Below are 922746 nucleotides of genomic sequence, written 5' to 3' on the forward strand. Positions count from 1 at the left end.
CGCAGCCCGGCAAGCACTCCGGGCAATAGATATGGGGCTATGGTCGGGATGATCCCAATCGCCAAAGACCGGTGCCCAACGGAATGATCCTTTGCGAACTGATCCAGCCGATCCGCTGCGCCTAAGACCTGACGCGCATAGTCCAGAACATCGCGCCCCAACGGCGTCAGCAAAATGTCGCGGGCCTGACGTTCGAACAGCGGACCGCCCAATGTTTCTTCCAACGCTTTGATTTGAACCGACAGAGCGGGCTGTGAGACGTGGCAGACTTGCGCCGCACGGCCAAAATTTCGCTGATCCGCCACCGCGTTGAAATATTGAAGTTGTCTGAGGGTAAAATTCATAGGGCATTCCTATCACTACACCCCAGAACCTCAACCTCAAGTTATAATTTACTACCCGATCAGGCGAGTTTTTTCTGCCTGTTCTTCGTAGTGGCGCTTGAGGCGTTGCAAGGCGATCCGCAATACGATCTTTCCGGAACGCGCCGACCAGCCCATTCGTTTTTCGGCCAATTCCAGCCCCTCAAGATAGCAACAGCATCGCAACGCAACATCGCTCAACCCCGGCCCCAGATCCGACAGTGCCCGTTCGACCCGAGCGCGCGCATCTGACGACCCCTGCCCTTCATAACTACCGTTTGAGAAACTTCCCCGTCCACCCGCGGTCAGAAAGTGATCCCAGTTTTGCGCGACCTTCGGACCTATCTGCGACAGCTCAAAGTCTTCGCGCAGACGTTCGCCGGCACCGACCAGAGATTCGTCCAGAAAGTGTTTTCCGTCCTTGTCTCGCCTGCGTGCCAACGCAATTAGTGGGCTTTCGGCCGCGCTGTAACGAATGCGTCTCGCTGACTTGTCCTGCCTGTTATTGCCTTGCGGCTGAAACGGAGATTGTGCCTCGGCCATCCCGAACTCGTTTCTGGCGCGTGCTTTGTTCTCGGCCTCGGCTATCAGTTGACTTAGCGCCGACCGCCCGGATGATGAAATACGATAGCGAGAAATACGTCCTGGATTATCGCAAGAGATCCAGTCATTCAGCGCCAAAGCTTGCGCAATCGTGCATTCCACAACTGCAGTTCTTGTGGTCCCACTGACTCCGGTGTCGCGGACGACTACGGCCTTGTCCATCTCTTCCGCTACAGCCAGAACAGCCCCGGTTTCACAAAGGCGGCGTAGTATGCGCAGCACCTCGCGGTTAAAGTCTTCGTTTTTGGTTGCCGTATCCTCGGCCTGCAACCCCAAAGGTTCGTTCAAGAACCCGGAACGCTCCTGCGGATCCGAGAAATGTTCTTCTGCCAACGATTGCAACGCGGCATCCACCAACGGATCGTCCCGGCGCATCTCAATGCGTCGGATTTGTCTGAGTATGGTTGACGCATGGCATCCCACTGACCGCGCGATATCGCGGATTGATTGACCGGTTTCGGTATGCGCCAGGTACCTCTGAGCCCCTTCAGGCACCCACGCCGGAATGGTGAAAGCCATGTTTTCTTGCATAGTTACTTGCCCTCGTCGACAAAACAATCTGTTCTCAATCGCCCCCGGTGAATGCGTTAACCAATCCTAACTAGAGCCGCTTTCGTTACTCGTTCGTTAACCGGGAGAGACAACAATCAGATTTGATTCAAAATCATAAACACTCATGAAGTCAGAGTTCGGAGGGAACCCCCACAAGGCAACACTCGCTTAGGTTGTGTGACAAATGACTATCTTCAGTTCAACCAAGGGAACACCGAAATGCAGGACCTGATGACCATGATTACAACGCTCCGCCGCCCACGCCTGCTGGCCCGGGCTGCAAAGTTTGGGGCGCAGGACTATGATCGGGACCGGCACCTACAACGCGTTTTGGGATACGGCTCACTGCCCGGTACAGGGTCTGCACTGGTTCGTTTGTTGGAAATGGAAAAAGAGGTTAACGCACAAAGGCTGGCCGAAGACGCCGCCTATTCGCTGGTCCGTCATCTGGATCTGTTGATTGCGTTGTTGGGCGAGGCGCAACTGTTCAAAGCCAGCCGCGCCTCGCAGTATCAATGATCAGGTGAAGGCATCCGGCATGGATGCTTTCTTTTCCGCCACGTATTCGTTCAGTGCGGCATTGAGTTCCGGGTCGAGTTGGGGTTGCTGGTAGTTGGCCAGCAGATGTTCGACCCGCGACGTGGCCAATTGGCGCGTATCGCGCCCGCCTTCGTCTTCCCAGGTTTCGAAGGGTTTGTAGTCCAGAACCTCGGATTTCCAGAACGCGTCCTTGAAATTTGCCTGTGTATGGGCGCAGCCCAGATAGTGGCCTCCCGGACCAACCTCGCGGATCGCATCCATCGCCTGTGCATTCTCGTCATAGGCCACGCCTTTGGCCAGGCCATGAAGAACACCTAACTGGTCGGCATCCATGACGAATTTTTCGAAGTCAGCAACCAGTCCGCCTTCGAGCCAACCGCATGAGTGCAGCATGAAGTTCACGCCCGCCATCAGACCCATGTTCAGAGAGTTCGCGGTCTCATAGGCTGCCTGTGCGTCCGGCAGTTTCGAACCGCAGAACGACCCGGCCGAGCGGAACGGCAGGCCCAGGCGACGCGCCAGCTGGCCCGCACCATAAGTGACCATAGACGCCTCGGGCGTACCAAAGGTCGGAGCACCCGAATTCATGTCGATCGACGATACGAAAGCACCAAAGATTGCAGGCGCACCCGGACGAATGATCTGACTATACGCGACACCGGCCAGAACTTCGGCCAGAACCTGCGTCAATGTGCCTGCAATCGAAACCGGCGCCATCGCACCGCCCACGATAAAGGGCGAGATGATACAGGCCTGATTGTTCTTCGCATAAACCTCCAGCGCGCCCATCATCACATCGTCGAAAGTCATCGGCGAGTTGATGTTGGTCAGCGAGGTCATCACCGTGTTTTCCTGAACGAACTCCTTGCCGAACAGGATCTCGCACATCTCAACCGAGTCCTGCGCGCGGCTGGGATCGGTGACCGAGCCCATGAACGGCTTGTCCGAAAGGGTCATGTGCGCCATCAGCATATCCAGGTGACGCTTGTTCACTGGTACGTCGGTGGGTTCGCACACGGTTCCGCCTGAGTGGTGAAGCCACTTAGACATATAGGCGAGTTTCACAAACTTGTTGAAATCGTCCATTGTCGCGTAGCGACGACCACCTTGTGCATCCCGGACAAACGGAGGTCCGTATACCGGGGCCAGAACAAGATTGCGGCCACCAATAACCACCGATTTCTCAGGGTTGCGCGCGTGCTGCGTGAACTCGCTGGGCGCAGTTTTGATCAACTGGCGGGCCAGACCACGCGGAATGCGGACGCGCTCGCCATCTACATCGGCACCGGCATCTTTCCAACGCTTCAGGGCTGCGGGGTTATCGACAAAGTTAACCCCAACTTCGGCCAGAATGGTTTCTGCGTTGGTTTCGATGATTTCCAACGCTTCCTCGTTGAGAACCTCGAAGTTCGGAATATTCCGTTCGATATACTTCGCGGTTTCGATGCGTACCGCGGTGCGTTCGGCCCGGCGGGCGGCGCCACCGCCACCTCTTGCCCGACGCCGGGTGTTTGCCTCTGCCATGAGAAGATCCCGTCTATTGGTTGGTTTGGTCAGTTTGTTACAGGAAGCATTTGATGCACAGCATCTAATTAACGGCGCTATAGGGGGAAAAGCGACATCCAAAGGAACCAAAACCGTCAGACAATTGCCCCGGTCAGGAAAGTTCTTTCTCCATCAGAATGGTGTTCTTGCTCATCTCTTTCTCGCCCCAGCCCAAATGTAGGTACATAGATACTGTTCTCTGCATTGATTTATGCGTTCGCAGCCTGAGCATTGTAACGCCCGAATCCCTGGCTTCCTGTTCCGCTATTTCGATCAACCGCCTCGCCAGTCCCGCCCCTTGTGCCTTTGGCGATACGGCGAGATTGAAGATCATCATCGCAGAATCCACTTGGTCAAAAACAATGAACCCGGCGATGCCCTCATCCATCGTTGCAACCCAAGCCTGATGCACTGTGATATCGTCACCAACTCCGTCCGTAACGTCGGGCAGATCAGGAATATCGCGCATCGCATCTGAATAGGCCGCCGCAATGCAATCAGTGACGGCTTCGGTGTCAGCAGCACCGGCGCGGCGAAACTCAATCTCGGACATCTCGCGGCCTTTCTGTTTAATCCTGAGGCACAATTGCACAAATGACGTCATAGCGCTTGCACATGCAAGGCTTGCAACCTAATAGCCAACCATGACCCAAGACACCCATGACCGCCTTCTGATCATCGACTTCGGCAGCCAGGTTACGCAGCTTATTGCCCGCCGCCTGCGAGAGCTGAATGTCTATTGCGAAATCCACCCCTATCAGAACGTCACGATGGACTTCGTTCGGGAAATGGCCCCCAAAGCCGTGATATTCTCGGGCGGTCCGGACAGCGTGACGCGCGAGGGGTCGCCACGGGCGCCGCAAGAGATCTTTGACTACGGCGTGCCGATCCTGGGTATCTGCTACGGCCAGCAAGTGATGATGCAGCAACTGGGCGGCAAGGTTGAAAGCGGGCACGGCACGGCAGAGTTTGGGCGTGCATTTGTTACCCCGCAGGCAAAGCTGGATATTCTGGATGGTTGGTTTGCGGATGGCGACGAGCAAGTCTGGATGAGCCACGGCGACCACGTCAGCGAAATCGCGCCCGGGTTTGACGTCTTTGGCACCTCTCCCAATGCGCCTTTCGCGATTACGGCGGACAGCACGCGTCATTTCTATGCGGTTCAGTTCCACCCCGAGGTGCACCACACCCCCAAAGGCGCGAAGCTGTATGAGAACTTCGTCAAACTCGCCGGCTTCAAGGGTGATTGGACGATGGGCGCCTATCGCGAACAGATGATTGAAAAGATCCGCGAGCAGGTCGGCGATAAGAAAGTGATCTGCGGTCTGTCGGGCGGCGTCGACAGCTCGGTCGCGGCGATTCTGATTCACGAGGCGATCGGCGATCAGTTGACCTGTGTCTTCGTCGACCACGGGCTGCTGCGCAAGAACGAGGCCGAGGAAGTCGTCGGCATGTTCCGCGACAACTACAACATTCAACTGATCCATGCGGATGAAAGCGATCTGTTCCTGGGTGAGCTGGAAGGTCAAAGCGACCCGGAGACCAAGCGCAAGATCATCGGCAGGCTGTTCATCGACGTGTTCCAGAAACACGCTGACACAATCGACGGAGCCGAATTCCTCGCCCAAGGCACACTGTATCCGGACGTCATTGAATCGGTGTCCTTCTCGGGCGGCCCCTCGGTCACGATCAAGTCCCACCACAACGTCGGCGGCCTGCCGGAAAAGATGGGTCTGAAACTGGTTGAACCCCTACGCGAGCTATTCAAGGACGAGGTCCGCGCGCTGGGTCGCGAACTGGGCCTGCCGCAGAGCTTTATCGGCCGTCACCCCTTCCCGGGCCCCGGACTGGCGATTCGCTGCCCCGGTGAGATCACCCGTGAAAAGCTGGATATCCTGCGCGAAGCGGATGCAGTCTATATTGACCAGATTCGCAAGCACGGTCTGTATGATGACATCTGGCAAGCCTTTGTTGCCATCCTGCCTGTGCGCACTGTTGGCGTCATGGGCGACGGGCGCACGTATGACTACGCCTGCGCGCTGCGCGCCGTGACGTCTGTGGATGGCATGACCGCCGACTATTATCCGTTCAGCCATGAATTTCTTGGCGAAACGGCCACACGCATCATCAACGAAGTCAAAGGCATCAACAGATGTACTTATGACATCACATCAAAACCACCCGGAACCATCGAGTGGGAATGACAAAAAAAGCCGGGCTTTGTCCCGGCTTTTTTTGTGTTTCAAGCGTACCAAAATTCTATATTTATCAATTTGATACAGCGAGAGGTTTGCAGGCACCGAAATGGACAACGCCAAACCACAGATTGGCAAAGCTGCGCTCTGGATGACCGGGGCGATTGCCTCTTTCTCGTCCATGGCAATCGCAGGCCGCGAACTAAGCGTGACGCATGATACTTTCGAGATCATGTTCTACCGCAGCCTCGTGGGAATCTGCGTTGTCGCTTTGATTCTGACCCTGACGCGAAAGTGGCATCAGGTGTCGACCGAACGGATTGGTCTTCATGGGATCCGGAATGTGCTACATTTTACAGGGCAGAACCTGTGGTTCTACGCGGTTGGCGTCATTCCTTTGGCACAGGTTTTTGCGCTGGAATTCACGCAGCCCATATGGGTCATCCTGCTGTCTCCGCTTTTATTGAAAGAGCGCCTGACGACTGTTCGCATGATGTCTGCATTAATCGGTTTTGCAGGAATTCTGCTGGTTGCGCGCCCGGGCGCTGTACCGCTTAATGCCGGTGTCGCGACCGCCGCTCTTTCTGCTATTTTCTTTGCCTTAACAACGATATCGACAAAGTCCCTCACCCGCTTTGCCAGCATAGGGTGCATCATGTTCTGGCTGACGGTTATGCAAGCTGCGCTAGGGTTAATCGCGTCCGGCATCGACGGTCAGATTACTTTGCCCTCGGCTAGCACGGCGCCGTTTCTGCTGTTGGTGGGTTTGGCCGGACTTCTGGCGCATTACTGCATTACAAATGCGCTGGCGATTGCCCCGGCAACGGTAGTGGTACCATTTGACTTTGCCCGCCTGCCCACAATCGCAGTCGTCGGCATGGTTTTGTATCACGAACCACTGGATCACTGGACCTTGTTGGGCGCGGGCGTAATCTTTTGCGGCATCTTTTTGAACGTTCACGCCGAGAATCGTAACAGTTTGGCAACACTCCCACGGGACACTCAACTCAAGTAACGCACGGTCACCAGTTGACGATAAAGTAAACCTTAAGAAAGTATCGAGCACCACAATGCAGGTCGGTCCCGCACCACACATTCACAGGCACTGACCTTCAGGAGACCTAGAGGGAGGAACTAATGAAAAAAGCGCTTCTACAGGCGTGCGCGGTATGCGTTGGCGCGACTGGGGCTTACGCTGGCGGACTTGATCGTAGCGGTCAGGGCGTCAACATTCTGTTTGAGGAAGGCTCTGTCGTACAGTTCCGTTTGGGGTATGCAAACCCTGACGTGAGCGGCGAGCAGAATGGCGTCGATTCCGGAAACATCGCCAATAGTTTCTGGACGCCACATCTGGCGTACAAACATTCGTTTACCGACCAACTGGATTTCGCGATCATCTACGACGAACCCTACGGCGCAGATGTCGAATATCCATCGAACTATCCTTTGTCGCAGAACCCATTGGCCGGTTTTGGTGGTCGCACAGACGTATTGCGCGCAAAGGCGGATGTTGACGCAATCACCGCCCTGGTACGCTATAAATTCGATGGAGGCTTCAGCGCCATCGGTGGTATCCGCGCTCAGCGGGCCAAAGCAACCGTGGCTGTACCGGTCGTTGCCGGGTACGAATTCGAGTCCGGCTCTGAGGTTGATTTCGGTTACGTCGTCGGTGTCGCGTGGGAACGCCCGGACATCGCGGCACGTGTCGCACTGACCTACAATTCGAAAATCACACATGATTTCGACTCGACAGAGTCCATTAACCGGAGACCACCGCCCGTCCCTGCACCGCTCGTGACGTCGGAAACCGAAACAGAAGTTGTGACTCCTCAATCGGTGAATCTGGACTTCCAGACCGGTGTCGCGCCTAAAACGCTGCTGTTTGGATCGATCCGCTGGGTTGACTGGCCGCAGACAGTTCTGGCACCGCCGGTTTATACCGCCGCTGCACAACAGAACCTGGTTGACTACGCGGACGACACGTTCACGTACACTCTTGGTCTTGGCTACAAGTTCACCGAAGAGTTTTCTGGCGCAATTTCTGCGGGCTATGAAACGTCCTCGGGTTCTGCAGTCTCCAACCTCGGCCCAACCGACGGGTTCTGGAGCCTTGGCGTAGGCGGTACATACACGTTTGAGCAGGCGCAGATTTCGGGTGGCATCCGCTACACCGACATCGGAGATGCGACCACCACCACAGGTGGCCAATTCTCGGGCAACTCGGCGTGGAGTGTCGGTCTGCAGCTCACTTATACGCTGAACTGATCCTCTTAGGGATATCCAAACCAAAGCCCCGCCATTTTTGGCGGGGTTTTTCTTTGCTCAATTTTCCTGTCGAACAACGCCTTTGGGAATGCAAGAAGGGCCATGGAACCTCAAAAACATCTCTCACCAATGGCTTGGACCGAACTTTTACCCTGGGAAAATCTGGGGCGCATCCTTTATCAAAATCCGAGTTGCCCCGGACGCGATCCCGGTCATGACTTCGGTTCTGCATCGTGTTTGCTGGGCGATGCTGGCGCTGTGGATCGTAGTTTGGGTCAAAAAGCTGAGCGTTCCAACCAGTCCGCGCGTCTGGAGCGCGTTTCTGAAGGTGGGATTGTTAAATAATGCAATCCCACTTCACGTATGGCTTGGGGGCAGCTCTATATCGAGACCGGTCTGACATCGATCTTGAATGCCGCAACCGCCATTTTTGGCGTTCTGATCGCCGCCATCTTTTTCAAGGATGAACGGCCGACCCTCGCGCGCGGTGTGGGTGTCGGTCTGGGTTTTCTGGGCGTTGCAATTGCAATTGGACTTACGAATTTCGCAACCTTCGACCCTCAAAGCGTCGCTCAGCTGGCCGTTATCACCGCCACTGTTTCATACGCCTTCGCGGGTGCATGGGCTAGAATACAGTTGTCAGGACTGTCCCCCATTGTTGCGGCCGCTGGCATGCTGATTGGTTCGACCAATCTGATTTTGCCTGTTTCGCTGACAATCGGCGCGCTCCCTCCTTTGAACCTGCCAGCGATCACATGGGTGGCGATTGCTTAATACGCCCTGATCGCGACCGCCGGGGCGTATTTGCTTTACTACCGCGTTCTTGCGATGGCGGGTGCTGGAAACTTGATGTTGGTGCCGCTTGTCATTCCGCCCGTGGCCAACGTACTGGGCACTGTGATACGCGACGAAGCCTTACCATCGCAGGCCTTTCTGGGATTTGCAGTGCTGGCGGTCGGACTACTGATTCTGAACTGGTCCCGCTCACGTGATTGACGCCGCCCCCTGCCCGTTTTAGCTAGGTCAGAAAAAGGGACAGCGGACAATGATCTACAGCTCGGCAATGGACTGGCGCGAAGCGGCCCGGAAAAAAGTGCTGTTCTTCGGCATGTCGGGGCTGGGCAAGACCTATGTGTCAAACGTTCTGCGCGACTCCGGAGACTGGTTTCACTACTCGATCGATTACCGCATCGGCACCCGATACATGGGTGAATACATCATCGACAATGCCAAGGCTGAGGCGATGAAGGTGCCTTTCCTGCGCGACCTCCTGCTGTCGGATTCGATCTATATCGGCTCGAACATCTCATTCGAAAATCTGACGCCGGTCGCCACCTATCTGGGCAAACCGGGCAACCCCGAACTGGGCGGGCTTGAACTGACGGAATATCGACGGCGGCAAGAGCAGTTTCGCCTGGCTGAAATCCACGCTCTGCTGGATACCGAGTATTTCATCGACCGCGCCAAACGCCTTTATCAGTATCCAAACTTCATTTGCGATACCGGTGGGTCTATCTGCGAGTGGGTCGATCCTGAGGACCCTGCAGATCACGTCCTGTCCGAGCTGTCCCGGCAAACCCTTATGATCTGGATTAAAGGCGATGAAGATCACACAGCCGAACTGATCCGCCGTTTCGACAAGGCACCAAAGCCGATGTCTTATCAGCCCGAGTTTCTGACCCGGGTGTGGGACGAATACCTCGCCGAACATGGTTATGCGCCCGAAGACGTCGACCCGGACGCCTTTATCCGCTGGACCTATGCCCGCGCATTGGCGCACCGCCAGCCGCGCTATCAGGCCATGGCGGACAATTGGGGTGTCGCGGTCACTGCTGACGACATGAACAAGGTCCGCGATGCCGGTGATTTCGATGAGTTGATCGAACGCACCCTTGAGACCCGGGCAAACCGGGCTTAATTACCGCCTCTACACAATAACTCCAAAGGCTTGCACCTGATGCCGATCAAGATCCCTTCCGACCTACCTGCTTACGACGTTCTCACCAAAGAGGGCGTCATGGTCATGGCAGCGGATCAGGCGATGCGTCAGGACATCCGTCCTTTGCGGATCGGGTTGTTGAATCTGATGCCCAAGAAGATTCAGACTGAAAACCAGTTTGCGCGTCTGATTGGTGCGACTCCGCTGCAGATCGACCTGTCGCTTATCCGCATGACGGAACATCGCACGAAGAACACCGCCGCCGATCATATGGCCGAGTTCTATCAACCCTTCCAAGAGGTGAAGGATCAGAAGTTCGACGGCCTGATCATCACCGGCGCGCCGATCGAACATTTGGAATTCGATGACGTCACCTATTGGGACGAAATGACCGAAGTCTTTGAGTGGACGCAGACAAATGTGCATTCCACCTTTGGTGTCTGTTGGGGCGGGATGGCGATGATCAACCATTTCCACGGCGTTCGAAAGCACATGCTGGACGCCAAGGCCTTTGGTTGTTTCCGACATCAGAACCTGGTCCCTGCATCCCCGTTTTTACGCGGCTTTTCAGACGATTGCGTCATACCGGTCAGCCGGTGGACGGAAATGAAACAAACTGAGATCAACGACGCACCCGGTCTGACGACGCTTCTGGGCAGCGAAGAGGTTGGTCCTTGTTTGGTCGAAGACCGCGCGCATCGCGCGATCTATATCTTCAACCATTTCGAATATGACAGCGATACGTTGAAGCAGGAATATGACCGCGATGTCTCGAACGGGACCCCCATCAACGTGCCGATGAATTATTATCCAGACGATGATCCGTCGCAGCCGCCACAGAACCGGTGGCGCAGCCACGCGCATCTGCTTTATGGCAACTGGATCAATGAGATTTACCAGTCCACCCCGTTCAACATGGAAAACATTGGTCATTAAAGCTCTCATATTCCTTGGCCTCGTCTTATCGGGCCTGACCCTGCTGGCCTTCTGGCGCGCAGCTCACAACGAAGCGGCGGCCGAGGCCAACTTCCCCCCTGAGGGTGAATTGGTCATGGTTGACGGGGTCGCCGTACATGCGGTGGTCATGGGCGAAGGTCCCGATGTGGTTCTGATCCACGGGTCCAGCGGCAACACCCGCGACATGACGTTTGCCCTTGCGCCAATTCTGGCCAAAAACTTCCGTGTGATCGTCTTCGACCGCCCCGGACTGGGCTATAGTGACAGCTTCAACCCAAACGGCGAAACCATTGAGGAACAAGCGCTAATCCTGCAAAAGGCTGCAGCCCAACTAGGGGCCGATAGACCCATTGTTGCGGGACAAAGCTATGGCGGGTCCGTGTCGCTGGCTTGGGCCGTCACGCGGCCCGAAAACATATCCGCCCTTGTCCTGATCGCACCAGCTGCAATCCCGTGGGAGACGCCGCTGGATGGCTTCAACAAGCTTGCGTCAACCCCGGCAGGCAACACTCTTGCCCTGCCCCTGATCACCGCGTTTGTCCCCGAATGGTACGTGGAAAAAGCGTTAGACAAGGTCTTTGCCCCTCAGGTTGCGCCGGAAGGATATTCACAGCACTTCGGCCCCGGCCTGACGATGCGGCGTGCTTCGATGCACGCCAATGCCAAGCAGCGAGCAAACCTGCTGGACGAAGTGCGCGCGCTGCAGCCCCGTTACGGCGAGATTTCTGTGCCGACAGAAGTCGTTCATGGAACGGCTGATACAACTGTCAGTTTCGCATGGCACGCCGAACAGCTGATTGACCAGATCCCCAATGCCGAGCTAATCGAACTTCCAGGGATTGGTCACATGCCACAGGTCGTGGCCGCACCCGAAGTTGCATCAGCAATCGACCGCGCTGCTGAGCGTGCAGGTTTGCGTTAAACCGCCAGCTAATCCATAGTAGGATATGGATTTTATGGCGAGGTAGCGTATGGCACGTTCGGACAAAGGTTCCATTGAGAAATACTTCCGCAAGGAAGCCCCGAAAGACGTGCGGTCGGCCATTGAAAAAGCTAAGAAAGACGACATCCTGAACCCGACCTATCCTTACGAAGAACGCATGAAGCGTAAGGATTACGACAAAGAGATGGAATTGCTCCAGATCGAGCTGGTCAAAATGCAATCCTGGGTCAAGGAAACAAACCAACGCATCGCGATCATTTTCGAAGGCCGCGATGCTGCGGGTAAAGGCGGTACCATTAAACGCTTTCGCGAGAACCTCAATCCGCGCGGTGCCCGCAACGTGGCGCTGAGCAAACCCTCTGATACCGAACGCAGCCAGTGGTATTTTCAGCGTTACATACAACACCTGCCTGCGGCCGGAGAAATCGTGTTCTTCGACCGTAGCTGGTACAACCGCGGGGTGGTTGAAAATGTCTTTGGCTTTTGCGAACCCGAAGAACGCGAGCGGTTTTTCCGACAGGTTCTGCCGCTGGAAACAGGGTTGGTAAACGACGGGATTCAACTGTTCAAGTTCTGGCTAAACGTTGGACGCGCGGAACAGTTGAACCGGTTCTTGTCACGTGAGACTGACCCGCTAAAACAATGGAAACTCAGCCCAATCGACGTTGCAGGGCTCAGCAAATGGGACGAATATACGCAGTCGATCTCAGAGACTCTGACCCGCAGCCACACAGATCATTGCCCTTGGACCATTGTTCGGTCAGATGACAAGAAACGCGCCCGAATTGCGGCCATTCGAACCGTTCTGAACGCGCTGGACTACGATGAGAAAGACAAAAAAGCTATCGGCAAGATCGACCCCCTGATCTGTGGCGGGCCCGAGGTTTGGGACGCGTGATGACAATTTCGCGCTCTGTTACCAGCAAGTGTTGGACGAACCGGTATGCGTGGATTATGTCTTGGTTCCCCAAGGCTTAAACAAAAAGGCTCGTGACACAGGCATGGCGAAACGCGGGTATCACCACGGCAATCTCAAGCAAGCCTTGATCGAGGCCGCCCTGTCGCTTGTCGAAGAAAAGGGCCCGACCGGCTTTACTCTGTCCGAGGCCGCAAAAACTGCAGGCGTAACACCGGCCGCGGTTTATAGGCATTTTCAAGGGCGCGAGGATCTGATCGCCGAGGCGGCGCGTCAGGGGTTCGAAATGTTCGCGGACCTGATGCAATACGCCTATGACACAGGCCAACCTTCGGCTCTGGCAGCTTTTGAGGCAACGGGTCGGGCTTATCTGGCTTTTGCCCGCAAACACCCTGGCCACTACATCGCCATGTTTGAAAGCGGGATATCCGTAAACCGAACGCCCGAATTGGCGCTGGCTGCGAACAGGGCCAAAAGCGTGCTGGAAAAGGCGGCTGGCGATCTTTCCCAGCATATCCCACCGGAAAAGCGACCTCCGGCGTCGATGTTCAGCGCCCATATCTGGGCCATGAGCCACGGCGTTGTTGAGCTTTATGCACGCAACACTGGTGCAAGTTCACCATTCCCGCCAGAGGATCTACTGGAAAGCGGTATCGGTATTTATTTGCGGGGCTTGGGACTGGTGCCGCAGGACGACTGAACGCAGTTAAAACATCGGTCGTGGTGCAGGGGCGCTGAGACCCGACGTGACATTGATCAGGTCCATCGACCCCATGCCCTTGATATCAACCGGACCCAGATCGGACACCTGAAACTCGTCGATCAGGGCATATTTCATCTCTTCCGGGGCAACGATTTTCATCGGATTCGCAAAGACTTGCAGACGTGAGGCGATGTTCACCGCCGGGCCAAACACATCGTAGACGTATTTCTGAATACCCACGACCGAACCGACCGCAGGCCCCATACCCAGACCGATCCGGGCCTGCCATTTATGCGGATGGCTTTCGTTGCGCCGTTCGAGATACCGAAGGAACCGGACTGCACAGTGGGCGACCGCCGTCGCATGGTCCGGCGTGGCATCCGGCATACCCGAGACAGCCAAATAAGCGTCGCCGATGGTCTTGATCCGTTCGCACCCGTATTGTTCGACGATTCTGTCGAAAGCCGTGAAGATGTCGTTCAACTCGCTGAGCGTAACGGTCGGGTCGGTCTTGGCCGCAAAATCCGTAAAACCCACAAAATCCAGCATCACGACCGATACTTGATCGTACAGTTGCGGGGTGACGACACCGAAGGTTTTGAATTCCTCGTACACAGCGCGCGGCATGAGGTTCAACAACAACCGTTCGACACGCTCTTTCTCGCGTTCCAGTTCGCGCGTGTTACGCTCGACCATGGTCGAGTAGCTGTCGATCATGCTCTCAAGCTCGCGAATGCGAGTGATGTTCTGAAACTCCACCACCAGCACCTGCTCGGACAGGCCACTGGCCAATGAAACTGCGACGGCGAAAATCAGCGTTCGGCGCTTGGGTTTGACCTGCAATTCAACCGAATAGCGCAAGCCCGATTGTTTGACGTCCTCAAGCTCTTTTGGATCAAGATCAGGGAAATAGTCCAAAAGGGTCTGACCTTCGGTCGGCGCGCCAAACCATTCGGTAAACGGACCGTTGTGGAACACGAAACCCAAATCCGACGCCCGTACAACTGCGACACCCACACCGATCGCACGCAGCAACTGTTCATTTATCGCCAGGATACTCATGCGGCGTCGCGCGCCACGATTATTGCCCGCTTGGACTCAATGGCATTAAGCGCAATCTTTATATGTGCGTCTTCCATACCATGCATCGAAAGGGCCTCACTAAAGAGCGCAGCCATTTCGTCAAAATCGGCGTGAGAGATTTTCAGATGACGATGGACGGCCTCAATTCTGTCATCGCTAAAGGACGCGGGCCCGCCAACCAAAGAGGAAACGAACTTGGTTTGATGATCGATCAATCGGGGCATGTCTATGTCTTCGAAGTGGCCGCCGATCTGATCAGACTCCAACGCCATTTCGTAGAACGTCATAACGACCCGAGAGATCGTTTTGAAGCCACCGTATTTTTCGTAAATAGTCTGCCCCACGACACAAAACCCAAACGTTAAACACCACTAACGTCACGAGGTTATATCATATTGACAGTTTTGTTAACGCTTATGACGCGAACGCGGCGTGCAGCGACCATTCAGGTGGTCTTACTGTGACTTGAATTCAAACGCTCAGATCGTCGGTACAGGGAATGAAACCTACGTATCCCCCCTGCTCCAGCAACCGCGTTTGGCCGCCAAAACGCCAATACAACTTACGTCCAGTGGCCTTTAGCTCTCGCCGAAGACGGAACCAAAGCGGCCCCTTGTCCAGTTCAGAGTTGGTTTTTACGTCCTGTGATCGCTCGCTGACTTTTACCTCTTCGACCGTCTGATCCTGTTGTTTCGACCATATCATCTGCACCCCAACTGCTGGAAAACACTGATACATCCGCCAATCCGGACGCGGAATTGAAACGAAGTCGTCAAGATGATCAGAATAGCTTTCGGACCAAGCCAGCAGTTTTTGGCAAGCCCGCTGCGACAGCACGTAAGCCGCAGCACTTGGCGCCATCTCTAGCATGGGCCGGACGTTTACGCCCGCGATACGGGCCTCGGGCCCAAAACGAAGGGACTTGGGCGAATAGTCAAGTTTGACTATGTCAAAGGCATCTGGGTCTTCCAACAAAGCTGAAATTACAAACCCTGCCTGAGCAGACATTTCGACGTCATCTTCGAAAACGGCCACGGCATTCAGGTTTTGATCCACGGCCGTTTGCCAAACAGCACGATGGCTTTCGAAACAAGCGATTTCGCTTCGCCGCAAACCCCACCGGCTGCCGGTACCAGGAGCATAGCCATTGGCATCCAGCGCGCCACTTTGCTGTGCGTCTGTCGCGCTGAACCGGGTGGCACCCGCTAGGCCACTATGTTCAAACTGCGCCTCCATGAAATCACAGCGTGCCGGGACCCGATCTAGGTTAATAAAAAAGGCACCCGTTTTTGGTGGCAGTTCCTGACGTCCCACGGCGTTTCCTTTCAAGCGGTTACGCCAGATACACACCGGTGAGGCGGACAATCAAGTCCGTGCTGGGGCAATAAGCATTGCGTTATGCCTATTCAGAATTAGAAGCCCCGATTAAGCTGCGCTGGGAAAACAAAAAACAGGATTCTTGTAATGACGTCTCATGGATATTCTGGCGGCCGCCTCAACCTTCCGTTTGTGGGCATTTCGACTTTTGGCAAGGCTCCGTATGTCATGAACTGGGACAAAATCGAAGCCGACGTCGCCATCATGGGAGCCCCTTTTGATTTTGGCACGCAATGGCGTTCGGGCGCCCGTTTCGGCCCAAGGGCGGTGCGAGAGGCATCGACCCTGTTCAGCTTTGGGCACGCAGGCGCGTATGATCACGAGGATGATGCCACTTACCTTGATGCTTCGGTCCGGATGGTCGATATTGGCGATGCGGATATCATTCACACCAAAACCGAAGAAAGCCACGCGAACATTCAGTTCGGTGTGGAAAAGATGCTGAACGCGGGCGCCCTGCCCGTTACCATCGGTGGAGACCACTCGGTAAACATCCCGTGTATCAACGCGTTCGAAAAAGATTGCGAAAAAAACGGACCCATCCACGTTGTTCAGATCGATGCACATCTGGATTTCGTAGACGAACGCCACGGCGTGACCGCCGGACATGGAAACCCTATGCGACGCGCAATTGAAAAGCCTTACGTTTCGGGTATGACACAACTGGGCATCCGGAACGTGTCATCAACAGCCAAAGAAGGGTATGAGGACGCCCGCGCCCGTGGATCCGACATTCTGTCCGTGCGACAGGTGCGCAAGCTTGGTACTGATGGCGTTCTGGCGCGCATCCCCGAGGGCGCACGGTACTATGTGACGATTGATATTGACGCGTTTTGCCCTTCTATCGCCTCTGGCACCGGAACGCCCAGCCACGGCGGGTTCCAGTACTATGATGTCCTAGAGATCATTCAGGGGCTTGCGAAACGCGGAGATGTGGTTGGAATTGACCTTGTCGAAGTAGCTCCGAACTACGACCCGACCGAGAGCACGCAGATTCTGGCAGCGCAGGTTCTGTTGAACTTCATCGGATTCATTTTTCACGAACGTGGCAAGAAGGGCTAAGCGCCCTTCCTGCCGAATAGATCATGCACTGATCGTGTTGTGTTCAGGGCCGTAGGGGAAGCCAGTGATGTTCTCAGCGCCGGTTTCCTCGACCACCAATATATCGTGTTCCCGGTATCCGCCGGCCCCCTTCTGACCCTCTGGAATCCACAGCATCGGCTCAATTGAAACGACCATGCCCGGTTCCAGAACCGTATCGATATCCTCGCGCAGCTCCAGCCCCGCTTCGCGCCCATAATAGTGGCTGAGGATCCCGAAAGAGTGACCGTATCCGAACGAACGGTACCGCAGCAGGCCTTCGTCAGCGAAGAAGCGGTTAATCTCTTCACAGATTCCAGAGCAGGTCGCACCTGGCTTGATCAAGCTCAGGCCCAGCTCATGCGCAGCAACGTTGGCCTTCCAAATACGTAGGCTTTCTGCATCCGGCTCACCCAGGAAAAGGGTCCGCTCCAAAGCCGTGTAGTAGCCCGAGATCATCGGGAAGGTGTTCAGAGACAGGATATCGCCCTTTTCCAGCGCCCGCTTGGTGACGGGGTTATGCGCACCATCGGTGTTCAGGCCGGACTGAAACCAGACCCAGGTATCGCGGTATTCGGCGTCAGGATAAGCACGCGCAATCTCGGCTTCCATTGCGTCGCGGCCTGCCATTGCGATCTCGATCTCGGTCGCACCTTCGCGGATCGCTGCATGAATGGCCGCGCCGCCTACGTCTGCTGTCCGCGCACCACCCTTGATCAGTTCGATCTCTTCAGCCGATTTCACCATCCGCGCAGCCATCGTGTCAGGCGCAATGTCGACCAGTTCAGGTGCGCCCAACATGTCCACCGCAGTGTCACGCATCGCTAGTGTCAAATGATCACCTTCAATGCCGACCCGACGCGCTGACCCGATCAGGTTGGCCACTGCACGCCAGTAGTTGTTCCGCTTCCAATCGGTGTAGATCACGTTCTCTTCAACCGACCGTCGCCACGGTTGCCCGGCGTCGATATTCGCCGACACCGTCGTGCAAACATCCTGCGTCACAACACAACCGTATGGGCGGCCAAACGAGCAGTACAGGAAGCCTGAGTAGTATGCGATGTTGTGCATCGACGTCAGCAAAACGGCCGGAATATCACGCGCCGTCATTGTTGCACGCAGGCTGGCAAGGCGACGATCGTATTCCGTGCGGCTGAACGGCAAAGGCGCCTTGTCGCCATTATGGCTTGTGAAGAACTCGGGGCGATTGTTCAGATCTTTCATCTTTGACTCTCCTCAACGCCGGACTGGCATCGCCCGGCCACAAGTCCCGGCGTTCAGGACGAGCGGCCTCGGGATCCGAGAGCCATGCACCCCGCGTTTCGTCACGACGCCATCGTGACCGAGGTGCATGGTGAAATCGCTAAATCAGCTTTTGAGTCGCGTCAAGCCGGGCTGAGGCCCCGCAGACGTTCTGACCGGCGGCGCAGCAGTTCGACCGTAGTCAACAGCGCGATTGAGATCACCACAAGGATGGTCGCGACGGCCAGAATGGTCGGGCTGATCTGCTCGCGCAGGCCGGTGAACATCTGCCACGGCAGTGTCTTCTGGCTGGCCGAGCCGACAAACAGAACCACCACAACTTCGTCAAACGAAGTGATAAAGGCGAACAGTCCACCCGAAATCACACCCGGCAGGATCAGAGGCATCTGGATTTTGAAGAACGTCCGCACCGGACCCGCGCCCATATTCGCAGCAGCCCTCGTTAGTGACTGGTCGAATCCCACCAACGTCGCGGTCACCGTGATGATCACGAAAGGAATCCCGAGAACAGCATGGGCTAGCACAACTTTGACATATCCGACGAAGTTCTTGTTCATGCCAAGCGAGCCTTCAAGAAAACGACCGATGTCACTGTAGAAAAAGAACATACCGGTGGCCGAAATGATCAGCGGCACGATCATCGGTGAGATCAGGATGCCCATGATCGCCCGGCGCCCGGGAACGTGCGACTGACTAAGGCCAATCGCCGCCAGTGTTCCCAACGTGACCGAGATAATGGTCGCAATCGGGGCAATGATCAGCGAGTTCTTGAAGCTGCGCTGCCATTCATTGTTGGTGAAGAAGTCACGGTAGTGCTTCAGCGAATAACCCTCAGGGTCCAGACGCAGCATTTCCGGCGTAAAGGTGAAGAAGTCCTGCGCATTGAACGACAGAGGCAGAACCACAAGGATCGGCGTGATCAGGAACACGAAAATCGCCCCGCAGATTACCCGGAAAGTATAGTGCCACAACACCTGTCCTGCTGTCATGTAAGGCAGCAGTTTTTGGCGATAGCGCCCTTCGTAGAGCCAGAAGATGAAGAAGGCAAAAAACCATCCTGCCAAAAGTCCGACGATCAAGCCCGTGATGCCCGCAAAGAAAAACCCGATGGCAGCAAGTCCAAGGATCGTGATCCAACGCGCGACGCGTTCATTGTCCAGTACGTTGATGTACAACCACGCCAGACCTGCCATCAGTGCAGCGCCGATCACAATGCCCAGCAGGACATTGTCCTGCCCGGCGCCGACGAACATGCCCAGAAATCCTCCGGCGATTGCGACAGTCGGCAGAACCATCGACAGCGGTTTGCGGGATATTGGTGTAAGTGCAGCCATATTCTTTATCCCAGCTTGACGTTATCAATGCCGACGATCTTGTCGTAGCACCAGTAAAGTAGAAGAACGACCGCCAGTAGTATTGTCCCCAGCGCCGCAGCCAGTCCCCAGTTGAGTGACGACGAAATGTGATACGCAATCCGGTTCGAGATGAAGACACCTTTGGTGCCGCCTACGATCTCGGGCGTGATGTAGTAGCCGATCGCCAGAATGAACACGAGGATCGACCCCGCGCCGATGCCTGGAATGGATTGGGGGAAGTAAATCCGCCAGAAGGTCGTCCAGTTCGTAGCGCCCATGGATTTCGCCGCGCGAGTGTAAGTCGGCGGGATCGTCTGCATGACCGAATACATCGGCAGGATCATGAACGGCAGCAGGATATGCGTCATCGCAATGATCGTGCCGAATTGGTTGTTGATGATCACCAGCCTTGCATCATCGGCAACAAACCCCAGCCAGACCAGCGTCTCGTTGATCACCCCTTGCTGTTGCAACATCACTTTCCACGCAGACGTCCGCACCAGCAGCGAGGTCCAGAACGGAAGCAGCACCAAAATCATCAGCAGGTTCGAAACGCGCATCGGCAGATTGGCCAGCAGGTACGAGATCGGATAGGCCAGCAGAATACAAGAGCCAGTAATAATCAGCGACATGAACAAGGTCCGCCCGAACAGTTTGATAAGGATACGTTTATCTTCGGGTTGGGCCTGCGCACCTTCTGGCGTGCGCTGCATATCAACGGCGTTCAGGAAGTACCCATTGGTGATCGGCACTGCATGCGTCTTGATCACACGCCAGGTATTCACATCCCCCCAGCCGTCGTGAATCTCGATCAGCTTTTCCTTGAACGGCGCGTCAGCTTCTGGGTCCAATCGTTTGATCTTGCGTCCCGATTGCCTGAACATCGAGGACATTCCTGTCTGTTCGTAGTTCAGGCGTGAACCCAGTTTCGTATGTTCTTTTGCGTCAATTGCGGCGACCATATCTTTGGCAAAGGCCGCATACAGCGCCTCATCCGGTAGCTCTCCGCTTTCGGCATCCCAATTCTGCAACTCGACCACCGTAAGGGGAAGCGTTTGGGACACTATCCCGTTCTCAACCGAGCGGAACAGCATCGAAACGATCGGGATCACAAAGGACAGCAGTACAAACAGCAGCAAGGGCGCAATCAGAGCCAAAGCCCGAAGTTTTCGGCGGCGCAAGGACCGCGCCAGAGATTTCTTCAGCGGCGTGCCATCGGCAGCAAGCATCGGACCGGATTGAGTAGCGTCAGTCATCTGCGTCCCTTGGTCTTAGGTAAGCCGGGGCCAATGGCGGCCCCGGCCGTGTTTCTCAGAACCGGCTTATTTTGCCAGCCATGCCTGGAATTTCGCGTCGATATCGTCGCGGTAGTCAGCCCAGAACTCGTAGTTGTACAGGAACGTGTTCTTAGCGTTTTCCGGATCAGTCGGCATGTGTGGTGCCATGTCGATACCCAGATCGGCGTGCTGACCAACCAGTGGTGCCGAAGACGCACGTGCCGGGCCGTACGAGATGTACTTGGCCTGATCCGCCAGACGCTGCGTGTCTGTTGCGAACATGATGTAGTCCAAGGCACGCTGCTGGCGCTCTTCGCTCAGACCGGCGGGAATGATCCAGCCATCCAGATCGAATACCTGCGCGTCCCACAGCATGGCAACGGGCTGCTTCTGCTCTTCGATCACACTGAACAGGCGACCGTTATAGGTTGAGCCCATGATGACTTCGCCGTCGGCCAGCAACTGAGGCGTATCTGCACCTGCGGACCACCAGACAACGCTGTCCTTGATGGTGTCCAACTTGGCCAGAGCTTGATCCTGCCCTTCCGGGGTCGCCAGAACGTCATAAACGTCGTCTTTAGCAACGCCGTCACATAGCAGCGCCCATTCCATGTTGTTGATCGGACGTTTTTCCAGCGAACGTTTGCCCGGGTAGTTTTCCAGGTCAAACACTGCGCAGATTTCGGTCGGAGGGTTATCGCCGACCAGATCGGTGCGATAGCCGAATGTGGTCGAGTACACGATCTGCGGGATAAAGCAGTCGCTGACCAGTAGATCGCCGAAGTCGTCGGAGGCAGACGTCCCATCCGGCGCCGGAGCCAGCTGGGTGTCAAAGTCGATTTCCAGCGCCAGACCTTCGTCGCAAAGACGAATGGCGTCCGCGGCAACAACGTCAACAACATCCCAGGTAACGTTGCCAGCTTCGTTCATGGCCCGCAGTTTGGCAACCGCCTCGGCCGAGCTGTCATCATTCAGGATGGTGACGCCGGTCTTTTCTGAATAGGGCTCGTGATAGGCCTTCAGTTGCGATTTGGAATAGGCTCCGCCCCAAGAGACGATCGTCATCTCTTCGGCTGACACGGCGCCGGCAACAGCCACAATCGCACTCGCCATTAGAGTGGTTTTGGTAACTTTCATCGTTAACTCCCTGTTTTCCCGTTAATCTTTGTCATTGCGGTTGGGCCACGGGGTAACCCACGCATGCCTTTCCCCGCACATATTGGTTACACGAGCGGGGTAATTCCTGATCAGGCGTCCAATGCCCGGCAGTCGCGCGCAAGCCAGCCGATCTCGACCTCCTGGCCCGGCGACAGCCTGATAGCGTCCGGTGCGTTGCGAGTCTTGATGATAAAATCATCATTCCCGGCAACCGACAGACGGAAGCGGAAGACGTCGCCCATGTAAATGAACTCTTTCACCGTTGCCTTCAGCGTGTGCGCGTCGGCGTGCAGACGATCCTTGTTGAACTCCACCCGCTCGGGCCGGATTGACACTTTGGTCCGGTCTCCCGCCGCGTGGACATTGACTGGCTTTGCATCAATTTCAGATCCATCATCCAGCGTCACAACACATTCGTCGCCGTTGATAGATTTAACAACGCCTTCCAAAGTGTTGTTTTCACCAATGAACTGAGCAACGAAGCTATTCTCCGGCTCTTCGTACAGCAAGTCCGGCGGTGCAAGCTGCTGAATGCGCCCATCATCGAACACCGCGACGCGATCCGACATTGTCAGCGCTTCGGTCTGGTCGTGGGTTACATAGACGGTGGTGATACCCAGTTCATGCGCCAGACGTGTGATTTCAAACTGCATATGCTCGCGCAGTTGTTTGTCCAGCGCGCCCAACGGTTCATCCATCAAGACCAGTTCGGGTTCGAACACCAGCGCGCGTGCCAAAGCGATCCGTTGTTGCTGACCCCCGGACAATTGCGCCGGTCGGCGGCTACCAAAGGCCCCCATCTGGACCATATCAAGTGCCCGGCGGACCTTTTCCTCTCGCGCATCCTTGCCAATATTCCGCACTTCCAGCGGAAAGGACAGATTTTCTGCCACCGTCATGTGCGGGAACAAAGCGTAGTTCTGGAATACCATGCCGATACCGCGTTTATGCGGTGGGATATTGTTGATCGGCCGTCCGTCCAACATAATCTCGCCATGTGTGGCTGTTTCAAAACCTGCCAGCATCATCAGGCAAGTTGTCTTGCCGGACCCCGAGGGCCCAAGCATTGTAAGAAACTCACCCTTCGGCATTGAAAGGTTGAGGTCTTTTACAACAAGGATCTCGCCATCATAGGATTTTTGGACATGCTGAAACTCGACGAACGCTGCGTCATTAGACATTTACCGATTAGTCTCCCCTGTGCGGTCCCTGCTTGCCCGGTTCATCCGGATCTCAAAGACCTGTCGCAGCCATTTAAGGACATGCAGGGTGCTACGCGCAACCAAAATTTGTCGCCTGTTTAACGATTAGGTCGATTGAAGCAAGGTTTTCACGCGGAATTTAGTTTTCGCATGTGCCACGCAAGGCTTTGATTGCTGGAAAGCACCGGTTTTTTCAGGTGTTCCTGCACCATTGGAATAACATCAAAAGTTCTTAGATTCGTGCAACTTAGAAAAACAGCTTCAACTGATTCATCCTGCCCAAGTTTCACTGCAGCCTCAATCAGAGACTTCCGCGAAATCCGTGCTACTTTGGCTTCTTCGGCTTCTCCGAATGTGCCAAAAACATCCATCGAAATCCCGTTTTTCGAAAATGCGTTACGTAAGGGATCGTTCACTTCTTCGATATACGGTGACAAAAGCGCAAACTTTGCGACACCAAGGTCGTGGGCACATGCGGATGCCGCGCGTAATGGGTTGGTAACAACCGACGCCTCGCAGGTCATTTGAACCATTTGCTCGACCTGTTCCGAGCCGATAACCGAGCTGGCAGAGGTGCACCCATACCCCACAACACGGTATGGGCGGGTCTTGGGCAACAGATCAGCAGCAGCGGGTAAGGCTGTTTTCATCTCGGCCAATGTATCGGTGGTCACCTCTTTCCCGCTGGGTATTCTGGAGACGTAGATGGGACAACTGCGATCAGAAAAATATGCGTTGAATTCCGGCTCAAGCGTTTCGTCTGTCTGGAGGACAATTAAACCCATCGGGGGTGTGGCGGGATCATCTGCGTCAATGGCATAAGGCAAACGCGTCATATCTCGGGCAACTCCTGATCAGCGCGGGGACTAATAATGCGAGGCTCGCCTTCAGTTATTACGATGTTCTCTTCGTGAACAAGGATCTTGTCACCAACGGCAATGCCCGGCTCAAGCGTCAGGACCATGCCCGGCTCTAACACCGTATGGTCGGTTGGAATAAGGGACGGCCATTCTGTCAGCGACATGCCCAGACCGTGCCCCAATCGCCCTGCCCCCGTATCGGCGTCGCCGCGCGACAGCACAGAATTCATTGCCTGAAACAAATCTGCTGCCGTGGCGCCAGGACGCGCAATCTCGAATGCCGCATCCGAAGCCTCGATCAGGGCACCGTAGGCCGACTTCACCTGTGCATTGGCTGAGCCGATGGCCCAATTGCGGTCGTAGTCGCAGAAATACCCATCCCAAACCAGACCGGTATCCAGCATCAGAACATCGCCCTGCTGCAGCCGCGTATCGGTCGCGGGGGAAATTACATCTGTGTAGCCACCCTGTTCCGCGCCGCCGGCAAGATACGGAACCCAATCGGCCCCCTCGTCCAGACACAGCATCTGGAACCGGCGAAAAACCGCATCCAGCGCCACACCTTCTTTCGCAATTTCGGAAACCCTTTGAAACGCGCGCCCGGCGATAGCGCAAGCCGTTTCGATCTTTGCAATTTCCGCTGATGATTTCACCATTCGCAGCGCGCGAATGATACCTTCATCGCCACAAATTTCGCGCGGACCGATCGCCTGCTGCAGACGTCGAAGATCTGCTAGCGGAATTCTGACATGCGTTTCATGCCCATCGGGCAATCCTATCCTCGCGCCGTTGGGGCTCACCTCGCGAAGGGTCTCGGCCAATAGGCTGATACCGTCGTCCATCAAATCTGGTGCAGTCCAGATTCGAATGTCGTCAATCCATGTTTCTGCCATTAGCGCGGCCCCGATCGAAGGGATCACGGCAATCGGCTTGCCGCTCGCGGGAACGATCAGAAACCAGGGACGCGTTGGGCTTTCCCAAAACCGCGTTAGATACCCGGTAAAATACCGGACTTCAGGTTCCGTCGTCAGAAGCAACGCTGATAAACCTGAGGCTTGCATCCTGCGCTGCGCGCGATCGGTGCGCGCAGCGAACTCTGAGTTGTCAAACCCCCTCATTCAGCGCCCTCGGAAAAGGTGCCCGAAACCTTCGCCCACGACATCGGTTGAAGGGTGCGGAGCGGGAAAAATCTGCTTTTGGTCGTCGCGATGAGAAGGCGGTGAGATTCTCAATTTGGTGTCTTTCCTGTGATGCCCATTGACGTGATCGCATTCGTCAAGTTCTGTCAACAAAACTCGCCCCAGACAGGAGCCTAAAATGCCCCATTCTGCCACGGCCTTCAGCCATGCCGAGTATGACCGCAGATTGGCAAAGACCCGCGCTGCCATGGCAGCAGCAGGTTTGGATGCCCTGTTTATCGAAGATCCTTCGAACATGGCATGGCTGACGGGTTATGACGGCTGGTCATTCTATGTGCATCAAGGTGTGCTGGTCCTGCACGACGCCGACCCGGTCTGGTGGGGTCGCAATCAAGACGCAAATGGCGCGCGTAGAACTGTTTGGATGACGAGTGATCGAATCCGCGGTTATGCGGACGAATACGTGCAATCCACCGTGCGTCATCCAATGCAGGATTTGGCCGCATTGATTACGGATGCCGGTATTGCCAAGGGGCGTATTGGTGTTGAGCTGGACAATTATTACTACTCAGCCAAGGCACACCTGACATTGCTGGCAGAGCTACCCGAAGCACAGCTTGTCGACGCAAACGCTTTGGTCAACTGGCAGCGTGCGGTTAAATCCGACGAAGAAATCGTGCTGATACGAAAGGCGGCTCGGATATCCGAGCATGTAACCGACGGCGTATTGGAGCGCATTGAACCGGGTATGCGCAAGAATGATCTAGTCGCACAAATCTACCACGATGCTGTCACCGGAGTTGGCAGCGATTGGGGTGACTACGCAGCCATTGTGCCCCTGCTCCCGTCCGGCCCGGATGCCGCTGCCCCGCACCTGACATGGGATGGCGAACCATTCAAAACCGGTGAGTGCACGTTTTTCGAACTGTCTGGTTGCTATCGCCGTTACCACGCACCATTCTGTCGCTCGGTCTTTTTGGGGAACCCACCCGACTATTTGCTTCGTGCTGAAGCCGCCCTCGTAGAAGGGCTTGAGGCGGGACTAGAAGCCGCGCGTGCCGGTAATCAGGCGCGTGACATCGCATTGGCACTGGCTGCCCCGCTGGAACGGGCCGGTATCGAACGCGGCGCGCGATGCGGTTATCCGATTGGCCTCAGCTATCCACCCGATTGGGGCGAACGCACGATTTCCCTGCGACCCGAGGATGAGACCGTACTGGAACCCGGTATGACCTTTCACTTCATGCCCGGCCTTTGGATGGACGATTGGGGGTTGGAGATTACTGAGTCGATCCTCATCACTGAGTCCGGACCTGCCGAATGTTTCTGCAACCGCCCCAGAAAGCTGTTTGTAAAGCCATGACCTTACCGAGAACCCTGGAACTATTAGCGGACCTGATCGCTTTTGAGACGGTGTCAGCAGATTCGAATCTGGAAATGATCAGCTATCTGACCGAACGGCTCGAGGCACTGGGCGCGCGATGTATCGTCACGCGGGACAAGACTGGCACCAAGGCCAATGTGTTTGCCACGATCGGCCCCGATCAACCCGGTGGTATCCTTCTGTCCGGCCATACGGATGTGGTGCCGGTGGCCGATCAGGACTGGACGACAGATCCGTTTAAGTTGGCGGAAAGTGACGGCAAACTCTACGGTCGCGGCACATGCGACATGAAGGGCTTTATCGCTGCGGCGGTGGCTTTCGGCGAAACACTGGATGTCGGGAAGCTGACCCAGCCGCTGCACTTTGCCTTTACTTACGATGAGGAAGTCGGCTGCCTTGGCGCCCAAACGCTGGTTGATGATCTGTCTGATCGCGGCATTGTCCCGGACATTGCAATTATTGGCGAGCCGACCGAGATGCGCGTTATCGAGGGTCACAAGGGCTGCTTTGAATATACCACCCGCTTCTACGGGCTAGAGGGGCACAGCTCTGCTCCCGATGACGGGGTGAATGCTGCAGAGTATGCTGCACGATATATCGGCAAACTGCTGGAGTTGCGCCACATTCTCAAGTCTCGCGCACCGGCAGACAGCCGGTTCGAGCCGCCCTGGACCACTGTCAATATCGGGCAAATCACCGGGGGTGTTGCCCACAATGTCATCGCCAGCAAGGCCGAGGTTTTGTGGGAGATGCGGCCTGTGCAAGCAAGTGACGCTGACCTCGTCAAAAAGACCCTTTCGGACTACGTACAGCATTCACTGTTGCCGGAAATGCAAGCGGTCCACAGTGACTCGAGTATCACGCAAGAGGCTATCGCCGAGGTCGAAGGCCTTGAGCCCATGGAAGAAAACGCAGCCCGTGATCTGGTCGCCGAACTGACCGGGGCCAACGGTACAGGTGTTGTTGCCTTTGCGACCGAGGCCGGATTGTTTCAGAAGCTTGGCGTTCACGCGATCGTTTGCGGGCCAGGTTCAATCGCGCAGGCCCACAAGGCGGACGAGTTCCTCGAGATTGAACAGTTGGATATGTGCTGCAGAATGCTAACCCGCTTAGGTCATCGCCTCACCCGTTAACCGCATCCGTGGGTGCGGTCATATTTTGACCGATCTGGCTGCACATGCGCAGCCCGCGCGTCCTCGCCTGGGTCGTAGACTTCCATCACCAACGGATAGCAGGCCGCCGCGTCTGAGGAGTGTTCCGAGGAACAATCCCCTCCGGGGCACGCAGACAGGCCGACGATCAGATCGATTTCTGCGTGGAACTCAAGGTAATCGCCGGGGCGTACCGGGCTGGCTTTCATAAAATACTGGCCGGTATCGCGGGTAAATCCAGTGCACATGAACACGTTCAGCACGTCATGCACCAGCATCTCGGCCTCATGCAGCGGCAGGTCGCAATGGCTGGCCAGCGCGCGGGTCAGGTTAGAGTGGCAGCAATAGTGATAGTCGTCCCCCGAAAGCAAACGCCCGGTATACGGATCACACCGTGTGCCAATCACGTCATGGACCGATCCGCCATAGGAATCGAACCCGTACCAATCCAGAGTATCGGCAATGATCGTCGCCATCGGTCGCATGTTGGGAAAGCTCGACCACATCCGGTCTCCGGTGGACAGGTGCGTGCCGTGCAGCGCGCGGGTTTTGCCGGAGTAGAACCGCTCGGTCAGGTCATGCTTGTTCCACATGTTCAGGTCACCGACCTGCGGGCCATCGACCGATACCACCCTGACAAAAGCGCCTGCGGGAACTTCAATACAGGCCGCATCGCGCGGCGCTGCTATGACTTCGGCCGTTTTGACCGCGCCTTCGCGCAGAATAGACAAGGTGGTTAAGTCTGGTGGATCAAGCGATTCCGGCGGGTAGCAGATAACTGGCGCAATCGCCTTGCGGTCTGCCGCATCTACGGGCGGCGGGAAGTTTGGTTTTACTAGCTTCATAGTCGCCTCCCATCCCGGCCCGATGCCCTGCTTTGCCGATTCTTTAACGCATTATGAAGGGGTTCGCCATCGGCTCTTGCGCGGTGCTGATCCAGGTGGTCTTGGTTCTGGTGTAATCCAGGATCGCCTCAACGCCGGCCTCGCGACCATATCCCGACTGATTGAACCCGCCAAACGGCGCGATAGGAGAGATCGCGCGATAGGTGTTCACCCAGCAGATGCCGGCCCTGATCCGTTTTGATACACGATGCGCGCGCGCCAGGTTCTGAGTGAATACACCGGACCCCAACCCGTAGGGCGTGCTGTTTGCCAGCGCGATGGCTTCTTCTTCGGAGTCAAACGGCAACAAAGACATCACAGGCCCGAACATTTCGATTTTCAGTGTTTCGGTTTCTCGCGTTTTGCACTCAACCAAAGTGGGGTTCATGTAATTCCCGGGACGATCCGCAGCTTCTCCGCCGAGATGAATTACAGCTCCCTGCGCCCGCGCTTTGTCCAAAGTCTCTTCGATCTTGCGCACCTGCGCTGCCGTGCAAAGCGGTCCAACATGCGTTTCGGGCTGCAAAGGATCACCCAACCGGATGACGCTGGCCTTTTCGGCGATCCGTTCGACCAGAGGTTCCAGGATCGACCGATGCACCAGACCGCGCGTACCTGCCACACAACTTTGGCCTGATGCGCCAAAATTTCCCGCAATCAGGCCATTTGCTGCACCGTCCAGATCAGCATCTTCGAACACGAGGATCGGAGATTTTCCACCCAGTTCCAGAGAGGTGACGGCAAAGTTCTCGGCTGAGTTTCGCACCACATGGCGGGCGGTCTCAGGCCCGCCGGTAAAAGCAATTCGGTCGACATCAGGATGGCGGGTCAGTGGAATTGCGCAGTTTTCCGCGTCACCGGTGATGACCGACACAACACCGGGCGGGAACCCCGCTTGTTCGATCAGCTTTGCGAATTCCAGCATCGGCGCTGGTGCTATTTCCGACGCCTTCAGCACCACAGAGCACCCTGCAGCCAACGCCGGGCCCAGCTTGGTCGCGGTCAGGAACATTTGCGCGTTCCACGGCACAATGGCGGCAACAACGCCGATCGCTTCGCGTGTGGTAAAGACGTGCATGTCAGGCTTGTCGATCGGCAGGACCGTGCCTTCGACCTTGTCTGCCAGGCCCGCAAAGTAACGGTAGTAATCCGCGACATACCCGGTTTGTGCCGAGGTTTCTGCCAACAACTTTCCGCTGTCGGTCGTCTCCAACTCACCCAGCCGGGCCGCGTTCTCGGCAACCAATTCGGCCAGTCGATACAAAAGTTTGCCCCGCTGGGTCTGCGTCATATCCCGCCATTCAGGATCATCCAAAACACGTTTGGCAGCAGCGATGGCGCGGTCGACATCCTCGGACGAGGCGCAAGCGAAGGTGGCCCATCCTTGACCAGTCGCCGGGTTTTCAGACGTCATTACCTGTGAGGCTGCCCCTTCGGTCCAAGCGCCATCAATAAAAAGCTGAAAATGCGGAAGGTTTCCCATGGTGATCCTCACTGAAATGCTGGCATGACGTCGTCGATGAACCGCGCCAAAGACGCGCGCTTGCGTTCATTGGTCATGCCGCTGTCGACCCAGAACGAAAACTCGTCATATCCCAGATCCTCATAGCGTTTGATCCTGTCAATCACCTGTTGGGCAGTCCCAACTGTCAGATCACAGCCCAATTTTTCTTTGGTATACATCGGGTTCGCGTCCATCTCGGCCTCGGTAATCGGCTTGATCAAGCCCTGTTCAACCGGCCGTTTGTTCATGAACCACGCACCAAAGTAATTGTAGTACCGGCGCAGATCTTGCACGCCCCGTGCTACGTCGTCGTCATCTTTGCCGACATAGGTGTGGTGCAACAGCATGATTTTGGGGCGCGGCCCCGCATAGCTATCGCAGGCATCGTTGAACCGCCCCATCAGTGTTTCAATCTCTTCCATCCCCTGCCACAGCGGGGTGACCTGAATATTGAAACCGTTGTGAACGCCGAATTCATGACTGTTTGGATCCCGCGCGGCGATCCAGATTGGCGGGCCGTCCTTCTGATATGGCTTCGGTGCCGAAGTTGCAGCCGGAAACGCATAGAACTCGCCTTCATGGGCACAGTCGCCTTTCCAGATCTGTGTCAACAGAGGCGTGGACTCGCGCATGCGCTGCCCTGCCTCCCAAGCGTCCATTCCTGGCATCAGACGTTCGTATTCATAAGAATACGCACCGCGCGCGATCCCCAATTCGATCCGTCCTTTTGTCATCTGATCCGCCGCGGCGGCTTCACCGGCCAGTTTGATCGGATGCCAGAACGGCGCAATAACGGTTCCTGTCCCTAGCCGCACATTGCGCGTGTGGTGTGCCAGATCGACCAGAGACAGGAACGGGTTCGGCGCAATGGTGAATTCCATCCCGTGATGTTCACCTGTCCAAACTGCCCGCATGCCCCCGTCATCAGCCATCTTCACCAGGCTCACGAATTCATCATACAGAACATCGTGAGGCTGATCCGGGGTCAGACGTTCCACGTGGGCAAACAGTGAAAACTCCATCAAATGGCTCCTTTACCGAAACTGTGAATTTCGCCGCGTTCGGCGTCACCGAGATACAGCCCGAAAACGCCCTCGCGGGCTTCAAGGGCGTAGCGGGTCATCATGTGGTGCAAGCTGTTACTGGCGTAAGTCAGATCGGTTAGATCACCGATATCTACCCATTCGGCATTTTCTATCGGGGTGTTCTGAGCACAAGACGCCAGAAAGAACGTGTATTGAAGGTTCGTTTCCGCATCGTTAAACGACGAATAGACCTGTTCAATCTGCGCCTGAATACCACGACCGGAAAGGCCTTGTGCCAACCTGTTGCGTTGCCCTCCGGGTTCTGCACCGGCGATTTGAACCGGGCGAAACGCGCCGTCGTGGCGCTCCAGAAGAACCTTTTCATTCGCCGCAACGATCGCTCCGCAGATCGTTGGCACCCGGGCGTCCATCTCACGCTCAAGTCCAAGACTGAAATACGATCCGTTCACATACCCCAGACCGTTACCACCGATATGGTTGAACTCTTTGACGCGGCCAATCAGCACCGTGTGGTCACCGGTAGGCAGCGCCTGATGCGTTTCACAGCTGAATTGCGCCAGTGCCCCGTCGATCAGCGGCAACCCGTTTGGGCCGTCGCGATGCATCACCCGACCAAATCGGTCGCCCTTGAAGCTTGCGAAGGTGTTGGAAATATCCTGCTGACCATCCGCCAGAACATTCACCGCAAAATGCGAGCATCCGGCAAAGGTATCGTGGCTGGACAGAAATTTGCCGGGGCAGACCAACAGCAAAGGCGGATCAAGCGACACGGATGTGAAGGAATTCGCTGTGAACCCAACGGGAGTACCAGAGGTATCGCGGGTCGTCACAACCGTCACGCCGGTCATGAAATTGCCGAACGCGTCACGCAAGGCACGAGTGTCAATCTGGGTCATGGCAGGCACCTCCGCACGAACTCAAGCAGCTTGGAGTTAACGTCAGCCGGGTGTGTCATGGGCATCATATGAGCGGCTTCAGGAACGATCCCGACCCGCCCGTTTGATACCTGTTGCGCCATGCCACGTGACATGTCCGGCGTGGAATTCGGCTCGTCTGCGCCCGTCATAAACAACGCCGGGCATTCGATTTTCGCCAGTTGCGCGTCTGTCAGCCCATCGCTTTCGGCAAAAACTGTATAGGCTGCCTTGTAAGCACCCGGATTGACCTCTGTCAGCCATCGCGAACAGGCGTTGCGCTCATCGGTTGCCTGATCGCCAAACCAACGTTGCAGAGTCCCGGAAGGGTCATTCACGGACCATGCATCCAACGCAGCCGCACGCGACTGTACTGCCGCGCGCGCGTCCGGGGATCTGCGGTAGATCGCGTTTAGCGCGGCCACGCCCATCACTTGATCATGACGTGACGCTGCAATGTCCAAAGCGATCAATGCACCCATCGAGTGTCCAACCAGCACGGCAGGTTCAGTCAGCAGGGCCGCAATCGGATCGGCGTACCCTTTCAATCCAATGGGGCGGTTGAACAGGGTTTCCCCGTGGCCGGGCATGTCCGGACACAGAACCCGGTACCCAGCGGCGGAGAGTGCATCAATTTGCGCGCCCCAGGCTTCCGCCCTTAGCCCAACGCCGTGGAGCAGAACCACGAGAGGCCCCTCTCCGGCGTCAATGGCTGAAAGCCCGCCGATGTCAGACCGAGGCCGGGTTGTCCACGTCATGGCCCAGATCCTTCAAATCCTGATAACGATCTCCGATGCGATGATGCGGACGGCCCGAGGTCGCGCCGCCCAAAACCACGACAATCTCATCTGCGCGGGGTGCGTCGGGAATCGCAAATTGCAGCGTCAGGTAATGCGACCTGCGGCCCGCATCGTTCTTGTCCATCAACGGCACCATGATTGGTGTGTTCGCTGGCCCCCTGGTATTTGTGAACGACAGATAGGATTTAGCGCCGACTGCCTGCCGGAAGGTATTTCCGAAATGCAACGTGTGGATCAGGCCCGAGGCATGTTCGACCTCTCCGTCCAGTCCTACGACAGCCGCCTTACCATAGGCTTCTATCGCTTCACCACTTCCGGCAAGTGCGATCATCCTGTCGGTCAGTTCCTGACCCAGGATTGGGCCATAGGCCAGAATTTCGGGCCGCAGGTCCTCGACATAGCGCCCCGCCCAAGGGTTGGTCACAACCGCCGCCACGGCGAACATTCGCCACGGCCGGTCGGCTTTGCGAAACCCTTCGACCAGCACTTCTTCGTCAAAGGTCACTATTTTTCGAATTTCCGGCTGCACGATATCCCCCAATCTTGAGTATGGAAAATATCTTTGATCGGTTGGCACTTTGACAAACGAAAGAAGTTGGGTCTTAGGTATTAATAAAACTACTTGGTCGGTTACACATGCCTAAAACCCTACCACCGCTTACATGGTTCAGGTCCTTCGAGGCTGCGGCTCGAAGGCTAAGTTCAACCGCGGCGGCAGATGAAATCGGATTGACCCAATCTGCGGTGAGCCAGCAAATCAGATCGCTGGAGTCGCGGCTTGGTGTCGTGCTGTTTCATCGGCATCCGCGCGGCCTTTCCCTGACGGATGAAGGGCGAAAACTGTTGCCGCAAGTAGAAGCCGCGTTACAAATGTTGCAATCTGCGGCGTCTCCGTACTTGGCAGAAGAACGCGCCAGGCACGTCACAGTTGCTGCATCGATCAGTATCATCGAATGGTTGATTTCCCCGGCCCTGCCCCAGTTCCGGGACCAAAATCCAGATACGTCCGTTCGCTTTGTCAGCACAATCTGGCCCGATGAATACTCGGCCCTACGTGCCGATGTTGAAATCCGGTTCGGGTCGGCAAAACAGGTCGGGCGGGATGCCAAGCCATTAAAACCAAATGACCTGATCGCGGTAAAGGCACCTGGCTTGGCCGGCGAGTTCCAGAACTTGCCCCTGATCGAAGCCGTGGGGACGTCGGACAATTGGTCCACCTGGGCAGAAGTTACCGGCCACACCATCCATACACCGGCATACTACGTCGATTCCTATGGGCTGGCCTTGCAATTGGCTGCCTCTGGGAATGGCGTGGCTCTGGTGAATTCGCTTATTGCTGAACATGCCCTGCGAACCGGACAGGTTGAGCGTGTTTATGATGCGACCGCTCTGGCGACCGAAGGGTACTTCCTAGCCATTCAACGCGCATCTCCCGAAGTCGACGCATTTGTATCGTGGTTTTCCCAATTGGTTCCTGGTGCTGCGAAAGAAAGGGTCTGATTCAGACATGCCGATGTCGCATCTGAGGATATCACTGTACGGAAAAATAGTGAATTCTGGAAAAAAAGGTCCGATTCATGCGATATTCCGGCTTTCGAGTCATCAAAGAGGCGCTTACCGGCCACAAAGGGTGGAAACCGGTCTGGCGCGACCCTGAACCCAAAGACCATTACGACATCATCGTTATTGGTGGCGGCGGTCATGGGCTGGCGACGGCGCATTATCTGTCCAAGGTTTACGGTCAGCGAAACGTTGCGGTTGTCGAGAAAGGTTGGATCGGCGGCGGCAATGTCGGGCGGAACACGACGATCGTTCGCTCGAACTATATGCTCGACGGGAACGAGCCGTTTTACGAGTTCTCGATGAAATTGTGGGAAGGGCTTGAACAAGACCTGAACTACAACGCGATGATGAGCCAGCGCGGCATCATCAACCTGTTCCACACGGACGGTCAACGCGATGCTTATATCCGGCGCGGCAACGCCATGATCTTGAACGGCGCAGACGCCGAACTGCTGGATGCCGATCAGGTGCGCAAGGAACACCCTTATCTGAATTTCGACGACGCAAGGTTTCCAATCAAAGGTGGATTGGTGCAGCGACGCGGGGGAACGGCGCGCCATGACGCGGTCGCGTGGGGATTTGCCCGCTCTGCCGACAGCCACGGCGTGGACATCATCCAGAATTGCGAGGTCACAGGCCTTCGGATCGAAAACGGTAAGTGCCTGGGCATTGAAACGTCAAAAGGCTTTATCGGAGCGAACAAAGTCGGATGCGCTGTTGCCGGAAACTCGGGCCGCGTGATGGGCATGGCGGGAATGCGTCTGCCGATCGAAAGTCATGTATTGCAGGCCTTCGTGTCCGAGGGTCTGAAGCCTGTGTTGCCCAGCGTTATCACCTATGGGGCCGGACATTTCTATGTCAGCCAGTCCGACAAAGGCGGGTTGGTCTTTGGCGGTGATATCGACGGCTATAACACCTACGCCCAACGTGGAAATCTGCCTGTGGTCGAGGATGTCTGCGAAGGCGGCGTCTCGTTGATGCCAATGATCGGCCGCGCCCGTCTGCTGCGCATGTGGGGTGGTGTTATGGACATGTCGATGGATGGTTCGCCCATCATCGACCGCACACCGGTTGAGGGGCTCTATTTCAACGGCGGCTGGTGTTATGGCGGGTTCAAGGCAACCCCCGCATCGGGCCATTGCTTTGCGCATCTGCTGGCGAAGGACGAACCGCACCCAACGGCCACGGCCTATCGACTGGACCGGTTCCGCACGGGGCGGATGATCGACGAAAAAGGCGTGGGCAACCAGCCCAACCTGCACTGAGGGGAGCAGCAGAATGATTATCAATCACCCCCTTCTGGGCCCGCGCGACGCATCAGAGTTCACCTATCTGGGTGACGCATCTTTGATTAACCGCCCGGATTGGCAGGCCGATAACGCGGCCGAAGCGTTCTATGAGTACGGCTATGTGCGCGACAACCCCGCCGGCAAGCATCAGGAGTTGTGGTTTCACGAGGTTGGCGACCGTTCCTGGCTGGTCGTGACCCGTGACACCACCACGCATGAGATTTCCAAGGTAGAACTGGCCCGCGACGTGGCCCGCGCGCGGGGAAGATCCAAATGACCAAGAACAACAGGCTGAGCGGTGGCCAGATCGACCGCAACACCACAGTGAACTTCCGGTTCGACAACCGCAGCTATACCGCTCATCCAGGCGATACTCTGGCCTCGGCCCTTTTGGCCAATGACGTGCGGCTTATCGGGCGCTCTTTCAAATACCATCGCCCGCGCGGCTTGCTGACTGCCGGATCCGAGGAACCAAACGGTATTGTCGAACTGCGTGCAGGCAACCGACAGGAACCCAATACGCGCGCCACCACGATCGAGATGTTTGACGGGCTTGAGGCACAATCGCAGAATCGTTGGCCAAGCCTGAAATTCGACGCCTTGGGCGTGAACGATCTGTTTTCGAACTTCTTGTCCGCCGGGTTCTACTACAAGACATTCATGTGGCCGGCAGCTTTTTGGGAAAAAGTCTATGAGCCGATCATTCGCCGCGCCGCTGGCCTTGGATCACTCTCAATGGAGGCCGACCCCGACGAATATGACAAGGGGTTCCGCCATTGCGATCTGCTGATCATTGGTGCGGGCCCATCAGGCTTGATGGCGGCCCTGACCGCGGGGCGCGCGGGTGCGGACGTTATCCTGGCAGATGAAGACTTTCGGTTCGGCGGACGTCTGAACAGCGAGACATTCTCGGTCGACGACCAAAGCGCCAGCGACTGGGCCGCGCAGGCTGTCGCGGAACTGTCGAGTATGCCCAATGTCCGCTTGATGACCAGAACAACCGTCATCGGCGCGTTCGATCATGGCATCTACGGTGCTGTTGAACGGACCGGGGATCACGTGGCCACCCTGCCCGCCGGTAAGCCGCGCCAGATCCTGTGGCGTATCTACACCAAGAAGGCTTTGCTGTGTGCTGGCGCGACCGAGCGGCCGATTGCGTTCGAAAACAACGACCGCCCCGGCATAATGATGGCCAGCGCCTTGCGGACTTACGCCAACCGGTTTGCGGTGACGGCCTCACAGCGTGTGGCGATCTTCACCAACAATGACGATGGTCATCGCACCGCCGCCGACTTGCATGCCAAGGGCGTTCACATTTGCGCCGTTGTCGATGTGCGTGAAGATGCTCCGGTCAACTATGACTACGAAGTCTTGCGCGGCGCACAAGTTGTTAACACCAAGGGGCGCCTTGGACTGACCTTTGTCGAAGTTGCCCTGCCCGACGGCTCGACCCGCACGCTGGAATGCGGCGCGCTGGGCGTTTCGGGTGGATGGAACCCGAATGTGCACCTGACCTGCCATCAGCGCGGGCGTCCGGTCTGGAACGACGATCTGGCCGCCTTTGTGCCCGGTTCAAATCTGCCCGTCGGATTGACTGTCGCGGGTGCAGCGAACGGGGTGATGTCTACGCAAGGTGCATTGCAATCAGGGATGGATGGCGCTGTCGAAGCGATGGAACTGTCCGGCAAACTGCCCGACCTGCCCGAAGCCGAAGATGCCCCGGTTTCGCAAAAACCTTTCTGGTACGTCGAAGGATGCAAACGTGCGTGGCTCGATCAGCAAAACGACGTGACCGTCAAAGACGTCAAGCTCAGCTATCAAGAGGGGTTCCGCTCGGTAGAGCACCTCAAGCGTTATACCACACTGGGCATGGCGACCGATCAGGGCAAGACCTCGAATATCAACGCCTTGGCGATCATGGCCGAAGTCGCCGGAAAGTCGATCCCCGAAACGGGCACGACAATTTTCCGCCCACCCTACACACCGGTTCCCATCAGCACCTTCGCCGGCCGGATGAAGGGGCAAGAGTTTCACCCCACCCGCCTGACACCTTCACACTACTGGGCCAAGGAACGGGGCGCTGTGTTTGTTGAGGTCGGCAACTGGCTGCGCGCGCAGTGGTTCCCCCTGCCCGGCGAAACTCATTGGCGTGAATCGGTGGATCGCGAAGTCCGCCAAACCCGCGCGTCGGTTGGTGTTTGCGACTGTACGACACTGGGCAAGATAGACGTGCAGGGCACGGACGCAGCTACATTTCTGAACCGCGTCTACGCCAACGGTTTCGCCAAGCTGGCTGTCGGTAAGACCCGTTACGGTTTGATGCTGCGTGAAGACGGCATGGCTATGGATGACGGCACGGCCGCACGTCTGGCCGAGGATCATTTTGTTGTCACAACCACCACTGCGAATGCCGTAAGTGTCTATCGCCACATGGAATTTGTGCGCCAATGCCTGTTCCCCGACATGGACGTGCAGTTGATCTCAACCACCGAATCCTGGGCGCAGTATGCGGTTGCCGGTCCAAACTCGCGTAAACTGCTGCAAAAGATTGTCGATCCGGAATTCGAAATCTCGAACGAGGCATTCCCGTTCATGGGCTGTGGCAATATCACAGTCTGCGGCGGGCTTCGCGCTCGGCTGTTCCGAATCTCGTTCTCGGGCGAGCTGGCGTTCGAAATCGCTGTGCCGTCGCGCTATGGCGATGCCCTGATGCGACGTTTGATGACCGAAGGCGAAGAGTTCGGCGTTGTCCCCTATGGCACAGAGGCGTTGGGCGTCATGCGGATCGAAAAGGGTCACGCGGCGGGTAACGAGCTGAACGGAACCACAACGGCATTGAACCTTGGAATGGGTAAGATGGTGTCAAAAAAGAAAGACAGCATCGGCTCGATCCTATCTGAGCGTGAGGCTTTGGTTGAACCCGACGTCCTGCGTATGGTCGGGATCAAGCCAGTATCATCCGAAGAGAAAATCACCGCAGGAGGCCATCTGATGAATAGCACCGGACCGGTGGATGCCGCCCACGATCAGGGCTATGTCACTTCGGCTGCGTATTCGCCCATATTGAGCAGCAGTATCGGGCTGGGCTTTTTGAAGGACGGCGCAAACCGAATGGGCGAAAAAATGCGCCTTGTATCCCCGTTGACCGATCTGACCGTCGAGGTCGAAATTGTGTCGGCCCATTTCGTTGACCCCGAAGGAGATCGTCTGCGTGCATGATCTAGTTGCAATAACCGCATTGGGCGGGGTTGAGCCGCGTGTTGACACAATAGGCGGGGTTACGTGTACGGAAGTTCCCGGCGTCGCGCTGGCATCAGTCGCCGCGCGTATCGGACAGGAAACCAAGGCCACTAAAGCATTGGCCAAATTGATCGGCGTACCTGCACCCAGTATCGGTCAACATGCCGGGGATCCAGTTACAGCCTTTTGGGCAGGCCCTGATCAATGGATGATCGAAGCACCTTTCGATACGCACGAGGACCTCGCTGATCAGGTAAAACCCGCTGTGGGCGATGCCGCGTCAGTAACGGAACAAACAGACGGGTGGACGCGGTTTGATCTGAGCGGCGATCAAATCCCGGCTGTGCTGGAGCTGTTGTGCACGCTCGACTTACGCAAGATCGAAACGGGCAGCGTCGGCAGATGCTCAATCCATCACATCGGTTGCTTTGTTCTATGCCGGTCGCCTGATGCATACAGCATCTATGGCCCTCGTTCGTCCGCCGGATCTCTGCATCATGCTATCGTCGCGGCCATGCGGTCGGCGCTGTAAGGCGGTCCTCAGACCGATGGCAAAGGCGCATTTCCTTCGACACGAAAACGGTTAATTCGGCGTCGGTCTTCGCTGGGGCTAAGCCCAAAGGCAGAACGGTAATGCGTCACCAGCGGCGCCACTGAACCATACCCGATCGCAGCCGCGATATCTGCGATCGGGTCTTTGGTATAAACCACCATCTGCCGTGCCGCCTTCATGCGCATTGCGCGATAGTAATGGCTGGGGCTTTGGCCCGTCGCCTGTTTGAAAGCACGTTCCACCTGGCGCGGCGTGACCCCGATTTGTTGTGCTGCCTCCGCGATGGAAATTGGTTCGCTCATATGACCCGCGAACAGGTCAACGCAGCGAGATACCAGAGGCGGAAGACTGTCGCCGGTAACCGGCGCGGTCGCCGTGGGAACCTGTTGACGCACCCCTGCCCCGCGCATCATCGGGTGTTGGAACCAACAAGCGACCTCGTGTGCGACGTCCCCTCCCAGCCGGTCCTCTATCAGATGCAAAGCCAGATCGAACCCGGCCGCGGCGCCGGCTGCGGTGTAGCGTGTGGCTGTTTTCACAATCACCTCGCTACGAGAGTTGATCTCTGGGAATTCAGCAAGAAATGCGGCCTCATAACACCAGTGAACCGAAACAGGCTGCCCCCCCATCACCCCAGACCGGACCAAGGGAAAAACGCCGCCGCTGATCCCGCCCAGAATCGTGCCATGTCGCCCCAGACTACGCAGGGCTCCGTTAGCCACAGTTGGGCTATCAAAACCCGAGGTTGGGCTGCTGAGCAGGAACAGAATGTCGATAGCCTTGCAGTCAGCCAAGGACCGCTCGGCTTCGAACCGGACACCGGCGCTGGATTGCACCTTCTGACGATGTTCTGAGACCAACGACCAGCAGAAAGCCTCTTGCCCGGCAATTTCGTTGGCCGCCCGCAATGGTTCGATCACCGAGGTCAGGCAGGCCATTGGAAAGCCGTCAAACAGCAAAAAGCCGATTTCGATTCTATCTTTCTTGCGCATACGGCTTTCCTAGCAGGAAATCCTCATCAGCCCCATGCGAAGTTCACGCCCAGCGGATCAACCCTATAATCGCCGAAGCCGCATAAAACCCCTGCAACAACAGGAACGTCCAGCGGCGGTCAACCACCGCCCAGGCTGCGAACAGGCCCGAGGACAGCAACAACAGGCTAAAGCCCAACAGCTCAGCCCCCGTATTTGAAGCGATCAGCAGGGCATAGGCCATGGCCAGCACCGATCCGGAGATTTCGAATACAGTCGTCAAACCGCGCCTGTTAGGTGTATTGATTTGATCCGTCATGCCTCAAGCCTTTCGCACAGGAAGTCGTCCAACAAAGTGAAAACCGCTTAATCGGTTTTGGCATCGATGGATGCCCGCAATTATCCGGGGCGGGTATTTGGTCAGCACCCAACGCATTGATCGCTGGTTCGTCTTCCCCATGCGCTCCGTTGGCAGTCCGTGGCTTTTTTGATCAGCGAGGTGTTCAAGACGAGACATGTCATGAGGGCGTTCCTGAGTTTTGACTTTTCCAACCCCTAGCGCAACGCTAGTACGTGACACAAATGAATGATATTGATCCATCAATCTAATATTGTCATGGTATTTTTATGACTGAACGATTGGAAATTGACGCCCTTCGCGCCCTTCTGGCGATTGCGTCCCATGGCGGCGTAACCCGTGCGGCTGAACACCTAGCGCTGTCGCAATCGGCCGTCAGCCACAAGATTAGGCGGTTGGAGCAAACCCTGGGCTGTGATCTTCTTGCGCGGCAGACTGGTGGGCCAATGTTCACCGATTCAGGTTCGCGCCTGTGCGAATACGCCCGCAGAATATGCGCTCTGCACGATGAAGCTCTGTCTAGCCTGGTCAAGAGACCTTTGGCTGGTGCGATCCGGCTGGGCATGACCGAGGATACGGCAACCAGCGACATCGCTCGCATATTGGGACGCTTCACGCGGTTGTATCCAGAGGTCCAGGTTCGCACACGGACCAGCCAAAGTCTGAACGTGCAGGAATGGCTGAAAGCAGGAGAGCTTGATGTAGCCGTCATGCAAGTTTTCCAACACGATGCGCAGCCCGATGACCTTGTCCTGTTCAAGGACACTTTGCATTGGGTAAAGTCGCCGGATTTCCGACTGGATGCGGCAGCACCCGTCCCATTCATATCCTTCGACACCCAATGCTTTTATCGCCAGTGGGGATTTGCAGACGGGCAATCACAAGGGCAACATCTCGACAACGTTTTGGAATGCCCCAGTGCTGCCGGCATTCAATCTGCTGTTCGGTCCGGTTTGGGCGTTGCCTTACTGAACGGAATGCATGTCACTCCGGACATGGAAGTAATCAACGGCGTTTTCCCGGATCCACCAGCCATTGCATACGTTGCACGCTTACACGTCAAACGACGCAACCCTGCTGCGATGGCGCTGATACAAGAGATCAGCCGCGAGGTTGGAAACGCCAAACATCTGAAAGCTGTTAGTTAGCTATCTGGTTCGGAAGGATCTGAAACCCTTCGGATTAGGCCTGATCAGTTGCGCGATCCCGTTTCTGTAACGCGCGAATACGCATTCGCTGGGCCGCGTGAATATGAGCGCGCATCGCCAACTCGGTCGCATTCCCATCGCGGGTTTGTAAGGCATCCATTACACGGCGATGCTCGCCGACGGCCTCATCTGCGCTGGTAAAACAAAGGGACTGAGAGTGTCACGTATAAGCAGGGTTGGATGAATGTCGCCTAGAGGGATTGTGGCGGAGAGACAGGGATTCGAACCCTGGAGACGGTTTCCCGCCTACACACTTTCCAGGCGTGCGCCTTCGACCACTCGGCCACCTCTCCGTGCCGGCGATATTTGGACTATCACCGGGGGATTTGCAAGGCCCGATTGAGGTGAAATTTCACTCGAAATCGAAAGCCCTGCAAAGGCGGTTAAATCTCGTCCCCGTCACCATCAGCCAAATCAGTCTCAGTCATCTCGACAGGCGCTGAGGATGGCTTTACCGCCGGTGTTTCGTCGGTTTCCTTGGCGGGTTGGGTTACGCTGCCCTGCAACGTCTCGGGATTGCGCAACCAGACGTCTCGTTGTGCAAACGGGATCTCGATCCCTTCAGCGACAAAGCGTTTGTTGATCTCATGGTTCATGTCGGATTTGACCGACAGCACCCAGTTCACATCTCGCAGGATGGCGCGGATTTCAAAGTCCAGAGAATCTGCACCAAACCCCTGGAACACCACGCTGGGGGCTGGATTGGCCAGAACCATCGGATGCGCATTCGCAATCTCACCCAGGATTTTTTCCACCAAACGGGTATCCGTTCCGTAGGCGACCCCGACCGGAACAATTACCCGCCCAATCGTATTGCCGCGGGTATAGTTCGTGACAACGCCGCTGATCAGATCAGAGTTTGGAACAATTACATCCGTGCGGTCGAACGTTTCAATCCGCGTTGAGCGAACCGAGATATCGCGGACGTAGCCCATCATCCCATTCACGTCGATCCAATCCCCTTTCGAGATTGGACGCTCGACCAGCAGGATAATGCCCGACACAAAATTCGACACGATGGTCTGCAGACCAAAGCCGATGCCGACCGACAAAGCACCTGCAACAATGGCCAGAGATGAAAGGTTGAACCCGGCAATCGTAATCGCGACAAGTGCGGCCAGAAAAACACCAACGTATCCGGTGCCGGACACAATCGCGTTTTGCCCGCCCGGATCAATGCTGGTCTTTGGCAACAAAGAATTGCGCAGCCCGCTTTGCAGCATCCGCGTCAGGCCATAGCCGATGGCAAATATGACGAGGAACGTAAAGAAGTTGCTGGGCGAGATGGTTACCCCGCCAATGTCAAACCCTTGCAGCAGGCGCGACCAGACTTCCTGCAGGTCGGTTTGACGCGCACCCCAATACAGCGCGAGCACGGGCATAGCCAGAATGGCCATTGCAAACCCGATGAGCACCGCAAACAAAGAGTCTTTGGCCTTGTCGCCCTGCCCGCTGACCCATCCGTAAACAGAAGTTAGGAACCGTTGGACGATAACAAGCGCCGCAATAAGAACCAGCGAACGAACGGCCGGGAAAACGATTGCCTCGGCTGCATTCGTATACCCCAGAATTGCCAGTATCGGGCTGGCGATACCGAGGAAGAACAAGGCACGACGAATGAACTCGACCAGTTGGCTGAACCCGGCAGCACGTGCCGTTGCGGATGGCTCATCTGCATCCACAGGTACGTCGACACTTCGGACGCGACGAACGCGCAGCAGAACCAAAGCTGTAGCGACAATAATCGGAAACGCGACGACAGCGCGCGTCGCATCCGAGATGTTTTCAATCTGATCGAACAGGTTCACCAGTTCGTGCAGGATCATGAGCCCCGCAAGAAGGTCCAGGTAGACGCGCAGTTCGGTGACTTTCTGGCGGGATAGCTTTTTGAAACCTTGCGCCGCCTGCAGCACGTAAACCTGTCGGCCAATCCAGTCATAAAATAGGATGATCGCAGCCCAATACGGCACGTTTTCCATCAACAACGTCCCGCGTAGCCCCAGAACGCCGGTCAATACAACCGCCTCAACCAGAAGCCAGACACCAAGCCAAGGCAGGATAATTCGCAGCAGCGATATCAGAAACGTCCATACGCCACTTCCCTGCCCACCCAAGGCCCGCAGCCGTTCACCGGCGGTTTCGGACCAACGTTTGCCGTACAGCAACAGAACGCCAGCGACGAAAACCAAAGCCAGAATACCCAGCCCACGTGACCGCAATCGTTCATGCACCACGTCAGTTTTCAGGTTCCGCCGCGCTTCGTTAAACAACGCTTGCGCGGCTTCATTCACATCAACCCAAGCCGGTCGCCAGCTGGTGGGGTTCAGCGGCGACGGCCCGCGCTCCAAAAGCTCTTTCGTCTGACGGTCCCGCAATAACTTATCTATCTCGGAAATCAGACCATTGGCCCGGCTAAATGCCTCTTCCGAGATGATCTGCGGGACGCGCAAACTGTTCAGTTGCTCGTTTAGGTGTTTTCGGAGTGTCGCAATGTCCTCTGGTTCGGTCGCGTCGCCTTCGGGCGCAGCACCAAGAGCTTTGATCTGGTTTTCAAGCGTCTGGATACGTTCGGTGTTTGCGCCGCGTGCCTGATTGAAATCGTCGCGGTAATCGTTGATCTCCGCGCGCAGGTTTTCGAGCGAAGCATTCGACGCGCGATTGTCCTCGATCACTGTCTCGGCCCGGTCCGCGGTTTTAACCCAGCCCTGATAGTACTCGCTTTGACGATCAGTAAGCTGCGCCGCGACGGGGCCGCACAGCATCGCAAAATATACCGCCACAAGGCTCAGGAACAGGCGAACCTGCCGAAACATCACACGTCCTCAAACACGCCGGGGATACTGCGCGGAGCTTCAGTCATCCAATCGGGCACCGGCAATTCCTTTTCACGCAGGAAGTCCGGGTTGAACAGCTTGGACTGGTAGCGCGTGCCATAGTCGCACAGTATTGTCACGATAGTGTGGCCAGGCCCCAGATCCTTGGCTAGGCGCACCGCGCCCGCCATGTTGATGGCCGTCGATCCACCCATGACAAGGCCTTCTTCACGCAGCAGATCAAAGATGTAGGGCAGCGCTTCGTTATCAGTCATCTGATAGGCGAAGTCAGGTTTGAAACCTTCAAGGTTCTTGGTGATGCGCACCTGCCCGATACCTTCCGCGATCGAGCCGCCCTCCATCGCGATTTCGCCGGTGGTGTAATACGAAAACAGCCCTGCTCCCATCGGATCGACGAGGCCGATCTTGACGCCCTTAGGCTGCAAAGCCTCGGCTACGCCCGCAAGTGTGCCACCAGAGCCCACAGCACAGACGAAACCGTCCACCTTGCCGTCCGTCTGCTCCCAGATTTCAGGGCCGGTTGTTTCCACATGCGCTTGGCGGTTCGCGACATTGTCGAACTGGTTGGCCCAGATCGCACCATTCGGTTCGGTCTTTGCCAGTTCCTCGGCCAAACGGCGCGAATAGTGTACAAAGTTGTTAGGGTTGCGATACGGCGCGGCCGGAACCTGCACCAGTTGCGCACCTGCTAGCCGCAGCATATCTTTTTTCTCTTCGGACTGCGTCTCGGGGATGACAATGACAGTCTTGAATCCCATCGACGCGCCAACAAGCGCCAGACCGATGCCTGTGTTGCCTGCTGTACCTTCGACAATGGTGCCGCCCGGTTTCAAGTCGCCGCGCGCTATAGCATCGCGAATGATGTACAGAGCCGCACGATCCTTTACCGACTGACCCGGGTTCATGAATTCGGCCTTGCCGAGGATCTCGCACCCGGTCTCTTCGCTGATGCGACGCAGACGGATTAGCGGGGTTTTTCCGACTGCGTCGGCAAGGTCTCGTGCAATGCGCATGGCGCCCTCATTTCATTTCGGATCAACGCAGATTTACCTGTGGTGCGCGATGACCACAAGCGGCGAAAGTCATCCGCGCAGACGCGCGCGATGACGTGCAAGCCAATGGGCCAGCGCCAACAGCGGCAAATCCTTGAACCCGTGGCTGTCGACCCTGTCCATGAAGTCCGTGTAGGATAAAATCCGGGTTCGAATATCCTCGCCTTCAGTGGCCAGCCCGCCGTTTTCAATGGTCTTTGTAAGATCAGCCAGCCCAACGTAAAGATACACATACTCGGTCGAAGACCCGCTGGAGGAGTAAGCACCACCTGCGTATTCCAGTTGGCTCAAAGCAACCTGGGCTTCTTCTTCGGCCTCGCGCAGCGCGGCCTGTTCCGGCATTTCGCCCGGGTCGACCATTCCCGCAACGGGCTCCCACATCCACGGTTCAGGATCTTCAGTCAAAAAAACCGGCGCTCTGAATTGTTCGACCAACAACACCGTGTCCCGCACCGGATCATATGGCAGAACGATCACGGCACTGCCCTGCATCAGGCTGCTACGGTTAAGTACAGCCCCCATCGAGCCATCGTACTGGCGATGTTGCAACGCGATTTCTTCAATCGCGAAATAGTTGACATAGGCAGGATTGCGGTCGTGTACGATGACGTCATTGGCGATCTCTCGCTTGTCACCTGTTGCGCGTTGCTGAGCCGCCAGCTTTCCCCAAGCGCGGGTTCGGATCGACGGGAAGCTGCGTGAAATCTGATCTGCATCGACCTTGCCGTAATATCCCACGACCTCTTGCGCAGCGAGCATCGTCAATGCTCCCCACTCATCCAACCAATCATGCAACGACCAAAGGTGGGCGCGGGTCCAGAGCCCTGGTTCCGGATAGAACACAAGGGCCTGCGCCTTTGTTCCATCGTCCAGATCTACTGTCTGCGCCTTCAGATCGTAGTCAAACCCACCTTCGTAGAAGGTCAACCGGTTTTGATCCTCCTGGGTCAACCCTCGGACCAATAGTCCTTTGGCAACACTGGCATCCTCATGCACAATCATGGGAAACACCTGATCCTGTACGCTATAGACTGCGTGGTCTTTTAGCGTCGCCTGAGCAAATTCAAGTTCAGACGCTGGACGCCCCAGGACAAGCTCCAGCAATGGCATATGCCGCAGCGTGCCATAGAAGAACAGATCGGACACTGTTGGCTGCTTTCGTATTTGTTGTTGTTAGATCAACGCCACCGGCGGGCTGCTTCTTCGGTGGCCAGCCCAGTTAAAATGGCTCCAATAATCAATGTCCACAAGATTTCAGGCGCTATCAGTTGCTGACCATATTCAACGCCGATCTTGAAGATGGAGATCAGCGCCTCGAACGGCCCGTCATACCGATGGCGCATTGCCAGACGAAGCATTTCGTTGACGCCCTGAACAAACAGGCCCCAAAAAACCAGCGCCGCCATCCCGGTCAACCCGTTGTTAATTGCGGAAGTCCAACCCCGACCAGCACGCTTGCCCATGATCCACCATCCGCAGACCACGCCCAAGCCCATGTTCACGTAGGTAAAGCTGCCGTAGTTCTTACCCTCTTCACCGTTTGCGATGATCATGCCAGAAACCAAGAACGCCACGATCAAAAGGCAAAAGCCAGCAATAAGCTTGGGGGCAGTGGGCATTTCTGAAGTCCGTTCCTTAACTCGGTTTCGCTATAGTGATCTGTGTCACATCGCAATTGCCGGTGTCAAAGGCTGCTCCGCAGGCGGTCAAATAATAATTCCACATGCGGCGAAAACGCTCATCAAAGCCCATTTCCGAGATTTCGTCCCACTTATCGTTGAACGTGTCGTACCAGCGGCGCAGGGTCAGGTCATAGCTTTTGCCGAATTCTTTCGATTTGACGACCTTTAACCCCGACTGAGCAACCTGCTCTTTCAAAACCGATGGTGCGGGAAGCATTCCGCCCGGGAAAATGTATTTCTGAATGAAATCAATACCATTACGATACACATCCCATCTGTGGTCCGCGACAGTGATGATCTGCAGCGTCGCTTGTGCCCCAGGCTTTAAGCGGTCGCGCACAGTATCAAAGTACACAGGCCAGTACTTTTGCCCCACCGCCTCGAACATCTCAATCGAGGCAATGCCGTCATACTGACCGCGCTCATCTCGATAATCTTGCAATTTGAATTCTACTAGATCAGAAAGACCAGCATTTTCAATTCTTTGGCGCGCAAACTTCAATTGCTCCTGGCTGATCGTCAGACCTGTGACCCGTAGGCCACGCTCTTTTGCAGCGTATTCAGCGAACCCACCCCAGCCACAGCCGATCTCAAGAATATGATCTCCGGGTTTTGCGCCCATTTCATCAATCAGGCTGGCATATTTCGCAGTTTGCGCTTTTTCCAGGCTTTCCTGCCCCGTTTCGAACAGAGCGCTGGAATAAGTCATCGTGTCATCAAGCCAAAGACCATAGAACTCATTGCCCAAATCATAATGGTACGAGATGTTCTTCTTGGCCTGAGTCCGGTTGTTCCGATGCAGCCAAAACCGCAGTCGTTCATACATTTGCACAAGGACTTTACCGGTGAAATCATCATAGACGGTTTCATCACCCACATGCACCAAATCCATGAAAGATCGCAGATCTGGTGTGCTCCAGTCACCTTCCAGATATGAATCGGAAAAACCAAGTTCGCCTTCGCGAACCAGCCGGGCAAAAACGTCTGGATTATGGATATCCACACGCGCAACCGGCCCTGGTTTGGCGCCCTCGGTTCGGAAGACACGACCATCCGGCAGTGCAATGTCCAATCGGCCGGACTGCATCCGGCTAACCATTTTGAATACTTGCGCAAAGTATCTGGGCAGGTCTTTCTGCCCGTCTGTGGTCGTTAAAGTCATCCGCTCTCCTCTGTGCGGCCGCGCAAACAGGCTAGGCCGAGTTTGTGTTTGTGGCAAGTTTTCAATTCGTTACTGGTTTTTTCGGTCCTGATACGCCGCCAAGGCCCGCGCCCGACCAGCTGCCAAAGTGACTACGGGCTGAGGGTACGCATCCGTCGAGCCAAGGTTCCATGAAACCGGAACCGCATCAAAGTAAGCCAATGCTGTTGCCGGCGGATTGGTTTGTCCTTCGGCAATCCATTGTCGAACAAAGTTCGATTGCGGGTCGAATTTTTCCTGCTGTGTTTGCGGATTGAAGATACGAAAAAAGGGAGAAGCGTCTGGTCCGGAACCCGCAACCCATTGCCAACCCATCGCGTTTGCAGCCGGATCCCAGTCAATCAGGCAATCCGCGAACCAATCCATGCCAATTTTCCAATGAGTCATCAAATGCTTGGTCAGGTAACTTGCGACGATCATCCGGGCCCGATTGTGCATACGACCGGTCACATACATCTGTCGTAACCCGGCATCGACGCCCGGCACACCGGTTTTTGCTTGCTTCCAGGCTACCACTTCAGGCCTGTCGGCATCAGTGTTCCATGGAAAACTGTCCCACTCAGGCTTCCAATTACTACACAGCAGAGACGGCGTGTGATACATCAGGTGATATGCGAATTCGCGCCAGACCAATTGGCGCAAATAAGGTTCAACCCCTTGCTCACCGGTCATTCCGGCGCGCTGAACTGCGTGCCAGACACTGCGCGGACCAATTTCACCCAAGGAAAGATACTCGGACAGGTTAGATGTCCCCTCCAAGTCCATTCGATCCCGATGATCCGAGTAATCGGAAATGCGGTCCAGAAACTGGTGCAACGCCTCAAACGCGGCGGCTTCGCCAGGTCGGACAAAGGGCGCTACCACGGATTCTCCGCGCCGCATTTGTGAGCCCAGACGCCAATCCTCAAGAGCCTCGGAAACAGGCCATGTTTCAGGTGATCTTAGTTTAGCATACGGGGCGCTTGGTGCCGGTATGTCCCGGTTTCGCACCGATCGCCACATCGGAGTGAACACGCGGAATGGCTGGCCTGTTTTCGTGGCCACTGTCCAAGGTTCGAACAAAAGATGACCAGCGAAAGACTTAGCTGAAACATCTTGCTCGGTCAGCGCTGTCTTGATTTTTGTGTCCCGGGCAATCGCGTCAGGATCATAAGCCCGAGACCAAAAGAGACTGGTTGCTCCGGTTTCAACAACAAGCTCTTGCAGAACAGACAGCGCATCCCCTTGCCGCAGGATCAGACGGCTGCCAACCCGCTCAAGCGACCGCGAAAATGCCCGCAGGCCCAATCCAAGACGCCATTTGGGCGCTGCGCCCAGAGCCTGAACCGTGTGGTCCAATATGAAAAGAGGTATTACGGGACGCCCAGTCTCAACCGCCGCGCATAGCGCTGGGTGGTCCGACAGGCGCAAGTCTCGCCGGAACCATAGGATGATCGGTGTCTGCTCTTGTTCCATGTCCGCCCTGGCGTTTTCTTCGGTTACGAAGCCAGAGGGAAACTGGATCACAAAACGTCGTCAAGTGCATTCAAAAGCTGATCAATTTCCTGTTGAGAGGTATAGTGCGTGAAGCTGACCCGCAGAACGCCTTGATCCAGATCGACCCCCATCGCCGTCAACGGACGGACGGCATAGAAATCGCCGCCACCCGCCATGATGCCAAGTTCGGCCAGATCAGCGGCGACGGCTTCGGCGTTGCGATTCAGAGCCAGGGCCACGGTAGGTGCGCGACGATTGGCATCGGATGTCCCGATCAAGCGGACCGCGTTGCGATCTTTGACTGCGTCCAGAACCGGCTGCAGCAATGCGATCTCATGCGAGCGCATCAGATCATGGGCGAATGCGCCACGCTCGGCCGCGTCGCCGTTGGATCCGCTGTGGTGGTCACACAAAAGGTCAATATAATCCGCCATGCCCGCGCTGGCCGCAATCTGGGCGTGGTCCGGCCCTGCCGGGGTAAACCGTTGGTATAGAACACCGCCGTTGAAGTAGTGTCCCTGGTTCGGCAGCATTTCCCCCACCGTTCGCCGGATGACCATGCATCCCTGATGCGGCCCATACGTTTTATAGGCCGAAAACAGATAGATATCCGGTCCCAGATCACCAACATTCGGGAACCCGTGCGGGGCGTAAGAAACGCCGTCTACACAGACAAACGCTCCGGCCGCGTGGGCAATTGCGGTGATCTCGGTCACCGGGTTGATCTCTCCGATCACGTTCGAGCAGTGGGGGAAGCAAACCAGACGCACGTTTTCGTCCAGTAAGTTTTCCAGATTCATCGGATTCAAAGAGCCGGTTTCGGGATCAATCTGCCATTCGCGGACTTCAATTCCCTCGGCCTCTAGCCGCCGCCATGGGCCAGAGTTCGCCTCGTGATCCTGATTGGTGACGACGATGGCCTCCCCCGGTTTCATCCATTGACGAAATGCCTGCGCCAGAACGTACGTGTTCTGGGTGGTCGATGGGCCAAAGCTCAGTTCATCGGTCTCGACCCCCAGAATGGCGGCCATACGCACGCGGGCTTCGTCCATTTCCTCACCAGCCAGACGGCTCGCATCGTACGGCGCATAGGGTTGAACTTTGCGCTGCCTGTAGTACCGCGTCAGGCGATCGAGCACCGGCCTGCAAGTATATGACCCACCAGCGTTTTCGAAGAACGCCTGTCCCTCTAGGCTGGGTTCGGAAAAAGCCGGAAACTGTGACCGGACAAAATTGACATCCAGAGTGCTCATAGCACGTCTCTCCTTGATCATGCGCGTTCATCCAAGAGGTGCCCGAGCATGATTTCGGAACCCTCAGAAATCATGGCAGGTCTTCCAGCCCAGTCCACGCCGACAGGTGCAGACAGCCCCTGTGCTGATCGGGCGCAGGAACACGCGTAAATTGCAAGGAGTCCCGGGGTTCGTCAAGCGTGCAGCTTTTCAAAGCGTGCACACAAAAAAGCCGGGCATCCGAGCCCGGCTTTCGTTCAATCTGTAAAGCGGTTTAGCCCTGAACTTTGGTGTAGGTCCCCTCACCCGCCAAAATGCCACGGAACCCACCGGGTTCGTCCAGCCCGAAGACGATCAGCGGGAGATTGTTGTCCCGTGCGAGCGCAATGGCCGACGCGTCCATGACGCGCAGGCGCTTGGCAAGCACATCGTCGTAACTGACGGTGTCGTAACGTACGGCATCCGCGTGTTCTTTGGGGTCTTTGTCATACACACCGTCGACGCCGTTCTTGCCCATGAAAATCGCCTGGCATGCCATTTCGTTGGCGCGCAGGGTCGCGGCAGTATCTGTGGTGAAATACGGGTTGCCGGTACCGGCAGCAAAGATGCAAACACGTTTCTTTTCAAGGTGGCGCACAGCGCGGCGACGAATATAGGGTTCACAAACTTCGTCCATTCGAATGGCAGAGATAACCCGGGTGAATACCCCGACCTCTTCCAGTGCGGACTGCATCCCCAGCGCATTCATAACCGTTGCCAGCATGCCCATGTAGTCGGCCGTTGTCCGCTCCATCCCCTGCGCTGATCCGCTGAGACCGCGAAAGATGTTGCCCCCGCCGATCACCATGCAGATCTCGACCCCCAGATCGTGCACCGATTTGACCTCTTGCGCGATGCGCTGAACAGTTGGCGGATGCAGGCCAAAGCCCTGATCACCCATAAGCGCCTCGCCCGAGATTTTCAGCATTACGCGATCGTACTTAGTCTTTGGGGTTTCGGCGGTGTCGGTGGTTGGGGAAAGGCTCATGTTGCGCTCCGGGCTGGCACGGGTTTATTTTCCGGCGCAAAATGAAGCAAAAGCTCCGCAGGTTCAATGCGGTTGGTAAGGAATGAGGCAGTCTTAAATGACCGAACCCGCAAGATCACAGATTTTGGACCGCCTGCCCCATATTCCCGACGGAAGACCTGTGTTGATTGCAGGTCCTACGGCGTCAGGTAAGTCAGCTCTTGCCCTGTTGATAGCCGAGCGGTTCGGCGGTGTCATCGTGAACGCTGATGCCAGTCAGGTTTATGATTGCTGGCGCGTGATTTCAGCCCGCCCATCAGTCGAGGAAGAAACCCGCGCGCCGCATATGTTGTATGGCCATATCGCTTATGATCAGGACTATTCCACAGGCCACTGGCTGCGCGAGGTGAAGCCGCTGCTGAAGAGTGATGCGCGCCCTATTATTGTGGGCGGAACCGGGCTTTATTTTTCGGCGCTGACCGAAGGAATGGCTGATATTCCCCCAACGTCGCCTGAAATCCGGTCCGAAGCCGACAGTCTGGACCTGCCGACGCTGATCGCTGGCGTAGATGCGCGGACACTGTCCCGGATCGACATCCAGAACCGAGCACGCGTTCAGCGGGCATGGGAAGTGCAGAAAGCCACCACTCGCAGCCTTAGTGACTGGCAGGACGACACACCTCCCCCAGTTCTGGACGTCACGGACGCAGTACCCATTGTTTTTGACGTGGATAAACAATGGCTTTTGGACCGTATCACGCGTCGCTTTGATCTGATGCTGGAATCCGGTGCATTGGACGAGGTCGAAAGAATGCGCGACCTTTATGATCCGTCGCTTCCGGCATTCAAAGCCATCGGCGTACCCGAGTTGATGGCCCATATCGATGGTAGGATGACATTGGAAGAAGCCCGCGATCGGGCCACGATTTCGACCCGCCAATTCGCCAAACGACAGCGCACCTGGTTTCGCGCCCGCATGAAAAGTTGGAATCGGATCGATTTATCAGAGTGATACCTGCCGCGATTGAAGCCATGTTATTCGCGAACTCACTTGCAAGAAATTCGCGGCGAATCCGCTACCGCTAAACTGAACTTGCCGAAGGATTCTCTTGAGGCGGAAAAAGCTGAGAGCGATAAACTCTGTCCGTCAATGTCGTTTTTGTACCATGAATGACGATTTCGAACATTGACCTATCCCAAATTCTGGTGCCGAATGTCGGTTATGGGGATGTCCAGAATCCGAGATCAGAAAATCCTTGAACCTGCCATCCGGAGTATTCCGGCCTGAGCGGTTCGACACTTCATCCAAAAAAATACTGACTCACAGGGAGTAATATTAATGAAAAATCAGACAATGACCGGAGCACCGATGCACTGGGCCGCTGAGATGCATGCACAGGAATATCGGGACGGCAAACTGAACCGGCGCGAGTTTCTGACCCGCACTACCGGTCTTGGTGTCACTGCAGCCGCAGCCTACGGCATGATCGGCCTGACCGCGCCTGCACATGCGGCAGGCGAAGACGCCAAGAAAGAAGGTGGCACCCTGCGCGTTCAGCAGGAAGTGCGCGCGCTGAAAGACCCACGTACGTACGATTGGTCGCAGATCGCGAACGTCACTCGCGGCACGATGGAATATCTGGTCGAGTACAACTCGGACGGTACATTCCGCGGCATGTTGTTGGAGGGCTGGGAAGTCAACGACGACGCAACCGTATACACTCTGAAAGTCCGTCCGGGCGTCAAATGGAACAACGGCGACGACTTCACCGCAGATGATGTGGCCCGCAATATCGGCCGCTGGTGCGACAAGAGCTCGGAAACCAACTCGATGGCCGGTCGCTTTGCGACACTGATCGATCCGGAATCCGGTCAGGCGATCGACGGCGCGATCGAAGTTGTCGATGCCAACACCGTCAAACTGAATCTGCCAGCTTCTGACATCTCGCTGATTGCGGGCATGGCAGACTACCCGGCGGCGATTGTTCACAGCTCATTCAGCGAAACGGACCTTCTCAACAACGTTGGGACCGGGCCGTACCTGGTCCAGGACCTGGAGGTTGGCGTTAAAGCCACCCTCGTTCGCAACGAGAACCACACATGGTGGGGTGAAGAGGTGTTTGGTCGCCCGGCGTTGGACAGCATCGTCTACATTGACTACGGCACCGACCCGTCCGCATGGCTGGCGGCACTGGAGTCCGACGAAGTCGACATGCTGTATGAATCAGTTGGTGAATTCATCGACGTGATGGACAGCCTCGGGTACATCAAATCCGAAGTTGTGACCATGAACACCATTGTCATCCGTCCGAACCAGCTGGCCGAGATCGACGGCAAGAAGCCCTACGAAGACAAGCGTGTGCGTCAGGCTTTGCAGATGGCAGTTGATAACTCGATCTGTCTGGAACTGGGCTACGGCGGCCGCGGTTCTCCTGCGGAAAACCACCACGTTGGTCCGATCCACCCGGATTACTTTGAGCTACCCCCGCAGAAGGTCGACCCGGAAGGTGCACGCGCGCTGATGGAAGAAGCCGGAATGATCGATTTTGAGCACGAGCTGATCTCGATCGACGACGACTGGCGCCGGAACACCACCGACGCGGTCGCAGCGCAGCTGCGCGACGCTGGCATCAAAGTCAAACGGACAGTTCTGCCGGGCAACACGTTCTGGAACGACTGGGCGAAGTATCCCTACAGCTCGACCAACTGGAACCACCGTCCGCTGGGCGTTCAGATTTGGGCTCTGGCCTATCGAACCGGTGAAGCGTGGAACGAATTTGGCTGGTCCAATGCCGAGTTCGATGCCCTGCTGACAGAAGCATTGGCCATCGCGGATGCGGACAAGCGCCGTGAAGTAGTCGCCAAGGGCGAAGCGATGATCCAGGAAGAAGGCGTCACCATTCAGCCTTACTGGCGTTCGCTGTACCGGCACATGAAAGACGGCCTTGTCGGAACCGACATGCACGTCTCTTTCGAGCACCACCACTATAAGTGGGGTTGGGCGGCCTAAAACCTGCCAGACGTTAATGGGGGCGCCTGATCAGGGCGCCCCTTTCCAGCCGCAGACAGGCCGACACGGGGTCGGATGTCCGAGGCCAGACAATGGTCCAATGATCTGCGGAACACCCGAACAACAGGGGCCATCATGGGACTATTCATCCTCCGACGGTTCGGCGTCATGCTACTCACTGCATTGTGCCTGACTTTCGTGGTCTTTTTTCTGACCAACCTCTACCCGAACCTGGAAAAGCTTGCCAAAACGCAAGGTAACCAGCGGATGTCCGACGAACAGGTTGAGACCTGGCTGGACAATCGCGGTTATCTGCAACCCACTCTCGTCAAGTACGGTCAATGGCTGGGCGTTCTCCCTGGCTACACCAAGACGCTTGATGACGGCACGTTCCTAGGGACTTGTACCCGCCCGGGATCGACCGAGGAAACGACTCCCAGATATTGCGGCGTATTGCAGGGCGACTGGGGTTACTCCACCGTTTTCAAGGATGATGTTGGCAAAATCGTCGGCATACGTCTCGGCAATACCGGCTATCTGATGTTCTGGGTTCTGGTTCTGATGGTGCCATCTGCGCTGCTTGTGGGTGTGTTGGCCGGGATGCGTGAAGGATCAGCATTGGACCGGTCCCTGTCCACATTCTCGATCATTACCACGGCGACGCCGGAATATGTGTCGGGTGTGATCTTCATCGCGATCTTCACCTCGTCGACCGTCGGCCTGAAATGGTTCAAGGGCACGGCGACGTCAGCGATGGACAACCCAACCTTCGAGAACTTCTTCCTGCCGGTACTGACCATCTCACTATACGGGATGGGCTATATCGCCCGGATGACCCGCGCATCGATGACCGAGGTCATGACGGCGCAGTACATCCGAACCGCGCGGCTCAAAGGTGTTTCCTTTGGCAACATTGTTATGAAGCACGCGCTGCGCAACGCACTGATCGCGCCCTTTACCGTCATCATGCTGCAGTTCCCATGGCTGCTGAATGGCGTGGTGATTGTTGAGACCCTGTTCAACTACAAAGGTTTCGGTTGGGCACTGGTTCAGGCGGCGGGCAACAACGACATTCAGCTGTTGCTGGCGATTTCGGTCGTGTCGGTCTTTGTGGTGCTGGTGACGCAGCTGATCTCCGATATCGGCTATGTCTACCTCAACCCGCGCATCCGTATTTCGTAAGGGAGATAGATCATGGAACCTCTAAGCTGGACCGGCTCTATCGCCATTCTGAACCCTATCCTGATGATCGCGCTTGCCGCGTTGATCGTATCAATCGTCGTTTGGATTATCGGCAGCATTGTGCTGCCCGAATCCCCGATGAGCGTGAATATCGACGGCACCATAAGCGGCGGCAACGGGCTACGTGGGCTAACACAAAAGGCCCTGAGATACAGCTTTTCCGCCTGTGTCGCGCTTGCGCTGGCCTATATCGTGCTTGGTATCCTCATGGGAACCAGTGCCGGGATAATCGGAGCGATCTCGCAGCAGTTTCTGCCTGTGTGGTTATCGCTGATAATCCTGTTTGCAATGTCGATTGCCTTCAAACGCCGCCTCGGCCTTTACGGCAAACTGTTCGACAGCCCCATCGGCATGATCGGCTTTGGTCTTGTGATGTTCTGGGTCTTCACCGGGATCTTCGGTGCGCTGGATCTGATCATCACTCATGACCCGTTGGTTCAGGTCTCGGGCATGAAGAACAAAGTGCCGGGAACACCACTGCCAAGCCCCGAAGAAGGTGAGTATGCCTGGTACCTTCTGGGCGGCGACAACCTTGCCCGCGACGTCTTTAGCCGAATGGTCAAAGGTGCGTGGATCGTGGTTCAGATCGCTCCGCTTGCGACCATGTTTGCTTTCATGGTCGGGATCACCCTGGGCCTGCCAGCCGGGTACTATGGCGGACGTCTGGATACGTTCCTGTCGTTCCTGGCCAACCTGATCCTCGCCTTCCCTGTCATCCTGTTGTTCTACCTCTTGGTCACACCGGAAATCGTGGCAACAGGCGTGCCGAACTATATGGCCGCGGTTCTGTTCATATTCCCGATCCTGTTCATTGGCGTTCTTTTGAACTCGCGCTACTACACACGCCCGAATTTCCGGACACCGCTGCTGATCGGGGTTTTGGGTATCGCACTATGGCTCTATTTGTCGCTGATTTCGACCGGAGGCTATGTCATCAACACCGATGATTACAGCATCTGGGGTCTGCCAACCTATCTGGACCTGTTCGATATCCCAGGCGGGATTCTTGTGGTGTTCGTCTCGGTGGTCTTCGTGAACTCGCCCACGGTATTCCGCATCGTGCGTGGTCTGGCGCTGGACATCAAAACGCGGGATTACGTGGCGGCGGCACAGACCCGTGGCGAAGGTCCGTGGTACATCATGCTGTGGGAAATCCTGCCCAATGCACGTGGACCGCTGATCGTCGATTTCTGTCTGCGCATCGGCTATACGACCATCCTGTTGGGAACCTTGGGTTTCTTCGGCTTGGGCCTTCCACCGGAAAGCCCGGACTGGGGTTCAACGATCAACGAAGGGCGCAAGCTGTTGTCGATCTATCTGCACCCTGCCCTTCCACCTGCCTTTGCGCTGCTGTCGCTGGTTCTTGGTCTGAACCTGCTTGCGGATGGGCTGCGCGAAGAAAGCCTGAAGGACTGATGTGAGAGTGACCGGGGGCTTTGCCCCCGGACCCCAGGATATTTTTAGCCAGATGAAGGGGATCCCCGGACTCTCGCGAGGAGATACAAGATGAACAAATTGGCGGAATATGACGGCCCGATCCTTGAGATCGACAAACTGTCGATTTCTTTCTTCACCCGCCTTCGGGAAATACCGGCGGTTATGGACTTTTCCGTAAGTGTGCAGCCCGGCGAGGCCGTGGGGTTAGTCGGAGAATCCGGTTGCGGCAAGTCTACTGTTGCGCTTGGGGTCATGCAGGATCTGGGTAAGAACGGGCGTGTCGTTGGCGGTACGATCAAGTTCAAGGGCCGCGACCTGTCGGAAATGACGAAAGAGGAACTGCGCGATATTCGTGGCAATGAGATCGCGATGATCTATCAGGAACCGATGGCCTCGCTGAATCCGGCGATGAAAATCGGCAAACAGCTGATGGAAGTGCCGATGATCCATGAGGGTGTTGGCGCAGAGGAGGCCTATGCCCGCGCCTTGGAGGTGGTCACGGATGTGCGCCTGCCCGATCCAGAGCGGATGCTGAATTCATTCCCGCACCAATTGTCAGGTGGTCAGCAACAGCGGATCGTAATCGCGATGGCGCTAATGTCCAAACCGGCACTGTTGATCCTGGATGAGCCAACTACCGCCCTGGATGTGACGGTCGAAGCCGCGGTGGTAGAACTGGTCAAAGATCTGGGCAAGAAGTACGGCACCTCAATGCTGTTCATCAGCCACAATCTTGGTTTGGTTCTGGAAACCTGCGACCGGCTTTGCGTGATGTATTCAGGCGAGGCGGTTGAGCGCGGCTCGATCCACGATGTGTTCGACGAAATGCAACACCCCTACACGCAGGCACTGTTCCGCTCTATCCCGCTGCCGGGTGCGGACAAGAACGCGCGCCCGCTGGTGGCTATTCCGGGGAACTTCCCCTTGCCCCACGAACGCCCGCCGGGATGTAACTTTGGCCCGCGCTGCGACTATTTCGAAGAAGGCCGCTGCGACGCCCAGAACATTATCATGGCACCTGTGCCTGGTAATGACCGGCACCACACGCGCTGTCTGAAGTTCAGCGAAATCGACTGGAACGCACCAATCACTGTAGGCGAACAGAAAGAAAAAGGTGAAATCGGGCGCACCGTCCTGAAAATGGACAACCTCAAGAAATACTATGAGGTAGCCGCAAACGCCTTGTTCGGAGGCGGCGAGAAGAAAGTCGTGAAGGCCAACGAAACGCTTAGCTTCGAGGCGCATGAGTCTGAAACGCTGGCCATCGTGGGTGAATCCGGATGCGGTAAATCCACCTTTGCCAAGGTTTTGATGGGTCTTGAGACGGCAACAGACGGGCAGATCCTGCTGGACAACCGTAATATCGAAGACGTGCCCATCGAAGAGCGTGACGCAAAGACAGTGGGTGAAGTTCAGATGGTGTTCCAGAACCCGTTTGACACACTGAACCCCTCGATGACCGTTGGACGGCAGATCATTCGTGCGTTGGAAATCTTTGGCGTGGGAAATTCCGAGGCCGAGCGTAAACAGCGCATGCTGGAATTGTTGGATCTGGTGAAGCTGCCTCGTGCCTTTGCCGAACGAATGCCACGCCAGCTGTCCGGCGGCCAGAAACAGCGCGTCGGTATCGCACGTGCGTTTGCAGGGGACGCGCGGATCGTCGTTGCGGATGAACCTGTGTCAGCGTTGGATGTGTCCGTTCAGGCGGCAGTGACCGACTTGCTTATGGAGATCCAGCGAGAGCACAAGACCACCCTGCTGTTCATCAGTCACGACCTATCGATTGTGCGCTATCTCAGCGACCGGGTGATGGTGATGTATCTGGGCCATGTGGTCGAGCTGGGGACTACCGATCAAGTATTCTCACCACCCTATCACCCCTATACCGAAGCACTGCTGAGCGCCGTGCCGATTGCGGATACATCGGTTGAAAAAGAGCATATCGTTTTGGAAGGCGACATCCCTTCGGCCATGAATCCGCCTCCGGGATGCCCGTTCCAGACGCGCTGCCGCTGGAAATCCGAAGTGGCGGGCGGATTGTGTGAAAAAGATGTGCCACCGGTGAAAACGCTAGCGGACGGACATCAGGTCAAATGCCATCTGTCCGACGAAGTACTGGCCCGCATGGAGCCGGTCATCAAAATCGCGGCGGAGTAACAGCCCAAACGAAAAGAACCGGCCAATGCGCCGGTTCTTTTTTGACAAGGCTTGGCTTTGATCAGCCGCCCCAGATCACTTTCACATAGTTCTGTGTCTCTTTGTACGGCGGCACGCCACCGTGCTTTTCTACGGCTTTCGGGCCCGCGTTGTAGGCAGCCAACGCCAGACGCCAGGACTTGAACTTGCGGTACTGCCACGACAGATACCGGGCTCCACCTTCAAGATTCTGTTTGGGATCATGTGGGTTCACACCCAGTAGTCGGGCAGTTCCGGGCATCAGCTGCGCCAGTCCCAAAGCACCCTTGTGCGATACCGCGTGGGGATTCCAGCCGCTTTCCTGCTGAACCAACCGCAGGAACAGTTCTTCCGGGACACTGTGTTTTCGGGCAGCTTGCCGCGCCAGAGCCAGGTATTGGCCGCGATACTTTCCGTTATACCGCTTGATGACCTGTGTTGGCTGCGCAGTCTTGGGCTTCAGCCGCTCAGAACCGCGGTATTGGGTGGCAGCGCGCGAATCCAGAATCTTGGATTGTTTAAGGAAAATGTCCTTACGGCTTTTGGTGGACAGGGTGTCAGCCGTAGCTGGAACCGAAACCAGCGCAAGGCACAGAACAGAAAAACAACCAACTAGAAAACGCATTTATGCCAATCCCGCTCGCTCTCGAACCCAACCAATTATAGATATTTCAGGCAAGAATGAAAGCTTGGTAAATAGAACCCGCGGAATTTCTTGCCGACCGTTGCACACATCAACTGTGTTTTAACCATGACGTAGGCCGTATAGGGTCGCATAGAAACAATGCGCCAGATTCGGGCGTAAGCGACACAGACAAGAACGGGGAAGTATATGGCAGGTTCAGTCAATAAGGTCATTCTGATCGGAAATCTTGGCCGCGATCCGGAGGTAAGGAATTTCCAGAACGGCGGCAAAGTATGCAACCTGCGCATCGCCACATCCGAGACCTGGAAAGACCGCAACACCGGTGAACGCCGCGAGCGCACCGAGTGGCACTCAGTCGCGATATTCAACGAAGGGCTTGTCCGCGTAGCGGAGCAATATCTGCGCAAAGGCTCGAAGGTCTATCTCGAAGGGCAATTGCAGACCCGCAAATGGCAAGACCAATCTGGTCAAGATCGCTATTCGACTGAAGTTGTTCTTCAGGGGTTTGGCTCGACCCTTGTGATGCTTGACGCACGCGGCGAAGGCGGCGGCGGAGGCGGTTATGGTGGCGGTCAGTCAGGCGGCTATGGCGGCGGTCAGGCAGGCGGTGGCTACGGCGAGCCATACGGCGGACAATCTAGTGCCCCAGCCCCTGCATCCGGCGGAATCGACGACGACGAGATTCCGTTCTAAGGCAAACGGAGACGAATATGACATGGTCCTTCTCACTCGGCCGGGTATTGGGGTCGGAATTGAGGGTCCATGTCACCTTTTTTCTGTTATTAGGTTGGGTGGCCTTCGCGGCCTATTCCAAAGGCGGGCTGCCCGCAGCGATAGACAACCTTATCTTTGTTCTGGCCTTGTTTGCCTGCGTTGTTGCGCATGAGTTCGGCCACGCGCTGATGGCGCGGCGCTACGGCATTAAAACCCCTGACATCACACTTCTGCCTATCGGAGGGCTTGCGCGGCTTGAACGGATGCCCGAGAAGCCCATGGAGGAGGTTTGGGTCGCTCTGGCCGGGCCGGCGGTAAACATTGTGATCTGGATCGTTCTGGTGGCTATGGGGGCCGGAATGTCGCTGGAATCCTTGGCCCGAATAGAATCGACCAATGCAGGGCTGTTGAACAGGCTGGCCTATGTGAATCTGCTGTTGGCAGTTTTTAACATGATCCCGGCCTTCCCCATGGATGGCGGCCGGGTTTTCCGAGCACTTTTGTGTCTAAAGATGAACCGAGTGACGGCGACGCGTGTTGCGGCAGTGGCGGGTCAAATTGTGGCCGTGGCGTTTGGCTTTCTCGGGCTGAGTACCGGTAACCCGTTACTGGTTTTGATCGCTGTCTTCGTTTTTGTTGCGGCCAATGCGGAAAGTCACGATGTGGCTATGCGCTCGGTCGCGCGGCGCGTACTTGCCCGGGATGCGATGATCACCGAATTCCATGCCCTATCGCCTGCGGACACGCTTGCAACCGCCGCACAGGCCGTCATTCACACCACCCAGCACGAGTTTCCAGTGCTGGGCCCTGATGGAGCCTTGCTGGGTTTTGTGGCGCGCGGCACTTTGTTTGCTGCCATTGCGCAGGAAGCCCCACGGTCCGATCTTGCGACCTCGATCATGGAAACCGAGATTCCGCGCGTTGAATTGACCACCGGGTTGGAAACGGTGCTGGGAAAGCTGCACAAAGGTGCCCCTGCTGTCGCAGTTTGCACGGAGGCCGGAGCAATGGTGGGCTATATCACCCGTGAAAACATTGGTGAGCTGATGGTAATTCGCGGGCGCTGATCAGACTGTCGCCAAAGCGTCTTCCAGCACTGTCAGCACAGCGTCGCGCGGGACATCCGAAGTGACGAAAGCCTGGCCGATCCCGCGGGCAAGAATAAACCGCAACTGCCCGTCGATGACCTTTTTATCCTGCGCCATCAGATCAACCAGCGCTTCAGCACCCGGCAGATCTCCGGGAATATCGGCCAGATCGGTTTTCATTCCCATCGCGCGCAAATGTGCCCGTACACGGCTTGGATCCTCTTGCGAACACAGCCCCAGACGTGAGGATAGCTCAAACGCCAGCGCGCAGCCGATGGCTACGCCTTCCCCGTGCAGCAGACGATCCGAATATCCGGTAGCCGCTTCGAGCGCATGACAGAAGGTGTGCCCGAGGTTCAGCAAAGCCCTGTCGCCTTGCTCGGTCTCATCGCGGGCCACGATATCAGCCTTCATCTGAACGGAACGGGTCACGGCGCGCACCCGCGCGGCCATTTCTCCGCCCGAGACGTCGGGGCCGTTAGCCTCAAGCCATTCAAAGAACTCGGCATCGCCCAGCAGGCCGTATTTCACCACCTCGCCATAGCCAGACAAGAAATCCCGTTGGGTCATCGTGCCAAGAACCGAAGTATCCGCCAGTACCAGAGACGGCTGATGGAATGCTCCGATCAGGTTCTTGCCCTGAGGCGCGTTAATCCCGGTTTTGCCGCCCACGGAGCTGTCGACCTGCGCAAGTAATGAAGTCGGTATCTGAACAAAGCGAACACCGCGTCGCAAAACGGCGGCCGCAAATCCCGCCAAGTCGCCAATGACCCCGCCGCCCAAGGCGATAACCACGTCGTTGCGTTCAACTTTTTCTGCCAAAAGCCACTCGACCGCGCGTTCGAAATGCGGCCAGCTTTTGGTCGCTTCACCTGCGGGCAAGGCCAGCGACGTCATCTCGATCCCAGCCGCGGCCAGTCCATCTTGCAAAGCATTCAGGTGCAACTTGGCCACGTTCTGGTCTGTCAGAACAGCGACTTTGGGGCGGCGTAGCAGAGGCGCAATCAACTCGCCGGACCGTGTCAGCAGGTCGGGTCCGATTTCTACGTCATAGGACCGCTCGCCCAGCTCTACATGTACGGTTTGGTGCATTTACTTCCGTTCCAAAACATCGGGGCGTGTCAACAAGGCATCCACAACCCGGCTCACCATATTTTCGATCGAGATCTCGCCATCGGACTCAACCGTCAGACCTGCCTGCGCATAAACCGGAACGCGGGCTTCGTACAAGTCGCGCAAGGTCGCATAAGGGTCAGCCGTGCGCAGCAAAGGCCGTGTGTCCTTATGTTTCACCCTGTTCCACAACACCTTCAAGTCAGCCCGCAGCCAAACCGAGACCCCGCGCTCAGTGATCATCTGGCGGTTCTGATCGGAAAGAAAAGCGCCGCCGCCGGTAGACAGAATGCCTTTTTCCTCGTCCAGCAGACGCCCGATGACCTGACTTTCCTTGGCGCGAAAGAATGGTTCACCATCACGCTCAAATATCTCGGGGATGGTCATATTGGCCGCCGATTCGATCTCGGCGTCGCTGTCGAGGAAAGGAACGCCCAACCTTGCGGCCAATGCACGGCCCACAGCCGTCTTTCCTGCCCCCATCATGCCAACGAGAACGACGGTTTTGCGCAGTTCAAAGACCGCATCCGTTCCTTCAGAGTGGGTGTTATGCTTAATTTCGCTCATTTCAACGTGAATGACGTGATCTTAAGAAAAATGCCAGCTATAACTATGACAAAAGACAAAATTGGGGCAGCGTTGAGCAATGGGCCGTCTGATCAAGTTCTTGATATATATTGTTTGCCTGTGTTTTGTCGGGCTGGTGGGATATGCCTATCTGGGTCCGATATTTGGGGTGGATTTCTCGGCCCCGCAGGACGAGATACGAGAGCCGGTTATCCTGAATGTTGAATAAAGCCGCACTGGCTGCATTGTTGCTGGCTGGTTCAGCGCAGGCACAACAGGCCCCTCTTTCAGTCATCGACTGGCTGACGGACCCGCCTGAAAACCTGCCCGGAACGGTCCTGCTGGAACCGCCGATCACGGAAACGGGCGTTCAACCGGATATCGAGGTCACTCCGCTTGAAGCCTTATCGCAGCCGCTGGGTCTTGTTTCGTCTTCTGTGACGGGCCTGCCGGTGCACCTGTGGCAGAACAGCGATGCCGATCGGTTGGCCGAACTGATTGACGATGTGCCCGTTCGGTATAACCCCGCGATGCAGCGATTACTGTTTACTCTGATCCTGTCCGAGGCTCGCGCACCAGCCGGTTCGGGCGCTGAAGAAACCCTGCTGCTCGCCCGCATCGACCGGTTGATGCAGCTTGGCGCGGCCGACCCTGCGCAATCTCTGGTCCAGCTGGCTGGCCCGACTGATACACGAGAAAGGTTTCAGCGCTGGTTTGACGCAACCCTGCTGACCGGGGATGAGGATCGCAGTTGCACCTCGTTGATCGCAAAGCCTCACCTGTCGCAGGACTACGCCGCACAGATTTTCTGCAAGGCCCGACGCGGAGACTGGCCATCAGCCGCTCTTACGCTGGAAGCGGCGCATGCATTGCAGATATTGCCACCAGATGAGCTGGATGTACTGGACCGTTTCCTCAGCCCCGAACTGTTCGAAGATGCCGAATATCTGCCGCAACCTGATGATCCAACGCCGCTGACCTTTCGCCTGTTTGAAGCGATCGGAGAGCGCTTGCCGTCTGCCCCTCTGCCCCGCGCCTTTGCGAACGCCGATCTGCGAGATGTGGCCGGGTGGAAGGCACAGATCGAGGCCGCAGAACGGTTAACCCGTATCGGCGCACTAACCCCCAACCAGTTGTTGGGCCTTTATACGGAACGCTCTCCGGCTGCTTCCGGTGCGGTGTGGGACAGGGTTTCAGCCGTTCAACGGTTCGAGGCCGCACTGGATTCCCGTGATCCTGACAAAATCGCCCACGCCTTGACGGTTGTTTGGAACCAAATGCGACTGATCGGGTTAGAAGTTCCCTTTGCCGAATTGTTCGCAGGACGCCTGTCGCAGATCGAGCTGACGGATCAATCTGCAGAACAGTTACGCTGGCGCATTCTGTTGTTGTCCGAACTGTATGAAACGGCAGCCCTTTCTGTTCCTGGTCAATCCGACGAAAATCACTTTCTGGCTGCGTTGGCACAAGGCGATCCGGGGCGCGCACGCTCGCCTTCGCCGTTGGCAGATGCGGTCGCACAGGGATTTGCATGGGCGGCTCCGATCCCGTCGAATATCGAAACAATGCTGAACAACGATCAGTTGGGTGAGGCAATTTTGGAATCCATGGAGCGGTTCGCGCATGGGTCGCGTGGCAACCTTGTCGACCTGACCGCAGCCATTGCGACGCTGCGCCGTGTTGGTCTTGAGGACACCGCCCGCCGTGCGGCGCTGAACTTGCTGATCCTTCAGGACGGCTGATCATGACCGCGCCCGCCACTCAGGAGTTATGGATTTCCACATTCTTGCAAGCTCAGGCCGCAGAATTGGGGGCTGCGACCAACACACTGCTGGCCTACGGTCGTGATCTGAAAGAGTTTTCGTCCTGGCTGGAGCGTCGCAAAAACGGTTTTTCCGACACACAGCGGGAACAGATCGAGCAATACTTGATAGACTGCGACGCGCAAGGGTTGTCCCGATCTACGCGCGCACGTCGCTTATCAGCTATTAAGCAGTTGTTCCGCTTTGCTTTCGAAGAAGGATGGATCGAAACCAACCCCGCTATTCAGATCAAAGGTCCCGGCCGCCAAAAACGTCTGCCCAAAACGCTGGACGTGGCCGAAGTCGACCGCTTGCTCGAGGCCGCGCGCCGCATTGGTCGCAAAGATTCAGACCGCATCCGCAACACTTGCCTGATGGAGGTGTTGTATGCCACCGGCATGCGGGTGACAGAACTGGTTTCGCTGCCGGTCTCGTCGGCGCGCGGCGACCCGCGAATGCTGCTGGTGCTTGGCAAAGGTGGTAAGGAACGAATGGTGCCACTGTCGCCTCCGGCACGCGACGCGTTGGCGGCTTGGTTGGTTACCAGGGACGAGGCCGAAGACAAGAAGGTTGCAGACGGTGCGCAGCGCTCAAAGTTCCTGTTTCCCTCTCGCGGTAAATCCGGTCACCTGACCCGACACAGGTTTTTCCTGCTGGTCAAGGAATTGGCGGTTGAAGGCGGCGTTTCCCCTGAGAAAGTAACACCACACACCCTGCGTCATGCTTTTGCCACTCATCTGCTGGCCAATGGCGCAGATCTAAGGTCAATTCAGACCCTTTTGGGCCATGCCGATGTTGCAACCACGGAAATTTACACGCATGTCCTGGACGAACGCCTTTCAGAGCTTGTGTTGCAGCATCACCCGCTGGCCAAAGACAGCGACGATGCAGGCTAACCCCTTGATCCGCTGCATGCGCACCCCCATAACGGATGCAGTATCACGAACAACCAAGGACCGATGGAACCCTCTTCTGCTTCTCTGATCGACGGCGCATTCTGGTTTACAACAGGCGCCATTCTACTTTTGCTTGTCCTGTCGGGCTTTTTCTCGGGTTCTGAAACGGCATTGACCGCCTCGTCGCGCGGAAAACTGCGTGCACAGGCCGACAAAGGGTCGCGCGGCGCGCAAAAGGCCCTGGACATCACCGACGACAACGAACGGCTGATCGGTTCGGTCCTGTTGGGCAACAACCTTGTCAACATCCTTGCGGCATCGCTTGCGACTGCCCTTTTCACACGGCTTTTTGGCGAAAGCGGCGTTGCGCTGGCAACGCTGGTGATGACCCTTCTGGTCCTGATCTTTGCCGAGGTTCTGCCAAAGACCTACGCGATTACCAATTCTGAAAAGGCGGCGGCGGCCGTGGCACCGATCATCAGCGTCGTCGTGACGGTGTTTTCGCCGGTTGTCGCGGCCGTGCGTTTGCTGGTGCGTGGTGTTCTGCGTCTGTTTGGTGTCCAGATCGACCCGGACAGCAATATTCTCGCCGTGCGTGAGGAAATTGCCGGTGCGTTGCAGCTTGGTCATTCCGAAGGCGTTGTGGAAAAGGAAGACCGTGACCGTATCCTTGGCGCGCTGGACCTGGGCGACCGCACGGTGGAAGAGATTATGTTGCACCGCTCGAATATCGAAATGATCGACGCGGACGCCTCACCTGAATCTATCCTTCAGCAATGTCTGAAAAGCAGCCACACCCGGCTGCCGGTGTTTCGCGACGAACAGGAAAACATCGTTGGTGTCGTCCATGCCAAAGACCTATTTCGCGCGATGTACGCCCATGCCGGCGGCAGTGAGAGCGCCGACAACCGCCTGAAAGAGTTCGACATCCTTAAGGTCGCCAACGACCCTTATTTCGTGCCCGAGACGACCACTCTGGACGACCAGATGCGCGAATTCCTGCGAATGCACAGCCATTTTGCCTTGGTCGTGGATGAATATGGATCGCTGCGCGGCCTGATCACGCTTGAGGATATTCTGGAAGAAATCGTGGGCGAGATCGCGGACGAGTTCGACATCGACGAAGACGTTTCTGTGACACGCACCGACGATGGGCAGTTTCTGGTCGAAGGGGCCACCACGATCCGAGACGCCAACCGCGCAATGGACTGGTCCCTGCCTGACGAAGAAGCCAACACTGTTGCTGGCCTGGTCATTCACGAGGCGCAAATGATCCCGACTGTCGGTCAGGTCTTTTCCTTCCACGGCTTCCGGTTTGAAGTGACACAGCGTCAGGGCAACCGGATTACAGAACTGAAAGTTCGCCCGCTCTGAAGCCAGCCAAACACTGCTACAAATCACCGGCGTTCAGGTCAAAGCGCCGGTTTTCATTTGGGTGAACACAAAAATTCTACGGCTTTGAATCACCGGCAGCCGCGCCTCTTGGATCGCGATCCGCGACACTTTCTGTCGCTGCCGCTATTGCAATGGTGATCTTCCTATTGAGACTGACGGCATAGCCATCAGGAGTCGTACATGAAACTCACAACCCAAGTTGCAGTTATCGGCGGCGGAGTCGTTGGATGTTCCGTTCTCTATCACCTGACCAAGTTGGGTTGGTCGGATGTGATGTTGCTGGAACGCTCTGAACTGACCAGCGGATCGACTTGGCATGCGGCGGGCGGGTTTCACACTTTGAATGGCGACACCAACATGGCGGCGCTGCAGGGGTACACGATCCGGCTGTACAAAGAACTGGAAGAGATCACCGGTATGTCATGCGGCCTACACCATGTGGGCGGAGTAACATTGGCGGACAATCAGGATCGGTTCGATATGCTGCTGGCGGAACGCGCCAAGCACCGTTTCATGGGACTGGAGACCGAAATCGTCGGCCCGGACGAAATCAAAAAGATCGCTCCGATCACCAATACGGACGGAATTATCGGTGCGCTCTATGACCCGCTGGACGGGCATCTGGATCCATCCGGCACCACCCACGCTTACGCCAAAGCGGCTCGGATGGGCGGCGCGACAATCGAAACCCACTGCATGGTGCGCGAAACCATCCAGCGCAGCGACGGCACCTGGGATGTGGTAACTGATAAAGGCACCGTTCACGCCGAACACGTCGTCAACGCAGGCGGTCTTTGGGCGCGCGAGGTCGGCGCGATGGCAGGTGTCTACTTCCCGCTGCACCCGATGGAGCACCAGTACCTTGTTACGGACTCGATCCCGCAAATTGAGGCGATTATCGACGCAGGCGGCGAGCATCCGCATGTGATGGACCCGGCCGGCGAGAGCTATTTGCGACAGGAAGGGCGTGGATTGTGTATTGGGTTCTATGAACAGCCCTGCAAACCTTGGGCCGTCGATGGCACACCGTGGGAGTTCGGCCACGAACTGCTTCCCGATGATTATGACAAGATCACCGACAGTATCGAATTCGCATATAAACGTTTCCCCGTTTTGGCCGAGGCTGGCGTCAAATCGGTGATCCACGGACCGTTTACCTTTGCGCCGGACGGGAACCCTCTGGTTGGGCCGGTGCCCGGCATGCGAAACTATTGGTCAGCCTGCGGCGTGATGGCAGGGTTCAGCCAGGGCGGCGGCGTTGGACTAACGCTGGCACAATGGATGATCGAAGGTGAACCGGAACGCGATGTTTTTGCCATGGATGTCGCCCGCTTTGGCGACTGGATCAGCCCCGGCTATACGCGCCCAAAAGTGATTGAGAACTATCAGAAGCGGTTCAGCGTCGCCTACCCCAACGAGGAACTGCCAGCCGCGCGCCCAAATCGAACGACACCGATGTACGACATTTTCAGCGATATGGGCGCGGTCTGGGGCCAGCAATACGGCTTGGAAGTTGCGAATTACTTCGCGCAAGAGGGCGAGCCGGGCTATGAAACGCCTTCGTTCCGGCGCTCGGATGCGTTCGCGGCAACGGGGCGCGAAGTGCGCGCCGTGCGAAACGGTGTCGGGATCAACGAGGTCCACAATTTCGGGAAATACCGCATTACCGGTTCGGGTGCACGCGACTGGCTGGACCGCATCATGGCTGGACGCATACCAAAGCCGGGACGGCTATCGCTGACACCAATGCTGTCCCCCAAAGGCAAGTTGATCGGGGATTTCACCGTATCCTGTTTGGCTGAGACTGAATTCCAAGTGACTGCGTCATACGGCAGTCAGGCCTTCCATATGCGGTGGTTCCTGCAGCATCAGGACGAAGGCGTAACTATTGAAAACGTCAGCGATCATTTGAACGGGTTTCAGATCGCAGGTCCCAAGGCGACTGAGGTTCTGGCAGCTTGCACCCGAGCGAACATCACCGACCTGAAATTCCTGGACGTTCGGCGCATGACCATCGGCATGACCGACTGCATCGTTCAAAGGGTCAGCTACACCGGGGATCTGGGGTATGAGATCTATTGCAGTCCGATGGCTCAACGGCAGCTGTGGTGGACACTTTGGCAAGCTGGTCAACCTCACGGAATGGTGCCCTTCGGCATGCGCGCAATGATGAGCCTGCGCCTGGACAAGTTCTTTGGGTCGTGGATGCGCGAGTTCTCACCTGATTACACGGCCGCCGAAACCGGATTGGATCGTTTTATCGCGTTTTCCAAAAACTCGGACTTTATCGGTCGCGCTGCGGCCGAGCTGGAGCGGTCCGAGGGCACCGCGCGCAAGCTGGTCTCGTTCGAGGTGGATGCTGACGACGCCGACGTGAATGCCTATGAAGCTGTTTGGCTCGATGGCGTCGTCGTCGGGTTCTGCACCTCGGGCGGATATTCGCACTATGCCTGGAAATCCATCGCCATGGGCTTTTTACCCACGGATCGTGCGCGGGATGGGCTAGAGGTCGAAATTGAGATACTGGGCCAGATGCGCAAAGCCCATGTTATTTCCACCCCGCTATTCGATACGGAAGGTAACCGTATGCGGGGATGACAAGGGATCGCTCAGGCGGCACTGTGACGGCATGAAAAACATCCCCATCATCCTTCTGGCCGCAGGACAATCTCGCCGCATGGCAGGAACGGACAAGTTAATGCAAATGGTCGACGGGGCCCCCCTGTTGCGGCGAACGGCTCAAACTGCGATGCAGGCTGGCCCGGTAATTGTCGCGTTACCCCCTGCACCGCATCCACGCCATGAAGCGGTGAAAGGATTGAACGTTTTGGCTGTTGGCATTCCAGACGCAGACGAAGGGATGAATGCCAGTTTGCGCGGCGCCTTGGCGCATGTCCCCCCCAATGCCGATGCTGTCATGGTTTTACTGGCCGACCTGCCCGAAATCACGGAGAGTGACCTGTTACAAGTCACAACTTCTGTCCAAAAGCACCCCGAATGTTTGATCTGGCGTGGGGCAACCGCCACGGGAAAACCCGGCCATCCGGTCGTGTTCGATCGTTCGCTATTCGAAGAACTCAGCCACTTAACGGGCGATGAGGGTGCGCAATCTGTTGTGCGTGCCTGCAAGGATGCGGTGCATCTCCAGCAGCTACCCGGCGAAAACGCGCTTTTGGACTTGGACACACCTGAGGATTGGGCGCGCTGGCGCGCCAAGAAGTCTAAATAACCAGACTATTAAAATAGAAGCGGCCCGGTCGATACCGACCAGGCCGCTTGCCCAAAACAGGACTACCACTTTTCACCAATCCTGAAAACGCTGCCAAAAATGCCTATGGCACCCTGGCTATTCCGCCGCTGAACCTAAACAAGACCCCCTCGTTAACATGCCGCTCAGCGCTTCCAGTGACTGTGACAAGCCGTTGGCACCCCCTAGTGCCGTCGGCTCCCCCTTCGCTTGGGCAAGTTCATCGTCACCCAAACAGTGCTTCCAAACAACGTAAAATTGGAAAGACCGGTTAATTTTCTGAGTTTCGGAATGGTTTTTGCGCAACAACCCGCCGAGACCGAATCTACCTATAGAAGATCTATGAATTACCGCTTTGGACCAATACCGCCATTATGTATATTCTTTATTGAGCATATATAAAGGTTATTGGGAGCATATGTATTTGATATGATCAGGTCGCAAAAATACACCACAACCAAAAGGTGAGCGGTTATTTGCCGAAGCTCTACAGCGACCCTTTGTTACCAAAACTGAATCAATTCACGTCAATTCAGGGTTTGACTTTCGAATTGGCAACAATCAACCGATTCGCGCCAATCGATTCGCCACGCATCTCTGCGTTTCGCCGACATAGAACGATCTGTTTGTGGCGAAATTAAGATTTCTTAATCCTAGGAACAGGAAACGCACAGACTGATGCCTCATCTCCTCGGTTAACGCGCGGCTGCAATCGCGCGATATAAACAGGAGACCAAAATGAGCATCCGTAAATCCTCTCTGCTTTTGCCACGCGCCACTGGTTGGGCAGGTACATCCGCGCTTAGCGCCGCGTTGCTGGCAACGACTGCGCTGCCCTCGCTGGCCGACGAAGCCTTGGCTGACCTTGTCGAAAACGTATCCCCTTCGGTGGTGACCATCATCGCCGAACAGGACATTGTGCCCGTGCAAGCACAGGGACAGGGACAGAACTTTGATTTCGAAGACCACCCGTTCGGTGAATTTTTCAAACGCTTCGGCGCGCCGGAAGGCTTTCAGGCACCCCAACGCGGACCATCCCAGGGGCTGGGATCGGGTTTCGTACTCGACGAAGCGGGATACATCATCACCAACCACCATGTGGTCGACAATGCCTCAACCGTGACCGTCCGCCTGAGCGACGACCGCAGTTTTGAGGCCGAGATCGTGGGCACCGACCCGCTGACCGATATCGCCGTCCTAAAGATCGACGCCGGAGAAACCTTGCAAGCCGTAGAAATGGGCGACAGCGAAGTTATCCGTGTGGGCGAGGATGTGGTCGCCATCGGCAACCCGTTCGGCCTGCATTCGACCGTGACCACCGGTATCGTTTCCGCCAAAGGCCGCAATATCTCGGCCGGGCCATACGCAGAATTTATTCAAACCGACGCTGCCATCAACAAGGGCAATTCGGGCGGTCCGCTGTTCAACATGGAAGGCGAAGTGATTGGCGTGAACTCGGCCATCTACTCGCCCACCGGCGGGTCGGTTGGTCTGGGCTTTGCCGTGACATCGAACATCGTTGAACATATCGCCGCCGATCTGCGTGACGATGGTCAGGTCAGCCGCGGCTGGCTGGGTGTGTCGATCCAGAATGTCAGCCCGGAAATCGCAGCGGCCATGGGCATCGACGCCTCAACCGGCGCGTTGGTATCGGATGTCGTTGAAGGCAGCCCGGCGGAAGGTGTACTGGAACAGGGTGACGTTATCCTGACCTTCAATGATGAAGCCGTCGGCTCCAGCAGCGATCTGCCGATCCTCGTCGGAACAACCAAAGTCGGCACCGACAGTGTCATGACTGTTCTGCGCGATGGCAAAGAGCAGCAGATTGAGCTGACAATCGGCCAGCACCAGAGCGCCTCAGCCGAGGTCGACAAATCCGTGGACGAAGGCATCTCGGGCACTGCCCTGGGTGTGACCGTTGCGCCGTTGACCGAAAGTAACCGCGCACAAATGGGCGTCGGCGAAAATGTCGACGGTGTCGTTGTGACTGACCTGAAACCCGATAGCCCCGCCGCCAAGGCCGGACTGCAACGCGGCGACGTGATCGTGAAACTGGGCAGCCAGGAAACCGCATCACCCGACGCGCTAAAAGCCGCGCTGGACAGCGAAAAGACCGACCCTGCACTGGTGCTGATCAACCGGGGCGGAAACCAGATCTTCGTGGCGGTGGAAATCGCCTGACGCAAAGTCAGCGTACGCCATTTGATGGGGATTTCTGGCGTGCGCCTCCCTGGCGGATTGAATTGTCCGCATTCCGCCGGGACTGCCGGGTGCGCTGCAACGCACCCGGCACGTAGTTTACGCAAATTATGTGCTTTTCCGGAAATTTGTGTTTAAATCCCGATAGAAAGGAACCCGAAACATGAGCCGCCGCCTGCTGATCGTCGAAGATGACGAGGACACCCGTGAATTCATCGCCAAGGGCTTTGGCGAAGAAGGCTATGTGGTCGAGCAGGCCGCAGATGGCCGCGAGGGCCTTTACCACGCCACCGATGGTGGGTTTGACGCCATCGTTTTGGACCGGATGCTGCCGGGGCTGGATGGATTGTCGTTGATCCGTTCCTTGCGGGCGGCCGGGGTTAAGACCCCTACCCTAATGCTGACTGCGATGAGCGCGGTTGACGAAAGGGTTAAAGGCCTGCGTTCCGGTGCGGATGATTATCTGGTGAAGCCGTTTTCGTTTCAGGAGCTTCACGCGCGGATCGAAGCCCTGTTGCGGCGCCCGCAAGAATCCGAGGAAACCGCGACACTGACCTGCCGCGATCTTGAGATGGACCTGCTGACACGCAAAGTCACACGCGATGGACAAGAGATTTCCCTGACCCCACGTGAGTTCCAGATCCTTGAGTTCTTTTTGCGTCGCAAGAATCGCGTGGTTTCGCGCACCATGCTGCTGGAAGGCGTCTGGGATTATCATTTCGACCCGAATACCAACGTCGTCGACGTCCATATCTCCAAACTGCGCCGTCAGCTTGATGAGGGCGGCAAAAAGCCGTTGATCGAAACAGTCCGAGGCGCAGGTTACATGATATCAGATGGATAACCTGCGACTTTCGTTCAATAATTCTCGTACCCGCCTCGTTCTGGCCAGCATGGTTCTCAGCACTTTGCTGACCGCAATCGTGCTGGGGCTGGTCTACTTCACCGCCAATCGCAGTATCGAGGGTGAGACCCGCTCAGTGGTGTCCGCCGAACTGACAGGCCTGGCAGATGAATACGAACGACGCGGCCTGTTTGGCCTGTTACAAGCCATTGAGCGCAGGATTCCAACCGCGTCCGAGCGGGATGCCCTGTATCTTTTGACCGACCGGTTCGGTGTGAAGCTGGCCGGTAACCTCAAGCACTGGCCCGCGGATGTCACGGCAGGCAGCGGTTGGGTCGACCTCGATCTTCGCCGCGCCGATAACGACCAGTTGGTGCCGATCTCGGCTGCTTCGGTGCGCTTGCCCGGCGGCGAACGCCTGCTGGTTGGACGCGATGCCCTTGCGCGGCAACAATTCGACAGAGCGCTGTTGCGCGCGGTTGGCTTGGCACTTGCAATCGCGTTGGCACTGAGCCTTTTAACCGGTTGGCTTTTCACACGGCTGGTCTTCACTCGCCTGTCTGAATTTGCGGGCACGGCAGAAAACATTGTGTCGGGCGACCTGTCCCGCCGCATGCCTTTACGCGGAACCGGGGATGAGCTGGATCAGGTGGCCGGAACCCTGAACAGCATGTTGGACCGAATTGAGGAGCTGATCAGCAATCTACGGACGACCTCAAACTCAATCGCCCATGACCTGCGATCCCCCCTATCCCGCCTGCGTCAAAGGGTTGAGTCGCTGTCTGACCCAGCCAAAAGCGAATTGGACCGCGAGGTCGACGTGACCCGCGCGACGGCGGAAATCGACCATGTGCTACGTGTTCTTGGGCAGCTGACCGAAATCTCGCGCGCCGAGGCCGGTGTTGGGCGGGAACAGTTCGAACCTGTGGACTTGCAGCAACTGATTGGCGACGTTGTCGAACTTTATGATCCTGTTGCGACCGATCAGGGAATTTCTTTAGAAGTTGTAGGCACCGCTCACACTGTTCAGGGACATCGCCCTCTTCTGTCGCAAGCTCTATCGAACTTGTTGGAAAACGCCATGCGTTACGCCCCTGCAGACACAGCGATCACGATCACCCTCTCAGAAAGCGGCCCCTTCACCTGCCTGAGCGTACGTGACCGGGGCCCGGGTGTCCCAGAAGAGGACTTACCACGTCTTCAGGTGCCCTTTGTCACGCTCGACCCTGCGAGGACCGAGCGAAACTCGGGGTTGGGTTTGGCTTTGGTCGCAGCGATTTCCCACATGCATGACGGCGCATTCGAAGCGCGCAATTGCGATCCGGGCCTTGAGGCCATAATCAAACTGGCCCGCAAGCCCTAGCTGGGCAAGCCATTGATCGCCATCATCTTGTTTTTATAGCGTTTATCCGCCGTCACATCCGCTCCGAACCAAGCCGGCGGCAAATATGCCCTTGCCTCGGCTTCAGTGTCGAACTCAACCTCGACCAGCCGCAACGGTGCAAGGTCCCCCAGAAATATGTCCAGCTCAAACACCCGACCGTCCGGCAGCGTCCCGGTATAGCGTTCCTTCTCGACCCGGCGCCCTTCGGTTTCCGGCCAGAAGGTCTCGAACTGCTCGACGGTGATCTCGGCCTCGCGTTCTACGCGCACCAGCGAACCCGCCCCTTTAAGAGTAAGGAAATGGCGGTCATTCTTTTGCCGCAGACGCAGTTCGGTGGAATCGTCCGGAGCCGTCAAATAGCCTTGGCGGACGACAGCCTGATCCGCGTCGCTCAGGTCTGGCAGTTCCGTCACCAGAAATTTGCGTTCAATTTCTGTGCTCATTGCTTTGAAGCCGATCTGTTTTCTATCTCGTCAAACAATTTTTGATAGGCCGTGCTGGCAGCGCTGCGTGGGGCGTATTCATTGACCGGCGCACGGTTCTGCCCCATCCGTTCAATATCCGCCGCAAACGGGATCGCGCTTTGCAGGAACCGCTTGCAATGAAGCTTTCGCATTTCATCCATCGTCTCATGGTGCAGGGTCTTGCGTAGCTGCACCATGGAAAAGAATGCGTTCAACTTCTTCTTCGACAACTTGTTGGCATCAAAAAACCTGACCAACTGATCGAAACTTCGTTTCGATAGCGTCGTCGGGATCACCGGAACCACGATCTGATCCGCGGCTTTAAAGACGTTTTCCGACAGGGTCGAAAAGTTGGGTGGGCAATCCAGTATGATCACGTCGTAATCGCTGCCCGCGGCAATCAGCGCCTTTTTCAGCCTTGATCGTTTGTTCCGCATCCGCGACAGGAAGACGTCGAAATCCCGGAAGGTCATGTTTGCCGGGAGCACGTCCAGCCCTTCGAAATCGCTGGCGCGAATGGACTTGGTAAAGCGCGCGACATCATCAAAAAACCGCGCATCTGTCAGCTTTTTGGATGGCTTAACGCGCAGATAAAACCCAGACGCGCCCTGCGGATCCAAATCGCACAACAGAACTTTGTGCCCCGCCACCGCGTAGGCATGGGCTAAATTGACCGAGGTCGCGGTTTTGCCCACACCGCCCTTGTTGCTGTAACAGGCAATGATTTTCATTCCTCAGCCCTCCTTGTGGTGAAACAATTTTCGGAACAGGTGCCGGATATCCGGGCTGTCGAATTGTTTGAAATTTGCTATGACGCGGTCACGTTCCGCCCTTTGGCGTTGATCCAGAACCGCAATCAGACCGCCAACCGACAAAGCCAACTGCGCGTCAGCGCGGCCTTGGGTATTGCTGTGTTGTTTAACGAAGTTTTGGAGTGCTAATTGCTGTACCGAGAAATCGTTGAACAGACCCAGATTATCCTGCAGCTTTTTTAACGGCTTGATGATCGTTTTGAACGCCTTGGCGTCGAACAACGGTGCAAAGAACTCCATAAGGTAACGCAGCTTCTTACAGTCGATCCGCAGATTATGCACAACTTCGTCAGGCGTGTGCGGCGTGATCCGCCGCGCCAGTTTGCAGGTTTTACGGTAGCGTTTCCAAATCAGAGAACATGCAAAATCATAGGCCGGCCGATCCGCATTTGGACCAGGCCGCAGATTGGCCGGATCTGCGAAAAGTTCGGTCAGCTTTCGCATCTGCGTGTCATAGCCTTGCGTCAAAAAGCGACGGGACAGGCGGCCAAGTGCTTGGGCGCGTTCGTTTTCGAATTGCGTAAACATGGCCCTGACGCCGTCATGAAGGTTGACCGGTATCAGATTGAAGTAACTATCTTTTTCCAACAGATAAACATCCAAATCTCGCACTCGGCCAGTTGGTTCCATTAAACCCGAAAACTCACGCTTTAGTTCGGCGGTTTGTTCGAGCGAAAACACGTCTTTGAACAGGCTGATCACCGATCGCACACGGCGCAATGAAACGCGATAATCATGCAGAAACTCGGTGTCGATATCATTGATCACACCGGCTTCATTCTGGCGCGCGACCGCCAGATAAGTGCGGATGATGTCCGTGGCGACTTCGATCGAAGGTTCATGGGTTTCGATCCTGATCTGTGGCTTCGCCTTGTAAATGGTCGCCTTGGGAAACAGTCCGTCAAACACTGGTTCCGTGCTGTTTGCAGCAGCGTCCATTTTCTTCAGCTTTTGACAAAATGACTTGAACGCCCGGTCATATCCGCGCATGTGCCGAACCGTTACAACCGATACCTGCCCCTGATCCGACGACAAGAGCATCATCGTGCCGCGCACCTGCGTTTTTTGCTGGTCACCCAGAACCACAAATGAGCGGTGTTCGACCCTGCCTGACCCGACATTCATCAGCGCCCGCAACTTGGGAAATCCAGCTAGTGCAACTTTGACGGGACCGTCCGTTAGGTCCTGAACGAACTTTCCCTCTCCTCTGCATCCTTGGATCTGGGATTTTCTGCCGCACAACAAGATCAAGGACCCATCGATCTGGATCAAAGCCCTGCCAGATGCCCGAAGGGTTTGATCGTGGCAATCCAGAATATCAAAACGTCTGGCAGGTTCAGCGGCCTCAAACCGCAACGCCAGTCCTTTCAGAGACTGTGCAAACCTCGCCTCATCAAACGCGCCCCGGATGACAAAACAGCTTTTGACCCGAACCATTAAGCGCGTCCCTTTCACGGAATATCCAGTATGTCATAATGAATTCATATTCCTTCAATCCAATCAACGACTAACTCTGCTGATCAACCGCTATGGCGCAAACGTTAGATTTTGCACCAACAACCGAATGACTCTGCCAGGCCATTTGGCTAATACAAGGGAATGTCCGATCCCGTTTCATCAATCCGCAATCTCGGCCCGGCCTTTGAACAATCCTGCGCACGCGCAGGCATTCACTCTGCGCAGGAATTGCGCGCACTGGGGGCGGATGAAGCCTATGCACGACTGCTGCAGGCCGGTACCCGGCCGCATTTCATCGGATACTACGTTTTGGTGATGGGATTGCAGGGGCGCCCTTGGAACGATTGCAAGGGCGAGGAAAAAAAGGCTTTGCGCAAAACGTTTGACGCGATCAAATCCAGTGTCAGCATCGCCCCGGAAAGCCAGATGATTTCTGATCTGGATGCGATAGGCGTACGGATCGCGCCAAAAGACCTAAAACAGGTCTGAAACGAAAAAGGCCGCACCCCGATGGGATACGGCCTTAAAGTTCGTCTAGTGGCGGTTTAGCCGACCAGTTCGATACCCGAGAAGAAGTATGCGATCTCAACAGCTGCCGTTTCCGGCGCGTCCGAACCGTGGACCGAGTTTTCGCCAACTGATTCAGCGAACTCGGCGCGGATGGTGCCGGCGGCTGCGTCTGCAGGGTTGGTTGCGCCCATGACTTCGCGGTTCTTGGCAATGGCGCCTTCGCCTTCCAGAACCTGAACAACAACCGGTGCCGACGACATGAATTCGCACAGTTCGTCATAGAACGGACGCTCGGCGTGCACGTCATAGAACTTGCCAGCCTGAGCTTTGGTCATGTGGATGCGCTTTTGCGCAACGATGCGCAGGCCGGCTTCTTCAAACTTGGCGTTGATTTTGCCAGTCAGGTTGCGGCGGGTTGCATCGGGTTTGATGATCGAAAATGTGCGTTCCAGTGCCATGTCGGCCTCTCCTTACTATATGGCGCGGGGTCCGCGCCGAAATCCATCGCGCGCCGCCTAACATGGTATCAGCCTCATGAAAAGTGGAATGATTGCACCGTTTGGGATTTGGCGATCAGATTGTGTCCGGCAATGGCTTCAACGCGTCGACCCGGCGAACATAAAGCACGGCGAGCAGACCGACAAAACCACAGACGAACATCATGCCCAGCACCAGATACGGCCCATTTTCGGGGCTGACAAACGCGCCGGTCATTAAGGTCAGAATTGCTCCCAAGGCGACGATCATCGCACCGGACAATCCAGCCGCGCTACCCGCCAGTTTGGGCCGCACGGACATGACTCCCGCCGACGCGTTGGCATTGGTCAAACCGTTGCCGAAACCCACGCAAATGGCGGACCCAAAGAATACCCAGACCGAGCCCAGACCCGCTGTGAACAGTAGCAATCCGCACAGTGGCCCGGTTGAGGCGACAACCCGCCCGATCAGGATCATCGTCGTCAGCTGTGTGTGCGCCGCGATGCGCCCGGTGATGAAGTTGCCTACCATGAAACCGCCGGTGATAATCCCGATCCCCAGCCCCAGCATGGCGGGGCTCAGATCGAACCACTCTGCTGCGACAAGAGGCGCGCCGGTGATGAAGCTGAAAAAACCGCCGATCGAAAATGCCGCGCACAGCGCGTATCCCCAGAACCGACGCGCGCGCAACAGGTGGGGATATTCCTTTAGCTGAGCCGAAAAGGTTGCGGACCGGTTCGTACTCGTTTCACCCATATCGGCCCATAACAGCGCCAGCATTCCCGCCCCAAGCACCGAGTACAGGACGAACCCGGCCCGCCAGCCAAACAGCATATCCAACGCACCGCCCAGCATCGGGCCAAGCATCGGCGCCAATGCCATTGCCATTGCGACATATCCCAATTTGCTGGCGGCCTCGTTCGGGGCATAGAGATCCCGGATCGAGGCACTGGACAGCACGGGCCCGGCCACCACTGCGGCTTGCAGCAAACGGAAGCCAAGGAACATCCAGATCGACTCGGCCAGTACGCAACCGACCGAGGCAACGGCGAAAATGCCCATACAAATCAATATGATCGGCCTGCGGCCAAACCTGTCCGACAATGGTCCTACGATCAGCTGCAAAATGGCGGATACTGCCAGATACCCGGCGACAGACAGATTAATCAGGCCGTAATCGACCTGAAACCCCTCAGCCATCCGTGCCAGCGAGGGCAGAAACATGTTCAGCGACAGCACCGATAATGCCGTGGCGAAGATCAATGTAATCAGTGAGGGGGGCGTCAGTGCCGCGCGCATGATAAAAACCGTCGAAAAATGCCAACCCGGCCAGCGCTAACACATTGCTTGGATATTGAACATGCCAAGCCGCTGGCGGCGGCATCTCGGCTCTGCTAAGAGCGCGTCATGCTACGGATCGAAGACATCACATATGCGGTTGAAGGCCGTCCCCTGTTCGATGGGGCCAGTGCCACCATTCCTGATGGGCACAAGGTTGGCCTCGTGGGGCGAAACGGTACGGGGAAAACCACCCTATTCCGGCTGATCCGGGGCGAATTGGCCTTGGAATCGGGCAATATCACGGTCCCTAAACGCGCACGCATTGGCGGGGTCGCGCAAGAGGTGCCCTCGTCCGATGTCTCGCTGATCAACACGGTTCTGGCCGCCGATACCGAGCGCAGCGCGTTGATGGCCGAAGCCGACAGCGCGACCGACCCCTCCCGCATCGCTGAAATCCAGACCCGACTGGCCGACATCGACGCCTGGTCGGCCGAGGCGCGCGCGGCTTCGATCCTCAAAGGCCTGGGGTTTGACGACGAAGACCAACTGCGCCCCTGCTCAGACTTCTCGGGCGGCTGGCGGATGCGCGTGGCCTTGGCGGCGGTACTGTTTTCCCAGCCCGACCTGCTGCTGCTCGACGAACCGACCAACTACCTTGACCTCGAAGGCGCGCTGTGGCTGGAAAGCTATCTGGCGAAATATCCCCACACGGTGATTATCATCAGCCACGACCGCGGGCTGCTGAACCGTGCGGTAGGTTCAATCCTACATCTGGAAGACCGCAAGCTGACCTATTACGCGGTGCCCTACGACAAATTTGCCGAACGTCGCGCCGAGCGGCTGGCACAAGCGGAATCTGAGAACGCCAAGGCCAAGGCTCGCATCGCCCACTTGCAAAGCTTCGTGGACCGGTTCCGGTACAAAGCCTCTAAAGCCGTTCAGGCACAGTCGCGCTTGAAAATGATCGAACGCATCCAACTGGTTTCGACCCCGCAAGAAGCCGCGCTACGCGCATTCTCCTTCCCTGAGCCCGAGGAGCTATCTCCCCCGATCATCCAGATCGAAGGTGGCGTGACCGGCTATGGCGAAACAGAAGTACTGCGCCGTCTGAATCTACGTATCGATCAGGACGACCGGATCGCGTTGCTGGGCAAGAACGGTCAGGGCAAATCAACCCTGTCCAAGTTGCTGTCCGACCGCCTGCCTTTGATGGCTGGCAAGATGTCCCGCAGCAACAAGCTGAGGATTGGCTATTTCGCACAGCATCAAGTGGATGAGCTGTATGTGGACGAAACACCGCTGGACCACTTGCGCCGCCTGCGCCCGAATGAGGCGCCGGGCAAATGGCGGTCGCGTCTGGCGGGGTTCGGATTGAACTCGGATCAGGCCGAGACACGGGTTGGGCGCTTGTCGGGGGGGCAGAAAGCGCGGCTGTCGCTGCTGCTAGCCACCATCGACGCGCCGCATATGCTGATCCTGGACGAACCGACCAACCACCTGGACATCGAAAGTCGCGAGGCCCTGGTCGAGGCGTTGACCGCCTATTCCGGCGCGGTGGTTCTGGTCAGCCACGATATGCACCTTTTGTCGCTGGTTGCGGATCGGCTGTGGCTGGTCTCGAACAGCACTGTGAAGCCCTTCGACGGCGACCTCGAAGCCTATCGGGCCATGCTTCTGGCCCGCGACAAGCCGGTCAAAGTGAAATCGCAGGAGATCAAGCCCAAGCGACCGTCGCGCGAGGCGGTGCTGGCCCTGCGGGCAGACCTTCGAAAATGCGAAGACCGGATCGAAAAGCTGACGGATATGCACGACAAACTATCAGCCAAACTGGCGGATCCTGCGCTTTACGAGGACGACAAGATCAACGATCTTGAGACGTGGAATCGGAAATTTACCGAAGTCGTTGAAGCCATGCAAAAGGCCGAGGCCCTGTGGGTCACTGCCGCCGAACGTTTGGAAGAGGCTGAAACGACATGACGATACCCGTGGTCGAAACCAATGCCATGATCCAGGGCATGAGGCCGCAACTGCAGGACGGCGAATTCGCCTTTGTCGTCTGGCCGCAGGGACGCGAGTGGCCCAAAGGAACGCGCGCAAGCTGTGTGGAAGCCGAAGGTCTCTCCCTCATCGTGCCGATCGAAGCCGCGCCAGTTGATGCAGTCAGCATGAAGTGCATCACCTTGCAAGTTCACTCGTCGCTGGAAGGCGTCGGTCTTACTGCTGCTGTGTCAGCTGCTCTGGCCCAAAGCAACATTCCGGCGAATATGGTCGCAGGGTTTCACCATGATCATGTTTATGTTCCCAGCAATTTGGCGGAAACAGCGGTGTCCGTTCTGTTAGACCTACAACAAGGTGCTGGCAAATGATCGACATCGCCTTTTTCATCACCGCTTTCACCACCCTGTTCGTGGTGATTGACCCGTTCGGCACGACGCCGATCTTCGTCGCGTTGACGCAGGGCATGGATGCCCGCGCGCGCCGCAAGGTTGCTTTGCGCACCTGCGCTACGGCGTCTGGGATCCTGATTGCATTTGCCGCCTTTGGCGAGGCGGTGCTGGGCTTTGTCGGAATCTCGATGGAGGCCTTCAAGGTCGCCGGAGGTGCGCTGCTGTTCCTGACCGCGCTCGACATGCTGTTTGAGCGCCGCACCAAGCGCCGCGAAGACCGGGTTGAAGAAGAAGAGGAACACCACGACCCGTCTGTGTTTCCGCTGGCCATTCCGCTGGTTGCCGGTCCGGGATCAATCGCGACCATTATCCTGCTGGCCGGACAGCACCCCGGTATTCTTGGCATTGTCGAGGCCTGCATCGTCATGCTGGCGGTCATGGCAGTTGTTTTGACCTTATTCCTATCCGGCGGCTTGATAGCCCGCCTGTTGGGTAAAACCGGTCTGAACGTTTTGACCCGGTTGCTGGGCATGTTGCTAGCGGCGCTGTCCGTTCAATTCATCCTGGACGGCCTCAAGGCCTTTGGTTTTGCGTCGTAAATCCCCATATACCTTTCAGTAGATATTGTGAGGAGCGCTATGGACGGCGACAGCATTGGACGTTTGGTATATCTAGCTGTGCTTGGTACGGCCGTTGTGGCGTGGTTTGTCGCACAGAACCGGCAGTCTCTGAATAAAACCATGCAACAGGCCATGGCATGGGTTTTTATCTTTATCGGTGTCATTGCTGTTGTCGGCCTGTGGGAAGACATCCGCACCACCGTTGGCCCAGCCCCGCAGATGACTGTCACAGGCCAAACGGTCGAAGTTCCGCGTGCCGCCGACGGCCATTATTACCTGCCGGTGCAGGTTAACGGAGAACCGATCTCTTTTCTGGTCGACACCGGCGCAAGCCAGATTGTCCTAAGCTCAGGTGACGCTGAACGTCTTGGCATCGACCCCGATCAGTTGAACTATTTCGGCCGGGCAAACACGGCCAATGGGGTCGTTCGGACCGCGCCCGTGCGCCTGGAGACGATGGAATTGGGACCAATCGCCGATGGTAACGTCCCGGCTTGGGTCAATGAGGGAGAGTTGGACAAATCCTTGCTGGGTATGGACTACCTGCATCGGTTTTCGAACATCCAATTCGCCAACGGTCGCCTGCTTTTGTCGCGTTAAGGCATCTTTTTCTGCAACTCCCCGATTGAGAACAAAATGGGAACATGCTAATCTGACAGCATGTCTACACATCTTCTTGGTCGCAAACCCGCGCGTGAAGTGCCGGGAATAGATCTTCATCCGCAGATCAGACTGCAACTGGCCCGCGTGCACGAGGCCTGCGGCCCCGCCCGGCGCAGCTTTGCCATGTGGCTGGCAGGTCAGGCGCAGGGTCCGGTGCTGTGGATCGCACCCGCATGGGAGCCCGGCCAACTCAACCCCGATGGTATGATGGCCTTTGCCGATCCCGCCCGGTTCATCTTTGTTCGCCCGACCCGATCCGAAGACCTGTTGTGGTGCGTAGAAGAGGCGCTGCGCAGCGGGGCCATCCCGTTGGTCATCGGTGATCTGCCAGGTGCGCCGGGCTTGACGCCGGTGCGACGCATGCATCTGGCTGCCGAACAAGGTGGTGCGATGGGGCGGGCTCCGCTTGGGGTGCTGCTGACCCCTGGTGACGGCGGCGCGCAAGGGGTCGAGACGCGCTGGCACATGGCCGCAGACCATCAGGCAGAGGCCCGACGCTGGACCCTGACCCGCCGCCGTGCCCGCGCCCTGCCCCCGGTCAGCTGGCACGCCACGCAGACCAAACCGCGCGCCGGTCTGAACCTGCAGCAGATCGCCACAGAGGACACACCCGTGTGATCATCCCCTCCTCACGGGGTTTGTGACTGGCCAAAGCAAGGGCCGAGCCCTAGCGTTCCGGGATGAGCCACGCGATCCATGATAGTCGATACTCCTGGCTGCGGCTTGCGATCACCTTGATCATCGCAACCGTTGCAAATGTGGGAATGTGGGCCGTCATTGTTGTAATGCCTGCCGTCGAGGCGCAATTCGGTGCCAGTCGCGCCGAGGCCGCAATGCCTTATACGCTGGCCATGATCGGATTCGCCCTCGGCAACCTGTGGATGGGGCAATTGGTGGATCGACTGGGTGTCACCAAAGCTTTGATCGGGGCGGCAACTCTCAGCGCCATCAGCTACCTTATGGCCACAATGGCACCCAGCATTTTGACGTTGTCCGTCGCACATCTTTCCTTGGGTCTCGGCGCATCAATAGGATTTGGACCGCTGATCGCTGACATCTCGCACTGGTTCATGAAACGCCGTGGGATCGCCGTGGGGCTGGTGGCAAGCGGAAACTACCTGTCAGGGGCTATCTGGCCGACATTGCTGTCCGGCATACTTGCGCGCGAAGGCTGGCAGCAGGTTTACCTTACGCTGGCGGTTATCACGCTGCTTGTCGTTATCCCCCTGTCCCTGCTTCTGCGCCGACAGGTTCCGGCCGAGGCACACAGAACCGCCGCCACTGCCGCACAAATCAAGGCGCGCAGTGTTGGCATTTCCCCCCGTTCGCTTCAATACATCCTCGGTCTGGCCGGGATTGCGTGCTGCGTTGCAATGTCGATGCCTCAGGTACACATCGTGTCCTATTGCGTCGGGTTGGGATATGGACCCACCGTCGGAGCGGAAATGCTGTCGCTGATGCTGTTCGGAGGTGTAATCAGCCGCGTAATCTCAGGCCTTATTTCCGACCAACTGGGCGGCGTTCCGACGGTTCTGATCGGCTCGGTCCTGCAATGCCTCGCGCTGCTATTGTTCCTGCCTTATGACGGGATGGTGTCACTCTATGTGATAAGCCTGCTTTTTGGCCTGTCACAAGGCGGCATCGTGCCCGGCTATGCCCTTGTCGTGCGCGAATACATGCCCCCTAAGGAGGCTGGCGCGCGTGTGGGCTTCGTCATGATGATGACGATCATGGGCATGGCGCTGGGGGGATGGATGTCCGGCTGGATTTACGACGTGACTGGCAATTACCAACTGGCCTTCGTGAACGGCATTCTATGGAACGGCCTGAACATCGGAATTCTGCTGTTTCTACTCAGCCGCTCGCGCCCCCGAAGACAAGAGGTTTTGGCATGAGATCATTGACGCGGCGCTTTCTGATTGCGGGTCTGGCGAGCATTCCGTTGGCACGGCCAACTCATGCTGCGTTGGTCCAATATGAATTGTCTAGAGCCGGGACGTCCGTCGGGTTTTCCTTCGTGCTTTCGGGGGTCGCACAGTCAGGCAAGATGCCGATCCAATCGGCAGATATCCAGGTCGACACGGATCAGTTGCAAAACAGCCGTGTCACCGTCGTTTTGAACGTCGCCGCAGCGCGCACCCGACTACCATTTGCCCGCGGCCCGATGCTTAGCGAAAGCGTACTGAACGCGAAGGAGTTTCCGACCATCACGTTCAAATCCACCCGGATACAGCTTGGCCCGACCGGTCGTATTTCAGAAGGCGCAACCATTACCGGTGATCTGACGGTTCGCGGTGTCACACGCCCCGTGACTCTGCAGGCTAATCTGTACCGCGAACCCGGATCCGAAGCAGACGATTTGAACGCGCTGTCCATTCGGCTGTCCGGTGCGCTGAACCGCAATGACTTCGGTGCCTCTGGCTATCCCGAACTGGTTGCCGACATGGTCTCGCTGAACATCCGGGCCGAACTGATCCGCATGACCTGAATGCCAAAGGACAAAAAACGACGCGCAGAGGTCGAATTATCACGCGCAGCGCTGGCGGATGCGGTAATGCTGGGCGCACTATGCGCACGATCATTTCTTTTGCCGCCCTGTTTCTTTCTGTCATTCTTCTGCAGCTCTCGACGGGCGGCGTCGGACCATTGGATGCCATTTCCGGCATTACGCTTGATTTCTCGACGGAACAGATCGGTCTCTTAGGTTCGGCACACTTCATAGGTTTCTTTGTTGGCTGCTGGTGGGCCCCTCGTCTTATGGGAACTGTAGGACACTCGCGTGCTTTTGCCGTTTGCACTGCTTTGGGCGCGATGGGGCTAATCGGACACACTCTGACAGACAATCCATATATCTGGGCCGCCCTGCGTATCGCATCCGGAACATGCGTGGCCGGAAGTTACACCGTTATCGAGGCTTGGCTAAATGCCAAAGTCACCAATGAAACACGTGGCCGAGCAATGGGAACCTATCGTATTGTCGATATGGGGGCATCACTCGGGGCTCAGCTGATTATCGCAGTTCTTCCGCCTGCGTCCTACGTTTCGTACAACCTATTGGCCATTCTGTGCTGTGCTTCGCTGTTGCCGCTGACATTAACACGCGCCAGCCAGCCTAAAACACCGGACGCGCCACGCCTGCGCCCAAAACTCGCATGGCGCAGTTCGCCGCTGGCAGTTGCCGGTGTGATTGTGGCCGCGTTGAGTTCAGCGTCATTCCGGATGGTTGGCCCCGTTTACGGTCAAGAAGTTGGCCTTGCCGTGGACCAGATTGCTTTCTTCCTGGCCTCTTTTGTTCTGGGTGGCGCGCTTGCTCAGTATCCGATGGGCTGGCTTGCCGACAAATACGACCGGCGCTGGGTCTTAATCTGGCTCTCGATTGCAGCGGTTCTGAGTTGCGGAATAACAATGGCCGCAAGTGGGACGGGAACGGTCGGGGTTATGCTTGCCGCAGGTTTGTTCGGGTTTACAACCTTCCCGATCTTTTCGGTGTCATCGGCGCACGCGAATGATTTCGCAACAACCGAACAGCGCGTCGAATTATCAGCCGCACTGATGTTCTGGTACGCCCTGGGCGCGATTGCCTCGCCTTATATTTCATCGACGTTGATCCAACAGTTCGGGCCCGGAGCCCTCTTCGCGTTCGTTGCACTGGGGCATATTTTCCTGATCATCTTTGGTCTTGCCCGAATGCGGTCGCGCCCGACGCCGGAAGAAAGAACAAACTATGTCTACGCGCCGCGCACATCGTTCACGATTGGCCGTTTGCTCAAACGGTCCCGCGAGGGGAAATAGAAAAAGGGCCGGGAAACACCCGGCCCTTCTGGTTAGTGTTCAGTGCGGGGTTCTTGTTCGACCACCTCAGCCTCTTCCACAGGTTCGACCGTCGGTTCCAGCGCGCCGTTTACGACGCCCCCGACACCGTTCTCCATCGACAAGCCCAGTTCTTCGCCCAGCTTCTTGAGCGCGGGCATCTGCACGGCCATACCCATGATCGAGTCCAGAGCCTGATTGACGACCGGCTTGTCGCCGCTTGACGCAATACCGCCGTTGCCGCCGCCAATGCCACCAACTTGGTGGATTTTGATCGAGTCGATCTTCTCAGCCGGCTTGACCATTTCCGAGATGATCGACGGCATGGTCTCAATCCGCGCCAGATCAACCTTCATGCGAATCTGATCCACCGACAACGCATTGTCTGCTTCGACGATTGCACGCTTACCTTCGGCTTCAGCCAACATGTCGTTCTTCTTGGCCTCGGCACGGATGTTCAGTGCGTCAGCCTCAGCCTGCGCTTCCTCACGGCGGGCTTCAGCACGGTCAGCGGCAGCTTCTTTCTCAGCCTGCGCAGCCAAACGGATCGCGGTTGCCTGACGCTCAGCCTCGCGTGTGGCCTCAATTAGGACAATCTGCTTCTGGCGCTCTGCTTCGGCCACCTGACGGGCGGTTGCAACGGCTTCGGTCGCCTTGGTCGCCTCGGCGCGGGCCAGATCGGCTGATGCACGCGCGCGGCTTTCCTCTTCGGATTTCTGCGCGATGATGATCTGGCGCTCTTGTTCAGCCACTTCCAGTTCACGTTCTTTCGAAATCTCAGCCTCGCGGATTTTGCGCTCACGCTCAATGTCCGCCGAACGGATCGCTTCTTCCCGTGCAATCCGAGCGCGTTCTGTTTCACGTACGGAGTCTTCGGTCCGTGCGGCGATCTCGGCCTCTTGCGCGACGCGCAGGGTTTCGACCTGTTGCGCCTGTTCGATGCGCGCCTGTTCTTCGTCCTTTTCGATCAACAGTTTCTGACGCTGGGCCTCCATCGACGCACGACGCACCTCAACCTCGGCGTCTGCATCAATTTGCGCGCGTTCTTTCTTTGAGGTCGCAATCACCTCGGCCAGCTTGCGCATACCGACGGCGTTAAAGGCGTTGTTCTCGTCCAGCGCCTCAAACGGTGTTTGGTCGAGCGCCGTCAGCGAGACGGATTCCAGTGACAGACCGTTTTTAAGAAGGTCCTCTGATACCGCATTCTGCACCTCTTGCACAAAGTCAGCGCGATTTTCATGTAGACCGTCCATCGTCATCTGAGCAGCAACAGCGCGCAGACCGTCGATCAGCTTACCTTCGATCATTTCACGTAGTTGCTCGACATCGAACGTCCGGTCGCCCAGTGTTTGCGCGGCGCGCGCAATCCCCTCTTCGGTCGCCATGACCGAGACGTAGAACTCGACGCCCACATCGACACGCATCCGGTCCTTGGTGATCAGCGCGGCCTCGCCGCTGCGCTGAACCTCTAGGCGCAAAGTCTTCATGTTGACCGGGCTGACCTCATGCAGCAGCGGCACGATGATGACGCCGCCATCCATGATGACTTTCTTGCCGCCCGCACCGGTTTTCACAAGGCTGATCTCTCGGGTCGCGCGTTTATAGAGACGGCCAAGCACAAGGCCAATAAACAAGACTACTGCTAAAATGGTCACAACTGTGACGGCAAGGAATGGAAGTTCCATGCAATATCCTCCATGATGGGGTTAGAAATTTTGGTTATTCAGACAAACCGACCAGAACGAACCGGTCGCGCCGTCGGTCGCGCAGCACCAGCACATCGGTGCCTTGTTTCAGCGCGTCCTTGTCCTGCAACGGCTCTGCGCGCAGGTAGTGGGTGTTGCCGAACCGATCCATGACACGCACCTCGGCGGGACGTCCGCGCGATGCGGTACCCTGGGTGATTACGCCGCGACGGCGGGCAAGCAGCCGTTCCGACGTTGCCTCGGTCTCGGTCTTGGGCAGCAAGCGGGCAAAGACCCCGCCAAAGCCACGAGCAAACCAAAGGCCGAAGGCACCTGCAGGGATAGCGGCCACCCAAGCAGGCAGGTCGAAGCCCAGCAGATCGCGCAGCGCCAACTGCAGGCCCATACCAGACAGGCCAAAACCCGCCAGCAGAACGACCAGCCAGATCATGAACGGCACTTTGCCGATCCCAAGCCACGCCAAGGATCCCGAAGAGGCCGCGCCAGGCGAGTCCGCTTCGACCTCGGCCAACTCAAAGTCACCTAGGTCGACATCGGCATCGATATCCAGATCGAAATCACCAACGTCGAGATCCGGGGCGTCAACAACGTCCAGATCAACCTCGCCCTCGCCCGCCATCAGGCTTCCACCCAGGACCAGCGCAATCAGTTCCAGCCCAAGCAGGCCGAACAGAAGCGCAAGCGCCAAGGTAAAGGGTGCAAACGCACCCTCGAGCAGAAAGTCGAACATCAGTTGTTTGCCCTCGTTATTGTATACTTTGGTATACATACTAGATGGGGAGTCATTGCGAAAATTCAAGAGGTTGTGATTCTAATTTACAACTCAGGGGTATTGCAGGAATTGAAGGACACGCAATCCAAGGCTGCAACTCAGGTCAATTTTCCCGCCTGGCCGTACCTAAAATGACATCCTGACGAAAGCCGGGGTTTTGCTGGCGAGTAACATAATGTAGACGGGCGCGCAGACAGTTACGCGGAAACGGAACATGGCTCGAATTCTCATCACTTCGGCGATCCCTTACATCAACGGGATCAAACACCTCGGCAACCTGATCGGCTCGCAATTGCCGGCTGATCTGTACGCGCGCTACCTGCGTGGCCGGGGGAACGAGGTCATGTTCCTGTGCGCCACGGACGAACACGGCACCCCGGCCGAACTGGCTGCCGCGAAAGCGGGTAAGCCAGTGGCTGAATACTGCGCGGACATGTACGAAGTTCAGGCCGACATCGCAAAGCGTTTTGGAATGAGCTTTGATCACTTTGGTCGCTCGTCCAGCGAACAGAACAAAAAGCTGACCCAGCATTTCGCAGGTAAACTGGATGAGGCCGGGTTGATCCGTGAGGTCACGGAAAAACAGGTTTATTCCAACGCCGACGGTCGTTTCCTCCCTGACCGTTACATTGAAGGTACCTGCCCCAACTGTGGTTATGAGCGCGCGCGGGGCGACCAGTGTGAAAACTGCACCAAGCAGTTGGACCCGACCGACCTGATCAATCCGCGCTCGGCCATTTCCGGTTCGACCGATCTGGAGGTGCGCGAGACCAAGCACCTGTATCTGCGTCAATCGGCGATGAAGGATCAGCTGGACGCATGGATCGACAGCAAGAAAGACTGGCCGATCCTGACCACTTCGATTGCCAAGAAGTGGTTGCATGACGGTGACGGCCTGCAAGACCGCGGCATCACCCGCGATTTGGATTGGGGCGTTCCGGTCAAGAAAGGCGATCAGGACTGGCCCGGCATGGAGGGCAAGGTCTTTTACGTCTGGTTCGATGCGCCGATCGAGTACATCGCCTGCGCCAAAGAGTGGGCGGATGCCAACGGCAAGACCGACGCAGACTGGGAACGCTGGTGGCGCACTGATAAGGGCGCCGACGATGTGCGCTATGTCCAGTTTATGGGTAAAGACAACGTGCCCTTCCACACGCTGAGCTTCCCCGCGACCATTCTTGGCTCGGGTGAGCCGTGGAAAATGGTCGACCACCTGAAATCGTTCAACTATCTGAACTATGACGGCGGTCAGTTCTCGACTTCGCAAGGCCGCGGCGTATTCATGGATCAGGCGCTGGAAATCTTGCCCGCCGACTACTGGCGCTGGTGGCTGCTGAGCCATGCGCCCGAAAGTAGCGACAGTGAGTTCACGTGGGAAAACTTCCAGCAGTCGGTGAACAAGGATTTGGCGGACGTTCTGGGCAACTTTGTCAGCCGCATCACCAAGTTCTGCCGTTCGAAATTCGGCGAGGCTGTACCAGAGGGCGGAGCTTATGGCGAACGCGAAAAGGCGCTGATTGATGAATTGACCAAACGCGTTCGGGCCTATGAAGGACATATGGAGGCGATGGAGGTCCGCAAATCCGCGCAGGAATTGCGTGCGATCTGGGTTGCAGGAAATGAATACCTGCAGGCCGCCGCACCATGGTCGACTTTCAAGGAAGACCCAGAGCAGGCTGCCGCGCAGGTGCGTCTGGGCCTGAACCTGATCCGTCTCTATGCCGTGCTCAGTGCTCCGTTCATCCCTGAAGCCTCGGCCAAAATGCTAAGCGCGATGAACACATTGGACACGGGCTGGCCCGAAGATGTTGCAGCCGCGCTGGACGCCCTGCCCGCCGGTCACGAATTCACAGTACCGGACGTCCTGTTCGCCAAGATCACAGACGAACAACGCGAAGACTGGCAATCCCGGTTCGCTGGAATCCGCGATTGATCATCAGATCGATATGCCATTGCAACGGAGGCCCTGTGGCCTCCGTTTTCGTTTGAAACGGGGGAAATTCCTAGCTTTGCCTCACAATCCGTTCAGGTTCCTGCGCGTAAGTCCGCCTGCGAACGGGAAAATTTCCGAGCAAGTCAACCGACTGACGCATTCAAGAAGCTTGAGATAAAGTTTCAAAACGGCCATCCTGCTTAGGAATTTGCACGACTCGTCGCGGCAACCGACCTGCCCCGGCGCAATATCCATAAGTTTAACGAGGCGCCTGCCATGTCCCTTGCAATCAAGAATTCCTTTTTTCGCCACAGCGGTCCGGTCCTGGCCATTGCAGCACTGACCAGTTTGGGCGTCTCGTATGCGGCGCTGGCGCAGGACCAAAGCGATGCACCACCACCAAAAGTTTCGATCGCAGCCGCCTATACCGAAGAAATCACCGATCAGGCCGTCTTCATCGGGCGTGCCGAGGCTATTAACAAGGTCGACATCGTCGCCCGCGTAAATGGCTTTCTTGAAACTAAGGACGTAGAAGACGGCGCACTGGTCAAGAAAGACGACCTGTTATTTACGATTGAGCCCGACCTCTACCAGGCGAACGTAGAAGCGCGCAAAGCCGATCTCGAACGTGCTGAGGCTAATCTGGAACTGGCCAAGATTGATCTGGCCCGGAAGGAAGAGCTTTATCAGCGCGATGCGACGCCGGAAGCTGAGCGTGACACCGCGCGCGCCAACGAACTGGTTGCCGAAGCCGAGGTGAAGGCGGCCAATGCTGCCATTCAGCAAGCTAACCTGGATCTAAGCTACACAGAGATTCACGCTCCGTTTGACGGGCGGATTGGGCGTGTAGAAACCAGCGTAGGTGACGTTGTCGGGCCCACAAACCCCCCGCTTGTCAACCTGGTCAGCGAAGCTCCGATTTATGTGAATTTCTCGCTAAACGAAAAACAATTCACCTCGGTCCTCGAACAGGTTGGAGAGAGCGCAGCGTCACTGGCTGAAAGCAACAAAAGCCCGAATGTGCACCTGACCCTACCCAATGGAACCAAGCTGGACGAAACAGGTGAGATTGTTTTCGTGGACAACCGCATTGATCCGCTGACGGGTGCGATCACCCTTCGCGCCGAGTTTCCCAACGCGGACCGCTATATTATTGACGGCCAATTCCTGAGTGTTCAGATCGAAGCCCTGGAGCCGACGCTTCAGGTGCTCATCCCACAGGCCGCGTTGCAGCGTGACCAGCGTGGTGAGTTTGTGCTGGTGGTGAATGACAAGCAGATGGTCGAACAGCGCTATATCACAACCGGTGACGTGGTCGGCACGGCGATAATTGTACTGGATGGGCTTCGCGAAGGAGAAAGCGTTATCGTCGAAGGTCTGCAGCGGGTTCGTCCCGGTGTTGCGGTGGATGCCGTTGTCGCATCTGAGCAGCCGGGAGAGTAACAGATGTTCTCTGCCCTGTTTATCAGCCGGCCAAAGCTGGCACTTGTCATTTCGCTGGTCCTTACGATCATGGGCGGCATCGGCTATTTAGTTCTGCCAGTCGCCCAGTTCCCTGACATCACTCCACCCGTCGTCAGTGTGACGACAACCTATACCGGCGCGAACGCCGAAACCGTGGAAAACACCGTCGCCGCCCCGATTGAGGCGCAGGTCAACGGTGTGGACGACATGATCTACATGACGTCAACTTCGTCCGACAACGGGTCCTATTCACTGAATGTCACGTTCGAAGTTGGGACCGACCCGGATATCGCGTCGGTCAACGTGCAGAACCGCGTGGCACAGGCCATGTCATCCCTGCCGGCCGAAGTGACATCTTCTGGTGTGGTCACACAAAAAGCCTCAACAAACATGCTGTTGCTGGTAACGCTGACCTCACCGAACGAGACGTATGATAGTGTCTTCCTGTCGAACTATGCGTCGATCAACCTGAAAGACGCCCTGGCACGTGTTCAGGGTGTAGGTAAAGCGGACGTTCTGACCAATCTGGAATACGCAATGCGGATCTGGATGGACCCGGACCAAATGGCCGCTTTGTCCATCACTCCGGGTGACGTGATCAACGCCATTCGTGAACAAAACGTCGAAGTTTCGGCCGGTTCAATCGGGGCGCCTCCGGTGCCGGAGGGGCAGACCTTTCAGTACACGATCAAGACCAAAGGCCGCCTGACCTCGGCCGCCGAATTCGGCGACATTGTTATCCGTACCGGAGATGCGGGTTCAATCGTGCGCGTCAAGGACATTGCGCGGGTCGAGCTGGGTGCCGAGTACTATGCGGCCTCGGGTTACTTTGATAGCGTCCCTGCAACTGTTATTGGCATCTATCAGGCACCCGGTGCGAACGCGCTGGCCGTGTCGGACCGAGTGGAGGCCGAGCTGGAACGTTTGTCTCGTTCCTTCCCGACAGATGTGGAATATGATGTTCCCTTCAACACAACGGACTTTGTTGAGCAGTCGCTGAATGATGTGGTCTCGACCCTGATCCTGACCTTTATTCTAGTGATCTCTGTCGTCTTCGTTTTCCTTGGAAGCTGGCGTGCGACGATCATTCCGGCGGTTGCGATCCCGGTCTCATTGATCGGGACATTCGCCTTCCTGCTGCTGTTCGGCATGTCGTTGAACACGATTTCGCTGTTCGCCCTGGTTTTGGCTATCGGGATCGTGGTGGATGACGCCATCGTTGTGGTTGAAAACGTCGAACGGATCATCGCGGACGAAGGGTTGCCACCTGCCGAGGCGACGCGCAAAGCCATGGGGCAAATCACCGGTCCCGTGATTGCGACAACTCTGGTTCTGCTGGCGGTGTTCGTACCCGTGACCTTCATGCCCGGCATCTCAGGGCGATTGTACTCGCAGTTCGCCGTGACGATCTCGACCGCGGTGGTGATCTCGTCGATCAACGCGTTGACCCTGTCGCCGGCGTTGTGCGGATTGGTTCTGAAAGCCCGTTCCGGCCCGCCCAAAGGACTATTGGCCGTGTTCGAGAGCTTTATCGGCACCATCCGCAGCGGTTACGTCGCCATTGTGCGTAAGCTGCTTATACTTCCCATTGTCGGGCTGGGTATGATTGCGGCCTTCGCCGTAGGCACAGGCACAATTATGTCCAACACCTCAAGCGGCTTTCTTCCTCTTGAGGATAACGGCTATCTGTTTGTGGACATCCAGCTGCCCGATGCCGCGACCCTAGAACGGACCGAGGCCGTTTCAGCCCGGGTCGACGAACAAATCCAACAGATCCCGGGCGTATCCAGTACCGTTCTGATCAACGGCTTCTCGCTGTTGAACGGCACAACCACCAACGGCGCGGCGATCTTTGTCAACCTCGACAACTGGGACCTCCGGCAGGAAGACGACCTGAGCGCAAACGCCATCCTCGCCAAGGTTTTGGCCATTGCAAATGGCGAATCCGCGGCCTCGATCGTGGCCTTCAACCCACCACCCATCCAGGGTCTCGGTATGTCAGCCGGTGTTGAGATGGAGGTTCAGCAGACGGGAGGCGGCTCGCCCCAGGATTTGGCTTCTGCGGTCGGTTCCTTTGTATATTCGGCAAATCAACGGGCGGAAATCGGGCAAGCCTACACCACCTTCCGTGCCAACGTTCCGCAGCTTTTCGTGGATCTGGACCGGGAAAAGGCCAAGACGCTACAGGTGTCTGTGGCCGAGGTGTTCCAGACTATGCAAGCACAATTGGGCTCATACTACGTGAACGACTTCAACCTGTTTGGTCGCGTCTATCGCGTGATGATCCAGGCCGACGGTTCTTATCGTGACAATGTCGAGGATATCGCGAACCTGTATGTGCGATCGACCAAGGGTGAGATGGTGCCTCTCGGCACGCTCATCGACGTTGAAAACGTACTGGGTCCGGTCTTGCTGAAACGTCACAACCTGTTCCGTTCAGCAACCGTGACGGCGGTTCCGGCTCCGGGGCTTTCCACCGGTGACGCGATCAACGTAATGACCGAGGAATCCACGACCGCCCTGCCGCCGGGCTATGCCTTTGAGTGGACCGGGACTGCGCAGCAACAATTGGCAACCGGTGGTCTGGTGGTCATCATCCTGGGGCTTGCGATCCTGTTCGGTTACTTGTTCCTTGTTGGGCAATACGAAAGCTGGACCTTACCCGTCTCGATCCTGCTATCCGTGATCGTCGCCCTGTTCGGGGCGGTGGCGGCCGTGGCCATCGTGGGTAGTGATATCAACCTGTATACGCAGATCGGGATGATCATGCTTGTGGGGTTGGCGTCGAAGAACGGCATCCTAATCGTTGAATTCGCGATGGAGCAACGTGCCAAGGGGTTGTCGGTCAAAGATGCCGCTGCCGAGGCCGCCTTCCAGCGTTTCCGCGCGGTGATGATGACGGCCTTGTCCTTCCTGCTGGGTGTTGTGCCATTGTTGGCGGCCAGCGGCGCGGGCGCAGCCAGCCAAAAAGCCATTGGTGTCGCCGTGTTCGGCGGGATGCTGGCGGCCACTCTGGTGGGCGTGATCCTCGTGCCGGTTCTCTACGCCCTGCTGCAAGGGTTCCGGGAATGGATCAAAGGAACCAAGGACGATCCGGGCCCTTCAGAAGAAGCGGCCTGATTGAAACAAAAAAAAAGCCCCGCCAATCTAGCGGGGCTTTTTTCTTAGGTCAGGCTGTCGCCGCGGCGGGGACTTGGCGGTGATCCATCCAGCTTTGAATGCGCGCGATCTGATCGGCGTTAAGCCGCAGGCCCATCTTGTTTCTGCGCCAAACAACATCCTCAGCCGAACGCGCATATTCCTTGTCCATCAGCCACTCCAATTCCTGCGCCGTCAGCGTAGCACCGAAATCCTCTCCCAGATCGGATGCCGATTTGGCATCACCCAAAATCACTTTGGCCTCAGTGCCATAGGCACGCACGAGACGTTCTGCCCAACCGCGATCCAAGAAGGTGTAGTTGGCCAAAAGTGCCTCAACCAAATCCGGCACATCGCCCACGGGAAAATCTCCGCCCGGAAGTGATACACCTGCAGTCCAGGGACCGGGAAGATCCGAAAAGTGTTCCGACACTTTATCCATCGCGCTTTCGGCCAGACGACGATACGTGGTGATCTTGCCCCCAAATACATTCAGCACGGGCGCCCCACCCTGTGCGTCAACTTTCAGCGTATAATCACGCGTCGCGGCCGTGGCGCTGCTCGCCCCGTCGTCATACAATGGGCGCACCCCGGAGTAAGTCCACACAATGTCATCGCGGGTGACCGGTTTTTCGAAGTACTTCGAAGCAAATGCACAAAGATAGTCCTGCTCTGCCTCGGTACAGGTCGGCGGCGCATCGGCGTCCGGGTGGTCCTGATCTGTTGTGCCGATCAGTGTAAAGTCCCGTTCATAGGGAATGGCGAAAATGATCCGCCCATCTTCGCCCTGAAAAAAATAGCATTTGTCGTGATCAAAAAGCTTGGGCGTCACGATATGGCTGCCGCGCACAAGTCGCACGCCTTCGCGAGAGTCAACGTGGATCTTGTTCTGGATGATGTCCCCAACCCAAGGCCCACCAGCGTTGATTAGCATTTTAGCCTGCACCATCTGCGTGTCACCGGTCTGCTTATCGCGGATCGTGATCTCCCACAGATCGTCCGCACGCTTAGCCGACAGTACTTCGGTCTGAACAAGGACACGTGCTCCGCGTGCTTCGGCGTCGCGGGCGTTTAGCACCACCAGCCGGGAATCCTCGATCCAACAGTCCGAGTATTCGTAAGCTGTGTGGAACTTGTCCTGCAGTGGCCCACCTTCCGGTGCATTTTGCAAATTCAGAGAGGTTGTCCCCGGCAAGATCTTGCGCCCACCCAGATTGTCATACAGGAACAAGCCCAAACGGATCAGCCAAGCCGGGCGGCGTCCACGCATCCACGGCATCACCGTGCTGAGAAGACGAGAAGTCGGCGTTTCAGAATCGAACCTCATATCCTTGTGATAGGGCAACACAAAACGCATTGGCCAACTGATATGCGGCATTGCCCGCAACAGTGTTTCACGCTCGATCAGTGCCTCGCGCACAAGGCGGAACTCGAAGTATTCCAGATACCGCAAGCCGCCGTGAAACAGCTTGGTCGAAGCCGATGAGGTTGCCGAGGCAAGATCGTTCATCTCTGCCAATGTCACGGACAATCCGCGACCGGCAGCGTCGCGCGCGATACCGCAACCGTTGATCCCGCCGCCAATGATGAAGAGGTCCGTGACCTTGTCCGTGTGCCGTTCCATGTCCGGATGATTCTCTTTGTTGAAAAAAACGGGTTAATTAACCCGATGAACCCGCGTTTCGTCAACGTATTCTTTCGTTTTTTTTCGCTTTGTCGCCACACATCTAATTATTTTATAGGGATTTTCGAACAACGCTCTTGGAGAAAACTGAATTTTAGAACAAAAACGAACACAATCTTCGCTTCGGAGCTCACCATGTCCCTTTCCTTCCGTCAGTCAGACATTTTGAACATCGCCAGACAGGATGGCCGCGTCATGGTAGAAGAGCTGGCTGCACAATTCGGGGTCACTGTTCAGACTATTCGTCGCGATCTGTCCGAACTGGCCGATATGGGCAAGCTGGATCGGGTTCACGGCGGCGCCGTCATACGCTCGGGTGTGTCGAATATTGGCTATGAGGACCGTCGCGCCCTGAACGATGAAGCCAAGGCGCGCATTGCCTCGACCTGTGCAAAAGACATCCCCGATGGTGCATCCGTTTTTATGAACATCGGCACCTCGACCGAAGCTGTCGCGCGCCAGTTGATGAAACATAAGGACCTGATGGTCGTCACAAACAATATGAACGTCGCGAATATTCTGGCAGAGAACGTCGAATGCGAAATCGTGGTCGCCGGTGGTGTGTTGCGGCGGTCGGATGGCGGGCTAATCGGTAATCTGACGGTCTCGACCATCCGGCAATTCAAATTCGATTATGCAATCGTTGGCTGCTCCGCACTGGATGCTGACGGCGATTTGCTGGACTTCGATTTTCAAGAGGTGCATGTCAGCCAAACGATCCTGGCTCAGACGCGGCGCACTTTTCTTGTAGCCGACCACTCAAAGTTCCAGCGTGCCGCGCCGGCCCGTATCACCTCATTGGCTGAGATCGACACGTTCTATACTGACCAGCCTTTGCCGGACCGTTTGAGCAACAGGTGTCAGGAGTGGAAGACCACCCTGCGCATTTGCAAATAGCCTTCTAAGTGGTTCGCGCAAAAGGCGAACTTAGTGAAACTTTTCTTGCCAGCCCTCCTTGTGCCTGACAGTATCCCTGTATTGCGTTCGTAACATGGAATGGGAGAACCGGGCCATGATAGCGCTTTTATTTGCGTTACTTACAGCCGTCATGGGGCTGAATTATTTTCGACAAAAAACTGCAGCCAATGCGCTGTTTTTTATCACGCTGGCGTTGAGTGTGTACTGGCTGAAATTCCACGCCACCTCCCAACTGACAATCCAACTGTAGGGGTGATGATGACACCGGAACTGTCCAGAACCCTGAATGCCATCGGCATGCTGGCCGTCAGCCTCGTGCTGCTGTTGGCCTATATTTACCAACTCTCGCTTTACGAGTTGCCCTGCCCGCTTTGCCTGCTGCAGCGCGTTGGTTTTGTCGCCGTGGGGGTCGGGCTGGGATTGAATTTGCTATACGGCGCGCGGCCGCAGCACTATGCCTTGATGTTGATCGCGGCGCTTTACGGCGGAAGCGTATCTGTGCGTCAGATCCTTCTGCATATCGTTCCGGGCACCGGCCATTACGGTTCACCCGTATTGGGACTGCATTACTACACCTGGGCGGCTATCTGCTTTTTCCTGATCCTATTGGGAACTGCGGTCATGCTGCTGTTCGATCGCCAATACGCTGACGATACCTCAGATCAGCCGCGTTTTGGTGGAAGCACTCTGGCCAAAACGGCCTTTTTCGTCATGCTAGGTCTGGCGGTTCTAAATGCCGGCTCAACTCTGCTTGAGTGTGGTCCAGGCATTTGCGCCGACCCGCCAACCAGCTACAAATTGATTGACGAACTGGGCACCAACAACTGAGGATGGGGAAACCTTCCCGAACGGAGGCACGAAGATGGGGCTACTTGGGCAGCCGCTGGGCTACTATGACTACCTGACATTTGTTGCGCTGATTTTGCTATTGGCCGCCATAATGGCGCTGTTTCTGTTCGTGATGGGCCTGCCAGGCCGCATCGCGATTAAACGCAATCACCCGCATGCCGAAGCCATAAAAATAATGGGATGGATGGGGTTTCTGGCCATAGTGCCATGGGTGCATGCGTTTATCTGGGCTTTCCACGACGGCACGGTCGTCGATATCCGCCGGATGCCCGATGATGAACGTGAGGCGGTTCGCAAAGAAATCAAACGCTTGGGCGGTGAGTTGACGGAAGAATACCGCGACCCGCTTGATCCGGAAGAGACGAAAAAGAGCTAAGGCCAAAGGAAACTACTGAATATGTTTGTCGCCCTAGGCATTACGCTTTTCTACATCATTTTTGTCTGGCTTATCTTCTTCAAGTTCCAGTGGCTGAAGTTCAACATCATGTGGGGCATCGTATCCTTCTGGGTAGGCGCGCATCTGCTGCTTATATTTCTGGTTGCCCTTCGGTTCTTTCAGCCGTTTTCCATCGATAGCCATGTTGTGCGTTCGACCATCCAGATCGTGCCTCGTCTGACGGAACCAACCATCCTAACCGAGGTGCTGGTTGAACCCAATGCCGAGGTCAAGAAGGGTGATCCGTTGTACCGCTTTGATGACACCGTGTTTGCGCTGGAGGTTGAAGAAGCCACAGCGCAACTTGTGGCGGCAGAGCAGAACGCCAAGATACTCGAACAGGACGTTATTGCTGCGGCCGAAGCGATTGAACGCGCCAACGCGCAGCTTGCCTATGCTCGAACTCAACAGGCCCGATACGAAAACCTTGTACCCGCTGGCGGTGCCCGTCAGGACGAGCTGGATCGCTGGAACGAACAGGTCACCGAGGATCAGGCTCAGGTCAAAGAGGCCACGGCAAATCTGGAAAAGGCGCAACTGGCGCTGGATTCTCAGATTGACGGGGTGAACACGGGTATTCTTCAGGCGCAAGCGCAATTGGACAAAGCCCAGTACTTTCTGGACAACACAACAATCTACGCCCCCGAAGATGGGATGATCGTGTCTCAACAGGCGCGTCCCGGTCTGGTCGTCGGCGATATCCGTCTGGGCGCAATTGCCAGTTTTGTCACCAAGGACAATCCGTACATTTTGGCCACGTACCGACAGCAGAACCTGAAATTTGTCGAGGTCGGCCAACCCGTTGAGGTTGCCCTTGATCTGTATCCTGGAGAAATCCTGACCGGCAAGGTCGAGGCTATCTGGTGGGCAACCCGACAGGGTCAGTACCTGCCATCGGGCCGCCTGCCCGGTTTTGAGCTGCCCAAACTGCCCGGACGCATCGCGGTCCAGATTTCGGTCGACATCCCGGACGGGCATACCTTTCCCGCCGGTGGCCACGCAGCCGTGGCGATCTATACTGGGCAGGGGAAAAGTTTTGAGTTCCTGAGGCGGATCAACATCCGGCTGTATTCCTTCGCCAACTTCATTCGACCACTGGATATCTAAGGACAATTGCGATGACCCGGGCCAGACTATACCGCCGATTGATGGGAACGGCCCTATGCGCCGCCCTGTTGGTCGGCTGCACGCCAGTTGGCCCGGATTTCGTGCGCCCGAACTCTCCGGTCGTAAAACAGTGGATCGAGGTCAACAGCCCAAGTGCCGGGCAAAGCGGACTGACTTCGCGCAGCGCGCCTGTGGTAAAATGGTGGGAGACCTTCAACGACCCCACCCTCAACAAGCTGATCGCTGAGGCTTATGCCCAGAACCTTGACCTACAGGTCGCGGGTGCCCGCGTCTTGCAAGCGCGCGCGCAGTTGGGCATCGCGTTCGGCGAGCTTTATCCTCAATCGCAGGCCATTGGTGCCTCTATTGAACGCCGTCAGGTCAGCGATAACCTCGGACCGATTTCCGATATCCGTCGGATCATCCCGCTGGATACCGAGTTTTCGACCTCGCAGGTCGGGTTTGATGCCCAATGGGAATTGGATGTCTGGGGCCAGCAACGTCGCGGTGTTCAGGCCGCCCGGTCCAATCTGGCTTTGCAAGTGGCCAACTATGACGACGCGCTTGTTACCCTGACCGGCGATGTTGCCGCCCTGTATGTCAACATCCGTGCCTTGCAGGAGTCGCTGGCCGTGGCGCGCGACAACATCAAACTGCAACAGGAATCCGCGGACCTGACCCAATTGCGGTTTAACAACGGCGTCACGACCGAACTGGACGTTCAGGAATCGCTGGCCTTGTTGAACAACACCAAGGCTTTGGTCCCAGAGATTGAAAGTGATCTTCAACAAGCCAAGAACGCTTTGGCTGTGCTGCTGGGAACCACGCCATCCCGCATGACCAGCCTGCTGGGCAATTCCGGGCGCATACCGTCTGCGCGTTCGAACGTCTCCGTAGGTGTCCCTGCGGAGCTTCTGCGTCGCCGTCCGGACGTACGCGCGGCCGAGTTGGCAGCAGCTACGCAATCGGCGCAGGTTGGGATCGCCTTGGCCGACCTATACCCTCAGTTCGTCCTGTCCGGTGCAATTGGTCTGCAGGCCTCCGGCGGGCAGGATCTGTTTTCCTCGGGCAGCACAACCGGGCTGGCAAATGCCGGCGTTGTCTGGAACGTACTGAACTATGGCCGGATCAAGAACAATGTGCGCTCGCAGGATGCGGCCTATCAGGCGCTGATCGCCAATTACCAGAACACAGTTCTTACCGCCTATTCCGAAGTTGAAAGTGCGATGGTGGCTTATGCGCAGTCCCGCAAACAGGTCGGGTTCTACGAAAACAGCGTGGCCGCGTCGCGCAAGGCGGCGGAAATCGCCATTGACCAGTACCGGGACGGCATCGCCAGTTATTCCCGAATTCTGAACACACAAACGGCCCTGCTGCGGTCGCAGGCGAACCTGATCCAGGCGCGCCAGCAGGTGTCCAGTAATCTGGTCGCTGTTTATAAGGGATTGGGTGGCGGATGGCAGATCCGGCAGAATCAGGAATTCCTGCCCGAAACCGTTCTGGCCGAAATGGCGTACCGCACAGATTGGGGCGATTTGCTGGAAAAAACACCAACCCGCGCCAGCTTGAACTGACTTTTACTTCGTCAACCCGCGCAAGCCGCCGGAAATCAGGATGTTAACCTCATACAGGATTCGCGGCGCCGCAAGACCGCCGGGGCTGGCCAGATAGTTCGGGCTCCATTCCGGATCGAACTTCTGCTTGAAAGACCTCAGTCCTTCGAAGTGGTAAAACTGCTCGCCGTGTTCATACACGAACCCGCCGACACGGTTCCAGAATGACGCCAGCTGCCGGTTCTCAATCCCCGAAAACGGTGCTGCACCCAATGAGAACCAATGGAACCCTTGCTCTGCGCCCCAAGTCATCATCTCGGCAAACAGAGCGTCCATGATAAAGTTCGAACCGTCAGGCTCATACCGCATCAGGTCCAGCGAGAGCTCGGACTTATGCCCACCCTGAAAGAGATTGGCAAAGGCCACGATCTTTCCGGTATCCGCTTTTTTCAGGACCGCAAAATCGAAGTAAGACAGGTACTCATCGTCAAACCCGCCCAACGCGAAACCCTTTTCCTCGCCCGCCTTGTGCTCCAACCAATCGTCCGAAATCTTGCGCAGTTCGGGTAACAAAGGGCCCACTTTGTCCTTGGGAATGACCTCGAACACATATCCTTCGCGTTCGGCTCGGTTCTTGGCCTGACGAAATCGTTTGCGGGATTTGCCGTCCAGAGAGAAATCTTTCAAAGGCACGCGCGCGACCTCTCCGATTTTCAAAATGGACAGGCCCAGATCCAGAAACGTCGGAAGGTATTTGGTCGAGACGCTGTAGAACGCGCACAACTTGCCTTCGCGATCCGCCATTTCACGCAGTTGCCAGATCAGTTGCTTTCCAGCTGTTTCATCTCCAACAGGTTCACCCTTGGTGATCAGCGCATTGCCTGTGTCGGCATAGGCCAAAAAAGCATCATCATCTGGCGAGATCAGGAACTGTTTGTCGCCAGTCAGCGAAATCTGCGCCTCGGTGTCTTCGCTTTCCATGACCAGGCGCTCAACAACTTCGGGTATTTCAGTCCGGACCGGTTCCGGAACTTCGCGCCCAAAGAGCGAGTTCACTGCCACCACGCCAAGGATAACCGCCACCACAAGGCTGGATCGCAAAAAGCGCGAGGCGTCGCCGTTCCAAGCGAATTCCCACCATAAGGCGTTCTGATATTCGACATGCGAATAGGAAAACAGCCCGATCCAGAAGACGACCAGCAGCAAGGCGACTACGCTGACCAGCCACGGGATGTTCAGACGGAAAATCGACGCCCCGCTGACCCGGTAAAACGCCCCGCGAAACGTGGCCAGCAAGCCGATCGTCGCCAACATACTGATCGCCTCATGGGTATCGAGGCCCTTGGTCAGCGACGCGACGAACCCGGCAACCATCAGCAGCATCGCCACTATCCATGCGCGGTACAGCTTGCGGAACAGGCCGCGGGAAACAAGGATCAGAAGAACGCCGACAGCGCTTCCGGCAAGATGCGAAGCTTCAACGAAGGACAAAGGCAGAAAGTCCCGCAATGCGCTAAGATTCTCGCTGCCTGCTGGCAACGCCCCGGACACCAGCAGAATGACGCCCGCCACAGCTGCGACACCGGCCGCAACCATCGGCACAATCGGACGGATTACGCGGTAAACCCACGTGGCAGCTCCGCTGATGTGATGCCGGTGCGTAAGGGCCGAGGCCACTGCTATGGATAACGTCGCGATCGCAAACGGCAGGAAAGTATAGATCAACCGGTAAAGCAACAGGGCCGCGATCACGTCAGACCGACCCGAGGCCCCTAGCCCGGCGATCAGGGTCGCCTCGAACGCACCAATCCCGCCCGGAGCGTGGCTGAGGATTCCGACTGCAATTGCGCCAATGTAGATTGTGAAGAAGAACGGAAATCCGATCCCCAGATCATCCGGCATCAACACATACAGCGTCATTGATGCGCCAAACAAGTCACCCACCGCGGCCAGCGTCAGCAATCCGGGCAATTTGCCGCCTGGCAGGTTAAACCCCAATCCACCGGTGGCCAGCCTGCGTCCGCCCTTGGACAGCCAAATGAACAAAGTTGCAAAACCTACAAGCAGGCACAGCCCAATAACGGTTTCGACGGTGTCACTTATCGGCAGAACCTTGGACACCCCGTCTGGGTGAAAGGTCAGCAACCCGCCAAGCAGCAGAATGAAACCCGACCAAAATGCGATCCACGATGTGGCGATCACTCCTGCCACACGCCCCAGATCAAGGCCCAGAGACGCATAGATCCGGTACCGGATTGCCGTGCCGGTGATGTATGAGAAACCCAGGCAATTGGACACGGCATAACCGCAGGCTCCGGCCATACCGGCAACAGGCAAAGGGACTTCGCCATCCGCCACGCTTTGCACGGCAAATACATCGTAAAGTGACAGGGACAAAAAGCTGACAGCCGTCCAGCACAGGGCGAAAAACATCAGCTTCCACGATGTGTTCGCGACGTCCGTTTTCACATCGGCCCATTTGACGTGCGAAGACAGTTCATGAAGGACAGTCAGGGCAATAAGGGTGACCAGAATCGGTATCGCGATTCGGACTACGGGCTTTTCAAGAAATCCCGATACCCGCTCGGCTAGGCGCACAGCCCAGAGTTCTTCGGCGTTTTCATGAGTTGCCATGCTTTGTCCCTGCTCTCAGGCGCGATCACACTCTGCACGATCGAAACGCGCAGGCCGACTTTCGCACAATTTCGTTCAAGCTCAAAGCGCTACGGGCGTCAGACCCGACCTTTGCGCGTGGACAGCAATAGGTTAGTCTCGGACTTGGTAATCCCTTCCATACGCCGGATCTGGAACAGAACCTCGTCCAGCTCGGCCAGGGTTTCTGTCCAGATTTCCGCAATCAGATCCCAACTTCCATTGGTGGAATGCACGGCGCGCACCTGACGCATGGCGGCTACTCTGGCCATTGTACGCTCAGTCCCGCGGCCTTCGATTTCCAGCATCATCAACCCGCGTACAGGGCTTTGCGCCACGTCCTGGCGGGTGAGAACGGTAAAGCCAACAATCTCGCCGGACTGTTTGAGGCGCTGCAGGCGGCTGCGGACAGTGGTGCGTGTCACACCCAACGTTTCGGCCAGTTCAGACAGCGATGCGCGCGCGTCCCGATGTAAGGCGCTGAGCAGCCTGCTATCCAAATCGTCCATAACTACTTCTCAATTCGTTTATCAGGATGCCATTTTGAACATTTTGCTGCCTTTTCGCAAGCCATCACGAATGGGTAGATAATCATATGGATACTCAAAACATAACACTGGTCGGCGCGCCGATGGATGCGGGCAAACGTCGCCAGGGCTGCCGCATGGGACCGGACGCCTATCGGGTGGCCGGTCTGGAACAAGCTCTGACAGATCTTGGGCACCAAGTGACGGATATCGGCAATATCAGCGCCGACCCGTCAGATGTACCGGAACACCCCCACCTAGTAGCCCTGCCCGAGTGCATCGGCTGGACCAGCGCCCTGAGCCGCGCTGCGCAGGAAACCGCGCCAAAGGGTCTGCCGATTTTCATGGGCGGCGACCACGCCTTGTCCATGGGTACGGTTGCAGGCATGGCCGCGCACGCCGACCGGATCGGGCGACCGCTATTTGTACTTTGGCTCGATGCTCATAGCGACTTTCACACGCCCGACAGCACCGGCAGCGGCAATCTTCACGGAACGCCGGTCGCATATTTCACCGGGCAGCAGGGCTTTGACGCCTTCCCGCCCTTACCTGCCCCGGTTCCAACGGATCGCGTGGGCATGATTGGCCTTCGATCGGTGGACCCTGCAGAACGCGCAAGGCTGGAACAGGATCAAGCCATGCTGGCTGACATGCGCAGCATTGACGAGCACGGCATCAAAACGCCCTTGATCGCCTTCCTTGACCGCGTTCGCGCAGCAAATGGTATTTTGCACGTGTCGCTTGATGTCGATTTTCTTGATCCCTCCATTGCCCCTGCCGTGGGCACCACCGTTCCCGGCGGCGCAACCGAACGCGAAGCCCATCTGGTGATGGAACTGCTGCACGAAAGCGGTCTGGTCTGTTCACTGGATCTGGTCGAACTGAACCCGTTTCTGGATGAGCGTGGACGTACTGCAAAACTGATGGTCGATCTGGCCGCATCTCTGCTTGGGCGCCGAATCTTCGACCGCCCGACCCGGAGTTTCTGATGAATTCTCTGCAATCTCCTTCCGCTGTCGTCATGGTTCGACCGCACGAGTTTGTGTCGAACCCAGAGACTCGCCATGACAATGCGTTTCAGACACTGGCACACCGATCCGCTGAAGCGACTTCAGCAGCCGCGCGCGATGAACATGATCGCGCAGTCGAGCAACTGCGCGATGCAGGCGTCACAGTTCATGTATTCGATGATCACGGTCAACAGAACACGCCGGACAGTGTCTTTCCCAACAACTGGTTCTCGACACATCCCGGCGGGCACGTTGCGATCTATCCTATGTTTGTTCCGTCGCGTCGACGCGAACGCCGCACAGATGTTATCGAGTTGCTGAAACAGGAATACCGCGTTCAGGACGTGATCGATTATTCGGGGCTGGAACAGGACGATCTCGCACTGGAAGGTACCGGAGCAATGGTTCTCGATCACGTCGGCCGCATCGCTTACACGGTCAAGTCAAACCGCGCTGATCCCGTTTTGTTGGAGCGGTTCTGCACGAACTTCAACTACGAACCCATCGCGTTCGAAGCTAGGGACGACGCAGGCCGAGACGTTTATCACACCAATGTCCTGATGGGGATCGGCACACATTATGCACTGATCTGCCTCGACATGATCATCGATGCCGAACGCCGCGCGACCGTACAGGCGCGATTGGAAGAATCCGGTCGCACCGTAATTGATCTGTCCCATGACCAGATCGCAGACTTTGCCGGAAACACCATCGAGCTTAGTGGTCGTGATGGGCTCGTGCTGGCTCTTTCCAGCCGCGCCAAAGATGCGCTGACACCCCAACAGACCGAAATTATCGAAGACAGCGCCACTCTGCTGCCATTGTCAGTTCCAACCATAGAAACAGCCGGGGGGTCAGTACGCTGCATGATCGCCGGCATCCACCTTTCCCGCCGATAGGAGACCATGATGCAACCTTCTGACAAGGCGCTTGTGCCCTTTGTATCCGTCGACAACATGATGCGGCTGGTGCACCACATCGGACTCGAAAAGATGATCACTCAGATCGCAGCTCAGATTGAATCCGACTTCAAACGCTGGGAGAGCTTTGACAAAACCCCCCGCATCCCAGCCCACTCACCCCATGGCGTGATTGAGCTGATGCCGACCTCGGATGGCGAGGCCTACGGGTTCAAGTACGTCAACGGCCACCCAAAGAACACGTCCGAGGGCCTGCAGACCGTCACCGCCTTCGGCCTGCTGGCTGACGTTTACACCGGCTACCCGACCCTGTTGACCGAGATGACGATGTTGACCGCGCTACGCACCGCCGCGACTTCAGCATTGGTGGGCAGCTATCTGGCCCCGAAAAACTCGCGCGTTATGGCGATGATCGGCAACGGCGCGCAGTCTGAATTCCAATGTTTGGCGTTCAAGGCTATGTGTGGAATTGACACCGTACGTCTGTATGACACCGATCACGCAGCGACCGAGAAGTGTGCAGCGAACCTCAAGAACACCGGACTGACGGTCGTGCTGTGCAAAACGCCCGAAGACGCCATCGAAGGCGCGCAAATCATCACCACCTGCACAGCGGATAAGAAATATGCAACGATCCTGACCGACAACATGGTTGGACCGGGCGTACATATCAACGCCATTGGCGGAGACTGTCCCGGCAAGACCGAACTGCATCGCGACATCCTGTTGCGGTCCGAGATTTTCGTTGAGTACCCGGAACAAACGCGCATCGAGGGCGAGATTCAGGCGTTGGAAGACGACCACCCGGTGACCGAGATGTGGCAAGTTATGACCGGTCAGGCCCAAGGTCGACGCGATGATCGCCAGATCACCTTGTTCGACAGCGTCGGCTTCGCGATCGAAGATTTCTCGGCCTTGTGCTACATCCAGTCCGCCATCAAAGGCACTGATTTCTTTGAACCTTTGGACATGCTGGCCGATCCGGATGATCCACGGGATCTGTATGGGATGCTGATGCGGGCGAGCTGAAGAACCCGCACTTCGCATCAACTAACCCCCGGTTCACCACCGGGGGTTTTTTCTATCCGGCGAGCGACGGTAGGTAGAGTACGATACCGGGAAACGCCACGAGCAGCGCGATCGTCACGCCATCGGCGATGAAGAACGGGGTTACGCCTTTGAACACGTCCTGAACGCTCAGATCCGGACGCACACCTGCCACCACGAAACAGTTCAGACCAATAGGCGGCGTGATCAGGCAAAACTCGGCCATTTTCACCACCAGAATACCGAACCAAATCGCACACATCGGACCTGACATGCCAAAGGCGCTTTCTGCTGCACTGACCGTCTCACCCCCGTTCAGGGCCATGACCGCTGGGTAGACTACTGGCAGCGTCAGCAACAGCATCCCGATGGCGTCCATGAACATGCCCAAGACGGCGTAGGCCAGCAGGATACAGATCAGGATCAGCATCGGTGACATTTCCAATGAGGTGATCCAGTCTGAAAACGCACCCGGAAGATCGGCAAACCCAAGAAACCGCACGTAAATCAATACGCCCCAGATGATGGTAAATATCATCGCGGTCAGCTTGGCGGTTTCCAGCAGGGCCGATTTCAGCTCGGGCCACCGCATTCCGTGGAACAGAGCAAAACAGAAGACGATGAACGCGCCGATTGCCCCGCCTTCCGTTGGCGTACCCCAGGCTTGGTCTCCGAACGGGTTATAGACAAAACAGATGATGATCAAAATCACCGCGACAATCGGGAACGCGCCGGGCAGCGACGCAAATCGCTGCTTCCAGGTGAATCCCGTGACCGGCGGACCAACGGATTTAAATACAACCGCGATACCGACAATCAACAGGCCGTAAACAACAGCCGAGAACGCACCAGGGATAAAGCCGGCGAGCAGCAGTTTCCCCACATCCTGTTCCACGATGATTGCATATATCACAAGGATTGCGGATGGCGGGATCAATGACGCTAAGGTACCGCCTGCCGCGACCACTCCGGCCGCAAATTGTTTGTTGTAACCGACCTTCAGCATCTCGGGGATTGCGATCCGGGCAAACACAGCCGAAGTCGCGACCGAAGCACCGGAAACGGCCGCAAAACCGGCTGTAGCGAACACAGTCGAAACCGCGAGCCCCCCTGGTACCCATGCCACCCAACGCTTTGCCGCCTCGAACAACGCGCGCGTCAGGCCTGCGTAATAGGCCAGATAGCCAATCAGAATGAAGGTGGGGATCAGACTGAGCGTATGGGCGGCAACCTTGGAATGAGGCACCTGCCCGGCAGTCTTAACGGCAACCGTCACTGCCTTGCCAAAGCGGTCCGGGTCGTAGCCGAATTTGGCCCAGAAAATCCAAACCAGCCCGACAAGACCCGCGAGCCCCGCCGCGAAGGCCACGCGCATTCCGGTCACAACCAGAACCAGCAGGCCACCCGTGACCCACAGGCCAATCTCTATCGAGTCCATGCGCTAGTCCTGCCCTTCGAATTGTTCGGCTTCGGCAGCGGCCTGAGCGGCCGCATCCTGTATCAGTGGAACGGCTACGGGGCTTTCCGCCCCTACGATCAGCGCGCGACCATATCCCCAAACCTGAAGTAACAACCGCAAGCAAAGCACCGAGAACGCCACAGGTGCCAGCAGTTTGGCCGGCCAAAGCGGGATACCGATGTCGATTGAACTATCCCGGCTCCACATTGGCGCTCCAAAATCGAACGAGCGGTCAAAATGGGACCAGCTGCCCCACACTAAGGCCAGCATTAGCAGCAGGATCAGAAGAACCGAGATAAGCTCGAACAACCAAAGCGCCCGTCCATGTAGACGCGAGATGACAATGTCCATCCGGATGTGACCACCATCGCGCTGTACATATGAAATGCCCAAAAACGCAATCAATGGCATCGCCTGTTCGATCCAGTCGACATACCCGGGCAAAGGTGCATTGATCGCATTGCGTCCGCTGACCGAGACCACTGCCAGAACCATAAGGCTGAACACGGCGATACCGCTGATCAGAGCCAGAAACCGTTCCAACCTCAGCAACTTACGATCCAAAGAACTCAGGAGGCTGCTGTCCTCAAGCACCGTGGCCTGTCCTGCCATTGCGGTGTTCCCCTGTATTTTATTGGTGTCCGGGCGCCCCGATAGGCACCCGGATTTAGTGCTTAGTTGCCGCTACGTTGCTGTTCCAGCGTGGACTGGACCAGGTCGTACAGGTCCTGCGCAGGCAGACCCTGAGCGGACATATCCGCAATCCACTGTTCGCGGATCGGGTCAGCGGCCTTTGTGCGGAACTCGGCGATCACGGCGTCGTCGATCTGTACTTTTTGGACGCCCTTTTCATCCAAAACACTGTCCCACTGGTCTAGCAGCGTTCCGTAATTGGCCAGATAGTGATCAATTGCTTCATCGATCGAGCTGTCCAACGCTTCGCGATGCTCGGCAGGTAGTGCCTCATAGGCGTCAATGTTGACAACAACCGGGCAGTTCACGGTTCCAGGGTTCAGGTTGGCTGTCCACCAGTCCGCCTCGTTGATCGTGCCAAAGGACAGGTGCGCGTGCTGGGCAAAGGCGACGGTGTCCACAACACCCGATTCCATAGCATTGAACGCCTCGGTTGCGGGAACCGAGGTCGGCACACCACCAACGGCTTCGAATGCCTGGCCAAGACCGCCTGTAGCGCGGACGCGCATCCCTTCAAACTCGGCTAGTTCATCGCGCGGATCACCGGTGCCAACGAGATTGTATTGAGGCATCGGCGAGGTCATGATGATACGCGCATTCCACTGCGCCATTTCATCCTTAACGGCGGGATGGTCGTAGACCGCGTGGCTGACGGCAACTTCCTCGTCAAGATTACCGACGCCCAGGAACGGCAGTTCAAGAACGGTGATCGCGCGGTTTTTGTCGCGATGGTAACCGGCACAGAATTGAGCCATTTCAAACGCGCCGATTTCGATGCCATCCAGATTTTCGCGCGGTTTGGACAGGCCACCATAGCTGACATTGATGGTGAAATCGCCGTTTGTCTTTTCGCTGACCAGTTCGGCCAGTTTCTCGACATGCTCGGTGAACGCCCGACGTTTGCCCCACACCGAGGCATTCCATTCAGTTGCGGCTGCCTCGGACACGAACGCAACACACAGGGCGGCCACAGCAGAGCCGCTCAGAATCTTTTTCATATTGATTTCTCCCATTGCTGCACCCCCTTGCCGGGGCGCTTGCGATCAAAGCTAGCGCCAACATGGGTATGTGCCAACCCCCGGCCATCATTCGCGGCCAGCAAGTCGCGACTTCGTTGAGCGCTAACAACCAAAAGGTGAGTCGCAGATTCAAATTAGATGGAAACAGGCGACGGATTTCTGCTGTAATTTTCGTTACACTCAAAGTTATGTAAAATAAGTGTTTTTCCTGATCAAAGCTACTTTGTTTACAAAATGATCCCGAGGAAAAAAAATAATTTACAAACTAATCGTGAAAAAACGGTAATTTATTTCCTTGTTTTCACCTCTCCGTATTATTGCGCACAAGGAGGAAACAGATCGACATCGCCCGTTCAGCAGGCAAAATCGATCTGATTCAATATGGTCCAGAGGGAGGAGCCTCAGAATGACAACCGCTGCCCAGGCAGAAGCCAATACCTTTCCGCCATCCGCCGAAACCGTAGCCCGCTCGCATGTAAATGCTGAAAAATACAACGAAATGTATGCGGCCTCGATCAACGATCCCGTCGCTTTCTGGGACGAACAAGGCAAGCGTGTCGACTGGATCAAGCCCTACACCCAGGTCAAGGACGTCAGCTATGATTTCGGCTCGGTTGGAATCAATTGGTATGCAGACGGGACACTGAACGTTTCGGCCAACTGCCTGGACCGTCACCTGAAAACCCGCGGCGATCAAACCGCGATCATCTGGGAGCCGGATGATCCAAACGACGAAGCCCAGCACATCACCTATGCTGAGCTGCACCGCCGCACCTGCCGGATGGCCAATATTCTGGAGACCATGGGCGTGCGCAAGGGCGACCGGGTCGTGATCTATATGCCGATGATCCCCGAGGCCGCCTATGCCATGTTGGCCTGTGCGCGCATCGGCGCGATCCACTCTATCGTTTTTGCAGGGTTCTCGCCTGACGCTCTGGCGGCTCGTGTAAATGGCTGCGACGCAAAGGTTCTGATCACCGCCGATGAGGCCCCGCGTGGTGGTCGCAAAACCCCACTGAAATCCAACGCTGACGCCGCCCTGCTGCACTGCAAGGACACCGTTAAATGTCTGGTCGTCAAGCGCACTGGTGGTCAGACCACCTGGATCGACGGTCGCGACTATGACTACAACGAAATGGCACTTGAAGCAGATGACTACTGCGCGCCCACGGAGATGAACGCCGAGGATCCCTTGTTCATCCTCTACACCTCCGGCTCGACTGGGCAACCCAAGGGTGTGGTACATACCACCGGCGGATATCTTGTCTATGCTGCAATGACGCACGAGATCACCTTTGATTACCAAGAGGGCGACGTCTACTGGTGCACGGCGGATGTGGGCTGGGTCACCGGCCACAGCTATATCGTCTATGGCCCATTGGCCAATGGCGCAACGACACTGATGTTCGAAGGCGTCCCAACCTTTCCTGATGCGGGCCGGTTCTGGGAAGTTTGCGCCAAGCACAAGGTCAATCAGTTCTATACCGCACCAACCGCGATCCGCGCTTTGATGGGGCAAGGTAATGAATGGGTCGAGAAGCACGATCTGAGCGATCTGAAAATCCTCGGTACCGTTGGTGAACCGATCAACCCCGAAGCCTGGAACTGGTACAATGAGGTAGTCGGCAAAGGCAATTGCCCCATCGTAGATACATGGTGGCAGACCGAGACCGGTGGTCATCTGATGACCCCCCTGCCCGGCGCGCACGCGATGAAGCCGGGCGCAGCGATGAAACCATTCTTCGGCATTCAGCCGGTCGTGCTAGACCCGCAATCTGGCGTCGAGATCACCGGAAACGGTGTCGAAGGCGTTCTGTGCATCAAAGACAGCTGGCCGGGTCAGATGCGCACCGTCTGGGGTGATCATGAACGGTTCGAGAAGACCTATTTTGCGGATTACAAAGGTTACTACTTTACCGGTGACGGTTGCCGCCGTGATGAAGATGGCGACTACTGGATCACCGGTCGTGTAGACGACGTAATCAACGTCTCGGGCCACCGCATGGGCACGGCCGAGGTCGAAAGCGCTCTGGTCGCGCACGCCGCGGTCGCTGAAGCTGCTGTGGTCGGCTATCCGCATGAAATCAAAGGACAAGGTATCTATTGCTATGTCACTCTGATGAATGACCGCGAGCCGTCGGATGAGCTGCTGAAAGAGCTGCGCACCTGGGTCCGGACCGAGATCGGCCCGATTGCGTCGCCCGACGTGATCCAGTGGGCACCCGGTCTGCCCAAGACCCGTTCAGGCAAGATCATGCGCCGTATCCTGCGCAAAATTGCCGAGAATGACTTTGGCGCATTGGGTGACACTTCGACACTTGCCGATCCATCGGTGGTCGAAGACCTGATCGAAAACCGAGCAAACAAGTGAGGATGTGATGGACGCTGCCACGATCACCACACCCGCTGTTCTGATCCTTCTCGGCCCTCCGGGTGCCGGGAAGGGAACACAGGCCCGTATGCTCGAGGATAAGTTCGGGCTGGTTCAACTCAGCACTGGCGACCTGCTGCGCGCCGCTGTTGCGGCAGAAACCGATGCTGGCAAAGCCGCAAAGGCCGTGATGGAAGCTGGTGATCTGGTCAGCGACGACATCGTCATTGCCATCCTTCGTGATCGCCTAGCTGAACCGGATTGCGCCAAGGGCGTCATTCTGGACGGCTTTCCACGCACCACGGTTCAGGCCGAGGCGCTGGACGGGTTGCTGTCGGAAACCGGTCAGAAGATCAACGCCGCCATCAGCCTTGAAGTCGAAGACGGTGAAATGGTGATCCGTATCTCGGGCCGCTACACCTGCGCCGGATGTGGCGAAGGGTTCCATGACACGTTCAAGATCCCTGCCGTTAAAGGCAAATGCGACAAATGCGGCAGTACCGAGTTCAAGCGCCGCGCTGATGATAATGCCGAAACCGTCGCCTCACGTCTGGCGGCCTATCATGCGCAAACCGCGCCGCTGATTACCTATTACCAAGACCACGGTGTTCTGAAAGGTCTGAACGCCATGGGCAATATCGACGACATCGCAGGCAATCTGGAAAGGATCGTCAGCGACGCGATGAACTAAGGGAAGACGGCCCGCCCTGAATAAGGGCCCAATTCCTAAAGGAAAACTTCAAAGGACCCGCTTTGGCGGACCGGAGAAGTCTTGCCTGATGCCGCCCTGGCATTCGGCATATCGAAAAGCGGCCCCGCGCATTGGAGGTTTAGGACAACGGGCCGCCTATGGAGGAAGCGAAGGAGGAACCCGCAATGGCGGATCAATCAACAAACTCCGCGCAGACTGCCGAGGCCGACAAAGGCTATTGGCAGGCGAACCTGCGTCTCATCTACATCAGCCTCGTGATCTGGGCGCTGGTGTCTTTTGGATTCGGCATTCTGCTGCGTCCGCTGCTGTCTGGCATCGCCGTTGGCGGCACCGATCTGGGCTTTTGGTTCGCTCAGCAGGGATCAATCCTGGTCTTTTTGGTGCTGATCTTCAACTACGCCTGGCGCATGAACAAGCTGGACGCCGAATACGGCGTGGATGAGGAGTAAGCGGAATGGACCAGTTTACCATCAACCTGCTCTTTGTCGGTGCGTCGTTTGCGCTGTACATCGGCATCGCGATCTGGGCCCGCGCGGGCTCCACATCGGAATTCTACGCCGCCGGTCGCGGCGTTCACCCGGTTACAAACGGTATGGCGACCGCAGCGGACTGGATGTCCGCAGCCTCGTTCATCTCGATGGCGGGCCTGATTGCCTTTACTGGCTATGACAACTCGACCTTCCTGATGGGTTGGACCGGTGGCTACGTGCTGCTGGCTCTGCTGCTTGCGCCCTACCTGCGTAAGTTCGGCAAGTACACCGTCTCGGAATTCATCGGCGACCGTTTCTACAGCCAGACCGCACGCGTTGTTGCGGTGATCTGTCTGATCGTTGCGTCGGTGACCTACGTGATTGGTCAGATGACCGGCGTGGGCGTGGCCTTTGGTCGTTTCCTTGAGGTTTCGAACACTTCCGGTCTTCTGATCGGTGCCTGTGTTGTGTTTGCCTACGCGGTATTCGGTGGGATGAAGGGCGTGACCTACACTCAGGTCGCTCAGTACTGCGTGCTGATCACCGCCTACACCATCCCGGCGATCTTCATCTCTCTGCAGCTGACCGGTACGCCCGTTCCGGCACTGGGTCTGTTCAGCGATACTGCAAGCGGTGAGCCTCTGCTGACCAAGCTGGACGCGATCGTGACGGAACTGGGCTTTGCCGAGTATACAGCGCATCATTCGAACACGCTGAACATGGTGCTGTTCACGCTGTCACTGATGATCGGTACTGCCGGTCTGCCGCACGTGATTATGCGCTTCTTCACCGTGCCGAAAGTGTCTGACGCACGCTGGTCGGCTGGCTGGACGCTGGTCTTCATCGCTCTGCTGTACCTCACCGCCCCAGCGGTTGGCGCAATGGCGCGTCTGAACATCACCGACATGATGTGGCCCAATGGTGGCATCGAGGGCGGCGCTGTTTCGGTCGAAGATATCGACAATGATCCGCGTTACGACTGGATGCAGACATGGCAGAAAACCGGTCTTCTGGACTGGGAAGACAAGAACGGCGACGGTAAAATCCAGTACTACAACGACAAGAATGCCGACATGCAGGCACTTGCCGAAGAAAAAGGCTGGGTCGGTAACGAGCTGACCAAGTTCAACCGCGACATCCTGGTTCTGGCCAACCCCGAAATTGCCAACCTGCCGGGTTGGGTGATCGGTCTGGTCGCTGCCGGTGGTCTTGCGGCTGCTCTGTCGACCGCTGCGGGTCTGTTGCTGGCGATCTCGTCGGCGGTGTCCCACGACCTTGTCAAAGGTGCGATCAACCCGCAAATCTCTGAAAAAGGAGAGCTGCTGGCCGCTCGTATCGCCATGGCTGTTGCCATCGTCGTTGCAACCTACCTGGGTCTGAACCCACCGGGCTTTGCAGCGCAAACCGTGGCCTTGGCCTTTGGTCTGGCGGCTGCCTCGATCTTCCCGGCACTGATGATGGGTATCTTCTCGACCCGCATCAACAACACCGGCGCGGTTGCGGGCATGTTGGCTGGTCTGACCGTCACTCTGGTCTACATCTTCCTGCACAAGGGCTGGTTGTTCATTCCTGGCACAAACTCGTTCACTGATGCTGACCCGCTTCTGGGTCCGATCAAGTCGACCTCGTTCGGCGCCATCGGTGCAATGATCAACTTTGCAGTCGCATTTGTTGTCGCCGGAATGACAAAAGAGACTCCGAGGGAGATCGTTGAATTGGTCGAAAGCGTGCGCATTCCCCGTGGCGCGGGCGCAGCTCAGAGTAAGTGAGCATGACGCGGCATATGGTTAACTTTCCTGTGCCGCGTTTTTCGATCAACTTTTCCCGTCCGGCACTCCACCGGGCGGGATTTTTAAACCAGAAACCAAGGAGTGATTGATGCCCCTGTCCCATGACCAGATCACCCGGTTTCTAAAGTCCGTACATCCCTATGATGCCCTGCCCCCGGAAACGTTGGATCAGATCGCAAAGCAGATTGAGGTATGGGAGGTCGACGAGGACTTTCCTGTATACGAATTGGGGCACACCCTGCCCGGCGTCTTTGTGATCTACGAGGGGCAAGTTGAGATTACCGATGAGAACGACGCCGTCGTGTCCCATCTTGGCCTGCGGAACTCGTTCGGAGAGCGCGGCCTGCTAAAGGACGGCAAGGCCGCGACCAAAGCGCGGGCACATACGCCATCCGTGTTGCTGGTTTTGCCCCCCGACCTGGTGCGCCAACTTATAGATGGCCACGACGTCGTTTCGAAGTTTTTTAACCGGACCCGTTCAAACCGATCTGGTCCGCAGAGCTTGGCCACAAGTGCAATCGACGTTCTGATGGCCCATAACCCTGCGACCTGCACGCCGGGCACACCGGTTCAGGAAGCCGCCCGGATGATGCGCGACAAGCACATTTCCTCGCTTTGTGTAACCGAAGCAGATGATCTTCTGGGCATCGCCACACTGCGCGACATCTCAGGCAAATTCGTGGCCAATGGCATGTCTGCCGACACGCCGATCTCAGCGATCATGACGGCAAACCCGATCACCCTGTCACCTTCGGATATTGGCTCGGACGTTTTGCATGTGATGATGGAACGCGGGATCGGCCACATTCCGATCAGCGAGGGGGGTCGTCTAGTCGGTATCGTGACGCAGACGGATCTGACCCACTATCAGGCGGTTAACTCGGCAGAGTTGGTCCGCAGGATCGCTCAAGCGGACACGGCAGATCAAATGGCGGCGGTGACCGCTGAAATCCCGCAACTGCTGGTGCAATTGGTTGCGGCCGGAAACAGGCATGAAATCGTAACCCGCCTGATCACCGATATCGCAGATACGGCGACCCGTCGCCTGCTTAAACTGGCCGAAGACAAACTGGGCCCCCCACCCGTTCCCTACCTGTGGCTGGCTTGCGGATCACAGGGGCGGCAGGAGCAGACCGGCGTATCCGATCAGGACAATTGCCTGATGCTGGATGACAGCGTTTCGGACGCGGATATGGGCTACTTCGCAAAGCTGGCAAAATTCGTCTCGGATGGGCTGGATGTTTGTGGTTATTTCTATTGCCCCGGCGACATGATGGCCACTAACCCGCGCTGGTGTCAGCCCGTTCGTGTCTGGGGCGAGTACTTCAACGGCTGGATCGCCAAACCAAATCCCGAAGCACAGATGCTGGCTTCGGTCATGTTCGACCTGCGGCCGATAGGAGGAGCCTTTCACCTGTTCGACGATCTGCAGGCCGAGACTTTGGCAGCCGCCAACGCAAACTCGATCTTTGTCGCACATATGATCTCGAACTCACTGAAACACACGCCTCCACTGGGTCTTTTGCGCGGGTTTGCGACGATCCGGTCCGGTGAGCATCGCAACACTTTGGACCTAAAGCACAATGGGGTGGTGCCGGTAGTTGATCTGGCGCGTATATACAGCCTGCAAGGCCGATTGACCGAAGCCAACACAAGGGCGCGCCTGAAATCAGCTGCATCTGGCGGAATCCTCAGCCCATCGGGGGCGAGGGATTTACTGGATGCCTATGACTTGATTGCAGAAACCCGACTTGAGCATCAGGTAAGGCTTGTGAAGCGCGATCAAAAGCCTGACAATTTCCTTCCGCCCTCGGATCTGTCGGATTTTGAGCGAAGTCATCTTCGCGATGCGTTCGTTGTGGTAAAAACCATGCAATCGGCAGTTGGTCACGGCAAGGGAATGCTGGGCTAAAGCGGCAGACACACGGAGAGTCACATGTTTCTGGAACTGATCGGCACCATCTTTGCAGGCATTGCTTTTGCAGGCGTCGTGATGGTGTTGAACAAATTGACGGGCGGCCGCCTGCCCCGTTGGATGACACCTGTCGCGGCAGGTCTTGGTATGATCGGAATGACGATCGCCAGCGAGTACTCATGGTATGACCGCACCCGCGACACCCTTCCCGAAGGCATGACTGTCATACAAGAGGTCGAAAGCCGCGCTTTCTATCGCCCTTGGACCTATGCCGTTCCCTTTGTGGACCGCTTTGCCGCCATCGATGCCGGTTCTGTGCGTACCAACGAACAAGTACCGGAACAGCGACTGGTCGAGCTATACCTCTTTGGTCGTTGGGCTCCTGTTTCGAAGCTACCAGTAATCGTCAACTGCAAAGAGTTCAGCCGCGCCAACCTCGCAGACGGGGCGCAATTCGCCGATGACGGCCGGTTGCTGAACGCCGACTGGATTGACGTCACCGCCAACGACCCAATCGTCGAGGCGACCTGCGGAGTGTAACATGCTGAACCGGTTAAGCCTGCGTCTGCGCATTTTCCTGTTCTTCTGCCTGCTGGCTGTAGGTGCATTGGCCGTCAGTTCACTGGCATTGTGGATCAGCTACCGTCGCGTTGCAGATCCCGATCTTTTTGATGCCTTCATCTTTGCTGAAATTCTGATGGGTTTTGGATTTTTAGCCCTGATCGCAGCTGTTTGGCTGTTGTTTGACGACAATGTCGCCAAACCAATCGAACGGATATCCGCCCAGCTCAGGGCGCGCGCGCATGCCGGGGTCAGCACCGAATTGGACGCGCAGGCCGCGCGATATCTGGGTGATCTGGCACCAGCCGCAGCCGGGCTCGCCAACCAACTGTCAGGCAAAACAATGGATGTCGCACAGGCCGTAGCCGAGGAAACTGCGCATCTGGCCGAGGAAAAGGAACGACTGACGGCCCTGTTGACCGAAATCCCGGTTGCGATGCTTCTGGCCAGCCCAACCCACAAGATCGTTTTGTATGATGGACAAGCCGCCGAAGTTCTGGCGCAGATCGCACATCCAAGATTAAATGCTTCGCTTTTCGAATACCTGAAGTCCGACTTGCTGGAAGAGGCTTATGCAAAACTGGTGAAAACCGGGCTTGAGGTTACCTGCACTTTGACCGGCATTGACGGAGCGCAAAGTTACAGCGCGCGCATGAAACCACTTGGCGGCGCGCCCGGATACATGCTGGTCTTTGAAGACAGTACAGCAAACCTTGCGCCCGAAGCCGCACGGCCTTTGGTCTATGATTTCGACTTGCTGAACGCGACCCCGGGCGAGACCGTTGAAAGCCTTGCACTGAAAGACTTGTGCTTTGTCGTGTTTGACACCGAAACCACCGGCCTGCTGCCGCATAAAGACGAAATTGTTCAGATTGGGGCTGTTCGGGTTGTCAACGGACGTATTGTCGACGGGGAACAGCTGGACATGCTGGTCGATCCCGGAATTCCAATTCCGCCGGCTTCAACCAAGGTACATAAGATTAGCGATCATATGGTGCAGGGTGCGCCGGACATTTACGAGGCCGGGCGCGTGCTACATCAATTCGCCCGTGACGCAGTTATCGTGGCCCACAACGCGCCTTTCGACATGGCATTTTTACGGCGACATGCGAACCTGATGAAGGTCGAATGGGATCACCCAATTCTGGACACAGTTCTGTTGTCCGCTGTTCTGTTCGGGGCAAGTGACAAACACACTCTGGATGCCGTGTGTGAACGGTTGGACATCACAATCCCCGAACATCTGCGCCACACCGCCCTTGGCGATGCCGTAGCAACCGCCGAGGCGCTTGTTAGGATGCTGCCGATGTTGAAAGCGCGCGGCATGACGACCTTTGGTGACGTTATCGAAGCTACGCGGCAACATGGTCGTCTGCTGGAAGACCTGAATTAATCTGAAAAACCCATAATCCGGGCGCAGCTTTTCATGGACAAACCCGACGCATCGTGGCACCTGAGGCGCGGCCACGGGATGAGCGCGCAATGACGGAAAAACACTTTACCCCAACCCCGGATCAAAGCACCGCTTTCCGCGAGGCGTTGGGGTGTTTCGGAACCGGCGTGACTGTGATCACCACGGACACCGATCAAGGCCCACGGGCTATCACAGTCAACTCATTCACCTCGGTGTCGCTGGATCCGCCACTTGTCTTGTGGTGTCTGGCCAAAGATTCCAACCGGTTCGATGATTTCAACGCCAGCCGGCACTATTCGATCCATGTGATGGGGCAGGATCAGCAGGAACAGGCCCTGCGCTTTGCCCGCGATGGCAAGGACTTCTCGCACGCCGAATGGGCCCATGACACGATACGCCGGCCACAATTATCCGATTGCCTGGCCCGGTTCGACTGTCAGGTGCACGCCCAACACGATGCCGGAGATCACCTGATCATCGTTGGTGAGGTTCAAAAGGTCATGTACCGGACCGGTAAAGGTTTGATCTTTAAACGCGGTCAATTTGGCGGCTTTGCAGATCTGATCTGACGGTTATTCGTCCAAAGATCCATGAACCGCTAGCGCTTCCAGCTGGGTCTCTTGCGGCGTGATCACGCGGAATGCTTCACGTACCCCGGCGTCTGACAATTCACGCGAAACGGTCAGTAGCGTGTTCGGGTTATGCCCGTCACACAGTTCAGACATATGGGCAATCTCGGCCCGAGCGACGTCCATCGCAGCTTCGACCGACGGGGCCCCGTAGAGTTGCACAAAATGCTCTGACAGATTCTGCGCGATCTGGTCCAATTCGGCCTGTTCCACCTGAGTAACGGCAACGAATGTCACGCGCCCAAAGGTTTCAACTCCCAGCCAGCCATTTGCAAAGGCCTGACGCGCCTTCCCTTCCAGGTCGCCTTCGCCCCAATTGGAAAACTCGAAACCGCCCGAGATACACCACTCGCCGGTTCGAGCCGGAGAATGGAACACGTTCATGTCGCTTTCGTCGAAATGGATTGCGCGGGCCAGTTTCATCATCCGTTCTCCAACAATTCCGTCAGTGGGCGAAGCTGCGTGTCAGAACCGTGTCGGATCAGCATACCGAACCGTTCATCCGTTCCCAAGAACACACCGGTTTCACCGAAGGGCTCTCCTACGCCGCGCAGCAGGCCCATCCATTCGCCGTGCACCGGGGCGTTGCCCTCTTCCTGCCAACGGTTCAGCCATGTCAGCATGTGCCGCGACCAGCTTTCAATCAGCTGTGTCGCCGAAACGTCAGCACATCCTTCGTCGTACAGCGCTGTTACGTCCGGGTTTTCGCCCGGAGCCTCGCTGGTCTGCAGCAGCGCCAAGTCCCATCCGACGATCAGCCAATCCGGTTCCGCCAATGGTTCTTGATCCGAAGCCGCCACGCGGAACATTCCGCATTTGGCCCCGTTCACACAAATCAACCCATCCCAGCCCAGATGTACCGCGACCTCGGGCGGGGCAAGCGCGCCCAGCGCGTTCTGAAATCCGACCGAACACAGTGGCAGCATTGCCATTGCGTCCTGCAGGGCAACTTCCGGTGCAAAAACAATGGCGACACGCAGGCGGTCGGCCTGAATGTTGTAAATCAAGGTTCCCGCATCGCAGCCCAGCGCGGCCATAGCCTGCGCACGCTCGAACGGGTCTTCCCCACCCTGCACCGGGTGGCCCGTCAGCAGCGGGGGAAAGACCGGCTCGCTCATGCGTTGCCCTTAGCAATCATGTCACGCGCGATTTTGCGGAAAGCTTCGGCCTGTGGGCTATCGGGCTTGCTGACCACTATGGGCGCACCGCCATCGGCGGCGACGCGGATATCCAGATGCAGCGGGATTTCACCCAGCAAGGGAACGCCCAACGCCTCGGCTTCGGACTTAACACCGCCATGGCCGAACACGTGCTCTTCATGGCCGCAGTTCGAGCAGATATGCGTCGACATATTCTCGATCATCCCAAGGATGGGCGTCTTGAGCTGGTTGAACATGTCGATCCCCTTGCGGGCATCGATCAGCGCCACGTCTTGCGGGGTCGAAACGACGATTGCACCGTCCACTTTGAACTTCTGGCTCAAAGTCAGTTGCACATCACCGGTACCCGGTGGCAGGTCGACGATCAGCACGTCCAGCGCACCCCATTGCACCTGCCCCATCATCTGTTGCAACGCGCCCATCAACATTGGGCCGCGCCAGACAACGGCCTGCCCTTCATTGGTCATCAAACCCATCGACATCATGGTGACGCCGTGATTGCGCAAAGGCAGGATCGTCTTACCATCGGGGCTTGCTGGGCGTCCCGAGACACCCAGCATCCGCGGTTGCGACGGTCCGTAGACATCTGCGTCCAGCAGCCCCACGCGCCGACCCTCGGCGGCCAAGGCACAGGCGAGGTTGGCTGAAACAGTAGACTTGCCGACACCCCCCTTACCCGAAGCCACAGCGATAATCCTATCCACGCCCGGTACGGCCTGCGGGCCTGTCTGGGAAGGTTTAGGTTTGGGTTTTAAATCCGGCGGCGCCTTTTCGGAATGTGCGGTCAACATGGCCGATACAGTGGAAACGCCATCGACCAGTTGAGCGGCCTGTTCTGCTGCCGCTCGGACAGGTTCCATCCGCTCGGCCTGCTTGGGGTCGATCTCCAATACAAAGCGCACCGTGTCCCCTTCGACATTCAGTGCGCGAACGACGCCGGCGCTAACGATGTCCTGTCCGGAAACCGGATCGGTGATCTTTCTCAGGTTTGCAAGAACTGCGTCACGAACACTCATGCGTTATTCTCCTGTTGGAACCCGGTGGTAAGGGCTCTGCGTATCGACAAGCTGTGGTTGCCGCTCATTGCACGTGTCTCCGTCTCATTCAGTTCATTTGACGCATTTGCTGCCGTGCCGTTAGGCTGTGGCATGCGCTTTGTTCTCTTGTGCCTGAGCCTGACGCTCTCTGCCACCCCGTCTTGGTCGCAAGAGGCGATTGGTCTTGCCGCGCCAGACGAGGTTGCGGACTCCGGTCTGCTGCAACATATCCTTCCTCGCTTTTCTCTCAAGACCGGGATACGGGTTATTGCGGATAATGCGGGCGATTTGGTGCTGGAAACCACGCCTCCCGGTAGTCCTGTGTTCGCGCGCGATGGTGTCATCTATCACCTCCGGATCAGTGAAGACGCCAAACATGAACGGTTCCGCGACTGGCTGCTGTCCGACATTGGCAAACGGACGGTAGAGAGTTTTGCCCCCGAACAAGGTGCGCCCTTCTCAGCCAGTTTCGATATCGCGGCCACAGAGACCGAAACAGTGATCGACGGTGATACGTTGCGCGGCGAGGAATTGTCGATGACCCATTGCGGTCGGTGCCATGTGATCGGACCAAAAAACCGGATGAATGGTCTGGGATCGACGCCCTCTTTCGCGGTGCTGCGCGCCATGCCGGACTGGTCGGAAAGATTTGAGGCGTTCTTTGCCCTCAACCCGCACCCCGCTTTCACGCAGATTGACGGGCTGACCCCACCGTTTGATCCTCAGCGCCCATCGCCCATCTATCCGGTTGAGATGACGCTGGACGATCTGGAAGCCATCCTAGCTTTTGTCTCGGTCATTACTGCGGCAGATTTGGGTGCGCCCTTACAGCTTCAGTGATCCTTTCGTTTTGAGAAGTAATCCTCGGTCGTAACGACGCGGGGTTTTGGTGCGGATTGAAACGGATTGTCCTGTTGCTGAAACTGCGCGTTCACGCGGCAATTATCGCACATCTGTATCATCCGTGCCTTGTCCGAGGTGGCAAACATTGGATGCGTACCGGATAGTTTTTCCATTATCCTCTCGACAGTAGATTTTACACCGAACAAAGCTCCGCATTCCACGCAGGCGAACGGTTCCTCTTCATTCAGCACTTGCTGAGACAGGGCCGCATCGCTCAGGTCAAGCTGCGGGACAAGCGTAATCGCGTTCTCTGGGCAGATGCCTTTGCACAGCCCGCATTGCAGACAGGCATCCTGTTGAAAATTCAATTGCGGCTTGTCCGGGTTATCGATCAAAGCGCCTGACGGACACAGCGATACACAGCTGAGGCACAAGGTGCATGCATCCGTGTTCACCGCGACTGCACCATAAGGCGCGTTTTCTGGCAATGGCAGCGGCGCTTCGGCTTGCGGATGTAACGCCTGCGCAGCCAAACGCGCGATCTGACGACGGTTGCCCAATGGCAAAACAGGATCTGACAAAGGCTGTGGGACTTCTTGCGCATAAAGGGTATCGGACAAGGCATCCGGATCAACCTCGTCCACCAAGCCCAATGCATTCGGCCCTGCAATGGCCTGCGCCAAGGCCAGTTCACGGTCCAACGCATCACGCTCGGTTGTTGGGGCCAGCAAGACGTCCACGCGGGCGAAACCATGCGCCAGTGCAGCCAGCATCTCGGCATGACCAAACCCGGAAATAACGCTCAGTTCCAACGGGATCACATCCGCAGGCAAACCACGTCCAAATCTGGCGGCCAGGCGGATCATCTCGGCCCCGTAGGCATCATGGATTAATAAACGCGGCGCAACTCCTTCGGCTCGCCGATAGGTGCGCGCTAAAATATGCATCCGCGACAGCAACGCAGATATCGGCGGATCCTCGTAGGTGATTGCTGTTGAGGGGCAAACCGCGGCGCATTCCCCACAGCCTGCGCAGATCATCGGGTCGATTTCCACATGCTCACCGGCGGGTTTGATCGCACCGGTCGGGCAGATATCCAGACAGTTCGTGCAAGCGACCTGTTCGGCCCGTGAATGGGCACACAGCGTTTCTTCCATCCGCACATAAAGCGGCTTTTCGAACGTGCCGACCAATTGAACCGCCTCAAACGCCAACCGTTCGACGGATAGTGGATCTTTGGGGTCGGCGCGCAGATAGCCCTCGCGTTTGGTCGGGGCCTGCACCAGGGGGGATTCTCCGGTCAGATCAAGAACGATGTCGCAAGCTGACTGCGCCTTGTCCCGTGCCGCAGTCCATGTGAACGCTCCGCGCCCACCGGGTTCAAGCTGTTGAAACGCGTCCAGCCGCAAGGTGAAGCCGCCCAGCGCCCCGTTTAGCGATTTGATACGCCCACGCACCACGTCGAACGCGCGCGAGATCGGCGTAACCTCATCCGTGACGAGAACCGTAACCGCAAGAGTTCCTGACAGCTTTTCCGCAAGCGCAAAGGTTATATCGCCGGGGCCGATAATCAGGCATGTCCCTTCGCTATATACATCAACGCTGGGTGTCACTGGTTGCGGCAACAGAGCCTCAGCTGCCAACGCAGCCATTTTCGGAGCCGCACCCGCGCCCTCATCGGACCACCCGGCCCTGTCACGAAGATCAACAAATCCCGGAGCGTTCACACCCAGTTCTTCGGCCAGTGCCTGAAACACCTCTTGCTCTTGCCCGCAGGCAATAATGATGTCCCCCTGTTGCATCGCTGCAGAAGCAGCCCCCAACTCTCGTGTGCAAAGTGCTGTGTGAACCTTGGAACACTCCACCTCGCAGGCCGAACCAATGGTGTCGGAATCCAAAGGTTGAGACCCGGCGCAATCGCATAGCAGTAGTTTGGTGCTCATGATCCTCCCCCGGATACATCTCCGCCTCTTGGTATCGTAGGCTGTATTCCCGTTGCTGCAATGTAAACCCTTTGAGACTGAGGGCCGTTTGGATACCAAAACCCCTTAATTTACAACAAACAAAGGCTTCTGTTTGCCGTGATCACTGTTTTGCTACCTGCGATTACGACTAAGGTCGTACAGCGTGGGCTTGGCACCTTAGCGCTTTGTGTACCATAGTGGACCCTAGGGAAGGCATGGGAGAGCCTTCCGGGGAGGAGCCAGTGGCCAAGGCCGCAAGCCAGATTGAAATGCCAATCGGCGTCGTTGTGCGCAAAACACCCGGTGTAACCCGCTGGGCGAAATGGAACTGGCGCGCCATCGCCGTGCTGCCCGGTGCCGGGCCTGCGGACTGGCACGAAATGCGGCGCGAAGGCGAGGCCATCGAGTACCACGCAGCGACCCTGCCTCTGACGCTTTGGGCGGACGAGACCGAAGCCTATATGGTGAACCTGTCGGACGGCCAACCGTCGATCTACCTTGTTCTTCGTGATGCATTGGATGGTGAAAGGCCAATGGATGCAGTTCTGGTTACTGCGTCGCCTTTTGAAGGTCAGGACTACGCGGATACCGGCGAGGAGATTGTTGAGAAAATTCCGATGACCGAAGGGTTAATCGCCTGGGTGCGCGACTTCGCTTTGGAACATCACAGCGATGAGGTCTTTGTGAAACGCCGCAGGGACAAAAAGCGGATCGATCTGGTCGAAGACGGCAAGGGGGATGCACGTATCCGGCAAGAGTCTGATGTCTACCGCGCGCCTCGGAGGATCGTGCAATGACCGAAGCTCGCGATTTCTGGTCCCGCCGCAAAGCGGCGGTGCAAGCGGAAGCCGAGGCCGAAGTTATTTCAGTTGAAGAACAGACCATTGCCGCTCAGCACGCGGAATTGGAAGAAAAATCCGACGCCGAAATACTGGCTGAGCTTAACCTACCCGATCCAGATCAGCTGCAGGCGGGCGATGATGTCACTGGCTTTATGGCGAAGGCGGTGCCCGACCGCCTGCGTCGCCGTGCTTTGCGCCGACTGTGGCGGCTGAACCCGGTTTTGGCGAATGTCGATGGTCTTGTAGACTATGGTGAGGATTATACCGACGCGGCCTGTGTGATTGAAAATATTCAGACAGCCTACCAGGTCGGCAAGGGAATGCTCGCGCATGTCGAGGCTCTGGCGACTGAGGCCGAAGAGAGTGAAACGGACGAGACACCTCAACCGGACGAACTGCAGGATAGCCCGGTGGAAAGTGAAGAGTCCGCGCCAGAAGCTGTTTTGATGGCTGAGACTGATACTCCGGTCGACACGCAAGACGAGGTTGAGATCGTCCCTGCCCCGCGCCGTATGAAATTTGAATTCGAAGGAAAACCTGATGACCGCAAGTGAAGCGCAACAGTTGGACGTCTCAGCCGAGGATCGCATGCGCGCGGATTTCTACAACTTCCTGGGGCTGCTTTTGTCTGCGCCGCCGGATCAGATGTTGCTGGACCAGGTGTCTGGCCTGACAGGCGACGAAACTGATCTGGGACAGGCCATTCAGGCCATGGCCCGCGTCGCCAAGGTTACCAAGACCGCCTCAGCCGAGCGCGAGTTCAATGCGCTGTTCATCGGATTGGGGCGCGGTGAGCTGCTGCCCTATGCCAGTTTCTACCTCACTGGGTTCCTGAACGAGAAACCCTTGGCGCAGCTGCGCAACGACATGGTGATGCGTGGCATTACCCGAGCCCGGAACGTTTTCGAGCCGGAAGATAACATTGCTTCACTTATGGAGATGATGGCCGGAATGATCGTTGGTCGTTTTGGCGCACCGGCGTCGTTGGAAGATCAAAAGGCATTCTGGAGCAAGCATATCGGCCCTTGGGCCACGCATTTCTATTCGGATTTGGAGGGTGCTGAAAACTCGGTTCTCTATGCCTCGGTCGGTACTGCCGGTCGGGTTTTCATGGAGATCGAGCGCGAAGCCTTCCGAATGACGGCGGCGTAAGCCCGCCACTCGCCAGCGCCTGCAAAGGCGCTAGATCGCAAATGGGAGAGGAGAAGCCCATGAGCAAGAAAAAGGAAGAAGGCGCAACGCGCCGCGACTTCCTCAAACTGGCCGGAACCGCAGCCCCTGCTGCAGTCGCCGCCGCCAGCCTGAGCGGAAAGGCCGAGGCAGCTGAGCTTCCGACGGACGAAACCCGCATTCAGGACACTGCGCATACACGCGCCTACCTCGACAGCGCCCGGTTCTGAACCGGACGAGGTCACACCCGACTGACGGTTGCGATTGGCCCTGACGTCGGCAACAGCAGTACCAAGCCAGCCATGGCTTACATGGCGAGCAAGGGAGGAACGAAATGCTTAGGAAAAAGACCAACGGGGTTGCGAGACGCCCCCAGCGGACAAGTATCCTGTCCCAGGTCGGCGAGAAAACCGTCGATCGCCGCGCATTCCTGCGTGGCTCGGGCCTGACGATCGGCGGTCTTGCCGCGATCAGCGCCACGGGTGGAACCGTGACGCCAGCCAGCGCCCAGACAGCGGCAAATCAAGCTGTCGAAAACATAAAATCCATATGCACCCACTGTTCGGTCGGCTGTACGGTCGTCGCCGAAGTGCAGAATGGCGTCTGGATCGGGCAAGAACCCGGTTGGGATAGCCCGTTCAACCTGGGTGCACACTGTGCCAAAGGCGCCGCAGTTCGCGAGCACGCCCATGGTGAACGCCGCTTGAAGTATCCGATGAAAAAGGAAGGCGGCGAATGGAAGCGCATCAGTTGGGAAGAGGCGATCAACGAGATCGGCGACGGCATGATGAGCATCCGCGAAGAATCTGGGCCAGACAGCGTCTATTGGCTGGGTTCTGCGAAGCATAACAACGAACAGGCCTACCTGTTCCGCAAGTTCGCCGCCTATTGGGGCACGAATAACGTGGACCATCAGGCCCGGATCTGCCACTCAACCACGGTTGCGGGTGTTGCGAACACATGGGGCTACGGCGCCATGACCAATTCGTATAACGACATCCACAACTCTCGGGCCATCTTCATCATCGGCGGCAACCCGGCCGAGGCACACCCTGTCTCGCTGCTGCACGTTCTGCGCGCGAAAGAGCAGAACAACGCGCCGCTGATCGTCTGCGACCCGCGCTTTACGCGCACGGCAGCGCATGCGGATGAATATGTCCGCTTCCGCCCCGGTACAGACGTTGCTTTGGTCTGGGGTATTCTGTGGCACATCTTCGACAACGGATGGGAGGACAAAGAGTTCATCCGCACCCGTGTCTGGGGCATGGACCAGATCCGTGAAGAGGTTGCCAAGTGGAACCCGGAAGAGGTTGAGCGTGTCACCGGCACACCAGGCTCACAGCTAAAGCGTGTTGCGCGCACCATGGCCAACAACCGTCCCGGTACGGTGATCTGGTGTATGGGCGGTACGCAGCACACCAACGGCAACAACAACACTCGCGCCTACTGCGTGCTCCAGCTTGCTCTGGGCAACATGGGTACATCGGGTGGTGGCACCAACATCTTCCGCGGTCATGACAACGTGCAAGGTGCGACGGACCTTGGTGTTCTGTCCCACACCCTGCCCGGCTACTATGGCCTGTCAAAAGGTGCATGGGGTCACTGGGCACGTGTCTGGGGTGAAGAACCCGAATGGCTCGCTGGCCAGTTCGCGACGATCAAGGACAAGGAAGGCAAAGATAAACCGCTTCAGAACGAACGCGGCATCCCTGTTTCCCGCTGGATCGACGGGGTACTAGAAGACCCGGCAAACATGGATCAGGACAACAATGTCCGCGCCATGGTGTTGTGGGGCCACGCGCCCAACTCTCAGACCCGAATGACGGAAATGAAAACGGCGATGGAGAAGCTGGACATGCTGGTCGTGATCGACCCGTATCCCACCGTCTCGGCCGTTCTGCATGACCGCACCGATGGCGTCTACCTGTTGCCCGCCTGTACGCAGTTCGAAACCCGTGGCTCGGTCACGGCGTCGAACCGATCGCTGCAGTGGCGCGACAAGGTGGTGGAACCGCTGTTCGAAAGCCTGCCGGACGAGGTCATCATGGCCAAGTTCGCCAACAAGTTCGGATGGGCGGATCGGTTCTTCCGTAACATCGAAATGGACGACCCGGAAACACCGAATGTTGAAAGCATCACGCGTGAATTCAACTCGGGTCTCTGGACCATCGGTTACACCGGTCAGTCACCGGAACGTCTGAAAAGCCACATGGCCAACCAGCATACGTTCGACAGAACCACGCTGCAGGCAATCGGTGGACCAAACGACGGCGAGTACTACGGTCTGCCCTGGCCCTGTTGGGGCACGGCAGAGATGGGTCATACAGGGACACCAAACCTCTATGACATGTCTAAACCGGTGGCCGAAGGTGGCCTGACCTTCCGTGCCCGCTTTGGCGTGGAACGTGATGGCGACAACCTGCTGGCCGAAGGGGTCTACAGCGCTGGGTCGGAAATTCAGGATGGTTATCCCGAATTCACGATGCAGATGCTGATGGATCTTGGTTGGGACGGTGATCTGACCGCTGAAGAGCGGGCAGCAATCGACGCCGTTGCAGGACCGGAGACCAACTGGAAAACCGACCTGTCCGGCGGGATCCAGCGGGTCGCGATCGAGCACGGCTGTGCGCCCTTCGGGAACGCAAAGGCACGCGCGGTCGTCTGGACCTTCCCGGATCCGATCCCACTGCACCGCGAGCCGCTTTATACACCGCGGCGCGATCTGGTGGAGGATTACCCAACCTACGAGGACCGTCAGGCTTATCGCCTACCCACCCTTTATGCCTCGATCCAAAAGAATGACTTTTCAAAGGATTACCCGATAATCCTGACGTCTGGTCGTCTGGTCGAATATGAAGGCGGCGGTGATGAGACACGGTCAAACCCGTGGCTGGCTGAGCTGCAGCAAGACATGTTCGTCGAGATCAATCCCCGCGATGCCAACAACCTTGGTATTCGTGACGGATCACAGGTCTGGGTCGAAGGTCCTGAGGGCGGCAAGGTCAAGGTGATGGCGATGCTGACCAACAGGGTCGGTGCCGGCGTGGCCTTCATGCCATTCCACTTTGGCGGCCATTTCCAGGGCGAAGACCAGCGGCACAAATACCCCGCCGGTGCAGACCCCTATGTGCTGGGTGAAAGTACCAACACCGCCCAGACCTATGGCTATGATTCAGTGACCCAGATGCAGGAGACCAAGTGTACTCTCTGCAAGATCTCGGCAGCGTAAGGAGGACGAAAATGGCTAGAGCAAAGTTTCTCTGCGACGCTGAACGCTGCATCGAGTGCAACGCCTGCGTAACCGCGTGTAAGAACGAGCACGAGGTGCCGTGGGGCATCAACCGCCGCAGGGTGGTGACGATCAATGACGGCAACCCGGGCGAACGCTCGATTTCGGTGGCCTGTATGCATTGTTCGGATGCGCCTTGCATGGCGGTTTGTCCGGTCGACTGCTTCTATCAGAACGAAGAAGGTGTCGTCCTGCACTCCAAAGACCTGTGCATTGGCTGTGGCTATTGCTTCTATGCGTGCCCCTTCGGCGCGCCGCAATATCCACAGGCGGGCAACTTCGGATCGCGCGGCAAGATGGACAAATGTACCTTCTGCGCTGGTGGTCCCGAAGAAAACAACTCGACCGCAGAGTTCGCAAAATATGGTCGCAACCGGATCGCCGAGGGCAAACTGCCCATCTGCGCCGAGATGTGTTCCACCAAGGCCCTGCTCGCCGGTGACGGTGACGTGGTGTCGGCCATCTACCGCGAGCGCGTCGTAGCGCGCGGGTTTGGCTCGGGCGCTTGGGGTTGGGGCACTGCCTACGACCAGAAAGACGGGTAAAACCGTCTTCGTGAACCAAACAGGCGACCCGCGTTCGTGGGTCGTCTGAACAGGGATTTTGACCGAGGTTCAGATGTTCCGCTTACTCTCCGTATTGCTGCTGACATTTTTTGTGGCGCAAACCGCTGTCGCCCAATCAAGTGAAGCCGAAGCCCCTGCCCCTGCTGACAGGGCGCAGACCGGGGGCGCGACGACGCTTGAGGATATCATGGCGCGACAGCGCGGCGAACAGGTTGATGACAGCTACCGCGCGGACAATACCGGCCAAGGCAACGCCGAAGGCTTGCTTGGCCAGTTGGGCACGCGGGGTGTCGCCTCGGACAGCGACGTCTACCGCGCACTGCGCTATGGCTCGGCTGATGTGACAGTGTCGTCCAAAGGACCAGCTGCCGGAGTGCTGATTCAGGACGGCGGCATGTGGTGGTTGAACTTCCGCACCGGTCCGCTGCGCGAATATGGCAGCTACATCATCGGCGGAATGCTTATCATCCTTCTGCTTTTCTTCCTGATCCGTGGAAAGATCAGGATCGACGGCGAAAAGACCGGCCGCACGGTCACCCGCTTTGGAGGCTTTGAAAGGTTTGGCCATTGGCTGTTTGCCGGTTCATTCCTGATCCTCGGCATCACTGGTCTTTTGACCCTATATGGCCGCGACTTCCTGATGCCGATTTTCGGGAAAGAGGGCTTCGCAATGATCGCTCAGGGGTGCAAATGGTTGCACAACAACCTCGCATGGGCTTTCATGCTGGGGCTGATCATCGTCACCGTAAACTGGATCAGTCATAACATTCCGAACCGCGTCGATCTTAAATGGCTCGCCGCTGGTGGTGGACTGTTTACCAAAGGCAGCCATCCCCCAGCCAAGAAATTCAATGCCGGACAAAAGATCATTTTCTGGCTGTGCATACTGCTGGGCGTCTCGATCAGCCTGTCGGGCCTGTCGCTGCTGTTCCCGTTTGAAATGCCGCTGTTTGCCAAAACCTTCTCGATCGCAAACGCGACAGGCATTCCGCAAATGCTGGGCTTGAACCTACCAGTGCAAATGTCCCCGCAGGAGGAAATGCAATACGCTCAGGTCTGGCACGTCATGGTCGCCTACGCCTTCATCGCCATTATTCTAGCTCATATCTACTTGGGTTCGGTCGGCATGGAGGGTGCGTTCGACGCAATGGGAACCGGAGAGGTTGAAGAGCAATGGGCCCGCGAGCACCACTCGCTGTGGCTGGAAGAGGTGCAGGCAAAAGAGGCCAGCGAAGGAGCGGCCTCGCCCGCCGAATAAATGCGCAAGCTGGTTCTGGCACTGGCGCTGCTGCCCCTGCCCGCGATGGCCGAGTTCTTCACTCTTAAAGGCCACGGCGGGCCCATCATGGGGATCGCCACCGCGCCAGACGGTCGGATCGCAACAGCAAGTTTTGACAACTCGGTTGGCATATGGACCGGGCAATCGCCGAAATGGCTGGAAGGCCACGAGGCCGCAGTCAATTCCGTCGTATTCAACGGTACCGCGATCTATTCGGCTGGGGATGATTTTACCCTGCGCAAATGGCCTGGCGGTCAGATTGTTGGTCAGCACAAAGGCAAGATTGTAGGCGTCGCCGCGTCGAAGACCCATGTGGCAACGGCCAGTTGGGATGGGACCATCGGGCTGTGGCCGGTCGATGGCTCGGCGCCGTCGATGCTCGGGCCGACTGGAAGCGGTGTGAATGCCGTCGAATTCTCTGCAGACGGTTCGGAACTGTATTCCGCAGGTATCGATGGTTCACTGCGCATATGGGACGTTGCCAGCGGACAGGAAACGAACCGGTTCGTGGAACACGGATTTGGCATCAATGAGCTGGCACTGAACGAACAGGACAACTGGATTGCGTACGGCGCGGTTGATGGCGTCACCCGCATCCTCGACCTGACAACTGGCGACGAACGTGATTTCACTTTGGAACGCCGACCGATCCTTGCCTTGGCGCTCAGCCCGGATCGCAGCATGTTGGCCGTCGGAGATGGCGAAGGCTATATTATGATGATAGACACGGTCGAATGGCGCATCGCACAGGATTTCAGAGCGACCTTACGTGGCCCGGTCTGGGCATTGGCCTTTTCCACTGACGGGCAAAACTTGCATGCGGGCGGTATTGACGAGGCCATGTATAGCTGGCCAGTCGCTGCGCTGGGAGATCAGGAACAGATGGCTGCGGCTGAACCCAGCTTTTTGAAAGATCCCGAGGAAATGGAAAACGGTGAACGTCAGTTCGCCCGCAAATGTTCGATCTGCCATAGCCTGACCCCGGATGGCCAACGCCGGGCAGGTCCGACGCTCCACGGTGTGTTCGGGCGCAAAGCAGGTACCCTACGGGGATATTTTTACTCGGATACGCTGCAAGACTCTGATATCATTTGGAATGAAGAAACGATAAACGCTCTTTTTGACGAAGGGCCGGACCACTACATTCCGGGGTCGAAGATGCCGATGCAACGGATCACTCAGCCTCAGGATCGGGACGACCTGATCGCCTTTCTGCGCCGCGCCACGATGCCAGAAAATTGAGCCGGAGGAGACTATGAAAGCCTTTCTTGCTGCCGTCGCCGTTATGGCGGTGATCACTGTCGCCGCGCCATATACGCTGCAACAGATCGGTTTCAGTGCTGCGGATGCAGGGGCTGGCTCGGCTGTGCGTCTCGACTGAATGTCCGAATACTTGACCACCAAAGAACTGGCCGATCTCCTGCGCATTGGCGAGCGAAAGGCCTATGACCTGGCTTCATCGGGTGAGGTGCCGTGTGTGCGCGCTATGGGCAAGTTGCTTTTTCCGCGGGCCGAGGTGATTGCATGGCTGAACGCCTCGCGATCTGGCCCGGAAGTGGCCGAACCGCCCCTGCCCCCGATTGTCGCTGGCAGTCACGATCCGCTGCTGGACTGGGCGCTGCGCGAAAGCGGATCAGGCCTGGCGACATATTACGATGGCTCATTCGATGGGCTAACCCGGCTAAAAGATCGAAACGCACAGGCAGCAGCGCTGCACATTCATGAGGATGCCGGTTTTAACACCCGGACGCTTCAGGACACTTTGGGTGAGGCTCCGGTCGTTCTGTTTGAAATTGCTCATCGCCAGCGTGGTTTGCTGCTGGCGCCAGGCACGTCGGATATTCAGGGATTTGAACAGCTAAAAGGTCGACGTGTAATCCTGCGCCAGGACAGCGCCGCCAGCCAAAGACTGTTCGACGCCCAACTGGAAGCCCATGGTTTGACGCGCGAAGATCTGGAAGCCCTGCCCACCTGTGCCCGCACCGAGGAAGAGCTGGCAATCGCCCTGCATGATAGCAAAGCCGAGGTCGGGTTCGGGTTGGGTGCATTGGCCGGACTTTACGATCTGGAATTTGTCCCGACACATTCGGAACGCCTGGACCTCGCGATCTGGCGAAGAGCTTACTTTGATGATCCGATGCTGAAGTTGCTCAGCTTTGTACAATCCGACCGGTTCCTGAACCGCGCCAATGAGTTTGGCGGCTACGACCTGTCCGGTCTGGGAACAATCCACCACAATGGCGCCAGCGGGTAGTTTCCTATTTTGCGTTCGGAAAGAACAACTGATTGCCATTCAACTTAAAGGCCTCAATTGCGGTTTGCCCGTCCGGACCGATCAACCAATCTATGAACCGCTGCCCCGCAGCTGCGCGAACACCCGCATGTTTTTCGGGATTCACCAGAATGACGCCATATTGGTTAAACAAGCGCGGATCACCTTCGACCAAAACCTCAAGGTTCCCCCGGTTTCCAAAGGATTCCCACGTCGCCCGATCCGTCAGGGCATAAGCGTCCATGCCACTGGCCACGTTCAACGTCGCGCCCATGCCCGAACCTGTCTCGCGGTACCAGGTGCCCGATTCCGCTGTGGGGTCTACACCGGCGTCGCCCCAGTGGCGCATTTCAGCCTTATGGGTACCACTGTCATCCCCACGAGACGCAAAAGGAACTGCCGCTTCGGATACTGCGGTCAAGGCGGCCACAATGTCCGACCCGCCTTTCACCTTGGCGGGGTCTGATTTAGGCCCGACAAGGACAAAGTCATTGTACATCACATCGAACCGTTCAACGCCCCACCCGTCTTTGACAAACTGCTCTTCATCAGCCGTTGCATGGACCAGCAGAACATCCCCATCACCGTTGATCGCATTTCGGATCGCCTGCCCGGTGCCGACAGCCACAACGCGCACGTCGATCCCGGTTTCCGCTTCAAACCAAGGAAGGATGTAGTCGAACAGCCCCGAATTTTGGGTCGACGTTGTTGATTGTACGACGATAAAGGGCTCTTCGGCCGAGGCCGAACCTGCAATCAGGCCAAGGGAAACCAATGCTGCCCGAACGAAATTCCGGATCATTGTGAACTCCAGGTTTTTGTTATGTTACCAGCCCGCCTGCCAGATACCGGCGTGAGGCCTCGCTCTGTGGATCGTCCAATACCTGACGCGCGTCGCCATGTTCAACCACATGGCCACCCTGCATCATGACGACATCCGATGCCAGCCGACGCGCCTGACCAATGTCATGGGTCACCATGACAATGCGCACCCCTTCGGCTGACGCGCGCAGGATCATCCGTTCGATTACCTGAGTTGCACCTGGGTCCAGCGCACTGGTCGGTTCGTCCAGAAACAGCGTGTCCGGGTCCAGCGCCAGTGCGCGTAAGATGGCCAGCCTCTGCGCCTCGCCACCCGACAACGATCTGGCCGATTGCCGCGCCTTGCCCTCCAGCCCGCCTTGGATCAGCAACTCTGCGATACGCATCTTGCGGGCAGCGCGTGACAGGCCCTGCCGTTTCAGAACAAACTCCAGATTGGCCGCAACCGACCGGCGCAGTAAGACAGGCCGCTGGAAAACCATCGCCTGTCGCGCTTTATGATTGGAATTCAAGGGAACGCCGTCCTGTTCCACATGCCCCTTATCCGGAGCGATCAGCCCGTGCAAACATCGCAGCAACAGGCTTTTGCCAGACCCGTTCGGTCCAAGGATCAGGGTCGGACCCGGCCCGGCCAAATTCAGATGCGGTACGTCCAGCAACGCAGTGCCATTGCGTGCAATTTGTACTCCATGCACAGTGATGTGCCGCGCCATTTCCGAGACCAGATCACGCATGGCGCAACCCCTCTCGCTCGGCCCGCAGGCTAAGCGTGCTGACCATGGCGTTTACCGCCACAGCGATACCGATCAGGATCGCGCCAAGCGCAAGAGCGAGCGCAAGATTACCTTTGGATGTTTCCAATGCGATGGTGGTCGTCATCACACGGGTCACGTGATTGATATTGCCCCCGACAATAATCACTGCCCCAACTTCGGCAATGGCGCGGCCAAATCCGGCCAGTAATGCGGTGACCAGTGCGAGACGCGCGTCCCACAGCAATACCGGAACGGAAGCCAGACGCGATACACCAAGCGAACGGAGCTGTTCCGAGTATTCCTCGGCCAACATCTCGACCACTTGCCGCGTCAGCGCGGCAACAATGGGTGTCACCAGAACCACCTGCGCGATGATCATCGCGGTCGGTGTATATAGCAGTTCAAGAACTCCCAACGGCCCCGACCGAGACAACATCAGATAGACCAGCAGTCCAACCACGACGGGAGGAAACCCCATCAGAGCGTTCATCAGAACGATCAAGATCCGCCGCCCCGGAAAGCGCGAAACGGCCAGCGCAGCGCCAACAGGCATCCCAATCAGAGCAGAAATCAGGACGGCAAATACAGAAACTTTCAGGGACAAAAGCACAATCGCCCAAAGCTCTGGATCCCCGTTCAGGATCAGAGCGATAGCGGTGTTGAATTCTGATGCAAATCCCTGCATTTTTTCCGGACTATCGACTGTTTCGTACGAAATGCGCTGTTATTCATAGAATTCTACGCCATTTCGGCCTCAAGTACAGACACTTTTCCGACATAAGAAAAAGGAAACGCGGCCCCGTATGGGACCGCGTTTTTTCAGTTAATGCCTAGTTGATCAGTTCAGCGCTGCATCCGTGATCTGATGGGTCCAAGCACCATCCGGCTGTTTGGTGATGACTGGGTCTGATCCACCAGCCAGCAACGTGGCCACAGTGCGTTCAAAATCGGCCGGATCCAACGCACCATTCGAACCAGAGGTCAGTTTCGCGATCTCACCCATCATGCGTTTCTGATGCTCTTCGGTCTGGGCGCCGGTCTCATCGTTTTCCAGAACGATATCGGCGGCCTCTTCCGGGTTTTCTTCAGCGTATTTCCAACCTTTCATCGAGGCCCGGACAAAGCGCTCCATCTTGTCGGCGAATTCCGCATCACTCAGGTTTTCTTCGAGCACGTAAAGACCATCTTCAAGCGTCGCGACGCCCTGATCTTCGTATTTGAAAGTCACCAGTTCATCCGGGCTGACGCCCGCATCAATGACCTGCCAGTATTCGTTGTAAGTCATCGTGCTGATGCAATCAGCCTGGCGTTGCAGAAGTGGATCGACGTTGAATCCCTGCTTCAAAACTTCAACACCGCTTTCGCTTTTGCCACCCGTGTCGATCCCCAGTTGGCTCATCCAGCTCATGAATGGGAACTCGTTGCCAAAGAACCAAACGCCCAGCGTGCGGTTCTTGAGGTCCTCGGGCGCGGCGATCCCGGCATCTTTCCAGCAGGTCAGCATCATGCCCGAGCTTTTGAACGGTTGCGCAATGTTCACCAACGGCAGACCCTTTTCACGCGCGGCCAGTGCTGCGGGCATCCACTCGACTGTTACATCGGCGCCGCCACCAGCAATCACCTGTGTCGGCGCGATGTCTGGTCCGCCTGGCAGAATGGTAACGTCCAGCCCCTCTTCCTCGTAGAACCCCTTGTCTTTGGCGACATAATAGCCTGCGAATTGCGCTTGCGTGACCCACTTTAGCTGCAATGTCACCTCATCCGCTGCCAAGGCCGAACTGGCGGCCAGACTAAAGGCGGCTATCGCCCCGCTGAGTAGCTTATTCATCTTCATATCTCCTAGTTGCTGTTGGCGCCCCTTTTGGGGTCTGTTGAATTCTTTTTTATCCACGCTGAGACGGATGCCAGAATGTCACCGCCTTTTCGATCATGGCCACAAGGCCGTAAAACGCCGTTCCAGCCAAAGCGGCCACCACAATCTCGGCCCAGACCATATCCAGGGACAATTGCCCGACACTGGTTGAAATCCGAAAGCCCATGCCTAGCGTGGGTGAGCCAAAGAACTCTGCCACGATAGCGCCGATTAACGCCAGGGTGGTAGAAATCTTTAAGCCATTGAAGATAAAGGGCATCGCGGCTGGCAAACGCAGCTTCAGAAAGCTTTGCCAATAGGTGGCTGCATAGGTCTCCATCAGATCGCGCTGCATGGCCGTGGCCTCGCGCAATCCGGCAACCGTATTCACTAACATTGGGAAGAATACCATCACCACAACCACCGCTGCTTTGGAGTGCCAGTCGAAGCCGAACCACATCACCAGAATGGGTGCAGTTCCAACAATTGGAAGCGCAGCGACGAAGTTTCCGACGGGCAGTAGCCCGAGGCGCAGGAAATCCCAGCGATCCACTGCGATAGCCATCAGGAATGCTGCGCCACAGCCGATTACGTATCCGCTGAACGCCCCCTTGATGATGGTCTGAACAAAATCTGCCCACAGGATCGGCAGGCTATCGACAAAACGCACCGCAATTACGGATGGTGCCGGCAGTATGACCAGAGAAACATTGAGTCCTCTGACAAGCAGCTCCCAAATTACGATGATAGTTATGCCAAAGATGAATGGTGCCAAGAAACGCACAATACGCGTATCGGCATAAGGTCCGCTAGCCAGACGGCTGTTCAGCCACCAGCCCAGCACCCAGACGGCGATTGCAATCAGCACCAGTATCATTGCGCCATCCCCATTCTTTTCAGCACTGTCCGTTCAACAAGCCCCAGCAAGCCAACCAGACAGGCCGCCAGAATGGCCGCCGCAAACAAGGCCGACCATATTTGCACGGTTTGTCCATAGTAGCTGCCCGCCAGCAAACGTGCACCCAGACCGGCCACCGCTCCTGTTGGCAATTCACCAACAATGGCACCAACCAGCGACGCCGCGATGCCAATTTTCAACGACGTAAACAGATACGGCATCGACGCGGGCAAGCGCAGCTTCCAGAACCCCTGAGACCGGCTGGCATTATAGGTGCGCAGTAGGTCCAGTTGCATTGCGTCAGGGCTGCGCAGGCCTTTAACCATTCCGACAACCACCGGGAAAAAGCTCAGATAGGCCGAGATGATCGCCTTGGGAATGATCCCCTGAATACCAATCGAATAGAGAACCACGATAATCATCGGTGCGAGTGCGATAATCGGGATAGTCTGGCTGACAATGGCCCAGGGCATGACAGACAAGTCCATCACACGGCTGTGCACGATGCCCACGGCCAGCAATATGCCCAGCCCTGTGCCAATCGCAAAACCCAACATCGTCGCGCTGAGCGTCACCCAGCCGTGATAGATAAGTGACCGTTTCGAAGTGATTTTTTTCTTTGCCGTGGTCTCCCACATTTCGATGGCGACCTGATGCGGGGCCGGCAGACGGGGGCGGTCCTGCTCCCACGTGGCTGGAATGGCAAAGCTATTGTTCAACACCAGTCCGAATTCGGACATATCCCGACGGTCTTTAGCTGACGGCGGTTGCACTTCGGCCCCGGCGCGCTCTTGCTCGGTCAATACGCCTTTGATGTTCATTGGAACGCAAGCCGCGTACCAAAACGCAATGATCACCGCGAGAACGGTCAGAACGGCCCAGAAAGCTTTGAATCCGTCATTCATCGTCCGCATGCCCCGCCCTCAGGCCTTCGCGCACGCGATGGGCGACCTCGATGAACTCTGGCGTATCACGGATATCCAAAGGCCGTTCTTTTGGCAGAGGGCTGTCGATCACGTCTGTAATCCGCCCCGGCCGTGGGCTCATCACCACGATCTTGGTGCTCAGATACACCGCCTCTGGGATCGAGTGCGTGACGAAACCAATGGTCTTTTCCGTCCGCGCCCACAGCGCCAGAAGCTGTTCGTTCAGGTGATCCCGAACAATCTCATCCAGCGCACCAAAGGGTTCGTCCATTAGCAGGATGTCCGCGTCAAAGGCCAAGGCGCGCGCGATACTGGCCCGCTGCTGCATTCCTCCGGACAACTGCCATGGAAACTTGCCTCCAAATCCTTCAAGATCAACAAGTTCCAGAACGTTTCTCACACGTTCATCTTGCTCGGCGGCCGAATACCCCATGATCTCAAGCGGTAGCTTGATGTTCTTAGCGATGGTGCGCCAAGGATACAGACCTGCCGCCTGAAACACGTACCCATAAGCCCGGTTCCGCCGCGCTTCGTCCGGGGTCATGCCGTTGACGGTCAGGGTTCCACCCGTTGGGGTTTCCAATGCCGCGATACAGCGCAGGAAGGTGGTTTTGCCGCAGCCCGAGGGGCCAATAAAACTGACGAATTCGCCCTTGCCGACAGTCAGGTTGACGTCTTTCAACGCGTGAATCGGTCCGTCATTGGTTTGGAAGGTCAGATCCAGCTGCCTTGCCTCGATCACGGGCTGGGTAGTGCTTTCAGTATTCATTCCATAGCCTTGAAAAGATTTGATTTTGGGCCGTCACAGAGACGGCCCATACGCATCATACGCCCGTCACCGGGATGCCCGACCGCTCGATCGGTCGAGGCGCGGTCAGCTCTTTCCAGGTGCTCAACGCTTTGTTCACGTGGCCATTAGGTTCGCGTGCGACAAAATCACCGTGACCTTCCTGCGTGCGAATCTCGCCGTCATGCACAGCCACATGGCCCCGCGTCAGAGTAAAGCGCGGCAGGCCTTTGACCTCTTTCCCTTCAAACACGTTGTAATCAATCGAAGATTGCTGAGTACCCGCGCTGATCGTCTTGGATTTCTCAGGGTCCCACACAACGATATCCGCATCTGCCCCAACAAGGATCGCGCCCTTTTTGGGATAGCAGTTCATTATCTTGGCGATGTTTGTTGACGTCACCGCCACGAATTCATTCATCGTCAGACGGCCTGTATTCACCCCATAGGTCCACAGCATAGGCATCCGGTCTTCCAAGCCGCCCGTGCCGTTCGGGATTTTGGTAAAGTCGCCGACACCGTACCGCTTTTGCTCGGTCGTAAAGGCGCAATGGTCTGTCGCTACAACACTCAGCGTGCCCGAGTGTAGACCATTCCACAAACTATCCTGATGTTGCTTGTTCCGGAATGGAGGGCTCATGACCCGACGTGCCGCGTGATCCCAATCGTGATGAAAATACTCGCTTTCATCCAATGTCAGGTGCTGGATCAAAGGTTCGCCCCAAACGCGCTTACCCTGCATCTTGGCCCGGCGGATTGCTTCATGCGCCTCTTCACAAGAGGTATGCACGACATAAAGCGGCACGCCTGCCATGTCGGCAATCATGATGGCGCGATTGGTCGCCTCGCCTTCAACCTGCGGCGGACGGGAATAAGCATGCGCCTCGGGGCCGTTATTGCCCTCGGCCAGTAGTTTGGCACTGAGTTCCGCCACCACATCACCGTTTTCGGCGTGAACCATCGCGATGCCGCCCAACTCTGCCAGGCGCTTGAACGAAGAGAACAACTCATCATCATTCACCATCAATGCGCCCTTGTAGGCCATGAAATGCTTGAACGTGTTGATACCGCGTGTCTCGATCACCGTCTTGATGTCATCAAACACCTGCTCGCCCCACCATGTCACAGCCATGTGGAAGGAGTAGTCACAGTTGGCACGGGTGGATTTGTTGTCCCAGCGTTTCAACGCGTCCAACAGGCTTTCACCCGGGTTCGGCAGCGCGAAATCAACGACCATCGTGGTTCCACCCGCCAGCGCAGCCCGCGTACCGCTTTCGAAATCATCGCTGGAGTAGGTGCCCATAAACGGCATCTCCAGGTGGGTATGCGGATCAATCCCACCCGGCATGACGTAACATCCCGTGGCATCCAATTCCTTGTCACCCTTCAGATCCATCCCGATCTCTGTGATGACGCCATCTTCGACCATGACATCCGCCTTGTAAGACAAATCGGCGGTCACAACGGTTCCGTTCTTGATAACAGTGCTCATTCTAGTCTCCCTGACGCGGTCTGCGCCGCTTGCTTGATCTGGCCAAATATATCCCGTGGGAGTCGCCCATCAGGCGACGGGGGCAGTCCCCCTATTCAACAATCTCCGCCGTCTCGACGACCGCATGAAACAGAACATCCGTCCCGGCCGCAGCCCAGTCCTTGCTGATTTCTTCAGCCTCGTTATGGCTCAGACCATCGACACAAGGGCACATGACCATCGCGGTCGGTGCCACCCGATTGATCCAGCAGGCATCATGCCCTGCACCTGAGATGATGTCGGTGTGCGAATACCCCAACCGCTCAGCCGCGTCCCGAACCGCAGCGACACACCCTTCGTCGAACTTTACCGGGTCAAATCCGCCAACTTTTTCGAACTCGATTTGGAGGCCCATCTCTTCCACGATATCCTCGGCGGCAACGCGCAGACGGTTTTCCATGTCCTTGATCACCGCCAATTCGGGCGAACGGAAATCGACAGTGAACACTGCTTTACCGGGGATCACGTTGCGAGAGTTCGGATAAACGTCAATATGCCCTGCCGCCCCAACCGCATGGGGCGCATGCGACCAGGCGATCTCATCCACCTTCTCAAGGATACGCGCCATCGCCAGCCCTGCGTTTTTGCGCATCGGCATCGGCGTCGAGCCGGTATGCGCGTCCTTTCCTGTCACGGTGACCTGCGTCCAGCTTAGTCCCTGCCCGTGCGTCACAACACCAATGTCCTTGCCTTCGGCCTCAAGGATTGGCCCCTGTTCAATATGCAACTCAAAGAAAGCATGCATTTTGCGGGCACCGACCTCTTCGTCTCCCCGCCAGCCGATGCGCTTTAGCTCATCGCCGAAGGTCTTGCCCTCGGCATCTTCGCGGTCATAGGCCCAGTCCTGCGTGTGCATCCCGGCAAACACGCCCGAAGACAGCATCGCCGGCGCATAGCGCGTACCTTCTTCGTTGGTCCAGTTGGTCGCGACGATCGGATGTTTGGTCTTAATGCCCAAATCATTGAGCGTTCGGATAATCTCCAGCCCACCCAATACGCCCAACACGCCGTCATACTTGCCCCCGGTTGGTTGAGTATCCAGATGTGAGCCAACATAGACCGGCAGCGCGTTGGGGTCTGTGCCCTCGCGATGAGCAAACATGTTGCCCATCTGATCCAAACCCATGGTGCAACCGGCGTCTTCGCACCACTTTTGAAACAAAGCGCGCCCTTCTGCGTCTTCATCCGTCAGGGTTTGGCGGTTGTTACCCCCCGCAACACCGGGGCCGATCTTGGCCATCTCCATCAGGCTGTCCCAAAGTCTGTCGCCATTGATCCTGAGGTTTTGCGCCGGAGCTGCCATCTTGTTCTTCCCTGTTGCTTGCGATTTGGCTCGCTTTTGGTGTCTTGATTTGACCATCTGGTCAAACTCACGCTATCACGGGTTCGACATCAGTCAAGAAATTGCATGGCGCCGCCGGAAAATTCGGCATATTTGGTGCCCGCTTGGCGGAAAAAGAGACAGTCAGGAAACATGCCCAAAGACCGCGCCCCGACCCGAATTCAGAAAAAGAACCGCGCCGCGATTCTCGAAGCCGCACTGAACGTGTTTTCGGCGCATGGTTTTCGTGGGGCGACTGTCGATCAAATCGCGACCGAGGCTGGGCTGAGCAAACCAAACCTGTTGTATTATTTCCCGTCGAAAGAAGCGATCCACACAGCCCTGCTGTCAGGCCTGCTAGAGGTCTGGCTTGCCCCACTGCATGATCTGGACGCGGATGGCGACCCGATGGAAGAAATCCTCGCCTATATCGGCCGCAAGCTGGAAATGAGCCGGGACCTACCGCGCGAAAGCCGCCTATTTGCAAACGAGCTGGTTCAGGGCGCTCCGCGTATCCACGAATCTCTGTCGCACGAACTTAAATCTCTGGTGGATGAGAAAACGGCGATACTCACACAGTGGATGGATCAGGGCAAAATTGCGCGCCTGCATCCCCATCACCTGATCTTTTCAATCTGGGCGCTGACCCAACACTACGCCGACTTCGACGTTCAGGTCCGCGCAATTCTGGGCGACGAAGACCCCTTTGAGGGGGCCGAGCCGTTTATCGACACGCTCTATCGGAAACTTCTGACGCCGTAATCGGCGCGACTTTATCTGACGCGCCTTTGCTCAGGTGATGTCGGCGGAATGCCATACGTTTTTTACGATCATGTAGTTGTCCAGCCCCTCGGTGCCGCCTTCGCGACCATATCCGCTGGATTTCACGCCTCCAAAGGGCGTTTCAGGCATGGATGCCTCAAGCGTGTTGATAGACAGGTTGCCGACCTCGACCTCGTCAATCAATCGATCAATATAGTCCGCGCGATTTGTAAATGCATAACCGGCCAGCCCATAGGGCACCGAGTTTGCTTTGCCAATTGCGTCATCCAGTGAGGATACCGGATTGATCACAGCCACCGGACCAAAAGGTTCCTCCTGCATGATCCGGGCGTTGTCGGGCACGTTCAGCAGGACGGTGGGCTGAAAGAAGTACCCTTTGTCGCCATGTTTGGCGCCACCCGTGGCAACCGTCGCGCCCTTTTCACGGGCGTCTTCCACCAATTCGATCAGTGCAGGCACCCGCCGGTCATTTGCCAAAGGCCCCATTTCCACATTTTGGTCCATGCCGTTTCCGACAACAGTTGCTGCAGCGCGTTCAACGAAAGTTGTGGCGTAATCTTCAAAGATGCTCTCATGCGCAAAGAACCTTGTGGGCGATGTGCAAACCTGCCCGGCATTGCGCATTTTTCGAACTGCGCTTGAGATCCCGGCCGCTTTCACATCTGTGTCTTCGCAGACAATTACTGGCGCGTGGCCACCAAGTTCCATCAGCACCGAAGTCATATGTTCTGAAGCCAAGGTAGTCAGATGCCGCCCCACAGCGGTTGAGCCGGTGAAAGCCACAAGCCTTACAGGATCCTGCGGGATGAGGTGGCCTGAGATTTCTGCCGGCTCTCCGAACACCAGGTTCAGGACGCCTGAAGGAAGACCGGCATCTTCAAAGGCTTTTGCAATATGTATTGCCCCTGCGGGTGTTTCTTCTGCCGCCTTCAGGATGATCGAGCAGCCCGAAGCCAGCGCACCAGCGATTTTGCGTGCAGGTTGGCTCATCGGGAAGTTCCAGGGTGAAAAGGCCGCGACGACACCGATAGGCTGGTGATGAACGGAAAACTTGTGACCCGGAGCCGCAGGGATGACCCGCCCATAGGTCCGCATCGCCTCGCCCGCGTCCCATTCAAAAAACTCTGCCCCTCGGATAACCTCAAGCCTGGCCTGCTTCAGCGGCTTGCCGTGTTCCATGGTGATAGCATGAGCAATCTCTTCCTGACGTTCCCGCATCAGCGCAGCAGCGCGCAGGATTGTATCGGAACGTTCGCGCGGTGAGGTGCGACTCCATACGCGAAACCCTCGGACTGCAGCCTCTAGGGCGTCATCCAGATCCTGCTTTGAGGCGCATGGAAGACGACCGATTTCATCCTCGGTCGCCGGATTCACAACCGGAATGTCGCGGCTGGTTGTGCGCCATTTGCCTGCAATGAACAGCTTGAGCTCAGGATACATGAAACCGTTGCCTCCGAATTTGACCATTTCAAATCACGCAAAGGCTGGCATTACTTCAAGTGAATTGGGGGAATACTGATATCAATTTGGCGAATACCTGACCTCATTTCCGGCGCGCCGCCTCATGCAGCGCCGATTTGAAGGCCCGACCGGCGGGCGAAAGATCGGCATCTGCCCGAAACGAGACGCCAATCGGCCCTTGGCCAAATGGGACGTCCCAATCCAAAGGCGATAAGTAGCCGTGGGCGATGTCCTGCGAAACGACCTCGGCCGGCATTAGCCCGATCAGATCCCGCGACTGTAACAGAGCCCGGTTGGTCAGGTAGGACACGGATTCGATCATCACAGGCGGGACGTACTGCTGCTGACCAACGAAGAAATGATCAAGCTGACGCCGCAGCGTGGTTTCAAGCGGTGGCACAATCCAGCCAAAAGGTTTGGTCTGCGCGAACGAGATGTTTTGACGTTCGGACAAGGGATGCTGATTGCCGACAATCGCCAGAATACGGTCTTCAAACAGCTTTTCCTGCCTGATCTTATCGCGATGCCGATGGGATGGCAGGCGCCCGACGACCATATCGATCTCGCCCGAAAGCAACCGTGGCATCAGGACTTCGTTCGTGCCTTCGTTAATCTTGATGGCCACATTCGGACGGTCAGCGAGCAGGATTTCAATAGCCGTTGGCAGAAGGCTGGTCGAGGCTGCCAGCAGAGTTCCCACCACAACGCGGCCTGCATTTCCTTCGTTCAGGTCGTCCAGTTCCTGCGCGGCGTTCGAGACCTGCGCAAAGATCAGCTTGCCATGACGGATCAGGGTTTCTCCAAACACAGTCGGGATCACGCCCCGGTTGGTTCGGCTGAACAGCTTGACCTCAAAATCCAGTTCAAGATCCTGAATCATCTTAGTTGCTGCGGGTTGAGAAATACCCAGCTCGCGTGCTGCGTTCTGGATGTTTCCATGTGCACCCACAGCAACTAGCAGGCGCAGTTGGCGCAGTTTCAGCCGGGTCAGGGCGCGATCGACTATGCGTGAGTGACGTCCCACCATGATCAGATCACAATTGGGTCCAGAAGCTGTTCGAGCTTGGCCACCACGCTCATGGCTGCCAGGGCAGAACTGCGTGGATTGTCCGGAAGGGAATTCCCGCTGATCTGGAAATGAAACCGCCCGAATTCGCCTTGGGCCTCGATCTCGTGAGTGTTGCCGTTGGCTGAAGGGTCCGCAATCAGTTGAACCTGCGTGTCATCGAACCCTAGCCCAGCCAAAGCGACTGCCGCCGCCACGTTTGCGTTTTTGGGATAGTTCAGCGCGGCCTCGCGAGCAGTGCCACTGAAATGCGTTTCGGCCTTGGTGAGATTTGCGAGGTCTAACTTGTCCTCAGCCATTGAACCTTTCCAGCCCTGCGGTGGCTTGCGACCAACATAGATAACCTTGTCCAACTTGCCGGTCGCAGCCGCACCAAGACAATCCAGCGCACCGATGGCGCCACTGGCCAGGTGCAGCTTGGCCCCTGAGCCGCGAGCGGAGGATTCCAGTGCATCCGCGACCTGCTGGTCTGCCAATGCGCCGACGGACACGGTGATCATATCAATGCCACGGGACAAAACCTGAGGACCGTACTCCGCCAACGCCTGATGGCCCGCACAGTCGATCACCAGATCTGCCCTGGAAGTGAGATCTTTTACAGAGCTCACAAACAAATCCGGGTCCTGCGAAACGCTGCTTGCGCGAACCAGAACCGCATGAACCTGATGTCCTCGGGCCTGAATGGCATCCAAGACATGCTGCGCGATCGCGCCTTTTCCAATCAATCCAATCTTCATGCGGCAAACTTAACCCAGCGCCAAAGATTCCTAAATTGATATTCTATGGATATTCTAATTTCTGATATCCAATTCCCAGCTTTCGCATTGGATCAGACGATATGATCGGGCTTTCTTAGCAGGATAACCAAAAGGTCCGCCTGATATGAATTACTCTAAACACGATGCAAAAGCCTATGCGCGCGAGCACATGACCGGTATCTGGGCGGCGGCCCTGAACCCGTTCAACGATGATTTGTCACTGGATGAGGCAGGCCTGAGGTCAAACATCCGTCACTGGATCGACGATCTGGATATTCAGGGCCTGTTCGTTGCGGGGAAACAGGGCGAGTTTTTTTCGATGAGCCTTGATGAGCGCAAGCGCAACTTTGAAATTGCGGTCGATGAATGCGCAGGCAAGGCCGGTGTGATCGTCTCGGTCTCGGACCAGAACATGGACACGGCGCTTGAACTGGCCCGCCATGCGCAGGATTGCGGAGCTGATTACATAGTTCTGCACGCGCCCGTCCTGAGCTTTGTTCAGGATCGTGGTGAAGTTCTTTACCAGTACTACAAAAGGTTCTGCGATGAACTGGACATCGGGATCGCCATGTGGAGCCACCCTGACAGCGGCTACCTGATGCAGCCCGAAGAATGCGCGCGGATCGCTGAGCTGCCCAATATCGTGGCGATCAAATACTCAGTGCCACGTGAGATGTATGTGAAACTGACCCATATGGTTGGTGACAAAATCCATGTCTCAACCTCGGCCGAACATGAATGGTTGGACAATATTCTGGAGCTTGATTGGAAGTTGTACCTATGCTCGTCCCCGCCCTATCAGATCCAGTCCAAGAACGATCAGCGCATGAATGAATACACGCGGCTGGCTTTTGCGGGAAAAGCAGACGAGGCGCGCAGGGTTTTTGACAGCCTGAACCCGGTACGTGATGCGATGAAGCGAACCAAACCTGCGGACAAACCCACAGCTTTCGGCAAGTACTGGCAAGAGCTGCTGGGGCAGACCGGAGGGCGCGTGCGGCCCCCGATGCTTGAACTGACGGATGCGGAAAAAAAGATCATCCGCAAAGGGTTCGAGGAATGCGGCTTAAAGCCCTAACCGCATCGATATAAGCAAATCTGATATCTAGATGCGGATAATTTCTTTGCGGTTATGAAAAAACCGGCCAAACTTCTGCAAACAGGGAGTGGGACATGTCGAAGTTAAAAGCTTTCAACTTTCAGAAATGGATTGATGAGCACCGTCACCTGCTGAAACCACCTGTCGGCAATCAGCAGGTCTGGGAGGATGCGGATCTTATGGTCACGGTCGTCGGCGGGCCGAACAAGCGCACCGATTATCACGACGACCCGGTTGAAGAGTTCTTCTACCAGCTTGAAGGCGACATGGTGCTGAAGCTGTATGACGGCGAGGAATTCTATGACGTTCCGATCCGGGAAGGTGAGATCTTTCTGCTGCCGCCGCATGTCCGCCATTCGCCACAAAGACCGCAGGAGGGTTCTATCGGATTGGTGATCGAACCGAAACGGCAGGCAGGCGAGCTGGACGCGATCGAATGGTATTGCTTCGAATGCGGTACCCGCGTTCACAGGGCTGAGATGCAATTGCAGTCCATCGTCAAGGATTTGCCACCAGTCTATGAAAAGTTCTATTCATCGGAAGAAGACCGAACATGCCCGAAATGCCAGACCGTGCATCCGGGAAAAGAGCCACCAGAGGGCTGGGTCACACTCTGACAAAAACAAAACAACAGGGAAGAACATGAAACATTTTGCTAAGATCGCCGCATCGGCTACAGCGCTTGCTGTGACAACGCTGGCCGCACACGCAGATGAATTCCGTCTGGGCCTGATCACGCCACCTCCGCATATCTGGACCAAAGCTGCCGAGTCCTTTGGGACCGAGCTGAACGAAGCTAGCGGTGGTGCGCATACCGTGTCCGTTTTCCCCGCTCGTCAGCTGGGAAATGAGGCGGAAATGCTGCAGCAATTGCAGACTGGTGCGCTGGACATGGCATTCATGACCGTGGCCGAAGTATCAAACCGCGCACCCGAACTGGGGGCGTTTTATGCGCCGTATCTCGCGGATGATATCGGCCACGCGGGGCGCATCCTGCGTTCGGACACAGCCAAATCGATGCTGGAACCTCTGCCAGGCCAGGTGGGCGTTGTCGGCGTTGGTTACGGCATGGCCGGACTGCGCCAGATCGTCAGCCGGGGTGATGTATCTTCTGCCGAGGACCTATCCGGTCTGAAATTGCGGATCACTCCGTTCACACCAATTTTGGATTTCTACAACGCGGTCGGAGCTGCTCCGACGCCGATGCCGCTGCCGGCGGTCTATGACGCGCTAGCCAATGGGCAGGTCGACGCCATTGATATGGATGCCGAGCTGATCTGGGTGCTGAAGTACTATGATCACGCCGACACTATTGTTCAGTCCGATCACATGATGTTCCCGATGGTCGGGCTGGTCTCGGCCAAGGTCTGGGCCGGATTGTCCGAGGAAGACCGCGCAATGATCGGTGAATTGATGGCAAAACACGTTGACAGCACCATCGACGCCTATGTTGCCAACGAAGCGAAGTGGCTGGAACAAATCGAAGGCACCGGCAAGGCCTATAAGAAAGTTGATGCCTCATTCTTCGGCGATGCGATTGAGGAGTGGAACGGCATCTGGTCTGAAAAGACCTCGTCCCTTGACGCGCTGCGGGAGACTGCGGCAGAAACCAAATAAAGTTGAACGTTTCAAGGAAAGGGCGCGGGTCGATCCTGCGCCCTTTTGTACAGGGGATCGGCGATGTTGTACCGACTGTCGGCTGCGTGGGCGCGGGTGGAATTGTGGTGTGCCGCAGCGCTTGCAGTTTGCGTCACTTTGTTGATCTTGCTGAACGTTGTGACCCGCACGGCTGGCAACGCACTGTTCTGGGTGGATGAACTGGCAATCTATGCCATGGTGTGGATGACATTCCTTGGTGCCTCTGCCGCATTACATCACCGCAATTCGGTCTCGATCACTATCCTTGTGGATCTGGTTCCGCCTCAGGTCCGGGCAATCATCCAAAAAGTCGTCGATATCGTTGTCTTCATTTTTGCAATCGCGATGCTGTGGGTCTGCTGGCGCTGGTTTCTGCCTTTGGACATCGCACGCACTGGGTTCGACGCAATGGCTTTTCAGGGCAACACCTTCAACTTCATCTATGCTGAGCCGACCTCAACACTCGGGCTGCCAAAATTCCTGTTTTGGTTCGTGATGTGGCTATTTGCCTTGGGGGCCACGCTGCATTCGACAATGCATCTTGTGGCGCGCCCTGAACGAGGGTTGCAAGCATGAGTCCTATTGTCTTTCTGGCGACCCTGCTTTTGTCGGTCCCCGTCGCCATCGTGCTGGCGATCACCGCGATCTGGTACATCTGGGAAAGCGGGAACACGGTTCTTTATGACAGTTTCGCCCAGAAGATGTTTGGCGGGCTGGAAAATTACGGCCTGCTGGCTATCCCGCTCTTCATGCTGACCGGAGAATTGATGAACGAAGGTGGCATGACCCGTCGATTGGTCGCCTTGGCGCGCGTTTTCGTGGGCGGGTTTCGGGGTGGGCTGGCCTATATCAACCTGCTGGCGAACATGTTCATGGCCGCCATCATCGGTTCGGCGACCGCACAGATCGCTGTGATGTCCCGCGCCATGGTCCCCGCGATGGAGGAAGAGGGCTATAGCAAGGGCTTCGCCGCTGCCACAACAGCCGCCGGAGGCCTTTTGGCGCCGGTCATCCCACCGTCGATGATGTTTGTAATCTTCGGCGTTCTGGCGCAGATACCCATCGGTGACATGTTCATCGCCGGGATCATTCCGGGGCTTCTTTTGGCGGGAGCGTTCGCGCTGGTAATCACTTTAATTGGTTGGGCTCAGCATTTCCCCAAGGGTGTCTGGATGTCCCGCAAAGACGCCGTACAAGCCCTGATCGCCGCCCTGCCCGCCATGCTGATCCCGGTTTCGATCATCGGCGGCATTCTGTTCGGTATTGCGACACCAACGGAATCCGCCGCCATCGCCTCGCTGATCGCATTTCTGGTTGGGTGGCTGATTTACGGAGATCTGAAACCGCAGAATCTGGGCGAGATGTTCAAGCGGACCGCCGCAAATGCGTCGATGATCCTGTTCATGATCGCCGCGGCCAGCGTGTTTGGCTGGGTCATCATTTACGAGGAAATACCGCAGCAGCTAGCCGGGTTGATCACGTCCATCACATCCAACCCTTTCATGTTTCTGTTAATCGTCAATGCCGCCCTGCTGTTGGTAGGGATGGTGATCGATGGTATCGCCGCCATAATTCTGATCACACCCATTCTATTGCCGATTGCAACCGGGTCCTACGATATCAGCCCCTATCAATTCGGTGTGGTTGTGTGCTTGAATCTGGTTCTTGGCTTGCTGACTCCGCCCGTCGGGATTGGCCTGTATATCGCCTCATCCATGAGCGGCGCGACCCCCGGAGCAATTCTGAAATCGCTTTGGCCGTTCCTGATTGCAGTGGCTGCTGTTTTAATTCTGCTCAGCTATGCTCCGATCTTGTCGACCTACCTGATCTAGCAAAACGAGATGAAGCTGCGGGTCTTAGAAGACGCTGTCAGATTGGGGCAATAACCGCCATTCACATGGTCAAAAGCACAATTGGTAAGGGGCCCACGCTTTGGGGCCCCTTCTTGTTTTTAGCAACCAAATTACTCGGCAGCTTTGGCCATCGGGTTGTTTGGATGCGTCGTCCAATTCGCATATTCCGGCTGAACTTCCTGCCCTGTACGCGGATCAACCTCGCCCGCGGCCATTGGCACCATTGAGATACATCCATCAACTGGGCACACGTCTACGCACAAGTTACACGCGACGCATTCGTCATCCATGACCTCGAACACCCGGTCATCGGACATCGAGATCGCCTGGTGGCTGGTGTCTTCGCAGGCGGCATAGCAGCGACCACATTTGATACACTGGTCCTGGTCGATCTTAGCTTTTGCCACGTAGTTCAGGTTCAGGTATTGCCAGTCGGTCACGTTTGGAACCGCGCGACCGATAATCTCGGACACGTTTGTGTACCCTTTTTCATCCATCCACTTGGACAGACCTGCAGTCAGTTCGTCGATGATCTTAAAGCCATAGGTCATAGCTGCAGTACACACCTGGACGTTTCCACAGCCCAGAGACATGAACTCTGCCGCATCGCGCCATGTGGTCACGCCGCCAATGCCGGAAATCGGTAGGCCATGAGTGGTTTCAGCGCGCGCGATCTCGGACACCATCGAAAGGGCAATTGGCTTGACCGCCGGGCCACAATACCCGCCGTGGCTGCCCTTGCCATCAATCGACGGTTCCGGGCTGAACGTGTCCAGATCAACGCTGGTGATCGAATTGATCGTATTGATCAGTGACACCGCATCCGCGCCACCGTTTTTCGCCGCCTCGGCAGGCTTGCGGATATCGGTGATGTTTGGTGTCAGCTTCACGATCACAGGCCGGTCATAGTATTTCTTGCACCAGCGGGTGACCATCTCGATATATTCCGGAACTTGCCCCACGGCGGCGCCCATTCCACGTTCGCTCATCCCGTGCGGGCAGCCGAAGTTCAGTTCGATCCCGTCCGCGCCGGTTTCTTCGACACGCGGCAGGATGGCTTTCCAGGCCTCTTCCTCGCAGGGCACCATGATCGACGCGATCAGCGCGCGATCGGGGTAGTCGGCCTTGACCCGCGCCATTTCCTCGAGGTTCACTTCAAGCGGGCGGTCGGTGATCAGTTCGATGTTGTTGAGACCGAGTAGGCGGCGGTCCGCGCCATAGATCGCTCCGTAGCGCGGCCCGTTTACGTTCACAACCGGCGGCCCTTCGGACCCAAGAGTTTTCCAGACGACACCGCCCCACCCGGCCTCGAATGCGCGGCGAACGTTGTATTCCTTGTCTGTCGGCGGTGCCGAGGCCAGCCAGTAAGGATTGGGGCTGGAAATGCCCAGAAAGTTTGTTTTCAGATCGGCCATGGCTTCTCCCTTCCCGGCTCAGCCGGTTTTCTTGAATATCATTTCGGTCGGACGAATGCGCCCGGCCTTGAGGTTTTTGACGTAGTTTTGGAATTTTTCAGGCGCTGTCTCGCCCATCATCAGGTGGATGCCCAAGGGGGCTGGTCCGCTTTCAGCGATACGCGCGAAGACTTCCTCGAAAAACTTCAGTGCGAACTCTGTGCGGTCGGTCTCGGCGGCCAGTTCCAGACCGGCGGCACCCGCAGCGTCCTTGTAGACCTGCGGCGCATGTACAAACGAGGTTTCGGACACCGTTGACCAGGGCAGCGGAAAGGACAGCGGTTCGTCCACATCCCCGCCCATTACATCGAACAGGGCAAATGTCCCGCCCGTGGCCAGCGCGCGCGAAACTTCTGCGAACAGCCCGGCCTTATCTTCAATATTCATGCCCACATGCAACATGACGGCAAGGTCAAATCCGGCATCCGGCACCGGCATGTCCAAAGCACTGCCGACGTGAAAACTGGCCTTGTCGGAATGCCCGACCAGATCGCTGAGGGCGGTAGCTGTTTCAACGAATTCCGGTGTCAGATCGACTCCGGTAACCGTCGAGTCATAGCGATCCACGATGTATCGCGACGTGCCACCTATGCCGCATCCCACGTCCAGAACGTGCGTTGCATGGGTCGGTGACAATTGCGCGAACAGGTTGTCTGTCGCCAGAACGCCGCCTGTGTGGAACTCATCCCCCGCCTTTAGATCGGCCACAGTGGCCGCGTCCGGGTCAATCCCACTGGCCTCAAGCGCCGCGCGCACGCGGTCAGTCAAGGCTCCGGTGGTATAGTGTTGGGCAACGGCTTTTTCGATCTGGGACATGGGAATACCTCAGCAGCGAAAGGAATGGGGTGAATACCCCACCCTATCACGAAACCAGAGTTGCGTGGATGTCCATCGCGGCATCACGGCCCTCGGCCACTGCGGTCACGGTCAGGTCTTCGCCTCCCGCCGCACAGTCGCCCCCGGCCCAGACACCCGCCATCGAAGTCCGTCCAGCCCCGGTTACAGCGATCTTATTGCCGTCCAGTTCCAGACCTTCCGGCGCGCCGTCCAGCTTTTGGCCTATGGCCTTGAGCACCTGATCTGCAGGCAAGCGGATCATTTCCCCGGTGCCGGTCAGTTGCCCATCGTGGCTGGTGGTATATTCCAACTCAATCTCGACCGCGGCCCCGTTTCCATGGATGGCCACAGGTTGCACATTGGTCATGATCTTGACGCCGTGTGAGGCTGCGAGGTCCTGTTCGTACCGGCTGGCCCCCATCGCGTCGCGTCCACGGCGATAGGCAATGGTGACATGTTCGGCACCCAACAGTTTCGACTTCACCGCAGCGTCCACCGCTGTCATGCCACCGCCGATGACGACCACGTTGCGACCTACGGGCAAATCAACCAGATCAGAGGCCTGACGCACGTCCGAAATGAAATCCACAGCGAAGCGAACACCATCTTTTTCCGCCCCGTCGGCACGCAAGGCATTCACCCCGGCAAGACCGATAGACAGAAACACTGCATCATAGTTCTCGGCCAGCCCTTTCAGCGAGATCCCCTCGCCCAGAACTGAACCGGTCTCAATCGAGATTCCGCCAATTTCCAGCAGCCAATCCACCTCGGCCTGAGCAAAATCATTAGTCGATTTATACGCCGCGATCCCGTATTCGTTCAGGCCGCCCGGCTTTGGGCGGCTTTCGTGGATCACCACGTCATTACCCAGCATCGCCAGCCGGTGCGCGCAGGCCAGACCCGCTGGCCCTGCCCCGATCACAGCCACCGTTTTGCCCGTCGGCGCAGCCCTTTCAAACGGATGGCGTCCGGCGACCATGACGCTGTCCGTTGCGTAACGTTGCAAACGACCGATCTCTACCGGCTGCCCTTCGGCAGTTTCGCGCACACAGGCCTCTTCGCACAGTGTCTCCGTGGGACAGACGCGGGCGCACATACCACCGAGGATATTTTGTGCCATGATGGTTTCGCCGGCAGCTTCGGGCTGGCCGGCCTGAATCTGGCGCATGAACAGCGGAATGTCGATGTCCGTCGGACAGGCTGTGACGCATGGCGCATCGTAACAAAAATAACACCGATCTGCTGCCACGGCGGCCTCATGCGGGGCCAATGGCGGATGCAAATCCGTAAAATTCGATGTCAGCTCTTCGCTGGATAGCCGACCGGAGACAATGCCGGAGGCAATCTGGCCCTGTGCCATCGCTCTACTCCCTGTAGATATGTTCGTTATGGCTTCAGCTTGCCACAAAGTGATTTTTTATCAAATGGTAAAATTTGCCAATTGGTCAAAAAATGAAAAAACCGGACCATTCAATCCGGTTTTCCTTTGTTTATGCCCATTTTTCGTGCGGTAGACGTATCAGACCATCTGAGACAAATGGCCAGATTTGGTCCAAACACGCGCCCCGGAAGCCCCGGCTACGGCGGTCGACCGCGTGCCCGGCGCCAACCTCAACCAGTCCCAGACGTTGAAATCTTCTTCAGATTCCTTCACCGAACCTTCGATCACAAACAGCTCTAACCCCTGCGACGCGTCCAGATTCAACACCTCACCCGCCCCAAGATTGAACACCCGGACATCTTCATGCGCGTCTTTGAACAGTTGAGTGTTCCCCTGACCATTGATCGAACGGCGCACCTCGGTCCGGTCGTCGGGGTCAAATTGATGCAGCTTCACTAAGATTGTGGCGCCTTCTTTGGCCGAAGGTGTGTGCGACGAGGTCGGAGGATTTCTCACATAACTGCCGACCGGGAAATCTCCGGTTTCGTCCTGAAAAACGCCATCCAAAACCAGATATTCTTCTCCCCCGTCGTGAGTATGGGCCGAAAACGCGCTGCCCGGTGCAAAACGGACAATTGTCGTTGCACGGGCAACCTCCTCGCCGATGCGATCCAGCATCTTGCGTTCGACACCGGCAGCGGGGGACTCGACCCATTCAGTCTGGTCGAAATGAACTGCAACACGTTTGGTGAAATCTGCGTTGATCCTCATGGGGGCACTCCTGAACGGGGACGTGTCAATTACATGGTGTTGCGCCGACAGTTTTCAAATTGCGCGCATCACATCTGGTTTTGACGGGCGCACCTGCGTACTGTACGTCCGAAAAGAAACCCGAGCAGCGCCGGCCAACGGCAAACACAATAACTGAAAGTCAACGGATGCAGGCCAACGCCCCGAAATTCAACATCCTAATCATCGGGCAAAACAACCGGCTGCAATACGAAGCGCTTTTGTTCGCCGCATCACTACGGCTCTGCAGCCCTGATTTTTCCGGCCGCCTGTGTGTTGCGGTCCCCAAACCCGGACCGAACTGGCCGCAGGACCCTGGTATTCAGGACGAGGATCTGCTGAAAGCGTTGCGCCAGTCGGATGCCGAGATCCTGCGCTTCGAAAACAGGGTATTCGGTGCCAGCTATCCCTATGGCAACAAGATCGAAGCATTGCTGGCCATGCCCGAAGGCGAGCCTTTCGTGTTTTTCGACAGTGACACATTGATCACTGGAGATCTGAACAGCGTGCCTTTCGATTTCGATAAACCGAGCGCATCGCTTAGGGTCGAAGGAACGTGGCCCAAGCCAACCCTCTACGGCCCCGGCCTGGATGGGATCTGGAAGGCGCTGTACGACAAGTTCGGATTGGATTTCGCCAGCTCACTGGATACCAGCCAACCGGTGGATTACTGGCGGCGCTATTTGTATTTCAATGCCGGTTACTTCTTCTACTCCTGCCCGCGCAGGTTTGGAGAACGATTTCTGGACTATGCCCGCACGATCCGCGACGGCGAGATTCCCGAAATGGCCGGTCAAAACCTTGACCCCTGGCTGGATCAGGCAGCTTTACCGCTGGTGATCCATTCGTTTGGAGGCAACCGAAACTCCCTGCCTGCAGGATTTCTGGACGGGTCGGTCAGCTGTCACTATCGCCTGTTCCCCCTGCTCTACGCCCGTGAAAGCGATCATACTGTCGAGGTGCTGGAAACCGTGGTTGCGCCCAACCGGGTCAAAAAGGTGCTGAAGGGATATGATCCGATCAAGAAGCTGGTGTTGCAGCGCAAGGGTCATAAAATCCGAGACATGTTCGACCGCGACAACCTTCCAAAACGCGAGCAGGTTATTCGCAACACGATACGCAAGAATGGTCTTTGGATGCGCTGACAGGAATGTTGTCTGCGCGCGCTCAATCGCCTAGAGATTCAGCAACATGCATTCCAACAGGAGATTTCCAAGATGTCTGACGGCCCCACCTACGGTTTTGACACGCTTCAAATTCACGCGGGCGCGCGACCCGATCCTGCGACTGGCGCCCGTCAGACACCGATCTATCAGACGACAGCCTATGTGTTCCGCGATGCCGACCACGCGGCGGCTCTGTTCAACCTGCAAGAGGTCGGCTTCATCTATTCGCGCCTGACCAACCCGACCGTGGCCGTTCTGCAAGAACGCGTTGCCACGCTGGAAGGTGGTGTCGGCGCGGTATGCTGCTCGTCCGGTCACGCTGCGCAGATCATGGCGTTGTTTCCGCTGATGGGTCCGGGCTGCAATGTCGTCGCATCTACCCGCCTGTACGGCGGCACGGTCACACAGTTCAGCCAGACCATCAAGCGGTTCGGCTGGTCGGCCAAGTTCGTCGACACCGACGATCTGGACGCCGTGAAAGACGCCATCGACGAAAACACCCGCGCTGTGTTCTGTGAATCGATTGCCAACCCCGGTGGCTATGTCACAGATATCCGCGCGCTGGCGGATGTTGCGGACGCCGCAGGCATCCCGCTGATCGTCGACAACACCTCGGCCACGCCCTACCTGTGCCGCCCGATCGAGCACGGTGCGACGCTGGTTGTACATTCGACCACCAAATACCTGACCGGCAACGGCACCGTTACTGGCGGCTGCATCGTGGATTCAGGCAATTTCGACTGGTCGGCGAATGACAAGTTCCCCTCGCTCAGCGAACCGGAGCAGGCGTATCACGGGCTTAAATTCCATGAGACCTTCGGCCCGCTGGCCTTTACTTTCCACGGGATTGCCATTGGCCTGCGCGATCTGGGCATGACCATGAACCCGCAGGCGGCACACTATACGCTGATGGGGATTGAGACGCTTTCGCTGCGAATGGAGCGCCACGTCGAAAACGCGCAAAAGATCGCCGCGTGGCTCGAGACAGATGACCGGGTGGACTACGTGACGTACGCGGGACTGCCCTCTTCCCCCTACCACGACCGGGTAAAGGCACAATATAAGAAGGGCGCTGGCGCGCTGTTCACCTTTGCGGTCAAGGGTGGCTATGATGCCTGTATCAAGCTGGTCAACGCGCTAGAGATCTTCAGCCACGTAGCCAACCTGGGCGACGCACGCTCGCTGATCATTCACTCGGCTTCGACCACGCACCGTCAGCTGACCCCGGAACAGCAAGAAGCCGCGGGCGCTGGCCCGGGTGTTGTGCGCGTGTCCATTGGCATCGAAGACGCTGATGACCTGATCGCCGATCTTGATCAGGCACTGTCCAAAGCGTCCGCTTAAATAATGAGCGGGCACGACACAAACGATCTGGGTCAACCCATCGGATTGCCGGTTTCGGGTGAGTTCCCTCGCCCAACACCGCCCTACACGCCGATGGAAGGCCGGTATTGCTCCGTCGTGCCGCTGGACGTGAACAGACATGCGCCCGGATTGTTCCGGGCGTTTGCCAACGACACGGATGGTCACAACTGGACCTACCTGCCCTATGGGCCATTCGAAAGCGAGCGCGCGTTTGAGGATTGGGCGCGGGCGACCTGCATGGACGCTGACCCGATGTTTCACACGGTTCTGGATACGAACGAAGTTCCAGTGGGCATGGCTTCGTTTTTGAGAATCACCCCTGCCTCGGGTGTTGTCGAGGTCGGGCACATCCACTTCTCGCCCTTATTGCAACGCAGCCCACAATCGACGGAAACCATGTATCTGATGATGCGCCGCGTTTTCGATGAGTTGGGCTATCGCCGCTACGAATGGAAATGCGACGCCTTAAACGCACCATCCTGTCGCGCGGCCGAGCGGTTAGGCTTCAGCTACGAAGGTACATTCCGACAGGCCACCCACTACAAAGGCCGTAACAGAGACACGGCGTGGTATTCCATCATCGACAGCGAGTGGCCGCGCATCCGCAACGCCTTTGAAGCGTGGCTATCGCCGGACAACTTCGACCAAGCGGGCCAACAAAGACAACATTTGAAGGCCCGCGCAAACGTCTGAGGTTACTCAGAGATTTCAAATTCCATGGTGACTGTGACCGAAACGGACACCTCACCTCCCGCCACAGGTACACCCCCAGAATCCGCGGCACTGAATTCTCGCATCATGGCAACGGGACGCGCACCACCGACTTGTTCACTGATCTCCTGAACCGGCCCAAGCGTCACGTTTGCAGCCTGTGCCAACTGTTCGGCCTTGGCGGTCGCTTCGGCTACGGCGTTTGCGCGCGCCTGCGCTTGCAGCGGTTTCGGATCCTGTACGCCAAAGCTTAGCCCGCCAAAGTCATTGGCCCCGTCCTGGATGACTGCATCCATGATTGTACCAAGCTGTGTCAGGTCACGCACACGCACCACCACTCGGTTCGAGGCGACAAATCCCGATATTTCGGGCCGGTCGCCGCTTGCGCTGTTACGATTGTTCCAGACCGGCGACAAAGACACGTCGCGGGTCTGCACATCACGCGTTTCGATGCCCAGCTCCTGCAACCGGCTTAGGACTTGAGTCACCGATTCCGAAGTGGCCTTCATAGCGTTCGAGGCCTGCGCGTCCTCGTTGGTTACACCCAGAGTTATGGTCGCCATATCGGGCGTAGCCTGCACGGTTCCCGCTGCGTCAACGGTGATGCGACGTTCTTCCGCATGTGCCAGGCCTGCGACTGACATCGACAAAACTGCAGCTAGAAAAGCGATTTTATTCAAGGTCTTCCCTCCAATTTTCTTTTCTCCAACATGGGGTGGCGAGGGTCTGCCGAACAAGGGGAAAGACCGGCTTTTTCTTTCCCTCGGCGGGATCCTGCTTTAATGTCACTCTGCGGACGACAGATCGTTTGCACAGATGCTGACAACTATGGTTTTTCCGGATTATGAAACCCGCCTTTGCGCTGTCTTTTTCTTCGACCGGAATATCCTTGCACCACCATTCGGATGGTGATTGGTACTGCATTGGCGAGGTTTCTCTGGATGCGCCTGACCTGAATGCACAGATCATCGCATTGCGAGATCAGGGCTTTAATCTGGAAAACGACCTGAACTGCAAGCTGTTGATACCGGCAGATCAGGTGCGTTTTTTATCTGTGTCGACAGAGGGTTTAAGCCCGGAAGAAAGCGCTGAGAAAGCTCAGTCGGAGCTGACCGATGCCACCCCCTACGCGCTGGGTGAGCTCGCTTTTGACACCGTAACCGTGGGTTCCACAACCCATGTTGCTGCCGTCGCAAGACAAACTCTGGCGGAGGCGCAAGCATTTGCCGCCGATCACGGATTTGTTCCCGTCCAGTACTCAACCCCGATCGAAGATCAGGAATTTCCGTCCGAACCACTATTTGAAATCAACGCCCCCGAAACGGCCGCTGCGGCTGAACCGGCTGAGGTGGAAGAACCCGACAGGAACGCTGCGACCAAACCGGCTGAGGCAGATGAACCCGACAAGGCCGAGGCGGCCGAACCGGCCGAGGTAGATGAACCCGGCAAGACCGCTTCGACCGAACCGTCTGAGGTAGATGAACCCGACAAGACCGAGGCGGCCGAACCGGCTGGGGTAGATGCACCCGACAAGACCGAGGCGACCGAACCGGCTGGGGTAGATGCACCCGACAAGACCGAGGCGACCGAACCGGCTGGGGTAGATGAACCCGAAAAGGCCGAGCCGGCTCCCGCGGTTCACGCGATTGCGGCTTCCGATGCCCCTACAGAGTTTCGTTCAACGCCCACCCCGAACACCGCAGCGGATACAAATCCCGCCCCCCAATTCAGCCGTTATGCTATCCCCGCGGCAGCGGCGGCCGTGGTTGCAGGCATCGCGGTAACAGTTTGGTCCCTGACAGGAACAGACGAAGTCGAACCCGCAGTGGCAGAGGTCGCTTCAGTCGAAGAGGTGCTGCCAAGCTCGTCCGTCGACGATCAAATCACTTCGCCAGCAGAGCTTGAGGGCGCACCACAGCTTACTAAGGTTCCGCAGACTGAAACTGATCAAGAACGAGATGCGGATCTGTCGGCAACGGATGCTGCAATTCTTGAGGCTTTGAATACCGCGCCGACATCAATCGAACTGACCGATCAGGAACCGGAGCTTGCCGCCGTTGCACCCGATGAGGCACAGCAAGATCAAGCCGATGCAGACTCAAGTCCTGATCTCATCACAACCGATCCCGCGGTTCTTGAAGCGTTGAATGTGGCCCCGACCACCGTCGAACCGGTCGAGCGGGAGCCTGAACCAGCAGAAGACCTCGCACAAGCCGACATCAAAATCGTTGCGCCCGCACCTTTACCCGACCCAGACCTGCAGCCGACTGAGGACTTGTATCTGGCGTCCCTGGACAGCACTGATTTGTCGCAGGACGCGGTGGCTCTGCCCCCCGTCAGCAGCTTTGAAACGGATCTTCCGTTTGAACAGAACGCCCTGCCCGCACAGGCAGGCGTCCAGTTTGATCTGGACGAACGCGGCCTGGTCACGCCCTCAGCCGAAGGAACCCTGAACCCGGACGGGGTGGTCGTTTTTCTTGGCCGGCCCGCCAAGGTTCCCCCTGCAATACCGGTTCGGTTCGAGCAAGAGCCGATTGAAGAAGATCCAACAGCCCGCTTAGCGCAGAAACGGCCAAATCCACGTCCCGCCAATTTGCGGGAAAGCTTCGAGCGCCAGCAACTTGGCGGACGCACGCGCGAGGAATTGGCGGTTCTGCGTCCGAAACTGCGGCCGGATTCGTTGCAAAGCAGCCCCCAGATTGACGAAACGCCAACTGCTTTGGCAGTTGTGCGTGTGCCACGCCCCAAACCACGACCAGCCGGACTGACCCGCCCTGCCAGCACAAACACCGCCAATCTTGGGTCAACGGCGGCGGTCAACCAAAACTCGGACGAGGCTGGTTCCTTCCAACCAAAGACTGTGGCGCCAAAAATCCCCTCGACCGCTTCGGTGGCGCGGCAAGCGACCATCGACAACGCGATCAATCTGCGCAAGCTGAACCTGATCGGGGTTTACGGAACCCCGGCCAACCGACGCGCCCTGGTTCGGTTACCCAGTGGTCGATACAAAAAGCTGAAAGTCGGAGACAGGCTGGACGGCGGCAGTGTCATCGCCATTGGCGATAGCGAGTTGCGGTACCAAAAGCGCGGCAGAAACGTGACACTGAAAATGCCGCGGAGCTAGGTGTGAAAAAAGGCGGCCAAGGGATAACCCTGACCGCCTTTTTCGGCTTAACTTACTTCAATAAGCAGCTGAAATTTCGCCACTTTCGATTTGCTCACGTTCGATGGACTCGAACAGGGCCTGAAAGTTCCCTTCGCCAAATCCATCATCACCTTTGCGCTGAATGAACTCGAAAAAGATCGGACCGATCACGGTTTTTGAGAAGATCTGCAACAAGATACGTGTCTCGCCGCCGTCAAGAACGCCTTCGCCATCAATCAGGATGCCGTGCTTGATCATCCGGTCCAGCGGTTCATCATGATCCACAACCCGATCCTTGGACATGTCGTAGTACGCCTGGTTCGGCCCCGGCATAAACTTCAGACCTTTTTCCGCAATCGCATCGGTCGAGGCGTAGATGTCTTCGCTACCCACCGCGATGTGCTGAATGCCCTCACCTTTGTATTTCTTGAGGTATGACACGATCTGCCCGGTTTCGCCCCGGTCTTCGTTGATCGGAATACGGATACGACCGCATGGCGACGTCAGTGCGCGGCTATAGAGGCCAGTGAACTTGCCCTGAATGTCAAAGAACCGGATTTCGCGGAAATTGAACAGGTCCTCGTAGAACTTGAACCACTTGTCCATATTGCCCTTGTAGACATTGTGGGTCAGGTGATCGAGGTAGTAGAACCCGTCGCCGCGCGGTTTGGACTGGGTGGTCCAGTTGAACTCGTGATTGTAAGGCGATGTTTCGTAATACTGATCGATGAAATAGATCAGCGATCCGCCGATGCCTTTGATTGCCGGGACGTCCATGGTTTTGTCGGCCGCATCGTAAGGCTCGGCACCTTTGGAAACAGCGTGCTCATAAGCTTTCTGCGCGTCCACAACGCGCCAGCCCATCGCAGGTGCGCATGGGCCGTGCTGTTCCACAAACTTGGCAGCAAAACTTTCGGGGTCGGCATTCAGGATATAGGTCACGTCGCCCTGTTGCCACAGTTCAACGAGAGTATTGTCCTTATGGTGTCCGACCAGCTCGAAACCCATCTTGGTGAAAAGATCGCGCAACTCCTGCGGTTCAGGATGGGCGAATTCCACAAATTCGAACCCATCGGTTCCGGCGGGGTTTTCAGGGCTGATGACAGATTTCGAGGCGTTATGCGGGAAAGGTCCCATGGCGCGTCTCCGTAAAAACAGGAATTTCTTTGCTGATTCCAAAATACGCCTTACCAAGCGCTGTTTCTGCGCATAGTTTTCGTGTAAACTATGATCACATGCGCAATTCGCGCATATTCGTTAAAGAATATGGAGAAAATCCGCATATGCTGGATTCCACCGATACGCGTCTGCTGTCTGCCTTGCAAAAGGACGCACATCTGACCGCGCATCAATTGGGTGAAATGCTGAACTTGTCACCAAGCCAGGCCGGGCGTCGCCGTCAGCGGCTTGAGGCCGAAGGCTATATCACCGGCTATGCCGCGCGGCTGGATCCGCTCAGGCTGGGTTTGCAGGTTCAAGGCTTCATACAGGTTCATTTGGGCACTCATGGCCCGGAACAATCCGAAAGCTTTGCCCGCATGGTCAACACCCGCCCCGAAATCACCAGCGCCTGGACGATGACCGGAGAGGCAGATTATCTGCTGCACGTCTATTGCGACGATCTTTCCGCGCTCAACCGCTTGCTTCACCAGGTGATACTACCGCATCCTGCAGTGGCACGGGTTCAAAGCCAGATCGTGATGGACCAACTTAAACGCGACGCGCCGTTGCCCACCTGACCGGACCGAGAGGACAAAAATGGACGATTTCCTTTACCAGGCTTCGATCTATCTGGCTGCCGCCGTGATCGCTGTGCCCCTATCGGCACGTCTGGGGTTAGGTTCTGTTCTGGGTTATCTGGCCGCTGGCATCGTTATCGGCCCTGTCTTCGGTCTTGTGGGGGCCGAGACCGAAAGTCTGCAGCACGTGGCCGAATTCGGCGTGGTCATGATGCTGTTCCTGATCGGACTAGAGCTTGAGCCGCGCGCCCTTTGGGACATGCGAGACCGACTTCTTGGGCTGGGCGGTCTGCAGGTGTTGCTGTCCACCGCCGTCATCGCCGCCGTGGCCATTTATGCAAACCACCCATGGTCGGTCGCCCTGGCCGTAGGGTTAACCTTATCTCTGTCATCGACAGCGATTGTGTTGCAGACGTTGTCGGAAAAAGGGTTGATGCAGACAAATGGAGGGCGGGCGACGTTTTCGGTCCTGTTGACACAGGACATCGCAGTCATCCCTATTCTGGCGATGCTGCCGCTATTGGCGCTGCCTGCCATGCCTCATATCGAAAGCGACGGATCAATCGATCGCGGCGCGGACGCACTCCATGACGCGGGCCATCACAGCTTGTCACTGGTCGAAGGTTTGCCAGGCTGGGCTGTTACGCTGGTCACCATCGGCGCTGTTGCCTTTGTCATTCTGGCCGGTATCTACCTGACGCGCCCACTGTTCCGCTTCATCCACGCAACCCGGCTGCGCGAAATGTACACAGCGCTGGCATTGATGATCGTCGTGGGAATTTCCTTCCTGATGACCCTTGTTGGGCTGTCTCCTGCTTTGGGCGCGTTTCTTGCGGGTGTTGTTCTGGCCAGTTCGGAATTCCGCCACGAAATGGAAAGCGACCTTGAGCCATTCAAAGGCCTGTTCTTAGGCCTGTTCTTCATCACGGTCGGCGCCGGGATTGATGTCGGCTACTTTTTCAACGACCCCCTTGATCTGATCGGTCTTGCGTTGCTGGTCATACTGGCAAAGGGCATTATCCTGTTTTTGGTCGGCCGCGCGTTCCGGCTGCGTGGTCGGGATCACTGGCTGTTCACACTGGGTCTGGCGCAGGCAGGCGAATTCGGCTTTGTGCTGTTGGCTTTCTCAACGCAGCAAAACGTCATCCCACCGGATTTGTCGCAAAAACTGCTGATGATCATCGCCCTGACAATGCTGATCACCCCGCTGTTGTTCATCATCTATGATCTGATGTCGCGCCGAATGGGCGAAGGCGCCGCGGAAGTCGAACCTGATGAAATCGACGAGAAAGGCCCTGTGATAATCGCCGGGATTGGTCGTTTTGGTCAGATCGTTAATCGGCTTGTTCGAGCCAGCGGCTTCAAAACTGTCGTTCTGGACCACGATATCGAGACAATCCAGTTGATGCGGCGGTTCGGCGTCAAAGGGTTTTTGGGTGATCCCACGCGGCCAGAACTGTTGCGTGCCGCCGGGCTTGAAAAAGCTTCTGTCCTGGTCGCTGCGATGGATGACCCCAAGCAGGTCACGCGGTTGGTTGGCTTTGCCCGGCGTCAGCGACCGGATTTGCATATCGTGGCCCGCGCACGTGATCGCACCCATGTCTACCAATTGTACCAGGCCGGGGCGGATGACATTGTCCGCGAGATGTTCGACGGATCGCTGCGAGCGGGCCGCTATGTTTTAGAAAATGTAGGTCTGAGCGAATACGAAGCGGCGCAGGCCGAGCAGACATTCTATCACCACGACCGCGCCTCTGTGCGTGATCTGGCAGAGCTGTGGATTCCCGGAATGCCAACCGCTGACAACAAAAAGTACATCGAGCGGGCACGGCAGTTAGAGAAAGACCTGGAAACCGAGCTGTTGGAACTGGCCGAGAAACACGCAAAGAAATCAGCCTGACCCGGTCTTGCCGGATCAGGCGGTTCGATCAACCGTCCGAAACACCTGCTTCGGCAAATGTCGCCATTCCGGAATGGCACGCGACGGCACTTTTGAGGATATTGATGGCCAGTGCCCCACCAGAGGCTTCGCCCAGGCGCAATCCGAGGCTCAACAGCGGCTCTTTACCCAATTTGGCCAATACGGCCGCGTGGGCACCTTCGGCGCTTTGGTGGCCTGCGACCGTGTGATCTAAGGCACCTTCGGCCACGCCTGCCAGACAGGCTGCAGCCGCCGAACAAATAAAGCCGTCAAGAATGACCGGAATGCGCAACGCCCGCGCAGCTGCGATGGCTCCGGCCATAGCCGCGATTTCGCGCCCGCCCAGACAGCGCAGGATTTCCAGCCCGTCGCGTGAACCGGCATGCAAGGCGACGCCTTCAGCTACAACACGGGTTTTGTTGGCCAGACCGGCGTCATCAACACCTGTGCCGCGTCCGGTCCAATCGGTCGCCTCCCCCCCGAACAGGGCGCAGGCGATGGCAGCCGCCGGGGTGGTGTTGCCGATCCCCATCTCTCCGACAACCAGCAAGTCGGCGCTTGGATCAACGGCAGTCCAACCCACGCGCAACGCCGCGAGCAGTTCGTCCTCGGACATAGCTGGGCCTGAGGTGAAATCAGCCGTGGGTCGGTTCAAATCCAGCGCGTGCACATTCATGGTCGCACCAGCGGCTTTGGCCAATTGATTAATCGCCGCGCCTCCATGTTCAAAATTCATGACCATTTGAACAGTTACTTCTGGCGGAAAGGCGGAAACGCCTTGCGCCGTAACGCCATGATTGCCCGCAAACACGATGACTTGGGGAGCAGAGATCTGCGGTCGGGCGTCCCCGCGCCAGCCCGCATACCAAATCGCCAAATCCTCGAGTCGGCCCAAAGCACCGGGGGGTTTGGTCAGTTGTCCATTGCGCTCGGCAGCACCTTGCAGCGCGGTTCCATCCGGCCCTGGAGCGTTGCTCAGAGCCTCGCGAAGAGAATTCAGGTCTTTTAGTTCGGGCAGCATCGAAAGCCTCGTTGCATCAGAGTGGTCCTGTGTGTTTAACCGAAGCGTCCGATCCAACAAGACCCTGAAAGGCGCGGGAGTGAACAAAAACGACACTAAACTCTTTTCCGCTTGGGATTTTCCACTGTCGCTGGTGTTGTTGACGCGCCTGCCGATGCCACGTTTGCCAGAACGCCTGTTTGCGCGACAAGCCAATGCGGTCTGGGCGTTTCCACTGGTGGGGCTGTCAGTTGGGTTGTTGGCCTGTGTCTTTGGTTGGATAGCAAGCGCAACCGGCCTGCCTGCACACGCCTGCGCCGTTATTCTGGTGACTGTGCTTGTGATCACCACGGGGGCTATGCACGAAGACGGGCTTGCAGACACGGCCGATGGGTTCTGGGGCGGGTTTTCCACGGAACGGCGCCTTGAAATCATGAAGGACAGCTATATCGGCGCCTACGGCGTTCTTACCCTTATCTTCAGCCAACTGCTGCGCGTCGCGCTGATCGCCGCGCTTTTGTCGGCCAACGCCTTCACAGGTATTCTGGCGGCCTGCGTCATCTCGCGTGCAGTCATGCCAATACTAATGGCAACACTACCGAACGCCAGAAACAGCGGGTTGAGCCATTCGGTCGGCGGCCCAAAGGCCGAGACTGCAGCCATAGGCTGTGGTCTCGCGGTCGTCTTGTCTCTGCTGCTGATTGGACCAAGTGCGCTGGTACCAACAGTTTTTTCGGCTCTGACAGTTGGAGTTCTGGCTTTGATCGCCAAAGCCAAGATTAAAGGACAGACAGGGGACGTTCTGGGAGCATCGCAGCAAATATCAGAGCTTGCGTTCCTGATGGCCCTGGCCGCAACTCTCTAAGTCGTTCCGCCTGTTTCGATCCGCAGTGTTTCGCCGCAATGCTTGCAATGCACCGCGTCCGGATCGTGCCGATACAGGCCGCAATTCGAACACTTGTGACGCACTTTTTGGGGCATGAAAATTGCCTGAGCCAAGCGGACAAACAGGGCCACACCAACGATCATAATGAAGACCGAGAACAGCTTGCCCGCCGGCGTCGCCAGCGTGATGTCCCCGAACCCGGTCGTGGTCAGGGTCGCCATAGTGAAATATAGCGCATCGACATAAGCATGCGGGCTGTTTTCGGGGATGAAAAAGACCAATACGGCTGTCGAAGTGGCAAACACGAAAACCAACAAGTTTATCGCCGCGATCACGGCGTCCTCATGCGTGCGGAAAAAATCGCTGTCCCGCCGCAGGTCCCTCAGCAGGTGGTAGGAGTGGATAAGGCGTAAGGCACGCAAAATCCGCAGGAATGCCAGGTTCCACGGCAGGAACAGATCAAGGAACAACGAGACGATGACGACGATGTCGGCCAGCGTGTAGACTTGACGTAACAGTTTCCAACGATCTTTCGAGATCCACATCCGCGCCGAAAAATCCAGCACAATAAAGAACCCGATGATCAGGCTAGCAACGGTGAAACCGAGGCCATGTTCGCCATTTGCTGTACCGACAAAGAAAACGATGGTGATCGCGTCAAACAGGATCAACCCGTATCGAAACCAGACCGAAATCGGGTCGTGCCCGATATACAGATATTTGACTGCCTGCTTTACGTTCGCCATCTACGCGCCTCTTCCTGCTGGAAAATTAGCCGCAAACGGGGTTTTGACCAAGCCGTCAAAAATGAAAAAGCCGCTCCCTTTCGGGAGCGGCCTGAAAAACGGCATTCCTGGCGATTATGCAGCAGCTGCGCGCGAGGTCAGAACCTCATCAACCTGCTTGGCTGCAGAGACTTCGCCAGCACCGGAAACAGCGGCGACTTCGCGGGTCAGGCGTTCCAGCGCTGCTTCGTACAACTGACGCTCGGAATAGCTTTGCTCGCGCTGATCGTCGGTGCGGTGCAGGTCACGGACCACTTCGGCGATCGAGATCAGATCGCCTGAGTTGATCTTTTGCTCATATTCCTGCGCCCGACGCGACCACATCGCGCGTTTGACCTTGGCCTTACCTTTGAGCGTTTTCATCGCCTGACTGATGACGTCGGGCGAACTCAACGAGCGCAGACCCGATTCGGTGACCTTGTTGGTCGGTACCCGCAGGGTCATCTTGTCTTTTTCAAAAGAAATGACGAACAGCTCGAGCGAGTATCCCGCGACTTCCTGCTCTTCGATCGAGATGATCTGGCCCACACCATGGGCGGGGTAGACAACGTAATCGTTCGGGCGGAACTCAAGCTTTTTCGACTTAGACATACAGGTTCATCCTTGGTTTCGAGAGCGAGGCACAGACAAAAATACGCCACAAACCGCGCCAGCATCGGGCCCGGTCAGGCGGCAAGTTTGTCAAAAAATTAGAACTCCAAAGCGTACATACTTACGGAGTCATCCCCATCTCATTCATCATTCAGCTTCTGAGTATATCACAAAAATGCGACACCCGAAAGGCCGCCCCCTAGCTGCGTCGAGAAAATCAATATTTCTCAGATACATAGAAAGCTAACGTGTGTCTGAACAGTTAAGTTCAACAAGCGAATCGCTTACCCACCCTCGCCGGGTGCGGCGATGAAGTACTTCTCAAGCTTGCCCTCTTCCCCGTCGCGTTCCTCTGCCTCAGGGAGCGGGTCTTTCTTTGTCACGATCACAGGCCATTCTTCCGCGTATTTTCGGTTAAATTCCACCCATTGATCCATACCCGGTTCGGTGTCCGGACGAATAGCGTCTGCCGGGCATTCCGGCTCACACACACCGCAGTCAATGCATTCATCGGGATGGATGACCAGCGTATTCTCGCCCTCATAAAAACAGTCCACCGGGCATACCTCAACGCAGTCGGTGTATTTGCAGCCGATACAGTTGTCCGTGACGACATAGGTCATAGTCAGAATCCCATTCAGATATGGCGTTTAGCTAATCCAGACCGGGCTCGGCTTCAAGGTAACTCGCCATTCCGAGGGCGAGAAAGATCAAGCGCGCGCCGATCCTTCTTTGTTGGACGACCCTTTCCCTCAAAACCCGGGTTCTTAGGAGGGGCGTCCCTTTTTTCGGTCAAATCCGAGTACAATGTTTGCGCTTCGGGGGCTGGGCCGCGTCTGGTGCCCAATTCTTCGACCCGTACGACACGAACGGTCTTGCCCTGAGCAAATGTCAGGACATCTCCGGGTGTGACAGCCTGTGCCGGTTTCAGCACCCGGGTTCCGTTCAGTCGTACATGACCGCCGCTGACCTGCTTGGCGGCCAGGCTGCGGGTCTTGAAGAACCGCGCCTGCCACAACCACTTATCGATCCGCAGCTTGGCCTCGGCCATGACGGATCAGTTGCCGTCTTTCAAACCCATAAGCGCTGCTGCAAACGGATTATCGGGATCGATCGCCTTTTCCTTCCGGGGCGGACGGGACGAGAATGTCTTTCCACCCTGCGGTTTGCCACCCTTCTTGCCTTGCGGCTTACCGCGACCGTCCTGAGGTTTGCCGCGCGGTTTGCCTTTGCCGCCCTGCCCTTGCCGCTGTTCACGACGCGGGCCACGGTTGGCCTGACGCTGACGTCCCCAGGTGAATGTAAAGAACACCTCGACCTCGGGTTCCTCTGAAACAGGTTCGGTTGTCGTTTCCGTATCCGTGGCCTCGGCTGCCGCCTCGGTGCTGTCGGTGGCCTCGGCTGACGCCTCGGCGGTCACGACGACTTCTTCGGTTGCGGCCTCCGGCGCCGGGGCTTCTTCCGCGGTAGCCTGTTCCGAAGGGTCAGTCGCAGGAGTGTTGACTTCCGTGGGTGCAGGTTTGACCTTTTCGCGCTCACCGCGCTCGGCCTTATAGCCCAGCCCCTGCATCAGATCCGCAAACTGCTCCAGCGTCATGCCGGTGATCGACAGCATGTCAGGCTTGGCCTCAAAACCACCCCGGCTGTCTTCGGCGCGCAGCATGTCTGCAAGACGTTCCAGCATGTCGATCCGGATCGAACGTTCACCGGCATCGCGGTAGCCGCACATGGTGTCGTAGCCTTGCGGCGCGTCCTTGGCGACAGGAACCGTGACCAAACCCGGAGGCGGTGCTTCGGGGAATTCCTGCAAGCCCTGCACCAAAGCCCAAAGAACCAGACGCAAACGCGTCGGCGCGGGTTTCAACAAAAGAGGCATGAAAATGGTGAACTGGCCGAACCGAATACCGTGTTTGCGCAAGGCACCGCGGGCATCCTGATCCAGATCCTTGACCTCTTGCGCAACTTGCGCGCGTGGCAGAACGCCCAACGCTTCGACCATACGGAAGGCAAAGCCCTTGGCCAGACCGGACAGTTCTTCATCGCGCGACAGGTTCAGCAGCGGCTCGAACAAAGCCGCAACCTTGCGGTCGATGAAGTGCTGCAAACGGCGCTGCACTTTCTGCTCAACATCCGGGCCAGCAGCCTCATCCACAAAAACCTCGACCAACGGCTTGAGGGGTTCTGCGCCGGCAACCAGTTTGCCGACAGCATATTCGCCCCACATCAGGCCACCCTGATCGGTAAAATCAATTTCGGTATCGGGCGCGTTATAGAAGCGATCGGCACGCAGATGGAATTGCGGCGCGAGTGCTTGCAAAGAGGCCGATTTCAGAGCTTTCGCTTCGGTTCCTTGCGCGCTTTTGTCCGGTGTAAACCGGAAACCTTCCAGACGACCGACGAATTCTCCTTCGACGGTCACTTCACCCTTGTCATTTACTTCGGCCAAAAGGGCCTCCTTCTGTTTGAGCCGGCGCAGCAACACAGATGTGCGCCGGTCCACAAATCTTTGAGTCAAACGATCGTGAAGAGCGTCTGACAGGCTGTCTTCTACAGTGCGCGTTTCCGCGCGCCAATGTGATTCGTCACGCACCCATCCGTTTCGTTGCGCAACATATGTCCAGGTGCGAATATATGCCAACCTTTTGGACAGCGCATCAATATCCCCGTCTGTTTTGTCGATGCGGCGGATTTGCCGCGCCATGAAGTCATCAGGGATCGTGCCGCGTTCATGCAGATGACCATAGATCACCTCAAGCAGGCTGGCATGTTCCGCGTGGCTGATACCGCGAAAATCAGGGATTCGGCACACATCCCACAACAATCGGACGGACGGGCCATCGCTTGCGCGGGCGATGACCTCGGCGTCCTGAGACAGCGATTTCAGTGCGTTCAGGTCGTCTGCGGGTCGCGCCTTGATCAGATGTTCGCTGTCGGGACCGACTTCCAACGAGTCGATGAGGGCCTCAACCGAGCCAAACCGCAAGGCGGCATTCCGCCAATTCAGCTTTTTCATCGGCGTGAACCGGCTGTCCATGATCGCCTGCGCGACCCCTTCGTCCAGCGGTGGAGCCTCGCCCGTCACGCCGAACGTACCATCAGACATCCCGCGCCCTGCCCGGCCTGCGATCTGGGCCAGTTCATTGGGTGCCAGAAGCCGCATACGCCGGCCGTCAAACTTGGTCAGAGACGAAAACGCCACGTGGTTCACATCTAGGTTCAGCCCCATCCCGATGGCATCAGTGGCAACCAGATAGTCAACCTCACCGTTTTGATACAATTCCACCTGAGCATTCCGGGTGCGCGGGCTGAGCGCCCCCATGACCACCGCTGCGCCACCTTTTTGGCGACGCAGCAGTTCGGCAATGGCATAGACGTTGTCGACCGAAAATCCGACGATTGCGCTGCGCGCGGGCATGCGGCTGATCTTTTTGGAGCCGGAGTAGACCAGCTGCGACATGCGATCGCGCCGCACAAACTGCGCTTCTGGCACCAGCGCTGCAATAGGCCCGCGCATGGTGTCAGCGCCCAGAAACAATGTCTCACTCGTGCCACGCGACCGCAGCAGACGGTCGGTAAACACGTGACCACGCTCAGGGTCGGCACAAAGCTGGACCTCGTCGATCGCTACAAAATCCGCGCCCATACCTTCGGGCATCGCCTCGACCGTGCAGACCCAATATTGCGCGCGCGGGGGAACGATCCGCTCTTCGCCCGTGACCAGAGCGACAACAGACGGTCCCCGGATCGCAACTATCTTGTCATAGACCTCGCGCGCCAGCAGACGCAGCGGAAGGCCGATCACGCCTGTCCGGTGCCCCAGCATCCGCTCGATCGCGTAATGGGTTTTACCTGTGTTCGTTGGGCCAAGTACGGCCACGATTCGGGATGACCCGCTCACCTTTGCCCCCTGCCCCGGCTTGTTAGAGGGCCGAGCCCTCGACCCGGGGCTTCAGTCGATTCACGGCATTGGTTACTTCTTCATGGTGGGGATGTATAGCCAAAGCACGCTTATAGGCTTGCAGCGCCTTGTCGGGTCGATCGACAATCTCAAAAATCAGGCCCAATCCGTAGATGGCCTCGTAATTGTTGGGGTTCAACGTCAAAGCGTATTCCAAGTCTGCCGCAGCCATACCGAAACGTTCGATCCCAAAAAAGGCCGAAGCCCGCACATGCCAAGCCTCGGCAAATTGCGGCGCATGATCGGTAAGGGCCGTCAGATGCTGGATAGCGGCCAGCGAGTCCCCGTCCTCCAGCGCTTCGCGTCCCCGTTCCAGCAACAGATCCGCCGAGGCTGAGCCAGACTGTGCCCACAATGCCTTGAGCTGGCGGTCAATGTTAATCGCCTGTTCGGGGGTTGCATGCGACAATTGCAGTAATAGCTGTTCCTCATCCCTTGAATCCGCTGTTTGGGCGAAAGAAGGGAGGGAAAACGTGACTAGCAGCGCTGTTGCCGCGACGATACCTTTGAGATTGGTGCTTGCAATGCTCATAACAACGTTCAGTGTAGCGCAGCGCCCGTGGATGTCCATTCCCGGCGCACAAACATAGTGAGGAGAATCATGAGCGACACCTTGGAAAAAGCCGCAGCCGCGCTGAACGAAAAACTGTCGGGTGGCGATTTTAGCGCGTCGGCAAAATTTGCCATCGCCGATCTGGGCTCGATCGTTCTGGACGCAAGCGGCGCGCGCGTCAGTGATGAAGAAACGGACGTCACCATGAGCGCGGACGCAGACACGTTCGAACAGATCCTCAGCGGTGAGTTGAACCCTACCGGCGCATTCATGTCGGGTAAGCTGACCGTGGATGGCGACATGGGCGTTGCCATGCAACTGGCATCGGCACTGGCCTGATGGATCTGTCGCCGGCCCCCTTCTTTGCAGACATGGCCGGCGTCCCCGCCGGTGGTCAGACTCATTGGCTGAACACAGCGGACAATACGCGCATTCGGGTCGGCCACTGGCTGCCCGAAGGCGACGCATGCGGTACGGTGATGATGTTCCCCGGCCGCACTGAATACATCGAAAAATATGGCGATTGCGCGGCCGAGTTTATGGAGCGCGGATTTGCCTTTCTGGCCGTTGACTGGCGCGGCCAGGGCTTGGCTGACCGGCTGCTGGATGATCCACGCGTAGGCCATGTCGAGCAGTTCACGGATTATCAGCAAGACGTTCAGGTAACACTGGAACTGGCGAGCGAACTGAACCTACCGAAACCGTGGTTCGTAATCGGACATTCCATGGGCGGGGCAATCGGTATGCGCGCGGCTTTGGAAAAGAACTGCTTTGCCGCCTGCGCCTTTACCGGACCGATGTGGGGCATTTTCTTTACGCCGATCATGAAACCGCTCAGCCGTCTGACAGCCTATTGGGGACCGCGGATCGGGTTGGGGGAAAAAACACCACCGACGACGTCCTTGGAAAGCTATGTGGCCTCTCAACCGTTCGAGGGGAATGTACTGACTCGCGATCCGGACATGTTCCAGATGATGAAGGATCAACTGGCTGCACAGCCCGAACTGGCGCTTGGTGCGCCTTCTACAATCTGGCTGCGCGAGGCACTGGATGAATGCGCCTGGTTGATGGAACAGACAGCACCGAAAACGCCTTGCCTGACCTTTCTGGGCAGCCATGAACAGATTGTCGACCGCAAGGCCATTCGCGCCCGAATGGCGAATTGGCCCAGTGGCACCCTGGTCGAAATCCCAGATGGTGAACACGAAGTTCTGATGGAAGCGCCCGACGTGCGCGGGCCGGTCTTTGACCAGCTGGCCGCTCATTTCAAGGCCGCGTTGCCTGATGCGGTGCAGGAACCAGCTCTGTCTTCGTGAACACAACCAAGCACCGCTTGTGATCCCCGCCCTGCGCGCCTAGATGTTGGCGAAAGCTATTATCGAGGTGATCCATGCGCGACCTTCCCTTTCCCGTCCGTGACGCAAATGCAGTCGGAGGTGCCGACAATCTAGGCAATCTGCCGGAATGGGACCTGACCGATCTTTACGCCTCAGAAGACGCGCCCGAATTGACCCGCGATCTGGGATGGCTGGAAAAGGAATGCGCTTCGTTTGCCGAAGATTACGAAGGCAAGTTGGCCGAACTGGATGCTGCGGGTCTGCTGAACTGCGTCCTGCGCAATGAGAAAATCAATTCAATTGCCGGGCGCATCATGTCGTTTGCAGGTTTGCGGTACTATCAGCTGACCACAGATGCCGAACGCGCCAAATTCCTGTCAGATATGCAGGAAAAGATAACCATCTTCACTACTCCGCTGGTATTCTTCACGCTGGAAATCAATCGCATTGACGATGACGTGTTGAAGGCTCATTTCGAGGCAAACGCCGATCTGGCGCGTTACGAGCCGGTTTTCCGCCGCATCCGCGCGATGAAACCCTATCAACTGTCTGACGAGCTTGAGAAATTCCTCCACGATCTCGGCGTTGTGGGCGACGCGTGGGAGCGGTTGTTCGACGAGACCATTGCTGGCCTGACTTTCACCGTAGATGGCGAAGAGCTGAATATCGAAGGCACCCTGAACCTGCTGACGGAACAGGATCGCGCCAAACGCGAAGCCGCCTCGCGCGAGTTGGCCAATGTGTTTCAAGACAACATCAAAACCTTTGCCCGCGTCCACAACACGCAGGCCAAGGAAAAGGAAATCGTCGACCGCTGGCGCAACATGCCGACCGCTCAGACCGGTCGTCACCTGTCTAATGACGTGGAACCCGAAGTTGTCGAAGCCCTGCGCGAGGCGGTCGTGGCCGCCTACCCCAAGCTCAGCCATCGCTACTACGAGCTGAAACGCAAATGGCTGGGTCTGGATGTCATGCAGGTCTGGGATCGTAACGCTCCTCTGCCGATGGAAGACACCCGCATCGTTGGCTGGGACGAGGCCGAAAACACGGTCATGGACGCCTACAATGCGTTCGACCCACGCATGGGAGAAATAGCGGCGCCATTCTTCAGCAAAGGCTGGATCGACGCGGCCGTGAAGCCCGGCAAGGCGCCCGGCGCATTTGCGCACCCGACCGTCACCGAGGTGCACCCCTATGTGATGCTCAACTACCTAGGCAAACCGCGCGATGTGATGACCCTGGCGCATGAGCTGGGCCACGGCGTGCATCAGGTCCTGGCTGCCGATCAGGGCGAGATGCTGTCATCGACCCCGCTTACGCTTGCCGAGACGGCATCGGTGTTCGGCGAAATGCTGACCTTCCGCAAGATGTTGGACAAGGCCGAAACCCCCGAACAGCGCAAAGTGCTGCTGGCCGGTAAGGTCGAGGACATGATCAACACAGTTGTCCGACAAATCGCCTTCTACGACTTCGAATGCAAACTGCACGCCGCCCGTCGCGAAGGCGAACTGACCCCGGACGACATCAACGCCCTGTGGATGAGCGTTCAGGCAGAAAGCCTTGGGCCCGCATTTGAATTCATGGATGGGTACGAGACCTTCTGGGCCTATATCCCGCATTTCGTCCACTCACCCTTCTACGTTTATGCGTACGCATTCGGCGACGGCTTGGTGAACGCACTTTATTCGGTTTACGCAAGTGGATCGGAGGGTTTCGAGGACAAGTATTTCGAAATGCTGCGTGCCGGTGGGTCTAAGCACCACAAAGAACTACTTGAACCATTCGGGCTGGACGCCAGCGACCCGAAATTCTGGGACAAAGGGCTGTCGATGATTTCCGGCTTTATCGACGAGCTGGAAGCTATGGAAGATTAATCACTTTTGGCTCTTGGTCGTCAGGAAGACGGCGGCCACGATAAACACTGCCCCAAGGGCCGCGATCGGTGTGATTGCGGCCCCCAGAAAAAGGGCCGAGTTGATGAATGTGAACACCACGGATGCGGCAAACATCAACGTCGCTGTCAGGGTCGAGACCCGCGCCGCAGCCTCATACCACAGATAGTAAGCAAGGGCAGTAGGCAGCACCCCAAGCAGGATCAGGAAGACCACGTCGTTGACCGTTGGGACCTGCAATGCGAACGCGGCAAGCGGCATCAAAAGCACGCCCGAACAAATGAATATTCCGAAGAGGAAGTTCAAACGTTCGCCGGTCGATTCCGAGGTCCGCATGGCACGGCTGCTTGAGATCAGGAATGCGGCCCAGCTTAGGCCCGCACCGATTTCAAGTAGGTCCCCGAACAGAGGTTCCCCGCCCCCTTGAAAATCCTGATAAACAGTTAAAAAAACGCCCAAAATCGCCAAGCCAGTGGCAAGGAAATCTGTGCGAGTAACAGCTGTATCCGCAAAAAAGTACAGGAACACCAGCACAAAGAACGGCGCCGTGTTTTCAAGCACCATAGCGTTGGCTGCGCCGGTATGTTCTAACCCGATATGAAACAAAATGTAGTTTACGACGGTCGAAAGAACGGCGAGACGAAAGTTCCAGTCGCTCAGTTGGATTGAGACCGGAACGCGCATCACGCGCAACATGCAATAGATGGCCAGTGCAGCAATGAAGAGGCGCGAGACCGCGATCTGCAATCCGCCTAAATCGCTGGTCAGATACCGGACAATGACACTGTGCGTGCCCCACAGAAACGCCGCCAGAAATCCAAGAACCAACCCGTTTTGCAAGAGTGGCTGTTTCTCTATCGCGTCGGGCATCCCTATGCCCCGCTTACTTCAACTGACTGTCTTTTGAACCACGGCGATTGATGCCGGAACGGGTTTTGAAGGCCCCGTCCCGTTCCTGCTGGCAATCCAGACACAACTTCACCCCGGGAATAGCGGCGCGCCGCTTTTCCGGAATAGGCTCTTCACATTCGGCGCAGTGCGTCAGGCTTTCACCGACGGGCCGCTTTTGCGCCTGCATCCGGGCCAATTCGTCCGTAATGGACGCCTCAATCTGTTCACTCACCGCACCATCGCGCGCCCAGCCGCCTGCCATCGTCTCGCTCCTGATCAGGTGACAGTCAGATTACCCGAGCGAGGCGCCGCGTGGCAAGTCAGAGCGCGACTGCGCCCTCGAACACCCTGTCAATCATTGCCTGCGTACCCTTCGAGAATTCCAGCGGGCATGGATAGTCAGCCCCATCACGAACCGACCGGCAAAATGCCTCGACCTGAAGCTTGTAGTGATCGTCGCCGGGGAAGCGCGTGACCTGAACCTCCAATCCTGGGCGGTGCAGTTCCACCCGCGCCTCTCCAAAGACTCGCGCGTTGAACGGCGCGGTCAGGCGGATCACACCGCCCTCGCCATGAAACACCATTTCTTGATGAGGGTGCATTCGGATCGAGACATAGCTGGAATAGGTGAAATCGGGGAATTGCGCGCGTATTTCGGTGAAGGCATCAATGCCGTCTTCCCAGCGGATTGCCGATTGCACCGAAACCGGTTCCTGCCCGGTGGCGAACCGGGCACTGCCGATCACATAAACGCCGATATCACGCAGCCCGCCGCCGCCGGTTTCGGCCCGGTTACGGATGTTTCCGGTATCTGCGCGGTTGTCAAAACTGAACGCGCCTGTCACATGCACGAGCTTCCCAATGGCCCCATCCGCTATCAGCTTGCGCACAAACTGCCACTGCGGGTGGTGCACAATCATGTACGCCTCGGCCGCCAACAAACCAGTCTGATCCCTCTTTTCGATCAGCGTATCAAACTCGGGCGTGGACATGGTAATCGGCTTTTCACACAGAACGTGTTTTCCGGCGTCCAGTGCCTTGAGGCTCCATTCAACATGCATGTGGTTGGGCAGCGGGATGTAGACCGCATCTATCTTTGGGTCCGCTAAAAGGGCGTCATAGCTGCCATAGGTCGTCAGATCCGGGCAAAACTGCTGAAACGGCTCAGCCTTGGCCATATCCGACGTGGCAAGGCCAGCCAGCCGCGCGCCTTCTGCAGCGTGAATTGCCGGTGCCATATACTGTCTTGCGAATTTCGCGGCGCCTAGTACGCCCCATTGAACCGGTTGCTGCATACCGCCCTCTCATCTTTTGCTGGGTTGTGCCGTCTTTAACAGGGAACCGCTTTAAAGTCAGGGGGTTCGTGGTGTTTGTTAGGTTGCAATAAAAGCAAAGCTGAGAATTTCTTGATCCTTTTCATTGTCTGCGCCGTAGCAACTATGTCACCGGGATGTCGGCATTGTCCGCTTTTGCACCCGGGATTGATGTTGTGACCAACTGGGTGGGAGATTACCAGACATGCCAACACCGACAGAGACAATAACAGGCACCGTGTTGATGAGCGGAGCCCTCGGCTCGTTCGATGACAACAACGGAGATTTTGATATTTTACGCGAGGCCGTGGTTGCCGCCGGCTTGGACGGGGCACTGAATGATCCCGAGGCCAGCCTTACCGTATTCGCTCCAACCGACGCAGCTTTCATCGGGCTTGCTCAGACACTTGGCTACACCGGATCGGACGAAGCCGGCGCACTAGGGCATATCGTCAAAGCGCTGACCCTTCTGGGCGGTGGGGATCCTATCCCCCTGCTGACAGAGGTTCTGAAGTATCACGTCGTTAACGGCGAATTCGATCTGGCCGCTGTGGCCAGCCTTGGAGATGGCGCACCGATTGAAACGCTGCAAGGTTCATCCGTTGAACTGAACCTGCGAAGCGACCCCCCAAGCCTGGGCGACGCGGACGACGGCATCGCCGATCCCGGTATCATCGCTACGGATATTGGTGCGACCAACGGGATCATTCACGTCCTGGACGGTGTTTTGCTGCCCGTGTCGGTTTCGGACATTCTGGGCCAAAAGAACACAGATTTCATCCTTGGTGACGACTCGGACGAGTTCTACTTCACCGGGCGCGGCCAGGACTTTGTGCATGGTGGCGGCGGAAATGATGTCATCAATACCGGCCGAGGCAATGATGTCGCGCTTGGAGGCGCCGGGCACGACGTGATCTTTGGCGGGCGCGGCAAAGACACCCTGCGCGGTGATGAAGGCGAAGATACGATCTTTGGCGGCAGAGGGGCCGATGTGATCGACGGCGGCGCCGATGATGACATCATGTTCGGCGGACGTGGCAAAGACACTTTTGTCATCGAAAACGGTGATGGCGACGACTGGATCGTCGATTTCAAGATCGGCAAAGACAAGATCGACCTGTCTGGCTATGACGGGATAACCGGTTTCGAAGACATCGAAGACGACATCTCGGGCGGGTTGTTCAGAACCACGATCGAGCTGGACAGCGGCGATAGTATTGTCCTGACGGGCGTTTGGCCTGGCCATCTAACCGAAGACAGTTTCATCTTCGCGTAAAGAAAATCAGCCCGCCGTTATGGCGGGCTGATTAAAAGGATCAGACGGCCCCAAGCATACCCTTTTCACGGGCAAGTTCGCGCATCTTTTTCTGCAGCTTCTCAAAGGCACGGACCTCGATCTGCCGAATGCGCTCGCGGCTAACGTTGTATTGGGTACTGAGCTCTTCCAATGTGACCGGCTGATCCATCAGACGGCGCTGAGTGAGGATGTCCTTTTCCCGATCATTCAGGACATCCAACGCAGCGGCCAGAAGCTCGCGCCGGGCGTCAAGCTCGTCGCGGGCTTCGTAATCACCGGCCTGATCGGCATCTTCGTCCTCAAGCCAGTCCTGCCATTGCATGGTGCCCTCGCCCTCGGAACCGACGGTCGCGTTCAGCGAGGCATCACCACCGGACATACGGCGGTTCATGCTGATGACTTCATCCTCGGTCACGCCTAGATCTTCGGCGATCTTTTTGACGTTCTCAGGACGAAGGTCGCCTTCTTCAAGCGCGCCAATACGGGCTTTGGCCTTGCGCAGGTTAAAGAACAGCTTCTTCTGCGCAGATGTGGTACCTAGTTTGACCATCGACCACGATCTCAGGACATACTCCTGAATCGAGGCACGAATCCACCACATCGCATAGGTCGCCAGCCGGAAACCTTTTTCAGGGTCGAACTTCTTAACGGCTTGCATCAGGCCCACATTAGCCTCGGAAATCACCTCGGCCTGTGGCAGGCCATAGCCGCGATATCCCATAGCAATCTTGGCCGCCAGACGCAGGTGCGACGTGACCATTTTATGTGCAGCTTCAGTATCTTGCTCTTCCACCCAACGCTTTGCGAGCATGTACTCTTCTTCCGGCTCAAGCAGCGGGAATTTGCGAATTTCCTGCATATAGCGGTTCAGGCCGCCCTCGGGCGTCGGCGCGGGGAGATTTGCGTAATTTGCCATGATTCATGTCCCTCCGACAAATGTTTACATCGTTAACATGGGATATGGGAGCAAGTCCCGATCCATTCAAGAGGTACCGTTAACAGTTTGAAATTAACGATTGATAAAGGAAAGCTAAGAACGCGTTACTCACGTATGTTTGCGTATTATGTCAGCGGCGCGCGCAATTGTTCAATCAGAATTTCCATATCATTTGGCAATTCAGCCTCAAACCGAAGGTTTTCACCCGTCACGGGGTGCTCAAAGCCCAGAACTGCAGCATGTAGTGCCTGTCGTGGAAAGTTGCGGACAGCCTCGGAAGTTGTCGCACTAAAAGCCTTTGCCGCAAGTTTGCGTTTACCGCCATACACCGGATCACCAACCAGACCATGCCCGGCATGTGCCATATGCACACGGATCTGGTGCGTCCGGCCGGTTTCCAACCAACATTCAATCAGCGCGATGCCTGCCGGGTTGCCAAATGTCTCGACCAACCGCGCACGAGTGACCGCATGCCGACCACCGTGGAAAAGAACTGCTTGTTTCTGCCGGTCGGTTTTGTGTCGCGCCAACTGCGTCGTCAGGCGCATGATATTGCCTGGTTCAAAGCTGACCCCCTTGATACCGCGCAGTCGCGGATCATTCGCGTCTGGTACGCCATAACAAATCGCGCGGTAATAGCGTTCGACGCTGTGCGCCTCGAACTGCGCTGCCAAGCCGTGATGGGCCGCGTCAGATTTGGCGACAACCAGCAAACCGCTGGTTTCTTTATCAATGCGGTGCACGATGCCGGGGCGTTTGACGCCTCCCACACCGGATAGGTCCGATCCACAGTGATGCAGCAGCGCATTGACCAGCGTTCCGTTGGGCGAGCCCGGCGCGGGGTGCACGACCATACCCGCCGGTTTGTTGATGACAATCAGATCCGCATCCTCATAGACAACTTCCAGAGGGATGTCCTCGGGGCCTATATGGCTCTCCTCAGCCTCAGCGACGGTGATGGACACGGACGCCCCTTCCGTCACTTTGGCCTTGGGGTCCCGAATTTCGACATCGTCGATTGTCACCTCGCCATTCTCGATCAGCCGTGTCAGGCGCGTACGCGACAGGTTTTCATCCGCTGGTACATCCCGCGAAAGCGCCTTATCAAGGCGGGGCGGCGGATCGGCCGCGATTTGAAATTCAATCTGGCGGGTGCCCATGACTGTCCCTTCCGAACCCCAAGAACCGCAGGAAACACCGCAGCTTCGATTGCTGCGGCGTATGGTCATGCTGCTGACCGCGGTGATGATTGGCGGGGTTCTATTGACATTCGCACTGATTGTCATCCGGCTATCGGACAGAACCCCCACCCTGCCCGATCAAATCGAACTTCCGAACGGGGCTAAAGCACAGGCTGTAACGATCGGCAGCAACTGGTACGCGGTCGTGACCGATGACAACCGAATCCTGATTTTTGACAAGACGACAGGAAAACAGCGTCAGGAAATCGCCGTTCAGGAATAACGATCAGTTGTCCAAAGCCAACCGAAACACAATCTCAGAGGCTTTTCGCAAAGCCTCATATTCTTCAGCCGTGTCCCGACGGAACATTTTGTCCTCATCGCTTAGCTTTTTCGGGGCGAACAATTCAGGCCGTTCCGGAAAAAATTCGTGCTGAAAGGCTGTATCCTGCTGGGCCAGGAATTCGTCCAGCCAAGCGCGCTCATCGGGTTCCAGCACATCATTTCGACGCACCATGACGGGATCATCGACAAAAGTTCGACGCAACTGGCGGCTTTTCTTGCGTCCTAGAGCGCGAGATACGATGCCAAAAGCTTCGCTGGCCGCGCGGGAATGCGAAGGGTTGGACACGCCCCCGCCGGCAAGTTCCTCGGCCAATGGCGTACCGATCCGCGACAGGAAATCATCGACAACGTTGCCCCGCACCATGCCAGAGCGTTCGTACAAAAGTGGAGCAATAGTGACACCGGGAAAAGCTGTATGAATTTCAGCCAGCTTGGCTGAAAAACTCAACCGCTCTGGGTGGTTGCGAATAAGATCAAGTTGCTGACGGATATATTCGGACCCACCATGGGTCAGCCGCCCCGCTTTGGCCCGCTGCTTGTAATCCGCCTCGAAGAAATCCGAATAACGGCGGCAGTAGTAGGTGATTGTCAGATCACGTGAAGGAATATCGGCGAAAACCTCGGCCAACCGGTTCAGATTGCAGCCATAGAACATCTCAGACGAGACAACACAGGTCTTATCCGCATGGGTGTCATATTCGGTGGTCATCGCGGACCGAAACGGATCCATCGGATCAGCGCTTTGGTTGATGTGAAAGGCGACAATGTTGTGACTTATAGCGAGCCGACTACTACCTTCCAGCCTGCGCCGGCCTGTTTCCATATAGTGCAGGCCGATTTCGTCCATCACTGCATGGTTTCGGCGCAAAAACCCCTGCAAGGCAGTTGTGCCCGTTTTGGGCATCCCCATATGCAGCCAAAGCATTTCTCAGCTCCTGTCCCCGAACTGTTTCGTATTACGCCTGCTGATTGGCCGTAAATTCAGCGGTCATCTGCTGCATTAGGTCCTGCATCTCGGGCACTTCACGCAATTGCGCGATCTGTTGGCGGTGAAGATCGCAAGACGCATGATGAAGGCGCGCGACCTCGGGGTCAGAGAGCATTTCATAGTAAAATCCACGTTTACGATCCAAAACCACGTCGATCGAGGTATTCGTCTCGGCGTTCTGGTTCATCATATTCCAGTATTCCAAACCCAAGCTTTCCCCCAAATGGTGAGCCCGACCGCGCATCTTTTTGACCAGATAGCTTTCGCAGGACTTCAGCGCGTAATGATTGACCTGCACGAACTCATACCCGACCGAGTCACGGGCCGATCGCCAGCTTTTTTCGTAGTATCGTTCAGGCATCAGTTGGCCTGATCCGTTGTACCAATGACATTCTTCAATGGTCTCGACGGTCGGTTTTTTGGGACGATGAACGCCCAATCCATCCCAAATCTCCCGCTGAAACATGGTCTTGAAGCCCCATGCCTGCGGCGGCCGGTAAGTCTTTTCACGGGCAGCCTGTCGGAACTGATCCGACAAGAACCGGTCTTCATACCGTACAACGCCTGCATTGCCGAACAACCGCCAAGTCATTGAGATCGTCTTGGCGTCAGGAATGGCATCGGTCAAAGCCCGCAGCGTATGATCACCGGTCTTGACGTTGATGTGTTCGTCGGCGTCTATCACCACGACCCAATCCTGCGGGCGCGCAACCTCCATCTTCAGAAAAGTTCTGTAGGCGCGTTTCTGCGGGCTGGTTTTACGGCGTGAGTTGTTGTCGACATGGATCAGGACACCCATGTCATGCAGCCGTTGCAACAAGGCATCTGTGCCGTCGCTGCAGTCGTTGGTCATCACCACCATCTGGTCGATACCAATCGCACGGTTATGGGCCACCCATTCCAGCACAAACGGGCCTTCATTCTTCATCGGAGTGATACTGATGTATCGAGGATCCTGATCGGCCATGACTGACTGCCCTGTTCGTTGTTTTTGCCCGGAACGCGTCGGGATCATTGGGAGTTTGCCCGCAAATTACGTTGATTTCGTGGAACTACCAAGGGGAAATCCGCGTGATTCAGCCGCCTGCCCGTTTAAGTTGGTTTGAAAACCGCTTGAACTTGGGACATAAATCATGAGCTTTTTGAAGAAACCCACGAGCGGCTTCCTTTTCCCCGCGTTGCAAAAGTAAACGGCCTGCCTCGCCCTGAATGGCGGCAGTATCGTCGTCAATCTCTGCCGCCTGAATGATTTGGCTTTGCCCCTGCTCAACGGCACCACTCTTTTCCAGCATCTGCCCCGTAGCAAAGACCAGAAAGGCGTTTCCAGGATCGCAAGCAAGTGCGTCGGCCATTGTAATCCGAGCAGCTGTCGTGTCACCTTCAGCCTGGTACAAGTCGGACAACCGTTTATGGTAAAGCGGGTTGTCGGGCACCTCTGACAACACCTTGCGTGTTATATCAATGGCCGCTGCGTTCGAAATCTCGCCCAAATGCGCCTCCAGCTTGGCGCTGAAACTCCTAACGCGCGGATCGGTATCCGGCATGTCTGTCATCCGAGTAAGGCCGTCATGCAGCTGCTTCAGGCGCGGTTGGTTGTCAAACAGTCTGCGAGCTTTTTGGTCAAGCGACAGCTCCGACCAATCCAACAGAAGAAAATCGAAATTGCAGGGCAACCGTACCAATACCTTGCGCTGCGCGACATGAGAGTTGAAATTGAACCAAGGTCTGCGGATCACTTTTTGCAATGACCAGTCAGTCGGAGGAAACAGTCGCAATGCAATCTGATCCCGATACACGGCGCGGGACCCAAAAACCAAAACATCCGGTCTTATTGGTTTGGCCCAGAACGCTCGGCTGAATGCCTGCGCCGCCTGCCAGCGCTTTCGTTTCTCGCCAAGAGCTGCAGCTTTCAGAGCGCTGCAAACAGCATAGTCTTCCGGCCAGATATTGGGATTTTGCAATGCCGAGTCGACCATATCCGAAGCATCATCCCACTTACCTGCATAAAACAAGTTAAGTGCCTGAAGAAGAGGAAGAAAAGCGTTGTCTGCGCCGTTGTCCAACAGTTCGGCGGCAATGTTCAATGCCTCGTCTATTCTGTCATCCGAATCCAGGCGGTTCATATGAAACAACGCTTTGGAATAAATATGTGCCGCTTCGGAGGCATTTAAAAAGCCACTGCCCCCCTTTTTCAGCCGCGCTATAGAGGCTTCATTCGCGTAAGAGATCTCATCATCTGTCAACACATCCCGAAAGACTTTACGCTGCTGCCCTGAAATCCGCGCGGCTGCCATGGAAAAAGCAGAGATAACGGGAGCAACCACCTGCTCTGCCCGCGACATTGCATAAAGTTCAAGAAAATCCCGCTTTGCACGCGTCATCCCCGAGACATCGGCAATGTCACCCATCTGCAGCAGTTTCGGGAACCGTCTCTTAAACCGTGTGATCAACTCGGGCTGGTCCGAGAACATGATGGACGTTTTGTCGGCGTTCTTCTCCAGATGCGCTTCGTACAATTCTTCGGGTTCAATCTTTGCAGGCCATGTCGTGTGCTTCCACGGCAACCCGTTCAGGATATCGCCGCGGCGGATGTGATAGGCCGATACACCCTGCCCTGACAGCTTGGCATCCGCACAATCCATGATTTCGCGTATTTCTTCGGTGAACCCGACCCGATGAATAAAGTCGCGATACCGGGGCCGGATGGCCTCGATATCTTCCCAAGGGAAAGCCAAAACTTCGAAGCCTTCCTCGACAATCACAGATCGTCCCGCATTCAGATGTTCGATCAGGCGGTCAGGCGATGAGTCATTTTGGAAGGACCAGATCGGCAAGGAATTCGTTGAAAGAGCGTCGAACTCTTTAGGACTAAGGAAATGGTCATCCATCCAGTCCTGCGCGAACAATTCTTGCGGCTGGTCAAGCTCAGGCGCGTCTGCTCCTTGCGGGAACCAGTTAACCCGGTAGGTCGTATCAAAATCTTCGGCGAGCCGGATACAGGTCAGCATCATCAGCAACCGCGCGCCCATACGATCTTTACGCTGACCGACAAACACGCCTTTGGCACTGCTCACGAGGCGTCCCTTTCTTTCTCGGCCATTGCCTGTCGGCGCAGTCGGCGGAACCTTTGTCGGGCACGTCGCACCAAGTCGGGATGTCGCTCGCTCCCAATGGCCTCAATCCCCCGAATATACATAGGCAGGCGACGTCGGGCGCGCATCATCTTGTAATACCCAACCGTATCCAGTGAGCCGTCCATCGCCCCCAGCATCACGGGCTTAAGGATATCCAGCTTGCGCAGCATGGGCGCCGCGAAATGGTTTGAAAACCAGGTCTTGAGCAACATCACGTTGTCGCCCTGCAAACGCTGAACCTGCCGCCGGTCCAGATCGAAGAACGGATCATAAAAGACATACGCTTTGCCAGCGGCATGAACTGTCTGGGCCGCGTCGCTCATCGGCAGATCCCAATCCTGAACGCGGCCGAAGCGGTACCTGGTCTCCCAGGGGACCAGCCGTTCATCCAACGTGGTCTGAGGGTTGAAAGCGATCACATTGGCTCCGGGCACAAGCGATGAAAATGTCAAAGCGCCAAAGCCGCCCATCGACGCGCCCGCAAAAACCACCTGATCGAACCGATCAAAGAAACCCTCGGCGACCTTGCCTTCGAAATATGAAATAATCTCGGGGTCGCGATACCACGCTTTGGTGCGGGCAAAGACGCCCATATGGGACCAGCCCTCGTCGCGAAAGAACTTCCAGCCCCACGGCTCGCGCGCGAAAGAAAGGTCATTGGCATTGGCGATATTGTCAAAGCTGACCACCAGCCGCGTGGCATAGCGCTGATGGAACAGGATCGAGTGGCGTTCCAGCTTTTGAAAGAAACCGGTGCCATCGCCACCCGGATACAACTCGACAAACCACGGCGGCGCGGGGTCTGTCAAAATACGCTCATACCCCGTCTTGCGATCAGGGTGTTCCGGTTTCAGCTGCTCTTTGGAAAGGTCTTCAGCCATGTTGATCAGATAAGGTTATCGGCAAGCCAGACGCGAAAATCCACCCATTCCGGTCGCATCTTGATTTCAGACACTTTGGCCCGATGCCAGTCGCAGGCCTGTACGTGCAATTCTTCAAGCTCTTCATCCGCTTTCAACTCGGCCAACAAGGGCGCGGCCCGGTGTGCGGCGGGCAGAATGGTTTGGTCAGACTCTTTATTTACGTTCATGTCCTTCCAATAAGCTTGCCCCTGATCCACCTTGATGTGGTTTGTGCGGCCCCGGTCACGCTTGACCAAGAATCCATCCATGGACCGGACCGAATAATGATGAATGCGCCCCAAGGAGTGGTCGAATCCGCGCCACGCCCGCCAACCAACCTTGTCGGCCGGGAACAGTTTGCCACCGGCATCTGACCAGGCGATATTGGGTGCTTGTTCCTCTTCAAATCCCTTCGGGCGATGCGGACCAAACCGGGTGAACTTGCCATTATTACGGAACAACGTTTTCAGGCCAAAGGCGCGGCCTGAGTGATAGGGAAACTCCTGATCGCTCATCGAGAACACCTCGGTCACCGGTCTGTCTTCGAAACTGATGTTTCCGGAACTTCCAAACAGTTTCCACGCAAGGGATATCGCATCAACCGGTTGCCCTGCCCTTTGCTCAACCTCTGAAATCAGGTCATGGAATCCGTTGTCGCCACAACGGATATTCCAAAATTCATCTACATCCAGACACAACAGCCAATCGGCCTCTTTGACCTTAGGCTGGCGGCGCGCGCGGCGCAGCATCTGGTGCTGTGGGTTGCCCCCCTCTTTCACTTCGTTGCTGACATGAGTGGCCAGGCCAAGTTCTTGCAATCTGGCAGCAATCTTGTCCGTTCCGTCGTCACAGTCGTTCGTGAAAATCACAAAGTGGTCGATCCCAATCGATTTGTGAAACGCGACCCATTCCAACATATACGGGCCTTCGTTCTTCATCGTCGTGAATACGGTGATCGACTGAGACATACTACTCTTCCCAAATATTCTTGCCCCACTCATACACATCCCGATCCGCGCGTGCGAGACAGGAAATAGTGATGCGGCCATTCCAACGCCGACTGGTGCAACTCTACACGGCAAATGCGCTGACTGATCGATAGTTTTGGTTGAATAATGGTGCGGTCGAGAAGACTCGAACTTCCACGGGAGTTACCCCACAGCGACCTCAACGCTGCGCGTCTACCAATTCCGCCACGACCGCACTGCCAATGACTTGGTAGGGGGCCGTATAGACGGTGGCGAACAGGATGTGAAGAGGCAAAAAACGCGCCGGTTTGAATTCCGCTTTGCCGCCCATATCTGTATCACAGACAGAGTTTTATGTACCTTTGCTCGGAGCCCGCCCATGACCGCGCCAGATCCCCGTCCGATTGTCCAAATCGATATCGTCTCAGACGTTGTATGCCCTTGGTGCATCGTGGGCTTCCGACAGTTGGACATAGCTTTGAAAGAACAAAACGTGCTGGCCAACCTCAGGTGGCATCCCTTTGAGTTGAACCCTGATATGCCCTCTGAGGGTCAAAACCTGCGCGAACATATCATGGAGAAATACGGATCCACGGCCGAGCAGAGCCAACAGGCTCGTAACCGACTGACCCGGACCGGCGCCGAGCTTGGCTTTACGTTCAACTTCGATGACAACAGTCGAATGGTGAATACTTTTGCGGCACATCAACTGCTGGACTGGGCCGAAACGCAAGGCCGCCAGCATCCGTTGAAGATGGCTCTTTTCGCGGCTTACTTTACCAATCAGCAGGATGTGTCTCAGGCCGAGGTTCTGCTTGATGCTGCCCAAGCAGCGGGGTTGGACCGGGACGCCGCCCGTGCGGCTCTGGATTCGGGCGATCACGTCGCGCCAGTTCGCGAAAAACAGCAGTTCTGGACCAGCCGCGGCATTTCGGGCGTCCCGTCGATGGTGTTTGCGGGCAAGTATCTGGTGACCGGTGCACAGGGGGTCGAAACCTATTCGAACCTATTGCAACGGTGCCTGACCGAAGCTGCGTGACCTCTTTTCTTCGCCCTGCACCGGCGGTAAGGAGCCCCCATGGAATGGAAGATCACTGACGGGCTGACCGATTACAACGACGCCGTCGCCTTCATGGAGGCGCGCGTGGCCGCAATTGCGGCCGGTGAAGCGGATGAGTGTGTCTGGCTATTGGAGCATCCACCCCTTTACACCGCCGGCACCTCGGCACGGATTGAAGATCTGACTGATCCAGATCGCTTTCCGGTCTATGAGGCCAAACGAGGTGGTGAATACACCTATCACGGCCCCGGTCAGCGCGTGGCCTATGTGATGTTGGACCTGAACAAACGTGGCAAGGATGTGCGCCGGTTCGTCAAACAACTGGAAGAATGGGTGATCGCAGCGCTTGCCGAGTTCAACGTAACTGGCGAGATCCGCGACGGGCGCGTTGGCGTTTGGGTGCGGCGCAGTGACAAACCGCTGACGACATCCGGCCAACCCGCCGAGGACAAAGTTGCAGCGATCGGATTGCGCCTGCGTAAGTGGGTTAGCTTCCATGGCATCTCGATCAATGTCGAACCTGACCTCGAACATTTTTCGGGCATCGTACCCTGCGGCATCACCGAACATGGTGTCACATCGCTTGTCGATCTGGGGTTGCCTGTCACACTAGTGGACGTGGACGCGGCTTTGCGGAAAACCTTCTCAGAGGTTTTTGCCCCCGATAGAGCCTGAGTCGGCATACGCGAATCGTTCAGAGTTAGTGCCTTGTTAACAATCCCACAAATCTTACCCCCTCTGTTTCCGTACCGAGCCAAAATTTCCCAATGGCTACAGTTCAAATAGGGCAAATTAACGAAAAACTCACTCAAATGGATACATCACGCGTGATTGCGGGTAGTATGATCTTACCGTTCTTAGAGTGAGTGGTGTGTTAACCGGTGATCTTGGGTCATCCTGAGAAGTCGGAAAATTTTTTGTTAACGAGTCTGCCGTTCCGACCCCAAATCGGAGCGGCAATTCGCATTCTGATCTATAGCTTCTCTTCTAAATGCCCAAAGCGAGATGGACCGGAACATGCACGGTGCGCCTGCTCGATCTCTAATGTGGCATGGCCGATGCCGAACTGATCGCGGAGCGATTGTTTGACGCGGGACCGCACCCCTTCAGCGTCGGCCCAGACGGTTGCATCCACGACCAGGTGGGCGGTCAGCGCAGGTTGTCGTTCTTGCATGCTCCACAGGTGAATATGGTGTACCCCTGACACTCCTGGTGCGTTCTCGATCGCCGCGGCAACCTCTTCCGGGTCCAGGTCGGGGGGTGCAGCCATCATCAGAACGCGGATCGTTTCGCCAATTTCGCTTTTGACATGCCACAGGATGTAAACCGAGATCAGGATCGTCACGGCGGGGTCGACCCATGTCCAATTGAACAGGATCACGGCCGTACCGGCGACGATAACGGCCACCGATCCCAGAGCATCCGCGACGTTGTGCAGAAAAGCCGCCCGAATGTTCATGCTGTCCTTGGCCATCGTGTAGGTAAGCGCCGCGGTGACAAGGTCCACGATCAACGCCAGAGCAGCGATCCAGACCACCATCCAGCCATTTACCGGCTCGGGTTCAAAAAACCGCATCACACCTTCGTAGAACAGGTACACCGATAGAACGATCAAAGTGGTGTAATTGACCAACGCGGCGACGACCTCGGCCCGACCATAGCCAAAACTCATGCGCGGATCGGCCGGGCGGCGCGCGATTTTGCGCGCAAAAAAGGCGATGACCAGTGCGATGGCGTCTGAGAAATTATGCAGGGCATCGGCAATCAGCGCTAGTGATCCAGAAAAAATGCCGCCGATAACTTGCACCAGTGTCAGGAACATGTTGACGGCAATGGCCCATATTACACGCACATCCCCGGCCTTGGGGTCAATGTGATGGTGTGCGTGGCTGTGCCCTTTGTGAGAATGATCGTGTGCCATCTTGTTTCTGTGTTCCTATTTACGACTGCACACCGCATGTAATTCCTCTAGTAACTAGAGGTTCAAGAGCCTTGAGGAAAAATATGTACTCGATTGGAGATCTGTCGCGCCGAACTCGGGTCAAGATTCCGACAATTCGGTTTTACGAAGAAAAAGGGCTGTTGCCGCGCCCGGACCGAACAGCAGGCAATCAACGCCGATATGATGACACATCGTTACATCGGCTGCTTTTCATACGCCATTGCCGCGATCTGGGATTGCCGCTGGCCGATGTCGAGGGTCTGCTGTCCTTGGAGGGTGCATCGGGCGGCGATCTTAACCGAGCGCATGAAATCGCCGAAAAGCAACTGGCCGACCTCCGGGATCGCATTGCCCGTCTGCGAAGCCTCGAGGAGGAACTGACCCGAATTTCCAAATCTTGCGACGGGAAGCACGACCATGTCTGCGCCGTGCTTCATGCATTTGGCGACCATAGCGAGTGCTTGGGGTCGCACTCGAAGTAATTGCCAGTCGATCAGTTCAGCGCAGTTTTTATCTTTTCGGCATGCTGGGCAATCAGCTCGAAATCACCCATCGTGCCGGGTGCGCGCACCGCGACGCCATCATGGCGCGGCAGGACATGGAAATGCAGATGGAAGACCTCCTGCCCTCCCGCGGTTTCATTGAACTGCTGAATCGTGACCCCATCCGCATCGAACGCAGCGACAACCGCCTTAGCCAGTTTCTGAACCGTTGCCGTAACCGCTGCCAGTTGTTCCGGCGAAGCATCCAGGATGTTGCGGCACGGAGTTTTGGGGATCACCAGAAGATGCCCATCCGCACGCGGCATAACATCCATGAAGGCCAGCGTGTCGTCATCTTCGTAGACGCGGGTCGAAGGGATTTCTCCGCGCAATATCTTGGCAAAGATGTTTTCGGGATCATAGGAAGTCATTTCAATTCTCCGATTGCGGTATTGCCGACAGTTCTGCGGCGCGCCCGGGCCCGGGTCAAGCGGGGAACGCAATTCGCCGCCGTCCCCTTGAAATTGCGGCGCAGATACCCAGATCAGAGCGGAATTTGGTGAAAATTTCTCGGGTCGCCCTCCTGCCCGCGACAATTAATCTTGATCCAGATCAAACTCGACCATTGAAGGTCGCCCCCCCGCAATCTAAAACCAGCAGGAATCCCGCGCGTTGGAGAGGTCCGACTGCGCGGTGTAGTTGCAACAGGAGGCACCTATAATGGCAGACGCAGCCATTCATGGTCACGACCATGAAGACCAGCGCAGCTTTTTCCAGCGCTGGTTCATGTCGACCAACCACAAGGACATCGGGATTCTCTACCTGATCGTCTCGGCACTCGCCGGTCTGATCTCGGTTATGATGACCGTCTACATGCGGCTCGAGCTGATGCACCCCGGTGTTCAGTACATGTGCCTTGAAGGCTTTATGGCCGACCCATGTACCCCCAACGGACACCTGTGGAACGTTATGATCACCTACCATGGTGTTCTGATGATGTTCTTCGTGGTCATCCCTGCCCTTTTCGGCGGATTTGGCAACTATTTCATGCCGTTGCAGATCGGCGCGCCGGATATGGCGTTCCCGCGGATGAACAACCTGTCCTTCTGGCTGTACGTCGCTGGTACATCGCTGGGCGTGGCTTCGCTGCTGAGCCCCGGTGGTAACGACCAGCTTGGTTCGGGCGTTGGCTGGGTTCTCTACCCACCGCTGTCCACGACCGAAGGCGGCATGTCCATGGACCTTGCGATCTTCGCCGTGCACGTATCGGGCGCCTCCTCGATCCTCGGCGCGATCAACATGATCACCACCTTCCTGAACATGCGTGCCCCGGGCATGACCCTGTTCAAGGTGCCGCTGTTCAGCTGGTCGATCTTCGTCACCTCGTGGCTGATTCTGCTGTCACTGCCGGTTCTGGCAGGCGCGATCACCATGTTGCTGATGGACCGCAACTTTGGTTTCACCTTCTTTGATCCAGCCGGTGGCGGCGATCCGATCCTGTATCAGCACATCCTGTGGTTCTTCGGCCACCCGGAAGTGTACATCGTGATCCTGCCCGGCTTCGGTATCATCAGCCACGTGATTGCGACCTTCGCACGCAAGCCAATCTTCGGCTACCTGCCGATGGTTTGGGCGATCATCGCAATTGGTGTTCTGGGCTTCGTCGTTTGGGCGCACCACATGTACACCGTTGGCATGTCGCTGCGTCAGCAGGCCTACTTCATGCTGGCCACGATGGTCATCGCGGTTCCGACAGGCGTTAAGGTCTTCTCATGGATTGCGACAATGTGGGGCGGTTCAATCGAGTTCAAGACGCCGATGCTGTTCGCGTTTGGCTTCCTGTTCCTGTTCACCGTTGGTGGTGTGACTGGCGTTGTCCTGTCGCAGGCTGGTGTGGACCGTGCTTACCACGACACCTACTACGTGGTTGCGCACTTCCACTACGTGATGAGCTTGGGTGCGGTCTTTGCGATCTTCGCGGGCGTGTACTTCTACTTCTCGAAAATGACAGGTCGTCAGTACTCGGAATTCTGGGGCAAGGTTCACTTCTGGCTGTTCTTCATCGGCGCCAACCTGACCTTCTTCCCGCAGCACTTCCTGGGCCGTCAGGGCATGCCGCGCCGTTACATCGACTACCCCGAGGCATTCGCTCAGTGGAACTTTGTATCGTCGATTGGTGCGTTCATCTCGTTCGCTTCGTTCCTGCTGTTCTTCGGCATCGTGATCTACGCACTGCTACGCGGCGCGAAAGAAACACGTCCGAACCCGTGGAACGAATACGCGGACACGCTGGAATGGACCCTGCCTACCCCGCCGCCCGAACACACGTTCGAGCAGCTGCCAAAGCAGGAAGACTGGGACAAGGGCCACGCCCACTAATCCCTGCAGAACACGATCTGGAAAGCCCCGCAAACGCGGGGCTTTTCATTTTTCAGACCTCCGGATTAAAACAGCGCTAGCATAGACTTGCCCGAGAATAAGCCGTTAGACTGTCTTGCAATCACAAATTGCGTAGGACCTGATCGGTCATGATCCTTCACGATGGAATTACTGTACGACAGATGGTCAAAGGCTCCTTTGGCTTTATCTGCATCGTGCTGACATGGACATTGCTGGTTGTACTGGCAGACGAACTCACCACAATCGAGTTGATCTCGAACCCTAGTCCGCCCGTCACCATGCTAGGACTGGCTGTGGCATTCTTTCTTGGCTTCAAGAATACCTCGGCCTTTGGGCGATGGTCCGAGGCGCGCAGCATCTGGGGCGAGATCGTCAACGCCAGCCGGGACTGGGGCAACACCATCAGCAATCTGGTACTGCCCGACGGCACGCCAATTGACCCCGCGCTGCGCAACGAACTGATCGAACGTCACATCGCTTGGCTCAATATGCTGGCATTTCAGCTGCGCCAACCTTCTCCGACAGGACGCAGTCGACGCCCCTGGATGTTTGGGCACAAACCTATTTCCGACTACGCCGAACTGCATCAAAACCCCGACTGCTGGCGGGAACACCAGTTGCAATGCGACTTGCCAAGGCTTGAGGGCAAGAGCAATCGGGCGGCCTATCTGATGTTTCTTCAGGGCGAAAAGATAGCAGAGTTGGCGCGCAACCATAGCATTGATCCGTTTTGGCACGTCGCCCTGATGGACCGCCTCGCCCGGTTTACGACTACACAGGGACAGTGCGAGCGCATCAAGAACACGCCGTTTCCCAGACAGGTTGCCGAAGTCGGACGGGTTTTCAGTTGGATCTTCATCTTCATGCTCCCATTGGCATTCAACGACGAGCGATCGGTTGTCGCCGGAACAGATTTCTCTGTGTGGCAGCTTGTGATCTTTGACTGGCTGACATTTGCGCCCGTAGGGGCACTGGTCTGCTGGATCTTCTTTGTCACCGAACGCGTCAGCGCGTCGATGGAGGATCCGTTTGAAGGGGATGTCACCGACGTCCCGATCTCGGCCCTGTGTCGGACCATCGAGATCGACTTACGTCAGATGACCGAATTCGGCGTTGCGCCACAACCTGTGAAACCTATCGAAAAAGCCCTGATATAGGGCAACCAGTTTTGGCGGGTTCTCAACGCCATTTCCGGACGCGTTCGATAATCTGTCCGAATTAGGGTATCATACGTCCTGAAACTCTGAGATCGGAGTGAACAGATGCCTGAAATTGATTTTTGGTATTCCATCGGAAGCACATACAGCTTCCTGACGATTATGCGTTTGGATGACTGGTGCGATGAGCATGACGCCACCGTGAATTGGCGGCCTTTCAATGTCCGGACAGTGATGTCCGAGCAAAAGAACATTCCTTTTTCCGGCAAACCCATCAAATCCGCATACATGTGGCGGGATATCGAACGGCGAGCGGCCAAGTACCACCTACACGCCACGCTTCCTGCGCCCTATCCGATCTCGGATCTCGCGCTAGCCAACCAGGTGGCAGTGCTGGGCATGTCAGACGGTTGGGGCAAAACCTTCACCCAAAACCTGTATCGCATCTGGTTCGAAGAAGGAATCGAAGCAGGCAGCGAAACAGCGCTGTCAGAAGCCTTGCATCGGTGCCAGCAAGACCCGCGACTGACCATTGCGCGCGCCCGTAGCCCGGACACGATCTCGGCGCTTGAGACCGAAACCGAGCAGGCCACTAAGCTGGGTGTTTTCGGCGCTCCCAGCATGGTCGTGCGCGGCGAGGTTTTCTGGGGCGACGATAGGCTGGACGACGCGCTGTCCTGGGCCAGAGTCGGTCACGTCATCTGATCTTTCCTGTTAGACACAAGCAAGTGTTGCGCTATTTTCGCGTCATGCCCTACCGATGGAATCAAACGTCAAATTCCGAACAAGAGTTGCGCCTGTGGCCGCATAACTCTCTGCCGCCACGCTGGGCGATGCGCGTTGTGTTCGCAGTCTTCTTGTTTGGTTTGATCCCTCTCATGGCAGTGCTGGGCTCGGTTTTGTTGTGGGGCTTGCTACCGTTCATGTTGCTCACGGTTCTAGGCCTGTGGCTGGCAATCCATTCAAATTACCGGGCCCGCAGCATCTTCGAGGTGTTTACTTTGACCGGCACGCAGGCGCGCCTGGTGCAGCATCACCCGCAGCGAGGGCAGCAGGAATGGTCCTGTAACCGCTATTGGGCGCGCCCCGAAATGCACGAGCGCGGCGGCCCGGTCCCAAACTATGTCACGCTGACCGGAGATGGTCGCGAGGTTGAAATTGGTGCGTTTCTGTCTGAGGAAGAACGGATTACGCTCTATGATGAGCTCACAAAAAAACTGCGCGAACCCGTCGCGCAGCCTTAGCTTTTGGCAAAAGAAAAGGACTTAGCAGCCGCCGCTTGCACCGGCGCAAAGCTGGTCTTTGACCATCGGGCCGACCTTACCGAAATCCATTTGACCGGTGTAACGGGTTTTCAACTCGCCCATCACTTTGCCCATATCGCGGATCGAACCGGCGCCTGTGGCCGTGATTGCGGTTTGAATCGCTTTGCTGACTTCGTCATCGTCCAACTGCTTGGGCAGGAATTCCTCGATCACGTCGACCTCGCGCAGTTCCCGCTCGGCCAGGTCCAGCCGGCCGCCTTCTTCGTAGGCACGGGCGCTTTCCTTGCGTTGCTTGGTCATTTTGCCAAGAATCTCAAGTACCTCTGCGTCACCGCAGCCTTTGGCTTCTTCGTTGTCAGACGCACGCGACGCGATGTCACGGTCCTTGATCGCAGCGTTAATCAGGCGCAGCGTCGACAAGCGCTCGGCGTCCTTGTCTTTCATCGCTTGCTTAAGGGCTGTGTTCACCCTTGATCGCATATCCATATGTTCTGTCCATCCCCATGGCAAAGGAACCCCGACCATATCGAAACAAAAAGCGCGACACAACAGGGGGCGAACATAGCTAACTCATTGATTTAAAACAATAGCCCAAAAATTGAACAGACTTGACCCGAGCGTACAACCCCCTTAGTTATGCGCCGGTTTACCTTGTAGGAGAGTCGCGCAATGGCCCAGAACGCCCCGTCCAAGCCCACCGCATGTCTGGCATTGGCCGACGGTACTTTGTTCTACGGTATGGGCTTCGGCGCCACCGGTCAGACCGTCGCCGAGTTGTGCTTTAACACGGCCATGACCGGTTATCAGGAAATCATGACCGATCCTTCATATGCGGGACAGATTGTGACCTTCACTTTCCCACATATCGGCAACGTTGGCGTGAACCCCGAGGATGACGAGACCAGCGATCCCGTTGCTGCCGGAATGGTCGTCAAATGGGACCCCACCGAACCGTCTAACTGGCGCTCAGCCGAGGAACTGAAGGACTGGCTGGCTCGGCGCGGACGTATTGCCATCGGTGGCGTGGATACGCGCCGCCTGACCCGCGCCATTCGTCAGCAAGGTGCACCTCATGTGGCGCTGGCGCATGACCCGGATGGCAATTTCGACATCGAGGCTCTGGTTGCAGCCGCACGCGGTTTTGCCGGCCTGGAAGGCATGGACCTGGCCAAAGATGTGACCTGCGCTCAAAGCTATCGCTGGAACGAGATGCGGTGGGCCTGGCCGGATGGCTACAAACCGCAGGAGGCTCCGGCGCACAAGGTTGTCGCCGTCGATTTTGGCGCAAAGCGCAATATCCTGCGCTGCCTCGCCTCGGCTGGTTGCGATGTCACGGTTCTGCCTGCGACGGCGACTGCCGCCGAGGTGTTGGCCCATAATCCTGATGGCGTGTTTCTGTCGAACGGCCCCGGCGACCCCGCAGCCACCGGTGAATACGCCGTACCGATGATTAAAGAGGTTCTGGACACAACCGACCTGCCCGTCTTTGGCATTTGCCTCGGGCACCAGATGCTGGCGCTGGCTCTGGGCGGTCAGACCGTGAAAATGAATCACGGCCACCACGGCGCAAACCACCCGGTCAAGGATCTGGATACCGGCAAGGTCGAGATCACCTCGATGAACCACGGTTTTGCGGTGGACGCGCAAACTCTGCCGGATGGCGTTGTCGAAACGCATCGCTCGCTGTTTGACGGCTCGAACTGCGGCATTCGGATGTCGGGTCGTCCGGTCTATTCGGTGCAGTACCACCCCGAAGCCTCGCCTGGCCCTCAGGACAGCTTTTATCTGTTCGAACGCTTTGCCGAGGCAATGGCGGGTAAGAAAGCACAGGCTTAACTGCCTGATCGTTTAGTGTTAACGCGCTGTTAACCATGAATGAGCAACCCTGACGCCGGGATCACCGCGTCAGGGTTTTTTAATGGTCGAACTAAACCTGCAGCATTTCGCGCGCGCCGCGCCGATTTCCGTTCGGGAGCGGAAGCCCCTCGGAACCTGTTTGATAGAACGCGGGTGTATTACCCCTGCGCAGTTGGAAAAAGCGCTGCATCTGCAATCTAGGCAACAGGCCCCCTTAGGCGAGATCCTTGTTGGAGAGGGATGGATCAGCCGTCAGAACATCATGGACGCCTTGTCCGAGCAGACCAACCTGCAAGTTGTCGATCTGGAAGACACACCACCCACTCGGACTTTATGTAACATCAAACCGGTCGAGTTTTGGCTAAAGCATAACGTTATCCCGTGGCGACGTATCGGCCCCATCCTGCTTATCGCGACCGCGAATCCGGACCGTTTTGCCGCTGTTCGCGCCGCCCTGTCCCACACTGAACACACGGTCTCACCAGTACTTGCGTCAACCAGTCAAATTGATCACGCAATCGCCGACGCATTTTCGGAAACTTTGGCCCAAGGCGCAGAAGCTCGGGTCGACGAAGATCAGAGCTGTCGGTCCTGGACACCAACAGCGCGCGTGGGTCCTATAGTTGCGATTGCAGGACTTCTTTGCTTTTTTGCGGCGTTTCCTCTGATCGGGTTGTCTGTTCTGCTGACCACTGCCGTGGCTTCGCTGCTTCTGTTCATGGCTTTGAGGATAGCGGGCTTAGTCTCGTACCTCATGAGAACTCGTCAACGGTGCCAGAGTCCCGAGCCTGTTCCACTGCGGCTACCTCGCGTTTCAGTGATGGTACCCCTGTACAAAGAAAGAGAAATAGCTGGCGCTTTGATCAAGCGGCTTCAACGCCTGACGTACCCAAAGGCGTTATTGGATGTCATACTGGTTTTGGAAGCCTCGGATGAGGTCACGCGGGCGACAGTAAGTCGGGTGGAGTTGCCCAGTTGGATCAGAACTGTGGAAGTTCCCGAACTGAACGGCCTGACGACCAAGCCTCGCGCTATGAACTACGCATTGGATTTTTGCCGAGGCGACATTCTGGGGGTTTGGGATGCCGAAGACGCACCGCAACCGGATCAGATCGAACGGGTGGTCCGACATTTCTCGCGGGCCAGCGAGGACGTCGTGTGCCTGCAAGGCGTTCTGGATTATTACAACCCGCGCACCAATTGGCGGTCACGCTGCTTTACAATCGAGTACAGCAGTTGGTTTCGGATCATTTTGCAGGGCATTTCGAACCTGGGTCTGGTCGTGCCGTTGGGTGGCACAACTTTCTTTTTCCGCAGAGACAAACTGCTGGAGCTTGGCGGCTGGGATGCCCACAACGTGACCGAAGACGCAGATTTGGGCGTACGTCTCAGCCGTGCGGGATACCGGACCGAGATGGTCGATACCACCACCTATGAAGAGGCGAACTTTCGCGCCTGGCCCTGGGTCAAACAACGCTCACGCTGGCTGAAGGGGTTCATGGTGACCTATCTCGTGCACATGCGCGCACCGCTGCGTCTGCTGAACGACATTGGGCTCAAGCGATTTCTTGGCGTTCAGGCGTTCTTTTTGGGCACGATTGGTCAGTTTCTATTGGCACCGGTCCTATGGCTGTTTTGGTTGGCGTCATTGGGCCTGCCCGGCCCTTTTGATCCACTTTTGTCAGACTGGTTCTTCTACGCACTTATCGGCGTATTTCTGACCGCCGAGATGACCAACCTGATTGTCGGAATGCTGGCCGTTGCTGCGCCAGAAAGGCGGTTCCTGATGCCATGGGTTCCAACGATGCCCCTGTATTTTCCGCTGGGCGTGCTGGCCGCTTACAAAGCCCTGTGGGAGCTGGCCAGCAACCCGTTCTTCTGGGACAAAACCCAGCATGGGCACGCCCGAGAAGAAGTTCAGCCGCACTAAGCGTCACTTCTCGCGCAGCACTGCATCCTGTTTCAGGCGCGTCATGAAGGCCACCGAAATATGTTCTTTCAGCGCGTGTTCTGCCGCCTCTTCATCCCGTGCGGCGATCGCCTCGACTATGCCCTTGTGTTCGCTCTGAGCAATCTCGCCACGGCCCTGAACTGCCAAGGATGTCGTTGCCATCAGCGCCATTGTGCGATGAACAAGGTCCAGCTGTTGCACCAGATATCTATTGTGTGACGCCAAATGGATTTGTTCATGAAACCGCCTGTTGGCCCTCGAAAGCGCTGTTGGATCATCCACCAATGCATCATCGGCAGCGACCATGTCCTGCAGCACTTTGATCTCTTCTTCGGTGGCGTGTTTCGCGGCCAGCTTTGCTGCCAACCCTTCCAGCTCACGCCGGACGACGTAAAGCTCGGCCATTTGGTTGTGGTCAAGCGAAGCCACAATCAGGGATCGCCCGTCACGCTCCAGCAAGGACTGAGTTTCAAGCCGCTGCAACGCTTCGCGGATCGGCGTGCGGGACACGCCAAATCGCTCTGCCAGCTCACTTTCGACCAATCGGTCACCAGGCTTGTAAACGCCTACGTCTATTGCTTCGAGAATTAGACTGTATGCGTCTTTATTGGGCTGTCTGGATTGGGGCATCGGGTGGTTTGTCTCCTCGTTCGGACATGTCTATCCGCCCCAACCCCTCGCAATCAAGTGTAGCATTGAAAACCGTGGCACGTCGGCCTAAACCCAAACCATGGTCAAACCTTCCTTTACGCACGTCACCCAATGGGTCTTCGACCTCGACAACACGCTGTACCCGCCTCATATGCAACTGTTCAATCAGATCGAGGTTCTGATGACGGACTATGTGGTAAAGGCCATCGGCGTCGAGCGGGCAGAAGCGGATCGTCTGCGCTCGCACTATTGGCGGGAATACGGCACTACGCTGGCAGGGTTGATGGCCGAGCACGATCTGGACCCTGATCCTTATCTGCATGCTGTGCATCAGGTGGACATGAGCCATATGGACCCTGACGCCGAACTGGCCGATCACATCCGATCGCTACCCGGACGTCGCATCGTCTACACAAACGGCAGCGCGCCCTACGCAGAACGGGTGTTGGAAGCACGCGGCCTCAGCGGGTTGTTCGATGCGATCTATGGCGTTGAACATGCGGGCTATCGGCCAAAACCCGAGCTGGCCGCTTTCGAGACTATCTTTGCACAAGATGGAATCGACGCGGCCAAAGCGGCAATGTTCGAAGATGATCCGCGCAATCTGGCGGCCCCTCATGCAATGGGCATGCGCACTGTCCACGTCGCACCTGAGCCGCATGAGGCGGATCATATCCACCACCATACCGACGATTTGACCGCGTTTCTGGCCCGCCTGCGATAGGCTGTCACACTGCGACGATCTGCACATTCTGCAGGTGCAGCATCGTCCCTATATGCGCCTCAGCGACGAACAGAATCGGAGACCCCATGAGCGCGATCGAGATGCCCGGACGCCTGCCCATCTGGCAGCGCCTGTTGTTTGCAGTTCCCCTGTTTGGATGGATGGCCCGCGATGTCGCGGATGCCAAGGGCGAAGATTGGGGCTATACTGCGGCCGCGATATTCAGCATGTGGGGCTGTTCCGCCCTGTTGTTCGGTTTGCCGGGCCTATACATCCCAGCCGTAATGATGGTGCCGGTAATGTTCCTGATCCTCATTCTGATCTCACGCGGCTGAAACGCGAGACAGGATGTCACTTGGCACCCGATGCAGAACCGCACTAGGTTCTGGGCAACACTCGGAGGCCAAGGTCATGAAAGACAGCTGTGACATCCTGATTTCCGGCGGAGGAATCGCCGGACTGACCGCTGCGGCGGCCTTTGGAACCGCAGGTTTCGACGTTGTTTGCGTCGACCCGGCCCCTCCTATCACCGAGCGTGACGTGGACGGTTCTGATTTGCGGACCACCGCGTTTCTCCAACCTGCACACGGGCTGCTGGAACAATGCGGCTTGTGGCAACGGCTGGACGCACACGCAGCCCCTTTGCAGATTATGCGCATTGTGGACGCCGGCGGTGACGTGCCCGAACCCCGCGTGGTGCGCGATTTCAACGCCGCCGATATTTCAGACCAGCCGTTCGGTTGGAACCTGCCCAACTGGCTGTTGCGGCGTGAGATGGTGGCGCGTCTGGCGGAACTGCCCAACGTCGATTTCCGCCCCGGTACAGGCACCGCCAGCCTGTTCACTCGCACAGCCGAAGCGCGCGTGGGGCTGAGTGACGGCAGTCGCATTCGCAGTAAACTGGTGGTTGCTGCAGACGGGCGCAGCTCCCCAATGCGAGAGGCCGCTGGTATCAACGTCCATACGACCCGATATGGCCAAAAGGCACTGGCCTTTGCGGTCACACACCCGATTCCACACGACAACGTTTCAACTGAAATTCACCGCTCTGGCGGGCCATTCACCCTGGTTCCCCTCCCCGACTGGCAAGGGCAGCCGTCTTCGGCGATCGTGTGGATGGAGCGCGGCCCCCGCGCAGTTGAGTTGCTGAACACCGAGCCCGAGTCGTTTGAGGATCAGATGACCGAGCGTTCCTGTGGGTTGTTCGGACCGTTGAAACTGGCTTCTCGCCGAACCATCTGGCCCATCATCAGCCAGTCGGCTGAACGTCTTTCAGGCGAACGTGTCGCGCTAATGGCCGAAGCCGCCCATGTGGTGCCCCCTATTGGCGCGCAGGGTCTGAACATGTCGCTGGGCGATCTGCGCAGCCTGCTAGATCTTGCACAAGCTCGCCCCGACGGCTTGGGCGATGCGCAGATGCTCGACGCCTATCATAAGGCCCGCCATACCGAAATCGAGATGCGCGTCAAAGGCATCGACCTGCTGAACCGCGCCTCGATGATCGAAGCGCGGCCGTTAAGGGACGTGCGGGCCATGGGTCTGAACGCTCTCTATTCCCTACCGCCCATTCGCAAGACGTTGATGCAAATGGGCCTCGGCGTACGCTAAGGCCCCGGAGCTCAAAGAACCTGATCCAACACACGTTTGAGACGTCCGATGGTGCCGTCGACATCGTACAATTTGTCCAGGCCGAACAGGCCAACACGGAAAGTGCTGAACCCTTCGGGTTCATCACATTGCAATGGCACACCTGCTGCGATCTGCATGCCCAAAGCGGCAAACTTCTTACCGTTCTGAACGTCCGGGTCCGCCGTATAGCTGACCACAACCCCCGGCGCACCAAATCCGTCTGCGGCAACCGAGACGATGCCTTTATCCCGCAGCATGGCCCGCACACCATCCCCCAATGCCCATTGTGCATCGCGCAGTTTTTCAAACCCATAGTCACGGGTCTCGACCATCGTATCCCGGAACGCCTTTAACGCATCCGTTGGCATGGTTGCGTGATACGCATGTCCGCCATTTTCATAAGCCTGCATAATCTGCCGCCACTTCTTCAGATCAACGGCAAAGCTGTCAGAAGTCGTCTCTTCCAACCGCGCCTCGCCACGCTCGGACAGCATGACAAGGCCTGCACAGGGCGATGCGCTCCACCCTTTCTGGGGGGCCGAGATAAGAACGTCCACTCCGGTCGCCTTCATGTCGACCCAGGCACAACCCGATGCGATGCAGTCCAGCACCATCAAAGCCCCAACCTCATGCGCCGCAGAAGCCATGGTTGTTACGTAATCGTCGGGCAGAATAACCCCTGCCGAGGTTTCCACATGCGGAGCGAATACGACATCCGGGCGTTGTTCACGAATTGCTGAAACAACCTCATCAATCGGTGCCGGGGCAAAGGGCGAAGGGCTGGAATTGCCGGTCTGCCGCGCCTTGAGAACCGTGGTTGATGCCGTCAGGCTAGCGGATTCGATAATCTGACTCCAGCGATAGGAAAACCACCCATTCCGAACGACCAGAACATTCGCGTTGCGCGCAAATTGCCGGGCGACGGCCTCCATCCCATAGGTGCCTCCACCGGGGATTATTGCCACGCCATCTGCGTTATATACATCCTTCAGCAACCCAGAGATGTCGCGCATAACCTGTTGAAACTGAACCGACATGTGGTTCAATGATCTATCGGTAAAAACGACCGAGAACTCTTCGAGCCCAGAGGGATCAACGGTATCCAATAGCGCTGGCATGGTTTGTCCTTTCAAATTGTGTCAGCGGACTCACGACCCGGTTTAATCTGTCGCGACCTGTACTGAACCTGAATACCTGCCCCAAGGGAACCCGAAAACAAAATAATCAAATGACACATTGTTCGTCGAATTCGCTAATAAATGACGCCAATTAGTGTCAGTAGCCCTTTACACTTTGACGTGTTTCTGACCAGATGCACTCACTTTGTGGAAGAAAGGTATTTCGACAGGTGAATGCGCAAAAGCGGATCAGTTTTCAAGTTGTACGGGACGAAGTTAAACGGAGGATCGAAAGCCGCGTTTGGCCGCAGGGATCGCTTCTGCCAACCGAAACTCAGCTTGCCGAGGAATTCAATTGCGCCCGCGCGACGGTGAACCGCGCCTTGCGCGAGCTTGCCGATCAGGGCTTTGTCGAACGCAAACGCAAAAGCGGGACCCGCGTCAAAAAGGAACCCAGCAAGCATGCAAAGCTGGAATTTTCTTTAGCCCGTCAAACAGTTGAAAGCCAAAATGCAACCTATCGGTACTCGTTGGTTGAACGCAACGTGGTCGCAAGCCCCGGTTGGCTGGCCTCGCAGATCGGTGTTTCGGCGGACATTCGCGTTTTGCATGTCATCTGCATGCACTATGCCGACAACCGTCCCTTCCAACTTGAGGAACGCTGGATCAACATAGATGCGGTGCCTGAAATCGAACACGCTGACCTAAGCTGTCACGGCCCGCATGAATGGCTTCTAAACGCCTCTCCGTTTACCGAAGCGGAAGTCGCCTTTTGCGCGATCTCAGCCGACGGACGTCTGGCGGAATTCATGGGGACAACCGCCGGAGCATCCATGATCCAGCTAGAACGCACGACCTGGAAAAACGGCAATCCGATGGCTTTTGCCCGGATGACACATCATCCGGGATATTGCATCCGCACACGATACTGATCAGGTCTATCCGATCGGGCCCGGCAGGCGTTCCTCGCTCAGTAGAACGTTGGCTTCGACATCTCCTGCGCCGGGCAAGGTCATGATCCGGCGGCGCAAGACACGCTCAAAATCCGACAAATCGCGGGCAACAACCCGCAGGCGATAGTCGTACAGACCCAGCACATGCTCGACCGTCTGAACTTCGGGAATCGCACTTACGGCACGCTCGAAATCCTCCAAACTGATCTGTCCCTTGCGTGCCAGTTTTACGCCAAGGAACACCGTCACGCCGAACCCCAAAGCCTCGGCGTTCAGGCGTAGCCTTCTGCCTTTGATAATGCCCGAGGTTTCCAGCCGTCGAATTCGCCGCCATGTCGCGGGTTGTGACAATCCCAGGTTACGCCCCAACGCCCCCGCGCTTAGCGAAGCATCCTGCGCCAGCGCGCGCAGTATCTTTCGGTCAAGTTCATCCAGATCGGTCATACCGGCAGGACCTCTTCGCTTTTGACCCGCGCGATGTGCATCAAGGCCTCGATATCCGCGATATGCGGCAGGGTCAGAATGCGGTCGCGGTAGAGTTGTTGGTAATGTGCCATGTCCCTGGCAATAACCGAGAGGCGCACATCTACCCGGCCCAGAAAGGTCTGCAATTCGATCACCTCAGGCACCTGCCGGGCGGCCGCAGTGAATTCGTCAAACGCGCGGGCTTGCGTCTTGTCCAGTGTGACCCGCAGCGAAACCTCAACGGCGTACCCAAGCGCCGCCCAGTCAATCACAGCCTCTTGCCCCAGAATGATCCCCGCCGCCTGCATCTTTTCGACCCGACGCCAGCAGACGCCCTGACTGATACGGCAACGTTCGGCCAGTTCTGCGGCGGTCAGACTGGGATCAGCCTGAAAGTGGCGCAGGATTCGGCGGTCTAAATCATCAAGCATGAATTTTTCACGAATCTACAGTTTCAAGAATTATTCTTCATCTTTTTTACAAATACTCAAGGCTAACCCTATCGCCAATACACAGTCTGGCAGGTAAAACCCTCGGCAATCTAACCAGAAAGGACCGGCGACATGCGCGTCTATTACGATCGCGATTGCGACATCAACCTGATCAAAGACAAGAAAGTGGCGATCCTGGGCTATGGCAGCCAAGGCCATGCCCACGCACTGAACCTGCGCGACTCGGGCGCGAAAAACCTTGTCGTCGCTTTGCGCGAAGGATCTGCATCGGCCAAGAAAGCCGAAGCCGAAGGCCTGGAAGTCATGGGCATCGCCGAAGCGGCCGCTTGGTGTGATGTCATCATGTTCACCATGCCCGACGAACTGCAGGCCGAGACCTACAAGAAATACGTGCATGACAACATCAAGCCGGGTTCCGCGATCGCGTTTGCCCACGGCCTGAACGTACACTTCGGCCTGATTGAGCCGAAAGAAGGCGTCGACGTCATCATGATGGCCCCCAAGGGCCCCGGCCATACCGTGCGCGGCGAATACGTCAAAGGCGGCGGCGTGCCCTGCCTTGTTGCGGTGGATAGCGACGCAACCGGCAAGGCGCTGGAAATCGGCCTGTCCTACTGCTCGGCCATCGGTGGCGGCCGCTCGGGCATCATCGAAACCAACTTCCGCGAAGAATGCGAAACCGACCTGTTCGGTGAGCAGGCAGTTCTGTGCGGCGGCATCGTTGAGCTGATCCGTTGCGGCTTTGAAACGCTGGTTGAGGCAGGCTACGCGCCTGAAATGGCTTACTTCGAGTGTCTGCACGAAACCAAGCTGATTGTTGACCTGATCTATGAAGGCGGCATTGCCAACATGGATTACTCGATCTCCAACACAGCCGAATACGGCCAGTACGTCACCGGTCCGCGGATCCTGCCTTATGAGCAGACCAAGAAGGCGATGAAAGAGACCCTGTCGGACATCCAGACCGGCAAGTTCGTACGTGACTTCATGCTTGAGAACGCTGTTGGTCAACCGACCATCAAAGCAGCACGCCGTCACAACGATGAGCATCAGATCGAGCAGGTTGGTAAGAAACTGCGCGACATGATGCCGTGGATTTCGGCCGGCAAGCTGGTCGATCAGGAAAAGAACTGATCCCATCAGGCGAATGCGAAAGGGCGGCCCTTCTGGCCGCCCTTTTTTGTCCATACCCTAAGCCGAGACGAAGATGGTCCAGCAACCCACATCCCGCGATTGGAGCGGCGTTATCACCCTTGGCCTGATCTGGGGCGGTACGTTCATGGTCGTTGCCATGGCGTTGGAAGGGTATGGACCTATCACCGTCGCCACCGCGCGGACGACGCTGGGCGCCGTGATGCTTCTGGGACTAATGGCGGCCACGAACCGCAAATTGCCCTCGGGGTCTGCTGCACTTTGGACCTCGGTCATCGTAATTGGCATTCTGTCATCCGCCCTGCCCTTTGTTTTGCTGAGTTGGGGTCAGCAATACGTACCCTCAGCCTTCGCGGGCCTGTCGATGGCCGCAATTCCGCTGATGGTGCTGCCTTTGGCTCATTTCTTCTCGGACGAGCCCCTGAACCTCAGGCGGTTGGTGGGCGTTACCCTAGGCTTTTGCGGCGCATTGGTGCTGATCGGCCCCGGTTTGGCACAGCTCGGCCAAGGGGCGGAACCACTGGCGCAACTGGCCTGCATCGGGGCAGCGCTATGTTATTCCTTCGCGTCGATCTTCACCCGCCAATGCCCGCCCATTGACCCGGTGGTTCTGGCCGCTCTGACCTTGCTGGTGGGCGCAGTGATCCTACTGCCAATCATGTTTGTGACCGAAGGCGTGCCGACCTGGGAAGGCACCCGTCCGAGCATTGCCATTATCGTCTTGGGACTGGTGCCCACGGCATTCGCAACACTGCTGCGCGTGTCTGTCATTCGCAGTGCAGGGTCCGTCTTCATGACACTGGTCAATTATCAGGTGCCGATCTGGTCGATGGTGTTCGGCGCGTGGGTGTTGTCCGAAGCTTTGCCGCTCCGGTTTTACGTGGCACTTGCCATGATCCTGACAGGGTTGGCCATCAGCCAGTGGTTCAGCCTTCGAAAGATGCTGACAGGCCGCTAGCTTGTGACGGCTTCGACTTCAGCGACGATGCCGTCAACAACCTGGTTCAACAGGTCATCATCTTCGCATTCCGCCATTACACGGATCAGAGGTTCTGTGCCCGATTTACGGATCAGCAAGCGACCCTGCCCGTTCAACCGTGCTTCGGCGTCAGAAATCGCAGCCTGCACGCTGGTGGCCTCAAGCGGGGCTTGTCCTTCGCCATAACGCACGTTCTTCAGCATTTGTGGAACGGTTTCGAACTGCACCGACAGTTCCGATGCATTGCGGCCTGTATGAACCATCTCAGCCAGGAAATGGAGACCTGCCATCAGGCCGTCTCCCGTTGTCGCATAGTCGCTCATCACGATGTGGCCGGACTGTTCGCCGCCCAGGTTGAACCCGCCTTCACGCATACGTTCAACGACATAGCGGTCCCCGACGCCGGTCCGCTCCAGACGCAAACCGTGTTTGGTCAGATGCCTTTCAAGACCAAGGTTCGACATGACAGTTGCGACCAGCGCACCCCCCTTGAGCCGTTCTTCTTTGGCCCAGCTGGTCGCCAAAAGCGCCATTAGCTGATCGCCATCTGCGACTTGCCCGTGTTCATCGACCATGACCACGCGGTCGGCATCACCATCCAGGCAAATTCCGACGTCCGCGCCATGAGCGACAACCGTTTCCGCAGCCAATTGTGGTTTGGTCGAACCGCAATTAAGGTTGATGTTCTTACCGTTGGGCGCAATCCCTACCGGGATCACTTCGGCACCCAATTCCCACAAAACCTCAGGCGCTGTACGGTGCGCAGCCCCGTTTGCACAATCCACCACTACTTTCAGCCCGTCCAAACGCAGGTCGCGCGACAGCGAGGACTTTACCCGCTCACCATACCGAAAACGCGCATCATCCACGCGTCGGGCGCGACCGATATTCTGCGCTTGCGCGGGGCTAACGCCCTCTTCTATCAGACGCTCGATCTCGGCTTCTGCCTGATCGGACAGTTTGTACCCATCCGGGCCAAAGAACTTGATGCCATTGTCTTCGGCAGGGTTGTGGCTGGCCGAAATCATGACCCCCAGATCAGCACGCATCGACCGTGTCATCAGCCCGACTGCGGGTGTTGGCACAGGCCCAAGAAGCAGCACATTCATACCTGTCGAGGTCAAACCGGCCGTCAGAGCGTTTTCCAGCATATAACCGGACAGTCTTGTATCTTTACCGATTACCACACGGTGAACGTCGGATTGGTCGCGGCGGAAATAGCGACCAGCGGCTGCACCGATGCGCAATGCCATTTCGGCCGTGATTGGATGGGTATTTGCCGTACCCCTTACCCCATCGGTTCCGAACAGCTTGCGCATAATATCACTCCGTCACTTCTTGCCTGTCTCCGCCTTACCGGACGGCAGCCCAAAGGCGCAAGGCCTGAGCCGTGTCAGCCACATCATGCACGCGCAAAATTTGAACGCCTTGGGACAATCCGGCCAGCCCTACTGCGATAGATCCCGGCGCACGGGCGTCCTTGCGCGGCTCTCTGCCAATTTGCCCAATCATACCTTTTCGGGACACGCCCAACAGTATCGGGCAGCCCAAACCGTGAAACAGGCTGATCCTCTGCAGCAAAGCCAGATTATGCGCCTCAGTCTTACCAAAGCCAATGCCCGGATCGACGATGATCCGATCTCGGTTCAAGCCCAGTTTTTCTAGGTTGTCGACCTGCCCCTCCAGAAAATCATAGACGTCCAGCAGGACATCCTCATAGGTCGGGTTATCTTGCATCGTGGCCGGATCACCCTGCATGTGCATCACACAAACCGGCGCCCCAACTTCGGCACAAAATGGCGCAAGCAACGGGTCATAGGTAAAGCCGGTGACGTCGTTGATCAGCCCTGCCCCGGCTTCCCACGCGGCTTTGGCGACGGCGGACTTACGCGTATCTATGGATATCAACGCATCCGTACGGGACTTGATAGCCTCGATCAGCGGGCGGGTCCGGGCGATCTCTTCGTCTTCGGGAACAAAACTCGCTCCGGGTCGGGTCGATTCTCCACCGATATCCAGAATGGTTGCGTCGTGTGACACCATCTGCTCGGCCGCAGATTGCCCGGCAGTAACCGAGTTGTGCACGCCACCATCCGAAAAACTGTCCGGCGTTGCATTCAGAATACCCATAATATGCGGGCGATCCATGGCAAGGCCCGCGACATCGGCACGCGGACGCGTAAGGCGGTCCAGCGCATCGCCAGGTACATCCTGCACAGCAATGACCCTTGGACGTTCTTTTCGGCTTAACCGTTCAACATGGGTAAACCAAAGCGGCTGGCCCGCTAATGGTACGGAACCCGACGGACGGTTCGGACCATGCTGAACCAGAGGACGAAAATACGCGGTCACAGTTGCGCCTGATCCACCGAAATCGCGCGCAATGGGGTTTTCGGGGCGTCGGGCAGCGCGCCGCCTATCACCATCATCTCGCTCGCTTCAAAAGTGGCGGCAAACCATGCGGCCAGCGCGACCGCATCCGAAGGTGCAGCAGACGGACCATCGACGGCGTCCAGAACTATTTTCGAGGGCGCCCAGACACAAATTTGGCCGTTTTTCATGGCCCAATCCAGCTCAGTCCGTGTTGAGACGACAACGCAACGGTGATCGCGCGCGGCCAGAACCCACGCGTTCTGTTCGATGGCCAGCAGATCAATACGGCGTTGGGTCATCGCATGGCCGGTTTGGGAAACCGGCATATCTGCGGCGCCGACGCACAGGATCAGAGGGCGTTCACGGTTTTCCAGTTGGTCGATCCACCCGGTCAGATTGGGCGAGACGATAGCCTCGTTCGATAGAAAGGCCAAACGCGGATGGGGGCGCTCTTCCTCGACGACGTCGTGATGGGCATTGTCTTTTCCGCGAACAATTTCAACTCCTAGGGCGCCGGGGCCGCGGTCAAGTTTTTCTATTCTCACAAAAGCTCTTACAGCCTGAGGCTCAAGTAGAATACGTTCCGCCACGCGGTCCGCCAGAGTTTCCAGAAGATTAAGCCGTTCGGCCGAAAGCTCAAATGCAATCGCTTCGGTCACCCGGTCGTACGACAAGATGCGATCCACGTCATCGTCGATGGGATCACTCAAGGGGCGAACTTCAACCACGATGTTAAAGCAAATCCGCTGGGTCGTACCACGTTCGGCCTGAAACGCGCCGATCTCCACCTCGACGATATGATCGCGCAAGGAAATACGATCCAGCGGCCCCCGAGAGGCGGTCGCTTCGGACCGCTCGGACGGATGCGCAAAGGCAAGACGGATTTCAGAGCTCATACAGGCGAACCTCTTCGGGCTTTGTGGACGTGTTTGCCCAAAATAAACGATGCGCGCGCGTATAACACCGCAACATGCGTCTTTCCAGCCATCGAATGCGGCGTCAGCTGACGCGAAACCAGCTCATCATTCCCGATGCGGCATGTCCCAGCATATGGCAATGCAGCAGCCAATCGCCCGGGTTGTCCGTCACAAGTGCAATTTGTCGGGTTTGTCCCCGGTCAACCAATGCCGTGTCACGCCACGGCCCCAAACTGCCATCCGGCAGAATAATTCGGAAGTGGTGACCATGCAGATGCATTGCATGAGGAAAGGCAGTTTCGTTCAAAAATTCGATCCGGTGTACCTGCCCCTGACGCGCATCCAAAAACGGGTCCTTGGGGCGTTCAGCGTATCCGTTCAGAGCCCAGAACCGGCCGAGTTGCGCCAGCTCACGTCCCGTCAGGTCCTGATCGCCAAGCTTCGCCCCTTCAAGCCAACGCATCGCGCCGCCTTGCAGGGACATGCGATGCAGCGGTGCGTCATCATATTGAAATTCCGGCATATTGTTTGCGGGCAACGCCTCAACACCCTGCCGTCGCTGTGTGGATTCTTCGGTGACGGTAAAGCGTACTATGCCGTACCCGCCGTCCCGCTCGATACTGGCAAGGCTGGCAACGTCCCCCGACGGGGCGGTCACGTCCACAATAAGATCCGCGCGTTGTGCCGGTGCAAGGGGGAAGTCGCCTTCGACAGGCAGTGGCGTTGTCAGCGGCATGCCATCCAGTGCCACAATCCATCCCGTCAGCCCGTCCAAGGCCAAATCAAATATTCGAGCGTTAGATGCGTTTATCAGGCGCAATCGCAGGCGTTCCCCCGATCCAACGTTGTAAGCCGGATCAAAGCTGCCATTGACGGACACGAGATTACCCAGCCGCCCTGCATGACTAAGATCGTGCCCATTGTCGAAATCATCCACGACATGCGCCGTTTCTGGATCCAGACGCCAATCGTCCAGCATCAGCGTCATATCCTTATCAACATCCGGCGGGCTGGATTCTTCAACGATCAAAGATCCGTACAGACCTCGGGCGACCTGTTCCATGGATCTGTTATGCGAGTGATACCAATACGTTCCGGCATCGGGTGCAACAAAATCATAGTCGAAGGATTGGCCCGTCTCGACAGCGTCCTGCGTCAACCCCGGCACGCCATCCATTGCGTTGTCGATCCGAATTCCGTGCCAGTGCACTGCCGTGGGTTGGGACAGATTGTTGATCAGTTTGCGCCTGACACGCCCGCCTTGAGGTACGCGAATGTCGACCCCGGGCACAGAGCCGCCATAAGTCCATACCGGCGTGGCCGGATACCCCGACGGGGCAATCTGCTGCATCGCTTCTTGCGCGATCAGATCAGAACTGACCGCATGCGCCGCCCGTGGCAGCAGCGCAAGCGCTGTCGAAGTTTGCAAAAACCGTCTGCGGGATAAAATCATAGCGGACCTCCTGGCCCGCTACATAGGTCATGATTTGCCCCGCGCCATCAAGGTTCCAGCGCGGGTGCGTCAATCAGTTGCTCGCGGTCCGATAGTTGTGGCGGTAGAAAATATGGACCCCGATCCGAGCGGTCTCTTTGTAAACACGCGACCATGACGGGCGCACGGCTTTGGTGTGATAGTGAGTCGCCCCTTCGGTAAGCCCCACGCCAACGCCGTCGATTGCTGCGCGGGCAACCTTGGACACACGCTCATAGGCTTTTTTCTCGCGGATTACTTCCTTTTGACCATCGCAAGTGTAGGTGAACTGGCACTGGTACTTCTTGCCGGTTCCCTGCTTGATCACCCCGCACAGCGAGCTTGGAAAGCGGCTGCTTTTGACCCGGTTCAGGATCACCTCGGCCACGGCAAACTGACCGCGCACGCTTTCACCGCGCGCTTCAAAGTACAGCGCCTCGGCAAGACATTTAAAGTTCTCGTCTCCGGAAGCCTTGGGGAGTTGATCCAACCAGGACTTTGAATACGAAACTTTTTCCAGCACAGGCGCCTTACGGGGCTTGAACAGATTCAGATAGTCGCGAAAGTTTTGCCCGGGCAATTCGCTCCGGGTCACAAGTTCGCGTTTGGCAGATTCGGTGGCTTCCCTCTCAGCGACGGAAACACTCGGCAGCACGGTTGCTGCCAATGTGGCAACAGCCATTATGTATCGTAGCATCAGATAACCTCGCACAGGCACATTCAGCGCCAGACCCTCCCCCGGCGGGCGCGATGAGGCTCATACCGAATTCAAACGGCGACGTCCAGTTCTGACGAAAAAGCAAGTGGAAAATCGCCGTTTCGTCAACAATATTTGACGACGGCGCTCTCTGTCTCCTACTAATTCTTGAGTGCTGGCCTTCTGTCAACCCCCAAGTCTGGACGAAATTGCAAGTTGAGCGGCAGCCAGCCGAGCGACGGGCACCCGGAAGGGTGAGCAGGACACATAGTCAAAGCCCAATTCCCGGCAAATAGCGATTGATTCGGGGTTACCGCCATGTTCGCCGCAAACCGATAGGGTCACGTCGGGCTGCGCTTGCCGACCGCGCTCAGCCCCAAGTTTAAGCAGCTCACCGACACCGTCTGCGTCCAGCACATGAAACGGGTCTTCTACGAACACGCCTTGCCGCACGTAAGCCGACATAAACCGACCCGCATCATCGCGAGACAAGCCGTAGGTCATCTGGGTCAGGTCGTTGGTGCCAAAACTCAGGAACGATGTCTGCGGAGCGATCTCATCCGCACGCAAGCAGGCCCGCGGGGTTTCGACCATCACGCCCAACCGGTATTCGAACTCTTGCCCATGCTCTGCTGCAACGGATGCTGCAACCGAATCGATGCGCGCCTTGACCAGTTCGACCTCGCGCTTGGCGGATACCAGAGGAATCATCACCTCGGGCACGACAGGTGCGCCATCTTTGCTGGCCTCAAGCGTGGCCTCAAAAATTGCGCGCGCCTGCATGTCATAGATTTCGGGAACTGTCACACCCAGACGCACACCCCGTAGGCCCAACATCGGGTTGTACTCGGTCATTTCCGCTACCCGCCGCTCCACGTCAGAAACCGGCAGGTCCAGCGCTTCGGCGAGTTCGCGTTGCCCAGTGCGCGTGGTGGGCAAAAATTCGTGCAACGGTGGGTCGAACAGACGAATACAGACCGGCTGACCTTCCATAATCCGAAACAGCTGGGCGAAGTCGTCGCGCTGCATCGGCAACAGACGTTCCAACACAGCTGCGCGACCGGATGAGGTTTGCGCAAAGATCATCTCGCGCATCACGATCAGGCGGCCGGGATCAAAGAACATATGTTCTGTACGGCAGAGACCGATCCCCTGCGCCATGAAGTTCCGCGCTGTCTGCGCGTCGGCGGGCGTATCCGCATTGGCGCGAATTGCGATGTCGCGTTCCTCATCGGCCCAGCCCATAAGGGTCTGGAAGCAGTCGTCCAGCGCGGCCTCAAGCATGGTCGGCTGCCCAGCCAGCACCTGCCCCGAGCTGCCGTCGATCGTCACCGTGTCGCCCGTTTTGAAGACACGCCCATCCGGTGCGGTCAGCTGCTTTTTCTTGGTCTGAAACCGCATCTCGGACGCGCCAACGATACACGGCAGACCCAAACCCCGGCCAATCACGGCCGCGTGGCTGGTCATCCCGCCCTTTTCGGTCAGCACGGCCACCGCAGCGTGCATACCCCGCACATCTTCCGGAGAGGTCTCGCGCCGCACCAGAATACAAGGTTCCCCGCGCGCAGCGCTGGCTTGTGCCTCAGCCGAGGTGAACACGATCTTGCCTGTCGCAGCACCCGGGCTGGCTGCAATGCCGGTGGTCAGAGTGTCCCGCTCCGCATCCGGGTGCACCTGACGGTGCAGCAACTCGTTCAGCGAATGCGGATCAACCCGCATCACCGCCTCTTGCGGCGGGATGATGCCATCTTCGGCCAGTCGCACGGCGATGCGCATCGCGGCCCGGGCACTGCGTTGCACTCGCACGCCATCCAAAATGTGCACATGACCGTTTTCGATCACGAATTCGACCTGCATCTCCTCGCGCAGCTTGACCCGCATCAGCGCCGCATGGGCCTTGAGTTCGGCAAAAGCCTCGGGCGCGACGTCCTCCAGAGACACTCCGCGCGGGTCCTTTTCCAGATAAAGCGCTGCGACGCCCTCTCCCAGCGCATCCCGCCCCTGGCTCTGGCTCAGATAACGACCGGTCAGCTGAGGCAATCCGGTGGCCGGATCAATCAGTTGCAACACGCCCGATCCGCACTCGCCCTGCCCGACGCCGGGGATCATCTCCTGGATCACAAGCCCCAAGCCTGCATCTGCCGGGGCGCCCTTGGCCTGACGCAACAATCGGGCCGAGGTGCCCTCCCACGCTCGCGCCATCGAACGCAGAACGGCGATCAGCTGCTCGCCGCGATCTTGCGGAAAGGCTTCGTCCGTCTCGTCTTCGTATGCGCGCAGGGACTCCTGCAGACCTTCGCGCCCATCCGCTTCGATCTCATCAAATACGTCCGGGTCCAGCCGCGCCACGTGCACCGCATAGCTTTGGACAAACCGCAAATACAGCGCGGCTGCGGCCTCGACACCCATCGAATCCGACAGGTCGACATAGCGCGCATCATTCATGCCGATGTTCAGAATGGCGCCGGGACCGCCCCAATCAGGGTCCTCGGAACTGGGCCGGACACAAAGCAGCGCGGTCTGATCGAACTGCTCCAGAATGGCTACGATATCTGGCACCTGCCCGTCCGATATCTGATGAACCGCATCAAAGGACAACGCAACCGTCCGTGGGACTGGCAGGTCTAGCCGAACAAGACGCTGCAAGCATTTTGCCCGCCCGCCATGTGTGTTGGCGGCTACGGGCGCTTCGGACGTGATAAGTGTGGTATGCGGATTATTCTGCACTGCGGCACCTTTTGGTTTGCACGCAGCATAAGCCCCTGCACCAATGGCGCAAGGGCGTTCTGGATCAGCCTTCGATGCGGCTCAGATCAGCAACACTGGAGCAGACCTGACGGATCTGGCTCAGCAGGTTCAACCGGTTACGGCGCAGGATGTCATTGTCGGTGTTGACCTGAACATCCTCGAAAAACGCATCGACCGGACCGCGCAAACCTGCCATAGCCGACATCGCGCTCGGGAAATCTTCGGCTTTCAAGGCCGGGTCGATCTGGGCCTGCGTGGCCTCAAGTGCACCGAAGAGGGCTTTTTCGCTATCGGTTTCCGCAAACTTGATATCCGCACCATATGAGTACTCGACCCCGTCCTTTTCCTCGGCCTGGGTCAGAATGTTGTTCGCGCGTTTGAACCCCTGCACGAGGTTTTCACCGTCCTCAGTCGCGATCACCGCGTTCAGCGCGCGGGCGCGTTTGACCAGCAGGTTCAGGTCGTCATTGCCGTCCATCGCGATGCAGGCGTCGATGATGTCGTGGCGGATGCCTTCATCGCGGAGGAAGGTTTTGAGGCGGTCGTGGAAGAAAGAAAGCAGGTCATCGGACGCGTCTGGGACTTTCTTCTCCAACCCAAGAAATTCAGCGGTCGGCTTTTCGCCGAGATTGTCTTTGACCGCTTTGAACGCTGCGCCGAAGACGCCGTGATCCGCGATTTCTTCTAGCAGGTCCTCGACATTTGATTTCGACAACGCGTCATTGATGGCGCCTTCTGCCCGGACCAATTGGCTATCAAAGAACCGATCCAAGCTTAGACGCAAATCGTTTTCCAGTATCAACCGCGTCGCGCCCAACGCTGCACGACGTAGAGCAAACGGGTCCTTCGATCCGGTCGGCTTCTCGTCAATCGCCCAGAAGCCGGTCAGCGTGTCCAGCTTGTCGGCCAGCGCCACGGTCACCGACAACGGCGCAGTCGGCACGTCGTCCGAAGGGCCGAGTGGCGAGTAATGCTCCTGCGCAACGGCGGCCACGGCGGCATCTTCGCCTGCGGCCTCAATGTAGTACCGCCCCATAAGTCCCTGAAGTTCGGGGAATTCATAGACCATCTCGGAACTCAGATCCGCTTTGGCCAGTCGCGCGGCCGTCTCAACCTGATCTGCATCTGCGCCAGTTACTTCCGCCAATTCTCGGGCCAATGCCGCAATACGGTCGATCCGCTCGGCCTGTGTGCCCAGCTTGTTATGGAAGGTCACATTCTCCAACGCGCGGGTCCATTGGGCGATATCCGATTTGGCCACGCGCAGGTCGTTCTCCCAGAAGAACTTGGCATCCGCCAGACGCGCCGACAGAACCTTTTGGTTGCCTGCCAGAATAGTCGCGCCATTATCGGTGGTTTCGCGGTTTGCAACAGTAATGAACTGTTCGATCCGGCCGGTTTTGGGATTGCGGACCGAGAAGAATTTCTGATGCTCCTTCATCGAAGTCTGCAGCACCTCGGGTGGCAACTCCAGGAACTCGTCGTCGATCCGCCCCATCAGGACAACCGGCCACTCGACTAGGCCGGCAACCTCGGCCAGCAGGCCCTTGTCGTCGACCACTTCCAGACCCGCCGCAAAGGCAAGGTTCTGGGCGTCGTTCCAAATATGCTCAGCGCGTTCTGCAGGCGACAGCACAACGAATGCGCGTTTCAGCTTGGCGGCGTAGTCCTCAAAGGACGACACGGCGAACGGACCCGGCGCCATGAAACGGTGACCCTCGGTGGTATCGCCGGACTTGATGCCGTCGATTTCCATCGGCACAACCTGCGCACCGGCCTCATCGGTCAAAATGCAAAGGATGGAATGCAGCGGGCGCACCCAGCGCAAACCGCCACTTCCCCAGCGCATGGATTTCGGCCAGGGGAAGTTACGGATCGTCGCCTCAAGCACTTCTGCAACGATTTCAGCTGCCGGGCGTCCTGCCTTTTCGATGGTGGCGAAATAAACCGCGCCTTTGGGTGTTTCACGCTCTTCAAGTTGATCGCGGGTCAGACCTGCGCCCCGCAGGAAACCTTCGATGGCTTTATCCGGAGCACCAACTTTCGGACCCTTGCGTTCCTCGCGGATCATGGGGCTTTCTGAAAGCAACCCTTCGACCGCCAGCGTCAGGCGGCGCGGCGTTGTCAGAGTAGCGGCAGAGGCGTAGGCCAAACCGGCCTCGACCAGACCATCGGTGATCCGCTTTTTCAGGTCTTCACCGGCGCGGGTCTGCATGCGCGCTGGGATTTCCTCGGAAAACAATTCGATCAGCAGGTCGGGCATATTCGGTCCTTAGAAATTTACGATCGTCTGAATGACGATGGCATTAGCGATATCCACAAAGAATGCGGATACAAGGGGCAATACGATAAAAGCAATAGGCGATGGGCCATATCGTTTGGTGACAGCGGTCATATTTGCGATGGCGGTCGGGGTTGCACCCAGGGCAAAGCCTCCGAACCCGGCTGCCAGAACGGCAGCGCGGTAGTTGGAGCCCATGACAGGAAACAGAACCCAGATCACAAAGGCCACCGTGAACAGCGTCTGGGCGGACATGATGACCACAATGGCAAGACCGAGTTCCGCGATGGTCCAAAGCTGCAGGCTCATCAGTGACATCGCCAGAAACGCGCCCAGCGAAAATTCAGAGATCAGCGCCAGCGAAGGCGTGCGTTCTACCGGTGGCCTGCTGGGCGCAAGCCAGGCGCGGAGGTTCGCGATCACGATGCCCATGATCAGGCAGGGCACGAAAAGCGGCAGCTTCAAACCGGCGGCGCTGATTACCTCGCCCAGCGAGTATCCCGCGATGATTGCCAGGTTGAGGAACAGGAGAACCCGCATGATCGACAGATGGTCGATCTTGCTGGACGCGTCATCGTCGTCAGTGGGAAGCCCCACTGTGTGATCCTCGTCGGGGCGTGCAGGGCTGAGGTTGCGCCCTTCGACCAAAAGCCGCGCAATCGGTCCGCCAATCAAAGCAGCCAGAACCAACCCAAGTGTTGCAACGGCAACGCCTAGCTCGGTTGCGCCGTCCAGACCGGTAGCCTCGGCAACTTCTGGAGCCCAGGCAATCGCAGTTCCGTGCCCGCCGATCAGAGATGCCGAGCCGAACAAAACCCCAGCCTGCGCCGGGTACCCAAACATCGTCGCCCCAATCGCCCCGATACCGTTTTGCGCGACGATCGTCACCAATGTCAGGATCAAAAGCAAAAACAAGGGCTTGCCACCTGATATCAAATCGGAAATCCGCGCGTTCAGCCCGATGCCAGCAAAGAACACCACCAAAAGGAAGTCCCGGGTGGCCAGATCAAAGGACAGCTCAAGATCAAAAACCAGATACAACGCCAGCACGACCAGCGAGGCCAGCAACCCACCCGTGACAGGTTCCGGAATGTTGAACTGGCGCAACGCAGTAACACGCGCATTGATCTCTGCCCCCAGCAAATAGACCGCAAACCCCAACGTGGCCGTCAGAAAGTCAGGTATCTGTAAGGTCTCGGCAGTCATCCCATCCTCAATTCTGTGGCCGGTCCGGGCATTCTTCGCCAATTACAGTGCCGTCATAGGCCTTTTCCCCGCAATTGTTCAGCGCGTGCCAAACATAGCCTTTGCCGTCATTTGTGACGGCAACGATACGGTCCACGCCAAAGTGGATATTCTTCGCGCCCAAAAATGCCCTGGCCTCACCTGATTTCAGCGCATCTGCGACCGCCACAGCGTCAAAGCAATCGAACCACCCGGGTGCGGTCAGTGGCTCTGCATCCTTGACCACGACATAGGTTTCTTCAATCTGCGCTGGGGTCAGATCGGTTTCGAAACAAGCACGATAGCGGATAGGTGAGCTGTCTGCGTCGATAGCCCGAAACGCGCTGTAGGAAATCGGTGCGGGTGCCTCGGCCCCTTCTGTCATTAACAAGACGTCCTGTCCGGGATTGTGTTCAACGTCATAATAAAACCCGTAGATCTGCAAGTAATACATCCCGAACCCGGCCGCCGCTGCGGAGATCAGAAGTATGATCGCAAGCACTTTTCCTGTCATCGTCTTTTCCTTCTGCTCACGATGCCTTTTTCACGATCGGTAAGTAGTACAGATTCCAATTGATCACAGGTCTCAACGAGACTTTCGGGACGGGCTGCACCCTTGCCAGAGGTTTCTTCGGCGCGTTTTTTGCTATTGCGAACCCGGTCACCAACCCACCAGACTTCTTTGCGTCACGGTCGGATTTTTCCCGGCCGATCAGCGTTACGTCACGACAAAAACGACGCTCTTTTGCCTGATCCCCGCCACCGCTTTTGCGGCTACGGGACAACAAACGCTGGACCTGTACGGCGTCAACATCGATGATTTGAGCGAGGCAGTTGGCCTTAGTTTCCTGCTGCCCGGGCTGAGCTGAGAGGCACATCAGGCCTCGAACCCGGCGGCCTCGGTCAGCAGGAACGCATCCGCACATTGTTTCGCCAAGGCCCGGACGCGGCCAATATAGGCCTGACGCTCCGTCACCGAAATAACGCCGCGCGCATCCAGCAGATTGAAAACATGGCTGGCCTTGATGCACTGATCATAGGCCGGATGTGCCATGACGATGCGTTTGCCGGTCTTCGGGTCGTCATGGTCCTGCGCGAGAATGGCCGCGCATTCGGCCTCGGCCTCTTCGAAGTGACGCAGCAGAACCTCGGTATTGGCCACGTCAAAGTTCCAACGGGCGTATTCCTCTTCGGTCTGCTTAAATATTTCGCCGTAGGTAAGCGGGCTTGGCGATTGCGGGTCGTTGAAGGGCATGTCCATCACGTGATCGATGCCCAGCACATACATGGCCAGACGCTCCAGACCATAGGTCAGCTCGCCCGAAACCGGTGCGCAATCATGGCCACCGACCTGCTGGAAATAGGTGAACTGGCTGACTTCCATGCCGTCACACCAGACTTCCCAACCCAAACCCCAAGCACCCAAGGTTGGGCTTTCCCAGTCATCCTCGACAAAACGAATGTCGTGCAGGTTCATATCGATGCCAATCGCCTCGAGCGACCCCAGATACAGTTCCTGCAGATCCGGCGGGCTCGGTTTGATCAGAACCTGGTATTGATAGTAATGCTGCAACCGGTTGGGGTTTTCACCGTACCGTCCATCCGTGGGGCGGCGCGACGGCTGAACATAGGCCGCAGCCCACGCTTTCGAGCCCAAAGCACGCAAGGTAGTGGCCGGGTGGAACGTACCTGCCCCAACCTCCATGTCATATGGCTGTAGAATGGCGCAGCCTTTCGAGGCCCAATAGGTCTGAAGCCGCAAGATAATCTCTTGAAAAGAACGTGGTGCGCTGGACTGGTCGGTCATGACATTCCCTTTGGACGCCACTGCGCCCGGTTCCGTTGGGTTTTGTCCTTCCTATGCAAGGGGCCGTTGGGCGTCAACGGGCCGCAAGGCTTATGCTGTCACTGCGCCGCCACACTGGAAATTCCCCGTATTCCGGGCATGGCTTTCGGTGCAGGAATTCGCGTAGTGTCCGGCAAAGATAAAACACTGCGGACACGGGCAGACAATGACTCGCATATTAACGGCAATTTTGTTTCTTTTTCTCATCGGCGCGCGCGCTGTATTTGCACAGCAGGACGCAGGCGTCTGGGTGCAAGTCGAGGCGCAGCCTTCACTACGCGAAGCGCAGGAACGTGCGCAGGCCTATGCCAGCACCCTACCTGACGTAAACGGTTTTCGCTTGAACTCTGGATGGTATGCCATTGTTATCGGACCATATTTGCGTAACGACGCTGAGCAGGTCTTGAGCGTATACCGAGCCGAGGGGCAAATCCCCGCGGATAGCTACATCGCGTTTTCAAGCGCGCTAGGTCAGCAATTCTGGCCGGTTGGTGTGAACATTCTGGACCGGGGCGTCGTGGCGCCGCCAGTTGAACCGCAGCCTGAACAGCCGGTTGTGGGTTTGACCCCGCAGGCCTCGGACGAGACACGCTCGCAGGCGCTGCAAAGCGAACGCCTTCTTAGCACGCAAGAGCGTATGGACTTGCAAACCGCCCTACAGGCCGCGGGTTTTTACAATTCAACGATCGACGGGGCCTTTGGCCAGGGCACGCGCAGGTCTATGGGCGACTGGCAGCGATTCAATGGCTTTGAGGCAACCGGCGTTCTGACAACCGCACAGCGCAAAGCTCTTATGGACGATTTCAACGCCCCCCTTCTAAGCGTGGGGATGGAGCGTTACTCTGACCCCCAGGCCGGTATCGATCTGGACCTGCCGCTGGGTGTCGTCGCATTTGACCGGTACGAGGCTCCGTTTGTTCACTTCAAAGGCACGACCGACTTGGACGCCAAGGCCCTGTTGATCAGTCAGAAGGGCGACAAGGCCACCTTGCGTGCCCTCTACGAAGTGATGCAGTCGCTGGAAATCGTTCCTCTGGACGGCCTGCGGCAACTGCGCGGCGAGAGTTTTACGCTGGAAGGACGCGGCAATGGGATCGTGTCCCACAGCGAAGCGCGGCTGGATGACGGACAGATCAAAGGCTTTACTCTGGTCTGGCCAGAAGGTGACGACGACCGCCTTGCCAGAGTTCTGGCTGCGATGCGCGCCAGCTTTACTGCAACCGACACAGTGCTGGACTCAGCAGCGGGTGCCAATGCCGAGCAGCGGATTGACCTCGTTTCCGGGCTGCAGGTACGCACGCCGCGCCTGTCGCGTTCCGGCTTTTTCGCAGATGCCAGCGGCACGGTTCTAACTGTGTTCGAGGCCGCAGACAGCTGTACACGGATCACGCTTGACGGCGATCAAGAGTTTGAGGTTGCTTCGTCAGACGCCGATCTGGGTGTCGCGGTTCTGCGCCCCAATCGTAATCTGGTTCCAGTTAACGTGGCAGAGTTCAGTGCCGATGCCCCGCGCATTCAATCCGAAGTCGCGGTGTCCGGGTTCTCGTATCAGGGCGCATTGGGCGCACCGACGCTTACTTATGGTCAGATCGCAGATGTGCGCGGCCTGAACGGTGAGGACGGGGTGAAACGCCTCGCATTGGCAGCTCAACCCGGCGACGCGGGGGGGCCGGTATTTGACGGCAGTGGTCAGGTTGTTGGCATGCTGTTGCCTACGCCGACCGAGGGCCGCACCCTGCCCGCCTCGGTCAGCCTAGCCGCCACGGCGAGCAGCCTGAACGAAGTTCTGGCAAAGGCTGGGGTATCCGGTCAATCCGGTCAGCCTACGGCGCAGATCTCACCGAACGAACTCAGCCGTCGGGCAACCGGGATGACCGTATTGGTTCATTGCTGGGACTGAATTCGCGCCAAATTGTTCCAAGCGCCGCTCGATTGGGCGGCGCTTTTTTGTTGGCTAAAGGATGTCCGGAGTGACGCGGATCAATGTCGGCACCGGGGTCGCAAAAGCCGACCGGACCGCCTGTTGCATCTCGCCCAAACTAGAGGGCGCGGACGACAAAGCACCGAAGGCCTCGGCCAGTTTGCAGAAATCCGGGTTGCGCGCCACGACCGCATTCGGAGCGATCTGACCCCGGACCATACTTTCCTCGATCTCTTTTAGCTTTCCATTATCCCAGAGGATAATTGGCAGAGACAGGCCCAGTTCAACCGCCGCCCCAAGTTCCTGCATCGTATAGTGAAAACCGTAATCACCGGCGATCACTGCTGTTGGTTTTCCTCGGCGCGCCACGGCCCCGCCGATACCGGCCGGCAGCGCGTAACCAAGTGTCCCGAACCCGGTCGGATGGTGCCAATGGTAGGGATAGGCCATATCCCAGACCTCTTTGGCGACATAAGCGAACTGGGTCATGTCGGAATAGATCATGGTGTCGCCTGGCATAGCCTCGCGCAATGCATCCATCACTGGAACAATGCCCGGTCGCTCGGCATCCACTTCGGCCCGCCAACGGGTGCGGGCGTTGGCTACTTCCTGGGCTGTCCAGCCGGTTGCCGGTTTGACATTGTCGATTGCCGCCCAAAGCGCATGGGCAAATCCTTCACCATCCGCCTGCAACTTCACCGCAGCGCGGTGGTGATCAGACAGAACTTTCGGGTCCAAGTCGATGCGCACAAGATTGGCCGAATTGCCGAGCTTGTTACGCCAAAGGTCCACCTCGCCCAATTCTGCGCCCACAACGACTACGAGGTCGGCCGAGGCGATGACATCGGCGCTGCCCGGTCGCGGCAGCGTGGCGCCAAAGTCCAAAGCATAGACCAGACCCGCCATTCCACGCCCCGCATAAGTGGTGAAACACGCGGCGCCCAACTGAGTCAGAATTTGCCGCCACAGGTTCGACCGTGCGCCACCGCCCAGAATAAACAGCGGACGCTTCGCGATGTTCAGCATGGACATCACCGGCGCAAGGTCGGGCGGCAGGACTTTTGTGCGTAGCCCCGGCTGATTTGGAAACGGCGCGGGATCGGCATCTGCCTCAAGTTGCGCAATCGGCACCTGAATGTGCTTTGGACGTGGACGGCTGAGTTCAAACTCTTCAAACGCCCGCTCGACCAAACCATAAGCGGCCTGAGCAGTATTCGCCTGATGCGACCAGTCCGTTACGGTTTCAGCTGCGGCGCGTTGATCCTTCATCTGGTGTAGCTGACCATGCACGGCTTGCGTTTCATCCAGACACGAGGACATCACGAGCATCGGTACTGAGTCCGTATAGGCCTGCCCCATCGGCGTCATGATATTGCACAGCCCAGGTCCGGTGATGACATAAGCAACACCCGGCTTGCCGGTCGCACGAGCGTAGCCGTCGGCCATGAACCCGGCACCCTGCTCGTGCCGGGCCAGCACATGGGTGATCCCAGCCTCTTCGATCCCACGATACATTTCCTGATTGTGCACGCCGGGAATACCAAAGATCACATCCACTCCACGATCCCGCAGCATATGCGAAATCTGCGCACCAAGGGGTCTTTTCATCAATTCCTCCAGAACTGGACAGTGAACAGAGCGTAGACGGCCAAAAGCTCAAGCCGACCCACAAGCATACCGATCGAAAGCAGCCACTTCGCTGTGTCGCTCAGCCCTGCAAAGTTACCCGCCGGTCCGATCTTATCCCCCAGCCCTGGCCCGACGTTGGCCAGCGCGGTCGCGGCTCCTGATACGGCCGTTATGAAATCCAATCCAGTCAGCGCCAGCGCCCAGGCAAGAACGCCCAGAGAAACCACGAAAAACATGAAGAAACTCATGACCGAGGTCAGAACATCCGGGCCTATCGAGCGGCCATCGTATTGCGGCGTGAACACCCCGTGGGGTGAGCGGATACGGCGGATCTGAGTCTTGATCGACGCAAACAGCAGTTGATACCGGAAGATCTTGATGGAACAGGCTGTTGAGCCCGCGCAGCCGCCAATCAGGCCGATCAGAAAGAACATCATGATCGGGAAACTGCCCCAGGCCATGTAATCAACGCTGGCATAGCCGGTGCCCGAAATGATCGACGTGATGTTGAACAGGGATTCACGTACGGCCTGTTCCCAATGATGCGGGAACACTGATGTCAGAAAGACGGCCATGATGACCACCAGTACAAGAATGGTCACCATAAAGGTTCGTATCTGGCTGTCCCTGAAAATTGATCGAGTATTGCCATTGGCGAACTGGACGTAGCGCACGAACGGCAGTGCAGCGAGGATCATGAAGACAGCAGCCGCATATTCTGCCGGGCCCGAGAAGGTACCAAAAGACGCGTCATAATTCGAAAACCCGCCCGTTGAGATCGTCGTCAACGCGTGGACCACGGCATCAAAAAAGCCCATGCCAAGACCGGCATATACCAGTGCGCAAACAACGGTCAAAAAGACATAGATAAGTGAAATCTGACCCGCGATTTCCTGCGCGCGCGGCAAGATTTTACCCATGGTTTCAAATCCTTCCGAGCGGAAGATCTGCATGCCCCCGACCCGAAGCTCGGGCAGGAAAACCATGGCCACGACAATGATGCCGATACCGCCCAACCATTGCAGCAGACCACGCCACAACAGCAAACCCTGCGGCAGGTCATCAAGGCCCGAAATCACAGTCGATCCGGTTGTCGTCAGGCCGGACATCGCCTCGAAATAGGCATCGACAAAGCGCAGTTCGGTCTCGCCGAGCAGAAATGGGATAGCCCCGAAAAACGGCAGCGCGACCCAGACGCCCGTGGTCAGCAAAAAGGTCTGACGTATCGTGAGACCTTCGCCCACGCCGTTCGAGCAGCTCATCGCCAGAATGACACCAGTGAGGACTGTGATGACCGCGCTTTCAAGAAAAACATGCCACTCGCCCCGGCCTTCGATGAAGTCCGCAATCATAGGCAGCATCATGGTCGCCCCAAGAATGGCGACCAATAGGCCAATCACATATCCAACCGGGCGCATATCCGTCATGAGGCGCAGCGTTGGCGCGCCTGCACGACTGTGTCAAGCCGGTGTCGGGTTTTACCCGTCCGTTTTGCCTGCCGATGTGGGCATCGCGGGCGGTTTGGACGGGGCGCGCGTTCGACGCGCCTGGGCTGTCTGCGCCACCTCAGTTTTTTCCGCTTCGACTTTGGCAGGTGCCGGTTTAGGTGCGACTGGCTTGAGGGCCGTTGGTTTGGCCGGGGCCTTGGGCACAGCGGTGTTCGCAGCCGCAGGTTTTGGCTTTGCAACTGCTGCAGGCTGCGGCGCAGGTGTTTTCTTGGCGACTGCAGGCGCAGCCGCAGGTTTTGGTTTGGCCGCTGGCTGCTTTTGGGTGACTGTGGGCTTTTCTGCGACTTCGGCCGGTTTGACCGCCACCGACGCTGTTTTATTCGCAGTGGCTTTGGGTGATTCGACCTTGGGCTTTGCTGCAACTTTCTTACGAGCTGCAGGCTTGGGCTTGGCGACCACTTTGGGCTTCGCCTTTGCGACTGGTTTTGCCTTGGGCGCAGGTTTTGCCGTTGGTGCAACCGGTGTAGGGGCCGAAGCGGATACGTGCAGGGCACTAACCGACACAAACGGCAACTCCATCGCCGAACGGGTCAAAATCTGCATAATTTTCATCTGGTTGCTAACCGCATAGCCTGCCATTCGGATGGCTGCTGCCTGAAACTCCAGCGGTTGGGAAATTGGATTCATACGTTAGTTCTCCTCTGAAAGCGATGCAGCCTGCAAAAGAGTAAAAAGACCTGCCCGTCCCGAATAGTCGGGCGGATCAAGCGGTCATGAAGTCCTGAGCGTCGCACGTCTCAGCTTCCTTTCAGTGTGGCTGGCGTACGAACAGAAATTCGCCAGCCACGGCTGCATTCCGCATCAGTGTAACGTGAACCACTGTGCGAATGCAGCACGAATTGCCGCGCTGCGGCGGAAAACCGCTTTTAGTCTAGTATTGATACTTTATTGATCCACTCTGCCCGTCACCCGACGTGGAACAGGGTGGTGAACAACCGTGGGTCAAGACTGGGCGATACAAAGGTCGGACCTTCAGTCAGAACCGAAACCGCATCATGGCTGTGCAGGCTTTCCTGATGGCTTGCGACCACGCGGAAATCACCGATATGGTGATCGGCCAGCAATTCGGCACAGAACAAGCGGGCCGCATCTTCGACAAAGATTGGATTGGCAGCATTTAGCTCGGCAAAGGCCTGTTCATCCTCGCGTTTGACCATCACCTGCGTTTCGGTCGGAACGGCACGGCGGCAGATGGCAATCAGATCTTCGAACCACAAACAATCCGTGTCGCAGTCGACCACCACAGATATCCGCGCCACCGAGCGTTGGGAATGCGGCGTTGCCAGCTGTCCACGTGTCGAACGCGCATGTTCGCTAAGCTCCAACGAACATGGGCAGGTCGAGGAATAAACGTAATCCAGATGCATAATCTTCTGGCGCACACCACCCTGTTCGACCAGCTCCAACGCGATGTCGTAATACTGGTACCCCTCCAGACCGGACCGCAGGCTTTGAACCCGGTCGGGGTAGGAAAACCGCATCTGAATGCGCGCATCAAAGCTGTCCAGATCGGTCATGTAGTCATCCAGCGCGGCCTCCATAACCTCAAAGCTGAATGTCCGTTCGGCGTGCTTGTAGAACGAGCGCATGATCCGGGACATGTTGATGCCCTTCTTTTCGGCATCAAGGCTGACAGTGCCAGTAACCGAGGTCTCAAGCGCCAAATCATCGCCATTCTTGCGGTGAAATCGGATCGGCAGACGGAAGTTCGAGATACCAACATGCTGGATTTGCTGCTTGGCGCCCCGGATCAGGCTGGACGGGCCATTCTGCAGATCCGGCAAGGTCGCGCGATACGTACTGTCAACGGTAAAGCCTTCTGGGTACTCGCGCGACAGAGACGGATAGTTTACGGGCACCAGACCAGGAACAAGACGCGCAATTGCCGGGTCAAGCTGGCTGATCTCGGCCTCGGTCGCGGACTCGGCCCATTTGCGCAATGTCTTCAACGCGGCTGCGGCTTCGTCATTGTCGGGCATATCCTCAATGTCGCGGGGGTGCACGTTCATCGATCGGGTTCCTCGGTTGGTCGCCGGACATTATTCGGGTTCGGCTTGCTTTTCAGTTTAGCTTTATACGCTGAAAAACACAGCCCGGATCGAAATTCGGCGAAAAACGCATGACTTACGTCATTTTCACCTAGGTTCGACCCGGTTTTCAGTAAACCGCTGCGGCAAGTTAACGTTGCGACACGTCCAGCGCGTGTTTGATGTCTGCAAGCAGGTCGCCCGCATCCTCCAAACCGACGGAAAAGCGGATCAAGCCCGGTGTGATGCCCAATTCGTCCTTCTGATCGTCGCTCAGACGCTGATGCGTAGTCGTTGCGGGGTGTGTCGCGATTGACTTGGCATCGCCCAGATTGTTCGAGATGACGGGGATCGTCAGCGCGTTCAGGAACGCAAACGCCGCGTGCTTGCCGCCCTTGATATCCAGCGAAAGGACCGTTCCGCCTTTACCGCCCAATTGGGTTTGCACCAACGCGTTTTGCGCATGGGTCTTCAAACCCGGATAGAGCGTGCGTTCCAGCGCCGAATGCCCCTCCAGAGCTTCGGCAATGGTCTGCGCCGTCTCGGCCTGCGCGTTCACGCGCAGAGCCATCGTTTCCAGCCCCTTCAGCATGATCCACGCATTGAACGGGCTCAACGCACCGCCAGTGTGCTTAAGGTAGGGCTCAACCGTTCCCCGGATGAAGTCCTTGGTACCAATTATGACACCACCCAGAGCTCGCCCCTGCCCGTCAATGTGCTTGGTCGCGGAATAGACGACAACATCTGCACCCTGCTCGATTGCGCGCGAGAAGACGGGCGTGGAAAAGACATTGTCCACGATCACGACCGCACCGACCGCATGGGCCAGTTCGGCAACCGCAGAAATATCGATCACCTCGAGCGTCGGGTTTGACATGGATTCAAAGAAGACGGCTTTGGTCTCTGGCCGGATGGCAGCTTTCCAGGCATCCAGATCGGTGCCGTCGACAAAGGTAACGTCTACACCATAGCGGGTCAGGATATTTTCAAGAATGTACAGGCAGGACCCAAACAGAGCCTTGGCCGACACCACATGATCGCCAGCCTGCAGCATCGAGGTCAGCGCCGCATTCACCGCAGCCATACCTGACGCGGTTGCAAAAGCATCCTCGCCGCCTTCCAACGCCGCAATGCGCTGTTCGAACATGGAAACGGTCGGGTTGCCATAGCGGGCATAGATGAACTCATCCGGGCCAGTCTCGATGAACCGTGCTTCGGCCTGCTCGGCAGTCTCATACACAAAGCCCTGCGTCAGAAAGATCGCCTCGCTGACTTCGTTATATTGGCTACGGCGGGTGCCGCCATGGACGGCTTGGGTGCGTTTGTTCCAGCTCTCGCTCATCTCATTCCTCTCGACCCTTGTCTGGCAAGGGCAACAAAAAAACCCCAGACGCGGTCAAGCGAAAGGGGCCTTTCATCCTGACCTTTTAGCGGTGTTGTTTAGCGTGGCCCGCAATCCGGTAACAAATCGCCACGTAGCTTCTGCGACGCAAATACGCCGCGCGTCCTTGGCCGTCAAGTCCGCTTGCCATGTGTCACGCTTTCGTAACCGCCTCTTGCCGATTGCTCAGAATACATCATGATCTCGTCAACCTAAGGAGGCACTATGATCGATCTGTATTTCTGGCCCACGCCGAATGGTTGGAAGGCATCCATCGCTTTGGAAGAGATGGAGCTGCCTTACACCACCCACCTGATCAATATCGGCAAGGGTGATCAGTTCGACCCCGAGTTCCTGAAAATCGCCCCCAACAACCGCATGCCCGCAATCGTCGACCCCGACGGTCCTGACGGTGCGCCGATCTCGGTTTTCGAGAGCGGCGCGATCCTGATGTACCTGGCCCGCAAGACAGGTCGCTTTTACGGCAACACCGAGCGTGACCGGATCGCAGTCGAGGAATGGCTGATGTGGCAGATGGGCGGCGTCGGCCCGATGGCTGGTCAGGCGCATCATTTTCTCAAATACGCGCCGCAACTGGACCCGCCGCAGGACCTGCCTTACCCCAAAGACCGATACCGGTCGGAAGTTGCACGCTTGTATGGGGTGCTGGATCGTCGGCTGTCTGAAAACGAATACGTCGCGGGCGATTTCTATTCCATCGCCGACATGTCAATCTGGGGCTGGGCCAGCCTGTGGGAGGGTCAGCAGCAGGTTTTAGACGATAAACCCCACTTTACCCGCTGGCTCGAAACGGTCAGCGCCCGCCCCGGCGTTAAAGCCGGACGCGCGCTACATGCCGAGTTACGTGGAGACCATCGGGACAAGCAATCCCAGGGGGTTTTGTTCAAGCGGTGAAACGACTTGAACACCTACTGCATGTATTGCGAAATCACCATTGCAGCTTCGCGTTTTCTGAGGACCTTCGCTGCAGTTGGTCCGTACCCCCATGGCAAGCTTTCAAAAATGTCAGGGAAGATTTCAGCGAGTTCCAATTGCGCTTCATGCGCCATGCCCTTTAACGCGATATCCCCTGGAAACAGACTTTCCGTATATGCGCCGTTTGACACCACAATCTCGTGCTTGTCGAAAATAAAGTGGTAATAGACGACACGGCAAGAATCCGAGACAACCTCAACCCCCGGCAGATCTAACAGGAACTTCGCGGGTACCAGAACGTCTGCATCCTCAAAAAGCAATTCCAGCCCGGCAGCAGAAACAAGTATCCGGTGGTTGGGCGACACAAAAAGGTCGGATGCTGGCAATCCTTGGCCCAATGCTCCTTTGGCAATTCTAACGGGCTTCAGATGGCATTTGTCAGCACGTGAGACATCAATCGACCGTGATCCGATCCACTTGATCTCTTTAGCCTGCCCCTCAGCGGTCAAAACCAGATCGCCGACCTCAAGCGTTTCAACAGCCTTTTCACCCGACGGTGTCCCGATCAGTGTGCCCTGAACGAAACAAGGGACGTCAACGATTGCATCCGGGTCTGTCGTATCCGGCGCATTGTCCGGTGTCACATTTGACGGGGTAGAGTCGTAAGCAACACCTGGTACCAACGGTTCAGAGGTTATGTAACCCGCAAGAACGCCGTCCACTTCAACCCTGTATACGGTGATTGTACCGCCATCGGGATCTGAAAGCGCATAGGATTCTTCAAGATAGATGTTCCCATTTTCGGTAAGGCCGGAAATGGGATTGCCGTCCAGATCTGTAACAAGACCTTGTTGGGTCAGGTCATCCCCGATTTCGTTGTTGAAACGGTCTCCATTGAAATCCGTACCATTGTCAGGGTCACCGTTGACAAGCGGCGGTGGCCCGGGTTCGTCCTCAACATTGAATACGCGCCGGTCTGTGCTGGGATCGTAGGTTGGTGACAGAGTGACTGTACCAAAACCAAACACCGTTACCGATATAACGTCAGGCGAGTAACCTATGTAGGAATAGTTTGCCACGTGAAACCTCGGACCAATTACGGTGCTCAATGTTCATCGATCAGGATGCCTTGTGTCCATCAGTTTCTGCGACGTTCCTTCAAAATGCAAATATTCGATTTTTAATGCATCTTTTCTGCCAGATTATACAGCCTCCCCCCGCACCAACACATCCAACATCCCCGAAATATCCTCGATCTCTTCCGCGATCACATGGGTCACCGAATGCGCCCGCTGCATCCGACCGGTGACCTTCAGCAACCGCCCTGAGATCACCGCGCGGCGAAACTGCTCGTAGATCTTGCGCCAAACCACCACATTCACGATGCCGGTCTCATCCTCAAGCGTGACAAAGATCACTCCCTTCGCTGTGCCCGGCCTCTGCCGTAGGATCACCAGCCCCGCAACGGTCACCAGCGCCCCTTCGGGCGGGTCATCCAACCGATTGGCGGGCACGCATGCAGGCGGGCGCGGCCAGGTCCGGTCCGAAGATGCAGGGCGGGAAGACAACACAATCATGGGAACAAAAATAGAACATACGCAAGGAAAGTCCATAGGCGGCGTGACGAGTCGCAAATGATACTGGAAAGAGCTAAATGCCTTCACTAAGGAAGAATTCGACAAGCGAAAAAGGAAGACGCACGCAATGGCAAAGATCACCTATGTCGAGCACGGCGGTACCGAACATACAGTCGACGTCGCCAACGGCCTGACCGTCATGGAAGGGGCCCGTGACAACAATATCCCCGGCATCGAGGCCGATTGCGGCGGCGCCTGCGCCTGTTCGACCTGCCATGTCTATATCCACCCCGACTGGGTCGAAAAGGTTCCGGCCAAGGATGACATGGAAGAAGACATGCTGGACTTCGCCTACGAGCCCGACCCGGCCCGCTCACGCCTGACCTGCCAGATCAAGGTCACCGACGATCTGGACGGGCTGGTCGTTCAAATGCCGGAAAAGCAGATCTGATGCACTCCAAAGCGCCGCGCCAACCCGAACGCCTCTGGCATCGTCGGGCACGCGGCGCGCTGCTGGCACTATTTTCGGGGCTGGCAGGCGTGTCTCCATCAATTGCCGACACGATAACAATCGCTCGTTTCATAGAGCCCACCACACGCTATGCCCACGGGGTTTTAGGTGACAATATAGAGTACGGCGCACTAGAGCTGACCGTTAACGATGAGGTGTTCACCGTTCGCCTGCCTCTCGACAGAGTATTTGAAGACCTCGCCCCGCGGCTAGTAGATGTAGACGCGGATGGCAAAAGCGAGGTCATCGTTGTCGAATCTCACAATCAAACAGGCGCTCAGCTGGCCATATACAACTCGCGCGGAGAAAAGATTGCCGCGACGCCCCATATCGGCACTCGCTATCGCTGGCTCGCTCCGGTCGGCGCGGCCGATCTGGACGGCGACGGTAACGTCGAGATCGCCTATGTCGATCGCCCGCATTTGGCCAAAATCCTGCGCATCTGGCGCTTTGCCGACGACGAGCTTACCGAAATCGCGTCTCTGCCTAATCTCACAAATCACCGCATTGGAGAGGACTATATCTCCGGCGGCCTGCGCAATTGCAGCGGCAATCCGGAACTGATCCTTGCCAGTGGAAACTGGGAACGCATAGTCAGCGTCTCATACGAAAACGGCTGGGCCGAAACCGACCTCGCCCCCTTCACAGGCCCCAAAAGCCTAAAGCGCGCGCTGGACTGCTGATCTGTCTAATAATGTAGTTGGGGTGTAAGGCCTCAGGCCAAGGGGCAAAGCCCCCTTCCTCGTTAACTGCTCACAGTGCCCGCCAGCCGATATCCCGGCGATAAAAGCCTTCTGGCCAATCCACGCCCTCAACCATCGCGTAAGCCCGATCCCGAGCCTTCTGCAACGTCTCGCCGCGGGCCGTTACATTCAACACGCGCCCGCCTGCAGCCTGTACCTGCCCCTCAGAGGTCTTGGTGCCGGCGTGAAAGACCATGTTACTGCTATCTTCAGGAAGAGCGTCCAAGCCCCTTATCGCGGTCCCTTTTTCATAAGATCCAGGATAGCCTTGCGCCGCCATCACAACTGTCATTGCATGATCGTCGGCCCAGTTAACCTGCGTTTCGCTCAAACGCCCCTCGGCCGCGGCATGAAGCAAATCCAGCACCTGCGCGCCAAGGCGCATCATCAGGACCTGGCATTCCGGGTCACCAAAACGGACGTTGTATTCAACCAACCTTGGCTGGTCGTCCTTGATCATCAGGCCCGCGTACAAGACGCCCTGAAACGGCATACCCCGGCGTTTCATCTCGGCCATGGTCGGACGCACGATTTCTTCCATCGCCCGCGCCTCAATCTCGGTGCTGAGAACGGGTGCAGGCGAATACGCCCCCATGCCGCCGGTATTCAGACCTGTGTCGCCCTCGCCTACGCGTTTGTGGTCCTGTGCCGTGCCGATGGCCAGGATGTCCTCACCATCACACAGCACGAACAAGGACGCTTCCTCGCCCTCCATGAATTCCTCGATGACCACCTCGGCACCCGCGCCGCCGAATGCTCCGCCGAACATGTCATCAATGGCGTCCAGCGCGGTTTTCTCATCCATGGCCACGATCACGCCTTTGCCTGCGGCCAGACCATCGGCTTTAACCACGATCGGCGCGCCCTGCTCGCGGATATAGACCTTGGCAGGTTCAGCTTCGGTGAAACGTGCATAGGCTGCCGTGGGCGCGTTCGAAGCGTCGCAGATTTCCTTGGTGAAACTCTTGGACGCTTCCAGCTGCGCGGCATCGGCAGACGGTCCAAAGACCAGCACACCTGCCTCGCGCAAACGGTCGGCAACCCCGGCAGCCAGAGGCGCTTCGGGGCCGACTATCACGAAATCAATCGCGTTCTCTTCGGCAAAGCTGACAACCGCACCGCCATTCTCGATATCCAGCGCAGCACAATCAGCGATCTGTGCAATCCCAGCATTTCCCGGCGCCACGATCAGACGGTCACACTTGGGGTTTTGCATCACCGCCCAGGCGAGGCTGTGTTCGCGCCCGCCGCTGCCGAGAATAAGGATGTTCATGAAGGTCTCCGATCTGCTTGGCCTCGCCTTCCGGGCGTTCTAAGCTGGCCGGGCATTTGACACAAGGCGCTGAAATGTCCGACCTGCTTGATGACCCGATCCCGGGCCAAAACACCCCTGAATACTCCGTTTCTGACATCTCGGGCGAAGTAAAACGCACGCTCGAAGGCGCGTTCGGGCGAATCCGGGTACGCGGTGAGGTTGGCCGTGTTTTCAAGGCGCGCTCGGGCCATCTGTATTATGACATCAAAGATGATCGCAATGTTTTGGCCTGCACCACCTGGAAGGGTCAGGTTTCCAACCTGTCCGTCGTCCCGGAAGAAGGTCTTGAGGTCGTGGTCACCGGCCGCCTGACGGCTTTTGGTGCGCAGTCAAAATATAACCTGAACGTCGACGAGGTTGCCGTCGCAGGACAGGGCGCGCTGATGGCCCTTCTGGAAAAACGCAAAAAGCAGCTTGAGGCCGAAGGCCTGTTTGCGCCTGAACGAAAACGACAGCTGCCTTACCTGCCCCACATCATTGGCGTGGTGACCTCACCATCCGGAGCCGTGATCCGAGATATCCTGCACCGCCTGCGCGATCGCTTCCCGCGCAAAGTGCTGATTTGGCCCGTCGCTGTGCAGGGGGCCAACTGCGCCCCTGAAGTTGCGCGTGCGATCGAGGGTTTCAACAAACTGACACCGGGCGGTGCACTACCCCGGCCCGATCTGATCATCGTCGCGCGCGGCGGTGGATCCATCGAGGACCTGTGGGGCTTCAACGAGGAAATCGTCGCGCGCGCAACTGCGGCATCCGATATTCCGTTGATTTCTGCGGTGGGTCACGAAACGGACACGACGCTGATCGATTTTGTTTCGGATCGCCGTGCGCCAACACCGACCGCTGCCGCCGAACTTGCTGTTCCCGTTCGTATGGAACTGCTGGCTTGGACCGGCGAACAAGGCGCGCGTCTTTCTCGTGCCGCGACGGACGCGGTTCAAAGGCGTTCTCAACGACTTCGCGACCTTTCCCGCGCGTTGCCTCGCCCAGACAGCCTTTTAAACACTCCGCGTCAACGCCTTGATTTGATTGCGGATAGACTTACACCCGCCCTGAACCGCGGCGTTCAAAACCGGCGTTTGCAAGTGGTCGAGCTGTCGGCCCATCTGCGCCCATCGACATTGCGTACCCTCGTTTCAACCAGAAACGAGGCGTTGCGGAATCTATCCTCCCGCCTCTCGCTGCGTCCGATCCAAAGAGAGATCGAACAACAACGGCAGAATATCAACAGGTTGGCGGATCGAATGAACGCAGCGCAGGCCACGCGCCTGGATCGGATGCGGCAACAACTGGACGCCGCCGACCGCCTGCGTGAAACACTCAGCTATAAGGCGACGCTGCTGCGTGGCTACGCCGTGGTTCGCGCCGGGGGCGAGGTCCTGACGACCAAGAAACAGGCGTCAAAACACAGCGCCTTCGAAATCGAGTTCGCGGATGGCCTGCTGAATACAGGTCAGCCCACGACCTCATCTGCGACGCCAAAACGATCCGCAAAGAAAGATGCACCGGATCAGGGTTCACTCTTCTAGGCAAACACGGTCAGACACCAACTTCGGGGCCAAGACAGACCATCTCTTCATTGACGTCTTCGGCCTCGTACAATTCAGTGGCATCCAAATTTCCTTCGAACAGAGCGATCAACCCGCCGTCAGACTTGGTAAAGACCCAGCATTGCGGATCAATCCGGTCTTCGTAAACAAAGCAGATCTGGTCCGCTTGTTCGTACCAGACACCCTCTTTGCAATTGCCGTCCAGAAACGACCAGATCACACGGCGATTAGGCAAATAGCGCTCGACCCCGTACACCGTTCCTTGAAACCCGTAAAACATGGTTTTTCCACGCGTGTAGGTGTCGAATTCAGCCCCTGTCAGTGCTGGTTGAGCAGCAGCCGTCTGCGCGGCAACGGTCAATAGAATCGCAAGGTATCTCAGCATAGGAGCATTCTGCCAGATGCACGTCAGGCGCGCCAATACACAACTGCCGTCGCACGGATGCCTTAACGTCACCGCTTGAGTTGCGACGACCATCCCGGTGATGCTGCTAAAAAATCCAACCGGGGGAAACTTCATGACGACCGCTCTTTTCTGGATCGCTGCAGCGAGTGCTTTGACCTACTTGCCGATGTCTCCACGATCTGCCAGCGCTCTGCGGTCCCTCTTCAAGACAGCCTCTGTCGCACTTTTGGCCGTTACGGCGGTTCTAAGCGGCGCCCCCGTGCTCTTGTCCCTCGCGTTGGCCTTGTGTGCACTGGGCGACGCACTGCTATCGCGTGAGACGGATTCGACCTTCATGGCTGGGATCGGCGCATTTGCAGCGGGCCATTTGGCATACATCGCCCTGTTTCTCAGCTACCCGGCCAGTGATACCGCCCTGATCCTGGGCAAACCCGGTTATTTCTGGTCGCTGGTCATCCTTGGGATCGTGGCCGCGACCCTCCTCGCCCCACGCGCCGGAGATCTCAAGGTACCGGTTCTATGCTATATTCCGATTATTCTCGGTATGGGGCTAACGGTTCTCGCCGTGCCCGAAGCAGGCGCGCTGCGTTGGGCTCTGCCCGCCGCACTGGCTTTCATCGCGTCAGATCTCATCCTGGCAACAGAGAAGTTTTTGCTGCCCGTCGATCATCCAGCGCTGCGCTTCACGCCCTACATGATCTGGGTCCTTTACTGGGGCGCGCAAGCCGGGCTGTTGATTGCGTTTTTGTGACCCTTTGCAACTGCCGCAAATCCGCATTAGGTGAGGGGAACACCTGCGGAGACCAAAAATGGCGTTTTTCTCAAAGCTAAAGGACAAGCTGTTCAAATCCTCGTCCCGCCTCGAACAGGGGCTGGACGCCATCGTCGAAGACGGTGGCGAGGAAACTGCCGCCCCCGACCCCATTATCCCCGAGCCCGAGCCGCAGCCCGAACCGGTTCCAGAAGTTCCACAACCTGTGCCGGAAACGCCGGACCCTGCGCCCGCACCACAACCTGTCGAGACGCCAGAACCCGCGCCCATCGACCCAACACCTGCCCCACCCCCACCCGAAGACGCACCATCCAAAGGTATGCTCGGGCGTTTCTTTGGGCGTAGCGAAGCCAAGGCGGTCGTTCGCCGTACCTTGGACGACGATATGTTGGAGCAGTTGGAAGAGCTGTTGATCGCCTCGGATATGGGAGTGGACACCGCCCTTCGCGTAACCTCAAACATGGCTGAGGGGCGGCTGGGCCGAAAGCTGTCTACGCAAGAGATCAAGCAATTACTGGCCCAGGAAGTCGCCCGCGTGATGGAACCCGTGGCCAAACCGCTGCCCATCTACCCCAAACGCCCGCAAGTCGTGCTGGTCGTTGGCGTGAACGGGTCCGGCAAAACCACAACAATCGGCAAGCTAGCCAGCCAGTTCAAAGCGGCCGGCAAAAAAGTCGTGATCGCGGCCGGAGATACATTCCGCGCCGCCGCTGTCGAACAGCTTCAAGTTTGGGGCGAACGTGCAGGTGTGCCAGTTCTGACTGCGCCGGAAGGATCCGATCCTGCGTCACTGGCGTTTGACGCGCTGACCCGCGCCCAGCAAGAAGGTGCAGACCTGCTGATGATCGATACCGCCGGCCGTCTGCAAAACCGTTCGGACCTGATGGAAGAGCTGGCCAAGATCGTCCGGGTGATCCGCAAAGTTGACGAGACCGCCCCGCACAACACGCTGTTGGTACTGGACGCCACCACCGGCCAGAACGCGCTGAGCCAGGTCCAGACTTTCCGCGACCTCGCCGACGTATCAGGGCTGGTCATGACCAAACTCGATGGCACCGCAAAGGGGGGCGTGCTGGTTGCACTGGCCGACAAGTTCGGCCTGCCGATCCATGCCATCGGAGTCGGAGAGCAAATCGACGACCTGGCCCCATTCGACCCCGAAGAATTCGCAGCCGCCCTCACCGGCCTCGACCAAAGCTGATCCGCACCTTCATCTGGCCCCAAGTAACTTCCGGGGGTCTGAGGGTGGAAGACCCCCAACCTCTCCATCCAGCGGAAAGACTGACATTTGAGCGACTGGCTGATTTCTCTCGAAGGCACCGAAGCGGGCCACCAACTGGCCCTTGGGCTTGCCCTCATGGCAGCCTTCCTGCATGCAGTTTTTGGCGCGTTACAGAAAGGCCGTCACGATCCGTGGCTGTCCCGGGGCGCAATCGACGCCTGCTATTGCCTGATGGCAGCCCCGTTCGCCTTTTTCGTTGTGCCCTGGCCGGAACCCTATATGTGGCCGATCTTCGCGGTCGTCTGGCTAATCCACATCGCCTACAAGGTCCTTCAGGCCATGGCTTATACCAAGGGCTCATACACCGTCGTCTACCCGGTGGTACGCGGAACTGGCCCCCTGTTCACGGTTATCGGCGCATATCTTTTGTTCGGCGAAACCTTTACCAGCATCCAATGGTTCGGCGTTCTGGTTCTGCTGGCCGGGATTTTCGGGCTAGCCGCTTACAATTTACGGTATCTTGAAACCAACCGCGAAACACTGGGTATGGCGCTGACGCTGGCAATCGCGACCGGGCTGTTCGTGGCCCTCTACACCACGTATGACGCCTATGGTATTCGCGCCACTGCCGACCCGTTTACCTTTCTGGCTTGGTTTTTCATGATCGATGGGTTTGCGATGCCGATTTACGCCTTCCTCAGATGGCGCACCATGATAAACCGACCCGCGATTGGTCCCCTGATGGCGCGGGGGTTGGCCGGTGGCATCATCGCGCCTATGTCCTTCGGAGCAATCATGCTGGCCACAAGGCTGGACAAGGTCGGCGAAGCGGCAGTTCTGCGAGAAACCTCGACGGTCTTTGCAGCGCTGATCGGGTGGCTGGTGTTGAAAGAAACGGTGGGGCCAAGACGTGTCGCCCTGATGGCATTGATTGCATTGGGCGCCGTAATAGTTGAAATGGGCGGATAGGCAGCAAGGAACCGACATGTCAGGCAAAAAAGAAATCAATCCGTTTCTGAAACAAGTGCTGGAACTTGGCCCCCCGCTGGCCTTCTTCTTCATCTACCTACGCCTGCGTGACGACAGTTTTCTGATTGGCGGCATCGAGTATTCCGGCTTTATCGTTGCCACGATCATCTTCGTACCACTGATGCTGGCAGCTATGGGTATCCTCTGGTACCTGACCGGTAAACTCAGCCGGATGCAGATATTCACCGCCTTTATGGTCATCTTCTTCGGTGGCCTGACCGCGTGGTTCAATGACGAGCGGTTTTTCAAGATGAAAACAACGCTGGTTTATGGCTTCTTCTCGGCCATCCTGGGAATTGGATTGCTGCAAGGGAAATCCTACCTGGCCTATGTCCTTGAGGATATGCTGCCGATGCGCCATGAGGGCTGGATGATTCTGACCCGCCGGCTATGCGGCTGCTTTGCAGTTTTGGCCGTTGCCAACGAATTTGTTTGGCGCACAATGTCGACGGATCTGTGGGTCAAGATCGAAACTTTCGCCTTTCCAATCGCATTGATGGCGTTTCTGATGTTGCAGTTCAGCCTGCTGCAACGCTACATGGATGACCCCGACCACCAATAGGCGAGTAGCGCGGCTTGCCGCACAGCCAATACGTTTGCGTTCATGTTGAGACCTTAAACAGCGGGCCTATGGGCAAACCAATAAAAACCTTGGAATAATAGCCCGGCTGTGGAACATTGGGTCACCACTCAAAACCAGCAGCCGGGGACCGCTCAACCACATGACAGCACTCCCAAACAGCGGATTTCTGTCCGAGGCATCAGACCGTCTCAGGGCGATGCTTTCATCACTCGCGACCGAGATTTCCCTGAACCAGGGACAGGTGTTGTTTGAGCAAGGGGATGAAGGCGATGCGCTCTATGTGATTTCGGAAGGCACGCTTGAGGTTTCCTTTCTTGCGATGAGCGGACGCAAGCTGTCTTTGACCCTTATGAAACCGGGCGAAGTGTTTGGTGAGATCGCGTTGTTCGATAGCGGGCCGCGCACGGCGACGATTGCGGCGGCCGAGCCATCGAAAGTTCTGCGCGTGCGCCGCAGTGACGTCATGGACCAGATCCGACAGCATCCCGATCTTGCGGTCGATATGATCCGGCTGGCGGGACTGCGCATGCGCTGGATGGGGTCACAGCTGAACGAACAGGTGTTCCTGCCAATGCCCATTCGTCTGGCCCGCAAATTGCTGCATCTGTCCGCTCTTCAGGACGATCCGGCCATGCGTATTACCCTGTCCCAAAGCGAGCTGGCTGAGTTCGTCGGCGCCACCCGCGAGGCGGTATCCAAAACGATTTCCACGTGGAAACGGGATAAAGTTGTCGAGGCGTCGCGCGGTGGGCTGATGATCCAGGATTTCAACGCCCTTAAAGAGCTGGCGGAATCTGACCTGATCTGACTTGTGACCTCCTTCACATACGACGCATACCAAAATAGCTAATGTCTTAGTTGTTACCGTAGGAGGTCAGAGAATCATCCCCGATATCTGTCCACTGACCTCTCCCTGTACCAGAGCCACACGCCTCCCCGGCGTGTGGCTCAGTTACTTTCAGCGTCACGTAGAATTGAAAAAGGCCAGAGCATTGCCCTGGCCTTGTTAGAGAGTTTGATGGGATGCGTTACTCGTCCAGAGTCAGCGCGACAAACCGTGGGTCTCCGCCGCGGCGTACAAGCAACAACAGCGATTTACGCCCAGCTTCACGCGCTTCTTCCATGCGTGCTTCCAGATCTTCAATCGACGTCACCTTTTGCTGCCCGGCCTCAGTGATTAGGTCACCGGCGCGCAGACCCTTGGAAAACGCTTCCGAGGATTCATCCACTTCGGTAACAACCAGCCCGTCTGCGTCCTCTTCAAGACCAAGATCGGTGCGTAGCGTGTCCGTAAGTGGCGAAATGGTCAGGCCCAGAATGTCTGCGTTTTCGTCCGCTGGCGCTTCCGAAGTTTCCTCGTCGCTCTGTTCGGCCCGCTCGGCATCCTCGCGACGTCCCAAGGTAACCAGAACGGTCTGCGTGCCACCATCGCGGTGAACGACGACGCGCACAGACTTACCAACGGTCGTCTCGCCAACTTGGCGCACAAGACCGCGTGTATCTTCGACCTCGACCCCATCAAAGCTGAGGATCACGTCACCGGCTAACAGACCAGCATCCTTGGCAGGGCCATCCGGAACATCACTGATCAGTGCGCCGCCCGGCTTTTCAAGCCCCATTGCTTCGGCCATGTCTTCCGTCACGTCTTGAATACGTACGCCCAGCCAGCCGCGTCGGGTCTCACCGAATTCACGCAATTGGTCGACCACCTTGACCACGACATTGGATGCCATCGAAAAGCCGATCCCGATTGAGCCACCATTAGGCGACAAAATCGCAGTGTTCACGCCGATCACTTCACCATTCATATTGAACAGCGGCCCGCCCGAGTTGCCCCGGTTGATCGCTGCGTCGGTCTGGATGTAGTCGTCGTAAGATCCGCTGAGCGCCCTATTCCGAGCCGACACGATCCCTGCAGAAACCGAGAACCCCTGCCCCAGCGGGTTGCCCATGGCAATAACCCAATCTCCGACACGGGCGATGTCGCTGTCACCAAACTGCACGTATTTTAACGGGCCTGTAGCCTCGACTTTGAGCAGCGCTATATCGGTTTTCTCATCTGTGCCGATCACCTTGGCAGGCAATTCTTTGGCAGGCTGGCCATCGCCGGGGAAGAACTCCACAAGTATTTCATCGGCCTCGGCGATTACGTGATTGTTTGTGACGATGTAACCGTCTTCGGAAATCACAAATCCCGAACCTAACGCGTTGCTGCGACGTGGTCGGTTATCGCCATCACCGCCTCGGTCGCGATCCTGAAAATCCCGAAAAAAATCTTCGAAAGGAGACCCTTCGGGCACAATGCCCTGTGGTCCCGTCTGACCCTCGATCAGGGTTGATGTCGTGATATTGACGACAGCCGGGCTGATCTGCTCGGCAAGTGGTGCAAGGCTTTCGCTTCGCGCCTGCGCCGAGACGGTTTGCGCCAGAACCAGCATCATCCCCACCAGAACCAGCCACATCAGCCGCGTGAAACCAACACCCTCGTCCTGCCGGACCGAAATACTGCGTGCTTGTGCCTGCACTTGGGAACTCCTTGTCAACAAGTCTCGTCAAAATGCCCTTGGGCAAATCTTCTCAGGAACCAATGTAGTCGGTTTGTCCCTGCCCGCAACTCGGGATCGCGGGGAAATCACCTGCAAGTGAGGTCACCACGTCAAAAGCCGACCTGATATGCGCCCCATAGCAGCACAAGACCACTGACCACGCACAGCAAACCGGCCAACCGCCGGGCCTGCTCGGGTAGTGACCGCAGCGCCTCTAGCATACGCTCAATAAGCGAAGGGGCCAGCGCATAGGCCAGCCCCTCAACAATCAACACCAGCCCGAAAGCCAGAAGGATCAGGCCCATTACCGGCCAGCCTGCCCGGTGGGCGATTTCAGGTAGTTAAAGAACTCGGAATCCGGGCTCAGCACCATCGAGCTGTTTCCGCCCTGCAGCGCGTTTTCATACGCGCTGAGCGAGCGGTAGAATTCAAAGAACTCCGGGTCTGCGCCATAGGCTTCGGCAAAGATTGCGTTGCGTTCGGCGTCTGCCTCACCGCGAATGATCTCGGCCTCACGTCGGGCGTCCGATACCAGCTCCACCACGGTCCGGTCTGCCTGCGCACGCACGCGCTGCGCCGCCTCGTTACCACGGGCACGTTCGTCGGTCGCTTCGCGTTCCCGTTCGGCTTTCATCCGGTCGAATGTGGCCTCAAGGTTGGCCTGAGGAAGATCGGTCGCTTTCAAACGCACGTCGATCACATTCACGCCCAGCGCCTGCGCTTCGGCAATCGCGCTGTTACGGATGCGCAGCATCAGCGCCGCACGGTCCGAGCTGAGGATGTCACGGGACGAAACCGAACCCAGTACTTCGCGTGTTTCGGCGCGCAGGATGCGGTCCAGGCGGTCTTCGGCAACCGGGATACCACCGACACCAACGGCCTGACGGAACCGGTTCAGATCAGAAATCCGGTAACGCGCGAATGCGTCGACAACCAGACGACGGTCATCCAGAGGTGTTACCTCGAGCGGCTGAACGTCAATTGACAGGATGCGGTCGTCATAACGCACGACTTCCTGAATCACCGGAATCTTGAATGCCAGACCCGGCTCTTCCTTGACTGCGACAACGCGACCAAACTGCAGAACCAGCGCGCGTTCACGTTCATCAACGATGAAAATCGAAGACAAGCCAACGACGCCCAGAATCACAACCAGAATAAGGATAATAGGTGACTTACGCATCAGTTGCTCTCCCCTGCAGGGCTACGGCGCAACTCGTTGAGCGGCAGGTAAGGCACAACGCCCTGGCCCTGACCGGTCGAGTTTTCGTCCAGAATGATCTTGTCGACGTCACCCAAAACCTGTTCCATCCGCTCCAGATACAGACGTTTTCGGGTCACGTCAGGTGCTTTTGAGTACTCTTCCAGAACCGCGCTGAAACGGCTGGCTTCACCCTGTGCACCGTTGATCTGCTGCGCGCGATAGCCTTCAGCCTCTTCCAGTACCTGCGCCGCTTCACCACGGGCTTCCGCCAGGACGCGGTTAGCGTAGGCATCCGCCACATTCTGCAGGCGGTCACGTTCCTGTGCCGCGGCCTGAACGTCACGGAAGGCCGCGATCACGTCTTGTGGTGGGTCGGCCTTGTCAAAGTTGACGCGGACAATGTTGATGCCTGAATCATAACTATCCATTGTGGATTGAATCAGTTCCTGCAAACGGTCTGCAATGATACCGCGATCCCGGTTCAGGATCGGAGCCAATTCGCTCTGCGCGATAATCTCACGCATAGCCGATTCCGACACCGCGCGGATGGTCTGGCGCGGGTCGCGCAGATTAAACAGGTACTTGGCCGGATCGTTGATGTTCCAGACCACCTGATAGTCGATATCAACCACGTTCTCGTCGCCGGTCAGCATCAGGCCATCATCGCTACCGCGGGCCCCGCCCATGTCCTCGGTCTGTTCGCGCGTGACCGGGATAACCTCGGCGGTCACGAATGGCCAAGGCGCAAAGTTCAGACCCGGATTTCCTACGGCTGAGAATTCACCAAGAAACAGTTCAACCGACTGTTCTTCGGGTTTGACTGTGTAGAAGCTGGCCGCCCCCCACAATACCGCCGCCACGACGACACCGATAAGAACCGTGCCTTTGGTGAAGATGGGGCCACCACCGCCAGAACCCTGACCATTGCCACCGCGGCCCGAACCGCCGCGACCGCCCATCAGGACGCGCAGTTGCTCCTGACCCTTTTTCATCAGCTCATCGATCTCGGGGATCTGCGGGCTGTCGCCTTCGGGGGGCTTGCGCCCGTCCCCGTTGTTACCCCGATTTCCTCCGCCGCCCGAAGAGCCTCCGCCCCCCCAGGGGCCGCCGCTGTTGCCCGCCATATGTATCTATTCCCTTGTGTTGGACCGTGTGATCACGGGTTCCCTTGTAACTTGTGTGCGCGCGGTTGCAAATCAAGCAGTGCGTACAGGTTGCCGCATTGTCACCAATTCCTCGGCCATGACCGGGTGAACGGCGACTGTACGGTCGAAATCTTCCTTGGTTGCGCCCATTTTGACCGCGATGCCCGCCAACTGAATCATCTCCCCCGCACCGGGCGCAACAATGTGGCAGCCCAGCACTTTGCGAGTCGCCTGGCTGACGATCAGCTTCATCAAGACGCGCTGCGTTCCACCGGCAAAGGCCTTTTGCATCGGCTTGAACGAAGTCGCGTACACTTCGACAGGTTCCTGCGCTGCGGCCTCTTCTTCGCTCAGGCCCACGGTGCCAAACTCCGGCTGAGTGAAAATCGCGGTTGGGATCAATTCGTGATCGACCGGCGTTGGATTGCCTTTAAACACCGTTTCGACAAAGGCCATCCCTTCACGGATCGCAACCGGCGTCAGGTTCACACGGTCGGTAACGTCACCGATTGCATAGATCGAAGGCACGCCAGTCTGGCTGTACTCATCCACCACGATCTCGCCTTTGCGACCGCGTTCCACGCCCAGCGCCTCAAGGCCCAGATTGTCGGCATTGGGTGCGCGACCGGTGGCGTACATGACCACATCGAACTGATCTTCGGTGCCATCAGTCGCTTTCACGCGGATCTTGTCACCTACTTTTGTCATTTCCAGCACATTGGTGCCAAGGCGAACGTCAATGCCGTTCTGACGCATTTCTTCGCAGATCAGACCGCGCGCTTCTTCGTCAAAGCCACGCAGGATTTGCGCACCACGGTAGAACTGAGTGGTCTTGACGCCCAACCCATTCATGATCCCGGCGAATTCGCTGGCGATATAGCCGCCACCGACGATCAAAATGCTTTGAGGCAGCTTTTCGAGGTGGAAGATCTCGTTCGAAGTGATCGCCAGGTCCGACCCCGGAAACTCAGGGATTACGGGACGACCACCGGTAGCGATCAGGATGTGCTTGGCCGTCTTGCGGGTACCATCAGCCAGCTCGACCGTATGGGGGTCCACTACGGTTGCGCGCTGATCAAAGCTTTCGACGCCGTTGTTTTTCAGGATATTGCGATAAATACCTTCCAGCCGATCCAGTTCCGTCACCAGCTTGCCGTGGAAGGTGTCCCAGTTCAAAGCACCGGACTGAATGTCCCAGCCATAGGCCTTCGCGTCGCCAACCATGCCCGAGAACTCACTGGCAAAAACCATCAGCTTTTTCGGTACACATCCCCGGATGACACATGTGCCGCCATAACGGTCTTCTTCGGCCAGAGCCACTTTGGCTCCGTTCTCGCCCGCAGCCACACGTGCAGCCCGGACCCCGCCCGAGCCCCCGCCGATGACAAAAAGATCGTAGTCAAAGCTCATTTGTCCTGCCTCTTCCATACTTCAGCAATCGCCAAATCGGCGTTGCTAGGGGTGTACTCTATCCGGCGCTGCTGTCCAGAGTGATCGCTGGGCACCAGCAGCTCTGATATCTCGAGTTTGCACAGGGGTTCGCTGCAGCGCTGTGATCAAACGCCCAGATATGCTCGTATTTCATTTATTCAACGGAGGCCCCTGCTTCTTGACCGACCACCCCGAGCACCAAGCTGAACAGGATCGAAATCGTTCGAGGTCGCAATTTCAATCATACCAATGCGAGTACCCAGAGTTTACAAATGAGAAAATTGGGTCTGCGCCTCTAGCGCTCAATCCGCCAGATCCGAAAACAGGTTCTCACCACCATGGACCAACTGATCCAACTCGAACGAGCCATCGTTGATATCGCGCAGCTCGACCCGGCCATCGCCGTGGCCGATCACAACTTTGTCACAGATGTCGATGAACAATCCATTCTCGACGACGCCCGGCACCTGGTTCAGCACCAGCGCCGTTTGACGAGGGTTACCGATCCGCTGAAGGCGGAGGTCCAGAATGTGATTACCCTCATCCGTGACAAACGGCGCCTCTCCGTTCATGCGCAGCGTGGCTGAGGTGCCAAGAACATCCATCGTATCCAGCGCCTCTTGAATCAGTGTCCGAGTGGTCTGCCAGCCAAATGGGATCACCTCGACCGGCAATGGAAACGCGCCCAGCGTTTCGACCTCTTTCCCTGCGTCGGCAATGACGATCATCTGATCGCTGGCCGTGGCGACAATCTTTTCTTGCAGATGCGCGCCTCCGCCGCCTTTTATCAGGTTTAGATCACCGTCGAACTCGTCCGCCCCGTCTATCGTCAAGTCCAGCCAACCCGCTTGATCCAGCGAGACGACTTCAATCCCCAACTCACGGGCCAGTTGTGCGGTGCGGGTCGAGGTTGGAACACCCTTGATCCGCAAACCTTCGTCTTGGACCCGCTCCCCCAGACGGCGGACCATCCAGGCAGCGGTTGATCCGGTGCCCAGCCCAACCCGCATTCCGTCCTGGACCATGTCAGCGGCCCGTCGCGCCGCTGCATATTTGGCCTTGTCGATGGGTGACAGATCTCCGGTCATTGCAGCATTCCCCCTTGGTATTGCGGATTTTATACGGAATCTCCGACCCAACTGCGAGGGCCAATTCACCCTTCCAACTGGCCAACTTGTCGCGAAACTACGCGTTTCCTATCGGAAACGTCGCAATCGGAGCGTTGAGCACGCCGGTCGGTGTATACATACAGGCCATGAACGCGCCCTACATACTGCACTATGCCCCCGACAACGCCTCTCTGGTGATCAGACTGGTGCTGGAAGAGATGGGCATACCGTATGAGACGGCCTTGGTGAATCGCCGGCAAAACGCGCAGGACAGCGCGGCATACAGGGGTTTGAACCCAAACGGGCTGATACCGGTCCTCGAAACGCCGAAAGGCCCTATCTTTGAAACAGCTGCCATCCTGTTGTGGCTGGCAGATACACACGCTCAACTGGCCCCCGCCCCTGACAGTCCGGACCGGGCGGCGTTTCTGAAGTGGCTCTTCTTTGCGTCGAACACATTGCACGCCGATCTGCGCATTCTGTTCTATGCCGAGAAATACATCGACGCATCACATGCCGAACAGTTGCGCAACGGAATTCGACCACGTCTGCGCCAACATCTTCGGATCTTGGATGACGTGGCCAAAACTGGACCAGTCTGGCTACATGCTGATCGGCCCTCAGTCCTGACGTACTATCTTGCTTGCCAAATGCGGTGGATGGCCCTTTATCCGGCCAATAGCGATCGCAGTTGGTTCCAACTGGCGGATACGCCTCATCTGCAAACCATTCTGATGAACCTCGAAAGCCGCCCCGCAACCCGGGCTGCCATCTCGGCAGAGGGGTTGGGGGTTACCCCCTTCACCAGTCCAGCTTATGCTAAACCTCCAGAAGGCTCTGCTACCTGATATGTTTCTGTCTGTCTTCGATATGTTCAAAGTGGGCATCGGCCCGTCCTCGTCACACACCATGGGTCCGATGGTTGCCGCCGCGCGGTTCCTCGACCTGATGCGCGAGTCTCCGTTTGAGTTTGCCGGTCTCAAAGGATCTTTGCACGGGTCGCTGGCCTTTACCGGCGTAGGTCATGCAACCGATCGGGCCACTATCCTTGGGCTGGCCGGGTTCGTTCCCGACACTTATGACAACGACAAGGCCGAGGCCGCGCTGGCTGCTATCGCGGAAACACATTCAGTCACGCCCGAGGGCCTGCCGACCCTGAAATTCGATCCCAAGACCGATCTGATCTTCGACTATGACCACAACCTGCCCGGTCACGCCAACGGCATGATCCTGATGGCAACGGATGCGCAAGGCGACGTGATCCTGCGGCAGGTCTATTACTCAGTCGGCGGTGGGTTTGTCCTGACCGAAGAGGAACTGGCCGAGGGCAAGGCCACCAACGACGGCCCGGCAGTGCCCTTCCCGTTCCACTCGGCAGCCGAAATGCTGGAGATGGCCAAGACCAGCGGCAAAAGCATCGCCCAGATGAAACGCGAGAACGAAATCGCGCGTGGCTGCGCTGACAGTTTCGCCAAGGGCACCGCGCGTCTTTGGGAAGTCATGAACAACTGCATCGAACGTGGACTGAAAACCGATGGCATCCTGCCTGGCGGTCTGAAGGTGCGCCGCCGCGCTAAGGGCATTCACGACGCATTGTTGGCCGAACGGGGTATGAACCTGAACGCTCCACACACCATCAATGACTGGATGAGCGTCTATGCGATGGCGATAAACGAGGAAAACGCGGCTGGTGGGCAAGTCGTCACCGCCCCCACCAATGGGGCAGCGGGCACAATGCCTGCGGTACTGCGCTATTACCTCGACCACGTTCCGGGTGCCTCGGAAAGCCATATCGAGGATTTCTTGCTGACAGCCGCCGCAATTGGCGGTCTGGTCAAATACAACGCTTCAATCTCGGGTGCGGAAGCCGGATGTCAGGCTGAGGTCGGTAGCGCTTCGGCCATGGCTGCTGCTGGTCTGTGCGCTGTGATGGGGGGCACACCTGAGCAAGTGGAAAACGCCGCGGAAATCGCGTTGGAGCATCATCTGGGAATGACATGCGACCCCGTTGCCGGGTTGGTGCAAGTGCCTTGTATCGAACGCAACGGGTTGGCGGCGATCAAGGCCGTCTCGGCAGCGTCGCTGGCACTGCGCGGCGATGGGAAACACTTTGTGCCACTGGATTCAGTGATCGAAACCATGCGCCAGACCGGCCATGATATGCACGAGAAGTACAAGGAAACGTCTCTGGGCGGGTTGGCGGTGAACGTGCCAAACTGCTGACACTGACAGTAACGGAGGACAATAATGCAAGGACACTGCCTGTGCGGCACCATCCGGTATGAGGTTGATCCTCCGGTCCTATCCTGCGTGAACTGCCATTGCGACAGTTGCCGACGGCAATGCGCCGCCCCCATGACGACCTATTTCGGCGTGCGGGACGGACAATGGCGCTGGACCGGAGCGCCGCCGAAAACATTCAATTCGTCCCCGGGTGTCGAACGCAGCTTTTGTCCCAATTGCGGCACGCCGATCTCATTTCGCTCGGAATCCATGTCCGACGTGCTGCATTTGTATGTCGCCACGTTGGACAATCCCAACCTTTTGCAGCCCACGCTGCACGTGGCACATGATGAACGGCTGGACTGGCTGAAACTGGGCGACGATCTGCCGGTCTGCATCGGACCGGATTACACAAAGGTACAGCCAATTTCATAGACGCTTTCAACCGGACGTCAAAACCCGTAGCGTCGCCACATGACCCAGGATCGCCCCGTTTTTGGCATCTTATTGATGCTGTGTTTTTGTGTGCTGGCGCCACTGGGCGATTCCATTGCCAAGCTTTTGGGTGAGACGACTCCGCTGGGCATGCTGGTCTTTGTTCGCTTTGCCGTTCAGGCGTTGATCCTGATCCCCTTGGTGGCCCTGAATGGCCGACACTGGCGTTTTCGCGGACGTCTTCTATGGCTAGCGTTCATTCGAACAGTTCTGCACATCATCGGCATCGCCGCAATGTTCAGCGCGCTGCAGTATTTGCCCTTGGCGGACGCGGTCGCCATCGCCTTTGTCATGCCCTTTATCATGCTGCTGCTCGGCAAATACGTACTGGGCGAAGAGGTTGGCATGCGCCGCCTGATCGCCTGCGTTGTGGGGTTCGTGGGGACTCTGTTGGTCATCCAACCCAGCTTTGTTCAGGTCGGCGCGGCCGCGCTGCTGCCCTTGCTCGTGGCGGTGGTCTTTTCGCTCTTCATGCTCGTTACGCGACAGATTGCCAAGGAAACTGATCCAATCGCCCTTCAAGCTGTGTCCGGAGTGATGGCGACATTTATGCTTCTGCCCGTTCTGGCGATGGGAACACTCGGCAATATTTGGGAGGTGTCCTTCGTCGTACCCGCGCGCGACAGTCACTTGCTGCTGATCGGGATCGGGGTTCTGGGCACCGTCGCGCATCTGTTCATGACCTGGTCGCTACGCTATGCCCCGTCCGCCACGTTGGCCCCCATGCAATATCTCGAGATCCCGGTGGCAACTCTCTTTGGTTTGTTGATCTTCCATGATCTTCCAGACGGATTGGCAGCAGCCGGTATTGGTATCACCGTAGCGGCGGGTCTTTATGTCATTCTGCGCGAACGGGCCAGTGCCCGGTCTGCCCCGACAGAAACGCCTGCATAAGCTGGTCCAGAGTGTATCTCGGCACCATCACCAACAAACCCGGCCCGTCCACCGTCAACTCGACATCCGCCAGCGCACGATTGGATGTGCCGACCTGCCCGCCGGGCTCCATCACCAGATCGTCGATAGCCCACTCCAACCCCTTGCTGGTGCCGGTCACTCGCCGAAATGGGAACAGTGAAACGACGTCGCCTGGCGTGATGCTTAGGGAAATTCTCGGTGGTGCGTGAAAGACGACTTCGGTCTCTCCCAACAGGATACAAAGTTTATCCTGCCTCTGAACCAAGGTGTTAAGAACGGCGAGTTGATGGTCCAGCCGCCCCCCCAGAAACCCTGCCCCAAGAACAACAGGCGCTTCGATGCTGCGCAAAGCCTTGTCAAAGTCTGTGCTGTTTTGTTCGCGTATGGGATACAACCGGTCCGCAGGAATTTGGTCTTTGTGCTGGCTGTGCAACGAATCGAAGTCGCCGATCACAGCGTCCGGGATGCGACCCGATTCCACCAATGGGGCAGCACCTCCATCTGCAGCCACCACCGTTTTGGCGCGAATCAGCATCACATTCAGGTCGTCAGGCCCGATTTCCCCGCCTCCGACCAGTGCAATTGGCTCAAATGACCGCACAATTGGGCGATTTTTACTTAGATTGATCATTTTTCCCGGATTTGGACACATTGAGACCACAAAATGATAGGTTCATGCAGAGAGTTCAGAGCCAATGGGTGTGCCTGCATAAGGCTGGTTGGCTCTCGTAGTTTGTAGAGGACGTGCGTCTGATGGTACAGAACAACAAGGTATTGACCGTTTCTTATGGAACCTTCTCCTGCACTTTGGAAGGCTTTGACGATTCATTCGAAACGATGAAGGCAATCGCAGAATACTTCCGCGACCTTTCCGCCGATGATCGGTATTTCGGTTCTGAACCCCCACAGCCTGACGCAGAAATGCTGACCCGTATCGCTCAGCGCGACGCCGCAAAACATGTGGAAGCCAGCCAAAGTGATTCCGGGCTGTTGCTGCGCGCGACCCAGCAAGCGGCAAAGCCTGCGCCTGCAGCGGTTGCAACTGCTGCACAGCCAGACCCGGCCCCCAGCACGACCCCCCCTGCGCAAGGCGCCGAGTCGTTCTTCGCAGATGCTGAACCGGTCGAAAGCGCGCCCGCACCGGCTGCGGACAGCATTGCCGCCAAACTACAGCGCATTCGCGCCGTCGTTTCGCATTCCGAAGAAAATTCGGTGGTTTACACCGAGGACGAGGAAACAGGCTTGGGCGATCAACCGGCCGCTCCGAAAGATGCGGTTGCCGCCGCGTTTGAAGCGGGCTCGCTTGATGTGTCGGACCTGACGGAAACGGACAAGCTCGAAACGGAAGTTGAACCAACTGCACCGACTTTTGAGGCGGAAGAAATCGACGACACTCCTGCTGTGGCCGAGCCGGTGGCGGACGCTGAAACGACAGAAGAACCGGAAGAATCCGTTCAGCCATTCTCGATGCCGCAGGACAACGACTACGAAGATGAAGAAGAGGCCCCCACGCCCTCTGCGCTGTTCACAGATCTTGAAGAAACGGCTGAGACCGATGAGCCGGGAAATATCCTGAGTGAAGAAGCCGAAGAGGATCAGATCGACGCGGTCGCCGAGTCCAAAGATGGCTATCTCACCGCCGAGGATGAGGCCAATGTTCTGAGTGAGATTTCGAAGGTCGAGGCTGCTATGGACGGCCGAGCGCCGGACGAAACGGCCCTGGATCAGGATATGTCCCGCCTGATGGACAAGGCAGACAGCCAGATGGACGACCCGGCGACCAGTACGCAGCGCGAAACATATTCACATCTGCGCACGGCAGTCGCAGCGACCGAAGCTGAGCGCGGGAACCAGCCGCGGGACGAAGACTCCGAAGAAAGCGGGTATCGTGGCGATCTGACGTCGGTCGTAAGCCCGCGCCGCCCCGAGATTCAAGTCACCAGCATGCGCCCGCAATCCGACACTTCATCCCCCTTGAAGCTGGTTGCAGAACAGCGTGTTGACACAAATGAACAGGACGCCGGCCCCGTGACCCCCCGCCGCGTCACCTCCAAATCAGAGGACGAAGCCAAGGAAGAAGGTGGCTTTGCACATTTTGCACAGGAACAAGGCGCACAATCGCTGCCCGACCTGTTGGAAGCTGCAGCCGCCTACTTGTCGTTCATCGAAGGTCAGGAACAATTCTCGCGCCCGCAGCTGATGAACAAGATTCGTTCGCTCAAGCAGGATGACTTCAACCGTGAAGAAAGCCTGCGCTCGTTCGGCCAGCTGCTTCGGGACGGCAAGATCGAAAAAGCCGGTGGCGGTCGTTTCGCAGCTTCAACGCAGATCGGGTTCCGCCCTGACGATGAACGCGCCGCGGGCTAAACTCGGAGAAATCAATAGAGAAAGGGGCCGATGCTAGCCATCGGCCCCTTTTCTGTGTGTAGTAAGAAATGCGCCCTCTCAGTCTTGCGACTGATCCGGATCCGCCTGTCCAACGCCCTTGAACACGAATTTGAAGGGCAAGGCCCAAACGATGCCCAGACCGATATAGACCAGTAGTTCAAGCCAGATCGGTGGTCGATCGAGCCAATTCACAACCGTCACCACTGCGACGATGTAGAGCGGCAACCCAATCAGTAAAAGCGCCAGAGACCAACGGCGGCGCGCCTTATAGCTGAGGCCTTGTTTCTGCTCTTCCGCCATCAGTCTGCAAACGGATCTGTCACCAGAATGGTGTCATCCCGCTCCGGGCTGGTGGACAAAAGGGCGACGGGGCATTCGATCAGCTCTTCCACGCGGCGCACATATTTGATCGCATTGGCAGGCAGATCCGCCCAGCTGCGCGCACCCTCGGTGGATTCGCTCCAACCCGGCATTTCTTCGTAGATCGGCTTGCAACGCGCCTGCTGATCCGCCGCAGTTGGAAGATAATCCAGACGTTCGCCATCCAGATCATAGCCGACGCAGATTTTCAGGGTCTCGAAACCGTCCAGAACGTCCAGCTTGGTCAGCGAGATACCGTTCACGCCGCTGGTCGCGCAGGTCTGGCGCACAAGGCAGGCATCAAACCAACCACAGCGCCGCTTACGGCCTGTGGTGGTTCCAAACTCGTGTCCACGCTCACCAAGACGCTGGCCATCGTCATCATCCAGCTCGGTCGGGAACGGCCCCTCACCCACCCGGGTGGTATAGGCTTTGACGATGCCCAGAACAAAATCGATCGAACCCGGGCCGATGCCAACCCCGGTAGATGCCTGACCAGCGATTACGTTGGACGAGGTCACAAAAGGGTAAGTGCCGAAATCAATATCCAGCAACGCCCCCTGCGCGCCTTCGAACAGGATACGCTTACCCGCCTTGCGCTTTTCGTTCAGCACTTTCCAGACCGGTGCTGCGAAGGGCAGAATCTGGGGTGCGATCTCTTTCAGCTGAACGATCAGAGCATTACGGTCAATCGGTTCCAGCCCAAGGCCGTTTCGCAGAGCATTGTGGTGAACCAAGGCGCGATCCACTCGCAATTCCAGTGTCGCATCATCAGCCAGATCAGCCACCCGGATCACGCGGCGGCCAACCTTGTCCTCGTAACACGGTCCAATGCCGCGGCCGGTCGTCCCGATTTTCGCAACCGAGTTTTGGCTTTCACGCGCCCGATCCAGTTCGCCATGGAACGGCAGGATCAACGGCGTATTCTCAGCAATCATCAGATTTTCAGGGGTGATGTCGACACCCTGAGCCTGAATGGTTCCGATCTCTTTGATCAGATGCCACGGATCCAGAACCACGCCGTTGCCGATAACGCTCAGCTTGCCACCGCGTACAACGCCAGACGGCAGCGCGTGCAGCTTGTAGACCTCACCATCTATGACCAGTGTATGACCAGCGTTATGTCCGCCTTGAAAGCGTGCAATCACGTCTGCCCGTTCGCTGAGCCAGTCGACGATCTTGCCTTTTCCTTCGTCACCCCACTGGGCGCCGACAACAACCACATTGGCCATATCAGGTCCTTTTGCGCTGAGTTATCAAACTCGGCTCGTATAACGGGGGGAATGCGGTAGGGAAACCGGTAATTCGACGCAGTCGAGCAGTTCCAGTGCTTACTCGTCGGTAAGTCGCACCGGATCGCCGTGCGGGGTTGTCAAATACGCGTCTTCCCATGCGTTTCGCAGCCGGTTTACGGCGTCGGGTGTCGCAGTCCCCTGCTCAGCCAGTAACGTCTCGAGCGTTTCCAGCCACGCGAAAAAGTAATCGTCCCCGCCGTTCAACTCACGATCCAGACCGTGGCGTTTCAGGGTGTCCGAGAACCGCGCGGCCCATTCCGGCCAGTCGAACCGTCCGGCCTCGTTTAAAGCAACCGTCACAGCAAAGACCTGAGCGTGCCAGGGCTCCGCAAAGGCTGGTTCGGGGGCAGTATGAGTTATGCAGTCGCTCATGCTGGTTCCAGATAGCTTTGCCAAAGATCCAAAACGACTTCATCTTGCGGGTGTTCGGGATTGGCCCAAAGCTCGGATGCCGGAAAAACCACGGCGTAAAGCGGCTCGGGGGCGTCTCCCAACTTATGAGCACTAGAGTCCGGCAGCACATGCGTTCCGTGCATCATAAGGATTCGCCCTTTTGCCCCGGTGGCGTACATGGGCAAACGTGTATGCCCGCCGTCCACAAAGCGGTTCGCGGCTTGACGGGCGGTCACAACTTTTTGCCCCGGCTCAAATTTCACCCGCACATTTGAAGGGCGATCCGCAGGCCCGCCGCTGGCCAACACTTTTGCAACCGCGTCAGACTTCAACACGCGGCTTGCCAGGGGGTGTTTGTCGCCTTCTGTCTCGCCGCGCAGATCCTCATCTGTCAGCACGCCTGTTTCGACAAGAAGGTCCGCAAGCCCCGAAATCCACTTTTCGTAATAGGAAAATCGGGCGTAATCCTTGGGCGACAGCCTTTCGCGCGCGTGTCGGGACACATCAATATTCCACTGCCCAAGCGATCCCGCTGCCAGTGTTACGGCCAATGCCCTTCCATGCCAGTCTTCGGCAAAGACCGGCGCATCTTCGGGTTCAGGGTGCACAGGCCCATCGCCAAAGCGCCCGCCCATATCGTGAACTCGGGTCATGATGGCTCCTTTGGCAAACCGGTTCCAATCATGCTGTCGCGTGTGACAAGCGCCACCAATTCGTCTTCGCTCAGGCCATCCGAACCCAAAGGGCGCATTGGAAGTACAAGGTATCGCACCTCGGCCGTCGAATCCCAAACACGAACCGATGACGTTGTGGGCAAGGTCACCCCAAACTCTGCCAGCACCTTGCGGGGCTCACGTACTGCCCGCGCGCGATAGGCATCGGATTTATACCAACCCGGCGGAATCCCAAGCAGCGGCCACGGGTAACAGCTGCACAGGGTGCAAACGATCATGTTGTGCTGTTCGGGCGTGTTTTCGACGACAACCATGTGCTCGCCCTGACGCCCGTAAAAACCCAGATCAGCGACCACCGAAGTGGCATCTTTCAGCAACTCGGTTTTGAATTCCGGATCAACCCAGGCTTTGGCGACGACGCGTGCGCCGTTCTGAGGACCAATCTTGTTCTGATAGGTATCAATGATCTCATCCAATGCCGCAGGATCAATCAGACCCTTGCGCGTTAGAATCGTTTCCAGCGCCTTTACGCGAAGTGCAGGATCGGGCGGCAAAAGGGCGTGCGGGTGGTCGTGATCGTCATGTGGCATGGCCGCAGCCTGCGCGAGTTACAACCTTGCTGTCCAGTCCCTTTGCCGTGATCTGAAACATCACCGATCTTGATGCCAACTCCTCCCTTGCCCCCGCTGGCAAACTTGCATAGATACCACGCGATACACGCCACGCTGTACAGGAACACCATGGAAAACGTCGTTCTCATCATCCACCTCCTCCTGGCCCTGGGCCTGATTGCCGTTGTTCTGATGCAGCGGTCCGAAGGCGGTGGCCTTGGCATGGGTGGCGGTGGTGGCGGAGCCATGACCGGACGCGCAGCAGCGACCGCTCTGGGCAAGGTGACGTGGATCCTGGCTGCATGTTTCATCGTGACATCAATCACGCTGACCATTTTGGCCGCACAGAAATCCTCGGGCAGCTCGGTAATCGACCGTTTGGGCGTTCCTGCGCCGGCACCGACCGAGGAAAGCACACCGGCGGTTCCGTCAGCTGACGATCTGCTGCCTCCGGCAGAGGGCGACAACGCGCCGCTGATCCCACAGGCCAACTGATCCACAAAACCTAGAAACTTGAAAGAGGACTGCAACAGCATCTTGCGGTTCTCTTGCGCTATGGGCGCGAATCCTTTATATGTGAAGTCCCGTGGTGCAGCGGTTTTTCGGAACCGTCGGGCAGCTGATTTTGACGTCTCACGGGAGCAGCCGAAAACATGGCGCGTTTTATTTTCATCACTGGTGGTGTGGTTTCGTCTTTGGGCAAAGGACTGGCTTCGGCGGCTTTGGGCGCGCTGTTGCAGGCCCGGGGATATTCGGTGCGTTTACGCAAGCTGGACCCCTATCTGAACGTCGATCCGGGTACGATGTCGCCATTTGAACATGGCGAAGTATTCGTAACTGATGACGGAGCCGAAACCGATCTGGACCTTGGCCATTATGAACGGTTTACGGGCGTTGCCGCACGCAAGACCGACTCGGTTAGTTCGGGTCGGATCTATTCCAACGTGCTCGAGAAAGAGCGCCGCGGCGATTACCTCGGCAAAACAATTCAGGTGATCCCTCACGTCACCAACGAGATCAAAGATTTCATCGCCATCGGTGAGGATGAGGTCGATTTCATGCTTTGCGAAATCGGCGGCACCGTCGGCGATATCGAAGGTCTGCCCTTCTTCGAGGCCATCCGCCAGTTCAGTCAGGACAAGCCGCGTGGCCAGTGCCTGTTTATGCACCTGACGCTGCTGCCTTACATCAAAGCCTCCGGTGAGCTGAAAACCAAACCAACCCAACACTCGGTCAAGGAACTGCGTTCGATTGGCCTGGCGCCCGATATTCTGGTTTGCCGCTCGGAAGGCCCGATCCCGACGAAAGAGCGTGAGAAACTTGCTCTGTTCTGTAACGTCCGCCCCGATAGCGTGATCGCAGCGCAGGATTTGTCGACTATCTACGACGCTCCGCTGGCCTATCACCGCGAAGGTCTGGATCAGGCGGTTCTGGACGCGTTCCAGATCAGCCCTGCCCCCAAACCCGATCTTGCCAAGTGGGAGGACGTAAGCGACCGCATCCACAACGCCGAAGGCGAAGTGAAAGTGGCCATCGTCGGAAAGTACACCCAGTTGGAAGATGCCTATAAGTCGATCGCCGAGGCCCTGACACATGGCGGCATGGCCAATCGGGTTCGCGTCAAGGTCGAATGGGTCGACGCCGAGGTGTTCGATACTGAAGACGCTGCCCCTCATCTGGAAGGGTTCCACGCGATCCTTGTCCCCGGCGGATTTGGCGAACGCGGCACCGAAGGCAAGATCAAGGCCGCGCAATACGCACGCGAACACAAGGTTCCCTATCTTGGCATCTGCCTAGGTATGCAGATGGCCGTGATCGAGGCTGCGCGAAACGCGGCGGGGATCACCGAAGCAGGTTCGGAAGAATTCGACCATGAGGCCGGAAAAAAACGTTTTGAACCTGTCGTTTACCACCTGAAAGAGTGGGTCCAGGGCAACCACAAGGTCGAACGTAAGGTCGGTGACGATAAAGGCGGCACAATGCGTTTGGGTGCCTATGACGCGGTTCTGGCCGATGGCTCAAAAGTGGCCGAGGTGTATGGCGGCACCAATATCGAAGAACGCCACCGCCACCGCTATGAGGTGGACATCAAGTATCGCGACAAGCTGGAAAAAGCTGGCCTGAACTTCTCGGGCATGTCGCCCGATGGCCGTCTGCCGGAAATCGTAGAATGGTCGGACCATCCGTGGTTCATCGGCGTACAGTACCATCCGGAACTGAAGTCCAAGCCATTTGATCCACACCCCCTGTTCCGCGACTTTGTCCGCGCAGCGAAAGACACCTCGCGCCTCGTTTAATTGGTGTCTGTGTCGGACTGTCACCCCGCATTGTCTTGCGGGGTGTAACTGCCTAACTATTTGAACAAGCAGGTCCACCTGCGGTGCGCCTTAGATGCAGTTCAAAGATTTAGGAGATTTCAGATGAGCAACGCGACAACGATAACAAACCTCCAACAAGCGCTTCACATGGAAATGACCGCAGCGCATCAATACCAGCTGCATTCGCATGTACTGAACGATTGGGGTTTGGACATACTGGCCGAGAAGATGCGCGGCGAGATGCAGGAAGAGTTGGGGCACTCGGATGCTTATATCGAACGCATCCTGTTCCTAGGGGCCAAACCAGAGCTTGAGCTCCAGAAAAGTCCCAAGGCGGCGGACAGTCTCGAAGAGATGTTTACCGCGGACCTGAAGGATGAAATGGAAGCCATCGATTTCTACACCCAAGCTGCAGCACAAGCGGCCGAGGCTGGTGACGTCGGAACCAGAACCCTGTTTGAGCGAATATTGCTGGAGGAAGAAGGCCACAAGGCGTGGCTGGAGACCGAGTTGTCGCTGCTCAAGCGACTGGGTGAGCCGGCGTTCAGCGCCCGATACGTGTCGAGCACAGCCGGCGAAGACTGATTCCTCAACAACTGATTTCATAACGTCGCGAAAACCGGGCCAACAAACGTTGGCCCTTTTTCATTCGTCACCGCAAAGTGACGGCGTTCAGTAAGAAAACACTACTCGGGTGAAGTTCCTCATGGTTACTGTGGGGCAAATAACGACAGGAGTGGCCGAAATGACCGATCAAATCCAACGCGCAGAAACCTTTGCGGCCCTACACAGAAAGGGCGATCCGGTCATCCTCTATAACATCTGGGACGCAGGCAGTGCTGGTGCTGTGCGGGATGCGGGTGCCAAGGCTGTGGCGACCGGCAGCGCGCCAGTGGCAATGGCACAAGGATTTGGCGACGGCCAGAATATCCCATTGGATGTCGCCCTGGACAACGCCCGCCGAATCGTCAGCGCCGTTGATCTTCCTGTCTCATTGGATTTCGAGGGGGCCTATGCCGAGGACGCGGTGGGGGTTATCGCCAATGTCCAGAGCGCGCTTGAGACTGGTGTTGTCGGCTTCAACTTCGAAGACCAGATTGTCGGCACCAAGGACCTGTACGATATCGAAACCCAAGCGGCCCGCGTTAGCGCAATGCGCGAAGGCTGTGACGTTGCTGGAGTCCCCGCATTTATCAACGCCCGAACCGACATCTTCCTGAAGGCTGCGCCGGACACCCACGACGAGGCAATGCTAGACGATGCCATGGCCCGTGCCAAAGCTTACGCCGACGCGGGCGCCAGCGGGTTTTTCGCACCGGGTCTCAAAGACGAAGGCATGATCGCCCGGCTTTGCGATTCGACTGATTTGCCTGTGAACATCATCGCCCTGCCCGGTACTCCGGATACTGCGACGCTTGCAGCGCTGGGTGTTGCCCGGATCAGTTATGGACCAGTGCCGTACCGCCAGATGCTAGGCTGGTTCCAGGAACAGGCGAAACAGGCGCTGCGTTCCGGGGCCTAGCCAGCCAGCGGGCAGATACCGATACAAGCGGATACCGGCAAAGTTGTGACCATTCACGGCTATGACGGGTAGTCAAAGCTTGGCGGCCCACAAAATATGGAATAACCTCGCGGTATGTTGAAAAAATTCCTTCAGGCGTTCCGCCCGCCACAACACGATCATTTGCCTGACCCCGATGCCGAACTGGCCTTGGGTGCTTTGATGGTGCGCGTGGCGCAGGCTGATCGGGACTACAAGCTGGAAGAAATCAGCTTGATCGACCGCATCCTTGCGCGGCTCTACCAGCACAACGCGATTGAAGCCGCCAAGGTCCGTGCCACCTGTGAAAAGTTGCACGCCGCTGCGCCCGACACCGATACGTTCGGCAAGTTGATCCGCGAAACGACGGACCTGCAAGAACGTCTGGCGGCGCTGGATGCCTTGTGGGAAGTCGTTCTCGCCGACGGTAATTCGGACGAAGGTGAAATGAAGATCGTCGAAGAGGCCCGAATTGCCATGGGCCTGAGCTTTAAAGACAGCCAAAATGCGCATGAACGGGTACAAACGCGCTTGGATCAAAAGTAGTCCGCTTCTATATCGATCTTATGTTCAGCGATTTTCTCTCCCGACTCACGCAGCCTCAGCCTGACCCGCTTGCCGATAGCGACGCGCGTCTGGCCCTGACGGCCCTTCTGGTTCGCATCGCCCGGTCCGACAACGATTACGCCGACAGTGAAATGGCACGAATCGATCGGATATCGACGGAACGGTATGGCCTGTCCCCTTTTGAGGCCGCAGCCTTGCGCGCCCGTGCTGAGGATCTTGAAGCCGAAGCCCCCGATACAGTCCGCTTTACCCGCGCTATCAAAGAGGCCGTCGCCTACGACGACCGCCTGGCCGTGGTTCAGGCGATGTGGTCGGTTGCACTGGCTGACGGAAATCGCACAGGCGAAGAAGATTCGCTGCTGCGTCTGGTGGTTAGCCTGTTGGGTGTTAGCGACGTCGATTCTGCCCTTGCTCGGCAAAAGGCAGCCAAATCGTGATTGCTATGCTGGGCATGTACGACATGCCCGCTCTGCAATCTGCCAACGATCGCTTTTGGTCGTTGATTCGGGGACATCTCGGCTTTGGCCCAACGCATCTGACTCGAGACGTCGATTTCTGGGATGTCTGGCACAGCCCTGATCTTGTTTTTTCCCAAACCTGCGGCATGCCTTATCGCACACGTTTGCATGGAAAAGTTCAGCTTGTCGGTACACCGGACTATGGTTTGGCCGGATGCCCGGCGGGCTTCTACCGCTCGATTATCGTTGCCCGAAAAGACGATACCCGAGGTCTGGATCAGCTTGCCAACGGTACTTTTGCCTTCAATGAGGCGCTTTCGCAGTCCGGCTGGGCCGCACCCATGGTCCATCTATCCCGGCATAGCCGCCTTCCAAGTGCCGTGTTGGAAACCGGCGGTCATGACCTTTCGGCAACTGCCGTGAAGGACGGCCGCGCGGATTATGCCGCGCTGGATGCACTGACCTGGGAACTGCTCAAAGAACATTCGAGTTTGGGCGATGAGCTCCGCGAGGTCGCCGCAACCGATCCTTCGCCTGCCCTTCCCTATATCACGGCCAACGGTCAGGATGTGCCCGAGGTTGCACTGGCAGTTCGCACGGCCATCAACGATTTGTCATCCGCAGATCGAAAGCTGCTGCACCTGCGCGGTCTGGTCGCCATTCCGGCGGAGCATTACCTTGCTGTTCCCAACCCCTCCTCCAAGGCTGCCGTTTTGCTCGATCCGTGACCACTTTGGTCAGAACGTCTGGTCAATTTGACAGTTTATAGCCCGTTCCGTGTCATTTGCGCATTGCATTGCACTGAATTTTCAGCCCTAGTACCGCACCAACACCAATAACAACTGGACCACCCGTGACAGATTCCACTCCGGTCATCGAGATCAAGAACCTACACAAGAGCTTTGGCAATCTTGAGGTATTGAAAGGGGTGGACATCACCGCCAGACGCGGCGACGTCGTTTCTCTGATCGGCTCATCAGGATCGGGAAAGTCGACACTTCTGCGTTGCTGCAACCTGTTGGAAGACAGCCAAGAGGGCGAAATCCTATTTAAGGGCGAACCGGTCCGCTGGGCAGGCAATGGGCATAACCGTCGACCAGCTGATCCGAAACAGGTACTGCGCATTCGCACGAACCTTTCGATGGTGTTTCAGCAGTTCAATCTTTGGGCCCACATGACCATCCTTCAAAACGTGATGGAGGCCCCGGTGACTGTTATGGGCCGCGACAAGGCCGAGGTTGAGGATAGCGCCCGCAGGTACCTGGAAAAGGTCGGTATCGGTGACAAGTGCGATGTATACCCGGCGCAATTGTCGGGTGGTCAGCAGCAACGTGCCGCGATTGCGCGTGGCCTGTGCATGGAGCCTCAGGCCCTGTTGTTCGACGAACCCACATCGGCCCTGGATCCCGAACTGGAACAGGAAGTTATCAAGGTAATCAAGGATCTGGCCTCTGAGGGTCGCACCATGATCATCGTGACGCATGACATGAAAATGGCTGCTGATATCTCAAGCCATGTTGTGTTCCTGCATCAAGGCCTTATCGAAGAAGAAGGCCTGCCGGAAGACATCTTTACGACCCCTGAATCCACGCGACTTCAGGGTTTCCTATCCGCCACCATGGCGGCATAAATTCAGGACAGAACCAAATAGGGGAGTAACAATGAAAAAACTGATTCTGACCACAGCAGCACTGGCGCTGGGCGCTGGAATGGCCATGGCGGACACCGTCCGTCTGGGCACCGAAGGTGCTTATGCGCCGTGGAACTTCGTCAACGACGCGGGCGAGATCGACGGATTCGAGCGTGAGCTGGGCGATGAACTGTGCAAGCGCGCCAGCCTGGATTGCGAATGGGTCAAGAACGACTGGGATTCGATCATCCCGAACTTGGTCTCAGGCAACTACGATGCCATCATCGCAGGCATGTCGATCACCGACGAGCGTGACGAAGTCATCGACTTCACCCAAAACTACACGCCGCCGGATCCGTCCGCCTATGTCGCCATGGCAGATGGTGTTGATCTGGCAGGCGGCGTGATCGCTGCACAAACCGGTACCATTCAGGCCGGCTACGTTGCCGATTCCGGCGCAACTCTGGTCGAGTTCGCAAGCCCTGAAGAAACCATTGCTGCCGTGCGCAATGGCGAAGCAGATGCCGTTCTGGCCGACAAATCCTTTCTGGTGCCCTTCACCGAAGACGGCTCGGGCCTGTTGTTTGTCGGTGACGAAGTCCCGCTGGGCGGTGGCGTCGGAATGGGTATCCGCGAATCCGACGGTGATCTGAAGGAAAAGTTCAACGCCGCCATTCAGTCCATGAAGGACGACGGCAGCCTGAACGAGCTGATCACCAAGTGGGAAGTGTCCTCGACCTTCTGATACATTCTGCGGCGCGCCTCCCCTAGGGCGCGCCGCCTCAGAGCCCTTGCCAGTCAAAGAGGCCCGCCATTTTCTCGTTCTGCACTGATCCCGATACGCTCGGCACGTTTCGTTGGTTTGCCTGTTACCTGACCAACGGTGTGCATTGGCTGTTCTACCTGTCCTTCTTCAAAGTCCTGTTGCTACTTGCCATCACCGCGCCGGTTGCCTTGGGATTTGGATTTCTGGGCGCAATGGCGGCCCGGTCACACATCCTGCCGCTATCCTTGATAGGTAAGGGCTATATCGCCATCGTGCGCGGAGTGCCGGATATCGCCTTCTTCATGTTCTTCGTGATCGCGCTGGACCAGGCGTTCGAATGGACCCGTCACAAGATTCTTTGCCCGGAGTGGACCGACCCGATCCGGCAAGGCAATGACTTCATCGTCTGCCAGGCGGCAAAATTGCCGTTGGGAAGCGCACCAGAATGGGTGCACGAGACCTATGGTTTCTTTCTGGCTGTCATCACCTTTTCCATCGTGTTTGGAGCCTTCGCCGCGAACGTCCTGTTTGGCGGCATGCAAGCCGTGCCTCATGCGCAACTGGAAACGGCCGAATCTTACGGTATGACGCGCCGCCAGACCTTTTGGCGCATTCTGGTGCCGCAAATGTGGGTATATGCCCTGCCCGGCCTGTCGAACCTGTGGATGGTACTGATCAAGGCCACTCCGTTGCTGTTCCTGCTGGGTATCGAAGACATCGTCTATTGGGCGCGCGAACTGGGTGCGTTCAAAAACCCGAAATTCACCCAATACCCACATGGCGATTGGCGCATGTGGTACTTCCTTGCTCTGCTTGTCTTCTATCTGGGCATGACCCGCGTCTCGGAAGTCGGGCTTGAAAAGCTGATGCGCCGCTTGTCCCATGGTCAAGCGACCTCGGGCGGAGAGTTGCTGCGGAAGGAGACCACGGCATGAGCTGTATCCAAACTATACAGGACTACGGCCTGCGCTCGATCGGGCTTGGTGAACGTGCAATTCCAAAAGCCGATTTTACTCTGTGCGAACAGTTCACTCTTATCGGCTCAGGCATGATCTGGAATATCTATTTCGGGATCATGGCGCTGATAACTGGCTTCTTTTTGGCCACGGCGCTGGCAGTAGGCAAGGCATCCACTAACAAATGGCTGCGTAAACCGTCCGAGTGGTTCATCTTTCTGTTCCGGGGTTCTCCCCTGTTCATCCAATTCTTCTTTGCCTATTTCTTCTTTCTGTCGCTCAAGCAAAGCTTCCCGCTTCTGGATGCTTTGACTTCTGCGTGGCTGGGTGCGCTGATTGTGCTGTTTTTCAACACAGCAGCCTACTCGGGTGAGATTTTCTATGGCGCGCTGCGATCCATCCCTAAGGGCGATATAGAGGCTGCTGACGCATATGGCATGACCGGCTGGGCGCGCTTCCGGCGCATTATCTGGCCAACCATGCTGCGGCTGGCCTGGCCCGCCTACACCAATGAAGCAATCTTCCTGTTCCACGCCACAACGCTAGTCTTCTTCTCGGCCTTCCCGGTCTGGCAGCAACGGGGCGACGCGCTGTACTACGCGGGTTATTTTGCGGACAAAACATTCAACCCGTTCATCCCCTATCCGATTCTGGCTTTTTATTTCATCCTGCTATCGCTGGCGGTGATCGGCCTGTTCGGGTTGGTAAACAAACGGCTGAACCGCCACCTGCCCACGACCAAGCGCAGCAAAGTGAAGCTGAAACTGAACCTGGCGCGCTGATTTCAGGCGCGCCAGTCGGTTTTCCGTTCTCAACACAACAAGGCACCCAACAGTTCGAACTCTAAGCTGTATCATGGTCGATTTGGGGGAAATGGTACCGCCTCCCTGGCTTGAACAGGGGACCTCTGGATCCACAATCCAGCGCTCTAACCAACTGAGCTAAGGCGGCACTCGTGAGGGGCGATGTACCGAACACGCACTCGGAATGCAAGAGGATTAAAGACGAATTTCCCAGCTTTGTTCGACTAGATCGCAGCCAAAGGAATGAACCTTTTTACTGCCGGTCAATTGCCATCCGGACGCCTTGTAAAGCGCACAGGCAGCCCGATGACTTTCATGGGTCCACAGCGCCATTTCGCTGTAGTCGGCGCTGCGCGCAAACCCCATGCATGTCTCTAGCATGCGCTTACCCAAGCCCTGCCCGCGGGCCTCTGGCATCAGCAGAAACAACCTCAGCTTTGCAGTGTGGTCATCAAGCGCAACGCAAAAGATACTGCCAAGGCGTGCGCCATCCTGCTCGGCGATCCAGCCTCGCTCTCGTGTCGGATCGTGCGCGTCGAGGAATTCCGTCAGTATCCGTTCAACGAGGGGCGCGAAAGTGTCATCGAACCCCTCGTCCCGTTGATAAAGACGGCCATGTTGTTCGACCAACCAGGGCGCATCATCTGGGCGGAAAGGTCTGATCAGAATATCATCCATACCCTACCTGACAGCAAAGGCAGCTTGATTCTCAACCCTTTGCACGCTAGCAGGAATGCTCAGTCCCGGAGGCGAAAATGGGCATCAACACTGAACGTGACATTCAGGCAAACCTTCAGATCGGCCCGACCGACCAGGGCATGGTGCGCCTGTTCATCGAGGCCGATGGCATCGAGGTTCCGATGGACTTCGAACCTGAAGAAGCGGAAGAAATCGCCGAGGAAATCCTCGCTGCCGTGCAAGCCGCCCGGATCGTAAAAGACTGACAATTCAAATTCTTGGATCGCGCAATGCCTGCAACCTGCGGGCTGTATCTGTTGCAAACTTCTGAATCATCTTCTTGCGCCGCGCAGGTGCCAGCTTATCTTCCGGCGCCATTCGAATGATTTCGGCGTCATAGGCATCCGCGATGATCAGACCGGTCTCTACTGGCAACAAATCTGTCGGGAAATCGGTGTCAACGGCCCAGAAAAAGCGGTCGCACCAATCCAGATACCCCTGCCATTTAGAATCCGTCAGATAATCGGCGCGACTGGATTTACACTCAATTACCCATAATTCACCTTTGGGTCCTAGCCCCATTACGTCAACACGCAGACCGCGCGTGGGAACAAATTCCTCAACAGATACAAACCCATGCGTCAGCAAGTGGCGCGAAACCCCGCGGGCCAGTTTTTGTCCGGGCTGTAAATCCAGTGTCATACCCGAAATGTGAACAATTCGTGAACAAAAATCAAGCACCTCAAGGGGCTTGACATGATACCATTTGGTATCTCATAAATTACGACACCAAATGGTATCACTTATGAGGTGACCAATGCAGACTCAAACTCAAAATGCATTTCGCGCCCTGGCCGACCCTACACGCCGCGAAATTGTCCAGATCCTGGCGTCTCAGGATATGACGATCGCGCAGTTGACGGATCAGTTCGATATGACACGCGCCGCAGTAAAAAAGCACCTGACGGTTCTTTCTGATGGCGGCCTCATCACCGTCGAGGCGCGCGGACGCGAGCGTATCAACCGACTGGAGCCAATAGGTATGGCCCCCATTCTCGATTGGTTCAGCTATTTTGACCAGTTCTGGGACGATCGTCTGAACAATCTGAAAGAAGCTATTGAGAGGAAAGAAAGATGACAAAAACAGTTCTGCAAAAAACGATTTTCCTAAGGGCCGAGCCGGAAACCGTTTGGGCCTATTTGACCGAACCCGCCCGATTGGCTGAATGGTTTCACAAACCCGAACAACCGCTTACCGCCGGTCAAAAGCTGGAAATGTTCGGTACGTCCAGCGGCGACCTTCTGATCTGGGGTGAGGTGCGTGCTGCGCGACAACCAGAATATCTGGAATACACGTTCACAATCAAACCCATGGGAGACGCCGTCAGCGTCGTGAAATGGACACTGGACCCGGTTCCGGGCGGCACTCGTCTGGGGCTGGTGCACGAAGGTCTACCACAAGGCGCAGAGGCATTTGGTCTGATCCTTGCACTCGATGACGGTTGGGACGAACATTTGGGCAAGATGCGCAATGCCCTGCACGAAACTGTTGACGCCTGACCCCTTGTGCAAACCCGCCGCAACCCCTACTTAGGCCCGTGGCGGGTTCTGCCCTTCTTGTGATTGGTAGCATTCTGGTGGCCTTAAGCAATTCCGAGGGGGCTGGCTCTGTTCAGGTCCTGGCCTGATTACCTGGCGCCCACCTGTACATACAGGTCCTCGGGAATCACACCGCACGGTTGACTGGTGGTCCCGCCACAAAAACTTGCCTCTCGCCTTGTCTGAGAGAGTTTCCGTTTTCCGAAATAGGTCCTGTCAGTTCTTGTCCACCGCCACACGGACGGGTTCAAACTTGGCGGCGATGGGTGTGCCACCCCGGGGTCCCTTTGGCTTTTCAGCCATGCTCATAATCGCGTAGGCAAACTGAACACCGGCGAATACGATCCCGTTCATGAACCAGATCATTGCCAGAGCAATCAGCCCGATCTCAGACCCGAAAATCAGGCCGCGCAGGTTGGCCACGTTCAACGCCAGAAGTACTCCGACAAACACGGCTGAGATGACAAATCCCCATGCAACCTGAGTGATATACAAACGGACCAGCTTGGGCATAATAAAGCTCCTTGTCTGATGCCGTGATGATAGCGCATGCTCAGGCTGAGTAAACTGCGGCCCCTAGGGGTGCGACACTATATTCGGAGCTTCAATGAATGCCCTCAGCCTGTTCACGCTTGATCTTCTCGAAGAGCTGTCATTGCGCCATGATGATCAGGAACGGTGGGAGTTCACGTTAGACCGTCTGAATGAGATCGGGTTTAACGCCCTGAACATGCTTTGCTTCACACCCGAGACTGGCGCCATTCATTGGGTTCGAAGTTCAATGTCCAAAGGTTGGCTGAACCGCTATGACAGCCAAGGTTATGCCGAAGCGGATCCGATGCTGGCGCAGGTTCAAAATGGCAAGGAAAGCCTCTACGTGCAGGCCGCAAGCCTCCGGTCCGCGGACGGCCATTCCTCCAAGGCGTTGGGTCTGAACCACGATCTGGAAAAGGCCGGATATATTCACCTTTACTCTCTGGTGGTTCCCTGCCCCGACAACGAGGCCAAGCTGGTGGTTCTGTCATCGGACCGACCGGACGCCCAGGCTCAAATGACTGAACGGCAGCGCGAAATGCGTGTCCTGGCAACCGTGCTGGCCACCAATCTGGGATCGGATATCCCCAGCAATCACGGTCGTGTGTACGACATCACAAGCATTGCTCCAACCACTCCGGACCTGACGCCACGAGAGCTGCAGGTCCTGAACCTTTTGGCTCTTGGGCACCGAAACGATAGAATCGCCGAACTATTGAACCTCTCGGAAGTTACGGTACGAACCCATTTGAAGAATGCGCGCGAAAAACTGAGAGCCCCGACCAGAGAATCCGCACTGGTCCGTGCGATGCAACTTGGCCTGATCAATCCGCCGGGCTATCGGAATCGATAGGTGGCACGCCGGCTACGTTCCGGTAAAATGTTGGTGTCTTTGGAAAAAACTGTGAGTGGTGGAGGCCGAAGACTTGTTTGCACAAGTGTATTTTTAGATTTCAGGCGCAGCGCTTTGTGTGGCTGCGCCTTTTTCATTTGGACTAAAGCTTTACTCAAAAAGCTTCGGGCTGCGCCTCGCGCGCCATGTGGTCCAAAACTGCGTTGACGAATTTCGGTTCTTTACCTTCCGGGAAGAACGCGCGCGCCACATCAACGAACTCGGTGATGACGACCTTTGGTGGCGTATCGCCTTGGGTCAGTTCGGCCCCGGCTGCACGGAAGGTGGCGCGCAGGGTCGGGTCAATGCGCGCGATGGGCCATTTGGCGACCAAAGCGCGGTCGGTCATCTGGTCAATCGGTGCCTGAAAATTCACTGCGTCTTCAACCAACTTGCGGAACACGCGGATATCGCCGTCCAGCATTTCCTCGCCCTCATAGACAGCGCCAAACCGATGATCCAAAAACTCGTTCACGACTGCTTCCGTCGTTTGGCCCGATTGCTCCATCTGGAACAGCGCCTGCACGGCATAAAGCCGGGCGGCGGATTTCATCAGGCGTTTCTGGTTGGCCGGTTTCGGCGCATCTGTCTGGGTCATGCTGTTGTGGGTCCGTTGTTGTCGCCCGCCACAAGGATGGACTCGGACGGCGGTTTGAACCCGACGCCCTTTTTGGAAGAGCCCCACTTACGGCTGAGTGCGATCAGATGCAAGGCCGCAGCGGCAGCGCCGCCACCTTTATTCATCTTTCCCGGATTTGCGCGGACTTCGGCCTGATCGTCATTTTCGACCGTAAGGATGCCATTTCCAATAAGAAGACCCTGCAGACCCATCAACTGGATCGCCCGACTCGAGTCGTTGCACACCGTTTCATAATGCGTGGTCTCGCCACGAATGACACAGCCCAGCGCCACGTAGCCATCATAGTTGCACTGGCGATCCGCCATGGCGATGGCGGTCGGGATTTCCAGCGCGCCCGGAACCTCAACAACTTCGCATGTGCCGCCAGCGGCTTCGATCTCGGCCTTGGCACCAGTAACCAGATTGTCGGCAATGGCGCGATAGAACGGGGCCACCACGATCAAAAGTTTCACAGGCTTGTCGAATGTCGGCGTTGGCAGTACGCCGTGTTTGTCTTGTTCAGCCACGATCAATCATCCTTGAGAATGGAACGGGTTCCGACGATGGAGATTCCAAACGCGTCGAGCCCCAGATATTTCGTTTCCGGTGTATCGGTCAGCAGCACCAGTTCCTGGATGCCTAGTTTGGACAAGATCTGCGCCCCAAGACCTGTTTGCTTGATGGTGCGCGGGCCTTCGTCATCGGTTGCGTAAAGCGCATTGCGCGGTTCACGAAACAGGCAAACCACGCCCCGCCCCTCGGCGGCGATCTTTTCCATAGCACGCGGCAGTTCCTGTGGCGATTTCGGACCCAGGCCCAGAATATCAGGCGCTTCATGCAGTGCATGGGTTCGGGTCAAAACCGGCTCGGGCGTGGTTATGTCACCTTTGATCAGGACAACATGCTCGATGCCATGTGTTTGATCGGTGAACAGGCGCATTTCCCATTCACCGCCATATTCCGATGTCACGGTCGTGCGTGAGGTTTCAACGACCAGATTGTCGTTGCGCGAGCGATAGGTGATAAGATCGCTGATCGTGCCGATCTTCATGTCGTGCTCTTTTGCAAATGCAACCAGATCGGGCAGACGTGCCATTGTGCCGTCAGGCTTCATGATCTCGCAAATCACCCCTGAGGGGTTCAACCCGGCCAGCCGAGAGATATCGACCGCCGCCTCTGTATGACCGGCGCGCACCAGCACCCCGCCCCGCTTGGCGCGCAGCGGAAAGATATGGCCTGGTGTCGCGATGTGCGCCATCGTATTTTGCTCGTTGATCGCCGTTTCAACGGTCAGAGCGCGATCTGCTGCCGAGATGCCGGTTGATACGCCTTCGCGCGCCTCGATGGACACGGTGAATGCGGTCTCGTGACGGGATGAGTTGTTCACAGCCATCATCGGCAGGCCAAGGGCTTCGACGCGCTCTGCTGTCATCGGCAGGCAGATCAGCCCGCGCCCGTAGGTGGCCATAAAGTTGATCGCCTCGGCATCCGCAAACTCGGCCGCGATGACCAGATCACCCTCGTTCTCGCGATCTTCATGGTCGACCAGGATGTACATCCGGCCCTTGCGCGCCTCTTCAATGATATCTTCGATCGGGCTGATCGCGTCGCGCAGCTGGGCCTCGACCGGGCCAGGGGTTTCAAAGCTCATGGGGCAGCCTTTCGCAAGAGCGTTTCTGACCGGCTGGATAGACCACCAAGCGTTCAAATACCAGAGCGCTTGCTGCTACACCCCGCTGAAACGCGACGTCTCAACCTGTGGTTCAGGACATCTCAGCCAAGCGGGCGACGTAGCGTGCCAGCGTGTCGATCTCAAGGTTTACCCGATCTCCGACAGAGACATCGCCCCAGGTCGTCACTTCTTTGGTGTGGGGGATGAAATTGATCCCAAAATCGCAGCCGTCCACGTCATTGACCGTCAGAGAGGTTCCGTTCAGCGCAACCGATCCCTTGGGCGCGATAAATCGGGCCAGTTCTTTGGGTGCACGCAGTGTTAGCCGGGTGCTGTCGCCTTCGTCCTGCAGCGCAACAACCTCAGCCACGCCGTCGACATGGCCGGAAACAATATGCCCGCCCAGCTCGTCCCCAACTTTGAGGGCGCGTTCCAGATTGACGCGCTGGCCGACGGTCCAGTTGTTCAGATTGGTTTTCGAAACAGTTTCGGCGCTGATCTGCACGTCGTACCAGTCGTCGCCAAGGGCAATTACGGTCAGGCAGACACCGTCACTGGCGATAGATGCTCCGATATCGATACCGGCAGTGTCATAATCCGTTTTAATCCGGGCGCGCAGATCTCCTTGCTGGTCCAGCTCGGTAACTATTCCGATATCGGTGACGATCCCTGTGAACATTGCTTATACCCTTAGTCTATAACCTGTGCGGATGTATCACAGCCGAGGTAAGGCCAAGAAACGCTGTGGGCAAGCCCTGCCTTGCCCAGATTGCTGTTAGCAGGCATAATTTCGGCACCAGAATAAAGAGCAGCAACTATGCACTCACTCACCACGCGCTCAGATCGCCGCGTGTTCTTGTTCTTGCAGGGACCACATGGCCCGTTTTTCAGCGCGCTGGCACGCACTTTGCGCGCCGCCGGTGCTGATACTCTGCGTGTGGGGTTCAACGCCGGCGATCAGGCATTCTGGTTTGACCGCAACACCTATATCCCATTTCTGGATGATCCCGAACAATGGCCCGAAACCCTAAAGGGGCTGATCCGCTCGCGGTCGGTCACGGACATTGTTTTGTATGGCGACACTCGCCCTGTTCATGCAAAAGCCGTGGAAGTCGCACGCGCAGTGGGCGTAACCATCCATGTCTTCGAAGAGGGGTATCTGCGCCCGTGGTGGGTCACTTACGAGCGCGACGGGTCGAATGGGCACTCACGGCTGATGTCACTGGACATCGCGCAGATGCAACATGCGCTTGATCAGTCAGAGGCACCGGTCCCACCGCCACCGTCCCATTGGGGGGATATGCGACAGCACATATTCTACGGCGCGCTATACCACTGGTTTGTTCTGTTTTTAAACAAGCGATACTCCAACTTCAGAACACACCGTGAAATGCCCGTGGCAAAAGAGTTTCGGCTATATTTCAAGCGGCTTGCGCTGATGCCTTTCCACAGTATCAGACGTCTTTGGGCCACCATGCGCGTTCGACAAAGCGGTGCCCCTTATCACCTGGCCCTATTGCAACTGGGCCATGACAGCTCGGTTCAGGCGCATTCAGACTATACCTGCATGTCAGGTTTCCTTGAGCATGTCATTTCCGGATTCGCCAAAGGCGCACCGATCCATCACCATCTGGTGCTGAAAGAACATCCGCTTGAAAACCATCGCGAGCCACTGCGCCGCAGGGCGCGGGAAATAGCCCGCGCTCACAATGTGGCGGACCGCGTGCATTATGTTCCTGGCGGCAAACTGGCCCGATTGCTGGATGACGCGAACACAGCCGTCACGATCAACTCCACCGCAGGCCAACAAGTTCTCTGGCGCGGAATACCGTTGCGCAGCTTCGGGCGGTCCGTCTACGACAAACCCGAGTTTGTTTCACAGCAACCCTTGGCTCGGTTCTTTGCTGCCCCGGACATTCCAAACCACGAAGCCTATCGCGCCTACCGTCAGTTTCTATTGAAAACCAGCCAGTTACCCGGCGGGTTTTATTCACTTCGCGGGCGGCGTCAATTGCTGCGCCGAGCTGCCGACATGCTGTTGCAGGCGCATGACCCTTATCAGTCCGTATTAGCCGGCAACGAGGCGCAGACGCCACAGTTGAAGCTTGTCGACTAAGCCGGACTGGTTGGTGCTGGATGTTGAACCATGAACAAGCTAAATTGACGCAAACAAAAGACGACTGAGGATAATCGGCAGTGCATTGCTTTCCAATTCGCTGGGCGCGAGGGGCCGCCCTTGTTGCCGTTTGTGGCGCGCTGGCCGCGTGCCAGCTTCCTAAATCAGGCCCCAACAAAACCGAGATTCTGGCGGGCGCAGTCGAAAATGGAGGAAATGCCTTTGTCGTCGAAGTGGATGACAGGGTTGCGCGGGCGACATCCAAAGTCCCCCAATTCGGCTTTTCATCTTCCTTCACTAGTGCTCAGAGCTTAACAGCGGATACCGTTCGCCCCGGCGACGTGTTGGGATTGACGATCTGGGAAAACGTTGATGACGGCCTGCTGACAAGCGAGGTCGGGTCCTCTACGAGCCTGAGCGAAGTGCAGGTGGATGCTGATGGTTTCATATTTGTCCCCTATGCCGGGCGAGTGCGCGCGTCTGGAAACACGCCCGAGCAGCTCCGTCAGGTGATCACCGAAAAACTTCAGGATCAAACGCCCGACCCTCAGGTCGAAGTCCGCCGGGCTGCGGGGAATGGCGCAACCGTCGCGCTGACAGGCAACATCTCGGCTCCGGGGATTTATCCCATCGAACTTCCGACCCGAACCCTGTCCGGAATGTTGTCGCAGGCTGGCGGCGTAGTGGAAGGTTCTGACATTGCACTCGTGACGCTGATCCGGGGCAACCAGAAAGGAACCGTTTGGTACGACGACGTATTCAGCAACCCAAAACTGGATGTGGCGCTTCGCGGCAACGATCGCATTCTGGTGGAGGCGGACAGCCGGTCGTACATTGCGTTGGGGGCAACTGGCGGCCAATCTCGCGTCGCGTTTGACACGCAGGACCTTTCGGCGCTTGAGGCATTGGCGCAGGTCGGCGGCCTGCTGTCGTTGTCCTCGGATCCTACCGGGATATTCATTCTGCGCCGGGAAAGTCAGGACATCGCGCGATCGGTGATGGGACGTTCGGACCTGCAAGGCGATCAGCGAATGGTCTACCTGTTGAACCTGACTGCCCCGAACGGGCTGTTCATTGCCCGGGATTTCGTGATCCGTGATGACGACACGATCTATGTGACCGAAGCGCCATATGCGCAGTGGACCAAGTCTATTTCCCTGATCGCAGGTGGCCTCACACCACTGGCCAATGTCGCCACATTGACTGGCAACTGATGTCGCTTGAAACAACAGCCGGGTCTGAACGTACCCGGCTGCTTGTCTTTAATGGCGGCTTCCTTACATCTCGCCGCATTCGCCGCATGTTGGCTTTGTCCGGTTTTGACGTTCGGATTGGCCTTCCGAAACAGGGCGACGCCGTTGGGGTTTGGGGTAACAGCCCAACAGCCCATCGCGGCCTTGGGGTCGCGACCCGGCACAATGCCCCAGTGTTGCGCGTGGAAGACGCCTTTCTACGATCTTTACACCCGGGCCGCAGCGGAGAACCCCCACTTGGCCTGTTACTTGATCGGTCCGGTTTGCATTTTGACGCGAACCAGACATCTGATCTGGAAACGCTTTTGGCCACCCATCCGTTGGACGACACCGCCCTACTGAACCGTGCGCGGGGTGGGATCGAACGGATGCGTAACTTGAACCTTAGCAAGTACTCGGCTTTTGATCTGTCTGCTCCGCCACCCGACCCCGGCTATGTGCTGGTTGTCGATCAAGTCCGCGGCGACGCAGCCGTAACGGCTAGCGCCGGGGATGAGGCGCGGTTTCGCGAAATGCTGGTGATGGCGCAGGAAGAGAACCCCGGCGCCACAGTTCTGATCAAGACACATCCGGACACCATAGCCGGGCATCGTTCGGGCTTTTTTACCACAGCCGATCAATCCGATCGCGTCTCGGTCATCAGCACGCCCGTCAGTCCGTGGGCTTTGTTGGAAGGCGCGGTCGGAGTTTACACCTTGTCCTCACAGATGGGGTTCGAGGCAATTTTGGCAGGCCACAAACCGCGTGTCTTCGGCCAACCTTTCTATGCTGGTTGGGGCCTGACGCAGGATGAAGCGCACCTGCCGCGCCGTCAACGCAACCTGACGCGCGCGCAATTGTTTGCTGCGGCGATGATCCTCTACCCGACTTGGTACGATCCTTACAGGGACAAGCTGTGCCAGCTGGAAACCGTTCTGGATACGCTTGAGGCGCAAACGCGCGCCTGGCGTCAGGATCATAAGGGATGGACCGCGTCGGGTATGCGCCTGTGGAAACGCAAACATCTACAACAAATGTTCGGACGCGAAAAAAAAGTTCGCTTCACCGCTGAACAACCGGCGCAGTCCGACCGCCCTCATATGGTCTGGGCAAGTAAGGCCAAGGGCACGGAAAGTGTCGTCCGAGTTGAGGATGGGTTTTTACGCTCGCGCGGGCTGGGCGCAGATCTTGTACCGCCGTTGTCGTTGGCAACGGATAACCAGGGGATTTATTATGACCCCACGCATCCCAGCCAATTGGAAGAGATGATTGCCGCCCGGGAAACCTTGCGACCGGATCAGGAATTGCGAGTTGAAAAACTGATCACTCAAATCGTGTCAGCCATGATTACCAAATATAATACTGGCGATGGCGCACCGGACCTACGTGAAGGGCATCGGATACTTGTCCCTGGTCAGGTCGAAGACGATGCCTCGATCCTCTTGGGCACCAGCACTATTCGCACAAATACCGATCTGCTGCGCGTTGTGCGTGAAGCGAACCCTAACGCCATTCTGATCTACAAGCCGCACCCTGATGTCGAAGCAGGCTTACGCGATGGGGCTGTCGAAGCCGCAGAGTTTGCTGATGTCATCGCCACCCAATGCGACCCCGCAGCCCTGCTATCGCAAGTCCAGGAGGTTTGGACTATGACCTCTTTGCTGGGGTTCGAGGCTTTGATGCGCGGCACTAGTGTGACCACCCTGGGCGCACCGTTCTATGCCGGGTGGGGGCTGACGAACGATTTGGGAACCGTCCCCGCGCGAAGGGGCGCGCGACCTACGGTCTTGGGCTTGGTGCACGCGGCTCTGATCGACTACCCTCGATACATGGACCCAGTGACAGGTGACCCCTGCCCTGTCGAGGTTGCTGTCGAACGGCTGTCACAAAGCGCTGCCCCGGCAAGCGGGCCACTGCTTCGTATACTGTCAAAGTTGCAGGGGGCATTCGCGACCCACGCGCATATCTGGCGCCGTTAGCGAAGCGCTCGCGCCCAACGGTGCATGATATCTGGCCCGATAACTTGAGTTTCGATCAGCTCAAAACGCGGCGCATTGTCCAACTTTTCCAGACCCAGCGTGCCGATCGCTGACAACCCTTCAGCACCAATCGCAAGACCGGCAGTGAACCCGATCAACTCATCCACCAGATCAGCAGCAAGAAGCGACGCGGCCAAAGCAGCCCCGCCCTCGCAAAACACGCGGGTCAGGCCCGCTTGTCCCAGTTGATGCAACAGGTCTACGGCGTCGATCTGATGTTCGTCCAACGCGCAGGGCAGTAAACGCGCACCCAGACCTTCCCAAGCACGCGCGCGTTCGGCATCCGGTGACGGGCCATGGCAGAGCCAAACGGGAACTTCTGCGGCAGTTCGTGCCATTTGCCCCATCAAGGGAATGTCTAGATGCCGCGAGACCACAATCCGGACGGGCTGAGCATCGACGCCAATATCCCGCACGGTCAAGGAAGGATCGTCGGCACGCGCGGTGCCTGCCCCGACCATGACCGCATCATGACGCGCGCGCATGGCATGAACGGCGCGCCGCGCCTTGGGTCCAGTAATCCATTTACTGTGGCCTGTGGCGGTGGCGATCCGCCCATCAAAACTGCTGGCCAGTTTCAAGGTTACGAACGGGCGGCCCTGTTCGGTTTTCAGAAAAAACCCGGAAAGATCTTGGGCCGCTTGGTCAGCCAGTACGCCGGTGATAACTTCGATCCCGGCATCACGCAACATCGCAAAACCCTGGCCGGAAACACGCGGATCGCTGTCTTCGATGGCCGCAACAACACGAGCCACGCCCGCCGCGATCAGGGCGTCGGCACATGGTGGTGTTTTCCCGTGATGGGCGCAGGGTTCAAGCGTGACATAGACCGTGGCACCTTTTGCGGCTTCGCCGGCTTGTGCCAGTGCCTGAGGCTCAGCGTGCGGACGGCCACCCGGTTGAGTCCAGCCGCGCCCCACGATGCGCCCGTCACGCACAATAACGCAACCAACAGCCGGATTTGGCCAGCACGTCCCTTGACCACGCCGCCCCAAAGACAGGGCAAGCGCCATATATCGCTTATGTGTTTCGCTCACTCGTCCGTCGAAGGCTGCGGCGGTCGCAGTTCGTGGACAAACTCCTCGAAATCATCGGCCGCCTGGAAATTCTTGTATACGCTCGCAAAGCGAACATAGGCGACGGTGTCGATCCGCGCCAGAGCTTCCATGACGATCTCGCCGATTTTGCTGGACGGAATGTCGGTCTCGCCCATGCTTTCCAGACGGCGCACGATGCCCGAGATCATCTGGTCGATCCGATCCGGTTCAATGGGGCGTTTCTGCATCGAGATACGGATCGAACGCTCCAGCTTGTCCCGATCAAAATCTTCGCGTTTGCCGTTGGTTTTGATCACCACCAGATCACGCAACTGAACGCGTTCGTAAGTTGTGAACCGGCCGCCACACGCGGGACAAAACCGTCGCCGGCGAATGGCCACATGATCCTCCGCTGGGCGTGAATCTTTGACCTGAGTATCGATATTTCCGCAAAACGGGCAGCGCATCCGCCGTCTCCTCGTCCCTGGTTCGGCCTCTTTTTGTAAGCTTTGCTGCTTACTTATCCACAACTATAGGGTAGCCGCTAGAGTTTGGGTAGTCGGAAATTTTCACCGCAATATAAAGGGGTCAGACGAAGTGTGCCGCCACCTTTCGCGTGTGCCCTGCAGTACGGTGTTCAAAAAGATAAATACCTTGCCATGTACCCAGTACCGGACGTCCGGCGGACACGGGAATAGACAATGACACAGGTAAAAGAGCTGCCTTGATATGAGCGGGCATATCGTCGGGACCCTCGTAGGTATGCCGCAGGTAAGCCATCGCAGGGTCATTGGAAGGCGGGACTAGTCTTTCAAAAAAGGCACGCAGATCTGTTTGCACTTCGGGATCGGCATTTTCCTGAATTATCAGCGAACAAGACGTATGTCGTACGAACAATGTCAGCAGACCATCGCCTGAGACCGAGTTCAGCCAGTTGCGCACGTCCGCGGTGAACTCATACAACCCCGGCCCGTTCGTCGAAATAACAAACTCGGTCTGCATATTACGATACGTCCTGGTTCAACGGAACCTAGGAACAACGTGACAGCGACCATTGGCCCCCTGAACCGACATACTTTCGCCAGCCTTAAAACCGACTGAGAACGAACTGCTTTGCTGTGCCACGTTTGTCGGTTGCTGTAGCGAGAATTGAACGGCTGTGCGGCGACCTGTTGCTTCGCTGGGACCATAGCCACGCCAGACATAAATACGCTGTTGCCAGCCTGCACCTAAAGTCCGACGCGCATAGTCCGCAGCCGCGCACCAATATCCATCCACATCCTGGCGTGCCCGCGGGATCACTTCGAATACAGTGTTGTTGACGGAAACCGTTTGATACCCGTTTCGCGCGGCCGAGGCCGACGACACCGGAACAGTCAGCAAGATCGCGGCCGAAACCGCTAAAGTCATAACCTTTTTCATAATCATACTCTCATTCGTTTCGAGGTGATTTTTCAAATAGTATACATTCTTACCCGGCAAAGCTGGTTCACAATCAATTCAGTCGAAGGCAGTCCCGACGTGATCGCACATTAGCCAGCCCTGATACCGGATCAAAGCTCCGATAAGCGGCATCCGCGCTGAAACATCAAACCGAAACCGTCCTTCTTCATCCTGCCATTCCACAGTCTTTGATTGCGGCAAAAGCAGCTTTGGGCAGGGTATGCGCAGCAAGCTGAGGCGCAGGATCTGGATCTCTAACTGCTCGTTCGCATAAACCGGCTTCAGCCAGACAGAAATCTGTCCAAACTGTTCGCGGACGCATCCCATTTGATGATCCAATGCCAGCCGTGATTGCGTGACGTGACCATCGAAATCGCGCGTCCAAAACCAAGTGCCCCCCTCTTGATCGATCCTGAGCCGCACCGGGATGTCGTCACCCCCAAGCGGCATACTGGCAAAGCGCAACGCGACCTTGGCCAACCACCCCTTGCCCGGCTTGACCGAGCATCGCCCGGAATAAATTCCGCCCGAGTTATGCAATGCCTGCAACGCTTTGGGCAGGCTTGTTCCCATTGGCAAGGCTTGCAAAAAAGGATCGGGTTGCACTCAGAACCCCTCGGGCAGGAAACGAGCACGCAGAGCTTTGTCCGGGACCATGCAGGTCGGTGAACGCCCAAAGATGGCATACCGGTTTCTGGCAATCGCGTAATAAAGTGGGTCTTTGATAATACTTGGAAGGTATTTGCAGATCGAAAGAGCACGCCAGATCCCTGGCAGCTTGTGCATCGCGGCGGCGAAAGCATCCAACCGTTGATGCACGACGCCATCGGTCACAACGAGATTGGTTTCAAAGTCCCGGGCCGGCAGTCCAAGTTCATTGTACAGCCGTTGTCCCAACGGCGATTGCGCGGTGGCAAATTTGAACTGTTGCGCTTTGTCCCGCGCGACAATGAAACGAAAGAAGCCCGAACACAGAACGCATTCGCCGTCAAAGACAATGAAATCTTGACCATCTGCCGCATCGGTTGCCAGTGTGGTCATATCAGTTACGCCTGCTAACCCAATTTGACGCACATTCGCACCACTACGCCTTTCCGGCAATGCGACACTGGGCCATCTTTGCGAAATAGGATGTGTCGGGGAGCCTCGGGTCATCTGCGCGACAAGTTTCCTGGGCTCTGGCCTCATCCCCACAAGGCCTAACCCGACAGCACGCGGAAAATACGCTTGATGGTCACTGTAGTCTTGCGAAGTTCAGCCATTGTCATTTGAATAGGTGACAACACTGTCACCAGCGGCCGGAATTTCGACTGTGATAAGAAACATGCTGCTAACTCGGGTTTGAACATGGACGTCGATATTGCGCGCATTCAAGTGTTGTCCAAAACGTTGGATCAACGGGCAAAAGATCCTTCGATTGGGGATCGCGTTCTGGCCAAATCCGGTTTGAGCCGCAGCGATATTGCGCCACCTGCAACAGCCTATAGCGCACACAAAGAGGCGTTGTTTGTCCGCTACGCCTGCGACGCGCTGCATGACATCACCTTTTCGGCCAGTGCTGGGCTTGGCTTCAGGTCATCCTCCAGCCTGACGGCGTATATCAGTAAATACTCGCGTGATCTGAAGCAGGTGATCGAAAACTCGTCGCGATTTCACGGGATGATAGACCCGGCGTTATTCTTCAGTCTGCGCGTTTCTGGAAATTTTGCGTCAATCGAAGCCGACTGGAAGGATGCCAGTTTTGCCCGATATCACCGTCGTACCGAATTTTTGATTTTCGCGGCCCTCGCCCGCATACGCTCGCTAACGCAGACAAGTTTCTTTCCTATCGAAATCCGCTTTCAGCACGAGGTCGGCGAAGCCAGAAAAGAGTTTCAGAAACTAGCGGGCTTTCCTGTGTCCTTTGGTTCAGAACGGTTGGAAATTATACTGACGCTGTCTTCATTGGATCTTCCGGTGCCGACATATGACCCCTCTCTGCGCGAGCATCTTCTGTCATATGGCGACAGGGTTCAGGCCGAAAGTGACCAGCCCGCGCAAAAACTCAGGGCGCAAGTCGAGGGGCTGATCACCCGGTCGATGCCCGGCGCGATTATTCAGGCGGACGACGCAGCCTCGAACCTTGGGATGAGCCCGCGCACCTTTGCCAGACGGTTGAATGACGAAGGCACAAGCTATCGTGAGATTGTCGAAGACCTGAGATGTGATCTGGCGCAGACTTTTATCACCAACGGGATGCCTTTATCGGAAATCGCCTATTCGCTGGGTTATGCGGATCAACCTGCGTTTTCCACGGCTTTCAAACGCTGGACCGGTCAGGCACCCAGCACGTTCCGCACTCGGTTGGAACCGTAACACGGAAAGGGTGGCCGGGGGTCGTCAGCGGCACAGCCTCACCCCGGCCTGTCCCATGAGTGGACAAGGCAGAAATAGGGGCCACATCGCTGCATGACTTGTGAGTTCTCGCCAATTTGAGGTTTGAACCGGTCACCGTGATCAACGCGTGAACAGATAAGAAAAAGGCGCCTCGGTTGAGGCGCCTTTTCGATTACTGATCCAGGAATGACCGCAGTTTGCGCGATCGGCTGGGATGTTTGAGTTTGCGCAGCGCTTTCGCCTCGATCTGACGAATACGTTCGCGGGTCACGCTGAACTGCTGGCCGACCTCTTCCAAAGTGTGGTCGGTGTTCATACCGATGCCAAAGCGCATCCGCAGAACCCGTTCCTCACGCGGCGTAAGCGAGGCCAGAACCCGAGTGGTCGTTTCCTTGAGGTTTTCCTGAATGGCGCTGTCCAAAGGCAACACGGCATTCTTGTCCTCGATGAAATCGCCCAGCTGGCTGTCTTCCTCGTCGCCAATTGGCGTTTCGAGTGAGATCGGCTCTTTGGCGATCTTCATCACCTTGCGGACCTTTTCCAGCGGCATTTGCAGCTTCTCGGCCAGTTCTTCCGGCGTCGGCTCGCGACCAATCTCGTGCAGCATCTGACGACCGGTCCGGACCAGCTTGTTGATCGTTTCGATCATGTGGACCGGGATACGGATCGTGCGGGCCTGATCCGCGATCGAACGCGTGATCGCCTGACGGATCCACCACGTCGCATAGGTCGAGAACTTGTAGCCCCGGCGGTATTCGAACTTGTCCACAGCCTTCATCAGGCCGATGTTACCTTCCTGAATAAGATCAAGGAATTGCAGGCCGCGGTTCGTGTACTTTTTGGCAATCGAGATCACGAGGCGCAGGTTGGCTTCAACCATTTCCTTCTTGGCCTGACGTGCCTCTTTTTCACCCTTCTGAACTTGCTGAACGATGCGGCGGAATTCAGGGATATCCAGTCCGACATACTGACCGACCTGAGCCATATCGTTGCGCAGTTCCTCGACCTTGGCGGTCGAGCGTTCGATGAACATCTGCCAACCCCGGCCCGGCTTTTCTGCCATCTCGGCCAGCCAGTTCGGGTCCAGTTCGCGCCCGCGATAAGCATCAATGAATTCACGGCGGTTGATACGTGCCTGATCCGCCAGTTTCACCATCGAACTATCCAGCGACATGATACGGCGGTTGATGCCGTAAAGCTGGTCGATCAGCGCTTCGATACGGTTGTTATGCAGGTGCAGACCATTCACCAGTTCGACGATCTCAGACCGCAGCTGTTGATAGGTCGCCTCTTCTTTTTCCGAGAACGTGTCGTCTTCGTTCAGAGTCGCCGAGATCCGGCTGTCCTGCATTTCCGACAGCATCGAGAAGTCCGTCGAGATCCGCTCGAGCGTAGTCAGCACCTGATCTTTCAGCGCGGCTTCCATCGCGGCCAGCGACATGTTGGCCTGATCGTCGTCGTCATCATCGTCATCGTTGTTGAGCGGATTGCCGTCAGCATCCAACTCAGGCCCTGTATCCTTGGCAGGCTTGGCGGCCTGAACGGCTGATGTATCGACAACAGTTTCTTCAACGTCGCCGTCTTCGTCCATCTGGTTGCCAAACGTGGCCTCCAGATCGATGACATCGCGCAACAGAATGTCTTCCGACAACAGTTCGTCGTGCCAGATGGTGATCGCCTGGAAAGTCAGAGGGCTTTCGCACAGACCGGCGATCATGGTGTTCCGACCTGCTTCGATCCGCTTGGCGATGGCAATCTCGCCTTCGCGGCTCAGCAGTTCGACGCTGCCCATCTCGCGCAAGTACATGCGCACGGGGTCGTCGGTCCGGTCCAGCTTTTCGGTCGCCGCACCAGACAGCGCAACTTCGCGATTGCTGTCGGTGGTCGTCAGTTCGGTCGAGCCTTTATTCTCTTCCTCTTCGGCCTCTTCATCTTCGATGATGTTGATGCCCATCTCGGACAGCATCGACATAACGTCTTCGATCTGTTCCGAGCTCACCTGATCAGGCGGCAGAACCTGATTGAGCTGGTCGTAGGTGATGTAACCTTTCTCGCGAGCCTCAGCGATCATCTTCTTGACCTGGGCCTGGCTCATGTCCAGCGAGATTTCCTGTTCCTGCTCTTCGGATTTGCGGTCTTCGTTCGTATCCTTGGCGGCCATTCAATGCTCCTGCAGGGATGGGTGATTCGTTTGTACCGAATCATTAGCGCGTTGAAGTGATTCGGCCACCCGTTTACCCGTTTTTCTTTTCCAGTGCCTTACGAAAACACCACTTATCGCCGTTTCCGTTCAAAATTGATGCCAGACATGATCGCCTGAAACGCGTCTTTCTCGTCGCGGTTGATTCGTGCGCCGTTGTCGGCGACGTCGAATATCGCTCTGTCTTCGTTCTGACTGCGGCTTGTGCGGTTACGCTCTTCGGCGGCCTGGGCCAGCCGATAGGTCAGCGCCTCATCAGCAAGATCGGACAGTTCCTCTGCAGCTTCGGCAATCTCGGCATCCAACCCCCGGAGCGCTTTGATTTTCGCGAGTTCCTCGGCCAGCGTTATCTCGGCCTTTTCAACGTCGCCTGGTTTGAACACACAGGGGATAACTGCGACATGGCGAAGGGCCAGCAGGTTTTCAAGGATCTCGCCGCCTAAAGTTTCGATAATGTGGTCTTTAAGGTGATCGGGGTCGTCGATCGCGTGTCGCAAAATGGCGGCGCGCAGAGCCGCATGATCGGGATCATGGCATTCCATTTCTTCAAGCTGATGCTCGAATTGGATCACGACAGAGGGGTTCAGGACGGCAATCGCCAGAATAGCGGCCTCGCGCATCTGGATGTCTGCGTTTTCAGACGACGCCAGAAAAGACGAGCGCGCACCCGGAGTTGCCGGCTGTTTTGGGGGTTGCCACTTGCCGCGTGGCTGCCACTGGCGGTTTTGCGGCTGGCGTTGCGGGCGGAACAACTGCCAGCGAAGATCTTTGATCTCTTGCCCATAATGCGACCGGATCGAAGGGTCGCGGATCAATTTAATCTTTTCCCTCAATGACTTGTCTAGTGCCGCCTTGCGTTCGGGACTGTCGAAAACTTTGCCTTCAATCTCACGCTGCCACAGCAATTTGACCATTGGAATCGCGCCTTCCAATACCGCATGAACGGCCCCCGATCCTTCGGCGCGCAGCAGGTCATCAGGGTCTTTGCCCTCGGGCATTAATGCAAAACGCAGGGATTTACCCGCCTCCAGCAGCGGCAAGGCCAGATCAACCGCACGCATCGCGGCGCGCAAACCCGCCGTGTCGCCGTCCAGCGCTATGATCGGCTCGTCTGAGACGCGCCACAGGAGCTGCAACTGGTGTTCGGTAATAGCCGTGCCCAGCGGCGCGACCGACGCTCCGAACCCGGCTTCGGCCAGGGCGATCACATCCATATACCCTTCGGCTACAATCAAGGGCTGCCCCTTGCCGGCGGCTTGTCGTGCCGGGCCGTGGTTATAAAGACTGCGACCCTTATCGAACAATTCGGTCTCGGGCGAGTTCAGGTATTTCGCGTTGTCGTTGGGGTCCATTGCCCGCCCGCCGAATGCAATGCACCGACCGCGCGGATCGCGGATGGGGTACATGATCCGATTGCGGAACGTATCATAGGGCTTTTTGCCCTTGTTCGAGGGCTTGGCCAGCCCGGCGCCAAGGATCAGGTCCTCGGCAACATTTTTGCCGCGCAGGTGATCCCACAGCCCTTGCCAACCGTCAGGTGCAAAACCGATCTCCCACCGGTCCAGAGCCTGAGCATCCAAACCTCGACGCGTCAGATAGTCTCGCGCAGCACCCCCTGCCCCGGTCTTGAGCTGCAGGCGAAAAAACTGCACCGCCTGTTCCATCACGTCGGCCAGTTGCGACCGGCGATCCTGTTTTTCCTGAGCTTTTGGATCACGCGCGGGCATCGGCATGCCCGCCTCCCGCGCCAGAATCTCCACCGCTTCGATGAACGAGACATTCTCGGTCTCTTTCACAAAGCTGATCGCGTCCCCTTTGGCGTGGCAACCAAAGCAGTAATAAAACCCCTTCTGGTCATCGACATGGAAGGACGCGGTCTTTTCGTGGTGAAACGGGCATGGCGCCCACATGTCACCTTTGCCCTGGTTGGACTTGCGTGCATCCCACGTGACTTTACGCCCGACGACCTGAGACAGGCTAAGGCGGGTGCGCAGTTCATCCAGAAATCCGGGGGGCAAAGACATGGGTCAAACCTGACAGAAACAGGAACGCGCGCCAAGGGCATGACGCGCGTTTGTCCACAGGGAAATGATGAGGCTGTGGATTATTGCTGCAAACACAGCTCAAGCCAGGCGGCACCCAAATCCTTTTTGCGCACGTCGCGCATCTTTTGCTCATAAACCCATGGCGCGATCAACGGGATGGCCGCATTGTAGTTCTCGGGCCAGGTCGGGCCTGTATCGGCGACCGCCTGCGGCACGTCGCGCTCTTTCACACGGTCCAGCCGAGCCTTCTGAATCGCCGCAACAACATCAGCCTGATATTTGCAGCTTTGCTCTTTGGTCTCTTCCGCAGCTAAGGGGGTGGCCAGCAAAGCGGCGGCTAGGACGATACGCAACATGGGGTACTCCGGTAATCGATTCTGTCGCTGCAGCTTACCTGTAGCGGACGTTGCCTGCCATTACCGTTTTCGGCGTATCTGACGGGACCAAGGGACCCCATCTTCGCGGCTGGGGCAACCTGACAAAGCCAGATTGCCCGGGTTCTCAGACCATCACAGCCCTTTGGCGCGATAGCTTTTTGAGACACGGTCGATGGCCACAATATAGGCCGCAGTTCTCAGGTCCTCGACATCATCACGGCTGTGCCAAACCTCACGCATCGACTGATACGCAATCCGCATAGTGTCATCGAGACCGGAACGCACCAATTCCAGCTCATCAGCACCGCGCAGATACTTGGCCTTAAAGTCCGGCGACATCGACCAGGCATCACCCAGGTAACGATCCAACCGCTCCAACTCGCTGACGATCAGCTCGTGCCGCGCCTCTTCTTGACGGCGCTGCATACGGCCAAAGCGAATATGGCTGAGGTTCTTGACCCATTCAAAATAGGAAACCGTCACACCACCCGCGTTTGCGTACATGTCCGGAATGATCACCGTACCCTTTTTGCGCAGAATCTCATCTGCACCGGCAGTCACTGGGCCATTCGCGGCCTCAATGATCAAAGGTGCCTTGATCCGGTCGGCATTAGACAGGTTGATGACGGCCTCCAGCGCAGCAGGAATTAGGATATCGCAGTCTTCTTCAAGAACTGCCCCACCCTCGGCCGAGTGTGTCGCATCGGGATAATCACTAACGCCGCCATGCTTGACGATCCACTGGCGTACGGATTCCACGTCGATCCCGTCGGGATTATAGAGCGCACCATCCCACTCGATGATGCCGACAATTCTGGATCCATCCTCTTCGCTCAGGAACTTCGCAGCGTGATAACCCACATTGCCCAGGCCCTGAACAATGATACGTTTGCCATCCAGTTTGCCGGTCAACCCTGCCTTTTGCATGTCTTCCGGGTGGCGGAAGAACTCACGCAACGCGTATTGGATACCTCGGCCTGTCGCCTCGACCCGGCCAGCGATTCCGCCTGCATTCAGTGGTTTACCGGTCACACAGGCACGCGAGTTGATGTCCGTCGTGTTCATCCGAGCGTATTGATCCGCCATCCAGGCCATCTCACGCTCACCCGTTCCCATGTCGGGGGCTGGCACGTTTTGCGAGGGGTTGATCAGATCGCGCTTGGCCAGCTCATAGGCAAAGCGGCGGGTGATCTGCTCCAACTCGTGCTCTTCGTATTTTCGGGGATCGATACACAATCCCCCTTTTGATCCACCAAAGGGCGTTTCGACCAGAGCACACTTATAAGTCATCAGGGCGGCAAGCGCCTCTACCTCGTCCTGGTTCACAGCAAGGGCGTAACGAATACCGCCCTTAACAGGTTCCATATGTTCGGAATGAACCGAGCGGTAACCGGTGAAAGTATGAATATCGCCGCGCAGGCGGACACCAAACCGAACGGTGTAGGTGGCGTTGCAGACCCGGATCTTTTCCTCAAGCCCCGGCGGCAGGTCCATAAGGGACGCCGCCCTGTTAAACATCAAATCTACACTTTCGCGAAAGCTTGGTTCATTAATGGCCGTCATGTAATCCTCCGTGCCGACGAACGACGAGCGTTCTGACGTTTTGTCGCACCCATTGCCTAAACGATCAATATTTAAGCAACAATAAAACCCGAATTCATCACAAAGACTCTCGGGCCGGGCTGAGTCGCGCTCCGGGCCTAAGTGCCGAAATATTGTCGCCTGACGGAAAACAGAGATCGAAAAGCCGTTCAATTATCTACACTTCACGCCCAAAGTTGCCATATCTCGGGCACTTCCGCCCAATTCACGCCACGATTCGCCGTTAGTTTTCAAACGTTAACTTTTCCTTAGCAGCGCCGGATGTCTGCTCAGCGAGGTCGGCTAGATGAAAATGCGCGTATTTAAGTGCAACACCAAGAATTATAAGAATGCAGCCGCGGTTGCTCGTCGATTTTCACGCGACGAGGAAGGTGGCGCATTCATTATCTTCGTTGTGGTTGGTTTTTTGCTCATATTTGCGACGGCAGGTATTGGCGTTGATATTATGAACTTTGAACGCGACAGAGCGAGCCTACAGGGTACGCTGGACCGCGCCGTTCTTGCCGCAGCCAACGTGAAACAAAAACTACCTCCTTCGGACGTAGTTAAGTCTTACATTGAGAAGTCCGACGTCCACGGCAAGCTTATCGGCGAACCCGAAGTAGAAGATGATCCTCGCGCCGGGGCGAGAAAAGTTACCGCGAATGCGGCGGTCGACGTCAAAACGCACTTCATGTGGTTTTTTGGTTATCCCTCGCTAACCGCTTCGGTAACAAGCGTCGCGGAAGAGGCCATTGGAGCGATCGAAATCGCGATGGTTCTGGATATTTCCGGCTCAATGAGCTGGGATTCCGCGACGGAAGACAAAACAAAAATGGAAGCCCTTCAGGACGCCGCCACCCAGTTCGTGACAACGATGTACGAGAAAGAGAACCCGGACAAGATTTCGATCTCGATCATTCCGTACAACAACCAAGTGAATGCCGGTGAAAATATCCTGAGCAACATGCCGGGCGTAACGACCGAACATAATTATTCACACTGCGTTGACTTTGTAGATAGCGATTTCAAAGAAAACGCGATTGATCCGGACCAAAGCCTCAATCGAACGGCGCACTTCGATCGCAGAAACTATAATGACGACTATGCAGATGAATTACACTATGTCTCGCGCTCGGTCTGCACCACCCGAGCGGGCAGCGATATTACGGCAATGACGAATATTGTTTCCGACTTGCACGATCAGATCGCAGCCATGTCGCCGGGCGGAAACACGTCGATTGATATTGGCGTGAAATGGGGTGCTGCGCTGCTGGATCCTCAGTTCCAGCCAGTCATAAACAAGCTTTCAAAGCAGAACGCCGACCCCGATGCCGTGGATCCGGACACGGGTCTGGACATCAACACGGGCCTTGCGCCACAGAAGATTGTCCCGGCCGTGTTTGACAACCGTCCGATGAAGTACGAAGCGAACGTCAAAAAGATCATGATTGTCATGACCGATGGCGAAAATACCGAAAACTGGATTCTGAACGAGGCGTACCGCGATGGAGCTTCGGATGTTTGGTACAACCCCAATTATGAGCACGAAGTCACAAGTTGTTGGTATAACCGGTATGGTTATCTCCGCTGTAGGACCGACACGTACGGCGGCGAATACAGCGTCCTCACCTCGGCCCCTGGAGACACACCTGAGTATTACTGGACCAGACAGGAACTGGCAGGTCAGTCCGAGCCCTTTGGCGGCGAAGCGGTTGATCAATCGGTGCGCCTGACCTACCCGCAATTGTGGAATCGCGTCACTTTGGACTGGAATGCCGAATATAACTACGCTTGGCAGTCCAACCACAATCAAACTTGGTATGACAACGCATTCACCACAGTTTATCGATCCGAAAAAGACACCCGGCTTTCTGATATCTGCACCCAGGTCAAGAGTAAGGACATTGATGTTTATGGCATCGCGTTTGAAGCACCCGACGTGGGCGTTACCGCAATCGATAATTGTTCAAGCGGCGCAGGGTTCTTTTACGAAGTCAAAAAGAGTGGCGGCCTCGGAGAAAGCGAACAAACAATTACGCAAGTGTTTGAATCCATTGCTACCGCAATCAAACGTCTGAGGTTGACGCAATGACCCTCAGTCTTCTGAAAAAAACGGCCGGGTTCAAACGATCAGAGCGCGGTTCCGTAACGGTTGAATTCGCCTTGTGGTTCCCTCTCTACATGTTTTTCATTCTGGGCGTCATCGATTATTCGATGGTCTCGATTCAGAAAGCGATGCTGGATCGATCGATGGATCTGGTCGTGCGCGACATTCGCCTTGGGATCAATTTGCCAGACACCGAGCATGATACGATCAAAGATGCTATCTGCGAACATATGGTGGTAATGCCAGCATGCTCTAACAACCTGCAATTGGAGATGATCGTTCAGGATCCGTATAGCGGTGTAAATCTGCCCGCTGCTCCGGACTGCGTCGACCGAGCCGAAGAGGCCAAGCCAGTCCGCGAGTTCTCTAACGGAGGATCAAACGCGCTGATGATCATGCGCGCCTGTATAAAATTTGACCCAATTATCCCCACGACCGCAATGGGTCGGGCTGTGTCTGGTGATGATGGTCTGGTCACACTTACGGCGACGACCACTTTTGTTCAGGAGCCTTAATATGACGCGCCCCATTTCACGCATCCGTCACTTGATTGGCAATTTTTCTGGCGAGGAAAATGGCAACCTGTCCTTGGAGTCCGCTCTGATAATCCCAATGCTCGTATGGAGCGTCACACTTACGTATACGTATTTTGATGGTTTTGTCGAAAGCACGGCGAACCTGAAAGCTGCGTACACCGTCAGCGACTTGATTTCACGTGAGAGTGAGAATGAGATTACCGATACTTACGCGGGGTCCATGTATTCGATTTACAATCGTATGGTAAGGGACAATTCGACGCTAAAAATGCGTTTGAGCGTTATTCAGTACTTTGCCGAGGATGTAGATGCTGGCACGGAAGAGCGCTATAATGTGGAGTGGTCGACAGCTTGTGGGTTTGATGGCACCTGGACCAATGACAACCTTGATCCGCTAATTGAAAAGCTTCCGGCAATGGCCAATGCTGACTCCATGATCATTGTGGAAACGACAAAACCCTATGTGCCAATTTTGGACACCGATTGGCTGGACAGAGATCATACTTTCGAAAATTTCATTTTCACGCGCCCGCGTTTTGTTCCAATCGTCAAAGGGGATGTTTCTGATCAGTTTTGTTAGCAGGATGCAGCAGTGGGTGTAGCATCTGGAGCATAAATTTGGTTTCGGCGGCCGTAGTCAGGCCGCCTATGCCAATCCGGCGACCCAGTCGCCACCACAATCCCGGCGCCCAGCTCTTTTCTGCGCTTTCTTTTGTTTTCAACAAACATCCATTTGACGGCTTGAACGCAAATACCCCCTGATCGACACCTTCAATATCCTCGACACGTGCAATCACCTGCCCTGACCCGGTCCGGATTTCAGTTTCCGTCAATTCGATCCAATCGCTGGTTGCAAGCCACATGCGATAGGCCAGCCAGAACGCCGACACACCAACAACCAGCAAAAAAATCAGCCAGACAGGTTCCGGTGGAGTTGTCAAAGCAACATAGATGACCAGCACCCCAACGGTCGACAGCATCCCCACTCCGATCCAACGTCTGGATGATGATGGCCGGACCGTGGCCAGAATTTCCTGTTGCATTGATGTCCCCTGCTCTGCTTCGATCGGGTTTAGCCGCTTTGCCCGACGAAAAACAGAGGGCAGTGGAATGCTAAATTACGCACAGCATCCGTGTTTGCACGCAAATTGACCCATATCACCGACAACATACATGATCGTCTCAACTTCAGGAGGCCATCATGTCCCTTAGACCAACATTGGAAACCCGCAAAGCCATGCCAACCATGGAAGGCGCAGGCGTCAAATTGCACCGGGCGTTTGGCTTTCAGGACCCGTCCGAGCTTGACCCGTTCTTGTTGTTCGACGATTTCCGCAATGAGCGCCCCGAGGATTACCAGCCAGGCTTCCCCTGGCATCCGCATCGCGGTATCGAGACCATCACCTATGTCCTATCCGGATCGGTCGAGCATGCGGATTCGCTGGGCAACACCGGCACTTTGGGCGCAGGCGATGTTCAGTGGATGACCGCAGGGTCCGGGATACTCCATCAGGAAATGCCTAAGGGAAATGGTGCAGGCCAAATGCACGGTTTTCAACTGTGGGGTAACCTGCCCTCGGATCAAAAGATGACCGCGCCCCGCTATCAGGATGTCCAAAGCAAGGAGATACCCGAGGTCACTGATGATGACGGCACCACCGTACGCGTCATAGTTGGAGAGTTCTGGGGCAAGACAGGTCCTGTGGACGGCATTGCTGCCGATCCGCAATATCTGGACGTGCAGATTCCGGCTGGCGTGAAAAAGACATTTCGCATCGACACCTACCGTCGAGCGTTTGCCTATATCTTCCAAGGGCAGGCAGCTTTTGCAGACGCTTCGCAACCAACCGGCATACTTCTGGAAAAAGAGGTCGCGGGACAAGAGGTCAACATCCGCGACCTGTCCGGCGATCGCACTCTGGTTCGGTTCGGAACCGGTGATGAGGTCACAGTCCAGGCCGGTCCAGAAGGTGTTCGGTTCCTGTTAATCTCGGGCGCGCCGATTGATGAGCCTGTTGCTTGGCACGGACCGATTGTCATGAACACGCGGGCCGAACTGGAACAAGCGTTCAAAGAATTGCGCAACGGCACATTCATTCGCGCGGCGCACTGATAAAGAAAGTATGGTCAGGCAGTTACGGCGCGCCTGACCATATCCCAATAGACCTGCTCGACTTCATCCAGCGACAAACGACCGCCAGCGCGATACCATGTCATAACACCGTTCAGCATGGCGATCACGGCCAGGGTCGCGATCTTGGTATCGGCAACCGAGAACAGCCCAGCCTGCTGACCGTCCCGCAAGATAGCTTCAAGCGAATCCTCATAGGCCCTGCGCAGACCCTCGATCTCAGAGAAGTTTTCTGGCGACAGGTTTCGCAGTTCCATATATGCGATGAAGACCTCGTCCGGTCTCTCCATATGAAACCGTATGTGAAATCCCACAAAGCGGCGCAGCGCAGCCTCTGCATCGGCAGTTTTTTCAAGCTCATCATATGCGGCCAACAGATCCTGCATATGGTCATGCATCAGGCGATAAAGCAGGCTTTGCTTGTCTGGCGTATAGTTATACAGAGCACCCGCTTGCACGCCCACCTCCTTCGCGATCTGGCGCATGGACACGGCGGCATAGCCATGCCGGGCGAATAGTCCCAGCGCAGCCTCACGGATGCGCGGGCCGGTGATATCTGAATGTGAACCTTGGGTACGTGCCATGTGCTCACCGTATATGAACGTATGTTCATATAGAACCCCGCTTGAACGACGGCAGTAAAACGTGCATCACAGTCTAAGTCGTTATTGAAAGGGTTCGTTATGAAGCCTCTGCCATTGTTGGTCCTGCTTCTGACTTGCGCAGCCTGCACGGACTTTCCGGAATTGGAAGGACGCGAGCAGCCAAATGTGCGCTCAGCCAAATATCCTAAACTGATCCCGATTCAGGACATTCTGGGCCCACCGATAGATCCCGTAAGCGAGGCCGCCGAGGTTGAAGAAGATCTGACCGCGCGCAGCGAGGCACTGGCCAAAAAGGCCGAAGCACTACAGAACGCTCAGATCAACTGACCTTTCACATTTCAAACGCTTGTTACCGCTGTCTCGGATTGCGCCCCGACGCTGAACCCGTTAAGGCACCAATGAACGGGCAAACGGCCCGAAACCAAGGACATTCGAGCGGAAAGGAACCCACGGGATGACACAGGCGCTGCGGCTGGGAATTGCGGGCTTGGGAACGGTTGGCGTGGGTGTCGTGCGGATCGTGCGCCGCCATGCGGACCTGCTGCAGGCGCGTACAGGTCGCGCCATCGAAATAACCGCTGTTTCCGCACGGGATGCCAACAAAGACCGTGGCGTGAACCTTTCGGAATATGCTTGGGAGACGGATCCGGTCGCACTGGCGCAACGTGACGATGTGGATGTCTTTGTTGAACTGATGGGCGGCGAAAACGGCGCTGCCAAAGCGTCGGTCGAGGCCGCGCTGGCCGCTGGCAAGGATGTGGTGACTGCAAACAAGGCACTGCTCGCCATTCACGGTCAGGAACTGGCTGAGCAAGCCGAGGCCGCAGGCCGTGTTATCCGTTTCGAAGCGGCCGTTGCAGGCGGAATCCCGGTGATCAAATCTCTGACTGAAGGTCTGGCCGGGAACGAGATCACCCGCGTCATGGGCGTGATGAACGGCACCTGCAACTATATCCTGACGCGGATGCAATCGCAGGAGTTGGGCTATAACGCACTATTCGAAGAATGCGCGGAACTGGGCTATCTCGAAGCCGATCCGAACCTGGACGTTGGCGGTATCGACGCGGCACACAAGCTGGCGCTATTGTCCTCGATCGCCTTCGGCACCAAACCGAATTTTGACGGCATCCAGATCGAAGGTATCCAGCATATCAGTCTGGACGATATTCATCAGGCAGCCGACATGGGCTATCGTATTAAGCTGCTGGGCGTCGCTCAGCGCTCTGCGCGCGGTCTGGAACAGCGGATGCAGCCCTGCCTTGTGCCCAGCGGCTCGCCTCTGGGTCAGCTAGAAGGTGGCACCAATATGGTGGTTATCGAAGGCGACGCCGTCGAACAGGTTGTTCTGCGCGGCCCTGGCGCAGGTGAAGGTCCGACGGCCAGCGCAGTGATGGGCGACGTCTGCGATCTGGCGCGGGGGCTGCAAATCCCAACCTTTGGCCGTCCCGCCACGACACTGGAAGAGGCAAAACCTGCCATAACCGGCCTGCCCGCCCCCTACTACCTGCGCCTTGCACTGTTCGACAAACCGGGTGCTCTGGCGAAAGTGGCGGCTATCCTGGGTGATGCAGGTGTCTCAATCGATCGAATGCGCCAGTACGGGCACACCGAAGCCACCGCGCCGGTTCTGATTGTTACGCATAAGACCACACGTGCCACGCTGGATGTCGCTTTGGAAGGCCTCCGGACGACCGATGTCGTGTCGGGAGAGCCCGTTGCACTGCGGATTGAAGAGGTTTGACCCTTGCGGCCTGCACAAAACGCAGGCTATGCCCGATGAAACGCCTTTATTGACCTGAGGATACGAAAAAATGAGCGCTGCCAAAATCGATTTCAACGACCGCCTTTTGTCTCTGGGCCTTGCGCGGGTTGCAGAACAGGCCGCTCTGGCCTCGGCCTCGCTGGTCGGACGCGGTGACGAAAAGGCTGCGGATCAGGCGGCTGTGAACGCGATGCGCGAACAGCTGAACCTTCTGGACATCGCAGGCGTCGTTGTAATCGGCGAAGGTGAACGCGACGAGGCGCCGATGTTGTACATCGGCGAAGAAGTGGGCACCGGAAACGGCCCCGGCGTGGACATCGCGCTGGACCCGCTTGAGGGAACCACACTGACCGCCAAGGACATGCCGAACGCGTTGACCGTGATCGCGATGGGCCCGCGCGGCTCGATGCTGCACGCGCCAGACGTCTACATGGACAAGCTGGCCATCGGTCCGGGCTTTCCCGAGGGCGTCGTGAACCTGGACATGAGCCCACGCGAACGCGTTGAGGCGCTGGCCAAAGCCAAAGGCTGTGAACCGGCCGACATCACCGTCTGCATTCTGGAACGTCCCCGCCACGATGCAATGATCGCCGAAGTGCGCGAAACCGGTGCCTCGATCCGCCTGATCACGGACGGTGACGTGGCCGGCGTCATGCACTGTGCCGAAAGCGAAGAGACCGGCATCGATATGTACATGGGTCAAGGTGGAGCGCCCGAGGGCGTTCTGGCCGCCGCTGCACTGAAATGCATGGGTGGTCAGATCTTTGGCCGCCTGCTGTTCCGCAACGATGACGAACGCGGCCGCGCTGCCAAGGCGGGCATCACCGATCTAGACCGCGTTTACGCGCGCGATGAGATGGTGACTGCCGACGTGATCTTTGCCGCGACAGGCGTGACTGGTGGCTCGCTGTTGCCGCGCATCAAACGCCAACCAGGCTGGGTCGAAACCACAACCTTGCTGATGCGGTCGAAGACTGGTTCGGTGCGCCGTATGTCCTACCGCACACCGACCTGGCCGCATGACAACGCCTGATGGCTTGAACCTTTGCCCATGGCAGAGGTATCGATAGATAGAATGAGGCCGGGTCCGAGAGGGTCCGGCCTTAGCATATGAGGGCAGGCATGAGCTTTTTAGGGGTTGAGCAATCACTGACCGGGCGGCGTTGGATCGGACCGGGCGCCGAGGTCGAACGGGCGACCGAAATGCTGGTGCAACAGACGGGCCTGCCCCGCGCCGTGTGCCAGGTTTTGGCGAGACGCGGCGTGCCGCCAATGGAGGCGCAGAGCTTTCTGGACCCAAAGCTGAAGGAATCGCTGCCTGACCCACGGTCCATGAAAGATATGGAAAAGGCGGCAACACGCTTTTTGGAAGCCGTGCGAAACAAGCAGCGGATTGCGGTATTTGCCGACTATGACGTCGACGGTGGCAGCTCGGCGGCTTTGCTGTTGGTCTGGCTGCGCCAGATGGGACTACAAGCGACGCTGTATGTGCCGGACCGGATTGATGAAGGATATGGACCGAACGTACCCGCAATGCAGGAACTGGCGGTCTCACATGACCTGATCATCTGTGTGGACTGCGGAACGCTTAGCCATGAACCGATTGGGGCTGCAAAAGCCGCAGATGTCATTGTGCTGGATCACCACCTTGGTGGTGAAACGCTGCCCGACTGTGTCGCGGTGGTGAACCCGAACCGACAGGATGAAAGCGGCGACCTGGGTTATTTCTGCGCCGCTGCCGTAGTGTTTTTGATGCTGGTCGAAGCCGGTCGGCAATTGCGAGAAGCAGGCGCTAAAGGCCCGGACCTGATCGGATTTCTGGACCTTGTGGCTTTGGCAACCGTTGCGGATGTCGCTCCGCTGATCGACGCGAACCGGGCACTGGTCCGGCAGGGCCTGAAGGTCATGGCGCAACGGCAACGACCCGGGCTGGTCGCATTGTCGGATGTAGCGCGCATGGATTCGGCCCCAACCAGCTATCACCTCGGGTTTTTGCTGGGACCGCGCGTGAATGCGGGCGGACGGATCGGTCAAGCAGATCTGGGCGCGCGCCTGCTCAGCACGGATTCGATGACCGAAGCCGAAGCGCTGTCTCAAAGGTTGAACGAACTGAACACGGAACGTCGCGATATCGAAAACGCGGTGCGTGCGGCAGCTCTGGAGCAGGCTGAGGAGCGTGGACTGGACGCGCCTTTGGTCTGGGCGGCAGGCGAAGGGTGGCACCCCGGCGTTGTCGGCATCGTTGCGTCCCGCCTCAAGGAGAATGCCAACAGGCCCGCGATTGTAGTCGGCTTTGATGGGGATGAAGGCAAAGGCTCGGGCCGGTCGGTTTCGGGCGTGGATTTGGGGGCGTCGATCCAACGGTTGGCTGCTGAGGGCCTCTTGGTCAAAGGAGGCGGTCACAAGATGGCGGCCGGTTTGACAGTCATGCGCGATCAGTTGGAACCAGCCATGGAACGGTTGAGCGAATTGCTCGCCAAACAAGGTGCGGGTCAAGGCGGACCAGCAGACCTGAAGCTCGACGGCGCCCTGATGCCGGGCGCAGCCTCGGTCGATTTGATCGAACAGATCGAAAAAGCCGGACCATTTGGGGCCAGCGCCCCTGCTCCGCGTTATGCGATGCCGGACATGCAAGTGCGCTTTGCCAAGCGCGTTGGGGAGTCACATCTAAAGCTATCTCTGTCCGACGGGATGGGCGGGGGGTTAGACGCGATCGCATTCGGCGCCTTCGACGGAGCGATGGGCGAACGGCTGTCTAACCATGGAGGCGCACGGTTCCATTTCGCCGGACGGCTTGAAGTAAACACGTGGGGCGGACGGCAAAGCGTCCAGTTAAGGTTGGAGGACGCGGCAGAAGCAAACTGAGCCCGTTTCAACCCCCTCAAAAAAGTTTCACATCCCTGCGTTTTTCGGCTTGCGGGGGTCAGAGGTAAACCGTAAAAGGCCCTCCACAAGCCAGCGTGGCCCGTTCGTCTATCGGTTAGGACGCCAGGTTTTCAACCTGGAAAGAGGGGTTCGATTCCCCTACGGGCTACCACTTGTGCTTGTGCCATTGGCAGATGGCCCGTTCGTCTATCGGTTAGGACGCCAGGTTTTCAACCTGGAAAGAGGGGTTCGATTCCCCTACGGGCTACCACCTCGCTGACTTAAACCCCAAATTTTTCGCGGCAAAGATCCTGAATCTGCCCCCACAGCGTTTTGAATTCCGGTGTATTTTCCGCAGCATAATGGAAATTCTTCATCAAACCGGTAAGCTGTGTAAAGACTTGACGCACTTCACCCTTGTCCGCAAATTCCGCGGTCGATTGCGTGACATCGTAGACCAGTTTGAACGTCATCTTCTGACGCTCCAGCGGAACGGTGGCATCCACCTTGTCGAATGCGTCCTGCTGCAGATAAACCATGTCCACAAACAGGCCCTTTTGCTGGGTCACGAAATCCTCGATCGTGACGCCCTCCTCACCGGTGACCTGCATCATCTGGTCGACCTGCTCGCCTTTTTCGATCAGCGCCAGCAGATCGCGCACCTTGCCTGTCCAACCAGCCTCGGCGTTCTTGTCATACCAATCCGACAACTGATCGGTGTATCGCGACCAGCTGAGCAGTGGATCGACGGCGGGATAGAACCGTTTGTAGGCTCGTTCCGAGGACAACCCAAGAAAGCATTTCACCGTTGACAGCGTGGACTGAGTCACCGGTTCGTCAAAATTGCCACCCGCTGGTGACACTGTGCCAATCAACGTCAGGCTACCCAGATCACCATCGTTTGTTTTTAGCGCCCCAGCACGCTCGTACAGGCCCTTGATCGAACTCTCCAGATAGGCAGGAAAACCCTCTTCACCCGGAATTTCCTCCAGCTTGCCTGAAGTCTCGCGCATGGCCTGCGCCCAGCGGCTGGTACTGTCCGCGATCAGCAAAACATCAAACCCCATCTGACGGTAGTATTCGCCCAGCGTGATGCCGGTGAAAATCGACGCCTCGCGGGCCGCAACGGGCATGGAAGAGGTGTTGCAAATGATGATCGTCCGATCCATCAGACTGCCGCCCGACATCGGATCAGTCATCTTGGGAAATTCGTGTATCGTTTCCACAACCTCGCCCGCACGTTCACCACAGGCAACGACGATCACGATATCCACTTTGGAGTTCCGCGCGATAAGGTTTTGAAGCACGGTCTTACCCGCCCCGAACGGGCCGGGAATACAGGCCGTACCACCACGCGCGATGGGAAAGAATGTATCAATCAGACGTTGCGAGGTCAGCACAGGCTCAGTCGGGTACAAGCGTTCGGACAGGGCACGTTTCAGAACCGTTTCAGGTAAGGGCCGCCGAACTGGCCACTTCTGACAAAGCGTCAGCGTGTGTTCACCCCCCTGCTCGTCTTCAAGTCGGGCAACAATCTCATGGATCGTCGCGGCCCCTTTCTGAACCCAAACAACCTTGTATTCGCCAACCCAATTGAAGGGCAGCATAATTTTATGGGTGAACCGGCCTTCCGGAACTGTCCCAATGCTGTCGCCTGCCGTGACTGTATCTCCGACCTTAACCGAGGGCGAGAAGGACCATTTCGCCTGATCGTCCAACGGTGCAACATCGGCCCCCCGCGGCAAGAAGGTTCCAAACTCGGCAGCAACTTTGGGCAAAGGCGATTGTAGGCCGTCAAAGACCTGACCCAACAGCCCCGGCCCCAGTTCTACGGACAACAACTGACCCGATTGTTCCACCGGATCACCAACGGCCACGCCGTCTGTGCTTTCATACACCTGTACGTCAGCTGTATCCCCGCGCACGCGCAGCACCTCGGCTTTGAGCCGTTCCTGGCGCCCGCCCGGCCCGGCGCGGGTCGGCAGGATGAACACCACCTCGTTCTTGACCAGTTGCCCGGGAACTCCAGCTGCATCGTGGTTGGCCTGAATCTGCACCAGCCCTTCCTGGACCGAGACGACACGAGCGGTTGCGGTTTGAACCGGGGGTGTTTGGGCAGTCATGCGCTTACTCTCTCAAAATCGAATTCTGCGACATTGGCCATGGCCTGCTGGGCCAGCTTCTCAAATCTTGTGGCTGCGTCCTGAGCGTTGCTTTGCGCCCATCGATCAAAAATGTTCCAGATCAGGACGTATATCGCCACGGCCTCAAAATCGAACAGGTGGCGGGCGGCGTATCGTTTCAGTTGCTTGTGGCTGACCGACAGCAACAGCCGTTCCAGACCCAAAGGATCCTCGGCTTCTAACAGTTGACGCGCGTCCTTGATCCACGGCATCGGCACCGAAAGTCGGAAATCCGGGTCCCCCCAGTTGGCTGGAATATGGCGGCTCCAACGTCCAATGCCGTACGCTCCCGAGGGCGGATTGCCTCCACGCGCGCGCAGGCGCAGTGCAGCAACTACAGTGCGCAAGTCCATCCGCTCAAGGAACAGTCTACGCAAGGTTGGTTGCGGAATTTTGCCCAACGCCTGATTGCATCGCTGTACCGCCTGCGCATCCGTGACATCCATGTCATATGCACTCCAGTTCAACGCCTGCTCCAACACTTTCAGAACACGCGCATCCTCAGGTGCAAGCGCGGTCAGGCGGCGATCCAGCCGAAGCCGGGACAGCGGGGGTTGTTTGGCCACAAACAGCCGTTCAGATCCCGGCAGGCTGCTGATCAGCGCGATATAGGCGTCAGGGTCTGACATCTCAGCGGATCACACCTTCCAGCACGGCACGGAACCGCGGCTGAAGATGCTCCATCAGCAATGAGGCGACCGCCTTGTCCGTCAGGTCCAGTACAACGCCCTGATCTTCGGCCCGAACGCGGATACCATCTTGGTTGTCGTCCGATGCATGCAGCTCTACCTGTTCGCGCAACATGTCAGCTGTCAGTCCAAGAACATATTTGGTCAGCTTGCCGGACTGAATGTCATCCGCGTTCTGCTTGATGTCTTCTTGCGTCGCAACTTTGGCCGGCAAGATGACCTGGACCTTGCCATCCAGATTGACGCCATCAGCCTCTCGACCGACGACCTCCAAAATCATCTGTTTCAGCAATTTCGGGTCAGCCATTTCCTTGGTCACCAGACGTTCAACATCTTCGCGAAACCGGTCGGTCAATCCACCTTTCATGGTCAGAACTGCGTCACGCATGGCGGTATTCAGTGCCTCTTCCCCCGCCGCGCGGTATTTGTCGGAATCGCTGCGCGCCTTTTTCTGATAGTCGTCCGCTTCGCGTTTCGCGTCAGCCAAGATTTTGGCGGCTTCGGCCTTGGCCTCTGACCGCAGTTTTTCAGCGTCAGCCTGACCAGCCGCCACGCCATCATTTCGCAGCTTATCGATCAGGGCATCCACGCCGTGTGAAATCATGCCATCCTGCGCCATCAGCTGATCCCCGCGCTGATCACCAGAGCAAAGACAAACGCAAAGACGCCGAACCCTTCGATGATCGCCGCCGGAGCCAGCGCAAGGCCAAAGATCTCGGGCTTTTCCTTGGTGGCGTTGATCGCCGCAGCACAGGCCCGACCCTGCCAGATCCCGCAATACATCAACGCGATGCCCGACAGGATACCAATCCCGAACAAGCCGCCCGCGTTTTCGGGTGTCACATCTCGGTTCAAGGTAAACATGATGACGATGCCGTAAATCACCATGGTCGACGGAAAGGCCGATACGCCGACAAAGCGCCCATAGCCGCCTTCAGTTTCGGTCATGGCGCCAATACTGGCCATGCCAGCGATGGAGCATCCGATCGCGCTGGAGGCCGCGCCCAACGCCATAGGCGCGTAAATGCCTAACCAACCCAATGTCAAAACAAGCTCATTCATTCCTGAACCTCCTTGCGGGCGAACGGGCGAAAGACAACGCCTTCGTCCGGCAGGCCCCATTTAAAGAATTCGATGTAATTGAGACGTAATCCGTGGACGACACCGCTCATCATGGCGAGGGCGAAGTTGAGAATATGGCCGATAATCAGGATCAGCAGGGCAAACAGAACGCCCAGCCCCTTGAGGGATTGCATCACTGACCCTGCCAGATCGTTAAAAGTGATCGCCAACGAGGCCGAGGCCAACCCAAGTGCAAACAGCCGCATGTAGCTAAGTACGTCGCCAAATGCACCCATCGCCCCGGCAAGGCTTTGCAGCCCTTCGATCAGACGCCATAGCCAGTCGGTAGGTTTCTTGATGGCCCGCTCGCTTGAGAACCAGACGATGGCCAGAACCCCGACCCCCATCAGCAGCGCTCCGGGCACCGGAGAATTGCCCTTCATGTAACTGAGCCACAGGACAAATCCCCCGATCAACGCGGCGATCCAGCCAAGGTTGGCAATAGCCTTTCGGCGGCCCCAAGCCGCGCGGGCGGCAAGCGCATTGGCCAGCACCAGATGCAACACACCAACGACAATCGAAACCATCATCATCGCGCCGAAATTGTTGAGGTCGAGCACTTGGAGCTTGGCCCAGATTGATCCGTCTGCCGGCGACACGCCGAAATAGCTGCCAACCAATACGCCATAAAGGATCGTCGCCCCCGAGATGCTCACGCCAAAGCGTCGCCAGGAACGCTCATGTGGCGTGCGATCAAGACGTTTCCAAAACAACAAAAGCCCCGCCAAGATAATTGCCCCGTACCCGGCATCGGCCACGATCATCGCAAAGAAGATCGCGAACGAAACGGCGACGATGACACTGGGGTCCCAATCCTTGTAACCCGGCACTTGATAAAACAGCGCCAAGTCTACAGCAGCACTGCGCTTTTCTGGTTGTTCCAACAAGGTAGGCGGGCTGTCTTCGGGGCCGGGTTCTTCGATCAGCACAGCGGCATCCTTGGCGTTTGCCATGTCCAGAACAGCGTCTATACGATCCTCAGGCACCCAGCCCTGAAGGGCAAACATCGCTTCTTCGTCGCGCACCTTTTGCGTGGCATGGGCCAGCTCAGCCGCACTTTCGGCAACCGACAGGTTCCGGCGCATCAGTGTCAGGTATCGGGTCTGCGCGACGCGCTCAGCCTCAAGCGCCTCGATGGCGATCTCAGCCTCTTCCAGTTGCGCCTCAAGCTCGTGAATGGGCAGCGATCCTGTGTGCGTGCGCGGGACTGGCAGGATATCGTCATCCGGCTCATTCGGGTCGATCAGTACGGCATAGATGAACCTATGGTCCTGCTCGAGTATAGCCCAGGGCATATCCAGGGCTTCCAACGCATCGCGATACTTCAGGGGCAGTTGATAAAACCATAACCGGTTCCCCGCCAACACATCGTCGGGTGGAAAATCCAGGTCACCCCAGGGGCGAACCTGCGCGATCCGGTTGGCCAGAAAATCCCTTTGGTCCGTCATGTCACGGGTCCGTTGCATCAGGTCCAGCACATCCTTGACGAACTGCTCCATGTCAAAACCGGGGTCGCGCTGTATCTGGCGGCGCGGTTCGGGCACGTCATGCAGGAATCGCAACGCCTTATAGGCGTCCCGCGCACCGCGCTCGCTGATCTTTTCCGGTTCAGAGGGCGGCGGGGCCAGCGGCAGGACGTGCATGCATCCCAATTCCTGCAGCGACTCAAGCGTTTCGGTCTTTTGATCTGCTCGCCCGACCAGTGACAGTTTCTTGAGCCTCGCGACACTCACGACACAGCCTCCTGCGCATGCTTGCGTTTCGAAATTTTCGAACGGACTACGGCCTGCATCTGCTCATCGCTCAGATAGATGCGGATTTTCTTGATGTTGGCTCTGGCGCGCGGGATCAGGACCTTTTCAAACAAGTTGACACGCTGGGTGATCGTGGCGACGGCCTTGTCGAAAATCTTCACCCTCTCTTCGGCCACATTAACCCGAAGACGCGCCTCGATCATATCGTGCAGCAGTCGGGCTGCAGCATCGACCCAGTGGGGCTTGGCCAGATAGGAGTACGGGCGCACCGTTACCTCGATCCGGTCCAACGCAGGCATCTTTACGCCCACGACGTTGACCTCTTTGACTTTGTAGTCTTTCAGCTCGACCAACCCGTCCAGATCGATGCCTTGTTGCGCCAGCATCGGCAGTTTTTCTCCAACCTTTTGCGCCAGTTCCTGCACCTCATCCTGAAGGCGCTGCACATCTTCGCGCGCTTTCGCGCGCTCGGCCATCAATTGCTGACGCTTAAGATCCAGCGATGGCAGGAACCGCTCATAGCTTTTCAGCTGCGTCTGCTCGCGTGCGAGCGATGATTTATTCAGCTGCAACCGCGCCATCTGCATCCTTTGGGAAATATTTGTCGATCAGGGTTTGCTTCATCAGCAATTGCTCGGGCGCGAAGCACTCCGCCAGAGTTTTCCAGCCCAGATCCAGCGCATCTTCGAGCGGGATCGAAACGTTGATGTCCATGAAGCGCGCTTTGAACAAAGCACCGAACTTCAGCAACTGGTGGTCATAGTCCGAAAGGTCGAATGCCATCGCCTGTTTCTGCGCGGCGTCTCGGCTTTCGGAATAGAACCGGATCATGGTGTTCATGATCTGACTGTGGTCCTCACGCGTGGTTTTGCCGATCACGTTCTGCTTGAGTCGCGACAGGCTGCCGAACGGGTCAATCACGCCCGAATGCAGATAGATCTGCCCCTCGGTGATATAGCCCGTGTTATCCGGCACAGGATGGGTCACGTCATTACCGGGCATCGTCGTCACGGTCAGCACAGTGACCGATCCGCCCTTGGCATAATCACAGGCTTTTTCGTACCGACGGGCCAATTGGGAATAGAGGTCACCCATATAACCACGCTGCGACGGCACGCGTTCCTGGCTGATCCCAACCTCTTTCATCGCATCGGCATAGGCGGTCATATCGGTCAGCAGGACCAGAACGCGCTTGCCTTCTTCCACCGCGAATTTTTCGGCCACGGCCAGCGCCATATCGGGTACCAGCAGCCGTTCGACCAGCGGATCCATCGCCTGGTTGACGAACATCACCGTGCGGGAAAATACGCCTGCATCCTCGAAGGACGTCCTGAAAGTAAAGTAGTCGTCAAAGATCAACCCCAGCCCGCCAAACACCACGATATCCGCGTCCGCCTGAATACCAATTCTGCTGAGGAACGCGTTGAATGGCTCACCCGAGACGGAAAAAATCGGGATTTTCTGACTTTCGACCAACGTGTTGAACACGTCGATCATCGGCACATCCGTTCGGATCATCTTGTTGGGAACAGCGCGTTCCGCAGGGTTCACGGTCGGCCCACCGATATCCACGCGCGGCTCAGATGACAGGTCAGGCCCACCATCAATAGATACACCCGCGCCGTCAAAAACGCGGCCCAATATATTCTGTGAATATGGCGTCTGCATCGGATGGCCAAGGAACGTCGCCGTCGCCTCGGTCGAGATGCCCTTGGTGCCGGAAAACACCTGCAGGGTGACAACGTCTCGGTCAATGAAAATCGCCTGCGCCAGTGTCTTGTGGCCGTCCACGGTTTCGATCACGGCCAGATCGTTGAAACGCACCGCTGCGTCGGTCGATCCGTCCAGAGGCACCCTGACTTTGATCGTGTCTCCGACAATCTCAAGAACACGCGTGTACTTCAAAAGACTTCCGGACATTGCTCATCCTCGGTCGTTAAAGATGTTTTTTAAATCAACGCCCCGAAAACCTTAGGCGTTTTCTGCAATCATAAGCTTAGCTTACAACGAATTCATGCATTGGCAAATGATGATATCTTAGCTGCAACAAAGGAGATGAAAGCCGCCTGTGGCGACCAAACCCCCAGGTTTCAAAGCGTTCCGGATTGGCTCACCACCCCCTGCGCCCGAACAGCGATTGCAGCCGGCTTTGCCCGGCAAAAGGATCGACCTTCGTGGGCTTCGTCAAACCTGAAACAACCCGGCGAACCAATACCCAGCAGATAACCGCAAAAATCACGCCACCCAGCGCCTGCCCCAACAACACTCCCGGAGCCCCAGCAAGATAGGCCCCAGCTACTGCAAAAGGCCAGGTGCCCAGCGTATGACGGCCCCAGTTTACCCATGTCGAATAAATGGGATAGCCAAGGTTGTTGAAGCTGGCATTGGCGACAAAGATCACCCCGTTGAAAAAGGACGCAAGGGCCAGCGGTCCGCAAAACAGATAGATCAACGCCCGCGTCTCGCCCTGGGCCTGAAACAAATCAGCAATGGGTGCGCGCAGTACAAACAGTACAGTTGCCATCAAAACCACATAGACGGCAGTGAACTTCACTCCGGCCAAAAACGCGCCCTTCACCCGATCGTATTGCCCTGCCCCAAAATTCTGCCCAACAATCGGTCCTATTGCCCCGGACAGCGCAAACACGACCGAAAAAGCGACAGGCATCAGGCGCCCAATCACGGCCATGCCAGCCACGGCATCCGTTCCGAACTGCGCAACCTCCCGGATGACTATGGCGTTGCCGACAGGCGTCGCGACATTGGTCAGAACCGCCGGTATTGCAATCGCGCGCACCGGTTGGAGGTCTTCTTTCACCTGCCTCAGCGAGGGTCGCGAAAACCCGCGATGCACCCGTACGGCAGGCCGAACCGCTGCAACCAGCATGCAAATACGTGCAATAACCGAGGCAATCGCCGCGCCATCCAAACCAAGTCCAACAGCGAAAATCAGGATCGGATCCAGCACTGCATTCGCAAGCCCACCGTAAATGGTGGCCTGCATTGACCGGCGCGCATCACCATGAGCGCGTAGCACGGCCATACCTGTCATGGCCGCAGCCATCACCCACATGGTTGGCAGAATGATGCTGACATATCGTGCCGCGAGTCTCAGAACTTCTCCCTGCGCGCCCAACAGCGTAAGCAGGAACTTGATATTAATCATGACGATAGCAGACACTATCAATCCCATCAGTATACCAAGAACAGCAACACTCGTTCCGAATTGGCGGGCTTTTTCAGGACGCCCGGCTCCCAATTCGCGCGCGACAAGGGCACCGGCTGCGATCGAAAGCCCCACATTGATCGAGTTGGTAAAAAACAAAAGCGTGCCAGCATAGCCGACGGCAGCGGCCAGCGCGTCGTTGCCCAGCATCGAGATGAACACCATGTCCACAAAATCTACTGCAAAGATCGCCATCAGACCGATGCTGGTGGTCAACGACATACGCGTCACATGCCGCATTAAGCTGCCTGTCAAAAAGACAGCCATGCCCGTTGATTGTTGTGTCATTGGCTGATCCGTCTCTTGGTCCTCATAAACAACCTGCCCGTGATCGGACCCGGGCAGCAACCTCAAACTGCATCTGCGCGCGCCGGAGTCGCCCAATGTTTATTCAATTTGCGAATTAGGCCGCCTTTTCCCATCAATGATCATAGCCCTATCGGCCAGTTGACTTGCGCGCGGCCATTTTCATGCCATACTATGCAGGATTGTTATTCTACGCTGATTTTCAGCCCCTTGTTTGTTTGATGAGTAAAAAGGTCAACCTGTTGTCATGCAGCGCGTATCTTTAGACGAAGCCAGCTCTCGTGAATGGGACGTGATAATCGCAGGATCCAGTTTCTCAGCGATGTTCTTCGGTCATGGGCTTCCGCCGGACCTGAATGTGTTGTTCGTCGAAAAGGGCGGTGAATACACACATTCAGACCAGATCGAAAACGGCCCCGCGGTTCAAGAAGCTTTTACACAACGAAACACGTCCGGGCTGAAAAAAAATTGGCTCGCCTACACTCTACTTGGTGGAAACTCGAATTACTGGTGGGGCAATGTACCCAGGTTCCATCCAAACGACTTTGCCCTGAACAGCAAGTTTGGTGTCGGTATTGACTGGCCTATTAGTTACGATGATCTCGAACCTTATTGGGAACGTGTCGAAGATATCATCGAAGTTGCCGGCGGTCAGTCACAGGATATTCTTCCACGCAGAAAGCCATTTCCCTACCCCGCACATACTCCCTCGCGTGCTGATGCTGCTTTACAGGAATCTTCGCCTCTATGGGTACCTGCATCCAACGCGACATCAAACGGCGGTTCAAGACCAACGTGCTGTGCAAACGGGGTATGTCGGACGTGTCCTATCGACTCCAAATTTACCGTATTGAACAGTTTCGACAAACTCACCCATCCTGGTTCGCACTACCTACTTGGCACCGAAGTGAGGGCGGTGGATATCGAAGGCGGACGCGCACGCGGTATTCGCGTCAAAAGTAACGATGGCAACGAAGTGCGCCTTCGCGCCGACACAGTTGCGCTGGGTACCAATGCAATATTCAACGCAGCCATTTTGAAACGCTCGGACGTTCGCAATGACGCGCTAGGACGGTACCTTCACGAACAAGCGGCAGTGAAAGTCCTAGTGGACACAGCCAACATAAAGGCTTTTTTTGGTGGCACATCGGAAACCGGACTTGGCTATCATTTTTACCATGACGTAGATCGCAGAACGTCCGCAGCGGTCCTCATCGAAACAATAAACGCACCTGTATCGATCCGAAAAGAACCCGGCAAATGGGCAAACCGTATTAACCTGCGCCTAGCAGTTGAAGATCTTCCCAGCGCCGAGAACCGCGTCATTTTGGAAGATGATGAACCAGTCATCGAATGGACCGGGTATTCCGACTATGCCAAACGCGGTATTGAGCGAGTAAAGACTGGTCTGCCCGACATAATCCCGGACACAATCGAATATCTGTCGTTCTCTGACATTTTGCCATCTGACGCTCATATCCAAGGCACACATCGGATGGGCCTTTCCGCAGAGGATTCAGTCGTTGACGACAGGCTACGCCTGCATTCTGCACCCAATGTCTTTGTTCTTGGATCGGGTGCTTTCCCAACCTGCTCACCCGCCAATCCGTCACTGACCATCTCGGCGCTGGCGCTTCGCGCATCGGAGGCGGTTGCATGAAACTTTCTCGTCGCAAAGTTATGGCATTGGGTGCCGGCATTGTCGGCGCCGGCCTGGCATATCGGGCGATCAAGGGGCACGGTATCGCAGGACATGCGCTGGAGGTGATCCGCGACGTCTATGGCCCCGAGATCGCAAATGATCCGGCGGCCCATGAGTTTGCGCAGGCCTACGAGGATTTCGTTCTTGAAAAGGGCACGCAGGGTCAGGTGCTTGATCTGGTGTATTGGTCCGGCCTTCAGGACGCTCCTTTTGTCAGCAAGAAACTCAGCCGGATTGACGACAGCATCATCGACAAGTTTGCGACATCAACAAATGTGATCCTTGCTACCGAACTGGGCAAACCACTGGAATTCGTTGCCCTGTTTGACCCTTTTCAAAACACTTGCCAGAACCAATTGGGTGCGCAGGGTTATTCAGTGGCGTGATCGCGCCACCATCAATTGGCTATTCACGCATTCCTAACCCGAAACAGGCATTCCGTCGCAATGGATTTAACCGAACGTTTGAAAAACACTACAAAATATCACTCAATACATTATAAGAAGTGAATATACTGAATTCACTATGTACGGCTGGCTCGAAGACCTGGGGAGGTTTCAATGCTTCGATTTTCCACTTGTTTGATCACTTTGCTAACACTGCCCGCGCTCGTTTGGGCGGACGCTGTCCCCAGCAAAGAGGCTGCCGAAGGCACCTTCCCTGACAGCCCCTACTCGCCCTACGCCAACCGATCCTTTCCCGAACGACCCCTTTGGGGGGATACTCACCTGCACACCGGTTTGTCGCTGGATGCGGGCGCATTCGGCAACACTCTGTTGCCCGACGACGCATGGCGTTTTGCAAAGGGAGAGCAGGTTATTTCGTCAACTGGCCAGCCTGTCAGACTGGCGCGTCCCTTGGATTGGATGGTATTGACCGATCACACGGACCTCATGGGTTTTGCACCCGATCTGCAGGCAGGCAAGCCCGGTGTGCTGGCGGACCCAAAAGGTCTGGAATGGTACGAGGGATACAAAGCTGGTGGTGAAGACGCGGCCAAAGCGGCATTTGATATCATCACCAACTTTTCCCAGATGACCCTGCCCGAGATTTTGCTGGAATCCTACAGCCCCGGCGCGGATGCTTTTGCGTTTACATGGGAACAGATCGTACTGGCCGCCGAACGTCACAATGACCCCGGCAACTTTACCGCATTCATTGGATTCGAATGGACCTCGGTTCCCAAAGGGTTCAACCTGCATCGCAACGTCATGCTGCGCGACGGCCCAATTCGGGCGCTGCAAGTTGTGCCGCCCGTTACCCAGCCCCCTTATGGCGACACCGACCCCAAGGCGCTGTACACTTGGCTTGAGGAGTACGAAGCCAAAACCGGTGGTCGCGCCGTAGCGTTCGCCCATAACGGAAACCTGTCAAACGGCTGGATGTTCCCGACCGAAGATACCTACCACGGTGGCAAGGTCGACGAAGAATACGTTCAGAAACGCGCAAAGTGGGAGCCCCACTACGAAGTCACACAGATCAAGGGCGACGGCGAAGCGCACCCGTTCCTCAGTCCCGATGACCCGTTCGCCGATTATGAGAACTGGGATGTGGGAAACCTCGATATCACCGAGCTCAAAACCGATGACATGCTGGCTGGTGAATACGCCCGCGAGGCACTGAAACGCGGGCTGGCGCTAGAGGAAAAATTCGGTGTTAACCCCTATAAGTTCGGCATGGGCGGTGCGACGGACAGCCATACCTCGCTGGCCACAGCGGAAGAGGATAACTATTTCGGCAAATCCGTCAGCGCCGAGCCCTCTCCCACACGCGTGCTGCATCCGTTTGTTGAAAGTGACCTGGGCGCATTCGAAGGACACACACTTGTCGCCTCTGGGTACACTGCGGTTTGGGCTACGGAAAACACCCGGTCGGCCATTTTTGATGCATTCAAGCGGCGTGAAACCTATGCCACCACTGGTCCGCGGATCGGGTTGCGTTTCTTTGGCGGCTGGGACTTTCAGGACGACGATCTATTGACACGGTTTGTGGCGGATGTGGGCTATACCAAAGGCGTCCCCATGGGCGGCGACCTGCGCCCGCGCGAGGGGGACGGCGCGCCTTCGTTTCTGATCGGCGCGCTACGTGACCCGGTCGGTGCCAACCTGGACCGTGTTCAGGTGGTGAAGGGCTGGCTGGATGCAGAGGGCGAGTTGCAGGAAAAAGTGTTTAATGTTGCCTGGTCTGATGACCGCGCGTTGGACGCAGCTGGCAACCTGCCCGAAGTCGGCAACACCGTTGATCTGGAAACCGCAAGCTGGAGCAACACGATCGGTGCATCCGAACTGCTGACCATCTGGACCGACCCGGAGTTCGACCCCGGGCAGCGGGCTTTCTACTACGTTCGGGTGTTGGAAATCCCGACACCGCGCTGGGTTTTGTACGACAAACTACGGTTTGGCCTGGACCTGCCGGAAGAGGCGCAGTTGGTGCATCAGGAACGCGCATATTCCTCACCAATCTGGTACACCCCTAGCGAGTAACCGCATTTTGCTTTTAAGATTTCACCGGGCGGCCCACCCCGCCCGGTGAACTTTTCTACACAATGTCGGGTGCGCGCATGCGAATTCTAAGAGAGCCTTTGTTTCACTTTATTCTGATCGGGGTGGCTATTTTTGGCTGGTTTGCGTGGGTTTCACCCCAAGAGGAAATTATCGAAATTACCGACACGATCACAATCGATAGTGATGATGTGGCCCTATTGGAAAGCCGCTTCCAAACCAGCTGGAACCGCCCGCCGACGGAAGACGAACTGAAGGCCCTGGTCGATGCAACCGTCCGAGAGGAAGTGCTGGTGCGCGAAGCACGCAAGCTGGGTCTGGATCAGGGGGATCAGGTCATCCGTGCACGCCTGGCGCAAAAAATGGATTTTCTGACCGAGGCAATCGCGGCTTCAGTCGAACCCGAGCCCCAGGTTTTGCAGTCCTTTCTGGAGGAAAATCCCGAACGTTTCACCACCCCACAAAAGATCGCTTTTGATCAGGTCTATCTCGGCGAGAACGCCGGATCCGAGGCCATCGAAATTGCAATCGACGCTGCAAACACCAGTCAGGACTGGAGCGAAATCGGATGGACAACCTTGCTTCCAAAGTCGATGCCACTGACGACGCTGCGCGTGGTGGATGCAAACTTTGGCGCAGGATTTTCATCCGCTCTGGATGATTTGGAACCGGGCAACTGGTCCGGCCCGGTTCAATCCGCATATGGTATCCACATCGTTCGTGTGACGGAAACTCAAGAACCGGTTTTGCCAAATCTCGAAGAGATCCGGGACGCCGTTGTACTGGAATGGCGGCGTGAGGCAGGCTCGGAACTGGCACAGGCGCAATATGAAAATCTGGCTTCGAATTATCGGGTCGAAACTCCCGGCATGGACACGGCAGCCGAATGAAGCGGCTCTCTTTCCTTTTGCTCTCCGGCTGGCTGATGCTCGCGGCACAAACAGGATATGGGCACGCTCTTGACCCCGGTTATCTGGACCTGCGGCAATTGACGACCAACACATGGCAGGTCCTGTGGCGCAAACCCGATGTGAACGGCCGCCCCATGGATATCGATGCCGTTTTGCCCGCCCAATGCACCCAACGTCGAGGACTGGATCCACAGTCTGACGGCACGGCATGGATTGCGACCTGGGTCGTGGATTGCGAGGACGGTATTGCCGGGCAAACCATAGCCATTGATGGATTGGAGCAGCAGCGCAATGACGTTCTGCTGCGCATCCAGCCCATCTCGTCCGAACCATCGACTTTTCGTTTTACACCCGACACCCCTGTTCTGACTATTCCCGAGCAGCCATCGACGTGGTCGGTTCTGACCAGCTATTTCCGTCTTGGTTTCGAACACATTCTGGAGGGCTGGGATCACCTTCTGTTTGTCTTTGCTTTATTCGTGCTGGTGCGCGACCCGTGGCGGTTAGTTGGGGCAGTCACGGCCTTTACCGTTGCACATTCGATCACGCTGGCGCTTGCAACGTTGGGTGTTCTGAATGTGCCCGGCCCTCCGGTCGAAGCCGTGATCGCTTTGTCGATCGTGTTCCTTGCGCTGGAAATCCTCAATCGAAAAGACGGAAAGCTGCGCTTGTCCGAACAATACCCTTGGATCGTCTGTTTTTGCTTTGGGCTGCTGCACGGGCTGGGTTTTGCCGGCGCGCTGGCCGATATCGGAGTTCCAACCGACGATATCATCGCAGCGCTACTTGCCTTCAACGTCGGTGTCGAGGCTGGTCAACTTCTGTTCATTGCCGCCCTGTCGGCCCTGATCTTTGCCTCCCGCCTTGTGCTGCCAGCCTTGTTCCAGAAAGCCGGAGCGGTCGCCACACCTGTCACCGGATACGCCATCGGGTGCGTGTCGATGTACTGGTTGGTTGAACGTGTCAGCGGGTTTTGATTGGCACCACCGTTATTTCGCGGCCTCTTGCTGCTGTAAACGCGTTTCAACCCGATCCGTTTCGACCTGTGCCCAGCCTTCGTTTAACAAACTCTGGTGTTGGCGCGCCTCGCCCAACACCTGCTGCGCGCCTTTAGGATCACCGGCTTTCAATGTCAGCTCAGCGATAAGAGTCAAAAGGAATGGTTTGTAGTTCCCTGCGCCGCTGTTCCACCAGGCTTCCGCCGCCTGACGCATTGCGCTGATGTTGCCAAGTGTCGGCGCGTCATACGCAATCGCCCAACTGCGCCACAGTTTGGCGGTGATCGTCATGAAGGCAAACGAGTGTTTCTCGGACACCTCTTCAAGCTGCAGCACCGACTTCAAAACATGATCCGGTTCACGACGCAAAACGTGCAGCATACACAAATAGGTCAGTGCTTGGGCGATACTGTGGGCGTGCTTAAGCCCTTTGGCTGCATCGACGGCCTTTCGCTGAATATCAACGGCTCGGTCAGGTTCGCCTTTCAACCACAGAGCCATGCTTAAGAAACAAGATGTTATAGCCGCGTGGTCAGATCCGTAGACATAAGCAAGCTGCGCGTGCACATCTGGACGGTAGAGGTCCAGAGCCCTCTCCAGGTGTTTATGCGCAGCCTCAAGATCACCGATATGCAGCAAGACGGCCCCCATCGCACGATGGGCGATCATGACATGATGCGCCTCGTCAGACTGATCTGCCAGGTCGAGGATTTGCCGGGCGGCGTCCTTTGCCAAATCGTACTCGGCGCGCACCAGATGGAATGAGTAAAGGCCGTTCAGAACAGGAAAAAGGTTCTCGGTTTCATCCAGCCGATTGCATAGTTTTCGAATCCGGGCGTAAACAGCGCCCGTTTCATTGGCGGCAATCCCGGCTGTTGAGCGGGTCACCCCTGCGCGCAGCACCTGAATCTCGACCTCTTTGCGGTCGCGTTCATCGGTGCTTTCCAACGTGTGCAACTGCTGGATCGCATATCCCAATTGGGTCACCGCTTCGACGTTCGCGGATCGCTCGGCCGCGCGTTTACCTGCAAGATGCCATTGTTCGATGGCCTCACGGGGCATTGTCGCCATTGTGTAGTGGTGCGCCAGGACTTCCGGGCCAGCGTCGGCTTGACTACGCTTTCCATGGTGCAACGCCTCTGCCACACGGGCATGCAACCCACGGCGTTCGCTTTTCAGAAGGCTGTTATAGGCCGTGTCGCGAATAAGGGCGTGACGGTAGATAAATGTCTCTTCCGCCTTGTCTCGCGTCACAGTGACAATGCCCGCGTCCACAAGCAGATCCAGACCAGCGCGCAGCGGCTTTTCTCCAAATCCCGACACACCGGCGATCAACTGATAGGTGAAATGTGGGCCGATCACGGAACCGATTTGTGCGATTTCCTTGGCCGAACTCAAACGGTCCAAACGTGCCATCAACGCATCCTGCAACGTACTGGGTACCAAAGGCGCAGGACCAGGGGCGTCGTCCAAGCTAAACGCATTCGATCCATCGGCCAATTGACCAGACTCCAGCAGGTCTTTTGTGACTTCTTCGATGTAAAGCGGAACGCCATTCGTCCGGCCCGCGATTACCCCGAACATCTCGGGTGGAATCGGTTTTCCTCCGGCCACCTCATGAACAATTTCGCGTACCTGCACGAAATCCAACTGCTTGAGAGGGACATGCGTAACATTCGGCTGGGCAGTCCAATTCGGGTCAAAGCCTGTACGGTATGTCATGACGATCAGAACAGGGGCTTCCTGAAGCCTGTCCACAATCCGGTCGAGCAGAGTTTTCGTCGTCGGGTCAATCCAATGCGCATCTTCGATGAGGCACAAGACCGGCTTTCGCCCCGCCTGGGCAATAAGCTGATCGATCAACATGTCCAAAGTCTGATCCATGACTTGCTGGGACGTCAGATCAAGGGGACCCAACTGGTTTTCGAATGGAATGGACAAAAGCCCTGCTGCCAGCTTCAGGCTGTGGTCGGGCGGATCCATCAGATGTGTGGCGATCTTTTTTAGCCGGTCGCTGTCTGAATCATCGGCACGCAGATCCGCTGCGTTTTCCAACTGGCGGATCACTGGGTAAAACGCGCTTGTTTCGTGATACGGAGAACACTGTAACCGCATTTGCACAGCCTCCGCCTTGGACACACTCAATCGAAGCTCTTCGATCAAACGGGATTTGCCGATACCCGCTTCGCCGGAAACCAAAGCAATCTGCCCCTGCCCAGCGCGGGCCAAAGCCCATTTGCCGCGAAGGGTATCGAATTCTACATCGCGACCAATCAAAGGGCTCAACGCGGTGCTGTCAGCCGTCATGAACCGGCTGATCGTCTTGCGCGTTCCGGTGACCTGCCAGGCCTCAACCTCTTTCGCGAAGCCCTTAAGCTTGAACGCGCCGCGCAGAACATAATTAAATGTATCACCTGCCAATTGGTGCGTGGTCGGCGCGATAATCAGAGTGCCAGGATCGGCCATGGCCTGAAGGCGCGCCGCCAGGTTAGGTGTTTCGCCCATTGCGGTGCCGTCCTCGAACATGTTCTCGCCGCGCAAGTCACCGACAACCACCAACCCCGTCGCAATCCCGATCCGCACTTCAAGCTGTGCGTGGGTCTGGATTTTCGGCATTTCCTGAACAATCCTAAGACCCGCACGTATCGCGCGTTCGGGGTCGTCCTCATGCGCATGCGGAAAACCGAAAAAAACCATAATGCCGTCGCCGTAGTAACTTGCGATATGGCCATCGAACGCGGCCACGGCCGTCGCGCAGGTTTCCTTGAAAAGGCGCAGAACCTCGGCCAGATCCTCGGGATCCAGGCGCTGAGCGATCTCGGTCGACCCGACAAGATCAATGAACATGACGGTCAACTGCCGCCGCTCGGCGACGATTGTAGGGCTTAGTGTTGCATGCAAAGAAGGTACGCTGGCGCCGCTTTGTTCGCGAACGGCTTTTGCGAACCGTCGTCGTGGCCCAAGAGGCAGGCCAATTTCAACAAGATCGTCTTCGGTCAGCTCAGGCAAATCACCCACCACTATTTCATGGCGGGCGAAGGCGTCGGCGTATTTTGACAGGCCGTGTTTTTCCAGCCAGATCTCGATTTCAGACATGCATTCGCTTCATTTGCGCTATTCCAAAACAGGGGACTTTCAGGCGAACCTTCCCTGATCTGGCCCATTGTACCGGAAGTGGTGAATAAATGCAGCTTCATCAACGGGCAAAACCGTATCAATGACGACCCCAAATCTCTGGTCAAGTAATAGGAAAAGAGCGGGTTGAAAGGTGCAATTGGCCGGAACCTACGCGACGGAAGGGTGGTAACCAAAGGCGTTACGCACTTAACTCGGACGAAATCCGGGGAGAAACGGGAGGGGACCGGGATAACCGGTTCAGATAATCGAGTGATCATCAAAGGACTGAAAATCGTCGCAGGCGCGCTTGCTCTGGGTGTCATCGCAATCGTGGGCTATCTGCTGATCGCCCCGCCGGACCTTTTGAAGGTTGGGACAAACTATTCGGCCAAGATTGTCTGCTCCAACGCCTTTATTGCCGAGCGTGATCCGGATGAGGTTCTTACCGTCGACGTGCAGGCACCGGGGCATCCGTTGCTCAAGCAAATTTCAATCGATGTAGACACCGAAGCTCAAACCGTGACGGCACGGATTTTCCGGTTCTTTGCCCCCGCGACCTCGCAATATCGCGAGGGGCTTGGCTGCACCAATATCCATGACGCGACCCTCAGCACCGCGACCTTGACCACAATCGAGCCCTTGCCTACTGGTCTCTGGCCTGTCGGCAACGAAGTTCAGTTGTCGCAAAATCCGGAAATCGCGCGCATCCTGGCGGATGATACTTTGCTTGGGGAAGGATACCGCGCCGTGGTTGTCGTGCGGAACGGACGTATCATTGGCGAAACCTTCGCCGACGGCTTCAATGAAAACACACCCTTGCTTGGGTGGTCGATGACCAAAACGGTCACCGCGGGCCTGATCGGCACTCTGATCAATGCCGGCCAGATGTCGCTGGCGGATACACTGACCGAAAGTTATCCGGGCTGGGCACAGGACGGGCGCAAAGACATCACCGTCAAGGACATGCTGGCCATGTCCAGCGGTCTGCAATGGAATGAGGAATATGGCGACGTCTCGGACGTTACAAAGATGCTGTATCTCAATGATGATATGGCAAATTTTGTCTCGGGCCGCCCAGCGGAAAGTGAGATTGGAGCAGATTTCAATTACTCTTCGGGGACGACAACAGCGCTGTCGCGCGTATGGCAGGATAAGCTGACCGATGGTGGTCTGACCTACCCACAAGAGGCGCTGTTCGAACCATTGGGTATGACATCTGTCGTACTTGAGACCGACGCAGCGGACACATTTGTCGGGTCCAGCTATATGTATGCTACTGCCCGCGACTGGGCGCGTTTTGGCCAACTGCTGTTGCAGAAAGGCAAATGGAACGAACAACAAATCCTGCCAGAGGGTTTTACGGACTGGATGTTTGAACCGGTTGCCGCGTCTGACGGGATGTATGCCAAAGGTCACCTCTGGCTGGATTCTCCGGGTGGGTTGCCGCCCTATGAGGATGCCGTCTGGCTACAAGGGCATGACGGGCAGTTTATCGGCGTGTTTCCATCTCAGGACATGGTCGTTGTACGGTTGGGTTTGACACCGTCCCGACATGGCTACTCTTCGCTGCCACTGGCCAAAGAACTGATCGCCGCTTTGCAGAATTGACCAGAAGCCCCCCCATTCGGACCTTCTGATCATTCCAGAATTTGCGTTGCGATGCGAGTGCTTGTAAGCTCTTCCTCTACCAGCGCATAGATCTGATCCGGCGGCGTATTCAGTGAATACAACATCAAAGAAGGGTCGATACCCATGTCGATCAAGTACTGCATTGTCTCGCCTTGCCCCTTCTGGATGCTTTCCACCGCAAATACCACGGGGATCAGGCGCGGTTGGTCGTAATAGTGTTGATGTAGCCCGACGATGCCCTGCAGCGACACGATACGCTCGACTCCACCGGCCAGAATATACGGGCAGGCGGACATACAGACCGCGCCTGACAGAACCGCTGATGACAACCCGGCCTCGCGTATCCGGTCACCGATCATCAAAGCCTCAGACACTTTACCTCCCGGGCTGTGCAGCGCGATCAGGTCCGGCTGTTCCGACATATCGGTCAGAAAGGTTTCGAACCGTTCAGCATCGCCGATTTCGATCTGACCGCTAACCAGCAGTACCCGCCCCAAATCATCGACGTTCTTTTCGGTGAATTCCAACCGTGTTGGAAAGTTCTGAGGCACCGGCACATCCAGAGGCAGGTCCTGTGGCAACAACGTCGGATCGGTGCGATCAGTACGATATTGGCGCCGCTGGTCGCCTGGCGATATAGGACCCGTTGGTAATTCAACCCTGGGCGTGAACGGGTTTGACACGACCTCAGCCACATCTGACAGGATCAAGACACATGCGATCACCAACTGGAAAACCAGCACATACCGCAAGCCTCTACGCACATCAATTCGGGACAGGAAGCCCATCACTTATCGTCTTTTTTTGGCGTAGCACGGTCCAGAATTGCGGCATCAGCCACGCCCATCGTCGCCTCCACATCCTTCATCGCATTCATGGCTGCGCGCAGGTCAGACAGCGTTAACGTATCCTCAATGCTCATGCCGTCTTTACCGCTCCGGATGGCGGCTTGGGTGATTGCCAGTACGAACACAAGAACAGCAGGCAGCAGGTCGATGGCAATGGCTCCGGCCCAGGATGGCACAAAGTTGTGGGCATACTTAATCACCGCATCCGCGCTGGAAATTGGGTTATAGGCGGTTTCAATTGGCGGTTCGATCTCAAGAACCTCTTCCGCCGCGGTCCGAAGGGTCTTGCCGCGCTGGTCAAGGGCGTTCAGGACTGAGTTGATTGTCGATGACTGGGCGTCGCGTACCTCGGAACTGCGCCCGTCCAGTTCGGGCAGCACGACCGAAGAGGGCAGATCACCGGCCGCGCGCGCAACTAACGGTGCGACGTTATACTGGTTCAGACGCGAAATAACTCCGGCCAACTTTACGCTTTCCTCAGAGAACTGCACGGACCGGCGATCCACCGGCCCCGGAGCGACCGTGAGCTCACGCATCCTGGCCAGGACTTCGTTACCTTGCTGGAACGCGTCTTCGATCAGCGGTTGTTGATTGGCGATCTGCTCTTCCAAATTGCGCAGTTCTTCGGCCTTTTGGGTCAAGACCCTAAACACGGCACCACGTCCCGCAGTGCCGGACAGATCACCTGATTGCTCCTGCTCGGCTAGTTCTTCAAAGCTTTGGCGAGCACGCTCGACTTCGCGTCCCAGCGCCTGACCGCTGAGCGCAATGTCGTGCGCCTGCTCAAGCGCAGCCTGGTAGTCACGCACAGTGTTTTCCAGATGCTGTTCAACAGCTGCAGCACCGGCCAGCGCCGCAGCGTTGAGCCAACTGGACATGGCGATGATCGCAACGGATCCAACAATTGTTGAGATCGTGAGGCCAATGAACCCACTGGCCGTTCGCATCGACGGCAGTAAGCGCAGCATATAGCTCCAAAATACAAAAATGCCGACGGATACAGCGATCGAATAAGCGACGGCTGCAAAGAACGTTACTGCGCCATTGTCTTCCAGCAGCGATGAAACGCCAAGATAAGTATAGATTCCCGAAGCAATTGCCAAAACACCCAGCGCGGCAGGCGTGAATGTGTCTAACCATACCAGATGAGCCTCAAGCTCTTTGGCCGTTCGAAGCCCCCTCGCCTCCTCAGCTGTCAGGCGGTCTCGTTTTTCTGTCATGTCACCCCACGCTCCAAATCGTTAATCTTGGTTAATCACTAGATAATAACGCATGGGGCAATTTGATATGGTGCGGTGCGTAACATCAAGCTGAGCAGATGGTACGGGGCCTTTTTGCATCGCCTTGGGGCTTACTCGTGTGCCTTCAAAACACCGGTAAGCCCACCATGACAGAACTGCAGCAGATTCTGGATTGCGCTGTCGGCGTCTCGTTCTTCACCGGGTTGGGAAAGTGCAGTTATCCGCCACTCCGAAGTGCACAATGCCAACATTGCAGATACAGAAAAAACCAAGGCCCCTGCAACGTGCGCCGGATCGGAGTTGGGGTATCGGTTGCACAGTTTTTGAACAACCAGCGAGGCGACTGGATCAAAATGGGTTTTGGCCAATGCATGCCAGCGCGCATCAGCTGACACGATCGCCACGATACGCGCATATGCAAGCCATTGTGGATCATTGCCGAATGCGCGGGTCAACAGCGGCCGCATGAAGGCCGACATCAGGTCCGCCGCATCCCAATCGCCGCGCTCCTCCAACCGTTCGATGGCCTCGCGACGCTCTTGTGACAATTCGCTGGCTCGACGCGCGACGATCCGTTCAAACAGCTCGTCTTTAGGGCCACCGTGGAAGTTCACGTTCGCCTTTTGAACCTGCGCCCGCGCGGCGATATCGCGAATCGATGCCCCTTCGAATCCCTGCTCTGCAAAGACCAGTTCCGCAGCGTCAAGAATACGCTCCCGTGCGGCTACAGATCGTTGCGATGGTGCTCTTTTTCGTTCTTTTACAGCGTGTTGTGCCATTTCAAAAACCAGTTTGCCTTATTTCGAACGATCGTTCAAGATAAATAGTGTCGCAGGAGGAGAGACGCATGCAACAGGTGCAAGTGAGAGCGGGCCAGCCGGTTACGGCAAAGGCCCGTCCGGAGGAGCGTTTCGCTCTGATCGGAGCCGGGCCCATGGGGCTGGCGATGGCAAAGACACTTGTCGAGCAGGGAGTGCCATTTCAAGGATTTGAACTGGCCGATGACGTGGGTGGTCTGTGGAACATCGATGCCCCTCGGTCTACGATGTATGAGACCGCCCACCTCATCTCTTCCAAGAAGATGACCGAATTCGCCGACTTTCCCATGGCTGAGGAAACGGCGGAATACCCATCACATCGCGAGCTAAAGACATATTTCCACGATTTCGCGACCGCGTTTGACCTATACCGACATTTTCAGTTTGGCGCCGAAGTTCTAAGCACCACGCCGCTGGACGAAGGCGGTTGGCAGGTGAAGTGGCGTGACAAAGCAGGCACCGAACATAGTCAGGTTTTTGCCGGCGTCCTGATCGCCAATGGCACCTTGTCCGAGCCCAACCTGCCCAAGTTTGAGGGCGAATTCACAGGCGAGTTCATCCACGCCTCGGACTACCGCTATCCGACCCTGTTTACCGGCAAAAGGGTTCTGGTTGTCGGGGCTGGGAACTCGGGCTGTGACATTGCTGTTGACGCCATTCACCATGGGCAATCCTGCGATATCTCGATGCGCAGAGGTTATTACTTTGTGCCCAAATACGTGTTCGGCGTCCCTGCTGACACGATGGGGGGCAAAATCAAGTTGCCCATGTGGCTGAAACGCAAAGTAGACGGTGCGATCCTGAAATGGTTTGTAGGCGACCCGCAGAAATATGGGTTTCCCAAACCAGACTACGCCCTTTACGAATCTCATCCCGTGGTCAATTCGCTGATCTTGTTTCATGCCGGGCACGGCGATCTGAAAGTTCGGCCAGATATCGATCGATTTGACGGCAAGACAGTTCACTTCCGTGATAGTACCAGTGCTGAATATGACATGGTCCTTGCAGCAACAGGGTACAAGCTCCACTACCCGTTCATCGACAGGACGCATTTGAACTGGCAGGGTGACGCCCCGCACCTGTACCTTAACTGCATGCATCCGACCCGCGATGACCTGTTCGTCCTGGGAATGATCGAAGCGTCCGGCCTGGGATGGCAAGGGCGGCATGAGCAGGCCGAGATGGTCGCGCGATATATCGCAGGGCTTAAGACCGGAAACTCCGCCGCAAAGGCAATCCGGGCAGCCAAGTCCGAAAAATTCGAGCGGGCGACTGGGGGCATGAACTATATCGATCTGCCCCGGATGGCCTACTACGTCGACAAGGCGACCTATCGCGGCGAAGTCACCGGCCAGATCGCGGCGTTGAAGGCGGCCCAATCATGAACGGGATAGACGACGTCGCGCTGAACTTTGACGCAGGCAATCTGAGGCTGCTGAACGCAATATTGGCCGTCGTGATGTTCTCGATCGCGCTGGATCTTCGGGTGGATGACTTCCGCCGTATCCTGCGCGGGCCGAAACCGCTGCTTGTCGGGCTGGCGTCTCAGTTCCTGGTGCTGCCTGCCCTAACCTTTCTGATGCTGCTGGTGGTCAATCCGTTACCTTCGGTCGCGATGGGGCTGATCCTTGTTGCGGCCTGCCCCGGTGGGAACATCTCGAACTTCATGACACATCGTGCGGGCGGGAACGTGGCGCTTTCGGTGTCGATGACCGCATTTGCAACCGTGGGCGCGATCATCATCACGCCTGCAAACATTGCACTGTGGGGGAACCTTTACGCCCCAACACGGGAAATCCTGCAAAGGACCGAGATCGACCCGGTTGCAGTGGCCATTACAGTAGGCTTCATGCTGATCCTGCCCCTTATCCTTGGGATGCTGGTCAATGCGCATTTCACAGCCATCGCAGATAAAATTCGCCGCCCAATGCAATGGCTTTCGATGGCGATCTTCATCGCATTTATCGTCGTAGCGCTCGCCGCGAACTGGGTGAATTTCCAACGTTTTGCTACGGCGATTATCGGGATCGTGATCCTGCATAATGCGCTGGCATTTTTGGGTGGATACCTGACTGCAACAGCCGCCAACCTGTCGGAGCGCGACCGTAGATCTGTCACAATCGAAACAGGAATTCAAAACTCGGGCCTTGGCCTCATCCTGATATTCGCCTTTTTTGGCGGGCTTGGCGGAATGGCAGTTGCCGCGGCGCTTTGGGGCATCTGGCACGCAATCTCGGGGCTGGCGTTGGCCGCCTTTTTCGCAAGACGAGAGGTACCCGAATGCGCCACATCCTGATCACCGGAGCTGCGGGCGCGGTGGGCACTGCCCTGCTGCAACGACTGGGCAACCGCGACGACGTCACAATCACTGCAACAGATATTCAAGAACCCGCCGACCTGCCGAAAAATGCAAGATTCGTCAGGATGGACGTCACGGGCAACGCGCCACTCAACGTCATTCTGGCTGAAGAACCTGACACCATCGTGCATCTGGCTTCCATCGTGACCCCCGACCCATCATCGACCAGAGAGCATGAATATCAGGTCGACGTCGAAGGAACCCGTAATGTCCTGAATGCCGCGATCGCCGCAGGGGTCAAGCGTCTGGTCGTTACTTCATCAGGTGCAGCCTACGGATATCATGCCGATAACCCGGTTCCCCTGTGTGAAACGGATTCGATACGTGGCAATCAGGAATTCGCCTATTCGTGGCACAAGCGGCTGGTCGAAGAAATGCTGGCCGATACCAGACAGGTCGAGCCCGACCTCGAACAGGTTGTTCTGCGTGTGGGAACTGTGCTGGGGTCAAAGGTTGAAAATCAGATAACGGCCCTGTTTCACAAACCCCGTCTGCTGGGGCTGAAAGGATCCGACAGCCCGTTTGTGTTTATCTGGGACGAAGATTTAGCCGATATCTTGGTTAGTGCGGCGACTGACGGGCCTGCCGGAATTTTTAATGTTGCCGGCGACGGCGCGCTGACCATCTCACAGATCGCATCAAAGATGGGCAAACCGGTGCGTTGGCTGTCTCCGGCGGTGGTCAGGGCCGCTCTGGCCATTGCCCGCCCGCTGCGCCTGTCGCGTTATGGCCCGGAACAAGTGCGTTTTCTTCTGTATCGCCCTGTACTGAACAATGCCGCGCTGAAAGGCGAATTCGGCTATCACCCCAAATTCACAAGTGCCGAGGCGTTCAATCGCTGGTGGGAGGCTGCCCAATGAAACCAACTGCTGTCATTACAGGAGGAGCCGGAGGACTGGGCCGTGCATTGTCTGCTGCGCTAAGAGCCGACGGTTGGCATACCGCATTGATTGATTTACCCGGGCAAGAGCTTGACGCACTTGCCAATCTGGATGACGTCAGCACCTATGCTTGTGATCTGACCAACCCGGACCAGTGCAAAGACACTTGCGCCCGGATCATTGCGGCCAGAGCCTCGGTTGATCTTGTGATCTACAATGCAGGTGTCTCGCAGATTTCCGCGTTTTCGGACAGCGATATGCGCTCGCATCGAAACTTGTTCGAAATCAACTACTTCGCTGCAGTTGGTTGTACGCAGCATTTTCTGGACGCGGTCAGGAAAGCCAAGGGTACGCACCTTGCGATCTCTTCCGTCGCGGGTTTTGCACCGCTCATCCATCGAACCGCCTATGCAGCCAGCAAACACGCGATGGAGGGGTTCTTTAAGTCCCTCCGTGCCGAAGAAACCGCACACGGGGTGCGCGTTGCTATCGCCGCGCCGTCCTTTGTGGCGACCAATATCGGGCGACCCGAAGCTGCGTGCGATGAATTCGTTCGCCCCGGTTCAGCCTCGGATGGCATCGACTACATGGAACCGGAAGCCGCGGCACAAGTGATCTTGCAAGGCTATCAACGGCAAAAGGACTATATTCCGGTCGGGCGGATCGCACGGATCGCCAGTCTGCTGAACCGTCTGGCACCAAAGTTCTATTTCCGTCAGATGATGCGGACAGTAGGCCAAGGACGAACGCACTGAGCTGTCAACTGACCAACGCCTCCAGCACCGATTTGAGCCTCTGCGCATCAATTGGCTTGTGTAGCAAAGGATAGCACGCTTTCTTACAAGCGCTCGCCAGTTCGGTCGAACGATCGGCCGAAATGATGCAGCCGGGCAATGGCCCGAATTCGCGCGTCAGATCGGCAATAGCGTCGGTCCCGGTCTTACCTCCGTACAGTTGATAATCGGCAACAATGACATCGGGCAGAATTCCAATCTCGTGAAGCAGGTTTGCGGCCTCATCCTGGCTGGCCGCTTCCAGCACCTGAACGCCCCATGCCTCCATCGTCATGCACAGCGCGCCGCGCAGGTTGTCATCATTTTCAATCAGCAAGGCAACCGTCCTGTGCAGAACGTTCGAACGCGGTGGCGCTGACGGCGCGCCACCATTCATCGCGCCACTCGCCTGCCCCACTGATGGAACCGTGATTGAGAATACGGTTCCGCGCCCAGGCTCGGACTGAAGACCAATCGGATGCCTCAACAACCCACAAGCACGTTCCACAATGGCAAGACCCAAACCCATCCCTTCGGCGGCGCTGGCGTCTGAATGAAGTCGTTTGAATTCCTGGAAAACAACGTCTTTTTGGTCAGAGTCGATACCTATGCCAGTATCCCAAACCTGGATTGAGATGCTCGCGCCCTTTCGCCTGACACCGACCAGAACTTTGCCTGTTTCCGTATACCGGATCGCATTGGACAACAGGTTCTGTAAAATGCGCCGCAGGTAACTGGCATCACTTCTGACCACCGCGCTGGTGTCGACAAATCGCAAACCAAGCCCCTTAGCCTGTGCGACCGGCCCAAAGGCGTCTTCCATCTGGGAAAAAAGCTCACCAACTGAGACCGAGGATAGGTGAACCGATGCACGTCCGGAATCCAGTTTTGATATGTCCAGTAGCGCTTCAAGGATGTGTTCGACACTATTGAGCGCACTCTCGGCTTTTGCCGCAACCGCACGTGCATCCGCAGCATCCAATTCACCGCCCAACGTCGAGACGTAGAGTTTTGCAGCCGACAGTGGTTGCAATAGATCGTGACTGGCCGCCGCGACAAAGCGGGATTTGGAAGCGTTCGCGCGCTCTGCTTCGTTCAGCGCATCCGCAAGCTCCATTGTCCGAGATGCGACGCGCTGTTCCAGCAGTTCCTTTGCTTCGACAAGGGCTTGCGCGGATTTTCTGTCTTCCGTCACATCAGTAAAAGAAATCACGAATCCCCGATCAGGCATCTCCTGCGCGAAGACCGACAAAATCTTGACGCGACCACTATGCATTTGAAATTGCAATGGCGGGCGCTCGGTCGAGCGGTTTACCCAGGCAAGCAGATCGGCGTCGCTCACTCCGCCTTCAAAGTTGATGGTTGTGCTTAAACGGTGAAACAACGACTGGAACTGTGCCCCCATTTGGAATTGTGCGTTGGGAATGGCCAGCAGTTCGCTGGCGCGATTGTTCCATCCAACCAGACGCAGCTGACTGTCAAAAATACAAACACCCTGATCGATATGTTCCAGTGTCGCGCGGATCAGGCGGGCTTTGTCATCGAGGATACGATCCCTTTCCTGACGTTCGACCCGCATAATGTCGGTCACATCCGTTTGCAGGATAACGGTGCCACCATCCGGCGTGCGGTGCTCGGACACCTGCATCCATCGGTTGCCGCTCAGGCGGATGTTAAAGACCACGTGATCTTCGGCATGGCGAGCAATGCGCCGCCGCACCCAATCTTTCGGAGAAAGCACTCCGGGCAGAGACAAGAACTTGGACTGGCTGACCAATTCGACATAATCGGTGAACCGCAACCCAGGCGCCAGTTTGGCCTGAATGTCGGGCATGTGCAGACCAAAGCGGCTATTACACAGCACCATCTCCTCATCTCTGTTGAACAGTGCAAACCCTTCCTGAACTGCCTCGATCGCATTGGCGAGGTTTGCACGGGCAGCCTCGGTTTCTTGATTGGCCTGCGCCAAACGGGCGTTCGAATCGTTGAGAAGATCCAACGCGCGCTCAAGGTCATCTGTCCGGGCCCGCACTTCCTGTTCCAACATGGCCGCCCGCTGAAACTGAGCATAAGCCGCGCCCGAGGCATCGGTGGATTCCTCAACCCGCCGCATCAACGCCGCGACAATCTTCAGCAGCTTTTCGTTCTGCCGATCAAGCGGATCATTGGGGTCGGTCAGAGATTCGATCATCGCCTACCCGTCTTCCGGAGGATAAATCGCAACGCCAGTCAGCGTCTGGTTCACGTGGATCGAGTTGAACTGCTCGCCATAAGTCGAAAACCCTACGACGTGGTTCTCGGAAAGCAGACGCGAAATCTCGCCCGTCTTTTGCTTTTCCTGCGCCTCCAGTCGGCGCAGGATGCAATCGCAGGCAAGGATCGTGTCCGGCCGGTCGGTCTGCGTCAGCGTTGCGATTTCTTCGGCAAGATGCACGGCCATGTCCCGAGGTTCCGCCAAAGTAAGAACCAGCCCTTCATCAATCGCCGAAAAGAACACAAGGTCGCCGTTGCCCGCGACCCGCTGAATGGCTCGCACGTGATGCTGGCCGCCAATCTGCACAACCAGTGGATGGGCTGCAAACGTAAAAGTCGTTAACTGCTCTGGGTCTTTACCAAGCAGACGCGCATATTCGCGCGCGGCAGGCTCGGCGTTGATTTCCTGAACGATACGGCTGGCTGGATCGGCCTTGGTGACAACCATGCGCCGCGCCGTCGGCACTAGATGATCCGTCTTGAATACTTTGATCGGACAACGTGTACGAACCTGCGTCAGAACTGCTGCGTTCTGCATGGCCTGACCGTCCTTCAACACATAGGTCGCCCCGAACCGGGTTCCGTCCCCCGCAGACCCGCCGAACAAAGGCACCGGCCCCAGCCCAATGGCCAACTCCGATGTCAGCACATCTTCTTTGGTCGACAATCCGTCGATCAACAGGAAAGAAAACTCGTGTTTCCAGTCCGGTGCATACGCGGCCATATCGTTTCGGTTCCGGATCATCCGGTCGATGATGTCCTGCGCCGAAAAATCACCCAGGTCGGGTACCAAAAGAGTCCGCACCTCGAAATGCGAAGACGGAAATCCGATGGCAACGATCTGATCTTCGCCATAGCCGCAATCTGCCAACTCACCGGCCGTGGTGCATCCGATAACGGGCGTCGGCGCAAAAGCATCTGTCGCCTCAGAGATAACCTCCGCCGCATCTGCGCCGGGGCTTACGAACAGAACGATCAAAGACAGAAGTTCATCGCCCAGAGAGCTGGCGAGTTTTTTGATCGCCCGATCTGTGTCGCGATGTACAAAGCCCGTTTTGACGATACCTGGCGCACGGGCAGCAGCTGACGTCCACCCGACTGCTTGGTTCATCGTGCCCTCCTCCCTAAAGCGCGACATCCCCTAAGATATGATGCGTGGGCTTACTCTTGCAAGACACTGGCAAGAGAAGCATTCTTGGCAAGCAGGACAGCCTGCGTGCGACTTTGGACGCCAAGTTTGCGCATGATCGCAGTCACATGTGCCTTGACCGTAGTTTCGGCTATGGACAGATCAAATGCAATTTGCTTGTTCAACTTACCCTCGCAGATAAGCTGCAGAATACGCGATTGCTGATTGGTCAAAGTGGCAAGACGATTGGCGGCCTCACTATGTTCGCTGTCGCCTTCGTCCTCAATAAGTGTGAAACCATCTGGTACGAAAACATCCCCGGAATGAACAGTCTCAAACGCTGTCCGAAACACGTCACGCTGGCTGTGCTTTGGCACATAGCCTGAGGCACCCGCATGGATCACCTGACTAATCACGCGGTTCTCAGCGATGGACGACACAACTATGATCGGCGCATCGATCGCCGCTTTGACGCGCATCAAGCCTTCAAGCCCGTCCACATCCGGGAGATTTAGATCCAGCACCACTGCATCGGGTCTCAAGCCGTCAGAGATTAAAGCAATCGCATTTTCCAGCCTGTCCGCGGTATGGATTTCCCCAATACGGGCTACAGTTTGCAGTGTCATCGACAACGCATCGCAGAACAACGGGTGGTCGTCGACGATTAGAACCGTGTCAAAATCAATCTGTCCGGCGGTTTTTGCAAACATGAGACTTGGCCTTCACAATCAATATACCCCAACCCTAACAACCGATACGTGTCGCGCCTACTGGCGAAACGTCGTATGTCCGGAACCCACGCTTCGCTACGACTAAGAGCCTTCAGGCAATATCGATTGACGTAAGACCGCTGTCACCTTGGTTCCAATTTCGGGGGCTTCGCTTTGTCGGGGGCCAGCTATGTTCAAAACCGCATTGGGCCGCGCCATGAGCCAACGCCTCACTTGGCGCGCGCAAGATTCACACCCCTGCCGCAGATCAACGATCAGGCAAGGCTTTCCGATTTCTTTCGCAAAATCAATGGCCAACTGCGTGCCAGGGCTAGGCGATCCGTCGGCGAACACAAGCAATGCATCGCTTGACAAAACGTTCCGCTTTGTGCGCTCTGCAACATCTTTGGACTGCGTTTCGGTAAGCCCGGTGTAGCGGTCGGGAATGCGACCTGCCTCGTTCAGGCGGCCTTTCGGAACCCAACCGCCATAGGGAATGTCGTTTTCCAATGCGAACTGAAAAGCCGCCAGATCAACACCCGTTTGTCCACCAGTAACGATTTTCACAAGGCGTTCCTTGTCTATTGTCGGCGTCTTACTAGCCCAAAAGACCGATCTCATGCCCGTCGATGATAATCGCCAGATCCCAGTATTTTCTGAGTTCTTCCTCGGCGTCCTGCGCCGCCGTAGATTCTTCCGGAATACGTTCAACCCGAAAGCCGAAACGTTCAAGGCCGCAATAGTCGACGCGGCTGAGAATGACCGGATACACGTCTCGCTCCATCGCTGCGGCGGCCAAAAGCCTTGCGATACGGTAAGGCGTTTCTGGCGGCTCGTGCACCCGAACGCCAATATGCACCGGTCCACCAGGTTCGCGGTCCCATAGCATAAGCGAGGGCGTCAGTCGCATTTTCGGGAAGACAACTTTGCCAAGCGGCTTGGCGTCTCGTTTCTCATTGATCAGATCGTCCAGGGGCTCGGGTCGGTTTGGCGAAGCTCGGCTGAGGATCTCGAACCATTGATCACTGGTCATACATAGCCCCCAATTCTGTTAACAATTCAGCGGCCTTGACCGCCCCTGGTTCAGGTAATTCGAAACTATTCAGTGCGGATCGGTAAAATTCAGTGCCGTCATGATCCAGACAGTCTGAGACCGTCCGCTCGAGCTTCATGAATTCCTTTTCGGTAATGACGGCGCACAGGTCACGCTCGGCCATGGCAATGGCGCGCCGTTCCTGATCATCCAGATAGGGGGCGGATTGGGGAATGAATATCGCCGGGATGCGATGGTACAGCATCTCTAGGACCGAGTTGTATCCCGCCGCAGAAATGACCACGTCAGCGGCAAGGCAGAGCTTGGTCGCCTCTAATGTTTGAACCACGCGGGTGTTTTTCCAACCGAATGTTGCGGGCTGAACCGTACTGCCGGGCCACGTCACAACCAGATGCAAACAGTCAGGACGGGCCTCGAGCATACCCGAGATCGCCTGCAATTGCGCGGACCTGTCAGAGGCGACTCCGCCGCCCAACATGCTGACGACCAGTTGCCGGAAGTCGCGTCCGAAACGTTTAGCCAACCGAGCTCTGAGTTTTTCTTTTTCTGCAGCGGACTGTTCCACCTGACGAACGATTGGCCCGACATAATGGACATGGTCACCATAGCTGTAAGCGTCGTTTAACTCGTCAAAAGCCTCAGAAGGCACAATGACCCGGTCAAAGACTCCTTCGCGGCGCAGCATGGTTTGCCTTGACCGTCCTTCAGGCCACAACCCGCGCCGGATCCATGCAGCCAGCAGGTTGCGTTCCCGGATCACCCGATAAACGGAATCGAATACGTAACCGCCGTCAAAAACCAGCGTGTCGTTTTCGTTCAGCACCGCGCCAAGGCGCCGATACGTCACTACATCATTGCCATCAGAATTTGTTTTTGTATCAGCGCGCTGAACCAGTGGAACACAGTTGATACCTTCGCGACGAACAAGCGGGACGCAACTGGGAAAGGCCGCGAACATTTTTGACATCGTGTCCGGCATTTCCCGGGCGATGATGCTGCACCGCTGTGCATGCCCAAGCCCCACTCCATTTGTCGGAAAAAACAGGGTTTTGGCTTTATCCTGTTCAGCCTGACGCTGCCTCGGATTCAGTCCGGCAGCCTTTTCCAAACGAGAAATATCAACGGTGTGCAACCACTGCGATTTCGAAGCTTGTTCGACAATTTGCGGCACGTTTCCGATCACATTACCGATCAGATAACCATCCAAGGCGAACGGTGTCTTTGGACCAAGCAATGCAGGTGCGCCCGATGACATCAGAACCTCATCGTCGGTACAGTCGATGGCGACACCGCCGGCTGCAATCAGTTCGACCGCAAAAGCCGCCATTCGAACGCCGGCAATTCCGTGCCCGAACATCGCCAGAATATCTGTCGAATTCGCCAAGGTCAGCGGCGACAGGCCGGTATAAAGATACGTCGGCAAATCGTGAAATGGCGACGCCTTTATCGCCTCATTCTGAGCGCCGCTAACGATGAGTTTCAGGTTATAGCCACCCTGGCTACTCATCCGGGAGAAGCAGGACAGCGTTTCGGGGTTGTCCAACTCCATCGAACCCAGAACAACCGTCACGTTCGGCAAAACTCGATTTGGTCGCCGAGATGCGGGCCGAATATCCGCCACCAAAGGGCTGGAGGTCGATGGCAGCACCGGCCGCGGCTGAAAATCCGTAAGGTCAATCACTTGCGCCTCGCGCCCAAGCGCATAGGCCAGCCGGGCTTTGGCTGCGATATAACTTTGCTGGGTCGCAAAACGACCAGTTGCAACAACCGGGACACTCGGATCGAGCTGCTTGTTCCGCAGAGAGGCTAACAGAAAATCGTCGATCTCTTCGGCACCCAGTACGAATACAGACTGCGCCTTGTGCTCGCCTGGATCAACGAGAAATTTGGCGGCCTCGTAGATCCTTCCACGCCCAGCATCTTCCGGCAGATAGTCGGCATCAATGCACACACTAAAGCCACGTGCTGCAAGTTGCTCGGCAAGGATCAACTGCGTGTCAAAGGACCTCAACGAGCGTGTACCCACTTCTACATAGATCATGCATTCACCCCGCTGTCGGCGGAAATTATGCCTGACAGCATCGCTTTGAAATTCCCTGCAGAGTAGTTTTCCAGCGCCGATTGCGATCTTACCACCTGGTCATGATACTTCTGCGGCTGGGCGATCAGATCGGCAATGATTGTGTCCACCTGAGATGGCTGGCAGGTCAGTACAGCATTTCCAAACGTGGCACCTGTATCGGGGTTGGTCAAAACAACCTTACCCGCTGCCACCGCCTCGGCCACAACGCGACCAAAGCTCTCCTGCCAGGTCGGCGCCGTAAAATATACAAAAAAGTCAATCATTCCAAAGAACTCTTGCACAGTTATGGCATCAAAGGGAAGCAAGGTCCAATGCGCACGAAGAACACGAGCATTTAACAAAGCATCTGCACCAAGGATTACGTTGCTCTGAGAATGGCTTGGAAAACAACTGTCCAGATCAGCGATAACAGGGAACTTCTCGAACCCGGGCCGCGAATGCCGCCCGCGCCGGTCCTGTGGTATTTCACACGGAGCACTCATCTCGGTCTGGCAAATGTTGAACCAATCCGATCCCAAAACGTCCCACTGCCGTGCTATGCGGGACGTGGTCAACCAGTCAACGACGCCTTTGCGGTTGTACGGCGAAATCGGCGCAAGCGTTTTCTTAAGCGCAATTGTCGAGACCTCGATCTGGTTCAGGCAATTTGCAACGTCAAACCCCTCTGCGCCGCCGGGACGCAGAAAATTCTCATGCGTGATCACGTAAAGCTCTCGTGCAACGATCCTTGTGCCAAGCGTGTCCTGAAACTTCAAAAAAGACGGATTGTGCAAAAATACGAAATCCGCGCTGATCCGGGGGGCGTCCCAAATGATTGGAATGTTCAACTCGTCCAACACCCGCCGTAATACTGGCGAGACGTGCTGATTGGCACCAAAAGTTCTGGACGTGATCGCATGCACGACCACTTGCCCGAATTCTGCCGCTACCGGCAACTCGGCAGCCACCGCTGCAGATGTCCCGCCAGAAAATCGCGGCTCGATGACATAGGCGATCGTAGGTGTGTCTGATCGCCCGAAGGCGCGCACTTCCGACATCCCGCTCAGTGTTGCAACGAGGCGGCGAATGCGCTGTCGGCCGAACGGTTCTCGCCGCTGGCCGGTGCGCTGGCGGCATAGCTGAAGTCCACATCACCAACAGACGCGACCTCGTGAAAGCTCCGCAGCTCCAGCGATAGTTCATCTTCGCCGCTCAAAAGCTCGGGGTTTTTGTCGAGGTAGGCGTACAGTGCCTGAATGTCATTGGTAGACAGCATTTGGTCGATGACCAGCAGATGCTCAAGTGTGATTTCGGCACGCACGTTTTGGGATGTCGATAAAAATAGCAGAGCAGTTACGATGCCGATAAGTCGTCTATCCGTCATTTTGGATACCCCGTCGGAAATAATTAACAGTACACAAAATTGAATCAGTCCTTCTTAGTATAACTCAAAAATACAGTTATTGGGTCGTGGCTTTCTTAAGTTTGCTCAGCACCTGACTTTTCAGGCGATTGACACGGTTCGGAGTCTGAGCCCTGACCGTTTTACGTGTGGTGGTCGGCTTGGCCGCTGCAACACCCGAGCCTTCTCCGGCCAGCCATAACTCTATGATCCCACTCGGGGTTTTGACGTCAGCCCCGGTGAAATCCCGAAGCTGTGCACCGGAGTCTCTGGCAAGGGCGGCCGCTCTTTCCTCGTCCTGCTTGTGATAGAAGCGCACGTTCGACTTGGTGATCCCAAAGCCTACACGCGCCTGCCCGCTAAGCTCATGCCCTGTCGACGTCAGGTTGCCTACAACAGAATCAACAACGCTTTGGGGCACATTGGTTGGTGAATAGATCCGAAACGCCACCACCGTATTTTCCGGGGCGGGCTCTGGTTGCGGGGGCGTAACAGCGTCATCCAGCAAAGATGTTCGCTGGATAGGCTGCGACGGCTCAGATGTCTCTTGCGGCAGGGGCACCAATGACACTTCGATCTCCAACGGCGCCGGTGCTTGTGGCGCAGCCGGTGTTTCCAGCGAGTCTAGTGTTCCGGAAAGCCTCGGCATCTGCAATGCGGACGATAACCCGGACGGGGTCGGCGTTACTAATGATTCCGGCACGTCAGGCAGTTTCGGCGCAACTGGCAGCGCCGCCAATTCCACAGGCGCCGGTTGCGGTTCGGACGGCGAAGGCTGGGGGACAAGGTCTAATGCAACCGTGTTCGTCTCTGGCGCACTGGGCTCAACCAACACACGTGCTTCCGACGGCTCTTCGATTTCAAGCGAGACCACGACTTCAGGCAGAGAAAGGTCCGTACCAGTTGCTTGACCTATCTGCCCCCCCTGTTCCGGTAGATAAGCACGAACGGACTGCGGCACTGTCCGAAGGACGTCCAATTGCACTTGCGACGCCGAATACTCCAATGCCGCAGGCTGGATCGGAACCACCGGCGGACGCATTGTTGTCGGGGATGCTATTGCCGCAACCGTTGCACTTTCCAGAAATTCTTCGGGTTCTGCCGCAGTCACGGTCGTTTCAAGCAATGCGACAGACGTACTGAAAATCTCGGGCGTGGATTGAAACCGTACGAAACCCAGATTCACCTCTTCCCGCGGTCGATAGCTCAGCAGCGATATCGGCAATGGCGGCTGGATAAGTGTGGGTACAAACGACCGAACACTTGGAGCCAAGCCAGACAGTTCTGACCCGACGCCGCCCGACGGGTCGGGCGGTTCCGAGAAGGGCAGCGACAGCGATGCAACATCCTCCGGCAAGGTTGTGTCACCGTCAGGCGAAAATGATTCAGATGACGTATCGAACACAGTCGTCGAGTTTGCAGCCGCATCCGTCGCGCCGTTTGCTACATCAGGGGACGTCGCTGGACGATCAGACAGTTCCGTTTCCGGTTGCGTGATCGCGCTTGTCGCCAATGCTTCCTGGTCTACCAGCCCTGCAGTTTCGGTTGGTCCAGATGCGCTCAATCCAGACAGGATGAGAAATACCGAAGAAGATGCAGCCACACCGATGCCGCATCCCGCCGCGACCAGACCCAAACGCATCTTGCGACGAGAACGTTTCTGGTCTTCCATCCTTTCAAGAAGGTTCTTGCGCAAACGATCTGCCACCTCACCTTCGGACAGCTTTAGGCTAGGTTCCGAGGTGATCAGATCTTCTGGGACATTGTCGGAATGCAGGCCCGGCACGGGCTCGGTATTTGGCGGAGCAGCGTTTGCTGCACCTTGTTCATCACTTGTGACGTTTCCGGTCTGGGGGGTGTCATTGTTGATAGATTGGCGTGCAACACCGCCTGCGGCGGCACTTTTGGCCGACTCACCAGGCTGGAGAGGCTTGGATGCTTGGCTCGGATTAGCGGCAGTTCCAGGTTGCCGCGCCGCCGTATTCGGGACATTTTCCGGTTGCGCGCCAGAGGTTGATTGCGCTGCTTTACTACGATCCGGGGCAGACGGCTGCGCGGCACCACCGTTTGCCTTGTCTGTCGGTGGGTTGCTTTCTTGCTGTTTTCGAGCGTTTTCAAGCACCTCCTGCCATTCAGGAGATTGCACAAAGTCATAAATACCCGACACTTTGTTAGCGTCTTTGTTGGCAACTTTAGGGCGAGCTTTTGGATCGCTGGCCTTTGTCATCAATACCCCCGAACTGGCCGCCGGAACATGCTCTATGCTGTTGCAACACGGGCAAACCAAATACACTCGTGAACACTAAAAAATTCAAAAAAATCTATGAGTCAGTATAAAAAATTGACCACTGGAAGACAAGTAATCCGGTGTTCGAAGTGCATATTCGGCGTCTTTCGCAGGCTAAGAATACGTGGTTGTAGCTCCCGTAACCTGCCCCAACGCGATCTGCCACGACGTCGCAGATTCGGTAAAAAAGGGCTCGTCATGTCGTTTGTGACCACTCTGATCACGGCCGTTTTCGCAGACTTCAGATTTGCGGTTTGGCTGAATCCGCTTCAGCGATCTCAAACCTCGAAGTCCAGAACTAGAATTCCGTCTATGCCACCTACAGCATGTTTGACCAACTGCGCGCCCAGCGCTTTGTGTGTCTTGTCGTTTTGATAGGTGCGCAGCGCGGCCCAATCATCGAAATCAACCACAAACCCATGCATGTAACCGCACTCGATCTGCTCAGGGCTTTCGCTGCGACCACCTGTAAACCCGCTTGCATCCGGCAGAGCGTCGGTCAGGTCAGAAAGACCATTGTGAATCTTGGCGATGTTCTCTTCGGTTACGTCGGAACGAAATTTGGTCAGCACGATGTGGCGGATCATGCTCTGGCACCGTTATCATAATTGGATGAGCGCATGAGTTTGAAAACCCCGACCATCGGCATTTCTGATGCGATTGCAATCAAACTTCACCTACATCTCGAAGCCCGGTTTAGATCGCCAAATACTCCTCGCGAAGGCCGGTGTCTTGAAGCACCTCGTTTGCCGTCCCATCAAACACGATAGTGCCGGTGTCCAAAATGATCGCACGATCGGCCAGCTCCAAAGCGCGGACTGCGTTTTGTTCAACGATAATCGTGGTCATGCCCTGTTGCTTGACGTGAACCAGTGTCTTTTCAATCTCGTCGACAATTACCGGGGCAAGACCTTCATATGGCTCATCCAAAAGCAATACTTTGATGTCACGGGCAAGCGCTCTGGCGATTGACAGCATCTGTTGTTCGCCACCCGACAAGGTAATCCCCTCTTGCTTTCTGCGTTCGCCTAGGCGCGGGAACAACTCATACAGCCGCTCCAGAGACCATCCGACAGGCGGGGCAATCTGGGCAAGCTGTAGGTTTTCCTCGACGGTCAAGCCTGGGATTATGCGTCTGTCTTCCGGTACCAGGCCAAGTCCGACAGATGCCGCTTCGTAACTTGTCATATTGTGCAGCGGCTTGTGATCCAGCCAGATTTCACCATGCCTTACTTCGGGATCGCCGACTCTGGCAATCGAACGAAGTGTCGAGGTTTTGCCAGCGCCGTTCCGTCCAAGCAGGGCAAGAATCTCGCCTTCGTGCACGTTAAAGCTGACGCCCTGCACGATATAGCTTTCGCCGTAATACGAGTGCATGTCCCATACAGAAAGGAACGCAGGCGCGGTGCTGGCCATATTGGCGTTTTTCGAAAAGTCAGGTTTTTCGTTCATAGCTTTTCCTTACGCAGCAGTCTCGCCCAAATAGGCCTCGCGGACCTTGGGATTACCGCGGATATTTTCCGGAGTGTCTTCGACCAATGGTGTCCCCTGCGCCAATACGGTGATCCGCTCGGCCAGGCTGAAGACGACGTGCATATCATGCTCGATAATGGCGATGGTAATGTCGCGCTCATCTTTGATCTGTTTGAGCAAGTCGATCGTGTTGTTGGTATCAGCCCGCGCCATGCCTGCCGTCGGTTCATCCAGCAACAACAAGCGCGGGTTCTGGCTGAGGCACATGCCGATCTCAAGTCGCCGCTTGTCACCGCGGGACAGTGAGGCCGCATTCATCTCGCGCTTGTCAGCCATGTTCATCTCTTCCAACATGGCTTCTGCTTGTTCTACCACCTCACGTTCGTTGGCGATGGTCTCATAGGCGTGCATCCGAAACGCGCCATCCCGCATCGCGAAGATCGGGATCAGCATGTTCTCCATCACCGTCAGCTCACCAAAAATCTCGGGCGTCTGGAACACGCGACTGATGCCCATCTGGTTGATCTGGAACGGCTCCAGCCCCAGAACCGAGTTATTGTTGAACAAAACTGACCCGGTATCCGGCATCAGCTTGCCCACCAAACAGTTCAACAGCGTCGACTTCCCCGCACCATTGGGACCGATAATGGCGTGAACCGAGTTCTCTTCAACGTTAAGGTTCACATCTGTCAGCGCCTTCAGGCCACCGAAGCGTTTGCTGACGTCTTTGACTCTAAGAATTGCCATTGCTCGCCCCTCACTCAGCCGGTTCTGTTTTGCCTGACGGCGCATCGTCGGCATCTGTTTTCTTGCGCTTGAGGCGCTTGAGCAAACGTTGCCCCCCCTCGACCAGACCGCCTGGCAGATAGATGACGACAAGCATGAACAGGATGCCCAGCGTCAAGTGCCAGCCTTTGCCGATGAATGGGTGGATCAGGAACACCACGGCGTCTTCCATCCCGTCGGGCAGGAAAGCGAACCAGCTGTGCAGGACGTTGTCGTTGATCTTCGAGAAGATGTTCTCGAAATACTTGATGAAACCTGCGCCCAGAACGGGTCCGATCAGCGTGCCCGTACCACCGAGGATGGTCATCAAGACGACCTCACCCGAAGCGGTCCATTGCATCCGTTCGGCACCTGCCAGCGGGTCCATCGCGGCCATCAGACCACCGGCCAAACCGGCATACATGCCAGAGATAACAAAGGCAGCCAACGTATACGGCTTTGAGTTCAGGCCTGTGTAGTTCATCCGTTGCTGGTTCGACTTCACCGCGCGCAGCATCATGCCAAACGGCGAACGGAAGATGCGGATGGCAAGGTAGAACACCACCATCATGATCACCGCGCACAGGTAGTAACCTGCATTAAAGTCGAAACTCCATGCGCCCACATCCATCGTGTATGTCGCCCGCATGGGCAAACCAAACAGATGCGGCAAATCTGGTGAGTTCGCCCCCTGCAGGATTTGCGGGTCGTCCGCATAAACCTGCAGACCGGTTTCGCCATTGGTCAGGTTGAACTTGGGGTTCGAGAGCACCGAATAGGCCAGCGCAAAGCTCATCTGCGCGAATGCCAGCGTCAGGATCGAGAAATAGATCCCCGACCGTCGCAGGCTGACAAATCCGATTAGGAGCGAAAACAATCCAGCGACAACAACACTTAACGCGATGGCTGGAATGACGTTGTAGCTGAGCAGTTTGAACATCCAAACGGCCGAGTATGACCCCACCCCAAGAAAGGCCGCGTGACCGAAGGACAAGTACCCGGTGAGGCCAAACAGAATGTTGAACCCAATGGCGAAGATGCCGAAAATCACGAACCGCTGCATCAGGTCTGGATAGCCAGCGTTGAACTGAGCCATGGCGCTGCCTTCGGGGAACGGGTTCAGGATGAAGGGCGCAAACAGGGTCAAAAGCGCAACAACGATCAGCAGGCTGGTGTCTTTTTTATTCAGTCCCAACATTGATTATTCCTCCATCACGCCTTTGCGCCCCATCAGTCCGCGCGGACGCGTCAGCAGCACGATGATGGCGACAAGGTAGATGATGATTTGGTTGATGCCCGGGATCGTGGTCGTGGCCCAGGTAGTCGACGCAAAGCTTTCGAGTATCCCCAGAAGGAACCCGGCTAGAACAGCCCCTGGCAACGACCCCATGCCGCCGACAACAACCACAACGAAGCTCAGGACCAGAAAGTCCATGCCCATGTGGTAATTCGGCGGGTTCAACGGCCCGTACATCACCCCGGCAAGACCAGCGACAGCGGCAGCTATACCGAACATGATGGTAAAGCGGCGGTCGATGTTAATGCCCAGAAGGCCCACGGTTTCCCGGTCCGCCATCCCAGCGCGGACAACCATCCCGAAAGTGGTGAACTGCAGGAACGAGAACACGGCCCCGATAATGCCAACGGCGAACCCAAAATAGACCAGGCGCCAGATCGGATAGATGATTGCATTGGGATCAAAACCAACCATTGTGCCCAGATCGACAGACCCGCTGAGCGCATCGGGCGGCGGGGTCTGGATCGGGTTTGCACCGAAGAAATACTTGACGATTTCCTGCAGAACGATCGCAAGACCAAAGGTCACAAGGATCTGGTCTGCATGCGGACGCTTATAGAAGTGTTTGATCAACCCGCGCTCCATCACGTAACCGACCACCAGCATCACTGGGATCGCGAACAAGATGGCCAACGGGACGGACCAGTCGATAATCGTTGCGCCGACTTCCGGGCCGAACCAATATTCGACATATGGGGTTTCGACCTTCAGCGGATTGCCCAGAAAGTCCTTTTGGGTTTCATCCAGCGTCTCGAAACTCAGATTAAGCAGTTTTTGCAAAGTAACGGCGCAGAACGCGCCGATCATGAACAGGGCCCCGTGGGCAAAGTTCACGACGCCGAGCGTTCCGAAAATCAGCGTCAGCCCCAGCGCGATCAGCGCATAAGCCGAGCCTTTGTCCAGACCGTTTAGTATTTGCAGTAGGATGGCGTCCATTGGGCCCACCTCAGGGTTGGTCAGTGTGGATTGAGTGGTCAGGACCGGGCCAACAGGCACGGCCAAAAGGTGTCCGACCGCCGAGAATGGCGGTCAGACATTAGCCAAATGGCTTAAGCGCCCGGGTTGCACTTACCCAGCTCGCCACCGGCGAACATCGGGTGCTCCGGATCGTACTCGACCTGCGCACGCGGCGTGATCTCGACGATTTCAAGCGTGTCATAGGCGTTGGTCGGGTTCTCGTTGCCCCGCACGACCAGCACGTCCTTAAAGCACTGGTGATCGGCACCGCGATACCATGTCGGACCGTTGCCCAAGCCATCGAACTCAAAGTCTTCCAGAGCTTCGACGACTCCACAGGGGTTAAAGGTGCCTGCTCGCTCGACCGCATCAGCGTAAAGCAGAACTTGCGCATAGCATGTCTGAGCCGAGTTGGACGGCGGCTTGCCGTACTTCTCGCCAAAGGACTTAACGAAGGCTTTGGTACCCTCATCCTGCAGCTGCCAGTTCCAGTTCATTGAACCCAGCACGCCTTTGATGTTCTCGCCCGCACCAGCGGCCATCAGCTCGGAATACAGCGGCACAACGATCTTGAAGTCTTTGCCATTGGCAACCTTGTCGAGTAGCCCAAACTGGATCGCATTGGTTAGCGAGTTCACCATGTTGCCGCCATAGTGGTTCAGAACCAGAACGTCCGCACCCGAGTTCAGAACCGGCGCGATGTAAGACGAGAAGTCCGTCGACGCGAGCGGTGTCTTAACGGTGTTGACCGTTTCCCATCCCAGGGCTTCGGTCGAGGCTACGATCGACTCTTCCTGGGTCCAGCCCCAGTTGTAGTCGGCCGTCAGGTGATAGGCGCGACGTTCCTTGCCCATTTCGGCCGCCAGAACCGGCGCCAATGCAGCACCAGACATGTAGGCGTTAAAGAAGTGGCGGAACCCGTTGGCCTTCTTGTCCTTACCCGTAGTGTCGTTGGCATGGGTCAGACCGGCCATGAAGATCACGCCCGCCTCTTGGCATAAGCCCTGAACCGCAACGGCCACGCCCGAAGACGAACCGCCGTTGATCATGACCGCACCGTCCTTTTCGATCATCGACTTGGCCGATGCGCGTGCCGCGTCAGATTTGGTCTGTGTGTCGCCTGTTACGAACTCGACCTTCTTACCGAGGATACCGTTCCCTTTCAGCGCTTTCGACGAAAATGTGTTCAGGCAACCTCCGTCGCCTTCGCCGTTCAGATGTTCGACCGCCAGCTGCTGCGCCAGCAGTTCGTCATTGCCTTCTTCCGCATAAGGTCCGGTTTGCGGAACATTGAAGCCCAGGGTCACGGATGACCCGGTCGGCTCATTGGTAAAGGCAGCAGCGGATGAGGCCGTAAAGATCGTAGGCAGGGCCAGCCCGGAACCTGCAACGGCACCAGACTTTAGCACGCCGCGGCGCGTGACATTTTTGTTAGTCATGTATTCCTCCCGTTTCCATTTTTCGTCCTATGGCTCCTCTTCCAGCAGACGAAAACGCACTTTTGTGCATTCCAATAATGGAAATCGGACTGAAAATTTCTCAATAAATTACCAGTTTTGAAACAAAATTTTGTAAATTTATTCACGGAAAATAGGAGTTTTTGTAAATATCCAAGAAATCCCCTACGTACCATGAATAGTTTCATGTAGTTAGGTGTGAACCTTCTCAGCAGCGAACATAGACCTCAGTCCCACCTGCCCCACGTGTCTTTTGACTCTCAACTATAGCCGCAACTCACAATGAGACCTCCGACTTGACGCACTGACTCCAACTGACCCCGGCAACCAAAAATATCGTATGAAGCACCTATGAACGAAATCACCGCCTCAGCCCATTTTCCAAGTTCATTTTATTGCCGAAGATCAGGTGATTGCTGTCTAAAGCAACCCCACCAAAATACGGTCTAAAGACCGAACCAACGAAGAAGTTACCGACAGGAATCTGTATGGAACCAGCGTTTAAAGCCAAGAGAATTACCAAATAATTCTGATGCAAGATATAAAACGAGACAGGCGTGAGTGGCGGTGCTGACTGACAAATTATGACACGTCTTAGCTAGGCGAGTATAGCCATCCTGTATGGGAACCAAACATAATGCATCACGGCCAGACGAATGATTTCGGGACTGGTGTTAAAGCACTTGAAGTACGATGAATTAGTTATAGACCGAGGCTACGAATGCCCCCTGCCCGCCTCACGATGAAAATTTCTGAAAAGACGCAGCCGATCATTCATCTTTTTCATAAACAATAAAGGGCGTTCTTTTAGCCACTTTGTCGTACAGAACTCGCCCTGGGTAGTTAAACTCTTGAGTGGTCCAGTAGGTGGTTGGAACACCGTCCTGCTTGGCGATTTGGAACACAGCCTCGATCAGAGCTCGACCAACACCCTTACCCCTCACCTGCGGGTCGGCGAAGAGATCCATCAGATAGCAAGTATCCTCCACTGACCACATGAACCTATGGTAAAGGTAGTGTGCTATTCCAACCGGCTTTCCTTCCAACTCAGCGATAAGACAATTGTATTCACCTGCATCCGTTGACAACAACCTGTTGAACGAAACCTCATAGACTTCTTCTGAAACAGAGGTCTCGTAGAAGTCCAAATATGCCGTCCATAAGCGGCGCCACTCTTCGTGATCTTTCAATTCGAGGGGGCGGATAACTAAGCCTTCCGGCATGAAAGATTCCTCCAGCGTTTCTTTGATTGCTTACAACTGAGATCGCGCAGTTCGGTCAAATGGGCTGCTACCCGACGTCTACTCGATCATGATTAAGTGGTATGTCCTCATCCACGGCTTCGCCCAATTCCTGGGCGTATCGATGACCTGCATAAACCGCTGCTGCTATAATCGCCGGAGCATCACAATCTCCTATGCGACGAAGGCTGAACTGCAAATCCTCAGAACTGACCCGGCCGAGCAACCTTCTGTAAAGGCAATCATTTGGTTTACGAGCAGTAACCATAACAATGTTGGCAACGGGTACGGTCACACTTGGCCCGCCATAGGTACACTCTAACTCCGCGATTTCGCCATCAAACTGTTTAATCGACTTTGACGGCAGGGTCTCGACCCCTAAGCGAAGCAAATGCGTTCGGATTCGCCAACGTTCGGAGGTTTTTCCCGCCCAATCAGAAACACTGTCAGACGGTGTGACCAGCGTTACACCATGTCCCTGCGCTCGTATCTTCTCAGCAATGACGCTGGCCATGTAATAGCCATCCCCATCGAAAACGAGCGTCGGTCCATCGGGAAGCTTTCCATCCATGATGTCATCGGGGGTAAAAACGCGACTTAGGACGGCTCCTTCTGCGATCGGGACGAAACGTTCTTCGTCAAAATACTCCTTTCGCCAAGTCGCGCCGGTCGCAATCGCTACGTGATCAGCCTCAACGGCCAAGATATCGTCAACTGTCAGCGGACTTTCACGGTAGATTTCAACGTTGGGCATCTCAATCAATTGCTGTTCGCGATAGTCTTTGACGCGAATGTACTCGCTCATGCCAGGCAAAGCTGCTTCGCGCGAGACCCTGCCACCCAACTCACGAGAAGCTTCCGCCAATAGGACGTCATACCCACGCAAACCAAGCGCCCGTGCAGCTTCCAGTCCGGCGGCCCCGGCTCCGACGATCAGAACGCGCGCGTCTGAAGATTTCGTTCGGATGATTTCAGGGTGCCAACCTTTGCGCCACTCCTCCCCCATTGTTGGGTTCTGAGTGCATCGAATAGGTACACCGATCGAGTCGCTGGCGTAACAGACATTGCATCCGATACACTCGCGGATCGTAGACAAGCGTCCTTCCTCGATCTTTTTTGGAAGGTAAGGATCAGCAATCGACGGGCGCGCTGCACCTATGAAATCAGTTACCCCCCGCCTGACTTGTGAGACCATTGTATCCGGTGACGTAAATCGACCAACGGTTACCACAGGCTTATCCGTCACGGACTTGACCCAATGCATATAGGGTTCAAGAGCAGCTTCTTTTGTAAAACGGGAGACACCCATCTCAACCGAGTAGTCTGCGATGTTGATATCCCACAAATCTGGTAAATCAGAGAGCATCTCAAACATATCTCTTCGCTCACCATAGATTGGCTGGCCATCCTCGCCGATCTCTTCGTCTGCCGAGAAACGGACCGCCACGGCGCACCGATCCCCAACGGCGTCTTTGGTTTCTTGAATCAACTCACGGGTCAGGCGCACCCTGTTTTCTAAACTGCCACCATATTCATCACTGCGCGTGTTCACGCGCGGATGCAGAAAATTCGAGATCAGGTACCCGTGCGTTGCATAAACATAGACAACGTCAAATCCCGCATCTCGTGCCCTCAAAGCGGCCTTTCGATGCCAGCGGCGTAGATCCCGGATGTCCTGCTTGTCCATTGCGCGGGTCTGAAAAGGGTGCCCTTTCGTATTGGGACGGCTGTCGACGTCCATGCTCGGAAGCCGGGAAAACAAGTTGTTCGAGTTGGCGCCTCCGTACCAAAGCTCAGCACCCGCTAGGCTACCGTATTCGTGTACTGCATCGGTCATAAGTGTGTGCGCCCGAACATCACTGTCATCCCAAAGCGAAGCATAAGGATGCGGAAGGTCGTCAGATGATGGGTGGATCGAGTTGTATTCCGTGCATATGACGCCCCACCCCCCTTGCGCCTTTACTTTACGCATAGCAGCAAGAGTACGCGGGTATTGCCACCCCATTCCTGTACAGTGCGGCACCTGATAGAACCGGTTTGGCGCAGTAACTGGCCCGATTTGGACTGGTTCGAAAAGGATGTCGTAGCGAGAGTCCCTGCCCATATTTATTCCCTTAGCTAGCTGCGCCATGCGCTGGCTGATTTTGTCTGGAATGTCCGGTCTGAAAGCTGCTCTGTTTCAATCACCGTTGTTAAATCCAGGCATTCGAAAGTGACCCGGATAGACTTTGGAAAGGAAGCCGGTGATGTGATCCCGCGCTTCGATACGTCGAAAGTTTTCTGGATAGGTCAAAAGCTCCAACCAGATTCCGTCGTAAAGTGCTTCGAGGATATTGGCGACTTGCCTTGGCGGCATGTCCGTGTATCCACCGTCCTCGGCAATCTCTGAACATAGTCGTAGCGCAATGTTGTACCGCTCCTGATCGATATCATTGATCAGGCTGCGGTAGACTTTACGCCGCCCTGCCTCTCCAAAAAACGCAAACCAAACGGCTAGCTTCTTTGGAGTACAAATCTGCGGGTGGAAGTGCGCGTCGACAATAGCCAAAAGTTTCTCTGGCGCTGACAGCCCTGCATTTTCAAAAGCTTCCAACCACTGTTCATGATGCTCCTTTGCAAGAAACAGCAACGTTTCTTCCAGCAAGTTCTGTTTGCTTTTAAAGTGGAAGTTGACGATGCCCAGCGACAAACCGGCAATCTCGGTCACGGTGGACATGGTCGTTCCACCAATTCCATTCTGAGCAATCGAGTCGATTGTCGCATCGATGAGTTGTTGACGCCTCACTTCCTTGGACTCGGTACGCGGACGCCCCTCAGGGTTTGTTTTTTCGCTTGGCGATTGTCTCACCCGAATGCATCCCATCTGTTAGAGCGCTCCATCGGTTTTGCCGACCTCCACGGCCAAACTTCCCCAACGAGAGCGCATTTGACATCTAAGGGATATATGTCATTGATTGAATGCTCATTCAATGGTGAAGAAAAAAGATGTGAAAACAAACCGGGCGTTCGCGATCGTCATTCTAGAGTTCCGACCAAAAAGTGAAAACTGGCTCATGCACCAAAGATATAACCTTGCGATGCAAAGCTCCCAGAGGCTCAATGCGATCTTCAATCGCCGCCCAAGCCGCGTCGGCCTGCAATTGATCCTTGAATTCGATAACAGCCATAAGCGTATGATCTCGCTGCTCGTCGGTATCATAACCACTTGCGGGGATGCGTTTACACAATGGCGCTCCTTTCGTGGCAAGATCTGTCTTGACCAAGTGTTCGACAAACGCGTTCCACGCCTGCTTGAATGCGTCGAGCTCAACAGTTGGTTTCAATTCGAATTGGTTCAAAAGTCTTGGCATTCTTCACATACTGTCCGGCAAAGTATCACGAGCCAAACCTATGCAATTCCCCACGCAAGGCAAGCGCGAGGCCGTTAGATGATCCGTAACGAAAACCCAGTCATCGCAAATAGCCTTTGGTCTTCAACCGCTAGCTATTCAGCAGAATACCCGCAGCTCGTTGGCGAACAGCAATCCGACGTAGCCGTGATTGGCGCCGGTTTCACCGGACTTTCGGCGGCACTTCATCTGGTCGAGCAGGGCGTCAAAGTTGTTGTTATCGACGCCCAGCACCCTGGCTGGGGAGCTTCCGGACGCAATGGCGGTCAGATCAATGTGGGCCTCAAAGACGGACCGACGGGCATCAAAACCAAATTTGGTGATCTCTGGGGAAACAGAATGATCCGAATGGCAGGTGAAGCTGCCGATCTTGTGTTCGACTTAATCGCTCGGCACGGCATTGAGTGCGACGCAAAACGTCCGGGTTGGCTGCGCGCAGCGCATACTCACAAAACACTCAGTGAATTACGCAAGCTCGCCGAGGATTGGGACAACCACGGCGGGGGCATGAAACAGCTTGATCAAAGCGAAATGCAGCGTCTGACAGGGACCGAAGCTTACCTCGGCGGCGTTCTGGATCGTCGCGGCGGTGTATTGCAACCATTGAATTATGCGCTTGGGCTGGCCGAAGCAGGTCGCCGCAACGGTGTGGCAATCTTCGGCGAAACGCCCGCCAACCAGATTACTTCAGAGGCCGACCGTTTTCGGATTGAAACTCCCAAAGGGGCTGTCATCTCAGAGAAGGTGTTGATTTGCACGAACGCCTATTCCGGAGATCTGCATCCGCGGTTGTCTCAGTCAGTTTTGCCCGTTCGCTCAGTTCAGGTTGCTACTTCGCCCCTGTCCGACAATGTCCGCCAGTCAATTCTGCCAGAAGGCAACGCTTTGTCAGATTCACGACGCCTGCTTCTGTACTTCAGGCAAGACGCGGAGGGTCGCTTTCTAATGGGCGGTCGCGGCACCTACAACGACAATTCCACTCTCAAACAAATTGAGCGTTTGAAACGCATCTCTGTTGAACTTTTCCCCCAATTGTCCGGAGTTGAGTGGGAATACGAATGGGGCGGCTTTGTTGCTTTGACGAGAGATCATTATCCACACCTGCATGAACTCACTCCGGGGGTTATGACAGGCCTGGGATACAATGGGCGCGGCGTTGCCATCGCCACGGCAATGGGGCGCGTTCTCGCCAAATGGGCGACAGGGACCAAAGCGGACGAGCTGGAATTTCCGGTTACCCCCCTCAAACCACTGCCCTTCTCGTTCGCGAAAGAAACTCTTGTCGAAGCAGAAATCCTACGCCTTAAACTCTTGGACAAGTTGGGTCTTTAGTGAGCGCGCAAGCAACGCCGACTAGCGTTTTTTGGAGAAGAAGCGATAGGTCAACGCGATAGCCGCCAAAGAGAGACCTGAGCCGTATCCGATCCAAACGCCGTTGGGACCGAACCCAAGCCAAAAGCCCAGCGCATATCCAAGCGGCAAAGCAAAGACCCAATACGCAATCAGGGTAATGGCAACAGGAACATGATTGTCCATCATGCCCCGAAAAGCGCCCAGCATTGTCCCCTGCACGCCATCTGCAATCTGCATTGCAGCAATAACAAGGAACATCGATATCGCGAGAGAAACAACTCTTGGATCATCTGAAAGGCCATTGGCCAAAGGAGCGCGGCCTATCAAAATACCAGTAACGACAACGGCCATCCAACCAACAACAACCAATAGCGACGCCAACACAATCGGCTTGAGCCGTTCTGTTTCATCCGCACCAATTGCCTGAGCTACACGTATCGAAATCGCAATCGAAACACCCAAGGGCACCATGTAAATGACGTCGCTGACCGCGGAAACGATTTGATGCGCGGCAAGCGCGGCGGCGCTGAACCATCCCAGCATAAGGCCGGCTACAGCGTATGCGGCCCCCTCCCCCAGGTAACCAACGGAAATAATGAACCCTTCTTTGATCTGCGCCCTAACCTCGGACCAATCAAAACCTGCGGCCTTTAGGAAACCCTTCTTCTTTCTCCACGCGCGCAGAATCAAGAATGCCACAATTAACGGCACCATCTGGGACAACAGACTAGCGATCCCGGCACCGACGAGACCCAGACCCGGCCAACCAGCAACCCCGTGGATCAAAACATAGTTCGAAGGGATATTGAATCCGACCGCAAGGAACGCGAGGCCAACCCCAATCCACGGGCGATTCATGGCGTCAAACAGGGCTTTCAAAGCATAGAAAATCGTGAAGGGCACCAAAAGTAGGCTCATCGCGATCCAGTAGCCGCCAATCAGACCGACCACTTCGGGCGGCTGCCCAATCCAGGAAAGGGCAGGTTTGAGGCAGATCATTACAGCAGCCCCAACGACACCAACGACAAGCGAAACGCTAAGCCCAGCGCTTGTGGCCGATGCAAGCCCTCGTTCACTCGTTTTTCCAAAGGCTTCAGCCATCCGCACACCAATTGCGGAAACAAAGCCATAGAGCGCTGAATAAAAGATGATCAGCACCGAGGCAGTGATCGAGACCGCCGCCAGAGGAAGCGTTCCCAATGGGGCCACCATCACGGTGTCAACGACGCCAATCAAAGCAGCTGCAGCAAGAGAGATAACTATCGGAAGAGCAAGCCGCGCAAGGTAACGCGCCTCTTTCAAGATCGCGCTCCAAGATGGCCGAGGCTGCTGCGATAACCGCACATGCGTCATATTGTTGGGCCTTTCAGTCGTAATTGACTAAGCCGTATCCCCAAGTAATTCCGGGACCAGGCGAACAAGGCAACCCCAGGCAGCCTGTTCCGCCTGCTTTCGGCTCAGGCCTTGAGGAGCAAGATGCAATCGCTGCCAATAGCCATCCGTCAATGTCTCCATCCATTCAGCCATTTGATCTGGTGAAGTAACTTCATCGTCGGGCAGCAATTCGTTCCAGATTACACGCAAGGTCTCTCTCCGACGTGTTTCGAAATGCTCGGCAACTTCATCGTACTGCAGTTGAAAGCGAAGCTCGCCCCAAAACGCATACCAAAGGGGTAAGACATCCGGACCACATGCATCAGGGTGGAAATCAGCTTTTATCAGAGCCCTTATTTTTTCGGCGGGCTTATCCCCTGCTCGCTCTAAAGAAGCTGTCCAGTGATCTTCGTAGCGCTGGTAAAGGTCGCGCAAAGCTTCGGTCAGAAGACCAAGCTTTGACTTGAAGTAAAACGCCGCAACACCCTGAGAAAGCTCAGCTTCAGAAGCGACCGTTGCGAGCGTCGTTTTTGCCAACCCATGCGCCAATATAGAGCGGCAAGCCGCGTCCAGCAGCTGTCGGCGACGACGATCTGCGTTCTCCTTCCGCTCTTTGCGGGGACGTTTACGATCTGCTTCGACCAATTGCCGCTCCTTCTACGAATACAGCCATCTACAGCGCGCAAAAAAGACGCGTCAATAGTTTGAAATTTATTTGAGCGCTCAAATAAACTTTACGAACCCGAGCCTGATCTGTAAACGAGAGAGAAAGGGATGGAAAAATTTGACGGTTGAGAACAGATACGACGTTATTGTGGCCGGTGCTGGTCACAACGGATTGACTGCCGCCGCCTATTTGGCACGTGCCGGCATGCGTGTTTTGGTGGTCGAAAAGAACGACTGGATTGGAGGCGCGGCAGTCAGCCGCTCGCTGCACGATGGTTGGACGTACTCGAATTGCTCGTACGTTTGCTCTCTTCTGCGACGCGAGATTGCCCAGGACCTTGAGTTACCGAAATACGGACTTCAGGTTATTCCGTATGAAGGTGGCGCGAGCTTTACGCGCGATGGGGATTACTTCGCCTATTATTCCGATCACAACGCCCTTAAACGCGAGATGGCGCGACATTCTGCAAAAGATGCGGACGCCTATCGCGGTTACTCGCAAGCCATCATGCGGCAATGCCGTTTTATCCGTCCATTTCTGCTTCGAGATGCACCGGACCCTGCGTCTCTTCACCCACGAGATCTCGGCGAACTGGCTTATCTCGTAAAAAAAGCACACGGGCTGGGCAGTCGGGAGCTTGGCGAAACACTGAAATTCTGGACAATGTCCATTGGTGACTTTCTGGATGAGCATTTCGAAAACGACCTGATCAAGGCCCATTTGGCTGGCTCCGGCATTATCGGCACCGGCCTTGGGGTGTACTCACCCGGCACGGCATATGTGCTGCTGCACCACTACATGGGTGACATTGACGGCGGCATCGGAGCATGGGGTTTCGCACGTGGGGGGATGGGTGCAATTTCGAATGCCATTGCAGCCTCTTTCAAGGATCACGGCGGTACCATCCACACAGGTTCGGGGATTGAGAAAATCCTCAGCAAAGATGGACGCGTTCAAGGCGTAGCTCTCGAGGACGGCAAGGTTTTTTATGCCCCTGTTGTTGCCTCCAATATGGATATTAAACGAACAATTCTGCACCATATTGACGCGGCCGAGTTGCCGGATGATTTCTCCAAGGCGGTGCGAAACTTCAAAATTCGTGGCTCTTCGGCGAAACTAAACATCGCGCTTGATCGCTTTCCAAATTTCCCTGCAGCACCCGAGCACACCAGCTTCCTCAGGGGTGATTTGCATGTGTCGCAAAGCCTCTTTGAACTTGAAAAGGCCTATGATGATTGGAAAGTCGGGCGCTGGTCGGAAAAGCCCTATATCGACATGCTCATCCCCAGCCAGATTGATCCGACTATGGCGCCGACAGGTGCCCACATGATGACGGTTTTCGTTCAATATGCGCCTTATGATCTAGAAGTCGACGGCGTTAGATCGGCCCAGAATTGGGGCGAAAAGCAGCGCAGTGCGATGGCAGAAACTGTACTCGACCAGATGTCTGTGGCGTGCCCTGACATTCGCGAGCGCATTGTTCATATGGAAGTGCGTTCACCATTGGAAATCGAACGCGAGGTCGGTCTGACAGAAGGCAACATTTTCCAAGGTGAACTGACTTTTGATCAGCTTTTCTTCAATCGGCCAGTCCCGGGTTGGTCGCAGTACAGCCTACCTATTAAAGGGCTTTATCTGTGCGGTTCGTCCGCCCATCCGGGCGGAGGGGTTATGGGAGCACCTGGTGCAAACGCTGCCCGCGCAATCCTGAGGCACGAAACACGGCATGGCCGAATGAAGGGGTATGCCGCATGAGCCAATTTGATGCGATTGTCATTGGCGGCGGTGTTAACGGTCTGGTTGCCGGAACACTCCTTAGTCGACGCGGCAAGAATGTCTGTATCATTGAGAAATCCAACAGGTTCGGCGGCATGGCGTCTTATTCCGTGGATGGCGGTCCGACTCTGGCCCATTCGCTATATAACCTGAGCCCGCGGGTCTTGAGTGACATCGGCATAGATCCTCAACACCCTATCCTGTCAGGCAAACCTGTCTCCACGGTTTCTTTGTCTGAGGATGGGCGGCATATCGTCTCCAAGAACGAAGGCGTCTTTTGGAGCGAGGGGGCAAAACACCCGGAATCCGACGCCTGGTCCGATCTGACAAAGCAGTTGATTACGTATGGGGGCCTTTTGCGTCAACTCGCCGAGGCCCCACCACCCGGCGGTCAAAAAGCCATCCTTTCGCGGGGTGGGCTGAAGGAGTTTATGCGCCTGGCAAAACTGGGCATCGGGTTGAAAAAGCTTGGAAAATCCGAGATGCGGCGTTTCTTGCAGGTCGTTTTGTCCAATGTCCACGACATTGTACTTGATGACTTGCCGGAAGGACCGGTGGCTGGAATGCTTGCTGCTGATGCAATCTGGGGGTCAGCCACCGGTCCAAGATCTCCGGGCACCGTGTTCAATCTGATTTATCGGCTTGGCCACGGAGGTAACATCACACAACCAGCAGGTGGGATGTCCGCGCTGACCGATTTGATGGTTGAATCAGCACAAAAGGCGGGGTGCGTGCTGATGCCGGAAACTGAGGTGTCTCGCATTGTGTTGCACGACGACACAGTCTCCGGAGTGGCAACTAACAATGGACGAACTTTGACCGCACCCATTGTGCTCAGCAACCTTGCTCCAAGACTAACAAGCCGAATGACCGGACCCTCTGCTTTTGACATCGAAGCAATGCGGCGAGTTCGAAATATTCGAGCTCGTGGAACAGCGGCTAAGGTCAACCTACGGTTAAAAGACGACGCCACCCTGCCCGGCCTGCCTAGCGAACTAGCCCACGAACGACTGATCTATGCCCCTTCTGTGGAGTACGTCGAAGCTGCGTTCAATCCAGTTAAGTATCGTCAAATGTCTAGAGCACCGGTGATTGAAGCCTTTAAAATGCAGACAGCCGATGGGGCAAACTGGCTGTCAACCATAGTGCAATATGCGCCATCTGACATTGAAGGCAGTTGGACTGAGACTGCCAAGGAACAGCTTGCGCAAATCACAGTTGAAACTCTTAGCCGTGCCCTGCCCGGCTTGGGCGATCAAATCTCTGGAAAACAGGTCATAACTCCGGATCAACTCGAAAGCGCGACCGGCGCACCAGGGGGGCACTGGCACCATGCGGAAATGTCATTGGACCAACTACTGACACTTCGGCCCGCGAACGGGATGGCCAGATATTCCATGGGGCCGAAGGGGCTGTTCCAATGTGGTGCGGCAACGCACCCCGGCGGTGATGTCATGGGGCTCGCTGGGCGCAATGCGGCGCTGGCAGCGCTGGAGGCACAGGCATGAGCATCTTCACCGATCCGAAACTAGGTTTGATCCCCGGGCCGTTTCACAAAAGACTCGAAGAGCAAAATCGCGCGCAAAATTGGTACGATTGGGCGGGTTATGCCGCCCCGGGCGTGCTGGACAGTGTCGAGTTCGAGTACTTCGCGCTGCGCAATCAGGCATCCTTGTTCGACATCTCACCAATGCACAAGTACCGATTGACTGGGCCGGATACGACAACGATACTCGATCGCCTAGTGACACGGGACATCCGAAAAATCGGCGTTGGTCGCGTGGGGTACGCAATCTGGTGTGATGAAGAGGGTATGGTCATCGATGACGGGACCCTGTTCCACCTTGGCGACAACGATTGGCGCCTTTGCTGTCAGGAACAAATGCTGACATGGCTACTCGACGCGGCTTGGGGTTTTGACGTTTCAGTCGTCGACGAAACTCACAGTATCGCTGGACTTTCGCTGCAGGGCCCGACCTCCTACGCAGTTTTGGAGGCCGCCGGGTTAGATGTCAGCCAGCTGAAGCCATTCGATCTTGCTCACGTTGACCATGATCTCATGATTTCGCGGACGGGTTTTACCGGTGATCTGGGCTATGAACTCTGGTGCGACTGGGACAAAGCAGAAGCGCTTTGGGACCGTATTTGGACAGGTGGCGCACATCAGGGACTGCGCGCGATTGGCTACGAAGCTGTAAATTTGGCCCGCATCGAAGCGGGGTTTCTGACCGCAGGCGTGGACTTTCAACCAGTTCATGCAACCGAGCGATTGCATCGGGGACAAACCCCCTTCGAACTTGGTCTTGGCCGGCTAGTCGACTTCAACAAAGGTCATTTCAATGGTCGGCGAGAGCTGCTGTCCAAGCGAGAAACTCCAAGAAGCCTGCTCATGCGTTTCGACGTTGAAGGATTCAAACCCTCAGAAGGGTCATTGATCTACAACCGACGCAAAAAAGAAGTTGGGCACATAACGTCCGGAATATGGTCGCCCACCGCCAAACGCAACATCGCGTTGGCACATGTCCGTATGCCGGATGCAGGCCGGTCATCCGGCTTAAAGGCGGAAATTTACACTCTGCAAGAAGGCAAATGGGACACCAGGATGGCGCGCCTTACACCTGTCACCAAAGCCTTTTTCGCACCGCCCCGCGCACGCGCCACGCCACCGGCCCACACCTAAAGGAGAAGCAGACGTGAATACTCTAGGGAATACACCAGCCGACGGCGATCTGGTCGCTTGGGATCGCGACCATCACCTGCATCCTTGGGCCGGAACCGAGGGCTTTGGATCCGACGAATACATGCGAGTAAATACAGCGGATGGTATCTACCTTTGGGATGCTGCCGGGAAGCGATACATTGATGGCCCCGGCGGTATGTGGTGCACACAGATCGGATACGGGCGTCAAGAGATGGCTGATACCATTTCTCAACAGGTTATGAAGATGCCATACGCGTCGCCGTGGTCGTTTACGACTGAACCAGCGGCTATTTTGGCGCGCATGATCGCAGAACGCACACCGGGCGATCTGAACACCGTGCACTTCACTACCGGTGGGTCTACAGCCGTTGACACCGCGCTGCGGACCGCGCTTTTCATGAACAAACGGCTTGGCCGGCCGGAGAAGAGGATCGTGATCGGCCGGGAAAAAGGCTACCACGGATCCACTTTTCTCGCCGCGACTGTCACTGGGAAAGAGCGCTTCGAAACAAGCTTTGAAAAAGCTCAGGATCTGGTGCGTTTCCTTCCCGACGTGAATCCCTACCACCGGCCGGAAGGCATGAGTGTTGATGCCTGGTGCGACGCTAAAGTCGCCGACCTTGAAAACCTGATTGCTGACGTAGGCGCCGACCGTATTGCCGCCTTTATCGCCGAACCGATCCTGTGTTCCGGTGGCGTGATCGTTCCACCTCTGGGCTATCATAAGCGTACGCTCGAAATCTGCCGGGCAAACGACATTCTGTACATTTCGGATGAAGTCGTAACCGGCTTTGGCAGGTTGGGCCATTGGTTCGCCTCAGAAGAGGTCTTTGGCATCGTCCCTGATATTATTACCTGCGCTAAAGGTTTAACCTCGGGCTATCTGCCGCTGGGCGCCTGCATAATCTCGGACGCTGTAATGAAACGCATTTCAGACGCACCGGGCGACGATGTTTTCTACAACGGCTATACATACTCCGGACACCCTGTGAGTTGCGCGGCTGCAATCAAAAATATCGAAATCATGGAGCGCGAGGACATTCTAGGACACGTTCAACGCGTCACACCGCATTTCCAGGACCGCCTACATCAAATTAAAGAAAAGTTTCCGATAGTTGGGGATGTGCGCGGTGACGGGCTCCTTGGGTGCATAGAATGTCGCCCTGGACTGAACGTCGAGAGTTACGAAGCGCATGTGAAGTTTGGGCAGAAACTGGACGATGCGTGCGAGGAGATGGGATTGCTCTTGCGTCCGTTTGGAAACATGGCCGTATTCTCACCCCCCCTTATCATTACTCCGTCGCAGATAGACGAAATGTTCGACATCATGGAGGCTGGTATGGCGCAGGTCAGCAAGGACTACGACGCATAACAGTCAACGCGCTAAGACAAGGAGCCAGTTAGATCAGGCTGGTTTCCGACCACGGATGCGATGTGGGCAATGCTCTCCGGTTTTTAGCACGGGCTGCATAGCGTCCCAAATCTCGATCTGGTGCTCGATAAACTCCGCACCGTGCCGGGCTTCCCAGTCGGCGCGGTTTGGTCCGGTCAATTCCTCAAGTTCCGCAGCGGATACCTGAGCATACCAAGGGTTGCGATTGACCAACTCTACGTCTTCAAAACCCGCCAACTCCATGGCAGCGCGGTACTTAGAGGGCGACGCCATCTGAAACTCCAAGGCTTCCATCTTTACGTAGTGCGCCATCTCGGGTGACATTTCCCCGTCGTGATTGGTCAACCAGTCAGAAGCCGCGAAATGACCACCCGGTTTAAGCACTCGATACGCTTCCGCGGCCATCGCTACTTTGTCGGGGATATGAATGATCGAGTCTTTGGAAAACACAACGTCAAAAGTACCATCTTCAAATGGCATTGGGCCTGGGGTGACCTCTATGATTTCGATCTTTCCTTCCAGACCTGCCCGCCTAACTCGGTCTCTCGCAGCTGCGCATACTGGGGCCTCTACATCAATGCCGGTCACATTGGCAGCGCCGAGTTCCTGTGCCATCAACACCGCGATAGCCCCTGAACCACAGCCTATGTCTAGGATATGCTTATCCTTCAGATCGATCCCCTCAACAACTCGAGCAACTTCTTCAGGGCCTCCAGGTGAAAGAAACCCCTCCCCCCAAAGCTCCTCCAGAAAGTTGATCACCTGTCGATCATATAGGATTTCGTCTGACATAGGATTTCCCCGCAGCTGATTGTCAGTCAATCACTGCAGTGAAGCCTTTTCTCCCTGTTCAGACAAGCTTTATCGCGAAATCGAAGGTCGGCGATATGATTTTAATTGAATGATCATTCAGTCAATATACATTAATCGTATTGAGTGATATTCGGAGAAATGAACGCTAAGAAAGGATTTTCTTGCCATGGACGACACCCTTCCTACGCATGTCCAAACCGTGATCATTGGCGGGGGATCTATCGGCGCGAATACGGCCTACCACCTGACTAAGCTCGGCCATAGCGATGTTGTGGTTTTGGAACAGGGTCAACTGACATCAGGGACCACTTGGCACGCAGCAGGCCTGATTGTAGCCGGCCTTCTCAACTCGGAAGCTGAGTGCGCCATCTACACGCATGGGCGGGACCTTTATGCCAACCTAGAGGAGGAAACCGGTATATCCACAGGTTTCCGCGACGTTGGATATCTGCAAATTGCAACCAACGAGGAACGCCTGCATGAGATGCGCCGTGTCGCAGCCTTCATGCGGCGTTTTGGGATAAACAATCATGAAGTCTCGGTAAAAGAAGCACAGGATATGTTCCCTATTGGGGACCTTTCAGACGTCGTTGGAGCATTCCTAATTCCGGAGGACGGTCGGGCTAACCCAGTGGACGTGACAATGTCTCTGGCCAAGGGAGCCAAAAACAGAGGCGCACGTTTCTACGAAGGCGTGCGGGTTGAAGAGATTTTGGCCAGTAACGGGACCGCGACAGGGGTCCGCACCGCAAGTGGTCACACCATAACAGCGGAAAACGTTGTGATCTGTGGTGGCATGTGGTCTCGCCAGCTGGGTGCCAAACACGGTGTAAATCTACCCCTCCAGGCGGCTGAACACTACTACCTGATAACGGAAAGCATCCCGGGCCTACCCCGCGATCTGCCCGTTCTCGAAGACCCTTCCACGTACACATATTACCGTGAAGAAGTCGGCGGGATGATGTTGGGACTTTTTGAGCCCGGCGCTGCGGCTTGGAAGCTTGATGGTATCCCTGATGAATGGCAATTCGGAGAGATCGAGCCGGACTGGGAACGTGTTGGGCCCGACCTGGAGAAGGCCTATTCGCGCGTGCCAGACACCATGAACTACGGCGTTAAAAAACTATTCTGCGGACCAGAAAGCTTTACACCTGATCTTGCGCCGCTTGTTGGCCCAACGCCTGAACTGCGCAATCTTTGGGTTGCATGTGGGATGAACTCACTTGGCATCCTGAACGGTGCAGGCACAGGAATGGTGCTGGCCCATTGGATGGTGGACGGTTTGCCGCCAATCGATGTCACCGGTATCAACGTCAATCGTTTCTCCCGTGAAATGGCAACACCGGCCTTTCGACGCGACAGGACACCTGAGTTGCTCGGAAAGCTATTTGGCCAGCACTACCATAACGAAAACTACAAAACGGCAAGGAACGTTAAACGTTCAGTGCTGTATGACCGCCTCAAGCAGGTCGGAGCCTTTTTCGGCGAAGGAAATGGATGGGAACAACCTGATTGGTTTGCCCCGACGCCCGAACAAGCCAAGGTCGAGAAATACAGTTGGTACCGCCAAAATTGGTTTGATTGGCACGCTGAAGAACATAAGGCAGCACGAGAGGATGTCATCGTAATGGACATGACATCAATGGCGTGTTTCAGCGTAGAAGGCCCGGACGCATGCGCACTCCTCTCTCGCCTGTCTTGCAATGACGTTGATGTTGAACCCGGTCGTGTCGTCTACACAGCCTGGGTAAATGAACGAGGTGGGTTTGAGGCTGACCTTACAGTTACCCGGCTATCCGATCAGAAATACTGGGTCATCGTGGGAGAAAACTCGGCGGGTCATACCGAGATGCGCATGCGACGGCACATCCTGGACAACGAGAACGTTGTTATTACAGACATCACCGCAGGGCGCTGCCAGATCAACGTTCATGGTCCAAAGTCACGCGAACTTTTGAGCAGAATATCTGGTGCTGATTTGTCCGATGAAGGTTTTCCCTTCATGACGGCGCGTGAAATCGACATCGGGTACGCCGTAGTTATGGCCTATCGTGTGACCTTTATCGGCGAGCTCGGCTGGGAACTTCACGTGCCTGCCACTCAGGCAGTACAGACCTACGATCTGATTATGGAAGCAGGTCGTGATTTGGGCGTTCGCAATGCCGGAATGCAGACCCTTAACTCCCTGAGGCTCGAGAAAGCCTATCGTGATTTCGGAATTGATGTGGACAACACAGACAACCCGATTGAAGCCGGTCTTGAGTTTGCCGTTAAATTGGACAAACCCGGTGGCTTCATCGGCAGGGAAGCACTAGCTGCGATCAAAGCAAAAGGCACGCTCAAGAACCGAATGTTGCAGTTCCTTCTCAAAAACCCAGAGCCTCTCATGTACGGCAACGAGATGATTTATCTAAACGGTAAGGAAGTCGGATATATCCAAGTTGGTGGATATGGGCATACTCTCGGCGCTGCGGTCGGTATTGGTTTTGCAGAAATTGGCGAACCGTTGACTGCCGACGTAGTCGCAACGGGGCAATGGCAGATCGAAATTGCCGACGAGAAATACGATGCGACCGCCTCGTTAAAGCCGCTTTATGACCCCGACATGCGCAAGATAAAGTGCTGATGCATTATTGTTCGGTGCTGTATTTCAAATCGGAAAATGTTTTGGGAAAAACCGAGCCAGCGAAAGCATGCAAACATCCCTGAATTCCCGACGATCAGCCACTTTGGGATACAACATCAAGCTGAGCCAGGCCCCATCAGACATCGCCTCAACAGCCCGTGCTGTTTTTTCCGGATCGAGATCGTCATAACCACCATCTTCGATCAATTCACCACACAGTTGCAAAATTCGGTCGTATCTTTCGTTGTCATATTTATTATGTATTTTCAAATAATTAGGGCGATACTTAGCTTGACCCCAGAAAGCAAACCAGACAGCCAAGCGCTTATGGGTGCAGATGCTTTTGTCAAAATCTGCTCGAATGATGGCAGCCAGCCTATGCGCGGCAGTGGGTTCCGCAGCGTCGTAAGACCTTAGCCAATTCTCATAGTGTTCTTGCGCAAGGAAACCCAGCGCAGCGTCATACAGTGCTTCCTTGCTGTCGAAGTGGTAGTTCACAACGCCATGGGACAGATTGGCAGTTTCGGTCACATGTTTAAGCGTCGTGTCAGAAAACCCGCGCTTCGAGATCGAGTCGATGGCAGCCATTATCAACTGCAAGCGACGAACTTCAGGAGGTTCGGTGCGTCGTTTTTTCTGAAGCTCATGCGTCTCCAATTTAACTCTCCTCTCGTTCGGCCATCTGCCTGTCCAGCAAATCCGCCCTTTGTTGCCGGAACATAACGATAGCTGCGATAGCGACACAAATGGCGATCACAAGGATCATGATGGTCGCCAGCGCATTAATATCCGGCCTGAGGCCTAGTCGAATGCGCGAAAAGATCAAAATTGGCAAGGTATTTGCACCTGGGCCAGTAACAAAACTTGCTATGACCAGGTCATCGAGAGACAGAGTAAACGCCAATAGCCAGCCGGAGATAAGGGCTGGCGTCAGCTGTGGGATCGTGATGGCAGTCAGAACTTTGAACGGTTTTGCTCCAAGATCGGCGGCAGCTTCTTCCAAAGTTTGCCCAACACCGGTCAAACGCGCCTGAATTGTCACCGCCACGTAAGCCATTGAAAAGGTAATATGCGCGATCGTAATCGTCGCAAAACCACGTTCTGCTGGCCATCCGATCAGTTGGTTCAGGGAGATAAAGAAAACCAACAAGGACAATCCGGTTATCACCTCGGGCATCACCAAAGGAGCGACCAACATACCACCAAACAACGTCCGCCCCTTGAACCGCCCAAAGCGCACCATAGCCAGTCCCGCTAAGGTGCCGAGCGCTGTCGCAAAAGTCGCGTTCACAACAGCAATCTGAAGACTGAGAGAAACAGCACTCCAAACTTCGGCAGATTGGAAGAGCTCTTTGTACCAACGCAGGGACCATCCTCCCCAAACAGGCACGAGTTTGGAGTAGTTGAATGAGTAAATGACCAACAGGATCATCGGGATGTAAAAGAATGCCAATCCCAAGGTCAGCATGATGGTTAAAAAGCGGGAGCGTTTGGCGTACATTTATTGCTCCTCCGATGCTTTGCCCTGGTAGTGCTGGAACACCATGATGGGCAGCACCAGAATGATAAGCAGAACAATCGCCACTGCCGCAGCGACCGGCCAATCACTGTTTCTAGAGAACTCGTTGTAGAGAACCCGACCAATCATCTGCACGTTCCCACCCCCCAACAGGTCGGGGATAACGTACTCTCCGGTCGCGGGGATAAAGACTAACAACGAACCAGCGACAATACCGGGCATCGTCAGCGGCAAAGTAATTTTGAAAAACGTGTTCGTTGGCCTGGACCCAAGATCGGCAGCCGCTTCGTTCAGACTGTTGTCCAACTTCTCCATATTCGCGTAGAGCGGCAGGATCATGAATGGCATATAAGTATAGACGATCCCGATATAGACGGCGAATTCCGTGTATAGCATGCGGATTGGCTCGTCGATTATACCCAGCGCTATCAGGAGATTGTTGATCGTGCCTTGATCCGCAAGCAACCCCATCCACGAATAGACCCGCAACAGGAACGACGTCCAAAACGGAAGAATTATTGCAAACAACAATAGCGGTTTTGCAACTGGCCCCGATCGTACAATTGCGTAGGCGATGGGGTAACCAAACAAGAGGCACAAGAACGTGGAGGTCACTGAAATCTTGAGAGAATTGACGTAAGTGTCAAAGTATAGGCTGTCTTCCCAGATGTAGACAAAATTGTCGAACACCAGACGGATCGTTATGATCCCGTCGCCCGTCCACTCAATCAAACTGGTGAATGGAGGGCTTGCAATCGCCAGTTCGGCCAAGCTTATTTTGGCGACAATAAAGAACGGCGCTAGGAAGAAAACGAGCAGCCAGAGGAACGGCACAACGGTAACGATCTGTCGCCAACTGTTTTGTATACGCCGCATGAATTGGCGTGATATCGGCAGTTGTTTAACCGGAAGCGGTTCAGGCATATCCTCCGTGAAATCTGTCATGAGTGGAGCAACATGGCGCTAGACGGATCCCAGCTGATTTTCACCTTGTCTTCCCAAGTTATTCTCTGTGTGGTGTGCGTCGGACGAGATTGGTTGGGCATAGTGACGTCGAAGATTTCGTCATTGGGAAGCCTTACCTTGTAGATCGATGTTTCCCCCAAATACCCAACGTCGTCGATGATTGCCGATGTCTGGTTAGGGCCTTCAGCAACCTCTTCCGATTTCTCCAGCCGAATTTTCTCCGGCCTCAGCGCAACCCAAATCTTGCTGCCAACCTTCACCGAATGACCGTGATCAACAAAAACTTCACAGAACTCGGTCTCAACCCGAACATGGTCCGCCCCGTCCTCGGTCACCCTGCCCTCAAAAATATTTGCTGACCCTATGAAGTCAGCGACAAAGCGGGATTCAGGGAACTCATAGATCTCTGTTGGCGTTCCAATCTGTTTGAACCGACCCGCGTCCATGACAGCCATTCTCGAGGACAAGGTCATTGCTTCTTCCTGATCGTGGGTCACAACGATAAACGTGACACCGACCTTGTCCTGAATGTTTGCGAGCTCAAACTGCGTTTGCTTACGCAGTTTTTTGTCAAGCGCAGCCAAAGGTTCATCCAAGAGCAGCAGTTTGGGGCGTTTGACTAAGGCCCGCGCTAACGCGACCCGCTGACGTTGCCCGCCAGACAGTTGCTTGGGTTTTCTCTTTTTGAAATCTTCCAGCTCAACGAGCTTGAGGATGTCGTGAACCCTGTCAGCTAAGTCGAGCTTGGGGACATGGTCCTGCTCCAACCCGAATGCCACATTTTTTTCGACGGTCATATGCGGGAACAACGCATAGCTTTGGAACATCATATTAGTAGGGCGTTCGTAGGCTGGCACATCGGCCATATCAACACCGTCGATCGTAATTGTGCCCGCATTCAAATCCTCAAACCCTGCAAGCATTCTAAGCAGTGTCGACTTTCCGCATCCCGATCCACCGAGAAGGCAGAATAACTCTCCTTTGTAGATGTCCAGATCGACATTATCGACGGCGGTCACTTCACCGTATTTCTTGGTTACACCTCTGATTTGAACTAGGGGTTGTTGCTCTTTTTGCTCGAGCCAAGGTGCTGCACTGACAGTTGTGGAAACGGTCAATTTGGGCCTCGCAGTCTGCCAGTGTGGATTGGAGGGTGCAGTAGCGATCCGATAGGAACCGCTACTGCACTTGCTGGGGTGAGTGGATCAATTACCGGCCTTGAAGTCAGTCCAGGTGCGCGTCTGCAAACGCTCGACCTTGGGAGGAAGAACGGCAGTCGTATACATCTTGGCAACCTGATCCGATGTCGGGAAAGCGGCCGGGCTGGACGTGACGGCTTCATCAACCATTGGTTTGGCCGTCAGGTTGGCAGTCGCATACCACGTGAAGTTACTATCATTGGCGCCAACTTCGGGCCGCATCATGTAGTTGAGGAAAAGATGTGCGTCTTCCTTGTTGGCAGCGTCCTGCGGGATCAGCCAGCCATCAATCCACAGCTGTGCTCTGCGATCACCTTCGGGCAAAAAGAAGTCTAGCACGACACCAGTATCGGCTTCGGCTGCACCGGACATCGCAAGAAGACCATCCGGGCCCCAAGTGGTTGAAACACAGAACTCTTTCTGAGGCATCCGCTGATAGGCATAGTTATCGAAGGTTTTGATGTACGGCCTAATTTCCGCCAGCATCTCCCCAACTTTCTCATAGTCTTCCTTGTTTGTGGAGTTCGCATCCAAACCCATATGCGCCAAAGCCATTGGAATGATGTCGCCCGGGGAATCCAAGAACGAAACGCCACACTTGGACAGCTCTTTCATGTGCACAGGGTCGAACACCATATCCATCGATCCGATGGGGGCGTCAGGATAAGTCTCTTTCACCAATTCTTCGTTGTATGTGACACCGTGCGTTCCCCACATATACGGAATGAAGTGCTGGTTGCCTGGATCCCACTCGCTGGCCAGCTGTTCCAAAATGGCCGGATCAATGTGCTTAATGTTATCGAGCTTCGACATATCAAGCGGAGCGACGATACCCGCCTTAATCAGCCGAGCCGTATCACTGCCGGCATGACTAACCACGTCATATCCACTGTTTCCTGCCAGCAGCTTAGCATCAATTGCTTCGGCAGAGTCATACGGATCATAAATGACCTTGATGCCGTATTCTTTTTCAAAGTTCGAAATTGTGTCTTCAGCGATGTATTCTCCCCAATTCGTAACCTTCAACACACGCTCTTGCGCGAATGCCGATCCCGAAATTGCAGTAGCCGTTACTGCTAAAACTGTAATCCCGGCAACTTTCCTGATTGAGCTCATGACTTCGCTTCCTCTCCCTGAGTGGTGGCTGCAGCAATTTCGCTTGCCTTGTCTGCTAGACACTATTTCGAATGATCGCGCCCTGCGTCGCGGGCGCGATCATTATGCACCCCATCCTCCTCCAGCCGTCATATTTTTATCTGACTGGTCATTCAGAACGGTAGTCTGACGAAATCTTCGCTGTCAAGCGCAGCCGGGAAGATTTTGATCAAATCCCCGCAAACAGTTATAATTGTACAAAACTTATGCAAATAGAAAGAAAATAACTATGTCAAAACGACTTTGAGATTTATCTCGAAACTATTTCTGAATGATCATTCAGTCAGAAAATGTTGACGCACAACCCAAACTGAGCGAAACCTACAGTTACTTGAAGGGTGGCTGATCAAGTTGAACATTCAAGACTGTTTGCTTGAACTCACCTACCCAGTTGAAACACTGACTGACCAAGTCAAAATTAAGCGGATTGCACAGATGCGCGACGAAGCCAGAAATACCGAAATTCCCGCCAATTGGGACCGGCGCGGGCTGCCCGGGTGGTGCTACCACAGTGCTGCTCTTCTTGAGCTCGAGAAGAGCGAACTCTTCAAAACTCACTGGCAAATCGCCTGCCATATTTCGGATATTCCGGAACCCGGAAGTTTCCTGTGTTTTGATATGTGCGGCGAACGCGCTCTGATCTTGAAAGCTAACAATTCGGACATCCGCGCGTTTCTAAACGTTTGTCGTCATCGCGGTTCTCGACTCGTGTCCAAAGAACAAGGAAAATGTGCGAACGCTCTGGTCTGCCCATTTCACGGCTGGGTTTACAATCTTGATGGAACACTGCGTGGCGCCGCCCGCCCCGAGTCCTTCCCTGATCTAGACAAGCACGAGTTTGGCCTGAAAGAAATCGAAATGGAAATCTGGCAGGGCTTTGTCTTTGTCCGATTCAAACCCGGCCCCCAGCCATCGATAGCGGAACTTCTTGCCCCGATTGAACAGGAAATCTCTGCCTACAAAATGGCCGAACATGTTCCGACGGACGGGATATGGACGGAGGAAACTCCGGTAAACTGGAAATCAATCAGAGATGTCGACAACGAAGGGTATCATGTCCCTCTCGCGCACCCTGCCCTTCAGGACTTATATGGCTCGACTTATGCAGACGAACCATATGTTGATGGCATCTCACGTTCCGATGGAAAATTCACTCCGACGAAGGGTCGTCGATGGGCCGTTCGCAACTACAAGAGATTCACAAAGCCGCAGCCTCACCTACCTGAGCATTTGCACAAAACTTGGCTCTACTACGGCATTTTTCCGAATGCAGTAATAGCGGTCACGCCTGAGACAACCCTGTTTTATCAGGAGTTTCCAGTCACGACAGAAAAGTCCATCCTTCGAAGCGCAACATACCGAAACCCAAACGAAGACCGCCAACAAAAAGCGGCTCGGTACCTTGCCGCTCGGATTGATCGAGAAACAGTGGAAGAAGATATTCAACTGACGATATGGTCAAACGAAGCCATGGCCTCAGAGGCTTTTGAGGGCTTCTATCTTTCTGATCTTGAGTACGGCGTGCGCTCCCACCACGACCATTTGAGGAAAATACTACCCATCTATAGCTCTGAAGTAACGCCCGGAGAGGATGAAGTTGTCTCGTTGAATGATGAATTGTTGGCTGAGACGAAATCGTGACGAAAGGTGTTTTCAAATCGTCAGAAGCAGAAACTCAAAGGCAGTTCCTGACAACGACTATCGGAACGCCTGGTTCTGGCGCCACAAGGTATGCTGCAGCGATGTATTTTTTTAAGATCGGCAAGCTTTCTGTCGAGATGCTGGAAATATACCGAAGATGCAGCAAGTTTGACACGGAAGATCCGCTCGATCTGGCTAGATACGAGGGCGTTTCAATTCCAAAATTTGTTTGCGATTTAAGCTCAAGCACCGACGCATGACTGCTTCCGTGCAAATGACAAAACTCTTGGACAATTCAGATCCCTGTAAGGTCTCACGAGGCCAAAGAAGAAGTGGAAGCTCACTCCGGAAATTGTCTCTCAAGTCACTTTATTTGTTGGAGCGAAATCATTGAGTGCTTATGATTTTGACGTCGTTGTCGTTGGTGCCGGAGCTGCGGGAATCGCGGCTACTCGCGCCCTCAAATCGGCAGGTCTAGCTGTTGTTTGCGTTGAGGCATCTAACCGCGTTGGAGGGCGTACACACACGGATACGGAAATCTTTGATGTTCCGTTCGACATGGGTGCGCACTGGATGCACACCGAACATGTAAACGCTCTGAAAGCCCCCGGTCTCGCACTTGGTCTTGATCTCTATGCGGCCCCGGACAACGCGATGACTTATGGCTTAGAGGATGATGCTGTTCTTTGGGACGAAGTCGATGAAATTCATGCCGCGATAGATGAGGCGGCGCGCATCGATGCAGAAATCGAGGCAAGCACCGGAATTCCAACAGATCGATCCCTAGCTGATATTTGGGAAAACAAAGGACCTTGGTCCTTTACAGCAGCGATGACATTTGCGTTGTCACTTGCCAGAGACTTGCCGGACACATCGTTGCGAGACATCAGTGCCTGGGAAGGCGGTGACGACTGGTTTTGCCGTGAAGGCTTTGGCCATCTCATTGCATGCACTGCACGGGGTCTGCCAATCAGACTGGACACACCAGTCACAGAAATAAAATCTTTCGCGGATGGCGTGCACATAACGACGGCGAAGGGCAACATTAAAGCTCGCACCGTAGTCGTAACAGCTTCCGTTGGGGTTCTAGCCGAAGACATTATTCGCTTTGATCCCCCACTTGAATCCGACCGGCGTGCAGCGCTCGAACTTATTACAATGGGAGATTACAATCACGCGGGGCTACTTTTCCAACCCAATGCCTTGCCTGTGCAATCCGATACTTGGCTGACATACCACTTAGAACCCGACGCGTTGGGCGTGGCCCGTGGTGGCGGATTTCTTTGCAACATCTCAAACACCGGCCTAACCAGCTTTGAAAGTTCTGGAAGCCTTTCCAAAGACTTGCAGAAAGCAGAACCTGAAAGTGCCATAGAACACGGGCTCGAGACTCTGGTTGGCTTCTTTGGCACGGCCATCAGAAAGGACTTCATCAAAGGGTACGCGACCGCCTGGCGGAATGAACCTTATGTGCGTGGCTCTTACGCTGGAGCCAGACCCGGAGGCCATAACCAACGCGCTGTCCTGCGCCAGCCTCATGCTGAGTGGGTGCACTTCGCCGGTGAAGCGACGCATCCCACCCAACAATGCTCGGTCAGTGGAGCCCATCTAGAAGGATTAAGGGCCGCGGAAGATGTGTTGGCTCAGTTACGCTGAACAACTAGCGATCAACTTGTCCCAGAACGTGGAATAATCTTAGAAAATCTAACAAACCTTTTGAGAAAAGTCGCAAAGCTATGCCTCACTTTTGCGCACTTAACCGGCAATTCAAGTCAAGCAATCCAGTTAAAGACAAACGCCAAGGGCTTAATAATTTTGGCGCTCAATCTTGAATCCAGGATAGTGGCCCGCGAAAGCGCGAATAAGGCCTAAATCCTGAAATCCACACTTCTTTAAAACGTTCTGAGAAGCGAAATTCTGATGATCAGTCGTCGCGTATAAAGTATCTATTGAGGACTCCAGAAATGCGAATTCAACGAGGCGAGCACAAGCTTCTGTCGCATATCCTGCACCCCACCTTGACCGCTTTAGGACGAAGCCGATCTCAATATCTCGATCTGGCCATTGATCACTCTGGAGCAATTCAAACTCTGTATCCTCAGCGTCGGTCGGGAGCGGGAGAAGTGCCGCGTGGCCAATTTTTTCGTTTGTGGTTTTCTCAATCAAACACCAAATGCCAATGCAACCGCTACCAGCGCGCATTGTCACGACGGGCATTAGTTCGCGGATTTCTTCGACAGTGGAGACCTCGCCCGTAATGAAACGAACGACCTTGGGGTCAGTCCAAAGTGCCACTTCAATATCAATATCGCTCTCAACGAGAGGGCGGAAATGAAGACGCTTGCTTTGGAACTCCAGTTTCATAGTCTGGACCATGCCTATTGTTGACCTTGCAAGAAAGGCTTCTGTGAAACTCAGAACCAAAAAAGGCGAACTTCGCCGAGCCAAGTTCTATTGCCGGTCTGGGTATAGTTTAGAAGTTCACCGAAGTTTGGGAAATAACCACCAAAGCGGCCAATCCGCTCAAAGACTCAGGGCATCCACATCGAACGGCACGAGATACTCTTCATTCTCAGTGCTTCGGATCAGAAGTTGGTTTTCCAGAGTTTCGACGGATTTTACCCTGGCTCCCCTACGCCAACGGAGCGCACCGATGACGTGGATGATCTCAACTTGGCGATGAGGGTCCAGGTGAATGGCACCACGCATTTTTGGAAAACTGTCTTCGTCAGTCCCCAGAATGGGCAAGGCGGCGCCCTCCTCGATCCCGAGGCAGGCGAAGTGCCGGCTCGACCAAGGAGCATAATATCGACCACCGTTCGAATGCCACAGCATTGTCATAGGCAATGCTTGAGCCGATTTAAGTGACAGGAAAACGTCGCCTTCCACGGGACGAATGACTGCGGTCCATCCTAATTGCTCGTCAGGTGAATCCAATCCAACGACAAAATCTTCACTCTGTGACGACCATGGGTAGATGGACAAGTTCACATCGCCCTCTTTACCAGGAAAAGATGTCAACATTTGGCTTTCGGCCGGATATCGAAGTGCTGAATAGCCCAATGCCGGATCAACTTCCTGCGCAGCCTTGGGTGTCCTCCAACATTGCTTTCGAGAGGTTTGAATGATCCCGCCATAGGGCAAAGATACATTGGCATGATTTGCAACCGGCACTAACCCCTCGCCACCAATGAACGTGTGGAGCTGGTAGACGAATGGATGCCCCGGATGCACAGTAATCTCTTTCTGAAGCTTTGCCCCAAAGACCGTTTTTTCGAGCTCAGCACGCAGATAACTGCCTGTCTTTTCTTTAAGCACCCAACATGAGTTAGGCGGCCACCCATGCAGAGGCGATGCTCCTTCGGTAGACCCGAATGGAGCGCAGAAAAAATCACCGCCCAACTTTTCCAGATGAGGTGCTATGCCTTTGGGCATAACTTCGTTTGTCCCGACCCAGGGTGCGCGATGCAGTGGCGAAATCTCTGCGCCACCGTCATTCACACTGAAGCTCTCAATCAACCCCAATTGCAAATCGAAGGAAAGCCGAATACCCGTTGCGGACAGGTCGATCACTAACCCCTCCCAACCCGATAAAGCATTAAACCAACACCATTACACGACCATTCTCTACTTTGGTTTCGTAGGTGCCGAGGTCTTCACACACCGGCGCTCTGAGAGCTTTTCCTGAGCGATAGTCGAATAGTCCGTTATGCTTGGGACACTCTATCTCATAGTCCATCACAAGACCGCCCGACAAATGTACTTGCTCGTGCGTACAGAGACCATCGGTGCAATAGAACTCATTGTTCAAACTACGATAAATTGCGTATGTCCGATCCTCGTGATCCCAGCGGATAACGTCTTCTTCGTCAACATCGTCTACGGCGCATGCGTCAACCCAAGGCATTATGTTTCTCCCCGATCACTGATTTCTAATCCGGTATTTCGCTCGGGAACTGCCATATGCAGATGCTCCCGATAAGGACGGGCCGTCGGCGGGAGCGTCTTTCGAATGGCATGGTTCGGGTCAACGCGCTGCTTCATGACGGAACCCATCATTTCCCTATAGCCGTCCCAAATCGAAGTGTTCGGCGGCGGCAGGTCATCCTTGATCAGTTCATGAAGCTCTGGGAGCGCATAATACGGAACCATCGGGAACATATGATGCTCAATGTGGTAGTTCATATTCCAGTAAACCCAACGGCTGATCGGGTTCATATACAGCGTTCGGGAATTCAACCGGTGATCAAGAACGTTCTCTGCCAATCCTCCATGCTGAAGCAGCCCCGTCATTACAAAGTGCCAGCACCCATAGACCCGAGGACCCCCAATCAAGAGAATTGGGATCAGAGATTTCCATCCGGCCCCAGAGACAAACAATACAAATGAAATCACCAAAACAGCGGTGTAGATTGCAATGTGAACCCGCCCCCAAAAGACTGCTTTGGGCCACTGGCTTTCCGGAATGTAATCCCGCTCTTCTTGCGACAAGTTCCCCATGGCATTTCGCATCAGAACTTTGAGCGAAGTCCACGTCTCGACAATCCCTACAAATGAAAGCGCCTTTAGGAACAGACTGATCGGGTGCATCCACGCTATTTCCGGATCGCGGCCAACAATGAGCGTATCGGTGTGATGTCGTGCGTGGCTCCAGCGCCAATTGACCGGGTTCCGCATGATCTGGAAAGACGCGATGTGATACACCACGTCGTTCATCCAACGGGTTCGAAAGGCCGTTCCGTGTCCGCATTCGTGCCAACGGCTGTCGCATGCCGAACCATACACGACACCGTATGCAAACCAGAAAGGCACGCAAAGCCAGCTGCCCCAAAAATACAGGCCACCAGCCGCAAAAACTAAGTGCAAGGCGATCCAAATCACTGTGTCACGTATGGCCGGTGCATCCCGGCGCTTCATAAGCGATTTCAGCTTCTTTCGAGGAACCTCGCTGTGGTACCACTCTGCCGCCGACAGACCGGCTTCTATCGCATGCCGCGTGCTGTCACCGGTCAGAGAATAGTCCCGAACGGCAAACTCGGAGCCGATGGGTGCGGTCAACTTACTCATTTCCCCTTTCTCCATCGCTCACAGTGTTTCCCGCGCCTTCTCATTGACTATAGCAAAGGCGCCTGAACTTTGGCTTCTCTAATTGGGCGGCGCAGAACTTGCTCGTGTTACAAGCTCAACAGGAAGCGCTGATTTCGTTGGAAGAGCTTTGCCCGTGTTCGCCAACTTGCCCAGCAAAACCTCTGCCGCACGGCGCCCCAGTTGATGCCGGTCTTGTCGGATCGTTGTCAGCGCGGGAACGTACGATCCCGACATTTCGATATCGTCGAAACCCACAACCGAAATGTCGCCGGGCACCTTCATTCCACCTGCCACCAGCCCGGAAATCAACCCAAAGGCAACCATATCCGCAGCGCAAAACACCGCTGTTGGGCGCTCATCCATCGCGAGTATTCGTGTGGCGGCCTCATGTCCGGACTCCAGCGAGAAGTCACCCCTGATGATCCATTCAGGCCGCGCCGGAAGACCCAAGCGCGTCCGTTCTTCAACAACACCCTCACGCCGAGCGGTCGTCAGAACATTTCCGTCAGGCCCAGTGACATGCGCGATTTTCTTGTGGCCTAAATCATGCAGGTGCCTGATCGCCAATCGGGCACCTTCAGCGTTGTCGCTGGAGATTACCGGAAAGGCCTCTCCTTCCACCCATTCACATAAAAATACGATGCGGTCGCCTGCTCCGTATGTGACGCACTGCTGAAGTGCGGCCGAAGATATACCACCATCCAATGAGATGGCGCCATCAATTCGACCGTCGCGAAAATACCCAGCGAGGGTTTCCTCCTTCAACGGGTTACTTTCGGTATCGGTGATCAGAACTGCGTAATCCGACCCGGCGAACCCCTCGCTGATACCAGCGAGAATGCCCGAATAAAATGGTTTCCCGAGGTTGGGAACAAGGATCAGCACTGCCCCTGCCCGTTGCATCCGTAGGTTTCGGGCGGCCTGATTGACGCGGTAACCCGTTTCCTGAATAGCTTCAAGGACGGCGACCCGCGTTGATTTTGACACCAGGTTGGGATTGGACAAAACACGGCTGACAGTGGCTGTCGACACCCGCGCGGCGCGTGCGACGTCCTGTATCGTGGCGGGTTTAGGTTTCTTGCTCATGGCCTGTCAGACGATTTCCAGCTTGACTCGAATCTGTTCTGATGCCGATTATGTAATCGATTACACAAATATGAAAGCTGCTTTTTCGCAAAATGTAATCGATTGCAGACGCAATTTCGCCAAATGGGGGACCTAATGGTATCCAAACTCAAACGCAAAAAAAGCCGGGCTCTTTGTTGACTTCGAAGGCCTCATTCGACTTTGCCGGGGCGAAGGTCCTGGTGATAGGCGCCAGCCGGGCGGGCATTGGCGCTGCTATCGCCAGAGCATTTCAGGACTCAGGTGCCGCAGTGGAAATTACCGGCGTGGAACCGGAATGCGCCGAAGTGGACGCGGCCCGCTTTACCTACAATCAACTGGATGTAACCGACACCGACGAAGTCTACGAATTCGCGGACATGCGCGACCATATTGACGTTCTGGTCAATTGCGCAGCGATCACTCGGCGCGGCGAGGAAATGGCGCCCGAGTTCTTCTCCCACGTGTTGAACGTAAACCTGACCGGATCGTTTCGATGCGCCGAAGCGTTGCACCCTGCCCTTTCAGCCGCGAAAGGGCGCGTCATTAATGTGGCCTCAATGTATGCGCGCTTTGGTTCGCCGCAAAACCCGGCCTACGGCGCGTCAAAAGCCGGTGTGGAACAACTGACAAAATCCCTGGCTATTGCGTGGGCCAAAGACGGCATTCGCGTGAATGCCATCGCACCGGGATTCATCGTGACCGAGCAATCGGCACGCGCCCGGGAAGATGCCAGTTTCACATCCGCTGTCGAAGCACGCACACCCTTGGCGCGCTGGGGTCACCCGGAAGATATCGCCGGAACAGCCATGTTTCTCGCATCCGACGCTGCGGCTTTTGTGACCGGCACATGCCTGATCGTGGACGGAGGGTTTTCGGTTGTTTGACAGGAGCACATCATGAGTGACTTCGCGAAAATCCGCGCTGCAGTGATCGGGACCGGCTTCATAGGAACGGTCCATGTTCAGGCTCTTCGGCGCCTTGGCCTTGACGTAAGAGGTGTTCTCGGCTCATCGCCAAAGCGCGGACAGGAACGGGCGCAAGCAATGAGCGTGGCACGCGCCTATGACTCTCTGGAAGATCTTTTGGCGGATGAAAGCATCGATGTAGTGCACGTAACGACCCCTAACCACGCGCACTATCCGCAAGTGAAGTCGATCCTGGGCGCTGGCAAACACGTCATCTGCGAGAAACCACTTGCCATGACGTCCGCCGAAAGCGCCGAGATGGTCGACCTTGCCAATGCGTCAGGAAAGGTTGCGGCTGTTTGCTACAACATTCGTTTTTATCCACTGAACCAGCAGGCTCACGGTATGGTTCAGTCGGGGGACTTAGGTGATATCCGTTTCGTTACAGGACATTACCATCAGGACTGGCTTGCCAAACCCAGTGACTGGAACTGGCGGCTGGAAAGCGAAATGGGGGGTGCGCTGCGATCGGTCGGTGACATTGGAACTCATTGGGTTGACCTGACCAGCTTCGTCACCGGGTTGAAAGCAACCTCCGTCTTTGCAGAGCTGGCAACATTCATCCCGGAACGCCAAAAACCCCTCGGCCCGGTTGAAACGTTTTCCAGCGGAACCGGCGAAACCGAGAGTGTGCCCATCGTTACCGACGATGCTGCCATGATCCTTATTCGGTATGAGAACGGAGCACGCGGTGTGATGAGCACGTCTCAGATGAACATGGGCCGAAAGAACTCGCTGCAATGGGATATCGCCGGGGCAAAAGCCAGCGCTGCGTGGGACAGCGAAACCCCCGACCATCTGTTCATTGGGCACCGCGACGGGCCGAACCAAACGCTGATGCGCGACTTTACTTTGATGAACGGCCCTGGGGTCGCAGCCGCCACATTGCCGCCAGGGCATGTGGAAGGGTTCGCGGATTCCTTCTTCAACTTTTTTCGGGCGGTTTATGCCGACGTCCTCGCAGGCGGACGCCAGCCGACCAGCACCTGGGCCACGTTTGAAGATGGTCATTACGAGATGCGTTTCTGCGATGCCGTCGTGAAATCGGCAAGCGAGAGTCGCTGGGTAGATTTGAGCGAGATTTGAGGGTGATGAAATGAAACTGGGCTTGCTGACTGCACCATTCGAAGACTCTCAGTTGACAGAGGTGGCGGCCTGGGCCGGTGCCAATGGGTTTTCGGCCATGGAGGTTGCCTGCTGGCCGTCATCCGGTGGCGAGCAACGACGTTATGCTGGGACCAGCCACATCAATGTGGACAGCCTTTCCGCCGATCAGGGCAATGAAATTGTTGGGCAGCTCGCCGATCAGGGGATCGAGATATCGGGTCTCGGATACTATCCCAATCCGCTTCACGCCGATGCAGAGCATCGGGCCGAAGTTATTGGGCATCTGAAAAAGGTGATCACCGCTGCCGGGGTGATGGGCATCAAGGTCGTCAACACCTTCGTTGGCGGAGACCGCACTCTACACCTCGATGCGAACTGGGAGCGCGCCACCGAGATTTTCGACCCAATCGTCAAGCATGCTCAAAATTCAGGAGTACGTCTGTGCTTTGAGAACTGCCCGATGATCTTCAGCTATGACGAATGGCCCGGGGGTCACAACATCGCTTACTCACCAAGAATCTGGCGACGGATTTTCGAGAAATGGGGTGACGCCGTCGGCATGAATTTCGACCCCTCACATTTGATTTGGCAATTCATCGATCAAACACGTTTCATCAAGGAATTTGGCCCTCACATGGCTCATGTCCATGCCAAGGACGTGATGGTCGATCAGGATGGACTTTATGAAAACGGGGTGATGTCGACTGGAATGGGGTGGCAGATCCCGCGGCTCTGCGGGCTGGGTGATGTGGACTGGTCCGATTTCTTTTCCGGCCTGTACCGCGTCGGATACGACGGTTCGATCATCATCGAGCATGAAGACAGGTTGTTCGAAGGAACAGACGAGAAGGTGAAGCGGGGCTTCCTACTGGCCCGGGATGTCCTGTCACCGTTCATCAAATGAAGAAATTATCAAATTTGAAATGACTAAAACTGGGAGGAAACTGAAATGAAAAACCTACTTTACGGCGTTGCTGCGATAGCAGTTTCTGCATCTCTTTCAACGGTGGCGATTGCGGACGGCCACAAGCAATACACCATCGGCGTCTCCAACACCGTTCAGGGCAACGGCTGGCGTGAACAGATGATCTGCGCGATGCGTGCACAGGCCTTGGTTGAAGGCGATGTCACAAACCTGATCGTCGCGCACCGAAACACGGATTCAGCCGGGCAATTGGAAGACATCAACAATCTGATCGAAGCGGGTGTTGATGCAATTGTGTTGAACCCATCAAATCCTGACGCTTTGAATTCGGCACTTGAAAAAGCGATGGCGCAGGACATCGTCGTTGTTGCCGTAGATGCGGGCGTTTCGGCTGATGGCGCGTATATTCTTTCAAACAACCAAGAAGAATATGCCTACCTTGGTGCCAAGTGGCTGTTTGAACAGCTCGGTGGCAAAGGTGATGTTGTTTATATGCGCGGCATCGCAGGTGTGTCCGCCGATACAGACCGCGACAACGGATTTAAACGCGCGCTTGCTGAACACCCCGACGTCAACGTAGTGCACGAAGTCTTCACTGGATGGCAGCAGGACCAGGGCAAGCAACAGATCTTTGATTTCCTTGCCACTGGCATCCCGTTTGACGGTGTCTGGACCAGCGGCATCGACAATGTAATTGTCGACGCGTTTACTGAATCCGGCGCGCCTTTGGTACCGATCGTCGGTGCGGACAATGCGGGCTTCGTTCAGTACCTGACCGAAGTTGAAGGGTTGAATGGTGCAGCGGTGACAAACCCTGGTTCCGTCGGTGGTGCAGGCATTGCTTTGGCGGTGGACATACTGAACGGCGAAGCCCCTGAGAGTAAAACAGTGCTTGTCGACCCCGTGCTTTGGGAAAACGCGACAGATGCGGGCCGAGAAACGATCAAGGCAGCACAGAATCCAAATCTGGACCCTGAGTGGCCGGTTTCTGTGACCGTTCCCGGCTGGACCGACTACACAATGGAACAAATCATCGACTGCAAGGGACCCGGCGAAGGCTGATCCTAAATGACTGGCCTTCCGCCCTTAGCTGGGCGGAAGGCAAATCCAATACACTTAGTATTCAAGGGCTTCCATGAACAGCACACCACTTCTCGACGCGTCTGACGTCGCCAAAAGTTTTGGCGCTGTACATGCCTTAACCAACGCCCATCTTACGGTCGCTGAAGGCGAGATCGTCGCCCTGATGGGCGCCAATGGCGCCGGCAAGTCCACGTTTGTTAAAATAATTACAGGCGCTCTAAAACCTGATGCGGGCCAGGTATTAATCCGAGGCAAACAAGCACTTGTCGGAAGCCCTGCCGAGGCGCGCCGCTCCGGCCTGGTGCCGGTTTATCAGGAACCGTCGCTCATTCCTGATCTCGACGTCACCGATAATCTCAGGCTGACCGACACACCAGTCGATCGGTTCCGAGATTGGGTTTCTGAGCTCGGCGTTGAAGACTTGAAGCTGTCAGCGATGATTGGCGACCTGCCTCTCGCCACACTTCGCATCTTTGATTTGGCACGCGCACTGGCGGTTGAACCTGACGTTCTCTTGCTGGACGAAATGACGGCTGCACTGCCTACGGATCTGGTTGAACGTGTTTTGAAGACCGTAAGACTAAAAGCAGATGACGGTATGGGTGTGATCTATGTTTCCCATCGCTTCACTGAAATCTCAGAACTGTGCGACCGAGCCACGGTTTTGCGAGATGGCATGTCCGTTGGGGATCTCGAAATCGAACCCGGCGTAGAAGAACGCGTCGTCGAATTGATGTTGGGACAAAAGATAGACATCGGAAAGCGTGCGGTACTCAAAGCAAATGGACCGCAAACAAAGACACCCCGCCTAAACGTACAGTCGCTGGCGTTTGAGCCCAGTTTCTCGGACGTTTCGTTCGACTTGTACCCCGGTGAAGTATTGGGAGTCGTGGCACTGGAAGGTCAGGGGCAGGACGAGCTTTTCGAGGTTTTGGCAGGCTTTGACCGGCCAACGTCAGGATCCATGAAAGTGGACGGGCAGCCGGTTAGTTTTTCCCATCCCGCCGACGCCATTGCCGCCGGACTAACTTTTGTGCCGGGCGATCGTTCCGATGCCCTGTTGGCGCAACGGTCAGTGAAAGAAAATATCGCTTTGCCATTCTCAGCCCGCATCAAAAACTGGGGGCCGATAAAACTCCGCCACGAGCGTAACCGGGTCGCCTATGCGGTCGAGAAACTGCAGATCGACACACGCGCCCAAGGCGAAGTGCAACGACTTTCCGGCGGCAATCAGCAGAAGGTCACCATTGGCCGCTGGCTGGCGACAGGTGTTAAAACCTTGCTGTTGTTCGACCCAACCCGCGGCATCGATGTGCGCACAAAACGCCAAATATACCCCTTGGTGCGAGAGTTGGCGGATCAGGGCGCGGCGGTTCTATTCTACACATCTGAGTTGGAGGAAATCCCGCTGGCCTGTGACCGTGCAGTAGTGATCTTCAACGGGCGTGTTGTCGACGTGATAGACGCGGCCGACGCCGATGAACAAACACTGATGCGGGCGGCTTATGGTCTGACCGAAACGGAGGGCGCGGCGTGAGTGGGCCTATCCGAAAACACGCATGGGTCACAGGGCTGGTGGTCCTTCTTGTGCTCCTTCTGACCATCACAAAATTGATACAACCCACGTTCGGAGCGTCAGGGCTGGAGAGTATCGCCCGCGCCGCCCTGCCCTTTGCTTTCGCAACTGCCGGTATGGCTGTCGTCGTGATCGTCGGAGGCATCGACTTGTCCGTCGCATCTATGATGGCCGTATGCGCTGTGACTGCTGCCGTATTGATGGAACGTATGGCCGGTGTACCAGCCTTGTTAATCGTTCTGGGCGTTGGGCTTTTGATGGGGCTGATTAATGGCCTTCTGATCGTGGTAACGCGGGTGCCCGACATCGTCGTAACACTCGCCATGCTTTTTGTGTGGGAAGGCGTTGCGCTGTTGATCCTCGAGACACCCGGCGGTGCGACAGCGGACTGGCTGGAGCAGGCAATCCGGGGTCATTTTCTGTTCGACGGGCTGCCAAAGGCGCTTGTCGTTATCGTCTTAGGCATCGCGGTGATCTGGTTGCCGATCCGGCGCTCCAAACTTGGCCTTTCGATCTATGCAACCGGGTCGGACGAGTTGGCCGCCTTCCGTTCGGGCGTTGCGGTCGGAAGAACGAAGATTGCTGCCTACGCGCTTTGCGGTCTGTTTTGTGCCATGGGTGGATTAAGTCTGGCCGCCCTGACCGGAATTGGCGAACCGGTACCGGGCCCATACCTCATGGCCTCTGTCGCCGCGGTGGTTCTTGGCGGCGTCGTGCTAGGTGGTGGTAAAGGCGGGCTGCTTGGACCCATTATCGCCGTTTTCATTCTGCGGATCATTCGAACGATCCTGACATTGCTGGCCGTCGATCCAAATGTGACCACCATTATTGAAGGCACAATTATGGTTCTCGTTGTTATGCTGGGCACGGCGGCTTCACTAAAAGGGGCCCGCCGATGAGTATGGACGCCACAGACCCGCCGATGGCCCGCTTTGGTCGGTATCTGCGTGATAATCCGATCATCCCGTTGTTGGTCTTCCTGTTCTTGATGATCGCTGCACTCGAGGTCTTGCGACCCGGTATCGTCACCCCGGTCCGGGCCGGACGGGATGGGCTGATATCAACCTTTTGGGTCGGCAATCTAATCAAGTTCGCAATTCCGCTGGCCATGCTTGCCGCCTGCCAGGTGCTAACAATGCTAACGGCCGGCATTGACCTGTCCGTAGGGGTGGTTGCCACCGTATCAGCTTTCGTTTGCGCAACGCTGAGTGCGATCTGGGGCGTCACGCCTGCAGTATTGATCGCGCTGTCCGCTGGCCTTGTTGTTGGCGTAGTAAATGGCATCGGAGTGGGATTGGTCCGGGTCCATCCATTGATCATGACCCTTGGAACAGGATTAATCGCCACGGGATGCCTGCAGGTCTATCAACGGTTGGTCATAAATGCAGGAACAGAAATCCCCACTTTTCTTGCCTGGCTCGGAACAGGCCGAACGGCGGGGATGCCGAATGGTCTATTCGTGTTCATTCCCTTCGCACTCTTTATCCTGTGGCTCATGCGCTATACCGGATTTGGCCGATTGCTGTTCGCACTTGGCTCCAACGAACAGGCTGCCAAACTATCCGGGGTTCGAGCTTGGCAGGTCTACCTGGCGCTCTACGTGCTTTCCAGTTTAATCGCTGCGCTGGCTGGTTTGCTCTATCTCGGCATGATCCGTCAAACCTCGCTGAGCCTCGCCAATCCGTTGTTGTTGCCTTCAGTCGCTGCGGCAGTGATAGGCGGCACGTCGATTTTCGGAGGCCGTGGTAGTTTCGCAGGTGCGATTGTGGGAGCATTAATTCTGCGTGTGCTGGATACTATGTTAACTTTGATGCAGATGCCGGAAGGTGCACGTACAGCTCTGTTTGGACTGATCATCCTCGCGGTTACCGCGCTTTACGTCAGGATCACCGGCACACGCTAAGGGGGGTTCCAATGGTAAAATTCCGGATCGTCGGCATCAGTTTCGATCACATGCACATGGGTGATTTATTGCGGATGGTGCACGATCATCCTGACGCTGAAATCGCCGCAGTCTTCGATCCGGATCGGGCTAAAATGCAGGCGGCAGTGACGGCTTTCGACATTCCCGAAGATCGGGTGTTTACGGACTTCGACACATGCATGGCAGCGGGTCCTTACGACATGGCACTTCTGTGTGTAGCGACAGCTCAGCACGCGGAATTTACTGAAAGGTTGGCCCCACACGACCTGCATGTTTTTGTCGAAAAACCCTTTGCTGCATCCGCGGATGATGCGCGCCGCATGATGGCAGCGATGAACGAAACAGGCAAACAGCTGATCATCAACTGGCCTTTGCGATGGGTTGAAAGCCACGTGACGGCCAAACGGTTGATTGATGAGGGGATGATCGGCGATTTGCGTGAAGTTCATTTCTACGACGGAAATCGGGGACCGTTGTACCATCTGGCCGACAAAGTTGAAGTAACCGCCGAGGAGGTTGAGCGTCAGAAACCGAACTCCTGGTGGTATACGCGTGCATCTGGTGGTGGATCATTGTTAGATTATCTTGGCTACGGAGCGACGCTTGGAACTTGGTACATGGATGGAAGAGCGCCGATCGAGGTCACATGTACGGTTGACGAAACACCCGGTATCGAAGTCGACCAGCATGCCATTGCCGTTTGCCGTTATGAAACCGGGCTATCCAAAATGGAAACACGCTGGGGCACCTTCACCGACCCGTGGACCACGCAGCCTCAGCCAACCTGTGGATTTGTCTTTGTGGGCACAGATGGCACCATTTCATCGCCTGATTATGCCAGCCACCTAACAGTTCAGACCCGCGCCCGACCTGAAAGGCACGAGTTTCCAGTGACCCCGCTTCCAGTTGGCGAACGAAATGCGATCGAATATGTGCTTGGCTGCATCTCCAAAGGAGCCCCGGTCACAGGGCCGTTGGATCCCGCCCTTTGTCTGACCGCGCAACGGATCGTCGATACCGCGCGTCGTTCGGCACGCGAAAAACAAACACTCCGGTTGCTGTCATGAGTGGGGACAGTGGCGATACGGACCAGTACGCTTTGAAATCGGCCAAGAAGCGGGACATCCCTGCCCCGGGTTTGCCGTATACGCCGCCGATGCCTCAGCACTACAGGCCCCGGATCGGGGTAATTGGTACGGGCGGAATTTCTGCAAGCCATCTTGATGCCTACCGAACGGCCGGCTGGGACGTCGCCGCAATCTGGAACCGGACGCGGGCGAAGGCCGAGGAAAAGGCCGCTGAGTACTGTCCGTCTGCCCGCATCGAAGATGACTGGCAGGCACTTCTTGCAGATCGTGAGATTGACGTTATCGATATCACCCTCCACCCAGAACATCGCGTGCCAATTATCAAAGCTGCCTTGCAAGCGGGCAAACACGTGCTTAGCCAGAAGCCATTTGTTACCGACCTTGATCAGGGCAATGACCTTGTGAAGCTGGCGGATGATCAGGGTGTGAAACTCGCGGTAAACCAAAATGGTCGCTGGGCCCCGCACCTGTCCTGGATGCGCGAAGCGGTTTCAGCCGGATTGATCGGCGATGTTCTGTCTGCCCACTTCTCAATTCACTGGGATCACGGTTGGACTGCAGGTACTCCGTTTGACGAGGTTGACCACCTGATACTCTACGATTTTGGGGTGCATTGGTTCGACTTTCTTACGTCCCTGGTCGGAGACAGGGCCGAAAGCGTATTTGCAACCGCTACAACTGCGCGCGGCCAGGCAAACAAAGTCCCTTTGATGTCGCAGGCATTGGTACGTTTGGACCAAGGACAAGCAAGTTTGGTTTTTGACGGGGGCGTGCCTTATGGCCCTCGAGACACAACGTACGTGGCGGGCACGACCGGCAGCCTGACAGCAGACGGGCCGGATCTTTCGACACAATCTGTAACGCTTGAGACGGCGCATGGCATCGCGCGCCCAGCGCTCAAAGGACAATGGTTCAACGACGGATTTCGTGGCGCAATGGGCGAGCTTCTTTGTGCAATCGAAGACAATCGAGAGCCTACGGTTTCTGCAAGAAACAACCTAAAGTCATTGGCCATCGTTTTCGCGGCAATTGCATCATCCGAACGCAACAGAGAAGTCGAAGTAGGAAGCGTTAGAACAGCCAGCACCTGATTGGGTGCTATCAGACAAATTCTGAACCAGTCTCAGCTAGGCCAGTAAAGCTGCCCTTTATACTGCACCAAGTTCGCGCCATTCGGCCGGAGCGGCGGTGCGTGTCAGTTTGAATGAGTCTCTGCTAGCCAGCGATCTTTCCTGCCTGAAGTTGTTGTAGACGGAGGACTGGACGGAAGCGAATTTCTGTATTGGTTACGAAACCCGAATGTAGGCTTGTCCTACCAGTTCAGCTTTAGTCTTAGGCTAAAACTAACGCGCGACCTAACTCTCTGTGACACCCACAACCCATGGTGCTGACCGATCTTTTCTTTCGCCATGCTGTAGTGCCCTAGGATTTGTAGAGACCAGGCACCAATCCTTCTGATAACTCTTTCAGCAGGTCCGGTGCTGTTCCCGCAGGTTGAATTGGGCCGTAATACACATCGTAGGTTCCACCTAGTTTAGCAATCAGCTCTGACACGTACCTTAAGGATGCCACCCTGCGTCCGAACTCGTCGTTTCCCCCACCGAGTAGTGCCGCCAATCGTCGAGTTCGGTAGTAGTGCCGCGAATTACGCATGTTCGCCGAGGCCGGGACAATCGGCGCTCCGCTTTCTGCGGAAACACGAGTAACCCCGGTTCGCCATTGCGGCTCGATCAGAAGTCCGTCTTTCAACGTTGGCACACGGCCCGAGCCGAATACCAGCAACGCACCCTCCTGTTCCAAATGTGCCAACATGCCGGCTCGAGTTTGGCGCGCTGTCAGCACCTTGTCCTGTCGGTCCAAGTCCACCGGTACGATCAAATCGCGCCCAAGAAACCGCTCGGCCTCGCGACCGGCGACGACTTTCAAGTCTGAACGGTGGTCAAGCAGAGCTCCCGCATGTGCCAAAAAATCGAAAGTGCCGATTGGATGTGTTGATCCAATGATGACGGGGCCGCTGGCTGGAATGTTTTCAAGACCGTGGGCTTTGACAATAGTTCCCCCATTCATCGCAAGCACTGCTCGTACCAAGTCGTGCCCAGTACGTTCATCCAGTTCCAACAGAATTCGTTCTGTTTCGTTCAATGCAAAAAACGCTTGGCCGGTCGTGGTGCGACTGATCCAGTCAACGCCCTTCATTAACTGGCACAGCGCCCTCAGCCTCAGGTCAGCGCCAACCGGAATGCGCAGTCGAGCGCGTAGTAGTTCATCCAGCGGATCGTGTTTCTTGTTGTTGGTCAATACCGTTGCCCCGTCGTTACCACAAAGCTAGCACGCATAACCAACAACGGCACACGGCCAAGCGAACACTTTTGAATCTTTCTGTGGTACTAACTGTGGGTCGGCTAGATTGACTACCCAGGGAGGCACCCCGCCATCCATTTGGTATCGTAATTGCGTATGCGCAATGACTTTCGAAGCGTGCGCCAAGTTCTTGCCGGACAACGGAGGAGAGACCGAGTGCAAGCTGAAGGTTTTATCAAAGGTCGACCGGTGAGCCTTGCCGTGTTGGATTATGGTTTGTTCCAAGTTCACTCCAACGGTCGCATAATCGGCATTTCGGGCTTTGCTATACAAACGGATGAAAATGAAACGATCCTTGTCGACACTGGCCTCCCGGAAAAATACGCTAAGAATGCCCAATCTGCTTCCGAAGAAGATCGATTGGATGAGTTTGGCGAGGTGCTTGAGTGCACACCAGACAACCTACCTGCAGCACAGTTGGCAAAGCTGGGGTTAACCTCCGAAGATGTCACACTTCATGTTTGCACGCATACCCACATCGACCACGTGGGCGGGTTGCATGCATTTCCAGAAGCGCCGATCCTGATCTCTGCCAATGAACGCAAACTCGCCAAGCCGCTGTACTGGGGCAACACGCAACCATTAGACTGGCCAGAGTGCGATTATATACTGGTTGAAAGCGATGTGCGCGTTGGTCCAAGGCTAACGGTGTTGGAAGCGCCCGGTCATTCGCCGGGGCAAATCGCACTGTTGGTTGAACTGCCGTCACGAGCAGTGATGTTGACCAGCGACGCGATTTCAAGAGCAGAAGAAATTGACGAAAAGTTCGTGGGGGCATGGAACGAGGCCGCAGCAAATGCCAGCGCAGAACGGTTGATGAAACTGGCCGCAGAAAAAGACGCGTTCGTGATTTACGGTCATTGCCCGAAACAATGGCCCGACCTACGAAAAGCTCCAGAGACATATAGCTGAGCTTCACTAACCGACGATGTAAAGAAACGAGCGGTCACATACCGCCCGGCCAACCTCCAGCCAAGTTGCTCTAACCAACCTTCAAATAACGGATCAGATTAGGCAGACTTTTTCCGCTAGTTCATCAATCAGTACGCGTTGGTTTTCGCTGTAATCAACAGGAACATCGATCAGATGGACGCCACCCGCTGCAAACGCTTGCTCAAAGGTGGGGACCAGATCCTCAGTTCGCTCTACCCGGTGGCCGGTCGCACCATAGCTTCTGGCATATTGCACAAAATCAGGGTTCTTGAACTCAAGTCCCCAATCTTCAAACCCGGCATGAGACTGCTTCCAGCGGATCATCCCGTACGAGCTGTCGTTCAGCACGGTCACAACCAGATTGAGGCCCAAGCGAACGGCCGTTTCAACTTCCTGACTGTTCATCATAAAGCCACCATCGCCACAAATCGCCATGACGCGCCTATCAGGATAGAGTTTGGCCGCCATCATGGCTGAGGGAAGGCCGGCTCCCATCGTGGCCAGTGCGTTATCCAGCAAGACTGTATTGGGCTGGTAGGCCTGATAATTTCGCGCGTACCATATTTTATAGATGCCATTGTCCAACGCGATGATATCGCAGTCACGCATAACTTTGCGTGTATCGGCCACAAACCGCTGCGGGATCACTGGGAAGCGCGGATCATCTGCTCCTGCCGAGATGTGCACGTCGGTTTCCTGCTTGACCCTCTCGAAATAACTGCGGTCAAAATCCAGTGGGCCACCAAGCTTATCGCCCAACCGTTCGATGGATTGCGCCAGATCGCCGACAACCTCGACTTGCGGGAAATAGACTTGGTCAACTTGCGCCGCCTTGTAGTTCACATGGATCACTTTGGTTCCACCTTCCTTCATGAAGAAAGGAGGTTTCTCCACCACGTCATGACCCACGTTGATGATCAGATCGGCCCTTTCGATGGCGCAGTGCAAGTAGTCCCCGTCGGACAATGCTGCGGTCCCTAAAAATAGATCGGACCGCTCGTCTACTACGCCTTTGCCCATCTGCGTGTCAAAGAACGGAATCTGCGTGTCGTTCACAAACTCGCTGAGTGCGCTGCGAGCATGCTTTCGGTTGGCTCCCGCCCCCAACAAAAGCAAAGGCATTTTAGCCGAGCGGATCATCTCGGCCGCCTCATTCAGAACCGTGTCACCAGCCACGGCGTAGTAGCGCGGATGGGGTTGCAGGACCGGCTCGGTGGTATCTTCGGCCGCTATATCCTCGGGAAGTTCCAACAGAACGGCGCCGGGACGCTCCTCTTGCGCGACGCGAAACGCTTCGCGGATCAACGAGGGGATGGTGTTGCCGTGCACAATCTGCTTGGACATTTTGCAAATCGGGTCGAACAAACCCACCACATCAATGATCTGAAACTGGCCCTGCTTCGATTTTTTGATCGGCTTTTGGCCCGTGATCATAACCAGTGGCATCCCACCCAAATGCGCGTAGGCGGCGGGTGTGGCAAAATTTGTGGCGCCGGGACCCAATGTTGCCATGCAGACCCCGGCTTTTCCTGTCAAACGCCCATATGTCGCTGCCATGAACGCTGCGCCCTGTTCGTGACGTGTCAGAACAAGCTCAATCTTGGACGTTCTCAAAGACTCCAGCACATCCAGATTTTCCTCACCTGGGACGGCGAAAACATACTCAACGCCCTCCGCCTCGAGCGCTGCGACCAGCAAATCCGAGGCTTTGGTGAGGGAAGAAACGGTTTGGTCAAAAGCAGACATGTGCTCTCCTGATATCACGGTGGATCCGTCGGTCTAACCTGACACGCAGGCGGAAATCTAACCATTCCGATTTAGGAACGGGCCGCTCAGTTTTCAGTAGCTTGCAACTATCGGGTTTCGAAATCAGCGCATCCATCGATACCCTTCGGCCAAATTCCAGTACAACACGCGCGCGACACAGGTTCAACAAGTGCCATGGCCAACTGTGTTGCAGCGCAATTAGGCCAACCGTGTCCGTCGCGCGTTTAGCCAAGCGCTTCAGACAAGCCTCCTGACTCAACTTGCCCAACTTCCACAAGAATTTGACTAGGTACCAAAAAAAACGCTGGCTCTCCAAATTCAGGGGCATAAGCGGCCAATTGAGCCGCCATACCTTCAACAAAACTCGGGGCCATGATGCGATCTCGTCCAAACAGACTGTCAGCGCAGTTCGGTCAGGTTTCTCCGGCTTGAATTATTCCGATCCATCAAAAAGAACGCGGGAACTTTCTGTTTTCGCGCGCTCTACCTGAAACATTCACCGGGTTTCTTGCCGCAGGGCTCGTCACTTTCATCCTGTTGCCTCTCATCTCAGCTTTGGCACGCTCTGTCTCGGGTGACCTCGCTTTTCCAGTGGACTTAGTTTTCGCTCTGGGCATTTTTGCGGCCATAGCTGCCTTCGTGCTCAGAGGACAGACGCCACGAGCCTTACTCGGTCGCGGTTTGATTTGCCTTGGAACAGCACTCATCGTTACGCCTGTAGGCCTGTCTGTTCTGTTCGCGTTTTACCTGTATGACTGGTTGGAAATCGTGACAGGTACGGCTGTTCAACGGCCCGGAAACATCGCCGTATCCTTGTTTGGTGGTGTCTTTTTTGCCAATGCTCTCGTATTGGGATCGGCCCTTGGAAGTGTGACCCTGCTAGTTGGGCGCACGCTCATAAAAGCGCGCTGAAAACCCCTTCCCCCACCTTATCAACTTCAATCAGCGGCCCGACAGCATTTGGGGCGGTCGCTATGAAACTGCGCACCCAAAACCTCCCTCACAGCAAAAATCAGGAGTCCGGAACGATGGATCCAATTCGTATGTTAATCGTCGCGCCGGACGAAGCTCGCTCGACTGTCCAGGAACTGGCGACCCACCTAGAAGGTGTTGAGATTGTTGGCGTCGCCTACAATTTGAGAACAGCAAAGCAAATCCTTGATCGCACGCAACCGGAATTGCTTCTGGTCGACGTGATGCTTCAGGGCCTGCGCAGCGTGGACGTTACTTCATACGCGTCAACAACTCTGCCAGACCTCGGTATATTCGCGCTCATCAGAGCCCGTGTGGACACCCAAACGGTGCCAGAGGTGGATCGCTTTCCCACTTATGGTCAATCCTCCCAGCCGGACAGCAATGCCTGAACGTTCCTTCAGATCAAAAAACGCCGGGTGTCATCAAAGGGAAATCTCGCGGCCGGTTTTGATTTACGTCAAAGGAGAGCGTTTGTTTGTGGCGAAGGCTAGGAAAAGTCCTGTCCGCTTCAAGATGACTTCTTCTGACAAGGCTCACCAGAAACAGTTCCTGCATGCGACCTTCACCCCCAAGGGCCAGTCCTGGATGATGGTTTAGTGCTTCGGGTATTGCTGCTTTCATCGGCTGCGTTCGACTGCTGGGCTAGCATTCGCAACGCAGCTATCCGATTTGCCGTCGACGGGTGAGTTGAAAATAGCTTGTCACGTGAGTGCGCATGAAGTGGATTGATGATGAACATATGTGCGGTCGCCGGGTTGCGCTCTGCAGCGTCGTTGTCGATGTTTGCCGCTCCTTGCTGAATACGTTCGAGGGCAGACGCCAATGCCAGAGGTTGACCGCAAATCTCGGCGCCGACGCGATCGGCAGCGTATTCTCTGGTCCGACTAATAGCCATTTGGACCAAACCCGCAGCCAATGGGGCCAAGATCATCAGCGCGATGGTCCCCACTAGGCCAACAGCACTATCCCGTCTTCCGCCAAAGAACAGCGCGAAGTTGGCTAGCATCGTAATTGCACCCGCGAACGTGGCAGTTACGGTCATAATCGCAGTGTCATGGTTCTTGATATGAGCAAGTTCGTGCGCGACAACGCCCGCCAGTTCACCCCTTGTGAGGGTCTGTAGCAATCCCGTAGTGACGGCAACGGCAGCGTTGTTAGGATTTCGCCCAGTAGCAAACGCATTAGGCTGGGGTGTTTCTATCAAATAAACTGCGGGCTTTGGCATGCCTGCGTTTTTTGCAAGATCCCCGACCATTTGAGACAACCCCGTATGGGTACCAGATGAAACTGGCCTTGCGTTGTGCATGCGAAGGACCATTTTGTCTGAGTTCCACCAGGTAAACAGGTTCATGGCTGCTGCCAGCACCAATGCGAACAGCATGCCCCCGCTCCTGCCAGAAGATAACCCAACCCCATGAACAAGGCCGTCAATGCGGCCATCAATAATGCAGTCTTCGTATAACCCATTCGATGCAGACCTCTACGCGGCTCATACATGATGTGTGATCAATACGGTCATGTTGCAACGATTGTCGCCCCAATCTGCGGCATTGTGGACTTTCACGCTGAGCAGATGACGATTTTCCCTCGAACTGAAATAGAAAAAAATATCTTAAATTCAATTATGTAAATCCGAACTTCCACTGAAGAGCCTATTGCAATGTGTGAACAATCTTACTTTCAAGAAGTTGGGTTTCTGACAGTATGGACTTGTGTGTTTCAACAAGTGTTGTTGGTTAGAAGATGTATTTTACCAAGTTCGAAGAACCTTTTTGCTCAGTCGATGACATCCGCAAAGATGAGTTTGCCCGGAAATATCCGTTGCTGGACAATAGATCTGTTCATGCGCAGTGGAAGAAAGGTTCCTGGCAAATCACGCGAATAGGTGAGATCTGGAAGAGGACTGGAAAAGTTTTCTCTGTTCCATATGCAGGCGTCGACGCGTACCCATCTTTTCAATTCGCAGAAGACGGTACTCCGTTTCCTTTGATGGAAACTGTGTTAAAGGCGCTGCCGGCCGATATGACGCCCTGGCAACGAGCTTTTTGGATGACCTCTCCTAAGGCGGAACTTGGCGGAGGTAATCCCGCGAACTCCATTCAAACTGACGATAACCGTGTGGTCGACGTGGCAAGTAAATTCGGTGAAGATTTCCTCAACTAAATGAGTTCCCATCAAGGAAATTCGACTACAGATGGGATTTTCTGCCGATCGACTGCCGTCCCTGACAACAGAGCCAAAATGCTTTTCGAGCAAGACTTGAGATTGGCTGGCCAACCCAAGTCGGCGCCATGTTGGGCTTGAGCAAAATGACCTCGTCTCCGCGTTGAATTTGAAGTGAGTGCACCTGCGGAAGATTGCTGACCGCATCATTCACAGCCGCCGTTTATCCTCGCGCAATATGCGGAGCAGCCATTGCGATTACCAACAGAGACTTTCGACGAATAATCCTTGCATTCACTTGGAAGTCGATCTCCGAGTGTCCAAACACCTATCCAACGTCGCAGCACTTTTGTTCGAGATGAACGACAAGCCCCTCAAAATTCAAAATGGGATTTGAGGCAACAGGAAGCTTCGTTTGTACACCTGGCAGGCACCCGATTGGATAGGAATTGTGGTAGACTGGCCCCGAGGACATTCTAGCAGGAGATCCCCCGGTGCTACCGAATTCACTCCGTCTCACACTCTCCGTCATGACAATCGCAATCGCGGCAGGCGCCCTGCCCGACCGGGTTGAAGCGATATCACAAGATGTCCCGGCGTGGTTACAAAAGCACGTGGGTACGGGTGACGGGCAAATCGCCCCGATCGTTTTGAAAAGGGCGCGAGCGCTTTATAAAGAGAAAGTACGTCGAGGCGAAGTAAGGAACCCCTGCTATCTTGCCAAAGATGCAACCCGCCCAAGTACCACAAGAAACGGCAATCCCGGCAAGCGGTTTTATGTCATCTGCGAGTCGCAAAAGTCCTTCCGAGCAGTTTCGTCCGGTTACGGCAATGGCCGAAAACTCAGGCGTGCCAATTTTTCGAACGGGCGCCAATGCGCGAAGAACTTCAGCAATGCAGAAGGATCGAAACTAACCGCCGGCGGTGCCTATGTGACGGCTGAAACCCGCACGTCATTCAAAGGTTATTACAGTCAATCCGGCAAAACGCAGCCGTTCTACCGCACGTTCCTTTTGTTTGATGGCCAAGGAGAAACGAGCAATGCTCGGGAGCGCGCCATCGGCGGCCATCCCGCCGTTTTCCTAAAATGGCAATGCAGGTTTAAAAACCCACAAAGCACGCACGCAGACAAAGACGGTTATGTCCCCTACGGACGGCTTGTGAACTACACGGGTGGTCGCAGCAATGGTTGCACAACCTGGTCACAATCCGCGTCCAAAGAAATCCTGGCGCTTGTAGAAGGCAACCCGACCACCCTCTATATCTACCCAGAATCCAAAGACATCAACGCTGTAGCCAAGGCTGTAAAAAAAGGAAAATCACTAACGAGAGCAGGAGTTTACTGGAACGCAGCTTGCCTACAAGCAATCGGCGCACCAAAGTTTTGGCCAAAAAGCAGCCTCCAACCGATCATAAACAGTTGGAGAGCATCCTTGCCCAAACAACCGCCACTGGAATTGCCGATCTGCAAGTAGACTAAACTTCGCAGGCCAACCTAAGCCCGATACATTCCCGCGTTTTTTTTGCTTCGGACTTAACGAAAACGTATGCGTGTATTTGTCAAACGTCCTCTTGGGGACAGGTAACCCATCTTGACTCTGCAGTAATTGTATCAGCCGTGAACTTGGTCAGCCGCACCGAGTTTGCTCCACTCGGCCAAGGGGCGGGCGGTGCATGTCTGCATAAATTTATCTCCGCTTGATAACGATCTTTCCTGATTGAAGTGATTGTAGACAGAGGAATGAACGGAAACGAATTTCTGTAAACTTCGCATACGCCTGAAACACTGCATCGCGCGTTCGCGTCGTCGAAACGGCAGGTGCGAATTATCAACGTGGTTGTTGAGCCATCTTCCCGTCTATTATTATTCGAACACGTCCAATTCTCTGAGCGCGGCTCTGTATGAGGCGAAGCGATCCGTGACGACGGTTTTCGCCTTACCGTGACGCTTCATCAATTTTTAAGAATTTAAGTGCTGCAGTTCTGTTCTGACTATTGGTGACAACGGCTTCCAGTACCCCGCCTTCGTGATCAACGGCCCGCCAAAGATAATGACGCTTGCCGTTCATCTTCACGAAACCCTCGTCCAGGTGTCACTTCCATTTAGAGAATACGCGCTGTTGGTGAACACGCTTCCGTCTGATCTCAGCAGCAAACATCGGGCCAAACCTGTTCCACCAATATCGGACAGTTTCGTGGCTCACTTCGATGCCTCGCTTGCTCCAAATGTCGCTGCAAGGATGTGGTCGATCCTTGTGAAGCAGGCGTCTCGCGCATCTAGCAAGCAGATCGTCAGCGTCAGCCCAAATCGATCATCCAGCAATAGTAACCTCGCATTTTGTCAGCATATCCGAAAATCTTTGCTAGCAATCAATTAACGCTAGCACAAAACTGAAACTCTAAACGTTGCATGGAATGCGCGACTGCTTCGAGGACGGACCTGATGGCCAAACGGATGTCCCGTTTAGGCAACTTCAACTTTGGGCTCAAACTAGCTAATGATGCCATCGCCAATGTCAGTCTTTCTGTTGATGTGTCTCGGCCATTGCCGCATAGAGGCAGGGTGCAGGGAGCTTGTCGGGCCGTGCGCCCAGAGGGCAGGCAGCAAATGCCAAAACGAAGAAACCTCGTGAACCTCTCCCGGCATTCACCACGATCGACGGGAACCTATGTCACTCCAGCCTCCAAAGGAAACAGTCACGCTTGCGGCTAGAGACCCGGCTCACCTGCAGGTCATAAAGCGCGCCGCGTTGTTCCTATTGGGTCCTGTCTATTTCCTGTACATCGCCTTTGTACCCCTGGTTTGCGGTAAACGGCGAGGTTTTCGCGGCTGGTACTGGCCGCTCGTCAAACGTGCCTGTTCGCGGCTTCTGTGGCTACTGAGCATCCGAACAGAGATGACACAAGCCGACAGGGCCGCGCTGGCCGCAGACACCAACAGCATCATCGTAATCAACCACCGCAGCCACCTGGATGGTTTCGCTTTGATGGACGTGGTGCCCGACGCCAAGTGGATCACCTTCGCCGCCAAAAAAGAACTGTGCGACGCGGTTCTCCTACGCCACGGGTTCAAGGGCGCGGGGCTGGTTGAGATTGACCGGAAAAGTGGCCCGGTGGCGCTCGAAACACTCACCGTTGCCGTCCGCGCCATGCCGGCACGCCGCTCTGTTGTGCTTTTCCCAGAAGCTACGCGCACTAGCTCCAAAAGCCTCGGCGAGTTCAAGGCAGGAGCTGTAATAGTCGCGCGCACCACCGGCCGTACAATACGGCCCATTATTATTCACGCATCCGACGCTCTTTTGCCACGCGACAAACACTTGCCCAAAAGCGGGACGATCCGGATCGAGGTCTTGCCGTCATTCAAGTGCGATCATTCCGCTTCTGTGGACGAAGATGTGGCTCGCCTGAGAAGCGCCATGATGGCCGTTTTCGATGCCGGGTAAACGTCCGGACGCGAACTGCCACTCCGTTGGGTAGCACAAACTCTTCTGTTTGCGTTCGATGACCGAGTTGCGGACAAAGCGGACGCTCAATCGTTTGATTTTCGCCCCGACTTGTATTCTGGAAGTTTGGCCAAGGCCGATTTCAGCGCGTCACCCCATCCATCGGAAACAATGCGAAAGTACTGGTCGTCGGCTTCGAATCTTGACCGCGTACCGCCGTCAAAGCTGTCTTCATCGTAGAGAAGCAGGTCAAGCGGAGCCCCGACAGACAGATTAGCCTTAATCGTGGAGTCAAAACTGACAAGCAAGAGTTTTACAGTTTCTGAAAAACTCATTTCCGGATCATAGGCACGCACCAGAATTGGGCGACCATATTTAGTCTCACCGATCTGAAAGAAAGGGGTGTCGGCGCCGGCCTCGATAAAGTTACCTTCGGGGTAGATCAGAAACAGGCGAGACGGGCCGCCTTTGATCTGGCCTCCAAGAATGAGTGTCGCATGAAAGGCGCTGTCGGCTTGCTGACCGGATCGGGAATGCTCTTCTATGACGTCGTTCAACGTAGCCGCAACCAATTGCGCGACTTGGAACATTGTCGGTGCTTCCAGTATAGAAGGCGAGCGATCTTTTGGCGCTTTCGTACGCTCTTCCAAAAGGCTGATTGTGGCCTGAGTAGTTGCCAGATTTCCTGCCGCTAGGATCGTGATCGAACGGTCACCTTCGACCGTCCAATTGAACATTTTGTTGAACGTAGAAATATTATCGACGCCTGCATTCGTGCGCGTATCGGACATAAACACCAGCCCGCGATTCAGCCGCATACCCACAGCATAGGTCATCAAATTCTCCGTTACTGCTGTGCGACCTGCAACTGCACTGTCAATTGCTCACCCGCTGCCCCAATTCTGTTCCCTATTACTGGTGCAGCTTGGGAATAGTCCAGACCAGTCGCGACGCGTACGTATCGATCGTCGGGTGATATCCCGTTTGAAACGTCGAAACCTACCCACCCAAGCCCGTCCAAATGCACTTCCGCCCAGGCATGCGTCGCGTCCTGCAGTTCTGTTTCGTTCATCATCAGGTAACCCGATACATAGCGTGCTGGCACTCCGATCCTTCGTGCGCAGGTGATGAAGATATGCGTGTGGTCCTGACACACGCCGCACCCGGCGCTGAGAGCGTCTTCTGCGCTCCACCCCGGGTGCGAACTTCCAACCTCATACGCGACCAGAGTGCGAATTCTCTCGGATAGCGCATGCATCTTTTCCAGCGGTTCGCCTTTGGGTAACGCCTCCACCACATCGGTAACCCCTTTCCCCGGCGTTGTTTGAGATGTGCTCCTTTTGAATAACCACAACGGCGTCGACCCTTCGTGACGCCCGAGTACCCCATGTGTGTCTTCAACTTCGACAACGCCTTCGGAGATCAACGAGATGCTTTGGGTGTTTACGTCGAAACTGATCAATTCCACGGTGTTGCGGTGGTAGTCTTCAAAAGTCAGTTCTTTGCGCCCGCCGGTGATTTGGGTGCTCCAACTTACGATGTTCTGATTGCGGAATGACTTTGGTGTCTTCCTCAACTGCTGCAGCCCGAAGGGAACTGGCGCGTCGTAATCGTATCGTGTCTCATGTCGAATGTGCAGTTTCATTGGCTACTCGTAAAACCGATAATCGATTTCTATCTGACGGCTTAAGTTGCCGAGATCTGTCAGAAAATCCTGAATGTACTCATGCAGTCCGAGCTCGAAAATATCGGAGATTTTCTGATCCAGGTATTTCTCGTAGAGAACTTTAGACGCCTCGCACGAAGGCCCGGCAAAGCCATAGTCTTTCTGCAGGTATGACAGGTTCTCCTGAATTTTTCTGCAGCAAAAGTGCAGGCTGCGAGGCATGCGCTGATCCAAGATCAGAAACTGGGCAATATCAGACGGCCGCGTTTTCTCTCCATGGGTCATTCGATACCCGCCGCCGGCACCAACAGAGCGGAGAATGCTCTCCCATTGTATATTGTCCAGTGATGAACCCACTGAAAAGGCCGTGGGCAAAAGAACATAGTACTTAACGTCCAGAATGCGCCCGGTATTGTCGGCCCGTTCGACAAACGTACCAATACGGGTGAAGTCGAAAATGTCATTGCGCAGCATGGTTCCTAATGTGGCACCACGAACCAAAGCCGCCTGTTGGCGAATAAGTTCCAGCGTCGCAGGCAAATCACGCTCATTCACACGGCGCTTCATGATCTCATCGATCTGCATCCAAGTGGAGTTTACTGCACTCCAGACGTCATGGGTCAACGCGGTTCGAACAAGGCGGGCGTTGTCTCGTGCCTGTTTGATGACTGACTTGATCGAGGATGGATTATCAGCATCGCGCAGCACCCAATCCACCGCATTGTCTTTTGAAACATCATCGTATTTGGCATAGTACGCATCCAGAACGCCAGCCGTTTTCAGAACAGAGCCCCATTCCTCGGCGGAGTTCTTAGTACGGGTCAACGCCATCCTCTGACCTGTTTCAAGCAGCCGGGCCGTGTTTTCCGCCCTCTCAAGGTACCGGGACATCCAAAACAACCCACCTGCAGTTTTTCCCAGCATGGTCAGTCCTCCAGAACCCAGGTGTCTTTGGTCCCGCCACCCTGGCTTGAGTTCACGACGAGAGATCCCTTCTTAAGCGCCACGCGGGTCAAACCGCCGGGTGTGATCTTGATCCCTTCGGGTGACACCAAAACGAACGGCCTTAGGTCAACATGTCTGGGCGCAAGTCCCGAGCGCGCAAAGATCGGAACCGTCGAAAGCGACAGCGTCGGCTGAGCAATGTAGTTCCCGGGCCGCGATTTGAGCTTGTCGCGGAACGCCGAAATCTCTTTCTTGCTGGCGGTCGGTCCGATCAACATTCCATAGCCGCCAGACCCGTGTACTTCCTTCACTACAAGCTCGGACAGGTTGTCCAGCACGTAGGAGAGAGACTCGGGATCACTGCAGCGCCAGGTCGGGACGTTTTGCAGCAAGGGCTTCTCACCCGTGTAGAATTCAACGATTTCAGGCATGTAGGAATAGATCGCCTTATCGTCGGCAATACCGGTCCCTGGTGCGTTGGCGATTGTGATACCTCCTGCACGGTAAACGTCCAGGATACCTGGTACGCCCAAGGCGCTATCGGCGTTGAAATTCAGGGGATCCAGAAAGTCGTCATCTACCCGGCGGTAAAGTACGTCGATGGGCTTGTAACCTCTTGTGGTACGCATGCAGACCCGCCCATCAACAACGCGTAGGTCGTGGCCTTCGACTAATTCCACAGCCATCTGATCTGCGAGGAAGGCATGTTCGTAATAGGCCGAGTTATAGATGCCTGGGGTCAATACCGCGACGGTTGGTTCCCCGTCGGCGCAAGCCGGCGCGCAGGCAGCAAGGGATCGTCTCAGATTGCGGGGATAGTCCGAAACATTCCGAACATTGGTTGCGCTAAAAAGTTCGGGGAACATCTTTAGCATCGTTTCCCGGTTCTCCAACATATAGCTGACCCCAGATGGCGTGCGGGCGTTGTCTTCCAGAACAAAAAACTCGTCCGGCCCCGTTCGCACCAGATCAACCCCGACAATGTGTGTGTAGACCTGACCAGGAGGCGAGACGCCAAGCATCTGCGGCAGGAACGCTTCGTTCCCGGCAATCATCTCGGCCGGCACACGCCCGGCACGCACGATTTCTTGGCGGTGATAGATATCGTGGAGAAAGGCGTTGATTGCCCGAACCCGTTGTTCAATTCCGCGTTCCAGCCGTTGCCATTCTCGTGCTGAAATGACACGCGGCACGATATCAAATGGGATTAGGCGTTCCTCAGCCTCGGCTTTTCCATAAACGTTAAAGGTGATGCCCGTTAGCCTAAAAACCTCTTCGGCTTCGCGCTGTTTCGCTCTCAATCGTGACACGTCTTCAGCATTGAACCAGCGGCCGATCTCTTCGTATGGACCTCTGAGTGATCCATCGCCGTTGAACATTTCATCAAAATACTCACTCATGCTTTAAGTTTCACGCATAAATCAGAATTTTCAAGGCATTCAGGCTTGGTTAGATGCTGCCTTGGAAAGGAGCGTCTAATTATTAGGCTAACGGGACAATTTGATGATCTAAAAAACATGGAGTTATTAGTGTTTCCAGTTGAAGTCACATTCAATGTAGTGCGCTCAACAGTATCTGGTTTTGTGCTGCATCTAAACGTCCGCATTGGGCTTTGAGAGGCTGCTAGCTTCAATGACCACGTCACGGACAAAGCAGTCATCTGTCGAAGCACCGAGATCTGACGCGCCGGAAGCATGGACACCCCGCCTATCTGGATGTAGCGCCAGACAAACCTTTGCCCGGAACCAAAATGACTGAAACGACATATCCAAGCCCTGTCCAATCGCACCGCCATGCCGATATTGCCGTTCATGCGATCGGGCTGGTAGCGATCCTGACGGCCGGCGGATTACTTCTTTTTAAGTCAATCCTAGGCCTCGAACCTAAGCTGGTTATTGCGGTCGCGGTTTACGTGCTTTGCGCTCTTTCGTCCAATTTAGCATCCGTCGCCTATCACTTTTCCAGGTTGCATAACCAGCGCAAACTAATGCGGCGCATTGATCACGCCGCGATCTACCCCAGCATTTCGGGTACCTTCACACCTTTTTTCGTCTTGGCTGGCACGACATGGACGATGGCCTTGCTGTGGATTTGTTGGGGGCTGACAGCCGTAGCTGTCTGGAACAAGATCACAAACGAAACGGTCAAGTCCCGATGGTCAACCGCATCCTATCTTGGGCTGGGGGCAATTGGGTTGAGTGCCCTTCCTGACCTAACGAATGTACCTATCACGACATTGTGGTGCATCTTGGCTGGGTCTGCCTCTTACGTCATTGGAACGGTGTTTTACGCCCAAAAGACTTTGCCTTATCGGTATGCTCTTTGGCACACATGGGTGAATATTGGCGGAGCGCTGATGTTTGCGGGCATATGGTTAGCCCTATCCACTCAATGGTAGATCTGTAGCAGACGATCAGTCAAATTTGTCGAGCGTCCGCTTCGAGCCCAAAGTCGACCCCGCACCCACGACAAACCGGTGCGTGTCTCGCGGCGCGTCAAAAGTGATATCTGCACGCACGGACAGTTTTATTCCGCGACGATTGGTTGAATTGCGTTCTTTGCGTCGACGCGTCTTCGAACCATTTCGGCGATCAGGATGCCGGCAGGCGCCGATCCCCAAATACAGATTTGGATTGCGAGGGCTTCGATATCGCGAAATAGCGGGTCGATTACGAACAGCATGACACGAAACAGCCAGAACGACCCCCACATCGACCCAACAAAGCGCCACATCCATATACGATGCTGTGTTGCGTCTTGGCGGCGGATCGCAAGCACGCCCAATACAGCTGTGGTGTAAACGAACATCGACATTGAGACAAAGCCCCAGGTCGACAGTGCTCCACCATACTCACCTACTGATCCGTGCTGGGCAGCAAGTACCACGGAACACCCGACACCAATTGTCAGTATCCCAAAGCAGACTCGGCCAATCAATGCATGGTTTCGCGCCCGACCACCGGGGAAAAACATCTGCACGTGCATTAACACAAAAACGATTGTATTGCAGACAACATGCCCCAGTAGGAGTGCGGATCGTATCTCCGGACCATTTGCGAAACGGTCATAGAACGCGACACCCCATGCCGGATGATTGGTAAAAGTCTCGCCCCAGGCGGAGCAAGAATTGTTAGGGCATGTAGAGACGGCGGCGGCGCTCGCAGGATCGCTTAATCCCAAATTGATCAACACGTCGTAGATGCCAACGAAATTGGCGATCGACGCCGCGGGACCGTAGATGACGTAGCCCGCGTTCAGATAGAGCATTAAGAGAATGCCGAAAAGCAGAACTGGTAAATACTTACGTCGCAGTACCGCGTGAACTGCAAGACATGCCCAGATGGCCAGACCAACGAAGACCGATATTACTCCAAACGGAACTGTCACTTCGCTCTCCCAACCTGAACAATCAAAACGCTCGCACAATGGCCACCGACAACACAATATTTTTTGCGATTGGCAATTTGAGCCATTTTGAGAGTTGTCCCCTACGATCCGACTTCAACGCGCGTCTCGAAAAGGAAGTCTTGAAGCTTCTCTTCAACGCTGGACCTAAACGACACGTCTGTCTCAGAAAGGCTCACTGTGACGCAAAGTCCGCGTGGCCCGCCCGCCTCCACTTGCACGTGAGCGTCGGGCATTTTCAGTTGTTCACGAAGCAGATTTGATACTACCAGCTTTGCAGCATCGCACCGCAGACTGGGCTTGAAGATTTTACCGACTGACGTCAGCGGTATCTCATCAACAATCTTGATGATCTTCGGCCAAGCTGGTCTTTCATCGATAGTGTTCTGAGCATGTGCCATTAGGTCTTCTACGGTAACCTCATCGGATGTGTGGACTTGAATGAAACATATCGGCAGTTCTCCGGCATAAGGATCGGGCATGCCGACCGCCGCTGCCAACGCGACAGCAGGGTGGGTACTCATCGCATTTTCAATCATGACCGGATCGATATTGTGGCCGCTTCGGATAATCAGATCTTTCGAGCGTCCGGCAACATAAAGGCACCCATTCGCATCTTTGTACCCCAAGTCGCCCGAATTTAGGACACCGTCTACGAACACCTCACTGTTGAATTCTGTAACGCTGTAACCGGGCGACACGTGAGGACCTTTGATGGCTACAACACCGATTTCGCCAATCTCACACACCGCTCCAAGACCACCATCGCTTTCCAGCTTGAGAACGTCGACATTTGTGTAAGGTAACGCCCAGCCAACTGAACCTGCAGTCCCCGTACCGCAAAGTGGATCGATACTGATCAATCCGGAAGCTTCCGTCATGCCCAGAATTTCAAAAAGAGTGCAGCCGGTCACTTCCTTGAATTTCTGCCCGACCGCAGGCGGCAGCAATGAAGCGCCAGTCGCGCCCGCCCGCACGTGCGAGATGTCATGATCGCCAATTGGCGTTTGCAAGATCGCCCCAATAGCAGTTGGCACGCCGCCAACAATTGTAACCTTGTATTCTGCAACAAGACGCCAAAAGCTTGCGACAACTGCTGGGTTTCGCAGACCGGCAGGAGTCATGACGAGCAGTTCAACGCCTGCCATAAAGCAACTGAGGCCGCCGACAATCGTTCCGGCGACGTGAAAAAGAGGAAAAGTAGCGGTAAATACATCGTCGGAGCGAAAGCCGCACATTACAGCTCCCCCGAATGCTGCGACCAGTTGACTGCGGTGGGTGTGCGCAACAAGCTTTGGCACACCGGTTGTGCCCCCTGTGTGAAAATACGCCGCCAGATCTGAACCCCTGCGCGCCTCCCCAAATGTCAGATGATCATCAGGTTGGGCCATCAATGCACTGGCAAGATCTATTACTCCTTCTTCGGGCGGTGTACCCGGCGGAGAAACGCGCACAAGTATTAGGCCCGGAACCTGCTCCCGCATTGCCAGAGCTTTCTCCCAAATATCCAGCTGAGGATGAGAGCCAAGAGCAACAAGGATCTTTGCCTCGGAGGCTTTGAGAAGTTCTGCTATGCTCTCAGGCTGCAAAAGAAAATTGATCGGAACAGCGTACCCAGCCGTTTCTGCTCCCCACAATGTGACGTGGGTTTCAATCAAAGCGGGCAGCATGAACGCAACGCCCGGTGCTTCGCCTCCAATCGCTGCAAACAGATTTGCAGCGCGCATTATCTGTCCCAGCAACTGTTTATAGGTCACACGACGCGGCTCTTCGTCTTCAGTTCCGGTCATTAGCATTGTCAGCGCAGTCGCATCAGGATCGCGATCAGCGCTGCTGACAAAGACATCCAAGATGCTTTGCTCAGGTAACCGCTCTTCAAGCGTCATTTCTGCTTCGAACTCAGCAATATCACTTTGAGTCCTGATCGGCTGTGTACCGAGATTAGCCATGGGATCTCCTTGAACTTCAAGAAAGTGTTAACCGAGCTTTGGTCGAACAACGGAACTTTGCAACTCCGACACACGAGTTATGGCGCAAAATCAGGTCAACTTAACAGAAACGTCTAGTCAAAATACGAAACTCAGTTTTTTCGCGTAGGAAACGCTCGATCCAAATTTGTAACAGTCTGAACTGAGCCCATACAGAACGAGCACCGTAAATCGAACTACTGTTGTGGTGAGTACCAAATTGGCGAGGTGTATGCGCGTTCCTGTGCCGTCATTGGGACGGAATCTGGCATATGCATTCCAAATTTGACGGCATCATACGCGGTCCAGCGCGGGGTCGGAATTTCGATGACGCGCGCATAATAGAACGCGCTTTCCGACGGATCAAAATCAGGGTCTTTCCACACGGCTCCCAGCTCAGAGGCTCCAATTGTGTTGGTCCAAGAGGGGATCGAAAGGTCCACAGTGTTTCCTACGGATGGCAACTTACCGGCGGGATCTGGTTCGCGGGCTCCAGACCAAGCCACGTCATAGACTTTTTCCTGCTGTTGGCCTTCGGCGTCCAACCACCCTTTTATGATCTGGATACGATCCAGGTTTGCTCCCATGGGATCGCGAAGTGCATAGACTAAAAAGGAAGGGGTGCCTTCCCCAGAACTGAGATCACCACCCATCGGCACGCCTTTGGAATAACCAACCAGGGCCAAGTCACGTCGCAGGGCATCTTCTTCTGTGAAGCCATAGCCTCCGAACATTCGGACGCGCATTCGTGGTCCTGTAGTTGCATAGGTCTCGCGCCGATGCATAGCATCCCAGATTGCCTCGCGGGAGTTTTCCTCAGCCCACACCCCAGTCAAACCACCGGTAATGTACTGCGACGAACGCAGCGCAACGGTCCCGTCAGAGTAGGTCTTACTGACATGTTGGCTACGCTCTGCACTGGGCTCATACCCGGTGAACTTCCCGAAGAAATTGTCATTGTCAGGAGCCGTCAAACCTGTGTGCGTGTCACTCGCTCCGCCTAGGCCAAACTTGAATGGGTTTGCGCCCAGAGTCTTTTGTAAAGAAAGGCCTCGAAGTAACCCGGATCGAGCGTATTCACCGGGCAACATTTCCGGCTCTTTCGGAACCGAAGCATCCAGATTTCCGTAATCCCAAGTTTCGAAGTCAGAAAACTCGTCGTCAGGCGACAGGAACGGGTGGGCTTCACCGTCGCCCTTTATCTGTGTTGGTTCGTAAAGCCTTTCCCATTTGTTTCGCGCCTCTGCATAGGCGGGATCTAAATGCACCCCATCCGCGAAGTCATCGACCAATGGGAACATCCAGCCGTTCGACAAGTTCCCATTGTGTGGAATAGCAAGCACACGCCCGCCTGTCGTTTGCTCATAATTCTCCAGCCACTTCCAAAGATCGCGCGGGTTAGGTGAGCCCACAGGTGGCGTTGTCGTATAAGGTAAGATCTGTCTTGTAAGTTCTTGACCGTCGCGAAAGATAACGTTCCGATGCAAATTGTTCCCTGCAACAAGGGATGTCCATTCATATGCGATAAAGGTGCTGAACACGCCGGGGTCATTGTACTCCTCCGCGGCATCGATAATGTCGTCCCAAACACGCGCGTACGCGGGATTTCCTGGTTGATAGTTTAACGCCGGCGAAACCTGCCCTTGCGCAAAAGCTGCAGTAAGTTCGAGGGCAGCCGCCAAAGCGGCTTCCCCGCCTTTGTTGAACTCTTCGTGGAAATACCTGCCTTGTTCATCCGCCAATATGTTTGGGGCACCCCCAATTATATCGGTAATCGCACCCATCGCATCTGAGTGATCTGTAATCATGAAGAAGTCGAGCGGTCTCGACAATTTCACGGGTTGACCCGTATTCGACACAACTTCTTCGCCACGCGCAAATCGGTAGGCGTCACGCGGCATGAGGCGCGTACCGCCTCCACCAGCATCCCCGGAAAGACCAGTATGAACGTGGGTGTCACCAAAATAGACTTGAGTTGGATACGCGCGTTCGGCGTAGGGTGAATAAGGTCGACCGGCAGGACCGGAAAGACCTGACGGATTTATTGCATCTTGGGCTAAGACTGGGCTCCCAAGAAAAAGAGCTGCTGGCAAAACATAGCGAAACAATTTTTCCTCCTAAATTGAAAGCACTATAACACAACTCTGGTCCGGAACTCATTCCGACTGAGTTCGAATGCCTGCTAAGTCGATGCAGCGAACAACTGTTTCGCGGCCAAAGTGAACGCTCGCCCAGATTTCGTTGGATGGTCGTAACTAGATCAAAACCATTTCTTTTGCGGTACGGTTGCCAGAAGCGCAATCTTGGGTGATCTTTGAATACTTTGAAGAATCGCAATGTGTTTATATATCTAAAAATTGCTCTCAGTATGGCCACGTCTAGTGCCCTCTTTGCACAATAGGCATCCGATGAAGTTATTGAGACGGAAGACGCGTCGGCGACGTCAGAAGACCTTTTAACTGACGCAGAGTCGCAGACTTTGTTCGCTCCAGTGGCTCCTTACCCCGACACGTTACTCATACAGATATTTGTCGCCGCAACTCAGCCATTGGAGATTGTAAAGGCAGAGCGATATTTGCTGGACAACGCAGACCGCGAGCCCGTCGAACTTGAACCGTAAATCGAAACCATGGGTTGGGATCCTTCCGTCACCGTATTGGCGACAGCATTCCGGAAGTCGTCGGCCAAATGGCCACTCATAGGGATCTGACCAACACGGTAGCGGCTGCCATGCTGGCCCAATCCGATAATGTGATGAATGCGGTTCAAGTAGTGAGGGATCAGGCGATTGACAGCGGCACTCTTGTTTCAGGGCCCGAGCAAACCGTCGAGTTATCTGATGAGGAAACGGTGCTGTCAGACAAATTCGAACCAGTCTCAGTTTACCGCGGAGACCGTGAATTTATCCCGAACAAAGCTGGATCCACTCAACAAGAGCGGCAGTGCGCGTCAGCTTGTAAGTATCTCTGCCGATCAGTGATCTTTCCAGGTTGAAGTGGTTGTATTCGAAGGAATGGACTGCGGCGAATTCCTGTAAACTTCGCATGCGCCCGAAACGTGGCATGGCCCGTTCCCGTCTTCAAAACGGGAGGCGTGAATTCTCGACGCGATTGTTTGATCACACGTGAAGGCTACGAGAGCACCCTGCCCGCCTCAACCCAAGTTCTTCTGACAAGGCCGTTGTAGCCGACAGTGTCGAATTGTGAGCGGGCCAGCCGCGCCTTCTTGCGTTTAGCCAAATGCTCCTGACAAGCCGCTCAACTCAACTTGTCCAACTTCCACAAGAATTTGACTAGGTGCCAAAAGAAACAAAACGCTGGCTCTCCAAATTCAGGGGCACAAGCGGCCAATTGAGCCGCCCTACCTTCAACAAAACTCGGGGCCATGATGCGATCTCGTCCAAACAAACTGTCAGCGCAGTTCGGTCAGGTTTCTCCGGCCGGGCTTATTCCGATCCATCAAAAAGAAAGCGCTGGCATTATGTTTTCGCGCTCTTTACCGGAAACAATAAGCGGGTTTCTTGCTGCAGGGTTCGTCACTTTCATCCTGTCGCCTCTCATCTCGGCCGTCGCACGCTCTGTCTCGGGTGATCTGGCTTTTCCAGTGGACTTAGTCTTCGCTCTGGGCATTTTTGCGGCCATAGCTGCCTTCGTGCTCAGAGGACAGACGCCACGAGCCTTGCTCGGTCGCGGTTTGGTCTGCCTTGGAATAGCCCTCATCGTTACGCCTGTGGGCCTGTCTGTTCTGTTTGCGTTGTACCTGCATGACTGGTCGACAATCGTGACGGGTACGGCTGTTCAACAGCCCGGAAACATCGCCGTATCCTTGTTTGGTGGTGTCTTTTTCGCCAATGCTCTCGTCTTGGGATCGGCCCTTGGAAGTGTGGCCCTGCTAATTGGGCGCACGCTCATAAAAGCGCGCTCAAAACCCCTTCTCCCACCTTATCAACTTCAATCAGCGGCCCGACAGCATTTGGAGCGGTCGCTATGAAACCGCGCACCCAAAACCTCCCTCACAGCAACAATCAGGAGTCCGGAACGATGGATCCAATTCGTATGTTAATCGTAGCACCGGACGAAGCTCGCTCGACCGTCCAGGAACTGGCGACCCACCTAGAAGGTGTTGAGATTGTTGGCGTCGCCTACAATTTGAGAACAGCAAAGCAAATCCTTGATCGCACGCAACCGGAATTGCTTCTGGTCGACGTGATGCTTCAGGGCCTGCGCAGCGTGGACGTTATTTCATACGCGTCAACAACTCTGCCAGACCTCAAGATACTAGCGCTTAGCCCAGGTGATCCGCCTCACGACCGGGTAATCCTCGCGATACAGGCTGGCGCTTTGGGGTATGTGGGCAGAGATGCAGAACCCGCAGAAGTACAAGAGGCGATTTCCGAAGTTCTTCAGGGGAAGTCTTACCTTCCGGTCGACACCACTATCGATGTTCTCAAAGCTACCGCGCCTGAACTCGCTGCTTCAGCCAAGGAGAGACTGAACTTTATGTTTCAGGCACTGCTCGGGTTAATTCCGGCAGCTGGCCTCATTGCTGCGGTCACCGGTTTTCTGTGGCGAGAATACTGGGGGCAGATTGGCGTTCGCGTGGTGGATATCGGTGTGGATGCGAGCACACGGGTGACAGAGTTTGTTCTGACCTTTCTTGTCCTTCTGGGAATTCTGGGGCCGCTTCACTTTGTAGAAAACTGGCGCGGGGCGTTGAAGTCTTGGGCAAACGGCCGCCCCAGACTTCGGATGCTAGGCAAGAAAATCAAACCCTTAAGAATTGGGAAAACTACGCTTGGAGACATCATTGCCAATGAGAGAGTCCAATGGGTTGCCGTTGCTGCGATCGTTCTGGCAATCACTGTTCCACTAGACTTTTCTGGCGGCAGAATTCTTACAATCATCTTAGGCGCAGTCGTCGCGTTGGTAATGCTCGCAAACCTGTTTTCATTGGACGACTATCTTCCCGAATTGTTGCGCCCATCTAAGCAACACATCGGGAAGGCGTTGGTTATCGATGGAATGCTGTTCTTGGTCCTGTTGCTCGTGTTGAGCGCTGAAGTCTTTCTGTTGGGACCAGACCTTCGCCAGGACGGGCTGCACGGGTTTCTTGCTCCAAAAGTCCTCGACCTTTCTGCACGGCCTGTAATGGTGACCGACATAAACGAAAATTTCGGACCGCTGGAAGCGCTTTATCTAGGTGGCAACGCAGACCTGTATGTACTGTTTGATCCTTGCGACAAAGTTGTGCGAATGATCCCCGTCGGTTCGTCCAGGGTCGAGCACATCCCCCAGGTTCAATGCTAGCCCAACGCAAATTATGGCATTATGCGCAAGTAAACCGTCTTTGGGTCAGCCCAGCTATCGGCAAACTAACCGACAAAGCCATAAGCGAATTGATCATACAAAGCGTGAAAGCACCCCACGGGATTGTGGGGGCTTTTATCTGACCAGTTTGCAGCCACCTCAGAACCCAGCACTGCTTTTGGGAACCGAGCGGAATTCAAATGACTTTATCGGCATCATCCATACGCATTGAAGCTATTTTTGACGAACCAGACCCTTCCAACATTTTAAAACAAGGCGCCACTTAACAATGGCCTGTATTGCCTTTGGCTATTCTTTGTCTTTCGTGGTTTGCCTCAAAACCAAGCGTGTGGAAGTGCGCGCTTGCTGTGCCGGCGAAACTCCATCCTGCAGCCATAGCAAAACAGTGTCCGCCACTTGTTCGCCAAACTCAGATACGCCGCAGTGTACCGTCGACAGTGCTGGCCAGCATTCCGAGGCTTCCTTGATATCGTCGAAACCGACGATCTGAAACTCCCTGCCAATCTTAACCTGAGTTTCATGGCAGGCATTAATCATCCCAAAAGCAACAAGGTCATTAAAGCAAACTGCGGCGTCGCACTCCGGATGCTCCTCAAAAAGGCTGATCGTTGCTTCATGCCCAAATGACCGACTGGATTTCCCTGTCTTCACAATAGGCTGCAAGCCGTTGCGCTTCATTGCACTAATGTAGCCAGACAGTCTTTCCTGAGTGACTTCAGCGCCATCCAGGCCTCCGATGAAGGCGATGTTCCGCGCGCCTGTATCGATCAGGTACTGCGTTGCCGCGCGCCCACCCTCGGCATAGTCGGGGGCGATAAAGGGAAATCTCGCCGTTTCGCCTTCAACCTGCCGCAAGACCTGCATCAAAGGGATGCCAGCTCGCTCGACCGCGGCCAAGGTGTTCGAGACATCGCCATAAGCAGGCGACAGGATCAAGGCGGAAACCCCATGTTCCAGCATCGCGCCCACCACCTGATCCTGAAGCTCGGGGTCTTCGTTTGTATTGGCCACAACGACCGCATAGCCTCGGGACCCCAGTGCCATCTGCAAGGACGTCGCAAACTCAGTGAAAAATGGGTTGGTCAGGTCGTTGATTACCAAACCAATAAGCGCCGTTCCTGTGGATCGCAGATTTGCCGCCGACCGATTGTAGACATACCCAATCTCTTTCATCGCAGCATGAACCAGCTTGCGCGTCTCCTGCTTCACCTGCGGGCTGCCTTGCAGAACGAGGCTGACCGTTGACTTTGAAACACCCGCCGAGTTGGCGACATCTATGATCGTAGGTCTGCGCATTCAGGCTATTGTTCAACTCCATGCAGGCTGAGAAGCGTGGTCATCCGTGCTTTAGCCAGTTCCGGGTCCGAGAGCAAACCGGCCTGATCCGCAAGTTTGAAGACCTGCGCGTAGTGGCAGATATCGCGGCTGGATTGGAACCCGCCCGGCATGATGAAATGGGACTGCGACCCGTTCAGCCACGCCAGATAGGCGATCCCGGCCTTGTAGAACCGGGTCGGAGCCTTGAATATCTCTCGGCTGAGGGGAACGGTCGGTGCGAACAACACGTTGTAGCGATCCATGTCTCCCATCGCCAGCGCTTCAAGGGCTTGACTGGCGGCGGGGGCAATAGCGGCGAAAATACCCAGCAACGCATGCGAGAAATGCGTGCCATCCCCGGCAATTAGGGCCGCATAGTTAAAGTCGTCGCCCGTGTATAGGCGCACGCCTTCAGGCAGGCGCGCGCGGAAGGATTCTTCGTGCGCTTGATCCAACAGAGAAATTTTGATCCCGTCCACTTTGGCAGGATTCTCATTGATCAAAGACAGGACGAAATCGCTGGCGGTATCGACATCCGCACTGCCCCAATAACCGGTCAAAGCGGGGTCAAACATGTCGCCCAGCCAATGCAGGATCACCGGCTCCGCCGCGCCATCGATCAACGCGCGATATACATCGTGATAGGTGTCCGGGCCCGCGTTTATAGCCGGGAACGCGCGCGAGGCCATCAGGATCAATTGGCCGCCTGCCGCCTCAATCGCTTCGGCCTGATGTTCGTAAGCCGACAGGATTTCACCAGCAGTATTTAACGCGCTCAGCGGCAAGTGATCGGTCCCTGCCCCACAGGCCACGCGGGGTGACATTGGGTGCGCCTTTGCGGCCGTCATTGTGCGCTGGATCAGCTCCAGTGCAGTCGCCCAATCGACGCCCATCCCGCGCTGAGCAGTGTCCATCGCCTCAGCCAGACCCAAACCCTGATCCCAGAGCCCCTGTCGAAAACGCAGCGTTGCATCCCAATCCACAGCCGGACGCCCGTCCCAGGGGTCGCGTTCCGCCAGCGGGTCCGAAACCACATGCGCCGCTGCAAACGCCGTGCGCGTCAGAGGCACTTTCGGCGCTCGCGGCACCAACGGCGTGCCGGTCAACCTATAGGGTTCAAGCTGCCCCTCAGGATTTGGCAAAATCAGTTTCATTTTCTCAAACCTCCAAATCCAAAACCAGAATACCGTCGATACCGCCCACAGCGCTCTCGACTAATTGCGCGCCCAGCGCCTTGTGCTTTTCGTTATTCTGATAGGTGTCCAGCGCCTCCCAATCGTCGAAATCGATCACGAATCCATGCATGTATCCGCGTTCGATCTGCTCGGGGCTTTCACTGCGGCCACCGGTGAACCCACTGGCCCCTGGCAGGGTATGAGACACATCTGCAAGGCCTTTATAGATGGCCCCGATTTTCTCTTCGGTCACCTCTGGGCGGAACTTGGTTAGTACGATATGGCGGATCATGTTCAGAAGCCTTGATCTTGTTTGATCATGTCGGCAGCCTTTTCGCCGATCATGATTGTAGGTGCATTGGTATTCGAGGAGTTAACCGTCGGCATGATCGACGCGTCAGCAACTCGCAGTCCGTCGATGCCATTGAACCGCAAGCGAGGGTCCAGCACAGCTTCGGTGTCGCTGCCCATCCGGCAGGTGCCCGCGCAGTGGTGCGATGTTTTGGAATGGACGCAAATAAAGTCAAAATACTCCTGCTCGGTCCGCACGTTCGGCCCCGGCAACCGTTCGGCGAGGATGTACGGTTTCAGCACATCTTGTGAGAGGATGTTCTGCACCAGTTTCAATCCGCGAATGGACATCTCGCGATCATAAGGGTCCGCCAGATAGTTGGGATCGATCAGCGGCATGGCCGCAGGGTCTGAGTTTTGTAACCGGACGGTCCCACGTGACCTTGGGCGGAGGAAACAGGCGTTCAGGGTGACACCACCGTTGGGCATCGCCTCGACGCCTGCCTCGATGCCGGTTCCTAGCCCCAGATGCATCTGAATGTCGGGCGAACGCGCCTCCGGGTCGGCGTACCAAAACCCACCTGTTTCAAACAGGCTGGACGCAACCGGCCCTTTGCGGGTGAATGCGTATTGCAGCGCGGCGAGGGCCGAGAGGTGCAGCTTGGCGAAACGGTCATAGGTGTGCGGCCCGGTCACTTCGCAGATCGAGTACAGATCCAGATGGTCTTGCAGGTTCGCGCCGACCTGCGGCTGGTGATAGACCGCATCGATTCCAAGCCCATCCAAATGATCCGCCGGACCGATGCCCGACAGTTGTAACAGGCGCGGTGAGCCGATGGCTCCCGAGGAGAGAATGACCTCTTTCGCGGCGGTTATCTTGACTCCATTCATCAACTCGATGCCGGTCGCCCTACCCTTGTCCACCATGATGCGGCGGACCTGTGCGCCTGTGCGGACCGTCAGGTTCGGGCGGCTGCGATTGGGCGCAACAAACGCCATCGCAGCAGATGAGCGCCGCGCGTTGCGCTGGGTCAGTTGATAATACCCCGCGCCGTCCTGTTTCGCGCCATTCACATCGCGTGTTTCCGGAATGCCTACCTGCCCGGCAGCCTTGATATAGGCATCGCAGATTGGCAAGGGCGCTGCGGGCATGGAAACCCCCATGGGCCCGCCCTTGCCGTGGAATTCGTCTTCATAAGTATCGTTGTCCTCGGACTTTTTGAAATAGGGCAGCACGTCGGCATAGCTCCACCCCTCGCAACCCATCTGCCGCCAGTCGTCGTAATCCTGCGCCGCGCCTCGTGTGTAGATCTGCGCGTTGATCGCTGATCCGCCACCGATCACCTTGGCCTGCGTGTAGTTGAAGACCTTGTTTTGCATGTGCTTTTGCGGAACCGTGGACCAGCCCCAACTGCCAATACCCTTTGTCATCTTTGCGAATCCGGCCGGCAAGTGAAAGAACGGGTGGCGGTCGGCGGACCCGGCCTCTAGCAACAGCACATTGGCTGATGGTTCTTCGGACAGGCGTGCGGCGATGACCGAGCCTGCCGAGCCGCCTCCGATCACAATGAAATCAAATCCTTCAGACATTCTGATGTGCCCTGCGTTAAAGACGTGAGATCGACAGACCGCCATCCACGGGGATCGCGGCTCCGGTCGCAAAATGCATCTGTCCGTGCACCAGCGGCACGACGACGGAACCGATGTCCTCGGGCTCACCCCAGCGGGCGGCGGGAACAAGCCCGCCTTCGATACGGTCGGTGTATTTGTCGCGTACGCCCGCAGTCATCTCAGTCGCGATGATGCCCGGTCGCAGCTCAAAAACTCCGATCCCATGAGGGGCCATACGTACAGCGAACAATTGAGCCATCATCGCCGCGCCCGCCTTGGACACGCAGTATTCAGCCCGTTCAATCGACACCATCGTCGCACTGACCGAGGTGACAAAGGTGATTGACCGATAGGTTTCTTGCGGCTGCTTCAACATGCGCCTTGCAACCTCTTGCGCCAGAAAAAACGGGCCACGCAGGTTGATGTTCTGCACGAAATCCCAATTCTCGGGTTTCAAATCCAGCATGTCGCCACGCACCGGCGCACCCACTCCAGCGTTGTTTATCAAAGCGGTGATTGGGCCCAAATCAGCTTCGATCTGATCCAGCAGTGCCGGCACATGATCAATGTCGGACACGTCGTGCTGCACATAAATCGCGTTTGGGCCAAGCTCGGCCAAAGCCGCCTTAACGACCGGTTTGTCGAGCGCCGAGCGAGAGGCTAGTGCGACCTTGTACCCCGCCGCGATCAGCGCGCGCGCCACGCCAAAGCCAATACCCTGCTGTCCTCCGGTCACCAATGCTGTTCCGATCATGCGGAAAACTCCGTTTCAATTATGTGACGACCTGCCCTGAGCGCCAGTGCGGCTATCGTAAGGGCCGGGTTAACCGCAGCAGACGTCGGAAGGACCGATGCATCGACAATGAATAAGTTCTTGTGGTCATGGCTGCGGCAATACGTGTCGACAACGCTGCTGGCCGGATCGTTGCCCATCCGGGCAGTGCCGCATTGATGCGACGGGGTGCGCCGATCAAATGGTCGCGACAGTACCACAGGAAACCCCGCCTGTTTCAGATGCGCCTTTAGCCGTGCGACCAGGGCCTCGTGCGCTTCCCAATTCGAGCGTTTCCAGTCCAGCGTGATCTGGTCACCTTCGACCGTCACCCGGCTGTCTGGGTTCGGCAGGTCTTCAGACATGGCATAGAAATCAAAGCTGCGATTGGCGATTAGCGTTGCGATTGGCCCCGGTAGATGGGATTGCGACGCAAGGATCGGTCCGGTGATCTTTCCCAGCATCTGGATGTTGCCCAAGGGCAAGCCACTTTGCCCGTCGCTGTTGTAGTAGTCGTTGAACATCAACGTCTTCTGATAGACCGCCTTGTTTAGACGCAATGGGTGAAGGGCCAACACTGCCGAGCAATTATGATTCATGAAGTTCCGCCCAACCTGATCGGATCGGTTGGCAAGACCAGTGGGGCAATTGTCGTTCGCGGACTGCAGCAACAGGACCGACGACTGAACCGCGCCTGCGGCAAGCGCGATGACCGGCGCGCACAGGGTACCGTGGCCGTCAACCTCGACACTCGTAACGCGACCATTGTCACCAGCTGTTAGTTTTCGAACACGCGCACCAGTCAACAGCTCGACATTCCTATGCTCCAATGCCTTGGCGAGCGCACAGGTTTCGGCATCCATTTTTCCTTTGCATGTATTGGGAAACGCATCCCAAGTCGTTTGCCCAGCCTCCAGCCAGGTATCGATATTCACGCCCAACGGCATCGAGGACGGCGTCAGACCTGCTTGGCTTAGCCGATTTCTCAGGTCGGCGATGTCCACCTCATCTGGCACCGGTGGGTGCGGGTAGCCCTTGCTGTGCCACGGTTCGGTGGGGTCTTCTTCGGCGGTCCCACGCGCGTCATAAAGCTCTTCAGCCGTTGTGTAGTCTGGCTCCAACTCTTCGTAGGGCATCGGCCAGCCAGGAGAGAGGCCACCCATATGTTGGCGCGGCTCAAAATCCTCTTTCCGATAGCGGATCAAAGCGGCTCCGTAGAACTTGGAATTGCCACCTACACAGTAGTAGTTTCCGGGATTGAAGGGATTTCCGGCACCGTCCAGCCATGTTTCATCGGGGCGAAAGTGCCCATTGGCAAAGATCGCCCTTGGGTCTCGATCCTGCGGTGAGGGCTGCAACCGCTCTCCTCTTTCAAGGATCAGAATGCGGCGACCGGACGGGGCCAGCGCAGCAGCCAGCGTTGCCCCCCCGATACCCGACCCAATGATAATGACGTCAGGCCGTGTCATGGAAGGATCCGCATCTCGCTTTCGGGATCAAAGGCCACGGCCTTTTCCATGTTCACTGAAAACGCGAAATCCTGACCTGGTACGACCTCGGCATCCGAGCGCATACGCGCGATCACATCTCGTCCGCCCAATTGCATCGAGACGAAGGTGTCCGATCCGGCAGGCTCCGTCACCACGATACGGTTGGTCATTTGTGCGATGTTCGAAGACTTTCGGTCCGCACCATCCATGTCAGTGATGGTCTCAGGGCGGATGCCCAACAGGATGTCGCGCCCATCCCATGCGGCCAAGTTGTCCTGACTGAATGGAAGTTGCGCCATTGATCCGTCATGAACGGCGACCTCTGCATGCGGGCGGCCATTCAAAACACTAACCGTTGCCGGCACCACATTCATTGCGGGCGAGCCCATAAACGTTGCGACGAAGATATTCGCAGGCGTGTCATAGATTTCCTGCGGTGTACCCAGTTGCTGCACATATCCACCGTTCATCACAGCGATGCGGCTTGAAAGCGTCATCGCCTCGATCTGGTCGTGGGTCACGTAGACGATGGTGGTCCCGAGATTCTGATGCAGCTTTTTGATCTCGGTTCGCATGTCGACCCGAAGTTTGGCATCGAGGTTCGAGAGCGGCTCATCGAACAGGAAGACATCAGGATTTCGTACCAGTGCGCGGCCCATCGCAACCCGCTGACGCTGACCACCCGACAACTGCCCGGGCTTACGATCCAGCAATTGCTCGATCTGCAACAGCTTGGCGACTTCCTGCATCGCTTTTTCGCGTTCAGGCTTGGGCACCCCGTGCATCTCAAGCCCGAATGTGATGTTCTGACCCACGGTCATGTTGGGGTAAAGCGCATAGCTTTGGAAAACCATGGCGATGTTGCGGTTCGACGGGTGCACCCCGTTCATAACTTGATCTTTGATACGGATTTCGCCGCTGGTGATTTCTTCCAGCCCTGCGATCATGTTCAGCAGGGTCGACTTGCCACAGCCCGACGGCCCAACCAGCACCAGGAACTCGCCCTCCCGCACAGAAATATCGACCTTGTGCAGAACCTCGACCGCCCCGTAGGATTTGGTCGCGTTGTCTATGTCCAGAAAACCCATAAGGTCTTATCCTTTCACGGAACCCGCCATCAGGCCGCGGACAAAGTAACGTCCGGCCACGATGTAGACGAGCAAAGTTGGCATGGCAGCCAGAATGGCGCCTGCGAAATGAACGTTGTATTCCTTCACACCTGTTGACGACTGCACGAGGTTGTTCAGCGCCACTGTCATCGGCTGGCTGTTGGCGTCAGCAAAGGACGCGCCGAACAGGAAGTCATTCCAGATGTTGGTGAACTGCCAGATGATCGACACCACAGCGATGGGCCCGGAACTGGGTAGAAGGATACGCCAGAAGATCTGGAAGAACCCGGCCCCATCGATCTGGGCGGCACGGATCAGCTCGGTCGGGAACACGGCGTAGTAGTTCCGAAAGTACAGCGTCGTGAAGCCGATCCCATAGACCACGTGCACCAGCGCAAGACCCCAAGTCGTGCCCGCCAGCCCAATGATGCCCAGCATCCGCGCCATCGGGATCAGCACGATCTGGAACGGGATGAAGCAAGCGAACAGCATCAAGCCGAATAGAATGGTGTCATACTTGAAGCGCCATTTGGTCAGCACATAGCCGTTCAACGCGCCGAGGATGGTCGAGACGATAACCGCCGGAACCACCATCTTGATCGAATTCCAGAAGTAGGGTTTCAACCCTGTAGGGTCGACGCCGATCTGCGCCGACGACCACGCCTTTAGCCAGGGCTCAATCGTGAACATCTGCGGCAGGTTCATCATGCCACCGCCGGTGATCTCCTCAAGCGGTTTCACCGAATTCACCAGCATCACATAAAGCGGCAGCAGGTAGAAAAGACCGAAGAGTAACAGCACCAGATAAATCAGCGTACGCGTGACGCGGCCGGTGCGGATTGCGGTATCCTGAGTTGCTTGGGACATCAGCGTTTCTCCCGCAATTCGGCATAAAGATACGGGATCATGATCGCCGCGATGGTCATTAGCATGATCGTGGCCGAGGCCGCACCGATGCCCATCTGGTTCCGTGTAAACGTATAGGAATACATGAAGGTTGCGGGAAGTTCGGTAGCACGACCGGGCCCACCCCCGGTCAGGGCGATCACAAGGTCAAAGGTCTTGATCGCGAGATGGCTGAGGATCACGAAGGCCGACAGAAACGCAGGACGCAGCTGAGGAATGATGATCCGGCGATAGAGGTTCCAGTTCGAGGCCCCATCCATCTGCGCCGCTCGCAGGATTTCGTTGTCGATTCCTCGCAGCCCGGCCAGGAACATCGCCATAACGAAGCCGCTGGTCTGCCAGACCGCCGCGAGAACCACCGTGTAGATGGCGTAGTCGCGATTCTTAATCCAGTCGAATTCAAAACTGGTCCAACCCCACGTGTGCATCACGTTTTCCAAGCCGATGCCGGGATCCAGAAACCATTTCCACGCGGTGCCGGTGACGATGAAGCTCAGCGCCATCGGGTACAGGTAGATCGGGCGCAGCAACCCCTCACCGCGGATTTTTTGGTCGAGGAAAATTGCAAGACCCAGCCCAAGGCATGTGCAGATCACGATATACAGGCTGGCGTAGATGCCCATATTGATCAGTGATGTTTCCCAATGGCTCAGCCGCCACAGCTTGTCGTAGTTTTCCCACCCGACCCAACCAAAGGTCGGCAGAATGCGGCTGTCAGTAAAGGACAGGTAGACCGAAAACAGAATGAAACCGTAGACAAAGACCGTCATCATCGCGATCGATGGAGACAGGACTAGCTTGGGAATCCAGTTCTGAAGGCGTGTCTTGAAATCCGCGTCGGCTGAACCAGCCATGGCGCGCCCTCCTCGTTCGAGTAGTTGTAAGTCGGAGCGATTGCGCCCACTTGGTGACAGGGCGGCCAACCCGCCGCCCCATCGGGAGGATCACATTAAGATCACTTGGCGATCGATACTGCGTCGACCAGTTCGACTACAGCTGTCTCGCTGTCATACTCGCCGTTGAAGTGGGCTGTGACGACATCATAGACCGCGTTCTTCACCGATGCCGGCGCGGCATGGCCGTGCGCCATCGAGCCAAACAAGTTGCCCGACGAAGCCGCTGCTGCCAGATCCTTCATGCCCTGTTGGCCACAAGCATCCAGATCGCTACCGTCCACGTCAGTACGAGCCGGGACAGAGCCCTTCACCTTGTTGAAGGCAATCTGGAAGGATGGCGACAGGATCGCGCTGGCCAGAGCGGCCTGTTCGGCAGACACCGAACCGCCCTGATCGAACATCATGAACTGGTCAGCATTGAAGGTGACCTGATCCTGAGTGCCGGGGAAGCGGAAGCACAGGAAATCCTCACCCGGCACTTTGCCCGCGTTCAGGAACTCGCCTTTGGCCCAATCCCCCATCATCTGGAAACCGGCTTCACCGTTGATGACCATTGCCGTCGCCAGGTTCCAGTCGCGGCCCGAGAAATTCTCATCAACGTTGTCGCGAATGAACGCCATACGGTCGAACGCTTCTTTCATGGCGTCGCCGCCAAGTGTTTCCTCATCAAGATCGACGAAGGCCGCCTTGTAGCCATCCGGCCCAAGTGTCGACATAGCCACCGCATCGAATATGGTCGCATCCTGCCAAGCCTGACCACCATGCGCGATCGGCGTGACACCAGCAGCTTTCAACGCCTCAACTGCCGCGACGAATTCGTCCCAGTTGGTGGGCTGTGCAATACCGTTGGCGTCCAGCACCGCCTTGTTAGCCCAGACCCAGTTGGTCGAGTGCACGTTTACCGGGGCTGAGACCCATTTACCGTCATGCTTGGCAAAGGCTTTCAAAGCATCTGGAACGACGTCATCCCAACCTTCCTTGGCGGCCACATCGTTCAGATCGGCCAGCGCCCCCTGATTAGCCCAGTCGATAATGTCAAAACCAAGGGCCTGAACGGCTGTTGGAGCGTTGCCAGCGGTGACGCGTGCGCGCAGAACGGTCATCGCCTGTTCGCCACCACCGCCCGCAACAGGCATGTCGGTCCAGCCGATTCCCTGCCCGGACAGGTCGTCCTTGAGAACATTCAACGCTGCGGCCTCACCACCTGAAGTCCACCAGTGCAGAACTTCCACGTCCTCAGCGTGCGCAAGGCTGGTCGTGCACAGCAGACCGGCCACAAACAGTGATTTTGTCTTCAGCAGTTTACGCATTCTTGTTTCCTCCCTTAATGCGTTCTTCTTATTCGGGACCAATCAGGTGCCCGGTCTTAATCTTGCGGAACCCATGGCGCTCGGTTGTTGCCGATGCGCATGACCACTGATTTCACTTCGAAGAATTCCTCGAACCCGTAACGTCCGATTTCCCGCCCCTGCCCGGATTGCTTGAACCCACCGAATGCAACCTCGGGGAACCCGTCCATCCAGGTGTTGGTCCAGACCGTTCCCGTTTCTGCACGACGGGCGAATTCCAGGCAGGTATGGACGTTCTCGCTCCAGACCCCTGCCGACAGACCGTAAGCGCTATCATTGGTTAGCGCGATTGCTTCGTCCAGTGTTTTGAACGTCAAAACAGAAAGAACCGGTCCGAATACCTCATCCCGGGCTATTGGCATGTCGGGCGAGACATCAGAAATCACCGTCGGCTGGTAGAACTGAGCGCCCAAGCCTTCGACCTCCAGCGGCTCACCACCCAGATCAATAGTTGCACCCGAAGCCTGCGCCTGTTTGACGTACGCGTCGATTTTTGAGTTGTGCTCGGACGTTACGATAGCACCAACCTGCGTCGTCTGGTCCAGAGGATCGCCGAATTTGACTTTGCGCGACAGGGCAACGACACGCTCACGGAAATCGTCGGCTATGTCTTCGTGCACAATGATGCGACTGCTTGAATTGCAGCACTGGCCAACATTGAAATAGACACCAAACACAACCGCATCAGCGGCTGCATCCAGATCGGCATCGGGAAAAATGACCTGCGGGTTTTTGCCCCCAAGCTCCAGCGCTACTTTCTTGAGCGTGTCCGACGCAACTGCACTGATTGTCTTGCCCACGGCCGTCGAGCCCGTAAAGCTGATCATATCCACGCTGTCATGGCTGGACATCACGCTTCCGACAGGAACACCGTAACCCAGCACGATATTGCATACACCGGCGGGCAATCCGGCTTCGACCAGCAACTCGCCCAACATCAAGGTCGTCGACGGCGTCATTTCAGACGGTTTCACAACAACGGTGCAGCCTGCGGCCAGTGCAAATGGCAGTTTCTGGCTAAGGATCCAGAACGGAAAGTTCCATGGCGTGATGATGGAGACGACACCGACGGGTTCCTTCAGCACGACGCCCATCATGTCAGCGCCCAGCGTGTTGTGGCTGTCGCCATGGGTACTGCGCGCCAATGATGCCGCGTAGCGCCACAGATCCGCGGCACCGCCAACCTCGCCCTTGGATTGGCTGATCGGCTTGCCGCTTTCCAGCGTTTCGATCAGGGCGATCCGGTCGACATTCTGTTCAATCAGGTCCGCAACTTTCAGCAGGACCGCCGCGCGTTCCTTGCCCGATGCGCGACTCCAGACACCGCTATCGAACGCCTTGCGCGCCGCCTGGATCGCAGCCTCGGTCTCAGCCTCTCCCCCCATGGCCGACCGGCTGACGATATGGCCGTGCGACGGTGAGCGGCGCTCGAACGTCTCACCCGACGCGCTGTCCTCCCATGCGCCGTCGATCAGGTGCCGGCCTTCAAACAGAGGCGGCAACTCGAACGGGATAGCTGGGTTGATGGTGATGTCTTTCATATCGTCAAAGGCCCGAAAATGTGGGGTTTCGTTTTTCCATGAACGCAGCAACGCCTTCTTCGCGGTCCGCTGAGGCGGCAATTGCTGCACTACCAAGGGCTTCGACCACGGCATGAGTGTCCTCACCGACCGCTGCATGGATCATGTTTTTTGAGATTTCGGTGGCGCGGGGCGAAAGGTCGCTAAGTTCGACAGTGATCTCAAGCGCGCGCGCCAGAACATCGTCAGTCACCTCGGTCGCATAGCCTAAAGCCAGCGCGCGGTCGGCACCAATACGGCGCCCGAAGAGTGCCATCTCCTTGACCACAGCTTCGGGGATCAGCCGGGTCAACCGTTGCGTCCCGGACCAACCCGGCACGATCCCAACCCGAGCTTCCGGCAAAGCCAGCGTGGACCGCGGGGTCATCAGGCGCAAATCGCAGCAACTGGCCAACTCCAGCCCGCCGCCGAAGGCGTGACCGTTGATCGCTGCAATTGTCGGTTTGCCGATCCGCGCCAGACGGTCAAAGATGCGATGCCCGTCACGGACCCAGTGACGGGCAAACTCGGCGGGACTCAGACCACCCCATGCTCCGATATCGGCTCCGCAACAGAACGCTTTTTCTCCTGTGCCAGTCAGAACAAGCGCACGAATGGACGCGTCACGCTCGACCTCTTGCAAGCGAGCCTCCAGCGCGTCCAGCATGTCCACGGTCAGAGCATTGAGCTTGGACACGTTGTCCAAAGTGAGGACGGCGGTTGCACCCTCGATATGAAACCCAAGCTTGCTCACAGGGTCATCCCCATCGGGCCGACTGCGAACAGTGACTTGGGCATCTGAGCCGCATTTTCCGCGACTTTGACGCGACCGCCCGACGCTTCGACAATGTCGCGCTGCGCCTCGATGCCAGGCATGATTTCCGTCGCGACTAGCCCCTGATCCGTCAGGCGAATGACGCAACGCTCGGTCACATACAGAACATCCTGTCCGGTCTCGCGGGCTCGGCGGCCTGAGAATGTAACATGTTCAACCTGATCCACCATCTTGGTGAATTTTCCGGGGGCATTCACACGGATACCATCATCCGCCAGATCAATCTTGGCGCCAGCTTCAAACCAGCCCGAGAACACGATCTTTTTGGCCCGCGCGGTGATATCGACAAAACCGCCGCACCCTGCAGTCAGGTAGGGCTTCTTCCCAAGTTTGGAGACGTTCACATTGCCGTCGACATCAACCTCGAGGAACGAGAGGAACGACATGTCGAAGCCGCCGCCCTGGAAATATATGAACTGCTGTGGGGACGGCACGAAAGCATGTGCGTTGGATGCGCAGCCAAAGGCAAAGCCGGTTAGTGGGACACCACCGACGGCCCCCTGCTCGATCGCCCATGTCACTGCCTGAGGATGCCCCTCTTCCAACAAAACACGCGGGACCATTGCGCTGATGCCAAAGCCCAAGTTGGCGCTCATGCCACTGCGCAATTCTTGGGCGGCGCGACGGGCGATGACCTTTTCGACGCCATGCTCAGCCAGCGAAAAGCTGTCCCAAGGGCGCATGATCTGGCCAGAGATCGCTGGATCATAGGACGTCTCGGTCGTCTGCATCTGCTCTGGGTCTTCAACGATCAGATCGACCAGATGCCCTGGCACGCGTACATCATGCGGACGCAGGCTGCCAGCCGAAGTCACCCGCTGAACCTGTGCGATCACGATCCCACCGTGGTTGCGAACGCAGATCGCTTGCTCTAGCCCGCCCAGATAAGCGCCTTCATGCTCATAGGTCAGGTTGCCAAACTCGTCCGCCGTGGTTGCGCGCAAAACGCACACGTTCGGGTTGATGTTTGGGAAGTGCAGCCAGGTCTGACCGTCGAACTCTCTCCGGTTCACGATAGGCGCTGCCTCGCCACGCGCATTCATCGCGCACCCTTCGCGGACAGGGTCTACGAAGGTCTCAAGCCCGACCTGCGTCAGAACACCGGGCCGATGCGCTGCGGCCTCGCGATGCATGTCGAACAGAATGCCCGACGGCACGTTATATGCGGCGACCCGATCCTCGACGATCATTTTCCAGATTTCCGGCATCTCAAGGCTGGAAGGGCCGGACGGGTACGATCCGGCAAGAACGCGGCTTAGCAAGCCATCCTGTGCTAGGTAATCCATGCCCTTCACGCCATACATATCCCCGGCGGCGATAGGATGCAGCGTTGTTATGTTGCGCGGATGCCCCTCCGTGCGAAACCGCTCTCCTAGCGCCTTCAGCACAAGATCAGGGCACCCCAGTGCCGAGGACGATGAAACGGTTACCACCGCATTGTCAGGAATGCGGGAAACGGCCTCGGAAGCGGAAACGAGCTTGGTCATCAGAAGCCACCATAGTCTACGTTGATGCGCCTACCTGACGCTGCGGCCTCGCGAACGCTCAGCGCGACGGACAGCGATTTCACCCCGTCAGGTCCGTCCGCGGCTGGACGGCCCTGACCCGCTGCTGCAGCGACAAATTCGGAAACCCCCTGCATGTATAGCGAATGCTCCGAAAACGGGATTTCTTCACTTCCGGCTTCTGTCACCAGTTTTATTGTCCCAACCGGGCGCTGCGTCATCACGCCATCCGCAAAAATCGAGCCCTTGGTCCCGTGCACTTGCAGGCCCGACCCGGCAAAGGGGTGCGTAAAGCTTTCGTGCGTCATGACCATCGCGCCCGAAGGCATCGCCCAAACGGACATGCACGAGTCTTCGACCCCCTGCCCCATCCCAGAGGTGGCCATTTGCGCGACGACAGAAATCGGGTCCTCATTGAGCAGGAACCGCGTGACATCCGCATCATGAACGACGATGTCGGGGATCACGCCGCCGCCAGCATCTGCTGAGTTGATGCGCCACCCCTGTAGGTTCCCCGGCAAATGTACCGCGTGATGTATACGCAGCGAAAGAACGTCACCGACACGCCCGTCTGCAATGAGGTCACGAATGGCACGATGGCTGCCAGAGCATCGCAGGTGGTGATTTGTACCAAATGTCACGCCAGCCGCTTCGGCTGCGCGCACCATTTCGATAGCTTCCACCTGTGTCATCCCAAGCGGCTTTTCACATAGAACATGCTTGCCAGCCGAAATGGCTGCCATTGCCTGACCGTGGTGCTTCTCATTGGTCGAGGAAACATACACAGCCTGAACGCTATCGTCAGAAAGCGCAGCGTCCAAGTCCGTCGTTGCGTTGGGAATTCCGTGTTCCTTGGCCCAGGTCTGAGCCCGATCTGGAGAATTACTGACGACCCAGGTCACGTTGTTGCCTGCCTGCTGACGCACCGCGTCCAACATGTGTTGCGAAGCAATTGTGCTCGCTCCGACAAATGCCCAATTCATCCTCTCACCCCACAATTGGAACGTTCCAAACAAATTAATGGAACGTTCCAATTATAACAAGAGAAAATTCGGCAGAATTTCTATCCATCAGAAAGAAAACGGAAAATAAGATAACGACCGCCCTTTTTAAAAAGGGCACCGGGAATCGAAGGTGTGTCACAGCGTCGTCGCACCTAAACTGAGTCGCAGAGGGCAGCCTTGTACCACTTGCCTCACTGCTTCAAAGCAACCCCTTCAACCGTCACCCGATGCATAGGACGACGAAAACCGTGGTAGTTGTTAAACGCATTGTGCCACGTTGCTGGGTTATCCCAAATGGCGACGCCCCCCGCCTGCCAACGTCGATTAGCCATAGTGGCCACTTTGGCGAACAAAACGACGACCACAATCAGCGGCGCTTTCAGACGAATTCGAACCAGTCTTTGGTAAGCCCGCGACGCTGTCCTTTATCCCGCGCCAAGTTCGCGCCACTCGGCAAGAGCAGCGCTGCGCGTCGGCTTGGGGATATCTCTGCTGGCTAGTGATCTTTCCTGGTTGAAATGGTTGCAGACGGAGGAGCGAACGGAGGCGAATTTCTGCAAACTTCGCATCCGCCTTAACCGTTGCATGGCGCGTTCGCGTCGTCGGAATGGCAGGTGCGAATTCTCAACGCAGTGGTTCTGCCACCTGCTCGTTTTCTGATTCTCTGCTGCGGCTTTGTTCCAACGCTTCGCGACGACGGCCCCAAGAACTTCACCTTCGTGATCAACAGCCCACCAGAGGTAGTATCTCTTGCCGTTCACCTTCACGAAGACCTCGTCCACGTGCCACTTACCTTTCGAGAACGCACGCAGCTGCTGGGCTCGCTTTCTTCGGATCTCGGCGGCAAACATCGGGCCGAACCCATTCCACTAATAGCGGACTGCCGTGGCTCACGTCGATGACTCGTTCGTGCAGCAGATCTTCGACATTCCGAAGCGAGAGTGGAAACCGAACATACATCATCACCGTAAAGCGGATGATCTCGGGCTGGTTTTGAAATACTTGAATGGCGATGGTCTTTTCATGATTAAAAACTAGGAAAGCCCCCTGCCCGCCTCAACTCAAGTTCTTCTGACAAAGCCAACTGGACACTGGTTCGCTACGCAGCATTCAACAATGTGGGCGGGTTGCCGCCATTCGCCACAGCTGGGTCGAATAACGGCTTTGGTACACTGTTCGTTTTAGGCCGAGCGCGCCAAATTACCGCGGCTCACATATTTCCCGACAGTCAATCCGTTTACCTTTTCGACGATGGCATCGGCGTCGATGCCATGATGGCGGTAGAGGTCGCCAATCGTGCCGGTTTGGCCGAAGTGTTCAACGCCCATCGGGATGGTCTGATGGCCAGCAACAGAGCCAAGCCAGGACAGCGTCGCCGGGTGACCATCAATGACGGTGATGACTTTGCAATGAGGCGGAAGGTCACCCATCAGGGTACCGATATGGGACTGCGCAGACTTATTCCCGCGAGACCGGGCACGTTGGGCAGCGGTCCAACCTGCGTTGAGCCGATCAGCCGAGGTCACTGCCAGCACACCGACGTCCCTGCGCCCCTCTCCGATCACCCCGGCCGCCTTGATCGCCTCGGGGGCGACAGCGCCCTGATAGGCAATGACGACCTCGCAGTTCGGTCCGGGTTTACGCAACCAATAGGCGCCGTCGATGGCCCCTTGTCTAAACGCGTCGTCATGGCGCTTGCCGGGTTGCTCGATCGGGTTGGTGGTCAGGCGTAGATAAACCGAACCTCCTGTTTCGTCACGTAACCAAGTACGCTCACAGGGATCGCCCTCTCCATCGCGTTGAAGATAGTCGAAGGCCCATTTCATTATCACTGCAAGCTCATCAGCAAAGGCAGGCTCGAACGAGGCAAGCCCGTCCTGGCTCATCCCGATCAGAGGTGAGCCGACCGATTGGTGCGCTCCGCCTTCCGGGGCCAGCGTGACGCCAGAGGGGGTGCCCACCAAGATGAACCGGGCATCTTGGTAGCAAGCGTAGTTTAGCGCATCCAGGCCGCGCGCCACGAAGGGATCATAGACGGTGCCAATGGGGATAAGCCGCTTGCCGAAGATCGAATGCGACAGGCCAGCGGCGCCCAGAAGCAGCATCAGATTCATCTCGGCGATGCCCAGCTCGATATGCTGTCCTTCCGGAGTGAATTCCCATTTGGCAGTCGACGGGATGCGGTTTTCGACAAAAGCATCTGCCTGTTCGGACCGGGCGAAAAGCTTGCGCCGGTTCACCCAAGGTCCAAGGTTGGTGGTCCCCGTTACATCCGGGGACGTGGTGACGATCCGGGCAGCCAGATCACTGTTCCCCTTCGAGAGTTCGTCGAGGATCTTGCCAAAGGCCATCTGGGTCGAGGTCTCTCGGGAGGTATCAATTTCGATGGCGGGCACGGCAAGCTTGTCATCGTGATACCGCCGGATGCCTTTGGCAAAAAAGGGAACCTTGGTAAGGAAGTCACGCAGTGCGGAGGGGTTTTCGACCGTGGCCAGAGGCTCCCACTCGTCACCCGTCGCTACACCCATGTGCTTTTGCCAGGCGGCGAACTGCGTGTTGTTCATCAGCCCCCCGTGATTGTCCTTGTGGCCAGCAATGGGCGTACCCCAGCCTTTCACCGTATAGGCCAGAAAGCAGGTGGGGCGGTCGTGATCGATGGCATCAAAGGTTTCCGCCATGGTCTGGACGCAGTTACCGCCAAGGTTTTCCATCAGGGCAGCCAGTTCGTCGTCGCTGTGCCTGTCGATCAGGGCAGAGACATCGCCCTGGTCTCCAAGATCATCCATTAACCGCTTGCGCCAGACTGCTCCGCCCATAAACGTCAGCGCCGAATACTCCTGGTTGGGACAGGCGTCGATCCAGTCGCGCAATTTGTCGCCGCCCGGCTCCTCAAAGGCCGCGCGCTGCAATGTCCCGTGTTTCACCCGCACCACGTCCCATCCGAAGGCATCGAAAATCTTCTCGATCCGTGCAAACAGCCCCTCGCGCACGATCCCGTCCAGCGACTGCCGGTTGTAATCGATGATCCACCACGTGTTGCGCAGGTCGTTTTTCCATCCCTCCTGCAGGGCCTCATAGATGTTGCCCTCATCCAGTTCGGCATCGCCTACCAACGCAACCATGCGCCCCATCGGGGCATCGCTTCCCCAGCTCTTAGCCTTGATGTAATCTTGGATGATCGAGGCGAAAGAGGTGATCGCAACGCCCAGTCCGACCGAGCCGGTCGAGAAGTCCACATCGTCTGTATCCTTGGTCCGACTGGGATAGGACTGCACCCCGCCAAAGCCCCGGAAGTTCTCCATCTTCTCGCGTGTCTGGTTGCCCATCAGGTATTGCAATGCGTGAAAGACCGGTGATGCATGAGGCTTGACGGCCACGCGGTCCTCAGGCTTCAGGGCCGAGAAGTAGAGCGCCGTCATGATCGACACCATCGAGGCCGACGAAGCCTGGTGCCCACCGACCTTGATGCCGTCCACTTTTGGGCGCACGTGATTGGCGTGGTGGATCATCCAATGTGAAAGCCACAAAAGGCGTTGCTCGATGGTCTTCAGGTGGGTGATGTCCGTGGGCATGAGGCTCTCCTTATTCGGCGGCGTGATGCAGGGGGCGAGGCAAGGCTTGATCCAGGTCGGCAATAATATCCGCGACATCCTCCAACCCGACTGACAGGCGGATCAGCCCGTCACTAATCCCGTGTTCGGCGCGCTCTTCGGGCGTATAGGTCGAATGGGTCATCGAGGCCGGATGCTGGATCAACGTTTCGGCATCGCCAAGAGAAACCGCCCGCTGTATCATGTTCAGATTGTTCATGAACTCAACGCCAGCCGCCATGCCACCGTCGACTTCGAAGGCAATCATCGCACCGGGTCTGGACATTTGGCGCGTGGCAAGTGCATGTTGGGCAAAGCTTTCCAACCCGGGGAAATGCACGGCACGCACCGACGGGTGATTTTGAAGGTAGTCGGCAGCAATCTGGGCCGAAACGCAATGGCGCTCCATCCGCAGCGACAGGGTTTTCAACCCGCGCAGGATCAGCATTGCGTTGAACGGCGCCATGACAGCGCCAGTCATGTCTTTCATTCCAACAAGCCGGATCTCGGTGATCTGTTCGGTTGTTCCAGCAACTAGCCCGGCGACCACGTCGCCATGTCCACCAAGGTATTTGGTGGCAGAATGCACCACGAGATCTGCACCCAGCTCAATCGGCCGTGTCAGAAAGGGGGTGGCATAGGTGTTGTCGACGACCACCTGCGCCCCAGCCTCATGCGCGATTGCGGCGGTGGCCGCTATGTCAACCAGTCGCATATTCGGGTTGGCGGGGGTTTCGAAATAGACCACTCGCGTTTGCTCTGAAATCACCGCGCGCAGGTTTTCGGGATCGGTCATATCCACATGGGTGATCGTCACCCCCCATTTCTGCAGCCCGTGCCGCATAAAAGCGAAGGTGCAGCCATAAAGGGTTTTGTCCACGATCACCTCGTCCCCAGGCGACAACAAGGTCCACAGCACAGCGGTGATCGCCCCCATGCCTGATGACAGCGCCAGCCCGGCTTCGGCTCCTTCAAGTGTTGCAATACGACTTTCAAGCAGATCACAGGTCGGGTTCGAAATTCGGCTGTAGATATGTCCCGGGCGTTCACCAGCGAACATCTCGCCTCCGACCTCGGCGGTCTCGAATGCGAAGGTCGATGTCAGATGCAGAGGCGGCGTCAGCGCGCCTTCGTTCTGCTGGGGGTCATAGGCGTGATGGATGGCGCGGGTGGCGAAGCCTTTGGGTGAGTTCATGGCAACCTCTCTCATGGTGTTTGAGGCAGGATGCGTTGTATTGGCAGGGGAGTGATTGCGAATTATGCTGCGGCTGGAATAAATTTTGGCATTATCTGCCAATAAGGGGGTAAAATGGACGCCAAAGACCGACAGATCATACGCGCCCTGCAGGCAAATGGGCGTATGACCAATCAGGACCTCGCCGCCGCAGTCAACTTGTCGCCGTCGCCTTGCCTGCGCCGTTTGCGCAACCTCGAAGACAGCGGCACGCTCCGGGGTTACAGCGCCGAGGTCGACGCGAAGGCCTATGGGCTGCCGATCACGGTCTTTGTGCGCATCCGGTTGGAGCGCCACAATGAAGACGATGTACGGCGCTTCGAAAGCAGGATCCATGCGATTGACGAAGTGCTTGAGTGCCATGTCCTGACCGGAGCCTCTGATTATCAGTTGCGTGTGGTGGTGCCCGGGCTGGATGACTATGAGGATTTCATCCGCCATCGCATCCATCCCATCGGAGGCATTGCCTCGATCGATACCAGTTTCGTTTATTCTACCGTAAAGAAGACCAACGTGTTTCCAGCAATCGACTGACCGCCCCTAAAGCGGCGGCCGTATCCATTCAATGCAGGTGGCCCGGGGAATTGGCACAATCTGTTCCGGAAGAAGGCACACCTTTTGATCACGCCTACTTTGGGGCACAAGTGGGTCGCACGACGGATCATCCGGTGCAACGGTCACATTGGGCGATGTCAAATAGTGTTCAGGTGCTTTGTACAGGTCTTCAAGCTCGTCTCCTCCGCAGGTAATCGTTGTCGTTCAATCATTGGCGGCGAAATCGAAGCCGTGTTTCCTTCAGACTGCCGTCGAACTCCACACCCGCATTTCAGAAGCCCTCCAGAACGATCTTGCCCTTGGCCTTGCCGCTTTCCAGCAGCGCATGGGCGCGGGTCAGGTTGGCAGCATTGACTGTGCCATAGGTCTCGGTTGCGGTGGATTTGACCTTGCCGCCATCGATCAGCCCGGCGACCTCGTTCAGAATGTCGCTTTGCCGCGCAATGTCACCCGTTTCGAATAAGGACCGTGTGTACATGAACTCCCAATGGATCGAGACCGACTTCTGCTTGAATGGCATGATGTCAAAATTCTCGGGATCGTCGATCAGGCCGAACCGGCCTTGGGGGGCAATGAACTCGGCAATTTGCTGGACATAGTTTTCCGAGTTATTGGTCGAAAAGACAAAGGCTGGCGCCCCAATGCCAAGGGCCTCGATCTGCTCGGGCAGCGGTTTGGAGTGGTCCACGACAAAGTCGGCCCCCAAGCCTTTAACCCAGTCCTGCGTTTCACGGCGCGAGGCTGTTGCGATGACGACCGTATCGGTCAACGCCTTCAAAAGCTGAATGGCGATCGAGCCGACACCCCCGGCGCCACCGATGATGACAATGGCATTGGCCGCTCCAGCAATAGGTTGGGTGACATCGATACGGTCGAACAGCATTTCATAAGCTGTCAGCGTCGTCAGAGGCAGAGCTGCTGCCGACGCCGTATCGATTGACGCTGGCGCCTGCCCAACGATGCGTTCGTCAACAAGATGATATTCGGAGTTCGTGCCTGGACGGTTGATCGCACCCGCATACCAAACCTTATCGCCCACCTTGAAGCGGTTAACGTCCCCTCCAACGGCAACGACTTCGCCGGAAGCATCCCAACCCAGAATGGCGGGCGTGTCGCCTTCTGGAGCGCGGCGCTGGCGGATTTTGGTGTCTACTGGGTTGACAGAAACCGCCTGCACCTGGACCAGAAGGTCGTGACCAGTGGCAACGGGGTTTGCGGCTTCGAAATCAATTAGCGCATCGGTGCGGTCTATCGGGCCAGCGCTGTTGTAACCTACGGCTTTCATATTCATGTCCTCTTGGATGCGGTGTCAGAGTTGGCGACTGTTTTTGGGTGGCGGAGGGCTTCCCCCACCGCCCGAGGGGCCTTAGGCGATCACGCTCATTTCGTTCAGCGTGAATTCAGCAACGGCGCCCTCAGTGGCCGCCATGTAGGCCGCCAGATGCGGGGCGCTCATGTGGGTCTGCCACAGTTCACGGCTCTCCCAGTTTTCATAAAACATGAAATGCGCCGGGTTTTCGTTGTCCTGATGCAGATCGTAGTTGATGCAGCCATCCTCAGCACGGGTGATATCAATCAGCTTTTCAAGCTCGGCCTTCACAAGATCGATCTGGTCGGGATTGGCTTTGATGTTAGCAACGATTGTCAGTTTCGACATTGTTATATTCCTTTCGGTGCGTCGATTGCTTGAGCGGAATATACTGCTGTGATAATCCCGGATAAACGCGCAGATAGCAAAAATATAATCCGGAATTTACGCATAATGCTGATCGACAATATCCGCCTGTTTTTGAAGATTGCCGAGAAAGGCAGCATGGTGGCTGCGGGCCGCGAAATGGGACTGTCAGCAACAACGGTGTCCGAGCGGCTTGCGGCGCTCGAAGCCCACTATGGCGTTGTTCTGTTTAATCGAACAACACGCTCCCTCAGCCTAACCGATGAAGGGCGCACCCTTACTGAGGGTGCGAAGGTGGTGTTGGCAGAGGTGGAAGACTTGGACGCGCGTATTCGCCATGGAGCAGAGGCCATTTCGGGGCCCATCCGTATTAGCGCGCCCGTTGATCTTGGGCGGAGCATTATTTCCGAGGTGATCGCCCGTTTCACCGAGAAGCATCCGGCGGTTTCGGTCGAGTTGTCCTTGTCAGATGGATACGTGGATATAGTCGGGGAAGGGTTCGATTTGGCCCTCAGATTTGGGACAATGACCGATAGCACTCTGCGCGTACGAAGGTTGGGAGCGTACAGGCGCGTTGTGTGTGCAGGTCCGGCCTACCTCAAAGCGCACGGCATACCTCGGAAGCCGTCCGACCTTGCGGATCACAATTGCCTGGTCATGCGGTTTGGTAGGACTCTGGACAATGTTTGGCGTTTCGGGACTGGCAAGGCATCACAAGTCGTGACAGTGCGTGGAAACAAGATCGTCAATGATGGCTCATTGGTGCGCCACTGGGCCTTGGCGGGGCATGGCATTATCCTGAAGTCCGAGCTTGATGTGGACGCCGATCTGAAAGCAGGAAAGTTGATTGCCTTACTGGAAGATCATGCCTCGCCCGCGAACCCCTTGCAGATGATGTATCCCCCAGGCCGTGCACAGCCACGGCGTGTACAAGCACTTGCCGAAGAGCTGACTAATGCCATGGCACGGGTTTCGGCTTAAGCCCTTTGGCACAGACCACAATTGCGATGTTTGCCGCAGTTAAATCGAACCATCCCAAAGGCCCTGTTTGCTTGCCTTGCCTGTTTTTACGGTGCCTCTCCGATATGTACTTGTCTCATGGCGCGCAAAACAGTGAACTCAATCTTCCATCCTTTGCGTTAGCAAATCGGACCACTGAAAGAAGAATGTCCAAGGTCGGCTAAGGGCCGAGACCGCCAGTTGACGGCCGGAAGCCGAGTAGCTGGTTTGCCCGCAAAGTGGACGTTCAAGCAAGTTGCACCGAACGACCGCAAAGCGGACAAAGCTGCCGTTTACAGCGGTTTCGCGTTGGGGGCCGCGTGAACGACAGCTTTGCTACCCAAAGGCTGAATTCGAAAGTCGTTTCTTTTCAATTGTGGAGTTTGTCAACGAAGACCCGCAATTTGCGGGCCCCTTTTTGCAGTCAATCTCCCCAATCAAAATCCATCATTTCGAAGCTGGGCTGACGCTGAATAAACTCCTGCACGGTTACCGGCAGGCCTTGCAGATTTCGTTCAAGCCTGTCCGCAATTGCAAGAGTTTCTGGACGGGCGTTTGATAACCCTGTCAGAGGAATTCCACGTGCGTTTGGTTTATCGGGATACTGTTCTTTCAGCAGCTCGTGCCGCATACGCATCATCTTGAATTGTCCAAGAGTGTGAATGAGAGGAACCAAGTGGGGACTTTCTTCGTGTGGATCTTGGTAAAGGTCGTAGTATGACGCACCGATACCAGATGCGGCGCCCGGGTCTGCTGATATCCAATGCTGCTTGTAACGCCCTTTCACAGTAGCCGCGAGTGTGTGACCTTGGTAAATATGCACCCAATCACGACGCGAGAAAGTATCTCCGTTCAACAGCAATGAGCTCTGGTCGACGCCATCGATAACGCGGTCGCGAGGGATGTGATCTGTTGCTCCGGCAATAGTTGCGAAGGTTGTAAACAAATCTGTGACATGTACCATGTCGCCAACCAATTGACCGCCATCAATCGTACCGGGCCACCACGCAAACGCCGGCACACGAACGCCGCCTTCGGTAAAATCGCCTTTTCCACCTGAAAACATGATTTGCGTCATGCCCCACCCTGGCGGAGGATTGTGAACCATTGGTCCATTGTCCGCCATCGCCACGAAGATTGTGTTCTCGGCGATACCAAGGCTCTCAAGTTCATCCATCACTTGACCCACGAATAGATCAAGCCTGTGATATGCCTCAGCGACTTTGCCACCATTCAATGTGTTTCGTTCGATATCCGGTTGAAGGAAATTCAGCCAATTGGGCCAATACTGTACGTAGAATGGTTTTTCGGCTTCAGCGTTCCGTCGGATGAAGTTGATCATCCTGTCTTGGCTTTCGGGATCGACTTTGGAATACCATTCGTTGTTAGGTAATCCCCATTCTTCCCCTAGTTCGCCTTTTCGTCCGTCAATCGTCTGAACCCAACCTTCAGGAAGAAGACCCGGATCATCTAACTTGTATGGATCTTCTGGACCAATATTGGGGAACCCAAGCGTTGCATTGGCAGCGGAACCCATAGCGTCATAGAGAGATGTTATTTGGTTCATCGGGGTGAAAAGAGCTTCGTCGAAACCTTGGTTGTGCAAGTAGCTTTCTTCGATGTCCCCTAGATGCCCTTTTCCATAGTGCGCAGTTGCATAGCCAACTTCGGACAGTACTTCGGCAATCGTAACCTCGTCACCTCGTAGCCCCGCGTACTCATGGGGCATCCCCACAACACCCATGCCATGTCTGACGGGGATGCGACCTGTTAGAAATGCAGCTCGAGTTGGAGTGCAAGACGGCTCGGAGTACATCCGAGTGAAGTTAATTCCTTCGGCCGCCATTTCGTTTAGATTAGGCGTCGAAAAACCAAGAGTTTTTTGAATTCCCGGAAAGCCCACGATGCCAAACGGCTGATCGTCCCAAAGAATATAGACGATGTTTGGTGGCCGCCCGTGTTTTTCTTTGAGTTCCGCCAATCTCGTTTGAATGGCTGCGTCCTCTTCCGCCCAGCGATCTCCATGCTGTGCATTTAGTACAAAAAACTCTGCATCGTGAATAATTTGGTTGTCTTGCCCCGCGGCGACAGATGCCCACATCGCTGCGGATGCGATCAGTACCTTCTTCATCATTCGGTCGTCCCCCCCATCTTCTTATCTTCCAACCATACCAAAAGTCATTAGAGTATCTTACCAGCAAAGGAATAGAAGGTTGGTCGACGACCGCTTCACTCCATGCATGTCCGATAGAACAGCAATACTAACGACACGTCCAGCAGTATGAAACTGTCCGCTCCGGGCTCGAAGCGGTCGCTCGTAGAGTTTGGACGAATGTCTGCTCTGCGGACAAAGCAGACATACCTTCGGAACTAAAGCGCTGAGAAAGATCTACCAATCTCTGCAATTTGCTGACCCTTGGGCTTTTAAACAGCCACAACAGATGGGTTTGGATAAACTTGGACAACTGCGATCGTTTCTATACGTAGTTAGCCGTTCCTTTGGTTCTCTTCGGTAGCCCGAAACCGCCGCACGAGATAATCTACGAACGCGCGGGTTTTTGGTGCCAGGTTCCGCCTTTCGGCAAACATTACGACAATATCTGTGCTGGGTGGTGCATACTCCGGCATGACGTGGACAAGTTCGCCGGAGCTAAATTTAATGTTTGCCATATAGCAGGGCAGCCGTGCGATTCCGATGCCAGCAAGAGCGGCTCGAAAGACGACATCGGTGCTGTTTCCCTCAAAACTGCCCGTTGCTTCAAATTTTTCGCCTGCGTTCGGTTCGATGCTGTTCCAAGCGTTCCGTTGGCTTCTCCCAGCAACTCTCAAGCAATTGTGCTCAGCCAATTCCGCAAAATTCGACGGTGTTCCAGAACGGACAAGGTATTCAGGTGAGGCGCATAGTACCCTTCGACTCTGCATAATGCGCCTGATGACCATATCTGGATTCTTGCGTTGTTCCGCAAAACAGATCGCCGCATCGAACCCTTCACTCCGAAGATCAATTTCTCGGTCGGTCAGATCCAGAGATATTTGAACCTCTGGGTTCTCATTCATGAAATCTGGCAAGGCAGGAATCAGTTGGGACTTACCAAATGCAACAGTGCACGCAATCCTGAGTTCTCCGCGTGGGACACCGTCAAAGCTATGGATCAACGCTTTGGCTTCATTAAATTTGTCAGCCATCGCTTTGCACTTTTCATAGAAATCTTGGCCTTCTCGCGTCGGAGAGACACCCGTTCTGGTGCGATTAAGAAGGCGGTAGTGAACCTGATCTTCAAGAAACCCGATCTGCTTACTTACTGCTGATGGGGTCTGCCCCATTGATCTTGCAGCCGCAGAGATGCTGCCCTGCTCGACAACCGTCGCAAAAATTAGCATTTGCGCAGAAATGTCCATGTCGTGACCTTTGCTGTTCCAAAATGGCATGGGGCCTTTGCCAAATTGTCGAATTGTGAGCGCTACCAAATACTATTATCTCTGCATTGCAGCATAAATACTGCACCGCAGCAACGGACAAGGCAATATCATGGCAATTACTCGATCAAACAGCGGGCTAGATGTCGTTTTCGAAGCTGGCCGCACGTTCTTTCATCAAAAGCTGGACACGATACGCAGGGCACAGGCCAAACGCAGGGTTTATCGCGCAACGTATTATGAGCTCTCGGTGCTATCTGACCGTGACTTAGTAGATCTGGGCATTCCGCGCAGTAGCATCAAAAGACTTGCTATGGAGGCTGCGTATGGCTGCTAATACCCATACGGCTGGTACAGATCGTGGTCACGCCATTGCTCTATCAATCAGCTTCCTGGCGTTGATCGGAGCCACGGCAAATGCCGTCTTGAAGACGCTTCAAATGGCCCGGATGCTCTCCACACTTTCGAAAATGAGCGACTACCAACTCGCACAGATTGGAATTTCTCGATCCGATATCCCGAATTACGCGGCGAAATTAATGGCTGAATAATAGAGCAGAGGCCCTCAGGTCAGAAGCTCACACGAAATTTGCTGGTTCTCGCTCCTCCCAGAGTAAGCCAGCAAAAGCGGTGGCGAAAAAGCCAACAGGGAGCGCCAACGCAAAGGGCCAGCATTTTCACCTCCTCCCGAAAATGCTGGCCCAAACCACCCTGCCAAGCGGGAGCCGCGAAAGATGAGAGGCAGGAGAACATCGCGAGACCCGATCGTTCGTCGCCTCCGCTTCGGCGATCAAGACAGCATCTGTGTTCCTTTTCTTCGATTAGATGACCAGACTCGGCGCGCATGGTTTTGTGGAACCGTTACCAATAAAGGGGATTTGGATTGCGCGCAGAATGTTCTTCGGTACGACAGTATCGTTTGCCCGTCTCAACCCAAGTTCTTCTGACAAGACCCAAGGCAAACCTCCAGGCGAAATTTTTCGGAATAACCACCAGCAATGGCCGCTATCCATTCCGAAGCCGTCATCTGACTAAAAGACTCAGATGACTGCCGTGAGCCCAAAGCAGAAACGCCATGCGATTAAGCAGAAAGACCTGCTAGCACCAGAAATCAGTGGTCAACAATCTTACTCAATTTCCGAGGATCGCGCCCAGAGATTGATTTCCTCTTCCGAGCTTACCTCATCAATCTTAGCGAGTTCCGCTTCGGTAAATTCCAAATTCTGGACCGCACCTACGCAATCCACGATCTGCTCAGGACGCGAAGCGCCAATAAGGGCTGTCGTAATCCGGTCACCTCTCAGCACCCAAGCGAGCGCCATCTGAGCTAATGATTGACCGCGTGACGCCGCTATGTCGTTTAGAGCCCTGACACTCGTCAATGAACGTTCGTTGATCATGCCGTCCAATAGAGACTTGCCTTGGGTCGCACGACTGTTTTCGGGAATGCCGTTCAGATACTTCGATGTCAAAATACCCTGGGCAAGTGGCGTGAACGCAATCGATCCCACGTTCAATTCGTCAAGCGTATCCAATAGCCCATCCCGCTCAACCCAACGGTTGAGTAGGTTATACGACGGCTGATGAATCAGGCACGGCGTGCCAAGGTCTTTCAAGATGGCCAGCGCTTCGCGCGTTCGTTGCGAGTTGTAGCTTGAAATTCCGACGTAAAGTGCGCGCCCAGAGCGCACTATATAGTCTAAGGCTCCCATAGTTTCTTCCAGAGGGGTATCTGGATCAAAGCGGTGGGAATAAAAGATATCTGCGTATTCTAACCCCATCCGCTTGAGCGACTGATCACAAGAGGCCACTAGATACTTTCGTGATCCCCACTCCCCATAGGGGCCCGGCCACATATCGTACCCTGCCTTGGTAGATATGATGAGTTCGTCCCGATAGCCTGCGAAATCAGTTTTTAAAATTTCACCGAATGCTTCTTCCGCCGATCCCGGTGGTGGGCCATAGTTATTTGCTAAATCAAAGTGCGTTATACCCAAGTCAAAAGCAGTGCGGCAGAGATCGCGCTTTGTCTGGTGTGGCGTATCTCCACCGAAGTTGTGCCATAGCCCAAGGCTTATCGCGGGTAGCTTTATGCCAGACCGCCCACAACGGCGATAGACCATTTGCTCGTAGCGGTCCGGATTGGGAAGAAATGGGCGTGGCCGAGGCTTCGGGGGGCGTTGTAATTTGCTCATCTGTCCATAATCCGAGATCATCACCCCGTGTCAATTCAACGAGATAGTAATCGGCAATCGGCGAAGCCTGCCGTATAGACGGAACATGCCTCAGGCATTGCCAGCGTAGATTGTCAAACTGCAAACTAGTCCTCGAATAACGCGCGAACCTTCGACATGTCATAGGCATGTTCCGTCAGGTTTTCAGGATCCCATTCGCTTCGCTCAGCTTCAAAAAAATCCCCGCCGTATACGTGGATTGCTCCGGTCAACTTGGGGATAGGGTTTGTAACCGAGTGAATGAGGTCCTTACCAAGCGGAGCATATTCACCCGTCGACAACGCTCGAGCCCCCGCCGCTTCAATGCGTCCGTTAGGGTCATCTGTTACGCGCCTCCAAAAAATGTTATCTTCTCGGCCACCATAAATACCGATCACGGCCCACATTTCGTGATTGTGGGGCATTATGGTCATTCCTGGCTTCCATACGACGTTGACGATTGTCAGATCACCTGACTTGTAAATGGGAAAGATACCGCTTTCGGTCGGCTCTCCCAATGCTTGCGCCACGCCCGCGGGATCGCGCATCGCCCGGTCCACCGCCTCAGCCACCGATTTGTGAGACGCGTCCTGATCTACTGCGGTCCGGCAGTCAGCTACAAACTGTTCCATGTTCCACATATCTTCAGCCCCCAATTGCATACGATAAATGCAACAGGGTAGCACAGGCTGTAAAATAGACGAAATTGGGACCCAGATTGCAGCTGCATGTATCGGGTATCTAAGACTTCCAATGACTGCTTAGCGTTTTTTAGCCAGATCGGGGCGGATGTCTACTTTGCAGAACCATCCGTCGATTGCATCGCATACATTAGGCTGTCTGTTTGCTTAATCGAAAATGCGTTCGCCCTGCTCGTCGATCACCTGTTTCGCCTTTGCGATGCTGAAGCTTTCGCCCTGATCACGGGTCTCAAAAACATCCGCCCGGATCACAGTATGGGTCTTGCGATCTCCGTCGATGGTCTTTTCGATACGGGCTAGAAGGCGGTATTTGCCACCTTCGGGCATCAGGTCCGGAAAGATTTCGAACCCTCTGTAAGAGACTGGCTCCAGCTCCGACTTTTCACCACCACCAAAGAGTTTAGAGAAGAGGGACATTGGGTGGTTCCTTTCAGCGTTGCTATGACGGGAGAATAGCGCCGCTTGGGACAGGCGTGAAGCATGTCTTGCTACCAGAACACTTGTCTTCGATCCGGCGCCACGCTTTTTGCGTTGCCTCATACGTTCAGATCCGCGGTAAAAGTCCATTCCCCCCCGCACCACTCTCCCTTGCACGGGCGGCCCAAAATCGCCATTCTGACTCGCCGCCGCCAACGACCGCTTCAAGCCCAAAGCGAACTATCAAATACCCGATCTCAGTAGGTGGCTGAAGAACCAAGCTTTCGTTGATAACCGTTGAGATTGAGATTTCAGATCGACAGCAAGTTCACGGCAAAAATATGAAAGTCTTCACCGGAAATCTCTTCTATTCGTTCTCGAGAGAAGTAACTGAACCTTTTGCCAAGTTACTTTCAAGGCGAGCTAATATACCTTCATTTCAGAAAGCGGCTGGACAACGCTCTGTCCTGTAGGGAGCCTACAAATGAAAAAGAGTATGCATCATAAAGATCCTGCTCCAAACTTCTTAGGGCTCACGTTCTGGTATCAGTTGGTCGTGCTGGTGTTCTTGACAATAGCGTCATTAGTCCTCGCTTCGTCTGTACTGGTCCCCCTGTGTTTTGCGGCCCTCTTGTTCGTTCTCCTTACAGCGACTGCGGATCGTATCAGCAGATTCAAGATATTCGGAAGTACCGTCCCGAAATGGCTTGCGCATTTGGCCGCAATTTCAATTGTGTTAATCGGCCTCTCGCTTGTGTTGTCGATACTATCCAGTCAAGCCGGCGAGGTTTCGGAAGCGTTTCCGCGCTATGAGGAACGGTTTTCCAGCATAGTCGCAAAGCTGGTATCACTGGTTGGGCAAGACAACTATGCAGCCGCGGTAAAGGCCTTGGAGCAAATCAACCTGACTGGGTTCGCGAAAGGAGTGATCGGGTCTGCCGGGGCGTTCTTAAGCGCGTTTTTCCTGGTGCTGCTCTATGTGCCATTTATGATGGTCGAACGCGTTCCAATGCGCGCCAAAATTAAGCTTGCAATCAAAGACAGGGAAGCCGCTGAAAAAGTTCATCGCGTTCTTGAGAGCACGTCGGACAGCATTCAAAGATATGTTGGCATCAAAACGCTGGTGAGTGCCCTGACTGGCTTGGGCAGTTATGCCGTAATGGCATCCGTCGGCCTAGACTTCTCTGAAACCTGGGCCGTTCTTGCGTTTTTGTTGAATTTCATCCCGACAGTCGGCTCTATCGTCGGCGTCGCGCTTCCTTCAATTGTCGCACTGGTACAGTTTGAAGAAGTCGTGCCCTTTCTTGTGGTTCTGATTGGTTGTGGCGCAGTTCAATTCTCTATCGGCAATATCCTGGAGCCAATGCTACTTGGGAAAAGCCTGAATTTGTCGCCATTCATGGTCATTTTGGCGCTCACGTTTTGGACTGCGATCTGGGGCATTGCCGGGGCGTTGATGAGCGTCCCGATCACCGTGTGCATCATGATTGTACTTTCGAATATCCCGTCTACGCAGCCAATCGCGATACTGATGTCCGGTGATGGTAAGGTAAACAACGCTGATGCAGTGAACAGCTAAGCGCGAGAGACGTTCGCCAAACTGGATGGCGGCTTTTTACCTGACTCTATCGGCGAGTGTATGTGTCAGCCCCGCATGGAACGTTCGAAACACCGTGCCAAGTCTGAGTTTAAGGAGAAACCCGCACTACTTACCGCTTGGGAAAACGAAGTTCAGCGCTTTTGGTTTAATTGAAACCTCAAAGCGTTTATCGATCATCGGCTCGCCGTCCAAATTCATATGAAACGGTTGGGAGGTTTCCAGAACCATAGATCTCAGACGAGAGCGCTGTACAACACCATCCTTGGGATCCGAGATATCCGGCAATCTGCCAAAGGGCAGATTTTCTGGCATTAAACGCTGTGCGGAAAGCACGCTTAAATCGAGCAACCCGTCGGACACTTCCGCTTCGGGCGCCACGTCAAAACCTCCGCCTGCATAGCGGCTGTTCGCAATCGCGATGGCGGAAATGGAAACGTCGTACGGGTCTCCACTGTCGATTGCGATTTTCGCCGGAACGGACTTCGCATCGGATAGACGAGCAAGCCCAAATAGCGTGTACGCAAGCCCACCGAGTCTTTTCTTCATTTCCTTGGGTGTCGTTGCGGTGATCATCGCTCCAAAACCGCCGCTGGCGACATTCACAAACGCTCTGCCGTTTATGTATCCGACATCGATAGGCCGCGCGTCCCCCGATGCGGCAACTCGAACAGATGTCGCCAAGTCCACCCCCTTATCACCATACGACCGGGCGAAATCGTTCGCCGTCCCCAAGGGAACAAGGCCTAGCGAGACAGGCGATTTTGTCTTCAACTTCAAAACAGCACTCGCGACCGAGTTCAAAGTGCCGTCACCACCGCCAGCGATTATCCGGGTTACCCCATCGCCTACGGCTTCTCGAAGTGTCTTCTTCAAGTCTTTTCCTGACCAAGGAATACACACCCTAATGCCAAGCTCTTTTTCTAATGGCCGGACAGCAGAACGCAGATCGGGTCTTGCTGCGGACTTCCTATTGAGAACTAGCAGGGTACGTTTGGCCATGGTTCCAGCATAAAACTCTCGCACGTTGGAGCAACTGCTTTAAAAGTTCTACGGCAGAGGCGTTTGGGCTGATCACGGCTAAAACCTTGTGATAACAGCGGTTCCTGGGGAAGTCGGTCCATTCATTGCGCGAAGTTCATTGCTAGCCTCTTCCAATCGGATTTCTCTGGCAACCATTGGCTGGATATCCACTTCGCCACGTTCGATCATTCCCAGAAGGCGGGGGTATTTCCATGAAGGCATGCCACGAGTGCCGAAAAACGAGAGTTGTTTGGAATAGATTGCCCGCATGTTCACCTGCATCTGGCCGTCGCCCGACGGCATACCAATCTGCACGTGTCGACCAAGGATAGCGAGACACTCTAAGGATGCGTTCGTCGTTGTTTCGATCCCCAGCGCTTCTATGGAAACCTGTGCTCCTCCATCCGTGATATCTCGGATCGCTGCGGCGGCGTCTTCTTTGCTTGCATTTACTGTGGCGTCCGCGCCGTTGAGCTTTGCATGCTCAAGTTTCTGATCTACAACATCCACCACAACAACTTGGCATCCGAGCATTTTTGCCAATAGAAGAACGGACAAGCCAATCCCTCCTGTTCCGTGAACAGCCACCCATTCACCAGCTGCAACATCTGCACGGTCAGTCAAAGCATGCCAAGCAGTGGTTACGCGACACCCAAGCCCTGCCGCCAAGGCAGGAGACAGCGTTTCTGGCAAGTGAACCAAGTTGTGGTCAAAAGGCACGGCAACGTACTCTGCGTAAGCACCTGGCGTTCCAAATCCAGGAACGATTTGGTTAGCACAAGTGTTTGATACGCCTGTTTGACAAGCGTTGCAGCTACCGCACCCTAAGATGAATGGAGCTATGAGGCGGTCACCAACGTTGTGCTTCGCTTGAGGCCCTGCCTCTACCACAGTTCCACAATATTCGTGCCCTAAGATGGAGCCATTTTGAACCTTGGGGTGTGCACCAGACCATCCATGGTAATCCGAGCGGCATACGCCACAGGCAGCGACCTCCAGGACCACTCCATTGCCTGGGCAAGTTGGATCCGGGACCGTCTCAATCGAAAGGTCTTCACAAAATTCTCTTACGACTGCAGCTCGCACTTAGCGCTCCTAAAGATTTGGTTTCTTTGATCGAGCAATTCGGTTTGGTCGAGACTAAACAGGTCTATCGCCTTTCACGGTCACACGTCGCCCTTTACGCTCTGCGGGCCAATAGTCCCAGATAGCACGATGCATACAGCACCGATTGTCCCAAAAGGCCATGTCGTTAAGCGACCACCTGAACCGGATTTGATAGTTGATTTGTTCCGCATGCTCGAACAGCAGGTCGAGGATCGCATCGCTTTCCTTATCCGACAAGCCCACAATTTTTGTAGTAAATGTTCGGTTCACAAACAGCGATTTCCGGCCCGTTTCCGGATGAGTTCTAACGATCGGATGAACCGCTTGGGGACAATCAATATCGCTGTCTTTTTGGCCCCGGTCGTTGTATCGGCCTTTATAGATATGCTCTGAACTATGAAGTGCAGATAACCCGTTGATCATATCTTTTATCGGTTCAGAAAGATCGTCGTAGGCCGCATACATATCACTGAACATAGTGTCCCCACCACAGGGAGGGGCGATATGGATTTGTAGCATAGTTCCAAGAGGCGGCGTCTCATCGCAAGAGACGTCGGAGTGCCAGAACTCACCGTTGGCTACTTTGGAATTCTTGGTTGCATGGATTTCGAAAATCTCCGGATAACCGTCCATCGTTGGGGCTGCAGGGTGCGCATGAAGCGGCCCAAAGCGTTTCCCAAATTCGATGTGCTGCGCAGGTGGAATTTCCTTCTGCTCTTTGAAGAACAGCACTTGGTAGGTGTGAAAGGCGTCGCAGATCTCCGCAAACTGATCGTCAGGTACAGGCCGGCTTAGATCGACTCCATAAATCTCAGCCCCAAGGTTTGGTGCGAAGGGTTTGGCAACGATGGAATCATAGGCGTTGGATTTGGGAGCAACCATAAGCACCTCTGGGTTTGGTTTCGTGGGCATGCTATGCGCAAGGTACACATCAACAAAAATGAACAAAAACGAAAAATCTTTGACTAATCGGTGAAAAGATTTCACGTATTGATCACGGTTTAGGCGGTAGTGAGATTATCGAAATGAGCATCCGGTCACTGCGAACTCTGATCGCAGTTCATCGACATGGTAGCTTCCGTGCCGCGTCAGAGGCGGAGCATCTAACTCCGTCGGCGGTCAGTCACCAGATGCGGAATCTGGAGGTCACGTTGGGGCTCGTTTTGTTTGACCGATCGGCCAAATCACCCAAACTGAACCATGCCGGGCTAACGTTCGTCGGAGAGGCCGCTGCGGTGGTGGCTGCTTATGACGGTTTGGCGGAAAGGGTGAAGTCGAACAACGATCTCTCGGGTGAAATAACTTTGGGAGCCGTTCCAACGACCCTGACTGGATTAGTGCCGATTGCGCTAGCGAGGCTAAAGTCGGTGCACCCCGATATCCATGTACGGATTGTCCCAGGTTTGACCAATCAGCTTTTGCTACAGTTGGACCGCGGGCAGATCCAAGCGGCGATCATCTCCCGACCAGATGTTCTGCCAAACACGTTGGAATTCTCTGAAATTGTAGCCGAGAAATTGGTCCTGCTTGTCTCGGAAAACACCCCAGATTTGCCTCCGAAAGAACTGCTTGGTGCGTCACCTTTTATTCGTTTTACGCGTGATGCGGTTGTAGGAAGGCAAATCGAGACTTGGCTGCAAAGAAAGGGCATTGAAGTCAAAGACGCCATGGAGCTAGAGAGCCTTGAAGCAATCTCAAGTATGGTGGCCGCTGAACTTGGCGTATCAATCATACCAGACAGCCGCTTAGCTGCATATGACCACTTGCGGCTCAAAAGGATCCCCCTTGAAACGAACGGACCTAAGCGCATTGTTGGCTTGGCAAGTATGGCGGCGTCGCCTCACACCAAAATGATCGACGCAGTTACGGCGGCGCTATTGGAAGCAGCAGATAGTTAGCGGGTTTATCTGGGAGTTGGCACTCCAAAAGGTATCCAGAAGACACTTTCGACCAATTGAACCAAGAAAACTGGAAGTCAAAATTGGGCTTGGTTCAGTCATTAGCATGCAACGTGGAGAAAAACAGCTTCGAGCCCATAACGAACACTCATCCGATGTCGTTTTGCCGTTCTGCAAAGTACCTCTGCCATTGTCCAATGCAAAATTGAGAGATGGTGAGGCAATGTATGGCCGGAAAAACAGTATTTACGCTCTTTATTTGCAGTCTATTTCGCTGAAAAATATACAGTTCTGACATGCAAAACGCCTGCATTCGAACCCATCTCACGAAAACTCCCTGTAAATTGCAGGTTCTCAGGGAAATCCAGTCCAAAGCGACCCCGCCAAATTGCGTCACTGAAACTTGGGCTTGAATTGCACTCTGAGTGTACGGTTTGCTTCGTCTCTGATTGAAAGCGCATGCGCCAACTCGCGGGAATTACGACACAATTCCGGGTCAGAAAACACAGCTGAAGCGAGACAGGTATGAGTGGCGGTGCTGTCAGACGAATTCGAACTCGTCTCTGTTGGGCCAGTGACGCTGTCCTTTATACCGCACCAAGTTCGCGCCATTCGGTAAGAGCGGCGTTGCGTGTCAGCTTGAAGATGTCTCTGCTGGCTAACGATCTTTCCTGATTGAAATGGTTGTAGACGGAGGAGTGGACGGAAGCGAATTTCTGCAAACTTCGCATACGCCTGAACCGTTGCATGGCGCGTTCTCTTCGTCGGAACGGCAGGTGCGAATTCTCAACACGGTTGTTGAGCTATCTGCCCGTCATTTGCTTTTCCAACGCACCCAAGTCTCTGTGCGCCGCCTTGTAGGATGCAAAGCGATCTGTGACTACTTCTTCAGCTTTGCCGTGCCGCTTCATCAATTTTTTGAGGAATTTCAGTGCTGCAGCTTTGTTTCGGCGCTTCGTGACAACGGCTTCCAGCACCTCGCCTTCGTGATCGACCGCACGCCAGAGATAGTGGCGTTTGCCATTCACCTTCACAAAGACCTCGTCAACGTGCCACTTCCATTTTGAAAAGGCTCGGAGTTGCTGAACACGCTTTCGTCTGATCTCGGCAGCAAACATTGGGCCAAACCTGTTCCACCAATATCGGACAGTTTCGTGACTCACGTCGATGCCTCGCTCATGCAGCAGATCTTCGACATTCCGAAGCGAGAGTGGAAACCGAATATACAGCATCACCGCCAGGCGGATGGTCTCAGGACTGGTTTTGAAGTACTTGAAGGTGCAGGTTTGGTCATTCCTAAATGCTATGCACCCGCCCTGCCCCGCTCAAGCAAAGTTAATCTGACAAGACCCCGAAAAGGTCAAAACAAAGGAAGAGGCGCTAAGCGCAACGATCGCAAAATAAAAATTAAACAGAATACTTTTTGAGTTTGTAATGACTATTTTGATTTCGAACCTGCCGTAGACTTCCTCTGCAACTTTTCGCCCAGTGGAAGAAAAGCTTAGCGACTATGTTAACTTTTATTTGTCTACTAGTTTTCGCAATTAAGGGCGGCTTCCCAGTCGACATAACAATGGGTCTGAGCTCGCGAAGGGAGTCATTACACTCCGGCGAAGAGTATTTGTTTCTTGCGATCTGCATCCCTTTGACACAAAACGAAATCGTTCTCATGCAAAAAGCCCTGAGGGGAGGACGCAACTAAAAAATGCCCAAAATCATCTCGCCCTGCGACTAGCGCAACCAAAGTTTTCACTCCGTTTTGCTGTTTCATTGAGGGCTTTATGAAACGCAACGCCACACCAATGCGTCTATCGTCCGTGTTATTGGGCCCTGATGCGTGAAAGAGATGCCCGTGATGCATGGATGCCTGCCCTGCACGCAATTCGGCAGCAACTGCATCTTTTTCGTTCACATCGACTGCGATTTCCTGCCCTCGTGACAAAAGATTGTTTTCGCTGAAGGTGTCCACGTGAGGCACGATCCGGCTTTTATGGCTGCCAGGAACAAACCTCATACACCCGCTTTGCTCAGACGCTTCTGAAATCGCAACCCAACAGGTTACCTCTTCAGCATCATCCAAACCCCAATAGGTCAAGTCTTGGTGCCACGAGACTATCTTCGATGATCGCGCTTCTTTTACGAAAAGTGCACCGCTCCAAACCATGAGGTCCGGCCCCAACACTGTTGAAGCAGCCTCAATCAGCTTCGGATGGCGAAGAAGTGCATCGAATGATGGTATCAGCCTGTCTGGATAAGAATATAGAAGCTTGAGTTTCTCTGGGTCGTCTCTGAGAATGAGCTCTGCTTTCTCAAAATCATCGCGCAGCGTTTGGACCTCGGAAGCTGTCAGGATATCCAGCGGAGCTACGAAACCGTCTCTTTCATAAGTCTTTGCAATATCACGCATTCGCCTATCCATCGTCATTTTCCGGAAACGTTAACTGCACTTTCATTGATTGGCTTCGATCAGACGCGACCTCAAAGGCAGTAACAGCCTCGCCAACTTCGAAGGAATGCGTCACCAACTGGTCGACGTTTATTAGTCCGCTTCGCATCATCTCGACCGCGACTGAGAACTCGGAATGGAAACGGAAAGACCCGCGAAGCACTATCTCTTTTGCAGTCAACGCCTGCATTGGCACAGTCATATCTCCACCCAGACCAAGCTGAACCAATGTTGCACCCGGTCGCAAGCATGCGACGCCAGAAGCCAGAGCCGATTGAGCCCCAGAACACTCCAGTTGAACATCAACCTGGCCCTTGTCGTTTTCAAACTGCTCCAGTTTTTGCGGATCGGCGTAGGTGTTGATGACATCGTCTGCCCCGCATTCACGCGCCAGAGCGAGGGTCTGGTCCGAGATATCCGTCGCCACTATTCTGGCCGCTCCAGAACGGCGTACCGCCAAGATCGTGAGGCAGCCAATCGGGCCGCATCCCGTGATAAGTACCGTTTTGCCTAAGAGGTTCCCGGTTTGTTTAATCGCGTGCAAACAGACAGCCAGAGGTTCGGCCATAGCGGCCTGCGCAGGGCTCAACCCATCTGCCGGAACACATTGACTGGCTTTCGCCACGAGTTTGCTTTGAAAAGCGCCTTGGATATGCGGGAACGGCATCGCGCTGCCATAGAACTTCATATCAAGACAGTGGTTTTGCTGCCCGTTCAGACAATAAATGCAGGCTTGGCAAGGGCGGGATGGAGAAACTGCAACCAGTTGGCCTAAGTGCAGCCCCTGCACACTTGACCCGACTTTCACGATTTCTCCGGCGACTTCATGTCCTAGCACCATCGGCTGACGCAACTTGATCGCACCGAAACCACCGTGGATATAATAATGCAGGTCAGAGCCGCAAATCCCACCCGCGCGCATGGCAATCAAGACTTCGTCTGGCCCCACGTCGTGTACGTCCCGGTTTTCCAACCTCAGATCCTTTGCGGCATGGATAACAACAGCAACATTGGCCGAAGACATTGCACAGACTCCCTATACATATTGCCAAAAGATACGGATAGTCGGTGCTGACAACCAAGGGGTTTTTGCATGATGCTTGAAATGTTCAACCTAGAGGGAAAACGCGCACTGGTAACAGGCTCTAGCCAAGGCATTGGATTTGCGTTGGCCCGTGGCTTGGCTGCCGCCGGTTCGCAAGTCGTTTTGAACGGGCGCGACACCGCGAAACTAGCGGCAGCAGCATCCGAGTTGAGCGAAACAGGCGCCTCGGTACGTGAACTTTCGTTCGATGCAACCGATCATGAAGGTGTCCGATCTGCCGTGGACAACTTTGAAGACAATGTCGGCCCCATAGACATCCTGATAAACAACGCCGGAATGCAATACAGGACGGAGCTACAGGATTTCCCCGCTGATGCCTTCGAGCACCTACTACAGACAAATGTAGCGTCCGTCTTTCATGTCGGTCAGGCTGTGGCACGGCACATGATTGAAAGAAAGTCAGGCAAGATCATTAACATTGCGTCGGTTCAATCCGCATTGGCAAGACCGGGTATTGCGCCTTACACGGCGACAAAAGGTGCCGTGACCAACCTTACAAAGGGAATGGCGACTGATTGGGCTAAGTATGGCCTAAACTGCAATGCCATTGCGCCTGGATATTTCGATACACCTTTGAACGCCGCATTGGTTGCTGACCCTGAGTTTAGTGCATGGCTCGAGAAACGCACCCCGGCCGGTCGCTGGGGCAATGTGGAAGAACTTGTCGGCGCCGCCATATTCCTTGCCTCCCCTGCATCCAGTTTCGTCAATGGACATACTCTCTACGTTGATGGCGGAATAACGGCGTCACTTTGATTTGTGTCTTTCAACCGTCTGCTAGGTACGACTGACGCAGGCTTTGTTTAAAGCGCCGACGCCAAAGCAGTCACCACAACAACCATCAATGAAGCCGCCATCGCAAAGTTGATCCTTTGATGTGATCTCTCACTTAAATCAAGGCTGCCTAGCTTTGCGCCAGCACCCAGCCAGATCATGTGCACTGGCACCCAAACCATATTGAATATTACGATTTTTATGACGACCTCCCAAACGGGCGCATCGGGCAAAAAGGCAAATCCTGAAAACAATGCAGTGCCAACCACGTAAGCCTTGGGATTAATGAACTGAAGTGTCAGCCCGTTCGCAAAACCAAGTGGCGAGACCGCGGGGGAAAACCCGACCTTTGAGCCAGCTCTTGCAATACGCCAGGCAAGAAATCCCAAATACCCAACAGAGGCAAATAGCAGCAAAGTTCTAAGTACCGGTATAGCCAAAGCTACTGCAGCGACTCCAGAGACAACAAACATCATGTTGATGAACCCGCCCAGCATCAAACCGGCCACAAAAGCGAGCCCAGCTCGAAAACCAAATGCTGATCCAATACCCGCAGTTGTCAAAACACCTGGGCCGGGCGTAATCAGCAGAAAGAAAACCGCAACGGCAAACTCAAACACTATTCAGATTGGCCTTCTACAGATCTCTGCATTCCGGCACAGCTGTGATCACCGATCCGTCCTTAAGGTGTTGCAGGAGATTGTCGACAGTTAGGTCACCCATCGCTGCACGTGTCTCAATAGTCGCGCTACCAGCGTGAGGGAGCAGAACGACATTGGACAACTCGCGCAATGCTTTTGGAACGCGCGGTTCGTCTTCAAAAACATCAAGCCCTGCCCACCCGAGCTCACCGTTTTGCAATGCATTGATTAGGGCAGTTTCGTCGACAACCGAACCTCGACTAACGTTTATAAGAGTGCCCCCTGCCCCCAACGCGCGCAACACCTCAGCGTTGACCAGCCTATTGGTCGACGGGCCGCCGGGCGTGATGCATATGAGGACATCCACATGTTCTGCCATTTCAACCAAACTGTCGAAATATCGGTACGGGACATCCTTTTGATTGCGGGTATTATAAGAGATTTCGGGGGCCCACGGCTCCAACTTATCAACGATCGCCTGACCAATGCGACCAAGACCAAGAATGCCTATTCTTTGATTGTCCGCTGATCGTGTCAAAGGGGCATTACCTTCAACTTCCCACCGTCCGGACCGAACGTAATCGTCGTCACGTATGAGCTCTCGATAACATGACAGCAACAGCAGAACGGCGGTGGTTGCGACTTCTTTGTTCAAAACATTCGGTGTGTGCGTCACGACAATCCCGCGCTCAGCCGCGGCATTTGCGTCGACGGCGTCGTAACCGACTCCATAGACGCTGATCATCTTCAAACTGCTGAGTGATGTCATCAGGTCATGCGGAACGCCATCATGCCCATTTGTAACGATATGTGTTATACTATCCGCGCTGAAATCGTCCAATTGATGAATATTGAACACTGTGGCCAGGCGTTCTCGCATCCGTTCAGTGATCCCTCCGATTTGCAATAAGTCAGTCATCTTGGCCGACCTCTTGCCGCTGAACGCCAAGCCCATCGATACGAAGCTCCATGACGTCGCCTTTTTTCAGGTAAACTGGTTCCGGTTTGATCCCCATTCCAACACCGGGCGGTGTTCCAGTTGAAATGACGTCACCGGGATGCAGTGTGAAAAGTTGGCTTAGATGTTCAATGATCTCGGCAACGGAAAAGATCATCGTAGCAGTATTCCCGGTTTGCATGCGCTGACCGTTTACATCCAGTGACATACCAAGACTTTGAGGATCCGGCACCTCATCCCGGGTCACTAGCCAAGGGCCAGTAGGGCCAAATGTGTCGCAAGACTTGCCTTTGGTCCATTGACCGGTCAGTTGAGTTTGAAAATGCCTTTCCGACACGTCGTTTACGATGCAATAGCCGGCAACGTATTCGAGCGCGTCGTCCTTGGAAACGTATTTGACTGTTTTGCCTATGACGACGCCCAGTTCGCATTCCCAGTCGGTGTGTGTAGATCCCCGCGGCATGACAACTTCGTCATATGCCCCAATGACCGCTGAGTTAGCCTTGAAAAAAAGTATCGGATGCTCGGGAATATCTGCGCCGGTTTCTGCTGCATGGTCCGAGTAGTTCAAACCGATGCAAAGAAATTTACCGATGTCACCGACACACGGTGCGATACGAGGGTCACCCTCTACAATTGGCAGGTTGTTCGGATCCAATGAGCGCAGGTTATCAAGCGTTCCGTCATCCAACATATCACCCGTAATATCAATGATATGAGCGGACAGATCCCGCAATTGGCCCTCAGCGTCGACCAACGCAGGCTTTTCCGAGCCCTCTACTCCGTAACGAACAAGTTTCATTTCTATTCCTTTTAGTGATTGTCGCGCGGCATGAATCCTCGCGCGATATCGTGGTAGTTTTCTGCCCCCTTGAGCGTCATACCGCGATCCAACCGATCTACTTTTTCGCGGAAAATTTCCTGCCACGGGGATTGGTTGGGCGGCATTGAATACCCACCCTTTGCCTCCAGATCGCGGGCGCGTTCATGCAGTTCTTCGAGCGAAACCAGCATATCTGCTGTACCTTTGCCAAGATCGATGCGCAGTCGGTCACCATTTCGCACTAAGGCCAACCCACCACCCTCTGCAGCTTCGGGTGAAGCATTCAGGATAGACGGGCTTCCTGATGTTCCGGATTGCCGTCCATCACCGATGCAAGGAAGGGCTTCGATGCCTTGTTTCAACAAATATGCGGGCGGACGCATGTTCACGACCTCTGCGGCACCTGGGTAACCTTTTGGTCCTGCTCCGCGCATAATCAGAATACAGTTTGCGTCGATGTATTCTTCGGGATCATCGATCCGATGGTGAAAATCCTCAGGCCCATCAAACACAACCGCCCTGCCCTCAAATGCATTAGGATCATCCGGGTTCGACAGGTAGGTCTCTCGAAATGACTGTGAGATCACAGATGTCTTCATAATCGCACTCTCGAACAGGTTACCCGAGAGATTGATGAACCCCGCCTGTTGCTTAACCGGGCTATCAACTGTCTTGATTACTTTGCTTTTCTGAGACCGGCGCGCCGAGCAATTTTTGCCCATCGTCTTGCCGTTCACCGTTATCGCATCGGGATGCGGCAGCAATCCAGCGTCAAGAAGCTCTCCCACAACGGCGGGAACACCCCCGGCCTGTTGGTAGTCTTCGCCTAGATATTTACCCGCAGGCTGCATGTTGACCAACAGAGGAACGTCGTGGCCATGTTTCTGCCAGTCATCGTTGGTCAACGGAACACCAAGATGCCGAGCGATCGCATTCAGGTGGATCGGCGCGTTCGTCGAACCGCCAATTGCCGAGTTTATGACAATCGCATTCTCAAAAGCCTGCCGTGTCATGATATCGCTTGGTCGTAAATCTTCCCAAACCATATCCACAATGCGTTTACCGGTTTCATAGCTAATTTGACCGCGCTCTCTGTACGGAGCTGGTATGGCTGCTGATCCAGGCAATTGCATACCCAAGGCTTCAGCAAGCGAATTCATGGTCGTCGCTGTTCCCATCGTATTGCAATAACCCACCGAAGGTGCTGCTGCGGCTGCGATTTCCATGAACTCATCTGTGTCGATTTCATCAGCCGCAAGGTCTTCGCGCGCTTTCCAAATAACCGTGCCCGATCCGGCGCGTTCACCTTTCCACCAACCGTTCAGCATGGGACCGACCGACAGGGCAATCGCTGGGATGTTGACGGTCGCAGCGGCCATAAGAAGCGCGGGCGTGGTCTTGTCGCAACCAATGTTCAGAACAACGCCATCAATTGGATACCCGAATAGACTCTCAACCAAGGACAGATAAGCCAGGTTGCGGTCGAGTGAGGCCGTTGGCCGTTTACCTGTCTCTTGTATCGGGTGGACCGGTATTTCGATGCACGTTCCGCCGGCGGCGATGATTCCATCGCGAACACGTTTGGACAATTCGATATGATGCCGATTACAGGGGCTCAAATCACTGCCGGTCTGAGCAATGCCGATGATCGGTTTGCCTGATTGCAGTTCCTCACGGGTCAAACCGTAATTCAGGTATCTTTCCAGATACAATGCAGTCATCTCAAGGTTCTCAGAATTCATGAACCACTTGCGAGATCGCAAATCGTTTTTTGATACTTTTGTCATTGGCCTGACCAACCCCCGTCAATTATGTGCGTGTGTCCTGTGGTGAATGCACTTTCATCGCTCGCCAGATAGACGACCAATGCAGCAATCTCTTCTGCTTTCGCTACACGCCCCATAGGCTGACGCGCCACAAATTGTGCAAGGGCCTCTTCTCTGCTGCCCAGTTGTTCGCCCAACGCATCTACGCGGTCACGCCAACTGGGACTATCGACTGTTCCCGGACAAATGCAATTGCACCGGATTCCTTTTGTTATGAAGTCCACGGCTACCGATTTCGTCAGCCCGACAACAGCGGCTTTTGTCGTTCCATATACAAAACGATTTGGCGCACCGATTATGGAACCCAGCGCGGAAGACATATTGATTATCGAGCCTCCTCCGCGCTCTAGCATTCCCGGCAATACAGCCTTTGTCGTGCGCACCATTGAGCGCACATTAAGGTCTATTGCGAAATCCCACTCTTCATCGGTTGCATCCAGAATAGTTCCGTGATGCACGAACCCTGCGCAGTTGAACAAAACGTCCGGCTTCGCTCGCGCGACCCCATGATGAATGCTGTCATTATTCGTCACATCCATCTCGAATATTTCGAGATTTTCGAGATTCTGACCGCGAATCAAATTTAGTTTTTCAGGGTTAATATCCGTCGCATAGACTTTCGCACCCTCTCTTGCCATTGCAATTGCGCTTGCAAGTCCGATCCCCTGTGCGGCGGCTGTGACCAGGACGCTTTTTCCCTTAAGTCTTTCTGACATATAAATTTTCCGACCTCAAAAGTGGCGACTGGACAAGTGTTACTTCGTCCCACAGATCAACCGGGAAGCAAAGAAACCTTGGCGGATTTGCAACGGCTTCTGGCATGCGGGCACAGAGCCGTTAGCGTATGACAGAGATTTTGGTTTGGCCATAACCATGCGTGGCACAGCTTCGGAAGGACAGTAGATGATGAGCAAGCAGTTCAAAGTGGCTCTGTTGGGAACCGGCCTGATGGGAGCTCCTATGGCGCGGAATATTTTGTGCGCCGAGTTTCCGCTCACTGTATGGAACCGCAGCTTGAAAAAGGCCAAACCGTTGACAGCAGAAGGCGCGACATTGGTGGAAACTGCCCCGCTGGCGGTTTCGGGTGCAGACGTAATAATAACCATGCTCTCGGATGGATACGCGACCGGCGCGCTACTTGCTGACGAGGCTTTCCGCGAGCAACTCAAACCGGGGATGATCTGGATTGATATGTCGAGCGCCAAACCCGAACACGCAAGAGAGCAATCTGCGCAGCTTTCCTCGATGGGGGTGCTGCATCTGGACGCCCCGGTTTCCGGTGGCACCAAAGGTGCCGAAGCTGGCACCCTTGCGATCATGGTCGGTGGCGATCAGGATGTTATGGAGCGCGTGCGACCGGTTCTGACAGCAATGGGCCGGCCTGTACATGTTGGCCCAAGTGGTTCTGGTCAATTGTGCAAATTGGCCAATCAAACAATTGTCGCTGTAACAATATCGGCTGTCGCCGAAGCGACTCTACTGGCTCAGCAAGGCGGTGCAGACCCCACCGCGTTGAGGGCCGCACTGAAGGGGGGCTTTGCGGACAGTATTATCTTACAACAACATGGCGAACGCATGTCTGATGGAAATTTTGTACCAGGAGGTTTGTCTAAGTTTCAAATAAAGGATTTGGACAACACGCTAGAAGAAGCGCGCAGCCTTGGCGTTGAGCTACCCAGCACCCAATCCGTGCGCAACCGTTTCGAATATTTGATAAACGAAATGGATGGGGCCGAACTGGATCATTCGGCTTTGTATCTGGAACTCAAAAAACGGAATGGAATGTTGTGACGCGGGTACTTATTATAGGCGGTGGAGGAATGCTGGGCCAGAAACTGGCTCAACGCGTTTCGACCCAAGAAATTTTTGGAGCAGATGCCCAAATCTCACTGTTCGATCTCTCATTCCCGCTCGACAGTGCGCCAGGTAAGCAAATTGTGGGAAACTTGACCACGTCAGGCATCGCCAAGTCGGTTGCAGCTCAGCGCCCGGACGTCATATTTCACCTTGCAGCTATCGTTTCAGGCCAAGCTGAAACTGACTTTGCGTTGGGTTGGGATGTCAATCTTATGGCGACCTGGACACTGCTGAACACACTCAAGGATGAACACGAGGCGTCAGGAGGCGAGTACACGCCTCGTCTGGTTTTTGCCTCGTCCATAGCAGTTTTCGGGGCACCGTTCCCCGAAAAGATAAGCGATGAGTTTCTATCGGCTCCTTTGACCAGTTACGGAGCGCAGAAAGCGGCGTCTGAATTGATGATCACGGATTTCAGCAGGAAGGGATATATCGACGGTGTTTCCTTACGCTTGCCCACTTTGTGTGTGCGCCCTGGCAAAGCCAACGCTGCCGCTTCGTCCTTCTTTTCAGGTATTATCCGAGAGCCATTGAATGGGGCTGAGGCTGTCTTGCCTGTTGCCGAAACTGTTCGCCACTGGCACGCCAGCCCCCGCGCCGCTGCGACTTTTTTGACCCACGCAGCAACAATCGACACGCGGCTTTTGAATGACCGACGCGCGTTGAACATGCCGGGCGTAAGCTGCACCGTCGCAGAACAAATCGAAGCGCTGCGCGCCGCGGCCGGCCAAGATGCAGTTGGCCTCATCAGACGAGAACCCGACGAGGCAATCGAACGAATAGTCAAGAATTGGCCGCGCGACTTTCAAACAGATCGCACTCTGGAGTTGGGGTTCGAGGCGGAATCAAGCTTCGACGAAATCATTCAGGTGTATTTGGAAGACGATTTTCGGCGCTAGTCGCCCATCGTCTTTCCAGTTAGGTGGCGTTTCAGATGATCGTGAATTTTCTCTCGTGTTAACTGTTCATCCCCTGACAATGCTGCCTCCAGTATATTGGCATGGTGTCTTATGTTCTGAGAAATGAACTCAAAGTTCCGGTCTGCCACCATCAACTGCTGTCTGAATTGCGCGTAAACTCGGCCATGCATTTGTTTTAAGGTTTCCGAGCCACATGCAGAAATAAGCGTTTGGTGAAACTCCTTCTCCGAGGCAAACCATATCTCGATAAGGCCGCTCGGGTCGTCTGTGGCATGTATGCGTTTTTCTATGTGGCTAAGTTTGTGATGCGCGGCCGTCAGTCTTGCTTCCCAATCCACCCCGCCACTACGGATTGACATTGCTGTACCTTCGGCCTCTAACAAAACACGGACATGTGTCAATTCGATAAGCTTCTGCGGCGAACGCATTGGCACGCGGAAACCTTTTTGTTCCTGAAAGTCCACCAATCCAACAGCGGACAATCGAAAAAGGACTTCACGAACTGCGCTCGCAGAACAGCCATACTCTTTACGTAGTTCTTCGGCCCTTACCTTGGCTCCATGCTCGAATCCGTTCGAGACTAGGCGCATTTTAAGATCTTGATAAATATCGATTTCTTCTTTCATCCCTGTGTGCGCCTTCAATTTTTGCCCAAGTAGCGTCGTAAGCAAATTTTCGAGTTTATGCAATAATCTCGAAATTTTTAGAAATTTCAAATTTTTCTTGTTGCATTCGATTCGTCGGCTTAACGTTTATCTGCGTGACAGCAGCGGAGGCGACAAGATCTCCCACTAAGCGCAATGCTCAACGTCTGGGAGGACACTATGAAAATAGTCAAGACAGCGGCCGTGGCGGCCGTAGCCACGACAATGGCAGCCGGTTTCGCGATGGCTGAAACAACGAAACTTAGAATTCAAACCCATTTTTCACCCGAAACTCTGTCTGGTCAGATGGCTGCAAAATTCGTTGAAGACATTCAGGAGATGTCGAACGGCGAAATCGAAGTTGAAATGTTCTATTCCTCTTCGGTGGTCAAATCAGTTGAAACCTTCGATGCCGCAGCTACGGGAATTCTGGACTGCGACATGACGGGTGGCGGCTATCAGACGGGAAAAAATCCGGCCTTCCAGTTTGCGGGCGACCTGCTCGGCGGGTATCAGAACCCATATCAGCAAATGGCTTGGCTTCTTCATGGCGGCGGAAGAGAAGCTGTGAATGATCTATACAACGGCTATGACATGGAGTTCATCGGATGGTGGATTCCCGGGCCGGAGTCGCTTTCTTCGACCAAGCCGATTGCAAAAGTGGACGACTTCAAAGATTGGAAATTCCGCTCCCCTCCAGGCCTTGCGACCAAAGTGTTCGCGGAACTTGGTGCTTCTCCGATCGTTATGGACTTCAACGAAATCTTCACAGCTTTGGAAACCGGCATCATTGATGGTGCGGATGCTGCGAACCTGACGAACAATGTGGGCCTGGGCCTGTACGAGATCGCAGGTCACACAAACTATCCCGGTTTCCACTCGATGCCCGCGGACCACCTTGCCTGTCGCAAAGACGTTTGGGAAGCAATGCCCGCGCACCATAAGAAGATTATGGAAGTCGCAATGGATAGCCTGGCATTGCACAATGCGACCATCAACGAAGTGCAGAACGCTCAGACTGCAAAAGACCTGAAAGCAAAAGGCGTTCAGTTGTACGAATGGTCGCCTGAAGATCTGGCAGCCTATCGCGCGGCCGTCCAGGTCGGGTGGACTGAGTTCGCAACGACCCCTGAAGCACAGGCGCTGCTGGAAAGCCATATCAACTTCCTGCGTGACCTGGGCGCGATGCAGTAGTCAGGCTGCGACCGACTTACGACACACGGAAAGGCCGCACTAGCGGCCTCTCCGGTTCGGCGCCGGGATCCAGAGCTTCATGAAAATCACCAGAATAATAAGTCACGTACTGCAGTACGACATGCCGGAAGTTCTGGGCTACTCGCAACAGTATTATGACAAGCGTACAACTCATCTGGTCGAGGTTCAGACAGATGAACGGGTAACTGGTTGGGGGGAGTGCTTTGGTCCCGGAAACGTAGCCATTGCCAACAAATCCATCGTGGAAAAGGTCATCCAACCAATGGTTCTTGGCATGGACCCTTTGGACAAAGACGTGATCTGGCACAAGGTGTACAACCTTTTGCGAGACCATGGCCAAAGCGGAATGCCAATACAGGCTTTGTCCGGTGTGGACATCGCACTTTGGGACATCACCGGCAAAATCTCTGGCCTCCCCCTCCATAAGCTTGTCGGCGGCGCACATCGCGCAAGCGTTCCTTGCTACGGCTACGGCATGATGCTCAGGGATGAACCGATTTCCAATCTGGCCAGCCGTTTTGAGGATGAAGCCTCAAAGATCAAGGAGATGGGATTCACCGCCACCAAAATGAAAACGGGCTTTGGCCCGAAGCCTGATGTGAAGCTGTGCGAAGCCGTTCGACGCGGGGTTGGTGACGACTTTCCCTTTATGGTCGATGCAAACCATGCCTATACGACTTCGGACGCATTCTACGTCGGTCGGTCGCTGGAAGAACTGGACGCATATTGGTTCGAAGAACCCGTCGCGCCAGAAGACATTGACGGATACCGCGAATTGCGCACTTCGCTGAAAGTCAACATTTCGGGCGGTGAGACGGTATTCAATCGCTGGGCCTGGCGCAGTCTTCTTGAAAATCGCGGCATCGATATAGCGCAGCCAGAAGTTTGCGCTTTGGGCGGTGTTTCAGAGTATCTCAGGGTACTGGCCCTATGCCACGCACATTTCACTCCGGTCGTAAATCACGTCTGGGGTAGCGCCATCGCTGTCGCAACTAATCTGCAGTTACTGGCGGCCATGCCAGCGATTCCAGGCGGCTTGCACCCGTGGGAGCCGATGCTGGAGTTCGACACAACGAACAACAAGTTTCGGGACGATCTGCTGACCGTACCGCTGGGAATTCAAAATCAGGTCAAGGCCAACAACGGTCGTGTCATGATCCCGACTGGGCCCGGACTGGGTGTCGAGCCGGATCGAGACTTTATCGATCACTACAGGATCGAAGGATAGGGACGAGGGTTACGCGATGCACAAGAATTCAGGCGGACCAATTGAATGGCTCATACCGTTGGCCTTCGTAGCGACGGCCAGTTGGCTTGTTTGGCATCTCCCTGCATTCCTATTGGATTGGCTGCCCTACACCTCTGAATCCCTCAAAAGTCAGGTAACAGAAATATATCTGCGCAGCGACATCACGCCCGAATTGTCTGGCGTTTTCGGGGGTTATGTCGACATCATCGACGTCGCCGCGCTCGTCCTTCTACCGTTTCTTGCAGTGATTGGCACCAAGACAGTGCGCCCAGCGACGATGGAGTTCGAAGGCACGACGGTTATGGATCGTTTCGCCCTGTTCATAGGACGAGTTACGATGATGATGATCGCAATCATGACCGTCGTCATGCTCTACGAAGTCTTCATGCGCTATATCCTGGAAAAGCCGACCGAGTGGGCCAACGAAATGACACTTTGGTTCGCCAGCTTTGTGTTTTTGATGTCCGGCTACTACGCCATGCAGCAACGCAGTCACATTCGAATATTCCTGCTCTACGACGCAGTTCCACGTTGGCTTCAACGCGTTTTTGATACGGTTTCGACAATACTGATCGTGCTGTTTGCCTTCTTTTTGGTCTACGGCAGCTACAAACAGGTGTTCGTCAACAAGCTCTATAAATGGGAGCTTTATGGCTCCGCCTTCAATCCTCCGATCCCGGCGACGTTGCAGCCGATGGTGCTGATCGTGATTACGCTCGTCGCAATGCAAGCAATTTTGAACTTGATCGCTGATTGGAACAAAGAACCGGAAATCCACACAGATGAACCGGACGAAGACGAAATTGAAATGATCAAACGAGCGGTGGGACAAGACTGATGGATATTGGAACAATCTCACTCATTCTGATGGTCGCCCTGATCGTGCTTCTGGCGATCGGAATGCCCTTGGGTCTGGCCTCGGCTTCGCTTGCGGTTCTGGTTCTTGTCCTGAAGTTCGAACCGACACTGCTTTTGAACCCGTTTTCATTCGGCGACGGGGTTCTCACCGGTCGGCCAGGGACTGGGCCGCTCTATATCCTGGCGCAGAAGATATATGGGCTCTTAACGGACTACGTGCTCATATCAGTGCCATTGTTTATCTTCATGGCGTCGCTGCTAGAACGATCCGGGATCGCGCGTGACATGTATTCGTCGCTGAATGTCTGGCTTTCCAGAACACGTGGCGGCATCGCGATCGTGACCTCGATCATGGCGGTGATCATGGCAGCCATGTCCGGCATAATCGGTGGTGAGGTTGTCCTGCTGGGACTTATCGCCCTGCCCCAGATGCTGCGCCTAGGGTACGATCAAAATCTCGCGATCGGCGTCATCTGCGCCTCGGGGTCGCTGGGCACCATGATCCCTCCCTCCATCGTTCTGATCATCTATGGGCTGATCACCGAAACCTCGATCAAGTCGCTGTTCACCGCGTCTTTCATTCCTGGCTTCATGCTGGCCTCGATGATCATCCTGTACATCATCATCCGCACGCAGTTGAATCCTCATCACGCTCCGCTGCCGGAACCGGATCCGAACGACCCCGAACCGGCCGAAAAACGCAAACTGTTTGGGGCCTTCATGAGCATCGTCGTCGCCGGATTTTCCACCGTTCTGTTTATCCGGGCCGCGTTTTTCGAGCTCTCAGGCTCGAACGCTGCCAGCCAGGGCGAGCCCGCGAGGCTGGGAACGGCTGACTACATGCCCTGGTTTGCCGGCATCACGATCGTTGCCCTTCTGCTGATCTTCTTCGTCTTTGGCAGAGAGCGCGCTAAAATCGGGTGGGAAATGGGCAAAGGCCTCGTCGCTCCGCTGGTCGTCATCGGCGTCGTGCTCGGCTCGATCTATGGCGGGATCACAGGCATCACTGAGGCTGCGGGCATGGGCGCCTTCGCCGTTCTGATTATCGCCATCCTGCGGGGCGAAGGATCGTTCGAGCTGGTTTGGGACAGCTTGATGCGAACCCTAAAATCCACAGGCACCATCATCTGGGTTACGATCGGGGCCGCCGCGCTGGCGGGTGCCTACACCATTGCTGGCGGGCCCCAATACGTGGCTGACCTAATCGTCGGCCAGGAGCTGCCAACCATGCTGGTCATTCTGGTGATGATGCTGATCTTGCTGTTCATGGGCGCATTCATGGATTGGGTCGGCATCGTGCTGTTGATTATTCCGGTCTTTCTGCCGATCGTCCTGCGCCTTCCTATCGAAGAAATCGGAGTCTTTGGCCAGTTGGAGCCGAGTCATGTCGCCATCTGGTTCGGCGTCGTGTTCTGTATGAACATGCAGGTCAGCTTCCTCTCGCCCCCATTTGGCCCGGCCGCGTTCTACCTGAAGTCGGTGGCCCCGCCACATATCAGTCTGACGGATATCTTCCGCGGCTTCCTGCCATTCATCGGGATCCAGTTGCTGGCGCTTTCCGTTCTTCTGATTTGGCCGGGCATAATCGCGCTGCTGTTGTGAGGTCGCACCCATGCTGACACAAGATCAGATTGGCAAGTTCCAGACGGACGGATACCTCGTGGTCGAGGATGTTATCCCTGCCGATGTCCTTGATCGGGTACAGACCGAATACTCGGATGTCCTGAGCCGGCTCTATGACGGTTGGTACGAAAAAGGGCTGGTCAAGGACGAACCGTCTGGAATGACCTTCTGGGACAAACTTCTGTCCGCTTATCAGGCCGGTTGCGACTATTTCCAGCCGCTGGACATCTCGTTGCCCGGCGATCGGATCATGGCGGACACACCGTTCCATATCGGGCCTGCAGTGTTCGACTTGCTAACGGCCCGGCCCATGCTTGACATTGTCGAGCAGTTGATCGGGCCAGAGTTGGTGAGCAATCCAATCCAGCACGTTCGGCTGAAGCCCCCCGCTCTCAAGCTGTCCAAGGATGAGGTGCGCGCGCACATCACAGCGACGGACTGGCATCAGGACCGGGCGGTTGCGTTGGAGGATGCGGATCAGACCGACATGGTCACGGTGTGGATTGCCGTCAACGATGCAACGCTCGAAAACGGCTGCCTGCAAGTGCTGCCAAAGGCACAGGACCAATCCATCCTACCGCATTGCGCGCGGACGCAGACTGGTATTGCCGACGGATTCATTGACGAAGGCCGGGCTGTGCCCCTTCCTGTCAAGGCGGGTGGGATCATCCTGTTTCACCCTCTGACGCCACATGCTTCGCTGGTCAATGAAACGGACCGGTTCCGCTGGTCGTTCGACATTCGCTTCAGTGCGGCAGGCCAGCCCACCGGTCGAGACCATTTCCCCAGCTTCATCGCGAGGTCCAGATCGCACCCCGAAACCGAACTGCGAGATTGGCGTGTCTGCAATTCCAATTGGGAAGCGGCGCGAGCAAGGCTGTCCGGACAACCGCACATAGATATTCACCGATGGACATCGGACTCACCGTTCTGCGCCTAGCTGCTGCCGCCAGGAAAGCTGATTATGACTTTTGTACGTTTAGATCGAACGGATAGCGTGGTTGTTGCAACTCGGTCCCTGGAGGCCGGCAGTATGGTGGAGGATGTCATGACCAATACGCGCATCCCCTCGGGACACAAGGTCGCCACGCGGAATCTTGCACCCGGCGATCCTGTCAGAAAATACGCCCAGATTATCGGTTACGCCACCCAACCGATCGAACCTGGCGACCATGTGCACACCCACAATATCGAGTTCCGCAACACTAGTGTGGACTACGAGTTTGCGACGGATCACAGGCCCATGAAACCCGCCACCTCGGTCGATACGTTCATGGGCTACCATCGGGACAGTGGTCGGGTCGGCACGCGCAATTACATCGCGGTTCTGACCACAGTTAATTGTTCGGCGACTGCGGCCCGTATGATCGCCAACCACTTCACGCCGGACAAGTTGGCCGAGTTTCCGAACGTCGACGGCGTGGTGGCCTTTGTCCACGGAACGGGCTGCGGAATGGCCGATTCCGGCGACGGTTTCGAAGCACTTCAACGGGTCATGTGGGGGTTTGCGAAACATCCCAACCACGCTGCCGTTCTGATGGTCGGTCTGGGCTGCGAGATGAACCAGATCGACTGGCTGCTGGACGCGTATGGTCTGAAGCAAAGTCCCACCTTCCAGACGATGAACATCCAGAACGTCGCCGGATTGCGCCGGACCGTGGAAGCGGGCATCGGCAAGATTAACAAGATGCTGCCCATTGCGAATGAGGTGAGGCGCAGCGAAGCCCCGGCGTCTGAATTGATAGTTGCGCTGCAATGCGGTGGATCGGACGCTTGGTCAGGCGTGACCGCAAACCCTGCGCTCGGACACGCCTGCGACCTGTTGGTTGCCCAAGGCGGCACCGGTGTCCTTGCGGAAACGCCCGAAATCTACGGAGCCGAACATCTTTTGACCCGCCGCGCCCTTGGTCGCGTAACTGGGCAAAAACTTATCGGACTGATCGATTGGTGGCAGGACTATACCGCTCGCAATCACGGCTCGATGGACAACAACCCAAGCCCCGGCAACAAGCACGGGGGGCTGACGACCATCCTTGAGAAATCGCTGGGGGCAGCGGCGAAGGGTGGAACCACCCCTTTGACCGGTGTATTCAAATACGCTGAACCCATCACCGCCAAAGGCTTCACCTTCATGGACAGCCCCGGATATGACCCGGCCTCGGTGACCGGGCAGATCGCGGCCGGGTGCAACCTAGTGTGCTTCACCACGGGGCGCGGCTCTGCCTTTGGGTCCAAACCAGCGCCCACGCTGAAAATCGCTACCAACTCTGAGTTGGCAGCGCGCATGCCTGAAGACATGGACGTGGATACGGGTGATATTCTGACCAAAGGTGCCAGCGTCGAAGAAAAAGGACAGGAAATATACCGGCGGCTGCTCCAAGTCGCCTCGGGCGCGCGAACCAAGTCCGAGGCGCAGGGCCTGGGTGACTACGAATTCGTTCCCTGGCAAATCGGAGCGGTGATGTGAAACGGATCCTTGTAGCTGGCGGCGGGTTGATCGGCATCCGCCACGTCCGCGCCGTGATTGAGCATCCCGACTGCATGTTGGTCGGGTTGGCCGATCCAGATGGTTCGATCCAGATCGACGCGCCGCGTTTTGCCAGTATGGACGAGGTGCAGAGCCCCGTAGATGGCGTCATCATCGCGACGCCCACCCGCCTGCATGCCGAACATGGCATTCTAGCCGCATCCCGCGGTTGGCACATGCTGATCGAAAAGCCGGTTGCCGCATCGGTCGATGATGCCCTGCGCCTGAGAACGGCCGTTCGCCAGGCCGATGTCCGCAGCCTTGTGGGCCACCATCGGCGGTATCATACAACCTTGCAGCACCTGAAAGAGGTGATCGCGCAAGGTACGATCGGACAAGTCATCAACGTCTCGTTGCTGTGGGCCATGCGTAAACCCGAGAGCTATTTTGAACAGAACTGGCGGACTTCTGATGGCAGCCCAGTCATGATCAATCTGGTGCATGATATCGATGTCCTGCGGTTTGTGATCGGAGAAATCTCGGATGTCGTCGCCCTGCCCGGCGCGTCGATCCGCGGATCGGATCGGATAGAAAGTGGGGCTATCGCGACCGCGTTCGAAAACGGCGCGACGGGCACTATCAGCTTTGCCGACACAGCACCCAGCCCTTGGGGGTTTGAGGCTGGAACCGGCGAGAACCCGAACATCGGCACGACCCACCAGGACATGATGTGGATCACGGGAACCAGTGGTGCTGTGAGTTTTCCCTCCATGACTCTGTGGCGTGGAAAGGATTGGGGGACTGCGGCCCAAAAGGACCAGCTTACACGACCGGAACAGCAACGCGCACCATTGGAGGTGCAACTGGATCATTTCCTTGACGTGATCGACGGCGCCCCTCCACTGATCGACGTCGAGGATGCAGCCCGGACGCTCGAGGTCACATCATGGATAGAAGAGGGGCTAAAGGCGCGAACAACTCGAGCGCGGGCGCCGGCCTGATGGACATGCGGCCCGGCAAAATACCGGACCACTCAAAAATCAATGATATTCCACCGGGCAAAATGAGCAATTAAACTGAAAAGCCGCCCGCACCAGACACAAGAATGGAAACCTTACACATTCACGGAAAGGGAGACCTATGAGCAAACCATCAATCGGGTTTATCGGCTTGGGACTAATGGGCGGCGCCATGGTGAGCCGACTGTTGGACCAAGGATACTCGGTCGCTGTACTGGGAAACCGCGACCGCACGCACCTGGACGCCGCGATTGACCGAGGCGCCCGCGAGATGCAAAACGCCCAAGAACTGGCTGAAGCCAGCGACATCGTGATGCTGTGCATGGGCACCTCCGAACAGGTCGAGGGTCGTATGCGGGGTACAGATGGAGTGATTGCGGGATTGAAACCCGGGGCGGTCGTCATCGACTTTGGCACCTCTCTCCCAGGCAGTACACGCGCCTTGGCCGAAGAGGTTGCCGCAGCCGGTGGAAGCTATCTTGATGCGCCGCTTGGCCGGACGCCGGCGCACGCGCACGAAGGCAAGCTCAACATAATGACTTCCGGCAACAAGGTTGCCTTCGACAAAGCCGAGCCGACACTGAAGGATTTGGGCGAAAACGTCTTTTTCCTTGGCCCCGTTGGGTCCGGGCACACGGTAAAGCTGATCAACAACTTCTTCGGAATGACCGTCGCGAACGCGATGGCCGAAGCCTTTGCCATGGCAGATATCACCGGTGTTGACCGCAAGCAGCTGTATGACGTTATGGCCGCAGGGCCGCTGCATTCCGGAATGATGGATTTTGTCAAAGCCTACGGCCTTGAGAGCGACCCAAGTCAGCTGGCCTTTGCCATCAAGAATGCGGCAAAAGACCTCGGGTATTATGACCGAATGGCGCGCGAGGCGGGCGTTGCCAGCGTGATGTCGCAGGGCGCGCTTTCGGCGCTGAATGACGCGCGCGACCACGGTCAGGCGGATGATATGGTCAGCCAGATGGTTGACTACTACGTCAAGCGTTTCAACACCTGATCGATGGCTGTCACCGCCAACCCCAATGCGGACCTGCCGCGCCTTGGCATCGTGCTGATGCTGACGGCGTGGCTATTCTTTTCGCTGGTGGACCTTGGGGCCAAGTGGTTGGCATTGGCCGGCGTGCCGGCATTTCAGTTGGCGTTCATGCGCTACGCGGGGCACTTCGTGATCTCTGTGGGCGTGATCGCCAAGGGCGGGATTGAGGCCAGCCGGTTCAAGACCGACCATCCATGGCAGGTCATTAGCCGGGCCTTGCTGCTGATCTCGGCGACCGTTTTCAATTTTTTTGCCCTGCGGTTTTTGCCTCTGACCGTCGTGTCGGCAATCATGTTCTCAAGCCCGGTCATCGTGTGCTTCCTGTCCGTTTTCGTTTTGAAGGAGAGAGTGGGACCATGGCGTTGGGCGGCTATCATCCTGGGTTTTCTGGGGGTGTTGGTTGTCGTGCGGCCCTTTGGTTCGGCCTTTCATCCGACCATGCTGCTGATCGTTTACAACGCCACCGCGTTGGCTTTTTACTCGATCATGACGCGCAGGCTGTCCGGGGTTGTTGCCGTGGACACCATGCAATTCTACCTCGGGCTTACCGGGACGGTGGTCCTGCTGCCCTTCGCCATCTGGTTTTGGGTTCAGCCGGAAAACATGTGGAGCCTGATAGTCCTGATCAGCCTAGGCGTCTTTGGCTGGTGCGGGCATCAACTGCTGACGAACGCGCATCGGTTCGGAACGGCGAACCAGTTGATGCCATTCACCTATTCGTTCCTGATCTACGTTGCGATCTGGGGCTATCTGTTCTTTGACACAGTACCGGACGCATTCACGTTGGCAGGGGCTGCGCTGATCATGGTCGCCGGGCTCATCATTTGGAAAAGAGAAAAGAAATGACGCGAATTGCCTGCATCGGTGAAGCAATGATCGAATTGTCCATGCTGGAGACCGGCGCGAAGGTGGGCGTCGCGGGGGATACGCTGAACACAGCCATCTACATGCACCGCGCGGCTCCTGATCTGCAGGTGGAGTATGTGACATGTCTGGGCGACGACCCGTTCTCAGGGCGCATCGCGGACTTTATCGCCAGCCATGGCATCGGGACATCCGGCATCCGCATCATTCCCAACGCTTCTCCGGGACTATACGCGATCACGACCTCTGCGGACGGTGAACGCAGCTTCACCTATTGGCGCAGCGAGGCGGCCGCCCGCCAGCTTTTTGCCGATCATGACTTCAGCTCGCTGAAAGGTTACGACGTGCTGTACTTGTCAGGGATTTCCGTGGCCATTCTTCCGCATTCAGTAAGGCTTGCGCTTCTGGACTGGCTCGAAGGCTCTTCAGTCCGGTTGGTCTATGACAGCAATTTTCGTCCGCGTCTTTGGGACAGCGCCGAACACGCCCGGCAGATCAACCAACGGCTTTGGCAGCGTGCAGATATTGCCCTACCATCTATCGACGACGAGATGGCACTGTTCGGGGAATGCGCGGATCAAGTGGCGGCACGCTTTACCGATCATCACGGTGTCGGTGCATTGAAACGCGGAGAGGATGGCCCTCTGTCCATTGGTCAGAACATTGACCAAACCTATGAGCCTGCCAAAAACGTGCTGGATACCACAGCGGCGGGCGACAGTTTCAACGGTGGGTACCTCGCAGCCTTGCTGACAGGAAAATCGCAGGCCAAGGCCCTGATGGCCGGACACAATCTGGCGTCCACCGTTGTTCAGTTCCGCGGCGCGATCACTCCCGGATAAGTGACGCGAGATCCTCAGCGCCAACAAGGTCCAAAAGCGGCACTACCGGATCTTGCTGTGTGACAGCCGAGGCGATTTCCAACGCGCAAGGATCGTTCAGCGTCCTGCCCTTGGCGATCTCGGACATGCAAAAGGAGATCCAGGCCCGCATCCCTGCGATCACCGCCTGAGAGCCGGTCTCACGGAGTGTGGGAACAAACCGATACGGCAGCTTCTGGCTGCCATCCATCGCGATTTGGTCCAGACGGTGCGCCAGCTCGAGGTTTTCAAAGCGGCGCAACAAAGCCTCGGCATAGTCCGGAACCTGTACTTGCAGTGCTGCGGGCAGCGTTGCGCCCGCATCCTTCATCAACTCGGTAACCAGCGGGCGCAAAACCGGGTCTTGAACCGCTTCGTGAACGTAGGTCAGGCCTCGCTCCAACCCGGCATAAGCCAAGAGGGAATGGGCACCGTTCAACATGCGTAGCTTTCGCATCTCGTGCGGGGCCACGTCATCGACCAGTTGCACGCCCGGCCAATCGGGATGTGGCCCGACGAAATTGTCCTCGACCACCCACTCCGAGAACGCCTCGGTTGGAACAGCCATAGGATCGCCGCTGATTGCGCGAACGGCGTCCGTGGTAGCCGGGGTGATCCGGTCGACCATCGCGTTGGGAAAGCGAACTGCGTCCCAATTCACGTCCAGACCGGCTGCATTTGCAAAATCGGCAACTGCCGTTTCAAGCGTTTTGCCGTTTTCCATGCGATTGTCGCAGCTTAGCACCGTCACTGGCTTGCGCCGTTCCGCGAGGCCAAAAGCGAGAAACCCGATCAGCGTTGCGGGCCCCTGCCCCGCCAGATCGGCAGCAATCGCCGGGTCCTGAAGGTTCAGATTGCCCGCTGCGTCCAAGTGATAACCTTTTTCGGTGACGGTCGCCGAGATGATCTCGGCATCCGCCATCACATTGAGAATCTCGGCGCGATCCTCGGGCGCGACCAGAACGTCCCGCAGAGCTTTTATGCGCCGGACGCCCTGCCCCTGTACGCACAAATCGTACTCGAAACCCTGGCCGGCCAATCCATCCCGAACCGAGGATGAACGCAGGCTAACGCCGACAACGTCCCATCCGCCCGCTTGATCGGTGTAGTCCAGCAAATGCGCCCGGGCGAAGTTTCCAAGACCGAAGTGAAGAATGGTACCCATCTAGCTTTGCAACCCGTAAACCTGTTTCGCCAGATCGACCGCCAGCAATCGTGCCAGATGCTCGGCACTGTCCCGGCCGAAATAGCCGCGCGCAACCTGCTCGGCCAAATGAATAGAAACACCTCGTCGCCACAGGTCGTGACGAGCTGGAATGGACAGAAAAGCCCGCGTGTCGTCATTGAATCCGGCAAGATTGTAGTATCCGGCCGTTTCAACGACCTGATCGAAATACCGCGCAATCCCGGCTGGGCTGTCGTGGAACCACCAAGGCGGCCCGATCCGAAGGCACGGCCAATGCCCCGCCATTGGCGCCAGTTCACGGGCATAGGTGCTTTCATCCAATGTGAAGAGAATGATCCGCAGTTCCGGCGAGTTTCCGACCCGGTTCAACAGCGCCTCAAGGCCCGTGACCCAATCCATCGCGATTGGAATGTCAGCCCCCTTGTCCCGTCCGAAGTCCCGCATTACCGCGTCGTTCGTGTTGCGCTTGCTGCCCGCATGTATCTGCATGATTAGACCATCATCGACAGACATCTGCGCCATTTCGATCAGCATATGCCCGTAGAAGCGGCGAGCATCCTGTTCGGCCCCTTCCCGCCGTCTCAGCCGTTGGTACAGCGCATCCGGGTCTTCCAGCCACTCGGTCTGCACACGTTCGATACCGTGGTCGGTAGCCGTACAGCCCAGCCGGATGAAATAAGCCCGCCGCATTCGCAGCGCATTGAGGTAGCCATCATAGCTGCCCAGATCGCAGCCTGTCAGCTCGGCCAACTTGTTCAGGTTCTGTACGAACTCCGGGTCTGCCCCATCCAAAACCCCGTCTGGGCGGAACGTCGGAATAACTCGCCCGCCCCAACCGCTTGCACGGATATCCCGATGCTCCGCGAGGCCGTCGAGAGCGGAATCCGTGGTGGCCAGAACCTCGATCCCAAACTTGTCGAACAAAGCCCTCGGGCGAAATTCGGGTCGCGCCAGCTTTTCGGCGATCTTATCATAGATCAGGTCTGCTGTGCGTGAAGACAACTCCTCAGACACGCCCAGCGTTTCATGCAGCACGTAGTTCACCCAGATCCGGGATGGCGTTCCCAGAAACAGATGCCAGTGCTCGGCAAAGGTGCGAAACACGGCGCGAGGATCATTCTTTCGCCCCTCTTCCCCAACGCCAAGTTCGGACAAGGGAACACCCTGCGAATAGAGCATTCGGAACACGTAATGGTCGGGAACCACCAGCAGCTCTGCCGGATTGGGAAACGGCGCATCGGTTGCGAACCACCCCGGATCGCAGTGACCATGCGGAGACACGATCGGGAGGTCCTTGATGCCCAGGTACAGGCCTTCTGCCATCCCATTCAAATTACCAGTCAATTCTGCCTCCGATACTGCTGCCCGCAATTGTTAACACAGTTTTTAATGGTTGCATCTTTCCCGTTCAAACCCGCAGACTGACCGGGTGATCCGGGGGAATGAATGAATATTGCGCTGATTGGTTTGGGGATGGTTTCGGGAACGCATGTTGCTGCCATTCAGGCATCGGAGCGAGGTCTCAATCTTGCTGGCGTCCTAGGGCGCAATCCTGAAAAAGCAGCTGAGTTCGCGCAGCGAAACGACACCCGCGCGTTCAGCTCGGTTGAGGAAATCGCAAACGACTCAAACGTCGACTTTGCGATCATCGCAACCCCGCCTGATCAGCGCACAGAGTTGGTGCGGGTTCTTTCGACCGCTTCGAAACCGCTCCTAATGGAAAAGCCTATCGAAAGAACGCTGGGCGCCGCGACAGCCATAGTCGAGCGGTGCGAGGTGTCTGGCGTGCTGCTGGGCATCGTTTTTCAGCACCGCGCTCGCACCGCCTCGCAGGCGCTGAAATCAGCCATTGTACAGGGTGAGCTGGGCGCGATCGCCACGGTGGAAATCCGTGTCCCCTGGTGGCGCAATCAGAGCTACTATGACGAGCCAGGTCGCGGCACTTATGCACGCGACGGAGGCGGTGTCGTGATTTCGCAGGCAATCCACACGCTTGACCTCGCGATGTGGCTACTGGGGCCGATCTCGGAAATTCAAGCCATGATGAGAAAAACTCCGTTGCACGATCTCGAGGCCGAGGATTGGGCAGGTGCAATCTTTGAAATGGATAACGGCGCGGTGGGAACGTTGATGGCAACCACCGCCGTATATCCCGGGGCCGCTGAATCTATCACGATCCAGGGCACGCACGCCAAAGCGCATCTGGAATCAGGTGTTCTGACCTTGACCACTTTCGACGGTCAGAAATCCACGGTTGGCGAAACGTCCGCCACAGGCGGCGGGGCCGATCCCATGGCGTTCACCCATGAATGGCACCAGGCGGTCATAGAGGATTTTGCCAACGCACTCGCCGGTGGAACGCGACCCATGGCCTCCGGACGCAGTGCCCTTTTGACCCACGCCGTCATAGACGCGATGCAGATCGCCAATCGAACCGGCCAGAAAACACGAGTCATCTCATGAGCCTAACCTGCGTCGCCCTTGGCCTGGACCACCGCCATATCTATGGCATGACGGAAAACATGCGCAAAATCGGCGTGGACTGCGTTGGCTATTGGACACAAGGCGAACCCGAAACGCTGGCGGGCTACGTCAAAAGGTTTCCCGATATTCCACGACTGGCCCGACTGGAATACGCTTTAGCCTGCGGGGCGGATTTGGCGCTGATTTCCGCAATTCCGGCAGATAGGGCCGCGTTGACGATCCGCGCCATGCAGAACGGTATGGATGTCATGAGCGACAAGCCGGGCTGCACGTCGTTCGAGCAACTCGACCAGATCAAACGGGCGGTTGCGGACACCGGTCGCATCTGGTCGGTGGATTTTTCCGAAAGGTTTGAAACGCCGGTCAGCACCCGGGCGACCGAATTGATCGAGGCCGGTGCCATCGGGCGCGTGATCCAGACGGTCGGACTTGGCCCGCACCGATTGAACCGGGCAACCCGGCCGGAATGGTTTTTTCAGCGTGACCGCTATGGCGGCATTCTGACCGATATAGCCTCGCATCAGATCGATCAGTTCTTGCACTACACAGGTTCGAAAACCGCAGAAATCACAAACGCCTATGTAGCGAACTACGCAAACCCCAATGATCCCGGATTGCAGGATTTCGGAGAGCTCAATCTTCGAAGCGAGAATGGCACCGGGTACATCCGGGTTGACTGGTTCACTCCGGATGCCTTGCCAAACTGGGGGGATGGTCGCCTGACGATCCTGGGCACCGAAGGCTATATCGAGTTGCGGAAATACGTCGATGTGGGTGGTGCCTCGGGAACAGACCATCTGATCCTCGTCAATGGTGAAACCTGCCAAAAGATCGACGCAACCAACGCCGACCTTCCCTACTTTTCGCACCTCGCCGACGACGTCCGTAACCGGACCGAAACCGCAATGGCGCAGACCCACTGCTTTACGGTCATGGAACTGGCGCTGCGTGCACAGGAAATGGCGGAACGAAGATGATCAACGTTGCGATCCTTGGCGCAGGTATCGGTGCGCAACATCTGAGCGCACTGGAACGGCTTGACCGCACCTTCCGCGTAGCCGCCGTCGTCGACCAGAATACGGACCGGATCGAGCAGATTCGACAAAACTCGGATTTTCAAGCACTGACCAACATTCAAGACGCTCTGGATGATCCGGCGATTGATGTCATCGACATCTGCCTGCCACCCCATCTGCATGTACCGACCACCCTTGCGGCACTGGCCGCAGGAAAACACGTTGTATGCGAAAAGCCCCTTGCGACCTCTATGCAGGATGTAGATCGGATCACGGAAACCGCCCGCAGCACGGGCAAGCATGTGTTTCCGGTCTTTCAATACCGGTGGGGCCCGTCACTGGCCCAATTGCGCCAGTTGCAACGTTCAGGCCTCACCGGAGCGGTCCAAACTGCCGCGCTTGAAACTCATTGGTCCCGGGGGGCAGACTATTACGCGGTGCCGTGGCGGGGAACATGGGCCGGTGAACGCGGCGGCGCAGTGCTGGGTCATGCCATCCACAACCATGATCTGCTGACTCATATTGCGGGTGATATCGCCTGGGTGTCCGCAATGGCCACAACGCGAGTTAACCCGATCGAGACGGAAGACTGCGCTGCGATCTGCTTTGGCATGACTTCTGGAGCTTTGTGCACAAGCAACATCACACTAGGCGCCGCTAAGGACGAAACCCGCCTGCGGTTCGTCTTTGAAAAAGTGACCGCCACCTCTGGCACGGAACCCTATGCCCCGGGTCAAATGCCTTGGACATTCGTCGCGCGGGACCCGTTGGATCAAGCCACTATCGACGACGCTCTTGCCGCCTCCGCTATGGAGCCAACAGGTTTCGAAGGGTTCTTTACCCAAGTCGGCAAGGCGCTACGGTCCGAGGCAAATTCAGTCGTTACACTGCAGGACGGTGCTGCGTCCATCGGCCTTGTGACGGCGATTTATCACGCGGCGCGCACCGGGCAGCGTGTTGCCCTTCCCATCGAGCCCGATCACCCTCTGTATGAAGGATGGCTGCCATGAAACAATGCTGGCGTTGGTTCGGACCCGAAGATCCGATCGCCCTGGTCGATCTCCATCAAGTCGGGGTTCAGGGCATTGTCACCGCGCTGCATCACATCTCACCGGGACAGCCCTGGGACGAACAGAGCATCGCCGACCGGCAGGCCGTTCTGACCGCTGACGGGTACAGTTGGGACGTTGTCGAAAGCCTGCCCGTCTCCGAGGCGATCAAGACGCAATCCACAGACATGGCCGAACATCTCCAGGCTTACAAGTCCAGCCTCAGAGCCCTGTCCGCCCGTGGAGTCAAAGTCGTTTGCTACAACTTCATGCCAATCCTGGATTGGACACGCACCGCCCTTCGCGCCCCGCAGCCGCATGGCGGAACGGCCATGCTGTTCGACCTGACCGATTTTGCTGCATTCGACATATATATTCTCGAACGTCCAGGTGCGTCGGAAGACTATTCCAGCGACGTCCAGCAAACGGCCAAGGATCGTTTCTTGCGTATGTCGGATGAATCCAAAGCCCAGTTGCAGCACAATGTCACTGCGGGGCTGCCCGGCGCCAACGATCAGTGGAGCGTGCAGGACGTACGCTCTTTGTTGCGGACATATGCGCACATAGGCCGTGACCAGCTTCGCGCAAACCTCATAGACTTCCTTTCCGAGGTCGCCCCAGAGGCCCAAGAACTAGATCTACGCTTGTGCTGTCATCCGGATGATCCGCCGTTCTCGTTGCTCGGTCTGCCGCGGGTCATGTCCAGCACCGATGACTACGGCGCCGTTCTGGATGCGGTTGATTTGCAGGCGAACGGCGCAACGTTGTGTACCGGCTCGCTGGGAGTGTCCCCCGAATTCGATGGGCCGGACTTCGTGCGTAGACATGGCGGCCGGATTCACTTTGTTCACTTGCGGAACACCAGACGCATCGCGGGGTCATACAGCCAGAAGCCAGACTTCTTTGAGGCCCCGCATCTGGAGGGCGACACCGACATGGTCGGCACCATTCGCGAGTTGATGAACGAACAGCGCCGCCGCAAATCCCAAGGGCGTGGCGACTGGCAAATTCCGATGCGGCCTGACCACGGACAAGAACTGCTGAGCGATCTGGGCGGACACAGTACTCCCGGTTATCCGCTGATCGGACGAATGCGTGGGCTGGCGGAACTGCGCGGCATCATGGCGGCGTTTTCCTAACGCGTCGGGTCAGACAGTTTCTTTCCACCCGCAACACTTCTTTGCTTGCCTGCGCGCCGCATTCTTCGTTTACTTACATTACGTATACGGGCAGCGGGGTGTCTTCCGGACTCGCCCGACGTCTGTTCAAGACGCGTGAAACTCCCGCGAAAACCGATGCGATTGGGCATCATTTTTCGAAACGTCTGCCATACGGAAATGGCGGAAAACGGGAGGATTATTTATGAAAACTGCAGGCGTAATCGGACTTGGCGACATGGGCAGCGGCCTTGCCAAGAACCTGATCAAGAATGGCTTTGAAACATCAGGTTTCGACCTGAGCGAGACGCGCATGAAGGCATTTACCGACATGGGCGGCTTGGCCAAGGACAGCGTGGGACAGGTCGGCCGTCACGCCGCCGCTGTGTTTGTCATGGTGATGAACGGAGATCAGGCCCGCGATGTCATTCTGGGTGAAAATGGCTTGGTTGCGAACATGGCCAAAGGCGGAACTGTCATCCTGTCGGCGACCATTACCCCGGCCGAAGCAAGCGCTATCGGGCAAGACATGGAGGGCGCAGGCATCCACCTGATCGACACTCCGGTCTCGGGTGGATTTCCCGGCGCGCAGACCGGCACATTGACGATGATGGCTGCCGGCGCTGCGGATGTGCTGGACCAAAATGCCGAAGTCATGCAGGCAGTGTCGGCAACCATTCATCGGGTTGGAGAAAACGCCGGCGACGGGCAAACCGTGAAAGCCTGCCTGCAATCCCTTATCGGATCGATCTTTTCCGCCACATTCGAGGCTGCGGCCCTGGCGGCCAAAGCCGGTGTCAGCGGTCAGGCATTGCTTGATGTGTTCTCCTCATCCAGCGCGGGGTGCGGCGTCGTGAATACCGCCCTTGAAAACATCATTGATCGCAAGTTCGAAGCCACCGGTAGTCATATCGCAACCATGCATAAGGACCTGACGATCTCTCTAGCACTGGCCGGTGCATTGGGCGTTCCCATGCACACAGCGTCATCCGCAATGCAGATCTTTCACGCCGGAAAAACCAAGTACCCGAATGGCGACAACTGGGTGTGTACTCGCGTCATCGAAGAGATCGTTGGCGCAGAATTGCATCGCTGAGGGGACCGGACATGAAATTAGGTGTAATTTGCGACGGCATTTCCCGCGATCTGCGGCATGCCGTGGACGTAATGGACGAATTCGGTCTGGACTATGCAGAGCTTCAATTCGTTGGCGATTCAGAGGTCGGAGACCATTCCCCGCAGGAAATTGCCGAGATCGACGCGATTTTGCGCGACCGGGGCAAGCCTGTGTCGTGTCTGTCGCGCCATATCTTTGCGGGGATGACAGCTGCCAACAGGCCCGGCGACGACCTGCACACTCGGCATATGGACGCCTTGAAACGCGTGATCGACATGGCGCATGTTGTTGCGTCTCCGCTGGTTCGGATCATGACGCAACGAAAAGAGCAGATACTCTGGGGAAAAAACGGCGCCGAGAAGTGGAACGTGGCGCATGGGGTATGGGACTCGATGCCGCCGCTGATCGCGCCGGCGGTTGAACTGGCAAGAGCTGAGGGCGTGACGCTTGTCGTGGAAACCGGAAACGGCACGCTGGTCAATTCCAACTATACAGCCCGCGAGCTGATTGACGAGTTAGACGCAAAAGACTCTTTGAAAGTGCTGTGGGACCCCGGAAACAATTGCTGGTGCCATGAACTGGCATACCCGGACGGTTACGAAGAACTGCGCGGCGGCTATCTGGGGCACATTCACATCAAGGACGTAAAGGTCGACACGCCACGGGCAACGCTGGAAGTGCGCCGCCTGGGGGAAGGTCAGCTTGCGCCTCTGTTCCAACCCATCGCGGACGCGCTCAGATCCGACGGCTATGATGGCGTGATTTCCTTCGAAAGCGTTTATCATCCCGGCAACGGAAATTTCGAAGATGGGTTTCGTCTGTGCATAGACAGGTTCAAAGGCCTGTTTGCATGAATGAAAGCTTTAGCGTGTTACAAATTTAATTCTTAAGCCTCAAAGTTGAATGCCAAATGGGGTGCGGAAAGCTGGGCGTTTTCGCGCAAAATCAAGGAAAGGATCGGATGGATGAAGCAAGAGTTTTTTGAGTTGTCCATTGAAACGCCCGGCAAATCCCTCACCGACATCAGCGGGGTGGTTCAGCGTGCGGTGTTCGAACACGAATTTGTCTCGGGCTTGCTGACCCTTTGGTGCGCCCACACCGGTGCCGCGCTGTTGGTGCAGGCCAATGCCGATCCCGAAGTGCTCAAGGATATCGAGACGTTCTTCGAGAAACTCGTACCCAAGTCACCAGGCAAGTATCACCACCGCCCGACCGAGGACGACAACGCTCCATCGCATCTGCGGGCGCTGTTGACGCAAACTCAGGTATCGATCCCGGTCGAACAGGGGCAGCTTCCGCTGGGTCGCGTACAAAGCCTGTACCTGTTCGAACATCGGGAAGCACCCAATGCACGCCGATTGAAGGTGCACTACATCGGGACGTGATGCCTTGGATGACATGGAGCGTTGGCAGTGCTAACGCCCCATCCAGCCCCCGTCGACTACAAGGATTTCACCGTTGACGAAGTCCGACGCAGCAGAGGCCAGAAAGACCACCGGTCCGGCAAAATCAACGGGCGTACCCCAACGGCCTTGGGGTGTTCGTTCCAGGATCGACTTCGACCGGACCGGATCATCCCGCAGGGCTTGGGTGTTGTCGGTCGCGATGTAGCCAGGCGCGATCGCATTCACGTTTACGCCCTGCCCGGCCCATTCGTTGGCCAAGGCTTTGGTCAGCTGTCCAATCCCGCCTTTCGAGGCCGCATAGCCCGGAACGGTGATGCCGCCCTGAAATGTCAGCAGCGATGCAGTGAAGATGATCTTCCCCGAGCCGCGCGCCAGCATGTCCTTGCCGATCTCGCGTGACAGAACGAACTGCGAGGACAGGTTCACCTCCATCACTTCGTCCCACCAGTCGTCCGGGTGTTCGGCGGCGGGTTTGCGTTTGATCGTGCCGGCATTGTTGACAAGTATATCAGGGATTTGTCCGTCGGCCCTCAACTGATCAATGAACCCATGCAGCGCGGCGCGATCCGAGAAGTCGCATTGGTAGGCCCGGAAATTGCGTCCCATCGCCGTCACGGCTTTTTCGACATCCGAGCCAGACAGCTCGAGCGAGGCGGACACTCCGATGATATTGGCTCCGGCCGATGCCAATGCTTCGGCCATACCGCGCCCGATACCGCGTTTGCACCCGGTCACAAGGGCCGTCTTTCCCGTCAGGTCGAAACTTTGCAAAACACTCATGAACGCGGTCCTACTTCGATCAGGCTTTTCATTGCGGTTGGGCTGCGATCCAGTGCTTCGAACGCGGCCTGGATGTCTGCCAGTGGGCTGACGTCCGTGATCACAACATCCGCGTCCACTCCGCCCGAGGCGACAACTGCAATGGCTTTCTCGTAATCCTCTGGCTCATAGACCCGAGCACCGATCAGTTGCAGCTCTCGCCAGAAGAACTGGAACAGGTCTATCTGAGGTTTTTGAGCATGAATCGCGACCATTACGATCCGGGCCCGAGTCGCGGCAACGGCGGTCATTGCATCGACACCGGGCTGCGTTCCTGACACCTCGAAAACCACATCTGCCCCTTTGTCGCCCGTGCGCGCATTGATTGTGGACACTAGGTCGGTTTCGGTTGGGTTGATCGTGTCAAAGCCAAGTTTTTCAGCTATCGCAAGACGGTTCGGATTCACTTCGGAAATTACGACATTTCCACCCGCGTCCCGCGCAACCATGGCAACCAGGATGCCAATCGGGCCGCCGCCGATAACGACAACGTCCTCTCCAGGTTGCAGGTCAGACAGCCGCACATCGTGGCAGGCAACGGCAACCGGCTCGATCAGCGCCGCGTGATCCATGCGCAAGTCATCCGGCAGAACGTGCAACGTGTGGGCCGGAACAGTCCAGATCTCTTGCATCGCGCCATCGGTGTCGAGGCCGAGAAACTTGAGATTCTGACAGATATGCTGATGCCCCCGCTTGCAAGCTGGGCATTCTCCGCAGTGATCAAGCGGTCGGACAACGACCTTCTGGCCGGGTTCGACCGTATCGACGCCCTCGCCCACCGCTTCGACGACACCTGACATCTCATGCCCAATCACCCGGTTCAGGCCGACGCGGGCATCCATGTTGCCGTGGTAGACGTGCATATCCGTCCCGCAAATCCCGCAATAGGCAACGCGAACGGCAACCTCGCCTGGGCCCGGAGCAGTCGCTTGGGCTTGCTCTACAGCAAAGCTCTTATCGCCCCTGTAGTATGCCGCAGAGATCGTCTGGGTCGTCATTATTGCATCTCCTTGTGTTCCGCATTCAATTTTTCCCAGTCGAACTCCACTCCGGTTCCCGGGGTATCCGGGGCTACGGCCAGACAGTCTTCCACAACCAGCGGACGGGTCGTGTACTGGTCTATCGGAAATGAGTGTACTTCCAGCCACCCTGCGTTGGGTTGCGCAGAAACAAGGCTGACGTGCAGTTCCTGCATCCCATGACTGCAAACCGGAATGCCGTGTTGTGCGCTTAGCGCGGCCACGCGCAGCCAGCCGGTGATTCCACCGCAGTTTGAGGCATCGGGCTGGATAAAACTCAGTTTCGCGTCATCAAAGGCGTATTCAAATTCGTGTATGGTGTGCAAGTTTTCACCCATGGCAAGGGGAACGCCCGTCGCTTCGACAATTCGGCCATAACCTTTGTAGTCGTCTGGAATTGTCGGTTCCTCGAACCACAGGATATCGCAGTCGGCGAACCCTCTGGCAGCGACGATGGCCTGTTCGACACTCATAGAGTAATTCGCATCGACCATGAAGAACCGGTCCGGCCCCAGCATCTCGCGCACCGCCCGGGCACGTGCAAGATCGTCGGCCAGGTCTGGTTGACCGACCTTGATCTTGACTGCGTTGAACCCACGCGCAAGGTACCCTTCGGTCTGACGCAGCAGTTTCTCCAACGAGAAATTCAGGTCGATCCCGCCGGCATAGGCCTTGCACCTTTTCGATGCTCCACCGGCCATCTGCCACAATGGCGCATTCTGCGTTCTGCCGCGAATATCCCACAGTGCAATATCCACGGCCGAGATGGCAAACGAGGCGATCCCGCCCCGTGCGACGTAGTGCACGTGCCACTGCATGGCATCGTACAGGCTTTCGATCTGTTCGGCGTCTTGTCCAACAAGGAACGGTGACAGGTCATGCTTGATCATCGCCAGAATGGCGTGACCACCCTTGCCCCCGGTATAGGTATACCCGACCCCCTCGACCCCATCCGAGGTTTGAATGGTGACCGTGATCAATTGAAAAAACGTGTGATCCCCATGTTTGGCGTCGACCAGGACCTCTGCGAGCGGAACGTTGAACAGCCGCGCTGATACACTTTCTATGCGATTCATTAACCCAAGACCTTCTGCTGCCTGGCAATAACCCGAGACTGTAAAAGGATGACCGCAAATAGAAAGCCTCCACGTATGACCATTTGCCAATAGGCACTGAAACTGATGGTGCCCTGACCGTTTTCAAAGTTTAGAACGTTGAAAACCAGCCCCAGCAACAACGCGCCGGCGACCGTCGCAGGGATCGATCCCATCCCACCCGTCAACAAAGTGCCGCCTACAACCACGGAAGCGATAGCTGACAATTCCCATCCGATGCCTTCAAGGGGTTGCCCAGCTCCAAAACCCGAGGCCAGAAAGACTCCGGCCAGCCCCGCACAGCCACCCGACAGCAGGTAGACAAAAGCCTTGGCGCGATTGACCTTCAGGCCCATGAGGTTCGAGGCATCCTCGCTGCCACCGATCGCCAAGACGGTCCGCCCAATGGTGGTTCTTTCCAGCACCAGCCAAAGTGCCAGAGTCAGTCCGGCCACGATGACGATTGCCCATGGAAACAGGCCAAACGCCTGCCCCATGCCAAGCTTGGTGAAGTTCGACCCCCAATCGACCGAAATTGTCTGGGCGCCCGAAATCACCAATGCGCCGCCTTTTGCGGCCAGCATGGTGGCCAGCGTGGCGATGAAGGGCGGGATCCGAAGGATGATTATGCAAAAGGCGTTGATCGCCCCGAAACCAACCCCGGCAAGAACGGCCCCCGGCAACGCAACCTGAATCCCATACGGGCTGAGATAGGCCGCAACAACCGAGGTAAAGGCCGCCACTGACCCGACCGACAGATCAATCCCGCCGGTCATGATCACAAAACACATGCCCAGCGCAATCGCGATGAACATCGCGTTGTAATTCAGGAAAGACGAGAAATTGTAGGCGCTGCCAAAGTTGTCATAGCGCATCAGCCCGAACAGAATCAAAGCCAGCAGTGCGATCCAAACCGTCACCGAGGCCGAATTACGCCGAAGGTATTTTCGCAGGTCAAAAGCCGTTTCATCCAACATCGATTAAGCTCTCCGAAACTGCTGGACCCAAACGGCCAGGATAATGATGACGGCCTTGGCGATCAGTGCAACTTCGTCCTCTACCCCGTTGGCTAACAATGTATATTTGACCAACTGGATGATGACGGCACCCAGTATGGCACCAAAGATCGGCGCTCGCCCGCCTTGCAAAAGAGCCCCGCCAACAACCGCGGCCGCGATGGCATCAAGCTCCATCAGATTGCCGTTGCGCGCGGCGTCCGAGGCCGAGTTGATTGCAACCACGATCAAACCGGCTAGGCCCGCAAGCACCGCGCAGATGACATAGGCCCCGATCTTGACCCGTCGGACGGGACCACCCGACAGATAGGCCGCGCGTTCATTGCCCCCTATGGCCAGCAAGTAACGGCCCCATGTGGTTCTGGTTATCACCCAAAACAGCACACAGGCAATGGCCAGCGCCAGCCAGCCCTGGAACGGCAATCCAAGCACTTTACCAGTTCCAAGATAACTGAATGAAGGGTTTGAAAACGTCTGCAAGTTCCCGTTCGTCAGGACTTGGGCAATACCGCGACCAGAGATGAAGAGAATGAGCGTCGCAACGATGGGCTGCACGTTCAACACGGCAACCATCACGCCGTTGAATACCCCGCATAGCCCCGCAATGAACAGCGGCAGGACAATGGCCAAAGTGACGCCTAGCATCGGATTGGCAGAGCCCAGATCCGACAGAAAGATCAACGGAGCAAGCGCCCCCGCCAGCGCCATGACCGCCCCAACCGACAGATCGATCCCACCCGTGGCGATTACAAGCGTCATCCCCATGGCCACGATGGCGATCGTAGCGACCTGGCTGATATTTACGAACAGGGTTTGCAGTTGCAGGAAATTAGGTGTGAAAAACGCGTTGAACACCAGCAGGGCGACTAACGCGGCGATGCCGCCGTGAAAGCGGAAGGGCATTGATGCGACCCGTTGCGGCAACTTCATTGCGCGTTCCATGAACCAGTTCCTTCTTCATGATGCGCAAGCGCGCGCACCAGTATGTTCTCGGTGACCCCGGGGTTGGTCAGTTCCTTGACCGAGCGTCCCTCGTGCATGACCACGATGCGATCGGCGCCTTCCACCAGTTCTTCGAATTCCGAACTGATGAGAACGACGCCAAACCCCTTCTCGACATAAGACCGAATGAACGATTGGATCTCTCGCTTGGCGCCAACATCCACGCCTCGGGTCGGCTCGTCGAGTATCAGGATGTCGGGCTGCGTCGCCAGCCAACGGGCAAGCAGCACCTTCTGCTGGTTGCCGCCGGACAATTCGCGAATGGGTTGGTCCATATGCGCCGCCTTGATGCCCAGATCGTCGATAAAGGCCTGAACAATCTCGCGCTCGCGGGCAAAGTCGATTTGACCACGACTGGCCAGTTTCGGCAGCAGGGCCAGCGTCATGTTCTCGCGCACGGACATGTCTGGAATGATCCCTTCGGCCTTGCGATCTTCGGTCAGAAAGCCGACGCCGTTTACGATCGCGTCACCCGGTCCGGACGGTTGCCCGACCACGCCATGCAACTCGATTGCGCCGCTGCGTTTCCCGTCCACTCCGAACAAAGCGCGCGCCGCCTCGGTCCGGCCTGAGCCCAGCAATCCGCCCAGCCCAACGATTTCCCCGCGGTGGAGAGTGAGGTCGAAATGCGTCAGCCGCGGGCCTGTTGAAACAGAGTCCGCCCGCAAAACGATATCGCCTTTCTTGGCCTTGGCACCTGCGAAGTCCGTCAAACCGTCTGCCGCGATCTCATCCTTGTTGCGGCCCAGCATGTCCGCGATCATTTCCAGTTTGGTCGTATCCTGGACGTTACGCGTGCTGACGGTGCGCCCATCTCGCATCGTTGTGACTCGATCGCATATTTGGAACAGCTCATCGAGGAAATGCGAAACATAAAGAACAGACACGCCCTGTTTCTTCAACTCGCGCACAACACCGAACAGCACCTCGACTTCGCTGGCATCCAGCGACGACGTGGGTTCGTCCATGATGACAAGTTTCGCATCCAGCGAAACAGCCCGAGCAATCGCAACCAACTGCTGGATCGCTGTCGAGAAATTTCCTAGCGGCTCGGTCACGTCGATATCTATGCCAAAGCGCGTAAGAACCTCGCGTGCGCGCCTGTTGCCCTCGCGCCAGTCGACCAGAAAGCCGAGACGTTTGGGCTCGTACCCCATGATGATGTTTTCAGTCACTGACCGCAGCGGCACCAGGTTGAGCTCTTGATAGATGGTGGCAATTCCGGATTCCTGCGCTTCGCGCGGAGTGGAAATGCGGCTTGGCACACCCGCCAGATGAACGTCGCCGGCATCCCGATCGTAAACTCCGGTCAGAACCTTGATCATCGTCGATTTGCCCGCACCGTTCTGGCCGATCAGCGCATGAACCTCGCCGGGCGCGATTTCCAGGTTGGCCTGGCTAAGTGCCGGCACGCCGGCAAAGGACTTTTCAATTCCCGACATCGAGACGAGCGCATTCATGAGATGTCTTCCTCCGATTGCTTGCAGGTGGCGCCGACCACAGGCCAGCACCACCCACCAGGGAGAATCAATAGGCTTCGTCGATGTGATCGGCCGCATTGTCCTTGGTAAAGATGCGATCTTCGACTTTCACCCATTCCGGGATCGCCTCGCCAGCCGCGTATTTATTCATGACTTCACAAGCCAGAGGGCCGAAGAAGGGTGAGCTTTCCACCGTCACCCCCATCTTGCCATCGATAATAGCCTGAAGTGCATCGCGTGTCCCGTCGATCGAAACGATGGTCACGTCCTCGCCAGGCTTGCGGCCGGCCAGTTCCAGAGCCTGGATCGCACCGATTGCCATCTCGTCATTGTGGGCGTAGACCACGTTCACATCGGGGTGCGCCTGCAGCAGGGTTTCCATCACCTGACGACCCAGGTCGCGCGCAAAGTCACCGGTCTGAGAAGCCACGATCTCAAAGCGGTCATCCGTTGCAATCGCGTCGTCGAAACCTTTTTTGCGGTCATTTGCAGGTGAAGAACCAGTCGTGCCTTCCAACTGGACGATGACGCCATTGTCGCCGTCGAAATTCTCCATCAGCCACTGTGCGGCACGGTTGCCCTGATCAATGAAATCCGACCCAAGGAACGCCACAAAATGCTCGCCCGGCTTGGCAACGGCCGGATCAACCGAGCGGTCCACCAAAAAGGTCGGGATTCCCGCGGCACGGGCCTTCATAACGGCTGGGATCAACGGCTTTTCTTCCCGCGGGGGCAGGAACAGAACGTCGATGCCTTGGGCGATCATGCTGTCCACATCCGCAACCTGCTTTGCTGCAGATCCGGCTGCATCCGTCGCGATCAGGTCCCAGCCGCAGGCCTCGGCCGTGTCATGGAACGATTTTGTCTCGGCAATGCGCCACGGATTGTTCGACTCCATCTGCGCAAAGCCGACCTTGTAGCGATCCTTCTGCTCAAGCGGTGGCAGATCCTGCGCTATCGCAGTCGTGCCCAACAGCGCACCCGCGACAACCGTCGAGATCAAAAGAGTTCTGCGTTTCATGGTTATTCCTCCTCCATTGGTGCGGTCGCCTCCGTTTTGACCGCGAGTTTTAGGTCATGCCCAATTCATGTAAGTTGTCTGTTTCCTCAGATAGCCATCGAAGCCATACGCGCCGTCTTCGCCCCCAACCCCGGACAAACCCCAACCGGTGTGAAATCCCTGTACGGCCTCACCATTGGAGCGGTTCAGGTACAATTCGCCGAACTTCAAACGGCTCGGAGCCTCCATCAATCGCCGGTGCGATGCCGTAAAGAGATAGGCGGACAGCCCGAATGACGTGTCATTCGCAAAACTTATCGCCTGATCAAAATTATCGACTCGCATGGCTGTCGCCACGGGTCCAAAGACCTCCTCCTGCATCGCGGCATTGCCGTTGTCGGAGACCTCGAGAACCGTTGGGGACATCCAGTGCCCTTCGCGGTGCGCGCCGTCCGTCAAAGGCCCGCCTTCCAGATGGACCGTGGCACCTTCGGCGATGCTGCGCTGGATGATTTCGGCGACCTTGGTCATTTCGACCTTGCTGACTTTGGGCCCCAGGTCGCAGTCCTCCATCGGATCTCCGATCGACAATGCGCGGGCTGCTGTCACGAATTTTTCCAAGAACTGATCCGCAATACCGCGATGCAGATACATACGCTCGTTGCAGGTGCAAATCTGGCCGCAATTGGCAAACCGGGCGGCAATGGCGGCAGAAACAGCAGCGTCAATATCCGCATCCTCCATCACGATGAACGGCGCCTTGCCGCCAAGCTCGAGCCGGACAACCTTGATCCGGTCGGCCGCGGCGCGAAAAATCTCTTTACCGGCTCGTGTGCTGCCGGTCATTGTGATCAGTGAGGTATCGGGGTGTTCGACCAACCGCTGCCCTACCACCGGCCCCTTGCCTGTCAGAACATTCAGAACACCGGGCGGAAACCCGACCTTTTCGGCAAGCTCGGCGATCGCGAGACCGGACAGCGGCGTGATTTCGTGTCCCAACAGAACAACAGTGTTGCCCGCGACCAGCGCAGGCCCGACTTTCCTGGCGGCCAATGCCAGCGGATAGTTCCAGGCCGTCAACGCAACAACAACGCCATAAGGATGACGCCGGATCTGGATTTCCTCGGACTTGTTGTCCGATGCCACTATGTCACCCGAAATCCTCCGGGCCTCTTCAGCCGCATGGCAAAGAAAGGTAACAGCGGCATCAACTTCACTTCGGGCTTGCGTGATGGGTTTGCCCTGCTCGACCGTTATCAGAGCGGCCAGACGCCCGGCGTCAATCCGGATGGCTTCGGCCAACCGCTGAACCAGTCGCGCCCGCTCGATCGCCGGGCGCGAGGACCACGAGCCAAAAGCACGATGGGCCGCCTCGACGGCCGCATCCGCATGAGCGGCACCGCCATCTGGAACTTGCGCAACGATCTCTTCATTTGCAGGGTTCTCGACACCAACCGTGTCCGCGTCAGAGTCGGTAAAGCGGCCATCGATGAACATCGAATGCCGAACCACCTGACCCAACTCCCCCACTACAGACCGCAATTTCGCCTCCCGCACTTACTCGGTCAGACCACATTGGCGACCCCACCATCGATCAAAACACTAATAATTTTATTTCGTCAACACTAATATTAATTACTATTCACTAATATTAGTTGCGCGTCCTCCGTATAGTCGATAAAAAGGAAGCGAACAAAAAGGTTGAGCGATGAACGATCAAGCGAACAAGGCCGGGCAGCACAGGGGCGTGGGACGAGTCGCGGGCCGGCAGCGCATAACGATGCATGATATTGCACGCGTCGCCGGGTGCTCACAGACGACAGTATCGCTGGTTCTAAACAAGAACGATTCCGTCAAAATCTCCGAGGACACAAAGCAAAGAGTCCTGGACGCCGCCAACACGCTTGGATACGCCATGCCCTCTCAACTCAGGAAACCACAGAACAGCGCGCCTCGGCCCTCGGCGTTAGACGGCACCATCGCTTTTGTCGTGGACGATCTGGCGTCGAGCCCCGAAATGGTAAACGCGTTTAATGGCGTGAAACAGGCCGTTCGGGACACGGGAAATCTTGTATTGCTGGCAGAAACCCAAAACGACCCCGAGGTCGAACCCAGAACGCTTAGGTATTTCCTCGACCAACAGGTTGCGGGCATCATTTACGCAACCGTTTTCACCCGGCGGGTGGTCGTTCCGGAAATCCTCAGGCAGACCGCAACCCCGGTTCTGCTGCTGAACTGCTTTTGCGACGACCTCTCTTTTCCTGCGGTGATCCCCGGCGAAGTCGCCGCTGGACATACGGCGACCAACGCCCTGATCAAGGCGGGGCACAAACGAATCGCCACCATCACCGGCGAGCCGTTCATGGAATGCGCCGCAGGGCGAACGACCGGGTACAGAAACGCCCTTGCTTCCGCCGACATCCCATTTGACGAGGATTTGGTCATCGAGGGCAACTGGCTGCCCAGCGCAGGCTATGCTGCCACGCGCGAATTGATGGACCTGCCCTCTCCGCCAACCGCCATTTTCTGTCAGAATGACCGAATGGCAATCGGCTGCTACGAGGCGCTCAAGGAACTTGGCCTATCCATCCCCGAGGACATCTCGGTCATCGGATTCGACGATGACGAAACCGCGCGACACCTGTCGCCACCCCTGACCTCGATGATCCTTCCAACTAGGGCGATGGGACGCTGGGTCATCGAACAGTTGTTCCACGGTCCGACGGATGGTCAGCGACACCCTCTCGTGAAGCTTGAATGCGAACTGGTGGAGCGCGACTCGATCAGCGAACCCAAACGCCGGGCCTGAAGGCGAACTCGTGACGGAAACCTTCGATCATATCGTCATCGGCGGCGGCTCTGCCGGCGCAGCCGCTGCAGCGCGACTGGTCAACCAGGGCAAGTGCAGGGTTCTGGTGCTGGAGGCCGGGCATTCGCACCGCCATCCGTTGCTGGACATGCCGCCGGGTATCTTCAAGATGATCAACGGGTCCAAGTTCATGACCTACCACCAGACCGAACCGCAGGACCACCTGGACGGTCGCGTGCATGACATTCCGCAGGCCAACGTGCTGGGTGGCGGGTCGTCTGTGAATGCCCAGGTCTATATGCGTGGCCGCCCTTCTGATTATGACGCGTGGGAAAACCTGCTCCGACAGACCAACGACAGAGTCGGCTGGGGATGGGATGATGTGCTGCCCTACTTCCGCAGGATGGAAGACAACAACAGGCTTCACAATGACCTGCATGGCAGCAACGGTCCGGTGCAGGTCTCGGATCCGGGGCATATCGACGACATGTCACGTTGGTTCGTTCAGTCGGTGCAGGCCCTTGGCGAACCATTCAACACGGACTTCAACGGCGCAACGCAGCGCGGTGTCGGGTTCTATCAGTTCACCAATCGCGCCGGTAAGCGCAGTTCGTCGGCTTATGCTTTTCTCGCCCCTCTCGAGACGAACCCGAACTTGACCATCCGGCTTGGCGCAACGGTCAGCAAAGTCATCATCGAAAACGATAAGGCCGTCGGCGTGCAGTATCGAGACAAACGCGGAGCCCACACGGTCCGGTGCGATGGTGAAGTTGTCGTTGCGGCGGGCGCTCTGGTGACGCCAAAAATCCTAATGCTATCAGGCATCGGACCTGATGCACATCTTGCCGATCACTGTATTCCCGTGATCTGCCCATTGCCGGGGGTTGGCCAGAACCTGATTGACCACCCCGAAGTTCCAATTACCGCCTTTGCCAACGGTCCCTACGGATACTTCAAACAAGGTGAGGGCTGGCGGATGCTTCGCAACGGCATCCAGTTCAAACTGTTCGGCAGCGGACCGGTGACTTCCGCCGGAGTCGAAGCCGGCGCGTTTGTCAATCCGTCGATTCCTGATGGAGAACCGACCATCCAAGCCTTTTGCGTGCCAATTGTTTATCTGGATCGCGACGCTCTGGACGAGGTGCAGGATGACTTTGGCCTGACCGTTACGACCGTCGTGGTCAAACCGAAATCACGCGGAGAGGTCCGACTTCGCTCGGCCGATCCTCACACCATGCCAGTGGTCTCGCCCAACCTTCTGAAGCATGAAGACGACATGCAAGAGATGATCCGGGGGCAGCGGTTCTTTCGCCGGGCATTCACGTCGGGCCCGCTTGCTCAAAGGGTTCGCGAAATCGTCATTCCCACAGCGGACGACGACCAGACGCTACGAGCACATTGTAAGCGATTCGTAAAAACCAACTATCACCCGGCGGGCACTGCCAAAATGGGCCGGGACGGCGACGGAATGGCCGTGCTGGACGCCAGGATGCGCGTGCGCGGAATTGAGAGCTTGCGGGTGTGCGACATGTCAGCCGTGCCCGACATCAACGCCGGCAACACAAACGCACCTGCCATGATGCTGGGCGAACGATGCGCCGACCTGATCCTCGGCATCGGATCAGCCCGCGAGATACGCAATTCCTAACCTGAGCTGCGGCGTCGCCAGTCATTGATCCGATTTCTAACGCAGAATATGGCGTCGCCCTGCCCGCCCGACCGAAAACGGATTTCCCTTGATGTTTTCCGACTAATTCGAACTAGCCTCAGTTTGCCGCGGAAACCGCGAACCTATCCGGAACAAAGTTGACGCCACTCGCTAAGGGCGGCGGCGCGGGTCAGCTTGAATGTATCTCTGCTGGTGAGATCGCTCCTTGTTAAAGTGGTTGTAGACGGAGGAATGGACGGAGGCGAATGTCTGTAAACTTCGCACCCGTATGAACCGCTGCATTACGCGTTCGCGTCGTCGAAACGGCAGGTGCGAATTCTCGACGCGGTTGTTGAGCCACCTGCCCGTCTGTTGTTTTTCAAGCGCGCCCAGTTCTCTGAGAGCGGCTCTGTATGAGGCAAAGCGATCCGTGACGATGGTTTCCGCTTTGCCGTGTCGCTTCATCAATTTCTCAAGGATTTTCAATGCTGCAGCATTGTTTTGGCGCTTGGTGACAACAGCTTCCAGTACCTCGCCTTCCTGATAAACGGCCCGCCAAATATAATGCCGCTTGCCATTTACCTTCACGAAAACCTCGTCAACGTGCCACTTCCATTTGGAGAACGCGCGCAGCAGCTGAACACGCTTCCGCCTTATATCAGCAGCAAACATCGGGCCAAACCTGTGCCACCAAAATCGAGCAGTTTCGTGGCTCACGTCGATGCCTCGCTCGTGCACCAGATCTTCGACATTCCGAAGCGAGAGCGGGGAAGGATGTACAGCATCACCGCAAAGCGGATGATCTCGGGACTGGTTTTGAAGCATTTAAATGGTGATCGTCTTTCCATCCACAAAGGCTATGAATGCCCCCTTGCCCGCCTCCAGCCAAGTTCTTCTGACAAAACCTACATTGCAGCGATTCAGACATCAGTCAGAGAGCCTTGCGCGCCAGACCTCAAATCGTTCAAGAACGTCTGGGTCGGTTGCAGGATAAAGTCCAATTACGGGGGTGTTTTTTCGCACTTCTTCCAGAACGAAGCGTTCGAACAACTCCATTGGGCCCGCCTCGATCGCAATGTCATCGGCGAGGTGACGTGGGATAATCATGACACCATCGCCGTCACCCAGAACAATGTCACCAGGATAGATCGCCACGCCGCCACACCCGATTGGCAAACCGATATCAACCGCATGATGTTTCGTAAGGTTGGTTGGGGCAGATGGTTTTGCGGCAAAGACTGGCATCTCAAGTGCTGCGGCACCGTCGGCGTCGCGAATGCCACCATCCGTGACAACGCCCGCTGCTCCGCGCATTTCTAGTCGCGTCAAAAGGATCGAACCTGCCGAGGCCGCCGATGCATCCTGCCGACAATCCATGACCAATACCGCGCGTTCAGGACATGTTTCCACGGCCACGCGCTGCGGGTGATCTGGCTCACGAAACGCCTCGATCGGGTCGGTGTCAGGCCGTGCAGGAATGTAGCGCAGTGTAAAAGCCGGGCCGACAAGGGAGGGCCTGCCCTTGCCCAATGGGGCAACGCCTTGAACATAGGCGTTTTGATAACCGCGTTTGTAAAGCAGCGTGGCCACAGTCGCTGTGCTGACCTTTGACAAGCGATCAAGCGTATCCGGATGCAGTTTGATCGTTTCGGCAGGCTGAGGGTTCGGCAAGGGCTGGATCCTTCTGCTAAGGCTGTTGGCAACTATCGAGCAGGCTTTGTTTGATGGGAACAAGTGCACCTTTGCCTTGCACGACATGCCCTGCCAGTTTGCAGGCCAGTGCTAAGCTGTCAGGTAAGGGTGTATCCGTTGCCAGCCCTGCCAGAATGCCAGCGTTGAAACTGTCGCCTGCAGCAGTCGTATCTACAACCGAGGCCAGAGGCGGAACATGGAATGAGCCCTCTGCGCCGCGAGTACGATAAAGGACCGTTTCTGCGCCATTCTTGACAACGATCGTTTCTGCACCCGCCCTTGCATATCGCCGCAAAGTGGCCGCGGGGTTAATGTCGCTGAACCAAAGCGCCTCGTCCTCGAATGATGGCAAGGCGATATCGCTAACGGCGGCCGCCTGCATGATGTTCTCGGTCATCTCAGAGGGGCTGTCCCAAAGATGCGGGCGCAGATTGGGGTCGAAGGCAATCCGTTTTCCAGCGCGCCGCGCTGACTGAGCAACGTCGAGCAAGGCGGCGCGCCCTTCAGGGTTCAAGATTGCCAGAGTGATGCCCGAGAAAAAGATGAGATCTGATTGCGTCATGGCGCGGGCAAGTGCTTGCTTGTCTTGGGCCAACAGGCGTGCGGCCGACTGGCCGCGCCAATAGGTAAAGCTGCGTTCCCCATTGTTTAGCGTGATAAGATACAACCCCACTGAACGGTTTGGCACGATCCGCACCTGCTGGGTGTTGACCCCGCTTTCGCGCATCGCATCCAGCATCCGGGACGAGATGGCATCATCTCCGACGGCGGTAAAATAGGACAAGGGCGTTTCGGGTGTGAGTTGGGCCAGATACCAAGCTGTATTGAACGTGTCTCCGGCGAATCCCATTTGATACGTGCTTGGCGCGTCAGTTGGGGCCATTTCGGCCATACATTCACCTATCGCGAGAATTCGCATATTCCGGTTTCCAGTACTTCGAAGTTTGACAAACGGTAGCCTTCGACAATTGGGTAACCTGTTCTGCAGTGGTCACGAGAACAGCATCCCACCATTGATATCGACATTGGTCCCGGTCAGATAAGCCGAGTCCTCGCTTGCCAGAAACGCCACGAGGTTCGCAACGTCCTGAGACTGGCCTTGCCGCTTGAGCGGCGCAGCAGCTTCTAACCCCCGACGGCCTGCATCGGGAGTATGGATGTTATGGAAATCCGTGTCGATCATGCCTGGGCAGATTGCGTTGACACGGATATCAGGACCCAGTTCTTTTGCAAGACTACGGGTGAGCGTCATGACCCCGCCTTTTGACGTTGCATAAGCCGACGCACCCGGGCCACCCCCGTCGCGACCCGCCTGACTGGCGATGTTTACAATGGCCCCGGATTTCATATGCAGCAGTGCCGCTTTGACCATAAGAAACGTGCTGGTCAGGTTGAGGTCCATGACAGCCTGCCAATGCTCAAGCGACATCTCGGCGATTTTCTTGCGCGCGATCAAACCTCCGGCATTGTTCACCAGAATGTCCAGGCTGCCATAGGTATCGACCGTCTTGGCGATCAACGCATCGACCTCTTCGGGTTTGTTCAGGTCGCCTTGCATTGCAAACGCCTGTCCACCGATCTTTTTGATCTCGGCTACGGTTTCCTCGGCGCCGGCACTACTGGCGAAGTAGTTCACCGCGACATTCACCCCTTCGGAGGCGAGTTTGACAGCGCAGGCGCGCCCGATATCGCGGCCACCACCCGTGACAATTGCGGTCTTTCCCTGAAGTCTCATGGTTGCTCTCTCCCGTTCAATTGGTGCTGCTATGCGTGACTGATGGATCTGACGCTAAAGCTTGGCAAAATAGTCGAAGATTTCCGGCACGTTGCCGTCGCCCATGCCTGCGTCCGCGGCTGCCTGAAGGTTGTTCGCGGTTCCTTCAGCGATCTCGGCACGAGTGCCCACGTCCTCGGCCAGCTTCAGAAAGTATCCAAGATCCTTGTTGGCGTTGTTAATCGAAAACCCCAAATCGCTGACACCATCCACCGCGTAGTTCTTACAAAACTGCATAAAGGGGGAATTGGACGGTCCAGCTGACATGACGTCAAAAAGCTGCTGTTTGTCTACCCCTGAGCGTTCAGCCACAGCAAAGGCTTGGCTCATGGTGCAAGCTGTCGTCATGCCCATATAATTGTTGATGAGCTTGGTCACATGGCCCGCACCCAGTTCGCCGAGGTGAAAGACATTTTCCCCCAATACATCCAGGACAGGTTTCACCTTCTCAAAGGTGGCTATATCGCCCGCTGCCATGATGTTCAGCAAACCATCCTTGGCGTGCGCGGGTGTGCGTCCCAGCGGCGCATCAATCATACCAGCACCTTTTGCGGCCAAGTCTGTGCCGATTTTGCGTGTGGATGCTGGGATCGAGGTGCCAAAGTCAATGACCACAGCACTATCTTTGATGCCTGCCAGGATGCCGTCATCGCCGTAGATCAGGCTTTCGACGACATCCGATGTTGTTACACAAAGCATCACGATATCGCTGTTTTTAGCAAGCTCTCGTGGCGTTGTAACCTCTACAGCACCGCGGTTGACTGTGGCTGCGACGGCTTCCTTGTTCCGACCCATAACAACCAGATCAAAACTGTTGTTTTGCAGGCACTTTGCCATGTTACCGCCCATAAGACCGAGGCCGATGAAACCGATGACGGGTTTTGTCATATCTGACTCCTTAAACTCTTTCCAATTGGGCTTCGCAGAGCGCCGTGACCCCTGCCTGCGCAACTTCGAGATCCTGAGCTGGCGAGCCCGAGCTGACACCGATCCCGCCAACCACCTGTCCGTCGACCGTCACGGGAAGGCCACCTGCAACGGTCACCATTCGTCCGCCCAGCGTTGAGGATATTCCGTGTGCGGCCATGCCTGGCTGATTTGCTTCACCAAGAGCATCGGTTCCTTTTTGGATGCCGGTTGCAGTGAAACTCTTGTCGATGGCCAAAATGATGCTGGTAATCTTGCCACCATCCATCCGCTCAAAGGCAATGAGGTTGCCGCTTTCGTCTGTGACGGCAATACACATCGGTACGCCGATTTCCTGCGCTTTGGCTCGCGCTCCTGCGATCAACTTGCCCGCGTCATCGATGTCCAGGCGTCTTATTGTCAGCATCGCCTCATTCTCCTTTGATTTAGGGGCCAATGATTAGGTTCGGCAGCGTCAGCGATATTGCCGGTACAAAAGTGATCAGCATGAGCGCGGCAAAGATGGCGAGGTAGAAAGGCCAAATCGTTTTGACCGCTTTCTCCATCGGTAGTTTTCCAACAGCACAACCCACAAAGAGACAGGTCCCGACAGGTGGTGTGCAAAGACCAAGACCGAGGTTCACCAAAAGGATCATGCCGAACTGTAGCGGATCGATGCCCAGCATGTTCATCACCGGCAGGAAAATCGGTGTGCAGATCAGGATCAACGCGGCCATATCCATGATCATCCCCAAGAGCAACAGCACAGCGTTGATCATCAACAAGATCAGGATCGGGTTTTCTGTGATACCCAACAGGAATTCGACTGTTTTTGTCGGCACCCGGTTGAACGTCAGCATATAGGCAAAGGCACCGGCGCAGGCGATCAGGATCATCACCATAGACGTTGTGCGCACCGAAGAGATAACGGCGGTTTTGAAGTTTTCCCAGGACAGGCTGCGATAGACAACAAGTGTCACCACAAAGGCATACATTGCCCCGAACGCGCCGGATTCAGTGACCGTAAAGACGCCTGACAAGACCCCTCCAACAATGATCACGGCCGTCAACAAGCCAGGGATCGATCCAACAAAGGCGATGGCCAGTGCGGTCCAACCCGGAAACTGTTCGGCCTGATAGCCGCGCTTGACCGCCACGACATAGGCGGCAATCGCAAGGCAGCAACACATAAGGACACCGGGCACAACTCCGGCCAAGAACAGTTTTGAGATTGAAACTGCACCGCCTGTTGCGAGGGCAAAGATGATCATGTTGTGGCTGGGTGGGATGATGATCCCGGCAATTGATGATGTCACTGTGACGTTCACCGCATAGTCGGCGTCATAACCTTTGTCTTTCATCACCGGGATCAGAATTGACCCAAGCGCCGAGATATCTGCAATTGCCGATCCGGAAATGCCACCAAACAACATGGACGAGAAGACATTGACGATACCAAGCCCACCGCGCACAGCGCCTACGGCGGCCTGCGCGAACCGAACCAACCGGATCGCGATTCCACCGTGAAACATCAGCTCGCCCGCAAAGATGAAAAACGGGATCGCCATTAGGGAAAAGACGTTGATCCCGGACACGATACGCTGGAACCCAACAAACATCGGCAATCCTTCAAACCAAAAGGAAGCCAATGCAGCGATACCAAGGGCGTATGCCACTGGAGCGCCGATGATGACACATAGGGCAAAAACCCCCAACAGAATCATGAGTCCCATGGCTATCCCTGATCTATGTTGTCTTGGCGTTCGTCTCGGCCCTGAAACAGGCGGATCAGATGGCCAGTGGAAAAAAGGAACACCAACGCGCCGCTGATTGTCAGTGGCAAAGAGCGCAAGCCCTCTGACCATTGGATGAGCGGGATCAGGGTGTTCAATTTGAATATTGTCAGCTCGATCCCGTACCAAAACATCATGCCACCGAAACCTGCCATCAGGACATCAGTGAGCACGACGAAAACCGTTCGCACAGAGGGTGGGACTAAATTGCGGAACACGACAACAGAGAGGTGCGTGTGATTGTGCACACCCGCAGCCGCTCCGAGAAACGCGATGACCATAACCAAAAGCAGTGAAACCTGCTCAACCCAAGTGGGCGTGTTGTTCAGAACGTAGCGACCGAACACCAGCCAGGCGAAGATCGCAGTCATAACGACAATGGCGATGCCAGACAGCAACATGCAAACTCGTGCGAGCAGATCAAGAATCCTGTCCATGTTGCGCATGGCGGCAGGGGCGGTATCGGGCTCTTGCATTGGATTTCCTCTGAGACAAAACGCCCGGCATCCAATTGGCGGAGCCGGGCGCTCAAAGTTGAACTGTTAAGACAACTTATTCAGTGGCTTGCGCCATTTCTACCAACGCTTTCATATCAGGATTTGCAGCCAAGTAGTCTGCATAAACCGAATCCATTGCGGACTGGAATGGGCCTTTATCGGCGATTTCATTGACGGTGATGCCGGCCGCTTCAACATCTTTACGCGCTTGTTCAGAACCAATTGCCCAAAGCTCACGCTGGACCAATGCGGCTTCTTCTGCTGCACCGCGCACAGCGGCTTGCAATTCAGGGGACAGCGCATTGAATTTGGCCGTGTTAACGCAGATGCACTCCGGGATAATCAGGTGTTCGGACAAAGAATAATTTGTGGTCACTTCATAGTGACCGACATTCTTGAACGACGGGAAGTTGTTCTCCGCACCATCAACAACGCCGGTTTTCAGCGCTTGCTGAACTTCGGAGAATGCCATTGGAGACGGGTTACCGCCCATAGCTGAAATCATAGATGTATAAAGATCGTTGTTCATCACACGGATTTTCAGACCTTCGACATCTGCGGGCGTGTTGATCGGCTTTTGGCTGTAGAAAGAACGCGCACCGGCATCAAACCATGCCAGTGGCAGAACACCTGCTTCTCCCATCGCAGCTGAAACAACCTCACCGGCGTCGCCGTCCAGCACGCGGAACATGTGCGGCACATCTTTGAAGATGAAAGGAAGCGATACAAGGTTAGCTTCTTTCACCATTGGGCCAATAGGACCGAGGTTGAAGTTACCAACCTCGATTGCGCCGATACGAACCTGTTCTAGGGCATCCGGTTGGGAACCAAGAACACCACCGTGGAACACATCGACGGTAACTTCGCCGTCTGTAGCGGCGTCAACCAGTTCGGCAAACTTGTCCATTGCAGCCGTGTTGGGATGGCCGTCGTTGTGGATATTCCAGGCTCGCCAGTTTTCGGCTGAAGCTGACGTTGCAATGAATGCCACAGCGGTCGCAGTTGCAAAGAACGATTTCGTGAAAGTCATGGGTTCTCCTCCCCGGTTATTTTTGGACAGGATTTGGCTTTCATGGAATTTCAGAGACCGTAAGCCACGTAGCTTTCGATTTCCCCCAAGAACCAGAATCGCTGCTGCCCTTAAAGGGACACTAGGATCCAAGTTATGTCAACTGTAGGCTTTTAGTATGTCAGATTGCTTGACAGTCGAAAGCGCAGGGCGTTTGATAGGTGACAGGCCTACATTGGTTCACTCAAGCAAAACAAAATAGAATATTCTATTTGATTCAATGCTATAACGGTGAAACTGTAATTTGAAACGTGACTAAGACAGAGGGTGCAAGCAACATACCGTGGAAGAAATTGTCAGACGAACTACAACCGATGCGGTCTATGAAGCGCTACACGACGAGATCGTTTCGCTTGAAATTCTTCCCGGTACAAAGCTATCCGAAACAGAGGTAGCCAGCCGATTCGGCGTATCACGCCAACCTGTTCGCAACGCATTCACAAGGCTCGGCAACGAAGATCTGCTCTTAATACGACCACAAAAGGCGACCGTAGTTCGCGGGTTTTCGATGGAGCGTGTGGCTCTCGCTCGATTGGTTCGAATGGCGGTGGAGCTGGAGATCGTCCATCGAGCAATGGAAGTCTGGGACGCAACACGTGAAGCAAAACTTGCGGAAAATCTCGCCTTACAAGAGCAGGCGATCAGTGACGGTGATCTATCGGCGTTTCACGCGCTGGACTATGATTTTCACAAACTGATCTACGTGCTCAGCGGCAATCCGATGGCATTTGATGTAATGCTAGAATCCAAGCAAAAGGTTGACCGGCTTTGTATGCTCAGTCTTGAAAAGGGCAGTGCCGCAGACGCCATCCTCGCCGATCACCGAGAGATTGCACAGGCCATGGCGGCAGGAGACCATGATCAAGCGCAAGCCGCTGTCAGAACACACCTGTCCCGCCTCGACGAAACCATCGACTTCATTCACAAGACGCATCCAGGCTACTTTGAGTAACCGAGGCCATGCGATCTGTTGGTCTCAGGCCGTTCCTCGTTCCGGACGGTCATTATCAATATTGAATTTCATGCCGTCCAAAAGCTCTTCCAAATCGGGGCGTGCTGCTGGGCCGTTTGAGATATCGACCAACATCAGCGTCCCGTTCGGACGGATACCAAACGCACCAGGTTCGGCGAATAGACCTGTAGTTTCTGCATCAGACAGAGGTGATGACACAAAAAGACCAAGCGAGCGCATTTGCGCTTCGGTCATTCCATAACAAAGATCAAAATCCCAGCCAAATTCTGCTTGGTCCGCCGCAGCTTTTTCTTTGGTGTCGGCAGAGACAACGATAACGTCCATAACGTCAGCCCATGCTGACAGCGCCGCATTCAACTTGTTCAAGAAGCGCTTGCAGCGAGGACAATGCTTGCCTCGATAAACAAACAACATGGTCCAGCGGTCTTTTTGTTGACCGATCGTAACCTTGTCCTCAGACCCCAGCCTAAAAAAACTCATTTGCTCGACTTGCGCGCCAACATTTGGTTTGGCTGAGGTCATGAGTTGTTCCTTTCTTTTATAAACAAGGGCTTTGCGCGGATACCGCTAGCTTAGTTCATGTCACGTCAAGGCAATGATTGAAACCAAGATCGCAATATCATTGGGTGCTTGAAGGGCACGCTCGATCTAAGATCTCTGTTAGTTAACGGGGAACCACCGATACTTACCCGCCGTCACTCTACGGCCCTCGTTGCAGCCGGGCTTCTAATGCCGTAACAGGTGTGAGCGCAACCAGCGTACTTGTGTCGAATTCAACGCGACCTGATCACCAGTGGCCCCCAAGAAACCTTTACAATCGAGACCAGAACGATCAAACGATCTGCCTGGTGAAATCCACAACGTCACCGTTACTACCTAACTGTAACTTTAGGCTCACCGCAGTCATTGGACCGATTCTCTCAAACGTCAGCTTTGACGCGTTGAGCTGCCGTTCACGACCGGAAATTCGAAGTTTTTGTCCTGAACGACTGCTTTCACCAAAAGCGGACACTTACGGAAAACCGGTCTACTTCCGCTGTGCGGACGAAGCGGTCCTTCATAAGCGTCGCTTCAATGTTAGCTTTGCCCCGCCAAGCTGCCGTTAGCAATCTCTTGCGGATACCAATTCCTCAAGACGGGACTCCGGCTTTTTGCAAGCTATCGAGAACCAGTCGCCGCGCCTCGGCACTCCTAATTGGCAGTACTTGCTCGTATCGCGTCGTCGTCACATCTGGGTGTTTTCCTAGCAGTTCTTCAGCAGCATTTTTTGCATCATCTAGTCGTTCGAGCTTTGCGTAAATTGTTATCAAGACCCAATAAGTAGAATCCCATCCAGAGCTCATCGCCAGAGCACGCTGTGCCAGTTCCAGTGCTCGTTCTGGTGCACCTGCAACCAGGTGACCAAAGGCAGTGACAGTTAGGTAGCCGAAATAATTCGGATCTTTCGGGCAAAGATCAAGTGCACGGCCCAGTAGATCAAGGCCGTCGCTGAGTTCGTCGCCAAATACAAGAGCGCAGCCTGCCATCGCATTGACGAAACCGGAACCCGGATTGATTTCCACGGCCCGCTTTACGGCGTCTAAGCCTGACAAATAGTCCGTGCCAGTCATAGCAAGGACGAACCCACCAAGAACAATCGAATGCGCATCATCGCTTTCGTTGGTTAACACTCGGCGAGCCTTTGAAACCGCCAGGCCAACATCATCATCACCAAATGGCGCCCACAGTCGAGTCGCACGCTGCACTAAACACCAGCCGATGTGTGCCAAGGCAGGCGAAAAATCTGGATCTATGTCGGTCGCCTTGGTCAACAACTCAAGCGCTTTAAGGTTGGCATCAGAATGAGATGCATAGACATGAGGCAGCGCCTGGAGATAGAGATCGTAAGCCGCCATGTGCTCCACCGGTTTTCGGCGTGCGCGTTCAATTTCAGCTTTACGTATCGTCGGTTCTAAGGCGCCTACAACCTTGGCGGTGACTTTGTCTTGAAGTGCAAAGACATCATTGAACACACCGTCAAACTTCTCGGCCCAAAGGTGATTTCCCGTCTTTGCGTCAATCAATTGACCTGTAATACGAATTCTGTCACCCGATCTTCGAGCGCTTCCTTCCAGCACATATCTCACGCCGAGATCGCGTCCAACCTGCGTTATGTCAACGGCGCTGCCTTTGTAAACGAAACTGGAGTTCCTCGCGATTACAAAAAGCTGCTCGAATCTGGACAAAGCCGTGAGGATGTCTTCTGCCATTCCGTCCACGAAATATTCCTGATCGGCGTCTCCAGACATATTTGAAAAAGGCAGAACTGCGATAGATGGCTTATCAAGAGCATTCCGGACATTATTGGCATATTCGCCGGTTGGAGGGTCAGCGGGACTTCCGACTTCCAACGCATAGACCTTTAAGGGTTCGCTGATGTTCTTTAGCGATTTCGTTCCCAAGTCCGTAACTGACAAGTCGAGCCGGGCCCGAACCTGACGATAGGCGTCTTCAGATATGCAGATGGCACCAGGATCAGAAATACTTTCCAGACGCGCAGCGATGTTGACGCCGTCCCCCATAAGATCACCGTCGCCTTCTTCGACGACATCTCCGAGATGGATACCCATCCGGAATTCTACGCGGCTATCTTGAGGTAATCCGGCGTTTCGTTCGTTCATCGCACGTTGGATTGCGACCGCGCATCGAACGGCTTCGACCACGCTTCGAAATTCAATGAGCGATCCATCTCCGGTTCGCTTCACCAGGCGACCTTTGTGCACATCGATTGCTGGCTCGACAACTTCATTGCGAAGGGTGCGTAGCCGGGCCAGAGTGCCTTCTTCGTCAGCACCCGTCAGACGGCTGAAACCAACTATGTCCGTTACCAATATTGCCGCAAGCTTGCGATTTTCCAGCATTGCGCCGCACCTCACCGGTTCGTTTGGAATTTCGGATTAAACTCAATAAGAACAACGTCTGCGCGCTGCTGTGCTCGACCTTTTCCGAGGCTTGGCAGTCGCGGATTGCGATCACTCGGTGATGCCTGATCAACCCTGTTGGCTACCGGACATAGTCCATCGGGCACATTCCTCTCCAAGTTGAGTTTTTGCAGTCTCTTCATACTTATCTATGAGGGATTGTGGCAGTGTATCCCGCCACCGGCCATTCATCCCTTTGTGAATAAATGTGCGGGCGCCTCCCTGCCAAAATGCACCTCCTAAAGGCGCCGATTGAGCTGCGTTTGTTTTCATATAGTCGAACGAGCAGTGTTCAAGAGCGCGTTCCATTGTCTCTTCGTCAACGGTCACGTCGATGAAGTCGGCTATCCGAGACATTTGTCCTTCCAGATCAGCCTTCAAATCAGAAAAATGAACCAGCAACACGTTTGGCAGGTCCCTTATCTCCCACCACGAGCGGACGCTTTCCCAGAATGACCAAAACGGCGCGCCGTCGTTTTCCAACCAATGCTGGAAATACTCGATCTCTGAGCGTGCAGGCGCGCCAATAGCCGGCCCTACGCGCCCCGGCGAATTGTTCAGCGCGTCGTACCAAGCTTCGTTTGCGTTTGCATGATGGTTATACAGCGACCAGACAATATCGCGCCCGTCGCGCCCAACATAAATGTACTTGCATTTGTGATGGAACACGAGCGCATCGACGGGTAAATGCGTTTTCATAAAGCGGCGATGGGTCTGCGCCTCGATCATTGCGAGTTTCACTTCTTTTGGCGGGACGCGCAGGTCGACCCAAGGGCTCATTTCTGAAACGGCAATTCCTTCTTGTGCATCAAACAAAAGCTGACCCACGATCTGTTGCATCCAAGTGGTTCCTGACTTTGCATAAGTCCCAATGATGATGTCGTCGTCGCGAAACCTTACGTCTTCCCACACTGTGCTATCGATGTGATGATTATGAATGTCTCGGGTTTTTTCCGGTAAGCCGCGCACTGCAGGATCCTCGCAAGTTCAACAGTTGGGTGCTAGGATACCTACGAGCCCCCTCTGCACAAATACAGAATAGTGATGTGCTATTCTGCATTCCTGCAGACTGACGTGTGAGAGACCGGCGATGTTCAATTGGAATGACATTAGAGTTTTTCTCGCGGTAGCTGAGGAAGGGTCGACTCTCGCAGCAGCCAGTGTTGTTGGACTGAACCAAACAACAGTAGCTCGCCGTATTGATGCGCTTGAGCACTCTTTGAAGTTAAAGCTATTTGATCGTGACAATCGCGGATATGAAATAACAGCTCAGGGCATGGTGCTACTGGATGTAGCTAGAACCATGCGGAATTCAGCAACATCGGTAATTTCGACCGCCGAACAGCTGACGCGTGATGATCAAGGTGTGATCCGTTTTGCCGGTAACGCTGAGGCTATGCAGCGATTTGGCGTTGGTTTGGTATCAAGCTTTCGGGAAAAGAACGCGGACATTGCGTTTGAGTTGATGATCGACGTCGCTTGGAACAAGGATCAGCCACCTCTGGAGACCGGAAAGGCCGATCTGGCACTTCGACCATTGGACGAGATTTCGGGTGATGCGCTCGTCGCCAAGAAACTTGCCAGGTTCCCCTTAGGCGTTTACTGCAGCCAGTCCTACGATCAAAAATACACGGCGCCAAAAACACTTAAAGAGATAAAAAACCATAAGTTCCTAGTTTATTCGAACGATGTCGCGAAAGTTATGAAAGCGGTCGATTGGTTAAACCTGCAACTCAAAGACAGTCAGGTTCTTTATCAGGTTAACGCCGTAGCCAGCATGGTTGCGGCTTTGCAAACAGGGGTCGGTCTAGGGTTGCTACCATGTGTGACAGGTGATGCGCATCCCGATCTCGTGCGGTGCTTCCAGCACGATGAGCTTCACCATACTCTTTGGTTGGTCGCTTCTCAGGAAAGTTACAGACGCCCGGCGGTTCGAAGCTTCATGGCTTTTGCCGGCCAACACTTTAAAAAGTTTGAGCGTAATTAATGTTCGGTTAGATCAATGTAGTAGGCAGCATCTTTTTGGATTTCATAAATTGGTCCAATACGTATTGAGCGGCAAGGCCTGCAGCTGAGCTTCGCATCCCGAAAACGCACCGGTGCTGTCAGAGGAATTCGAACCAGTCTCTGTTTGCCGCAGAAACCGTGAACCTATCCGGAACAAAGTTGACGCCACTCGCTAAGTGCGGCGGCGCGGGTCAGCTTGAAGGTGTCTCGGCTGGCTAGCTATCTTTCCTGGTTGAAGTGGTTGTATACGGAGGAATGGACGGAAGCGAATTTCTGTAAACTTCGCATGCGCCTGAAACGTTGCATAGCGCGTTCGCGTCGTCGAAACGGCAGGTGCGAATTCTCAACCCGGTTGTTAAGCCACCTGCCCGTCTGCCGTTTTTCCAGAGCGCCCAAATCTCTGAGCGTAGCCTTGTAGGATGCGAAGCGATCTGTGACTACTTCTTCAGCTTGGCCGTGGCGTTTCACTAATTTCTTAAGAAATTTCAACGCTGCAGCTTTGTTTCGGCGCTTCGTGACAACCGCTTCCAGCACTTCACCTTCGTGATCGACCGCACGCCAGAGATAGTGGCGTTTGCCATTCACCTTCACAAAGACCTCGTCCACGTGCCACTTCCATTTTGAAAAGGCTCGGAGTTGCTGAACACGCTTTCGTCTGATCTCGGCAGCAAACATTGGGCCAAACCTGTTCCACCAATATCAGACAGTTTCGTGGCTCACGTCGATGCCTCGCTCATGCAGCAGATCTTCGACATTCCGAAGCGAGAGTGGAAACCGAATATACAGCATCACCGCCAGGCGGATGATCTCAAGACTGGTTTTGAAGTACTTGAAGGTCGCAGGTTTGGTAATTCCTAAATGCTATGCACCCGCCCTGCCCCGCTCAAGCAAAGTTCTTCTGACAAGACCGTTCAGTGATTTCAGCCCGATGTCTGCTGTGCGGACTAAGCGAGCTTTCGCTGCGCTTGCACCAATATCCGCTACAACCTTGCCCACATGCTGATACCTCAGCTCGGATGGATCAAACGTGCCCCGTCAGCGTAGACCTGTTTCCATTTGATGATCGAATACGAACTCCGGAGGCCAGTAGGCCAAAAAGGGTCTTCGTGCACTAGTTGCTCCACGTCGTCCTCAGAATCTGCTTCCACAATCCATAAACCGTCGCGGCCTTGACCTTCGGCGTCGGACAAAGGGCCAGCTACCTCGATTTTGTCCGCGTTATGCTCCAGGAAATCGAGGTGCTTGGCCATATGCGTTTTGCGGATATCTGGATCGGCGTCTGGCGTGTCTTCGAACAGGATGATGAACTTCATTTGTTTTCTCTCCTCCAGTTTTGTGAGACCAAAACTGCCACAATAAAACTGAAGATTGTGTCAGCAATATCGGCAAGTTACTCTGCAAAAATGCAGAGACACGATTGGAACGATCTCAAGTACCTCTTGGCCCTTCACCGCGAAGGAAAGCTGACCGAAGCAGGACGGACAGTTGGCGTTAGTGATACAACGGTAGCCCGTAGGTTAAAGACACTCGAAGAGGCACTGGCGACAATACTGTTTTTGCGCAGCGCAAATGGACGGTACGAACCAACGGACGCGGCGCTGCAGATTCTGTCACTCGCCGAGAGCATCGAGGCAAGTCATGCTGCTATAAGCGCAATTTCAGGCGAAAGCACCAACACGGTTTCGGGTTCCGTGCGCTTGAGCGCCGTTCCCGTTATTGTAAACCGTTTTATTGTTCCTCAGCTCCCACTTTTGACCCGTCTGCATCCAGACCTCAAAGTCGAGCTTGTTCCGAGTTCGGACAATCTGGACTTGTCCAAGCGTGAAGCCGATCTTTCTGTCCGCTTTGCACGTCCATCTGATGGGGGTCTGCGCACCAAAGCCCAAAAGCTGGGCGAAGTGTCGTTTGTTGCTTGCGCCGCAAGCTGTATCTCGCCCAAGCAATATGGAACACTGGGCTGGATCACCTATGACGAGGCACATTCTCGCCTGCGGCAGGCGCGTTGGCTTGAAAGTACGGCGAAGTCTGAAAACCTGCGTGCCGGTTTGCGGGTAACGGATGTTGAGACGGCGCTGCAGGCCGTTGTGGCGGGCATTGGAAAGACGCTACTGCCAAGAGCAGTCGTATTGTCCGATCCACGATTGCGAGCGATCGAGCCAAAAGATTGCGCCAAGTTTCCAAGCAGGGAGGTTTGGATGTTGTCGCATGTGGATCAGACATCAAGAGCGTCAATTACGGCAGCCAAAGAGTGGCTAATGAGTTTGAGCTGGCACTGACGCGCGACCTAGTCGCTCGCTGCGCTTTGCACGAATGACCGCTTTCGGTGAAAGCAGCGATCCGCGGATTGCATCGTCAATGACCGCTGTGCTGACGAAACGGTCATAGATATTGCGTCTTAGATATTTGCAACAAGCGTAGTATTCTCTGTACGAATTATGAGGTTACGAAATGTTCCGTTTAGCATCTGTTTTGACTATTGCGTTTACTGCTGCCGCGTATGCCGAGGACATCCCGAGCACTCAACCCGGCGACAGAGAGTATTCCCCCTACCCACAACAGAACTTTCCTAATCAGGTCTTTTTCGGCGACACCCATTTGCATACATCATACTCTGCCGATGCTGGGATGATCGGGAATGTACTCGGCCCTGATGAAGCGTACAGGTTTGCCAAAGGAGAAGTCGTTACATCCAGCACCGGTGTCGAAGCGAGGTTGCGCCGACCATTGGATTTTCTGGTTATTGCCGATCACGCCGAGAACCTTGGTCTTGCGCCACTGCTCTCAGCCAAAGATGCCACGCTGCTCTCCACGGAGTTTGGCCAGCAACTGAACGCGGCTGTCGAGGCCGGTGATCCCGTTGGCGCATGGTCGATTTGGAGCCAAGCCAAGTCCACTGGCACAGACCCATTGGCGGATTATCAGGAGATTTACCAAACAGCGTGGAGCAACATTACCTCCGCCGCTGAGGCACACAATCAACCTGGTTTGTTTACTGCGCTTATCGGGTTCGAGTGGACCTCAAACCCACAGCGGAACAACCTGCACAGGAATGTCATATTCAACGGTGGCAAAGAGGGCGCAGACAAGATCATCCCGTTCTCGAACTTTGATAGCTTCGACCCCGAAGACCTTTGGGCATGGATGGAACAAGCCGAAGAGACAACAGGCCAAAAGCTGCTTGCGATCCCGCACAATGGCAATTTGTCAAACGGGTTGATGTTCGACGAAGTGCGCTTGTCGGGCGAACCGTTCGATGTTGAGTATTTCAAACAGCGCGCCAAGTGGGAACCGATCTACGAAATCACACAAATGAAAGGTGACGGCGAAGCACATCCCATGCTGTCACCAGACGATGAATTTGCTGACTTCGAAACGTGGGACAAAGGACAACTTGGACCAGAGCCCAAGACACCGGAGATGCTTCCACGCGAGTATGCGCGGGCCGCATTGCGGCGGGGGCTTGGATACGAGGCGGAAACGGGGACAAACCCCTTCAAATTTGGCGTAATCGGCTCAACTGATGCTCATACATCGCTGTCCACGGTTGGCGAGGACAATTTCTTCGGGAAAGTCTCAGCTGTTGAACCTACTGCTGACCCGATCCGATTTGAAGAGGTCGTCGGCGGTATTGGTGGTGACGAGAATGTTGCCCAATATGCATGGCAGACTTCGGCGTCGGGTTTGGCGGCCGTTTGGGCAAGGGAAAACACCCGCGAGGCCATTTGGGAGGCTTTTGCTCGGAAAGAGGTCTATGCGACCACGGGGCCGCACATGCGTGTTCGCGTTTTCGCCGGATATGAATTCGACGTAACCGACCTGCCACGTGCGAACTTTGCCGCGTATGGATATGAAAATGGCGTCCCGATGGGGGCGGATTTGCCAGCGGATAGTGACGGTCGGTCTCCGCGGTTTCTCATCCGTGCGCTCCGTGACCCCGATGGGGCCAACCTCGACCGTATTCAGATTGTCAAAGGCTGGCTGAGCAGTGACGGCACAACGTCGGAACGTGTTTATGACGTTGCTTGTGGCGGGCGTGAACTTGTAAACGCGGCGTGTGACGGCCCGGTTGGCAATACGGTGGATGTAGAAAACGCGTCTTGGACAAATGACATCGGCCAGGCAATTCTCGCCGGATATTGGGAAGACCCGAACTTCGACCCGACGCATAGCGCGTTCTACTACGTGAGAGTGTTGGCAATACCGACACCACGGTGGACGACATACGATGCAAAGGTGTTCGGAACGCAGATCCCTAACGAAGCCCCGCTTTCGCTACAGGAACGAGCCTACACATCACCAATTTGGTACACACCTCGCGGATGATTTTTTGGGAACCCAAAACGACCATTCACTTATTTTGCTTCGGGCTCGGTTCGGTCATTCGCGGGTTTTCCGTGAGCGTCTGCATCTCGGGACAAAACAGCAATTGAACGCAAGTTCGACCTTATCAATGAATGAAGACCTCAAATGACAAACACAAGGACTTGGTATTTCCTCTACGACACGCTCGTAGTTAGAAAGAGAAGGTTACACCAAGCAGTGGTCCTGTTTGCATGACGTCATAGGCGAATGTCCCATCGGACCGTTCCGTCTCATAGTCGATTTCGTAGTGCCGCCAACCGAAACGAATAGAGGTATTTTCCCAAGCTTGGTAGGCGAAGCCCAGCGAAACACGCCAGTGGGAGTTGACATTTTCGCCACCAAGGCCTGCGTCAGCCGCAGCAACCAAGAACCAACGGTCCGAGAGCTCCCACGTGCCACGAGCGCCAACAACAACCTCGGTCCATGTTTCAGTCCCGCCAAGGGTGACGCTAGTTCCCATAGCGGAAACGTCAGCCTCCTGCTTCAGTTCGTTGTAGCGAAGCCCAGCTTGAAGATCGACTGAATACGGGTGATCGTTCTTGCCATAAACCCCATTTGCAACTTTGTAACCGCCCAAAAATCCGATCCACGATTGCTTAACATCGAGGTCAACGTCAACGTTCCCGGCTGGAAGTGGGATGGATTGATCGGTCCCTAGCTTTGCGTAGTTTGCATCGACTATGAAGCCCCAGTTCTCCGTCCAACCTTCGTATTGTGCCGAGATACCGAAGTCCAAGAGTTCTAGCGCGTTTTGAAAATTCAAATCAAGATCAACGCTGGTATTAGCAATAGTCGAGGTCCCCGTCAGCGATTGCGGAAGAAAACCGTAGACAGTCACGCCATATCGCCAGTCTTCAGAAAATGAGAGGGCTACGGGTTCGGCTTTTGTGACCGAGGGTAACACTATGCCGAAAGCAGCAGCGAAAAGAGCCAGGGCATTGGGAGAGAAAAAGAAAGCAAGTGTCATCGCGTTCGGTCCTTCAATCGCGCAAGTTCTAGATAAACCTGACCGGATTGTGCCGGTCAGGACACTTGATCGGGGGCCGCTTAATCCGACTTTCTAGTGAGACCTTGAGCAAACAGGATATTGTCCACGAGTTCCTTTGTTTCAGGTCGAAGGTTTTCAATTCCGCCATACAGTGGCCCATGCCCTGGAGGCATGTCAGGATAAAGCTCTTTCATGGCAAGATGGCGTTGGGCCATCAGACTGAAATTGGCACCGAATCCTACGCCGATACGAATGGAATCCTGCGGCCGATCCTCACGCGGGTTCTTGTATAGGTCGTACATGGCAGCAAGGATGGGGTTTCCGCCAGGAGGTGGCAAATGCATCTTGTACTGCTGCTTGACCAGCGATCTCAGCACAAACCCTTCGTAGATAAATACATAATCTCGGCGCCCATGCGTTTCCCCGAGAAGCCAAAGCGCGGTTTGATCGACCCCGTCGATAATCCGGTCGCGTGGGATGCTCGCCTCGCCGTCGCCCAGTCGCGCAAAGGTACTGAACAGGTCGGAAACGTGGGTGATATCTTTAACACGTGTCCCTTCCTCAATCATCCCGGGCCAGCGGACAAAAGCACTAACACGAACGCCACCCTCCAGATGCTCGGTCTTGCCGCCGCGATAGATCCGGTCGGACTGTCCGCTCTTGTCGACGAACTCCATGAACGGGCCATTGTCCCCCATGATCACGATGATCGTATTGTCTGCTATTCCCAATTCTTCGACCCGAGACAGGATTTCACCGATGTAACCATCGACTTTCACGATAGCTTCTGCGACCGGCCCACCGTTCAGAGTTTGCACTTGTTCGATATCAGTCCTGGTAAAGCTGATCGGGAACAGCGGCCAGTACTGCAAAAAGAACGGCTTGTCGCCTTTGGCGAGCTTTTCCAGTTGATCTAGAGTGCTCTGCTTGTAGCGCTGCCCCATGGCAACATAGTCGTCCTGCGAGAACTTCTGCCCCGGCTCCATGTGGACCTCTCGTATCGCTCCACCTTTTTCTCCGACAGTTCCATAAACCATTGCATAAGGGTCGATGCGGAAGGTGTCATCCAGCATCAGATCGGTAGAACGAAGCCTCAGATCGACACCATCAACATGTCCTTCGTTCAAAGCCGTCGAATTCATCAAAGCAAGCTGCGCCTGTTGGTGAATCGGATGTTCGGCATAATCGAAACCTTGGTTGATCGCATAGCTTTGTTCGATGTCACCCATGTGCCACTTGCCGATATGGGCCGTTGCGTAGCCATTTTCGCCCAGCACTTCGGCCAAGGTCACTTCGCGGTCTGCCAAACCCTCGCCCTCAGGCACCGCTTTGGCCTCATCGAAACCGGTCCGGACCGGGTGTCGCCCGGTCAACATGGCGACGCGGGTGGGAGTGCAAGACGGTTCGGTATACATCCGCATCATGGACATACCTTGGTCTGCGAAGTCCGTTATGTTTGGTGTCGAGTATCCACGTACCACATCCAGATCTGGCATTCCGACTTCGCCAAATCCTACGTCATCCAGCAGGATGTACAGTATGTTTGGGGGCTTGCCGCCGTTCTTATCTCGGAACTCCGCCAGCTTGACGTCGATGTCTTTGTCTTCAGTTGCCCAGCGATCACCGTGCTGGCGCTCCAGAATTCGATACTCGGCGTCTCGAATAATCGAACTTTCTTGAGCCCGAGCTATGGATGTCGACAAGACAAGTGCGACCCCGCAAACCGGTACTAGGAATTGATTTAGACTTTGCATTTTGGCTCCTCTTTTTTTGCATTGTGAAACGGTGTCCGCGGCGCACGAAAATCACCCGGGCGTTCCAAACTCTCTTGTCTGTTGTTCCAATTGACCCGCTCTACTCAGTCGGGTTCGAGCTTTGCCAAAATTTCCTTCTTCAACCCTGCAAGGCTACTATTGAAGGCATCGTTCCAGACATCCTGTTGAGCGAATTCGCATTGCCGGCTCGTCAACAAAAGTTCGAAATCTCTGCAAATCTCGTCAAGCTCAGCGTCCGTTTCTCGGCGCTTCTGAATGTTTTCTGCAAGTCCACCAAAATGCTTCTCGAATACTCGCATGTGCCTATCGAACCCATTAGCTCTCGCTAAGATCACATTACCTACCGCTGAAGCCAGCGGGAGTTTCACACGGTGAGAAAGGGGTGAAAATCCTTTCAATTTGACCGCTTATCAGTAGTCTGCTGGCATGGGTCCCAGGGAAACTAAAGCCAATAAGCACCCGCTTGGGTCGGGGCAACTGGAGTTGGAAGAAGTTCGTGAAGAACTCAATCGTGTGAAGTCCAGCGAGCTTTTCACAGGCGCAAGCCGGCTCTCTGAATTGCTAGACTACATCGTAGAGCAGAACCTTGTTGATCCCACACAAAAGCCGCTCGCCAAAACAATCGCTGAGGATGTCTACGGCAGACCTCCGGATCAAAATGGTGACAGCCATAACATCGTTCGGGTTGACGCCGGGCGTCTCAGGCGCCGGCTTGCACAGTATTTTGCCGGCTCGGGAAGAGACGACCCAATCCATATTCATATCGATCCCGGCGGGTATGTACCTCGTTTCGAACTCAAGTATTCTGCGGACGCTCAAACTGAGGACGTTGCGACAGAATTAGAACTCCATAGCAGATGGAAGAGCAGGCCGATACAGATTGCCGTAAGCATCTTCGTGGCGCTTGCTGTCGGCTTGGGCTTGGGGATCACGATCAGTTCTACGCGAGAAAACACGACCGACGTTTCCGGACATTTCGAGACCTCAAATGATCCCACGCTAGAGGCGGAAAGGCGCGCACATCTCGCGAAGTCGCCGTCTAGCCTTCAAGCTGTGACACTCTCAGATCAGGCGCGGAATTTGATTTTTCCCATGATGGAGCGGGCACAGCTTGAACTAGCTTTGGCGATGTTCCGTCATGCAATCGAGAAGGACGAATCCTACTTTGGTGGATATGCAGGTGCATCCCAGTGTTTGGCTGCTTTTGCGATTTTTGCACCAGACGGTCCTCAGCGTTCTATGCTGCTCAAAGAGGCGCGCCATTTAGCCGACCAAGCCGAAGTTCTGTCACCTGCCAACTCGTGGACGCAGTCGGCACTGTCCTGGGTTGACCTTGCCGAAGGTGATACAAAACGAGCCATGGAGCACGCAGACATTGCCTTGGATCTCGCCCCTAAGGACGGCAACGTCCTGGATTTCTATGCAATGGTCATGCTGGCGACTGGCGACTTTGACGCGGCTCTCGCCGCGTCGACGAGCGACCGTCCGCGAACATCGGGCTTAGGACGATTTGCAAACAAGAGTATCTATGGCGCTGCTAGCTTTCACGCAGGAAAATACGAGCAAGCCATCGACGCTCTCAATGCCGCTACCCGCGCCGGAGACCCGATTTCGGCTCCCACTTTGGTCTACCTCGCAGCAGCAAATGCGGCGCTCGGAAATCAAGCAGAGGCCTTGGCTTTAGAGGCAGACTTAAAGCTGAACTGGCCGACAATTGACACTATTGCTCTTTTGGATCGCCTTTATGTGAATCCAGAGCAGGTTCGCGCCCTAACTGATCACTTAAGCACCATACATCAAAGGTGAGCTTTAGACTCGGAGAAGCCGTAGCCGCGGAGCAGAAAGTAAGGGTTGGTCAAAGGGCTGCTTTGGGCTCGAAGAGGATGTTCGCCGCACTTTTCATGAGTGACTGCTTACTTCGCACAAGCAGTCACTTGGGAGTGATGACGCCCCAGCTACTGACCTGAGCCCAGCGATCCGGGCGGGAGATTCAACTCAATCGACGACGATGGTGACGCTCGTTTCGGCTCAGAAGCCCGGTGGATGGTCGACACTCATGCGACAATTGCCAGTCACGAAAAGCGGGCGACTCTTGCCGCCCGCTTAATCTTCACACGTCGATCTTTTCTGCGATACTCAGCGCGTCTTCCAATTCAACGCCAAGATATCGAACTGTGCTGTCAACCTTGGTGTGGCCAAGCAAGAGCTGCACCGCGCGTAGATTGCCCGTTTTCCGGTAGATCAGTGCCGCTTTTGTGCGTCTCAGCGAATGCGTGCCGTAACCGTTTGGCTCCAAACCAATCGCCGACACCCAATCGCGGACTAAACGCGCGTACTGTCGCGTCGATATATGCGGCCTTTCGTGGAAGCGGCTTGAGAAAAGGAAATTGCGTCCAAGCATCTCCGGGCGACATACCCAGGTCCAGATGGACTGGCGGGTATTTTCCGAAACCTCGAATTTGACTGGCCGCTTTGTTTTGCTCTGGACAACTGTCACGCGTTCGCGGACACGATCACCAGCAACAAGATCGGCTACGTTCAAACGAACGAGATCGCAGCCTCGCAGCTTGCTATCGATCGCAAGATTGAAGAGTGCCAAGTCCCTGAGGTTGTCCGAGAGTTCAAGCCGGGCGCGGATGGCCCAGACCTGCTTCGCGAGAAGCGGGCGTTTCTGGCCTATATGGCGACCTTTGTTCCATGGCGGGCGCTTCGGTGTGATGGCAGGAAGTTGAATAATGGACATCGTTTGTCCTCCATCCTTCCCTCCCTCTCCAGGCACCGACACCGTGTCGACCAACTGAATCTATCAGGGAGCTAAAGACAGGTTTCTCAGAGTACTCGACGTTCGTTAGCAGCGCAGCGTATGACCGCATCGAGCCCATAGACGACCTTAGAGACCAGCGCAGCATTCGTCGTGATGGGCGGAATGCGGAAGTTCGCTGCGGTGCAAAGCAAATGTTACACTATTCCAAAGCGGCCATTGAATCGGACAAATTGCTTAAAAAACCCGGATGATAATCATCTATCACAGTTCGCTTCATCTGCTCTCCACGCATCGAATGAAGCCCGATTTTGTCTGTGGCAATAGGTCCATGGCCAGGCGAAAAAATACGACCTGTTTTAGCAAAACCAAGTTCACTGGCTGCGACGGCGGGGTGCTTTGATCCTAAGCGAATTTTCAGGAAATGATATCTGAGAAACGATACTCGTGTCGGAAGATCACAAAGCGTGAATGTCGAATGGATCGGAGAAGCCCTTGATCTGTGTCCCGCCAAAAGTCTCCTGAATATCAACTCCGTCGAGCAGATCCAGGGTCTCTTGATCGACCAAAATCCGGCTTCCGGTGTTCTGGGTTTCCGCTTCCAATCGGGCTGCGAGATTTACCGCGGATCCGATACAGGTATAGGTCGCCCGGTTGTCAGTGCCGGCATAGCCCGCGACGACTTCGCCTGTGGCGATACCGATACCGATCCTGAGATTCCGTTCTCCATCTGCGAGCCGGTCGTGATTCAGCATCTCTATCATGCTATGCATTTCATGCCCTGCAGCTACTGCACTTTGCGCAGTATTGTTCAGAGGTTGTGGAACACCGAAGAGAGCCATCAACCCGTCACCCAGCATAAGGCTGACAATGCCGCCATTGCTGGTCACTGCCTCGAACATCAACGTGTAGAAGGTGTTGAGCAGATCAATTGTTGCCTCGGGTGCTAGGTTTTCTGAAAGGGCTGTGAAACCGCGAATGTCGCAAAAAAGAACCGATGCGTTTGCACGTTTACCACCGATGGCAAAGCCAGACTCTTGCAGGTCTTGCGCAACTTCGGTGGTCGCGAAACGCTCGAGCAGGCGTCTTTGTTCGTCCCGCAATCGCTTCTTTTCAAGGCCGCTGGAGACGCGGGCGCTGAGAAGCGTCTTGTTCACCGGCTTGGGCAAGTAGTCTTCCGCACCTAACTCGATACAGCGCACAATATTGTCGAGCCCTTCGACAGAGGAGGTCACAATTACCGGTAATTCGCGCAGGTCGGGGTCCGCATTGATTGCCTCCAGAACCTGAAACCCGTCCATTTCCGGCATTTCGATATCGAGTAGAAGCAGGTCATAGGACTGACTCGACAACATCTCCATCGCGACGAGGCCGTTCTCCGCAACAGAGGCTTTGTGCCCCAACAGTTCAACATTGCGAGACAGGAGTAGCCGATTGACTTTGTTGTCATCAACGATGAGGAGATGGCCGGGTACATCAGTCATTGTACAGGGTCCGCAGGGCCACAGCAGCTTTGGCGAAAGCGGTCTCTAGAGCTTTCGCATCTGTAAAGTCGCCAGTCGCGGGCATGTCCCCGAGCTCGATTTTTCTTGCCAACTCGGCCAGCGTAGTCGCACCAAAGGTGTTTGCATTCGATTTAATGGAATGAGCCGCGCGGCGATATCCATCGGGGTCGGACGCGTCGGCAGCCGCTTTCAATTCGGCAATCATGCCGGGGGCTTCGTCGAGAAAGGTGTTTACAAGCTCGGCGGCAAATTCGTCGCCAGTCGCGTCCTTGAGTTCAGCAAAGATATCAAGATCAATTGGGCCGTTTTTCATGGATTACTTGCTTTTCCTTGGAACATTCAAAAGGGCTTCGATAAGAATAGGCAGGCGGATCGGTTTGGCGATGTAGTCGTCCATTCCGGCATCTAAACACATCTCGCGGTCGCCTTGCATAGCGTTAGCGGTCATGGCGATTATACGCGGTCGGTCTTCCCCGGGGAAATCTTTGTTTATGCAGCGTGAGGCTTCGAGCCCATCCATTTCGGGCATCTGCACGTCCATCAATACGACATCGTATGCTTGCCGGTTCACGCTTTCGACCGCCTCAGCGCCGTTGCTGGCCAGATCAGCGCGATAGCCCATCTGTTCAAGCAGGCGAAGCGCAAGTTTCTGGTTCACCAAATTATCCTCAGCCAACAGAATACGCAGAGGGTGGCGTTTTGCCATCTCTGGATCGGTCTGGGGTTTGTCTACGGGCTTGGCCGGCTTCACTGGGGTATCTTCGGTTGAAAACAACGTGACCAGAGTGTCAAAGAGATGCGACTGACGCAGCGGCTTGGTGAGGTTGGCAGCAAAGAGGCCGTCTTCGAGGTCAATGTCGCGCGGACCAAGAGAACTAAAGAGGATCAGCGGCAAGTCCGGATGCTTGGCCCGAATTTTCCGGGCAAGTTCCTCACCATCCATTTCTGGCATGTGCATGTCGAGAATTGCCAGATCGAACTTTTGAGCCTTCTCAAGTGTGGCCAGCGCATCGGACGGGGTTTCGCAGGTAGTGGTTTTAGTGCCCCATTTCTCGGTCTGGAGCGACAAGATTTTACGGTTGGTGGCGTTGTCATCCACCATAAGGATGCGTTTGCCTTCAAGCTCGGACTGAACGCCCACCAGATCGCGCGACGATGATTTGACCGGTTTGGAGGGTTTGGCCCGGATCGTAAACATAAAGGTCGAACCATGCCCTTCACCGTCACTTCGTGCCCACATGGTGCCGCCCATGAGTTCCGCAAGACGCTTGGAAATTGCCAGGCCGAGTCCGGTGCCGCCATATTTGCGGGTTGTTGAGCTGTCTGCCTGACTGAAGGACTGGAACAGACGGCTCATCCCCTTTTCGCTCAGTCCAATACCAGTGTCACGGACTTTGAAAGTCAGCTCAAGCGATCCGCGTTTATTGGCGGTTTGTTCAACAGATAGAACTACTTCACCGCTTTCAGTGAACTTCACCGCGTTAGAAAGCAGATTCAGCAGGATCTGCCGCAACCGGGTCAAATCAGCGCTGATTGCAAGAGGCAGAGCGTCGTCAAATTCATAGGCCAGATCAAGCTGCTTCTCCGCAGCTCTGCCGCCTATCAGATCAAGCGCGCCTTCGATACAGTCACGCAGGTCAAAAGGATGGCTCTCGATGTCCATCTGCCCGGCTTCGATTTTTGAGAAATCGAGGATTTCGTTGATTATGCCCAGTAGTGCGTCGCCACTGTCGCGGATCGTGTTGGCGTAATCGCTTTGCTCGGCGTCCAACTCAGTATCCATCAAGAGCCCACTCATCCCAATGACGGCATTCATCGGTGTGCGGATTTCGTGGGACATGGTGGCGAGGAACGCACTTTTTGCTTCGTTAGCAGACTCGGCCACCTCACGGGCCTTTTCGGCCTCGCGGAATAGGCGCACGTTCTCGATGGCAATAACAGACTGATCTGCAAAAGACTCAGCCATCGCAATATCGTCGTCTGAGAACGGTATTTTTGATTTCCTGATGAAATAGAGCCCGCCTAAACACTTGTCTCCGCGCATCAACGGTACGCCAAGGAAAGCTTCAAATCCGCTTTCTTCATGTAGCTTCTTGGCCAACCGCGGTAAGCCCTGCGACGACAAATCGTGTACATGCATGGTTTTCCCCGACAGTAACACGGACGACAGAAAATTATCCTTCGGGTCCAACGGGTGTTGGGTTCTTCCGAAATCACGCAGAAGACCTTTTGGCGTGGCCAAAGCCACTTGCCACCAGAAACTGTGATCTGACAAAGCGGCGCCTGCCATGTCACAAGAAACAAGCTGTGTCGCGGAATTCACAATCGCCTCAAAAACAGGTGTCGTATCTGAGGGCGATTGGCTGATTACCCGCAGTACATCAGCACTGGCAGTCTGGCGCGCTAAGGAAGCCTGAGTTTCATTGAACAGACGCACGTTTTCCAGCGCGATGATTGCCTGATCGGCAAACGACTCGGCAATGGCCACGTCATCATCGTTGAAAACTGTGGATGTTTTTCGAATGAAAACCAGGGCGCCAAAACACTCCTTCCCGCGCATCAAAGGCACGATCAAGGATGACTTAAACCCTTTCTCGCGGATGATCTTTTGGTCGCGCGGAGGGAGCTCATCAAACCGCCGCTCTGGCATGTGCAGAGTCTTGCCGTTTTTTATTGCCTGGGACGGTAAGTTATCTTCAGGGTCGATTGGGAGCCGCTCTTCCCAAGTGACTTCTTGGGCTCCGTCCGGAGTTGCTACGGCAACCTGCCAGAGTTCAGACTCATTGGCTTGAATGGCAATCGACAAGTCACAGTCGATCAGTGCGGTGGCCAGTTCAACGATCTTCTCAAAAACCGGTTTGGTATTTGTCGGAGATTCCGAGATCACTCTGAGGACATCCGCACTTGCAGTTTGGCGCGAGAGTGCGACTTGCGTGTCGTTGAACAATCGAGAGTTTTGAATCGCTATGATCGCCTGCGATGCAAAGGTCTCCATCTGCTTGATTTGCTTGTCCTCAAAGGCGGCTTTATTTCGGCTGCCCATACTGATGACACCAATCGTGTCACCGTCGCGTATCAAAGGTACAGAGAGAACCGACCTGTATCCTTGCAAGTTGGACCTAAGGACCGGATCATAGTTAGGGTCCGCTTGAGTATCCTCAACGTAGTCGGCGCGCCCATATAAGAGCGCCCGGGCGGTCGCCGACGTTTCGCCCGGTTCAAATGGATGCGACTCGAGGAATTTGGCAAAACTCTCTGTGAGATTGTGCCCGGCAAAGAAATGAAATTTTCCATCCTCGGGTTTCTTAAGCGCCACGAAAGCATCCTGCAGGCGGCAGATGCGCGACGAAACCGCTACCAACGCTTCCAAAACCGGCTCTAAAGCGTCAGGGGAACGGGAAATCACCTCGAGCACTTCGGATGTCGCCTTCTGATACCCCAATGCCTCTTCAACTTCTGCAGTGCGGGCCTGCACTTCTTTGAACAGTCGCGTATTGTTGATGGCGATCACGGCCTGGGACGCGAAGGTTTCGAGTAGGCTGACTTGTTTGTCGCTAAACGCAGCTGCCTGCCGATGCGCCATAACAATAACGCCAACGGTTACGCCATTGCTGACCAAAGGGACACCAAGAGTGGTAAGATAGTCCCCGATCTCAGCCGCTTTTTTCCATGTGTAAGTCGGATCCCTGCGGGTGTCTTTTATATAGACCGTCTTGCCTTGCAGAGCCGTGCGCCCGATGCAAGACCCCTCTTCTGGCGCGATAGGGTTGTCGGACAGGAATTTGAGAAAAGCATCACTTACATTGTGGGACATGGCCACGCGGTATAGGCCATCGTCAGCATCCTTCATTGCAAAGAACGCGTATTCCGGTGAACAGATACGCGACGAGACCTCAAGAATGGCGTCCAAAACCGGAGGAAGATCGTTGGGTGAGCGCGAGATGACGTCGAGCACTTCAGACGTCGCCGTCTGATACTTCAGCGCCTCCTCGACTTCAGCAGTGCGTTCCTGAGTTTCCCGAAATAGCCGTGCGTTCTCGATGGCGATGCTGGCTTGATTCGCAAAACCCTGAACGAGTTCGACGCTGTTTTGTTGCGGCGGTCCTGCCTCGGCCCAACCGACAATTATGACGCCCCAAATCCGCGCCTCTGCCCGGATCGGTACGGCCATCAAGCGCCGATACCCAGCCTTTCGGGCAAGCTCTGGGCTGAAATACTCGGGCCCCCGTGCATCTGCTAGATGCTGGACTTCACCGCTTTCCACGACCAATGGAGCCAGATGACCCTTGGAAGCTTTCAATGGATAGTCCGAAGTCAGTGCCTTCAAAGTAGCCTTCGGAAGCCCGTATTGTGCGCAGAAATGATAGAGATTGCCGTCAAAGCGTTCGAGAACGCAGAACTGCGCCCCACAAAGCTCAGCGGATTTTTGCACGACAAGGTCGAACACAGGCTGGATTTCGGACGATGCTTCGTTGATGAGGTGCAAGATTTCAGCACTGGCACGTTCGCGCACCAATGCCTCTTCGACCTCGGCCGTGCGCGCCCGAACTTGTTCAAAAAGCCGTGTGTTATTGATAGCAATCAACGCTTGGGAGGCGAACGTTTCCAAGAGCGCGATCTGTTTTGAATTGAATGGTGCAACTTTGTCGTGGCAGAGCACGATCACACCGACCACAACCTTTTCCTTGACCAATGGGACACCCAGAAGCGAGCGATACTTGCCAATACGTGCGGCTTCCTTCCAGGCGTATTCGTTAGCTTCAGTGTCCTCGTAGTAGACTGTTTCTCCACGTGCAGCTGTTTGGCCAATACCGCTCCCATGACCTGCCGGCACTGGGTGTGCCTTCATGAACTTCATGAAATCACTGTCAAAGTCGAGCATGATGTCAGTATGGTAAAGGTTGTCTTGGGGATTCAGAATCGAGATTGCCGCATATTTTGGCTCGCAAATCCGGCTGGCGACTCTAAGTATCTCCTTCAGTACCGGCTCCAGCTCATTCGGAGATCGCGAAATCACCGACAATACGTCTGAAGTGGCGGTCTGATACTCCAGCGCCTGCGTGACTTCTTCTGTCCGCTCCTCCAACTCGTGGAAAAGGTTTGCGTTGGTAATCGCGATAACCGCCTGATCCGCAAAAGTTTCCAGCAGTTTGATCTGTTTGGCGGAAAAACCCGAGACCACTGGCGCCCCAAGAGAGATAACGCCTACGACTTCCCCGTTTTTTACCAGCGGAAGTCCAAGCAATGATTTGTAATCACCCACGCCGCTTTCTTCCAACCAGGTATAGGTGTCATCTGCTTCGACATCTTCGACATAGCTTGTGCGTTTCGACAAGATTGCACGCCCGCTTACACCGTTCTCCGCTGGCGAAATCGGGTGAGCTTTGACGTACTCTGCAAAGGCCGTGTCTTGTGTGAGCGTCGAGTGCACATGAAAAAGCCCATCGTCCGGGTCGAGCATTGCGACATAGGCATCCTGCAATTCGCAGATGCGCGACGCTTCTTTAAGAATGGCGTCCAGAACGGGCGACAGTTGATTGGGAGACGCTGAGATCACACGCAGCACTTCGGATGTTGAAGTCTGATACTCCAAGGCTTGCGTGACTTCCGCGGTACGGTCCTGCACCTCTCGGAACTGGCGTACGTTATCCATTGCGATCACGGCTTGGGCCGCAAAGGTTTGGACCAGAGCGACATCATCATCCGAAAATGGCGAAACTTCACGGCGATAGAGAACGATCACCCCAAGACCCGTGTCGTCTTTCATCAACGGTACCGCAAGGACCGAGCGAGCCCCTTCCACTTCAACCATCTGAACCCGTTTTGGATCGCGATCCTGATAATAAAGCGGATCATCTGCAATATCGTCTTGCCGGATGACCTGGCCATCGATCATAGGGCGGATTGCAACGAGTTCCGTGCGCGTCAAGGGCTCCACGAACCCCTTCAGGGCCTCATCAAAATCCGTTCGCGCACCGATATTGGCCGGAATTGTTGCGAGGCCACGTTCGTGATCGGCGACACACAGAAAGGCCAGCGGCGCTTTGCACAAACGGCTGGCATTTTCGAGTATGCTATTGAAGACAGGGCTATCGTCATCGCGACTGCGGCTGATGACTTCGAGGATTTCGCGCGACGCTTCTTCCCGTTCAAGTCGTTCCTGAACTTCACGAAACTGGCGCGTGTTTTCGATGGCAATGACTGCATGCTTGGCGAATTCTTCAATCAACTGCACGTCAGGGTCAGCAAATGGCCGCACCTCACGGCGGCTGACCGCGATGGCACCGATGGCCTGATCTCCTTGCATCAGGGGGACTGTAACGCGTGACCGAATGCCTTCGATCTCAACCATCATGGCAGCTGTAGGATGGCCCGAGCGATAAAAATACGTGTCGGTCAAATCATCGATGCGACCAACCTTACCTGTTCGTATCGCAGTGGCTATTGGAATCGATTCATCCAACTGCCACTCGTCTCCAACATCAAATTCGGTTCTCTGATGCCCCCAATTCGCAGCCAACCTCCCGTGGGTCCCTGCAGCGTTGATCAAAATAAGTACCGCCTGATCTGCATCACATACCTTGGTGGCCTGCTGAAGCACTGAATCAAAGACGCGCGCATCGTCATCACGGCTTTGGCTAATGACCGTCAGAATTTCCTGCGTTGCCGTCTGACGCTCCAATTGCGTGTGCAGCTCATTCAATTGTCGCGTGTTGTCCAAGGCGATCACGGCCTGGGCGGCAAAGCCCTCAACCAGAGAAATCTCGTCGTCTGTAAAGGCCCGAACCTCACGTCGGTAAATCCCGATAACGCCCACGGGCGTGCCATCTGCCGACATTAATGGGACCGTCAGAAATGACCGGACACCTTCTTCGTCTACAAGTTGACGGCGCCATGGGTCGCCCTTGATATACTGGTCAGTCAGGCGCAAATCGACATTGTGAATAACGCGTGCCTCGCGAACGGACTCCGCAATCTGGAGATGTGAGACCAGTGACCAACGATCTACGCCAACCTCGTAGGTCGCCAACTGATCACCGAAATGGGCCGCATATTCGAGGTGGGTTCCTGCTTCATTCAAAAGGCTTAGTGTGGCGACATCCGTTTCGCAAAGCCGGGCTGTGTTTTCCAGGATCGTCTGGAACACCGGCGTCTCATCTTCCCGCGATCGGCTAATTGTCTCGAGAACTTCACGCGTGGCGCCTTCGCGTGCCAGACGGATCTGCAATTCGCGAAATTGGCGAACATTCTCAATGGCGATTACCGCTTGGGCGGCAAAGGTTTCGACGAGCTTGACCTGATCGTCGGTATAGGGCCGCACCTCGTCTCGCGCCAACATCAAGCATCCGATTGCACCGCCATCCACCTTTAACGGAACAAACAGATTGCTGCGGCACCCATGCTTGTCGACAATCAGCTTGAACCGCTCATCACCGGATTTGTGGAAATCAGTGTCTCCCATATCCACAACGCGTCTGGTCTCGCCGCTGAGGATTGTTTCAGTCACCAGAGAATTGCCCGGCTCCATCGTGTATTTGCCGTCGCGCCAGAGCTGCTGAATGTCAGGGTGCAGGTTAACACTGGCCACGAGCCGCTGAAGAGCGTCGCCTTCCTGTCCAAGAACCAGACCAGCAAAAACAGCGTCGCAAAGGTCTTTGGCAAGCGTAACAATCAGATCGCAAACCGGCTGAACGTCGTCCTTGGTCACAGAGATCGCCTGCATCACCTGAGCGGTGGCTTCAAACCGCGCCTGTTGATCAGCTGCGCTTAACTCCGAAATTGGCGCAGATGATGGCGCGGGACTTATTGGGGTCCCTGAAGCCTTTTTGTCGCCCAATTGAGCCCAAACTCCCACGTCAATTCTGACTAACAACTGCCCGGAGTTTAGAGAACATGTAAGAGAAGTCACTGGAATTCTTCACGGAAGATGCCCTTTGCATTCATGCACGCGCGAGAACGGCCCACTTAGCTCGGATCATCCGGCTAGTCAGCGCGATGAATCAAAAGCGCCGTGCCAAGGCGCTGGATAGCCTTATAGGCCTAACTGTTCTGGCACTCCATATGCGCCTCGAAATCGTCAGGACGCTCGATCTCTGAGGCGCTCCACCCAGCGTCATTGTTTAAACCCAGACTTCTGTTGGCGAAAGGCAGCGTGTGCTGGGCACGCAAGTGGTCCTGAGGGCGCGAAGGTCTGCGATGCGCAGAAAGCGGACTTTGCAAAGTCTCGCCAAGGCACCAAAACGGACGCTTATCGCTGTCTCGTATGCAGCAGGATAATTTCCCAAAAATGATCGTTAGTCTTCTGTGCCGCTGACCCAAGCCACCTTCAAGTTTGGATCGAAGAGCAACGGTTTCACCTCTACTTGCCTAGTTCTAAGCCAGACAGGCTCAAATTCTCTGTTGTCCGCAAAAGCATCAAGGCTTGTATCGTGCGTAGTCGAAGTCCATATACACGAGGCTTACGTTTTTCTTTTTCGACCTGCTGTCTCCCCAATTCGGCGTTCAGTCTTTCGATTCAGACCGACCACGCCGAGTCGCCGCAATGATGCGGGCGGCACGTATTAGGAGACTTCCACCATGGCAAATGGCACAGTAAAATGGTTCAACTCAACCAAAGGTTTTGGCTTTATCGAGCCTGAAGATGGCAAGCGCGACGTGTTCGTGCATATCTCAGCAGTTGAGCGTTCCGGCATCAGCGAACTGAAGGATGGCCAAAAGGTTACTTTTGACGTCGAGGCTGGCCGTGACGGACGCGAAAGCGCCGCCAATCTGGCACTCGCCTGACCTTTTACGGGCACCCTTTCTGGGTGCCCGTTTGCACACTGGGCTACTATACGCCGTTGGAGAACAAGTAAGTTGCAACCAGAAGACTAGACGCGGGCGCTCGCGCAATACCGTGCGCCCGATGCAAAGCGCAGTGTTTATGAAATTGCGATCACCGTTGTCCCCTTATTCGCGCTATGGGCGCTAGCGTGGATAGCTTTATCTATTAGTGTCTGGATCGCAATATTACTGGCCATCCTAAATGCCGCATTTCTGGTGCGTACCTTCATCATTATGCATGATTGCGGTCATGGATCTTTCTTTAGAAGTCGCACTGTTTGCAATTGGACCGGCCGGGTTCTAGGTGTACTTGCCCTGACACCCTATGACGTTTGGCGGCAAAGCCATGCGATTCACCAAGCCTCAACCGGTAACCTTGATCGGCGTGGTATGGGTGACATCCCTACATTGACCACTGAAGAGTACCTGAAGCGGAGGTGGTTCGGGCGTGCCGCGTATCGTCTGACGCGGAACCCCGTCTTCCTGTTCGGTGTTGCGCCGATCTATACGTTCTTTATTCAAAACTGTTTACCTCTTGGTTTCATGCGTTCTGGCTGGCTGTACTGGGCAAGTGCGATGGGAACAAACGCTGCAATTGCAGGGATATTGGCCCTTTTTTTTCGGCCGGAGGCATTGAGGTTTTAGCGTATGTTTCCTACCAACCATGATTGTCGCATCATCGATTGGTATTTGGCTTTTCTATATTCGACACCAGTTTGAACACACGACCTGGGAACGGGAAGAGGGGTGGAACCTTCAGAACGCCGCATTCTGTGGAAGTTCTCATTATGCCCTACCAGGCATCCTTCGGTGGTTCTCTGCTAATATCGGCGTACACCATGTTCACCACCTGGCCAGCCGCATACCGTTTTATCGGCTAAACGAGGTTTTGCGTGACCATTCTGAGTTGGAAAATTGCCAGCGTACTACTCTATATGAGAGTTTTCATTGTGCACGCTTGCATCTTTGGGATGAAAAAAGTCAACGTCTGCTGACATTTTCCGAGGCTTTGTCGAACGCCAATTCCAATAGGCATTTAGTGTAGTCTGGCGCGTACCAGATAGGCTTCGACCGTATCACCGCCCAGGGCGCGAATGGCCTCTAGTCGGTGAAGGCCTTCAATCAGCACGAACCTTTTGTTGTCAGCGCGTATTTGGATCGGGGTCTTCTGGCCGTTCTTCAGGATATCTTCGGCCAGCGTCAAAACTTTCTGTTGATCAAGCGTTTTCGCTCGTTTCACAGGTACATAGATCAGGTCGAGCGGATATGGTCTTTTCTCCAACATAAGCTACGTGAGCAACCTTTCGTGCATTTGTTCCGGTTCAGAGTTCGCTTCGAAAGCGGGGGCTGGAACGTACGTCATAGAACCGAACGAACAGCGTCGCGCAGTTCCTGATGCATAATCCAAGTTGCTGGCTCATCGTCACTTTCGATGTGAGAAAATGCAATTACCTGCGCGGCGCCATCATTCTTTGCCGATCCGGCTTCGGGAAGTTCGAGCTCTAGATACTCCGCAATCAATAGTCCGACTTTCTTAAAGACCTTGATGGAGGCCTCGCGCGATTTGTAACCGGCCGCCTGAGACAAGTGACCAATGGTCAGACCGTCCTTGCCCGCGATTGTAAGTGCTTTGAGCAATGTGACCTGCGCAGGGGTGAACCTGATCTGGCGCAATGCCTCGGCATATTCTCTTTCACTGGGAACGAGGGTGCCGGAGTTTCCCTCCAAACGGCGTTGACAGCCGCGCATCCTGTCTCGTTCTTCGAGAATTCCTTTTAATGCTTCAATGGCCAATGCTGGTGTTTCTCCAACTGCATCGGCAATCATTGCCTGCGTTTTAGCCGGCGGCTTGGGAAATGCCCGTGCGACACTATTGCCGCTCAGAACGCCAGCCTTTATCAAGTACTTTCCAAATTCTTCCTCAATCACTCCTGATACGTCAGCGTTCCGCGACTTACGAACACTGCGGTCCTGAAATGCTCTTTGTTCCAGACCAAAAGTTGACATCTTTGAGTCCGGAAGGGTCACTTGAGGGGCATTTTTACGCATTAGAGAAACACCACCACAATTATGGCCGCGACAAACACCGCTAACGCGATAAACATCTTCACTCTATAGGACCAGAGATGCGCCCTTTCGGCTTTGAGCATTTTGCCCAGATTTTCGTCAATCGAGTTATGGTTCACGGCTTGGTCCTTCCGGATATTTCAGGCGGTATTGATTTCCACCAACCTATTGTCACGGCACATTTTCGGCGCACTTATCGTTCTGTCTTGTGAACGGCCGATTACATTCCCAACCATCACCTCTTCGATTCAAGTGAGCGTTTGAAGGCACAAGGATCGCAACGCAACTGTCCCGGTTTGCGCGAAAACCACGTTCGCATTTCCATCCGAAATAAGTTTCAGGCGCGAGATATGCATGCTGTGGAACAAACACAGGCTCACAGCCGCTATCCGCTGCCCGGTAACCTCTGATGCACACCCAACCATTCGCGCTGTTTTTGTCAGTCAGGCGGCCGTTGCTCGGGACATCTATTGCAACACAAGTCTGGCCCTCCTTCCGAAATCCCCAGTTACAGTGTGTTTCCTGCACGCCAAACCGGGTTTCGACGTATCCATTTTGAGGTGCAATCACTTCTTCACATTCTGCGCCGACACGCTGGAACAGCCGATTGCACTCCCACTGATCTCCGGTTGATGCCAGATAGGCATTTTCAGGAACTCTTATCTCCTCACAAAGTTCTCCGACTTTCTGAAAACCGTGATTGCATTCCCAGCCGCTGCCGAAGGAGCTACCCGTCAAATATGCGTTTTCTGGTAAGTCTGTTCTTTGGCAGAATCCGTTCTTGTTTTCGGAACCTTGGTCACAAACCGATCCTTCGGCATTGCCTGCAACTTGGGCAGGAAGCTGCGTTCCTGAGAGCAACACAAAGAGTGTCGGGATCAAACAGAGAATGCAGCGCGTAAACACGATGATTGACTGATTAAAACGGAGCCTGAGACCTGATCTATCCGGCATCGCGTACGCGATTTATTAGCCATGTTCTGTTCATACGGTGCCTTCTTTGATAGGTCACGCGATGACTGGAGCATGTCAGGTGACCGTTGCGAATGCTTACGAGGAACGAGCTCATAGCGAAGACCCCAGCGAAACCCGTTCCTACGCTGGGGCGCATGCTACAATTAGTCTGAAGGCCATTGGATCATCGAAGCCGGCAGCATCGCGGCGACGAGTAATTTTTTACCAATACACTCTTGTCGTTCCTAGTCTGTGAAGAGTCAAGGAAGCACGCTCGTCAAGAAGCGTGTGCTGCGGAATGATTAATTTTTGAGACCGGCGAGTTATTAGGTGGTTAAGAGAATAACTGAGAGGCAAAATTCACTTTGGGGCAATTTAGGTTGACATTTCAACTGTGAAATCGCCGGATTTCTTGGGCAACAATCTTGGAGGTGGTGAACGCTCGCCGCTCCAGCCTATTGCCGACACCGAATTAGGAGATTCGCAATTTCTATCGACAGTTTTGCGGACACTGAGATTGGAAGACACCTGACCGACGCTGCACGTCGTTGCCGCATGGTTTTCTTCACTGGATTACCAGCATCAGGAAAGTCATTCCTGTTGCGTCAGCAGATATCCATTTCGGTCTCCTTGGGACGTCGCGTGCAAATTATGCGTTGGGATACAGGTCTCGCGGCGTTTCAGACCGAAGATATACTCGCTAGGTATCCAGATGTTTCGGATGGAACTCATCCGTTGATCCGAAAGGCTGCCGGGCTGTGGGGTCGGAGAGCCCTGGCGCGATGGCTGGTGGAGGATACCGACCCCACAGACTTGATTGTCGGAGAAGTGCCTATAATCGGAAACAGGTTTTCCGAGTTCATCCAGGCGCAGCCGGATCAGGTTGAACCAGCCTTAGCATCCGAGGAAACCACATTCATCTATCCCGTTCCTACAAAGAGCTTGCGTGCCAATCTCGAAGCCTTCCGAAGGTCTACGTTTGCGAACCCAAAACATCCTGATGAGGCCAGAGATGCGCCTCCATCGACAATGGAACTGGCTTGGCGTTTGACATGTGCCAAGGCCGCAGAATTGGGTTTGATCTCTGAAGCGGACAGTCATTCTCCGTACGAGGAGATGATTTATGTGCGGTTTTTTGAGCACCTACTGCAACACCGAAACGCCATCAGAATTGGGGTCGATACGATTTATTCAGTTGCCGGGTCAGCCCATGATCTAGGGGCGAGTATTTTTGAACTCAATGCAAGCCCGGATGAAGTACGGTGTGTAATCGCAGAGGTGGAGGCTGCTTTTACAGTCGAGGAAGCTACCCGAGACGTTGAAAACTGGTATCGGGTATAGACCTCGTGCAAAAGTTCGCTCTTTGGCGTCTTGGAAACTGCAAAGTCTAACTGTGCATGTCCGCGTTGGGTTCGCGCCGCCGAAAAAACAGAGCGTAGAGAAATGCGTAATTGAGGCCGCGCTGTTTGGACAAAGGAGTTAATGTCGGTGTCAGCCGGTCAAACCTGCCGCTCGTAGCCCATTGGCAAGACGTTCAAAATCATCCGGTCGCCGCCACATAGACCGAAACCCACGGGCAAGGCTTTCGACCGTCTCATCCTCAACCACAATACCTCGACTTGTGAATTCATCGTGACGATCGGTGACAAATTCTCGCAACGCGTCGGAGGCGTCTCGCGCTCGTTCGAGCTGCGTGTAAGACGCGGCTACAAATGCAGTGGCCAACGAGTTAAGCCGCGCTGCTCCCATTAGAAAACTAAGTGCTGCTTCATAGTTACCGTTGAAAAATTCGACCTGCCCCATAATCCAGTCGATGGCAGGCGGATGTAACGGGTCCAGCGCCATAGCTTCCGAGACTACATCGTGCGCCTTTTCGTGCTGGCCGAGCAGTAGGAGAGCATAGCCGCACCAAGCCATCGACTCCGCTTCGGTTTCTATCATGGAAAGTGTCTTGTTGAATTGCGCTTCGGCCTCACCCCACAGTCCGGCGCAGAGATAAGCAAACCCAAGCTGGTCCTGAATGTAGACGTCCCGGTTATCCAGTGCCACGCCCTTGCGGGCGATTTTCAACGTGTGCGTGGGTGCGTCAGCGTCTGCCAGCCCTAGCCACAAGTCTATGACATATGTGTCTGAAAGATACATGTAAGATCGCGCGATGGTCGGATCGAGTGCGACCGCTCGTTCCAACAAAGCTCTCGCCTTGGCCGTATCTCGTGCGTTCAGGCCGTCGCGCAATGCCTTGCCCTTAAGCATCAGTTCATAGGCCTTCATCTGATCCGCTGGTTTCTGTGTCGAACGGTCGACGACATCGTGCTGGACCCTGCCAGGCAACACTGCGACGATATTCCGGGCCACCTCGTCTTGTACTGCCAGAACGTCCTCCAGTTCATGGTCGTATCGATCCGACCAGAGTTGAGTCCCCGTTCGTGCGTCAGCGAGTTGTACCGATATTCTGACGCGACTACCGGCCTTCCGCACGCTGCCTTCAACCAGGTAATCTGCGCTGAGCGCCTCCGCGATTTTGGCCGGATCTGTGTCTTGTGTTCGGAACCTGAATGACGCGTTTCTGGAAACAACCTTAAGCGTCCGAAAACGCGATAAACCCACAATAATGTCTTCCGCAATCCCATCGCTAAAGAATGCCTGCTCGGGATCATCGCTCATGTTGTGTAGAGGCAGGACCGCAATAGTGGCTTTTCCTGAGGCTTCAGGCCGAGGCGGTTCAGCGCATACTGCGCTTAACCCGCCAATGTGCCAAGCATGTACCGGATCGGCAACGTTCTTTACCGTGTGCTGACCAGCATCCTCCCAGGCGACCGGTATACGATTTCCGACCACACGATATACAGCGTCCGACACCAACACACCGCCGGGCGGGGCAAGCTGCTCCAACCTTGACGCAAGGTTCACACCGGACCCAAAAACATCTCCGTCGCGCATTATTATGTCCCCAAGAGTAACGCCAATGCGAAATTGGAGAGAGTCCTTACCTGCCGCTGATGCGTTTTGCCATTCGACCGCGCAGGAAACGGCATCGACTGCGCTGTCGAAGCTGGCGAGCAGACCGTCACCCATCTTTTTTACGATGCGACCGTGATGCCGACCGACAAGCGGAGCAGCAATATCGTCAATGTGCGCTGAAAGAATTTCGAGCGTGCCTTTCTCGTCCCGCTCCATCCGGGCGGTAAAGCCGACAAGGTCGGAAATCAGGATGGCCGCCAGCTTTCGCTCCACGTATTGTCCTCCTTTCTGTTTCATACTGGTCGCTATGTGTTTAGACCATGCGAAAGTGCACAGGGGCGAATTCTGACCTTGGTTTAAACGGGGTTCAACGTCGGGAAACACTCAGATAAGTCTGCGCGAAAAGCTTAAGGACAAACAGCCGATTTGTCCTCGCCTTGAGTTGCGCCATGTCCGCTTTGGGCTGACAGCGGTCATTCCCAAGCATATTCCAAATGGCGGCTTTGTCCGCAATTCTGCCGTTCAGCAGATTTCAGCGAACGTCCGCTGCCGGTCAATGCAGACCCTCAGGCGAATTTCCTCGGAATGACCACCAACAATGACCGCTATCCGTTCCTAAGCCGTCATCTGACTGAAAGACTCAGGTGACTGCGTTGAGCCCAGACTTGCCATAATCTGCTACGCAGCGAATGTCGGCTTCGCGTAGGTTTGCTAGCATATCAGACATCATCTTCGGCCTTTTGAAAGAGGTAAAATTGCGGCTCATGGCAAACCGAATAACAGCAACATCTGGCCAAGTTATCTTTCACAAAAACGGTTTGAAAATGGCAGACCCGATTTGAATTGCTTGTCTCGGTGAAAGTCGAAATCCCGCTGCACTCTCGGGTTTCCACTCTTCGAGATGATCCTTTGAACAAAAGGCCAGCATGGAACGGCACTGCGTTTCGGCAGCACATCCGTCTGTTTCTGCAACACCCGCCCAAACAACCACGCGCGAAGGGGTGATCTCGTAGGCCGACAGTCCGTCTTTGGTCATGCGGATTTGCAGCTTTGTGCCACAGATGGGGCAGCTTGACCGAACCGTTGCAGCTTTTCTAAGCATCGCCGCAGTTCCGAGCGCGTCAATTGCACAAACTGTCCAATTTCTTACTGCATCAGCTTCTACGGAGTGTCGCGTCTCGCTCGCCGAAAATGGATAGGCAGATTTGATTGCGCCCTGCCGAAACACTATCAGGTCGCGACGATCCAGTTCCTCCAACACTTCCTTGACCGGGAACTCTGGAAATCCCACCACTGACAGGTTGTGGGGCGTTGGTGGTCTGGCGCGTTGGACAAAACTCTCAAGAATTAAACGATGAATGGAACGCGTTTCTTCCGATAGGCCGAACCACCGTTCACGCATCCGATCTACTGTCAAAAGGGATCGCAGCGCATTATCCGCGACAGGATCAGTCACGTCTGACCAGTCCAGATAGGGGCTGCGATCAAGAGTAGTCATTATCCGGCACAGCAAGACAGTTTCGCTACATCCTTTTCGAACGTCTGCGCTGCCAGCTTCAGGCCCTCGACTGTCGTAAGGTAGGGGAAGATCATGTCGCCCAGGTCATCATAGGTCATGCCCATTTTCAGAGCCATTGCAGCTGTCTGGATCGTATCCGCTCCTTCAGGTGCGATGATGTGAGCACCCAGCAGTTTTTTGGTCTGCTTATCCGCCACCAGCTTGATAACACCGCGGGTGTCGCGCGCCGCAAGTGCGCGCGGGACATGCTCAAGTCCCAATACAGAAGTGATGACCTTACGGCCCTGAGCAGCGGCTTGCGCCTCCGTCACCCCAACGCTGGCGATCTGGGGGTCAGAGAAAACCACAGACGGCATAACGCTGTTGTCGTAACTTAGGGAGTCGCCGTTCATAGCATTCTTTGCCGCCAGTTTCGCCCCATAGGCCGCCATATAAACAAACTGGTCATTGCCGGTCACATCGCCCGCCGCATAAACGCCTTCTCGGGAACTGGTCATCGCAGGGTCAACCACAATCCCACCCCGTGCATCCGTTGCTATCCCGGCAACATCAAGCGCCAGCGATCCTGTGTTTGGCACACGCCCAGTCGCCAGCATCAATTTTTCTGAATCAACAATGACAGCCTGACCGTTTCGGGTGGCGTGCAACCGTACTCCGCCATCGGTGGCTTCAAAGCGGTCATAGGACAGGCCATCGAGAACCGTAATACCTTCGTCAGTAAAGGCGTCCGTGAGCGCCGCGCTGATTTCGGGTTCCGCTTCGGGCAAAAGCCCGCGACGGGTCACAATTGTCACTTTGACCCCAGCCCGTGCAAAGACCTGTGCAATCTCGACACCGATGTAGCCGCCGCCCATAACCATCAAAGACGCGGGCCGTTCATCGAGCTGCAAGGCGGACGTGCTGTCCAGCCATTCTATTTCATCCAAACCAGGAAGATCTGGGACGTGCTGGGATGATCCGGTTGCAACAATGACTTTTGCGGGTTTCAGGTTGCGTTCACCAACCTGAACAGAACCGTCTTCCTGAAAGACAGCCTGACCCTCAATATACGTCACCGCCTCATAGTTTGGCAGCACGTCAACGTATTTTGCAGCCCGCAGATCATCCACCAGCGCCTGTTTCTGAGCGACTAGTGCTTTCCAATCGGTGATCTGTCCAGATGCTTCAACACCATCAAAGCGACTGGCTGCTTTTGCACTGTGTAGCGTTTCGACGGCACGGATCATTGCTTTGGATGGCACACAGCCGACATTTACGCATGTGCCTCCAATCGTGCCGTACCCAATCAGCGCGACACGCGCGCCTTCATCCGCTGCCGTGATGGCGGCGGAAAAACCGGCAGACCCCGCGCCGATGACAACAAGGTCAAATTCGTCAGTTCCAGAATTTTCAGTGGGGCAACAGTCAGACATAATACTGCCTTTCAGGAGTTCGTATTTCGGGCGCGACGGATCAGCGCGTAGATTGTAATCAGGATGAACACCGCAAGCGCAGGCATCAGCACGTAGTCAAGATAGCCGACGACTGCGGAGAGGCCGACGACACCGAGTAGGCCAACGAGCAAAGGTGTGAAGCAGCAGAGTGCCGCGATAATCGTACCGATAATACCCGTTTTGAGAAGTCTGTTGCTCACGTGGTTTCCTCAGTTTTTCGATCTTCAGTGTCGCTAACCCCGCGGCTTCGAAGGACTGATCGAATGGCAAGGATGAACACGCCCGTTCCAACGGCGATCAATAGTGCAGTGAGTACATCAAGGCCGCTTGCTGCGCCGATGGCCCCGCTCAACATGGAGACAAGTAGAGCCGCGTGTCCGCCGCAACAGATGACGACAACAGGAGCCGCAATCAAGAATGCGAGGATGCCACCTGTTGTATGGTCTTTCATAGGAAGCGCTCAAGAACCGGACGAAGCGGTGACGAGATCGGCCTTATATCCGGCAGCGGCTGATGCGCGCGCAATATCCTCAGCGCTCGCAACAGTATCGTCAAAGACAACCTCTGCCGTCAGTGCCTCAGAATCCGCCGTCACTTGGGTGACCCCTTCGACGCTGCCCATCGCAGATTCGACAATGAAGGGACAACTCGGGCAGTGCATACCAGGCACTGAGAACGTCACGGTTTGCTCTGCCGCAAAGGCAGGTGCGGTGGCCACCAAACTGATGAGAGCCAGGACGGGGGTGTAGAGTTTCATGGATTTTCCTTTCAAAGACCAAGAAGAATGGGGGCGACGACCGGCGCTATCCAGTTCCAGAACAACGCGATCAAGATCAGACCTGTCGATACCCAGAGTGCTGACTTTACCAGCCGATTAGGAAGTGGTCGCGCGCAGACCTCGCCCTCGGCGCAGGCCTTGGGTTTGCGATAAACCATCCAGAAGCCGTAACCGAGGAAACCAAGTGTAACGACTATGAAGACAGGCTTGTAAGGCTCAAGGGCGGTCAGGTTACCAATCCACGCACCAGAAATGCCCAGGCTGAACAGGATCAATGGAACAACACAGCAGGTTGATGCGGCAAGTGCACCAAGGATACCACCAGCCGCTATCATACGCGTTTTTCGGGTTTCGGGATCGACCTGCTTCTGGTCGACTTCGATTACGTCAGTCATTCACGGACTCGCTTTTCAAGTTTCGAGATGCAAGATACGATCTGTAGCAACTACAGAAACAAGAGGTTTTTTCGATGTCTGAGTTCACGAACGCGAGAGGCTATCCAATCGGGGCAATGTCCAAGCACACAGGCGTAAACATCGAGACTATCCGCTACTACGAGCGAATTGAGATCATGCCAAAGCCGGACAGAACGGCGGGCGGCAATCGGCAATACAACCACGATCAGCTCAAGCGCCTATCCTTCATCAAGCGTTCTCGAGAGATTGGATTTAGCATTGAAGAAATCCGCGCATTGCTGGAAATGGTGGATCGGCGTGACTTCACCTGCGGCGAGGTTCACAGCATGACGATAAACCACTTAGCCTCGGTCAAAGAGAAAATCTTGGCCCTGCGCCGGTTGGAAGATGCGCTGAAAAAGATGGCGTCAGAGTGCAGCCGTGGCGATGTACCAGACTGCCCGATCTTGGACACTTTGTTTCAAGAACCTTCAACTTCTTGAAATTGCCAAAGCAGACTTTGACCAGATGGCGGCTTTGTCCGCAAAATGGACATTCAAGCAAATTGCAACGAACGGCTGCTACGCGGACAAAGTGTGAATTCGCTGCGCCAGACCCAAGGTCTGCAATTGATGTATAGCGTCTTGGAGTAACGGGTATTCTCGGACTCAGAAATGTCCACGTCGCAGCTTTGATTACTCGAAGTTTAACGGGTGGATCGCGGTTGTTCCACATCCGTTTCTGACGATTCAGCAACTCCTACACTTTCAAATCGCGATAGCAGACTCACAGCGATGTAAATCGCGGCACACATTAAAAGAAAACCCAAGAAGTTTGGTTCATAGGCTTCCCTTGCCTCACGATAAATGTTCAGGCCTTCGATGTTTCGAAGAACAGAAAACCCCAAAACCGCAACTCCGATAAATGTGGGCAACACCAGTAGGAAATACCGCCGAACACGCCGCCTACCAGTCAAATAGAGAAGTTTCCCACAGCTTCCGCACATGTGGAAGTCGGTTTTATTGAGCCCGCGATGGGGATTAGTTGAAGCCATCATTCGTGGTGGCTGAGGATGACCGCATTCCGGGCACTTAATACCGATAATCTTTGACCACCATGTCGGAAGCTCACCAATTCGCGGAATGCTTACTTTGGGTGGATTGCCAGTGTTTCTTGCCAATTTTCTACAACGTGCCTTTTCGTATAATCGTCTCAACCTTCGATTTGGAACCGCTTCAACGACAGTTTATTTCTGCTCAGTAGCTCTTTGTACTTCCCACAAAGCGGACCTTCCATCAACTTGCAGCGTCGGTCAAAGTGGGCTCAGAGCAGACCTTCGCTGCAATTAGCACTAACGTCAGCTTTGCGCTTCATCGCTGACGTATGAGTTCGAAGCCATGATACCCAATCCCAAGTCACTGGAAAGCGCTCTCGCGTGGCGTCAGAACCGCATGCGGTCTTCCCTTCTTGGTCGTTCGGGTCGATAGTTGCCTTGGCGGCGACCGGTGTAAGGATCAGTATCGAGGTATGTGCCTTGGCTTCGACGCATGTATTCGGCGAACTGGGTCAGAGCATCCACCTGATCATCTTTGAGAGCATCCGGAAACGCCAGCAGTTCCCTGCGGAACTCATCAAACCAGGGTTTGTCCGTGGGGATGACTAACTTGCCAGATTTAATCCAGGCGGTCTGTGGGATGAAGCGGTCCAGTTTGCCGGTGACAACGTTGACGGGCATGTAAACACCTGCTGCGGTGCGTTTCAATTCATCCAGAAGGTGGATGCCCATCGCCGAGGACTCGATCAGGACTCTGTCCACGCGCCACTGTTTGCGCAATCGAAGAACAGCGTTCCGCACCTGCGTATAGTTCGTTCGAGCACGAAAGACGTCGAGCAAATACCATCTCTCTTCATACGCATGCCATCCAAAGGTCAGCCCCACCGTAAAGTCCGAACGCGGACTATCCTTCGCCGCTGTATCCCAGCTCTGGACCCGCCGGACAAACACGCTTTCGTCCGGCAAGGTTTCCACCAGATGCAAGTCGGACATTGAGAGAAACTCGTTTTCTCCGTCCGTGGGGTTTTGTTGATACTGCGCCTGGAAGGCAAAATTGCCTATGTCGGCCTTGATCCGATCAAGAACCTCCTGCGGTTCCCGCTCTGGGTTCAACAAGTCTCCTGGCTGACGCTTCAAGACCCGGTTGTTGTAGAGCGGGATCTCTTCCGGGATCTCCGCGATCGACGGCAGGCACAGATGGTCAAATGTGTCCTTTTCCAAAAGGTAGGCGGAAAAGTCATCCGGGTGCAATCGCTGCTGGATCGAGACAATACGGTCCGTGCGCTTGTCGTTCAGCCGTGAGAATAGGGTCTGGTCGAAGAAGTCACGCAACTCCTGCCGGTACGTATCGTGGCGCATTTCGGAGGGTTTACCCAGATCGTCGATGATAATGAGGTTTGCACCGAAGCCGGTGATACCACCGCCAAGAGAGACCGATTTGCGCCCGCCTCCTTTAGTGGTTTTCATATGTTCGAACCTGTTGTGTTTGGGATCAACCTTCATTTTTGGAAAGAGGCGCTGATAAAACGGGCTGGTCACCAGCCGTCGAAACTGTTCGGCATGTTCGCGCGCAAGATCTTTGCCGTAACTGACAACAACCACTTTCTTTGTCGGATCGCGTCCAAGCTCAAAGGCTGGCAACAAAACAGATCCACAGATCGATTTCAGATGGCGAGGGGCAATCGAGATCATCAACCGTTGGCACTCACCGGAGGCCACGCGCTGAAGGGCATAACACATGGCCTCCAGGTAAGGGGCCCGGGCAAGTTTCTCGCCCGGACACAAGATACCAAAACTGCCCGCAAGGAATGCGTAGAGGTTTTCACGCATAGCAGCCTCTGCCAGCCTTTTGCGATCATCAGAATTCAGGGCATTCATCGTCGATGCCTCCCCGGATGCTTGCAAAAAGCTGATCCGGATCGCTGCCAAACATATCTGCCAGCACTTCCAGGGCGGCCAGGTCTGAACAGGGGTCGATCTCGGTTGCACCTTCGCCACCCGCCAACTCTGCGGCGCGCGCCTCCTGAACCGCGGGCAACAGTTTCAGAACCCGGTCAATCGAACGCATCTCGCCTTTAACTGCCCCATTCACCAGCTGGTGCAGGATTGCCTCCAGCATCGTGACCTCGCGGCGTGATCCATTCTCGGTGATCGGGATTTTCCGAAAGAACACCTCCTCAAGCATCGACCCAACATTCTTCGAGGCTTTCGGTCGCCCTTTCGGATTGCCGGATCGGCCTTTTTTGAATTGGGTCGCTTTGGGCGGTTTGCCGTAGCCCACCTCAAACTCTTTCGTATCGTCAGACATGATCCGCCTCCAGCTCTGATGTGGCATTGGTTGCCGCAGAATGCGAATCGAACGTCTGGCCGGTCACCGCGTGCACGGCGTTCTCACCAGTCATCTCCTGCCAGCGGCGGATGGCGACATCGACATAGGCCGGGTCGAGCTCAATGAGCCGCGCCCGGCGCCCGGTTTTCTCAGCTGCCAGCAAGGTCGCGCCAGATCCACCAAAAGTATCCAGCACAACTTCGCCGCGATGGCTCACATCCATGATGGCATCTGCCACCAGTGCAGTTGGCTTTACTGTGGGATGATCGGCAAGATCCGCTTCGCGCCCTGCCCCAAAGCTGTTCACTCCGGCATAATCCCATACATTGGTGCGGTTGCGCCCGTGTTTGCCCAATTCGACATTGTTGATATGCGCAGCACCGGGCTTCTTAAAGATTGCGACCAGCTCGTGCTTGGAGCGGTAAAGGCTACCCATGCCTCCGTTTGTCTTGTTCCAGATGCAGAGGTTGATGAGGTCCAATCCACCTGCCTTGCCCGCCGCAATCAACTCTTCAATGTGACGCCAGTCCATGCAGATCATCGCAATGCACCCGTCTGGCAGATGGCCAAACAACTGGGTGATCATGCCTGAAAGAAAGCCGCGGAACTCACTGTCCGACATTTCACCCGACGCCATGGCAAACTCGCGGTGATCGGAACTGCCACCACAGCGGACATGCCCATTGACCGGCACGTTGTAAGGCGGATCGGTAAAGACCATCTGCGGGCTCTCACCATCCAGCAAGGTGTTGTAGCTCCGGGCGTGCAAGGCATCCCCGCAGAAGATGCGATGATCTCCGAGAACCCAGAGGTCGCCCGGCTCCGTGATGACAGGTGCCGCAGGGTCCGGGGTGTCTACAGTTTCAGCTTCGGTCTCCGCAGCCTCGCTCGCAGCGTCGATGATGATGTCGATCTCCGGCGTTTCGAACCCGGTGATATCCAGATCAAAATCGAGCTCGCCATCAAGGCTGAGGTCCATCAGCTCGGCAAACTCGATCTGCAGAGCAGCTTCGTTCCAGTCCGACAGTTCCGCCAGCTTGTTATCCGCGATCCGCAGGGCGCGCACTTCTGCGTCTGACAAGTGATCCGCGACAACAATCGGCACGGACATCAACCCCAGAGCCTTGGCGGCTTCATAGCGGCCATGACCCGCGATAATTGTGCCCGAACCATCCAACAGGATCGGAGTGACAAATCCAAACTGGGCCACCGACGCCTTCAGCTTTTCAATGTTCTTGGCCGCGTGCACGCGGTTGTTGTTGGCGTAGGGCTTGATCTGGCTGATCTGAGATTGGATGACTTTGTCCGCCATCCAGATCGGCGTGTTGGACGCCTTGGCGTCGCTCTGTGTTTTTTTGGCAGACATAGCCGCCTCCTTTCATTTGACGCTCTTTAGCGTCGACAAGAAAGGATCGTGTTGGGAATTCGGAGAGAGCACGACTAGCAACTCTCCGGACCAATCGATCCGGTTCGTTGCCCCTTCGAATGCTCTCGGTCTTATCCGCTCAAAAAATGCGGCGCCGAATGCTGCCTGGGAGATGTATTCACCTCCCCGTGGGACCTTGTCCCTTGCAGGGCTGACTAGAATTTATGCGCGGGGATTTGCAATTGCAACCCCAAATCAAAAAGTAACCAAGTCGTAACCAATTAGGATTGTTGACGAATAATCGGGGGTACGGCAGCAACGCCCTGCAAAACACACCCCTCCAGAGCTCGCCCCAGAAAGAGCTGGACTGTTGCTATAAACCACGCATCACTGGACCCACGCCCGAGCCATTCGGGCGCTCCTCAGTACCGGGGTTCGGCATCTCGCTGACCCAAGATCAGAGGAGGAAATACATGTCCAAATCCAAACAAACCAAAATTGACAAGGTGCAAGCTTTGTTGCGCCGCCCGAGTGGCGCCAGCCTTGAGGCGCTCTGCAAAGCAACGGGATGGCAGCCTAATTCGGCCCGAGCAGCTCTAAGCGGTCTGCGGAAAAAAGGCGTCACAATTGAACGGCGCGAATCCGACAAACCACATGGTTTTTCCACATATCACCTGACGGCGGTAACAGGAGAAGAGTCATGACTAAGACGAGCGATGTTGCCGATCTCGCCGCCATGGGTCGATCGGATCTGGTCACGCTTTGGCAGCAACTTTTTGATCAACCCGCCCCCACCATGCTCAGCCAACCCTTCCTGCGCCGTTTTATCGCCTTTGAGATGCAGTCCCGCTGTCATGGCGGGCTAACCCGGCAGGTCAAAGCCGCGCTGGAAAAGGGCTCTGAGAAGAAACCCCGGCCTACATGCCCTGCTCTTAAACCCGGCGGGCGCCTGCTGCGCGAATGGAATGGCATGACCCATGTGGTCGATGTGACAAGGGATGGTTTTACCTGGAACGGTCGGTCCTATCGCTCGCTCTCGGCCATCGCTCGGGAGATTACCGGCGCGCATTGGTCGGGGCCGCGTTTCTTCGGGCTCACCGGCAAGGGGGCCAAATGAGCCCGCGCCGCAAAATCAGATGCGCCATCTACACGCGCAAGTCGTCCGAGGATGGCCTGGACCAGGACTTCAATTCACTAGACGCGCAATATGAGGCCTGCGCGGCCTATATCGCCAGCCAGCGACACGAAGGTTGGACCCTTTTGCCAGACCGCTACGATGATGGCGGGCTGTCCGGCGGCACACTCGAACGCCCCGCCCTTCAGCGCCTTATTGAAGAGATCGATGCCGGGCGTATTGACATGGTGGTGGTCTACAAGATCGACCGGCTGACCCGTTCGCTCGCCGACTTCTCCAAGCTGGTCGAACGGCTGGAACAGGCGAACTGTTCCTTTGTGTCCGTCACACAAGCATTCAATACCTCATCTTCCATGGGTCGGTTGACCCTCAATGTGCTATTGTCCTTTGCTCAGTTTGAACGGGAAGTCACCGCCGAACGTATTCGCGACAAAATCGCGGCGTCCAAGAAAAAGGGGTTTTGGATGGGTGGCAACCTGCCTCTGGGCTATGATCGCCACCCCGACCCAAAAGCAAGAACACTGGTGGTGAATGAGGAGGAGGCCGGAACGGTCCGGCATCTCTTTCGGCTTTATGGCGGGCTGGGATGCCTGCGCAAAGTAGAAGAACGGGCAACGGCAGACAACCTGCGGTCGAAGCGGGTTGTTTGGGCGGATGGAAGCATAAAAGGGTATTGTCCACTGTCACGGGGTCAAATCTATTACCTGCTGCGCAACCCGGTTTATCTCGGAAAAATTCGCCACAAGGATAAGATCTGGGACGGGCACCACCCGGCGATCATCGACCAAGGCGATTGGGACCGGGTGCAAGAGAAGATGCGGCAGGCCTCCAATCGTTCTCGGGCACGCGGCGGCTCCGATACGCGCCAACATTCCAATGACCCCGGCGCCTGGCTCACCGGTCTGCTGCAGGACGAAACTGGTGATCGGTTGACGCCAACCCACACCACGCGCACAGGCCGACGGTTGCGCTACTATATCTCCAATCGACTAATCTCGGGCGGCAAGGATATCTCCGGCTGGCGACTGCCCGGCCCTGCGCTGGAAAACGCTGTCATTGATGTCATCGTCAGACATCTGCAAGACGCCGCCGCCGCGCATCAGGTACTGGCGCAGCCGGAGGCCGGATCAGCCGAGGCAGTCCAGACCTCAGTTGCAGATTTAGTAACCCGGCTTCAACGCCAAGGCAGTCAGGTCGGCGCTGCTCTTCTGGCCAACGGCAAAATTGCACGAGGACACATTGATCTCGAATTAAACCCCAAAACTCTGGCAAGCGTACTTGGCATTGCTGCGGACCGTCTGAACCCGGATCTCACCCACGTCACCGCATCTTTCGATCTGCGCCGCCGCGGCGTCGAGGCCAAGGTCATCGCCGGAGACATGGCACCCCAACCCGATCCACACCTCCGGTCCATGCTGATCCGCGCCCATGGCTGGGCCCGAGATCTGAAAGCCGGAGTTCAACTGATTGAAATTGTGCGGCGAGAAAGCGTCCCTGGCGCCTTCATCCGCACCCGCGCTCAGCTCGCCTTTCTCTCACCGAAGATTCAGGCCGCGATTCTCGACGGCACCCAGCCGCCCGAACTCACACTCAAGCGTCTGGTCAGCAAGACCCACCCACTTGATTGGACCGAACAGGAGCGACAGCTCGGTTTCTGACACCTCCAGATCCGGCGTCCCTGATACAGGGTTCGCCCTCCCTGATCCGTCAGCACAATTCCCTGTTCCCACGAGAAAATTCCCTGCTCCACCTTGTAGGGAATTTGCAACATAAACCTCTGTAAAACATGCAGTTCTGACAGGTGAAATGACAGAACTCAGACCCGTTTCGCGAAAATTCCCTGTAAATTGCCGGGTATCAGGGAAATCTGGCCCAAAGCGACCCCGCCAAAATGCGACACTGAGACTGGCGCCTGAATTGTCCTCTGATTGTACAGTCTGCTCCGTCTCTGATTGAAACCGCATGCGCCAACTCGCGGGAATTGCGACACAATTCTGGATCAGAAAGTACAACTGAAGTGAGACAGGTATGAGTGGCGGGGAGACAGGGATTCGAACCCTGGGAACGCTCTCACGTTCAACGGTTTTCAAGACCGCCGCATTCGACCACTCTGCCACCTCCCCGCGTGAGGCTGGGTCTAAGGCCATCGCGAACCGGTGGCAAGTCCAAATAGGGAATTCTTGCCGAAGCGCTTGCTGCGGTCTTTCCATGACACTTTGCCCGCGTTATGATCCGCACGAAAGACCGGAGCAGGCTGGCAATACAGAACCAGCACACGGCGGGTCTCGGGAGACGAGGCCCAATCAGGCAAGGGATGACAAAATGAAGCGAGCGACTGAGAAACGCGCACAACCGCGAGCGTTAGCGGCATTGGCCGTTATGTCCGTGGTTTTGGTTGGTTGCGACGAGGCGCTTTCCCCGGACAATGTCTCGGCTGATGCCCAAAGTTCCGAAGCTCAGGCAGATGGTCGGACCGACCTTTTCCCCATACCTGCCGGTAGCCCCAAAGATGATGTCGAAGCACCCGAGGTGTTTCAGTTGTCCGAGCCCGGGCTATGGGACGGCCGCCCGTCACTGGGCGGTATATGGGTTGCCCACCCGGATGTGACGCAGCCCGAACGCGTGCGCGTAAAAAACACCGGGAACAACAAAACTGTCACCGCAGCGCTGTTCCGTCGCGAGAGAAACCTGCCGGGACCTGAGCTTCAACTTTCCTCGGCCGCTGCAGAAAAGCTAGGCATACTGGCGGGCGCACCCACAAAGGTTGATGTTGTAGCTCTGCGCCGCAAAGCACCAGAGCCTGTTGAAGAAAAGCCAGCGACCGATGAGACCCCTGCCGAAGAGACGCAAACAGCAACTGCGGATGAGCCCAATACTGACGCCGCCGAAATTGAGGTTACAGAGACCGAACAGCCTGAAAAACTGAAGTGGTGGCAGCGCAAAAAACCAGCCGCCGCAGCTGGGGGTGCGACCGCGGCCGCAGCAGCCACCGTTGCCGCGACCGACACTGCAACCGACACCACCGCAGAAGCAGCAACCGAAGCTGTCGAAGCCGCCGCAGAGACCGAAAAGCCGACAAAGCCCAAGTGGTGGCAACGCAAGAAACCTGCCGCTGCAACCGGTGCCGCGACAGCGGCTGCTGATGCCGCGACCGACGCTGCAGCGGAAACGACAGCAGAGGCGGCTGAAACCGTCGGTGAAGCTGAACCTTCGGCTTCCCTTGTGGACCCCGAGGTTACGCCCCCGACTGAGCAACCTGAAAAGCGTAAGTGGTGGCAAAAGAAAAAGCCCGATGAAATCACCGAAACGCCGCTCGACCCAATCGCAGGCGCTGCTGCGGCGATCGACGCAGCCGAACCCACACCGGTCTCGACGGCCGCTGCCACAACTGCAAGTGCTTCGGCCGCTACAGGAGCTTCGGTTTCATCGCTGTCCAAGCCCTATATTCAGATTGGCACATTCGGAGTCGAAACCAACGCCAACAGTGCGGCCAACAAAATCCGCCGCAACGGGATGCCTGCCGAAGTGCGAGAGCTGACGTCGAATGGCAAAAAAGTCTGGAGGGTCCTCATCGGACCCGCGACGACCCGTTCGGAACGCAATGCAATGCAACGTGATGCCAAAGACCTTGGCTTTGGCGACGCGTTCACTGTCAAAAACTGAAACAAAGGAGGCCCCCGTGCTGTCCTCACTGCGATCATCTGTTTTGACCCTCGGGCTGGCGCTGTTTGCCCTGCCCGCCAATGCTTTCGACACAACCGCACGCGCGGCCTATGTGATTGATCAAACGACCGGAACGGTTCTGCTGTCCAAAGAAGCAGATCAGCCACTACCGCCTGCATCGATGTCCAAACTGATGACGCTCTATGTCGCATTTGAGGCGTTGCGCGATGGTCGCCTGACCTTAGGTGAAACTCTGCCCGTGTCGGAACACGCCATGAGTTATGGCGGCTCGACCATGTTCCTGAACACACAGGATCGTGTCAGCGTCGAGGATCTGCTGCGCGGAATCATCGTGTTGTCTGGTAACGACGCATGCGTGGTGATTGCCGAGGCGCTGAGCCCCGACGGGACGGAGGCCGGTTTTGCCCGCTACATGACACAGCGCGCCAAGCAGATGGGCATGGACAACTCGAACTTCGCCAACTCGAACGGATGGCCGGCGGCGGGCCACATGATGTCAGTCCATGATCTTGCCGTCCTGGCCGATCGGCTAATCAGCGACTTTCCCGAGTACTACCCCTTGTTTGCGGAAGAAGAGTTTGAATTCGATGGCCGCGCGCCATCCAACAAACGCAACCGCAACCCTCTGTTGAAACTGGGGATCGGGGCCGACGGCCTGAAAACCGGACACACGCAAGAGGCAGGCTATGGCCTTGTCGGTTCGGCCAAGCAGGGCGACCGTCGTGTGGTCTTTGTCCTGACTGGCCTCGACAGCACCGCCCGCCGCGCAGAGGAGGCTGAGGCCGTGGTTAACTGGTCGTTTCGCAATTTTGTCGAGAGGACAGTTGCCGACGCCGAAACGCCGATAGCCGAAGCCCGTATCTGGATGGGTGCGGAAAAAACCGTCGGGCTGGTGCCCGAAGAGGATCTGAACCTGCTGTTCCCTGTTCTCAATGACAAGAATGTTGAGGCTGAAGTAGTTTATGAGGGCCCAATCAATGCGCCCGTAGAAAAGGGGCAAAAGCTGGCTGAGCTGGTGATTACGCCAGAAGGCTTGCCGGAAATCCGTCGCCCACTGTTTGCGGCCAACGATGTGCCTGTGGGCGGGTTTGTCGTGCGCATGAAAACCGTAGGCGGTATTGTTCTGGAAGACGTGATCGGCAATCCGCTGGAGGCAATGTGACGAAGGCCGGGTTGTTTCTGACTTTCGAAGGCATTGACGGGTCTGGGAAATCATCACAAGCGCGTATGCTTGCGGATCATTTGCGCAACCTCGGTCACGATGTGGTTCTGACCCGCGAACCCGGCGGGTCCGCTGGCGCTGAAGAAATCCGAAGCCTCGTTCTGGAAGGCGATCCGGATCGCTGGTCAGCGGAAACGGAAATCCTGCTGTTCACCGCTGCGCGCCGTGATCATCTGGAACGAACGATCAGGCCCGCGCTGGCCGAAGGCAAAGTGGTAATCTGTGACCGTTTCGCCGACAGTACCCGCATGTATCAGGGCCTCTCGCGCGGCGACCTTCGAGGATTGGTCGATCAGTTGCACAAGTTGATGATCGGACGCGAACCTGACCTTACCATTTTGATCGACATGGACCCCGAAACTGGCCTGTCCCGCGCCAAGGGTCGTCAGGGAACAGAAGAACGGTTCGAAGATTTTGGTCTGGATCTGCAACAGCAGATGCGCGCGGGTTTTTTGACCCTCGCAGACGAGTTTTCCGATCGCTTCCGCGTCATTGACGGTAACCGGGACATGGACAGGGTTGCACAGGATGTGACAGATATCGTTCTGAAAGCATTGCGATAGACGATAGATGAGCGACGACACCCCTACCCCGGATCAGGCCCCCGGTGCACCGCACCCACGCGAAACGCAGCGCCTGTTTGGGCAGGGCGCAGCGCAAGAGGCGTTTCTGAGCGCCTACAATTCTGAACGCCTGCACCATGGCTGGTTGATCACAGGTCCGCGCGGCGTGGGCAAAGCAACACTGGCCTGGCGGATCGCGCGTTTTCTGTTGGCGACGCCCCCTGCGGATGATGGCGGACTGTTTGGTGCCCCACCTCCGCCTGATAGCCTTGAGATTGATCCGGAACATCCGGTTGCGCACCGTATTCTGGCCGGTGCTGAACCCGGCTTGGCGGCGATCACCCGGTCGCTTAACGATCAGGAGCGATTGCGCAACGAAATCGTTGTGGACGATGTCCGAAAGCTGGGAAAGTTCTTTGGGCTGTCCTCGACCGATGGCGGCCGCAGGGTCGTGATCGTGGATTCCGCCGACGAGATGAACGTAAGCGCAGCCAACGCGCTGTTGAAGATGCTGGAGGAACCTCCGGCCCGGACCACGCTTTTGTTGATCTCTCACCAACCGTCACGCCTTTTGTCGACGATCCGATCCCGGTGCCGGACACTGCGTTTGTCCCCCCTGGGGCCTGAGGACATGCAGAATGCATTGGTGCAAACCGGTGCGCAACTGCCCGAAAATACAGAACATCTGGCCGCCCTGGCCGCCGGTTCTGTGGGTGACGCAGTGCGCCTGATCAACCTGGGCGGGCTGGACATTTACGCCGAACTGATCGCCATTCTGGGCACTCTGCCCCGCATGGACCGCCAGCGCGCGCTGGCCTTGGCCGAGGCTGCCGCCCAACGGGGTGCCGCCGAACGGTTCGAGCTGTTGCTGACTCTGATCGATATCGCCCTGTCACGGCTTGCGCTGACCGGTGCGACCGGTGCAGCCCCGATGCCTGAGGCTGCGCCGAACGAGGCTGAAACTCTCACCCGCCTGTCGGCAACACCATATCAAGCCCGCAAATGGGCAGAGGTTGCCGCGGTGATTACCGCACGCGCGCGTCATGGGCAGGCTGTGAACCTTGACCCTGCCGCTCTGGTCCTAGATACGGTATTCAAGATACAGGAAACCGCCGGTCAGAGCAGATGAGCGATACCCCCGAAATTACCGACAGCCATTGCCATCTGGACTTCCCCGATTTTGAAGGTCAGCTGGATCAGATCATCACCAACGCCGCCGAAGCTGGCGTCTCCCGAATGGTAACCATCTGTACACGCTTGCGGAATGAACCAACCGTCCGCGCCATTGCCGAAGCCCATGCCCCGGTGTTCTACGCTGCAGGAACGCACCCGATGAGCGCGGCTGACGAGCCAATGGCAACGATCGACGAACTCGTTACCTTATCTCAGCATCCCAAATTTGTTGGTATTGGTGAAACAGGACTGGACTATCACTATACTGCCGACAGCGCAGAGGTTCAGAAGCAGTCGTTGCGAGTACATATCGAGGCAGCCCAGCGCACAGGTCTGCCGCTGATTATTCACGCGCGTGCGGCCGATGACGACATGGCCCGCATTCTGGCTGAAGAACATAGAAATGCGCCCTATTCCTGCGTGATGCACTGCTTTTCCTCATCTGCCGAACTTGCCCAAGCCGCCCTTGAACTGGGGTTCTATCTATCAATGTCCGGCATCGCAGCATTCCCCAAAAGCCAAGAACTGCGCGATATTTTCGCCAGCGCCCCGGTCGACCGCATCCTTGTGGAAACTGACGCGCCATATCTGGCCCCACCGCCCTATCGCGGCAAAAGGAACGAGCCGGCTTACACCGCCCACACAGCACGCAAGGGCGCCGAAGTGTTCGGTATGGACTACGCTGATTTCGCCGCGCAGACGCAGACTAATTTCGACCGGTTGTTCACTAAAGCCGCGATCTACAAGGCGGCTGCATGACCGAAATACGTTGCACCATTCTGGGCTGCGGGTCTTCTGGCGGCGTCCCCCGGCTGGGCGGGCATTGGGGAGATTGCGACCCCCAGAACCCCAAGAACATCCGCCGCCGCTGTTCGATGCTGGTAGAGCGTGACGGGCCGAATGGAACGACCTCAGTGCTGATCGACACCACCCCTGATATGCGCAGCCAGCTGCTCGACAGCGGGACTGGGCGTCTGGACGGGGTCATCTACACCCATTCGCACGCGGACCATGTCCACGGCATCGACGACTTGCGCATGATCGTTTTCAATATGCGCGAACGGGTGCCTGTCTGGGCTGATGGAGATACGCAGAACGCCTTGTTGGGGCGGTTCGGTTACGCCTTCATTCAACCCGAGGGATCGCCCTATCCACCGATCCTTGATCTAAAAACCATTGACGGCCCGTTCGAGGTTGACGGCCCTGGTGGGCCGATCCTGTTTCATCCATTCAAGGTTAACCACGGCTCGATCGACTCGCTGGGTTTCCGAATTGGCAAACTGGCGTATCTGCCGGACGTCGCGGAAATCTACGATGACGCCTGGCCGATGATGGAGGGACTGGATTGTCTGGTGATCGACGCCTTGCGCCGAAAACCACACCCAACTCATGCCCACCTTGAAAAGACACTGGGCTGGATCGAACGACTGAGCCCGAGGCGCGCAGTCCTGACCAACATGCATATCGATCTGGACTATGCCACGGTCGAGGCGGAAACCGCCGATTACATCACGCCTGCCTATGACGGAATGGTGATCCATCAGGCACTTTAAGACCTCATGCAGCCGACTTAGGCCTCTGCAGTCTCAAGCCGGCCCAGCCTGCAAAGCGGTGCCATGCTCCAAAGTCTGATCGACGTCATTCTACCGGTTTTCCTTGTGATCGGAGCAGGCTATGCCTCGACCCGGTTGGGATACTTCAAGGAAATCCACATCGACGGGTTGATGAAGTTCACCCAAGGCTTTGCGATCCCGTGCCTGCTGTTTCTTGCGATCTCACATCTGGATCTGAGCGCCAGTTTTGATCCTCGACTAATGGCCAGCTTCTATACTGCAGCTGGCTTGTGTTTCACCGCTGGCCTGTTTGGTGCACGGCTCATCTTTCGCCGCGATTGGGAAGACTGCGTCGCTATCGGTTTCTGCTGCCTGTTCTCGAATTCGGTTTTGTTGGGTCTGCCGATTACCGAGCGCGCCTATGGCCCGGAAAACCTGACTGGAAACTATGCGATAATCGCCTTCCATTCGCCCTTTTGTTATGGCGTTGGCATAACGGTGATGGAGGTCATGCGGAACCGTGGCCACGGCGGCACCCGGATGTTGAAGTCCATCCTTTCAGCCATGTTCCGCAACGCGCTGATCCTGGGCATTGCGCTTGGTTTTGCCGTGAACCTGTCGGGCATTGACGTGCCTGCCGTCGTGGACGAAGCCCTGAGCCTTGTGACCCGCGCCGCCCTGCCCGGCGCACTGTTCGCGCTTGGCGGCGTGCTTGTGAAGTACAAACCCGAAGGCGACCTGCGCGCCATTGCCTTTGTCTGTGCAATTTCCCTGATGCTGCATCCCAGCCTTGTCTGGTTGTTTGGCTCAACGTTCGGGTTGCCGCAGGACCTGTTCCGCTCAGGCGTGCTGACTGCTGCGATGGCGCCCGGATTTAATGCGTATATCTTTGCGAATATGTACGGGCGGGCGAAACGGGTTGCGGCCTCTTCGGTCTTGGTCGGAACCGCCGTCTCGATCCTGTCGGTCTGGTTTTGGCTGACACTATTGGGGTAGCGGCGCGCGCGCCGGATTGACTTTCCCGCAATCGGCGACATCTATCGGAAAAACCACAGGAAGAACCAACATGCCGAACGCCTTAATCGTCGCCCACGGCCAACCCTCGGATCCTGCCCCTGCCGAAGCTACGCTGGCGGCTTTCGCGGCCGAGGTCGATGGGTATTGTGATGAGCTGAGCGTTTGGTCCGCGACCCTTGCGGCACCTGGAAAGCTTGAGGCACGGTTGGATGAGCTTCCCGAAGATATTGTGATTTATCCTCTTTTCATGGCCAAGGGGTGGTTCGTGACAAGTGCGCTACCTAAGCGCCTTGGCGATAGAAAAGCCCGAATCCTGGATCCGCTGGGCGTTGATCCTGACCTCCCTGCCTTGGCTGCGAAGGCGTTACGAGAGACCCTATTGGGCAAGGGTTGGGATGCGGCTAAAACTGATCTGGTTCTGGCCGCGCACGGATCGGGTCGCAGCCGTAACCCATCAGCTGTCGCCATTGAGTTTTCCAATGAACTAGCGAGGTTTGTGACGTTCCAATCCATCCGAGTCGGGTTTGTGGAAGAGACCCCATCCATTGCCGAGGCCGCAACCGGGGCTGATAATCAATCTCTGTGCCTGCCTTTCTTCGCCTGCACCGGTGGGCATGTTCGGGAGGACGTCCCGCAGGAACTGAAGCGAGCGCGATTCAATGGACACGTGATGCCGGTTGTCGGAGATCTTCCGCCCATCAAACGCCATATCGCCGAAATTCTGAGCCGGGCTTTTTCGCAGGATTAACCAAAATACCCGCCCTACGCGGGGCCCGAGGTCATTGCGAGCTGGCCGGTCTCAACCCATTGGCCGCAAGCGCCGAGTACAGACAGTGACGCGACCGTCCCTGCCGCTTTGCCTCATACAGCGCCTGATCGGCCGCGTTCAGAACTTCTGCCGCGTCCGGCGTGCCAAACTGCGTGGACAGTGCCGTTCCGATGCTTGTTGAAATCTTACACGGAATGCCCTGAAACATCATGGGCTGGCATAGCCGACTGATCAGGCGCCCTGCTATTTCTGACAGGGTGTTTTCGTCGACCAAGTCTTTAAAAATAATGACGAACTCATCACCGCCGATCCGGGCTACTGTGTCCTCATTTCGTGTCTCTTCCTCCATAACGCGCGCAGCCTGTTGCAGCACAAAGTCCCCTGCGGCATGGCCAAGGCGATCATTGACGCTTTTGAAGTAATCCAGATCAAGATGCATAAGCGCGAAAACGGAGTTCCCGGAGATTAAGTGGCTCAGTACCACATCCATCGCACGGCGATTTTTCAACCCCGTCAACATGTCTGTTATGGCCTGCTCTTCCGCAGCCAACATGGCCCCCTGCAATCGCAGATTCAATGAACGCGATGCCTCCATCGCGGCTGTTTTCGCCTCAACCAGATACAGCAATTCAATCGCCAAATCCGTGCCAGAGAAATCCGCGCTCGTCAGGGCGTAGTCACGAACTGCATCCAGTATCGAAATCCCGAAGGATAGGTTGATGATGGTCCCGTTCCCCTTTGGCAAAGGTGCGATTAGCCCGGTCAGCGCTGTCCGGGGTTCATCGTGAAATTTCAAATGCACTTTTCCACCGGTCAAAGACAGCAGCCCCGCAATCTTTGTAACTGTTCGCGGCCGAACCAGTTCAAAGACGTCCAAAAAGTCTCGATCCCGCATCGGGTGATCCGGGCGAAGCTTTTGCAACGTCGGCCCGGCATTCACGATCCTGCCCTGATCATCCACCATCACAAACATGGGGCATAGCGTGGCCAAAAGGGCCGAGAGTTCAGAGGTTTGCATCATGACTTGCGTGCCCCTAGATCGAAATGACGCCCTTCGGCGAACGCGCTTTCGATCAGAACGATCGTGATGACCTCAGCGTCGCCGCACTGCCCTTCATGCGACAGCATGGCCAATGCTCCATAATCGTCTGCAATTGCCCGCAATACGCCAACCATCACGCTGGAATAGCCTTGCAGACCGGGGAAGCAGTACAAGTGATATTCTGCCGGCGACACCTCACGCAATTCCAGCATTGGCAGGCGCAGATCGGATACTGCAAGGCGGGCACGATCCGACAAGTCATCCAGCGAGTGCAGGAATTCGACATATGTCACACCCCCGAACCGAAGCAGTCGGCGCAAATCTTCCATATTGGGGTGCGACACCAGATAGGTTCCAAGATCCTCCAGTATCTCAGCCCGCGGGCGTTTCAGGTCAGCACAAAGCGCGTCCAGGACCTGTCCGGTCATGGCGTCATCATATACCAGCATTGCCTCAAACTCGGTTAATCCCAGACCCGCAGCCTCGGTCACCCGCAGCCAGCAAGGTTGTCCGTAAGTCGCGCAAACAAATGACTGTATTGCCCGATTGATCAGACCATGCATGAGATGCCCCAAATTGGTTACGCCCCAATCTGGTCAGATAATCCTTAACAAATAGCCAAAAAAGCGATGCGCTGAGGACAATCTGGAAGAGTCTCATTATGGAGGTATTTGTTGTCGCACTAGAAATCTGTCGGCGCGCCACCTTCCGCCTTTCGGCGGGCGACGAAATCCGCCAGCTCCTCGCGGATTCCGTCATCTAGCGGCGGGGGCTCAAAGCTGGTTACAATTTCCTTGAACATGTGGTGGGCGCGCTCTGCCGTCCAGATACCACCGGCCACGTCCCAACCTTCGTAGTTTTTCCAATCACTCAGGAAGGGTTGATAGAATGCAGAGGTGTAGCGGTCCTGGGTATGCTGGACGCCAAAGAAGTGACCATCGTTTCCAACGGCCTTGATCGCATCCAATGCGATTTCGTCAGGGCCTGTCGCGGTGACCTCGGGCTGCATATACCTTTGGATTTGCTGCAATATCTCGCAGTCCATGATGAATTTCTCGGGGCTGGCGATCAGCCCGCCCTCAAGCCACCCGGCCGCGTGATATACCATGTTGGTGCCCGATTGCACCGCAGCCCAGAGCGAGTTCGATGTCTCCCAAACCGATTGCCCGTCCGGCACGTTCGCGGCACACACGCCTGATGAACGCATCGGCAGACCATAGTAACGCGCCATCTGGCCGGTCATTTGGGTCGAGCGCATGTACTCGGGTGTCCCAAATGCAGGTGCGCCGGATTTCATGTCAACGTTGGACGTGAACGTCCCGATAACACAGGGAATTCCGGGCCGGACATATTGGAACAGCGCGATTGCGCAAAGCGCCTCGGCCAGAGATTGCGCAACCGCGCCCGCCATCGTAACCGGTGCCATCGCACCTGCCAGTGTGAACGGAGTCACGACAATCGCCTGCCCGCGCCGCGCCAGGCGCAAACAGCCGTCAATCATCGGATGATCATGTTTCAACGGCGAGGTCGAGTTGATGTTGGTATACATCCGCGGGGTCGACTCGAACTCTTCATGGCTGTGACCACCAGCGATTCGAACCATTTCCATCACGTCCTCAACTCGCTCTTTGCCCAGCGAATAGGCGTGCATTGCCTTGTCGGTGAGCGTCAGCTTGTCATAGAGAACGTCCAGATGCCGGACGCTGGCGTGGATATCGACCGGCTCAACCGGGTAGCCCCCGGCAAAGTGGATACAGTTGAAATACTGCGTCAGCTTCAGCAGATTCCGGCACATCTCACGGTTACCGGCCACCTTGGTCCCGATCTCAAGATCCCAGTAATTCGGCGGAGAGGAGACGTTCCCGAACAGCAGGGTTTTGCCACCAACCTCAATCGTCTTGTCGAGGTTTCGTGGCGTGATCGTAAACTTTGACGGCGCTTTGGCCACCATTTCCATCACGAAATCCCGGCCCATGCGAACGTTGTCGCCATTGATCGTACAGCCGGCCTCTTTCAGGATAGTGAGGGCTTCTTCGTTGTAAAACTCGATACCGATCTCTTCGAGGATGCGCATTGCTCCTTCGTGGATCGCTTCGATGCCAGCTTGATCCAGCGGTTCGGTGGGTTTGTCGATGTTGATTGGCGGATTCCACGGCATTTGGTCGATCACCGAGCTGCCTCTGCGTGCCGCCGCACCGGCCCGTCCCCCTCCGCGACGTTTGCGAGTTTGTGTGTCAGCCATTGGAACCCTCCGGAACTTGCTTTCTTCAAGCAAGCCCCGAAGTCAGGGCAATCGCCGCTCTGTCTGCGACACACTCTGTCGGTTTTTTAACTCGAACCGTCGAAATCGGCCATCAGTTGGTCAGTTTTCGGCCAACCAGGCGGGAATGTGACCGATATCTGGGAGCACCACATCCGCCATCGGCGCCAGCGCTTCGGCTGGGGCCAACCCGGTCAGCACCCCGATTGTAGTCATTCCAGCGGCACGCCCAGCCTGAAGATCATGCAAACTGTCACCAACCATTGCCACACGAGCCGGTTCGACGCCGACATGCGCGGCAAAAGCGATCAATTGCCCTGGTCCAGGTTTGAACCCATGGCCGCTATCGTACCCGGCAACAAAATCGAAGTGATCGCGAATCCCGACTGAAGCAAGATGTTGCAACGCGGGCATTTCCCCGTCATTCGTGGCCACACCTAATTTAAGGCCCGCCTGCCGCAAAGCGTCCAGGAAGGGAACCAATGGAACAGCCGGGGCCTGTGTCGCCGTCGCCGATTCCATGTTCAGAATGTCGACTAGCTCATCGCTGGGCATATCCGGGAAAAACGGTGCGAGGGCTTCGGCGATCTCTTCAACGGTCCCTGCAATTACAATGCTGTCGTCGGAATATTTCTCGGTGATCGGATCAAAGCCGATGGCGTGACCAAGTTCGGCCGCGCGCTTTAGGTCCCCGTTTGACAATTTTTCCAACACGCTGCGTCCGAAACCACCCCAAGTGTCCGCGAAGTCAAACAGTGTTCCGTCCTTGTCGAACAAGATCGCGTCGATAGGCATTGCATGCTCCTGTCAGTGTATTGTTTCATGTCCAGTGAACGTCGCCGCCACCAGACAATACAGCCCTTGCCTGACCCGGCAGATCATAGGGCACGGAATTGGCGTCACAAAAAGCGATCACCCACGAATCGTCAAGCATCAAGAATTCAAGAACCGAACTCAGGAATTCCGCCTCTGATGCGCGGACCCGCAAATCATCGGTCGATGCGCCCGTCGAGCCCAGAAAAATCGGCAGCAACTCGTCATTTCCGACCAGCCACCCAAGGACGTTCAGGGCAAGCGTTTCGGCGGATTGGGCGGTGATCGGCATAAAAAGGCCTCGGAAGTGCAGTTGGAAAGGGTTTGTTAACCAGACTCATAAACACTTTGGCAACGCATGCAATCAACGGTGACTGATATGTCCGTGCAGGGAACCATCCTTGTCCTCGACGGGACTTCGACCAATCGCATTATGCTAAAGGTCCAGTTGACGGCGGCGTGGTATCACGTGGTTCAGGCTGAAAAGCTGCATGGTCTGGCCGGGCTACTGCGGCGAACGCACCCCGATTTGGTGCTGGTTGCACAAACGTTGCCCGACGGCTCGTCAGCAGACGTCAAAAGACTAGTGGTAGCCAACCCGGAACTGGGGGATGTTCCGGTCGTCGCGATCGCGCCGCAGAACGACAAAGCCGCAAGACTGCAAGCATTGGCAGACGGGTTGGATGATGTGCTGACCGCCCCCTTCACGGACACATTGCTCTTGGCCCGAATTCGCAGCCTTCTGCGCGCGCGTGCTGATACTCAAGAGCTTCAATTAGGCAACGGATCGCACCCAATTGGATTTGCTGAACCGGCCGCCACGTTGATTGCCCCTCCCAAACAGGCTCATGTGGCCATACTTACCCAAACTGCCAGGATCGGAACACTGTGGAAGACCGCGTTGTCGGGGCGATCGCGACACAGCCTCAGAAACCATCTGGCTTCGAACATGCGTGCATTGTTGTCAGGATCGGTGCCAGACGCGATCCTGATCGAAATCGGAACAAGCGCCGCGGGTCTGAATACACTGGCCGATTTAAAGTCGAGGGGGGCAACTCGGCACACGGTTTTGATCGCCGTCTTGGCGGATCACGACGCCGGATTAGCGTGCGAAGCGCTGGATCGTGGTGCCGACGCCGTTTGCATGGACGGGTTCTGCGCCGAAGAGGTTCAGTTGCAACTAGACAATCAGGTTGCGCGAAAGGCACGCATGGACCGGATGCGCGCTACGTTAAAACGTGGGCTTGCCGAATCGTGGGTTGATCCGCTGACCGGGCTGCACAATCGTCGCTATGCCATGCAAGCGATGAATCAGATGGCGCGGCAGCCTTCGCGAACCGGTCACGGTTTTGTTGTGATGCTGGCAGATCTGGATCACTTTAAGACCATCAATGACCGCTTTGGGCACGTCAGCGGCGACCGGGTTTTGACCGAGGCTGCAATGCGCATGAAGCGTACGGTTGGATCAGCTGGGTTTGTCGCGCGTATTGGGGGAGAGGAGTTTATGATTGGTCTGCCCGACAGCTCTCCGACTGGGGCGATAGAATTGGCCAAAACCCTGCGCGACTGTATCAGCAAAACACCCTTTTCTCTGCCCGATGCTTCAGCCCCGGTGCCCGTGACCATCAGCATCGGCCTGACGGCTCCAAATCCGCCCCTGACCCATAGCGAGCCGTTGGAACAATTGCTGAAATCGGCCGATAGCGCACTTTACGCAGCCAAGAAGGCGGGCCGCAATCAAGTAAGGGTCAGGCAGAGCGCTGCCTGAAACCTTCAGTCCTTTTTCTTATGGCCACGCGGACCTCGTTTGACGACCTCTTCCAACCGATCGGCATAGACCAGACGTTCTTCATCGCTCATGGCGACGACCCGCGCCAGCCACTCTTGCTGCAGGGCATCCTGCAGGTCCGCCATGGATTGCGCCTGCTGGTCCAACAGGGCCTGAACCTCCGCCGCTTCGAACGGGGTTGCCCGTAGTGCAGCGCTGAGTTGTGCAAAATCCTGGGATCGGTTGTTGGCCCCTTTTTTGTGACGGTCGAATAGCTCGCCGCGCATAGCTTTCCGCTCTTCTTTTGGCAGCGCACGATACAGCGCCGAGCCGAAGCCCGGTGGTGATTTTGCATGATCCCCGCCTTTGACCCGCAGTACGGTCCCCAGCGCGACGCCGACAACCAGCAGGTTCAAGGCCAGCGAGATGACAAGCAAAACTGACATCCAGCGGCTTTTGGGTTTGGGGCTATCGCTCATTCGGCGTCCTCCAGAAAACTCGTATCCAGACTTAGGTCAGCGACTACGAAACTAACATCCTCTGCGTAAATGTAGTTGGCGGGATCGGGCAGAAACTCCGGTGCTGAAAAACCGATCCAGACACCTGCCATGCTGGCCGCAACCAAACCGCCCATTCCCTGCCAACCGCCCAGACCGGTAAGCAAGCGTGCCCAACGAGGGGCTGCCTTAGGCTCGTCTGGTTGCAGTCGGCTCAACCGAACCGCTTCTGCATCCGTGAGAATGCGCACGGCCAAGTCATCCGGCAACTCCTGACGGTCTTGTCGGGCCTGGGCGAACAACAGATCCAGATTGTCTTTGTCTTCAGTCATCGTCATACCCCAGTTCATCACGTCGTCCGGCCAGAATAGCCGTTAACGACCGTTTTCCTCGTGCCGTCAGACTTTCCACCGCTTCCACCGAGATTCCCATGATCCCCGCGATTTCGGGGTTGGGCAATTCCTCAATATGCCGCAAAACAACGGCTTGCCGCTGCCGTTCGGGCAGCTGTGACAGCGCCGTTTGCAGCGCGTCCTTGCGGGCGGCATCCTGCAAGCGATCCGCCGCACTAGCCTCTTCATCTTCGGGCTCTGGCACATCGGCCAACCGGTCCGGCGTCTTTTTACGGCGTAGATCAACGCACAGATTCAACGTCACACGATAAAGCCATGTCGACACTTTGGCCTGATCAGGCACCCAATCGGGTGCCATCTGCCACAGGCGCATCATGGCCTCCTGCGTGACATCCTCGGCCTCAGCGCGGTTGCCAAGAAACCGAAGCGCCACCGACAAGCTGCGTGGTGCAAGCCGATCAGTGAGCACGCGTGCCGCTGTAGCATCGCCATTGGCAAACTGCCTGAGCAACGCATCGTCACCCGGTTCGTTCGCGGCGTAATCCACGCCGCGAACGTCTTGTGGAGCAGAGGTCAGGTCCTCCATCCCGCATCAGCTGTCGTCAGAATCCGCATTCCCACGTTTCTTGTGGCGTTTACCCATTCTGTCTTTTGCATCGGCAAATTCCTCTTCCGAGATGGCGCCGTCGTCGTTTGCATCGATCCGGTCAAACATCTTGTCAGCGCGGCGTGGCTTGGGCAACTCGTCCTCACTCAGAAACCCATCCTTGTTGGCATCGTTGCGTTCAAACATCTTCGTAACACGATCGTTGACCTTTTGTTGGCCCGCGGCCTGCATCTCTTCTACACTCAGCTGGCCATCGCCGTCTGTGTCGGCGTTAGTGAAACGCTGATTCCGATGAGCCTGCATTTCTTCCTTGGTCACCTGCCCGTCACCGTTCGCGTCGAGCTGTTGAAAGGTCACAGGTTCGCGATCTTTACCGCCTGCGGCCAAAACGGACGTGCCGGTGATTGCCAGTGCTGACACAACGATTGCCGGAATGAATTTGGCGCTTTTCATATCGTTTTTCCCTTGTTTTCGCGGCGCCATTGCCGCTGCTTACATAGGTTCAAACGCGGCAGACTGAGCATTCCGTCGCGGGGATCGAAACTTTTTTCAAAACGCTTGAGCGATGCAAAGCGACGCACCCCCTTTCCCGGTGGGCCAAACAAGCGTTATACCCTCATCATTGGAACGCGCGAGTATCAACATGACAGATCAAACGATCGACACCACCGACGTGGAAGACCGCCCGACAAAGCCTGCATTGGTCAAAGGGTTCCTTTGCCGTTGCCCCAATTGCGGTGAAGGCAAACTGTTGCACAGCTACCTCAAGGTAAACGACGAATGTTCGAAGTGCGGAGAAGAGCTGTTTCACCATCGCGCCGATGATGGCCCGGCCTATCTGACGATTTTGGTGGTGGGTCACCTATTGGCGCCGGCGCTGCACGTCTCTTACGTCCATTGGCGGCCCGAACCCCTGACGATGTTCCTGATCTTCGCCTTCGGCTGCACGGCCCTGTCGCTGTTTTTGCTGCCTCGATTGAAAGGGGCAGTTGTCGCCTATCAATGGGCCCGCCGTATGCACGGCTTTGGCCAGTCCAAGTGATTCCGGATCGCGCGTTGGACAAGGGATGACGGTGGACAAAACAGCTATACGGAACGCGGCGACGGTCATTGTTCTGCGGGATCGTCTGACTAATCCGTCTATTTTGATGGGACAACGCGGCGCGAATGCCGCGTTTATGCCCAACAAGTTTGTGTTCCCCGGCGGCGCTGTCGACGCATCTGATGCAGACGTGGCGCTTGTCACGGATCTACCTACTGTGTGCCGGGAACGTCTTGCTGAACAGTCGCAAGCCGGGTTGCAAACCGCCTTGGCCGTAGCCGCTATCCGAGAACTGTGGGAAGAAACGGGCCTGATCCTGGGCCAGCCCGATGACTGGGCCGGCCCGCTGACCGAAGACTGGGCAGCTTTTGCGCAGATGGGATACCGCCCATCCGCACAGGCACTTCAGTTCGTCTTTCGGGCTGTCACCCCGCCGGGACGTCCACGCCGGTTCGACGCGCGTTTTTTTCTGGTGGATGCTGCAGAAATTCAGGGCGATCTGGACGATTTCAGCCGTGCCTCGGACGAGCTGTCGCATCTGCAATGGGTTGCGCTGGATCGGGCGCGCGAATTCGACCTGCCGTTCATTACCGAGGTCGTGCTGGCCGAAATCGCCGCGCGGGTCACAGATCCAACACCGCCCAAATCCGTTCCGTTCTTTCTGAACACTGAAGAGGAAAACCTGTTCCTCAGGCTTCGTGGCTATCCCATGCCCGAAGCGGACTGAGGGCCATTGGCCCCCAGTTGAGTTTACTTCATCCGGCTGATCACCGTCGTGACTTCGGGCTTTTTGCCAATCTCGCTCTTTGCCGTTTGGCGAACAATTCGGCGCATGGCTTCTTCTAACTTGTCGTCGTCGCGCAAAGTTTTGTCTTCAGCCCGCATCAGGAATTGGTTCAGATCCTCTTCCAGGACCTCGACCAGCGCGGCACGAGACGACCCCAGTTCGGGCAGGCCCATCGTGTCACACCAGGGCTCTCCCAGCGGCTCGTTTTCCTCGTCCAGAATGACGGTTACCGTCACATGGCCGTTCAAGGCCATGCGAATTCGGTCGCGCACCACGCCGTCCAGCGCACCGATCTTGACCGTTCCGTCCAGATAGGTCCGTCCGGTTTCGACATAGTCGACAACCTGCGGCGCATTGCCGGTCAGGTCCAGCATTGTACCGTTCACCGCCAGAACACCCGAACGGCCCCCGGCCTCGGCCAGTTTGACATGCTCACGCAGGTGGCGATGTTCACCATGCATCGGGATGACAATCTGCGGATCGATCAGCGCATGTACTTTCTCAAGATCCGGGCGGTTGGCGTGGCCAGACACGTGATACAGGCCCGAGCTGTCATCCACCACATCCACGCCCTTTTCGCTGAGCTGGTTCATGATGAAAATTACGCCACGTTCATTGCCGGGAATCGTTTTCGACGAAAACAGGAACAGATCGCCCTCTTTCAATTCCAACCCGCGGTATTTTCCCCGCGCCAATTGCGCGCTGGCTGCGCGGCGTTCACCCTGGCTGCCGGTTACGATCAGCATCAGGTTCTGGCGCGGCATATCGACGGCCTCTTCGGCGCTGACGACACGCGGAAAGCTGGTCAGAATACCCGTTTCGGTCGCGGCCTCAATCATCCGGCGCATCGCGCGCCCCAACAGAACGACTGAGCGTCCAGCCCGTTCGCCCGCCTCAGCCAATGTTTTCACCCGCGCAACGTTCGACGCAAAAGTGGTGGCGACAACCATGCCGCTGGCTTCCTCGACCAGTTTGGTAATCTCGGGACCAACTTCGGACTCGGACCGACCCGCGTGGGGGGAGAACACGTTTGTGCTGTCACACACCAGCGCTTTGACACCGGGCTTGGCGACCTCGGCCCAGAGCTCGGGATCAAAAGCTTCACCCACAACCGGATTTTCATCCAGCTTGAAGTCACCAGAATGAACAATTCTGCCCTCAGGCGTGTCGATCACCAGGGCAGCACTTTCCGGGATCGAGTGCGAGACCGGCAGGAAACCCACCGTGAACGGACCAACGGTTATCTGTTCCGGCCATGCAGACGCTGTATGCACGGCATCTTCTGGATGGCCGTGTTCTTCCATCTTGCGCCGTGCGATGTTGGCGGTGAAGGCGCGCGCATAGACAGGCGCACCCAGCGCCTCATAGCAATGCGCCACCGCGCCCACGTGGTCCTCGTGCGCGTGGGTAACAAATACGGCTTCCAGCCGGTCCGCGCGCTCTCGCAGCCAGGAAATGTCTGCGTGGATCAGGTCAACGCCGGGGGTTGTGTCCATGTCGGGAAAGGTCACGCCCAGATCTACGAGGATCAGCCGTTCTTTTCCAGGTTTGCCATAGCCGTAGACATAGGCATTCATGCCAATTTCACCGGCACCACCTAGCGGTAGGTAGATCAGTCTTTCGCTGCTCATGTCGAGCCATTGTCCTTGTTATAGCGATGAATCACGGTCAGCCCGTGCATCGTCAAATCATCTTCGATTGCGTCAAACCCCACGTCCGCCTGATCGAACAGAGGCGCAAGCCCACCGGTCCCAACGACTTTCATCGGCATTCCATATTCGGTTTTGATCCGGGAAATCAGTCCCTCGATCAAGCCGGAATAGCCCCAATACACGCCGGATTGGATACAGCCAACCGTATTTGTGCCAATCACTTTTTCAGGGCGGGTGATATCGATATGTGGCAAGGCAGCCGCCCCCTGGTGCAACGCCTCGAGACTGAGGTTCACGCCCGGCGCGATGATGCCACCAACATAGGCCCCATCCGCCGCGACCACGTCAAAGTTTGTTGCAGTGCCAAAGTCGACCACAACCACATTGCCGCCATGCCGGTCGAATGCGGCAGCGGCGTTGGCCAGACGATCTGGGCCGGGCACGGTGCCCTCGTCAACACGGGGGGCCATCGGCAAAAGGCATTCAGGCTTGCCCACCACCAGCGGCCGACATCCAAAGAACCGATCTGCAAAGACCCGCAGGTTAAACACAACGCGCGGCACGGTGGAGGCGATGATCACATCCGTAATCTCAGCCTCGATCCCATAGTGTTTCACCAGCGTCGAGTACCACGTGAAATAAGCATCCGCAGTGCGTGCATGATGGGTCGACGTGCGCAGAGTGCACAGAAACTCTTCGCCATCCCAGATTGAGAAGACAGTGTTCGTGTTACCGCAGTCGATAGCCAGAAGCATCTGAGCCTCCTTCAGAAAAACACATCCGCCGCAGGAATGCTGACACGGCCCTTGGCGGTGTTTAGGACAAGGTTGCCCCCGGCGTCCACCGTTTCAAAGGTTCCAACCGTTTCCGACGCTGCGGTACGGGCCGTGATGACCTCTCCCAATTTTGCGGCTCGGGCCAGCCATGCCGTGCGGATCGGTTCGAACCCGTAAGTAGCGAATTGGTTTTCATACCCGGCATAGGCAGCAGCCAGTTCGGTCAGAAAATCCTCAGGCGTCACATGGGCGCCAGTTTCGGATAACAGAGAAACCGGGCGGACAGCGTCTGGTTCGACCAATTCCGCCCCCGGCGCCTCGGACAAGTTCACGCCGATACCGATGGACAAGTGCGAGACGCCGCGCCCCTGCCCCGTGCTTTCCAACAAGATGCCAGCCAGCTTGCCGCCGTTCAGCAAGACATCGTTGGGCCATTTAAGTGTCAAGCCTGCTGCCCGCCCGGTGACTGCTACGCAGGCGTCAAACAGTGCCAGCGCCGCCACAAAGCTGCGCAGTGCCGCCTCTTCCGGATTCCCTTGAGGGCGCATTAGCAAAGTCGCGGCCAAGTTTCCTTTGGGGTTAGCCCATGCCCTGCCCCGCCGCCCACGAGCCGCCGTCTGATGATGCGCCATGATCCACACTGGCCCAGTCGCTGTCGGGGCCATACGCGCGGCCTCGTTCAACGTGCTGTCGACCTCGTTAAGCACATGCAGGCCGTATCCTTGGGGCCAATCTGTCATGTCAAAAAGGCCCGGTCTGTTGACCGAGCCCCCGGGTTCAAGCTGCTACGTGGATCAGTTGACAAGTGTCGCTGCCGCAGCTGCAGCTGCGCCTTCAATTCCGAATTGATAGAACACGCCCACCAACATCAACGCGGCCGAGCCCATCAGGGCGACCCAAAGAACCGGCGAAGAATGCGTCTCGATCGGCTCATCGTTTTCGTCCCCGAAATACATGTAGAACACGATCCGCAGATAATAGAACGCGCCGATGACCGATGCGATGGCCGAGACGATTACCAGCCCGGTTAGCCCCGCACTAACACCTGCCTGCCAGACGCCAAACTTGGCGAAGAACCCCAACATCGGCGGCACGCCCGCCAGGCTGAACATCAAGATCAACACTGCCAGCGCCTTGCCCGGTTCCCGCTTCGAATATTGGCGCAGGGCGTCGATGTCCGTGATCGGCTTACCATCCCGCTCCATCATCAGGATGAACGCGAATGTGCCGATATTCATGGTTACATAAATCGCCAGATACATCAGCATCGCCTTGATGCCCATCTCGGTGCCTGCAGCCAAACCGATCAACGCATATCCCATGTGGGCGATCGACGAGAACGCCATCAGTCGCTTGATGTCACGCTGGCCAATCGCCGCAACTGCACCCAGCAGCATCGACAGAACCGAAAGCAGGACGATCACCTGTTGCCAGTCCTTGATCACACCGCCAAATGCATCGTGCATTACGCGTGCGAACAGAGCCATGGCCGCCACTTTCGGCGCCGTGGCAAAGAAGGCAGTGATTGGTGTGGGTGAGCCTTCATACACGTCCGGTGTCCACATGTGGAACGGCACGGCTGACACTTTGAACGCAAGGCCTGAAATCAGGAATACCAGACCAATCAGCAGGCCAATCGAAATCTCACCATCCTGTACCGTCTGAATGATGCCCGAGAACAGCGTAGTGCCGGAAAATCCATAGACCAGAGATGCACCGTATAGCAGCAGACCCGAACTCAGCGCACCCAGCACAAAGTACTTCAGACCAGCCTCAGTCGATTTGGCGCTGTCCCGGCGTAGCGCGGCCACGACGTAAAGCGACAGTGACTGCAGCTCCAACCCCATGTACAGCGACATCAGATCGCCGGCGCTGACCATCATCATCATGCCGACAGCGGCCAGCGCGACCAACAACGGAAATTCGAACCGCAACAGGTCGCGACGCGCCATGTATTCCTGGCTCATCACCAGAATGGCCGCAGCGGACAACAGGATTGCTACCTTCGAGAACCTTGCGAACCCGTCATCGACAAACATGCCGTTGAACGCAACGTTGGTGCCATCGCCATTGGTCGCGATCCAGATCGCCAGCAGCGCCATCAACCCCGCTGTCGTCCAAACCAGCGTCGGCGCAAGCCCGTCCTTCGTCGTGTAGACAGCCCCCAAAAGCGCCGCCATCGCATACACGGCCAGAATGATTTCCGGCAGGATTATTGTCAGATCAGCCTGGATCATGTCTCCAAAGCCCCCTTAATGCGAAGCGGCCGACTGGGTCGCAGCCTCAGCCGCGGCCAGAGCCATGTCATAGTTCGAAATCAGCGCAGCCGTTGAGTTGCCAATCACATCGGTCACCAGCGACGGGTACACACCCAGCAGGATCGTCATTACGATCAGAGGCGCAAAGATAAGCCGCTCGCGCGAGCTCATGTCGGTCATCGCTTTGAGGCTTTCCTTGATTAGATCACCAAACACGACCCGACGATAAAGCCATAGCGCGTAGGCCGCCGAGAAGATCACGCCAGAGGCAGCCACAGCCGTCACCCATGTGTTGACCTGGAAAGCACCCATCAATGTAAGGAATTCACCGATGAACCCGCTGGTGCCCGGCAGGCCCACATTGGCCATGGTGAACAGCATGAAGACCAGCGCGTAGGCCGGCATCCGGATCACCAGACCGCCATAGGCTTCAATCTCACGTGTGTGCATCCGGTCATAGATCACTCCGACGCAAAGGAAGAGTGCCGCCGAAATGAACCCGTGGCTCAGCATCTGGAAAATGGCCCCGTCGACCCCTTGCTGATTTGCGGCAAAAATCCCCATTGTCACAAAGCCCATATGCGCGACCGAGGAATATGCGATCAGCTTCTTCATATCTTCCTGCACCAGCGCCACCAGCGAGGTGTAAACAACCGCAATTGCCGACATCCACAGCACTAGATCGGTCATCACCGCTGATCCTACCGGGAACATTGGCAGGCTGAAACGAAGGAAACCGTAGCCACCCATTTTCAGAAGGATGGCTGCCAGCACGACCGAGCCTGCAGTAGGCGCCTGAACGTGGGCATCCGGCAACCATGTATGTACCGGCCACATCGGCATTTTCACAGCGAAGCTGGCAAAGAAGGCCAGGAACATCAGCGTCTGCATGCCGCCAACGATATAGATGCCCAGCACACTGAACCCTTCGGACGAGAAGTGATGAAGCATTAGTGCTTCGATATCAGTAGTGCCCGCATCTGCATACATCGCCACCATCGCCACCAGCATCAGCACCGAGCCTAGGAAGGTGTAGAGGAAAAACTTGAAGCTGGCATAGATACGGTCCTTGCCGCCCCAGATACCGATGATCAGGAACATCGGGATCAACCCAGCTTCGAAGAACAGGTAGAACAGCACCAGATCCAGCGCCATGAACACGCCCAGCATCAGCGTTTCCAGCAAAAGGAAGGCGATCATGTATTCTTTGACGCGGTCGGTGACATGCCAACTGGCCAGAATGGTCAGCGGCATGATGAAGGTGGTCAGCAGCACGAACAGAACGCTAATGCCATCCACACCCATCTTGTATTTTAGGCCCATCAGCCATTCACCTTCTTCCACCATCTGAAAGCCGGTGTTCGAAGGATCAAAGCCAGTGTAAATGCCGATCGAAACTAAGAACGTCACTGTAGTCGCCACCAGCGCAACCCACTTGGCATTGCGCTGAGCAGCCACGTCTTCACCATGCAAGAACAGGGCCAGGATGCCTGCCGCCACGGCGGGGATGAAGGTGACGATGGAGAGGATATTATCCATTATTGTGCGCCCCCGCCGATCGACATCCAGGTGACAAGGGCTGCGATGCCCAGAACCATCCAGAAGGCGTAAGTAAAGATGTAACCCGTCTGCGCCTTGCCTGCGAGGCGGGTAAAGAAGGGAACTACGCCCATGGCCACTCCGTTCAGGAAGCCGTCGATGGTGTTGCCATCACCGCGTTTCCACAGGAACCGGCCAAGCGCCAAGGTCGGTTTAACGAAGATCGCGTCATAGATTTCGTCGAAATACCACTTGTTCAGCAGGAACAGGTACAGCGGACGCTGGTTCTGCGCCAAACGCGCCGGTAGCGAGGTGTTCACGATGTAGAACCAGTAGGCCACGACAAAGCCCAGCAACATTGCGACAAAAGGCGAAACCTTGACCCATTTCGGAGCAGCATGCGCGTCGTCCAGGATATGGTTGTCCGGCGCGATGTAGATCGCGCCCTCGCCAGGCTCTCCTGCGAAGACATAGTGGTGATCGCCACCTTTCGCGGCCTTGTCGCTATGTGCAGCATCATCGGCATGGCCCTCGTCCGAATGGCTGTCATCAGCATGGGTGGTTTCAGCATGCGCGTCAGCTTGGCCATGGTCGCCGGCCTCTGCATGCTCCGACGCCTCGGCGACCGGAATGCCATAGAACTTACCGACCTTGTCCGTATGACCAAAGAAGTTGCCGTACCAGATCATCCCAGCAAACACCGCACCCAGTGACAGCACGCCCAGCGGAACCAGCATTGTCAGAGGGCTTTCATGCGCGTGATCATGGGTGTGCTTGTCGCCCCGCGGTTCCCCATAGAAGGTCAGGAAAATCAGGCGCCAACTGTAGAACGAAGTGAACGCTGCCGCGATCACCAGCATCCAGAAGCCATAGCCGGAACCACCCGCATAGGCGCTTTCAATAATCGCGTCTTTGGACAGGAACCCGGCAAAGCCAATGGTCGTCAACGGGATGCCCACACCAGTGATGGCCAGCGTTCCGATCATCATTGCCCAGAAGGTATAGGGGATCTTCTTTCGCAGGCCGCCGTATTCAGTCATCTCTTGCTCGTGATGCATCGCGTTAATTACGGAACCCGCTCCGAGGAACAGCAGCGCTTTGAAGAACGCGTGCGTGAACAGGTGAAACATCGCCGCCGAATACATGCCAACGCCAGCAGCAACAAACATATAGCCCAGCTGCGAACAGGTCGAATAGGCGATGACGCGCTTGATGTCGGTCTGTACCAGACCCACGGTTGCGGCGAAGAACGCTGTCGAGGCACCCAGCACGGTGATGAATCCGGTCGCACCCGGCGCAAACTCCATCAGCGGCGACATGCGGCAAATCAGGAACACACCCGCGGTCACCATGGTTGCGGCGTGGATCAGCGCCGACACAGGGGTCGGGCCCTCCATCGCGTCCGGCAACCAGGTGTGCAGGATCAGCTGCGCCGATTTACCCATCGCGCCGATGAAGAGAAGGACGCAAATCACCTCAATTGCGGTCCAATCGCCCCACAAGAAGTGCAGCTTTTCTTCTGCAAGTGCAGGCGCCGATGCGAAGATGTCCGAGAAGTTGATGCTGTCGGTCAAGAAGAATAGCGCAAAAATACCCAGCGCGAAACCAAAGTCACCGACCCGGTTCACCACAAAAGCTTTGATCGCGGCGGCGTTCGCGGATGGTTTGCGGTAATAAAAGCCGATCAGCAGGTAAGACGCGACCCCCACGCCTTCCCAACCAAAGAACATCTGAACCAGATTGTCCGACGTCACCAGCATCAGCATGGCGAACGTAAAGAACGACAGGTAAGCAAAGAAGCGCGGCTTATAGCTTTCGCCTTCACGCCATTGCGGGTCGTGATCCATGTAGCCAAAGGAATAGAGGTGAACGAGCGCTGACACGGTGGTCACTACGATCAGCATGATCGCGGTCAGCCGGTCCAGACGCACGGCCCAACTGGTCGACAGCGAACCGCTTTCGATCCAGCGCATGATCTCGATCTGTTGCGTCACACCGTCAAAGGTAAAGAACACAATCCACGACAGCAGACAGGCCAGAAACAGCAGACCTGTAGCGGTCCACATGGCGGCCTTCTCGCCAATAAACTTCCAGCCGAACCCGCAAATCAGCGCGCCCACCAGAGGGGCAAAGAGGATGGTGGTTTCCATGTTCTCTTACCCCTTCATCATATTGACGTCTTCAACCGCGATGGTGCCACGGTTGCGGAAGAAGCAGACCAGAATGGCCAGACCAATCGCCGCCTCGGCTGCTGCCACGGTAAGCACGAACAGGGTGAAGACCTGCCCGACCAGATCACCGAGGAAACTGGAAAACGCCACAAGGTTGATATTCACCGCCAGCAGCATCAGCTCGATACTCATCAGCAGGATGATGACGTTCTTGCGGTTCAAGAAGAGGCCGAAGATGCCGATGACAAACAGCGTCGCCGCGACTGTAAGATAGTGTTCAAGTCCGATCATCGTCTTAAAGTCCCTGCCCCGGTTTCACGTCCTTCAACTCCATCGCCTTGGCCGGGTCGCGCATCATCTGGCCGACGATATCCTGACGCTTGATGTCCTGACGATGGCGCAGGGTCAGCACGATGGCGCCGATCATGGCCACCAGCAGGACGAGGCCCGCCAGCTGGAACAGAAGGAAGTATTGATCGTAAAGAATAACGCCCAGCGCCTCGGTATTGTGGCGGTCTGTTGGGACAGGCTGTGCCAGATTGGCCTCAACGCCTTGCGCGCTGTCCCAAGCCCCAAAGGCCATGACAAACTGCATTAGGATGACCAGACCGATCAGCAAGGCCAGCGGCATATAGCGCGCCATCTCGGCCTTGAGCTCGGCAAAATCCACATCAAGCATCATCACAACGAAGAGAAACAGCACTGCGACCGCGCCGACATAGACGATGATCAGCAGCATTGCCACAAACTCGGCTCCCAGCAGAACGAACAGTCCCGCCGAAGACAGGAAGGACAGGATCAGCCACAGCACCGAATGCACCGGCTGGCGGCTGATCACCGTAAACAGCCCGCCGGTGATGGCGCTGATTGCAAACAGGTAGAAGGCAAAGACGGTCATTGATCCTCATCCTCGTTGTCGCCCATGACCTCTTGCGCCAGTTCCAACGCACGGGTCATAGCCGGGATGCCGGCAAAGACCGACATCTGACCGATCGTTTCCACGATCTCTTGTTTCCTGGCGCCAGCCTCAAGCGCGTGGCGCACGGTCTGACGCACCGCCGCATCTGCCTGCGCGCCCTGGCAGGTCAGCCCGGCCAGTGTTAGCAGCAGGCGGGTCTTGGCATCCAACCCGTCCTTGTTGACGGTATTGCCGAACATCATCTCCATGACCTCTTTGGGCATGGTCGGCCAAAGAGCCTCAAAGCCCTTGGGCGAGAAATTCTCCATCGCCGGGTTCATCGCCTTGGCCATGTCCTGCGCCTGCTTCATCATCAGGTCGAACGGATTTTGGGGCGTGTCACTCATCTGTACGGCGCGTCCATTTCCAGATTGCGGGCAATCTCGGCTTCCCAGCGTTCGCCGTTATCGAGCAATTTTTCTTTGTCGTAGAACAGCTCTTCGCGGGTTTCTGTCGCGAATTCAAAGTTGGGACCTTCCACGATAGCATCAACTGGGCAGGCCTCTTGGCAGAAGCCGCAATAGATGCATTTGGTCATGTCGATGTCATAGCGTGTCGTCCGGCGGCTGCCGTCTTCGCGCGGTTCGGCGTCGATAGTGATCGCTTGCGCGGGGCAGATCGCCTCGCACAGTTTGCAGGCGATGCAGCGTTCTTCGCCGTTCGGATAGCGGCGCAGTGCGTGTTCACCGCGGAAGCGCGGAGACAGCGGCCCCTTTTCGTGCGGGTAGTTGATGGTGGCCTTGGGGGCGAAGAAATACTTCAACCCCAGTTTCATGCCGACCCAGAAGTCTTGTAGCAGAAAGTATTTGGCGGCGCGGGTATAGTCGATTTGGGTCATGGCCTAGGACTTCCTTTCGAACGGCAATTCGAATGTCTCTTCGCACTGCCCAACTGTATCTTGCAAAACCTCATACATTCGTGTTTGGGCATCTTTCGATTGCTGCGGTATTTCCAACACCCGACGGCTGGCTTCTCTCCAACGGTAACACTCTGCTAGGTCCAGCGTAGAAAACAAAAAATCGGAAGAAGAATACGTGAGTCCTTCGCCTGATTCATCCATAGGCGTGGAAAGCACCATCTGATCAATCAGATCTCGATCTTCCCGAGCCGGCCAAAGGCAATCAAGCATTTCTAGAAGCGATTGGTTTGCATTGACCAGTCGCCCTGCATCGGGATGCCCTTCTCTTATTGTATTCATATATATCGTCAAGTGGATGTGTTGATTGGCCATCACAATCGACCAAGCACCCATCTTATTGAAGGCACGGTGCTGGCTTTCAGGGATGTCGTAGTCCCACTCGATTTTTGCCTCGGAAAGGCGTTTGGCCGTTTGTTCCGCATTCTGCATCACAGCTTCAACTTGTGGGGCACAATACGATTGCGCCGTTTCCAAATAATTTTTTTCCCACACCGTTTCCGTACCTCTTGCATGAAGCAACGAGGCACTAACGGCCAAGTAAACAAAGGCCAGAGACAGAATTCGCCAACGCATCATCAGCCTCCTACGTTCCACCGGGCAAACGCGCCCCAGAACCAATCGAACCTCGCCGCAAAGGCCACAAAGACCACCCAGGCCAGCGAGAAGGGCAGGAAGACTTTCCAGCCCAACCGCATCAGCTGGTCATAGCGGTAGCGGGGCGTGATCGCCTTGACCATCGCGAAGAGGAAGAAGAAGAACGCCATCTTGGCGACCATCCACAGCACTCCGTCCGGCAAGCCGGGGATCGGGGAAAGCCAGCCGCCGAAGAACAGCAGCGTGGTCAGCGCGCACATCAGGAAGATAGCGATGTACTCGCCTGCCATGAACAGCAGGAACGGTGTCGCTGAGTATTCGACCTGATAACCGGCGACCAGTTCCGATTCAGCCTCGGGCAAGTCGAACGGCGGCCGGTTGGTTTCGGCCAGCGCCGAGATGAAGAACAGGAAAACCATCGGGAAATGCGGCAGCCAGTACCAGCTGAAGAAACCGAACCGACCGTCCTGCGCCTCGACAATGTGGCCGAAATTCATCGAACCGGTTGAGATGATTACGCCGATAATGATCAAACCGATGGAAACTTCATAAGAAATCATCTGTGCGGCAGAGCGCAGCGATCCGAGGAACGGATACTTTGAGTTCGACGCCCAACCACCCATAATCACGCCATAAACTTCCAACGAGGATACGGCAAAGACGTACAGGATCGCGACGTTGATATCCGACAATACCCAGCCATCGTTGAACGGGATCACAGCCCAGGCGATCATTGCCAACACGAATGAGGTCAGCGGAGCAAGTATGAACACCGTGCGGTCGGACCCGGCGGGGATGACCACCTCTTTGACCACATATTTCAGAGCGTCAGCCACAGATTGCAGCAGGCCATAGACACCAACCACGTTAGGGCCGCGGCGCATCTGAACAGCCGCCCAGATCTTGCGGTCGCCGTAGACAAGGAACAACAGCGAGATCATCACAAAGGCAACAACGGCAATCACTTGCGCCAAAATGGTGATGGCTATTCCGCCTGGGGTGTTAAAGAAATCAGCCATTGGTCCTCACACCGTGGGTATTCCGTTTTTCGCGCGTGATGTTCAGGCCAAGTGCCTGCGCATATTGCGGTTTGGTCGGCGCGTAGGTGTAAATAGCATCTACAGCCTTTGCGCCACCTTTTTCATTGCGTTTCATGCGCAATTCCCCGATCCCCACACCGCAGGCGGCGGTGTTGGCCTCTGAAAGCGATATGAAACGTGCTGTATTCATTCCGCCGCGATCTTCCCGGCGTTCCGTGCCTGCGCCTGAGCGGACAGCTCGGCCATCAGTTGCGACGCCCGTGCAATCGGGTTGGTCAGGTAGAAGTCTTTAACCGCAGTGCGGAACGTAGCCTGACCCAGAGAACCGGCATCCAGTGGCTGGACCTCATTCTCAATCACTTGGTCGATCTGGGCCAGATGCGGAACGGCTTCGATCAAAGCGGTACGCAGTTGCGCAAGTGAGTCGAAGGGCAGTGTTGCGCCCAGTTCCGCTGACAAAGCCCGCAGGATGGCCCAGTTTTCCTTGGCCTCACCGGGGGCAAATCCAGCCCGCATCGCCAGTTGTGGTCGGCCTTCGGTATTCACGAACAGCCCGTTTTCCTCAGTGTAAGCGGCACCCGGCAGGATCACGTCGGCACGATGCGCGCCGCGATCACCGTGGCTGCCCTGATAGATCACAAAGGCCCCTTCGCCGATTTCGATCTCATCAGCGCCCAGATTGTAGATCACGTCAGCCGCACTTACGGCATCCATGCCATTTTCGTTGGTGGCATCCACATCCATCGCACCCACGCGAGACGCCGCGGTATGCAGAACAAGCAGTCCACTTTCGGTATTGGCCGCAATGGCTTGCGCTGCGGCCAAGACAGCTGCGCCATCCGCCTCGAGCAAAGCACCTTGCCCGACGATGACCAGCGAGGCTTTGCCCTTGATCTCATCATCGCCGCCCATGTCGAGGACCTTCTGCAATGCTGCGCGGTCTTCTCCCATATGGTGATACGCGTAAGTCAGATCGGCTGCAGGCCCGACTAAAGCCACCTCGGCGCCATGTGCCCAGGCCTTGCGGATACGCGCGTTCAGAACCGGAGCTTCGTCGCGTGGGTTCGTTCCGATCAACAGAATTCGTTCTGCCGCATCGATATCCTCGATCGTTGCCGTTCCGGTATAGGCCCCACGATTACCCGAAGGCAGTTTGGCCCCATCAGTCCGGCATTCAACAACACCGCCCAGCCCTTCGATCACCTGCTTCAGCGCAAAAGTAGCCTCGACCGGAGCCAGATCACCGATAAGACCGGCCAGCTTGTCAGCCCCTTTCAGCGCCTCGGCCGCCTTGGTCAACGCCTCGGGCCACGAGGCCGGGCGCAGCTTGCCGTTTTCACGCACATAAGGTTTGTCCAAACGCTGGCGACGCAGGCCATCCCAGACAAATCTGGTCTTGTCGCTGATCCATTCCTCGTTCACGCCGTCGTGGTTGCGGGGCATAAAACGCATCACTTCGCGCCCTTTGGTATCGACCCGGATGTTTGACCCCAAGGCGTCCATCACGTCGATGCTTTCGGTCTTGGTCAGTTCCCACGGGCGCGCTGTGAAGGCATACGGCTTCGAGGTCAGAGCTCCAACTGGGCACAGGTCAATTATGTTGCCTTGCAGGTTCGAATCCAGTGTCTGGTTCAGGTACGAGGTGATCTCCGCATCTTCCCCGCGCCCGGTCTGACCCATCTGAGTAATGCCTGCGACCTCAGTGGTGAACCGCACACAGCGGGTACAGCTGATGCAGCGGGTCATCGCAGTCCCGACCAGCGGTCCCAAATCCAGATCATCCACGGCACGCTTGGCTTCCTTGAAGCGCGAGCCCGACACACCATAGGCCATGGCCTGATCCTGCAGGTCACACTCGCCACCCTGATCACAGATCGGGCAATCCAGCGGGTGGTTGATGAGCAAGAACTCCATCACCCCTTCACGGGCTTTCTTGACCATGGGCGAGTTCGTCTTGACCTCCGGCGCCTGTCCTTCAGGCCCTGGGCGCAGATCGCGGACCTGCATCGCGCAAGAGGCCGCCGGTTTGGGAGGGCCGCCAACAACCTCAACCAGACACATCCGGCAGTTGCCGGCAATCGACAGACGTTCGTGATAGCAGAAGCGCGGTACCTCGACCCCTGCCTGCTCGCAGGCCTGGATCAGCGTCATCGCACCATCGACTTCGATTTCTTGCCCGTCGATATTGATCTTGCGGAGGTCAGACATGGTCTAGTTCGCCCTCAAATACACGCCAATGGCGCTGTTTCTTTCGATCTCTGCCTGCCCCAACGTGCAGAAAGAGTTGGGGTTGTCGTAAGACACACCGTTCGCGGCCAGATACGCCTCGCCCTTGGCGCGCATCCGGTCCTTTTCGGCATCCGATTCCACGTAAGCGCGGATTTCACCGTCCGAATACCCCAGTTTGTTCGCTTTGGACTTTAGCCCCCACATAACGCCAATCGCCTTCAGCCTGCGCCCGCTGATCGACGGGCAGAATTCCGAAATCTCGTTTGCGATTGCGATGTAATAGAGTTCTTCGTCAATCTCTTTGACTTCGCGCAAGGGCGGTTTGGCCTCGACCGCGGCAGGGAAAGTCAGAACAGACAACGCAATAAGCAGTTTCACACCAGACATGACAAATCCTTTCGTTTTGGACAGGCCAAAACGATCCGGTGCCGGAGTGCTATTCAATAACACGTCCTGCGTCATGGGCTGATATGCAAAAAACCGCATCATGGTCGCTGGCAGGTTCCTGCAAAGGTCAATTTATTGTCCGTAATGCGCAGGTTTTGCGGCTCGGTGTCGGGTCCGACTTTCCAGTTGATTTTCGAAGTCCCAAAAGAATCTATACAGAACTTGGTTCCCTCAAACCGACCCGCTTCGCGCGCGCCATCCAAAGAGGCAGATGCGCCGTTTACGACAACCGTGAATTCTGTGGGGGCGTTCCTTTTATCGACTGCTTTCGCTTTGGCCCGGAAAGCTTTCCCATCAAACAGAATGCGATCGCTGGACGACGGGCCGCAAGCAGAGACGAAAACCACAGCCCCCAAGACCGCGACCAGTGTTGCGCGTCCCGCCCTGAAATTTGATCCAGTCAACGAATAGACACCTTTCTTTTCCATCAAAACGCCGCCACCAATGCCATGACGCCCATCACCACCATGCAGGCCCACCCGACGACATAGGTTACAGACCGGACGCCGCTGTGCGGTTGTCCGATACCACGCATGTGGATAACCAACATGACGATACGCGCAATCAGAGCCACGGAGGCCAGAAGGTTCACCCAGAACGGGCTCACCCCAAGCAGAATGGCCGCGACAGTAACTGCGACAAAGGCCGGCAGAGTTTCAGTTCCATTCAGATATGCCCGGTTCAACCGATAAGCCTTGTCGGAATAGTCCTGCTCCGGCGTCGCCCCGGGGGCAAGACCTTTGCCAGCCTTGGCAAGCGCCGAGAACGGCGACAATACCAGAATGATCAACGTAAAAATCACCATTGAAGCGATCGCGTGTGAATAAGCGGAAAAAACTTCCATTAGTTCAACTCCTTGATCTCAACCCGGCTTGGAATTGGTTCAACATCCCGCACATTGTTCATTCCGCTGCCATCGCGCCCATACGGCCAGATTTCTGGGCTTTGATGCGATCCTCGATCTCCTCACGGAAGTTACGGATCAGACCTTGAATCGGCCAGGCCGCCGCATCGCCCAAAGCGCAGATGGTATGACCTTCGACTTGCTTAGTGACGTCAAACAACATGTCGATCTCTTCTAGCTCCGCCTCACCGCGCACCAGACGGTCCATCACCCGCATCATCCAACCGGTTCCTTCGCGGCAGGGCGTGCACTGACCACAGCTTTCGTGCTTGTAGAACTTCGACAGCCGCCAGATCGCCTTGATGATATCGGTGGATTTGTCCATCACGATCACCGCCGCCGTGCCCAGCCCCGAGCCCAGATCGTTGCGCAGGTGGTCGAAATCCATGATGGCGTCGCGCATGTCTTCCCCGCGCACGCAAGGTACCGAGGAACCGCCGGGGATCACAGCCAACAGGTTGTCCCAACCGCCGCGAATCCCGCCGCAATGCGTTTCGATCAGCTGCTCAAACGGGATCGACATCGCCTCTTCTACTACGCAGGGATTGTTTACATGGCCCGATATTGCAAACAGTTTGGTGCCTGCGTTGTTTTGGCGGCCAAAACCGGCAAACCAGTCGGCACCACGCCGTAAGATGGTCGGCACAACGGCGATAGACTCCACATTGTTCACAGTGGTCGGACAGCCATAGAGGCCCGCCCCCGCCGGGAACGGAGGTTTCATACGCGGCATGCCCTTCTTGCCCTCAAGGCTTTCGATCAGGGCTGTTTCCTCACCGCAGATATACGCCCCTGCCCCGTGATGCAGAAACAGGTCGAAATCCCAACCCGACCCGGCAGCGTTCTTGCCCAGCAATCCGGCATCATATGCCTCATCAATTGCGGCCTGCAGCGCCTCTCGCTCGCGGATGTATTCACCGCGAAGATAGATGTAGCAGGTATGCGCATTCATCGCGAAAGACGCGATCAAACAACCTTCGATCAACGTATGCGGATCGTGGCGCATGATCTCACGGTCCTTGCAGGTGCCCGGCTCGGATTCGTCCGCGTTCACAACCAGATAGGCCGGACGTCCGTCGCTTTCCTTCGGCATGAACGACCATTTCAGACCAGTCGGGAATCCGGCGCCGCCGCGTCCGCGCAAGCCGGAATCCTTCATCGTCTGGATGATCCAGTCGCGCCCGTTTCCGATCAGGCCAGCGGTGCCGTCCCAATGCCCGCGGGCCTGCGCGCCTTTCAAGGTGCGCTCATGCATCCCGTAGATGTTGGTAAAGATCCTGTCCTGATCCTTCAGCATCGTGTCTTACCTTCAGCTGTCCTGACGCATGCGCCAGAGTTGAAAAATGTTCACGCCCGCATAGATAAACCCCGCCAGAGCGGCGAAATCAAACAGCAGCGCATAGCGCCCCGGCAACCCTAGCGCGGGGCCAATGAACAATGTCATGGCAAGCCAAAGCACCATGGTCGCGGCGATGACTACCCCGACATGACGACCCTTTCGGGCTATCGCCTGTTCCTTGTCTTTGTCCATCTCATCCTTCATGCCCCGAACGGACATGGGTCCTATTCTTCGTAAGTGCCGTCTTCCTTGGCACGCTTTGCAAATTCGGTTTCTTCGCCCTTCGCCAGTTGAGCGGCTTGGGCAATCCAGCCATCCCGTTCGATCCGCCCTTTGAATTTAAGCCGTGCGTCTACCCAAGCCACCTGCTCAGGCGTCCACGCTGCAATCTGGTCAAAGTGGAAGAACCCAAGATCATTCAGTGTCTGCTCAAGCTTGGGACCGACCCCTTTGAGCATCTTCAGATCGTCTGCCTTGCCATCCCGCGCCGCGGTCAGGGTTTCCGGTTGATCCTCTTTCGCCGCCTTCGCCTCTTCGGCCTGTTTTGCTGCAGTCTTCGCAGGCGCGGGTGCTTTTGGCGGTTTGGGCGCGGCCTTGGTCGCCGCAGCTTTGCCGTCTTTGCCCAGCCACGGCGTCAGGATCGGAACCTCGGTCCCGTCGATACGTTTGACTGTATCGCCAATATCCAGGGCCAGCTCGACGCTGGCGTTGTATTGCGGTTTGCCTGCTTCATGCTCGGTCAGGCTGGTCAGCCCTTTCAGCGGTTCCGCCGCGTACCGTCCGTTTTGTGGGCCCGGAAGTGGCACCTTTCCGGCAGCCAGATCGTCGACGATCTTGCCAAAGCTCTCGGCGGTCAGATCTTCGTAATAATCCTTGCCGATTTGCGCCATCGGCGCGTTGGTGCAGGATCCGAGGCATTCCACCTCTTCCCAACTCAGCTTGCCGTCGGCGGACAGTTCGTGCGGCTTGGCCGCGATTTTGTCCTTGCAAACCGCAATCAGATCTTCAGCCCCGCAGATCATGCATGAGGTCGTTCCGCATATCTGAATATGCGCCACAGAGCCAACTGGTTGCAGCTGGAACATGAAGTAGAACGATGCAACCTCAAGCACGCGGATATAGGCCATTCCCAGCATATCGGCGACGGATTCAATCGCAGGGCGGCTGAGCCAGCCCTCTTGTTCCTGCGCGCGCCACAAAAGCGGGATAACCGCGCTGGCCTGACGGCCATCGGGGTACTTGGTAATCTGCGCTTTGGCCCACTGCTGATTGGCTGCGGTAAAGGCAAAGCTTTCAGGTTGTTCGGGGTGCAGACGGCGCAGCATTAGCAGGCATCTCCGATCACGATAATATAGGGGTCTTCCTGATGCGCGCGACCCTGTTCAACAAGGCGGGCTATCAGATCCGGCGTTTCGGCCTGAGTAAAACCAGCGGGGCGCAGTTTGATCTCCGCCTCGTCTTCAACCATGCGGCACCCGTTCAAGCGTACAAAGTCATAAAGCGCATCCGCACGGCCTACCGCATCCTCAGGCGCAAGGCCATGCGCGCCGCAAATTGCCGGGGCAATTTCGAATATCGGACCATCCAGCCCAGCCAACCCTTGCTCAGCCCATGAGTTTATCACTGCACTGACATCTTCGGGACGCAAGTCCCGGGCAGAAAACGATTCCTCGGCGCGCGAGATATCTAACCGGCAGTCGTTGTCGCGCATAACTTCAAGCACTTTCGCCGTTGGATGGGTCGAGGCGGCCTGCACAGGCGTTGCGGCTACCACGGCGAGGGTTAGGACCAGCCGTCTCACCGATCAATCTCCCCAAACACGACATCCATGGTGCCGATGATGGCTGCAACGTCTGCCAATTGGTGGCCTCCGGCGACGTGATCCATAGCCTGCAGGTGCAGGAACCCCGGCGCGCGCAGTTTGGCACGGTAAGGCTTGTTGGTGCCGTCGGCGACCAGATAGACGCCGAATTCGCCCTTGGGGGCCTCAACGGCGGCGTAGACCTCGCCTGCTGGGACGTGGAAGCCTTCGGTGTACAGTTTGAAATGATGGATCAGACTTTCCATCGAGGTTTTCATGTCCGACCGTTTGGGCGGGGTGATTTTGCCTCGCGCCAGAACGTCTCCGGGACAGTCACGGATTTTTGCGATTGCCTGTCGGATGATCGACAGCGACTGGCGCATTTCTTCCATACGGACCAGGTAACGGTCATAGCAGTCACCGTTTTTGCCAACGGGAATCTGGAATTCAAACTCGTCATAGCATTCATAGGGCTGTGCGCGACGCAAATCCCAGGCAAGCCCCGAACCACGCACCATCACGCCAGAGAAGCCGTACTTCTGGATATCTTCTTCGGTCACGACACCGATATCGGCGTTGCGCTGCTTGAAGATGCGGTTTTCGGTCAATAGGCCATCGATGTCGTCCAGAACGGCGGGAAATTCGTGGCTCCACGCCTCGATATCGTCCAGCAGTTCGGGCGGCAGGTCCTGATGCACACCACCGGGCCGGAAATAGGCCGCGTGCAGGCGGGCACCGCAGGCACGCTCATAGAACACCATGAGCTTTTCGCGTTCTTCAAAGCCCCAGAGCGGTGGTGTCAAAGCACCCACATCCATCGCCTGCGTGGTTACGTTCAGCAGGTGGTTAAGAATTCGGCCGATCTCGGAATACAGCACCCGGATCAGCGAGCCCCGGCGCGGAACCTCGACTCCGGTCAGCTTTTCAATGGCCAAACACCAGGCGTGTTCCTGGTTCATCGGTGCCACGTAATCCAGACGGTCGAAATACGGCAGGTTCTGCAGATACGTCCGGCTTTCCATCAGCTTTTCGGTGCCACGGTGCAGCAGGCCGATATGCGGATCGCACCGCTCGACGATCTCACCGTCCAGCTCAAGCACAAGACGCAGAACTCCATGCGCCGCAGGGTGTTGCGGGCCGAAGTTGATGTTAAAATTGCGGATCTTCTGTTCTCCGCTCAGCGCGTCCGTGCTGCCGTCATCGTATCTTGAGCCGTCCATCAACGCCCCCGTTTGTTCTTTTTAGCATCGGCCCGAACCCGGACCTTTTCCGCCTCGGCAGCCTTGGCCGCGGCCCCTGCCAGCAAGACCCCCAGCGCACCTAGTGCGATCAGTTCTCCCAGCAGCATCAGCATCTCAGCGGCGCTCCAACTCTTGCAGTTTCAGCCCGACCCACCAAAGCAACGCGATCGTGCCAAATGGAACCAGACAAAGAAGGCACCAGAATTTGTTGATCCCGAAGAATGGCAAAATCTTTACCATCGGGATGATGGTCAGCGCAGACAGGATCAGCCACCAGATGCCACCCATTATTCAGTCTCCTGCTTCTCATCCCCCGGAAGAATGTAGTTTGCACCCTCCCAAGGGCTCATGAAATCGAACTGACGGTATTCCTGCACAAGGCTGACAGGTTCGTAGACCACGCGTTTTTGCGCCTCATCATACCGAACCTCGGTATAGCCAGTGGTCGGGAAGTCCTTGCGCAGCGGGTAGCCGCGGAATCCATAGTCCGTCAGGATGCGCCGCAGGTCCGGGTGCCCCGAGAACAGGATGCCGAACATGTCGAACACCTCGCGTTCGAACCAGTTGGCCGACGGGTGTACCTCGGTGATCGAGGGCACCATATCCTCTTCACGGATCGAGACCCGCAGACGGATACGCTGGTTCTGGTACATAGACAGGAAGTGATAAACCACGTCGAATCTTTTGGCACGTTCCGGGTAGTCAACGCCGGTGATGTCTACGAGTGTGGAAAACTGACAGCTGCGGTCCGACCTCAAGAATTCAACGAATTCCACAAGGTTCGACAGCGCCACATCCACGTTCAGTTCACCGTGTGTGACGTCCCATGACAGAACGCAATCCGTCCGCTTCAGTTCGAGCTGCGTACCGAGTTCCTTGAGTGCTTCGCTCATCAGCTCTTTCCTCAGCGTACGATGGTGCCGGTGCGGCGGATTTTGCGTTGCAACTGCATCAGACCGTACAGCAATGCCTCGGCTGTCGGCGGGCAGCCGGGGACGTAAATGTCCACCGGAACGATGCGGTCACAACCTCGCACGACCGAATAGGAGTAGTGGTAGTACCCACCGCCATTCGCGCAGGAGCCCATCGAGATCACATAGCGAGGCTCGGGCATCTGGTCGTAGACCTTGCGCAGCGCCGGTGCCATCTTGTTGGTCAGCGTGCCCGCCACGATCATCACATCCGACTGGCGTGGGGACGCACGTGGCGCGATGCCAAACCGTTCCGCGTCGTAGCGCGGCATCGAGGTGTGCATCATCTCAACCGCACAGCAGGCCAGACCGAAGGTCATCCAGTGCAGTGACCCGGTGCGCGCCCAGTTGATGATATCCTCGGTCGAGGTCAGCAGAAAACCCTTGTCCTGCAACTCGGCATTCAAGGCCTGGGTGGCGACTTCTTTATCGACGCCCGCGGTGTTTGCACCCGTCATCACTCCCATTCCAAGGCCCCCTTCTTCCATTCATAGGCAAAGCCAATGGTCAGAACGCCCAGAAACACCATCATGGACCAGAAACCAACGTCGCTGATGTCCTTGAAGCCGACAGCCCACGGGAACAGAAACGCGATTTCCAAGTCGAAGATGATGAAGAGAATCGAAACCAAATAAAACCTGACGTCAAACTTCATCCGTGCATCATCGAACGCGTTGAATCCACATTCATACGCGCTAACTTTTTCGGGGTCGGGATTGCGGACCGCCAGCACGACTGCCGCCAGAATCAGTACGATTCCAAGGCCCACAGCTACGGCCAGAAACACCAGGATCGGGAGGTACTCCCGCAATAGGTCTTCCACGTACAGCTCCTTTCCTGCGCATACCCCGAAAGGGAGCGCCGTCAATTGGCGTGTTGACTGGACATTCTGTATCCCCGCCGGGTCATAGGGTCAACCGAACACAAACGCGCAGGGGGGTAATATTCGACTTACTTCTGTTCTGGTTAAGATAGTCGCGCGCCCTGTCGCGAGTGCAATACAAGTGTCGCCTAAACCTTACTAATCCATGCAGGTTTTCTTTTTTCAAAGAACGCGCCGATTCCCTCTTTGGCCTCTTCCGTTTCCCACCTGTCGACCAGCTCTCGGATCGTATGGTCGATCACAGCATCGTCAATGCGGGGTCCGAGTTGGCGCACCAGTTGTTTGGCGGACGCAACCGCACCGGGTGCGCAGGTCAGATAGGGCACAACCTCGGCCTCAATTGCGTTATTCAGAGCGTCCTCCGGCACAATTCTGGCCAGCAGACCCAGCTCTACCGCTTCTGCGGCTTCAAACACCCGAGCCGACATGAACACGCGCCGCGCGAGGGCTTCCCCCATGCGAGCGACAACATACGGGCCAATGGTGGCCGGGATCAGGCCCAGCTTGGTCTCAGTCAGCCCCATTTTGACCGTGTCCGCTCCGATCGCCACATCACAAACCGACGCCAATCCCACACCGCCCCCAAAGGCATTGCCGTGAATCGCTCCGATCAGCGGTTTCGGCAACGTGTTCAGCGCCTGCAACATTTCGGCCAGCTTGCGCGCCTCAATAAATCGGGTTTCAGATTCTGCTGCCATCTGAGACTGCATCCAGCCCAGATCGCCGCCGGCACAAAAGCTCTTTCCCGCACCGGTCAGTACAACGACGCGCACCGCCTCGTCCGCGCCTAGCTGCTGCGCTGCTTGCGTAAGCTCGGCGATCATCTGCGCCGACATGGCGTTGTGCTTTTCGGCACGGTTGAGGGTCAGAGTGGCCACACCGCGCGCGTCGGTGGTCACAGCGATCGTTTCAAACATGTCTGCTCCTTACTGGGACCGCATCGCACGTGCCATTTGCGCGGCCTCTTCGATGACCGCAAGGTCGATGCCGGTCTGATATCCAAGACGTTCCAAATGCCTCACGACGGCTTCAGTGGAGACGTTTCCCGCGGCACCCGGCGCATATGGACATCCACCCAAACCGCCGATAGCACTGTCGAACACCCGAACACCCAGCGCCAGCGCCGCGTCGATATTGTCGATGGCCCGCCCGTTGGTGTCATGAAAGTGCCCCGCCAAACGCGTCACGGGCACCCGCTCACGCACCGCTAGCAGCATGTGGGCAATTGTATCGGGCGTACCCTGCCCGATCGTATCCCCCAGCGACACCTCGTAACATCCCAGCGAAAACAGCCGATCCGCGACCTCGGCCACCTTCTCAGGCGGGGTTGGTCCGTCATATGGGCAATCGGTCACGCAAGATACATAGCCCCGCACAGGAAGATCAATGTGGCGCGCGGCTTCAAGGATCGGGACAAAACGCTCGATGGATTCTTCTATGGTGGCATTAATGTTGGCTTTCGAGAACCCTTCAGAGGCCGAAGCGAATACTGCGATCTCATCGGCCTTTGCGGCCAAGGCATCTTCGTACCCCCGCATGTTCGGTGTCAGCGCGGCATAGCGCACCCCATCTGCCCGCTTAATCCCAGCCAACACATCTGTGCTGCCCGCCATTTGCGGCACCCACTTAGGCGAAACAAAACTGGCCACTTCGATGCGATTGAAACCAGCCCGACTAAGGCAATCGACCAGCGCCACCTTTTCTGCCACCGGGATTTCGCGTTTTTCGTTCTGCAGACCGTCACGCGGACCCACCTCGAAGATTTCGACCCGTTCATCCATGGTTGTGCCCTTCTCTGACTGACGCATTCGATCTGACTGTGCCACGTTGCGTGAGAACGGGACAGATCATTCCTCCTTCAGCCGGACCAGCGCAGCCCCTGCCTCGACTTGAGCCCCCGCATCGGCCAGCACTTCGGCAACAAGCCCATCGCGCGCCGCCAGCAGGGAGTGTTCCATTTTCATGGCTTCAAGGATCGCCAACCGGTCACCTTGCTGGACCGTCTGCCCCACCTGCGCAAAGACAGCTTTAACCAAACCGGGCATTGGTGCCTCAATCACGTTGGTATCACCTGCCGCACTGGTATCACGGTCCAGCGGATCAACGATTTCGAGGGTTTGGCCATAGTTTTCAAAGACCGTAATCTGCGCGCCCGAGATGGATACACGCGGCATCTGAACCCCGTCGATCAGCCACCCACCCGGATCGCGATCGGCAAGAACTGTACGTTCTCCGACCTGCCAGATCTGACGGTTCCGGCTTTCCACTTGTACGTCCAGGTCAATATCATCACCCGCCCGCAGCTGAACCGCACGATGCAGCGGAGCCCATAGCGAAAACCCGGTTTCCTCATCGGTGTCCACCAGATCCAAAGCTGTCATCGCGGCGGCGACTATGGAAGACGCCGGGATAGGTTCTGCCTGAACCAGCACGTCTAGATCCCGGCCAATCAGGCCGGTATCAACATCACCGGTTACAAAGCCGGAATGTCGGGTCAAAGCGCCCAGAAAACTGAGGTTCGTGACCGTTCCCCCCACCTCGGTTCCTTTCAGCGCCCTATGCAACTGTTCCAACGCAACCGCGCGCGTCGGACCATGCACGATCACCTTGGCGATCATAGGGTCATACCACGGGCTGATCGTATCACGAGCACGCACGCCGCTGTCGGCGCGGCAATCGGAGGGGAAAGCCAGATGGGTCAGCGTCCCTGTCGCGGGCAGGAAGCCTTTTGGCACGTCTTCAGCATAGAGCCGCGCCTCGAACGCATGACCCGAGATCGACAGGTCACTTTGCTGCTTGGGCAAGCTTTCGCCCGCTGCAACGCGCAGTTGCCATTCGACAAGGTCGACACCTGTGATCGCCTCGGTCACCGGATGCTCGACCTGCAGGCGCGTATTCATCTCCATGAACCAGAACCGGTCCGGACGCAGCCCATCCGAGGCGTCGACGATAAACTCAACCGTACCTGCCCCTTTATAGCCAATCGCTTCGGCCGCACGCACGCCCGCTTGCCCCATCGCTTCGCGCATCTCAGGCGTCATCCCCGGAGCCGGAGCTTCTTCGATCACCTTCTGATGTCGACGCTGCAACGAGCAGTCTCGTTCGAACAAATGCACGGCATGGGTGCCATCCCCAAAAACCTGCACCTCGATATGGCGAGGTTTGGCGACGAATTTCTCGACCAGAACAGCGTCATTGCCGAAAGCGGTTTTTGCCTCGCCTCGGGCGCTGTCCAATGCCGTTATGAAGTCCGCCGGTCGCTCGACCAGACGCATGCCTTTGCCGCCGCCACCCGCAACGGCTTTAATCAAAACCGGGTAACCGATGGTATCCGCCGCCCCTGCCAAATGCTCGGGGTCTTGGTTGTCACCGTGATATCCCGGCACAACCGGCACGCCCGCTTTCTCCATCAGTACCTTGGCGGCATCTTTCAAACCCATCTTGCGGATCGCATCCGCCGAAGGGCCGATGAAGGTCAGACCAGCGCCCTCGACCGCATCCACGAAATCGGGGTTCTCGGACAAAAAGCCATAGCCGGGGTGGATCGCCTGCGCGCCTGTATCCAGCGCAGCCTGAATGATCACTTCGCCCTTCAGGTAGCTGTCCGCTGGGGCCGCGCCACCGATATGCACCGCCTCATCTGCGATCTGAACGTGTTTGGCCGAGGCATCTGCATCTGAATACACCGCCACGCAGGACACACCCATCTTCTGAGACGTTTCCATCACCCGACAGGCAATTTCGCCTCGGTTGGCAATCAGGATTTTGTTGAACATCTCTTATCCCTCAACCGCCAGATCTTCGATTAGGCGGAACCGCTCGCACAGCAGTTCCATCTCTGGATCGAAACCACCATTACGCTCAAAGTACCGGCGATGATCTTCGCGCCATCCCTCAAGCGTATCGTTTTCGCCCTCGGCCAACGCGAAATCCTCGCTCATATCGCAGAAACGACAGACAGAAACATCGACGGTTTCGATCACCAAAGCAGGGCGTCCATCCCATTCCAAAGCGATGTCGCGGCGCCCAACGACTGGCGTCTCGGGGCTACCATCCGGATAGTCCCTCAGCGCGCCACAAGTTGCAGTTTTCCGGCCTGCACGCACCAGTGAAAGCAACTCGGCACTCATCAAAGCGCTGTCGCCGAATTTGAAGGTTTGTGCGTCGGGATATCGGGCCAATACATCTTCCAGTGTCATGTTCATCACATCCTGAACACGCCGAAACGTGTCTCCTCAATCGGCGCATTCAACGCAGCGTTTAGCGACAGGGCCAGCACATCGCGGCTTTTGCGCGGGTCGATGATGCCGTCGTCCCACAGCCGGGCCGAAGCATAGAGCGGGTGCGATTGCTCCTCGAACATCTCCAGCGTCGGACGTTTGAACTCGGCCTCTTCCTCGGCGGACCATGTACCACCCTGCCGTTCGATCCCGTCACGTTTGACGGTGGCCAGAACGCCCGCCGCCTGTTCACCGCCCATGACCGAGATCCGCGAGTTCGGCCAAGTCCACAAAAACCGTGGCTGATAGGCTCGACCCGCCATACCGTAGTTTCCGGCCCCAAACGAGCCACCCACCAGCATGGTGATTTTGGGAACATTGGTCGTCGCCACCGCCGTAACCATCTTGGCTCCGTGCCGCGCGATACCTTCGTTTTCGTACTTCCGACCAACCATAAAGCCAGTGATGTTTTGCAAGAACACCAGGGGAATCTTGCGCTGCGAACACAGTTCCACGAAATGCGCGCCCTTCTGCGCGGCCTCGGAAAACAGCACGCCGTTGTTGGCGATGATCCCGACCGGGCAGCCTTTGACATGAGCGAAGCCGGTCACAAGCGTCTCACCAAAACGCGGCTTAAATTCATCAAAACGCGAGCCATCGACCAGTCGCGCGATCACCTCTCGGATGTCATAAGGGGTGCGCAAATCGGCCGGGACGACGCCCAGGATTTCTTCGGGATCATATGCCGGATTTTCTGGGCTGGCCCAATCTACCGTCTGTGGCTTGCGCAGGTTCAGAGAACCAACCGCGCGGCGCGCCAGTGCCAGCGCGTGAGCATCATCTTCGGCCAAATAATCAGCCACCCCGGACAGACGCGTGTGCACATCGCCGCCACCTAAGTCCTCGGCACTGACCACCTCACCGGTCGCAGCCTTGACCAACGGGGGGCCTGCCAGAAAAATCGTGCCCTGTTCCTTCACAATGATGGTCACATCCGACATCGCGGGCACATAGGCCCCGCCTGCCGTACACGACCCCATGACGACCGCGATCTGAGGGATGCCTTTCGCGCTCATCCGCGCCTGATTATAGAAGATGCGGCCAAAGTGGTCGCGATCAGGGAAGACCTCATCTTGATTGGGCAGGTTCGCGCCACCACTGTCGACCAGATAGATACAGGGCAGATTGTTTTCTTCGGCAATCTCCTGCGCGCGCAGGTGTTTCTTGACCGATATCGGGTAGTAAGTGCCGCCCTTCACCGTGGCGTCGTTGCAGACCACCATGACCTCTTGTCCCTGCACCCGGCCAATACCGGCAATCACACCGGCGCTGGGGGCCGCGTTATTATACATGTCATGCGCTGCGGTTGCGCCGATTTCCAAAAACGGAGAGCCCGGATCGAGCAGGTTCGCCACCCTTCGGCGCGGTAGCATTTTGCCCCGCGTTTCATGTCGCGCGCGCGATCTTTCGCCCCCGCCCATCCGCGCGGCATCAGCCGCGGCGGAAATCAGCGCCAGCGCATCCAGATGCGCTGCACGGTTTTGCCGGAAGCCTTCGGACGAAGGCAAAGCAGAGGATCGGAGCTTCATCTTGTGTACTCTCTTAGAAAATCTCGAACGGGGTTTTCGCTGACTGCAAAGCTCTGCATCAGACGCGCGTAACCTTGCGCCACGTTGCTGGAACAAACTGCGTCAAGTTTTTTGATCCCTGGCTCTTCCAGAAAATCTTCCAGATCCGACATCGGGACCATAAAATAGTAGTCAAATGGCAGCATCTCGGCCGCCATCTCCATAGCCTCGATGGCGTCTTCGTTATCTCCGCGGCACAAATAGGCCAGGGATAAGTTGCGATAGGCGTCTCCCATCGCCTCATAATCGCCATCCGCCTCGTACTGGCTTACTGCTAGTTTGAAACGCCCGACGACTTCGCGATTGTAAAAATTCTCATCCGCTTGCGCTTCCGGCAGGAACATCGAGACATAGGCCAAGTTCTCATCATGCCATCCGTCAGTTTGCATCTCGGTGCTGAAGACACTTCTCAGCATGCGGATTTCGGGTTCATATTTCAGAGTGCTGTAAGAGGCAGAGATCGCATCTAAATAATTGTCATAAAATGCAATTTTTCGTTTGTCTTCGTCATCAAGGCTCGCCACTCGACCGGCTACTTTGCGCAATTCAGAGATAGCCTCGTCGGGGTAACCATAATAAACTAGAAGGTCTGCCAGTTGCAGTTGCTCTATGACTGCAATTTTGTCTTCGACGGCTTTTTCGATTGTGTCCCGCATCCACGTCTCGAAGTAAGCCTTGCCCGCCCAGGCGGCACCAATAACCGCAATTGCCGTCGCGCTGAATTCAATCCCCGTTCTAATACTGGACTTATCCGCCATGATTTCCCTCCTCAGACGCGCGACGCTTCAACTCCTTACGAATTACTTTTCCTGTCACGGTCAAAGGCAACTCTTGCACAAAAGCCACTTCACGAGGGTAAGAATAATGCGCAAGACGGGTTTTAACCCACTCCTGCAACTCGGATTCTGAGGCGTCGGCCCCCGGTTTCAAAACCACATATGCCTTGACGATTTCTGTCCGCAGCTTGTCGGGCTTGCCGACCACGCCAACTGTCGCCACTGCCGGGTGGGTCAGCAGGCAATCTTCGATCTCAGCCGGGCCAATACGATAGCCGGACGATGTAATGACGTCATCGTCGCGCCCGACAAAGCGCAGATAGTCACCCTCCCACACGCCGCGATCGCCGGTGATCAGCCAATCGCCACGGAACTTCTCAGCCGTTGCCTCTGGGCGGTTCCAATACTCCAGTAGCATCGAGGCCGAGCCGCGCCGAATGGCCACGTCGCCTTCTTGATCCGATGGGTTCCCATCGTCGTCGATAACCGCCACCTCATGCCCCGGTACTGGCTTGCCGATGCAGCCGGGCCGCACGGGGAAGTCGTCTGAACAGGAAGAGACGACCATGTTGCATTCTGTCTGACCGTAGAATTCGTTGATCGTCAGGCCAAACGCCTGCTGCCCCCAGGCCAACATCTCGGCACCCAGCGGCTCACCACCTGATGCGACGGAACGCAACCCGGGAAGCGCCTGATCCGCCGCCTTCAGCATTCGCAGGGCGGTAGGAGGGAAAAACACGTTCCGCACACCGCCAAGCGCGATCACATCAGCACAGGCTTCGGGGGTGAATTTGTCCAATCGCGCTGCAACGACCGGAATGCCCAGCGCAAGGCCAGGCATCAGCACGTCGAACAACCCTCCAATCCAGGCCCAATCAGCGGGGGTCCACAGGCAGTCACCCTCGCGCAGATTGTTGTGGCTGATCGAGACGCCTGGCAAGTGCCCGGTCAACACTCGGTGGCCATGCAATGCACCTTTCGGGCTGCCCGTGGTGCCGGATGTATAGATCAGAACCGCCGGATCTTCGGGGCCAGTGTCGGCGAAAGGCACAGCGTCGCCGATCTCACCAATCTGATCGACCATTAGCGGCTCAGCCAGATCTCCCAGCAGTGCCGCTCCTTCAGGGTCGGTCAGCACAATTTGCGCCCCTGCATCACTGACCCTGGATCGCAAAGCATCCTGCTTGAAAAGTTTGAACAGTGGAACCGAGATCGCACCGATTTTCCAGATCGCAAGATGCGCCGCCGCACACCAGGGAGACTGGCTCAGCAGCACCCCAACGCGATCTCCCGGCTGCACCTTTTTCGACAACGCGCGCGCGATCCCGTCCGTCATTTCAGCGAGTTGTCCGTAGGTGACTCGCCGTTCGTCTCCCCCGGTCAGGTCGATCACCGCAACCTGATCCGGTGCGTGCAAAAGACACTGACGCGCCATGTTCAGACGCGATGGTACATCCCAGTCACTCGCTGAACGCAAACCCGGTATGCGACTAGCTTCTAGCACGCAAGAAACCCTCTATTTTTAAGGGACTTACCGGCAGTGCCTTCAACGATTCAGTCACACAGATTTGATGCAGATCAGAGTGCTCCGCCCTCGCAACTGTCAAATCGACCTCATCAACAGAACCAAAGGCAAGAATATGACCAACAAACTCGCCGCTTTGACCCTTTCCACCGCGCTGGTGGCGCTTGCCGTCCCCGCCTTCGCCCAATCGCAGGGCGATTGGACCGTCGGTGTTGGTGTCGGCTACCTCAACCCCAAATCCGACAACGGCACGCTGGCCGGGCTGAATGCCGACATCGACTCGGACACCCGCCCGATCTTCACCGCCGAATACTTCATCCGCGACAACCTCGGCATCGAGCTGCTGGCCGCAACGCCGTTCAAGCACAATATCACCCTGGGCGGCAGCACCGACGCGGGCAGCGTCAAACACTTGCCGCCCACGTTGTCGCTGAACTATCACTTCCCGACCAACAGCGCGTGGAAACCCTATGTTGGCGCTGGTCTGAACTACACCATTTTCTTCGACGAAGACTCTCCGCTGGGCGACTTGAAAGTTGACAACTCGTTCGGTGTCTCGCTGCAGGCCGGTCTGGATTACATGGTCTCGGACAATGGCGCTGTTCGCCTGAACGTACGCTGGTTCGATATCGACTCGGACGTCAAGCTGAACGGCGCGAAGATCGGCAAAGCCGAAATCGATCCCTTCCTTGTTGGCGTATCCTACGTCCATAAATTCTGATCCTTCAAAGGAAAGCGCCCCGCAGTTACCTCGTCTGTGGGGCGTTTTTTTCTCAAAGCATTTCGTTCATCAGTTCCCGCCCGATCAGCATCCGACGGATTTCGCTAGTGCCCGCGCCTATTTCCATCAACTTGGCATCGCGGAAGATACGGCTGACCGCCGAGTCCGCCAGAAACCCTGCCCCGCCCATCGCCTGAACGGCCTGATGCGCCTGCGACATGCCCTGTTCCGAGGCATAAAGGCAGCACGCCGCCGCATCCTGGCGGGTGACATCGCCTCGATCACAGGCTTTGGCAACTTCATAGACATATGCGCGCGCGGAATTCATCGCGGTATACATGTCCGCGATCTTCCCTTGCATCAGTTGGAAACTTCCGATCGGTTTGCCGAACTGCTTTCGCTCGGCCAGATAGGGCATGATTTCATCCAAACAAGCGGCCATGATTCCCGTCCCGATCCCGGCCAGAACCACGCGTTCATAGTCTAACCCGGACATCAGAACTGCGACGCCCTTGCCTTCTTCGCCCAGAACGTTTTCGAACGGCACCTCGACATCTTCGAAGATCAGCTCTGCCGTATTCGACCCCCGCATTCCCAGCTTGTCGAAGTGGGGCGAGGTCGAGAACCCCTTCATCTCTTTCTCGATCAGAAAGGCTGTGATCCCTTTTGACCCGGCCTCCGGATCCGTCTTGGCATAAACCACCAGAGTATCCGCGTCAGGTCCGTTGGTGATCCAATACTTGTTACCGTTCAGGCGGTAATGATCGTTGCGCTTTTCCGCGCGCAACTTCATCGACACCACGTCGGACCCAGCCGACGCCTCGGACATGGCCAGAGCACCAATATGCTCGCCCGATATCAAGCGCGGCAGGTACTTGGCCTTCTGCTCGTCACTGCCATTCAGTTTGATCTGATTAACACAAAGATTCGAATGAGCACCGTAAGACAGAGAGACCGAGGCCGATGCCCGCGCGACCTCTTCCACAGCGACAGTGTGGGCCAGATAAGACATCCCGGCCCCGCCATATTCCTCGGACACTGTAATGCCGAGCAAGCCCAGATCGCCCATCTCTTTCCAAAGCTCGTTTGGAAATGCGTTCGAGGCATCGATGTCAGCCGCCATCGGCTTGACCCGCTCCTGCGCCCAACGATGCACCATTTCACGCAGGGCGTTCACGTCCTCACCCAGATCAAATTGCATGGCCGCCGTGAACATAAGCGATCTCCTCTTTCGCATTAATGAACAGTTGTTCAATAAATAGCAGCGAATCTAAATCGGGTCAACGACAGCGTCCCAAAAACAAACCGCCGCCCCAATCGGGGCGGCGGTTTCAAAACAACAAGCGTGCGCGGCACGCGCACTCGATTGGATTACGACTGATAAACGGCGCTGACCTCTGCCCGAATAATCCGCGCGATCAGACTGCAGTCGTCCAGCGAGAAAGTCAGAGGAACACGCATGTCGACGATTCCGGCAAGGATTCGATCACTTTTGGGCATGGGCGCGCTGTCGGCATATCGCCAACTGTCATAACGCGACGTGAAACCGTTCGGTTCGGCCCCTCCGAACCACTTGAGTTCGACCCCCCGGGCCGCGCACCGCTGGATAACCTCGTTTACCCGCTCTGCCGACCAATCCAGCAGCAGAAACTGAATCGAAGACCCCACAAATGTCTCGTCTTCCGGCCGCTCCACAATGCTTAGACCCGGCGTACCGCGCAGACCTTTTTCAATCGCAAAATAACGTTCATTCCAGCGTTCGATCTGCCGGTCCAGATCGCGCAATTGCGGGCGCAGGATTGCGGCCCGCAAGTTATCCATCCGCCCTGAAACGTTGGGCGTGTTGTACTTGATGCGTTCGAACACATCTGGGGCTGGCGCAGCAAGGTGGCGTTCGTACAGCATGTAAGACCCAGACAGAATTGTTGCTTTTGCTGCCAATTCCTCATCATCGGTTACCAGCAAACCACCCTCGCCCGAGTTGACATGCTTGTAGGTCTGACACGAGTAGCAGCCAATTGCACCGTGCCGGCCTGAAGCCTGCCCGCGCCATGCAGCCCCCATCGTATGGGCGCAATCCTCGATCACCGTGACGCCTGCTGCGTCGCACAATTGCATAAGCCGATCCATGTCACACAGGTGGCCACGCATGTGGCTCAGCATTAGCACACGCGCCTGATCCAGCTTGGCTTCAAGATCGTCCAGATCAATCGTGAGGTCTTCGGTTACACCTACAAATACCGGTCGCGCACTGACTGACGCAATGGATCCGGGCACAGGAGCCAGGGTGAACGCGTTTGTCAGCACCGGGTCCCCCGGCTTGACCCCTAAGGCGCGCAGTGCCGTGGCCATCGCATAGCCGCCTGACGACACGGCCAGACAGTACCTGGCCCCAGTTTGGGCAGCAAATTCTTGCTCCAAAAGGGCGGTTTCGCCCAATTCGCCAGGTACGACGTTGTAACGATGCAGGCGTCCGTGGCGCAATACGGCCAGGGCGGCCTCGACCGCCTCTTCGGGAATGGGTTCCTGCTGTGTGAAGCTGCCGGTGAATGTTTCGATCATAAGGTTGTTCTGATCCTGCAATTGGCCCGGGTCAAGGGATTAAGCTGCCACGCCGATCAACCGAGGCACCAGGCCCGTCAGATCGTCGAAGTGATGCAGCAAAGCTTCAGGCTCAAGCGCAGCCATGTCATCTCCGGAAGGACCGAACGTGACCAAAACCGAAGGCACACCTGCAGCCCGGGCCGTATTCCGGTCGGTATCTGAGTCGCCGATAAGGACGCACAAGTCAGGATCGCCCCCCGCCCGACGGGCCGCTTCACGTAAAGGTTCCGGATCAGGCTTGCGCACCGGCAAGGTATCCGCGCCGACCAGTGAAGCGAACTGTTCACGCACACCCAGCTGTGTCAGCAACTGATGTGCCAGGGCCTCGGGCTTGTTGGTACAAATTCCGACGCCATAGCCGGCCGACCTCAGCCCCTCAACCGCTTCCAACGCACCGGGATAGAACTGCGTGTGCGTGTCAATATCCTCGGCGTACGCTTCAAGCAGCATAGGGTAGTAGGCCTGAACTGTTTTGTCGTCAAAAGCGCCCACACGTTTCAATCCGTGGGTCAGCATCATCCGGCCACCGCGCAGGGCAACACCTGCATCTTCCCCGTGAACCAAAACATCGCCATGCCCCATGTGCCGAAAACAGTGGTTGGCTGCTGCCAGCAAGTCGCCCGAAGTATCGGCCAAAGTCCCGTCCAGATCGAAGATTACCGTGCGCATATTGCCTCCCAATTCGGCGAGTCTTCGCCATAAGTGTTGCAAACGGCAATCTTGTTTGATCCCCGAACCGCTTGCGCCTTTGAACTCAGCGGATAAAACGGGCCGCAACAAAACACAAAGAGAAATCGATTTTATGGCCACCGCCCTTGTTATCCTTGCCGCCGGAAAAGGCACCAGGATGAATTCGGATACCCCAAAAGTATTGCACCCGATTGCCCAGACACCGATGTTGGTTCACGCTATGCGCGCTGGCGCAGTACTGGCGCCCGAACGCACTGTCATCGTCACTGGTCACGGTTCCGAGGCTGTTGCCAAAGCCGCCACCGCCGAGGATGAAACCGCACAGGTCGTTGTTCAGGAAGAACAGTTGGGAACGGCACATGCTGTCGCGCAGGCGCGGGATGCGCTGGCCGATTTCGACGGTGATGTAATCGTCCTTTATGGCGACACCCCCTTTATCGACCCCAAAACGCTGGAGCGTATGATCGAAGCTCGCGCCTCTTTTGACCTGGTCATGCTGGGTTTCGATATTGCCGAAGTTCAGCCCCGCTATGGCCGGTTGATAATGGATGGCGATAAGCTGGTCGAAATTGTCGAATACAAGGACGCAACCGAAGAACAGCGCGCCATTCGCTTTACCAATAGCGGTTTGGTGGCCTGCAACGCAAAACTGCTGTTCGAATTGATTGACGAGGTTAGCAATGAAAATGCGTCGGGCGAGTACTACCTGACTGAAATCGCGGCACTGGCGAACGCACGCGGTCTGTCGGCAACAGCGATAAAATGCGATGAGGCCGAAACGCTGGGCGTGGACTCTCGCGCCGATCTGGCTGCGGCGGATGCCGAATTTCAGGTTCGTGCACGTGATGAATTGCTGGCATTGGGCGTGACGTTGATGGCCCCTGATACGGTTTACCTGTCCGCCGATACAATAATTGGCCGGGATACTGTGATTGAACCAAACGTCGTCTTCGGCCCCGGCGTAACCGTAGAAAGCGGCGCGACGATCCGCGCGTTCTCACATCTGGAAGGCTGCCATGTTAGCCGCGGTGCCATCGTTGGCCCTTATGCCCGCCTGCGCCCCGGTACAGAACTGGCTGAAAACACCCGTATCGGCAATTTCGTTGAGACCAAGAATGCCCAAATCGCTGAAGGCGCTAAGGTCAACCACCTCAGCTATGTCGGCGACGCCTCGGTTGGGGCGGCGACCAATATCGGCGCAGGGACGATCACCTGTAACTATGACGGCGTGATGAAGCACCAGACGACCATCGGTGAGAACGTCTTTATCGGTTCCAACACTATGCTAGTTGCTCCCGTTTCTGTCGGTGACGGCGCGATGACCGCGACAGGCACTGTCGTCACGCGGGATGTAGAACCCGACGCGCTGGCCGTGGCACGCGCCAAGCAGGACAACAAGCCCGGGTATGCGCGCAAATTGTTTGAGATGTTGAAGGCGAAGAAGGCTCGCCGCGACAAAGGAGCCTGATTTATGTGTGGAATTGTGGGTGTACTCGGTGAGCATGAGGCCGCGCCAACTTTGGTCGAGGCGCTAAAACGCCTTGAGTATCGTGGCTATGACAGCGCCGGGATTGCGACCGTAAACAGTGGCACGCTTGGGCGGCGTCGGGCGGTCGGCAAGCTGGTCAACCTGAGCGACTTGCTGGTGCACAACCCCTTACCCGGAAAATCCGGCATTGGTCATACCCGCTGGGCTACCCATGGCGCGCCGTCGGTGGCCAACGCACACCCACACCAGGCTGGCCCCGTAGCCGTGGTGCATAACGGCATCATCGAAAACTATCGCGAGCTACGTTCAGAACTGGCCGAGCATGGCATCAGTTTCACAACCGAGACTGACACGGAAACAGTGGCGCTATTGACGGCGCATTACCTTGAGACTGGTCTGTCACCGGTCGAGGCCGCCTTCAAAACCATCGACCGCCTTGTCGGCGCGTTTGCGTTGGCTTTTCTGTTCGATGGTCAGGACGACCTGATTGTCGCGGCCCGTAAGGGATCCCCATTGGCAATCGGTCACGGCGATGGTGAGATGTACGTTGGGTCCGACGCCATCGCTCTGGCCCCGCTGACCAATCGCATCACCTATCTTGAAGAAGGCGACCGCGCGGTTCTGACCCGAACCTCTCTGGAAATCCGCAATGAAGCCGGTGAACTGGCCAACCGTGAAACCCGCCAGATCAATCTGGACCACACCCAAACCGAAAAGAACGGCCACAAACACTTCATGGCCAAGGAAATTGCCGAACAGCCCGTGGTAATTGCCGACGCGATCCGGGCCTATCTGCCCAGCGGCGGAGATCAGGTTGTCCTTCCTGATGCCGATCTGGATTTCACCAAGTTGGATCGATTGACCATGGTGGCTTGTGGCACGGCGTTTTATGCCTGCCTGACCGCAAAATACTGGTTCGAGCAGCTGGCCCAAATGCCGGTCGAGGTCGATATTGCCAGCGAGTTCCGCTATCGCGAACCTCCGATCAGTGACCGCACAGCCGCGTTATTCGTCAGTCAGTCAGGTGAGACCGCCGACACTCTGGCCGCGTTGCGGTACTGCGAAGGCAAGGCGGACAAGATCGTCTCGGTCGTTAACGTCCCCGAAAGTTCGATCGCGCGTGAAAGCGATATCGCCCTACCCATCCACGCAGGCGTTGAGATCGGCGTCGCCTCGACCAAAGCCTTTACCTGCCAACTTAGCGTGTTGCTGATGTTGGCACTCAAGGCGGCTGCGGATCGCGGCACACTGACAGACGAAGAACTGGCCGACCATTATGCCGCTCTCCGCGGACTGCCGACGGTGTTGAATGCGGCGCTGGACCAGAACCCCGCCATCAAGACATCCGCCCAGCGCCTGTCCGAAGCGCGCGATGTTCTGTTTCTGGGTCGCGGCCTGATGTATCCGCTGGCGATGGAAGGCGCGCTGAAACTCAAGGAAATCAGTTATATCCACGCCGAAGGTTATGCGTCGGGCGAACTGAAGCACGGACCAATCGCCCTGATCGACAAGAATATGCCTGTGGTGGTCATGGCGCCTCGGGACACGATATTCGACAAGACCGTATCGAACATGCAAGAGGTGATGGCGCGCAAGGGTAAGGTCATTCTTGTTTCGGACGACGATGGTATTGCCGAGGCCGAAGATGGCGTCTGGAGCATCATCAGGATGCCGTATGTCCACCCCAGCCTGGCCCCAATCCTGTACTCGGTGCCCGCGCAACTGTTGGCGTATCATACGGCTGTGGCCAAAGGCACAGATGTGGACCAGCCGCGCAATCTGGCAAAATCGGTTACGGTGGAGTGAGACATGGCCAAGCAATTTCCGGAACTAGACGACGCGCAGCGTAAATTCATCGAAGAACAACATATGTTCTTCGTTGGCACTGCGGCACCTGATGGGCGGGTCAATATCTCGCCCAAGGGAATGGATTCGCTGCGCGTTCTTGGTCCGAACCGGATTGCCTGGATGAACCTGACCGGCAGCGGCAACGAAACGGCCGGTCATCTGCTGGAAGCCAACCGCATGACGCTGATGTGGTGTTCGTTCACGACACGGCCGCTGATCCTGCGAACCTATGGAACTGCGCGCACGCTGCACGTGGGCGATGCGGGTTGGAACGAACTTGCTGACTTGTTCCCCGATCACCGCAGCGCGCGTCAGATCTATGATCTGGATATCGAAGTGGTTCAAACTTCTTGCGGCTACGCGGTGCCGTTTATGGAATACCAGTCCGAACGTGACACGATGCAGAAATGGGTCGATGGCAAGTCTGACGAACAGATCCAGTCCTACTGGGTGGAAAAGAACCATCAGACCATTGACGGAAAGCCCACCCGACCGCGGAACTGACAAAGTTATGCTTGAAAACTACCTTGACCAACTCAAGGCCCACGCGGACCCTAAGCGCGCCGAACAGATGGCGGCTTATCATAAAGTCGATCGCCCCCATTTGGGCGTGGCGAACCCGATCCTGAATGACCTGACCAAAACCTGGCGACAAGGGTTGGACGTGGCAGAGCGCGTGGAACTGGCAGATGCGCTGTGGCAAACCAATATTCACGAAGGACGTCTTGCCGCAGCCAAACTGCTGACGCAAGCGCGCATCCGACCAGATGATGCCGTTTGGGACCTACTGCAAAGCTGGCTGCCCGATTTTGATGCCTGGGCAGTAGCAGACCACGCGTGCATGGCCATGCAAAAGCGCTTGTCTGCCGACCCAACGCGACTGGATCAGGTAGAAAGCTGGACAACTTCAGACCACATGTGGACGCGGCGCGCAGCGCTGGTGGCCACCCTGCCCTGGACCAAACAAAACCACCCCAAACCGGACGACCTGCAACGCCGAGACCGCATTCTGAGTTGGGCTGCAGGCTACGTACCCGATCGCGACTGGTTCATTCAAAAGTCTGTTGCGTGGTGGCTGCGCGAGCTGTCCAAGCACGACCCGGACCGCGTTATTGCCTTTCTGAACGCACATGGCGATGCGATGAAACCGTTCGCACGAAAAGAGGCTGGCAAGTATCTAAAAGGTCAGTTGGAATAAACTTCCAATTCTACTAATTCATCAAATGGCAACAGCAGTGCCCGCATCGCATCCAGCGATAGACGGCTACCGCCTCCGGCTGGCCCAGATGCCGGAATCAGCGTGATATAGGCCTGTGCACCCGTTCGCGGCACAACTACGCGTCCCGTAAACTCGGTCTCCACCAACGAAGTTTCGAGCCAACGACCGGGTGTTGTGGGGTCTCCCAAACCAGCAATTGTGGTTTTCGGACCGACCCAACCCGCGGCGGCAACCGCGACAGGCTGCGGCTCGACCACCTCTTCTACAACGGCGGGTTCTGCTTCTTCTGGGGGCTTGTCGCCGCCAAAGACACGATCAGTGGTGGACCGCACGGTGTCACATCCCGCCACCAGAACACAAATAGCCAAAAGCGTATATCTCATACAGCAAATCTATCGCCCTGCACGCATCTGTTCCAGCGCAAAGCGCAGTTCGCCCTTGTCGGAGGGCGGTTGCAGCTTTACCTATGTCGCATGACAGCTCCGCTTATCGACCCGTTTGCCCGCGCCATCACCTATCTCCGCGTCTCCGTCACGGATCGCTGCGATTTCCGCTGTGTCTATTGCATGTCCGAGGACATGACGTTTCTGCCAAAGAAAGACCTGTTGACGTTGGAAGAGCTGGACCGCATGTGCTCGACCTTTGTGAACATGGGCGTGGAAAAGCTGCGCATCACTGGCGGTGAGCCGCTGGTACGCCGCAACATCATGACATTCTTCAATTCGATGACCCGTCATCTGGAAAGCGGCGCGCTTAAAGAGCTGACGCTGACGACCAACGGCTCGCAGTTGCATCGCTTTGCCGATGATCTCTATGCTGCCGGCGTGCGCCGGGTGAACGTGTCGCTAGACACGCTGGACGAAGACAAGTTCGCCAAAGTCACCCGCTGGGGTCGTCTGAAACAGGTGTTGAACGGGATCGACGCCGCGCAGAAGGCGGGCCTGCGGATCAAAATCAACGCAGTCGCGCTGAAAGGGTTCAACGAACTTGAACTGCCCAAGATCACTGAATGGTGCGCCGAGCGTGACATGGACCTGACCTGGATCGAGGTCATGCCGATGGGCGATATCGGCAACGAAGACCGCTTGGATCAGTACTGGTCTCTCAAGGATGTGCGCAAGGAGTATGAGAAACACTATTCCGTAACCGATCTGGCAGAACGGACCGGCGGACCAGCGCGCTATGTGCGGCTTGAGGATACCGGCCAGAAAATCGGATTTATCACTCCGCTGTCACATAATTTCTGCGAAAGCTGCAACCGCGTGCGCCTGACTTGCACTGGTGAGCTTTACATGTGCCTAGGGCAGGAAGATATGGCCGATCTGCGCGCACCGCTGCGCGACTATCCTGACAGCGACGAACAGCTGGAAGAAGCGATCAGATCAGCAATCAACCTTAAACCCAAAGGGCATGATTTCGACTATTCGCGTCAGGCCGTCGACGGCCAGATGAGCCGCCACATGAGCCACACAGGCGGCTAAAATGCCAGACATCTCTGACCGGCCCACGCTGCTGTACCACTTGTATTGCGGCCTGACTTCTGTTGCGGCCCCCTTGGCATGGCGCACGGTGCGCAACAAGCTGCAGGCGGCAGGCGTCCCTAAAGTGCGTCAGCAGGAACGCCTTGGTCACGCGACGCAAGCCCGCCCGAAAGGGCAGCTGATATGGTTTCATGCGGCCAGTGTGGGTGAGACTCTGTCGGTCATCAGCCTAATCAAACGTTTGGGTGAGCGCCTGCCCAATACAGAGTTTCTGATCACCTCCGGAACGCCAACCTCGGCCGCGCTGATCGAAAAGCGGATGCCGCCGCGCGCGCGCCATCAATACCCGCCATTGGACACAGCCGGAGCTGTACAGCGTTTTCTGGACCATTGGCAGCCGGACGCCGGTGTCTTTGTCGAAAGCGAGATTTGGCCACGCCTGATCGTCGAAGCATCCCGGCGGAACGTTCCGCTGGCGCTGCTCAATGCGCGCCTGTCGGATCGCTCGGTCGAGGGATGGAAAAAGCGGCGCCAAACCGCGCGGTTCATTCTGGACCATTTCACGCTGTTCCTGACCCAGAATGATAAAACTGCGACAAATCTTATCGACATGGGCGCACGGCCCGACCGTGTGCAACTAGGCACCAACCTCAAAGCCATGTCAGACCCGCTGCCAGTAGATCAGGCCGCGCTGGACGACATCCGCACCCAAATCGGCGAGCGCCCAGTCTGGATTGCCAGCTCGACCCATGCGGGCGAGGAGGAAACGGTTCTGGCAGCCCATGCCCAACTGATGCAACGCTGGCCCGATCTGCTGCTCTTGTTGATCCCACGCCACCCCGAGCGACGGTCAGAAGTTGCAGGTCTGCTAGAAAAGGCAGGGCAGTCCGCTGCTTTCCGCACCAAAGGTGACAAGATCACAACGCAGACTCAAGTTTACGTCGCCGACACTCTGGGCGAAACCGGCACCTGGTACGCGTTGTGTCCTATCGTGTTCCTGGGTGGCTCGCTCAAGGAAATCGGCGGCCACAATCCGTTCGAGCCTGCTCAGGCCGGTGCCGCCGTGATTACTGGCCCCGGTTACTACAACTTCGCGGAAACCTATGCGCCACTGATCGAAAGCGGTGGCGCGACTGAGGTCAATTCTGCCTCGCAACTCGCAGAGATCGTTGCGAATTGGGTGTCAGATGACGAAGCGCTGAACGAAGCCCGAGCTGGCGCAAAATCCTGCGTAAACACCCAGAAGTCCGCATTGGACGGTGTGATCGACACCTTGTGTGAAACGTTGGACCTCACCTGACGTCACGCGGGCGCAAATTCATCTGGTAAAAATTCTCCGGGAAACGCGAGGGGCCTGCCCCTCGCTTCTCTACGCCGCCGTCAGGCCGCGGGCATACGTTGTTCCACGATCCCGGCCCACCAGCTGCATCCAGCCGGAATAGCCTCGTCGTTAAAATTGTATTCAGGATGATGCACAGCTGCCGTGTCGCCATTCCCAACCAGAATGTACGCTCCGGGCCGTTCTTCCAGCATAAAGGCAAAATCCTCGCCGCCCATGATCAGAGGCGCTTCGTCACAGTTTCCGGACACTGACCGCGCAACATCTGCAGCAAAATCCGTCTGCTCATCACTGTTCACCATCACCGGATAGCCCCGGTAGTAGGTCACATCCGCTTCACCTCCAAAAGTCGCTGCAACGCCGCCACAGATCTCTTGAATGCGCTTTTCGGCCAGGTCGCGCATTTCCTTACTCATGGTGCGTACAGTCCCTTTGATCTTCACCGTCTGAGGGATCACGTTGAATGCGTTTGAAGACGTCTCAAAAGACGTGACCGAAACCACGATACGGTCAATCGGATCGGCGTTCCGAGAAGCAATGGTCTGCAACGCCAATACGGCCTGAGCGGCCATCACCGTCGTATCGACCGTTTCATGCGGCTTGGCGGCGTGCCCCCCCTTGCCTTCAAAGGTGATATCAAACTGGTCCGTCGCCGCAAAAAAGGCGCCGGGTCGAATGGCAAAGCTGCCCACCGGGCGACCCGGCCAATTGTGCATGCCATAGACTTCCTGGATGCCCCAGCGGTCCATCATCCCGTCTTCACACATCTCGCGCCCACCGCCGCCACCTTCCTCGGCAGGTTGGAAGATCACGACTACGGTGCCATCAAAGTTCCGCGTCTCTGACAGGTATTTCGCGGCCCCAAGCAGCATCGCCGTATGCCCGTCATGGCCGCAGGCATGCATCGCGCCATCGGTTTTTGACGCATAATCCAAGCCCGTCGCCTCATGGATCGGCAGCGCATCCATGTCAGCCCGCAACCCGATCACTTTGCCGCCTGTATCCGCCTTGCCCTTGATCACCCCTACAACACCGGTGCGGCCGATGCCTGTCACAACCTCGTCACAGCCGAATTCCCGCAGCCTATCGGCGACCAACGCACTGGTGCGATGGGTGTCGAAAAGTATTTCGGGGTTCTCATGAATATCGCGCCGCCATTCGGTGATTTCACCCTGCAACTCGGCGAACCGGTTTTTGATCGGCATGTTGTTCTCCTATCTGTTGGTTTTCCGGCCTGCTGTTCTGTTTTGGCTTCATTCTGTTTCAACAGGTCGCAGCGCGCCCGCCAACAAGACAATAAAAACGGCCAGTGGCAGCAGCGCCGTGAATGCTAGGCGTAATGTAAGCATCTCTGCGAGAAACCCAATAAGCGGCGGGCCAATCAATAAGCCTCCGTATCCCAGCGTCGCGACGCTTGCGATCGCCTGCCCCGGTGGCACGTTGGGATCACTGGCCGCCCGGCTGAAGGCCAGCGGCATAATGACAGCATACCCGATCCCCATCATAGCGAAGCCTCCCAAAGCCAGACCCGCCTCGGCGGCTGAAACAACGCAGAACACGCCCAACGCAGCGCAAGCCCCGCCAAAGCGCGCCGTTGCAACTGGCCCGAAGCGGGCGATGACAAACCCGCCTGCCAATCGGAACGCCACCATCGCGACTGAGAACACTGCGTAACCAAGGGCCGCAACGCTTTCGGCGGCGTCTGTCACGTCTCGCAGGAAAATCGCACTCCAATCAGCGACTGCTCCTTCCCCCAACGCACCGCACAGAGCGGTGAAGCCAACAAGGACCAAAGCGCCTGAGGGCAAAGCAAAAACCTTGCCCTCGGACACGGCTGAGCGACGCGAGGTCCACCGGACCCACGACGAGGCCAATGCCAGCACGACAACGAGCCCGCCAGCCAGCAGAAAATGCTGGATGACCGTCAGCCCCATCTGCACCGCTGCAAACCCGCTGAGCGCCCCCAGCCCTGCCCCAAGGCTCCACATCGCGTGGAAGGACGACATAACGGGTTTCTTGTAAGCCTGCTCCACTTCCGCTGCCCAGGCGTTCATCGCCACGTCCATCGAGCCATGGAAAGCGCCGAATATGAACAAAAAGGCCGCAAGCGACCAGAAGCTGCCCGCGAGGGCCAGAAGTATCAGAGAAAACGTATATAGAACAGCTATGTACCGCGTCAGGGCCACCGCTCCAAACCGGTCGGTTAGCCGGCCCGTGATCGGAAAAGAACACACTGCGCCGGCAGCCATGAACAACAAGCCGTATCCTAACGCCTCATGCGTCAGCTCCAACTTGTCCCGGATCGCCGGAATTCGCGACGCCCAGATGCCGAACAATGCGCCATTCAATATGAACATGGCGGCTACAGCCCGCCACGCAGCCACGATTCCAATCACGAAGGATTCCTCGACCCAAGTGCCAAACGCGTTTGTTGTACAGTGCACGGCCCTTCAGGAAAACACGGATTTACGCCAGCCGTTTCCGAATCCTGCGAACGGCAAACCAAACAGCCAGAACAACCGGAATCGTTACTGCAGCCGTCAGCATCCCCTTACTGATCCCGGCACTCGTCAGCGGATAAAGCAAGTAACTGACCAGGGACACAGCGTAGTAGCTGATCGCAACTACAGAGAGACCCTCGACCGTGTGCTGCAAGCGTAAGGCCAGATCTGAGCGGCGATCCATGCTTTCCAGCAATGCCTGATTCTGGGCGCTGCGTTCGACATCCACACGCGTTCGCAGCAATTCCCCCGCGCGAATGGCCCGATCCGACAGGGCTTGCAAACGGCGCTCGGTGGATTTGACGGTCCGGATCGCCGGATCATATCGGCGCATCATAAAGTCCGCAAAGTTCTGTCCGCCTTCAAAACGCTCTTCGCGCAGAACCTCGATCCGCTGGTTTACGATGGCCTCATAGGCGCCGGTGGCTCCAAATCGGAAGGAACACTGCGCGGCTAGAGTCTCCAGCTCGATAGAGGTAGACAGCAAATCCTGTAGCAGCTCATCCGGCTGGGCTGAATTGCCGGTCATCTGCCCCATCAGCTGTGTTAGTTTTTCATCCAGTTTCCCGATGCGCGGCATCAGCTGTTTGACACGTGCGAAACCCAGCATGGACATCGCCTTGTAGGTTTCAATCTCGCAAAGCCGCTGGACAATCCGTCCAGTCCTGCGCCGTCCGGTGTCTTTTGCAACAAACAGCGCAAACCGCATATGCCCCGCCGGATCGATACGAAAATCGCTGGCACAAACAGCTGCATCATCCAGCACCCGAGCGACAGCCAGGCTTTCCGGTTCGAACCAATCCAGCAGCTTGGTTTTGATGACCTCATCGCCTTCACGTTCGACAACACGCACCATGGCCGACGTGACCCTCTGGCCGGGGCTGGCCATTAACCAGTCGGGTGGAAAAACTTCGAAATCAGCTGGGTTGAACGCACGGTCGCTGACGTTCTGAGCAATGGCCGTATAGGTCACGAACTCGGTATGTTGCTCCCACTTCAACCAGTGGCGGCCGATCTGTCCCGCATAGTGTGTAGCGTCCGGCTGCGGGTGCTGAGCACCGTGGCGGTCGAGAAGGTCGATCAGGTGCTCCAGATCCTCACGCCGATCCCGAGCGACAGCCGCAACCGGTTTCTTGATCGCCAGAAAGACCACTGTGCAAGGCATCGCCGCCACCGGAAACGGCCGGGCGTGCAGCTCATTGGCCAGCGCATAGCGCAGCGGATGATCATCAATCGGCGTCATTTCGGGCTCCGTTTCCTCCGAGGCACTATACGACACCGTCAAATTACATCAATTCTCTTTTTATTTCATATACTTACAAGGATACTACGGTATACAAACCCGCTATCTCATTGATTTGGTTGCCACAGCTCGATCGGATTGCCCTCGGGGTCGTGAATTCGGGCGAACTTGCCGACCTCGCTGTCCCAGTCAGCGTTGGTTTCAACCTTGATCCCGGCGGCCTCAAGCTGCGCGGTCATAGCAGCCAGATCATCGACACGAAAATTGATCATCCATTGTTGTTCGGCCCGCCCAAAGTACTCTGTGTCCTGCGCAAACGGGGCAAAGACCGTATAGCCTTCGCGCTGTTTCCATGGTTCCGGGACGTAGTGATTTACACCCAGATGCTTTTCATACCACGCACTGAGCGCTTCGGGGTCTTTGGCCCGAAAAAACACGCCTCCTATGCCGTTAACTTTTTGCATCACCAACCTCCTGCCACAGCACAACTCGGCTCAGTTTATCACACTCCGCCTGCGTCATCTGGGCAAGCTACCCTGATGGCGGGCAATGCTTCTTGTTCAATGAAAAAGAAAAGGGCGCCTTCCGGCGCCCTTTGCACTTTGCTTAAAGCTCCAGATCAGTCGATCATCGGCAGTAATTTGTCGAGGCTCGCCTTGGCATCGCCGTAGAACATGCGCGTGTTCTCCTTGAAGAACAGTGGGTTTTCGATGCCCGAATACCCGGTACCCTGACCGCGTTTGGACACGAAGACCTGCTTGGCCTTCCAGCATTCCAGCACCGGCATGCCAGCGATAGGGCTGTTGGGATCTTCCTGCGCCGCAGGGTTCACGATGTCGTTCGAGCCAATCACGATTGCAACATCCGTTTCGGGGAAGTCATCGTTGATCTCGTCCATCTCCAGCACGATGTCATACGGTACCTTCGCTTCAGCCAGCAGGACGTTCATGTGCCCCGGCAGACGACCTGCAACGGGGTGGATTGCAAAGCGCACATTCTTGCCCTTGGCGCGCAGCTTGCGAACCAGTTCCGATACAGACTGCTGTGCTTGTGCGACGGCCATGCCGTAACCCGGGATGATGATGACACTGTCTGCATCGTTCAGGGCTGCGGCCACGCCGTCGGCCTCGATAGCGATCTGCTCGCCTTCAACGGCCATCTGCTCGCCCTGCGGGCCACCAAAGCCGCCCAGGATTACGCTGACAAAGTGACGGTTCATCGCTTTACACATGATGTAGGACAGGATCGCACCGGACGAGCCCACCAGCGCACCAACCACAATCAGCAGGTCGTTGCCCAACGAGAAGCCGATCGCCGCCGCGGCCCAACCCGAATACGAGTTCAGCATCGACACAACCACCGGCATGTCGGCACCGCCGATGCCCATAATCAGGTGATAGCCAATGAACAGCGCGGCCAGCGTCATCAGGAACAGCGGGAAGAAGCCGCCGGTCGAAGTGTACCAGATCAGGCAGATCAGCGAGAGACCTGCAGCCGCCGCATTTAGCGCATGACCGCCCGGCAACTTGGTCGCCGCCGATGTGACCTTGCCGGCCAGCTTGCCATAGGCCACGACTGACCCGGTAAATGTGATCGCACCGATGAAGATGCCCAGGAACAGTTCGACGTGCAGGATTGCCAGCTCAGCCGAGGTTTTCTTGGCAATCAGCTTGGCGAATGCACCCAGATCAGAAAGGTCCGCTTCTTTTGCGCTGTCGGCAATGGCCATGACCTGGGCCACGTTGCCAATCTCAAAATGCGCGTTGAAGCCGACGAACACAGCCGCCAGACCAACCAGCGAGTGCATCGCAGCTACCAACTGCGGCATCTCGGTCATCTGCACGCGTTGTGCGACGTACTGACCGATCAGGCCACCGCCCGCGATCAGCAGCAGCGACAGCAGCCACAGACCCGAACCGGGACCAACCAGCGTGGCAAAAACCGCCAGCGCCATACCGACGATGCCATACCAGACCGCGCGCTTGGCGCTTTCCTGGTTCGACAGACCGCCGAGCGAAAGGATGAACAGAACAGCCGCAACAACGTAGGCGGCAGTAGTGAAGCCATAATCCATGTGCCCGGCCTCCTTAAGATTTCTGGAACATGGCAAGCATGCGCCGGGTTACGAGGAAGCCGCCGAAGATGTTGATCCCGGCCATGAAGACAGACAGCGCCGCCAGCAGAATAACCAGGAATGACCCCGATCCAATCTGCATCAAGGCCCCAACAATGATGATCGACGAGATCGCGTTGGTGATCGCCATCAGCGGTGTGTGCAGGCTGTGCGCGACGCCCCAGATCACCTGGAAGCCCACGAAGATGGCCAGCACAAAGACGATGAAGTGCTGCATAAAGCTGGCCGGAGCGATCAGCCCCACCAGCAGCATCAGCGCGCCGCCAACACCCAGCAGGGTGAACTGCTGCTTGGTCTGCGCCTTGAAGGCCGCGATCTCCTGCGCCTTTTTCTCTTCCGGGGTCAGTTCCTTGACTTCCGGTTTCTTCTGCGCCGCAATCGCCTGCACCTTGGGCGGTGGTGGCGGGAATGTGATGTCGCCTTCAAATGTCACGGTCGCACCGCGGATCACGTCATCTTCCATGTCGTGATTGATCTGGCCGTCCTTTTCAGGTGTCAGGTCGGTCATCATGTGACGGATGTTGGTCGCGTACAGCGACGATGATTGCGCCGCCATCCGGCTGGGGAAATCGGTATAGCCGATGATGGTCACGCCATTGTCGGTCACAATCTTCTCATCCGCGACGGTCAGCTTGCAGTTGCCGCCTTTTTCCGCCGCGAGGTCAACAATGACCGAGCCCGGTTTCATCGCCTCGACCATGTCCTTGGTCCAAAGCTCGGGCGCTTCGCGGTTCGGGATCAGCGCCGTGGTGATCACGATGTCCATTTCCGGAGCAAGCTCGCGGAACTTGGCTAACTGCGCCTCGCGGAACTCGTCCGACTGCACGCTGGCATATCCACCGGTGGCCGCGCCGTCCTGCTGATCGTCTTCAAAGTCCAGATAGACGAACTCGGCCCCCATCGATTCTACCTGTTCGGCCACTTCTGGGCGCACGTCGAACGCATAGGTGATCGCACCAAGCGAGGTGGAGGTACCAATAGCAGCCAGACCAGCCACCCCAGCACCCACAATCAGCACCTTGGCTGGCGGAACCTTACCAGCGGCAGTCACTTGGCCGGTGAAGAAACGGCCGAAATTATTGCCTGCTTCGATAACCGCGCGATAACCGGCGATATTGGCCATAGACGACAGTGCGTCCATTTTCTGCGCGCGCGAAATCCGCGGCACCATTTCCATGGCGATGACATTGGCGCCCTTGGATTTGGCGGCTTCCATCCCCTCTTCATTACCCGCAGGGTTGAAAAAGGAAATCAACGTCTTGCCCTTGGTCAAACGCTTAAGCTCGGCCTCGTTAGGTTGACGTACCTTGGCAACAATGTCGGCCTGTTTCCACAACGATGCAGCCGTTTTGACGACCTCAACTCCCGCTGCCTCATACGACGCATCAGAAAACCCGGCCGCAGCGCCCGCACCCTTCTCAATCAGACACTCATAGCCCAACTTCTGAAGCTGCAACGCCGACTCAGGCGTCATCCCAACACGGTTCTCACCGTCATAAGTCTCTTTCGGTGTGCCTATCTTCACTGGCAGTCCCCCTAATTTTCACTCTGACCGAGCGGGTGGTCGGTATTGTTTGTTAAGCAAAGGTGTATCCTGCGCAACATTATTTCGCAAGCGCAGCATTATTACGTTGTGTCATTACCACATCACCTCACATCCATCGGCGGGTTTGGCGTTCATATCGGGCAAAGTCGGCGCGAAAAGTTCTGCGCATTCTGTCCTCTTCAGGCACTATGAAACGACGCTCCAGAAGCCATACGAATATTGGAATCAGAACCAATGACGCTATGGCATCAAATCGTAGGATCAGGCCGGACAGGATGAGCACATCGCCCACGTATATGGGGTTTCGGCTACGTTTGAAGATTCCTGACTGCACCAGCGATGTAGGCGTTTCATGCGGGATGATTGTGGTGCGATGACGGCGAAATTCGGCGGCCGCCAGAACGATCATGATGACACCGCCACCGATCAGCACACCGCTGAGCAAATCAACAAACCCATTGTCGAGAGACAACCCCATGGGCATATGCCGCGCCTGCAGCCATGCAACCACAGCAAAGCCCAGCAGCCACACCGGTGGGATGTCGATTTTTTGCATGTCAGGCAGTCTTTCGTATCCGGGCAGGGCAAAATGTCGCTTTTGCCCGATGACCTACCGCTTTTTGCCGGGAATAGCAAAATCACAGTTGGTCGCAGCCGCGCAATCTGCGCGCGGATAGACTCGGTTGCGGTGAAGCTCTTCGATGATGGACAGCTGCATTTGGATCAGATAGCCATTTTGCATCTACACTTGCACAACATAGTCACAGGATCACGATGACCGACTTTGCCGCGACCAAAGCCATGTTCGATCTTCCTCAAGGTGTCGTTTATCTGGACGGCAACTCGCTTGGGCCGCTGCCCCGAACGGCCGGAGATCGGGTTAATGACATGATGGTTCAGAAATGGGGGCAGATGCTTATCACCGGCTGGAACAAGGCCGGGTGGATGGCATTGCCGACTGGCTTGGGTGATCGTGTCGGGCGGCTGATTGGCGCTGAACCCGGCAGTGTCGTTACCGGCGACACTCTGTCGATCAAAGTCTATCAGGCCGTCGCCTCGGCGCTGGAACTGTGCCCGGATCGCAAGGTCGTTCTGTCAGACAGCGGTAATTTCCCGTCCGATCTATATATGGTGGATGGCCTGCTGCGCTCGCTCGGGCCGGAATATGAATTGCGCGTTGTAGCGCCAGAGGATGTCGCGGCCAATGTGACCGAAGATGTCGCCGTTCTGATGCTGACCGAGGTAGATTATCGCTCGGGCCGGATGCATGACATGAAGGCACTGACGGAACTGGCCCATGCAAACGGCACAGTTACGGTTTGGGACCTGGCTCATTCAGCTGGTGCAATTCCCGTCGATCTGGCGGGGTGTAATGCAGATTTCGCGGTTGGCTGTACCTATAAATACCTGAATGGCGGCCCCGGAGCGCCCGCATTCATCTATGTCTCCCCGCGTCTGACGGATCAGGTACGCCCCGCATTGTCTGGGTGGTTGGGCCACGAAGCGCCTTTTGCCTTTGATCTGGATTACCGCGCCGGAAATGGCATCGAGAGAATGCGCGTCGGAACCCCTCCTATCCTTCAGATGACTGCCTTGTCGGCTGCGATGGACATTTGGGATATGGCCGACATACGAGACGTCCGAGCCAAGTCAACTGAGCTAACAGAGCTGTTCATCAAACGTGTCGAAGCCACCTGCCCCGACCTGCAACTGGCAAGCCCGCGCAATCCCGCCCAGCGCGGCAGTCAAGTGTCTTTCCGATTTGCCGATGGCTATGCCGCTATGCAGGCCCTGATTGCGCGCGGCGTGATCGGGGACTTCCGGGCGCCTGACATCATGCGGTTTGGCTTTACGCCGCTATACATAGATGAACAGGATGTGGAAAACGCGGCCGAGATCCTGACAGATATCATGCAGAACCGGCTATGGGACGCGCCAGAATACAAGGTGCGCCAGCATGTTACCTGACCTCTAATCCAGCTCCTATCAGTGCGGCAAACTGGGCAACACGGGTTTCGTATTCCTCTGCGCCAATGGCGCTTGCCTTCAGCCCCTTAAGAGTAGCCGTTATTGTTTTGCCCGTCTCGTCGGCATCCGCCAGTAATCTGACGCGCCCGGCTTTATGTTCGCGTGTCAACCACTCGGAATACAGGCGGGCCAGTTCAGCCTCGCCTTGCGAAATGATGTCTGACGACATGGACTTGGTCGCATCCAGCATTTCAAGTCCGTGGGGCGATGCAAGGATCATTGCCATACCCTCGGTTTGGGCTTGAACGGCATCCTTAAACACGTCCGAAACCGAACCCGACACAGTCAGAGCCGCAGCGACGGCGGCGATCTTCTCGGCATAGTAATGCTCGGTCAGGCTGGTGACGATCGCTTCTTTGTTCTTGAAATGCAGATAAACGGCCGGTCGGGACATCCTCGCGCCCCGCGCTATGTCATCCATTGAGGTCTTTCGGAATCCATAGGTGGCGAAGGCCTGAAAGGCTGAGTTCAGGATCGCCTGCTGCCGTGAATCTTCTGCTGTATCTGCCATTCTTAAACTCGTGACATTTTCTGTTCATTTTGTCAATTGACATACTGACATTTTTCACCAATTATGTCAGAAACCAGCCACAGCTACGAGAGGTGCGCCATGGCGACCGACTTGAAGATCAACGGAAACCAACACCAAATCGACCTTCCCGATGACGTACCCCTTCTTTGGGTTCTGCGTGATGAAGTCGGACTGACGGGCACCAAATTCGGCTGCGGCGTTGCTGCCTGCGGGGCATGCACAGTGCACATTGATGGCGAAGCTGTTCGGTCATGCCAGGTGGCGCTGTCAGATGTCTGGGGGGATGTTACCACGATTGAAGGGATCGGCACGCCGGACGCGATGGCTGCAATTCAACAGGCCTGGGTGGATCATCAGGTAGCGCAATGTGGTTACTGCCAGTCAGGCCAGATCATGCAGGCTGCCGCTCTGTTGGCAGAAAACCCTGCACCTTCAGACACGGAAATCGATGATGCCATGCAAGGCAACCTGTGTCGCTGTGGCACCTACCCCCGCATCCGCGCAGCTATCCACGACGCTGCATCCAAGCTGAAGGAGGCATAAACGATGGCATCCGTTGGAAAAATCCTCCGTCGTACTTTCTTGATCGGCTCAGCAGCGATTGTCGGGGGCGTGGCCTTTGGCGCTTACTACGTCAGCCGTCCGGCCGCCAATCCGCTGAAACCAGCAGAGGGCGAAACCGCACTCAGCCCCTTTGTTCTAATCGACCAGCAAGGCGTCACTCTATTCGCGCCGCGAGCCGAGATGGGACAGGGCGTGATGACCACATGGGCGGCATTGATCGCCGAAGAGCTGGACGTGGAGTTGGACCAGATCCGTGTTCTGCATGGGCCAGCCGCTGCGGCCTACTATAACTCGGCACTTGTTGGTGAGGGGTTGCCGAACAAGGGCTATGACATCTCTGACTTCCAGCACAATCTCGGTGAGGCTCTGGGCGTTCTTGGCCGAACGCTGAGCTTGCAGGTCACTGGCGGGTCGACTTCGATGAAGGACGGGTTCGAACGTATGCGCGAGGCGGGAGCAACCGCACGCGAAACGTTGAAGCAGGCAGCAGCCGATCGGCTGGGCGTGGATCGTTCAGAACTGAAAACTCAAAACGGCGCGGTGATTGCGCCTGATGGAACTCGCATTCCGTACACCGAACTGGCGGAAGCCGCGGGTCAGATCGAACCTCCGCAGGTCGAGCTGCGTGATCCGTCCAACTGGCGTTTGCTCGGGCAGAACCTGCCGCGCGTCGATGTGGTCGGCAAATCAACCGGAACAGCCGAATTCGGTATTGATGTGCGCCCCGAGGGTCTGAAATTTGCCTCGGTCCGCATCAATCCCAAACTGGGCGGCGAGATGAAGGGCTTTGATGCCAGCGCAGCCGAGCAGATGTCGGGCGTGGAAAAGGTGGTTGATTTGGGTAATGGCGTGGCTGTGGTTGCCAGCAACACGTGGCTGGCCATCCAGGCGGTCGAGGCAATTGACGTGGACTGGGGCGATGCGCCCTACCCACCGGAAACCGACGCTGTATTTGCAGAAATCGCAAAGGCTTTCGACGCGTCACCCAATTCGACAATGCGTGATGATGGGGATGTGGACACCCTGCCCGACGGTGCCACCGAGGTCACGGCTGAATACACGGTGCCCTATCTGGCCCACGCAACAATGGAGCCGATGAACGCCACCGCGCTTTTTACTGGCTCGGCGCTGGAGTTGTGGTGCGGCAACCAGGCACCGACACTTATTCAGATACGCGCGGCCAATACCGCCAATCTGGATAAAGAGGCCGTTCAGGTCCACACCACTTATCTGGGTGGAGGTTTTGGTCGCCGGGGCGAGCTGGATTTTGGCGAGATCGCGACAAAGGTCGCAATGGCCATGCCCGGCGTCCCCGTCCAGACCACCTGGAGCCGTGAAGAGGATATGCGCCACGACTATTATCGCCCTGGCGCGATGGCCCGCATGCGCGGCGCAGTGAAAGACGGTCAGGCCGTTCTGATTGACGGCAAGGTCGCAGCTCAATCCTGCACACAACAGGCAGTCCAGCGCTATACGGGCATACCGGGCGGAGGCCCCGACAAGGTTTTGGTCGAAGGGTTCTTTAACCAACCTTACGCGGTGCCAAACTACCGCATGAGCGGGCACATCGCAGATCTGGATATTCCGGTCGGTTTCTGGCGCTCGGTCGGGAACAGCCACAATGGCTTCTTCCACGAGACCTTCATGGATGAGATGGCCCATGCCGCAGGACGAGATCCGCTGGAGTTTCGCTTGGAGCTGGCCAAAGCCGAACACGCGCCATCTGCAGGTTGCCTGCAAGCTGTGAAAGAGATGTCAGGTTGGACCGGAGAAACCCCTGATGGTGTCGGGCGCGGTGTGGCGATGACCTACAGCTTTGGCACGCCTGTTGCACAGGTGATTGAGGTCGTCGACGAGGATGGCACCATCCGCATCGCCAAGGCCTGGATCGCCTGTGACGTCGGACTGGCCCTGGACCCCGGCACGGTCGAGGCGCAGATGTTCGGCGGCATGATCTATGGCCTGTCGGCGGCGGTTATGGGTGAGATCACATTTTCGGACGGTGAAGTCGAACAGTACAATTTCCCCGATTACGACGCCCTGCGGATGCACACCGCTCCTGTGACAGAGGTAAAGATACTGGAAACCAACCACCATTTGGGTGGCGTGGGCGAACCGGGGACGCCTCCGTCCATGCCCGCGCTTGGCAATGCCCTGTTTGACCTGACGGGTGAGCGCGCGCGCACCCTGCCTTTGATCAATCAGTTCAATCTGCTGGTTTGATCGCGCTGCGTCGGTCCGGACCCTCTCTCCCGGATCGGCGCAGGAGTTACGCGGATTGTTGAACCAACGCCTTATCCGATCCGGTTGCCCAAGCGTGCACGGCAGCACCGAACGCCTGGAACAAAGGGCGTGACACAGGGTCATTTTCCGCGTCCCATTCCGGGTGCCATTGGACGGACAACGTAAATCCGGGAGCGTCCTTGATGTAGATCGCCTCGGGCGTTCCGTCAGGAGCGTGACCATCAATCACGACCCGGTGCCCAACTGTCTTGATGCCCTGCCCGTGCAAGGTGTTCGTCATCACTTCGGTGGCGCCCATCAGGCGGTGGAATATCCCCCCCTCGTTCAGCGCAACAACATGACGCAAAGCGAATTTCTCTTCCAATGTGCCGTCGGGCGGCATCCGGTGGTTCATGCGCCCCGGCAGTTCGCGGATCTCAGGATACAGGGTGCCGCCCATCGCCACGTTGACTTCCTGAAACCCTCGGCAGATGCCAAAAAAGGGCTGGCCGCGTTCCACACAAGCCCGCACCAGCGGCAATGTGATCGCGTCGCGCGCCCGGTCAAATTCACCATGGGCCTCGGTTGCGGGCTCGCCGTATTCTTCAGGGTGGACATTCGGGCGCCCACCCGTCAGCAGAAATCCGTCACAGACCTCGAGCAGCTCATCAACCGAGACATAGCGCGGATCAGCCGGGATCAACAGCGGCAGACAGTCCGACACATTCGCAACCGCGTCCGAGTTCATCGTCCCACCGGCATGGGTCGGATATTGATCATTCATCAAATACGAATTGCCGATGATACCGACGACGGGTCGAGACATGCTGCGTTCCTGCGTTTCTTGTTTACTTTCAAAAACTATCGGCTGTGAGAACAGCGCGCAATAGCACAGGCTCTGCGTGTCAGCGCAAGTTCTTGTTCAGTCGTGCACAAGTTAGAATTCGAAAGCGCTGTGTCTGGCACTTTGGCCATTGCACGTTTTCAGGACTTACACGAACGCCAGCAAGGGCTGGAGAGCCGAACGGGCTCTCCAGTAATCACGTGGTTCAGATCTCGCCAATCAAGCCAGCGATTTCGATCCCAGCCAATGCGGCGGCAGCGTCATTGTCGGATGTATCGCCGGTCACGCCGACCGCGCCGATCACTGCGCCCTTTTTGTCGCGCAGCAACACACCGCCCGGAACCGGGACAACCTGGCCGCCGTAAACGCCATTCACAGCCGCCATGAAATATGCCTGCGCCTCTGCCCGTTGCATCTGTGCCGTGCCCGCCATGCCAAGCATCACCGCGCCATAGGCCTTGCCATGCGCGATCGCAAACCGACCAGGGGCAGCGGCATCTTCGCGTTCGAACGCAATAACATGACCGCCTGCATCCAGAACGACGACGGAAAGGGGTTTCAACTCCATCTCGCGCCCCTTCTCAAGGGTCTTGCGGATGATGGTGCGGGCTTTGCGGAGGGAAACTGCCATTTCGTGTCCTATCGTTCCTTATGGTTTAAAGGCTGGCTTTCAGTTCCAGACGGCGGGAATGCAGAACCGGCTCGGTATAGCCCGAGGGTTGCACGCGCCCCTTGAAGACCAGATCACAGGCAGCTTGGAAAGCAATTCCATCAAAACCGGGGGCCAACGGGCGATAGTCTGCATCATTTTCGTTCTGACGATCCACCACAGCGGCCATTTTTTGCATGGCGGCCATAACCTGCTCTTCCGAGACGATGTCATGGTGCAACCAGTTGGCCAGAGCCTGAGACGAAATCCGGCAGGTCGCGCGATCTTCCATCAGGCCGATATCGTTGATGTCCGGCACTTTCGAACAGCCAACACCCTGATCGACCCAGCGCACCACATATCCCAGAATGCCCTGCGCGTTGTTTTCGATCTCACGCGCGATCTCGTCTTCGCTGAGGTTACGACCGCCGAGCATCGGGATGGTCAGCAAGTCGTTCAGAGTTCCACGAGCACCACCAGCGGCCAGATCATCCTGTCGCGCCAGTACATCAACCTTATGATAGTGCGTTGCGTGCAGTGTTGCGGCTGTCGGCGACGGCACCCAGGCGCAGGTCGCACCTGATTTCGGGTGGCTGATTTTCTGTTCCAGCATGTCGCCCATTCTGTCGGGCATCGCCCACATGCCTTTGCCGATCTGCGCCTTGCCCTTCAGGCCGCAGGCCAAACCGATATCGACATTCCGATCCTCGTAGGATGCGATCCAAGGCGTATTCTTGATGTCGCCTTTGGGCAGCATCGGGCCGGCTTCCATCGAGGTGTGGATTTCATCACCGGTCCGATCAAGGAAGCCGGTATTGATAAAGGCCACACGCGATTTTGCAGCACGGATACATTCCTTAAGGTTGGCCGAAGTGCGGCGTTCCTCATCCATGATGCCCAGCTTTACGGTATTGCGTGGCAGCCCAAGTATGTCTTCCACCATGTCGAAAATCTCGACCGAGAAAGCGACTTCCGCGGGCCCGTGCATCTTGGGCTTAACTACATAGACCGAGCCCTTGACCGAGTTGCCACCCTCGCGCTGCAGGTCGTGCATGGCGATCAGAGTTGTGCAGAGCGCATCCATCAACCCTTCGCCGATTTCATTGCCGTCCCCGTCCAGAACGGCTGGGTTGGTCATCAGGTGGCCCACATTCCGGACCAACATCAGTGATCGACCTTTCAACGAGCCCGTCGTGCCATCTGCGGCTGTATATACCAGATCGTCGGCCAGTTTACGGACAAAGGTCTTGCCACCCTTCGTAACCTCTTCGGTCAGGTCGCCTTTCATCAGACCCAGCCAATTGCCGTAGGCGACAACTTTGTCTTCGGCATCAACACAGGCGACGGAGTCCTCGCAGTCCATAATGGTTGAAAGCGCAGACTCCAGATAGACGTCGGCAATTCCTGCCGGATCGGTTGCACCAATGTTGCTGGATGGATCGATCACGATACGAATATGCAGGCCGTTGTTTTTCAGCAGCACAAAATCAGGTTTCTCGGCTGAACCTCCATAGCCGACAAAGTGCGAGGCATCCGCCAGCGCAGGCACCTGCGCGCCGTTTTCAACGCGCAGTTCCGACACATCCGCCCACGAACCGCTTGCCAAAGGGGCAGCGTCGTCCAAAAACCCTTTTGCCCATGCAATCACCCGGGCGCCGCGCGCGTCATCGTAACCACCAGCAGCGGGCAAATCACCCATCGCGTCCGTTCCGTAAAGCGCGTCATACAGGCTGCCCCAACGTGCGTTTGCTGCGTTTAGGGCAAAGCGGGCATTGGTGATCGGAACCACAAGCTGCGGACCGGGGGTCGACGCGATCTCAGGGTCGACATTGGCGGTTTCAATCTGGAAATCCGCGCCCTCATCGACCAGATAACCGATCTCGCGTAAGAACGCCTGATATGCCTCGGCGTCATGTTCTTGCCCCTGGCGCTCAAGATGCCATGCATCAACCTTGCCTTGAATGTCCTGCCGCTTGGACAGAAATGCGCGGTTCTTGGGACCAAGTTCGGCGACGATGCGCGCCATACCATCCCAGAAAACATCCGCTGTAACACCTGTGCCCGGCAGGGCTTGGCCTTCGATGAACTCAGCCAATACCGTGTCCACCTGCAATCCGCTGCGCGCCTGTCTGCTGCTCATTATTTCTCTCCCGGGAATGTGCACGACTGTATGCCGCCAGCATTTAGGGCGAAAGTTTCCGATAGGCAACTTGCGTCGCAGCGTCGCGGTCAAAAAGACTTACCAAAAACAGGATCAGGGTATGTTCAAGCGCACCCGGCACCGCTTGCAGCCAACCGCCGCAGCCCATACGTTCGCGCAAACACGAAATCATGCGAGGCCCCTGATGCGCGACGCTGCCCTCACGACGATCTATCTGAAAGACTACACGCCCTTTGGTTATCTGGTGGACAGTGTGCACCTGACGTTCGATCTTGCCGCACACGCAACCCGCGTCACATCGCGTATAGCCTTCCGCCCAAACCCGGATGCAAGCGACAAGACATTCTTCCTGCATGGTGAAGACCTGACGCTGATCCGCGCATCGGTCGACGGCAAAGACATCACGCCCGAGGTCACCGACAAGGGCCTGACAGCTGGCGTGCCCGACGCGCCATTTGTCTGGGAGGCCGAGGTCGAGATCGATCCCGGCAACAACACCGCCCTCGAAGGGCTTTATATGTCGAACGGCATGTACTGCACCCAGTGCGAGGCGGAAGGGTTCCGCAAGATCACCTTCTACCCCGACCGCCCCGATGTAATGTCCACCTTTACCGTGCGCATCAACGGCGACCTTCCTGTACTGCTGTCCAACGGCAACCCTTCGGGCAAAGGTGAAGGCTGGGCAGAATGGATCGATCCGTGGCCCAAACCCGCTTACTTGTTCGCGCTGGTCGCGGGCGAACTGATCGCCCATCCCGGTCAGTTCACCACCATGTCGGGTCGCGATGTGGAGCTGAACCTCTGGGTCCGTCCCGGTGACGAAGGCAAATGCGATTTCGGTATGGAAGCACTGAAGAAGTCCATGAAATGGGACGAGGACGTCTATGGCCGCGAATACGATCTGGACGTTTTCAATATCGTGGCCGTGGACGATTTCAACATGGGCGCGATGGAGAACAAGGGGTTGAATATCTTCAACTCTTCGGCCGTTTTGGCCAGCCCCGAAACCTCGACCGATGCCAATTTCGAGCGGATCGAGGCGATCATCGCGCATGAGTATTTTCACAACTGGACCGGTAATCGCATCACCTGCCGCGACTGGTTCCAACTGTGCCTGAAGGAGGGTCTGACGGTGTTCCGCGATGCGCAGTTCACCTCAGACATGCGCTCGGCCCCTGTGAAGCGAATTGATGACGCCATCGACCTGCGTGCGCGTCAGTTCCCCGAGGATAACGGGCCCCTGTCGCATCCCGTAAGGCCCGAGAGCTTTCAGGAAATCAACAATTTCTACACCGCGACCGTCTACGAGAAAGGTGCCGAGGTTATCGGCATGCTGAAACGTCTGGTTGGCGACGAAGCTTATGCCAAGGCACTTGATCTGTATTTCGATCGTCATGACGGTCAGGCCTGCACCATCGAGGACTGGATCAAAGTGTTCGAGGACACCACTGGTCGCGACCTGGGCCAGTTCAAACGCTGGTATAGTCAGTCCGGTACGCCGCGTGTGACAGTGACCGAAGATTGGAATGACGGCACCTACACGCTGACCCTTGCCCAACGTACAGAAGAAACGCCCGGCCAATCCGAAAAACTGCCGCAAGTGATCCCTGTGGCCGTCGGCCTGCTTGGTCCTAATGGAGACGAAGTGCGCGCAACCGAAGTTCTTGAGCTGACCGAAGCTGAACAAAGCTTTCAGTTCACCGGTTTGGCGGCCAAGCCTGTCGCCTCGATCCTACGCGATTTCTCGGCCCCCGTAATCCTTGAACATGATCACACCGATGCCGAGCGGGCCTTTTTGCTGGCGCACGACACCGATCCGTTCAATCGCTGGCAGGCCGGACGATCACTTGCGCAGGACACTTTGCTGCGCATGATCCTTGAGGACGCCGCCCCGAGTGCGGATTATCTGGACGGGGTGTTGGCTGTTCTGCGCGACGGTGATCTGGACCCGGCTTATCGCGCCCTGATGCTGGGCCTGCCAACGCAATCCGAACTGGCCGCCGCGTTGTTCGACCTGGGTGAAACACCCGACCCGGTGGCGATCTGGACAGCTGTCGAAACACTTCGGCAGGCAACAGCGCAGCACGTTCAGGACCTTTTGCCACGTTTGCACAGCGAAACTCTGATCGAGGCGCCGTACTCTCCCGATGCCGACCAAGCTGGCAAACGCTCGCTTGGCAACGCTGCCCTGGCCCTGACCTCGCGGCTAGACAGTGGCGCAATGGCGGCCGAACAATACGCTGCCGCTGGCAACATGACGCAGCAACTAAGTGCGCTGTCCTGTCTGCTGCGCGCAGGCAAAGGCGAGGTTGAACTCGCTGCTTTCTATGATCAATGGCAGCACGACCGGCTAGTGATGGACAAGTGGTTCGGCCTGCAGGTCGGAATGGCCTCGCCGGAGGCCACGGCGGACATCGCCCGCGCCCTGACCGAGCATCCGGACTTCAACTGGAAAAATCCCAACCGATTCCGGGCCGTGATGGGGGCGCTGGCAATGAATCACGCAGGTTTCCACCGCGAAGATGGAGCGGGCTACGCGCTGTTGGCCGACTGGCTGATCAAACTGGACCCGGTCAACCCGCAGACCACTGCGCGGATGTGTTCCGCCTTTCAGACCTGGAAGCGGTATGACGCGGTTCGCCAAGACCTGATACGCGCACAGCTAACCCGCATCGCCAAAACGCCCGACCTCTCGCGGGACACGACAGAGATGGTATCTCGCATCCTGAACGCATGACAGAGTTCACTTTCACGCGAAACAACAGGGCGCCGCGCACCGTCGGCGTCCTGATCTGTATATATGCGGCACTTCTTGCCCTTGTGATCCTGTATGACGCAGCATGGTGGCTGATGGCGCTTTTGGCGCTGCCAACTCTACCTGCCCTGTGGGACGTCGCTCAAAACACCAGCGCAGGGTTGAGCCTGGATCGAAACAAACTGCGCTGGTTTACCGGCACCCGCGAAGGTGAAGTGGATTGTTCGAACATCGACTATGTCCGTTTCGACACGCGTTGGGACTTTTCAGTGCGCGTTTCATTGGTCTTGAACTCTGGTAAGCGTATTCGGCTGCCGGATGAGTCGTCTCCGCACCACAGAGAATTCGAACAGGTCCTGCAACAGGCTGGTTTTCGAGTTGAGCGTCATCACTTTGTTACATTTTGAAACAATGGGCAAATTTCAGAAAAATTAGACACAAAAAATAACCAATTAATTCCAAAGAGCTTGTATTTGAGACCGATTGCGGCAAAACTTTCAAGCCGAAGTACCTGTTTTGTTTGTTTCGAGTGCCACCATGTTCCGGTTTTTTAGGGACCGTTTGTCCCGTTTCCAATCTTCTATTGTTCGTCCCGACGCATCCGGCGCGCATTTTGCCAATCCGGCTGTTTCTTCTGTTTTGCCCGATCACGGGCAACTCAATATCCCGTTAGCAGATGTCCAGGCCCAGGATGAGATCGGGCGAAGCTCGATTGAAAAGGGGCGTTTCCTGGCCAGACAGGATCGTTGGGCAGAATTGTCCGACCTGATGCACAAGGCGGACGCGGCTCGAAAGGCTGCCCCCGACGGGATGCCTGTCGCCGAGCTGCTCGCATTTGGCGCACGGGCCGATGTGGTTCTGGCGGCGGAACACGCCCTGTCCGATGCCAAAGCACTTTCAGAATTTGATGTACTGAGTGGCATTTCCGAGCTGGAAGACGAAATGCGCGCGCATTCGGGCGATCCGATGATCGCATTGGTCGTCGCACTGGCGCATATTGATTTGGCATGGGCCTGGCGCGGCACCACGAACGAGGCAACCCTGCCCTCTCTGCACCAATCCCGTTGCGCCGCCCATTTCGACCGGGCAGCTGCAATCCTGCCCAAATGCCAAAAGGCCGCAACAGACAGTCCTATTGTCGCCTCGACCGGCTGCGCAATTTTGGCGGGCCAGCGCAGGCCCGGCACGCGGGTGGCGGATGAATACGAGCGTTTGATCAAACTCGACCCGATGAACCATCGGCACTTGCGTGCGATGGGCACGCACCTGCTGCCGCGCTGGTTCGGCAGCTACGGCGAGCTTGAGGTCCAGGCGCTGCGCATGGCGGCCCAGACGCAGGATATCTGGCGGGCTGGGGGTTATACGTGGGTTCAGTTCGACGCGATCGCCCTGGACGATGAAGCCTGCGCGCGGCTGGATGTCGAATTCTTCCTTGAAGGCATGCATGATATTTTGCGCCAGCGTCCCGACCAGCAAACCGTCAATATGCTGTCGGCTTACTGTGCCATTACGATTCAGAACGGCGCCGGCCAAAACGACAAGGCCGATTTGGTCCGTAGCCAGATAAATGAGGCCGCAAACTGGTTGATCCGCGATCACCTGACCGAACTGCACCCATTGATCTGGGCGCATGCGGCGAATGGGTTCAACAACAGTGTTCGGATCAATTCGCCCGAACGGTTCGCGGCTCGTGGGCAGCGGGATGCCCTGCGCGCGATTGGCGATCTGTTCCGGGATGAGTTGCGCAGCGGATTGGATGTGACCTTTACTCCGACAGGTTTGCAGCTGTCCGGGCACTGATTCCCCCTTGCCCCTAGCCCCTGCCGGGCCTAATACGCAGGCTTAGACTTCTGCGGAAATGAGGCGCGCCATGCTCGACCTGACATACGAAATGCCCAAAATCAAAACCATTGCCGGGGCCAAGCACGACTGGGAACTGGTAATCGGGATGGAGGTGCACGCTCAGGTCTCATCCAATGCGAAACTGTTCTCGGGCGCGTCGACCCAATTTGGGGCCGAGCCGAACTCGAACGTGGCCTTTGTGGACGCGGCGATGCCGGGTATGCTGCCGGTGATCAACGAGTATTGCGTGGAACAGGCGGTGCGCACCGGGCTGGGCCTGAAGGCGGATATCAACCTGAAGTCCGCCTTTGACCGCAAGAATTATTTCTACCCTGACCTGCCGCAGGGATACCAGATTTCCCAGCTCTACCACCCCATCGTGGGCGAAGGCGAAGTGCTGGTCGAAATGGGTGACGGCACCGCGCGCATGGTCCGCATCGAACGTATCCACATGGAGCAGGACGCGGGCAAGTCGATCCACGACATGGACCCGCATATGTCCTTTGTCGACCTGAACCGGACCGGTGTTTGTCTGATGGAGATCGTCAGTCGTCCCGACATCCGTGGCCCCGAAGAGGCCGCCGCCTATATCGCCAAGCTGCGCCAGATCATGCGATATCTGGGCACCTGCGACGGCAACATGCAGAACGGCAACCTGCGGGCGGACGTGAACGTCTCGATCTGTTTGCCGGGCGCGTATGAGAAATATCAGGAAACGCAGGATTTCTCGCATCTGGGCACCCGTTGCGAGATTAAGAACATGAACTCGATGCGCTTTATCCAGCAGGCGATTGAAGTTGAAGCCCGCCGTCAGATTGCCATCGTCGAAGGCGGCGGCAAGGTTGATCAGGAAACCCGCCTGTATGACCCGGACAAGGGTGAAACACGGTCAATGCGGTCCAAAGAAGAGGCGCATGACTACCGCTATTTCCCCGACCCTGATCTGCTGCCGTTGGAGATTGAGCAGGCCTGGGTCGACGACATCGCTGCCAAATTGCCCGAACTGCCCGACGACAAAAAGGCTCGGTTTATCAGCGCGTTCAGTCTTACAGATTATGACGCATCCGTCCTGACGGCTGAGGTTGAATCGGCTGCCTATTTCGAAGAGGTCGCCAAGGGCCGCAACGGCAAACTGGCCGCGAACTGGGTGATCAACGAATTATTCGGTCGCTTGAAGAAAGAAGATCACGACATCACCGACTCGCCGGTATCCCCCGCGCAGTTGGGTGGGATCATCGACCTGATTTCTTCGGATGCGATTTCCGGCAAGATTGCTAAGGACTTGTTCGAGATCGTCTACACCGAAGGCGGCGACCCGGCGCAAATTGTCGAAGAACGCGGCATGAAGCAGGTGACCGATACGGGTGCGATTGAAACCGCGCTGGATGAGATCATCGCCGCCAACCCGGCGCAGGTCGAAAAGGCCAAGGTGAACCCGAAACTGGCCGGCTGGTTTGTCGGCCAGGTCATGAAAGCGACCGGCGGCAAAGCGAACCCCAAGGCCGTAAACGAATTGGTCAGCAAGAAGCTGGGCTCGTAGTCTTTTCGGTTCGAGAAACTTCTGCGGCTTGGTCCGCGCGTGCAGCGCGGGCCTTTCCGGTTCCCGCGCATTCAGCGCAACAGACGACACAGAATTTGCCCACCGGGCGATGATGACTTTTCGAAACCCGACAACATGTTAGATTGCGTGGGATCGGCAACCAGGAAAATCTGATGCAGCGCTACGAATACAAAGTTGTCCCCGCTCCGCAAAAAGGCACAAAAGCCAAGGGCGTCAAAACTGCCGAAGGGCGGTTTGCTGTGTCGATCGAACAGATCCTGAATCAGATGGGGCAGGATGGCTGGGAATACCAAAGGGCGGAACTTCTGCCCAGCGAGGAACGCGCTGGCCTGACCAGTTCCACCGTGAACTGGCGCAATGTCCTGGTGTTTCGGCGTGAGATTGCAGCTGAGTTTTCTGCGGAGCGCGAGCCGGTTGAGGACAGCGATGATGCCGCCGTGGCTCAGCCGGTGCCCGGACCAGAAGAAGTGCAGGCCCCTGCACCGATTTCAGAAGAGGTCAAAGATCCGCCATTGACCCTGAAGCCAACAGACCTGTCCGAAAAGGACAAAGAGCAGACCTAAGCGGTCTGCTCCGCGTTTTCATAGCCTGCAGCTGAATTTTACTCGGCAGCGCTTGCTGCTTGGCTCAGATCCTGCGCCAGCATCAGTGCATTTCCGTCCGGGTCGTAGAATGTTGCGGTGCTGACCATGCCCTCGATCGTTTCTGTCGCGCCATCGAACCTGACGCCCGAGGATTCGAGCGCCTGACGCGCCGTCGCAATATCCGACACCCCGAACACCGGCACAGTATTGCCCGGCGCAGGCTCGGCCTGCTCACCCAGGCCCAAGGTCACACCGTCGGTTTTGGTCCTCATCTCACTCCAACCAGCTTCGTCAATATGGTGGATCAGTTCGAACCCCAACTTGGCTTGATACCAGTCGGCACTGACATGTCTGTCCCGCACGGACATGGCCAGCGTGATTGTGTTTTCCAATGAAACGAGTGGCATTGAACTATCCTTTTGGCAAAAATTAAAGTAACTATACTTTATGGACATAGCGATTCTTGTCAAGCTTACGTCCCGCGCCTGGTCTCTGAACATTATGGCGTTGATGCACGCGGGAACCCCAGGGCGACAGGCCCCCCTACTGGCGGCGACAAGCGCCAGCAGAACGGCTTTTGTCCAAAGCCTTGATCATTTGATTCAACTGGGTTTTCTGGAACGAAATCCCGGCCACGGCCATCCGTTGCGCCCGGAATTTCGACTGACCCATATCGGCGCCTCAGTGGCCGAAACTGCCAGCCGGATCGTAAACGCCGTGCCCGAGGACAATGATTTCGCGTTGCTCAGACGCAGCTGGACAGCCCCTATTCTGGCGCTGACCGATAAGCCCCAACGTTTCTCGACGCTCAAGTCCGGTCTGATCTCGATCTCAGATCGCGCCTTGTCGACGTCTCTTCATCGACTCGAGGAGCAGGAGTGGATACAGCGGGAAATTGATGCGACGCACCGGCTTCCTTTTCCCACCTATCGCGCGGTGAACCAGGGGATCACGGTTAACAGAGCCATTTCTCTGGTCGCCTGACCATCGGCAAATAGGTCCGTTCAGTCATCAATGTCCAACGCCAGCGCATGAATGCGGGGCACAATGTCGCCTAGCGCCTTATGCACTGCGCGGTGGCGGGCGACGCGGGATTGCCCCTGAAAGGCACTGGAACGGATGCGGACATTAAAATGGCTTTCACCGCCTTCCTGAAACCCCGCGTGTCCGCGGTGGCTTTCGCTGTCATCCACGACCTCCAGTTCACGCGGGTCAAATGCAGCCTGCAGGCGGGTACGGATCTCGTCGGTCACAGTCATTTTTTTGCTCAGCGGCGAAAATTTTACCGCATCCCCTCTTCTACTTTCGGCTGCTTAGACTAAACTGCTGCCTCCGAGTCGAAAAGATGTGTTCGTAAGGATCAGAGCATGACGAAATCAGACCCCTTCGGATTCGATATGTCCGTTTCCAGCGCCAAGAAAAAAAACCCGCGCGGGCGTCGGGGTATGTCCGGCGCGTCTGAAACCTCGACTCGTATCTGCGATCACGAGGGATGTAACGAACCCGGCAAGTTCCGTGCACCCAAGGCGCCTGATGTACTGGACGACTTTTTCTGGTTCTGCCAGCAGCACGTCCGCGAATACAACAATAAGTGGAACTTCTTCGACGGCACCACGGAAGCCGAACTAAACGCGCAGCGATCCAAGGACAAAGTGTGGGAGCGTGAGACCAAGCCGATGGGTGATCCCGAAGCACGCGCATGGGCGCGTCTAGGCATTGAAGACCCGCATCAGGTGCTTGGCGCGAACAGCACGCAAAACAAAGGCCGCACCACGGGAGGCGGCGGCCGTCGCCTGCCCCCCACCGAACGCCGTGCGATCGAGATTCTGGAAGCCAATGATAGCTGGACGAAGGCCGAGGTGCGCAAAGCCTACAAGAAGCTGATCAAGGTTCTGCATCCGGACATGAACGGTGGCGACCGAAGCCAAGAAGAGCAGCTGCAAGAGGTCGTTTGGGCTTGGGATCAGATCAAGGACAGCCGAAACTTCAAATAAGCCGGATTAACCCGCCAGTCATTGCTGGATGGTCGGGTATCTGATGTGGTTGTCAAATCAACCAGTGCCAGACGGATCATGGTTTTATGCGCCATTGCGAGACCGGTGGATACCGGACGCCGTTGCCGAGGCAAATTCTTCGGACTCACAGGCTGGAATCGATCCGCCAAATCCGGCCGAAATTCGATCTGACAGGCAGAAATTCAGCAATACGATTGATTGAAAAGTATGTTGAATTGTCTTTGAGCCCGCCGCCAATTGAACCTGAATAGTGGGTCGGGGACCGGCCAATTGGCACCATAGCTGCTGATCAACAGTTTCTCAGGCTTGCTTGGCAACAAAATTTCATAGTCGCCAAACATGTTTCTGGTTCTCTGGAGGTCAGATTTCAGCGGCAGAATATCTGCAGAATCCATTGCATGATATGAATAAGGGTAAACAGAAAATCTGGTTTCCGTTGTCCATGACGGAAACAGGTCCACGGTTACATTCTGATCATTCTGCACCTTGAAAACCGGCGGATTGTTGGACGTTGGCCCATAGGCCACCAATCCAGCAGCGCAGAGATCTTCTTTGTATTTCTGCCATTTTTTGGCGGCTTCTTCGTCCGTGCACTCGCCCAGATAAACAGCCAGGTCAATGTCGTCATCATGCGCAATGTACTGCCCATCCCGCACCAACCCCAAAAGCGCACCTGCGTACAGAAAGAAGGGGTAATCGAATGCCTCTAAAGGCTTTAGAACTGTCCCGACAGTCCGGGACATCTGATCGGTGTCCTGAACCGCAAATGTGCTGCAGTAACCATGGAACGTCAGCGATTCAGGGAACATCAGTTCGTTGAGTTCGGCAAAAAACGTTTCGAATTGTTCATCCCGCCCCTGCTCTTGGGACATCTCGCGCAAACGGATGAGTTGCGCATATGTTTTCGCCGGGCGGGATCGGCCGGCACAGTTGAAATAGGTTGACAGCCTGAGCCAGTCTTCCTCCCATTCCGAACTGAAAACCGCTTCCAGTTTCGGGAGAACAACCCGTGGGCGCAGTCGCTTTCCCGAGCGAATTGCCGCCAGCAAGTCGTCGCGAAGCGCGTCAAATGCTGCCCGGTCGGCATTCTCGCTGCTCATCGATCTGCCTTTACATAAATGCCACGAGCAACATGAGCATCTTCATCCATAAATTTTGCCAGACCCTGCCCTTGCGTCCCGTATAGCTTGTCAAACCCCAAGCCGTTCAGCTGTTCGTCAAGATCATGCATCGACTGATACCGCCGGTAATGGGGTGAGGCCACCTTAAGCAGGTTTTTGTCTTCCAGAGTTCTGTATTCAAATGCCACTTTTTGGCCGGGTGACAACGTTTCGGAAAGCAACCCCAGAAGTTCATCTTGCTCTTCCTGTGTGATCGCGTGCAGGAAGAAACGCCCGTAAATGCAAAGATCTTGACCTTCACGCTTTTTGATTTCGGATGTCAGGCGATCCGACGCGGCCAGGCTGCAATGAAACTGCGTCTCCTTGAAACCGAAGGAACTGGCGTTTGCGCGCGCTACTGCGATGCCTTTCTCGCAAGCATCCAGTCCGGTAACGTCAAAGTTCAACAAACTGAAAAAGATCGTGTCCCTGCCGTTTCCGCAGCCAACGTCGATAATACTGCTGCGAGACGACAATTCCTGCGCGATGAATGCCGCAAACTGCGATGGTGGCGAAAGGGTGTTATCTTTCAGCTGACCGTCATAAAAATTTTGCCAGAAAGTTTCGTTCTGCGTTCCGGATTGTGTCATTTAGTCAGCCTTTCGTTGCCGTCGACTAAAGCCACGAGACGCCTGATTGTGCAATATGTTTTGCCTGGCTCTTCATTTAACGCCGCAACAAGAGGTTTCGGTCTAGTGACGAGACGTCGAAGCTGTCATACGGACTGGCATATCGGCGTGAACACCCCTCACTTGTTTACTTGCGAGCCATCCTATGAGGACCATTTGATAAGCGCAGGTCTGGAGGCGAAGGTGCGCAAAGCCTACAAAAGGCTAATCAAAGTTCTGCACCCAGACATGAACGGCGGTGACCGCTCGCAGGAAGAGCAGTTGCAAGAGGTCGTCTGGGCCTGGAAACAAATCGAGGGCAGCAGGAACTTAAAGTAATCGGCTTATCGACGGTACATGCCCAAAAGCGCCTCTGCTTCGGGGCGTTTTAGGCACCGTACACGAGTTTGCTCCAAAGTCGGTTCAGGGCTGAAACGATCCGGGAATAGCATACGGAGCTCTTTGATATCTTCGCGATCGAATGACAAAAGCGCCATGTCCCCCAGAAACAAACTTTCTGTCGGCAAACCGTGCGACATCAGTATGGCATGGCGATCACAGGCAACGTGGAAATACGTCACGGCCTCATCAGACCGCACTTGTCGAATTGTTTTGTCATTGACCAAATGAACTGCCGCAGAAAAAACTCTGGGCTCTCCAAACAGCAATTCAGCGCGCCACCCTTCGAGAACAATCCTATGCTGTGGGGACACGTATAAATCACGATCAGGCAAACCGTCCCCGATTGCCCCTTTCTGGATGCAAACAGGGCGCAATCGCGGGTTTCGCTGCAACGCTTCCGCGCTCATAGTCTTTTTGCCAATCCACTTGACAGGCAGTAGCTCGCCGCTAGAAACACGAACCCTGTCCCCAACCGACAGCTCTTCGACAGGGCGAGGGCCTTTTTCGGTTTCTATCAAAGTGCCTTTTACAAAACACGGCACTGTTCCAGCAGGAAGGTCGACTGTAACATTCAGGATGGCATTGTTTCCGGCTCCTGGCTGCCCAGTCGTCGCCCCAATTCTAACCGTGAGTTGCGTATTCGGAGGGATGTCTGCCCCCTCAGTAAGCTCAACGGTCAAAACTCCGCTAGGTGAAATTGAAACAGTGTAGTCGGAAGGGTCCAATCCGCCATCGCCAGTTACGGTCACGCTCCACGTCACAGCTTTGGTCGTGGTATACTGCTGCATAACCGAGGTCGACCCACTGGGGATCGAGATAGAAGTCGGACCTGAGATTACTAACGACATTTGTACCTACACTCTAAAAAACAAAATCGGGAACCGTTTTTGCACAATCATATGTGCATATTTAACTTATCATATCTTGCTATTGCAATATTAATGCTTCACAGGACTGCTTGGCGGCGTTCTGGACCCAAAATTCGTGCTATCAAAGTTTTGAAAGAATAGCCCGAGACATCCGACGCAATATCGATAAGGCCAGTTTCAAAGAAACATCCGCCTAAGGCCTTACGAGCACGGCTTTCCCTTGCCCTTGCCCGCAATATGTTGCACCACACACGGGTTCAAACCCGGCAATGCGGGCCAAAGGATAAGGACAAGGCGAATGGCTGACGGATCGATCGACGTAAACGCAAAACCCACCGAAGAAATTTCGGTCCGTGACGTGTTCGGTATTGATACCGACATGGCGATCAAAGGCTTTGCGGATCGCAGCGACCGAGTGCCTGCGATTGACCCGACCTACAAGTTCGATCCAGAGACAACACTGGCGATTCTTGCAGGCTTTTCGCACAATCGTCGTGTGATGATCCAAGGCTATCACGGCACGGGAAAATCGACTCATATCGAACAGGTCGCCGCCCGTCTGAACTGGCCTGCGGTGCGTGTGAACCTGGACAGCCACATCAGCCGGATCGACCTGATCGGTAAAGACGCCATCAAACTGCGTGACGGCAAGCAGGTTACCGAGTTCCACGAAGGCATCCTGCCTTGGGCGCTGCGCAACCCCGTTGCCATCGTGTTCGACGAATACGACGCGGGCCGTGCTGACGTGATGTTCGTGATCCAGCGCGTGCTTGAGCATGACGGCAAGCTGACCCTGCTGGACCAGAACGAGATCATCACACCAAACCCGAATTTCCGCCTGTTCGCCACTGCCAACACTGTGGGTTTGGGCGACACAACTGGCCTCTATCACGGTACGCAGCAGATCAACCAGGCTCAGATGGACCGCTGGTCGCTGGTCTCAACGCTGAACTACCTCAGCCATGATGCCGAAACGATGATCGTTCTGTCCAAGGCGCCGCACTACAACACCGAGAAAGGCCGCAAGACCGTCAGCCAGATGGTCACTGTTGCCGATCTGACCCGGACCGCCTTCATGAACGGTGACCTGTCCACAGTTATGAGCCCTCGGACCGTGATCAACTGGGCCCAGAACGCCGAGATTTTCCGCGATGTAGGCTATGCCTTCCGCCTGTCCTTCCTGAACAAGTGTGATGAGCTGGAGCGTCAGACCGTGGCCGAGTTCTATCAACGTTGTTTTGATGAGGAACTGCCGGAAAGTGCAGCGAGCGTAAGCTTGGGTTGAAAGCCTTTTTTGTCATAGCATCGATCTGGGTCGTTTTTGATTCATTTTGGCTATTTGACAAAGTAGGTTGGAAAAAGTCGGCGCCTTCAGACATGACGGCGTCGCAATATGTTCACCTGATACGGCTGCGTTGGGAGTACGCAATACTTTTCCTAGCAGCAATGATCTGGAGTACGTTCATTGTCTAAACCAAACGACAACCCCGCCGATCCGTTCAAGAAGGCCTTGGCCGAGGCGACCAAGGTTATGGCCGACGATCCAGAGCTGTCTGTAAGCTATACGGTCGACCCCTCGGGGCTGTCGGGCGAGTCGATGCGTTTGCCGCAGGTCTCGCGCCGAATGACGCGAGAAGAGGTGCTGCTGGCGCGCGGTACGGCGGATGCCTTGGCACTGCAGCGCAAGTACCATGACGATGCAACGCACAACCGCTATGCGCCTCCGGGCGATATGGCGCGCGACTTGTATGAAGCGATGGAGGTCGCCCGGTGTGAGGCAATGGGCGCGCGGGACATGCCCGGCACCGCTTCGAACATTGATGTAAAGATCGGGCACGAGGCACTGCGCCGCGGTTACGACCAGTGCAAGCAACCCGCAGATGCCCCCTTGTCGGTGGCCGCGGGTTATCTGATCCGCCACTTGGCAACCGGACGCGACCTACCGCCTGCAGCTGAGAACATCATGAACCTGTGGCGTGGCTTCATCGAAGAGCAGGCTGGTGGCACGCTGGAAAACTTGCAGGACATCCTTTCGGATCAGGCCGAATTCGCCAAGTTTGCCCGTCAGATGATCAAGGATCTTGGGTACGGTGATCAATTGGGCGAAGACCCGGATGAGCTGGACGAAGATCAGGAAGATCAGGCTGAGGACGACGCCGAAGAACAGCCCGATCCCGACAGCACCGGTCAGGATGATCAGGACGAACAGGACGCCGACGCGACACCTGAGCAAACTCAGGAAGAGCAGCAGGATCAGTCCCAGGCCCAGGTCTCGATGGACGAGATGGCCGAGGATGAGATGGGTGAAGAGGCCGAGATGCCTGATGGCGAGGCGCCGCTGGAACCCCCTGCCCCGCCGCCTGCATCCGAAGCCGACCCAGATTACAAGGTTTACCTTGGAACCTTTGACGAAGAGATCGCAGCCGAAGACCTGGCAGAGCCTACCGAATTGGAACGGTTGCGCGCCTATCTGGACCAGCAGCTTGAGCCGCTGAAAGGCGCCGTCAGTCGTTTGGCGAATAAATTGCAGCGGCGGTTGCAGGCGCAACAGAACCGCAGTTGGGAATTTGATCGCGAGGAAGGCATTTTGGATGCGGGTCGTCTCGCACGCGTGGTTGCAAACCCGACTACTCCGCTAAGCTTCAAGGTCGAGAAAGACACTGAATTCCGGGATACGGTGGTGACGCTGTTACTGGACAACTCCGGCTCGATGCGGGGTCGTCCGATCTCGATCGCTGCCATTTGTGCCGACGTTTTGGCCCGTACGCTGGAGCGCTGTAATGTGAAGGTCGAAATCCTTGGCTTCACCACGCGGGCGTGGAAAGGCGGCCAGGCACGTGAGGCGTGGCTGAATGATGGTCGCCCCCAGCAACCCGGGCGCCTGAATGATCTGCGCCACATCATTTACAAAGGTGCAGACGCCCCGTGGCGCCGCGCGCGACCCAACTTGGGTTTGATGATGAAAGAAGGCCTGCTGAAAGAGAACATCGATGGTGAGGCCTTGGAATGGGCACACCGCCGGATGCTGGCGCGGCGTGAGCAACGCAAGATTCTGATGGTAATCTCGGACGGCGCGCCGGTTGATGATTCAACGCTCAGCGTTAACCCCGCGAATTACCTGGAAAAACACCTGCGTGACGTGATCGGAATGGTCGAAAAGCGCAAGATGGTCGAGCTTTTGGCCATCGGCATCGGCCACGATGTGACCAGGTATTATGATCGCGCGGTGACGATCACAGATGTCGAACAGTTGGCGGGTGCTATGACCGAGCAACTGGCGGCTTTGTTCGACAGCGATCCTCGGGCACGTGCGCGTGTGATGGGGATGAAGAAGGCCAGCTGACGCTGGCCTTGCCTCCGGCAGGAGAGTTTTCCAAAAGATAGAAATGGGGCGTCCCCCGTTTGCAAGAGGTGTCACATGTTTCAGTCCTTTGCCGTCACCGCACGTCCGGAACAGGGACCGCCCAGACTAGCCGCTTTGCGATCCCAGATGGCAAAGGATGGGCTGGACGGTTTCCTGATCCCGCGCGCAGATGCGCATCAGGGCGAGTATGTGGCCCCACGCGATGAACGGCTGGCATGGCTGACGGGTTTTACCGGTTCGGCCGGCTTCTGTGCGGCGTTGTCCGATATTGCGGGTGTGTTCATCGATGGCCGATACCGCACCCAGGTCAAGGCGCAAGTTGCGGAAGAATTCACGCCTGTACCCTGGCCCGAAACCAGCCTTAGTGCGTGGCTCAATGAGCAACTGCCGAATGGCGGAAAGGTTGGTTTTGATCCTTGGCTGCATGCAGCCGGGCAGATTTCCAGCCTGAAGAAAGAGTTGAACGCGAGCGGCATCGAGCTGGTTCGGTGTGACAATCTGGTGGATCGGGTTTGGCCGGATCAGCCTGAGGCCCCGTTAAATCCGGTCAAGGCACATCCAATTGAGTTTGCCGGGGAAACCGCAGCAAGCAAAATCGCGCGACTGGCGGATGACCTAAAGCAGAACGGGTGTGAGGCGGCGATCATTTCCTTGCCGGATTCGATCATGTGGCTACTTAACATTCGCGGATCGGACATCGGGTATAACCCGGTTGCCCATGGATTTGCCATTCTGCATGCCAACGGTCGAGTTGATCTGTTCATGGCGGCACAAAAACTGGCGGGCTTGGACGATCATCTTGGTGGGCAGGTGCAGGTTCACGACCCTCAATTGTTTCTTGAGGCAGCAGCGGATCTGAGCGGCACGGTACAAGTCGATTTGGGAACCCTGCCGCAGGCCGTTGCAGATGTGCTAGGGGAAAAAATGTTGGATGCGGGTGATCCTTGCGCCCTTCCCAAGGCCCGCAAGAACGCGGCTGAAATTGCTGGTAGTGCCGAAGCGCATCTGCGCGATGCAGTGGCTGTTATTGAGACTTTGTGCTGGCTGGACACACAGGCCCCGGGAACGGTGACAGAGACTCAGGTGGTCACGCAGCTTGAGGAAAACCGCCGCCGTGACAACACGCTTCAGGACATCTCGTTCGATACAATTTCGGGAACCGGGCCTAACGGTGCAATCATGCATTACCGGGTGACCGAAGAAACCGACAGCCGGCTGGAGAATGGTCACTTGTTGGTTCTCGATAGCGGCGGACAGTATCTGGACGGCACAACCGACATCACCCGCACGATAGCGATCGGAGAAGTGGGCGGCGTAGAAAAGGCCTGTTTCACCCGCGTGCTGAAAGGGATGATCGACATGTCCTTGTTGCGCTGGCCTGCCGGTCTGGCCGGGCGTGACATCGAGTGTATCGCGCGCGCGCCCCTGTGGGCGGCGGGTCAGGATTTCAATCACGGAGTCGGCCACGGGGTCGGCGCATACCTAAGCGTCCACGAAGGACCGCAGAGACTGTCCAAAGTTAGCCACGTGCCGCTTGAGCCGGGGATGATCCTGTCTAACGAGCCGGGATATTACCGCGAAGGCGCGTTCGGCATTCGCATCGAAAACCTTGTAGTGGTTCAGGATGCCCCGTCCCTACCCACTGCGGATACCGAGCGTTCGATGCTGAACTGGCGGACACTTACATACGTACCGATTGACCGGCGGCTGATAGTGGTTGATATGCTAACTGTAGATGAGCGCGCGTGGCTGAACTCATATCACCGCGACGTTGCGGAAAAAGTCCGGCCAAGGCTGGGCGATGACGCTCAACTGTGGTTGGATGCCGCAACTGCGCCGATCTGACACTGAACTGTCACATAAACCGGGCAGAGGAGTGATCCGTACTAAGGACGAGGGAAGAAGCAGAGATGACAGAGATAACGATCCGCAAAGCAGCCGGTAAATGGAGTGTTCGTTCCGGGGGCGCCGTTCTGGGCGAGAGCGTGAATGCACTGGAGCTGCTGGAAGGTGATCTGGACCCAGTGATCTACTTCCCCCGCGCCGATATCGGAATGGCGTTTTTGGATCGCACGGATAAGGTCACGAATTGCCCGCACAAGGGTGATGCAACGCATTTCTCAATCGTCAACAAATCCTCGGTGACCGAAAATGCAGCGTGGAGCTATGAAGATCCGGTTGCCGCAATGGGCGAGATCAAGGGCTATGTCGCGTTCTATCGCGTCGACTCCGTTAAGGTCGAACAGATCTGACCCTGTCAGATTGCCTCTCTGACCCGCTCGGTTGAGGCCAGGTCGTGACGCACACGCCCATAGGCTTGCGCCATTGAGGTCAGGGTGTGCGGCGCGCAACCAATTTCCGTTAGGCAAGAAGCATCAATCACGCGAACCCGCTGTTGAAACGCTGTATCAACCAACTGATCCACAGGCTCGCGACCCGGCCCAAAGGTCAGGTTGTGATAGTGAAACCCTTGACCCGGCGCAGTTCTACCCAGATTGTGGCGCACGCGATGCGAGGCCAACCATTGCAGCAGCTGCTGTAGACCGTCATCCTGTTCCGGTTCCGGTACATGCGTCACCTCGATCTGACTCTGCTGAGGTTGGAAACGAAACTGCACAAATGTCTTGGGCGTCCAAATCCGAACGGGTTGCACGAAATCAATAAACCGCCCCACGCGCCAACCGCGCAGGCGCGGGCCCAGACCCAAAGTTGTCGTCACAAGGCTGACCGGCGCCTGCGAAACAGCGTAAACGGACGCAAAAAGATCGCACCGTCCCTCACTTTTCCGCTTGAGTGTCAGCGCGTGGAAGTTTCCGCGGTTCCTGTAATGCCGCGGCGATCCCAACGCCCGACCCAGCCTTAGGCAGTTAATTGTATGGGGCGCGTGGTCTACGAAACCTATCTCGGTGATCTGCGGCAAGCTACGCGCAAGCAGAGTTGCAGTGCCCAGCACACCGGCCGCCACGAACACTTGGCGGGCCTGAACACGTGTCCCATCCGCCATTTGCAAGTTCACGCAATTCTGGTCGTTTTCGATCCGTTGCACACGTCCCGCACGAACTTCGACACTTGGCATTTCGCGCAGGCGATTTTCCACGGCCCTTGCCATGGCCCCCAACCCGATATCCGGGGCGTCCTTCGTCCCCGCCAAAAGACGCGGGGCGCTTTTTTCCAGGCCATCACCCAGATTTCCAAGCCTGGCGCCGCCAATGACCTGAAGGTCACTTTGCACGGTGTCACAAGCGGTGGCGTAATCTGCCCACGTCTCAAGATACCGCCCGCGTCCCCAAGAATCTTCGCTATTGTAGACTTGCAATTGTCTGCCCCAATAGTTGGCAAGCCCTCCTATTTCGGCGGCAACAAACAATGGGGGCGCATCCCCGGAAACATCCTTGCATTCTGTCATAAACGCAGGTCGCTGCCGCTCATACGCAACGGAAACCATCTTGGCTGGACCGCCTTCAAATGGCTCGGAAGCCGCTCCTGTGACCACCACCACCGAGCCCGAAACCGCCCGCATGGCGGTTAGAGCAGCATAGCCAGCGGGGCCTGCGCCTATCAACGCAACATCAAAAACTCGCATAATATGAACCTTTGTCCGGCCCCCACCACGGTATCCGCCAGACGGGCAGGATAAAATCGCTCAAACAAACCAGTGGGAGTGGTGGAGAACACTTGTCACTAAAATTGACTTCTCGGGAAACCTTTGCGCCAGAAGCATCAAAGCCAGCGAGGCAGCTACCCGCTGACGTGACGAAAAACGGACCGCATCGTTCCGAAAACAACGGCCCGCTGATCCGCTTGTCATCTTGGGAGACCTTCAAATCAGATCTCCAGGTCGGATATCTGTAAAAATGTTCTCACGACTGGGTCGTGGACGTGAAGGACGCGCGTAGGCGGCGATAATCCAGGAGTGCAAATCAGGATGCAGAAATAGCATTTTCAAAGTACTCCCGTTCGCGCGAGTTTCAGTTCAAAAATAATTCAATACAGTTAGGTCGTTCAAGATTCTGAAATTACTCGGTTCCCGACACGTGCTATGGGAATAAAATTTCCTTTGGTCACGTAGGGATAACGCTGTAGTCGTCACCAATATTGACGAATTTTTGGCCTTTTGATCAAGAAAACCCAAAAAACTGAGAGATTTTTAGCTGATTCCCAGGTTCAACTGACCAGCAAAATATCGCCAAGACATGCAGCAAATTGGGCTTTGTCGGCAGATCAACACCAGTAAGCCCCCTGATACATCAGGCTCACGGTCTAATCACGGGGCTGTTGCATGCATGTGAGGCATCAAGAGTGCACAATGCCCCTGAACATCGCCCAGAGGATGCCATGCCAATTACCCGTCGCAGATTCGCAGGATCAATGGGGGCCCTGCTATTGTCACCCGGAACGCTTTCCGCACAACAAGATCCCGTACTTGATGCTGTGCGTTCCACCCTGTTCGGAAGCAACGCAGAATTTGAGGAGGGAATGACCTTTCTTGCCCAGCGCGGCAAGCCGGATGTTGTGCCCGCTTTGCTGACCGGCATGCGATACGCCAGACGTCGCAGCAGCGAGATCGCGCAGGTCATGCAGACCCTGACTGGTGAGAGCATTGGCCAAGACTGGTTTGACTGGATGTTATGGCAGGAAAAGAACCCACAAATCGTCCCGCACCCCTCGCTTATCCCGTTCAAGCGCGAAGTACTTCTGGGGATTGATACGAATTTCGACGTCTTCCTGAAACCAAAGTACCTTCAACGTGACAAGATGAAGATACGGTTTGAAGAGATCGCATGGGGTGGCGTGCACAAGGACGGCATCCCGTCGCTGGACAATCCGGCGCTGATTTCAGCAGTTCGTGCGGATTACCTTAAGGACGATGATCTGGTCTTTGGCGTTTCGATCAATGGCGACGTGCGCGCTTACCCTTTGCGGATCATGGGCTGGCACGAGATGTTTAACGAGGTGATTGGCGGGGTTCCGGTGGCCTTGGCGTATTGCACCCTGTGCGGCTCAGGAATTCTATTTGAAACACAGGTTCCGGGCCGCGGCAAACCGCTGATTTTCGGTTCATCGGGATTTCTGTACCGATCCAATAAGCTGATGTTCGACCGCCAGACGCATTCTTTGTGGAACCAATACACCGGCAGGCCGGTCGTCGGCCCGCTTGTCGACAGCGGCATCGAACTCAAGCAGCGCCCGGTGGTCATCACCACCTGGCAAAGTTGGAAAACATCGCATCCGCAAACCAAGGTTCTGTCGCGCAATACCGGCTACCGTCGGAACTATGGCTCCGGCGTGGTCTACCGTGACTACTTTGCGTCATCTGAGTTGATGTTTCCTGCCCTCGTTGACCAGTCACAGCATCGGCAAAAGGACTATGTGTTCACCATCCGCCAGTTCGGCGCGGCGCGAGCATGGCCGATGGATGCGTTCAGTCGGGCACGGGTGATCAATGACGCGATCGCCGGCCGGCCGCTGGTCTTGGTCGGTAACTCAGACAAACGCGCTGTGCGGGCATATGAGCGCGGATCTCACACGTTTGCCGCGTCGGGCGGCGGGCTGGTGGATGAAACGGGCCAGAAGTGGACAATGACCGAAGAGGCGCTGATCGCGCCTGATGGTGCCGAATTGCCCCGGGTCGCTGGTCATGTCTCATACTGGTTCGCGTGGGACAACTATCTGGGTGATACAGCGACCGTGTACCGACGCTAAGAGTGTTCTTCGGCTGCTGTAGCCGCTAAGGCGCGGTTATAAGCCTTCAACGCATCTATATGGTACAGCGCCCCAACCGGGCTTTCGCTGCCGTCTTCATCGACAACCACAACCGGAATGCAGGGGATGTCATCCCGGTCGAAATAGGGCATCGCGGCCTCCAGCGTGGCGCTGGCCTGAACACATAATCCCTGTTCAATCAGTTCTTCCGCTTGCTCCTTGGTGATCGAGCGGGCGTCGCCAAGGGGCCGCATGACGGCCCCAGCCCGCAGCATAGCCAACAAATACGCTTGCGGCCCAGCGGCTAAATGCACGTTGCGGCGTTCCAGCTGCGTCAGGAAAAAAGACCGGTCCACAAGGCGCGAAGCCAGCGCCGTCGACATCGAAACCGAAACCATCACAGCCAGTCCGATCTGCCAATCTCCGGTGAGTTCAAAAACGATCATCGTGGTCGAAATTGGTGCGCCCAATACGGCGGCAGCAACGGCCCCCATTCCGGCAAAGGCATAAAGCGTATGTGTGCCAGATACATCCGGTAACAGCCCAGTTGCGATCAAACCGAAAGCCAGCCCCGTCAGCGCTCCTATCATCAACGACGGCGAAAACACTCCGCCGCCCATTCGCCCACCCATGGTGATCGCAACAGCTATGGTCTTGATCACGGCGAACAGAATGGCAATGCCAAGGGTCAGATCGCCTGTCAGAGCGCGGATCGTCGTCTCATATCCGACGCCGATGATGTGGGGAAACCAGATCGCCAAAAGCCCCAGCATCGCCCCCGAGACCGCCGGACGCAGCCATCGCGGCAGGGAAAGCCGGTTCTGGACATGGTTGCCGATATCCTCTGCGAAAAAGATCGATCGCATCAACAGCAACGAGACCAAGCCACATATAAGGCCGAGGATCAGAAAGGCCGGCAATTCCACGTAAAATTGGAGGGAACCGGGTGTATCCAGAACAAACTCTGTCACATCGCCATATTCCAACCGGTTGATGACCGTACCTGCAACCGAGGCAATCACGATAGGAGCGAACGCATGTACCGCAAAGTGGCGCAGCACAACCTCAAGCGCGAAGAGTGCACCAGCGATGGGGGAATTGAAGCTGGCCGAAACAGCAGCGGCCACAGCGCACCCCAACAGATCGCGCCCAGTGATACCGTCGGCATGGATCCGGTTACTGACCCACGTCGAGATTACACCAGCCATATGCACGACCGGCCCTTCCCGCCCCGTAGAGCCACCTGTGCTGAGCGTAATGAGCGAGGCAAAGAACGAGGCAATACCCGCCTTGCCCTCGACCCGGCCATCGGTCACTGCAGCGCCTTCTATCACGTCAGCGACGGATCGTACCCGCCCATCATCCGTGAACTTGTGCAAGATTACACCCACGATCAGGCCACCTATGATCGGCGTGATCAAGATGACAATCCAAGGCAGTTTTTCCGCGTGGCTATGCAACAGTAAAATGTCTTCGGTGTCGTAGACATAAGCTTGAAGCCAGCGGATCGCCTTGCGGAAGCCCAACGCCATGAAACCGGCTGCAATACCAATGGCCAGCGCGATGAACCAAAATTGAATCTGGCTGGGCCCACGACGCAACATCACCCGCCAGGCATCCTTTATCGCGGCCAGAGCCTGATTGAGCTGGTTGCGCAGAACGGTGCGGGTTGATTGGGTCATTGGCCCTCGGGGATCACGTCTTTCCCCTTAGTAAGCCACGGAGCGCCCTTATAAAAGTGGGATCGCGACGGATTGAACACAGGAAAGCGTCAGAAAAGCCTCAGGCATCCAAAAGGGCGCGAGCCGCCGCACGGGCTTCATCGGTGATTGTATCGCCTGCAACCATACGGGCGATTTCATCCACGCGGTCGGGCTCAGCAAGCGGTACAACGGTAGACAGTGTCTGCCCGTCGGTGACTTGTTTCTGCACGCGCCAGTGATGCGCCGCGCGGGCCGCCACCTGCGGCGAGTGCGTCACGACCAGAACTTGTCCGCCATGCGCTAACGATGCAAGGCGCCGCCCGACAGCATCAGCGGTCGCGCCGCCAACACCCCGGTCGATTTCGTCGAAAATCATCGTGCGCGCGCTGTCATCTCCGGCCAAACAGACCTTGAGCGCCAGAAGAAAACGACTGAGTTCACCACCCGAGGCGATCTTGTTCAGCGGACCTGATGGCGCGCCGGGGTTCGTGGCAACAGTGAACGCCACGGCGTCAACCCCCTCGGGGCCCGGGTCTGCGACCGTGATTTCGGTTTGGAACACAGCGCGTTCCATTTTCAACGGAGCGAGCTCGGTCATAACTGCGGCATCCAGCTGCCCGGCCGACTTCTGTCGCACTGCGCTTAGCTTTGCAGCTGCGGCGTCATATGCGGCCTGTGCTGCATCTACCGCCGCTCTCTGATCGGCCAGATCCGCGTCGCCCGCATCAAGCCGGTTCAGGCGGTCGCGCAAAGTGTCGGCGAAGGTGCCCAGATCGTCAGGCCCGACGTCATGCTTTCGCGCGAGTGCGCGGATGGCAAACAGGCGTTCTTCGGCCTGCTCCAATTCCGCCGGATTGAAATCCAATTTTTGCAGGCATGCATCGACACCATCCTGCGCCTCGCCCAACTCGATCAAGGCGCGTCCCAGTGCGGCGATTGGCTCTTCCAATTGGCCGCCCGCACTATCCGACACCCCTTCGAGCCAGCGCACAGCGTCAGCCATCGCCCCCTCGGCCCCGTCACCACCCAGCAGAGCGAAGGCGCGGGCAACGTCATCGCGGATACGTTCGGCCCCTTGCATCATACGACGACGGGCGTCGAGTTCGGCGTCCTCGCCCGGTTGCGGGTCCAGTTGATCCAGTTCGGACACCGAATGCCGCAGAAACTCCTCTTCCGCCCGCATAGAGGCCAAGGCCGCCTCTGTCTGTGCCAGTGCCTTACGTGCGCGGGACATCTCGGACCAAGCTGACCGCACCTTTGCCAGATAGGGTTCTGCTCCGGCGTAATCGTCCAGCATTGCCCGGTGGCCACGCGGGTTAAGCAGGCCGCGGTCATCATGCTGACCATGCAGCTCGATCAGTGTTTCGGACAAAGCGCGCAGCACCTCGCCCGAACATCTGCGGTCATTGACCCAAGCGGTCTTGCGGCCCTCGGCCGTGTTCACACGGCGCAGGATCAACTCTTCTCCGCCGGGCAGTCCCGCCTCGGCTAGAATCGCATGTGCGGCGTGATCCTCAGTCAGCTCGAACTCGGCCACGACTTCGCCTTGGGCGGCACCCTGCCGCACCAGTTCAGCCCGGCCGCGCCAGCCCAGAACAAACCCCAGCGAATCCAGAAGGATCGATTTGCCCGCGCCAGTTTCACCAGTCAAAGCGTTCAGGCCCGGCTGAAACGTGAGTTCCAGCCGGTCGATGATCAGCATGTCGCGGATATCGAGGGCGCGCAGCATCGGGTCTTAGCGTCCCAACCCATTGGCCATAGCGATTACAACCACTCACCCTTGACCGTCTGACGGTAAATCGTGCTGAGCCAGTTGTTTCCACGGCTCTTGAGATCCAGCCCGCGCGACGTCAACAACTTATAGCCAGCATCATACCATTCGGACGACTGATAGTTGTACCCCAGAATGGCCCCCGCCGACTGTGCCTCGTCCACAAGACCCAGTGCCAGATAGGCCTCGATCAAGCGATAGAGCGCTTCGGCAGTGTGGGACGTGGTCTGGAAATCCTCGACCACGACGCGGAACCGGTTGATGGCTGCGGTATAGTGGTCCTGACGCAAATAATAACGCCCGATTTCCATCTCTTTGCCAGCCAGGTGATCAAAGGCCAGATCGAATTTCAAAACAGCCGAGGTCGCGTATTCACTATCGGGATAAACTTCGATCACGGTGCGCAGTGATTGCAACGCCTGAAAAGTCAGGCCCTGATCGCGCCCGACCTCGTCAATCTGGTCATAGTAGCTGAGCGCCAGAAGATATTGGGCATAAGCCGCATCTTCGTCTGTCGGGTAGAAGTCAATGTACCGCTGCGCAGCACCTCGGCTTTCTTCGTAGTTTTTGTCCGTGTGGTACGAGAACGCCTGCATGATCAGCGCGCGCTTGGCCCAATCGGAATACGGATACAGACGCTCTACTTCTGAAAAATACCACGCTGCATCGTCCGAACGATTCTGCGACAGCTCATATTCGCCGCGCGTGAAAATCTGTTCAGGAGTGAACCCTTCCAGGTTCTGATTGCGGTCTGCGCCTTTTCCAGCGCACGCCGTCAAAACTGCTGTCAGAAGAATCGCGCCTGCGAGCCTGACTGCCGCTTTGGTGCCAACCATTCCGCCTATCCTTGTCGTATTACTTGACGGGGTTAAGCCCCGATTTAGGCCAAGGTCTAGCACATATAATTCTGGTGCAAAACGTCTTATGCGCCCGTTCGCGGAATTGTCGTCAGACTTGATCCAATCACGCGACTTCTGGGATTTCGTTCCAGACAAGGCCCTGCCCGGGAAGGCGGGCTGCTTGTTCGGGGGTGCAAAGGATCGGGCGGACCGCACCCGGCGTTTCGAACAATTTGCGCAGCAGAGTATTGGTCATTGCATGGCCGGATTTGTCACCCGTGAAGTGACCAAAGATCGGGCCACCTGCCAAATAGAGGTCTCCAAGGGCGTCCAACATCTTGTGACGCACGGCCTCGTCCGCGTGGCGAAAGCCACCCGGTGTAAGGACTTCGTCACCCTGAACGACGACGGCGTTTTCCAATGTACCACCCAATGCCAAGCCGTTTTCACGCATCGCCTCAACATCAGTGCGGCGACAGAACGTCCGGCAGTCGGAAAGCTCGCGCGCGAAAGAGCCATTGCGCATATCCAGCGTCTTGGTCTGGTTGCCGATGGCACCGTCTTCAAAATCAATGTGGAAGTCGATGATCAAACCATCCGCGGGGGCAATCGATGCGCTTGCACCCTCGCGTACAGCGGTCACCGGTTTAAGAACCTCATAGGCCAGAACCGGGCTGGCCTGACGGCGCACGCCTTTCGCCATGATACCGCGAACGAAATCAATCGATGACCCGTCCATGATCGGAACCTCGGGACCATCAATCTCGATCAGTGCGTTATGTATGCCGCAACCGGCCAGCGCAGCCATGATATGTTCTACCGTGGATACGGACACACCCGCGTCGTTGATCAGGCGGGTGCAAAGCGGGGTGCGCTCGACCACGTCATAGATCGCAGGGATGAGCGCATTGCCCAGCTCAATATCCGTCCGTTTGAACCAGATGCCGTGACCGGCGGCTGCCGGTTTCAGGACCATCGTCGCAGGCTTACCGCTATGCAGTCCGACGCCTTTAAACGTGACCGGAGATTTGAGCGTATGTTGCAAGGTGAACCTCGAAGAGTGGTGTCCGGCCTCGGTTGGCCGTGTTGGACACTCAGTTAAGGAAGGCCGCGTCAAGGCTCAACTCACTCTTTGTAACCGAATGAAACATGTATGTAACAGATCGGCAAATCCCTGCTTACACCCCCTTAAAACCCTATAAAACAAAAGAAAAGGGCCGCCATTCGGCGACCCCTTGTAATCATTTTGTTACCGCGATCAGTTGGCCTGGCGCCGCAAAAAGGCGGGAATTTCGATCCGATCCTGCTCCGGGTCCGCCTCATCCCTTGCGGGTGCCGTAGCGTCAGATTGGCGCATTACGGGCTGCTGGCGGGGTGGTTGCGCCGGCGTATCCGCCGCGTGACCGGTCATCCGGTCGATCAGGCGGTTAAAGCCAAACCGGGGACGGTCATGGGACTCTTCCTGCGGAGCCGGGGCTGGTTGTGGGGTCGCAGGACGGACCATCGAAGGGCTCCGTTCGGACGGCGGAACGTTCTGAACGGCGGCCTGCAAACGCTGCAGTGCTTCGGGCGACGGTGTTCCCGCTGCCGGTTGAGGCTGCGGCGCGACATAGCTCTCGGGCGCAGGCTCAACCGGTTCGGGGGTCGGCTCGAATTCGGCAACGCGCGGCTGATAGGCCGGCGGTGGCAAACCATCATCATCCTGTTCGACACGAGACTGAAATTGAGGCTGTGCAGGCTCTTCAGGTGTTTCAAACAGCGAGGGTTCGCGGTTCATCTCTTGCTGTGGTGCTTGCTCAGCGACTTCTGCAGCAACAGGTGCTTCTTCCTGCACTGGCTCCTCAGCCGAAACGGTGCGAGTCAGCGGTGCCGACATAGAACGGCGCGCGACGGGGACATCTTCCTGCTTTTCACTGGCATCGATACCGGTCGCAACAACCGATACACGCATGCCGCCTTCCATCACGGTATCCAGTGTCGAGCCAACGATGATGTTTGCCTCGGGGTCCACTTCTTCGCGGATGCGGTTGGCGGCCTCGTCCAGTTCGAACAGGGTCAGGTCGTGCGAACCGGTGATGTTGATCAGAACGCCCTTTGCACCCTTGAGGCTGATTTCATCCAGCAGCGGGTTGGCAATTGCCTTCTCGGCGGCCTGAACGGCGCGATCTTCGCCTGTGGCCTCGCCGGTACCCATCATCGCCTTGCCCATCTCGTCCATCACGGCGCGAACGTCGGCAAAATCGAGGTTGATCAAGCCCGGACGGACCATCAGGTCGGTGACACCTTTGACACCCTGATACAGAACATCGTCGGCCATCGAGAACGCCTCGGTGAACGTGGTCTTTTCGTTGGCCAGACGGAACAGGTTCTGGTTAGGGATGATAATCAGAGTGTCGACGACCTTTTGCAGCATCTCAACGCCGTCTTCGGCCTGACGCATCCGCTTGGCGCCTTCAAACTGGAAAGGCTTAGTCACGACACCAACGGTCAGCACACCCAGTTCGCGAGCGGCCTGCGCGATGATCGGAGCGGCACCAGTTCCAGTGCCACCGCCCATACCGGCGGTGATAAAGCACATATGCGCACCAGCAAGGTGATCTACGATCTGCTCAATACTCTCTTCGGCTGCTGCGGCACCCACGGTCGGACGTGCCCCTGCCCCCAAACCTTCGGTGACTTTCACACCCAATTGCACCCGCGCCGAGGACTGGCTTTGTTGCAGCGCCTGCGCATCGGTGTTGGCGACCACAAAATCGACGCCGTCCAGCTGTTTCTCAATCATATTGTTGACAGCGTTGCCGCCTGCACCGCCAACGCCAAATACCGTGATCCGAGGCTTCAGTTCGTCGTGCCCGGGCATCGAAAGATTCAATGTCATGCTCTGTCCGCCTGTTTTTTGTTCCCGCCAAAGCGGTGTTTTTCTTACCTATCCACCAACAATCCTACCGTTCGAAACAGCAAACGTCACGCCAAAAATCGCGCAATTCCACAAAATATGGAGGAAATAAGGCGCTGACCGGCAGTATTTCGCATAAACTGCCAGATGTTGCGTAAAGAACTCAATGTAGCACAAAACAGGCGATTTGCACGCGGCACTCAACCGACGCATCACCAAAGGGACTCATAAACTGTCAAACTGCGGAAAACTGCTCAAGTCCTGCCGCGGGCCTCTGTCGGGCCTTGTGGATATCTTGCGGGATAAATGAGTCTGCTGCAACCCGTTTCTTTAGCTAATCGGGGCACTTGGACAATTCAGACCTTCAGTTGTGATGCGGCGAACCTCTTGAATCTCCGAGTTTGCAAGGGTCGCCAGCCGGACCATCAATCTGCCTTCATACTCGAACGGCCACCAGCAAACCGCCGGACCTTCGATTTCATCATCGTAAAGGAAACAAATCTGTCCGTTCGGCGTGGTGATTTGTCCGTAAACGCACCCCCTGCCCTCACGGCGCCAAACCGACACCGTCGAGCTGAGGAATTCTTCGGTCCCAACAATCTCACCGCTGTGGAAGTCATGAAAATCAACGGTTTTCCCCATGACCGCCGCCAGAAACGCCTCGGGTGAAATGCGCGTCTGCGCTGCTGCCTCCAATGGCGCAGCTGCGCCCAGACAAGCGATCAGCGTCGCGGAAATGCGTTTACCAATTGTCACGGAACCAACGCACGGCACGCTTGAATGGGCGCGCGGCATAGGTATCGACCGGGATTTCAAAGTCCCACCATTCGTCCTGCGGATGCGCAGCAAACAGGCTGAGCCCCACCGCTGACGAGAATCCCGGCCCCGTTGCCGATTGCGGTAGACCATGCACACGCAGCGGCCGACCCAGGCGAACACGCTGCCCGAGGATGCGAGTGGCCAGACCATCCAGCCCCATGATCTGGCTGCCGCCGCCGGTCAGGACGATCTGCTGGCTCGGCATGTGCTCGAACCCGGCCGCATCCAGACGAACACGCACCTCTTCAAGAATCTCTTCAACACGCGGACGCATGATCCCGATCAGTTCAGCACGGCTGACCGTGCGGCGATCATGTTCCCAGTCGCCGGTATCGCCGCCGATATCAATCAGGTCGCGATCATCAGCGCCAGTGGCATGGACACCGCCGTTGAAGGTTTTGATCCGCTCGGCCACGGAGGCCGGGATGCCCAGCCCCATCGAGATGTCAGAAGTCACGTGATCACCACCCATGCGCACGCAGTCGGCATAGATCATGTGCTTTTTCATGAAGATCGACACGCTTGTCGTGCCGCCGCCCATGTCGATACAGGCGGCACCCAGCTCTTGTTCATCCTCGACCAGCGCGGAAACACCGGACACATAGGCCGAGTTCGCAATTCCCGCCAACTCCAGATCGCAGCGCTTGATGCAGCGCACGATGTTCTGGATCGCTGTCGCGTCAACCGTCAGCATGTGCATGTCGACGGCAAGGCTCTGACCCATTTGCCCTCGCGGATCGATCAGCCCCGAACGATTGTCCAGCGCGAAATTCACCGGCTGGGCGTGCAAAACCTCGCGTCCTGCGCCGTAATCCGGCACGTCACAGGCATTCAGAACACGGCCCACTTCGGCCTCGGTCACCACCTGACCTTCAAGGTCAACCTGCGCATCCAGACCGTAGGAACGTGGGTTCGCCCCTGAGAAGCTAGCGATCACATGATCAACACGAATGTCAGCCATCTTCTGCGCCGCCTGCAAGGCGGTTCGGATGGCCCGTTCGGTTTCCTGCATGGCGGTGACTTCGCCAAACTGAACACCGCGTGACCGTGTGGTCGCGGCACCGATCACACGAAAGCCGGTCTGACCGGCCATCGATCCGATTGTGTTGTCCTCGCTCAGGCGGCCCGTTCCGTCAAAGCGCAGCACAAGACAGGCAATCTTGGAACTGCCAACATCCAGAATGGCGACAACACCGCGTTGCATCGCCTGTCTGCGCATCTGCCGCATGGCCCGCTGGGACTGATAAAGATCGGTCATCATTGTCTTACTGCTCGCTACCCACTGTCACTTTTGTATTCCACCAGTCTTCGCTGGCAGCTTTGGTCATTCTTATTGTCGGACGTTGGCCAAGGCGCATGTCGACCACCGCCACGTCGCGTTCCAAAAGGTCCTGCACTTCATTTACGGCCAGGACGCGCTCCAACGCGCGCACGGGACGCTCGGTCGGCAACATGATGCGTTGACCGCGGTCCATAACCAGATCCCAGCGGCGCTCACCGATCCGGACCAACCCACGCACGCGGCCACCAAGGCTGCGGGCGGTTGTCATCAACTCAAGCGCCTCACGCACGTGGGCATCAGCGCCCTTGCCTGCGATCAGAGGTAAATTTGCGTGATCCTTACGCGACGCGATGCGCTCCACGTGGGCACCGGTTTCGTCCAGCAACTCGATCCCGTTCCGCGTACGCCAGACGATGACGGGCTGACGCTCGACCACATCCACCTGCAGAATGCCGCCCGGGCGCACCCGTACCGTGGCGGATTTGACCGGATTCAGCCCAGTAATCGTATCGCGGATTTGCTCAACATCCAGATCCCATGAGCTGACAGGGAAATCCAGCGGCACGACCTCACGAATATCCTCGGACAAGTTGGTCCCTGCCCCGTCAATGGCCATCAGGTTGACCATGAACTCTGGCCGTTGCTGGATCGACGTCTTGATGTCGATGACATAGGCCACCACCGCATCGCGACGCTCTTGCGAGCCGAAATAGATGCCAACTGCGGCGCAAACAGCAAACACCGGCAGGCCAATCTTTAGGCTACGCCGAACGCCCCGCGTCAGCATCCAGCGCTGCAGGCGGTAGCTGAGGCGCGACGGGGCCGGGTCGAGGCGATCACCCTTGCGGCCAAACATCCCGCGCAGCCGCAATTTGGGTTCAGCTCCTGTACGCGCGCCGGATTCGAAATCGGCATCAGGGCCGGCCAATTGCTTGGGCCGGTGAACCACAGGCGCTCGGGTGGCTCTTAGCGGTCGCATGATGCGTCCTCCACCATCCAGGCGCAGAGTTGACCAAAAGACATCCCCAGATGCGCGGCTTGTTCAGGCACTAGTGATGTTGGCGTCATGCCGGGCTGCGTGTTGGTCTCCAACAGGAACAGCCCATCCACACCAATGCTGTCATCCCAGCGAAAATCCGTGCGACTAACGCCCTTGCAACCCAATGCGGTATGGGCGCGCAACGCATAGTCCATACAAAGATCAAATATCTCGGCCGGAACGTCAGCGGGCAAAACATGCCATGATCCGCCGGGCTTGTACTTGGCGTCATAGTCGTACCAACCGCCATCGGTCATGATCTCGGTAACGGTCAACGCCTTGTCATTCATCACCGTTACGGTCAGCTCACGCCCGGCAATGTACTTCTCGACCATAACCTGATCGGGCATCTCATCCGACAGTTGCGGCGGACCGTTGGACCCCTCGTGCACGATGTAGATCCCGACGCTGGAGCCTTCGTTGTTGGGCTTGGCCACGTAGGGCGGCTCCATCACGTGAACCTCGACCACTTCGATCTTGGGGACGATCACGCTGGGAACAACGGGCAGGCCAACAGCCTCATAGACCTCTTTGCTGCGTTGCTTGTCCATCGCCAAAGCCGAGGCAAGAACGCCGGAATGCGTGTACGGAATGCGCATCCATTCAAGTAACCCCTGAACGCAGCCATCCTCGCCCCAGCGGCCATGCAGGGCGTTGAACACTACGTCTGGCTTGATGTCCAAAAGGCGCGCATAGAGGTCAGGACCTGCGTCCAGCTCAACCACTTCAAAGCCTTCTCCCACAAGGGCGGCTGCGCATTCGCGCCCAGAGCTGAGAGACACCTCGCGTTCCTTCGAGGGCCCACCCATCAATACCGCCACTTTGGGGCTTGTCCTGCTCGACATACCCAACGTGCGCCTCAATGTCCCCGGACCTTATGTGGTGGTCCGTACTGCGTTTATGCCTTTGATCCGTCGCCTTAATTTGCCTGTTATGGTCTGACGGTTAGGGCTTTATTCTGTCAACGGATCACCGACCCGCATGATTTCCCACTCTAGCGTGATGCCGCTTGTTTCGTAAACCTTTTTTCGCACCTCTTCCCCCAGACCTTCGAGGTCCGCGGCAGAGGCATCACCGGTATTGATCAGAAAGTTCGAGTGCTTTGGACTCATCTGCGCGCCGCCTTTGGTTGCGCCGCGCATGCCCGCATCATCAATGACCTTCCACGCCTTGAGGTCGTGCACGTCATCCGCCCGCCCAGTCGAGGAAAACCCCGCCGGATTGCGGAAGGTAGACCCCGCGCTGCGATCTTTGGTCGGCTGGGTTTCATCGCGTTTTTGCAATTGCGCCGACATCCGGGCGTGCAACTCTTCCGGATCGCCAAATGGTCCTTCGAACGTTGCCGAGATCAACACCCCACCTTCGGGCAGATCGGACTGGCGATAGCGGAAATTCAGGTCTTCGGGCGTCAGGTCCACGACCTCTCCACCCCGAGTGACAATAGTCGCCTTGCGCAGCACATCCGCCGTGTAACTGCCATAACACCCTGCATTCATCCGCACAGCACCTCCGACTGAGCCTGGGATCGTGCGCAAAAAGGTCAGATCCACGCCCGCATCCGCGGCCTTTCGCGCCACATGCGCATCCAGCGCCGCAGCACCCGCGGTGACGGTATTGCCTTCGACTGAGATACTGTTGAACCCACGTCCCAGCCGGATCACCACTGCGCGCAAACCGCCATCACGAACGATCAGGTTCGAACCAACACCCATCGGGAAAACGGGCCGGTCTGCCGGCAAATTGCGCAGAAAGGTTTGCAGGTCTTCGACATCGGCCGGCTGGAACAAATAGTCCGCAGGACCGCCAACACGAAGCCATGTCAGGTCGTTGAGTGATCTTTGTTCGGTTAGTTTTCCGCGAACCGGAAGCGAAGTCAGTGTCATAGGCTCGTTCTATATCTGGCTTTCCGGGATGTCATCCATCGAACGAAAAAAGATCAGCAATTGCGACGCATCTTCCTAATCGCCCCCATCAACGCACCCAGGATTGCGCCTGACAGGGCAGGAAAAACCAATGACCACGCCAAGATGACCAACATATAATCAGCGTCCTTTGGCGGACCGTCACCATTGGAGAGGAGCAGATACGCGATGCTCACAGCGGATACTGCGATTGCTGAAAACACAATCCACGCAAGTCCGCGCTTGAACAACGAATGGGCGATGGCCAAAGCGGAAAGGAATGAAACAACGGCCAGGCAACAAAAAGCTATTAATGCAGCCGTCATTCAAAACTGCGACCGACTCGCCGCAACCAGCGCCCCAGATAGATCACCGGCCACCGTAGTACCGACATACCTGCCGCCAGAACGATCAGCCCGATCCACGGGCCGTTCTGCAGTGTTACATACCCCAGGATCGGAATTCCGAGCGCTATCAAAACATACGCGCGGGTCCAGTGGTTATCCTTGCTGGGGATCATCGCCAGAACATTCGCGGCGATCCCCCACAGCGCGGCCAAGGCGATTGACCAGTTCATCCCTCGACCTCCTGCCCTGTCCAGCGACGCCAATAAAAACGAATGGGATTGCGGAACATGGATGCAAAGGCAGCAAATGCCAGCACCGAGAAGAACCAACCAAAGTCATGGCCCAGCCAGACGATCAGCGCAGGTGCAGAAACGAAAAGAACCACGCCGGGCGGAAACTGAAGGCGCATCGGCAACATGGCCACGGCCGTTGAAGCCAGAACCCACAAGCCAGCAAAAAGCACTGAATATACCAACTGCCCCTCCGAGGACGATCATTGCTGCAATTGCAACATCACACTTTAAAGTTGCACTGCCGGGGAGTCCATTCCATCAAACGGCTTGTTTTTGTCGCAGCCTATCGGGCAGCCCATTGGCCCAGGCGCTGATCGTACCGGCCCCAAGGCAAACCACCATGTCACCGGGGCGGGCCTGCTCACGAACGAGGCGCTCCAGATCATTTTCATTCAGCAATGCGCGCGCATGGCGGTGGCCGTGACGGATCAAACCTTGCACCAGATCATCTCGGCCGGCCCCTTCAATCGGGTCCTCTCCGGCCGCAAAGACATCGGCGATGGCGACAACGTCCGCGTCATTGAAACAGGTGCAAAAATCGTCAAACAGGTTGGACAGACGCGAATAACGGTGCGGTTGGTGCACGGCGATAACGCGCCCGTCGGTTGCTTGACGTGCGGCTTTCAAAACGGCTGCGATTTCTACCGGGTGGTGGCCGTAATCGTCGATGATGGTAACTCCATCGACCTCTCCAACCTTAGTAAAGCGGCGGTTGACGCCACCGAAATTGGCCAGCGCGTCACGGATTTCCGAGGCTTTCATACCCAGATGGCGAGCAACGGCCACGGCAGAAAGCGCGTTCGATACGTTATGATCTCCGGGCATTGGCAGAGTGCAGCCCTCGATCATCTTGTCTTCATACTGAAGATGGATGTCGAAATGCGCCACGCCGCCCTTGTATGTCAGGTTCAACGCACGAACATCGGCCTGCGCATTGAACCCATAGGTCCGGACCCGGCGGTCGGTGATACGTCCAACCAACGTCTGTACTTCGGCGTGGTCCGTGCAGCACACAGCCAGACCGTAGAATGGCAGGTTCGAGACGAACTCGTAGAACCCGTCGCGCAGTTGGTCGAAGTCGCCCCAGTGTTCCATATGCTCGGGGTCGATATTCGTAACAATGGCAATGGTCGCGGGCAGCCGATTGAACGAGCCGTCGGATTCGTCGGCCTCGACCACCATCCACTCTCCCTGCCCCATCCGTGCATTCGAGCCGTATGCGTGAATGATACCACCATTGATGACGGTCGGATCGAAATCGCCGGCCACCATAAGCTCGGCCATCATTGTGGTCGTGGTGGTCTTGCCGTGGGTGCCTGCAATAGCGATGTTCGACTTCAGGCGCATCAGCTCGGCCAACATGTCAGCGCGACGGACGACCGGCAGGCCCTGCGCCCGGGCACCATCCAACTCGGGGTTGCCCGGTTTAATGGCGGTCGACACAACGACAACGGCTGCATTTTCAAGGTTTTCAGCGCGCTGGCCTACAAATATCTCAGCCCCCAGGCTCGCCAGACGATCGGTGATCTTGGACGCTTTCAGGTCAGATCCCTGCACACGGTAGCCCAGATTCAGCAGAACCTCGGCAATGCCTGACATCCCTATCCCGCCGATCCCTACGAAATGGATCGACCCAACGTCCTGCGGCAGTTTGGTTGCTGGATTCATGTGGTCTCCTTCTGCGCCAGTTGTTCGACGAGGGCCATCAGACGTTCGGTCGCGTCGGGGGCACCTGTCGAGAGGGCGGCATGGGCCATCTTTTGCGCGGCTTCGGGGTTGGTCAGAACTGCGGTGATTTGCTCTGTCAGCGCGGCAACGTCAAGCGCGTTTTCAGGGATCATGATCGCCCCGCCCGCCTGAACCAGACCCCGCGCGTTGGCGGTCTGGTGGTCGCCTGCGGCGGCGGCAAACGGGATCAGGATTGAAGGCCGCCCGATAACCGAGATATCGGCAACGCTGGACGCGCCCGCACGGGAGATAACCAGTTGCGCGTCAGACATGCGGCGCGGGACATCGTCGAAGAAAGGCAGGACTTCTGCCCGGATTCCATGCTCGGCGTAAAAAGCGGTCACCCTCTCAGCATCTTCGTCCCGGGCCTGATGGGCAACGCGGATGTGGCTGCGCAGGTCTTCGGGTAAGGCCGCGATTGCTCCGGGGACAACATCGCTGAGGATGCGAGCGCCTTGAGAGCCGCCCATTACAAGGATCGACATCGGATAGTCGCCAGGCGGAATGTATCCTGCTGCCGCACGTTCCAGAACTGCCGCGCGAACCGGGTTGCCGGTGTGGATTCCGTGCGCGCCTTCGGGCAGATCTGTCGGCCAAGCACCGCAGGCCACATTGGCAACGCGTGTGGCAAAAACTTGGTTTACGCGACCCAGGACCCCGTTCTGTTCGTGGATCATGCGGGGAAGTTTCAGCATAGTGGCCGCCCCTAGCGCCGGGATCGACGGATATCCGCCAAAGCCGACCACCACATCCGGTTTATCCCGCGTCATCTGAAAAGCCATACTGGCAACGCCGCCCGCGATTTTGGGTCCAGCCATAGCCTTGGCAGCAAGACCGCCGCGCGCAAAAGTGGCCGAGGCAACTTCGACAATCTCGACCGTTTGCGGAAAGCCAGCAGTGTAACGCGCGCCACGCTCATCCGTAGACAGGCGCACACGCCAGCCTTTCTTCAGCATCGCTTCAGCCAGCGCTTGCGCCGGGAACATGTGGCCCCCGGTGCCGCCCGCCGCTATCAACAGGTAAGGTGTCGCCATTATCCTCTTCCGCGCAGAATATCGCCAAGTTCGCCCTGTGGGCGGCTTCGGGTGAACGCCAGCAACATGCCGACCGCGATACCACCCGCAATCAGCGACGAACCACCATAGCTGACAAAGGGCAGCGTCATACCTTTGGCTGGCAGCAGGCGCACAGCCACACCCATGTTAATCATGGCCTGAACGCCGAACATGCAGGCCAGACCAGTCCCGGCCAATCGGATGAACATGTCGCGTTCCCGCATCAACCGCAGCAGTGACCGCACCACGATCAGTGAATACAGCGCGATGATGATCAGCACCAGGATCAGACCGTATTCCTCGGCCGCGACAGCGATGATGAAATCCGTGTGCGCATCGGGCAAAGACCACTTCACCTGCCCCTCACCGACGCCAACGCCGAACAATCCACCCTCACGAATTGCGTTGGTGGCATACCCAAGCTGAGTGGTCGGGTCGACCTCCTGGTTCAGAAAACCATCAATGCGGCGGGCAAAGTGTTCCGAGTTCGAATAGGCAAACATGCCACCCAAAACCACGACCCCGGCCATACCAACCAGCAACAGCATCGGCGCGCCGGCCACAAAGTACATCACGCCCCATCCAAACAGGATCAGACAGGCCTGCCCGAAATCAGGTTGCAAAACCAACATCGCGACAATCGCTATGCACAGCGCGAAAGACCACAACCGACCCGGAGGGCCGTTGATCTGCTGCGACGCGGCCAGCAGCCAAGCGGCCGCGACGACAAATCCGGGTTTCAAGAACTCTGACGGCTGCAGCGACGCAAAACCCAGTGAATACCAACGGACGGCACCTTTACCGAAGTCCGTTCCAAAGACCGGCAGGAAAGCCAATGCAACGAAAGAAGCAAGGAAGCCAAGCACAGCCAAACGCCGCACCAGTGTCGGCGACATCATAGAGGTCAACAACATGGCAATAAGCGCCAAACCGCCGAACAGCACCTGCCGCTCGACATAGTGGAATGGATCAAACCCATTGCGCCCGGCCAGCGGCGGCGATGAGGCCAGCCCCAGCAACAACCCGATGACAAACAGGATCAGAACACAGGACATCGTCCAGCGATCAATCGTCCGCCACCATTTCGGAAGAATCGGTTCTCCGCGCTGGTCCTGGACCGCGCCATACACCATCTCAGTCATGAGATACCGCCACTATCTGCCTCGTTAACGTCCCGTTTTTCGGGATCTGATTGAGAGTCTACAGACATTTTTGCGTTTGGGCTAGCGGAATGAATGACGCTTGCCAATTCTGCTTGGCTTCAAGTCTGAAAGGCGGAATCGCAAGCCGGTCTCAGACAGCAAAAACTTCTTGATGACGGGTTTTGATCTTCGGCCAGATGTCGGCGATTTCGGGGACATCAAGGCCAAAATCATACTTCAGGCTGTCCACCAAATCCTTTGGCGTCGAAAGGACTTCCTCACGTATTCCCACGGCATCAATCGTCTTGATAACCAGACCTCGCAATATGACATGCCGGTTGGCGTAACGTCTTTGCGCGGTCAACGTCCGAAAAAACGGCGAGTTTGGATCGGATTGCAATTGCGTGCTGGCCGACTGAAACACATGGGGCTCTACACCTTCCTGAACAAACCAATAGCCTGCATCCGCACCGCCCGCGCTTTCTAAGTATTGGATAAATCCTCCACGTCGGGCTGAAATAGTAAGGTCATAAGGCTGCTGCAAAACCATGGATGGCTTGAGCGGCAGCGGAGCGGACATCGCGCCACCAAACCCAACATCGACCAGCAATAGCTCATCACATTCGACTTTGAGCAGCATGTGATCCGGCGCCTGATTTGGTAAAGGTTTATCGAGACCGACGTATCCTGCCAAATATGACACCTCAAATCGGATTTCCCTCAGGACCCAACTGAAGAGAGTGTTGAGCTCGAAACACCACCCGCCGCGCTTTCGGAGAACTATTTTCTCAAACACGTCGCTCAGATCAAACGACACTGGAACACTCATTTGTTGATCAATGTTTTCGAAAGTGACCATCCTTAGCTGGGCCGCAAAGAGGCTATCTAGTGTCGCCCGATCCGGCTTTAGGTCGCCCGTATAGGCAATACGGCTTAAGTAGTTTTCCAAATCCATCTTTGCACCTTCAGCATTTCTTCGCGGTTTCAGCCGCACAAGTTAGCTTGTAATTCCTCAAGTTAGGTTGAGCTCAAGTCTAAACACTGGGTCATGCGCCGCAAATATTGCCCCCTTGCCTTCACCCACAATCCACGCCATGCGCAGCGTATGAGATTTGACACGATCATCCTTGGTGCCGGTGCTGCCGGTATGATGTGCGCCGCCCATTGCGGCGGGCGCGTGTTGGTGATCGACCATGCCAAGGCCGCCGGAGAAAAGATCCGCATCTCGGGCGGCGGGCGTTGCAACTTTACCAATACGTACGCAGGATCCGGAAATTTCCTGTCGCAGAACCCACATTTCTGCAAATCCGCGCTGGCGCGGTACACGCAATGGGACTTCATTGATCTTGTCGGCCGGCATGGCATCGCGTGGCATGAAAAAACACTGGGGCAGTTGTTCTGCGACGGGTCATCAAAACAGATCATCCAGATGCTGCTGGACGAAATGGGGCGGGCCGGTGCCGAGCTGTGGGTTCGGACCGAAGTGAAGGATCTGCGCAAGACCGACAGCGGTTTTATTCTGGACGTAGAACGAGAAGGCCAGCGGCACGGTCTGAGCTGTACCAATCTGGTCCTTGCCACTGGCGGTAAGTCGATCCCCAAGATGGGCGCGACCGGGATCGCCTATGACATCGCGCGTCAATTTGGACTGGGGATAACAGAAACACGCGCGGCGCTTGTGCCGTTCACCTTCTCTGATGGTCGGTTCAAAGATCTGTCTGGCGTTTCACTGCCTGCGCGGCTGTCAAATGACCGAACCAGCTTTGACGAGGCCCTGCTATTCACCCACCGCGGTCTCAGCGGGCCAACGGTACTGCAGTTGTCTTCTTATTGGCGCGAGGGCGAGGCGATCCGGATAAACCTGGTCCCGGACCTGCCGCTGTTTGATTTGCTGCGGGAACAGCGGCAAAGCGGTGGGCGCAAGGCATTGACAACAGAACTAGCGCGCCACCTGCCCGCGCGGCTGGTCGAACACCTAAGCCACCACATCCCCATGTCCGGCAATCTGGCCGATCAATCGGATGCCGCGTTGTCGGAGCTGACTGCCGCCCTGTCCAACTTGCAGCTAACGCCATCGGGCACCGAAGGATATCGTACCGCCGAGGTCACTCTGGGTGGGATCGACACCGATGATCTGTCGTCAAAAACGATGGAGGCCAGGGATGTCCCCGGCCTCTATGCAATCGGCGAAGCGGTGGATGTCACCGGCTGGCTTGGCGGTTACAACTTCCAATGGGCGTGGTCCTCAGGCCACGCCGCTGGAATTGCTATCGCCGGACAGAGTTAGCCAACGACGTTGTAACCACGTCCGCGCATGCAGTTGCGCACGATTACTTCTTTGTTTTGGTTCTTCGCATAGACATCTGCACCGGCACCGATGAGGGCACCTGCAGCCGCTGCGCGGCCCAGATTGTCGCTGCTGTCCTGAATGATCGCTGTGGTCGCTGCGGCACCAGCCGCACCAAGGGCGGCATTCCCGGCAGTGGACCCATCAACGCTGGCCTGCGATGCCGCCAACTGTTGGCACTGCTGCAGATCCACGTTGTAGTTCGGGCCGATCGGGCCGTCGACGATAGGCTGGTAGTTAGCACCTGTGTTGGTGCAGGCACCGGCAACGAGAATGGCAGGCAGGATCAGAGAAAACTTACGAAATGGCATAGTCATGACCTCGTGTTGAATTTGCAGGCAAGCAAAACCAATAATGATGGCGCGTCAAGCTGATAGCATCCTAGCTTGGCTCAACCGGCGGTCTATTGCAAACAGCTATTCCGAAAGCCTTTGCCTGACTTCTGCCACGAAATCCTCTCCGCGCTGTTCGAAATTGTCATACTGATCGAAACTGGCCGCTGCTGGTGCAAGCAGGACGGTCTCGCCGGATTGGGCGTCTTTCATGGCTTGCTCAACGGCCTCGGACATGGTGACACAGACCTGAGCATCAGTTTCTAATTGCATGGCAAATTTCGCAGCTTCGCGCCCGATGACATAGGCTTTCACCACCTGGCCTGAAGCTGCGTTTAGGGCCTCAACACCACCTTCTTTCTCAAGCCCTCCGCAAATCCAGCGAACCTTCTTGAAGGCGCTCAACGCCTTGAGCGCGCTGTCCACATTGGTGGCTTTGGAATCGTTCACGTAAGTAACACCATCCACTTCGGCAATGACCTGACTGCGGTGCGGCAGGCCCGGATAGCTGTGGAGCGCGTCTTCGATCACTCGCGGTGCCAGCCCGAGCGCCCGGCAAGCGGCATAGGCAGAACAGGCGTTTTGATGGTTATGCGCCCCCGGCAACCCTTTGATCCCGCGCAAATCAATCGAGCCTGCCTGCCGTCCCTTGCGGTATTCTGACAGGAACCCTTTGCGCGCAAATACCTGCCATCCAGGGCCTGTCAATTTACGTGCAACCGACACGCGGATGACGCGATCGTCGGCGGGGCCTTCGGCCAGTTGACCAGCCAGAAACGTCCCCTCTTTCTCATCAACGCCGATCACGGCGCGATCCGGGCCGCCTTCGGCGAACAACCGTCGCTTGGCCGCGAAATAGCCCCCCATACCGCCGTGGCGATCCAAATGGTCAGGTGAGAGGTTGGTGAATACGGCCACATCCGGGGTCAGGGAGCGGGCAAGTTCCGTCTGATAGCTGGATAGTTCCAGCACAACGACCGAACCGTCACCGCCCGGATCAATATCCAGCACCCCACGTCCGATATTGCCCGCCAACTGCGCCTCGCGGCCAGCTTCGGTAAGGATGTGGTGGATCAGGGCCGCCGTAGTCGATTTCCCATTGGACCCGGTCACCGAGATGACACGCGGAGGCGTGTCATAGTTGTTCCACTCGGGCCCCGCAAAGGATCGAAAAAACAACCCAATGTCGTTGTCGACCGGTACGCCCGCTTCCAGCGCTGCAGCTACAACCGGGTTCGGTTCGGGATAAAGGTGCGGGATGCCTGGCGAAACAATCAGCGTGGCGATGTCCTCAAAAACGCCGTGACGGCGCAGATCGGTGCATTTAAACCCTTCGGCCTCGGCCACCTCTCGGGCGGCAGGGTTGTCATCCCAGCACACAGGCTCAGCATTGCCTGCCTGGAGCGCACGCGCCGTGGCTAGCCCCGACCGGCCAAGCCCCAGAACCGCAACTTTTTGCCCTGAAAACCCTTTGACCGGGATCATACTGCCCACCTTTTATTGATTTTGAATTGGCCGCCACACTGCACCGAAGAAATCCCTGATGGCAAGGGCGGCAAAAGGCTCGCGCAACAGCGCGAGCCGGGCCCAAAAGGTAGCAGGTGGACCGCAGGTCCGCCGAACCTGGCGGGAGTGTTACCGGACTTTCAACGTGGCCAGGCCGATCATCGCCAGGATCAGCGAGATGATCCAGAACCGGATCACGATTGTAGGCTCCGCCCAGCCCTTTTTCTCATAGTGATGATGGATCGGAGCCATCAGGAACACGCGCCGCCCGGTGCGTTTGAAATAAAGGACCTGAATGATCACGCTTAGCGCTTCGACGACGAACAAACCGCCGACGACCGCCAGAACCAGTTCGTGCTTTGTGGCCACGGCGATGGCACCCAAAGCCCCGCCCAAAGCCAGCGATCCTGTATCACCCATGAACACAGCAGCCGGTGGTGCGTTGTACCAAAGGAACCCAAGGCCCGCGCCAAACAAAGCCGAAGTAAAGATGAAAATCTCACCGGTGCCCGGCACGTAATGCACGTCGAGATATTCGGTAAAGTCAACCCGCCCCACGGCGTAGGCGATTACCCCCAGCGTCGAGGCCGCGATCATTGCCGGCATTATTGCCAAACCATCCAAACCATCTGTCAAGTTCACTGCATTGGCCGCGCCAACGATCACGACGATCGAGAAGGGAATGTAGAATATGCCCAGATTGACCAGCGTATCCTTGAAAATCGGCAAAGCCAGCTGGTTTTGCAACGCTTCGGGATGATGCAGCGTAGCCCACGCAGAAGCCAAAACTGCGATGATCACACCCAGCGCCATACGCATTTTGCCCGAAACGCCCTTGGTGTTCTGCTTCGACACCTTTGCGTAGTCATCTGCAAACCCAATCGCCGCATAGGCCAGCGTCACAAACAAGACCATCCAGACATATGGATTGTCCCAACGCGCCCAGACCAGGGTCGATGTCACCAGCGCGCCAACGATCAAAAGCCCGCCCATTGTCGGTGTACCAGCCTTTGAAAAATGCCCCTCAGGCCCGTCATCACGGATCGGTTGGCCCTTACCCTGTTTTTTGCGCAGCACGTTGATCAGCGGCTTGCCGAAGATAAACCCGAAAATCAGCGCAGTAAGAAAGGCGCCGCCAGCGCGGAATGTGATGTAGCGGAAGAGGTTGAAAAAATCCCCTCCGTCCGACAGGGCGGTCAACCAATAGAGCATTACAAAACCTTTCTCACACTGAGGTCGCGGGCGCGGTCATCGATCAAACGCGCCCCCTTGCCCCATTTTATGCAAACCGTCAACAATCTGTGCCAAGGCCATGCTCAGCGATCCCTTGGCCAAGACCGTGTCGCCGGGCTGAATAAGCTCAGGCAGATGCTTAACCATTTCGGCGCTGGTCTCGAACCAAAGCCCGCGTTTGTCCGCCGGAAGCGCGTCGTGCAGGGATTTCATCAGCGGACCGACGCAATGCACTTGGTCTACACGCGGCATAGCTGATACATCCGCCATCGCCGCATGCATGGCGATCTCTTTGGCCCCCAGCTCTTTCATGTCCCCAAGAAAAGCGATGCGGCGCTGGCCTTGCGCGGCGGCCAAAACGTCCAGCGCTGCCTCCATCGAGGTCGGATTGGCGTTATAGCTGTCATCCAGCAATTCGATCCGGCCACCATCTGCCAGCGCGATCTGTTCACGCACCCCGCGGCCCTTCACCGGCAACCATCCGCCGAGACCTGCAATTGCCTGATCCAAATCGACGCCCATTTCAGCGCAGGCAGCCAAAGCACCCAGCGCATTCATGGCGAAATGCGTGCCCGCTGACCGAACGTCAAACGCAATCGCACGCCCTGCAACCGTCGCCGTTGCATGAACCGAGTCGGCCTCTTGCGATACTTCAGTCAGTGTGTAGTCGGTGCCATTGCGGCCAAAATTTACCGTCTTTACACCCAAGTCCTGCGCGATGGTGCGCAAGACGTCCGCGTGTTCGATATCCGCGTTTACGATAGCCGAACCGCCCTCGGTCAGGCCGTCAAAGATTGCAGCTTTTTCACGCGCGATACCGGCCACTGAATCGAAAGCCTCAAGATGCACCGCTGCGACCGTCGTTACCATCGCCACGTGCGGGCGGGCCTGACGCGCCAGCGGAGAAATCTCTCCGGGATGGTTCATACCGATCTCGATCACAGCGAACTCTGTGTCGCGCGGCATCCGCGCCAGTGTCAGTGGAACACCCCAATGGTTGTTGTAGCTGGCGACGCTGGCATGAGTTTTTCCCTGCGTTTCCAGTATTGTGGCCAGCATTTCCTTGGTCGAAGTCTTGCCAACGCTTCCCGTAACGCCCAGCACCCGCGCGTTGCAGCGGTCGCGGCCCGCGCGGCCCAACGCTTCTAGCCCCAGCTGCACGTCTTTAACGATCAACAGCGGCGCATCCTCGGGCAGGCCCTCTGGAACATGGCTCACCAGAGCCGCGCCTGCGCCTTTTTCCAAGGCTTGAGCCACAAAATCATGCCCGTCGCGCGCAACTTTGAGCGCGACAAAAAGATCGCCGGGCTGGATCGTGCGCGTATCGATGGAAACCCCATTGGCCACCCATTCCGTGGTGGCGCGCCCGCCGGTTGCCTCGGCAGCCTCAGTCGCGGTCCAGAGCGTCATGCCACCCTCCCGTCCAATGCCGCCACACTAATGCTGGCTTGTTCGACATCATCAAAAGGCAGAACCTGATCGCCAACGATCTGACCGGTTTCATGCCCCTTGCCCGCGATCAAAAGGGCGTCGCCGGGTTGCAGTGAGTCGATACCGCGCAAGATCGCCTCGGCCCGGTCGCCGACTTCTGTCGCCTCCGGTGCGCCCCCCATTACAGCCGCGCGTATGGTTGCTGGATCTTCGCTGCGCGGATTGTCGTCCGTGACGAAAACCAAGTCTGCGTGATTGGCGGCGGCTTGCCCCATCAGCGGGCGCTTGGTCGCGTCGCGATCACCACCCGCGCCGACAATGGCGATAAGGCGGCCCATTACGTGTGGGCGCAATGCCTTGAGTGCTGTCGCCACCGCGTCGGGTGTATGCGCATAGTCCACAAACACCGCCGCCCCATTCTCTCGTGTCGCCGCCAGCTGCATGCGCCCACGAACCGTCGTGAGATGCGGCAAGGTTTCAAAAACGCGCTCTGGATCTTCGCCAGCCGCGATGACCAGACCGCAGGCCAACAGAATGTTCTCAGCCTGAAATCCGCCGATCAGATTCAGACGAGTTTGAAAGACCTTACCCTGCCATGAAAACCGCAAGTCCTGACCCGTCGCATCAAACCGCTGATTGATCAGGCACAGGTCGGCATCTCCAAGCCCAACGGTCAGCACCTTTTGACCGCGGTCTTTGGCAATCCTACTTACCAAAGCGCCTTTAGGATCGCTGAGGTTGACGACGGCAGTACCGTCTTGAGGCAGAACCCGATCAAACAGGCCTGCCTTGGCGTTGAAATACGCGTCGAAGGTTTCGTGGTAATCCAAATGGTCCTGAGTGAAGTTGGAAAACCCAGCTGCCGCCAGTTGCACGCCGTCCAAGCGGCGCTGTTCCAACCCGTGCGAGGACGCCTCCATCGCCGCATGGGTCACTCCGTTCTCCGCAGCCTCCGACAAGCAGCGATGCAAAGTTATCGGCTCGGGCGTTGTATGGGCCAGCGGTGCAGTCCACGCGCCCTCGACGCCTGTGGTCCCAAGGTTCACCGCGGCATGACCGAGTTCTGTCCATATCTGGCGTACAAACGTCGCGACAGAGGTTTTGCCATTGGTTCCGGTGACCGCCACAATGTTCTGGGGCTGTACACCAAACCACAACGCAGCCGACCCGGCCAGCGCCTGACGGGGGTCTTCGACCACGATCAACGCCGCATCGGATTCGGCCAATTCATCGGCGGCGATCTCGGCCCCTTCGGCATCCGTCAGAATGGCTGCAGCCCCCATGCGCAACGCGAACTGAATGAATTCACCGCCATGAACACGCGTACCGGGAAGTGCTGCAAACAAAAAACCGTCTTTGACTTCGCGACTGTCTACCGCAAGCCCAGTGATGTCAGGATTGACACCACCGCGCGCAGTCAGGGCCAGTTGGCTTAGTTTCTTCGTCCTTGTGCCCATGACCCACCTCTTGCCGGACAGTCTAATTTGAGGTCAGCGTTATAGCAGCGCCCGCATCAGGCTCAAGCCGGGGACGCAGCCCTAGCAAAGGTGCAATGCGCCCGATCAGTTCGGCGGCAATTGGAACCGCCGTCCAACCCGCTGTGCGCCGTTTTTCCCCATAGGCAACGATGGATGGTTCATCGAGCGTCACGATCAGGACATACTTAGGATCATAAGCCGGAAAGAACGTCGCAAAGGTCGCGATCACTTTGTCATCGTAGTACCCGCCGCGAGGCTTGGGCTTGTCCGCTGTGCCGGTCTTACCGGCCACATCATAGCCTGCCACATCACCAAAACTGGCGGTGCCATCCGTCACCACCCGGCGCAACATGTTCTGTGCCTGTTTCGCGGCGTTGTCGGACATTACCCGAGGACCGTATTGCGGCCCATTTTTGCGCAGGATGGTCGGGCTGACGTAATGCCCGCCATTGGCAATCGCCGCGTAGCCCGCAGCCAGATGCATCGGGCTGGTCGACAGGCCATGACCATATGAGATGGTAACCGTGCTCAGTTCGCCCCATTTCTTGGGTTTCAGCGGCTCGCCGCCCTTGGCCTCGACAATTTCAAACGGAGTCGGATCAAACATGCCAAGAGATTCCAGGAAATCCTGCTGCCGTTGCGCGCCGATCTGTAGCGCCAGTCGCCCGGTGCCCCGGTTTGAACTGTGGACGATCACATCGGCCACGCTGATCTTGCCGTAATTCTTGCCGTTGAACTCACCAATCGGGAAACGACCGATCTTCATCGGCCCTGAGGTATCGATGATGGTGTTTGAATTTACCAAACCCAGCTGAACCGCCTGCGCTGCGGTGAAAATCTTGAAGACGGACCCCAGTTCGTAAACGCCCTGTACATAGCGATTAAACAGCGGACTGTCGGAGGGGTCGAACCCCGAGGTCGGCGGGCGCGGACGGTCATTGGGGTCGAAAGACGGCAGTGAAGCCGCCGAGATCACTTCACCTGTGTGCGCATTCATCAGAACCGCCGATGCCCCCTTGGCGTTCATGATCTTCATGCCACCAAAAAGCACCTGTTCCACAGCGGCCTGAACAGTCAGGTCCAGGGAAAGCTGCAGCGGCTTAGTCCCATTCGCAGGGTCGCGCAGATAGTCGTCGAATTGCTTTTCGACGCCCGCCACGCCAATCACTTCGGCCGCGCTGACGCCTTCGCGCCCAAAACTTGATCCACCCAGGATATGGGCCGCCAGACGGCCATTTGGGTACAGACGCATCTCTCGCGGGCCGAACAAAATGCCCGGATCACCGATATCGTGTACGGCTTGTTTCTGCTCGGGTGAGATACGCTTCTTGATCCATAGGAACTTGCGGTTGCCGGTGAAGTCCTTGACCAGACGTTCTTTTTCGAGATCAGGGAAAATCGCGACAAGTTGATCAGCCGCGGCAATCGGATCGATCATCAAAGGCGGCTGCGCATAAACCGAATATGTGTCCAGGTTGGTCGCCAGAATGCGGCCTTCCCGATCGACGATGTTAGCGCGCTGCATCGCGATGGCGGCACCGGGGGCCGAGGCAACAGGTTCCTGCGCCTCAGACGTGGCCAACATGCCCATGCGCACGCCCACCACCGAAAACGCACAGAAAAAGAAAAGACCCAGTACCAGCAAGCGGCCCTCGGCCCGGGTGCGGGCACGGTCTTTCATGTCTTCGTGGCGCTGCCGGATGTTTTCACGCTCGATGGATTTGGGGTTCTCACCCCGCGCACGCGCATCAAGGATTCGGGCCAGAGGGCGCAGTGGCGTCCGGGTCATGGAATCTGCACCTCACCCAATGCCTGAATGTTCGTTATGGCCTGCAACTCGATCGGGTCGACAATAGGTAGGTCGGGATCTTCAGCATAGGCAATCTGGTCGGCGCGACCGAACTGCTCGGCCCGCAGGGGCAAAAGGCCCAGCCTTTCAAAGTTGAGATCGGCCAGCTCGCGCAACCTGTCGGGGCGGTTCAGATAGGCCCATTCAGCGTTCAAAACCGCCAGCCTAACTTGCGCCATGCCAATTTCGCGCTGCAGTTTCTGCGTTTCTTTCACGACCTGTTGCGTACGGTAATTTTCCTGATACGCCCACAGCGCCAGTCCGAACACGGACAGAGCAGTCAACACATACAAAACACTCTTCATTTTGCTCTTCCCCCTAATTGCGGCATGCCAACAGCGCGGGCCTCAATTTCCCCCGACGGCGCATCCGTTCGAATTGCCACACGCAACTTCGCCGAGCGCGAGCGCGGATTTTCTTGCAGCTCCTGATCATCCGGTCCCACGGCCTTGCGTGTCTTAAGCGTAAACTGCGGCTGTTCCTGCTCAATCTCTGGCGCGTAACGGTTGGCCCGACCCGTTTTGCCCGCACGAGATTGAAGGAACCGTTTGACCATCCGATCCTCGATGGAATGGAATGTCACTACAGCCAACTGCCCGCCCGGCCTCAGTGCCCGTTCAGCGGCCATGAGGCCCTGGTACAGTTCTTCATATTCAGCATTCACCGCGATCCGCAGCCCTTGAAAACTGCGCGTTGCAGGGTGCGACTGCCCCGGCTTGGGGCGTGGCAGACAGGATTCGATGATCTCAACCAGGCGCAGGGTCGTCGTAATAGGTTCGTCAGTGCGCGCTTTGACAATGGCCTTTGCGATGCGGCGGCTGGCACGTTCCTCGCCGTAGTGAAACAAGATGTCGGCCAGTTGCGCCTCGGTTGCGTTGTTAACCAGATCGGCGGCACTTTCCCCCTCCTGGCTCATCCGCATATCGAGAGGGCCGTCTTTCATGAAGGAAAAGCCACGCTCGGCCAGATCCAGCTGCATCGACGACACGCCCAAATCAAGGACAATTCCATCCAGATCCCGCGCGTATTCGTCCATGCGCGAAAATACACCCGGCTGCATCACCAGCCGATCACCATAGTCTTCAGCCCAATCCGCCGCCATTTCAAAGGCCAGTGGGTCCCGGTCCACGCCGATGACTTTCTTTGCCCCGGCGTCCAACAGACCCCGCGTGTAACCGCCAGCACCGAAGGTTCCATCCAGCCAGACACCAGACACAGGTGCCACAGCTGCCAGCAACGGGCGCAACAGAACAGGGATATGAGGTTTATCGGAAGGGGTTTCAGCGCCGGCCATGCCGTTACGCATCCCCGGTGCCGTCAAGGAACTCCAAAGGATCGAAATCCTCGGGCTGTTCATCCAACCACTCTTCGGCCGCGGCCAGTTCTTCGGAATCGTAGGTTTCCGGCTTCCATATCTGGAACGTGTCCCCTGCGGCGATAAAGAATGCTTCGCCCTCGAGATCGATCTTGCTGCGCAGTTTTGCGGGCAACACCAAACGGCCGGTTTCATCTACTGTTGTCGGAAAGGATTGACCGTGGAACATCCGCTGCAACATCTTCCGCTGCATCGACCCGCGCGGCAGCGCATCAATCTTGGCATCAACTTCGTCAATTGCCTGCATAGTATAGCATTCAAGGAACTTGCGGCGGTGATCACCGTAGACAATTACAAGTTCAGGAGTGTCTCCGGGCTGCCAGTTGGGGTCAGAGGCCTCAAGCACACGGCGAAACGAGGCCGGGATTGACACCCTGCCCTTCGTATCCACCTTGTGGTGGCTTTCACCTCTAAACCTGCGCGCCAAGACGACTGTCCCTTTCGCTTGCGCCCCACCTAAATTTCTCGTCCCCCCGGATGAAAAACGGCGGGTTGATCTGCTGCCACTGATCAACCCGCCGCATTGACCCGCTGTGCGGGATGTCCAGCTGCGCGCGCCACCTGGGGGGATGTCTGCTCGCCCGCGCGCCGGATCTCTTGATTGATGAAAGCGAGATGCCTGTATGAAACCTGTTTTTATTGGTTCGGGGTCGTTTGGCGCCCCATGTGCCTCGTCCTCATCGGATGAACTAGGGATGACATGGGAATTTATGGAAATCAACAGAAATTTTCTGAGCCATTCCTCAAGAATCACGGTCTGACTGTTCGTATTCGAAAAAATACCACACCAAATACACAATTTGTAGATGCAGTCTCCACACTCCCTACCAAATATGCCAAAAATAGTCGGTCCCCAATAGTTCCCATAATTTCCCGTATATTTTCCATCGAAAAGAAAAATCGGGGCAAGAGTGGCCAAAAAGAACCAGTTGAGTGCCGAATCGCGCCACCGTCGGAGCCAAATTAAGAGCGACACCCACCGCAACCCAGCAGGCGCCCATGAAATCCCATGAGCCGGAATATTTTTGTCAGTCGCCGCAGGCTTCGCCCACTCCGCTCACAAAGCGCACAAAGCGCACAAGAATTGACAAATCCTACTTAAGTAACACGCAACCTTCCGAAGTCGAAATATCAGATTGAAACCTCCCCCAGCGGAAGCTTCCGCCTAAGGCCTTATTTTGTTGACGCTTCCGGACCCACGTCAGCAAACGTTTGATATCTATGCATTTGCTGCATAGCGGCATTGATGTCATCAGGTATTGTGCAATTGCAGCATTTGCCTATTTTCAATCTCAAGCAAGCGCCGGGCAACACCGGCAACAACGAATACATCGAGTTAAGCAAATGGCTGTAGCAACACATAACACCGCGCTCAAAGGCGCACCGGTAACAAGCCTGGCTTCGCTGATTGAGGCGGCAAAGACCCGGTTTGTGCGGTATCGCATCTATCGCCAGACAGTTAACGAACTGTCTGATCTGTCAAACCGCGAACTGGCTGATCTTGGGCTGCACCGCTCAATGATCCGCCGCCTGGCCCAGCAAGCGGCCGAAGAACACGTCGCACGTTAAGCGACACTGAAATACGAGATCAGGTCCTTCCTCCTCCCTTTTGGACCTGTATTTTAGCGGCGACATCTCTCCTCCTCCCTGATGTCGCCGCCCTTTATACCGGCCTTGAACGCCGGAACGTGACACACCGGGTACTCCTCCCTTTTCCTGGTGTTGAAAGCGCGCGGCGACGTCTCTCCTCCTCCCTGACGTCGCCGCGTCTTCCTCATACCGGGCTCGAACCCGGGTTCAGATACATCGGGGCTCTCCTCCTCCCTGCCCTGATGTTGAAAAGAACGGCGGTTTCCTCTCCTCCTCCCTGGGAACCGCCGTTTTTGTTTTCTCAGACAAGAAAAAAACGCCGCGGTTAAAACCGGGCGCTTTTCCATAGGATCAAGCATGTGCCGTCAGGCACATTCAATTTGACTAAAACGGAACATCATCCTTGGCGGAGAGAAAGCGGGAAACCACCTTTTTGGTACCAGCCTTGTCAAAATCGACCTCGACCTTATCACCCTCGATACCAATAACGGCGCCATAGCCGAATTTCTGATGAAACACGCGCTCGCCCATGGTGAAACTCGCAACTGCGGTCGCGTCGATCACCGTATTTCGGCTTTCGCGGGGTTGGGATGTCCCATATTGCCCCTGCCGCGCCTGCATCCGCCTCCAACCTGGCGAGTTGTACACATTCGCTTCAGCCGCACGGGTCTCAATACTGGCCGCCGGCTGCCCGCCCCCGTACAACCCGGGTGGCGTCAGAACTTCGACATGATCTTCAGGCAACTCATCAACGAAGCGTGACGGCATTGCATTCTGCCACTGGCCAAACACCCGACGATTGGCCGCAAAGGAAATCGTACAGACTTCTTCCGCGCGGGTGATACCCACATAGGCCAGCCGCCGCTCCTCTTCGAGGCCCTTGATCCCGGACTCGTCCATTGATCTCTGTGAGGGAAACAGCCCGTCTTCCCACCCCGGCAAGAACACGGCCGGAAACTCAAGTCCCTTTGCCGCGTGCAGAGTCATGATGGAAACCTTGGCCCCATCGCCCTCTTGCTCATTGTCCATGACCAGGCTGACATGCTCAAGAAACCCTTGCAGATTCTCGAAATTGTCCAGCTGGTTGACCAGTTCCTTGAGGTTTTCCAACCGTCCCGGAGCTTCCGGAGTCTTTTCGTTCTGCCAGTGGGCCGTGTAGCCGGATTCGTCCAGAATGATCTGTGCCAGTTCGATATGTGAAACCTCGGGCTCACCAAACCGCATCGGAGCGGAGCCATCATCAATTACAGAATCATCGTCAACCTCGATCCGAGGACCTCGGGTCATCGCATTCCAGCGCGCCAACCCATCAATCAACTCGCGCAGCGCTTTGCCGCCCTTACCTTTGATCAGCCCGTTATCGACTGCAATGCGCGCGCCATCGACCAGAGATACGCCATTTTCCCGCGCCGTCATCTGAATCGTCTGCTGCGCTTTGTCACCAAGGCCGCGTTTCGGAGTATTCACGATCCGCTCGAACGCGAGATCGTCACCGGGGCTGACCACCAGCCGGAAATACGCCATTGCGTCGCGAATCTCCATCCGCTCATAGAAGCGCGGGCCGCCTATGACCTTGTAGGGCAGACCAATGGTCAGAAAACGGTCCTCAAACGCCCGCATCTGATGGCTAGCCCGCACGAGAATCGCAATTTCATCCAGATTGAAAGGCCGCACCCCGCGCGTTCCGCCCTGCATTGCGTCGATTTCTTCACCGATCCAGCGGGCCTCTTCTTCGCCATCCCAGTGGCCGATTAACCGTATCTTTTCGCCATCCTGCGCATCAGTCCACAGTTCTTTGCCCAACCGGCTTTCATTGCCGCGAATTACATTGGACGCAGCCGCCAGAATATGTGGGGTTGAACGATAATTTTGTTCCAGCCGGACAACATAAGCCCCGGGAAAATCCTTCTCAAACCGCAGGATATTGCCCACTTCGGCCCCTCGCCAACCATAAATTGATTGATCGTCATCCCCAACGCAACAAATGTTCTTGTGCGCCCCGGCCAGCAGCCGCAGCCACAGGTATTGCGCGACGTTGGTATCCTGGTATTCGTCCACTAGGATGTAGCGGAACCAACGTTGATATTGCTCCAACACATCCTGATGGGTCTGGAAGATCGTGACCATGTGCAACAGCAGGTCACCGAAGTCCACCGCGTTCAGCTCGCGCAGCCGGATTTGGTACTGAGCGTAGATCTCTATTCCCTTGTGGTTATAGGCGCCGGCATCGGCAGCAGGCACCTTGTCGGGCGTAAGCGCCCGGTTCTTCCAGTCATCGATGATTCCTGCCAACATGCGCGCAGGCCAGCGTTTGTCATCGATATTGGCCGCCTGAATCAGCTGTTTGAGCAGCCGCAACTGATCATCCGTATCTAGAATGGTGAAATTCGATTTCAGATCGACCAGTTCCGCGTGCCGTCGCAGCAGCTTGACGCAGATCGAGTGGAATGTGCCCAGCCAAGGCATCCCTTCGGCCGGTTGCCCTAACAAACGGCCCACGCGGTTCTTCATCTCGCGCGCGGCCTTGTTGGTGAAAGTCACCGACAAGATCTCGTTCGGGCGCGCCCGCCCGGTACTAAGCAGATGCGCGATACGCGCGGTCAGTGCCTTGGTTTTGCCCGTACCTGCGCCTGCCAGCATCAGGACAGGCCCGTCCAAACGCTCGACCGCATCGCGCTGCGCGGGGTTCAGCTCGTCCAGATAAGGCATAGGGCGCGCGGCCATGGCCCGCGCGGACAGGGATGCGCCCTCGAAGGCGTCCATTTCGTCAAAACTGCTCATCTTTCCAAACTACGCTGGATGAAGGCTGAGGGAAAGGGTTTGTTCACGCCTTGTTCGCACAGTTTTTGATGCAGTGTTACGATCAATTCTATTCAAAACTTTTGACCTGCGGACGACCACTTTAACCATCTGTAAAACCCTCGGCGCGATGATCAGTAAACTGCTGTGGGAGCGCGAAGAAATGACTCAGGAGAAACGGGGGGCCGTAAATCACCGGCTGAAATGGATCGGCATCAGCATGTTGCTGATTTCTCTGGCAATTGGATGCGGTTGGGGTGTGTACAAATTTCCCGCCCCGCTGGTCGACAGGATGTTGAAGACCGACATTTTAAAGCAGGCCGAGCTGTGGAAACGCCGTGTTGTGTTGCACCTGGAGAACCCCGAAAGTGCCCTGGAAACCGGCGTAATCGATGCCCACGACGCCGAGTTTCTGACCTCGATGCCGGAGGCATCCGATGTTTACCGGTTCAAATTGTTTGATACGAATGGACGGGTCACGTGGTCGACTCGCCCGACTGAGGTCGGCAGTGTCGAAAACCGCGATTTCTTTCGCAGCGACGTTGCCCGAGGGATGATTCACTACATTCAGGAAATTGTTCCTCTGTCCGAGATCGACGGACTTGATCTACACACCGACAATATTGGAAACGCAACTCAGCACCATGTCGCAGAAGTCTTCATGCCCGTGACCAAGAACGGTCGTTTTATCGGCGCGATTGAGTTCTTTACGGACATCTCTGATTTGCGCACCACTTTTGTTTCGCGGCTCAGAATTACTTTAACAGTCCTGAGCGGTATCGCCCTGCTTGCTTTGGCTGCGGTTTCTTTTGCCAGCTACAGGACCAACCGCTTGCAAATGCAGGCACTTCAAAAACAATCGAACAAAGAGCGTGACCTGATGGAAGACCAATTGCGTCTGGCCCGCGAAGTCCGCTTGCTGGGCGAATTGAATGAGTGGCTGCAATCCAGCCGCTCTTTGGACGAGTTGTTCGATATGGTCTCGCGTTTCATGACACATATCCTACCTGAGGCCGAGGGCAGCGTTTACGTTTATTCCAACTCCCGCGATGTCCTGGATGGGTGTGCCAGCTGGAACGGCGGAACACACAAGGCACACATCCACCCCGAAGGGTGCTGGGGCCTTCGACGTGGCCGAACCTATGAATACGGCGCTTCAGAGATCGATTTTGTTTGTGAGCACGGCGAACCACATGACGGGCGGCCCTATTTCTGCTTTCCAATCCTGGCGCATGGGGAAACGGTCGGTCTCTTACATCTTCGTGCCCTCGAAGGCATGGATGAGGCGTTTCATGCCAGTAAAAAACTGGCTCAGCTTTGCGCCGAACAGATCAGTATGGCAATTGCCAATGTAAGAATGCGCGATCAGCTGCACGACCAATCCGTGCGGGACCCTTTGACCGGATTGTTCAACCGGCGGCACATGATTGAAACCCTGCGCAAATCCATCAATCGCAGCCAGCAGACCGGAGCGCCTCTGAGCCTGATTGCCGTGGATGTCGATCATTTCAAAAAGTTCAACGACACCCATGGGCATGATGCCGGTGACATGGTGTTGCGCGCAGTTGGCGCTGCATTGGAACAGGGCTGCGACCGGGACGAGGTTGCCTGTCGCATCGGTGGCGAAGAGTTCATGCTGATCCTGCCCGACAACACATCTGACGACGCGGTTACACGTGCCGAACAATTGCGGCAGGCGGTCGAGGCCGTCTCGGTGCGCTACGGTGAGAAATCCCTGCCCCGTATCACGATCTCGGTTGGGGTTTCGCATTATCCGGCGCATGGCACTATGCCGCAGGATCTGATGCGCTCTGCGGATGATGCGCTGTATGCGGCAAAAGACAAAGGTCGCAATCAAGTTCAGGTCGCCGGCAGCGAGGAGGACGCACGGCAGATTTCCAAGCTCAAAAAGCCGATAAATGCCGTTGTGGGGCAATCAACGGCTTAAATTCCTTGCCGAATCGCGCCTTTGGTCCGATCAATCCCCATGGACCTTCATAGTCGCTTTCCCGGCATCGCCGATCTGAAACACCGCGCCCAGCGCAGGATACCTCACTTTGTCTGGGAGTATCTGGACAGTGGAACCGGCGTTGAGGCCACGTTGCGCCGCAATCGCGACAGCTTGGACCGCGCCGGCTTTCTGCCTTCGATCCTCCACGGGCCGTTGGAATTTGACACCTCGACCAAGTTTCTGGGGCAGACCTACCCTTTGCCTTTCGGCGTTGCTCCGATCGGTATGGCAGGCTTGATCTGGCCCGATGCCGAAGGCCACTTGGCCCGTGCCGCTGCCGAAGCTGGGTTGCCCTTTACCTTGAGCAATGTCGCCTGCCAAAGCCCCGAGGACGTCGCGCCCCATCTAGGTGAAAACGCTTGGTTTCAGCTGTATCCGCCTAAAGATCCGGACATTCGCAAAGATCTTCTGAATCGGGTCCGGGATGCTGGCTTTACCACGCTTGTAATGACTGCAGACGTTCCGGTTGCATCCAGACGCGAACGTCAGACACGCTCGGGCCTGACCAATCCACCACGATTGACACCGCGCTTGCTGGCCCAAATCGCAATGCGGCCTGAATGGGCGCTTGGAATTGCGCGCAGTGGGCCTCCGCGGATGCGGACACTGGACAAGTATACGGACAACTCCAGCAACCTGCCACCAACCGCACATGTTGGATATTTGCTCCGTACGTCTCCGGATATGGACTATGTCCACTGGCTGCGCGATGCCTGGGATGGTCCACTGATCGTGAAAGGCGTACAGCGCCCTGAAGATGCGGAACCGTTGCAGCAGGCGGGTGTGGACGCTCTGTGGCTATCAAATCATGGCGGTCGGCAATTTGACGGCGCCCCGGCCAGTATCGACGCCCTTCCCGCCATTCGCGCGGCCACCGACTTGCCCCTGATCTTCGACAGCGGGATTGAAGGTGGTTTGGACATTTTGCGAGCCAAGGCCTTAGGGGCCGATTTCGTGATGTTGGGCCGTGGCTTCATGTACGGACTTGCCGCCCTGGGCGCAAAAGGCCCAGCCCACGTTATCGACATTTTGCGGCAGGACATGCACGCGAACATGGGCCAATTGGGCGCCGAGTCGCTGAATCACCTACCGCCCATTACCCCGCTTGTTCATGCCGCGATGCAGCGTTAATAAGAAGATAGCGCTAACAGGGGGCGTTTGCGAGCGTTAACATGCCGGTTCTACCCAGAACGACTGATATACGTACGCGTATTGTCCGCCTATCAACACGGCCAAACAAGTAGGACCGGGACCCGACATGACTGAATTCAACAAGATCCTGATCGCCAACCGAGGCGAGATTGCCATTCGCGTGATGCGCGCAGCTAATGAGATGGGCAAGCGTACCGTTGCCATCTTTGCCGAAGAGGACAAGCTGGGCCTGCATCGTTTCAAAGCGGATGAGGCATATCGCATTGGCGAGGGCATGGGGCCTGTTGCCGCCTACCTGAGCATCGACGAGATCATCCGCGTCGCGAAGGAATGCGGGGCGGACGCGATCCACCCCGGCTATGGCCTGCTGTCCGAAAACCCGGACTTCGTGGATGCTTGCGTGCAAAACGGTATCACCTTCATTGGCCCCAAGGCCGAAACCATGCGCGCCCTGGGCGACAAGGCCAGCGCGCGCCGGGTGGCCATCGCCGCAGATGTACCTGTCATCCCGGCGACAGAGGTTCTAGGCGATGACATGGATGCGATCCGCGCCGAGGCGAAGGAAATCGGTTATCCGCTGATGCTCAAAGCGTCCTGGGGTGGCGGCGGGCGCGGTATGCGCCCGATCCATTCGGAGGATGAGCTAGAAGAGAAGGTTTTGGAAGGTCGCCGCGAAGCCGAGGCCGCATTCGGCAATGGAGAGGGTTATCTGGAAAAGATGATCATCCGCGCGCGTCACGTCGAGGTGCAGATCCTGGGCGACAAGCACGGTGAGATCTATCACCTCTATGAACGCGACTGCTCAGTCCAGCGCCGGAACCAAAAAGTTGTCGAACGCGCCCCTGCCCCTTACTTAAGCGAAGAACAACGCGCCGAGATCTGTGAACTGGGTCGCAAAATCTGCGCGCATGTGAATTATGAATGCGCCGGCACGGTTGAATTCCTGATGGATATGGAAACCGGCAAGTTCTACTTCATCGAAGTGAATCCGCGCGTGCAGGTGGAACACACGGTTACCGAAGAGGTCACCGGTATCGACATCGTTCAAGCTCAGATCCTGATCGCCGAGGGCAAAACCCTAGCCGAAGCCACAGGTGCCGCCAGCCAGGCAGACGTGCATCTGACCGGCCACGCGCTGCAAACCCGGATCACTACCGAAGATCCGCAAAACAACTTTATCCCCGACTATGGCCGTATTACCGCCTATCGATCGGCCACCGGCATGGGAATCCGTTTGGACGGCGGCACGGCTTATGCAGGCGGGGTCATCACGCGGTACTATGACTCGCTGCTGACCAAGGTGACCGCCAAGGCACCAACGCCCGAAGCGGCGATCGCCCGGATGGACCGCGCCCTGCGCGAGTTCCGTATTCGGGGCGTCAGCACCAATATCGACTTTGTCATCAACCTGCTGAAACATCCGACTTTCCTGTCGAATGAATACACCACCAAGTTCATCGACACGACGCCGGATCTGTTCACCTTCAAGCGCCGCCGCGACCGGGGCACCAAGGTGCTGACCTATATCGCCGACATTACGGTGAACGGCCATCCCGAAACCAAAGACCGCCCCGAACCACGCGCTGACTTGAAAGAGGCCAAGGCACCTGCGCCAAAAGCCGAGGCACAGATGGGCACCCGCAACCTGCTGGAACAAAAGGGCCCGCAAGCCGTGGCCGACTGGATGAAGGCGCAGCGTCAGCTTTTGATCACCGACACCACCATGCGGGACGGCCATCAGTCTTTGCTGGCGACCCGGATGCGGTCGATCGACATGATCAAGGTCGCGCCAACCTATTCGGCCAACCTGCCACAGCTGTTCTCGGTCGAATGCTGGGGCGGTGCAACATTCGACGTGGCCTATCGGTTCCTGCAAGAATGCCCCTGGCAGCGTCTGCGCGACCTCCGCGAAGCGATGCCGAACCTGATGACCCAAATGCTGCTACGCGGTGCAAATGGGGTTGGCTATACCAACTATCCCGACAACGTGGTGCAGGAATTCGTTCGTCAGGCGTCGCAGAATATCGACGTGTTCCGCGTGTTCGACTCTCTGAACTGGGTTGAGAATATGCGCGTCGCCATGGACGCAGTTGTTGAGAACGGCAAAATCTGTGAAGGAACGGTCTGTTACACCGGTGACATTTTGGACCCGGATCGCGCCAAGTATGACCTGAAGTACTATGTCGGCATGGCGAAAGAGCTGCGCGATGCGGGTGCTCATGTCCTTGGCCTCAAGGACATGGCGGGGCTATTGAAACCAGCCTCGGCGCGCATCCTGATCCGTGCACTGAAGGAGGAGGTCGGGCTACCGATCCACTTCCACACACACGACACCGCAGGCATTGCCAGCGCGACCATTCTGGCGGCATCAGAGGCCGGCGTGGACGCGGTTGATTGCGCGATGGATAGCTTCTCAGGCAACACCTCGCAGGCGACGCTAGGGACAGTGGTCGAAGCGCTGCGGCATACCGAGCGTGACACTGGGCTGGACATCAAATCCATCCGTGAGATCAGCGATTATTTTGAGGCGGTCCGTGGGCAATATGCGGCCTTCGAATCCAGCCTGCAGGCCCCGGCATCCGAGGTCTATCTGCACGAGATGCCCGGCGGTCAGTTCACTAACCTCAAGGCGCAGGCGCGGTCGTTGGGGCTGGAGGAACGCTGGCACGAAGTCGCCCAGATGTATGCGGACGTGAACCAGATGTTCGGTGACATTGTGAAAGTGACACCGTCGTCCAAAGTCGTTGGTGACATGGCGTTGATGATGGTCAGCCAGAACATGACCCGAGAGCAGGTCGAAGATCCGAATACAGATGTCGCCTTCCCCGACTCGGTCGTGGACATGATGCGCGGCAATCTGGGTCAACCACCCGGCGGGTTCCCAGACACCATCGTCACGAAAGTGCTAAAAGACGAAGCGCCCAATACAGATCGCCCCGGCAAGGATGTCCCGCCGGTTGACCTTGAGGCTACACGTGCCGAGCTGTCCAAACAGCTGGAAGGCAAAGAGGTCGATGACGAGGATCTGAACGGTTATCTGATGTACCCCAAGGTTTTCCTGGACTACATGGGGCGCCACCGGACCTATGGCCCTGTTCGAACGCTGCCGACCCGCACATTCTTCTATGGAATGGAGCCGGGCGAAGAAATCACGGCTGAGATCGACCCAGGCAAAACGTTGGAAATCCGCTGTCAGGCCATCGGTGAGACCGATGAAAAGGGCGAGGTCAAAGTGTTCTTTGAGCTCAACGGCCAACCACGTGTGATCCGGGTGCCGAACCGTTTGGTGACCTCAACGACGCAGTCCCGACCAAAGGCTGAGGCAGGTAATCCCAACCACATCGGCGCACCGATGCCTGGCGTTGTTGCCACCGTTGCCGTGACTGTCGGCCAAGAGGTCAAGGAAGGCGATATGCTGTTGACCATCGAAGCGATGAAAATGGAAACCGGCATCCATGCCGAGCGTGATGCGACGGTAAAGGCCGTTCACATCCAGCCGGGCGGTCAGATTGACGCAAAGGACCTACTGGTCGAACTGGAATAACCGACCTAACGTTCTCAGGAACAAGGGCCGTTCGGGTAACCGGGCGGCCTATTTTTTTGAAAGGAGCAGACCATGCTGTCCATCACCCCTGTCTACGCCGCATTGCTGGCACTTCTTTATGTCACGCTCAGTGTGCGGGTCATCCTGCAACGCCGCAGCGACAAGATTTCATACGGTGATGGTGGAAACACTGGCATGCTCAAAGTAATGCGCACTCATTCCAACTTTGCCGAATACGCGCCATTCGCACTGCTGCTGATCGCCATGGTCGAGCTACAGGGTGCCGGTGCGTGGCTGGTCAACCTGTTGGGCCTTGGTATTCTGGCCGGGCGGGTGCTGCACGCTTATGGGTTCGGGCGCCAACCGCAGATTGTGATTCTGCGCCAGATCGGCATGTTGTTGACCTTCGCGGTGATGGTAATTGCGGCAATATCCAGCCTTTTGATGGCACTATGAGCGGGCGGCGGGGTCATCACCCCGCCAAAATCCGCGTTTCGATTCGGGGCGCTTCCATAAAGAAAGGCTCCGCTTCGCCCAAACGATTCTGATCCGTGTCTCCGATGGTTGACGCCAGCAAAATCATCGCCGCTAGGGCCGCCATCTTCAGGTCCTTAAAATACGCCATTTATGTCACCTCCGCCGTTTCTATTCTTGGATGCTTTGGTTCTTGAACGGTTGAGAGACACAATTCCGTCGCAAAGAATTTTCCTCTTTTTTGCTTTTTCCGCTTGCAGGCATGCGTGGGAATTTATACATCCCTCCTCACTCAACGGCGCGGGCGTAGCTCAGGGGTAGAGCATAACCTTGCCAAGGTTAGGGTCGGGCGTTCGAATCGCCTCGCCCGCTCCATTGAGAGACCGAAAGGTCGAAAATATGTATCTGATGCGGGCGTAGCTCAGGGGTAGAGCATAACCTTGCCAAGGTTAGGGTCGGGCGTTCGAATCGCCTCGCCCGCTCCAGATACAAACCTCTCTGAACATGCTGGTTCTTTCGGTGCCGTTGCGGCATCCTCGTGATTACACGCAATCACGACAGAGGTGCGCCCATGCCAGAATACGTAATTCGTGCTTTGACAGAAGACGAGGTTCAAACGGCCGTCGATTGGGCTGGTCAGGAAGGCTGGAACCCCGGCCTGCACGATGCTGTTTGTTTCCGCAGTTCCGATCCCGAAGGGTTTAAGGGTGGATTTTTAGATGGGCAGATGATTGCATCGGCTTCGGCCGTGAATTACGATGATAACTACTCGTTTTTAGGGTTTTATATCGTGCGCCCCGAGTATCGCGGATCGGGATATGGGTTGCAGGTTGCCGAGGCCGTCAAAGCGCATTGCCAGGACCGGAACATGGGTATGGACGGCGTAGTCGAGCAGCAGGACAATTACCGCAAATTCGGGTTCGATCTGGCCTATGACAACTATCGTTTCTCAGGCACAGTCGGCGGAATTCTGGGTCAGTTAGGTCGGTCGCAGCACGATCAGGTCATCCCTCTGAACGCCCTGACGGATGAGTTGAGGCAGTATGACCGTGGCTTGTTCCCTGCCCCGCGCGACACATTCCTTCACGCATGGCTGGATGCGCCCAATCACGCCTCTCGGGTGTTTGAGGAAGACGGTCAAATCAGGGGATATGCAACGCTGCGCCGTTGCCTGAGTGGATACAAGGTCGGCCCTTTGTTCGCAGATAGCCCTGAGATCGCTCAGACCCTTTTGGTGTCGCTGCTGACGACACTTCCCGCCGATCAGTCGGGGGCCGAGGTGTTCATCGACATGCCAAACCCCAATGCGCACGCTATGGCAATGGCGCAACAGTTGGGGTTGACCAAAGTATTCGAAACCGGCCGCATGTACTCCAGCCATGCGCCGGACATTGATCTGGACCGAATTTATGGAATCACGACATTCGAATTGGGATAAGCGCGTTCCGCGCGCGACATATTAAAAGGAAATCAAACTATGCCCGGCACCACCCAAAAGCGATTGCTGCTTGAGATGTTTGAGAACCTGCCGGGCATAGCTTTCATGCTTTTGTTTCGGGCCACAGACGATCTGCAATTGGCTGGGTGGGTCGGAACGGTTCTGGCCGCCTCGGTTTGCGTCACCTATGTCAGGAAAACGCTGCGCCCTCAGCCCATTCTACTTGGGATCAACGTCTTCATGGTGGCTATCACGCCGCTCATCGAAAGCCTGATCATGCTAGGTTACCGCAACGCTGCAACCCTTTTGACCGAGAACATCGCAACCCTCGTTCTGATCAGTGTGTTTGTGACGGGTGCCATTTTAACCCGGTTCAGAACGGACGGTTTTCTGAACTATCAGACCAGCGGAACGAAACAAAAACGCGCGCATTCTGCCGTTTTGCTGTTTGTCTGCGCAATCGCAATCGTGTGGTCGTTACTGGCCGGAGACAATTATTTGGTCTCACTTGGCATTCCGCTGATGGTGTTGTTTGGCGTACATCAGTTGCTCCGGGCGGGAACAACTGATCAGCAAGCACGCAATGGCGCGGTTCTGGCCTGTACTTCTTCACAAAGCTCGGTGTCCGAGGCGTCGATCTGACTCAGAACGCCTTGAAGGTCATGGTAGTCAAAGACCGCTCGATATTCGGTATCACCAGCAGGTTTTCATTGATGAAATGGCCGACATCGTCCGTTTCCGGGATGTATAGCTTGAGCATCAGGTCATACTCGCCGCTGGTTGAATACAGCTCGGAATGAATTTCGCGTAGCGCGATCTCTTCGGCGACCTTGTAGGTGGTGCCAGGCTTGCAGCGGATCTGGATGAAAACGCAGGTGGACATGATTTGGACCTGTTGATTGAGTTTCCGGCAGGCTGGCATGGCAGGACACCGGGTGCAATCCCCTGCAACAGATTGCAGCGAAAGCAACGGTTGGACTGGATAAGCCGGTCAAACCCCGTCTATAAGCGCGCCTGTAGCAAAAGGAATTCGCCCATGCGCAGCGCAAAGATCAGCCGTCAGACCGCCGAGACCGAGATTACGGTCGAAGTCAATCTTGACGGGACCGGCACCTATGACAACCAGACCGGTGTTGGGTTCTTCGATCACATGCTGGACCAGCTTGCGCGCCATTCGCTGATCGACATGACGATTAGCGCCAAGGGCGATTATCATATCGACGACCACCACACTGTCGAAGATACCGGTATTGCACTGGGCAAGGCGTTGACGCAGGCCTTGGGCGACAAGAAAGGCATCCGTCGCTATGGCGAGTGCCACTTGCCCATGGATGACGCGCAAGTACGCTGCGCGCTGGATCTGTCGGGTCGCCCGTTCTTGATCTGGAACGTGGACCTGCCGACCCCTAAGATTGGCAGCTTCGATACCGAACTGGTGCGTGAGTTTTTTCAAGCGCTCAGCACGCATGGCGGCATCACGCTGCACATCGACCAACTACACGGCTTCAACAGTCACCACATTGCCGAGGCCGCGTTTAAAGCCGTCGCACGTGCTTTGCGTCTGGCGGTTGAAACCGATCCGCGCAAAGCGGATGCGATTCCGTCCACGAAGGGCGCGCTGTAAATGCTGACGGCCATTATCGACTACGAAAGCGGCAACCTGCACTCGGCCGAAAAGGCGTTTCAGCGCATGGCGCGTGAGGTGGATGCCGGTGAGGTTGTCGTGACCTCTGACGCCGACGTCGTTGCACGTGCGGACCGGCTGGTTCTGCCCGGTGACGGTGCTTTTCCGGCCTGTGCAGCCGAGTTGCGCGGCCACAAAGGTATCTATGACGCAATGGTTGAAGCGGTCGAACAGAAAGGCCGACCCTTTCTAGGCATCTGCGTGGGTATGCAATTGATGGCCTCCAAAGGCCATGAATACTCCGAAACCGACGGCCTGGGTTGGGTCGCGGGTGACGTCGTGCGGATCGAACCGGCAGACAAAGCACTGAAAGTGCCGCATATGGGCTGGAACGATCTGGTTCTGGAAAGCGATCATCCGGTCTTTGCTGGCGTAAGAACGGGCGACCACGCCTATTTCGTGCACTCCTACCATTTCCGGGTCAGCGATCCGTCGCAACGGCTGGCCTATGTGGAATACGGGCAGGAAGTCACGGCCGTGATCGGCCGTGACACTATGGTTGGTATGCAGTTTCACCCTGAGAAGAGTCAGGAAGTCGGGCTGCGCATGATCGGAAATTTCCTGACCTGGAAACCCTGATCGGTTACTGAACCCGCGTCCAGTCCTGCCCGCGGCACACCAGACCGCCCGCGACACAACCTTTGACTGTCAGTTTGTTCTGGCTGTCCAGTGTCATTTTCGAACTGTAAGTTTTGTCGCGGTCCGGGGCCCAGATCTTGCCGCCGCCATAGTTGCCGCCGCCGTCGGGCACCATATCCCAGATGATCTGCTTGCCGAGGTTTTCATACTCCAACTGCTCATTTCCGTCTTTATCAAAAGCGGTGTCAATGGTGCCACAGATCGCGCTGCCACATTCAGCGATCGAGACATGCAGATAGCCCCCTGTGTCGCCCGGCTCGGTCTTCCAAAGCCCGTCAACCGGATCAGCGGCAAAAGCAGCGCTGGCCAGTACAGCGAATCCAGCTGCGAGTGTAAATGTCTTCATGATTTCCTCCCTTATTTCCGCTCAGTCTGGCCCGGCTGGGCAATTCCGGCAAGATTGACTTGGCGTCGCGTTGCATCCCCTGCCCCGCATGTGCGATATCCCGCGCGAACAGTTTTGATATAGGGCCGCCTCACATGATCCTCTACCCCGCCATCGACCTCAAAGACGGCCAGGCCGTACGCCTGCTGCGCGGTGAAATGGACCAGGCGACCGTGTTCAACGATGACCCTGCCGCGCAGGCACGGGCCTTTGTGGACGCTGGCTGTGAATGGCTGCACTTGGTCGACCTGAATGGCGCATTCGCAGGTGAACCCGTGAACGCCGCCCCGGTCGAGGCGATCCTGAAGGAATGCAATGTACCTGCGCAGCTTGGTGGCGGGATACGTGATATGGCCACGATCGAAACCTGGATCGAAAAAGGCTTGGCGCGAGTTATTCTCGGCACCGTAGCAGTCGAAAACCCCGATCTGGTGCGCGAGGCCGCTAAGGCTTTTCCGGGCAAGGTTGCCGTCGGCATAGACGCGCGCGACGGGATGGTCGCCACTAAAGGCTGGGCCGAGGAAACCAACGTCAAGGTCACCGACCTGGCCCGCAGCTTCGAGGACGCGGGCGTTGCGGCCATCATCTATACCGATATCAACCGCGACGGGGCGATGCAGGGCCCGAACATACAGGCAACGGCGGATTTGGCCCGCGCTGTGTCCATCCCCGTTATCGCCTCGGGTGGGGTCAGTTCTTTGGATGATCTAATCGCCCTGCGTGATTGCGGCGTGGCGCTGGATGGCGCTATCTCGGGGCGGGCGCTTTATGACGGCGCGATTGACCTGTCGCAGGCCATTCGCGCCCTAAGCTGATCACTCGGCCGCGACCGAAGTCAGTTTGGCAAGCGCACCTCGCATCTTTTCTATGACAGGTGACTTCTCGACTTCGTCAAACTCGTCCATCGTCTCTTTGGGATCCTCGTAGGCCAGCCAGACCTGTCCGTTCGCGTCTTCGTATGCCTGCACTTTTAGCGGGAGGAAAAGCCCCGCGCGTGGATCTATCTGCATCGCGGGGGTGCCCAGTGCCGGGTTGCCAAAGATCAGTACCTGGTTTGCAGGGATGCTCATGCCAACCTTTTCCGCACCCGCCGCGTGATCAACGCGGGCAAAGACAGTCGCGCCCGCATTGCCGACAGCCGCTTCCAGAGCGTCCATCGCCTCTTGCACCGATTTACTTGTGTTTACCTTGATGATGTCATCGGCCATTGCGGACATCGCCCCTCCAAAAGTCAAAATTGTTGCCAGTATCAGATTTCGCATATCGGGTTTCCTTCTATGATTTCCAAACAAATTGTCTCAGTTTTTCACTATCTTACAATCACAACTCCGGCATCAGCGGAGCGTTGCCACGTACCCGAAAATTCGCTGCTCGACGTTCGCACGGACCGTTCCGCATTCAGGGACAATAACCCATTCTGACAGATATTTTACCTAGCTTAGCCTAAACTTGGTCTTAATTGGCCTGTAGCAATTCGCCAACGACCTCGAGCAGGGATTTCCGCCGTGAGTATTGCGAGCACAGAGTATTCGAACAATTCTTGGTTCAGAATTGCAATCATATTTAGTTTTTGCGTGACGGTATTTGTCAGTGCTGCTTTGTTGTTTTTTGTCCAGCCCCTGTTTGCCAAGCTGGTCTTGCCGCAAATCGGTGGCGCGCCAGCGGTTTGGACGACTGCGATGCTTTTTTTTCAGGTGGTTTTGATCGTGGGCTACATTTACGCTCACGTGCTGACGAAATGGATACCCCTGCGCTGGCAGTTGGTTACTCATCTGGCCCTTTGGGCGGCTGCACTCACCTACCTGCCCCTCTCAATAAGCGATGGCTGGAGCTATGACGCATCCAGCTCCACTGCACTGCAAACCCTAAAATTGTTTGCCGTGGGCGTTGGCCTACCATTTGCGGTTCTGTCAGCGAACGCGCCTTTGCTTCAAGCGTGGTATTCGCGGTCCGGCGGACCTTCGGCTGACGACCCCTATTTTCTCTACAGCGCAAGCAACGTGGGGTCACTGCTGGCCCTTTTGGCCTTCCCACTACTTGCGGACCCCCTGCTGGGTGCGAGTGCGACCAGTGATATTTGGTCCATCGGGTTTGTCGTCTTCGGCGGACTGATGGCGATCAGCGGCCTGTTTGCACTCCGCGGATCAAGCAGCGTCAATGCCCCAATCGCAACCGATATCGCGATTAGCACTCCAAAGCTAAAGCAGATCGCAACCTGGATTGTGATCGCCTTTGTACCTTCATCTCTGATGCTTTCTTTCACCACGAAAGCCAGCACGGATCTGGGTTCAATCCCATTGATTTGGGTTGTACCTCTGGCGACTTACCTTCTGACCTTCATTTTCGCCTTTGCAAAACTGAAATGGTTGAGTGTCAAATCCCTGCACATTCCAATGATTTTGGCGCTGGCGACTGGCGCAGTCCTTTTGTCCAATCTGATCGACCATCACAAAACCCCGATCGTATTTTTGCTGTATGTTCCGGTTCTTTTTGTAATCGCCCTCTTTGCACACAGATTGCTATACGAAATGAGACCTGCGGCAGAGCAATTAACAGTGTTTTACATCGCATTGTCGGTGGGCGGTGCATTCGGCGGATTGTTCAATTCCATTCTCGCCCCGTTGGTGTTTGCCCAGGAAGTCGAGGCGCACCTGACATTTATTTTGGCTGCTGGATTGCTCTTGATCGGAAAAGGCGCAATTAGCCCCAGGAACCTGGCATTTGGTCTGATCGTCAGCTACCCGATCCTTTTCGCCTTCGGTATGATCGATGGAATAGAGCCACTTGGAAAGGGCGCTTTGCGCGCGGTTGTTGCATCCGCGATGCTGCTGACCGCATTGTTCCTGTTCCGCAATCAACCTGCACGCATCATCGCCATTATCGCAGCACTTATGTTGCCGGTTCTTTGGCCGCAAAAGGGCGCGCTGCTTCAGGATCGAAGCTTTTTTGGAACCCACGGTGTGTACTCGAAAGCGGGTCTCAGAGTTTACCGAAACGGAACTACGCTGCACGGTTTGCAGTTGGAATCGGAGTTTGGCAAGAAACCTACGCCTAAGTCTTACTACTACCCCAATGGGCCAATGGCTCAGGTCATAACGTCTGAATTCGGGCGCCAAGCCGACAGTATTGGCATTGTCGGCCTCGGGGTCGGCGCTCTGTCCTGCTACAAGCTTCCAACTCAGGAATGGGCATTCTTTGAAATCGATGCCTTGGTGAATCAGGTGGCACGCGACCCATCCCTTTTCACCTATATTTCAGAATGCGCGCCGAATTCGCCAACGCATCTTGGTGACGCGCGCATCGTTCTGGCTCAGACAGACTATTCCTTCGATATTCTGGTCCTGGACGCATACAGTTCTGACGCGATCCCTTTGCACCTGACAACAGAAGAAGCAGTGCAGATGTACACAGAACGACTGGCTGACGACGGTATTCTGGTCTTCCACATTACCAACCGCTACTACGATCTGCTCGACCCACTTGCGCGGATTACGGACAAGCTTGGTCTTCATATGGCACACCAGTTTCATCAAATCGAAACGGGTAGCCAAGAAATTGGCGCACATAAATCGCACGTTGTGATCGTTAGCCCAGAACAAGCTAGGATCGACAGTTTTGTCCAGAACGGCAAATGGCAGCCCGTGGTTTCGGATGGGGGTGAGCCGTGGACGGATGACAAGGCCAACCTACTGTCCGCGCTCAGATTGCTTAAAGACAAACAGCAGTAGAACCGGCGCTGTATCTCAGCCAGTGATTTACCCCGCCGATTTCCGAAAGGTGTCCCAACGCCACTGGAAACGGCGGGGTTTTGCCGATACAGGTGCGTCAACAAAGGACGCTGGCATGCTAAAAACTCGTATCATTCCCTGTCTGGATGTCGCCGATGGACGCGTTGTCAAAGGTGTCAACTTCGTTGGCCTGCGTGACGCAGGCGATCCTGTGGAATCAGCCAAAGCCTATGATGCGGCAGGCGCGGATGAGATCTGTTTTCTGGACATTCATGCCACTCATGAAAATCGTGGCACCATGTTCGATGTGGTTCAGCGCACGGCAGAACAGTGCTTTGTTCCTCTGACGGTCGGCGGAGGTGTCCGCACCAAAGACGACGTGCGTGCGCTGTTGCTGGCGGGTGCCGACAAGGTCAGCTTCAATTCGGCCGCAGTCGCCAACCCGGATGTCATCGCAGAAGCTGCCGATCAGTTCGGCAGCCAGTGTATTGTGTGTGCCATCGACGCAAAAACAACGAGCCCTGGCAAGTGGGAGATCTTCACCCATGGCGGCCGCAAGCCAACAGGCATCGACGCGGTTGAGTTCGCCAAAACTGTCGTCGCCAAAGGCGCTGGAGAAATCCTGTTAACCTCGATGGACCGCGACGGCACCAAAGCCGGGTTCAACCTGCCCCTGACCCGCGCAATCTCGGACGCGGTGGACGTGCCGGTGATCGCCTCCGGCGGCGTTGGCAACCTGGACCATCTGGTCGAAGGTGTGACGAAAGGCGGGGCGAGTGCCGTGCTGGCCGCCTCGATCTTTCATTTCGGCGAATACACCATTCGCGAAGCCAAGGAACACATGGCAGCGGCTGGTATCCCCATGAGGTTGACATGAGCATCCTGCACGAACTGGCCGCTACGATCGAGACCCGCAAAGATGCGGCACCTGATTCCAGCTGGACCGCAAAGCTGCTGGCCAAAGGTCCGGAAAAATGCGCCGAAAAATTCGGCGAGGAAGCCGTTGAGGCCATCATCGAAGCCGTTAAAGGCGACAAAGACAAGCTGACGGCCGAGGCGGCAGATGTCCTCTATCACTTGCTGGTCATGCTGGCAGCGCGAGACGTTGCACTGGACGACGTACTGGCCGAACTCGCCCGACGCCAGGGCACAAGTGGCATCGCAGAAAAAGCATCACGCCCCAAGACCTAAGGGCGGGTTCCGTCCTGCCGCCCCGCCCTATATAGTCAGGGATCAATGTGGGGCCGACCGAGGGGCGCGGGAATGACCAGAGCTTTTGCCAGTTTAATGGCTTTGCTTTCGCTTGTGATGATTGCCGCGTGTTCGGCACCGCCGCGCACGACAGGTGATGAGGTCCAAAGGTTGGCAACGGAAATCCGAAACCTTGGTCCGGATATAGACCCCGAAGAGGCCGACCGAGCAGCCCGCATAGCCTATTCCTATACCGCGCAACTGGTACAGGAATATGAAATCACCGACCCTCCGCTGATTCACAATGCCAAGGTCAACAAAGGTCTGCGACCGCGCGGGCTGTGCTGGCATTGGGCAGAGGATATCGAACGTCGACTGAAGCAAGAGAACTTCCAGACATTGGAATTGCACCGTGCAATAGCCAACGCGGACAACCAGTTCAGAATCGACCACAGCACCGCAATTATCAGCCGCAAAGGCGCGACGATGTATGACGGCGTGGTGCTGGATCCATGGCGATATGGCGGCGTGCTGTTCTGGTCGCCCCTGGTGGAAGACACCAGATATGACTGGGTGCCCCGAAACGTTGTGCTGGAGAAGCGCCGGCAGGAACAGTACGGGGCATTGCTGCCCTATGTCAGCGGCTAGCCGTCACAGCTTGGATGAGATCACACCGGTTGCGAATCCACCCATCCTCAGCTCACCAAACAGCCGCTGATATTCGATCTTCGGGCAACGGTTCATCACCACATCCACGCCGCGCGCCTGTGCTTTTGCTGCAGCTTCGTGGTGTTCAACGCCAATCTGCATCCAGATCGTGCGCAGACCGGCAAAGGCAGACAGGGCTTCATCGACAATTGGCGGAACGGCCTCGGACCGGCGAAAGATGTCGACCATATCAACCGGCTGGGTGATTTCGGACAATGACGCACGTACGGTCTGACCAAAAAGCACCTTGCCCGCATGGCCCGGGTTCACAGGGATAACCGTGTACCCCTTGAGCGAGAGATATCGCGCAACGTAGTAGCTGGGCCGAACAGGATTCATCGAAACGCCGACGACAGCAACAACTTTGGTCCGGCGCAGGATGTCTTTCAGGAATGAGTCTGAGTAATCCGTCATGCGGCCACCCTAAACGTCGTCTGAAAAAGAAAAAAGCGCCCAGGTCGAACCTGGGCGCCAGTTGTTGGAACGAGGGACAGTGAAATGACCCGCGGCAGTTCCGTTCCGCGGTCACTGTGACATTTAGGCATAAGTTCGGAGAAAAAAAGAGGCGAGTATAATTTTTGTGATGACAGACCAAAAAAAGCGACAATCCGCTTAGTCTTGATACAGCACAACTGGCCAGTTTTCCTCAGCCATATGAATGTACTCTGCGCGATCTCCGCGCCACAGTTGCTCAATCTCTGGGGAATGGGTCAGATACAGTCGACCCTCTACCATGTCCCAAAGCATCGGATCTGTGCTTTTCAATATGCCTTGCGCCATAGCGTAAGCGCAGTAGCCACCGAACTGTGGAGAAAAGGCGCGGGGATTGCTTTCAAACAGATCACGATTCTCGGCCGAGGCAAAATGCCACTCGGCCCCCTTCCAGATCACGGAGTACTCAGGCAATCCCAGTACTGGTGTATCCTCCAGAAAATACGAGACCGGGTCATAGCCAGCCATGACAGCACCGTCCGCCTCGTAAAAAACGGGTAAGTCCTGTGCGTGAGCGGCAGGAAGAATGGCGAGGGCGGCGATCGCGCCAAGTATGAAACGTTTGATTGTCATCACATGTTCAGGGTTACAAATTCAGGCTATCAAAATGCAATCTTTTGTCGCGCGTAACACCCCTATTAACGCGGTTGTGAACGCGCGTGTCGCTTTACCCCGCACTAGTCAAAGATATCCTCGACCACATCCCAGGCCTCATCAATGACGCGTGCGAAGATCCCCTTTTTCTTCTTTTTCTTTTTGTTCTGGTATGCGGTGGCCGTTTTGTAGCTGTCACGCTTTGGTTTGTCGCTGTTCAGCTTGCGCTTGGGAACCATCTTGAGGTCATGCAAAGGGGCCCCACAGCTAGAGCAGCTGAGTTCATGGCGTTGCTTCCCCTTCAGAACCAACGCAGCGCGCGTTCCGCAATAACAGCACGTGGCGATTTTAGTCGGGCTTGAAATGGCTCTCTCCTCTCCTTCAATGCCTTGAAGCATATAAGGCAATTGCGGCAGCATTTGAGACGTTGAGAGAACCAAACCCACCGGCTGCGTCGATTTTCACCAGTTGGTTAACGGTTTCTTTGGTCTTTTGCCTCAGACCCGGCCCTTCGGCCCCCAGCACCAGCGCAACAGGTTGATCCAGTTTGCCACCCAGCGCAGTTTCGATCGTGTCCTCCGCCTCGCCATCCAGGCCCAACACCAAGAATCCCATATTTTGCAATTCGACGATCGCATCAGACAAGTTGCGCACGCGCAGATATGGCTGACGCTCCAACGCGCCGCTGGCGGTTTTGGCCAGCGCTCCTGTTTCCGGGGCCGAGTGGTGCCGCGTACCGATCACGGCGCTGGCCCCAAGCACTTCGGCTGAACGTAGAATCGCCCCGACATTGTGCGGGTCAGTCACGCGATCCAACAAAATGACTCTCGGATGTTCACGCCCGATGCAGTTTTCAGCCAACCCGCCCCAATCCAGCGGCTTGACCTCAAGGGCAGCCCCCTGATGAACCGAACCGGGATCAATGGGCGCGGTGAACTTGCGCGGGTCGACCATTTCGGCCTCAATCCCTGCAAATTCAATCGCTTCTGCCAGTTTGTCCCGCGCGTTCCGCGTCACGATCAGTTTCAGTTTCTGCCGGTTCGGGTTCATCAAAGCATCGCGAACGGCGTGCAATCCAAACAGCCAAACAGTTTCGGACGCCGCAGCTTTGCGCGCCTGTTCTTTTTCAACGACCCACTTGGGTTTCTTCATTTCTTGGGCCTCCGGGCCGGGAATTCGGTTTCCTGCGTCAAAGCCAAATTTTCCTGTTGACGCTCCTTCAAGGCGCTAGTAATCACGCCTCCACGTCAGGTGCAACGCCTGACAGTGGGCGACAGGCCGCAAGGTGTGGCAGGGGACTGTAACTCCCTCGCGGAGACGCACGCCTGGTTCGATTCCAGGGTCGCCCACCACTTTCCAAACATACACAGACCAAGAAATCAAAGACCTGTTGCGCGCACCAGCCTTTGATCGAGCCTATTTGTTGCATTTTGTTGACATTCTCCCGGCGCAGTGACCCAGAGACGCACCGCCGAAGCGTTGTTTTTGGATGCGCCGCCTAATTGGGCAGGCATTGCCATTCCTCAATCACCCGCCCGTCGCGAACGGCAAGAATGCTGCCAAACTGATTCAGCACGGCCTCACTTTGACTGGGCCTCAGCAGCGCTATGTCGCCCGGTGACACATTGGCCGCGCGCGGGCCGGTCCATACTTCTTGATTGCTGGAGCGGCCGAAAACCGTTGAATACCCAAATTCCCTCGGGAACACCGGTTGGCCAAGGAAGTGGCCGCCAAAAACCGCAATATCCGTTTTTTGTCTGGGCAAAAATTCAAGACCCGGCAATGCGTTACCCGGCATGACCTTGAGAACCGGCGTCGCAATAAATGCGGCCGGTTCAAAAGCGCGAGTCGTGGCGTGATCAAAGTCGCTAGGCTTTACCAAGACCGAGCCGAATGCGACCTCATTCGCGGTACCTTTGGTGAGGTAAGACTGGAAAGTCAGGCTGCCGCCTGTGTTGAGACACAATCCGTCCCCGAAACGTGGCAATGCGGCGACGGCCGCGTTGAACGCATTTGCGCTGGCTCTCGCTGCGCGGCTGCGCAAAATGCCAGGCAGTTTCGCCAGATGCGCCTCATACCCCATGACACCGGCCAAATGCCCATAGGGGTGCGCCGCAATCCGTTGGGCAAGCTCGGGCACGGATTGAGCGTTTACACCGCCTCGGTGAAGACCAACATCCAGTTCCAGCGACAATCGCAATGGCATCTGGCGATCTGATGCCAGCTTCAGATACTCCCCAAGCCGAACCGGAGTGTCGATCAACCATTGTACGCGCCTTGCCGCGTCGGGATTGGTAGATAAAATCCTTGCCGCAGAACTGACCTGAAAGGGCTTCCCTACCAGATGATCCGTATTTGGCTCTGCCGTCAAAAGCGCTTGCAGCATCGGCTCGGAAAACGTCATCAGGCCAGAGGTCGGAATGCGCTCGCGAATGTAGTTGAGCAAGGGCAGACAAGGCAGAGACTTGGCGACCAGCCTGCGGGCCAACCCGGCATCGGCAACCTTGTCCGCCACCGCACAATTGGCGTCCAGCACATCCAGATCCACCACGACAATTGGTTTGTCGACGCCGTATGAACGCAGTGTCTCCGAAAGTCGTTTCAAGACCGCCGTGTTCATGGTTGAAACAGCCGGGCTAGCGCAGGGGTCAGAAACTTACCTTGCGGGTCAAGCTGTTCGCGCAATGCACAAAACCTATCAAAATCTGGGTACATCAACGACAGGTCCTTATAGGACAGGTTGTGCATCTTGCCCCAATGGGGGCGCCCACCTGCTTCGACAAACAGGGGTTCAATGGCTTCGAAGTACCGTTTATGGTCTTCGGCCGCGTCTGTGTGAATGGCGACTGAAATGCGTGGCCCGCCCTGAAAAGGAGACAGACACGCCGTGTCACCAGCGGTCTGGCGCACCTCGATCGGAAAGTAGATATCTTTATGGTCGCGATGCAGGCGCGTCAGAACCTCTTGCAGAACATCCCCCGCAACTTCGGGCGGCAAATGGTATTCCATTTCCTTGAATGGAATATGCCGGTCGCTACACAGAACCCGCCAGCTTTCGCCGACATAATCCTCATTTGACTGCGCCATCGTTAGCATCTTGAGCAATGCACGACGCAAACCCGCGCTGATCCGCCCGGCGCTGCGCGCGAGTTTCAGCACCTTTACTGCGATCATATCCAAATCTCGCGGCGCTTTGCTTTCGGCTGCATCAGTGATGGCATGACGAAGCTCGACAGTTTTTCCGGTAAAGGGGATGTAGAAGAACTCGAAATTCCGGTTCTCTGCCCATTTCTGGTGCATCGTGGCCAGAGTTTCTTCGACCGAGGCAAGCCTGACCTGTCGTCGCAGATTGTATTTCGGAACGACCGAAATTTGCGCCTCGGTCAGGACGCCCAACATCCCCATACTGACCTGCGCCATCTCAAGCGGGATATCATCCGTGGTCAGGATATCTCCGCTTGCTCCGATCATCCGGACTGCGGTGATTTCTGCCGCTAGGCATGGCAGGTCACGCCCGGTCCCATGCGTCGCGGTCGACGCTGCACCCGCCAGCGATTGGGTGTTGATATCCCCAAGGTTTCGAAACGCCAGCCCTTTGTCCGCCAGCGCCGGTGACAGATCCCGCAACCGCGCGTTGGCGTTAACCCACACCCGGTCCTGTTCGGCAGCCCCAAGTATCGGCAGGTCCAATCCCGACAAGTCCAGAATCCGGTCACCACCAGCTACGATTGGCGTAAAGGAATGCCCTGCCCCCAAGATCCGCAGGCTTTGGGGCTGCGCAATCTCTTTTTGCAGATCAGCAATCGAGTTCGGGCACGCTATTGGCGCATCCGTGCGCTGGTTTCCAGCCCAGTTGGTCCACATAAACTCACTCCTCCGGACACGAGGATTGCAGTACATGCGGCACGAAACAAGTCAGGAAAACAGAAGCTTACCCTACGGGAGCTTTGTCAGGCCGCAGCCTCACGCTGTGCTGTGATACGCTCGAACCAAGCAATGATGCTTTCGGAATCTGGCGAAATCTTTTCGGCAGCGCCCCCGGTGAATTCGTCGAATTTCTCTTTGTTCAAACCGTTCACGCCGACAAGAACAGGAATATCCTGCGCCAGCGCTTCGGCGATCACCGGGCGGAATCCGCGCCCGTCAGCCTCATGCTTGCCAAATTTATTGATGATCAGCAATTGCGGGGCGTCGGCAAGCGAAGAAGTCACATATCCGACGGCCTGCTCCAACGCGGCCGGGTCCAGACGACACCCCCGCGACTGCTCACCAAGGGATTGCGAGATGCGAATGGTCTCTCCCTCGGGCAGAACGCGAACATCCATGTCACACTTGCTGCTATCCGCGCATTCGGTATTGGTTTGCACCACTCCGGCAAGGCTTGCGCCTTTCGCGAGCAGGTGTTCGGCAACCGCGCTTAAAAGACGATCGGTTGCGCCGCGGTCGGTGGTAGTGACATAGGCCAGATGCATCTAAGGACCCCTAAGTACAGATTTGTGACATTCCAGATAGCACGCAAGTACCCGCGCGACCACTCCCTTGCTTTACGGCAGTGGTGACAACCCGATCACAGGCGCGTGCAGATGAAGCAGGGCCATGAAGATGATGATAGCAACAAACCAGACCCAAGGGCGCGGCCAGGGACGTGGCGCGCGCAGCGACAGACGACCTGTGTTGCGGGACAACCGAGTCCATTCCATACCCATATCGCGTTGTTTACGGCGGTCGATCAAGACCATGCCAAAGACAGCAAAACCAGCAAAAAGCCCAAACAGGATCACGTGTGACAGACTGCCATTGGCCAGCAGATGCGCAATGGCCCATAGCATCAAGGCGACAAGAATAGGGTGGCGCGTTGTCCGCAGAATGCCCGGTTTTTCTGGATCGAAGGCGCGGCGCCCCATCCCGCCAAAAGAGAACGGGTTTTGGATCGACAAGCCCGCAACCGCCAGCCAACACACGATCGGCATCACCAAGAGTGGTGCCCAGCGAAAAATGGGAAGCGGTGGTATGACCTCAACGTAAGGCGCTTGTGCAGCGGCTACGATCAGCCATGCCAGCACCAACAAGGACAGTCCGGAATAGGCCGCGAAATATCCCTTGCGCCCCAACGTTTCAATCAGCCGCCCGCGCACGGCAGGACGAACCGGGATGGCGTGGCTAAGAAGAAAAGCGATCAATGCTGCGAGGAAGAAGGCCCAACCGGTCATAGTAATCTCCGAACGTGTTACGCAGGATCTATGCGCCGAATACTGTCCGGTCTTTGTCCAAAATCAAGTGTGGGAAAAAGGGGCGGACACACCGCCCCTGCCCCATTTCAAAGTCCCAGCGCTTTACGCTGTTCCTCGGCAAAGCCCTGCACGATACGGTCGGCGACCAGCGCCAAAATCGCCATCGCCGCTCCGGCCGAGATACCCAGGCCAACATCCGCCTGACCCAGCGCCAGATAGATCGACTGTCCCAGACCGGTGGTCCCGATCAGCGCCGCAATCACCAGCATGGCAAAGGCATAAAGTATGGTCTGGTTCAGACCCAGCAGGATCGTTGGCGCGGCATAAGGCGCACGGACGTCGCGCATGATCTGCCACTCGGTCGCGCCGCTTGAGATTGCGGCCTCCATCATCTCTTCCGGTGTGTTGACCAAACCGTGCCGCGTGTAGCGGATCATCGGGACAATGGCGTAGGCACAGATCGCCAGAAAGGCTGAGAACTCGCCAATCTGGAAAACCATCAGCACAGGGATCAGGAAAACGAACAGCGGGATTGTCTGCAGCATGTCGCAGATCGGACGAACGACCTTCCAGACCGGCAACCATACGGCGCTGGCTAGGCCGATCAAGCCACCAGCGATGGCGCAGGAAAACACAGCAGCACCGCTGAGGTAAAGCGACAACAACGCGCGCTCCCACAGACCGGACACTAGGATGGTGCAAAGCAACCCAACGGAAAGCGCCGCCAGACGCCAGCCCCCCGCGACATAGCTGAGCGCAGCCGCCCCGGTCAGGACGAAGGGCCATGGAAGGTTTGAAATACCCGTTTCCAGCATTCCGATCAGGATCAGAACAACCAAACCTCCTGTCAGGTGGCCGCGCCATGCCATCAATGCGGCGATGACGCCGCCGGCAGCAAAAAGGCCAAAGCTCATCCCCGCTGTCCACTGGAAACCCCATGTGAACGGCAAAACCGCCTGATCCAGTCCGATCCGCAACGGCAACAGCACGTAAAACAACGAGTTGTTCTTGAGTGCATCCAGCCAAGGACCATTCGCCTGCGTGAACGCTGTCAGCCCGCTGTCGACAGCCTCAGCCATCGGGTCCAGCAGGGTCAACTCGGAGGGGTTCGGCAGCCATGCCCAAAAGGCGGCGGTAAACAGGACCGTAAAGCCCAGAACTGCCCAGACGACGCGTTGGTCATAACGTTTTCGCTCGGTGGCCAGCGTGCCGCTCATCCGGTCGATCACTACGGCAAAGACCACAATGACCAGGCCAGCCATTAGCGACTCGCCAAACTGCGCCTTGCGCATGGTCAGAAGGACTTCCCAACCGATGTCGTTGAACCCACCGATAACGGCGGCGATGATGACCATCGACAAGGCGGCCATCAGACATTGGTTTACGCCGACCATGATCTGCGTCGCGGCAGCCGGAATTTCGACTTGGAACAGTTGCTGAAACCGCGTGCCGCCAGACATGATGGCAGCCTCTTTGATCTCGGGTTCGACCCGTTCCAGACCCAGCATCACGTTACGCGCCATTGGCGGTGCCGCGTAGATGGCCGAGGCAATCAGACCCACAACCGGGCCAAAGCCGAAAAGCAGCAATAGCGGGGTCAAATAGGCAAATGTCGGAACCGTTTGCATCACGTCCAAAACCGCCTGAACAAAGGACCTGACGCGCGGCACTTCGTTGGCAAGGATGCCGATGGCGCCGCCGACGACTAACGCGACGGGCACAGAAACGGCAACCAGCGCCAGCGTATTCATACTCTCGGCCCAGTAGCCTGAGGCCAGCACAAAACTCAGACCAAAGAATCCCAACGCCGCCATAGGTAAACCGCCCAGAAACCAGCCCAACGCCGTCACCAGACCAATCAGAATCGGCCAAGGGGTGCTACCCAACACGAAATTGGCCCAATTCATGGGATAAGCCATCAGGTCAGAGAACAACCGCATCGCCGGTTTGATGCCGTTCAGAAACCAATCCAGAAACGCGCCGACCCATTGTGTAGCGGGCAGTTCCCACGTGGTGGGCCACTTGACCAACCAAGGCGCAACGCCTTCTAACGCAAGACAAATCGCACCAACGATAGCAGTGATCAAAGCCGCCTTTGCGCCTACCGAAAGACGCAATGCGTGTTGCCTCGGAGTATCCGTAACGGCGGTCATGTTTCTTCCACCTGCAAGGCGGCGGCCAGATCCGAGGGGTGAACTGTCCCGACAATGTTGCCGTTTTCGTCACGTACAGGGACTGGTTCATACAGCTCCATGCAATGCGCAAGTGCGGCATCCAATGTCATAGACGTGGTCAGGCCAGGGTCGTCCGGGCCACGCTCGGCTTCGTCTCGCATGACGGAGGCGACCTTGGCGTGCTGACCTTTTGCCACGTCTTTCGAGAATTCGCGTACGTAGTCGTCAACCGGACGCAAAACGATATCAGTCGGAGTGCCGATCTGAACGATCTTGCCGTCGCGCATGATGGCAATTCGGTCAGCCAGTTTCAGCGCCTCTTGAATATCGTGAGTGATGAATACGATGGATTTCTTCAGTGTCGCCTGAATGCGCAGAAATTCGTCCTGCAGTTGGCGGCGGATCAGCGGATCGAGGGCCGAGAACGGTTCGTCCAGAAACCAGATATCGGGGTTTACGGCCAGAGACCGCGCAATCCCCACCCGCTGACGCTGTCCACCGGAAAGCTGACGGGGGAAACTGTCTTCACGACCTTCCAATCCAACCAACGAGATCACTTCTTGCGCGCGGGCCAGCCGTTCTTTTTTGCCGATACCGGATACGCGTAGCGGATAGGCCACGTTTTCGGCCACAGTCATGTGTGGGAACAGGCCGAAATGCTGGAACACCATTCCCAGCTTTTTGCGCCGCAATTCGGTCAAAGCCTTCTTTGACGCGCCAATGACGTTTTCACCGTCGACCCGGATTTCACCACCCGTGCCGGGCAACAATTGCGAGATACAGCGGATCAGCGTGGATTTTCCTGACCCGGACAGCCCCATGATGACGAAGAGCTCACCCTCTTTGACTTCGAAATTGGCGTCCTGAACGGCCGGGATGAATCCGTGTTCGCGCAGATCGGCGGCGGCTTTGTCTGCGTCATTCCCTGACCGAGACAGCGCGTCGGTCAGGGCTTTGTCTGCGCCTTGGCCAAAGACCTGCCAGAGATTCTGGCAGGCAATGGCTGGCGTATTCGCGTCGGTCACTTATGCGAACTCACTGAGTTGCCGCGTCAACAACCGGACGCCACTTGTCTTCGTTCGCAGACATCCATTCGGCGACTACCTCTTCGACCTGACCGCCGTCAACGTCGATTGCGCCCATCATCGGCTGCTGGTCCTCGACTGCCAGTTGATAGTTGGACAGGATTTCATAGGCCGCAGGCCATTTGTCTTCCATACCGTTCCAGCTGGCCTTGAAGATGCGCGAGGGTGAGAAATCACAGTCATTAATAGCGTTCGGGTTCGGGCCCCATGCCGGATCGTTAAAGCATGCCTCTTCACCTGCAGGCAGTTCGACGAATTGCACGTCATAAGCTGACATCGCCCAATGGGGCTGCCAGAAGGTGATCAGCAGCGGTGACTTGCGCTCAGTCGAGGCGCGAAGTTCGGCGATCAGGGCACCCTCAGATCCGGCAGGAACCGCTTTGAACGGCAGCTCAAGACCGGTCATACGGTCGGCGCCGGGCGTACCCCAATCGGCGGGGTAGTCGACCAGACGTCCACCGGGCAGAGTTTCAGCAGTTGCAAAGACCTGCGCGCAGTCTTTCAGCGCTTCCCATGCAGGCAGACCCGGGCACAGATCGGCCACGTGCGCCGGATATGCGATGCCTTCCTTGGCATCCAGACCCAGATCACCGATCTCAACCACCGTACCTTCGTCGATTTTCTTTGCGTATTCGTCGGAGACGTTGGACGACCAGATTTCGAGCGTCGCAGTGATGTCACCATCCGCGATGGCTTGGAACTGGTTCATCATGCCGGCGGTCACGTATTCGACATTGTAACCTGCGGCTTTCAGCATTTCACCAGCAACGTGGGTCGTTACATGCTGACCGGTCCATTCGTTGATCGCTAATTTGATCGGCTCGTCCACGGCCCCCATTTCGGCGGCGTAAGCGGAACCGGCTACCATCATAGCCAAAAGGCTGACACTGAGTTTTTTCATCGACATTCTCCCTGTCTTTTTTGTTTCTCGTCCACCTCAGCGGATACTTCAGCGCCGCAAGGTTGATAAGACGACATCACCATGTCGCAACATGCACAAAGTCCGCCGCAAAAGGAAAGCGAACACTTTGAACGAGCGCGGAATTTTTCGCCTTACTTTAAGGTACAAGTCCCCACCCGCTGCGTTGTACTGATCGCGCGCGTTTTTGTTTAACACAGATATTCGGCGCGGGTCTTTGATTGACGAGTCAATCACAAACCCGATTCCACTGTTTTGTCGAGCATTTCTTTTTCGGATTTCTGACTTTTCTGCATTTTTTGGTGTCACAGGTGCCAAAATTCAAAATAATCACTCGCTTTGAGACCTTGTAACACAATGCTCAACAAGCAACGTTACCGGTGGAGGACAGGATTGATGCGTCACTTTGATGAAATTTTTGCCATTGCCGCCAAGCGACATGGTGGCCTGGATGCTCTGAACGGAAAACCGAGCAAGCCCACTAGTGTGGCCGAGCTGGCCAAGATGCCGGATGACCGCTGGCTGTCGATCATCACCAAAACCGTGTTTCAGGCAGGGTTCAACTGGAAGGTCATCGAAAACAAGTGGGACGGGTTCGAGACTGCCTTTGACGGTTTCGATGTAGGACGCTGCGCCTTCATGGACGATGAGAAATTCGACGCATTAATTCAGGACACGCGCATCGTGCGCAACGGCACCAAGATTGCCGCCGTCCGCGATAATGCTGCATTTCTGCTGGAACTGCGGGATGAAGGCGGCGCGGGTCAGGTGCTTGGAGGATGGCCATCTGAAGATTACGTCGGTCTGTTGGCGATGCTGGCCAAGCGCGGTTCGCGTCTGGGCGGTGCCTCGGCCCAGTACGCGATGCGGTTTGCCGGGCGGGACAGCTTTATCCTCTCGCAAGACGTGACCGCGCGACTGATTGCCGAAGGCGTGATCGACAAATCCCCCACTTCGAAAAAGGCAATGGCTGCGGTGCAAGCAGCCTTTAACACGTGGATGGACCAATCCGGCCGGTCTCTGACCGAAATCAGCAGGGTTTTGGCAATGAGCCTGTGAAAACGGGTTGCAGTGCAGGCACTTCGCATTAGGCTTTGATTATGGCCCTTCGCATTTTGATGACGTTACTTATTCTGTTTGCAGCCTGCGGCCGCCCTTTGACGGATCAGGAACGCGCATTTGCCAGCGCCGTTCAGGGCGACACGCTTGATCTGGATCGCGTGCGCCTTGTTGAAGGTGCACCGGTGGCACCTATCACTTTCTACCGCAAGGACCGGCCGCGTTTGGCCTGTCGGGAACGTATCTTGCCACCGACCGAAGAAGGTGTCGTCACAGCGAAACCTGCCGCTGTTGCGTTGTTCAACAAGGTCTATTTTACCAAGGATTGGTATCTTGAGGACTATATGACCGACTTTCCGGATCAGATGGACCTGATTGCCGCTATGCTTCTGGCGCATGAGCTGACCCATGTCTGGCAGTGGCAGAACCGTCAGACGACGGGCTATCACCCCCTGCGCGCAGCCGCAGAACATGGTGGAAGCAAGGACCCTTATCTGTTTGACCTGAAGACATCACCGGATTTTCTGTCCTACGGGTTTGAACAACAAGGTGCGATCGTCGAGGAATATATCTGCTGCCGCTCATTGGATCCTACTGCACCGCGCACCCAGCGTCTGCATGACATGTTGGGCGCACATTTCGATCTGTCCCCGCTGCCCGGCGCGCAACGCGAGCGTGCAGTTGTCATTCCGTGGAGCGGCGCAAAGGTCGAAGGGATTTGCCGCAACAGCTGAGCCCTATTGCAGCGTCTCGAGAAACGTCACCAGATCCACGATCGGTTGACTGGTCAGAATCGGCTGCCCGTCGGGTGTTTTCATCGATGTGTCCTGCCCGTCGAAATACGGGCCATAAACCGGCATCGGACTGCCGTGACTGACCAAGGGGTCACGCCCATCAATACGCGCCACAACGCGGGCTGTAGGGAACACGCCATCCTCTAAGGTCAGTTGCGTAAGATCGGTGGGTTGTATCACCAGAACACCTGCCATTGGCCCATGCCCCGTCGCATCAATCCCATGGCATGTTGCGCAATAATGCTGATAAAGCTCAGCGCCAGTCTCTACGTTCTGCGCCTCGGCGTGAGAAGCCAACGCGGCCATACCTGCACAAGCTGCCCCGAACAACGGTCTGATCATCGCATCCTCCTGTCATGATTGACATTTGCAGGCTTGCCCGCTGGGCGGCTTGGCGCAATGATCCAGATCAACGAAGCAAGAGGATACGGGCAATGACACAATACATAGCCATTATGCTGGCGGCCGGGATCGGCGTCCCGATTCTGGCGGCTTTGAACGCTGCCCTCGGCAAGCTGATCGGATCACCGACAACCGCCGCCGTTGTCCTGTTCGCCATCGCGTTTGCAGCCTCGGCGCTGGTCATGGTGTTATTCCCGGGAACAGCAGCGCTGTCCAAAGTGGCCCAAGCTCCGAAGCACTTGTTACTGGCGGGTGTTCTAATTGCGTTTTACGTTTTGTCGATTACGCACGTCGCGCCCCATTTCGGGGTCGGCAACGCCGTGTTCTTTGTTCTGCTGGGACAGCTGATCAGCACAGCGGCCATTGACCACTTTGGCTTGTTTGGCGCTCAGGTCACACCATTGACCTGGATACGGGCCGGCGGCATCGCCGTGATGGCCGTTGGCGTCGCCATCACTCAACTGGCTTAAGAACACCGGCCTCAAGCCGCAGTTTCCGATCCATCCGCGCCGCAAGATCCATGTTATGTGTGGCTATCAGCGCAGAAAGACCCTCGTCCCGGACCAGCGACATCAGCGCGTCAAATACCTGATCCGAAGTTTCGGGGTCCAGATTGCCTGTCGGCTCATCCGCCAACAAAACGCGCGGCTTGTTTGCCAATGCCCGGCAAAACGCGACACGTTGCTGCTCGCCACCTGACAAAGCGGCGGGTCGATGGTCGGCGCGCGCTGCAACGCCAACACGGTCCAGCAAGCTCATCGCCCTGTCCTGTGCAGTCTTCTCGGATACACCGTTCGCCTGTTGCGGCAGAGTGATGTTTTCCAGCGCAGTAAACTCGGGCAGCAAATGATGGAACTGATAGACAAAACCCACGTCTTGGCGTCGCAGCGCCGTACGGGTTCGGTCACCCTTGCCAGCAACATTCTGACCCGCTATTTCGACCGACCCCTCATCCGGTTTGTCCAGCAGCCCGGCAATATGCAATAGCGTTGATTTGCCTGCCCCGGATGGGGCGACCAAAGCCACGGCCTCACCCGCGCGCAGCTCAAGATCGACACCGCGTAGCACCTGAACCTCCCCCGGAGTGCCCTTGAGATAAGTCTTGGTCAGACCGTTCAGCCGCATCGTCACATCATTCATAGCGCAGCGCCTCAACCGGGTTCAGCCGCGCCGCACGGCGGGCCGGGAAATAGGTAACGATGAACGACAGCCCCAATGACAAACCAATCGCCTTGAGCACATCAGAAAGATGCAGTTCAGCTGGTAAGGAGTAAATGCCGCGAATGGACGGATCCCAGACCCCGCCGCCCATGACGTAGTTCACGAATGAAAATATCGGGTCGATATAGATCGCAAACAGGCAACCGAGGATCACTCCCATGACGGTGCCAATGATGCCGGTGAATGCGCCGCAGATGAAGAAGACCCGCAGGATCGATCCTTCGCTCAGGCCAATTGTACGCAAGATACCGATATCGCGCCCCTTATTCTTCACCAGCATGATCAGGCCGGACACGATATTCATTGCTGCGATCAGGACGAGGATCGAAAGGATGATGAACATCACGTTGTCTTCCACCTCGAGCGCGCGAAGAAAGCCGCCCGAGGCATCCTGCCACGTCCAAAGCTGGCTGCGCCCCTCGGCGGCTTCAAGGATTGGGATCAGAACCGGGGTCAATTCTTCGGGACGTTCGACCATCACTTCGATCTCATCCGCAACTCCGTCGCGGTTGAAAAAACTTTGGGCCTGCACAAACGGCATGTAGACACGAGTTCGGTCGATGTCATAACGCCCGGCCGAGAATACATAAACCACACGATAGGCATTCACCCGCGGCGACGTCCCAAAGGCGGTTTTAACCCCATTCGGTGAGGTCAGCTTTACCGTATCACCAACCGTCGCCCCAATACTGCGCGCTACACCGGACCCGATGGCAATCACATCCTCGCCGTCCTGAAACTGGGTCAGATCGCCGACGGCCTGTTCGCTTTCCGCTACGCCGGGCAAATCTCGCAAATCCTCGGGGCGGATGCCAAAGACCTCAACCCCGCTGCTGCGGTCGCGGTTGGTAATAAGAACCTGCCCTTTGACCAGCGGGGCCGCGCGTTCCACGCCCGGAACCTGTGCGATACGGCTGGTCATTTCGTCATAGTCCGCAATCGTTCGGTCCACCTGGCCCTGCGCGTCGAACTCTCCGGCAGAGTATACGGTCACATGCGCGTTCGCGCCTAAGATAGTGCCGACAAATTCGGCCCGAAATCCCGAACGAACAGCCAAAGTGGCGATCAGGGCAAAGACGGCCAGCGTGATCCCGATCAGCGAAATCCACGTCATCACGCTGACACCACCTTCGGCACGACGCGCGCGTAGGTAACGCCAAGCGATCTTCCACTCAAATGGGGCAAAGGGCGGGGGTGTTTTGGCCATACCTGCTCCGGGTTTGTTTGTTGGCGCGACCCTTTCGGCATTTCACCGGATGGTCAAGCCGGTTGTCAGCCGGTCAGCGTTGCCGCGCGGTTTAGCACCTCTTCAGTGCGCGACCTGTCACAGATACGCCTGTTCTCCAACTCGGAAAATACACGGTCTCGCAGGTTGTCAGGTAAAAGCGCCAAGGCGCGGTTGTGAAGGCCCAGCGTCAATGCAGCAGGATTGTCCAACATTGCCAACTGCGACGCCATTTCTTCTGGCGAGTAGGTCGGCCAGAGCCCGATATTGCATTGCGCCTGATCCTCGAACCAGGGGGTATAACGCTCGGGCGATTTCAGACAAAACGCGTTCAAAAGCATAAACTCAGACGGACGTCTGCGCGATCCGAACAGCGCCTGAACCGAACCATACTTGGCGTTGATTTCCTCCAGCAAAGCCAGGACTAATGATCGGCGAACAGCGAACGGCGTGGCAAAAGTCGTTGTTTTCAACCCGTTCAGATCGATATGCGATGCACCCAGGGCATCAAGACTCTCGATCAACCAATTGCGATGATAGTCGCTTTCGACATCGATAAATGCGATCCGCGCCGGGCCATTTTCCGCAAAGAACTCAGCTTGGTCAAAACCGCGCAAAAAGACGTTCTTGGTATCCAGTATTACCATGTTCTCGGACGCAGCGACCCGTGCGGCGCCCAGTTTTAACACTTGTTGGCTGCGGTACCCGTTCGCACCGCGCCATCCCTGCCTGCGAATACCCGGGATACGAAATCGGTTCTCGATCAGAAATCGATCCGAGAAAGACCGCTCAGCGCTTTGACCCGGCTGCAGCAACAAAGCATCGCCGCCCAGCACCTCGACCTTGGACCGTAGCGGGCCGTAGGCGTCCAAAATGGGTGCGATTTTTGCCTTTAGCGCCTCTTCGTCATTGTCATTCATGATGACATGGATCGACGAAACCATGTCCGGATCGACAAAACGGGCAAAAGAAAGCGCCTGAAGTTCAAGCAGGGGATAATCCTTGGAGTACACGACGGTCGCGAAACTCAGCACGGCGCGGGCCCTTTCATCGTTTTGCTCCGTTTATCAGCAATTTCCGCGTGGTCCAATTCACTCTCACGGCCTCAATTTCGCGAATCAGTCCGACTATCACGCAAAGGGTCACTCGAATTTAAGGAGATCGGTTTTTAGCCAAATACACCACTGGTTGTGACACTCTTCACAGACAGCCCCGCATTGTTTCAGGTATGAAGTCAATGTGAGCATGGCGAGGCAAACTGAACTCAAAATGCAACATTTGCAACGCAACTTTATTTCGTGTTTTGCTTATTTTTGGAAACTTTGTCACCCTGATTGTGGGGGAATACATTTTTAAGAGCGGGGGTCGCTCATGAGTATTCGAATTGAAACTGAAAAACCGGACGTAATTTCGGTCCGACATGTACCAACTGAACTGGATTGTGAATCCGCAGTTCTTCTGCGGGCAACCATCCTTCCGATCTTTGCCAGCGCCGCAAGTTGGGCTGGTCTGACGGACATCCTGAACGACAAGGGTTATTGTCTGGTCTTCCGGGATGGACGGATGTGCATTACCGATCAAGCCACCGGCGCCCGGATTTGCGGTCTGCGCTTTTTGGGCCTTGAGTTCAGAGATCTGGTGCGACGGCTGGGTCGTCCGATCGTCGTGGCGCGAGGCCAAGAGGCCGACGGAGACGTTCTGACTGCCCGACCGACAGCCTGACGCGCTTAAAACTTGCGCCAGAACTGAACCGATCGGCGCGTGGTTTTCCACAGACTGTGGCGCGCAGCGGCTTTGATCGCTTTGCACGTACCCGGTTTTAGCATTCGTTCCAGTATCAGTCCTGCGGGCATGTGACCCCGTTGATAATACCGGACGAAGTCGCGTTCTGTAAGGCCCTGGGCAGCCCTGAACCCGGTGTAATAGTTCGACCAAACACGCGCATAATCTTCGGCAGTCGCGTCATCATCGCTGGTGACGCCTCTGCCCCAAAACATGGAAATCGGATCGTCAATGCGCGAACCCTGATACCCTTCAGTCAACAGGCGCAGCATCAGATCGTAGTCGGCGGCAACGCGAAACTGCGTGTCATGACCGCCCAGCGCCATAAACACATCCCGCTTCAGCAGCACCGAGTTATGGCAGAAAGGCATCCGCTGCAGGATCGCCGTCAGCGACATCCGTTTCTCGCGGGCTTCCGACCCATCTTCAAACCGGCGCAAGGTCGATCCGAAAAGGAAATCTGGTCGCGCCGCCTCAAGCCGATCCGCTACCGTATTCAGAATGTCGTCAGCCGCCAGAGAGTCGTCCGAGTTCAGGAACAACAGGTATTCGCCGCGAGCGGCCTGCGCCCCCTTGTTCATCGCATCATACAAACCTGTGTCCGGTTCGCTGAACAATCGAGTGCGCTGGGCATCCGCAGTCAGGTTCTGCAGAAACTCGACGGTACCATCAGTCGACGCCCCGTCTTGAATGACGTGTTCAGCCCTGCTGCAATTCTGACGCGCCATACATCTGATCACCTCGCGAAAGCTGTCCTGCCGCCCTTGCGACAGCAGATCATACGTCGCGGTGATGACCGAGATCAGCGGCGCGTCCGAGGTTTCAGGCGAAGCGCTCATAGATCTCGGCGATCTTGGTAACGGCGGCTTCGGGTGGCATCTCTTCGCTTTCACCAGTCCGGCGACAAGTCAGTTCGACCACGCCGTTCTTAAGACCGCGCGGGCCGACGGTGATGCGCCAGGGCAAGCCGATCAGGTCCATGGTGGCGAACTTGCCACCTGCCCGTTCGTTGCGGTCATCATACAGCGGATCCAGACCCAGTGCGGTCAGCGCGCCGTAGATTTTGTCGCAAGCGGCATCTGCCTCGTCATCACCTTGTTTCAGGTTGACGATACCGCAATGGAACGGGGTCACACCTTCGGGCCAGATAATGCCATTGTCATCATGGCTGGCTTCGATGATTGCACCGACCAGACGGCTGACTCCGATACCGTGGCTGCCCATATGGACCGGTGTCGGTTTGCCATCGGGGCCTTGTACAGTCGCGCCCATCGCCTCGGAATACTTGGTTCCGAAGTAGAAAATCTGGCCAACCTCAATCCCGCGCGCGACGCGACGACGCTCTTCAGGGACTTGATTGAACAGCGCCTCGTCATGAGTTTCATCGGTGCGCGCATATTTTGATGTGAACTCTTCGAGGATCGCCTGACACTGTTCGCGGCTGTCGTAGTCGATCTGACGGTCCCCAAATGTCAGGTCAGTGACGGCGCTGTCATAGAACACTTCGGATTCGCCGGTATCGGCCAGCACGAGGAATTCATGCGTGTTGTCCCCGCCGATCGGGCCGGAATCGGCGCGCATCGGGATGGCCTGCAGACCCATGCGTTCATAGGTGCGTAGATACGTGACCAGATGACGATTATAGGCGTGCAATGCGTCTTCTTTGGTCAGGTCGAAATTGTATCCGTCCTTCATGTAAAACTCGCGACCCCGCATCACGCCGAAACGGGGGCGGATCTCGTCGCGGAATTTCCACTGAATCTGGTACAGCGTCAGCGGCAGGTCCTTGTAGCTGTTGACGTGACCACGGAAGATGTCGGTGACCAGTTCCTCGGCGGTCGGCGTGAACAGCATATCCCGGTCATGCCGGTCCTTCATACGCAGCATTTCCTGACCGTAGTCGTCATAACGCCCAGATTCGCGCCACAGGTCCGCCGATTGGATGATCGGCATCTGAATCGCAATGTGGCCAGCGCGCGCCTGCTCTTCATGAATGATGTTTTCCAGCTTGCGCAGCACTTTGAAGCCCAACGGCAACCAGGAATAAATCCCGGCAGAGGCTTGCTTGATCATCCCGGCGCGCAGCATCAGCCGATGGCTGACGATCTGGGCCTCGGAGGGGTTTTCCTTGAGAACGGGCAGAAAGTAACGGCTGAGGCGCATTGTATGACCTTCAAAGGTAAGAATTCGACTTCAAAGCTGCTTATTCCAAAGCCCTGCCGGGGGCAATCATGCATTGGCTATTTTGCGACCTTGGGTCAGTCGGTTTTTTGATTGACCCGCCAGTTAGGGTTTCCAATTGTAGCGGGAAAGTGAATCCCATGAGGCGCTTATGCAGACAATTCAGGAACCCGCCCGTCAAATCCCTGTTGTTCACCAGACGGACGTTCTGGTCGTAGGCTCCGGCCCCGCCGGATTGGCCGCCGCTTTGGCCGCGGCACGTGCGGGGGCCGAGGTGTCGCTGGTCGACCGGTTCGGCTGCATGGGCGGCAATATTACCGCCGTGGGGGTCGAAGGGTTCGCCTGGTACCGACACGAACAAACGGTTGAGGCAGGCGGCATCGGCATGGAATTCGAAACTCGCGCCAAGGAAATGGGCGCTGCTGTGCCCGAAAGCCAGTCGCTGAGCTATGAGTTGGACAGCGAAGGGTTCAAACTGGTTGCCGACAAACTGGTCGAAGAGGCAGGCGTTCACCCGATGCTGCACCGTCAGTTCGTCGCGCCGATCATGGATGGTGACCGGATCACTGGCATCATCACCGAATCCAAAGCCGGGCGCGAGGCCATCTTGGCCAAGGTCGTGATCGACGCCACGGGCGATGCAGACGTGGCCCATCGGGCGGGTGCATCGACCCACAAAACAGCCCGCGAAGACATGATGGCGGCCTCGGTCATGTTCCATCTCGCCGGTGTCGACAAACGCGCATTTATGGAGGGCGTCAAAGCCGACCCCCAGACCTATAAGGACTGGGGCGGCGGCGGTGAGTGGAACATCGAAACGAGCGGCAAGGAAGACGACATGTTTTCGCCCTTCGTGCACAAACCGTTTCAGCAGGCCATAGATGAGGGCCTGATCCCTCCGCATCTGAACACCATTGCGGGAACCTGGGGCGCGATGCACGACACGGGCGAGCTAACCTATATGAACCTCATCCACCTCGCCGAGATCGACGGCACCGACCCCGATAGCCTGACGCGGGGCGAGATTGAGGGCCGCCGCCAGTCGATGCTTGCCATTGAGGCGCTGCGCCGGTTCATGCCCGGTTGTGAAAACGCACGGCTGCGAAACTTTGGGATGACCATCGGCATTCGCGACACGCGGAAGATCGACGCGGTCTATAACATGACTGAAGATGACGCCCGCCATCAGGGCCGGTTCGAGGATACAATCGGTATCTATCCCGAATTCATCGACGGCTATGGCATACTGATCCTGCCGACCACGGGGCGGTATATGCAGGTGCCCTATCGCTCGATGCTGCCCAAGGGCATCAAAGGCCTGCTGGTCGCGGGCCGTTCGCACGGTGCGGACAAGGTGGCCCACGCCGCAACGCGCAACATGGCCTGTTGCGCGGTCATGGGACAGGGTGCGGGAATTGCTGCAGCCTTATCGCTGAAAAGCAATCAGGACCTACACGCGATGAACCTTGCCCCTGTTCACGCGGAACTGGACCGGCAGGGCGTGAGGGTTCACTGATGCAGTCAATCCCCACGATCGACATCTCTCCGCTGCAAGACACCGCCCATACTGACCACGATGCTACGGTCCGGAGAGTTTTGGATGCGTGTACCGACATTGGTTTCCTCTCAATCACAGGAACTGGCGTTTCGTCGAACTCCGTCGATAACGTGCGCGCCAAAGCACGTGAGATCTTTGCTATCGACGAGCAAACCAAGTGGGATCAGGCCATCACCCGCAACAACTATCGCGGTTACATTCCCTTGGGCTTCTTCACACCCAATGATGGTTCGGGCAAAGCGGACAAATACGAAGGCTACAAGCTGCATTTCGAGGTGTCCGGTGACGATCCGGTACGCGAAGACTGCGCGCTTTATGGCCCGAACCTCTGGCCGGCTGAAGTGCAAGGGGCGCGTGAAGTTATTTTGGAATACTGGTCGCAACTGGATCACGTGACCAACCTGCTGCTTGGTGCGCTGGAACTGGGTCTGGGTTTGAAGCCCAACATCCTGAAGAGTGCATTTGAAACACCCATGACAAACATGACGGTGCTGCACTACCCGCCGCAGGCCCCGGATGAGGAAGGGTTCGGCATCCATCCCCACAAGGACACAGACGCCCTGACCATCATCGCCCCGGACCCGGTTGGTGGGCTTGAGGTTCAAACCAGGGACGGGGGCTGGATCACTCCTGATTGTCCACCCGGCGGGTTTATCGTGAACATCGGCGATATGCTTGAGCTGTGGTCGGGTGGCCGATTGAAGTCGACGCCACACCGGGTGGTCAACCGGTCAGGCAAGGAACGTTATTCCTTTCCCTATTTCGCGGTTCCGCGCCATGACGTGATCGTCGAGCCACTGCTGCCGCCGCTACCCGGCTTTGATCGCCCTTCAGTTCATTGCGGGCATTGGTCCGCAGAAATATGGCGCACAAACTGGCCCGATGAAACCGCCACAGATGATACGCCGGAACTTGGAACGCTGGACTCATAATTCCTGGAAATCCCCAAGGCATGAACCGCTTGCATCACGGGGCTGGTTACGCCAAGAACACCGGTAAGAGCCAGAAACAAGGGGACAAGCATGGCCTTGCCGGTAAAAGATCAACTCAGATACTGGGGCGTCGCGGCTGTCATTTTTGTGCTTTGTCTATGGGCACTTGGCGACGTTTTGCTTCCATTTGTGATTGGCGGTGCGATTGCTTATTTCCTTGATCCGATCGCAGATCGGTTGGAAAATCTGGGTCTGTCGCGCATGGCGGCCACGGCGATCATCACAGTTGTCGGCATTCTGGGCTTTGCTCTGGCAATCCTGATGGTTGTTCCCGCGCTGATTACCCAGTTGATCGAGCTGGTCGAAGTTATGCCAAGCCTGTTCCAACAGCTGCGCAGCTTTATCGAACAACAGTTCCCGTCGCTTCTTGACCGCGAATCCAATTCGCACCAGTTCCTCGTCTCACTGGGCGAAACGCTGAAATCCAAAACAGGCGATGTCTTGCAATCAGTCGCTGCCTCATTGGGTTCGGCGATCAACGTCGTAGTTCTGTTAGTCATTGTTCCTGTTGTGGCTGTCTACATGCTGCTGGACTGGGACCGCATGATCGCCCGGATCGGGGATCTGCTGCCGCGCGACCACGCCCCCACGATCAAACGCCTGGCCAGTGAAATTGACGCTGTTCTAGCCTCGTTCGTCCGCGGCATGGGCACGGTCTGCCTGATCCTTGGCACTTATTATGCCGTGGCGCTGATGGCGGTCGGACTGCAGTTCGGTCTGATCGTCGGTTTCATTGCAGGTCTGGTCACGTTCATTCCCTACCTCGGCGCCCTGATCGGCGGCACACTGGCAATTGGTTTGGCACTGTTCCAGTTCTGGGGAGATTGGGCGCAAATCGGTCTGGTTGCCGGTATTTTTGCGCTGGGTCAGGTTACCGAAGGTAATTTCCTGACGCCGAAACTGGTGGGTAATTCGGTGGGTCTGCACCCTGTGTGGCTACTGCTGGCGTTGTCAGTTTTCGGCGCGTTGTTCGGTTTTGTCGGCATGTTGATTGCCGTACCCGTTGCTGCAGCGCTGGGCGTGTTGGCCCGGTATGCCACATCGGTCTATCTGGGCAGCCGCCTGTATACCGGCCTCGAAAGCGCGGATCAGGAAGACTCGTAAGATGGCCCTTCAGCTTAGCTTTGATCTTCCGGCCAAAACTGCGCTGGGGCGTGAGGACTTTTTCGTCTCGCCTGCAAATGCACTTGCGGTTGCGATGATCTCGGCCACGTCCTGGCCGGGCAACAAACTGGTGCTGAGCGGTCCTGCCGGTGCAGGCAAAACCCATCTGGCCCATGTCTGGGCGGCGGAAACAGGTGGGCGGATCATTCAAGCCACGGATGTACGGTATGAGGATGTGCCTGATCTCGCGCGCACTCCAGTCGCAGTAGAAGACGTTCCGATGGTCGCGGGCGATCCGGACCTACAGAAAACTCTGTTTCACCTGCACAATCTTGTGTTGGCCGAAGGCAATGCCCTTCTCATTACGGGACGGCTGGCACCGAAATTCTGGCAACTGCCGCTCCCCGATCTCCAAAGCCGGATCGAGGGCGCACATCACGTAGCTCTGGACCCGCCCGATGACGCGTTGCTGGGCGCGGTCCTGGCCAAGCTGTTCGTGGATCGGCAACTGAACCCAAGCCCCGACGTCATCGCCTATCTGGTTAAACATATGGATCGGCGCTTTGAAACTGCCGCGAATGTCGTGGCGCAACTGGATCAGCTTGCCCTGTCGGAAAAGCGTGACATTACCCGAGCGTTGGCGGTGCGTGTTTTGAGCGCAGATCTGGATGATGTCGAATCTGGTAATTGACCCACACCCGGTCATCTCGCATTCTGCACGCGGAATATCTGGAAGAGACATGGATCAGACTGTCGTTACCGAAATCCCCGACTGGGGGCCGTTCGGAAAGCCCCTTTTTGATGACCCCCAAGCCCGAGCTCTGTCGCGCGTCGGCGTGGTTGACGTCGGATCGAACTCTGTCCGGATGGTGATCTTCGACGGTGCGGCCCGATCACCGGCATATTTCTACAATGAGAAAGTGATGTGCGAACTGGGCGCGGGTCTGTCAGACACCGGGCGGCTTAACCCGACGGGTCGCAAACGCGCTCTTGCCGCTTTGGGACGGTTCGCGCTGCTCTCGGATGACCTAGGCCTGCCCGGCCTGCATGTCGTCGCAACTGCAGCCGTACGCGAGGCCGAAGACGGCCCCGAGTTTTGTGCTGAAGTAAAAGCCGAAACCGGCCTGACCGTTTCCGTCATCGACGGTGATGAAGAGGCCCGCCTATCTGCGCAGGGCGTCCTGTTGGGATGGCCCGGCGCCTATGGTCTGATCTGCGACATTGGTGGGTCCTCAATGGAATTGGCCGAGATCGGAGATGGCGGCGTCGGCCGGCGTCTGACCTCGGCGCTGGGGCCGCTGAAACTGCGCGATATCAAGGGTGGTCGGCGCGCGCGCAAGGCGCACATCAAGGCCACGATGGAGGATCTGCGCGACCAGATGGGGCCACAACGGGACCGCCTGTTCCTCGTGGGTGGCAGTTGGCGAGCTTTTGCACGGCTGGACATGCTGCGCCGCGGTTATCCCCTGAACGTGCTGCACGAATATCGCATGACCACCAAGCAGGTGCGCGAAACCATCAAGTTCATTGAAAAAGGTGACCCGGAAAAACTGCGCAGCAAGGCCGGCGTGTCGGGGTCGCGAATGGCACTGATCCCCTACGCGATGGATGTGCTGGCGCGGTTGATCCGCACGTTCAAACCCAAGGACATCGCCATTTCCAGCTATGGAATCCGCGAAGGCCTGCTTTACGAGCAGATGCCGCAAAACCTGCGGGACCGCGATCCGTTGATCGAAGCGAGCCGCTTTTCCGAAGCCAAAGACGCGCGCCTGCCGGGTTTCGGAAAGCACCTGCTGGAATTCGTGATGCCGCTGTTCAAATCAGCGCCGCCCGCGCGAGTCCGTCTGATCAAGGCAGCCTGTCTTTTGCACGACGTCAGTTGGCGCGCGCATCCCGACTATCGCGCCGAAGTCTGTTTCGACTATGTCACGCGCGCCAATCTGGGTGGTTTGAAGCACTCGGAACGGGTGTTTATCGGGCTTGCCCTGCAGCACCGGTATCGCAACAAGCGTGAGGGGAATCGTTTCACCGCGCTGTATGAACTGCTGGACGAAAAGGACCAGAAACAGGCCGAGATTTTAGGCAAAGCCATGCGATTTGGTGCAATGCTGTGGATGCAGAATGATGCACCGATGGCGACGTTGAAATTCTATCCCAAGAAGCAACAGCTGGACCTGTTCCTACCCAATGCGGCACGCCCATTGTTCAACGAAGTGGCCGAGGCGCGGTTGAACTCGCTGGGCAACGCATTGAAGTCTGAGACCCGCGTCGTCATCCGCAAGTAGATATCAAATCTCAGTTTCTCCCTCGGGCGCGTCTTCACGCAGTTCTGGCTGCGCGTCGGGATCCTGCGGGGGCTTCTTTCGGATCAGGATATCGCCATTGGGCAAAATCTCGGGCGTTTCATAGGCGCTCCAATCCTCGATCTCATCAGCCAGCTCGGCAAGTGCTGGGCCCATTTCCGTAATAAAGGACTGCATAGCCGGTCCAAACTGTTCGGCGAGACCCAACAGCTCATCCAATGCAGGCTCCATCTCTTGACGCAGGCCCTCAAAGAACAGCTCTGCCCCCTGCTCCATCAGGGATTTGCTTTGGTCGTCCTCGGCAGAGGCCGGAAGGGCCATAACAATGGTCAGCGCACAGATTGGAATGAAAGGTTTCATATCGAAAATATAGGACATCTGAAACGCGGTTGAAAGGTCACAGCTCAAGGTCCAGAGTGACCGGGAAATGGTCGGACGCGGTGAGCAGCGCATCTTGCAGGTCGCCCGCATCTCGGCAGGCCAGATCGTGATATGGATGCCAGATACGCCAATCCGGGCGGCGGTCCCTTAGCCCATCGCTAATCATAATATAGTCCAGCAACGCTTCAAGATACCCGCCACTATCAGGTCGAAAGAAGCGCGCAGTCGATGGGCCATCGCCAGGTTCGCACCTGAAAGCGGCATCTGCATGTGGGTCAAAAACCCCGGATTGAAGCAGGATCTCAACCGATGAACGGCCGAACAGGTTTTCGAATTCGTCCAGTCCGGGCCCGTCATTCAGATCACCCAGCAAGATTACCTGCTCATCAGCCGCCAGATGTGCCTTGATACGTCTGCCCAGCCAAATGGCCTGCGCCAGCTGCTTCCGGCGATTGGCAATAGAGATGCGGATAGCCTCATCCCGGCTTTCCGCCCCATGAGGCGCTTTTGATTTCAGATGCGCCCCGATGAGCCGAAAATGATTGCCGTCTTTGGTTTGGACGGCCAGCTCCATCGGCGGCTTGGAAAACTGCACCTGATCCTCGGACGCGTCTACATCGAGGTCGATGTGGAAAACCTGATCGAACCGCGGCGCTTGATGACTGCCATCTTTCGGGTCATGCCGCACCGTCAGAGCGAGCGGATCATATAGCAAAGCTAGTTCCTGATGCGTATCGTTGGCAAATCCCATTACGGCTTCGCCGGTGCGCAGATCAAAAGTTTCGGCAAAGTTTTGCAGCGCGCGAACCGTGTTCTGGGACTTTCCTGTGTTGGGTGCCTCGACCACCAGAACAGCATCCGCATCAATCGCGGTCAGAACCTTGGCGATGGCCTCAATCTGCTGTGCTTTGGTGACATCGTGGCGACCCGACCAACTGTCATCAACGATCAGCTCGTCCTTACGGTCAAACAGATTGGCGAACCATTCAATGTTATAGGTCGCCAGACGCATACCTCAGGCCTGTGCGCCATTGATTTCGTCCCAGGCGCGGTTGATATCGATCATCTTTTTCTCGGCCAGTCGCACAGCTTCTTCGGGAACCCCCCGCGCCAACATCGCATCGGGATGCGTTTCGCGCACAAGTTGCCGCCACACCTTGCGAATGTCGGGCAGCGGCATGTCCCGTGGCACTCCAAGAACCGTATAAGGATCGTTGGGCGCATCAGGTACAAACCTTGCACGCAAGGCCATGAACTGCGCATCGGTCTGGCCGAAAATCTGGCTGACCTCTTCTAAAAACTCGTTTTCATTGGGATGATAGAACCCGTCCGCCATGGCGATGTGGAACAACCCCTCCATCAGGTCGCACAGTGTAGTGCTATCCTCGGAAAACATTCGCGCGATCTTGCGGGCGTAATCCTGATAACCCGCGACATCTGTACGGGCCATGTTGAACACACGCGCCGCGCCTTCCTCGTCATCACGCGCGATCTGGAATACGTCGCGGAAAGCGGTGACCTCATCTCGCGTCACCTGCCCATCCGCCTTGGCCATTTTCGCACCCAAGGCGATCACAGCGATGGTGAAGGCCACCGACCGTTCGGGCGGCGAGCGCAGCTTTTCAAAGACTGCGGTAAGGCTTTCACCTTGGGCAAGCGCGCTCAGCGCATCGGATATACGGATCCAGATCGACATGAGCGCACCCTAGCGCCACAAATCGCGACTGTCAGGTGCAACAAAACCGTCGGCGGCAAGAATTTTCTGCATCAGAACAAGGTCCAGACGTTTTCCCCATTTGAACCCAACCTCGGGCATGCGCCCAACTTCGGAAAAACCCAAGGCTGTATGAAATAAAGTCGCCCCCGGGTTGGCCGACGAAATGCCGGCAACAAGCACATGTATTCCCTGAGCCCGGGCGGCGGCCTCAAGCGCCTGTATCAAAGCCCGCCCCATACCCTGTCCGCGCGCATCGGGGGCCAGTTGAACTGTCAATTCGCGGCATTGCGCATACCCAGGACCAGATCGAAAAGGGCCATAGGTGGCAAATCCAAGAACTTGTTCATCTCGTTCAGCCACAAGAAACGCCGGACCGCGTGTTTGGATATCATAGGCAATGCCGTCTTCACCGCGTTCGTCGGTTGTAAAGGTAATAAGTGTGTCGCGGATGATTGCGTTAGTGATAGCGGCAATCGCTTTGGCATCCGCAGCTTGAGCTTGCCTGACCCTCATTCCAACACGCGCTTGCCATGGGGTGTTTCAAACTCTGCTCGCAAAGCGGCGGGGCCGGTATCGAAAACCACGGCGTCCATTTCGCCTAGAATCCTCGCCAGCTCCAACCCGTCCGGATGAAAAACAACCAACCGATGCAAACGGCAGCCACTATCCTGCAGCATGCTCGCAGGGTGCAGGTCACCGTGCCACTGAATAAGTGCCGGAAACAGATTGTCGAAGGGCAGACGCCCGTTTGGCGGAACCGCCATCTGCCAGCGCAACGCGCCCCGGGCCAGATCAATCGGATGCCCGACGCCATCGGGGAAAGCGGAAAGGGAGGCAGAAATGTCCGGCACCCTGCAAATCCAGTTGGTAAGCCGGGGCGCGCCCTTGAACCGGTCCAGATCGAACCATCTGGTTCTTTGCGGGTTCGGAGCCTCCGGGTCAATTGCGATGGCCTCTAGGTACAGGCCATCCCGCAGCCCCAAAAGACGATTGTAGGTGCCGAACCTTTCATGCTTGCCGCCCGCTTGCAGCGTCACGCCCAACGCCTGTTCGATATGATCCGACGCCTCCTCGAGCGTTTCGCCCGCAACGGCCAGATGATCCAGTAACACGCAGCGCCTCCTATGAAAAACGACCGAACCCAATTGGGTCCGGTCGCATGTTTTCCCCAAAGGCGGGGAATCACAAGATTTTTTGACGAAAATCTTTGACCGCTTCAGCCTTTCGCTTCACCGATTAGCCGCAATATGTCCTGTGCGGCCTCAGGGATATTGGTGCCCGGGCCAAAGATCGCTTTGACACCGTGATCGTAGAGGAATTGATAATCCTGTTGCGGGATAACCCCGCCACAAATCACCAGAATATCCTCGGCACCGGCCTTTTTCAGTTCTTCGACCAGTTGCGGTGCAAGCGTCTTGTGACCTGCTGCCTGCGACGAGATGCCGATGACATGCACGTCGTTATCCACAGCGTCCTGAGCTGCCTCAGCCGGGGTTTGGAACAGTGGGCCAACATCCACGTCAAAGCCGATATCCGCAAAGGCGGTTGCGATTACCTTGGCACCACGGTCATGGCCGTCTTGGCCCATCTTGACCACCAGCAGGCGTGGGCGGCGGCCTTCGGCCTCGGCAAATTCTTCGATGGATTTCTGGATCGCAGCAAAGCCTTCATCGCCTTCATATGCCGCGCCATAGACACCGGCCAGCGTTTTCACTTCGGCGCGGTGGCGACCGAATTCTTTTTCCATTGCCATGCTGATCTCTCCTACGGATGCACGGGCGCGGGCGGCCTCAACGGCAGCAGCCAGCAGGTTTCCACCCTCGCGAGCGGTCTTGGTCAGAGCATCCAGCGCCTGTTGGCAAGCAGCCTCGTCTCGGGTTGCACGGATACGTTCCAATCGCGCGACCTGAGCTTCGCGCACGGCCACATTGTCGACGTCCAGAATGTCGATCGGGTCTTCCTGTTCCTTGCGGTACTTGTTGACGCCGACGATCACCTCGTCACCCCGGTCGATCATGGCCTGACGGCGGGCGGCGCTTTCTTCAATCCGCAGCTTGGGCATACCGCTGGCAACCGCCTTGGTCATGCCGCCCATTTCCTCGACCTCTTCCATCAAGGCCCAGGCTTTTTCGATCAACTCGTTGGTCAGGCTTTCGATGTAATACGAACCGGCCAGCGGATCGACCACATCGGTCACACCGGTTTCCTCTTGCAGAACCAGCTGCGTGTTCCGCGCGATACGGGCCGAGAAATCAGTGGGCAGCGCAATCGCCTCGTCCAGAGCATTGGTGTGCAGCGACTGGGTGCCGCCCAGAACCGCGCTCATCGCTTCATAGGCGGTACGGATCACGTTGTTATACGGGTCCTGTTCCTGCAGCGACACGCCCGAAGTCTGGCAATGGGTCCGCAGCATCTTGGAACGCTCTGATTTCGCACCAAAATCCGTCATCACCCGGTGCCACAGCGTACGCGCGGCGCGCAGTTTGGCGATCTCCATGAAGAAGTTCATGCCGATGGCAAAGAAGAAGGACAAACGTCCGGCGAACTTGTCGACGTCCATGCCAGCCTGCGTCGCGGCACGGACGTATTCCCGACCGTCGGCTAGCGTATAGGCCAGCTCTTGCACCAAGTTCGCCCCGGCCTCTTGCATGTGATAGCCCGAGATCGAGATCGAGTTGAATTTCGGCATCTCATTCGAGGTGAATTCGATGATGTCCGAGATGATCTTCATCGAAGGCTCAGGCGGGTAGATGTAGGTGTTGCGCACCATGAACTCTTTCAGAATGTCATTCTGAATAGTGCCGGACAGGACGGATTTGTCATGCCCCTGCTCTTCGCCTGCAACGATGAAACTGGCCAGAATTGGAACCACCGCCCCGTTCATGGTCATCGAAACCGAGACCTTGTCCAAGGGGATGCCATCGAACAGGATCTTCATGTCCTCGACGCTGTCGATGGCCACACCGGCCTTTCCCACATCACCAACCACGCGCGGGTGGTCGCTGTCATAGCCGCGGTGTGTCGCCAGATCGAAGGCAACTGAGACACCCTGTTGGCCAGCCGCCAGATTGCGGCGGTAAAACGCGTTTGATTCCTCAGCGGTCGAAAACCCTGCATATTGGCGGATTGTCCACGGACGCCCGGCATACATCGTGGCCTTCACACCGCGTGTAAATGGACCGAACCCGGGCAGTGACCCCATATGCGGCAGCTCAGCCGTGTCTTCCTGTGTATACAGCGGTTTGACGTCGATACCTTCCAAAGTCTCCTTCGTCAGGTCGTCCAACGGGCGTCCGCGCAGCTCTTTCTCGGCCAGCGCTTGCCAGTCTTTCGTATCGGTCATTGCGATTTCCTTTTCTCAATTCGGGTCGCGAACAGGCTGCACCTGCGAGTTTTGACGTTCCATGCCGTCCGCTGCGACGCGTGCGAACGCGATATTTTGAAGCTTGTGTGCATTTCGCCGGTCGCATTCACCGGCGTAGGGGCTATATTCAAACGAACAGGAGGCCCCATGACACGAACGCTTGCCCTTGTTTTATCGGCACTATTCCCGCTGGCCGCGATGGCCGCTGACGGGGCTGCGCCCGCTGAGGACGAGTTCGTCCGCCCTGCGGGGGATAGCGAACTCAGCGAATTCTTGTGGGTCAACCGACCCATCGTCGTATTTGCGGATACCCCCGCCGATCCAAGATTCCAGCAGCAGATCGACATGCTGGTCGAAGGCGAAGCGGCCATGCGGGATCGCGATGTCGTCGTGCTGACTGATACAGATCCGTCGGCCAAGTCCCCGATCCGGTCGCAATTGCGACCGCGCGGGTTCCAGATGGTGTTCGTCGACAAGGACGGTGTTGTCAAACTGCGTAAACCATCTCCGTGGAGCGTGCGCGAAATTGGCCGTTCCATCGACAAGACGCCCCTGCGCGAACGCGAAATTCGCGAACGGCGCGAGGGCGGCTGAACGCTTTCGCCACGCCCCAACTCCCCGACGCAGAACGCCGGGACACGATGGGGATATGACAAAAGCGCTTTCATGATCACTCGAACTCGATGATCACTTCATCCACGGCCAGGTTGTCGCCGGGGCCAGCATTGATCTTCGCGACCACGCCCTTCTTCTCAGCGCGTAGGATGTTTTCCATCTTCATCGCCTCGACGGTACACAGGGCCTGACCTTCCTGGACCTCCTGCCCCACTTCGACGTTGATCTTCACGATCAGGCCCGGCATCGGGCAAAGCAACAATTTCGAGGTATCGGGCGGCAGCTTTTCGGGCATCATACGGGCCAGCTCGGCCTGACGCGTAGTACGGACATGGACCTTGAGATCCGCGCCCCGGTTGCGAATTCGGAACCCGCCCGAGATTTTACCGACCTTCAGAACCAGTGGGCTGCCATCGACGTCCAGAACCGCCAGTTGATCTCCGGGTGTCCAGTCCGAAGTGACCCGCATGGTCGTATCGTCCGAGAATGTCACGGTTGCCCCATCCCGATCCGCATCGATCTCAACTGCATATTCCTGCCCTTGCAGGGTAACGACCCAATCAGAGCCGACCTTGCGTTCATGATTGTCCATCCGGCCAGAAACGCGGGTGCGGCGAATCTCGGCAACGCGGTGCATCGCGGCACAAGACGCGGCGATGCGGCGCAAGTCGGCCTCGGGCAGTTCAACGCCTTCGAACCCGTCGGGATATTCCTCGGCGATAAACGCCGTGGTCATGTCACCGCTGACGAATTTCGGATGGTCCATCACAGCCGATAGGAAAGGCAGGTTGTGGCCGATGCCTTCGACCTCAAAGCTGTCGAGCTCCACACGCATCGCTTCGATCGCTGCCTCGCGGGTCGGGGCCCAGGTACACAGCTTGGCGATCATTGGATCATAATACATGCTGATCTCGCCGCCCTCATAGACGCCGGTATCGTTCCGTACAGCTGTTTCACCTTCGGGCGCTTCGCCCTGCCACTTGCCGTTTACCAGCAGCGGGCCAGAGGCAACCTCCTGCGGCGGACGATAGCGGGTCAGACGTCCAATCGATGGCAGGAAGTTGCGATACGGATCCTCGGCGTACAGGCGGTTTTCAATGGCCCAGCCGGTCAGTGTCACGTCGTCCTGCGTGATTGTCAGCTTTTCGCCCGCTGCGACGCGGATCATCTGCTCGACAAGGTCAACACCGGTGATCAGTTCGGTGACCGGATGTTCGACCTGCAAACGCGTGTTCATTTCCAGGAAGTAGAAGTTCTTTTCGCCATCAACGATAAACTCAACCGTACCAGCGCTGGCGTATTTCACAGCCTTGGCCAGTGCCACGGCCTGTTCGCCCATCGCCTTGCGGGTGGCTTCGTCCAGGAACGGCGAAGGCGCCTCTTCGACCACCTTCTGGTTCCGACGCTGGATCGAGCATTCACGTTCGCCCAGATAGATTCCATTGCCGTGACTGTCGCACAAAACCTGAATTTCGATGTGCCGTGGCTGGGTCACGAATTTTTCAATAAAGATACGGTCATCACCGAACGAGTTTGCCGCCTCGTTCTTGGACGACTGGAACCCCTCGCGCGCTTCTTCGTCATTCCACGCGATCCGCATGCCCTTACCGCCGCCGCCGGCGCTGGCCTTGATCATGACCGGATAGCCGATTTCGTTGGAAATCTTGACGGCCTCATCGGCGTCTTCGATCAGACCCATGTAGCCGGGAACGGTTGAAACACCCGCTTCCTGAGCGATCTTTTTCGAGGTGATCTTGTCACCCATGCTTTCAATTGCTCCAACCGGAGGGCCGACAAAGGCGACGCCTTCAGCCTCAAGCGCCTCGGCGAACTTGGCGTTCTCAGACAGGAATCCATAACCGGGATGAACAGCCTGCGCGCCGCTTTGGCGGATGGCGTCCATGACCTTGTCTATCACGATGTAGGACTGGTTCGCAGGCGGTGGGCCAATATGCACCGATTCATCCGCCATCGCCACATGCAAGGCGTTCTTGTCTGCGTCCGAATAAATGGCGACGGTGCCGATACCCATCTTGCGGGCGGTCTTGATGACCCGGCAGGCAATCTCGCCCCGGTTTGCGATCAGGATCTTGTTAAACATGGAACGTCCTTTGGCTTGATGTTCTGAGAACGCAAAACGCCGCCGCAGGGAGCACTCCCTGCGACGGCGTGATGCGCGATGACGGTCGGGACGACGCGCGCCCCGGAAAACCCGGTATTACCTACAGTTGTTTTGCGTTTTGCAGTACAGGACGTTGCCGGCCGCGCCGACAACTGCGCCGAACAGCGGATCGGCGCTGACAACGGCCGCCCCGACGGCGCCCGCGCCGCCGCCAAGCAGCGCTTGTTCGCCTGTTGTGTCGCCACAGGCCGTAAGCCCTGCGCAGGTCGCCACTGCAAGTAAGAGTTTCGAGATTCGCATGATATCTGCCCCTTTTGGATTCTTGATGCGTTCGGGGGCAGATGTCGGATTTCGGCCTTGTTATTCAATAACAGGCAGTCTTGAACGGAATTTTGCGCAAGTTTGTGCTGCTTTACGTATGGTTGGTGCGCAAAGAAAAACGCGGGCAGGACTTTGTGAACTTCACAAGCCTGCCCGCGGAAGGAAGGGGTACGGAATAGTAGGTGCATGTGCGACGCAGGCAAAGTAGAGCCGCACGGCTCAAACAGGTTGCTTGGCACAATCGATTGCGTAAACAAAGTATTGTTTCCGACTAAGATTCCGGCTGGAAATCGCCCATTGGATGAATGCGCGCGCAGATTCACGCCTAGGTTTGGTGCTGTTTCGAATGAAATGCACGGCATTATAGCCGTCACGTTGCCGTTACTATTCTTCGTCAAATGAGCTGTTTCTGCGCTTGCAGCATCACGGACTACGGGATTGGTCGCCAGAAATTCCCGTCTCAAACGCAAAGGGTTAACCGATCTGTTCACCATCCGGTGAAACCGGGCCTGAAATCTTGCACATTTCCTTGAGAAAACAGGTGTTCTCCATCCCGTTCTCGTGATTTCCCTCATTGTCTCTTGCATGGAACGGTGCCGGTGCACACTCGCACACAAGGAATTATCCACATGATTGCAAAGAGAAAAACGGCGTTGCTGCTTGCCGTATCCGCGCTTGGCATGTCCGGCACTGTTACTTTTGCCCAAGATGCCCAGACGCAAGCGGAACTTGATGCCCTGCGCGCCCGTGTTGAAGCCCTGGAGGCTGGAAAACCAGGGGCTGGTACTGGTGACCTTCAAATCGGAAACACCACGCTTGACGTTTATGGGTACGTTAAGGCTGATTTCTTCTTCGATACCGACTTTGAATTGGGCGATCTTGCCGATGCGACCCGAATTGGCGAGCCAGCAGATGCCACCAGCGGCACTTTTGGGGCCACCGTGCGCCAATCGCGCATCGGACTTCGGACCAATACGCCATCCGCCATCGGTGACATCGCGGGCCAGCTTGAGGTTGACTTGTTTGCATCCGACGGAAACGCCGAATTCCGCCTGCGCCACGCCAATATCCGCATCGGTGACAATTGGTTGATCGGCCAGTACTGGACCAACTTCCAGCCGCTGGACACCTACCCGACTACCGTCGAGTTCAACGGTCCCGTTGGCATTCCCTTCGCTCGCGTCCCCCAGGTGCGCTATACGAACACACTCGGCTCCGACACAACCTTTGCGTTTTCGATCGAAGAAAACGTTGGTGGTTCGGACTCGAACGATCCCGTTCTGACCGGATCCATCGAGTACAACAACGACACCTACCTCGCCCGCGCCTCGGCCTTGTACGGCAAGGCCCAATCCGGAGCGGTCGAAGTGGACCAGACAGGCTTTACCCTTTCGGCTGGCATCCGGCCCTGGCAAGGCGGTCTGTTTCAGGTCAACTATGTCGATGGAGAGGCGTTGGGCCCCTATCTGATCGCCGCAGGTGACGCCATCGTCAATGGTCAGGCCAATGACGTGGATGGCTTTACCGTGGAGTTCCGCCAGGACCTCAGCCCCAAGTGGAACGTCGGCATCGCCTACGGGCAAGAAAACTACGACCTGCCGACCTCGACCGGGACCTTGTCCTTCACCGAAGTCGAAACGATCCACGTGAATGCCTTTTACAAAGCAACCGACAATCTGACCCTTAGCGCCGAATTCTTCTATGGCGAGCGCAACGACGAGCCAACCGGGCGCACCTTTGACAGCAACCGGATTCAATTGGCCGCACAGCTGAATTTCTGACGACACATAACGGCCCTGCCCCGACGTGGGCAGGGTTCCGGACCAGGACGGCCCCACGGTGTTATGTGCAACGACAGTCTGCACGATCAGCGCACCCCGTCGAAAATTTCGGGGAAGGAAATCCGACCCACATTCGGATCAATCACCAAAAGCGCATCGTAACTGGCGGGATCAAACGGATCCTCGGCCGGAACGACCTCGCGTTCGAAAAGCCAGCATAGCCGGCCGGCGTCCAGATTGCCCCGCTCAAAGGGCTGATCACCAAAATGCGCCCAAAGAGCTTCCATAAAAGCCGCATCCGCGCGTTTATCTGCAGGTTTGCGGTCCCGAAACCGCTCACGCCGGGTCAGCGGTGTCACGCCTTTGGGATTGGCTCGACGAATGGTGAACTGAAAGTCCGTGCCCGGCAGGCGACCGGGAAATCCGCGATGTTTCAGCATGGTTCCACCTCAATTGTACAAGGGGTCATGGGGATCAGATTTCCACATCCGTCACGGGATGATGTCATGGTGCGCACCTCCAAAGCCGCGTAGCTGTTCAGAAATGCCCTGACCGGATGAACTGAGGGTTTCATGGTCAAAGCCCCTCCCAGATACACCGGGACTGTTCCAGCCGGTAGGCTTCAAAGAACTGGGTGGCGTCAGGGGATGAACGCCCGAATTCAATGGGGCGATCCGACAGGGAAATGACCACCCGCGCCGGGTCCAGGTCGTATTTGGCCACATAAGCGACCGCAAGCGTCTGGCACAGATGTTCCATATCCACCGAAGCGATGTCGTATCCGATCCGGCCACTGTCTGATCCGATCTTGGGGGCAATAAAGCGGAACCGAACCCAAAGCTCGCCGGGGTTATCGTCCAGCAAAACGTCACTCAGGTGCACAGGCTGCCCGGACGGGACGGGCAACAGGTTTTCGGTATCAGCCAGAACAGGGGACACACAAACCGACAGCAGAACTGCTAAAGCGCGATCCCAGACTCGCCAGAAGCGAGCTCCTCTCTCCGGGATCGCGCGCGCTTGGCTGTGGGCCCGCGCTGTTCTATGTCTGGTAGGGCAACTCATTAGCAGTTGTGGCCTCAATGTCAATTTTTCACCAGAATTGCCTGCCCTAATTTGCTGTCTTAGACGAAATCCAAGCCGCTCCATTAGGGCAGATTCTTTGGCACGTTCCCTCAAAGCGGAATGTTATCGTGCTTTTTCCAAGGGTTCTTCACCTGCTTGTTGCGCAAGCTGGCGAACGCGCGCGATACGCGACGGCGGGTCGATTGCGGCATGATCACCTCGTCGATAAAGCCACGCTCGGCCGCGACGAACGGGTTCGCGAACCTGTCCTCATAGTCCTGCGTGTGCTGTGCGATCTTCTCGGCATCGCCCAGATCGGCACGATGGATGATTTCGGTCGCGCCCTTTGCGCCCATTACCGCAATCTCGGCTGTGGGCCAGGCATAGTTGAAATCGCCGCGCAGATGCTTGGAGGCCATAACATCATAGGCACCACCATAAGCCTTACGGGTGATCACGGTGACCTTTGGCACCGTGGCTTCACCGTATGCAAACAACAACTTGGCGCCGTGCTTGATCACTCCGCCATATTCCTGCGACGTCCCCGGCAGGAAACCAGGCACATCCACCAGCGTGAGGATCGGAATTTCAAAGCAATCACAGAACCGTACAAACCGCGCGGCTTTGCGCGAGCTGTCGATGTCCAGACAACCGGCCAGAACCATTGGCTGATTGGCCACAACGCCCACGGTCTGCCCTTCAAGCCGGATGAATCCAGTGATGATGTTCTTGGCGTAATCCTCTTGAATCTCGTAGAAATCGCCCTCATCCGCCACTTTGGTGATGAGTTCCTTCATGTCATAGGGCGTATTCGGGTTGTCGGGGATCAACGTGTCCAGCGAAGCTTCCAGACGGTCGGGCTCGTCAAAGAACGGGCGTACTGGAGGTTTTTCGCGGTTGTTGAGCGGCAGGAAATCGACCAGGCGGCGGACTTCGGCCAGTGCTTCTACATCGTTTTCGAACGCGCCATCTGCGACTGAAGACTTCTTGGTGTGTGTCGACGCGCCACCCAGTTCCTCGGCAGTGACAACCTCGTTTGTAACTGTCTTAACCACGTCGGGGCCGGTCACAAACATGTAAGAGGTGTCTTTGACCATGAAGATAAAGTCGGTCATTGCCGGGCTGTAAACAGCACCACCAGCACAGGGGCCCATGATGACGCTGATCTGCGGCACCACGCCTGATGCCATGATGTTGCGCTGGAACACCTCGGCGTAACCAGCCAGTGATGCCACACCCTCCTGAATTCGTGCGCCACCCGAATCGTTGATCCCAATTACAGGCGCACCGTTCTGAACGGCCATATCCATGATCTTGCAGATTTTTTGCGCGTGAGTTTCCGAGAGTGAGCCGCCAAAGACCGTAAAGTCCTGACTGAACACATAAACCATGCGACCATTAATCGTACCCCAGCCAGTGACAACACCATCACCCGCAGGCTTTTGATTTTCCATTCCGAAATCGGTGCACCGATGACTGACAAACATGTCGAATTCTTCAAAGCTGCCTTCATCCAAAAGCAGCTCAATCCGTTCACGCGCAGTCAGCTTGCCGCGTGCGTGTTGTGCGTCGATACGCTTTTGCCCGCCACCTAGTCGTGCGTTGTCGCGACGGCCTTCAAGTTCGGAAAGGATGTCTTTCATAGCGATGATCCCCTGTAAAATCTGGCCGGACACTATACTCTGACGCTACAAGACCAAAGCACCTTTCCGCAAATTTGCAAACTGTTGACAACAGACTTCTTGAATATTGTAAACTTGCTAATTTTTGTTTTCGGAACGCCAGACGGATGGCATTCCTATCCGCGGTGTCTATACATGTGAACCATGCAGTTTAGTTCTTCGTCGGCGCATCGGTCGCCACCAAAGATTACCACACTGGTTTTGCTGTCCGGACTGTCCGCGCTCAGCCTAAATCTGTTTTTGCCGAGCCTACCCAACATGGCCCTGCACTTTCAGGCTGACTACAAGGTCATGCAGCTGTCTATCGCTCTGTACTTGCTGGTCAATGCGGTGCTGCAGATCCTGATCGGACCAATCGCCGACAAGGCGGGGCGACGGCCTGTTCTGCTTTGGGGCTTGGTCCTATTTCTACTGGCCACGCTTGGGTGCATTTATGCCCCCAATGTCGAGGTCTTTCTTGTTTTCCGGATGTGCCAGGCAATCATCGTTGTTGGCATGGTTCTAAGCCGTGCGGCGGTTCGTGATCTGTACGACCAGGATCAGGCCGCATCGATGATAGGCTATGTGACGATGGGCATGGCCGTTGTCCCCATGATCGGCCCTGCGATCGGAGGCTTGCTGGAAGAGAGTTATGGCTGGAAAGCCAACTTCTGGCTGCCCTTCGTTCTTGGCGTAATGACGCTGATGCTTACCTATTCAGATTTTGGCGAAACGTCGGCCAAAAGCGGAAAAACACTGATTCAACAGTTCCGGGAATACCCTGAACTGCTGCAATCCCCCCGATTTTGGGGCTATTCGCTTTCATCCGCACTGTCATCTGGCGCGTTCTTTGCCTATCTGGGCGGCGCTCCCTTTATTGGCACCGAGCTTTTCGGCCTCAGCGCCGCCGAGGTCGGCATATACTTTGGCGCCCCTGCTGTTGGATACTTTTTGGGTAACTTCGTCAGCGGCCGCTATTCCGTTCACTTCGGCGTCAATAGAATGGTGCTTTGGGGCTGCTGGTTGAACGCGATAGGCGTCGCCATGTCTGCCGTATTGTTTTTGGCCGGTTTCGGAACAGCGCTCAGTTTTTTCGGCTTTATGACGTTTGTGGGCGTCGGAAACGGCATGACGATTCCAAACGCTACCGCCGGCGCGCTGTCGGTACGTCCGCATTTGGCCGCCACTGCTTCTGGGCTGAGTGGTGCAATCATGTTGAGTGGCGGCGCAGGCCTCAGTGCCCTTGCCGGAGCCTTGCTAACCCATGAAACCGGAGCGATGCCTCTGCTGTGGTTAATGCTGGCAACTTCGGTCCTAGCTGTCTGCGCAATTTTGTCTGTCATACGACGTGAACAGAAATTGGGTCTTTGACGCGACTTGTTTATATTGGTTTGCAAAGTTAGCTTGCCGAATTAGAAAAGTTGCAAAGGCCCGTTATGGCGACACAGAAACTCTATGCAGGTGCAAAGCTGCGTGAAATGCGCACACGCCTGTCACTGACCCAAAAGGAATTTGCCGCCAAACTGGGTGTTTCCCTGCCGTATCTGAACCAGATGGAAAACAACAACCGGCCGATTTCGACCACCGTTGTCTTGGCGCTGGCGCAAGAATTCGGAATGGATGTCACCGAGTTAAGCACTGGCGACAGCGAACGCCTGGTTTCGGACATGCGCGAAGCTTTGGCCGATCCGGTTTTTGACGACGCTATTCCGCCTCTGGCTGATCTCCGCCTGACGGCGTCAAACGCGCCTGCACTTGCACGGGCCTTCATCGCCCTACATCGAACCTATCGTCAGACGCATGAACGCTTGGCTTCCCTTGACGAAGCATTGGGGCGCGAAGATGCGCGGATCCAGGCCAGCCCTTGGGAGGAAGTTCGGGACTTCTTCCACTATTGCGACAACTATATCGACGCGGTGGACCGTGCAGCTGAACGATTTGCGGGGCGGGCCGAGGATGCCGGCGGCATTCGCGCGGCGGCCCTGGACAGCCTTGCGGAACGCGGCATCCGGGTACAATTCCCGGATATCGACGAAACCCGGAAGTACGACCCGGAAAACAAGACGCTGCTGCTTTCGTCCAGAACCGCGCCACAAACTCAGGTGTTTCAGTTGTTGTTGCAGGTCGCACTGATCAGCCAGGACAAACTGCTGGAAGCCACGCTGGATTTTGCCAAGTTTCAAAGCGACGAAGCCCGTTCAATTGCCAAGATCGGACTGGCCAACTACTTCGCCGGCGCATCGTTGATGCCGTATACCAAGTTTCTGACAATGGCAGAGGAATGCCGCCACGATCTTGAATTGCTCAGCAACCGGTTTGGGGCATCGATCGAACAGGTTGCGCATAGACTATCGACTCTGCAACGCCCGGGCGCCAAGGGGATTCCCTTCTTTTTCGTACGCGTTGATCAGGCCGGAACGATCACTAAAAGGCACTCGGCCACGCGCCTGCAATTTGCCCGGTTTGGCGGTGCCTGCCCCTTATGGAACGTGCACCGCGCTTTCGAAACACCCGGCCATTTTCTGCGTCAGCTTGCAGAAACACCCGATGGCGTTCAGTATATTTCTCTGGCTCGAGACGTGTCGAAATCCGGAGGCTCATACGGTGCACCGGTACGTCGTTATGCCATTGCCCTTGGGTGCGAAGTGCGCCACGCCGAGGCGCTGGTTTATGCCGACAATCTGGATTTCAACAACGCCAGCGCCTACGAGCCAATTGGCATATCCTGCCGCATCTGCGAGCGGCAGAATTGTCATCAGCGATCGGTTCCGCCATTGGAAAGACGCTTAACGATAGACGCCCATACCCGCGGCACCCTGCCCTATGAAGTCACCTGATCTTCACCTGGGCTGACAATATCCCAAGGGAGGCGCGGCCTGCCGCGACCGGGGTCGGAGCCCCCGTTATGCCTCAGGCTTTCGACAGGATAGCCCAGATCTCGTCTTTCAAACCCGCACGCTTCTTACGCAGGTCCGTTTCAGCAAGATCATCCATCGGCTCAACATTGGTTTCGGCTCGATGCACTTCACGGTTGATCTCATGGTATTCATCCGCCAGCCGCGCAAAATGAGCGTCCGTTTGCTTGAGCTGGCTCATCAGCTCAACCTTGTCCGGAAACTCTTCAGCCAGTTCGTGCGGGGTATGGGACATTCCTGTTCGCTCCTCAAAATATGTTGTTGCGATTCAAGTCTATTCGTCCGGTCCCCGTCAATCTTTGACGCGGATCAAATCATGCATTCGATCATCGCTGCGCAACCGCCCATTGGGGATTAATCCAAGGTTGGTCATTGGCTGCTGGCAGGGCATCCTTACCCAGCAGATGATCGGACATCTTCTCACCCACCATTATAGACGGCGCGTTCAGATTGCCATTGGTGATCTGCGGGAAGATCGAGCTGTCGGCAACGCGCAGCCCGTCTACGCCAATAACGCGTCCCTCGGGATCGACCACAGCGTTTTTGTCATCAGCCCGACCCATCCGGCAGGTTCCACAAGGGTGATACGCGCTTTCGGCATGTTCCGCGATAAAGGCATTGAGCGCTTCGTCAGACTGCACGTCCGCACCCGGCTGAATTTCTTTGCCGGAATACGGTTTGAACGCATCCTGCCCGAAAATTTCGCGTGTCAGGCGAATACAGGTGCGGAAATCTTCCCAATCCTGCTCGTGGCTCATGTAGTTGAAACGGATCACAGGCGCATCCTCGGCCTTGGCCGACCGAAGTGAGACCGCACCGCGCGAGGGCGAGCGCATCGGCCCGACATGCGCCTGAAAACCATGACCTTCTGCTGCCGCCTGACCGTCGTAGCGAACGGCGATCGGCAGGAAATGGTACTGAATATCAGGATACTCCACACCCGGCTTCGACCGGATAAATGCCGCACTTTCGAACTGGTTTGATGCACCCAACCCGGTCTTTGTGAACAGCCATTGTGCTCCGATCAGGCCTTTGCTGATCAGGTTCCAGTGCTTGTACAGTGTGATAGGCTGCAAGGACGCCTGCTGGATATAAAGCTCCAGATGGTCTTGAAGATTGCCACCCACACCCGGACGGTCCGCCACAATTTCGATCCCATGCTCGGCCAGATGCGCTGCCGGTCCGATACCGGAAAGCATCAGCAGTTTTGGAGAATTGATGGATGATGCTGCCAGAACCACTTCGCGCCGAGCGCGGATAACCTCAGTCTTGCCACCGCGGATCAATTCAACACCGGTCGCGCGACCGTTTTCAATGATCACTTTTGTGGCCAGTCCGCGCACGATATCGCAATTCTCGCGCTTGAGCGCAGGTTTCAAATAGGCATTCGCCGCAGACCAGCGCCGCCCTTTCCAGACGGTTTGCTCCATCGGGCCAAAGCCTTCCTGCTTTTGGCCGTTGTAGTCGCCGGTAACCTCGTACCCCGCCTGCTGACCGGCATCGACAAAAGCCTGAAACAGGGGATTCTCGCGCGGGCCGCGCGAGACATGCAGGGGCCCATCGGTTCCACGCCATGTCGGATCGCCGCCATGGCCACCATCATGCCAGGTCTCCATGCGTTTGTAGTACGGAAGAACATCCGCAAACGACCAGCCATCGGCGCCCATCTCGGCCCATGTATCGAAATCGCGCGCGTGGCCACGAACGTAGACCATGCCATTGATCGAAGACGAGCCGCCAATCACCTTGCCGCGCGGACAAGCCAATTCCCGATTATTGAGGTGCGGCTCGGGCTCTGACCGGTAACCCCAGTCATACATCGGCATGTTCATCGGATAGCTCAGCGCCGCTGGCATCTGGATGAACGGGCCGGCATCGGTCCCGCCATGCTCGATCACCAGAACCGACGCCCCGGCCCCGCTTAGGCGATATGCCATCGCGCACCCTGCGGATCCTGCACCGACGATGACGAAATCTGCTTCCATTTTAGTCTCCATGACCCGCCGAACTGCGTCTTGAACCCTTCGGCAGGAGTATTTTCAATAAGGTGAAGAGGCTATTCGCCGCGCGGGAAGCGGGCGTTTTCCTCTACGACATTCAGGTCCATGTGGTTGCGCATGTAACGCTCAGATGCTTTTTGCAGCGGCTGGTAGTCCCAGGGGTAATACCCACCCTGCCGCAAAGCCTCATAGACAACCCAGCGGCGCGCCTGACTGGCACGGACGTCGGCATCGAACTGGTCCAGATCCCAGCGTGCTTCGGATTTCTCGCGCAAAGTTTCCAGCGTGCCTGCGTGTTCGGGGTGTTCCGCAAGGTTTTCCAATTCATGCGGATCGTTTTCCAGATCGTACAGTTGATCGGGGTCCAAAGCGCAGCGATTATGCTTCCACTTGCCGTAGCGCAACGAAACCAGCGGCGCATATGACGCTTCAGCCGCATATTCCATCTTCACCGGCGCGGTCCGTTCCGTGCCGTTGGCCAGCGGAACAAGATCTTCGCCATCCGTCCACGGCGCGATCTCGGCCATATCGACACCCGCTAGCGCACCTAGGGTTGGCGTAACGTCGATTGTCGACACCGGCGTGTCGATCCGCCCCGCAGGCATTCCCGGTGCCGAGATCATCAAAGGCACACGTGCTGAACCTTCGTAGAAAGTCATTTTGAACCAAAGCCCTCGCTCACCAAGCATGTCACCGTGGTCCGAGACGAACATGATGATTGCCTCTTGCCGGGTTGTTTCCAGCACCTCGAGGATTTCACCGATCTTGTCGTCCAGATACGAGATGTTGGCAAAGTAAGCGCGGCGGGATTTGCGGATGTCTTCTTCGGTGATGTCGAAGCTGCGCCAATCATTGGCGTCAAATATGCGCTTAGAATGCGGATCCTGATTGTCATAGCCAAGGTCTGCAACCTCGGGCTGCAGGTGTTCGCAATCTTCGTAGAGGTCCCAGTATTTGCGACGCGCCACGTAGGGATCATGGGGGTGCGTAAAGCTGACGGTCACACACCAAGGGCGGTCGTCCTTACCGCGGGCCAGATCGTACAGTTTGGCCTTGGCGTTGTATGCGACCTCGTCGTCATACTCCATCTGGTTTGAGATTTCGGCCACACCTGCGCCCGTCACCGAGCCCATATTGTGGTACCACCAGTCAATCCGTTCACCGGGCTTGCGGTAATCGGGCGTCCAGCCGAAATCGGCAGGGTAAATATCGGTTGTCAGGCGGTCCTCGAACCCGTGCATCTGATCTGGGCCGACAAAGTGCATCTTGCCGGACAGGCAGGTGTAATAACCCGCGCGGCGCAGATGGTGCGCGTATGTCGGGATATCACTGCGGAATTCTGCGGCATTGTCATAGACACCTGTGCGCGAGGGCAATTGACCGGACATGAAGCTGGCCCGCCCTGGCGCACACAGGGGCGACGCCGTGTACGCATTGGCAAATCGGGTCGAGCGTTCCGCCAGTTTTTTCAGGTTCGGAGCGTGAAGCCAGTCAGCGGGACCATCCGGAAAAAGGGTCCCGTTAAGCTGATCCACCATCAGGATCAGAATGTTCGGTTTTGTCATTTTTCAGCCTCGAGCAGAGTGTTGAGGACACGCATTGCGTGGTTAACGGCCAGTTGCGGCTCTTCCGGCGCGCTTAGCGCGGCGCGGATATATAGCCCGTCGATAAGGGCGATCATGTTTTCAGCCGCTTCGACCGGGTCGCCAAGCAACGGGCGCAGAGCATGGGTCAGGTTCGACCGGATGCGTGCCTGATAGATTTGCCACAGGCGCAATGCGTCATCATTGGTTTGGGCCAGCACGTAGAATGTCATCCAGGCTGCGATGACATCCGGAGTGAAACATGACGGCGCAAAACAGGCCCGGATAATCGCCTGCGCGCGCTCTTCCGGAACGGCATTTTTCAGCTCCCCTCGGGCCTCGTCAGCAAAGTCCGAGAGAATTCGGCGCATGGCAGCCAGAAAAATCTGATCCTTGCCACCGAAATAGTGATGCGCCAGTGCGCTGGACATACCTGCACGCTTGGCGATCTGGCTGACAGTCACATCAAGGGATTTTTTCGACCCGAGCTCGGCGATTGTTGCCTTGACGATCGCGTCACGGCGGATTGGCTCCATTCCGAGTTTCGGCATCGCTATCCCCTCATTACGTGTACCGGGAAACGCTAAGGGGTTTTTATTGACCCGTCAATCAATAACGTTTTAAGCGGCCGTGAACGGCTAGAGTTTTGGTGCGATGCTTGGGGTCGTCAAGCTGCTGCGGTTCAAAACCGCCTCGCGCCAGGCAATGAAGCTGACCGCCAGAAGAATCACCGTACCACCCGCGACAACCCAAATGTCGATGCTTTCCTTAAAGATCAGTGCCCCCAATAGCGTGGCCCAGATCAGCTGCAGGAAGGTGACGGGTTGCGTAACCGCAACCGGGGCCGCCTTTAGCGCAAGCGTCATGAAGTAATGGCCTGCCGTGGCAAAACTGGCCACCAGAAACAGGACACCAAGATCACGCAGGCTGGGCGGGGTCCAGACTGCCATTGCAAAGGGGATCAAGGCGATCGTCACCCAGATCGACATGTGGGCCACAACGACCGAGGGCGGCAGGTCGCGCACAAGCACTTTGGCGATAAGGTAAGACCCCCCCAAAGTCAGGGCCGTGCCCAGCATTGTGATATGACCGGGCGAAATCTCGCGGAAACCCGGTCTGAGGATGATCAAAACGCCGACCAGCGCCACGCAGATCGCAGCGATCCGTCGGAAAGCCAGCTTTTCACCCAGAAACAGCGCGGCCCCCAGTGTTACATAAACCGGCGTCATGTAGTTCATCGCCGTGACCTCAGCCAGCGGGATCTGTGTCATCGAGAAGAACCACAGCATCACGGCCAATGCATGGACGATGCCGCGCGTGCCCAACAATACAATGTGCCTGCGCGTCAGATGGGTTTTCAACACCAGACGCAGTGCGGGCAACAGAAAGATCAGGCCGAACGCAAACCGCAAAAACGCGGCCTGTATCGGATCCATTGTTGGACCCAGCGACTTTACCAATGCAGTCATAACCACAAACGACAGGCCTGCCGAAAACATCCAGAGCATACCCGCCAATGGGCGGTGTTGGGCGGCTAAAGTTGACATGTTAACGGTTGAACACCTAATCCCCGGCAGAGGCAACCCGTCACATCAACACAAGTTTGGCAGCAATCGCCAACATGACTACGCCGATAACCAAGTCTAACACCTGCCACGCCCGTGGCCGCGCAAAAACCGGGGAAAGCATCCCTGCCCCGTAGCCCAATGAAAAGAAGAAAACAAAGCTGGAGATCATCGCACCAAGTGCAAATGCCATGCGATCATCATACTGAGCTGATATTGATCCAATCAGAACAACGGTATCCAGATAGACATGTGGGTTCAGCCATGTGAACGCGAGTACCGTCAGCAGAACAGACTTCAGGCTGACACGCTCACCCTCACGAACCTCCATCACTGCTCCACCGCGCCATGCAGAATTCAGGCTGCGCAAACCGTACCATGTCAGGAAGATCGCCCCGCCAAATCGCATGACGGTTTCAAACCAAGGCAGGGCGTGTGCCAATGTTCCAAATCCGGCAACACCAGCGGCGATAAGAATGGCATCTGATACCGCGCAAGTCAGGCACAGGGGGAACACGTGTTCACGCCGCAAGCCCTGTCGCAGAACAAAGGCGTTTTGCGCGCCGATGGCGAGGATCAGGCTGAAGCCAAGCACAAAGCCTGCGAACAATGATGTGAACATGAAACCTCCGATAGTCTGAGCCGTTGACTACGCGCCCAGCGAACATCTATCAATTTAAAGAAACTGTTCTGAATTAAGTCAGGCTAATGTTACTGGACCCAAACCACCTTTCGGCACTATCCGCCATCCTGCGACGTGGCAGCTTTGATGCGGCCGCCTCGGAGCTTGCAGTTACGCCTTCCGCGATTTCGCAGCGGATCAAGGCGCTGGAAGACCTTGTAGGAGCAACCCTGATCAACCGGGGATCCCCCTGCACTGCCACTCCAATGGGTTTACGCATCGCGCAACATGCCGAGGATATCGGATTACTTGAGGCGCAGTTGGCCCGGGAACTGACGCTTGATCAGACCAATGGCCCCGCGCGCGTGCGCATCGCCGTTCCCGCGGATGTTCTGGCCACATGGTTCATCAATGCCATGTCGCAGGTCGACGGCCTGCTGTTCGATCTGGTTGTTGACGATCAGGACCATTCGGCAGAATGGCTGCGACGCGGAGAGGTCAGCGCGGCCATAACTGTCGGCGGTGATACGATCCCCGGCAGCGACGCCGTCGCCCTAGGGTCTCTGCGGTACATCCCAACAGCCAATCCCATGTTTATACGCAAGTGGTTCGCTGACGGAGTGAATGCCGACACGTTGTCCCGCGCCACCTGTTTGACATTCAACCGGAAAGACGGCCTGCAAAAAGCTTGGATCACGCAACAGACAGGCCAACGGATATCGCCGCCTTCGCATTTCCTGCCGTCTTCGCAGGGGTTTGTAGAAGCGGCAATAGCCGGGATCGGGTGGGGAATGAACCCGGAAAACCTTGCACGCCGAGCGCTGGAAGATGGCCGTTTATGTCCTTTGATGCCCGGCGCGCGGCTCGATGTACGGCTGACTTGGCAGGTGGGACGCGTACTATCCACGGCGCTGGCCCCGCTGACTGCCGCAGTCAAAAGCGCCTCGCATGTAGCCCTACTTCAGCCGGACACCTCAGATCAGGCCTGAACCGTCGCTTTATCACCGGGTACAACCACGCGGTAACAGGCGAGCGCGGCGAAAACGCTTATGACGACAATGAACGCGATAGCCCAGGCAACCTCGTGCAAATGCGCAACGCCTGCCAGTGCCGCCGAGAATAGCACACCAGAGATACGGCAAATGCTCTTGACCGCTGCGGCACCTTTGACCCGCTGCTCTTTTGGCGCGACGTCCAGAAAGTACAGTTTGCGTGCGCTGCCGATACCCGTCACGGCGACAGTTACGATAAACAGGGCGATGGCGTGCAGGTGAACATCATGGTCCATGCCCAGAAAATGCACGGACAAAAGCGCACCGCCCGTCAGCGCCACCATAAGATTTCCGGTGACCATCACGGCCCGATGCGATTTCATGTTTATCAATTGCCACAACGGAGCGGACACAAGGTACCCTGACGCAGACGAAACGATCATTGCCGTAAGCCCTCTGGCCGAACTGTGATGCGCCTCGGCCGCGATGAGTGCAAAGAACGGCACAGACAAGGACACAACAACCAGCGGCATGCGCATGACCATGTACCGGCGAAACCAGGCCTGATCGAACATCGCGGCGATATCGGTGAAGTTCTCGATGAACTTTCTTTTCCTGCCCGTTTGTGCGCCTTTTTCTTCCGTCGGGCCAGCATCTTCGGACATCATCAGGATCGACAGGCCAGACAACACAAAGAACGTCACCGATACAGCGATAACAGCGGAATGGCGCGAGAACGGTGGATTCTCTTTGGTGATCTCATGGACCAGTAAGGCGAGGCCAATTGCGCCTAAGCCACCTACCCCAAGTTGCAGATAATGCATGATCATCCGCGATTTGGAACGCACGTGATCGCCCAGCAGATCGGTATACATCAGCGACTGAATCTCTTCGATCAGGCCGATCATGAAAAACGCCAAGACAAAGGCCAGCCCAATGACCGGCACGACCCCGGTTGCGGCCACCAACAAAGCCAAAATCAGGCACGCACCAATTGCGATCTCGGTCATCGCGATCGCACGTTTCTTGCGTTCACGCGCCGCGATGGGTTGCGCCAGAAAAACGTCCGAGATCATGCTGCCCACCATTCGCACCGACACCAGCGCGCCGGCTATGAACATCGGAAGCTCGAGCGACACGGCCAGAAACGGCAAAACCACGGATGGGCTGCCCAAGGTCCACGCCACCTGAGACAGAATGCTTTGCCCGGCCAGAACCGGAATGTTTCTTTTGGGCGTTAGCTGCGAATTGTCCGTCATTCGGGCGTGTTGGTTCCTCGGCTCGCGACTGGGACTGTCGGTTGGGTTTGATCAATGTATGGTACTCAGTTCCACACAACCGGCCAAGAACACCCTTTACTGAATGCAAAAACCCGGCCAATGACCGGGTTTTTCGTGTTTTTCCTGCACCGGGATCACAGCTGGGCCATGACCTCGTCCGTGGCTTCGAAATTCGTCGTCACACGCTGAACGTCATCATCGTCTTCCAGCGCGTCGACCAGTTTCATCAGCTTTTGCATATCTTCCAGACCCAGCTCGGTGGTGGTGGTGGGCTTCCAGACAAGCTTGGTCGACTCGGATTCACCCAGCGCCTCCTCCAGTGCGTTCGATACATCATTCAGATCGGTATCAGCGCACCAGATGATGTGGCCATCTTCCGAGCTTTCGACATCTTCAGCGCCCGCCTCGATAGCCGCTTCGAAAATCGCATCTGCGTCGCCTGCATCCGGCTGGTAAACCACCTCGCCCTTACGGTCGAACATGAAGCCGACCGAGCCGGTCTCACCCAGATTGCCGCCATTCTTCGAGAAGGTTGAGCGCACGGTAGACGCCGTGCGGTTGCGGTTGTCGGTCATCGTCTCGACTATGACTGCCACACCGTTCGGACCATAGCCCTCATACCGGATTTCTTCGTATTCGTCGCCTTCTCCGGCCACCGATTTCTTGATCGCACGGTCGATCACATCCTTGGGGACCGAATTCGACTTAGCTTCTTTCACAGCCAGACGCAGGCGCGGGTTCTTGTCGGGATCGGGGTCGCCCATCTTGGCAGCGACGGTGATCTCTTTCGACAGTTTGGAAAACAGTTTGGACCGCGCGGCGTCCTGACGTCCCTTGCGGTGCTGGATATTGGCCCATTTGGAGTGGCCTGCCATGTTGCGTCCTCGTCATCATGTTTGCGTATTCGGCGCTCATATAGACGTTTGCGGGGCCAAGGATCAAGAGAGCGGCTTGCGACAGTCACTTCTACAGGTATGGTGACCGCATGACGACTGACCAGATTATTCTATTTTCCCTTTTCGCCATTGTGTTTGGGATGTTGCTTTGGGGGAAGTTCCGATACGACCTCGTGGCCTTCACCGCGCTTTTGATCGGAGTTACGCTGGGGGTTGTACCAGTAGATGACGCTTTTGCCGGGTTCGGGCATCCTGCCACTATAATTGTCGCTTTGGTTTTGGTTGTCTCAGCGGGGCTTGTTCGATCAGGGGCTGTCTTTCTGATTACACGCACGCTGGTCGATGCCTCGCGCGGGCTTGGCGCGCATATCGCCCTTATGGGCGGAATCGGCGCGGTTCTCTCGGCCTTTATGAACAACGTGGCCGCGCTGGCGCTTTTAATGCCGGTCGATATTCAAACCGCGCGGAAGGCGGGGCGTTCGGTCGGGCTGACACTGATGCCGCTGAGCTTTGCCACCATTCTGGGCGGCATGGCTACGTTGATCGGAACGCCACCCAATATCATCATCGCTTCGATCCGGGCAGAGACCCTGGGCGAACCGTTTCGCATGTTCGATTTCGCCCCGGTTGGCGGTCTGGCCGCCATTGCTGGTCTTACATTCGTCGCGCTGGTCGGCTGGCGGTTGATCCCTAATCGGGGAACTCAGGAAGAGGCCTCGGAAACCCTCGCCGAGTACATCGCGGAATTGACCGTCCCGCCCGAATCCTCGCAAATCGGAAAACGTGTCAGCGAGCTTTACGAAGCCGCCGAGAAATCCGACGTGGCCATCATCGGCTTGATCCGGGACGGCAAGCGGCGATACGGCCGGTCGGCCCACGCAACGCTTAAACAGGGCGACGCGCTGGTTCTTGAAGCGCGCCCTGAGGCGCTGGACGAATTCCGCACAGCGCTGAACCTCGATTTCTCGGATACCCGTCGACAGGAATTGCTGACCGCCGAAGGGGACGGCTTGGAAGTGGTTGAAGTTGTCGTGCCATTGAACGCGCGCGCCACTGGTCGCACCGCGCAGGGCCTGGGACTGGCGTGGCGTCAGAGCACCGTTCTCATGGGGATTTCACGTCAGGGCCGCCGCATAACGGAGCAGGTACGCAAAACTGAGATTGAGGCAGGCGACATATTGCTGTTGCTCTGCCCACGCGACCGCAGCGCCGATGTAACCGAGTGGCTGGGCTGCTTGCCGCTGGCCGAACGCGGTTTGAATGTCACCGCCAACGAAAAGGCGTGGCTGGCCATTGGTCTGTTTGCCGCCGCCGTGCTGGCGGCCAGCGTCGGGTTGATCTACCTGCCCATCGCCCTGGGGCTGGTCGTCGTCGCTTATGTGCTGACCAAGATCATGCCGATTGCAGATATCTATAATCATATCGAATGGCCTGTTGTCGTGCTGCTGGGCTCGATGATCCCGCTCGGCAGCGCCTTGGAGACTTCTGGCGGTACGGAACTTATCGCCAACGCGTTGATACAATTGACCAATGGGTTGCCTGCCTGGGCCATTCTGACTGTGCTTATGGTGGTCACCATGACCCTATCGGACGTACTGAACAATACGGCCACCGCCATTGTTGCGGCTCCGGTCGGCATCCAGATGGCCCGCACGCTTGAGGTTTCACCCGACCCGTTCCTGATGACTGTTGCCGTTGCTGCCTCAGCCGCGTTCCTGACGCCAATCGGGCATAAAAACAATACGCTGGTGCTGGGGCCCGGAGGGTATCAGTTTGGCGATTATTGGCGCATGGGGTTGCCGCTGGAAATCCTGATCATCGCCGTTTCCATTCCCGCCATCCTTGTCTTCTGGCCTCTTTGACGGATAAGAGCCATTCATGAAACGATTTCTGATCCTGCAACTGCGCCCGGAAACCGATGCTTCGGATGCCGAATATGCCTCGATCCTGGACAAAACCGGGCTGAAATCCGAGCAAACCCATCGAATTCGTCTGGATTGCGAGGACTTGCCTACGGATCTGGATGTCACGGACTATGCCGGGGTGATCGTCGGCGGTGGACCGGGATGCGTCAGTGACGATCCAGCAACCAAATCGGAAACCGATGCACGCACCGAGGCGGCCATCATGGGATTGATGCCGCAGGTCATCGCACAGGATCATCCGTTTATGGGGTGCTGCTATGGGCTGGGCATATTGGCCGCCCATCTTGGCGGTGAGGTCAGCAAAGAAAGATATGGCGAACCGGTAGGACCTTCGACCTGCCACCTGACCGAAGACGGGGCGCAAGACCCGCTGACGGCGGGACTGACCGGAACATTCGACGCCTTCGTCGGCCACAAAGAAGCCGTGCAGACACTGCCCGACGGATGCGTTCATCTACTGGCCTCGGAACCGTGTCCGTTTCAGATGATCCGCTGGGGACAGAACGTTTACGCCACGCAGTTTCACCCGGAAGCCGACGCGCGTGATTTCGAACAGCGCATCAACATCTACAAGAACCACGGTTATTTCCCGCCCGAGGACGCCCAGCGCCTGATCGATATCTGCCATGCTGCGGATGTTACACAACCGGCCGAAATCCTCCGCAGGTTCGCGGAACGCTACGGATGACCTAACGGCGTTATTGCCTGATCCGCAACCGCTCGCTTAGGGTGGCCCGAACGGCTTTGGGAGGAGTTGTTCTTGGATCTTCTAATAAATGTCGGCCTGCCACTGTCGCTGGCCATTATCATGCTGTCTTTGGGCGTCGGGCTAGAGGTTGCAGATTTCCGCCGCGTCTTTAGCCGACGCTATCCATTTGCCATCGGCGCGTTGTGTCAGGTGGTACTGCTGCCGGTCGCGGCTTTTGTCACGGTCACACTTTTTGCGTTGCCACCCGAGATCGCTGTCGGCTTCATGATCCTCAGCTTTTGTCCCGGCGGCGTGACCAGCAACATCCTGTCGAAACTGGCAAAGGGTGATGTTGCCCTATCGGTCAGCCTGACTGCCGTCATAAGCCTGCTGTCGATGGTGACCGTGCCCTTTCTTGCCGCTTGGTCAGTGAACTATTTCATGGGCGATGCCGCACCCGAGGTTTCCATTACGGGATTGGCCATTGCGATGTTCCTGATCACTACGTTGCCCGTGGCGCTTGGCGTCACACTGCGCAGCTTTGCAACTGACTTTGCGAAGCGGCTTGAGCCTGTGCTGTCCAAGATAGCAACTGTCCTGTTCATGCTGATCGTTCTGGCGGCGCTGGCTGGAAACTGGCAACTTTTTGTAGATAACCTTGGAGTTATGGGCGCGGGTTTGATCTCATTGAACATCGCATTGTTGCTAATCGGTTTGGGGCTGGCGCGCGCAGCAAACCTGACGTGGGACGAAAGCAAGACGGTCTCCATCGAAACCGGAATACAAAACTCGACACTTGGGATTACACTGGCTGCATTGATCACGGCGACGGAAAGCGGGTTCAGCCCGTTGGCCCTGCCCTCGGCTGTGTACGGAATAACGATGTATGTTGTGGCCTTGCCCTTCATCCTTTGGTTCCGCAGCCGCTGAAAGGATAAGACATGACGAATAACTCTGCCGATGCCATCGTCGTGGGGGCTGGGCTGGCCGGGTTGGCCGCCGCAGCTGAACTGGGCGACCGGGGCAAAAAGGTGATCGTGGTTGATCAAGAACCCGCGCATTTCCTGGGCGGTCAGGCGTTCTGGAGCCTTGGTGGGCTCTTTATGGTCGACACGCCGGAACAGCGGCGCATGGGGATCAAAGACAGCTATGATCTGGCACTGCGCGACTGGATGGGCAGCGCGCAGTTCGACCGCGACGAAGACGCATGGCCTCGCAAATGGGCCGAGGCCTATGTGGAATTTGCCGCCGGCGAGATGCGCCCTTGGCTGCATGATATGGGTTTACGTTGGTTCCCAATTGTAGGTTGGGCCGAGCGCGGTGGATCGTACGCGGATGGACACGGAAACTCTGTGCCCCGCTTTCATATCACTTGGGGAACAGGACCGGGTGTTCTGGAACATTTCAAACGCCGCGTTCGCGAACATGTCAGCAACGGATTGATCGAGCTGAAATTCCGCCATCAGGTCAGTCACATCATCATGCAGAACGGCGCGGCAAAGGGAGTGTCAGGCGAGGTTCTGGCCGACGACACCGCACCCCACGGCACCAAGACCAACCGCGATGAAGTCGGAGAGTTCGAGTTTTACGCCCCTGCCGTCATAGTCACCTCTGGAGGTATCGGAGGCAACTTTGAAATGGTGCGCAAAAACTGGCCACGCGATCGTCTGGGCGAGCCGCCAAAAGACATGGTCGCTGGCGTGCCATTCCACGTCGATGGACGCATGATCGGTATCAGCGAAAAGGCTGGCGGTCATGTCATCAACGGCGACCGGATGTGGCATTATACCGAGGGCGTTCGTAACTGGAATCCGATCTGGCCATCGCACGGCATTCGCATTCTGCCCGGCCCAAGCTCGATGTGGTTCGACGCCGAAGGCAACCGGTTGAAACCGCCATGCCTGCCGGGTTTTGATACGCTGGGGACGTTGAAGGAAATCCTGAAGACCGGCCATGAATACAGCTGGTTCGTTCTGACCCAGAAGGTGATCAAAAAGGAATTCGCCCTATCCGGGTCCGAACAGAACCCCGACATGACCGACGGCGGTTGGAAAGAGGTTCTGTTCCAACGTATCCTGACAGGCTCCAAGGCCACTGCGCCGGTTGAAGCGTTCAAGGAACATGGCGAGGACTTCATTGTCGCCAACACCCTCACCGAGCTGGTGAACGGCATGAACCATCTGGGTGGCGGACTGATTGATGAGGCGCACCTGCGCGCTCAGATCGAGGCACGCGATTCCCAGATCGACAACCCGTTCACCAAGGATGCGCAGATGGCCGCCATTCTGGCCGCGCGAAATTATCGTGGCGACAAATTGATCCGGACTGCCAAGCCACACAAGTTCCTCGACCCGGCCAATGGCCCGCTGATTGCAGTTAAACTGCACGTGCTGACACGCAAAACGCTGGGTGGGCTGCAGACCAATTTGGATAGCCAGATGGTTGGCGAAGACGGTCAGGTCATTCCTGGCCTGTTTGCAGCCGGAGAGGTCGCGGGTTTCGGCGGCGGTGGCTATCACGGCTACAACGCGCTTGAAGGTTCGTTCCTGGGCGGCTGCATCTTCTCGGGCCGCAATGCAGGGCGGTCAAGGGCCGTCGCGTGACGCCCCGTTAGGCTCTACTGTTCCCGGGCAAACTGCACGACGGATTGCCCGGCGCTGTCCAACAACACCAGCGTATCCCCTTTGAAGGCATAGGCCGTAACACCCTGCAATGCCTTGAAGAACTGCCGCTCCACCTCATCCAGAGGCGGTGGGCAGGCCATTAAAGTTGCCGCCATGTTGTCCGGGAATTCGATAGTGTTGCCCGCGATCTGCGCCTGGCCGGAAAACCGGTTGCATCCACCGCTGCCAGAAAACGCACCATCATTTGCGAATGAAAGCGCCGGGCGCCTTTCAGTTTCAAGTGCTGCGCCATTCAGGCCGGTTGCGGTCCAATTGGTGTTTTCCAGCATTTCTGCCCCCGGCGGTTGCACTTTGACAAGCATCAGATCAGTCGTGTTCCCGGCCCCATTCGTCAAAACCGGATAAGCGGTATCGGTTGTGAACAACAGCTTGTCGCCCAGGAAAATCGATCCCCGCACCACATAACGCATCCCTTCTTGAATTAGGGCGTCGTCATAGATCAACTCGAATTGCGCCGGCACTCCGGTCAAAGCGTATCGCTTGGCAGACAGGGTCACCGACGGTGCGTCCGCGCGCGAGACGTCCTGCAATTGAACATATAACGTGGCATCTGGTGGAACGGCGATGCGTTCGCGATATGCGGCTGTACCTTCTATCGTTCCGCCAATGGCCGCGCTGCTCAGCATGGCTGATGTGGCCGCAACCGTAAGCGCAGTGTATCCGGTCTTGAGCATTGGTGTGCTCCTTTTCGCAAAATCACGTATTCAAAACATTGTATGAGGTTTTGATTTTACAAGGACTTCGCCGGAAAACCAGCGGTTCTGCGCCGACGTCAAAGTGGCCAGATCAATGGGATCAGCAGCGAAGCCAGCAGCCCCACAGTCAGGTTCAGCGGCACGCCAACTTTCAGAAAATCTGTGAACCTGTATCCACCGGGACCGTAAACCATCATATTTGTCTGATATCCGATCGGGGTCGCGAAAGAGGCCGAAGCCGCCACCATGACGGCCACCACCAGAGGACGCGGGTCGATCCCCACCGCCTGTGCCAACCCGATAGCAATCGGCGTCACCACAACCGCCACAGCGTTATTCGACACAAGTTCTGTCAGCACGGAGGTCAGCAGATAAACCGCCCAGATAATCAAGAATGGCGGCAAGGCGCCAAGACCCGGCGCCACGGCCTCGACAATCAAGGACACTGCACCGGATTTATCTAACGCTGCGCCTATGGCCAGCATTGCAAAGATCAGGGCCAGCAGTCGTCCTTCGACAAATGAAAACGCCTCATCCGCGTCGATGCAGCGGGTGATCAAAACAACAGCAACAGCCAGAATGGACAACAGCAGGATCGGCGCGACACCCAGTGCGGCCAGCACAACGATCCCCACTAGCGACCCAATGGCAATCGGCGCATGGCTGCGGCGGAACGCGCGGGCCGAAGGCTGGGTCACATCGACCATATCCATGTCAGCCGCCAGCTTCTGAATATCGGCCGGCGAGCCCTCCAGCAGCAGCGTGTCACCGACCCGAACGACCAGATCATCCAACTGACGACCGATATTCTGGTTCCGCCGATGCACCGCCAGAACGTAAACGCCGTAACGACGACGTAGACGCATCGTGCCCAGTGTTCGCCCGACCATGCGGCAGCCGGGGGTAATCAGCACTTCGACCGTTTTGGTTTCGACCGCCGAGACCTGGTCTACACGCTTGAGCTCCTTGTTGGTCTGCAAGCTCAGCAATTCCGTCATCTCGGTTCGAAGAACCACGCGGTCGCCGACTTTCAGGGCGACGCCTTTGAGGTTGCGACGCAGCGACTCGTCTCCGCGCACGACATCGATCAACCGCACGCCTTGACGCTTGAACAGCTGCACCCCCGTCACTTCGCGCCCGATCAGGTTGCTGTCAGGGGGGATCACGGCCTCAGTAAAGAACTTCATCTTCGACCGGTCGCTGAGCATGGATGCCATGCTGTCGCGATCAGGCAGCAGCCGCGGCGCGACAAAGCGCAGGTAGAACATGCCGTAAATCACTAGCGCAATGCCCAGAGGCGTCACCTCGAAGATCGTAAACGGTGTCATCCCCTGCGCCCGCGAAACACCATCCACCAACAAGTTGGTCGAGGTCCCGATGAGGGTCAGTGTACCGCCAAGAATAGCTGCATAGCTAAGCGGGATAAGCAGTTTCGACGCCTGCACGTTCAGTGTGCGCGCGATCTGAATGAACACAGGGATCATGACGACCACAACCGGTGTATTTGAAACCACAGCCGAGGCCAAAACGACAAAGGCCATCAACGTCGCGATGGCCGCCTTGGGATTCACCTGTGCCTGTTTCTGTGCAATCGAAGTGAAGGCGTCCAATGCTCCGGTACGTACCAAGGCCCCCATGATGATAAACATCGCCGCAATCGTCCATGGTGCAGGGTTTGACAGGACAGCCAGGGCACTTTGATAGGGTAAAATGCCGGTCACCAACATCACGGCGACACCACCGATAGCGACAACTTCAGTCGGATAAACCTCGCGCAGGAACATGATGAACATGCCTGCAACGACCAACAGCGCCAATATCGCGCTTCCCATTTCTGTCAGCTGAAGGAATTGCATTCTTGGTATTCTGTCCGAACCCTGGCCTGGCTTACGCGCCCGTCAGGCAGTTTCACGCATTGCGCGCGACAGAGCAAGCCTGACGTGCCCTTATTGCGGTCCGGCCTGCTGCAAACGTCCGCCAACGCGTACCATTTGAACAGATTTAGCCTGCCCGTCGCGATCATCGGTTTCAACAAACACACCGCTTAGCGTGGCCTCGCCATTGGCCGGAGTGAACCGGGCCTTTGGCATACCAGTGATAAAGCGGCGCATCGGCTCCAGCTTGTCCATCCCGATGACCGAGTCATAGTCACCGCACATGCCCGCATCCGTCAGATAGGCCGTACCACCTGGCAGTACCTGTGCGTCCGCGGTCGGTACGTGCGTGTGCGTGCCCACCACAAGGCTGGCGCGTTTGTCGCAATAGTGCCCCATGGCCATTTTTTCGGACGTCGCTTCACAGTGCATATCAACGATGATCGCCTGCGCCTGCCCACCACGCGGGTGCGATTTCAGGATTGGTTCAATCGCCGAGAACGGATCATCAAAGGGGCGTTTCATGAAGACCTGCCCCAACACCTGAACAACCAGAACCTTGCGCCCACCCGGCGCGGTGTACAACCGATGCCCCCTGCCCGGCGCGCCCTTGGCAAAGTTCACCGGGCGCACAATACGGGGTTCACTTTCGATGAATTGCAGCATGTCTTTCTGATCGAACGCGTGGTCGCCAAGCGTCAGGCAATCGGCCCCGGCGTTCAGCAACAGCTTTGCGTGATCCCCGGTCAGACCCATCCCGTTCGAGGCGTTTTCGCCATTCACCACGACAAAATCCAGACGCCATTCGTCGCGCAAGCGCGGTAAATGTTGCTGAATGGCATCGCGCCCGGCGCGGCCCATGACGTCACCCAGAAAAAGTATTCTCATCCTTAACGTCCTAAGTGTGGTATCCGACAAGCACAAGTGGTTAAGCTGCCGCCACGCATTGTGAAAACGCCTTGGACAGGAGACGTTAATGACCCGTTACATTATTCCCGCAGCCCTGCTTGCGCCCCTCGCCGCCTGCGAGCAGGCCCCGGATCAGCCAGTTGGACTTGCCAACCCGGCCGCGACCTTCTGCATAGAGCAGGGCGGACAATATGAGATACAAGATGGTGAGAATGGTCAGACCGGGATTTGCACGCTGCCCGATGGATCGAAACAGGATGCTTGGGAATACTTCCGTGCCGAAAACATGGGTTAGGTTTCGAAAGTCAGAACGCGACTTTCGGTGATAACCATATCCAGCGGCTGATCCGTGGGTTCCAGCGGAAGCCCTTCGGCCTCTTGCGCGTCAAAGGCAAACCCGATGGCCAGAGTGGGTCGCTTGGCGCGCAACCCTTCAAGCGTGCGGTCATAAAAACCTCCACCATAACCCAGCCGGCCACCCTGCGCGTCAAAGGCCACCAGCGGCACGATCAGGATCTCGGGGTCGAAATAATCTTCAACCTCAGGCACTTTGGCCCCGAAAGGGCCATCTTTCAGTACGCCCTCGGGTGTCCAGCGCGAAAATCGTAGCGGCTGCCCGGCTGCCTGAATGACTGGCACACCAACCGGGCCATAAGCGGACGCCTCGGCCATGGCCGGCAGCGGGTCGATTTCAGTGCGGATCGGCATATACCCCGACGTAGGTACGCCGCGATGGCCCGCCAGCACTTCAGACAATCGCCCGGCTGCTCCCGGCAAACGCATATTGAACGCCATTTTGCGGCGCGCAAAAGCCGCCTTGCGCGCGGCAGCCTTGATTTCAGTCAGATCGGTCACAGAAGCACCACGCTGGCAAGCCCAAGAAAGATGAAGAATCCCATGACATCCGTTGTGGTCGTCACAAAAGTTCCCGACGCCAGCGCCGGGTCAACACCCAGACGGTCCAGCACAACCGGTACTACCGTACCTGCGAAGCCAGCGATCACCATATTCACGACCAAGGCCGAGCCGATCACGACACCCAGCAAAGGTGAATCAAACCACATCATACCGACAGTGCCCAGAACGATCGCAAAACACAGACCGTTGAGCATACCCACAAGCAACTCTCGTCGGATCACGCGCATGACGTTCGCGTTGGTCAGGTCGCGAGTCGCCAGCGCCCGCACGGCAACCGTCAGCGACTGCGTACCGGCGTTGCCCCCCATCGATGCCACGATCGGCATCAGGATGGCCAATGCAACCAGCTGATCAATCGCGGCTTCAAACTGGGAAATCACCAGCGAGGCACAGATCGCCGTGCACAGGTTCACCGCAAGCCAGGGTAGACGACGCTTGCTGGTGGCGGCGACACTATCGGACAGAGAGCTCTCTTCACCCACACCAGCCAGACGCAGGATGTCCTCTTCGTGTTCTTCATCCAGAACGACCATCGCATCGTCGATGGTGATCACACCAACCAGACGTCCATCGGCATCGACCACAGGCGCAGAAATCAGGTGGTACTGATTAAATGCATAAGCGACATCCTCTTCATCCTGATCGACCGGGATCGTATGGAATTCCTCTTCGGCGATATCTTGAAGCGTCACCTCGCGACGCGTCGCCATCAGCTTGCCCAGTGTGACTTGAGCCACCGGCTTGAGCCGTGGATCCACCAGAACCACATGATAGAACTGCTCCGGCAGGTCATCATTGGCGCGCATGAAGTCGATGGCCTGCCCCACCGTCCAATGATCGGGCGCCATGACAACTTCGCGCTGCATAAGGCGACCGGCCGAATTTTCGGGGTAGGACAAAGCCTGTTCCGCGGCGTGACGCTCGGGTTCTTCCAGGGCATCAAGGATGGCCTCTTGCTGCGGTTCTTCGAGGTCCTCTAGCAGATCGACAACATCGTCGCTTTCCATGTCCCGCACGGCTTCGGCCAAAACGTCGGGGCGCAGGATACCAATCACCTCTTCGCGCAGCGCTTCGTCCAGTTCGGAGAGGATGTCGCCGTCGAACTCTTTGTCGTACAGACGGATCAGGTGAACGCGCTCATGGGGGCTGATCTGCTCCAGGAGGTCAGCGATGTCTGCCGCATGGAGAGGATCCATAAGCTCGATCAGCTTGTCGCGATCGTCTACCTCGACCGCATACAAGATGTCAGCCACAGTCTTGCGGTCCAGCGCATAAACATCGTCGTCACTCGTGGACTCGGTTACGGGTTCATCAAAGCCTGTGGTCATGTTGCCCCCGTGTGTTCGCGCATTGACACCTAATTAGAAGAAGCAGCTACCGGAAAACAATGACAATGCGCCGATTTACCGGCAAGTTTCGTCCCCTTATGCTGTTTCGTAGTCCCACACAGGCGGAGATAAACAGAAATGGCGCACAAAACGCTGCTGAAAGGGCGTGTCCTGAGCTTCAACGGATCACCATTCGAAGGTGAACCGACAGAGGCCGTGACCATCAGCGAAGCGGTCCTGATCGAAGACGGCCGCATTTCCGCAGTTGGCGATGCCGACAGCCTGCTCGCCGCGCAACCGGAGGCCGAGGTTGTAAACCACGGCCAGCACGTGATCATGGCTGGCTTTGTGGATGCGCATGTCCACTACCCGCAGACCGCCATGATTGCCAGTTGGGGCAAACGCCTGATCGACTGGCTGAACACATATACCTTCCCCGAAGAAATGAAGTTCGGGAATCCCGAATACGCAGCCGAAATCGCCAACCGATATCTCGATTTGACGGCTTCGCACGGCACGACAACGATGTGCAGTTTCTGCACGATCCACCCCGAAAGTGTCGATGCGTTCTTCACGGCTGCACACCAACGCGGGCAACGAGTGGTGGCGGGTAAAACCTGCATGGACCGCAATGCGCCCGAAGGGCTGCGGGACACACCGCAAATGGCCTATGACCAGTCGCAGGCTTTGCTGGAGAAATGGCATGGGGTCGACCGGATCTCATACGCCATCACACCGCGGTTCTCGCCAACATCAACGCCCGAGCAGCTTGAAGCGATGGGCGCGCTGTGGGCTGAACACCCCCATTGTCTAATGCAGACGCACCTGAGCGAGCAGACAGACGAAATCGCGTGGGTGCGTGAACTGTTTCCCGACGCACGGGACTATCTTGATACCTATGAAAAGTTCGGACTGCTGGGGTCGCATGGCGTTTATGGCCATGTCATCCACCTGGAAGCGCGTGAACGCGATCGGCTGCGCGAAGTTGACGCCTCACTGATTCATTGCCCAACGTCGAACACCTTTATCGGATCCGGCCTGTTCGACATGGACGGGTTGATGCGCGAAGGTCACCGGGTTGGACTTGCAACTGATACCGGTGGCGGGTCCAGCTTTTCGATGCTGCACACTATGGCGTCGGCCTATGAAATCGGGCAGCTTCGCGGCTCACCCCTGCACGCGGCACAACTGCTGTGGCTGGGCACGGTTGGCTCGGCCCGCACGCTGAGAATGGATGATCGCATCGGCAACGTGGCGCCGGGAATGGAGGCTGATCTGGTTGTTCTCGACCTAGCGTCCACCTCAGCCATCGCCCAGCGCGAGGCTTGCGCCGATGACCTGTGGGAGGCCATTTTCCCAACCATCATGATGGGCGACGACCGGGCCATTGCCGAAGTATGGATCGCCGGTCGCCGCGTCACGTCCTAGGCTTGCAAAGCGCGAGCCAGCTGGGTCTGCCGTTCGATCACGCGCGGCAGGTCAAACGTCGTGACATGCCCGTCGCGCACAATCTGGCGGCCTTCGACAAACAGATGCTTCACCTTCATTGGCCCGGCCAGCAGCAATGCGGCCGGGTCCCAACTGCCCGCGCTTTCGATCCCGCGCGTGTCCCATACGGCAATGTCGGCGCGCTTACCGGGCTCAAGCCGACCGCAATCGGGGCGGTTCAGCACATCTGCGCCGCCACGCGTGGCAATCTCCAACGCTTCGCGCGACGACATTGCATCTGCGCCATTGGCAACGCGCTGCAGCAGCATGGCCTGTCGGGCTTCGAGGATCAGACTGCCGTTGTCATTGCTGGCCGAACCGTCTGCGCCCAGACCCACCGGAACCCCATGATCACGCATGGCCCGCACTGGTGCGATACCCGACCCCAATCGACAATTGGAGCAAGGACAATGGGCTACACCCGTTTGGGTTCTGGCAAACAGATCAATCTCGGCCCCGTCCAGCTTCACACAATGCGCATGCCAGACGTCTGATCCGGTCCACCCCAGGTCTTCGGCATATTGACCGGGACGGCACCCGAACTGCGCCTGCGAATACGCGATATCCTCGTCATTTTCTGCCAGATGAGTGTGCAACATCACGCCTTTGTCGCGCGCAAGGATTGCCGTGTCGCGCATCAGGTCACGGCTGACCGAAAACGGAGAACACGGCGCTAACCCAACCCGGCACATCGCCCCTTCGGATGGGTCGTGAAACGCGTCGACCACACGGATCATGTCGTCAAGGATCGCCGATTCGACTTCGACCAAGGTATCAGGCGGCAATCCTCCGTCGCTTTCACCAATACTCATCGCGCCACGGGTCGGATGGAACCGCAGGCCAATTTCAGCGGCAGCGGCAATCGTGTCGTCCAGACGCGCGCCATTGGGATACAGGTATAAGTGATCAGAGCTAAGCGTGCATCCAGACAGTGCCAATTCCGCCAGACCGATCTGAGCCGACACGAACATCTCTTCAGGGCCGAATCTGGACCAGATCGGATAGAGTGTCTGCAACCAGCCGAACAACAACGCATCCTGCCCTCCTGGCACGGCCCGCGTCAGGGTTTGGTACAAATGGTGATGGGTGTTCACGAGGCCGGGGGTCACAACACAACCCGCGACATCGTGGATCTCTCCGTCTGTATGCAGATTGTGGCCGATCTGCTTGATCTGACCTCCAGAAGTTAGAATGTCCGCGCCCGACAGTTCTTGCCGCGCGTCATCCATCGTCAGTATGGTATCTGCATTTTTGATAAGGATTTCAGTCAATTCGCCCTCCTGCATTAGCCCGTCTCATGCAAGGAGTGCAAAGGCTGGCGGAAAACGGGCACAAGAACCAGCCGCGTAGAACCTACCCGACCGACCAAATCGCGGCAACCAGTTTCAGTAGTTGCGCAGGATTTCCAATGCAGCGGCGTGCAGTTCAGGGTTGGCGGCCGCCAGAGCTCGCCCACCATTATGGGCCGGAGCGCCCTGCCAGTCGGTCACTACGCCGCCTGCCGCCTCGATCACTGCGATGGGGGCCTGAATGTCATACGCATTCAGGCCGGATTCGATCACCAAGTCGACCTGCCCTGCCGCCACCAGTGCATAGGCATAGCAATCCATACCATAGCGTGTAAGCTTTGCTTGTTTGGCCACGGCTTCGAACCCAGCGCGATCCTCGGGTGCCCCGACCTCTGGGAATGTGGTGAACACAACCGCCTGATCCAAATTGGATGTCGAACGTGTTTTTAACCGTGCCAGTCCGGTTGGGCCGCTGACCTGCGCGACATCCGCCGAACCCACAAACCGTTCACCGATATATGGCTGGTCAATGACCCCCATGATCGGGCCATCAGACGTGCTGAGGGCAATCAGAACGCCCCAGGTAGGAGTCCCGCTGATAAACCCCCGCGTACCGTCGATGGGATCCAGTACCCAGGTCCGGCCGCTGGAGCCGTCTTCGCGACCAAACTCCTCGCCGAATATGCCGTCTTCAGGCCGATGTTGCGCCAGAACTTTACGCATCGCCTTTTCCGCGTCGCGGTCGGCAATGGTGACAGGGTCAAACCCATCAGCGAGTTTGTTCGTGGTGCCAAGATTAGTTTGCCTGAAATACGGAAGAATGGCCGCACGTGCTGCGTCGGCCATTTCTTCGGCAACTTCCAGATCGCTTAGCGAGGTCTCTTGCATGCGTAACCCGTGGGGTGAGCGCGGTGCCGAGTCAACCCACTAATTTATGCGACGTCGCTGAGAACCCGAGCCAGTTCGAACAGGCGGCGGCGCTGGTTTTCGGGAATCGCATAGTAAGACCGCACGAGGTCCAGTGCTTCCTTGTCCCCCATCAGGTCCGCAGGAACCGACTTTTTGCCAGAGGTTTCTTTTTCGGCCTCTTCCAGGCCTTCAAAGAAAAAGCTGACGGGAACGTCCAATGCCTCGGCAATGTCCCATAGGCGAGACGCGCTGATCCGGTTGGCCCCAGTTTCATACTTTTGAATTTGTTGAAACTTAATACCAACTTGCTGCGCCAGCTGCTGCTGGGTCATGCCAATCAGCCAGCGGCGATGCCGGACGCGCTTGCCCACATGGACATCGACGTGATGGGTCATTGGTATTCTCCTCTTTTACACACAACTACCTGGGGCGCGCGTTGCTTTTCATCGCAACACTAGCGAGTCGCACTTAACCACTCCCTAATTTGGAACATACCCCCAAAACAGCACCATAGCGCAATATTGACGCATTTGGGTATTTTTTCAAGAAGGTTGAATCTGTTTCGGCCCACAAAGATTTAGGGTTGTGTGTTTTTAACGCTTCGATATTTCCTGCACTCGTTGCCGGGCATCTAAACGCAACGGAAACGACCGGAGAAATGATTGACAAATCCGCGCTGAAGAGAATCTATGCCAAAAAAAGCACGGAGCGCGATCATGCAGGCATTTACGATCCCATCCCACGGAGCGACTGCCCAACTGGCTGATATCGACCTTCCCGAACCCGGCACCGGGCAAGTGCGCATCGCGATCAAGGCCTGCGGACTGAACTTTGCAGACCTGCTGATGCAGAAGGGCACTTATCAGGACACGCCCGAAGCGCCCTTCACGCTGGGTATGGAGGTCGCGGGCGTTATCGACAAGCTGGGGTCAGGCGTCACGCGCCTGAATGTCGGTGACCGCGTGGCCGTGTATTCCGGTCAGGGTGGACTGGCCGAATACGGCGTATTCGATGCGAACCGTGCAATGCCCCTACCTGACGCGATCAGCTTTGAAAATGCCGCGGCCATTCAGATCGCATATGGCACTAGCCACATCGCCCTTGATCATCGGGCGCGACTGCAGCCGGGTGAAACCCTTTTAGTTACCGGAGCTGCAGGTGGGGTCGGGCTTACAGCCGTTGAAATCGGTAAGTTGATGGGCGCGACGGTGATTGCCCATGCGCGTGGCCGGGAAAAGCTGGAAGTGGCGCGCGCGGCAGGCGCAGACCATCTTATCGACGCATCCGAGGATCTTCGTACTCGCGTCAAGGAACTTGGCGGCGCCGACGTTGTCTATGACGCGATTGGAGGCGACGTCTTCAAGGCCGCCTTCCGCGCAACCAACCCTGAAGGCCGCCTGTTGCCGATCGGATTTGCGGGTGGCGACGTGCCTCAGATTCCGGCCAATCACCTGCTGGTAAAAAACCTTACGGTGATAGGGTTTTACATCGGCGGATATCTGAGATTCCGGCCTCAGATCGTACAGGACAGCTTTGACACGCTGTTCGGCTGGCTCGCCGAAGGGCGGATCAAACCGCATATCAGCCACATACTTCCTTTGACCGAAGCCGAAATGGGTATGCAACTACTGCGCGATCGGGTTGCAACGGGGAAAGTGGTGGTGACGCCCTGACAGGCGCTTACCCTACAACCGCCTTGAGAGGCGCACTGCCCAACATTCGGAAATTCTGACGGACCAGAGCGGCCAGCGCTTCGACAACGGCACCGCGCCCGGCCTCTCCACCGTACAAATTGATTACGTGCGCTGGCAGTTCCGGCAGCGCGCCGCCGGTATCAATCTGTTCAAGATGTGCCGGCTCAGTCCCGTCCAACATGGCGTGGACTGCCAGATCCGCGCTGACCGTGGCCTCAATTGTTCGGTCGTTTTCCGTCTCGACCGACAACTCCCAAGAGATACCTTCCGCGTCGAGGGCTGAGATCATCTGTGGTCGGAACGCACATCTCCGCCCAACGGCCAACGGAATCGGGCTCTTGCGCCACGCTGACCCGCCCGGTGCTCCAATCCACCGCAATGGCAACTCAGCGACGATCTCAGCTCCATCACTGGCTGATGCCTCTGTGGTCAAAATCAGATCGCATTCTCCGCGTTTGAACATTTCTTTCAATTGAAGCGAATACGACGAAATCAGTTGAACCCGAACCCGTGGAAATTCGGCGTTGAAACGTTGCAAAACCCTCGGAATGGCCGGGTAGACGATGTCGTGCGGAACGCCCAGAACAACCTCGCCCTCATAGGCTTGATCAGTGAGTTTCGAAATCACTTCATCATTCAACGCGATCATGCGCCGGGCGTAGGCCAATAGTTGTTCGCCAGACGCAGTCAGGGCAATTGTGCGGCCACTGCGGTCCAACAACTCAAGACCCAGCAGCTCTTCCAATCGCTTCAACTGCATAGAAACCGCGGATTGCGTCAGATGCAGAAATCCGGCCGCGCGTGTCACGCCACCCTGGTCGGCAACGGCAACGAAGGATCTGAGCGTGGTGATATCCAGATTTCGCATGTTCACGATTCCTTATGCTTCACTTCAAAAATATTCATTTTCAAAATGTGACATATTGCGCCATATAAATCAAGGAAGCTGATGGAACGATAAGAAACCATCGACAATCAGAGAAAGGACAATAAACATGACCCAAATTGCAATCAAACAGCACTGCAAACCGCAGCGTCGCTTTTTGTTGTCCTCGCTTCAGGATGTCTTCTCTCTTCTGCGCCAGCGTCAAACGCTTGCCAAACTTGATGATCGCGCTCTGGAAGACATCGGCATCACCCGCGAACAAGCCGAAGCGGAGGCTTCGCGATCCATTTGGGATGCGCCTGATTTCTGGCAAAAGTGACTTGAATTCACACCTTTCCTCGATGAATGGCAGCGCGAAACGTCGGGCTGCCATTTTTGTTGCGTGTTTTAGCCAGTTTCCGGCGTTAAACCCTTGAAACGCAGCCCGCACTTGCCGATATTTGCGGGGAACGCGGCCGTTATCATGGCCACGACAAGAAATATGCGAAGGGAGACCCTTAATGGCACAATTTGACACGATCCGGACGGCGACCGGTGCGCGCGCTGCCCAGATTGACGAGGGCCTGCGCGCCCATATGAACAAAGTCTACGGCACCATGTCCGTCGGCATGCTGATTACTTTCATGGCAGCCTGGGCCATTTCCGGCCTTGCCACGACAACCGACCCGTCGGCAGCAGCCGGGCAAATCACCTCGGGCACCTATCTGACGTCGCTGGGCGCCGCGATCTATACCTCGCCTCTGCGCTGGGTGATCATGTTTGCGCCGCTTGCGTTCATCTTTGGCTTTAGCGCCGGCATCAACCGCCTTTCCGCTGCGGCGGCGCAGTTGGTGTTCTACGCTTTTGCGGCCGTCATGGGCTTGTCGATCAGCTGGATTTTCATTGCCTTTACCGGCATGTCGATCATTCAGGTATTCCTAATCACCTCGATCGCCTTCGCAGGGCTGTCCTTGTATGGCTACGTGACCAAAAAAGACCTGTCCGGAATGGGCACATTCCTGATCATGGGTCTGATTGGCCTAATCGTGGCGATGGTTGTGAACATCTTCCTGCAATCACCCGCAATGATGTATGCCATCTCGGTGATCGGCGTTTTGATCTTTGCTGGCCTGACCGCCTATGACACCCAGAAGATCAAAACAACCTACCTGCAAATGGCCCACTCGGGCGACCAGGAATGGTTGGGTAAAGCCGCAATTATGGGCGCGCTGAGCCTGTATCTGGACTTTATCAACATGTTCATGTTCCTGCTGCAATTGTTCGGCAACCGCGAATAAGACAAGCCGGAATTCGGATTGAAAGGCGAGCCCGATTGGCTCGCCTTTTTTATTTGCCTCACTTTATCGTATCATGCCCAGAGTAACGAGCGGGCTTAGGAGCCCAAAAACAAAGAAACCTTCACCGACATGGTGAAGGTTTCTTTACTAGTAACTTGTGGTTGGATTAGCTGCAGTTCAGAGCGATCGCGAATCCCGAGCTACGCGACGAAGATCCCTTGCGGTATACTTCACCCGCTGGCAAGCATCCCGTAAACTGTTCAGTGTTTTGACCAAAGGCAGCGCCGATGTCGTTGTCCACGCGAGTGCTGTTATTTTCCGTCCGAAGCACACCAAACAAGGTTCCGTTCACGCTGACGGTGCTCAGGTACATGTTCATGTCCGAACCGGTCAATACAACTGAGTTGCCATCACTGCGTCCGCCATTGTCGATCGCGACTCGGGCTACTTTCTCCGCTTCGGTCTGATCAGTCACGACCGGTATGGCTGGCAACAAAGCCAACTCGGCCGGAACGTTCGTGGCGACAGGAAGAAACGAGACTGCACCCGGAACATCCGAGAGGGTCCGGGGTTCTCCGTCTATGCCCGTGAAGCCAACGCCCGAGCGGTTATAGGGGTCTTCACATGCCGCTAAGGCGAAAACGGCAATTGTGGATAACAAGATTTTTTTCATGGCGACCAACATTTTGGAACGATTTGCTGAAGCGTATGGTCAAGGTGTCCCAAAAAGCAACCCGCCGCCCTGTCGAATGGCCGTTGCGCTGATGCGCCACTGCAACGGCCAATTCCTGATCCCCGGCAATTCACCCAGCCGCAGGCACAAAGAAAAAGGGTTCCGCATCAGCGAAACCCTTTTGTATTCTGTCCAAGTTGGACGGCAGATTACTTAATCTTGCCTTCCTTGTACTCGACATGTTTCCGAGCGACCGGATCGTATTTACGAACGATCATTTTCTCGGTCATGGTGCGAGCATTTTTCTTGGTCACGTAGAAGTGGCCCGTGCCCGCGGTCGAGTTCAGACGGATCTTGATTGTCGTCGGCTTCGCCATGGTTATCTCCTGCGTCCGAAAAGGCAGGGGCCTTTCGGTTGAATTCCTATGAGCGTGCGCTTTTACGCCTTGCACGGCTCGTGTCAAGGGCAATCAGGCACATGTCCTCCGGTTTGGGGATCAGGCTTAGGTCGAAAGGGTTGGCGCACCCATATACGTGTGTATCTGGTCGCGCTCGGCATCGGATAATCCCAGCGCCGTGGCCAGCTGCACGAGGTAAGATGCCTCGCGCTGATTATCCAGACGAATCGCCGCCAGAGACGTCGCATAGACCTGCATTTTCAGTGGCGCACCGGAATCAGCAGCCAATCCGATCACATCAATCGGGCTGTTCAACTGATCCTGAACAAAGGCGCGTTCTTCGTCGCTGATATCGTCACCCAACTCGCCCAAGATAGTCTCCTTCTCTTGCGCGTCCAGCTCTCCGTCCGCTTTGGCTGCCTGGATCATCGCGCGCAGCATCAGCTTGGCCTGCTCCTCCATCGCGGCACCGCCCGGCGTGCCTTTGAACACCGTTTCCATCATGTCGACGGTCTGCTGGCTGCCTGTCTTTGCGGCCCCCTGCATGGCATTCATCAGGCCGCCAAGGCCAGCGGCACCGGCTGGGTTGGCCATGCCAAGCTTTCCAATCATCTCTTGCAGCCCACCGGCACCACCTGGCATCCCGAACTGTTCTGCCATCTTGCCCAATTGATCCATACCAAAGCCGCCTCCAGCTCCTTGCATCATATCCTGCAGACCGGCCATCCCGCCCATTTGCTTGTACTTTTCCATGCCTTTTGCTGCAGCAAATCCAACTGCAACCGACGCCAATGCCTTCATGAAGCTCATAACAATCCTCCCAGTATTCAAAATACGTTTCCGCTATATAGCAGATACCTGTGACTCAATAATCCGCTGATAAAGCAGATGCTCCGACGCTAGCGCGAATCCGATCAACTGAGGCGTCGCTTCACCGAGTGAACGCGAAACAGGCGTATTCCCGCACAAACTCAGGCCTAATTTGTCAGAAATTCGAATTTGTGATAGTTAACGCGCCATCAACAATCCAAAGAAGCCAATTTCTGGCTCGTTCTTCGAGGCACCATGAACAGGCAAGCAACCGTGCAAGCAGGCTTTGCACGATTGATATTGTTTAGGGGGCATCATGACTGAATGGACCATTAAGGGCGAAGAACTGGCCAATTGTAACTGCAACTTCGGTTGTCCTTGCCAGTTCAGTGTTCTTCCCACGCATGGCAATTGCGAAGCGGTCGTCGTGTTCGACATCGAAAGCGGCCACTATGGGGACACCGATCTGGCCGGTGTAAGGGCGGCTGGTGTTTACTATTGGCCGGGCCCGATCCATGAGGGCAACGGTCAAATGCAACTGATCATAGATGAAAACGCCAGCGCCGATCAGCGCGCGGCACTGCAGGCCATCATGACCGGGGAAGATACCGATGAAATGGCGACGATGTGGTATGTATACAGCGCTATGGCCCCGACCAAATACGAAACACTCTTTGTGCCCATTGAGCTGAACTGGGATCGCGACGAACGCACGGGATTTGCCAATGCGGCAGGCATCTTTGATGTCGAGGTCAGCCCTATTCCGCATATCGTATCGGGCGCGGCGCACCGGGCGTCTATTCAGTTGCCAAACGGGTTCGAATACCGGCACGCCGAAGCTGCCTCGGGCTCTGCCAAAACGCATGGCGGTGAAATCAGCGTGACCTTCGACGCAACGCACGCTCATTTGGCCCACCTGAACATTTCGGGCCACGGTGTCCTGGGCGCCTGATCCGGGGTTCATCATGACATCCAATCCCACACCGCCCCGCACTGGGGCGGTCGAGCGGCTTTTGCGGCGTGAGCGGGTCATCGTGTTGTCCGGCGTATCGCTGATCATTTTGGTTTCGGCCTGGTATACCATCGCCGGGATCGGCATGAGCATGACCGCTACCGAGATGACGCGGATGGCGGGTCCGATCGGAGAGCCCATGCAAATGGGCGTAGCGCCCGTTTGGGACCTGCAATACGCAACGCTGATCTTTCTGATGTGGTGGGTCATGATGATTGCGATGATGACCCCCAGCGCCGCCCCGGCGGTCCTGCTGTATTCAGCGATAAAACGCGCGGGGCCCGAACGGGACAAGGCAGCGCAGTTCAGCTTTTACTTTCTGACGGGTTATCTGATCGCCTGGGCTTTTTTCAGCGTGGCCGCGACGGGACTACAATGGGGCCTCGAAAGTGTTGGGTTGTCTGACGGTCCAATGATGACAATTCGGTCCAAAACATTCGCCGGTTGCGTCCTTATCATGGCAGGCGCGTACCAGTTGTCGGACCTCAAGACCGCCTGTCTGCGGCATTGTCAAAGCCCTGCCCGGTTCATTGCCGATCATCACCGACCCGGAGCGTTTGGCGCGTTCCGAACCGGCGCGCTGCATGGGCTGTACTGCCTTGGCTGTTGCTGGGCCTTGATGGCGCTGCTGTTCGTCGGCGGGATCATGAACCTGTACTGGATTGCCGGAATTGCGGTCTACGTCGCATTGGAAAAGCTGCTGCCGGGTGCACGATGGTTGCCCACACTGACCGGTCTTGGGCTGATCGCAGTGGGTTTCTGGATCGTCCTGGACGCCCTTATGAGCATTTTTTAAATCCCGTTTTCAGGCCGCGGAACAGGCCAATTTCAGCGTTCCAAACCATTGAAACAAGGAGAAGACTTATGCCTATTTTCATAACTTACGCGACCTACTCGCAGGATGGCGTCAAAGGAATGCTGAAGAAGCCTGCAGACCGCACGGCGGCCGTCCGGGCGTTGCTGAAAAAAGTCGGCGGCAAGCTTTTGGCTTTTTACATGACGACCGGCGAAAATGACGTGGTGGTCGTAAGTGAAGTTCCGGATGGCACTGACGCAGTAGCAATTGGAATGGCCGTTGCGGCCTCGGGTGCAGTATCAAACGTTGAAACAGTACGCGCCTGGAAGGCGAAGGACTTTGCCGCCATTACCAAGAAGGCCGCCAAGCTGACCGGGGCTTACACGCCGCCCGGTAAGTGAACAGAGTTATGCGCGGAGGGCCTGTAAGCCGGATCTTGTTCCGGGGTTGCCCCCTTCGATGACCATTCCTCTAGGCCGCGCATTGCTGCGCGGCTCAAGCTGCCAACCCGGTCCCTCTTGGCCAGGACGTGCCTAGCGGCGGTATCGGCTTACGCCGACCGGCCCGCGCGGGGACCCTATTTGGCATTGCTCCCGGTGGGGCTTGCCGTGCCGCCACTGTTGCCAGCGGCGCGGTGGGCTCTTACCCCACCGTTTCACCCTTACCTCGGACCGAAGTCCGGGGCGGTCTGATTTCTGTGGCGCTTTCCGTCGGGTTGCCCCGCCCGGGCGTTACCCGGCACCGTTGTCTTGTGGAGTCCGGACTTTCCTCTCGGGCCTTGCGGCCCCAGCGGCCATCCGGCCCTCCGCGCAAGCGGTGGGTATGCCTTGTGACAGGCAGCGTCAAGAGCGCAGAGCGGATCAGGATTGGGCGGTCAGAGGTGCGAAATCGGCCTTCTGCAACGGACCTGTAGCCCAAGGACGAAATCGCAGGCGAACGGCGGACAGCAAAGTTTCGTCGTCTACGTCAGCGCTGAAGCCGGCGGATTGTGCCAGGATTCGAAACTGATCCATCGGCGCATCTAGCGGGCCATCGTTTTGTCCGCGCGGCGCGGCCAGTTTGTTGCGCTCGAGCCGCAGCCAGTCAAATCGCGGTCCGGGATCAAATTTGCGTCCGGGTGCCATGTCGGAATGACCGATCACACCGTATGGCCGAATGCTCCAGCGATGCATGATCTGAGGCAACAACTGTTCAAGCCTGCGCATTTGCAGGTCTGAAAACGGGTGCCTGCCGGTGTTGTCCAGCTCGATGCCGATCGAACGGGAGTTGATATCCTTCTGACCGCTCCATTCTCCGGCCCCTGCGTGCCAGGCGCGGTCCTCTTCTCGCACCATGTACCAGAGTGTCCCGTCGCCCCCAATCAAGTAATGCGCCGAAACTTCGTGGACAGGGTCGCATAACCTGTCCAGCGCTTCTTGCGCGCTGTTCATCGCGGTATAGTGCAAAACGATCAGGGACGGCTTCAGCCCGTCCCTGCGTGGTCCGAAGTTAGGCGAAGCGTGCCAGATTGGCGCTTGCGGATCAGTTGTTGACGGCACTGCGGAATGCACTTGGATCCCAGCCACAGGCATACCCATCCCCATCCGGGTCCAGACCGTTGCGATCACGCTGCGGGCCTCCGTTGGCCAGAAACTCGATCTGAGCTTGGTCAGGCGACGGGAACTTGGCGCAATTCCGCTGCGCCTTGGCCTCAAGATTGAAACCAGCGCGGCTGTAGAGCTGTGTACCAACTGGATTCGAAGTGCTTAGAGCGTATTGCACGATATTGGGCTGGCCGTCCGATCCGCGCTGCGGAACAGCAGTTGGGGTGACGACTTCGTAGGTCTGGCGGTTCTGTTGAATCAGGGCCGCGTCGTTTTCGATCGTGCGACGTCCTGATACAGCCGCAAAATCCTGTTCGTCGGAGATCGCATTGTTACTGGCGGCGGACAGAGGGGCTTGCGTCAACGTGCTTTGCCCCGAAGTGTTGGCCAATGCAGCCGCGGTTGCCGACGCGATATCAGCGTTATCCCCAGTCGGAGTGCTGCCGGGTGCGCCCAATTGTTGTTCTGAAACCTCAGCAGGGCCAGTCAACGGGTTGCCGGTATAGCCCTGTCCGGCTAGCGCCGCCTCGCGCTGCGCCTGATATTGAGGCGTGTTGAATCCTGTACCCTGGACCGGGGCCACCGTGTTACAGGCGGCCACAAGCCCGATTGCGGGGATCAGAAGCGTAAAGCGCATTCAGCTGCTCCGTCTTAGCTGGTCTTGCCTGATCTGAGGATTACCACCATTTGCTCGGCTTGGCCACAAACCCGGCCGCACTTTCCAGTGCGTAGGCTGTGTTCAACAAATCGCCTTCGTCCCACGGGCGACCGATCAGCTGCAGACCCAACGGCAGGCCCTGCTGGTCCAGACCTGCGGGAACCGAGATCCCGGGCAAGCCCGCCAGGTTCACCGTCACGGTAAAGACGTCGTTGAGGTACATCTGTACCGGGTCCGCCTCGGTCATCTCGCCCAATCCAAACGACGCCGACGGGGTCGCCGGTGTAAGGATCGCATCGATCCCCGCGGCAAAGACATCCTCGAAGTCTTTCTTGATCAGGGTTCGCACCTTGCGGGCTCGGTTATAGTAAGCGTCATAGAACCCTGCCGACAGCACATAAGTCCCGATCATCACTCGACGCTGCACTTCGTGGCCAAAGCCTTCGGCACGGGTCTTTTCGTACATCTCGGTAATGCCATCGCCTTGCGCCAGTTGCGCGCGGCGGCCATAGCGGACACCGTCATAACGGGCGAGGTTCGAGGACGCTTCGGCCGGTGCAATCACGTAGTATGCGGGCAGCGCATACTTGGTGTGCGGCAGCGAAATGTCGACGATTTCAGCACCCGCTGCTTTCAGCATCTCGGCGCCTTCGGCCCAGAGTTTTTCAATCTCAGCTGGCATCCCGTCCATGCGGTATTCCTTGGGGATACCGATTTTCTTGCCTTTGATATCGCCGGTCAGCATGGCCTCGAAGTTCGGAACCGCCAGTTCCGTGCTGGTCGAATCCTTGGGATCATGACCACACATCGCCTCGAGCATGATCGCAGCGTCACGCACATTCTTGGTCATCGGACCCGCCTGATCCAGCGAGGACGCAAAAGCCACGATGCCCCAGCGCGAGCAACGACCATAGGTCGGCTTGATACCAGTGATACCTACAAACGCTGCAGGTTGACGGATTGAACCGCCTGTATCAGTGCCGGTGGCGGCCAGGCACAGGTCTGCCGCCACAGCCGAGGCCGACCCGCCGGATGAGCCACCGGGTGTCAGTTGTGCGTCGTCATTGCCGCGGCGCCAAGGGCTGACCGCGTTGCCGTAAACCGATGTCTCGTTGGACGATCCCATGGCGAATTCGTCCATGTTCAGTTTGCCCAGCATCACTGCGCCGGAGTCGGCCAACTGCTGGGATACTGTGGATTCGTATTCAGGCTTGAAACCTTCAAGGATTTTTGAAGCCGCCTGTGAAGGCACGCCTTTGGTGCAGAACAAGTCCTTAATGCCGATCGGCAGGCCGCACATAGATGGTGCATTGCCGCCCTTGATCCGCTCGTCCGCCGCCTTGGCGCGCTCCAGCGCGATTTCTGGCGTTTTGTGAACAAAAGCGTTCAGCGCGTCCGCGTCGTCGATTGCTTTCAGGCAGGATTCGGTCAGCTCGACAGAGGTTACATCGCCGGCGCGCAACGCATCGCGCGCTTCGGCCAGGCCCAGTTTGTTCAAATCACTCATGTCTTACTCCACAACTTTGGGAACTGCGAAGAACCCTTCGCGCGCATCAGGGGCGTTGGCGAGCACCTTGTCTTGCTGGTTCCCGTCGGTGACCACGTCTTCGCGACGTTTCAGGCGCATCGGCTCAACCGAAACCATCGGCTCGACACCTTCCACATCGACTTCGTTGAGTTGTTCGATGAACCCAAGGATAGTGTTGAATTCAGATGCCAGCGCAGGCAGCGCGTCATCTTCGACCTTGATCCGGGCCAGTTTGGCCACCTTGGCGGCGTTGCTTTGGTCAATCGACATCGGATATCCTCATATGCGTTAGGGGGCATTTACCTGTCTGGTCGCCGGGTCGCAAGACCGCCGAGGCCCTGATCCACCCTTGGATCGACTGCAAAGCCCATAATTCCGACAAGACCAATCGTTTCCGCATACCCCCTATGCAAAAAAGTGAACTATTTAGTTCATTTCACATCTTGAAAAAATGAACTGAACTGTTCACTTCATATGCACGGCACAGCCTTATATGGAGAAAAACGATGAAAACGCTCATGACTGCTTTTGTATTGGCCACGACAATTTTTGCGGCACAGGCTCAGGCGGGCGCGTTTGGCCCAGGCATGGACACCTTGACCCGTAGCCTGATGTTCCCCGATCAGGTTTCGGAACCTGTCACTAAGGATCAGGCCAAGCCGGGCAAGTAAACTGGACCGCAAATCCGGGTCGGGTCCATTTGCCCCGGCCCGGCAATTGCCTGCTGCACCCCGAGCAGCAAACCGCTACGGTGGCGTTAAATGACCCGCCGGTCTGTCCCGCAGATCCGGCAAGCCAACGGAGCGGAAGATGAACGCGCGCAAGCAAGCTGTTCTGGACGCGATTGATGCGGCCAACTCAAAAGACCCCAACCTAGAAGACGGCCAGCCGGTCGAATTGCTTTATGCGCAGCGCATGAGCGCCGAGTTGGACAGGTTGTTCCCTGACGCGTCCGACCCATTGCAGATTGCCGCACGAGGCCAGCATGTAGAACGGTGGAAACTGGCACGCAACGAATATCCCGAAGGGCGCGCGGGGTATCTTGCATGGCGCAAAGCACAGGGTGTCCATCATGCTGACGTTGTGATGGGCTTGATGGAACACGGCGGCTATAGCGCCGATGATGTCGAATCTGCCGGTCGGATGCTGCGCAAGCAAGGTATCAAGCGTAACGACGAGGTTCAGGCGCTTGAGGATGTCATCTGCTTTGTTTTCCTCAAATGGTACTTTCAACCTTTTGCCGAGAAGCACTCGGCCGAGAAAATCCAAAGCATCGTCGAAAAAACGGCGCGCAAAATGTCTGAGCAAGGCCGCGCACGTGTGCTGTCCGAATTCGACCTGCCCGCAGAGCTTGCCGCCGCGTTTCAGGCCTGAACCGCGCGGGCCAGGTGTCTGCGGTACACCTCAATCATCCAGCCGAGCATAATGGCGTTCAGGATGTGCCACATGAAGTGCGTTCCCAATGGGATCTGCCCACAAATGGGTTCATCCATCGCGCGAAAGGTGATTGAGGCGATCAGAATCACTGCCCCAATTGCCAGACCACGGGCAGTGTCCGGCACCCGGCGGCGCAACAAGTACGCATAAATCAGGATCAATAGCGGCACCGGAGCATAGGCGGCTGACCCACCCAACCCCGGTACAAGCTGGAACAGGGGTACTGTCGCTGCCGCATAAGGAATGAACAGGGCCGTCAGAATCCCGGCCACAAGCGGTCGCATGTGCCAGACGTCACGATTGATCGCGAAAATATAGATCAGGATATACAGCAAAATAGGCAGAACATCCGCCATGGCAGCCCAGACCTGCGCGTGAGTATGGAACAGATAGCTGCCCACGCCGATGGCGGCCAAAACGACCACCAACAGCATCGCCAACGGCATCCCCTGCCCACGAACACGTCGCCACATAACAAAGGCCGCAATCAGAAATGCGGCGTTGGTCACCGCGTTTACTGGCTCCGCCCAATACGCGGGCGACACGCGCTCGCAATAACCATCTATTTCCTGCAACCAATCCATGAACTTTTACATAGCCGATGCTAAGTTGATGCCAACAGTTTGTTTTGGGAGGATGAATTCATGTACATCATTTGGCTTGGCCACGGCAGTTTCCGCATCGAAACCGGTGGGCAGGTTCTGCTTATTGACCCGTGGCTGACAGGTAACCCGGTTTTGTCCGAAGAACAGCATGACCGCGCGTTGGCGGGAGCGACCCATATCCTTCTGACCCATACGCACTTCGACCATGTCGCCGATGTCGTGTCGCTGGCGAAGCACCTGAACGTTCCCGTAGTCGGACAATACGACTTGATGGGGTATTGGAGCGAAGCCGAAGGGCTGGAAACCATCGGATACAACAAAGGCGGAACCGTGAACCTGAACGGTGTCAAAGTGTCGATGGTTCCGGCCTCGCACAGTTCGACCTTTTCCACGCCAGACGGTCTGCGCACCGGCGGCAGCGAGGTCGGGTTCATGATCGCCTCGGAAGGGCGCATGCTGTATGTCTCTGGCGACACAGACATCATGGCCGATATGGATTGGATGGGGGATTACTACAAACCCGACATAGGCATCCTTTCAGCAGGCGGCCATTTCACAATGGATATGAAGGGCGCGGCTTACGCGGCAAAGCGTTACTTTAACTTCACAACCGTGATTCCCTGCCATTACAAGACCTTCCCGATCCTAGAACAATCGGCTCAAGCGCTAGTCGACGGGTTGCCGGGAGTCGATGTCATCGAACCCGAAGTGATGAAGACCATCAACCTTTAGAGTTATCGCCGCGCGGCGAAGAACTCTTTTAGAAGGTCGGCAGCCTCCTGTCCGCCGATACCATCGTAGACCTCTGGCACGTGGTGCGCTTGCGTGTGGGTAAAAACGCGCGCGCCATGAGTGACCCCGCCTGATTTCGGGTCGGCGGCACCATAGTAAATGCGCCGGATACGTGCCGCTGCCAAGGCCGCTGCACACATGGCGCACGGCTCCAGCGTGACGTAAAGGTCGTGACCCGGCAGACGTTCGGATCCGGCCGCAGCACACGCTGCGCGCACGGCCAGGATCTCGGCGTGGGCTGTAGGGTCATTCAACTCTCGGGTGCGGTTGCCCGCAGAGGCCACGATCTGGCCATCGGGTCCGACTATAACAGCGCCCACAGGCACTTCGCCGCGCGATCCCGCAGCGCGCGCTTCAACCAACGCCTTATCCATGTGCGATCTGAACACCATGCCCCTGACTGCATCAGAAACCCGCCTTTCGCAAGCGGCCGGGATGCGCTATGGGCTGCGGATGACCAAAACCCCTCCTCCCGGCGACCGGATCGCCAAAGTCCTTGCCCGCGCAGGCGTCGCCTCGCGTCGGGAAGCCGAACGCATGATCGAAGCCGGTCGTGTGCGCGTAAACGGCAAGACCATCGACAGCCCCGCCCTGAACGTCACTGCAAAAGACAAGATCATCGTCGACGGCAAACCGGTGTCCGAACCGGAACCGTCGCGCCTGTGGTTGTATCACAAGCCTTCGGGTCTTGTGACAACGACCCGCGACGAAAAGGGGCGCGCGACGATCTTCGACAATTTGCCTGAGGACATGCCGAGGGTCATGAGCGTCGGTCGGCTGGACTTGAACTCGGAAGGTTTGCTGCTGTTGACCAATGATGGCGGGATCAAGCGAAAGCTGGAACTGCCAGCAACAGGATGGCTGCGCAAATACCGCGTGCGTGTAAATGGCCGCCCCAAGGACGAGGATTTCGATCCCTTGCGCAAAGGCCTGGTGATCGAAGGTGAGCGTTTTCAGCCCATGACTGTTACGCTTGATCGCCAGCAAGGCGCTAATGCGTGGCTGACCATTGGTCTGCGCGAAGGCAAAAACCGCGAAATTCGGCGCGCGATCGAGGATATTGGCTTTGCGGTGAACCGACTGCTGCGCGTATCTTACGGCCCGTTCCAACTGGGAAGCCTGAAACCCGGTGAGGTCGAAGAAATACGGCGCCGGGTCATGCGGGATCAACTGGGTCTGGATGCAGAGCCTGACGCACCGGCAAAACGACCCGCGCGACCACAGCGAAAACGACCCCCAATCGGCAAGAAACCTCGCAAGTGACGCAGGTTAGGCAACCTTCCCCCTAGCGCCACGGCCTCTCATGGCCTAGATTTCCACAAGGGACATACTTGGGGGGCGCCATGTCCGGGACCGGAGTGCAAAAATTAGCCTATGTTGTGCTGTTGGCACTAATGCTTGGCGTGTGCACTGGCCTGCTAGGGGGCTTGTGAGCGCATGACCAAACGGTATGGCGGAAAATACAGCCCTCAAGGCGACTCGGCACAGCCAGACCAAAACCCGCGTGGCCAGTTTGACGGCGCACGCGTCGAACCTGCTGGCGCCCGCGCCAACCTTTTGTTCTTGCCCGCGATCCCCTTGGTGTTCCTGTCACTGAACGACGGCGCAGTTGGCATGACAATCGGGCTGATTGCAGCCGGCGTTTTGACCGGCGCGGCATTCCTTTTGCGTGAAGGGTTGCGGGCCGAGTCTGCCTATAATGCCCGGCGCACCGCGCGTCGTCCGGCGTTTCCCAGAAAAGTATTCTCCAGCCTCCTGACCGGACTCGGGATCGGGATGGCCGCATACCGCACAGAATTTCTGGATGCAGCCACAGCGTCTGAGGCTAGCCTTGTTGCTCCGATCCTGTTTGGCTTGGTGGCTGGCGCCCTGCACTCTGTCTCATTCGGAATTGATCCGATGAAAGACAAGGGTATGGAGGGCATCGACACCTTTCAGCAAGACCGCGTTGCCCGCGTAGTTGAAGACGCCGAAACGCACCTGTCCGAAATGACCGACGCCATTAAACGCGCGGGTGATCGCAGGATCGAGGCGCGGGTTGAACGGTTTCAGGACACTGCCCGCGAACTGTTCCGCACGGTCGAGGAAGACCCGCGCGATCTGGCCGGAGCACGAAAGTACCTGACCGTTTATTTGCAGGGTGCGCGTGACGCGACAGTCAAATTCGCAGATGTTTACGCCCGCACACGCGATGCTAAGACGTTGGAAGATTATTCAGCTCTGCTGGATGATCTTGAACAGAATTTCGCGGCTCGAACCCGTAAGATGCTTTTGGATGACCGCAGTGATCTGACGGTTGAAATTGATGTGTTGCGCGAAAGGCTGCAACGCGAAGGCGTCCGGTTGGACTGACCGGCCACAATTTGAGAGAGGATTACCCCCATGTCCGATGACATCAAGAACAAGGCGGTCGAAGCTGAAACGTTGGTACAGGAAGTGACGGCCGTAGCCCTGCCCGACCCGACCGCCGAAATCGTCTCGCTTGAGGAAGCCGACGAACCTGTCAGCGCCGAGATCCGCAAGCGCATGGACGAGATCGACATGGGCAACACCAACTCGATCGTCGCGTTCGGGTCATCTGCCCAATCGGAACTTCAGGAAATCAGCCAAGCGATGCTGGCCGATGTCCGCAACAAGGATGTCGGACCTGCCGGGGATAGCCTGCGCAACATCGTGACCACGATCCGTGGGTTTTCGGTAAGTGAGCTGGACGTCCGGCGCGAACGCAGCTGGTGGGAAAAACTGTTGGGCAAAGCCGCGCCTTTTGCCCAGTTCACCGCTAAATTTGAAGATGTTCAGGGTCAGATCGACAAGATCACCGATGACCTATTGGGTCACGAGCATACGCTGCTGAAGGACATCAAGTCACTGGACTTGCTGTATGAAAAAACGTTGGGTTTCTACGATGAGCTTGCGTTGTACATAGCGGCAGGTGAGGAAAAACTGACTGAACTGGACAGCCAGAACATCCCTGAAAAAGAAGCCGAAGTTCAGGCCGCACCCGAAGACCAACAAGTGATGAAAGCGCAAGAGCTACGTGACTTGCGGGCCGCCCGAGACGATCTGGAGCGGCGTGTGCACGACCTGAAGCTGACCCGTCAGGTGACCATGCAGTCGCTTCCCTCAATCCGGTTGGTACAGGAAAACGACAAGTCGCTGGTGACCAAGATCAACTCGACCCTCGTCAACACAGTGCCGCTGTGGGAAACACAACTGGCGCAGGCCGTTACCATCCAGCGCAGCGCCGAGGCAGCTTCGGCCGTGCGCGATGCGAATGACCTGACGAATGAGCTGCTGACTTCGAACGCGGCGAACCTGCGCCAGTCGAACAAAATGATCCGCGAGGAAATGGAACGCGGTGTATTTGATATCGAAGCAGTCAAGCAAGCCAATGCCGATCTGATCGGTACGATCAACGAGAGCCTGGCAATTGCCGACGAGGGCAAAGCCAAACGCGCCGCTGCCGAACAGGAATTGCAGAAGATGGAGACCGAGCTGCGCGACACCCTTGCCGCGGCCAAGGCCCGCAAAGACGGGGTCGGCGACAACGCTGGAACTGCGGTTTCTAGTTAAAGGCAGGCTAGGCGTGCGGATACCAGGATATCTGAAACCCCTGATGGGCGTAGTGGCACTGTTGGCGCTGGCCAATTGCGATGAAGCGCTGACATCTTCGGTTGCCCCGCAGCCGCGCCCGGTGGCACCTGCGCCGGCACCAAACGCCTATGTTCCCCCGTCCGCCGCAAGTCAGGATCTGGCCCGGTTTTACGAGCGGGTCGAACGTGACCTGCTAACCCGTGACATGTTGCGCGTGGACGGAGGCGGACCTGATACACCCTACGACGCCGACGATTTGGCCCGCAATTTCGAGGCCATAGCATTTTACAGCGAATACCCCGATCACGCTGTGACCACGCGCATTCGGCGAACGGACGGACAGCTTAGCCGGTGGGCAGGGCCCGTGCGGATACAGACCGAGTTCGCCCCATCCGTGGCACCCGAAATACGCACAAAAGACGCGGCTGAGGTCGAGGCGTTCGCGGAGCGGCTGAGTAAGCTGACGGATCACCCGATCTCGGTCGTCAATCGCAAGGCTAACTTCCATGTCTTCTTTGCAGGCAAGGATGACAGCGCCTATGTGGTGAAACGTTTGAAACAGCTGATCCCCGGTATCAGCATGCCTTCCCTAGATTTGGTAGCGAACCCGCGTGCCAATATCGATTGTCTTGTTTTTGCGTCTCCCACCAAAAACTCGCCGTATAAATTTGTGCGGGCTGTCACGCTCATCCGGGCTGAACTGCCGGACCTTACCCGCCGCAGCTGCATTCACGAAGAGATCGCGCAAGGGCTTGGGTTATCCAACGACAGCCCTGCCGCACGGCCTTCGATATTCAACGACAATGATGAGTTTGCGCTGTTGACCAGCCATGACGAAAAACTTCTGACAATGCTTTATGACCCGCGCCTTGAACCCGGTGTTACGGCTGAAGACGCCCGCCCGGTGGTCCGGATTATTGCTCGCGAATTGATGGGCCAGCAGCTCTGAGCCCAAGGAAAGGAGACCCCAATGGGTATTTTCGATTTTCTGACCGGAGAATTTATCGACGTCATTCACTGGGTCGACGACACACGTGACACGATGGTCTGGCGTTTCGAGCGTGAAGGGCATGCGATCAAGTACGGCGCCAAACTGACGGTGCGTGAAGGGCAGGCAGCGGTATTCGTGCATGAGGGACAACTGGCAGACGTGTTCACGCCAGGACTTTATATGCTTGAGACCAACAACATGCCGATCCTGACGACGCTGCAGCATTGGGATCACGGGTTTCAGTCGCCCTTCAAGTCCGAGATCTATTTCGTTAACACAACGCGTTTCAATGATCTGAAATGGGGCACCAAGAACCCGATCATGCTGCGCGATCCGGAGTTCGGACCGACCCGTATCCGCGCCTTTGGCACATACACGGTCCGGGTCAAGGACCCCGCGAAGTTCCTGATAGAAATCGTCGGCACCGATGGTGAATTCACCATGGATGAAATCAGCTTTCAGATCCGAAACATCATCGTGCAGGAGTTCAGCCGCGTGATCGCAGGATCGGGCATTCCGGTGCTGGACATGGCCGCCAACACCGCCGATCTGGGCAAGCTTATCGCCGCCGAAGTGTCGCCCGTTCTGGAAGGGTACGGGCTTGAGATGCCCGAGTTCTACATCGAAAACATCTCGCTACCGCCTGCGGTCGAGGCTGCGCTGGACAAGCGGACGTCGATGGGATTGGCGGGCGATCTGGGTAAGTTCACCCAGTATTCCGCCGCCGAAGCAATGACTGCTGCCGCAAACAACCCTGGTCAGGGCGGCGGAATGGGCGCGGGTCTTGGCATGGGAATGGGCATGGCCATGGCACAGCAGATGTCGAACATGGCAGCGGGTCAACCAAGCGGCCCGTGGGGCAGTTCCGCCCCCGCTGCCCCGCAACCGGCGGCGCATGCGGCACCGCCACCTCCTCCGGTTGAGCATGTCTGGCATATCGCGGTGGACGGGCAAACCAGCGGGCCGTTTTCCAAGGCCAAGATGGGTCGTATGGCGACAGATGGTGAGATCACGCGCGACACTCATGTCTGGACAGCGGGTCAGGACGGTTGGAAAAAGGCCGGGGATGTTCAGGAATTGGCGCAGTTGTTCACGATCTTGCCGCCACCACCGCCGGGAGCTTAGGCTCGGAAAGGCAAGAAATGGCGTCGCTGACAGATATCCTCAATTTTCGCCGCGTCGATGAGCGGCTGACTGTGTCAGGCCAGCCGACCGAAGAACAGATCGCAGCGCTGGCGGATGCTCGGATCACGGATATCATCAACTTGGGACCGCATGACAACAAGGGGGCGCTTGCGGACGAACCCGGAACTGTCGCAGCAGCCGGTATGACCTATCATTATATTCCCGTGGATTTCGAGAACCCGACCGAAGACGACTACTCCGCGTTTGTCAGAACTCTGGATGCGCTCGGCGATACGCCGGTGCATGTGCACTGCATCTACAATGCCCGCGTTTCAGCTTTTATGCTGCGCAGAGCACGGGATGGATCTGGTGACATTAAGGCCGCCGAAGCGCTTATGGATGGGATTTGGCGTCCCGGAGGCGTTTGGGCCGCCTTTCTGGGACATGGAGCCGATATCGACAAACCGAACCGTTATTTGGGTTATGAGTACTGATGAACGAGAATCCAGCCAACCCGTTGACCGAACACCGTTTTCCCTGCGATCAATGCGGCGCGGATTACCGGTTCAATCCGGGCGATGGAACGCTGACCTGCGATCATTGCGGTCACTCGGAACAGATCGGAGCCGGGCCGTGGGGCGGTGCCAGCCTGAAAGAACTGGATTTCAACGCTGCGATGGCGAACAAACTGCCAGATGCGGAAATTGAGGAAACACGGGTTCTGTCCTGCCCAAACTGCGCGGCTCAGGTCGAGTTTGACCCCAACACCCATGCCGCTGAATGCCCATTTTGTGCCACGCCGGTCGTGACAGAGACCGGTGTAAACCGGCATATCAAACCCAAGGGCGTATTGCCCTTTGCCTTGGACGAACGCGCGGCTCACAAGGCGATGTCAAGCTGGTTGGGCAAGTTGTGGTTCGCACCCAACGGGTTGAAGGACTACGCCCGCAAAGGTCGCAAGATGCAGGGGATTTACGTCCCGTACTGGACATTCGACGCAGATACCAAGTCAGCGTATCGCGGCGAACGCGGAACGGTGTATTACGAGACCCGGACCGTCATGCGTGACGGCAAGCGCGTGCAACAACAAGTGGCCAAAGTGCGTTGGTCCCCAAAATCCGGTCGGGTTGCGCGGTTCTTTGACGATGTTCTGGTGCTGGCGTCCCGGTCCTTGCCCAAAGCGTACACTGACGCGCTTGAGCCCTGGGATCTACCGGCGCTTGAACCGTATCAGCCCGAGTATCTGGCCGGGTTCCGGGCAGAAGCATATACTGTCGAACTGCAGGATGGTTACACCGAAGCCCGCGCGCATATGGCCCGTGTGATCGAACGGGATGTTCGGTTCGATATCGGCGGCGACCGACAGCGCATTCACGCAATCGACACTGACGTGCGGAATGTGACCTTCAAGCACATATTGCTGCCTGTCTGGCTGGCCGCGTACAAATACCGAGGGCAGACCTATCGTTTCGTTGTGAATGGCAGGACGGGGCGCGTTCAGGGTGAGCGTCCGTGGTCAGCCATCAAGATCACGATCGCTGTTGTCCTTGGCCTGCTGGTCGCGGCGAGTGTCGGTTACATGATGGCGACGGGTCAGCAATAGAACCGCGTCGCGTTCGCGTGCAATTTTGGCGATTTAACCGCTTGAACATCGCTGAGCCTGCCGCCATCCTGCGCCTCGTCTGCACGAAGGGGAGAGCAGTGTGACGCTATCCGATCTGGATCAATTGCTGGCCGAGCGGCACTCTTGCCGGGCATTCCGGCCTGACCCCGTTCCTAAGACGCTCGTCGAACAAATATTGTCCAGCGCATCACGCGCCCCCAGTTGGTGCAATGCGCAACCCTGGAACGTCATTGTCACGAGCGGGACCGAAACTGACGCGTTCCGAAAAGCACTGCAACACGAAGTCGCAACTGGCGCACCAGAACCGGACCTGCCGTTCCCGACCGAATATACCGGTATCTACCAGGAACGCCGCCGTGAATGCGGCTGGGCATTGTACGAAGCCGTCGGCGTACAGCGCGGGGACCGTGCAGGTTCAGCCCAGCAAATGATGGAAAACTTTGCACTTTTCGGCGCGCCGCATTGCGCGATCATCTCAAGCCCTGCGGAACTTGGCCCGTACGGGGCAATGGACACCGGCGGTTTTGTCATGGCCTTCACTCTGGCCGCGCAAGCATTGGGTGTGGCTACAATTCCTCAGGCTGCGGTGGCCAGCTATGGTCAGTTCCTGCACCGGTACTTTGGTATCCCCGATGACCGCTTGATATTGTGCGCAATCTCCTTCGGCTATTCCGATACAGACCACCCTGCAAACGGGTTTCGAACCAGCCGTGCCGGCCTGGACGAGATCGCACGCTGGGTCGAATAACCACGTCACCAAACGGAGAGCGGATTTGCGCGCACTGCTACAAAGGGTTTCCCGGGCCAAAGTCTCGGTTGATGGACAAACGATCGGACAGTCTGGGCCTGGGTTGATGATCCTGGTCTGTGCGATGAAAGGCGATGATGAACAAAAAGCCGAGCAGCTTGCGGCCAAAGTATCAAAGTTGCGCATTTTCAAAGATGAAAACGGCAAGATGAACCGCTCTGTAGTGGATGTGGGTGGCTCGGCGCTGGTGATCAGCCAGTTTACGCTGGCCGCCGATACGTCGCGCGGGAACAGACCAGGGTTTTCCGAGGCTGCGCTCCCGGATGAGGGGCAGCACTTGTATGAAGAGTTTGCGCGGCGATTGCGGGCGCATGGTGTGGCCGTCGAAACCGGGCAATTCGGTGCCGACATGGCGGTAGAGCTGGTTAATGACGGACCGGTCACGATTTGGATGGAAAGCTGATGGAACAGAAGCAACAGGCAATTCGCATTTGGCAGGCTGGCGTTGATGCGGTTGACGGAAAAAGGGCTACCAAAGCTGTTCTGGATGGGGTTCCAACGCCCGACCAGATCTTGGCAGTCGGCAAGGCAGCCGCAGCAATGGCCAGCGCGGCATTGGAACATTTCGACCCGCGTCCTACGCTGGTAGTCACAAAGGATGATCACGGACGCGGTCTGCCGGAACATGTTCAGCTGATCGAGGCCTCACACCCCGTTCCGGACGCGCGCAGCCTTGAAGGCGGTCGCGCCCTGCGGGCGGCGATCGAGGCTATGGCACCCAATTCCCATGTGCTGCTTTTGGTTTCGGGCGGAGCCTCATCCCTGGCTGAGGATTTGCTGCCGGGAAACACTCTAAGTGATTTGGAGCAGCTGAACGGCAGGATGCTGGCCGAAGGGATGGATATCACCGCAATGAATGCCGAGCGTCGCAAACTGTCCCGGATCAAGGGCGGTGGGCTGCTGGCCCATTTCAAGGGCGCAAAAGCCACCGTTCTGGCAATCTCGGACGTTCCCGGGGATGATCTGAATGTCATCGGATCGGGGATCGGCGCCTTGCCCGAAACTTACGAATTTGACGCCGTGACCCAGATTGTTGCGTCGAACGCTCATGCGCGATCTACGGCAGCAGATTTGGCGCGTCGTGAAAGCCTGCAAGTATTGGCCAATGAAGAATGCCTGCACGACGACTTCTTACACGTCGCTTCCCAACTGGGACAACGCCTGAGGGATATGCCCCCGGGTGTCATGGTGTTCGGCGGTGAGCCTACGGTTGTGTTGCCAGATCAGCCGGGCCGCGGGGGGCGCAATCAGGCGCTGGCTCTGGCGCTGGCCCGTGAAATAGCCGGGACCTCGGGTCTGACGCTGGTCGTTGGCGGAACAGATGGAACCGATGGCCCGACCAATGCTGCCGGAGCGGTTGTTGACGGCACGACCTGGGGCGACGGAGCTGAGCATGCCCTGCAGAATGCAGATAGCGGGAGTTTTCTGGACGCCGCCGGCGCTTTGCTGGTGACGGGTCCGACCGGAACAAACGTGATGGACCTCGTTGTCGCAATCAGGCGATGAATTGACGATTTTCAAACACCGGGAAACGCAAAAGACCGTGACACTTCCACAATGACGCGCTCGCTCAATTCGCTATGCGATATCGAAGACTTACCGGATGTCGGCATAGTGATGCCCGACGGGTGTCGCCTTTCAGCGCGTGTCTGGCGTCCGGTGGATGCAGACAGCAACCCCGTTCCGGCCATTTTGGAGTTTCTTCCCTATCGCAAGCGGGACGGTACAGCGACGCGTGATGCCCTGACCCATCCTTGGTTTGCCAAACGCGGCTATGCCTGCATTCGTGTGGACATGCGCGGCAATGGCGACAGCGAAGGGTTGATGGAAGACGAATACACTCAGCAAGAGCTGGATGATGCTGTCTCATCAATTCGGTGGCTGGCGGATCAGCCGTGGTGTTCAGGCGCGGTTGGGATGATGGGGATCAGCTGGGGCGGTTTCAACGCGTTGCAGGTCGCAGCCATGCAGCCTGCCTCTTTGAAGGCGATCATAACCCTGTGCTCAACCGCCGACCGCTATGCCGATGACATCCACTACAAGGGCGGCTGCCTACTGAACGAAAACCTGGGCTGGGGCGCGACCATGTGGTCCTATTCATCCCGCCCGCCCGACCCGGAACTAAGCCCGAACTGGCGTGAGTTATGGCTTGAACGTCTGGAAAATCAGCCGTTTCTGCCTTCGGTCTGGCTGCGTCACCAGACACGCGATGCCTATTGGCAACATGGCTCTGTCTGCGAGGATTTCAGCGCGATCCGGGCGGCGACGCTGGCCATTGGCGGTTGGGGCGATGCCTACAAAAATACTGTGCCGCTGCTGGTTGAACAGCTTAGCGCGCCGGTTAAGGGAATCGTCGGGCCGTGGGTGCACAAATACCCGCATTTTGCAGTCCCGGAACCGCGGATCGGTTTTTTGCAAGAGGCCTTACGCTGGTGGGATCATTGGCTGAAAGGTCTGGATAGCGGAGTTGAAACCGACCCCGATTACCGGGCGTATCTGATGGACGGGGTCCGTCCACATCGATGGTACAACGACAGACCGGGGCGCTGGATCAGCGAACAGACCGGCGCAACCTCACATCTGTCCAGCCTGACCTTGAGCCTGTCCAACGCTGGACTTGGTCAAGATAAACCGTTGGATACCCGGGTTCGTTCGCCTCAAACCTGTGGCATGGACGGCGGTGAGTATTGCGCCATTTGGCTTGGTCCCGACATGCCCGGTGATCAGCGCACCGATGATGCGGTGTCCGCCTGTTTCGATGGGCCGCCTTTATCGGAAGACCTGGATATAGTCGGTGCACCGCGCATTTGCCTGAATGTCAGCGCCGACCGCCCGCAGGCGCAGATTGCCGTGCGGCTGAATCACATCCACCCAGACGGGGCTTCGACCCGGATTACGTATGGCGTTCTGAACCTGTCGCACCGTGATAGCCACAGGCAGCCAACTCCGTTGACGCCCGGAACCTCGTATGAAATCTCGTTGGACCTGGATCACATCGCCTATCGTGTTCCCAAGGGGCATCGCGTGCGAGTGGCTATATCCAGTGCGTACTGGCCGCTGATCTGGCCCTCACCCGAGCCCGTCGAATTGCACCTGACAGATGGTATGATCATGATCCCGAACCGGGCCACCCCGGGTGAGGATGAACATGTGTTCCAACCGCCCGACTCTGACACCCCGATTGACGTGACAACTCTGCGGAACAGCAGCAACTCTCGCCGGGTCGAGACAGACATGAACTCGGGTGAAACCCAATTGATCATCGAAGACGATTTCGGTCGTGTAGTGAACAATCACCACGGGCTGACCTATGGTGGGACAGCATCTGAACGCTGGACCATCCACCCTGACGACCCGCTCTCCGCTCGCGGGCAGTGCCATTGGACACAAGAGATCAGTCGCGACGGGATTGATCTGCGCACTGAAACCTCCTGTGAAATGTGGTCGGATCACGAGAACTTTTTCCTCAAGGCGCAGATAAGTGCTTTTGAAAACGAAACTTTGGTATTCTCTAAACAAACGGAGGACGCCGTTCCACGAAACCAGATGTGATATTTTGGTGGCCAAAGGTCAGACATTTGCCCTTGCTCGGTAGACCGAAATGCGCCTAACTTGACTCATGCGTCAATAAAAATGCCCGAGAAGGGCTGAAATCCAATCAACTGGGAGACCACTAAATGAACGAACAACTCACTCACATGGCCGGTCAGGTCACTGCGGGCAAACTGACCCGCCGCGAATTCATGGGGAAAGCGGCGGCTCTGGGTGTGTCGGCAGCGATGGCCAGCACCATGTTCGCTGACGCGGCACGCGCGGCAGGACCGAAAAAAGGCGGCGACCTGAAATTTGGCTTGCAGGGCGGCGAATCCACCAATTCGCTGGATCCCGCGACCTATGCCAGCTCAGTGCCATTCCAAAACGGCAAACAATTCGGTGACCAACTTGTGGAAGTTGCGCCCGACGGTTCGATCGAGCCGCGCTTGGCGGAATCTGTCGAAGGCAGCGCGGACGCCAAAGTTTGGACTTTCAAGCTGCGTCAGGGCGTCGAGTTCCACAACGGTAAGACCATGACCAGCGAAGACGTGCTGAAGACCATGCAGCGCCACTCGAACGAAGACTCCAAGTCAGGTGCCCTGGGCATCATGAAAGGCATCGAGTCGATGAAGGCCGATGGTGACAATTTCCAGGTCACTCTGACCGAACCGAACGCCGACCTGCCATATCTGATGGCCGATTATCACCTGATCATTCAGCCAGATGGTGGGATGGATGATCCTGGTGCTGGCATCGGTACAGGGCCGTACAAGGTCGAAGTAAACGAGCCCGGCGTACGTCACCTCTACAGCAAGTTCGAGAACCACTGGAACCCCGATTTCGGCAACTTCGACAGTGTCGAAGTGATCGTCATCAATGACGCGACCGCCCGTACAGCTGCGCTGCAGTCGGGTCAGGTCCATGCTATCAACCGCGTTGAACCTAAGGTTGCCGATCTGCTGGGTCGCGCGCCGAACCTGACCGTTCATTCCACAGCTGGTCGTGGACACTATGTGTTCATCATGCACTGCGACACTGCGCCGTTCGATCAAAACGAACTACGTCTGGCGTTGAAGCATGCCATCAACCGTCAAGAACTTGTCGACAAGGTTCTGCGCGGCTACGGCACCGTCGGTAACGACATGCCCGTCAACGCGGCCTACCCATTGTTCGATGGCTCGATCCCGCAGCGCGAATTCAGCCTTGAAAAGGCCGCTGAGCACTACAAGAAGTCGGGCCATGATGGTTCGCCGATCATTCTGCGTGTTGCAGATGGCGCGTTCCCTGGAGCCGTTGATGCAGCAGCCCTTTTCCAGCAAAGCGCGGCTCAGGCCGGTATCCCGCTGGAAATCAAGCGCGAGCCGAACGATGGTTACTGGTCCGAAGTCTGGAACGTTCAGCCGTTCTGCGCATCCTATTGGGGTGGCCGTCCGGTACAGGATCAGATGTACGCAACTGCGTATCTGTCGAGTGCCGACTGGAACGACACCCGCTTCAAGGTGCCGGAGTTCGACGAAATGCTGTTCGCAGCAAGGGCAGAGCTGGACAACGACAAACGCAAGGACATCTACAGCAAAATGGGCATGATGGTCCGCGACCAGGGTGGTCTGATCTGCCCGATGTTCAACGATTTTGTCGAAGGCGTCACCAATCAGCTCGAAGGTTGGGAAAGCGACCCGACGCAAGAGATGATGAATGGCAACATGTCCCGCAAAATGTGGTTCTCCTGATAGGGCCCACAGTTAATGCATCCAATCATCAAACTGGTTTCCCAGCGCCTTGCGCTGGGACTCCTTCTTCTCTTCGGTGCATCGGCTCTGATTTTCGGCCTCACTGAAGCCCTGCCCGGGGACGCTGCGCAAGCGGTCCTTGGCCAATCCGCAACCCCCGAGGCGCTGGCAAACCTGCGCGAGGAAATGGGCCTCAACCGTCCCGCTTTGACCCGCTATTTCGAATGGTTGGTGGGCATCCTGCAGGGCGATCTGGGTCAGTCTTTGACCAACAAACTAGATATCGCGGAAAGCATTGGGAAACGTTTGGGTAACACCCTTTTCCTGGCTTGTGCCGCAGCTGTCGTATCCGTGCCGCTTGCTATCTTTCTGGGCCTTCTCGCCGTCCGTTTCCGCAACCGCTGGCCCGACAAGCTTATCTCAGCCATCACTCTGACAACGGTTTCGATCCCCGAGTTTCTGATCGGTTATGTGGTGATCTATTTCGTTTCAGTAAAACTGGGCTGGTTTTCTTCGCTCGCAATGATCAACGACACGATGTCATTCGGGCAAAAGCTAAATGCAATCGCGTTGCCTGCTTTCGTTCTGACACTGGTGGTTCTGGCGCAGATGATGCGAATGACCCGCGCTGCGATCCTGAACCTGATGCAGTCGGCCTATATCGAAACGGCTGAACTGAAAGGCCTTTCCAATTTTCAGGTCATTGCACGCCATGCGTTTCCCAACGCGATTTCGCCTATCGTCAACGTTGTGATGTTGAACCTGGCCTATCTGGTTGTGGGCGTCGTCGTTGTCGAAGTGGTGTTCGTGTATCCCGGCATGGGGCAATACCTGGTGGATTCGGTGACAAAACGTGACGTGCCGGTCGTTCTGGCCTGCGGCGTCGTCTTTGCCGCTGTGTATATCGGGCTCAACATGGTTGCCGATATTGTGTCCATCCTTGCCAACCCAAGACTGAGGCATCCGAAATGATGAAGAATATTCCTATTTCGGCCGCCATCGGTCTGTTTTTCACCGGGCTGTACTTTTTCATAGCCTTTGCAGCCCCGCTGATCGCCCCCTACGGTATGGCCGAAGTGGTAGGCGATGTGTGGGAACCGTCCAGCGCTGAACACCTGCTGGGCACGGACAACATCGGGCGCGATCTGCTGACACGTATGATCTACGGTGGTCGCACGACTATCTTTATCGCTGCAGCAGCTACGATTCTCAGTTTTGTCACCGGCACTTCGTTGGGCCTTTTGGCTGCCGTGCTGGGTGGTTGGGCCGATCAGGCACTCAGCCGGACAGTTGACCTAGTCATGTCGATCCCGACGCTGATCCTGGCACTGGTTATCCTGGCAATTGTTCCGGTGACCGTTCCAATCCTGATCCTTGTGATGGGACTGTTGGACGCAACGCGTCCTTACCGACTGTCACGGTCGGTTGCTGTAGACATCAACGTGATGGACTATGTCGAGGCCGCAAAGCTGCGCGGTGAAGGTCGGCGCTGGATCATCTTCCGGGAAATCCTGCCAAACGCCCTGTCACCTTTGGTGGCCGAATTCGGGCTGCGGTTCATCTTTATGGTTCTGTTCATCTCAACCCTGTCGTTCCTGGGCCTTGGCGTCCAACCGCCGCTGGCGGACTGGGGCGGCATCGTGAAGGAAAACAAAGACGGGATCGTCTATGGCATCGGCGCGGCGCTCTACCCTGCTGTAGCCATCGCGACGCTCGCCATCTCGGTCAACCTTGTGGCTGACTGGGTTCTGAACCGTACCACATCGCTGAAAGGAGGCCGGGGATGAGTGATACCCTTCTCAAGGTCCGTGGCCTCAAGATTGGCGCGACTGTCTATCCACCGGGCGAAAAGCCCCATGACATCGAGATTGTACACGGGGTCGATTTCGACCTCGAACGCGGCAAGGTGCTGGGGCTGATCGGCGAATCCGGTGCCGGTAAATCGACCATCGGTCTGGCGTCCATGGCTTATGGCCGCGGTGGCGTCGAACTGACCGGAGGAGAAGTCTGGGTCAACGGGCGCGACATTCTGAAATCTCCGCACAGCGATATCCGCAATCTGCGTGGTGGCGAGGTTGCCTATGTCTCGCAATCCGCCGCCGCGTCGTTCAACCCGGCTAAGAAGATCATGGATCAGGTTGTCGAAGCCGCGGTCGAGCACAAGAAGTTTTCACGCAAAGAGGCCGAAGGCCGTGCGCGGGAACTTTTCGCCAAGCTGGGTTTGCCCGATCCGGACAATATTGGTGATCGTTATCCGCACCAGGTCTCGGGCGGTCAGCTCCAGCGCTGTATGACAGCACTGGCCCTGTGCCCAGAGCCTGATCTGGTGGTGTTTGATGAACCGACGACAGCTCTGGACGTGACGACCCAGATCGACGTTCTGATGGCGATTAAAGAGGCCATTCGCGATACTGGCGTGGCTGCGCTTTACATTACGCATGACCTCGCCGTTGTCGCTCAGGTCAGTGATGACATCATGGTTCTTCGGATGGGCAACACCGTCGAATACGGCAGCACCGATCAGATCATCAACAACCCGAAGGAAGATTACACCAAGGCCTTGGTCTCGGTGCGGTCTATCGAACACGAAGAGAAAAAGCCAACACCGGATGCGGTGCTTAGCGTTGACGGTATCACCGCACGCTACAAGGGTTTGAACTTCGACGTGCTGCACAACGTCAATGTCGAGCTTCATCCAGGGCAGACACTGGCGGTTGTGGGTGAATCCGGTTCGGGTAAGTCGACGCTGGCACGTGTGATCACGGGCCTGTTGCCGCCGCGTGATGGTGAGATCACCTTTAACGGGCGAAAGCTGTCACCAGACCTGAAGAACCGCACACGAGAAGACCTGCGCGAGCTGCAGATGATCTATCAGATGGCTGACGTGGCAATGAACCCGCGCCAGACCGTTGGCACGATCATCGGTCGCCCGCTGGAGTTCTACTTCAACATGCGTGGTGCCGAAAAGCGCAAGCGGATCGTAGAGCTGCTGGATGAGATCGAGCTGGGCGAGAAGTTCATCGATCGCTATCCGGCGGAACTGTCAGGTGGTCAGAAACAGCGTGTCTGCATTGCGCGGTCACTGGCGGCCAAGCCCAAGATGATCATCTGTGATGAGGTCACCTCGGCGCTTGATCCTCTGGTGGCGGACGGCATCCTCAAGCTGCTGCTGGACCTGCAAAAGATCGAGGATGTAGCATACCTCTTCATCACCCACGATCTGGCAACGGTGCGCGCAATCAGCGACAGTATCGCAGTGATGTATCAGGGTCGCGTGGTTCGCTACGGGTCGAAAAGCGAGGTACTGAGCCCGCCGTTCGACGACTATACCGACCTGCTGCTCAGCTCGGTCCCCGAGATGCATCTGGGCTGGCTGGAAGAGGTCGTCGCCCACCGCAAAATGGAAAGCGCCGGGAACTGATCCCTGCCCTTTCCGTGACCATACGGTAAAAAATTGAAATCCCGACACCTTGTAAAAAGACAGGTGTCGGGATTTTGCTATTGGGGGCGCGAACGGGCAGGCCCCTGATTGCGAATCCCCTAGGGTCGCCTGAAATATCTAGTCAAAAGGCCAATGACATGGACCGCAAACTTCTACTCATAATTCTGGACGGTGTACCGTGGCGCAATTTCCGACGGTTGTTCGGTAACCTTGAAGGTTGGGTCGACAGCGGTGAGGGGCGCGTGTGGAAACTACGCGCTGTTTTGCCGTCCACGTCCGCCAGCTGCTATGCCTCGATCCACACCGGTGTCACTCCGCAGGAACATGGCTGTACCGGCAACGGTAATGTCTTTCGCCTAGGCCATAAGGACGTCTTCAGCCAGGTCCGTGCAGCTGGTGGTGTAACCGGTGCGGTCACCCACAGCTATTGGTCACAGTTCTTCAACCGCCACCCGTTCGATTACGTCCGCGACATCGAATATGATGAGCCTGAGAGCAAGACAATCAACCACGGCCGCTTTCACACCATGACCGGCTATGGCAAAGCCAATCAGATGACGCCGTCCGACGTGGATCTCTATGCCACTCTGACCAACCTTTGCCTGCGTCATGGGCTGGATTACGGCCTGCTGCATGCCTGCACATTGGACAGTATGGGGCACCGTTTCTACCATGATTGCGAGGAGATGGACCACGCCTGTTTCGTCGCAGACGAGATGCTGGCCCCCTTCATCCCGCGTTGGCGGCAACTAGGCTATGAGGTCATCGTGACCGCCGATCACGGTCAGGACGAACGCGGGCATCACGGCGGGCGCAGCCCGCTGCAACAGGAAACGGCACTGTACTACTTTGGCGACGCGGAAGGCCCCGAGGCCGACACGGTGATCGATCAGCTACAGCTGGCACCCACGATCCTGAACCGCATGGGCGCGCCCATTGCTGAAACGATGAAAGCCGCGTCCTTCCTGAAGTAACGGATTAATCGTAGGGCCAGATCTGCTGGCCCAGCGCCTCAATCGCGACCGAGATTCGCTCAAAGCTGTCTGCCGCGCGCTTTACACTGGTCCGCGCGCGCAGATAGCCATGAACGAGGCCCGGCTCGTTTATCCAATGCGCCTGCCCTCCGGCGGCGGAAATCTTGTCGCAATAAGCGGCGCCATCATCCCGCAGCGGATCACAATCTGCAGTCACCACCACGGTCGGCGGCAGACCCGAGAAATCTGTGTCGTGAAGCGGCGCGAAGGTCGGATCATCTTGCGGGATATCACCACCACAACGCACTTTTTCGTAGAACTGAATCTCATCCAGCGTCAAAAGCGGTGCGTGGGCGTGCTCGATATACGACCCTTTCGTGCTGTCACCACCCAAACCGGGGTAGATCAGGACCTGACCCAGCACATGGTCCAACTTACCTCGTCCGTATTGGGCGACTGCGGCCGCCAGGTTGCCACCGGCACTGTCACCCGCAAGGACAATCGGGTCGCCGAATTCCTGCGCCACCCAGTTTGTCGCATTCCAGCTGTCCTGAAACTGCGCCGGGTGGACATGTTCAGGACATAGACGGTAGTCCACGGCCACAACCCGATATCCGGTCTGCGCGCAGATCTCGGCGCAAACATCATCGTGGCTGTCCAGACCTCCAACAACAAATCCGCCACCATGAAAATAAGTGACGGTTCGCGTCGGCTGACCCGCATTGTAGACACGGACAGGCACGCCAAATGCCTGCCTGTCCTCAGTCTCGACCCCCTGCGGGCGGGGTTGGCGAAAGTCGCGACACATCGTGTCGTATACCCGGCGTTGATCTTCGATCGACTGTTCGACCGCATCGTCGGGATAGCTTTCAGCCGTTCGTTTTATGAACGCCCAGGTTTCTTCATCAATCAGACGTTCATAATCCATGCTCTCTCCCCGTCAGGCAGCCCACTCCCACGGCCGGGTGAACGATCCCAGCACTTTGCTGACATCGTCCTCTGAGGAGCCCTTCGCGTCAAGCTGCGCAACGAGCCCGCGCTTTTTATCGTCGATGACTGACACGACCCGTGCCTCAAGCCCCGCTTCCTCGAGCGCGCCATTGTAAATGCGCGTGATCGCCTGTTTGCGAAGCTCAGGCTTAAAGACCTTTCCGACAGCGGTTTTGGGCAGTTCGTCCAGAATGGTCATATGCTTGGGTTGCGCCGCGCGCTCATGGACATGAACGTTGCAATAATCCATCAGTTCTTTCTCGGAGACCGAGGCACCATCGACGAGTTCGACAAAGGCGCAAGGCACTTCGCCCGAATAGGCATCTGGCTGCCCGATGGCACCGGCAAAGGCGACGGCATCATGCCCCAGCAGGGCTTCTTCGATTTCAGCCGGGTCAATGTTGTGACCACCACGGATGATGAGATCTTTCGCGCGACCTGTGATCCACAGGTAACCATCCTCGTCAAACCGCCCCAGATCGCCCGTACGCAGGTATTTGTCGAAGTGGTACAGATCTACGTTCTTGTCTGCCTCGGTATAGGTATTGCCCGCATAAACCCCGGGGTTCGATATGCAGATCTCACCAATTTCGTCGGCGGCACATTCCTTTGGCCCATCCGGTCCATCCTGCAGGATTTTGACATCCGTATATGGGAACGGAATACCAATCGAGCCGATCTTCTTTTCCCCGTCCACCGGGTTGCAGGACACCAGACAGGTGGCCTCGGTCAGCCCATAGCCTTCTACGATGGTCACACCGGTCGCTTCTTCGAACCGGCGGAACAGTTCGACGGGCAAAGGTGCTGAACCTGAGAACGCCGTTTTCACGCTTGAGATGTCCGCATCCACGGGTCGCTGCATCTTGGCAGCAATCGCTGTGGGTACCGTGATGATGAACGTTACTTTCCAACGCTCGATCAATTTCCAGAAATTGTCGAAAACACCGTCGCCGCGATATCCCGCAGGCGTTGGGAACACCACATGGGCGCCTGACGACACAGCAGCCATCATGATCACGTGCACGGCAAAAACGTGGAACATGGGCAGTGGGCACATGATCACGTCTTCGTCCGAGAACAACAGAGTGCTCCCCAGCCAGCCGTTGTAGATGAGGCCCGAGTATTTGTGCTGCGCAACCTTAGGCATGCCGGTTGTGCCGCCGGTGTGGAAATAGCAGGCAACGCGATCTTCCTTGCTGTCTTCGAAGGTCAGCGTCGTTGGCTGCTTGGCCAATTCTTTATTGAAGTTCTTGTAATCCGCATGGGCCAGTTTTTCCTTGTCTCCCATTTTTGGACGCAGGAACGGCACCAGCCAGGATTTTGGCGGCGTCAGATAGCGGTTGAGATCAATCTCGAGAATGGTTTTGACGTTGGGCGCGTGGCGCACTGCCTCTTCGACCTTTTGCGCCACATCCGTTTTTGGGAAGGACTTCAACGTCACAACCACTTTGGCACCGGTTTCGCGCAGGATTGCTGCGATCTGCTCGGGCTCTAGCAGCGGGTTGATCGGGTTCACGATCCCTGCAACCGCGCCGCCCATCATGGTGACCAGCGTTTCGTTACAGTTAGGCAGCACATATGCCACCACGTCTTTCTCACCGACCCCTAATGACCGGAAGAGATTGGCAGCCTGGTTGACCTTGCCCAGAAGTTGCGACCAGGTCAGCGTCTCTGCCTTGTCTGTCGGACCAGACATAAGTTGAAAGCTGACCGCATTACTGTTCGGAAACTTGCTTGCCGTACGTGACAGCAACTGGTGGAACGTGACCGGAACGTCCCGATCCTCCCACGGCATTTCCTGCTCCATTCTCGCCTTGTCTTCCAAACCCACAAAGGCCATGTGACTCCTCCCTGTTTTTTTCTCCCGCGTCTTGCGCGGTTTTTTCCAGAACAAGATGGAAGCAAAACCCCGCAGGTGCAAGCGACGGGTTAGAGGGGCCACGCCCAAATTTGTAGAATTACGCAGCGGCGCAAAAATGACTTCCCCGACGTCAGGCTATTCCGCTGCGACACCGTCGGTGAATTGCAAACGCGCCAGGCGCGCGTATAGGCCATCCTGATCGACCAGATCTTCATGCGTGCCTTGAGCCACGATTTGACCGGCCTCCATCACCACGATCCGGTCCGCCTTTTTGACAGTCGCAAGACGGTGGGCCACGATCAATGTGGTGCGTCCTGCCCGCATCTGATCAACCGCTCCCTGTACTGCACGTTCGCTTTCGGCATCCAGGGCAGAAGTTGCCTCATCCAGCAGCAGAACCGGCGCATCTCGCAGGATCGCACGGGCAATCGCGATGCGCTGTTTCTGACCACCCGACAACATCACACCACGCTCGCCGACAAAGCTGTCATACCCTTCGGGCAGTTTCGAAATGAATTCATCTGCTGCGGCTGCGCGCGCTGCTGCCTCAACCTCGGCGTCAGTGGCGTCCAGACGCCCAAACCGAATATTCTCACGGGCCGAGGCTGCAAAGATGGTCGGGTCCTGCGGCACCAGTGCCATGTGCTGCCGGAAATCGGACCGGTCGAGATCGCGCAGATCAACACCATCCAGGCTGACATGGCCTGCGTCCGGATCGTAGAACCGCTGGATCATCTGGATGACCGTCGTTTTGCCTGCACCCGATGGCCCAACAAAAGCCACCGTTTCTCCTGGTTGGATCGACAACGTCAGATGATCCAATGCCACGACATCCGGACGGGCCGGATAATGGAAGGTCACATCTTCAAAACGTATCTCACCTAGGACAGGTGTGGGTAGAGACGCTGCCTTGACCGGGTCAGTTACCGTGTCCTCAGCATTCAGCAATTCCACCAAACGCTCGGTCGCGCCGGCAGCGCGTTGCAGTTCGCTCCAAATCTCTGACAGGGCGGCGACTGAGCCGGCCATAATGACCGAATAAATTACGAACTGGATCAGAACGCCTTCGGTCATCACCCCATCGCGCACGTCATTGGCACCCATCCACAGCACACCGACAATGCCTGAGAATACGAGGAAGATGACAATAACCGTCAGAACGGCGCGGGTCTGAATTCGGCGCAGCGATACGATATACGAGGTTTCGGTCATATCACCGAACTGCTTTTGGCTGGCTTGCTCGTGGGTAAAGGCCTGAACTGTCTGCACCGCGCTCAGCGCTTCGCCCGCATTGCCGGATGAGGCCGCGATCCAATCCTGATTTTCCCGGCTAATCACCCGCAGACGGCGTCCCAGAACCAGAATGGGAACCACGACCACCGGGATCAGCAAAAGCACCAAGCCCGTCAATTTGGCAGAGGTCAGCAGCATCAGAACCAAGCCCCCAACGAACATCAGCAAATTGCGCAGCGCGATCGAGACGGATGATCCCAGTACCGACTGGATCAAGGTTGTGTCCGTGGTAATGCGGCTCAGAACTTCTCCGGTCATGATGCGTTCATAAAACTCAGGGCTCATCCCGATTACGCGATCAAAAACGGCCTTGCGAATATCGGCCACGACCCGTTCCCCCAACCGGGTCACCAGCGCATAGCGGATGCCGGTTCCGATGGCGAGAATCGCGGCAATGCCCAACGCCGCCAAAAAGTACCAATCCAGCAGCTCGCCATCTTCAATTCGAAAGTTATCGACGACGCGACGCACCGCAAGCGGCAAGGTCAGCGTCATGCTGGCTGTCAGCACCAGTGCTAGTCCCGCGCCGATCATCAGGGCCCGATACGGCTTCATAAACGGCCAAAGCGACGACAGAACGCCAATCTTCCGCGATCCTGCGCGCTCTTCCGTGGCGCCGGGTGCAGGTTTGCCCTTGGGAGAGGCTGAGGCAGAGTTCGCCATATTTGGCCCTTACGTCATATTCGCGATTTCGTGTTCGCTTCTTGGCGGCCACGGCAAGCCGGGTCAAGAACCACAATATATGACACCACCTAAAAGGGCCATTTGACGCAGAATTTCGGGGCTGATTTGGAGCGGGCGGCGGGAATCGAACCCGCTTCATCAGCTTGGAAGGCAAGCGCCTTAATCACTACTTTCACAACTATTTCAATGCAATATTAGAATACATATAGTCGATTTGTAGGTTATATGCCGGAGAAAAATTCTTGGAGCGGGCGGCGGGAATCGAACCCGCTTCATCAGCTTGGAAGGCTGAGGTAATAGCCAGTATACGACGCCCGCTCAGCTCGAGCGGGTCTATTTCATCCCGAATTTGCGGTCAATAGAGGATTTGTTTTTTTTCAAACAACTGATCTTTGTTGAACAAAAAATCTGCAGCTGAATCGCAGGCAAGTAATGGAGTTTGGCCGAAAAGTAAGCTGTCAATTTTCTTATAGAATCAACTGAACAATCAAAGTGTCCCTGTTCCAATCGGAACTGTTCGAATGTCCCCATTGCGGACAGAACGGGCATTCGTCTTATTGGCGACTATGACTGCACTGAGCCGAAAGCAGACATAGATGATGAGAGCAGCATTCGTCACTCTGGGCGGCAAGCTGACATTCTCTGCGGGTGCAAATTGGAAGGTTTTTTTTCGCGAAGCGGTCATTTGACTTCCCGGCGGTTCATAAAGTGAACTGCCTCTTAACAAAATGCTACGGATCATGCCCATCATTGGCAAATGGGGGCGGGTCGAACTGAGTCGGCTAAATACTTATTGCGTGGTATAGAGTTGATGAAAGAATGTACCGACCAGTAAAGATTGCACGATCCGTCATCAGAGCGCGACATTCGAATACAAGTTTCGATGCTTCTTGAGCCATTCGGTGTTCATAGTATGCGGAAGCGCAAGGGGGAAATTTTGACCAAAGTCCTGTTGGTGGAAGACAATGAAATGAACAGCGATATGCTGTCGCGCCGGTTGGAACGCAAAGGTTTTCATGTTGTCGTTGCGAAGGACGGGCTGGAAGGCGTGTCAATGGCTGGAGAAGAACGTCCAGACATCATTTTGATGGACATGAGCCTGCCTGAGATTGATGGGTGGGAGGCTACACGACGTATCAAGGCGGCGCCCGAGACGGCGTCGATTCCGGTGGTGGCCCTGACCGCACACGCGATGGCCAGTGATAGGGAAAAGGCGCTGGAAGCAGGTTGCGACGACTTCGACACCAAACCGGTTGAGTTGAGCCGTTTGCTAGACAAGATGGGGAATCTTCTGCCTACAACCTGAGGAAGAACCGCTCAATCCGCCGCCGTTTTGCGTTGGGTGACATAGTAGGTTCTAATCTGACCCTTGCCTTTCACCCTTGTTTCGACAGGTTCAGAGATGTCAAAGCGATGTTCGACCCGTCTGGCGGTGGCCTCAGAAACCTGCACCCGGCCCGGCGCGCCAGTTGATTCAAGGCGGCTGGCAAAATTAACAGTGTCCCCCCAGACATCGTAAAGGAAACGGTGTGATCCGATGATACCGGCAACCACCGGCCCGGTATGAACGCCGACCCGGATATGTATCGGGTGGTCCATTTCAAGGTTCAGTGCCTCGACTTGATCGAGCATCCGGAGCGCCATATCGACGATCACCTCGGCATGATCTTCACGACCATCCGGCACTCCGGCGGCCACCATATACGCATCACCTATCGTCTTAATCTTTTCAACGCCCAGTTCCGTCGCCGTTTTGTCGAACCCCGAAAAAATCCGGTTCAGATAGGAAACCACCTGCGCCGGAGCCAGCCTGGCCGACATCTCGGTGAAGCCGACGATATCGGAAAAGAGCACGGTGACGTCGTTGTGGCGGTCGGCGATTGTAGCCTCGCCGTGGTTAAGGCGCGTCACGATCTGTTGAGGCAGAATGCTAAGCAGAAGGTCTTTGTATTTTTGCTTTTCCGCTTCCATCATTTCAAGGTACTGCCGTTCGCGCTTTCGCCAGCGGTTTTTCTCCAGCGCCGCGCTGATCCGGGCTTTTAACAGGATCGGGTTGAAGGGTTTGGGCAGGTAATCCTCGGCGCCAGCCTCGATGCAGCGCGCGACGCTTTCTATCTCATCAAGGGCAGAAACCATAATGACTGGGGTATCATGAAGGGTATCATCCTGTTTCAACCGGGTAAGAACCTCGAAGCCGTTGATATCAGGCATCATCAGATCGAGCAGAACCAGATCGAACGGTTGGCGGGACATCTCCTCGAGAGCAGAATAGCCGCCATCTGCAGTCCACACGCGATGCCCGTCCAGCTTTAACCGGCGCGCCAGCAAGTCCCGGTTGGCCTCGGCATCATCAACGACAAGGATGTTGCCGGTTGATCCGGATGCATCAGCGATTGAAGGCAGGGGCTGCATGCTCTGGACCAGATTGGCAAACATCGTCGCCGTTTCGCGCGGTGTGTCAGGGATTTTGAGGCCATCACCGGATAAACTCGAGAGCGCGTCGATACGTTGCAGCAAGGTGTCGGTGTGATCCAAAAGCCCAAGCAAATCCGGCTCAAGATGTTCTGCGTTCAGGTACGGCAGATCCTCCAGCATCATCTCGCTGTAGCCTTTGATCGCGTTCATCGGGGTGCGCAGGTCGTGGCGAAGCCGTTTCACGCCGTCATCGCCGCTGACCCTCAGCTTCGTCGCCATCTTAGGGTGCAGAAGCTGATCCACCAAGGCACTCAGTTCCATAGTTGCCTGGGCAATCCGGTCAAGGTTCGAGTCAACCTCATCCAGATTCAGCCGTCTGCTTTCGCTTTGAAGCAATTCACAAAAACCGGCGATGGCGCTGACCGGAGAGATGAGGTTTTGACGCAAATTGGCCAGCCATACTGCCTGTGCTTCTTGTGCTTCGTCCTCTGAACCGCCATTCACAACCTATGTTTCCTCTGTAGAGGTAGGCCGGTTTTTGACCATAATGTCGTTCAACTTGTTGAGGATGATTTCAATTTCATCCCCGTCCTTGCTGATCAGCGTCTCGACCGAGCTGCTCAGCCGCGCGCGGTCTTCGTTTGACAGGGTCTTCGCGGTGACTACGATGACAGGTATGTCTTTCCAGTCCGGGTTCTTCCTCATCCCCGCCAGAAATTCGAACCCGTCCATTTCTGGCATCATGAGATCCAGCAAAATGACGTCCGGTACGGATGCAGAAAGACGTTGAAGAGCGTCCAGCCCGTTGACGGCCTGCTCGATCTGCCAGCCTTCCTTGCCCAGAACGCGACAGATCATTTCGCGGGTTGCAGCCTCGTCTTCAACAACAAGGGCGCGGGGCGCCGGCAGGGACGGACAATGCTCTTTCAGCGCATTCAGTAGTGCGACCGTGTCGATGGGCTTGCTCAGGTATTCGCTTGCACCCAGCGACAATCCGCGCGTGCGGTCTTCGGCGAATGTCAGCATAATCACCGGGATGTCTGCCAGATCCGGGTTGTCTTTCAGCTTCGACAACACCGCCCAGCCGTCAATTTCGGGCATGAACACATCTAGTGTGATGGCGTCAGGCTTGGATTTACGCGCCAGTTCCAACGCTTCGTCGCCCTTGGTCGAGGCAAGAACACGGTATCCTTCCCTGCGCAGCCGCCGCCCCAAAAGGTCATGCACCGTCGGGTCGTCATCGACGAGCAGAACCAGCGGCGCGTTTGAATCGCTGTCTTGATCGTCGCCGGAATACCCTTTTTCCCGCAGCGGGTCTGTAGACGGATCTCTGCAGATACTCGGAAGACGAATTGTGAAAGTTGACCCTTCGCCGAGCGTGCTGGCGCAGTGAATGTTGCCGCCCAGCTGTTCGCAGAAGACCTTGGTTATCGACAGCCCCAGACCGGTGCCCCCGTAGTTGCGGGTAGTGGAGGAATCCGCCTGAGTAAACGCGTCAAACACTTTGTCGACTTGTTCGGGGGACAGGCCGATACCTTGATCGGCGACTGAAAATTCCAGCTGATCCTGTTCCTTCGATCTTTGGACGGACAGCGTGATTGTAGCGTTTTCGGTGAACTTGCAGGCGTTGGACAAAAGGTTGAGCAATGCTTGTCTCACCTTGGTCAGATCGCAAACCATATCCCCGATGTTCTCCGCGCACACAATCTTCAGAGTATTGTTATTTCTTTCGGCCAGCGGTCGCACCGTTGTTCCGACATCTTTGATCATTTGAAAGACATCGAATGCTTCCAGATTGAACTCCATCTTTCCGGCTTCGATTTTGGACAAATCCAGAATGTCGTTAATTAGGGCAAGCAGGTGCTTCCCGGCAGATTGGATTTTTTGAAGATCGCTCAGGTTCGTCTCATCATTCTGGTCGATAGCTTCCTCAAGCATCAACTCACTGTACCCGATGATCGCGTTTAGTGGCGTGCGGAGTTCGTGGCTCATATTGGCAAGGAATGTGCTCTTGGTCTTATTCGCAGCTTCAGCATTGTCTTTTGCCACGCGCAGTTCGCTTTCCACCTGCTTCTGGGTGGTAATGTCCCGACCGTAGATATTCGCATAGCCGCCCTCCGGCACCGGCCATAGTAAAAGGGCATAGATCAGACCACCTGCCTCGTATTCGAAGTCTTGCCGTTGATCCTCGTGCAAACCTTTTGTGACCCTTTTGCGCCAACCCGTTCCGACGCGGTCGCCAACCTTCAATTGCAGCGCTTCAATCAGCTGAGTGCTTGCCTTGTTGGCGTATATCAATTTGCCCTGATTAGTGATGCGCAAGACCGGGTTAGGGTTCTCTTCAGGAATGCGCGCCAGTTCTTGCATCCGCTTTTCTGCTTGCTTCAGCTGCGTAACGTCCCGCCCGTACAAATTGACATGTTTGGCATCCGGCACCGGCCAGAGCAGTAACGAATAGACCATACCGCCAGCATGGCATTCAAAATCCTGCCGTTCGTTCTCTTCAAGCCCTTTCCTGACGCGTGCCAGCCATTCTTTTGTAACGGCTGCACCGACTTTCAGGTTCAACGCTTTCAACATCGGGTCACTGGCTTTATTCGCAAAAAGCAGCTTTCCATCGCTGCTGATGCACATAACCGGATTGGGGTTTTCCTCAGGGATCTGAGCAAGCTCGGCATTGCGGGCTTCGACCTTCTTTAGTTCGGTCACATCGCTGTAGATCGCAACGGTTCCGTTATCATGGGTCTTCCGCTCGCTGATCTTGATCCAGCCCCCGGATGCCCGGCTTTGCAGCTGGGTGCCTTCCGGATTGTCGTGACGTTTCAGCCGTTGCGCCAGCCATTCTTCTTCTCGTCCGATCGCATCTGCAATCACGTTGAGCGACAGTGCTTTGCGGACGACCTGTTCGAACGTCATCCCCGGTTTCACCAAATCTTCGTGCCCCGGATACAGCATCTTGCGATACGTCTCGTTCGCCAGAACCAAACGATCCTCGGAATCATACAGGGCAAAGCCCTCGGGAATTGTGTTTATGGCGTCGACGATCCGGTCCAGAGCCTGGTTCGTTCCAAACGGTTTCGACACACGGTGATCGCCGGAATGGTTCATTTCGCGCTCTCCATCTGGTGAAACCGACACGTCGGTAACTCACTGTTTCCAGTTGAATTGAAATGCGGTTACAAAACAAGGCTGTTTCGGACCGACTGTGTGTGCCTTTGGATTGATGTTGACAGAGCCGCTGTTCTGTCGGACCCCGTGAGGCCAATGGTGTAGCTGTGGCCAATGTCCGGAATGCGGGTACGATAGCAGATATCAATCAATCTGCTCAAAGTCGGCTATGGGCCGTTATCACACGTCCCAACAAACTGACTTATCGGCAGTATAGTCCGCAGAGCAGACTTTGAGGAAAATTCTGCAAACGACCGCATCGAGCCCACTTTGATCGATGCTGCGCGATGCCCCAATAACAGCAATGCGCAGAAAGCGGACTTTGCAAAGTCCAGTAGACTGCTCAAACCGGGCATTCCTTCCAATGGCAGCGTATGCGACTATGAGCAGGAAGCAGGCTTCGCGGTTGCGCTCCGACAACTTGGGTCCTGATAAAGCTTTTTCTGTATCGTTTGATTGATCTTTCTTGATCGATAGGATGGGCTAACCTTCAAAACAGTTCTGAGGTCCCAAATGTACAGGTATGTTCTGACAACAATGGCTTTGTGTTGTGCAAGCGTTCTTCATGCCGCTGGTATGGAACGGTGGGGTGAATCCGGCGACTGGACAATCCTGATTGATCCCGAAAAGGGAGACGGCTGCCTCGCGTGGAAGCCCTTTGAAAATGACATGACCGTTGAAATCGGCGCAGCACCCAATCAGGCCGGCGGCTTTTTTGCCGCTTTTAATCCGGCCTGGGTTCAAATCGAGGACGGGGCGACCGGGATCGTACAGTTCGATTTTGGTGATGCGAGATTCGAAGGCGAGGCGGTTGGAGTCTTCAAGAATGGCGTGCCCGGCGGCTACGCCTTTTTCGACAACCCGGCGTTTGTAACCGAGTTTGGAAAGCGCCAAAGTGTTACGATCATTGGCGAAAGTGGGGCCGAGGTTGAACTCGACCTCAGCGGGTCTGCAAAAGCCATTGAGGCCGTTCTGACGTGTCAGGCCGAACAGCCGGAACCACTGAAGAACTAGTTAGCGTCCGACTACTGCAATTGATTGATGTCCGGCACACAGGGTTGCCTGTCGGCAGGCATAGCATCAGCGCCTTCCGGGGCCTTGTTTCTGGACCCGCCCACATCCAGCTTGAACTTTGGCGACGAAAGTTGGCCCGTCACATCAAAGGGCCAGGCGCTTCGAGACAGCGGTTTGCCAACGCGCCGAGGCTCCGCTCTGAGCGCTATGCTATCGTTCAGCCAGTCCACTTGCCCCCTGGCCACCAATTGAACTGACCCTGTTTCGATGACGATGGAGTTTGAACTGACTCGCCCGGCCTGAATAGCAACCGGAGCAACCACGCAAGTGATGTCGGTGTAGCCCTGTCTGAACTCTTCTGAAAACAGCCAAGGGAAAATGCCCAGCCCCGCCAGTTCCAATAGGCTGGTGCTGATGTAGCCCTCCGACATCGACAAAGACGCGTTGCCGCGCATCGAATTAACGAAGGCCTTGCCCGAGGCGTTACTGCCAGAAACGTTGAACTCACCGCTCAAACGTCCATAGGCATCAATGCCAATTCCAAACTCATCAAGGATCTCACCGAATTCCCATCCCGAAGTTGATCCCGACAATGAAAGCCAATCGGGTGAATCAATCAGATCCATGACCGCCCTCAGGCTGAAGTTTCCGCCGCCATAAGCCATCTGGAGAGGGCCGAAATCCACGGTTCCGTCTTTTGCAGACAGTTGGCTTGAAACAGAGGTTACACCTTGCTGGCCTACAATCTCTTTGAAATCGATTTGTACCTCGACGTCAGCTTCTCGCAGCACGCGCTGCACATCCAGAAGATCGGCAGGTTTCCCTTTTTCCTTTTGCAGCACCAAGGGCTGGACGCCTGTCTTCTTCGGCAAAACCAAAGGCTGAACTTCGGATTCAGGTACCTTTGAGGCCTCTCCTACCAAGCTTTTCAGTTGATCCAGTACGGCAGTCAGGTTCTTCAGGTCATTGAGATCGAGCTTTTCGCTCGTGATGTTGCCCCGAACTACAGAAGCGCCCTCTGGAAACTGTGCATCCAAAGCTGCAAGAAGATGTGAAGACCCGGCTTCGAACTGGATTGCAGCATCAAAGTCTTCGCCCTGCCTAGAGGTTTCAGCGTTGATAGCCAATGCGCCAATTTCGACAGGTTGCAGATTGAGCGCGGTCAGAAACTCGGCGCTGTCGTCGATGTCCAATTCCACGTCGAAATCGAGACCGGCAAGCCCTCTTAGCTCGTTGACAGATAGTGCGAGATCGAGCGCCCAGAGATCGGTGCCGTAAGTGGTCGCATTAAACCTGTTGAGTGAAACCGGCCCGCCCGCATTGGATATGTTGAAATCGGCTTTGATGCCGCCGAACTGGTTAACATAGTCTTCATCAAGGTTGGGCAAAATCAACTTGGCGGGTCCGTTCAGCACACCATCGAAAGTTACGTCCTGAAGCTGAAGCAGATCAAGGATTTCACCTTCGGCTTTCAGGACAGGCTCTTCAATTGGCCCGGCTTGCAGCGCGATGCCCAGCATGGCGAGCCGGCCGTCTGGCATGCGGCGAATGTTTTCAATAGAGGCTGGACCGATTACGTCTAACCCTTGGTCAAACGCATTGGTTTGAAAAAGTAGCTTCTCGAATTCGAAGGACGTCAGAGATCCGACCATATGCATTTCAAAGCCGGTGAATTTCAGCTCTTGGATACTTTTTGCTGCTGGCGGCGACTGTCCTTCGGGATGAAGCCGCGCGTTGAAAAGCAGATCGACGCCCTGAGCGGTGTAGAGGTCATCTATTGAACCTTCAGCTTCGAGATTCTGTCCATCCTCCAGGCTTACGGTGGTTGTAAACGCCTCGATCTTCAGGGCGTCCTGAGACACGAGTTCTGCCTGCAACTGGCCATTGCCTTCCAAAACGCGTTCCAATCCGATGACATCTAGAAAATCACCGAATTCACCGGTGTCCATCTCCAATACAGCTCGATAGCCACCACCTTCGTCCTCCGAGAAAGGCTCACCATCGTAGCTTACGGTCATTTCGCCAAAACTGGCGCGCGTCGTAAACGGTGCGGCGTGCGGGTAGTCGCCTTCGATTTGGAAGCCCTGACCGTTGACGGATCCGGAACCAGAGACCTTCGTTCTTTGTCCATGATCCGCTTGTTCAAGAGCAAGTGACTGTAGGTCAAACACAAACGAGAAGCCCGAGACCTTGTCGTCGATGTTTAGCCCGATTGACTTGAAACTGACGTTCTTGTCGCTCAGAAAGTTCAGGATTCCACTGCTTTCGGTGTCGATCTCATCGGTACTATCAACACTAGCGACGTCTTTTTGATCAACCGCTGGTACTGTTTCCTCGGAAGCTGGCTTGGTTGTCGGCCTGCCTTTTCGCCAGCTTGTTGTGCCGTCTGCGGCTGTAAGAAGATTTGCTTGGAGCCCTTCCACTACCAGATTGTCAAAATGTAGACGCCGGTTGGTCAAAGCGGCAATGTCCAGCTCCAGTTCCAGAAAGTTCAATTCTACAAGAGGTGACTCCGGCATTGTTTGGCTCGGAATGACCACCCCACCGACGTATATGTGACTAATGCGTCCAAGCGCTACGCTCACGTCATCGTTGATCAACAGTGGCCGGCCAATTTGTTTCGAAAGAACTTGTTCAACAAGTTCACGCCGCATATCGGAGAACAGTGGAGCCGCAAGCAACAGCCAAACAAAAGCGACTGCGGCGAATGCGAGAAATGCAACAAACCCGACTATCCTAACCAGCCAAACCCTCATGTGCTCCCCTATTGCAGCTCACACTGCTTCGAATTTCCACCAATTGGAAGTCACCAATCCTACTAGCAATTTAACACGGTTAGAATTGCGCATCTCTTTTAGGATGACGTGTTCATCGGTCCAAAGCTGCAAGTATTCGAGCATCTCGTTCGTAAGGGTCCTCGCGGAAGTGAACGGCCCCATCTTCGACCCAAGCAGTCCAATAGGTCAAAAGGACCGGCATGGGCTCGGGTAGGTTAACTCGCGTTGTCTTCCCGCTATCCAGAATGGATTGCATTTTTTGCCGACTCCAGTCCGGCTCTCCCTCCATCAAAAGGCTGGCAAATTCGAACGGATACTCAAGGCGAACGCAGCCGGAACTGAGGTTCCGCTCATTTCGGTCGAAAAGGCTGCGGTCGTTGGTATCATGCAAGTACACTGCGTATTTATTGGGAAACATGAACTTGACTAAACCTAACGCATTGTCTGGGCCCGGCTGCTGAACCAAAGTGACGTCGGGGTTCTTTGCCCCCCAGTTCACAGCGTTGGCAGGAATCGTCTGCCCGTCTTTGTTCCGAACTACGTAATTGTTGCGCGCCAGATAGGCTGGATCCTTGCGGATGCGCGAAAGCTTATCCTTCCGAAAAATCGAGGCGGGAACAGTCCAAGTCGGATTGAATTCCATGTATTCAATTTCATCTCGGAACACTGGGGTTTTTCGGTAGGCTGATCCTGTGATCGACCGAGTGGTCCAAAGCGTCCCATCGGACGTGACCAAGTAAGTACGAGCGCCTGCAATGTTTACCAGCACGAACTCTTCGTCGATTTCGCGCATGAGCCAGCGGCCTCGTTCCAGGCTGAGCCGCAATTTATCTATGCGATCTTCGACAGGTTTGTTGAGAGACGCGAAGGTCTTACCACCAACGACGCCATCTGCCTCCAAGCCGTGACGATTTTGAAAGGTTTTTACCTGTCGCACCAAATGATCGTCATAAACCCAAGCTGGATTTATACCGCTTTGGCTGATTTCTGGAAATTCATTTGTTCCATCGTAGCCTTCTGTCGCTAACCTTTTGCGCAGTTCGGCGACGGCAGGATCCACCATTTCCGGCTTCAGAACCGTTTCTTCGGGGACTGTGTTCCAGCCTCCCTTTGATGCGATAGCTCTGTATTTGCTCAAAGCATCAACGAGCATCGTATATTGCGCGTTGTCGATATCGATGCGTTCAATTAAAGCGCTGAAGCCTTCATCTTGAAGATAGTGGCTCAATACAACGGAAGGGTCTTGTTGTATTACTGGCTTTGAGAAATTCCAAGCGTCGTCTAGCGCATTTGGATCGACTTTTCCAAACACCAAGTGGTGTACGAGTTTTACGGCCGCGTCAGTCGCCAGAATATCGAATAAAGCTCGACTGGAGGCATCGCCATCCTGTGAGGCTTTGAATGCGGATCGAAGCTCTTCTAGTTTGAAGTCACTCGGCGTAAAACCCTGATCAATTGCTCCGTCCAACTCCTCAAAAAGCTCGTCAACCAATTCAAAACCGGTCCAAGCCGGCGTAAATTCTCTAGCCGTATAGAAACGAGGTACAAGGATTTCTGCGTCCAAACTCTTGCTGTTTGAAAGTGTATTACTCGCATTCGTATTTGACCGTAGAAGCGCTTCTATCTGTTCCGAGACTTGGTCTGCTGCGCCCAAATTGGGGCATGTTACCAGCGTTGCAGTCAGTGCAGTTGCAACAGCTGATCTAAGAACTTTCACCATCCCCTCCTGAATAGTCAATCTATATGTGGTTGCTGCAGCATAGGATACTCCAACATTTTGTATAATCAATTCGTAATTTATTATTCTCAGATTTTGCTCGAAAAGCGGACCTACTTCACGAGCATTTCATCGAACATCGAGGTCGTGCCTTAACCGGTAAGGCGACGAACCAAACCAACGGCGACACGTTCGTGTAAACGCACTTGGGTTTTTGTAGCCCAAGTTCTTTCCGATATCTGTTATAGAAAGGCGCCCCTCGGTCAGCCATTGCTCCGCCTGGCGCATTTTCGCGCTGTCTACGAGATTTGCTCCTGTCGTGCCGTGTCTTGCAAGTTCTCTTTGAAGCGTTTTGGGATGCAAACCGATGAATTTTGCAAATCCGTCCAAGCCAGGCCATGCGGAGTAGTCAATCACAGAGAACAAGTCGGCCAAGTCGAGTACTTTTTGAATGGGGCTGTCCGCTTCCGTCGCCTCGTTTCGTTCAAATTTTGACTGCTGCATCAACCAAGACGCGGGGAACGACATACTGAGGCCCCATGCATCGCATTTTTGAACCTGACTTTTTGGAATAAAAGTTGGCGGGATCGCTTTCGGATCAAAGACAAGTGCTTCTACCAATGCGCTGTTCCATACTGGCCCCAATCTCGTCTTCAGCATTTCAGACCATGCAACAATATCCCATGCGTCTGCTTGGCCCGGAGGTTGAGAAGCTTGAAGCATCCGGCGACCCATCAATATGGCCCGTCCATCTTCAATCGTCATTGTGTAATTCATTGAAATTTGCACGGCTTCCACAAACTGAAGCCAAGCAACGAGCAGGTCTCCCAAGCTAGGCGAGTAACTTAAAGTTTCAGGTGGGACGAAACCGTCACTCCAATCAAATTGACTAGCAATCTCTGCGCAAAGATATGGATTTTTTGAAAGTCTGGCGGCACGGTTGGACGCGCGATACACACATGCGCTAGGAATTGGTTGGGTAGGACCAGATAAAACTTCTGACCTGAGTAAGCAGCCTTCCAAGACCTTTTCTCTGTCGGCACCCAATTCGCAAGCTCGACCCACTACCGCTGACAAAAATTTTGACTGCATGACTGGGATTGTCACTTGAGAAGCCTGAGCGCACATATGTCATCCTAGTTATCTTTACTGGACAGAGAAAATTGAAATTGTCCTCAAATGACAATGAGTAATTCTCAAAAACCTTGATAGCATGATCGCCACCTTGGACATCCTTTAGCTGGAGATCGGAAAATGAACTTTCCCTTTGAGCTGCGTTTCAAGCGAGCACTGTCAAGAAGTGCAGCCTTGGTTATCTTTGCGGGACTTCTTTCCGCTCCGACATTCGCACAAGAGGTTAGCTTTCCGATACTCTTTACTAACGTGCATGTTTTTGACGGCGTGAATTCAGAGAGAATTGAGAACGCGAATGTCATGGTAGTCGATAATCTGATCGCAGAGGTATCGTCTGAGCCCCTTGTAGTAGCCAACGCTAGGATAGTCGACGGTGGAGGCAGAACTCTGATGCCGGGCCTGATCGATGCCCACGTACATATGGCAATAACTGAGCCTGTGGCTGATCTAAGAGATAACTTTGATTGGATGTATTGGGGCGCTGTTTCCACGTCAGAAGCAGAAAAAATGTTGCTGCGTGGCTTCACAACTGTCCGGGATGCTGGAGGCCCTGCCATTGGACTGCAAAAAGCAATTGACCGAGGAAAGGCCGTTGGCCCACGAATATACCCGTCTGGACCTGTGATCTCTCAAACATCGGGTCATGGAGAACATCGCGTTTACACCGAACCGCACCCCAACTTTATTGGAGCGCAGCCCTCATTCTTTAATCAGCATGTAGAGTTCCTGGCGGATGGCGTGCCAGAAGTACTGCGTGCAACGCGAGAGGCGCTGCGGCTCGGCGCTACGCAAATAAAAGTTATGGCTGGCGGCGGCGTGTCTTCTTCGGTTGACCCACTGCACACTGTACAGGGCTTGCCTGAGGAGCTTGAAGCCTCGGTCAAAACCGCAGCGGACTGGGACACTTATGTCATGGTCCACGCATATAATGATGACTCGATCCTGCGCTCACTAGAAGCTGGCGTAATCAGCATCGAACACGGACAGCTAATGACCGAAGTCTCTGCACAAGCAATCAAGGATGCTGACGCTTGGATTGTCCCCTTCTACTCGTTGCTGGGGTTGGACGAAGAAACAGTTGCAAAAGCACTCGGCCCTAGTGCTGGGGCAAAGTTTCTCAGTGTCCAAGCCGGTGCAAGAAACCAGATGAAGCTAATCAAGGATTTCGGAATAGAAAAGGTCGCATTCTCAACAGACATCATTGGAGACCCAGTTGCGCTTTCGAAACAGAACGATGAATTCCAGTATCGGACAGAGGTCTGGTCATCTTATGAAATTCTAGTTCAGGCAACGTCCAAGACTGCTGAATTGCTCGCGCTTTCAGGAAAGCTTAATCCATACGTTGATGGCCCGTTGGGCGTGATATCGGAGGGAGCTTATGCCGATATTCTACTAGTGGACGGCAATCCAGTTGAAGACGTGACTATCCTCGTCGACTACGCGAACAACATCGATTTCATCATGAAGGATGGGGTGATCTACAAGAACGCACTCGAATGAGTGTCGCGCGGAGTGAACTCACCTCGGCACTCCGCGCACCTTTCCAATTGAAAACTCTTCAGATTTGACCGCCGCGATTGGCGGCTTTGCCCGCTTCGCTGTGTTTGCAAAGTCTATTTGTGACTGTCTGCTTCGGCTTGTGTGCGGTCTTCCGGTGAAAGTGGGCCAATGGCGGCAAAGTCCGCACAGCCGACGTTTGAACCGGTTGCAGCGAACGACCGCATTGAGCCCAAAGCGGACCTATGAAGCGATGCAAAAAATTGTTTGCTTGGGTGCATGGGCTGAATCCGTGTGGGAATCGCGTCGTCCGTTTGCCGCCAGTGTCATGGTCTTGGGACAAACCTTGGGCTAGCCTGAGATTCATAGAGAGCAGAAAACCAAAGCGGCGACTTGCCGCGATCCTGGCCGCTGATATCGTAGTCTATTCGCGCATAATGGGCGCGGACGAAGCGGGCACATTGGCTCGTCTCAAGGAGTGCGAAAGAAGTGTTATTCAACCCCACTGTCGACAATAACTTTGGAAGCACCGTCATGAAAAAGGGAGATGGGTGTCTTGTCGAGCTTTCCTCCGGTAATCATAACGCCGAATTAAGCGTCATCTCCCAAGGGGCAGGTTTCAGCAGATACAACGTCCAAGAACACGAACCGCGTGAGTTGGCCTGATGGGTTTTGGCCTTATCTGCGGCGCAGAGATGGTCCTTCGTATTTGCTGCTAGTCAGGTAACGTTAGGTTGGGAGTACGATATGGAATTACCAGCACTGACGTACGAAATGATAGCCGTACTGAGTTTATTGTCTTTTACCGTCTTACTTTTTGTTACCGAGATCATACGGATTGATGTCGCAGCAATTCTTGTAATGGTGCTGCTTGGTGCACTGAGCTATCTCCCGGGGCTAGGTAATCTTGCAGATGTATCCAAGCTCTTTGAAGGTTTTTCCTCGAACGCCGTGATGTCCATCATCGCAGTTATGGTAATTGGGGCTGGGCTTGATAAGACTGGACTTATGTCAAAGGTCGCGGCCTTGATCCTCAAGAATGGTGGCACGACAGAGGCCCGGATAATCCCCATAATTTCAACAACGGTTGGTGTCATCAGCTCTTTCATGCAGAACGTAGGAGCTGCTGCGCTTTTTCTGCCTGTTGTGAGCCGCATCTCAGCGCGTACAGAAATACCGATGAGTAGGTTGCTTATGCCCATGGGGTTTTGCGCGATACTGGGTGGTACTATCACATTGGTCGGGTCGTCGCCCCTCATCCTGTTGAATGACCTGATTGTTTCGGCAAATTCATCCCTTCCGGCTAATCAAAAAATGGAGACATTTGGGTTGTTCTCAGTCACACCCATCGGCGTGATGCTGGTACTGACAGGGGTGCTTTACTTTGTGCTCTTTGGTCGTTGGGTCCTTCCTGCGCAGCGGGAGCGCGGAGAAGACGCAAGCTCAGCTCGTTCAATGCAGACCTATGTCGAAAACACCTATGGGCTTAGGGCCGATATGTTCGAGATACGTGTTCCTGAAGGATCGATCATCATCGGGCAAACGCTCGCGGATCTAATGGTCGCCCATAACATGTACATTCTTGGCACATCCTATCGCGGCCACAAGGTCATCGCGCCGATGGCTGATACAAAGATCGAAGCGCCAGCGCGGCTTGCAGTGCTTGGCCTGCGCCGTGTTGTTGAGCATCAATTTGCTGAACCTTACGGTTTAGAGATCCTACCCCAACTGGATGTCTTTGCAGATGATTTCGCCGCGACCCAATCGGGGGTTGCAGAGGTTGTTATTCCGCCCGGCTCTTCAGTAATCGGCCAGACTCCGATTGATTTGCGCCTCCGCCAGACACATGGTTTGTCTCTGTTGGCCATTCAGCGCGGCGAAGAAACACTGAGCCATGTAGAAACCGAAGATCATTCAGCCACGCATATCGGGCAAGTCCCTTTGCAGGCCGGTGATACGTGTGTGGTACATGTGCAGTGGGACCGTCTTACACGACTGAAGTCAGACAGGGATTTTGTCGTCGTAACTTCGGACTTTCCCCAGGAAGAGTTGCGGCCCCACAAGGTCGGATGGGCGCTCGCCTTCTTCCTAATAGCGTTGAGCTTAATTCTATTTTCTGATCTGCGGTTGTCGTTGTGCCTTTTAATTGGCGCTGTTGGCATGGTTTTGAGCCGAGTGTTGTCGATTGATGAGGCCTACGAGTCGATAAGTTGGAGCACAGTTTTTCTACTCGCTTCACTGATCCCGTTGGGCCAGGCAGTTCAAAACACCGGCACTGCGGATTGGATTGCAGCGCATGTGTTGGCCCTCCTCAAGGGTTGGCCGATCTGGTCTTTGCAAGCAGGACTTGCCGTTTTGGCAACGGCGTTCACACTGGTCATGTCTAACGTAGGTGCAACTGTTCTTCTGGTACCGTTAGCCGTTTCTATTGCCATTTCTTCGGGTGGTAATCCTGCTGTTTTTGCTCTTACCGTGGCAATTTCGACTTCTAACTCATTTTTGATCCCAACCCACCAGGTTAACGCGTTGATCATGGGCCCCGCAGGTTATCGGGTGATCGACTTCATTCGCTCTGGCGGCATCATGACCATACTTTTCTTGGTTGTCTCAATGACTGGACTTGCGCTCTTCTTCTGAGCCGCAACTCGGTCATCAAAAAAGATGCATGGCCGAGTGAAGTGCTTCAATTCATTTTGAAGAGAAATAAAGGTCATTGTGCCCGAACTTTGGATGGATGAACTGAACATGAGTGCAAAGTTATGGGAAACTCGTCCAAAATTATGCGCAAACACCACGCGAAACTAACAGAATCCGGCGGCAACGGCTGAGCTGGAAGATGTTCTGACAACAAGCATCAGGTTTAGAGTTACATTATAGCGTCCTGAATGATTGCACCGATTGGTAATTTGCCAAAATAGCAGCGAGCGCTTTGTCCGCAGAGCGGACATTCATGCAAGCTGTAGCGAATGGATGTTTCGAGCCCAAAGCAGACTACTTCGCTCTATGCCTTTCGGAAAATCGTAAATTGGCTGAAATATCGAGTTCCATTAGCACACAAGCTCCCTCGCCCTTGATATCCAGAAAAGGCCGTTGTCCGTCCAGTTCGAAGTCTTCGTAGTCAATTGAATGAACGCTGTCGAAGCCCGCTTTCAAAAAAATACGTTGTGAGAAACGGTTCGTCGCTTCCGCAAAAGCAATCCGATAGCCGGATTTCTTGGCTTGACTTACACAAGCTTCCAGCAAGCTTTGAGCAATTCCCTTTCTCGAGAAATCGTCACGCACAGCGATCATGAAAACATGAAGATATTTCTCTGCATGAACGTTGTGCGTATTCAAAAAAAACGCTTTCTAGCTCGTCAATTAACGTGATGACTGGCTCGGAACCTAAATCCATCGCATTAATCCCATCGGGCGGCGGCTGACCGAAATCATGTGCTAAAACAGCACCTACAATCTCACCTGAAGCTTCATCAACAGCGACAGATGACAATCCTTCTTTTGCAGATTTTGATCCAAACAGTGCGGCGAGCTTTTCGAGCTTTTCGGGCGAAAATTTAGTCGAAACGGCGGGTGGATCTCGCCTGCTGAAAACGTCGCCAAGCAGCTTTGACATTTCACCATTATCTGCTTCCGACATTCGTCGTATCACAATCTGTGAACTGGCCAACTGGTACTCCCCCAAAACAAGTGGCGTCATTTTACTCAAACACAGTCCGTTGTGTCGAACAGATTCAGTTTCATAGCGATCGCCCGCTTTATCCGCACAGCAGGCTTCAGGGCTGGTAGAACCGGGTCAATGAACTACTGAAACCGTCAGATGTCCGGTTCGAGCCCAAAGTAGACGTTCATTGCGATGACTTGGGCAGCCAGATTGCGTGAATATTGGCCATTGCGAAAGAGCGCGCTCGTTAAGGGATCAACCAATCACAGAAACCTTTCGGGTATTTGTACCGATCACGGCTGAAAGCTTGTGATAACAGCGGTTCCTGGGGAAGTCGGTCCATTCATTCCGCGAAGTTCATTGCTAGCCTTTCCGAGAAAAAGCGCCTACTGACGGGCAGTGTCAACAATCTGTCGTCGGTACGGTTAGGGTTGTTTCGACGACCTCGGCAAATGTTGGCGCACGGGGAAAAGCTTTCTCTGACTTGGGTGGTTAGGTACCTCACCTGTTGGCGAATAGGTGAGATCCTCGATCTGTTGTTTACACCTCAACTCTTGATTTACCTGCGGTCGATGAATCATGTTCATCTACAAGGTAAATCTGACGCAATGAACACGAGGCCCTGAATGCGGCTTATCAGGATTTTTTTGACTATAGTGGTGGTGATCACAGTCGCCATTGTCGGGCTAAAGCTGGCGTTTCCACTTCCTGAAGAAAACATTTCTGAGCGAACACTGAAACAAGATGCCGACTGGACCGGGCCTTTAGGTGAAACTATTCAAAATGCTATCGAACGGAACCCAGGCCTGGATGGGGTGCGGCCTTTGGGTAATGGGCGGGCAGCGTTTGCAGCCAGAGCCATACTCGCAAGGGAAGCGACGTCTTCAATCGACGCTCAGTACTATATTTGGCAGGACGATGTTACGGGTCTGATGTTGCTCGATGAGCTCAGGGCAGCGGCCGAACGCGGCGTTCGGGTCAGATTACTTGTCGACGATAACGGCATCTCAGGTATGGATAACTTGCTTGCCGAACTGAATGCTCTGCCCAACGCGCATGTGCGTATTTTCAATCCGTTTACACTGAGAAACCCCAAGCTTTTGTCTTACGCATTTGACTTTGGTCGTTTGAACCGTCGTATGCATAACAAGTCGATGACTGTAGACGGCGTCGCCACAATTGTTGGGGGCCGCAACATTGGCGACATCTATTTCGATTACGGGGCTGGAACGCACTACCTAGATGTAGATACGATAGCCATTGGCCCAATTGTCGATGAGGTGTCGCAGTCATTCGACGCGTATTGGAACAGCGCGTCCTCTTACGACGCAGCCCTGTTTCTGGAACCCTCCTCGGAAAAAAGCCTTAAATCCAAGGCGGATACCGCTCGGAAAACCGCTGTAGGCGCAGGCTACCAAAAAGCGATTCAAGACAGTGAGCTCGCCGACCGGATAGCGGCGCATGATCTGAAATTCGAGTGGAGCGAAGTTACCCTTTTCGTCGATGACCCGGCAAAAGGTTTGGGCGAAGCAGAAAGTGAAGACTTGATCGTCGAGCAACTGATCAAATTCGCTAACGACTCTCGAACCTCGCTGGACCTTGTTTCAGCATATTTCATTCCCGGCGACCGAGGTGCGGAAGTCTTGCAAGGACTGGCTGGTTCCGGAGTTAAAGTTCGTGTCTTGACCAACTCTTTGGACGCGACCGACGTGATGCCGGTTCATGCGGCCTACATGCGGTACAGGGGAAACTTGTTGAACAGCGGTGTAGAGCTTTTGGAGCTTCGAGCTTTGAGACAGGAACATCGCGAACGAAGCCTGCCGGAGATGCTCGCAGGATCGGCATCGGGTCTGCATGCAAAAGTATTTGGATCAGATGAAGAGCGGATTTTTATTGGCTCATATAATCTGGATCCCAGATCGGCGCGATTGAACACTGAAATGGGGCTCCTGATCGAGAGCCCAACGATTGCAGCATCTCTCGCCCAGGAATTGGACAGACCTGAATTTTCTTACCGCGTCGAGCTGAATGAAGACGGCGAAATGATCTGGCTGCAAGAAGAACAGGACGGAACGGTCACCGTTCATACAGTGGACCCTGAAACGAACGGCCTACAGCGCGCCCTGACGACGGTCGTAAGGTGGCTGCCGGTCGAATGGATGCTTTGACCACGCAGCAAGTTCGGTTTTTTGAACAGCTTATCCCAATCGCGATACAGGCCTATTTTTGGCTGGATTTGCCTTAGATCGTAGGTGTTGCAGCCGCAAAAAATAATAACATCTGCATTTGTGTTAACTTGTTTGGAATTATGCAAAGCAAATTGGGAGGGAAAAATGAATTACAGAATTGGATCCACAATTGCGGCAGCCGTGTTTGCTGCGACGGCAACAACGCTTTACGCACAAGATGAGCCGCCTATGAACTTCCTCATTATATGGGGGGATGACATCGGTTACTGGAATATCAGTGCCTATAACCATGGAATGATGGGTTATCAGACACCCAATATCGACCGAATAGCTCAAGAAGGTGCGCTTTTCACAGATTGGTACGGAGAGCAGTCTTGCACTGCGGGTCGTGCAGCTTTCATCACAGGGCAGTCACCCATTCGCACGGGCCTCACCAAAGTCGGCCTGCCGGGTGCGCCTGAGGGTATGCCCGTTGAAGATCCTACAATTGCTGGCCTTTTGAAAAACCACGGATACATGACCGGCCAGTTCGGAAAGAACCACTTGGGCGACCGGGATGAACACCTTCCCACCAATCACGGTTTTGATGAGTTCTTTGGCAATCTTTATCACTTGAACGCCGAAGAAGAGCCCGAAAACCCGGATTATCCGAAGGATGAAACCTTCAGACAGAATTTCGGCCCAAGAGGGGTCATCAAATCAACGGCCGATGGGTCGATTGAAGACACTGGCCCGCTGACAAGAAAGCGCATGGAAACCGTTGATGAGGAAGTCACTGCCAGCGCGTTGGATTTCATGGATAGAGCCGTTGAACAGGACAAACCGTTTTTCCTTTGGTGGAATTCCACACGCATGCACATTTTTACGCATCTCAAAGAGGAGTCTGATGGAGTAACAGGCCTTGGGATTTATCCCGACGGCATGGTGGAGCATGACGGGCATGTCGGTGTGCTCCTTGACAAACTTGATGAGCTCGGAATTTCCGAAAATACTGTTGTGATGTACTCGACTGATAACGGTGCCGAGACATTCACATGGCCAGATGGCGGGACAACGCCCTTCCGTGGAGAGAAAAACACACAATGGGAAGGCGGTTATCGCGTCCCAACGGTTATCAAGTGGCCGGGCGTTATCGAACCAGGATCCAAGATCAACGGTGTAGCCTCACACGCTGACATGTTGCCGACGATAATGGCGTCTGTCGGTGAACCCGATATCAAAGAGAAGCTGCTTTCAGGCGGCGTAGAAGCCATCGGTCGCCAATACAAGGCGCATTTGGACGGCTATAATCTTCTGCCTTCTTTCTCCGGAGAAACCGATGAATGGCCTCGCAGTGAGTTCATCTATTGGACCGACGATGGTAGTGTCGCTGCCCTGCGTTACGAGCAATACAAAGTGACATTCCTGAAGCAGAACGCTCATGGTCTCGATGTCTGGCTTTCACCGTTTGAGGTTTTGCGCGCACCAATGCTTTCGAATTTACGCAGCGACCCATTTGAGAGAGCCGAGGAAGAAAACGCAATGGGTTACCAGCGCTGGTTCCTTGAGCATATGTTCGCGATAGCTCCTGCTGCCGCCTATGTTGGGCAATGGTTGCAAAGCTTTGAGGAGTTTCCGCCCAGGCAAAAACCCGGCAGCTTTAACCTCGACAACGTTATGGAGGAACTTACTAGCCGTGCTGGCAATCAATAGCTCTAACGGAACCCAGTGAGCTTGGTTCGCCAGCTTGAATTCAAAGACAACTCTGTCGAGTCTGGATACGTAATTCATCCCCTTGGACTGAAAACTAGTGCAGTCCAAGGGAGAAGATGAACGGCAGCTTTGTCTGCAATGTAGACGTTAAAGCAAGTTGCCGCGAACGACCGAATTGAGCCCAAACTGGACACTGGTTCGTTACGCAGCATTCATCAATTTGGGCGACAACCGGACATTCTCTTCAGACGCAAATTGGAGAGCCTTTCTATCGCAAAGCGATCATTCGGCTCCGACACGGTGGTGTTTGTCGGTTCAACCCCAACACCTTTATTGCCTAAGCGCTGTCGCCAACATCTTGAAAACTGCAAAATGAATTTTCCTCACAACTCACAAAGCGATGTGGTGCTTACCACACCACCTCAGATCATGTTTGGCCGGTTGAAAGACTGGAGACGCGTTGCCACCTGCTACGACAGACACCTAAAGGCCTTCCTTTCTGCCCTAGCACTCTAGTAACCGTTATTTATTGGCTATGAGGCCTAAGACCATCCTGGATAGTACTACCCCAAACCCATCGCAACCAAGGGCAATAATACACCCGACATAGCTATCGATACACCCATCGGATAGCCGGCTTTTGGCCGCAACGCGAGCCAGCGGCATTCCGGAAATCCAATTATCGAGCGGCTTGTGATCACAAACATCATGCCCACGACCATGGACAGGGTGAAAGTGTAAAAGAACAGCAAAAGACAGTAGCTGGGCACAAACAATGTCAGCGCGGCGATTGCCTTTACGTCCCCTCCACCCCACAGGCGTAGCGTGAAACCAAGAAAACCAACGACAAAAACGCCAACGCCGAAGACCGCACGGTACACCGTCTCGTGGAACGATAGAAACACGGGCGCGGAGAGGACAAAAGCGGCGAGCATCATCATCACCAGCTTATTGGATATCTTGAGGTTCTTCAGGTCATTCCATGCCATTGCAGCCAAAAGCGGAGTAATGACGATCAGAGGGGCGAGCTGCGCGACTTCAGGCGACATTTTCGCTACCCGCAGTTGGCGATTGGCGCTTGACCATCGGGGTCAGCAAATCATGGATCAATTCGGGTTGAGATGACGTTTCTGTTTTGACGTAGATATTGCGAAGATGTGTACGCAGTGTCGAAATTGAAATCGACAACTCGGACAACAAGGCGTTGTTGTTCAATCCCCGCGCCAGTAACAGGCAAACCCGATATTCCGAGCGACTCAGCCGACAAGGGTTGTCCAAAGACAAAATGCTTTTTGGTTCTTTCTTGATAAGCTTTCGGCGCGTGTTTTTCAGCTTCGCTTCGGAAAACCGACCAAGAGATCTTTTCTTCCAGCAATCCGACAGAACATGGCCCAGAACGCTCAGAATATCTACCACGGCCGAAGAGATAGGGTGGATGAAATGCAATTCCAGAAAGTCGGCGACACCATTTTGCCTTTCCAGCAAAATGGAAACGGACTCGTGAAATCTGCGAAACGCATAGAACTCTGACAGATGTTCGTATTCGGAAAGGTCATCGAGGTCGCCGAACCAAGCCGACCCCAGTTTAGCCCGGCTCATGTTGTTGCCGCAGATGGCAGGCGCGATGCAGAAGTCGAAACCGCTGAAACTGTCCGGCGTCTTGTGATTGGCGTCGTAGCTCAGCACTTTTGCCGAATTCTGATTGCCTTGCAGGTCGACCCGGCTGATTGCAACCACTTCCGCGTCAATCGCGCGAGCCGTTTCACGCAGTGCGTTTAGCAGTGGAACTTTCCCCTGAGAGGCCTGGCAAAGGACCGCTACGACCTTGAGAAGTTCTGAAGTTGGTGCCATTGCATCTGGCGCGAAACGATGCGCCGAAAACATACCATTCATACCGTTTAATATTGACCGAAACCCGATCAACCCTTTCGACAAAAGCCCCCACCCGTCGATTGTGTCTCGATTTTTTGTGTGGCTGGACTCCACTTAACTGCTTATAAGTTTAGTCTTATTTCCCTAAGTCGGGCAAAAAGTTTCGCAACAGGAGTTCTGTTTGTTCTCATTTTGGAAACGCGAATTGTTTGAACACGTTATTGCATTGGAACCGGGCACGAATTCTACGCCCCGAAGCCCCGGAAGTATCGAATCATCGAAGGTGCGGCGGTGATGATTATCAGCGTCGGCAGCATCAGCGCAGCCAGAACGGCGGACATCTTTACCGGTAACTGATTTGCCAGTTCCTGCGCCCTGGTTTCGCGGGAATCCCGCATTTCAGATGCATAGGTGGTCAGGGCTTCGGACATGCTCGTTCCATAGCGAATGGATTGCTGGACGACTGTGGCAAATGACTGGATTTCATCAACCCCCGTACGCCGCGCCATGTCAGACAGCGCGGTTGCGCGGGGACGCCCAGCCTGAATCTCGTGTTGTGTGTTCAGAAACTCAAAGGCCAGATCAGGGGAGGCCAGCGCCAGTTCGTTTCCGACTCGGGTCATAGCTGCATCAAAGCCTAAACCGGCGTGAAGCGAAATCTGCAACAGGTCGAGGGCATTTGGAAACGCGTCGCGGATACGTTGCTGACGCTCCTTACGGCGACGCTTCAGCCAGGCTGCGGGTAGAAAATATCCGACGGCCGTCAGCAAACCGATAAGCTGTATGGCGTTGGCTTTGCTGATGGATTCAAAAATGTCCGTAATCGGGCTGGGAACTGGAATGCCAGGAGTTCTTGAGGCAACAATGAGCAGACCCACAATCATCGGCACGAAAATCCCAAACCAAACCCGCGTCAGCGTATAGATCCGCAGGGCATTCCGGCCGGTCAACCCGGCCTGAATAAGCTGATCCTCAATCTTGCGCCGCTCAGACTCTTTGCTGGGTAGCGCTGCTCTAAAAAGGCCTTTTGGTGTAGCAATGGTTTCCCGCAACAGTCCACGGTCGTTGCGGGCCCCATATCTTTGGGCACGCAGTTTGGCGATGCGGACGGCCGCAGGATGGCGGCGGTTTAACGCCGAGGTTACAGCAACGAACACCAGCAAAACACCGAGGCCAAAGATGGTCAGCAGAATTGTTTCGGCTGGCAGACCGAAACGAAGCGACATGATTTCCAGCATATGTTCCATGAAACTGCCCTCAGATACGGAAATTGACGAGTTTGTGCAGGATGATGACGTTCGAGACCATCAGAACGACAACCAGCACTGCAAGTTTGATGAATGCGGGATCGTCACTGATATCGGTGTAATATCCCGGTGCGTTGATCGACATTACCCCCATGATCACCAGCGGAATGATCGACAAAAGAAACCCGGACAGGCGCCCTTCTGCGGAAATGGCCTTGATTCGCGCACGCAATGCAATGCGCCGTCTGACCACGGTAGCCAGAACGGACACGATCCGCTCCAGATTGCCACCAGTGCCGTGTTGGATTGCCATGCTTGCCGCCAGGTACTGTGCATCTTCCGAACCGACCCGGTCAGCAAAGTCCTGAACCGCGTCGGGCAATTCGTCGCCAAAACTGATCTGGTCGAAAATGATGCCGAACTCGGACCCGATAGGGTCTTGCATCTCGTCTGCAACGGCTTTGATCGAGGTGTTGACCGGGTGGCCAATTTTCAGGCCACGCGCCATCAACTCTAGCGCATCGGGCAACTGGCTGGTCAAAGCTTTTTGGCGTTCAACCTGCCGCGATTTCACCACCAAAGCCGGCATGACCACACCCAGGACGAGTGCGATCGGGGCCGTCTGCCAAGGCGGCAGAAACATCATACCGGCGGTTGCGATCGCCAAGGTACCAAACAGGCAAAGCAGCACAAAATTCTTCGCTGAAACATGCAGCCCCGCCTGAACTAGCGTATCCGGCAAGTTCCCAAAAAAAGGGATCTTCGCAAAAAACCCTGTCTGGGTCTCGGGAAGCAGCAAGGCGAGCCGATCTTCATCGGTAACGCCTTGCCGGACCATGCGCATTCGGCGGTTGCGGGCCTCGGAGTGGTTTTCACCGCGACGGGCAAAGTGGAACACACCGGTAATCAGCATGAAAATTCCGACGAAGACGCAAGCGAGCGTCAGATAGTTAAGAAGTTCGGCTGTGTTAATACTGGTCATGCCTCAGCCTCCTGATACTCGGAAGGTCTCGGGTTCGAGATCGACGCCAGCGGCTGTGAGCATGTCATAGCATTTCGGGCGAATCCCAGTGGGAACAAACTTACCAAGCACCTCGCCGCTTTCCGCGCGGCCTTTCTTCTGGAACACGAAGATGTCTTGCATGGTGATGATCTCACCTTCCATCCCGGTTATTTCCGAAATGCTGGTGACGCGGCGCGACCCATCCGCCAACCGCGACAGATGCACAATAAAGTGTAGCCCCGACGCGATCTGGGATCGAATGGCTGCGGCGGGAAATTCGATACCCGTCATCGTGACCATCTGCTCCAGACGGCCCAATGAATCGCGCGCCGAGTTTGCATGTACAGTCGTCATCGAGCCATCATGACCCGTATTCATGGCTTGAAGCATGTCGAAGGTCTCCGCTCCGCGAACCTCTCCGACAATGATCCTGTCGGGGCGCATACGCAGCGCGTTTCGCACCAGATCACGCTGAATTACCTGGCCGTCGCCGGACGGGGATGGCGGGCGTGTTTCCAGTCGCACAACATGCTCCTGCTGGAGTTGCAGTTCGGCTGCGTCTTCAATGGTGACGACACGCTCGCCATGGTCGATATACGAAGACAGGGCGTTCAACATCGTTGTCTTACCCGACCCCGTCCCGCCTGCAATCAGGACATTCAGGCGCGCAAATACCAGCGATTGCAAGAACCGTGCGGCGGCATCGTTCAGAGCGCCATTTGCAACCAGCTTTTTCATTGTCAGTTTCGACTGGGCGAATTTTCGAATTGAAACACTGGGGCCGTCAATCGAACACGGGCGGATGATTGCGTTTACACGGCTGCCATCTTCCAGCCGGGCATCCACCCAAGGCTGGCGCTCATCCACGCGTCGGCCGATCTTGCTGACGATCTTGTCGATAACACGCAACAGGTGCTTTTCATCCCGGAACCGCACCGGAACGCGTTCCAGCAGGCCAGAGCGTTCGACATAGACCGTCTGATAACCGTTAACCAGAATGTCATTGATAGTTGGATCAGCCAGCAATGGCTCCAACGGGCCAAAACCCAGAATTTCGTCCAGAAGTTCTTCGACGATGCGGTTGAAGTCTTCGGTATTCAGTGGCTTGCCCGCTTGGGATAAAGCGCTGCCGACAACCCCGGCGACTTCGCGCCGCAGCACGTCTTTTTCAACCTTTTCGATCACTGCAAGGTTCAAGCGTTCCAGCAAAGCCTCGTGCAAAGTGCTTTTGAGCTCAAGCCAATCTGCCAGTTCTGTATCTTCGGCGGCAGTGTCTGGCTGAATGTCCTGGGCCTGCGGTTCGGCACGTTGATTCAGCTGGATAATTTCAGCGTCATTGGCTCGCTCGGTACGTGTAAACTTTTCAAACATCCCTTAGACTCCAATTAAGCTGCGTTGTTTCTCAGATCGGTTTTGCCGACCATCGTTTCATTCATGATTTTCCGACCCATCGTGCGTATCGCCTTGGACAAGGCACAGCTGCCTGAGGCTTGCGACAGCAATTGCCCCCGATCCAGCGCCTGCTTTGCGTGGCGCGCGTCGCTTGGCAGCCAGAACCGCAACTCGCGCTCCAGTGCCTTTTGGGCTTCGACATGTTGGCTTGAACGGAATGTCGGTTTCGTTTCCTGGCTGATAACGATCTCAACCGGAGGTTCGAGCCGCTCTTTTGTGAAGAATTCGATCATACGGCAGGACTGGCGCACCGAAGAGACCGAGCTGTCGCCCACCATCAGCATCCGGTCCGACGCGTTAACAACTGCACCCAGCCAATCGACCAGCACCCGAGGCAGATCAATGACGACAAAGTCGAATTCCAGACGCAGAGTCTCGATCAGCGCGCTGACCTGTTCGCGTGTCAGAACATCCAGAGGAATGAATTCTTCGGGAGCGCTCAGGACTTCCAAACCGGATTCATGTTGCACCAGAGATTGCTGAAGGAACGTCCGGTCCGGCATGACCCCATCCTGAGCCATTCTCAGAAGCCCCGAGGAGGGCTGCAAGTCCAAGGACGTTGCGACCGTACCGAATTGCAAATCCAGATCGACGACAGCGACCTTGTTTTGCGTCTTTTTCCGGAAGATGCCGGAATACCCCTGCAACTGGTCGGCCAGATTAATAGACAGCGTTGACGCACCGATGCCACCGCGGGCCGGGCATATGCTGATGATCTGTCCCAATCGCTGCGGTTGCGGCGCATAAATGGTGGGCAACAAAGATTTGTCGACCGTCAGACGCTGAATCTGCTCGGCCAGTTCGTCCTGCCCGATGGGATAGGGCAGAATCTCATCGACGCCCGATTTGTTCAGCGCACGCACTTCGGTCAATGAGATGTCACGGTCGCTAAGTGCCAGCAACGTGCCGCGCGAACCGGCGCTACGACGAAGATCGCTGACAGTTTCCAGATCCAACTCACCTGAAAAGCTGAACACCAGCAGATCATTTTCACCCATCAGACCACAGGCGCGGCCGTTTACCGAAGACAATGTTCCGGAGTGCGTCTCGAGCGAAAGATCGTCGAGCCGGTCGACGGCCTGGGCGACTGAATTCTTAATCGCCTCATTATCAGAGATAAGGGCTAATGATTTTTGAGTCATTTTTCAGCTCCCATGGTTAGAAATTCAACCGTTGACTCCGCTGGCGAGGTCTTCGCCAGGAAGGGTTGCGCTAAAGTCGGAAAATATCTTGAAGCCCGTTGTCGCGGTGGTCAGCGCATCGGTTTGCGGCGTGGAACCGCCCAAAACCAGCGCTGCGATCGAACCCAACGGAGAGACAAACCGGAACGGAAGCTCTTCGATTGTCACTGTGACCATCGGTACATAGGGGCCACCCAGGAAATTCATTTCCGGGTCGAAGTTGTAAGTGAACGTGATGTTGCTTTCGTCAAAAGTTGCGGTGGGATCGTTGGGAACGGCAAACTGAAGCATGTTCCAGATGTCGGTCACGGTGGTCTGGGCAGCTGCATTCGCGGGGGCCGCACCGGTGCATATGGTGGTGGCCGGTTCGACACAGACGCCAGCAGCGAAACTGCAATTGGTTCCGAACCGCGGGCCGGTGATATCGGTATAGGTGCCTCGGCTGTTGGTTGTCGGAACACCGCCACATGCGGGTGGCATCACTGCAGCCATCCGAGCGGCGACCTGTGCTGTTTTTTCAGCGGCCACATAGTGGAAGGCCAATCTGCCGAAATCTATCAGGCCCAGGAAAATCAAAAGGAACAACGGCAGGACAAAGGCAAGCTCAGTGACCGTCGACCCATCTTCCTGACGGCCAAGTCGTGACATTTCGCGGGTTATCTTGTGAATGCGGCGGATCATGGTCCAAACACCCGGCTGCGATCTGTGATCGTGGTTTGGATCTGCGCCGTTGCCGAGCCTCCAACCAGTTGGAACACGGGCGTAAATGGCAGATTTGAAATTGTCAGTGACGCGGTCAGTACGGCAACCGGTGTGGGCGAAACGCGGTATTCACCTGCGTTGCCAACGCATTCGAGGGACAGAGAGTCTAGACCAACAGCAATGTCAGTGGTCGAAAGCGACGTCAGTGTATTTGAGACAGCGGTTTGAAAATCGCCGATAACAGCGCTTGGCGAGGCAGTGCACAGGTCCGACGGGGCGATCCGACCAACATAACGGGCAGTGTCCCGAACCCCCGTGATCGCATTTTGATAGGACCAGAAAATCCGCCCCCCTTCGACGATCAGGGCAAATGTCACCAACAGGATCGGTAAAAGGATCGCGAATTCGACCAACGCCGCGCCGAACTGGTCATTGCGGAACCGGTTGAGGGTCTTTCTGATATGACGGGATGCACCAAACATGATCATTACTCGTACAGCTGAACCAGATCGTGAACGATGCCGCCTACTCCGGCGCCGCCAATGCCGTCCGAAACGGTCTGAATGACTTCACCATAGATGACCGCGTTGGCACCGGTGCTGCCGGATTCAGAGGGGCGGATCAGAAACATCTCGATAAAACTGGTGACCGGAATGGTGCCCGATCCGCCGTTAAGCTCGTCCGCAAAAGTTGCGCAATCGATACCGGCGACGGTGATGACACGGCGCGTAGGATCTGCACGACCGGCTGACGCGGGTTGGCACGAAGGCATGCTGCTTTCAGCTTTACCACCAGCGGTCAGGATAGCTTCCAGAGCGGCCTGGTTGGTGACCTCAGCATTGTAGATGTCGTAGCGGGTGCCACCAGTCGGGAACCATGGCGGAATACCGGTTGGGAGAGGGCCGCTGAAATCTGCGCCATAGTTGATGGTCAGATATTCGGTAAGACCAGCAGTGAATACGCCATTGCCAATACGAGGCGTCGGGCAAGTGCCACTGGCAAAACAATCGTCAAGCGGCAAACCAACGGTCGCGGACGGATCAAGGGCACCGTTTGAATCATAGCTAGGCGACGGCTGGCTGGTACAGTTGTTTCCATTGCCCGAAGTGATCCAACCGTCCAAGACATGCGGAGAAGAGGCAAAATTGTCGACGTCGTAGCGCGAACCGTTACTGAACTGTTTGGCGCTGGATTCAAACCGGTCGAAGCGTGTGTTAAAGCCCGCGATCATGTTACCCACGCTCAGACCCGGTCTGGTTTCAACGCCTCTTTGGCTGAAGCACATGGAAACAGCGCGCGACGCGGCCAGAGCACAAGAATCTTCCTGACCGTTTGGTGCAGGTTCGCAGGCACCAGACGCGTCGATGGCCAGATTCTGATTAGAAGACAGAAAACCAAAGTTTCCGGGACCCCAATGGCCATTGCCGCCCTGACTTACCATCCTAATCAATTGGCCCTCGGTCATATCGAGGCTAGGTTGCGGCAGGCAGATGAACATGGGGGTGATGTCGCAGGCCATCAGGGTGAACCCTGCCACAGCCTCGGCATTGACGCTGGAGAAGGGCTGCGCATTGCCCAACAAAGCCGCCGCTGCCGCTGCGAGCGGAGTACCAACCTCGTGCGTATCGACAGTCACCCGAACGAATGCAGCATTCGGTCCGCTGACCGGATCGGTCGAATCCAGCAGTTGCGCGGGTTGAGCTGGATCAGTCGCAGTGGTCGGCGGGTTTTCGTAAAACCGCAACTGGTAATCCGTTGCGCCGGACAACAGCTGATCCTTGTTCCGAACGCCAAAGCTTTGACGGTCGCGGATCATGTTTGCAGCCGCATTTGTGGCGCGGGTGATTGAATCCGGGCGACCATCAAGCTCCCCCGCAGCCGCAAGAGCAACATTGTCCGCAAAGCTCTGCAATTCCGACTGTGTGGTGGTCACCCGACCAATGTCGAATGCAAGGGCGGCCATACCGACCATGACCGACAGGGCCACCGCAACAAAGACCAGGATCGCGCCGTCTTCGGAGCTGCGGAATGGACGTATGAATTGAGCGAGGGACACGGTCGAGACCTTCATTGGTCGATTCAGTTGATGATGGATTCTGTCACTTCGGTGCCGCGGCGGACCCGAATAATCGTTTTGCGAACCGGTTCTTTGATGTCCCGCGCGACGGCTGGTTCATCAATCAGAAGATCGTTCAGTCGAGTCATGGTCAGCGTCTTATCCTCGGTGTCATCAATGGACCGCAAGGTCAGGCTCAGCCGACCGGCACGTTGCGCCAGAGCAAGGCGCTGAACTTGATCCGGGGTAACGGCGACGGTGACCGTGCGAGCAACAACGGGTTGGTCGGTCTGTTCATCAGATTCCTGATCAACACCGATGACCCTGATATTTTGCAAAATGGTGACGGCGTGCATGTCTCTTTTTTCGCCAGTGGTCATCACCACATCGACCCGATCACCCGGGGTAACAAAACCCCCAACGGCGGTTTCAGCGTCAACCTCAATGGCCATGGCGCGATGATCTGCGCCCAGCGTCTGAACGATGGTGACCTTTTCACCAAAGTCGGAAACCTTACTGTTCAGGATCAGTTCACCCTGAGTAATTGCGCGACGAGCGCGACGGGACGGCATGCTAGCCGCCGCAATCAGGTCGTCATAATCTGTAAAGACTCCCACGGGTACAGCACCGCGGGGCCAGTCAATGGTCGTCAGCGCGCCTGGCTCGATTTCTTCGCCAAACGAAATATCGCGCGACGCAACGACCACGCTCACCATCTCGCTCTCGGCCTCGACATTTGCGGACTGAGTATCGAATTGAATGTAATCCCGAGCGACGTAAACCGACCCTCCGGCTACGACCAGGCCCGTCAATGCTGTGAAAATGGCAGAGAGTCTCATCTGGTGCTCCTTCAGCTTTTTTTTGGCGTTTATCGAATGAACCGATCTGAGCGGTTGCACTTTGCCAGCGGATCAAGAAAATATTCCGGGACGATAAGCACGCGGGGCTGAGCGCACCGCGTGCTTTGTCTTCCGTCAGGTCATTACATCAGGGTTTCAGCGTCTGTGAACTGACCGTTAACGTCGTTGCCCAACGCTGTCAGGGTAGCAACTGCAATCGCCGTGACGATTGTCAGGGCAACGCCATATTCCACAATGGTCGCGCCGTTTTCGTCACGTGCCATGGTCTTCATCATTACATAAAGCTTCAACATCTTACTCTCCTAGTTAACTCACTAGCTACTCATGGATGCCGCCCAAATTCGCGGCGTTCTAACCCCCTCCATACCGACGGAGCCTTCCACAAGCTTAGGTCCCGCCATCAGGGCACCGCATCCTCCAAACCACGGAGAAATACACGCCAGGATTGTAAAATTTGGCAGCTTGGTCGATTCTTTGTCGCAAATTTGCCTGATTCCTTACCGGAATCCGAATGGCCAGATTCCTGATTCTTTCCCAACTGACGGGCCGCCAATTCCGGTGCCAAGCTGCTTTGCTGCACAAATGGACTGAAGGATTCACTTCATGAATCCAGAACGATAGCTGAGAGGTACGACCAGTTGGGCCCGGACGAAGCACAAGACCGGGAAAAGCCTTCGTACAATACCGCAATGAAAAAACTAGGATCGCTCTCGATCTGGTTTGATCCTGAGATGGATTGGACATCGCTACCTTCAGGCAAGCGCGGCAGTCACCAGAGTTTCAGCGACTCCGATATCCAAGCGTGTCTGACCCTGAAGGTTTTGTTCGGGATGACGCTGAGGCAAACCACGGACTTCGTGAGCAGTCTCCTGCGGCTGATTGGCTTGGACTGTGCCATGCCTGATTTCAGTACCCTGTGCCGCAGTCAAAGAACGCTGAACGTGAGCCTTCCGAATCGTGGTGGGAAGCGGCCCGCTGCATCTGCTTATCGACATCACCGGCATCAAATCCGAGGGCGAAGGAGAATGGAATGCCCGCAAGCATGGTAGCCCCAAGCGGTTCATTTGGCGTAGAAAACGCATAAGTTTCGACGAGGAAACGCTGGAAGTGCGCGCCGTTGAAGGTATCACAAGCAACGTCTGAGACGCGCCAATGTTGCCCGAGTTGCTTGATCAAATACCTCCAGGTCACAACTTTGGGGCAGTGAGCGCAGACGGGGCATACGACACAGGCAAGTGCCGCGGCGCGATTGCCGCCTGCAAGGCCCACGCCATCATCCCGACACGCAAGAACGTCAAGTCATGGAATCCCACATTTGCCGGTGCCATTGCCCGAAATGAGACGGTCAATGCATCTCGATACCTGGGCCGCGCCATCTGGAAACTGTGGAGCGGGTAAGCGATGCGTCAGATGCCGTCAAGCGCCGTTCGAAGCCAGAATTCAAATTCGTCGACAAAAATTTACGGGCAATTAACTGCAGACGGCAGGCAGTCATTCTGCATGAAAAATACAAGATCAGCCTTGCGCAGGCAGCCAGTCGCAACCGCTGAAATCAGATGAAATTCGGATCATCGAGCTGTATTCCGGGGTCGCCGGGCTGTCCAATCCGACCAATTGAGCCGGATAAGAGGTGGCTGCTGCCAGCGCGTCCTGCAACGGGACACCGACTTGATTGACCAACACGCCGACGGCGGTGGTCAGGTCCAAATCCGCCCCGGCCAGAGTACCATCATCCAGCGTCAACCTGCCGTCGGTTCGCGTGATTCTGCGCCCTTCAAGGGTGAACTCGGTTTGATCAGTGCCCGCCACAGCCATCGCATCGCTAACCAGAAAGATCTGGCCAGGTCCGGTTTTCGCAGACCAGGCAGCGCGCATGGCCGCGGGATGCACGTGAACGCCATCGGCAATCAGACCCGCAGACAACTCGCCATTTGCCAGCGCCGCGCCGACAAGGCCGGGTTCACGATTAGCCAACTGGCTCATCGCGTTGAACAGATGGGTTACGCACTGAGCACCGGCGGCAACATAGTTTTGGCAAGTCGCAAAATCCGAATCGCTGTGTCCTAAAGAAACCAATATGCCTGCGCTGCTCATGGCTCGTACCTGCTGCTCGGACACACCCTCGGGTGCGACGGTCACCTTGAGGCAAGGCAGCGTATTCGCGGCAGCGATCAGCATATCCAAATCTGCCGCTTCCATCGGCCGTATCAAATCGCCGTCATGGGCTCCCTTTCGTGCAACCGATAGATGTGGACCTTCCAAATGCAATCCGACGACGCCTGGCACCTGTGCTCGAACCGCCTCAATCGTCGCGTCTATCGCCGCGCGGGTCTTGGCCGGCCCATCGGTAATCAAAGTTGGCAAAAGCGACGCGACACCCAGTCGACGATGAGCGCATGCAATTCTTCGGATCGTTTCAATTGACGGGTCATCGTTGAACATAACCCCATCGCCGCCATTGACCTGAAGATCAACAAAACCCGGGCTAAGGATATCTCCATTCAGATCGACATAGTCCTTTGCGCCGGCCACCTCGGCATCAGGCACAACGTCGCCGGAGTGTCCTTCGCGAAAAACAATCGCGTGGTCTTGATGCAATCGCGTCCCATCAAAGATCGGCCCGTTCCTAAAGATCACCGCGTGCTCGGTCATACCGTCTCAGTCACTTTCTTAAGGTGTCGCGGCGCGTCCGGATCGATGCCGCGTGCGCTGGCGACGGCTTCTACCATGCTGTAAAAAGACGTAATCGCCGTTATCGGATCCGTTATCCAGTGATCTGTGCGAACCACAGGCAGTGCTTGCGCTCGCGTCACCTTTTCGGTCGTGGCAAAGACCGCAGCACCTTTTGCGGCCAAAGCATCCGCCGCGTCGGCAGTCGCCTGTTCGGCTGCATCATTGGCTGCGAAGCAAATCACGGGAAATCCTTCTTCAACAATCGACACCGGCCCATGCAGAACTTCGGCGGCCGAATAGCTTTCAGCGTGGATCTGGCAGGTTTCCTTGATCTTCAACGCAGCTTCGTCAGAGATGGCATAAGAAGGCCCCCGGCCAAGTGTGAACAACGAACGCCCGGTGATTGTTTCGGCTGCCGTCGACCAATCGCATTGCGCCGCTCGTGCCAGATATTCAGGCAACGATCGGATCGCCCCGATCAATTCAGCATCCGCTTTGACCTCGGCCAGCAGCCAAAGGCCGGACACCAGTGAGGTCACAAACGTTTTGGTCGCCGCGACGCTCAATTCCGGGCCCGCATGAAGCGGAAGAACAGCATCCGCGACGTCAGCCAACCGGGATTCAGAGTTGTTGGTTACCGCAATTGTCGTTGCGCCCGAGTTCCTCAGGGAGCCGGTCAAACCCACGATGTCCGGGCTTTGGCCGGATTGTGAAATGGACAGGCAGACTGATCCTTTGGCCCTGAGGTCCACGCCATAGATCGAACTGACGGACGGGCCGACCGACGCAACCGGCAACCCCAAAAGCAACTCGCTGGCGTATTTCAAATAGCTGCAGGCATGATCGGATGATCCGCGCGCGACAGAGATCAAAAAGCGTGGATCCGAATCTCTAACACTTTGCGCAACCTCTCGGATATTGCCTGCCCCCGCGCTCAGCAATCTGTCGACGGCATCCGGTATTTCCAGAATTTCCTGGCGCATTTTTGAGGTTTGTTCGGACATTTGATCCCGGTCCTTCCGGTTAAAGGCGCAATTCAGCGACGAAGTCGTAGGCGTCGCCGCGATAGAGCGAGCGCGTCATTTCCGCGACCCGCCCGTTTTTGAGGAATGAGATACGCTCGATGTTCAGACCTGCAGCGCCTTCGGGCACCTCCAGCAGTTCTGCCTCGCGCGCGGCAAGGTTGAGGGCAGAGATCTTTTGCACCGCGCGTACCGGGCGGTGCCCCAGACCATCAAGCACTTCATAAAGTGATGTGGTGACTTCGATTGGGTTTGGCAGAATATCAAGCGGCAACGCAGCACGTTCCAGCGCCAGCGGACGCCCGTCCGCTTCGCGCAGGCGGTAAATGCGGGATATCTGCTCACCCTCTGACAGATTCAGTGCAGTGACCTCTTCCGGGGTTGGCGCAAATACTCCGCGCTCCAACCACTTTGAGGTCGTCTCCATGCCCCGGCTCGACATATCTTCGGTGAACGAAGTCAGGTGCTTCAGCGATTGTTCGACCCGTGGAACACGTTCGCGGATGAATGACCCTGATCCCTGTCGTTGCTCGATTATGCCTTCCTGAACCAATTCTTGAATCGCCTTGCGCACGGTCACGCGCGATAACTCTGTTATTTCAACAAGTTCACGCTCAGATGGCAGCGAGGAATTCGGCGCAAGCACGCCCGTATCGATCCCCTCTTGCAGCCTGCGGCGCAATTGAACGTAGCGCGGACCGCTTTCCGGGGTCAGCCAAAGATCAGCGCGTAGGAATTCAGCAATGCTCATGCGGGACCTCCTTCGCCAGAGCCAGCGCCCCGGTCAACGGCTCGCCCGATGGGCGGCGTATCTCTGATTGCATGTCAGCAGACAAATAGTCCGCATAGTACGGAGAAATTCCGCCGGTCAGGCAAATCACCACTCCAGGAACCCAACCGAGCCGCTCCGCCATTTCGGAGACGTAAGTGGCTCCTGCCTGCATGATTTGTTTGGCGACCACGTCCCCCGTCTTTGCGGCGGACGTCACCGCAGGGGCGAGCGCGCCAAACTCAGTCGGCGTCGCCTGGCCTGCAAACTCGACTATCCCGGCGGCGCCGCCAAGTTCATTCATTAAATGCCGCGTCAGATCGCTTACGGCCTGAATTCCGTCTTCTGAGTTCAAGGCCTCTGCCAAAGCACGACGGCCGACCCATTGCGCGGACGCCTCATCCCCCAAAATCGGCCCCCACCCACCGGCAAATTGCATCACCCGACCCTTCTGAGAAGCGAAGAAGGATCCTGTACCACAATGCGCGACCAACCCATCCTGAGAACCAAGCGCGCCACGCAGCGCCGCAGGACGATCATCTGAAACCCGGGCACACGTTAGTCCCAGAGCACTTTGCACGCGGCGAGCGATACGATCATCTGTAACTCCGGCCAATCCGACATAAGCTGGCAATCGGGTCAGGTCCTGAACATTTACACCCAGCATTTGCGCCAACCGCACAAACCCCGACTTCATCTGCAGGACGGACGCTTCGAAATCTGTCGAGACATTAGCTGCGCCGGTTTCAACGGAATGGACAATACCAGCCGCTTCACAAGCAACCCGGCATCGGGTTCCACCACCATCTATGGCCAGCACAGCATTGCTCAGAGACTCAGTCATGGCAATACCATTATAATACCTATTTAAATTAAGGAAGGTCAAAATAGACCAATTTCCCAGTATTTTTTCCAAAAAACTGGGAAAAGCGTTGATTTCTGTTGGAAAAATAAAATTATGGACAAGTGGTATTGAATAGGTATTGTATTGATAACCGCAAAGGGGGATTCTCTTGACGCTGCCGTCGACCGAACAACTGCATCCAGACGCCACCAAACTGGACCCACAGGACCTAGTCGCTTCTGCTCGGGCACTGGTCGAGGGTCAGATTGCGGCCGCAACATCAGCGCGGAACGCATTGGATGCAATCGCGCGCGGCGGTAACGCTATGGCGCAGACCATCCGCGCTGGCGGCACTTTGCACTATGTGGCCGCTGGCTCATCCGGGTTGATGGCTGCCGCCGACGCACAAGAGCTGGGCGGCACCTTTTCAATCCCCTCGGAGCAGCTTCGCATACATATGGCCGGCGGCCTGCCGACCGGTGTTGAAATGCCGGGCGGCGCAGAAGACGAAGCCGAAGGGCTTGAGGATGCGCTCGCGGCACTAAAGCCGGCAGACACAATCATCGCGGTATCCGCAAGCGGATCGACACCATACACTTTGACCGCCAGCGCAATCGCGCGGGCACATGGCGCAACAGTTATCGGCATTGCCAACAACGCCGGCAGCCCTTTGCTGGAAACGGCTGATATCCCCATTCTTTTAGCGACGCCGCCGGAGTTGATCTCGGGTTCGACGCGAATGGGTGCTGGAACAGCTCAAAAAATCGCTCTGAACATGCTGTCGTCTCTTATGGCGCTGCAACTTGGCCATGTTCACGGCGGCATGATGGTCAACCTGCGCGCCGACAACGAAAAATTGCGCGCGCGGGCTGCGGGTATCGTCGCACGGATCGCCAATGTTGATACGGAAAAAGCAAAACACGCGCTGGACGCCGCGAACGGAGACGTGAAGCCGGCGGTGCTGATCGCCGCACGTGGCATATCACACAAGGATGCCTCAGCCGTTCTCAACGCAAGCAACGGGGTTCTGAAGTCCGCGCTGGAACAAGATAAATGACTGCTAACCAACTGGGAGAACAAGAATGAAACGCAACAGCCTGAAACTGGCCTTACTGGGCACGACCCTGATGGCATCAAGTGCCTATGCCGAGGACGTAACACTGATCATCGAAAGCTGGCGCAACGACGACCTGACGCTTTGGCAGGAACAGATCATCCCGGCGTTCGAAGCCAACCACCCTGGGATCAAATTGCAGTTCACCCCATCAGCTCCGGCGGAATACAACGCTGTGCTGAATTCGAAATTGGATGCGGGTTCGGCCGGTGATCTTATTACATGCCGTCCGTTTGATGCTTCGCTGGCGCTGTATGAGGCCGGGCACCTGACCGATCTGTCCTCGGTCGACGCGATGAGCAACTTCTCGGACGTGGCAAAATCGGCATGGCAGACGGATGACGGCTCGGCCAGTTTCTGCGTTCCGATGGCATCGGTGATCCACGGCTTCATCTACAACAAAGATGCGTTTGCTGAGCTTGGCATCGACGTGCCGACCACCGAAGACGAGTTCTTTGCTGCCCTCGACAAGATCAAGGAAGACGGCACTTACATCCCAATGGCGATGGGCACCAACGATCAGTGGGAAGCTGCCACAATGGGCTATAACAACATCGGCCCGAACTACTGGAAAGGCGAAGAAGGTCGTCAAGCACTGATCGCAGGCGAACAGAAACTAACGGACGAAGCCTGGACCGCGCCCTATGCAACGTTGGCACGTTGGGGACAGTATCTTGGTGACGGGTACGAGGCGCAGACCTATCCTGACAGCCAGAACATCTTCACTCTGGGCCGGGCCGCTATCTACCCTGCCGGATCGTGGGAAATCGCTGGCTTCAACACACAAGCCGACTTTGAGATGGGCGCATTCAAGCCGCCAGTCCAAAACGCAGGCGACACCTGCTATATCTCTGACCACACAGATATCGGCATCGGCATGAACGCCGCCACCGAACATCCCGAAGCGGCCGAAACATTCTTAGCGTGGGTCGCAAGCCCCGAGTTTGCCGAAATCTTTGGCAACGCCGTTCCGGGCTTCTTCCCGCTGTCCAACACGCCAGTCGAACTGCAGGACCCGTTGGCCAAGGAGTTCGTCGGTTGGCGTGATGAGTGTGAATCGACCATCCGTTCGACATACCAGATCCTGTCGCGCGGCACGCCGAACCTAGAGAACGAGACCTGGGGCGCGTCGGTTGCTGCAATCAAAGGCGCAAACAGCCCTGAGGAATTGGGCGCAGACCTGCAAAAAGGCCTGTCCTCCTGGTACGCTCCGCACCAGTAAGCGCTGATCTGACACATACCCGGGCGGCGGTGATCGCCCGGGTATCCCCGACACCCCATTGAAAGCAGTCCCATGAACCGCCCCCGCTTCCGCTGGCATATCCTTGTGTTTCTTGCACCGGCCGTTCTTGTTTACACCGCGGTCATGATCTTCCCGCTGTTCAACACACTGCGACTGGCGCTTTACTCCGAAGTCGATCAGAGCCGCGTCTTCGTTGGATTGCAGAACTTTCAAACCCTGTTTTTTGATCCGATCTGGTCGGAACAGTTTTGGAATGCGTTAGGCAACAACTTCTGGTTCTTCCTGATCCACATGCTGGTTCAAAACCCAATTGGGATTGCGCTGGCTGCCCTGCTCAGCCACCCGCGCCTGCGGTTTGCCGCGCTGTACCGGTCGGCAATCTTCATTCCCACGATCCTGAGCTTTGTGATTGTTGGGTTTGCCTGGAAACTGATCCTCTCGCCGATCTGGGGCATTGCGCCGTCAATGCTGGATGCTGTCGGGCTCAAATCGCTGTTTGCGCCCTGGCTGGGGAAAGAAGAATACGCGCTGACCACGCTGGCCTTGATCTCGGTCTGGCAGTTCGTCGGCATCCCGATGATGCTGATCTATGCTGCACTACTGACCATCCCGGAAGAAATCCTTGAAGCTGGCGAGATCGATGGGATCACTGGAACTTCGGCCTTCTGGAAGATCAAGCTACCGCTGATTCTGCCCTCAATCGGCATCATCTCGATCCTGACCTTTGTGGGCAATTTCAACGCATTCGACCTGATCTATGCGGCCCAAGGCGCGCTGGCGGGGCCTGATTTCTCGACCGATATCCTCGGCACGTTTATGTACCGCACGTTCTTCGGCTTCCAGTTGCAACTGGGTGATCCGCATATGGGTTCGGCAATCGCCGGGGCGATGTTTGCCATCATCCTTGTGGGCGTTTGCATTTATCTTTTCGGCATCCAGACCCGGATGCGTCGGTATCAACTCTGAGGGCATCACGATGAACAAAGCACGTCATAACCCCCTCAACATGGTCGCGATGCACGGCGCGCTGATCCTTTACACTCTGATCGCCCTGTTTCCGGTCTTTGTGATCCTGATCAACAGCTTCAAATCCCGTCGGGCGATCTTTCGCGAGCCATTGGCCCTGCCCAACGCAGATAGCTTTTCGATGATAGGCTATGAGACGGTGATGAAGCAGGGGGATTTCTTCCTCTATTTCCAGAACTCGATGATCGTCACCGTAGCGTCGCTGTTTTTTGTTCTCTTGTTCGGCGCGATGGCTGCTTATGCGCTGTCTGAATACCAGTTCAAAGGCAACCTGATCATGGGCCTGTATCTGGCACTTGGGATCATGATCCCAATCCGTATCGGCACCGTGGCGATCCTTGAGATGATGGTGGCGACCGGGTTGGTGAACACACTTTGGGCGCTGATCCTCGTTTATACCGCGCAGGGGTTACCACTCGCCGTCTTCATTCTGTCCGAATTCATGAGACAGGTCAGTGATGACCTGAAAAATGCCGGGCGCATCGATGGGCTGTCCGAATACACGATCTTTTTCCGGCTGGTTCTTCCTCTTGTCCGTCCCGCCATGGCAACGGTCGCGGTATTCAACATGATCCCGATCTGGAACGATCTGTGGTTCCCACTGATCCTCGCGCCGGCGGAAGAGACCAAGACATTAACGCTGGGCAGCCAAGTGTTCATCGGGCAGTTCGTGACGGATTGGAACGCGGTCCTTTCGGCCCTGTCGATGGCGATCCTGCCGGTGCTTATCCTATACGTCATCTTCTCGCGCCAGCTGATCCGCGGCATCACCTCCGGAGCAGTCAAATGACCCGCGTTCTGATTGCAGGCCTCGGCAACATGGGGCTCAGCCACGCGTTGGCCCATCACCACCACCCTGACGCGCAGATCGTTGGCTTGGTGAACCGGTCTGGTCGTGTGGATCATCCAGACCTTGCTGGCTATCCGGTTTTTACCGATTTCGACACGGCGCTGGTCGAGACAAAACCCGATCTGGTCGTGGTCGCCACCTACTCGGATAGCCATGCCGATTTTGCCTGTGCGGCGATGGAGGCCGGCGCGCACGTATTCGTCGAAAAACCCCTTGCCACCAATGTCGCCGATGCCCGCCGTGTGGTCGAAACAGCAACGCGGCTGAAACGGAAACTGGTGGTTGGGTATATCCTGCGCCGTCACCCGTCGTGGGTGCGGTTGATCGACGAGGCGCGCAACCTGGGTGGACCATACGTGTTCCGGCTGAACTTGAACCAGCAGTCTTCGGGCACGGAATGGGAGACGCACAAGGCATTGATGCAAACCACCTCGCCCATCGTCGATTGCGGCGTGCACTACGTCGACGTGATGTGCCAGATCACCGATGCGAAGCCTGTCCGCGTGCATGGCATGGGTTTGCGCCTGTCAGATGAGATCGCAGAAGACATGTACAATTATGGACAGTTTCAGGTGGTGTTTGGCGACGGCTCGGTTGGCTGGTACGAGGCCGGATGGGGCCCGATGATGTCGGAAACAGCGTTCTTCGTGAAAGATATCGTGTCGCCCAACGGGTCGGTCTCGATCACCGATAGCAACAAGGGTGCGTCTGCCGACATCGACGGCCATACCAAAGTCGGTGGCCTGCTGGTCCATACACCGCAAGGCGACCACACCATCGAGATGCCGGACGAACCCGGCCATCAAGAACTCTGCGATGCAGAACAGGCCTACATGCTGCGCGCCATCGCTGACGACATCGACCTGACCCGTCACATGAATGACGCCGTCCAATCGCTTGCCATTTGTCTGGCGGCGGATCAAAGCATCCGAACCGGCCAGCCAGTTTCCCTTGAGGAGCCCGCACCATGACCGCCCTGACCCTGAAAAATGTCAACAAATCCTTTGGCAACGTACATGTCCTGAAAGACATCACGCTTGAGGTTGAAGAAGGCGAATTCGTCGTCTTTGTCGGCCCCTCGGGTTGTGGCAAATCCACCTTGCTACGGGTGATCGCGGGGCTGGAGGATGCGTCATCCGGCGATATCAACATTGGCGGCCAGCAGGTCAATCTGGTGCCGCCCTCTAAGCGCGGGATTGCGATGGTGTTCCAAAGCTATGCGCTCTACCCCCATCTCAGCGTACGTGGAAACATGACACTTGCGTTGAAGCAGGAAAAGCAGCCCAAATCGGTGATCGAGGACCGCGTGGCCAAGGCCAGCCGCATGCTGAATCTTGAACCCTATCTGGACCGCTACCCGTCGGAATTGTCAGGCGGGCAGCGTCAACGGGTCGCCATTGGCCGGGCCATTGTGCGTGAGCCAAAACTGTTCCTGTTCGATGAACCCCTGTCCAATCTGGATGCCGCCCTACGCATGAACACGCGGATCGAGATCGCAAATCTGCACCGGGCGCTCGACGCATCGATGATCTACGTGACCCATGATCAGACCGAGGCGATGACGCTGGCCGACAAGATCGTTGTGCTGCGCGACGGGCGGGTCGAACAGATCGGCAGCCCGATGGAGTTGTACAACAACCCCGCCAATCAGTTCGTGGCCGGGTTCCTTGGTTCACCCTCGATGAACTTCCTGCCCGAAGGCTTGCTGCAAGACGGTGGCCAGAACACGATTGGAATACGCCCCGAGGACCTGTTTCTGTCCGATGACGGCCCGCTTACCGCGCATGTCAGTCACGTCGAAAAACTGGGCGGTGACACCAACGTTATTGCCAAGGTTCAGGACCACGACGTTACGGCGCGGCTGTTTGGACAGCATTCGATCTCAGAAGGTCAGGAACTGCGATTTGGATATGCGCCAGATCGGGCCTATCGATTCGACACATCTGGTCAGCGCCTGCTCTGAGGATACCGCGGTTTAGGAAAACACCTGATTGAACCATTTGGCCGGTCACAAATTAAGGTCGCTTCAATCTATTACACAGGAATTCAAGCGTTTAGGTTCCGGCAAACGCGGTACAGTATTTGCTGTACCAACTTAAACGGAAGACTTCATTAATGACGCTGTTAACAACCTGTCACAAAGACGTCCTACATGCCTGTCATCAACTACGATAAGACAGCCAGGAGCTATTCATGAAAGACGTTGATCCCACCACCCTGTCCGCCGACGATTGGGATGAGTTGCACTTCCCCCGACCCGAGGAAAACGACTTTGACCGCGTCGTCGAAAGCGCAATCTCGCGCCGTGGCTTTCTGGCTGGCGTAGTGGCCTTTGGTTCGGGTGCTGTCGCGATGGGCACGGGCCTGCTAGGCACCACCTCCGCCCAGGCTGTCGAAGCTTCGCGCTTTGCCTTCACTCCGATTGCCGCACAGACTGACGGCACAGTACATGTCCCCGAGGGGTACGAGTGGAAAGTTGTGACACGCTGGGGCGACCCACTGTTTTCCGACGCTGATGGCTATGACATCACCGATGGTGGCCCGGTTGAGAAATCGGATCGCATCTTTGGCGAAAACACCGACGGGATGGAGACATTCTCGTTCCAGGGTCACGAGTTGATCGCGATCAACCACGAATACCCGAACCGCAAGATCAATCTGACCGCCGCACAGGAAGGTGTTCCGGCCAACGCCGACGATGTTTTGAAACTGCAGAACATTCAGGGTGTCACCGTGATGGAAATCACCGAAGGCCCCGATGGCTGGTCGGTCGTCAAAGACAGCCCTTTCAACCGTCGTATCCATCACAACACGCCGATGAAGATCGTTGGCCCCGCCGCAGGTCACGACCTGCTGAAAACTGAAGCTGATCCGACCGGAACCACGTCGTTAGGTACGATGAACAACTGTGGTGCGGGTAAAACTCCATGGGGTACCTACCTGACCTGCGAAGAGAACTTTAACGGCTACTTCGGGTCCAGCGATGAAAACGCCACTTACGACCAAAAGGTTGCAGATGGCTTCAAACGCTATGGCGTCAAAGCTGAAAGCTGGAATGGCTATGAACTGTTCGATCCGCGTTTCAACACGTCGAAAAACCCGAACGAACCGCACCGCGCGGGCTGGATCGTCGAAATCGACCCGACCAAACCTGACAGCACGCCGGTCAAACACACTGGCCTGGGCCGTTTCAAGCACGAGAATGCAGAGGTAACCCTGGCCGCAGATGGCCGCGTGGTCGTGTATATGGGCGATGACGAACGGGGCGAGTATCTGTACAAGTTCGTCTCGAACGGCACTTACCAGCCGGGCGGCGAAACCGAGAGCCTGCTGAACGACGGCACGCTCTACGTCGCCAAGTTCAACGACGACATGAAGGGCGAATGGCTGCCTCTGACGCCGGAAACGACCGGCATGGAAAAAGCTGAGATCGCGATCTTCACCCGTATGGCCGCGTCCAAGGCAGGCGGCACCACCATGGACCGCCCCGAATGGGTGGCCTCCAGCCCTGTTGCGGTCGAGGCGTATTGCTGCCTGACCAACAACAAGAACCGCGGCGTGAAGCCGAACGCTGGTGGAGACGATACGTCCGTCAACGCCCCCAACCCGCGTGAGGCCAACAAATACGGTCAGATCGTGCGCTGGCGTCCGGCAAATGACGATCACGCCGCCGAAGGGTTCGATTGGGACCTGTACGTCATGGCCGGGAACCCGACCGTGCATTCGGACGACCGCGCCGGTTCAGCGAATGTGAACGAGGGCAACCTGTTCAACTCGCCCGACGGCATGGTGATCGACTCGACCGGCCTGATCTGGATCCAGACAGACGGCAATGACGACAACGAGGGAGATTTTGCAGGCAACGGCAACAACCAGATGCTGGTTGGTGACCCGATCACCGGCGAGATCGCGCGCTTTATGACCGGTCCGAATGGCTGTGAAGTCACCGGACTGGCCTGGTCATCCGATCTGCGTACCATGTTCGTTGGTATTCAACACCCAGGCAGCAACTGGCCCGATGGTGGTACACCCCGCTCTTCCGTGATCGCGATCAAGCGCACGGACAACGGTCTGGTTGGATAAGCCCATCTATAACGAAACGCCCCCGTCCTTTCGGTTCGGGGGCGTATTTCGTTTCAGATTTCCTCACCCGGCAAGGCAAGCGGCCCGCCCGGCGCCATCAGATGACGCTCAGACAGCCAGGGATTCAATTCTAGTGCCTGAGACAACGCTTCGCGCGCCTCATCAATGCGCTGAAGTCCCAACAATGTCAGGGCCCGTCCGCTGATTGCGGCGACGTGGTTGGGCGACAGCTCTATCGCTTTCTCCAGATCGGGCAGTGCGGATTGAAAATCTTGTCTCAAATAGTGAGCAAAAGCGCGTTGGTTGTACCCTTCAGCGTAAGACGGACAATACGCGATCAGCTTGTCGAAATCCTCAATCGCACCCAGCAGGTCCCACGCATTCCGGCGCGTCATGCCGCGATCCAAAACGGCCTGAGCACTTTCATCCGGCGCATCTGTCCAGAATTCCCATAGCTGACCGGATAGAGCGCGGGCGGACTGCTCGGATTCAGCGTTCTGTATTTGCGATAGCACTGAAGATACGTCAGCGGTATGGTCCGGCGCGATAGGGCAGTCCTGGGCATTGGCCGCGAATGCAGTCGCAGCATAGAAGATTGAGGCGTAGGCTAAGCGTTTCATGTGCCAATGGTGACCCGCACAAGGCGTTCGTCAACCCATCGCGTCCAAAGCTCCAGATACGCCAGTCTCTTTCACAGCCTCCATCGCAACAAACGTTGAGGTACTGGCGACATGCGGCAACGATGATATCTTTTCGGCAAGAACGGCACGGTATTCCGACATCGACCTAGTGCGTATTTTCAGCAGATAGTCAAAATTCGACGCAATCATATGAGCTTGCTCAATTTCGGGCACCTTCCGAACGGCGGCGTTAAACTCGGCCAAAGCCTTCTCGCGCGTGTCGGTCAGGCGGACCTCAACAAAGGCAACGTGGTCCAAACCAAGGCGAATGGGGTCCAGCAAGGCGCGATAACCTGTGATAATGCCTTCTGCCTCAAGTCTCTTCACACGTGCTTGAGTCGGGGATTTTGACAGTCCGATGCGCCGCGCGAGATCGGCGATGGGTATCCGGCCATCCTCGGCCAGAATCGCCAGAATTGTCCTGTCGAACCGATCCAATCCCGGAAAGTCTTTTTGCATCGTCTGCACCCCAAAAAACAGGCCATTCGCCTATCCACGTGCGAAAATAAGGCAATCGTCCCGAATAATCGACACTATATTATTCAAAAGACCGGAGGATACATGTCACACAGCCTGCGCACCCGAATTGATGCCCAAACCTATGCCGACCCCAGTGAGGTTCTTGGCGCACTAATCGCCAAGGCCGACCTCAGCGCGACCGACCGCAACGCGATTTGCGCGTCTGCGGCGCAATTGGTGCGTGATATCCGATCCAGCACCTCACCTGGTATGATGGAAGTGTTCCTTGCAGAATATGGCCTCTCCACGGACGAAGGCATCGCGTTAATGTGTCTGGCCGAAGCGCTGTTGCGCGTACCCGATGCCGACACGATCGACGCGCTGATCGAGGACAAGATTGCGCCGTCGGATTGGGGCAAGCATTTGGGTCAGTCCTCATCGTCGCTGGTCAATGCATCCACTTGGGCTTTGATGCTGACTGGCAAGGTGTTGGACGAAGGCAAGGCCTCTCCGGTCGGCGCGCTTCGCGGGGCTATCAAGCGTCTGGGCGAACCCGTGATCCGAACGGCCGTTGGACGCGCGATGAAGGAAATGGGTCGTCAGTTCGTATTGGGCGAGACCATCCAATCAGCCATGGATCGTGCCAACGGGATGGAGACCAAGGGCTACACCTATTCCTACGACATGTTGGGAGAGGCCGCCCGGACCGAGGCAGATGCCGCCCGATATCACCTGTCCTATTCACGCGCGATTGCAGCCATCGCAGAAGCCTGTATTCACGATGATATCCGGGCCAATCCGGGGATTTCAGTCAAACTGTCGGCGTTGCATCCACGCTATGAATTGGCGCAGGAACAACGGGTTATGGACGAGTTGGTTCCCCGGTTGCGCGCGTTGTGCCTGTTGACAAAGGCCGCTGGAATGGGTCTGAACATTGACGCCGAGGAAGCAGACCGTCTGTCCCTTTCTCTGCAGGTAGTAGAAGCCGTGATGGCCGAACCCGCCCTGTCCGGTTGGGACGGTCTGGGAATCGTGGTTCAGGCTTACGGGCCGCGTGCTGGGCTCGTGCTGGACACGCTGTATGAGATGGCCGAGCGCCACGATCGCAAGTTGATGGTTCGCCTGGTCAAGGGCGCGTATTGGGATACCGAAGTCAAACGGGCTCAGGTCGAAGGCGTAGATGGCTTTCCGGTGTTCACCCGCAAGGCGGCAACGGATATTTCGTACATCGCCAATGCGCGCAAGCTGCTGGGCATGACCGATCGCATTTATCCGCAATTTGCCACCCACAATGCCCATACGGTCAGTGCGATCCTTCACATGGCTGAGGGCCAGCCTTTTGAATTCCAGCGCTTGCATGGGATGGGCGAGACCCTGCACCAGCTTGTCAAAGACCAAAGCAATACAGGGTGTCGGATTTATGCGCCAGTCGGGGCACATCGGGATCTTCTGGCTTATCTGGTGCGACGCCTGCTAGAGAACGGTGCAAACTCGTCGTTCGTCAACCAGATTGTAGACGAGAACGTCCCCCCGGAAGAGGTGGCCGCCGATCCGTTCCTGACGCTCAAGGATCAGGTCCGCCCGCTGCCAACCGGGCCAGACCTGTTCCAACCGGAACGCGTCAACTCGAAAGGATTCGACCTTCATCATACCCCAACGTTAGACAGGATCGACGCTGCGCGGGATGCATTCCGGGCACACCACTGGTATGCGCAACCGCTGTTGTCCGGTGACGCAAATCCGGAACAGGACCAACCGGTCATGAACCCGTCCCAGCCGCAGGATCGACCCGGAGCCGTCGCCACCGCCAGCGCGGAAGATGTCGAGCTTGCTCTGGCATGCGCCGCACCATGGCAGACATCACCGGTCGAACGATCGCGTATCCTGAATATCGCAGCCGACCTGTACGAGGCTCATTTCGGTGAACTTTTCGCCTTGCTGGCGCGCGAGGCAGGTAAATCAGTACCCGACGCGGTCGCTGAGTTGCGAGAGGCGGTGGATTTCCTGCGTTACTACGCCGCGAACATTCCTGATGCCAAACCGGCGGGTACATTTACTTGCATCAGCCCATGGAACTTCCCTCTGGCCATCTTCACAGGCCAGATTTCAGCGGCCCTGGCCACAGGCAACGCCGTTCTGGCTAAACCTGCGCCACAGACGCCGCTGACTGCGCATCGCGCTGTTCAACTATTGCACGAGGCCGGAATTCCCCGAGACGCACTTCAGCTTCTGCCGGGTGGTCCCTCAGTCGGCGCTGCTCTGACCTCGGACCCGCGCGTCTCGGGCGTTGCGTTTACCGGATCAACCGCAACTGCGTTAAAAATCCGCGCATCGATGGCTGAAAACCTGCGCCCTGGTACGCCGCTGATCGCCGAGACTGGCGGATTGAACGCGATGATCGTGGACAGCACCGCCCTGCCTGAACAGGCCGTTCAATCCATCATCGAAAGCGCGTTCCAATCTGCAGGACAACGGTGCTCGGCCTTGCGATGCCTCTATGTTCAGGAGGATATCGCCGACGATCTTCTAACAATGCTGACCGGCGCAATGGATGCTCTGCTGGTTGGCGATCCGTGGTTGATCGCGACCGATTGCGGACCGGTCATTGATGAGACCGCGCGCCAGGGCATCGCGGATCACATTGCCAAAGCCCGCGCAGAAGGGCGCGTTTTGAAAGAAACCGGCGTACCGCCCGAAGGGACGTTCATCGCCCCGACGCTTATCGAGATACCCGGCATTTCCGCGTTGCAACACGAAATTTTTGGCCCTGTCCTGCATGTCATACGCTTCAAGGCATCCGAGATTGATCAGATCATCGCCGATATAAACGCCACTGGATACGGGCTGACCTTTGGCCTGCATACTCGGATCGACGACCGCGTGCAGCACATCACCGAGGCAGTGCACGCCGGAAACATCTACGTCAACCGCAACCAGATCGGTGCAATCGTGGGGTCTCAGCCATTTGGCGGCGAAGGGCTTTCAGGCACGGGCCCCAAGGCTGGTGGGCCGAACTACATGGCACGATTCTGCGCCCCTGACCGGCAGCAGTCCGACGATCAATGGGATAGCCAGATGAGCGAGATTTCCGGCGCTCAGGGTACGCCCGCTCCGGTGCAGACCAAGACATTGCCAGGCCCAACAGGCGAATCCAATCGGCTAAGCGAGTTCCCACGCGCGCCATTGCTGTGCATGGGCCCCGGAGCCGAGGTCGCGCGCGCGCAGGCTGACGCAGTTCAGGCGCTTGGGGGAACGGCCATTCAGGCGACAGGTTCGCTGGATTTGCACCGGTTGGAGAATATCACCGGGATATCGGGCGTGCTTTGGTGGGGCGATGACGATACAGCGCGTGAGATCGAACGACACCTCGCCCGTCGGGACGGCCCGATCCTGCCGCTGATCCCGGGCCATCCGGACCGCGCACGGGTTCTGGCTGAGCGCCACCTGTGCGTTGATACAACAGCCGCTGGTGGCAATGCCGCTTTGCTTGGGGGTGCGGCGTAAGCATGCCTTGACGCTGGGCCGGGAAAAGCCCAGCGTCGCCTCATGTTTCCAATCCGTGACCATAACCCTTCGGGGCGAACGCCGTATGTCGTCTACCTGCTGATGGCGGCCAATATCCTGATATTCCTAAGCTATGTGGGCATCATGAACGATGCTCGGCTGATCAATCAGGTGTACTACGACTATGCGATTATCCCGGCGCGGATTGCCGACGGGTTTGCCTTTGAAACGTTGGTGACGTCGATGTTCCTGCATGGCGGGTGGATGCATCTTGCGGGAAACATGCTATTCCTATGGATTTTTGGCGACAACCTCGAAGATGAAATGGGCCACCTGCCCTTTCTGCTGTTCTACACTGCCGCCGGCATTGGGGCGGGTCTGATCCACATCGTCACAGCGCCGGGTTCGGTGGTGCCGACCATTGGGGCATCGGGTGCGATTGCGGGCGTCATGGGCGGCTACCTGCTGCTGTTCCCCAAAGCCCGCGTTGATATCCTGCTGATACTCATCGTTTATTTCCGGGTATTCACGATACCAGCCTTTGTCATGCTAGGGGTTTGGTTAGCCATCCAGTTCTTTGGAAGTCTGGCCAGCAACCCGGACGAAGGCGGGGTGGCATATTGGGCCCATACGGGTGGATTTTTCGTAGGATTGATCCTTTGCATTCCACTTTGGCTGCGGCGCGGTGGCACTGATTTCTGGAGTCGCACCCACGGCCATCCGCCGCATCCAGAACACAAGTACAAGCTAACGCAGTCCCGTATCCCCCGCGTGCCCCGCAGATAATAGGTCTTCAAGGTCGCGCAAGCTGGTCCTGGTAAGACACGTGATTTCCTGCTGTAAGGGTTGAAATGCGGTGCCAGCGGCAATCATCGCCATTTGCTCCCCGAGCGGGCAGCCAATGCGGATTGAGGTCGGCGCTCTAACCGGGGCACCGTGGTCCACACGCCCTCCGGCCGGTCCAGGAATTGCATGGACACAGCCAGTTGTACCCGTGGCCGGGTGAGAGATTGCTGTTAGCAACATGCGAACTTGTGAAGGCGGAAAACGCCTCTAAGTTGGCGCATGCCTATTGAATTGGCGGTTAGGCTATCAGCCCCGGATCACCTTGGAGAACTGGTCAAAAATCGGTTCGTTCGAACAGATCACTTCACCGTCTTCCAGAACGTCACCTTCAGGATTCAGCGCCTGGACAAATCCGCCAGCTTCCTTGACGATGATGATCCCGGCCGCCAAGTCCCATGCATTCAGGCGACGTTCCCAGAAGCCTTCGTAACGCCCGGCGGCCACATAAGCCATGTCCAGTGCAGCGGCGCCCCAGCGGCGCACACCGGCACAAACAGGCATCAGACGCGCCAAGTCCTGCAAGGTTGCAGGAAGGTCCGAGCGACCACCAAAGGGCAGGCCGGTCGAGAAAACCGACTCGATCATCCGATGACGACCCGAGACACGGATGCGCATGTCATTCATCCACGCACCCTCGCCTTTTTCGGCAAAGAACATCTCATCCTTGGCTGCGTCATAGATCACGCCAGCCACGATCTTGCCCTTGTGTTCCAGCGCGATCGAGATTGCCCAGTGCGGCAAACCGTGCAGGAAGTTCGTAGTACCGTCCAGCGGATCGACGATCCAGCGACGGGTTGGGTCTTCGCCGTCAATTGCGCCGCCCTCTTCGGCCAGCCAGCCATAGGTTGGACGCGCGCCCAGCAGTTCCTCTTTCAGGATCGCCTCGGCGGCAATGTCAGCTTTGGACACGAAGTCGCCCGCGCCTTTCATCGACACCTGAAGGTTCTCGACTTCACGGAAATCCTTGACCAAAGAACGCCCCGCCTTGCGCGCGGCTTTGATCATGATGTTGAGGTTTGCACTGCCAACCATTGTCCAAAGGCTCCTGTCCGGTCAAACCGCGCGTATACTGATGCAAAGCCCCCTTGCCAAGAGGAATGATACGCATAGCAGACCCGCGTTTTTCGCCTATTGCGTCTGCAGCTTGCGCGCCTCGGTACCGGCCAGCTGAATCAGCTCTTGCACGAAGGGTTTTTCCAGGTCCTCGGCACGCACTGCAGCGTAAAGCCTGCGGGTGATACCTTCTTTGGTCAGCGGACGTGTAACATAGTCCGAATTATACTTCACTTCGCGCACAACCCAATCGGGCAGAACAGAAATGCCGCGGTTCGATGCGACCAGCAAAAGGATCACCGCAGTCAATTCAACCTGCCGGATCGCCGCCGGTTCGACCCGAGCGGGGATGAGCAACTGGCTGAACACGTCCAACCGGGTGCGTTCTACCGGGTACGTGATCAGGGTCTGCCCACGAAAATCCTCGGCTTCGATAAACTCTTTCTGAGCCAGCGGATGGGACGAGGCCGCGACAAAGACAGCGTCATAGTCGAACAGTTCAATGAACTCGATGCCAGGCAGATCTTCTGGATCGGACGAAACGACCAGATCAACCTCTTCTTTTTGCAACGCAGGCAGGGCGTCGAATGCCAATCCAGGCCGGATATCGACGTCCACGTCGCCCCACGACTTCCGGAAAGATTCAAGCACCGGGAACAACCATTCGAAACAGGCGTGGCATTCGATTGCGATATGCATACGTCCGGTCCGTCCATCCCGAAGCGACGAGAATTCCTGTTGTGTGGCCTCGACTTGCGGCAAGATCTGTTCGGCCAAACGCAGCAAGCGCAACCCGGCCGCAGACAGTTTCATCGGCTTGGATCGGCGCAAAAACAACTCAACCCCTGCCTGATCCTCTAGTCCTTTGATTTGGTGGCTCAGCGCCGATTGGGTGATGTTCAATTGATCCGCCGCACGGGCCAACCCACCACATTCATGGATCGCCTTGATCGTGCGCAGGTGGCGGAATTCGATGTGCATTGCAGTGATACTCATGTTGTTCTTGAATAATATGAGTTTGTCTCACATTGCCGGAACTGGCACAAGGTCTCTGTACCAATCAAATGAGGCCGAGATGACCAAGCCAGAAATTTCGTTCGAGTTCTTTCCGCCCAAGACGCTCGAGGCCTCGTTTCGCCTTTGGGATACGGTTCAGACACTGGCCCCGCTAGAGCCACGCTTTGTCTCGGTTACGTATGGTGCGGGTGGCACAACGCGGGAACTGACACGCGATGCGGTGGCGACCCTTCACAAGTCCTCAGGCCTGCCGGTTGCCGCGCATTTGACATGCGTGGATGCCTCGCGCCAGGAAACGCTTGAAATCGCGGACACATTCGCGCGCGCAGGCGTGCAGGATATTGTGGCCTTGCGGGGCGATCCGCCCACCGGTCAGGACCGGTTCAAGCCGCATCCGGATGGTTTTGCAAACTCAGTTGAGCTGATCTCGGCCCTGGCCGAGACCGAGATGTTCAGCATTCGTGTCGGAGCCTACCCAGACATTCACCCCGAAGCACAGAACGCCCGCACTGACATTGATTGGCTCAAGGCCAAACTGGATGCAGGGGCAGACGAGGCCCTGACGCAGTTCTTCTTTGAGGCCGAGACGTTTTTCCGGTTCCGCGATGCCTGTGCAAAAGCTGGCATCGACAAGCCCATCGTGCCTGGCATTCTGCCTATCGAGAACTGGAGAGGCGCACGCAATTTTGCCAAGCGTTGCGGTACACGCATTCCGGATTGGGTTGAGCACGCATTCGACAAAGCGGTGCGCGACGATCGTGAAGATTTATTGGCCACAGCACTGTGTACCGAGCTGTGTTCGGACCTGATCGAAGGTGGCGTGGACAAGCTGCATTTCTACACGTTGAACCGTCCTGAACTGACCCGCGACGTATGTTTTGCCCTTGGCATCACCCCAAAAGCCGAGTTGCAAAACGTCGCCTGACCGGGCCAAACGAAGAGCGGCTCCATGCTACGGAAAAACTGAGAACAATTGCCGCCACCCGCCGCAATTGTTCCTCCATGCACCTCAATTTTGCGTGAAATTTGACAAATTCACGACCCTGGTGAAACTGGGGCAGTGTTATTTTTTGTAATGAGTAAGTTAGGTTATGGAATCTGTTGACAAGATCAACGCCCGCGCAGAGGCACTGCATGCTCTGGGGCTGGATCAAAGCGCAACCTCAGATGATATCAGGAGCGCCTGGCGAGACATTGCGTTCCATGGTCATCCAGACCAGGCCCAAGGCGACAGTTCCGGGTTTACCCGCGCCAAGGATGCGTACGATTTTTTGCGCAAAGAAGGTCTGGCGGGCAAAGGTGTCGGGTCGGGGAAACCCCGACGTCCAAAACTGCGCCGTCGTATCCTTTCACTGGAAACAGCCGACATAAACGCATGCCGCGCCCTGCTGAACACAGCGTTGCCGGACAGATCGGACGAAGTCGAAGTTCCGGATTCCGAGCTGATATGCAAGTCAGATCATGTGCCTGATGCGGTCGGATTCTTTGGGCGTCATGTGACCTTCTTTGTCTCAACGCCGGTCTATGAGGGTGCAAACCGTGTGGCATTGCCGACATCAGTTTTAGCAAGCTCACGCCAGACCGAAACCGAGGTGCTGAATTTCCAGTCAAACAACTCGGGCGGTGGTGAAGTTGTTGTGCCGGATGCGATCACGGCCCGGACGTTCCCGGGGGCTAAGAGCGTTCGAATTCGGTTCGATGCCGATCAGCAGATGCGGGACGAATTCTCGTTCGCACATTGACGGAAAAGCCCGGCTAAAATGGGCCGGGCTTTGACTTGGTGAGTGGCCACTTAGTTTGAAATCGGGCCTTCCGAGGTGAATTTCGGAATCACGCTGGTGGATGCTCCGTCAGGTTCGATCCCCGGCCAATTGCCTTCTGCGATGTTAATGTTGCCGGGTACGTCTTCTTCCCAAAATCCAACAACCACATCGGTGATGTTCAGATAAAGTTTATCATCGACGATGCGCCACAGGTTCGGGTTCGCGGGAACTTTTCCGCCTTTCGACACACCATACGCGCAATGCCCGTCATATTGCGGGGCATAGTATGCCGGGTTTTCCAGAAACTTGTCGCGATTTTCTTCTGATGCAAATGCCCAGGTGGCGCCGTTGTATTCCGCAGTAATATCTGCGTGCCCGCGCACAGCTTCGGGCTGAGATTGACCAATCGCAACCTGATCCAGATCACGGTAGGCGACGACATCGTAACCGGAAACTGCAAAACCGGTGCCGTCAACATATTGATCGCCAGCAAAGGCCGGTGCGGCAAGGGTCAGCGCCGCAGCGACTGTCAGGGCAAAACGTTTCATGGTGGCAAGTCCTTTTGTCCTCGGGGTTGTATATCTGCCCGAACTTACGGGTCTGAACTTACAATAGGCGATTCAGATGGGTTGCGAAGTCCCCCTCGCGTCGCTGTGACGTTGAATGAGGATTCGTGAGAAGTCAGGTGAGGAATGTTACAAAAAACGCTGCGCCCATGGGGGTTGGACTCTGGGCTTTGCAACATTAGCTGTTGGAACGGACGGACAATTCACCTGCACTTTGTGAAGAAAGGCAAGAAATGAGCGAGCAACCGACCTATACGCCCCCAAAGGTCTGGACTTGGGACAGCCAGAATGGCGGCCAATTCGCCAACATCAATCGCCCGATCGCCGGCGCCACCCACGACAAGGATCTGCCGGTTGGGCGGCACCCGCTACAGCTTTACTCGCTGGCCACCCCCAACGGCGTCAAGGTAACCGTGATGCTGGAAGAACTGCTGGCATTGGGTCATGAAGGCGCTGAATACAACGCGTGGCTGGTCAACATCGGCGAAGGCGACCAATTCAGTTCGGGCTTTGTCGGAGCCAACCCAAATTCGAAAATCCCCGCTCTTTGGGATCGCTCGGGCGACAAACCGACACGCGTGTTTGAAAGCGCATCAATCCTGTTTCATCTGGCCGAGAAGTTCGGTGCGTTTTTGCCTGCATCCGGACCGGAACGTGCGGAAGTCATGAACTGGGTCTTCTGGCAGATGGGCAGTGCACCCTACCTGGGCGGTGGGTTTGGCCATTTCTACGCCTATGCGCCGGAAAAATATGAATACCCGATCAACCGCTTCACGATGGAGACCAAACGTCAACTGGACGTTTTGGATCGCGAACTGGCGGATAAAACCTACATCGCGGGTGAGGACTATACTATCGCCGATATGGCAATCTGGCCGTGGTATGGTCAACTGGTTCTGGGCCGCCTTTACAGCGCCGCGGAATTCCTGGACGTGGAATCCTACAAGAACGTCATGAGGTGGGCCAAGGCTATTGACGCACGCCCGGCCGTTCAGCGGGGCCGCATGGTCAACCGCCCGTTCGGTGAACCTCATACCCAGCTACACGAACGTCACGAAGCCAGCGATTTCGAAACCCGCACCCAAGACAAACTGGAAGCGGCCGCAGAATAAATGCAAAAGCCCCGCAGACCATCCGGTTTCGGGGCTTTTCACTTCAGAATCGGTGGCTTATCCGGATCGCTGCCGGGTGTCGTCTGGGTGATAACGCGCGCTTCGGGCTGCGGTAGATCAAACCGCAAGCCAACCCGCGCCAATGATGCGGCAGCCGGATCATGTGCGCCGAAGAAACCGACATCCATAGCCCCTGCTTCAATCCCGGAAAACGTCAACGCCTCGGACGCGGCCTTGGCCAGTGCGGGTTCGGACCCCTCGACCGCACCAATGAAACCCAGCAGGTGGCCTGAACCCCCGCCATCGGATTTCGTGCCCACCAGATACGCGGCTTCAGCCAGCCCAACTGCGGTGGCGAGCTTAGCGTCCAGCGCGGTCAGCAAATCGTCGGGCAGACCCGCAGGCGGCAGGAACTCTGCCAACCGCTGCTGAACCTCTTCTGGCCCGTGCTGCAGCGTTTCCGCCAGCCAGCCCAGCGCCTCGGAAGGGATCAGCATAGAGGATGGCGCGACTTCAAGGTTGAGCCCCAGCCCAATCCCCTGCCCCGCCAGCATGGATGACAGCACCCGGCCCGACAGGGCCACGTAAGGAACTGGGCGTTCTGCAAACCGCGCCAGCCGGTCCTCGCGGTCAAAGGCCAGCACAAAACGCCCATCAGCGACGTCAAACAACTCGGGCGAAATGTTTTCGCCCTTTGCCTCTTCCGTCAGCATCAAAAACAGCTCGCTATCGGCAAGCCGTTCGAAAAACCGCAAACGCGCTGCATCGTCCTGTGGATTAGCGTTCATCGCGGCGTGGGCAGTGTCCAAAGCGGTGGTTTCAGTCATTCAGAACCTCTTGCACCCGCGCACGCAGGACCGGCAGAAGGTCGGTCTGGAACCACGGATTCTTCTTTATCCATGCCGTATTCCGCCAAGAAGGATGAGGCAAGGCAAAGACGCGCGGCGCATGGTCCCGCCAGTTGCGAACCGTTTCCGTGACCGATCCGCGCACGTTCAGGTGGTACTTGTGCGCGTGACCACCCACCAGAATGGTTAGGGGTACATCGCCCAGTGCTTGCATGACCTTTTTGTGCCAGGTTTGCCCGCAAACTGTTGGCGGCGGCAAATCAGCCTTGCGCGCATCATAGCCCGGAAAACAAAAAGCCATCGGTACGATCGAAACCCGTGATCGGTCATAGAACACGGTTTCTTCCACTCCAAGCCAATCGCGTAAGCGATCTCCGGATGGATCGGTGAATGGCCGGCCCGACGCGTGCACCCGTGCACCCGGCGCCTGACCGGCAACCAAAATTGGCGTTCCCGGCTGAAACCAGACCACCGGGCGCGGCTGGTGGGCGGTCTCTGTCGCGGCAAATCTTTCCGCGCAGATACGGCAGGATGAGATTTCTTTCTGCAGCGAATTCATCAGATGGCAAGGTTTCCCGCATCAAATTGGTTGACGGTCACCCTGAAAGATAGTCAACGCAACGCGCGGGTCCAACCGAAGGAAAAGTCACATTACCAACAGCACATTTGCCGGTACATTGATCATTGCTGTAAAAATTCGACATAATATGGCCCATATAAAACGTAGGATAAAATCCCGGTTACCGGCGCATCCGGTGCAGTATACAAGGTACAAGCAGCAGGCCCTTAATGCTTGAGTTTGAAAATGTCAGTAAGTCCTTTTGGACCGGGACTCGCCGCAAGGTGATCTTGGACAGTGTCTCGTTCCGGGTAGAATTGGGCCGTTCGATTGGCATTCTTGCACCTAACGGAACCGGAAAAACCACCTTGATCAACATGATGGCGGGGCTGGAGAAACCCGATGAGGGCGTAATTCGAAAGTCCTGTAGGGTATCGTTTCCCATGGGATTCACCGGGGGTGTCGCAAACAAACTGTCGGCCCTGGAAAACGCGCGCTACGTCGCCAACATCTACGGGATGGACCCCGACTACGTCGAAGCCTACTGCAAGTGGCTGTGCGGATTGGGAGAGTATTTTGACCAGCCTTTGGCCACCTATTCCAGCGGTATGAAGGCACGATTTACGTTTGCTCTGATGTTGGCGCTGGATTTCGACATGTATCTGATTGACGAAGGTATGCCCGCGACGACGGATGTGGAATTCAACAGGAAGGCCGGTGACATTCTTCGGGAAAAACTACGCACGACAACGATGGTGATTGTGTCCCACAGTCCCGCTGTGCTGGAAAAATTTGCACAAGAGGCCGCCGTTTTGATGGATGGCCAGCTTTATATGTTCGACACCTTGGAAGAGGCAAAGCAGTTATATGACTACCAAACCCAAGGCTAAAATCTACAACTGGCGTCGCAAACGCCGCAGCGCAGGAACGGAAGAAGACCGCGCTGACGCTATTTCTCGGATTCGCAAGGCAACACAGCCGCCCTCCGCCGCCAATGACTCGCAACCTAACGCCGAGACTGATGCCATCAAAAATGAGGGGCTGACCGGACGCCAATTGCGGATGGCACGCAGGCTGGCACAAAAGAACGGGCTGGACGCGACCTCGGACTATGATGCGGTGCGTTTGCTGCGCCAAAAAGGCATCGACCCGTTTCATCGCGCCAACTTGCTGGGGATGGCAGGAGAAACAGAGCAGACCGAGGACCACACAAAGGACAAAGTCACTATTCACTTGCCGCAAACGGTCAACGAAGGTGGAAAGACGCTACCCGGCCCCGAATTGACCCCTGCAGAACGGCGCGCGTTTGAAATTGGCGAAATACAAAAAGACATCGCCCGCCGCCGCCGCCGTAAGCTGTTTACCCTGTTTGTCCGTTTGGCGGTTTTTGTCTTCCTGCCCACCTTTATAGTCGGGTTCTATTTCTACCGGGTGGCAACGCCGATGTATGCCAGCGACTCGGCCTTCTCAATCCTTCAGGCGGACGGCGGCGGTGCAGCTTTTGGCGGGCTTTTGGCGGGAACCCAGTTTGCCACCGCGCAGGATTCTGTGGCCACACAGGAATTCCTGGAATCCAAAGATGCTCTGCTTAGGCTTGAGCGCGACATGGGCTTTGCCGAAATCTTCAAACAAGACTGGATCGACCCAATTCAACGGCTTTCGCCGGACGCCACGCTGGAAGAAACCTACAAGCTTTTCCGCCGGATGATCACGATCGGATATGATCCGAGTGACGGCATCATTCGGATGGAAGTTGCAGCACCTGATCCGGAGATTTCAGTAGCCATTTCCGATCGCCTGCTGTCCTACGCGGAAGACACGATAAACGGGCTTACGGAACTCAAGCGCGAAGACCAGATGCGTGACGCACGGGCTGGATTCGAAATGGCTCAGAACGAGCGGCGGAAAGCCCAGGAAGCCTTGATCGAACTTCAGATTCAAGGCGCATTACTGGATCCGCAAAATGTCATCGCCGGCTTGCGTAGCCGCATCAACGCCTTGGAAACACAGCTTCAGGAAAAAGAGCTGCAGTTGGCCGCATTGCTGGATAACCGTCGTCCAAACCAGGCCAAGGTCGATGGCGCACGTGCTGACATTGCGCGGCTTGAAGTTGTGTTGGAAGAGCTCAACTCAGAAATGCTGGATGTGTCTGCAGGCGAAAACTCGCTTGCCAGGCTTAGTGTTCGAATTCAGATGGCGCAGGCCGATCTTGTTGCAAGGGACATGATGCTGCAGACAGCCATGCAGCAAATGGAAACCACACGGACCGAGGCAAACCGCAAAGTACGCTATCTGACAGTTTCGGTGCGGCCAGTCCCAAGTCAGGAACCCACCTATCCGCGCAAGTTCGAAAATACGATTTTGGCTTTTCTGTTGTTTGCTGGTATCTACCTGTTGATCTCGCTTACCGCGTCGGTCCTTCGTGAACAGGTATCCTCGTAAGACACATGAAACATGTAAAAATCTCCGATCTCACGGTCGGTAATGATCTGCCTCTGACGATCATTGCCGGTCCCTGCCAACTTGAATCTGCCGACCATGCTCAGATGATCGCAGGCAAAATGAAAGAGGCTTGCGACGCGGCCGGCGCTCAGTACGTGTTCAAAGGTTCGTTCGACAAGGCGAACCGCACCTCTGTAAATGCGGCCCCTGCGCTTGGGCTCGACAAGGGGTTGGCAGTGCTGCAATCGGTAAAAGACAGCATCGGTGTCCCTGTCACCACAGATGTGCACGAGAAGGAGCAATGCGCGCCCGTTGCCGAAGTATGCGACATCCTTCAGATCCCAGCTTTCCTGTGTCGACAGACCGCCCTTCTGAAGGCCGCGGGGCAAACAGGCGCGACGGTCAACGTAAAGAAAGGTCAGTTCCTGGCGCCTTGGGACATGCAGAATGTTGCAGCCAAGATCGAAAGCACGAACAACCACAACATCATGCTGACCGAACGTGGTGTCAGCTTTGGCTACAACCGCCTGGTCGTAGACATGCAATCATTACCGGAAATGGCCCGAACTGGGTATCCGGTGATCATGGACGCCACTCATACCGTGGCGCAGCCTGGTGGCCTGGGCGGCGCATCCGGCGGTCAGCGCGAGTTTGCACCCGTCATGGCGCGCTCGGCTGTTGCTGTAGGCGTGGCGGGTGTCTTCATGGAAACCCACCAAGATCCAGACAATGCACCGTGTGACGGGCCTAACATGATCTATCTGGACCAAATGCCTCAGTTGATTGACACTTTGATGCGCTTTGATGCACTGGCCAAAGCCAATCCAATACAGATTTAAGTAAGAGCAATAGCATGACGAAACCCATCCCCGAGGTGACCCCGAACACCTGGAGCTTTCTGCGCGATCCGATGATCAAGCCAACCGGCTTTCGCGAATATGACGCACGTTGGAAATACCCTGAAGAGATCAACCTGCCCGGCATGACGGCACTTGGTCTGGGTCTGGGTACGCAAATGCGAAAGCGCGGGATCGAGCCGGTGATTGCGGTGGGCAACGACTATCGCGACTATTCACTGGCGATCAAGAATGCGCTGATCCTGGGCCTGATGCAGGCCGGTATTCAGGTCAAGGACATTGGTCCTGCGCTCAGCCCCATGGCTTACTTTGCGCAATTCCATCTGGGTGTGCCGGCCGTGGCCATGGTGACCGCCAGCCACAACCCGAACGGATGGACCGGCGTCAAGATGGGCTTTGATCGTCCTTTGACACACGGCCCCGACGAGATGTCAGAGCTCCGCGACATCGTCCTGAACGGTGAAGGCACCCCGCATGAAGGCGGAACATACGAATTCGTTGATGGTGTAAAAGAAGCCTACATCGACGATCTGGTCGGCGACTTCAAAATGTCCCGCCCCCTGAAAGTCGTATGTGCAACCGGAAACGGAACAGCTTCGGCCTTTGCACCTGAGATTTTCGAACGCATTGGCGTCGAAATGGTGCCCAGCCACACCCGATTGGACTACACCTTCCCCAACTATAACCCCAACCCCGAGGCTATGGAGATGTTGCACGACATGTCCGCCTCTGTGAAAGCCAGCGGGGCCGATCTGGCTTTGGGCTTCGACGGCGACGGCGATCGCTGTGGTGTTGTGGATGATGAAGGCGAAGAGATTTTTGCCGACAAAGTCGGTGTGATCATGGCCCGCGATCTGGCGAAACTGTACCCCAATTCGACCTTCGTGGCGGATGTGAAATCCACCGGCCTGTTCGCAAGCGACCCCGAATTGCAGGCCCACGGCGTCAAAGCGGATTACTGGAAAACCGGCCACAGCCACATGAAGCGTCGGGTCAAGGAGATCAACGCGCTCGCCGGTTTTGAAAAATCTGGCCACTATTTTCTGGCTGAACCGATCGGGCGTGGCTACGATTGTGGAATGCGGGTTGCCGTTGAGATCTGCAAGCTGATGGATCGCAACCCGGATCAAAGCATGTCGGACTTGCGCAAGGCGCTGCCAAAAACCTGGTCTACGCCGACCATGTCGCCCTATGCCGCCGATACCGAGAAATATGACATTCTTCAGCGGCTGGTCGACAAGCTGGTTGCAAAAGCAGATGCCGGAGACAGTTTTGCCGGTCGCGCGATCAAAGAGGTCGTCACCGTCAACGGCGCCCGTGTCATTCTGGACAATGGCAGCTGGGGTCTGGTGCGCGCGTCTTCGAATACCCCGAACCTTGTTGTGGTCTGCGAAAGCAGCGAAAGCGAGGATGAGATGCGCGCAATCTTCGCAGATATCGACGCAGTTATTCGCACTGAACCCGGTGTGGGCGATTACGATCAGACCATCTAAGTATACTTGCGTTTCGGGGCACTTTCCTGCCCCGAAACATTCTGTAATTGGCGCGCTTTAGTTACCGCCAAACAGTTTCAAAAGCCCCTTGTTCACTTCGTCTTCCAGTTTGTTCTTGATCGCGTCTTCGATCTGATCACTGTCGGTGATCGTCGTGTTCAGCTCGTTTCCGACTTTGTCCAAGACTTTCTGCTTAGCCTCGTCTTCAAGTTCTTTGGCCTTTCCTTCGGCGACCGCTTCCAGGACCTTGGTCAGGTCTGGCTTGATCGATGGGTTGCTCCAAGGCCCGACGATCTGAACCGGCACGGAAATCCCATTGCCCGAATTCGCGCGCAGCGCAACAGGTGTGAAAAGATAGTCGATATCTCGGTTACCGATTCCGACGCGTCCGGTGCCGTCGGCCCGGAAGTTATCCAGCGACATCAACAGGTCATCGTTCCACAATACCCCCTGGTCTATTGTGAAGCTGGCGGACAGGCTATTGAAGGCAGTTGTGCCTCTCTCGCCGCCGCTGCGGCCCATCAGGCGATCCAGATCAAACCCCGAAATCACACCCTTGCCCACGTCCACGCGGCCCTTGCCGCTGAGTGAGCGCATGATTTGATCTTCAGTCTGTCCAACTCCCAGAAACTCGAACGATCCCGATCCGGTGCCGGACAGGCGCTCAATGCCACCGAGCGCGGACAGCGCTTGTTTGATGTCTATCCCATTTGCGGTCAGGTTGCCGCCGACCGATAATCCGTTCCGGTTATTTGCAACCACCTGCCCGTTCAATTGTCCTGAGAACAGGGTGGCGGGGCTCATCTGAAGAACTGCTCTGGACCGATCGAGGTCAAGCGTCAGATCGCTGGGACCCAGCGTTAGCCCCGGCACGGCAATCGAATTTGCTTTGAGTCGGATCTTGCCGTTGGCCAAGGCCAGCGCAGAAGCATCAATCGGTGTGGTTGACCAACCTTGGTCTGGCGGGGGCGCAGCCCCTCCGCCACCACTGCTGGGCGCATCGTTGAAATGAGTGAGATCAAGATCACCGCCATCCAGCCGGGCGGTGATCTGCGGTGTGTCTGAGATCACGATATCTGCCTCACCTGTCAGACGGTTGTTATCAAGCAGCGCCACCATGTTGCGCAGGGAAATCCGACCATCGCTGGTATAGGTCATCTGACCGGCCACGTCGGCCTCGCGGCCCAGTCCCAAAGGCAGCCCGACGCCGGGCTGACCAAAAGCGGCCAGCATTCGTTCTGTATTCGTCGATTTGGCCAACAACCTGCCGTCCATTTCACCGGCAAGATTGACCCGGCCAACAAAACCAAACTGCCCTCCCGGGGCGGTCATGGTCAGATCCAGAGGCGTAACCGAACCAGACGCATAGGCCGGCAGATCCTGAATCTTTAGGTCGACATCGACCTCTCCTCCCGGGACCGCCATTTGCGCCTGAACTTGCAGAGGCGCTGAAACGTCCGGCCAACTGGCCGCCAGATCGACATTGGCAAAGTCGAACTTTGTTGCACCGTTTTCGATGTAGATCAGGCGCGCGTTCGTCAGTTTCAGGTGATCCAGCGTAACCTCGCCTTGCTGACCTTGCGGCGCTGCACCTCCCGTGGCGCTTGTCGAGGTCGCGCTTGTGGGCGCTGAAAGCTCCCAATTCCCGCGCCCGTCAGAAAGTTCCAACCGCAGAACCGGATTGTCGGCGATCACCCTTTTGATCCGCAAATCCCCGGATATCAGCGCGGCGGCTTCAACTCCTACGGCCAGGCTTTCTGCGCTCAACATTGGTTCTGAACCGGCCCACGATGCGTTTCCAAAGGTTACGGGACCGGTCTCCAGGCCCAATACAGGCCAGAAAGACAGGTTCACATCACCTGAAAGCGTCAGGTCGCGACCGGTCTGGGCGCGAACCTGCTCGGCCAATATCGTGGCCAGCTTGTCGCCGGGCATAAGTAGCAAAGCCCCAATAATCAGGCCGAATACTGCCACTAACAGAAACAGGATGCGCAATAACCACTTCATTTTCTGCTCTCCGCCTTTTTCATGCGTTTTAAAAAGATCATCCAAATCCTGCGTCGCATTTGCAAGGGGAAGCGTTCCCCACTATATGCCGCGCCATGACCACGAACCCGCCAAACCTCCGCCCCGACCTGGCGCCTGCCGCCCGGATGCCCGAGACGCCACGTTCGAACCAGCCGACAATCGGCATGGTGTCCTTGGGCTGCCCCAAAGCATTGGTCGACAGTGAGCGTATCCTGACGCGCTTGCGTGCCGAAGGTTACGGCATATCACCGGACTACTCAGGCGCGGATGCCGTGATCGTGAACACCTGCGGGTTCCTCGACAGCGCCAAGGCGGAATCTCTGGATGCGATTGGCGAGGCTTTGGTGGAAAACGGCAAGGTCATCGTGACCGGCTGTTTGGGTGCGGAACCGGATTACATCCGCGAACATCACCCGCGCATCATGGCTGTCACCGGCCCACACCAATACGAACAGGTGCTGGATGCAGTGCACTCGGCTGTGCCCCCCGATCCCGATCCGTTTGTGGACCTGCTACCCGCCGCCAGCGTACAATTGACCCCGCGCCACTACAGCTATCTCAAGATTTCCGAGGGCTGTAATCACAAGTGCAAATTCTGCATCATTCCCGACATGCGCGGTAAGCTGGCCAGCCGTCCAGCCCATGCGGTACTGCGCGAGGCCGAGAAGCTGGTCGACAATGGCGTGCGTGAGCTGCTGGTAATCTCGCAGGACACTTCCGCCTATGGGTTGGACCGGAAGTATGACGTGAACCCGTGGAAGGACCGCGAAGTGCGCAGCCACATCACCGATCTGGCGCGTGAGTTGGGGCAGTTGGATGCATGGGTTCGACTTCATTATGTCTACCCCTACCCGCATGTACGCGAGTTGATCCCCCTGATGGCAGACGCGGGATGCAACATCCTGCCCTATCTGGATATCCCGTTCCAACATGCCCATCCGGACGTTCTGAAACGCATGGCCCGCCCCGCGGCAGCGGCTAAAACTCTGGATGAAATCGCCGCATGGCGGGCGACCTGCCCGGATATCACCCTGCGTTCAACATTTATCGTCGGTTACCCCGGTGAAACTGAGGCCGAATTCCAGACCCTTCTGGATTGGATGGACGAGGCGCAACTGGATCGTGTCGGCTGTTTTCAATACGAAAACGTCGACGGCGCACGTTCGAATGATCTACCTGATCATGTCCCTGCCGAGGTCAAGCAAGAGCGCTGGGACCGTTTCATGGAAAAAGCTCAGGCCATTTCCGAGGCCAAGCTGGCCGCCAAAGTCGGCCAGACCCTTGAAGTGATCGTGGATGAGGTTGATGACGAGGCCGCAACATGCCGCACGAAAGCAGACGCGCCCGAGATCGACGGCAACCTGTTCATCGACGAAGGCTTCGAAGACTTGAAACCTGGGGACATCGTATCGGTCGAGATCGACGAAGCCGGCGAATACGATCTATGGGGCACACGCACCTGATCCTGATATATCTGTTCACCCCAGATAGGCAGAGCGTGACTTAAGTTTATTGGCTTTGGACCGGATATTCCCGGACCATGAATGAAGACCTCAACTCGCAGGAAGGAGGGTTTTCATGTCATACCTTCGTGCAATCTCTTTCATTTGCATGGCCGCGATATTCCTGTCCCAACTTTATGCCGTTCCTGCAAACGCTGGCACCGCCACTGCTGGAACGGGAGGCATAGTTTTTACCGTGGCAAAATCGCAGCATATTCATAACCACAACGATATCCGCATACACAGGCACTATGCCTCACCGAAAGCCTACACGCCCAAAGCGCAACAAGCGAAGCCGGTAGCCAGGCATGATCCTTACGTTCAGCGTAAGCCAAAAAAGAAATCCTATCTCTACCTGTATGGGCCCTGGTACGTGTCTAAACGTCAATACTACCACCGAAGGTCATTTGGACACGGACATTGATAGCTACTGAGGAGGCGAGCTGACTGGCTTGCGCAACCTGACCCGACACTGCGTCAGCCTGAAGCAGGCAAGAAAAAACCGCCCTGAAGGAGGCGGTCGAATCGAGTTCATAAAGCGGGCGGCCCCAAAAGGGCCGCCCGTAGAATTCTTATTGAGCGACTGGGTTACAAACCGTCTGACCCGCTTCGGTCGTGGCCAATGCAGTACCTGCCGGGCAGCTCGGTGTGCCGTACTTGTCGTATTCAGGCGTGATGTAAACCGGTGCCGGTTCTTCCTGCTGCGAGCATGCAGCCAAAACCAGGGCAATTGCGCTTACGGCAGCAAATTTAAGTTTCATGTCCGTCAATCCTCTAAAATTTTTCATATTGACCTATAACCTCGGGCCAGTCTCAAAATACGACCTCATTGAATTTATTGCAACAAAATCAATCACGGAACTGTGAGAACGGCAAAACCATGCTGCTTCCATAAAGAATCAGATGCGCTCTACACGCCCTGCCCACAGGGTCTATAGTTGATTCACGACATCAGCCAAAAGCGGAGCAGCCACATGTCAGATCAGCCGAAACTTGCCCAAAAAGCCCCATATCCGGTCGAAGTGACCGAAGGAAAAAGCTATTTCTGGTGTGCCTGCGGCAAATCAGAACGGCAACCATTCTGCGATGGTTCACACAAAGGAACACAGTTTGAACCGGTGAAATTTACCGCCGAAACCAGCAAAAAAGTGTTCTTTTGCGGTTGCAAGCATACAGCCAATCCGCCGCTGTGCGACGGTTCGCATTCCAAGCTCTGATCACGTCTTCAAAGCGTTCAACGTTTCCGCATTTGCGCAGAACTCCGGTGCTGAGTTGGCTTTGGATTGCTGCTGCGACAGCCACAATTCGCATTGGCCACTGCAGCCAGAGGCGCGACAGCGGGTCACGATCTCTGCATAGCCGTTGCTGCTCAGACGCCCCTCGACCATCGCTTCGGTCAACGAAACATTCATGCATCTGGCCACCGACCGCGTGAGCCAGAAGTGTTTTTCCACGTCGCCCAAAATATCTCGGATCATTAACGGATCTGCCTTTCGTTCAAGCAAAGCACCAAAACATGGGGCAACGGCGGGGCTTGGTATTTTCCAGCCTTTGTACTAACCGTCCGAATGCGAAGCCAGGCGGTCAAACAGTGCCGTATTCCTGCAGTATTCCGGTGTCTTTCGGTCTTGCGCGGATTGAGCCAGAAACTGTGCGCAATGATCTGGGTTCGAGCAATCCCTGCAGCGCAGTACCGCCTCAGATATCTGGTCAATCGAGACCTCACCACCAATGGCTGCATCTTCCAGATCAACCCCGACACGGGTAGCCATTTGGTCGACCAATTCCGCATGTCGTTTCAGAGTGTTCTTTCCAGTCATTGCGCTGTCTCCCTGTCGCACGGTTTGGACAGGATAGCGCAGCGGTTCGATCAGGCATTTGACTCAGGTCAAGACCCGACGCCGATGTGATCCAGATAGGCTCGCGTGGCATCCTGAACCCTGCGAAAGCGGTCTCCACCGAGTTTTTTGCCCCCATACCAGCGGGTAACGATGATGACGTGGCCGTCCAAGCCGGCCCTTTCGAGCATGCGCAAAATGACCATTCCGGCACCACTTTCGCCATCGTCGGCCTTTAGCGCCCCTGTCGGCAGGATCGCAGCCCAGGTATTGTGCGTCGCCTTGGCATAAGCTTTGTCGGACTTTAGGTCCTGCAGCACGGCATCCACGTCATCGCGGGTTTGAACCGCAGCACCTGATACGGCGTACTTCGATCCGCGATCCGTCAGGATTACGCCTAGTTGGATCATTGAGCTCATTGCGTCAGTCCAAGTTGTCGCGCGGTGTCCCTGACCATCTTGACGCGCTGCGCATTCGGGGGGTGCGTTCCTAGAAATTGATCGCCCGGGTCCGGAATGCGATCAAAATACTTTGCACCGATCAAAGGGTTGTAGCCGGCATTGTAAGTAATGATCGTACCCAACTGATCGGCCTCCAGCTCGAAGTCTTTGATATAGACTTGGGCGCCAACCTCAGCTCCTAGTCTCTGCGCCTCTTCGATACCCGCTCCGTCCGCACCGCCCAACCGGGCCAGTTCGCCGAAAATGGCCGCGCTGTCCCGTGCGTTTCTGGATTGCCTTGGAATGTGACGCAGGATGTGATGCGCCGCTTCGTGACCCATCACAAACGCCAATTCATCCGCGTTGTTTGCGGACTCGATCAACGCGCGGGTAAAAATTATGACCGGCTGATCCTTATTGTCGAGCGTTTGAAACGCATTGGCCTCAGCGTTCGGGTTCAGGTCAACCAAAATCGTAAACTCGCAATTGGCCACGTTTGACCGCCGCAGGCATTCTTTACGCGCCTGTTCCCCAACCTGCTGGCTGACCTGCTGGAAAACTTGTGCTTCGGCCTTGAACTCCCGGGCCTCCTGCGCCCATTCGGTTGCGGGTTGAACGCGCAACGAATTGGCACTGCACGCCGCCAGCAAAAGGGGAAGAATTAAACAGATCAGACGGCGCATTCATAATCCTTTGAAACGGTTGGCCCGTTTTCACGACCATAGCGCGGACCTGCGGCGATCACCACAGGCCGATTACGACAGTACGGGTTGCATTGCGCTCGACGGGCTTGCACTCTGGCTTCATGTTTTCGATTGAGCATGAATTCGACTCGACAGTCATTACTCTGGTGGACGAGGGCCCAAAACCTTTGCAAGAGGATGTCGTCATCAACAGCTTCGCAGAATGTGTGACGCTTGAACAATTGGATCCACGGACAGATAGGATTCAGAGGATCACGTTATCCCCTGAACAGGTGCGCGATCTGGCGGCGGCTTTGGATCTGCCGGAAGGCGTGTACCAAATCCGTGAATCACCGGATCAAGGTGAATAGACAAATACTTTGTCGCGCGACGCCTGACCCCGCCTGAGGGTCAGCGAAGAAGGTGCCACACCCAAGGCGACAGCGAGGATGGAACGCACCGCCCCGTTTGCCTTGCCATTTTCAGGTGGCGCGGTGACGGTGATGCGGATGGTTCCCTGATCGGAAACAATTCCGTCTTTCGCTTCTTTCGGCGTGACTCTCACCTCGATCTCTTCGCCGGGGATGGCGCGCGCGCACAGGTCCGGTACATTTCGCAGCTTTGGCTTGGCCATCTTTTCTCTCTTCTTCTTGAACACCCTTGCACGAACGCGCAGGGGGTGAAATTGATCTTCTGCATCCAGCCGCTTGCCCTTGAAACCCGCCAGATGTTCAACCACATACACAACCGCCCATGTAAAGGAAGTTAACATATGTCCTTGAAGAATCCGGCCGCTCTAAAATTTCTACAATCGCGGCGGTCGCGCCCAGCGAAAACGCTGATTGAACCCGCGCCCACGCGGGACCAGTTGTTACCCCTGCTAACGGCCGCGGCGCGCAGTCCGGATCATGGCAAGCTGGAACCCTGGCGTTTCATCGTGCTCGACAAAGGCGCTATGCCGCGCCTTGCGCAATTGACCGAACAATGTGGCTCGGCGCTGGGAAAATCCGCCGAGGACATAGCCAAGGCCCGCAACCAGTTTGACATGGGCCATCTGGCGGTCGCGGTGATCGAGGTGCAAAAACCGTCAGCGAAAATCCCCGCGCTCGAGCAGACCTATTCCGCCGGCGCTGTGTGTCTGGCCTTGCTGAACGCTGCTCTTGCTGCGGGTTGGGGCGCGAACTGGTTGTCTGGGTGGCAGACACATGATCGCAATTTCTGCCAAAAGGCGTTTGGTTTGCAAGACAACGAACGCGTCGCGGGCCTGATCCATATCGCGACCGAGGGCTCAGCGCCGCCGGAAAGGCCGCGCCCTGATGTGGCCGCATTGACCGAGTGGGTTTCGGAATGATCATCTTTAATGCCTTTTTCGCAGCACTGGGACAGATCGGAGACGCAAAGTTCCGATCTGTCCTATTGCGCGGCGTTGGCCTGACGATCGTTTTTCTGATCCTCGCCTGTGCAGCCGCAATCTGGATAATCAACCGCCTTTCAGGGAACGAGATATCACTACCCTTTGTCGGTGCCGTACCGTGGCTGAACGACGTGCTGAATTATTCGGGCATCTTTGTCGTCCTGATCCTGCCTGTGTTCCTGATGGTTCCGGTCGCTTCGGCGGTTACGTCATTGTTCCTGGAAGAAGTCGCTCAAGCCGTTGAGGACAAGCACTATCCGACCCTGCCCAAAGTCCCAGGCATTCCCCTCAGCGAAAGTATCCCGGACGGGCTGAGTTTCATAGGGGTTCTGATAGTTGCCAACCTGCTGGCCCTTATCCTGTACGCGATCTTTACCCCGCTCGCCCCGTTCATCTTCTGGGGCATGAACGGATTCCTGTTGGGACGAGAGTACTTTACGTTGGCTGCGATGCGCAGGTTGGGTCGTGAAGGTGCACGTAAACTGCGTGCCAAGCACGCTACAACCATCTGGATGGCGGGAATGTTAATGGCGATCCCGCTTTCCGTACCTTTGGTAAACCTTGTGATCCCAATCCTAGGGGTCGCAACCTTCACCCATATCTACCACAAACTGTCGGGGCCAACCGCATAAAGTTCAGCCGCGCGGCTCCAACTGATTCAACCAGTCAAAGTCACGCACCGAAATAACGCCGGACAAGATAATGCCAGCGATTATGGCCCACAGCACCACCGAGATACCGGTGGTGATCCACATCTTTTTCTTTAAGTGATGCTCTTCCGGTGCGCCCGAATGGGTGCCCGGAACGATGTCACCCAGATCACCCTGCGTCTTGATGCGGATTGGCAGCACCACCAGCAAGGTCATGAACCAGATTACGGCGAACAATACGGCCGCAGCAGTAATCGTCATCTCATCCCCTCCGGGGTTTGGTTAGACCTGTTCCAGCTCGACCAGGCAGCCATTAAAGTCTTTGGGGTGCAGAAACAGCACCGGTTTACCATGCGCACCGATTTTGGGCTCGCCTGAGCCCAGCACGCGCGCTCCGGTTTCCTTCAGATGATCGCGCGCGGCGATGATATCCTCGACCTCGTAGCAGACATGGTGGATGCCGCCGGCGGGATTCTTTTCCAGAAACCCATTGATCGGACTGTCGTCGCCCAGCGGGTAAAGTAGTTCGATCTTGGTGTTGGGCAGTTCGATGAAAACAACAGTTACGCCATGATCCGGCTCATCTTGCGGGGCGCCGACCTTCGCACCCAACGCGCTGCGGTACTGCTCAGAGGCAGCCTCAAGATCAGGGACGGCAATGGCGACGTGGTTCAGGCGACCAATCATGGAACTCTCCTCTATTTCGGCGTTGCAGCGGTTATGGGGGCTGATTGGGTAAAGGACAAGTGCGCCAAATTGACGTTAACGCCCTGTTAGCCAGAACTTCCTAGCGTAAGGCATCTGCTGATTAGGAGTTCCGCCATGGACGATTCGAGCCCCTTTGCCTCTCCCGCGCAGCCGACGGCCACGCGGCCCCTGCTGGGACAAACCATTTTGGTTGTGGAAGACAGCCGCTATGCCTGCGACGCTATTCGGCTTATGTGCCTGCACAGTGGTGCGCGTATCAGGCGGGCGGATTGCCTGCAATCGGCGCGGCGTCACCTTCAGATCTACCGCCCGTCTGTCATCATCGTGGATATGGGTCTGCCCGACGGGTCCGGTGCAGATCTGATCGCCGATCTGTCTGAAGCCACGCCCCGTATTGGGGCCATTCTTGGCATGTCGGGCGACGACCAAACGAAACGCGCCGCAATGCGGGCCGGTGCCGATGGTTTTTTGGCGAAACCCCTAAAATCTCTGGCCTATTTTCAGACGTCGATTCTGGAATGTCTGCCCGAAGACCGCCGCCCCAGCAGCCCACATGCAGTCCGGGATGAGGTGATTCATGCCGATCCGATGGCCTATCAGGATGACATGGCCCATATCGCCGACATTCTGGCCGGTCCGAATGATCAGCGCACGCTGGATTACGCGGCACAGTTTCTGCGCGGGGTTGCCCGCGATGCCGAGGATACGGTTCTGGCAGAAGCTGCTGAGCGGCTTGCCGAGTCCCGGGCTGACGGGACCCCGGTAACGGCTGTAGCCGCTCAAGTCGCCGGAATTGTGCAGACCCGTTTGGAACAGCGTGAGGCAATTTGAGATGATGACCGCTTACTTCATAACCGCAACGATCCTGTGCCTTTGGATCTACTGGCAAACGCGCGCCACCGCCCGCGATATTCGATCCAGCCGGAAGTCATTTAGGGACCCATGGGAATAGGTCGCCAACAAACGGGCTATGCAGACCTGCGAGCAAGCGATGAATACCGGTCCATAGCCATGATCTTTGTACAAGTACAAGCGATGAAAAAACCCGCTGCAGGGTCAGCAGCGGGTTTTGCCATTCTCAGTCCTGAGGGATGATCCGCAGGCCCAGCTCCATCATCTGATCCGAGGTCGGATCGGATGGTGCGTCCATCATTAGATCCTCGGCACGCTGGTTCATCGGAAACATCATGACCTCGCGGATGTTGGCTTCATCGGCCAGCAGCATCACGATACGGTCGATACCAGCGGCGCAGCCGCCGTGCGGCGGGGCACCATAATGGAAGGCGTTGAACAGCGCACCAAAGCGACTTTTCACTTCGTCTTCGCCGTATCCAGCCAGTTCAAAGGCTTTCAACATGATTTCCGGCTTGTGGTTCCGGATCGCGCCCGACACCAGCTCATACCCGTTACAGGCGAGGTCGTACTGATAGCCACGCACGTCCAGAGGATTGCCTTCCAGAGCCTCCATTCCGCCCTGCGGCATCGAGAACGGGTTGTGTTCAAAGTCGATGGCACCGGTTTCTTCGTCCTGCTCATAGATCGGGAAATCCACGATCCAGGCAAAGGCAAAGCGGTCTTTCTCGGTCAGGTTCAGTTCCTCACCGATCACATCACGCGCCTTGCCAGCGACTTTTTCAAAGGCTTTCGGCTTACCACCTAGGAAGAATGCCGCATCGCCGACACCCAGACCCAGTTGCTGACGGATGGCCTCGGTGCGTTCGGGGCCGATGTTTTTGGCCAGCGGACCGGCGGCCTCCATCCCTTCGCCCTGATCGCGCCAGAAGATGTAGCCCATACCGGGCAGACCCTCTTTCTGGGCAAACGCGTTCATGCGGTCACAGAACTTGCGGCTGCCGCCAGTCGGCGCCGGAATGGCGCGGATTTCGGTGCCGTCCTGTTCCAGCAACTTCGCGAAAATCGCGAAGCCAGACCCGCGGAAGTGGTCGGAAACCACTTGCATTTTAATAGGGTTCCGCAGATCGGGCTTGTCGCTGCCGTACCACAGCGCCGCATCCTTGTAGGAAATCTGCGGCCATTCCTGGTCGACCTTACGCCCTCCGCCGAACTCTTCGAACACACCGGTCAGAACCGGCTGGATCGTGTCGAACACGTCCTGCTGTTCGACAAACGACATCTCAAGGTCAAGCTGATAGAAATCGGTGGGCGAACGGTCGGCGCGCGGGTCTTCGTCACGGAAACACGGCGCGATCTGGAAATACTTATCAAAGCCCGACACCATGATCAGCTGTTTGAACTGCTGCGGTGCCTGCGGCAGCGCGTAAAACTTGCCCGGGTGCAGACGAGAGGGTACCAGGAAGTCGCGCGCGCCTTCCGGCGAAGAGGCGGTGATGATCGGTGTCTGATACTCGCGGAAGCCCTGATCCCACATGCGTTTGCGCATGGAAGAAACTACATCCGAACGCAGCGTCATGTTCTGCTGCATCGCTTCGCGACGCAGGTCCAGATAGCGATAGCGCAGGCGCGTTTCCTCTGGGTATTCCTGATCGCCGAACACCATCAGCGGCAGTTCGTCGGCGGCACCCAGCACTTCCAGCTCACGCACGTAGACTTCAACCTCACCGGTCGGAAGTTTCGGGTTCACCAGTTCCGGGTCACGCGCTTTTACGGTGCCGTCGATACGGATACACCACTCGGACCGAACACTTTCAAGCTCGGCAAAAGCTGCACTGTCGCCGTCGCAGAGAACCTGTGTCACCCCGAAATGGTCGCGCAGGTCGATGAACAGCACGCCGCCGTGATCTCGAACACGATGCACCCAACCGGACAGGCGAACGGTGTCGCCAACATTGGCGGCGGTCAGTGCGGCGCAGGTGTGGCTGCGGTAGGCGTGCATGGATATATCCCTTCGGGCGCAGAATTCGTCGCGCCGATACACCCTGTCAGGCTTGGAAAGTCAAGGCAGGTCGCGCCGTCAAAACGGCCTTTGGACGTTACCGGAATAGAAATAGATGCCCAGACCGGCCGCAAAGATGATATTACCCGCGATTGCGTGCAGCAGAACCGCGTAGAAAAACGATCCGCGCTTGCGATATGCCCAAGTGAACAGCAGCCCACCGGCAAAGGTCATGATGGCAACGATCCAGCTCCAGTACATCAGGTGGGCCAGCGAAAACAGGGACGCGTTCAGAAGGTAAGCTGCTTTCCCGTTTGGCAGGATTGCCTGATAGCGACGGAAGAACAGCGACCGGAACAACAGCTCTTGCGGCAGGGCCGAAGCAATCGGGTAAGCCAGCCAGATCACGGCCAGGAAGTCAGGCCGGTAGAGAAGCATGCGAAATGCAACATCCGGTCTCGTTGCCAAAACGATCGCCGTGCAAAACGCGGTCATAACAACAGTGAACACGGCGAGTTCGCGCCACGACCAGTTGCGCCAGTTGTACCGAAGTTCGGCCCAGGCAAAGCCCGGCGTGCAGTGGAGCAGGATGATTCCGATGGCCGTGAAAGTGAACAGCGACGGAAACATCCAGCTCGGAGGGAAGAAAACCGCGATCAGGACCGGCACTGCTATGAAAAACAGGCCGAATTCCAGCCGCAACCGAAAGTGCTGCGTCCCGTCATGCGCCCAATCACTTTGTTTGCTCACAATACCGCCAACTCCGCCCGGATCAGGCCACGTAAGGAATTCCCTACGAAAACTTTTTCCGCGTTTTGCAGATCGGTCAAGGACAAGACGCTTTCGGTAACCTGTTTATTATCAATCAGTTCTTCTCGCAGAATTCCCGGAAGCAAACCGCAGCTCAGCTTGGGCGTCAGGCGGCGACCGTCCGGCATGTGCAGGAACAGGTTGGTGATGGTCCCTTCGCACAGTTCGTCACGTTCATTCAGAAACAGCATCTCATCGATTCCACCGGGCAACGACGCACGGGCTGTGTCGTAGACAGAGCGTTGGGTTGTCTTGTGCTGCAGCCAAACATCTGACGTCGAAAGCCGTGTATCCGTTACTGCGACCCGCCAAACCGGAGGGTTTTCGGCCAGCACTCCGGTTGTCACGTCATACATTCCATCAACTGCCAGCGTCAGCCGGCACCGAAGGGGTGATTGCCCCGCGACAGAATCCAATGTCTTAAGGGCCGCGCCCCGATCGAATGGAATGTCCAGGGTTGCAGCCGATCGGGCCATGCGGGCCAGATGCCGATCTTTGCGCCCGAACCCTTGCCGGGGTCGAAAGCCCAAAGTTTCGATCAGACGGAAGTCAGGGTCACTTGGCGGGCAAAGCGGGCTTTCCATAGCGCTTCCTCGTATTCGGATGGGGCCGTGCTGTCCCAGATGACGCCGCCGCCCACATTCAGGGTGGCCGAACCATCCTCGACCATCAGCGTCCGGATCGCCACGTTGAATTCTGAACGCCCATCAGGGGCGGCCCAGCCGATCGCACCACAATAGATGTCGCGCGGCCAAGGTTCGAGGTCGGACAAAATCTCCATCGCGCGGATTTTCGGCGCACCGGTGATCGAGCCGCACGGAAACAGCGCCATCAGGATATCCGACAGCTCGGCACCCATATGAAGCTGTGCCTGCACCAGCGAGATCATCTGATGCACGGTTGCGTAAGTTTCGACTTTGAACAGTTCGGGCACTTTGACGGATCCCGGCATCGCAACGCGACTGATATCGTTGCGCAAAAGGTCGACGATCATCAGGTTCTCGGCCCGGTTTTTTTCGTCAATGGCCAGGAACGCGCGGCGTCGGGTGTCCTCGGCCATGTCGTCGCTGCGGGGCTGAGTGCCCTTCATTGGGCGGGTTTCGATCCCTCGGTCCGCATTCGTACGAAAAAACAGCTCAGGCGAACGACTGAGCAGATCGGGCAATCCATCCTGCTGAATCAATGCGCCGTGACCCACGGGCTGCTCGGCTGCCAGTGCAGCATAGAGTGCAGCGCTGTCGCCATCCACTTTCAAATCAATCGGGAATGTCAGGTTCGCCTGATAGATATCCCCTGCCCCAATGGCGTCGTGCACGTCTTGAAAAGCCCGCGTGTACCGCGCCTCATCCCAGCGCGGCTCAAAGCGGGTAAAACCACCGGATGGCGCGGGAAGCTCGCGTTGAGTCGGCCGATCAAAAACACCAAAGCACAACAAAGGCAGCCGACGGCCTGTTGGCATGCGATCCGCAAGGCGCGCCTCAAGCGCATATCCCATCTCATAGCTGGCATAACCGGCCAGCCATGCCCCTTGTGCACGTGCCTCGTCCAATGCCTCCATCGCCTGGGGCACGTCCTCCGCATTGTCCGCGCGGATCACTTCGGCTGGCCGGTCGAAACTGGTTCCGACCCCGGCTGGCCCCTGATCAAACCGAATACGCAATTGCATCCTCAAATTCCTGTGCTGCGCGATATAGAGGATACGGCGGAGAGGGAAAGAGGTTAAAGCGGCAAATTCGTCCCTGTTTCCGATACCTCTTGAACCTTTTCGCGCGGTCCCTATAACGCAGGACAATTTGGGCGCTTGGGGTGCGCCCTGACTCGCGGACAATCGAAGGAACAAGGCCATGCCGAGAAGAACCGACATTCAGTCGATCATGATCATCGGGGCGGGCCCCATTGTTATCGGTCAGGCTTGCGAATTCGACTATTCCGGCGCTCAGGCCTGCAAGGCGCTGCGTGAAGAAGGATACCGGGTCATCCTGGTGAACTCAAACCCTGCAACCATCATGACCGATCCCGAATTGGCCGACGCGACTTATATCGAGCCGATCACGCCCGAGGTTGTCGCAAAGATCATCGAGAAAGAGCGCCCTGACGCCCTGCTGCCCACAATGGGTGGTCAGACCGGCTTGAACACCTCACTCGCGCTGGAAGAGATGGGTGTGCTGGACAAATTCGGTGTCGAGATGATCGGCGCTAAACGCGACGCCATCGAAATGGCCGAAGACCGCGCCCTGTTCCGCGAAGCGATGGACCGGTTGGGCATCGAAAACCCCAAAGCCGAGATTGTAACCGCCCCGAAAGACGACAGCGGCAAGAAAGACCTTGATGCTGGCGTCGCGTTGGCCCTCGAAACTCTCGAAACTGTCGGTCTTCCGGCCATCATCCGCCCCGCCTTTACGCTGGGCGGCACCGGCGGCGGCGTGGCGTATAACCGTGAGGATTATATTCATATTTGCCGCACAGGCATGGATGCCTCGCCCGTTGGTCAGATCCTGATCGATGAAAGCCTGCTGGGTTGGAAAGAATACGAGATGGAGGTGGTGCGTGACACTGCGGACAACGCCATCATCGTCTGCTCCATCGAAAACGTCGACCCCATGGGTGTGCACACCGGCGACTCGATCACCGTTGCCCCTGCTCTGACGCTGACCGACAAAGAATACCAGATCATGCGCAATCACTCGATTGCTGTGTTACGTGAAATCGGTGTCGAAACTGGCGGATCAAACGTGCAATGGGCGATCAACCCGGTTGATGGCCGCATGGTCGTGATTGAGATGAACCCGCGCGTATCGCGATCTTCGGCGCTGGCGTCAAAGGCGACAGGTTTCCCGATTGCCAAGATCGCAGCCAAGCTGGCTGTAGGCTACACGCTGGACGAGCTGGACAACGACATCACCAAAGTCACACCGGCCTCGTTCGAGCCGACCATCGACTATGTCGTCACCAAGATCCCAAAATTCGCGTTCGAGAAATTCCCCGGCTCCGAACCCTACCTGACCACCGCGATGAAATCGGTAGGTGAGGCGATGTCCATCGGTCGCACCATCCACGAATCGATGCAAAAGGCGTTGGCCTCGATGGAATCGGGTCTGACAGGCTTTGATGAGATCGAAATCCCCGGCCTGAATGTCGGTGTCTGGGACGAGGCCGACGACAGGGCCGCCGTCATTAAGGCGATCAGCCAGCAGACACCCGACCGCCTGCGCACCATCGCACAAGCTATGCGGCATGGCCTGACCGATGACGAAATCTTTGGCGTCACTAAATTCGACCCGTGGTTCCTGGCCCGTATTCGCGAGATCATCGATGCCGAGCGTCAGGTGCGCAAGGATGGCCTGCCGGTGACCGAAGATGGCGTCCGCAAGCTCAAAATGCTGGGCTTCACTGACGCACGTTTGGGCAATCTGACCGGGCGTGACGAAGACAATGTCCGCCGAGCCCGACGGAACCTTGGTGTCAACGCCGTATTCAAACGCATCGACACCTGCGCTGCCGAGTTCGAAGCGCAAACGCCTTATATGTATTCGACCTATGAAGCCCCGATGATGGGCGAGGTTGAATGCGAGGCACGCCCGTCTGATCGTAAAAAGGTCGTCATCCTCGGCGGTGGTCCGAACCGGATCGGTCAAGGGATCGAGTTCGACTATTGCTGCTGTCACGCCTGCTTCGCGCTGACAGAGGCTGGTTATGAAACCATCATGATCAACTGCAACCCCGAGACCGTGTCGACCGACTATGACACCTCGGACCGGCTGTATTTCGAACCGTTAACCTTTGAGCACGTCATGGAAATCCTGACGAAGGAACAGGAAAACGGCAACTTGCACGGTGTGATCGTTCAGTACGGCGGTCAGACCCCTCTGAAACTGGCCAACGCGTTGGAATCAGAAGGCATTCCGATCCTCGGCACCACGCCGGACGCCATCGACCTGGCCGAAGACCGTGAACGGTTCCAGGCACTGGTCAATGATCTGGGCCTAAAACAGCCTAAGAATGGCATCGCATCCACCGACGAACAAGCGCTTGAAATTGCTGAAGATATCGGTTTCCCGCTGGTGATCCGCCCTTCTTACGTTCTGGGTGGTCGCGCTATGGAAATCGTACGCGATATGGATCAACTGAAACGCTACATCAACGAGGCGGTGGTCGTCTCGGGCGACAGCCCTGTGCTGCTGGATAGCTATCTGGCTGGTGCGGTTGAGCTGGACGTTGACGCTCTTTGTGATGGCACAGACGTTCACGTTGCAGGCATCATGCAGCACATCGAAGAAGCTGGCGTCCACTCGGGCGACTCGGCCTGTTCGCTGCCGCCCTATTCGCTGTCAAAAGAGATCATCGCGCAAATCAAGGACCAAGCATACAAACTGGCCAAAGCGTTGAACGTCGTCGGCCTGATGAATGTGCAGTTCGCGATCAAGGATGATGAAATCTACCTGATCGAAGTGAACCCACGCGCCTCGCGCACCGTGCCATTTGTCGCCAAGGCGACCGACAGCGCGATTGCATCCATCGCAGCCCGCGTCATGGCCGGCGAAAAACTCTCAAGCTTCCCTCAGCGCCCTGCGTATAAGGAAGGTCAGGACACTAAGATCGCCGACCAGATGACGCTGGCCGATCCGGACATGCCTTGGTTCTCGGTGAAAGAGGCCGTGTTGCCCTTTGCCCGTTTCCCTGGAGTTGACACGATTCTGGGCCCGGAAATGCGGTCGACCGGTGAGGTCATGGGTTGGGACCGCGACTTCCCTCGCGCCTTCCTGAAGGCGCAGATGGGCGCGGGTATGGTTCTGCCTTCTTCGGGCCGCGCGTTCATCTCGATCAAGGATGCCGACAAAGGTGCCGCAATGCTTGAGGCCGCTCAGGTCTTGACCGAACAAGGCTTTTCGCTTGTCGCGACACGTGGAACGCAAAGCTGGCTCGAGGAACAGGGCGTCGCCTGTGAGGTGGTCAACAAGGTTTACGAGGGCCGTCCGGACGTGGTCGACATGTTGAAAGACGGTCAGGTTCAGCTGCTGATGAACACCACCGAAGGGGCGCAGGCGGTCGAGGACAGCAAGGCTATCCGCTCCATCGCGCTTTACGACAAAATCCCGTACTATACGACTGCAGCCGCAAGCCACGCCGCCGCGCTGGCGATCAAGGCGCAGGCCGAAGGTGATGTAGAGGTTAAATCGCTGCAGGGCTGATCGGCCTTAACCTGCTTACATGACTGATCGTTTCGCGCGCCCGTTGACCTTGTGTCCTCGGGCGCGCATCGTTTCTGTGATCGAGCAGAAGGAAAATGACAAATGCGCAGGTTTTTGGTTTTTGCCGCAATGATGACGCTTGCAGCGTGTGACGTGCCCCTGGTCCCGTTGATCTAAGGCAACCTTCAGTGCTGTTTTTCTGTAACCCTCCGATATAAGGGCCTTGTGACACTGTCCCTAAAACGGGGGAATCCGTGCGCCTTTATGCCACCTATGGAACAAATGACCTACCGCGGGCCATAAAGTTCTATGACGCGATCTTTTCTGTCTTGGAACTGCCACGCCTTCCGGGATGGACCAAAGACCGCGCGGGTTGGGGAACCGAACCAGACGATGGGACCGGGTTCTGGATATGCGCGCCCTTTGACGGAAGCCCTGCCAAGGTTGGCAACGGGACGATGATTGCATTTCCCACCCAAAGCGACGCAACCGTCCGACAATTTCACGCCGCAGGGTTGGAGCATGGTGGCACAGACGCCGGCGCCCCGGGTACAAGAGACTATTACGCACCTGATTTCTATGTCACTTATTTGCGCGACCCTGACGGGAATAAACTGTCCTGTTTTTGTTATCGCTATGACCCGGCAAAGGATCCGGGCGACCGAACCCGACGCCAGAAATACTGATTAGTTGGCGATCCAAGCGCATTTAAGTTGGCGGCTACAATTCAAAAGTGCCAGCAAGTTTAGGGCAACGACATTGAAACAAGAGCACTATCCAATTTTTGCCTCCAGCAGCCTGACGGAACTTGGGCTACGCCGCGAAATGAAACCGGGCCATGTTGGACCGGACTATACCGAGCACGTGTACGACTATGACACGTTCTGGTACGATGCATTTTGGGAACGGGGCAGCCTGGTGGTTTTTTGCCCAAAACTGTTCGGCCTGTACCACTTGATCCGAGAAGGCCAGTTTTATCTGGATGAAGACAAAGTCTGGAAACCCCGCCTGAAGTCCCATGAGTTCTATGATCTATTGATCATCCGGACGTCAAAGAAGCCACAAACCCTAAGGTTTGAATGGGGCGGTTCAAGTGTCGCGTCCCCTGTGAACTCGGTCCAGCAGGATTCAGCCCGTCACACTGGGAAAAACGTGGCCGTGACCTTGTCACGTGACAACGACCTTACCTGGATCGAAGACTTTGCCCGTTACCATTGTCAGATGCATGGGCTGGAACAGATGGTGTTCTTCGACAATGCCTCAACCCGGTATGGGCTGGACGACATCCGCGAGGCGCTGAGGAGAGGCGGAATCCATAACCCAACGGTGCTGTCCGCGCCTTTCAGGTACGGCGTTGTTTCGCAAGACAGAAAGGGAAAAACCCGCTACAATACGATGTTTCTGCAGACTTCGCTGCTGAACATCGCGCGCTTGCGATTTCTTTCGGACGCGCGCGCGGTTCTGCAATGTGATATTGATGAACTGGTCTGGTGCAAAAGCGGTTCAATTTTTGATCTCACCCAAAAGCGACCAACTGGGTTTGTCCGCCTAGGTGTGGAATGGCGGTATCCAGATGCAGGTTGCACCGAAGATTTTCGACATTCCGATCACATCCGCAAAAAGACGGGCGACAAACTTTGCAGAGCCAAATACTGTATCGCGCCCTCTGGTCCTCTTTGGTTTACGTCATGGCACGTCCACACGATCGGGCTGTTAAGGTCACGAGGCAGCCTGATCGCCCCAAAATCCAATGGCATCTGGCATTGCAAGGCAATCACGTCGAGCGCTTGGCGAAGTTATGACACTGATGCCCGATCCAACTATGACATGGCCCCTGAAACGCAGGCAGCCTTTGACCGTGTCAATTGGTCGAAAAACCCGGCCGGTTAGAACCCCGGCCGGGCTTGAGCGTTTCAGCAATGATCTGAGCCGTTAACCAGCGGCTGCTTTCGTCTCGCGTCTTTCATCCCGCGCGAAGAAGATCATGTAGAAAACCGGTGCGGCGACCATCGTCAGGATTGTCGCGAAGGCCAAGCCACCCATAATCGTCACCGCCATGGATTTGAAGAACGCATCCGTCAGCAATGGCGCCATGCCCAGAATTGTGGTGATCGCGGCCAGCATCACGGGGCGCAGACGCGAGACCGACGCCTCGATGATCGACTCGCGCAGGCCCTTGCCGGTTTCGCGGACCAGATCGATCTCCTCGACCAGTACGATGCCGTTCTTGATTAGCATCCCCGACAGGCTGAGCAGCCCCAGCAGCGCCGTGAAAGTGAACGGAAGACCCGTGCCCAACAACCCGATTACCACGCCATTTACGGACATCGGCACCAGCAACCAGATGATAATCGGCTGACGGACGGCGTTGAAGATCAATACCGAAATCAGCACCATGATCAGCAGGCTTACCGGCAATTGGCGGCCCAGACTTTCGTTGGCGTCACCCGCGTTTTCAAACTCACCGCCCCACTCCATGCGATAACCGGCGGGCAGTTCCATCTCTTCGATTGCAGATCGTACTTCCGAGTGGACCTGAGCGGCCGTCAGGCCTGCAGGGATTTCGGCCCCGACCGTGATGGTCAGCACCCTGTCCCGGCGGTGAACCAGCGTGTTGAGCGATTGGTATTCAAACCCGTCGACCATCTGTTCGATTGGAACAAATCTGTTTGACTGATCCGAATAAACCACCTGATCAACGATCGAGTAATCTCCGTCCGCAGGGCGGCGAATAATGATCGGGATCAGGCGGTCGCGCTCACGGAAGACACCCGCCCTGACACCATCGGTCGAGAATTGCAGCGTTCCGGCGATATCCTCACGGGTCACCCCAGCTGTCTGCGCCCGTTCGGTTGCATAGATAGGCTGAACAGCCAGCTCTTTTTCACGCCAGTCGTGGTGAACATGCAGGGCATTCTCAGAGGCCGCGCGCATCCGCAGGATCGCTTCATCCGCAAGCTGCCGCAGAACCGCCGGATCACTGCCCGAGAACCGCGCCTGGATCGGATCACCGCCGCCGGGGCCAAAGATCAGACGTTTGGTGCGGAACTCGCCTTCGGGGAATTGCGCCGAGCCAAACGCCTCAAGATCCGCCTGCAATGCAGGGATGTCATCCAGAGTTTCGGTGCGGATGATCATGTGACCATAACTGGGGTTCGGTTTCTCTGCCGAGTAGGTCAGCAAGAACCGGGTTGCGCCCTGCCCCACAAATGTGGTGACGGCGACCACGTCTTCGCGGTTGTCCAGCCATTCCTCAAATACGGCCATGTCCTCAGCCGTCCGCGCGATAGGCGTACCTTGTGGCAGCTTGTAGTGCACGAAGAACAGCGGCGTATTCGAATCCGGAAAGAACTGCTGCTTAACCAGACCGAACCCGGCGAAGCAGGCAAAAGTGACGCCAACCAGCCCGGCGACGACCAGCCAGCGGAACCGCAACGCCCAGCGCAAAATCGTGCCGTAGACACGGAACATGATCCCGCCATAGGCATCTACGGCCCCCTCCTCGCCCTGTTTAAAGAAATAGTGGCCAAGCAACGGGGTCACCGTCAGTGCCAGTACCCAGCTCAGCAACAGCGAAATACCGATCACCGCAAACAGAGAGAACAAGAACTCGCCCGTCGCATCGGGGCTAAGACCGATCCCAGCAAAAGCCATGATCCCGATTACCGTCGCGCCCAACAACGGGATTTGCGTCTTGGACGCAGCCTCATCCGCCGCATCGCGCGAGTTCTTTCCGCGTAGCATGGCGATCTGCATGCCCTCGGCAACAACGATGGCGTTATCCACCAGCATACCCATCGCGATGATCAGCGCGCCCAGCGAGATCCGCTCCATCTCGATAGAGAACATCGACATGAACAGAAGCGTTCCCACCACGGTCAACAAAAGGGTCGAACCAACGACAATAGCCGCGCGCCACCCCATGAAAACCGCCAGCACAATGACCACGATGGTCACAGACATGGCGAGGTTCACCAGAAAGTCGTTTGAGGCCTGTTCCACCACCACGTGCTGTTGGTAGATCGGCAAAATTTCGACGCCAAAGGGGATTTGCGAATCCAGCTCGGCGAATTTTGCATCCGCCCGTTTGCCGACCTCGACAATGTTTTCGGTGGACAGGCCCGCAATGCCCAATGTGAAGGCTTCAGTCCCGTTAAACCGGATCATCACATCTGGGTCGGTCTGGCGGCCACGGTACACGTCGGACATATCAAAAAGGTTGATCACCTGCCCTTGAGAGCCGACCGACAATCCCGCAATCGCTGAAACACTGTCCGATCCTTCGGCGGTCAGAATCGTTGTACGGTCATTTTCTGATCGAACCGAACCCGAAGCATTCACCGAATCCGCATTGGCAATGGCCTCGTTAATGGACTGGAGCGGCACGTTCTGATTCACCGAAATGGCCAGATCGGGTTCCACAAAAATCGCCTCTTGCGGCAACCCCATCACTTCTACGTCTGCCACGCCGTCGACGGTCAGCAGTTCGCGCCGCAAGAATGTGGACAGCTCGTGTTTTTCGGCGTCTGAAAACCCGTCCGCCGTTACCGCATAGAACAGACCGAAAACGTCGCCGAACCTGTCATTGACCAATGGCTGCTGCACTCCAGACGGCAGGCTGCGGGCCGTATCCCGCACTTTGGCGCGCAGTTTGGTCCAGATTTCGGGTAATTCGGTTCCGTCATATGTCGATTGGATCTCGACTTCGATCAGCGAAAGACCGGGCTGGTTCACGGATGTGATGGTTTCAATTTCGCCCATTTGCTGGATCGCGGATTCCAGAGGCTCTGAGACCTCCAGCGCTACTTGTTCCGCGGTTGCGCCGGGGTACTGTGTGGCGATCACCGCGTTCTTGATGGTGAAAGCCGGATCTTCCAGACGTCCCAACGAAAGGAACCCCCAGACGCCACCAAACAAAGCGATCAGGATGATCAGCCAAGTATAGATCGGACGATCAATGGATGCGCGCGCAATGTTCATCGATACGCCTTTCAGTTTGCAAAGCCGGCAAAGCGGCGAACGGCCTGACCATCTGCCAGGGTGCCGCCACCCGCGACGACGATCTCATCGCCGTCCTTCAAACCGGTCAGAACGCGAACTTCGCCGGTCTGAGTGGGTTCTATGGTAACCGGCACAAGTGTGACGGCGCCTTCATCAGCACCAACCGGCGAAAACACCATTACGCCCAGACCACCTTCGGCGTCTGCTATGATGGCGGTGGCTGGCACAACGATACCTGTGCGGGTGTCCTGAACCTTTACGTTCACCGTCACCGACGAACCCGGCAAAATCTGCAAACCTTCGGGTGGGGTAAGACCAAACTGGATACGGAACGTCTGACCGACGCTTGAAGTTTCCGCGTCAAATTCTCGGATCTGTAGCGGGAAGACCTCGTCGCTGGTGGGAAACTTCGCGGTGATCGTGATGTCATCTTCCTGACCAGATCGTTGGAACAGGATTTCAGGAACGTCCACTTCGATCCTCAACTCGGACATGTCGTGGATGCGCACGATGGGCGCTCCCGCGTTTACAGTCGTAAAAGACTCGACCGTTCGCCGAGATACCAACGCATCAAAAGGCGCGGTCAGTGTTGCGTGCTCCAAATCATATTCGGCATCGCGGACGGCAATATCCGCCAGTTGCGCTTCGGTTTCCGCGTCGTCCACCGCCACCTGGCTGGCGGTTGATCCGCGCAGACGGGAAAGACGAGCGACGGTGCGATCCGCCTGATCTTTTTGCAGGACAGCCCGGTCATAACGGCGCTGGAACGGTTCCTGATCGAGTTGGGCAATCAGTTCACCTTTGGGTATCACAAACCCCTCGGTCACAGGCATTTCGACAATTTGCCCGGAAACCTGAAAGGCCAGATCAACCGTCTGCCGCGCAGCAACGCGGCCAAAAAACTGGCGTGAAAAGCCGGGCGAGGTCTCTTTGACCACCATCAGTTTCACGGGCTTAGCGATATCCTGCGCCAGCGCAGAGGTTGCAAACACGGTCAGAGCAACGCTCAGTACAGAGAAGAGCTTCATTTCTTCAATCCCTCAGGAATTCCTGTTTTCATTATGTTTTCCCGGATCTTCCGGGCCAATCGTGCAAATTCGGCGGTTTCTTCTGCATCCAGCCCCGAGGCACGGCGAAACAGATCCCCCGCTTCGGACATCAGAACCTGACGCATCTCATTTCCCTTGTTGGTCAGAACCAACAACCATGCCCGACGGTCTTCCGGATCGCGCTGACGGGTCAGATACCCTGCCTTCTCGAGCGCATCAGCGGTCGAAGTGATGGTGGAAGGAACTGTCAGCATGTCCGCAGCTAAAACGCCCATGCGCTTGGGTCGTTCCAGTTTGACCATCATGTGGCATTCCTGATGGCTCAACTCGACCTCAAGGGCGTCAAAGCTCTCTTCCAGTTTCCAGTAGAGCGCATAGACACCCATCATCGCCTGCACTTCGGGGCTGAGACGGCGGATCAGTGCACTGTCATCATAGGTCATCGGCGAATCCATCTGCGATTTCAGCCCCGCATATACTTCGAAATATGAACTATTCAAGAAGTGAAGCGGATTTCGGCGCGAAGATTGAGGTTCCCTTGGGTCAACCTCTCTTGATCTAACCCCTATATGACTGCATTTTGTGCAAATCCGAAACATTCAGGTCTTATCATGTACACGCCCGCGATCACCGGCTCAGGTGTTTTCACCCCAGAAAACGTCATTACAAACGCCGAACTTGTCACGGCCTTCAACGCCTACGCCGACAAGATGAACGCCCAAAACGCAGATGCGATTGCGGCGGGCGAGGTGGAACCGATGCAGCATTCGTCGGAAGAATTCATCGTCAAGGCATCGGGCATCGAAAAGCGGTACGTAATGGACAAGGACGGTGTTCTGGACCCTGATGTGATGCACCCCCTTCTGCGTCAACGCAGTGATGATGAGCCGGGCATTATGACCGAAATGGCCGTGGATGCCTGCCAAAAGGCACTGGAACAGGCCGGGCGTACTGCCGAAGACGTTGATCTGGTTATCTGCGCCGCCTCGAACCACGAACGCGCCTATCCTGCGGTTGCTATCGAGATACAGCAGGCACTTGGAATCAACGGATTCGGGTTTGACATGAACGTCGCCTGTTCTTCAGCCACATTCGGAATTCAGGCCGCTGCGGACATGGTTCGCTCTGGTTCGGTCCGCGCCGCATTGGTGGTCAACCCCGAGATTTGTTCCGGCCATCTGGAATGGCGCGACCGCGATTGCCATTTCATCTTTGGCGACGTGGCCACCGCCACCCTGATCGAACGGGTGGAAGACGCAAAGGGTCCGCATTTCGAAATCCTGTCGACCCGTTGCGCGACCGAGTTTTCAAACAATATTCGCAATAACAACGGCTTCCTGCGCCGCTCGCGTCCTGACGGAGTGGTCGATCGCCGTGACATGCAGTTCATGCAAAACGGCCGCAAGGTGTTCAAGGAGGTACTGCCTATGGTGAGCAAGCACATCTCCGATCACATGGACGCGGAGGGCGTACACAGCGACGACCTGAAGCGCCTGTGGCTGCACCAGGCCAACAAGACCATGAATGATTTCATCGGCAAAAAGGTTCTGGGTCGTGAGCCTGAGCAGGGCGAACAACCCAACATCCTTCAAGACTATGCAAACACGTCTTCGGCCGGATCAATCATCGCGTTTTCCAAATATTCAGATGATCTTTCAGACGGTGACATCGGGCTGATCTGTTCTTTCGGAGCGGGCTACTCGGTGGGTTCAGTGATCGTTAAGCGGCACGGGTAATATACTGATGCAGCGAAAGCTGCACCGCCTCTGGGTGCACTCCAGGTTTTGGCATTGACCCAGACTTGCAAGCTGTCATCTGTCGTCCATGACATTACGCAGGCCAAAAATAACGGATGCATCCAGCATTGCCGCAATTTCGATTGAGGTATGGGTGGGCACTTATCTGAAGCGCGGCGTAAGTGCCTTTTTTGCGGACTATGCGCTGGAAGAGTTCCAGCCATCGAATATCGAGAAACTCATACGCGATCCCACTCAGTTCATCATCGCCTCGGAAAATGAGGAAGGGATCGACGGGTTCATACGTGTTTCCTCTGGAAGCATGGCGCCGGTGCCCGGCTGCTCAGAATTTGAAATCGCTACTTTCTACGTACAGCCGCGTCACCAGGGAAAGGGGATTGGCAAACGTTTGTTGAACGCGGCGCTACAATTCTGCCGTGACCAACAGGCCGCTTCAGTTTGGCTTGCGACGAACGCTGAAAACGACCCGGCTATCGCTTTCTACCTTGCGCAGGGATTCGATCATGTCGGAGAGACCCATTTTCGGATCGAAAACCAAAAGTACCTGAACAACGTGTATTCGGTTCACTTGGCTTGATTCAGCAAAAAATTCGCAGCGGACTTTATGCCGCTACGCGGTGGGCAACAATTCTCTCGAAACTCACCGCCCAAAATTCCTGGTGATTTGCTTAGGAACCTCAGCTTACGCTTTCCTCTTCCAGATGCAGTTTCATGTCCAGAAGGACTTGTTGCAGCTGGCTGGTTTCCCTCAACAAGCGCTTGGCCTCGTTCACCGTAATGATGCCGTCCTCGATTGCCGACTGATACTCGGTCATCAACATCGCAAAACGCTGGCTCAGCGCGATCACGTCTGAATTCACGCCACCGGTGCGGGGGCTGTCGTCATTGCGGCCGTCATAAGACAGAGTGATATTTTTCAGGTCGGCCAGCGCCGAGGTGACGTGAGGGAAGTTCGACACAGCCTCCAGTCTTGCCACTGCATCCACTGGCATGAACCTGTCAGCATGTTCCGTATTGTCAGAATAGTAACGGCCCAATGTGGCTTTGGATTTGCCTGTAATCTCGCATGCGGATTCGATTCCGACATCCTTGACCAGCGCTTCAGTGTGTTTTTTCAGGTAGGCCCCGATATCTGCCATATTTTTACCTTTACTGCCTGCACGCCCCACTAAATCTGCCATTGCGGGGGAAAGGAAAAAGAAATTTCCCATACTCGATTCATAATTGAAATGTCATATGTTGGCTATCCCTCAGATAAGCAGGGGTTTTGTGAGTGAGTGGGGGCATTTCATGCCAGTAATGAGTGATTGCGGGTCGGTTTTCTTGTCCCGCTACGGTTAGGCCGCATGTTGGCCGATGGCGTCGCTGTTGTTGAGGCGGGGGGATCCATCCCCAATGGGCTTACGCTCGACCTCTGCAACAATAACGGCGACGTCGCTTATTCAAGCGCTTTTGATGGCTTGCCCGGATAAGACAGGCGTTTTAGACCCGGGTCATGGCAAAACTATACTTCAATTATTCGACAATGAACGCGGGTAAGTCGACCGTGTTACTGCAAGCCTCGCACAACTACCGTGAGAGGGGCATGGACACCTATCTGATGACCGCAGCCTTAGACGGCCGGGCCGGTGTCGGCAAGATCGCCTCGCGCATCGGAATCTCGGCTGATGCGGACACGTTCGCAGCTGAAAACGACGTCTTCGCGATGATTGAACAGCGCTTGAAAAAAGGGAACGTCACCTGCGTTTTTGTGGATGAGGCGCAATTTCTGACCGAAGAACAAGTCTGGCAGCTTGCGCGCGCGGTGGATGACCTTGGAGTTCCCGTCCTTGCCTATGGCTTGCGCGTAGATTTTCAGGGCCGCCTGTTTCCCGGCTCAGCTGCCCTGCTGGCCCTGGCCGACGAAATGCGCGAAGTGCGGACCATTTGTGAATGCGGGCGCAAGGCCACGATGGTTATCCGCCAGGACGAAAACGGCAACGCCATCACTGAAGGCGCGCAAGTGCAGATCGGCGGCAATGAAACCTATGTTTCGCTTTGCCGCAAACACTGGCGTGAAGCCGTCGGGCGCTAGACCGGGTTCGGCAATGGGCGACCTGCAACATATGCCGCAACATTATCCAGCGCCAATTGCCCCATATCAGTGCGCACCTCTTCCGTCGCTGTGCCGAGATGCGGCAGTATTGTCACATTCTCCATATCGCGCAGCGCCTGCGGAACAGTGGGTTCGAACTCATACACGTCAAGGCCGGCCCCTGCGAGCTGACCGGCTTGCAGGGCGGTGATCAAGGCAGATTCGTCCACGACTTCTCCGCGCGCAATATTGATAAGGATACCCGAGGGTTTCATCGCCTCTAGCACCTGTGCATTAATGAGGTGGCGCGTTTCTACACCACCCGGAACGGCGAGCACCAGAAAATCTACCGCAGACGCCAGTTCTTTCAAGTCCGGGATATTTTCAGCGGGAAACTCCACTTCTTTCGGGCTGCGCGACTGGTAGGCCACGTCCATCCCGAAACCAAAATGACAGCGCCAGGCAATAGCCTGACCAATTCGGCCCATCCCGACGATTCCAACGCGTTTTCCGGTCACGTGATGACCCAGCATTTGCGTCGGATGCCAGCCCTGCCAGTTTCCGGAACGCACCAGCCTTTCACCCTCACCTGCGCGGCGCGCCGTCGATAGAAGCAAGGTCATTGCGATATCAGCCGTGGCATCGGTAACAGCACCAGGGGTGTTAGTGACTTCAATCCCTGCCGCCCGCGCGGCTGCAACGTCAATATGGTTGTAACCTACACCGAAATTGGCCAGCAATTTGCAGCGCGGCTGCGGAACCGCGGCAAAAACCTTAGCCGAAAACTGATCGCCCAGAGTGGGCACAACCACGTCGAACTCAGCCAAGGCGCGCCGCATTTCCTCGGGTGACATGGGCAAAGTGCTGCTGCGAATCTCAACGTCAAACTCGGTTCGGGCACGCGATTCGACGGCAGTGGTCATCGGGCGCGCAATCAGCAAATTCATCAGTGCATCCTTCCACCGACGGGAACTTCATCATCCGGTCCGATAAGGACGATCTCGCCCTTCTCATCAGGCAAGCCGAGGACCAAAACCTCGGACATGAACTTGCCAATCTGGCGCGGCGGGAAATTGACAACGGCCATCACCTGCTTGCCCACTAGCGTCGCAGGATCGTAATGCGCCGTTACCTGGGCTGAGGTTCTGCGCTCGCCAATTTCATTACCAAAGTCGATCCACATCTTGATCGCGGGCTTGCGGGCCTCGGGGTACGGTTCGGCGCGCAGGACCTTGCCGACCCGAATGTCGACTTTCAGAAAGTCGTCGAAAGAAATCTCACTCACGGGACAGCTCCTTGGATCGGTCGGTTGCGGCCTTAACGGCGCGGTGCAGCAGATCGGGGAAACCTTCTTCCTCATGCATCAGCACTTCAAGCGCAGCTTGCGTTGTACCGTTGGGAGAGGTCACGTTTACGCGCAATTGCGAGGGATCTTCTTCAGCCGCCATAGCAAGGGCCCCTGCCCCAGCGACGGTGGATTTGGCCAGCTTCATCGCCAATTCATGGCTCAAGCCCTGCGCTTGTCCGGCAGCTGCCAGCGTTTCGATCAAGTGGAAGACGTAAGCCGGCCCCGAACCGCTGAGGCCTGTCACAGCGTCCATCTGCGCCTCATCATCCAGACGAACCGTGTCTCCTATTGCGGACAATAGGTTTTCGGCCAAGGCAACATCGGCGGCTGAAGCGGCCGAATTGCCGATCAACGCAGTAATTCCCTGACGGATGGCAGCCGGTGTGTTCGGCATCGCCCGCACGATAGGTGTGCCATCGCCCAACGCATCCTCAAACGTAGCAATTGAAGTACCCGCAGCGACAGAGACGAACAGGCTGCGACCTCCGCCCAGCGCCTTGATTGCCGGTAGCGCCTCGCCCATCATCTGAGGTTTTACGGCCACCAGTACAACCGCCGGAGCCTCGGGCAACGGAGTGTTGATATTGACGCCTAGCGACTTCAACCAATCAGATGGATATGGGTCGATTACCCAGACGGCTGACGCAGGAAGGCCATGCTCCAACCACCCGGCGAGCATGGCCGATCCCATCTTGCCGCACCCCAGAAGAACAAGCCCCTGCTCAGCGACGCGTGACATGTCCATAATTGCCCCTTCCCTTATCCGGTTTGGGGCAAAGCTTTACGCGCGGCCGTAGGCCTCTGCAATGGCGACCTGCATCGCGTCCTCGGGATCGCGGTTGCCCCAAGTGACCAACTGGATCGCTGGGTAATAACGCTCAGCGCTCAGCACCGCTGCGGTGATCATTGTGTCGATCTGTTCCGGGCTGGCCATTTGGCCGCCGGTCAAAACCAGCCCGTACCGGTAAACCATAAGCTTTTGATTAGCCCAGTAAGTAAACGCACCGGCCCAGCACTGATCGTTCATCTTGTTGAGCAGCTCATAAAGCTCATTCGTGCGTTCGGATGGCGGGTCCATTTCGAAAGAGCACACCATGCGGAGCGTTTCGTCATAGTTGGACCAAGCCAAGGTGATCGAGTATGTGCGCCACTGCCCCTCAACAGCCATAGCTATCTGATCATCCCCGATCCGGTCGAAATCCCAGTCATGGTGTTCGGCAAGATGTTCAACAATGTCGATTGGATGAAGGTCTTCTTCGAGAAACTGTTCGGAAAGGGCCATAATGCCACCTCACTAATCTCTAGCCTTTTAGGGGCTGGCAGCGCCCCAGCGCTAGTTGCTTGCTCTACAAGCCGGGCTTCCCCAGTCTGCCTGTACTAGATATGGTGCGCCGCGGGCAGGGTTCTGGCAACCCTATTTGTTGGGGATAACAGCAATAAGTTGTGGACAGTCGGCAACGGCGATCAAAATATTGGCCGCTCACACAGCTTTGTCTTGATTAAATTCAGCAAGACGTCAGAATACACATCACCGCACAATCCAATGCCGGATTGCGCGGCGGCTTTCTTTTCTCAAAATTTCGGGTTTGCGGAACTTATTTGTCCAGCTTGGCTTCAAGCGCGGCAATGCGCGCCTCAAGTGCGGCGTTCTCTTCACGCGCTTTCTGCGCCATGGCACGCACGGCATCAAATTCCTCACGCGTGACGAAATCGCGGTCAGCCAGCCAGCGATCGATCATCGACTTCATCGCATTCTCGGCCTCTTCCCGCGCGCCTTGGGCCACGCCCATAGCATTGGTCATCAGCTGGGAAACGTCATCAAGAATCTTATTACGGGTTTGCATGGCTTTACTCCGGTATCGCGGTTGGTCTCTATATGGGTAAAGATTGGCCCGGGCTCAAGGTTGACTTGCCCCGCAAACCCCGGGCAATGAGACGCACATGCAGGCTGTTCTGAATTTCCCCGACCTTTCGCCCGAATTGTTCTCGATCTCGCTGTTCGGGATGGAGTTCGCACTCAGGTGGTACGCGCTGGCCTATATCGTCGGCATTCTGATCGCATGGCGACTGGGCACTATGGCATTGAAACGCCCTGCCCTTTGGCCCGCAGAAACACCCCCGATGAAGCCGCAGCAGTTGGAAGATCTGATCACCTGGATCATCCTGGGCGTTATTCTGGGCGGGCGTCTTGGGTTCGTTCTGTTCTATCAACCGGGTTATTACCTCTCGCACCCGCTGGAGATCCTGAAGATCTGGCAGGGTGGGATGGCCTTTCATGGGGGGCTGCTGGGGGTTGTTGTCGCGTCATACCTTTACGGTCGTCGGCATCAGATACCGATTTTATCCATGGCCGATCTGATTGCACACGCTGTTCCACCCGGCTTGCTGCTGGGCCGACTGGCGAATTTCACGAATGCCGAACTTTGGGGACGACCCAGCGAGGTTCCGTGGGCGGTGATCTTTCCCGGCGCTGCCGCGCAAGATTGCCCCGGCGTTGTCGCCGGAATGTGTGCCCGCCATCCTTCGCAACTGTACGAAGCCGCGCTGGAAGGGTTGTTGCTGGGCACAGTTCTCCTGTGGATGGCTTACCGGCGCGGGGCATTTCACAAGCCAGGCCTCGTGACCGGCGTCTTTCTAACAGGCTATGGGGCTTCGCGGTTCTTCGCCGAGTTCTTTCGCCAACCCGATGCGCAATTTGTCTCGCCCGGCAATCCGCTGGGACTAGCGTGGCATCTTGGCGGATACGGTCTGACGATGGGACAACTTCTGTCTCTGCCGATGATCGCACTTGGCCTTTGGCTCGCGTTGCGCGCGCGATCGGCGCCATGAAACTGAAGGACCACCTGCTGGCGCAAATCGCGTTGAACGGCCCGATGAGCGTCGCCGATTTCATGACCGAATGCCTGCTGAACCCCAAGTTCGGGTACTATACCACCCGCGATCCTTTGGGCGCACAGGGGGATTTCATCACAGCCCCGGAAATCAGCCAGATGTTTGGCGAGTTGATCGGTCTTAGCCTGGCGCAATGCTGGATAGATCAGGGCAAGCCGGACAGTTTCACGCTGGCCGAGTTGGGGCCGGGACGCGGCACCCTGATGGAAGATATCCTGCGCGCGACCCGCAGCGTGCCGGGCTTCCATGAGGCGGCCGAAATCGTATTGTTCGAAGCCTCTCCTGCGCTTCGGGACAGACAGGCCCAAACACTCAGCAATCACGACCCGCGCTGGATCGATTCGCTTACCGACTTGCCCAAAGCCCCTCTGTTTCTGGTGGCGAACGAGTTCTTTGACGCACTGCCGATCCGCCAGTTCCTGCGTGACGGTGATGGCTGGCACGAACGTCTCATCGGCGCAGAAGGCGAATCGTTAGCATTTGGCCTGGGGCCCAACACCAGTCAGGTCGCTCTTGCGGATCGCATTACCGACACTGAAGACGGCGATCTGGTCGAACTTTGCGCGGCCGCTATTCCGATTCTGACCGTGATCGCAGGCCGGATCGCATCGTGTGGTGGCACTGCATTGATCGTTGATTATGGAGACTGGCATTCGCTGGGCGACACGTTTCAAGCTTTGCAATCACATGAACGTGTTGATCCCCTCCAAGCGCCGGGTCATGCGGATTTGACCGCGCATGTAGATTTCGAACCCCTTGCCCTGGCGGCACGCGCGGCGGGTTGCGCGCATACAAAGCTGACACCTCAGGGCATATTTCTGGAGCGACTCGGCATCACTGCCCGCGCACAGGCATTGGCATCACCACTCGGCGGGACTGAGCTTGAGACACTCATTGCTGCACATCGCCGGTTGACGCACCCCGAGGAAATGGGAAACCTGTTCAAAGTACTGGGCCTCTACCCCTCATATGCTGCTCCTCCACCGGGACTGGAACCATGACTTTGGAAATTCTGACCTCGGACATCCTTTCGCCTGTCCGCCACGGATTCTTCAGCCGCCGGGGCGGTGCATCTTCCGGTATATTTTCGGGTTTGAACTGCGGCTATGGCTCGTCTGACCAAACCGAAGCAGTGACGGTGAACCGCCAGCGCGTCGCCGCCGCGATGGAGGTCGAATCGGATGCTTTGGTCGGCGTACATCAAGTGCATTCGCCGACTGTTCTGACAGTGGACGCGCCGATCAATGGAGAAAAGCCCAAGGCAGATGCCGTTGTCACCGCGACCCCTGGATTGGCGCTGACGATTCTGACCGCGGATTGCCAACCGGTGTTGTTTGCCGATCCTGACGCAAATGTGATCGGAGCCGCGCATGCGGGCTGGCGCGGTGCACTGGACGGCGTTTTGGAAGCAACCTTGGACGCGATGGAGGCTTTAGGGGCGCAAAGACAAAACACTGTCGCCGTTATTGGCCCGACGATTTCTCAAGGCGCTTATGAGGTCGGTCCCGATTTTCTGGATGAATTCGCTGCGGATTCACCCGATAATCTCAGGTTCTTCGCAAATGGTAGTGGGGATCGATTGCAGTTCGACTTGCCCGCCTTTGGTTTGCACAAGTTGCGGCAAGCTGGCGTGGGTCAGGCCGAATGGACGCGGCACTGCACCTATTCAGACCCGGACAGATTCTATTCCTACCGCCGCTCAACCCACGCGAAAGAGGCCGATTACGGCCGCCTGATTTCCGCCATTAAATTATAACTCGCGCCCCAATTGTGGCAAAGTCGCCGCTTTTTTGCCACAATTGTTGTGTCTGTTTGAGTCGAGACATTTTGATTTTTATTGTCCGCACTCAGATGTTTATCAATCGATTTTCCAGCAGTGCGAGGCATTCCAAAGGAAGAGGACCTGCTGACCTTCAATTATACTGCATTAACCCCGGATCAGCCTTATCGGTGCCGCAATGACGCGTCACAGTGATCCGACAAGGGAAAACGGGGTGTTCACACTCCGATACGAGCAGGAACAATATCATGAAGGTCAAATCTCGCTTCCTCAGTGCCGTTGTTGCGGCCACGCGAGAGCAGGCACCGGAAATGCCGTGGAAACGGGTTTCCAGTACTTCGGTCCGGGTCGCGCGCCGCTTGGCGCGCCGGCGCTGACCAAAAGGCCCAAGGAACCAAGCTGCCGGTTCCAAGGGTGAAGACGCACATCGGAGGGGTGCTCCGGGCCGGTGTGTGACCAACCGCTGAAATTTCCAGCGGCCTGGTTCAGGGGTGTGTGTGCGCAGGTAATTTCCGCTTGCGTTGTAGTGAGTTTGTCTGGGGGGTCAGTGTGTTGACCAAAGGAAAGCGTAAATTCATCGCGTTGCGACGCCGGAAAGGCGTGCGCCCTGTGGTCTCTATCTCATTCAAGACAAAAAAGATGCCGGTCAGGTTGCCCTGTACGGAGGGCTCTACCCGTCTGAGCGGCTTTTTAGAGGGGACGGAATAAAAATGACAATTCCACATTCCTTGGCGCGTGCAGCCAGAAACGCGGTCGAAACTTCGACCATGCTGCGCGAAATCCCAAGGACACAAGCAAGACCAAAGGCGCAGCTGCGGCGCTATGAGGTCAGCACGTTGATGCCAAACGGAGATGTATCGTTAACGCGCCACATCGCCCCGGCTTTGCCCATGTTCGAAGACGCGTTCTGCGCTTTTACGCGCGGATCATTGGTGGAAACCGAACACGGCCCATTGGCGATCGAAGATCTGCTTCCGGGCGACTCGGTTCTGACACAGGATGGCGAACTGCAGACAGTTCTGTGGAAAGGGTCGGTGACACTGATTCCCGGACGCGAGGATTCGCGTGGCCGAACGCGCCCGCTAACGCGGATCATGGCTGATACGTTTGGGATGCAAAAGCCGCTGTCTGGCGTGATCGCGGGGCCTGCCGCGCGCTTGCTGGGTGCGCCTGCGCACCTGCGCCATTTGCACGGGGGCAGTGAAATCCTGACCCCTGTTCATGAATTCCAGGACGGTATGAGCGTGATCGAAACGCTACCGCCGACCCCGATCGAACTGTTTCACATCTGCCTGAAACGCCACTCGGTCATCAAGGTCGACGGCCTGCAATTCGAATCTTACCATCCGGGCGTCAACGCCGTGCGGCAGGTCAGCAGATCACTTAGGTCGATCTACCTGAACTTGTTTGCGCACATCGAATCGCTGAATGATTTTGGCCCGCTGGTTCTGCCGCGCGCCGGAGACGGCGAAGTGGACGCGCTCACGGCCTGAAAACGGAAATTAACTGCAATGTGGGGGCATCATGCAGCTAATACTTAGTTGGGTTCTATCATTGACGGTCGCAGCTTTTCTGCCGCCGTCAAAACCGCATCAAAAGCGGATGATGTTTACGCCGTCCGGCTCATTCGTTCTTCAAGAACGTCGAAGGGAACGCCGGGCTCGTCTTTTGCGCCGCGGATAACCAGCGATGTTTTTACGCTGGCTACGTTGGGCGTTGTCAGCAGCTCGCCGGTCAGGAATTGCTGAAAACTGCTCAGGTCGGGGGCGACGCATTTCAGGATGAAATCTACCTCGCCGTTCAACATGTGGCATTCCCGGACCAGAGGCCATTCGCGGCAGCGTTCCTCGAACGTGTTGAGTTCGGATTCGGCTTGGCTTTCCAAACCCACCATCGCAAAGACCTGAACCTCGAACCCCAGCTCGCGTGAGTTCACATCGGCATGGTAACCGCGGATCAGCCCGGACTCCTCAAGTGTGCGCACCCGCCGCAGGCAGGGCGGCGCGGAAATACCTACGCGCTTTGCCAGCTCAACATTGGTCATACGACCGTCTGCCTGCAATTCCGCCAGAATCTTGCGATCAATCTCATCCAGCCGTATCGCGACCATGAAATGCTCCTAGAATTTTCGGTTGTTATATCAGCACCCGATCAATGCGCAATTATCTTTCGCATCCGCGCAATATTCTATATTTTCAATGTTCTTTTTTTGGGCGCCCACCGGCAATCGCATAGCAGCCTGTCAAAAGGTTGGGGGTTTAAGCCCTGCGCGGTGGTCGCTATATCCATCCGTCAGGGGCTACGCGCCCCAATCAGGCAGATCGAGTTGGGGGTACCATGGCCGAAACACGACACACCAGGGTTCTGATCATCGGATCGGGACCGGCCGGTTACACGGCCGGCGTTTATGCCAGCCGCGCGATGCTGGAGCCGATTCTGGTTCAGGGCATCGAGCCGGGTGGCCAGCTGACCACAACAACCGAGGTCGAAAACTGGCCCGGAGATACCGAGGTTCAAGGCCCCGACCTGATGGTGCGTATGCAAGACCACGCCAAAGCGATGGGCTGTGAAATCATCGGTGACATAATCAACGATCTGGACGTCAGTAAACGCCCGTTCACCGCAACAGGCGACAGCGGAACCATCTACACCGCCGATGCGGTCATTCTGGCCACCGGCGCGCGCGCCAAATGGCTGGGGCTGCCGTCAGAAGAAAAATTCAAGGGCTTTGGCGTTTCGGCGTGCGCCACCTGCGACGGATTCTTTTATCGCGGACAGGAAATCGTGGTGATCGGCGGCGGCAACACCGCCGTGGAAGAGGCGCTGTTCCTGACTAATTTTGCCAGCAAGGTCACGCTGATACACAGACGGGATGAGCTGCGCGCGGAAAAGATCCTTCAGGACCGTCTGCTAAAGCATGAGAAAATCGAACCCCTGTGGTTCCATGAGTTGGAAGAGGTGACCGGCACCGATGCCCCACTGGGTGTCGAGGGTGTGCGCGTCAAAAACGTGAAGACCGGTGAGGTCACCGAGATCCCCTGCAAGGGCGTTTTTGTTGCGATCGGGCACGCGCCAGCCAATGAACTGGTCAAGGACTCGCTGGAATCCCATATGGGCGGCTATGTCGTGACAAAACCGGGCTCGACCGAAACTTCGGTGCCGGGTGTATTCGCGGCGGGCGACCTGACAGACCACATCTACCGTCAGGCTGTCACCAGCGCGGGAATGGGATGTATGGCCGCCTTGGACGCCGAGCGTTTCCTGGCCGAACAGGACTAATCAGATGCTGAAATTCTCTGGCCCGGTCTGGAGAATTTTGTTTCTGTCACAATTGGACGCCCCTTTGGCCCCTGCTCGGGCGCCAGAGGGGCGTTTTCATTACTCAGGACAGCCAGCGCTTTACGCATCGCTCAGCGCGGAGGGCGCCGGAATCGCCATTCGGCGATATGTCACGGCAGGCGATCCGCCACGGGTTTTGGTGCAGGCGAACGTGACAGACGCAAAGCTGGTCGACCTACGGGGGCAGTCTGACGCATCTGTCATATGGCAGGATATTCACGCCGAACAGGGCATCTCACCCACATGGCGGTTCTCGGACCACGCGCGCAGCATTGGCGCGGACGGGTTGCTGTACAGCTCGCGCTCGCGCCCCGAACTCAGCCATATTATCCTGTTCGACCCGTCGCCTTCCCTTATCGGTATGGATGCACCGCCGACGAATTGGACGCCGCATTACGCACAACCTCCGCTTGACCGCTAAGCTGTGGCGTATCAGACTCGGCCTCAGACGAGACGAATGCGGGTGATCTGATTGAAAACTGTTCTGTGGCAAGGCGGGTGGGCAACCCGGCTAAGGATCGGTAGCGGCCTGATTCTGTTCGCCTTTGCGTTCTTTCATTTCATCAATATCGGCCTTGGTCTGTTTCACACGGACTACCTGCATGACATGCAGGATGCCCGGCATGTGATCACGCGCCACGGGATCGGAAGCGCAATCCTCTATGCTGCTCTGCTAATTCACGCAGGGTTGGCCCTGTATTCAATTAGCCAGCGCAGGACATTGCGAATGCCGTTCAGCACGGGGTTGCAGATGGTGCTGGGGTTGTTGATCCCATTACAACTGATCTCACATATCGTGCAAACGCGATATGCGAACACGGTCTTCGATGTGAACGATGAAATGGGCTATATCATCGTGCTGATGTGGCCCAGCTACGCGGTCTGGATGCAAAGCCTGCTGTTATTGGTAGTTTGGGTGCATGGTTGCCTCGGACTGCACATGTGGCTACGGCTGACCAAATGGTGGCCCAAACTGGTACCTTATCTGATTGGTCTGGCTGTGTTCGTTCCGACATTTGCTCTTACCGGAGTGTTGACGGAAGGGCGCCGGATCTGGGCCGATTTTGCAGATCCTTTTTTGCGCGAACAATATATCGAGCACTACAACTGGCCTTCTCCAGAAGAATTTCAGACCCTGTTCAACGTCAAGGACAATGCGCTGATGGCGTTCTGGGTGGCCCTTGGAGCATCCCTGGCGGTTTTTGCGATCCGCAAGCTGTGGCGCCGCCGACATTCTGTGCGCGTCAAGTATGTTCAGGGCCCTGAGGTCGTTGCCGAAAAAGGCATGACTTTACTTGAAATATCTCAAGCCAACGGGATTCCGCACACCGCGCTGTGCGGTGGAAAAGGGCGCTGTACCACCTGCCGTGTGATTGTCGAGGATGGCGCGGATCAACTGCCTGAACCCGGTGAGGTCGAAGCCCGAAGCCTTGCCGCAGTCAGCGCCCCGGATGGTGCCCGGCTAGCTTGCCAGATCCGGCCGACCGCGCCGATCACGGCGTTTCGAATGTTTCGCCCGGACGGCGCCCGACACCGGGCACATGCAAGCCAGGGTCAGGAGCGGCAATTGGCGGTTCTGTTTCTGGACATGCGCGGCTTCACCTCTCGCACCACCGGCCAGTTGCCCTATGACATCGTTTTCCTGCTGAACCGATTTTTTGACGCCATCGTTCCCGCGATCACCGCCGAAGGCGGAGTGGTGGACAAATACATGGGCGACGGCCTACTTGCGGTATTCGAAACCGCCGACGCCCAAAGCTCGGCCCGGGCGGGAATGAAGGGGGCCGCTGAAATCAGCCTGGCCCTGCAACGTTTCAATCAGCAGTTGGAATCCGAGGGCAGCCCTAAAATTCGCATAGGAATGGGCTTGCATCTGGGCGACCTCGTTTTGGGCGAAATCGGCGCTGCAGGCCATGCCGCTCGCACGATCATTGGAGACACCGTCAATGTGGCCAGCCGGTTGGAGGCTGAAACCAAAACACTGGGCTGCGAACTTCTGGTCTCAGAAGAGTTGTTGCTGGCCGCAGGCTATGAGGGCGATATGCGGCAAGTCCGCTCGTTTGAGTTGCGCGGTGTGACACGCCCGATTCCCGCCTTGCCCGTCCACACAGCCGCGGATTTGAACACCAGTGTCGCTGCATAAGAACACTCGCCCTCAATTCAGTGGAATTGTTGCCCACCGCAGGGACCAACTTCGCGGTTTGTGTCACAAACCGGAAAATCCTTCCATTGCGGGAAAAAACCGCGCATATCGTCCTTAGTTTCATCAAGGTATATGGACTTCACCCAAATGCCGGGGCAAACGCCCTTAACTCAACGGCAAAAAAGCACTTCGACAAGAGTATTCCAATGACGATGTTAAGTAACCTGGCCCCTATCCCCGAATTGTACGTGTCATACGAGTCGGCACAAAAAATGAAGGTGGAAGCCGCCGATCTGACCAGCTGGGACCTGAGCCCCCGCCAGATCTGCGATCTGGAATTGCTGATGAACGGCGGGTTCAATCCGCTCAAGGGATTTCTGGGCCAGGCGGACTACGACAATGTCGTTGAAAACATGCGGCTGGCCGACGGCACCCTTTGGCCGATGCCCATCACGCTGGACGTAGACGAAGCGTTCGCCGACAAAATCGAACTAGGCCAGGACATCGCACTGCGCGATCAGGAAGGCGTTATTCTGGGCACAATGACCGTGACGGATCGGTGGACGCCCGACAAAGCGCGCGAGGCCGAAAAGGTCTTTGGTGCTGATGACGACGCCCACCCTGCGGTGAATTATCTGCATAATGTGGCAGGCAAGGTTTATCTGGGCGGGCCGGTGGTCGGTATTCAGCAGCCGGTTCATTATGACTTCCGCGCGCGTCGCGACACGCCTAACGAGTTGCGCGCCTATTTCCGCAAGGTCGGCTGGCGTCGCATCGTGGCGTTTCAGACGCGTAACCCGCTCCACCGCGCACACCAGGAACTGACCTTCCGCGCCGCAAAAGAGGCACAGGCCAACTTGCTGATCCATCCGGTCGTAGGCATGACCAAACCGGGGGACGTCGATCACTTTACCCGCGTGCGCTGCTATGAGGCTGTGCTGGACAAATACCCGGCCTCCACCACCTCGATGTCGCTTCTGAATCTGGCTATGCGAATGGCTGGTCCGCGCGAGGCGGTCTGGCACGGGCTGATCCGCGCCAACCACGGCTGCACCCACTTCATCGTTGGTCGAGATCACGCCGGTCCCGGCAAGAACAGTCAGGGCGAAGATTTCTACGGCCCCTATGATGCCCAAGACCTATTCCGCAAATACCAGGACGAAATCGGCATCGAAATGGTCGACTTCAAACACATGGTCTACGTGCAGGAACGCGCCCAATACGAGCCGAATGATGAAATCCTCGACAAGGACAACGTCACCATCCTGAATATCTCGGGTACCGAACTGCGCCGCCGTTTGCGTGAAGGTCTTGAGATTCCGGAATGGTTCTCGTTCCCCGAAGTCGTGCAAGAGCTGCGCAGCCGCTTCCCACCACGTTCGCGGCAAGGGTTCACCGTGTTTTTCACTGGCTTCTCGGGTTCAGGCAAGTCGACAATTGCTAACGCCCTAATGGTCAAACTGATGGAGATGGGTGACCGCCCTGTTACCCTGCTGGATGGTGACATTGTGCGGAAAAACCTGTCGTCTGAGCTCGGCTTTTCCAAGGAACACCGCGACCTGAACATCCGCCGCATCGGCTATGTGGCCAGCGAGATCACCAAAAATGGGGGTATCGCAATCTGCGCGCCGATCGCACCATATGCCACGACCCGCCGCGCGGTCCGGGAAGAGATCGAACAGTTCGGTGCCTTCTGCGAGGTTCACGTGGCGACCAGTATTGAGGAATGCGAACGCCGCGATCGCAAGGGGCTGTACAAGCTGGCACGCGAAGGCAAAATCAAAGAGTTTACCGGAATTTCGGACCCCTACGACGTACCCGACAGCCCCGAGCTGAGCGTCGAGACCGAAAATGTCGAGGTCGACAACTGTGCCCATCAGGTTCTGTTGAAACTGGAAAGCATGGGTCTGATTGCGGCGTCATAAACGTTCTGGATACCAATAATTAAAGCGGCCATCAGTGGCCGCTTTTTTTGTTGGATTGACAAGCGGGGACTGCCTTGGTGCAAATGCAACACCTGACAAAAACGCAAAGTGCCCATGACCCGCGACCTGCCTGCAATTGCTAGTTTCTGGTTCGGTTCAGATTTAAGCTGGCTCGAGGCGTTGTGTATTCAATCCTACCTGGATAACGGTCACCGGTTTGTCCTGTATACCGTGCATGAAGTCCAAGGCGTGCCTAAGGGTGCCGAGGTACGACCCGCAGCCAACATTCTCTGGCCCGCGCCGTTTGATTTCCAACCGGAAGATCGGTTGGGGATCGCAGTGTTTTCGGACATTTTCCGACTGCGGCTTATGCAGAAAACCCCGTTCATCTGGGTCGATCTGGATGCTTATTGCGTGCAGCCATTTGATTTTTCTTCCTCTTATATATTTGGATCTTCTCAATCAGGTACCTTTCCAAACGGCGTACTGCGCCTGCCGGAAGATTCTGAGACACTGGCGTTATGGATCGACTTCGTGACCTCGACCAATCCGACCCAACCCTGGCGTGGCGGGCGATTGTTTCGGCACAATCGCAGGCGCATCCGAAACGGTGAATCCTGGGGCATCGAAGCACTGCCATGGGGCAGCTCAGGCCCCAAAGCGCTGGAGTTCTTTTTGCGTCAAACGGGTGAAGACGTGCACGCAATGCAAGCCGATGTCTTCTATCCATTGGATAAGGAACAGCTATGGAAACTGCACGATCCGCTCATATCCACGTCCGATATAGAACGTGATGCGGTGCATTCGGTCCACATCTACGGACACCAGAAAAAGTTCTTAGCAGGCAAATCCGCCGGGCTTCCTGTCAGCGGATCATACCTGCAACGGCTTTGCCTTCGGCATGGAATTGACGCCCTGGCAAACCCTATACGGCCCGTGGGATGGCTGGCCCCAAAACCAATGGACCACTAGGCCGCGTTGACCTGTTCTCGCAGCGTTCGCACCGCGCGACCTTCAAAGTCACCAAACTCTGCTGCCTTGCTTTGCGCAGCTTTCAGATGCGGCAGACGCTGGGCATAGTCTTCAGCGGACAAGCCTCCGATCGCGCGCTGAATATCGACTTCGGTCTCGCAGAGGATCATGCCCTTGGTATCCATGAAGTCGCCAATATTCGGGCAGCCCCAATAGATCGGAACCGTTGAACACAGGATCGCGTCTGTCAGCTTTTCCGAGAAATAGTTCTTCTCGCGCACATTCTCGATCACGACGGAATAGCGATACGGGGCCAACCCGTCGGACTTGCGGTCGAACGGGGTATATCCCCGCCCCATGATATCCACGTCGGCCCCGTTGTCGCGTACCCATTCAATCACTGAATGGCGCAATTGATGGCCTTCTAGATCACGCTTGGCCGAGGCGATCAGTGAGCAGGATTTGGTCTTTTCGACATCCAACTCACGCCAATCCGGCACCATTGTCACGCCATAAGGCAGGAACACCGAGTTCGGAAGGTTCTGCAGCAACACGTCGTGGAACGTCATCACGCGAAAGAAACGCCGCCACGTGTAGCGCAGCATCTTGTCATGCTTGGCGTGAATGGCCGACGGCTCACCCATCATCAGGGATATCCGGGCGCGGGTCCCTCGGCGAAGGCGCAGATGCACGGTTGAATTAGGGTACATGATCAGGTGGTCAGTACGCTCAAGATCGCCAACCGTTTTACCCATCAGGCGCTCGGGGCACCCTTCGGGCCAGATCAGATCAGACAATGGAACCGAAGCCAGTTTCGGCCCCAACCGATGCCCGTAAGGCAGGATGGCGATCGCGGGTTCAGTCATGACAATTGCTCGGGCAAGTTGACCTGACCGCGCATTAACACAAAGCCACGCCCAGCCACCTTGATACCGGTCATCGCATCCGCCGGTCCGACGCGCGTCACAGTCGCCTGACCCGGGCGGCCCAGGTCATGGCCCTGTTCAGCTGTAAACGTATCCTTTGGCATCAAACCGTATTTCCACAGATATGCCGCCATTGCCCCGGTTGCGGATCCGGTAAACGGGTCCTCAGGTGGGCTGGGCGGCAACATCATCAGGCGCGAAAACGTATCTCCAGCCTCAGTCGCACCCTGGAGCGTCACAATATACGGCTCGGCCATGTCCGATCCGGAATACCCTCCGGCCTCTATGACCTTGCGTAGAGGTTCTTCAACCAACGTTGCAGCACGCAGCGCTTCAAGATCGCGCAGAACAGTGACACAGAACGGCAACCCGGTTGAGACCATCTGAGGCGGCGAGATGATCGCATTTTCCGGCAGATTGATGGCCGCGGCAACAAGATCGGCTGGAACCATCGCACCAAATTGCGGTGCGACCTGCGTCATCTCAATCTCATCGCCGCTGAGTTGAATCGACACGATCCCTGCCCCGGTTTCCAAGGTCAGGGCCTCGCCCTGAAACAAACCACGCGACCGCATTGCCGCAACCGTGGCAATAGTTGGATGCCCGGCAAAAGGGATCTCACGGCTGGCCAGAAAATAGCGTACTTTGATATCGGCCACATTTGAGTGGCCTGTGAAGGTACACTCGACCAAAGAAGTTTCCCGTACATAGGCTGTGCAGACTTCTTCAGGCAACCCTGCCCCACCATGGACCACCGCGCAACCGTTGCCACCAAAGGCGCGGTCGCTGAAGGCATCCACCCAGTCAAAATCAAACCAGCTCATTTATTGAAGCCTCCGCCCTGCGAACCAATCCTGGTTCGCATATCTCACCCGTGGGGCGGCGGATGTCACGGGAAAATCACGCGCTGTGGGGGGCCGTTTCAGTGAACGGCCACCGGAGAGAAGTCATGCTCGCGCGCCAGAACAAAGGCCAGCTTGCGGTCTGCGACCAGTGCCAGTTGCTGACCATCTGAATCGTGCACAGCATAAAGCTGATCCAGATCACCGGCCTGTTCGCGTACTTCCCGAGGCAGGTCAGCTACATCGACGGCTTTCACGTAAACGATCCGATCGCCTTCGGTGTTGATTTCAATCGGTGTATTCATTGCTCTTACCCCTTCCGTATATTGATTGTCTGCACCACGGTTTCCGGCACGGCGCGGGTCAGGTCCACATGCAGCAGACCGTTCTCCATGATCGCCTCGCCCACCTCGACACCATCGGCCAGCACAAACATGCGCTGGAATTGGCGCGCCGCGATGCCGCGATGCAAAAAGATGCGCCCCTCGCTATCGTCGCGTTGACGGCCCCGGATCACAAGTTGGCGATCCTCGATGGTAATCGACAAGTCTTCTTCCGCAAAACCGGCAACCGCCAAGGTGATGCGATAGGAAAAATCCGAGGTCTGTTCGATGTTATAGGGCGGGTATCCTTCGTTGCCGGCCTTTGCAGACCGCTCCAGAAGGCGTTCCAATTGCTCGAACCCCAAAAGATGCGGGTATGAGCCAAGAGTAAGTTTTGACACGTATTTTCGTCCTTTTTTGTCAAAGCGACGTATGGTGCGGCCCCGTTCCGGCAACCGCGTATGATAGAATATGGGAATATGCAGGGATGTCCACAAGGTCTGGTCGGATAAAGTCTGACACACTATCTTGTGTGGAAAGCACCACAATAATGACCGAGTCGCCTATGAACGCGCCCACTGACATTTCGATGAAAACTGACGAAGTTCTTCGGGTCGAGTTGGAGGTTTTTCGCCGCCAGCACCGCGATCTAGACGAGGCGATCGAAGCGCTGCAAGCGACGGGCACGTCGGATCAGCTGACGATCAAGCGACTGAAAAAGCAGAAACTGCGCCTTAAGGACATCATTCGCCTGATCGAAGATCGCCTGACCCCGGATATCATTGCCTAATACCCCTCTACTGCATTGCCAGATAGGCCGATTTGGCTATAGTGCGCGCTCTTTCGACGGGCAGAGGCGACAAGCGGATGAGCGATGTAAAAGTGGGGATCATCATGGGCAGCCAGTCGGACTGGCCCACGATGAAAGAGGCCGCGGATATTCTGGATGAACTGGGCATTGCGTATGAAAAGCGCATCGTTTCGGCGCACCGCACCCCCGATCGCCTGTGGGACTATGGCAAAACTGCCGTTCAGCGCGGTCTGGATGTGATTATCGCCGGTGCGGGCGGTGCTGCGCATCTGCCGGGGATGATGGCCTCAAAGACGCGCGTGCCGGTGATCGGCGTGCCTGTTCAGACCCGTGCCCTGTCCGGCGTCGATTCGCTTTACTCCATCGTGCAGATGCCCAAAGGCTTTCCGGTGGCGACGATGGCTATCGGCTCGGCCGGTGGGGCCAATGCCGGGTTGATGGCGGCCGGCATCCTCGCCTTGCAGGACGCAGCGCTGGCTGATCGGCTGGATGCCTGGCGCGAAGCTTTGTCTGCTTCTATCCCCGAGGAACCCCAAGGATGAGCCGTATCGGCTTTATCGGAACCGGACATATCGCAGCCCCCATTGCGCGTTTTCTTACGGACAAGGGGCATAGCATTGCCGTTACAGAGCGAAACGCCAAAGTCTCAGCTGAGTTGGAGGCTGAACTGGGCGTAACGGTTACAAACCCACAAGCGGTTATCGACGCATCGGATATCGTTTTTCTTTGCCTGCGCCCTCAGATCGCCCCGGAAGTTCTGGATAACCTGAGTTTTCGCTCGGATCAGCAAATCGTATCTGTGATGGCAGCTGTATCGGCGGATCAGCTTGCATCCCTGTGCGCTCCGGCGACTGACTTCGTTCAAACAATCCCTTTGGGGTTTTTGCGGCAAGGCGGATGCCCGCTTGCAGCGTTTGGCAACGATGCCTTGCTGGCCGAACTGTTCGAACCCGAAAACCCAGTTGTAAAAGTCGAAACCGAGGCGGCGTTGAACGCACATTTTGCGATCTGCGCGATGGTGCCGGGGATTCTGGACGTTATGGCGACAGGTGCCGAGTGGTTGGCCGAGCAGACAGGCGACGCGGATGCCTCGGAGTTCTACACAACACAGCTGCTGTCCGGATTTCTGCAGACGATGCAAACCGGGCAAGCCGGGCGTCTGGCCGAGGAACGGGACGCGCTGGCGACGGATGGAACACTCAGCCTGCAGATGACACAGGCATTGCATGCGGGCAAAGCACATGATGCGCTGCGCTCGGCCCTGCAGGCGATTGGAAAAAGGTTGGAGACAGACTGATGACGGACATGCTTGCTCCGGGGGCGCGGATTGGAATTTTGGGCGGAGGCCAATTGGGCAGGATGTTGTCCGTCGCCGCAGCCCGGTTGGGCTTTGTAACCCACATCTTTGAGCCGGGCGCGAACCCACCCGCCGGTCAGGTAGCGGATAATGTGACCACTGCAGCCTATGACGACGCTGCGGCGCTGAAAGCGTTTGCCGAGTCGGTTGATGTCATCACCTATGAATTCGAAAATATCCCGACCGAAGCGCTAGACCTGTTGGAAGCACATTGCCCAATTCATCCGGGGCGCGAAGCACTGCGCGTCAGTCAGGACCGCCTGACCGAAAAGACGTTCCTTGCCGGGTTGGGCTTGAAAACAGCGCCGTTCGCCGACATCACCGATCTGGACTGCCTAAAGGCAGCAATTGACCAGATTGGCACGCCAGCCATCCTGAAAACACGTCGTTTCGGCTATGACGGCAAGGGGCAGGCGCGCCTGCGTAGCCCGGAAGATGCCGAAGCAGCGCTGGCCGATATGGCGGGAGCACCTGCGATCCTTGAAGGGTTCGTTAACTTCAGCCACGAAGTTTCGGTTATCGCCGCCCGCGGTATCGACGGTCAGGTTGCCTGTTTTGACCCCGGTGAAAACGTGCACCGCGATGGCATCCTGCACACCACGACGGTACCCGCCCGCCTCGCCCCGGCGCAGCGAACCGATGCCGTTCTACTGGCCGCGAATATCCTGAACGCGCTGGATTACGTTGGCGTCATGGGCGTCGAGCTGTTCGTCACGTCGGAAGGTTTGATCGTAAATGAGGTCGCGCCAAGGGTGCATAACTCGGGCCACTGGACGCAGAACGGCTGCGCGGTAGATCAGTTTGAACAGCATATTCGCGCCGTAGCCGGTTGGCCGTTGGGCGACGGTCAACGCCATTCAGACGTGGTTATGGAGAACCTGATCGGCGACGATATGGACCGCGTGCCGGAATTGGCGCGGGAACGCGACGTGGCGCTTCATCTCTATGGCAAGGCTGAAGTCAAACCGGGCCGCAAAATGGCGCATTTCAACCGCATCACGCGGTAACTCAGCCCACGAACCGTGCGGCGATATCGCCGGACATGAAGCTAACCCGCCCGCCAGCCAGCGTGGCGGCGACGCGGTGGGACAGAGCATCAAGTATCACTAGGTCTGCGCGTTGACCCGGGGCGAGCGTGCCCCGGTCCTGCAACCCAAGAACCCGTGCCGGACCGGACGAGACCAACGCCCAGGCTCCGGCCAGATCCAACAGACCGGATTTGGCCAGCATTAAAGCCGCTCGCCTGGGACTGGGATAATGGTAATCCGAGGCCAGGGCATCACACAGCCCCATGGTGATCAGATCCAGCGCACTGACATTGCCCTTGTGCGATCCGCCACGCACCACGTTGGGCGATCCGAGAATTACGTGATCCCCAGCAGCCCGTGCAGCCTCGGCTGCCTCTAGCGTTTCTGGGAATTCCGCGATCTGCGCCCCCCGCGCCCGCCAATCGGCGCGGGTTTGGGCGGTTGCGTCGTCATGACTGCCCATACGGACACCCTGCTCGGCCAGCGCCGTACAAAGCGTGTCCAAGGCAGCGGGAACCTCGTCGCTTCGGGCATGCATGGACAGCAACATCTCAAAATGTGCTTCCGGATTGCGCCCGGCCTTAAGCGCCTGCCCTGTCAGGCGCGGCGGCTTGCGCCCCTCGGCCAGCCTGTCATGTGGCAGGTGATCGTTGAACACCACGTATGGCACACGCCACGCGGCAATACGTTCAGGCAGGCTTGGATATTCCTCGAGCATGTGGGTTTCGAACCGTAGCTGAGGCAGCAAATCGGTGACGACGCGATCTTTGACCGACGCGATAGCATCGAACACTTGGCCAGCGAATTCAGGGCCGCGTACGCCGCCCTCCCAACTCAGGAACTGGGCCAGGACCGCCGTCGTGATCCCGTTGGCGGCCAGTTCGGCCTCGACCGACAGGATGCCCTCGTCCATCTGCTTCATCGCCCCTCGTCGCGGTGCGATGTGACGCTCGAACCCGTCGCCGTGCAGGTCGATGATGCCGGGCATCACCAAATATCCAGACAGGTCGATTGTCCGTCCCGCCCGGTCCCGTTGCACGGCCCCTTCAGAAATGGACAGATCGGCACGAGTCATGCCCTGATCCGGCAACAGAACCTCTGCGCCGGACAAAGTCAGAGAAAGTGCGGTCATTCAGAGCGCTCCGAGTCCGGTTCCGAGCAATCCTGCCCAATGCAGATTTCATCGATGATTTCCATCACCCCATCCAGCCATGTGATCTGCGGATCAAACTGACCGAACTCGATGAAATGCAGCGCTTGCGCCATCACGCGTGGATTGTTCATCATGAACGTGTGAGTCACCGGTAGGACGATATGATCCGCCATCCCTTCGACCTTGGTCGTTTCAACCGAGACCTTGCCGTCATCCGAGCCATCGATCATCGAAGAAAACAGTGGGTTCAACGAATTCTCCCCGGCGATTACACCAAGTTCGAAATCCACAGGGGGCAGTCGTCGTGGGATACCTTCGGGGCCCGTGCCCAGCGCCAGACCGGCTGGTCCGTTCAGCATCCCGAACACCTCATATGCACTAAGTTCATCCACCAACTGACTACCTTGATTGGGGGGGCCAAGCATGACCACGCGGCCCAGTTTTTCAGGATGGTTGTCCTGCAACCAATAGCGCAACAGGATGCCGCCCATCGAATGCGCGACAACATTGACTTCGTCGTCGCCGCATTCGGCGAATGCGTCCGGCAGCGTCTGAGCAGCCAGTTCGGGAATTGGCAGGTCGGTAGAGGGATACCCCGGGCGCACGACGGTATAACCATGCGTTTTGAACAGCTGTTCCATGACGGTAAAGGACGCTTCGGTCCGCGCCAGCCCATGCAGCAGGACCACGCATTTGGCCTGCGCTATGGCGGGGACAATGAGCAAGAAGAGGGCAAGCAAGTAACGCATAGCCGCCAGATAAGGCCTATCGCCCGACGAATAAACCCCTACCGCGGCGTCCTGCGCAGAACCGCCAGTGCAATTCCGCCCAATACCAGCCCGGCCCCGAGGATCAGGCGCAGGCTGGCAGCCTCACCCAGTAGGATGACACCACCAACTATGGCAATGATCGGAACGCTGAGCTGTACGACAGCCGCCGTTGTGGGCGTCAACTCCCTTAGAATGTGATACCAAAGCGCATAGCCCATTCCTGATGTGACCGCGCCAGACAAGGCTGCCAGAAGGTATCCACTCGTCGTCATGTGCCAAGCCCCTCCGGTCCCCAACAAGGCCAGCGCGGTCACAGGCAGTGCCACAACAAAGTTGGCAGCCGTCCCGGACAAAGCATCCGGTTCGGACTTGCCAACCAGAGAATAAATCGCCCAACCGATCCCTGCAGCGATCATCAAAGCCGCCCCAACCGGATTGACCTGCATCGATCCGGACGGCCACAGCACATAACCTAGCCCCAACAACGCAATTGCAGCTCCTGCGATCTGTCGGGTGGTCGGGATCGTGCCCTTCACTGTTGTCACAGTGAACATCGTGACCTGCACCACCCCAAACAGGATCAGCGCGCCAAGCCCTGCGTCCAACGTAAGATACGCAACCGAGAAACCGATCATATACAATGAAAGCGACCCTGCCCCGGCAATTCTGCGCCGGTCAAACAGGGGCAAATGGCCAGTCTTGGGAAAAACCAGCCCGGCCAGCATCACCGCCCCGGCAAGAACGCGCACCACGGCAAAGGCCGCGGGATCACTGGCGCCGGTGTCAATCGCCAACCGGTTCAGGATTGAATTGGACGCAAAGGCGCACATCGTCAGGCATGTGAGCAGGAACAGTTTCATATCAACCGCATAGCGGGAAAATCATGTTTTGCACACTCACATTCCTGCGGGGAACAGCCGGTAAACGAAACGGGGCCGCCCGAAGGCGACCCCGCTATTCTTACCACTAGGCGAGGGCTGATTACATCATGCCGCCCATGCCGCCCATGTCGGGCATACCACCTGCAGGTGCTGCACCTTCTTTGGCGGGACGATCTGCAACCATCGCTTCGGTGGTGACCAGCAGGCCAGCAACCGATGCCGCATCTTCCAGAGCGGTACGGACAACTTTGGCCGGGTCGATCACGCCGAACGAGAACATGTCGCCATATTCTTCGGTCTGAGCGTTGAAACCGAATGCTGCGTCCGAAGATTCACGGACTTTGCCCGCAACAACCGCACCGTCAACACCTGCGTTTTCAGCGATCTGGCGCAGCGGCGCTTCGATTGCCTTGCGAACGATGTTGATGCCCGCGCTCTGGTCAGCGTTTGCGCCTTCCAGGGCTTCCAGTGCTTTACCGGCCTGAACCAGCGCAACACCACCGCCAACAACAACGCCTTCCTGAACAGCAGCACGAGTTGCGTTCAGAGCATCGTCCACACGGTCTTTACGCTCTTTCACTTCAACTTCGGTCATACCGCCGACGCGGATAACGGCAACACCGCCTGCCAGTTTGGCAACGCGCTCTTGCAGCTTCTCACGGTCGTAATCCGACGAGGTTTCTTCGATCTGAGTGCGGATCTGGGCCACACGTGCTTCGATCTCGGCTTTTTCGCCAGCACCGTCGACGATGGTGGTTTCGTCTTTGGTGATTTCGATTTTCTTGGCGGTGCCCAGCATGTCCATGGTGACGGACTCGAGCTTCATGCCCAGATCTTCGGAGATTACCTGACCGCCGGTCAGGATCGCGATGTCCTGCAGCATGGCTTTGCGGCGATCGCCGAAGCCCGGTGCTTTGACAGCAGCAATTTTCAGGCCGCCGCGCAGTTTGTTGACAACCAGAGTTGCCAGCGCTTCGCCTTCAACGTCTTCCGCGATGATCAGCAGCGGCTTTTGCGACTGGATCACCTGCTCGAGCAGCGGAACCATCGGCTGCAGCGAGGACAGTTTCTTTTCGTGCAGCAGGATCATGCAGTCGTCGAGCTCTGCAATCATCTTGTCTGCGTTGGTGACGAAGTAAGGCGACAGGTAGCCACGGTCGAACTGCATACCTTCGACAACATCGGTCTCGGTTTCCAGACCTTTGTTTTCTTCGACGGTGATAACGCCTTCGTTGCCAACCTTCTGCATCGCATCTGCGATCTGCTGACCAATTTCGGCTTCGCCGTTGGCCGAGATGGTGCCAACCTGAGCAACTTCTGCCGAGTCTTTGACTTCACGCGACGCGTCTTTGATGCCTTCAACAACCTTGGCAGTCGCCAGGTCGATGCCGCGCTTCAGGTCCATCGGGTTCAGGCCAGCTGCAACCTGCTTCAGACCTTCGCGAACGATGGCTTGAGCCAGAACGGTTGCGGTGGTGGTGCCGTCGCCGGCTTCGTCATTGGTGCGGCTGGCGACTTCTTTCACCATCTGCGCGCCCATGTTTTCGAACTTGTCTTCCAGTTCGATTTCCTTGGCAACCGAAACACCGTCTTTGGTGATGCGCGGTGCGCCGAAGGATTTGTCCAGAACCACGTTGCGGCCTTTGGGGCCCAGGGTCACTTTGACAGCATCAGCCAGGATGTTCACACCTGACAGCATGCGGTTGCGGGCATCGGTGTCGAACTTGACGTCCTTAGCAGCCATGTCGTTTCTCCTTGAGAAAATGTATTGGAACGAAGATCAGAGGAAGCGGGTCGCTTACTCGATGATCCCCATGATGTCGCTTTCTTTCATCATCAGCAGCTCTTCGCCGCCGACGTTGACCTCGGTGCCCGACCACTTGCCGAACAGGATCTTGTCGCCAGCTTTCACAGCCATTGCGATCAGTTCGCCGCTGTCCTTGCGTGCGCCTTCGCCGGTTGCAACGACTTCGCCTTCGCTGGGCTTTTCTTTTGCGCTATCGGGAATGATCAGACCACCAGCGGTTTTTTCGTCGCTTTCGGTACGGCGAACCAGCACGCGGTCATGAAGCGGTTTCAATGCCATCTTTGCAGCTCCTTGGGCTCAAAGTTTATTATCCTCCCCTCGCCGGTCGGCGAGGCGTTAGCACTCAAGGGTAGAGAGTGATAACGACGCATAGCTAGGGGGTCGAATTAGCCGAGTCAACAAGTTGCCCGAATATTTTTCCCACGCGGAACCACAGCCCCCCCGGTTTACACGGAGCTTCGACCATCTAAAGTGGCGACAACGACATTAGACCGAGGCAATTTTGATGCGCGGACTCCGGATCATCACGACTAACTTTCTGTTTTCAATCACTCTTATTTTTGGGCCAGTCATGTCTGTGCAGGCGCAGTCCCTTACCGAAACAGTCCGAACCTGGGAGGATCGTCTTGATGCGCGGATCGGGGTGCTGCTCTATGAACTCGGCAGCAATTGGCAGGTCTCGTACCGCGCCGATGAGCTGTTTCCGATGTCCAGTACGTTCAAAACGCTCTTGTGTGGCGCTGTGCTGGCGACGGTAGATGCAGGATCGGAAAGGCTGTCAGATACCGTCACATACCAATCGTCGGATCTGGTGGATTACTCTCCTGTAACCAGCAAACATGTCGAGACAGGCATGTCGGTTGGTGCACTGTGCGAAGCAACGATGACAATAAGCGACAACACCGCGGCCAACCTGTTGCTGCAACGTCTGGACGGGCCTGCCGGGCTGACCGGGTTTCTTCGCACAATGGGTGACGATGTAACCAGGCTTGATCGTTGGGAGACGGCTTTGAATGAAGCCACTCCAGGCGATCCACGCGATACCACGACGCCGCATGCAATATTGGCAACGCTGGATCGGTTGTTGTTTGGTGAAGCGCTCTCTGTCACATCCTCCGCTCAGCTAAGACAATGGATGATTGAGGATCAGGTGGCCGACGAACTTATCCGCGCGCACGTGCCCGACGGGTGGACGATCGGAGACAAGACGGGGGCCGGAGGCCACGGCAGCCGTGCGATCGTGGCTTTTCTACAGACCCCTGAACCCCGCACCTATTTGGCTGCCATATATCTGACCGAAAGCGATGCGCCGTTCCCGGAACGCAATGCGGTCCTTTCAGATGTTGGCCGCGCCATGATTGCAGAAATCAACGCACGCTCGGATTAGTCCGCATCTTCCCAACTGTAGGCCCAATGCTTCAATCCTTCGGCCCCCGAAGCGGACAATGCGTAGACACCCTTCTCGACCCTGTCGAACCACCCGTAGTGATTATCCCGCATCAAGCGCGTGGCCGCGGCCACGCCAGTGGACTGTGCGACCTCTGCCCCTTTTGTCGCGCCGCATTCAGCCAGATGCGCCGCACACTTTAGCGCGTCCTGCCTGTAGGCCGTTACGATCCCGTGCCGAGTGGCTCCGCCTGCATTGGGATCGCCCTCCAATCTGTCAAATTCGCGCAGCAAACGGGTCGCTTTTGCCTTGCTTTTGCGTGGCGCATAAGGGCCGGGGTCGCATTGCACCTCGACCGTTCCGTCGGCACGTACGGTGATCAATCCAAGACCCAGCCTGCGGCACAGTGCCAGATTATCCTTCAACGCACGCCGCGCGGTCCGCCCCTTTGGCTTGCACACGCCGATATAGACCAGATCGGTTACCTTTAACCGCGTGATCGCCTGATGAAACAGGGTCAATGAGAACCGCAGCTTCAACTCAACGATCACCGGCTCATCGCCATCCCGAAGGGCAACGATGTCGGCTGCGCCGACTTCGCCTTTGACGGTGTAGCCCTGACGCTCTAACAGCGCCTTGATCGGCGGATATAGATCCTGCTCGCGGTCCATTCTGCCATGCTATGCAAATTTGCCGCGAACACCAGACATCGCCTGCACCCGGCTTGAACATGTGGCCGCGCCAAGGCAATGTCTCGATCACACTGACATTCCCGAGATGATCCCTATGCGCCTGTTTGCACCGCTGCTTTTCCTGCTACTGCCGGCCACTGTTCAGGCCGCTTGCGAAGGAAGTGACCTGAGACCGGGCCTCAGCCCCGACGTAAAGTCCGAACTGCAGCAGGCGGTCGCCGATATCCCGTTCTCCGAAGGCAACCATTGGATCGCCACCAAAGGCGACACGGTTCTGCACATTGTCGGCACGCTGCACGCCAACGATCCACGCATGGATGCGGTGGTCGAACGGTTAACACCGACCCTACGGGATGCGGATGCGTTTTATTTTGAGGTCACGCGAGAGGAAATGGACGCCTTCGAACAGGATCTGGCCAAGGATATGAGCCCGGTGATGATCACCACAGGGCCCAGCCTTATTGACCTGATGTCCGAGGAAGACTGGTCTGCCCTGTCTCAGGGGTTGGCCGAGCGTGGCATCCCAGGCTGGATGGCTGCCAAAATGCGCCCTTGGTTTCTCAGCATGATGCTGGGCGTCCCCCCCTGTATGATGCAGGACCCCAGCGCGAACCACGGGATGGACGCCCGTCTGGATCAGCTGGCTGATGAGTTGGGCACCCCCAAACATTCGCTTGAGCAGATTGCCGATCTAATGAGTATGTTCGACAATCATCCTATCGAAAAGCAGGTTCAGTCTCTTGTACGAATGGCCGGAGCCATGGGCGGCAGCGAAGATCAGTTGGCAACGATGGCCAACGCCTATCTGGAAGAGAAGCATGTTGAGATCATCCAGCTAGCCCGGCTTCAAGGATTGGAGGAATCCGGCCTTTCGCCCGAAGTTTTCGACGAAGAATGGAACGACTTCGAACAAAAACTCCTGGTCGAGCGCAATGGAAACTGGATGCAGAAAATTTTGGACATAAAGGACCAAATCGCTGTTATTGCGGTTGGCGCCGGTCATTTGGGCGGCGATCAGGGGTTGCTGAATCAACTGCAACAGGCCGACTATACCCTGACTCGCGCCCCGTTCTGACAAACCGCGTCCCAGACCAACCGTCGCAGCGTAAACACTGCCGGGTGACAACCCCTGCAGACCACCCTATAAGGCGCGCGAAATGATGATCCTCAGGATGCTGACATGACAACGCTCGTATTTGGCCACAAATCCCCCGACACCGATTCCACAGGCTCACCGATCCTGTGGTCCTGGTACCTGAATGAAATCAAAGGCGAACAAGCAGAGCCCGTTCTGCTGGGTGAGCCCAACACCGAAGCCGCATTCCTGCTGCAACGCTGGGACCTGCCTAAGCCGCGCATCATCGAAGATGTCGATGCAGATGCGCCGGTCATCATCGTAGACACCAACAACCCGGCCGAGCTGCCCGCCAGCATCAACGGCGCTGACATCCGTGCCATAATCGACCATCACAAACTGGTGGGCGGTCTGGAAACCAAAGGCCCGATCGACATCACTGTGCGTCCGCTGGCCTGCACGGCAACCATCATGATGGACCTGATCGGCGAAGATGCCGCAAAAATGCCCGAGGCCATCAAGGGCGCGGCACTGACCTGTATCCTGTCGGACACGCTGGAATTCCGCTCGCCAACCACCACCGCGCATGATCGCGCCGTGGCCGAGAAGCTAGCCGCTGATCTGGGCCTGGACGTCTCGGCCTATGCCGCCGAAATGTTCGCGGCGAAATCAGACGTTTCGTCCTTCTCAGACGCCGAATTGATCCGCATGGACAGCAAGGAATACGAAGTCGACGGCACCAAGTTCCGAGTATCGGTTCTGGAGACTACAGCTCCGGGTGTTGTTTTGGATCGCAAGGCTAGCCTGGCAAGTTCGATGGCAGACGTAGCCAAGGAAGACGGCGTCGATCAGGTTCTGCTATTTGTCGTCGACATCCTGAACGAAGAAGCAACGCTGCTGGTGCCCAACGAACTGGTTAAAGGCGTCGCAGAGAAAAGCTTTGGCGCAAGCGTGGATGGCGACGCTGTGGTCCTGCCCGGCGTCATGAGCCGCAAGAAGCAGATCATCCCGAACCTCAAGGTCTGAGGTTTGCAGCATTTGCAATGACAAGGCGCCCCACCCGGGCGCCTTTTTTCTTTGCCACTAATGTTTTGCACCAACGACGTCCATTGATAGTCTGACTTCAACAGCCAGACAGCAAATTGGGCCAGACGACGTTTATGAGTTCCCGCAAGTTCAGCACCACACGCGACATCCTGAGATTTGAGGGCAAGGACAAAGCGGCCTATTGGCGACGCTTTGCCATGCTGCTGACCTTGTCCGTGGTGATTGCTACAATGGGAATGCTACGCGACTCCGGCGCAGTGGTCATTGCCGCGATGTTGGTTGCGCCTTTGATGACACCCATCCTCGGCGTTGCGGCAGCGATGGTCATGGGATGGCTAGGCCGCGCGTTCAAATTGGCGCTGATTGTTTGTTGCGCGGCAGTGATCAGTGTCTTGCTGGCATGGCTTCTTGTCTATGTTGCCGACGTCCCGCGCGGTATTCTGATCCCCGATCAGGTTCTGGCCAGAACCGACCCGGGCACCGAGGATCTGATCGTTGCGCTGGCTGCCGGAGTGGCCGCAGCTTACGTTCAGATCAACCGGTCCGAGGTCAGTCTTCTTCCCGGAGCAGCCATCGGCGTGTCGCTCGTGCCGCCGTTGTCTGCCTCGGGCGTCTTGCTGTATTTTGGCGAACCCGCCGAGGCCTATGAAGCCGGCCTGCTTTTCGCCACCAACCTTGGTGCGATCATTTTGTCCGCTTGCTCAGTCTACATCGTATACGCGGCGCGCGCGGTGGTGTTCAGCAAGGGTCGGCGCAAACTGAATTTCACCGCGAGTGTAGCAGTGACACTGGCATTCCTTGCCTTCGTTGTCCTGCAGCTAGGGAAGTCCACCTACAACAGATACCTCGAAACCCGGACCGAGGCAAAGTTGGCGCAAACGATCCGGGACTGGGCCGATCCGGTATCGGTTGAAGTTGTTCGCGTGGACGTGAACGCCAAACGAAAACATGCCGACATCTGGCTGATCGTCGACCTTCCTGTGGAAGCCGCATACAAAGTGTCCTCGATAGCGGGCTTGCTGCCTGCATCCCTGCGAGAAACACCTTTGACTGACGCGCTTCAGAAAGAACTGGGGCCAGGATATCTGGTCGTTGTGCGTTTCCAGAACAGGATCGGCGCACAGATTATTCTGGGCACCGAAAACGTTCAGCAAGCGCCAGATGTCGAGGAAATCGTCGAATAAAACCTGCAGACACCATATGTTCAGCCGACAAATCGTATTGCGGGATGGTCATCAGGTGAAAGCTTTGCCATAGCTGTCACAACTCCGAAATCAGATCCCGAGGCTCCCATGACCCAGATCATCCACGCGCTTTCCGAGATTTCAAACCGCTACAAAGCGCTGTTCGTTGACCTGTGGGGATGCGTTCACAACGGTATCACTGCATACCCCGAAGCGGTCGCGGCGCTGCAGCAGTATCGGGCGCAAGGTGGGGTCGTGGTGTTGGTCACCAACTCTCCCAAACCGCGCGCCGGAGTGGCTGAACAGCTTGGGCAGTTCAATGTTCCCGCGGACGCTTACGACACAATCGCCACCAGCGGGGACTCGGCGCGATCCGCCATGTTCCGCGGAGCAGTCGGCCACAAAGTATATTTCATGGGTGAATGGCAGCGAGACGCGGGGTTCTTTGAGCCTTTAAAAATCTTGCATCACCCGATCCACATCGAACGCGTGCCGCTGGACCAGGCCGAAGGGATCGTCTGCTGCGGCCCGTTTGATCCAATGGCGGACCCATCCGTCAACCGTGCAGACTTTTTGTATGCCAAGCAAATGGGTATGAAACTCTTGTGCGCAAATCCTGATATTGTTGTCGATCGAGGCGAAGTTAGGGAATGGTGCGCTGGCGCGCTGGCAAAGCTGTATACCGAAATGGGCGGTGAAAGCCTGTACTTCGGAAAACCCCACCCGCCGATTTATGATTTGGCGCGGCGCAGGCTGCAGGAATTGGGTCACGATACACCCGATGGCGACATTCTGGTGATCGGCGACGGCCCTCATACAGACATTCTGGGCGGTATGGGCGAAGGGATTGATTCTCTGTTCATCTCGGGCGGCCTGGCCGCAGCAGAAACAAAAACTGACCATCACCCACACCATGAATCCCTAAGTGATTATATTGCAAAGGAAAACATCAATCCGACCTACACAATCGGCCGGTTGAGATAGTCAGAAAAGACTTGATTTTCTGCAGTTGCGAAGTAATAAAGTTGCCAAACGGGGGCAGCTTGCGTTGTTTTGTTGCCCAATGAACTCGAGTGAGGGCGACATGTTGGATAATCTTCCACGCGGCACGATCTGTATTGAAGACATCGAAATGGGCATGACCCGCCACCTGCGCAAAGTGGTGTCGGACGAAGATATCGAGATGTTCGCGCAGGTTTCAACGGATCGGAATCCGGTACATCTGGACGATGACTATGCCCGCGACACGATTTTTGAAGGGCGCATCGCCCACGGGATGCTGACCGCGGGCCTGATCTCTGCCGTGATTGGCGAACAACTGCCGGGCCACGGCACAGTGTACATGGGTCAATCGCTGAAGTTTCTGGCACCCGTGCGCCCTGGCGACATGGTCTATGCAGAGGTCAAGGTGATCGACATTGATTTTGCCAAGCGCCGCGTGAAACTGGATTGTCACTGTGCGGTCGATGGCAAGAAGGTGTTGGTGGGCGAAGCGATGGTTCTGGCCCCGTCGCGCAAATTCGACTGAAGCCTCGATACATCTATCCTTTTGAAGGGCGCTGGAAACGGTGCCCTTTTTTGTTGCGCGGCATTTGTACCAATCAGGTGCTTGAACCCAGTCTCCAGTCCCGCTAGGCAAGCTTCATGCAGATCATCCGGGATTTCCAGTTTGTCGAGCCAGAAGACCGCGGTGCCAGTGTGGCAATCGGGAACTTCGATGGCGTGCATGTTGGTCATCAGTCGGTGATCGAACTGGCACAACGCGTAGCTCCGGATGCTCCGCTTGGTGTTCTGACGTTCGAGCCCCACCCTCGCGAGTATTTTGCACCCGATGCACCGCCTTTTCGTCTGATGCGCGGAAACGCACGTGCGCACCGCTTGGAGAAACTGGGTGTGCAAAAGCTGTACGAATTGCCGTTCAATGCAGCGCTTGCTGGTCTGACGCCTGAAGAATTTGCCCGCAATGTCATCTGCGAGGGGCTTGGTCTGTCGCACGTGGTGGTCGGCGCGGATTTCTGTTTTGGAAAAGGTCGAAGCGGCACCGCCGAAGACATTGTCCGGTTCGGGCAAGAGATGGGGTTCGGTGTCACCATTGCACCGTTGATGGAACGATCTGATGACGTCGTATCCTCAACCGGGATCCGCACAGCACTGTCCGAAGGCCGCCCCCGCGACGCCGCGACGATGTTGGGTCATTGGCACCGGGTCGAGGGTGAGGTGATCGGCGGTGAACAACGCGGGCGCGAGCTTGGGTTCCCTACCGCCAATATGTCCATTGAAGGGCTGCACCCCCCAAAATTCGGTGTCTATGCGGTGCTGGTCGACGTGCTCGATGGTCCCCATCAGGGCAGCTATCTCGGAGCATCTTCGGTTGGCGTGCGGCCCATGTTCAACGGAGAAGTCGCGAATATAGAGACTTTCCTGTTCGATTTCTCAGGCGATCTGTATGGTTCGACCCTGTCCGTCGGGTTAGTCGATTACCTGCGCCCCGAGATGACCTTTGACGGGCTGGACGCATTGATCGCACAAATGGACGCCGATTGCGCCAAGGCGCGCGCCCTGCTGACCGCGCTATGACCACCGACCCGATCGATCGCAAGGACCTTGGCTCCCGGTTCTGGGAACGAAAACCGCTGACCAAGATGAATCAACGTGAATGGGAAGCGTTGTGCGACGGCTGCGGCAAATGCTGCTTGAACAAGCTCGAAGATGAGGACACAGGAGAGGTCGCCCTAACCTGCGTCGCCTGCCGCCTGCTGGACGACGAAACCTGCCGCTGCACGCAATACGACATCCGCCATCAGTTCGTCCCCGAGTGCATCGTGATGAAACCCGAAAACATCGACGATCACGCCTATTGGCTACCCCAGACCTGCGCCTATCGGTTGTTGTGGGAAGGCAAACCCCTTTACGACTGGCATCCTTTGATATCAGGTACGCCGGAAAGCGTGCACGCCGCTGGTGTCTCGGTTCAGGGGCGCACGGTGTCCGAGTTCGAAACACCCATGGAAGAGTGGGAAGACTATATCATTGAGGAGCCTAGCTAGATGTATTTTGCGTCTGACAATTCCGGTCCGGTTCACCCTCAGGTCATGACCGCATTGAACGAGGCCAATCAGGGCTATCAGATGGCTTATGGCGCCGACACCCTGATGAATGAAGTGCGCGATCGAATTCGCGGAATCTTCGAAGCGCCAGGTGCGGCTGTCTATCTGGTAGCCACAGGGACAGCGGCGAACTCGCTGGCTCTGGCGACGCTCTCAAACCCTTGGGAAACTGTGTTTTGTTCCCCCGTCGCGCATATCCACGAGGATGAGTGCAACGCGCCCGAGTTCTATAGTGGAGCAAAGCTGACGCTGGTGCCGGGCGGCGATAAGATGGACCCCGAGGCGCTGCGCCGTTCCATTCTGGCTGAAGAAACACGTGGTGTGCACGGGCCCCAGCGAGGGCCAGTGTCGATCACGCAGGTGACCGAACGAGGATCGGTTTATTCTCTGGCCGAGTTGCAGGGGTTGTGTGGTGTTGCCAAAGAATACGACCTGCCGGTGCATTTGGACGGCGCGCGTTTCACCAATGCGCTTGTCGCGCTCAATTGCTCCCCTGCCGAGATGACATGGAAAGCGGGCGTGGATGCGGTCAGTTTTGGCGGCACCAAGAACGGCCTGATGGGCGTCGAAGCGGTGGTTTTCTTCGATGAATCCAAAGCCTGGGAGTTTGAGCTGCGCCGCAAGCGTGGAGCGCATCTGTTTTCCAAGCACCGCTACTTATCGGCCCAGATGGCCGCATATCTGAAAGATGATCTTTGGCTTCAGTTGGCCCGGCAAGCCAATGCGAACTGCACGCATCTAGCCAATGGTCTGCGGTCCAAAGGGGCAAGCTTTTTACATGAACCACAAGCCAACATGATCTTCGCGCAGTTTTCCCGCGCACGGCACAAGCAATTGCACGACGCAGGCGCGATCTACCACCTGTGGGGCGCCGAGCTGGACGGAACGGATGACGAGGAGATTCTGGCCTGTAGACTGGTCTGCGACTGGTCGATCAGCTCAGGCGATATCGACCAGTTCATCGGCTTATTGTGATGTCTGGGGTTTGGGACGTTATCCTGCCCCACACAAACGTCAGGACAAACCACCCCAGAACTTTCTGATCTCAGCGGCCGTCTGATCCGGTTGCGTGATTGGCACCATGTGACCGGCACCCGAAACAACGCCTGTCTTTGCATTGGGTAACCGCCGGGCAAGTCCTTCTCCGATCGCGGGCATAACGGGATGTGTCTCGGACCCACTTAGGATCAGAAACGGCAAGTTCACGCGGTCCAGAACGCCGGGGATCAACAGCCCCTTCTGATCGTGAAACAATGCATCATCGACTGCTGGTACAACGTGAATCCCGCGGATCATGCCCGCGCGGGTTCGTTCCGGCAGGTCAGGCCATCGGGGGCCGTCCTGTGCACCCCACATCCGGTTGAACAACCGGGCGGCCTGCTCCATGTCTCCAGCGGCTAAAGCATTAGAAACGGGTTTGGCCTCGTCATCATATTGCCTGACCAACTCTGGCGCGTCCTGAACCACAATCGCAAAAAACACAGGCTCGATCAGGACCGCACTGCGGACGAGGTCCGGAAACTCGACAGCCAGCCGAAGGGCTAGCATTCCGCCAAAGGAATGCCCAATCACGTCCATCGGTTCGGTCAGATGCGCGGCCGACAGCTGCGTCACTTGGTCAAAGAAATCCCCACTCCCATCCCAATCGGAACTGCGGCCATGAGACGGCATGTCGGGGGCCGTAAATGTCGCCTCGCCTCCTAGCGCGGCCGACAACCCCGCCCAAGCCCCGGAATGCGCAATCGTGCAGTGCAGGGCGAGCACTTTGCGCGCACCCTGCCCTAACGTTCTGACAAAGATGTCGTCTTCCAAGGGGGTGTCCTTCACCCTTTTAGTCCCGACAAATGGCGATCCAGATCATCCAGCCGGTCCTGTCCCCAGAACCGCTGATCATCTTCGGTAATATAAAACGGCGCGCCAAAGACGCCGCGATCCACGGCCTCTTCCAGATTGGCGGCATAGGTTTCCGCACCCACCAGAAGGCCGCTGTCCGCCAAACCTGGATGAAAGCCGGCCCGTGTCAGGCAATCACGGATCACATCATCCTGCGCAATGTCTTTTTCCTCGGCCCAACATGCTCGCACGAAGGAATGCACAAGTTTGCCAACATCGCCGGCCCCATCTTTAATCGCTGCGATGATCGCGTAGGACGATGGTGCCGCATTGGTCGGCCAGTGCGCGGGTTGCAAATTGAACTCCATCCCAAGCAGCTTGGACTGCCTTTGCAGTTCTTGTGCCCGGTATTCAATGCGCGAAATGTGGCGGTCTTTGGGTGGCGTGCCGCCTGTACGCCCAAAGAGGGCGACAATATCCAGCGGTTTGTAGTTGATCGTCGCGCCATGTTTCGCCGCAACCTCCTCCAACCGCATTCCTGCCAGATAGGTATAGGGCGAGAGTGTCGCAAAATAGTAGTCAATCTGGGCCATGTGCACTTTCTCCGCTGCGTTATCTTTGCTGGACGGTAAGGCCATGCTAAGCGGTGTCAACATCACGAATCTGTCACATTGCCATTGCTGCCCGGGGACCTCAGCCGATGCCGACACTCAACGAACCCAAGCTTATCGCTGGGAACGCCAACCTTCCTCTTGCCGAATCCATATCGCGACGCATGAGCTTGTATCGCGGCGTCGATCAGAATCTGGTCGATGCGCGGGTCGAACGCTTCAATGACGGCGAGATTTTCGTCGAAGTGTTCGAAAACGTGCGCGGTGAGGATATGTTCATCGTCCAACCGACGTCGAACCCGGCGAATGACAACCTGATGGAGTTGTTGATCATCGCCGACGCGCTGCGCCGGTCTTCGGCACAGCGTATCACCGCCGTGATCCCCTACTTCGGCTATGCCCGTCAGGATCGCCGCACCAAGGCACGCACGCCGATCAGCGCCAAGCTGGTGGCCAATATGCTGACTGGCGCCGGGATTGAGCGGATCCTGACCATGGACCTGCACGCGGCGCAAATTCAGGGGTTCTTCGACATGCCGGTCGACAACCTCTACGCTTCGCCGATTTTCGCACTGGATGTGAAACATCAGTTTCAGGACAATCTGGACGAACTTATGGTCGTCTCGCCCGACGTGGGCGGCGTGGCCCGTGCGCGCGAGCTGGCCAAGCGCATCAACGCCCCCCTGTCGATCGTGGACAAACGCCGCGAAAAAGCCGGTGAAGTGGCCGAGATGACTGTTATCGGTGACGTCAAAGACAAGATATGCCTGATCGTGGACGACATGTGCGACACTGCAGGAACGCTATGCAAGGCGGCTCAGGTCCTGCTGGATAACGGTGCGAAGGAAGTTCACTCGTATATCACGCACGGCGTCATGAGCGGCCCTGCGGTCGAACGCGTGACGAATTCGGTGATGAAATCGCTGGTTCTGACCGATACGATCCAGCCGACCAAAGAGATCGCCAAAGCCAAAAACATCCGCATCGTACCAACCGCTCCAATTTTCACTCAAGCAATCCTGAACATCTGGAACGGAACAAGCGTGTCTTCGTTGTTCGAGGACAAGACGCTGACCCCAATCTACGAGTCGATGTATCACATGGACTGACCAAGTTGGGCGGCGCAGCAGCCGCCCTTTTTTGTCAACACACAAAGGCAGGACGAACCCGTGACAGCCTCAAAACGCATTGTTCTTTCCAGTGACCACGCAGCGATCGCGCTGCGCCAGACGGTCGCCGACCATATCTCGGCACAAGGCTGGGAAGTCCTCGATATCGGCCCCAAAACACCGGAAAGCACGCACTATCCGGTCCACGGCAAAGCTGCAGCTCAGGCCGTTGCCTCGGGCGATTGCCACCTTGGGATCGTCCTGTGTGGTACAGGTCAGGGCATCATGATGGCGGCCAACAAGGTTCCGGGCATTCGCTGTGGCGTGTGTTCTGACGCTTTCTCGGCCCGCATGATCCGCGCGCACAACAACGCCAACATGCTATCAATTGGCGCGCGTGTCGTGGGTGAAGGTCAGGCTCTGGATATCGTAGATGCGTTTCTGGAGGCCGAGTTCGAAGGCGGTCGTCACGCAACCCGTGTGGACATGATCGAGGCGTAAGGCGACTAAACCGCATTGTGCTATCCCACGACCGCGCAATGGGCCCCGTAGTGGGGCCCTGTTGCGTTAGGAGATGTCCCAATCGTCTTCGTTGGCCACCTCTCCGATGGCGGTCCATGTGACCCGTATTCTGGCGATCCGTGTGTCAGACCATGTGCGGAACACCGCGCTGAAGCCTTCAGGCGTAATGTCTTCGGCGGTAACTTCGGCGCGCAGAGCAGAAGATGTATCTACATCCCACAAGGACACACCAACCTGAACAACCGGCACTGATCGGAACGCCTGACTGAACGTCACGACTGACCGGCGCTGGCGCGGCCCTTCGCCCGTCCACATCTCGCCACCATCGGCGAACTCGGAAAAAATGACTGCCTCGCCTTGGTCGATTCCAATCGGGTGGGATTTAAACGTCTTCATTCATTCAACTTTATTTATAAACCCCCGGAGGTTAACCCGGTACTTCACTAAAACTCCACAAAAAAACGGCCCCGATTCAACGGGACCGTTCTAAATCAATTGAACGTCGATGGGCTCACAGGCTCATATGCGTTCCAAGGGCTTCCATATCGGCCAGCAACTTGGCTGCGTCGTCGACGATAGACTGATCGTCACCAGCCTTGGCCGCCTCGTGCGAAGCGCGTGCCTCTGTGATCAGATCGTCCAGATGTGACCGTGTTACTTCAGCAACCGGAATAGCCTTTTCGGCCAGAACCGAAAGGCTGTCGCCGTTGATCTGGGCAAACCCGCCGGTGACCAGGTATTCGCTGGACCCTTCGGGCGCCTCAACCTTCAGCAGACCGGGGCGCAGCGTGGTGATGGTGGGGGCATGATCGGGCATTGCCGTCATGTCCCCGTCCGCGCCGGGAATCTGGACCGCGGTGGCCTCAAGCGAAGCAAGGCTCCGCTCGGGGCTGACGAGGTCGAATTGCATCGTGTTTGCCATCAGATGTGCTCCTTAGGCAGCTTCTGCGGCCATCTTTTCCGCTTTGGCGATCACTTCGTCGATGCCACCAACCATCAGGAAGGCCGCTTCGGGCAGGTGATCGTATTCGCCGGCCACAACGGCCTTGAACGACGCGATGGTCACATCCAGAGGAACCTGAACGCCGGGCGAGCCAGTGAAGACCTGCGCAACGTCGAACGGCTGTGACATGAAGCGTTCGATCTTACGCGCACGTGCCACGGTCAGTTTGTCCTCTTCCGACAGTTCGTCCATGCCAAGGATGGCGATGATGTCCTGCAGCGACTTGTAGCGCTGAAGGATCTGCTGAACGTCGGTCGCAACCTTGTAGTGCTCTTCACCGACGATGGCCGGGTCAAGCAGACGCGAGGTCGAGTCGAGCGGGTCAACCGCAGGGTAGATACCCTTTTCCGAGATCGCACGGTTAAGAACTGTGGTCGCGTCCAAGTGAGCAAACGAGGTCGCCGGCGCAGGGTCAGTAAGGTCATCCGCAGGTACGTAGATCGCCTGAACCGAGGTGATCGAGCCCGACTTAGTCGAGGTGATGCGTTCCTGCAGAGCGCCCATGTCGGTGGCCAGTGTCGGCTGGTAACCCACCGCCGAAGGAATACGACCCAGCAGAGCCGAAACCTCGGATCCCGCCTGCGTAAAGCGGAAGATGTTGTCGACGAAGAACAGAACGTCGGTACCGGACTGGTCGCGGAACTGTTCCGCCAGGGTCAGACCGGTCAGAGCAACACGTGCACGTGCTCCCGGAGGTTCGTTCATCTGACCGTAAACCAGAGCCACCTGCGATTCTTCCAGGTTGTCCGGCTTGATAACGTTCGATTCGATCATCTCGTGGTACAGGTCGTTCCCTTCACGGGTCCGTTCACCAACACCCGCGAACACCGAGAAGCCCGAGTGCACTTTTGCGATGTTGTTGATCAGTTCCATGATCAGAACGGTTTTGCCAACGCCGGCACCGCCGAACAGGCCGATCTTGCCGCCTTTGGCGTAAGGGGCCAGCAGGTCAACAACCTTGATGCCGGTGACCAGAACTTCCGACTCGGTCGACTGTTCTGCGAAGGTCGGCGCAGGCTGGTGGATTGCACGGGATTCGGTTGCCTCAACCGGGCCCTTTTCGTCGATGGGGTCGCCAACAACGTTCAGGATGCGGCCCAGAGTGGCGTTGCCAACCGGAACCGAGATCGGTGCGCCCATGTCTGTTACTTCTTCGCCACGGACCAGACCTTCGGTCGCATCCATCGCGATAGTGCGGACAGTGTTTTCACCCAGGTGCTGTGCAACTTCCAACACCAGGCGCTTGCCGTTGTTGGTGGTTTCCAGCGCGTTCAGAATTTCAGGCAGCTGATCTTCGAAGTGCACGTCGACGACGGCCCCGATGATCTGTGTGACTTTGCCTTTTGCATTCGCCATGTTTCGTCTCCGGTTTGTCTCTACAGCGCTTCGGCGCCGGAAATAATTTCAATCAGCTCGTTGGTGATCACGGCCTGACGCGAACGGTTGAACTGGATCGTCAGCTTGTCGATCATTTCACCCGCGTTGCGTGTCGCGTTGTCCATCGCAGACATCCGTGCACCCTGTTCCGAGGCTCCGTTTTCGAGCAGAGCCGAGAAGATCGCGGTCGCAACCCCCTTGGGCAGCAGGTCAGCCAGGATGGCCTCTTCGCTTGGCTCGTAATCAAAGACCGCACCGCTGTCGTCACCCTCGGTTTCCTCGAACGAGGCGGGGATGATCTGCTGTGCCGAAGGGATCTGGGTCACAACGTTGACGAACTTCGAATAGAAGATCGTTGCAACGTCGAACTCACCCCCGTCAAAGCGGGACAGGATGTCCTTCGCGATGTCCTGCGCGTTGGTGTAACCCAGACGCTTGACCTCGCTCAGGTCGACATGTCCAACGAACAGGTCGCCAAAATCACGCTTGAGCGCGTCGCGGCCTTTTTTGCCAACGGTCAGAACTTTGACCGTCTTACCCTTCAGGCGCAGCTCTTCCGCTTTGACACGGGCCAGCTTGGCGATGTTCGAGTTGAAGCCGCCGCACAGGCCGCGTTCAGCTGTCATGACAACCAGCAGATGGACATCATCACTGCCCGTACCACGGAGCAGCTTGGGGGCGCTGTCGCTGCCCCCGACCGACGCCGCAAGCCCCGCCATCACGGCATTGAACCGTTCGGCATAGGGGCGCGAGGCTTCGGCAGATTCCTGGGCGCGGCGCAATTTTGCGGCCGCGACCATCTGCATGGCCTTGGTGATCTTGCGGGTCGATTTGACCGACTCGATCCTGTTTTTAAGGTCCTTAAGATTTGGCATATGCCCGCCTCTCCCTTAAGCGAAGGTTGCGGCGTATTCGTCCAGCGCAGCCTTGATCTTGTCGGATGCGTCACCCTTGATCTTGGGATCTTCGTCCGTGATCCACTGAAGCAGGTCCGCGTGCTTGCCACGCAGGTGCGCCAGCAGGCCAGCCTCGTAACGGCCAACGTCGGATACTTCGATCTTGTCGAGGTAGCCGTTGGTGCCCGCGAAGATGACGCAAACAATCTCAGCGTTGGTCAGCGGCGAGTACTGGGGCTGTTTCATCAGCTCGGTCAGACGCGCACCACGGTTCAGCAGCTGCTGGGTTGCGGCGTCAAGGTCGGAACCGAACTGCGCAAACGCAGCCATTTCGCGGTACTGAGCCAGCTCCAGCTTAACCGGACCAGCGACCGATTTCATCGAGTTGGTCTGAGCCGAAGAGCCCACACGCGAAACCGACAGACCGGTGTTCACAGCAGGACGGATGCCTTGGTAGAACAGTTCGGTTTCAAGGAAGATCTGACCGTCGGTGATCGAGATCACGTTGGTCGGGATAAACGCCGAAACGTCACCGCCTTGGGTTTCAATAACCGGCAGAGCGGTCAGCGAGCCTGCGCCGAAGTCTTCGTTCAGCTTTGCCGAACGTTCCAGCAGGCGGGAGTGGAGGTAGAAAACGTCGCCAGGATAGGCTTCACGTCCGGGCGGACGACGCAGCAGCAGCGACATCTGACGATAGGACACAGCCTGTTTCGACAGGTCATCGTAGATGATCAGCGCATGGCGGCCGTTGTCACGGAAGTATTCTGCCATCGCGGTTGCAGCGTAGGGTGCCAGGAACTGCATCGGTGCCGGGTCGGACG

Annotated in this window: 877 protein-coding genes, 10 tRNA genes, 1 other RNA gene, 12 pseudogenes and 1 riboswitch (2 of these 901 only partly in view); of the genes and pseudogenes, 393 read left to right on the plus strand and 507 right to left on the minus strand. The window is 56.4% G+C overall.

Annotated elements, in window-relative coordinates; genetic code table 11:
• A protein-coding gene (locus ACR0AK_RS08085; RefSeq protein ID WP_480792949.1) for a hydrogen peroxide-inducible genes activator crosses the window boundary here: on the minus strand, positions 1–344 show its beginning. It extends 580 nt beyond the left edge of the window; only the first 344 of its 924 coding nucleotides appear in the window; it begins with the start codon at positions 342–344; its stop codon lies beyond the left edge, outside the window.
• A gap of 51 nt (positions 345–395) precedes the next feature.
• Positions 396–1496, minus strand: a complete 1101-nt coding sequence (locus tag ACR0AK_RS08090) for a DUF6456 domain-containing protein (protein WP_480792950.1) — start codon at positions 1494–1496, stop codon at positions 396–398.
• 240 nt (positions 1497–1736) lie between these two features.
• Here ACR0AK_RS08090 and ACR0AK_RS08095 point away from each other — a divergent pair, with 240 nt between their 5' ends.
• Complete coding sequence (locus ACR0AK_RS08095; RefSeq protein WP_170559306.1) at positions 1737–2036, plus strand: DUF6477 family protein; 300 nt, start codon at positions 1737–1739, stop codon at positions 2034–2036.
• Here ACR0AK_RS08095 and ACR0AK_RS08100 read toward each other — a convergent pair whose 3' ends face one another.
• On the minus strand, positions 2037–3581 hold the full coding sequence (locus ACR0AK_RS08100) for a trimethylamine methyltransferase family protein (protein ID WP_170557594.1): 1545 nt from the start codon (positions 3579–3581) through the stop codon (positions 2037–2039). It abuts the gene before it with no gap.
• 133 nt (positions 3582–3714) lie between these two features.
• Positions 3715–4206: a GNAT family N-acetyltransferase gene (locus ACR0AK_RS08105; RefSeq protein WP_480792951.1), complete on the minus strand. Its 492-nt coding sequence runs from the start codon at positions 4204–4206 to the stop codon at positions 3715–3717.
• A 40-nt stretch (positions 4207–4246) separates the two neighbouring features.
• Here ACR0AK_RS08105 and guaA point away from each other — a divergent pair, with 40 nt between their 5' ends.
• The 11 genes from guaA (at position 4247) to ACR0AK_RS08160 (ending at position 13517) form a co-directional block, all read left to right on the plus strand.
• On the plus strand, positions 4247–5806 hold the full coding sequence (gene guaA, locus ACR0AK_RS08110) for a glutamine-hydrolyzing GMP synthase (protein WP_480792952.1): 1560 nt from the start codon (positions 4247–4249) through the stop codon (positions 5804–5806).
• Positions 5807–5906: 100 nt separating this feature from the next.
• Positions 5907–6812, plus strand: a complete 906-nt coding sequence (locus ACR0AK_RS08115; RefSeq protein WP_170557598.1) for a DMT family transporter — start codon at positions 5907–5909, stop codon at positions 6810–6812.
• Between the two features lie 122 nt (positions 6813–6934).
• Entirely contained in the window at positions 6935–8062 is a 1128-nt protein-coding gene (locus tag ACR0AK_RS08120) for an OmpP1/FadL family transporter (protein ID WP_170557600.1), read from the plus strand.
• Positions 8063–8164: 102 nt separating this feature from the next.
• Complete coding sequence (locus ACR0AK_RS08125) at positions 8165–8407, plus strand: hypothetical protein (RefSeq protein ID WP_368040242.1); 243 nt, start codon at positions 8165–8167, stop codon at positions 8405–8407.
• Between the two features lie 18 nt (positions 8408–8425).
• Positions 8426–8836, plus strand: coding sequence for a hypothetical protein (locus tag ACR0AK_RS08130; protein ID WP_368040243.1), 411 nt, complete (start codon positions 8426–8428; stop codon positions 8834–8836).
• Between the two features lie 75 nt (positions 8837–8911).
• The gene (locus tag ACR0AK_RS08135) at positions 8912–9058 is read left to right on the plus strand and encodes a hypothetical protein (RefSeq protein ID WP_368040244.1); all 147 of its coding nucleotides are present in this window, start codon (positions 8912–8914) and stop codon (positions 9056–9058) included.
• Between the two features lie 49 nt (positions 9059–9107).
• Positions 9108–9980 carry an ATPase gene (locus ACR0AK_RS08140; RefSeq protein ID WP_170557602.1) on the plus strand — a complete coding sequence of 291 codons (873 nt, stop codon included), beginning with the start codon at positions 9108–9110 and terminating at the stop codon, positions 9978–9980.
• Positions 9981–10019: 39 nt separating this feature from the next.
• Positions 10020–10937, plus strand: coding sequence for a homoserine O-acetyltransferase MetA (gene metA, locus ACR0AK_RS08145; protein ID WP_170557604.1), 918 nt, complete (start codon positions 10020–10022; stop codon positions 10935–10937).
• On the plus strand, positions 10927–11880 hold the full coding sequence (locus ACR0AK_RS08150; protein ID WP_254452876.1) for an alpha/beta fold hydrolase: 954 nt from the start codon (positions 10927–10929) through the stop codon (positions 11878–11880). The genes metA and ACR0AK_RS08150 overlap by 11 nt, the downstream gene beginning before the upstream one ends.
• Before the next feature lie 49 nt (positions 11881–11929).
• Positions 11930–12799 carry a polyphosphate kinase 2 gene (gene ppk2 / locus ACR0AK_RS08155; RefSeq protein WP_480792953.1) on the plus strand — a complete coding sequence of 290 codons (870 nt, stop codon included), beginning with the start codon at positions 11930–11932 and terminating at the stop codon, positions 12797–12799.
• Between the two features lie 103 nt (positions 12800–12902).
• Entirely contained in the window at positions 12903–13517 is a 615-nt protein-coding gene (locus tag ACR0AK_RS08160; RefSeq protein WP_170557610.1) for a TetR/AcrR family transcriptional regulator, read from the plus strand.
• A 6-nt stretch (positions 13518–13523) separates the two neighbouring features.
• On the opposite strand, the gene ACR0AK_RS08165 is transcribed toward ACR0AK_RS08160, so the two are convergent.
• The 3 genes from ACR0AK_RS08165 to ACR0AK_RS08175 all read right to left on the minus strand — a co-directional run bounded on the left by ACR0AK_RS08165 (position 13524) and on the right by ACR0AK_RS08175 (position 15953).
• Positions 13524–14582: an adenylate/guanylate cyclase domain-containing protein gene (locus ACR0AK_RS08165; RefSeq protein ID WP_480792954.1), complete on the minus strand. Its 1059-nt coding sequence runs from the start codon at positions 14580–14582 to the stop codon at positions 13524–13526.
• Positions 14579–14947 (minus strand): group I truncated hemoglobin, encoded by a 369-nt coding sequence (locus tag ACR0AK_RS08170; protein ID WP_170557614.1) that lies wholly within the window; start codon positions 14945–14947, stop codon positions 14579–14581. The genes ACR0AK_RS08165 and ACR0AK_RS08170 overlap by 4 nt, the downstream gene beginning before the upstream one ends.
• A gap of 127 nt (positions 14948–15074) precedes the next feature.
• Positions 15075–15953 carry a glycosyltransferase family 25 protein gene (locus ACR0AK_RS08175; RefSeq protein WP_480793649.1) on the minus strand — a complete coding sequence of 293 codons (879 nt, stop codon included), beginning with the start codon at positions 15951–15953 and terminating at the stop codon, positions 15075–15077.
• 114 nt (positions 15954–16067) lie between these two features.
• Here ACR0AK_RS08175 and speB point away from each other — a divergent pair, with 114 nt between their 5' ends.
• Positions 16068–17042: an agmatinase gene (gene speB, locus ACR0AK_RS08180; protein ID WP_480792955.1), complete on the plus strand. Its 975-nt coding sequence runs from the start codon at positions 16068–16070 to the stop codon at positions 17040–17042.
• Positions 17043–17063: 21 nt separating this feature from the next.
• Here speB and ACR0AK_RS08185 read toward each other — a convergent pair whose 3' ends face one another.
• The 7 genes from ACR0AK_RS08185 to ACR0AK_RS08215 all read right to left on the minus strand — a co-directional run bounded on the left by ACR0AK_RS08185 (position 17064) and on the right by ACR0AK_RS08215 (position 25293).
• Complete coding sequence (locus ACR0AK_RS08185) at positions 17064–18284, minus strand: aminopeptidase P family protein (RefSeq protein WP_480792956.1); 1221 nt, start codon at positions 18282–18284, stop codon at positions 17064–17066.
• Between the two features lie 161 nt (positions 18285–18445).
• Positions 18446–19657: an ABC transporter permease gene (locus ACR0AK_RS08190; RefSeq protein ID WP_170557623.1), complete on the minus strand. Its 1212-nt coding sequence runs from the start codon at positions 19655–19657 to the stop codon at positions 18446–18448.
• Between the two features lie 5 nt (positions 19658–19662).
• Positions 19663–20934, minus strand: coding sequence for an ABC transporter permease (locus tag ACR0AK_RS08195; protein ID WP_170557625.1), 1272 nt, complete (start codon positions 20932–20934; stop codon positions 19663–19665).
• 66 nt (positions 20935–21000) lie between these two features.
• A complete protein-coding gene (locus ACR0AK_RS08200) occupies positions 21001–22092 on the minus strand; it encodes an extracellular solute-binding protein (protein ID WP_480792957.1) in 1092 nt (363 codons plus the stop codon).
• Positions 22093–22202: 110 nt separating this feature from the next.
• Positions 22203–23294 carry an ABC transporter ATP-binding protein gene (locus ACR0AK_RS08205; protein ID WP_170557630.1) on the minus strand — a complete coding sequence of 364 codons (1092 nt, stop codon included), beginning with the start codon at positions 23292–23294 and terminating at the stop codon, positions 22203–22205.
• Between the two features lie 149 nt (positions 23295–23443).
• Complete coding sequence (locus ACR0AK_RS08210; protein WP_480792958.1) at positions 23444–24151, minus strand: maleate cis-trans isomerase family protein; 708 nt, start codon at positions 24149–24151, stop codon at positions 23444–23446.
• Positions 24148–25293 carry a M24 family metallopeptidase gene (locus ACR0AK_RS08215; protein ID WP_480792959.1) on the minus strand — a complete coding sequence of 382 codons (1146 nt, stop codon included), beginning with the start codon at positions 25291–25293 and terminating at the stop codon, positions 24148–24150. Before ACR0AK_RS08215 ends, ACR0AK_RS08210 begins: the two co-directional genes overlap by 4 nt.
• Before the next feature lie 199 nt (positions 25294–25492).
• On the opposite strand from ACR0AK_RS08215, the gene ACR0AK_RS08220 reads away from it, so the two are divergent.
• Positions 25493–26677 carry a M24 family metallopeptidase gene (locus ACR0AK_RS08220; RefSeq protein WP_480792960.1) on the plus strand — a complete coding sequence of 395 codons (1185 nt, stop codon included), beginning with the start codon at positions 25493–25495 and terminating at the stop codon, positions 26675–26677.
• Entirely contained in the window at positions 26674–27831 is a 1158-nt protein-coding gene (gene argE / locus ACR0AK_RS08225) for an acetylornithine deacetylase (RefSeq protein ID WP_480792961.1), read from the plus strand. The genes ACR0AK_RS08220 and argE overlap by 4 nt, the downstream gene beginning before the upstream one ends.
• Here argE and ACR0AK_RS08230 read toward each other — a convergent pair.
• The 6 genes from ACR0AK_RS08230 to ACR0AK_RS08255 are packed head-to-tail and all read right to left on the minus strand — an operon-like array spanning position 27828 to position 33526.
• Positions 27828–28694 carry an urea carboxylase-associated family protein gene (locus ACR0AK_RS08230; protein ID WP_480792962.1) on the minus strand — a complete coding sequence of 289 codons (867 nt, stop codon included), beginning with the start codon at positions 28692–28694 and terminating at the stop codon, positions 27828–27830. The two genes, argE and ACR0AK_RS08230, sit on opposite strands and share 4 nt — an antisense overlap.
• Positions 28695–28737: 43 nt before the next feature.
• The gene (locus ACR0AK_RS08235) at positions 28738–30216 is read right to left on the minus strand and encodes an aldehyde dehydrogenase (protein ID WP_480792963.1); all 1479 of its coding nucleotides are present in this window, start codon (positions 30214–30216) and stop codon (positions 28738–28740) included.
• A gap of 8 nt (positions 30217–30224) precedes the next feature.
• Entirely contained in the window at positions 30225–31259 is a 1035-nt protein-coding gene (locus ACR0AK_RS08240; protein ID WP_480792964.1) for an LLM class flavin-dependent oxidoreductase, read from the minus strand.
• Positions 31259–32179, minus strand: coding sequence for a flavin reductase family protein (locus ACR0AK_RS08245; RefSeq protein WP_480792965.1), 921 nt, complete (start codon positions 32177–32179; stop codon positions 31259–31261). Before ACR0AK_RS08245 ends, ACR0AK_RS08240 begins: the two co-directional genes overlap by 1 nt.
• Complete coding sequence (locus tag ACR0AK_RS08250; RefSeq protein WP_480792966.1) at positions 32176–32955, minus strand: alpha/beta fold hydrolase; 780 nt, start codon at positions 32953–32955, stop codon at positions 32176–32178. The genes ACR0AK_RS08245 and ACR0AK_RS08250 overlap by 4 nt, the downstream gene beginning before the upstream one ends.
• Entirely contained in the window at positions 32927–33526 is a 600-nt protein-coding gene (locus ACR0AK_RS08255; RefSeq protein ID WP_480792967.1) for an amino acid synthesis family protein, read from the minus strand. Before ACR0AK_RS08255 ends, ACR0AK_RS08250 begins: the two co-directional genes overlap by 29 nt.
• A 107-nt stretch (positions 33527–33633) precedes the next feature.
• Here ACR0AK_RS08255 and ACR0AK_RS08260 point away from each other — a divergent pair, with 107 nt between their 5' ends.
• From ACR0AK_RS08260 to ACR0AK_RS08280, 5 genes are all read left to right on the plus strand, one after another.
• A complete protein-coding gene (locus ACR0AK_RS08260; protein WP_480792968.1) occupies positions 33634–34497 on the plus strand; it encodes a LysR family transcriptional regulator in 864 nt (287 codons plus the stop codon).
• Between the two features lie 77 nt (positions 34498–34574).
• Positions 34575–35825: a sarcosine oxidase subunit beta family protein gene (locus ACR0AK_RS08265; RefSeq protein WP_480792969.1), complete on the plus strand. Its 1251-nt coding sequence runs from the start codon at positions 34575–34577 to the stop codon at positions 35823–35825.
• 13 nt (positions 35826–35838) lie between these two features.
• Positions 35839–36126, plus strand: coding sequence for a sarcosine oxidase subunit delta (locus ACR0AK_RS08270; RefSeq protein ID WP_480792970.1), 288 nt, complete (start codon positions 35839–35841; stop codon positions 36124–36126).
• Entirely contained in the window at positions 36123–39068 is a 2946-nt protein-coding gene (locus ACR0AK_RS08275; protein WP_480792971.1) for a sarcosine oxidase subunit alpha family protein, read from the plus strand. Before ACR0AK_RS08270 ends, ACR0AK_RS08275 begins: the two co-directional genes overlap by 4 nt.
• Positions 39061–39621, plus strand: a complete 561-nt coding sequence (locus ACR0AK_RS08280) for a sarcosine oxidase subunit gamma (protein WP_480792972.1) — start codon at positions 39061–39063, stop codon at positions 39619–39621. The genes ACR0AK_RS08275 and ACR0AK_RS08280 overlap by 8 nt, the downstream gene beginning before the upstream one ends.
• Before the next feature lie 8 nt (positions 39622–39629).
• Here ACR0AK_RS08280 and ACR0AK_RS08285 read toward each other — a convergent pair whose 3' ends face one another.
• Together ACR0AK_RS08285 and ACR0AK_RS08290 are read right to left on the minus strand one after the other, a co-directional pair.
• Positions 39630–40634: a GlxA family transcriptional regulator gene (locus tag ACR0AK_RS08285; RefSeq protein WP_480792973.1), complete on the minus strand. Its 1005-nt coding sequence runs from the start codon at positions 40632–40634 to the stop codon at positions 39630–39632.
• Positions 40635–40677: 43 nt separating this feature from the next.
• Positions 40678–40932, minus strand: coding sequence for a hypothetical protein (locus ACR0AK_RS08290; RefSeq protein WP_170557657.1), 255 nt, complete (start codon positions 40930–40932; stop codon positions 40678–40680).
• A 308-nt stretch (positions 40933–41240) separates the two neighbouring features.
• Between ACR0AK_RS08290 and ACR0AK_RS08295 the strand changes: the two genes are divergently transcribed.
• Complete coding sequence (locus ACR0AK_RS08295) at positions 41241–42119, plus strand: LysR family transcriptional regulator (protein ID WP_480792974.1); 879 nt, start codon at positions 41241–41243, stop codon at positions 42117–42119.
• Between the two features lie 34 nt (positions 42120–42153).
• On the opposite strand, the pseudogene ACR0AK_RS08300 reads toward ACR0AK_RS08295, so the two are convergent.
• The 10 genes and pseudogenes from ACR0AK_RS08300 to pyrH form a co-directional block, all read right to left on the minus strand.
• Positions 42154–42300, minus strand: a pseudogene (locus ACR0AK_RS08300) (GntR family transcriptional regulator); the annotation flags it as partial.
• 82 nt (positions 42301–42382) lie between these two features.
• A tRNA-Ser gene (locus ACR0AK_RS08305) sits at positions 42383–42472 on the minus strand.
• A gap of 90 nt (positions 42473–42562) precedes the next feature.
• Positions 42563–44992 (minus strand): DUF3772 domain-containing protein, encoded by a 2430-nt coding sequence (locus ACR0AK_RS08310; protein ID WP_480792975.1) that lies wholly within the window; start codon positions 44990–44992, stop codon positions 42563–42565.
• Complete coding sequence (locus ACR0AK_RS08315) at positions 44992–46026, minus strand: cysteine synthase A (RefSeq protein ID WP_480792976.1); 1035 nt, start codon at positions 46024–46026, stop codon at positions 44992–44994. The genes ACR0AK_RS08310 and ACR0AK_RS08315 overlap by 1 nt, the downstream gene beginning before the upstream one ends.
• Before the next feature lie 69 nt (positions 46027–46095).
• The gene (locus ACR0AK_RS08320) at positions 46096–47211 is read right to left on the minus strand and encodes an NUDIX domain-containing protein (protein ID WP_480792977.1); all 1116 of its coding nucleotides are present in this window, start codon (positions 47209–47211) and stop codon (positions 46096–46098) included.
• 32 nt (positions 47212–47243) lie between these two features.
• Positions 47244–47684, minus strand: a complete 441-nt coding sequence (locus tag ACR0AK_RS08325; protein ID WP_170557669.1) for a TrgA family protein — start codon at positions 47682–47684, stop codon at positions 47244–47246.
• A gap of 16 nt (positions 47685–47700) precedes the next feature.
• Entirely contained in the window at positions 47701–48909 is a 1209-nt protein-coding gene (locus ACR0AK_RS08330) for an SAM-dependent methyltransferase (RefSeq protein ID WP_170557671.1), read from the minus strand.
• A 69-nt stretch (positions 48910–48978) separates the two neighbouring features.
• Positions 48979–50403, minus strand: a complete 1425-nt coding sequence (locus ACR0AK_RS08335; RefSeq protein WP_480793650.1) for a cryptochrome/photolyase family protein — start codon at positions 50401–50403, stop codon at positions 48979–48981.
• 47 nt (positions 50404–50450) lie between these two features.
• The gene (locus ACR0AK_RS08340; protein ID WP_480792978.1) at positions 50451–51677 is read right to left on the minus strand and encodes an aminotransferase class V-fold PLP-dependent enzyme; all 1227 of its coding nucleotides are present in this window, start codon (positions 51675–51677) and stop codon (positions 50451–50453) included.
• A 253-nt stretch (positions 51678–51930) separates the two neighbouring features.
• Positions 51931–52683, minus strand: a complete 753-nt coding sequence (gene pyrH, locus ACR0AK_RS08345) for a UMP kinase (protein ID WP_170557675.1) — start codon at positions 52681–52683, stop codon at positions 51931–51933.
• Between the two features lie 97 nt (positions 52684–52780).
• On the opposite strand from pyrH, the gene miaA reads away from it, so the two are divergent.
• From miaA to ACR0AK_RS08370, 5 genes are all read left to right on the plus strand, one after another.
• Entirely contained in the window at positions 52781–53674 is an 894-nt protein-coding gene (gene miaA / locus ACR0AK_RS08350; RefSeq protein WP_480792979.1) for a tRNA (adenosine(37)-N6)-dimethylallyltransferase MiaA, read from the plus strand.
• A gap of 327 nt (positions 53675–54001) precedes the next feature.
• Entirely contained in the window at positions 54002–55672 is a 1671-nt protein-coding gene (locus tag ACR0AK_RS08355) for an ABC transporter substrate-binding protein (RefSeq protein ID WP_170557679.1), read from the plus strand.
• A gap of 135 nt (positions 55673–55807) precedes the next feature.
• A complete protein-coding gene (locus ACR0AK_RS08360) occupies positions 55808–56854 on the plus strand; it encodes an ABC transporter permease (protein ID WP_480793651.1) in 1047 nt (348 codons plus the stop codon).
• Between the two features lie 12 nt (positions 56855–56866).
• Entirely contained in the window at positions 56867–58330 is a 1464-nt protein-coding gene (locus tag ACR0AK_RS08365; RefSeq protein ID WP_170557682.1) for an ABC transporter permease, read from the plus strand.
• A 90-nt stretch (positions 58331–58420) separates the two neighbouring features.
• Positions 58421–60508 (plus strand): dipeptide ABC transporter ATP-binding protein, encoded by a 2088-nt coding sequence (locus ACR0AK_RS08370; RefSeq protein ID WP_170557683.1) that lies wholly within the window; start codon positions 58421–58423, stop codon positions 60506–60508.
• 61 nt (positions 60509–60569) lie between these two features.
• Here ACR0AK_RS08370 and ACR0AK_RS08375 read toward each other — a convergent pair whose 3' ends face one another.
• Positions 60570–61151, minus strand: coding sequence for a lytic transglycosylase domain-containing protein (locus ACR0AK_RS08375; RefSeq protein WP_170557686.1), 582 nt, complete (start codon positions 61149–61151; stop codon positions 60570–60572).
• Between the two features lie 207 nt (positions 61152–61358).
• Here ACR0AK_RS08375 and ssb point away from each other — a divergent pair, with 207 nt between their 5' ends.
• Together ssb and ACR0AK_RS08385 are read left to right on the plus strand one after the other, a co-directional pair.
• Complete coding sequence (gene ssb, locus ACR0AK_RS08380; RefSeq protein ID WP_480792980.1) at positions 61359–61865, plus strand: single-stranded DNA-binding protein; 507 nt, start codon at positions 61359–61361, stop codon at positions 61863–61865.
• A 17-nt stretch (positions 61866–61882) separates the two neighbouring features.
• The gene (locus ACR0AK_RS08385) at positions 61883–62953 is read left to right on the plus strand and encodes a site-2 protease family protein (RefSeq protein WP_480792981.1); all 1071 of its coding nucleotides are present in this window, start codon (positions 61883–61885) and stop codon (positions 62951–62953) included.
• On the opposite strand, the gene aroB is transcribed toward ACR0AK_RS08385, so the two are convergent.
• Both aroB and ACR0AK_RS08395 read right to left on the minus strand, forming a co-directional pair.
• Positions 62954–64066 (minus strand): 3-dehydroquinate synthase, encoded by a 1113-nt coding sequence (gene aroB / locus ACR0AK_RS08390; protein ID WP_480792982.1) that lies wholly within the window; start codon positions 64064–64066, stop codon positions 62954–62956.
• Positions 64067–64654 (minus strand): shikimate kinase, encoded by a 588-nt coding sequence (locus ACR0AK_RS08395; protein WP_480792983.1) that lies wholly within the window; start codon positions 64652–64654, stop codon positions 64067–64069. It abuts the gene before it with no gap.
• Positions 64655–64733: 79 nt separating this feature from the next.
• Here ACR0AK_RS08395 and ACR0AK_RS08400 point away from each other — a divergent pair, with 79 nt between their 5' ends.
• The 9 genes from ACR0AK_RS08400 (at position 64734) to ACR0AK_RS08440 (ending at position 76400) form a co-directional block, all read left to right on the plus strand.
• The gene (locus ACR0AK_RS08400) at positions 64734–64883 is read left to right on the plus strand and encodes a hypothetical protein (RefSeq protein ID WP_170557697.1); all 150 of its coding nucleotides are present in this window, start codon (positions 64734–64736) and stop codon (positions 64881–64883) included.
• Complete coding sequence (locus ACR0AK_RS08405; RefSeq protein WP_480792984.1) at positions 64873–66396, plus strand: hypothetical protein; 1524 nt, start codon at positions 64873–64875, stop codon at positions 66394–66396. Before ACR0AK_RS08400 ends, ACR0AK_RS08405 begins: the two co-directional genes overlap by 11 nt.
• A gap of 2 nt (positions 66397–66398) precedes the next feature.
• Positions 66399–67352: a site-specific tyrosine recombinase XerD gene (locus tag ACR0AK_RS08410; RefSeq protein ID WP_480792985.1), complete on the plus strand. Its 954-nt coding sequence runs from the start codon at positions 66399–66401 to the stop codon at positions 67350–67352.
• A gap of 63 nt (positions 67353–67415) precedes the next feature.
• The gene (locus ACR0AK_RS08415; RefSeq protein ID WP_170557702.1) at positions 67416–68726 is read left to right on the plus strand and encodes an HlyC/CorC family transporter; all 1311 of its coding nucleotides are present in this window, start codon (positions 67416–67418) and stop codon (positions 68724–68726) included.
• 201 nt (positions 68727–68927) lie between these two features.
• Complete coding sequence (locus tag ACR0AK_RS08420) at positions 68928–71345, plus strand: GcvT family protein (protein ID WP_480792986.1); 2418 nt, start codon at positions 68928–68930, stop codon at positions 71343–71345.
• A gap of 31 nt (positions 71346–71376) precedes the next feature.
• Positions 71377–71976 (plus strand): nucleotidyltransferase family protein, encoded by a 600-nt coding sequence (locus ACR0AK_RS08425; protein ID WP_480792987.1) that lies wholly within the window; start codon positions 71377–71379, stop codon positions 71974–71976.
• A 756-nt stretch (positions 71977–72732) separates the two neighbouring features.
• Positions 72733–74175, plus strand: a complete 1443-nt coding sequence (locus tag ACR0AK_RS08430; protein WP_480792988.1) for a Do family serine endopeptidase — start codon at positions 72733–72735, stop codon at positions 74173–74175.
• A 181-nt stretch (positions 74176–74356) separates the two neighbouring features.
• Positions 74357–75037, plus strand: coding sequence for a response regulator transcription factor (locus ACR0AK_RS08435; protein ID WP_170557710.1), 681 nt, complete (start codon positions 74357–74359; stop codon positions 75035–75037).
• Positions 75030–76400, plus strand: coding sequence for a sensor histidine kinase (locus ACR0AK_RS08440; protein WP_480792989.1), 1371 nt, complete (start codon positions 75030–75032; stop codon positions 76398–76400). Before ACR0AK_RS08435 ends, ACR0AK_RS08440 begins: the two co-directional genes overlap by 8 nt.
• Here the strand turns inward: ACR0AK_RS08440 and ACR0AK_RS08445 are convergent.
• The 3 genes from ACR0AK_RS08445 to ACR0AK_RS08455 are packed head-to-tail and all read right to left on the minus strand — an operon-like array spanning position 76397 to position 79134.
• Positions 76397–76864 carry a CYTH domain-containing protein gene (locus ACR0AK_RS08445; protein ID WP_480792990.1) on the minus strand — a complete coding sequence of 156 codons (468 nt, stop codon included), beginning with the start codon at positions 76862–76864 and terminating at the stop codon, positions 76397–76399. The two genes, ACR0AK_RS08440 and ACR0AK_RS08445, sit on opposite strands and share 4 nt — an antisense overlap.
• Complete coding sequence (locus tag ACR0AK_RS08450; RefSeq protein WP_480792991.1) at positions 76861–77616, minus strand: ParA family protein; 756 nt, start codon at positions 77614–77616, stop codon at positions 76861–76863. Before ACR0AK_RS08450 ends, ACR0AK_RS08445 begins: the two co-directional genes overlap by 4 nt.
• A 3-nt stretch (positions 77617–77619) precedes the next feature.
• Positions 77620–79134, minus strand: coding sequence for a CHAD domain-containing protein (locus ACR0AK_RS08455; protein ID WP_480792992.1), 1515 nt, complete (start codon positions 79132–79134; stop codon positions 77620–77622).
• 162 nt (positions 79135–79296) lie between these two features.
• Between ACR0AK_RS08455 and ACR0AK_RS08460 the strand changes: the two genes are divergently transcribed.
• Positions 79297–79644: a TfoX/Sxy family protein gene (locus tag ACR0AK_RS08460; protein ID WP_480792993.1), complete on the plus strand. Its 348-nt coding sequence runs from the start codon at positions 79297–79299 to the stop codon at positions 79642–79644.
• A gap of 56 nt (positions 79645–79700) precedes the next feature.
• Here ACR0AK_RS08460 and ndk read toward each other — a convergent pair whose 3' ends face one another.
• Together ndk and ACR0AK_RS08470 are read right to left on the minus strand one after the other, a co-directional pair.
• On the minus strand, positions 79701–80123 hold the full coding sequence (gene ndk / locus ACR0AK_RS08465) for a nucleoside-diphosphate kinase (RefSeq protein WP_170557721.1): 423 nt from the start codon (positions 80121–80123) through the stop codon (positions 79701–79703).
• A 115-nt stretch (positions 80124–80238) separates the two neighbouring features.
• A complete protein-coding gene (locus ACR0AK_RS08470; protein ID WP_480792994.1) occupies positions 80239–81441 on the minus strand; it encodes a multidrug effflux MFS transporter in 1203 nt (400 codons plus the stop codon).
• A 108-nt stretch (positions 81442–81549) separates the two neighbouring features.
• Between ACR0AK_RS08470 and ACR0AK_RS08475 the strand changes: the two genes are divergently transcribed.
• The 8 genes from ACR0AK_RS08475 (at position 81550) to ACR0AK_RS08510 (ending at position 88885) form a co-directional block, all read left to right on the plus strand.
• Positions 81550–83400 carry an ABC-F family ATP-binding cassette domain-containing protein gene (locus ACR0AK_RS08475; protein WP_480792995.1) on the plus strand — a complete coding sequence of 617 codons (1851 nt, stop codon included), beginning with the start codon at positions 81550–81552 and terminating at the stop codon, positions 83398–83400.
• Positions 83397–83789: an ACT domain-containing protein gene (locus ACR0AK_RS08480; protein WP_480792996.1), complete on the plus strand. Its 393-nt coding sequence runs from the start codon at positions 83397–83399 to the stop codon at positions 83787–83789. The genes ACR0AK_RS08475 and ACR0AK_RS08480 overlap by 4 nt, the downstream gene beginning before the upstream one ends.
• Positions 83786–84409, plus strand: coding sequence for a MarC family protein (locus ACR0AK_RS08485; RefSeq protein ID WP_170557728.1), 624 nt, complete (start codon positions 83786–83788; stop codon positions 84407–84409). The genes ACR0AK_RS08480 and ACR0AK_RS08485 overlap by 4 nt, the downstream gene beginning before the upstream one ends.
• 39 nt (positions 84410–84448) lie before the next feature.
• On the plus strand, positions 84449–85030 hold the full coding sequence (locus ACR0AK_RS08490; RefSeq protein WP_480792997.1) for a retropepsin-like aspartic protease family protein: 582 nt from the start codon (positions 84449–84451) through the stop codon (positions 85028–85030).
• 60 nt (positions 85031–85090) lie between these two features.
• Positions 85091–85711 (plus strand): ImuA family protein, encoded by a 621-nt coding sequence (locus tag ACR0AK_RS08495; RefSeq protein WP_480792998.1) that lies wholly within the window; start codon positions 85091–85093, stop codon positions 85709–85711.
• Between the two features lie 62 nt (positions 85712–85773).
• A complete protein-coding gene (locus ACR0AK_RS08500; RefSeq protein WP_480792999.1) occupies positions 85774–86988 on the plus strand; it encodes an MFS transporter in 1215 nt (404 codons plus the stop codon).
• Positions 86985–87581, plus strand: coding sequence for a YceI family protein (locus ACR0AK_RS08505; protein ID WP_480793000.1), 597 nt, complete (start codon positions 86985–86987; stop codon positions 87579–87581). The genes ACR0AK_RS08500 and ACR0AK_RS08505 overlap by 4 nt, the downstream gene beginning before the upstream one ends.
• An 80-nt stretch (positions 87582–87661) precedes the next feature.
• Entirely contained in the window at positions 87662–88885 is a 1224-nt protein-coding gene (locus ACR0AK_RS08510) for an MFS transporter (RefSeq protein ID WP_170557738.1), read from the plus strand.
• Between the two features lie 32 nt (positions 88886–88917).
• Here the strand turns inward: ACR0AK_RS08510 and ACR0AK_RS08515 are convergent, their stop codons facing one another.
• Both ACR0AK_RS08515 and ACR0AK_RS08520 read right to left on the minus strand, forming a co-directional pair.
• The gene (locus ACR0AK_RS08515; protein WP_480793001.1) at positions 88918–90588 is read right to left on the minus strand and encodes a flotillin family protein; all 1671 of its coding nucleotides are present in this window, start codon (positions 90586–90588) and stop codon (positions 88918–88920) included.
• A gap of 34 nt (positions 90589–90622) precedes the next feature.
• Positions 90623–91378: an OB-fold-containig protein gene (locus tag ACR0AK_RS08520; protein WP_480793002.1), complete on the minus strand. Its 756-nt coding sequence runs from the start codon at positions 91376–91378 to the stop codon at positions 90623–90625.
• A gap of 217 nt (positions 91379–91595) precedes the next feature.
• Between ACR0AK_RS08520 and metG the strand changes: the two genes are divergently transcribed.
• The 3 genes from metG (at position 91596) to ACR0AK_RS08535 (ending at position 97898) form a co-directional block, all read left to right on the plus strand.
• Entirely contained in the window at positions 91596–93314 is a 1719-nt protein-coding gene (gene metG / locus ACR0AK_RS08525; protein ID WP_480793003.1) for a methionine--tRNA ligase, read from the plus strand.
• 276 nt (positions 93315–93590) lie between these two features.
• Positions 93591–94757, plus strand: a complete 1167-nt coding sequence (locus ACR0AK_RS08530; RefSeq protein ID WP_170557743.1) for an efflux RND transporter periplasmic adaptor subunit — start codon at positions 93591–93593, stop codon at positions 94755–94757.
• A gap of 3 nt (positions 94758–94760) precedes the next feature.
• Positions 94761–97898 carry an efflux RND transporter permease subunit gene (locus ACR0AK_RS08535; RefSeq protein ID WP_480793004.1) on the plus strand — a complete coding sequence of 1046 codons (3138 nt, stop codon included), beginning with the start codon at positions 94761–94763 and terminating at the stop codon, positions 97896–97898.
• A 49-nt stretch (positions 97899–97947) separates the two neighbouring features.
• On the opposite strand, the gene glpD is transcribed toward ACR0AK_RS08535, so the two are convergent.
• Positions 97948–99540: a glycerol-3-phosphate dehydrogenase gene (gene glpD / locus ACR0AK_RS08540; RefSeq protein ID WP_480793005.1), complete on the minus strand. Its 1593-nt coding sequence runs from the start codon at positions 99538–99540 to the stop codon at positions 97948–97950.
• Positions 99541–99735: 195 nt separating this feature from the next.
• On the opposite strand from glpD, the gene ACR0AK_RS08545 reads away from it, so the two are divergent.
• From ACR0AK_RS08545 to ACR0AK_RS08570, 6 genes are all read left to right on the plus strand, one after another.
• Positions 99736–100497, plus strand: coding sequence for a DeoR/GlpR family DNA-binding transcription regulator (locus ACR0AK_RS08545; protein WP_480793006.1), 762 nt, complete (start codon positions 99736–99738; stop codon positions 100495–100497).
• 115 nt (positions 100498–100612) lie between these two features.
• Positions 100613–100768 carry a DUF5993 family protein gene (locus tag ACR0AK_RS08550; protein ID WP_170557747.1) on the plus strand — a complete coding sequence of 52 codons (156 nt, stop codon included), beginning with the start codon at positions 100613–100615 and terminating at the stop codon, positions 100766–100768.
• An 8-nt stretch (positions 100769–100776) separates the two neighbouring features.
• Complete coding sequence (locus ACR0AK_RS08555; RefSeq protein ID WP_170559316.1) at positions 100777–101346, plus strand: disulfide bond formation protein B; 570 nt, start codon at positions 100777–100779, stop codon at positions 101344–101346.
• A gap of 34 nt (positions 101347–101380) precedes the next feature.
• Positions 101381–101743, plus strand: coding sequence for a DUF3302 domain-containing protein (locus tag ACR0AK_RS08560; protein ID WP_480793007.1), 363 nt, complete (start codon positions 101381–101383; stop codon positions 101741–101743).
• Between the two features lie 21 nt (positions 101744–101764).
• Complete coding sequence (locus ACR0AK_RS08565) at positions 101765–102910, plus strand: HlyD family secretion protein (RefSeq protein ID WP_480793008.1); 1146 nt, start codon at positions 101765–101767, stop codon at positions 102908–102910.
• An 11-nt stretch (positions 102911–102921) separates the two neighbouring features.
• Positions 102922–104484, plus strand: a complete 1563-nt coding sequence (locus tag ACR0AK_RS08570; protein WP_480793009.1) for an efflux transporter outer membrane subunit — start codon at positions 102922–102924, stop codon at positions 104482–104484.
• Between the two features lie 3 nt (positions 104485–104487).
• On the opposite strand, the gene mprF is transcribed toward ACR0AK_RS08570, so the two are convergent.
• Together mprF and ACR0AK_RS08580 are read right to left on the minus strand one after the other, a co-directional pair.
• A complete protein-coding gene (mprF, locus tag ACR0AK_RS08575) occupies positions 104488–107097 on the minus strand; it encodes a bifunctional lysylphosphatidylglycerol flippase/synthetase MprF (RefSeq protein ID WP_480793010.1) in 2610 nt (869 codons plus the stop codon).
• A 98-nt stretch (positions 107098–107195) separates the two neighbouring features.
• Complete coding sequence (locus ACR0AK_RS08580) at positions 107196–107624, minus strand: Lrp/AsnC family transcriptional regulator (RefSeq protein WP_170412437.1); 429 nt, start codon at positions 107622–107624, stop codon at positions 107196–107198.
• An 86-nt stretch (positions 107625–107710) separates the two neighbouring features.
• On the opposite strand from ACR0AK_RS08580, the gene rocF reads away from it, so the two are divergent.
• From rocF to ACR0AK_RS08595, 3 genes are read left to right on the plus strand one after another with little or no spacing between them, the layout of a single operon-like run.
• Positions 107711–108631: an arginase gene (gene rocF / locus ACR0AK_RS08585; protein ID WP_170557769.1), complete on the plus strand. Its 921-nt coding sequence runs from the start codon at positions 107711–107713 to the stop codon at positions 108629–108631.
• Positions 108631–109551, plus strand: a complete 921-nt coding sequence (gene ctlX / locus ACR0AK_RS08590; RefSeq protein WP_480793011.1) for a citrulline utilization hydrolase CtlX — start codon at positions 108631–108633, stop codon at positions 109549–109551. Before rocF ends, ctlX begins: the two co-directional genes overlap by 1 nt.
• Positions 109552–109557: 6 nt before the next feature.
• Positions 109558–110601, plus strand: a complete 1044-nt coding sequence (locus ACR0AK_RS08595; RefSeq protein ID WP_170557773.1) for an ornithine cyclodeaminase — start codon at positions 109558–109560, stop codon at positions 110599–110601.
• Between the two features lie 52 nt (positions 110602–110653).
• Here ACR0AK_RS08595 and ACR0AK_RS08600 read toward each other — a convergent pair whose 3' ends face one another.
• The 3 genes from ACR0AK_RS08600 to dctP form a co-directional block, all read right to left on the minus strand.
• Positions 110654–112057, minus strand: coding sequence for a TRAP transporter large permease (locus ACR0AK_RS08600; RefSeq protein ID WP_170557775.1), 1404 nt, complete (start codon positions 112055–112057; stop codon positions 110654–110656).
• A 3-nt stretch (positions 112058–112060) separates the two neighbouring features.
• Positions 112061–112690: a TRAP transporter small permease gene (locus ACR0AK_RS08605; RefSeq protein WP_170557777.1), complete on the minus strand. Its 630-nt coding sequence runs from the start codon at positions 112688–112690 to the stop codon at positions 112061–112063.
• Between the two features lie 62 nt (positions 112691–112752).
• Positions 112753–113769, minus strand: a complete 1017-nt coding sequence (gene dctP / locus ACR0AK_RS08610) for a TRAP transporter substrate-binding protein DctP (protein ID WP_480793012.1) — start codon at positions 113767–113769, stop codon at positions 112753–112755.
• Positions 113770–114196: 427 nt separating this feature from the next.
• Between dctP and acs the strand changes: the two genes are divergently transcribed.
• The 8 genes from acs to ACR0AK_RS08650 all read left to right on the plus strand — a co-directional run bounded on the left by acs (position 114197) and on the right by ACR0AK_RS08650 (position 123592).
• Positions 114197–116161, plus strand: a complete 1965-nt coding sequence (gene acs / locus ACR0AK_RS08615) for an acetate--CoA ligase (RefSeq protein ID WP_480793013.1) — start codon at positions 114197–114199, stop codon at positions 116159–116161.
• Between the two features lie 7 nt (positions 116162–116168).
• Positions 116169–116852 carry an adenylate kinase gene (locus ACR0AK_RS08620; protein WP_480793014.1) on the plus strand — a complete coding sequence of 228 codons (684 nt, stop codon included), beginning with the start codon at positions 116169–116171 and terminating at the stop codon, positions 116850–116852.
• Between the two features lie 185 nt (positions 116853–117037).
• A complete protein-coding gene (locus tag ACR0AK_RS08625; protein WP_058274238.1) occupies positions 117038–117322 on the plus strand; it encodes a DUF4212 domain-containing protein in 285 nt (94 codons plus the stop codon).
• 5 nt (positions 117323–117327) lie between these two features.
• A complete protein-coding gene (locus tag ACR0AK_RS08630) occupies positions 117328–119112 on the plus strand; it encodes a sodium:solute symporter family protein (RefSeq protein WP_480793015.1) in 1785 nt (594 codons plus the stop codon).
• Between the two features lie 109 nt (positions 119113–119221).
• The gene (locus tag ACR0AK_RS08635; protein WP_480793016.1) at positions 119222–121045 is read left to right on the plus strand and encodes a DUF294 nucleotidyltransferase-like domain-containing protein; all 1824 of its coding nucleotides are present in this window, start codon (positions 119222–119224) and stop codon (positions 121043–121045) included.
• Positions 121046–121069: 24 nt separating this feature from the next.
• Positions 121070–121588, plus strand: a complete 519-nt coding sequence (locus tag ACR0AK_RS08640) for a hypothetical protein (RefSeq protein WP_480793017.1) — start codon at positions 121070–121072, stop codon at positions 121586–121588.
• A gap of 1 nt (position 121589) precedes the next feature.
• Entirely contained in the window at positions 121590–123002 is a 1413-nt protein-coding gene (locus ACR0AK_RS08645) for a 3'-5' exonuclease (RefSeq protein WP_480793018.1), read from the plus strand.
• 89 nt (positions 123003–123091) lie between these two features.
• On the plus strand, positions 123092–123592 hold the full coding sequence (locus tag ACR0AK_RS08650) for a flavin reductase family protein (protein ID WP_170557791.1): 501 nt from the start codon (positions 123092–123094) through the stop codon (positions 123590–123592).
• 3 nt (positions 123593–123595) lie between these two features.
• Here ACR0AK_RS08650 and ACR0AK_RS08655 read toward each other — a convergent pair whose 3' ends face one another.
• The 3 genes from ACR0AK_RS08655 to ACR0AK_RS08665 are packed head-to-tail and all read right to left on the minus strand — an operon-like array spanning position 123596 to position 125828.
• A complete protein-coding gene (locus ACR0AK_RS08655; RefSeq protein WP_170557793.1) occupies positions 123596–124075 on the minus strand; it encodes a DUF6505 family protein in 480 nt (159 codons plus the stop codon).
• Complete coding sequence (locus tag ACR0AK_RS08660) at positions 124075–124770, minus strand: biotin/lipoate--protein ligase family protein (protein ID WP_480793019.1); 696 nt, start codon at positions 124768–124770, stop codon at positions 124075–124077. The genes ACR0AK_RS08655 and ACR0AK_RS08660 overlap by 1 nt, the downstream gene beginning before the upstream one ends.
• Complete coding sequence (locus ACR0AK_RS08665; RefSeq protein ID WP_170557797.1) at positions 124767–125828, minus strand: Mrp/NBP35 family ATP-binding protein; 1062 nt, start codon at positions 125826–125828, stop codon at positions 124767–124769. The genes ACR0AK_RS08660 and ACR0AK_RS08665 overlap by 4 nt, the downstream gene beginning before the upstream one ends.
• 132 nt (positions 125829–125960) lie before the next feature.
• On the opposite strand from ACR0AK_RS08665, the gene ACR0AK_RS08670 reads away from it, so the two are divergent.
• On the plus strand, positions 125961–126689 hold the full coding sequence (locus tag ACR0AK_RS08670) for a c-type cytochrome (RefSeq protein ID WP_170557799.1): 729 nt from the start codon (positions 125961–125963) through the stop codon (positions 126687–126689).
• On the opposite strand, the gene ACR0AK_RS08675 is transcribed toward ACR0AK_RS08670, so the two are convergent.
• Entirely contained in the window at positions 126683–128635 is a 1953-nt protein-coding gene (locus ACR0AK_RS08675) for a 4Fe-4S binding protein (protein WP_480793020.1), read from the minus strand. The genes ACR0AK_RS08670 and ACR0AK_RS08675 overlap by 7 nt on opposite strands.
• A gap of 263 nt (positions 128636–128898) precedes the next feature.
• Here ACR0AK_RS08675 and ACR0AK_RS08680 point away from each other — a divergent pair, with 263 nt between their 5' ends.
• The 10 genes from ACR0AK_RS08680 to ACR0AK_RS08725 all read left to right on the plus strand — a co-directional run bounded on the left by ACR0AK_RS08680 (position 128899) and on the right by ACR0AK_RS08725 (position 138056).
• Complete coding sequence (locus ACR0AK_RS08680) at positions 128899–129453, plus strand: DUF3305 domain-containing protein (RefSeq protein WP_170557803.1); 555 nt, start codon at positions 128899–128901, stop codon at positions 129451–129453.
• Entirely contained in the window at positions 129450–130052 is a 603-nt protein-coding gene (locus ACR0AK_RS08685; RefSeq protein ID WP_480793021.1) for a DUF3306 domain-containing protein, read from the plus strand. Before ACR0AK_RS08680 ends, ACR0AK_RS08685 begins: the two co-directional genes overlap by 4 nt.
• On the plus strand, positions 130039–130650 hold the full coding sequence (locus ACR0AK_RS08690; protein ID WP_480793022.1) for a TorD/DmsD family molecular chaperone: 612 nt from the start codon (positions 130039–130041) through the stop codon (positions 130648–130650). Before ACR0AK_RS08685 ends, ACR0AK_RS08690 begins: the two co-directional genes overlap by 14 nt.
• A gap of 59 nt (positions 130651–130709) precedes the next feature.
• Positions 130710–130898 (plus strand): ubiquinol-cytochrome c reductase iron-sulfur subunit N-terminal domain-containing protein, encoded by a 189-nt coding sequence (locus tag ACR0AK_RS08695; RefSeq protein ID WP_170412382.1) that lies wholly within the window; start codon positions 130710–130712, stop codon positions 130896–130898.
• A 104-nt stretch (positions 130899–131002) separates the two neighbouring features.
• Complete coding sequence (locus ACR0AK_RS08700; protein WP_170557809.1) at positions 131003–133897, plus strand: formate dehydrogenase subunit alpha; 2895 nt, start codon at positions 131003–131005, stop codon at positions 133895–133897.
• Positions 133898–133908: 11 nt separating this feature from the next.
• Positions 133909–134502: a formate dehydrogenase FDH3 subunit beta gene (fdh3B, locus tag ACR0AK_RS08705; protein WP_058273836.1), complete on the plus strand. Its 594-nt coding sequence runs from the start codon at positions 133909–133911 to the stop codon at positions 134500–134502.
• Positions 134503–134575: 73 nt separating this feature from the next.
• Positions 134576–135781 (plus strand): formate dehydrogenase subunit gamma, encoded by a 1206-nt coding sequence (locus ACR0AK_RS08710; RefSeq protein WP_480793023.1) that lies wholly within the window; start codon positions 134576–134578, stop codon positions 135779–135781.
• Positions 135782–137044, plus strand: coding sequence for a c-type cytochrome (locus tag ACR0AK_RS08715; protein WP_170557813.1), 1263 nt, complete (start codon positions 135782–135784; stop codon positions 137042–137044). It abuts the gene before it with no gap.
• A 13-nt stretch (positions 137045–137057) separates the two neighbouring features.
• Complete coding sequence (locus ACR0AK_RS08720; protein WP_302477271.1) at positions 137058–137183, plus strand: hypothetical protein; 126 nt, start codon at positions 137058–137060, stop codon at positions 137181–137183.
• Complete coding sequence (locus tag ACR0AK_RS08725; protein ID WP_170557814.1) at positions 137184–138056, plus strand: helix-turn-helix transcriptional regulator; 873 nt, start codon at positions 137184–137186, stop codon at positions 138054–138056.
• Positions 138057–138060: 4 nt separating this feature from the next.
• On the opposite strand, the gene ACR0AK_RS08730 is transcribed toward ACR0AK_RS08725, so the two are convergent.
• From ACR0AK_RS08730 to ACR0AK_RS08770, 9 genes are all read right to left on the minus strand, one after another.
• Positions 138061–138876 (minus strand): ABC transporter substrate-binding protein, encoded by an 816-nt coding sequence (locus tag ACR0AK_RS08730; RefSeq protein WP_170557815.1) that lies wholly within the window; start codon positions 138874–138876, stop codon positions 138061–138063.
• A gap of 19 nt (positions 138877–138895) precedes the next feature.
• Positions 138896–139630, minus strand: coding sequence for an ATP-binding cassette domain-containing protein (locus tag ACR0AK_RS08735; protein ID WP_480793024.1), 735 nt, complete (start codon positions 139628–139630; stop codon positions 138896–138898).
• The gene (locus tag ACR0AK_RS08740) at positions 139623–140336 is read right to left on the minus strand and encodes an ABC transporter permease (protein WP_170557819.1); all 714 of its coding nucleotides are present in this window, start codon (positions 140334–140336) and stop codon (positions 139623–139625) included. Before ACR0AK_RS08740 ends, ACR0AK_RS08735 begins: the two co-directional genes overlap by 8 nt.
• Before the next feature lie 153 nt (positions 140337–140489).
• Complete coding sequence (locus ACR0AK_RS08745) at positions 140490–141479, minus strand: ABC transporter substrate-binding protein (protein WP_170557821.1); 990 nt, start codon at positions 141477–141479, stop codon at positions 140490–140492.
• Positions 141480–141534: 55 nt separating this feature from the next.
• Complete coding sequence (locus tag ACR0AK_RS08750; RefSeq protein WP_480793025.1) at positions 141535–142380, minus strand: ABC transporter permease; 846 nt, start codon at positions 142378–142380, stop codon at positions 141535–141537.
• On the minus strand, positions 142377–143306 hold the full coding sequence (locus ACR0AK_RS08755; RefSeq protein WP_480793652.1) for an ABC transporter permease: 930 nt from the start codon (positions 143304–143306) through the stop codon (positions 142377–142379). The genes ACR0AK_RS08750 and ACR0AK_RS08755 overlap by 4 nt, the downstream gene beginning before the upstream one ends.
• On the minus strand, positions 143299–144096 hold the full coding sequence (locus tag ACR0AK_RS08760; RefSeq protein ID WP_480793026.1) for an ABC transporter ATP-binding protein: 798 nt from the start codon (positions 144094–144096) through the stop codon (positions 143299–143301). Before ACR0AK_RS08760 ends, ACR0AK_RS08755 begins: the two co-directional genes overlap by 8 nt.
• Positions 144097–144151: 55 nt before the next feature.
• Complete coding sequence (gene hydA, locus ACR0AK_RS08765) at positions 144152–145606, minus strand: dihydropyrimidinase (RefSeq protein ID WP_480793027.1); 1455 nt, start codon at positions 145604–145606, stop codon at positions 144152–144154.
• A 91-nt stretch (positions 145607–145697) separates the two neighbouring features.
• On the minus strand, positions 145698–146948 hold the full coding sequence (locus ACR0AK_RS08770) for a Zn-dependent hydrolase (protein ID WP_480793028.1): 1251 nt from the start codon (positions 146946–146948) through the stop codon (positions 145698–145700).
• 171 nt (positions 146949–147119) lie between these two features.
• Between ACR0AK_RS08770 and ACR0AK_RS08775 the strand changes: the two genes are divergently transcribed.
• Positions 147120–147728, plus strand: a complete 609-nt coding sequence (locus tag ACR0AK_RS08775; RefSeq protein WP_480793029.1) for a TetR family transcriptional regulator C-terminal domain-containing protein — start codon at positions 147120–147122, stop codon at positions 147726–147728.
• Positions 147729–147758: 30 nt separating this feature from the next.
• Here the strand turns inward: ACR0AK_RS08775 and ACR0AK_RS08780 are convergent, their stop codons facing one another.
• The 3 genes from ACR0AK_RS08780 to ACR0AK_RS08790 form a co-directional block, all read right to left on the minus strand.
• On the minus strand, positions 147759–149189 hold the full coding sequence (locus ACR0AK_RS08780; RefSeq protein ID WP_480793030.1) for an NAD-dependent succinate-semialdehyde dehydrogenase: 1431 nt from the start codon (positions 149187–149189) through the stop codon (positions 147759–147761).
• 103 nt (positions 149190–149292) lie between these two features.
• Positions 149293–150237: a LysR substrate-binding domain-containing protein gene (locus tag ACR0AK_RS08785; protein ID WP_480793031.1), complete on the minus strand. Its 945-nt coding sequence runs from the start codon at positions 150235–150237 to the stop codon at positions 149293–149295.
• A 2-nt stretch (positions 150238–150239) separates the two neighbouring features.
• Positions 150240–151013: an aspartate dehydrogenase gene (locus ACR0AK_RS08790; protein WP_480793032.1), complete on the minus strand. Its 774-nt coding sequence runs from the start codon at positions 151011–151013 to the stop codon at positions 150240–150242.
• 145 nt (positions 151014–151158) lie between these two features.
• On the opposite strand from ACR0AK_RS08790, the gene ACR0AK_RS08795 reads away from it, so the two are divergent.
• The 5 genes from ACR0AK_RS08795 (at position 151159) to ACR0AK_RS08815 (ending at position 155603) form a co-directional block, all read left to right on the plus strand.
• The gene (locus tag ACR0AK_RS08795; protein ID WP_480793033.1) at positions 151159–152112 is read left to right on the plus strand and encodes a dihydrodipicolinate synthase family protein; all 954 of its coding nucleotides are present in this window, start codon (positions 151159–151161) and stop codon (positions 152110–152112) included.
• Positions 152113–152207: 95 nt separating this feature from the next.
• Positions 152208–152750, plus strand: a complete 543-nt coding sequence (locus ACR0AK_RS08800) for a 3-hydroxyanthranilate 3,4-dioxygenase (protein WP_480793034.1) — start codon at positions 152208–152210, stop codon at positions 152748–152750.
• Positions 152751–152775: 25 nt separating this feature from the next.
• Positions 152776–153750, plus strand: a complete 975-nt coding sequence (locus tag ACR0AK_RS08805) for a TRAP transporter substrate-binding protein (RefSeq protein ID WP_480793035.1) — start codon at positions 152776–152778, stop codon at positions 153748–153750.
• Positions 153751–153813: 63 nt separating this feature from the next.
• On the plus strand, positions 153814–154347 hold the full coding sequence (locus tag ACR0AK_RS08810) for a TRAP transporter small permease (RefSeq protein ID WP_170557838.1): 534 nt from the start codon (positions 153814–153816) through the stop codon (positions 154345–154347).
• Positions 154344–155603, plus strand: a complete 1260-nt coding sequence (locus ACR0AK_RS08815) for a TRAP transporter large permease (protein WP_480793036.1) — start codon at positions 154344–154346, stop codon at positions 155601–155603. Before ACR0AK_RS08810 ends, ACR0AK_RS08815 begins: the two co-directional genes overlap by 4 nt.
• 131 nt (positions 155604–155734) lie before the next feature.
• Here the strand turns inward: ACR0AK_RS08815 and preA are convergent, their stop codons facing one another.
• The 4 genes from preA to ACR0AK_RS08835 form a co-directional block, all read right to left on the minus strand.
• Positions 155735–157039: an NAD-dependent dihydropyrimidine dehydrogenase subunit PreA gene (gene preA, locus ACR0AK_RS08820; RefSeq protein WP_480793037.1), complete on the minus strand. Its 1305-nt coding sequence runs from the start codon at positions 157037–157039 to the stop codon at positions 155735–155737.
• A gap of 18 nt (positions 157040–157057) precedes the next feature.
• The gene (locus tag ACR0AK_RS08825) at positions 157058–157894 is read right to left on the minus strand and encodes a methyltransferase domain-containing protein (protein ID WP_480793038.1); all 837 of its coding nucleotides are present in this window, start codon (positions 157892–157894) and stop codon (positions 157058–157060) included.
• A gap of 46 nt (positions 157895–157940) precedes the next feature.
• Positions 157941–159275: an NAD(P)-dependent oxidoreductase gene (locus tag ACR0AK_RS08830; RefSeq protein WP_170557847.1), complete on the minus strand. Its 1335-nt coding sequence runs from the start codon at positions 159273–159275 to the stop codon at positions 157941–157943.
• Positions 159276–159434: 159 nt separating this feature from the next.
• Positions 159435–160067, minus strand: coding sequence for a cupin domain-containing protein (locus tag ACR0AK_RS08835; RefSeq protein ID WP_480793039.1), 633 nt, complete (start codon positions 160065–160067; stop codon positions 159435–159437).
• 167 nt (positions 160068–160234) lie between these two features.
• Here ACR0AK_RS08835 and ACR0AK_RS08840 point away from each other — a divergent pair, with 167 nt between their 5' ends.
• The 3 genes from ACR0AK_RS08840 (at position 160235) to ACR0AK_RS08850 (ending at position 163309) form a co-directional block, all read left to right on the plus strand.
• Positions 160235–161230: a hypothetical protein gene (locus ACR0AK_RS08840; protein WP_480793040.1), complete on the plus strand. Its 996-nt coding sequence runs from the start codon at positions 160235–160237 to the stop codon at positions 161228–161230.
• 72 nt (positions 161231–161302) lie between these two features.
• A complete protein-coding gene (locus ACR0AK_RS08845) occupies positions 161303–162595 on the plus strand; it encodes an O-acetylhomoserine aminocarboxypropyltransferase/cysteine synthase family protein (protein ID WP_480793041.1) in 1293 nt (430 codons plus the stop codon).
• 3 nt (positions 162596–162598) lie between these two features.
• A complete protein-coding gene (locus ACR0AK_RS08850) occupies positions 162599–163309 on the plus strand; it encodes a GNAT family N-acetyltransferase (RefSeq protein ID WP_480793042.1) in 711 nt (236 codons plus the stop codon).
• A 2-nt stretch (positions 163310–163311) separates the two neighbouring features.
• Here the strand turns inward: ACR0AK_RS08850 and ACR0AK_RS08855 are convergent, their stop codons facing one another.
• Positions 163312–164007: an SIMPL domain-containing protein gene (locus ACR0AK_RS08855; RefSeq protein ID WP_170557857.1), complete on the minus strand. Its 696-nt coding sequence runs from the start codon at positions 164005–164007 to the stop codon at positions 163312–163314.
• A gap of 164 nt (positions 164008–164171) precedes the next feature.
• Between ACR0AK_RS08855 and ACR0AK_RS08860 the strand changes: the two genes are divergently transcribed.
• On the plus strand, positions 164172–166451 hold the full coding sequence (locus ACR0AK_RS08860) for a hypothetical protein (protein ID WP_480793043.1): 2280 nt from the start codon (positions 164172–164174) through the stop codon (positions 166449–166451).
• A gap of 57 nt (positions 166452–166508) precedes the next feature.
• On the opposite strand, the gene hppD is transcribed toward ACR0AK_RS08860, so the two are convergent.
• The gene (gene hppD / locus ACR0AK_RS08865; protein WP_480793044.1) at positions 166509–167609 is read right to left on the minus strand and encodes a 4-hydroxyphenylpyruvate dioxygenase; all 1101 of its coding nucleotides are present in this window, start codon (positions 167607–167609) and stop codon (positions 166509–166511) included.
• 146 nt (positions 167610–167755) lie between these two features.
• On the opposite strand from hppD, the gene ACR0AK_RS08870 reads away from it, so the two are divergent.
• Both ACR0AK_RS08870 and ACR0AK_RS08875 read left to right on the plus strand, forming a co-directional pair.
• Positions 167756–168211, plus strand: coding sequence for an Lrp/AsnC family transcriptional regulator (locus ACR0AK_RS08870; RefSeq protein WP_170557863.1), 456 nt, complete (start codon positions 167756–167758; stop codon positions 168209–168211).
• Between the two features lie 19 nt (positions 168212–168230).
• The gene (locus ACR0AK_RS08875; protein ID WP_170557865.1) at positions 168231–170111 is read left to right on the plus strand and encodes a monovalent cation:proton antiporter-2 (CPA2) family protein; all 1881 of its coding nucleotides are present in this window, start codon (positions 168231–168233) and stop codon (positions 170109–170111) included.
• 28 nt (positions 170112–170139) lie between these two features.
• Here the strand turns inward: ACR0AK_RS08875 and cobT (ACR0AK_RS08880) are convergent, their stop codons facing one another.
• Entirely contained in the window at positions 170140–171153 is a 1014-nt protein-coding gene (gene cobT / locus ACR0AK_RS08880) for a nicotinate-nucleotide--dimethylbenzimidazole phosphoribosyltransferase (RefSeq protein ID WP_170557867.1), read from the minus strand.
• 79 nt (positions 171154–171232) lie between these two features.
• Here cobT (ACR0AK_RS08880) and cobS (ACR0AK_RS08885) point away from each other — a divergent pair, with 79 nt between their 5' ends.
• Positions 171233–171997, plus strand: a complete 765-nt coding sequence (gene cobS / locus ACR0AK_RS08885) for an adenosylcobinamide-GDP ribazoletransferase (protein WP_480793045.1) — start codon at positions 171233–171235, stop codon at positions 171995–171997.
• Here the strand turns inward: cobS (ACR0AK_RS08885) and ACR0AK_RS08890 are convergent.
• From ACR0AK_RS08890 to ACR0AK_RS08915, 6 genes are all read right to left on the minus strand, one after another.
• On the minus strand, positions 171994–172764 hold the full coding sequence (locus ACR0AK_RS08890; protein WP_170557871.1) for a potassium channel family protein: 771 nt from the start codon (positions 172762–172764) through the stop codon (positions 171994–171996). The two genes, cobS (ACR0AK_RS08885) and ACR0AK_RS08890, sit on opposite strands and share 4 nt — an antisense overlap.
• A 114-nt stretch (positions 172765–172878) precedes the next feature.
• A complete protein-coding gene (locus ACR0AK_RS08895) occupies positions 172879–173394 on the minus strand; it encodes a CarD family transcriptional regulator (RefSeq protein WP_170348382.1) in 516 nt (171 codons plus the stop codon).
• Between the two features lie 284 nt (positions 173395–173678).
• Positions 173679–174017, minus strand: a complete 339-nt coding sequence (gene fdxA / locus ACR0AK_RS08900) for a ferredoxin FdxA (protein WP_170557873.1) — start codon at positions 174015–174017, stop codon at positions 173679–173681.
• Positions 174018–174070: 53 nt separating this feature from the next.
• Entirely contained in the window at positions 174071–174445 is a 375-nt protein-coding gene (locus ACR0AK_RS08905) for an RNA-binding S4 domain-containing protein (protein ID WP_480793046.1), read from the minus strand.
• 6 nt (positions 174446–174451) lie between these two features.
• Positions 174452–177292: a helicase-related protein gene (locus ACR0AK_RS08910; RefSeq protein ID WP_480793047.1), complete on the minus strand. Its 2841-nt coding sequence runs from the start codon at positions 177290–177292 to the stop codon at positions 174452–174454.
• A gap of 22 nt (positions 177293–177314) precedes the next feature.
• Positions 177315–177884, minus strand: coding sequence for a tetratricopeptide repeat protein (locus ACR0AK_RS08915; RefSeq protein WP_480793048.1), 570 nt, complete (start codon positions 177882–177884; stop codon positions 177315–177317).
• Positions 177885–177953: 69 nt separating this feature from the next.
• Between ACR0AK_RS08915 and ACR0AK_RS08920 the strand changes: the two genes are divergently transcribed.
• The 3 genes from ACR0AK_RS08920 (at position 177954) to ACR0AK_RS08930 (ending at position 181116) form a co-directional block, all read left to right on the plus strand.
• The gene (locus ACR0AK_RS08920) at positions 177954–178244 is read left to right on the plus strand and encodes an SCP2 sterol-binding domain-containing protein (RefSeq protein ID WP_170412257.1); all 291 of its coding nucleotides are present in this window, start codon (positions 177954–177956) and stop codon (positions 178242–178244) included.
• A complete protein-coding gene (locus ACR0AK_RS08925; RefSeq protein ID WP_480793049.1) occupies positions 178244–179221 on the plus strand; it encodes an alpha/beta fold hydrolase in 978 nt (325 codons plus the stop codon). Before ACR0AK_RS08920 ends, ACR0AK_RS08925 begins: the two co-directional genes overlap by 1 nt.
• A 74-nt stretch (positions 179222–179295) precedes the next feature.
• Positions 179296–181116, plus strand: coding sequence for a M3 family oligoendopeptidase (locus ACR0AK_RS08930; RefSeq protein ID WP_480793050.1), 1821 nt, complete (start codon positions 179296–179298; stop codon positions 181114–181116).
• On the opposite strand, the gene ACR0AK_RS08935 is transcribed toward ACR0AK_RS08930, so the two are convergent.
• The 3 genes from ACR0AK_RS08935 to ACR0AK_RS08945 are packed head-to-tail and all read right to left on the minus strand — an operon-like array spanning position 181117 to position 183320.
• The gene (locus ACR0AK_RS08935; protein WP_480793051.1) at positions 181117–182004 is read right to left on the minus strand and encodes a DMT family transporter; all 888 of its coding nucleotides are present in this window, start codon (positions 182002–182004) and stop codon (positions 181117–181119) included.
• A 13-nt stretch (positions 182005–182017) separates the two neighbouring features.
• The gene (locus ACR0AK_RS08940; protein ID WP_480793052.1) at positions 182018–182287 is read right to left on the minus strand and encodes a DksA/TraR family C4-type zinc finger protein; all 270 of its coding nucleotides are present in this window, start codon (positions 182285–182287) and stop codon (positions 182018–182020) included.
• Between the two features lie 58 nt (positions 182288–182345).
• A complete protein-coding gene (locus ACR0AK_RS08945) occupies positions 182346–183320 on the minus strand; it encodes a Gfo/Idh/MocA family protein (protein WP_480793053.1) in 975 nt (324 codons plus the stop codon).
• 223 nt (positions 183321–183543) lie between these two features.
• On the opposite strand from ACR0AK_RS08945, the gene ACR0AK_RS08950 reads away from it, so the two are divergent.
• On the plus strand, positions 183544–184614 hold the full coding sequence (locus tag ACR0AK_RS08950; RefSeq protein WP_480793054.1) for a fasciclin domain-containing protein: 1071 nt from the start codon (positions 183544–183546) through the stop codon (positions 184612–184614).
• 40 nt (positions 184615–184654) lie between these two features.
• Here ACR0AK_RS08950 and rpoH read toward each other — a convergent pair whose 3' ends face one another.
• A complete protein-coding gene (rpoH, locus tag ACR0AK_RS08955; protein WP_480793055.1) occupies positions 184655–185551 on the minus strand; it encodes an RNA polymerase sigma factor RpoH in 897 nt (298 codons plus the stop codon).
• 146 nt (positions 185552–185697) lie between these two features.
• Positions 185698–186732 (minus strand): RluA family pseudouridine synthase, encoded by a 1035-nt coding sequence (locus tag ACR0AK_RS08960; protein ID WP_480793056.1) that lies wholly within the window; start codon positions 186730–186732, stop codon positions 185698–185700.
• On the opposite strand from ACR0AK_RS08960, the gene ACR0AK_RS08965 reads away from it, so the two are divergent.
• Complete coding sequence (locus ACR0AK_RS08965; protein WP_170557898.1) at positions 186731–187036, plus strand: DUF6476 family protein; 306 nt, start codon at positions 186731–186733, stop codon at positions 187034–187036. The genes ACR0AK_RS08960 and ACR0AK_RS08965 overlap by 2 nt on opposite strands.
• Positions 187037–187039: 3 nt before the next feature.
• Here the strand turns inward: ACR0AK_RS08965 and ACR0AK_RS08970 are convergent, their stop codons facing one another.
• The 6 genes from ACR0AK_RS08970 to ACR0AK_RS08995 form a co-directional block, all read right to left on the minus strand.
• Positions 187040–188023, minus strand: coding sequence for a hypothetical protein (locus ACR0AK_RS08970; RefSeq protein WP_480793057.1), 984 nt, complete (start codon positions 188021–188023; stop codon positions 187040–187042).
• A 31-nt stretch (positions 188024–188054) separates the two neighbouring features.
• Entirely contained in the window at positions 188055–189053 is a 999-nt protein-coding gene (locus ACR0AK_RS08975; protein WP_480793058.1) for a glycosyltransferase family 2 protein, read from the minus strand.
• A 109-nt stretch (positions 189054–189162) separates the two neighbouring features.
• Positions 189163–191160, minus strand: a complete 1998-nt coding sequence (locus tag ACR0AK_RS08980) for a tetratricopeptide repeat protein (protein WP_480793059.1) — start codon at positions 191158–191160, stop codon at positions 189163–189165.
• A complete protein-coding gene (locus tag ACR0AK_RS08985) occupies positions 191157–192101 on the minus strand; it encodes a hypothetical protein (RefSeq protein ID WP_480793060.1) in 945 nt (314 codons plus the stop codon). The genes ACR0AK_RS08980 and ACR0AK_RS08985 overlap by 4 nt, the downstream gene beginning before the upstream one ends.
• A 5-nt stretch (positions 192102–192106) precedes the next feature.
• Positions 192107–193090 (minus strand): glycosyltransferase family 2 protein, encoded by a 984-nt coding sequence (locus ACR0AK_RS08990; RefSeq protein WP_480793061.1) that lies wholly within the window; start codon positions 193088–193090, stop codon positions 192107–192109.
• A 148-nt stretch (positions 193091–193238) separates the two neighbouring features.
• Positions 193239–193325 (minus strand) — tRNA-Leu (locus ACR0AK_RS08995).
• 144 nt (positions 193326–193469) lie between these two features.
• Here ACR0AK_RS08995 and ACR0AK_RS09000 point away from each other — a divergent pair.
• Complete coding sequence (locus ACR0AK_RS09000) at positions 193470–194129, plus strand: DsbA family oxidoreductase (RefSeq protein ID WP_480793062.1); 660 nt, start codon at positions 193470–193472, stop codon at positions 194127–194129.
• Positions 194130–194168: 39 nt separating this feature from the next.
• The gene (lipB, locus tag ACR0AK_RS09005; protein WP_480793063.1) at positions 194169–194825 is read left to right on the plus strand and encodes a lipoyl(octanoyl) transferase LipB; all 657 of its coding nucleotides are present in this window, start codon (positions 194169–194171) and stop codon (positions 194823–194825) included.
• A gap of 298 nt (positions 194826–195123) precedes the next feature.
• On the opposite strand, the gene ACR0AK_RS09010 is transcribed toward lipB, so the two are convergent.
• Positions 195124–196071, minus strand: a complete 948-nt coding sequence (locus ACR0AK_RS09010; RefSeq protein ID WP_480793064.1) for a cation diffusion facilitator family transporter — start codon at positions 196069–196071, stop codon at positions 195124–195126.
• An 83-nt stretch (positions 196072–196154) separates the two neighbouring features.
• Between ACR0AK_RS09010 and ACR0AK_RS09015 the strand changes: the two genes are divergently transcribed.
• On the plus strand, positions 196155–196574 hold the full coding sequence (locus ACR0AK_RS09015) for a MerR family transcriptional regulator (protein WP_480793065.1): 420 nt from the start codon (positions 196155–196157) through the stop codon (positions 196572–196574).
• 11 nt (positions 196575–196585) lie between these two features.
• On the opposite strand, the gene ACR0AK_RS09020 is transcribed toward ACR0AK_RS09015, so the two are convergent.
• Positions 196586–197005, minus strand: a complete 420-nt coding sequence (locus tag ACR0AK_RS09020; RefSeq protein ID WP_480793066.1) for an HIT family protein — start codon at positions 197003–197005, stop codon at positions 196586–196588.
• A gap of 289 nt (positions 197006–197294) precedes the next feature.
• Between ACR0AK_RS09020 and ctaD the strand changes: the two genes are divergently transcribed.
• The 4 genes from ctaD to ACR0AK_RS09040 all read left to right on the plus strand — a co-directional run bounded on the left by ctaD (position 197295) and on the right by ACR0AK_RS09040 (position 201375).
• Positions 197295–198953 (plus strand): cytochrome c oxidase subunit I, encoded by a 1659-nt coding sequence (ctaD, locus tag ACR0AK_RS09025; protein WP_170557919.1) that lies wholly within the window; start codon positions 197295–197297, stop codon positions 198951–198953.
• A 149-nt stretch (positions 198954–199102) separates the two neighbouring features.
• Entirely contained in the window at positions 199103–200131 is a 1029-nt protein-coding gene (locus ACR0AK_RS09030; RefSeq protein WP_480793067.1) for a bestrophin family protein, read from the plus strand.
• Positions 200132–200236: 105 nt separating this feature from the next.
• A complete protein-coding gene (locus ACR0AK_RS09035) occupies positions 200237–200836 on the plus strand; it encodes a DsbA family protein (RefSeq protein WP_480793068.1) in 600 nt (199 codons plus the stop codon).
• Between the two features lie 44 nt (positions 200837–200880).
• The gene (locus tag ACR0AK_RS09040; protein WP_480793069.1) at positions 200881–201375 is read left to right on the plus strand and encodes a DUF2244 domain-containing protein; all 495 of its coding nucleotides are present in this window, start codon (positions 200881–200883) and stop codon (positions 201373–201375) included.
• Positions 201376–201396: 21 nt separating this feature from the next.
• On the opposite strand, the gene ACR0AK_RS09045 is transcribed toward ACR0AK_RS09040, so the two are convergent.
• Positions 201397–201882, minus strand: a complete 486-nt coding sequence (locus ACR0AK_RS09045) for a GatB/YqeY domain-containing protein (protein WP_170557927.1) — start codon at positions 201880–201882, stop codon at positions 201397–201399.
• 183 nt (positions 201883–202065) lie between these two features.
• Here ACR0AK_RS09045 and carA point away from each other — a divergent pair, with 183 nt between their 5' ends.
• Complete coding sequence (carA, locus tag ACR0AK_RS09050; RefSeq protein ID WP_480793070.1) at positions 202066–203232, plus strand: glutamine-hydrolyzing carbamoyl-phosphate synthase small subunit; 1167 nt, start codon at positions 202066–202068, stop codon at positions 203230–203232.
• 82 nt (positions 203233–203314) lie between these two features.
• Positions 203315–205183, plus strand: coding sequence for a glycosyltransferase (locus tag ACR0AK_RS09055; protein ID WP_480793071.1), 1869 nt, complete (start codon positions 203315–203317; stop codon positions 205181–205183).
• Between the two features lie 3 nt (positions 205184–205186).
• On the opposite strand, the gene ACR0AK_RS09060 is transcribed toward ACR0AK_RS09055, so the two are convergent.
• Positions 205187–205834 (minus strand): GntR family transcriptional regulator, encoded by a 648-nt coding sequence (locus tag ACR0AK_RS09060; protein WP_170557933.1) that lies wholly within the window; start codon positions 205832–205834, stop codon positions 205187–205189.
• 100 nt (positions 205835–205934) lie between these two features.
• On the opposite strand from ACR0AK_RS09060, the gene ACR0AK_RS09065 reads away from it, so the two are divergent.
• The 3 genes from ACR0AK_RS09065 to ACR0AK_RS09075 all read left to right on the plus strand — a co-directional run bounded on the left by ACR0AK_RS09065 (position 205935) and on the right by ACR0AK_RS09075 (position 208187).
• Positions 205935–206579, plus strand: coding sequence for a pyrimidine 5'-nucleotidase (locus ACR0AK_RS09065; protein WP_480793072.1), 645 nt, complete (start codon positions 205935–205937; stop codon positions 206577–206579).
• Positions 206580–206665: 86 nt separating this feature from the next.
• On the plus strand, positions 206666–206914 hold the full coding sequence (locus ACR0AK_RS09070; protein WP_480793073.1) for a hypothetical protein: 249 nt from the start codon (positions 206666–206668) through the stop codon (positions 206912–206914).
• Positions 206915–206990: 76 nt separating this feature from the next.
• Positions 206991–208187, plus strand: a complete 1197-nt coding sequence (locus ACR0AK_RS09075; protein WP_480793074.1) for a UbiH/UbiF family hydroxylase — start codon at positions 206991–206993, stop codon at positions 208185–208187.
• A gap of 11 nt (positions 208188–208198) precedes the next feature.
• On the opposite strand, the gene ACR0AK_RS09080 is transcribed toward ACR0AK_RS09075, so the two are convergent.
• On the minus strand, positions 208199–209326 hold the full coding sequence (locus tag ACR0AK_RS09080) for an aminotransferase class V-fold PLP-dependent enzyme (protein ID WP_480793075.1): 1128 nt from the start codon (positions 209324–209326) through the stop codon (positions 208199–208201).
• 230 nt (positions 209327–209556) lie between these two features.
• On the opposite strand from ACR0AK_RS09080, the gene ACR0AK_RS09085 reads away from it, so the two are divergent.
• Entirely contained in the window at positions 209557–210258 is a 702-nt protein-coding gene (locus tag ACR0AK_RS09085) for a GntR family transcriptional regulator (protein WP_480793076.1), read from the plus strand.
• Positions 210259–210264: 6 nt separating this feature from the next.
• On the opposite strand, the gene ACR0AK_RS09090 is transcribed toward ACR0AK_RS09085, so the two are convergent.
• Both ACR0AK_RS09090 and ACR0AK_RS09095 read right to left on the minus strand, forming a co-directional pair.
• Complete coding sequence (locus tag ACR0AK_RS09090) at positions 210265–210723, minus strand: Lrp/AsnC family transcriptional regulator (protein WP_170557945.1); 459 nt, start codon at positions 210721–210723, stop codon at positions 210265–210267.
• A complete protein-coding gene (locus tag ACR0AK_RS09095; RefSeq protein WP_170557947.1) occupies positions 210720–211175 on the minus strand; it encodes an Lrp/AsnC family transcriptional regulator in 456 nt (151 codons plus the stop codon). Before ACR0AK_RS09095 ends, ACR0AK_RS09090 begins: the two co-directional genes overlap by 4 nt.
• 132 nt (positions 211176–211307) lie before the next feature.
• Between ACR0AK_RS09095 and ilvC the strand changes: the two genes are divergently transcribed.
• Both ilvC and ACR0AK_RS09105 read left to right on the plus strand, forming a co-directional pair.
• Complete coding sequence (gene ilvC, locus ACR0AK_RS09100; protein ID WP_170412147.1) at positions 211308–212330, plus strand: ketol-acid reductoisomerase; 1023 nt, start codon at positions 211308–211310, stop codon at positions 212328–212330.
• 73 nt (positions 212331–212403) lie between these two features.
• The gene (locus tag ACR0AK_RS09105) at positions 212404–213306 is read left to right on the plus strand and encodes a DMT family transporter (protein WP_480793077.1); all 903 of its coding nucleotides are present in this window, start codon (positions 212404–212406) and stop codon (positions 213304–213306) included.
• Here the strand turns inward: ACR0AK_RS09105 and glmM are convergent.
• The 10 genes from glmM to ACR0AK_RS09155 form a co-directional block, all read right to left on the minus strand.
• The gene (gene glmM, locus ACR0AK_RS09110; protein WP_170557951.1) at positions 213303–214646 is read right to left on the minus strand and encodes a phosphoglucosamine mutase; all 1344 of its coding nucleotides are present in this window, start codon (positions 214644–214646) and stop codon (positions 213303–213305) included. The genes ACR0AK_RS09105 and glmM overlap by 4 nt on opposite strands.
• A gap of 34 nt (positions 214647–214680) precedes the next feature.
• On the minus strand, positions 214681–215679 hold the full coding sequence (folP, locus tag ACR0AK_RS09115; protein WP_480793078.1) for a dihydropteroate synthase: 999 nt from the start codon (positions 215677–215679) through the stop codon (positions 214681–214683).
• Complete coding sequence (locus tag ACR0AK_RS09120) at positions 215676–216596, minus strand: dihydroneopterin aldolase (protein ID WP_480793079.1); 921 nt, start codon at positions 216594–216596, stop codon at positions 215676–215678. The genes folP and ACR0AK_RS09120 overlap by 4 nt, the downstream gene beginning before the upstream one ends.
• A gap of 103 nt (positions 216597–216699) precedes the next feature.
• Positions 216700–218070: a multicopper oxidase family protein gene (locus tag ACR0AK_RS09125; RefSeq protein ID WP_480793080.1), complete on the minus strand. Its 1371-nt coding sequence runs from the start codon at positions 218068–218070 to the stop codon at positions 216700–216702.
• Positions 218071–218143: 73 nt separating this feature from the next.
• Complete coding sequence (locus ACR0AK_RS09130; RefSeq protein ID WP_170557959.1) at positions 218144–218785, minus strand: cell wall hydrolase; 642 nt, start codon at positions 218783–218785, stop codon at positions 218144–218146.
• A gap of 186 nt (positions 218786–218971) precedes the next feature.
• Complete coding sequence (locus tag ACR0AK_RS09135) at positions 218972–221512, minus strand: putative PEP-binding protein (protein WP_480793081.1); 2541 nt, start codon at positions 221510–221512, stop codon at positions 218972–218974.
• A gap of 64 nt (positions 221513–221576) precedes the next feature.
• A complete protein-coding gene (gene glyS, locus ACR0AK_RS09140; RefSeq protein WP_480793082.1) occupies positions 221577–223796 on the minus strand; it encodes a glycine--tRNA ligase subunit beta in 2220 nt (739 codons plus the stop codon).
• A gap of 9 nt (positions 223797–223805) precedes the next feature.
• A complete protein-coding gene (gltS, locus tag ACR0AK_RS09145; protein WP_480793083.1) occupies positions 223806–225020 on the minus strand; it encodes a sodium/glutamate symporter in 1215 nt (404 codons plus the stop codon).
• Between the two features lie 7 nt (positions 225021–225027).
• Positions 225028–225552 carry a DUF6446 family protein gene (locus ACR0AK_RS09150; protein WP_480793084.1) on the minus strand — a complete coding sequence of 175 codons (525 nt, stop codon included), beginning with the start codon at positions 225550–225552 and terminating at the stop codon, positions 225028–225030.
• 363 nt (positions 225553–225915) lie between these two features.
• Complete coding sequence (locus tag ACR0AK_RS09155) at positions 225916–226845, minus strand: glycine--tRNA ligase subunit alpha (RefSeq protein ID WP_170557969.1); 930 nt, start codon at positions 226843–226845, stop codon at positions 225916–225918.
• A 205-nt stretch (positions 226846–227050) separates the two neighbouring features.
• On the opposite strand from ACR0AK_RS09155, the gene ACR0AK_RS09160 reads away from it, so the two are divergent.
• Positions 227051–228784, plus strand: coding sequence for a serine protease (locus ACR0AK_RS09160; protein WP_480793085.1), 1734 nt, complete (start codon positions 227051–227053; stop codon positions 228782–228784).
• A gap of 54 nt (positions 228785–228838) precedes the next feature.
• Here the strand turns inward: ACR0AK_RS09160 and ACR0AK_RS09165 are convergent, their stop codons facing one another.
• On the minus strand, positions 228839–230413 hold the full coding sequence (locus tag ACR0AK_RS09165; protein ID WP_480793086.1) for a thiamine pyrophosphate-binding protein: 1575 nt from the start codon (positions 230411–230413) through the stop codon (positions 228839–228841).
• Positions 230413–231861 (minus strand): TrkH family potassium uptake protein, encoded by a 1449-nt coding sequence (locus tag ACR0AK_RS09170; RefSeq protein WP_480793087.1) that lies wholly within the window; start codon positions 231859–231861, stop codon positions 230413–230415. The genes ACR0AK_RS09165 and ACR0AK_RS09170 overlap by 1 nt, the downstream gene beginning before the upstream one ends.
• Here ACR0AK_RS09170 and ACR0AK_RS09175 point away from each other — a divergent pair.
• Entirely contained in the window at positions 231860–232513 is a 654-nt protein-coding gene (locus ACR0AK_RS09175) for a hypothetical protein (RefSeq protein WP_480793088.1), read from the plus strand. The genes ACR0AK_RS09170 and ACR0AK_RS09175 overlap by 2 nt on opposite strands.
• Before the next feature lie 334 nt (positions 232514–232847).
• Here ACR0AK_RS09175 and folE2 read toward each other — a convergent pair whose 3' ends face one another.
• On the minus strand, positions 232848–233951 hold the full coding sequence (folE2, locus tag ACR0AK_RS09180) for a GTP cyclohydrolase FolE2 (protein ID WP_480793089.1): 1104 nt from the start codon (positions 233949–233951) through the stop codon (positions 232848–232850).
• 169 nt (positions 233952–234120) lie between these two features.
• A complete protein-coding gene (metZ, locus tag ACR0AK_RS09185; protein WP_480793090.1) occupies positions 234121–235311 on the minus strand; it encodes an O-succinylhomoserine sulfhydrylase in 1191 nt (396 codons plus the stop codon).
• Between the two features lie 65 nt (positions 235312–235376).
• A riboswitch (SAM riboswitch) is annotated at positions 235377–235454 on the minus strand.
• A gap of 121 nt (positions 235455–235575) precedes the next feature.
• Here metZ and ACR0AK_RS09190 point away from each other — a divergent pair.
• Positions 235576–236265 (plus strand): glutathione S-transferase N-terminal domain-containing protein, encoded by a 690-nt coding sequence (locus ACR0AK_RS09190; protein WP_480793091.1) that lies wholly within the window; start codon positions 235576–235578, stop codon positions 236263–236265.
• 14 nt (positions 236266–236279) lie between these two features.
• Here the strand turns inward: ACR0AK_RS09190 and ACR0AK_RS09195 are convergent, their stop codons facing one another.
• Complete coding sequence (locus ACR0AK_RS09195) at positions 236280–237395, minus strand: Hint domain-containing protein (protein ID WP_480793092.1); 1116 nt, start codon at positions 237393–237395, stop codon at positions 236280–236282.
• A 93-nt stretch (positions 237396–237488) separates the two neighbouring features.
• Entirely contained in the window at positions 237489–237863 is a 375-nt protein-coding gene (locus ACR0AK_RS09200) for an OB-fold nucleic acid binding domain-containing protein (protein WP_480793093.1), read from the minus strand.
• A 127-nt stretch (positions 237864–237990) separates the two neighbouring features.
• Between ACR0AK_RS09200 and ACR0AK_RS09205 the strand changes: the two genes are divergently transcribed.
• Both ACR0AK_RS09205 and ACR0AK_RS09210 read left to right on the plus strand, forming a co-directional pair.
• Entirely contained in the window at positions 237991–238314 is a 324-nt protein-coding gene (locus ACR0AK_RS09205; protein WP_170557989.1) for a 2Fe-2S iron-sulfur cluster-binding protein, read from the plus strand.
• Positions 238314–239057: an FG-GAP repeat domain-containing protein gene (locus ACR0AK_RS09210; RefSeq protein WP_480793094.1), complete on the plus strand. Its 744-nt coding sequence runs from the start codon at positions 238314–238316 to the stop codon at positions 239055–239057. The genes ACR0AK_RS09205 and ACR0AK_RS09210 overlap by 1 nt, the downstream gene beginning before the upstream one ends.
• A 70-nt stretch (positions 239058–239127) precedes the next feature.
• On the opposite strand, the gene purD is transcribed toward ACR0AK_RS09210, so the two are convergent.
• Positions 239128–240390 carry a phosphoribosylamine--glycine ligase gene (purD, locus tag ACR0AK_RS09215; RefSeq protein ID WP_480793095.1) on the minus strand — a complete coding sequence of 421 codons (1263 nt, stop codon included), beginning with the start codon at positions 240388–240390 and terminating at the stop codon, positions 239128–239130.
• 74 nt (positions 240391–240464) lie between these two features.
• On the opposite strand from purD, the gene xseA reads away from it, so the two are divergent.
• Positions 240465–241958: an exodeoxyribonuclease VII large subunit gene (xseA, locus tag ACR0AK_RS09220; RefSeq protein ID WP_480793096.1), complete on the plus strand. Its 1494-nt coding sequence runs from the start codon at positions 240465–240467 to the stop codon at positions 241956–241958.
• Positions 241959–241968: 10 nt separating this feature from the next.
• Here the strand turns inward: xseA and ACR0AK_RS09225 are convergent, their stop codons facing one another.
• Positions 241969–242364, minus strand: coding sequence for a hypothetical protein (locus ACR0AK_RS09225; RefSeq protein WP_480793097.1), 396 nt, complete (start codon positions 242362–242364; stop codon positions 241969–241971).
• A gap of 133 nt (positions 242365–242497) precedes the next feature.
• On the opposite strand from ACR0AK_RS09225, the gene ACR0AK_RS09230 reads away from it, so the two are divergent.
• The 5 genes from ACR0AK_RS09230 to ACR0AK_RS09250 all read left to right on the plus strand — a co-directional run bounded on the left by ACR0AK_RS09230 (position 242498) and on the right by ACR0AK_RS09250 (position 246799).
• Entirely contained in the window at positions 242498–243136 is a 639-nt protein-coding gene (locus tag ACR0AK_RS09230) for a lysoplasmalogenase family protein (RefSeq protein ID WP_480793098.1), read from the plus strand.
• 58 nt (positions 243137–243194) lie between these two features.
• A complete protein-coding gene (gene ftsY, locus ACR0AK_RS09235) occupies positions 243195–244358 on the plus strand; it encodes a signal recognition particle-docking protein FtsY (RefSeq protein ID WP_480793099.1) in 1164 nt (387 codons plus the stop codon).
• Between the two features lie 87 nt (positions 244359–244445).
• The gene (locus ACR0AK_RS09240) at positions 244446–245348 is read left to right on the plus strand and encodes an EamA family transporter (protein ID WP_480793100.1); all 903 of its coding nucleotides are present in this window, start codon (positions 244446–244448) and stop codon (positions 245346–245348) included.
• A 16-nt stretch (positions 245349–245364) separates the two neighbouring features.
• A complete protein-coding gene (locus ACR0AK_RS09245) occupies positions 245365–245970 on the plus strand; it encodes an inner membrane-spanning protein YciB (RefSeq protein ID WP_170558005.1) in 606 nt (201 codons plus the stop codon).
• A 160-nt stretch (positions 245971–246130) separates the two neighbouring features.
• Positions 246131–246799, plus strand: coding sequence for a Crp/Fnr family transcriptional regulator (locus tag ACR0AK_RS09250; RefSeq protein ID WP_170558007.1), 669 nt, complete (start codon positions 246131–246133; stop codon positions 246797–246799).
• 220 nt (positions 246800–247019) lie between these two features.
• Here the strand turns inward: ACR0AK_RS09250 and ACR0AK_RS09255 are convergent, their stop codons facing one another.
• From ACR0AK_RS09255 to rpiA, 6 genes are all read right to left on the minus strand, one after another.
• Complete coding sequence (locus ACR0AK_RS09255) at positions 247020–248516, minus strand: Do family serine endopeptidase (protein WP_480793101.1); 1497 nt, start codon at positions 248514–248516, stop codon at positions 247020–247022.
• A gap of 131 nt (positions 248517–248647) precedes the next feature.
• On the minus strand, positions 248648–248842 hold the full coding sequence (locus ACR0AK_RS09260; protein WP_170324515.1) for a DUF2065 domain-containing protein: 195 nt from the start codon (positions 248840–248842) through the stop codon (positions 248648–248650).
• Positions 248842–249720: a protease modulator HflC gene (gene hflC, locus ACR0AK_RS09265; protein ID WP_170558009.1), complete on the minus strand. Its 879-nt coding sequence runs from the start codon at positions 249718–249720 to the stop codon at positions 248842–248844. The genes ACR0AK_RS09260 and hflC overlap by 1 nt, the downstream gene beginning before the upstream one ends.
• On the minus strand, positions 249720–250865 hold the full coding sequence (gene hflK, locus ACR0AK_RS09270) for an FtsH protease activity modulator HflK (RefSeq protein ID WP_170558011.1): 1146 nt from the start codon (positions 250863–250865) through the stop codon (positions 249720–249722). Before hflK ends, hflC begins: the two co-directional genes overlap by 1 nt.
• A 72-nt stretch (positions 250866–250937) precedes the next feature.
• Entirely contained in the window at positions 250938–252296 is a 1359-nt protein-coding gene (gor, locus tag ACR0AK_RS09275; RefSeq protein WP_480793102.1) for a glutathione-disulfide reductase, read from the minus strand.
• 323 nt (positions 252297–252619) lie between these two features.
• Complete coding sequence (gene rpiA, locus ACR0AK_RS09280; protein WP_480793103.1) at positions 252620–253405, minus strand: ribose-5-phosphate isomerase RpiA; 786 nt, start codon at positions 253403–253405, stop codon at positions 252620–252622.
• A 167-nt stretch (positions 253406–253572) separates the two neighbouring features.
• On the opposite strand from rpiA, the gene ACR0AK_RS09285 reads away from it, so the two are divergent.
• Genes ACR0AK_RS09285 through ACR0AK_RS09300 form a run of 4 tightly spaced genes read left to right on the plus strand, consistent with a single transcriptional unit; the run spans position 253573 to position 257038 of the window.
• The gene (locus tag ACR0AK_RS09285) at positions 253573–254274 is read left to right on the plus strand and encodes a glutathione S-transferase family protein (protein WP_480793653.1); all 702 of its coding nucleotides are present in this window, start codon (positions 253573–253575) and stop codon (positions 254272–254274) included.
• A 1-nt stretch (position 254275) separates the two neighbouring features.
• Positions 254276–255649 carry an L-serine ammonia-lyase gene (locus tag ACR0AK_RS09290; protein WP_480793104.1) on the plus strand — a complete coding sequence of 458 codons (1374 nt, stop codon included), beginning with the start codon at positions 254276–254278 and terminating at the stop codon, positions 255647–255649.
• A 24-nt stretch (positions 255650–255673) separates the two neighbouring features.
• A complete protein-coding gene (locus ACR0AK_RS09295; protein ID WP_480793105.1) occupies positions 255674–256084 on the plus strand; it encodes a GFA family protein in 411 nt (136 codons plus the stop codon).
• 39 nt (positions 256085–256123) lie between these two features.
• Positions 256124–257038 (plus strand): DMT family transporter, encoded by a 915-nt coding sequence (locus ACR0AK_RS09300; RefSeq protein ID WP_480793106.1) that lies wholly within the window; start codon positions 256124–256126, stop codon positions 257036–257038.
• Here ACR0AK_RS09300 and ACR0AK_RS09305 read toward each other — a convergent pair.
• Positions 256983–257690, minus strand: coding sequence for a thiamine diphosphokinase (locus tag ACR0AK_RS09305; protein ID WP_480793107.1), 708 nt, complete (start codon positions 257688–257690; stop codon positions 256983–256985). The genes ACR0AK_RS09300 and ACR0AK_RS09305 overlap by 56 nt on opposite strands.
• A gap of 122 nt (positions 257691–257812) precedes the next feature.
• On the opposite strand from ACR0AK_RS09305, the gene ACR0AK_RS09310 reads away from it, so the two are divergent.
• A complete protein-coding gene (locus ACR0AK_RS09310) occupies positions 257813–259426 on the plus strand; it encodes a hypothetical protein (RefSeq protein ID WP_480793108.1) in 1614 nt (537 codons plus the stop codon).
• Between the two features lie 78 nt (positions 259427–259504).
• Here the strand turns inward: ACR0AK_RS09310 and ACR0AK_RS09315 are convergent, their stop codons facing one another.
• The 5 genes from ACR0AK_RS09315 to nthA form a co-directional block, all read right to left on the minus strand.
• Positions 259505–259747 (minus strand): DUF2842 domain-containing protein, encoded by a 243-nt coding sequence (locus ACR0AK_RS09315; protein WP_480793109.1) that lies wholly within the window; start codon positions 259745–259747, stop codon positions 259505–259507.
• Positions 259747–261039, minus strand: a complete 1293-nt coding sequence (locus tag ACR0AK_RS09320) for an adenylosuccinate synthase (protein WP_480793110.1) — start codon at positions 261037–261039, stop codon at positions 259747–259749. The genes ACR0AK_RS09315 and ACR0AK_RS09320 overlap by 1 nt, the downstream gene beginning before the upstream one ends.
• Before the next feature lie 99 nt (positions 261040–261138).
• Entirely contained in the window at positions 261139–261474 is a 336-nt protein-coding gene (locus ACR0AK_RS09325; RefSeq protein ID WP_480793111.1) for a nitrile hydratase accessory protein, read from the minus strand.
• The gene (nthB, locus tag ACR0AK_RS09330) at positions 261471–262148 is read right to left on the minus strand and encodes a nitrile hydratase subunit beta (RefSeq protein WP_480793112.1); all 678 of its coding nucleotides are present in this window, start codon (positions 262146–262148) and stop codon (positions 261471–261473) included. The genes ACR0AK_RS09325 and nthB overlap by 4 nt, the downstream gene beginning before the upstream one ends.
• Positions 262145–262759, minus strand: coding sequence for a nitrile hydratase subunit alpha (gene nthA / locus ACR0AK_RS09335; RefSeq protein ID WP_480793113.1), 615 nt, complete (start codon positions 262757–262759; stop codon positions 262145–262147). The genes nthB and nthA overlap by 4 nt, the downstream gene beginning before the upstream one ends.
• A 150-nt stretch (positions 262760–262909) precedes the next feature.
• On the opposite strand from nthA, the gene secG reads away from it, so the two are divergent.
• The 11 genes from secG to ACR0AK_RS09390 all read left to right on the plus strand — a co-directional run bounded on the left by secG (position 262910) and on the right by ACR0AK_RS09390 (position 271797).
• On the plus strand, positions 262910–263275 hold the full coding sequence (secG, locus tag ACR0AK_RS09340; RefSeq protein WP_170412006.1) for a preprotein translocase subunit SecG: 366 nt from the start codon (positions 262910–262912) through the stop codon (positions 263273–263275).
• Between the two features lie 158 nt (positions 263276–263433).
• Positions 263434–265077: a CTP synthase gene (locus ACR0AK_RS09345; RefSeq protein WP_170558037.1), complete on the plus strand. Its 1644-nt coding sequence runs from the start codon at positions 263434–263436 to the stop codon at positions 265075–265077.
• Positions 265078–265200: 123 nt separating this feature from the next.
• The gene (locus ACR0AK_RS09350) at positions 265201–265683 is read left to right on the plus strand and encodes a bacterioferritin (protein WP_480793114.1); all 483 of its coding nucleotides are present in this window, start codon (positions 265201–265203) and stop codon (positions 265681–265683) included.
• A gap of 160 nt (positions 265684–265843) precedes the next feature.
• The gene (locus ACR0AK_RS09355; protein WP_170558039.1) at positions 265844–266620 is read left to right on the plus strand and encodes an isocitrate lyase/PEP mutase family protein; all 777 of its coding nucleotides are present in this window, start codon (positions 265844–265846) and stop codon (positions 266618–266620) included.
• 114 nt (positions 266621–266734) lie between these two features.
• Positions 266735–267184, plus strand: coding sequence for a tellurite resistance TerB family protein (locus ACR0AK_RS09360; RefSeq protein WP_170558040.1), 450 nt, complete (start codon positions 266735–266737; stop codon positions 267182–267184).
• Between the two features lie 20 nt (positions 267185–267204).
• On the plus strand, positions 267205–267642 hold the full coding sequence (locus ACR0AK_RS09365; RefSeq protein ID WP_480793115.1) for a tellurite resistance TerB family protein: 438 nt from the start codon (positions 267205–267207) through the stop codon (positions 267640–267642).
• A 5-nt stretch (positions 267643–267647) separates the two neighbouring features.
• Positions 267648–268391 carry a phosphate/phosphite/phosphonate ABC transporter substrate-binding protein gene (locus tag ACR0AK_RS09370; RefSeq protein ID WP_480793654.1) on the plus strand — a complete coding sequence of 248 codons (744 nt, stop codon included), beginning with the start codon at positions 267648–267650 and terminating at the stop codon, positions 268389–268391.
• Positions 268392–268516: 125 nt separating this feature from the next.
• Entirely contained in the window at positions 268517–269293 is a 777-nt protein-coding gene (locus tag ACR0AK_RS09375; RefSeq protein ID WP_480793116.1) for an ABC transporter ATP-binding protein, read from the plus strand.
• 31 nt (positions 269294–269324) lie between these two features.
• A complete protein-coding gene (locus ACR0AK_RS09380) occupies positions 269325–270038 on the plus strand; it encodes a transporter substrate-binding domain-containing protein (protein ID WP_170558045.1) in 714 nt (237 codons plus the stop codon).
• A gap of 68 nt (positions 270039–270106) precedes the next feature.
• Positions 270107–270994 carry an ABC transporter permease gene (locus tag ACR0AK_RS09385; protein WP_480793655.1) on the plus strand — a complete coding sequence of 296 codons (888 nt, stop codon included), beginning with the start codon at positions 270107–270109 and terminating at the stop codon, positions 270992–270994.
• Positions 270991–271797 (plus strand): ABC transporter permease, encoded by an 807-nt coding sequence (locus tag ACR0AK_RS09390; protein WP_480793117.1) that lies wholly within the window; start codon positions 270991–270993, stop codon positions 271795–271797. The genes ACR0AK_RS09385 and ACR0AK_RS09390 overlap by 4 nt, the downstream gene beginning before the upstream one ends.
• A gap of 92 nt (positions 271798–271889) precedes the next feature.
• On the opposite strand, the gene ACR0AK_RS09395 is transcribed toward ACR0AK_RS09390, so the two are convergent.
• Together ACR0AK_RS09395 and ACR0AK_RS09400 are read right to left on the minus strand one after the other, a co-directional pair.
• Positions 271890–271966: transfer RNA gene (locus ACR0AK_RS09395), tRNA-His, on the minus strand.
• Positions 271967–272013: 47 nt separating this feature from the next.
• Positions 272014–272496, minus strand: a complete 483-nt coding sequence (locus ACR0AK_RS09400; protein ID WP_480793118.1) for an N-acetyltransferase family protein — start codon at positions 272494–272496, stop codon at positions 272014–272016.
• 77 nt (positions 272497–272573) lie between these two features.
• Here ACR0AK_RS09400 and ACR0AK_RS09405 point away from each other — a divergent pair, with 77 nt between their 5' ends.
• Positions 272574–272762: a DUF6324 family protein gene (locus ACR0AK_RS09405; protein ID WP_170558051.1), complete on the plus strand. Its 189-nt coding sequence runs from the start codon at positions 272574–272576 to the stop codon at positions 272760–272762.
• 4 nt (positions 272763–272766) lie between these two features.
• Here the strand turns inward: ACR0AK_RS09405 and ACR0AK_RS09410 are convergent, their stop codons facing one another.
• On the minus strand, positions 272767–273198 hold the full coding sequence (locus tag ACR0AK_RS09410) for an MmcB family DNA repair protein (protein ID WP_170558053.1): 432 nt from the start codon (positions 273196–273198) through the stop codon (positions 272767–272769).
• A 115-nt stretch (positions 273199–273313) separates the two neighbouring features.
• Between ACR0AK_RS09410 and ACR0AK_RS09415 the strand changes: the two genes are divergently transcribed.
• Both ACR0AK_RS09415 and ACR0AK_RS09420 read left to right on the plus strand, forming a co-directional pair.
• On the plus strand, positions 273314–273634 hold the full coding sequence (locus tag ACR0AK_RS09415; protein WP_170558055.1) for an ArsR/SmtB family transcription factor: 321 nt from the start codon (positions 273314–273316) through the stop codon (positions 273632–273634).
• On the plus strand, positions 273631–274056 hold the full coding sequence (locus ACR0AK_RS09420; protein WP_480793119.1) for an SRPBCC family protein: 426 nt from the start codon (positions 273631–273633) through the stop codon (positions 274054–274056). The genes ACR0AK_RS09415 and ACR0AK_RS09420 overlap by 4 nt, the downstream gene beginning before the upstream one ends.
• A 255-nt stretch (positions 274057–274311) precedes the next feature.
• Here the strand turns inward: ACR0AK_RS09420 and ACR0AK_RS09425 are convergent, their stop codons facing one another.
• Positions 274312–274608 (minus strand): hypothetical protein, encoded by a 297-nt coding sequence (locus tag ACR0AK_RS09425; RefSeq protein WP_170558059.1) that lies wholly within the window; start codon positions 274606–274608, stop codon positions 274312–274314.
• Between the two features lie 94 nt (positions 274609–274702).
• On the opposite strand from ACR0AK_RS09425, the gene ACR0AK_RS09430 reads away from it, so the two are divergent.
• The gene (locus ACR0AK_RS09430) at positions 274703–275482 is read left to right on the plus strand and encodes a helix-turn-helix transcriptional regulator (protein ID WP_480793120.1); all 780 of its coding nucleotides are present in this window, start codon (positions 274703–274705) and stop codon (positions 275480–275482) included.
• A 154-nt stretch (positions 275483–275636) separates the two neighbouring features.
• Here the strand turns inward: ACR0AK_RS09430 and nusB are convergent, their stop codons facing one another.
• The 4 genes from nusB to ACR0AK_RS09450 all read right to left on the minus strand — a co-directional run bounded on the left by nusB (position 275637) and on the right by ACR0AK_RS09450 (position 278491).
• Positions 275637–276119: a transcription antitermination factor NusB gene (nusB, locus tag ACR0AK_RS09435; protein WP_480793121.1), complete on the minus strand. Its 483-nt coding sequence runs from the start codon at positions 276117–276119 to the stop codon at positions 275637–275639.
• Positions 276116–276667, minus strand: a complete 552-nt coding sequence (locus ACR0AK_RS09440; protein ID WP_480793122.1) for a 6,7-dimethyl-8-ribityllumazine synthase — start codon at positions 276665–276667, stop codon at positions 276116–276118. The genes nusB and ACR0AK_RS09440 overlap by 4 nt, the downstream gene beginning before the upstream one ends.
• A gap of 2 nt (positions 276668–276669) precedes the next feature.
• The gene (gene ribB / locus ACR0AK_RS09445) at positions 276670–277791 is read right to left on the minus strand and encodes a 3,4-dihydroxy-2-butanone-4-phosphate synthase (RefSeq protein WP_480793123.1); all 1122 of its coding nucleotides are present in this window, start codon (positions 277789–277791) and stop codon (positions 276670–276672) included.
• Positions 277792–277903: 112 nt separating this feature from the next.
• Positions 277904–278491 carry a riboflavin synthase gene (locus tag ACR0AK_RS09450; protein ID WP_480793124.1) on the minus strand — a complete coding sequence of 196 codons (588 nt, stop codon included), beginning with the start codon at positions 278489–278491 and terminating at the stop codon, positions 277904–277906.
• Between the two features lie 138 nt (positions 278492–278629).
• Here ACR0AK_RS09450 and ACR0AK_RS09455 point away from each other — a divergent pair, with 138 nt between their 5' ends.
• The 3 genes from ACR0AK_RS09455 to ACR0AK_RS09465 all read left to right on the plus strand — a co-directional run bounded on the left by ACR0AK_RS09455 (position 278630) and on the right by ACR0AK_RS09465 (position 283139).
• Positions 278630–279928 (plus strand): capsule biosynthesis protein, encoded by a 1299-nt coding sequence (locus ACR0AK_RS09455; RefSeq protein ID WP_480793125.1) that lies wholly within the window; start codon positions 278630–278632, stop codon positions 279926–279928.
• Positions 279929–280008: 80 nt separating this feature from the next.
• On the plus strand, positions 280009–281142 hold the full coding sequence (locus ACR0AK_RS09460) for a polysaccharide biosynthesis/export family protein (protein ID WP_480793126.1): 1134 nt from the start codon (positions 280009–280011) through the stop codon (positions 281140–281142).
• A complete protein-coding gene (locus ACR0AK_RS09465) occupies positions 281142–283139 on the plus strand; it encodes a capsular polysaccharide biosynthesis protein (protein WP_480793127.1) in 1998 nt (665 codons plus the stop codon). The genes ACR0AK_RS09460 and ACR0AK_RS09465 overlap by 1 nt, the downstream gene beginning before the upstream one ends.
• Here ACR0AK_RS09465 and ribD read toward each other — a convergent pair.
• From ribD to ACR0AK_RS09495, 6 genes are all read right to left on the minus strand, one after another.
• Entirely contained in the window at positions 283136–284236 is a 1101-nt protein-coding gene (gene ribD / locus ACR0AK_RS09470; protein ID WP_480793128.1) for a bifunctional diaminohydroxyphosphoribosylaminopyrimidine deaminase/5-amino-6-(5-phosphoribosylamino)uracil reductase RibD, read from the minus strand. The genes ACR0AK_RS09465 and ribD overlap by 4 nt on opposite strands.
• Positions 284233–284703 carry a transcriptional regulator NrdR gene (gene nrdR, locus ACR0AK_RS09475; RefSeq protein ID WP_170324479.1) on the minus strand — a complete coding sequence of 157 codons (471 nt, stop codon included), beginning with the start codon at positions 284701–284703 and terminating at the stop codon, positions 284233–284235. Before nrdR ends, ribD begins: the two co-directional genes overlap by 4 nt.
• 121 nt (positions 284704–284824) lie before the next feature.
• A complete protein-coding gene (locus ACR0AK_RS09480; protein WP_480793129.1) occupies positions 284825–285238 on the minus strand; it encodes a secondary thiamine-phosphate synthase enzyme YjbQ in 414 nt (137 codons plus the stop codon).
• A gap of 18 nt (positions 285239–285256) precedes the next feature.
• Positions 285257–285646, minus strand: a complete 390-nt coding sequence (locus ACR0AK_RS09485) for a hypothetical protein (protein WP_480793130.1) — start codon at positions 285644–285646, stop codon at positions 285257–285259.
• 90 nt (positions 285647–285736) lie between these two features.
• Positions 285737–286252, minus strand: a complete 516-nt coding sequence (locus ACR0AK_RS09490; protein ID WP_480793131.1) for a DUF4166 domain-containing protein — start codon at positions 286250–286252, stop codon at positions 285737–285739.
• Between the two features lie 33 nt (positions 286253–286285).
• The gene (locus ACR0AK_RS09495; protein WP_480793132.1) at positions 286286–286720 is read right to left on the minus strand and encodes a thiol-disulfide oxidoreductase DCC family protein; all 435 of its coding nucleotides are present in this window, start codon (positions 286718–286720) and stop codon (positions 286286–286288) included.
• 306 nt (positions 286721–287026) lie between these two features.
• Here ACR0AK_RS09495 and ACR0AK_RS09500 point away from each other — a divergent pair, with 306 nt between their 5' ends.
• Positions 287027–288034, plus strand: coding sequence for a helix-turn-helix domain-containing protein (locus ACR0AK_RS09500; RefSeq protein ID WP_480793133.1), 1008 nt, complete (start codon positions 287027–287029; stop codon positions 288032–288034).
• A 193-nt stretch (positions 288035–288227) separates the two neighbouring features.
• On the opposite strand, the gene rpoD is transcribed toward ACR0AK_RS09500, so the two are convergent.
• The 4 genes from rpoD to ACR0AK_RS09520 all read right to left on the minus strand — a co-directional run bounded on the left by rpoD (position 288228) and on the right by ACR0AK_RS09520 (position 294240).
• Positions 288228–290216, minus strand: a complete 1989-nt coding sequence (gene rpoD, locus ACR0AK_RS09505; RefSeq protein ID WP_170558092.1) for an RNA polymerase sigma factor RpoD — start codon at positions 290214–290216, stop codon at positions 288228–288230.
• 113 nt (positions 290217–290329) lie between these two features.
• The gene (gene dnaG / locus ACR0AK_RS09510; protein WP_480793134.1) at positions 290330–292279 is read right to left on the minus strand and encodes a DNA primase; all 1950 of its coding nucleotides are present in this window, start codon (positions 292277–292279) and stop codon (positions 290330–290332) included.
• Between the two features lie 80 nt (positions 292280–292359).
• On the minus strand, positions 292360–292656 hold the full coding sequence (locus ACR0AK_RS09515; RefSeq protein ID WP_170558096.1) for a hypothetical protein: 297 nt from the start codon (positions 292654–292656) through the stop codon (positions 292360–292362).
• A 153-nt stretch (positions 292657–292809) separates the two neighbouring features.
• Positions 292810–294240 (minus strand): Glu/Leu/Phe/Val family dehydrogenase, encoded by a 1431-nt coding sequence (locus ACR0AK_RS09520; protein WP_170558098.1) that lies wholly within the window; start codon positions 294238–294240, stop codon positions 292810–292812.
• Positions 294241–294565: 325 nt separating this feature from the next.
• On the opposite strand from ACR0AK_RS09520, the gene ACR0AK_RS09525 reads away from it, so the two are divergent.
• Genes ACR0AK_RS09525 through ACR0AK_RS09535 form a run of 3 tightly spaced genes read left to right on the plus strand, consistent with a single transcriptional unit; the run spans position 294566 to position 297484 of the window.
• Complete coding sequence (locus tag ACR0AK_RS09525) at positions 294566–296353, plus strand: TadE/TadG family type IV pilus assembly protein (RefSeq protein WP_480793135.1); 1788 nt, start codon at positions 294566–294568, stop codon at positions 296351–296353.
• A complete protein-coding gene (locus ACR0AK_RS09530; protein ID WP_480793136.1) occupies positions 296350–296883 on the plus strand; it encodes a TadE/TadG family type IV pilus assembly protein in 534 nt (177 codons plus the stop codon). Before ACR0AK_RS09525 ends, ACR0AK_RS09530 begins: the two co-directional genes overlap by 4 nt.
• A gap of 1 nt (position 296884) precedes the next feature.
• Positions 296885–297484 (plus strand): TadE/TadG family type IV pilus assembly protein, encoded by a 600-nt coding sequence (locus tag ACR0AK_RS09535; protein ID WP_480793137.1) that lies wholly within the window; start codon positions 296885–296887, stop codon positions 297482–297484.
• On the opposite strand, the gene ACR0AK_RS09540 is transcribed toward ACR0AK_RS09535, so the two are convergent.
• Positions 297453–297947 (minus strand): hypothetical protein, encoded by a 495-nt coding sequence (locus tag ACR0AK_RS09540; RefSeq protein WP_480793138.1) that lies wholly within the window; start codon positions 297945–297947, stop codon positions 297453–297455. The two genes, ACR0AK_RS09535 and ACR0AK_RS09540, sit on opposite strands and share 32 nt — an antisense overlap.
• A 158-nt stretch (positions 297948–298105) precedes the next feature.
• Between ACR0AK_RS09540 and ACR0AK_RS09545 the strand changes: the two genes are divergently transcribed.
• A complete protein-coding gene (locus ACR0AK_RS09545) occupies positions 298106–299017 on the plus strand; it encodes a pirin family protein (RefSeq protein WP_480793139.1) in 912 nt (303 codons plus the stop codon).
• 14 nt (positions 299018–299031) lie between these two features.
• Here ACR0AK_RS09545 and ACR0AK_RS09550 read toward each other — a convergent pair whose 3' ends face one another.
• Complete coding sequence (locus tag ACR0AK_RS09550) at positions 299032–299619, minus strand: TetR/AcrR family transcriptional regulator (RefSeq protein ID WP_480793140.1); 588 nt, start codon at positions 299617–299619, stop codon at positions 299032–299034.
• Positions 299620–299718: 99 nt separating this feature from the next.
• On the opposite strand from ACR0AK_RS09550, the gene ACR0AK_RS09555 reads away from it, so the two are divergent.
• The 6 genes from ACR0AK_RS09555 to ACR0AK_RS09580 all read left to right on the plus strand — a co-directional run bounded on the left by ACR0AK_RS09555 (position 299719) and on the right by ACR0AK_RS09580 (position 304538).
• Complete coding sequence (locus tag ACR0AK_RS09555; protein WP_170558112.1) at positions 299719–299967, plus strand: hypothetical protein; 249 nt, start codon at positions 299719–299721, stop codon at positions 299965–299967.
• 127 nt (positions 299968–300094) lie between these two features.
• Entirely contained in the window at positions 300095–301381 is a 1287-nt protein-coding gene (locus ACR0AK_RS09560; protein ID WP_480793141.1) for a homoserine dehydrogenase, read from the plus strand.
• A gap of 70 nt (positions 301382–301451) precedes the next feature.
• A complete protein-coding gene (glpX, locus tag ACR0AK_RS09565) occupies positions 301452–302435 on the plus strand; it encodes a class II fructose-bisphosphatase (protein WP_170558116.1) in 984 nt (327 codons plus the stop codon).
• An 89-nt stretch (positions 302436–302524) separates the two neighbouring features.
• Complete coding sequence (gene recJ, locus ACR0AK_RS09570) at positions 302525–304267, plus strand: single-stranded-DNA-specific exonuclease RecJ (protein WP_480793142.1); 1743 nt, start codon at positions 302525–302527, stop codon at positions 304265–304267.
• 97 nt (positions 304268–304364) lie between these two features.
• Positions 304365–304439: transfer RNA gene (locus ACR0AK_RS09575), tRNA-Glu, on the plus strand.
• A gap of 24 nt (positions 304440–304463) precedes the next feature.
• Positions 304464–304538, plus strand: a tRNA-Glu gene (locus ACR0AK_RS09580).
• Between the two features lie 10 nt (positions 304539–304548).
• Here the strand turns inward: ACR0AK_RS09580 and ACR0AK_RS09585 are convergent.
• The 8 genes from ACR0AK_RS09585 to ACR0AK_RS09620 all read right to left on the minus strand — a co-directional run bounded on the left by ACR0AK_RS09585 (position 304549) and on the right by ACR0AK_RS09620 (position 313529).
• Complete coding sequence (locus tag ACR0AK_RS09585) at positions 304549–306390, minus strand: V-type ATP synthase subunit A (RefSeq protein ID WP_480793143.1); 1842 nt, start codon at positions 306388–306390, stop codon at positions 304549–304551.
• A complete protein-coding gene (locus ACR0AK_RS09590) occupies positions 306387–307079 on the minus strand; it encodes a hypothetical protein (RefSeq protein ID WP_480793144.1) in 693 nt (230 codons plus the stop codon). The genes ACR0AK_RS09585 and ACR0AK_RS09590 overlap by 4 nt, the downstream gene beginning before the upstream one ends.
• Before the next feature lies 1 nt (position 307080).
• A complete protein-coding gene (locus tag ACR0AK_RS09595; RefSeq protein WP_480793145.1) occupies positions 307081–307758 on the minus strand; it encodes a hypothetical protein in 678 nt (225 codons plus the stop codon).
• Positions 307758–308201 carry an ATP synthase subunit C gene (locus tag ACR0AK_RS09600; RefSeq protein ID WP_050602715.1) on the minus strand — a complete coding sequence of 148 codons (444 nt, stop codon included), beginning with the start codon at positions 308199–308201 and terminating at the stop codon, positions 307758–307760. Before ACR0AK_RS09600 ends, ACR0AK_RS09595 begins: the two co-directional genes overlap by 1 nt.
• On the minus strand, positions 308198–309994 hold the full coding sequence (locus ACR0AK_RS09605; RefSeq protein ID WP_480793146.1) for a V-type ATP synthase subunit I: 1797 nt from the start codon (positions 309992–309994) through the stop codon (positions 308198–308200). Before ACR0AK_RS09605 ends, ACR0AK_RS09600 begins: the two co-directional genes overlap by 4 nt.
• Positions 309991–310596 (minus strand): V-type ATP synthase subunit D, encoded by a 606-nt coding sequence (locus ACR0AK_RS09610; RefSeq protein WP_170558127.1) that lies wholly within the window; start codon positions 310594–310596, stop codon positions 309991–309993. Before ACR0AK_RS09610 ends, ACR0AK_RS09605 begins: the two co-directional genes overlap by 4 nt.
• Positions 310574–311935, minus strand: a complete 1362-nt coding sequence (locus ACR0AK_RS09615) for a V-type ATP synthase subunit B (protein ID WP_170558129.1) — start codon at positions 311933–311935, stop codon at positions 310574–310576. The genes ACR0AK_RS09610 and ACR0AK_RS09615 overlap by 23 nt, the downstream gene beginning before the upstream one ends.
• Before the next feature lie 190 nt (positions 311936–312125).
• Complete coding sequence (locus ACR0AK_RS09620; protein ID WP_480793147.1) at positions 312126–313529, minus strand: MATE family efflux transporter; 1404 nt, start codon at positions 313527–313529, stop codon at positions 312126–312128.
• Between the two features lie 265 nt (positions 313530–313794).
• On the opposite strand from ACR0AK_RS09620, the gene ACR0AK_RS09625 reads away from it, so the two are divergent.
• From ACR0AK_RS09625 to ACR0AK_RS09645, 5 genes are all read left to right on the plus strand, one after another.
• Positions 313795–315207, plus strand: a complete 1413-nt coding sequence (locus tag ACR0AK_RS09625) for a GMC oxidoreductase (protein WP_480793148.1) — start codon at positions 313795–313797, stop codon at positions 315205–315207.
• A complete protein-coding gene (locus ACR0AK_RS09630; RefSeq protein WP_170558135.1) occupies positions 315204–315635 on the plus strand; it encodes a hypothetical protein in 432 nt (143 codons plus the stop codon). The genes ACR0AK_RS09625 and ACR0AK_RS09630 overlap by 4 nt, the downstream gene beginning before the upstream one ends.
• A 174-nt stretch (positions 315636–315809) precedes the next feature.
• Positions 315810–317732 carry a DUF3604 domain-containing protein gene (locus ACR0AK_RS09635; protein WP_480793149.1) on the plus strand — a complete coding sequence of 641 codons (1923 nt, stop codon included), beginning with the start codon at positions 315810–315812 and terminating at the stop codon, positions 317730–317732.
• A 77-nt stretch (positions 317733–317809) separates the two neighbouring features.
• Positions 317810–318640 carry a peptidyl-prolyl cis-trans isomerase gene (locus tag ACR0AK_RS09640; protein WP_480793150.1) on the plus strand — a complete coding sequence of 277 codons (831 nt, stop codon included), beginning with the start codon at positions 317810–317812 and terminating at the stop codon, positions 318638–318640.
• Positions 318637–319638, plus strand: coding sequence for a HupE/UreJ family protein (locus ACR0AK_RS09645; RefSeq protein ID WP_480793151.1), 1002 nt, complete (start codon positions 318637–318639; stop codon positions 319636–319638). The genes ACR0AK_RS09640 and ACR0AK_RS09645 overlap by 4 nt, the downstream gene beginning before the upstream one ends.
• A 12-nt stretch (positions 319639–319650) precedes the next feature.
• On the opposite strand, the gene ACR0AK_RS09650 is transcribed toward ACR0AK_RS09645, so the two are convergent.
• The gene (locus tag ACR0AK_RS09650; protein ID WP_480793152.1) at positions 319651–322755 is read right to left on the minus strand and encodes an ATP-binding protein; all 3105 of its coding nucleotides are present in this window, start codon (positions 322753–322755) and stop codon (positions 319651–319653) included.
• A 291-nt stretch (positions 322756–323046) separates the two neighbouring features.
• Between ACR0AK_RS09650 and ACR0AK_RS09655 the strand changes: the two genes are divergently transcribed.
• On the plus strand, positions 323047–324384 hold the full coding sequence (locus ACR0AK_RS09655; RefSeq protein ID WP_480793153.1) for a serine hydrolase domain-containing protein: 1338 nt from the start codon (positions 323047–323049) through the stop codon (positions 324382–324384).
• A 29-nt stretch (positions 324385–324413) separates the two neighbouring features.
• Here ACR0AK_RS09655 and ACR0AK_RS09660 read toward each other — a convergent pair whose 3' ends face one another.
• The 3 genes from ACR0AK_RS09660 to ACR0AK_RS09670 form a co-directional block, all read right to left on the minus strand.
• Positions 324414–325193 (minus strand): COG3904 family protein, encoded by a 780-nt coding sequence (locus ACR0AK_RS09660; protein WP_170558145.1) that lies wholly within the window; start codon positions 325191–325193, stop codon positions 324414–324416.
• On the minus strand, positions 325193–326473 hold the full coding sequence (locus ACR0AK_RS09665; protein ID WP_480793154.1) for a hypothetical protein: 1281 nt from the start codon (positions 326471–326473) through the stop codon (positions 325193–325195). Before ACR0AK_RS09665 ends, ACR0AK_RS09660 begins: the two co-directional genes overlap by 1 nt.
• Before the next feature lie 131 nt (positions 326474–326604).
• Complete coding sequence (locus ACR0AK_RS09670; RefSeq protein WP_170558149.1) at positions 326605–327273, minus strand: TetR/AcrR family transcriptional regulator; 669 nt, start codon at positions 327271–327273, stop codon at positions 326605–326607.
• A gap of 68 nt (positions 327274–327341) precedes the next feature.
• Here ACR0AK_RS09670 and ACR0AK_RS09675 point away from each other — a divergent pair, with 68 nt between their 5' ends.
• The 4 genes from ACR0AK_RS09675 to ACR0AK_RS09690 are packed head-to-tail and all read left to right on the plus strand — an operon-like array spanning position 327342 to position 331307.
• Positions 327342–328697, plus strand: a complete 1356-nt coding sequence (locus tag ACR0AK_RS09675) for a flavin-containing monooxygenase (RefSeq protein WP_480793155.1) — start codon at positions 327342–327344, stop codon at positions 328695–328697.
• Complete coding sequence (locus ACR0AK_RS09680) at positions 328694–329608, plus strand: bile acid:sodium symporter family protein (protein WP_480793156.1); 915 nt, start codon at positions 328694–328696, stop codon at positions 329606–329608. The genes ACR0AK_RS09675 and ACR0AK_RS09680 overlap by 4 nt, the downstream gene beginning before the upstream one ends.
• A complete protein-coding gene (locus tag ACR0AK_RS09685; RefSeq protein WP_170558155.1) occupies positions 329593–330531 on the plus strand; it encodes an SDR family oxidoreductase in 939 nt (312 codons plus the stop codon). Before ACR0AK_RS09680 ends, ACR0AK_RS09685 begins: the two co-directional genes overlap by 16 nt.
• A complete protein-coding gene (locus tag ACR0AK_RS09690) occupies positions 330528–331307 on the plus strand; it encodes an SDR family NAD(P)-dependent oxidoreductase (protein WP_480793157.1) in 780 nt (259 codons plus the stop codon). The genes ACR0AK_RS09685 and ACR0AK_RS09690 overlap by 4 nt, the downstream gene beginning before the upstream one ends.
• A gap of 4 nt (positions 331308–331311) precedes the next feature.
• Here ACR0AK_RS09690 and ACR0AK_RS09695 read toward each other — a convergent pair whose 3' ends face one another.
• The 19 genes from ACR0AK_RS09695 to ACR0AK_RS09785 all read right to left on the minus strand — a co-directional run bounded on the left by ACR0AK_RS09695 (position 331312) and on the right by ACR0AK_RS09785 (position 352762).
• Positions 331312–333516, minus strand: a complete 2205-nt coding sequence (locus tag ACR0AK_RS09695; protein WP_480793158.1) for a hybrid sensor histidine kinase/response regulator — start codon at positions 333514–333516, stop codon at positions 331312–331314.
• A 3-nt stretch (positions 333517–333519) separates the two neighbouring features.
• Positions 333520–334689, minus strand: coding sequence for an FIST N-terminal domain-containing protein (locus ACR0AK_RS09700; RefSeq protein ID WP_480793159.1), 1170 nt, complete (start codon positions 334687–334689; stop codon positions 333520–333522).
• 50 nt (positions 334690–334739) lie between these two features.
• A complete protein-coding gene (locus tag ACR0AK_RS09705; protein ID WP_480793160.1) occupies positions 334740–335417 on the minus strand; it encodes a response regulator in 678 nt (225 codons plus the stop codon).
• Between the two features lie 102 nt (positions 335418–335519).
• On the minus strand, positions 335520–335984 hold the full coding sequence (locus tag ACR0AK_RS09710) for a putative molybdenum carrier protein (protein ID WP_480793161.1): 465 nt from the start codon (positions 335982–335984) through the stop codon (positions 335520–335522).
• 31 nt (positions 335985–336015) lie between these two features.
• Positions 336016–336450, minus strand: a complete 435-nt coding sequence (locus tag ACR0AK_RS09715) for a hypothetical protein (protein WP_480793162.1) — start codon at positions 336448–336450, stop codon at positions 336016–336018.
• A complete protein-coding gene (locus ACR0AK_RS09720; protein WP_480793163.1) occupies positions 336440–338512 on the minus strand; it encodes a glycosyltransferase in 2073 nt (690 codons plus the stop codon). Before ACR0AK_RS09720 ends, ACR0AK_RS09715 begins: the two co-directional genes overlap by 11 nt.
• Entirely contained in the window at positions 338509–339591 is a 1083-nt protein-coding gene (locus ACR0AK_RS09725) for a glycosyltransferase (RefSeq protein ID WP_480793164.1), read from the minus strand. The genes ACR0AK_RS09720 and ACR0AK_RS09725 overlap by 4 nt, the downstream gene beginning before the upstream one ends.
• 5 nt (positions 339592–339596) lie before the next feature.
• The gene (locus ACR0AK_RS09730; protein WP_170558173.1) at positions 339597–339917 is read right to left on the minus strand and encodes a hypothetical protein; all 321 of its coding nucleotides are present in this window, start codon (positions 339915–339917) and stop codon (positions 339597–339599) included.
• A 76-nt stretch (positions 339918–339993) separates the two neighbouring features.
• Positions 339994–342162: a hypothetical protein gene (locus ACR0AK_RS09735; protein ID WP_480793165.1), complete on the minus strand. Its 2169-nt coding sequence runs from the start codon at positions 342160–342162 to the stop codon at positions 339994–339996.
• A 338-nt stretch (positions 342163–342500) separates the two neighbouring features.
• A complete protein-coding gene (locus tag ACR0AK_RS09740) occupies positions 342501–342809 on the minus strand; it encodes a Dabb family protein (RefSeq protein ID WP_480793166.1) in 309 nt (102 codons plus the stop codon).
• Between the two features lie 109 nt (positions 342810–342918).
• On the minus strand, positions 342919–343674 hold the full coding sequence (locus tag ACR0AK_RS09745; protein ID WP_170558178.1) for an ABC transporter ATP-binding protein: 756 nt from the start codon (positions 343672–343674) through the stop codon (positions 342919–342921).
• A 9-nt stretch (positions 343675–343683) separates the two neighbouring features.
• Positions 343684–344442, minus strand: coding sequence for an ABC transporter ATP-binding protein (locus tag ACR0AK_RS09750; RefSeq protein ID WP_170409175.1), 759 nt, complete (start codon positions 344440–344442; stop codon positions 343684–343686).
• Positions 344443–344452: 10 nt separating this feature from the next.
• Positions 344453–345658 (minus strand): branched-chain amino acid ABC transporter permease, encoded by a 1206-nt coding sequence (locus ACR0AK_RS09755; RefSeq protein ID WP_170558180.1) that lies wholly within the window; start codon positions 345656–345658, stop codon positions 344453–344455.
• 3 nt (positions 345659–345661) lie between these two features.
• Positions 345662–346693: a branched-chain amino acid ABC transporter permease gene (locus ACR0AK_RS09760; protein ID WP_170558182.1), complete on the minus strand. Its 1032-nt coding sequence runs from the start codon at positions 346691–346693 to the stop codon at positions 345662–345664.
• Positions 346694–346806: 113 nt separating this feature from the next.
• The gene (locus ACR0AK_RS09765) at positions 346807–348153 is read right to left on the minus strand and encodes a substrate-binding protein (RefSeq protein ID WP_170558184.1); all 1347 of its coding nucleotides are present in this window, start codon (positions 348151–348153) and stop codon (positions 346807–346809) included.
• A gap of 788 nt (positions 348154–348941) precedes the next feature.
• A complete protein-coding gene (locus ACR0AK_RS09770; protein ID WP_480793167.1) occupies positions 348942–349394 on the minus strand; it encodes an N-acetyltransferase family protein in 453 nt (150 codons plus the stop codon).
• A 67-nt stretch (positions 349395–349461) separates the two neighbouring features.
• On the minus strand, positions 349462–351516 hold the full coding sequence (locus ACR0AK_RS09775; RefSeq protein WP_170558188.1) for an oxidoreductase: 2055 nt from the start codon (positions 351514–351516) through the stop codon (positions 349462–349464).
• 75 nt (positions 351517–351591) lie between these two features.
• Positions 351592–352275, minus strand: coding sequence for a TetR/AcrR family transcriptional regulator (locus tag ACR0AK_RS09780; RefSeq protein ID WP_170558191.1), 684 nt, complete (start codon positions 352273–352275; stop codon positions 351592–351594).
• A gap of 157 nt (positions 352276–352432) precedes the next feature.
• A complete protein-coding gene (locus ACR0AK_RS09785; RefSeq protein ID WP_480793168.1) occupies positions 352433–352762 on the minus strand; it encodes a DUF6614 family protein in 330 nt (109 codons plus the stop codon).
• Positions 352763–352840: 78 nt separating this feature from the next.
• Here ACR0AK_RS09785 and ACR0AK_RS09790 point away from each other — a divergent pair, with 78 nt between their 5' ends.
• Positions 352841–354133: an NAD(P)/FAD-dependent oxidoreductase gene (locus ACR0AK_RS09790; RefSeq protein ID WP_480793169.1), complete on the plus strand. Its 1293-nt coding sequence runs from the start codon at positions 352841–352843 to the stop codon at positions 354131–354133.
• 21 nt (positions 354134–354154) lie between these two features.
• On the opposite strand, the gene ACR0AK_RS09795 is transcribed toward ACR0AK_RS09790, so the two are convergent.
• Together ACR0AK_RS09795 and ACR0AK_RS09800 are read right to left on the minus strand one after the other, a co-directional pair.
• Positions 354155–355456 (minus strand): MATE family efflux transporter, encoded by a 1302-nt coding sequence (locus tag ACR0AK_RS09795; protein WP_480793170.1) that lies wholly within the window; start codon positions 355454–355456, stop codon positions 354155–354157.
• Positions 355457–355534: 78 nt separating this feature from the next.
• The gene (locus ACR0AK_RS09800; RefSeq protein WP_170477235.1) at positions 355535–356173 is read right to left on the minus strand and encodes a TetR family transcriptional regulator C-terminal domain-containing protein; all 639 of its coding nucleotides are present in this window, start codon (positions 356171–356173) and stop codon (positions 355535–355537) included.
• A 139-nt stretch (positions 356174–356312) separates the two neighbouring features.
• Between ACR0AK_RS09800 and ACR0AK_RS09805 the strand changes: the two genes are divergently transcribed.
• The 4 genes from ACR0AK_RS09805 to ACR0AK_RS09820 are packed head-to-tail and all read left to right on the plus strand — an operon-like array spanning position 356313 to position 362044.
• Entirely contained in the window at positions 356313–357950 is a 1638-nt protein-coding gene (locus tag ACR0AK_RS09805; protein WP_480793171.1) for a phytoene desaturase family protein, read from the plus strand.
• The gene (locus ACR0AK_RS09810) at positions 357947–359479 is read left to right on the plus strand and encodes a phytoene desaturase family protein (RefSeq protein ID WP_480793172.1); all 1533 of its coding nucleotides are present in this window, start codon (positions 357947–357949) and stop codon (positions 359477–359479) included. Before ACR0AK_RS09805 ends, ACR0AK_RS09810 begins: the two co-directional genes overlap by 4 nt.
• The gene (locus ACR0AK_RS09815; RefSeq protein WP_480793173.1) at positions 359476–360651 is read left to right on the plus strand and encodes an aminomethyl transferase family protein; all 1176 of its coding nucleotides are present in this window, start codon (positions 359476–359478) and stop codon (positions 360649–360651) included. Before ACR0AK_RS09810 ends, ACR0AK_RS09815 begins: the two co-directional genes overlap by 4 nt.
• Positions 360652–360664: 13 nt before the next feature.
• Entirely contained in the window at positions 360665–362044 is a 1380-nt protein-coding gene (locus tag ACR0AK_RS09820; RefSeq protein WP_480793174.1) for an aminotransferase, read from the plus strand.
• Positions 362045–362077: 33 nt separating this feature from the next.
• On the opposite strand, the gene ACR0AK_RS09825 is transcribed toward ACR0AK_RS09820, so the two are convergent.
• Positions 362078–362857: a class I SAM-dependent methyltransferase gene (locus ACR0AK_RS09825; RefSeq protein ID WP_480793175.1), complete on the minus strand. Its 780-nt coding sequence runs from the start codon at positions 362855–362857 to the stop codon at positions 362078–362080.
• Between the two features lie 187 nt (positions 362858–363044).
• On the opposite strand from ACR0AK_RS09825, the gene ACR0AK_RS09830 reads away from it, so the two are divergent.
• Positions 363045–365504, plus strand: coding sequence for a GcvT family protein (locus tag ACR0AK_RS09830; RefSeq protein ID WP_480793176.1), 2460 nt, complete (start codon positions 363045–363047; stop codon positions 365502–365504).
• 24 nt (positions 365505–365528) lie between these two features.
• Here ACR0AK_RS09830 and ACR0AK_RS09835 read toward each other — a convergent pair whose 3' ends face one another.
• The 5 genes from ACR0AK_RS09835 to ACR0AK_RS09855 form a co-directional block, all read right to left on the minus strand.
• The gene (locus ACR0AK_RS09835) at positions 365529–366161 is read right to left on the minus strand and encodes a TetR/AcrR family transcriptional regulator (protein WP_170558214.1); all 633 of its coding nucleotides are present in this window, start codon (positions 366159–366161) and stop codon (positions 365529–365531) included.
• Between the two features lies 1 nt (position 366162).
• Positions 366163–367005, minus strand: coding sequence for an ABC transporter permease subunit (locus ACR0AK_RS09840; protein WP_058280802.1), 843 nt, complete (start codon positions 367003–367005; stop codon positions 366163–366165).
• Positions 367006–367899: an ABC transporter permease subunit gene (locus tag ACR0AK_RS09845; RefSeq protein ID WP_480793656.1), complete on the minus strand. Its 894-nt coding sequence runs from the start codon at positions 367897–367899 to the stop codon at positions 367006–367008.
• A 65-nt stretch (positions 367900–367964) separates the two neighbouring features.
• Complete coding sequence (locus tag ACR0AK_RS09850; protein ID WP_480793177.1) at positions 367965–369107, minus strand: ABC transporter ATP-binding protein; 1143 nt, start codon at positions 369105–369107, stop codon at positions 367965–367967.
• Positions 369108–369194: 87 nt separating this feature from the next.
• A complete protein-coding gene (locus ACR0AK_RS09855; protein ID WP_480793178.1) occupies positions 369195–370304 on the minus strand; it encodes an extracellular solute-binding protein in 1110 nt (369 codons plus the stop codon).
• Between the two features lie 408 nt (positions 370305–370712).
• Between ACR0AK_RS09855 and ACR0AK_RS09860 the strand changes: the two genes are divergently transcribed.
• The 3 genes from ACR0AK_RS09860 (at position 370713) to ACR0AK_RS09870 (ending at position 373640) form a co-directional block, all read left to right on the plus strand.
• Positions 370713–371984: an aromatic ring-hydroxylating oxygenase subunit alpha gene (locus tag ACR0AK_RS09860; protein WP_480793179.1), complete on the plus strand. Its 1272-nt coding sequence runs from the start codon at positions 370713–370715 to the stop codon at positions 371982–371984.
• A complete protein-coding gene (locus tag ACR0AK_RS09865) occupies positions 371981–372244 on the plus strand; it encodes a hypothetical protein (protein WP_058273081.1) in 264 nt (87 codons plus the stop codon). Before ACR0AK_RS09860 ends, ACR0AK_RS09865 begins: the two co-directional genes overlap by 4 nt.
• 130 nt (positions 372245–372374) lie before the next feature.
• A complete protein-coding gene (locus tag ACR0AK_RS09870) occupies positions 372375–373640 on the plus strand; it encodes a flavin monoamine oxidase family protein (protein ID WP_480793180.1) in 1266 nt (421 codons plus the stop codon).
• A gap of 150 nt (positions 373641–373790) precedes the next feature.
• Here ACR0AK_RS09870 and ACR0AK_RS09875 read toward each other — a convergent pair whose 3' ends face one another.
• The 5 genes from ACR0AK_RS09875 to ACR0AK_RS09895 form a co-directional block, all read right to left on the minus strand.
• Entirely contained in the window at positions 373791–374348 is a 558-nt protein-coding gene (locus tag ACR0AK_RS09875; RefSeq protein WP_480793181.1) for a GNAT family N-acetyltransferase, read from the minus strand.
• A 159-nt stretch (positions 374349–374507) separates the two neighbouring features.
• Positions 374508–375419, minus strand: coding sequence for a hypothetical protein (locus ACR0AK_RS09880; RefSeq protein ID WP_480793182.1), 912 nt, complete (start codon positions 375417–375419; stop codon positions 374508–374510).
• 163 nt (positions 375420–375582) lie between these two features.
• The gene (locus ACR0AK_RS09885; protein WP_480793183.1) at positions 375583–375891 is read right to left on the minus strand and encodes a MocE family 2Fe-2S type ferredoxin; all 309 of its coding nucleotides are present in this window, start codon (positions 375889–375891) and stop codon (positions 375583–375585) included.
• A complete protein-coding gene (locus ACR0AK_RS09890; protein WP_480793184.1) occupies positions 375891–377051 on the minus strand; it encodes a fatty acid desaturase family protein in 1161 nt (386 codons plus the stop codon). Before ACR0AK_RS09890 ends, ACR0AK_RS09885 begins: the two co-directional genes overlap by 1 nt.
• 78 nt (positions 377052–377129) lie before the next feature.
• Positions 377130–378158, minus strand: coding sequence for a LacI family DNA-binding transcriptional regulator (locus ACR0AK_RS09895; protein ID WP_480793185.1), 1029 nt, complete (start codon positions 378156–378158; stop codon positions 377130–377132).
• A 173-nt stretch (positions 378159–378331) separates the two neighbouring features.
• Between ACR0AK_RS09895 and ACR0AK_RS09900 the strand changes: the two genes are divergently transcribed.
• The 9 genes from ACR0AK_RS09900 (at position 378332) to ACR0AK_RS09940 (ending at position 387938) form a co-directional block, all read left to right on the plus strand.
• Positions 378332–379063: an SDR family NAD(P)-dependent oxidoreductase gene (locus ACR0AK_RS09900; RefSeq protein ID WP_480793186.1), complete on the plus strand. Its 732-nt coding sequence runs from the start codon at positions 378332–378334 to the stop codon at positions 379061–379063.
• A 12-nt stretch (positions 379064–379075) separates the two neighbouring features.
• Positions 379076–380230: a Gfo/Idh/MocA family protein gene (locus ACR0AK_RS09905; protein WP_480793187.1), complete on the plus strand. Its 1155-nt coding sequence runs from the start codon at positions 379076–379078 to the stop codon at positions 380228–380230.
• Positions 380231–380240: 10 nt separating this feature from the next.
• Positions 380241–381155 (plus strand): sugar phosphate isomerase/epimerase family protein, encoded by a 915-nt coding sequence (locus ACR0AK_RS09910; RefSeq protein WP_480793188.1) that lies wholly within the window; start codon positions 380241–380243, stop codon positions 381153–381155.
• A 45-nt stretch (positions 381156–381200) separates the two neighbouring features.
• Positions 381201–382238 (plus strand): ABC transporter substrate-binding protein, encoded by a 1038-nt coding sequence (locus ACR0AK_RS09915; protein ID WP_170558238.1) that lies wholly within the window; start codon positions 381201–381203, stop codon positions 382236–382238.
• A gap of 73 nt (positions 382239–382311) precedes the next feature.
• Positions 382312–383796 carry a sugar ABC transporter ATP-binding protein gene (locus ACR0AK_RS09920; RefSeq protein WP_480793189.1) on the plus strand — a complete coding sequence of 495 codons (1485 nt, stop codon included), beginning with the start codon at positions 382312–382314 and terminating at the stop codon, positions 383794–383796.
• A complete protein-coding gene (locus ACR0AK_RS09925; RefSeq protein WP_480793190.1) occupies positions 383793–384734 on the plus strand; it encodes an ABC transporter permease in 942 nt (313 codons plus the stop codon). The genes ACR0AK_RS09920 and ACR0AK_RS09925 overlap by 4 nt, the downstream gene beginning before the upstream one ends.
• Entirely contained in the window at positions 384731–385738 is a 1008-nt protein-coding gene (locus tag ACR0AK_RS09930; protein ID WP_480793191.1) for an ABC transporter permease, read from the plus strand. Before ACR0AK_RS09925 ends, ACR0AK_RS09930 begins: the two co-directional genes overlap by 4 nt.
• 11 nt (positions 385739–385749) lie before the next feature.
• A complete protein-coding gene (locus tag ACR0AK_RS09935; protein ID WP_480793192.1) occupies positions 385750–386826 on the plus strand; it encodes a Gfo/Idh/MocA family protein in 1077 nt (358 codons plus the stop codon).
• Complete coding sequence (locus ACR0AK_RS09940; protein ID WP_480793193.1) at positions 386823–387938, plus strand: Gfo/Idh/MocA family protein; 1116 nt, start codon at positions 386823–386825, stop codon at positions 387936–387938. The genes ACR0AK_RS09935 and ACR0AK_RS09940 overlap by 4 nt, the downstream gene beginning before the upstream one ends.
• Positions 387939–387995: 57 nt before the next feature.
• On the opposite strand, the pseudogene ACR0AK_RS09945 reads toward ACR0AK_RS09940, so the two are convergent.
• Positions 387996–388130, minus strand: a pseudogene (locus ACR0AK_RS09945) (IS6 family transposase); the annotation flags it as partial.
• A 139-nt stretch (positions 388131–388269) separates the two neighbouring features.
• A complete protein-coding gene (locus ACR0AK_RS09950; RefSeq protein WP_480793194.1) occupies positions 388270–389145 on the minus strand; it encodes a 1-acyl-sn-glycerol-3-phosphate acyltransferase in 876 nt (291 codons plus the stop codon).
• A gap of 219 nt (positions 389146–389364) precedes the next feature.
• On the opposite strand from ACR0AK_RS09950, the gene ACR0AK_RS09955 reads away from it, so the two are divergent.
• Positions 389365–390120 (plus strand): MBL fold metallo-hydrolase, encoded by a 756-nt coding sequence (locus tag ACR0AK_RS09955; RefSeq protein ID WP_480793195.1) that lies wholly within the window; start codon positions 389365–389367, stop codon positions 390118–390120.
• A 93-nt stretch (positions 390121–390213) separates the two neighbouring features.
• On the opposite strand, the gene ACR0AK_RS09960 is transcribed toward ACR0AK_RS09955, so the two are convergent.
• Positions 390214–391887 carry an acetolactate synthase large subunit gene (locus ACR0AK_RS09960; protein WP_480793196.1) on the minus strand — a complete coding sequence of 558 codons (1674 nt, stop codon included), beginning with the start codon at positions 391885–391887 and terminating at the stop codon, positions 390214–390216.
• Positions 391888–392499: 612 nt separating this feature from the next.
• On the opposite strand from ACR0AK_RS09960, the gene ACR0AK_RS09965 reads away from it, so the two are divergent.
• Both ACR0AK_RS09965 and ACR0AK_RS09970 read left to right on the plus strand, forming a co-directional pair.
• Positions 392500–392820: a hypothetical protein gene (locus tag ACR0AK_RS09965; protein ID WP_480793197.1), complete on the plus strand. Its 321-nt coding sequence runs from the start codon at positions 392500–392502 to the stop codon at positions 392818–392820.
• Between the two features lie 62 nt (positions 392821–392882).
• A complete protein-coding gene (locus ACR0AK_RS09970; protein ID WP_480793198.1) occupies positions 392883–393272 on the plus strand; it encodes a response regulator in 390 nt (129 codons plus the stop codon).
• A 173-nt stretch (positions 393273–393445) separates the two neighbouring features.
• On the opposite strand, the pseudogene htpX reads toward ACR0AK_RS09970, so the two are convergent.
• Positions 393446–394350: pseudogene (htpX, locus tag ACR0AK_RS09975) on the minus strand (zinc metalloprotease HtpX).
• A 276-nt stretch (positions 394351–394626) separates the two neighbouring features.
• Here htpX and ACR0AK_RS09980 point away from each other — a divergent pair.
• Complete coding sequence (locus tag ACR0AK_RS09980; RefSeq protein WP_480793199.1) at positions 394627–395046, plus strand: hypothetical protein; 420 nt, start codon at positions 394627–394629, stop codon at positions 395044–395046.
• Positions 395047–395660: 614 nt separating this feature from the next.
• The gene (locus ACR0AK_RS09985; RefSeq protein ID WP_480793200.1) at positions 395661–396521 is read left to right on the plus strand and encodes a hypothetical protein; all 861 of its coding nucleotides are present in this window, start codon (positions 395661–395663) and stop codon (positions 396519–396521) included.
• Positions 396522–396658: 137 nt separating this feature from the next.
• Here ACR0AK_RS09985 and ACR0AK_RS09990 read toward each other — a convergent pair.
• Positions 396659–397277, minus strand: a pseudogene (locus tag ACR0AK_RS09990) (IS6 family transposase); the annotation flags it as partial.
• A gap of 438 nt (positions 397278–397715) precedes the next feature.
• Between ACR0AK_RS09990 and ACR0AK_RS09995 the strand changes: the two are divergent.
• Complete coding sequence (locus ACR0AK_RS09995) at positions 397716–398489, plus strand: lysophospholipid acyltransferase family protein (protein ID WP_480793201.1); 774 nt, start codon at positions 397716–397718, stop codon at positions 398487–398489.
• A gap of 86 nt (positions 398490–398575) precedes the next feature.
• Here ACR0AK_RS09995 and ACR0AK_RS10000 read toward each other — a convergent pair whose 3' ends face one another.
• From ACR0AK_RS10000 to ACR0AK_RS10015, 4 genes are read right to left on the minus strand one after another with little or no spacing between them, the layout of a single operon-like run.
• Positions 398576–399325 (minus strand): proteasome-type protease, encoded by a 750-nt coding sequence (locus ACR0AK_RS10000; protein ID WP_480793202.1) that lies wholly within the window; start codon positions 399323–399325, stop codon positions 398576–398578.
• Positions 399326–399336: 11 nt separating this feature from the next.
• Complete coding sequence (locus ACR0AK_RS10005; protein WP_480793203.1) at positions 399337–400134, minus strand: transglutaminase family protein; 798 nt, start codon at positions 400132–400134, stop codon at positions 399337–399339.
• A gap of 3 nt (positions 400135–400137) precedes the next feature.
• Positions 400138–401079, minus strand: coding sequence for an alpha-E domain-containing protein (locus ACR0AK_RS10010; RefSeq protein ID WP_170520241.1), 942 nt, complete (start codon positions 401077–401079; stop codon positions 400138–400140).
• Between the two features lie 2 nt (positions 401080–401081).
• A complete protein-coding gene (locus tag ACR0AK_RS10015) occupies positions 401082–402500 on the minus strand; it encodes a circularly permuted type 2 ATP-grasp protein (RefSeq protein WP_480793204.1) in 1419 nt (472 codons plus the stop codon).
• A gap of 350 nt (positions 402501–402850) precedes the next feature.
• Between ACR0AK_RS10015 and trhA the strand changes: the two genes are divergently transcribed.
• Positions 402851–403498, plus strand: coding sequence for a PAQR family membrane homeostasis protein TrhA (gene trhA / locus ACR0AK_RS10020; protein WP_480793205.1), 648 nt, complete (start codon positions 402851–402853; stop codon positions 403496–403498).
• A gap of 128 nt (positions 403499–403626) precedes the next feature.
• Here the strand turns inward: trhA and ACR0AK_RS10025 are convergent, their stop codons facing one another.
• From ACR0AK_RS10025 to ACR0AK_RS10035, 3 genes are all read right to left on the minus strand, one after another.
• Positions 403627–404487: a hypothetical protein gene (locus ACR0AK_RS10025; RefSeq protein WP_480793206.1), complete on the minus strand. Its 861-nt coding sequence runs from the start codon at positions 404485–404487 to the stop codon at positions 403627–403629.
• Between the two features lie 101 nt (positions 404488–404588).
• A complete protein-coding gene (locus ACR0AK_RS10030; RefSeq protein ID WP_480793207.1) occupies positions 404589–406454 on the minus strand; it encodes an AMP-binding protein in 1866 nt (621 codons plus the stop codon).
• Positions 406455–406669: 215 nt separating this feature from the next.
• A complete protein-coding gene (locus ACR0AK_RS10035; RefSeq protein WP_170566377.1) occupies positions 406670–408580 on the minus strand; it encodes a DUF3604 domain-containing protein in 1911 nt (636 codons plus the stop codon).
• Between the two features lie 308 nt (positions 408581–408888).
• On the opposite strand from ACR0AK_RS10035, the gene ACR0AK_RS10040 reads away from it, so the two are divergent.
• Both ACR0AK_RS10040 and ACR0AK_RS10045 read left to right on the plus strand, forming a co-directional pair.
• On the plus strand, positions 408889–409092 hold the full coding sequence (locus ACR0AK_RS10040; RefSeq protein ID WP_480793657.1) for a DUF3300 domain-containing protein: 204 nt from the start codon (positions 408889–408891) through the stop codon (positions 409090–409092).
• A gap of 14 nt (positions 409093–409106) precedes the next feature.
• The gene (locus tag ACR0AK_RS10045; protein ID WP_480793208.1) at positions 409107–409466 is read left to right on the plus strand and encodes a DUF3300 domain-containing protein; all 360 of its coding nucleotides are present in this window, start codon (positions 409107–409109) and stop codon (positions 409464–409466) included.
• Here the strand turns inward: ACR0AK_RS10045 and ACR0AK_RS10050 are convergent.
• A pseudogene (locus tag ACR0AK_RS10050) lies at positions 409375–409587 on the minus strand (IS6 family transposase); the annotation flags it as partial. The gene ACR0AK_RS10045 and the pseudogene ACR0AK_RS10050 overlap by 92 nt on opposite strands.
• Before the next feature lie 269 nt (positions 409588–409856).
• Between ACR0AK_RS10050 and ACR0AK_RS10055 the strand changes: the two are divergent.
• Positions 409857–410462, plus strand: a complete 606-nt coding sequence (locus tag ACR0AK_RS10055) for a hypothetical protein (RefSeq protein WP_480793209.1) — start codon at positions 409857–409859, stop codon at positions 410460–410462.
• A 50-nt stretch (positions 410463–410512) separates the two neighbouring features.
• Positions 410513–411778 (plus strand): response regulator, encoded by a 1266-nt coding sequence (locus tag ACR0AK_RS10060; RefSeq protein WP_480793210.1) that lies wholly within the window; start codon positions 410513–410515, stop codon positions 411776–411778.
• A 309-nt stretch (positions 411779–412087) separates the two neighbouring features.
• On the opposite strand, the gene ACR0AK_RS10065 is transcribed toward ACR0AK_RS10060, so the two are convergent.
• The 17 genes and pseudogenes from ACR0AK_RS10065 to ACR0AK_RS10145 form a co-directional block, all read right to left on the minus strand.
• On the minus strand, positions 412088–413095 hold the full coding sequence (locus tag ACR0AK_RS10065) for a LacI family DNA-binding transcriptional regulator (RefSeq protein ID WP_480793211.1): 1008 nt from the start codon (positions 413093–413095) through the stop codon (positions 412088–412090).
• A gap of 5 nt (positions 413096–413100) precedes the next feature.
• Positions 413101–414270: a dihydrodipicolinate synthase family protein gene (locus tag ACR0AK_RS10070; RefSeq protein ID WP_480793212.1), complete on the minus strand. Its 1170-nt coding sequence runs from the start codon at positions 414268–414270 to the stop codon at positions 413101–413103.
• 4 nt (positions 414271–414274) lie between these two features.
• Complete coding sequence (locus tag ACR0AK_RS10075; RefSeq protein ID WP_480793213.1) at positions 414275–414583, minus strand: Dabb family protein; 309 nt, start codon at positions 414581–414583, stop codon at positions 414275–414277.
• Between the two features lie 2 nt (positions 414584–414585).
• Positions 414586–416172 carry a GMC family oxidoreductase gene (locus ACR0AK_RS10080; RefSeq protein ID WP_480793214.1) on the minus strand — a complete coding sequence of 529 codons (1587 nt, stop codon included), beginning with the start codon at positions 416170–416172 and terminating at the stop codon, positions 414586–414588.
• Between the two features lie 16 nt (positions 416173–416188).
• On the minus strand, positions 416189–416947 hold the full coding sequence (locus ACR0AK_RS10085; RefSeq protein ID WP_480793215.1) for a 3-ketoacyl-ACP reductase: 759 nt from the start codon (positions 416945–416947) through the stop codon (positions 416189–416191).
• On the minus strand, positions 416944–418434 hold the full coding sequence (locus tag ACR0AK_RS10090) for a GMC oxidoreductase (RefSeq protein ID WP_170558263.1): 1491 nt from the start codon (positions 418432–418434) through the stop codon (positions 416944–416946). The genes ACR0AK_RS10085 and ACR0AK_RS10090 overlap by 4 nt, the downstream gene beginning before the upstream one ends.
• Complete coding sequence (locus ACR0AK_RS10095) at positions 418431–419543, minus strand: ABC transporter ATP-binding protein (protein ID WP_480793216.1); 1113 nt, start codon at positions 419541–419543, stop codon at positions 418431–418433. Before ACR0AK_RS10095 ends, ACR0AK_RS10090 begins: the two co-directional genes overlap by 4 nt.
• 6 nt (positions 419544–419549) lie before the next feature.
• On the minus strand, positions 419550–420431 hold the full coding sequence (locus ACR0AK_RS10100) for a carbohydrate ABC transporter permease (protein WP_170511645.1): 882 nt from the start codon (positions 420429–420431) through the stop codon (positions 419550–419552).
• Positions 420431–421324, minus strand: coding sequence for a carbohydrate ABC transporter permease (locus ACR0AK_RS10105; protein WP_170496900.1), 894 nt, complete (start codon positions 421322–421324; stop codon positions 420431–420433). The genes ACR0AK_RS10100 and ACR0AK_RS10105 overlap by 1 nt, the downstream gene beginning before the upstream one ends.
• A 101-nt stretch (positions 421325–421425) precedes the next feature.
• The gene (locus tag ACR0AK_RS10110; protein ID WP_170558267.1) at positions 421426–422676 is read right to left on the minus strand and encodes an ABC transporter substrate-binding protein; all 1251 of its coding nucleotides are present in this window, start codon (positions 422674–422676) and stop codon (positions 421426–421428) included.
• Positions 422677–422732: 56 nt separating this feature from the next.
• A complete protein-coding gene (locus tag ACR0AK_RS10115; RefSeq protein ID WP_170558269.1) occupies positions 422733–424256 on the minus strand; it encodes an aldehyde dehydrogenase family protein in 1524 nt (507 codons plus the stop codon).
• Positions 424257–424260: 4 nt separating this feature from the next.
• Positions 424261–425028, minus strand: coding sequence for an enoyl-CoA hydratase/isomerase family protein (locus ACR0AK_RS10120; protein WP_480793217.1), 768 nt, complete (start codon positions 425026–425028; stop codon positions 424261–424263).
• Entirely contained in the window at positions 425025–426596 is a 1572-nt protein-coding gene (locus tag ACR0AK_RS10125; protein WP_480793218.1) for an acyl CoA:acetate/3-ketoacid CoA transferase, read from the minus strand. Before ACR0AK_RS10125 ends, ACR0AK_RS10120 begins: the two co-directional genes overlap by 4 nt.
• Positions 426596–427597: a Gfo/Idh/MocA family protein gene (locus ACR0AK_RS10130; RefSeq protein ID WP_480793219.1), complete on the minus strand. Its 1002-nt coding sequence runs from the start codon at positions 427595–427597 to the stop codon at positions 426596–426598. The genes ACR0AK_RS10125 and ACR0AK_RS10130 overlap by 1 nt, the downstream gene beginning before the upstream one ends.
• Before the next feature lie 446 nt (positions 427598–428043).
• Positions 428044–428643: pseudogene (locus ACR0AK_RS10135) on the minus strand (IS6 family transposase).
• 156 nt (positions 428644–428799) lie between these two features.
• Positions 428800–431190 (minus strand): 1-deoxy-D-xylulose-5-phosphate synthase N-terminal domain-containing protein, encoded by a 2391-nt coding sequence (locus ACR0AK_RS10140; protein ID WP_480793220.1) that lies wholly within the window; start codon positions 431188–431190, stop codon positions 428800–428802.
• 10 nt (positions 431191–431200) lie between these two features.
• The gene (locus ACR0AK_RS10145; protein ID WP_480793221.1) at positions 431201–432403 is read right to left on the minus strand and encodes a methionine gamma-lyase; all 1203 of its coding nucleotides are present in this window, start codon (positions 432401–432403) and stop codon (positions 431201–431203) included.
• Positions 432404–432517: 114 nt separating this feature from the next.
• Here ACR0AK_RS10145 and ACR0AK_RS10150 point away from each other — a divergent pair, with 114 nt between their 5' ends.
• On the plus strand, positions 432518–432976 hold the full coding sequence (locus ACR0AK_RS10150; protein WP_480793222.1) for an Lrp/AsnC family transcriptional regulator: 459 nt from the start codon (positions 432518–432520) through the stop codon (positions 432974–432976).
• 292 nt (positions 432977–433268) lie between these two features.
• Here the strand turns inward: ACR0AK_RS10150 and ACR0AK_RS10155 are convergent, their stop codons facing one another.
• Both ACR0AK_RS10155 and ACR0AK_RS10160 read right to left on the minus strand, forming a co-directional pair.
• Complete coding sequence (locus ACR0AK_RS10155) at positions 433269–434282, minus strand: zinc-binding alcohol dehydrogenase family protein (protein WP_480793223.1); 1014 nt, start codon at positions 434280–434282, stop codon at positions 433269–433271.
• An 81-nt stretch (positions 434283–434363) separates the two neighbouring features.
• Positions 434364–434654 carry a putative quinol monooxygenase gene (locus ACR0AK_RS10160; protein ID WP_170558285.1) on the minus strand — a complete coding sequence of 97 codons (291 nt, stop codon included), beginning with the start codon at positions 434652–434654 and terminating at the stop codon, positions 434364–434366.
• Between the two features lie 105 nt (positions 434655–434759).
• On the opposite strand from ACR0AK_RS10160, the gene ACR0AK_RS10165 reads away from it, so the two are divergent.
• A complete protein-coding gene (locus ACR0AK_RS10165; RefSeq protein ID WP_480793224.1) occupies positions 434760–435653 on the plus strand; it encodes a LysR family transcriptional regulator in 894 nt (297 codons plus the stop codon).
• Positions 435654–436095: 442 nt separating this feature from the next.
• Here ACR0AK_RS10165 and ACR0AK_RS10170 read toward each other — a convergent pair whose 3' ends face one another.
• Positions 436096–437805 carry a sulfatase-like hydrolase/transferase gene (locus ACR0AK_RS10170; protein ID WP_480793225.1) on the minus strand — a complete coding sequence of 570 codons (1710 nt, stop codon included), beginning with the start codon at positions 437803–437805 and terminating at the stop codon, positions 436096–436098.
• Positions 437806–438158: 353 nt separating this feature from the next.
• Positions 438159–439100, minus strand: a complete 942-nt coding sequence (locus tag ACR0AK_RS10175) for a LysR family transcriptional regulator (RefSeq protein ID WP_480793226.1) — start codon at positions 439098–439100, stop codon at positions 438159–438161.
• Positions 439101–439200: 100 nt separating this feature from the next.
• Between ACR0AK_RS10175 and ACR0AK_RS10180 the strand changes: the two genes are divergently transcribed.
• Entirely contained in the window at positions 439201–439425 is a 225-nt protein-coding gene (locus ACR0AK_RS10180) for a DUF1127 domain-containing protein (protein WP_170558318.1), read from the plus strand.
• Positions 439415–439639, plus strand: coding sequence for a DUF1127 domain-containing protein (locus tag ACR0AK_RS10185; protein WP_480793227.1), 225 nt, complete (start codon positions 439415–439417; stop codon positions 439637–439639). The genes ACR0AK_RS10180 and ACR0AK_RS10185 overlap by 11 nt, the downstream gene beginning before the upstream one ends.
• 576 nt (positions 439640–440215) lie before the next feature.
• Here ACR0AK_RS10185 and mgrA read toward each other — a convergent pair.
• The 3 genes from mgrA to ACR0AK_RS10200 form a co-directional block, all read right to left on the minus strand.
• Positions 440216–441283: an L-glyceraldehyde 3-phosphate reductase gene (gene mgrA / locus ACR0AK_RS10190; RefSeq protein WP_480793658.1), complete on the minus strand. Its 1068-nt coding sequence runs from the start codon at positions 441281–441283 to the stop codon at positions 440216–440218.
• Positions 441284–441408: 125 nt separating this feature from the next.
• On the minus strand, positions 441409–441933 hold the full coding sequence (locus ACR0AK_RS10195; RefSeq protein WP_480793228.1) for a cysteine dioxygenase family protein: 525 nt from the start codon (positions 441931–441933) through the stop codon (positions 441409–441411).
• 216 nt (positions 441934–442149) lie between these two features.
• Positions 442150–442419 carry an HlyU family transcriptional regulator gene (locus tag ACR0AK_RS10200; protein ID WP_170544884.1) on the minus strand — a complete coding sequence of 90 codons (270 nt, stop codon included), beginning with the start codon at positions 442417–442419 and terminating at the stop codon, positions 442150–442152.
• A gap of 484 nt (positions 442420–442903) precedes the next feature.
• Between ACR0AK_RS10200 and ACR0AK_RS10205 the strand changes: the two genes are divergently transcribed.
• Entirely contained in the window at positions 442904–443998 is a 1095-nt protein-coding gene (locus ACR0AK_RS10205; protein ID WP_480793229.1) for an AI-2E family transporter, read from the plus strand.
• Between the two features lie 126 nt (positions 443999–444124).
• Here the strand turns inward: ACR0AK_RS10205 and ACR0AK_RS10210 are convergent, their stop codons facing one another.
• The 3 genes from ACR0AK_RS10210 to ACR0AK_RS10220 all read right to left on the minus strand — a co-directional run bounded on the left by ACR0AK_RS10210 (position 444125) and on the right by ACR0AK_RS10220 (position 447133).
• Positions 444125–445018, minus strand: a complete 894-nt coding sequence (locus tag ACR0AK_RS10210; RefSeq protein WP_480793230.1) for a YegS/Rv2252/BmrU family lipid kinase — start codon at positions 445016–445018, stop codon at positions 444125–444127.
• 78 nt (positions 445019–445096) lie between these two features.
• Positions 445097–446125, minus strand: coding sequence for a zinc-binding dehydrogenase (locus tag ACR0AK_RS10215; RefSeq protein WP_480793231.1), 1029 nt, complete (start codon positions 446123–446125; stop codon positions 445097–445099).
• A gap of 54 nt (positions 446126–446179) precedes the next feature.
• Positions 446180–447133 (minus strand): TauD/TfdA dioxygenase family protein, encoded by a 954-nt coding sequence (locus ACR0AK_RS10220; RefSeq protein WP_480793232.1) that lies wholly within the window; start codon positions 447131–447133, stop codon positions 446180–446182.
• 38 nt (positions 447134–447171) lie between these two features.
• Here ACR0AK_RS10220 and ACR0AK_RS10225 point away from each other — a divergent pair, with 38 nt between their 5' ends.
• A complete protein-coding gene (locus ACR0AK_RS10225) occupies positions 447172–448044 on the plus strand; it encodes a LysR family transcriptional regulator (protein ID WP_480793233.1) in 873 nt (290 codons plus the stop codon).
• Positions 448045–448631: 587 nt separating this feature from the next.
• Here the strand turns inward: ACR0AK_RS10225 and ACR0AK_RS10230 are convergent.
• The 3 genes and pseudogenes from ACR0AK_RS10230 to ACR0AK_RS10240 all read right to left on the minus strand — a co-directional run bounded on the left by ACR0AK_RS10230 (position 448632) and on the right by ACR0AK_RS10240 (position 451514).
• Positions 448632–449338, minus strand: a pseudogene (locus ACR0AK_RS10230) (IS6 family transposase).
• Between the two features lie 306 nt (positions 449339–449644).
• On the minus strand, positions 449645–450451 hold the full coding sequence (locus ACR0AK_RS10235) for a phytanoyl-CoA dioxygenase family protein (protein WP_234899401.1): 807 nt from the start codon (positions 450449–450451) through the stop codon (positions 449645–449647).
• A gap of 4 nt (positions 450452–450455) precedes the next feature.
• Complete coding sequence (locus ACR0AK_RS10240; protein ID WP_480793234.1) at positions 450456–451514, minus strand: L-idonate 5-dehydrogenase; 1059 nt, start codon at positions 451512–451514, stop codon at positions 450456–450458.
• Between the two features lie 69 nt (positions 451515–451583).
• Here ACR0AK_RS10240 and ACR0AK_RS10245 point away from each other — a divergent pair, with 69 nt between their 5' ends.
• Positions 451584–452351 carry an SDR family oxidoreductase gene (locus ACR0AK_RS10245; protein ID WP_058277428.1) on the plus strand — a complete coding sequence of 256 codons (768 nt, stop codon included), beginning with the start codon at positions 451584–451586 and terminating at the stop codon, positions 452349–452351.
• Positions 452352–452398: 47 nt separating this feature from the next.
• Here the strand turns inward: ACR0AK_RS10245 and ACR0AK_RS10250 are convergent, their stop codons facing one another.
• Genes ACR0AK_RS10250 through ACR0AK_RS10270 form a run of 5 tightly spaced genes read right to left on the minus strand, consistent with a single transcriptional unit; the run spans position 452399 to position 457333 of the window.
• Positions 452399–452989, minus strand: a complete 591-nt coding sequence (locus tag ACR0AK_RS10250; protein WP_170558336.1) for a LysE family translocator — start codon at positions 452987–452989, stop codon at positions 452399–452401.
• A 16-nt stretch (positions 452990–453005) separates the two neighbouring features.
• Complete coding sequence (locus ACR0AK_RS10255; protein ID WP_480793235.1) at positions 453006–453929, minus strand: 2-hydroxyacid dehydrogenase; 924 nt, start codon at positions 453927–453929, stop codon at positions 453006–453008.
• Entirely contained in the window at positions 453922–454770 is an 849-nt protein-coding gene (locus ACR0AK_RS10260; protein WP_480793236.1) for a fumarylacetoacetate hydrolase family protein, read from the minus strand. Before ACR0AK_RS10260 ends, ACR0AK_RS10255 begins: the two co-directional genes overlap by 8 nt.
• Positions 454771–454781: 11 nt before the next feature.
• The gene (locus ACR0AK_RS10265; protein ID WP_480793237.1) at positions 454782–456578 is read right to left on the minus strand and encodes an IlvD/Edd family dehydratase; all 1797 of its coding nucleotides are present in this window, start codon (positions 456576–456578) and stop codon (positions 454782–454784) included.
• Positions 456575–457333, minus strand: coding sequence for an SDR family oxidoreductase (locus tag ACR0AK_RS10270; protein WP_480793238.1), 759 nt, complete (start codon positions 457331–457333; stop codon positions 456575–456577). Before ACR0AK_RS10270 ends, ACR0AK_RS10265 begins: the two co-directional genes overlap by 4 nt.
• A gap of 190 nt (positions 457334–457523) precedes the next feature.
• On the opposite strand from ACR0AK_RS10270, the gene ACR0AK_RS10275 reads away from it, so the two are divergent.
• Positions 457524–458408 carry an NAD(P)-dependent oxidoreductase gene (locus ACR0AK_RS10275; RefSeq protein ID WP_480793239.1) on the plus strand — a complete coding sequence of 295 codons (885 nt, stop codon included), beginning with the start codon at positions 457524–457526 and terminating at the stop codon, positions 458406–458408.
• Positions 458409–458437: 29 nt separating this feature from the next.
• Positions 458438–459373 (plus strand): D-erythronate dehydrogenase, encoded by a 936-nt coding sequence (denD, locus tag ACR0AK_RS10280; RefSeq protein ID WP_480793240.1) that lies wholly within the window; start codon positions 458438–458440, stop codon positions 459371–459373.
• Here the strand turns inward: denD and ACR0AK_RS10285 are convergent.
• Positions 459370–460020 (minus strand): GntR family transcriptional regulator, encoded by a 651-nt coding sequence (locus ACR0AK_RS10285; RefSeq protein ID WP_480793241.1) that lies wholly within the window; start codon positions 460018–460020, stop codon positions 459370–459372. The genes denD and ACR0AK_RS10285 overlap by 4 nt on opposite strands.
• Before the next feature lie 198 nt (positions 460021–460218).
• Between ACR0AK_RS10285 and ACR0AK_RS10290 the strand changes: the two genes are divergently transcribed.
• The 10 genes and pseudogenes from ACR0AK_RS10290 to ACR0AK_RS10335 all read left to right on the plus strand — a co-directional run bounded on the left by ACR0AK_RS10290 (position 460219) and on the right by ACR0AK_RS10335 (position 471223).
• A complete protein-coding gene (locus ACR0AK_RS10290) occupies positions 460219–461232 on the plus strand; it encodes a TRAP transporter substrate-binding protein (RefSeq protein WP_480793242.1) in 1014 nt (337 codons plus the stop codon).
• A 79-nt stretch (positions 461233–461311) separates the two neighbouring features.
• Positions 461312–462481 (plus strand): mandelate racemase/muconate lactonizing enzyme family protein, encoded by a 1170-nt coding sequence (locus ACR0AK_RS10295; RefSeq protein WP_480793243.1) that lies wholly within the window; start codon positions 461312–461314, stop codon positions 462479–462481.
• A gap of 16 nt (positions 462482–462497) precedes the next feature.
• The gene (locus ACR0AK_RS10300; RefSeq protein ID WP_170558357.1) at positions 462498–463340 is read left to right on the plus strand and encodes a TRAP transporter small permease subunit; all 843 of its coding nucleotides are present in this window, start codon (positions 462498–462500) and stop codon (positions 463338–463340) included.
• Positions 463340–464962, plus strand: a complete 1623-nt coding sequence (locus ACR0AK_RS10305; protein ID WP_170558359.1) for a TRAP transporter large permease — start codon at positions 463340–463342, stop codon at positions 464960–464962. The genes ACR0AK_RS10300 and ACR0AK_RS10305 overlap by 1 nt, the downstream gene beginning before the upstream one ends.
• 10 nt (positions 464963–464972) lie before the next feature.
• Positions 464973–465923 carry a phytanoyl-CoA dioxygenase family protein gene (locus tag ACR0AK_RS10310; protein WP_058277417.1) on the plus strand — a complete coding sequence of 317 codons (951 nt, stop codon included), beginning with the start codon at positions 464973–464975 and terminating at the stop codon, positions 465921–465923.
• A 24-nt stretch (positions 465924–465947) separates the two neighbouring features.
• Entirely contained in the window at positions 465948–467450 is a 1503-nt protein-coding gene (locus tag ACR0AK_RS10315; protein WP_058277416.1) for a UxaA family hydrolase, read from the plus strand.
• Positions 467447–468451, plus strand: a complete 1005-nt coding sequence (locus tag ACR0AK_RS10320; RefSeq protein WP_058277415.1) for a Gfo/Idh/MocA family protein — start codon at positions 467447–467449, stop codon at positions 468449–468451. The genes ACR0AK_RS10315 and ACR0AK_RS10320 overlap by 4 nt, the downstream gene beginning before the upstream one ends.
• 100 nt (positions 468452–468551) lie before the next feature.
• Positions 468552–469478, plus strand: a pseudogene (locus ACR0AK_RS10325) (NAD(P)-dependent oxidoreductase); the annotation flags it as partial.
• 3 nt (positions 469479–469481) lie between these two features.
• Positions 469482–470363 (plus strand): DMT family transporter, encoded by an 882-nt coding sequence (locus ACR0AK_RS10330; RefSeq protein ID WP_170558367.1) that lies wholly within the window; start codon positions 469482–469484, stop codon positions 470361–470363.
• Complete coding sequence (locus ACR0AK_RS10335; RefSeq protein ID WP_170558369.1) at positions 470360–471223, plus strand: sugar kinase; 864 nt, start codon at positions 470360–470362, stop codon at positions 471221–471223. Before ACR0AK_RS10330 ends, ACR0AK_RS10335 begins: the two co-directional genes overlap by 4 nt.
• Here ACR0AK_RS10335 and ACR0AK_RS10340 read toward each other — a convergent pair.
• Both ACR0AK_RS10340 and uxaC read right to left on the minus strand, forming a co-directional pair.
• A complete protein-coding gene (locus tag ACR0AK_RS10340) occupies positions 471210–472406 on the minus strand; it encodes a mannitol dehydrogenase family protein (protein WP_170558371.1) in 1197 nt (398 codons plus the stop codon). The two genes, ACR0AK_RS10335 and ACR0AK_RS10340, sit on opposite strands and share 14 nt — an antisense overlap.
• Positions 472407–473750, minus strand: coding sequence for a glucuronate isomerase (uxaC, locus tag ACR0AK_RS10345; protein WP_170559344.1), 1344 nt, complete (start codon positions 473748–473750; stop codon positions 472407–472409). It abuts the gene before it with no gap.
• Positions 473751–473873: 123 nt separating this feature from the next.
• Between uxaC and ACR0AK_RS10350 the strand changes: the two genes are divergently transcribed.
• The 7 genes from ACR0AK_RS10350 (at position 473874) to ACR0AK_RS10380 (ending at position 480635) form a co-directional block, all read left to right on the plus strand.
• Positions 473874–474890, plus strand: a complete 1017-nt coding sequence (locus ACR0AK_RS10350; protein ID WP_480793244.1) for a Gfo/Idh/MocA family protein — start codon at positions 473874–473876, stop codon at positions 474888–474890.
• Positions 474887–475888, plus strand: a complete 1002-nt coding sequence (locus ACR0AK_RS10355) for a Gfo/Idh/MocA family protein (RefSeq protein WP_480793245.1) — start codon at positions 474887–474889, stop codon at positions 475886–475888. The genes ACR0AK_RS10350 and ACR0AK_RS10355 overlap by 4 nt, the downstream gene beginning before the upstream one ends.
• The gene (locus tag ACR0AK_RS10360; protein ID WP_170558377.1) at positions 475885–476937 is read left to right on the plus strand and encodes a Gfo/Idh/MocA family protein; all 1053 of its coding nucleotides are present in this window, start codon (positions 475885–475887) and stop codon (positions 476935–476937) included. Before ACR0AK_RS10355 ends, ACR0AK_RS10360 begins: the two co-directional genes overlap by 4 nt.
• On the plus strand, positions 476934–478115 hold the full coding sequence (gene uxuA / locus ACR0AK_RS10365; RefSeq protein ID WP_480793246.1) for a mannonate dehydratase: 1182 nt from the start codon (positions 476934–476936) through the stop codon (positions 478113–478115). Before ACR0AK_RS10360 ends, uxuA begins: the two co-directional genes overlap by 4 nt.
• A gap of 223 nt (positions 478116–478338) precedes the next feature.
• Positions 478339–479229, plus strand: a complete 891-nt coding sequence (locus ACR0AK_RS10370; RefSeq protein WP_058277406.1) for an NAD(P)-dependent oxidoreductase — start codon at positions 478339–478341, stop codon at positions 479227–479229.
• Positions 479230–479240: 11 nt separating this feature from the next.
• Positions 479241–480104 (plus strand): sugar phosphate isomerase/epimerase family protein, encoded by an 864-nt coding sequence (locus tag ACR0AK_RS10375; protein WP_480793247.1) that lies wholly within the window; start codon positions 479241–479243, stop codon positions 480102–480104.
• Between the two features lie 111 nt (positions 480105–480215).
• Positions 480216–480635 (plus strand): secondary thiamine-phosphate synthase enzyme YjbQ, encoded by a 420-nt coding sequence (locus ACR0AK_RS10380; RefSeq protein ID WP_480793248.1) that lies wholly within the window; start codon positions 480216–480218, stop codon positions 480633–480635.
• A 30-nt stretch (positions 480636–480665) separates the two neighbouring features.
• On the opposite strand, the gene ACR0AK_RS10385 is transcribed toward ACR0AK_RS10380, so the two are convergent.
• From ACR0AK_RS10385 to ACR0AK_RS10420, 8 genes are all read right to left on the minus strand, one after another.
• On the minus strand, positions 480666–481436 hold the full coding sequence (locus ACR0AK_RS10385; RefSeq protein ID WP_058277403.1) for an SDR family oxidoreductase: 771 nt from the start codon (positions 481434–481436) through the stop codon (positions 480666–480668).
• Positions 481433–482473, minus strand: coding sequence for a zinc-dependent alcohol dehydrogenase (locus ACR0AK_RS10390; protein WP_170558385.1), 1041 nt, complete (start codon positions 482471–482473; stop codon positions 481433–481435). The genes ACR0AK_RS10385 and ACR0AK_RS10390 overlap by 4 nt, the downstream gene beginning before the upstream one ends.
• Positions 482473–483570: a mandelate racemase/muconate lactonizing enzyme family protein gene (locus ACR0AK_RS10395; protein ID WP_058277402.1), complete on the minus strand. Its 1098-nt coding sequence runs from the start codon at positions 483568–483570 to the stop codon at positions 482473–482475. Before ACR0AK_RS10395 ends, ACR0AK_RS10390 begins: the two co-directional genes overlap by 1 nt.
• Positions 483570–484565: an ABC transporter permease gene (locus ACR0AK_RS10400; RefSeq protein WP_170403549.1), complete on the minus strand. Its 996-nt coding sequence runs from the start codon at positions 484563–484565 to the stop codon at positions 483570–483572. Before ACR0AK_RS10400 ends, ACR0AK_RS10395 begins: the two co-directional genes overlap by 1 nt.
• Positions 484566–484568: 3 nt before the next feature.
• Positions 484569–485546, minus strand: coding sequence for an ABC transporter permease (locus tag ACR0AK_RS10405; protein ID WP_170750436.1), 978 nt, complete (start codon positions 485544–485546; stop codon positions 484569–484571).
• Positions 485531–487066, minus strand: a complete 1536-nt coding sequence (locus tag ACR0AK_RS10410; RefSeq protein WP_254452895.1) for a sugar ABC transporter ATP-binding protein — start codon at positions 487064–487066, stop codon at positions 485531–485533. The genes ACR0AK_RS10405 and ACR0AK_RS10410 overlap by 16 nt, the downstream gene beginning before the upstream one ends.
• A 67-nt stretch (positions 487067–487133) precedes the next feature.
• Positions 487134–488108, minus strand: a complete 975-nt coding sequence (locus ACR0AK_RS10415) for an ABC transporter substrate-binding protein (RefSeq protein ID WP_170558391.1) — start codon at positions 488106–488108, stop codon at positions 487134–487136.
• A gap of 54 nt (positions 488109–488162) precedes the next feature.
• Complete coding sequence (locus ACR0AK_RS10420; protein WP_480793249.1) at positions 488163–489629, minus strand: aldehyde dehydrogenase family protein; 1467 nt, start codon at positions 489627–489629, stop codon at positions 488163–488165.
• A 166-nt stretch (positions 489630–489795) separates the two neighbouring features.
• Here ACR0AK_RS10420 and ACR0AK_RS10425 point away from each other — a divergent pair, with 166 nt between their 5' ends.
• Both ACR0AK_RS10425 and ACR0AK_RS10430 read left to right on the plus strand, forming a co-directional pair.
• A complete protein-coding gene (locus ACR0AK_RS10425; RefSeq protein WP_234899403.1) occupies positions 489796–490896 on the plus strand; it encodes a LacI family DNA-binding transcriptional regulator in 1101 nt (366 codons plus the stop codon).
• Positions 490897–490906: 10 nt separating this feature from the next.
• Positions 490907–492544 carry a GMC family oxidoreductase gene (locus ACR0AK_RS10430; protein WP_480793250.1) on the plus strand — a complete coding sequence of 546 codons (1638 nt, stop codon included), beginning with the start codon at positions 490907–490909 and terminating at the stop codon, positions 492542–492544.
• 143 nt (positions 492545–492687) lie between these two features.
• Here ACR0AK_RS10430 and ACR0AK_RS10435 read toward each other — a convergent pair.
• The 9 genes and pseudogenes from ACR0AK_RS10435 to ACR0AK_RS10475 all read right to left on the minus strand — a co-directional run bounded on the left by ACR0AK_RS10435 (position 492688) and on the right by ACR0AK_RS10475 (position 500236).
• Positions 492688–493392, minus strand: a pseudogene (locus ACR0AK_RS10435) (IS6 family transposase).
• Positions 493393–493471: 79 nt separating this feature from the next.
• Entirely contained in the window at positions 493472–494215 is a 744-nt protein-coding gene (locus ACR0AK_RS10440; RefSeq protein ID WP_480793251.1) for a ribonuclease activity regulator RraA, read from the minus strand.
• A 16-nt stretch (positions 494216–494231) separates the two neighbouring features.
• Complete coding sequence (locus ACR0AK_RS10445) at positions 494232–495155, minus strand: sugar kinase (protein ID WP_480793252.1); 924 nt, start codon at positions 495153–495155, stop codon at positions 494232–494234.
• A 72-nt stretch (positions 495156–495227) separates the two neighbouring features.
• The gene (locus tag ACR0AK_RS10450) at positions 495228–495971 is read right to left on the minus strand and encodes an SDR family NAD(P)-dependent oxidoreductase (protein ID WP_480793253.1); all 744 of its coding nucleotides are present in this window, start codon (positions 495969–495971) and stop codon (positions 495228–495230) included.
• 54 nt (positions 495972–496025) lie between these two features.
• Positions 496026–496898, minus strand: coding sequence for an NAD(P)-dependent oxidoreductase (locus tag ACR0AK_RS10455; RefSeq protein ID WP_480793254.1), 873 nt, complete (start codon positions 496896–496898; stop codon positions 496026–496028).
• A gap of 10 nt (positions 496899–496908) precedes the next feature.
• Positions 496909–497343, minus strand: coding sequence for a GlcG/HbpS family heme-binding protein (locus ACR0AK_RS10460; RefSeq protein WP_170519537.1), 435 nt, complete (start codon positions 497341–497343; stop codon positions 496909–496911).
• 19 nt (positions 497344–497362) lie between these two features.
• A complete protein-coding gene (locus ACR0AK_RS10465) occupies positions 497363–498649 on the minus strand; it encodes a TRAP transporter large permease (RefSeq protein ID WP_050605415.1) in 1287 nt (428 codons plus the stop codon).
• A gap of 2 nt (positions 498650–498651) precedes the next feature.
• Positions 498652–499185: a TRAP transporter small permease gene (locus ACR0AK_RS10470; protein ID WP_480793255.1), complete on the minus strand. Its 534-nt coding sequence runs from the start codon at positions 499183–499185 to the stop codon at positions 498652–498654.
• A 76-nt stretch (positions 499186–499261) separates the two neighbouring features.
• The gene (locus tag ACR0AK_RS10475) at positions 499262–500236 is read right to left on the minus strand and encodes a TRAP transporter substrate-binding protein (protein WP_010437283.1); all 975 of its coding nucleotides are present in this window, start codon (positions 500234–500236) and stop codon (positions 499262–499264) included.
• A 322-nt stretch (positions 500237–500558) separates the two neighbouring features.
• Here ACR0AK_RS10475 and ACR0AK_RS10480 point away from each other — a divergent pair, with 322 nt between their 5' ends.
• Positions 500559–501227 (plus strand): GntR family transcriptional regulator, encoded by a 669-nt coding sequence (locus ACR0AK_RS10480; protein WP_480793256.1) that lies wholly within the window; start codon positions 500559–500561, stop codon positions 501225–501227.
• Positions 501228–501251: 24 nt separating this feature from the next.
• Here ACR0AK_RS10480 and ACR0AK_RS10485 read toward each other — a convergent pair whose 3' ends face one another.
• The 3 genes from ACR0AK_RS10485 to ACR0AK_RS10495 form a co-directional block, all read right to left on the minus strand.
• Positions 501252–501770, minus strand: a complete 519-nt coding sequence (locus tag ACR0AK_RS10485) for a redoxin domain-containing protein (protein WP_480793257.1) — start codon at positions 501768–501770, stop codon at positions 501252–501254.
• A 608-nt stretch (positions 501771–502378) separates the two neighbouring features.
• Entirely contained in the window at positions 502379–504148 is a 1770-nt protein-coding gene (locus ACR0AK_RS10490) for an adenylate/guanylate cyclase domain-containing protein (protein WP_480793258.1), read from the minus strand.
• A gap of 129 nt (positions 504149–504277) precedes the next feature.
• On the minus strand, positions 504278–505177 hold the full coding sequence (locus tag ACR0AK_RS10495; protein WP_480793259.1) for a sulfotransferase domain-containing protein: 900 nt from the start codon (positions 505175–505177) through the stop codon (positions 504278–504280).
• 121 nt (positions 505178–505298) lie between these two features.
• Between ACR0AK_RS10495 and ACR0AK_RS10500 the strand changes: the two genes are divergently transcribed.
• On the plus strand, positions 505299–506195 hold the full coding sequence (locus tag ACR0AK_RS10500) for a LysR family transcriptional regulator (RefSeq protein ID WP_367935769.1): 897 nt from the start codon (positions 505299–505301) through the stop codon (positions 506193–506195).
• Between the two features lie 164 nt (positions 506196–506359).
• Here ACR0AK_RS10500 and ACR0AK_RS10505 read toward each other — a convergent pair.
• Positions 506360–507067 (minus strand): annotated as a pseudogene (locus ACR0AK_RS10505) (IS6 family transposase).
• 155 nt (positions 507068–507222) lie between these two features.
• Positions 507223–507528 (minus strand): YciI family protein, encoded by a 306-nt coding sequence (locus ACR0AK_RS10510; RefSeq protein ID WP_058273079.1) that lies wholly within the window; start codon positions 507526–507528, stop codon positions 507223–507225.
• Positions 507529–507618: 90 nt separating this feature from the next.
• On the opposite strand from ACR0AK_RS10510, the gene ACR0AK_RS10515 reads away from it, so the two are divergent.
• Both ACR0AK_RS10515 and ACR0AK_RS10520 read left to right on the plus strand, forming a co-directional pair.
• Complete coding sequence (locus ACR0AK_RS10515) at positions 507619–508491, plus strand: LysR family transcriptional regulator (RefSeq protein ID WP_480793260.1); 873 nt, start codon at positions 507619–507621, stop codon at positions 508489–508491.
• A gap of 172 nt (positions 508492–508663) precedes the next feature.
• Positions 508664–510538 carry a DUF3604 domain-containing protein gene (locus ACR0AK_RS10520; protein WP_480793261.1) on the plus strand — a complete coding sequence of 625 codons (1875 nt, stop codon included), beginning with the start codon at positions 508664–508666 and terminating at the stop codon, positions 510536–510538.
• Between the two features lie 190 nt (positions 510539–510728).
• Here the strand turns inward: ACR0AK_RS10520 and ACR0AK_RS10525 are convergent, their stop codons facing one another.
• From ACR0AK_RS10525 to ACR0AK_RS10535, 3 genes are all read right to left on the minus strand, one after another.
• Positions 510729–511544 carry a hypothetical protein gene (locus ACR0AK_RS10525; protein WP_480793262.1) on the minus strand — a complete coding sequence of 272 codons (816 nt, stop codon included), beginning with the start codon at positions 511542–511544 and terminating at the stop codon, positions 510729–510731.
• Positions 511545–511624: 80 nt separating this feature from the next.
• Positions 511625–513319 carry a sulfatase-like hydrolase/transferase gene (locus ACR0AK_RS10530; protein WP_480793263.1) on the minus strand — a complete coding sequence of 565 codons (1695 nt, stop codon included), beginning with the start codon at positions 513317–513319 and terminating at the stop codon, positions 511625–511627.
• A gap of 104 nt (positions 513320–513423) precedes the next feature.
• On the minus strand, positions 513424–513708 hold the full coding sequence (locus tag ACR0AK_RS10535; RefSeq protein WP_480793264.1) for a hypothetical protein: 285 nt from the start codon (positions 513706–513708) through the stop codon (positions 513424–513426).
• Positions 513709–513766: 58 nt separating this feature from the next.
• Here ACR0AK_RS10535 and ACR0AK_RS10540 point away from each other — a divergent pair, with 58 nt between their 5' ends.
• Positions 513767–515146, plus strand: coding sequence for a tetratricopeptide repeat protein (locus ACR0AK_RS10540; RefSeq protein ID WP_480793265.1), 1380 nt, complete (start codon positions 513767–513769; stop codon positions 515144–515146).
• 304 nt (positions 515147–515450) lie between these two features.
• Here ACR0AK_RS10540 and ACR0AK_RS10545 read toward each other — a convergent pair whose 3' ends face one another.
• From ACR0AK_RS10545 to ACR0AK_RS10560, 4 genes are all read right to left on the minus strand, one after another.
• Complete coding sequence (locus ACR0AK_RS10545) at positions 515451–516083, minus strand: tyrosine-type recombinase/integrase (protein ID WP_480793266.1); 633 nt, start codon at positions 516081–516083, stop codon at positions 515451–515453.
• A 476-nt stretch (positions 516084–516559) separates the two neighbouring features.
• Positions 516560–517585, minus strand: a complete 1026-nt coding sequence (locus tag ACR0AK_RS10550) for an adenylate/guanylate cyclase domain-containing protein (RefSeq protein WP_170558316.1) — start codon at positions 517583–517585, stop codon at positions 516560–516562.
• Positions 517578–517919 (minus strand): Hpt domain-containing protein, encoded by a 342-nt coding sequence (locus tag ACR0AK_RS10555; RefSeq protein ID WP_170558314.1) that lies wholly within the window; start codon positions 517917–517919, stop codon positions 517578–517580. The genes ACR0AK_RS10550 and ACR0AK_RS10555 overlap by 8 nt, the downstream gene beginning before the upstream one ends.
• Before the next feature lie 3 nt (positions 517920–517922).
• On the minus strand, positions 517923–525329 hold the full coding sequence (locus ACR0AK_RS10560) for a GAF domain-containing protein (protein ID WP_480793267.1): 7407 nt from the start codon (positions 525327–525329) through the stop codon (positions 517923–517925).
• A gap of 854 nt (positions 525330–526183) precedes the next feature.
• Between ACR0AK_RS10560 and ACR0AK_RS10565 the strand changes: the two genes are divergently transcribed.
• From ACR0AK_RS10565 to ACR0AK_RS10575, 3 genes are all read left to right on the plus strand, one after another.
• Positions 526184–526390: a cold-shock protein gene (locus ACR0AK_RS10565; RefSeq protein ID WP_170558310.1), complete on the plus strand. Its 207-nt coding sequence runs from the start codon at positions 526184–526186 to the stop codon at positions 526388–526390.
• A gap of 255 nt (positions 526391–526645) precedes the next feature.
• Positions 526646–527074 (plus strand): fatty acid desaturase, encoded by a 429-nt coding sequence (locus ACR0AK_RS10570; RefSeq protein ID WP_480793268.1) that lies wholly within the window; start codon positions 526646–526648, stop codon positions 527072–527074.
• 19 nt (positions 527075–527093) lie between these two features.
• Entirely contained in the window at positions 527094–527474 is a 381-nt protein-coding gene (locus ACR0AK_RS10575) for a fatty acid desaturase (protein ID WP_254452889.1), read from the plus strand.
• On the opposite strand, the gene ACR0AK_RS10580 is transcribed toward ACR0AK_RS10575, so the two are convergent.
• The 3 genes from ACR0AK_RS10580 to ACR0AK_RS10590 all read right to left on the minus strand — a co-directional run bounded on the left by ACR0AK_RS10580 (position 527466) and on the right by ACR0AK_RS10590 (position 529450).
• Entirely contained in the window at positions 527466–527714 is a 249-nt protein-coding gene (locus ACR0AK_RS10580; RefSeq protein ID WP_170357377.1) for a ParB N-terminal domain-containing protein, read from the minus strand. The two genes, ACR0AK_RS10575 and ACR0AK_RS10580, sit on opposite strands and share 9 nt — an antisense overlap.
• A gap of 74 nt (positions 527715–527788) precedes the next feature.
• On the minus strand, positions 527789–528478 hold the full coding sequence (locus tag ACR0AK_RS10585) for a hypothetical protein (RefSeq protein WP_170558308.1): 690 nt from the start codon (positions 528476–528478) through the stop codon (positions 527789–527791).
• A gap of 189 nt (positions 528479–528667) precedes the next feature.
• A complete protein-coding gene (locus ACR0AK_RS10590; RefSeq protein ID WP_480793269.1) occupies positions 528668–529450 on the minus strand; it encodes a hypothetical protein in 783 nt (260 codons plus the stop codon).
• Between the two features lie 642 nt (positions 529451–530092).
• Here ACR0AK_RS10590 and ACR0AK_RS10595 point away from each other — a divergent pair.
• A complete protein-coding gene (locus ACR0AK_RS10595; protein WP_480793270.1) occupies positions 530093–530791 on the plus strand; it encodes a hypothetical protein in 699 nt (232 codons plus the stop codon).
• 150 nt (positions 530792–530941) lie between these two features.
• Here ACR0AK_RS10595 and ACR0AK_RS10600 read toward each other — a convergent pair whose 3' ends face one another.
• The 7 genes from ACR0AK_RS10600 to ACR0AK_RS10630 all read right to left on the minus strand — a co-directional run bounded on the left by ACR0AK_RS10600 (position 530942) and on the right by ACR0AK_RS10630 (position 536536).
• On the minus strand, positions 530942–532684 hold the full coding sequence (locus ACR0AK_RS10600; protein WP_170559337.1) for an adenylate/guanylate cyclase domain-containing protein: 1743 nt from the start codon (positions 532682–532684) through the stop codon (positions 530942–530944).
• A gap of 532 nt (positions 532685–533216) precedes the next feature.
• A complete protein-coding gene (locus ACR0AK_RS10605) occupies positions 533217–533909 on the minus strand; it encodes an alkylmercury lyase family protein (protein ID WP_480793271.1) in 693 nt (230 codons plus the stop codon).
• Positions 533909–535342, minus strand: a complete 1434-nt coding sequence (merA, locus tag ACR0AK_RS10610; protein WP_480793272.1) for a mercury(II) reductase — start codon at positions 535340–535342, stop codon at positions 533909–533911. The genes ACR0AK_RS10605 and merA overlap by 1 nt, the downstream gene beginning before the upstream one ends.
• Positions 535343–535353: 11 nt before the next feature.
• Positions 535354–535563 carry a mercury resistance system transport protein MerF gene (merF, locus tag ACR0AK_RS10615; RefSeq protein ID WP_480793273.1) on the minus strand — a complete coding sequence of 70 codons (210 nt, stop codon included), beginning with the start codon at positions 535561–535563 and terminating at the stop codon, positions 535354–535356.
• Positions 535560–535814 carry a hypothetical protein gene (locus ACR0AK_RS10620; protein WP_480793274.1) on the minus strand — a complete coding sequence of 85 codons (255 nt, stop codon included), beginning with the start codon at positions 535812–535814 and terminating at the stop codon, positions 535560–535562. Before ACR0AK_RS10620 ends, merF begins: the two co-directional genes overlap by 4 nt.
• A gap of 9 nt (positions 535815–535823) precedes the next feature.
• Positions 535824–536120 (minus strand): heavy-metal-associated domain-containing protein, encoded by a 297-nt coding sequence (locus ACR0AK_RS10625; protein ID WP_480793275.1) that lies wholly within the window; start codon positions 536118–536120, stop codon positions 535824–535826.
• Between the two features lie 11 nt (positions 536121–536131).
• Positions 536132–536536: a mercuric transporter MerT family protein gene (locus ACR0AK_RS10630; RefSeq protein ID WP_480793276.1), complete on the minus strand. Its 405-nt coding sequence runs from the start codon at positions 536534–536536 to the stop codon at positions 536132–536134.
• 74 nt (positions 536537–536610) lie between these two features.
• On the opposite strand from ACR0AK_RS10630, the gene ACR0AK_RS10635 reads away from it, so the two are divergent.
• A complete protein-coding gene (locus ACR0AK_RS10635) occupies positions 536611–537039 on the plus strand; it encodes a MerR family transcriptional regulator (protein ID WP_480793277.1) in 429 nt (142 codons plus the stop codon).
• A 938-nt stretch (positions 537040–537977) separates the two neighbouring features.
• Here ACR0AK_RS10635 and terL read toward each other — a convergent pair.
• Genes terL through ACR0AK_RS10650 form a run of 3 tightly spaced genes read right to left on the minus strand, consistent with a single transcriptional unit; the run spans position 537978 to position 541285 of the window.
• Positions 537978–539468: a phage terminase large subunit gene (terL, locus tag ACR0AK_RS10640; RefSeq protein ID WP_170558422.1), complete on the minus strand. Its 1491-nt coding sequence runs from the start codon at positions 539466–539468 to the stop codon at positions 537978–537980.
• Complete coding sequence (locus tag ACR0AK_RS10645; RefSeq protein WP_170558425.1) at positions 539449–539898, minus strand: DUF5681 domain-containing protein; 450 nt, start codon at positions 539896–539898, stop codon at positions 539449–539451. The genes terL and ACR0AK_RS10645 overlap by 20 nt, the downstream gene beginning before the upstream one ends.
• A complete protein-coding gene (locus ACR0AK_RS10650) occupies positions 539891–541285 on the minus strand; it encodes a site-specific DNA-methyltransferase (protein ID WP_480793278.1) in 1395 nt (464 codons plus the stop codon). Before ACR0AK_RS10650 ends, ACR0AK_RS10645 begins: the two co-directional genes overlap by 8 nt.
• Positions 541286–541758: 473 nt before the next feature.
• Between ACR0AK_RS10650 and ACR0AK_RS10655 the strand changes: the two genes are divergently transcribed.
• Genes ACR0AK_RS10655 through ACR0AK_RS10665 form a run of 3 tightly spaced genes read left to right on the plus strand, consistent with a single transcriptional unit; the run spans position 541759 to position 544078 of the window.
• Positions 541759–541989, plus strand: coding sequence for a DUF3489 domain-containing protein (locus ACR0AK_RS10655; protein WP_480793279.1), 231 nt, complete (start codon positions 541759–541761; stop codon positions 541987–541989).
• Positions 541986–542402: a DUF2924 domain-containing protein gene (locus ACR0AK_RS10660; protein ID WP_170558430.1), complete on the plus strand. Its 417-nt coding sequence runs from the start codon at positions 541986–541988 to the stop codon at positions 542400–542402. The genes ACR0AK_RS10655 and ACR0AK_RS10660 overlap by 4 nt, the downstream gene beginning before the upstream one ends.
• Entirely contained in the window at positions 542399–544078 is a 1680-nt protein-coding gene (locus ACR0AK_RS10665) for a recombinase family protein (protein WP_480793280.1), read from the plus strand. The genes ACR0AK_RS10660 and ACR0AK_RS10665 overlap by 4 nt, the downstream gene beginning before the upstream one ends.
• A gap of 375 nt (positions 544079–544453) precedes the next feature.
• Here ACR0AK_RS10665 and ACR0AK_RS10670 read toward each other — a convergent pair.
• A tRNA-Ser gene (locus ACR0AK_RS10670) sits at positions 544454–544543 on the minus strand.
• A 199-nt stretch (positions 544544–544742) separates the two neighbouring features.
• Here ACR0AK_RS10670 and ACR0AK_RS10675 point away from each other — a divergent pair.
• The 8 genes from ACR0AK_RS10675 to ACR0AK_RS10710 all read left to right on the plus strand — a co-directional run bounded on the left by ACR0AK_RS10675 (position 544743) and on the right by ACR0AK_RS10710 (position 552380).
• On the plus strand, positions 544743–546083 hold the full coding sequence (locus ACR0AK_RS10675; RefSeq protein WP_480793281.1) for an SPOR domain-containing protein: 1341 nt from the start codon (positions 544743–544745) through the stop codon (positions 546081–546083).
• A 16-nt stretch (positions 546084–546099) separates the two neighbouring features.
• A complete protein-coding gene (locus tag ACR0AK_RS10680; RefSeq protein ID WP_368040247.1) occupies positions 546100–547266 on the plus strand; it encodes a serine hydrolase in 1167 nt (388 codons plus the stop codon).
• Positions 547263–547889, plus strand: a complete 627-nt coding sequence (tmk, locus tag ACR0AK_RS10685; protein WP_480793282.1) for a dTMP kinase — start codon at positions 547263–547265, stop codon at positions 547887–547889. The genes ACR0AK_RS10680 and tmk overlap by 4 nt, the downstream gene beginning before the upstream one ends.
• A 7-nt stretch (positions 547890–547896) precedes the next feature.
• Positions 547897–549018, plus strand: coding sequence for a DNA polymerase III subunit delta' (locus ACR0AK_RS10690; RefSeq protein WP_480793283.1), 1122 nt, complete (start codon positions 547897–547899; stop codon positions 549016–549018).
• Complete coding sequence (locus ACR0AK_RS10695) at positions 549015–549821, plus strand: TatD family hydrolase (protein WP_480793284.1); 807 nt, start codon at positions 549015–549017, stop codon at positions 549819–549821. The genes ACR0AK_RS10690 and ACR0AK_RS10695 overlap by 4 nt, the downstream gene beginning before the upstream one ends.
• Complete coding sequence (locus ACR0AK_RS10700; RefSeq protein ID WP_480793285.1) at positions 549818–550615, plus strand: MBL fold metallo-hydrolase; 798 nt, start codon at positions 549818–549820, stop codon at positions 550613–550615. Before ACR0AK_RS10695 ends, ACR0AK_RS10700 begins: the two co-directional genes overlap by 4 nt.
• 63 nt (positions 550616–550678) lie before the next feature.
• Positions 550679–551611, plus strand: a complete 933-nt coding sequence (locus tag ACR0AK_RS10705) for an AEC family transporter (protein WP_480793286.1) — start codon at positions 550679–550681, stop codon at positions 551609–551611.
• A 70-nt stretch (positions 551612–551681) separates the two neighbouring features.
• Complete coding sequence (locus ACR0AK_RS10710; protein ID WP_480793287.1) at positions 551682–552380, plus strand: CbiX/SirB N-terminal domain-containing protein; 699 nt, start codon at positions 551682–551684, stop codon at positions 552378–552380.
• Positions 552381–552411: 31 nt separating this feature from the next.
• On the opposite strand, the gene ACR0AK_RS10715 is transcribed toward ACR0AK_RS10710, so the two are convergent.
• The 5 genes from ACR0AK_RS10715 to ACR0AK_RS10735 form a co-directional block, all read right to left on the minus strand.
• The gene (locus ACR0AK_RS10715; protein WP_480793288.1) at positions 552412–553422 is read right to left on the minus strand and encodes a GGDEF domain-containing protein; all 1011 of its coding nucleotides are present in this window, start codon (positions 553420–553422) and stop codon (positions 552412–552414) included.
• The gene (locus ACR0AK_RS10720; protein ID WP_480793289.1) at positions 553419–554006 is read right to left on the minus strand and encodes a heme NO-binding domain-containing protein; all 588 of its coding nucleotides are present in this window, start codon (positions 554004–554006) and stop codon (positions 553419–553421) included. The genes ACR0AK_RS10715 and ACR0AK_RS10720 overlap by 4 nt, the downstream gene beginning before the upstream one ends.
• 119 nt (positions 554007–554125) lie before the next feature.
• On the minus strand, positions 554126–555685 hold the full coding sequence (locus ACR0AK_RS10725) for a trimethylamine methyltransferase family protein (protein WP_480793290.1): 1560 nt from the start codon (positions 555683–555685) through the stop codon (positions 554126–554128).
• 120 nt (positions 555686–555805) lie between these two features.
• Positions 555806–556498: an HAD family hydrolase gene (locus ACR0AK_RS10730; protein WP_480793291.1), complete on the minus strand. Its 693-nt coding sequence runs from the start codon at positions 556496–556498 to the stop codon at positions 555806–555808.
• Between the two features lie 25 nt (positions 556499–556523).
• Positions 556524–556808: a DUF3572 domain-containing protein gene (locus ACR0AK_RS10735; protein ID WP_480793292.1), complete on the minus strand. Its 285-nt coding sequence runs from the start codon at positions 556806–556808 to the stop codon at positions 556524–556526.
• Between the two features lie 87 nt (positions 556809–556895).
• Here ACR0AK_RS10735 and ACR0AK_RS10740 point away from each other — a divergent pair, with 87 nt between their 5' ends.
• Positions 556896–558284 carry a diguanylate cyclase gene (locus tag ACR0AK_RS10740; RefSeq protein WP_480793293.1) on the plus strand — a complete coding sequence of 463 codons (1389 nt, stop codon included), beginning with the start codon at positions 556896–556898 and terminating at the stop codon, positions 558282–558284.
• 5 nt (positions 558285–558289) lie between these two features.
• Here ACR0AK_RS10740 and ACR0AK_RS10745 read toward each other — a convergent pair whose 3' ends face one another.
• Genes ACR0AK_RS10745 through ACR0AK_RS10760 form a run of 4 tightly spaced genes read right to left on the minus strand, consistent with a single transcriptional unit; the run spans position 558290 to position 560194 of the window.
• A complete protein-coding gene (locus tag ACR0AK_RS10745) occupies positions 558290–558763 on the minus strand; it encodes a periplasmic heavy metal sensor (RefSeq protein WP_480793294.1) in 474 nt (157 codons plus the stop codon).
• A complete protein-coding gene (locus tag ACR0AK_RS10750) occupies positions 558760–559113 on the minus strand; it encodes a hypothetical protein (protein ID WP_480793295.1) in 354 nt (117 codons plus the stop codon). Before ACR0AK_RS10750 ends, ACR0AK_RS10745 begins: the two co-directional genes overlap by 4 nt.
• On the minus strand, positions 559106–559720 hold the full coding sequence (locus ACR0AK_RS10755; protein ID WP_480793296.1) for an RNA polymerase sigma factor: 615 nt from the start codon (positions 559718–559720) through the stop codon (positions 559106–559108). Before ACR0AK_RS10755 ends, ACR0AK_RS10750 begins: the two co-directional genes overlap by 8 nt.
• A 6-nt stretch (positions 559721–559726) precedes the next feature.
• Positions 559727–560194, minus strand: coding sequence for an EF-hand domain-containing protein (locus tag ACR0AK_RS10760; protein WP_170558462.1), 468 nt, complete (start codon positions 560192–560194; stop codon positions 559727–559729).
• Positions 560195–560384: 190 nt separating this feature from the next.
• Here ACR0AK_RS10760 and ACR0AK_RS10765 point away from each other — a divergent pair, with 190 nt between their 5' ends.
• On the plus strand, positions 560385–560783 hold the full coding sequence (locus ACR0AK_RS10765) for a DUF983 domain-containing protein (RefSeq protein WP_170558463.1): 399 nt from the start codon (positions 560385–560387) through the stop codon (positions 560781–560783).
• A 25-nt stretch (positions 560784–560808) separates the two neighbouring features.
• Positions 560809–561510, plus strand: coding sequence for an NUDIX hydrolase (locus ACR0AK_RS10770; RefSeq protein ID WP_480793297.1), 702 nt, complete (start codon positions 560809–560811; stop codon positions 561508–561510).
• A 23-nt stretch (positions 561511–561533) separates the two neighbouring features.
• Here the strand turns inward: ACR0AK_RS10770 and ACR0AK_RS10775 are convergent, their stop codons facing one another.
• The 33 genes from ACR0AK_RS10775 to ACR0AK_RS10935 all read right to left on the minus strand — a co-directional run bounded on the left by ACR0AK_RS10775 (position 561534) and on the right by ACR0AK_RS10935 (position 591420).
• A complete protein-coding gene (locus ACR0AK_RS10775; RefSeq protein ID WP_480793298.1) occupies positions 561534–563201 on the minus strand; it encodes a ribonuclease J in 1668 nt (555 codons plus the stop codon).
• Entirely contained in the window at positions 563198–563977 is a 780-nt protein-coding gene (locus ACR0AK_RS10780) for a type III pantothenate kinase (protein WP_170558468.1), read from the minus strand. The genes ACR0AK_RS10775 and ACR0AK_RS10780 overlap by 4 nt, the downstream gene beginning before the upstream one ends.
• An 11-nt stretch (positions 563978–563988) precedes the next feature.
• Positions 563989–564738: a biotin--[acetyl-CoA-carboxylase] ligase gene (locus ACR0AK_RS10785; RefSeq protein ID WP_480793299.1), complete on the minus strand. Its 750-nt coding sequence runs from the start codon at positions 564736–564738 to the stop codon at positions 563989–563991.
• 54 nt (positions 564739–564792) lie between these two features.
• Positions 564793–566235 (minus strand): NADH-quinone oxidoreductase subunit NuoN, encoded by a 1443-nt coding sequence (nuoN, locus tag ACR0AK_RS10790; protein ID WP_170558470.1) that lies wholly within the window; start codon positions 566233–566235, stop codon positions 564793–564795.
• A 15-nt stretch (positions 566236–566250) separates the two neighbouring features.
• Positions 566251–567795, minus strand: coding sequence for an NADH-quinone oxidoreductase subunit M (locus tag ACR0AK_RS10795; protein WP_170558471.1), 1545 nt, complete (start codon positions 567793–567795; stop codon positions 566251–566253).
• On the minus strand, positions 567795–569945 hold the full coding sequence (gene nuoL, locus ACR0AK_RS10800; protein ID WP_480793300.1) for an NADH-quinone oxidoreductase subunit L: 2151 nt from the start codon (positions 569943–569945) through the stop codon (positions 567795–567797). The genes ACR0AK_RS10795 and nuoL overlap by 1 nt, the downstream gene beginning before the upstream one ends.
• A 6-nt stretch (positions 569946–569951) precedes the next feature.
• Positions 569952–570257: an NADH-quinone oxidoreductase subunit NuoK gene (gene nuoK, locus ACR0AK_RS10805; RefSeq protein ID WP_005984024.1), complete on the minus strand. Its 306-nt coding sequence runs from the start codon at positions 570255–570257 to the stop codon at positions 569952–569954.
• 4 nt (positions 570258–570261) lie between these two features.
• A complete protein-coding gene (locus tag ACR0AK_RS10810; protein ID WP_480793301.1) occupies positions 570262–570864 on the minus strand; it encodes an NADH-quinone oxidoreductase subunit J in 603 nt (200 codons plus the stop codon).
• Positions 570861–571271, minus strand: a complete 411-nt coding sequence (locus tag ACR0AK_RS10815; protein WP_170558475.1) for a carboxymuconolactone decarboxylase family protein — start codon at positions 571269–571271, stop codon at positions 570861–570863. The genes ACR0AK_RS10810 and ACR0AK_RS10815 overlap by 4 nt, the downstream gene beginning before the upstream one ends.
• Positions 571268–571762 carry an NADH-quinone oxidoreductase subunit NuoI gene (gene nuoI, locus ACR0AK_RS10820; RefSeq protein ID WP_050602762.1) on the minus strand — a complete coding sequence of 165 codons (495 nt, stop codon included), beginning with the start codon at positions 571760–571762 and terminating at the stop codon, positions 571268–571270. Before nuoI ends, ACR0AK_RS10815 begins: the two co-directional genes overlap by 4 nt.
• Before the next feature lie 3 nt (positions 571763–571765).
• Positions 571766–572416: a hypothetical protein gene (locus ACR0AK_RS10825; RefSeq protein ID WP_480793302.1), complete on the minus strand. Its 651-nt coding sequence runs from the start codon at positions 572414–572416 to the stop codon at positions 571766–571768.
• 2 nt (positions 572417–572418) lie between these two features.
• Positions 572419–573456, minus strand: coding sequence for an NADH-quinone oxidoreductase subunit NuoH (gene nuoH, locus ACR0AK_RS10830; protein WP_480793303.1), 1038 nt, complete (start codon positions 573454–573456; stop codon positions 572419–572421).
• Positions 573449–573667, minus strand: coding sequence for a hypothetical protein (locus ACR0AK_RS10835; RefSeq protein ID WP_480793304.1), 219 nt, complete (start codon positions 573665–573667; stop codon positions 573449–573451). The genes nuoH and ACR0AK_RS10835 overlap by 8 nt, the downstream gene beginning before the upstream one ends.
• The gene (gene nuoG, locus ACR0AK_RS10840; RefSeq protein ID WP_480793305.1) at positions 573664–575685 is read right to left on the minus strand and encodes an NADH-quinone oxidoreductase subunit NuoG; all 2022 of its coding nucleotides are present in this window, start codon (positions 575683–575685) and stop codon (positions 573664–573666) included. Before nuoG ends, ACR0AK_RS10835 begins: the two co-directional genes overlap by 4 nt.
• A 3-nt stretch (positions 575686–575688) precedes the next feature.
• Positions 575689–576195: a DUF5333 domain-containing protein gene (locus ACR0AK_RS10845; protein ID WP_368040248.1), complete on the minus strand. Its 507-nt coding sequence runs from the start codon at positions 576193–576195 to the stop codon at positions 575689–575691.
• 385 nt (positions 576196–576580) lie between these two features.
• Positions 576581–576997 carry an MAPEG family protein gene (locus ACR0AK_RS10850; RefSeq protein ID WP_170558485.1) on the minus strand — a complete coding sequence of 139 codons (417 nt, stop codon included), beginning with the start codon at positions 576995–576997 and terminating at the stop codon, positions 576581–576583.
• A 58-nt stretch (positions 576998–577055) separates the two neighbouring features.
• A complete protein-coding gene (nuoF, locus tag ACR0AK_RS10855; RefSeq protein ID WP_058279630.1) occupies positions 577056–578354 on the minus strand; it encodes an NADH-quinone oxidoreductase subunit NuoF in 1299 nt (432 codons plus the stop codon).
• A 12-nt stretch (positions 578355–578366) separates the two neighbouring features.
• Positions 578367–578588 (minus strand): DUF5337 domain-containing protein, encoded by a 222-nt coding sequence (locus tag ACR0AK_RS10860; RefSeq protein WP_170559356.1) that lies wholly within the window; start codon positions 578586–578588, stop codon positions 578367–578369.
• A 32-nt stretch (positions 578589–578620) separates the two neighbouring features.
• Positions 578621–579721: an NADH-quinone oxidoreductase subunit NuoE gene (gene nuoE / locus ACR0AK_RS10865; RefSeq protein WP_480793306.1), complete on the minus strand. Its 1101-nt coding sequence runs from the start codon at positions 579719–579721 to the stop codon at positions 578621–578623.
• Positions 579721–580197 carry a hypothetical protein gene (locus ACR0AK_RS10870; RefSeq protein ID WP_480793307.1) on the minus strand — a complete coding sequence of 159 codons (477 nt, stop codon included), beginning with the start codon at positions 580195–580197 and terminating at the stop codon, positions 579721–579723. Before ACR0AK_RS10870 ends, nuoE begins: the two co-directional genes overlap by 1 nt.
• Entirely contained in the window at positions 580194–581417 is a 1224-nt protein-coding gene (locus ACR0AK_RS10875) for an NADH-quinone oxidoreductase subunit D (RefSeq protein WP_480793308.1), read from the minus strand. The genes ACR0AK_RS10870 and ACR0AK_RS10875 overlap by 4 nt, the downstream gene beginning before the upstream one ends.
• The gene (locus ACR0AK_RS10880; protein WP_302477273.1) at positions 581417–581551 is read right to left on the minus strand and encodes a hypothetical protein; all 135 of its coding nucleotides are present in this window, start codon (positions 581549–581551) and stop codon (positions 581417–581419) included. Before ACR0AK_RS10880 ends, ACR0AK_RS10875 begins: the two co-directional genes overlap by 1 nt.
• 1 nt (position 581552) lies before the next feature.
• Positions 581553–581726, minus strand: coding sequence for a hypothetical protein (locus tag ACR0AK_RS10885; RefSeq protein WP_058274391.1), 174 nt, complete (start codon positions 581724–581726; stop codon positions 581553–581555).
• Entirely contained in the window at positions 581726–582331 is a 606-nt protein-coding gene (locus ACR0AK_RS10890; RefSeq protein WP_170558490.1) for an NADH-quinone oxidoreductase subunit C, read from the minus strand. Before ACR0AK_RS10890 ends, ACR0AK_RS10885 begins: the two co-directional genes overlap by 1 nt.
• Before the next feature lie 11 nt (positions 582332–582342).
• Positions 582343–582876: a NuoB/complex I 20 kDa subunit family protein gene (locus ACR0AK_RS10895; protein WP_037307875.1), complete on the minus strand. Its 534-nt coding sequence runs from the start codon at positions 582874–582876 to the stop codon at positions 582343–582345.
• Positions 582867–583232: an NADH-quinone oxidoreductase subunit A gene (locus ACR0AK_RS10900; RefSeq protein WP_050602775.1), complete on the minus strand. Its 366-nt coding sequence runs from the start codon at positions 583230–583232 to the stop codon at positions 582867–582869. Before ACR0AK_RS10900 ends, ACR0AK_RS10895 begins: the two co-directional genes overlap by 10 nt.
• A 188-nt stretch (positions 583233–583420) precedes the next feature.
• Entirely contained in the window at positions 583421–584209 is a 789-nt protein-coding gene (locus tag ACR0AK_RS10905; protein ID WP_480793309.1) for a crotonase/enoyl-CoA hydratase family protein, read from the minus strand.
• Positions 584210–584218: 9 nt separating this feature from the next.
• A complete protein-coding gene (locus ACR0AK_RS10910; protein WP_480793659.1) occupies positions 584219–585073 on the minus strand; it encodes a hydroxymethylglutaryl-CoA lyase in 855 nt (284 codons plus the stop codon).
• Between the two features lie 66 nt (positions 585074–585139).
• Positions 585140–587068, minus strand: coding sequence for an acetyl/propionyl/methylcrotonyl-CoA carboxylase subunit alpha (locus ACR0AK_RS10915; protein WP_480793310.1), 1929 nt, complete (start codon positions 587066–587068; stop codon positions 585140–585142).
• Positions 587069–587071: 3 nt separating this feature from the next.
• Positions 587072–587497, minus strand: coding sequence for an ASCH domain-containing protein (locus ACR0AK_RS10920; RefSeq protein WP_480793311.1), 426 nt, complete (start codon positions 587495–587497; stop codon positions 587072–587074).
• The gene (locus ACR0AK_RS10925) at positions 587497–589101 is read right to left on the minus strand and encodes a carboxyl transferase domain-containing protein (protein WP_480793312.1); all 1605 of its coding nucleotides are present in this window, start codon (positions 589099–589101) and stop codon (positions 587497–587499) included. Before ACR0AK_RS10925 ends, ACR0AK_RS10920 begins: the two co-directional genes overlap by 1 nt.
• A complete protein-coding gene (locus ACR0AK_RS10930) occupies positions 589098–589898 on the minus strand; it encodes a hypothetical protein (protein WP_480793313.1) in 801 nt (266 codons plus the stop codon). Before ACR0AK_RS10930 ends, ACR0AK_RS10925 begins: the two co-directional genes overlap by 4 nt.
• On the minus strand, positions 589888–591420 hold the full coding sequence (locus ACR0AK_RS10935) for an AMP-binding protein (RefSeq protein ID WP_480793314.1): 1533 nt from the start codon (positions 591418–591420) through the stop codon (positions 589888–589890). Before ACR0AK_RS10935 ends, ACR0AK_RS10930 begins: the two co-directional genes overlap by 11 nt.
• 136 nt (positions 591421–591556) lie before the next feature.
• Here ACR0AK_RS10935 and ACR0AK_RS10940 point away from each other — a divergent pair, with 136 nt between their 5' ends.
• Entirely contained in the window at positions 591557–592162 is a 606-nt protein-coding gene (locus ACR0AK_RS10940; RefSeq protein WP_480793315.1) for an OmpW/AlkL family protein, read from the plus strand.
• 52 nt (positions 592163–592214) lie between these two features.
• On the opposite strand, the gene ACR0AK_RS10945 is transcribed toward ACR0AK_RS10940, so the two are convergent.
• From ACR0AK_RS10945 to ACR0AK_RS10955, 3 genes are all read right to left on the minus strand, one after another.
• Positions 592215–593378 carry an isovaleryl-CoA dehydrogenase gene (locus ACR0AK_RS10945; RefSeq protein WP_480793316.1) on the minus strand — a complete coding sequence of 388 codons (1164 nt, stop codon included), beginning with the start codon at positions 593376–593378 and terminating at the stop codon, positions 592215–592217.
• A gap of 155 nt (positions 593379–593533) precedes the next feature.
• Positions 593534–594724: a DegT/DnrJ/EryC1/StrS family aminotransferase gene (locus ACR0AK_RS10950; protein ID WP_480793317.1), complete on the minus strand. Its 1191-nt coding sequence runs from the start codon at positions 594722–594724 to the stop codon at positions 593534–593536.
• A gap of 39 nt (positions 594725–594763) precedes the next feature.
• Complete coding sequence (locus ACR0AK_RS10955) at positions 594764–595435, minus strand: HAD-IA family hydrolase (RefSeq protein WP_480793318.1); 672 nt, start codon at positions 595433–595435, stop codon at positions 594764–594766.
• Positions 595436–595568: 133 nt separating this feature from the next.
• Here ACR0AK_RS10955 and glmU point away from each other — a divergent pair, with 133 nt between their 5' ends.
• Genes glmU through ACR0AK_RS10975 form a run of 4 tightly spaced genes read left to right on the plus strand, consistent with a single transcriptional unit; the run spans position 595569 to position 599991 of the window.
• Complete coding sequence (glmU, locus tag ACR0AK_RS10960) at positions 595569–596924, plus strand: bifunctional UDP-N-acetylglucosamine diphosphorylase/glucosamine-1-phosphate N-acetyltransferase GlmU (RefSeq protein WP_480793319.1); 1356 nt, start codon at positions 595569–595571, stop codon at positions 596922–596924.
• Positions 596925–596927: 3 nt separating this feature from the next.
• Entirely contained in the window at positions 596928–598751 is a 1824-nt protein-coding gene (glmS, locus tag ACR0AK_RS10965; RefSeq protein ID WP_480793320.1) for a glutamine--fructose-6-phosphate transaminase (isomerizing), read from the plus strand.
• A 3-nt stretch (positions 598752–598754) separates the two neighbouring features.
• On the plus strand, positions 598755–599297 hold the full coding sequence (locus ACR0AK_RS10970) for a pyridoxamine 5'-phosphate oxidase family protein (protein WP_170558515.1): 543 nt from the start codon (positions 598755–598757) through the stop codon (positions 599295–599297).
• A 7-nt stretch (positions 599298–599304) separates the two neighbouring features.
• Positions 599305–599991: a DNA alkylation repair protein gene (locus ACR0AK_RS10975; protein WP_480793321.1), complete on the plus strand. Its 687-nt coding sequence runs from the start codon at positions 599305–599307 to the stop codon at positions 599989–599991.
• On the opposite strand, the gene ACR0AK_RS10980 is transcribed toward ACR0AK_RS10975, so the two are convergent.
• A complete protein-coding gene (locus ACR0AK_RS10980) occupies positions 599979–600395 on the minus strand; it encodes a hypothetical protein (RefSeq protein WP_480793322.1) in 417 nt (138 codons plus the stop codon). The two genes, ACR0AK_RS10975 and ACR0AK_RS10980, sit on opposite strands and share 13 nt — an antisense overlap.
• Positions 600396–600485: 90 nt before the next feature.
• On the opposite strand from ACR0AK_RS10980, the gene moaA reads away from it, so the two are divergent.
• Both moaA and ACR0AK_RS10990 read left to right on the plus strand, forming a co-directional pair.
• Complete coding sequence (gene moaA, locus ACR0AK_RS10985) at positions 600486–601493, plus strand: GTP 3',8-cyclase MoaA (RefSeq protein WP_480793323.1); 1008 nt, start codon at positions 600486–600488, stop codon at positions 601491–601493.
• A 1-nt stretch (position 601494) separates the two neighbouring features.
• Positions 601495–602793, plus strand: coding sequence for a 3-deoxy-D-manno-octulosonic acid transferase (locus tag ACR0AK_RS10990; protein WP_480793324.1), 1299 nt, complete (start codon positions 601495–601497; stop codon positions 602791–602793).
• Between the two features lie 80 nt (positions 602794–602873).
• Here ACR0AK_RS10990 and ACR0AK_RS10995 read toward each other — a convergent pair whose 3' ends face one another.
• The 7 genes from ACR0AK_RS10995 to ACR0AK_RS11025 form a co-directional block, all read right to left on the minus strand.
• A complete protein-coding gene (locus tag ACR0AK_RS10995) occupies positions 602874–604037 on the minus strand; it encodes a M20 aminoacylase family protein (RefSeq protein WP_480793325.1) in 1164 nt (387 codons plus the stop codon).
• Positions 604038–604085: 48 nt separating this feature from the next.
• The gene (locus ACR0AK_RS11000) at positions 604086–605228 is read right to left on the minus strand and encodes an MFS transporter (RefSeq protein ID WP_480793326.1); all 1143 of its coding nucleotides are present in this window, start codon (positions 605226–605228) and stop codon (positions 604086–604088) included.
• A 70-nt stretch (positions 605229–605298) separates the two neighbouring features.
• The gene (locus ACR0AK_RS11005) at positions 605299–606576 is read right to left on the minus strand and encodes a DUF3422 family protein (RefSeq protein WP_480793327.1); all 1278 of its coding nucleotides are present in this window, start codon (positions 606574–606576) and stop codon (positions 605299–605301) included.
• A 107-nt stretch (positions 606577–606683) separates the two neighbouring features.
• A complete protein-coding gene (locus ACR0AK_RS11010; RefSeq protein WP_170558526.1) occupies positions 606684–607040 on the minus strand; it encodes a VOC family protein in 357 nt (118 codons plus the stop codon).
• A gap of 155 nt (positions 607041–607195) precedes the next feature.
• Entirely contained in the window at positions 607196–608650 is a 1455-nt protein-coding gene (locus ACR0AK_RS11015; protein ID WP_480793328.1) for an NAD(P)(+) transhydrogenase (Re/Si-specific) subunit beta, read from the minus strand.
• Between the two features lie 13 nt (positions 608651–608663).
• Positions 608664–610235, minus strand: a complete 1572-nt coding sequence (locus ACR0AK_RS11020; protein ID WP_480793329.1) for a Re/Si-specific NAD(P)(+) transhydrogenase subunit alpha — start codon at positions 610233–610235, stop codon at positions 608664–608666.
• Between the two features lie 127 nt (positions 610236–610362).
• Positions 610363–610812 (minus strand): methyltransferase family protein, encoded by a 450-nt coding sequence (locus ACR0AK_RS11025; protein ID WP_170558529.1) that lies wholly within the window; start codon positions 610810–610812, stop codon positions 610363–610365.
• 218 nt (positions 610813–611030) lie between these two features.
• Between ACR0AK_RS11025 and kynU the strand changes: the two genes are divergently transcribed.
• On the plus strand, positions 611031–612224 hold the full coding sequence (kynU, locus tag ACR0AK_RS11030; protein ID WP_480793330.1) for a kynureninase: 1194 nt from the start codon (positions 611031–611033) through the stop codon (positions 612222–612224).
• Here kynU and ACR0AK_RS11035 read toward each other — a convergent pair.
• On the minus strand, positions 612217–612795 hold the full coding sequence (locus ACR0AK_RS11035; RefSeq protein ID WP_480793331.1) for a TetR/AcrR family transcriptional regulator: 579 nt from the start codon (positions 612793–612795) through the stop codon (positions 612217–612219). The genes kynU and ACR0AK_RS11035 overlap by 8 nt on opposite strands.
• 99 nt (positions 612796–612894) lie before the next feature.
• Here ACR0AK_RS11035 and ACR0AK_RS11040 point away from each other — a divergent pair, with 99 nt between their 5' ends.
• Both ACR0AK_RS11040 and ACR0AK_RS11045 read left to right on the plus strand, forming a co-directional pair.
• A complete protein-coding gene (locus tag ACR0AK_RS11040; RefSeq protein WP_480793332.1) occupies positions 612895–613359 on the plus strand; it encodes a (2Fe-2S)-binding protein in 465 nt (154 codons plus the stop codon).
• Positions 613360–613362: 3 nt separating this feature from the next.
• Positions 613363–615603 carry a xanthine dehydrogenase family protein molybdopterin-binding subunit gene (locus ACR0AK_RS11045; RefSeq protein ID WP_480793333.1) on the plus strand — a complete coding sequence of 747 codons (2241 nt, stop codon included), beginning with the start codon at positions 613363–613365 and terminating at the stop codon, positions 615601–615603.
• Positions 615604–615649: 46 nt separating this feature from the next.
• Here the strand turns inward: ACR0AK_RS11045 and ACR0AK_RS11050 are convergent, their stop codons facing one another.
• The 4 genes from ACR0AK_RS11050 to ACR0AK_RS11065 all read right to left on the minus strand — a co-directional run bounded on the left by ACR0AK_RS11050 (position 615650) and on the right by ACR0AK_RS11065 (position 619429).
• Positions 615650–616429 (minus strand): gamma-glutamyl-gamma-aminobutyrate hydrolase family protein, encoded by a 780-nt coding sequence (locus tag ACR0AK_RS11050; protein WP_480793334.1) that lies wholly within the window; start codon positions 616427–616429, stop codon positions 615650–615652.
• Positions 616430–616652: 223 nt separating this feature from the next.
• Positions 616653–617078: a GlcG/HbpS family heme-binding protein gene (locus tag ACR0AK_RS11055; RefSeq protein WP_170558541.1), complete on the minus strand. Its 426-nt coding sequence runs from the start codon at positions 617076–617078 to the stop codon at positions 616653–616655.
• Positions 617079–617103: 25 nt separating this feature from the next.
• Positions 617104–619236 (minus strand): malate synthase G, encoded by a 2133-nt coding sequence (locus ACR0AK_RS11060; RefSeq protein ID WP_480793335.1) that lies wholly within the window; start codon positions 619234–619236, stop codon positions 617104–617106.
• Positions 619237–619279: 43 nt separating this feature from the next.
• Complete coding sequence (locus ACR0AK_RS11065; protein WP_170558543.1) at positions 619280–619429, minus strand: hypothetical protein; 150 nt, start codon at positions 619427–619429, stop codon at positions 619280–619282.
• 12 nt (positions 619430–619441) lie between these two features.
• On the opposite strand from ACR0AK_RS11065, the gene pepN reads away from it, so the two are divergent.
• From pepN to ACR0AK_RS11090, 5 genes are all read left to right on the plus strand, one after another.
• Complete coding sequence (pepN, locus tag ACR0AK_RS11070; RefSeq protein ID WP_480793336.1) at positions 619442–621994, plus strand: aminopeptidase N; 2553 nt, start codon at positions 619442–619444, stop codon at positions 621992–621994.
• Positions 621991–622419: a hypothetical protein gene (locus tag ACR0AK_RS11075; protein WP_480793337.1), complete on the plus strand. Its 429-nt coding sequence runs from the start codon at positions 621991–621993 to the stop codon at positions 622417–622419. Before pepN ends, ACR0AK_RS11075 begins: the two co-directional genes overlap by 4 nt.
• Positions 622420–622549: 130 nt before the next feature.
• Complete coding sequence (locus ACR0AK_RS11080) at positions 622550–623812, plus strand: hypothetical protein (protein ID WP_480793338.1); 1263 nt, start codon at positions 622550–622552, stop codon at positions 623810–623812.
• 70 nt (positions 623813–623882) lie between these two features.
• Positions 623883–625394 carry an Asp-tRNA(Asn)/Glu-tRNA(Gln) amidotransferase subunit GatB gene (gene gatB / locus ACR0AK_RS11085; protein WP_170558547.1) on the plus strand — a complete coding sequence of 504 codons (1512 nt, stop codon included), beginning with the start codon at positions 623883–623885 and terminating at the stop codon, positions 625392–625394.
• A 173-nt stretch (positions 625395–625567) separates the two neighbouring features.
• Positions 625568–625978, plus strand: a complete 411-nt coding sequence (locus ACR0AK_RS11090) for a DUF4177 domain-containing protein (RefSeq protein ID WP_480793339.1) — start codon at positions 625568–625570, stop codon at positions 625976–625978.
• 38 nt (positions 625979–626016) lie between these two features.
• On the opposite strand, the gene ACR0AK_RS11095 is transcribed toward ACR0AK_RS11090, so the two are convergent.
• Positions 626017–626406, minus strand: a complete 390-nt coding sequence (locus tag ACR0AK_RS11095) for a VOC family protein (protein ID WP_480793340.1) — start codon at positions 626404–626406, stop codon at positions 626017–626019.
• Between the two features lie 40 nt (positions 626407–626446).
• Between ACR0AK_RS11095 and ACR0AK_RS11100 the strand changes: the two genes are divergently transcribed.
• Positions 626447–626983 (plus strand): winged helix-turn-helix transcriptional regulator, encoded by a 537-nt coding sequence (locus ACR0AK_RS11100; protein WP_480793341.1) that lies wholly within the window; start codon positions 626447–626449, stop codon positions 626981–626983.
• 20 nt (positions 626984–627003) lie between these two features.
• On the opposite strand, the gene ACR0AK_RS11105 is transcribed toward ACR0AK_RS11100, so the two are convergent.
• Complete coding sequence (locus ACR0AK_RS11105; protein WP_170558554.1) at positions 627004–627258, minus strand: BolA family protein; 255 nt, start codon at positions 627256–627258, stop codon at positions 627004–627006.
• Positions 627259–627366: 108 nt separating this feature from the next.
• Here ACR0AK_RS11105 and ACR0AK_RS11110 point away from each other — a divergent pair, with 108 nt between their 5' ends.
• A complete protein-coding gene (locus tag ACR0AK_RS11110; protein ID WP_170558556.1) occupies positions 627367–627993 on the plus strand; it encodes a J domain-containing protein in 627 nt (208 codons plus the stop codon).
• A 203-nt stretch (positions 627994–628196) separates the two neighbouring features.
• Here ACR0AK_RS11110 and ACR0AK_RS11115 read toward each other — a convergent pair whose 3' ends face one another.
• On the minus strand, positions 628197–629114 hold the full coding sequence (locus ACR0AK_RS11115) for a hypothetical protein (protein ID WP_480793342.1): 918 nt from the start codon (positions 629112–629114) through the stop codon (positions 628197–628199).
• Positions 629111–629650, minus strand: a complete 540-nt coding sequence (locus ACR0AK_RS11120) for a class I SAM-dependent methyltransferase (RefSeq protein WP_480793343.1) — start codon at positions 629648–629650, stop codon at positions 629111–629113. Before ACR0AK_RS11120 ends, ACR0AK_RS11115 begins: the two co-directional genes overlap by 4 nt.
• On the opposite strand from ACR0AK_RS11120, the gene ACR0AK_RS11125 reads away from it, so the two are divergent.
• The gene (locus ACR0AK_RS11125; protein ID WP_480793660.1) at positions 629555–630121 is read left to right on the plus strand and encodes a J domain-containing protein; all 567 of its coding nucleotides are present in this window, start codon (positions 629555–629557) and stop codon (positions 630119–630121) included. The two genes, ACR0AK_RS11120 and ACR0AK_RS11125, sit on opposite strands and share 96 nt — an antisense overlap.
• A 5-nt stretch (positions 630122–630126) precedes the next feature.
• Here the strand turns inward: ACR0AK_RS11125 and ACR0AK_RS11130 are convergent, their stop codons facing one another.
• Positions 630127–631032: a Hint domain-containing protein gene (locus tag ACR0AK_RS11130; protein WP_480793344.1), complete on the minus strand. Its 906-nt coding sequence runs from the start codon at positions 631030–631032 to the stop codon at positions 630127–630129.
• A gap of 319 nt (positions 631033–631351) precedes the next feature.
• Between ACR0AK_RS11130 and cobS (ACR0AK_RS11135) the strand changes: the two genes are divergently transcribed.
• The 4 genes from cobS (ACR0AK_RS11135) (at position 631352) to ACR0AK_RS11150 (ending at position 636669) form a co-directional block, all read left to right on the plus strand.
• Entirely contained in the window at positions 631352–632338 is a 987-nt protein-coding gene (gene cobS / locus ACR0AK_RS11135) for a cobaltochelatase subunit CobS (protein WP_170409349.1), read from the plus strand.
• Positions 632339–632518: 180 nt separating this feature from the next.
• On the plus strand, positions 632519–634396 hold the full coding sequence (cobT, locus tag ACR0AK_RS11140; RefSeq protein WP_480793345.1) for a cobaltochelatase subunit CobT: 1878 nt from the start codon (positions 632519–632521) through the stop codon (positions 634394–634396).
• A 75-nt stretch (positions 634397–634471) separates the two neighbouring features.
• A complete protein-coding gene (locus tag ACR0AK_RS11145; protein WP_480793346.1) occupies positions 634472–636262 on the plus strand; it encodes an aminopeptidase P family protein in 1791 nt (596 codons plus the stop codon).
• A 65-nt stretch (positions 636263–636327) separates the two neighbouring features.
• Positions 636328–636669: a DUF427 domain-containing protein gene (locus tag ACR0AK_RS11150; RefSeq protein ID WP_480793347.1), complete on the plus strand. Its 342-nt coding sequence runs from the start codon at positions 636328–636330 to the stop codon at positions 636667–636669.
• A gap of 5 nt (positions 636670–636674) precedes the next feature.
• On the opposite strand, the gene ACR0AK_RS11155 is transcribed toward ACR0AK_RS11150, so the two are convergent.
• Positions 636675–638000, minus strand: coding sequence for a hypothetical protein (locus ACR0AK_RS11155; RefSeq protein WP_480793348.1), 1326 nt, complete (start codon positions 637998–638000; stop codon positions 636675–636677).
• 893 nt (positions 638001–638893) lie between these two features.
• Here ACR0AK_RS11155 and ACR0AK_RS11160 point away from each other — a divergent pair.
• Positions 638894–640120 carry a DUF3179 domain-containing protein gene (locus tag ACR0AK_RS11160; protein WP_480793349.1) on the plus strand — a complete coding sequence of 409 codons (1227 nt, stop codon included), beginning with the start codon at positions 638894–638896 and terminating at the stop codon, positions 640118–640120.
• Here the strand turns inward: ACR0AK_RS11160 and ACR0AK_RS11165 are convergent.
• The 16 genes from ACR0AK_RS11165 to ACR0AK_RS11240 form a co-directional block, all read right to left on the minus strand.
• Positions 640117–641802, minus strand: coding sequence for a chloride channel protein (locus ACR0AK_RS11165; RefSeq protein ID WP_170558575.1), 1686 nt, complete (start codon positions 641800–641802; stop codon positions 640117–640119). The genes ACR0AK_RS11160 and ACR0AK_RS11165 overlap by 4 nt on opposite strands.
• Before the next feature lie 100 nt (positions 641803–641902).
• The gene (gene recN / locus ACR0AK_RS11170; protein ID WP_480793350.1) at positions 641903–643552 is read right to left on the minus strand and encodes a DNA repair protein RecN; all 1650 of its coding nucleotides are present in this window, start codon (positions 643550–643552) and stop codon (positions 641903–641905) included.
• A 35-nt stretch (positions 643553–643587) separates the two neighbouring features.
• Positions 643588–644430, minus strand: a complete 843-nt coding sequence (locus tag ACR0AK_RS11175) for an outer membrane protein assembly factor BamD (RefSeq protein ID WP_170558579.1) — start codon at positions 644428–644430, stop codon at positions 643588–643590.
• A 127-nt stretch (positions 644431–644557) separates the two neighbouring features.
• Positions 644558–645478: a UDP-3-O-acyl-N-acetylglucosamine deacetylase gene (gene lpxC, locus ACR0AK_RS11180; protein ID WP_480793351.1), complete on the minus strand. Its 921-nt coding sequence runs from the start codon at positions 645476–645478 to the stop codon at positions 644558–644560.
• Positions 645479–645691: 213 nt separating this feature from the next.
• The gene (gene ftsZ, locus ACR0AK_RS11185; RefSeq protein WP_480793352.1) at positions 645692–647311 is read right to left on the minus strand and encodes a cell division protein FtsZ; all 1620 of its coding nucleotides are present in this window, start codon (positions 647309–647311) and stop codon (positions 645692–645694) included.
• A gap of 348 nt (positions 647312–647659) precedes the next feature.
• The gene (locus ACR0AK_RS11190; protein WP_368040250.1) at positions 647660–648085 is read right to left on the minus strand and encodes a hypothetical protein; all 426 of its coding nucleotides are present in this window, start codon (positions 648083–648085) and stop codon (positions 647660–647662) included.
• Positions 648072–649406 (minus strand): cell division protein FtsA, encoded by a 1335-nt coding sequence (ftsA, locus tag ACR0AK_RS11195; protein ID WP_058279582.1) that lies wholly within the window; start codon positions 649404–649406, stop codon positions 648072–648074. The genes ACR0AK_RS11190 and ftsA overlap by 14 nt, the downstream gene beginning before the upstream one ends.
• Before the next feature lie 7 nt (positions 649407–649413).
• Complete coding sequence (locus tag ACR0AK_RS11200; RefSeq protein ID WP_480793353.1) at positions 649414–650409, minus strand: cell division protein FtsQ/DivIB; 996 nt, start codon at positions 650407–650409, stop codon at positions 649414–649416.
• On the minus strand, positions 650397–651278 hold the full coding sequence (locus tag ACR0AK_RS11205; protein WP_480793354.1) for a D-alanine--D-alanine ligase: 882 nt from the start codon (positions 651276–651278) through the stop codon (positions 650397–650399). The genes ACR0AK_RS11200 and ACR0AK_RS11205 overlap by 13 nt, the downstream gene beginning before the upstream one ends.
• 144 nt (positions 651279–651422) lie before the next feature.
• Positions 651423–652352 carry a UDP-N-acetylmuramate dehydrogenase gene (gene murB, locus ACR0AK_RS11210; RefSeq protein ID WP_480793355.1) on the minus strand — a complete coding sequence of 310 codons (930 nt, stop codon included), beginning with the start codon at positions 652350–652352 and terminating at the stop codon, positions 651423–651425.
• 340 nt (positions 652353–652692) lie between these two features.
• A complete protein-coding gene (locus tag ACR0AK_RS11215) occupies positions 652693–652947 on the minus strand; it encodes a DUF2484 family protein (protein ID WP_170558586.1) in 255 nt (84 codons plus the stop codon).
• A complete protein-coding gene (locus tag ACR0AK_RS11220) occupies positions 652944–653192 on the minus strand; it encodes a DUF2484 family protein (protein ID WP_170558587.1) in 249 nt (82 codons plus the stop codon). Before ACR0AK_RS11220 ends, ACR0AK_RS11215 begins: the two co-directional genes overlap by 4 nt.
• Positions 653193–653268: 76 nt before the next feature.
• Positions 653269–654678, minus strand: a complete 1410-nt coding sequence (murC, locus tag ACR0AK_RS11225) for a UDP-N-acetylmuramate--L-alanine ligase (protein WP_480793356.1) — start codon at positions 654676–654678, stop codon at positions 653269–653271.
• The gene (locus tag ACR0AK_RS11230; RefSeq protein WP_480793357.1) at positions 654675–655772 is read right to left on the minus strand and encodes a UDP-N-acetylglucosamine--N-acetylmuramyl-(pentapeptide) pyrophosphoryl-undecaprenol N-acetylglucosamine transferase; all 1098 of its coding nucleotides are present in this window, start codon (positions 655770–655772) and stop codon (positions 654675–654677) included. The genes murC and ACR0AK_RS11230 overlap by 4 nt, the downstream gene beginning before the upstream one ends.
• Entirely contained in the window at positions 655772–656935 is a 1164-nt protein-coding gene (gene ftsW / locus ACR0AK_RS11235) for a putative lipid II flippase FtsW (RefSeq protein ID WP_480793358.1), read from the minus strand. Before ftsW ends, ACR0AK_RS11230 begins: the two co-directional genes overlap by 1 nt.
• A gap of 151 nt (positions 656936–657086) precedes the next feature.
• Positions 657087–657890 (minus strand): arylamine N-acetyltransferase family protein, encoded by an 804-nt coding sequence (locus tag ACR0AK_RS11240; protein WP_480793359.1) that lies wholly within the window; start codon positions 657888–657890, stop codon positions 657087–657089.
• A 150-nt stretch (positions 657891–658040) separates the two neighbouring features.
• On the opposite strand from ACR0AK_RS11240, the gene ACR0AK_RS11245 reads away from it, so the two are divergent.
• A complete protein-coding gene (locus ACR0AK_RS11245; RefSeq protein ID WP_480793661.1) occupies positions 658041–659222 on the plus strand; it encodes a BaiN/RdsA family NAD(P)/FAD-dependent oxidoreductase in 1182 nt (393 codons plus the stop codon).
• Here ACR0AK_RS11245 and ACR0AK_RS11250 read toward each other — a convergent pair.
• The 9 genes from ACR0AK_RS11250 to mraZ all read right to left on the minus strand — a co-directional run bounded on the left by ACR0AK_RS11250 (position 659219) and on the right by mraZ (position 668913).
• Positions 659219–659599, minus strand: coding sequence for a glycine zipper family protein (locus ACR0AK_RS11250; RefSeq protein WP_480793360.1), 381 nt, complete (start codon positions 659597–659599; stop codon positions 659219–659221). The genes ACR0AK_RS11245 and ACR0AK_RS11250 overlap by 4 nt on opposite strands.
• 99 nt (positions 659600–659698) lie before the next feature.
• On the minus strand, positions 659699–661099 hold the full coding sequence (gene murD, locus ACR0AK_RS11255; RefSeq protein ID WP_480793361.1) for a UDP-N-acetylmuramoyl-L-alanine--D-glutamate ligase: 1401 nt from the start codon (positions 661097–661099) through the stop codon (positions 659699–659701).
• 150 nt (positions 661100–661249) lie between these two features.
• On the minus strand, positions 661250–662332 hold the full coding sequence (gene mraY, locus ACR0AK_RS11260; RefSeq protein WP_170558599.1) for a phospho-N-acetylmuramoyl-pentapeptide-transferase: 1083 nt from the start codon (positions 662330–662332) through the stop codon (positions 661250–661252).
• A gap of 36 nt (positions 662333–662368) precedes the next feature.
• Positions 662369–663763, minus strand: coding sequence for a UDP-N-acetylmuramoyl-tripeptide--D-alanyl-D-alanine ligase (locus ACR0AK_RS11265; RefSeq protein ID WP_480793362.1), 1395 nt, complete (start codon positions 663761–663763; stop codon positions 662369–662371).
• On the minus strand, positions 663760–665241 hold the full coding sequence (locus ACR0AK_RS11270; protein ID WP_480793363.1) for a UDP-N-acetylmuramoyl-L-alanyl-D-glutamate--2,6-diaminopimelate ligase: 1482 nt from the start codon (positions 665239–665241) through the stop codon (positions 663760–663762). Before ACR0AK_RS11270 ends, ACR0AK_RS11265 begins: the two co-directional genes overlap by 4 nt.
• A 22-nt stretch (positions 665242–665263) precedes the next feature.
• Positions 665264–667051, minus strand: a complete 1788-nt coding sequence (locus tag ACR0AK_RS11275) for a peptidoglycan D,D-transpeptidase FtsI family protein (RefSeq protein WP_480793364.1) — start codon at positions 667049–667051, stop codon at positions 665264–665266.
• Entirely contained in the window at positions 667048–667416 is a 369-nt protein-coding gene (gene ftsL, locus ACR0AK_RS11280) for a cell division protein FtsL (protein ID WP_170558607.1), read from the minus strand. Before ftsL ends, ACR0AK_RS11275 begins: the two co-directional genes overlap by 4 nt.
• A complete protein-coding gene (gene rsmH / locus ACR0AK_RS11285) occupies positions 667413–668405 on the minus strand; it encodes a 16S rRNA (cytosine(1402)-N(4))-methyltransferase RsmH (RefSeq protein ID WP_480793662.1) in 993 nt (330 codons plus the stop codon). Before rsmH ends, ftsL begins: the two co-directional genes overlap by 4 nt.
• A gap of 4 nt (positions 668406–668409) precedes the next feature.
• Positions 668410–668913, minus strand: a complete 504-nt coding sequence (gene mraZ / locus ACR0AK_RS11290) for a division/cell wall cluster transcriptional repressor MraZ (protein WP_170558611.1) — start codon at positions 668911–668913, stop codon at positions 668410–668412.
• A gap of 917 nt (positions 668914–669830) precedes the next feature.
• Between mraZ and ACR0AK_RS11295 the strand changes: the two genes are divergently transcribed.
• Positions 669831–670055 (plus strand): DUF1127 domain-containing protein, encoded by a 225-nt coding sequence (locus tag ACR0AK_RS11295; RefSeq protein WP_170558613.1) that lies wholly within the window; start codon positions 669831–669833, stop codon positions 670053–670055.
• A 53-nt stretch (positions 670056–670108) separates the two neighbouring features.
• Here the strand turns inward: ACR0AK_RS11295 and ACR0AK_RS11300 are convergent, their stop codons facing one another.
• Together ACR0AK_RS11300 and ACR0AK_RS11305 are read right to left on the minus strand one after the other, a co-directional pair.
• Entirely contained in the window at positions 670109–670435 is a 327-nt protein-coding gene (locus ACR0AK_RS11300) for a hypothetical protein (protein ID WP_480793365.1), read from the minus strand.
• A 25-nt stretch (positions 670436–670460) separates the two neighbouring features.
• Positions 670461–672857 carry an ATP-dependent helicase gene (locus ACR0AK_RS11305; protein WP_480793366.1) on the minus strand — a complete coding sequence of 799 codons (2397 nt, stop codon included), beginning with the start codon at positions 672855–672857 and terminating at the stop codon, positions 670461–670463.
• 181 nt (positions 672858–673038) lie between these two features.
• Between ACR0AK_RS11305 and ACR0AK_RS11310 the strand changes: the two genes are divergently transcribed.
• The 4 genes from ACR0AK_RS11310 to ACR0AK_RS11325 all read left to right on the plus strand — a co-directional run bounded on the left by ACR0AK_RS11310 (position 673039) and on the right by ACR0AK_RS11325 (position 680038).
• Positions 673039–674823, plus strand: coding sequence for a sensor domain-containing diguanylate cyclase (locus ACR0AK_RS11310; protein WP_480793663.1), 1785 nt, complete (start codon positions 673039–673041; stop codon positions 674821–674823).
• A gap of 39 nt (positions 674824–674862) precedes the next feature.
• Positions 674863–676017: an alpha-hydroxy acid oxidase gene (locus ACR0AK_RS11315; RefSeq protein WP_480793367.1), complete on the plus strand. Its 1155-nt coding sequence runs from the start codon at positions 674863–674865 to the stop codon at positions 676015–676017.
• Positions 676018–676144: 127 nt separating this feature from the next.
• The gene (locus tag ACR0AK_RS11320) at positions 676145–679582 is read left to right on the plus strand and encodes a pyruvate carboxylase (RefSeq protein ID WP_170558623.1); all 3438 of its coding nucleotides are present in this window, start codon (positions 676145–676147) and stop codon (positions 679580–679582) included.
• A 72-nt stretch (positions 679583–679654) separates the two neighbouring features.
• Positions 679655–680038, plus strand: a complete 384-nt coding sequence (locus ACR0AK_RS11325) for an MAPEG family protein (RefSeq protein WP_480793368.1) — start codon at positions 679655–679657, stop codon at positions 680036–680038.
• 16 nt (positions 680039–680054) lie between these two features.
• Here ACR0AK_RS11325 and ACR0AK_RS11330 read toward each other — a convergent pair whose 3' ends face one another.
• Positions 680055–680207, minus strand: coding sequence for a hypothetical protein (locus ACR0AK_RS11330; RefSeq protein WP_480793369.1), 153 nt, complete (start codon positions 680205–680207; stop codon positions 680055–680057).
• A gap of 149 nt (positions 680208–680356) precedes the next feature.
• On the opposite strand from ACR0AK_RS11330, the gene ACR0AK_RS11335 reads away from it, so the two are divergent.
• The 4 genes from ACR0AK_RS11335 (at position 680357) to ACR0AK_RS11350 (ending at position 682136) form a co-directional block, all read left to right on the plus strand.
• A tRNA-Gly gene (locus ACR0AK_RS11335) sits at positions 680357–680431 on the plus strand.
• A 35-nt stretch (positions 680432–680466) separates the two neighbouring features.
• Positions 680467–680541 (plus strand) — tRNA-Gly (locus ACR0AK_RS11340).
• Between the two features lie 86 nt (positions 680542–680627).
• Positions 680628–681494: a GNAT family N-acetyltransferase gene (locus tag ACR0AK_RS11345; protein WP_480793370.1), complete on the plus strand. Its 867-nt coding sequence runs from the start codon at positions 680628–680630 to the stop codon at positions 681492–681494.
• A gap of 39 nt (positions 681495–681533) precedes the next feature.
• Positions 681534–682136, plus strand: coding sequence for a hypothetical protein (locus ACR0AK_RS11350; protein ID WP_480793371.1), 603 nt, complete (start codon positions 681534–681536; stop codon positions 682134–682136).
• A 1-nt stretch (position 682137) separates the two neighbouring features.
• Here ACR0AK_RS11350 and ACR0AK_RS11355 read toward each other — a convergent pair whose 3' ends face one another.
• A complete protein-coding gene (locus tag ACR0AK_RS11355; protein ID WP_170558633.1) occupies positions 682138–682377 on the minus strand; it encodes an Lrp/AsnC family transcriptional regulator in 240 nt (79 codons plus the stop codon).
• 153 nt (positions 682378–682530) lie between these two features.
• Here ACR0AK_RS11355 and hisB point away from each other — a divergent pair, with 153 nt between their 5' ends.
• Together hisB and hisH are read left to right on the plus strand one after the other, a co-directional pair.
• Positions 682531–683118: an imidazoleglycerol-phosphate dehydratase HisB gene (gene hisB, locus ACR0AK_RS11360; RefSeq protein ID WP_480793372.1), complete on the plus strand. Its 588-nt coding sequence runs from the start codon at positions 682531–682533 to the stop codon at positions 683116–683118.
• Complete coding sequence (gene hisH, locus ACR0AK_RS11365) at positions 683119–683757, plus strand: imidazole glycerol phosphate synthase subunit HisH (RefSeq protein WP_170558637.1); 639 nt, start codon at positions 683119–683121, stop codon at positions 683755–683757.
• 4 nt (positions 683758–683761) lie between these two features.
• Here hisH and ACR0AK_RS11370 read toward each other — a convergent pair whose 3' ends face one another.
• Positions 683762–684163, minus strand: coding sequence for a DUF2147 domain-containing protein (locus tag ACR0AK_RS11370; protein ID WP_170558638.1), 402 nt, complete (start codon positions 684161–684163; stop codon positions 683762–683764).
• Between the two features lie 134 nt (positions 684164–684297).
• On the opposite strand from ACR0AK_RS11370, the gene hisA reads away from it, so the two are divergent.
• Positions 684298–685017: a 1-(5-phosphoribosyl)-5-[(5-phosphoribosylamino)methylideneamino]imidazole-4-carboxamide isomerase gene (hisA, locus tag ACR0AK_RS11375; protein WP_170558640.1), complete on the plus strand. Its 720-nt coding sequence runs from the start codon at positions 684298–684300 to the stop codon at positions 685015–685017.
• Here the strand turns inward: hisA and ACR0AK_RS11380 are convergent, their stop codons facing one another.
• On the minus strand, positions 685018–685464 hold the full coding sequence (locus ACR0AK_RS11380) for a DUF302 domain-containing protein (RefSeq protein ID WP_254452900.1): 447 nt from the start codon (positions 685462–685464) through the stop codon (positions 685018–685020). It abuts the gene before it with no gap.
• Positions 685465–685776: 312 nt separating this feature from the next.
• Between ACR0AK_RS11380 and ACR0AK_RS11385 the strand changes: the two genes are divergently transcribed.
• The 4 genes from ACR0AK_RS11385 to ACR0AK_RS11400 all read left to right on the plus strand — a co-directional run bounded on the left by ACR0AK_RS11385 (position 685777) and on the right by ACR0AK_RS11400 (position 689769).
• Positions 685777–687930, plus strand: coding sequence for a spermidine synthase (locus ACR0AK_RS11385; RefSeq protein WP_480793373.1), 2154 nt, complete (start codon positions 685777–685779; stop codon positions 687928–687930).
• 115 nt (positions 687931–688045) lie between these two features.
• A complete protein-coding gene (gene hisF / locus ACR0AK_RS11390; RefSeq protein WP_480793374.1) occupies positions 688046–688807 on the plus strand; it encodes an imidazole glycerol phosphate synthase subunit HisF in 762 nt (253 codons plus the stop codon).
• Complete coding sequence (locus tag ACR0AK_RS11395; RefSeq protein ID WP_480793375.1) at positions 688804–689121, plus strand: phosphoribosyl-ATP diphosphatase; 318 nt, start codon at positions 688804–688806, stop codon at positions 689119–689121. The genes hisF and ACR0AK_RS11395 overlap by 4 nt, the downstream gene beginning before the upstream one ends.
• A 72-nt stretch (positions 689122–689193) precedes the next feature.
• Positions 689194–689769 (plus strand): hypothetical protein, encoded by a 576-nt coding sequence (locus ACR0AK_RS11400; RefSeq protein WP_480793376.1) that lies wholly within the window; start codon positions 689194–689196, stop codon positions 689767–689769.
• A 3-nt stretch (positions 689770–689772) separates the two neighbouring features.
• Here the strand turns inward: ACR0AK_RS11400 and ACR0AK_RS11405 are convergent, their stop codons facing one another.
• From ACR0AK_RS11405 to rlmB, 4 genes are all read right to left on the minus strand, one after another.
• On the minus strand, positions 689773–690243 hold the full coding sequence (locus tag ACR0AK_RS11405) for a CoA-binding protein (protein WP_480793377.1): 471 nt from the start codon (positions 690241–690243) through the stop codon (positions 689773–689775).
• Positions 690244–690441: 198 nt separating this feature from the next.
• Positions 690442–690894, minus strand: a complete 453-nt coding sequence (locus ACR0AK_RS11410) for a YHS domain-containing (seleno)protein (RefSeq protein WP_480793378.1) — start codon at positions 690892–690894, stop codon at positions 690442–690444.
• Between the two features lie 104 nt (positions 690895–690998).
• The gene (locus ACR0AK_RS11415; protein ID WP_480793664.1) at positions 690999–691313 is read right to left on the minus strand and encodes a hypothetical protein; all 315 of its coding nucleotides are present in this window, start codon (positions 691311–691313) and stop codon (positions 690999–691001) included.
• The gene (gene rlmB / locus ACR0AK_RS11420) at positions 691297–692067 is read right to left on the minus strand and encodes a 23S rRNA (guanosine(2251)-2'-O)-methyltransferase RlmB (RefSeq protein ID WP_480793379.1); all 771 of its coding nucleotides are present in this window, start codon (positions 692065–692067) and stop codon (positions 691297–691299) included. Before rlmB ends, ACR0AK_RS11415 begins: the two co-directional genes overlap by 17 nt.
• 116 nt (positions 692068–692183) lie before the next feature.
• Between rlmB and ACR0AK_RS11425 the strand changes: the two genes are divergently transcribed.
• Positions 692184–692267, plus strand: a tRNA-Tyr gene (locus ACR0AK_RS11425).
• Between the two features lie 146 nt (positions 692268–692413).
• On the opposite strand, the gene ACR0AK_RS11430 is transcribed toward ACR0AK_RS11425, so the two are convergent.
• From ACR0AK_RS11430 to ACR0AK_RS11460, 7 genes are all read right to left on the minus strand, one after another.
• Positions 692414–693520 (minus strand): alanine racemase, encoded by a 1107-nt coding sequence (locus ACR0AK_RS11430; RefSeq protein ID WP_480793380.1) that lies wholly within the window; start codon positions 693518–693520, stop codon positions 692414–692416.
• An 11-nt stretch (positions 693521–693531) separates the two neighbouring features.
• Positions 693532–694779 (minus strand): D-arabinono-1,4-lactone oxidase, encoded by a 1248-nt coding sequence (locus ACR0AK_RS11435; RefSeq protein WP_480793381.1) that lies wholly within the window; start codon positions 694777–694779, stop codon positions 693532–693534.
• 86 nt (positions 694780–694865) lie between these two features.
• Positions 694866–695387, minus strand: coding sequence for a DUF2478 domain-containing protein (locus ACR0AK_RS11440; RefSeq protein WP_480793382.1), 522 nt, complete (start codon positions 695385–695387; stop codon positions 694866–694868).
• A 72-nt stretch (positions 695388–695459) separates the two neighbouring features.
• Positions 695460–696125, minus strand: coding sequence for an NnrU family protein (locus ACR0AK_RS11445; RefSeq protein ID WP_480793383.1), 666 nt, complete (start codon positions 696123–696125; stop codon positions 695460–695462).
• 107 nt (positions 696126–696232) lie between these two features.
• Positions 696233–698299, minus strand: coding sequence for an ABC transporter permease (locus tag ACR0AK_RS11450; protein ID WP_480793384.1), 2067 nt, complete (start codon positions 698297–698299; stop codon positions 696233–696235).
• Positions 698296–699345: a quaternary amine ABC transporter ATP-binding protein gene (locus ACR0AK_RS11455; RefSeq protein WP_170558660.1), complete on the minus strand. Its 1050-nt coding sequence runs from the start codon at positions 699343–699345 to the stop codon at positions 698296–698298. Before ACR0AK_RS11455 ends, ACR0AK_RS11450 begins: the two co-directional genes overlap by 4 nt.
• Before the next feature lie 10 nt (positions 699346–699355).
• On the minus strand, positions 699356–700306 hold the full coding sequence (locus tag ACR0AK_RS11460; protein WP_170558662.1) for an ABC transporter substrate-binding protein: 951 nt from the start codon (positions 700304–700306) through the stop codon (positions 699356–699358).
• Positions 700307–700720: 414 nt separating this feature from the next.
• On the opposite strand from ACR0AK_RS11460, the gene ACR0AK_RS11465 reads away from it, so the two are divergent.
• Complete coding sequence (locus ACR0AK_RS11465; protein WP_480793385.1) at positions 700721–701383, plus strand: DNA-3-methyladenine glycosylase I; 663 nt, start codon at positions 700721–700723, stop codon at positions 701381–701383.
• Between the two features lie 59 nt (positions 701384–701442).
• Entirely contained in the window at positions 701443–702117 is a 675-nt protein-coding gene (locus ACR0AK_RS11470; protein WP_480793386.1) for a hypothetical protein, read from the plus strand.
• Between the two features lie 3 nt (positions 702118–702120).
• Here the strand turns inward: ACR0AK_RS11470 and ACR0AK_RS11475 are convergent, their stop codons facing one another.
• A complete protein-coding gene (locus ACR0AK_RS11475) occupies positions 702121–702519 on the minus strand; it encodes a c-type cytochrome (RefSeq protein WP_480793387.1) in 399 nt (132 codons plus the stop codon).
• Positions 702520–702611: 92 nt separating this feature from the next.
• Between ACR0AK_RS11475 and ACR0AK_RS11480 the strand changes: the two genes are divergently transcribed.
• The gene (locus tag ACR0AK_RS11480) at positions 702612–703049 is read left to right on the plus strand and encodes a DMT family transporter (protein WP_170558670.1); all 438 of its coding nucleotides are present in this window, start codon (positions 702612–702614) and stop codon (positions 703047–703049) included.
• On the opposite strand, the gene ACR0AK_RS11485 is transcribed toward ACR0AK_RS11480, so the two are convergent.
• The 3 genes from ACR0AK_RS11485 to ACR0AK_RS11495 all read right to left on the minus strand — a co-directional run bounded on the left by ACR0AK_RS11485 (position 703033) and on the right by ACR0AK_RS11495 (position 706059).
• A complete protein-coding gene (locus ACR0AK_RS11485; RefSeq protein ID WP_480793388.1) occupies positions 703033–703719 on the minus strand; it encodes an ABC transporter ATP-binding protein in 687 nt (228 codons plus the stop codon). The two genes, ACR0AK_RS11480 and ACR0AK_RS11485, sit on opposite strands and share 17 nt — an antisense overlap.
• A complete protein-coding gene (locus tag ACR0AK_RS11490; protein ID WP_480793389.1) occupies positions 703712–705007 on the minus strand; it encodes a lipoprotein-releasing ABC transporter permease subunit in 1296 nt (431 codons plus the stop codon). The genes ACR0AK_RS11485 and ACR0AK_RS11490 overlap by 8 nt, the downstream gene beginning before the upstream one ends.
• A 65-nt stretch (positions 705008–705072) precedes the next feature.
• Positions 705073–706059, minus strand: a complete 987-nt coding sequence (locus ACR0AK_RS11495) for a DUF6492 family protein (protein WP_480793390.1) — start codon at positions 706057–706059, stop codon at positions 705073–705075.
• A gap of 337 nt (positions 706060–706396) precedes the next feature.
• On the opposite strand from ACR0AK_RS11495, the gene ACR0AK_RS11500 reads away from it, so the two are divergent.
• On the plus strand, positions 706397–706747 hold the full coding sequence (locus tag ACR0AK_RS11500; protein WP_480793391.1) for a hypothetical protein: 351 nt from the start codon (positions 706397–706399) through the stop codon (positions 706745–706747).
• Positions 706748–706752: 5 nt separating this feature from the next.
• Here the strand turns inward: ACR0AK_RS11500 and ACR0AK_RS11505 are convergent, their stop codons facing one another.
• On the minus strand, positions 706753–707646 hold the full coding sequence (locus ACR0AK_RS11505; protein WP_170558682.1) for a glycosyltransferase family 2 protein: 894 nt from the start codon (positions 707644–707646) through the stop codon (positions 706753–706755).
• Complete coding sequence (gene proS / locus ACR0AK_RS11510) at positions 707630–708970, minus strand: proline--tRNA ligase (RefSeq protein ID WP_170558684.1); 1341 nt, start codon at positions 708968–708970, stop codon at positions 707630–707632. The genes ACR0AK_RS11505 and proS overlap by 17 nt, the downstream gene beginning before the upstream one ends.
• 169 nt (positions 708971–709139) lie before the next feature.
• Here proS and ACR0AK_RS11515 point away from each other — a divergent pair, with 169 nt between their 5' ends.
• From ACR0AK_RS11515 to ACR0AK_RS11535, 5 genes are all read left to right on the plus strand, one after another.
• A complete protein-coding gene (locus ACR0AK_RS11515) occupies positions 709140–710504 on the plus strand; it encodes an FAD-dependent oxidoreductase (protein ID WP_480793392.1) in 1365 nt (454 codons plus the stop codon).
• On the plus strand, positions 710504–711478 hold the full coding sequence (locus tag ACR0AK_RS11520) for an isopenicillin N synthase family dioxygenase (RefSeq protein WP_480793393.1): 975 nt from the start codon (positions 710504–710506) through the stop codon (positions 711476–711478). The genes ACR0AK_RS11515 and ACR0AK_RS11520 overlap by 1 nt, the downstream gene beginning before the upstream one ends.
• A 90-nt stretch (positions 711479–711568) precedes the next feature.
• Complete coding sequence (locus ACR0AK_RS11525; RefSeq protein ID WP_480793394.1) at positions 711569–712642, plus strand: AI-2E family transporter; 1074 nt, start codon at positions 711569–711571, stop codon at positions 712640–712642.
• Position 712643: 1 nt separating this feature from the next.
• The gene (locus ACR0AK_RS11530) at positions 712644–713333 is read left to right on the plus strand and encodes an HdaA/DnaA family protein (RefSeq protein ID WP_480793395.1); all 690 of its coding nucleotides are present in this window, start codon (positions 712644–712646) and stop codon (positions 713331–713333) included.
• A 49-nt stretch (positions 713334–713382) separates the two neighbouring features.
• On the plus strand, positions 713383–714927 hold the full coding sequence (locus ACR0AK_RS11535) for a Ppx/GppA family phosphatase (protein ID WP_480793396.1): 1545 nt from the start codon (positions 713383–713385) through the stop codon (positions 714925–714927).
• Between the two features lie 3 nt (positions 714928–714930).
• Here the strand turns inward: ACR0AK_RS11535 and ACR0AK_RS11540 are convergent, their stop codons facing one another.
• The 6 genes from ACR0AK_RS11540 to scpA form a co-directional block, all read right to left on the minus strand.
• Positions 714931–715323, minus strand: a complete 393-nt coding sequence (locus tag ACR0AK_RS11540) for a hypothetical protein (protein ID WP_480793397.1) — start codon at positions 715321–715323, stop codon at positions 714931–714933.
• Positions 715324–715342: 19 nt separating this feature from the next.
• On the minus strand, positions 715343–716338 hold the full coding sequence (locus ACR0AK_RS11545; RefSeq protein ID WP_480793398.1) for an endonuclease/exonuclease/phosphatase family protein: 996 nt from the start codon (positions 716336–716338) through the stop codon (positions 715343–715345).
• Positions 716339–716341: 3 nt separating this feature from the next.
• Entirely contained in the window at positions 716342–717022 is a 681-nt protein-coding gene (locus ACR0AK_RS11550; RefSeq protein WP_170558697.1) for a molecular chaperone DjiA, read from the minus strand.
• 9 nt (positions 717023–717031) lie between these two features.
• A complete protein-coding gene (locus ACR0AK_RS11555) occupies positions 717032–717556 on the minus strand; it encodes an N-acetyltransferase family protein (protein WP_480793399.1) in 525 nt (174 codons plus the stop codon).
• Entirely contained in the window at positions 717553–718155 is a 603-nt protein-coding gene (locus tag ACR0AK_RS11560) for a VOC family protein (protein WP_480793400.1), read from the minus strand. The genes ACR0AK_RS11555 and ACR0AK_RS11560 overlap by 4 nt, the downstream gene beginning before the upstream one ends.
• Positions 718156–718259: 104 nt before the next feature.
• Positions 718260–720386, minus strand: a complete 2127-nt coding sequence (scpA, locus tag ACR0AK_RS11565; protein WP_480793401.1) for a methylmalonyl-CoA mutase — start codon at positions 720384–720386, stop codon at positions 718260–718262.
• Positions 720387–720554: 168 nt separating this feature from the next.
• Between scpA and ACR0AK_RS11570 the strand changes: the two genes are divergently transcribed.
• The gene (locus ACR0AK_RS11570) at positions 720555–721001 is read left to right on the plus strand and encodes a DUF4174 domain-containing protein (RefSeq protein WP_170558705.1); all 447 of its coding nucleotides are present in this window, start codon (positions 720555–720557) and stop codon (positions 720999–721001) included.
• A 76-nt stretch (positions 721002–721077) separates the two neighbouring features.
• On the opposite strand, the gene ACR0AK_RS11575 is transcribed toward ACR0AK_RS11570, so the two are convergent.
• Entirely contained in the window at positions 721078–723123 is a 2046-nt protein-coding gene (locus tag ACR0AK_RS11575) for an ATP-binding protein (RefSeq protein WP_480793402.1), read from the minus strand.
• A gap of 117 nt (positions 723124–723240) precedes the next feature.
• Positions 723241–723444, minus strand: coding sequence for a hypothetical protein (locus ACR0AK_RS11580; protein WP_170558710.1), 204 nt, complete (start codon positions 723442–723444; stop codon positions 723241–723243).
• Between the two features lie 650 nt (positions 723445–724094).
• On the opposite strand from ACR0AK_RS11580, the gene ACR0AK_RS11585 reads away from it, so the two are divergent.
• Positions 724095–725246 (plus strand): DcaP family trimeric outer membrane transporter, encoded by a 1152-nt coding sequence (locus ACR0AK_RS11585; protein WP_480793403.1) that lies wholly within the window; start codon positions 724095–724097, stop codon positions 725244–725246.
• 86 nt (positions 725247–725332) lie between these two features.
• Here ACR0AK_RS11585 and ACR0AK_RS11590 read toward each other — a convergent pair whose 3' ends face one another.
• From ACR0AK_RS11590 to ACR0AK_RS11600, 3 genes are all read right to left on the minus strand, one after another.
• The gene (locus tag ACR0AK_RS11590) at positions 725333–725686 is read right to left on the minus strand and encodes a hypothetical protein (protein ID WP_170558713.1); all 354 of its coding nucleotides are present in this window, start codon (positions 725684–725686) and stop codon (positions 725333–725335) included.
• Between the two features lie 136 nt (positions 725687–725822).
• Positions 725823–726185 (minus strand): DUF6497 family protein, encoded by a 363-nt coding sequence (locus ACR0AK_RS11595; RefSeq protein ID WP_480793404.1) that lies wholly within the window; start codon positions 726183–726185, stop codon positions 725823–725825.
• A 233-nt stretch (positions 726186–726418) separates the two neighbouring features.
• The gene (locus tag ACR0AK_RS11600) at positions 726419–727951 is read right to left on the minus strand and encodes an acyl-CoA carboxylase subunit beta (RefSeq protein WP_170558717.1); all 1533 of its coding nucleotides are present in this window, start codon (positions 727949–727951) and stop codon (positions 726419–726421) included.
• Between the two features lie 183 nt (positions 727952–728134).
• Between ACR0AK_RS11600 and ACR0AK_RS11605 the strand changes: the two genes are divergently transcribed.
• Both ACR0AK_RS11605 and ACR0AK_RS11610 read left to right on the plus strand, forming a co-directional pair.
• Positions 728135–729340 (plus strand): multidrug effflux MFS transporter, encoded by a 1206-nt coding sequence (locus tag ACR0AK_RS11605; RefSeq protein ID WP_480793405.1) that lies wholly within the window; start codon positions 728135–728137, stop codon positions 729338–729340.
• A 65-nt stretch (positions 729341–729405) separates the two neighbouring features.
• Positions 729406–730806, plus strand: a complete 1401-nt coding sequence (locus ACR0AK_RS11610) for a helix-turn-helix domain-containing protein (RefSeq protein WP_170558721.1) — start codon at positions 729406–729408, stop codon at positions 730804–730806.
• Positions 730807–730879: 73 nt separating this feature from the next.
• On the opposite strand, the gene ACR0AK_RS11615 is transcribed toward ACR0AK_RS11610, so the two are convergent.
• The 6 genes from ACR0AK_RS11615 to ACR0AK_RS11640 form a co-directional block, all read right to left on the minus strand.
• Entirely contained in the window at positions 730880–731119 is a 240-nt protein-coding gene (locus tag ACR0AK_RS11615; protein WP_170558723.1) for an HP1242/YdcH family protein, read from the minus strand.
• A 91-nt stretch (positions 731120–731210) separates the two neighbouring features.
• Positions 731211–732869 (minus strand): choline dehydrogenase, encoded by a 1659-nt coding sequence (betA, locus tag ACR0AK_RS11620; RefSeq protein WP_480793406.1) that lies wholly within the window; start codon positions 732867–732869, stop codon positions 731211–731213.
• A gap of 71 nt (positions 732870–732940) precedes the next feature.
• Positions 732941–734449, minus strand: a complete 1509-nt coding sequence (betC, locus tag ACR0AK_RS11625) for a choline-sulfatase (RefSeq protein ID WP_480793407.1) — start codon at positions 734447–734449, stop codon at positions 732941–732943.
• The gene (gene betI, locus ACR0AK_RS11630; RefSeq protein WP_170558729.1) at positions 734446–735018 is read right to left on the minus strand and encodes a choline-binding transcriptional repressor BetI; all 573 of its coding nucleotides are present in this window, start codon (positions 735016–735018) and stop codon (positions 734446–734448) included. The genes betC and betI overlap by 4 nt, the downstream gene beginning before the upstream one ends.
• 87 nt (positions 735019–735105) lie before the next feature.
• Entirely contained in the window at positions 735106–736014 is a 909-nt protein-coding gene (locus tag ACR0AK_RS11635) for a DMT family transporter (protein ID WP_480793408.1), read from the minus strand.
• A 40-nt stretch (positions 736015–736054) separates the two neighbouring features.
• Positions 736055–736654, minus strand: coding sequence for a LysE/ArgO family amino acid transporter (locus ACR0AK_RS11640; RefSeq protein ID WP_480793409.1), 600 nt, complete (start codon positions 736652–736654; stop codon positions 736055–736057).
• Positions 736655–736740: 86 nt separating this feature from the next.
• Between ACR0AK_RS11640 and ACR0AK_RS11645 the strand changes: the two genes are divergently transcribed.
• Entirely contained in the window at positions 736741–737643 is a 903-nt protein-coding gene (locus ACR0AK_RS11645) for a LysR family transcriptional regulator ArgP (RefSeq protein WP_480793410.1), read from the plus strand.
• Here the strand turns inward: ACR0AK_RS11645 and ACR0AK_RS11650 are convergent.
• Positions 737634–738905 carry an MFS transporter gene (locus tag ACR0AK_RS11650; RefSeq protein ID WP_480793411.1) on the minus strand — a complete coding sequence of 424 codons (1272 nt, stop codon included), beginning with the start codon at positions 738903–738905 and terminating at the stop codon, positions 737634–737636. The genes ACR0AK_RS11645 and ACR0AK_RS11650 overlap by 10 nt on opposite strands.
• A gap of 155 nt (positions 738906–739060) precedes the next feature.
• Positions 739061–739801 (minus strand): YebC/PmpR family DNA-binding transcriptional regulator, encoded by a 741-nt coding sequence (locus ACR0AK_RS11655; protein WP_170558738.1) that lies wholly within the window; start codon positions 739799–739801, stop codon positions 739061–739063.
• 110 nt (positions 739802–739911) lie between these two features.
• Here ACR0AK_RS11655 and ACR0AK_RS11660 point away from each other — a divergent pair, with 110 nt between their 5' ends.
• From ACR0AK_RS11660 to ACR0AK_RS11675, 4 genes are all read left to right on the plus strand, one after another.
• Positions 739912–741684 carry an SLC13 family permease gene (locus ACR0AK_RS11660; protein ID WP_480793412.1) on the plus strand — a complete coding sequence of 591 codons (1773 nt, stop codon included), beginning with the start codon at positions 739912–739914 and terminating at the stop codon, positions 741682–741684.
• A gap of 16 nt (positions 741685–741700) precedes the next feature.
• Complete coding sequence (locus ACR0AK_RS11665; protein ID WP_480793413.1) at positions 741701–742435, plus strand: glutamine amidotransferase; 735 nt, start codon at positions 741701–741703, stop codon at positions 742433–742435.
• A 72-nt stretch (positions 742436–742507) separates the two neighbouring features.
• Positions 742508–743365 (plus strand): bile acid:sodium symporter family protein, encoded by an 858-nt coding sequence (locus ACR0AK_RS11670; protein ID WP_170558743.1) that lies wholly within the window; start codon positions 742508–742510, stop codon positions 743363–743365.
• Between the two features lie 11 nt (positions 743366–743376).
• Positions 743377–745038 carry an FAD-binding dehydrogenase gene (locus ACR0AK_RS11675; RefSeq protein ID WP_170558745.1) on the plus strand — a complete coding sequence of 554 codons (1662 nt, stop codon included), beginning with the start codon at positions 743377–743379 and terminating at the stop codon, positions 745036–745038.
• A gap of 14 nt (positions 745039–745052) precedes the next feature.
• On the opposite strand, the gene ACR0AK_RS11680 is transcribed toward ACR0AK_RS11675, so the two are convergent.
• From ACR0AK_RS11680 to ACR0AK_RS11690, 3 genes are all read right to left on the minus strand, one after another.
• Positions 745053–745793 carry a YbaY family lipoprotein gene (locus tag ACR0AK_RS11680; RefSeq protein ID WP_480793414.1) on the minus strand — a complete coding sequence of 247 codons (741 nt, stop codon included), beginning with the start codon at positions 745791–745793 and terminating at the stop codon, positions 745053–745055.
• Between the two features lie 98 nt (positions 745794–745891).
• Positions 745892–747670, minus strand: coding sequence for an SLC13 family permease (locus ACR0AK_RS11685; RefSeq protein WP_170558749.1), 1779 nt, complete (start codon positions 747668–747670; stop codon positions 745892–745894).
• 90 nt (positions 747671–747760) lie between these two features.
• The gene (locus ACR0AK_RS11690; protein WP_480793415.1) at positions 747761–748576 is read right to left on the minus strand and encodes a TIGR00282 family metallophosphoesterase; all 816 of its coding nucleotides are present in this window, start codon (positions 748574–748576) and stop codon (positions 747761–747763) included.
• 88 nt (positions 748577–748664) lie between these two features.
• Between ACR0AK_RS11690 and ACR0AK_RS11695 the strand changes: the two genes are divergently transcribed.
• Positions 748665–748892: a putative hemolysin gene (locus tag ACR0AK_RS11695; RefSeq protein ID WP_480793416.1), complete on the plus strand. Its 228-nt coding sequence runs from the start codon at positions 748665–748667 to the stop codon at positions 748890–748892.
• On the opposite strand, the gene ACR0AK_RS11700 is transcribed toward ACR0AK_RS11695, so the two are convergent.
• Both ACR0AK_RS11700 and mgtE read right to left on the minus strand, forming a co-directional pair.
• Positions 748889–749452 (minus strand): 5-formyltetrahydrofolate cyclo-ligase, encoded by a 564-nt coding sequence (locus tag ACR0AK_RS11700; protein WP_480793417.1) that lies wholly within the window; start codon positions 749450–749452, stop codon positions 748889–748891. The genes ACR0AK_RS11695 and ACR0AK_RS11700 overlap by 4 nt on opposite strands.
• Positions 749449–750843 (minus strand): magnesium transporter, encoded by a 1395-nt coding sequence (gene mgtE, locus ACR0AK_RS11705; RefSeq protein WP_170558757.1) that lies wholly within the window; start codon positions 750841–750843, stop codon positions 749449–749451. The genes ACR0AK_RS11700 and mgtE overlap by 4 nt, the downstream gene beginning before the upstream one ends.
• A gap of 138 nt (positions 750844–750981) precedes the next feature.
• Here mgtE and guaD point away from each other — a divergent pair, with 138 nt between their 5' ends.
• The gene (gene guaD / locus ACR0AK_RS11710; RefSeq protein WP_480793418.1) at positions 750982–752271 is read left to right on the plus strand and encodes a guanine deaminase; all 1290 of its coding nucleotides are present in this window, start codon (positions 750982–750984) and stop codon (positions 752269–752271) included.
• Here guaD and ACR0AK_RS11715 read toward each other — a convergent pair.
• From ACR0AK_RS11715 to ACR0AK_RS11725, 3 genes are all read right to left on the minus strand, one after another.
• On the minus strand, positions 752268–753602 hold the full coding sequence (locus tag ACR0AK_RS11715) for an 8-oxoguanine deaminase (protein ID WP_480793419.1): 1335 nt from the start codon (positions 753600–753602) through the stop codon (positions 752268–752270). The genes guaD and ACR0AK_RS11715 overlap by 4 nt on opposite strands.
• A 114-nt stretch (positions 753603–753716) precedes the next feature.
• The gene (gene hisN / locus ACR0AK_RS11720) at positions 753717–754508 is read right to left on the minus strand and encodes a histidinol-phosphatase (protein WP_480793420.1); all 792 of its coding nucleotides are present in this window, start codon (positions 754506–754508) and stop codon (positions 753717–753719) included.
• 44 nt (positions 754509–754552) lie between these two features.
• Complete coding sequence (locus ACR0AK_RS11725) at positions 754553–754924, minus strand: helix-turn-helix domain-containing protein (RefSeq protein ID WP_058275630.1); 372 nt, start codon at positions 754922–754924, stop codon at positions 754553–754555.
• 321 nt (positions 754925–755245) lie between these two features.
• Here ACR0AK_RS11725 and ACR0AK_RS11730 point away from each other — a divergent pair, with 321 nt between their 5' ends.
• Positions 755246–756202, plus strand: coding sequence for an NADPH:quinone oxidoreductase family protein (locus ACR0AK_RS11730; RefSeq protein WP_480793665.1), 957 nt, complete (start codon positions 755246–755248; stop codon positions 756200–756202).
• A gap of 7 nt (positions 756203–756209) precedes the next feature.
• Here ACR0AK_RS11730 and ACR0AK_RS11735 read toward each other — a convergent pair whose 3' ends face one another.
• Together ACR0AK_RS11735 and ACR0AK_RS11740 are read right to left on the minus strand one after the other, a co-directional pair.
• Complete coding sequence (locus tag ACR0AK_RS11735; protein ID WP_170558765.1) at positions 756210–757091, minus strand: LysR family transcriptional regulator; 882 nt, start codon at positions 757089–757091, stop codon at positions 756210–756212.
• A 40-nt stretch (positions 757092–757131) separates the two neighbouring features.
• Positions 757132–757482, minus strand: coding sequence for a hypothetical protein (locus ACR0AK_RS11740; RefSeq protein ID WP_480793421.1), 351 nt, complete (start codon positions 757480–757482; stop codon positions 757132–757134).
• A 127-nt stretch (positions 757483–757609) separates the two neighbouring features.
• On the opposite strand from ACR0AK_RS11740, the gene ACR0AK_RS11745 reads away from it, so the two are divergent.
• Positions 757610–758386, plus strand: a complete 777-nt coding sequence (locus ACR0AK_RS11745) for a Bax inhibitor-1/YccA family protein (RefSeq protein WP_170558767.1) — start codon at positions 757610–757612, stop codon at positions 758384–758386.
• Between the two features lie 166 nt (positions 758387–758552).
• Here the strand turns inward: ACR0AK_RS11745 and ACR0AK_RS11750 are convergent, their stop codons facing one another.
• A complete protein-coding gene (locus ACR0AK_RS11750) occupies positions 758553–759059 on the minus strand; it encodes a hypothetical protein (RefSeq protein ID WP_170558769.1) in 507 nt (168 codons plus the stop codon).
• Here ACR0AK_RS11750 and ACR0AK_RS11755 point away from each other — a divergent pair.
• A complete protein-coding gene (locus ACR0AK_RS11755; RefSeq protein ID WP_170558771.1) occupies positions 759058–759276 on the plus strand; it encodes a hypothetical protein in 219 nt (72 codons plus the stop codon). The genes ACR0AK_RS11750 and ACR0AK_RS11755 overlap by 2 nt on opposite strands.
• On the opposite strand, the gene rpmG is transcribed toward ACR0AK_RS11755, so the two are convergent.
• Together rpmG and ACR0AK_RS11765 are read right to left on the minus strand one after the other, a co-directional pair.
• Positions 759269–759436 (minus strand): 50S ribosomal protein L33, encoded by a 168-nt coding sequence (gene rpmG, locus ACR0AK_RS11760; protein ID WP_058275626.1) that lies wholly within the window; start codon positions 759434–759436, stop codon positions 759269–759271. The genes ACR0AK_RS11755 and rpmG overlap by 8 nt on opposite strands.
• A gap of 126 nt (positions 759437–759562) precedes the next feature.
• Positions 759563–760267 carry a DUF533 domain-containing protein gene (locus ACR0AK_RS11765; protein ID WP_480793422.1) on the minus strand — a complete coding sequence of 235 codons (705 nt, stop codon included), beginning with the start codon at positions 760265–760267 and terminating at the stop codon, positions 759563–759565.
• Positions 760268–760583: 316 nt separating this feature from the next.
• Between ACR0AK_RS11765 and ACR0AK_RS11770 the strand changes: the two genes are divergently transcribed.
• The 3 genes from ACR0AK_RS11770 to ACR0AK_RS11780 all read left to right on the plus strand — a co-directional run bounded on the left by ACR0AK_RS11770 (position 760584) and on the right by ACR0AK_RS11780 (position 762476).
• Positions 760584–761219, plus strand: coding sequence for a DUF1326 domain-containing protein (locus ACR0AK_RS11770; protein ID WP_480793423.1), 636 nt, complete (start codon positions 760584–760586; stop codon positions 761217–761219).
• A 13-nt stretch (positions 761220–761232) separates the two neighbouring features.
• Complete coding sequence (locus ACR0AK_RS11775) at positions 761233–762075, plus strand: DUF2182 domain-containing protein (RefSeq protein WP_480793424.1); 843 nt, start codon at positions 761233–761235, stop codon at positions 762073–762075.
• Positions 762076–762143: 68 nt separating this feature from the next.
• Positions 762144–762476: a GYD domain-containing protein gene (locus ACR0AK_RS11780; RefSeq protein WP_058275623.1), complete on the plus strand. Its 333-nt coding sequence runs from the start codon at positions 762144–762146 to the stop codon at positions 762474–762476.
• Between the two features lie 8 nt (positions 762477–762484).
• Here the strand turns inward: ACR0AK_RS11780 and rnpB are convergent.
• The 5 genes from rnpB to gatC form a co-directional block, all read right to left on the minus strand.
• Positions 762485–762884: RNase P RNA component class A (rnpB, locus tag ACR0AK_RS11785), an RNA gene on the minus strand.
• 51 nt (positions 762885–762935) lie between these two features.
• Positions 762936–763646 carry an N-acetylmuramoyl-L-alanine amidase gene (locus ACR0AK_RS11790; RefSeq protein ID WP_480793666.1) on the minus strand — a complete coding sequence of 237 codons (711 nt, stop codon included), beginning with the start codon at positions 763644–763646 and terminating at the stop codon, positions 762936–762938.
• Entirely contained in the window at positions 763597–764295 is a 699-nt protein-coding gene (locus ACR0AK_RS11795) for a hypothetical protein (protein WP_170558781.1), read from the minus strand. The genes ACR0AK_RS11790 and ACR0AK_RS11795 overlap by 50 nt, the downstream gene beginning before the upstream one ends.
• Positions 764296–764335: 40 nt before the next feature.
• On the minus strand, positions 764336–765823 hold the full coding sequence (gatA, locus tag ACR0AK_RS11800) for an Asp-tRNA(Asn)/Glu-tRNA(Gln) amidotransferase subunit GatA (RefSeq protein ID WP_480793425.1): 1488 nt from the start codon (positions 765821–765823) through the stop codon (positions 764336–764338).
• Positions 765824–765826: 3 nt separating this feature from the next.
• Complete coding sequence (gene gatC, locus ACR0AK_RS11805) at positions 765827–766114, minus strand: Asp-tRNA(Asn)/Glu-tRNA(Gln) amidotransferase subunit GatC (RefSeq protein WP_058275619.1); 288 nt, start codon at positions 766112–766114, stop codon at positions 765827–765829.
• Positions 766115–766362: 248 nt separating this feature from the next.
• Here gatC and ACR0AK_RS11810 point away from each other — a divergent pair, with 248 nt between their 5' ends.
• Together ACR0AK_RS11810 and ACR0AK_RS11815 are read left to right on the plus strand one after the other, a co-directional pair.
• Positions 766363–766515, plus strand: a complete 153-nt coding sequence (locus ACR0AK_RS11810) for a hypothetical protein (protein ID WP_480793426.1) — start codon at positions 766363–766365, stop codon at positions 766513–766515.
• A 139-nt stretch (positions 766516–766654) separates the two neighbouring features.
• On the plus strand, positions 766655–767218 hold the full coding sequence (locus ACR0AK_RS11815) for a DUF4202 domain-containing protein (protein ID WP_480793427.1): 564 nt from the start codon (positions 766655–766657) through the stop codon (positions 767216–767218).
• Here ACR0AK_RS11815 and ACR0AK_RS11820 read toward each other — a convergent pair.
• On the minus strand, positions 767209–767865 hold the full coding sequence (locus ACR0AK_RS11820) for a ceramidase domain-containing protein (protein WP_480793428.1): 657 nt from the start codon (positions 767863–767865) through the stop codon (positions 767209–767211). The genes ACR0AK_RS11815 and ACR0AK_RS11820 overlap by 10 nt on opposite strands.
• Positions 767866–767925: 60 nt before the next feature.
• Between ACR0AK_RS11820 and ACR0AK_RS11825 the strand changes: the two genes are divergently transcribed.
• Complete coding sequence (locus ACR0AK_RS11825) at positions 767926–768618, plus strand: metal-dependent hydrolase (RefSeq protein ID WP_480793429.1); 693 nt, start codon at positions 767926–767928, stop codon at positions 768616–768618.
• 2 nt (positions 768619–768620) lie between these two features.
• Here ACR0AK_RS11825 and ACR0AK_RS11830 read toward each other — a convergent pair whose 3' ends face one another.
• Positions 768621–769070 (minus strand): nucleoside deaminase, encoded by a 450-nt coding sequence (locus tag ACR0AK_RS11830; RefSeq protein WP_480793430.1) that lies wholly within the window; start codon positions 769068–769070, stop codon positions 768621–768623.
• Between ACR0AK_RS11830 and ACR0AK_RS11835 the strand changes: the two genes are divergently transcribed.
• From ACR0AK_RS11835 to ACR0AK_RS11910, 16 genes are all read left to right on the plus strand, one after another.
• Positions 769069–769941 (plus strand): pseudouridine synthase, encoded by an 873-nt coding sequence (locus tag ACR0AK_RS11835; RefSeq protein WP_480793431.1) that lies wholly within the window; start codon positions 769069–769071, stop codon positions 769939–769941. The two genes, ACR0AK_RS11830 and ACR0AK_RS11835, sit on opposite strands and share 2 nt — an antisense overlap.
• Before the next feature lie 174 nt (positions 769942–770115).
• The gene (locus ACR0AK_RS11840; RefSeq protein WP_480793432.1) at positions 770116–771030 is read left to right on the plus strand and encodes a 5-bromo-4-chloroindolyl phosphate hydrolysis family protein; all 915 of its coding nucleotides are present in this window, start codon (positions 770116–770118) and stop codon (positions 771028–771030) included.
• Positions 771031–771060: 30 nt separating this feature from the next.
• Positions 771061–772251 carry a toxic anion resistance protein gene (locus tag ACR0AK_RS11845; protein WP_170558801.1) on the plus strand — a complete coding sequence of 397 codons (1191 nt, stop codon included), beginning with the start codon at positions 771061–771063 and terminating at the stop codon, positions 772249–772251.
• Between the two features lie 43 nt (positions 772252–772294).
• The gene (locus ACR0AK_RS11850) at positions 772295–773221 is read left to right on the plus strand and encodes a DUF2927 domain-containing protein (RefSeq protein ID WP_480793433.1); all 927 of its coding nucleotides are present in this window, start codon (positions 772295–772297) and stop codon (positions 773219–773221) included.
• 21 nt (positions 773222–773242) lie between these two features.
• Complete coding sequence (locus ACR0AK_RS11855) at positions 773243–774388, plus strand: SPFH domain-containing protein (protein ID WP_170558804.1); 1146 nt, start codon at positions 773243–773245, stop codon at positions 774386–774388.
• A gap of 17 nt (positions 774389–774405) precedes the next feature.
• On the plus strand, positions 774406–774882 hold the full coding sequence (locus ACR0AK_RS11860) for a protein tyrosine phosphatase family protein (RefSeq protein ID WP_480793434.1): 477 nt from the start codon (positions 774406–774408) through the stop codon (positions 774880–774882).
• The gene (locus ACR0AK_RS11865) at positions 774882–775991 is read left to right on the plus strand and encodes a TFIIB-type zinc finger domain-containing protein (protein WP_480793435.1); all 1110 of its coding nucleotides are present in this window, start codon (positions 774882–774884) and stop codon (positions 775989–775991) included. The genes ACR0AK_RS11860 and ACR0AK_RS11865 overlap by 1 nt, the downstream gene beginning before the upstream one ends.
• Positions 775992–776091: 100 nt before the next feature.
• Positions 776092–776760 carry a nitroreductase gene (locus ACR0AK_RS11870; RefSeq protein WP_480793436.1) on the plus strand — a complete coding sequence of 223 codons (669 nt, stop codon included), beginning with the start codon at positions 776092–776094 and terminating at the stop codon, positions 776758–776760.
• Between the two features lie 25 nt (positions 776761–776785).
• Complete coding sequence (dtd, locus tag ACR0AK_RS11875) at positions 776786–777223, plus strand: D-aminoacyl-tRNA deacylase (RefSeq protein ID WP_480793437.1); 438 nt, start codon at positions 776786–776788, stop codon at positions 777221–777223.
• Positions 777223–778326, plus strand: a complete 1104-nt coding sequence (locus ACR0AK_RS11880) for a glycerate kinase type-2 family protein (RefSeq protein WP_480793438.1) — start codon at positions 777223–777225, stop codon at positions 778324–778326. Before dtd ends, ACR0AK_RS11880 begins: the two co-directional genes overlap by 1 nt.
• Before the next feature lie 51 nt (positions 778327–778377).
• On the plus strand, positions 778378–780372 hold the full coding sequence (locus tag ACR0AK_RS11885; protein ID WP_480793439.1) for a CocE/NonD family hydrolase: 1995 nt from the start codon (positions 778378–778380) through the stop codon (positions 780370–780372).
• Positions 780373–780497: 125 nt separating this feature from the next.
• Positions 780498–782084, plus strand: a complete 1587-nt coding sequence (locus tag ACR0AK_RS11890) for an ABC transporter substrate-binding protein (RefSeq protein WP_170558813.1) — start codon at positions 780498–780500, stop codon at positions 782082–782084.
• Between the two features lie 15 nt (positions 782085–782099).
• Positions 782100–783056 carry an ABC transporter permease gene (locus tag ACR0AK_RS11895; protein ID WP_170558815.1) on the plus strand — a complete coding sequence of 319 codons (957 nt, stop codon included), beginning with the start codon at positions 782100–782102 and terminating at the stop codon, positions 783054–783056.
• Positions 783056–783871: an ABC transporter permease gene (locus ACR0AK_RS11900; RefSeq protein ID WP_170558817.1), complete on the plus strand. Its 816-nt coding sequence runs from the start codon at positions 783056–783058 to the stop codon at positions 783869–783871. Before ACR0AK_RS11895 ends, ACR0AK_RS11900 begins: the two co-directional genes overlap by 1 nt.
• Entirely contained in the window at positions 783868–785505 is a 1638-nt protein-coding gene (locus ACR0AK_RS11905; RefSeq protein WP_170558819.1) for an ABC transporter ATP-binding protein, read from the plus strand. The genes ACR0AK_RS11900 and ACR0AK_RS11905 overlap by 4 nt, the downstream gene beginning before the upstream one ends.
• 158 nt (positions 785506–785663) lie before the next feature.
• Positions 785664–786500 (plus strand): alkaline phosphatase family protein, encoded by an 837-nt coding sequence (locus ACR0AK_RS11910; RefSeq protein ID WP_480793440.1) that lies wholly within the window; start codon positions 785664–785666, stop codon positions 786498–786500.
• A 4-nt stretch (positions 786501–786504) separates the two neighbouring features.
• Here the strand turns inward: ACR0AK_RS11910 and ACR0AK_RS11915 are convergent, their stop codons facing one another.
• From ACR0AK_RS11915 to ACR0AK_RS11930, 4 genes are all read right to left on the minus strand, one after another.
• The gene (locus ACR0AK_RS11915) at positions 786505–787428 is read right to left on the minus strand and encodes an alpha/beta hydrolase (RefSeq protein ID WP_480793441.1); all 924 of its coding nucleotides are present in this window, start codon (positions 787426–787428) and stop codon (positions 786505–786507) included.
• A 12-nt stretch (positions 787429–787440) separates the two neighbouring features.
• On the minus strand, positions 787441–789330 hold the full coding sequence (locus ACR0AK_RS11920) for an acyl-CoA synthetase (RefSeq protein ID WP_480793442.1): 1890 nt from the start codon (positions 789328–789330) through the stop codon (positions 787441–787443).
• Positions 789331–789486: 156 nt separating this feature from the next.
• Positions 789487–791307: an ABC transporter transmembrane domain-containing protein gene (locus ACR0AK_RS11925; protein WP_480793443.1), complete on the minus strand. Its 1821-nt coding sequence runs from the start codon at positions 791305–791307 to the stop codon at positions 789487–789489.
• 264 nt (positions 791308–791571) lie between these two features.
• Positions 791572–791646: transfer RNA gene (locus ACR0AK_RS11930), tRNA-Gly, on the minus strand.
• A 619-nt stretch (positions 791647–792265) separates the two neighbouring features.
• Between ACR0AK_RS11930 and ACR0AK_RS11935 the strand changes: the two genes are divergently transcribed.
• Positions 792266–792634, plus strand: a complete 369-nt coding sequence (locus ACR0AK_RS11935; RefSeq protein WP_170558829.1) for a response regulator — start codon at positions 792266–792268, stop codon at positions 792632–792634.
• A gap of 11 nt (positions 792635–792645) precedes the next feature.
• Here ACR0AK_RS11935 and ACR0AK_RS11940 read toward each other — a convergent pair whose 3' ends face one another.
• Both ACR0AK_RS11940 and ACR0AK_RS11945 read right to left on the minus strand, forming a co-directional pair.
• Positions 792646–794247, minus strand: a complete 1602-nt coding sequence (locus ACR0AK_RS11940) for an adenylate/guanylate cyclase domain-containing protein (RefSeq protein WP_480793444.1) — start codon at positions 794245–794247, stop codon at positions 792646–792648.
• Positions 794248–794250: 3 nt separating this feature from the next.
• The gene (locus tag ACR0AK_RS11945) at positions 794251–796881 is read right to left on the minus strand and encodes a response regulator (protein ID WP_480793445.1); all 2631 of its coding nucleotides are present in this window, start codon (positions 796879–796881) and stop codon (positions 794251–794253) included.
• Between the two features lie 543 nt (positions 796882–797424).
• On the opposite strand from ACR0AK_RS11945, the gene ACR0AK_RS11950 reads away from it, so the two are divergent.
• Entirely contained in the window at positions 797425–797925 is a 501-nt protein-coding gene (locus ACR0AK_RS11950) for a hypothetical protein (RefSeq protein ID WP_480793446.1), read from the plus strand.
• 11 nt (positions 797926–797936) lie between these two features.
• Here ACR0AK_RS11950 and ACR0AK_RS11955 read toward each other — a convergent pair whose 3' ends face one another.
• From ACR0AK_RS11955 to ACR0AK_RS11965, 3 genes are all read right to left on the minus strand, one after another.
• A complete protein-coding gene (locus ACR0AK_RS11955; RefSeq protein ID WP_480793447.1) occupies positions 797937–800444 on the minus strand; it encodes an AsmA family protein in 2508 nt (835 codons plus the stop codon).
• A 349-nt stretch (positions 800445–800793) separates the two neighbouring features.
• The gene (locus ACR0AK_RS11960) at positions 800794–802266 is read right to left on the minus strand and encodes a L,D-transpeptidase family protein (protein ID WP_480793448.1); all 1473 of its coding nucleotides are present in this window, start codon (positions 802264–802266) and stop codon (positions 800794–800796) included.
• Between the two features lie 282 nt (positions 802267–802548).
• Positions 802549–803547, minus strand: a complete 999-nt coding sequence (locus ACR0AK_RS11965) for an AraC family transcriptional regulator (RefSeq protein ID WP_480793449.1) — start codon at positions 803545–803547, stop codon at positions 802549–802551.
• Between the two features lie 126 nt (positions 803548–803673).
• On the opposite strand from ACR0AK_RS11965, the gene ACR0AK_RS11970 reads away from it, so the two are divergent.
• Both ACR0AK_RS11970 and ACR0AK_RS11975 read left to right on the plus strand, forming a co-directional pair.
• Positions 803674–805053 carry a metal-dependent hydrolase family protein gene (locus ACR0AK_RS11970; RefSeq protein WP_480793450.1) on the plus strand — a complete coding sequence of 460 codons (1380 nt, stop codon included), beginning with the start codon at positions 803674–803676 and terminating at the stop codon, positions 805051–805053.
• A gap of 744 nt (positions 805054–805797) precedes the next feature.
• The gene (locus ACR0AK_RS11975) at positions 805798–807687 is read left to right on the plus strand and encodes an SLC13 family permease (protein WP_480793451.1); all 1890 of its coding nucleotides are present in this window, start codon (positions 805798–805800) and stop codon (positions 807685–807687) included.
• Positions 807688–808041: 354 nt separating this feature from the next.
• On the opposite strand, the gene ACR0AK_RS11980 is transcribed toward ACR0AK_RS11975, so the two are convergent.
• Entirely contained in the window at positions 808042–808341 is a 300-nt protein-coding gene (locus tag ACR0AK_RS11980) for a GNAT family N-acetyltransferase (protein WP_480793452.1), read from the minus strand.
• Positions 808325–808687, minus strand: coding sequence for a hypothetical protein (locus ACR0AK_RS11985; RefSeq protein ID WP_480793453.1), 363 nt, complete (start codon positions 808685–808687; stop codon positions 808325–808327). The genes ACR0AK_RS11980 and ACR0AK_RS11985 overlap by 17 nt, the downstream gene beginning before the upstream one ends.
• Before the next feature lie 650 nt (positions 808688–809337).
• Between ACR0AK_RS11985 and ACR0AK_RS11990 the strand changes: the two genes are divergently transcribed.
• The 3 genes and pseudogenes from ACR0AK_RS11990 to ACR0AK_RS12000 all read left to right on the plus strand — a co-directional run.
• Positions 809338–810879, plus strand: coding sequence for a phospholipase D family protein (locus ACR0AK_RS11990; protein WP_480793454.1), 1542 nt, complete (start codon positions 809338–809340; stop codon positions 810877–810879).
• 165 nt (positions 810880–811044) lie between these two features.
• On the plus strand, positions 811045–812592 hold the full coding sequence (locus ACR0AK_RS11995) for an arylsulfatase (protein ID WP_480793667.1): 1548 nt from the start codon (positions 811045–811047) through the stop codon (positions 812590–812592).
• A gap of 423 nt (positions 812593–813015) precedes the next feature.
• Positions 813016–813131, plus strand: a pseudogene (locus tag ACR0AK_RS12000) (IS5/IS1182 family transposase); the annotation flags it as partial.
• 24 nt (positions 813132–813155) lie between these two features.
• On the opposite strand, the gene ACR0AK_RS12005 reads toward ACR0AK_RS12000, so the two are convergent.
• The 11 genes from ACR0AK_RS12005 to ACR0AK_RS12055 all read right to left on the minus strand — a co-directional run bounded on the left by ACR0AK_RS12005 (position 813156) and on the right by ACR0AK_RS12055 (position 823258).
• A complete protein-coding gene (locus ACR0AK_RS12005) occupies positions 813156–813641 on the minus strand; it encodes a prepilin peptidase (protein ID WP_170558847.1) in 486 nt (161 codons plus the stop codon).
• Positions 813631–814443 carry a helix-turn-helix transcriptional regulator gene (locus ACR0AK_RS12010; protein ID WP_480793455.1) on the minus strand — a complete coding sequence of 271 codons (813 nt, stop codon included), beginning with the start codon at positions 814441–814443 and terminating at the stop codon, positions 813631–813633. Before ACR0AK_RS12010 ends, ACR0AK_RS12005 begins: the two co-directional genes overlap by 11 nt.
• A 266-nt stretch (positions 814444–814709) precedes the next feature.
• On the minus strand, positions 814710–815711 hold the full coding sequence (locus ACR0AK_RS12015; RefSeq protein WP_170558851.1) for a type II secretion system F family protein: 1002 nt from the start codon (positions 815709–815711) through the stop codon (positions 814710–814712).
• Positions 815712–815721: 10 nt separating this feature from the next.
• Positions 815722–816693 carry a type II secretion system F family protein gene (locus tag ACR0AK_RS12020; RefSeq protein ID WP_480793456.1) on the minus strand — a complete coding sequence of 324 codons (972 nt, stop codon included), beginning with the start codon at positions 816691–816693 and terminating at the stop codon, positions 815722–815724.
• A 3-nt stretch (positions 816694–816696) separates the two neighbouring features.
• A complete protein-coding gene (locus ACR0AK_RS12025; RefSeq protein ID WP_480793457.1) occupies positions 816697–818085 on the minus strand; it encodes a TadA family conjugal transfer-associated ATPase in 1389 nt (462 codons plus the stop codon).
• Positions 818086–818099: 14 nt separating this feature from the next.
• Positions 818100–819308: a CpaE/TadZ family protein gene (locus ACR0AK_RS12030; RefSeq protein ID WP_480793458.1), complete on the minus strand. Its 1209-nt coding sequence runs from the start codon at positions 819306–819308 to the stop codon at positions 818100–818102.
• 24 nt (positions 819309–819332) lie between these two features.
• The gene (locus ACR0AK_RS12035; RefSeq protein WP_170558859.1) at positions 819333–820028 is read right to left on the minus strand and encodes a TadE/TadG family type IV pilus assembly protein; all 696 of its coding nucleotides are present in this window, start codon (positions 820026–820028) and stop codon (positions 819333–819335) included.
• Positions 820025–820531, minus strand: coding sequence for a TadE/TadG family type IV pilus assembly protein (locus tag ACR0AK_RS12040; protein ID WP_480793459.1), 507 nt, complete (start codon positions 820529–820531; stop codon positions 820025–820027). Before ACR0AK_RS12040 ends, ACR0AK_RS12035 begins: the two co-directional genes overlap by 4 nt.
• 5 nt (positions 820532–820536) lie before the next feature.
• Positions 820537–822120 carry a pilus assembly protein TadG-related protein gene (locus tag ACR0AK_RS12045; protein WP_480793460.1) on the minus strand — a complete coding sequence of 528 codons (1584 nt, stop codon included), beginning with the start codon at positions 822118–822120 and terminating at the stop codon, positions 820537–820539.
• An 8-nt stretch (positions 822121–822128) separates the two neighbouring features.
• Positions 822129–822944, minus strand: coding sequence for a Flp pilus assembly protein CpaB (gene cpaB, locus ACR0AK_RS12050; protein WP_170558864.1), 816 nt, complete (start codon positions 822942–822944; stop codon positions 822129–822131).
• Positions 822945–823087: 143 nt separating this feature from the next.
• Positions 823088–823258: a Flp family type IVb pilin gene (locus ACR0AK_RS12055; RefSeq protein WP_170558866.1), complete on the minus strand. Its 171-nt coding sequence runs from the start codon at positions 823256–823258 to the stop codon at positions 823088–823090.
• Between the two features lie 396 nt (positions 823259–823654).
• On the opposite strand from ACR0AK_RS12055, the pseudogene ACR0AK_RS12060 reads away from it, so the two are divergent.
• Positions 823655–824360, plus strand: a pseudogene (locus tag ACR0AK_RS12060) (IS5 family transposase); the annotation flags it as partial.
• 120 nt (positions 824361–824480) lie between these two features.
• On the opposite strand, the gene nagA reads toward ACR0AK_RS12060, so the two are convergent.
• The 4 genes from nagA to ACR0AK_RS12080 are packed head-to-tail and all read right to left on the minus strand — an operon-like array spanning position 824481 to position 828273.
• Positions 824481–825617 (minus strand): N-acetylglucosamine-6-phosphate deacetylase, encoded by a 1137-nt coding sequence (nagA, locus tag ACR0AK_RS12065; protein WP_480793461.1) that lies wholly within the window; start codon positions 825615–825617, stop codon positions 824481–824483.
• Positions 825614–826642, minus strand: a complete 1029-nt coding sequence (locus ACR0AK_RS12070; protein ID WP_480793462.1) for an SIS domain-containing protein — start codon at positions 826640–826642, stop codon at positions 825614–825616. Before ACR0AK_RS12070 ends, nagA begins: the two co-directional genes overlap by 4 nt.
• Positions 826643–826661: 19 nt before the next feature.
• Complete coding sequence (locus ACR0AK_RS12075) at positions 826662–827411, minus strand: GntR family transcriptional regulator (RefSeq protein ID WP_480793463.1); 750 nt, start codon at positions 827409–827411, stop codon at positions 826662–826664.
• The gene (locus tag ACR0AK_RS12080; protein ID WP_480793464.1) at positions 827398–828273 is read right to left on the minus strand and encodes a glucosamine kinase nucleotide-binding domain-containing protein; all 876 of its coding nucleotides are present in this window, start codon (positions 828271–828273) and stop codon (positions 827398–827400) included. The genes ACR0AK_RS12075 and ACR0AK_RS12080 overlap by 14 nt, the downstream gene beginning before the upstream one ends.
• Positions 828274–828442: 169 nt before the next feature.
• On the opposite strand from ACR0AK_RS12080, the gene ACR0AK_RS12085 reads away from it, so the two are divergent.
• The 7 genes from ACR0AK_RS12085 to ACR0AK_RS12115 all read left to right on the plus strand — a co-directional run bounded on the left by ACR0AK_RS12085 (position 828443) and on the right by ACR0AK_RS12115 (position 836589).
• The gene (locus ACR0AK_RS12085; RefSeq protein WP_480793465.1) at positions 828443–829330 is read left to right on the plus strand and encodes an N-acetylmuramic acid 6-phosphate etherase; all 888 of its coding nucleotides are present in this window, start codon (positions 828443–828445) and stop codon (positions 829328–829330) included.
• Positions 829331–829355: 25 nt separating this feature from the next.
• Positions 829356–830609: an ABC transporter substrate-binding protein gene (locus ACR0AK_RS12090; protein ID WP_480793466.1), complete on the plus strand. Its 1254-nt coding sequence runs from the start codon at positions 829356–829358 to the stop codon at positions 830607–830609.
• Between the two features lie 72 nt (positions 830610–830681).
• Entirely contained in the window at positions 830682–831596 is a 915-nt protein-coding gene (locus tag ACR0AK_RS12095) for a carbohydrate ABC transporter permease (protein ID WP_480793467.1), read from the plus strand.
• 10 nt (positions 831597–831606) lie between these two features.
• Positions 831607–832446 carry a carbohydrate ABC transporter permease gene (locus ACR0AK_RS12100; protein WP_170558885.1) on the plus strand — a complete coding sequence of 280 codons (840 nt, stop codon included), beginning with the start codon at positions 831607–831609 and terminating at the stop codon, positions 832444–832446.
• Entirely contained in the window at positions 832443–833477 is a 1035-nt protein-coding gene (locus tag ACR0AK_RS12105) for a Gfo/Idh/MocA family protein (protein ID WP_480793468.1), read from the plus strand. The genes ACR0AK_RS12100 and ACR0AK_RS12105 overlap by 4 nt, the downstream gene beginning before the upstream one ends.
• Positions 833474–834469, plus strand: a complete 996-nt coding sequence (locus ACR0AK_RS12110; protein WP_170558889.1) for an ABC transporter ATP-binding protein — start codon at positions 833474–833476, stop codon at positions 834467–834469. Before ACR0AK_RS12105 ends, ACR0AK_RS12110 begins: the two co-directional genes overlap by 4 nt.
• A 230-nt stretch (positions 834470–834699) precedes the next feature.
• Positions 834700–836589 (plus strand): PhoX family protein, encoded by a 1890-nt coding sequence (locus tag ACR0AK_RS12115; RefSeq protein WP_480793469.1) that lies wholly within the window; start codon positions 834700–834702, stop codon positions 836587–836589.
• 53 nt (positions 836590–836642) lie between these two features.
• Here ACR0AK_RS12115 and ACR0AK_RS12120 read toward each other — a convergent pair whose 3' ends face one another.
• Positions 836643–837209, minus strand: coding sequence for a tetratricopeptide repeat protein (locus ACR0AK_RS12120; RefSeq protein WP_480793470.1), 567 nt, complete (start codon positions 837207–837209; stop codon positions 836643–836645).
• Between the two features lie 30 nt (positions 837210–837239).
• The gene (locus tag ACR0AK_RS12125; protein WP_170558895.1) at positions 837240–837728 is read right to left on the minus strand and encodes an Lrp/AsnC family transcriptional regulator; all 489 of its coding nucleotides are present in this window, start codon (positions 837726–837728) and stop codon (positions 837240–837242) included.
• 102 nt (positions 837729–837830) lie between these two features.
• Here ACR0AK_RS12125 and putA point away from each other — a divergent pair, with 102 nt between their 5' ends.
• Positions 837831–841232: a bifunctional proline dehydrogenase/L-glutamate gamma-semialdehyde dehydrogenase PutA gene (gene putA, locus ACR0AK_RS12130; RefSeq protein WP_480793471.1), complete on the plus strand. Its 3402-nt coding sequence runs from the start codon at positions 837831–837833 to the stop codon at positions 841230–841232.
• 42 nt (positions 841233–841274) lie between these two features.
• Positions 841275–842018: a rhomboid family intramembrane serine protease gene (locus tag ACR0AK_RS12135; protein WP_480793472.1), complete on the plus strand. Its 744-nt coding sequence runs from the start codon at positions 841275–841277 to the stop codon at positions 842016–842018.
• Between the two features lie 306 nt (positions 842019–842324).
• Here the strand turns inward: ACR0AK_RS12135 and ACR0AK_RS12140 are convergent, their stop codons facing one another.
• Entirely contained in the window at positions 842325–843110 is a 786-nt protein-coding gene (locus ACR0AK_RS12140; protein ID WP_170558898.1) for an inositol monophosphatase family protein, read from the minus strand.
• A gap of 96 nt (positions 843111–843206) precedes the next feature.
• The gene (locus tag ACR0AK_RS12145) at positions 843207–844112 is read right to left on the minus strand and encodes a LysR family transcriptional regulator (RefSeq protein ID WP_170559380.1); all 906 of its coding nucleotides are present in this window, start codon (positions 844110–844112) and stop codon (positions 843207–843209) included.
• Positions 844113–844206: 94 nt separating this feature from the next.
• Between ACR0AK_RS12145 and metF the strand changes: the two genes are divergently transcribed.
• Both metF and ACR0AK_RS12155 read left to right on the plus strand, forming a co-directional pair.
• On the plus strand, positions 844207–845073 hold the full coding sequence (gene metF, locus ACR0AK_RS12150; protein WP_480793473.1) for a methylenetetrahydrofolate reductase [NAD(P)H]: 867 nt from the start codon (positions 844207–844209) through the stop codon (positions 845071–845073).
• A gap of 166 nt (positions 845074–845239) precedes the next feature.
• Positions 845240–845890: a J domain-containing protein gene (locus ACR0AK_RS12155; RefSeq protein ID WP_170558900.1), complete on the plus strand. Its 651-nt coding sequence runs from the start codon at positions 845240–845242 to the stop codon at positions 845888–845890.
• 50 nt (positions 845891–845940) lie between these two features.
• Here the strand turns inward: ACR0AK_RS12155 and ACR0AK_RS12160 are convergent, their stop codons facing one another.
• Positions 845941–846459 (minus strand): YHS domain-containing (seleno)protein, encoded by a 519-nt coding sequence (locus ACR0AK_RS12160; protein WP_170558901.1) that lies wholly within the window; start codon positions 846457–846459, stop codon positions 845941–845943.
• Between the two features lie 251 nt (positions 846460–846710).
• Between ACR0AK_RS12160 and yghU the strand changes: the two genes are divergently transcribed.
• Positions 846711–847589: a glutathione-dependent disulfide-bond oxidoreductase gene (gene yghU / locus ACR0AK_RS12165; RefSeq protein WP_170558902.1), complete on the plus strand. Its 879-nt coding sequence runs from the start codon at positions 846711–846713 to the stop codon at positions 847587–847589.
• Between the two features lie 38 nt (positions 847590–847627).
• Here the strand turns inward: yghU and ACR0AK_RS12170 are convergent, their stop codons facing one another.
• Together ACR0AK_RS12170 and ACR0AK_RS12175 are read right to left on the minus strand one after the other, a co-directional pair.
• Complete coding sequence (locus tag ACR0AK_RS12170) at positions 847628–848416, minus strand: SseB family protein (RefSeq protein ID WP_170558904.1); 789 nt, start codon at positions 848414–848416, stop codon at positions 847628–847630.
• Positions 848409–848996: a uracil-DNA glycosylase family protein gene (locus ACR0AK_RS12175; protein ID WP_480793474.1), complete on the minus strand. Its 588-nt coding sequence runs from the start codon at positions 848994–848996 to the stop codon at positions 848409–848411. Before ACR0AK_RS12175 ends, ACR0AK_RS12170 begins: the two co-directional genes overlap by 8 nt.
• Before the next feature lie 230 nt (positions 848997–849226).
• On the opposite strand from ACR0AK_RS12175, the gene ACR0AK_RS12180 reads away from it, so the two are divergent.
• Genes ACR0AK_RS12180 through ACR0AK_RS12195 form a run of 4 tightly spaced genes read left to right on the plus strand, consistent with a single transcriptional unit; the run spans position 849227 to position 853788 of the window.
• The gene (locus ACR0AK_RS12180; protein WP_170558908.1) at positions 849227–849886 is read left to right on the plus strand and encodes an ABC transporter ATP-binding protein; all 660 of its coding nucleotides are present in this window, start codon (positions 849227–849229) and stop codon (positions 849884–849886) included.
• A complete protein-coding gene (locus ACR0AK_RS12185) occupies positions 849864–851438 on the plus strand; it encodes a KpsE/RkpR family capsule polysaccharide export protein (RefSeq protein ID WP_480793475.1) in 1575 nt (524 codons plus the stop codon). Before ACR0AK_RS12180 ends, ACR0AK_RS12185 begins: the two co-directional genes overlap by 23 nt.
• 5 nt (positions 851439–851443) lie before the next feature.
• A complete protein-coding gene (gene kdsA, locus ACR0AK_RS12190) occupies positions 851444–852277 on the plus strand; it encodes a 3-deoxy-8-phosphooctulonate synthase (protein WP_170558911.1) in 834 nt (277 codons plus the stop codon).
• Positions 852278–852291: 14 nt separating this feature from the next.
• Positions 852292–853788: a phosphomannomutase/phosphoglucomutase gene (locus tag ACR0AK_RS12195; RefSeq protein WP_480793476.1), complete on the plus strand. Its 1497-nt coding sequence runs from the start codon at positions 852292–852294 to the stop codon at positions 853786–853788.
• A gap of 57 nt (positions 853789–853845) precedes the next feature.
• On the opposite strand, the gene ACR0AK_RS12200 is transcribed toward ACR0AK_RS12195, so the two are convergent.
• Positions 853846–855795 carry an AsmA family protein gene (locus tag ACR0AK_RS12200; protein ID WP_480793477.1) on the minus strand — a complete coding sequence of 650 codons (1950 nt, stop codon included), beginning with the start codon at positions 855793–855795 and terminating at the stop codon, positions 853846–853848.
• Positions 855796–855890: 95 nt separating this feature from the next.
• Between ACR0AK_RS12200 and rimO the strand changes: the two genes are divergently transcribed.
• On the plus strand, positions 855891–857279 hold the full coding sequence (gene rimO / locus ACR0AK_RS12205) for a 30S ribosomal protein S12 methylthiotransferase RimO (RefSeq protein WP_480793478.1): 1389 nt from the start codon (positions 855891–855893) through the stop codon (positions 857277–857279).
• A 611-nt stretch (positions 857280–857890) separates the two neighbouring features.
• Here rimO and ACR0AK_RS12210 read toward each other — a convergent pair.
• Positions 857891–858079, minus strand: coding sequence for a hypothetical protein (locus tag ACR0AK_RS12210; protein ID WP_170558919.1), 189 nt, complete (start codon positions 858077–858079; stop codon positions 857891–857893).
• A gap of 213 nt (positions 858080–858292) precedes the next feature.
• On the opposite strand from ACR0AK_RS12210, the gene ACR0AK_RS12215 reads away from it, so the two are divergent.
• Positions 858293–858535, plus strand: coding sequence for a CDGSH iron-sulfur domain-containing protein (locus tag ACR0AK_RS12215; protein WP_170558921.1), 243 nt, complete (start codon positions 858293–858295; stop codon positions 858533–858535).
• Here the strand turns inward: ACR0AK_RS12215 and ACR0AK_RS12220 are convergent, their stop codons facing one another.
• The 4 genes from ACR0AK_RS12220 to ACR0AK_RS12235 form a co-directional block, all read right to left on the minus strand.
• Positions 858536–858796: a DUF6455 family protein gene (locus ACR0AK_RS12220; RefSeq protein ID WP_480793479.1), complete on the minus strand. Its 261-nt coding sequence runs from the start codon at positions 858794–858796 to the stop codon at positions 858536–858538.
• 78 nt (positions 858797–858874) lie between these two features.
• Positions 858875–859138: a DUF6455 family protein gene (locus ACR0AK_RS12225; protein WP_480793480.1), complete on the minus strand. Its 264-nt coding sequence runs from the start codon at positions 859136–859138 to the stop codon at positions 858875–858877.
• 68 nt (positions 859139–859206) lie between these two features.
• A complete protein-coding gene (locus ACR0AK_RS12230; protein WP_438826308.1) occupies positions 859207–859566 on the minus strand; it encodes a YigZ family protein in 360 nt (119 codons plus the stop codon).
• Between the two features lie 5 nt (positions 859567–859571).
• Entirely contained in the window at positions 859572–860279 is a 708-nt protein-coding gene (locus ACR0AK_RS12235; protein ID WP_480793481.1) for a M48 family metallopeptidase, read from the minus strand.
• A 122-nt stretch (positions 860280–860401) separates the two neighbouring features.
• Here ACR0AK_RS12235 and ACR0AK_RS12240 point away from each other — a divergent pair, with 122 nt between their 5' ends.
• On the plus strand, positions 860402–860650 hold the full coding sequence (locus ACR0AK_RS12240) for a hypothetical protein (RefSeq protein WP_170558931.1): 249 nt from the start codon (positions 860402–860404) through the stop codon (positions 860648–860650).
• On the opposite strand, the gene ACR0AK_RS12245 is transcribed toward ACR0AK_RS12240, so the two are convergent.
• The gene (locus ACR0AK_RS12245; protein WP_480793482.1) at positions 860638–861018 is read right to left on the minus strand and encodes a DUF167 domain-containing protein; all 381 of its coding nucleotides are present in this window, start codon (positions 861016–861018) and stop codon (positions 860638–860640) included. The two genes, ACR0AK_RS12240 and ACR0AK_RS12245, sit on opposite strands and share 13 nt — an antisense overlap.
• Positions 861019–861051: 33 nt before the next feature.
• Between ACR0AK_RS12245 and ACR0AK_RS12250 the strand changes: the two genes are divergently transcribed.
• Positions 861052–861630: a nitroreductase family protein gene (locus ACR0AK_RS12250; protein WP_480793483.1), complete on the plus strand. Its 579-nt coding sequence runs from the start codon at positions 861052–861054 to the stop codon at positions 861628–861630.
• The gene (locus ACR0AK_RS12255; RefSeq protein WP_480793484.1) at positions 861627–862325 is read left to right on the plus strand and encodes an EI24 domain-containing protein; all 699 of its coding nucleotides are present in this window, start codon (positions 861627–861629) and stop codon (positions 862323–862325) included. Before ACR0AK_RS12250 ends, ACR0AK_RS12255 begins: the two co-directional genes overlap by 4 nt.
• 3 nt (positions 862326–862328) lie before the next feature.
• On the opposite strand, the gene ACR0AK_RS12260 is transcribed toward ACR0AK_RS12255, so the two are convergent.
• Both ACR0AK_RS12260 and mce read right to left on the minus strand, forming a co-directional pair.
• On the minus strand, positions 862329–862604 hold the full coding sequence (locus tag ACR0AK_RS12260; RefSeq protein WP_170558937.1) for a DUF1467 family protein: 276 nt from the start codon (positions 862602–862604) through the stop codon (positions 862329–862331).
• Positions 862605–862625: 21 nt separating this feature from the next.
• Positions 862626–863030 (minus strand): methylmalonyl-CoA epimerase, encoded by a 405-nt coding sequence (gene mce, locus ACR0AK_RS12265; RefSeq protein ID WP_170490274.1) that lies wholly within the window; start codon positions 863028–863030, stop codon positions 862626–862628.
• 135 nt (positions 863031–863165) lie between these two features.
• Between mce and ACR0AK_RS12270 the strand changes: the two genes are divergently transcribed.
• Positions 863166–863882 (plus strand): response regulator, encoded by a 717-nt coding sequence (locus tag ACR0AK_RS12270; protein ID WP_480793485.1) that lies wholly within the window; start codon positions 863166–863168, stop codon positions 863880–863882.
• 247 nt (positions 863883–864129) lie between these two features.
• Here the strand turns inward: ACR0AK_RS12270 and aspS are convergent, their stop codons facing one another.
• The 4 genes from aspS to ACR0AK_RS12290 form a co-directional block, all read right to left on the minus strand.
• The gene (gene aspS / locus ACR0AK_RS12275) at positions 864130–865905 is read right to left on the minus strand and encodes an aspartate--tRNA ligase (protein WP_480793486.1); all 1776 of its coding nucleotides are present in this window, start codon (positions 865903–865905) and stop codon (positions 864130–864132) included.
• Between the two features lie 78 nt (positions 865906–865983).
• Positions 865984–866655: a CPBP family intramembrane glutamic endopeptidase gene (locus ACR0AK_RS12280; protein WP_480793487.1), complete on the minus strand. Its 672-nt coding sequence runs from the start codon at positions 866653–866655 to the stop codon at positions 865984–865986.
• On the minus strand, positions 866652–867299 hold the full coding sequence (locus ACR0AK_RS12285; RefSeq protein WP_480793488.1) for an aminotransferase class IV family protein: 648 nt from the start codon (positions 867297–867299) through the stop codon (positions 866652–866654). Before ACR0AK_RS12285 ends, ACR0AK_RS12280 begins: the two co-directional genes overlap by 4 nt.
• Positions 867254–868381, minus strand: a complete 1128-nt coding sequence (locus ACR0AK_RS12290) for an aminodeoxychorismate synthase component I (protein WP_480793489.1) — start codon at positions 868379–868381, stop codon at positions 867254–867256. The genes ACR0AK_RS12285 and ACR0AK_RS12290 overlap by 46 nt, the downstream gene beginning before the upstream one ends.
• A gap of 178 nt (positions 868382–868559) precedes the next feature.
• Here ACR0AK_RS12290 and carB point away from each other — a divergent pair, with 178 nt between their 5' ends.
• The 3 genes from carB to ACR0AK_RS12305 all read left to right on the plus strand — a co-directional run bounded on the left by carB (position 868560) and on the right by ACR0AK_RS12305 (position 873794).
• Positions 868560–871904 carry a carbamoyl-phosphate synthase large subunit gene (carB, locus tag ACR0AK_RS12295; RefSeq protein WP_170558946.1) on the plus strand — a complete coding sequence of 1115 codons (3345 nt, stop codon included), beginning with the start codon at positions 868560–868562 and terminating at the stop codon, positions 871902–871904.
• Positions 871905–872158: 254 nt separating this feature from the next.
• Positions 872159–872590 carry a VOC family protein gene (locus ACR0AK_RS12300; protein ID WP_480793490.1) on the plus strand — a complete coding sequence of 144 codons (432 nt, stop codon included), beginning with the start codon at positions 872159–872161 and terminating at the stop codon, positions 872588–872590.
• A 73-nt stretch (positions 872591–872663) separates the two neighbouring features.
• Positions 872664–873794: a hypothetical protein gene (locus tag ACR0AK_RS12305; protein WP_480793491.1), complete on the plus strand. Its 1131-nt coding sequence runs from the start codon at positions 872664–872666 to the stop codon at positions 873792–873794.
• Between the two features lie 42 nt (positions 873795–873836).
• Here ACR0AK_RS12305 and ACR0AK_RS12310 read toward each other — a convergent pair whose 3' ends face one another.
• The 3 genes from ACR0AK_RS12310 to ACR0AK_RS12320 are packed head-to-tail and all read right to left on the minus strand — an operon-like array spanning position 873837 to position 878454.
• A complete protein-coding gene (locus ACR0AK_RS12310; protein WP_480793492.1) occupies positions 873837–876884 on the minus strand; it encodes an efflux RND transporter permease subunit in 3048 nt (1015 codons plus the stop codon).
• Between the two features lie 11 nt (positions 876885–876895).
• Complete coding sequence (locus ACR0AK_RS12315; protein WP_170558954.1) at positions 876896–877933, minus strand: efflux RND transporter periplasmic adaptor subunit; 1038 nt, start codon at positions 877931–877933, stop codon at positions 876896–876898.
• On the minus strand, positions 877930–878454 hold the full coding sequence (locus ACR0AK_RS12320; protein ID WP_480793493.1) for a MarR family winged helix-turn-helix transcriptional regulator: 525 nt from the start codon (positions 878452–878454) through the stop codon (positions 877930–877932). Before ACR0AK_RS12320 ends, ACR0AK_RS12315 begins: the two co-directional genes overlap by 4 nt.
• A gap of 111 nt (positions 878455–878565) precedes the next feature.
• Here ACR0AK_RS12320 and ACR0AK_RS12325 point away from each other — a divergent pair, with 111 nt between their 5' ends.
• Both ACR0AK_RS12325 and ACR0AK_RS12330 read left to right on the plus strand, forming a co-directional pair.
• The gene (locus ACR0AK_RS12325) at positions 878566–879690 is read left to right on the plus strand and encodes a beta-ketoacyl-ACP synthase III (RefSeq protein ID WP_480793494.1); all 1125 of its coding nucleotides are present in this window, start codon (positions 878566–878568) and stop codon (positions 879688–879690) included.
• An 88-nt stretch (positions 879691–879778) separates the two neighbouring features.
• A complete protein-coding gene (locus tag ACR0AK_RS12330; RefSeq protein ID WP_480793495.1) occupies positions 879779–880288 on the plus strand; it encodes an N-acetyltransferase family protein in 510 nt (169 codons plus the stop codon).
• 100 nt (positions 880289–880388) lie between these two features.
• On the opposite strand, the gene ACR0AK_RS12335 is transcribed toward ACR0AK_RS12330, so the two are convergent.
• Positions 880389–880850 (minus strand): hypothetical protein, encoded by a 462-nt coding sequence (locus ACR0AK_RS12335; protein ID WP_170559388.1) that lies wholly within the window; start codon positions 880848–880850, stop codon positions 880389–880391.
• A 356-nt stretch (positions 880851–881206) separates the two neighbouring features.
• Between ACR0AK_RS12335 and ACR0AK_RS12340 the strand changes: the two genes are divergently transcribed.
• Entirely contained in the window at positions 881207–881785 is a 579-nt protein-coding gene (locus tag ACR0AK_RS12340) for a thymidine kinase (protein ID WP_170558960.1), read from the plus strand.
• On the opposite strand, the gene ACR0AK_RS12345 is transcribed toward ACR0AK_RS12340, so the two are convergent.
• From ACR0AK_RS12345 to ACR0AK_RS12365, 5 genes are all read right to left on the minus strand, one after another.
• On the minus strand, positions 881782–882732 hold the full coding sequence (locus ACR0AK_RS12345) for a 2-hydroxyacid dehydrogenase (RefSeq protein WP_480793496.1): 951 nt from the start codon (positions 882730–882732) through the stop codon (positions 881782–881784). The genes ACR0AK_RS12340 and ACR0AK_RS12345 overlap by 4 nt on opposite strands.
• On the minus strand, positions 882732–883070 hold the full coding sequence (locus ACR0AK_RS12350; protein ID WP_480793497.1) for a tRNA-binding protein: 339 nt from the start codon (positions 883068–883070) through the stop codon (positions 882732–882734). Before ACR0AK_RS12350 ends, ACR0AK_RS12345 begins: the two co-directional genes overlap by 1 nt.
• On the minus strand, positions 883063–883878 hold the full coding sequence (gene proC, locus ACR0AK_RS12355) for a pyrroline-5-carboxylate reductase (protein WP_480793498.1): 816 nt from the start codon (positions 883876–883878) through the stop codon (positions 883063–883065). The genes ACR0AK_RS12350 and proC overlap by 8 nt, the downstream gene beginning before the upstream one ends.
• A 36-nt stretch (positions 883879–883914) precedes the next feature.
• On the minus strand, positions 883915–884415 hold the full coding sequence (locus tag ACR0AK_RS12360; RefSeq protein ID WP_170558968.1) for a type III secretion system chaperone family protein: 501 nt from the start codon (positions 884413–884415) through the stop codon (positions 883915–883917).
• Positions 884416–884728: 313 nt separating this feature from the next.
• On the minus strand, positions 884729–884977 hold the full coding sequence (locus ACR0AK_RS12365; protein ID WP_050604795.1) for an accessory factor UbiK family protein: 249 nt from the start codon (positions 884975–884977) through the stop codon (positions 884729–884731).
• A 97-nt stretch (positions 884978–885074) separates the two neighbouring features.
• On the opposite strand from ACR0AK_RS12365, the gene lgt reads away from it, so the two are divergent.
• The 5 genes from lgt (at position 885075) to ACR0AK_RS12390 (ending at position 889298) form a co-directional block, all read left to right on the plus strand.
• A complete protein-coding gene (gene lgt, locus ACR0AK_RS12370) occupies positions 885075–885962 on the plus strand; it encodes a prolipoprotein diacylglyceryl transferase (RefSeq protein ID WP_480793499.1) in 888 nt (295 codons plus the stop codon).
• Positions 885959–887026, plus strand: a complete 1068-nt coding sequence (locus ACR0AK_RS12375; RefSeq protein ID WP_480793500.1) for a class I SAM-dependent methyltransferase — start codon at positions 885959–885961, stop codon at positions 887024–887026. The genes lgt and ACR0AK_RS12375 overlap by 4 nt, the downstream gene beginning before the upstream one ends.
• The gene (gene pgeF, locus ACR0AK_RS12380; protein ID WP_170558974.1) at positions 887023–887781 is read left to right on the plus strand and encodes a peptidoglycan editing factor PgeF; all 759 of its coding nucleotides are present in this window, start codon (positions 887023–887025) and stop codon (positions 887779–887781) included. The genes ACR0AK_RS12375 and pgeF overlap by 4 nt, the downstream gene beginning before the upstream one ends.
• A 272-nt stretch (positions 887782–888053) precedes the next feature.
• Entirely contained in the window at positions 888054–888182 is a 129-nt protein-coding gene (locus ACR0AK_RS12385; protein WP_302477274.1) for a hypothetical protein, read from the plus strand.
• Positions 888183–888515: 333 nt separating this feature from the next.
• Positions 888516–889298 (plus strand): Hint domain-containing protein, encoded by a 783-nt coding sequence (locus tag ACR0AK_RS12390; protein ID WP_170558975.1) that lies wholly within the window; start codon positions 888516–888518, stop codon positions 889296–889298.
• Between the two features lie 116 nt (positions 889299–889414).
• Here ACR0AK_RS12390 and ACR0AK_RS12395 read toward each other — a convergent pair whose 3' ends face one another.
• Positions 889415–889915, minus strand: coding sequence for an Lrp/AsnC family transcriptional regulator (locus tag ACR0AK_RS12395; protein ID WP_480793501.1), 501 nt, complete (start codon positions 889913–889915; stop codon positions 889415–889417).
• 227 nt (positions 889916–890142) lie between these two features.
• Here ACR0AK_RS12395 and trxB point away from each other — a divergent pair, with 227 nt between their 5' ends.
• From trxB to ACR0AK_RS12420, 5 genes are all read left to right on the plus strand, one after another.
• Positions 890143–891084: a thioredoxin-disulfide reductase gene (gene trxB / locus ACR0AK_RS12400; protein ID WP_480793502.1), complete on the plus strand. Its 942-nt coding sequence runs from the start codon at positions 890143–890145 to the stop codon at positions 891082–891084.
• Between the two features lie 4 nt (positions 891085–891088).
• On the plus strand, positions 891089–891565 hold the full coding sequence (locus tag ACR0AK_RS12405; protein WP_480793503.1) for an RES family NAD+ phosphorylase: 477 nt from the start codon (positions 891089–891091) through the stop codon (positions 891563–891565).
• 51 nt (positions 891566–891616) lie between these two features.
• The gene (locus ACR0AK_RS12410) at positions 891617–893287 is read left to right on the plus strand and encodes an adenylate/guanylate cyclase domain-containing protein (protein ID WP_480793504.1); all 1671 of its coding nucleotides are present in this window, start codon (positions 891617–891619) and stop codon (positions 893285–893287) included.
• A gap of 206 nt (positions 893288–893493) precedes the next feature.
• Positions 893494–895212, plus strand: coding sequence for a bifunctional sulfate adenylyltransferase/adenylylsulfate kinase (locus ACR0AK_RS12415; RefSeq protein WP_480793505.1), 1719 nt, complete (start codon positions 893494–893496; stop codon positions 895210–895212).
• 114 nt (positions 895213–895326) lie between these two features.
• Positions 895327–896184 carry a hypothetical protein gene (locus ACR0AK_RS12420; RefSeq protein WP_480793506.1) on the plus strand — a complete coding sequence of 286 codons (858 nt, stop codon included), beginning with the start codon at positions 895327–895329 and terminating at the stop codon, positions 896182–896184.
• Here ACR0AK_RS12420 and ACR0AK_RS12425 read toward each other — a convergent pair.
• The 4 genes from ACR0AK_RS12425 to ACR0AK_RS12440 all read right to left on the minus strand — a co-directional run bounded on the left by ACR0AK_RS12425 (position 896181) and on the right by ACR0AK_RS12440 (position 898676).
• Positions 896181–897050, minus strand: coding sequence for a hypothetical protein (locus ACR0AK_RS12425; protein ID WP_480793507.1), 870 nt, complete (start codon positions 897048–897050; stop codon positions 896181–896183). The genes ACR0AK_RS12420 and ACR0AK_RS12425 overlap by 4 nt on opposite strands.
• Positions 897047–897934, minus strand: a complete 888-nt coding sequence (locus ACR0AK_RS12430) for a PhzF family phenazine biosynthesis protein (RefSeq protein ID WP_480793508.1) — start codon at positions 897932–897934, stop codon at positions 897047–897049. Before ACR0AK_RS12430 ends, ACR0AK_RS12425 begins: the two co-directional genes overlap by 4 nt.
• A gap of 98 nt (positions 897935–898032) precedes the next feature.
• Positions 898033–898257, minus strand: a complete 225-nt coding sequence (locus ACR0AK_RS12435; protein ID WP_170466716.1) for a DUF1150 family protein — start codon at positions 898255–898257, stop codon at positions 898033–898035.
• Between the two features lie 5 nt (positions 898258–898262).
• Positions 898263–898676 (minus strand): Hsp20 family protein, encoded by a 414-nt coding sequence (locus ACR0AK_RS12440; protein ID WP_058275530.1) that lies wholly within the window; start codon positions 898674–898676, stop codon positions 898263–898265.
• Between the two features lie 164 nt (positions 898677–898840).
• On the opposite strand from ACR0AK_RS12440, the gene ACR0AK_RS12445 reads away from it, so the two are divergent.
• The 4 genes from ACR0AK_RS12445 (at position 898841) to ACR0AK_RS12460 (ending at position 901450) form a co-directional block, all read left to right on the plus strand.
• The gene (locus ACR0AK_RS12445; protein ID WP_058275529.1) at positions 898841–899065 is read left to right on the plus strand and encodes a YdcH family protein; all 225 of its coding nucleotides are present in this window, start codon (positions 898841–898843) and stop codon (positions 899063–899065) included.
• Between the two features lie 77 nt (positions 899066–899142).
• The gene (gene purE, locus ACR0AK_RS12450; protein WP_170558990.1) at positions 899143–899628 is read left to right on the plus strand and encodes a 5-(carboxyamino)imidazole ribonucleotide mutase; all 486 of its coding nucleotides are present in this window, start codon (positions 899143–899145) and stop codon (positions 899626–899628) included.
• Positions 899625–900383 (plus strand): NAD(P)-binding domain-containing protein, encoded by a 759-nt coding sequence (locus ACR0AK_RS12455; RefSeq protein WP_480793509.1) that lies wholly within the window; start codon positions 899625–899627, stop codon positions 900381–900383. Before purE ends, ACR0AK_RS12455 begins: the two co-directional genes overlap by 4 nt.
• Positions 900383–901450: a 5-(carboxyamino)imidazole ribonucleotide synthase gene (locus ACR0AK_RS12460; protein WP_480793510.1), complete on the plus strand. Its 1068-nt coding sequence runs from the start codon at positions 900383–900385 to the stop codon at positions 901448–901450. The genes ACR0AK_RS12455 and ACR0AK_RS12460 overlap by 1 nt, the downstream gene beginning before the upstream one ends.
• Before the next feature lies 1 nt (position 901451).
• On the opposite strand, the gene ACR0AK_RS12465 is transcribed toward ACR0AK_RS12460, so the two are convergent.
• The 5 genes from ACR0AK_RS12465 to ACR0AK_RS12485 form a co-directional block, all read right to left on the minus strand.
• On the minus strand, positions 901452–902603 hold the full coding sequence (locus ACR0AK_RS12465; RefSeq protein WP_480793511.1) for an alpha-D-ribose 1-methylphosphonate 5-triphosphate diphosphatase: 1152 nt from the start codon (positions 902601–902603) through the stop codon (positions 901452–901454).
• Entirely contained in the window at positions 902600–903373 is a 774-nt protein-coding gene (locus tag ACR0AK_RS12470; RefSeq protein WP_480793512.1) for an alpha/beta fold hydrolase, read from the minus strand. The genes ACR0AK_RS12465 and ACR0AK_RS12470 overlap by 4 nt, the downstream gene beginning before the upstream one ends.
• A gap of 38 nt (positions 903374–903411) precedes the next feature.
• Entirely contained in the window at positions 903412–904254 is an 843-nt protein-coding gene (locus ACR0AK_RS12475) for a DMT family transporter (protein WP_480793513.1), read from the minus strand.
• 121 nt (positions 904255–904375) lie between these two features.
• A complete protein-coding gene (groL, locus tag ACR0AK_RS12480) occupies positions 904376–906019 on the minus strand; it encodes a chaperonin GroEL (protein ID WP_180884354.1) in 1644 nt (547 codons plus the stop codon).
• Positions 906020–906073: 54 nt separating this feature from the next.
• Entirely contained in the window at positions 906074–906361 is a 288-nt protein-coding gene (locus ACR0AK_RS12485) for a co-chaperone GroES (RefSeq protein ID WP_008757222.1), read from the minus strand.
• Between the two features lie 226 nt (positions 906362–906587).
• Between ACR0AK_RS12485 and bla the strand changes: the two genes are divergently transcribed.
• Positions 906588–907469, plus strand: a complete 882-nt coding sequence (gene bla / locus ACR0AK_RS12490; protein ID WP_480793514.1) for a class A beta-lactamase — start codon at positions 906588–906590, stop codon at positions 907467–907469.
• Here bla and ACR0AK_RS12495 read toward each other — a convergent pair.
• Positions 907466–908140, minus strand: coding sequence for a DUF2161 domain-containing phosphodiesterase (locus ACR0AK_RS12495; protein WP_170559007.1), 675 nt, complete (start codon positions 908138–908140; stop codon positions 907466–907468). The two genes, bla and ACR0AK_RS12495, sit on opposite strands and share 4 nt — an antisense overlap.
• A 19-nt stretch (positions 908141–908159) precedes the next feature.
• On the opposite strand from ACR0AK_RS12495, the gene ACR0AK_RS12500 reads away from it, so the two are divergent.
• The 8 genes from ACR0AK_RS12500 to ACR0AK_RS12535 all read left to right on the plus strand — a co-directional run bounded on the left by ACR0AK_RS12500 (position 908160) and on the right by ACR0AK_RS12535 (position 915549).
• Positions 908160–909236, plus strand: coding sequence for a TraB/GumN family protein (locus tag ACR0AK_RS12500; protein WP_480793515.1), 1077 nt, complete (start codon positions 908160–908162; stop codon positions 909234–909236).
• Positions 909237–909341: 105 nt separating this feature from the next.
• Positions 909342–910262: a manganese-dependent inorganic pyrophosphatase gene (locus ACR0AK_RS12505; protein ID WP_480793516.1), complete on the plus strand. Its 921-nt coding sequence runs from the start codon at positions 909342–909344 to the stop codon at positions 910260–910262.
• Between the two features lie 134 nt (positions 910263–910396).
• Positions 910397–911467, plus strand: a complete 1071-nt coding sequence (locus ACR0AK_RS12510) for a DUF389 domain-containing protein (protein ID WP_480793517.1) — start codon at positions 910397–910399, stop codon at positions 911465–911467.
• Between the two features lie 108 nt (positions 911468–911575).
• Positions 911576–912451, plus strand: a complete 876-nt coding sequence (locus ACR0AK_RS12515; protein ID WP_480793518.1) for a TIGR01459 family HAD-type hydrolase — start codon at positions 911576–911578, stop codon at positions 912449–912451.
• A 100-nt stretch (positions 912452–912551) separates the two neighbouring features.
• Positions 912552–912995 (plus strand): MaoC family dehydratase, encoded by a 444-nt coding sequence (locus ACR0AK_RS12520; RefSeq protein ID WP_170559015.1) that lies wholly within the window; start codon positions 912552–912554, stop codon positions 912993–912995.
• Positions 912996–913111: 116 nt separating this feature from the next.
• Complete coding sequence (locus ACR0AK_RS12525) at positions 913112–914044, plus strand: bifunctional riboflavin kinase/FAD synthetase (RefSeq protein WP_480793519.1); 933 nt, start codon at positions 913112–913114, stop codon at positions 914042–914044.
• Complete coding sequence (locus ACR0AK_RS12530; protein ID WP_480793520.1) at positions 914041–914514, plus strand: YcgN family cysteine cluster protein; 474 nt, start codon at positions 914041–914043, stop codon at positions 914512–914514. Before ACR0AK_RS12525 ends, ACR0AK_RS12530 begins: the two co-directional genes overlap by 4 nt.
• The gene (locus ACR0AK_RS12535) at positions 914515–915549 is read left to right on the plus strand and encodes a threonine aldolase family protein (protein WP_480793521.1); all 1035 of its coding nucleotides are present in this window, start codon (positions 914515–914517) and stop codon (positions 915547–915549) included.
• Positions 915550–915588: 39 nt separating this feature from the next.
• Here the strand turns inward: ACR0AK_RS12535 and ACR0AK_RS12540 are convergent, their stop codons facing one another.
• Positions 915589–916401 carry an alpha/beta fold hydrolase gene (locus tag ACR0AK_RS12540; RefSeq protein WP_480793522.1) on the minus strand — a complete coding sequence of 271 codons (813 nt, stop codon included), beginning with the start codon at positions 916399–916401 and terminating at the stop codon, positions 915589–915591.
• Positions 916398–917000, minus strand: coding sequence for a DsbA family protein (locus ACR0AK_RS12545; protein WP_480793523.1), 603 nt, complete (start codon positions 916998–917000; stop codon positions 916398–916400). Before ACR0AK_RS12545 ends, ACR0AK_RS12540 begins: the two co-directional genes overlap by 4 nt.
• 107 nt (positions 917001–917107) lie before the next feature.
• Between ACR0AK_RS12545 and ACR0AK_RS12550 the strand changes: the two genes are divergently transcribed.
• Together ACR0AK_RS12550 and rpiB are read left to right on the plus strand one after the other, a co-directional pair.
• Entirely contained in the window at positions 917108–918127 is a 1020-nt protein-coding gene (locus ACR0AK_RS12550; RefSeq protein ID WP_170559027.1) for a ribose-phosphate pyrophosphokinase, read from the plus strand.
• Between the two features lie 60 nt (positions 918128–918187).
• Positions 918188–918628, plus strand: coding sequence for a ribose 5-phosphate isomerase B (gene rpiB, locus ACR0AK_RS12555; protein WP_480793524.1), 441 nt, complete (start codon positions 918188–918190; stop codon positions 918626–918628).
• 66 nt (positions 918629–918694) lie between these two features.
• On the opposite strand, the gene ACR0AK_RS12560 is transcribed toward rpiB, so the two are convergent.
• From ACR0AK_RS12560 to atpA, 5 genes are all read right to left on the minus strand, one after another.
• On the minus strand, positions 918695–919045 hold the full coding sequence (locus tag ACR0AK_RS12560) for an H-type lectin domain-containing protein (RefSeq protein ID WP_170559031.1): 351 nt from the start codon (positions 919043–919045) through the stop codon (positions 918695–918697).
• Between the two features lie 115 nt (positions 919046–919160).
• A complete protein-coding gene (locus ACR0AK_RS12565; RefSeq protein WP_170559033.1) occupies positions 919161–919571 on the minus strand; it encodes a F0F1 ATP synthase subunit epsilon in 411 nt (136 codons plus the stop codon).
• A gap of 12 nt (positions 919572–919583) precedes the next feature.
• Entirely contained in the window at positions 919584–921008 is a 1425-nt protein-coding gene (gene atpD / locus ACR0AK_RS12570) for a F0F1 ATP synthase subunit beta (protein WP_170559035.1), read from the minus strand.
• A 20-nt stretch (positions 921009–921028) separates the two neighbouring features.
• Positions 921029–921904, minus strand: a complete 876-nt coding sequence (locus ACR0AK_RS12575; protein WP_480793525.1) for a F0F1 ATP synthase subunit gamma — start codon at positions 921902–921904, stop codon at positions 921029–921031.
• A 15-nt stretch (positions 921905–921919) separates the two neighbouring features.
• On the minus strand, positions 921920–922746 hold the 3' portion of the coding sequence (gene atpA, locus ACR0AK_RS12580; RefSeq protein WP_170559039.1) for a F0F1 ATP synthase subunit alpha. 712 nt of this gene lie beyond the right edge of the window; the window shows 827 of its 1539 coding nt (coding positions 713–1539); its start codon lies beyond the right edge, outside the window — the gene reads right to left on this strand; it ends in the stop codon at positions 921920–921922.

The sequence above is a fragment of the Ruegeria sp. BI12 genome, assembly GCF_056537985.1.

Coding starts and splice junctions, on each gene's coding strand:
- ACR0AK_RS09320 (WP_480793110.1), bottom strand. CDS start 261,039: ATGGCCAATGTGGTTGTTGTCGGCGCCCAGTGGGGTGACGAAGGAAAA.
- ACR0AK_RS10080 (WP_480793214.1), bottom strand. CDS start 416,172: ATGTCTGAAGGATTTGATTTCATTGTGATCGGAGGCGGCTCGGCAGGC.
- ACR0AK_RS11075 (WP_480793337.1), top strand. CDS start 621,991: ATGACAGAGTTCACTTTCACGCGAAACAACAGGGCGCCGCGCACCGTC.
- ACR0AK_RS08695 (WP_170412382.1), top strand. CDS start 130,710: ATGAGCAAGAAAAAGGAAGAAGGCGCAACGCGCCGCGACTTCCTCAAA.
- mraY (WP_170558599.1), bottom strand. CDS start 662,332: ATGCTCTATTGGTTGACCGCCCTGTCGGACGGAGGGGATTTTTTCAAC.
- ACR0AK_RS08700 (WP_170557809.1), top strand. CDS start 131,003: ATGCTTAGGAAAAAGACCAACGGGGTTGCGAGACGCCCCCAGCGGACA.
- ACR0AK_RS12390 (WP_170558975.1), top strand. CDS start 888,516: ATGACAATTCCACATTCCTTGGCGCGTGCAGCCAGAAACGCGGTCGAA.
- ACR0AK_RS10910 (WP_480793659.1), bottom strand. CDS start 585,073: ATGGATGAACGGGTCGAAATCTTCGAGGTGGGTCCGCGTGACGGTCTG.
- ACR0AK_RS10205 (WP_480793229.1), top strand. CDS start 442,904: ATGAAAAAGAGTATGCATCATAAAGATCCTGCTCCAAACTTCTTAGGG.
- ACR0AK_RS11145 (WP_480793346.1), top strand. CDS start 634,472: ATGTTTCAGTCCTTTGCCGTCACCGCACGTCCGGAACAGGGACCGCCC.
- hisH (WP_170558637.1), top strand. CDS start 683,119: ATGCTGACGGCCATTATCGACTACGAAAGCGGCAACCTGCACTCGGCC.
- ACR0AK_RS08635 (WP_480793016.1), top strand. CDS start 119,222: ATGCCCCTGTCCCATGACCAGATCACCCGGTTTCTAAAGTCCGTACAT.
- hisB (WP_480793372.1), top strand. CDS start 682,531: ATGCGCAGCGCAAAGATCAGCCGTCAGACCGCCGAGACCGAGATTACG.
- ACR0AK_RS12105 (WP_480793468.1), top strand. CDS start 832,443: ATGACCCGCGTTCTGATTGCAGGCCTCGGCAACATGGGGCTCAGCCAC.
- ACR0AK_RS09785 (WP_480793168.1), bottom strand. CDS start 352,762: ATGCCAAGACTTTTGAACCAATTCGAATTGAAACCAACTGTTGAGCTC.
- mgtE (WP_170558757.1), bottom strand. CDS start 750,843: ATGACCACAGGCTTTGATGAACCCGTAACCGAGTCCACGAGTGACGAC.
- ACR0AK_RS10315 (WP_058277416.1), top strand. CDS start 465,948: ATGACTTTTGTACGTTTAGATCGAACGGATAGCGTGGTTGTTGCAACT.
- ACR0AK_RS10100 (WP_170511645.1), bottom strand. CDS start 420,431: ATGTCCCAAGCAACTCAGGATACCGCAATCCGCACCGGCCGCGTCACG.
- ACR0AK_RS12520 (WP_170559015.1), top strand. CDS start 912,552: ATGTTGGATAATCTTCCACGCGGCACGATCTGTATTGAAGACATCGAA.
- ACR0AK_RS11880 (WP_480793438.1), top strand. CDS start 777,223: ATGGAACAGAAGCAACAGGCAATTCGCATTTGGCAGGCTGGCGTTGAT.
- ACR0AK_RS08810 (WP_170557838.1), top strand. CDS start 153,814: ATGTTGTACCGACTGTCGGCTGCGTGGGCGCGGGTGGAATTGTGGTGT.
- ACR0AK_RS08915 (WP_480793048.1), bottom strand. CDS start 177,884: ATGAGCATTGCAAGCACCAATCTCAAAGGTATCGTCGCGGCAACAGCG.
- ACR0AK_RS11740 (WP_480793421.1), bottom strand. CDS start 757,482: ATGGCAGCCCGACGTTTCGCGCTGCCATTCATCGAGGAAAGGTGTGAA.
- ACR0AK_RS11485 (WP_480793388.1), bottom strand. CDS start 703,719: ATGAATGATGTGACGATGCGGCTGAACGGTCTGACCAAGACTTATCTC.
- ACR0AK_RS10720 (WP_480793289.1), bottom strand. CDS start 554,006: ATGCATGGTCTGATCAATCGGGCAATACAGTCATTTGTTTGCGCGACT.
- ACR0AK_RS08775 (WP_480793029.1), top strand. CDS start 147,120: ATGCCCAAAGACCGCGCCCCGACCCGAATTCAGAAAAAGAACCGCGCC.
- ACR0AK_RS08130 (WP_368040243.1), top strand. CDS start 8,426: ATGGCTTGGGGGCAGCTCTATATCGAGACCGGTCTGACATCGATCTTG.
- ACR0AK_RS12435 (WP_170466716.1), bottom strand. CDS start 898,257: ATGAATACACCGATTGAAATCAACACCGAAGGCGATCGGATCGTTTAC.
- ACR0AK_RS10940 (WP_480793315.1), top strand. CDS start 591,557: ATGACCAACAAACTCGCCGCTTTGACCCTTTCCACCGCGCTGGTGGCG.
- ACR0AK_RS10860 (WP_170559356.1), bottom strand. CDS start 578,588: ATGGACAAAGACAAGGAACAGGCGATAGCCCGAAAGGGTCGTCATGTC.
- ACR0AK_RS08890 (WP_170557871.1), bottom strand. CDS start 172,764: ATGGCGAACGTAAAGCAGGCAGTCAAATATCTGTATATCGGGCACGAC.
- ACR0AK_RS08690 (WP_480793022.1), top strand. CDS start 130,039: ATGACCGCAAGTGAAGCGCAACAGTTGGACGTCTCAGCCGAGGATCGC.
- ACR0AK_RS09225 (WP_480793097.1), bottom strand. CDS start 242,364: ATGCTGAGATACCTTGCGATTCTATTGACCGTTGCCGCGCAGACGGCT.
- ACR0AK_RS08685 (WP_480793021.1), top strand. CDS start 129,450: ATGACCGAAGCTCGCGATTTCTGGTCCCGCCGCAAAGCGGCGGTGCAA.
- gor (WP_480793102.1), bottom strand. CDS start 252,296: ATGAGCTTTGACTACGATCTTTTTGTCATCGGCGGGGGCTCGGGCGGG.
- ACR0AK_RS09495 (WP_480793132.1), bottom strand. CDS start 286,720: ATGACCACACTGGCAACCGATGCGGCAGATGGTCAAGATTTCATTGTC.
- ACR0AK_RS08460 (WP_480792993.1), top strand. CDS start 79,297: ATGTCCGATCCCGTTTCATCAATCCGCAATCTCGGCCCGGCCTTTGAA.
- ACR0AK_RS08315 (WP_480792976.1), bottom strand. CDS start 46,026: ATGCGCATTGCACGAGACCTTGCCGACGCAGTCGGAAAAACCCCGCTA.
- ACR0AK_RS10990 (WP_480793324.1), top strand. CDS start 601,495: ATGCCAGACATCTCTGACCGGCCCACGCTGCTGTACCACTTGTATTGC.
- ACR0AK_RS11025 (WP_170558529.1), bottom strand. CDS start 610,812: ATGCAAAAAATCGACATCCCACCGGTGTGGCTGCTGGGCTTTGCTGTG.
- speB (WP_480792955.1), top strand. CDS start 16,068: ATGACGTCTCATGGATATTCTGGCGGCCGCCTCAACCTTCCGTTTGTG.
- ACR0AK_RS11300 (WP_480793365.1), bottom strand. CDS start 670,435: ATGCTTGATCCTATGGAAAAGCGCCCGGTTTTAACCGCGGCGTTTTTT.
- ACR0AK_RS11605 (WP_480793405.1), top strand. CDS start 728,135: ATGCAGTTTAGTTCTTCGTCGGCGCATCGGTCGCCACCAAAGATTACC.
- ACR0AK_RS10360 (WP_170558377.1), top strand. CDS start 475,885: ATGATCAACGTTGCGATCCTTGGCGCAGGTATCGGTGCGCAACATCTG.
- ACR0AK_RS12395 (WP_480793501.1), bottom strand. CDS start 889,915: ATGGTCGCGATACGGCTGGATGAGATTGATCGCAAGATTCTGGCGGAA.
- ACR0AK_RS08735 (WP_480793024.1), bottom strand. CDS start 139,630: ATGCGTGATCTGGTCTCGGAAATGGCGCGGCACATCACTGTGCATGGA.
- ACR0AK_RS08940 (WP_480793052.1), bottom strand. CDS start 182,287: ATGGCAGGCGGCTGGGCGCGCGATGGTGCGGTGAGTGAACAGATTGAG.
- ACR0AK_RS11080 (WP_480793338.1), top strand. CDS start 622,550: ATGTTCCGGTTTTTTAGGGACCGTTTGTCCCGTTTCCAATCTTCTATT.
- ACR0AK_RS11450 (WP_480793384.1), bottom strand. CDS start 698,299: ATGACCGCCGTTACGGATACTCCGAGGCAACACGCATTGCGTCTTTCG.
- glmS (WP_480793320.1), top strand. CDS start 596,928: ATGTGTGGAATTGTGGGTGTACTCGGTGAGCATGAGGCCGCGCCAACT.
- ACR0AK_RS08385 (WP_480792981.1), top strand. CDS start 61,883: ATGACATGGTCCTTCTCACTCGGCCGGGTATTGGGGTCGGAATTGAGG.
- ACR0AK_RS09285 (WP_480793653.1), top strand. CDS start 253,573: ATGAACGCGCCCTACATACTGCACTATGCCCCCGACAACGCCTCTCTG.
- fdxA (WP_170557873.1), bottom strand. CDS start 174,017: ATGACCTATGTCGTCACGGACAACTGTATCGGCTGCAAATACACCGAC.
- ACR0AK_RS09015 (WP_480793065.1), top strand. CDS start 196,155: ATGTACTCGATTGGAGATCTGTCGCGCCGAACTCGGGTCAAGATTCCG.
- ACR0AK_RS08875 (WP_170557865.1), top strand. CDS start 168,231: ATGGACGATTTCCTTTACCAGGCTTCGATCTATCTGGCTGCCGCCGTG.
- carA (WP_480793070.1), top strand. CDS start 202,066: ATGGCCCAGAACGCCCCGTCCAAGCCCACCGCATGTCTGGCATTGGCC.
- ACR0AK_RS11520 (WP_480793393.1), top strand. CDS start 710,504: ATGCAGTCAATCCCCACGATCGACATCTCTCCGCTGCAAGACACCGCC.
- ACR0AK_RS08545 (WP_480793006.1), top strand. CDS start 99,736: ATGTCCCTTTCCTTCCGTCAGTCAGACATTTTGAACATCGCCAGACAG.
- gatC (WP_058275619.1), bottom strand. CDS start 766,114: ATGTCGATTGACCAAAGCAACGCCGCCAAGGTGGCCAAACTGGCCCGG.
- ACR0AK_RS10340 (WP_170558371.1), bottom strand. CDS start 472,406: ATGGGTACCATTCTTCACTTCGGTCTTGGAAACTTCGCCCGGGCGCAT.
- terL (WP_170558422.1), bottom strand. CDS start 539,468: ATGAATGCCCTGAATTCTGATGATCGCAAAAGGCTGGCAGAGGCTGCT.
- denD (WP_480793240.1), top strand. CDS start 458,438: ATGCTGGGCCAGAAACTGGCTCAACGCGTTTCGACCCAAGAAATTTTT.
- ACR0AK_RS08420 (WP_480792986.1), top strand. CDS start 68,928: ATGAAACTCACAACCCAAGTTGCAGTTATCGGCGGCGGAGTCGTTGGA.
- ACR0AK_RS08410 (WP_480792985.1), top strand. CDS start 66,399: ATGACCGCGCCCGCCACTCAGGAGTTATGGATTTCCACATTCTTGCAA.
- ACR0AK_RS08795 (WP_480793033.1), top strand. CDS start 151,159: ATGAATTACTCTAAACACGATGCAAAAGCCTATGCGCGCGAGCACATG.
- ACR0AK_RS09390 (WP_480793117.1), top strand. CDS start 270,991: ATGAGCTGTATCCAAACTATACAGGACTACGGCCTGCGCTCGATCGGG.
- metF (WP_480793473.1), top strand. CDS start 844,207: ATGACCAAGCCAGAAATTTCGTTCGAGTTCTTTCCGCCCAAGACGCTC.
- ACR0AK_RS09200 (WP_480793093.1), bottom strand. CDS start 237,863: ATGATTGTGTTGTCTTCCCGCCCTGCATCTTCGGACCGGACCTGGCCG.
- ACR0AK_RS09665 (WP_480793154.1), bottom strand. CDS start 326,473: ATGACAGAAAAACGAGACCGCCTGACAGCTGAGGAGGCGAGGGGGCTT.
- ACR0AK_RS09740 (WP_480793166.1), bottom strand. CDS start 342,809: ATGATCCGCCACATCGTGCTGACCAAATTTCGTTCCGACGTAACCGAA.
- ACR0AK_RS11790 (WP_480793666.1), bottom strand. CDS start 763,646: ATGCCTGTGGCTGGGATCCAAGTGCATTCCGCAGTGCCGTCAACAACT.
- ACR0AK_RS10375 (WP_480793247.1), top strand. CDS start 479,241: ATGAAATTAGGTGTAATTTGCGACGGCATTTCCCGCGATCTGCGGCAT.
- ACR0AK_RS10500 (WP_367935769.1), top strand. CDS start 505,299: ATGTTCAATTGGAATGACATTAGAGTTTTTCTCGCGGTAGCTGAGGAA.
- ACR0AK_RS08945 (WP_480793053.1), bottom strand. CDS start 183,320: ATGCAGCAACCGGTTCAATGGGGCGTACTAGGCGCCGCGAAATTCGCA.
- ACR0AK_RS11435 (WP_480793381.1), bottom strand. CDS start 694,779: ATGTGGACCAACTGGGCTGGAAACCAGCGCACGGATGCGCCAATAGCG.
- ACR0AK_RS12100 (WP_170558885.1), top strand. CDS start 831,607: ATGAACAAAGCACGTCATAACCCCCTCAACATGGTCGCGATGCACGGC.
- ACR0AK_RS11115 (WP_480793342.1), bottom strand. CDS start 629,114: ATGAGCAGCGAGAATGCCGACCGGGCAGCATTTGACGCGCTTCGCGAC.
- folE2 (WP_480793089.1), bottom strand. CDS start 233,951: ATGAACGTGCACCCCCGCGACATTGAGGATATGCCCGACAATGACGAA.
- murB (WP_480793355.1), bottom strand. CDS start 652,352: ATGACACTGACTTCGCTTCCGGTTCGCGGAAAACTAACCGAACAAAGA.
- ACR0AK_RS08505 (WP_480793000.1), top strand. CDS start 86,985: ATGAGATCATTGACGCGGCGCTTTCTGATTGCGGGTCTGGCGAGCATT.
- ACR0AK_RS12515 (WP_480793518.1), top strand. CDS start 911,576: ATGACCCAGATCATCCACGCGCTTTCCGAGATTTCAAACCGCTACAAA.
- ACR0AK_RS11380 (WP_254452900.1), bottom strand. CDS start 685,464: ATGCGAAATCTGATACTGGCAACAATTTTGACTTTTGGAGGGGCGATG.
- ACR0AK_RS09920 (WP_480793189.1), top strand. CDS start 382,312: ATGAACAGCACACCACTTCTCGACGCGTCTGACGTCGCCAAAAGTTTT.
- ACR0AK_RS11065 (WP_170558543.1), bottom strand. CDS start 619,429: ATGATTTCGTGTTTGCGCGAACGTATGGGCTGCGGCGGTTGGCTGCAA.
- ACR0AK_RS10145 (WP_480793221.1), bottom strand. CDS start 432,403: ATGAACTCACCCAAAGGCTTCGCCACCCGCGCCATCCATCACGCCTAT.
- ACR0AK_RS09020 (WP_480793066.1), bottom strand. CDS start 197,005: ATGACTTCCTATGATCCCGAAAACATCTTTGCCAAGATATTGCGCGGA.
- ACR0AK_RS08400 (WP_170557697.1), top strand. CDS start 64,734: ATGGGCCGTCTGATCAAGTTCTTGATATATATTGTTTGCCTGTGTTTT.
- ACR0AK_RS09675 (WP_480793155.1), top strand. CDS start 327,342: ATGCAACAGGTGCAAGTGAGAGCGGGCCAGCCGGTTACGGCAAAGGCC.
- nthB (WP_480793112.1), bottom strand. CDS start 262,148: ATGACCCGAGTTCACGATATGGGCGGGCGCTTTGGCGATGGGCCTGTG.
- groL (WP_180884354.1), bottom strand. CDS start 906,019: ATGGCTGCTAAGGACGTCAAGTTCGACACCGATGCCCGCAACCGCATG.
- ACR0AK_RS08125 (WP_368040242.1), top strand. CDS start 8,165: ATGGAACCTCAAAAACATCTCTCACCAATGGCTTGGACCGAACTTTTA.
- ACR0AK_RS09230 (WP_480793098.1), top strand. CDS start 242,498: ATGACGACCGCTCTTTTCTGGATCGCTGCAGCGAGTGCTTTGACCTAC.
- moaA (WP_480793323.1), top strand. CDS start 600,486: ATGACAGCTCCGCTTATCGACCCGTTTGCCCGCGCCATCACCTATCTC.
- ACR0AK_RS10390 (WP_170558385.1), bottom strand. CDS start 482,473: ATGACGACCCAGACGATCTCTGCGGCATACTACAGGGGCGATAAGAGC.
- ACR0AK_RS12175 (WP_480793474.1), bottom strand. CDS start 848,996: ATGAATTCGCTGCAGAAAGAAATCTCATCCTGCCGTATCTGCGCGGAA.
- ACR0AK_RS09480 (WP_480793129.1), bottom strand. CDS start 285,238: ATGCAGACCGAGTTTGTTATTTCGACGAACGGGCCGGGGTTGTATGAG.
- ACR0AK_RS11475 (WP_480793387.1), bottom strand. CDS start 702,519: ATGATCAGACCGTTGTTCGGGGCAGCTTGTGCAGGTATGGCCGCGTTG.
- ACR0AK_RS11165 (WP_170558575.1), bottom strand. CDS start 641,802: ATGACCCAATCAACCCGCACCGTTCTGCGCAACCAGCTCAATCAGGCT.
- ACR0AK_RS10590 (WP_480793269.1), bottom strand. CDS start 529,450: ATGCCGGATAGATCAGGTCTCAGGCTCCGTTTTAATCAGTCAATCATC.
- glmM (WP_170557951.1), bottom strand. CDS start 214,646: ATGCGCAAGCTGTTCGGAACCGATGGGGTAAGGGGTACGGCAAATACC.
- nuoK (WP_005984024.1), bottom strand. CDS start 570,257: ATGATCGGACTTGAACACTATCTTACAGTCGCGGCGACGCTGTTTGTC.
- ACR0AK_RS11060 (WP_480793335.1), bottom strand. CDS start 619,236: ATGAGCAGCAGACAGGCGCGCAGCGGATTGCAGGTGGACACGGTATTG.
- ACR0AK_RS09815 (WP_480793173.1), top strand. CDS start 359,476: ATGAGCATCTTCACCGATCCGAAACTAGGTTTGATCCCCGGGCCGTTT.
- ACR0AK_RS08450 (WP_480792991.1), bottom strand. CDS start 77,616: ATGAAAATCATTGCCTGTTACAGCAACAAGGGCGGTGTGGGCAAAACC.
- ACR0AK_RS10515 (WP_480793260.1), top strand. CDS start 507,619: ATGCAGAGACACGATTGGAACGATCTCAAGTACCTCTTGGCCCTTCAC.
- ACR0AK_RS09300 (WP_480793106.1), top strand. CDS start 256,124: ATGACCCAGGATCGCCCCGTTTTTGGCATCTTATTGATGCTGTGTTTT.
- ACR0AK_RS11110 (WP_170558556.1), top strand. CDS start 627,367: ATGACGAAATCAGACCCCTTCGGATTCGATATGTCCGTTTCCAGCGCC.
- ACR0AK_RS11695 (WP_480793416.1), top strand. CDS start 748,665: ATGACCCGTTACATTATTCCCGCAGCCCTGCTTGCGCCCCTCGCCGCC.
- ACR0AK_RS10745 (WP_480793294.1), bottom strand. CDS start 558,763: ATGAGCGATAGCCCCAAACCCAAAAGCCGCTGGATGTCAGTTTTGCTT.
- ACR0AK_RS09150 (WP_480793084.1), bottom strand. CDS start 225,552: ATGACAGGAAAAGTGCTTGCGATCATACTTCTGATCTCCGCAGCGGCG.
- ACR0AK_RS08475 (WP_480792995.1), top strand. CDS start 81,550: ATGCTACGGATCGAAGACATCACATATGCGGTTGAAGGCCGTCCCCTG.
- metG (WP_480793003.1), top strand. CDS start 91,596: ATGGCTCGAATTCTCATCACTTCGGCGATCCCTTACATCAACGGGATC.
- ACR0AK_RS10635 (WP_480793277.1), top strand. CDS start 536,611: ATGTCTGAGTTCACGAACGCGAGAGGCTATCCAATCGGGGCAATGTCC.
- scpA (WP_480793401.1), bottom strand. CDS start 720,386: ATGACCGATACGAAAGACTGGCAAGCGCTGGCCGAGAAAGAGCTGCGC.
- ACR0AK_RS08120 (WP_170557600.1), top strand. CDS start 6,935: ATGAAAAAAGCGCTTCTACAGGCGTGCGCGGTATGCGTTGGCGCGACT.
- ACR0AK_RS10540 (WP_480793265.1), top strand. CDS start 513,767: ATGGGTCCCAGGGAAACTAAAGCCAATAAGCACCCGCTTGGGTCGGGG.
- ACR0AK_RS08275 (WP_480792971.1), top strand. CDS start 36,123: ATGACCAAGAACAACAGGCTGAGCGGTGGCCAGATCGACCGCAACACC.
- ACR0AK_RS12535 (WP_480793521.1), top strand. CDS start 914,515: ATGTATTTTGCGTCTGACAATTCCGGTCCGGTTCACCCTCAGGTCATG.
- ACR0AK_RS10005 (WP_480793203.1), bottom strand. CDS start 400,134: ATGAAACTGCACATTCGACATGAGACACGATACGATTACGACGCGCCA.
- ACR0AK_RS08920 (WP_170412257.1), top strand. CDS start 177,954: ATGAGCGACACCTTGGAAAAAGCCGCAGCCGCGCTGAACGAAAAACTG.
- ACR0AK_RS11825 (WP_480793429.1), top strand. CDS start 767,926: ATGTACATCATTTGGCTTGGCCACGGCAGTTTCCGCATCGAAACCGGT.
- ACR0AK_RS11970 (WP_480793450.1), top strand. CDS start 803,674: ATGAACTTTCCCTTTGAGCTGCGTTTCAAGCGAGCACTGTCAAGAAGT.
- ACR0AK_RS10240 (WP_480793234.1), bottom strand. CDS start 451,514: ATGTCTTCGGCCAATGTTGCTGTTGTTATCCATGCCGCAAAGGATCTG.
- ACR0AK_RS09515 (WP_170558096.1), bottom strand. CDS start 292,656: ATGTTGCGTATCGTCCTAGCCGCCGCTTTGCTGGCCACCCCCTTAGCT.
- ACR0AK_RS08115 (WP_170557598.1), top strand. CDS start 5,907: ATGGACAACGCCAAACCACAGATTGGCAAAGCTGCGCTCTGGATGACC.
- ACR0AK_RS10265 (WP_480793237.1), bottom strand. CDS start 456,578: ATGACAAAAGTATCAAAAAACGATTTGCGATCTCGCAAGTGGTTCATG.
- ACR0AK_RS11310 (WP_480793663.1), top strand. CDS start 673,039: ATGACTCAGGAGAAACGGGGGGCCGTAAATCACCGGCTGAAATGGATC.
- ACR0AK_RS08825 (WP_480793038.1), bottom strand. CDS start 157,894: ATGTCCCAGATCGAAAAAGCCGTTGCCCAACACTATACCACCGGAGCC.
- ACR0AK_RS08265 (WP_480792969.1), top strand. CDS start 34,575: ATGCGATATTCCGGCTTTCGAGTCATCAAAGAGGCGCTTACCGGCCAC.
- ACR0AK_RS12495 (WP_170559007.1), bottom strand. CDS start 908,140: ATGGACCGCGAGCAGGATCTATATCCGCCGATCAAGGCGCTGTTAGAG.
- ACR0AK_RS10520 (WP_480793261.1), top strand. CDS start 508,664: ATGTTCCGTTTAGCATCTGTTTTGACTATTGCGTTTACTGCTGCCGCG.
- ACR0AK_RS12340 (WP_170558960.1), top strand. CDS start 881,207: ATGGCAAAACTATACTTCAATTATTCGACAATGAACGCGGGTAAGTCG.
- ACR0AK_RS11015 (WP_480793328.1), bottom strand. CDS start 608,650: ATGGATTATGGCTTCACTACTGCCGCCTACGTTGTTGCGGCTGTTCTG.
- ACR0AK_RS08710 (WP_480793023.1), top strand. CDS start 134,576: ATGTTCCGCTTACTCTCCGTATTGCTGCTGACATTTTTTGTGGCGCAA.
- ACR0AK_RS08780 (WP_480793030.1), bottom strand. CDS start 149,189: ATGTATCCTGAGCTCAAGCTGTTCATTGCAGGCAAATGGCGCACAACC.
- ACR0AK_RS10060 (WP_480793210.1), top strand. CDS start 410,513: ATGGATCCAATTCGTATGTTAATCGTAGCACCGGACGAAGCTCGCTCG.
- ACR0AK_RS08770 (WP_480793028.1), bottom strand. CDS start 146,948: ATGGCAGCTCCGGCGCAAAACCTCAGGATCAATGGCGACAGACTTTGG.
- ACR0AK_RS12470 (WP_480793512.1), bottom strand. CDS start 903,373: ATGCGTTACTTGCTTGCCCTCTTCTTGCTCATTGTCCCCGCCATAGCG.
- ACR0AK_RS08835 (WP_480793039.1), bottom strand. CDS start 160,067: ATGAGGATCAACGCAGATTTCACCAAACGTGTTGCAGTTCATTTCGAC.
- ACR0AK_RS10400 (WP_170403549.1), bottom strand. CDS start 484,565: ATGTTGGATGAAACGGCTTTTGACCTGCGAAAATACCTTCGGCGTAAT.
- yghU (WP_170558902.1), top strand. CDS start 846,711: ATGAGCGAGCAACCGACCTATACGCCCCCAAAGGTCTGGACTTGGGAC.
- ACR0AK_RS10645 (WP_170558425.1), bottom strand. CDS start 539,898: ATGTCTGACGATACGAAAGAGTTTGAGGTGGGCTACGGCAAACCGCCC.
- ACR0AK_RS10560 (WP_480793267.1), bottom strand. CDS start 525,329: ATGCAGGCGATCTCTGTGACCAAGGACGACGTTCAGCCGGTTTGCGAT.
- ACR0AK_RS09360 (WP_170558040.1), top strand. CDS start 266,735: ATGTTGAAAAAATTCCTTCAGGCGTTCCGCCCGCCACAACACGATCAT.
- ACR0AK_RS09770 (WP_480793167.1), bottom strand. CDS start 349,394: ATGCCGGAAGGCTTAGTTATCCGCCCCCTCGAATTGAAAGATCACGAA.
- ACR0AK_RS09420 (WP_480793119.1), top strand. CDS start 273,631: ATGACAAAAACAGTTCTGCAAAAAACGATTTTCCTAAGGGCCGAGCCG.
- ACR0AK_RS12545 (WP_480793523.1), bottom strand. CDS start 917,000: ATGGCCCAGATTGACTACTATTTTGCGACACTCTCGCCCTATACCTAT.
- mce (WP_170490274.1), bottom strand. CDS start 863,030: ATGATTGGTCGCCTGAACCACGTCGCCATTGCCGTCCCTGATCTTGAG.
- nuoL (WP_480793300.1), bottom strand. CDS start 569,945: ATGGAAACCACCATCCTCTTTGCCCCTCTGGTGGGCGCGCTGATTTGC.
- purD (WP_480793095.1), bottom strand. CDS start 240,390: ATGAACATCCTTATTCTCGGCAGCGGCGGGCGCGAACACAGCCTCGCC.
- ACR0AK_RS11090 (WP_480793339.1), top strand. CDS start 625,568: ATGCAGCGCTACGAATACAAAGTTGTCCCCGCTCCGCAAAAAGGCACA.
- mprF (WP_480793010.1), bottom strand. CDS start 107,097: ATGGCAACTCATGAAAACGCCGAAGAACTCTGGGCTGTGCGCCTAGCC.
- ACR0AK_RS08510 (WP_170557738.1), top strand. CDS start 87,662: ATGCGCACGATCATTTCTTTTGCCGCCCTGTTTCTTTCTGTCATTCTT.
- ACR0AK_RS12360 (WP_170558968.1), bottom strand. CDS start 884,415: ATGGCCCTTTCCGAACAGTTTCTCGAAGAAGACCTTCATCCAATCGAC.
- ACR0AK_RS09610 (WP_170558127.1), bottom strand. CDS start 310,596: ATGGCGCGGTTGCAGCTGAATAAATCATCGCTCGCACGCGAGCAGACG.
- ACR0AK_RS08650 (WP_170557791.1), top strand. CDS start 123,092: ATGACGGAAAAACACTTTACCCCAACCCCGGATCAAAGCACCGCTTTC.
- ACR0AK_RS10055 (WP_480793209.1), top strand. CDS start 409,857: ATGATGCGATCTCGTCCAAACAAACTGTCAGCGCAGTTCGGTCAGGTT.
- ACR0AK_RS08520 (WP_480793002.1), bottom strand. CDS start 91,378: ATGTATACCAAAGTATACAATAACGAGGGCAAACAACTGATGTTCGAC.
- ACR0AK_RS08405 (WP_480792984.1), top strand. CDS start 64,873: ATGTTGAATAAAGCCGCACTGGCTGCATTGTTGCTGGCTGGTTCAGCG.
- ACR0AK_RS11855 (WP_170558804.1), top strand. CDS start 773,243: ATGGGTATTTTCGATTTTCTGACCGGAGAATTTATCGACGTCATTCAC.
- ACR0AK_RS08960 (WP_480793056.1), bottom strand. CDS start 186,732: ATGGGCACCCGCCAGATTGAATTTCAAATCGCGGCCGATCCGCCGCCC.
- ACR0AK_RS09730 (WP_170558173.1), bottom strand. CDS start 339,917: ATGACGGATAGACGACTTATCGGCATCGTAACTGCTCTGCTATTTTTA.
- ACR0AK_RS10385 (WP_058277403.1), bottom strand. CDS start 481,436: ATGAGTGTTTTGCAAAGTTTCGACCTGACGGGAAAGACGGCCCTTGTG.
- ACR0AK_RS08975 (WP_480793058.1), bottom strand. CDS start 189,053: ATGGCCGATCAGGATCCTCGATACATCAGTATCACTCCGATGAAGAAT.
- ACR0AK_RS10890 (WP_170558490.1), bottom strand. CDS start 582,331: ATGAGCGAAGCACTCAAGGAACTCGGTACGCAGCTCGAACTGAAGCGG.
- ACR0AK_RS09000 (WP_480793062.1), top strand. CDS start 193,470: ATGACCGCGCCAGATCCCCGTCCGATTGTCCAAATCGATATCGTCTCA.
- ACR0AK_RS10930 (WP_480793313.1), bottom strand. CDS start 589,898: ATGGCGGATAAGTCCAGTATTAGAACGGGGATTGAATTCAGCGCGACG.
- ACR0AK_RS08760 (WP_480793026.1), bottom strand. CDS start 144,096: ATGAATACTGAAAGCACTACCCAGCCCGTGATCGAGGCAAGGCAGCTG.
- ACR0AK_RS10950 (WP_480793317.1), bottom strand. CDS start 594,724: ATGATCGAAACATTCACCGGCAGCTTCACACAGCAGGAACCCATTCCC.
- ACR0AK_RS10165 (WP_480793224.1), top strand. CDS start 434,760: ATGCTGATCGACAATATCCGCCTGTTTTTGAAGATTGCCGAGAAAGGC.
- ACR0AK_RS09205 (WP_170557989.1), top strand. CDS start 237,991: ATGGCAAAGATCACCTATGTCGAGCACGGCGGTACCGAACATACAGTC.
- ACR0AK_RS10880 (WP_302477273.1), bottom strand. CDS start 581,551: ATGCTGATGCTGCTGGGAGAACTGATCGCACTAGGTGCGCTGGGGGTC.
- ACR0AK_RS11530 (WP_480793395.1), top strand. CDS start 712,644: ATGGCCCTTCAGCTTAGCTTTGATCTTCCGGCCAAAACTGCGCTGGGG.
- ACR0AK_RS11305 (WP_480793366.1), bottom strand. CDS start 672,857: ATGAGCAGTTTTGACGAAATGGACGCCTTCGAGGGCGCATCCCTGTCC.
- ACR0AK_RS11615 (WP_170558723.1), bottom strand. CDS start 731,119: ATGTCCCATACCCCGCACGAACTGGCTGAAGAGTTTCCGGACAAGGTT.
- ACR0AK_RS08755 (WP_480793652.1), bottom strand. CDS start 143,306: ATGAATGACGGATTCAAAGCTTTCTGGGCCGTTCTGACCGTTCTCGCG.
- ACR0AK_RS11200 (WP_480793353.1), bottom strand. CDS start 650,409: ATGCGACCGCTAAGAGCCACCCGAGCGCCTGTGGTTCACCGGCCCAAG.
- ACR0AK_RS11820 (WP_480793428.1), bottom strand. CDS start 767,865: ATGGATTGGTTGCAGGAAATAGATGGTTATTGCGAGCGCGTGTCGCCC.
- ACR0AK_RS10755 (WP_480793296.1), bottom strand. CDS start 559,720: ATGGAGGACCTGACCTCTGCTCCACAAGACGTTCGCGGCGTGGATTAC.
- ACR0AK_RS11215 (WP_170558586.1), bottom strand. CDS start 652,947: ATGAACTGGTCAATCGCCTTGGCCGCGCTGTGGGGGATCGCCGCGAAT.
- ACR0AK_RS11355 (WP_170558633.1), bottom strand. CDS start 682,377: ATGTCCACCTGCGTTTTCATCCAGATCCGCTGCAAGCCTGGCACCACC.
- ACR0AK_RS11815 (WP_480793427.1), top strand. CDS start 766,655: ATGAACGCGCGCAAGCAAGCTGTTCTGGACGCGATTGATGCGGCCAAC.
- ACR0AK_RS10245 (WP_058277428.1), top strand. CDS start 451,584: ATGATGCTTGAAATGTTCAACCTAGAGGGAAAACGCGCACTGGTAACA.
- ACR0AK_RS10475 (WP_010437283.1), bottom strand. CDS start 500,236: ATGACTTTCACGAAATCGTTCTTTGCAACTGCGACCGCTGTGGCATTC.
- ACR0AK_RS10715 (WP_480793288.1), bottom strand. CDS start 553,422: ATGATGCAAACCTCTGAACTCTCGGCCCTTTTGGCCACGCTATGCCCC.
- ACR0AK_RS11320 (WP_170558623.1), top strand. CDS start 676,145: ATGACTGAATTCAACAAGATCCTGATCGCCAACCGAGGCGAGATTGCC.
- ACR0AK_RS09035 (WP_480793068.1), top strand. CDS start 200,237: ATGCCTGAAATTGATTTTTGGTATTCCATCGGAAGCACATACAGCTTC.
- ACR0AK_RS09120 (WP_480793079.1), bottom strand. CDS start 216,596: ATGAGCTCTGAAATCCGTCTTGCCTTTGCGCATCCGTCCGAGCGGTCC.
- ACR0AK_RS11410 (WP_480793378.1), bottom strand. CDS start 690,894: ATGACAATCAAACGTTTCATACTTGGCGCGATCGCCGCCCTCGCCATT.
- ACR0AK_RS11755 (WP_170558771.1), top strand. CDS start 759,058: ATGGCGACCAACATTTTGGAACGATTTGCTGAAGCGTATGGTCAAGGT.
- ACR0AK_RS10445 (WP_480793252.1), bottom strand. CDS start 495,155: ATGCGAATTCTCGCGATAGGTGAATGTATGGCCGAAATGGCCCCAACT.
- ACR0AK_RS11095 (WP_480793340.1), bottom strand. CDS start 626,406: ATGCCACTCGTTTCATTGGAAAACACAATCACGCTGGCCATGTCCGTG.
- ACR0AK_RS11885 (WP_480793439.1), top strand. CDS start 778,378: ATGACGCGCTCGCTCAATTCGCTATGCGATATCGAAGACTTACCGGAT.
- ACR0AK_RS08440 (WP_480792989.1), top strand. CDS start 75,030: ATGGATAACCTGCGACTTTCGTTCAATAATTCTCGTACCCGCCTCGTT.
- ACR0AK_RS11130 (WP_480793344.1), bottom strand. CDS start 631,032: ATGTCGTTAGTAATCTCAGGTCCGACTTCTATCTCGATCCCCAGTGGG.
- ACR0AK_RS09940 (WP_480793193.1), top strand. CDS start 386,823: ATGAGTGGGGACAGTGGCGATACGGACCAGTACGCTTTGAAATCGGCC.
- nuoI (WP_050602762.1), bottom strand. CDS start 571,762: ATGACCCAAATCGACTATACCCGCGCCGCCAAATACTTTCTGCTACAA.
- ACR0AK_RS10945 (WP_480793316.1), bottom strand. CDS start 593,378: ATGTTCACGGCGGCCATGCAATTTGATCTGGGTGAGGACGTGAACGCC.
- ACR0AK_RS10410 (WP_254452895.1), bottom strand. CDS start 487,066: ATGAATGCGCTCGTCTCGATGTCGGGAATTGAAAAGTCCTTTGCCGGC.
- ACR0AK_RS09045 (WP_170557927.1), bottom strand. CDS start 201,882: ATGGATATGCGATCAAGGGTGAACACAGCCCTTAAGCAAGCGATGAAA.
- ACR0AK_RS08950 (WP_480793054.1), top strand. CDS start 183,544: ATGCCAACACCGACAGAGACAATAACAGGCACCGTGTTGATGAGCGGA.
- ACR0AK_RS09905 (WP_480793187.1), top strand. CDS start 379,076: ATGAGTGACTTCGCGAAAATCCGCGCTGCAGTGATCGGGACCGGCTTC.
- ACR0AK_RS11905 (WP_170558819.1), top strand. CDS start 783,868: ATGAGTGATACCCTTCTCAAGGTCCGTGGCCTCAAGATTGGCGCGACT.
- ACR0AK_RS08455 (WP_480792992.1), bottom strand. CDS start 79,134: ATGGTTCGGGTCAAAAGCTGTTTTGTCATCCGGGGCGCGTTTGATGAG.
- ACR0AK_RS11915 (WP_480793441.1), bottom strand. CDS start 787,428: ATGGATTATGAACGTCTGATTGATGAAGAAACCTGGGCGTTCATAAAA.
- ACR0AK_RS12110 (WP_170558889.1), top strand. CDS start 833,474: ATGACCGCCCTGACCCTGAAAAATGTCAACAAATCCTTTGGCAACGTA.
- ACR0AK_RS08435 (WP_170557710.1), top strand. CDS start 74,357: ATGAGCCGCCGCCTGCTGATCGTCGAAGATGACGAGGACACCCGTGAA.
- ACR0AK_RS12070 (WP_480793462.1), bottom strand. CDS start 826,642: ATGTCCGAACAAACCTCAAAAATGCGCCAGGAAATTCTGGAAATACCG.
- ACR0AK_RS09175 (WP_480793088.1), top strand. CDS start 231,860: ATGAGGCGCAGCGTTGGCGCGCCTGCACGACTGTGTCAAGCCGGTGTC.
- ftsZ (WP_480793352.1), bottom strand. CDS start 647,311: ATGACATTGAATCTTTCGATGCCCGGGCACGACGAACTGAAGCCTCGG.
- ACR0AK_RS10690 (WP_480793283.1), top strand. CDS start 547,897: ATGAGCGACGACACCCCTACCCCGGATCAGGCCCCCGGTGCACCGCAC.
- ACR0AK_RS08625 (WP_058274238.1), top strand. CDS start 117,038: ATGGCGGATCAATCAACAAACTCCGCGCAGACTGCCGAGGCCGACAAA.
- ACR0AK_RS08395 (WP_480792983.1), bottom strand. CDS start 64,654: ATGAGCGAAATTAAGCATAACACCCACTCTGAAGGAACGGATGCGGTC.
- ACR0AK_RS10660 (WP_170558430.1), top strand. CDS start 541,986: ATGACTAAGACGAGCGATGTTGCCGATCTCGCCGCCATGGGTCGATCG.
- ACR0AK_RS12080 (WP_480793464.1), bottom strand. CDS start 828,273: ATGACTGAGTCTCTGAGCAATGCTGTGCTGGCCATAGATGGTGGTGGA.
- ACR0AK_RS10455 (WP_480793254.1), bottom strand. CDS start 496,898: ATGACAAAACCCGTCATCGGTTTCATCGGCCTCGGTCTTATGGGCGGT.
- ACR0AK_RS11445 (WP_480793383.1), bottom strand. CDS start 696,125: ATGACCGGTTGGGCCTTCTTCCTCGCAGCATTGATCGCTTTTCTTCTT.
- ACR0AK_RS11345 (WP_480793370.1), top strand. CDS start 680,628: ATGCCAGAATACGTAATTCGTGCTTTGACAGAAGACGAGGTTCAAACG.
- ACR0AK_RS09660 (WP_170558145.1), bottom strand. CDS start 325,193: ATGGGCTTCCTGTCCCGAATTGATGTGCGTAGAGGCTTGCGGTATGTG.
- ACR0AK_RS11730 (WP_480793665.1), top strand. CDS start 755,246: ATGCAGGCATTTACGATCCCATCCCACGGAGCGACTGCCCAACTGGCT.
- rpoD (WP_170558092.1), bottom strand. CDS start 290,216: ATGGCCGCCAAGGATACGAACGAAGACCGCAAATCCGAAGAGCAGGAA.
- ACR0AK_RS10350 (WP_480793244.1), top strand. CDS start 473,874: ATGAATATTGCGCTGATTGGTTTGGGGATGGTTTCGGGAACGCATGTT.
- rlmB (WP_480793379.1), bottom strand. CDS start 692,067: ATGAAGAAACCCAAGTGGGTCGTTGAAAAAGAACAGGCGCGCAAAGCT.
- ACR0AK_RS12345 (WP_480793496.1), bottom strand. CDS start 882,732: ATGAATTTGCTGATTGCGCGCCCGATGACCACTGCCGTCGAATCGCGT.
- ACR0AK_RS11600 (WP_170558717.1), bottom strand. CDS start 727,951: ATGAAAGACATCCTTTCCGAACTTGAAGGCCGTCGCGACAACGCACGA.
- ACR0AK_RS09030 (WP_480793067.1), top strand. CDS start 199,103: ATGATCCTTCACGATGGAATTACTGTACGACAGATGGTCAAAGGCTCC.
- ACR0AK_RS10295 (WP_480793243.1), top strand. CDS start 461,312: ATGAAAATCACCAGAATAATAAGTCACGTACTGCAGTACGACATGCCG.
- uxaC (WP_170559344.1), bottom strand. CDS start 473,750: ATGGCAGAAGGCCTGTACCTGGGCATCAAGGACCTCCCGATCGTGTCT.
- pepN (WP_480793336.1), top strand. CDS start 619,442: ATGCGCGACGCTGCCCTCACGACGATCTATCTGAAAGACTACACGCCC.
- ACR0AK_RS08830 (WP_170557847.1), bottom strand. CDS start 159,275: ATGGCACAGGGCCAGATTGCCTCCGGCATTGTCTCCGGTCGGCTATCC.
- ACR0AK_RS09670 (WP_170558149.1), bottom strand. CDS start 327,273: ATGGCACAACACGCTGTAAAAGAACGAAAAAGAGCACCATCGCAACGA.
- ACR0AK_RS09210 (WP_480793094.1), top strand. CDS start 238,314: ATGCACTCCAAAGCGCCGCGCCAACCCGAACGCCTCTGGCATCGTCGG.
- ACR0AK_RS12200 (WP_480793477.1), bottom strand. CDS start 855,795: ATGAAGTGGTTATTGCGCATCCTGTTTCTGTTAGTGGCAGTATTCGGC.
- ACR0AK_RS11295 (WP_170558613.1), top strand. CDS start 669,831: ATGGCTGTAGCAACACATAACACCGCGCTCAAAGGCGCACCGGTAACA.
- ACR0AK_RS10310 (WP_058277417.1), top strand. CDS start 464,973: ATGCTGACACAAGATCAGATTGGCAAGTTCCAGACGGACGGATACCTC.
- ACR0AK_RS10130 (WP_480793219.1), bottom strand. CDS start 427,597: ATGAATTGGGCATTTGTCGGAGCGAGCACAATTGCTTCGCAACACATG.
- ACR0AK_RS12145 (WP_170559380.1), bottom strand. CDS start 844,112: ATGCACATCGAATTCCGCCACCTGCGCACGATCAAGGCGATCCATGAA.
- ACR0AK_RS11240 (WP_480793359.1), bottom strand. CDS start 657,890: ATGGATTTGGAAAACTACTTAAGCCGTATTGCCTATACGGGCGACCTA.
- ACR0AK_RS11160 (WP_480793349.1), top strand. CDS start 638,894: ATGACCTTTCTTGCCCAGCGCGGCAAGCCGGATGTTGTGCCCGCTTTG.
- ACR0AK_RS10895 (WP_037307875.1), bottom strand. CDS start 582,876: ATGGGAGTGATGACGGGTGCAAACACCGCGGGCGTCGATAAAGAAGTC.
- ssb (WP_480792980.1), top strand. CDS start 61,359: ATGGCAGGTTCAGTCAATAAGGTCATTCTGATCGGAAATCTTGGCCGC.
- ACR0AK_RS08675 (WP_480793020.1), bottom strand. CDS start 128,635: ATGAGCACCAAACTACTGCTATGCGATTGCGCCGGGTCTCAACCTTTG.
- ACR0AK_RS09455 (WP_480793125.1), top strand. CDS start 278,630: ATGCACTCACTCACCACGCGCTCAGATCGCCGCGTGTTCTTGTTCTTG.
- rpmG (WP_058275626.1), bottom strand. CDS start 759,436: ATGGCGAAGCCGACGACAATCAAGATCCGTCTGAACTCGACCGCGGGC.
- ACR0AK_RS11035 (WP_480793331.1), bottom strand. CDS start 612,795: ATGGCAGATACAGCAGAAGATTCACGGCAGCAGGCGATCCTGAACTCA.
- ACR0AK_RS09725 (WP_480793164.1), bottom strand. CDS start 339,591: ATGTCGGAAGTGCGCGCCTTCGGGCGATCAGACACACCTACGATCGCC.
- ACR0AK_RS11995 (WP_480793667.1), top strand. CDS start 811,045: ATGAATTACAGAATTGGATCCACAATTGCGGCAGCCGTGTTTGCTGCG.
- ACR0AK_RS11655 (WP_170558738.1), bottom strand. CDS start 739,801: ATGGCAGGCCACTCCAAATGGGCCAATATCCAGCACCGCAAGGGACGT.
- ACR0AK_RS12210 (WP_170558919.1), bottom strand. CDS start 858,079: ATGAAACTTAAATTTGCTGCCGTAAGCGCAATTGCCCTGGTTTTGGCT.
- ACR0AK_RS09525 (WP_480793135.1), top strand. CDS start 294,566: ATGAAAATGCGCGTATTTAAGTGCAACACCAAGAATTATAAGAATGCA.
- ACR0AK_RS11975 (WP_480793451.1), top strand. CDS start 805,798: ATGGAATTACCAGCACTGACGTACGAAATGATAGCCGTACTGAGTTTA.
- ACR0AK_RS10730 (WP_480793291.1), bottom strand. CDS start 556,498: ATGCCTATCGACGCGATCTTGTTCGACAAGGACGGAACACTGTTTGAC.
- ACR0AK_RS08245 (WP_480792965.1), bottom strand. CDS start 32,179: ATGACCCAGATTGACACTCGTGCCTTGCGTGACGCGTTCGGCAATTTC.
- ACR0AK_RS08895 (WP_170348382.1), bottom strand. CDS start 173,394: ATGTCTAAGTCGAAAAAGCTTGAGTTCCGCCCGAACGATTACGTTGTC.
- ACR0AK_RS09245 (WP_170558005.1), top strand. CDS start 245,365: ATGTCAGGCAAAAAAGAAATCAATCCGTTTCTGAAACAAGTGCTGGAA.
- ACR0AK_RS11315 (WP_480793367.1), top strand. CDS start 674,863: ATGGACCTTCATAGTCGCTTTCCCGGCATCGCCGATCTGAAACACCGC.
- ACR0AK_RS08235 (WP_480792963.1), bottom strand. CDS start 30,216: ATGGGAAACCTTCCGCATTTTCAGCTTTTTATTGATGGCGCTTGGACC.
- ACR0AK_RS10160 (WP_170558285.1), bottom strand. CDS start 434,654: ATGTCGAAACTGACAATCGTTGCTAACATCAAAGCCAATCCCGACCAG.
- ACR0AK_RS11395 (WP_480793375.1), top strand. CDS start 688,804: ATGAGCATCCTGCACGAACTGGCCGCTACGATCGAGACCCGCAAAGAT.
- ACR0AK_RS10185 (WP_480793227.1), top strand. CDS start 439,415: ATGGCTGCTAATACCCATACGGCTGGTACAGATCGTGGTCACGCCATT.
- aroB (WP_480792982.1), bottom strand. CDS start 64,066: ATGCACCAAACCGTACATGTAGAGCTGGGCGAGCGGTCCTATGACGTA.
- ACR0AK_RS09080 (WP_480793075.1), bottom strand. CDS start 209,326: ATGCCAGCGCTATTGGATACCGTTGATCCCTCTGGGCTCGAAGAGTTC.
- nuoG (WP_480793305.1), bottom strand. CDS start 575,685: ATGTCTGACCTCCGCAAGATCAATATCGACGGGCAAGAAATCGAAGTC.
- ACR0AK_RS09935 (WP_480793192.1), top strand. CDS start 385,750: ATGGTAAAATTCCGGATCGTCGGCATCAGTTTCGATCACATGCACATG.
- ACR0AK_RS09685 (WP_170558155.1), top strand. CDS start 329,593: ATGCGCCACATCCTGATCACCGGAGCTGCGGGCGCGGTGGGCACTGCC.
- ACR0AK_RS11055 (WP_170558541.1), bottom strand. CDS start 617,078: ATGGCAGTTTCCCTCCGCAAAGCCCGCACCATCATCCGCAAGACCCTT.
- trhA (WP_480793205.1), top strand. CDS start 402,851: ATGACTGAAACGACATATCCAAGCCCTGTCCAATCGCACCGCCATGCC.
- rimO (WP_480793478.1), top strand. CDS start 855,891: ATGACCACGAACCCGCCAAACCTCCGCCCCGACCTGGCGCCTGCCGCC.
- ACR0AK_RS09260 (WP_170324515.1), bottom strand. CDS start 248,842: ATGGGCCTGATCCTTCTGGCTTTCGGGCTGGTGTTGATTGTTGAGGGG.
- ACR0AK_RS08335 (WP_480793650.1), bottom strand. CDS start 50,403: ATGGAACAAGAGCAGACACCGATCATCCTATGGTTCCGGCGAGACTTG.
- ACR0AK_RS11900 (WP_170558817.1), top strand. CDS start 783,056: ATGAAGAATATTCCTATTTCGGCCGCCATCGGTCTGTTTTTCACCGGG.
- ACR0AK_RS09755 (WP_170558180.1), bottom strand. CDS start 345,658: ATGTTGGGACTGAATAAAAAAGACACCAGCCTGCTGATCGTTGTTGCG.
- glpD (WP_480793005.1), bottom strand. CDS start 99,540: ATGGAACGGCACACGGACAAGGTCACGGACCTCTTCATCATTGGCGGC.
- ACR0AK_RS10575 (WP_254452889.1), top strand. CDS start 527,094: ATGATTGTCGCATCATCGATTGGTATTTGGCTTTTCTATATTCGACAC.
- ACR0AK_RS09750 (WP_170409175.1), bottom strand. CDS start 344,442: ATGGCAATTCTTAGAGTCAAAGACGTCAGCAAACGCTTCGGTGGCCTG.
- ACR0AK_RS10920 (WP_480793311.1), bottom strand. CDS start 587,497: ATGAACATGACACTGGAAGATGTATTGGCCCGATATCCCGACGCACAA.
- ACR0AK_RS12365 (WP_050604795.1), bottom strand. CDS start 884,977: ATGCAAACCCGTAATAAGATTCTTGATGACGTTTCCCAGCTGATGACC.
- ACR0AK_RS09695 (WP_480793158.1), bottom strand. CDS start 333,516: ATGATCGAATCTCTGACCGACCCCAATGATCCGCTTGATCGGCAGAAC.
- ACR0AK_RS11990 (WP_480793454.1), top strand. CDS start 809,338: ATGCGGCTTATCAGGATTTTTTTGACTATAGTGGTGGTGATCACAGTC.
- ACR0AK_RS09315 (WP_480793109.1), bottom strand. CDS start 259,747: ATGGCGGAAGAGCAGAAACAAGGCCTCAGCTATAAGGCGCGCCGCCGT.
- ACR0AK_RS12505 (WP_480793516.1), top strand. CDS start 909,342: ATGACAACGCTCGTATTTGGCCACAAATCCCCCGACACCGATTCCACA.
- purE (WP_170558990.1), top strand. CDS start 899,143: ATGAGCGATGTAAAAGTGGGGATCATCATGGGCAGCCAGTCGGACTGG.
- ACR0AK_RS08630 (WP_480793015.1), top strand. CDS start 117,328: ATGGACCAGTTTACCATCAACCTGCTCTTTGTCGGTGCGTCGTTTGCG.
- ACR0AK_RS11525 (WP_480793394.1), top strand. CDS start 711,569: ATGGCCTTGCCGGTAAAAGATCAACTCAGATACTGGGGCGTCGCGGCT.
- ACR0AK_RS08850 (WP_480793042.1), top strand. CDS start 162,599: ATGAGCGGGCACGACACAAACGATCTGGGTCAACCCATCGGATTGCCG.
- ACR0AK_RS08750 (WP_480793025.1), bottom strand. CDS start 142,380: ATGATACTGGTGCTGATTGCAATCGCCGTCTGGGTGCTGGGCTGGTGG.
- recJ (WP_480793142.1), top strand. CDS start 302,525: ATGAGCTTTTTAGGGGTTGAGCAATCACTGACCGGGCGGCGTTGGATC.
- ACR0AK_RS08330 (WP_170557671.1), bottom strand. CDS start 48,909: ATGACTTTAACGACCACAGACGGGCAGAAAGACCTGCCCAGATACTTT.
- gatB (WP_170558547.1), top strand. CDS start 623,883: ATGCTCGACCTGACATACGAAATGCCCAAAATCAAAACCATTGCCGGG.
- ACR0AK_RS10070 (WP_480793212.1), bottom strand. CDS start 414,270: ATGAAACTGATTTTGCCAAATCCTGAGGGGCAGCTTGAACCCTATAGG.
- ACR0AK_RS11680 (WP_480793414.1), bottom strand. CDS start 745,793: ATGCTCAAGACCGGATACACTGCGCTTACGGTTGCGGCCACATCAGCC.
- ACR0AK_RS10630 (WP_480793276.1), bottom strand. CDS start 536,536: ATGACTGACGTAATCGAAGTCGACCAGAAGCAGGTCGATCCCGAAACC.
- ACR0AK_RS08530 (WP_170557743.1), top strand. CDS start 93,591: ATGTCCCTTGCAATCAAGAATTCCTTTTTTCGCCACAGCGGTCCGGTC.
- ACR0AK_RS10845 (WP_368040248.1), bottom strand. CDS start 576,195: ATGATGCGGTTTTTTGCATATCAGCCCATGACGCAGGACGTGTTATTG.
- ACR0AK_RS11830 (WP_480793430.1), bottom strand. CDS start 769,070: ATGGTGTTCAGATCGCACATGGATAAGGCGTTGGTTGAAGCGCGCGCT.
- ACR0AK_RS10090 (WP_170558263.1), bottom strand. CDS start 418,434: ATGACACGGCCTGACGTCATTATCATTGGGTCGGGTATCGGGGGGGCA.
- ACR0AK_RS11540 (WP_480793397.1), bottom strand. CDS start 715,323: ATGTCCTATATTTTCGATATGAAACCTTTCATTCCAATCTGTGCGCTG.
- ACR0AK_RS11250 (WP_480793360.1), bottom strand. CDS start 659,599: ATGACTATGCCATTTCGTAAGTTTTCTCTGATCCTGCCTGCCATTCTC.
- ACR0AK_RS08500 (WP_480792999.1), top strand. CDS start 85,774: ATGAGCCACGCGATCCATGATAGTCGATACTCCTGGCTGCGGCTTGCG.
- ACR0AK_RS11105 (WP_170558554.1), bottom strand. CDS start 627,258: ATGACTGTGACCGACGAGATCCGTACCCGCCTGCAGGCTGCATTTGAC.
- ACR0AK_RS11370 (WP_170558638.1), bottom strand. CDS start 684,163: ATGAAGACATTTACACTCGCAGCTGGATTCGCTGTACTGGCCAGCGCT.
- ctaD (WP_170557919.1), top strand. CDS start 197,295: ATGGCAGACGCAGCCATTCATGGTCACGACCATGAAGACCAGCGCAGC.
- ACR0AK_RS12115 (WP_480793469.1), top strand. CDS start 834,700: ATGAAAGACGTTGATCCCACCACCCTGTCCGCCGACGATTGGGATGAG.
- ACR0AK_RS09410 (WP_170558053.1), bottom strand. CDS start 273,198: ATGACACTGGATTTACAGCCCGGACAAAAACTGGCCCGCGGGGTTTCG.
- cobS (WP_170409349.1), top strand. CDS start 631,352: ATGGCTGACGGATCGATCGACGTAAACGCAAAACCCACCGAAGAAATT.
- uxuA (WP_480793246.1), top strand. CDS start 476,934: ATGAAACAATGCTGGCGTTGGTTCGGACCCGAAGATCCGATCGCCCTG.
- proC (WP_480793498.1), bottom strand. CDS start 883,878: ATGGACATGTCACGCGTCGCTGAGCAGGGGCTTGTTCTTCTGGGGTGC.
- ACR0AK_RS09160 (WP_480793085.1), top strand. CDS start 227,051: ATGACTCGCATATTAACGGCAATTTTGTTTCTTTTTCTCATCGGCGCG.
- lipB (WP_480793063.1), top strand. CDS start 194,169: ATGGAATGGAAGATCACTGACGGGCTGACCGATTACAACGACGCCGTC.
- ACR0AK_RS09305 (WP_480793107.1), bottom strand. CDS start 257,690: ATGATCAATCTAAGTAAAAATCGCCCAATTGTGCGGTCATTTGAGCCA.
- ACR0AK_RS12170 (WP_170558904.1), bottom strand. CDS start 848,416: ATGACTGAAACCACCGCTTTGGACACTGCCCACGCCGCGATGAACGCT.
- ACR0AK_RS08740 (WP_170557819.1), bottom strand. CDS start 140,336: ATGCAGGGATTTGCATCAGAATTCAACACCGCTATCGCTCTGATCCTG.
- ACR0AK_RS12430 (WP_480793508.1), bottom strand. CDS start 897,934: ATGAGCTGGTTTGATTTTGACTGGGTGGATGCCTTCAGCGACCGCGCC.
- ACR0AK_RS08365 (WP_170557682.1), top strand. CDS start 56,867: ATGGAACCTCTAAGCTGGACCGGCTCTATCGCCATTCTGAACCCTATC.
- ACR0AK_RS10980 (WP_480793322.1), bottom strand. CDS start 600,395: ATGAGATATACGCTTTTGGCTATTTGTGTTCTGGTGGCGGGATGTGAC.
- ACR0AK_RS10580 (WP_170357377.1), bottom strand. CDS start 527,714: ATGTTGGAGAAAAGACCATATCCGCTCGACCTGATCTATGTACCTGTG.
- ACR0AK_RS08990 (WP_480793061.1), bottom strand. CDS start 193,090: ATGTCTCAGTCGATCACCGTATTCACGACGATGAAGAACGAAGGCCCG.
- hydA (WP_480793027.1), bottom strand. CDS start 145,606: ATGAGCACTGTTATCAAGAACGGAACCGTTGTGACCGCCGATTTGTCT.
- ACR0AK_RS11845 (WP_170558801.1), top strand. CDS start 771,061: ATGTCCGATGACATCAAGAACAAGGCGGTCGAAGCTGAAACGTTGGTA.
- ACR0AK_RS12420 (WP_480793506.1), top strand. CDS start 895,327: ATGACCCGCGACCTGCCTGCAATTGCTAGTTTCTGGTTCGGTTCAGAT.
- ACR0AK_RS08925 (WP_480793049.1), top strand. CDS start 178,244: ATGGATCTGTCGCCGGCCCCCTTCTTTGCAGACATGGCCGGCGTCCCC.
- ACR0AK_RS10115 (WP_170558269.1), bottom strand. CDS start 424,256: ATGAAAGACATCACCATCAACCCAGCTATCCCGTTCGAGTTGCCGCCT.
- ACR0AK_RS08495 (WP_480792998.1), top strand. CDS start 85,091: ATGTCTACACATCTTCTTGGTCGCAAACCCGCGCGTGAAGTGCCGGGA.
- metZ (WP_480793090.1), bottom strand. CDS start 235,311: ATGAGCGAGAGCTGGAACAAACGCACCCAAGCCGTCCATGGCGGCACC.
- ACR0AK_RS11840 (WP_480793432.1), top strand. CDS start 770,116: ATGACCAAACGGTATGGCGGAAAATACAGCCCTCAAGGCGACTCGGCA.
- ACR0AK_RS11745 (WP_170558767.1), top strand. CDS start 757,610: ATGGCACAATTTGACACGATCCGGACGGCGACCGGTGCGCGCGCTGCC.
- ACR0AK_RS09620 (WP_480793147.1), bottom strand. CDS start 313,529: ATGACACAACAATCAACGGGCATGGCTGTCTTTTTGACAGGCAGCTTA.
- ACR0AK_RS08165 (WP_480792954.1), bottom strand. CDS start 14,582: ATGAGTATCCTGGCGATAAATGAACAGTTGCTGCGTGCGATCGGTGTG.
- ACR0AK_RS09065 (WP_480793072.1), top strand. CDS start 205,935: ATGGTCAAACCTTCCTTTACGCACGTCACCCAATGGGTCTTCGACCTC.
- ACR0AK_RS10030 (WP_480793207.1), bottom strand. CDS start 406,454: ATGGCTAATCTCGGTACACAGCCGATCAGGACTCAAAGTGATATTGCT.
- ACR0AK_RS09735 (WP_480793165.1), bottom strand. CDS start 342,162: ATGACAAAGGCCAGCGATCCAAAAGCTCGCCCTAAAGTTGCCAACAAA.
- ACR0AK_RS09585 (WP_480793143.1), bottom strand. CDS start 306,390: ATGACTGCCCAAACACCCCCGGTTCAAACCGCAACCGCTCGTGTCGTC.
- glpX (WP_170558116.1), top strand. CDS start 301,452: ATGAGCGCTGCCAAAATCGATTTCAACGACCGCCTTTTGTCTCTGGGC.
- ACR0AK_RS08375 (WP_170557686.1), bottom strand. CDS start 61,151: ATGCGTTTTCTAGTTGGTTGTTTTTCTGTTCTGTGCCTTGCGCTGGTT.
- ACR0AK_RS09545 (WP_480793139.1), top strand. CDS start 298,106: ATGTCCCTTAGACCAACATTGGAAACCCGCAAAGCCATGCCAACCATG.
- ACR0AK_RS11980 (WP_480793452.1), bottom strand. CDS start 808,341: ATGATCGCTGTGCGTGACGATTTCTCGAGAAAGGGAATTGCTCAAAGC.
- nrdR (WP_170324479.1), bottom strand. CDS start 284,703: ATGCGCTGCCCGTTTTGCGGAAATATCGATACTCAGGTCAAAGATTCA.
- ACR0AK_RS11590 (WP_170558713.1), bottom strand. CDS start 725,686: ATGCTGAAACATCGCGGATTTCCCGGTCGCCTGCCGGGCACGGACTTT.
- mgrA (WP_480793658.1), bottom strand. CDS start 441,283: ATGAGCAAATTACAACGCCCCCCGAAGCCTCGGCCACGCCCATTTCTT.
- ACR0AK_RS08230 (WP_480792962.1), bottom strand. CDS start 28,694: ATGAAGCTAGTAAAACCAAACTTCCCGCCGCCCGTAGATGCGGCAGAC.
- ACR0AK_RS09430 (WP_480793120.1), top strand. CDS start 274,703: ATGAATGCCCTCAGCCTGTTCACGCTTGATCTTCTCGAAGAGCTGTCA.
- ACR0AK_RS12425 (WP_480793507.1), bottom strand. CDS start 897,050: ATGACTGAACCCGCGATCGCCATCCTGCCTTACGGGCATCGGTTGGGG.
- ACR0AK_RS09590 (WP_480793144.1), bottom strand. CDS start 307,079: ATGTCAGACCCTGACGCCTATATCGCGCTGATCAGCAGCCTGCCGGGA.
- ACR0AK_RS09915 (WP_170558238.1), top strand. CDS start 381,201: ATGAAAAACCTACTTTACGGCGTTGCTGCGATAGCAGTTTCTGCATCT.
- ACR0AK_RS10425 (WP_234899403.1), top strand. CDS start 489,796: ATGAACGATCAAGCGAACAAGGCCGGGCAGCACAGGGGCGTGGGACGA.
- ACR0AK_RS10565 (WP_170558310.1), top strand. CDS start 526,184: ATGGCAAATGGCACAGTAAAATGGTTCAACTCAACCAAAGGTTTTGGC.
- carB (WP_170558946.1), top strand. CDS start 868,560: ATGCCGAGAAGAACCGACATTCAGTCGATCATGATCATCGGGGCGGGC.
- ACR0AK_RS10395 (WP_058277402.1), bottom strand. CDS start 483,570: ATGAATCGCATAGAAAGTGTATCAGCGCGGCTGTTCAACGTTCCGCTC.
- ACR0AK_RS08430 (WP_480792988.1), top strand. CDS start 72,733: ATGAGCATCCGTAAATCCTCTCTGCTTTTGCCACGCGCCACTGGTTGG.
- nuoF (WP_058279630.1), bottom strand. CDS start 578,354: ATGCTGAAGGATCAGGACAGGATCTTTACCAACATCTACGGGATGCAT.
- secG (WP_170412006.1), top strand. CDS start 262,910: ATGGAAAACGTCGTTCTCATCATCCACCTCCTCCTGGCCCTGGGCCTG.
- ACR0AK_RS09890 (WP_480793184.1), bottom strand. CDS start 377,051: ATGAGTAAGTTGACCGCACCCATCGGCTCCGAGTTTGCCGTTCGGGAC.
- glyS (WP_480793082.1), bottom strand. CDS start 223,796: ATGCCCGACCTGCTGATCGAATTGTTTTCCGAGGAAATCCCAGCGCGC.
- atpD (WP_170559035.1), bottom strand. CDS start 921,008: ATGGCGAATGCAAAAGGCAAAGTCACACAGATCATCGGGGCCGTCGTC.
- ACR0AK_RS12180 (WP_170558908.1), top strand. CDS start 849,227: ATGCTTGAGTTTGAAAATGTCAGTAAGTCCTTTTGGACCGGGACTCGC.
- ACR0AK_RS09125 (WP_480793080.1), bottom strand. CDS start 218,070: ATGATTTTATCCCGCAGACGGTTTTTGCAAACTTCGACAGCGCTTGCG.
- ACR0AK_RS11545 (WP_480793398.1), bottom strand. CDS start 716,338: ATGCGTCTGGCGACCTATAACATTGAATGGTTCGCCAATCTGTTTGAC.
- ACR0AK_RS08210 (WP_480792958.1), bottom strand. CDS start 24,151: ATGACGCGTTTGCCTTATGCCATTGACGCAGATGATCCCGCCACACCC.
- murC (WP_480793356.1), bottom strand. CDS start 654,678: ATGAATCCAGCAACCAAACTGCCGCAGGACGTTGGGTCGATCCATTTC.
- ACR0AK_RS11860 (WP_480793434.1), top strand. CDS start 774,406: ATGGCGTCGCTGACAGATATCCTCAATTTTCGCCGCGTCGATGAGCGG.
- ftsW (WP_480793358.1), bottom strand. CDS start 656,935: ATGACTGAGATGGTGTATGGCGCGGTCCAGGACCAGCGCGGAGAACCG.
- ACR0AK_RS11100 (WP_480793341.1), top strand. CDS start 626,447: ATGGACATAGCGATTCTTGTCAAGCTTACGTCCCGCGCCTGGTCTCTG.
- ACR0AK_RS09165 (WP_480793086.1), bottom strand. CDS start 230,413: ATGAAAAGACCCCTTGGTGCGCAGATTTCGCATATGCTGCGGGATCGT.
- ACR0AK_RS09790 (WP_480793169.1), top strand. CDS start 352,841: ATGATCCGTAACGAAAACCCAGTCATCGCAAATAGCCTTTGGTCTTCA.
- ctlX (WP_480793011.1), top strand. CDS start 108,631: ATGAATTCTCTGCAATCTCCTTCCGCTGTCGTCATGGTTCGACCGCAC.
- ACR0AK_RS12230 (WP_438826308.1), bottom strand. CDS start 859,566: ATGATCCAACTAGGCGTAATCCTGACGGATCGCGGATCGAAGTACGCC.
- ACR0AK_RS10305 (WP_170558359.1), top strand. CDS start 463,340: ATGGATATTGGAACAATCTCACTCATTCTGATGGTCGCCCTGATCGTG.
- ACR0AK_RS11985 (WP_480793453.1), bottom strand. CDS start 808,687: ATGTCGGAAGCAGATAATGGTGAAATGTCAAAGCTGCTTGGCGACGTT.
- ACR0AK_RS09415 (WP_170558055.1), top strand. CDS start 273,314: ATGCAGACTCAAACTCAAAATGCATTTCGCGCCCTGGCCGACCCTACA.
- ACR0AK_RS08595 (WP_170557773.1), top strand. CDS start 109,558: ATGATGCAACCTTCTGACAAGGCGCTTGTGCCCTTTGTATCCGTCGAC.
- ACR0AK_RS09380 (WP_170558045.1), top strand. CDS start 269,325: ATGAAAAAACTGATTCTGACCACAGCAGCACTGGCGCTGGGCGCTGGA.
- ACR0AK_RS11925 (WP_480793443.1), bottom strand. CDS start 791,307: ATGGCGAACTCTGCCTCAGCCTCTCCCAAGGGCAAACCTGCACCCGGC.
- ACR0AK_RS10285 (WP_480793241.1), bottom strand. CDS start 460,020: ATGAAAGAAGAAATCGATATTTATCAAGATCTTAAAATGCGCCTAGTC.
- ACR0AK_RS08815 (WP_480793036.1), top strand. CDS start 154,344: ATGAGTCCTATTGTCTTTCTGGCGACCCTGCTTTTGTCGGTCCCCGTC.
- ACR0AK_RS11895 (WP_170558815.1), top strand. CDS start 782,100: ATGCATCCAATCATCAAACTGGTTTCCCAGCGCCTTGCGCTGGGACTC.
- ACR0AK_RS10760 (WP_170558462.1), bottom strand. CDS start 560,194: ATGAAAAGCGCCAAATTCATTCCGGCAATCGTTGTGTCAGCACTGGCA.
- hflK (WP_170558011.1), bottom strand. CDS start 250,865: ATGGCGGGCAACAGCGGCGGCCCCTGGGGGGGCGGAGGCTCTTCGGGC.
- ACR0AK_RS09040 (WP_480793069.1), top strand. CDS start 200,881: ATGCCCTACCGATGGAATCAAACGTCAAATTCCGAACAAGAGTTGCGC.
- ACR0AK_RS09680 (WP_480793156.1), top strand. CDS start 328,694: ATGAACGGGATAGACGACGTCGCGCTGAACTTTGACGCAGGCAATCTG.
- ACR0AK_RS08205 (WP_170557630.1), bottom strand. CDS start 23,294: ATGTCTAATGACGCAGCGTTCGTCGAGTTTCAGCATGTCCAAAAATCC.
- ACR0AK_RS08560 (WP_480793007.1), top strand. CDS start 101,381: ATGGGGCTACTTGGGCAGCCGCTGGGCTACTATGACTACCTGACATTT.
- ACR0AK_RS10180 (WP_170558318.1), top strand. CDS start 439,201: ATGGCAATTACTCGATCAAACAGCGGGCTAGATGTCGTTTTCGAAGCT.
- glmU (WP_480793319.1), top strand. CDS start 595,569: ATGGCCACCGCCCTTGTTATCCTTGCCGCCGGAAAAGGCACCAGGATG.
- ACR0AK_RS10585 (WP_170558308.1), bottom strand. CDS start 528,478: ATGCGTAAAAATGCCCCTCAAGTGACCCTTCCGGACTCAAAGATGTCA.
- ACR0AK_RS12565 (WP_170559033.1), bottom strand. CDS start 919,571: ATGGCAAACACGATGCAATTCGACCTCGTCAGCCCCGAGCGGAGCCTT.
- ACR0AK_RS09355 (WP_170558039.1), top strand. CDS start 265,844: ATGACCGATCAAATCCAACGCGCAGAAACCTTTGCGGCCCTACACAGA.
- ACR0AK_RS08425 (WP_480792987.1), top strand. CDS start 71,377: ATGAAAAACATCCCCATCATCCTTCTGGCCGCAGGACAATCTCGCCGC.
- ACR0AK_RS12560 (WP_170559031.1), bottom strand. CDS start 919,045: ATGAAGACGTTTAAATCCCACCCGATTGGAATCGACCAAGGCGAGGCA.
- ACR0AK_RS11150 (WP_480793347.1), top strand. CDS start 636,328: ATGACAGAGATAACGATCCGCAAAGCAGCCGGTAAATGGAGTGTTCGT.
- trxB (WP_480793502.1), top strand. CDS start 890,143: ATGGCCGAAACACGACACACCAGGGTTCTGATCATCGGATCGGGACCG.
- ACR0AK_RS10770 (WP_480793297.1), top strand. CDS start 560,809: ATGACGGTGGACAAAACAGCTATACGGAACGCGGCGACGGTCATTGTT.
- ACR0AK_RS11795 (WP_170558781.1), bottom strand. CDS start 764,295: ATGCGCTTTACGCTTCTGATCCCCGCAATCGGGCTTGTGGCCGCCTGT.
- ACR0AK_RS11765 (WP_480793422.1), bottom strand. CDS start 760,267: ATGAGCTTCATGAAGGCATTGGCGTCGGTTGCAGTTGGATTTGCTGCA.
- ACR0AK_RS11865 (WP_480793435.1), top strand. CDS start 774,882: ATGAACGAGAATCCAGCCAACCCGTTGACCGAACACCGTTTTCCCTGC.
- ACR0AK_RS10810 (WP_480793301.1), bottom strand. CDS start 570,864: ATGACCGTCTTTGCCTTCTACCTGTTTGCAATCAGCGCCATCACCGGC.
- ACR0AK_RS10260 (WP_480793236.1), bottom strand. CDS start 454,770: ATGAAACTTGTTCGTTACGGAGTAGAGGGCTCGGAAAAGCCTGCGTTG.
- ACR0AK_RS10780 (WP_170558468.1), bottom strand. CDS start 563,977: ATGCTTCTGGCTATCGACTGCGGTAACACGAACACTGTCTTCTCAATC.
- guaA (WP_480792952.1), top strand. CDS start 4,247: ATGACCCAAGACACCCATGACCGCCTTCTGATCATCGACTTCGGCAGC.
- ACR0AK_RS10875 (WP_480793308.1), bottom strand. CDS start 581,417: ATGGACGGCTCAAGATACGATGACGGCAGCACGGACGCGCTGAGCGGA.
- acs (WP_480793013.1), top strand. CDS start 114,197: ATGACAACCGCTGCCCAGGCAGAAGCCAATACCTTTCCGCCATCCGCC.
- argE (WP_480792961.1), top strand. CDS start 26,674: ATGACCTTACCGAGAACCCTGGAACTATTAGCGGACCTGATCGCTTTT.
- ACR0AK_RS10125 (WP_480793218.1), bottom strand. CDS start 426,596: ATGACCAAGCTCGTTTCCGCTTCCGAGGCCGTTTCCCGCATTCCTGAC.
- ACR0AK_RS10330 (WP_170558367.1), top strand. CDS start 469,482: ATGGCTGTCACCGCCAACCCCAATGCGGACCTGCCGCGCCTTGGCATC.
- ACR0AK_RS08105 (WP_480792951.1), bottom strand. CDS start 4,206: ATGACGTCATTTGTGCAATTGTGCCTCAGGATTAAACAGAAAGGCCGC.
- ACR0AK_RS08200 (WP_480792957.1), bottom strand. CDS start 22,092: ATGAAAGTTACCAAAACCACTCTAATGGCGAGTGCGATTGTGGCTGTT.
- ACR0AK_RS10015 (WP_480793204.1), bottom strand. CDS start 402,500: ATGAGTGAGTATTTTGATGAAATGTTCAACGGCGATGGATCACTCAGA.
- ACR0AK_RS10085 (WP_480793215.1), bottom strand. CDS start 416,947: ATGATCGGAACAGCATTGGTGACCGGAGGACAGCAGGGTATTGGCTTT.
- gltS (WP_480793083.1), bottom strand. CDS start 225,020: ATGACTGCCGAGACCTTACAGATACCTGACTTTCTGACGGCCACGTTG.
- ACR0AK_RS10140 (WP_480793220.1), bottom strand. CDS start 431,190: ATGCCCACGGACATCACCCACCTGAAGACCATCGAGCAACGCCTTTTG.
- ACR0AK_RS11675 (WP_170558745.1), top strand. CDS start 743,377: ATGACGAATAACTCTGCCGATGCCATCGTCGTGGGGGCTGGGCTGGCC.
- cpaB (WP_170558864.1), bottom strand. CDS start 822,944: ATGAGACTCTCTGCCATTTTCACAGCATTGACGGGCCTGGTCGTAGCC.
- ACR0AK_RS09645 (WP_480793151.1), top strand. CDS start 318,637: ATGAAGCGGCTCTCTTTCCTTTTGCTCTCCGGCTGGCTGATGCTCGCG.
- ACR0AK_RS08415 (WP_170557702.1), top strand. CDS start 67,416: ATGGAACCCTCTTCTGCTTCTCTGATCGACGGCGCATTCTGGTTTACA.
- ACR0AK_RS08250 (WP_480792966.1), bottom strand. CDS start 32,955: ATGACGTGGACAACCCGGCCTCGGTCTGACATCGGCGGGCTTTCAGCC.
- ACR0AK_RS12005 (WP_170558847.1), bottom strand. CDS start 813,641: ATGTCGCCTGAAGTCGCGCAGCTCGCCCCTCTGATCGTCATTACTCCG.
- ACR0AK_RS10170 (WP_480793225.1), bottom strand. CDS start 437,805: ATGATGAAGAAGGTACTGATCGCATCCGCAGCGATGTGGGCATCTGTC.
- ACR0AK_RS10605 (WP_480793271.1), bottom strand. CDS start 533,909: ATGACTACTCTTGATCGCAGCCCCTATCTGGACTGGTCAGACGTGACT.
- ACR0AK_RS12015 (WP_170558851.1), bottom strand. CDS start 815,711: ATGGAACATATGCTGGAAATCATGTCGCTTCGTTTCGGTCTGCCAGCC.
- ACR0AK_RS10775 (WP_480793298.1), bottom strand. CDS start 563,201: ATGAGCAGCGAAAGACTGATCTACCTACCGCTAGGTGGTGCCGGTGAA.
- ACR0AK_RS08715 (WP_170557813.1), top strand. CDS start 135,782: ATGCGCAAGCTGGTTCTGGCACTGGCGCTGCTGCCCCTGCCCGCGATG.
- ACR0AK_RS08580 (WP_170412437.1), bottom strand. CDS start 107,624: ATGGACGATTTGGATAGCAGGCTGCTCAGCGCCTTACATCGGGACGCG.
- ACR0AK_RS10700 (WP_480793285.1), top strand. CDS start 549,818: ATGACCGAAATACGTTGCACCATTCTGGGCTGCGGGTCTTCTGGCGGC.
- ACR0AK_RS12290 (WP_480793489.1), bottom strand. CDS start 868,381: ATGCAATTGCGTATTCGGTTTGATCAGGGGCCAGCCGGGGTCGGAACC.
- ACR0AK_RS11505 (WP_170558682.1), bottom strand. CDS start 707,646: ATGAGCGCTTCGCCTGAAACCTCGGACGCGCCGCTGATCTCGGTCATC.
- ACR0AK_RS08805 (WP_480793035.1), top strand. CDS start 152,776: ATGAAACATTTTGCTAAGATCGCCGCATCGGCTACAGCGCTTGCTGTG.
- ACR0AK_RS11690 (WP_480793415.1), bottom strand. CDS start 748,576: ATGAGAATACTTTTTCTGGGTGACGTCATGGGCCGCGCCGGGCGCGAT.
- ACR0AK_RS08215 (WP_480792959.1), bottom strand. CDS start 25,293: ATGAGGGGGTTTGACAACTCAGAGTTCGCTGCGCGCACCGATCGCGCG.
- ACR0AK_RS09705 (WP_480793160.1), bottom strand. CDS start 335,417: ATGTTTGCAAAAACCGCCGGACAGATTGATTTTGACACGGTTCTAATC.
- ACR0AK_RS11460 (WP_170558662.1), bottom strand. CDS start 700,306: ATGAAAAAACTCAGTGTCAGCCTTTTGGCTATGATGGTAGCCGGTTCC.
- ACR0AK_RS12475 (WP_480793513.1), bottom strand. CDS start 904,254: ATGAAACTGTTCCTGCTCACATGCCTGACGATGTGCGCCTTTGCGTCC.
- ACR0AK_RS10450 (WP_480793253.1), bottom strand. CDS start 495,971: ATGAGACTTCAGGGAAAGACCGCAATTGTCACGGGTGGTGGCCGCGAT.
- ACR0AK_RS12415 (WP_480793505.1), top strand. CDS start 893,494: ATGACGATGTTAAGTAACCTGGCCCCTATCCCCGAATTGTACGTGTCA.
- ACR0AK_RS08135 (WP_368040244.1), top strand. CDS start 8,912: ATGTTGGTGCCGCTTGTCATTCCGCCCGTGGCCAACGTACTGGGCACT.
- ACR0AK_RS09595 (WP_480793145.1), bottom strand. CDS start 307,758: ATGGCGCAGGATGGCATGATTTCACACGGCGTGGATGCCCTGATCGAT.
- ACR0AK_RS10970 (WP_170558515.1), top strand. CDS start 598,755: ATGGCCAAGCAATTTCCGGAACTAGACGACGCGCAGCGTAAATTCATC.
- ACR0AK_RS12455 (WP_480793509.1), top strand. CDS start 899,625: ATGAGCCGTATCGGCTTTATCGGAACCGGACATATCGCAGCCCCCATT.
- ACR0AK_RS12465 (WP_480793511.1), bottom strand. CDS start 902,603: ATGACCGCACTTTCTCTGACTTTGTCCGGCGCAGAGGTTCTGTTGCCG.
- ACR0AK_RS11835 (WP_480793431.1), top strand. CDS start 769,069: ATGCCCCTGACTGCATCAGAAACCCGCCTTTCGCAAGCGGCCGGGATG.
- kdsA (WP_170558911.1), top strand. CDS start 851,444: ATGAAACATGTAAAAATCTCCGATCTCACGGTCGGTAATGATCTGCCT.
- ACR0AK_RS09540 (WP_480793138.1), bottom strand. CDS start 297,947: ATGCAACAGGAAATTCTGGCCACGGTCCGGCCATCATCATCCAGACGT.
- ACR0AK_RS10065 (WP_480793211.1), bottom strand. CDS start 413,095: ATGCGCAGACCTACGATCATAGATGTCGCCAACTCGGCGGGTGTTTCA.
- ACR0AK_RS10485 (WP_480793257.1), bottom strand. CDS start 501,770: ATGACCTCAGCCAAACCAAATGTTGGCGCGCAAGTCGAGCAAATGAGT.
- ACR0AK_RS10555 (WP_170558314.1), bottom strand. CDS start 517,919: ATGAAAAACGGCCCAATTGATCTTGATATCTTTGCTGAACTCAAGGAC.
- ACR0AK_RS08195 (WP_170557625.1), bottom strand. CDS start 20,934: ATGACTGACGCTACTCAATCCGGTCCGATGCTTGCTGCCGATGGCACG.
- ndk (WP_170557721.1), bottom strand. CDS start 80,123: ATGGCACTGGAACGCACATTTTCGATCATCAAACCCGATGCAACCCGC.
- hisF (WP_480793374.1), top strand. CDS start 688,046: ATGCTAAAAACTCGTATCATTCCCTGTCTGGATGTCGCCGATGGACGC.
- ACR0AK_RS09425 (WP_170558059.1), bottom strand. CDS start 274,608: ATGCCCAAGCTGGTCCGTTTGTATATCACTCAGGTTGCATGGGGATTT.
- ACR0AK_RS09400 (WP_480793118.1), bottom strand. CDS start 272,496: ATGGATGATATTCTGATCAGACCTTTCCGCCCAGATGATGCGCCCTGG.
- ACR0AK_RS08935 (WP_480793051.1), bottom strand. CDS start 182,004: ATGCCCGACGCGATAGAGAAACAGCCACTCTTGCAAAACGGGTTGGTT.
- ACR0AK_RS10155 (WP_480793223.1), bottom strand. CDS start 434,282: ATGAAAGCCGTAGGTTACAACAGCGCTGGCCCGATAGACCGCACCGAT.
- ACR0AK_RS10625 (WP_480793275.1), bottom strand. CDS start 536,120: ATGAAACTCTACACCCCCGTCCTGGCTCTCATCAGTTTGGTGGCCACC.
- ACR0AK_RS11275 (WP_480793364.1), bottom strand. CDS start 667,051: ATGACCCGGACGCCACTGCGCCCTCTGGCCCGAATCCTTGATGCGCGT.
- pyrH (WP_170557675.1), bottom strand. CDS start 52,683: ATGAGCCTTTCCCCAACCACCGACACCGCCGAAACCCCAAAGACTAAG.
- ACR0AK_RS08800 (WP_480793034.1), top strand. CDS start 152,208: ATGTCGAAGTTAAAAGCTTTCAACTTTCAGAAATGGATTGATGAGCAC.
- ACR0AK_RS09290 (WP_480793104.1), top strand. CDS start 254,276: ATGTTTCTGTCTGTCTTCGATATGTTCAAAGTGGGCATCGGCCCGTCC.
- ACR0AK_RS08515 (WP_480793001.1), bottom strand. CDS start 90,588: ATGGAACTTCCATTCCTTGCCGTCACAGTTGTGACCATTTTAGCAGTA.
- ACR0AK_RS12330 (WP_480793495.1), top strand. CDS start 879,779: ATGACATTACGCAGGCCAAAAATAACGGATGCATCCAGCATTGCCGCA.
- fdh3B (WP_058273836.1), top strand. CDS start 133,909: ATGGCTAGAGCAAAGTTTCTCTGCGACGCTGAACGCTGCATCGAGTGC.
- ACR0AK_RS10010 (WP_170520241.1), bottom strand. CDS start 401,079: ATGCTGGGAAAAACTGCAGGTGGGTTGTTTTGGATGTCCCGGTACCTT.
- ACR0AK_RS12485 (WP_008757222.1), bottom strand. CDS start 906,361: ATGGCATTGAAACCGCTTCATGACCGCGTGCTGGTTCGCCGTACCGAA.
- ACR0AK_RS10995 (WP_480793325.1), bottom strand. CDS start 604,037: ATGCCGATCAAAAACCGGTTCGCCGAGTTGCAGGGTGAAATCACCGAA.
- ACR0AK_RS12025 (WP_480793457.1), bottom strand. CDS start 818,085: ATGTTTGAAAAGTTTACACGTACCGAGCGAGCCAATGACGCTGAAATT.
- ACR0AK_RS10275 (WP_480793239.1), top strand. CDS start 457,524: ATGAGCAAGCAGTTCAAAGTGGCTCTGTTGGGAACCGGCCTGATGGGA.
- ACR0AK_RS11265 (WP_480793362.1), bottom strand. CDS start 663,763: ATGACGCTCTGGACCGCGACTGAGGCTGCCGAGGCAACCGGCGGGCGC.
- ACR0AK_RS08660 (WP_480793019.1), bottom strand. CDS start 124,770: ATGAGCGAGCCGGTCTTTCCCCCGCTGCTGACGGGCCACCCGGTGCAG.
- ACR0AK_RS09010 (WP_480793064.1), bottom strand. CDS start 196,071: ATGGCACACGATCATTCTCACAAAGGGCACAGCCACGCACACCATCAC.
- ACR0AK_RS12310 (WP_480793492.1), bottom strand. CDS start 876,884: ATGAACATTGCGCGCGCATCCATTGATCGTCCGATCTATACTTGGCTG.
- ACR0AK_RS08290 (WP_170557657.1), bottom strand. CDS start 40,932: ATGACGGATCAAATCAATACACCTAACAGGCGCGGTTTGACGACTGTA.
- ACR0AK_RS11515 (WP_480793392.1), top strand. CDS start 709,140: ATGCAGACAATTCAGGAACCCGCCCGTCAAATCCCTGTTGTTCACCAG.
- ppk2 (WP_480792953.1), top strand. CDS start 11,930: ATGGCACGTTCGGACAAAGGTTCCATTGAGAAATACTTCCGCAAGGAA.
- ACR0AK_RS09450 (WP_480793124.1), bottom strand. CDS start 278,491: ATGTTCACAGGGATCGTCACCGATATCGGAATAGTTACCGAGCTGGAC.
- ACR0AK_RS09520 (WP_170558098.1), bottom strand. CDS start 294,240: ATGACGGCCATTAATGAACCAAGCTTTCGCGAAAGTGTAGATTTGATG.
- recN (WP_480793350.1), bottom strand. CDS start 643,552: ATGCTGCGCGCCCTCGATATCCGCGACATGCTGATCATCGACCGGCTG.
- ACR0AK_RS10825 (WP_480793302.1), bottom strand. CDS start 572,416: ATGCGTTGGCGAATTCTGTCTCTGGCCTTTGTTTACTTGGCCGTTAGT.
- ACR0AK_RS08360 (WP_480793651.1), top strand. CDS start 55,808: ATGGGACTATTCATCCTCCGACGGTTCGGCGTCATGCTACTCACTGCA.
- preA (WP_480793037.1), bottom strand. CDS start 157,039: ATGGCCGATCTGAAAACAAACTTTCTGGGCATTTCCAGCCCCAATCCT.
- ACR0AK_RS10465 (WP_050605415.1), bottom strand. CDS start 498,649: ATGGGACTCATGATTCTGTTGGGGGTTTTTGCCCTATGTGTCATCATC.
- ACR0AK_RS08720 (WP_302477271.1), top strand. CDS start 137,058: ATGAAAGCCTTTCTTGCTGCCGTCGCCGTTATGGCGGTGATCACTGTC.
- ACR0AK_RS10525 (WP_480793262.1), bottom strand. CDS start 511,544: ATGACACTTGCTTTCTTTTTCTCTCCCAATGCCCTGGCTCTTTTCGCT.
- ACR0AK_RS09855 (WP_480793178.1), bottom strand. CDS start 370,304: ATGAGCTCAATCAGGAAAGTTGCCGGGATTACAGTTTTAGCAGTAACG.
- ACR0AK_RS10650 (WP_480793278.1), bottom strand. CDS start 541,285: ATGTCTGCCAAAAAAACACAGAGCGACGCCAAGGCGTCCAACACGCCG.
- ACR0AK_RS12045 (WP_480793460.1), bottom strand. CDS start 822,120: ATGAAGGTCTCGACCGTGTCCCTCGCTCAATTCATACGTCCATTCCGC.
- ACR0AK_RS11270 (WP_480793363.1), bottom strand. CDS start 665,241: ATGGGCACAAGGACGAAGAAACTAAGCCAACTGGCCCTGACTGCGCGC.
- ACR0AK_RS08600 (WP_170557775.1), bottom strand. CDS start 112,057: ATGGACTCGATAGAGATTGGCCTGTGGGTCACGGGTGGCCTGCTGGTT.
- ACR0AK_RS08285 (WP_480792973.1), bottom strand. CDS start 40,634: ATGCGCAAGAAAGATAGAATCGAAATCGGCTTTTTGCTGTTTGACGGC.
- ACR0AK_RS08220 (WP_480792960.1), top strand. CDS start 25,493: ATGCCCCATTCTGCCACGGCCTTCAGCCATGCCGAGTATGACCGCAGA.
- ACR0AK_RS10255 (WP_480793235.1), bottom strand. CDS start 453,929: ATGACTGACTTATTGCAAATCGGAGGGATCACTGAACGGATGCGAGAA.
- ACR0AK_RS10785 (WP_480793299.1), bottom strand. CDS start 564,738: ATGACAGATTGGCCCCAAGGATACGGCCTGCATGTGCTTAACGAGGTC.
- nusB (WP_480793121.1), bottom strand. CDS start 276,119: ATGACCCAGACAGATGCGCCGAAACCGGCCAACCAGAAACGCCTGATG.
- ACR0AK_RS11005 (WP_480793327.1), bottom strand. CDS start 606,576: ATGACGCCGATTGATGATCATCCGCTGCGCTATGCGCTGGCCAATGAG.
- ACR0AK_RS12445 (WP_058275529.1), top strand. CDS start 898,841: ATGAACGCGCCCACTGACATTTCGATGAAAACTGACGAAGTTCTTCGG.
- ACR0AK_RS08190 (WP_170557623.1), bottom strand. CDS start 19,657: ATGGCTGCACTTACACCAATATCCCGCAAACCGCTGTCGATGGTTCTG.
- ACR0AK_RS09345 (WP_170558037.1), top strand. CDS start 263,434: ATGGCGCGTTTTATTTTCATCACTGGTGGTGTGGTTTCGTCTTTGGGC.
- ACR0AK_RS09530 (WP_480793136.1), top strand. CDS start 296,350: ATGACCCTCAGTCTTCTGAAAAAAACGGCCGGGTTCAAACGATCAGAG.
- ACR0AK_RS12525 (WP_480793519.1), top strand. CDS start 913,112: ATGCAGATCATCCGGGATTTCCAGTTTGTCGAGCCAGAAGACCGCGGT.
- ACR0AK_RS09880 (WP_480793182.1), bottom strand. CDS start 375,419: ATGCCCAAAGGCATAGCACCTCATCTGGAAAAGTTGGGCGGTGATTTT.
- ACR0AK_RS11585 (WP_480793403.1), top strand. CDS start 724,095: ATGATTGCAAAGAGAAAAACGGCGTTGCTGCTTGCCGTATCCGCGCTT.
- ACR0AK_RS09055 (WP_480793071.1), top strand. CDS start 203,315: ATGGTCGAACTAAACCTGCAGCATTTCGCGCGCGCCGCGCCGATTTCC.
- betC (WP_480793407.1), bottom strand. CDS start 734,449: ATGACAAAACCGAACATTCTGATCCTGATGGTGGATCAGCTTAACGGG.
- ACR0AK_RS12160 (WP_170558901.1), bottom strand. CDS start 846,459: ATGAAACGTTTTGCCCTGACAGTCGCTGCGGCGCTGACCCTTGCCGCA.
- ACR0AK_RS09640 (WP_480793150.1), top strand. CDS start 317,810: ATGCGAATTCTAAGAGAGCCTTTGTTTCACTTTATTCTGATCGGGGTG.
- ACR0AK_RS08340 (WP_480792978.1), bottom strand. CDS start 51,677: ATGAGCACTCTGGATGTCAATTTTGTCCGGTCACAGTTTCCGGCTTTT.
- ACR0AK_RS09365 (WP_480793115.1), top strand. CDS start 267,205: ATGTTCAGCGATTTTCTCTCCCGACTCACGCAGCCTCAGCCTGACCCG.
- pgeF (WP_170558974.1), top strand. CDS start 887,023: ATGACTTTGGAAATTCTGACCTCGGACATCCTTTCGCCTGTCCGCCAC.
- ACR0AK_RS08965 (WP_170557898.1), top strand. CDS start 186,731: ATGACTGTCCCTTCCGAACCCCAAGAACCGCAGGAAACACCGCAGCTT.
- ACR0AK_RS10000 (WP_480793202.1), bottom strand. CDS start 399,325: ATGACCTATGCTGTGGGTATGCGGCTGAATCGCGGGCTGGTGTTTATG.
- ACR0AK_RS08140 (WP_170557602.1), top strand. CDS start 9,108: ATGATCTACAGCTCGGCAATGGACTGGCGCGAAGCGGCCCGGAAAAAA.
- ACR0AK_RS08745 (WP_170557821.1), bottom strand. CDS start 141,479: ATGAATAAGCTACTCAGCGGGGCGATAGCCGCCTTTAGTCTGGCCGCC.
- ACR0AK_RS11205 (WP_480793354.1), bottom strand. CDS start 651,278: ATGGGTGGGCCCTCGAAGGAACGCGAGGTGTCTCTCAGCTCTGGGCGC.
- ACR0AK_RS11890 (WP_170558813.1), top strand. CDS start 780,498: ATGAACGAACAACTCACTCACATGGCCGGTCAGGTCACTGCGGGCAAA.
- ACR0AK_RS12530 (WP_480793520.1), top strand. CDS start 914,041: ATGACCACCGACCCGATCGATCGCAAGGACCTTGGCTCCCGGTTCTGG.
- rsmH (WP_480793662.1), bottom strand. CDS start 668,405: ATGGCCGGCGCTGAAACCCCTTCCGATAAACCTCATATCCCTGTTCTG.
- ACR0AK_RS12195 (WP_480793476.1), top strand. CDS start 852,292: ATGACGAAACCCATCCCCGAGGTGACCCCGAACACCTGGAGCTTTCTG.
- ACR0AK_RS08790 (WP_480793032.1), bottom strand. CDS start 151,013: ATGAAGATTGGATTGATTGGAAAAGGCGCGATCGCGCAGCATGTCTTG.
- ACR0AK_RS10665 (WP_480793280.1), top strand. CDS start 542,399: ATGAGCCCGCGCCGCAAAATCAGATGCGCCATCTACACGCGCAAGTCG.
- ACR0AK_RS08490 (WP_480792997.1), top strand. CDS start 84,449: ATGGACGGCGACAGCATTGGACGTTTGGTATATCTAGCTGTGCTTGGT.
- ACR0AK_RS10710 (WP_480793287.1), top strand. CDS start 551,682: ATGCCGAACGCCTTAATCGTCGCCCACGGCCAACCCTCGGATCCTGCC.
- ACR0AK_RS09490 (WP_480793131.1), bottom strand. CDS start 286,252: ATGGGAACAAGCCTGCCCAAAGCGTTGCAGGCATTGCATAACTCGGGC.
- ACR0AK_RS11330 (WP_480793369.1), bottom strand. CDS start 680,207: ATGGCGTATTTTAAGGACCTGAAGATGGCGGCCCTAGCGGCGATGATT.
- nuoE (WP_480793306.1), bottom strand. CDS start 579,721: ATGCTGCGCCGTCTGCACCCCGAACAACCTGAAAGCTTTGCCTTTACC.
- ACR0AK_RS10235 (WP_234899401.1), bottom strand. CDS start 450,451: ATGCGTGATATTGCAAAGACTTATGAAAGAGACGGTTTCGTAGCTCCG.
- ACR0AK_RS08845 (WP_480793041.1), top strand. CDS start 161,303: ATGTCTGACGGCCCCACCTACGGTTTTGACACGCTTCAAATTCACGCG.
- ACR0AK_RS08860 (WP_480793043.1), top strand. CDS start 164,172: ATGAAACCCGCCTTTGCGCTGTCTTTTTCTTCGACCGGAATATCCTTG.
- ACR0AK_RS09550 (WP_480793140.1), bottom strand. CDS start 299,619: ATGGCACGTACCCAAGGTTCACATTCAGATATCACCGGCCCGCGCATC.
- ACR0AK_RS12285 (WP_480793488.1), bottom strand. CDS start 867,299: ATGGAAAGCCCGCTTTGCCCGCCAAGTGACCCTGACTTCCGTCTGATC.
- ftsL (WP_170558607.1), bottom strand. CDS start 667,416: ATGAAGAGTGTTTTGTATGTGTTGACTGCTCTGTCCGTGTTCGGACTG.
- ACR0AK_RS09895 (WP_480793185.1), bottom strand. CDS start 378,158: ATGAGCAAGAAACCTAAACCCGCCACGATACAGGACGTCGCACGCGCC.
- ACR0AK_RS10925 (WP_480793312.1), bottom strand. CDS start 589,101: ATGAAGCTCCGATCCTCTGCTTTGCCTTCGTCCGAAGGCTTCCGGCAA.
- ACR0AK_RS10675 (WP_480793281.1), top strand. CDS start 544,743: ATGAAGCGAGCGACTGAGAAACGCGCACAACCGCGAGCGTTAGCGGCA.
- ACR0AK_RS10705 (WP_480793286.1), top strand. CDS start 550,679: ATGCTCCAAAGTCTGATCGACGTCATTCTACCGGTTTTCCTTGTGATC.
- ACR0AK_RS09825 (WP_480793175.1), bottom strand. CDS start 362,857: ATGTCAGACGAAATCCTATATGATCGACAGGTGATCAACTTTCTGGAG.
- rpoH (WP_480793055.1), bottom strand. CDS start 185,551: ATGGCAAATTACGCAAATCTCCCCGCGCCGACGCCCGAGGGCGGCCTG.
- ACR0AK_RS12155 (WP_170558900.1), top strand. CDS start 845,240: ATGGAATCTGTTGACAAGATCAACGCCCGCGCAGAGGCACTGCATGCT.
- ACR0AK_RS12385 (WP_302477274.1), top strand. CDS start 888,054: ATGAAGGTCAAATCTCGCTTCCTCAGTGCCGTTGTTGCGGCCACGCGA.
- ACR0AK_RS09405 (WP_170558051.1), top strand. CDS start 272,574: ATGGGCATCAACACTGAACGTGACATTCAGGCAAACCTTCAGATCGGC.
- ACR0AK_RS08555 (WP_170559316.1), top strand. CDS start 100,777: ATGACACCGGAACTGTCCAGAACCCTGAATGCCATCGGCATGCTGGCC.
- ACR0AK_RS08665 (WP_170557797.1), bottom strand. CDS start 125,828: ATGAGTGTTCGTGACGCAGTTCTTGCAAACCTGAGAAAGATCACCGAT.
- ACR0AK_RS09885 (WP_480793183.1), bottom strand. CDS start 375,891: ATGCCTTGGGTTGACGCATGCGCCGTAGACGATGTTGACGAAGAAGAC.
- murD (WP_480793361.1), bottom strand. CDS start 661,099: ATGATCCCGGTCAAAGGGTTTTCAGGGCAAAAAGTTGCGGTTCTGGGG.
- ACR0AK_RS10740 (WP_480793293.1), top strand. CDS start 556,896: ATGTCCGTGCAGGGAACCATCCTTGTCCTCGACGGGACTTCGACCAAT.
- ACR0AK_RS10150 (WP_480793222.1), top strand. CDS start 432,518: ATGGACGCCAAAGACCGACAGATCATACGCGCCCTGCAGGCAAATGGG.
- ACR0AK_RS09070 (WP_480793073.1), top strand. CDS start 206,666: ATGAGCGCGATCGAGATGCCCGGACGCCTGCCCATCTGGCAGCGCCTG.
- ACR0AK_RS09760 (WP_170558182.1), bottom strand. CDS start 346,693: ATGGACGCCATCCTACTGCAAATACTAAACGGTCTGGACAAAGGCTCG.
- ACR0AK_RS10300 (WP_170558357.1), top strand. CDS start 462,498: ATGCACAAGAATTCAGGCGGACCAATTGAATGGCTCATACCGTTGGCC.
- ACR0AK_RS11950 (WP_480793446.1), top strand. CDS start 797,425: ATGTACAGGTATGTTCTGACAACAATGGCTTTGTGTTGTGCAAGCGTT.
- ACR0AK_RS08985 (WP_480793060.1), bottom strand. CDS start 192,101: ATGGCTGAAGACCTTTCCAAAGAGCAGCTGAAACCGGAACACCCTGAT.
- ACR0AK_RS09250 (WP_170558007.1), top strand. CDS start 246,131: ATGACAGCACTCCCAAACAGCGGATTTCTGTCCGAGGCATCAGACCGT.
- kynU (WP_480793330.1), top strand. CDS start 611,031: ATGACCGACTTTGCCGCGACCAAAGCCATGTTCGATCTTCCTCAAGGT.
- ACR0AK_RS10915 (WP_480793310.1), bottom strand. CDS start 587,068: ATGTTCAACAAAATCCTGATTGCCAACCGAGGCGAAATTGCCTGTCGG.
- dnaG (WP_480793134.1), bottom strand. CDS start 292,279: ATGTCTTTGCCCCCCGGATTTCTGGATGAACTGCGCACCCGCCTTAGC.
- ACR0AK_RS11490 (WP_480793389.1), bottom strand. CDS start 705,007: ATGGCCAAAACACCCCCGCCCTTTGCCCCATTTGAGTGGAAGATCGCT.
- ACR0AK_RS09630 (WP_170558135.1), top strand. CDS start 315,204: ATGAAACTTTCTCGTCGCAAAGTTATGGCATTGGGTGCCGGCATTGTC.
- ACR0AK_RS11045 (WP_480793333.1), top strand. CDS start 613,363: ATGGCATCCGTTGGAAAAATCCTCCGTCGTACTTTCTTGATCGGCTCA.
- ACR0AK_RS09840 (WP_058280802.1), bottom strand. CDS start 367,005: ATGTACGCCAAACGCTCCCGCTTTTTAACCATCATGCTGACCTTGGGA.
- ACR0AK_RS12140 (WP_170558898.1), bottom strand. CDS start 843,110: ATGGTTGGCAGTGCAAACCTCAACATCATGATCAAAGCCGCGCGCAAG.
- ACR0AK_RS12185 (WP_480793475.1), top strand. CDS start 849,864: ATGACTACCAAACCCAAGGCTAAAATCTACAACTGGCGTCGCAAACGC.
- ACR0AK_RS12135 (WP_480793472.1), top strand. CDS start 841,275: ATGTTTCCAATCCGTGACCATAACCCTTCGGGGCGAACGCCGTATGTC.
- ACR0AK_RS11470 (WP_480793386.1), top strand. CDS start 701,443: ATGACGTTACTTATTCTGTTTGCAGCCTGCGGCCGCCCTTTGACGGAT.
- ACR0AK_RS12510 (WP_480793517.1), top strand. CDS start 910,397: ATGAGTTCCCGCAAGTTCAGCACCACACGCGACATCCTGAGATTTGAG.
- ACR0AK_RS11660 (WP_480793412.1), top strand. CDS start 739,912: ATGACGACTGACCAGATTATTCTATTTTCCCTTTTCGCCATTGTGTTT.
- ACR0AK_RS09500 (WP_480793133.1), top strand. CDS start 287,027: ATGGACGTCGATATTGCGCGCATTCAAGTGTTGTCCAAAACGTTGGAT.
- ACR0AK_RS08730 (WP_170557815.1), bottom strand. CDS start 138,876: ATGATCCGGAATTTCGTTCGGGCAGCATTGGTTTCCCTTGGCCTGATT.
- hflC (WP_170558009.1), bottom strand. CDS start 249,720: ATGCGTAAGTCACCTATTATCCTTATTCTGGTTGTGATTCTGGGCGTC.
- ACR0AK_RS12020 (WP_480793456.1), bottom strand. CDS start 816,693: ATGACCAGTATTAACACAGCCGAACTTCTTAACTATCTGACGCTCGCT.
- ACR0AK_RS10110 (WP_170558267.1), bottom strand. CDS start 422,676: ATGCGTAAACTGCTGAAGACAAAATCACTGTTTGTGGCCGGTCTGCTG.
- ACR0AK_RS11725 (WP_058275630.1), bottom strand. CDS start 754,924: ATGACCCATCACGTCGATGTCCATGTGGGCAAGCGCGTCCGGCATCGC.
- ACR0AK_RS12375 (WP_480793500.1), top strand. CDS start 885,959: ATGAAACTGAAGGACCACCTGCTGGCGCAAATCGCGTTGAACGGCCCG.
- nuoN (WP_170558470.1), bottom strand. CDS start 566,235: ATGATCCAGGCTGATCTGACAATAATCCTGCCGGAAATCATTCTGGCC.
- ACR0AK_RS08310 (WP_480792975.1), bottom strand. CDS start 44,992: ATGTTTCGGCAGGTTCGCCTGTTCCTGAGCCTTGTGGCGGTATATTTT.
- ACR0AK_RS09060 (WP_170557933.1), bottom strand. CDS start 205,834: ATGCCCCAATCCAGACAGCCCAATAAAGACGCATACAGTCTAATTCTC.
- ACR0AK_RS08565 (WP_480793008.1), top strand. CDS start 101,765: ATGTTTGTCGCCCTAGGCATTACGCTTTTCTACATCATTTTTGTCTGG.
- ACR0AK_RS09650 (WP_480793152.1), bottom strand. CDS start 322,755: ATGTCTGAAATCGAGATCTGGCTGGAAAAACACGGCCTGTCAAAATAC.
- ACR0AK_RS09350 (WP_480793114.1), top strand. CDS start 265,201: ATGAGCAACGCGACAACGATAACAAACCTCCAACAAGCGCTTCACATG.
- ACR0AK_RS10290 (WP_480793242.1), top strand. CDS start 460,219: ATGAAAATAGTCAAGACAGCGGCCGTGGCGGCCGTAGCCACGACAATG.
- ACR0AK_RS12460 (WP_480793510.1), top strand. CDS start 900,383: ATGACGGACATGCTTGCTCCGGGGGCGCGGATTGGAATTTTGGGCGGA.
- ACR0AK_RS12055 (WP_170558866.1), bottom strand. CDS start 823,258: ATGTTGAAGCTTTATGTAATGATGAAGACCATGGCACGTGACGAAAAC.
- ACR0AK_RS08870 (WP_170557863.1), top strand. CDS start 167,756: ATGCTGGATTCCACCGATACGCGTCTGCTGTCTGCCTTGCAAAAGGAC.
- ribB (WP_480793123.1), bottom strand. CDS start 277,791: ATGAGCTTTGAAACCCCTGGCCCGGTCGAGGCCCAGCTGCGCGACGCG.
- ACR0AK_RS12075 (WP_480793463.1), bottom strand. CDS start 827,411: ATGAGCATTGCTGAATTCCTACGCGCTGATCTTTGGCTGACCCCGGAA.
- ACR0AK_RS09875 (WP_480793181.1), bottom strand. CDS start 374,348: ATGAAACTGGAGTTCCAAAGCAAGCGTCTTCATTTCCGCCCTCTCGTT.
- ACR0AK_RS10510 (WP_058273079.1), bottom strand. CDS start 507,528: ATGAAGTTCATCATCCTGTTCGAAGACACGCCAGACGCCGATCCAGAT.
- metA (WP_170557604.1), top strand. CDS start 10,020: ATGCCGATCAAGATCCCTTCCGACCTACCTGCTTACGACGTTCTCACC.
- betI (WP_170558729.1), bottom strand. CDS start 735,018: ATGCCGAAACTCGGAATGGAGCCAATCCGCCGTGACGCGATCGTCAAG.
- ACR0AK_RS11350 (WP_480793371.1), top strand. CDS start 681,534: ATGCCCGGCACCACCCAAAAGCGATTGCTGCTTGAGATGTTTGAGAAC.
- ACR0AK_RS11965 (WP_480793449.1), bottom strand. CDS start 803,547: ATGTGCGCTCAGGCTTCTCAAGTGACAATCCCAGTCATGCAGTCAAAA.
- ACR0AK_RS12125 (WP_170558895.1), bottom strand. CDS start 837,728: ATGCAAAAAGACTTTCCGGGATTGGATCGGTTCGACAGGACAATTCTG.
- ACR0AK_RS11535 (WP_480793396.1), top strand. CDS start 713,383: ATGGATCAGACTGTCGTTACCGAAATCCCCGACTGGGGGCCGTTCGGA.
- ACR0AK_RS09830 (WP_480793176.1), top strand. CDS start 363,045: ATGGACGACACCCTTCCTACGCATGTCCAAACCGTGATCATTGGCGGG.
- ACR0AK_RS10545 (WP_480793266.1), bottom strand. CDS start 516,083: ATGTCCATTATTCAACTTCCTGCCATCACACCGAAGCGCCCGCCATGG.
- ACR0AK_RS08355 (WP_170557679.1), top strand. CDS start 54,002: ATGAAAAATCAGACAATGACCGGAGCACCGATGCACTGGGCCGCTGAG.
- ACR0AK_RS09690 (WP_480793157.1), top strand. CDS start 330,528: ATGAAACCAACTGCTGTCATTACAGGAGGAGCCGGAGGACTGGGCCGT.
- ACR0AK_RS11610 (WP_170558721.1), top strand. CDS start 729,406: ATGGCGACACAGAAACTCTATGCAGGTGCAAAGCTGCGTGAAATGCGC.
- ACR0AK_RS11750 (WP_170558769.1), bottom strand. CDS start 759,059: ATGAAAAAAATCTTGTTATCCACAATTGCCGTTTTCGCCTTAGCGGCA.
- ACR0AK_RS10765 (WP_170558463.1), top strand. CDS start 560,385: ATGACAGATCAAACGATCGACACCACCGACGTGGAAGACCGCCCGACA.
- ACR0AK_RS09700 (WP_480793159.1), bottom strand. CDS start 334,689: ATGAACCAAGCAGTCGGGTGGACGTCAGCTGCTGCCCGTGCGCCAGGT.
- ACR0AK_RS11810 (WP_480793426.1), top strand. CDS start 766,363: ATGACTGCTTTTGTATTGGCCACGACAATTTTTGCGGCACAGGCTCAG.
- xseA (WP_480793096.1), top strand. CDS start 240,465: ATGTCCGACCTGCTTGATGACCCGATCCCGGGCCAAAACACCCCTGAA.
- ACR0AK_RS11650 (WP_480793411.1), bottom strand. CDS start 738,905: ATGACGGACAATTCGCAGCTAACGCCCAAAAGAAACATTCCGGTTCTG.
- ACR0AK_RS12120 (WP_480793470.1), bottom strand. CDS start 837,209: ATGAAACGCTTAGCCTACGCCTCAATCTTCTATGCTGCGACTGCATTC.
- aspS (WP_480793486.1), bottom strand. CDS start 865,905: ATGCACGCCTACCGCAGCCACACCTGCGCCGCACTGACCGCCGCCAAT.
- ACR0AK_RS11850 (WP_480793433.1), top strand. CDS start 772,295: ATGGGCGTAGTGGCACTGTTGGCGCTGGCCAATTGCGATGAAGCGCTG.
- ACR0AK_RS10210 (WP_480793230.1), bottom strand. CDS start 445,018: ATGGCCAAACGTACCCTGCTAGTTCTCAATAGGAAGTCCGCAGCAAGA.
- ACR0AK_RS12030 (WP_480793458.1), bottom strand. CDS start 819,308: ATGACTCAAAAATCATTAGCCCTTATCTCTGATAATGAGGCGATTAAG.
- ACR0AK_RS08670 (WP_170557799.1), top strand. CDS start 125,961: ATGCGCTTTGTTCTCTTGTGCCTGAGCCTGACGCTCTCTGCCACCCCG.
- proS (WP_170558684.1), bottom strand. CDS start 708,970: ATGCGCCTCAGCCGTTACTTTCTGCCCGTTCTCAAGGAAAACCCCTCC.
- ACR0AK_RS11635 (WP_480793408.1), bottom strand. CDS start 736,014: ATGTCAACTTTAGCCGCCCAACACCGCCCATTGGCGGGTATGCTCTGG.
- ACR0AK_RS11770 (WP_480793423.1), top strand. CDS start 760,584: ATGACTGAATGGACCATTAAGGGCGAAGAACTGGCCAATTGTAACTGC.
- ACR0AK_RS12095 (WP_480793467.1), top strand. CDS start 830,682: ATGAACCGCCCCCGCTTCCGCTGGCATATCCTTGTGTTTCTTGCACCG.
- ACR0AK_RS09105 (WP_480793077.1), top strand. CDS start 212,404: ATGGTCCAGCAACCCACATCCCGCGATTGGAGCGGCGTTATCACCCTT.
- ACR0AK_RS08090 (WP_480792950.1), bottom strand. CDS start 1,496: ATGCAAGAAAACATGGCTTTCACCATTCCGGCGTGGGTGCCTGAAGGG.
- ACR0AK_RS11175 (WP_170558579.1), bottom strand. CDS start 644,430: ATGGTTGGCACCAAAGCGGCAGTCAGGCTCGCAGGCGCGATTCTTCTG.
- rocF (WP_170557769.1), top strand. CDS start 107,711: ATGGATACTCAAAACATAACACTGGTCGGCGCGCCGATGGATGCGGGC.
- ACR0AK_RS10270 (WP_480793238.1), bottom strand. CDS start 457,333: ATGTCAGAAAGACTTAAGGGAAAAAGCGTCCTGGTCACAGCCGCCGCA.
- nuoH (WP_480793303.1), bottom strand. CDS start 573,456: ATGGCTGATTTCTTTAACACCCCAGGCGGAATAGCCATCACCATTTTG.
- ACR0AK_RS10750 (WP_480793295.1), bottom strand. CDS start 559,113: ATGACTGAAGACAAAGACAATCTGGATCTGTTGTTCGCCCAGGCCCGA.
- ACR0AK_RS09295 (WP_480793105.1), top strand. CDS start 255,674: ATGCAAGGACACTGCCTGTGCGGCACCATCCGGTATGAGGTTGATCCT.
- ACR0AK_RS08160 (WP_170557610.1), top strand. CDS start 12,903: ATGGCGAAACGCGGGTATCACCACGGCAATCTCAAGCAAGCCTTGATC.
- lgt (WP_480793499.1), top strand. CDS start 885,075: ATGCAGGCTGTTCTGAATTTCCCCGACCTTTCGCCCGAATTGTTCTCG.
- ACR0AK_RS08645 (WP_480793018.1), top strand. CDS start 121,590: ATGCTGAACCGGTTAAGCCTGCGTCTGCGCATTTTCCTGTTCTTCTGC.
- ACR0AK_RS08370 (WP_170557683.1), top strand. CDS start 58,421: ATGAACAAATTGGCGGAATATGACGGCCCGATCCTTGAGATCGACAAA.
- hppD (WP_480793044.1), bottom strand. CDS start 167,609: ATGGGACCTTTCCCGCATAACGCCTCGAAATCTGTCATCAGCCCTGAA.
- ACR0AK_RS09765 (WP_170558184.1), bottom strand. CDS start 348,153: ATGACTAACAAAAATGTCACGCGCCGCGGCGTGCTAAAGTCTGGTGCC.
- ACR0AK_RS12255 (WP_480793484.1), top strand. CDS start 861,627: ATGATCATCTTTAATGCCTTTTTCGCAGCACTGGGACAGATCGGAGAC.
- ACR0AK_RS10655 (WP_480793279.1), top strand. CDS start 541,759: ATGTCCAAATCCAAACAAACCAAAATTGACAAGGTGCAAGCTTTGTTG.
- ACR0AK_RS08725 (WP_170557814.1), top strand. CDS start 137,184: ATGTCCGAATACTTGACCACCAAAGAACTGGCCGATCTCCTGCGCATT.
- ACR0AK_RS12575 (WP_480793525.1), bottom strand. CDS start 921,904: ATGCCAAATCTTAAGGACCTTAAAAACAGGATCGAGTCGGTCAAATCG.
- ACR0AK_RS12235 (WP_480793481.1), bottom strand. CDS start 860,279: ATGCGCCGTCTGATCTGTTTAATTCTTCCCCTTTTGCTGGCGGCGTGC.
- ACR0AK_RS08185 (WP_480792956.1), bottom strand. CDS start 18,284: ATGAAAGATCTGAACAATCGCCCCGAGTTCTTCACAAGCCATAATGGC.
- ACR0AK_RS12250 (WP_480793483.1), top strand. CDS start 861,052: ATGTCCTTGAAGAATCCGGCCGCTCTAAAATTTCTACAATCGCGGCGG.
- ACR0AK_RS08480 (WP_480792996.1), top strand. CDS start 83,397: ATGACGATACCCGTGGTCGAAACCAATGCCATGATCCAGGGCATGAGG.
- ACR0AK_RS11645 (WP_480793410.1), top strand. CDS start 736,741: ATGTTACTGGACCCAAACCACCTTTCGGCACTATCCGCCATCCTGCGA.
- ACR0AK_RS09780 (WP_170558191.1), bottom strand. CDS start 352,275: ATGGGATGCATTCGGGTGAGACAATCGCCAAGCGAAAAAACAAACCCT.
- putA (WP_480793471.1), top strand. CDS start 837,831: ATGTCACACAGCCTGCGCACCCGAATTGATGCCCAAACCTATGCCGAC.
- ACR0AK_RS12035 (WP_170558859.1), bottom strand. CDS start 820,028: ATGATCCGCCGCATTCACAAGATAACCCGCGAAATGTCACGACTTGGC.
- ACR0AK_RS09555 (WP_170558112.1), top strand. CDS start 299,719: ATGAAGCCTCTGCCATTGTTGGTCCTGCTTCTGACTTGCGCAGCCTGC.
- ACR0AK_RS10550 (WP_170558316.1), bottom strand. CDS start 517,585: ATGACTGATGTACCCGGCCATCTCCTCATCGTTGATGACAACAAAGTC.
- ACR0AK_RS11775 (WP_480793424.1), top strand. CDS start 761,233: ATGACATCCAATCCCACACCGCCCCGCACTGGGGCGGTCGAGCGGCTT.
- ACR0AK_RS10355 (WP_480793245.1), top strand. CDS start 474,887: ATGAGCCTAACCTGCGTCGCCCTTGGCCTGGACCACCGCCATATCTAT.
- ACR0AK_RS11325 (WP_480793368.1), top strand. CDS start 679,655: ATGCTGTCCATCACCCCTGTCTACGCCGCATTGCTGGCACTTCTTTAT.
- ACR0AK_RS11245 (WP_480793661.1), top strand. CDS start 658,041: ATGAGATTTGACACGATCATCCTTGGTGCCGGTGCTGCCGGTATGATG.
- ACR0AK_RS08470 (WP_480792994.1), bottom strand. CDS start 81,441: ATGCGCGCGGCACTGACGCCCCCCTCACTGATTACATTGATCTTCGCC.
- gatA (WP_480793425.1), bottom strand. CDS start 765,823: ATGAGTGATTTGAACAAACTGGGCCTGGCCGAAGCGCGCGATGCGTTG.
- ACR0AK_RS11550 (WP_170558697.1), bottom strand. CDS start 717,022: ATGTCGATCTGGATCCGTATATCCGATGCGCTGAGCGCGCTTGCCCAA.
- ACR0AK_RS09465 (WP_480793127.1), top strand. CDS start 281,142: ATGTCGCTTGAAACAACAGCCGGGTCTGAACGTACCCGGCTGCTTGTC.
- ACR0AK_RS09370 (WP_480793654.1), top strand. CDS start 267,648: ATGCTGGGCATGTACGACATGCCCGCTCTGCAATCTGCCAACGATCGC.
- ACR0AK_RS11230 (WP_480793357.1), bottom strand. CDS start 655,772: ATGGCGACACCTTACCTGTTGATAGCGGCGGGCGGCACCGGGGGCCAC.
- ACR0AK_RS09325 (WP_480793111.1), bottom strand. CDS start 261,474: ATGAGCGACTGCATAACTCATACTGCCCCCGAACCAGCCTTTGCGGAG.
- ACR0AK_RS10955 (WP_480793318.1), bottom strand. CDS start 595,435: ATGCGCACGGTAATCTTCGATCTGGACGGGACTTTGGCCGATACTTCG.
- ACR0AK_RS11920 (WP_480793442.1), bottom strand. CDS start 789,330: ATGGCCTTTGTGGGTTTGGAAGACAAGGCGAGAATGGAGCAGGAAATG.
- ACR0AK_RS10335 (WP_170558369.1), top strand. CDS start 470,360: ATGACGCGAATTGCCTGCATCGGTGAAGCAATGATCGAATTGTCCATG.
- ACR0AK_RS10795 (WP_170558471.1), bottom strand. CDS start 567,795: ATGGATAATATCCTCTCCATCGTCACCTTCATCCCCGCCGTGGCGGCA.
- ACR0AK_RS10725 (WP_480793290.1), bottom strand. CDS start 555,685: ATGGCTGACACACAAACTCGCAAACGTCGCGGAGGGGGACGGGCCGGT.
- ACR0AK_RS09910 (WP_480793188.1), top strand. CDS start 380,241: ATGAAACTGGGCTTGCTGACTGCACCATTCGAAGACTCTCAGTTGACA.
- ACR0AK_RS09130 (WP_170557959.1), bottom strand. CDS start 218,785: ATGCTACGATACATAATGGCTGTTGCCACATTGGCAGCAACCGTGCTG.
- miaA (WP_480792979.1), top strand. CDS start 52,781: ATGACCGAACCCGCAAGATCACAGATTTTGGACCGCCTGCCCCATATT.
- ACR0AK_RS08640 (WP_480793017.1), top strand. CDS start 121,070: ATGTTTCTGGAACTGATCGGCACCATCTTTGCAGGCATTGCTTTTGCA.
- ACR0AK_RS10405 (WP_170750436.1), bottom strand. CDS start 485,546: ATGGAACGCGCAATGAAGTTGCCGCAACGGGTCGCATCAATGCCCTTC.
- nthA (WP_480793113.1), bottom strand. CDS start 262,759: ATGCCACATGACGATCACGACCACCCGCACGCCCTTTTGCCGCCCGAT.
- ACR0AK_RS09560 (WP_480793141.1), top strand. CDS start 300,095: ATGACACAGGCGCTGCGGCTGGGAATTGCGGGCTTGGGAACGGTTGGC.
- ftsA (WP_058279582.1), bottom strand. CDS start 649,406: ATGACCGATCTTTATCAGTCCCAGCGGGCCATGCGGCAGATGCGCAGA.
- rpiA (WP_480793103.1), bottom strand. CDS start 253,405: ATGACCGGAGATCTGTCACCCATCGACAAGGCCAAATATGCAGCGGCG.
- ACR0AK_RS11500 (WP_480793391.1), top strand. CDS start 706,397: ATGAGTATTCGAATTGAAACTGAAAAACCGGACGTAATTTCGGTCCGA.
- ACR0AK_RS10735 (WP_480793292.1), bottom strand. CDS start 556,808: ATGCCGATCACCGCCCAATCCGCCGAAACGCTTGCCCTGAACGTCCTT.
- ACR0AK_RS10415 (WP_170558391.1), bottom strand. CDS start 488,108: ATGAAACGCAGAACTCTTTTGATCTCGACGGTTGTCGCGGGTGCGCTG.
- ACR0AK_RS08785 (WP_480793031.1), bottom strand. CDS start 150,237: ATGGTGGGACGTCACTCACGCATAGTCGATCGCGCCCTGACCCGGCTG.
- ACR0AK_RS11465 (WP_480793385.1), top strand. CDS start 700,721: ATGCGTCACTTTGATGAAATTTTTGCCATTGCCGCCAAGCGACATGGT.
- ACR0AK_RS08840 (WP_480793040.1), top strand. CDS start 160,235: ATGCAGGCCAACGCCCCGAAATTCAACATCCTAATCATCGGGCAAAAC.
- ACR0AK_RS11570 (WP_170558705.1), top strand. CDS start 720,555: ATGACACGAACGCTTGCCCTTGTTTTATCGGCACTATTCCCGCTGGCC.
- ACR0AK_RS10835 (WP_480793304.1), bottom strand. CDS start 573,667: ATGAATACAGCACGTTTCATATCGCTTTCAGAGGCCAACACCGCCGCC.
- ACR0AK_RS11480 (WP_170558670.1), top strand. CDS start 702,612: ATGACACAATACATAGCCATTATGCTGGCGGCCGGGATCGGCGTCCCG.
- ACR0AK_RS08930 (WP_480793050.1), top strand. CDS start 179,296: ATGCGCGACCTTCCCTTTCCCGTCCGTGACGCAAATGCAGTCGGAGGT.
- ACR0AK_RS11415 (WP_480793664.1), bottom strand. CDS start 691,313: ATGCTTCAAGGCATTGAAGGAGAGGAGAGAGCCATTTCAAGCCCGACT.
- ACR0AK_RS10460 (WP_170519537.1), bottom strand. CDS start 497,343: ATGCTGACAATAAGACGCCTGGACATCGATGACGCGGGCAAGTTGATC.
- ACR0AK_RS08445 (WP_480792990.1), bottom strand. CDS start 76,864: ATGAGCACAGAAATTGAACGCAAATTTCTGGTGACGGAACTGCCAGAC.
- ACR0AK_RS11640 (WP_480793409.1), bottom strand. CDS start 736,654: ATGTTCACATCATTGTTCGCAGGCTTTGTGCTTGGCTTCAGCCTGATC.
- ACR0AK_RS09170 (WP_480793087.1), bottom strand. CDS start 231,861: ATGACGGATATGCGCCCGGTTGGATATGTGATTGGCCTATTGGTCGCC.
- ACR0AK_RS09625 (WP_480793148.1), top strand. CDS start 313,795: ATGCAGCGCGTATCTTTAGACGAAGCCAGCTCTCGTGAATGGGACGTG.
- ACR0AK_RS12220 (WP_480793479.1), bottom strand. CDS start 858,796: ATGATCCGAGATATTTTGGGCGACGTGGAAAAACACTTCTGGCTCACG.
- ACR0AK_RS09970 (WP_480793198.1), top strand. CDS start 392,883: ATGAAACTGCGCACCCAAAACCTCCCTCACAGCAAAAATCAGGAGTCC.
- ACR0AK_RS12010 (WP_480793455.1), bottom strand. CDS start 814,443: ATGGCACCAACTTCAGAACTTCTCAAGGTCGTAGCGGTCCTTTGCCAG.
- cobT (WP_170557867.1), bottom strand. CDS start 171,153: ATGCTGCCCGAACTAAAAGACCTGAATTCTCTTCGCGAGGCTCTGAGC.
- ACR0AK_RS11400 (WP_480793376.1), top strand. CDS start 689,194: ATGACCAGAGCTTTTGCCAGTTTAATGGCTTTGCTTTCGCTTGTGATG.
- ACR0AK_RS09845 (WP_480793656.1), bottom strand. CDS start 367,899: ATGCGGCGTATACAAAACAGTTGGCGACAGATCGTTACCGTTGTGCCG.
- ACR0AK_RS08905 (WP_480793046.1), bottom strand. CDS start 174,445: ATGGCCGAGGCCAAGCTGCGGATCGATAAGTGGTTGTGGCAGGCGCGG.
- ACR0AK_RS12215 (WP_170558921.1), top strand. CDS start 858,293: ATGTCAGATCAGCCGAAACTTGCCCAAAAAGCCCCATATCCGGTCGAA.
- ACR0AK_RS11010 (WP_170558526.1), bottom strand. CDS start 607,040: ATGCAAAAAGTTAACGGCATAGGAGGCGTGTTTTTTCGGGCCAAAGAC.
- dctP (WP_480793012.1), bottom strand. CDS start 113,769: ATGAAAAAGATTCTGAGCGGCTCTGCTGTGGCCGCCCTGTGTGTTGCG.
- bla (WP_480793514.1), top strand. CDS start 906,588: ATGCGCGGACTCCGGATCATCACGACTAACTTTCTGTTTTCAATCACT.
- ACR0AK_RS09635 (WP_480793149.1), top strand. CDS start 315,810: ATGCTTCGATTTTCCACTTGTTTGATCACTTTGCTAACACTGCCCGCG.
- ACR0AK_RS12405 (WP_480793503.1), top strand. CDS start 891,089: ATGCTGAAATTCTCTGGCCCGGTCTGGAGAATTTTGTTTCTGTCACAA.
- ACR0AK_RS08240 (WP_480792964.1), bottom strand. CDS start 31,259: ATGGAGTTTTCACTGTTTGCCCACGTGGAACGTCTGACCCCGGATCAG.
- ACR0AK_RS11575 (WP_480793402.1), bottom strand. CDS start 723,123: ATGTTTAACAAGATCCTGATCGCAAACCGGGGCGAGATTGCCTGCCGG.
- ACR0AK_RS09720 (WP_480793163.1), bottom strand. CDS start 338,512: ATGATCTATGTAGAAGTGGGTACACGCTCGTTGAGGTCCTTTGACACG.
- ACR0AK_RS09075 (WP_480793074.1), top strand. CDS start 206,991: ATGAAAGACAGCTGTGACATCCTGATTTCCGGCGGAGGAATCGCCGGA.
- ACR0AK_RS10200 (WP_170544884.1), bottom strand. CDS start 442,419: ATGTCCCTCTTCTCTAAACTCTTTGGTGGTGGTGAAAAGTCGGAGCTG.
- ACR0AK_RS10975 (WP_480793321.1), top strand. CDS start 599,305: ATGCTTGAAAACTACCTTGACCAACTCAAGGCCCACGCGGACCCTAAG.
- ACR0AK_RS10370 (WP_058277406.1), top strand. CDS start 478,339: ATGAAAACTGCAGGCGTAATCGGACTTGGCGACATGGGCAGCGGCCTT.
- ACR0AK_RS08095 (WP_170559306.1), top strand. CDS start 1,737: ATGCAGGACCTGATGACCATGATTACAACGCTCCGCCGCCCACGCCTG.
- ACR0AK_RS12040 (WP_480793459.1), bottom strand. CDS start 820,531: ATGTTTGGTGCATCCCGTCATATCAGAAAGACCCTCAACCGGTTCCGC.
- ACR0AK_RS09810 (WP_480793172.1), top strand. CDS start 357,947: ATGAGCCAATTTGATGCGATTGTCATTGGCGGCGGTGTTAACGGTCTG.
- ACR0AK_RS08325 (WP_170557669.1), bottom strand. CDS start 47,684: ATGCCCACTGCCCCCAAGCTTATTGCTGGCTTTTGCCTTTTGATCGTG.
- ACR0AK_RS08295 (WP_480792974.1), top strand. CDS start 41,241: ATGACTGAACGATTGGAAATTGACGCCCTTCGCGCCCTTCTGGCGATT.
- ACR0AK_RS09715 (WP_480793162.1), bottom strand. CDS start 336,450: ATGACCAGTGATCAATGGTTCGAGATCCTCAGCCGAGCTTCGCCAAAC.
- ACR0AK_RS12260 (WP_170558937.1), bottom strand. CDS start 862,604: ATGACGATTACTGCTGCGGCCGTATTGTTCGCCGTAATCTGGTTCATG.
- ACR0AK_RS11155 (WP_480793348.1), bottom strand. CDS start 638,000: ATGCGAGTTTTTGATGTTGCGTTGATAGGCGCAGGCCCCGCTGGCTAT.
- ACR0AK_RS08535 (WP_480793004.1), top strand. CDS start 94,761: ATGTTCTCTGCCCTGTTTATCAGCCGGCCAAAGCTGGCACTTGTCATT.
- ACR0AK_RS11040 (WP_480793332.1), top strand. CDS start 612,895: ATGGCGACCGACTTGAAGATCAACGGAAACCAACACCAAATCGACCTT.
- ACR0AK_RS09745 (WP_170558178.1), bottom strand. CDS start 343,674: ATGAACGAAAAACCTGACTTTTCGAAAAACGCCAATATGGCCAGCACC.
- ACR0AK_RS11555 (WP_480793399.1), bottom strand. CDS start 717,556: ATGAGGGTCAGGCAAGCTCAAGCTGCGGATGCCAAAGCGATTGCCGCT.
- ACR0AK_RS10905 (WP_480793309.1), bottom strand. CDS start 584,209: ATGTTTGAAACGATCGCTGTGACCACCGACGCGCGCGGTGTGGCCACT.
- ACR0AK_RS08260 (WP_480792968.1), top strand. CDS start 33,634: ATGCCTAAAACCCTACCACCGCTTACATGGTTCAGGTCCTTCGAGGCT.
- ACR0AK_RS11405 (WP_480793377.1), bottom strand. CDS start 690,243: ATGACGGATTACTCAGACTCATTCCTGAAAGACATCCTGCGCCGGACC.
- ACR0AK_RS09600 (WP_050602715.1), bottom strand. CDS start 308,201: ATGAATGAGCTTGTTTTGACATTGGGTTGGTTAGGCATTTACGCGCCT.
- ACR0AK_RS10490 (WP_480793258.1), bottom strand. CDS start 504,148: ATGCTGGAAAATCGCAAGCTTGCGGCAATATTGGTAACGGACATAGTT.
- ACR0AK_RS09930 (WP_480793191.1), top strand. CDS start 384,731: ATGAGTATGGACGCCACAGACCCGCCGATGGCCCGCTTTGGTCGGTAT.
- nagA (WP_480793461.1), bottom strand. CDS start 825,617: ATGACCGAGCACGCGGTGATCTTTAGGAACGGGCCGATCTTTGATGGG.
- ACR0AK_RS08655 (WP_170557793.1), bottom strand. CDS start 124,075: ATGAAACTGGCCCGCGCAATCCATTTCGACGAAAGCGACATGAACGTG.
- ACR0AK_RS09775 (WP_170558188.1), bottom strand. CDS start 351,516: ATGGGCAGGGACTCTCGCTACGACATCCTTTTCGAACCAGTCCAAATC.
- ACR0AK_RS09980 (WP_480793199.1), top strand. CDS start 394,627: ATGTATTTTACCAAGTTCGAAGAACCTTTTTGCTCAGTCGATGACATC.
- ACR0AK_RS09310 (WP_480793108.1), top strand. CDS start 257,813: ATGGTACAGAACAACAAGGTATTGACCGTTTCTTATGGAACCTTCTCC.
- ACR0AK_RS11780 (WP_058275623.1), top strand. CDS start 762,144: ATGCCTATTTTCATAACTTACGCGACCTACTCGCAGGATGGCGTCAAA.
- betA (WP_480793406.1), bottom strand. CDS start 732,869: ATGGAAGCAGATTTCGTCATCGTCGGTGCAGGATCCGCAGGGTGCGCG.
- ACR0AK_RS10380 (WP_480793248.1), top strand. CDS start 480,216: ATGAAGCAAGAGTTTTTTGAGTTGTCCATTGAAACGCCCGGCAAATCC.
- ACR0AK_RS10885 (WP_058274391.1), bottom strand. CDS start 581,726: ATGGGTGGCATCTGGTGGCTGATCCTGTCTGCGCTGACCATCATCCCG.
- ACR0AK_RS08570 (WP_480793009.1), top strand. CDS start 102,922: ATGACCCGGGCCAGACTATACCGCCGATTGATGGGAACGGCCCTATGC.
- ACR0AK_RS10075 (WP_480793213.1), bottom strand. CDS start 414,583: ATGATCCGCCATATCGTACTAACCAAGTTCCGCCCAGAGGTGACCGAA.
- ftsY (WP_480793099.1), top strand. CDS start 243,195: ATGGCGTTTTTCTCAAAGCTAAAGGACAAGCTGTTCAAATCCTCGTCC.
- ACR0AK_RS09095 (WP_170557947.1), bottom strand. CDS start 211,175: ATGCTTGATGATTTAGACCGCCGAATCCTGCGCCACTTTCAGGCTGAT.
- ACR0AK_RS09090 (WP_170557945.1), bottom strand. CDS start 210,723: ATGACCGATCTGGATGAACTTGACCGAAAGATACTGCGCGCGCTGGCG.
- ACR0AK_RS10850 (WP_170558485.1), bottom strand. CDS start 576,997: ATGGAAGTTTTTTCCGCTTATTCACACGCGATCGCTTCAATGGTGATT.
- ACR0AK_RS10175 (WP_480793226.1), bottom strand. CDS start 439,100: ATGCCATTTTGGAACAGCAAAGGTCACGACATGGACATTTCTGCGCAA.
- ACR0AK_RS09615 (WP_170558129.1), bottom strand. CDS start 311,935: ATGTCCGGAAGTCTTTTGAAGTACACGCGTGTTCTTGAGATTGTCGGA.
- ACR0AK_RS11735 (WP_170558765.1), bottom strand. CDS start 757,091: ATGCGAAATCTGGATATCACCACGCTCAGATCCTTCGTTGCCGTTGCC.
- ACR0AK_RS08550 (WP_170557747.1), top strand. CDS start 100,613: ATGATAGCGCTTTTATTTGCGTTACTTACAGCCGTCATGGGGCTGAAT.
- ACR0AK_RS10695 (WP_480793284.1), top strand. CDS start 549,015: ATGAGCGATACCCCCGAAATTACCGACAGCCATTGCCATCTGGACTTC.
- ACR0AK_RS09960 (WP_480793196.1), bottom strand. CDS start 391,887: ATGTCTGCTTTTGACCAAACCGTTTCTTCCCTCACCAAAGCCTCGGAT.
- ACR0AK_RS09155 (WP_170557969.1), bottom strand. CDS start 226,845: ATGACCGACCAGTCCAGCGCACCACGTTCTTTTCAAGAGATTATCTTG.
- ACR0AK_RS09190 (WP_480793091.1), top strand. CDS start 235,576: ATGATCGATCTGTATTTCTGGCCCACGCCGAATGGTTGGAAGGCATCC.
- ACR0AK_RS12315 (WP_170558954.1), bottom strand. CDS start 877,933: ATGAAGCTCTTCTCTGTACTGAGCGTTGCTCTGACCGTGTTTGCAACC.
- ACR0AK_RS08620 (WP_480793014.1), top strand. CDS start 116,169: ATGGACGCTGCCACGATCACCACACCCGCTGTTCTGATCCTTCTCGGC.
- ACR0AK_RS09535 (WP_480793137.1), top strand. CDS start 296,885: ATGACGCGCCCCATTTCACGCATCCGTCACTTGATTGGCAATTTTTCT.
- ACR0AK_RS12550 (WP_170559027.1), top strand. CDS start 917,108: ATGCCGACACTCAACGAACCCAAGCTTATCGCTGGGAACGCCAACCTT.
- ACR0AK_RS08970 (WP_480793057.1), bottom strand. CDS start 188,023: ATGCTTTGGCTGCATATGGGGATGCCCAAAACGGGCACAACTGCCTTG.
- ACR0AK_RS08270 (WP_480792970.1), top strand. CDS start 35,839: ATGATTATCAATCACCCCCTTCTGGGCCCGCGCGACGCATCAGAGTTC.
- ACR0AK_RS11955 (WP_480793447.1), bottom strand. CDS start 800,444: ATGCCGGAGTCACCTCTTGTAGAATTGAACTTTCTGGAACTGGAGCTG.
- ACR0AK_RS12090 (WP_480793466.1), top strand. CDS start 829,356: ATGAAACGCAACAGCCTGAAACTGGCCTTACTGGGCACGACCCTGATG.
- ACR0AK_RS10620 (WP_480793274.1), bottom strand. CDS start 535,814: ATGAAAGACCATACAACAGGTGGCATCCTCGCATTCTTGATTGCGGCT.
- hisN (WP_480793420.1), bottom strand. CDS start 754,508: ATGCAAGAGACCTCGCTAAGCGATCTGGAAGTTGCCGAAGAAATGGCC.
- ACR0AK_RS10815 (WP_170558475.1), bottom strand. CDS start 571,271: ATGAGTGACACGCCCCAAAATCCGTTCGACCTGATGATGAAGCAGGCG.
- ACR0AK_RS11910 (WP_480793440.1), top strand. CDS start 785,664: ATGGACCGCAAACTTCTACTCATAATTCTGGACGGTGTACCGTGGCGC.
- merA (WP_480793272.1), bottom strand. CDS start 535,342: ATGTCTGACTGTTGCCCCACTGAAAATTCTGGAACTGACGAATTTGAC.
- ACR0AK_RS10225 (WP_480793233.1), top strand. CDS start 447,172: ATGAGCATCCGGTCACTGCGAACTCTGATCGCAGTTCATCGACATGGT.
- ACR0AK_RS09485 (WP_480793130.1), bottom strand. CDS start 285,646: ATGACTTTAGCGGTTTCGGCCGCGATCTTGCTGACTGTTCCGGTGTCG.
- ACR0AK_RS11665 (WP_480793413.1), top strand. CDS start 741,701: ATGAAACGATTTCTGATCCTGCAACTGCGCCCGGAAACCGATGCTTCG.
- ACR0AK_RS10105 (WP_170496900.1), bottom strand. CDS start 421,324: ATGGCTGGTTCAGCCGACGCGGATTTCAAGACACGCCTTCAGAACTGG.
- ACR0AK_RS08485 (WP_170557728.1), top strand. CDS start 83,786: ATGATCGACATCGCCTTTTTCATCACCGCTTTCACCACCCTGTTCGTG.
- ilvC (WP_170412147.1), top strand. CDS start 211,308: ATGCGCGTCTATTACGATCGCGATTGCGACATCAACCTGATCAAAGAC.
- ACR0AK_RS11685 (WP_170558749.1), bottom strand. CDS start 747,670: ATGCAATTCCTTCAGCTGACAGAAATGGGAAGCGCGATATTGGCGCTG.
- ACR0AK_RS10095 (WP_480793216.1), bottom strand. CDS start 419,543: ATGGGTTTTCTGGACATAGACAACGCGACCAAATCCTACGGGGCGGTC.
- ACR0AK_RS10195 (WP_480793228.1), bottom strand. CDS start 441,933: ATGGAACAGTTTGTAGCTGACTGCCGGACCGCAGTAGATCAGGACGCG.
- ACR0AK_RS12335 (WP_170559388.1), bottom strand. CDS start 880,850: ATGGCAGATATCGGGGCCTACCTGAAAAAACACACTGAAGCGCTGGTC.
- ACR0AK_RS12270 (WP_480793485.1), top strand. CDS start 863,166: ATGGACGATTCGAGCCCCTTTGCCTCTCCCGCGCAGCCGACGGCCACG.
- ACR0AK_RS12225 (WP_480793480.1), bottom strand. CDS start 859,138: ATGACTGGAAAGAACACTCTGAAACGACATGCGGAATTGGTCGACCAA.
- ACR0AK_RS10530 (WP_480793263.1), bottom strand. CDS start 513,319: ATGCAAAGTCTAAATCAATTCCTAGTACCGGTTTGCGGGGTCGCACTT.
- ACR0AK_RS12240 (WP_170558931.1), top strand. CDS start 860,402: ATGTTTTCGATTGAGCATGAATTCGACTCGACAGTCATTACTCTGGTG.
- ACR0AK_RS11580 (WP_170558710.1), bottom strand. CDS start 723,444: ATGCGAATCTCGAAACTCTTACTTGCAGTGGCGACCTGCGCAGGGCTT.
- ACR0AK_RS10470 (WP_480793255.1), bottom strand. CDS start 499,185: ATGCAAGAGCCCGATACCGCCCCTGCCGCCATGCGCAACATGGACAGG.
- ACR0AK_RS11440 (WP_480793382.1), bottom strand. CDS start 695,387: ATGCATCTGGCCTATGTCACTACCACCGACCGCGGCGCAACCGATCGT.
- hisA (WP_170558640.1), top strand. CDS start 684,298: ATGATCCTCTACCCCGCCATCGACCTCAAAGACGGCCAGGCCGTACGC.
- ACR0AK_RS09995 (WP_480793201.1), top strand. CDS start 397,716: ATGTCACTCCAGCCTCCAAAGGAAACAGTCACGCTTGCGGCTAGAGAC.
- ACR0AK_RS12325 (WP_480793494.1), top strand. CDS start 878,566: ATGTACACGCCCGCGATCACCGGCTCAGGTGTTTTCACCCCAGAAAAC.
- ACR0AK_RS08100 (WP_170557594.1), bottom strand. CDS start 3,581: ATGGCAGAGGCAAACACCCGGCGTCGGGCAAGAGGTGGCGGTGGCGCC.
- ACR0AK_RS11050 (WP_480793334.1), bottom strand. CDS start 616,429: ATGTCTCGACCCGTCGTCGGTATCATCGGCAATTCGTATTTGATGAAT.
- ACR0AK_RS08605 (WP_170557777.1), bottom strand. CDS start 112,690: ATGGCAGGACAGGCCACGGTGCTTGAGGACAGCAGCCTCCTGAGTTCT.
- guaD (WP_480793418.1), top strand. CDS start 750,982: ATGGCGCACAAAACGCTGCTGAAAGGGCGTGTCCTGAGCTTCAACGGA.